Source organism: Pseudoalteromonas sp. SiA1 (genome assembly GCF_018732205.1).
Taxonomy (GTDB): domain Bacteria; phylum Pseudomonadota; class Gammaproteobacteria; order Enterobacterales; family Alteromonadaceae; genus Pseudoalteromonas; species Pseudoalteromonas tetraodonis.
Genome location: NZ_CP076084.1, coordinates 130,001 through 1,052,746, shown reverse-complemented (window position 1 = coordinate 1,052,746; position 922,746 = coordinate 130,001). Strand labels below are relative to the sequence as shown.

Here is a 922,746-nt window from a genome sequence, read left to right as displayed (position 1 = left end):
CCATGGTGTTTACAACCAGTGTTTTACTGGCAAAGTCTATTACAAGCAGTAATAGACTCAACCAAAGCCACACTAAACCACTTTTTTGGGTTAGTTTGCTCACTAAAAACAACTCCTAAGCGAATTGACGCTTTTCACCTTCACCGTCAACGTTACTTACACAACGACCACAAATTTCGGGATGAGCAGGCTCAACACCTACATCTTCACTGTAATGCCAACAACGTTCACACTTTTTAGCATCTGTTGCTGATACGCTAATGTATAAGCCATCAATTTCAGTAGTTTGTGAATCTGCAGGTTGACTGTCTACCTCGGTAACGTTAACCGCAGAGGTTAACAACACAAAACGTAGCTCATCGCCTAACGCCGCAAGTTTTGCTGCAAGCTCTTTGCTGGCAAACAGGTTTACGGTTGCTTGTAATGTTGCGCCAATCACATCTTCTTTACGTGCAGCTTCTAACAGACGGTTCACTTCGTCACGCACATTTAAAATAGCTTGCCAGTCTTCATTACTAAACTTGGTCGTTGTTGGTGCTTGTAATCCCTCATACCATGTTGAAGTAAATACATAGTCACTGCGCTCACCTGGAAGTGCTTCCCAAATTTCTTGCGCTGTAAAGCTCATGATTGGCGCCATCCAGCGAGTCATAGCTTCAGCAATATGATAAAGCGCTGTTTGACAAGAACGACGTGCATGGCTGTCGCTTTTTGCCGTGTACTGACGGTCTTTTATAACGTCTAAGTAGAACGAACCAAGCTCACCGGTACAGAAGTTCATTAGCTTTTGCGTTACTAATAGCATTTGGTAGCTATCGTAAGCCGCTAAAATATCATCTTGTAACTGTGCTGCGCGCCCTACAATCCACTTATCAAGCTCAACCATATCATCAACAGCAACTTGATCCGTTTTTGGATCAAAACCACTTAGGTTAGCAAGTAAGTAACGGCTGGTGTTACGAATACGACGGTAACGATCTGCCGAACGTTTGAATATTTCATCGGATACGGTCATTTCTGCTGTGTAATCAGTTGATGCTACCCATAAACGTAAAATATCAGCGCCCAGTTTATTCATCACATTTTGTGGCGAAATAACATTGCCTAATGACTTAGACATTTTGCGGCCGTTTTCATCAACCGTAAAGCCATGCGTAAGCACTTGCTTGTATGGTGCATGACCATTAATTGCCACTGAAGTCATCATTGATGACATAAACCAACCACGGTGTTGATCAGAACCTTCAAGGTATAAATCTGCAGGACCAACTAAATCTTCACGCGCATCAACAACACAGGCATGAGTCACACCTGAGTCAAACCACACATCTAGCGTGTCTTGTACTTTCATGTACTGTTTAGCGTCTTCTTCACCTAGCAAAGTAGCAGGCTCTAGGTCATACCATGCTTGAATACCTGATTTTTCGACAAGTACTGCAGCTTGTTCAATCAGCTCTTGAGTATTTGGGTGTAATGCACCCGTGTCTTTATCAACAAACAATGCAATAGGTACACCCCACGTACGTTGACGCGAAATACACCAATCAGGGCGGCCTTCAACCATGTTGGCAATACGGCTTTCGCCCCATTCAGGTAACCATTGAGTATTTTTAATTTCAGCCAGTGAATCTTTGCGTAAGTTAGCCTGATCCATGCTAACAAACCATTGTGGTGTGGCACGGAAGATAATAGGCGTTTTATGGCGCCAACAATGTGGGTAGCTATGAGTTAATGCATGATGATGCATTAAGGCATTATTTTCTTTTAATACCTCAATTACACTCGCATTGGCTTTAAACACATGTTGACCGGCAAATAATTCAGTGTCAGGTAAGTACACTCCGTTTGCGCCAACTGGGTTAGCTACTTCAAGATTATACTCAAGGCCTGCCACGAAATCTTCTTGACCATGACCAGGTGCAGTATGTACAACACCCGTACCAGAATCTGTGGTTACGTGTTCAGCTACAATAACCGGTACGTTAAAGTCATAAAATGGGTGTGCAACGTTTAAGTTTTCAAGTGCTGCACCTTTAACATAGCCAAGGATATGGAAGTGGTTAAAGCCAAAACGATCCATCGCATCTTTAACAAGCTCAGAACCTAAAATCAGACGCTGCTGAGCACCTTCATCGTCTACTTGTACTAGCGCGTATTCTAAATCAGCATGCACAGCAACCGCACGGTTAGCTGGCAAAGTCCACGGTGTCGTAGTCCAAATAACAGTCCCTACACTGCCAGTGCCTTGATGACCATCAGCTAAGTTAAACGCATTTACTACTGCGTCTTGATCAGCAAAAGTAAAACGTACATCGATAGCTGGCGATTGTTTATCTTGGTATTCAACTTCTGCTTCTGCTAATGCAGAGCCACAATCTGTACACCAATGCACAGGTTTTGCGCCTTTATGCAGATGGCCATTTTTTATAATGCGACCTAGTACACGAATTGCATTGGCTTCAAAGTCAAAGTTCATGGTTAGGTAAGGCTTATCCCAATCACCAAAAACGCCTAAACGTTTAAAGTCTACTTTTTGGCCTTCCACTTGCTTTTTAGCATAGGCACGACATTTTTCGCGAAATTCTGCAGCAGTTACCTTAACACCGGGTTTACCGACTTTTTTCTCAACCATTAACTCAATTGGTAAACCATGACAGTCCCAACCTGGTACGTATGGCGCATCGAAGTCTGATAAGGTTTTAGACTTAACAATAATATCTTTTAATATTTTATTTACTGAATGGCCTAAATGGATATCGCCGTTTGCATACGGAGGGCCGTCATGCAAAATGAAAGTTTTTTTACCTTTCTTTGCGCTGCGAATTTGACCATACAGGTCGTCTTCATACCATGCTTTAAGCATTTTTGGTTCACGTTGTGCCAAATTGCCACGCATTGGAAACATTGTTTCCGGTAAATTCAAAGTATGTTTGTAGTCGCTCATTAATCCTACTTTCCGTCTCTATCGGCTACCTAATTTAAACCAAAACACTGCTTAGCGGCGGCAACATCGGTTGCTATTTGTGCCGTCAGTTGTGTTAATGTCTCGAATTTTTTCTCGTTGCGGAGTTTTTCAATCAACTCCACATGCATAAATTGTCCATAAATATCTTGTGCAAAATCAAAAAGGTGTACTTCTAATAAGGCACGAGTTCCATTAAATGTGGGTTTGTTTCCAATGTTAGCCACCCCAAAAACGTGTTTTCCTGCGATCATTACTTGAACCGCAAATACGCCATTAACCGGACAAACTTGACGCTTTAGGGCAATATTTGCCGTTCTAAAACCTAGTTCTCGGCCTTTTTTCCAGCCGTGAATAACACGCCCAGATATCGCATAATTATGCCCAAGCATGACTTTGGCACTAACCAAGTCACCCTCAGCAAGCGCTTCTCGTATTAAGGTACTGCTTACTCTAGCATTTAATTGCCTAAAGCTGGCAGTGCTTTTAACACTCATTCCCGCTTGAGTACCCATATTAGCCAATAGGCTAAAATTTCCTTGGCGCTGTCTACCAAATCTAAAATCATCGCCAACCGTTAATGCTTTAACGCCCAGCTTTTTAATTAAAATATCGCTCACAAACTGCTCTGCATGCATATTTGCAAACGCTTGATTAAAGCTAATACAAATAACGCGCTCAATCCCCAAGTTACTCAATAGACGAAGTTTATCACGCAGTCGAGTAAGCCTAGCCGGGGCATTGTTTTTTGCAAAAAACTCTTGTGGCTGAGGCTCAAATAACATTACAGTGCTAGGTAAATTATTTTCTTTGGCATCCGCTAACAGCCCTTTTAATACGGCAGCATGACCCAAATGAACACCATCAAAATTACCAATGGTTAGCACACAACCAAAGTGTTGTGGGCGTATATTGTGTATACCTCTAATTAACTCCATGCCACCTAATGCCTTTTTCAGCGAGCGATAAAATGCGACCTTGGGTCGCAGAGTGTCCGATTATAATCTTTTTTTTAATTTGATTCAGTAATTGCTACACTTTTTATCGTATTTAGTCTAACGCCCATCAAAAACAACATAAAAAAGTAACTAACAACCGCAATAATTAATAACACAACCAACAACATAACTTGTTCACTAAAGTGCCAGCTAGGCCAATCATAGTGTCTACTGGTAAACCACACTAGTGCGCCCATCGTCACACTCGCCAGCAAACATTTCAAAGTGAAGTAGCCACTCATGCTGGAGAACTGGTAAACATTCTCTTTTTTAAGCTGTCGGTACAGTAAGTAGGCATTACAACTAGCCGACATAGAGGTTGCCAGTGCTAAGCCTAAATAGCCAATAAAGGGCGCCAGCATAATATTAAACACCATGTTAAGCACCAAAGTGACAATACCAATGCGCACCGGTGTTTTCGTATCTTGGCGAGAATAAAACCCAGGCGCCAACACTTTAATTAACATAAAGCTGACTAATCCCACCGAGTAGGCAACCACCCCTAAGCTCACTGCCTTAACGTGATCAATGCCAGCCTCTTTAAACGCGCCGTGATCAAACAGCACAGTAATAATCAACGGGCTTATAATCATCAGGCCTACCATTGCAGGGAGCCCTAAAAAAATCACAAATCGCACTCCCCAATCTAGGGTATGTTGAAAGTCGCTACTTTTTTTACTGCTGTGTAATTTTGATAGCGCAGGTAAAATAACCGTCGCAATACCGATACCAAATAAACCAAGTGGGAATTCAATCAGTCTATCTGAGTAATACAGCCAAGCGATAGAGCCTGTCATCAATAATGAAGCTATTACCGTATCGAGTAATAAGTTAATTTGACTAATTGATACACCAAATAACGCTGGGAGCATTAATTTACGCACTTTTTTAACATTTTCGTCTTGCCAACCCCATCGCGGCCGCGCCAACATTTTTGCTTTATATAAAAACGGCAGTTGAAATAATAGCTGTACCACGCCCCCTAAAAATACGCCTATTGCTAATGCATATGCACCAACAGAAAATTGGTCATGCAATAAAATGGCACAACCAATAATAGAAACATTAAGTAATACAGGAGTAAATGCGGCAACTGCAAAACGGTTGTACACATTCATTACTGCGCCACTAAGCGCCACTAAGCTTACAAAAAATAAATAAGGAAAGGTCAGCTTTAATAGTGAACTGGCAAGCTCAAACTTTTCTGCGTCAGGGCCACCTTGCCACCAATCAATAAACCAACCAGTACCAAATAAAGCGGCGATAACGGGGGATGCCACAACACCAAAAAGCGTAACGAGTAGTAAAATTGTGCCGAGTGTACCTGCCGCCTGCGCAACAAATATTCTGACTTTATCATCGCCTTGTTGTTCTTTGATTTCACTTAATACAGGTACAAACGCCTGTGCAAAAGCCCCTTCAGCAAATAAACGGCGTAAAAAATTAGGAATACGGTTTGCAAATAAAAACACATCGGCAGCAGTCCCTGCCCCCAACAAGTTAGCAACAACAGCATCACGCACTAGCCCTAAAATACGCGAGATCATTGTCATTGCACTTACAATCATCCCGGAACGAAACAAACCTTTTGACACTATAAATCCATATTAAAAATCAGCAATTAAGTTAATTATGCCATAGTCTTTTTTATAAATCGCTTTAAAGCACTAGGCTCGAACCCCTTGCTTTGTTACAATAGCGGCATTAACTGCTAAAGCGGCAAATTGATGTTCGTTATAAGGAGCAGTTTTTCTTGGATTGTTAAAATTAAATTGACATTCATGATAAAAACAGGCATATTCCACGGCCTTTAATTTAAGCTTTATTTAAGATTGTTAGGAGCAAACCTTGGCTAACATCAAGTCTGCAAAAAAACGCGCTATCACAAGCGAAAAAAACCGTCAGCACAACGCAAGCCGTCGTTCAATGATGCGTACTTACTTCAAAAAAGTAATCGTAGCTATTGAAGCTGGCGATAAAGAAGCTGCACAGCAAGCTTTTTCTGTTGCTACACCTATCCTAGACCGTTACGCAACTAAGGGTCTAATCCACAAAAACAAAGCTGCTCGTCATAAGAGCCGTTTAGCTGCTAAAATTAAAGCGCTATAATTTGTTTTTGCAAGATTAAAAAAACCGGCTTTTGCCGGTTTTTTTTTGCCCAAAATAAATACGCTTTTTAAACGTTATCGAGCTCTGGATAAAACTTTTTCAGCATCGCCGCAATTTTCTTCGGAGAAAATGGCTTAACCACAAATCCTTTTGCCCCTCTATCTATTGCATCCTTCACATTTTCAACGCCTGAATGCGCCGACACCATCACCACGTTTGTCTCTGGTGATAACTCATTTATCTGCGCAATAAGCTCTTTACCATCGCCGTCAGGTAGCTCTATATCTAAAAATATAATGTTAAAGTTTGCTGCACGGCATTCACTTATGCACTGCGCGGCCGTAGACGCTTCTTTTACATTCTCTATCCCTAAATGCATCAATGTTTGACTTAGAAAGCTACGCACCGTGCTAACATCATCAACTATTAAAATAGATAGCTGCGTATTCATATATAATCCTTATAGGCTAAAAGCCGTGTCTGCGAAATTGGTGATTTGCTTAAAATACAAATATTTACTTTATTATAGAGAGCTAAGCCAAAAAGGCCAGATTTGCTTTATGTCGAAAAACACAAAAAAGAGTCGTCGCAAAAAAAATAAAGCGGCCTATGTTAAACCAATACCTAGTAACAAGCCTGCAAACCTTGGCTCACAATTAAACCCGCGCGCAGTAAGTGTAAAACGTGGCGCCAAACTAACCGCATTTTTTATTTTCACGATATTATTACTTATATTTGTTTTAGCGCCAAAGCCTAGTTTACTCACCTATAAAAAATCAGCCATAGTTAGCAAAAGTATTTATTGGCCAGGGCTATTTGCCAATAAACCAAAGCTACTGGATTCAACGCTGCACCCTAGACTAGATAAGCATCGCAGAACACTATACCTCTGTGTAGATCTTCAGCAACCACAAAGCTGCCAAAAATATCATGTTATTGCTGAAGAGGGATTATTTTCGGTATTAATTACCTACTTTTAGCATTAAAAAAACTAATCTGAAAATTTAAAATTACTTGGTTGAAAGCTGTGCAAAAGATCAACATAATGGCGCTCCTTTTTTCAACAACTGAACTATTGAAACGACCATGCTAAACGAGCTAGATTGGCTTTTAAATACATTACTACTTGCACTAGGTTTAGGTGCATTCTTTATCAACCAACTGACACTGCTTCGCGTTGCTGCGATTAGTGCGTGTGGTTTGTTATTCCTATCATTTAGCTTAGATCTTATGTCGTCGAGTATTATTTCAAATATGAGTTTAGTGTTGATCAACACATTTTACTTGTTCAAAGTTTATACGTTTGGGCAATTTAGCGTATCTCAGCATTAATTACTTCCCCTTAGAATATTTTATAGCCCAGTTTTTCTGGGCTTTTTTATATCTCACTGTTAAAAATCTTGGGTCTGGGTTTGAACTAAGCTAAAATTTATCTCGTAATAGGGTCTGTTGACCTTTCAAGGTTAAATTTTCAGCAGTCTGTTTGGTATTTAGGCAAGGCAGAGCCTATGTGGTGTGGTTATTCCCCATAGATAAGTGATAACGCAGCATCAATGCCAAACAGGCGCTGCCCTTTGGGTTCTACCTAAGGGCGATTTACTCTTTGTTGCTCGGTTTTTACTTAGCCCACTAGGTTACAAACCTCGCGCCGCGATTAAACCGCCCCTAGTTTGAACAAATTTTAATCCGCAAAGGTCAACAGACCCTTGCCTAATTTGAGATAAGCCCATGCCATTGTCAGATTTCGATTTATTCTTATCTTCTATGGAAGATGTTACCCCCATAACGCATGACACTGTGACCTTACCACCTAAAAGCCATAAAGCGGTCATCGCCCAGCAAGAAAAAAATAAAGCAGCACAATCAGATTTAGTCTCTGAACAGTTCAATCCGTTGGATGAACCACTTGAATTACTCGATCCACTTGCCATATTAAGCTTTAAAAAAGAGGGCGTACAAAGCGCGGTTTTTAAAAATGTAAGATTAGCGAAATATCAGCTTGATGCGACGCTTGATTTACATGGGCAACTTTTAAAAAATGCACACGCATCATTATTAGCCTTTGTTCAAGACTGCCATCAGCGAAATATAAGAATGGTACTCGTTCGCCATGGCATAGGTATTAAAAATAAAACCAAGCCAGGGATATTAAAAAGTTACGTAAATCAGTGGTTACAAACAATTCCATGCGTTTTAGCGTTTCATACTGCACTTAGGCAGCATGGAGGAAGTGGTGCGACGTATGTTTTATTGAAGAAAAGTGATGATAAAAAGCATCAAAACAGAGAAATACACAGCAAGCGTAGCTAAATCTTGCTGTGAAAATAAGGGTCAGATCAGCAGCGCTGCCGCATTGGCTTGATTAAACCAGGCTGATATTCCTAATATAATGATAGATACAACCACGATGCTAATTTTTGCGCCCCCTTGATTGGGTTTCATAATTCATCCTATTTTTTTATTATTGTTAGAACTGTTTTTAACAATAATAAAAATTACAAATGTTAACAAGCTGTTTCTATTAAAAATTAAACAAATCTTAATCCTTGAAGGCCAACAACTGCTAATTAATAACCTTGCTGCTTATCAATGCAATTTATTAATGGCTGTTTCGCTTTTAAACGCAAAATGTTTTCTGCTATTTGTTCAATAACACTATCCAGATCTGACAACGCAGCACAGTGCGGTGTTAAAGTAATACCTGGATGCAACCAATAAGGGTGTTCGCTTGGCAGTGGTTCACAGGCAAACACATCAAGCGTTGCTGCGCGTATACGTGTATTGTTAAGTGCATCAAGTAAATCAGCTTCTACTATATGCCCACCTCTGGCCACATTAATCACCACAGCATGTTCAGGCAGTTGCTCAAGTAACTGTTTATTAATAATGCCTTGGGTACTGCTGGTAAGCGGTAATAAACATACTAAATAATCGGTTTGCGCAAGCATCTGTGTTAAGCCGTCATCACCATGATAGAGTGTCGCAATGTTTGATGTTTTAGGGCTTCGGCTCCAAGCATTTACGTTAAAACCGTTATTAACCAGCCTATGTGCACATGCTTGACCTAGTTCGCCAAACCCTAAAATGCTTACTTGATTATGTTTATGCGCTCTTTTAGGTTTCCATATACTTTGCTGTTGCTTTATTGCATATTCTTTTAATCGCAACTTTTGTGCTAATACATGGGTAAGTACGTATTCAGCCATATCGTTGGCTAACTGTTTATCAACAATACGCACGACCTCTACATCCGCAGGTAATAAACTTAAATCAATGCTATCAACGCCAGCGCCAAACGATGACACAGCCTTTAAATTTGGTAACGAGGGCCACAGTGATGCAGGCGCATTCCACGCTAAAACGAACTCTACACTCTCTAAATTTTGGCAATCATCAAGTTCTTCAATTCGAATACTAGGCAATCGTGATTTCATTTTTGCTATTAATTTTGTGTTGTCTCGACCTGTTATAGCCACCAAAACTGACATGATGATTCCTTAAAAAGTAACCCTAAATAATAGTACTGGTATGGTTCAATTCAATAGTATGTAAACGGTTTTAAAAAGTCACACAACTGACCGCGTATTGTCATATCCGCACTCTAAGCTAAACATATTGGCTTTGGCCTAGTATAAAAAAGAGGTGCGTATGATCAGTGTAGATAAAGTAATTGCGACTAACTTACCACAGTTAACTAACTCATTTAAAATAAAAAAACTGGTAAAAAAGAGCCTTAGCTACTTATTACATGAACAAGAGTTTACAAACTTTGCAACAACTTATCCCCATCTTCAAGGAATAGAATTTGTCGAGCAAGTACTTGATGAACTTGATTTTGACACTCGCTATAAAGCTAAGCAAATAGAAAATATTCCCAGTGAAGGGAAAATTGTCATTATTGCTAATCATCCAATTGGATCCTTAGATGCGCTTGCATTAATTAATGTGTTATCGACGGTGCGTGCCGATTTAAAAGTCGTGGCTAACCGAATGCTAATGACCGTTGATGCAATGCATTCATTATTACTACCCGTTGATAATTTGTCGGGGCAAAGTAAAAAACAAGAGCTTAGTAATATCCACCAGCATTTAAAAAATGAAGGAGCATTACTTATTTTCCCTGCGGGTGAAGTTTCTCGACTTCGACCAACAGGGATCAAAGACTGTAAATGGAACAGCGGGTTTTTACGTATCGCTAAAAAAGCCAATAGCCCAATTTTACCCATACATATAAAAGCCAGAAACAGCCCGCTTTTTTACGGTGCCTCTATGCTATATAAACCGCTTGCCAGTTTATTACTAGTCAAAGAAATGTTTAAACAGCGCCAAAAATCGCTCGAATTTGAAATAGGCGCCTCCATTGCTCCTGAATCTTATTTAATACCCGATTTAAAAGACAAGGAAGTGGTCGAGCTTATACGAAAACAGCTGTACCGTTTAACCACTAAAAAAACACTGCCACTAAAAACTCATGCCCCTATTGCCTCACCAGAGTGTAAAAAAGAATTAAAAAAAGCCATCGAAAGCTGTGAACATTTAGGTAAAACCAGTGATGGCATGGTTATTTATTTATACCAATACCAAGGCAGCTCACCGTTATTTCGTGAACTTGGCCGCTTACGGGAAATTGCCTTTCGTGCAGTAGGTGAAGGCAGTGGCAATCGCCGTGATATAGACAAATACGACATGCATTATCAACACTTAGTCTTATGGGATGCACAATCACTCGAACTAGTTGGCGCTTACAGATTAGCCTGCGCGCAGGATGTGATTGAACAGCACTCTCAACGTGGGCTTTATACCGATAGCTTATTTAATTATACCCAAGAGATGACGCCATACTTCAAGCAAGGCATAGAATTAGGCCGTAGTTTTGTACAACCCAAATACTGGGGAAGAAAAAGCCTCGACTATTTATGGTATGGCATTGGTGCCTTTATTAACCGCTACCCTCAGTATCGTTACTTATTTGGTGCCGTGAGTGTGTCAAACGCACTGCCAGAGCAAGCAAAATCCTTACTGGTACATTATTATCAGCACTATTATGGCTCTGAAAAGTCACTCGCAACGCCTAACAATGCTTTTCGTCATACCCGTGAGCAGCAGATTCAATGCACTAATTTGTTTATGGGTAACAACATCAAAGAAGACTTTGTAGAACTTAAACACATACTGGCTAATATGGGCACCCATGTACCCACACTATTTAAACAATACACCGAGCTATGTGAGCCAAATGGGGTAACGTTTTTAAGTTTTAGTATTGATCCGCAATTTAATAATTGTATTGATGGATTGGTATTGGTCGACCTTGAGAAAGTAAAACCGAGTAAAGCAAAACGCTATTTGGGAGCGCAAGACACTGCCTCAATAAACTAAGCTTTGCCGTTAAAATATTAACTTAAGCGCCTAAGCTTGGGCGCTTAAAGTTAAATACTTAAACTTAGGCAATTTCATATTTATCTAATCTCCTGATTATTAGATTGGCTAAATATATGTACTAATAGTTGGGTGTATATTTTCTCTATTTGTAACAAGTCGCTAATGGGTACATGTTCATTAACTTGATGAATGGTCTGGTTTAAAACCCCGCACTCTATCACTTGCGTGTTTTTACTTGCAAAAAATCGCCCATCTGAAGTCCCGCCGCTGGTACTAAGTACTGGATAGCTTCCGGTCACGTTAAATATTGCCTGCTCTAGCTGGGCGAGTAAGCATCGCTCTGCCCTATGGCTTGTATAATAAGGTTCACATGGTCGCTCCCATTGCACCGTTAAATATTCGTTTAAATCATTCAGTGCAGTAAGTACCAGCTGTTTCACATCTGTACTTTTATACCCATGGCTGTAGCGAATATTAAACGTAATATCACATTGAGCAGGCACTAAATTATCAAGCACGTTATCAATATTAATACCGGTAACTTGCAAGCTTGTTTTTGAGCTTGGCTCATCTAAAAGCCAATCAATTTGGATTAATCTATTCACTACTTCAGCGCTGATATGCGCAGCATTGATGGTATTTTCAGGATAGGCCACGTGTCCTGCTTTTCCTTGAATAGTTAAACGCGCTGACAGCGCGCCACGTCGGCCATTTTTTATGGTGTCGCCCACTTGCAAATGACTTGTTGGCTCACCAACAATACAGCCATCAAGCACAACACCTTGTTGTGCTAGGCGTTTCGCAATCAACACTGAGCCATGCTCTGCTTCACCTTCTTCATCAGAGGTGATCAACCAATACAAGGAGCCCTGCTTTTGCTGCGCACTATGTATTAGCGACTGCGTTGCACTGAGCATGGCTGCAATGCCCCCTTTCATATCAGCGGCACCACGCCCATAAATCGCATCATTAATTATTTTTCCGTCAAACGGATCAGCTAACCAGCCACCTTGCGCAGCAGGGACCACATCAATATGACCAGAAAATGCCACCACAGGGCCTGCTCCAAAAGATATTTTAGCAATTAAATTAGTGACATTATGGGCACTAAACTGCTCAATGCTAAAACCTAAATCAGTTAGCTGATGTGCCAGCCACTCAATACCACCTGCGGAATTAGGCGTAATTGACTTAAATCGGATCAGCGTTTGTAAGTGACTGAGCGTTTTTAACTGTGGAATAGTTAAGTACGGCGCGGGTACTTTTTTGTTGATAGCTTTTGTCATAATAAACACACCTCGTTTTAGCAGTGTATTTATTACAACGACTTTTTATGACCGCATTATGAAAATACAGGCTAACGTGTGCCCTCTTCTATTAATGTTTCTCGTGTCACCTGCACAATGTGTTTATCTTCTTTGGTTAATCTGGTTTTTTTCCATGCGCCACGCATAAACCAAGCGAACGCTATCAGTGCGATGGTTATGTTCGTAATTGCAAACGAATACCATATTCCCTGATCGCCAAGCAAAGTGTGATTAGAAAGAATATAAGCGGCAGGAAACTGCACCACGCATTGTGATAATAACGCGATAATCATGGCATTAAGCATATTCCCAGAGGCACGAAAAGCAGCAACAATACAAAGCTGAACACCAATTCCCCCCCAGCTTAAACACATCACTTGAACAAACTGCGCGCCTTTATTTATTACACTGTTATCTTCGGGAATAAAAAATGCCACCAGCGTATCAGCATACAAGTAAGCAATGCCCCCAACAAAAGAAAGGCCTATTAATCCCCACATACTGGCAAGCTTCGTTATTTGCTCAGCCCGTTTAATATTGCCGGCGCCCATATTTTGCCCCACCAAGGTTGATACCGCCATTGATAAACCCATGGCAGGGATCATCACCATTTGCAAAATATTAGAGCCCACGCCATAAGCCGCAATGGTAACGGTTCCAAAGCTTGCCACTAAAAATGACATGATAATCAAGCCAAAAGCACGTGTTGATAATTCAATAGAGCCAGGCGCTCCTAAGAAAAAAGCCCGTTTCATATATTGCCAATCGGGATAAAAACTTTTTAGCTGTAATTGAATCCCATGGCGACCGCGTAAAAATATAATAATGCCCGCCAGCGCCGCTAAACTTTGTGTAACCAAAGTCGCCAGAGCAGCGCCCATAACGCCAAGCCCTTCAAAGCGGCCGTAACCAAAAATAAATAGCGGGTCGAGAATAAAATTAAGTATCACTGTGGTGCTAACTATGATTAAAGGTACTTTAGTTTGCCCAATGCCCCGCATTAGCGATTGGAACATGGCGTAAATAAACACAAAAATAACGCCAATAAAGGACACATGCATAAACTTAAGCGCATCACTGTAGACCGCCTGCTCAACGCCTAGCAGTTTTAAAAAGTATGGGGAAAGTACATAACCAAGTAGCCCTAACACTAAGGCGGTAAATGCAACCATTAACACCGTTTGCGCTGCAACATGGTTCACTTTATCTTGCTGACCTGCGCCCATGTATTGCGCCGATAAAATAGCACCGGCCATTGCAAGCCCAGAGCCTATAGCAATGACTAAAAAAGTGATCGGGGTACTAATAGACACTGCAGCGACTTGGGTTGCTCCTAATCGCCCAACCCAAAATGCATCCGTAAGCTGATAAGCCGACTGCAATATATTAATGAGGATAATAGGAATACCTAATTTTAACAGCGCTTTAGCAATGGAGCCTTGAAGAAATAGTTGACCAGAGGGATTCATGAGGTCGCTTACTTTTATTAAACCGTGAACATAGCCTTAGTTTAACAAAACTAGCTGATTATATTATGAATACTTCGTTTGCGGCTTGTATTTAAGTGATCAGTCAATAATTTTTAAGCACTAATTAAGTAAAAGTTTAATCTAAATCAATAAATAGAGGCTCTTTACTCATCCGCTTTTGAAACTTTGATCTAGAACAGGTTTTTATTTTTAACCTCGAGCAATAATAGCCTCAATCAACAAATAGTCACACAGTAGTTCACGGAGAACAACATGAAAACTAAACTAAGCATTGCAATACTTACTTCTTTACTGGCTCTTTCTCCTGCAGCACACGCTAACTTTAGTGTTAATGTTGGCGCAATTAATGTTAATCCAGATAACGATGGTTCAAAAATTAACGAAGCACCTACTCTAGGCTTAAAAGGCGACTCAGATACTCAGTTAGGTATTACTGTAGATTACGCATTTAACGACCAATGGGTATTAGAGCTTATTGCAGCAACGCCGTTTTCTCATGATGTAGAAGGTACTGGTGGTTTAGCTGGTAATAAAATTGCTGATATTAAACATTTACCACCATCACTGGTCGCACAGTACCACTTTTTAGATAGCAGCTATGCACTTCGTCCGTTTGTAGGTGTGGGAATTAACTATACGACCTTCTTTGACGAACAGCCTTCTGCAGCACTTAAAGCAACGTTAGGAACTAACGATGTAGAAGTAAAACTAGATGATTCATTTGGTTTTGTTGCTCAAGTAGGTGCTAACTACAAGATTGATGAAAAATGGGGCCTACACGCTATGGTATCTATCATGGATATTGATACTGATGCGACTGTTTATGCTAATGGCGCAAAAGCATTAACATCAACCGTGTCACTTGACCCTGTTGTTGCCATGTTTGGTCTTAAATACTCGTTTTAATAACGTTTATGTGTGTGTTAAAAAGGCCGTTAGGCCTTTTTTTTTGCCTGTGTTTAGCGAGGTAAGTTATTTACTTTTTTTTGCTCAAGCATTTCTTTCCAGTGAATTATTTCAGCCGGTAAAATGGGTGCAACCCCGTCAAAGCCTGCAACCTCGAGCATATGCTCAACACTGACCACCCCTTTCTTACTTTTAAACACGCCGCGCACATAAGCAATGGCATGTAAGCCCCGCTCAGAATGAAACTTTTGTTCAATGTAAAAGTATTTATGATCCCAGCCAACCAAACGCGTACTAATGGTAAAACGTTGCATTGGCTTAATATCGCGGATGTAGGTAATAGCTGTCGCATTAACAATAGGAAACCAACGACGTTTCATTATTTGCTTAAGCAAACCAACCCGTTCAGTCATCCAGGTACGCGATAAATCCATCATCGCTAAATAGCGTGAATTGGTTAAATGCAAATTAATATCGCAGTCACTTGGTAATGCTTTGTAGTCTATATCAACCGTATCTAACAACGATTGATAGTCACGATTACGTTTAATTTTAAAAAATAACAGCAGTAGTCTAAAATATAAGTTCACAGTAGAGGTCTTACCAGTTGAGTTTTTATCAGTGTATCATAGCGATTGACACCTTTGGTTGTTTTTAAACCAAGGAATCAATCACTAAATGAGGATATTTGGGTATCTATCTTTAAACTTTAACCGTTTTGCGGTTAATGCCGTAATCACGCAATTTATTAGCCACTGCAGTATGACTTAGTCCCAAGCGTTTAGCTAACTGACGAGAGCTAGGATAGGCAGGATAAAGCTTACGCAGTAAGGTGGCTTCAAAACGCTTAACCGCTTGATCAAGCGAGCCCTCAAAATCAGACTCTAAATAGCCTAAATCATGGGTAAACGTAGGTAACTGTAAATGTTCAACGCGCAGTTCACTGTCTTCTAACAACGATACCGCACGGTAAATCGCGTTTTCTAATTGGCGTACATTGCCAGGCCATGGGTAATCTTGTAAAAACGTTAAACATTCTTCAGATAACTCGGGGACTGTATGACCATTTTGCTGCGCATATTTTTGAATAAAGTGTTCAGCAAGTGGCCCAACATCCGCTTTACGATCTCTAAGCGGCGCAATTTCCAGTGTTAATACATTAATTCGGTAGTATAAATCTTCTCTAAATACGCCCTCTTGAACCATTGCAGGTAAATCTTTTTGCGTGGCAGCAATAATACGCACGTTCACTTTAACTTCGTTTTCGTCGCCAACTTTTCTAAATGTACCGTCTTGTAAAAAACGTAGCAATTTAGTTTGTAGCTGCGTCGACATTTCACCTACTTCATCTAAAAATACTGTTCCACCATCTGCTTGTTCGAGTACACCACGTTTAGGTGCTGCATTTTCTTCATACCCGGCATAACCGAATAGTTCGGACTCAGCAACATCATCTGGTAACGAGGCACACGATAAAGCAATAAATGGTTTTACTGAGCGGTTAGATGCATAGTGACAAGCTCGTGCTAGCAACTCTTTACCCGTCCCCGTTTCACCAGTAATAAGAATGGGAGCTTCAAGTTGCGCCATTTTTCTCGCTTCGCGAACCACACGGCGCATCGCCGTGCTAAAGTTATGAATAGTCGCAAAGCTTTCTTGGCCATAACGCCTAAAAGCACTCACTTGCTGACCTAAACGGCTTTGCGATTTTATATTAATTACCGCGCCCGCTAACACATCGCCTTCGCTGCCTTGAGGAACCGCAATAGGCAGAATATCAGCAATAAAATCTTCACCAGCTACTTCAACACGCGTGGTTTGCCCCAGTACTTCTTTGCCCTCTAACCAACGGGTAAAGTTAAAGCCTTTGAGCAAATTATTAATATTAGCACCGGTGACTTCTTTTTCTGTTAATTGTAAGTCTTTGCAGGCTGCGTCGTTACACAGGCGCACCCACCCTTTAGCATCAATAGATATAACGCCATCAGGAAGTGCTCTTAATAAGGTGTTAAGTTCGTTGTGCTCACGTTCAGACGGTAAAAACGCGGTTGTGCGTACATCATGTACACCATCGATTAAGCGAATAGACGGCATGATTTTTTGAAATTGTTCAAATTCAATCTCAGGAAAGCTCACATACATACGACAATTTACTGAGTCGACTTCAATCCCCTTTAAGTCAACATTGTAGCTAACTAAAATATTAAGAATCTCTTGAGCAATACCAACTCGGTCTGCACAGTGAATATCTAAACGCATACACCCTCAGGTAAGGAAAAACTAGTTGGCGTGAATAATACGCTAACTCTGTTTACGAGCATAGTTTATTGTAAAGAAATTTGGACGAAAAAATGTTTTTTTACTAACTAGAGGGCTTTTTCAAGCACTTAACGCATTCAAGCTTGGCTGTTCACTAAAAGTCGGGGTTATTGCAACTCAATTTAGTCAAGCTGGCCTTGTATAAATTATATGCTGCAATGAGCGAATCATTACTGTCCATACGCCAATATTCGCTCATGTTTAATCTAAGTGGTGATTATTAAATTAAAGTAGTAAAGGTTAACTATTATTAAAAATTTAGTAGCTGTAACTACCCGTAAAACAAAGCTTTTATTTATTTTTCAAGCTGTATTTAAACAGTGTTAAAGATAACGTTGGTATGACAATGTTACCTATGATGTTAAAGATATTTTTTGATAAGTTTAGGTGTTTACTGCAGCAAATAGGGGTTCACACACTGGTATTTAACAATTACATAACCGATGTATGATAGCGCGCTCAACGCTTCCCCTCGCACAAAGGTCTATGTATACTTAGGCGCAATTGTAACTAGGATAAGGGTGTGACGCTTACCTAAACGTATAGCTGCGTTTAGCAAACCATTACCTTAGCTGCATAAAAAACACTGATGATCGAGCATTTATTATACTTTTTATAAGTAAAAATTTAGCTAAATAAAAAACCACAAGGTCATCAAAACAATAATGAATTAGGAAGTAAATATGAGTTCAAATTCTGATAGTGGCTGGTTTGGTCACCCTAAAGGACTTTCAACCCTGTTTTTCACAGAAATGTGGGAACGAATGAGTTACTACGGTATGCGAGCGATGCTCGTATTATTTATGACAGCAAGTTTACAACAAGAAGGCCTAGGATTTACCGTTGCTTCTGCTGCTGCAATTTATGGCTTATACACAGGTTCAGTATACTTTTTAGGTTTACCTGGTGGTTGGTTAGCAGATAGATTGTTTGGTGGCCAAAAAGCAGTATGGTATGGCGGTATTATTATCATGTGTGGCCATATTATCTTAGCCGTGCCACATGAATATTCATTTTTCATTGGTTTGATCTTTGTTGCAACAGGTACTGGTTTACTTAAACCTAATATCAGTGCCATGGTTGGTCAGCTTTATACTGACGAAGATGAGCGCCGTGATGGTGGTTTCGCTATTTACTACATGGGTATTAACTTAGGTTCTTTAATTGGTTACTACGTGTGTGGTTACTTTATGGAAAACGTAGGTTGGCACTGGGCATTTGGTGCCGCGGCTGTTGGTATGGGTATTGGTTTAATTCAATACAAGCGCACACTTAAAAACTTACCAGATCACAGCGCATTACCTGCTAACCCATTAAGCCCTAAAGGTACTTCGCGCGCATGGGGCGGTATTGCTGCATTTATTATCGCGACCGCCGGTGTTACCGCTGCTGCGATGACAGGTGCTATTGTCATTAACCCATCGATTGTTGCAGGGTACACCGCAGTTATATTTACTGTTATCTTTTTCGTTTACTTTGGCCTTATATACTTCAAAGGCAAACTAACCGATGCTGAAAAACAAAGAATGTGGGCGCTATTTTTAGTCTGTGTCGCTTCAGCCTGTTTTTGGTCTGGCTTTGAACAAGCCGGTTCTTCATTAAATCTGTTTGCTCGTGACTATACAGACCGTCTGGTTGGCACATTTGAAATTCCAACGACTTGGTTCCAATCTCTAAATTCATTGTTCATTATTGCGCTATCGCCATTCTTTGCCGCTTTTTGGATTAATTTATCTAAAAAAATGGTCTCGCCTACTTACAGCGTAAAATGTGCGTTGGGCCTCGTTATTATGGCTTCAGGCTTTTTAGTAATGTTTATGGCAGCACACTATGCCGCTGAAGGCTTAAAAGTAGCACCTTATTGGCTTGTTACTACGTATTTCTTACACACAGTGGGTGAGCTTTGTTTAAGCCCAGTTGCATTGAGCGCTGTAAGTAAATTATCGCCTCGCCGCTTTACTGGTCAAATGATGGGGGTATTTGTACTTACATACTCTATCGGTAACGTTATTTCAGGATTACTTGCTGGTAACTTTGATCCTAACAATGTTGAAGAAATCCCGAACCTTTACCTACAAATTGCCTTATTTAGTATCGGTGTAGGTATCATCTTAGTACTGATGAGTTTTAAAGCTAAAATATGGGAAAAACAAGGTTTAGAACAAACCGCACCAACACAATAATTTAGATTTATCACACGCATAATTATGAGCTTTGATAAATGATATCAAATACCTCCTGTAGTTAACTGCAGGGGGTATTTTTATGGCCGCTTGATTAAACCCCACAATTTTTACATTCAGCCGTTTATTATTTATACCTCATCACTGTGCATAAACGAGTTTATAGCAGCAAACCATCAATACTCTTTGATTTTATATATATCGCAGCTAACCAAACTCATTAAAAGTGTAAATAATAAAATACAAAAACCGCACTTTTTTAAGCGCAAAGAAACTAAAAACACATATAAATAAATTAAATTAAACTATTAACAATCAATAATTTAACAAGAAAACCTGCACTTTCATCTCGCTACCTAATTTTTACTTTCACCTGCTCGTATGTAAATAAACAACATACTTTGATAACCGTCTCGTAAAATTTACACACGCGCTATTTACTAAATAACAACACCCTCTTCCCCAAAACACCAATCTGGTTAATCATGCAGGCAATACGATAACTAATAATCGCAGTGCTTAATTGCGGGAGTAATTATAATGAGTGAAGTAAATAACCCTTTAGGTTTGGTTGGTATTGAATTTACCGAGTACGCAACACCCGATGCCGATTACATGGATAAAGTGTTTACCGATTTTGGTTTTTCAAAGTTAAAAAAATTCAAAGGTAAAGACATTGTTTATTACAACCAAAACGATATTCATTTTTTACTAAATAATGAACGCGATGGTTTTTCAGCTGAATTTGCTAAAAATCATGGCCCAGCAATTTGTTCTATGGGTTGGCGCGTAGAGAACGCTCAAGCGGCGTTTGAAGCTGCGGTTGAACGTGGCGCTAAGCCAGCTACTGATGCAGCAAATAAAGACTTACCGTACCCTGCTATTTACGGCATTGGCGACAGCTTAATATACTTTATTGAACAGTTTGGCGATAAAGGCTCTATCTACGCAAACGACTTTGAAGATTTAGCTGAGCAAAACGTCGTTAATGATAAAGGGTTCTTACGTATCGACCACTTAACTAACAACGTTTATAAAGGCACAATGGAAACATGGGCTAACTTTTATAAAGACGTGTTTGGTTTTACCGAAGTGCGCTACTTTGATATTAAAGGCCAAAAAACAGCCTTACTCTCTTATGCATTAAAATCACCTTGTGGCACTTTCTCTATTCCAATCAATGAAGGTAAAGGTAACGACAATAACCAAATTGATGAATACCTAGGCGAATACAATGGCCCAGGTGTACAGCATTTAGCCTTTTTAACTGACGACTTAGTGAGCTCACTTGATAAGTTAGATAAATCAACTATCGCCACTTTAGATATTATCCCTGAGTACTACGATACTATTTTTGACCGTGTACCATGGGTTAAAGAAGACAAAGAAAAGATTCGTGAGCATCAAATCCTGGTTGATAGCCAAAGCGAAGATTGCTACTTATTGCAAATTTTCTCTAAAAACTTATTTGGCCCTATCTTCATTGAGATGATTCAACGTGTTGACGATGGTGGCTTTGGTGAAGGTAACTTCCAAGCGCTGTTCGAATCAATCGAGCGAGATCAAGAACGCCGCGGCGTTTTATAATTAAAATTATGACTCTAAAAAGCAGCGTATTTCGCTGCTTTTTGTCGTTTAATCGTAACTAAGAGAGCTTATCTCTCTTTGCGTGTTTAAATCGCGCTTTTCATCACCATATAACTAGTAGATATTTAAAACTTGCTGGTGCTATGTTCTTATTTAATAAATTGATATGTGCGACCAACTAAACCAAAGGAAATGTAATGAGTTTAATTAACGAAACCCATGATATAAATTTAACTAGCTGGGTTGCATCAGCAAATGATGCACAATGTGACTTCCCTATCCAAAATCTACCTTTTGCCGAAGTACGTCGCAAAAATAGCAACGAAGCTTTCCGTGGCGCGGTTGCCATTGGCGATCAGGTTATTGATTTAGCAAAAGTAAATGAACTCGCTATTTTTAGTGGCGATGCTCAAGTCGCCATTGCTGCAGCAAGTAATCCTACACTAAATGAGTTTATGGGTCTGGGTGAGCAATATTGGTCAGCACTACGTTTAGCATTATCGAAAGCATTACGTGAAGGTTCTGAGCATAAAGAACAACTTACACACGCACTTATTGCGCAAAGCGAGATTGAATTTGCTCTGCCGTGTCGCATTGGCGATTACACCGACTTTTACACCTCGATTTATCATGCTACGGCCGTAGGTAGTTTATTCCGCCCTGATAACCCACTGCTACCGAATTACAAGTGGGTACCGATTGGTTATCACGGTCGTTCGTCATCTATTGGCGTATCTGGTCAGCAGTTCCATCGCCCTAAAGGACAAACTAAAGCGCCAGACGCAGAAGTACCTTCATTTGGTCCGTGTAAGCGTCTTGATTACGAGCTTGAACTGGGTATTTACTTGGGTAAGGGTAATGAGCTAGGTGATGCTATTGCCATTGAAAATGCTGAAAAACATGTGTTTGGCTTTTGTGTTTTCAACGATTGGTCAGCACGTGATTTACAAGCATGGGAATACCAACCGCTTGGTCCATTTTTAGCAAAAAACTTTGCATCAACCGTGTCACCATGGATTGTAACTACCGAAGCACTTGCACCATTTAGAACAAGCTGGACGCGTGATGAAAATGATCCGCAACCATTGGAATATTTAGAATCAACGGCTAACCGTGATCAAGGCGCATTTGATATTCAAATGGATGTTAAAATTCAAACGCAAAAAATGCGTGATGAAGGCTACAATCCAACACAAGTATCTAAATCTAGCTTTAAGCATTCTTACTGGACTGTGGCACAAATGGTGACTCACCATACGGTAAACGGTTGTAACTTTATGCCAGGTGACATGCTGGGCTCTGGAACGCAATCAGGCCCAACTCATGAAGAAGCTGGTTCATTACTTGAGCTTTCTCGTGGTGGTAAAGAAAAAATCACCTTAAGCAACGGCGAACAGCGTAGCTTCTTGGAAGACGGCGACAACGTGATAATGCGTGGCTGGTGTGAAAAAGAAGGTTTTGCACGTATTGGCTTCGGCTGCGTGGAGAGTACGGTACTGCCAGCAAAATAATTGCAAAATCAATAAACTAATAAAAAAGGGTGGCCGAATAAGCCGCCCTTTTTTATTAATTAAGCCATAGTTACAATTTTTTTCTGGCTTTTTTAGTTGAAATTGCTATCTTGAATCCGTTAATAGCCAGTAAATATGTGACATGTCTGTATTCATAAAATCTTTTTTTCATAAAAACTTCCCAGCTCGCCAGCTGCTTATTCGCCAAAATGGCGAAGTAAAGCATGTGGTTTTGGCGCCATGGTTACAAGTTTCTGTACTCGCTATTATTATCACCGCTATTGTGTGGATGAGTGTCTCTAGTATTCGTGTGTATATGCAAACACACCAAATATCTCATATCGAACAAACTCAACTTGATAAGCAAGCGCAGTGGCAACAAAAAGTAAAGCAGCAGCAGCAACGCTATGCATTACAACAAGAACAGTTAGCTGAACTAGAACAAAAACAAGCTTTATTACAAGGTATGATTGAATCATTGCCTGCTTCTATTAGCAAAGACGCCATTAAATTAGAGGGTGAGCTTGACTCCTCCCCTATAAATGAGAGTGAGAGCGAATTCCATGAGCCGCTCGAAGATGACAAGTCACAAAACAAACATGCCCATAATAGCGCCACCAGTTTTGAGCAGCGCTATACTTTACTAAATGAACAATACGATACTAATTTTACCTTATTAGCTGCGCAAATTAATCAACGCCACGACGCTATTTTAGAGATATTGCAAGACACAGGTCTTGAAAATGCACTTGCACAGCACCTCGCCTTAGCGGCACAAACAACGGCGCAAGGTGGCCCGCTGGACATACTTGATGAAAGTAAAATACCCAATACATTTTTAGCAATTGCCGATAAGTTGCTTGTTTTAAATCAGCTAGAAAACTTTTTAACCGCCTTGCCGAACACATTACCCTTACCTGCCGCAAAATATTATATTTCGAGCAACTTTGGGCTTCGAAAAGATCCCATGAATAAAAGACGCGCATTTCATAAAGGCGTTGATTTAGCTGGCTGGCATAAAACAGAAATTTTTGCCCCTGCCGATGCAACGGTACGCCGAGCTGGCCGCAATGGTGGTTATGGTAACTTTATTGAATTAGAACATAAAAATGGCGTTGTAACGCGCTTTGGTCACTTAAACAAAGTTAATGTTAAAAAAGGCCAAGTTGTTGCAAAGCACGATGTCATTGGTTTAATGGGCAGTACCGGAAGAAGTACAAGTACTCATTTACACTATGAAGTATTAATAGACGACAAGCATGTCAATCCACTAAAAATAACAAAGGCGCTTTCTCGTGTTTGGTAAAAATAAACAAGCAAAAACGGACTCATCAATCAAGCGAGTGAGTCATACTCCCTCAATTATTTCTAACGATGTGCGTATTACGGGCTCTTTAGTTAGCCAAGGTGAAGTGCAACTCGATGGACGTATTGACGGTGATATTAAAGCTGAGCATTTAGTTATCGGCTCCTCCGGTGTTGTTGAAGGCGTTGTTGAGGCGAGCAGCGTTGTTGTTAAAGGTAAAATCATAGGCTCTTTAAATGCAAGCGAAGTGAAGATCGAAAATAATGCCCATGTCCTTGGCGATATTTTTCATGACACACTAAGCATAGAAGCCGGTGCGATTATTGAAGGTAGTTTAAAGCAGCGCTTTGAAAAAGAAGTCATTGAGCATGCTAAAGATAAACCAAAACCGGTTAACGATGTAAAAGCCATTGTTGATAATGAAGACAGTGGCCTTTCGTTTGTAAACAAGTCGTCTACTGCAAAAAGTTAAACCTGAACAAAAAATGGTTTAGTCAATAAACTAAACCATTGTTTTTAATGCTTTATATAAAAAATATAATTTAGCAATTACTTCTTCTTTGTGATGTACATGGTTATATCTGCAGTAAACACCAACTCATTTCGGGTATTGTAAAGCTTTACCGGCACCACTAAATCTTCTTTATCAATCCATTGATGAGGTAACTCAATTTCAGCAATCGCGGTAACGTCTGTGTCTACTTTAGCTAAATATTGTACTGTCATACCTTTAGGTATCCAACGGTGTGTTTTATACGGTACCGTCGCATCCACCATTACTCCTGCACACAGCTCAGCCAAATTACATTGAGCAATCGCATGAATTGTTCCAATGTGATTATGTACACGGCGTGTGTTTTTAACCACAGCACTACAGTGCCCTGCTTTTAAATCTAAAATAGTGGGTTTCATAGAGCCAAAATAAGGTGCCTTGAAACACACTGCTTTACTGAAAAGCCAGTTACCGCATGGCCACTTTTTAAATTTATGCCATGTTTTTATTAATGCAGACTCATTACTCATTATTATTTTTCCATTGTCTTTGCTTAAAAAGCAAATTAACACATCGGATCAGTTTAAAGAAGTGTGATACTTAAACAAAAATAATCATAATAAGGTTAAAAGTAGGTAACTTGGCTGATACATCGGCCATAAGCCCTTTCTTTTTCATCAGTCGCCACTTAAAATACCGACAAAAGGAGACCTGATGCATACACAGCCCGCTAAACCCAATTTTACTTTATTACTTATATTAGCGTTACTCGTCATTTTTTGTCCGATGGGCATTGATATTTACCTGCCTGCCTTTCCCACTATCGCAGAGCAATTCTCAGTGAGCGAAAAGCAAGTACAGCAAACGGTGGCTATTTTTATGCTTACTGTTGGTTTGGGGCAATTAATTGCAGGTCCACTCGCTGATCGTTTTGGCAGAAAGCCCGTCGCCTTAACTGGGGTCGCTTTGTATGGTCTGGCGGCATTGGGGGCATATTATGCTCCTAGCTTTTTAGTACTGATGTTTGCTCGTGCTATTCAAGGGTTAGGCGCGTGCGCCACCTTTGTTGTCGCTTTTGCAATAGTAAGAGATAAGTTTGGTAGTGAACGCAGTGGCCAAATAATTACCTATCTAAACGGTATAGTTTGCTTTATTCCAGCATTAGCGCCCATTTTAGGTGCTTGGCTAACCGTACAGTTTGGTTGGCAAATGAACTTTCTATTTTTAACCGGTTTTGCATTACTGGGGTTTATTGTCACTTTGTTCTTGTTTAGGGAAACACGACCAGCAGACAGTTATTACCAGGGGCATATTTTAGATTTAAGGCGCTTTTTCCCCATCATTTCAACTCCATTATTTTTATTTAATAGCTTGTTATGTATGGTCACTATGTCAGCCATATTGGTGTTTGTAACACTGGCTCCCGGTTGGCTCATTACTGAATTAGGTGGCAGCGTAGCCGACTTTACCTTTTGGTTCTCGCTCAATGCGGTGCTTAGTATTCTTGCTAGTTTTATTATGCCTATTTACATTAAACGCCAACCTAAAAGAGCTTTAAAAATAGGCCTTTTAGTGCTAGTGAGTGCCGGCTTACTTATGTTGTTATTAAGCCAATATAAAACGCCATTGGCATTAATGATCCCTATGTTCATTGCAGCATTTGGTTTTGCCTTGACGCTTGGGTCTGCCGCTGGGCGTGCTTTGAGTTTATTTCCTAAACAAGCAGGCACCGCCTCTGCTCTTTTGGGAGCAATGCAAATGAGTGGAGCAAGCTTATTGGTTTTTATTACTCAATACTTAAACTTATCAACCCCAGAGCTTATTGGTACGCACTTTCTATTATTAATTCCATTTTGTTATTTACTGTTTCGTTATGCTAAATATGCTTAGCCACTAACGCATTTTCAATACTTCTCTCATTTTGGCTAATTCAGGTGCTACTTGATTAGCCGCCCCTAATCCAAACAAAGTATATATTTTTTGTTTTAAAATGATTAATTTTTAGTTAAATAATTTATTTTTGTAGATAAAACACATTATTTTTTGCTTTTTATTATTTTAATGTCGTTTTAAGTTAACAGAAGGTTAACCAATTAATTCTAGGATATTATAATATGAAAAAGAATAAACTCGCCTTAGCATTAGTTCTTACTGGTATTTTTGCAGCCGGAACTGCCCATGCTGCAAACGATCGCTTCATCATTCAAGTTGATAATAATAAAAAGGTGTTGTTAAAGCGCTTACTAAAAAACTAGGTGGTGAGATTAAAGTAGATGGTAATGGATTTATTGCCGCAAAATTTACTGGTCAAGATTTAAGTAGCTTAAAAAGCCTACTCAACAACCCACATATTAAACTCATTGAAGAAGATCATAAGCGTGTACCTATGTCATTATTTAACAATGATGTAGGCGATGCAATGCAGCAGCAAATTACGCCTTATGCCGTTTATCAATCACAGGTTGATCAAGTAACTTTTGATGCCAATGCAGGCATGAAAGTCTGTGTTATCGATTCCGGCTTAGATAGCTCAAACCCTGACTTTATTTGGGGCAACATCACCGGTGACAACGACAGTGGCACCGGTAATTGGTTTGATAATGGCGGCCCACATGGTACTCACGTAGCCGGTACAATTGGTGCTGCAGATAATAACCTTGGTGTTGTGGGTATGGCACTGGGTGTGGCAATGCACATTATTAAAGTATTTAACGAATCAGGCTGGGGTTACTCATCTGACTTGGCTCAAGCAGCAGATTTATGTTCTCAAGCAGGTGCGAACATTATTAGTATGAGCTTAGGGGGCGGCGGCTCAAACAGTACAGAATCAAATGCGTTTGCTAACTTTACTAATGCAGGCGGCCTTGTTGTTGCTGCCGCGGGTAATGATGGTAATAACGTACGTTCTTATCCTGCAGGCTACCCGTCAGTTATGATGGTTGGTGCTAATGATGCCAATAATCAAATTGCTGATTTTTCACAATTCCCAAGTTGTTCATCAGGTCGTGGTAAACGTGCAACAAACGATGAAACCATTTGTGTAGAAGTAACAGCCGGTGGTGTTGATACGCTATCAACCTCCCCTGCAGGTATGGCTACAGCAGCGAGTATGTCAGCCGATGGCACAGCATATAATTCATCAGCAATGGAAAATGCAGGTCAAGTCACGGCGAGTGCCTACTTTATGGGGACCGGCGAAACAGTTGATCCAGCAGCGGCTGGTAAAGTATGTATGATTGACCGCGGCGTTGTTTCATTTTATGACAAAGTTGCTAACTGTGAAAACTCAGGCGGTTTAGGTGCGGTTATTATCAACAATGAAGCCGGCATGTTATACGCAACACTAGGTGATACCAACAATACTTCAATTCCTGCTGTAGGCGCTGCATTTGAAGATCGTAGCGCATTAGTTGCTAGTACAAACGTGACAATTAATATTGGCGCAACTGATTATGGCTTTATGACTGGAACGTCAATGGCAACGCCTGCAGTTTCAGGTATTGCTGCGCTAGTATGGTCTAACCATAGCGACTGTACAGGCACAGAAATTCGCGATGCGTTAAAAGCAACTGCGCAAGATCAAGGGGCTGCTGGTCGTGATGATTACTTTGGCTATGGTATTGTAAAAGCGGCAGACGCTGATGCTTACCTTACAGCAAACGGCTGTGCGGGTGGCTATACTGGTGGTGTTGATCCCGAGCCAGGCGTAGATGATATCTCTCTTAGCGCTTCAGGTTACAAATCAAAAGGCACTAAATTTGTTGATTTAAGTTGGAATGGCGCAGCAACAAGCCAAGTTGATATCTACCGCAATAGTAGCAAAGTCATTACCACTGCAAATAATAATGCCTACACCGACAGTATAAATACTAAAGGGGGGTGGTACGTATACATATCAAGTATGTGAAGCGCTGAGCACTACGTTGTGTTCAAATAATATCACCGTTAGTTTTTAATAAATTTAGCACTTCGTTATGTTTAAAAGTATAACGGCTAGTTTTATAACAACTTAGTATCCTCAATTTAGCGGGCAATATGCCCGCTTTTTATTTTTGTATTTGCTTGATAAAATCACTCATCACATCTTTCTAGTACTGTTTAATGATCAACCCTGACTTTTTGCTCTCATTTTTACTCGCCAGCTTTTTAATGGCCGTTGCGCCTGGGCCATCAAACGCGTTTTTAATGGCGCAAACATTTGCTAACGGGCGAAAAGCAGGTATGCAAAGTGCTTTTGGCTTTGCTTTAGGTGGCGTAGTACATACATTTTTTGCGGTTGTTGGTTTAAGTGCTATTTTAAAAGCCTCTGAAACAGCCTATGCCAGCGTACAATATGCAGGTGCAGCCTATTTATGTTACTTAGGTTTTATGATGCTTAAAGGCACGTTTATGCCACCATCTTGTGAGCAAAGCGATAAACCGCATGTTACAACCAATAAAAACAAAAATGTCATGTTTCAAGCCATGATGACAGAAGTGCTTAATCCTAAGGTGGCTTTGTTTTTTATTGCTTTTATCCCACAATTTGTTGACCCTAGCTTGTCATCTGCAACCTTTCAGCTGGCATTTTTTGGGCTACTTTATCCAATCTTTGCTTTTCCGATTGACTGCACGTATATTTATTTCGGCGATAAAATAGCTCAATTTTTTAGAAATCACCCAAATAGCCAGCTCTGGATTGATAGGTTCACAGGCATTGTATTTATTGCCTTGGCGATCAATTTATTACTCTAACTAATAAGAATCAGCATGGATCAAAAAATACAATCTCTACCTGCGCAAAAAAATATAGCCTTAGTAGCACATGACGGCAAAAAAGCCGCGCTTAAGTTATGGTGCGAAAAACATAAGGCCACTCTAAGTAAACACACTTTATATGGCACAGGGACTACTGGGCATTTAATTGAGAAAACAACAGGGCTTGATGTTATTCAATTATTAAGTGGCCCTATGGGCGGCGATCAACAACTCGGGGCGAAAATAGCGGAGCATGAAATACATGTATTAGTCTTTTTTTGGGACCCTTTAGCCTCGCAACCGCATGATCCTGATGTTAAAGCTCTTCTCCGTTTAGCTGCTGTGTGGAATATTCCTGTGGCGTGTAATGAAGTGAGTGCCGATATGCTACTTAGCTCACCATTAATGGATATAGAGCTTGAGCGAACATTGCCAGATTACGAAAAGTACCTCGCAACCCGACAAATATCTCTATAGTAGCTTACTTATAAAGCATGCTGGCCCATTTAGTAAGGCCAGCAGTTACACTACCAAAGTGATCACCGTTCACCATTTTTATGTTGCCTAAATGCTCACTCAACGCCGCTTTAATTAATGGAGACTGTGCACTTCCTCCCGTTAAGTAAATCACATCGGGAGTGGTATTCGCATCAGTAATTGCCTGTTTAGCCAAGGTAACAATCTGACTAATGCTATCGTCAACAGCAAGCGCTAAATCAGCGACTGAAATATCTTTGCTTAATGAGTTATCTAAAAAGGCTAAATCACAATTAAAACTATTTGCGGATGTTAATGCAATTTTAGCCGCTTCAGCTTGTTGAACTAATTGGTGACCTTGCTTATTTTGCTGTAAGTGAATAAGTCGTTTATAAAGTTCAGGAGCGCTGACATCGCGTAACTGCGCACTGAGTTCACGATAATGCTGGGCACTATAAAACTGGCTCTGTAAATTCACATCGTTAATTTTACAAGCTTGCCAAAATGCTTGATTAGGTAGTGGTAAACCTGACTTAAACGTACTGCCAAGCCCGAGTAACGGCATTAAACCATGGTAGCTCAAAGCAATATCTAAATCGTTTCCGCCTACTCGCTTTCCGCTATGCGCTAAAAAGTCTGCATCTCGTTGTTGCTTATTCCTAAAACTTGGCCCCATTTGTACAAATGAGCAGTCACTGGTACCACCGCCAATATCAATCACCAATACTTTTTGGTCTTGCGTTAAATCACTTTCATAATCAATCCCAGCCGCGAGTGGCTCATATAAAAACTCAACATCTTTAAAGCCCGCTCTGTTTGCTGCGCGTGTTAAAATACCCACGGCTTGTTGGTTTGACTGCTCACCACCGACCGCTTGAAAATTCACTGGGCGCCCAATAACAGTTTGGCTCAGCGTATACCCTAACGATAATTCAGCACGTTGTTTTATTTTTAAAATCATTGCTGTGGCAATATCTTCAAAAAAATTGATTTGCCCTTGCTTTAAGCCCGTTGCGCCAAAAAATGATTTAGGGGATTTTACAAAATAACCCTCTTCAGGAAATTGTACATATTCACTAATTGCCTCACGGCCAATAAATAGAGTGTCGTCGCCGGCTTGTAAGTCTAGGTCTGATTTAATTCGCGGGAGTGTATTAAGTAAGGGTTGGCGCGCGGTTTTATAGGCATGCTCATGCTCTGAGCCCTGCAAATGCTGCGCAACAAAATCAACGACTAAGGCGCTATGATGTGTGTATAAAGTTGATGGAAGATAATGTTTGCCTTGCTCTAAAGGGATGAGCTGAACACGCTCTTCGTTTAAAACACCCATAGCACAATTAGAACTACCATAATCAAAACCAACAAACATAGATCACCAAACATTACCAAAAAGGCCGCGCAATTTAGCATAATTGCTAAAAAATATATACTGAATTGGCCTACACTCTTTATTTTTCGGGTCTTTCTCGCAAAAAGCTAGCAAAACGCGGTAAACCATTTTTAGTGTATCCGTGGTATCGATAAGTGATTGTTGAACCAATGGCTGGCGGACGCTTGCGTTCTTCATCACTAAAGCCCGTGCCAATAGAAAAGGTTACGCCTTGCTTGGTTTGCACTCGCAATGCCCCGAGCATACCTGTGTATTTACCTTTACCTGGTAAATATTCAATAACTAGCGCTTCAGCATCCAAATAAGGTTTGAGTTTTAACAATGCACTAGAGCGACCACTCGTATGCTTAGCCTCTGCTAAATGAAGCATAACGCCCTCGCCACCTTGTTTGGTGATCTCATTAAAGTAATCACTTAGTTGCTGATTGTCGCTAAATTGATATTGCTTAACCGCCTTAATATGTGAGCTATTTAACTTAGTAATGAGTGACAGGTAATTTTGATAGCGACGATGAAAAGGCGTGCTTGTATCTGGCATATCAAATACTTGATAAGTCACTGTTTGCCAGAGTAAGTCGTTGGGTATTTTTGTTCTAACAATACCACTGAGAACAGAAAATTGACCCCGCTGGGTCCATAACTCACCGTCTAACCAAACATCAGGCATAGGGGCGGTAAACCACTTAGGAGGATTAATTGGATTACCTTGGCGGGTAACAAATTGTTTCCCCGTCCATATTGCTCTAACGCCGTCAAACTTTTCACTCACCAAATATTGGCGAATATCGTTATGCTTAGTTTCATCATAAACATCAGCGAGTTGCACCTGCGGCAATTGCGCTAATAAACTCGCACTAAAAAGCGTAAAAAAAATAAATAGGTATCTTTGAATAGTAACCATAACTGCATCCTTGCAAATTTAAATATGGCTTAAACTATAGTTGAGATTGAAGCCATTGCCAAAATTCTTCAAGGTTATGCATTTGCTGTGTTGCTTTACTGAAGTCGTGCTGCTCAGTGTGCTTATTAGCAATCGCTACAACGGCTAAGGCTGCATTGTTTGCTGCTGTTACACCAGTGAAGGTATCTTCAACAGCAATCGCATTTTTTGCAGCGACCTTCATATTTTTAAGTGCTAGTAAATAAGGATCACCGGCAGGCTTTGGATTGGTTACATCGTCTTTTGTAACCACCGTATCAAATAAATCATAAAACCCTAATCCTTTTAGTATTGGCTCAGCTTCATGGCGTGCGCTGCCTGTTACTAACGCCATTTTTAAGCCTTGCTCTTTAACCGCGAATAAAATATCTGCAGCATAAGGCATTAAAGGCGGTAAATTGGTTTTAACGTATTTGCTAAACAAACGGTATTTTTCATCCGCTAAATAGCGACTACTCACAGACAAGTTATGGGTTTGTTTTATTTCCTTTGCGGCGTCAATCGTGGGGCGCCCTGAAAAGCGCTGGCAAAAATCATCTTCGTCATAACGTACACCAAAAGGCGCAAGTAATTGGCTCCAGCAGATATAATGCACACTTTCAGAATCAACTAACGTGCCATCCATATCAAATAATACCGCTTCAATAGACATACTTTCTCCTTGTTGTTTAGCTGTTTAGCTGTTTAGCTGTTTAGCTGTTTAGCCTATGCCCTGAATATTAAAAAAGGTGCCTAAGCACCTTTCATTAATGTGTGTTACTCAGTCAAGCCTGCTGGCGGCTCAGCATAAGCGTCTTCACCGGTGTTTACATCAACTAACTCGTAACCACGGGCTTTGCGCATCACTTTAAGTACGGGTTTTTCAAATGCGGTTTTTAAGCGCTCAGCATCATCTTTTAGTTCATCTAACGTGGTACCAAACGGCGCTGCACCCGTTTCTGACCAGTTAGTTACTTTACCATTTAGGTTATATTCCACTTCATGTATTTGATATTGCGCCGCTTCATCTTTGGTTGCTTCACAAAAAATTACACGGTAATTCCAAAATCCAGCCATTACTTTTTCTCTTTAATAAACATATGAGCGCTACTTTAGCAGCTCTACAAAAATAGAAAAAGCCTACACATGGTAGGCTTTTGTCATTAAATACAATTTAACGTTAATTTAATCGATTAGAAAAAGTTAACTTTAAATTCAGCACCAATGTAACGCTCTTCGTTAACCATTGCTGTGTTGTTGTTGAAATCAACACCACCAATTGCTTGTTGCTCGTCAAATAGGTTACGCACGAATGCTGATACTTCATATTCGTAGTCGCCTTGTGCCCATGCATAACCAGCACGTAGGCCTACTTCTGTTAATGGCTTACCTTCAAACTCAACTGATTCATATAAGAAAAAGTCAATTTCACTACGGTAAGACACATCAGCGTAAGTGAAGAATTCACCTTCAGCGAGTTCTTTAGTGTAACGAAGTGTGATGTTAGAGATCCACTCTGGAGCATGCGGTAAGCTGTTTCCATCTAAAATAGCACGGTCTTCAGGACCAAATGCGCCTGGTACTTGGAACGTAGGATCAGTAACAGTACATTGTGCACACACAGCAACGGCTAAATCTTTGTCTTTAAGCTCGGTTTTGTTGTAGCTTAAGTTAAATGTGGCATTTAGCTCATCCGTTAACACCCACTCAGAATCAATTTCGAAACCGTAGCCAGTTGTTTTATCAGCATTTAATAAGCGGTTAAAGTTAGCACCACCACCTACAGCCGTTAGCTGTTGGTCGTCCATGGTGTAATAAAATACCGTTGCGTTAACACGGCCTTGGCCATCTAACACATCAGATTTAATACCTGTTTCAAACGAAGTAACAGTCTCTGAATCAGCAACGGTTACTTCATCACCAAATAAGATACGACCTTGAAGACTCGGTGCACGGAAACTGTTAGCAATACGACCATACCAGTTTACGTCATCGTTGATTTTGTAGTTAGCCGATAAATCCCAGCTTACGTGATCATCGCTTACATTTTTTTCAATGTAAGTAGCAGCACCACCTACAGGGCTAAGCGTACGATTTGCTGAGAACTCTTTCTCATCGTCAGAGTAACGCAGGCCTGCTGTTACTTTTAAATCATCAGTAATGGTGTAGTCAACTGAGCCAAACACAGCCCATGCTTTAGTGTCTTGCTGTTGGCTAACAAAACCATTTAATACGCCATTATTAGCCGTATCATAACTAAAGTTTTCAATTGTCAGTGCTTCATCAAAGTAAAAAACACCCACCTGGTAATTTACATCGCCAGCAAAGTTGCTTGATAAACGTAACTCTTGCGTGTATTGGTCTTGGTCTGGAATACCATCAGCACTTTCTGAAGAAAAAGGAATAAAACCAGGACCCATAGCTACTGGAACATCATTGATAGAGAATCCACCGTAACCACCATCAATGTCAGCACGAGAGTAAATTTCTGCACTTTCCCAACCAGAGATTGACGTTACTGTGTGGTTAGCTAAGTCCCACTCAAGTTTAAGGCTTGCACCTTGTGATTCCACTTGTTGCGTCGCACGCGATGCGGCATCGTGGTAAACCACATCATTTTCAAAACCATCAACTAAGTCATTAGTGCCAGGCTTGATAGTGTTAGCACGAAAGGCAATTGGAGAGCCATCTAAATCACGAACATGGTAATTAAATAATCCAGTGAAATCGTCACCATCATATAAAAATTGAATACGGGCTGCTTGTTCAGTGTAACCACCTAAGGCATCTTTTTGCTCAAAACCTGGTGCACGATTATCAATGTAATCGTCTTTATCTTGCCAAAGTACTGAAACACGTGTTGATAACCGATCTGTTAATGAACCACCAACAGCGCCTTCAAAATCAACTGCGCCACGGCTACCATATGATACAGAGCCATAACCTTCAAATTCTTGACTTGGTTTAACGGTATCAAATTTAACTAGACCAGCAGGCGTATTACGGCCGAACAACGTACCTTGTGGGCCACGAAGCACTTCAACACGGGCTACGTCAAATACAGGGAAACCTTTTAAAATAGCATTTTCTTGTACAATTTCATCAACCACAAGTGACACAGGCTGTGAAGCATTCAAATCGAAATCAGTATTACCTAAACCACGTACATAAAAGCGTGGGAATGAACGGCCAAATGAAGATTCAATAGATAAACTTGGGATTTTCGCATTCATAAAACGAATATCCATACCAGCTGAGCTGTAAGCATCTAAACTGTCGCCTTGCAGGGCTGAAACAGCAACAGGTACTTCTTGAGCGTTTTCTACTCGTTTACGAGCAGTTACTTGAATAACTTCTAGTTGGTTCTTCTTAGCAGTAGTTTCTTGCTCAGCAGCTAGGGCTGAAATTGAAGTACCTGCTACGGCAGAGAACAACGTTGCATTGATAAGGGTTGCTAACGTAGATCTTTTCATTGCTTTCATGTCGGGGTTAACCTTTTTAGTGCACTCTTGTTCAACGGTTGATGTGTTGCGCAATTACATAATTACGGATTCAGTCAATTTTTCGCGACTTGCTCTATGCGGCGCGGACCTTATTACCGAGAGTACAAAAACGGCATAAATAAGGCTGACTGAATGCGCGAGATTATACCATGCTGTAATTAATTTACCGCATACTGAGCGTTAAAAATATAAACTTATTTTTAACACTTAAGCGCACTATCCCGACTTTTAGTGTACTTTTAGCAACTAAACAGCCAAAAAGCGGACGTATGTCCTTACAATGAGCTGTTAAAAAATATAGCTAAATAAAGCGGTACTTTCTAGATACTACTTTTTCACTAAAGAACGCGTCAGTGCAATTTCACCATCAATATGAATATCTCGCTGCGGGAATGCAATCACCACATCGTGTTGTTCAAACACTTCATAAATACTAAAGCGAATATCACTGCGCACTTGTCTTAAGCGAGTTTCAGATTCAGCGCACACCCAAAAAATAGCATTAAAGACCAGCGAGCTGTCGGCAAAGTCATCAAACAATACGGTTGATTGAGGCGTTGCCAATATTGCCTCATGTTCATCTAATACTTGCTGAATTAACTTTTTAACTAGTAATACATCAGAGCCATAAGCTACGCCTACGCTCACAGATGAGCGCGCATTACCGTCAATAAGCGTCCAGTTGGTTACAGTGTTTTCTAATAACTGGCTATTGGGTATTAGCATATGAACACCGTCGTTCCTGCGAATACGAGTAGAGCGAGTATTAATGGTTTCAACCACCCCTTTTGCAGTGCCAACCTCTAAAAAGTCACCAATACGGATTGGCCGCTCCCACATTAATATCCAGCCACTAATAAAGTTATTAATAATATTTTGTGCACCGAACCCTACACCAATGGCAATAGCACCCGATACAAAGGCAAATGCGGTTAGTGGAATGTTGAGCACCTCAAGGGAGGTAAAAAGTAAAATCGCAATACTTAAAATAAAATAAAAACGCGTGAATAAATGTACTGCATCTGGGCTCATTTTTCGTGCAAGTAATGACTTTTTAATTAACTTGCCAATCTGAGTCACCACAACCCACATAGTAAACAAAATTAGCGGCACTTGAATTACTTTTGCCACGGTAATGTGAATGTCGTTGTAGCTAAACAATACGAAGGCGAGAATGTGATTAATTTGTTCTAAGTTCATTGATTTTCCATGTGTAAGGTCGCACACAAACGATTATTTTTATGCGCTAATAATACCCCAAGTTTAGCATGCGGTTAGCTTAAATACGCAGCAACAAATTTAAAGCTAATTGCATAATTGCTGTATTTTTCTACTTTTTTATTTACATACCGAGTTTTTATCACCTAATTTGCGTTTAAATCCCGCTTTAAATCGATAAACTTTGTTGTATATAAGTCAAAATTTGGTAAGTTAACTGGGTTTTCGACTCGAAAAGCCTATTTCGGCTACTATTTTTTATGGAGTTATTATGCGTAAAACACTGATTGCCACTACGATTGCTAGTGCACTTTTATTATCTGCCTGTTCTTCTGAAAGCACCCAAGAAACAAAACAACAAAGCACAGCACAAGTGCAAGATATCAACGCAAGCAATGTATTATTTAAACCAAGCCCATTACAATACATGGCTCCTGAGTTTGATAAGTTTGGTACCACTGAATACGAAGCTGCATTTGATGCAGGTATTGCACAACATAATGCAGAAATTTTGGCAATTGCCAATAATCCAGAACCAGCTACTTTTGAAAATACCTTGGTAGAAATGGAACTTGCTGGTGAGTTATTAAACCGCGCATCAGCTGCATTCTACAACTTATCAGGTCTTATCTCTAACGATGAGTACCAACGCATTGATAAAAAAATGGCGCCTGTGTTCTCGGCTCACTCTGATGACATTTATTTAAATGGTGCATTGTTTAAACGTGTACAAACGGTATACGACAATAAAGATAAGTTAAGCGCTGAAGATCAACGCCTAGTCGATTTTTACTACAAACAGTTTGTAAAAGCCGGTGCAAAATTAAACGATGCTGAAAAAGCAAAAATGCGTGAAATCAACGCAGAGCTTGCAAAACTATCAACTGAGTTTTCTCAAAACGTATTAAAATCGTTTAAAGAAGATGTCATTTTAGTAACAGATAAAAGCAAATTAGCGGGTTTATCTGAAGGTGAAATTGCCGGTCTTGCAGCCGCTGCTAAAAAAGCAGGCAAAGATGGCTACATGATCACCTTAGTTAACACCACGCAACAACCTATTTTAGCAAGCCTTGAAAATCGCGAACTACGTGAGCAAATTTTTAAAGCATCAACCAATCGTGCTGCTAAAACAAATGGCCCTATCATTATTAAAGAAACTAACCTGCGCGCACAAAAAGCAGAACTGTTAGGCTTTAAAGATTGGGCTTCTTATGTAATGACTTCACGCATGGCGCAAACTACTGATAACGTGTACGGCATTTTAGATGACTTAGCGCCAAAAGCCGTTGAAAAAGCGAAAGCAGAAGCACAAGCAATTCAAAAAGTAATTAATGATTCGGGTGAAAACTTTGAACTTAAACCATGGGATTGGTCTTTCTACGCAGAAAAAGTACGCGCTGAGAAATACGACCTAGATCCAGCCTTAGTTAAGCCTTATTTTGAAATGCAGTCGGTTATCCATAACGGCCTGTTCTTCGCTATGGAAAAACTTTACGGTATTACCTTTAAAGAGCGTAAAGACCTGCCGGTTTACCACGACGATGTAATGGCATTTGAAGTATTTAACGCCGATGGCAGCGCCATTGGTTTATTTTACATGGACCCATATGCACGTGAAGGTAAGCGTGGTGGTGCATGGATGAGTGCATACGTAAGCCAAAGCGGCTTAAAAGGCACTAAACCTGTTATTTACAACGCACAAAACATTCCAAAGCCGGCTGAAGGCGAGCCAACGCTCATGACGTTTGACGAAGTATCAACTATGTTCCACGAGTTTGGTCATGCGGCACACGGTTTATTCTCTGACGTTAAATACCCAAGCCTAGCAGGTACTGCAACAGCACGTGACTTTGTTGAATTTCCATCACAAGCACACGAAGATTGGATGATTGAACCAACGGTACTTGCTAACTACGCTAAACATTACAAAACTGGAGAGCCAATTCCTCAAGCACTACTTGATAAAGTACTTGAGTCGCAAAAGTTCAACCAAGGTTTTGGTACCACTGAATATTTAGCAGCAGCACTACTGGATATGGAGTGGCATTCATTTGGTTCTGATAAGAAAATAACTGACGTACAGCAGTTTGAAAGTGACGCATTAAAGGCACATGGTATTGATTACTACCCTGTTCCGCCGCGTTATAAATCAAACTACTTTAGCCATACGTTTGCAGGTGGTTACTCAGCAGGTTACTACGCTTACCTGTGGACTGAAGTATTTGCAGCCGATGCGTTTGCTCACATGGAAAACAACGGTGGCTTAACGCGCGAAAATGGCGATAAGTTCCGTAAAGAGATCCTATCAAAAGGTAATAGCCGTGACTTAATGCAAAGCTACATTGAGTTTAGAGGCCAAAAACCAACCACTGACGCCCTGCTTAAGCGCCGTGGTTTAGTTGATTAATTAATATTTTTAATCAACTGATATAAAAGCCCGCTTGCGGGCTTTTATTGTTTATAGAACAATATATAACAGATAAACTGACACCATTACTTAAGACAAGATGAGTGTTATGGGTTATTTATTTGCAGTTACCCTTCTTTGGGCGTTTTCGTTTAGTTTAATTGGTGTGTATTTAGCAGGCCAAGTTGACGCATGGTTTAGTGTGTTAATTCGTGTTGCTTTAGCAGCGTTAGTATTTTTGCCTTTTTTAAAGAAAATCCCCACCCCCCTTGCATGTAAACTCATGCTGATAGGCGCACTGCAACTGGGGGTTATGTATGGCTTTTATTACCACTCATTTTTGTTTTTAAGTGTGCCTGAGGTGCTGTTATTTACTGTAATGACCCCGCTTTACATTACGCTTTTAAACGATGCGCTAAATAAACAGTTTAATCCGCAGTTTTTTATCGTTGCGTTTATTGCCGTACTAGGTGCTATTACCATTCGTTATGAAAACTTAGACAGTAACTTTTTAGTCGGATTATTACTGGTTCAAGGCGCTAATATTAGTTTTGCCATCGGCCAAGTAACCTACAAACGATTAATGCTTAATAAACAACTCGATGATAAAACCGTATTTGGTTGGTTTTTTATTGGCGCACTAATTGTTGCAAGCGCCTGTTACGCCTTATTTGGTGATCTTAACAAATTACCAAGTACCTCAACTCAATGGGGCATACTGATTTATTTAGGTATTGTGGCCTCTGGTTTAGGCTACTTTATGTGGAATAAAGGCGCGACGCTTGTCAATGTTGGTGCGCTGGCGGTGATGAACAACTTACTTATTCCTGCCGGTATAATTGTTAATGTGCTTATTTGGAATCGAGACGCTGACCTACTTAGATTAAGCATTGGCGGGGGAGTGATGCTGGTTGCCTTAGTGGTAAACCAAATAATGACTAAATCAGCAAATTAATCACTCTGTAGTGAAATTGTCATTAATAATTAGTAAGGTAGCGTCCACTTTTATTTTTAAGGACAAATAATGAAGCGCATACCTTTTCTGACAACTTTTTTATTATTAAGCTCACTTACTGGCTGTGATGACGATGTAAAAATAGTCGAAAAAGAAGTGGTTGTTACCAACACTGAGGTTGAAATTGTTGAAGTACCTACCCCAGTTATTGTAGAAGTAGCACAAGGCACTAATATTCAACTAGGTACTCGCCCAGACTACCTAGTTGACGATATGGCTAGCAGCGCACTAAAAACAAAATTAGAATCGTGCAAGGAAGGTCCTTTTTACCGTACTGATTTTTCAATTGGTCACCGTGGTGCTCCCATGCAATACCCAGAACACACTAAAGAATCTTATATTGCAGCCGCTCGTATGGGAGCAGGTGTTGTCGAATGCGATGTAACCTTTACCAATGATAAAGAGCTAGTATGTCGTCATTCTCAGTGCGACTTGCACACCACCACCAATATTTTAGCCATTCCAACATTGGCTGCTAAATGCAGTGAACCATTTACCCCAGCAAACTCTAACAGTGGCACGCCTGCTTCAGCTAAATGTTGTACCAGTGATATTAGTTTGGCAGAATTTTTAACTCTTGAGGGCAAGATGGATGGCGCAAACACCAGTGCCACCAATGTTAGCGATTACATGAAAGGTACACCCAGTTGGCGCACTGACTTATACGCCACCTCTGGTACACTCATGACCCACAAACAAAGTATTGCACTCTTTAAAGAGCTGGGAGTAAAAATGACCCCAGAGCTTAAATCCCCTCAAGTAAGTATGCCTTTTAACGGTATGACCCAAACGCAATACGCACAAAAAATGCTGGATGAATACACGCAAATGGAAGTACCCGCCTCGCGAGTGTATCCGCAATCATTTAATTTAGCCGACGTAGAATATTGGATTAATACTAATCCTGAATTTGCAGCGCAGAGTGTCTATTTAGATGGGCGCGACAGCAATGTAGGGTTTGATCCAAACAACGCTGCAACATGGCAGCCAAGTATGGCAGAGCTCGTAAACGACGGCGTTAAAATTATTGCGCCACCCATATGGATGCTATTAAGCATAGATAACAACAGTAATATTGTCCCCTCACAGTATGCCATTGACGCTAAAGCCGCGGGGCTTAATATCATTGCATGGAGTCTTGAGCGCTCAGGCCCTCTAAAACAAGGTGGCGGTTATTATTATCAGTCAATTAGTGATGTTATAGATAACGATGGCGATATGTTCACTGTGGTTGATGTGTTAGCGCAAGACGTAGGTGTAATGGGTATCTTTTCCGATTGGCCAGCAACCGTAAGTTACTATGCTAGTTGTAATAACATGCCTGCAAGTATTTAAACTTTAAGACGTGTTTATTTTATCGCGCTCAGTTACCATATATTTTATATATTATTTAATTGAGCGCTTTTATGATCATCCAACACCACCATGCTGACTTGCCTACCCCAACGGGTTTAATGCGCACCACGGTTTATCGCCCACACGCTCACGGGCAATTCCCAGCCATTATTTTTTACTCTGAGATTTTTCAGCAAACCGCACCGATTGCTCGCAGCGCTGCTATTTTAGCAAGCCATGGTTTTGTGGTACTTGTGCCAGAAGTATTTCATGAACTTAACCCTATCGGGACAGTGCTTGCTTATGATGATGCGGGTAAAGATAAAGGCAATAACGATAAATGGGCAAAACCGCTTGAATCTCACGACAGCGATACCCAAGCGTTAATCGACTTTGTACAAACACACGATTATTGTACTGGCTCTGTGGGTGCAATGGGTGTTTGTATTGGTGGGCATTTAGCTTATAGGGCCGCATTAAACCCCGCAATAAAAGCCGCTTTTTGCTTATATGCCACTGATATTCATAGCGATACTCTTCCCGCACATAAAGGGAATAATTCATTTGAACGTATGGCCGATATACAAGGTGAAATCCACTTTATTTGGGGAAAACAAGACCCCCATGTGCCACAACAAGGTCGCGACAAAATTTATCAACAAGCGGTTAGTACGGGTATTAATTACCAATGGCAAGAAGTGAACGCGCAACATGCCTTTATGCGTGATGAAGGCGAGCGGTACGACGCAGCACTTGCTATCACCATGTATCAACAAGCCGTTGCTTTGTTTAACCGAGTGCTTTAAGCGCTATTATTTAAGCATACCTAATGCGGTATGTTGCTTTACAAAATACGCTTTTAAATAATCAATAAACAAACGCAGTTTTTTAGAGCCCGCCGCCCCAGGCGGGAACACCCCATAAAGTTCAATGTCTTTGCTTTTATAATCATCAAGTATAATTTGCAGCAAACCCGCTTGTACTTTTGGCCATGCATCGTAAAGTGGAATACGACCAATACCATGCCCCGCCTCTACAAACGCAGTGCGTGCAGCTGCGTTATTGGTGCTTAAACTACCTTGCATTGTAATATCGACCTTTTTGCCTTCTTTTTGTAAGGTCAGCGTTTTACTGCTTAATTGATAAACCACCCATTGATGCTTTGCCAACTCATCGGGTGTGGTGGGTTTACCAAAATGCGCAAAATAATCGGGCGCACCACAAATACAGGTACTCATAGTGGTGAGCTTAGTGGCTTGTAAGTTCGAATCGCGCAGTGCAACCCCTCTAATTGCAAAATCAAACCCGTGCTTAATAATATCCACAACGTCATCCGTGAGCTGTAAATCTATATCAATTTTAGGGTACTGACGTTTAAAGGTATTTATTGCCGGTACAATTAACTGCATCCCTACATTTACAGGGCAACTTATTTTTAATAGCCCTTGAGGTTCACTTTTTATATTTTCTATTTGCTGATTAGCGGCATTAGCTTGCTCTGTAATAACACGGCAACGCTCATAATAGGCCATTCCGGCTTCGGTTAGCGCCATGGTGCGGGTAGAACGGTTAAGTAGCGTCACTTCGAGCTGTGTTTCTAATTTTTTTAAGTGATAACTCGCTACAGCACGGGTCAGCCCTAATTGTTTTGCCGCTGCAGTTAAGCTGCCCTGCTCTACAATTTGTGCAAATACCACCATGCTTTTTAACTGTTCAAACGAGACTTTCATAGGTGCTCCAATGCGGTTTTAACTTCAACCCTCTTATTGTATCAATTATTGAATCAATTAAGTTAAATTTATCATCGTTGTTTAAAGCTCTCTTAGTGCATATAGTATTTATCAAGCAAGATTAATTAATTTAAATCATCATAAGGAATACCTTACATGGCTAAAAAAATACTAATGGTTCTTACATCACATGCAGAGCTTGGTAACACAGGCGAAAAAACTGGTTTTTGGGTAGAAGAATTTGCAGCCCCTTATTACGCATTTGTTGATGCAGGTATTGAAGTGACATTGGCTTCTCCAAACGGCGGTCAGCCACCGATTGACCCAACTAGTACACTTGCTGATTTTCAAACTGAGGCAACCAAACGTTACGATGCAGACAGTGGTGCACAAACACTGATGGCAAATACCAAAGTTTTAAGCGAAGTAAACTCTTCTGATTATGACGCCGTATTCTACCCTGGTGGTCACGGCCCTTTATGGGATTTAGTCGATAACACCGATTCTGTATCGCTCATTGAAAGCTTTATTAAAGAGCAAAAGCCAGTCGCTGGCGTGTGTCATGCAAGTGCGGTATTTTTAAATGTTAAAGACGCTGATGGCAATGCATTAGTCGCCGGTAAAAAAGTAACGGGCTTTACTAACAGCGAAGAAGCTGCTGTACAACTTACTGACATTGTTCCATTTTTAGTTGAAGACGAACTTATCAAAAAAGGTGGCGATTACCAAAAAACCGACGACTGGGGCGTGCTTGCTCTTGAAGATGGTTTATTGATCACCGGTCAAAACCCAGCAAGCTCAGAACTTGCAGCTAAAAAGCTATTAACTAAACTAGGTTAATAGCAGCCAACAACTCAAATCAGCACAGCATTTTATGCTGTGCTTTTTTAATTGCTTTTCATTACCTTATACAATTCCTATACTGGCAACACTTTCGGTAAATTAGGATCACACTATGGCCACTAAACCAAACACGCTTTCACTTATTACCAGTACCCGCTTTGCTATTTTTAGCATTATTATTATTTGTTTTGTATTGCAGCTTATTAATAGCCTACCTGGCATTAATTTAAACGGTTTAGGTATTTATCCCAGAAGTATTCAAGGGTTGGTTGGTATTCTTTGTGCTCCCTTTTTACACGGTAGCTGGTGGCATTTTGCCAGTAATATGTTGCCATTTGCTGTATTAAGCTGGTTAATTTGCCAGTACAGCGTACAGCGCTTTTATAGTGTATTTATATTCACCGCTTTAGTAGGTGGCTTATTAGTTTGGATGTTTGCCCGCAGTAATATTCATGTGGGTCTAAGCGGTGTCATCTATGGTTTGTGGGGCTTTATTTTATGCTATGGCATTGTAAGACGTTCATTTAAATCGATTTTCATCGCTATTATCGTAGCATTTTTATACAGTGGCTTTATCTGGGGCGTATTACCGCAGCGTTTTCATATCTCGTTTGAGAGCCATTTTTTTGGTGCATTAAGTGGATTGTTTTTAGGTTATAAACTAGCAAAAGCAGATAAATTAAAAAATCAGCAAGCAACAACTAAAACACGCGTTTAATAAAGATAGAGGTTATTTATGAGTGAAAACAACGAATACATCCCGCCTAAAGTATGGACATGGGACAATGAAAGTGGTGGTAAATTTGCTAGTATAAATCGCCCCATTGCAGGCGCTACTCATGACAAAACATTACCGATTGGCGAACATCCATTTCAGCTTTATTCGCTGGCAACACCCAATGGCCAAAAAGTTAGTATTATGTTTGAAGAGCTTTTAGAGCTTGGCTTAACCGATGCCGAATACGATGCGTATTTAATTAATATTGGTGAAGGCGATCAGTTTGGCTCTGACTTTGTTGATATCAACCCGAACTCAAAAATACCCGCGCTGATGGATCATTCAACCACACCGCCAACACGCATATTTGAGTCAGGTGCTATTTTACAATACTTAGGCGAAAAATTTGATGCCTTTATTCCTAACGATCTCAAAGCCAAAACAGAGTGTCGTAACTGGCTATTTTGGCAAATGGGCTCAGCACCTTACTTAGGCGGTGGGTTTGGCCACTTTTACAGTTATGCACCGAGTAAAATGCAATACCCGATTGACCGCTTTACCATGGAAACTAAGCGCCAGCTTGATGTACTAAACCGCCATTTAAGTGACAATGAATACATGGCAGGCAGTGAATATTCAATTGCCGACATTGCTATTTGGCCGTGGTATGGCTCACTGGTTTTAGGTGACCTATACGACGCGGCAGAGTTTTTAGATGTTGCATCTTATACCCATGTGGTTCGTTGGGCTAAACAAGTGGCTGCACGCCCAGGCGTAAAACGAGGTCGTCGCGTTAATCGTACGTGGGGCCCGGAAGAAGAGCAAATGGCAGAGCGCCACACGGCCCAAGACTTTAAATAAAAGTCAAAACAGTTCAATAAGCCAGCTGCTTAGCTGGCTTTTTTATGTCCATTAATAAAAAAACACTGAATCATATTTCAGTTTCATATTTTATAAAAAATTAAATAATTTCCTTTTAAAACAGGAAAACACGCCAAAATGGACTAACTTTAATAAAAATTACTAACATAAAGTTTATTATGCGATCTTTGGTTTGTGTACTCCTCTTAAGTGTACTTTATATTGCAGCATTTCCTTTAAGTGCACGCAGCGAAGATCTGAAAACATTAACGCTCTACCATGACTCAGACTATTCAAACCATTACGAATCGGCCTATGCAATGAAGATGGGGGTGCTGACTGCTTTAGCAGAGATTAATAATAACGTGCAAGATTATCAGCTCACACTGATTGAAAAAGACAACCGAGGTAATGCGAATCGCAGCTTATTGCACATGCAGCAGTTTCTAAAAGACCCCAATGCACTGGTTTTTATTGGTGGATTGCACTCCCCGCCCTATATAAAAAATAGAGAGTTCATCAATAAAAACAAACTATTACTACTACTGCCTTGGGCTGCCGGAGGGTCTATTACCCGATACCCTAGCGATGATAACTGGGTATTTAGGCTCTCGGTAGATGATACAAAAGCCGGTTATAGAATGGCCCAATTTGCAACGCAAACTCTAAATTGCAAAAATCCGCTCTTACTTTTAGAAGACACGCCATGGGGAAAATCAAACAACAACACCATGCTTAAGGCCTTTGGTGATATAAAACCACAAGTAAAATGGTTTAACTGGAACACAAAAATAAATAACGCCAAATTAATGCTACATCAAATAAAAAATACACCTGCAGAGTGTATTTTATTTGTTGGAAATGCCATTGAGGGGGCTGTATTTATAAATGCGATGGCAAGTTTTGCCAAAAATGAACGCCTTCCTATTGTTAGTCATTGGGGAATAACGGGTGGGGGTATTTTTGCCAACGTTGAGCAAGCCATAAAATCAAACTTGAGCTTACATTTTATACAAAGCTGTTTTTCATTTTTAAAAACGCCGCAAACCGCTTTAACTAAAAATGTTATAGCACAAAGCTTATCCCTCAAGCCTACCCCTGTAGCACCCACTGAGTTAATTTCTCCGGCTGGATTTATTCATGCCTACGACTTAACAAAACTATTGTTACAGGGCATATCACAAATAACTTTAACCGATAATACAGGGCACAACAGAGCAAAAATTAAAAATGCGCTTGAGAACTTAACCATGCCAGTTAATGGCTTAATAAAACAATACCAACATCCTTTTGCTGTGTGGTCAGCTAATAATATTGATGCCCACGAAGCACTTGGTTTTGACGATTTATGCATGGCAAATTATCAGCCAGATGGAAAAATACACATTATCGAAAACCCAATAGGCAATATTGAGTAATGCGAGCATTAATAAATAAAAAATTTAAGCTCTCAACAAATAATGCTTTTTATACTTTTTTAGCATTGAGCTTAATATTATCAGTGACTATTTCTTTACTGTTTGTTGGTCATCGTGCAAATACAGCTATCTATGATTTGTAAAGTAAAAGTCTTGAGATTGAATCTAAACTCACCACCAGCTACCTCACACTATTTTTAGAAACAAGAACACAAATTCTTAATGACCTTGCTCGTCAACCTATTTTATCTAACGCCATAATGGGTTCAGACACCTCAAAAGCGCTACTCCAAGATTACCTTTTTCAATATAAAATAATGGGTAGCACCGAAAAAATAACGATTATAAACGTATTAAAAGAGGTGGTTTTTAGTAACGACCCTTCGCTTAACGAGCTGAGTATAATTGAGCAACCATGGATAAATAGCTTACTTGAAGAGCAAACAGAAAAGGCGGTGATATTAAATAAGCCAACCAATACCGACCTATTCACCATTGCGGTGCCTATAAAATATAATAACTTTACTGAGGGCGTGCTTATGGTGCAATTTAATACGCCAATGACCCAGTTACTACCGACCGACTTTGACCGTGAAAGCCATGGACTGACTTTAGCAGGCCCATGGGTTTATTATTCTAATTTAAATCAAGGTGACGAGTATGTCAGTATTAACCAAAACCTCATTGGCAATACAGATATAACATTAAACTACTACATTACTGCCAATTTAATTGCTGCTAAAACTACTCGCTTCATAATCGATATTGCTATATCAATTATTGTAAGTATGGCTTTATCGTCGTTATTCCTGTTTGTATTTGGTCGGCACTTACTACTAAACCCGTTTAAGCTTTTAGAATCCTCAAGAGAAGCGATAAAGCAAAGTGAAGCGCGTTACGAACTGGCGGTTAAGGGCAGTAATGATGGTATTTGGGATTGGGATATTGTTACAAATGAAGTATATTTTTCTCCCCGTATTAGCGTATTGCTTGGCTACGACGAAAACGATAAAAACGCTTTGCCTCACTGTGCTGATGCACTTTATAAGTTACTTCACCCTGATGATATAACCAAGCATAAAAAGCAAATAGCAAATCACTTAATTAGCAACATTCCCTTTAATTACGATTATAGATTAAAGACTAAATCAGGCGCTTATCGTTATTTTACAGTAAAAGGGATGGCACTGCGCAATGAGCATAATAAAGCAATTAGAATGGCAGGCTCTGTAACTGACATTACTGAGCAAAAACGTTCTCAAAAAGCATTAAAACAAGCAAAAGAGCAAAATGATTTATTAGCGCAGGCAATCGAATCGTGTAATGTGGGTATTTCTATAGCCGATGCGAGTGTGCAAGGCTTTCCTTTAGTCTTTTTAAACTCTGAATTTGAAAAAATAACAGGCTATAGTAAAGAGGAAATGCTAGGAATAAATTGCAGCTTACTTCAAGGGCCAAACACCGATAAGAACGCAATAGATATTATTACTAATGCAATAAAAACATTAAAAACTCAACGTATAGAAATACTAAATTATAAAAAAGATGGCACGGAATTTTGGAATAGCCTACAAATCTCGCCTGTTTTTAACGAGCAGCAACAACTCACAGCTTACGTGGGAATTCAGCAAGATATCACTGAGCAAAAAGCAGCGAATCAATTATTAATTGAAGCAAAAGCGGCGGCTGAACAGGCTAACATTGCCAAAAGCGAGTTTTTAGCAGCAATGAGTCATGAAATTCGCACGCCTATGAATGGCGTATTAGGCATGCTTAATTTGATTTTAGATAGCTCATTAAATGAAAAACAACACCATCAGGTAAGCATTGCACTCAATAGTGCAAACTCCTTATTAAATATTATTAACGATATTTTAGACTTTTCAAAAGTGGATGCCGGTAAGCTTGAGCTTGAGGAGTTAGAGTTTAACCTTTGTAACATGCTCGACGATTTTATCGAAACAATAGCAATTCATGCCCACAGTAAAAATATTCCGTTAATGCTAGATATAGAGCACCTTGAATACGCTTTTGTCATTGGTGACGCCGGACGCCTCAAACAAATTTTAACAAACTTAGTAAATAATGCGCTTAAATTTACTCATAAAGGTGAAGTGCAAGTTATTGCTAAACTCACACCGATTAACAATAATCAAATGCGTTTTAACTGCCAAGTAATAGACTCTGGGATTGGTATTTCTGCAGCCCAACAAGCCAAGCTATTTAAATCATTCTCTCAAGTTGACTCTTCAACAACACGAAAATATGGAGGCACGGGCTTGGGCTTAGCGATTGTTAAAAAGTTATGCCACCTAATGGAAGGTGATATACAGGTACAATCTAAAGAAAATAAGGGCAGTAACTTTAGCTTTAATGTTGTTCTAAAACGCAGTAAAAACCCACAAAAAGTATTACCCCCTGTAGATATGTCATCGTTAAATATTTTAATTGTGTGCAGCAATCAAACTCAATCTTCTATCTTACACAAGCAGTTTACTAAATGGGGAGCAACAGCCGTAATCAGCCCATCCGCAAAGCAGGCTGTGCAAATATGTCAGCAATATATCGAAAAACAAAACCTTTGTTTTGATTTAATTATGATTGATATGCAGCTAAGTGACGGCGATGCTTTAACCTTAAGTAAAACCCTTGATAAAGAAGTAGATCTTATGGCTGCGCATGTTGTTTTAATGACCACGGGTGAGCTAAATAAACAGCGCGATTTATATCAAGCGTCTCGGTTTTCAGCCATTGTTACAAAGCCCATAATCACACAAAATCTTTTTAAGATGCTATCGACCTGCTTTAGCGATAAACAGCATAGTAATAGCAGCCTCATTACTGAGGATTTATCTGACACTCAGCCTTTGTCGAGCGATGATATTGTGTGGGACAAAAACATTCGTATTTTACTGGTTGAAGATAACAACATTAATCAAATCGTCGCCTCTACCACGCTTAAAAAAATAGGAATTAATAGCATTGATATTGCAGAAAATGGCCAGCACGCGCTCGAATATTTAAAACAAACAACTTCCCATAACCCGTACTCACTCATTTTAATGGATTGCCAAATGCCAGTGATGGATGGTTACCAAGCCACAACCCATATAAGAGTAAATGAAGCTGGAAGTAAAAATCCCCCAATTACTATTATTGCTATGACAGCAAACGCTATGGTGGGCGATAAAGCTAAGTGCTTACAGGTTGGAATGAACGACTATATTTCTAAGCCCATTGCGCAAGACATATTATTTAAAAAACTTCTAAAGTGGTTGCCATATGAGCTTAAAAACAATGAGTAAAGTAGATATGTTAACCATATCATCTTAATATATATAAATATTTGTACTTATACAGCGGTAAAATAGAGTGAAAAAACTAACAAAAGAGCAAATTTATAAACGCTTAAATAACGAAGAAGATGCTCGCGCGTGTAAGGCCATTGACGATAACGCATGCCAAGAAGTCCCCGGTAATTTTATTACTTTACTGCTAAGCCAACTGTTTAGTAAGTTTGCTGATGCGCTACTCAATCCCAAAATAACGCTGCCGTGGTTAATGCAAAGCTTAAACGTGCCAGCGAGTTTTATTGCTTGGCTAGTACCTATTAGAGAGTCGGGTTCACTGCTGCCACAGTTAGCTATTGCTGGCTTTATCCGCCAATTGCCTATTCGTAAATGGGTGTGGGTTATTGGCGCTATTGTGCAGTCTTTATGTATTTTGGCTATGGTTGGTGTCGCGTTTACACTTGAGGGCAAGCTTGCGGGTTACGCCATTATTGGTTTATTAATTTTATTTAGCTTAGCTAGAGGGTTTAACTCGGTGGCCGCAAAAGATGTGCTTGGAAAAGTTATTCCTAAGCAACAGCGCGGTAATATTAGTGGCTTAGCTGCCAGTATTGCCGGTTTTGCCACCTTAACGTTTGGCTTGCTCATGTGGTTTTTTTCACAACAAAAAGATCAAAACACCGTCATTATAGCCTTAGCACTCGGTGCAATAATGTGGGTGATCGCGGCTTTTTTTTACAGCCAAATAAATGAATATAAAGGGGCAACCGATGGCGGTGAAAATGGCTTGCTGCATGCGTTTTCTAAACTTAAGCTGCTTTATAAAGATAAACAATTTGCCCATTTTGTTGTTACCCGTGCGCTACTTTTATGCTCAGCTCTAAGTGCCCCTTTTTATATAGTTTTAGCCAGTAAACAGTCTTTTGAATTTTCTCTGCTTGCCACTTTTATTGCCGTTTCTGGCTTTGCTAGTTTAGTCTCGGCGCCTATTTGGGGCAGGCTCAGTGATTTATCTAGCCAGCGTGTTTTAGTGCTTAGCGCTATATTAGTCACATTTAATGGCTTAGCCGTATTTGTTATTGCCACTTGGTATAGCGCACTACTGCTAAATTGGTGGGTTATGCCTATATTGTATTTTTTACTCTCAGTTGCACACCAAGGCGTGCGTTTAGGGCGAAAAACTTACCTTGTTGATATGGCTGAGGGCAATAAACGCACCGATTATGTATCGGTAAGTAACACGGTAATTGGGGTGTTATTACTACTTCTGGGTAGTATAGGTTTACTCGAGGCTTTTTTATCAACCGCTGAGCTAATTTTACTTTACAGCACCCTTGGTTTTTTGGGTGCTATAAGTGCATTCTTTTTACCACAAACCGAATAATAGGTTACCAACATTGCTTTATAACTGTGGGCGCTTTAGTGCAAATTTGTCTTTCGTGGTACTAAAATAATCGCCGCCCATTTTACCCACCGCATCTAAACGCGTTGGATCAATATATCCGTTCACTAAAACGGTGTCGTCGAGAAAAATACCCACTACATCTAACAGCATCATTTGCCCACCGCTTGGCTCATCTGAAATAGTAATCACCTCTCGCAACTTACATTCATAGCGCACTTTTGACGCAGCAGCACTTGGCACACTGACTAATTGGCTGGGGGTACGCTGTATATTTGCAGCATCAAACTCACTCACGTCACGTGGATAGTTAGCGCAGCTTTGGTTCATTTGTTCAACAAGCGAATGGCTAACAATATTAACTACGCACTCTTTGGTAGCGAGTAAATTATTTAACGTATCTTTATTTGCATTATCGCGAGGGTTTACCTGCGTTACGCTTAAAACCGGCGGGTTACAACTAGCAACAGTAAAAAACGAATAAGGCGCAATATTAGCAACCCCCTCTTCACTTAACGTGCTTACCCACGCAATCGGTCTTGGGCTTATACCGCCTACTAAGTAGCTATAAACAGAGTGGTTGCTATTATCGGTTAAATCTAAAAACATGGTTTCTCACTTTTAATCTTAAAAAACTAAATCGGAAAATCGCTACGCTGCGTACAAGTTAAATAATTACTTCATAGCATTTTTAAATAATACATTGAATCCATGCGCATAAAAATAAACATAGTCTGGTTTAAACGTGACTTACGCCTAAGCGATCATCAGCCTTTAAAAAATGCGTTTAGTAACGGCCTGCCTACCCTCTTAATTTATAATTTCGAACCTTTACTACTTGACGATGCGCATTACAACGAGCGGCATTGGCGCTTTGTATATCAATCTATTTGCGACTTAAACACTCAGTTGGCTCGCTTTAACAGCCGCGTATATATATTTAATGAAGATATGCAAACCCTACTTGAATCGCTTCACTCGCAGTTTGAAATCACAAACCTCTTTAGCCACCAAGAAATAGGGCTAAACAATACCTTTGAGCGTGACATAGCAATTAAAGCCTGGTGCCAACACCATCACATTAACTGGTTAGAGTCGCCAACCGGGGCTGTGATACGTGGCAAAAGAAATCGCAGTAATTGGAACGAGCGCTGGCAACAAACCATGCAAGCACCTATTGCTATACCTAATTGGAAGCAAATAAAACCACTTACCCTTACTGGTTATCAAACACCTATACTGCCGAGCGCCTACACGCAAGATAATGAACATTTTCAGCACGGGGGCCCTCGACTTGCCCGTGAAGTAATGCAAAGCTTTTTTGCTAAACGCGGTAAGAGTTATCAAAAAGGAATATCCAGCCCAAGCTTAAGCCGTACACATTGCTCTAGGTTATCGCCCTATTTAGCGTGGGGGAATATCAGCCTGAGGCAAGTGTATCAAATGGCGATTGACGCATACCATAGCACTTCTGCTGATAAAAAAGGCTGGAAGCGCCCACTTGCCGCGTTTGTATCGCGCTTGCATTGGCATTGCCATTTTATGCAAAAGTTTGAAAGCGAATGCACCATGGAATTTAAAGCGCTAAATCCGGGTTACCATGCATTTCCGTATCGTGATGACGCCCAGGTTACTAGCGATATTGAACGCTGGGCACAGGGGCAAACTGGTATTCCTATTATTGATGCCTGCATGCGCTGTTTAAAAGCCACCGGTTATATTAATTTTAGAATGCGCGCTATGCTAGTTAGCTTTGTAACGCATCATTTAAACATCAGCTGGCAACAAGCAAGTTTTCCGCTGGCTAATTACTTTTTAGACTTTGAACCGGGAATTCATTACCCACAAATTCAAATGCAAGCCTCTGTCACCGGTATTAATACTATTCGTCATTACAACCCAATAAAGCAATCGGAGGATCAAGACCCAACCGGTGCGTTTATAAAAAAATGGTGCCCTGAACTTGAAAAGCTCCCCATTGAATATTTACATCAACCTTGGGAGCAAACGCCCATGGAAGCGCTATTTAACGACTTTAAACTAGGTGAAGACTACCCTGAGCCGATGCTTGATTTAACCACCGCCTCAAAAGAAGCCCGCGAACGGCTATGGCAATACCGAGAGCGGCCCGATGTAAAACGCGCCATAGGTAAAATTCTTAAAAAACACGTGGCTTCGACTCAAAAAATCACCCGTGTAAAACGCAAAACTCGCAGTAACAGCAATAAAGAGAACACCTAATTATGGCGCACAAAAAACTTAACTTACCGCAAAAAATTTGCCCAGTATGCAATAAGCCGTTTGCGTGGCGTAAAAAGTGGCAACGAGATTGGGATAACGTTATTTATTGCTCAGAGCGGTGCAAACGCAGAAAATAGCCGCTTATAAAAACCAATACACGCATATTCGCTTTAATCTCACTTTATATCTTACATAGCTGTTATAGTGGTTAACGTTTCAACTTGTTATTCAATGCAAGTTAACACTCTACCCTCTGCCTGCTCAACATTCATTACACCTAGCACAGCTAATTAAAAGAACACCCTTTACCAAGCATTATTTTTACAGCCATGGCGTGAGCTTGCCTGTAAAACCCCTCTTTGTTTGTTAGCGATGTAGCATTATTCGTTTATAAACTCAGCATACTTTAATCAAGGATATAGCATGAGTGAATTAACTATTGGCGTAATTGGAACATCACGTAAAACAGATGAAAGACGCTACCCTATTCATCCTGCGCATTTAATGCGTATACCTGAAAAACTCAGAAAAAAAATGATTTTTGAGCAAGGTTATGGCGCGGCATTTAATATGAGCGACGAAGAAATTGCAGCACTGACAGGCGGCATTGCCACCCGCAGTGATATTTTAACCCAATTAGGCACCGTCATTATTGCCAAACCAGTGCTTGCTGATTTACAAGAGCTTAAAGAAGGCGGCACAATTTGGGGCTATGTACATTGCGTACAACAACAAGCAATTACCCAAGCTGCCCTTGATAGAAAGCTCACTCTTATTGCCTTTGAAGACATGTTTGTATGGTCACCACAGGGGAATGTGGGCCGTCATACTTTTTATAAAAACAATGAAATGGCTGGTTATTGTGCGGTGTTACATGCTCTGCAACTAAAAGGCATTGATGGCCATTACGGTAATCAACGTAAAACCATTATTTTTAGTTTTGGCGCTGTTAGCCGAGGTGCTATTTATGCATTAAAAGCTCATGGTTTTAGAGATATTACAATTTGTATACAGCGCCCCGATCATGAAGTGCGTGAAGAAGTACTTGATTGTCATTATGTTAAAGTACGCCCAGGCATTGAAGGCGAAGCTCGTATGATGGTGGTTGAGCACGATGGGTCGCAGCGCCCGCTTACTGAGCTTATTAGCGAAGCTGACATTATTGTTAATGGCACCTACCAAGAAACCGCAAACCCCGTCAATTTTGTGATTGAATCTGAAGCCGATTGCTTAAAACCCAATAGCCTTATAATAGATGTAAGTTGTGATGAAGGAATGGGATTCTTTTTTGCAAAGCCAACAACATTTAAACACCCAATGTTTAGCTATAAAACCACTGATTATTACGCGGTTGATCATACCCCTAGCTACTTATGGGAAAGTGCAACGCGCTCTATTTCTGCCGCGCTCATTGTATACTTGCCAACTGTTTTAGCCGGTCCAGAGCAATGGCAAAAAGACGAAACCATTCGCCGCGCTATCAATATTGAACACGGAATAATTAAAAACAACGCTATTTTAGCGTTTCAAAACCGTGAAAGCGCCCCGCCTTATCACCTGCAAATAGCTGATATAACCTAAATTCGGGATAATAAATAATCCCAAACATAACGTGGATCTTGTTTATTAAATTATTTGGCTTCTATTTTGCAACTATCTATGTAAATAACGCTTTTTAGCTGTTTTACCATGTAGTGTTTACAACGTATTGCAAACACTACACGGTATGACTAATTAACCTAAAAAGCCTACACCCTCAACAAGGAGAACATAATGACGATTAAAAAATCTGCAAGTTCAACATGGTCTGGTGATATTAAAAAAGGGAAAGGTTATATCTCAACGCAAAGTGGCGCATTAGATAACCAGCCGTATGGGTTTAATACCCGCTTTGAAGATAAGCCAGGCTCAAACCCTGAGGAATTAGTGGGTGCAGCACATAGTGCCTGTTTTGGTATGGCTTTATCGCTGGCACTTGGTGAAGCGGGCTTTACCGCTGAGAACATAAACACCGAAGCAGTGGTTAGTTTAGACGAAGTGGATGATGGCTTTGCCGTGACGCACATTGCCCTTGAAGTAAATGCAACCATTGCAGATATTTCAAATGAGCAATTTCAAGCATTGTGCGAACAAACCAAAAAAGGCTGCCCTATCTCAAAATTATTAAATACTGAGATTTCGCTTAACGCCACACTTAAGTAAATACCGAGTGTATTAAGCTAGGCGCAAAGCGCTAAAAGCCCATAAAAAGTAGGGTTATGCGCATGTAAAAAAGCCATAACCTTATTGCTACTTTTTCATTAATCATAGAAATAAAGGCACTGTTTAATCGCGGTGAGTTACAAAAAGGTTAAACAAAAACAGTTAAATAGATTATGTAAAATATCAATACTTTGTTAGGATTAAGGGCAGGCTTAACCACACCTTATTTTGTAGGTTAAAACAAAGGGTACGATGAATGAATGATAAATCACTAAATTGCGAAAAAGTATCTTGTAGCAATTGCGCTGATTCGAATGAACTAGATTTTGACTTTACCATGGCATTTCAGCCTATTGTAAATTGTCAAAATAATACTATTTTTGGATATGAAGCACTTGTCCGTGGTTTAAATAATGAATCTGCCTACTCTATTATTTCTCGCGTTAACGATACTAACCGCTATACGTTTGATCAGTTATGCAGAATTAAAGCGATTGCACTTGCATCAAAGCTGGGTGTAGATTCGATGCTTAGTATTAACTTTTTACCAAACGCTATCTACAAGCCAGAGCGTTGTATTCGTACCACCCTAGAAGCCGCTAAAAAGTATAACTTCCCTACAACAAATATTATGTTTGAATTTACAGAAGTCGAAAAAATAGAAGACAGCGCACATGTAAAACGTGTTGTGAGCTATTACCAAGAATTAGGCTTTAAAACAGCCACCGATGACTTTGGTTCAGGCTATTCTGGATTAAACCTATTAGCCGATTTTCAAACTGATATTATCAAGCTTGATATGGCGCTGATCAGAGATATCGACAAAGATAAAAATCGCCAGGCAATCGTTACCCACTGTTTAAACATGTTTAGCGCGCTAAATGTTACAGCTCTGGCTGAAGGCATTGAAACCGTTGAAGAATATCAGTGGTTAAAATACGCAGGTATTGAGCTAATGCAAGGTTACTTATTTGCAAAACCTGGGTTTGAATGCTTGCCAGAAGTTGATTTTCAATAGCACACCGTTGCTATAAAAAAACCGCCGTTACGGCGGTTTTTTCGTATTAGATATAGGTTATATATCCAAAATTACATATTTCCCAGCTCTATCATCATTGCGGTGTACATACGTAAATTAAGTGCTAATTGCTCAAGGGTAATAAACTCATGCTCTGAGTGCCCGGTGTAGCGTTTACCCGGCATAGATGGGCCAAACGACACGGCATTATCAAATAGCTTGGCATTTGTACCGCCCCCTATTGAAACAAAATCAGCGTTTTTATCACCCGTATAATGCTTAAAAATATCAAGTAGCTTTTGCGCATGGGGTGCGCTATCTAAAAGCATGGGCGTACCAATGGTGGTTTTAATGTTAGCTAACGTAACCTGATTAGCCGTTTGCCAATTAGCAAGCGCAGTATCAATTTGTTGTTTAAGTAACGTCTCATCTTTACCAACCGGACGGCGAGCATTGACCGCTAAAGTAAGCGCGTTACCCTCACGTTCAATAACCGTAGGCGCTACGGTCATTGGCCCCATAAAGTCATGTTCATAAGCAATTTCGCCAAACTGTTTACCGTGAATATCTAAACCAATAAGCTGATTAACAAAATCAATGAGCTGGCCATCACTATTGTTTTCAAGCTCAACGTTTTTAAATATTTCAGCTAAATAAGCAATGGCGTTAACGCCTGATTCCGGTTCAGATGAGTGGGCCGACATGCCTTTAACACTTATGGCAAGCGCGTTATTTTGCTCTGTAAAATTAAATTCAACTTGCTTAAGTGTGTTAGCTTTTGCTTTTAATTGATTAATTAATGTTTCGTTGGCGTTATGTAGTAATAGGCTGGCATCTTCAGGGATTTGACTGGCAAATGCGCCGCCGGTTACATCACTGACATACACACCTGTTTGTGGTGATGTTGCATCAAATGTTGGCGCAATTAAGCTCCAGCCTTTTTCAGCAACCACTACAGGGTAAGAGGCATCAATGGTTACCGCATACTTTGGTTGCTGATAAGTTTTCATAAACTCAGTTAACGGCCCCCAGTCAGACTCCTCCGCTAGGTAAATCATTAATTCAATACGATTATCAAGCGCTATGCCTTTATCTTTTATCGCCTTCATGGCGTACATTGCAGTCGCAATAGCGCCTTTGTCGTCTTCGGTACCTCGACCAACCAACTTACCCGCCTCTGAGGTGTCAATAACAAATGGGTTTTGCTTCCATTTGCTGGCATTAGCAGGTTGTACATCGCCATGAGTTACTATGGTTACCTTTTCAGTTTGTTGCCCCATACCAATAAGTACGGTGTAACCTAAATCTTGATAATCAAAACCAAGCTCAGCCGCTTTCATTTTTAGTAACGCTTTAAAGCCAATAAAGTCGGGATTTTGTGGTGCGCTAACATCACTTTTATTAACCGTTGGAAAAGACACCAAATTTGTGAGTGTATGTACTTGCGCACTTTGGTAGGTATTTACAGCGTAATCAGCCACGCTGTCATTAATTTTATTTAATTGTGCATGAGTATTAAAGGCCAATAAAGCGATACTAGCTAAAGCTAACTTTTTCAAAACAAATCCCATTTAATTAACAACCAAGAACCATAATTATAACGCCCTTGTGTAATAACAAACAACGCTTTGCGACAGAGCGTAAAACCGCCACTATATTTATCTAACAGCTTTACTAAAGATGCCTGTATAATGCGCACCTTAAAATTACGGGGTTAATCATGAATCGCAGAAAAAAGATCATTACAAAGTTTAATAACAAAGATAAGCGCGCAAATGCAAAATTACATAAAAGTAATAAACCTGCTTATGTGTCTAAAGCTGAACGTGAAAAATTAGCATTACTGGCTCAAGAACAGCAAATAGAGTCTATAAACGATGAAACATGTTTATAAATCAATAAAAACAAAAGCCTGGAACAAAAAGTAAAATAAAAGTTAATAAATAGTTGCAAACTGAACACCTAACTGTAATATTGAACATTCAGCAACAATGCTGAAACACACCAATAATCACTTAGGAGGCATAAATGAACAAACTATTTATTATCACTCCTAGTGCTCCTCAAGAATGTTCTGTCGACTATCATTTAAGTGAATGGTTCGACGAATAAAAAAACCTGAATAATTTAAAAGCAATAATGCCTCGCAGTAGGAAGGCTTCTATGTAATTAAAATTCAGGTAACAATAATGAAAAGAAAACTCTCAATTCTTAATGGATCACTAGCCGCGTGCATGTTTTTTTCGTTTGCAAGTAATGCTTGTTTAACAAACGAGGTTGAATCAAACGACACTGAAAGCAATGCAAATTCCCCACTTTGTAGTAATACCACCATTGCAGGCTCGTTGAGTCGAAATGATACTGATTGGTTTAGATTCGAACTAACGCAAACCGGACCTATTGAAGTTATTCTTGATCATCATACTCGTGATGACTTTGACTGGGCATTATATCAAGAAACGGGGTCGGCCCTAGCCGAAGGGGCGACCAGTAATGTGCCAGAAACAGGCAGTTATAACGCGCAATCAACGGGTACTTATTATGTAAAAGTAACGCGTTACTCGGGTACAGGTTGGTACGATCTAACAGTCAATTTTGGTGAAGGTAGTAACACCGGTGGCGGAAGTGGTAACGATGATTGTGGCTATAGTTCTCGCCCTGCAAAACCAGGTTCATTACAAGCATATTTACAAGGTGGCAGTGCTGATTCATGCAGCACATTAACAGCTGATCAAGGTGCTGTATTACTGATGGGTGGTGGCAGCGATGTTGATCAAGCATTTAGTAATCGCGTTGCCAACCATGTTGGCAGCGGTGCCGATGTTGTTGTGCTTAGAACCTCAGGTACTGACGCCTACAACGATTATTTACTGAACTTAATGAATGCCGACTCAGTAGAAACACTGATCATTGATACTCGCAACAAAGCGAATGATGACTATGTTGACTGGGCTATCCGCAGTGCTGAATTTGTATGGATTGCAGGCGGTGACCAATCTGATTATCTTAATCAATGGCAAGGTACAAAAGTACAAACCGCTGTGCAACACGTTTTTGATAAGGGCGGTGTCGTTGGCGGAACGTCTGCAGGCATGGCATTAATGGCAAACAGCGTATACGACCCAGATGGCGTTGCTGGTGCAGTATCAGATGAAGTAGTCACTGACTTTTGCCACGAAACACTTAACTTCAGCAGTCGATTTATTAATGTGCCTGTATTAAACAACAGCTTAACCGATACGCACTTCCAAGAACGTGACAGAATGGGGCGCGCCATCGTGTCTTTAGGCCATCACAGCAATCAGTACTTTTCTATTGCAGCCAGTGAGGCAACCTCACTGTTCATCGATGCCTCTGGTACAGGTGTTGTTGACGGCAGCAATGAAGTTTACATCTTTAAAGAAACGGCTAATACGCAAAGAGTGACATTGCAATGTGGCAGTGCTGTTAACTATCAAAATATTAATAGAGTAAAGCTACTACCTGGTGATAATTACAATGTGGTTAGCCACGCTCATAATGGTATGCAACTAGACGTGAGCATTAATGGTAATAACAACAACTTCTACTCCCCTATCAATCCTTATTAATCCCCCCAGTTAAGAGCCCTTTGGGCTCTTTTTTAACTGTCGCAAAAATAATAACTAAATAAACAAAAACCTGATAATTACCTATTCGTTTTATATTCAAGCCACTTTGAAGCCAAAGGGTTAAAATAATGCGTATAACGGATCGCTACATAGCCAACCACAGCGCTTGCTACTAGCAGCTCAAATACCGCTAAGTAATGTATTTGATTTATAAACTGCATATCCACGTTCATCGTTAGCATCCAATCCGCGAGTTTAAATAACGCTGTAGCACCAATGACCATGGGAAAGGTAAATGCAGCAAACCCTGGGCAAAACCTGCGGCGTAGTAATTTAAAAAATGCCGTATAAATAATGAGTGTCATTAGTATGGCAATACCAAATAACCCCCCAATAATCACTGGTGACGGTTGGGTCACCATAGTGAAATACCCCGCTAACGATAAACTTGCTGGCGCCGCTAAAATAGCCAGTGTAGGCTGTGCAGCATCAGGAATTTGCTCAGCAAATATTATCCGATAAATCATTATCGGCAACATAACTGTGTACATTAACATACCAAAATAAAGTGCCCCTTGTGCTAAAAACATCAGTGCTGGGTTACCCGAGAACGCGACATCGGCAACAATAATCCCCACCGGCGGTACAAACCAACTTGGCACCATGTGCTCAATTTTAAACTCACGAACACGATGAATAATAAAGCTCAGTAAAAATCCCAAATGCAATAAAAATGCGCCTACCCAAAGCACATCCCCTGCTAATGGATTAACGTGCCCTAACGAATTAGATACCACCAACGTTGCCATAGCAAAAGTAGGCACTACACTGCCTACAACAGGGTGCGCTAAGTCGGCTTTTAGTAATTGCGGGTGCAGTAAAAATTTTAAGCCAAGTATTAATAATAATACGCTTGCAATTGCCGCCCCAGTGTATTGCGCTGCGCCATTTACATTGAACATATTTTCCCAAGCCCAACCAAGGCTGGCTATGCCTAATGCTAACCCGCCCATTGGGGTGGGTGCGGTTATTACTTTGGCTTTTATATAATTAAACATGTTTATACTCCACACTCACTGTTTATCTTATAAAGAAGTTTAACCTTGCATTTTGTTTAATTAAATCTAAATATATAGAACACACGTTCAGAAAAACTAAACACCAAGTTCATGAATATTTCTCTTAAACAACTTAAAGTGTTTGTAGGTATTACCCAGCATACAACGCTTAGCGCAGCCTCAGAGCGACTTTACTTGTCTAAAGCGGCACTCAGTATGTCTCTTAGCGAGCTTGAAAAACAATTAGGCCACCCACTGTTTGACCGGGTAAATCATCGCTTAATTTTAAATCAAGAAGGGCAAAAATTACTGCCCCTGGCCGATGAATTACTGCACAGAGCAAATGATATTAATACGCTTTTTTCGTCCCACGCAACAGCCAGTGGCACGTTAAAAATAGGTGCCAGCGATACCATTGGTAATCATGTGTTGCCCTCTATACTTAGTGGATTTCGCCAACAACAGCAGCATTATTCTCAGCAGGTTTTTATTTCAAATTCTGAGCTTATTTGTCAAAAACTGCGCGACTTTGAACTCGACATTGCATTAATAGAAGGCCATGCCCAGCAAAGTGACTTAGTCTCAACCGTGTTTAGTCAAGACACCATGTGCATAATTGCGCCGCCATCTCACCCTTTAGCTAAAAAACCACAGCTTAGTTTTAATGACTTAGCAAACAGTCAATGGGTATTAAGAGAGACCGGCTCTGGCTCACGCTCATTCTTTTTGCAAAACCTTGCTACGCATATCGATAATTGGAGCCAAAGCTTTGAGCTCAATACCACAGAGGCATTGATCAACAGCGTTGCAGAAGGATTAGGGCTGGGATGTTTATCGTCACTCGCGGCACAGTACGCTTTAAAAGATCGCCGCGTTACCCAACTTAACTTAAACCACCCCATGCAAAGGCAGTTTTGGTTAGTGATGCATAAAGACAAATACAAAAATCCGCTGCTAACGCAGTTTATAGATTTTTGTCACAAGCAGAATTAAAAAATTAATAGTAATTAACTGTCAGATTCGATTAACCAAAAATCGAATCTGACAGCTCACACTAACTTACTCTCTCATCTTAAAACGCGTAACTCATAGCCAAATTAATAGAACGACCCTGTCCTGCTAATTGATTGAACCCCTGCGTTGAATCTTGTTTAAACTCAGCAATACTTACGCCGCCCAGTGGTAATTCATAATACTCATCAAGCAGGTTGGTAATATCAACACTCACAGTCAATGCATCCCAACTGGCTTTTGAGCTTAAATTAAGTAAATGATACTGCTCGGTTTGGTTTTCTAGGCGGTTGCTATCTACGCGGGTTTTACTATCGACCCACTGCCACGTGAGTGCGTTTTCAAAGCGGCCTATTTGCTGGTTAATCGCAAATTGGGTTTGCAGTGGCTTAATTTGATAAAGCGGCTGATCGGTATCGTCGCGCTTACCACGGGTATTGGTAATGTTAGCTTTTAACGACCAACGACCATACTGCTTAGACTCGTGCAGAGTAGCAACCGCATCTAGCTTTACTCCATAAAGCGTGGCATCTACGTTATTAAACATAAGTACATTACGAGTATTGGCAGCAAGCGCTGTGCGGTTAAAGCTTCTTACTCTGTTGACGTCAATATAATCATTTACATCGCTCACCCACGCATTAGCACTGATACGCCAGCTGTCGTCTTTAGCCATACGGGTATACGTAGTGCTAAGCGTATGTGCGGTTTCAGGTTTAAGGGCAATGTTACCAATATAGCCATTACCATCGCCGTACCAACCTATCATGGTGGTGGCCATATTTCCCACCCCCCAACTGTAACGTTCGTATAAATTAGGTGCGCGATTTTTACGAGCTAAACCAATTTGTAACTCGTCATTATTGCTTAGTTGATAGTTAATCAGCACGTTTGCATCGACTAGGTTGTCTGTTTGTTTTTTGTTCTGACCATTAAACTCTTTAGCGGCCATTGCATCGCTTGGCATCGCCATGGCCATGGACATCGCACTCATAGCGGCCATACCTGCGTTGTATGCTTGTACATCGTCGGTATTGGTTATTACATTTTCAAATCGAACGCCTGCATTTAACCACCAGCGAGTATTTAGTTGGCTTTCATATTCAGCAAGCAGGGCAATACGCTGACGCCGGCCGTTATTAATATTGTTGTAGTCATTTGGCCCCATCATCATTGAGCCTTCAACCGCAGGCCACCAATCATCAATATTCATATAATGGTACTCTTGGGCGAGTAATAACTGGCTGTTGTTATCAAGCGCTAATCGCCATTTTAACTGAGTGCTTATATCTTCGGCGTCGGTTTTCATTGGCATTTTTCCGGTTTTTTCTGCGCTGAAAAAACCCATTTCATGCTTTACGCTATGCCAATTTAACTGCGCTTCAAGCTCACTGTTTGTAAAAGCACGCTTATACTGGGCAACAGCGCCATAGCTGGTGTTATCTGTCATATCCATATATTGGTTAGCAAAGCCTTGATAGGGTATTTTTTGATGGCTTAGCTTAACCACTAATTGTTGCTTATCATCGCGCATGGCAGCACTTAAACTATGGTTTTGCGCGCGGTACAGGGTATCGAGCACTAAATCACCGTTACCATCTTCATAACTGTTAGCATCGCTAAACGCACCTTGATAATTAAAACTGAATACGTCGCTGGCAATGCGCATGCCCGCGCCTACCTTTTTGCCGTTATCTAGCGTATTGTATTGGGCTGATACGTAGCCAGAGTGCCAGCCAAGTTGCTTGCTTTCACTGTACTGAGGTGAAATAGAATTAACCGCGATCACCCCTGCAATATTATCGCCTCCCGCGCTTACCGGAGAAATACCTGCAACCACTTTGTAGCTACTAATTTGATTGGCTGAAATATACGACAGTGGCGGGTTCATTTGATTGGCACAGGCGGCGGTGATTTGCGCTCCATCGACCAGTACCGCCACTCTATCGCCCATTAAACCATTTAAAACAGGTAAGTTAGCCATGCCACCGGCGGCTGAAAAGTCCACACCTAAATCAGTTAATAACGATTCAGATGAACCTAACGATAGGTGTTTGTTTTGTGCTTGACCGTGTACTTCAATCACTTCAATTGAGGCGTCATCTGCAAAGGCAACAGGCGATAGTACGCCACTTATAACAAGTGCCAAAGGCGATACTAAATAGGAGGTTAGGGGATTTTTTTTATCAGTCATTATTGATTTACCACAAAAATTTTGTGGGTAAATTATACGTGCTGCGGCAAGTTAAAAAGCGCGACATATTGTCGCACTTTGTTAATTTTTAACCCTGTTCGTCATCAAAAATGTCTTCTATTTTAAGTTTAAACAACCTTGCGGCCTTAAAAGCCAGTGGCAAGCTGGGATCGAACTTGCCCTTTTCAATGGCATTAATCGTTTGGCGCGATACATCCAACAGCTCGGCCAACTTTGCTTGAGTGAAATTATGCTCGGCTCTTAACACTTTTAATCTATTTTTCATTCATCACCTGCGCAATAGTGTTTATTAAGCACATACACACTAATTAAATACACCGCCCCCATTAAAAACATTAAGTCGGGTATTTGCGCTTTAAAATCAATTAAACCACTCAATTGTAAATTGGTGTATGCCAGCCCGCCTACTAACACTGCACCTAAGGTAAACCCCATGGCACTGAGATGTATTTTTTGCATTAATTCATCCATGCCTTGCAAATAGCGCTTGTTGGCTAAAATCATCCCTACGCCAGCAGCCAAATTTATAATAATAAAAAAGCCACTAATTAGCGCTGAACGATCCCAGATTAAAGTGGGGCCAAAGCTGCAAATAGCTAAAGTAAAAAGCCATATTAAGGTCCATTTAGCTAGGTAACTGGTATTTTTAATTTGGCGTTGTTTTAAATTTAATTCTGCTTTCATTGCCTTTATCCTGTTTTTAAAAGTAATGTTTACTTTACAAATATCATTCATGCATTACAAAAAGTCAAGTTAACATTACATTTTAAATTTAACACTGCTTATTTTTGATTGCGTTAATACTTTGCTGAACTTACTTAACCATCCTTTGGTTGGCTTAAGTTAAATTTTATTCATCTTAAATTATGGTTTAGTCCATGACGAAAGTGAGCTTTTAATTTAAAATGCACGCCTCTTTACTCCTCATTTCCACATTCAACTAAATAAGCGTGTGTGCTTTATTTTTAAGCGCACTGGCGTTTAGTTTGTTATTAAATTTTATTTATTATCTTCAAGGATTTATATGGCCGTTGATACTACATCGCCGTCGGGTCAGCCCAATAGAACCGCTATTTTAATTGTGCTGGCGTTGGGTACTTTTATTTTGGGGTTATCTGAATTTTCTATGATGCCTATGTTGCCATTAATTAGTGAGGCTTTTGGCAGTACCCCGTCACAAAGTGGTTATGCTATTAGTGCTTATGCTCTTGGGGTGGTGGTTGGCGCACCCATTTTAATGTTGGCAACGGCAAATATGCGAAAACGACGAGCGCTATTATTATTTTTAAGCTTAATGTGTATTTCAAACAGTTTAAGTGCATTAGCGACATCGTTAGAACAACTGGTGCTGTTTAGGTTTTTAAGTGGCCTTCCCCATGGCGCTTATTTTGGTGCCGCGTTATTACTGGCCTCTGATATAGCACCGCAAGGAAAACGCGCTAGCTTTATGTCAAAAGTGTTTATGGGCTTAACCATAGCCACTATCGTTGGTGTGCCGGTGGTGACATTGGTTGGGCAAAATCTTAGTTGGCGTTATTGCCTCGCTGCGGCTGGGGTGTTGGCGTTTATTGCCTTTATTTTTGTGTATAACGTGGTGCCTAATGTTAAAAACACCCATACCTCTAATATACTCAACGAATTAGGGGTGCTAAAAAACAAACTGGTTTGGTCAATATTAGGGATTGTTATTATTGGCTTTGGTGGCGTATTTTGTATTTATACCTATGTGGCCGATACGATCTTAGAGGTCACTCAGAGCGCGCCCTATACAATTTCAATTGCTATGGTGATGTTTGGTATTGGCTCTACGCTCGGTAATTACGTACTAGGTAAAGCTGCCGATAAATCAGCGATAAAAACCACCGGATTTACGCTTGCCTCTACTATTGTTTTTGCATTTGCATATGTCAGTGCCAGCTATAATATTTATCTGCTGTATGCGGTTATATTTTTTATTGGCTGCAGCTTAGGACTATCAACCTTAGTGCAAACGCTATTAATGGATGTATCACCTGACGGCCACGCCATGATTGGGGCATTAGTGCAGTGTGCGTTTAATATTGCAAATGCTATTGGCCCTTGGGTTGGCGGCATTGCTATTGCAAAAGGGGCAGCGCCAAATCAAACAGGCTATGTTGCTGCGGCTTTATTTTTAGGTGGGCTGTTAATGTGGCTGCTTAGTTATATACAAATTAGCGGCAACAAAACTAAACAGGCACAGCCTTGTTAATAAAAACAAAAAGAGCCGCTAAGCGGCTCTTTTTAAATTTTACTCTTTAGCGTATTAAACGCTAATAGATGACATATCAATAACAAAACGGTATCGCACATCAGAGCGTTCCATACGCTCATAAGCGGTGTTAATTTCGTCTATGTTGATCATTTCACACTCTGGCAGTACGTTGTGTTCACCACAAAAATCAAGCATTTGCTGTGTTTCTGCAATGCCGCCAATTAACGAACCGGCTACACGACGACGCCCCATTAAAAGAGGAACTGTGTTTAGCTCATCTACTGGGCCTACTTGGCCAACAATAACCAAGGTACCATCGATATCAAGTAGCGGTGTGTAAATTGATAAGTCATGCTTTACGGGCACGGTATCAATAATGACATCAAACGCTGACTGCGCATTTATCATTTCATCATCATTGTTTGATACTAAATAATGCTGTGCGCCGAGCTTAATTGCATCTTCTTTTTTAGACTCAGTACGACCAATAACAGTAACGGTTGCACCCATTGCTACTGCATTTTTAACCGCCATATGACCTAATCCACCAAGGCCTACCACAGCAACTCGGCTACCTGTTTTTACACCCCATTTATGTAACGGTGAATAAGTAGTAATACCGGCGCAAAGTAACGGCGCCACGCGCGATAATTCTAAGTTTTCAGGCACTGATAATACAAACTCTTCGCGTACTACAACGTGTTTAGAGTAACCACCTTGAGTCATTTCGCCGTTAACTCTATCGGTCCCGCTGTAAGTACCGACCATGCCTTCACGACAAAATTGTTCTTGGTGATTATCACATTGGTCACAGCTTTGACACGAGTCAACCATACACCCTACGGCAACGGTATCGCCTTGTTTGTATTTTTTTACATCACTACCGACTGATATTACTTTACCTACAATTTCGTGCCCAGGAACTAATGGGTAATTACTACCCCCCCAGTCGTTACGCACTGCGTGTAAGTCTGAATGGCACACACCACAATATAAAATTTCTATTGCTACATCGTTATTTCGTAAATCGCGGCGCTCAAAAGAAAACTCTGTAAGCAAAGAACCTTGACTTTTTGCTGCATATCCGACTGTTTTCATAATAACTCCATAGTTTATTAAAAATTATCCACAGTATGCATTGTCAGCTATGAACATAAGCTGATCATGTGCAACTGCAAATAGCCCCATAAAGTGCAGGGCTGTTTTTCTGTTATCAATTATTCCACAACAACAGCATTTAACTCGTCAATCAGTGTTTTAATACGCTGTGCATTTTTACCTAAATCACTTTTACCAATGCGTGATTTACTGCGTATATCGACCACGCGTTTACTGCCTTTATCGTTAATACGAACCACAACATCGTCTTTAAAACCAAACCAGGTCGTGGTGTCTGTTGCTTCAACAATGCCATTATTAACATCACTATTAACCAGTTCCCAGCCTAAGTTTTCCATGGCTTTAGTGATTGCTGCCACCAGCTCTGTTTGGGTTTGGTTGTACTCGAGCGGTTTTAGTTCTGGGTACGCTTCACGTTGCTGCGCTGCCGTTTCTTCACCCGCGTAAGCAACAGGGTTAGGTGCATCAGCACGTAAAGGCACAACCGCAACAAACTTAGGTGGGTTAATTAAATCGGTAGAAATATCATGAATTGGCGGAACACTTTTTGCTGTATTCATCATGTTAATCGGCATTGCAATTGCAACAGCTGCAAAAATAACCGTGACCACTGCACTGGTTAGGCTCACTGTTTTACGCATGAATAGCAATTGAACTAATAATAAGGCTAATGCTGCCCCACCAACATAAACGCCTAATCTAAAACCAGCAAAGGCAGTACCTAGTTCAACAATATTAAATTTATAAAGAGGTCCCGGTAGTACCACCATTAAAAAAGCGATAAGCCCAACTAAGGTCACTAAATGTTTCATTGCCTACTCCGTTATTGTTATATGGTTATTGTTTTTTAAACAGCTTTATACTGTTAACACTCCAATTTAGATTACTATGACCGATAAGTATCTATAAAGTCATAATTTATTGCCCTTTTAAAGTAGATAACTTGACTCCTTGGTAAAAATCAACAAACTACGGGGGTAAAATTATCAGGGTATTATTATTTATGAAAACAGAGATTAGTTACCGGTTTGAGTCATCACAAGTAGCCAACCGCTTTTTACACGAATTAAAAGATTGGCCAGTCAATGACGTAAAAACACGTCTTTTTAATGGCGGCGACAGCGTTAAAGTAAGCTACGAATATGATGAAAGCGGATTTGATTATACCGTTGCCGAACTTGATGATTTAGCCGAGCAACACGGCGGACAAGAAGTATCGAGTTAAGATACTTATACCTACGCTCAATAGCCACAACACACTTTGTAGCCATGCCTACATTGTAAACTTTAAGCTTACAAAGTTATGTAGCAATAGGTATTACACAACGTATTAAAGACCCCATACCCACTTCACTTTCAACCTCTATAGTGCCATTGTGCTCTTTAAGTACATTGTAAACTATAGCCATTCCCATACCAGTGCCTTGGCCTACGGGTTTAGTGGTAAAGAAGGGATCGAACATTTGTTTAAGTGTATCAGCGTCCATTCCACAGCCGTTATCTGCCACCTCTATGTAAATATTGTTTTCATTGGCAAACAGCTTAACTCTTATTTTTCCTTGCTGATCGCGCAAATCGTCGCAGGCGTGTTTGGCATTAATTAATAAGTTTACAAACACTTGTTTCATCGATGATATATTACACCGTGTTAGAGGTAACTTTTCAATGTGTAACTCTATAGCACATGTCCCTAGCTGGTTGTCGAGTAGTTTTAGTGTGCTATTGAGTGATTCTGTAATATCTGCCATTGAAGTTACGTTGTCTTTTAGGCTTGCAAAGTCAACAAGGTTATTAACAATATGAGCGATACGCTCTAAACCCTCTTGGGTATCATCAACTAAGTCATCAATATCGTCCACAATAAAGCTTAAATCGTTCTCTTGATTGAGCTGAACTAAAATAGACTCTAACTGCGATACTGAAATCGATTTATCTACAAATTGTTGAGCCGCCGTCATTAACGAAACCAACACGGGCTTTATAAATTTTATACTTTCTACATTGCTGGTTATGTAAGCAAGCGGGTTATTTATTTCGTGGGCCATCCCAGCAGAGAGTGTCCCTAGCGTGGCCATTTTTTCACTTTGCATTAAGGTTATTTGTTGGTTTTTGACCGTTTCGAGCTTTTCTTCCAGCTCTTGATTAACAATAAACAATGCCCGTGTTTTGTCTTCTAGTAGGGTTTCTAATTGATCTCTGGCTGATTTTTCGCGCAAATACGCTTTTTTATAATTGTAGTCGTCTTCAGCCATGGGGAGTCTCATATTTTATTTCAATTAAACACGAATCAAACCCATCATGCATACACTGGGCATGATTAAGTTTAGCATCAACCCCATAATGAGCCGCAGCACCAAAAATAAGCCCTTCGGCGCACATACAAAGCTGTCGCTTAGAGTTGTAACGCATTAAAATAAACCCGTCTTCAATAATTTGGGCGTCAATTTCAGGTAAATTAGGCTCATGATAAAGCTTAGCTACTTCAACATGAATTACTTTATCAATACCAATAATGAGATCAGCAAAACAATTAAAGTTAGCAACAATGCTTGGATGACGTGCCTTTAAGTGAGAAAATAAATACTCTCCAAAGGCCTTTAATACCTCTGGCATAGACATAGAAAGTGCAGTTGCTACATCTTGTGCTAAACCAACTATTTCTTCATCTGGATAACTTTCTGCAGAAATATAAACACGACCCTCCGGTGCATTTTTTTCAAGTAAGTCGTCCCATGCTGCCATGCCACATTTTTCAATAACCAGTGCCTCAAGCCCTCTAAAGATAACGCCTTTCATGCATGTTCCCTCTATTATCACTTTTAGATTGTTAGCTGCATCTTCAATTAGTTACAAACGCTCGCTACCTTACTGCTCATATGTACACTAGGGTAATAAGTCTTACCCAGTAAAATATCAGCATTAAAGTAATAATAGTTTAGTCGCTTGTAAAACGCCCAAAAATGTTCGTTATTTGTATGGTCAACGTTTAACATTAAGTGACATTAAGGAAGCGTGCTCACATTCTGCTTTTTACTCTATTGGTGGCAACGCTATTGGCAGGGTCGTCTGGCCAAAAGTGCTTGGGGTAGCGCCCTTTCATCTCTTTTTGTACCTCGCGGTAACTACTATTCCAAAAATGTGCTAAGTCTTGGGTTAACTGTAGTGAACGCTTGCCTGGCGATAACAACTCCATTAGCAATGCTAATTTACCGTTAGCTAGCATAGGTGTACTGGTTAAACCATATACCTCTTGCATGCGCACACTAAGCTTGGCGGGGCCATCAAGTTGGTATTCAATTTTTATGTTAGAGCCACTTGGTACTGTTAGTCGCAGTGGGAGTAAAGATTTTAGCTCGCTTTGCTGTTGCCAATTAAAACAGTTTTGTAGTGCCTCAAAATAATTAAACTTTTTAAGTTGCTCAAGGGTTTTAATATCTTCAAGGTATACCCCTAACCAATCACCTGCTGTTTCAATGAGCTGCTGCTGATTAATAACAGGAAACTGTTCTGGCATCAATTTGCTGGCTAGGCACATTCTAATAAGTAACTGCTCACTTTCTTTTTGCTCGTTAAACAGTGAAAAGCCCTGCTTGGCAAACACACTAAGCCATGCCTTGGCACGCTCTGTTTTATCAAGCTTATGTTTACTTGGTTGGCTGCTAAGGGTAATTTCTCCAAGTTTTACTTCATCTTGATGAATAAACCTAGCAGCTTTTTCATCAAACTCGCAGCGGGTCAACTCAGTGAATAAATGCGGTAAATACTCTTTAAGCGCTAATGGATTTAGCGCCGTGGCCGCAAAAATACGCCCGCCTTTGTGTCCGCCCATACTGGCAATAGCTATATATTCGTCATTATGCCAGTAGTCAGGGTTTAGCTCGGCCCCTGCGCCATTAGCAAGTAAGTAGCCATTACCGCGTTTTTTAGCGATGCGATCTGGATAGCCAAGCGACACTAATAAGCTTAAATGATCGGTGTTTAAATCTGTTTTGCTGTCGGTAAATTTTAAGCGTTTTAGCCAATAATTTAATTGTTGCTTAAACACTGGATGCGGACGCTGCTGTTGACTATGCAGTGCTAGATTAAGCTCATTGGCAGTGCTAACTCGGCTTTCTAGTAAGGCCACTAAATAAATAGCTAAGCGATAAATCCCACTTAACTGTGGTTCTAACATTTGCGCTTTTAATAACATATGCGCTAAGCGAATATCGGCACCAAAGCCCAACATTTTACTACCCAGCGTGGTGAGCTTACCGTGGCTATCTATAGCTTCAAGCATAGATAATAAATTAGTAGCTTGGCTGCATTGTTGCTCACTCGGCGGGTCAAGTAAGGTGAGTTCACTAATACTTGCACCCCACTGCTTCGCCTCTAGCATCAGTTGGCTAATATCTGAGGTAAGAATATCAGGGTTATCGTGGCTGTTTCGTCGCTCAAAAGTTTGTTTGGAACCTAACCGATACACAACCCCTGGTTCTATTCGTCCTGCACGCCCTGCGCGTTGTACTGCCGATGAACGCGATATACTTTGCGTAGTGAGCTCAGTTACACCGGTTTTTAAATTAAAGCTGGCTGCACGGCGCTTGCCGCTATCAATCACAATTCGAATGCCTTCAATGGTTAAGCTGGTTTCGGCAACATTGGTGGTCAGTACTACTTTTCGCATCCCTTGAGGCGCAGGTGCTATTGCAGCTTGTTGATTGGCTTTATCTTGCTCACCAAATAAAGTGGCGACTAGGCAGTTACTAGGTAAGTCGCTCAATGCTTGTTGCACGCGCAGTATTTCTCGTTGGCCGGGTAAAAATACCAGCGCACTGCCGGTTTGCTCATTGAGTGCTTGTTTTATAATAGCGGGGATGGCATCAAGCCAGCGGCTTTCATCTTTTATTGGGCAATATATTTCGTCAATCGGGTAACTTCGCCCGCTTGACTGAATAACTGGGCAATTAAAAAATGCGGTATAACGATCGCTATCGAGGGTGGCCGACATCAGCATAATGGTTAAATCTTCACGTAGCGCCGCTTGCGATTCTAAAGCAAAAGCCAGCGCGGTATCTGCTGCGATAGAGCGCTCATGAAACTCATCAAAAATCAGTAAATCAACATCACTGAGCTCAGGGTCATTTTGTAACATGCGTGTCAGCATGCCTTCGGTGACTATTTCAAGGCGCGTGTTCGCACTTACTTTACTCTCACCTCGCACCCGTAAACCGACACTTTGCCCCAGCGTTTCGTTTTGGCAATGCGCTAAATAATTGGCAATATTACGTGCAGCTAAGCGCCGAGGCTCCAACATCACTATGTGTTTATAATGCCCATCGCGCATAAGCTGTAATGGCAACCACGTTGATTTACCTGCACCAGGTGGCGCTTGCAGTAAGGTGATTGGGTTGGCTTTTAATGCATCAATGAGTGAGTTATATATTTCTTGAACCGGCAGCACGCTATTTACCCTAAATTACTTTGTCGCCATTGTAGCAAAAATTAGCAGTTATTTATGTAGGGTACGACTATGTGCTTGGCTGACCATTTCATCTAAAACTTTAGCTTCTTGTTGCTGCGCTTGGCTTTGAAAAGCACGGTGCCTGTTGCTTACTATCCCTTCTATGCCTTTGGTAAAGCTCATTTGCTTAAAACAAGCTTGCTGTTGACGTAATTCATCTTGCTGTGAATCATGAATCCGCGCTTGTTGCTGCGCTGACAAACCAGACAAAATGCGTTTCATCCCTGATAAATTTTGTAAGCTTAGCGCCGAGCTCATTTGCTGGTTTTTAACCATACTGTTTATGTGCTGCTGTAGCTGCGATAGTCGCTGCTGCTCTAAGTTACTTCTTTGTTGTAATTGAGTTTGCTCGGCCAGCATTTTATCTAATTTTTGTTGTTGTAATCCTAAAAATTTATTAAGCATTCAGTTCACCCATCACTGCATTTAACTGATTCACTGACTGTGAAAAATCCACTTGTTCGTTCAATCCTTGGCATAAAAATGATTCGATTTTTGGATACAAATTTACCGCACTGTCGAGTTCCGGATCTTTACCTGCCTGATACGCCCCTAAAGGTATAAGCTCATGTACTTGCATATAGCGGCTATAAAGTTTTTTCAATTTATAACAAAAGCTCAATTGCTCATCGCTCACTATATTTGGCATCACTCGACTAATCGATGAACCAATATTAATGGCCGGATAGTGGCCCTTTTCTGCTAGGGTGCGATCCAATACTATATGGCCATCAAGAATTGCTCGGGCGTTATCGGCTATTGGGTCTTGTTGATCGTCGCCTTCAGCTAATACCGTATAAATGGCGGTCATGCTGCCTTTGCTTTTTTCACTATTACCGGAGCTTTCAACCAACTGGGTTAATTTACTAAATACCGATGGCGGGTACCCTTTAGATGCGGGCAGCTCGCCTACCGATAGGCCAATTTCACGCTGTGCTTGCGCATAGCGGGTTAATGAGTCCATTAATAGCAATACATTTGAGTTTTTATCTCTAAAATAGGCCGCCAGTTTATGACTAAGCTCGGCGGCTTTAATACGCAATAAGGGAGAATCGTCCGCTGGGGATGCAATCACAATAGCCTTTTTTAACCCTTCTTTACCCAAGCTTTGCTCAATAAAATCTTTTACTTCCCAACCACGCTCACCGACTAGGCTTACAATAACTACATCGGCCGAGGTAAAACGGGTCATCATGCCAAGTAATTTACTTTTACCCACACCCGAACCTGCAAATAACCCTAAACGCTGGCCTTTACCCACACTAAATAGGCTATTAATAGCGCGAATACCCACATCTAACGGCTCGGTAACGCCTTTGCGCTCCAGTGGCGTTAAAGAATAATCGTTACCCAATTTACTGGCGCTTTTTGTGCTGTCTTGTTCAAGTGGGCCTAGGTTATCAATGGGTAGCATTTGCGCATCAATTACTCGCCCTAATAGCTTTTCTGAAATAGCCACATGGCTGTTTTTTATAACTGGTCTGACTCGCCCACCAGAATATAAATTTTGTATTTTTTTCAAGGGCATTAAATAGGCTTCATCTAGATTAAAACCCACAACTTCAGCGTCATACCAGTGACCGTCAACACTCTCAACTTGGTACTTTTCGCCCATAGCGAATTGCCCACCCGTCGCGGTAAGTGTTAAACCATTAACTCGTGTTAAACGACCATAGCTTTTAACTAATTCAGGCGGGGTTAGCGCTGTCAGCGCAGATTTTAAGCTAGTGTGTAGGGGGTTAGTCATGTGGCTGCGCTTTGAGTATTTCAGGTATCACTTCATCCAGTAAGCTTTGTAGGCGCTCTGAAAAAGAAAACCGATGTGTTTGTTGCTCTGCCACCAGTTCAACGTCTCCACTAATCAGAGCCTCATCAAAGTAAACCGGCACCGAAAATTCAGCTAAACGCGCATCATTAAAGCAGTGGCGATCAGCCCCTGAGATCATAACTTTTGTTACTACATCGCGATTGCTAAGCAAGGTAATGGCTTTTTCAATCAGCTGCGCGCGTATTTCGGGGCGTACTTTTAGCTCGCAGTCAATAACGTGCTCTGCTAACCTGCTTATCATCAAGGCAAGGTCTTGTTTAAACTCATCATTAAAGTTAAGTAGTTCGTTATTCGCTTTGTCGAATAAAGTGTTAAAACGTTCAATAAGCTGTGTTTTTTGCGCTTCAAGACACTCAGCAACACGCAACTCTATTTGTTGCTCCATTTGCTGCTCTAATTCGCTTTGCTTATTGGCAGCCCCTTGCGCGAGCCCTTCTTCATAGCCCTGCTGTAAACCAACACGCTGAGCAGCATCTAAACGCTCTTGCAGCGTTTGATGTTGCTCATTTTTATTTAAAGTGGGAAACCTAAATGCTTGACTCATAGTTAGCCTGCAGTCTCTTCTTCAAATAAGCGATATTCAATATCACCTTGTTTGCTCATGTCTCTGACAATCGACATAATTTCTTTTCTGGCGGCAATCACTTTGCTCAGTGGTTGTGCACTTAATCCGTCAATTTGCTGTTGGTACACTTGCGCTAAACGTTTAGGTAGTGCACCTAAAACACGCGCTAAAAACTCACTGTTTACACCCTTTAATGACATCGTCCATAACTCATCAGGAATGTCATTAAGCAACAAGGTTAATGTCTCGTCTGTTTGCTTAATTAAGCTGTCAAAATCGTACATTTTTTCTTGTATTTCATCAGCCACGTTAGTGTTATGTTTTTTCATTAGTTCGATAATTTGGCTCTTATTACCGTTGTAACGATTCATAATTTCAACTGCTTTATCGACGCCATTGACCTGCGCGCCAACTTGGCGGCCAACAAATTCAATACACGATTCAAGCGTTAAGCGCACATCATCAATAACGTGTTCACTCACTTCACGAAGACTCGCAATACGATAAAGTAAGTCATCGTGCTTGGATTCTGGAAACAGCACAATAATGGCAGAGGCTTGCTCTGGCGGTAAAAAAGCCAAAAACAGCGCCTGCATTTGCACGTGTTCTTGCTCTAAAAAGCGCACGATAAGTTCAGGCGGGATCCACTCTAAACGACGTAAATCGTCATTCATGGCACCACCATAAATATCATCAAGCATAGTTTTGGCAAGCTTTCTACCGACGGCTTTATCGAGTGCTCGCTCTAAATACACACGCGATGCACCATTGACGCCACTTTCATTGCGGTAGCAATCAAAAAATTCACTCAAGGTGCCTGCAACATCATGTTGAGTAACGTTTGAAATTTTAGCCATACGCTCAGAAATAGCCTGCACTTCACGGCGGCCTAATTTACGAATAACACTGGCGGCGTTTTCCTCGCCCATACTTAGCAATAAAATAGCGGCGCGATCTAACGCCGGTAATTGTGAGCCTTTATCAAGCTTTTCTTGATTCAATTTCAACTCCTTGTTCTACCCAATATTTTATTACCGATGTGACACGCTCGGTTTCTTTATTAGCAAGTAACTGCATGTGCGCTATCTGTTCTTCAAAGTCATTGCCTATTTGCGGTAACGACATATTTTGATGTTCGCTTGCGCCCTCTTTGGCAGTTAAGTTTTCTATTTGCGATTTCGCATTAATGGCTTCATCAAGCGGACTACTTTGTCTTTCTGTTGCAGAGACTGACTTAACCTCATTATCTGTGGTTGCCATGGCGTTGTTTGCGTCGTTACTTTTGCCTTTAATTAAGTGATTAACTAATGGACGCACGCCAAATAAAATCAGCAATAAACTAATTAAAGTGCCAACAATATAACGGGCATACTCTTTAAGCTCTGGCATTTGCCACCACTCAAGGCCTTCACCTGGGGCAAGTATTTTTTGTTCTACAAAGGCAAAGCTAGTTATGTTGAATTGATCGCCGCGTGCGTCGTTAAACCCCGTGGCTTTTTTTACCATTTCACCTAATGAAGCGAGCTTTTCTTCGCTCCAGCCATCAGCAGTACCTGCTACTTGCTCATTAATAAGTACCGATAAGCTCATGTTTTTAATTCGGCCTACTTCAAATTGGGTGTGAGTGACTGAGCGGCCATTTTCAAACTGTCGCTTGCTCTCACTTCGTTGTGAAGTACGCTCGTTGTTTTCATCTTCAGCTTGTTCATTAGGCACTGGTGGCTCATTAGCTAAAGAACCCGGAATGCCCGCCGCCAGCTGATCCATGGTGCTATCAGATTTAATAAACTCTTGTGTTAATACATTTTGTGGGTCAACCATTTCACGGGTTTCTTCTACCACGCTAAAGTCAACATCACTTGAAACCTGAATTCTAAAATTGCCTTCGCCTAAAATTGGCAACAACATAATAGAGGCACGTTGCTCTATGTTGCGCTCAACTTTTTCGATAAAGGCGAGTTTTTTATCGGTTTCTTTGCCTACTGGGGTGGTATCAAATAAGTCGCCGCTGAGTAGTTTACCGCGCTGATCCACCACCGACACAGAACGAGAATCAAGCCCTGGCACACTGCCAATAATCAGTGCAATAATGGCTTCCACTTGTTCCGGTTTAAGCTCATGGCCTGGCGCTAAATCAACCATCACAGACGCTGCGGTTTTTTGCTCAGTACGACCAACAAACAAGCTGCGTTTAGGTACCGCTAAATGTACGCGTGCGTTACGAATACCTTGCATGTTAATAATGGTGCGCGCCAGCTCACCTTCTAAGGCATGCTGGTATTGCATAGATTCGATAAATTGACTGGTGCCCATAGACACTTTATCGCTAATATTTTCAATTCCCTCAGGCATAGAGGCTTTTATTCCTCTGGCCGCAAGCGTAATTCGCGCATCAGCCAGTTTTTCTTGCGGCACTAAAATATTACCGCTGTCGGTATCAATGCGGAACGTGATTTGTTCTTTATCTAAAATTTCTAAAATATTAGCTTTATCATAGCTTTCTTGATTACCGTAAAGCGGTACGTAGTTTTTAGCCGAGGTCCATAAAATAAGGACTATGGTCGCAGCCACTAAGGTGGCTAACAATGCAATAGTTGCAACACTTCTGTCACCTGAGTTGCCGAAGTTTAATTTGTTTGAGAGATTAACCACTCTTTCTTTTAGGTTACTCTCATTTTGCTCAGGTACTTTTGCTAATTCTCCTTTCATATCAGCCTCTACAGTGACATGCGCATGACATCATCAATGCCATTGAGCACTTTATTGCGCATTTCCATCAGCATAGAAAAACTAAGCCCCGCTTTTTGACTAGCGATCATTGCGCCAACCACATCTTCACTTTCACCAGTATCAACGGCTTTAACCATCTCACCGGCGATATTTTGTTGGGCGTTGATAGAGCGAATAACATGCTTAAAATCTTCACTAATATTTACATTTTGATTACTGATAGCAGCCGGCTCTATGCTCTCTGGACCTGCAATTTTTTGCATGTCCATCATTTTGCCCAGCATCATTTGTTGACTTTCAATTGGCGACATTCTTTTTTCCTTCAAATTATGCAATTGCATCAATATCAATACCGCATTCACGCATAGCGGCAATTTTATATCTTAATGCTCGGGTAGTTACGCCAAGCGCCTGTGCAGTTTGGGTGCGATGCCCTTTAAATCGACTCAATAAACTGTATATATAATCAAATTCTGCCTGCTTTTTATTTTCTTTTAACTGGGTGGCACAATAAGCTGCCGCCGCTGGTGAGCATTCTGGTAAATTTAAATCTTCAACCTGAATTTCGACGCCTCTGGCCATCACTAAAGCTCTTTGGATTACGTTTTCAATTTCTCGTACATTGCCCGGCCAGTTGTAACAAAGCATCACATCTTCGGCTTGCTTGCTAATATGAAACTCAGAGTTGCCGTATTTTTTTATAAAGTGATGAGCCAATGGAATGATGTCATCAACACGATCCCGAAGTGCTGGCCAGCTAAGCGGTAATACATCTAGTCGATAAAATAAGTCTTCACGAAAAGCGCCTTGCTCAACTTGTTCTCGCAGTACGCGGTTAGAGGCGGCAATAATGCGAATGTCTAAACTTATTTTTTGATGACTGCCGAGTCTTTCAACTTCGCGCTCTTGCAATACGCGCAGTAACTTAGCTTGTAAATCGAGCGGTAGTTCAGTAATTTCATCGAGTAAAATAGTACCGCCATTGGCTAATTCAAATTTGCCTGGCTGGGTATTTACAGCGCCGGTAAACGCACCTTTATTAAATCCAAATAACATAGCTTCGAGCATATTTTCTGGGATAGCAGCACAGTTAACTGCAATAAATGGCTTATCTTTGCGATCTGAAGCTTTATGAATAAAGTGCGCGAGCTTCTCTTTACCTGTTCCAGACTCGCCGGTGATTAACACGCCTGCTGAGGTATGTGCAGCGCGGTTGGCTAAACGTAATACTTGCTGTGATTTAGTAGAAACAGCGATTAAATCTTCAAACCCATGCTTCATTGAATCAGTGTTTCTGATTGTTTTTTTAAGCTGTTCAGCAAAGAAAGGTTTTAAGAGATAATCAACAGCGCCACCGGTATTAATTGTTTTTGAAGCAATTTCACTTTGCGATGAATCCACTAAAGTAACAATTTGTGAGGTTGGGCATGTTTTGCGCAGTAATTTTACTAATTCAACCAGCTCGAGTTGTTGAGTATCAGCATCAACAAACACGAGTTCCGGTTTACTAATAAGACAGTGACTAACCGCATCGCTGATGGAGTTTGTATGCAAAAACTTAAAATTTTCGGCAAATACAACTTGCTGAATTTCAGGCGTTGGCTGTTGTTCACTGATCCATAAGAGGTATCTTTGACTCATATAATTCCCTTACGATGCAATTAACTTGAGTGTCTGAAAAGACGAACTAAAACACGGCGATTAGACGATGCGCCCTGCTTTGAATTTTTAATAATGGGGTAGCGTTGACCATGCGCTCTCACTTCTAACATGTCTTTGGGTAAACCAAATTCAATGAGTCTGGCAGCAACGTCATCTGCTCTTTCTTTTGAAAGCAGCCGATTAGATAGCGGCGAGCCTGTATTATCGGTGTGGCCATCCACAAGTACTTTACTAACGCGATTGTCTAAAGAAATATAATGCACTAAATCCTTTAGAAATTTTAAGTCTTTTTCAGCTGTTACCGTGCGCTGCCCGCTGGCAAACTGTAACTGATGATCACGTGCTTGCTCCCAAGAAAGCGGAGAAAGGTTATTTAAACACTGTTGATAATCTGCAACTATTTCATCGCTATGGGTATTGGTAAACGTTAGGCGCAACTGCTCATCTTTAAAGCTGACTAGAGTGTCTAACCAACCACCTTGCTTAATTAAACGAAGTAAAGCACTTACATCCGCTGAAAATTGCACTTTATTGTCTTCGATATCTGTTGATGTGAAGTTAAGTGGGGTGAGTACTGTATTTGCTGATTGCCAATCGGCTTTGCGTGATGAAACGTGCAAGCGGGTTATTGGCTTATCTTTTAAAAGCCAAGTAAACACAAGTTGTTGCTGCTGTGCTGGCACGGTTTTAACTTCAAGCAACGCATAATTTTCAAAGCGCTGTTGTAGCGAACAAGCGAAAGAATCGCCCTTAACAGTCCAAGTCGAGTTTTCATAACTTTGGACCAGATTTTGTTCTGCAGCCTGCCCTGATTGCGTCAAAAATAATGCACAAGGAAGTGCAAATTTAATAATGTTAGGAAATCCGTTCATGAGTATTCCGTATAAGTTTAGAGAACAATTAAGTTTTTTAAATGAATAGCGAAATACAACAAATACAAACAAGGTATTAATTAATATCACTAAGTTAATGTAACCCCACGATCGTAGCGATTGCCTTAGACTGGAAGCTTTGCGTCCTATGCTTTCGCATAGTTTGCCATTTAATTTACTTATGCATTGTTTTTTACCAACATAAAAACTAGTAACTATGTATAATAAAAACAATAGACTATAGTTAAATAGAATTAATTGCAAATATTACTTACAAAATTCATGCTAAGTTCATTTTATAGATGAAATCTAACTAATTACCCCAACGATCCGAGTATATCAACACGAATGGTATCTGGAATTTCATTATAAGAAAGAACTACTAAGCTGCCTTTAGTAAAGGTTTTAGCGTAACGTGCCAGCAAGGGTCGTAACTGTGGCACCACAATTAATGTAGGTGTTACCCCTCTTGATTTCATATCTTCTACAATCAGTGGCATAGTGCGTTGAAATTGGCCTAGTAAATTAGGGTCAACCGCAAAACTATCCAGTACAACTTTGCCTGCTTGCATCGCTTGGTCGAGTGAGCTTTGTAAGGTACTTTCTAGTTTTTCATCTAAGCTATAAGCACTGAGTTCATCACGATTACCCATTACCTGTTTTACTAATACTTTTTGCAAAGCACAGCGCACATCTGAAACCAGTAGAATAGGATCTTTAGTTACCTCAACACTGTCTATTAAAGTGCCTGCAATGGTGACAATATCTTTAATGCTAATGTGCTCTTTAAGCAATAAACGAATGACTTTAAGCTGCAAGTTAGTGGGTAAGGCTTTTTCGAAGGTTTCCGCTAAGCTAGGTGAAATCTCTTTTAAACGCTCATTGAGTTTTTGTACATCCTCATAACTGAATAGCTCATCTAAATGCTCTTTGATCACTTTACCAGTGTGTGTGGCAATAATGGTGCCTAAATCTACCACCGAGTAGCCCATATTCAACGCTTGGGTTTTGCTATCATCTTTTATCCATACAGCTTCAAGCCCATAAGCAGGGTCGGTGGTTATTTCACCATCTAAGCTGCCATATACATCCCCGGTATTTAACGCCAGTAACTCTTTGGCATTCACATTGGCACTGGCAACGGGGACACCCGCTAAGTTTACTTTGTATTCTTGTGGATTTAGTTTCAGGTTATCTTTTATTCTGATCTCCGGTAATAAAAACCCAAGTTGTTCAGAGAGATTTTTACGCACACCTCTTAAGGTTTTTACCAGCTCTTCCCCTTTGTCTTTATCTGCTAGATAAACCAAACGAAAGCCAAGCTCAACCGACAGCTTATCAACATGAGAAATATCTCCCCACTCTAAGTTAGCTTGTTGCTCACTTAAAATGGTGTCGGTCATCTGCTCTGCTTCAATTAAAGAGTTATCGGGGAGAGAGCGCTGCAATCGCCAAGCAACATAAAACAATGGCGCAGCAAATGCTAAAAAGGCGACAGTTGGCATCCCAGGCACAATACCAAGCGTGACCATGATTAAAGCGGCGGTAAAAATAACACGCGGAGAGGCAAGTAACTGCTTACCGACCGCTTCACTCACATCACCTTCATCGTTCATTCGCGTAACAATAATTGCAGCAGCAACGGCTAACAGCAACGAGGGGATTTGTGCAACTAAGCCATCACCTATGGTTAATAGGGCAAAACGTTGAAACGCTTCGGCTAAACTTAAACCATGTTGAAAAGCACCTATTGATACACCACCGAGTAGGTTAATCACTAAAATAATTAAACCGGCAATGGCATCACCGCGCACAAACTTTGAGGCACCATCCATAGAGCCATAAAAATCGGCCTCTTGGGCTATGGTGCTACGTCGCTCTTTTGCTTGCTCAGGTCCAATTAATCCGGCATTTAAATCGGCATCAATTGCCATTTGCTTACCGGGCATAGCATCTAAAGTAAAGCGAGCTGCCACCTCAGAAATACGCTCGCCACCTTTGGTAATAACCACAAAGTTAATCACCATTAAAATAACAAACACCACAATACCGACTACATAGTTACCGCCTATAACCACTTCACCAAACGCTTGAATAACGCGACCAGCGACATCTGAGCCTTCATGACCGTGTAGTAGTACTACCCGTGTTGAGGCAATATTTAGGGTTAAACGCATCAAGGTGGCGACTAACAAAATAGTCGGAAATACAGAAAAATCGAGCGGTTTTTTAGTAGACACAGCTACCAACAATACAATCACTGACAATACAATGTTGAAGGTAAATAATGCATCTAATAACCATCCTGGTAATGGCAAAATAACCATCGACAAAACAGCTAACAGCAAAATAGGAATAGCGGTGTAAGGTTGAGTAAAACTGCGCCAGTTCAAATTATAACTCCAACATCTAAGGTTTCTGTAAATTTTTAGGGATTGTTAATTCAGGTAAGGCTGCGGGTGCTTGCCCACGCCCTTGCTTGTATGCTTTTAGTTGCAATACGTAGGTCAGTACATAGGCAACCGCACTGTATAAGCCGTTAGGCACTTCTTGGTCGACCCGGGTCGAAAAATAAATAGCCCTTGCCAATGCAGGGATTTCTATAATTTCTTTGTTATTCATACGGGCCACTTCGCGTATTCTCAGCGCCATTTCATCTACGCCTTTAGCGACAACATAAGGGGCTTTAGCTGCCTCTTCACTGTACTTTATTGCTACAGCATAATGAGTTGGGTTGGTCACTATCACATCGGCAGTGGGAACGCGCTCTTCAATTTTTCGGTTTGATTGCTGATACTGTATTTGCCTAATTTTATTTTTTATCTCAGGGCTACCGTCAGAGGATTTACGCTCTTCTTTTACCTCTTGGTGGGTCATTTTTATTTTATCGGCAATCTGTTTTTGCTGAAAAGGCACATCAATAACTGCAATAAAAAGTAGTAAAGTTACCGTGATCATTAACGATAAAAATAACAACTCAATGCCTTGGCCTATCGCCACTTTTATATCTAAGTTTTGTAACATCATCAGCTGCATCCACAGCTTAGTTAAAAAGGTATATAAGCAAATCGCCAGTAAGGTTATTTTTAGTATTGATTTAAGTAGCTCAACTAACGACTGTTTACCAAACATTTTGCCTAACCCGGTTAGTGGGTTGAGCTTACTCATTTTTAGCGTCACGAGTTTTTTTGAAAACACAAACCCGCCAGGTAAACACCCAGTGATCCACATTGCGCAAAAGCTCAATAATAAAAACGGCGTAAGGGTGGATAGCATATTCATAATGGCGTCGCCCAATGCGATGGGCATCATTTTTTTATTATTTATAATCGTATGATCCAGCACCATAGTGCTGTTCATTAAGTTAACAAATAAGCTGTAAAATAAATTGGCAAACCACAATAGCCCAGCAATACTGACCATTAATAAAATAGCGGTGTTAAGCTCTTTTGAGCGTGCGACTTGGCCGTCTTCTTTGGCTTTTTTTAGCCGTTTCTCTGTGGGTTGTTCTGTTTTTTCTTGCGAGCTATTTTCAGACATACCGCTACCTCATCGCCTGTGCAAAGGTTGTTAGCACATGATACGTTAGCCTTGAAAATGCGCTTCCTGTGTACTCTAGAGTCATAAATACGCAGAAAAAGCCCATCAATAGCGACATAGGGAAACCTAATACAAAAATATTTAATGACGGCGCCGCCCTACTTGCAACACCAAAGGTTAAGTTAACCAATAACATGGCGACTATCCCTGGTAGCGACAGCAATAAAGCAGAGGAAAACATCCATGCAAACAACATAATGATCGATTGAATATCAAACTCATAAATACTGCGACCAATCGGAAAGCTATGAAAGCTCTCTACCATAACTTGTAGAGTTATTAAGTGACCATCTGCGGCAAGAAACAGTAAGGCACACATAATCCAAAATAATTGCCCTAACAGGGCAACTTGGTTACCACTGCCTGGGTCCATAACAAGCGCCATCGACAAACCCATTTGCATGGATAAAATCAGCCCTATCATTGCCATTACTTCAAACAAAATACGCAGTGATAACCCCATCATCACCCCAAAAATAATTTGCTCGAAGGTTAAAATGGCGGCATCTAAAGAAAACAAGTCGATAGCAGGGGCTAGCGGTAACTGCGGAGCAACTAAAAAAGCCAACATCATAGACACTAAAATACGTGAGCGCGGCGTTACTGCCGGATTATCAAATACCGGCATAGACCATAAAAGTGCAGAAAAACGCACAAATGGCCACCAAAGCGTGCCCATCCAGCTGACTAAATCATTAGAAGTTAAAGAGAGTAATGAGCTCAACCAAATACCCCAGGTAACATAAATTTGAGCTTATCAAACCAATCAATCAAAATTTGTAGCATCCAATGGCCTGCAAATACCACCATTAACAAGGTTAATAACATACGCGGTAAAAACGTCAGAGTTTGCTCTTGGATAGAAGTAGCACCTTGAATAATGGCAACCACAATACCCAACAATAATCCGGGTACAATAAGCACTAAAATGAGCTTGATAATGGTATAAACTGCGCTTGAAATAAGCTCTACCGACATTTCTGGGGTCATGGTGACATTCCAAATGTAGCCGCCAGTGTACCCGCTATCATTGACCAGCCATCGGCAAGTACAAATACCATGAGCTTAAACGGTAAACTAATGATCAGCGGCGATAGCATCATCATACCCATAGACATCAATACACTACTGACCACTAAGTCAATAATTAAAAAAGGAATAAACAACATAAAGCCTATTTGAAAAGCGGTAGTAAGCTCACTTAATACAAACGCAGGCATTAACACTTCAAACGGAATTTCTTCGGCGGTGAGTGTCGTTGGCTCATTGGCAATTAGCAGCACTTGGCGCAACTCACTTTCACGTGTTTGTCTGAGCATAAAAGCACGTAAAGGCTTTTCAGCGGTGAGTAAAGCGTCTTCTAATCCTATGGTTTGCTGCTGAAAAGGCGTATACGCGTTTTGATAAATATCTTGCCAAACCGGTCGCATAATCAACATGGTGAGCATCAGTGAGATGCCAATTAAAATTTTATTCGGCGGGCTTTGTTGTAACCCCATTGCTTGGCGTAAAATCGCCAATACAATGATAATCCTCGTAAAAGACGTTAAAACCATTAATAGCGCAGGTAATAAGCTCAATACCGTCATTAACAAAAGTATTTGCAGTTTAACGCTATAGTCTTGTCCGTCGGCCGTATCTTTTAGCGAAAACAGCGTAAGTTCTTCTGCATTTAGCCAGCTTGGTATAAACAACATGATCAACAGTAGGCTAACTTTAAAAATTACGCGTTTATTCATTTTTTTACTGATCCTTTGCGGTATCTGTTTGAGCAAATTTCAAACCATACTGCCCTTCAACCATCACGACTTCTGCTTTAGCAAAAAACACCCCATTCACTTTTACATCAAGCGCTTCGCCGGCTACTTTATCTAGTTTAAGCACGTCGCCTTCTTTGGCTTGGCTAAGCTCGCCTAAGGTAATTTCAGTACTTGCAACTTCAAGAGTCACTAACAAAGGAACGTCTTGAAAAAATGACATATTGCCTTCGTTCGTTTTATTAGCAGATTTATCATCAAATCCATCAAAAGCATCCAGCTCTAAGCCCGCTAAGGCGCTATCAAGGTTTTCATTCATAATTTAATTACTCGTTGTATTGTTTGATAATTGTGTGATTTGAAATGCTAAGCCAGCCTCTTGCTCAACGACTTGGCCTTTAAATATTTGTTTATGCCCTAGATTAAATAGCGCCGCTTCATTAAGCTCAATCGGTAATACACCGCCAGCAACACAGGCTTTTAGTTGTTTTAATGTGACTTTTTTCTTCGCCATTTCAATTTGGCCTTGCACTGCAAACTGTGCCCACATATCGGTATTGAGTGTGTCGCTACTTGCTGGGTCTTGCTCGCTATCGGCTGCGCAAAAAAAGCTAATTGGTAGCCATAAAAACCAACTTATTACTTGGCTTTCTAATATAAACCGCACTTTAAAAGCCAAATATTGTAATGCTTCTGGTAAAGCATGTGATTTTTGTATTTCACCTAATAGCGCAGAGCGTTCTCTAAATAATAAGCCCTGAATACCTTGCACTTGGCGTTGTAATAAACGGCCACAAATACGGCTCTCTGTTGCACTCAATTCATTCGTGGTAGGCGAGTAATCGTGGCTTGAATTATCTGAATTATTGAATTGCCCGCCTAAACATAAATCAGCTGTTTTATGAGCACTTTGAAAATCAAGCGCTAAGAAAGCTTCGCCTTGAGTAGGTGCAAATAAAGGACAGGCAAGAAATATTCTAGGCGATTCTTTAAACCAACTATTAATGGTTGAATGCGAACAAGGCGAAATTTCTACATCAAAGCGGCTGTCGTTAAATAATTGAGCAAGTTCTAACTCCAATGCTTTACGAATATTGACGTTTATTTGCGCTGCTTTTTGCTGCGCGTGTTCGTAGGCTCTTTGCTCTAGCGTTAGTGCAAATGGAGTAATATGCTCAGAATCTTTCGCTTTAATTAACTTTGCTTTAGCGCTTAACGTTTTACTCATATCATTGTATTTCCTGATTCATTTCTATGTTGCCTATGCATTGGTTTTTTTTGCTTTTTTTAATTGGGCTTGTAACTGTAAATGATTAACAATATCGCTGCGTAAGCGCTCATTTTTACTTATCCACTCAACCCCTAAAAACACTAACTTGTCACTTACTTCGCGGCGGTACGTTACCTTGCCAGTCAATCGATTGGCTTTATCAAACACCACAATAAATTTGTCTGGAATAGCCTTTTCAGCAGGGACTAATAAACCCACACCTCCTACGCTAATGTCTTTTGCAACGCCATGACAAAGTGGAATATCAATAAAGCAGCGACGAAGTAACTGTACGCCCACCCCGCCAAGCTGAACTGACTCTGGCTCGTAATTATCTTTGAGGTTTAAATTCCATCTTTTGTAACTTCGTTTAGTTTCTGATTGGTTACTCATAATTCTCTTCAAGGCGTAGCACAGGTTTATTAGCAGTTGCCGCACTGGCAGATTTTTTTACTGGGTTATTAATATTGCTATCATCAAACAACTGATTAAATTTTCCCTCTGCATCTTTAGTTAAAATAAGTAGTTCAACCCGTCTGTTTTCACTGGCTTTTTGGTTTTCTTTGTTCAGTGGTCGATTAGAGGAGAATGCATTTACTTGCAACACTTGGCTTGATGGCATTCCGCCCATGGTCATCACTTTTCTGGCCTGTTGCGCCCTATCGCCAGAAATATCCCAATTACGAGAGCTACCATCAATAAACAGGCTGGCGTCGCTGTGCCCAGAAATAATAATTTTGTTATTGATGTCTTTTACTAAGCCGCCAAGGTATAAAAACAGATCTTCAAAAAACGGAGTCATTTGCGACTTTGAGCGTTCAAACATTTGATGATGTTTATCATCTCTAATAATCACTCTTAGCCCTAAAGGCACTTCTTCAACTAATAAGTTATTTTTTAATAACTCTTCTTTACTAAGTTCATCAATGCTTTCAAGTAATAAACTCAACTCTGATGAGGCTTTAAATTGGCTATCAATGGCTGAATTTAACTTCTCGCCTTGTCCTGCTTTAGGCTCAACGGTTCCATCGGGCACTTGTAACACTTCACTGATTCCTGGCCTTGGAGAGTCCGGCGGCGTAATTCCCGACTCTAAGTGCTTAATTACTGAAGGAGACCCACCTAAATCAACGGGAAATGGGCTGTTTTGAGGGTCAAAAATAGCAGGGCCACCATCAAAAATTGAGTGAGTTCGCATGTAGTGTGCAATTTCTTCACGCTCAGATTCATTGGTGATCGCCATAATCCACATCACCATAAAGAACGCCATCATCGCTAAGGTAAAATCAGCAAAGGCGACTTTCCATGCGCCACCATGCGGTTTTTCGGTTGCTCTTCTACGAGAGCGTTTGATGACGATTTCTTGATTTTTGTTTTCCATCATTAAGCCGCCTTGTTAGTGATCCACTCTTCCATGGTGGTAAAGGTCGGTTTAATTTCTTCATTAATTAATTTTCTACCTGAGTCGGTCGCTACAATTGGCACGTGGCCCTTGGCATGAGCCACTAACATGGCACGCACACACTCAAACATTGCCACTTGTTTTTTTACATACTGCTCCATCGCAGAAGCAAGCGGTGCAATTAAACAATAACAGGCAAAAATACCAATAAAGGTTCCTACTAGCGCGGCTGCTACATGGTAGCCAATTTCACTTAAAGGCCCATCTAAGTGTTGCATGGTGATAATAATGCCGCCTACCGCTGCCAAAATACCAAAACCGGGCATGGCTTCAGCAATATTAGCCAGTGAGTGAGATGGTTTAAGGCGCTGTTCTTCAATGGTGTAAATTTCTTGCTCTAACATGGCATCAAAATCATGCGAGTTGATTTTTCCCATACTAAACAAACGTAAGTTATCGCAAATAAAAGTGACTAACTGAGGGAACTCATACACTTTTGGGTAGGCAAGAAAAATAGAGCTGGTTTCGGGGTTTTCAACATGCTCATCTAGGCCCTTTATGCCTTTCACTCTGGCTAAATCTAATAAAGAGTAAATAACCAGTAGCAGGTCGTGGTAAAGCTCAGAGGTATCGGTCCCTTTACCACTAATAAATTGATACTTTAATTGCGATAGCATTTCTGTCAGTACATATTTTGAATTACCCACAATTAGCGCTCCTAAGCCAGCGCCAAAAATGATTAAAAACTCGTATGGCTGCCACATAGTGGCAATGTTACCGCCGGCAAACGCAAAACCACCTAATACTGTTGCAAGTACCACTATTAACCCTATAACTCTTTGCATTCTTTATTCCTTAGGTATTAGATTTTTTGAAGCGCTTTTGTGAGCGCTTCAAGTGCTTGTTTATGAAGTTGGCAAACACGTGCCTCTGTTAAATCGAGTGTTAATGCTATTTCTTTCATATTCATTTCGTGCATGTAATACAATTGTAAGAGCAGCTTTTCTCGGGTATTGAGCTTGCTCATGGCCGCTTTTAGCGTAGCTGCTGTCTCTTCTTTGTCGTGTGTATGGGCACTGGTAAGCGCTAAATTAGGGTTAGCTTCTAATAGCGCTTCAAGGCTATCAAAGGCCTCTGCTTGCTCACTGTAGTGCAGTTGAATAAGCTCTTTATGGCTTATGCCTAATGCTTCACACATTTCGGTGTCTGTTGCGTCACGACCAAGCTGCTTTTGAAGTGAGCGGCTCATATCACGAAGCTGATGAGACTGCTGCCTTAGTTGACGCGGTCGCCAATCAACACGTCGAAATTCATCTAGCATGGCTCCACGAATACGCTTAAACGCAAATGCAGCAAACTTTTCATCTAAGTCGCGACCATAGCGACGAATAGACGACAGCAAGGCAATAATGCCTATTTGATAAATATCATCGTTATCAACAATAACGCCCACTTGAGTGCGCATATGCGCAGCCGCTCTATTAACTAAAAAAGAGTACTGCGATAATAGTTGCGTCTCTTTTTGCGGTGTGAATATCACTGGCGGCTCGGTGACTAGCTCGCCCCACTCCTCTTGCAGCATCATAGCGATAGCCTATTGAATAAAGACATTCGTAATGAGTACATTATCTAGACGAACCGAAACAGCATTCGCTAAAACCAAATTAAACTGCTCGAGTAAGTCTTTTTGAACCGCATCGATATCCTTAAAAACAGCTTTTGCTTGGCTATGGCTCATGTTGGCAAACTGTTTTACCAGTACATTTCTCACTAGCGGCTCCATGGCCTCTGTTCCTGTGTTGTAAACTGATGGCGAAGTAACAAGTACCAAGTCGAGCACCAAATAACGGGCAATTGAGTCATCTGATACGCTTATAATAAAGCGCTCCATTTCGTGATATTCAACTTTACTAATGTCAGCTTGTTTACTCCCTTGAGATGAGTCACTGTCGTTAAAAAACTGTCCCGCAAAAAATGCAGCCGCAATAAGTGCTAATACGGTTAGGGGTATTATTATTTTTTTCACTTTTATCTCTCTTAATCCAAGGTAGTTATACTAATAAATCTAACCAATCTAATGGCGATTTTGCTGAGTGAGTGCTGGCTGTATCACTATGGGAGGGCGACTCGGTTTGATTATTTGCAATCTCGTTATTTTCAAGCTGCTGTTGCGACTGCTGCTGTTTATCACTTAAATTAACATCCACTGTGGTGGATGAGTTTTGTGATAATGACTGACGCAACTGATCTAAAGTTTGTGCTATAGCATCTCTCACCTGCGCATTACTCGTAGTTAAACTGACTGAGGTTTTATCACCTTCAATATTTATCGATATTTCAATACTGCCTAAATTAGGAGGATCTAATCTAATTTGCGCGCGTTGTAGTTGTTGGCCTATTTGCAGTTTTACCTTGTCGCCAAGTACATGTAATAAGCGCTGCCCCCACTCACTGGGAGCCTCTTTTAATTTTTCTTTATGCCACTCAAAGCTCTCTGGCGCGGGTGCGGACGCTGAAAATGCATTCACTAATGTTGATTTTTGACCCGTACTCTCGCGACTTTCTGTAAAGACCATTTTCGATTGCGCACTTTGTGACAATGCCGCAAGCTCAAGTTTGCTCAGCGACACACTCGGTTGTATGGCTACTTGCTCACTGGTTAGGCTACTTGATTGCGCTTGTGCATAAGTGTTCAACACTACCGAAGGTTGATTTAATCGATTCAAAAGCGCTTGCGAGTATAGTGTTTGTGGTGCTTTGTCTACTTCGAGTGTATTTAATTCTTTATTAACTACTGCATTTGCTGGCGTTACATTTATCGCCGCAGTAGGCGCAGCCGTGGTGGCTATGTTCATTGCAATGTTTTGCACAGGCGTAGTTTTAGCAGACTCTTGAGTTACAAAGCTGTCTTCGCTCTGAGTCTCTAAATGCGTGGTCTGCAGCTGTTCATTAGTCACAAGCTGTGCTGTTGGTGTTTCCTCAGCCATTACTTCGCTATCTACACCAAGGTTACTATTTGGATTTAGTAAGGTTTTGACAGGCGCGCTTATTTTATTGGTATCAAGATTATAATTTGCGGTGCTAAAAAAATACGGATTGATTACTTCATCCGTCTCTACACTGGTATCTTCACTTTGCTCTAACTGAGCTGAACTCGCTTGTGTTTCATCAACGCTTGGTTCTTGTTGCTTTGATTGCTGCTTTGAGAAAAGCGTAAACGGCTCAATCGCAGCCTCTTGTTCCGCTGTATCTGCTGATACTGTGCTTTTTAGTATTGTTGGCTTATCAGCGGCACTGCCAAAATCAGCCTTTGTAGTCATAGAATTCGCTTGAATACTCATAATGACAGTCCTTGTTGTACTTTTTCATATGCCAGTAAGCCTTCTTTATCCTCTTGATGGCGCTGCATTTGCACTTTGATAGCTGCTTGCTTTTGACTAACCAGCTCAATTAAGTCCGCGTAGCGTGCTTTTAGATTGTCTTGTTCAGTTTTCATTGAGCTAAACCAAGGCATACTTTGTAACTGTGCATAAAGCGCAAGTAACTGCTTATCGGCTGCTTTAACTTGATACCAATTACTCTCATGGATAGCATCTTCCATGGTGCTAAGTAATTGTTCCATTTTTTGAGCTGCGTATTTTTGAGAGTGTTCCATTAGCAATACTGAATTCATTATAAGTTCATATTTCTTTTAGCAAAAAGCAAGCCAATTTTAAGTTGTTGTTTTATATTAATAAATAAAATAAAAACCCAAAAAGGCGGAAGCGGAACTTCCACCTCGGAAGGAAGTGATGTGCTATTAATAATAAATAGAAAGATTATTTAAGCAGTAGAGGAAGTAAAAAATAGCCGTGTTAAAAATGAAAAAACCAGCTAAGGGTAGCTGGTTCTAATACGTTTATTGTGTGCCTAACCCTTGCCACCCTTCTTGCAGGTTGTTCATCACCACACGGGTGGAATCAATATAGCTCAAGTCGTTTTTTATACTCGCTTGCAATAACGCTTGCCCACAATGCTGATAAAGGTTTTGCATGTTTTGCGCTACTTCACCGCCTTTTTCAAGGTCTAATGAGGCCTCAAGCCCGCCTAAAATGCGCATTAGCTTTTCAATACTTTCGGCTTTTTTATCATGTCTTTTTTGTTTTATATGGCCGGTTACTCTTTCAAGCTCATCCGAAAAGCCATCAAATAACATTAACACCAGTTTATGAATATCAGCACTGGCCGCTTTTGCATCTACCGATGTGCTTTTATAGGCTGAAAAGCCATCATTTAAATCTAACATCTATGTTTAGCTCCCAAATTGACCCATTGTAGATTCTAATTGCGCAATAGTCTGTTGCATTTGTGTAAACTGCGACAAGTAACGTTGGTACACTTGCTCCATCGAAACTTCATGATCTTTTTGTTGCCTAGTGACTATATTTAAGCTCGCCTGCAATGATTGCTTTTTATCCGTCATCAAACCATAGCTTTTAGTGAAAGGCTCTACGCGGGTTTCCAGCTTAGATAACAACCCGTTTTCACCTGTAAGCATGCTGGTTAACTGCTCAGGGTTAGTCGCCATGGCTTCTTCAAGTTTTTTATTATCTATTTTTAAGTTACCGCTACGATCAAACTCAATACCCACAGAGAACAAGGTTTTACCTTCAAACGTACCTTGAAAATCGTTGCGTAAAGAGCGAGCAAGGCCGGCAGCCATATTATCTCTTTTTAAGTACTGGTTACTGGTAATGCCATTGGTGAGCGAATTAAATTTATCTACAAAACTTTGGATGTTTTCTTTAGAGCTTTCTTGATCTTGGTTAATTGATATATGAATTGGCTGATCGCCCGGCGACTGCGCCTGCGTTAAATCAATCGTCACCCCATCAATAACCGTATCGAGTTTATTACTGCTTGAAGTGATGGTAAGTGCTGAGTTAGCCCCTAGCTTAACAATCGCATCTTGCGCTAAGGTTAAATCTTGTTTGTTTGTTATGGCATTGGTGATATCAATGCCATTGGCATCCGCAGCTGGAGTAAAACTCACACCCACCTGATTAGCAGCACCCGGCTCAGCACTGGTTAAAGTTAAAAAAGTTTCTGTGCCAGAGCGCACAACAGAGGCTTTAACACCGCTATTATCAACATGCGAGTTGATAGCATTAGCAACATCAGTTAATGATGCATCGGCGCCAAGGCTTGCAAAATCAATACTAAACGCACTGCCTGCCAAATCAATGCTTAACTCACCATCAGTGGTTAAAGCTTTAGCCGGGTCAAAACTCAATGCAACTTGGTGTGCTTGCGCTAATTGCTCCACAAATACATCGTACTCGCCGCTGGCTGCTGTGCCAGTTGCACTCACAGCTAATGCCGATGGATTGCTCACTGTGGCTGTGTTGGAAAATAAACTACTGGTGTCTTTTAAGCTAGCTTGTAAGTCATCAAAAAAGCTTGATAAATTACTTTTCAGGCTATCAAACGCCTTAATTTGATTGCTAAAAAGGCTACTTTTAGTACTTAATTGCTGATCTTTAGCGCTACGCTCAATTTGTGTATATTGTGAGGCTAATTGCCCAGGATTGATTCCTATTGCAGAGCTCATTTTAATCTCCAAGCATTTTAGTTATAAGCAAAAAAATCTAGGGTAAATATTTTTACTTATGACTATAAACAATAATAGCTACACCCTTAGGTGTAGCTATGCATACTTAATTGATTAATCACTATTAACGAAGTAGTGAACCAATCATTTGTGTTGTGCTGTTAGCTGTGCTCAGTACCGAGATACCAGAGTTCATTAGCAATTGTTGCTTAGTCATGTTTGATGTTTCAGCAGCAAAATCAGCGTCCATTAACGTACCTACAGCAGCTTGAGTGTTTTGCTTCATGTTAGATACGTTAGTCATTGTATGGTCAAGACGATTCATTGACGCACCAAGCGTTGAACGTGCAGTACCAATTTCGCCAACCAAAGTATCAACAAACGCAATCTGCGCTTGTGCTGTTGCAACGTCTGTAAATGCAGCAGCATTACCAATAGCCGTTGTCACATTCCCTAGCTCTGTAGAAATATCAACATTAAGGGTTTCTGCTGCACTTGAACCTACTTGGAAATTAACCGCACCTGCACCAAACTTACCAGCAGCTGCTAAAAGTTTAGTGCCATCACCAAACGACGTATTAGTCATGATGTTTGTAAGCTCAGTAGCTAGTGCTGTGTATTCTGCACTTTGTGCAGCCCACTCTTTTGCACCGTTTGTATCACTTGAACCTTGGGTAGCAAGTTCTTTCATGCGGTAAGCAATGTTAGTCATTTCATCAAACGCACCTTCAGCAGTTTGCATCATAGACATAGCGTTGTTACCGTTGTATAAACCAGCGTCTTGACCGCGTACTTGTGCGTTTAAGCGTGAAGCGATTTGTAGACCAGCTGCATCATCTTTTGCAGAGTTAATTTTAAAACCAGAACCTAAACGCTCAAGTGCTGTAGACAAATCGTTGTTGCTACGACCAAGTTGGTTTTGGATTGACATTGAAGCCATGTTTGATTGAATTGATAAAGCCATGTTTATTTCCTCTTTGAATTAATAGCTAAAGTAATTAGTGAACCTAAATCACCTTCTAATAACTAAGAGCGACCATATTTTTAATTACATAAACTTTTTTCTAATTATTTTTTATTTTTTTAATCAATGTGTTCAAAAAAGGTAAATTAAGCGTTTTAGACTGGCTAAAAGCAGATAAGTGGAATAGCATAAATAAAAAACGATGCAGCAATACTAGATTGCTGCATTAAAAAATTAAGTGAGAGAGTATTGCACCATATTACGAGTAATGTTTGCTTGCGACATAATCGCAGCCACACTATTTACACTCGGGTTTTGCATATGCTGTTTAACCCCTAAACTTAAAGCAAGTAGTTCATCGGTGTTGCCTAATGAACTAGCAGAGTCAAGCTGCTCTAGTTGGCTTTGTAATTGCTGTTTTTGTGCCTGAATTTTTATTAAATTGGCCTTTAAATGACGCTGCGCACTTTGAATTTGTTCACGATGCTGTGCAATAGAGGCATTTTTATCCGCTATTTTAGCAAGCTCATTAAGTGGGTTATCTAAATCATTAAGCTGCAACGAAATCGGGTTACCCGCCGCAACGCGCACACCTTGACCACTCATCACCCAAGGCTCTAAAAGTGGGGATGCATTTTCTTTTTGCGCACTAAAAAGCAGGCGATTTTCACGATTGAGCTCAACATTAATATGATGTGGTGCAAACGCATTTTGAATGGTGGTTAAATTGGTTTTTTCGTCTTGATAGGCGGGTAGCTTTAAGCTTAATGATTTGCCCGAACGCCCCATTACTAGCTGGATATTTTCTTCATGTGGGCGTGCGCTAAGTAGATCTATATTTGCATTAAGCTGTTTGGTAATAGCGCGATTTGGATCGGTTATTTTTAGCTGGGTATCAAGCCCTGAGCCTTTTTTATTTGCTACGTTTTGTAATGACGCTATTTGCACTTTAATCTTTTGTTGTTGCATAGGTTGTGGCTGAGAGTTAGCAGCTTGGGTATTTAATTGTTGTGCTAACTTTTCAAGCCCCATGTACAAGTTACGTATTGTGCTTTCGCTTTGCTCGGCTTTAGCCAACGCCTGACTAAGTGCTCCGCGCTGCGCCCAATCAGTCAGTACTTTAACTTGCTCCTCTCTGGCAACAATTTTGTTTTTCCACAAATTATTAGCAGAATCTTTTGATGATGTAACGAGTGCATCCGATTTATTGGTATTAACCAAGTCAATTGCTTGCGCCTTTTCGCTACTTTTAACCAGCATAGTTAGTTCCTGACAGTATTAAAATTTTAAATGTATGAAAACAATGAAAGTTTACTTACCGTTGAGTAAACCTGCATTGACGACTCATACGCCGCCATAGATTCATTCATCGAAATAAACGCTTCTGGATAATCAACAGCACTTAAATCATCCTGCAAATTAACCGTAAATGTGGTGATATCTTGATTACTAGTAGTAATAGAATCAAGCGATGCCATAGTAGAGCCTATGGTGGTCACTTGGCTACTAATAGTACCTAAAAAATCTGCCAATTTGTCTATCATCACCCGTGATTGATTGCCAACGCCACCCGCTGGCGGATTATTTACATCAACAAGGTAGTCTTGCATTGCATTTAAAAAGCCCGCACTAGGGTCTAAATCATTACCCACAATATTATTTTTTACACTTGAATCATCAGATACGGCGACCTCTCTGACAATATCGTCCCCGGCATAAACGTAATTCCCCGTGGCATCAATTTGAAACGGTTTTTCATCGGTTTTACTACCCGAAAAATAATACTTTCCATCGCTGTCGGTTGCATTCAGTAAGTCAACAATCGCAGGAAAGGCCACACTCATTTCTTGGCCTAGTGCTTTAATTTCTGACTCACCCATAGAGCCATCCGCCGCGGTGGTAATTAAACTTTGCAATGAATATATTTGATTAACTATGGCCGAAAGCTGCACTTCTTGTTGACCTAATGAAAAGTTAACCGCATCCATATTAGTTTTGTACTGCTCTAGCGATTTAATTTCTGAACCTAGGTTCATAATCATCACAGTGCCAAGCGGATCATCTGAGGGCTTCAGAATACGCTTGTTGGTCGCTAACTGAATTGACTTTTCGTTAAAGTTTTCAGTATTACTTTGAATGTTTTTAATTGAATTTAAATGAAACTGGTGACTACTAACTCTCATAACATTGCCCTTTAAAACATTTGCAGTAAAGATTTAAACATTTGATCTGCGGTGCTAATCACTTTGGCATTGGCACTATACATTTGCTGAAGATGCATTAAGTTTGCCGCCTCTTCATCAAGGTTTACCCCGCTGTAGCTATCGCGCGCTGCAATAGCGTTTTCACTCAAATTAGTGGCCGTGGTAATACTGTTTAGGTTTTGTTTACTGGTAATGGCAAGCTCACCCACTAATAACGTAAATTTATCGCCTTTTCCTGCCATTGAGGCAACAATATTTGCAATATTAGAGTTATCGCCCGGTCCTGAGGTACTACTGTCTTTAAAGCCAAGTTTATCGGGGGTGATCGCAGGGTTTATCTCAATTGTCCCTAATGGATTTAATGGATTGTAAGTAAACAGTGCTTCACCGGGGTCGTTATTTAAATCAAAGCCACTTTGCAGTGCACCGTTCATATCATCAGCAAGGTCAGCAACTAGGTCGTTTAAGGTTGCAAGGGTTGGTTTAATTACATCGTTATCAACACTGATCAAGCCACCAAATTGACCGCCGACGTTTTTATTAAGGGTAAATTCTTGTCCAATAAACTCGCTTGTAACTGTAGTACCATTTACTGAGATTGAGGCGGCTTTACTACCTACCACCAGCGGGGCACCACTTAAGGTACTGATATCAATAAAGCCATTATCTCGCTCAACAATAGATACGCCAATATGCCCAGATAACTGATTTACTAGGCGTTCTCGGTTGTCTTTTAGCTCTGCGGTTGATTGATTATTTGCTGTTGCTAACCCGATGCTACTGTTAATTTCGGCTATTTGCTTAGTTATAGAAGACACGTTAAGCGCTACGTTACTCATTTGTGCATTTAACTTTGTTGCTTGGCCTGCCAGTGCGCCATTAATTTGCGCAATATCTTGCATAAAGCCCTCAGCAGAGGATAAAAATTGCTGCCTGAAAGCATGTGAATCAGGCTTAGTGGCCGCTGCATTGAGTGCATCCGTTAGGCTTGCAAGAGAGTTATTTAAATTGAGTGAGTCGGTACCAATTATTTGCTCAATAAAACCTAGATATGACTGTTTGTTTTCATAATAAGTGGTATCTGAATTAGTGCGCCAAATATCATCATTTAAAAAGGCGTCAACAACCCGGTCAACCGATGCCACCTCAACCCCGCCTAAATATACATTAGAGGTTTTAAATTGAGCTTGCTGACGCGAATATCCTTCTACGGCTGCATTCGCCACATTTTGCCCTGACACAGTCAGCGCAATATTTGCTGCATTGAGGCCGCTTAACGCGTTATTTAACATAGACATGATTAACTACCTAATCGTATTAGCATTCAATGGCTGAACAAACGCCGACCCTGCATAAATATCATAGCTTTTGGTGGGTTCAAAATTTTCAGCATCTTTATGATGATCATTAGCGACCAAGGTTTGGCTATTCTTAAATGTATTTTCTATCGGGGTAATTTTCTCATCAAACTGCTTAATAATCGCTTCGGCTAAACCCAATTGATGAGTTGAGGCCAAGTGCTGCGCAGTTTGGGCGTTATGCATGTCTCTAAATTGGGCTTGCTCGTTACTATTAAAAAAACCATTGTCACCGGCCATAGTTTTGGTGGTGCTGTCCATGCTTTTTAACACCAGTTGTAAAAAAATCGCTTCAAACTGCTCTGCCGCTTGCTTTACGCCTGTTTCACTGTTGCCGGTAATGTTTTCTAGGTGAGTGGGGTCTATCGCTAATGACTGAGATAATTGGGTTGATGACTCTATTTTCATGGCTATTTCCTTTAAATAACTAATAGCTCGGCTTCTAAAGCCCCAGCATTATCAAGTGCAATTAATATCGACATAAGCTCGGCTGGCGTTGCGCCAAGTGCATTTACCGCTTTAACTATTTCATCTAAAGAGGTGCCTTCAGGCCACAGCAGCATATTTCGTTGTTGTTGATCTACCGTGATATCACTTGATTGTGTAGCTGTGGTTTGGCCATTTGAAAACGGACCAGGTTGCGACACTTGCTCTTGTTCGCTAATGGTAATGGTTAAATTGCCATGATTAACGGCCGCCTGATTCACCCGTACAGTATCGTTCATTACTACAGTACCGGTGCGACTATTAAATACGATTTTAGGACGCTCAGAGCCTTGCTCTACACTAATGTCTTGTAGCATCGACATAAACGTGTTGCGGCTATTGGCATCGCTTGGCGCACTGACCACTAAACGCGCCCAATTTTCAGCAGTGGCCACATCGGGTCCAAATACTTTGTTTATTGCGCGCACGACATTGCGAGCAGTTTGATAATTTGGATCTTTTAAATTAAGAATTACATCGCTTTGGCTTTCATACATAGCCGTAACACTGCGCTCAATGATGGCGCCATTGGGAATAAGCCCCGAAGTAGGCACATTGACAGTCACCGAGGAGCCACTTTTACCACTGGCATTAATACCCCCTACCACTAAGTTACCTTGTGCTAGCGCATACACTTTGCCATCAACCCCTTTTAACGGGGTCAACATTAAGCTACCACCATGTAAGCTTTTTGCATCGCCTAATGAGTTCACAGTTACATCAATGGCTTGGCCTGGGCTTCCCATTGGCGGCAACGTAGCATGTACCGCAACGGCGGCAATATTTTTTGATTTTGGTAATCGTTCTTCATCTACAGAGACACCAAATTGCTTTAGCATATTACTTAACGATTGGCCGGCAAATTTCACTTGGGCTTTATCACCCGACCCCGGTAAACCTACCACTAGTCCGTAACCTACCAGTTGGTTTTCTCGCACACCTAGCACATCAACAATATCTAATAATGGACGTGCTTTGGCGGCTACAGTTGCAGGCGCTAATAGGCTAAAAAAGCACACTAGCATTAATAGTAAATATTTCATTAAAACCTCAGTAATCCCTTAAAACGGATTTAAGAATCGGGTAAATAAAGTGGTAAACCAACCTGGGCGATTCGCATCTGCCAAAGTGCCTTTGCCGGTATAACTTATTTGTGCCTCTGCAATACGAAGCGACGAAACACGGTTACTTACATCAATATCGCCTGGGCGAACCAACCCTTCAATTTCAATGTATTCATCACCTTGGTTGAGCTTAATTTGCTTACGCCCTTTAATAACCAGCGACCCATTAGATAAAACATGATTAACCCGTACAGTAATAGCGCCACTGAGGAAGTTTTGCTGGCTGGCACTGCTTTCACCGTCAAACTTAGCACTCGAGCCTATACCCAAATTAAAATCAGCTACATTGAGTGCACCTGCTACTGGCACAGAAACATCCAAGTCGGTACTTTTATCTAAACTCGAATCGGCACTTTTACTCGATTGCGTACGCTCGTTAAGCACCACAGTTAAAATATCGCCAACCCGGTAGGCACGTTTATCTGCATACAAAGAAAACATATAGTTATCTTGAAATAAGCTACCATCTTGCTGATTCAAACCCTGTGCATAGGCATCTTGGCTTATTTCATAGTCTTGAACTGATTTTTGAGTGGTGTTTTGTGGGCATTTCACTTCCCCATACACCACTTCGCATTCCACCATTTGGGTTTTTGATGGAGTGTTGCTGCAACCAGCAACACCTAAAAGCAGCAAAAATAATGTTAACTTATTCATCATAATCATACGTTTTGGTTTATAAAGCGCAGCATTTCATCTGCCGCAGAGACTACTTTAGCGTTCATCTCGTAAGCGCGCTGTACGGCAATCATGCTGACCATTTCATCAACGACGCTCACGTTTGAGCCTTCAATAGTAAATTGTTGCAAGCCCCCAAAAGCATCTTCGCCAGGGATACCCTCAACAGGTTCACCCGATGCCGCTGTTTCGCGGTACAAGTTGCCACCTAAACTTTGTAAGCCTGCAGGGTTTGCAAAGTTAACCGTTAACATTTGACCTAACTCTACCGCTTGCGCATCTTTACCCACTACCGCAGTAACGGTGCCATCGGTGCCAATACTCACTTTAGTGGTGCCCTCAGGCAGCGCAATATTTTGTGCCAATGGTAAGCCGTTGCTGTTTACCAGTAATGACTCAGAGTTAAGCTGAAACTGACCGTTACGGGTAAATAATAACTCGCCGTCAGGGCTTTCAATTTGAAAGAAACCTTGCCCAGCAATGGCCACATCTAACTGATTACTGGTTGTTTCAAAACTGCCTTCAGTAAATTGCTTTTGCGTGCCGTTAATACGTACACCGGTTCCCACCTGAATCCCAGATGGCAGCTGATTAAGCTCATCTACCTGCGCGCCAGGTTGTTTTTGTACTTGGTAAAATAAGTCTTCAAATACCGCTCTGTCTTTTTTAAAACCGGCAGTGCTCACGTTCGCGAGGTTATTAGATATTGTTGTCATTCTTAAATCTTGCGCTGCAAGACCGGTTTTACTCACCCATAATGCTGAATTCATGTTTGGCTTCCTGTTTATCCACGTCCACTGATGAGCTTATTTCCGCTGGTTGCTAGTTCGTCAGCAGACTTCATCATTTTTACATTCATCTCAAATTGGCGACTGATATTCATGGTTTTGATCATTTCAGCCACCGCATTCACGTTAGAGCCTTCTAAAGCACCAGTTCTTACTGTGATTGTTTCGTCGGCCTCAAGAGGCTGTAAATCGTTAGCTCTGAGTAAGCCATCAGCACCTTTGATTAAGTTTGCATCGGTACTGGCTAATTTAATTTGCGCATCTTCTGCAATTACACCACCGCCAATGGGGGTTAGGTTGATCATGCCGTTTGAGCCAATTTCAATATCACCAAACTCAGGAAGTTGAATATCGCCACCGTCACCTTGCACGCGACGGCCATTAACAGTAACAAAGCCATCGGCATCAACCACTAAGTTACCCGCACGGGTATAAGCAGGCTCACCGTTGTCATCCATCACCTCTAAATAACCGCCGTTGCTCAGTGCTATATCAAGATTACGGCCAGTATCCATGATTGGCCCTGACGATAAATCAGTAGTTACTGGTGTTAGTTGCGCGTGGTAACGAGTACGAAAGCCTTCGCCTTGTACCATCATTGATTGCGCTTGCTCTAAGTCGGCTTTAAAACCTACGGTGCTAACATTTGCTAGGTTATTTGCAGCAACACGTAAGGCGGTATTATTAAGTTCAGCACCCGAAACAGCGGTATAAATTAACTTTTCCACGCTCAGCTTCCTTAGGTGTTACTAAATAAAATTTGCATCATTTCATCAGCGCTGCTGATGGTTTTAGCATTGGCTTGGTAATTTTGTTGAAATGACATTAAGCCAACCAGCTGTTCACTAATATCGACGTTTGAGCCCATAAATGAACCCGATAGCAATTTACCCAAAGAGCCACTTTCTGGCTCGCCGTAGAGTGCAGAGCCTGACTCTTCAGTTTGATACCACACGGTATTACTGCCTTGCTCTAAACCATCAACATTCGCAAACGAGGCAAGTACAACCTGACCTTGTAATTTAGATTCACCGTTAGTAAATGTTGCAAATACACGGCCGTCGTCTTCAACTTTCACACCAGAAAACGCTCCTGAGGTATAGCCGTTGGCATCATTTTCGTTAACACTGAAACTTGAACCAAACTGCGTAGTGCCATCGAATTTAAGTGCGATATTTAATGCTGCAGCACCACTGGTTATTTCTGCATTACCAGGTGTTGAAGTAATAGGCACTTCTAAATCAACCGCCGTTAAATCGCCTGAAAACGGCACCATTTTTCCATCGGTATCAAAGTTAAGTGAAATGGTTCCGGCGTTAATTGAACCACCCGCACCATCATCAATAGCTTGAGAACCTGTCGTCGCACCAAGCGCTGAGAGCTGACCTTGAGTAAGGGGTTTACCATCTAAGAAAAACATCGCTTGCCATTCGTTACTACCCGTATGGTTAAAGTACTGGGTCATCACATGGCTATTACCTAATGAGTCAAACACTTCGGTAGATTGAGAAAAGTTATATTGGCTACCATCTTTAGGATCAAATACCGCAGGAGCTGTTGGATAAGCAATCACGTCGCTAGAAGAACTTAAGTTACCGTTAAAATTAATGTTTGTACTAGCTTGCGCTTCTATGTTTGAGGCTTCAATTTTTAAATCGGTTAATACACCCGGTACAATTGTCGGGTCACCACCATCAACTTGAGATACACCAAAGCCTTGCAGTTTGCCGCCGTTGGCATTAACAATATTTAAGTCGTTATCTAACTGAAACTGGCCAGCTTGAGTGTAAGCCGTTCGGCCGTTTTCTGATATGGCAAAAAACCCTTGGCCATCAATAGCGATATCCAGCGCATTACCAGTGCGCACAATTTCACCACCGGTAACAAAATCTTCTTTAACATTGGCAACTTTTACACCGCCGCGTTGGCTACCGTTATAAACCGCGGCAAATTCTGCAGTGTTATTTTTATAACCAGCAGTACCCGAGTTAGCAATATTATTACTGGTTACTTCTAATCCTGTTTGGGTACTTTTAAGACCACTTAATCCTATATTGAACATAGACATATTATTTATTCCTCTTATTTATGCCACTTGATTAATTTCAGTGATACCAAAATTACCCAAACCATCGACTTGCAATAAAATATCTTCTAACGACTTACCTACAGAAACACGCTCAACCTCACCGCTTAACCAAGTATCAAGCTGCTTTGGCACCTCTGCTGTAGTGGCATACGCTCTCACTGCATACGCACCGGCTTCTTGGTTTTCAAATTCAAAACGCAGCGAACCGACTCCTGAATAAGGCAGTTGTTTTTCTTCAACTAACTCACCATCTTGGTTATAAAGTTGTACTGTGACAGAGTCTGCGGCTTCACCTAAATTAACCATGCCTGAGACACTGCCATCTTGCTCAAGGGCAATACTGCTTGCTTGCACATCAACCGTTTGGCCAACCATATTGGTGGCTTCAAGCACCGCTAAGCTGCTCACATAATCCAATCCATCGGCGGTGTTTTGGCGAATGCTTTGTAACGACTCAACATTCGAAAACTCTGCAAGCTGGCTTACATACTGGGTGCCATCCATAGGCTGTAATGGATTTTGATTACTAATTTGCGCAACGAGTAACTCTAAAAACATGGTCGACATTTCATCTGCAGAACTATTACCGGCAATATTCGTGGTGTTTTTTGTGGCGTCTGCAGCGCTTGGAACGGCTGAATTAACTTGCATAATATTATTGCCCTAACTTAAGAATGCTTTGCTGCATGCTATTTACACGCCCCATTACTTCAACAGATGTTTGATAGCTGCGACTTGCAGACATCATGTCTGCCATTTCTTCAAGTGCATTTACGTTGGAGTAAAATACATAACCATCGTTGTTAGCTATTGGGTTGTTTGGCTCGTAGCGCTGCTCTACCGCACGGTTTGACTCAGTGATCCCTAGTACATCAACCGAGGCTGAAATTGATTGGCTGTCTTGAGTTTGTTTGTACAAAGCAGAAAATACCGGTTTAAGTGCCTTGTAAGCGTCGGCTTCTGAACCGGCTGCGGTATCGGCATTCGCTAAGTTAGATGCAATGGTATCGAGGCGAATAACTTGAGCGCGCATGGCGCTGCCGCTAGCGTCATAAATTGAATTAAAAGACATTATGATTTCCCTGAAATAACTTTATGTAAGCCATTTATTTTCATATTTAAAAAGGTCAAACTGGTTTGAAAATCCATACTGTTGCTAGCAAATTTTGCTTGCTCAATATTTAACTCAACAGTATTACCATCACTTGATGGTTGATAAGGAACGCGATATTTAAGTTCATCTGTTTGTACGCCAGCAAAATCAACATCTCTGTTTTGCGAAAAACTGGATGAAACACTTTGCATAATTTGACGGTAATCTACATCTCGAGATTTAAACCCTGGCGTGTCAACATTAGCCAAGTTACTGGCAATGATTTCTGCTCTGTCTAACCTTAATTTCATTGAAAAAGGGTGAACACCTAACGCTTTATCAAATAGTTCCATTGTTGCCTCTAATTTTTGTTTCTTGTATGCTTTCGCGCTTCGCATACACTTTCTACCTTGTGTATAACAACCTTTATGCCAACTTTTAAAAGTATATTTTTTCAATGACTTATATAAAAAAAGAGCAAAAAACAGCCCAATATACGGAAGCTGAACTTCCCCAAGGGAAGCGTTGGTTTTTCCGCTTACTTTTAACTATTGGACTACTGCCAGCTCATGCTATGGCCACCCCCATTAATTTTGATATAGAAATTCGGCAGTTTTTACAAAGTGAAATAAATAGCTATTTGCACTCGATTAATTCGCAGAGTCAGCAGCAAAACATAGAGCTATTTATTCCTAAAGGTAGCGAAAACCTAAACTGTGATGAGTTGCAAATCACTCGCTCACAAAGTCACACGCCACCCGCAGGCAGAGTAAGTATTTCTGTATCTTGCCCATCGCCTGCTTGGCGTTTTAGGGCCAGTGCCAAAGTAAGTGTGTGGATAAACCTAGTGGCAGCAAAACACACTTTAAACCGAGGTAAAGTGCTTAATAAGCAAGACTTAGAATATAAAAGCGTGGATTTAGGTAAGCACCGCCACCAAGGCGAAACCGGTATTGACCAGCTAGTTGGACTTACCGTTAAACGCGAGATTGATAAAGGCACGGTGATCTCCACCCGATACCTAGAAAAGCAGTATTTAATCAATAAAAATGAGCATATTTCACTGCAAATAAATACCGCTACTTTCTCAGCCAATGTTAAAGCCATTGCCCTTGAAGATGGTCAGCTTGGTGAGGTTATTAATGTAAAAAATTTATCATCAAAAAAAGTAGTTCAAGGTAGAGTAATTGCGCAAGGTGTGGCAGAGGCGGCATTTTAAAAAATGTCGAAATAAAAGTTAAGTAATGCTTGTACTTGGTCGCTGATATAAACTAAGCAATATAAATTCGATAAACGAATTAGGTAACAAACAATGAATATAAGCGCAATAACAACCACTGCGGTTGAGCAAAGCCAAAAAACAAATCAGCGTTCATCACTGGATGCAAAACCAGAGCAACAACCTGTAGCGGCCAAACAAGAGCAAGTAAATTCAGTGAGTGCATTAAGTAAATCAATAGACTCAACATTTCAAGATTTAGCTGCAAAGCCAGACGTTGATATGGATAAAGTAGCCCAAATGAAAGCGGCAATTGCCAGTGGTGAATTTAAAATTAATATTGATGAAACCGTTAACGCTATGGTTGAACTTCATAAAAAATGAAAACTGTAAAAGAGTATATTGTAAGTCTTCAACAAGACATTATTAAGCTAGACGCGTTAATTGAATTACTTGAAACGCAATACGAATTACTAAGCCAACGTAATGTGCAGCTAGAAACACATAATAAAAAAATGCTTGGCTTTTTAGAAAGCTTAAATGAATCGCACAACCAGCGCGATGGCTTTTTGGTGAGTTTAGGCTTGCAAGGTGGCAAAGAAGGCTTAGCACAATTAACCGCGTTGCTGCCTGCTGATATAAACTCGCTCACTACAAAATTATTACACCAGCTTGAGCTAAAAACCAAAACCTGCAAAATAATGAATGAACGCTCAGGGCAATTACTCTCAAGCCAACGTCGGTTGTTACAGCGTTTAACTGGCGGTGAAAACAAACAAGCGTACCCAGAAATGCCTTTATAAATACGTTACATAAAGGCATTTCTCGTTTAGTCACTTTGCGCCATATTTTTACTTTACTCCTATTATTACCTTTCAAAACCCTATCTTGAGTCCAAAAATAGTCGTTCCGTTAAAGCTTAGTATTGTTAGCTTTTGTGCAACTTTGCGGCTAATTGTATTTATAATAAGCAAATAGCGGCTAACGCCACCTTTATTAGACTAAAGAATGATTGCTGCTGAACCTGCTGATTTTATGACCTTTTTGCTATTCTGCATGGCAAGATCACACTGTAAAAACAAAAACATAAGCCATTGAATTTAAATAGCTTTTAGATTTAACAAGCCAGTTACAACACATCCCTTTGCTATTTTTGTTAACACTTACAAAGCGTTAAACTGGGCTATGCACGACCTTTTGCCTAATTACAATCTGTAGCAAGCTGTTTTACCCTGCGCACTCAATGTTCATTTGCTTTGTAAAAGCTGTATTTTTATTTTGAGTTAGCAACTAAGTTGCAGGAGAAGTCATGACCACCAAGCCGCTAGATGATAATTCATCTGATGCTATACCAGGAGCGGATACTCAAACCGTGTCCGATAGCTATGAAAATCTTCATAAGCCCAGCTCTGAGTTTGAAAGCCGCGACGCTTACCTAGAGCACGAACTGCAAATTATGCAGCCAAAACGCTGGCGTCCAAATTTACCATTTAGAGATTATCGCTTTGAATTTGAAGACACCATTCCTGCGATGGCCGCTACTATAGGTAAAGTAGTCATGGTTGCAGCCATTGCTGCCACGTTTGCAGGCCCTTTGGGTTTAAGTGATGGCTTTGTACTTGAAAACGTACGCTACGAACTTTTAATTGTTTCGCTATTTATTTTACTATTTTCGGGCTTTATTTTACCGACCGCTAACTTAGCGGGTACTCATGGCCCACTCATTCCATTAATTCCTATTGTGGTTGCCGCAGGTGGACATCCTATGGCCTTTGGTTTACTCATAGGTGCCTTTGGATTGATATTAGCATTTAGTAAAGGCGGCAGCCTCATGGCCAAGCTCACCAGTAAAGGGGTGTGTGGTGGCCTACTCCTCTATTTAGGCTTTGTGGGTACCATTTCACAAGTTAAAAAGCTGTTTGCATGGGCTGAAGAAATTCAAATGACCCATATTGCTTTTATCGTAATCTTAGCCACAATTTTACTTTATGCTTTATTGGAGCATTACAAAAAACGCTGGTTAGCCGTGCCACTGAGCTGTTTAATTGGTGGTTTTACTGCTTTTGCATTGGGCGCACCGTTTGAGTTTCATACCGCACCGGGCCTACCAAACATGAACCCTATGTACTGGTGGGGGGAAAACACTGGTTGGATGCTTGGTTTACCAACCGCTGAAAGCTTTGTAGTTGTACTTCCTTTTGCAGTTTTAGCGGTTGCTATGTGGTCGCCTGACTTTTTAGGCCATCAAGTATTTCAAAAAATTAGTTACCCAGAGCGTACTGAGAAAGTACAAATGAATATTGACGATACCATGCTTAGCGCATCAACAAGACAAACCTTTGGCTCGCTATTAGGCGGTGCTAACTTTGCGTCATCTTGGGGCACTTACATTGTTCCTGCTGCTATTGCAAAACGCCCTATTCCTGCAGGCGCTATTTTAACTGCGTTATTTTGTATTATCGCGGGTGTTTGGGGCTATCCAATGGACTTAGCTATTTGGCAGCCAGTATTATGTGTTGCCTTAATTGTAGGGGTGTTTATTCCACTACTTGAAGCGGGTATGGAAATGACCCGTGAAGGTAAAACCACGCAGTCGGCAGCTATTGTGGTGTTTGCATCAAGCCTAGTAAACCCAGCATTTGGTTGGTCATTAACTATGCTTTTGGATAACTTGGGCCTTATTGGCTGTAAAGAAAGAAGTGCTGATTTATCGCGAATGAGTCGCTGGGTCATCCCACTTATAATGTTTGTGTTATTAACCGGTGTAATGGCACTGGTAGGTATGCTACCTGGCATTCCTGCGCTAATGCCAAGCTTTAGACATTAATTCCTTTATTAAACAGCAAAGCGAGCTTTAATAGCTCGCTTTTTTTGTACTTATAAAAACCAGCACAGTGTACTTGCAATAATCCCCCATGAAGTAACAGCCCCTGAAGTCACAGTCCCTGCAATAATTACAAGCCACCCTGCAGAATTTTTATAAAGCTCGCCACCAGCTAAAAAATTTTACGCATCAAAAAACCATAAGCAGTTGATATATAAATAAAATTAAAAGTTTTATTTTCTGGTATAGCCTTTGCAACTTTATAAGTGAACGTTAAAAATCATTTTATTAGTAACGCTTTTAAAATGAAAAATCATCACTCTTAATAAGGAGCTAATTATGAATAGCGATCGTATCGAAGGAAATTGGAAAGAACTTAAAGGTAAAGCGCAGCAAAAATGGGGCGATCTTACCAACGATGATTTAGATAAAATTGAAGGTAGCCGTACCGAGCTTGTTGGTAAAATTCAGCAAAAATACGGTAAGTCGAAAGAGGAAGCTGAGCGCGAAGTAAATGACTTTGAGAAAGGTCATTAATATAAGCGTGTTAACAGCTTTACTTGCTAATAAAAAACCGCCAATTGGCGGTTTTTTATTATCTCAAGCTTAACTATTTTGCCAGTGCTAACTTCACTGCTGCCTCGGCATGTATTTTGGTGGTATCGTAAAGCGGAACCTGCGTATGTTGTGACTTTACCAACAAGGCGATTTCAGTACAGCCTAAAATAATAGCCTGTGCGCCTTGTGCAAATAAGCGCTCTATAATACGCACATAATCAGTTCGCGAATCGTCATCAATAATCCCTTGGCATAACTGCGAATAAATAACCTCGTGCACTCGCTTTCGCTCATTAGGCTCAGGTATTAATACCTCAATGTTATGCTTATTAGTTAAACGCTCTTTGTAAAAGTTTTGCTCCATTGTAAATTGCGTTCCCAACAACCCTACTCGCGTAATGTTATCGTGCTTTAGTTGCTCAGCGGTGGCATCGGCAATATGCAAAATAGGAATGGTAATATTACTGGCAATCTCATCGGCCACTTTATGCATAGTGTTGGTACAAATAAGTAAAAAGTCGGCACCACCAACCTCTACAGATTTAGCAGCCTTGGTGAGTAACTTAGCTGTTTGTTGCCAATCACCTTGATGCTGTAGAGCTTCAATTTCCGCAAAATCGACGCTCACCATACAAATTTTGGCACTATGTAGTCCACCCAATGAGTTTTTAACGCCTTCGTTTAAAGCTTTGTAATAACTGGCTGTTGACTCCCAACTCATACCTCCGAGCATGCCAATCGTTTTCATAAAATTGCCTTGTTTAAAAGTGGTTAAGAGCAAGCCGATTACTACACAGATATGCGACAAAACAATAAGCAAAGATACCTGTAAAGCCTTGTATAGCGAACCCTCTGACTCATTCTGCCTTACTGTTTTGCTAACTATCAGATGTTGACTTAACAACGAATTTTTCGAATACACAATTTAGTGGGAAATAAATTACCAAATAAATAGCTAGGAAAAGTAAAAACTCCATATAAAAAGGTAGATCTTTTAGGTTTATTATTGAATCAGTTAAATAGCGGCTAACAAACGATGTAATGAATGCAGATAAAAATATAATGACTAAGTTTGAAGTTTTTTTATTCATGTAAATCCTTTTAAAAAAGCTAATTGCTTAACATTACCCATTATCTTAGTTAGTGCCCCCTAAAACGGGAATTTATATATTGATTAATAATTCCACTAAATAAACTCTTTGTAAACAACCTAGTTCTTAAAATAAAAAACGAGCCTACCTTGGCTCGTTTTTGTTTTAACTGATAGCTGACAGCTAAAAACTGACCGCTTCAACTTTTGACCGCTGATCTTTTACTCCGGCTCATAACCCAAATTAGGCGATAACCACCTTTCAGCCTCTGCGAGCGTCATATTGGTTCGCTTGGCGTAGTCTTCCACTTGGTCACGTTGTACTGCCGCTACGGCGTAGTATTTCGCTTGTGGGTGTGAAAAGTACCAACCCGAAACCGCAGCACCTGGCCACATGGCGTACGAGCTGGTGAGCTGCATACCAATACGTTTTTCGGTATCGAGCAACTGCCAAATTTTCTTTTTCTCGGTGTGCTCTGGGCACGCTGGGTAACCCGGTGCTGGGCGAATACCTTGGTAGTTTTCGCGGATTAGCTCATCGTTACCCAGGTTTTCATCCGGTGCATAACCCCAATACTCTTTACGCACTTGTTCGTGCAAGTATTCAGCAAAGGCCTCGGCGAGCCTATCAGCAACCGCTTTTACCATTATTTTATTGTAGTCGTCTTGCTTGGCATCGAACGCATTGGCGAGGTCGTCCTCTTCTAAACCGCCTGTTACCGCAAACGCACCAAAGTAATCGGGTGTGCCTTTTGGCGCAATGTAATCGGCTAGGCAGTAGTTAGCAAAGTCGGTTTTTTCGGTTTGCTGCCGTAAATGACATGAGGTAGTTAATAGCTCTTTTCGCGTTTCGTCGGTGTAAATTTCTATATCATCGCCCACACGGTTTGCTGGGAATAAACCAATAACACCTAATGGTTGCAAAGTGCCTGATTTTTCAAGCTCATCGAGCATATCGTTGGCATCTTTAAACAAGCTTTGTGCTTGTTCGCCCACTACTTCGTCGGTCAATATGCGCGGATATTTACCGGCGATTGACCAGGTCATAAAGTACGGCGTCCAGTCTATGTATTTACGTAAAGTCGCGATTGATACATTTTTAAACTCAGTCACGCCCAACTTTTTAGGCACGGGTGGTGTGTAGTTATCCCAATCGAGCTTGGCTGCATTATCGCGGGCGCGCTGTATGGTAACTGGTTTTGAGCGCGGCTTTTTGCGTGCTTGTTGTTCGCGTACTTTGTCGTACTCGGCAGTGGTTTTAGCTAAAAATTCTGCTTTATGCTCTTTTGATAATAAATTAGACACCACACCCACGGCGCGGCTGGCGTTATTTACATACACTACGCCTTTGTCGTACTGCGGCTCTATTTTCACTGCGGTATGCGCTTTTGAGGTGGTTGCCCCACCAATCATGAGCGGCAGCTCAAAGCCACGACGTTTCATTTCTTTGGCAACATGTACCATTTCATCAAGCGATGGGGTAATTAAGCCCGAAAGGCCTATAATATCGGCTTTTTCGTCAATCGCGGTTTGCAGTATTTTATCTGCTGGCACCATTACGCCAAGGTCGATTACTTCGTAGTTATTACATTGTAGTACTACGCCAACAATGTTTTTACCTATGTCATGCACGTCACCTTTTACGGTAGCCATAACAATTTTACCGTTGGTGGCGCCTTCCTCTTTTTCGGCTTCAATGAATGGGTCAAGGTAGGCCACGGCTCGCTTCATCACACGAGCCGATTTAACCACTTGGGGTAAAAACATTTTACCGGCACCAAATAAATCCCCAACCACGTTCATGCCATCCATGAGTGGCCCTTCAATGACGTGAATAGGTTTATCGGCGCCAGCACGGCACTCTTCGGTGTCTTCATCTATAAAGGTGGTAATGCCTTTTACAAGGGCGTGTTCTAGGCGCTTTTCAACCGGCCATGTGCGCCATTCTAAATCTTCTACCCGCTCGGCTTGTGCCATGCCTGAATATTTAGGCGCAAGTTCAACAAGGCGCTCGCCCGCGCCGGGGTCGGTGTTAAGAATTACATCTTCTACAGCTTTACGAAGTTCTTCGGGGATGTCGTCGTAAACCGCAAGTTGCCCTGCGTTTACTATGCCCATATCCATACCCGCTTTTATAGCATGGTATAAAAACACCGAGTGAATCGCTTCACGTACTGGGTTATTACCTCTAAACGAGAACGATACGTTTGATACCCCACCCGACACTTTACAGTGCGGTAAGTTTTGCTTAATACGGCGAGTGCCTTCAATAAATTCTACGGCGTAGTTATCGTGCTCTTCTATACCGGTGGCAACGGCAAATATGTTGGGGTCGAATATAATATCTTCTGGCGGGAAGCCAATTTCATCAACCAAAATACGGTAACTGCGCTCACAAATTTCAAACTTACGATCGGCAGTATCGGCTTGGCCGTCAGTATCAAATGCCATTACAACAGCGGCGGCACCAAAGCGTTTTATAATTTTAGCTTGGCGAATAAACGGCTCTTCACCCTCTTTGAGTGAAATGGAGTTAACAATGGCCTTGCCTTGAATACACTTTAAGCCTGCCTCTATTACTTCCCATTTAGAGGAGTCGACCATAATAGGTACTTTAGAAATATCAGGCTCTGAGGCAATTAAGTTTAAAAACTTCACCATGGCCGCTTTTGAGTCCAGCATGGCTTCGTCCATGTTGATATCAATAACTTGGGCGCCATTTTCTACTTGTTCGCGAGCTACATTAAGGGCTGTTTCGTAGTCTTCTTCCATGATCAAACGTTTAAACATGGCCGAGCCAGTTACGTTAGTACGCTCGCCGACATTGGTAAATACTGCAATTTGTTGGGTCATTGGCGGCTCCTTAATTTAAGTTACAGGCTTCTAGGCCTGATAAACGCATACGCACTTCAAGCTCAGGTAATTTTCGTGGTGCTGTGCCTTCAAGCCCTTTGGCAAAGGCACGAATGTGCGCAGGCGTAGTGCCGCAGCAACCGCCAACAATATTAATAAAGCCCGATTTACCCCAATCTATGATCTCTTTTGCCATGTCGTCTGCTTCTAAGTCGTATTCTCCAAACTCATTGGGTAAGCCCGCGTTAGGATGAACAGAGACAAAGGTTTCGCACACACGTGATAGCTCTTCAACGTATTGGCGCAGTAAATCTGGCCCAAGGGCGCAATTTAAGCCAATTGAAAGCGGCTTAATATGGCGAATAGAATTATAAAATGCTTCGGTGGTTTGCCCTGAAAGCGTACGGCCTGAGGCATCGGTAATAGTGCCTGAAATCATCACTGGCAATGTGCGCCCTGCTTGTTCAAACGCTTCTTCTACCGCGAACGATGCCGCTTTTGCATTAAGCGTGTCGAATATGGTTTCGATTAAAATTATATCTACACCGCCCTCCATAAGCGCAAGGGTCGACTCAACATACGCAGTCACTAACTTATCAAAGGTGATATTACGATAGCCGGGGTCGTTTACATCCGGCGATAACGAACACGTTTTAGACGTTGGCCCTAAAACACCTGCTACATAGCGCGGTTTTTCTGGGGTTTTAGCGCTAAATTCGTCACATACAGCGCGGGCTAACTTAGCTGACTCTAAATTAACTTCACGGCTTATACTCGCCATGTCGTAATCTTCCATCGAAATGGTGGTCGAGTTAAAGGTGTTAGTTTCGATAATATCGGCTCCGGCGGCTAAAAAGCTGCGGTGTATATCAGTAATAATTTCAGGCTTGGTTAGGCTTAATAAATCGTTGTTGCCTTTAATAAGCACGTGCCAATCTTTAAAACGTTCACCACGGTAGTCTTGCTCTTCAAGCTTATGCGCTTGGATCATAGTTCCCATTGCACCATCTAAAATTAAAATGCGCTGTTTGAGCGCAGCGCTCAGCTCTTGATGCTTATTGTTTTGAGGATTATTCGGCATAGTTGTTAGTCCTTACGTCTTGGCTAACTAAGTTAATATCATAGGGTGTGGTTTGGTAAACGTAATAATTTAACCAGTTTGAAAACAGTAAAAACGCGTGACTTTGCCATGTTTTAGACGGTTGCTTGCTGGTATCGTCATCAGGAAAATAGTTTTCGGGCTTTGGCGCATCGGGACTTTTTTGTAAATCGCGCTCATATTCGGCTTTTAAACTGTCGGCATCGTATTCTGGGTGGCCGGTAATAAACACTTGGCTGCCCGATTTATTTTTAAGTAAATAAGCCCCGACTCGTTCAGAGCCCGCTAATACCACCAGCTCTTCACAAGCGTTTATTTTATCTATATCTATGTGGCCATAACGTGAGTGCGGCACTAAAAAGGTATCGTCAAAGCCGCGGGTAAGTGCACCATGGGCAAAGTAGCATTGATGGGTAAACACCCCGCAGAGTTTGTTGTCTTTTAAATCGCGCTTTAAATTATAACGGTGATATAAAGCCGCGTGGGCAGCCCAGCACGAAAACAAGGTAGAGGTTACATGCTGCTCGGCCCAATCAATAATCACTTTGAGCTCATCCCAATACGCCACTTCTTCATACTCTAAATGCGCGAGCGGCGCACCGGTAATTAATAGTGCATCGTAATTATTATTTTTCACTTCTGAAAAGTAACGATAAAAGGTATCTAAGTGTTGCTCTGAGTTACTACTGCTACGATGCGTGTCAAGGCGCAGTAGCTCTACATTTACTTGCAGCGGAGAATTAGCCAACAAGCGAATAAACTGTACTTCGGTTTCTACTTTATTAGGCATAAGATTAAGAATAGCCAAACGCATAGGGCGTATTTCTTGCGTTTTTGCACGCGTTTTTGGCATTACAAACACGTTTTCATGACGTAAACGTGCAATAGCTGGCAATTCGTCTTCTACTGTAATTGGCATTCTTAAAGCTCCTGCTCATAAAAACCGAGAATTAATACGCTCTCATTATGAACAGAATGTCAAAAATATCAACCTCTAGATGTATAGATGTCTAAATGAAGTTTATTCACGCGGTTTGTACAAATTGAATATGTACTTTAAAACAGCCCCATTCGTTGACTGTTTCACCTGTGAGCCACTACAATACAGCATTGAAATTTTTATTATTATTGAAGGCTTCTTCCATGGTTTTACCTGATAAGTTTATATTCTCGATGAGTCGAGTATCTAAGGTTGTGCCACCAAAACGCACTATCTTAAAAGATATTTCGTTGCATTTTTTCCCTGGTGCAAAAATTGGTGTGCTAGGTCTAAATGGTTCTGGTAAATCATCATTACTACGCATTATGGCAGGTGTTGATGAAGATTTTGAAGGTGAAGCTCGCCCTCAACCAGGCACTAAAATTGGTTACTTGCCGCAAGAGCCTGTTTTGGACGAAAGCAAAACAGTTCGTGAAATTGTTGAAGAAGCTGTGGGTGAAGTAAAACATGCCCTTAACCGCCTTGACGAAGTGTATAACGAATACGCAATGGAAGGCGCTGACTTTGACGCACTGGCAAAAGAGCAAGGTGAATTAGAAGCGATTATTCAAGCGCATGATGGTCATAATATCGATAACGTATTAGAGCGTGCTGCCGATGCTCTGCGTTTACCTGAGTGGGATGCTAAAATTAAGCACCTATCGGGTGGTGAGCGCCGCCGTGTTGCTATTTGTCGTTTATTACTTGAAAAACCAGATATGCTTATTCTCGATGAGCCAACTAACCACTTAGATGCTGAGTCGGTTGCCTGGTTAGAGCGCTTTTTACATGACTACGAAGGCACCGTTGTGGCAGTAACGCATGACCGTTACTTCCTTGATAATGTTGCTGGCTGGATTTTAGAGCTTGACCGTGGTGAAGGTATTCCGTGGGAAGGTAACTACTCTTCTTGGCTTGAGCAAAAAGATGCCCGCTTACAACAAGAGCAAAAATCTGAAAAAGCACGTCAAAAATCAATTGCACAAGAACTTGAGTGGGTGCGTTCAAACCCTAAAGGTCGTCAAGCTAAGTCAAAAGCACGTATGGCACAGTTTAGCGAGCTACAACAGTCTGATTACCAAAAACGTAACGAAACCAACGAATTGTTTATTCCACCTGGCCCACGTTTAGGTGACCAAGTATTAGAAGTAAACAACTTACGTAAAAGCTTTGGCGACCGCGTATTAATAGACGATTTAAGCTTTACCATGCCTAAAGGCGCTATTGTGGGTATTATTGGTGCCAATGGTGCAGGTAAATCAACGCTATTCAAAATGCTAAGCGGTGAAGAGCAGCCAGATAGCGGTAATATCAGCATTGGTGAAACAGTAGAACTGGCAACTGTTGATCAGTTCCGTGGCAACATGGACGAAAGCAAAACGGTATTCCAAGAAATCTCTGATGGCCAAGATGTACTAAAAATTGGTAACTTTGAGTTCCCAAGCCGTGCTTATGTTAGCCGTTTTAACTTTAAAGGTAACGATCAACAAAAGTTTGTTAAAGACCTTTCAGGTGGAGAGCGCAACCGTTTACACCTAGCTAAGCTGTTAAAAGCAGGCGGCAACGTAGTACTACTGGATGAGCCAACCAATGACTTGGACGTTGAAACATTACGTGCCCTTGAGAATGCTATTTTAGAATTCCCTGGTTGTGTCATGTGTATCTCGCATGACCGTTGGTTCCTTGACCGTATTGCTACACACATTTTAGATTACCGTGACGAAGGCCAAATTAACTTCTTTGATGGTAACTACACTGAGTACGAAGAGTGGCTTAAAAAGACCCTTGGCGCAGAAGCTGCACAGCCTAAGCGTATTAAGTACAAAAAAATTGGCTAACAGCCACAGTGAATAAGTTAAAAGCCCTGCATTTTATGCGGGGCTTTTTTATGCGAGCTATTTTTATCTTTGAGCAAATTGGCGTGTTGAGCATTACCAGCTATGCTTATTATAAATAACAACTTTATAAGATTATTATGCAAAACCGTCGGCAATTTTCTCGTATTATGTTCTCTACAGCAGCGCAATTGGAAACGGCTAGCTCCCAGTATGCATGTACCCTATTAGATATTTCTTTACATGGTGCACTGATCACTAAAAGCGATGCCTTTACAGGCAACAAAAATGACGAAGCAATATTACGTTTTACCTTGCCACAAAGCGATATTGAAATAAAAATGCCGGTGGTTATTCGTCATATCGAAGAAAATCATATTGGTCTTAAATGTCATAACATTGATATAGACAGCATTACGCATTTAAAGCGCTTGGTTGAACTAAACCTTGCTGATGAAACATTATTACACCGTGAGCTTGAAACGCTTATTTACCAAACATAAATAGACGCACTGCGTGAAGTTGATTACCATAATCAAAAATAATTAAACGACGCAGATATGAGTTTAAATCCCAATCTACCTTTAGTTTATCATCCTAATTACTCGTTTAGTTTTGATCCCAAACACCGCTTTGTAATGAGTAAATTTGCACAGCTACACCAGCATGTTAAAACCCTTGGGCTTGCTGGCAGCAATATCATAGAGCCACCACATGGTAGTGTTGAAGAGTTAGAAATAGTACATTGTGAAAACTACATTCACGATTTATGGCATAACCGCCTAGATGAAAAAGCCATGCGCCGTATAGGCCTACCTTGGTCACAAGCACTAATGAACCGCACATTTACCGCCCCATTAGGGACACTGCAAACTGCGCGTTTAGCACTTAAAAATGGGCTTGCGTGCCATTTAGCGGGTGGCACTCACCATGCCCATAGTGATTTTGGCTCGGGTTTTTGCATGGTGAACGATTTAGCTTATACCGCACAAACGTTAATTCAAAATCGTGAAGTCACCAACGTACTGATTTTTGATTTAGATGTTCACCAAGGTGATGGCACCGCAGCCATGCTGGCTCATCAACCTTATGCGTTTACCTGTTCAATACACTGTGAGAAAAACTTCCCATTTAGAAAGTCCCCTAGCGATTTAGATATTGGTTTAGCCAATAATATGCAAGACGCTGAATACTTAGGTATTGTTGACGATACGCTACAATTTTTATTAAACGAGCTTAACCCAGATCTGGTTTTGTATGATGCTGGCGTTGATATTTGGCAAGAGGATGGCTTAGGTAAACTGGATATTAGTTGGCAAGGTATAGAAAAGCGCGACCACTTAGTGCTTAAGCGTTGCCTAGCAAATAACACCCCTGTAGCCACTGTGATTGGCGGAGGTTATGACAGAGATCATCAGCGCCTAGCAAAGCGCCATGGCATTGTTATTGAGCAAGCGGCCAGTTTTTAATTATACTTTTAACTGACTCGGCGTAATACCTGTCCAACGCTTAAATGCACGGCGAAAATTAGGAATATCATAAAATGCTAAGCGCATCGCGACTTCTTCATTGCCTTGCTGACACACCCCCAGTAAATAAAGTGCTTTAAGTTTATTTTGTTCATCTTGTAATTGTGAATAGCTAAAACCATGCTGTTTCAGTTTGCGCTTAAAAGTCGCCGAGCTCATAGCAAATTGCTCTGCAGTACTAACGAGATTATTGTTTGTATTGTGGTAAATGGATAGGCAAACTGCCTCAACAAAAGACAAAGATACATTTTTAGGCAATTGACTTTGCGCTATGCACTGCTGCCACCGCAATGGGCTTGACTCTGGGTTTGAGCACTTAAGTAATTGTTTATTAAAGTGCCAACGGGTGTAGGGTTGTTCAAACCGAACCCGTAAGCCTATGTGCTGCTCATACTCTTGAATATGCCGCGGGCGCTTACAGGTAAAATCAAAATAACACTGTGGGTAGTGATCACTCACTTTTTTAAGTAAGCTAATTAACGCGGCACTATATATTTCAAAACAATAATTTTTTAATGACTCGTCCATACCGATACTCGGTTGCAAGTACAGATAAAAATCGTCTTGAAATATATGCTTACGGGTAAAAAATAAAGGCGCAATAACAGTGCGAATTTGTTGTAATTGCTTCAAAGCCATACCTAAACTTGGGCTTAAACGCACACTTTGCACTGCAGGGCTAACATCATTAACCAATTGATGACCCAGTAAAAAACCACTGTCGTTACTCTTCATTAAGGTTTTAAACTGGCTAATTAAAGCCAATAACTGCGATAAACTAAAACGCTGTGATAGGTCATATAAATCTTGCTCAAAAATACCCGTACCACGCAGCAATTTATGCAACGGGATCCCTCGTCCTTGAGCAAGCTCCACCAGCGCAGTGATAATCCCCTCGGCGCTGAGGTATTTATCGTCTAAGCTAATATACTGCTGCACCTACAAGCGCCTTTTGTTGTTGTAATTGTTGATGTAGCTGGCTGGTTTGCTGCACTGGATCTTGCTCTAAATCCATTGCCATGGTGGCGGTTAAAATATGCTGAAACTGTGCACCTTTGCTTTTTGCGACTTTAAACGCACAGTGATTAAGCGCCGCTTTCATTTGCGCTAATAGCTCTTTGGCTTGGCTTTGGCTGGTATTCGGCATAAGTACAATAAAGCAATCACCGGCATAGCGACATAGCACATCGTTTAATCGGCAATTCATTACTAATAAATCACTAATTTCTCGTAGTAACCTATCGCCTTCACTAAAACCAAACTGCGCATTAAACTTTGCAAAATCACGAATATCAATAACACCTAAAGTGGCGGATTGCTGCTCTGTTTGGCGTTGCTGCATCAGTGAATGTAAGTAGTTAACTCGGTATAACCCTGTTACAGGACAGACTTTTTCATGCTCTCGCAGATGCGCTTCTCGACGACGCAATTGACGATTTAAAACAAATTGTTCTTGATGCCAATAATAAAGCCCAACACTGGTAAGCGACATACCAAACGGCGCTGGCAGTGATTCAAACCAAGTGAGCCATAATTGTGGTGGTTGTTTTAACCACTCATCGAGTAAATCGAGCGTGGCGGAGAACATAAACAAACCCAAACCTAGCACCAATAAGGTGGTTACTTTGCCTGGCGGACGTGAAATAAGTAATGCAACTATCCAGCTGAGAGTCATCAACACAATCCCGCCCTCACCGACAATATCGAGCCACGCAATGTCTTGCCATTGCTTAAGTTCGCCAAAATAAGTACATATTGCTACAGCCATAACTAACAATAAAATGATGGTGTTGGTTAATTTTGCATGGTTGGTAAATGGGTTATATCGCATTAGGGTGGCTTCTTTAGTCTATGTTGGTCTGCATGCTAGCTTAGTCATGCTGTGTTCGTCAGGGTCATATTGGCTCATTGATATGACATTGAGATTAAAATTTATAGGTATTTAACCTAGTAATAACCATCTTTAGTGCGCTGGAGCCGTGTTTAAACAGCTCAAATGTCTGTTTAAAAAGCACTAAGTTGGCGTTTTGTCAGGAATTAACGGTAAAACTGTCACATTAGCGTCATTAACTTTTTTTAGTTTGCTCACCAAACCAAGGACAACCGGAGCAAATCAATGAAACAATTTAAGTTAAATGCTGTTGTGGCGGCGTTAGCACTGAGCCAATTTAGTGTTAGCGTGAATGCACAAGAACAAACATCACCAAGAGAACCCGAAGTAAAGGTTTCTGAAGAACTTGTGGTATATGGCGAGATTGGTTATCGCAACCGCTCGCAAGAACTAGCGCCCACGCTTGAATACTCACAAGAATACTTTCAGCGCTTTGAACCACTCACCGCAGGTGATGCATTAAAGCGTGTTCCTAGTGTTACTTTTTTATCTGATGTACTGGAATCAGACGGCGCACGTATGCGCGGTTTAAGCCCTGCTTACACAAAAGTACTTATTAATGGCGAGGAAGTTCCGGGCGCAGGTGCTGACCGTTCATTCTTTGTTGACCGTATTCCTGCAGAATTAATTGAGCGTGTAGAAATTATTCGTTCATCTAGTGCCAACCGCTCTGCCGATGCCATAGCAGGTACGCTTAATATTGTACTACGCGATGGCTATAGCTTAGACGGCGGTTATATTCGCGCAGGTGGCTTACGTTATGATGATGGCGAAATAAAAGAGAGCCTTGCGGGCGTTTACGGCACTGAGTTTGCAGGTGGGCGTTTACTGTTAGGCGCTAATTTACAAGGTCGTTATAACCCAAAACAAAAATCAAGTAGACGTTATGGCGATAGCCCTGAAAATAACCCGAATTACGCAACGGACGATTTTGATAACCGTGAAGATCAATCTGATACCCGTGATGGCGATGATACCTCTTTAAATGCCAGCTTTGAGAAGGTATTTGATAATGGCGGTAAGTTTGACATTAGTGCTATGTGGGTTGATACCGACCGTACTGAAGACGAACGCTCTTTTGAATACGACAACCCAACGGCAACGTCAGGCTCTGTTGTTGAAGGGGGTAATTTACTCTCAGATAACGCAAACGTTTCGTTTATTAATCAAACCAACTACAACATTAATTCTGGCTATGAATTACCTCTGCTCGGCGGTACCAGTAAATTTAAAGTGGGTTACGCCAGCTTTGAAGAGTCTGTTTACGAACAAGAAGTTGAGCTTGACACCTCAGAACTTCCAATGGTATTTGAAGAAGCAGAAGAAACCGTTGATATCGATGATAAAGAATGGTCATTACAATGGCAGCACAGCTTACTAGTAGGTGATTCAAAAGAAATTCAATTTGGTGCTTTTATACAAGGTAAAGAGCGCGATACAGCTATTTTTGTCGCTGAAGATGAGCTTGAAAAAGACTTTACCAATTGGGATCAATTTACTAAGAATCCACTGACTCTTGCCGGTTTTGACAACGCCTTTGAACCAGTGGCTGGTGGCGTTAATACCCTAGAAGAAGACCGTTTTGATTTATTTGCGCTAATCAAGCATGAAGCGGATGTGTTCTCGTGGGAGATGGGGGTGCGCTGGGAGTCAACTGATTCAAGTATTACTGATACCAATGAAGGCGTAACTGCCGAGAATGATTATGACTTTTTCTTACCGTCGGCTCATTTTCGTTACAGCGTCAGTGATAACGGACGAGTCAGCGCCTCTGTTGCTCGCAGCTTACGCCGCCCTGACTTTGACTACATGACACCCGCCTTACTTGAAAAAGAGCTCGCTGATAATGACTTTTTAGGTAACCCAAGCCTTAAACCAGAATCGTCTTGGGGTATCGATTTAGGTTACGAATACCGTTTAGGTAAAAGTGGTGTTGTTGGTGTAAACGTATTTTACCGTGACGTTAGCGACCTTATTGAAATTGCCAGTACCGGTGTTGAAGGCTCACAAGGCGAAGGCACATTTGTACTGCAACCACAAAATACTGGTGATGGCACAGTTCAAGGTATTGAGTTTGATTTATCAACTCCACTAAGCGCCTTGAACATGCCTAACACTGGTATCTTCTTAAACTACTCTTGGCTCGACAGTGAAGTTGAAGACAGCTTTGGTAAGCGTAAATTTAATGACCAATCTGATTATGTTTATAACGTAGGCTTTATCCAAGATTTACCAACACTTGGCGCATCATTTGGTGCAACGTACCGTAACCAAGGTGATGCATACGGACGCTTTGTGGGTGAAGAAGTGACAACCTCTTATGGTGCTGATTTAGAGTTATTCGTAGAAAAACGCTGGGAAAATGTAACGCTTCGCCTAGTTGGTTCAAACCTACTTGATGCCAGTAAAGATGAAGTTTTCAACAAGTTTGACTCTCTTGATGATCAAAATAATCGTAACTTTGATGAGTACGAGCTTGAGTCTGAAGAAGCAGGTCCAGTGATTCAAGTAATGCTACGTTACGCATTCTAATCACACGTACTGTCATTTTAAGCACGTATTGGCAAGCCATCGCGTGCTTTTTTGGAGATAGAACATGTTTAAATTGTCTTTCATAATGGCCGCGCTACTGTGCTCATCAGCGCTTAGTGCTGGTGAGCCCGTTATTTATAAAGATGCGCTATATCAACAACAAAAAATAGCCAAGTTAACTACGTTACCTAATAGCCTTAACTTTATGGTTATTGGTGATTGGGGACACAACGGCCACTTTTATCAAAAAGAGGTGGCTCATCAGCTAGAAATCGCCATGTACCAAACCGATGCCGATTTTGTTGTCTCGACCGGCGACAACTTTTACCCAAATGGTGTGGCAAGTGTGAACGATCCTCTTTGGCAATCAGCCTTTGAGAATATATACCACGGCCCTCACACATTTGAAGATTGGTATGTTGTTTTGGGGAATCACGATTACCTTGGTAATGCTCAAGCACAAATTGACTACACAGCAAAAAGTCAGCGCTGGCAATTACCAGCAAGGTACTACAGTAAAACATTTGCACTTGAAAACAACGAGCAAGTGTTAATGGTTTTTTTAGATACCAACCCGATTCAACCTGAATATAAAACCCGTGAAAAATACCGCTCAACCCAAAGTCAAAACTATCAAACACAATTGGCATGGCTTGAAACCCAACTTGCCGGCAGTAACGCAAAATGGAAAATTGTTGTTGGCCATCACCCGCTCTACTCTAGCGGTAAACGCTTTGGTCGCAACCAAGGTCTTCGCGACATTTTAGAACCTATTTTAGAACGCCATAACGTGCACGTTTATATCGCAGGGCACGAGCACGACTTGCAATACAATCAACCAAAAAATAGCAAGGTGGCTCACTTTGTCTCTGGTGGTGGCAGTGAAGCACGGTTTGTAAAACAACGTGAATTTACCCGCTACGCAGAAGCAACACCGGGTTTTTTAAGTATCTCAATCAATGGTGAAACGCTAACAATGAGCGCGATTAACCACCTTGGTGAAGTACGTTTTAGCACTGAAAAGCACCTAGATAAGTAAAGGATAAAATAATGAACTTTAAACTAAATACAATTTCAGCTGTGCTTGGCAGTGCACTTCTATTGACTACTATAAGCGGCTGTACACGTAATAACGATACGCAAAATAATGCAGCAGTTACAAAACCATATATTGAAAAAACAGACATTGAAACCAAATTATTCGGCCCACAACAAAACATGCAAGGCTCACAAGCTGCATCGCTAGGTAATAATCAATGGCTAATAGCGAGCGAAAGCCAAGGCTTATTACTTGCCGATAACGAGAAAGACAGTGTGCTGCTCGCCGGTAACTTTGAGTCAATTTCACTGAAAAAAATAGCAGCGCAGCAATTTTTATTGGCAACTCTAGATAACAACCAAGATAATGTGGTTATTTTTAAGCTTATAAAAAATGGCCAAACTTGGCAGCTAAATGAACTCACTCGTATTAGTCCACCTCAAGCCCAGCCCGATGCCGTATGTTTATTTAAAAACAGCAATAACAAAACTGTATCAGCATTTGTGCCAGATGTTCGCGGCTTGATCAGCGAAACGGTTATTTATGATTTAGCCACTAACCAAGCTAAAAATATCGCAGTACGTGAGTTCTCTGCAGTCACAGAGGCTTCAGGTTGTGCAGTAAATGACGACACAAAAACCCTGTATGTGGGTGAGGCAGAGCTCGGAGTGTGGGCCATTAACGCGGATGCAGAATCTGATGCCAATAAGCAGCCTGTGGCTTTAGTACAACCCTACGGCGAATTAAACAGTGAAATTGGGGCCCTATCGGTATCACAAGACGGTACATTATGGCTGAGTGCCACTGATGGTAATAAGGTTTATGCTTACCAAGCTCAAACAGATAAGCTAAGCCAATGGTCACTGGCAGGTGAGCACACAATAGAGTCTGTTGCAGCGAGCTTTATCAATGACAGTCAAGCCCAGCTGGTATTAATTGATGATGAAACAGGCGCTTACATTCAAGCAAACGTTGACTACACAGCGCAAACAGCGACTTCACAAAACAATGTCGCGATGACTCACCTTCATGCCAGCGCACAAACTACACCGGTTGCTGCGTTTGGTGATGCAGCAGATGATCCGGCTATTTGGATTAATGAGCAAGACGCTAAAAAAAGCTTAATTTTAGGCACAGATAAACGCCGCGGCTTGATGGTTTATGATCTTGCTGGCAGCAAAGTACAATCGCTTAATGTTGGGCGTTTAAATAATGTTGATGTGCGCCAACATCAAGGTATAAACAACCAGACCCATACGTGGATCACTGCCAGTAACCGTACTCTTAATAGCATTAGCGTATTTACTGTAGATGGCGATAACCAAGTAAACCATGTGACAGAAATAGCCACTAACCTACCTGAGATTTACGGTATGTGTATGTATTCCTCTGAGTCTGGCCATTACGTGTTTGTTAATGATAAATCAGGTTTATTTCAGCAGTATAAACTCACCGGTGAGCAAAGTAATTTAAGTGGTGAACTGGTTAGAGAGTTTACTCTACCAAGCCAACCTGAAGGCTGTAGCGCTGATGATAATCTAGGCCAACTATTTGCAGGTGAAGAAGATGCAGGCATTTGGTATATCGGTGCAGAGCCTACCGCTGGTAACAAAGCAGTAAAGCTACAAAGTGTTAATGAGCAACTGGTGGCAGATGTTGAAGGTATGGAGATTTATCATGCTAATGATGCTCGCTATTTAGTAGTATCAAGCCAAGGCGATAATAGCTATGTGCTTTATAAAATCTCAGATGACAAAGAGCCTAGTCTAAGCTTTGCAGGTAAGTTTAATGTAATTGCAAACCTAGATAAAGGCATTGATGGCGTAGGTGAAACTGACGGTTTAACCGTTACAGCAACGGCTTTGCCAGGTTACCCTGAAGGCATGCTTATAGTACAAGATGGCTACAATCGCATGCCCCTACAACCACAAAACTTTAAAATTATTGACTGGCGCGAAGTGAAAAAAGCAATTAGATAATAGCTAACCCTAAATGTACTGATACACACTAAAGCTTTAGTGTGTATCACGTTTAAGCTTTACTAAAATATAACTAAAGATAATTATGTATAAATGTATACTACACTTTATATCTATAAATTAATTGAGGTTATTATGCGGCTACCCTACTTCGTATATTTATTTATCAGCATTATATTTTGTACCAGCTCGCTTGCTAATGCCGAAGAGCCACCAGAACTTCCGCCATTAAACCCCAAATATGAAGCAGAGCATGCCATGGTGTTGGTTAATAAAGGTTCAAGTGTATACGCGATTAACATTCCAAGCTTTGAGCTTCCTTATGATGTACATGTTATGTACAAGGTAGATGTATCTGATATTCCATTTTTAGATTTAGTACGTGACGCTGAGTTAGTTACCGTAAAATCAAAGCCGTTTAATATTCAACGCTTAATGCGAGGCGAAGAAGTCGCGATTACCGCAGATGTGTATCTTGGAGATTTTAGACAAGGAGGTAGCTTAGTTTACAGTGATAAATTAATAGAGCTTAGCGAGCAGTTATTTACTCGTGAGCTAACTGATTTAAGCCCAGCCTCAAAATGGCAACAGTACGATATGGTTACGCTAAAAAATAACGAGCGTATTTATATTCACCAAATAACTCAGCCACCAAGCTATCATCATATAATGTTTGTTGATTTAAGTGGTGCCTGTTTACAAAAGTTTCGCACCTCAACTGAAGTGCCCTCTGCTGGTGAGCTCAATTATAAATTTATAAATTGTGGCACATTGAAACCGATGTTTTATGATGCTGAAAGCTTAAGTAAATAATTTAGCCTTGTTTTAGGGACGAAAAAAGGCTCCTCGCAATGCTCAGAGCCTTTGGTTAACTTTGGGAATTAACTCGGTTCATTGATCGTTTAAGATCAGTTTAGCGCAACTAATTGTGGCGCAATTGTTTGATAATCTACAGCCATGGCAATACTCAAAGCGGTAATATTAATAATAGAAAACGCAAACACTTGGCGTGCCCAACGGGTGGTGTCTATGTTGTAGCGATACCCTCTAAGTGCCATGAGTAACCACCAAAAACTAGTGATACAAGCAACGGCCATAAAGGCAGCACCGGTATAACCACTAATTGGCAATAGCATCACCACTAAAGCATATACTGCAATATAAAGCACAATATGGCGCTTAGCTTTGTTAACACCTTGCGCCACGGGTAATACTGGAATATTAGCGGCTTGGTAATCCTTAAAGCGAAAAATAGCAATCGCATATGAGTGCGGCATTTGCCACAAACTAAACATCACCAACAGTATTAATGCACCCATATCGAACACACCCGTAACGGCGCAATAGCCAACAACAGGTGGAACTGCGCCCGACAGACTACCTATAAAGGTGCCGTAAACAGAGTTGCGTTTCATGTAGAGGCTGTACACCCCTACATAAATGACATAGCCAAAGGCGGCAAAAAATACCGCCACTTGCGTGGTAAAGGCGATTAATAAGCCAAAGCCAATTAGCCCTAATAACACGCCATGGCTTAAAGCGGCTTTTGCAGACATTTCGCCCGTTACAGTTACACGTGAGCGAGTACGTGCCATAGCAACATCAATGTCTCTATCAATAACATTGTTTATGGCACATCCCGATGCAACAACAAGCGATAAACCAACCAAGGTAACCAACATTAACCATGGGTCTATATCACCGCGGGCGGCAAGTAAAAAACCACCGGCAACGCTGATCAAATTCCCCATAATAATACCTGGCTTAGTAACAGCTAAATAACGACGAAACATCTGAAACCTCTAATACATCATCATTGCGTTTGATTCATAAATGATCCAAACAGACAGTCCAACCACCATGACGATGATCAACGCGCTAAACAAGAAGGTAAAGGTATTCGCTTTGCCTTCATCGGTGGTGAAATTAAGGTGTAAAAAGTATTTTAAATGCACCCAAATTTGCACGATTGCAAAAGTAACGATACTCCAAAGCGTGGTGACTTTTGAAAAATCGCCCTCCATCACCATCCAAAATGGAATGGCCGTTAAAATCACTGACAAGACAAAACCAATAAGATAGGTTTTTACACTGCCGTGTGACTGATCATGATGTTGGCTTTGCATTTGCGCTAAAGCATGCGTTTCGCTATGGCTCATTACATTGCTCCCATTAAATAAACAACAGTAAATACACAAATCCACACAATATCTAAAAAGTGCCAAAATAAGCTTAAGCAACTTAGGCGCGTGACGGTTTGTTTACCTAAACCGCGCTTGATCACTTCTATCATCATTATGCTCATCCAGATAAGGCCTGCAGTTACATGTAAACCATGCAAACCCACTAATGAGAAAAACGATGTTAAAAAAGCACTTTGCTGTGGGCCATTGCCATGAACAATTAAATGATGGAACTCATAAATTTCCATGCCAATAAACACCGCGCCTAAACAAAAAGTGACCGCGAGCCAACCAAGCGTCAGCGCCTTTTTTTGCCCTTGAGCGGCAATCATGGCAAAACCAAAAGTGATACTACTAATAAGTAGCGCCGCAGTTTCTACGGCAACAAAATCAAGCTCAAAAATATCTTTGCCCGATACACCACCTGCGGTGTTCATATAAAGCACTGCGTAGGTTGCAAAAAATGAGGCAAATAAAAGGCAATCGGTCATTAAATAAAGCCAAAAGCCAAAGATTGTATCGCCAGAGGTATCGTGATGCTCATGCGTATGACTTACGCTATGAGGCTCTAAATTTACATGGCCTTGAGTTGCAGATAACGTACTCATGCGCTTACCTCCTTCGTATTACTGGCAATATGCGCGCCTTCTATTTGTAATATTTCATCGTTTTGCACGTAGTAATCTACATCGCTGGTGTAAGCACGGTTAATAAACAGCGCAATCGCGCCAATAAAACCAAGCCCTGCTAGCCACCAAATATGCCAGATCATGGCAAAACAAAACGCCGTTAAACTCGCAGCAATAAGCACACCCGATGCGGTATTTTTTGGCATATGAATTGGGCTATAGCTAGATTTACCTTGATAAGCTAGGCCTTTTTCTTTCATATCAGTCCATGTATCAATATCATCAACATGCGGGATTTCAGCAAAGTTATAATATTGTGGTGGTGATGACGTTGACCATTCAAGGGTATGACCGTTCCAAGGATCGCCGGTGGTATCATCAAGCGCTTCGCGGTTTTTAAAGCTCACATAAAGCTGAATAACTTGGCAAATAATACCGAACATAATAATCACGGCGCCCACTGCAGCAATATAAAGCCAGATATTCCAATCAGGATTATTAGAGTGATTTAAGCGACGAGTCATGCCTAAAAAGCCGAGTACGTACAATGGCATAAAGGCTACGAAGAAACCGATTAACCAACACCAAAATGATGCTTTACCCCAACGCTCATCAAGCTTAAAGCCCATTGCTTTGGGGAACCAAAAAACAAAACCAGCTAAGTAACCAAAGACTGCGCCACCAATAATGGTGTTATGAAAATGAGCGATTAAAAATAAGCTGTTATGCAATACATAATCGGCACCAGGGATTGCTAGTAATACCCCCGTCATACCACCAATACTGAAGGTAACCATAAAACCAAGCGTCCACAGTACGGGCACAGTAATGCGCAAGCGACCACGGTAAATAGTAAACAACCAACTAAATAACTTAACCCCAGTAGGCACAGCTATGACCATGGTCATTACCCCAAAGAAGGCATTTACATTGGCACTTGAACCCATAGTAAAGAAGTGGTGTAACCACACAATAAAGCCAAGAATAGAAATGGCACCGCTGGCATACACCATCGATTTATAACCAAATAAACGTTTACCAGTGAAGGTCGACACTATTTCAGAGAAGATACCAAAAGCTGGTAATACTAAAATGTATACCTCTGGGTGACCCCATGCCCAAAACAGGTTGATATACATCATGGCGTTTCCGCCGGCTTCATTAGTGAAGAAGTGGAAATCTAAATAACGGTCTAGCGTTAGCATGGCAAGCACTGCGGTTAAAATTGGAAATGATGCCGCAATTAAGATATTTGCCCACGTACATGCCCATGTGAAAATTGGCATTTTCATCAGTGTCATACCAGGGGCACGCATTTTAAATACTGTCACTAGGAAGTTAACAGCGGTTAATAGCGTACCGAGCCCCGATATTTGTAAGGCCCAAATATAATAATCGACCCCCACCCCAGGGCTAAAGGTCAACTCCGACAACGGTGGGTAAGCAACCCAGCCTGTTTTAGCAAATTCACCAAATATAAGTGATAAATTTATTAAAATGGCGCCACTGGCAGTAAACCAAAAACTTAAATTATTTAAAAATGGAAAAGCCACATCACGGGCACCAATTTGCAGTGGTACAACAATATTCATTAAACCAATCATAAATGGCATCGCCATAAAGATGATCATAATAACGCCATGAGCGGTGAATATTTGGTCGTAATGCTCTGGCGGCAGATAGCCTGGCGCGCCACTGGTAGCAAGCGCTAACTGCGCACGCATCATAATGGCATCAGAAAAACCACGAAACAGCATGATTAGTGCTAATAAAATGTACATAACGCCTAAGCGTTTATGATCAACCGAGGTGATCCAGTCACGCCAAAGCACACCCCATTTTTTATATTTTGTTATTAGCCCAGCTATAATAAGCCCGACAACAGCAATCACCGCCATGGTAACCATGATAATAGGTTCATGAAACGGAATTGCATCTATAGATAATTTACCTAAAAACGACATGATTATTCCTCGCCCTGGCTGTGTGATGATGGCATTGAATGATTACCCATTGCTTGATGCTCATTACTCATCTGCTGATGTTTACCCATGACATGATGTTTTTTATTCATATCGCCATGCGCCTGCATGTATTTCATCACTATGGTATGAAATAAACCGTCATCAACCTTGCCATAGTAAGCGACTGGGTTGTTCTCACTTGCTTTTGCAAGCTCAACATAATTGGCATGAGTAAGGTTATTAGCGTTAGTTTTTACCTGTTCAACCCACTGGTTGAAGTCAGCTTTGGTTGGCGTTGCGATGGCATTAAATTTCATACCAGTAAAACCCGCGCCACTGTAATTAGCCGAAAAGCCTTTAAACGTGCCTGGCTCATTAGCAATTAAATGCAGCTTAGTTTCCATACCCGCCATTGAGTAGATTTGACTACCTAACTGAGGGATGAAAAACGAGTTCATGGTGCTTTCTGACGTGATTTTGTATTCAACCGGAACATTGGCTGGAAATACCAATTCATTCACCGTGGCAATACCTTGTTCAGGGTAAATAAATAACCATTTCCAATTAAGTGACACCACTTCAACAGTAAGATGTTCACCTTTACCCTCTATCGGTTTATAGGGGTCAAGCTCTTGCGTTGACTGCCAGGTGATCACACCTAAAATAACAACAATAACAATTGGAACCGCCCATACAACAGCCTCAATCTTATTAGAGTGAGCCCATTTTGGTGCGTAAATTTCATGGTTTTGTGTGTCTCTGTATTTCCAAGCAAAATATAAAGTCATCACAATAACGGGGATCACAACTAACAACATAAGCACAGTGGCGATGATGATCAGATTTTTCTCATCAATACCTATCTGCCCTTTTGGGTCGAGTACCCCGCCATTACAGCCTGATAAGATCAGCGCCATACTAGCTAAAGCAATATTAAAAAGGTTACGAATTAACAAGGGACTATCCTAAAACCTAAAGAGTTTTTATTAGCTGCCAAAAATATTTAGCAACGATATTTGATAAAAACCCAAGTTAATTAAGATTGAATTACAATAATGCAGAGCGAATGCAAGCGTAAAGTATTGACCACTGGCTTAATAAAACCACCTAGCAGAACCAACCCAGCTTTTTTAAACACATTAATATAACGCAATAAAAATTAACTTGGGTGAGGTATGGTTGGCTGAGAGTGTGTAAAAACACTAAGCTACAATGAAAGTAATCGTTATTTACAGCAAGAATAAATAATTAGATACCACAGGTGTAACCTATACCCATAAAATTAATGGGTAAACAGACAACCTGTAAAGCTAGGTGGAGCACGACAACCATGCGCAGCTTGCACTGGTTGCTGAACTTTAGCCTCGCTAAAAGCAAAGGCTGCTTTACGGAGGATTATCCCAGCACGACGCGCTGGAAACATGTGGAACAATAGCCAACAAAGGCCAATAAGTAACTGACACGATAAGATGGGATGAGCTAAAAATTCGGCAATTGTCAGTAATAATGGCTCTATAAAAAAGCCATCACTGACCAATGCTTCAAGCCTAAAGGCATCCTCAATAGCGCCACTAAGCAACATAACGACATTAAAAACTAATAATGTTACAGCCACACTCACGCCCTTTTTCGCTTTTTTAAAGCGCTCATGCAACACTGACTTACCTAAGGTAAGCAAAGCGCTGGTATGAAACAAAGAAAGTGAGTTCAAAAACATTAACCTATTAAAATGACTAATAACAAAATTCGGTGTACACCGTGGCAACAAAAAAGGTTGCAGCCGTAAAGCCTTATACAGTGACATGAAATACAGTCTCAACGCATTAGCACTATTTTGCCAAGCTAGTTTTGATCCGCATCAATAGAACTTTCAAAACTTACTGAAAGTTCGGGCATGAGTATAACAAAGAGAATTTTCTGTTCAAGATAAAAACACGATTATTTTATCGGCTGGTGATTTATTTATGCCGATATAAATAAAAAACCTCCCGTAGTGAGCTACGAGAGGTTTTTTGTTTAAACAGGGATACCCTATTTAAAGAATTTGGTTTTCTTTCCATACTTGCTCTTTGGCTAGACGCTTTTTGCGTTTATCACATGGATCATCGCAATCACATGCTTTATCAATACCTACAGAGCCTAGGCCTCCGCAGCTACTCGCCATCGATTTTCTTTGTACTATCATGCCTATCGCCATTGCAGCGACAATTAAAATAAGTAAGCCAAAGGTTAGAAAAAAAAGTGACATTGCTTAGCCCCTATTGTTCAGCAATAAAATGAGCCCAAACATCATATCTGAGCTCATTGCATTATATACCCTCATGATAAGGATATAAACCTAAAGACTATAAATAAGGCTTAAACGCAGGGCTTGAATAGGTGACTAACCCCTGTGCCGATTTCGCAATTAAATACACAGGTAAATCATGCTGCTCAGCATAGCGTTGTGCCTTTTCCATGCCCATTACCGTTAAAGCAGTCGCTAAACCGTCCGCCGTCATTGCACTTGGGTGTAAAACAGTAACAGAGACTAAGTCGTGCTTAATCGGCATGCCTGACATTGGATCAATGAGATGCGTATAAGTTTCGCCATCCATAGTATAAAATATTCTATAATCGCCTGAGGTGGCAATGCCATTATTACCCGGTGTTAATACGCGGTGTACTTTGCGCTCGCCCGGATTTGCATCAGGTTGTTCGATTGCTATTCGCCATGCTTGATTGTCTGGTTTTGTACCAGCAATACGCAGTTCTCCACCAATTTCAACCATGTAATCTGTAATGCCTTTACTTTGTAATAGCTCAGCAACTTTATCAATACCATAGCCTTTTGCGGTAGCCGAAAACGACAGCTCTAAATCAGCAACTGTTTTAGCTAACCCTTGCTCATTAAGGACCAGCTTATCTATACCAATGTTACTGACCATATTTGCCAGTGCTTCATCCGTTGGGCGCTTTGTTGGTTTTTTATCAGGACCAAACCCCCATAAATCAATTAGCGGTCCCATAGTCACATCGAGTGTTTTAGTTGAATCACCAATTCGTATAGATTCTGCAATAACCGCTCTAAAATCATCACTAATTGGCATTACTTGATTAGCACCTAAACGGTTAAAGGTGTTTATTTCTGAATCTTCAATATAGGTCGACATAGACTGGTTAATATCAACTAAAACCGCATCTATTTCTGCTTGTACTGCTTGAGGGTCCACTTGTTCAGCGTAAAACTTGATGTGGTAAGTTGTCCCCATCGTTTTACCTTCAAGGTAAGCTTCTTCGTTGTGTTGTGAATTGCCACAACCGGTAATAAGTAACGTGGATATGATTAAAAATAAGGCTGCCACGCCTTTAACTGTACTTAATCGATTCATAATAGCCTACTTATAAAGGTTAAATAGAGTATCAACTAAAATCAGCGGTAAAGCCAAACTCAATCAGTTGATATAAAAAAGCCTCATAACACTTAGTGCTATGAGGCTGGTATTTTAACTAAATTTATTTAGTTTGGGTATTAGCCACCGAAATCATCTAATAAGATGTTTTCTTCTTCTACGCCTAAATCTTTAAGCATAGAGATAACTGCCGCATTCATCATTGGAGGACCACACATGTAGAACTCACAATCTTCAGGCGCTTCGTGGTCTTTAAGATAGTTCTCAAATAACACGTTGTGGATAAAGCCAGTGTAGCCTTCCCAGTTATCTTCTGGTTGCGGATCTGAAAGCGCTGTATGCCAAACGAAGTTATCGTTTTGCTCAGCTAGGCCGTCAAAATCTTCAACATAAAACATTTCACGCTTAGAACGTGCACCATACCAGAAACTAATTTTACGCTTAGAGTTTAAACGCTTAAGTTGGTCAAAGATATGTGAACGCATTGGTGCCATACCTGCACCACCACCTACGAATACCATTTCAGCGTCTGTGTCTTTAGCGAAGAACTCACCAAATGGACCAGAAATAGTTACTTTATCACCTTCTTTCAGTGACCAAATGTACGATGACATTTTACCACATGGTAGGCTTAGGTTTCTTGGCGGCGGCGTAGCGATACGCACGTTAAGCATAATAATGCCTTCTTCTTCTGGGTAGTTAGCCATTGAGTAAGCACGAATTGTTTCTTCGTCTACTTTTGACTCCAGGTCGAAGAAACCAAAATGGTTCCAATCGCCACGATACTCTTCAGGAATATCGAAATCAGCGTATTTAACATGGTGAGCTGGCGCTTCGATTTGGATGTAACCACCCGCACGGAACGGCACTGACTCGCCATCTGGAATTTGTAGCTTAAGTTCTTTGATGAACGTTGCTTTGTTATCGTTAGAGATAACTTCACAATCCCATTTTTTAACACCGAAAATTGACTCTTCAAGTTCAATTTCCATGTCATTTTTAACATTAACCTGACACGCTAAACGACAACCTTCACGTGCTTCACCTTTAGAGATGTGGTCAAGTTCAGTTGGCAGAATATCACCTCCACCTTCTTTAATGTGAACGCGACACTGACCACAAGAGCCACCGCCACCACATGCAGAAGATACGAAAATACCTGACTCAGATAGTGCACCTAATAGCTTACTACCTGCTGATGTTTTAATGGCTTTGTCTGGATCGCCATTAATACCGATGATGATGTCACCGCTTGCAACTAGCTTAGATTTAGCACCAATGATGATTAAAACTAGTATTACAACGATAGCGATAAAAACACCAACGCCTAAGAAAATATCCATGATTGACCTCGCTATTATTACAGTGAAATACCAGAGAATGACATAAAGCCAAGACCCATCAAGCCAACAGTGATAAAGGTAATACCTAGACCACGTAAACCATCTGGTACGTCTGAATACTTCATTTTCTCACGGATACCTGCAAGTAATGTAATTGCAAGCGCCCAACCCACACCAGCGCCAATACCATAAACAACAGACTCGCCGAAGTTATAGTTACGCTCAACCATGAAGGCTACCGCACCAAAAATTGCACAGTTAACTGTGATTAGTGGTAGGAAAATACCTAATGCGTTGTACAGCGGTGGGAAGAACTTATCTAATGCCATTTCAAGAATTTGCACCAGTGCAGCAATAACACCAATGAAAGTTAAGAAACGTAAAAAGCTAAGATCCGCTTCTGGGTAACCAAGCCACTCAAGTGAACCTGGTGCTAATACCGCATGGTAAACCAAGTTATTAACCGGTACTGAAATACCTAATACAACAATAACCGCTACCCCTAGGCCAATTGATGTAGTTACTTTTTTAGACACTGCTAAGAAAGTACACATACCTAGGAAGAATGCTAACGCTAAGTTTTCAATAAAAACGGCTTTTACAAATAAACTAATATAATGTTCCACTTATCGCCCCTTACGCTTTAGCTTCTACTTGGTCTTTCTTATAAGTACGAAGTACCCAAATGAATAAACCAATGATGAAGAATGCACTCGGTGGTAAGATCAATAGACCCATAGGTTGGTACCAACCACCATTTTGTACTAATGGAATAATATCAACACCGAACAGTGAACCTTTACCGAATAACTCACGAATAAAGCCAACAGTAAGAAGCACTACAGAGTAACCTAAACCATTACCAATACCATCAAGGAAAGACATTAATGGCGGCGACTTCATTGCATAAGCTTCAGCACGACCCATTACGATACAGTTAGTAATGATTAGACCAACGAATACTGATAACTCTTTTGCCGTAGCGTAAGAGAAAGCTTGTAGTACTTGGTCAACCACGATTACCAATGATGCAATAATCGTCATCTGTACGATGATACGTACTGATGATGGGATATGGTTACGAATAGTCGAGATAAAAAGGCTAGAGAATGCAGTTACCAAGGTCAATGCGATTGACATGATTAATGCATTTTTTAAGCTAGACGTTACCGCTAGCGCAGAACAAATACCAAGTACTTGTAATGCGATTGGGTTGTTAGCGAAAACTGGACCGAATAGGACCGCCTTCATTTCTTTAGTATCAGCCATTAGTTCAATGCTCCTTTACGTACTTTCGCAAGGAAAGGGCCAAAGCCATTTTCGCCAGTCCAAAAATCAACTGCATGGTCAACACCGTTAGACGTTAATGTAGCACCTGAAAGACCGTCGATCTTATGCTCATCACCGGCTGCAGTCCCTTTAACGATTTGGATTGGTAACTCTTTACCTTCCCACGTTGCAGTCCACTGTGGGTTTTGAATTTCACCACCTAAACCAGGTGTTTCGTTATGTTTGTAGAAAATAATGTCTTTAATAGTTTCGCCATCGCTTTCAAGCGAGATAAAACCGTACATTAAACCCCATAAACCATAACCCTGAATAGGAAGGATGATTGCATCAGTAGAGCCATCGTCTTTTTTAGAGATGTAAACAGGCGCACGCTTGGTAATACGTTGAATACCGGCGATGTCCTTAATGCCATTCTCTTTTAAAGATTTACTTAAATCAGCATCGTATTTGCTTTTTTCAAAGTCGAAATCTTCTACCGGCTCAGCAAACTCACCACTTTGCATATCAACAAAGCGGGTTTCGATTTTAGCTTCAAACGTTTCTGCAACGTTATCAACTTTGCCAATACCAGCAGCAGCTAAGATATTGCTTTGAATATCTTTTGCTTTATTTGCTTTTTGCAGAGGGCGAAGTTGCACAGACGTTAGCGACACAATAACTGCACACACTAAACATAATGAGACAACAACAGCTAGCGTTTTGCCAATTGATTCGTTATTACTAGACATTACGTGCCAACCTCCGCTTGATATTAGCTTGCACTACAAAGTGATCGAATAAAGGTGCAAACAAGTTAGCAAACAAGATTGCTAGCATGATGCCTTCTGGGTATGCAGGGTTAACAACACGGATCATGATAACCATAAAGCCAATAAGCGCACCGTATGCTAATTTACCTTTATCAGTAAATGCAGCAGATACAGGGTCAGTTGCCATAAAGAACATACCGAATGCAAAACCACCTAATACCATATGCCAGTACCAAGGCATAGCAAACATAGCATTGGTTTCAGAACCAATAGTATTTAGTATTGATGAGGTTACTACCATACCTAGGAATACACCTAGCACGATACGCCAAGACGCGATACGTACATAAATTAGGAACAAACCACCAATAAGCACTGCTAGTGTAGACGTTTCGCCCATAGAACCTTGAATGAATCCGTAAAACGCATTCCACCAAAGCTCAATATCAGTCGCGTAATTTAACGTACCAGCAAACGCTTGACCAAGCATAGTCGCGCCAGAGAATGAATCTACGGCAGTCCATACTGTGTCACCTGAAATTTGTGCAGGGTATGCGAAGAATAAAAACGCACGACCAGCAAGCGCAGGGTTTAAGAAGTTACGACCTGTACCACCAAATATTTCTTTTGCGATAACTACACCAAAAGTAATACCTAGCGCAACTTGCCATAAAGGAATCGTTGCAGGCAGGATTAATGCAAATAATACAGAGGTTACGAAGAAACCTTCATTTACTTCATGCTTACGCACAGAAGCAAACAATACTTCCCAAAAACCACCGACAATAAAGGTTGTTGCATAAATAGGTAGGAAGAAACATGCTCCGTAGAACATTTTTGCGCCCCAACCAGCATCAACGGTTAACTCACCGCCTAATAACTGGAATAAACCTACTTGCCAAATGTTAGCTAGTTCAAAACCATTACCAAGCGCGATTGCCGCTTGATGACCAATATTGAACATACCAAAGAACATGGCAGGGAACGTCGCCATCCACACTAAAATCATCATGCGTTTTAGGTCGATGTTATCACGAACGTGAGTTGAACCTTTGTTTACGTAACCTGGCGTGTAAAAAATAGTCGCAGCGGCTTCATACAGCGCGTACCATTTCTCATGCTTACCACCTGGTTCAAAATGCGGTTCGATATCTTCTAAGAAAGTTTTTAAGCCCATTTTAGCCTTCCTTCTCGATCGTAGTTAAGCAATCGCGTAGGGCTGCGCCGTACTCGTATTTGCCAGGACAAACGAAGGTGCATAACGCTAAATCTTCTTCATCTAATTCAAGCGCACCTAATGAAATTGCACTGTCTAAATCACGAGACAATAAGTCACGTAATAAAAGTGTTGGCAAAATATCAAGTGGCATAACACGCTCATAGCTTCCAAGTGGAACCATGGCACGTTTTGAACCGCCTGTAGACGTTGTCATTTTAAATAAACGACTCGGTGTAAGGTGAGACAAGAATGTACGCGTTACAGAGAATTTATCACTACCTGGTGCAATCCAGCCAAACAATTCTTTTTCGCGACCTTCAAGTAATACAGACACTTGAACATGGTAACGACCTAAGAATGCATGAACACCAGACGACGTAGCACCTGCAAGTACAGAACCAGAAATAACACGGTTATCACCGTCTTCTAATTCACCTGCAACTAAGTCATCAAGTGAAGCACCTAATTGTGTTTTCACTAAACGAGGATTCTTAACACGCGGACCTGCAAGCGAAATCACACGGTCTGTGTAAATTTCACCAGTAAGGAAAAGGTGACCATACGCAATAACGTCTTGGTAACCAATGTGCCAAACTTGCTTACTAGCAGATACTGGGTCAAGGTGATGGATATGAGTGCCAACAAGGCCAGCCGGATGCACGCCACCAAACTCATGTACTTCTACTTGAGCAATAGGTGAACTAGGAACTTGACTACCTGCTTGCTTACAAACAAATACTTTGCCATCGGTTAAACGTGACACAACAGCCAAACCTGCTTCAAACGCTTTCGCATTTTCAGCAATAATTACTGCAGGATCTGCAGCAAGTGGATTGGTATCGATAGCTGTCACAAAAATAGAGCTCGGATTTGCATCCAACGCTGCCACTTTACTAAATGGACGAGCACGAAGTGCTACCCATTGACCCGATTGAACTAGTACTTCTTTAGCTTTTTCACGGTCTAAGCTGTTAAGCTCAGTTTCCGAGAAAGAACCAAAGGTGATTTGCTCACTGCCGTTTACTTCAATAACAACAGATTGCAGAACACGTTTAGCACCGCGATTAATTTCTTTTACTGTACCAGAAGCTGGTGCAGTAAATAATACGCCTGGGTTCTTTTTATCTTCAAAAAGTACCTGGCCTTTTTTGACTTGGTCATCCACACGAACATGCATGGTTGGACGCATACCGATAAACTCTTCACCTAGCACAGCTACACGTTTGACGGCAGAACCATCATGAATAACTTGCTGAGGTGCGCCCTCTAAGGGTAAATCCAGACCTTTTTTTATATTGATCATACGCACTTGCACTACATTAACGGAAAGAAACTGAAAAATCGTACTAACCACGCCGCTATTTGTATTATTGCAAGCTATATAAAATGACTCGCTATAAATACCAAACAAGCAGCGCAGTAAAACTCCTCACATATTGCTTTGATTTTAACATTATTGTGGCTGACTATGCGAGTGTATTTATGAAAATTATACGAGAGAAACGTTTATTTAGTTTTGTAATTAACAATTAATAAAATACAAGCTAGACCAAAGTGGTAAATTAGCCAACAATTAGCAAATATTTTTTCAAATCAAAGCTAAAAAACAAAAAAGCCGCACAAGGCGACTTTTTCAAAAATGCGCTATCAGCGACAAGTTAGTCAATCATATTGGCAATAGGTGCAACAGGATTTACATCTTGTTCATAATCAACCGCGTCAATACCAAAACCAAACAAGCGTAAAAATTCATTATGGTAACCAATATAATCGGTTAACTCATCAATTGAGTTTGTATCTACACTATCCCAAATGGCTTGAACGCGAGATTGAACGTCATCTTCCAGTTCTTTATAGTTTTGGAATAAATGCCCGCCCTCGTCAAAGCGAGGTGAATCACCGTATAAGTTCTCACTAAATAGCGCATGAATTTGCTCAATTGTGCCCTCGTAAGTGCCATCAGCCTTCATCACTTTAAATAAGGCAGAAATATAAAGTGGCATGATTGGAATTGCAGAGCTTGCTTGAGTAACAACCGCATTAAGCGATGAAACGTAGGCTTCACCATTTAAATCTTGGGTAGCAGCTTTAATAGCAGCAGTGGCACGGTCTAAATCTTCTTTGGCTTTTCCAATTGTTGCATGACCGTAAATTGGCCACGTTAGTTCTTTACCAATATAAGTGTAAGCCGTGGTTTTAAAGTTATCTGCTAATACATCCGCTTCTTTAAGTGCGTCAATCCACATTTCCCAATCTTCGCCACCCATTACTTTAATGGTGTTGTCGATATCGTCTTGGTTTGCCGCTTCAACAGTTACTTCATCAATTTCACGCTTTGACGTATTTAAGTTTTTAGTGGTTACCGCATTACCAATTGGCTTAAGCGTTGAAGAAAACACTTCGCCGGTATTTGGATCAGTACGACGTGGTGATGCTAAGCTGTAAATAATACAGTCAACTTTACCTAATTCAGCTTTAATGGTGTCGATTGTTTTTTGTTTAATTTCGTTAGAAAACGCATCACCATTAATATTTTTTGACCATAAACCTTCAGCTTCAGCGGCTGCTTGAAACGCCGCCGTATTATACCAACCCGCAGAGCCTGTTTTACGCTCAGTGCCTTCTTTTTCAAAGAACACACCTAATGTTTTAGCGCCACCACCAAATGCAGCGGTAATGCGAGACGCTAGGCCATAACCTGTAGACGCACCAATAACTAATACGTTTTTAGGTGCATTTTTTAATGCCCCTTGCTGCTTAACATAATTAATTTGTTCTTGTACATGCTCTGCACAGCCTACTGGGTGTGCATTGGTGCAGATAAATCCGCGAATTTTAGGCTTAATGACCATTGATCATCCTATATCTTTTACAATAAAAATTAGCGCTAGTTTAAAGGCTAAAACAAAAAAAACTGATCTGATCAGTTACTCACTGCTCAAACCAATCCACTATTACCTGTTATCCAATTTTTGAGCCGCCCATGCAATTAGGTGACTGCGGCGCTTCGCCGTCGTGCTCTGTAAATTCCTCAGGAGTATAAGTGTGCATCGCAAGCGCATGAATATGATTTGCTAACTCATCTTTTAAAATTTCGTTAATTTCACGATGACGCTGCAATAATCGCTTACCAGCAAATTCCTCACTGACTACAATCACTTTAAAGTGTGATTCAGTGCCTGCACTGTGCATATGGCTTTCGTTGATCACATTTAAATGCTTGCACGCAATCGCATCGGCTAGCTTGTTACGTATTTGTTCTTGCATTGACATAAAAACCATCCTCAAAATTCAGTTATGTGCTTACTATAACAACTGCGGCTATACCATGGCTAATGCTATTTAACTGAAACTATTATTAATATAGCGAAACGTTAAACTTATTCGAGGGTGTTTAAGCGTAGTTTGTTTTGGTAACGCATGTTGGTAATTTTGTTGGCTTTGGCCGCTCATTATTAAACAGCTACCACTTTGTAATTTAATGTTAGTAATGCTGTTACTTACTTTGTGTTTAAGTTTAAATAATCGCTCTGCGCCAAGCGATACACAGGCTATGGTAGGCTCAGGCCCTAGCTGCGCCTCATCATCGCTATGCCAGCCCATACTATCGTGGCCATCTCGATAATAATTAACCAAAATTGAATTAAACGGTTGCTGTAGGTGATTTTCTAATCGTGTTCGCATAGCAAGTAATACGTCTGGCCAAGGCTCTAAATCGAGTTTATGCCCAGAATAGCCGTACTCAAGATTCTCTTCGCTGATAAAACATTGCAGCCTTGGTATTGGCCCCGTTTTGCCAAACACCGTGATATTTGGTTGTTGCCAATTTAAGTTTTGCTGCAAATAATAAAATAAATCGAGGCTTTTTTGCGCACTAAGCACCCTACTTTGATAAGAAAAGCCATTTGGTAACAGTTGGGGGTTGGCGTTTGGCGGTTGCATGTTAGAATTTACCTATCATTTGATTACCGATCATTAAACTATTATGACTACGCAAGCTACGCTCGGCGATAACACCTTTACTCTTGAACGCTTTCCTTTGGATCAAAAAAACCGCAGCTTACAAGCGTGGGATTCAGCAGACGAATACCTCATTGACTATGTTAATGAACACTACCCTGATTGTCGCTCTTTACTGATCTTAAACGACAGCTTTGGTGCACTTAGCTGTTACTTTAGCAAGCAACAATTAACAGTTTGTTCAGTAAACGACTCTTATATTAGCCATCAGGCGGCGGCTTATAACTTAGCGCAAAACAAAATCGCAACAACTGCGTTTAGCCAGCTTGATAGTTTATCGGCTTTGCCCGAACAAGTAGACCTAGTGTTGGTAAAAGTACCACGCACGTTGGCTTTTTTACAGTATCAGCTATCTGAATTAAGCGAAGTACTGGCGCCCGGTACACCGGTTATTGGTGCTGCAAAAACTAAAGACGTGCATAACTCTACGATTAAAGCATTTGAAGATTTTATTGGTGAGACGAAAACAAGCCTCGCAGTAAAAAAATCGCGTTTAATTATTAGCCAAGCCGCTGGCGGTTATAAAGGTGCAGATTTCCCAGTGAGCTGGCCGCTCGAAGGCACTGATTTTACAATAAGTAATCATGCCAATGTGTTTTCACGTGATTCACTTGATATTGGCGCGCGTTTCTTTTTTAATTATTTGCCACAAACAAATAAAGCCAAAAATATTATTGATTTAGGCTGTGGCAATGGCGTAGTTGGTTTAATGACATTAGCGCGCTGTCCTAATGCCCATATTAGCTTTGTTGATGAGTCGTATATGGCGGTTGAATCAGCTCGACTCAACATTGAGCTCAACATGGAAGACAAGTTTGAACAATGTACCTTTATAGAGAATGATTGTTTAACTGACTTTGAACGTGAAAGCGCTGATATTGTATTGTGTAATCCGCCATTTCACCAAGCACAAGCGGTTACCGACCACATAGCATGGCAAATGTTCAAGCAAGCAAAAGACACATTAAAAGAAGGTGGCGAGCTGCGTATTATTGGTAACCGCCATCTAGATTACCACGACAAACTAAACCGTATGTTTGGTAACTGTACTTTATTAGGCTCTAATAAAAAGTTTGTGGTACTCAGCGCAACTAAAAATAGTGGGACGTTATAAATGAAACTCTTAAAAGCATTATTGAGCTGTTGTACATTAGTGGTTTTTTCGGGGTGTGCCAATCAGCCTAATCAGCTTATTCTCAACCCTGTGTATAAAAGTGGTCAAATAAGCTCAATAAACAGCAGCTTAAACACCAGCGTGATTGATTTACGTGGTGACAGTGCAACCTTAAAGCTAATTGAATCGAGCAAAACCAAAACCATTGCCAGTACGGGTATTACTGAATCGGTTAAAAGTGCGCTAGACAGTGCACTGAGTCGCAATGGCGCTAGCATTTCTAATTTAGCGCAATTGCGTTTTGAGTTAGATATTCACACGCTGCAAGCGGTAGTTACAGAAACGCTAATGAGCCATACCAGTGAAGCCAAGATTGAATTTGAAGTGCGGGTGATTCGCCCGACCAGTAATTTTAGTAAACGCTACAGCGGTAATGCTAATTTATCTGGCCCGCTTGGTCACGATAGGGCAAAAGTTGAAGGTCAGCTCAATAAGTTGACTGAGCAGTTAATTACCCGCATTGTATCTGACCCAGAATTAATTGCATTTTTAGAAGGTTAACAATGAAGCAACTTTTTTTAATCTGCGTAAGCTTATTATTTAGCGTTAGTAGCTTAGCGGCTCAAGAGGGTCGTTTTGTGCAAAAAGATAACATTTTTCCTCGGGTAGAAATTGTGACATCGTTGGGCAGCATTGTGGTTGAATTAGACCGCTCAAGAGCTCCTATTACGGTCAATAATTTTTTAACGTACGTGTCGGATAAAAGCTATCAAGGCAGTGTGTTTCATCGTGTAGAACGCGACGTAGAAAATGATCGTGACTTTGTAATTCAAGGCGGTGGTTATGATAAAGATTACGATGGTCTACATGAAAACGACCCTATTTTTAATGAAAGCGGTAACGGCTTAACAAACGATATGTATAGCATTGCGATGGCTTATCAAGACCGTGAACCACACTCAGGAACGCGTCAGTTCTTTTTTAATATGGATGATAACGATCATTTAAACCCTGGCCGTGATTGGGGATTTGCAGTGTTTGGCAGTGTGATGGAAGGCTATGAAACACTCGATAAAATCATGGCTGTAAAAACCGGATTTAATGACAAAATTGGCTACAACTTTGTACCCGAAAAACCGGTCGTCATATTAAATATTAAGGTGCTTGAGCAAGTTCCTTTATAACTTTTTTAATAAGAGCAGCCTTAGCTGCTCTTTGTATAAGCCAATGAGCCCCTATGAATAGCACACTTTCTGTTAGCGAATACTTTTCTTATTTTAAAGATAAACGTTTGATTAATGTTTTTATATTTGGAATGAGCAGTGGCTTTCCGTGGGTATTAATTGGCTCAGTAATGTCGGCATGGCTTAAAGATGAAGGTTTGAGCCGCAGCATGATTGGCCTATTTGGCATTGTGTTTGGTGCCTACAGCATCAACTTTTTATGGTCACCTTTAATCGACCGCACTAAACTGCCCTTTTTATATAATTGGCTTGGTCAGCGCCGTAGTTGGATACTGTTTTGCCAAAGCTTTATTTTGCTTGGCACATTGCTACTTGCAGGACTTGATTTGAAAGCAAACCTAGCGGTTGCCGCCGCACTTTGCTTGTTAATCGCCATAGCCTCTGCCACGCAAGATATTGCAATTGACGCCTTTCGAATAGACACCCTTAGTGAAAATGAATCTCACAAAGCCACCGCGGCTGCTGCAATGGCCACCTCAGGTTGGTGGACTGGCTATGCTTTATTAGGAGCTGTGCCTTTTTACATGGCTGATATGCCAAATATTGACTGGCCACAGGTGTATTATTTTTTATCCGCGATTATGCTGTTATTAATTAGCTGTGTATTTTGGGCTAAAGAGCCACAATCAAATCGCGAAGCCGTACATGCCGAACTAGAACGTGTTTATCTTGAAAAACTCGCCGCAACTAAACAAACACCACTGACAAAAACGCTTGCATGGCTAGGCGTTACCGTGGTTGATCCGTTTAAAACCTTTTTTGCTAAAAATGGCGTTAAAACCGCGTTGGCGCTGCTGGCGTTTATTTTCTTATTTAAGATTGGTGAAGCATTTTTAGCGCGGATGTCAATTGTATTTTATAAAGAAGTTGGCTTCAGTAATACCCAAATAGCAAATTACTCAAAACTCGGCACGGGGTTAATCACCATTGTATTTGCCTTTTTGGGCAGTATTTTTAACCATAAATATGGCATTGTGAAAGGCTTATTTATTAGTGGCGTAGCCATGGCAGCATCTAACTTAATGTTTTCTTGGATTGCCTTAGCTGGTCCACAAGAGCACTTATATGCAATGGCAATTGTAGTTGATGGCTTTACCCAAGCTTGGTCTTTAGTGGCAATGGTTGCTTTTATATCTATGCTGTGTGACAGAGCATTTAGCGCCACCCATTATGCGCTACTAGCATCATTGGGTAATTTAGGGCGTACGTTATTATCGAGTTACAGCGGCGTGGTTATTGATGATTGGCTAATGGGGAATTGGTCATTGTTCTTTGTATTAACTGCACTTATGGTTTTACCCTCATTAGTGTTTTTATTTCTAATTAGGCACAAGCTATATGCACTAGAGCAAAATTATCATAAAAATACCTAATGCATCCCTGCACTAGTATTGGCTGTAGACGCTAATTTAACTTTACGATTACAGCCAAAAAGAAAGCATTAAGCTTTAATTAAGCTTAATGCTTCATACGGGTCGACTTCTAATGCATTACAATAGCGAACAAACTCAATTACATCTAAACGACGTTCCTGATTTTCAATTTTGCCAATAAAAGAATGTGGCGTACCCAAGATTTGCGCTAAGCTGCGCATGGTGTAGCCTTTTTCATGGCGTTTAGTTTTAAGCCACTTTGTTAATTTTGCATTTTCTTCCGAAGATACGGTTTTACCCATCATATACAACTCCTACTCGTTGTTTAAATATACATATAGCTAAGTGCTTAAATCGCCAACACTGTAAACCTACAAACACTCACTAAAGCGCAGTGTAAACGCTTACAATTCAACCAATAAAAACGCTCAAATATGTATTAACACTTTATTATTGTGAAAAATGAAACCTTGCCCGTTTCACTCTTGGATACATTATATACCATTCACCGTTGATCTGAATGATTAATTAGTAATTATGCGATTAAAGTTTAACAACAAATATTTACTAACTCTGAATAAGGTTAAATATTTTATAACTTTTTTGTTTCATTTAAATATAAGCCGTTTATTATTAACTTATTATTTGTTTAAAAAGGCTAAATCATGTTTAGACTACTTTTTTTACTGCCTATTATTTTATGCTTGGGCTGGTACTTTTTTTTACGCCATTATGCAATTCCAATCAAACAGGGTAAAAAAGGCTTTATCTATATTTTAGCTTTCTCTGCATTCGTACTTGGTTTTTTTGTGTTAATAATGCAAATAACAGAATACAGACCAACTGAGTTATGATTTTAAACACATAAAAAAACCGCTAATTAAGCGGTTTTTTTTTCAAATAACGGTATCTTTACACGCTAAAACTAGCGCCACAGCCACACGTTGTTGTGGCATTAGGGTTAGAGACAAAAAAGCGTGCCCCTTCTAACCCTTCGGTGTAGTCTACTTCACCGTCAACTAAATACTGGATACTCATTGGGTCAATGACTAAGGTAACCCCGTTTTTAACAATCTCTAAATCGCCAGGATTCGCTTTTTCATCAAAAGTAAAACCGTATTGAAAACCTGAACAACCACCGCCTGTGACATAAACACGCAGTTTTAGATCTGGGTTTTCTTCTTCGTCGATTAACTGTTTAACTCGCACAGCGGCTGCGTCGCTAAACTTAATGGGTAATTCTTCAGACATTTTATAACCCTCAATACCTTTATACTAATGCACCAGATTATCTAATACCTGAGTGTTTTAATCAAGTATAGTAAGCTCGCGTTTATAAGCTTTAATTAAAACAATGCGCGTTTAATCTGTTCTGTGAATCAATATACTATAAATTTAATTTAAATTAATCGGTTGTTAAAAATCTCAAGGACTTCCCTAGACTATTTTGATAAACTTGACGCCTAAAAATGCTACGGGGAAATAAAGCATGTGGCTTGAGCGACTGAGACGTCGATTAGCAAAACCAAAAACATCCGTACAGTTATGCTTATTGGGCGTAAGTGCCGGATTAATTGCTGCATTTTTCATTATACTGTTTCGCCTAACCATTTTATTTTTTCAAAGCTTATTTTTAGAAACCCCTGACGACTTTACTACTCTCCCTACCCTAGAACGGGTATTAATGCCTTTAGTTGCTGCACTTCTGATAGCCACATTTGCGGCTTTTACCGGCTTTAAACATTACCGCTTGGGTATCCCTTTTGTAATACACAGAATAAAACGTCATTACGGGCAAATGCCACTTTATAATACGGTTAACCAGTTTGTAGGCGGCGCGCTGGCACTGATCAGCGGTTTTTCTGTTGGCCGCGAAGGCCCCTCAGTTCATATGGGAGCAGCGGGGGCAAGCATATTAGCAAATAAACTACACTTACCCCACAACGCTATGCGTACCCTCAGTGGTTGTGGTGTTGCCGCGGGCATTGCTGCATCGTTCAACACCCCCCTGGCTGCGGTTATTTTTGTAATGGAAGTGGTGCTCAGAGAATACAAAGTGCATATTTTTGTGCCGATTATGCTTGCAGCCGTTACCGGCGCATTAGCAACACAGTTTGTATTTGGTGAAGGCTCAGAACTTGCGCTAATAACCATTGCCCCTTTAAGTGGGTGGCACTACCCCTATTTAATTTTATGCGGCATGGGATTAGGCGCGGTGGCTTATGCTTTTAATCAGAATTTAATGTTAATTATTAAAACCTTTAAACCACTTAGTATGTTTCCACGTTTAATGATTGCAGGGTGTATTGCCAGCTTAATTGCCTATGCAGTTCCACAAGCAATGGGCTCGGGTATGAGCGCTATCACTATTGCGGTTGAGTCACCTGAAAATATTCAACTACTCACCACTATTTTAATTGCTAAGTTATTAGCCACCTTATTTGCTATTGGCTTAGGTATTCCTGGTGGGTTGATAGGTCCGGTTATTGGGCTGGGCGTTTTAACCGGTACTTTAATGGCATTTTTTGCTCAATTTATTAGCCCCGGCACCGATATAGCCGGCACTTACGGGGTGCTGGGCATGGCAGGATTATTAGCGGCCACACTACACTCCCCCTTAGCGGCACTGACCACCGTAATGGAGCTGACCTCGTCACCGGAAATTATTGTGCCAGCGATGATCGTCATTACTACCGCCTACGTTACAGCTTTACAGGTATTTGGTAACCGCTCCATATTTTTACAGCAATTAGACTTTCAAGGGCTTCCCTATCATGTCTCTCCCGCCACTGAAGCCTTACAGAAAGTAGGAGTGATGGATGACATGGATGAAGACTTTAAACTGCTCTACTCCGACGATAAAGAGCAAATAAAAAACAGTCTAGATGCCATGGACAGTCAAACACCATTAATTGTATTTGATGAAGAAAATGGTTATCGCCTAGCTGAATATGACTTAAGTTTAATGTCTGATCAGGCGGTCAATATAAAATACATTAGCTTACAAGGTATTAGCAGCCAAGCCACCCTTGCAGATGCATTTGAAATTCTGAATGATAAACGCAGTGGTGCACTTTATGTATATAACTTATTAGATAATCAACAAATTATGGGATTACTAAGGTGGGATCAAATCCACCATATTTTAACCATACGTAACAGTTTACTTTAACAATAATGAGAACAATATGAGCGCATTATTAATCTACAAAACCTTGCACGTATTTTTTATGATTGCTTGGTTTGCCGGTATTTTTTACCTACCTCGACTTTTTGTTTATCACGCTATGAGTGAAGAAAAATCGTGTAACTCAATGCTAAAAGTAATGGAACGTCGGCTACTTTATTTTGTTACACCCTTTGCGGTGCTTACCGCAGTATTTGGCGTATTGACTATTGTTGAATACGGCCGAGAATGGTTTCGTTACAGCATGTGGCTGCATTACAAACTCGTGCTGGTGATTATTTTATATATTTATCATGGCTACTGTTTCAAATTGTTAGCTGATTTTAAACACGATAGAAATACCAAAAGCGATCGGTTTTATCGCATTTTCAACGAGCTACCTGTTTTAGCGCTACTCGTTATTGTCGCTTTGGCGATTATTAAGCCAAGCTTTTAGCAAAGGCTTATAAATTACGCTGCCAAGTCGCATACTAAGTTTGTATAATACGCGCGATTGCGTGCTCCTTTGTGGATTATCGCGCCTTTTTGAATAACTAGGAATAACCCCATGTTCAGTTTCCAAGGTGAAAATATACTCTCTGTTAATCAACTCGACCGAGACTGTATTGAACGCATATTTGCTGTGGCAAAAAAAATGGAGCCATACGCTAAAAAACAAAAGCGGACCAACGTGCTTGAAGGCGCTATTTTAGCAAATCTGTTTTTTGAACCCAGTACACGTACTCGTGTTAGTTTTGGCACTGCGTTTAACTTACTCGGTGGACTAGTTCGTGAAACCACCGGCATGCAAAGCTCTGCGCTTGCTAAGGGCGAATCACTTTATGACACCGCACGAGTTATTTCAGCTTATGCTGATGCTGTTGCTATGCGCCATCCTGACTCAGGCTCGGTAGCTGAATTTGCAACAGGTTGCAGCGTACCAGTAATAAACGGTGGTGACGGACCCAATGAGCACCCTACCCAAGCATTGCTTGATTTATTAACTATTGAGCGTGAACTTAACCGCTTCGATCAAAATATCGATGGTATGCATATTGCGCTAGTCGGCGATTTAAAATATGGCCGTACTGTTCACTCACTCTCTAAGTTACTGTGCCATTACAAAGACATTAAGTTTTCGATGGTTGCCCCTAATGGCTTGCAAATGCCTGACTCAATTTTATCTGCGGTTGAAAATGCCGGTCATAAAATTGAACTGGTAGATAAAATGGAAGGTAACTTAGCAGCCGATATCGTTTATCAAACACGAATCCAAGAAGAGCGTTTTCCATCACAAGAAGAAGCTAATAAGTATCGTGGTGGATTTAGAATTAGCCAGTCTATTTATAATACTCATTGCAAACCTAATTCAGTATTAATGCACCCGCTTCCTCGCGATAGTCGCCTAGAGGCAAACGAACTTGATAACGACTTAAATGCTAACGACAATCTAGCGATATTCCGCCAAGTACAAAATGGCGTACTCATTCGTATGGCACTGTTTGCTTTAACCCTCGGCGTAGAAAACAAAGTCGAGCAGTATGAAGTAAGCGTTCCTTGGTTTAGCCGCAAACGCGACAGCTAAGCTTTAATTTTAAAGTGATAAAACAATAGGATTTTTCATGACAATTAGCCAAGACTTATTTAAACGAGCTCAAGACTCTATTCCTGGTGGAGTAAATTCGCCAGTGCGTGCATTTAATGGTGTAGGTGGTACTCCGCTGTTTATTACTAAAGCACAGGGCGCGTTTACATTTGATGCTGATGGCAACCGTTACATCGATTATGTAGGCTCTTGGGGTCCAATGATTATGGGCCACAATCACCCTGAAATTAAACAAGCAGTGCATGACGCGGTAGAAAATGGTTTAAGCTACGGAGCGCCTACTGAAGCTGAAATTTTAATGGCTGAAAAAGTAAAAGAGCTAGTACCATCAATCGAAAAAGTACGCATGGTGAGCTCTGGTACTGAAGCAACAATGAGTGCAATTCGTTTAGCCCGTGGTTTTACTGGTCGTGACAAAATCTTAAAATTTGAAGGGTGTTACCACGGCCATGCAGACTCATTACTAGTAAAAGCCGGCTCTGGCGCATTAACTATGGGTGTACCTAACTCTCCAGGTATTCCTGAAGATTTAGCTAAGCACACACTCACCGTTTCGTTTAACAATATTGAAGAAGTGAAAGCGATTTTTGCCAAGTACGCCGATGAAATTGCGTGTATTATTGTTGAACCAGTTGCCGGTAACATGAACTGTATTCCACCAGTGCCCGGCTTTTTAGAAGGTCTGCGTGAAGTATGTGATCAATACCAATCCGTGCTTATTTTTGATGAAGTAATGACAGGTTTTCGTGTCGCCCTTGGTGGCGCTCAAGCGTATTACAACATCAAACCAGACTTAACCTGTTTAGGTAAAGTAATTGGTGGTGGCATGCCAGTAGGCGCGTTTGGTGGTAAAACAGAAATCATGGATTACATAGCTCCTGTAGGCCCTGTTTATCAAGCGGGTACACTTTCAGGTAACCCTATTGCGATGGCAGCAGGCTTAAAATCACTTGAACTACTAAGCGCTCCTGGCGTGCATGATAAGTTAGAAGCCATTAGTAAAGCGATTTGTGAAGGCTTTGAAGCCGCAGCTAAAAAAGCAGGTATTGCCTTAACGACTAACTACGCTGGCGGTATGTATGGCTTTTTCTTCACCGATGCAGAAAAAGTAACTACTTACAAACAAGCCACTGAATGTGATTTAGAGCGCTTTAAAAAGTTCTTCCACTTAATGCTTGAAGAAGGGGTTTATTTAGCGCCTTCAGCGTTTGAAGCTGGTTTTGTGTGTGCTGCGCACACAGAGCAAGAAGTTCAAGCAACGATTGAAGCAGCAGAGCGCGCTTTTGCTAAGCTATAACGTTTAGTTTTTAAAAACGCTTACCCATAAAAAAAGCCCTTTCGGGCTTTTTTTGTTTTTTAACGCTATTGAATCGTTATTCTGTTGATTAGAATCGAGCTTCAAATCCTATACGAACATAACGTGGAGTCTGCCAAGAGTAAGCAGCGTCATGGTAAGCATTAACTTCGCCTTCATTTTGCTCGTAATGCTCATTTACAGACGCTTCTGACTGACTATTTAATATGTTGAACACATTGATTGATGCTCTCATATCAATATCTGAAACAGTAAAGTCATATGCAGCAGATAAATCTAAGTTAAATGTCCATGGTGTACGACCATTTGTACCACGGTCATGCTTCTCATAGATTTTTTCTTCTTGCTCACATTCACCATTACCATTGGTATCAGGACACTCATTTGTGTAAATGTAGAAAGTATCACCCCAACCACCATTTAGATTTGGATCTTTTGACGGGTAACCTTGGCCGAATAAACTTTTAGGACGACCACTTTGTAATGTTGCATTCCAACCTACAGTCAAGTTTTCAACTGGCTCCCAACTACCAAAGAATTTAAATGTATGACGACGATCATTAGGTTGATAACCCTGAGAGCCATCCATTACAGCTGGGAAGTCGAAGTCTTGTGTAATACCCGCATCAGCTTGGCCAATATCGGATTTAACAGCACCTTCAAAGTTACCAACACTTCGTGCCCATGTATAACCAAACTGGTAACGAATCGTATCAGCCTGATAATTTAAGTTAAACTCTACGGCGGTATATTCATTATTAGCCTTAGGTAAACCAATAGTGTCGGCAGAGTAAGTCGTTAGTGAACCTTCATCTGGAACACCGTCGTTATCAAAGCTTGAATCACCCCAATCAGTACCATTCCAATAGTAACCATCACTATACCAGCTAGAAGATGAACCAGGATTAATCATCACACAATATGGGTAAGCATAACGACCACAGTAATCATCTAATGCAGTAGCAACTTCACGATAAACACCTTTAATACCAACAGTGTACTCATCATTTAGTGCTTGCTGTACACCTAGAATATATTCATCTTTTGAAAATGGTTCGGCTTCTTGTGCTTGGAAAATATCTTTTTCTGGAATAACCGGAACACCACTCACTTGTTGTGAGTTTGCTAAACCGCCCGTCCCAAGAGTATCAGCCAAAGGAGCTAAACCTGTAGGTGCTCCTGTCGTTGCATCAACACCCGTATATGTATAAGCAGTAGTAATATCACTTACCCCAGATGCTGCACGGAAAATAGTGTTGTTTGCAACAGGTAAGTAATAACGTCCATAAGTACCATATACTTTAGTGTCGCCAGTGCTCGTTGGATCCCACGTGAAACCTAAACGAGGAGCAACATCCGTTTTGAAGCTTGTAAGTAGCTTATCTGTTGTGCCCCAACTGTCAAACTCATCGATACGTAAGCCAACAGTTACCGCAAAATCATCTGTTACTTGCCAATTATCTTCTATGTAATAAGCCGTAAGCTCTGACTTAAAGCTACCGCCACCATCAAAGACTCGATCTTCAACGTATTGCAATACGTTACCAGTATTGTTTGTTAATGCGCCATTATCAGCTTGAAAGCTACCGTTAGCTGCAAGTGTTCTGTAGTCGTAACTGTGGCCACCGATAGGACGGCTCACACGCTCAGATTCACGCTCTTGATAATCGATACCAAAGCTAATCTGATGGTCTTGCCAAACATACTCAATATCAAGGCGGTACTGAGTATTTTCATCATTATTTGCACCAAAGCTACCACCAGCACCACAACCAGTGATTGGATTAGAAGTACCACGAGAATCTGTAATACTTGGGCAAATTAAGTTTTCTGATTGCGTTTCATACTCAGTCTCAATTGTACCAGCCATTGCTGTGACAACTAAATCTTCAGTTAGTACACCTGTGTAACTCAAGCTTTGCGCTTCGCCACCACGCTTAAGTAATGCACCATCTTTGCGGTCGCCTATAACACCGTTGTTGTAATCATAAACAGAACGCTCAATATCACGACGATTTGAATAAGCAAAATAGCTTAAGCGATGGTTTTCATTAATATCCCAATCGAGTTTACCACCCCAGAATAAATTATCTCCGCCAGATGCAGATTCTTCTCGGTACTGATCGTTCGGTGAAAATTCATCTCCACCCCAAGTATAAGACGACTCAGTATCACGAGGGTTTATTAAACCATAGAAAAAAAGTGTGTCTTCAATAAGTGGGCCACCAACGGCAAGTGTAACGTCAGTCTTGTTATCAGAGTCATAGCTTTCATCTCTGAAAATTTGACCTGCTCCATTATTGCCACGAGAAATGCTGCCCTCTTCTTGCAAAGAATCAGGTTGGTACTGAACTACAGCAGAAAATTCCCACTCGTTAGTACCACCTTTTGTAGTTGTATTAATAGTACCACCAGTAGCTCGACCAAACTTGGCTGAATAACCACCTGTTTTAACTTGAAATTGATCATAAAATTCAAACGGAACTTCACCACACCCTAAACCTTGGCGAGTATTAGTAACTTCTAATCCATTAATATAACACGCATTTTCAGCAACAGAAGAACCGCCAAATGATGCTGTATTACCAAACGCGCTATCGCCTTTTACTGCGCCAGGTGCTAATAATGCAACTGATGTCAAATCACGATTAATTGGCATTCTGTCAATTTCAGCATCTGTAATAACTAGGCCCGAATCTGCTGTTGAAAGATCTATTGATGAAATACGAGCACCAACGACTTGAATTACCTCTGGGCCCGAAGAGTCGAAACTGTTAAGATCAAAATTAGCTTTTGAATTAGCACCTAAAGATACTCTAACGCGGTCTTCAGCAACTACAGCATCGCCTTTTAATATTTGTATCTCGTAACTACCTGTAGGCAGGGAAGCAAAACGAAAGGTACCTTCACTAGAGATATTTAGAGTACGCTCTAAACCAGTTGCAGGGTTTTTAACTTTTACAGTGTAAGAACTATTATCATTAATATTATTAACAGTTCCTATTACATCAGATGCAACAGCAGGTAATGCTAGACCTAAGGATGCTGATACGGCAATAGCCGTTATACTTTTCTTAAATATTGATTTCATTATTTATCCCTGTTTGAAATTATAATTATATGCCTTAAAGGCATATTTATAATATTCCCATGAAACAAAAATGCAAACAAAATAAACACTTAATTAACATAAAAACTTAAAAAAATTACATTGAAAGGGCTAGATGGTTCTTTTACTATGAAAATAAAAACCCAGATATCTTACAAGCCTCTTAGCTAAAGTAATGCATAAAAAAAGCCCTTTCGGGCTTTTTTTGTTTTTACTATTTAACGAATACATTCTGGTCTTGGTTTAAACTCACTGGCTCTAAGCGGTAGCTGAATCACTTTGCCACAGCCCGGTGGTGCTTGCTTCCCAGTTTGCTCGTTTACAAATGCCCACCTAATTGAAGGCGGACGGGTATCGGCAATTGCTTGCGGGTTTAGCGGTTTTAAATAACGAATATAGGTTTCAAGCGCGCCAACACTGCCGGTTAAGCCGGTGCTTTTATTATCGTCACGGCCTATCCATGCAACCGTCACTGTATTTTGATCAAATCCAGCAAACCAACTGTCGCGTAATTCATTACTGGTGCCTGTTTTACCTGCTAACTGAATCGACGGAAAATGTAAGTTTAAGCGCTTAGCGGTGCCATCTTTAGTTACTCGCTTCATAGCATATTTGGTCATGTACATGGCATCTTTATCAAAACGTTGCTCGTTAATTACTTTGTGCTTATAAAGTACTTTACCAACAGAGTCGGTTAACGCAGAAATAGACGTCAGCTCTCTGTATTCACCGTCTGCTGCAATCGTGGTATAAAGCTGTGCCACTTCAAAGCTCGACATTTCAATAGCCCCTAATAACAACGATGGGTATTCATTAATATAACCTTTAGCTCCTAACCCTCTGAGCGTGTTAGCCACTTTATCGACGCCTACATCAAGCCCTAAGTTAACTGCCGGTATATTAATACTGTGGCTAAATGCTTTATAAAGAGGCATGGCACCACGGTATTGATGATCAAAGTTTTCTGGCTGCCATACGTTACCCTCCTCGTTGGTGACTTGAACAGGCGAGTCATCAAGTAACGTCGCTAAGTTATAATGAGGAAGCTGCAGTGCACTTAAATACACTGCAGGTTTAACTAATGAGCCAATATTTCGTTTGGTATCGAGCACGCGGTTAAATCCTGAGTAGCGTACATCACGTCCAGCGACTAACGCTGATACACCGGCTTTTTCAACATTAACGGAGATCATCGCCGCTTCTAACTCTTTGGTATTTGGACGTCTTTCTAAATAAGGTAAACTGGCCTGAATCGACTCTTCCATCGCGGTTTGTTTTTGTAAATCGAAGTAGGTAAATACACGCACACCCGCATCCAATACGTCTTGATCGGGTAGCAGCTGTTTGAGCTCGCGATTAACCAACTCTAAGTAACCTGGATAAGACTTTTGCAAGCTGGCTTTCATTGGTGCAATATCAATTGCGCGCTTTAACGAGGCTCTATACTCTTTAGTAGAAATAAGTTTGTTATCGACCATTAAACGCAGCACTAGGTCACGACGCTCCATCGCACGTTCTTTGTAACGTCTAGGATTGTAATAAGATGGGCCTTTAACCATAGCCACCAGCAAGGCAATTTGGTCGTACTCGAGTTCATCAACAGGTTTGGCAAAGTAAAACTCGGCGGCCAGCCCCATTCCATGTACTCCTTGGTTGTATGACTGACCTAAGTACACTTCGTTTAAATAGGCTTCGAGAATCTGATCTTTTGAGTAACGGTAATCAAGAATAAGCGCAATAAAGGCTTCATTAATTTTACGCACTAACGAACGCTCACGGGTAAGGTAAATATTTTTAGCCAGCTGCTGGGTTAATGTGCTCCCCCCTTGCACGGTGCGCCCTGCGCGAATATTGGTATACAAAGCGCGTAAAATTGAAAATACCGATACACCGTGATGATCATAAAAATCGCGGTCTTCAACTACTAATAAGGTATTTTTAAGCATGTCAGGAAATTTATCTAATGGTACAAACTCTCTATCTTGTTTTGAGTCATTACCAATACGGGCTATTTGTACAGGCTCTAATCTGGCAGTGTTTAAGCGACGGCCAAACTTATCTTTAATACTGGCTACCTTCTCTCCAGAGAAACGCAACTCAATAACATGAGCGCTCTCTAAACCATCATAAAATTCAAAGTCACGACGAAAAATCTTAATACTATTGGCTGTTTTAATATACTGCCCAGTCCGGCTTAAGCGATTAACCGCCGTGTAGTTTAAGCGCTTAAGCTCCCATAATACTTCTTGCTCTGATAAAAACTGGCCTGGAAAAAACGTCATTGAGCGAGCATACACTTGTGCCGGAAGTTGCCATTTATTACCTTCAAACTGGCGAGTTATTTTTGCATCAAGGTAAATAAAATAAAGTGCAATAGCGATAAACGTCGCCAGACTCAGTTTCCAAAAAATAGAAAACAACGTTTTAAAAAGTGGCCGTTTTGCGGTGCTTGAAGTTTTTTTAGTCGCACTTTTTCGCGCCGATGATTTAGATGTCTTTGTAGCGCGCTTAGTCGAGGGTTTACTGGTCGATGTTTTCTTTTTTTCAGCCATTTAAGTGTAATATATTCCGAAGGTTAATTTAACGCGAGGAGCTTATCACATTACTCTAGCACCTGAAAAATTAACCTCCCCTGAAATCAAAAAAGCCCTAACAGAGTAGGGCTTTGATTGAACACACAATACTTTAAATTAATTACTTCTAACTGATACAAACTCTGGATAAGCATCAATACCACAATCGTGTTGATCCATACCGTTTAACTCTTCTTCTTCGGTAACACGAATACCCATGGTTTGCTTGAGGATTGCCCATACAATGAATGAAGCAATAAACACAAAACCAATAATACATAGTAGGCCAATCAACTGATTAACAATGCTGGCCTCAGCATTAGTAACAGGCACTAGCACTATACCTAGGATGCCACACACACCGTGAACAGAAATAGCGCCCACGGGATCATCTATCTTCGCTTTGTCCAGTGCGACAATACTAAGTATCACTAATGAGCCACCTAGTAAGCCAAATAAACACGCCATTAGTGGTGATGGTGATAATGGGTCTGCAGTAATAACCACTAAGCCTGCAAGTGCACCATTAAGTACCATGGTTAAATCAGCTTTGCCCCATAACAGTTTACATAAGAACAAGGCTGAAATTGCGCCCATAGCTGCAGCAGCGTTGGTATTAAGTAATATTTGACCTACCGCTGTTGCGTTTTCTTTATCTGAAATTAATAACTGTGATCCGCCGTTAAAGCCAAACCAACCCATCCATAAAATGAATGTGCCTAATGTAGCAAGCGGCAAATTTGAACCTGGAATTGGGTAAATTTCACCATTTCTACCATATTTACCTTTACGTGCACCCAGTAGAATTACACCCGCAAGCGCTGCAGCCGCACCCGTTGCATGGACAATGGCAGAGCCTGCAAAATCAACAAAGCCTAATTCAGATAAGAAGCCGCCACCCCATGTCCAGTAACCTTCAATTGGGTAAATCAAGCCTGTTAGTACCACAGTAAACACTAAGAAAGCCCATAATTTCATACGCTCAGCTACGGCGCCAGATACGATAGACATAGCCGTTGCAACAAACACTACTTGGAAGAAAAAGTCAGACTCTAATGAATGATTAGCATCTGCCGCTTGGCTACCTATTAGCCCACCAAACGAAGGAATAACACCGCCTTCAACATTATCTACGTACATAATGTTGTAGCCTATCAACAAAAACATAGTACACGCGATAGAATAAAGCGCGATATTTTTAGTTAGAATCTCTGTGGTATTTTTAGAGCGCACTAAACCCGCTTCTAACATTGCAAAACCGGCTGCCATCCACATGACTAAGATGCCAGACATTAAAAAGTAAAACGTATCGAGCGAAAACTTCAGCTCTATAATTGTATTTTCCATGTTGCCCCCTTAAATTGCATCATCATCAAGCTCGCCAGTACGAATACGGACGATTTGGTCTAGGTCGTAAACAAAAATTTTGCCGTCACCAATTTTGCCCGTTCCAGCGACTTTGGTAATGGTTTCTACAACGCGTTGGCAATTTTCACTACGAGTAGCAATTTCAAGTTTAATTTTAGGTATAAAGTCAACCTGATATTCAGCACCACGGTATAACTCAGTATGCCCTCTTTGACGTCCAAATCCCTTAACGTCAACCACTGTCATTCCTTCGATGCCTAAATCAGCGAGTGCTTCACGCACATCATCTAGTTTGAATGGCTTTATTATTGCACTGATCATTTTCACAAAGGCCCCCTTAGGACGCTAGCTTGTTATTGTATTTCCTCTATACAATCCAACCTTTGTGCCATTTTTAAATTAATAATAAAAACATAAACTTAAAAAAATAAATAATATATAAAACAAAAAAGCGCACCATTTAGGTGCGCTTTTTTTATGCAAAATACTGCATTGGTGCGAGGTGGTTAAAAGCAAGACGTCATCTCTAGTGACCCGCTGTACAACGTTCTAAGTACTAATTAATTTTTTAAGCATAATGACTTACTCAGTCGCGTCGAGGGATAAATCAGCTCTTATAGCTTCACCCAGCCATAGCGATTCCATAGTTTTTACCACTCGAAAATGAAACTCTTCATGAGTAAAGGGCTTAGTTAAAAAGTCATTTGCACCCGATTTAATAAACTGCGTGGCAACACCATAACTATATACATCGGCCAGACCAATAATGGCTAATTGCTCACGACTTTTAACATTTCGAATTGCTCTAATTAATTCAAACCCATTCATATCAGTTAAATTATGATTAGTAATGACTAACTTAATTGCCCTATTATGGTTAAGTATATGCAATGCTTGAGCGCTATTATCAGCAGTAATAACATCAAATAACTGTTTTTCGAGCATTTGCTTAACCAAGCTACTGCTCAATAAAGAATTATCAACAACTAGCGCTTTTCGCCCTTGGTTACGCAGTAACTGTGCTACAAATTTAATGGCATAAAGGTAAGAGTCACGGTTATCTTTAATAATGTAATCAATAATCCCTAATTCCAGCATTTTTAGGCGCGTGGACTCTTCTAATTGCGTTGTCATTAATAGCGTAGGGATACCTTGCGATAAAATATAGCGAGCAACATTCATATCGTTTTGTCCACTAAGAGGCAAATCAACTAAGGCGAGTGAATAACTTGTTTGGCTCAGGAGTTGTTTGCATTGAGTAAGTGACGAGGCAAAATCAACCAAAACATCAAGGTATTGAGCAGCAATATGTTTGAGTACCTGCTGTACTCTTATATTATCTTCAACAATTAAAACCCGTTGCATAAACTCCCTTTTATTTGCGCTCACTCTTTAAGGTTATAAACCTAAAAAGAAATCACTTTCAATCATCTATATAGAAACAAGTAAAGCGACCAACTACTTAAAAACTTAATTAATAATTAAATTTTTTAATCGCCTTAAACTTACAGTGCGGTATACACATCAAGCATATTTCGCCTGTTTGCTGTGATCAGATTAATCTTAATTACATAAACTCAACGATTATTATCGGCTGCTAGTCTCATTACTTTTGTTTTTTACTCAAATATCGCTATAACTGCAGTACATAAAATAAAAAGGGTCACTTATGAAATTTAGTCGAAGTCTATTTTTACCCATTGCCGCTATTGCGCTCACCCTAAGTAGCGCCTCGTTTGCCGATAATCAACGTCGCATTGATATTGACAGTAAAGTGGTTACCCAGCACAAAGCAAAAATAAATAATGAACGATTTTCTTACACAGTAGCAACTGGCACACAACCGGTATGGGATGACAAGGGAGATGCTATCGCAACCCTTCAATACACTTACTACACGCGCGATAAGGTCGATGATAGAACAAAGCGCCCATTACTTATTTCATTCAATGGTGGCCCAGGCTCAGCATCAGTTTGGATGCATTTAGCATACACCGGCCCACGCGTTTTAAAAATTGACGACGAAGGCTACCCTATTCAACCTTACGGTGTTAAAGATAACCCTTATTCGGTTTTAGACGTAGCCGACATCGTTTACGTAAACCCTGTAAACACGGGTTATTCGCGTGTCGTTGAAGATAAAGATGGTAACCTTCTACCAAAGGATAAACAAAAAGAGTTATTTTTTGGTGTGAATGCCGATATAAAATATCTAGCAGAGTGGCTTAATACTTTTGTATCTCGCAATGAACGCTGGCGCTCTCCTAAATTTTTAATTGGTGAAAGCTATGGTACCACTCGTGTATCAGGCTTAGCGCATGAGCTACAAAATAGTCAATGGATGTACATTAACGGTGTTGTACTCGTTTCACCTACCGATATTGGTATTAAGCGCGATGGTCCTGTAAAAGCCGCTAACCGCCTACCTTATTTTGCAGCCACAGCATGGTACCACAAGGCATTAAGCGCTGATTTACAAGCTAAAGACTTAGACGAGCTATTACCTGAAGTGGAACAGTTTACCGTTAATGAGCTCATTCCCGCGCTTGCAAAAGGCGGATTTATTGCCCCAGATGAAAAACGTCGTATTATTAAAAAAATGGCCAAATATGCAGGTCTATCTGAAACATTTGTTAGTCAAAACAATTTAGATATTCCAACACAGTTTTTTTGGAAAGAGTTATTGCGTGAACGCGGACAAATGGTTGGTCGACTGGATTCGCGCTATTTAGGCATAGATAAACGCGATGCCGGTGAGTCACCAGATTACTGGGCAGAGCTTACATCATGGCTGCACTCTTTCACTCCTGCAATTAACTATTATCTTCGTGAAGAGCTTAATTACAAAACCGATATCAAATATAACTTATTTGGTAACGTTCACCCATGGGACAGAAGCGGAAACAATACCGGTGAAAATTTGCGTTTAGCTATGGCTCAAAACCCTTATTTAAATGTGATGGTTCAGGCGGGTTATTTTGACGGTGCAACCAATTACTTTGATGCCAAGTACACCATGTGGCAATTAGATCCAAGTGGTAAAATGCAAGATAGGTTAAGCTTTAAAGGCTACCGCAGTGGCCATATGATGTACTTACGCCACGCAGATTTAGAAAGCTCTAATAACGATTTACGCGAGTTTATAAAACAGTCTTTACCCAAAGACGGAGAATCCGCTAAATACTAATTAGCTTATATCCACTTAAAAAAGTGACCACTTAGGTCACTTTTTTGCTTATAACCGCGGCAATTCGCCATGTGTGCAATCCCCAGTACGGATGACGGTTGGCTTTGCTGTGTACTGCTTTGTCGTGAGTATTTCAGCTAGATTTATTAGCGTGTTAAAGGTGCTTTTTAGAGCGACTCGGTTATTTAGCCAATTAGGTATACTTCCGCCTGGTAACGCATAAACCTGATAGTCAATATGCAAGTTATTCGCTTGCTGAGTCAGTAACCACGTCGCATCTAATGTGCTTATTCTTATTACCCCTTTAGTTTTAGGTAAAAAATCAGGACGGGCATGAATACTAAGTTGAGTTTGCAACGCGCTGCGTTTCGTATAGCACGAATACGTGACTAAATCTCTATTTGCAACGGGCCAAGGGGAGTCAATAAAGCTGTAAACAAGGTTTTCTGAGGGGCTTAAATATTTCAGTAATTTTACTTTAGCAATATTTTCTATCCAGCGGGGAGCAGCATCGGTATCACTGAATAAGGCGATTAAATCTTCTGCTGTGGTATTTTCACCACCGTTTCAGCTTTCATTTTCAAGGTATCGTCAGTTAAACGCTGAAAATAAACACTTACCCCTTGTTTGCTTTCGTAAAGTTGCCAAGATGGCTGTGAACACACATTGGTAGCAAAACACAAAAGTGAAAAAATCATGCACTTTTGCAGCAAAGTCCGGCTACAAAAGTGCTTAGCCATTAAAGCCAATAAGGTTCTGTATCAAATGAAGCATGTCGACTTTGCTCCATGGCACTGACTAAAAAGTCAGATTTTTGCTCTAACCATAGTTGTATTTTTGCTAGTTGAGCATCTTCTTGCCCGCCACACAGCTGTTTTAAATAATCAAGCGTGCTTAACTCATACATGCCATGAGAAATATCGAGCCAAGGAAGCCTAAATTCTAATCGTTCATCTTTATTAAACAGTGCACCTAAACAGTTACCACTGAGTAAGCTATTTTCTAACTGAGTACGAAAATTTAAATAATCATTGCCCGCTAAACTTTGCTCTTTAGGCAATAAACGGTGTAAATTTTTCCAATCTTTATCAAATAAACGATGAGCAATATCAATAACGGGCTGCTCAGCGTTTTGTAGCTCTGCTTGGCTCCAGTCTTTACGCCACTGCTTATTTATCAGCCATGTTGTTAAGCTCAGCAATAAACGGTTGTAACGCGCACTATGAAAAAGCGCAAAAATATCATCAATACTCGGTTGTAACTCTTTTAAATCATTAATAACTTGAGCTAAGGCGGGCGCACTGTTTATTTTTTTATAAAAAGCATGGCGCTTAGAAGTGTAAGTTTTTAACTGAATGGCATTTTCAACCCATGCTAATTCACTCAATAACCACTTTAGCTCCGTTCTGAGGTGCTCGGTGCTGTCTTTACTGACAATATCATCAAATAACCAAAAGTTATGACGAATTAAACTAATACCGTCGGTCACACGTTTTAATGTTTTTAAACTTGGCTTATCAAAATAGCATTGCTCATGTTTTTGCACAAAGCGAATACCAAAGCCCATGGCTTCAATAAGTGCTTGCTCTTGAGTGGCTTGCTTAGTAAGTTTAACAAAACCGATAGATTTACTCGGTTGTAACGGTGTGTTATCCGCTAGGCGGTAGCCTCTTGCTGCTTTTGAATAAAGCCCCAAGCGCACACTGTTTTGGCTTATTAATTTATCTGCTAAAGCAAATAGCTCGTCTCGGCTACCTTCGACGAGCTCTATTTCGAGCTCGCTAATAATCTCCACTTTACCCGAGGCGGCCACTTCACCTTTATCTAATACCACTTCAATTTTGGCACCATTTTGCGTTTCAATTAACCACGTACGGCGGATAAAATTAGTACTAAATATAGGGTAGAGGTTTTGTGATATAACATCAATTTGCATGCCGTGTGGCCAAATTGATGAATCAAACGCCATTAAATTAGGTCGATTTGTTTCTATGGGAAGGTTATATTCTGGACGTTGATGTAATCCCCCCACCACGTCTCCTGCAAGCTTAATTGTTTGCTCACAGCGCTCGTCTGTACAACGCGTTCTAAAACCAATATCGAGTGCTCTCAGCTCTCTGCTTGGCGTATCATAATAAGCATTTTGCAAACTTTTAGAAGGCTTGTTTGTAACTGTTTTTGCAAATTGAGTAATTAACGAGGGGATCAGTGGAATGACGTCATCTGATACCAAAAACTTCAGTTCTATCTCAGTATCCATTAGGCTTGCGGATTACCCTTAAAATTAATAAGTGCTCAAAATAAACAAAGCAGACCTATATTGCAAATTTTTTAATCATAAACACGCAAGCAAAATACTTTGGTTACAATATCTATCTTGCTATTAAACTATTAAATCCATACTATCTATATACTTATGCGAAATAAAAATCACGTTCACAACGGACACTGCTAGATTAACAAGGTAGATAAATGCTAAAACACTGTTTACTATGGCTGCTTTTAACAGCCGCCCCGTTTATGAGCCAAGCAGAAGAAGCTCAATCAACGCCGCCTACTAATGCTAAAACAGCTTATATAATCGATAACTTGTATACTTTTATGCGTTCAGGCGCCAGTAAAGACTACCGCTTACTCGGTTCTATAGATGCAGGCACGCAACTGACTTTATTATCTGATGAACAAAACGGTTTTATAAAAGTTAAAGATGATAAAGACCGTGAAGGCTGGGTAGAGGCTAAATTCATCAGCGAATCAGCTGGTTTAAAGCAGCAGTATCAAGCGCTTAACAGCGAAATTAGCGCTATGCAAAATAAATTACGCCAAGCGCAAGTAGAATTACCTGAACTACAAGAACAAAACTCACAGCTAACCGAACAAAATGCTCAGCTGTTAGCACAAATAAGTCAATTACAAGACTCGCTTGCTCAAGAACAACAATTAAAGCAAGCAACCAGTGCTAAAGAAAAGCGTCAGCTACTCACTTATGGCGGTGCTATTGCATTTTTAGGTTTGTTCTTAGGAATTATTTTAACCATCGTGTTATCGCGCAGAAAACGCTATGAAGGTTGGGCGTAAGCGCCACCTATATTGCAGGCATAAAAAAAGCATCGAAAGATGCTTTTTTTATGCCTGCAATTTTTAATACCTGCAATAATGTACTCAAAGGTTACATATCTAAACGCAGTCCAGGATCCTGTTTGATTTTTTCTATTACCATGTAAGTGTGGTGTGTACCCACCCCTGGAATATCAACCAAATCACCTAATACTTCTCTGTATTCATCCATATTAGAGACGCGAATTTTTAATAAATAGTCGTAACCACCCGCCACCATATCACATTCAACAACCTGCTTAATTTTAAGAATGTGTTCACGAAACACTTTAAATACCGCTGTATTTGAGGTGACTAACGATACCTGCACATGCGCCACTAGGCTTTGATTGAGCTTTTCCTCGCTTAATTTTGCAAAATATCCCTCTATGTAGCCTTCTTGCTCCAGACGTTTAACTCTATCTAAACAAGGACTAGGACTTAAATTCACTTGTTTTGCGAGGTTAACATTTGAAATTCTACCATTGCGCTGCAAAACGTCTAAAATTGATATATCGATACGATCAAGCAGGCGTAATCTATTCGGATTAGTCATATCAGTATTTTATATGGATAAGTTAATAATATGCCCTGTAAATTATCGTAAAACGGCAAAATTAACCAGCATATTCTGCTGGATTTTAATTAGAATGCACGCTTTACACCAACAACATTTAGCGGTAATTAATAATTACCCTAAGTCTTAACACTCCTGAGGGTTGCTTATGTTATTCAATGGCGATTTAACAACGACTTGTCCGATCAGACAAAAGATCCGTGACTTCTACCGTATAGATGAAAATGCGGTTATTGATCACATTTTACCACTTGCAGAAGTCGGTGTTAAAGCACGAAGCCGTGCATGGGAAAGAGCTCGCCAAATAGTTTTAAACATTCGTAAAGACCAAGACGGTCAAAGCGGTGTTGATGCGCTATTAAATGAATTTTCACTATCGAGTGAAGAGGGTGTGGTATTAATGTGTTTAGCCGAAGCGCTGCTTCGTGTTCCTGATAAAGCAACTCAAGAAACATTAATACGTGATAAATTAGCAAACGGCGATTGGAGCTCTCACTTAGGTAGTAGTGACTCTTTATTCGTTAATGCCTCGTCTTGGGGATTATTAGTAACCGGTAAAATGGTTAACTATAACGATAAGACTAAAGAGCAACAGTTTGGCATACTCAAAAAAACCATTGGTCGTTTAGGCGAGCCAGTTATACGTAAGTCTGTTAACTTTGCTATGAAGATAATGGGCAAACAGTTCGTAATGGGTCGTACCATTAACGAAGCGATTGAGCGTGCTGCTGAAAAAGAGCAAAAAGGCTATGTATATTCTTACGATATGCTAGGCGAAGGTGCTCGCACAATGAAAGACGCCAAGCGTTACTTTGATAGCTACATGAATGCGATTCATGCTATCGGTAAAGCCGCAAATGGCCGTGGTCCAATAAAAAGCCCAGGTATTTCTGTAAAGTTATCGGCTATTCACCCTCGATATGAGTTCACTCATAGAGAGCGTGTAATGGAAGAAATCGTTCCAAAACTAAAAGAGCTAGCCCTTGCCGCTAAAAAATACGATATCGGCTTTACTGTTGATGCTGAAGAAGCTGACCGTTTAGATATTTCTCTTGATGTTATTGAGGCAGTATTTAGCGATGACGATTTAGGCGATTGGCAAGGTTTTGGTTTAGCGGTTCAGGCTTATCAAAAACGCGCTATTTTTGTTATTGAATGGCTAACCGACCTAGCAACTCGTGTGGGTCGAAAAATGATGGTGCGTTTAGTAAAAGGCGCATACTGGGATACAGAAATCAAAACCACACAACAAGATGGTTTAGATTATTTCCCGGTGTTTACCCGTAAAGCAACCACGGATGTATCATATAAAGCGTGTGCGATTAAAATGCTTGAAGCACGTGATGTACTTTACCCTCAATTTGCAACACACAACGCCTACACCGCAGCGACTATTTTAGAAGTAGCCAAAGGTGATAACCAAGGTTTTGAATTCCAACGTCTTCACGGTATGGGTGAATCTTTATTTGACCAAATCGTTGATGAAGAAAAAATTCAGTGCCGCGTATACGCACCGGTCGGCCAACACGAAGACCTGCTTGCTTACCTTGTGCGTCGTTTACTAGAAAACGGCGCTAACTCGTCATTTGTAAATGCCATTGTAGATACCACACAACCGGTTGAAGCATTATTGCCAGATCCTGTTGAAACACTGCAAGGTTTACGTAATAAATACAACACACAGATAAAAATGCCAATTGATTTATACGGTGAAGAACGTGCCAATTCAAAAGGTATGGACTTAACTGATATTAACGTGATCACCCCGTTTAAAGAAAATTTAGACACTTGGTTTGAAGAGCATTTAATTGATGAAAGCCAAGTACCAGAGGGCGCGCTGGCAGTTAAAAACCCTGCAAACCATAAAGAAATTATTGGCCATATAAAATTACAAAATAGCGATGAAATGAAAGTGTTGCTAGCCAACGCTGAAACCGCATTTGAATCATGGTCACAAACACCGGTAAAAGAGCGCGCCAATTTATTACGTCGCGTTGCTGATATTTTAGAGCGCCATCACGATGAGCTTGTTGCTATCTGTATTAAAGAAGCAGGTAAAGTAGCACAAGATGGTATTGATGAAGTACGTGAAGCCGTTGATTTTTGTCGTTACTACGCAGCCCGTGCTGAAGAGCTTGCGCAAGATGAGCGCTTTGAAGCCCGTGGTGTTATTTTATGTATTAGCCCATGGAACTTCCCGCTCGCTATTTTCTTGGGTCAAGTTGCAGCGGCCATAGTTACTGGTAACACGGTTATTGCAAAACCAGCAGAGCAAACCAGCTTAATCGCACTACGTGCCATTGAATTAATGCTATCAGTTGGTTTACCTGAGCACGTTGTACAACCTGTCATTGCTCGCGGTAGCGAAGTAGGTAAAACCATTGTTCCTGATGAGCGTATTCAAGCTGTTATGTTTACTGGTTCAACTGAAACGGGCACGCTTATCTCGCAAACATTAGCGGCACGTAACGATATTCAGGTGCCTTTAATTGCAGAGACTGGCGGCCAAAACTGTATGATTGTTGACTCAACAGCGCTTCCTGAGCAAGTTGTTGATGATGTTATCAGTTCTGGTTTCCAAAGTGCAGGTCAACGCTGTTCAGCATTACGCGTACTCTTTATTCAAGAAGACGTAGCTGATGGCATTATCGATATGCTTAAAGGCGCACTTGCTGAGTTGCATATTGGCGACCCATCATTACTCTCTACAGACGTAGGCCCAGTAATAGATGAAAAAGCGCTTAAAACACTCAACGACCATGTTGAATACCTCAAGGGTAATGCAACACTTCACTATGAGTGTAAAATTCCTGATAACAGCGAAAATGGCGCATTTTTCTTTGCGCCACGTTTATACGAAATTAAAGACTTATCGGTATTGAAACGTGAAGTATTTGGCCCGTGTGTGCATGTTATCCGCTTTAAATCGAGTGAGCTTGATAGTGTTGTCGACCAAATCAACAACACGGGTTACGGCTTAACAATGGGTATCCATTCTCGCATTGAAGAGCGCTGTGAACATTTAGCGAAAATGTCGCGTGCAGGTAACGTATACATCAACCGTAATATGATTGGTGCCATTGTTGGCGTGCAACCGTTTGGTGGCCGTGGACTCTCTGGTACTGGCCCTAAAGCCGGTGGACCAAACTACCTACAACGCCTAATAAAAGAAAAAGCTTCACCAGATAACGTACAAATGACTAACCTAACGCCAGATGAGCTTGATTTACACCACTACAGTGGCGCAAATGAGCAAGTAGAAAAGCTGATGGTTAACTCTATGCGCGATGAAAAAATCTGGCGTGCAACGCCACTGAATGATCGTGTTTCTGCGGTACGTCAGTTATTAGCGAAAGTAGCGACGGTTGAAATTATTGACGACCTCGCGGACGATTTAGCGTTAACACTTGCCGATGCACGTGCTCAGTTAAACCGCTTAGAAAAGCACATGCGTAAATATACAACATTGCCAGGGCCAACAGGTGAGTCGAATACACTTCACCTTGAAGCTCGGGGTTGTGTGGTTTGTTACGCAGATAAAAGCACCTCATTTAACTTTTGGGCACTGTCTATTATTACCGCACTAGCGGCTGGTAATACGGTAATTACTGTTGCATCTGAAATATTTTACGACGAAGCGGTTGCCTTTAGAGATAAGTTTATTGCAACCGGCGTTGCTGAAGGTGTTTTCCAAGTAGCTAAACCAAACCAGTTACAAGCTATATTGGCACACCCTCACCTAGCGGGTGCGGTAGTTGCTGCACGTTCTTCTCGCTTAGGCTACTTCAGCCAACAGCTTGCACAACGTAAAGGCGCAATACTGCCAGTGATCAGCTCAGAGTATTACGACACGCTAATTAAGCGCTTAATTACTGAAAAAACAATCAGTATCGATACAACGGCATCAGGCGGTAACACCTCGTTGATGACGCTTGTTGAAGATGATGAATAGAAAATAGTCATCATTTAATTAAAAAGGCATCAATTTGATGCCTTTTTTTATTTCTAAATGTGAATTTATTTGTTACTTTCTCTAATCATATTTGTTAATTAGAGTTCACTTTGAAAACCATTCCTACTACACAGCTAAAACCTGGTATGTTTGTACAAAAAGTTGTTAAGCAAACTGGCAATATTAGAATAAAAAACCAAGGCTGGGTTAAAACTCAAAGTGGAATTGATAAATTAATAAAATCTGGCATTTTAGAGGTTGAAATCGATCCTGATAAAATGCTCACCTCTGAAGAATCTGAAACACAACCAACGCCTGCTACTAATCACGAAATCAAAAAGCGCGATCCATGGTTAATAACCCACAGCGCTGAGCAAGAAATGAGTAAAGCTAAAAAGCTTTATGATGAAGCAAAAAACTTACAAACCAAAGCATTTGGCGATATAGAATCTGGCCGCACTGTTGATGTTGCTCCTTTTAGGGAGCTGGCTAGCGGGTTTATTGACTCCGTATTTAGAAATCAAGATGCGCTGGCGTGCATTACGCAAATGCGCCAAAAAGATGCCTATTTATTAGAGCACTCGATAAATGTGTCTATTTTAATGAGTATTTTTGCAAAACATCTCAATATTGAAAAACCAATCATTGAAGAACTTGCAACAGGTGCCCTATTGCATGATATGGGAAAAATAAAAATACCTGACGCGATTCTCAACAAACCAGGTCGCTACAGTGACGAAGAATTTAAAGTGATGCAAAACCATGCGCGCTTTAGCAAAGAAATACTAGAAGACGCAGGATTAACGGGGATTGCTGTTGATATCGCAGGTATGCACCATGAGCGCTTAGATGGTAAAGGCTACCCCTTTGGTAAAAAGGGCGATGAAATAAGCCAGTACGTTCGTATGGCCTCTATTGTTGATGTATATGATGCATTAACCGCTGAACGCGTTTATAAAGCGGGTATGGAGCCAATTAAGGCGTTTAAAATATTAAAACAAGGTTGCCCAGATAGCTTTGATGGCGTGCTACTTAATAAGTTTATTCAATGCATTGGTATTCACCCAGTGGGCACGCTGGTAAAACTTTCCAGCCAAAAAGTGGGGCTGGTGACCCAAAGTAATCCTGCAACACCATTAAAACCAGTCGTAAAAACGTTTTTTAATGCCAAACATGGGCGTTACACTGAAGTTCAAGATATTGACTTATCAAGCAAAAGAACACAAGACACGCTTGAATCAGCAGTGAAACCCAAAGAATATAATATAGATTTAGAGGGCTTTTATAAGCACTCTATCTTTAGTTAATTGGCCACTATTGTGGCCAATCTTGCAGGGCTTTTAAGCTAAATTCATAGCCATCAAAATCAAGTACGCTCTGATCCGGTGCTATTTCTAGCACCCTCAATGCACCAATAGACTCCCCTTCATATAGCTCTCTGCCATTGAGTTTTATCCAGCGCTTATCTGCTGTCGACGAATAAATATGTGCCTGATATTTAATGCTTGGCAACATACTTTGTAGGCCATCCGGCAGTAGCTCAACGGGTTGTACCCGTGATGAATGACGAGAGCCTTGAGTTACTTCGTAGTCGGCTGTTGTTTCTGTGTCATTAACGGCTTGCGCAAACGCATTTTTAAGCGTGTCGGGAACCGTATCTAGTTCAGCGGTTGATTCTGGCTGGGCAGGCACATTTTGATTAAGTGGTTTACCTAACACTTTGTATTTACTTAACTCATCGGCACTGAGTGTTCTTTTCGTTGGCTGAGTTGGTACGCTTTTCGGTTGGTTGCTCGGTGATTGAAAACTAGATGAAACGTTATTCTGCGCCGAGAAATTGTGCGCTTGCCCTTGAGACGCTTGATTAACGCTCATAGGTAAATATTGCCCTTGAGGCGTAAGCAACATTTGCTGTACACCCGTTGGGGTTTGTACATAAACCAATTGCCCTGCCAGTGGCACAGAATTGTTAGGCGCAGTTGTAACAAGGGGCGCTTGAGGGTTTGTTACTGCTTGAACAACCGTTTTTTGTACTTCCTCTGGGCTTGTTGGTTTTTCTACCACTGCTGAGTCTTTTTGACTAAGGTCATTTTGGACAACCTTATTTTTTACGGCTACATTTTCTTGTTGCAGCCACTTCCCGACAAAAAAGCCACTGGTCAATATACCCGTTGCCAATAAACTTCCTGCGAGTAAAAAACTAATTCGACGATAGGTCATCAACTGGTGTTGTTGTTTTAATTGTTGCGCTTGCAAGTCATATTGCTCTGCGCTCATGGTATCGTGCTTTGACTGCTTTAACGCATCTAATAAATAAGACATGAATCACCTAACTAAAGAATAAATGACAGGCCAATTCCTGCACAAAAAAGCATTAACGCAGCAGCACTATAAGGCCAAATCGAACCTATTTTACTCACCTTATTATTTGTGGCAATAAAGTCGATAGGTAAAGATTCACTCGCCGCTTGCTTAACAATATCACTGCCAACAATTTCTTGCTGTTTGGAAAATGCCCCTACTAATGCGCGTTCACACACCAGATTCATTAATCGTGGCACACCGCCTGTGAGCTGATGCACCATTTGCATCGCTTCCATTGAAAATATTTTCTTGTCACAACCTGCTATATGCAACCGGTGTTGAATATAAGCAATGGTTTGCCCTCGTGTTAGCGCTAACAAGTGATACCTGGCTGTAATACGCTGTGCCAGTTGCCTTAACTCATTACGCTTTAAAAGTAGCTGTAACTCAGGCTGCCCAACTAATACTATTTGTAATAACTTTTTATGGTCGGTTTCGATATTGGTTAATAAGCGAAGTTGTTCAAGCACATCGGGGGCAAGCAACTGTGCTTCATCAATAATTAAAATAGTATGCCCCCCCGCTTTATTATTAAACTCAAGGTGCTTTTTAATCACATCCGTTAGACTCTTCAGCGTGGCATTTTTGGCGTCGTAAGTTATTTGTAATTCATCGCAAATACTGGCTAACAGTTCAAGTTCTGATAACGCAGGGTTATGGATCATGGCTACTTGGGTATTTTCAGGCAGTCGCTCTAACATACTACGTGTTATGGTGGTTTTACCTGTACCCACTTCACCTGTTAACAGCACAAAGCCACCGTCTTCACCTAGTCCATAGGTAAGGTGCGCTAATGCTTCTTTATGGCGTTCACTTAAAAATAAGTAGTGGGGATTAGGCGAAATTGAGAATGGCTTTTCTTGTAAACCAAAATAGCTTAAATACACCTTTATAGTCCTTGGTCGTTAATTCACGGCCTATAATGGCAAAAAAATAGCCTGGGTGACAACTACAACCAGGCTTTATTATTAAAATAGTGTAAATAAAAAGGCTAACCGTAAATAAAAGAGCATTTTTAGATTCGCTAATATATTAATTAACTACTTTTCATAGCGTACTAGGCGTAAATATACGTTACTTGTTTTAGCATGTAAGCTATTTAAACCACTTGCAAACTGATAAACCCATGCCGAATTTATATTGCTAATACCCGAGGTATTAGACCAATAATTTTGCGACTGCGTTGCTAAAAAAATACCCGCATTAATACTTGGATCGGTACAACGGTGATCTACTATACTAGCTAACTCTTTAATACTCGGCACTTGCCAGTCGTTATAATTTGCCGTGGTGTCATTAAGTGCGCCTTTAAGTGAGGCCTGCCAGTTTAATGGTTGAGTATCACCATCGCAGCTAGTTGTTTCGCTATTATAAACTTGACCATAATTACAGCGCTGCCACATTAGCCCTGTTTTAGTATCTGATACAGTGCCATCAATATTAATCACAAATCGGTCGGTATCATCGCTAGTCGCGACTTCCTGATAACACTGCTGCGCTGCAAGTGACTGACTTAATCCTAAGGCTAATAACATAGAGACTTTAATTAATTTCATAATAATCACCTTAACGATTTCTAACTAAGCGCACATAAGCGGCATTATCTTTTGGATAGGCTAAGTCGTTGCCATCCATCATATCAATAATGTAAGCCTGTGATAAACTAGCACCATCAACAGCCGTTTGCGAAGTCCAATAGCGTAAATGCCCTTCGGTGTTAGTCGATGGTGTATTAGGAAAAAATGCAGTATCTATCAATACGTTTTGCCCTTGTTTACCGTAATCAATTAAACCTAAAAGTTCAGTATAAGTGGGTAAACGCCAGTTACTGCCGCCACAAAAATCAAGCGCATTAACTTCATCAATATAGGTTTGTAATCCGCAATCAGTATCGCTCGGGCATGTGGTATTATCACTACCCGCTACATCGCCACTATTGACAGTCCCTTGCCAAATATAACGGTTTTGTCCATCACGCAACGAAGTATTTGGTAACACACCGGAATAAGGGCTTTTCACTTCCCAAACAAGGCCGGTAGTATTATCACGAATACAGCTAAAGTTTTGCGCATCATCGAGAAGCTCATCGGCAAACTCATTAAGTTTGGTGTAATCAAAAGCCAGATTCCCTTTACCCACTTTACCTAAACGATTGGCAAAACTATCGCGCCCAAGATCAGCATCTTGAGCTGGAAATTCATCATTATTACAATTAATTCGCTGAGTATTGTTATAACACTCTCCTACTCCTGTATCATTTATTAACCCAAGCGCTTTGGGTGTTACATCAATAAATACGGTATCTGTGTCGGTGCGCCCTTTTAAGTCCATAACTTGTACTTCAAAGCTAAGCGTTGCATTTAAATCAATATCAGAGGCAAAAAAGCTGGCAGTACATGACTGTGATTCAATCAGGGTTTCTGTATTACCGGTAAGTTGTTGCCACTTACATTGATAAGATTGAGTTGCCGCTTCGCTTGCAGTGGCATCTAAAATAACCTTATCAAACTCTTCTACTGTTTGATTAGCGCCTGCATCGGCAATAATCACTTGAGCTGTTTTATTAAGGGTCATATCAAATTGTGATGCAGATACTCCGCCCTCATCATCTGTTACGGTGAGCTGCCATTTTAAGTTGGTGTTATTTTCTAATAATGGATGAGGAAAACTAAGCGTTGGATTGGTATAGCTATCAATTGTTAAATCCGGCCCTGACAATAATTGCCACAAATAACTGCTAATTTCGCCATTTTCATCGGGGTCTGTGGAAGTTAAACCACTAAGGGTTACAGTATCCTTATAAACTGAGGGCAAGTTTGCAGGAGCAACTTGAGTAACAACAGCAAGAGGAAGCTGATTATTAGAGGCAATGAAAACACTCAAGTTGTCATTCACTAAACTGCCATCTGAGGTTTGATAGCTAACTCTTAATACCAGTTCACTGTCAGACTTTACATCTGGTGCAGTAATGGTTTGTTCAGCCCCTTCAAGCGGAAACACATCTATAATAGGGCCACTTACACGCTGCCAAGTAAATGTACCATCTGCAGGAGAGCCTTTTGCAGAAATAGTAAACTCTGATTTTTCTACAACTTGAAGATCGTTACCTGCAAATACTGATGTTTTTATATCACTGTTATCAGCACCGCCTCCCCCTCCGCATGCAGCCAAAAGCAAGCATGACATAAGTGGTATTAACGAAATTGCTCTCATACTCAGCACCTTTTTGTCTTAAAATTATCTAATAAAACTATTAAGCAAAAAAAATGCCATTATAAATTATAAATAGCTATCTTGATGAATACGAACAAATAATTTAGTGCCAACTTTACTGTAATCTACTTTATATTCGCGGCCATCTAAGGATTGAATAAACAACAATTGTTTTTCTTCGCTAAATACATCAGCACTAGTAATATAAACAACGTCGAGGTAACGCTCTTTTGCATCTCGGCGGTTTTTTGGCAGTTCTTCTTTAAATGGCTCAAGACCATTACCTGTTACTTTAATTTTAGGGTGAGTCTCACCATTAACAATCACTAAATCTAGTTTTCTGTCTTTATGTATTATGGTGTTTCGACCACTTTTAATGAAAGATCTGTCTTGGCTCATAGTTATTCCTAATCCCGCAGTGAGTGCTTATATTATTATTCACACTGCGACTTTATAAACTGAGAGGGATCGCGCTTCCATTTATTTAAATTTGCGCTAAATTCCCAAATATCACTTTCTATTACACTCGCTGGTAACAGTAAGTCATACCCTGTTAAAAGCTGAAGATGTTTAGCCCTATTAGCAAACATCGCTATGAGCCCATTATAGTCAATTCCTTTTTTTGACCTATATTTATTATCTTCAACTAACCATTCTGATGGGCAATGCCCATTTTTGCAATTTTTTTGAACAACTTGCATAAAGAAATGTCGCTGCTCTATCAACAATTTACCCGCAATTCTTGGAGTTAAAGCAGACAAGAATGAATCTATATCATTTAACTTAATACCAATCGCATTAAGCTCAAGGTAATCAATGCCATTATCAACCTTAGGTATACCACAATGGTGCAAATTCTCTGGGTGTAAATGCCATTGTCCATACTTATGCTGATATATTAATTGCTGCTCAGTTAAAATAATACTATAAAAAGGTTCTTGTGTTTTAAAAAAGCCAATTAAAATTGCAGCAATACATAAACTTACTAAAAAAATTTCGATAATACTTATTTCGCCTGGGCGTAATAAATTAAACAGCATGATAATAATCAAGCCAATGCTGCCGACCACTAATATTTCAATTCCATTTTTAGCGCCTTGCGCTCGGTATTTTAGTATTTGTTTATTTATATTAGCCATACTGAAAAAACGCCATATAAAATATAAACATAATAATAGCCCACAATACTAACTTTCTCAGCGTTAAACAGCGTTTGCATGATGTTTTAAAGCTCATCAATTAACTCCCATTATTACTGTTAAATATGCGCAATGACTAAGTATCAGTTATTTTTACGCTTAACGCACAAATTAATGAGATACATAACCGCCTTTTTTTGTCCTGATTTCGTACAATACTTATAATCTATTTTCAGGTATGAAAACAATGCACTCTAAACAATCAGGTAAAGCCTTATTTCCATTTATTATTTCGTTACTAATAATTTTTAGCGTTTATTTGTATTTTCCCGCATCACAGGGCGAGCAAGCCAATTACTCGGCAATGACAACGCAAGTTTCTGCCCACACGGTCAGATCGCAAGAAAACGCAATTATGATTGAAGCCATTGGCAGTGCTCGCGCTAATCAGGCTATCTACATTAAAAGCGCCCAAAACGATTATGTCACTAGCATTTACTTTGAAGATGGCGACTTGGTCAGCAAAGGACAAAAATTAGTACAACTGCAAAACCAACAAGAACAATTTGCAGTAAAAGAACTTAGCATTAATTTACAAGAAGAAAAACGTCAATTAGCCAGACTGACCGAGCTTTCTCGCTCGCAAGCGACGGCCAAGTCATTGCTTGAAGAACAACTCGCTCGCGTTGATGCCAGCGAAGCACAACTTGAAAGTGCTAAAACCAAACTCAATGAAATGGCCATCACCGCGCCTTTTTCTGGGTTACTGGGGAAACGCGAAATATCGGTGGGTGCTTATATTAATAATAGTACTGTGATCACAACCCTCGATGACATTAGTATTATAAAAGTTGATTTTAAAGTGCCTGAAAAGTATTTAGCTCAATTGAAAAACGGAATGATTGTTCGCACTCAAAACGATGCTTACCCTGATCAAACCTTCAGCGGTAAAGTAACCCATATAAGCTCACGTATCGACTCAATCACTCGCAGTGTAGAAGTAACAGCAAGTTTTGCTAATAAATCAGGTTTACTTCGCCCAGGCATGTTGCTTAATACCGCTTTAGAACTGAGCAGTAACCAAGCGCTGATGGTGCCTGAAAAGGCCATTATTCCTCTGCAAGATAAGCATTACGTTTTTCAAATTGAAGATGGCATAGCAAACCGTAAAGAAGTACATGTTGTAAGTAGAAATAATGGCTGGGTTGCGATAGACAAAGGGTTAAGTAATGGCGAGCAAATTGTTACCGAGGGAATAATTAAAATTCGCTCAGGTAGTAAAGTAAGCGTTAAGGGGTAACACGTGAAAATTACCGATACTAGCGTCAAACGCCCCGTTTTTGCGATTGTTATTAACTTACTGTTACTCACATTTGGCTTAGTTGCTTTTAGCATGTTGCCTTTGCGAGAGTATCCAGATATTGAAACACCGATTGTAAATATTAGTACTGAATATACCGGTGCATCTGCCGAAATTATTGAAACAAAAATAACGCAAGTTATTGAAAATCGTATTTCGGGCATTGAAGGTATTAAAAGTATTAACTCATCGAGTCGTAATGGCCGCTCAAACATTACCATTGAGTTTAATATTAGCCGTGACATAGACGATGCCTCCAACGATGTGCGTGAACGTGTAGCGCGTGCACTTGATAGCCTACCCGAACAAGTGCGTCCTCCTGAAGTATCAAAATCAAATAGTGACGAAAGCCCTATCGCGTGGTTTGTACTTAACAGCGAAACCATGGATTCATTGCAACTTTCTGATTATGCACAGCGTTTTATTGTAGATCGATTAGCCGTTGTTGATGGCGTATCGAATGTGCGCATTGGGGGGGAGCGAAAGTATGCCATGAAAGTATGGCTTAACCGCCAAGCGATGGCCGCCCGTGGTATTACCTCCAGTGATATTGAGCAAACACTGCGTAGTGAAAATGTAGAACTTCCGGCCGGTGAAATTGAATCAGTTGATCGTGATTTTACCGTTCGCACTGCCCGCAGCTATAAAAACCAACGTGATTTTCAAAACCTAGTTATTAAACGAGGTGAAGATGGTTATTTAGTGCGTCTAGGCGAAGTGGCTGACGTAAAACTAGAAGCCGCCGATGATGAAAGTTTATTCCGAGGTAATGGCCGTAATATGATTGGTATGGGTATTGTTAAACAAGCCAAAGCCAATACCCTAACTGTGGTTGATAACGCCCGCAGTGAACTGGAAAAAATAAAACGTAATTTACCTGAAGGCACCACCATAGAAGACAGTTATGATTCTTCGGTATTTATTAAAGAGTCAATTAATGAGGTTTATAAAACTTTAGCAATTTCTATGGGGTTAGTCGTGCTTATTATCTTTATATTTTTAGGTAACATTCGCGCCACTCTTATTCCCGCGGTCACAGTACCAGTCGCCCTAGTCAGTAGTTTCATGTTTTTATTAGCAATGGGTTATTCAATTAACTTATTAACTCTACTAGCACTGGTGTTAGCAATAGGCTTAGTGGTCGATGATGCCATTGTAATGCTAGAGAATATTCACCGCCGTATTGAACTTGGTGAACCGCCTTTATTGGCAGCTTATCGCGGCGCACGTGAGGTGGGCTTTGCAATTATAGCCACCACCTTAGTGCTTATATCCGTGTTTGTACCATTAGTGTTTATGGAAGGACGAATTGGCGCACTATTTACAGAGTTTGCTATGGCAGTAAGTGCTGCCGTGTTTTTCTCTAGTATCACTGCGTTGACACTCTCTCCGGCGCTGTGTTCAAAAGTGTTAAAGGCCTCTGAAAAAGAAAGTAAGTTTAGCCAAGTTATGGACCGTTTTTTTACTAAATTAGAAAATGGATACCGTAACGCTTTAGCGTCAAACATGACCCGTAAATGGGGCTTAATGCTGAGCTTAGTTTTGGCTGGGTTTGTTAGTTATTCATTATTTTTACAAATACCCTCAGAGCTCACGCCAAAAGAAGATCGTGGCACCTTCTTTGTGCTTATGAATGGCCCTGAAGGGGCAAGTTATGAAAATAACGCAGCTAATATGGCAAAAATTGAAGAGCGCTTGATGCCTTATTCTGAATCTGGCGAACTAAGTCGAGTGCTTGTTCGAGTCCCAGGTTGGGGTGGCAGTGGCGGCGTGGCTATTGTTGGCATGGCTGACTGGGATAAGCGCAAACGCTCAACATGGGAAGTCATGGATGAAATAAGCGGCAAAATGCAAGAGGTCACCGACGTTCGTGCATTTGCTATTATGCGCCGTGGTATTGGCGGAGGTGGTTCATCTCGCCCTATTGAATTTGTTTTGCAAGGTAATGATTATGCTCAACTTGCCGATTGGCGAGATAGAATTATTAAACGCGCTGAGAAAAACCCTGGATTAGTGCGTATTGATCATGATTATAAAGAAACCTTCCCTCAGTTTTTAGTCAGTATTGATAAAAATAAAGCCGCTGATTTAGGCGTATCAGTCTCTGATGTGGGTCGTACACTTGAAACCATGCTTGGCCAACGCCGTGTAACCACCTTTATTGACCGCGGTGAAGAATACGATGTAATTTTAAAGGGCACAAAACAAGACTTTGCCAACCCGACTGATATTTCAAATATTTACCTAAAATCACGTAGCGGAGAACTTGTTCCTCTTGATAGCCTTATTAGCTTAAAAGAAGAAGCCACCGCCTCGCGTTTAAATCGCTATAACCGAATGCGTGCAATTACTTTAAGTGCCAACCTCGCTGATGGTTACACGCTAGAACAAGCACTAAACTTTTTAAACAAGGTTGCCACAGAGGAAAACGACATTGATGGTGCCATTGACTATAAAGGTGAGTCGCAATTGTTTTATGAAGGTGCCTCAGCCATGACCTATGTGTTTGTGCTGGCATTAACCGTGACCTTTTTAGTACTGGCAGCTCAGTTTGAAAGTTTTATGCATCCATTTGTTATTATGTTAACTGTGCCACTTGGTTTAATGGGTGCCATGTTTGGGCTGTGGAGTATGGGGTTAACGCTTAATATATACAGCCAAATAGGCATTGTTATGCTCATTGGGTTAAGTGCTAAAAACGGTATACTGATCGTTGAATTTACCAACCAGTTACGTGATAAAGGCGTAGAATTTAGTGAGGCTATTTTACAAGCGGCTACACAGCGTTTGCGCCCTATTATTATGACTTCCCTAACAACGGTTATGAGTGCCGTACCTTTGGTGTTGGCTTCCGGTCCAGGCTCGGAAAGTAGAATGGTAATTGGTGTGGTGGTATTTACTGGCGTAACGGTGGCAACCATACTAACTCTGTTTGTGGTGCCAGCCGCTTATTACGCACTAGCACGAAACACACAATCACCTGAGTTTTTACAACAAAAACTTGATAAGCAAGCCGCTGAAAAACCGCTTAAAGAGATCTAAGTCACTCAGAGCGTCGTAACTAGCTGTTACGGCGCTTTATTCAGTGCACATATCCCTAACAATTGAGGAAGTACTTATGAGTTCGACCACACAAGTAGCAACACTCGGCGGCGGCTGTTTTTGGTGTATTGATGCAGCATTTAGGCGTGTAAAAGGTGTACTCAGTGTTTGCTCTGGTTATACTGGTGGACATACTGATAACCCAACCTACAAAACTATTTGCACTGGCAACAGTGGCCATGCAGAGGTAATTAAGGTTGAATTTGATGCCAGTGTTATCAGCTTTGAAACCTTACTCGCGATGTTTTTTACCCTACACGATGCCACACAACTAAATCGCCAAGGTAACGATATAGGCACTCAGTACCGCAGCGTTGTGTATTATCATAATGAGCAACAACAAGTACAAACACAGGCCGTTATTGCAGAGCTGCAAACTCATGTTAGCGAACCTATAGTAACCGAGGTGAGCCCAGCAACCACTTTTTACCCCGCAGAGCACTACCATCAGGACTATTACAATGAAAATCCTGAGCAGGGCTATTGCAGTATTTTAATTGCACCCAAATTACATAAGTTTGAAACCGAATTTAGCGAGTTTTTATCGGAATAAAGTGCTTTTAATAAATAGCCCAGCAATAAGCTGGGCTATTTGTTCCTTGGCAACTAGGATAAGTGACTAAAACTGATAATTTGCCCCTACAAAGAAAGTTCTTCCTGCGCTGTTATAACCTAATAGCTTACCACTGGCAGCAAAGCCCGTCGCAGCAGTAAAATATTCTTCATCAGTAATATTCTCTATTCGAGCAGCTAACGACAAATTATCTAGCAACTGGTAATTGGCTGCTATATTAAATACCGTATAAGCAGCGAGCTCCGAGTCATAATACGCAATCGAAGGACGCGATGAGCGATATTGCATATCCAAGCTGGCATCAAAATCACCCCATGTTTTAGCGAGTTGATAATTAAACGATTCAGAAGGTCTACGTGGTAAATCGGTATTCGTTTTTTCATCTGTAGCGTCTAAAAAGCTAAAATTAACCGAGTGTTCAAAGCCTAGCGCTGAAAACTCTGCCGACAGCTCAAATCCCTGCATAGATACTTTATCTATGTTAGTGGCAATATATTTACCTGAGTCTGCATCATAATTATTACTAATCAAATTATTGATACGGTTATCGAAAATAGCAATATCATAACGGCCCCATTGGGTTTCTAAAGTTATACCAAGCTCATTATTTAAGGCTTCTTCAGGTTTAATATTATTGTTTGGTAAATAGTACGGGCTGTTAGTCACAAACGCATTAATTAACGAAGGAGCTCTAAATGCAGTACCGTGATTTAAACGTAGTGTTACATAGTTATTTGCTTTGTAACCAAGTCCTGTACTGTAAGTGTTTGCACGGCCATGGAAGTCATAATCATCGGTTCTAACAACCGCATTTGCTAACCATTTGTTATGGCTATAAAACGCGCCTATAAACAACGCCTTATTATCGCGTTTTTCTTCTGATGACGTTGCTGACGAGTTTGATAAATCCTCAGATAAATAATTAAAGCCACCCGATATATCAAGTTCTTCAGTAAGGGTATAAAGCCCTCGATATTCAAACTCAACACGCTCTGTGCTATACACTTGCTGCACATCGGTACCTGTTTGGGTATTTTCTTCTTGCGAAACGCTCACCGAAGTACTTTGGCTATATATATCTGAGGCTTTGTTCCAGCCTAGCTTAGCGGTGTAATTTTCAAAGTCGTAGGCATCGTTACCCCTTGCATTATCATATTGTGCTTCGCCTTCACTATACTGAGATTGCAGGCTCAATTGGCCTAGTTCAGCAAGCTCATAAGCTAAATTAAAGCCAATGTTTTTATTTTTGTAGCCATCATCATCATGATCTTTTGTGTACTCAGCCGCTGGATCTTTGCCAGTAACATCAAAACCATCCGTCTCTTCGTAGCCTAAATTATAATTAAAGCTAAGCGCCTCTTTTACAAGCCCACCAGCAAGCTGATAATTACTGTAGCTATGGCTGCCTAAAGTAGCCGAAAGCGAGTTATTTGAGGCTTTACGGGTGATAATATTAATTACTCCGGCTACCGCGTCTGAGCCATAAATAGCCGCTCTGGCACCTTTTATAATTTCAACACGCTCGATACTGTTAACTGGAATATTCGTCAGCGATACACTACCTGAACTTGCATCGCTCACTCTTACGCCATCAACCAATACTAAGGTATATTTAGCACTGGCCCCGCGAACAAATATATCTGCTTTTTGACCTAACCCACCATTACGAACAATATCTATCCCAGCAATAGTATTTAATATTGCAGGTAAGTCTCGATAATTCGCTTTTTCAATATCAGCGCGCTCGATAACTGCCACACTTGCTAATACATCATTTATAGGTTGTTCAAACTTATTAGCGGTTACTGTTATTGTTTCGATTGATTGTTCTGCAGCAGATACAGAAAAAGAGAGTGCAGCCGAAATGGCCATACCCAGTGCGGTTTTATTTAGCATCATGTCCCCTATCTTTGCCCACCGCAAAGATGTTAGTAAGTAAGATTAAATCAAGGCCGGTCTCCGGACTCAGTTACCATAATTTAATACAGCATAACTTTACCGTTGCGGGGGCAGTGTTGGGATTGACTTCATCAATGAAAACGCACCAACTTCCCGATTATCCTACTAAAAAAATCACACCATTGAAGTGTTTAGTAAGCACCTTGAAAATAGACTGCTATTGTTATCTGTTTACTAAAAAAAGTCAACGGACGTCTAAACATCTACAAATCCAAAGGTTCAAGATTCAGGATACGGGGTTCGGAGTTCGGAGTTCGGAGTTCGGAGTTCGGAGTTCGGAGTTCGGAGTTCGGAGTTCGGAGTTCGGAGTTCGGAGTTCGATAATTATCATAGATCCAAAAATAAAAAGCCAAACAATATAACGTGTTTGGCTAAATACATGTTGCTTTGAGCTAAGCGCCTATAGTGCCGAGCTCGAGGCAATAAATTAATCGCGGAAGTTTTTAAACTGAAATGGTTGACCTAAATCAGCAGTGCGTACAACTTGCATAGCCGCTTGTAAGTCATCACGCTTTTTACCTGTTACGCGAACTTCTTCACCTTGAATGGCCGCTTGTACTTTTACTTTAGAGTCTTTGATGGCTTTTACTACTTTTTTAGCCATGTCTTTTTCGATACCCTGTTTAAGTGCAACGTTACGAAAAACATTTTTGCCCGCACGAGAAATATCTTGTAGCTCTAAGCTTGCAACATCCATCCCACGTTTAGAGATTTTACTCGCTAAAATATCAAATAACTGCATTACCTGAGCATCTGCTTCAGCTTTTAATTTAATTGTTTTATCGTTTAGCTCTATTGATGCATCAACGCCTCTAAAATCAAATCGCGTTTCTAGTTCACGGTTGGCGTTATCAACCGCATTTTTTGCTTCGTTCATTTCTACTTCAGATACAATATCAAATGAAGGCATAGCGTTCTCCTAACTATCTAATCTTAATTTTATGCCGCAATTATAACGTTAAAATGATAAATCTTTACATTTTTCTGCATTTTGTTCAGGTGCGATACTAAATTAGTTTGATATACTGAGGCTTCTTTTTTATACGATTTTAGGAATTTTCGTGACAAGGCGTGTTTACCAAGCAATTTTTTTAATTAGTATTGTTGCGTTTACCTTCTTATTTGCTAAAGAGGTAAAGGGCGCGGCAAACTTATTTCCGCATGTTGATAAAGTAGCGCATTTTGGTATCTTCTTTTTACTTGCCATTATTATGGATAAAGCGTTTAAACTCCCATTATATGCACAAATACTATTACTCGCTGGTTACGGTGCAGCAATAGAAATTATGCAAGATAGCCTTCCTTACAGACAAGCATCACTGGCCGATTTTGTTGCCGATTTTATTGGTGCAGCGAGCTACTTTTTAGCTAAAGCCCTGTTAACACTGCGTAAAAAGAAGCATTATGGCTAACATACTTGTTGTAGGTGATGGCGCTATTGGCTTGTTATTTAGCCATTTTTTAGCCAAGCATCACGCTATATATATACTTACTCGAAAAGGCACAGTTAATACTCGCTTTTACAGCCACAGTAACGCTGCGTCTGAAAAAATTAACGCCACTTTTATCTCACAAGAGCAGTTATCTCAAACTCCTGAATTTGATATTGTTTTATTCACGGTAAAAGCGTTTGCAGTGCAACAAGCCTATGCTCAAGTAAAACCTTATCTAGGCAATAATACCCATATTATACTGAGTCATAATGGCATGGGTAATGTTGAACAATTAAATGAACAGCTAACAAAGCAGCAGTCGTTGTACTTTTTAACCACCAGCATGGCTGGATTTAAGTCAAACCCTAATATTGTGCAACATACCGGAAACGGGCAAAGTGTATTAGGGGGCTGTAATCAACTAGCTATTCAAAATATTCAACAGCTTAGTGCGCAATTACACACTATTCCGCAGTTAATTGTCAGTAACAATATTGAACAACTACGGTTTGAAAAGCTACTGGTTAATATTGCAATAAATCCATTAACCGCTCACCACAATATAAAAAATGGTCAGTTACGTGCACCGCAATACAGTAGTGCAATTATTAATTTATTAGCTGAGGCATGCCACATTGCAACCGCGCTAAAACTCAATATTAAGCTTATAGATGCCCTAGAGCGGGCTTACAAAGTAATGAGTTTAACTGCCGAAAATTACTCTTCGATGCATCAAGATGTAATGCATAATAGACAAACTGAGATCATGGCAATTTGTGGTTATATTAGTGAGCAAGGCAAGCGACATAATATTGCGACCCCGTATAACGACGCTTTACTTGCTGAAATTCTGGCAAAAAAAAGCGCGGAATAAATCCGCGCATTTAGGGTCTGTTGACCTTTCAAGGTTAAATTTGCAGCAGTCTGTTTGGTATTTAGGTAAGGCAGAGCCTATGTGGTGTGGTTATTCCCCATAAATAGGCGATAACGCAGCATCAATGCCAAACAGGCGCTGCCCGAAGGGTTCTGCCTAGGGGCGATTTACTCTTTGTTGCTCGATTTTTACTTAGCCCACTAGGTTACAAACCTCGCGCCGCGATTAAACCGCCCCTAGTTTGAACAAATTATAATCCGCAAAGGTCAACAGACCCAATATCTTAAGCCATCAAGGACGATATACTTTTACGGTGTTAAAGCCTTCTTCGTGAAGAATAAGCGCTTGTAATTGGCTCATTACTCCTTTTTGGCAATATAAGTAATAATCTTTACCTTTAGGTAAATCGCCAAACTTTGTTGCTAAGCGGAAAAACGGTAAGTGGATAACTTCAATACCTTCAATTTCCAGCGGCGCCGCATCTTCTTCTTCAGGCGAGCGAATATCAACAACAACCGCTCCTTCAGGTAACTCTGTAACTGATTCTGCCTCTTTAAGCTCTTGCTTAGCCTCAACATCAATATCGCGCACATCCATAACACGGGCGTTATCAATAACGGTATCTAACACATCAAAGTCAAACTTTTCTTCTTCTGCTTTAATTACTTCAATTTTGGCTTTAACTGTCGGCTTTTTAGAGATCACACCGCAGTATTCAGGCATCGTCTCTGCCATTTCTGCAGTGCCTATTTGGCGCGCTATATTGATGATTTCTTGCTTATCATGTTGGATAAGTGGGCGTAAAATGAGCGTTTCGGTTACGCGGTCAATCACACTTAAGTTAGCTAAGGTTTGACTAGACACCTGACCTATACTTTCACCCGTAACCAATGCTTGAATATTTAGTTTTTCAGCAACGGCACTACCCGCTCGCATCATCATACGTTTAAGGACAACGCCCATTTGGCTGTTCTCAACGTTTTCTAAGATTTCAGCAACCACTGGCTCAAAATCAACAGTAATAAACTTAACTTTGTGAGTAGAGCTGTATTGTTTCCATAGATAGTAACTCGCTTGTTTAACCCCAATTTCATGAGCAGCGCCACCTAAATTAAAGAATAAAAAGTGCGTGCGAGCACCTTTACGGATCATTTGATAACTGGCAACGCCAGAATCAAACCCACCAGACATAAGCGATAATACATCGTCTTGTGTTGGCAGTGGAAAGCCCGCCATTCCTAAATGCGTTTGCGTTACTATGTAGGCTTTTTCGTCTTTAATTTCTAAACGAATCGTTACTTCTGGGCGACTTAGCTTTACTCGAGCCCCTTCAACATGTTGATTAAGCCCGCCACCAACGTAACGCTCTAGCTCAGTTGAAGTAAAATCATGTTGACCTATGCGCTTAGCACGGACACAAAAGGTTTTACCAATAATAGTGTGACCAACTAGCTCAATAGTTTTTTGATAAATGTCATCAATCGTTTTAAAGTCTGTTTCAGTCACTTCAATAAACTGCACGATACCAGGTATACGTTGTAAGCTGTCGATAAAATCAAGGCGAGTTTGAGCATCGTCAAGTTTTGTTACAACTGAAATGTTATCCCAGTTATTACGTACCTGTACTTTTTCGTCAACACGACGCAATACAATTTTAATGTTATTTTCTAACACTTTAGTAAAGCGTTTACGGACTGAACGGCTTTTAATGGCTATTTCAGGGTGAAGTTTGACGATAAATTTAAGCATAGTTTAACTCTTAGACTGCGGGAATTCGCGCACCCAGGTATTGGGCGCGGCGGATTATAGCAAAAAATTTAGCGCCTAGGAACTAACCAACTTAACGGGCTTAAGGATTCTGGGGAGCAGCATTTGCTAAAAGTGCGTACTTGTCTCTTAACTGATTAATTTTATTTGCGCTTTTTTCGGTGCTGTAGGCTTTAAATAAAGTCAGTACTTTTACAATACCAGGGTAAATATCTTGCTCAACCAGCACACCACTAAGCCTTCTTGCTTTCATATAGGGTGTCCAAAAGCTGACCGTTAATTTTAACGTATGAGCAAGTTCGATAGCATCTTGTTCATCAATAGCAATAATTTCGCTGTCGCGTAAGGCCAAAATGATGTTACGCACCTGCTCAAGTAACTCTTGCTGAAAATCAATGTAACCCTGTTTTAAATGACTATCGCGAGCGAGAATATCGCCAAGGTTGTCGTAAAAAAAATGATAGCGCCACATCAATTCAAATAGCGAATCTAAATAAGGACCTAGGTGTTCAAAAGCATCGTCGCCTTGAACGACCGGCTTAAAATGAGTACTTAAATGGTCACGATAAAGTGCAAATATATGGCGAATAATGTCTTCTTTATTTTTAAAGTGGTAGTACAGATTACCCGGACTCATACCTAAACTCGATGCGATATGATTAGTAGATATTGCTCTTTCACCATGTTCGTTAAACAATGAAATACTGGTTTGAATTATTTTATCCTTGGTATTCATATACTCATTACTCAATTTTCGAAAATACGATGCTGCATTAAAATAATCCGCCTAGTATAAACAAATCATTGCATTTGTAACACTGCGCAGCTGCAGTTATATACAATTTACTCACAAGGCTGCTTTGCACACTAAACACTGCTACACTACGGCTAAAAATAATAACACAGTAAATATTATGAAAGTGACCGCAATCTACCCAGGCACATTTGACCCTCTTACCAACGGCCACACTGATTTAATTCAGCGTGCGGCTAAAATGTTCGATACCGTTATTGTGGCTATTGCTCATAACCCAAGTAAAAAACCGTGTTTTACTTTAGAAGAACGCGTTGATTTAGCAAATGAGATTTTAAGCCATTTAGATAATGTAAAAGTCATTGGCTTTTCAGGGCTACTCGCCGATTTAGCCCGTGACCATAATGCTAATGTACTGATCAGAGGCATAAGAGCGGTTTCTGATTTTGATTACGAGTTTCAGCTCGCGAATATGAATCGCCGTTTAAACCCTGATTTAGAAAGCGTATTTTTAACGCCCGCCGAGCGCAATACCTTTATATCATCAACACTAGTAAAAGAAGTAGCACGCCATAACGGGGATGTGAGTGAGTTTGTTGACACCATAGTAATGAAAGCCCTGCAGTCAAGGCTTGGGAAAACTAAGCATTAAACACAACACCTAGCGTATCGTTACATTACGCTAGGTAGCTTCGCTCTTGATGGAAACAGAACGTTCTTAAGCCTCACTAAGCCCAAAAAATCTTTATTGATAAATAGTGCCAATGCCATTATAAGATCAAATAGAATAACGCCAAACCCATATGCAGCCCAAAACCACCAATAATCAATGTTTCCTTTAACTTGAACATCATAATGCATCCCCAAAAATAAACAGGTATTAACACCCAACCCCAGAATTAAGTAATAAAAAGCAATAGGTGTATTTTGCAACGTGATTTTTCGCCACAAAAAAAGTGTAAAAATAGTTGTGAGATCAAATATGAAATAATCTTTATAAGTTGAAGTTTCGAGGCTTAAAAATGCACTTAGAAAATAAGAAATCATCATTATCAATGAAATATGCAGCAAGCTTTTATCTTGTTTATTAATGCTCGAAGAAAGATTATATAGAAAAGCGATTAAAAATAGCCACAAAATAAAATTACCTAAATTCTCGCCAACTTTAACAAGTAGCCATAATAAATCTGTCATTATGGGCTTTTAAACTCAGCGCGTGATCTAAATAAACGACCTTTAAGTTTCATTAGCCCTAAAAAGTCTTTATTGATAAAAATAGTAATAATCATTAGTAAATCAACAACATTAACCCCCATAGAGTACAGGCTCCACAACCACCAAGGATCTGAGTTCCAGTTTATATAAAGATCTATGTAAATAGCATACGTTAAACAAGCATTAATCAATAAGCCACTAACAATATAGTTTTTAGCCACATCGCTTTCAAAGCTTGAAGCTTTTGTTATTATAAAAATAATACAAACTGTAGCGAAATCAAAAAAAATCCAGTTAAGGTAAACGTTTTTGAAAACTAAAAGGAAATCACCAATAAGGTAAGAAAAGAACATGATTGTGGCTAAATAGACCAAAGATTTATTTAGCGTATTTATACTCGATACCAAAGCGTACAACATGGCCATTAAAAAGCCCCACTGTATAAATGCATCGATATAATCTGCTAAAAATAAGTCTACATAATACATTTATTGGATTTTGTTAAGCTCAGTCGTTTTGAATAATGAAATGAGTTTACTTTTAAGGGTGTGTAAGCCAAGGAAATCACGGTCTACTATTAAAGCGACAATCATAATCAGATCAATAATGTTTACACTGAAGGTGTAGATATCCCAAAAAAGCCAAGGTTCTTTATTTTGATATACATTCAAATCTAAGTACATGAGGGAAAAGAAAAGTGAATTTATTGCAAGACCCACAATTAAATACAAAAAAGAGGGTGTCGTTTTTCTTAACATAGCCATAGCTATTAGCAAGCAAAGAATGGTAAAAATATCATAGATAGCCCAATCTAATAAAACCGCAGTTTTAATTGATAGCCAAGTAAAAAAATAGTCTGAAAGAGTATAAGAAACCATCATAATAAATGAACTGAGTAATAAAGTTGTATTTCTTTTTACGTTTAAAGTATAGACAAAGACATTAAAAAAAAATGCCATTAAAAAGCCCCACATTGTAAACGCTGAAAGCGAGAAAAAACCAAAAAACTCAGTTAAAAACATTTAAAACCTTAATTAATTATTTAGGTTTGATAGGTACAATACCGCCGCCACGACGAAGTTCTGCACCAGCAGCACTCATTGCCTCTTGAGATATACTAACTGTATCAGATTGTAGGGTTTTAGGGCTAGCAGTTTGTTCCATTGCAGGCTTTAATTGTTGCGTTTTATTATATGCTTGCATTTGTACTTGGCTATTAGCTGAAATTTGCATGTGATTAATCCTTATGAGTATTAAATTTTTATTATTGGCGCAAATTTAAATCACACCATCTGGAGCAGTTACTAAATAACTTCTGTAACGTATTGCCTTCGTTGATTAATTGACTCAACAACACACTACAGAACTATAAATGCAACCGATATGCCAACTTTAAATTCATAGCATATTAATTTAAAACATCACTTTATTTTACTCAAAAAAAAAACGCATCGGGGTCACCGTGCGTTTTTTATCCTAGGGATTGCTCAAGCCACGTTTTTACAAGGGATCTCCATGCTATTACTTGGCTTTAACATATATTCCATTGCGACTTCATCACAGTTTTCTTTACGTAAACATAACTCACAATCTTTCATGACTTTTTCAGGTAGGCTCTCTTTATTACAGAAACTAAACCGCTGATTTTCGAAAAAGTCAGGTACACGAGTCAGAACGATGACACGATTGAGTGCCAATTTTTTGGCTTTTACTAATAAATGTTCTACCAGCTCTCGCCCTTGCCCTGTTACCCCGCTTTTAGGGTCAATACCTAAAGAGCGTATTTCAGCTAATCCGGTGTCGTAAATGTATAATGAAGCACAACCTGATACCTGCCCATTAATCTCTGTCACGGCAAATTCATTAATTGAGTGCACCATGTCACTTTTAGCGCGCGGTAAGTTTTCGCCGACTGTTGCCCAATGTTGCACGAGTTTAGCGATTACTTCCACGTCATCTAGGTTTGCATCACGAACTGTTATTTGCTGTTTTTTTTTCGCGTCTTTAACCGCTTTACTTACTTGTTCTAATGAGGTTCCGCCAAGTGCTTGACGTGCTTTAATACAAGCATCAATTTCAAGTACCGGATACACGTCATCTTCAAACACTGGGTTTACTGATTTATACTGCTCAAGTGAAAGCTCCTCTAACGTTTTACCTTCACTAATGGCTAATTGCACCAATACCCCAACAATATGATGCCCTTCTCTGAACGGCACACCTTTGGCTACCAAATAATCAGCAAGCTCGGTTGCATTCGCGTGGCCACCTTTTGCCGCTGCTAAAGTTTTGTCTGCTTTAACTGTTACACCCTTAATACACGCTTGCGCCATATGAATACACGCAAGCCACGTTGGCATAGCGTCAAAAATGCCTTCTTTGTCTTCTTGCATGTCTTTATTGTAGGCAAGCGGCAGTGCTTTTAGAGTCATCATCATTGCACTAAACGCACCAAACACCCGTCCTGTTTTGCCACGAATAAGCTCTAGTGCATCAGGGTTCTTTTTCTGCGGCATCAAAGATGAGCCCGATGTAACATTATCAGCCAGTTCGATAAACCCAGCTTCTCCTGAGTTATAAAAAATCAAGTCTTCAGACATGCGCGATAAGTGGATCATAGAGATAGACGCACAGCTTAATAGCTCAACCACAAAATCACGATCAGATACACCATCAAGACTATTTTTGGTCGCGCCTATAAACCCTAACCCTTGCGCAAGTGCATGACGGTCAATAGGATAGGCAGTTCCCGCAAGAGCGCCACTGCCTAATGGGCAATAGTTCATTCGTGCTTGGGCATCTTGCAACCGGCTTTCATCACGCTCTAACATTTCTACATAAGCCATACACCAATGGCTAAATAACACGGGCTGTGCACGCTGTAAGTGGGTGTAGCCTGGCAATATTGTGCCTAACTCACGCTCAGCAAGGGCAACAAATTCAGCTTTTAATTGTGCAATCGCTTTTAAAATGTGATCGGCGGTATCGCGACACCATAATCTAAAGTCGGTAGCAACTTGGTCGTTACGACTGCGTCCAGTGTGTAATTTTTTAGCTAAATCACCCACTTTTTCAATTAGCGCGGCTTCAACATGCGAGTGAATATCCTCAGCACCTGAGGTGGCAACAGCTTGTGGATCTGCTTTTACCTCTTCAAGTAATTCATATAATGCCGATACCAGCTTTTGGTGTTCGTCATTAGATAACACGTTCACTTGTTCAAGTGCGCCAGCCCATGCAACAGAGCCAATAATATCTTGCTCTGCTAATTGATAATCGAAGGGAAGTGAATCGTTAAATTGTTTAAACGCTTCATCTGGACCCGTAGAAAAACGCCCGCCCCATAATGCCATGAAATCTCTCCAAACCCGATAATAGCCCCTTAATTCCAAGGGGCTTAAAAAATTACTTTTTAGCTAATGCTGAAATTCTGCTTGATAGTGAGAATAAACGAATAAAGCCTTCTGCGTGCGATTGGTCATAAACATCGTCTTCACCAAAAGTAGCAAAATCTTCGCTGTATAAACTGTTAGGTGATTTTTTCTGAACCGCTGTTACTTGCCCTTTATAAAGTTTAAGTACCACTTCACCTGTCGCTAACGTAGAAAGCGCTTCTGCACCGGCTAAAATAGAATCTTTAAGCGGCGTAAACCAACGACCGTCGTAGACTAAATGCGAAAATTCACCACCGAGTATCTCTTTCCATTTACGGCTTGACTTATCAAGAACGAGCTCATCAATTGCTTGAAGCGCAGCCATGATCACTGTACCGCCTGGTGTTTCGTAACAACCGCGTGATTTCATGCCCACTAAACGGTTTTCTACAATATCAACACGACCAATACCATGCGGAGCTGCAATGTCGTTTAGTTTAACTAAACAGTCGTAAGGCTTTAATTGTTCGCCGTTTACAGCAACCACTTCACCTTCTACAACTGATAAAGTGACATGCTCAGCTTTATCGGGCGCTTGCTCTGGTGAATTAGTCCATGTCCATACTTGCTCACTTGGCTCACACCAAGGGTCTTCAAGCTCGCCGCCTTCGTGGGAGATATGCCATGCGTTAGCATCACGACTGTAAATTTTAGTTGCTGATGCAGAACACGGAATATCACGCTCGGCTAGGTAATCAAGCAATGATTCACGACTTGATAAATCCCACTCACGCCATGGCGCAATCACTTTTAAATCAGGAGCCAGTGCTGCAAAACATGACTCAAAACGTACTTGGTCGTTACCTTTACCCGTACAGCCATGAGAAAGTGCATCTGCACCCACTTTACGGGCAATTTCAACTTGGGCTTTGGCGATGATTGGACGTGCCATAGAAGTACCTAGCAAGTAGGTTCCTTCGTATATAGAGCCTGTTTTAAGTGTTGGGTAAATGTAATCACTTACCATTTCATCTTTCAAATCAACCACGTAACATTCAGATGCACCCGATGCAATGGCTTTCGCTTCTACGCCTTCAAGTTCTTCTGCACCTTGGCCAACATCGGCCACAAAGGCAATAACTTCACAGCCGTAGTTTTCTTTTAACCATGGCACGATAGCCGATGTATCAAGACCACCTGAATAGGCTAAAACGACTTTTTTAATTGAACTCATAGGTGTTCCTTAACAAAATTTGGATTTAATAATGTAACAAGCAGAGCATTTTGCGCATGCATACGATTTTCTGCTTGTTGAATAATTTTTGATGCGGGGCCATCCATTACCTCAGAGGTAATTTCAAACTCACGGTGTGCCGGTTGGCAATGTAATACCGTGGTAGCCCCGGTTTTTTTAAGTAATGCCTGATTTAATTGATAAGGCATGTATTTTTCTTTCACTTGCTCAAGCGGTGTGGTGTCTCCCATAGAAACCCAGGTATCAGCGTAAACAGCGTTAGCACCTACCGCAGCCTCAACTCTGTCACTTACCATCACAGAAGCCCCATTCATAGCGGCAATTTGCTCCGCTTTTTTAAGAATTTGCGAATCGGGCGAACTGCCTTTTGGCGTTACAGCAACAAAATCAGTACCTAAAGTTGCTGCAAGTAGCATCAGTGAATGCGTTACGTTATTGCCTTCACCTAAATAAGCCAACTTTAGCTGACTAACATCACCGTGCACTTCTTGAAGCGTTAAAAAATCAGCTAAGGCTTGGCATGGGTGATATAAATCACACAAACTATTAACCACCGGAACAGACGAATACTCACCTAAGGTAGTTAACGTACTGTGCTGATTAACCCGGGCAACAATACCATCAGCCCAAGTTGAAATATTCAAGGCGAAATCTTTTATTGATTCACGTGCCCCCATCGCGCCGTTTTGTTGATCTAGATAAACCGCATGACCGCCTAAACGGTTTATACCAATATCAAATGATAAACGCGTACGTAAACTTTGCTTTTCGAACAGAGTAACCACTGACTTACCAGCTAACACTTGGCTATACTTTGCAGGGCTTTCTTTAATATCTTGCGCTAATTTTAATAAATTAAGGGCGCCTTGTTGGTCTAATTCTAGACCCGTTATAAAATCTTTAAACATATTCAACCTATGGTGTCACTTTAGTTCCGACGTGCTCGCCTTGCAGCAAAGCCGTTAAATTTTCTGGCTTTTGCCAGCTGGAAATGTACACACCGCGTCGTAAATGTTGGGCAGCGTGAAGACTGGTCTTAACTTTGACCTCCATCCCGCCCACAATTACTCCCTCTGCAATTAAAGTATCAATGTGTTTTGTGTCAAGTTGATGTAGTGGATGCTTATTCGCATCAAGCACCGCTTCCACATCCGTCATAAAAATAAGTTCGGCGTTTAAATTACTCGCAATCGCTGCTGCTGCTTCGTCAGCATTAACGTTGTACCAAAGCCCTTGCTCATCAAAACCGATGGAGCTGACTATAGGTAAACGCCCGCCACTGAGTAATTCATTAATAATAGAATCATCATTACTATGGCATTGACCTACTTGCCCTAGCGCTTTTAATTTTTGTGATGCTGTTATTCCAGCTTCATATAAACTCAAGCCAACGGGTTTGTGCCCAGCAGTCATTGCTTGCGCCATTAATTGTTTGTTTGCTGTTCCCGCTAATGCTCCTACAATATAAGGCATCTGTTCTTTAGGGCTGATACGCAAACCTTGATGTTTAGCACTGGCAAAACCGGCTTCTGCTAACCAATGATCAACTAATGAGCCACCGCCATGAACAATGACAAATTGTGCATCATGTTGCTCATTAAGAACCTCAAAAAGCGCTTTAGCGGCATTTTCAGTATTGAGTACTGCGCCACCGAGTTTAATCACCCACGTTTTACTGCTCATTTAAACGCTCCTACTAAACCTGTAGTGTGAGGCAAACCCATTGACAAATTAATACATTGCAGAGCCTGACCAGCCGCCCCTTTTAGTAAATTGTCAATCGCTGCCATCACTATTAATTGTGAGTCTTGCTGCTGCCATGCAATATCAACATAGGGTTGTTTTGCTACCCCTTTAATGGAGGGAATTTTGCCACCAAGCAATCGAATTAACGGCTCATCCGCTAATACTTGATACGCTTTAGTTACTTGCTCACTGGTCACACCCGGTTTTAGCTGTACATAAATGGTTTCTAAAATACCGCGCGGGAAATTACCTAAATGAGGAGTAAATAACACGTTATGGCCAAGATACTGCTGTATCTCAGGTCCATGACGATGGTTAAACAAACCATAAGCAGCTAGCGATACTTCGCAAAAATGCGTGCCAATACTTGCTTTACGACCTGCTCCCGTTACTCCCGATACAGCATTAATAATAATCCGCTCATCACTAAGTAACCCAGCTTGCTGAAGAGGCTTTAATGCGTTTAATGCGGCAGTTGGGTAGCAGCCAGCTACAGCAACTAACTGCGCCTTTACAATGGCCTCACTATTCCACTCTGCAAGGCCATATGCAGCTTCATTGAGGAGTTCTGGATGCTGGTGTTTAAAACCATAATAAGTGACGTAATCTTCATTACTTTCAAGACGGTAACCACCAGACAAGTCAAATACCTTTTTGCCCATCGCTAAAAACTGAGGAGCTAAATCAACACTTACTTTATGGTCAGTGCATAAACACACATAGTCTGCTGAATGCGCTATATCACTCAATGCACTCTCATTAAGTGGTTGCAAAGGTAAGTCAAGTAACCCTAAGTGCTCAGGGTATAATTCACTGAGCAATTTATGTTTATCTAAGCTTTGCGCTGATACATAACATGCTGATAATGTTAATGCTGGATGTTTGGCAACTAAGCTAGCCAATTCTGCGCCGCTGTAACCGCTGGCACCTATAATTACTACGTTCATTATTTACTCTTTATCTAAAATTAGTGACTACATTCCATGTTATTTACTTACACTAGGTTGCAACCTAGCTAAACTGATTAAATTAATGAGTGATAACTATCGTCGTATTATTTTCATGGCGTAACTTTAATATATTTATGCTTAAAAAGTGAATTGATATTCATCATAAATACTTTTATATTGTTATGCAATTAAATTGAATACTTATTTTGGATTTTTTTATGTCTCTGCCGTCATTTATCTCGATGTATCAACAATTGATTGCTGCCCCCTCTATTAGCGCTATTGAAGAGCATTTGTGTATGAGCAATAAAAGCGTGATTGAACTACTCGCTCAGTGGTGTGAAAGCTTAGGTTTTACCTGTGAAATAATAGAGTTAGAAGGTGGTAAAGGCCGCTACAACTTATTAGCAAAACGCGGACAAGGCGATGGCGGGTTAATGCTTGCGGGGCACACCGATACGGTGCCGTTTGATGACAGCCGCTGGAATCAAAACCCATTTAAATTAACTGAACTTGATAACAAATTATATGGTTTAGGCAGTATTGATATGAAAGGCTTTTTTGCTTTTGTACTGCAAGCTATTAGTGAGCTTGATGAAAAGCAACAAACTCAACCTATTTTAATATTAGCGACCGCCGATGAAGAAACCACTATGGCTGGCGCACAGCAAATTTGTAAGCACCCAAATTTAAAGCCAAGCCGCTGTATTATTGGTGAACCCACTGATATGACCCCCGTATTTACCCATAAAGGCCATATGACTACAGCAATCAGAGTCGTTGGTCGCTCAGGACATAGCTCTGATCCCGAACGGGGCCTTAATGCCATCGAAGTAATGCATAAAGTGATTACAAAATTACTGATCTTAAAAGAACAACTTAAGAATAAATATTCAATAAATCACTTTGAAATTCCTTATCCAACACTCAACTTAGGCAATATTCATGGGGGTGACAATGCCAACCGAATTTGTGGCTGCTGTGAAATGCACATTGATATGCGCCCTCTCCCCAGTTTAAGCGTGCAAGAGCTTCAAGCAATGGTACTTGATGCAACCTACGATATAAACCAGCAATACCTTAACTCTGTGAGCGTAATTGATTTGCATGAGCCAATTCCAGCATTTACGGGAAGCACAGATAGCGCGTTAGTCAAATTAGCCGAAAATATAGCAGGGCAAAAAGCAGTGGCTGTTAACTACTGTACCGAAGCGCCATTTATACAGCAACTTGGCTGTGAAACCATCGTAATGGGACCAGGCTCTATTAACCAAGCGCATCAGCCCGATGAGTTTTTAGCAATGGAAAAAATCAAACCTTCTCAACAAATTATCAGCAACCTTATAAAGGCGAGTTGCTTTTAATCAGCAACAAAAAAGACGCTTAATCGCGTCTTTTTTGTCATTGCATTTGTAATTGTAGTTACATATATTTTCGTAAATACTTTTTAAACACCGGATCAGTTTGTGCCAGTTCTTTCTGCTCTTCTAATATCTCTTTTAATATAGCACCTGAGGTAAGCGGGTTCGCCAGTACCACTCTAAATACCACGGTTGGTTGGTTATCATATTGAACTGGCGTTAAACGCGTACGCGATACAAATGAGCGACCCGATTCACGTTGGCGTTTTTGCATGCTGGCAGTAAAACGATTAAGCGCGGCAAAAATGTCTAAACGGGTTTGTGCATCAGCTTGGGCTATCGCATGTTTAATTTGTTTTGGTACATAGCGATAGGTCAGTAAGCAAAGTTCTGGCTCTGATATTAACTCAAAATCTTCATCGGCTTTTATTAAATCAGCAAAATAACGCGCTTTTTTAATACTGCGATCGATAAGCATTTCATAGCCTTTACGACCAATAACACGTAAGCAAGCATGCACTAACATCGCCATCCCAGGGCGACTTCCCTCAAGCGTATGGCTGCCTAAATCTTTAGAGCCTTTACGTAAAATATATTCAGCATGATGCTCGATGGCATCAGTTGCAGCAGGGTCTTTAAATAAGACTAAACCGGCCCCCATCGGCACATACATTTGCTTATGCGCATCAATGGTGATTGAATCTGCATGCTCAATACCTTTTAATAAATGCCTATGGGTATTAGACAGTAAAGTTGCTCCGCCCCACGCTGCATCAACATGAAAATGACAATTAATCTCTTGTGCTAAATTAGCCATATCTTCAAGTGGGTCAATATTACCGGTTTCAGTGGTTCCTGCGACTCCAATAATTGCCATCACTTTAATGCCTTGTGCTTCAAGCTCTAACGCTTTTTCTCGCATTGCACTAACATCGACTTTATTATCGGCAGAAGTTTTAATACCAATTAAATTTTCACGACCAATACCTAATAAATCAACCGATTTACCAAGCGAATAATGACCTCGTTCAGAAATTAAAACTGCCAGCCCTTTGTAACCATAGTGAAGCATTCCTGCAACTAAACCTTGTGCAGCAATACCTTTAAAATTGCCATCCGCTTTTAATAAGCGGTTTCGAGCTATCCAAAGTGCAGTAATATTTGCCACGGTGCCGCCAGAGCAAAATGCACCTAACGAGGTTTTTGCACTGTGCATCCATTTAGAATAAAAACCATCACTTTGGCCATAAGCTAAATGATGCATCATCCCTAAAACTTGACGTTCTAATGGGGTAAACGCTTTCGAGGTTTCAATTTTTACTAGGTTTTGATTTAACCCAACCATTAATTTCGATAACGGTAGTAAAAAATGAGGCAGAGCCGATGTCATATGGCCAATAAAGCTTGGCGCTGCGGTATGAACAGAATGAGCAACCAGCTGCTCCATAATATCTTGAGCATAGCAAGACACAAACGTCGGTTCTTCAGGGATTGCCGCCGATTGAAAATCTTTTTCTATTTCATGTAATGGTTTTTCAATTGCCGCGATATTTTCGTTTAAGAAACCTGCTAAATTACTCGAAATTTCAAGCTCTATTTTGCTCAAAGTTGAGTCTGGCGCCTCTGGAACGGTGAATATCCGTTTAAGGCTTTCTTTAGAGGCGACGGCACAACGCTTTTGATCCATCTTCATACCTAGTGTGTGACTAAAACACCTGTTAGTTTGTAAAACACGCTAATATAAGGTGTTTTTTAAGCAACGGCATTTCTAAAAAATTGCGCTAACTTTACTGCAATATGACAAAAATGTCTCGTTTTAAGCCATAAAAGACAATACTAAATAGATAACATTTCATTATTTTCTAAATTTAGTACAAAGGGTAATTAAAATATTGGGCATTTATAATTTTTAAGTATAATAAAATCAACAAAAATAAGGATAATACATGCTCAAAGGAAATCTAAAATTAACACGGTTGGCGCTTGGGACCGTCTTTTTTTTGGTCAGCTTAATCATTTATGGTTACTACACTTACTCTGCCATTCAAAGTGATGTAATGCGCAGCATTGACAATCGCTTAATAAATGCCGCCACCAGCGTAAAGTATATTTTAGGTAGTAATTACCACGACAAAACGTCGCAAGAAATTAGCTTTGCAAGCTATCAAAATAAGGCCGAACAGCTTTCTGCTTTAGCCAATGATTTAAATATAGATTATTTATACTCAATGATATTAATTGATGAAAATATTTATTTTACTGCCTCCAGTTACACCCAAGATGATCAAAATAACGGTAAAGTTACCCAGTATTTAGATCTTTACCCAGAAGCGACGCCAATTAATATGGCGGCATTTTTATCAACGGTCCCTATTTTTGAAGTGTCAACGGCGCATCGTGGTCATTCTAAAACGGTGTATATTCCTCATATAGCAAAAAATGGCAGAACCTATTTAACTGCAGCTGATATTAGCGTCGATAAAATCAATACGGCTTTAATAACACGTTTGAATCAAGCCCTGCTTCATTTTAGTTGCGTACTGTTCATATTGTTATTGGTTTATATTCTTTATTGTTTTGGGGTACGCCGCTCACTAATGAGGGATCATGCTACGGGGTTTGAAAATCATATTGCCTTGGAAAAGCAGCTAAAAAAAAGTAATGAGCATCATCTACAAATCGCGATTATTTTGGTTAACGAAATTGATAGTATCAGTCGCTTTTTTGGCACAAAAACAGCCGATGAAGTGATGAAAAAACTACTTAGTTACTTTAAGCAGCAAAACCGTCTGCAATCACGTATTTATCGTATTGCGACCAACAAGCTGGCCATTTTAACCAGTAAAGAAACACCTTTTGATGAGCTTTACAGCATTATTCAATCCCATAATAAAAATACACCTTTTATTACAGACCCATTTATTTATATTACACTCAACGCTGGAGTCGCAAGAGGGAATAAGTCATTACTGCTTAAGAATGCCCACATTGCGTTGCTGCAATCAAGGCAAGGTGTTCAACCCATAGTAAACTACTCAGAAGCGATTAACGACGCTAAATCTCTGTATTTATACAATGTAGAAATAGCAAAGGAAATTCGTGAAGCGTTTGATGCCCATCGCGTTGTTCCTTATTTTCAACCTGTTATAGATACCAATACCAATGCCATTATTAGGTATGACTGCTCACCAAGAATAGTGACCTCACATGGGGAGATTTTAACCCCTGATACCTTTTCTAATGCAGTAAATAGGCTGCGTATGGATGGGATGTTAACACGTACCTTATTTACTCAATGCATTTCGCGCTTTCGCAAATCAGCAATCAGCTGGGGGTTAACTGTATGCGCTGAAAATATCGCAGATCCCACTATTTATGATCACATAGCGTATGAGCTTCATCGCTACCCCAACCCTGAAAACATTACTATTTCAATATTAGAGTCGCAGGTCATTACACACTACTATGAAATAAAATCATTTATTGCGATGGTGAAAAGTAAAGGGGCAAAAATAGTGATGCATTGTTGGGGTAATGAGTTTATTAATACGCTCAATACGTTAAAGATTGAGGTAGATGGCATTAAACTCGATGGTGCGATCACCAAGCAACTGGTAAATGATGAAAATACGTCGCTATTTATCGCCTATATTGCTGATATAGCCCAGCAGCTTGAACTTGAATTGGTTGTTGAGGCGGTAGAAAATAACACGGTTGCCGAGCTACTCAATAAACTAAATGTGACGCTGATGCAAGGTAGTTACCTTGGTAAACCAACGCCACACGTGACTCACTTTAAGCAACAATTAGCTATTTAAGATTTATAACAAGCCGGTGGCTTTGCTGGCCACTGGCCCAGTACTTACGTTCAAAAGGGGTAATTGCTTCGTCTGACTCAAACAATTCGGTTTCACATGGATGCCCAGCTAATTCAAGCGCTCTGGCAAACTCTTTAACATAAATATCCCAATTACTGCGCACCTCAAGTAAACCGCCTAACTTTACAATAAACGGGAATATAGCCGCCCCATGCCAGCGCCTTTGTATGTGTTTAGACTTAGGCCAAGGGTTAGGGTAAAGCAAATAGTGATGCGTAGGCTGCCAATTAGCAGCCACCGCTAAACGCCAAAAGTCATTTAAGTCAGCTTGCACTAAAATGTATTGACCACTTTCACTTTGTTTATATTCAACATCATGCTTATCAAGTCGATGAGATGACTTATCAATACCTATGACTAACGCTTCAGGATGACGTTTTGCTAAATTAGCGGTGCTCTCTCCGACCCCACAACAGGAGTCTAAAATAAGCGGCCCATTAAAGGCTTGCACTTTAGCATTAACTTCATCAAATGCGGTTTGCGTATGCGTTGCAATTGGCTTTTTAAACTCAGCCTGTAAGTGTTTATTAACTATTTCATCAAGCTTTTCATGAAGTCCCGCTTGATTAGATACAATACTACGTGAATTTGCATCGCTCATTAGTGTCTTAGCCCCACACCTTTTTTAATTAGCGTCAGTGCTAAAGTAAATAGGACGCTGATAAACACCAACAACACACCGATTGCGACCGATAAATCTACATCCGAAACACCTAAAAACCCATATCTAAATGCGTTAACCATATAAATAATTGGGTTTATTTGCGACACCATTTGCCAAAAATCAGGCAGTAAAGTGATTGAATAAAACACCCCGCCTAAATAGGTCAACGGCGTTAAAATAAAGGTCGGAATAATACTTATGTCATCAAAGCTGTTTGCATAAATAGCGTTAATTAATCCACCCAAGGCAAACACCGCCGAGGTGAGAATAACAGTGGCTATAATCACAAAAATATTATGTATTTGTATATCTACAAAAAATAAAGAAACGCACGTTACGATAAAACCAACCATAATGCCACGGGTCATACCTCCGCCCATATAACCCAGTACAATGATGTAATTAGGCACAGGTGCAACTAATAACTCTTCAATACTTTTTTGAAACTTAGTTGAGTAAAAGCTAGAAGCAACATTTGAATAAGAGTTAGTTATAACTGACATCATAATAAGGCCAGGGACAATAAACTCCATATAGCTAAAACCGCCCATGTCACCAATACGCGAGCCAATTAGGTTACCAAAAATAACAAAATATAAACTCATCGTGATCGCTGGCGGTACTAAGGTTTGCACCCAAATACGCAAAAAGCGAATGCACTCTTTAATCCAAATACTTTTTAAGGCTACGCCATATTTAAACATTTATTCGCCCCGCCCTTGCTCTAATAAACCTACAAATAATTCTTCTAATCGATTCGCTTTGTTTCGCATGCTCAGCACGGTATTACCTTGTTCAGTCAATGCTGTAAACACCGCGTTTAATCCTTGAGATTTAGCCACTTCAACTTCAATGGTGTGGTCATCCCCCATAGTAAATTTGTATCCATCTAGCGTTACGGGTTTAGACGGTTGTTTTAAATCCAATACAAAGGTTTCTTTGTCTAATTTAGCAAGCAGGGCTTTAATCGTGGTGTTTTCAACAATTCGCCCGGTATCAATAATGGCGATGTTTTTACAAAGCAGTTCAGCTTCTTCAAGGTAGTGGGTTGTTAAAATAATGGTCACACCTTGTTCGTTAATTTGCCTTAAAAAGTCCCACATTGAACGGCGAAGCTCTATATCAACCCCCGCTGTCGGCTCATCTAAAATAAGTAATTTGGGCTCATGCATTAAGGCACGTGCAATCATTAAACGGCGTTTCATACCACCAGATAAGGTACGCGCTTGCTTATCTTTTTTCTCGATTAATCCAAGCTGCGCTAAGTATTTATCTGCACGTTTATGTGCTTCGCCGCGCGGTACACCGTAGTAACCTGCTTGATTAACGAGTATTTGGCTCAGCGTTTCAAACTGACTAAAGTTAAACTCTTGTGGTACTAGGCCTAAATTCGCTTTAGCCGCCTCAAGGTCGGTATCAATATCGTGACCAAATACTTCAACTTTGCCTTTGGTCTTATTAACCAGTGAAGAAATTACCCCAATAGTGGTTGATTTACCCGCCCCATTCGGGCCAAGTAATGCAAAAAAGTCACCTTCGTGAACTTGTAAATCAACCCCTTTTACTGCCTCTACCCCATTTTTGTAAACCTTGGTAAGGCCTTCAATATTTAAAGCAATATTTTGCTTATTCATTTCTTACCCTCACCATAACCCCAACGCTTTGTGAGATTATGTTCAATATTTAAATGATCTAAAATTCGCGCCACCATAAAGTCAACCAAGTCTTCTATGCTTTGCGGTTGATGATAAAACCCAGGTGCTGCAGGCATAATTGTTACACCTAAACGCGATAATTTAAGCATGTTTTCTAAATGAATTTCGCTAAATGGCGTTTCGCGTGGCACTAAAATAAGCTGGCCTCGCTCCTTTATTACCACATCGGCGGCGCGCTCTAATAAATTATCTGATGCGCCGACTGCAATGGCAGACACAGAGCCTGCGCTACATGGACATACTACCATTTTTTTCGGCGCTGCAGAGCCCGAAGCTACCGGACTAAACCAATTATCTTTACCAAATACCTTTAACTGCCCAGGTTTTGCGTTATATAACAGGCTTAATTGCTCTGTGGCCTTGTCTTCATTTGCTGATAGTTTAACATTTGATTCGGTATCAAAGACTACCCGCGCGGCACTTGAAATAAGCACATACACTTGAAACTGCTGCTCAAGCAACACCTCTAATAACCTTAGTCCGTAAGGCGCGCCTGATGCACCACTAAATGCTAAGGTGATTTTATCTTTAAATTGCACATTATTCTCCGCTGTATTTATTGGCCAAGCCATCAACAAGTTGTTGATGAAGGCCATTAAAACCACCATTACTCATAATTAAAACATGTTGATTTGGCTCAATACTTTCAAGCACTGTTTCGATAATGGCGATTGTAGAATCAAAACACTGCATACCGGCTTTTTCTGCTTGCTCCTTGAGCGACCAGCTTAAGTTTTCTGGTTCAAACAGTAGCACCTCATCCGCATCGCGTAATGAATCTAGCAATGTAAATTGATGAACTCCCATTTTCATGGTGTTAGAACGCGGCTCTAAAATCGCAATAATTTTGTCATTGCCCACTTTGGCGCGCAGCCCCGCAAGCGTTGTTTGTATCGCGGTAGGATGATGGGCAAAATCATCATACACTTTAATGTTATTTATATCCGCTTTAAGCTCCATACGCCTTTTTGGGCTGATAAATTCGCCTAAAGCCGCAATACTGTGCTCAATAGCAATTCCTACATGGCGCGCTGCTGCAATGGCCATCATGGCATTTTTAACGTTATGCTCACCAATTGCCTGCCAGTTAACTACACCTTGCAGCTGCGTGTTTAATAACACATTAAATTGAGAACCATCCGCTTTAAGTAGCTGATAATCCCAATCATTGCCTAATGTTTCGCTCTCGCTCCACAGCCCTTTTGCTATAACATCGCTCAGAGCCTCATCATCTTTTGGCCACAATACTTTGCCGCTTTGCGGTAGTGTACGAATCAAATGGTGAAATTGTTTTTTAATTGCGTTTAAATCTTCAAAAATATCAGCATGATCAAATTCAAGATTATTTAAAATAAGTGTTCGAGGTAAATAATGAACAAATTTACTGCGTTTATCAAAAAAGGCCGTGTCGTACTCATCGGCTTCTATAACAAAAAATGGCGTTTGCCCAACTCGCGCAGAAAGACCAAAATTTTGTACAATTCCGCCAATTAAAAAGCCAGGCTTTAAACCCGCATATTCAAGTATCCACGCCAACATACTGGCGGTGGTTGTTTTACCATGAGTTCCTGCCACAGCCAGCACCCATGAATCTTGTAATAAGTTATGTTTTAGCCACTCAGGTCCTGAAGTATAAGGCAGGCTCTTATCGAGTACATATTCAACACACGGGTTACCACGGCTCATAGCATTACCAATAACAACGATATCTGGAGCTGGCTCTAGTTGAGATACGTCATAGCCCTGTGTTAGTTCAATACCCAGTTCTTGTAGCTGAGTACTCATTGGTGGGTAAACGTTTTGATCTGACCCAGTAACGTGGTGACCCAATGATTTAGCTATAGCGGCAATACCACCCATAAATGTGCCACAAATACCCAAAATATGTATATGCATTTACTATCCTTTCATCCTGCGCGGAGTTTGCTCTAGGGCAAAATTTAATGGCGTTATAATGCCAAAATTTAGCTTAAGTTACCATTAACCCTTGGCGCAAATAAAAAAGCCTCCCAAAGTGGGAGGCTTTCCTGAAGATTAATAGCTTATAGCATTAAAAAGAATATTAAACCGACACCTAATAATAAACGATAAATAACAAATGGTAGCATTCCCATTCGCTCAATCACTTTTAAAAACATAAAAATACAAGCATAAGCTGATAAAAACGACAGCACTACACCTAACAATAATGCCGTCCAATCTACGATATGATCGCCAAGGGCTAGCTCTGCTGTGTAATAAAGGCCCATCATTGAAATAATCGGAATAGCCAGCAAAAACGAAAAACGGGCTGCACTTTGCTTATTCATACCCAGCATTAAACCCGCGGTCATGGTAATACCTGAGCGAGAAGTTCCAGGGATCATCGCAACGGCTTGCGCAAAGCCAATGATGAGTGCGGTTTTCCAGTTAAGCTGATAAATTGTTTTTATTTGCTTACCTTTAGCATCGGCGTACCAAAGCAATAGACCAAATACGATTGTTGTGGTCGCAATCACCCATGCACTGCGTAAGTACAGTTCAACAAAATCTTTTAATAACAAGCCTAAAATAGCTGCTGGCACAGTACCTAAAATGATCCACCAACCTAGTTTGCTATCATCAGTTGTGCCCTGCACGCCAAACGATTTAAACCAAGCACCGAGTATATCGGCCACTTCTTTACGAAAATAAATAACAACAGCAATTAACGTTCCTACATGAACGGCAACATCGAACGCTAACCCTTGATCCTCCCAGCCTAAAATTTGCGACGGTAAAATTAAGTGTGCAGAACTCGATATAGGTAAAAATTCAGTAAATCCCTGAATTAGGGCTAAAACAATTATTTCTATAATACTCATGGGTTAGAAAACTCCACCTTCCATAGTTTTTGTTGAGGGTTGTTATATGCATTCCATATTTGGGCAATCGTTTGTTTTGCTACCGGATGATAAAAATCAGGGGCCACCTCAGCTAAAGGCTGTAAAACAAAGGCGTTTTTAGTAATTTCGTCACGCGGTAATTGTGCTGGGCTCTCGCAAATCACATCATCATAAAAGAGTAAGTCGAGATCCAAAGTACGTGGGCTAAATTTTTTATCATTTGCTTGGCGGCCATTGTCGCGTTCAATTTGTTTTAATAACGCGCACACATCAACCAGCGCCATGTTAGTGGTGGCGGCAAGCACTGAGTTATAAAAGTTATTACCGGCAAAACCCACCGCTTCACTTTCAAACACCGAAGAATGTTGTGTATTTTTAAAATGTTTATTTAACGCCACTAAAGCACGCCTGATATGCTCTGCTTTATTAATATTCGACCCTAAGCTAATAAATATTTGCGCCATTTAAGCAAGAGCCTTGTTACGCGTTATTTCTACACCGACGGTTTGCGCTTGTGCAACTGCAGCGGGCTTACTTACTTTTATTGTCACTTGTGGGGTATTAAATTCGGTTAAAATGATTTGCGCTAATTGCTCCACCAGTGTTTCTAAAAGCTCTACCGGTTTAGCCGTACTGTGTTCGATAACACGCTCACTTACCTTAGCGTAATCCAGTGCCAAGTTAATATCGTCGTTTTGCGCTGCGGGCTTGATGTCGCTTAACATTTCAATATCAAAGTACAGGCTTTGTTTACTTTTCTTTTCAAAATCATACACCCCGATAATCGTTTCGACATGCAATTGTGATATAAATACCTTGTCCATTGATACTCCAAATGACTGTAACAAGTCACTGAGTTAATTACATATTGTATCAATCAAATTAATACTGTATATACTTTAATCAGTGTTTAAATATACTAAAATTACTTCTACAATAGAATAGTTACAAAATTGCGAGTAATTTAAGAAGCCCGTAAATTTTGACGCCAATAATAGCTTAAAAGTAATGATTAAAAAATAAGGAAGCGCGTGTTAGTCATTTTAATGTTTGTATTAGCCTATTTGCTCGGCTCGATTTCATCGGCCATTTTAGTGTCGCGGCTATTCAAACTCCCCGATCCACGCACGCATGGCTCCAATAATCCAGGTGCAACCAATGTTTACCGCTTAGGCGGGTCACTTCCTGCATGCTTAGTTTTAGTCTTCGATATTTTAAAGGGCACAATCCCTGTTTGGGGCGCTTATTTTTTAAAACTCGAGCCATTAGAGCTTGGTTTAATCGCCGTTGCTGCATGCCTAGGGCATATGTACCCGTTATTTTTTAGTTTTAAGGGCGGTAAGGCGGTTGCAACTGCATTTGGCTCGTTACTACCGATAGGGCTTTCTTTAGGAGGGTTATTGATTGGTACTTGGTTGCTGATTGTCGCGATTACTCGTTACTCATCCCTTGCCGCGTTAGTGGCCGTTACGCTAGCCCCTTTATACACATGGTGGATAAAACCGTTATACACCTTACCGGTGACCTTTATTACGCTACTGATCATTATTAGGCATCGCACTAATATTGTGCGTTTATTTAAAGGGGAAGAACCAAAAGTAGGGACTAAACAAGCCCCTACAGATGATAAGAAGTAATAACTAACCTGAATTCTGGTTAACTATATTGCTTCTAAGCTATCGATTGGCCAGCGCGGTTTAGTTTTCATATCAAGCGTAGCAAACTGCCCCGCTTTTAAACGCTGCATACCGGCATACGCTATCATTGCACCATTGTCAGTACAAAACTCAGTACGAGGGTAAAACACTTCGCCCTTCATACCTTGCATCACACGCTCTAATTGCAAACGTAATTGCGTATTAGCACTTACGCCACCGGCTATTACTAAGCGCTTAATACCGGTTTGTTTTAATGCGCGCTTACACTTAATTACTAAAGTATCAATAACGGCCGTTTGAAATGCATGAGCAATATCTGCTTTTGTTTGCTCATCACTGTCGTTTTCACGAATAGCAATTGAAGCGGCGGTTTTTAGACCACTAAAGCTAAAATCTAAGCCAGGTTTGTCTGTCATTGGACGCGGAAAAACAAATCGCTTAGCAACACCTTGTTCAGCCATTTTAGCCAAACGAGGGCCACCTGGATAATCAAGCCCAAGTAACTTGGCTGTTTTATCAAATGCTTCACCAGCAGCATCATCTACCGACTCACCCAATACTTCGTATTGACCAATACCAGCAACTTTTACCATCATGGTATGACCGCCAGAAACCAATAAGGCAATAAATGGGAACTCGGGGACGTTTTCCTCAAGCATTGGCGCTAATAAATGCCCTTCCATATGGTGCACTGCAACCGCTGGGATATCCCAGCCATATGCTAAAGAGCGACCAATTGAGGTACCTACTAACAAAGCCCCTACTAAACCTGGCCCTGCCGTATAAGCAATACCATCTAAATCTTCAGGCCCACAACCCGCTTGCGCAAATGCCGCATCAATAAGCGGCAATGTTTTACGTACGTGATCGCGCGAGGCAAGTTCAGGTACTACACCACCATAGTCTGCATGTACTTTTACTTGGCTATATAATTGATGGGCTAGCAGCCCTTTTTCGTCATCATAAATAGCAATACCAGTTTCATCGCATGATGATTCAATGCCTAAAATTCGCATTGTTAATTCTCCTGCCACCTAACAAGGTGTTTAAAACAAATAACTTACAGTGCTAAACCAATGTTAGTTTGGCCATCAGCAAGGACATGCTTTTTCAATGCTTTCACATTTTCAGCAGTGATACGCCCCATTGCTTCTACAAAATCAATTAGTTCACCTAATACCTCTATTTCGTATTGCATCAGTGGGTGTTCACGCACCGCTTTGTTATCGGCAACATCACCTTCAACCGTCATTTGGTACTCAATAAAGCGAGCTACGGTGGCCTGTGATATTTTACTCACATTAACAAACTCTTGCTCATCTTGTGCTAAAAGGCCATGCATTAAACTCAGTAATGAGGTGGCAGCATCGATTGCAGGATAGGTACCAAACATATCAAAATCGGCAAGTTCAGGAACATTAGGTTCTATTTTTTCAACTTGCTTTTCTAAATCAATTTTACTCTTAGGAAGGAGTATTTTTTCCCAACATACATTTAAAGCATTGCGTAAAATAACCTCATCGCCAAAGCCGGTAGCCTCACTAAATAGTCCATAATTAGGCAACATACGCTCTATTAACGCACTGGCCAATACCGCTTTTTGTAAATAATTTAACTCTCTAATACGCTGAAAATTATTCGCTTTTGTCATTCTTTAAGGTCCCACATGACCAACAAAAATCAAATGTTGATCCATTATGCTCATTACAATTAGGGCACACCCAATCTGGAGCGGATTGTTTTACTTGCTGATAGTTTACCAATATTTCACGTGCATGGCGCTCTTTTATCGCATAAACCTGCACACTTACTTGTGTTTGTTCAAATGGGATCTCGCCCATTGCGCCTTGCAGTATTTCACCTTTTATTTGGCACTCAATTCCCGCATTAAGAATCAGTCCTTTTATTATATTGGCCTCTAAACTATTTTCTGCATTATAAAGCGTCACCCAATCAAATGATGTTACATTTGATTGGCTATTATTAGTATTTTGCAATATCCACCTCATTTACTTTATGTGTACAATAAGCCCGCGTAACCTAAAGCAAATAATATGATTTAAGGACACATTATGACGCTAACTACCCCAGGTTTACTTTTTCCAGCCATCTCATTGTTATTACTTGCCTATACAAACCGATTTTTAGTGCTTGCGCAACTAATACGAGAATTGAATGCCCGTGAAGGTGAGTCTATTCGTCCTGTTGTAGTGGCGCAAATAACTAATCTTAGAAAGCGAATAAAACTAATAAGGACCATGCAAGTATACGGAGTGGCCTCTTTTTTATTATGTACGTTATCTATGTTTGCATTATTTATAGAATTTAATACCACGGGCATTATTTTATTTGGTGTTAGTTTAAGCTGCTTGAGCTTATCTTTGCTTACTTCATTATTTGAAATTCATATTTCTTGTGATGCCATAGAAATTGAATTACAAAACATTGAAAATAAGCCTTTAAGTAACCGAGTTAGTAAAAACTTTATTGAGCCTAATCCCAAAAGTAAAAACAGCAATTAACCAAACGAGACTTTAGTAATGTTGTTATAAAATTGCACAAATTAGGCTAATGATAAAACCCAACAGTTACTTAACATTACCCAAAGGTATAACAACATTTTGCAACTATTCTCTTTAAATACGATTAAAAGAAAGTTAATCTTAATAAGTGGTTAAAAACCTTATTTCAACTGATCTGTAGGGATATAAAGTCAGTATTAAATCTGTAATTCCCCTAGCTTACCTATAAAAAAGGACTATATAGTGAGATTTGAACAATTAGAACAGTTTGTAGCACTTGGCCTACTTCGTCATTTTAGGCAAGCTGCTGAACAAACCCAAATTAGCACATCTGCATTAACCCGTAGCATTCAAACTCTTGAAACGGAGCTTGGCTACGAACTAGTTACCCGCTCTACTCGCTCGGTTAAGTTAACTCAAGCAGGCGAACTTTTCCTCGACTTTGCTAAAAATACGCTCAATGAGCTAGAACAAATAAAGCATCGCGCTTTTCAATCAATTAATGGCACAGAAGAAAAAAAATTAGTGATTGGCTACACCACAACAACCAGCAGCATAGTACCAATCACCTGCGGCGAATTTTTGAGTCAGTACCCGCATATTAAAATTGAAATGCAGCTGCAAAATAAAACTGAGCTTCATAGAAAACTGCTTCAAGGGGAAATTGACATTAGTGTATGCTCGCAAATAGTCAATAGCATTGGTAGCGATATACAATTACCTGATCAACTTATTTTATTTTGTTCAAAACAACACCCTTTAGCAAATAAAAGCGATATTAGTAAAAAAGAGCTCGAAAGCTATCCAATGTTCAGTTGTTTTTCGCAGTCAAAACAAGTGCAATCAATGCTTAATGAAGTAATAGACTCGTTAAATAAAGTTTCAACTATTAAAGTAGGTAGTATTGAGCAGGTAATGGCTGGACTTGAAAAGTCAGATCATTTTGCTATTGCAGGTATTGAACACACCAGCTCTGTGGCAGAAAACCATAACTTAATCCAGCTTAAAACGAATAACGATATTAGCCATGAACAACTTGTGGTGCAAACAAGCCAGCAGATAGAGGCAGGTGAGCATGTTGACCACCTACTCTCGCTAATTAAGAAAGTTTCAAGAGCATAAAAAATGACTCCATGCGTTTTATAACAACTATAAATTAGTGGCATTAAAGTTTTTTTTCACTACACTAACGCTCCCTTATATTATGACTAGCGTTAATGAATAACTTTACAGCTGCTGAAATTTACCTAGAGCACATTGAAACGCATGGCTATGCCATTATTGAAAACGCCATTGATAGTGACTTAATATCCGAGTTGATGGCTGATTGCTATAGAATAAATCCTCACTTTAGCCTTGCCGGTATTGGACGATTAAACAATTTACAAATTGATGATTCCGTTCGTAAAGATAAAACCTACTGGTTTGATGGCAGCTCAAATGCACAGTTTAGCTATCAACAAATAATGGAAGCTGTTCGCACTACCCTTAATCGTAACTTTTTCATGGGCTTGTTTGATTATGAATGTCACTATGCAAAGTATACGCAGGGTGATTTTTACAAAAAACATGTAGATGCGTTCAAAGGTCGTTCAAATCGAGTTTTTACCACCGTATTGTATTTAAACTCTCCTAAGAAAGGCGGGGAGCTGGTTATTTACAAGCCAAAAAGTAAAGATATAGAAGTGGTTATAAAACCCACTGCAGGCACTTTGGTATTATTTGAAAGCGAACGCTTTGTGCATGAAGTACTTCCGGCTTTTGATAACCGCTATTCGATTGCTGGTTGGTTCAGAAAAAATGCGTCAATTAGTGGTATTATCGACCCACCCCGTTAAGAAAAAACGGGGTAAGAAAATAATAAGCCAATAAAAATAGCCAGTCCTACGTAATGATTATTTAAAAATGCTTTAAAACAATTATCTCGCTGGCGTAAATGAATCAAACGCTGTTGATACACCAGTAAAATTGCTGCAACAAATAATCCCAACCAAAAACTAAATCCTATTTGATTCATCAATCCAATTAAAACCATCAGCGCAAAAAAGCTAAAGTTAAGTAGCGCTATAATGTGGCGATCATAACTGGCGAATAAAATAGCGGTTGATTTTACTCCTATTTTTAAATCATCATCTCTATCAACCATGGCATACATAGTGTCATAAGCCACCGTCCAGCAAATATTAGCGACAAATAATAGCCAAGCTTGCACAGGCAATGAGTTTATTGATGCCATAAATGCCATAGGAATTGCCCAACCAAAAGCAGCCCCTAATACAACCTGTGGAAGTTGTGTGTAACGTTTCATAAAGGGATAACAAAACGCGAGCCCAAGCGCCCCAAACGATAACAAGATAGTATTGGTATTTAGCATTATTACTAAAATAAAAGCGATACTAACCAGCAGCAAAAACAAACTAACTGCTTCCCCACTACTCACAGCCCCAGTTGCTAAAGGGCGCTGACAGGTTCGTTTTACTGAGCCATCTATTTTTCTGTCAGCAAAATCATTGATAACGCATCCTGCGCTACGCATAACTATTACCCCAAGGGTAAACACAATGAAGTTTGTTAGGCTTGGTATCCCTTCATTTGCTATCCAAAGCGCCCAATAAGTTGGCCAAAGTAATAATAAGGTGCCTATGGGCTTATCTATTCGCATTAACTGAACGTAATACGGTACATGGTTTACCGATAAAGGGGCTAGTTTCATGAGTATAAATAGGCTCCTGGTAAAAAAACTTCACAAACTAAAAATTTGTAGTCATGCAAAGAGAACACGCTTCGTCGCCCTAATAATATGTGTATGGGTAAATTAAGTTCGCTCACCAGTGATTGCAATGAGTGGTTATCATCAAAGCGAGCAATTTCAATATCAGCGCGCTTTAACGCAGGGTCTTGAAATATGACATCACCCAACGGACGTTCACCCATATTATGCAGCTGATTATTTGTATTGTTGTTTGATATTGGCAACCAGCTTTGAGCATATACAACCGGTTTGTCATCACACAACAATAAAACCTCACGGTTAAGTACGGTGTTCACCTCATTACTTAATAAAGCTTGCTGAGGTTGCGAGAGGTTAACTTTTTGCTCGCTCAGCACCTTTACTGCAAAACGCTGCGACTGGCTTTTTAATTTAGCCGTTAAAGAACGCGGTTCAAATAGCCACTCTTGCTCAGCGCTAGATAAGCCACAGACTTGAGAAGTACTCTGCCAATCAGCAGATAAAGAAAGAGGAAACGTAATCACAATAGCTCTACTTGATAAAAATCAGCAAGATCATAACATTGCTAAGAGATTTGAAAAAGCGCGATTTACTCACTACCAAGCACACCCTGTTATTATAAAAAGCTAATCAACATTTGACTCTCGCTATTGCCTATCCCAAACTTGAGTACAGAGTGCCTTTACATAACTCAACAAATAACAGCATCTTGCTGTATCTTATTTACTAATAAGTATAAACTATTTGTAACCAGTTTACGGAAACGCTTTTGAAATGAAAAAAACAGTATTTACAGGCCTTTTTATTCTTTTAGTCAGCCTAACTAGCTTATCAGCACGTGCTGAGTCTACTGTGGGTTATTTTGGGTTTGAGCCAGACATTATTACTAATTACATTGGTCCATCGAGTAAAAAAATGGGTTACGTTCGCGTCACGGTAGATTTAATGCTAAATAAAACATCCGATATTGCCATTGTAGAACACCACACCCCGCTGTTACGTGATGCGCTAGTAGAGATATTATCAAAAGAGCCTGAAAACAAAATAAAGTCTTTAACAGGGCGTGAGCAAATTCGCCTTAAGAGCGCAGAAAAACTAAAAAGCTTACTTAAGGAAGAAACAGGCCAAGAAATAATCCGAGACCTGTTATTTACTAAATATTTATATCACTAGGCGCTTTTTGTTTTAAAAAGCTGAGCGGTATAGGCAAAAGCCATACCGCTAACAAGCCCACCTAAGTGTGCCCAATTAGCCATTCCAACAAATAATACATCTGCAAAACCAAGTACTAACCATACCAGCATAAAACCAACAATCGCGGTTGTAACCAGTGCAGGCTGTTTAGGGTTAAGCGCGCTGTAAATCCAACAAAAGCCTAACAACCCATATACAACACCGCTAAGCCCACCAAAGTTAGGACCGACCATTAAGTATTGTGCCCAATTACTTATTAAAGCGGTAACTAAAAAAAGTCCGATTAAACTCGACTTACCGCATTGCTTTTCAATGTTATCACCCAGCGATACCCACCAGATTAAGTTAAACACAATATGCATAGCGCTAAAATGCACAATAGCAGGTGTTAACCAGGTAAGTGGTGACGCAGGATTGAACTGCAACGCCATGTAAATAGGCTCAAATGCACCAAATAAAAAGGCAACATAAACAATAATACTGAGAATACTAACACTTTGATTAAGCCAGCTTAAGGCTTTAAAACGGGCAACTAAATTAAGCGACTGCCCTTGATACTTTAACGGTGACTGCGTAGTACCTACTTGCCATGATGCTTGTTGATAACGTTCATGATTAGGGTTTTTAGCAAATTCGTTCCATAAAGGCTGCACTGCATGAAAGTCTTCAGGTGCCACACTAATAACAAGCGTATGGCCATCCTCAGTACGAATTTGCCCTGAAAGCCCTTGGCTTTTTAGGTAATCTATAAAGCCCTGTGCAGCACGGGGGTTAGTTAGGCTGCCTAGCTCTATCATCGTGCTACTTTATCCTTGTAAGCGGCTTCCCATGCAGTAAAACCGCCATCCATACTGTAAACATCTTCAAAGCCTTGCTCTACTAAGTAGCTGGCAGCGCCTTGTGAGCTCATGCCGTGATAACAGACAATAATAATCGGCTGGTCAAACTCCTTTTCCATCATAAATTGGGCAATATTCGCATTAGATAATGCCTCTGAACCCGGAATATGACCCGCTTGATACGAATTAGGATCGCGAATATCAGCAATCACTACATCTTCTTTATCGAGTAGTTCAAGGGTTTGTGCGATTGATATATGTTTAAATGCCATAGTACTCTCTTATAATTACAAAAAAGGCGACAAATGCCGCCTTTAATTCTCTTAACAAGGGGTAATTAATCCCAGTTAAGAATTACTTTACCCGATTGGCCTGAAATCATCATATCAAAGCCAGCTTGGAAGTCATCTATTGAATACTGATGAGTAATAATTGGTTTTAAATCAAGCCCTGATTGAATCAAACTGGCCATTTTGTACCAAGTTTCAAACATCTCACGACCGTAAATACCTTTGATCACTAAGCCTTTAAAAATAACTTGATTCCAATCGACCGCCATATCTGAAGGTGGAATTCCCAACATGGCAATTTTGCCGCCATGATTCATGTTATTTAGCATGGCATTAAATGCACTTGGTACACCTGACATCTCTAGGCCAATATCAAAGCCTTCAGTCATGCCCAGCTCTTTAGCTACATCTTCAAGCTTTTCATTCGCGACGTTTACAGCACGCGTTGCGCCCATTTTACGTGCTAAGTCTAGGCGGTATTCATTTACATCAGTAATAACCACATGGCGTGCACCCACATGCTTAGCCACAGCTGCAGCCATAATACCAATTGGGCCAGCACCGGTGATCAAGACATCTTCACCGACTAAATCGAACGATAAAGCCGTGTGTACTGCATTGCCAAATGGGTCAAAAATAGAGGCAAGTTCATCGCTAATATTATCTGGGATTTTAAACGCATTAAATGCAGGTATCACTAAGTACTCTGCAAATGCGCCTTCGCGGTTTACACCGACCCCTGTTGTATTACGACATAAGTGAACGCGCCCAGCACGACAGTTACGACAATGGCCACAGGTTATATGACCTTCACCTGATACGCGGTCGCCAACTTCGAAACCGCGAACTTCTTGTCCCATGTCAATTACTTCACCCACGTATTCGTGGCCAACCACCATAGGCGTCGGTATGGTGTTTTGTGCCCACTCATCCCACTTATAAATATGCACATCGGTGCCACAAATAGCCGTTTTACGAATCTTAATTAACAGATCGTTATGACCCACTTCAGGCTTTGGTGCATCTGTCATCCAAATGCCTGGCTCTGCTTTTAACTTTGATAATGCTTTCATAATCCACACTCAATTAAAAAATCGCGACTTTAGCCGCGATTTAACAAGAAAATTAAATAACACCAATCTCTTTACCAATACGGGTAAAGGCTGCAATGGCTATATCAAGCTGTTCTTTGCTGTGCGCTGCAGAGATTTGGGTACGAATACGCGCCTGCCCTTTTGGTACAACAGGGAATGAAAAGCCGGTTACATAAATCCCTTCAGCCAATAACTTATCAGCCATAAGTGACGCTACTTTGGCGTCTCCTAGCATCACAGGTATAATCGCATGATCTTTACCTGCACAGGTAAAACCAGCCGCTTCCATTTGCTCACGGAAGTATTTAGCATTTGACCATAGCTTAGCGCGAAGCTCACCGCCATTTTCAAGCATTTCTAACACTTTAATTGACGCCGTTACAATTGAAGGCGCTAATGAATTTGAGAATAAGTAAGGACGAGAACGCTGACGTAACCATTCAACAATTTCTTTTTTACCTGAGGTATAACCACCCGAGGCTCCACCTAGTGCTTTACCTAAGGTACCAGTAATAATATCAACACGATCAAGCACGTTGCAGTACTCAGGTGTACCTTTACCGTTTTCGCCAACAAAACCAACTGCATGTGAGTCATCAACCATAACAAGTGCATCGTATTTATCAGCTAAGTCGCATACGGCTTCTAAGTTACAAATAACGCCATCCATTGAGAATACGCCATCGGTTGCAATTAATTTAGTTTTAGCACCGGCTTCATCGGCTGCAATTAATTGCTTTTCTAAATCAGCCATATCGTTATTTGCATAACGGAAACGTTTTGCTTTACATAAACGTACGCCATCAATAATAGAAGCATGGTTTAATGAATCAGAAATAATCGCATCGTCTGCACCTAATATGGTTTCAAACAACCCCGTATTGGCATCAAAACATGATGAGTACAAAATGGTGTCTTCAGTTTCTAAAAGTTGACTGATTTTTTTCTCGAGCGTTTTATGAATATCTTGTGTACCACAAATGAAACGCACAGAAGCCACACCAAACCCATGGTCATCTAAGCCTTGTTGCGCCGCTTTAATAAGCTCTGGGCTGTTAGCTAAACCTAAGTAGTTGTTAGCACAAAAATTAATAACTTTTTCGCCTGATGCCACTTCAATTTGAGCTTGCTGCTGCGAAGTGATAACACGTTCATTCTTGTACAAACCTTCCGCTTTAACGTCTTCGATTTGCTGTTGTAATTGGCTAAAAAAAGCAGATGCTCTCATCTGTGATCTCCATTTGGTTGAACGGGTTAAACAGCAGACGTGTTGCTGCTATTTATAATGCGGGTATTGTAAAAGTTTAAGCGCCAAATTGCACTGTTTGTCATTCGTCGCAAATTGCCTAACTGGCAGGAAAAGCTGCCAGTTTACAGGCTTGAGGTGTGTACTACGTTAGATCAGCAAACAAAGCCGGAAGGTCGTTGATTGAGTCACAAACATAGTCAGCAAAGTTTACAGCTTTGTCATCAAATTTTTGCCCTGAACGTACCAGTACTTTGGTACGTACATTAGCGCTAATGGCAGCGTGCATGTCACCTAATTTGTCACCCACCATCACACTAAGCGCAGGGTTGATATGATGATCTTCTATTCCTTGAAGTAACATGCCAGGCGCTGGTTTTCTGCAATCGCACTCTTTTAAATAATCTGGTAATGCGTTTTTAGGATGATGAGGACAAAAATAAACGTCCGTAATTTCAATTTGATGAGCGCTAAACTGCGCTTTCATCCACTCGCTAAGCGCTAAAAATTCGCTCTCAGAATAATAACCACGGCCAATGCCTGACTGATTAGTCACTATAATTATTTTATAGCCCGCATCATAAAACGCTTTGCATGTTGAAAACACACCATCTATAAATTCAAACTCTTCGCTTTTAAACACATAACCATGGTCAACATTTACTACGCCATCACGATCTAAAAAAAGCGCCTTATTAGTGTTTTCTTGATTCATAACAGTGACTCTTTTTTAACAACATGATCAAACATTTGTTTTACTGCATCGGTGGTTATTTGACTCATTAAATCATCGCCTTTAACACGAGTACCCCAAGGCAATTGCTTGGCGGTTTTACCTGTTTGCTTTACTAAGTTTTGATGGTAAACCTCAACCACGTAGTCTTGGTATAAATAAGGCCCCGTACGCGCTGGGTTTGAATGCGCATATAAACCAATAACGGGCGTACCCACAGTCACCGCCATATGAGCTGGGCCTGTATCGGGCGCCAGTACTAAGTCTGCACGCTTAAGTACGCACAATAATTCTTTGAGTTTTGTTTTACCCACCAAGTTCAGAATGGGTGAATCAGAGTGTTTAATGATGTTATTTGCTAAATTAATTTCCAGTTCAGTCGGTCCACCAGTTAATACTATTTTAAACCCCTGTGTATGTGCATAATCCGCAAGCGCAGCATAGCGTTCGGCTAACCAGTTACGCTGTGCTTTACTTGCTGCTGGCGAAATAACAAATAGCTTATTTGATAAATAATCGTCACCTAACAGCTCATCAGCTTTAGCTTGATCTTTGTTGGTAAAGGGCATATTCCATACAGGGACATAATCATAAACACCAATCGCTTGGGCAAAGCCTTTAAATCCCTCTAAAACATGCGCCTGAGATTGGGCTTTAATGCGTTTATTAATAAATAAACTATGTAGCTCTTTTGAACGAGCCCAGTCAAAGCCAATTTTAACTTTGGCAGGAATACAGCGAGCAACAAAACCTGCTCTTAAAGCCACTTGCATATTAAGCAGTACGTCAAAACACTGCCCTTTAAAGGTTTGCTTTAACTGTTTCAGTGCCGCTTTACCTTGCTTTTTATCAAATACTACAAGCTCAACGCCTGGTAAGTCAGCTAACAGCATCGCCTCGACTTTCCCTATCACCCATGTAATTTTGGCATTTGGGTGTGCTTTTTGAATAGCTTGTACCGCACTTACTGCATGGCATACATCACCAATAGCAGAAAGACGTAAAATACAAATTGAAGTGTAAGTAGGCGCTGAAGTCACACGTTTCCTTGGAGGTAAAATAATAAAACCTGATCTTAAATTATAATCGCGTCATTGCAAGTACTTATCCTTAGCGTTAAAACACGTTAATATGTGCACATATTAAAGCAAACCCTATGAGCTATGTTTAATCAACACGTCAAAAATAACCATGTCATTTTGAGCCATCCTCAATATAGCAGCCAGATAGAGTTAGATTGGTTTAGCCCCGACTTTTGGCAGCAACAGCAAAAAATTGTTGGCGCTAAAAAGGGACGTGCAACCGCATGGTTTTTTAAACACGCAGATTTAACGGCTGTGTTGCGCCATTATTGGCGTGGCGGCCTGATAGGAAAGCTACTCAGTGATCAGTATTTGTACTGGGGGCTTGAGCATACCCGTGTTTATAAAGAGTTTAGCTTGATGACACAATTAATAGAGCTAGGTTTAAATGTACCAAAACCTATTGCCGCTAAAGTGAGCCGCCATGGTTTTATTTACCGAGGTGATATTATTACTGAAGCGGTTAGCGGCGCTAAAAGCGTATTAGATATACTGATTGAACGCGCATTGAATGATATTGAAATAAAAAAAATAGCCAGCACAATTGCGTTATTTCATAATGAAGGGGTGTATCACGCTGATTTAAATATTAATAATATTTTATTTGATGACAGTGGCAACGTTTTTATTATCGATTTTGACCGCGGCGAAATAAAAACACCCGATAAAAAATGGCAACAAAGCAACATGTCTCGACTACAGCGCTCATTTTTAAAAGAGCAAAGCCGCAATAGCAGCTTTCATTGGCAAGAAAACGATTGGCAAAGTTTAAATAAACACTACCATAATGGGTTAACCTAATAAAAACTAGTTTGCTAACGCTAAGTATTGCTCTGTTACTCTATCGGCACACACCTTTTCTAAAATAGCTGCGTTGGTTACATTTGGGTTATCTGCGAGCACTTGCTTAACTGCGAGCGCTAGGAGCTCACCTTGGCCAATAGGTACTAGGTATTTACTTAGTTCACCCGTAAGTATTTCACTTGGACCATGAGGGCACTCAGTACTGACAGCAGGCGTACCTACTGCTAAAGCCTCGACTAGCACATTACCAAACCCTTCAAAGTCTGAACTTAACAATAAAGCTTTTGCCTGCTTTATCCAGTTATATGGGTTTTGTACAAATCCCGGAACAATAAGCTGATTTTCAATACCATATTCTTTGGCTAACTTTAATGCCTTTTCTTTTTTGTTACATAACAGCACTAATTTGTATTTTTTATCTAACTTGGCAAATGCAGAAAATAAAATATCATGGCGTTTTTGTTTAGCTAAACGTCCCACATGAATAAGATATGGAGAATCGGGTATATTTGTATTCACCTCATTAGCTTTATCATTGATTGTTTTAAAATTGAATGGATTATAAATAGTGGTAATAGCACTTGGGGTTATTAAGCTGCCTTGTTGTATTTCTTCTTCAACCCCTTTGGACACGCAGATCAGTGATTTACCATTAAGATTTTGTTTACTCTTTTTAAGATATAAGTATGAAAGCGGGCCTAGTTTTTTTTGCCTAGCGAGCTCTGCATTAACTGAGTTATGAACAACAAAATGGGTATTTTTTATTTTACTCTGCGCTAATAAGTTATTACTACGATCTAAATTAGAAAGTACTATATCAATAGACCCAAGTTGCCGTAACTTTTGCTCAAACCATGCCTCTAACACTCTGATATTCTTTTTTATCTGCCAAAATCGATCTACTTTTGTTGCTCGACCTGAAAATAAACTTTCAACGTTCAAAGTGGTTGGAATGTCATATTCAATATTTTGCGCCAATGACAAGATAGTCACATTGTGGTCTTTTAATACCATCTCTTGCGCTAATGTAAGCATTACCTTTTCAGCGCCACCACCAACAAGAGAGTCAATTACAATGACAATATTCATAGCTTATTCCCCTGCAACAGTACTTTTACACCATTCGTTATAACATCAAAGCTATGTACATTTTCTAACAACATATATTGGCTGAGTGTATTGTTATAATTTGGCTCAGTAAGTAGCTCTTGCACTTTTTGAGTGATGTCTAAAATATCAAGCTCAGCTTGTTTAACAACGCCAGTGGCTGCACAACGTGCGACTCGATCACTCTGATCTTTTGAAATAGCACAAGCAATGGTTGGGGTTTGCAAAGCAATAGCTTGTAGTAAAGTATCACCCGCGCTCAGTAATGCAATTTTAGCCTGACTGAGTAAGGCTAAAAATTCAGTTCCCTCTTGGCTTGGCAAACAAATTAACTCATTGGTTTTAGGTAGCGACTTAGTGTAATTAGGGCCAAATACCACCACGCCTTTCAAGCCTGTTTGTTTAGCAATAACAAGCCCTGCTTGAAAATATATATCTGCGCAATTTACGCCATTAACTGTATGACCACCAGAGCCCGCGTTAACAATAAAGAATTCTTTTTCTTTCAAGTGATAACGGTTTAGTGCATCGCATTTTTGTTGCGCTGATGCAAATACTGTAAATGGCCCAACATTAGCAGGATAGGCCAAAGGCAACATGCTCAATTTTAGCTTTTCATACCACGAAAGAGGTTCAATACAGTAATCCGGTTGTACCACCCAATGAGTATCAATAAGACCAGTCCTATTAAGCTTTAAACCTTTTGCCCGCTTTTTTGCATGCTGCGAAATAAAAACAACTTTAGCACCCACTTTTTTTGCCGCTTTCATTTGCTCAGCGCGTCCTGCGCAATCAAAAAGCACCGCATCTGGTTTGTATTGATCAATAAACTGACATACGTGCGTATTTTCTTTTGTTGCCGATTGGTTTAAGAGTAAGCTAGAAAACGGGCAGCTTTTAGCATAAGCCGTATGCTTATTTAAGATAAAATGAATATCTAACTGCTTGCCATACTCAGCCTTTAAAGTTTGAGCCAGCTGTAATGAGCGCATATATTCACCAATACCTTCTGGTGATGACACAGGAATAAATAAAAGTCGTTTTTTGCTCATTACAATCTCACTGGCTTATTTGACCTGCAGTATACCAATGGCAACTTTTTAGCGATAGATGGTAAGCATTTTTCTATATGATTTAACATACCAATTTAGATTTAATTACTGCAATAAGATGCTTAGATTGCTAAACTTACCGGTAATTTCAATCACAAGGATCTGAGCTTTGCGAAACAAAATTTTTATACTTTCTTCGCTTTTTTGTGCAATGAGTACCCCTGTTTATGCTGAACCCTGGGTTAAACCTGATGATTTTGGGTTAAGAGCGGATATCCAGCAACTCGCCGATGCAGGTGTTATTTTAGCCCCGGTAACGACTTACCCGTTAATGTGGAAAAGCTTTATTGCTGATATCGATAATGCCGGACTAGAGCAATTATCACCTCGCTTACAAGATGCGTTATTGCGTGTAAAACATCGTTATAAGTCAGAAAACAGTGGTTCACATAGTGTTCAACTTTCTGCATTTGCCAGCTCAGATCCATTAGCGACCACCAGCTTTGGTGCAACGAATACCCAAGAGTCAGAATTAACAGCAGCCTATGCTTACCTAGGACATAACTTTGCAGCCAAAATTGCGCTTAATCACCGCAGTGATGGTAAAAAGTGTTTAATCAACGGTAAAACAACAGACAATATAGTTAACAATGAGCAAGCACTGACTGACTGCAATGATACCTCACTTGATGATAGCTATTTAGCGTATCGTTTGGGTAATTGGATATTTAGAGCCGGTGCGGTTGAACAGTTTTGGGGACCAGGCGTTGATAACAGTCTAATTATGTCTGGTAACGCCAAACCACTTCCTGCAATAAGTATCAGCAGAGAACAAAGCAGTGCATTTGAAACACCTTGGCTGAGTTGGATTGGTCAGTGGAGCTTTACTGCACAAATGGCAAAGCTAGAGTCAACCCGAGTTGTACCAGATGCGTTATTATGGAGCACTCGTGTTAACTTTCGCCCCGTTCAACAATTAGAAATAGCATTAAGCTGGACAGCACAATGGGCAGGGAAAGGACAACCAAGCTCGGCTAGTGACTTTATCGATATGATTGCCGGTGATACAGAATGCGTTGATGGCACCAGTAATTGTGATAGCCAGTTACAGTCAAAAATTGGTAATCAATTAGCCGGTATTGATATTCGCTGGTCTGATACGTTGTTCAATCAACCTTATGCTATTTATGCAAGTACCATTGGTGAAGATGCGAGCTCACAATTTAAACCAGCAGATAGAGCGTATTTATTTGGCTTACAAACAACACATCGCGTTTACGAGCAGAATTTACTAGTCAACTTAGAATATATTGATACAGGTGTCTCTTGCTCTGCGGGGTCAACGACCGAAAACTGCTATTATGAGCACACAGATTATCAATCAGGCTATCGCTATCATGGCCGTCCTATCGGCTCTACTTATGATAATGATACGCAGTCACTAGTACTTACTGTACTTGGGCAACTCTCAAGCGGAACTGATTGGCAAGTAAAACTGCGTGATATTGACTATAACAGCGACAACCGCGACCGTTACCCTAATAATCCAGATTTAGGTAACTCAATCACAAAAACCGCATTTAGTTCTAAGCAGCTTGAAGTACGTTATAGAATGCTTGCCATGGGGGGGCGCTTAACCCTTGGCGGACTTGCCTCTAATAACGATGGAGCAGAAAACGATACGTCTGCATTTGCTAAGTTCGAATACAACTTTTAGTTTCATTAATAACATTAAAAAGAGGATAAACTGCAGTTTATCCCCTTTTTTTGATTAGCGAACTAGCTTTTTATTTTGCTAATCACTTTTGATGTTGAACAGCCATCTAAAAACTCAAGCACTTCGACTTTTCCGCCATGGCGCAGCACATGCTCCGCACCGGCTATTTGTTCTACCGTATAGTCGCCGCCTTTGACAAGAATATCAGGGCTTATTTGCTCGATAAGTTTTGCCGGCGTGTCATTTTCATCAGCACTTCCAAACGGGATAACCCAATCAACGGAGGCAAGTGCACTGAGGACCATGGCGCGCTCATCTAATGGGTTTATTGGGCGTTCTGGGCCTTTCAAACGAGCAATAGATTCATCATTGTTTAAACCAACCACTAATCTGTCCCCACGGGCTTTAGCTTGCGCTAAATACCGCACATGCCCTGCATGCAAAATATCAAAGCAACCATTAGTAAATACAATCGTTTCACCATTTTGCTTAGCAAATTCAATATGCTGCAATACGTCATCAAACGGGGTTTGATAATGCTCGCCAGTTGCTTGTAAGTATTGCCCCAGTTTTCGGCTTAACTCTTCTGGAGAAACCGTAGCCGCGCCCAATTTACTCACCGCAATACCGGCTGCTAAATTAGCAATTTCTACCGCATCTTTAGGCATCATGCCCGCACCTAACATAACGGCAAGGGTTGCAATAACAGTATCCCCAGCGCCAGTTACGTCACTGACCTCAAGCTCTTGAGCTGCAAAATCATATTTTTCAGTGGCATTTATAAGCGACATACCTTGCTCTGAACGGGTAAGTAACATCGCCGTTATACCCGCATCACTAATGAGGTTTCGTGCACTACTTGCAAGTGTCTCTTCTGAGCCCACTTGCCCGCCTGCTAATTTAAATTCATTTAAATTAGGGGTTATATAATCAGCACCGCGATATAACTGTAAGTCCGATGATTTAGGATCAACAAGTACCGTTTTACCTGCTTTTTTGGCCACACTTATCATCTCTTTGATCAGCGATAGCGAGCCTTTGTTGTAATCAGAAAACACTATAAAATCGTAATCATTTAGCACAAGCTCTAATCGATTCAATAAAAGCTGGCTATGTGATTCGTTAAAAGTTTCTTCTAAATCTAAACGTACCACTTGCTGGTGACGGCTAATTACACGCATTTTAGAAATAGTCGGTAAATCACACACGCTGACAAGCTGTGAACTTATTTTTTCACCTTCTAAAATATTTTCTAAAATTTGCCCACTTTCATCCTCGCCAATAAGGCCTAACAACCCCACTTTACCATCTAAACGGGCTATATTTTTAGCCACGTTAGCCGCACCGCCAGCCTTGTCTTCAAATTTACTGACTTTAACAACGGGTACTGGCGCTTCTGGTGAGATACGCCCTGAATCACCATACCAATAACGATCGAGCATCACGTCGCCCACCACTAAAATACGTGCTGCTGATAAGTTCTTTAGTAAAGATAAATCCATTACTGCTGCTCCACAACAACCATATCCATGGCTTCACATAACCAATGGCCAATAAACATGTGTGCTTCTTGAATACGCGCGGTCTCGTCGTTTTTGATAATAATAGGTAACTTTGCAATATCTTTTACTTGCCCGCCGTCACGGCCAGTAAGTGCAACCGTGAATGCCCCTATTTTGTTAGCAGCTTCTAATGCTAAATTAATATTTTTACTGGTACCTGATGTAGTTAAACCAATCACAATATCCTCAGGCTTACATAGCGCCTGTACTTGGCGCTCAAACACAGTATCAAAATGATAATCGTTGCTGTGCGCTGTTAAAATAGACGTGTCTGTGGTCAAAGCAATAGACGCTAATGGGCCTCGCTCTAATTTATAACGCACCACAAACTCTGCAGCTAAATGCTGAGCATCGGCAGCACTGCCGCCATTACCAAACCAAACAACCTTACCACCAGCTTGTAAAGCACTATGACATGCTTCTAGCAACTGCATTACCTCTTGATGATACGCCTCCATTGTTTCAAACAATACTTGATGACGGTTTAAACTTTCTAGGTAGCTGGTTGCCACTGAATCTATAATTGACATGAGATATTCCTCTTGGAACTGAAATGGCAGGAAAAATTAATTTCATTATTCCATAATTTTATAGCCAAATCACCTCTATATAACTAAATTAGATGTTTCACAGAAACTAAAATCAAAGGCTTACTGCATGGAAATCGTTTTTGTTATAAAAGTAACCATAAGCATTTCCTAAAATCATGAAACTGATGCAATAGCGTGATTTGAATGACATTGATTTAGTTTATACCCTAGTAAATGAACTCAAACCAACTTTTATACTTTGTATGTTTAGAAATAAGCCGTTTCACGATAAACTAGCTACAATTACCTTAAACAAAGCTCAGTATGGCACGCACTTTTTATTCACTTGCACTAATCATTATTAGCCCTTTGATCATATTTTATTTATATGTATTACGTGGTAAAAAAAATTCGGGTTATCGCGCGCATTTTAAAGAACGTTTTGGATTTGTACGTCGCTGTTTATTTTCTAATAAAACTAAACCTGTTGTTATTCATTGTGCTTCTGTAGGTGAGGTATTAGCAGCTACGCCATTAATTAAAGCGTTGCAAAATGAGCACCCGCAGCTCAATATTTTGATCACTTGTAATACCCCGACTGGCCGCGCACAAATAACAGCACAATTTAAAGATACCGTCGCTATTAGTTATTTACCTATCGATTTTCCTTTTGCCACTGCTCGATTTTTAAAACGCGTAAAACCGCAGTTACTATGTATTTTAGAAACTGAATTGTGGCCAAATATTATGGCTAATGCGCATAACAAAAAAATCCCGGTATTGGTTGTTAATGCGAGACTTTCTGAAAAGTCGCAGCAGGGTTATCAAAAGGTTGCGCAGTTAACTCACCGTATTATGCAATCTATTACTGCGTTAGCCAGTCATAATAAAACAGATGCAGAGCGTTTTATTACACTTGGGCTTGAGCCTTCAAAAAGCCATGTTACAGGTTCAATCAAGTTTGATATAAGCCCCAATCAAGAGCAACTTACAAAGGTGAGCGTGCTCAAACAGTACTATAATAGCCAAGAACGTTTTATATGGGTGGCAGGTTCTACTCACCCTATAGAGCATGAATTAATACTCGATGCCCACCAGCAGTTGTTAAAAAAGCAGCCTGATGCTTTATTGATTATTGCCCCGCGACACCCCGAGCAATTTGATAAAGTGGCTGAACTACTCACACAAAGTACTTTAAGCTTTAGTCGTCGTAGCCAAAATAATTACCAAAACGAACACGTTTTACTTGCCGATACGCTAGGTGAATTACAGTGTTTATACGGCGCGGCTAGTGTTAGTTATATTGGCGGTAGTTTGATTCGTCGTGGTGGTCATAACCCGCTTGAGTCAGCCGCATTTTCGGTCGGTGTAATAACAGGCCCTCACACGTATAACTTTGATCATGTCTATCCTGAGTTAACAAAGCTCAAAGGGGCATGCGTGGTAGAAAATGCAGATGAACTGGCACAACAACTCATTACCTTTAGCCAAAATAAAAAGGCATGCCAAACGCTCGGCACAAAAGCTGCGCAATGTGTTGCTAAAAACCAAGGCGCCATAAAAAAAACACTCACTATTATTAATCAATACTTAGAGCCAAAACAGTGACTAACATAGCTATTAGCCAAACCCGAGAATGGGTTTCATCCGTTATTGTAAAATATAACTTTTGCCCGTTTGCCCGTAAAGAAGTCGAAAACAACTGTATTCATTACATTGTAAGTAACGCTAAGACTATCGATGATGCTGTAATGGATATGCTTGAGCAATGTATCGAGCTTGACCGCGAGAGCGAACGAGAAACCACGCTAATCATGTTCGATAACGGTTTTAGTGACTTTGAAGACTTTTTAGATTTAGTCGATTTAGCAAATGCGCTATTGGTTGCACAAGGCTTTGAAGGTAAATATCAAATTGCTAACTTTCATCCTGATTATGTATTTGCCGATAGCAATGAAACCGATCCGGCCAACTACACAAATAGAGCACCGTTTCCTACCTTGCACCTAATTCGTGAAGCAAGTATGAGTGAAGCACTTGAAAACTATGACGAACCTGAGTCTATTCCTGAGCATAATATAAACTTAGCACGCCGAAAAGGCATTGATTTTTGGCAACAATTATTAGAAAACTGTAAAAAACCGAGCGTATAAGCTCGGCTTTTAATACCTTTAGTTGACCCATTAACTTTATTTTTTGACCCAGCTACCATTTACTTCAATATAATGGCCGCTTTGCGTTTTTTCGATTGTTTTTGCTGCTGCCAATGCCTCAACTTGTGCAAGTGACAAGTTATTCTTTTTAGCTAATTTTAAGTACTGTGCCTTACGTTTTTCGTTAACGTCATCAACAACCGCTTTTGCTTCTGTATTTTGTACAACTAATCCAAGGTAGCCTGAGCTGTTTTCACCAACTAAGCCTTGGCTTTTAGCTTCATCTAAACTCATAGCCCAAACTGAAAATGACATACAAACGGCACTGATTAGGGTTACTATATTTAATTTATTTTTAATATTCATATTCTAGCTCCTTAAAATAACTCACTGTCATCGCTAAATAAATTATCGAGCTCTTTATCTACTTTGACACGAATTTCATGATCAACCTTAACATTTAAATTAATAGTGATTGGCTCTTTAGCCGACACCTCAACACGATGCATGCACGCACTTAGTGCTGATATTGCTGCTAACGCGAGCAGCACTTTTATCGATAACGACGGTCTCATTGCCCATTTCCTTTTTGTGAAAATTGTTGCTCAACTTTTTGTGTAATTTCATCACTTAAACGCAGTGCCCGTAAAAGCGTAAATATGTTTTCTTCATGGTTGTAATTAAAGTTAACTTGCTGCTGCGCTTGCTGATTATAACCTTGTAAATTAACTCCAAGCTTTAACCAACCATCATTTTTAAGTACAACGCTGCTATTAAGCTTTTGAATATCTAAATCAGTCAATAACCCCAGTACAGGTTGCAACTCTTGCTGTTGCTGCATCACAGAATCAAATGCAGCATTATTGCTAATTTTTAAATTGCCCTCGCCTTGACTAAACAGACTGCCTTGGCTAATGTGCACACCATTTTTATTAACGCTCACCGGCAGTGTACCAGCCAAACGCCCTGTTAAAGTAATACCCGACTTATCATCAAGGGTGATCAGCTTACTTGCATCAATATTATTAAACGTTACAGTGCTAACTTGGGTTTCTTGTCCAAGCGTATAGTTATCTAATAAAAATGTACCGCCAAGCACATTACCTTCAACATTACTAACAAGCACATTATTGTTATTGACGAGCCATTGCCCTTTAAGGCCTTTGATAACTGCGCCCGCTCTAAACTCATTTAAATGAAAGGTAGTGGGTTTTACATTAAGCCTACCTGAATTAAATTCCCCGCTAAATACACTACTAAAATCACTTGCAAGGTAGTCATTATAAAGTCCACTTAATTGGCGAGTATCTATATCAATGGATGCCCTTTGTAAATTGACATCGCCACTAATATTGCCGTTAAAAGTACCTTTTGTCAGCTTAGCAAGTGGATAAAACTGATTAATAAAGGTGTTTAATGGCAACACACTTTGCGCTGGCACAATCACCTCAAACGGATGTGCCTGTGACGATATATGATGATTTACCACCAACTCAATATCATCTATAAACGCATGGTGCGACGCTTTAAGTGCACGGCTTTGTAATCCACTCGAGTCTATTTTTATATTATGCAGTCTTATATCAGCGCTATTAAGAGCCTTAATTTGCGTTTTCGCAGTTAAATGAGCAAATAACTCACCTACACCTAGGTTTGCTTTTGCCGTGAGACTATTATTTATATTGGTAAGTTTAAATTCTTTATATGCCGCATTTTTTAACTGATTAGTTAATGTAATTTCTGCATTTAATTGTTTATCCATTTTCGCGGTTAAACTACCTTGATAGTGCACTGCTTTTACATCAAAAGCTTCAAAGCTAGCAACGGAAAATTTACTCTGTGCGTACCCGATGGGTTTTGAGTCAATAAATTCACTTAATTCAAAGTAACCACTGAAATTAAGCGCATTAGCAGTAACAGGGATAAATGCGGGTAGCCTTTCAAGCTCAACGTTGTAATCACCTTTAACTTTAGTACCATTTAACTGAGCGCTTATATTAATGCTGTTTATATCTGGCGTGTTTATTTGAGCAGACACCTTTGCCTGAATATTATCAAGCAAAGCGTTAATAGTGAGGGCGGTATCTGTTATTAAAATATCAAAGTGTTTATTACCTTCACTCATCAAATTGATTACTGGAATACTCAGCTCCCCTTGTTCTATGCGAAGAGCTTGAGAAAGCTTAACCTGCCAATTTAAAGCAACTTGTTTGCTTACAAAATCTGCGTACTTACTTGGTGGAATTAACTCAGTACAGCGAGGGCTTAAATTAATTTTGTTATTAAGTGAACCGGTATCTAGGATTAACGCTTGGTTATTTAAATTAAAGCGAGTAGCCATCTGGCCAGTGGTTAATAAATTAAATTGGCATTGATCAAACGTATGAGCAAATTGAGCGCTAATCCCCCCGTTCAACTTAAGCTCAATCCCGTCAAAACTAAACACTTGTTGAGTATTAAAGTTAACAGCATCGAGTAAGGTGTTTTTAGTGTTTATTACCTGTTTTAACAAAATGTCATCAACTGCTAGCTGACCACTTATTTTATTGGTGGTTAAAATCGCACTCGCATTTATATCGCCCGTTACATTAAATTGATTTAGCGCAGGTTCTAATACACTAAATTTTAATGGTTTATTGAGCTGATTACTGTTTACTACAAGCTGTTTAATATTAATGAGTGGGCGATTTGAAGGTAGCGCTATCTCAAGCTGTTTAGCCGGTTGATTAGCGTTATCACTTTTAGGTAATGGATTGAGCGTTAATATTGCACTTTGAACACTGACATGCTTTGTACTCGCTGTAATATCAGAAAGTTGTAATTGTTGGTTTTGGTAATTTAAACACACAGTATCGGCATGTATATTTAACTTTGAGGTAATTGAAAAATCGAGGCAGCTTAATGTGACACCTGCTTTTTTAAGTTCAGGGGCAATGGCCCATTGTAGTAAAGGCAAGCGAAATACATACCCGAGTAATAATAGACTCAGTAAAAGAGTGCCAACAATTAAACCAATGCGCTTAAACATATTATCCTTACATGTTTTTTAATCACTATAATCAAAAAAGGCTGCACAAGGCAGCCTTTTTTATTTTACATCCAGATCATGAATCTAGTGTGTATATTAACCTACATTTTTACGCGCATTACGGAACATACGCATCCATGGGCTATCCTCTTTCCACTCATCTGGGTGCCAAGAGTTAGCAACAGTACGAAATACACGCTCTGGGTGTGGCATCATTACAGTTGCACGGCCATCTGTTGATGTAATACCTGTGATACCTTCTGGCGAGCCGTTCGGGTTCGCTGGGTATTGCGTTGTAGGGTTGCCGTAGTTATCAACAAATTTAACCGCTACAGTACCACTTGCAAGCGCTGCTTTTGTTGCTGCGTCGTTTGCAAACTCTGCATGGCCTTCACCATGAGATACCGCAATTGGCATCCGCGAGCCCGCCATACCATTAAAGAATACCGATGGATTCTCTTGTATTTCAACTAAGCTAAAGCGTGCTTCAAAACGCTCTGACTTGTTCGTTACAAAGCGTGGCCAATGCTCAGTACCTGGGATCAACTCTTTTAATGTTGATAGCATCTGACAACCGTTACATACACCTAAGCTAAAGGTATCTTCACGATGGAAGAAGCTTTGGAACTGATCGCGTGCCATATCGTTAAACAATATTGACTTAGCCCAGCCTTCACCGGCGCCTAATACGTCACCGTAAGAGAAGCCACCACACGCCACTAAACCTTTAAACTGTTCAAGCGTTAAACGACCTTCTAAAATATCACTCATGTGAACATCTACCGCAGCAAAACCAGCACGGTTAAACGCAGCAGCCATTTCTAGGTGCGAGTTAACGCCCTGCTCACGTAAAATAGCCATTTGTGGCTTAGCACCTGTCGCAATGTACGGTGCAGCAATATCTTCGTTTAAGTCAAAGTTAAGTTTAACGTTTAAGCCTGGGTCTTTTGCATCAAATTTAGCGTCAAACTCTTGCTTAGCACACTCAGGGTTATCACGACGCGCTTGCATCTGATAGGTTGTTTCGGCCCAAATTGTACGAAGCTCAGTACGAGTATGATTAAGTACTGTTTGCTCACCACGATTAAATACAATGTTATCGTCATTATTAAGCGAGCCAATCACATGGCTAATTGCGGCAACACCATGCTGCTCAAATACAGCTTTTACAGCATCTAAATCACTGTTTGCTACTTGAATTACAGCACCTAACTCTTCGTTATAAAGCGCTTCAATATCAGAGCCTGTCAAAGTCGCTAAATCTACGGTTACACCGGTATGTCCGGTAAACGCCATTTCAGCGATAGTAGTAAACAAGCCACCGTCTGAACGATCGTGATACGCAAGTAGCTTGCTATCAGCCACTAGCGCCTGCATAGCATTGTAAAAGCCTTTTAGTAACTCAGGGCTGTCTACATCTGGAGTAACATCACCAAGCTGCTTATAAACTTGTGCAAGGCTTGATGCGCCCAGTCGGTTTTTACCCGCACCTAAATCAACTAAAATAAGCGAAGTGTCGCCCTTATCAGTGCGCAGCTGTGGAGTCACCGTTTTACGTACATCGTCAACACGGCCAAAGGCTGTAATAATCAGTGATAAAGGCGATGTTACTGATTGCTCAGTTGTATCATCTTCATTTTTCCATGTCGTTTTCATCGACATCGAGTCTTTACCTACAGGTATAGTTAAACCAAGTGCTGGACATAACTCTTCACCAACAGCTTTTACTGCTTCATATAAACCTGCGTCTTCGCCAGGGTGACCCGCAGCCGCCATCCAATTTGCAGATAACTTAATGTTCTCAAGGCTACCAATATTAGCACCAGCAATGTTTGTAAGAGACTCGGCCACAGCCAAACGTGCTGAGGCGCCATAATTAAGTAATGCAGCTGGAGTACGTTCACCTAGTGACATAGCTTCACCGTGGTAGGTATCGTACGTTGCTGCGGTAACTGCACAGTTAGCCACAGGCACTTGCCATGGGCCTACCATTTGATCGCGCGCTACTAAACCAGTTACAGAGCGATCGCCAATAGTAATCAGGAAGGTTTTTTCTGCAATGGTTGGTAAACGTAATAAACGCTGCGCTGCATCCGCAGGATTAATTGCCTCTACATTTAATGCAGTGCCTACTACTTGTTGCGAAGTAACATCACGATGCATTTTAGGTGCTTTACCTAGTAATACATCCAGTGGTAAATCTACAGGGCTGTTATCAAAATGACTATCGGCAACCGTTAAATGACGCTCTTCTGTCGCTTCACCAATAACTGCATATTGTGCGCGCTCACGCTTACAAATTGCTTCAAAGCGTGCAAAATCTTCAACGCCCACAGCAAGCACATAGCGCTCTTGCGATTCATTACACCAAATTTCGTGTGGTGCCATGCCCGGCTCATCATTAGGGATATCACGTAGTTGGAATTTACCACCACGGCCACCATCATCTACAAGCTCAGGGAATGCATTTGATAAACCACCGGCGCCCACATCGTGTATAAACGCAATAGGGTTTGCATCACCTAGCTGCCAACATTTGTCGATCACTTCTTGACAACGACGTTCCATTTCTGGGTTTTCACGTTGAACAGAAGCAAAGTCTAAATCTTCGTTTGATTGACCCGATGCCATGCTAGATGCAGCACCACCGCCTAAACCAATGTTCATTGCAGGGCCGCCAAGCGCAATCAATTTTGCGCCTACTGGAATATCGCCTTTTTGAACATGATCAGCACGAATATTACCTAGACCACCGGCAAGCATAATTGGCTTGTGGTAACCACGTACCTCTTCACCATTGTGACTCGTTACTTTTTCTTCGTAAGTACGGAAATAACCTAAAAGGTTAGGACGGCCAAACTCATTATTAAACGCAGCACCACCTAATGGGCCTTCAGTCATAATGTCTAGGGCATTAACAATACGGCCAGGCTTACCAAAATCACTCTCCCAAGGCTGTTCAAAACCTGGAATACGTAAATTAGATACAGTAAAACCTACCAAACCCGCCTTTGGCTTAGAGCCTCGACCGGTTGCGCCTTCATCACGAATCTCACCACCCGACCCAGTCGCCGCACCAGAGAAAGGAGCTATTGCTGTTGGGTGGTTATGGGTTTCAACTTTCATTAAGATTTCAATGTCTTCTTGATGATACGCATATTCACCTTGCGCATTCGGGAAGAAGCGACCCGCCTTTGAGCCTTTCATTACGGCTGCATTATCTTTATAAGCAGACAATACATTTTCAGGATTGTGCTCAAAGGTATTTTTAATCATTTTAAACAGCGACTTTGGCTGTTCAATACCATCGATAGTCCAATCAGCATTAAATATTTTATGACGACAATGCTCTGAGTTTGCTTGTGCAAACATGAATAATTCGATGTCGTTAGGATTGCGCCCTAACTTGATGAAGTTTTCTACTAAGTAGTCAATTTCATCATCAGCAAGTGCAAACCCTTGCTCTATATTGGCTACGGCTAATGCTTCGCGGCCGCCACCTAAAATATCAACTGATGACATTGGGCGTGGCGCATCGCTGCGAAATAACTGCGCTGCATCTTCTAATTTGCTGTGAGTAGCTTCAGTCATGCGGTCATGAAGAAGCGCTGTAACCTGTGTAAGCTGATCGGTGCTTAAATCACCCTCAACATAATATGCTATTCCTCGCTCTACGCGATGAACTTGCTTAAGCCCACAGTTATGAGCGATATCAGTCGCTTTTGAAGCCCATGGCGAAATAGTACCAGGGCGAGGCGTTACTAATACCAACTGACCCGCTGGCGCATGCTCAGCAATTGTTGGTCCATAGGTTAATAACTTCTCAAGTTTGGTTTGCTCATCATTGTTTAATGGCGATGTTAAATCGGCAAAGTGAGCGTATTCGGCATATACATTGGTGACAGGAAGTTGCAATTGTTGGCAACGCGCTAAAATTTTATTAACTCTGAACTCTGAAAGTGCTGGTGCACCACGAAGGATCAACATAAGTAATTTCACCCGGGGTTAGGGATTGAACGATATTTTAGGCGCGTATTATAGTCCAAATTACTCTCAGATTTAACTCAAAAATGCGCTTTTCATTAAATTAACTTTTTCTTTTTGTTTACACCTATTTTTTACTGGCTGCGATTAAACGGTAAGTGACGTAATCAGTAAGTTTTGTTATAACAGGAGATACGATGCTAAAGAGGCGAATATGTTGAAGATAAAGCTAATAACAATCATTACGTTAGTCATCCTTTTGTGTGCCTGTAACACACAAGAGCAGTCAACACAGCTCGCCCAAATTAAATCAGAAAATAAAATTCGCGTTGGTACACTTGCCAGTGCAAGTAATTATTATCAAGCTGTTCAAGGAGAACAAGGCTTTGAATTTGAACTCTCTCAAGCATTCGCCGACTACCTTGGGGTAGAGCTTGAAATTGTGCCCTTTTTTAATTTATCCGATATGTTTGCGCGCTTAGATAGTGGCGATCTCGATTTAATTGCCTCTGGGCTTACTTTTAACAAGGCGCGCGCCAAACGTTACCGCTATGGCCCAACTTACAGAACGATAAGTCAAAAATTAGTTTTTAAACAAGGGCGTGAACGCCCTCGTGATTTTGATGATTTAACCGGAAACTTCACCGTTATCGCTAAAAGTAGTCATTCATTAACATTAGAAGAAATAAAACAAAACAACCCAGATTTAACTTGGAGTGAAACCGAAGAGTTTGATGAAGAAGAGTTATTACAAGCCGTTATTGATGGGGAAATAGATTACACCTTAGCGGATTCACATACATTAGCGTTGTTTAGGCGCTATCACCCTAACTTGAGTATTGGCTTTTCAGTTACCCGTAATGATTCAATTGCATGGATACTAAGAAAGTCGAATGATGACTCATTGTACGCATTGCTAGTTCCTTTTTTTGGTGAAGCAAAACAAAACAATCAACTTTATGTACTTGAAGAGAAGTACTTTGGCCATGTCCGTCAGTTTAATTACGTTAATACCTTAGCCTACATAGATGCAATAAAAGAGACACTGCCTAAATATCAGCCTTGGTTTATACAATATGCAGGTAGCCTTGATTGGCGCTTACTTGCTGCATTGAGTTACCAAGAGTCGATGTGGAACCCTCGAGCTAAATCGCCAACAGGTGTGCGTGGAATTATGATGCTAACAAGGCGCACAGCAAAACAAGTCGGTGTTACTAACCGCTTAGAGCCAGAACAAAACATACGTGGCGGTGCAAAATACTTAGCTAAATTAATTAAGCGTATACCAGATAGAATCCCGCAGCCTGATCGTACTTGGCTTGCACTTGCCGCTTATAATGTTGGTTGGGGGCACGTTAATGATGCCCGCATAATTACCGAACAACAGGGAGCTAGCCCTGATAAATGGGCTGACGTTAAAAAGCGCTTACCATTACTAGTAAAAAAACGTCACTACCGTAACACACGCTATGGCTATGCTCGCGGTGATGTGGCTGTGACTTATGTTGATAATATTCGTCGCTATTACGATGCGCTTGTTTGGCTAGATGAAAATAATGCAATGGCAACTATACCGCCAACTTCCGAAACTGAAAAAGAAAAAGAAAAAGAAAAAGAAACAAAAGATAAAAGCATTAAACCAGGTGATGCAAATCAACGTATTAGTGATGGCGTAGAAAAAGAAAAATAAAAGCGCTATGAAAATTTCGCGCTATATTAGCTACATGTTAGAAAAGCAAATAGTTGTTTACTTGCAATCAATTATTCAATAATCTGGCTCAATTGTATTAAAATCTGTGTCATCACCAAGCACATAAGGATAAGTAATGCTTAAACGTAGACGTACACATCAGCTTAAACGTTGTATAAAACACTCAACTGCCACTCGTCGTCGAGTGATGTTAAGAAACTTACATAAAAAGATAATTTGGCGCCGTCGTATGTTTGCTATGCAGCAAATGGCTGAGCTAGACGCCTTAATAGCAGCTGCAGACTAATCGTTGTTAAGGTTGCGAGCGGCTAGCTTTGCGGCTTTAATTTGTGCTCGGCGACGCTTAAAAAAACTAGAAATAGTCTCAGCACATTGTGTCTCTAAAACCCCACCCGTTATTTCTACTTGATGGTTTAAACGAGGTTCTTGCAACAAGTTCATAATAGAACCAGCAGAACCCGTTTTAGCATCGGCTGCACCAAATACTAAACGTTTAATTCGGCTGTGCACTAACAGACCTGCACACATAGAGCAAGGCTCTAACGTGACATACAAAGTGCAGTCAATTAAGCGATAGTTGTTAAGCACTTTTCCGGCTTCTCTTACCGCTATCATCTCAGCGTGGGCAGATGGGTCATTATCGGTAATTGAGCGATTATAACCCGCGCTTATAAGCTGATTATTTTTGACAATAATGGCGCCTACCGGGATCTCATCGAGTTGCTCTGCTTGTTTTGCATACACAAGGGCTTGTTCCATCCAATATTGGTCGTCAAATGGCTCTGTCATGATTATTACTTAACTATTTTTTATGCCGTAATTATACCAACTTACCGTAAAAAAATGCGTAATTGATCACTTTATTGCAAAAATAAAACAAATTTAAGTGGTTTACCATGGCCCATAAGGCGGGATTTACGCTATAATCTCTCGCTTTTTTTATTTAGCTCACAACACGGGTAGCAAATGAAATTTCCTGGACGCCGCAGGCATAAACATTATTTTCCAGTGGAAGCCAAAGATCCACTGACCAATCAACTTAACGCCACTGAGCGATTACACCGCAGCTATATTACGGGGATCGATCAAATCGTTGTTGATATAGAAGCTAAGGTTGACCAAGCTTTTCTCGATGAATTTCAATTGCGCCGAGGGATGTCGCAAGTTATAGATAATGACATCACCAATGCTTTATACGATCGCTTAAAACTAAACGACATGGTCGATTACGAATTCGCAGGCGGAACCGTTGGCAACACGATGCACAACTATTCCGTACTTGCTGATGACCGTTCGGTGCTATTAGGTGTAATGAGTGAAAACATAAAAATAGGCAGTTATGCTTATCGCTTTTTATGTAATAACTCAAGTCGCGTAGACTTAGACTACTTACAGCCTGTAGATGGTCCTATAGGCCGCTGTTTCACATTGATTGATGAAACGGGTGAACGCACCTTTGCCATTAGTGCTGGCCTAATGAATTATCTAAAGCCTGAGTCAATTGATAAAGAGCTAATCGAAGGCTCATCGGCATTAGTGATTAGCGCTTATTTAATGCGTACTCAAGGCGATGAAACCATGACCGAAGCGACCATGCAAGCAATCAAGTATGCTAACGATGCAGATGTACCGGTTGTATTAACACTCGGTACTAAGTTTCTTATCGAGCAGGATCCGACATGGTGGGCTAACTTTGTAGAAAAGCATGTTGATATCCTTGCTATGAACGAAGAAGAAGGCCAAGCAATTACTGGATTTGAAGATCCATTACTAGCTGCCGACAAAGCATTAGACTGGGTTGATTTAGTAATTTGTACTGCCGGTGAAAAAGGCTTATTTATGGCCGGTTTTGTTGATGACAGTTTCAAACGCGAAACAGAGTATCCACTTTTGCCTGGTGCTATCCCTGACTTTAATCGTTATGAGTTTTCACGTGCAATGCGTAAAGTTGACTGTGAAAACCCAATAAAGGCATATAGTCATACTGCTCCGTTTATGGGCGGGCCTGACTCGATTAAAAATACCAACGGCGCTGGTGATTGTGCTTTAGCCGCTGTATTGCATGACTTATCAGCGAATGTTTATCATAAGTTGAACGTTGCTAATTCAGCAAAACATCAGCAACAAGCGATTACCTACTCTTCGCTCGCTCAAATTAGTAAATACGCCAACCGTGCAAGTTACGAAGTACTGGTTCAGCATTCTCCACGCTTATCACGTGGCTTACCAGAGCGCGAAGATTGCTTAGAGCAAGTGTATTGGGATCAATAAAATCCCAATGCACTAAGCGTATTTAAAATATCGATATATCAAGCTTTTTAGATAGCAGCTCTAATGCTGCTATTCCTGCGACTGAATTACCAAAAGAGTTTAATCCTGGGGAGTACACTGCCACAGTAAATCTATTCGGTAACACCGCCAATATAGTGCCAGAAACACCTGATTTGCCCGGCATTCCTACTCGATAACCAAAATCACCCGCCGCATCATATAAACCACTGGTAAATAACAACGAATTTAGTTGCTTATTCTGACGACTAGAAAGCACTCGTTTAGAAGAACTGTAATCTATCCCTTTATTAGCTAAAAAATTGTACGCCTTAGCAAGTTCGATACAATTAAGTTCTATGGCACAAAAATTAAAGTATGACCACAGCACATCATCAACTTCATTTTCAAAGTTACCGAATGATTTCATTAAGTGTGCCATTGCCGCATTTCGATGCCTAAACTCATACTCTGAATTAGCCACTTGTTTATCTATTACGATACTTCGATTACCAGATAAATCGCGAAATGTTTCCAGCATAGAGTGCATGGGTGCTGATAAACGACTATATAAAGCATCACAGGTAACTATGGCACCCGCATTAATAAATGGGTTACGGGGTATGCCTTTTTCAAACTCAAGCTGTGTCAGTGAATTAAATGCTGTTCCAGAGGGCTCTTTACCCACTCTACTCCATAGTTCATCGCCATAACGTTGCAGCGCTAATGTAAGAGTCATTACTTTAGAAACAGATTGAATAGTAAAACGCTGTTCACAATCACCCGCGCAAAATATCTCCCCCTCAGTGGTGTAAATGGCAATAGAAAACTGCTCAAGATCAACTTCAGCAAGAGCAGGGATATAATCAGCAACCTTACCTTGGCTCAATAAAGGTTTAACCTCTTGAGTTATCTCATTTAGCACTCGTTGATAATCACTGGTTGGCAATAGACACCTCAATAATATGCAAAGTTAAAATCAAATTTTAACACGTAGGATCTATAACTGCATGAGAATGTTAAGTCTATAAGTTATTAGTAATCTGATAGGAAGCATATACATGATGAGATTGGCTGGCAGTCTCTTTTTTTAAGATATTGCGTAATTCATCTTCAAATTTAAAACAATAAAAAACCAGCATTTTGCTGTAACGTGGTTCTGTTATTTGGAGCCAGTGCGCTAATTTATAGCGACAATACAATAGAACATCCCACTTTTTTGTTTAGTTCCAAGCTGTTTTGTTTGATGTATAGGAATACGAATGCCATGGAGCACAAGATATGCAAGAGCGGCCACTACTAAGTTCCATATACAGTCTTGGCTTGATGTTTTTCTTTATCTCAAACAACAAAAACCCGTTACATTGCTGTAACGGGTTTCTTTAATTGGATCCTGGTAATGTCATGGTGCCCACAGCGGTAGAAAATCACATAGCAAATGCGACACTATCATTGTGTCGGGGCGGCCTTGTGCGGGGCTCGCCTTTGAGCTGTTTAGGAATACGAATGCCGTGGAGCACAGGATGTACGAGAAAGGCCACCACTGAGTTCGGCATGGGCTCTTGGCTATTTATTAAATCCCAGACAGCAAAAAACCCGTCACATCGCTGTAACGGGTTTCTCTTATTTGGATCCTGGTAATGTCATGGTGCCCACAGCAGTAGAAAGTCACATAGCAAATGCGACACTATCATTGTGTCGGGGCGGCCTTTTGCGGGGCTCGCCTTCGAGCTGTTTAGGAATACGAATGCCGTGGAGCACAGGATATACGAGAACGGCCACCACTGAGTTCGGCATGGGCTCTTGGCTATTTATTAAATCCCAGACAGCAAAAAACCCGTTACATCGCTGTAACGGGTTTCTCTTATTTGGATCCTGGTAATGTCCTACTTTCACATAGCAAATGCTACACTATCATTGGCGCTGTTTCGTTTCACTACTGAGTTCGGCATGGGGTCAGGTGGGTCCAAAACGCTATTGTCACCAAGAAAATTCTTTTCAATTTTCTTATTATTTATTTTTAAATTTAAAGTCTTTCGACTAAATTTGGAGCCTGGTAATGTCCTACTTTCACATAGCAAATGCTACACTATCATCGGCGCTGTTTCGTTTCACTACTGAGTTCGGCATGGGGTCAGGTGGGTCCAAAACGCTATTGTCACCAAGCAAATTTGGTGTCAGTTCGTATTACTACGCACTAACTAAAATTTGGAATTTCTGATAATAAAGTCTTCAAGTATCTACTTTAGTTAGATTAACTTCTTGCGCTTTCAACTATCACATAAAACGCGTTTGGCGTTGTATGGTTAAGCCTCACGGGTAATTAGTACAAGTTAGCTTAATGGCTCACACCACTTCCACATCTTGCCTATCAACGTTGTAGTCTTCAACGGCCCTTCAGAGACTTTAAAAGTCTAGTGAGAACTCATCTCGAGGCCTGCTTCGCGCTTAGATGCTTTCAGCGCTTATCAGTTCCGAACGTAGCTACCGGGCAATGCCATTGGCATGACAACCCGAACACCAGCGGTTCGTTCACTCCGGTCCTCTCGTACTAGGAGCAACCCCTCTCAATTCTCAAACGCCCACGGCAGATAGGGACCGAACTGTCTCACGACGTTCTAAACCCAGCTCGCGTACCACTTTAAATGGCGAACAGCCATACCCTTGGGACCGACTTCAGCCCCAGGATGTGATGAGCCGACATCGAGGTGCCAAACACCGCCGTCGATATGAACTCTTGGGCGGTATCAGCCTGTTATCCCCGGAGTACCTTTTATCCGTTGAGCGATGGCCCTTCCATTCAGAACCACCGGATCACTATGACCTACTTTCGTACCTGCTCGACGTGTCTGTCTCGCAGTTAAGCTGGCTTCTACCATTACACTAACCGTACGATGTCCGACCGTACTTAGCCAACCTTCGTGCTCCTCCGTTACTCTTTGGGAGGAGACCGCCCCAGTCAAACTACCCACCAGGCACTGTCCGTAACCCCGATTCAGGGGCCAACGTTAGAACATCAAAACTACAAGGGTGGTATTTCAAGGACGACTCCACAAAAACTAGCGTCTCTGCTTCTAAGTCTCCCACCTATCCTACACATGTAGGTTCAATGTTCAGTGCCAAGCTGTAGTAAAGGTTCACGGGGTCTTTCCGTCTAGCCGCGGGTACACAGCATCTTCACTGCGATTTCAATTTCACTGAGTCTCGGGTGGAGACAGCGTGGCCATGGTTACACCATTCGTGCAGGTCGGAACTTACCCGACAAGGAATTTCGCTACCTTAGGACCGTTATAGTTACGGCCGCCGTTTACCGGGGCTTCGATCAAGAGCTTCTCCGAAGATAACCCCATCAATTAACCTTCCGGCACCGGGCAGGTGTCACACCGTATACGTCATCTTGCGATTTTGCACAGTGCTGTGTTTTTAATAAACAGTCCCAGCCACCTGGTCACTGCGGCTCCAATCAGCTTAGGGAGCAAGTCCCATCACCAATCGGAGCGTACCTTCTCCCGAAGTTACGGTACGATTTTGCCTAGTTCCTTCACCCGAGTTCTCTCAAGCGCCTTAGTATTCTCTACCTGACCACCTGTGTCGGTTTGGGGTACGATTCGGTATAATCTGAAGCTTAGAGGCTTTTCCTGGAAGTATGGCATCAGCAACTTCATCACCTTGGTGACTCGTCTCGTGTCTCAGCCTAACAGCAACCCGGATTTACCTAAGTCGCTAGCCTACACACTTTCACATGGACTACCATCGCCATGCTTGCTTAGCCTGCTCCGTCCCCCCATCGCAATTATACCAAGTACGGAAATATTAATCCGTTTCCCATCGACTACGCCTTTCGGCCTCGCCTTAGGGGTCGACTTACCCTACCCTGATTAACATGGGATAGGAACCCTTGGTCTTCCGGCGTGCGGGTTTTTCACCCGCATTATCGTTACTCATGTCAGCATTCGCACTTCTGATACGTCCAGCATACCTCCCGGTACACCTTCAACCGCTTACAGAACGCTCCCCTACCACTCAGAATAAATTCTGAATCCGCAGCTTCGGTGCATAGTTTAGCCCCGTTACATCTTCCGCGCAGACCGACTCGACCAGTGAGCTATTACGCTTTCTTTAAAGGATGGCTGCTTCTAAGCCAACCTCCTGGCTGTCTGGGCCTTTCCACATCGTTTCCCACTTAACTATGACTTTGGGACCTTAGCTGGCGGTCTGGGTTGTTTCCCTCTTCACGACGGACGTTAGCACCCGCCGTGTGTCTCCCGGATAGTACTTTACGGTATTCGGAGTTTGCAAAGGGTTGGTAAGTCGGGATGACCCCTAGCCTTAACAGTGCTCTACCCCCGTAAGTATTCGTCCGAGGCTCTACCTAAATAGATTTCGGGGAGAACCAGCTATCTCCCGGTTTGATTAGCCTTTCACTCCTAACCACAGGTCATCCCCTAACTTTTCAACGTTAGTGGGTTCGGTCCTCCAGTTGATGTTACTCAACCTTCAACCTGCCCATGGCTAGATCACCGGGTTTCGGGTCTATACCTTGCAACTATTCGCCCAGTTAAGACTCGGTTTCCCTACGGCTACCCTAATCGGTTAACCTCGCTACAAAATATAAGTCGCTGACCCATTATACAAAAGGTACGCAGTCACCCAACAAGTGGGCTCCTACTGCTTGTACGTACACGGTTTCAGGTTCTATTTCACTCCCCTCACAGGGGTTCTTTTCGCCTTTCCCTCACGGTACTGGTTCACTATCGGTCAGTTGGGAGTATTTAGCCTTAGATGATGGTCCACCTATATTCAGTCAAAGTTTCACGTGCTCCGACCTACTCGATTTCACTTAAAATGCGTTTTCATGTACGGGACTATCACCCTGTATCGTGGCACTTTCCAGAGCCTTCCATTAACACATAATAAGCTTAAGGGCTGTTCCGATTTCGCTCGCCGCTACTATCGGAATCTCGGTTGATTTCTTTTCCTACGGGTACTTAGATGTTTCAGTTCTCCGCGTTCGCCTCGTTAACCTATGTATTCAGTTAACGATACCTGCAAGCAGGTGGGTTTCCCCATTCGGAAATCCTAGTCTCAAGTGCTTTTTACTAGCTTGACTAGGCTTATCGCAAGTTAATACGTCCTTCATCGCCTCCAACTGCCAAGGCATCCACCGTGTACGCTTAGTCACTTAACCATACAACCCAAACGGGTCTTTGTTTTGTGACAGTTTAACTTCGCCAGAAGTTAATATTGAATACTAAAGTAGATACCAATCAACAAACGTAAACGTTCATTAAATGGCACTGAATGATACTGCTATCATTCTTTTTTACTTTTGAAAACTCTGTACAAATACAATGTATTTATACGAATTTTATTATCAGCTTTTCCAAATTTTTAAAGAGCATATTAATTAGTTAACCCAAAGGGTGAAACTAACTAACAATCATCTGTGTGGACACTACGAACAAATAAGTTCTAAATCGTATAAGGAGGTGATCCAGCCCCAGGTTCCCCTAGGGCTACCTTGTTACGACTTCACCCCAGTCATGAATCACTCCGTGGTAAACGTCCTCCCGAGGGTTAGACTATCTACTTCTGGAGCAACCCACTCCCATGGTGTGACGGGCGGTGTGTACAAGGCCCGGGAACGTATTCACCGCGTCATTCTGATACGCGATTACTAGCGATTCCGACTTCATGGAGTCGAGTTGCAGACTCCAATCCGGACTACGACGCACTTTAAGTGATTCGCTTACTCTCGCGAGTTCGCAGCACTCTGTATGCGCCATTGTAGCACGTGTGTAGCCCTACACGTAAGGGCCATGATGACTTGACGTCGTCCCCACCTTCCTCCGGTTTATCACCGGCAGTCTCCTTAGAGTTCTCAGCATTACCTGCTAGCAACTAAGGATAGGGGTTGCGCTCGTTGCGGGACTTAACCCAACATCTCACAACACGAGCTGACGACAGCCATGCAGCACCTGTATCAGAGTTCCCGAAGGCACCAAACCATCTCTGGTAAGTTCTCTGTATGTCAAGTGTAGGTAAGGTTCTTCGCGTTGCATCGAATTAAACCACATGCTCCACCGCTTGTGCGGGCCCCCGTCAATTCATTTGAGTTTTAACCTTGCGGCCGTACTCCCCAGGCGGTCTACTTAATGCGTTAGCTTTGAAAAACAGAACCGAGGTTCCGAGCTTCTAGTAGACATCGTTTACGGCGTGGACTACCAGGGTATCTAATCCTGTTTGCTCCCCACGCTTTCGTACATGAGCGTCAGTGTTGACCCAGGTGGCTGCCTTCGCCATCGGTATTCCTTCAGATCTCTACGCATTTCACCGCTACACCTGAAATTCTACCACCCTCTATCACACTCTAGTTTGCCAGTTCGAAATGCAGTTCCCAGGTTGAGCCCGGGGCTTTCACATCTCGCTTAACAAACCGCCTGCGTACGCTTTACGCCCAGTAATTCCGATTAACGCTCGCACCCTCCGTATTACCGCGGCTGCTGGCACGGAGTTAGCCGGTGCTTCTTCTGTCAGTAACGTCACAGCTAGCAGGTATTAACTACTAACCTTTCCTCCTGACTGAAAGTGCTTTACAACCCGAAGGCCTTCTTCACACACGCGGCATGGCTGCATCAGGCTTGCGCCCATTGTGCAATATTCCCCACTGCTGCCTCCCGTAGGAGTCTGGGCCGTGTCTCAGTCCCAGTGTGGCTGATCATCCTCTCAAACCAGCTAGGGATCGTCGCCTTGGTGAGCCATTACCTCACCAACTAGCTAATCCCACTTGGGCCAATCTAAAGGCGAGAGCCGAAGCCCCCTTTGGTCCGTAGACATTATGCGGTATTAGCAGTCGTTTCCAACTGTTGTCCCCCACCTCAAGGCATGTTCCCAAGCATTACTCACCCGTCCGCCGCTCGTCAGCAAAGTAGCAAGCTACTTTCTGTTACCGCTCGACTTGCATGTGTTAGGCCTGCCGCCAGCGTTCAATCTGAGCCATGATCAAACTCTTCAATTAAAAAGTTTTTTGTCTTTCGACAGCTCAATGAATTCTGAATTTATTTAATATCTTTCGATATTGAATTGACTGTGCTGAATAATTACCTAAGTAACTATTCTGTTGGTCACTCAGCTTCTCTTTCGAGAAATCACATTGAGACTCTAAATTTGTTTGCCTCACTACCTAAGTAGCTTGGCTGTTAGAACTCAATCTGTACGAGTGCCCACACAGATGATTGCTTTATATTGTTAAAGAACGTTGCGATTAAAGCGTTAAACTTTATCTCGCTAGGGCTGCGCATCTTACGCTTTCCTATTTTTTTGTCAACACTTAATTTTGTTAAACTTTAAAGTTTTCGAAACTAAGTTTTACTCGACTCACTGATTAGCTCGTGCCTCGCTATGCGTTGGCGTTCCCCGTCTCAGTGGGGTCGCATTATAGGGAGAATCGATTTTAACGCAAGCGTTTTTAAAGGCTTTTTTGCATTTAATTTTTACCCCAAAGATACCCCACCTAGACACACATGTTACCCACAAAACCCTGTGGATAACCCTGCATTTATCCTCTTTTTGAATGTAGAAAACAAAAAAGCATCTTTAGTTAGATGCTTTTATAAAGGTTCTAATTAGCCGTTAATATAAAATACTATAGAGCTTGCGGCGATATTTAGCGGCTAATGCATCGCCGTCAGGTAAAGAGGCGATTATTGCTAAGAAGTTTGGTTTGGCTTCATCATAGTTAAGATCCTTTTTAAGGATAGTAAAGAGTGCTTCTAATGCCTCTTCTTTCCTTCCCGCTTCATTTAAAAGGTTACTTAGCTGCATTTGCAAATCAAGTTCATTTGGATGTTTAGCGACTTTTTCTTGAAGTTCTTTTATCTGCGGTGAATCGGTTGCCTCTAATGCGGCCTCACATTTTGCCTTAATATTATTAAAGTATGCATCTTGCTCTTTTACATCTATTGTTTCTATTAACGCAGCGGCTTCATCGAGTTTGTGGATTTGTATACATATATCTGCCAGTACTAATTTAATCCTCGCATTTCGACTATCAAGTTCATACGCTTGTTTGGCATAAGTAAACGCGGCATTTAAGTCGCTATTAATCAGTGCTTGCTTAGCCTGCTCTAATAATAAGTCTTGTTGAGCTGGTAAATGTTTAGATAATGCATCACGAACTTGGCTTTCTGTTTGAGCACCCGCTAATAAATCAACTGGAGCTGAGTCTTTTAATAACACTAAAGTAGGTAAAGTTTGCAATCCAACTTGTTGGGCAAGTTGAGAGGCAAGTGCCTGCTCTGCATCGCAGTCTAAGTTTGCGACTACTATATAGTTGCTGTATTCAGCAGCTAACTTATCTAAGATAGCTGCTTGGCTAATACACTCTGGGCTTTGTGGAGAAAAAAAGTTAAGTAGTACTAACTTTTGTTGTGATGTTTCACCCAATACTTGCTGAAGGTTTTGTGCGTTAAGACTAACTATATTGCTCATTGAATTATTGCCATGTTCATCTATTTAGGTTTTTATATGGTGATGAAGATAATAATTACAAGTCATCTGTTTAAATCATTTAAATACAATAGAAGGTAGTGAGGAAAATATGAAATTAGCGTATGTAAGTGCATTGTGTTTATTAGTCAGCCCATTATTGAATGCGCAAGCACTTAAGTTGGATCTTGATACCAGCATGCCGGCAATAGAAAAACTTTACTTAGACCTACATCAATCACCTGAATTGTCATATAAGGAAAAGCAAACAGGTCAAAAAATCGCTGAACGACTTCAGAAATTAGGGTTTGACGTAACCGATAATGTAGGTGGCTATGGTGTAGTCGGAATTTACAAAAATGGTCAAGGCCCTACCGTCATGATCAGAACTGATACTGATGGCCTGCCTATAACAGAGCAAACAGGCAAAACTTACGCATCAACTATTACCACAATTAATGATCAAGGTAGTGAAGTTGGCGTTATGCATGGCTGTGGTCATGATATTCATATGAGCTCTTTTATTGGTACTGCTGAGCAATTAATTACGCATAAAAATAAGTGGCAAGGTACTTTAATGATGGTTGCTCAACCCGCTGAAGAAGTAGGCGGTGGTGCAAAAGCAATGCTCAAGGAAGGATTATTTAACAAATACGCTAAACCAGATCATATTATTGCTTTGCATGTAAGCGCTAGCGTTGCTGCGGGTAAAGTGGCAATGAAAAATGAATACACTATGGCCAGTGTTGATTCTGTTGATATTAGTATAAAAGGCAAAGGTGGCCATGGTGCTTACCCGCATACAACTATCGACCCTGTGATCATCGCAGCTCGAACGATACTTGCACTACAAACAATTACTAGTCGTGAGCTTTCTCCACTTGAGCCTTCAGTGATAACGGTGGGTTCCATTCATGGTGGCTCTAAACACAATGTTATTTCTGATGAAGTTAAGTTGCAACTTACGCTACGCAGCTACAATCCAGATATACGTAACGCACAAATAGTGGCAATTAAACGTATTACTGCAGGTATAGCACAAAGTGCAGGCCTCGAGGAATCTCTCTACCCTGTAGTGAAAGTTCATGAAGATGAATCAATTCCATCAACTTACAATAACCCAGTACAAACTAACCTTGTTCGAAACGCTATAAAAAGTGCGATAGGTGATGCAAACGTGCTCGAAACAGAAGCGGTAATGGCCGGTGAAGACTTTGGATTATACGGGCGCACCGACGAAAATATTCCTATCACCTTATTTTGGCTAGGTGGCGTTAACCAACAGCAGTACGCCAAGGCAATAAAAAATAACGAAACACTGCCCTCGTTACATTCAAGTAAATTTGCGCCTGATTATAAAGTAGCACTGCCTACAGGAATAAAGGCAATGAGTAACGCCGCTGTGGCACTATTCAATCAGTGACCTTCAACGCTATATGTAAGCCCTGCGATTAATTTACCGCAGGGCTTTTTTTATAACTCGACTTTTTATACGGCGCTTTTTTTGTACGTTTGGCAAAGCGCTTTTTAGGTGACGTTTTAGGTAACAGTGCAAATGCCTGACTATTGCAGTTCGCCGCTTGACTTACAAAATTAGTTAAATCGGATAATAAAGGTTGTATAAACTGCTGATAACTCATTGCTTGCTGTGCAATATCACCTAAACTCGACTCCCATTTTGCAGTTAAGTCGGGGCTTGATAATCCCTCTGGTAATACACTAATTAATGCCAGACCTGTTTCAGTTGCTTTAATTGCTTTTCCCTCACGTTTTAAAAAGCGACGTTTAAATAACAGCTCAATAATGCCTGCACGCGTTGCTTCTGTACCGAGGCCATCTGTTTCTTTTAATATTTTTTTGATTTGCAGGTCTTTTACATAACGGCTAATTCCCGTCATAGCAGCAAGTAAGGTTGCATCGGTAAAATGAGCCGGAGGAGATGTATGCTTTTGCACCACTTCACCTTTAGTACAAGTAAGTGCCATGCCTTTTTCTAAATAAGGTAATGTAGCTACTTCTTTGAGTTCCGACTTACCCATGAGCAATTTAAAACCTAAGCTTACATCTTGCTTTGCACTTGCTTTAAATAAACCACCAGCTATGGTTACCTCTACTTTGCTTTCGTTGTAAATGTAGTCGGGATAAAACTGAATTAAATAGTGTCGACTTATTAACTGATAAATTTTTGCTTCATCATTGGCTAAACTCACACTTTTTAACTGTTTAGCTGTCGGCACAATGGCGTGATGAGCGGCCACTTTTGCATCATTAAAACATTTACTACGTTGTTTTGCATTTGCCTCATTTACCAGCTCTACTGACTGCCCACCATTTACGGCTATCGCTTTTAAAATAGCAGGTGCATCTTGGTGATGCTCTCTCGGTAAGTAACGGTTATCTGAGCGTGGGTAGGTAATTAATTTATGACGTTCATATAAAACTTGGCAAATATCGAGTACTTTTTGTGCTGGCATCCCAAAAGCTTTAGCAGCATCTATTTGTAAAGCAGATAAGTTATAAGGAAGAGGCGCGGTTTGTTTTTTTTGCTTTTGCTCAAGCGCTGTTACATTTGCGGGCTGATTAGCAATGCGTGAAGTCACATTTTCGGCTAAGGCTTTATTAAGTACTCTGCCCTCTTCATCTTGATATGGTTCGCACGCTTTACTCGGTATCCACTTAGCAGTAAATGATTGCTGCTCAGGTGTAACAAGATGAGCAAGTACTTCATAAAATGGTTTGGATACAAAATTTGCGATTTCATTATCACGATTTACAACTAAACCTAAAATAGGTGTTTGTACTCGCCCAACCGACAACACATTACCAAAGCCCGCTTTTTGCCCAGCTAGCGTATAAGCTCGCGTTAAATTCATACCAAACAACCAATCAGCACGAGACCGTGCTAAAGCAGATACACTCAAAGGGATAAAATCACGGTTAGCCCGCATAGAGTTGAGTGATTTTTTTACCGCAGTTAAGTTTAAATCACTAATCAATAAGCGTTGAATACTTTGCTTTTTAGTTTGACTAATTTTTGCTTGCTCGATTACTTCATCAACCAGTAGCTGACCCTCACGATCAGGATCGCCAGCATGCACGAGTGTTGTAGCCTGCTTAATTAATTTTTTTAAAATGGTAAGCTGCTTACGGGTTTTTGTTTTAGCTTTTAATTGCCAGTGTTCAGGCACAATAGGTAAATGCTCAAATTGCCATTTTTTAAAACGCTCATCATAGTCATCGGGTTCTGCTTGCTCGAGCAAATGACCTATGCACCAAGACACACAATCACCATTCGCCACTTCAATATAACCATCATGCTTTTTATGAGGTTTTGGAAGCGCATCTGCAATAGCACGCCCTAATGAAGGTTTTTCAGCAATATAAAGTTTCATAATCAAGCTCTAACACTGTTCATATAAACAGTAGTTTAGCATATCAGTTTAAAACTGGGGATATTTTTATAGTTTCTAACTTAAAGCTTTATTTCGCTTATTAACAAAAAGATATAAAAGAGGCAGGTAGCAGACAACAACAGTGGCAATATTTATTAAAGGCATAAATGTTTGATACATCACAGTGCTATAAGATAAATCCCAAAGGTGTCGGTCAACTAAGCGAAATAATTGAAGAATGGGTGCACCAATAACAATAAGCTGCCCAAGTACACATTGCCACAAATGCACTTTATCTTTAAGACCCCAATAAGCAATAAGTGCCATCCAAGTAATATCTGTTAATGCCCATACAAGGTAACGGTATATATAAATACCATCATCAAACGCCATTAAACTTGAGTAGGTCACAGTGCCAAATAAGAAAAAAGCGGCAGTAATAACAACGAACCTAAGAGCTAAATAATCTTTGAGGATAAAGAATATAAAAATAGCCGGACTCAAAATAAGAACCCAGCTTTTGCTTAATATACTTACAAAATACAAAAACCATTCAGGCAAACTAAATAACCTTACTTAGCTTTTGTATCTTCATCAGTTCCATCGCCGTTACCAGGCATACTACAATACTTAGTCAACATATTCGCCCCATTACATTTGTTAAGAATGTTGCATTCTATGCTAAAAAAGGTACATAGCCAAGTCATTCTATCTTACATCAATTGGCGCTGACTCTTTTGCCTTGCCTTGTAAAATTGATATTTCTACACGGCGGTTACGTCTGCGATCTTCGCGGGAATCATTAGGTACTAAGGGCCTGGTTTCTGCACGCCCTACCACCATCATTCTGGTTTTATCAAAACCTGGAACTTTTTGTAATTCACTCGCTACCGCAACTGCGCGTTTAGATGATAAATCCCAGTTATTAATGTAAAGCTCGTTGGATACCTGAAAATCATCCGTATGGCCAGACACCGTAATTTCACCGGGTACATCTTTAAGTAATCGGCCAATATCTTGAATGATAGGTTTAAATTGTGGTTGTAAAAATGCACTCCCCGATGGAAACGAGCCATTTTCTCTAATACGAATTATGATTTGCTGCCCTAAAGATTCAAGCTCAATAGCCCCATCAATAATTTGCTTTTCAAGCTGTTGCGCAATTTTTTTAACTAAGTCATTTATTTGCTCTTGATCAGCAGCAGACACTGCCGTAGCTGCAGCAACTTCCTCTGAGGTACTGCTTGATTCACCACCTCGCTTTTCACCACGTTGCTCTTGACGTCCACCTGCGGAGCTTTCATCTCCCGCCTGAAACTCAAGCATTTGTTGGGTCATTTCAACCGTTTGTTGCTGAATGGTTTCTATAGGAGTTGGCTCAGGTTTACCCGGCGTAAACTCCATAGCAATAACAGATGTCCCTTTTGGAATGTCTTTTACTTCTATTTTATTTTGTACACCAAAAGCAAACTTCATTGAGCCTGCAATTTGTTTAAATTTAAGTACATCCATTTCAGAAAATGCGAGTAAAAGTACGAAAAAGCACATTAATAATGACATTAAATCGGCAAACGTTCCCATCCACGCAGGAAGTCCTGGAGGTGGGCATTTGCACTCTTCATCTGACATAATTATTCCTCAGTATTGACTGCGCGTTTTGATTCAGCTAGATAATTTTTCAAGATCCCTTCAATTACTTTAGGATTTTGCCCGTCTTGAATACCTAATACTGCATCTAAAATTAAGCGCTGATTCATGGCCTCTTCGTCTTTACGCAGTTCTAGTTTTACCTGAATAGGAATGGCTACAACGTTTGCTAAAAACGCACCGTATAATGTGGTTAACAACGCAACCGCCATTGCCGGTCCGATAGCTTTGGGGTCATCCATGTTCGAGAGCATAGCCACTAAGCCTATCAACGTACCGATCATCCCCATTGCAGGTGCAATATCACCTAATGATTTAAATAAGGTTGCCCCCATTTCATGGCGAGTGGTGGTTAACGAAATATCTTTTTGTAATGTTGCTCGTACCACATCAGCATCATGCCCATCTACTAGCATATCAACGCCTTTGCGCATAAAAGGATTTGGGATTTCGGCTTCTTCTAAGGCTAAAAATCCGCCTTTTCGAGCAGAGTCAGCTAATTCTACCGCTTTTTCGATTAATGCTTCAGGAGGCTCAATTTTAAACATAAACGCTTTTGCACATACTTTACCAATGCCAAGAAATTGCGACATGGTAAAATTAGATAAAACGATAAAAAGGGAACCACCGAATACAATAACCACAGAAGGGGTATTGTAAAACATAGCGACTTCACCGCTACTACTCATAAACATGGACATGACAATTAAGCCAATTGCGCCAAGGATCCCAATAATGGTTGCTAAATCCACATTCCCTCCAAAGGTTTTATATTTTTTCTTCGCAAGCGTTGTTATTAATTGTTTATCGGCAAGATACTGAAATACTTAAGTGATTTTTATGATAAACGGTAAAATTAAGATTAGTTATATTTTAGATCAACATAGGTAATCAATCTAATTAATCAAAATTAATAATTTTAAAAAATAACGTTGAAACGCAATAAAACCCAATCAACAGCATTTATCTATCAAAAAACAATATCATTCTTTGACCTAGTTTAGCATTCCCCCTAAAATTGGCGTCTAAATTTATTATGTAAGTTGAAAATAAAGATGGCGACTAAAAAACCTGAAAATTTAAGTTTCGAACAAGCACTAGAAGAGTTAACAACAATTGTCAGTGAAATGGAACAAGGTGATTTATCGCTTGAACAGTCTTTAAAGCAATTTGAGCGAGGTATTGCACTTGCGAGCGCATCTTCAGGCAAACTTCAACAAGCTGAGCAAAAGGTGTCGATATTAATGGGTAATGACGAAAAAGCACCGCTTACTCAGTTTGATAACGATATGGAATAATCGTGAGCATAAAAGAACAAATAAAACTCGCTCAAGATGATGTAGCTAATACGCTCAACCTTTATTTTGAACAACCTCTTGAAAGCGACAATACTATAAAAGAAGCCACACATTACAGTGTAATGAATGGTGGTAAAAGACTGCGCCCGTTTTTAGTGTACACCACAGGTAAAATACTCGGTGCTGACAAGCGTGATTTAGATGTACTTGCCGCAGCCATTGAATGTATTCATAGTTATTCATTAGTGCATGACGACTTACCTGCTATGGATGATGATGATTTACGCCGTGGTCGCCCTACATGTCATATTGTATACGGTGAAGCACAAGCGATTTTAGCTGGAGATGCACTGCAAACTTTAGCATTTGAACTTATTGCTAAGCACACATTTAAATGTTCGACTGAAGCACAATTAAAAATGATCGCAGCACTAGCGCATGCATCGGGGTTACAAGGTATGGTTGCCGGACAAGGCCGCGATATTGCAGCAACCGATAAGGTTATTACTGTTGATGAGTTAGAACGCATTCATAAACTTAAAACCGGTGCGCTAATAAATTGTGCGATTACTCTTGGCGCACTGTGCGCCCCTAATACAAGCCAACAAACTTTAGATAACTTATCAACTTTTGGATACGCTATAGGGCTTGCATTTCAAGTTCATGACGATATTTTAGATGTTGAGGGCGATACGCTTACTTTAGGCAAGCCACAAGGGTCAGATATTGCAGCGAATAAAGCGACATACCCCGCTTTATTAGGTATGCTAGGCGCTAAGCAAAAAGCACAAAATTTAATACAACAAGCCCATGAGGCATTAGCTAACATTGACGCAGACACAACAGATTTAGCGGCATTGGCTAACTATTTAATTGAACGTGACCATTAAATACAGCTAAAACGTATTAACTCTTAGTATAAAATTATTACTGAATATTAAGTCGCCTTTTAAACCTCGTTTGTTTTGAGGAGGGTTAATATTAGCGAAGGATATATAAAAAACCATGACACTTGATAGCAGCAAGTATCCATTACTTGATTTGGTGAACGAACCAGCCCACTTGCGAGACTTAGCACAAGATAAGCTTCCTGCATTTAGCCATGAATTGCGTGACTATTTACTCAATTCGGTATCGCAAAGTAGCGGCCATTTAGCGTCTGGTTTAGGAACCGTAGAACTTACCGTTGCACTACATTATGTATACAACACACCCGATGACCGCTTGGTCTGGGATGTGGGTCATCAAGCTTATCCGCATAAAATACTGACTGGCCGTCGTGATCAAATGCATACCATTCGCCAAAAAGACGGATTGCATCCTTTCCCTTTTAGAGATGAAAGTGAATACGACACCTTTAGTGTTGGCCATTCAAGTACCTCAATTTCTGCGGCGTTAGGTATGTCTATTGCTGCACAAAAAGAAGGCAAAGGGCGTAAAACAGTCGCGGTAATAGGCGATGGCGCAATTACTGCTGGTATGGCCTTTGAAGCAATGAACCACCTTGGCGATGTTAAATCAGACATGCTGATCATTTTGAACGATAACGAAATGTCGATATCTGAAAATGTCGGTGCGTTAACCAATCATTTTGCGCGTATTTTATCAGGTAGCTTTTATACCAACATCCGCGAAGGCAGTAAAAAGCTGCTCTCTGGTGTACCGCCGGTAAAAGAGCTTGCCAGCCGTATGGAAGAACACATTAAAGGGATGATGATCCCGGGTACTTTTTTTGAAGAATTAGGTCTAAATTACATTGGCCCAATTGATGGACATGATGTGAATATGTTGGTTGATACGCTGCGCAATATGCGTAACTTAAAAGGCCCACAGCTTTTACATATAAAAACCCAGAAAGGCAAAGGTTACAAGCCTGCCGAAGCCGATCCGATTGGTTATCATGGCGTACCAAAATTTGATCCTGCAACATCAAGCTTACCAAAATCTAAGCCAGGTGCGGCGACTTTCTCAAATGTGTTTGGTGATTGGCTTTGTGACATGGCCGAGCAAGACAGTAAGCTCATGGCAATCACGCCAGCTATGCGTGAAGGTTCAGGCATGGTACGTTTTTCTAAAGAGTATCCAGAACAATACTTTGACGTAGCAATAGCAGAACAACACGCTGTTACTCTTGCTGCAGGTTTTGCTTGTGAGGGCTTAAAGCCCGTTGTGGCTATCTATTCTAGCTTTTTACAACGCGCGTACGATCAACTAATTCACGACGTTGCACTGCAAAACCTACCGGTATTATTTGCTATAGACCGCGCCGGTATTGTTGGAGCCGATGGTGAAACCCATCAAGGCGCCTACGACTTAAGCTTTATGCGCTGTATACCTAATATGGTCATTATGGCCCCAAGTGATACTAACGAATGCCGTCATATGCTTTATACAGGCTATCAAGCTAATTGTCCTGTTGCTGTTCGTTACCCGCGTGGTAGTGCAGGCTCAGCAGACATTCAAAGCACTATGCAACAACTTGAAATGGGTAAAGCGAATGTAATTAAAAAAGGTACTAAAGTGGCTATATTGTCATTTGGTACCTTGCTTGAAAACGCACAACTTGCCACTGATGAGCTCAATGCCACTCTAGTAAACATGCGATTTATTAAGCCACTTGATACGGCATTAATTAATGAGCTGATTAATGATCACGATATTATTGTAACCCTTGAAGATAACGCGATTGCGGGCGGTGCAGGCTCTGCAGTTAATGAATATTTAACGAGCATTAAAGCCGATGTAAAAGTGCTTAACTTAGGTATTCCTGATGAATTCATTAAACATGGCACACAACAGCAAATGCACGATGAAATGGGGTTAGGTGAACACGGTATTTTAACTTCAATTAAATCATTTATGAGCTAACACTTATCGTGTTTAATAAAAAAGGAGCCATTGGCTCCTTTTTTATTGCTCATCTATAACCTCTAGCGCATCCATACCTTAATATCGGCTAGACCATTGCTTTGTAACAAACCAATTTGCTGTTCAACATTGGGGTTTTGCTCAAACTCAAATGCATCTAATTGCTCGTCAAAGGTAATATTAGCGACGCCATCGCCGCCGCGTTTTTTAACTTGATGTAATGCTATGTCAGCTAGATTAATTGATGTTTCCCAGCTAATAACTTGCCCACCTAAGAGAGGTAACGGATAGAACGACCACCCGACTGACGCTGTTATATTGGTTGTTTCACCGTTAGGAAGCTGAAACGAATAATCTGCAATTGCTTGGCATAATTCAGATACATAGCTGTCGATTAAATTACATTTAAAATCGCGCAATAACAGTAAGAACTCATCACCACTCCAACGGGCAACATAATCAGAACCTTGAGTACGCGAGTTAAGTAATGCCGCTACTTGTTGTAAACAGCTATCTCCAGCAATAGGACCATAGGCATCGTTAATGCGGCTAAAGTTATCTAAATTAATAATTAACAACACCAACGATTTACCTTGAGCCTGCAATGACTGCGAGTTACGCTGAAAATGCTCAATATCTTTTGGTAGTTGATCAAACAAAAAACGGCGACTTCTCAGCCCTGTTAGCTCATCAGAGTGACTAACAAGTTTAAGCTGAGAGTTTACTTGGTTTAATTTATCGTTTGCTTGGCGAAGCTCAAGGGTTCGCTCAGTAATAAGCCCCTCAAGAACCTGCTGCTTACGTCGCTCTTGAACTTTAAATACCCAAAACACCAAATAAAAGAGCAACACAAAACCACTGGTGATCAGTAATCTAAAATATATAGTTTCACCAAATCGTTCAGGCACCACAAAAGCGTATTCGGCCGATTGCGCTTTGCCCCAATCTTCACCTTGACGTTTTGTCTCTAATTCAAATAAAAACATACCTGCTGGTAAGTTAGTGTAAATTGCTTCTCGGCGGGTATTTGCATAGCGCCAATCATTATCAAGTCCATTGAGTTTATACCTAAACTCTATACTTGCAGGTGCATAATAATCGATAGCGGTATAGGTAAGCGTTACATCACGCTCGTCAGTTTTAAGTACTGGCTTTTTACCTAACGCAGCCGCAGCAAGTTTTCGTGATGGCGTGGTTAAAGTTTCTATAGTTGGTTTAAGTGAACGCAGCCCAAATAATTCTACGTCTTTAGGAATTTCTACAACGCCTTGCAAGCTGGGATACCAAATTGAATTATCCATATCAACCACCGCATCATGGCCTAAACCATTACAGCATTGACTTGCTTTACCATCGAGCTGTCGATCAAATGAAGAGATCACTTCCTCCACTTTTAGGCTTTCAATGTTGGCTTTGAATTGCTCAACTGGCATGCGATAAACCCCTTTCATGGTGCTTACCCAAATGCGTTTTGTAGTATCATCGTACTCAAGACTAAATATAGAACCATATGGCAGCCCATTGGCGGCATCTAATTGCTGCCACTGCCCTTGTCCACTGCGATAAAACAAACCATCGTTAAGCGAGCCAATTAAAATCCCCACGCCTTTAATGTGTAAAATGCTAGTAACGTACGCACTTTCCAAAGTGGTTTGGTCGCCTATTTTTTCTATCCCGCGTTCAGTAAAGTAATACGCCCCTTTACTGGTACCAATCACCCCAAAATTTGGTTTATCTAAAACATAGGTTACAAACTTACTGCCTAAAAAAGCATTGTACGCAAAAGGGTTTAACCCGTTGTAATTTAAACGATATAAGCCTCGCCCAGTGCCCACCCAAAAGCCGCCTTTAGTCGACGTACTAATAGCAAATACAGGATTATCACTTAGCGCACGGGCAGGGAAACTATATAAGGTATTCGACTCGTAGAAAAACAAACCTCTACCAGTGGCAACATAAAGACGATTGCCGTCAAACTGTAAGTCATGTACTGAGGCATTACCATACTTGGCACTGTTGATGACATTGATAAACGTTTTATCGGCATCGAAATAGCCTACGCCGCTTTTGTTGGCAATCCATAACTTACCATCTGGTGATTTACTAATGGCCATAACCGCTTCGGTCATTTTAGAAATGGCTGAATGGCGCTCTATTCGCCCTTCGTGAGCAAGCCAAAGTCCCTCACTAAAACTCGCTAACCATATATTATTTTCATCATCTCTAAATATATCGGCAAACCAAATACTTTGATCTAATTGACTGGGCTCAACCCATTGCCAATCATCCGACTTCCCTCTGAACAATAAGCGCCCATAAGTCGATACCCACAAGCCACCATTGCCATCACTCATAAACTTATAAACGGCTGAGTTGTTAGCGTTAGGCAGCGGAAATGGGCGTAGCTCATCATCTAAATCTAAAAAGTAAGCGCCTAGCTCAGAAGCAAGATATAAATTGCCATTTAAAAAGGATAAGTCGTGAACAATTGTTTGTGCTAAACGATCAGGCAAGGCCACTTTAGCGGTAAGCTCTAAGCGCAATTTAGAAAAATCAGACGCGCTTTGCGTCAAGCGCAATAAATTACGATCGTTAACCAGCCAAATTCCCTCTGGTGAGAGCGCCATTTTACTGACTGACCCTACTATTTGGGTGATCGCAGTGGCATTTACGATAGGGCTCGGATTGTTTAGCTGGTCGCGCAGCTCTATCTGGCCTCTGTCTATGTAATAAAGCCCATTAGCTGCTATCCAAATACTGCCTTTAGAGTCTTCAAGAATATCTCTAACAGGGCCTTTAATATTAAACTCTTGTGCGGTTAGCTTTTCTGGGTCTATAACAACGAGGCCGTTTTTCGTGCCTATCCATAATAGTCCTTGGCCATCAATCAGTAATTTATTGATGCCATTGCTGGGTAAAAACAGACTATTTTGAGTGTTGTAATTAGTAAAAGTGTTACCATCAAATCGGCTTAATCCGAATTGCGTACCAAGCCACATGTAGCCTTGGTTATCTTGCACCACACTTTTGAGGGATTGTGAGGGAAGTCCGTCTTTAATGTTCCATTGTTTAACTACGTAATCAGTAATTGAAGCCGTACTTGGCATGGCACACATCAAGAGTACACAAACCAATAAAAATCGCATCATAGTGCTGCCACCTAGTTAAACAAATAATAAATTAAAAGGGTAGTAAACCTACTTTTATCAATGCTTGCAAACAAATAAGCGAAAAAATACCTGCAAGTACATCATCGGCCATAATACCAAACCCACCATGAGCACGTTTATCAAGTATACGAATCGGCCCTGGCTTTGCTATATCAAAAAAGCGAAATAGTAAAAAGCCCACTAATAATGTTTGCCAATTCAGTGCTGCACCAATCATCGTTATATAGTAACCAGCGACTTCATCCCAAACAATAGCTGGATGATCATGAACTTGAAGGTCATCAGCTGTTTTTCCACATGCCCAAATACCAAATATACTGATCACCACCGCAAATACAATTTGTAACCATAACGGAAAATGCATGGTAATAAAAATAAATGGTAACGCCGCTAAAGTACCAAATGTACCAGGGGCTTTAGGCGCAAGCCCTGTACCAAAACCCAAACCAAAAAATTGATGTGGGCGTTTTAAATTAAATAATCGGTTTTTATTCAAACCTGCTCCTTGGAAAAGTGCTCAAAGCCTTTGTGCTCAAAAACAAACTTTTCACCTTGGTGTAATAATTCTATATTCCCGTCACCACTTTTGATTTGGCCGATACAGGTTGCTTCTACACCGTATTGGCGCAACTTAATATCGAGCATACTCTTATTACTGTCTGGGACAGTGTAAAGTAGTTCATAGTCATCGCCATAGTTGAGTATAAAAGGAAGCTGTTGCTCAAAATCAAGACTCGCTTGCATCGCATCAGAAGTAGGTACATTTTCAATATTGATTGTTGCACTGACCTGTGACAAATCCAAAATGTGCCCTAAATCAGCAAGTAAACCGTCTGAAATATCAATAGCTGATGACGCTAAGCCACGCAAAGCTTGTCCGGCGGCCACGCGTGGCGTTGGAAAGTTTAAACATTTATTAATATGCTTTAAATGTTCAGGTGCAACTGGCAAACCTTGTTTTTTTGACTCAATAGCCAAACCAGCATCACCTAGCGGTCCGGTTACAAAAATCCAGTCGCCCACTTTTGCGCCACTTCGACGCAGTGCTTTACCTTCAGGAACCGTGCCTTTTGCACAAATAGTAATACTGAGTGGGCCTTGAGTCGTATCGCCACCAATAATTTGTACATTAAAGTACTCAGCAATTTCATGCATGCCGTCAGTCAGTTCTGCAATCCATTGTGGATCGATACTTGGCAACGTGAGTGCAACCGATACCCATGTAGGCTCTGCACCCATGGCAGCTAAATCACTTAAATTTACTGCCAGAGCTCGATGCCCTAATGCGCGAGGAGAGATATCATGAAAAAAATGCACCCCAGCAACTAAGGTATCTGTTGTTACAGCAAGCTGACAGTTTGCTGGTACTGTGACAAGCGCACAGTCATCTCCAATCCCTAAATTAACATCGCGACGAGTGATACCGCGACCTTTAAAGTAGTGATTAATTAATTCAAATTCCTTCATACACAAAAAAGCCGACCTATGCCGGCTCTCCTTTTTAACGGTTATTTATAACAACTCACTGAAATTAATATGCAGCTTAAGTTGTTATGACTTGCGTAACTGTTTTACAGCTTTATCAAGTACACCGTTTACAAATTTATGGCTATCTTCAGCGCCAAACATTTTCGCTAATTCAATGCTTTCATTGATAGCCACTTTGTAAGGAACATCTTCACGAAATTTAAGCTCGTAGCTGCTTAAACGTAAGATTGCACGTTCAACTTCGTCTAATTCATCAAATGGACGAGTTAAATGAGGCGATACAGCTTCGTCTAGTTGCTTATGATTTACGGCAACTCCACGCGCTAAATCTTTAAAATATTCAACATCAATTTTAGTCACATCGTTTTCGATCAACATTTGTTGTTCGATATCGGCAATTGCATTGCCGCTTAATTGCCATGAATACACGGCTTGAAGTGCTAAGATACGTGCTTTACGTCTTGCTGCTGGTTTCACAAAAATTCCTTAAACTTAAATTTTATCTAACACATTAACCATTTCAAGCGCACCTAAAGCAGCTTCGCCGCCTTTGTTACCCATTTTGGTACCTGCGCGCTCAATTGCTTGCTCAATGCTTTCAGTGGTTAATACGCCAAATGCAACCGGGATATCATACTCAAGCGATACTTGTGCAAGCCCTTTATTTGACTCGCCAGCGACGAGATCAAAGTGAGGCGTGCCCCCTCTGATCACTACACCTAAGGCGATAATTGCATCATATTCTTTTTTTGCTGCAACGCGTTTCGCTGCTAAAGGTAATTCAACCGCACCGGGTACGTAAATCACGGTAATATCGTCTTCTGATACTCCACCAGTACGTTTTAGCTCATCAACAGCACCTGCAAGCAAGCTACTACCAATAAAGTCATTAAAACGAGAAATGACAATGGCAAACTTTTTGCCTGGAGCGTATTTATTACCTTCAATAATTTTCATTTGATAACCCTAAAAATAAGTTTAAGCGATTTCGGTTGCGCAAAAAAAATTGATGCGCATTATACCACATAAATAAAATAATAACCTAGCGCGTAATTATTGTGGCTCTACGTAGTCAACCACTTCTAAATGGAACCCTGATAATGCATGGTATTTTTTAGGTAAACTCATCAAACGCATTTTTTGAATACCTAAATCAGCCAGAATTTGCGAACCCACACCGACGGTGCGCGAAGTACCTTGAAATTTACGTGGCGTCACATTTTCACCCGCATCAGCTGCGGCAAACGCTTTTACTGTGGCTTCTAACTCTTCAGTGCTTTCTTGCTTACCTAAAATAACTAAGGCGCCATTATGCTCAGCAATATAAGCCATTGCTTGCGATAAACCCCAACTACGGTCAGCATTGCGATCAGAGAGTAAAATATCGTTAAAGGTACTTTGTAAATGCACACGTACTAAGGTCGGTTCTTGTTGTTTTATTTCACCTTTAAGCAATGCATAGTGTAACTGCCCATCAATGGTGTCTTTGTATGTCACTAAGTCAAACTCACCATGTTCAGTTGGCAATTTACATTTTGCAACTTGCTCAATTGTGGTTTCGTTTAGGTTGCGGTACTCGATTAAATCAGCAATGGTGCCAATTTTAATATCATGTTGCTTAGCAAATACTTCTAAATCAGGACGACGCGCCATGGTGCCATCTTCATTTAGGATTTCTACAATCACTGATGATGGCTCAAGCCCTGCTAAACGCGCTAAGTCACACCCTGCTTCTGTATGCCCTGCACGTGTTAACACGCCGCCTGGTTGCGCCATAATAGGAAAAATATGACCTGGTTGTACAATATCGCTTGGCACAGCGCCTTTCGCGATGGCAGCTTGAACAGTGCGGGCACGATCCGCTGCAGAAATACCTGTGGTAACCCCTTTTGATGCTTCAATCGACATAGTGAAATTAGTTGAGAATGCGGCACCATTATTTTTTACCATTAATGGTAAATCAAGCTGCGAGCAACGCTCTTGAGTCATCGTTAAACAAATTAGTCCACGGCCATGAGTCGCCATAAAGTTAATCGCTTCTGCACTAATGTGTTCAGCAGCAATAATTAAATCGCCTTCATTTTCTCTGTCTTCATCATCCATTAAAATAACCATTTTACCGGCTTTAATGTCATCAATTATTTCTTGTGCGCTGTTTAAATTCATAAGTTGCTCGTATAAGTTGTCAATGTCGTTATTTTATAAAGCCCGCTTTAGCGAGTAAGCTCATCGAAATATCTGAACCCGTAGGCTGCTCAGCCCCTCTAACTAGGCGCTCTAAATAACGTGCTATTTGGTCGACCTCTAAATTAACTTGGGTGCCAACTTTAAAGTCAGCTATGGTCGTTTGCCCGCTGGTATGCGGCACAATAGTCAGTTTAAATTTATTACCTTCAACCGCATTAACCGTCAGGCTAATACCATCAATACAAACCGACCCTTTGTAAGGAATGTATTTCATTAAATTTTCATCGGTGGCTAACCAATATTCTGTTGCTCGCGCATTGGCATTAATCGCTGTGATAGTGGCAATACCATCTACATGGCCAGACACTAAATGACCACCGAGGCGCGAGACAGGTTGCATCGCCTTTTCTAGATTAACGGTTTGCCCTAATGCGTAATGTGCAAATCCCGTTAAGCTAATCGTTTCATTTGATAAGTCAGCACTAAAGCCATCAATATGCTTATCAACAACCGTCAGGCAGACACCATTAGTTGCAATACTGTCACCTAACTTAACATCACTCATATCAAGGTTTTTACTTTGGATACGAATAGCTAAATCACCTTGTTTTTTTTGTAATAACGCAATTTTACCTGTCGCTTCAACTATTCCAGTAAACATAGTGCTACTCTTTATATAAAATGATTAATGAGCTTTTTTTAGTGCTGTGATACGTAAATCATCACCAATTGGCACACACTCATTAAAAGTTAAATTAATGGTATTTTGCATACTCATTAACTCTGGGAAATTCAGTAAACTTTTAGCATCGCAGCCCATTAATTTAGGGGCAATGTAAAAAACAAACTCATCAATTAAATCAAGTTCTGTCATTTTGCCAGCCAGTGTTGCTCCGGCCTCTAGCCACACATTATTAAACTGCAATTGGGCTAGCGTGTTTAACACGGCCAGTAAATCTACTTTATTATTATTTTCAGGTACTTCAATCTGTTTAACAAAATGAGGCCACTGATGCGATTTATCAACCTTGGTGGTAAATATTATCACCTCACTTTGAATTGAAAATAAGGCAAGATCAGGGGTAAGTCTATTTTGTGAGTCAATAACAACGCGAACCGGTTGGCGCAGTGGTAAATCAGTTGGTAAAGAATACGGTAACTCTTCTGGGCGCACATTTAATTTTGCATCATCCATTAATACCGTATCGGCACCGGTTAAAATTGCACAGTTTTGTGCTCGGTATAGTTGCACATCTTGGCGCGCAGCGGGGCCTGTTATCCATTTACTTTGGCCGTTTTTAAGCGCCGTTTTACCATCAATACTGGCGGCCATTTTGCAAGTCACAAAGGGTAACCCCTGCTCCATGCGCTTAAAAAACCCAAGGTTTAATGCGCGAGCTTGCGCTTCAAGTAATCCGTGAGCAACTTCTATACCAGCATCCGCTAAAATTTTCAGACCTTTGCCTGCAACTTGCGGGTTGCTGTCAACCATTGCGGCAATCACTTTTTTAACACCGGCTACTTTTAGCCCTTCAGCACATGGCGGTGTTCGACCATAATGACTGCAAGGCTCAAGTGTTACATAAGCGGTTGCGCCTTTTGCATTTTCGCCAGCCATAGCCAGTGCGTTTACCTCTGCATGACCTTGGCCCGCTAACCGATGAAATCCTTCACCTATTACTTTATTATTCTTTACGAGTACGCAGCCAACATTAGGATTAGGAGTGGTGGTAAAGCGCCCTTTTTTTGCCAGTTCAATAGCGCGGGCCATGTAGCGTTTATCATCCTCTGAAAACGAACTTTGCTTGGTCATTACTATTCCCCTAAGCGGGCTATTTCTTCACCAAATTCGCGTATATCTTCAAACGAGCGATACACAGAGGCAAATCTTACATAAGCCACTTTATCTAACTTTTTAAGCGCTTCCATAATGCACTCACCCACCAAATGGCTAGACACCTCGCGTTCGCCAGTGGCACGTAACTGCGACTTAATAATATTAACCACTTCATCAACTTGCTCAGTGCTTACGGGGCGTTTTTCGAGGGCGCGAGTTAAGCCATTTAGTAACTTATCTTCATTAAACGGTTCGCGGCTGCCATCTTGCTTGATGACCCGTGGCATCACTAATTCAGCCCCTTCAAAGGTGGTAAATCGTTCGTGGCATTCATTACATTCACGACGTCTACGTACTTGGTGTCCCCCACCTACAAGGCGAGAATCAATAACTTTAGTATCTTTGGCGGTGCAAAAAGGGCAATGCATAACTGTGTGTTTCCGTTTTAAAAACAAAAAATGGCCGCTATCATAGCGGCCATTATCATAACAAAAATGTGTGCAGTTGTGATCTAAATTACTATTTTACTCTTGGATTAAGCGTAAACAGGTAATTTTGCACAAATTGCTTTCACTTTTTCTTTTACTTGCGCTTGTACTGACTCATCTTCGATGTTGTCTAGTACATCACAGATCCAGCCCGCTAACTCTTTTGATTCAGCTTCTTTAAAGCCACGACGAGTGATTGCTGGTGAACCAATACGCAGACCAGAGGTAACAAATGGTGAACGTGGATCGTTCGGTACTGAGTTTTTGTTAACCGTGATATTCGCATTACCTAGGGCAGCATCTGCATCTTTACCTGTGATATCTTTGTCGATTAAATCAAGTAAGAATAAGTGGTTGTCAGTTTTACCCGATACTACTTTGTAGCCGCGCTCTTGTAATACCGCAACCATTGCTTGTGCATTTTTAACAACTTGTGCTTGGTATGTTTTAAACTCAGGTTGAAGTGCTTCTTTAAATGCAACCGCTTTAGCAGCAATAACATGACATAAAGGACCACCTTGGCCACCTGGGAAAACAGCGCTGTTTAGCTTTTTGTAAATTTCTTCATCGCCACACGCAGAGATGATTAAACCACCGCGAGGACCCGCTAATGTTTTGTGTGTTGTGGTTGTTACAACGTGAGCAAATGGCACTGGGCTTGGGTAAACACCCGCAGCAATTAAACCTGCAACGTGCGCCATATCAACAAATAAGTAAGCACCTACTTTGTCTGCAATTTCACGGAACTTAGCCCAATCAACAATACCTGAGTATGCAGAAAAACCAGCAATGATCATTTTTGGTTTGTGCTCAAGTGCTAACGCTTCAACTTGTGCGTAATCAATTTCGCCAGTTTCTTCGTTAAGGCCATACTGAATTGCGTTGTATGTTTTACCAGAGAAGTTAACGTGTGAGCCGTGCGTTAAATGACCACCGTGCGCTAGGCTCATGCCTAATACAGTATCAAGTGGGCTTAAAAGAGCTTGGAAAACAGCAGCATTCGCTTGTGAACCGGCATGAGGCTGTACGTTTGCGTAATCTGTACCAAATAATTCATTTGCGCGGTCAATAGCAAGTTGCTCAACCACGTCTACGTGCTCACAGCCACCGTAGTAACGTTTGCCCGGGTAACCTTCAGCGTATTTGTTAGTCAGCTGAGAACCCTGCGCTTCAAGTACGCGTGGGCTACAGTAGTTTTCAGATGCAATTAACTCAATATGCTCTTCCTGACGTGATGTTTCTTTGCTCATCGCGTCAAATAACTCTGGATCAAAGTCCGAAATATTCATGCTACGTTCTAACATTGGGGTCTCCTGGGCAACGTGTATGGGTATTTTTTAGAGGCTTTATTGTACGCTTAAAACGACGTTTTGCCTACGCTCTTAAGTTGAGGATATTTAAACAGGGATTGAAACTATTTCACAGCATTTTGATGATGATATTTTTTTATAAACTAATAACAATTTTAAATGAATTTTATTTACTACATTTATATAGCTTATGCGTTATGTCTAAAGCGATGCATAAACAAACAAAAAAAGCGGCCTAAGCCGCTTTTATTATCTGCCTTTTTTAGGCAAGCTTTTTAAACAACTCTGTACGCAAAATATCATAATCGTTGTGCATATCAGTGGCTAAACACGGTTTTGCTAATGCATCAGCTAACGGCTTTGGCATATCTAATTCAACATTAAGGATATCCTCAACGCTGTCTTTAAATTTGGCCGGATGCGCAGTCGCTAAAAAAATCCCCACAGCATCTGCCGCCTTATTTTCTACAAGACCTTGGTAAGCAATTGCGGTGTGAGGCTCTGCAATATAGCCAAGCTGTTGAATTTTTTTCATCACTGTTTGTGTTTGCTGTTCATCAACACTCACCGAATAAAAGTTATCATAACTAAACCAGTTATTATCTAACATTGATTGCACACGTGGCCAGTTATTAGGTTTACTCACATCCATTGCATTTGAAAGCGATTCAATTGTCGCATTAGGCGTCCAATTTTTATCAAGCATAAAGCGCGGTACTGTGTCGTTTTGGTTTGTAGTCGCGCTTAGTTTACCTACAGGCATACCAATAACCGCGCCAATCATAGCCGCACACACATTACCAAAGTTACCACTCGGTACTGAAATATGCGCTGTAGCACGCTTTTCTTTTGGCAGCTGTGCAATGGCTTCAAAGTAATAACATACCTGCGCGACTAAACGGCTAATGTTAATTGAATTTGCTGAGTTTAAACCTAACTTCGATTTTAGCTCTTCATCTAAAAATGATTTTTTAACCAACTCTTGGCAATCATCAAAACTACCCTCAATCGCATAACAGTGAATGTTGTCACCAAGCGTTGTAAATAACTTTTGCTGCGCTAATGAAATTTTACCTTTAGGGTATAAAATAACGACATCAATATTTGGTTTGTTATAAAAAGCATGCGCTACGGCAGCCCCGGTATCACCCGATGTTGCAGTTAAAATAGTGACTTTTTCACCTTGATTAAATTGCGCCAAGCACTCGGCCATAAAACGGCCACCAAAATCTTTAAATGCCAGTGTTGGGCCGTGAAATAACTCTAAGCAATAGGTATTATCTTCAACTTCCACCAGCTTAACCGGAAAGTTAAACGCATTCTTAACCATCTGGGCAACAGTATCACTTGGCAGCTCGTCACCAATAAGGTGCGATAAAATTTTGCCGCTGCGAGTAACAAAGTCCATATCTAGTAATGCATCAACATCACTTAATGGCGCTAACGACTCTGGAAAAAACACACCTTGATTACGCCCTAGTCCTGTTTTTACAGCTTCAACAAACGACACTTTTTGTGAATATTCTTTTAAATTATGTAATTGCATGACTCTTTATCCTATAAAACATTTAATTGACGCGTGCCGTCGTTATCTAATTTACAAATATGGCAAAAGCCTTGTTCGTTGATGTAATTTTCCTCTAGCCACTGCGCGCATTGCTCTGCCGCTTCAAGCGTTTTACATACACTAAACAAGGTCGGCCCTGCGCCTGAAATACTCACAACTTCAGCACCCAGTGCTGGTAAGCTTGCTTTGGCATCACTAAAGCCGCTTATAAGTGGCGCACGGTATGGCTCTGCTATTTCGTCTTTCATAATGCTTAATGCATCATCAAAACGCCCTGTTAACAGTAAGCTACTAAACGCCGATAAACGCTGAGCAAACTCAACCCCGGCATGCATACTTAGCTCTTTTGGTAAAACAGAGCGCGCTTTTGCGGTATTGAGCGAAAAGCCCGGAAATGCGGCGACGTAATACCAGTTTTCATCAACAGGTAAAGCAATAGATTTATCAGGAATTAAATCACCGGTTAGCTGTAAGCCGCCTAAATAACACGGTGTGATGTTATCGTAATGGCGCCCCCCACTTACAACGGCTTCAAAATCTGCCATAAGCTCAATGAGCTCTACTTGGCTTAAATTAGTTTTGGCAAATTTATCCAGTGCTGCAAATGTCGCCACCACAGAGCAGGCACTTGAGCCTAATCCCGAACCAATCGGCAAATTTTTCCTAAGTTCGAGCTTTACCGCAGGCATATCAGGCGCAACATGCGCTCTAAAGTGCACTAAACACTGATATGCTAAATTTTCTTGCGCATCACTAGGTAACTTATGTGCGTAGTCGCCAGTACAAATAAATTCATCACTCGATGCGGCACTAACAACCGCCACATCACCTAATAAACCGCCATCAATGGGCGCAAGTGCGGCGCCCAGCGCATCAAAGCCAACGGCAAAATTACCAATAGACGCCGGAGCATATACTTCAATCATGACTGACTCCTAGCGAGATAATGTTTTTAATATGTCTGCAAATACACCCGCAGCCGTTACTGCAGAGCCAGCCCCATAACCACGAATTACAAACGGACGCGGTTGGTAGTATTGGCTTAAAATAGCCAGCGCATTTTCACCATCACGAATAACATTCAATGCATGTGATGAATCCACCGCTTCGATTCCGACCTTACAGTGACCATTTTTAATTGTGCCTACATATCGAAGTACTTTACCTTCACTTGCTGCACTTTGAACACGGTCGTTAAAATCAGCATCTAAGCTAGGTAATTTCGCCATAAACTGCTCCACATTGTCACCTTGGGCAAAACCTGGCGGTAAAACCGACTCCACTTCAATATCGCTAAGCTCTAATTTCATACCGGCTTCGCGTGCAATGATCAGTAATTTACGTGCTACGTCAGTTCCCGATAAGTCATCGCGCGGATCGGGCTCTGTAAACCCGCTTTCTTTGGCTTTAATTGTTGCTTCAGAAAGTGATAAACCATCTTCTAGTGCTCCAAACATGTATGAAAGCGAGCCTGATAAAATACCACTAAACTCAAGTAACTCATCACCTGCACCAAACAACGATTGCAAGTTATCGATTACAGGTAAACCTGCACCTACGTTAGTTTCGTATAAAAACTTACGATTATTTTTATGTGTTGCTGCAATTAAATCTTGGTAATACGTATATGAACTCGTGGTGGCTTTTTTATTGGCAGCCACAACATGAAAACCTGCATTTAAAAAATCTACATATTGTGCAGCTAAGGCATCTGATGAAGTACAGTCAACTAGCACTGGATTAACTAAATGATTTTGCTTAACAAATTGCTCGACCAGTTTTAAATCAAACGCTTGCTCTGACTGCGCCAGTTTTTGCTGCCAATCATCAAACGCAATCCCCTCACCATCAAGGTGTAATTGACGAGAGTTGGCAACACCATATAGGTTTAATTTAATATTACGCTTTTCAAGCCATGCTTGTTGACGCTCAAGTTGGTTAATTAGCTCTTGGCCGACTAAGCCACAGCCCAATAAAAACACATCAATTGAAGGAACATGAGTAAAGAAGTTTTCATGGCAAATTTTAACCGCGTCATTACATAATTCACCGTCAATAACGGCTGAAATAGCACTTTCTGTTGAATCTTGCGCTATGGCAACAATGTTTACTTGCGCTTGTGCAAGCGATGCAAAAAACTTAGCCGCTAACCCCTTATGGGCACGCATGTTATCGCCCACTAACGTTACTATTGCTAAATTACGTTGCACATTTACCGGCTCAATGAGCCCCGCTTTTGACTCTAAGTCAAAGGCTACTTGCAACGCACTTAACGCTAGATTTAAATCGCTTTCATGTACACAAAAGCTAATGCTAAATTCACATGATGACTGGGTAATGAGTACAATTGACACGTTATCATGCGCCAATGCATTAAATACTTTAGATGCCATGCCTACTTTACCTTTCATGCCTGGGCCTGAAACTGTCAGCATAGCTAAATTTTGTAGGCTTGAGAGTGCTTTTACTGGTTCATCAGATACCGTATCGTTACTAATTAGTGAGCCTTGCGCATCTGGGTTATGAGTGTTTTTAATTTCGCATGGCACCCCTGCTTTTGCACACGGTAGGATAGTTTTAGGGTGCAATACTTTAGCGCCAAAATAAGAAAGTTCCATCGCTTCTTTATAAGATAGGAAATCAACCTTAGTGGCTTTTTTGATATAACGCGGATCGGCGCTGTATACACCATCAACGTCAGTCCAAATTTGACACACTTGCGCCTCTAAACACGCCGCAGCAATCGCCGCCGAGTAGTCAGACCCATTACGACCAAGCGTTGTAAGCTCCCCTTCATCATTACTTGCGGTAAAGCCCGGCATAATATAAACCGTCGCAGGGGATTCTTTTAACACGGCTTGAAAACGTGCTTTACTGGCCACTAAATCCGCTTCTGCGTCTATGTATCCGCCGGTTGAAACAATACAATCTGTTGCTTGTAAATAATGCGCGTTATGATCGGCTAATAGGCTTTGCATTAGCGATACGCTAACACGCTCACCAAAGCTAATAATGAATGCTCTGACCTTATCAGGGCAGCACTTTATCAGTGCAATACCATCAAGCTTATTTTTAAGTTCGTTAAAGTCAGGCCAGTTTTTAACTGCTCCTTGCTTTTCCTCTACCGCCGCTTTAAGCGTGTTGCATCGGCTAGTCAGTGAATGCCATTGTTCACTAAAGTCATGCCCCTGCTCTGCAGTACTAGCTAAATTAACTAACGAGTCAGTCATGCCACCTGGGGCTGACAGTACCAGTAACATTTCATCTTTTAATTGTGCCTTAGCGAGTGCAGCAACTTGCTCTAAACAGGCAAAATCAGCGAGCGATGAGCCGCCAAATTTTAATACGCGCATTTTTTATGTTTCCTCATTCCATAAAACGAAAAAAGGCCTGTGTTCTAAGTGAACACAGGCCTTTAAATTTGTTGCACCGACCTATGCCACTATCCAGTAAGAATGGTGGTTGTAATAATAATGGTCGTTACAAGACTAAATGTTTTCATAAGCTTAAGACTGCCTTAACACAGGCTATTCTGTCAACCCTAAATTAGCAGATAAAACAGTCTTTTTCATCATGAATTTTATTAATAAATGCCAAACTTATGCAAAACTGTACTCAGTTGCGTTTTATTAATTGGCTTATGAATAAAATCGATTGCGCCTAGTTGCGCGACACGTGCTTGCATTTTTTGTTGGATATCAGCAGAGATCACTAATACATAAGACTCTATTTTAGAAATTTTGATTTGCTCAAGTACTTCAATACCATCAACTTCAGGCATGGTTAAATCAAGACACAGGAGATCGAAATGCCTTTGACGCAATTGCTCCAACGCCTCTTTACCGTTAGTTGCTTGCTGAATATCGGCATCAATACATTCTTTTAAACAGCGCATTACCTGTTTGCGAGCAACGGTGGAATCATCACAGACTAAAATAGAAAAACGCATCATAATGACTCATTAATTAAACTCATACAAAACACCTAAACCCACTGTAAAATTAGTTGGTTGCCCAATCCGCAACAGTCAAAATTATAACCAAATTAGCAACGAGCAGATTATTTATTGTAACTTTTATTAACGTTATCAATAAAATGCTTAATTGCACAATACAAATTAGTAAATTAACTATTTCCAAGTAAAAAACAGCCTATCCAAACCAACGGTTCTCAAATAGAAACCCAATACATATAGAACAGAATGATTGCTTATTTAACAACGCTAAATAGCAATATTATAAAATATATGTTTATTTTTAATCATTTATTAACTAATGTTTATAAGCGTACATTAACAGTTGAATAATTTAAGGAAATATAAGCCTCCCATGCCGCAAAAAAGTCTTTCAACAAAGTTACTCACTCGGGTTTTATCAGTTTATTTTATACTGACCTTTGTGGTGACCTGCGGGCAAATTTTCGCAGAGTACGTCAATACTAAAGATTACATACGCGATGAACTTGGCACATTACAAAAGACCTTTGGTAGAAGTTTAACCAGAGCAATTTGGGAGCTAAATATAAAGCAAACCACCACAACCGCAGAGGGGTTACTCGATATACCTATGGTTGAGGGGGTTATTATTCGTGACGATAATGGCGCTATTATTTCTCAATTAGGCCGCGCACTAAATATTCACAATCTTTACAGTCAGCAACTTGTGCAAGAAGATGTTATGGTAGAGGACACCAAAGCCGGTTTATTTGGCTATACATTTCCACTTATTTTTGAGTTTTCAGGACGAGCAACGCAAGTAGGCGATGTTACTTTATTTTCTAGTCGCGATGTAATTTTTAGTCGCATTATGCTCTCTATCTACTTTTTGATTGGTAATGCCATGATTAAAACAACTTTTTTAATCATCTTATTTTTAATTGCATTTAGAAAGTTACTCACCGAGCCCCTTACTCAATTAACCGAGCAAATTGAATACCTTGAGTTAGAAGAGCTTGATGGTCAACAGGTTAAAATAGTCACCGATGAAAATAACGAGCTTAAAGTAATGGAACGCTCTTTTAACAATCTGATTTCGAAGGTTGTTGAGTATAAAAAAGAGTTAAAACAAACTCAGCATGACCTAATTGAAAGCAATCAAAAACTGGATCAACAAAACTTACAACTTGAACAGGATGTTGCGCGTAAAACATCAAATTTAAGCCAAGCAATGATCGATCTACAGCAACAAAAATATGAACTAGAGCGACAAAAAGCAGTTTTAACAGAGGAAGTCGATTTACGAAAGCAAACCGAACAAGAACTGTTAAGCAAACAAACTCAGCTGCAAAGCTCGCTCGATGAATTAAGCTTTGCGCAAGAGCAACTGGTTGGCTCAGAAAAAATGGCGGTATTAGGCGGCTTAGTGGCGGGGATCACTCATGAAATTAATACCCCTATTGGTATTGGCGTTACTGCCACCTCTTTTTTACAAGAGCGATTAACCGAAATAGAAACTGCGTATAAAAATAAATCATTATCGTCTGCGGCTTTAGAAGGCTTTATTAATGATGCAGCGCAAAGCGCTCAACTGCTCTCTCACAACTTAGAACGTGCCTCAGATTTAATAACCAGCTTTAAACAAATTGCGGTAGATCAGGCCAGTGAAGCTCTAAGAACAATTAACTTTAAAGACTACATCAACGAAGTTATACGCTCTTTGCACCCACAAATTAAAAAAACATCTCACAGCATTCGCCTACATTGCCCAGATGATTTAATTATTAACTTACCTGCGGGAGTCATTAGCCAAATATTTACGAACCTAATTATGAACTCATTAGTGCATGGTTTTGAAAATATAAACAGCGGCCAAATCACCATAGATGTGAATACTGATGAAAACGACCTCATCATTAATTATCAAGATAACGGTTTAGGTTTAAAACCGGCTCAACTAAAGCGTTTATTTGACCCATTTTTTACCACCAAGCGTGATGAGGGTGGCAGCGGCTTAGGTGCTCATATTATTTTTAATCTAGTAAAACAAACGCTCAATGGTAAAATTGAAGTAAGTAGTGAGCCTGGGCAAGGGTTACACTACCGTATTTCGTTCCCTAAAAACATGTCATCTCCCCTGCCACTTTTTAAACTCGATTAAGCTAAATCAGCCGTTTCTAGAAGCGGCTTTTATTGCTATGATTGCACAAATTTTTTAAATGGATCATTCCCCTATGTGGTTTAGTAACCTTATATGCTATCGCTTTAAACAAGACGTTTCATACACACAAGAAGACTTTGATAAGGCATTAGAGCAAGATCTATTTCGTCCTTGTACTGGCCAAGAGTTGGCAACATTTGGTTGGACAAAAGCATTTGGTAAACATGGTGAAACTCTGTCTCATTTCTCACAAAAAAGTATTTTAGTGTGCGCTAAACGTGAAGAAAAAGTATTACCAGCCTCGGTAATAAATGAGCTGGTAGCAGAAAAAGTTGATCAGATTGAAGCCGAAGAAAATCGCCCAGTAAAGAAAAAAGAAAAAGATGAATTAAAAGAAAACATCTTACACACCTTATTGCCACAAGCATTTAAAAAATCGAGCTTGCAGTTTGCTTTTATAGACCAAGAAAATGGGTGGGTGGTAGTTAATAGTGCAAGCTTTAATAAAGCAGAGGAACTACTTGCTCTATTACGTAAATCATTAGGGACATTACCCGTTGTTCCTGCGTTTGCTAATTATGATTTAGACGTATTTTTAACTGACTGGCTTACTAACTTTAGTACTCCAGAGGGCTTTGCAATTGGATCAGACGCTGAACTTGAAGAAGCTGATGACAGTGGTGCTCAGGTAAAACTCAAAGGCCATGACCTATCGTGTGACGAAGTGAAGTCGCACCTTGAAAGTGGTAAGCGCGTTACTAAGCTTGCCCTTGATTGGCAAGAGCGCGTTAAATTTATGCTACAAAACGATGGCTCAATTAAACGTTTAAGCTATTCAGAAACACTTAAAGAAGAAAATGCCGATATTCCTAAAGAAGATATGGCGGTTAAACTAGATGCTGATTTTATTCTTGCATCTGAAGAAATTAAGCAATTGCTAGAAGAGCTTACACAGGGCTTAGGTGATGCTGACGATTTAGCGTAAAAGCTTTATTAAATAGTATTAAAAATAAAAGCACGGTATTAATCGTGCTTTTTATTGTTCAAAAACAAGTTATACCAATTGCATTAAATTAGTGATCTATTATAGCGACAAAGAAATAAGTCGATAACAAGGCAAAAATTATGATACATAGTTGTTCTATATAAATAATTTTTAACGCAGGTAGCGGATTATTTAATACGCTAGAATAATCATGTTTTTAATAAAATTGGTATTAACTAAACATTTCTTTTACGTCTTCAACCATATGCAAATACTCTTCACTCTCTAACATTTCTAATGAAGAAAATATGCCTTTATCAATATACGTTTGCAGCGCTGCTGACTTATCAGATACTTGTAAGGTTCCCTCAAGGATTGCACCAACACGAATGAAGTCGATATAACTCACCTCAGCAGTACGATGATTCACATCTGCCCAGTGCTGCGCGACCTCAACAAACACATCAGGAAATTCCCACGCTTTCATGATTGAACCACCAATTTTACCACTTAAACGTTGAATCGCATGGGCTAAAAAGCTGGGGCTTGCAAACACTTCAGGGTGACGCTCTGCTTCAGTTAAAATGGGTAACACCCCAATATTATAAACTAATGAAGCTAATGTAATGGCATCGCGATTTAGCGATGTATGGGTATTTCTTTTTAAGTAAAACTCCATTAATGAAATAGAGTGCGAGGCCACATGCAGCGTTTTATGCCACGCCTTTCCCATGTAGCCTTTTATTAACTCGTTGTTAGATACAAATAACTGCTCCATCGCCATGGCTGTGGCAATATTTTTTATTTGCCTAAGCCCAATACGTGTAACGGCTTGGTGCAAGTTAGACACCTTTACAGCTCGGCCCATAATTGCACTATTTGCGACTTTGATCATCCGCGCCGACAATGCAGGATCATGTGCTATCACATCTGACATTTGCATCAAATTAACATCGGGGTTATCTGCGGCTTGGCGAACCTTAATCGCTACCTCAGGTAACGTAGGTAACACCAGTGTGTCGTTGTTAATTCTGTCAACTAAAATAGTGAGTAAGGCATTTTCTGTAGACATAAATATCCCTTTGCTTAATGACCTACACTTTACAGCAAGTCTTATATTATTAATTATTTCAAAGCTTAGTAGTATTAAACATATACCTAAAATAGAAAGAATTGTAGATAATTATTGATTATTTACCAGCGACCCCTCATTAGTGCACTCTAACGTCTAATACTTGCTATTTGCTAGTATGTTTTGCTTTAATGCAAGCATGCTAAGGCACACTAATACTCATTCAGTACCTTAACTTACAGTATACAAGTTATAAAATAGACTTTTTAAAGGCAATATAATGATCTTAAATAAAATTAGCCAAGCAATACTGCTCTCTGGCATCGTTTTTCTTAGTGCCTGTTCTGAGCAAGCACCGTCTTCAAACAATACGCCGCAAAGCTCAGCGCCAACGGCTTCTCAAGCGCCTTCTGGGCCAACACTCGTTAATATTGACCGTCAACGCTTAGACATATACACAGACTTTAGCTTACAAAGCGATTTGTCACACTTATCTGAGAACCAAAAAGCCATGGTTGCCAAGCTTATTGATGCTTCAAAAATTATGGACGATTTATTTTGGAAACAAGCATTTGGTGAAGATAAACAAAGCTTTTTAGCACAATTAGATGATGAAAAAGTACGTCAGTTTGCAGATATAAACTACGGCCCATGGGATCGCTTAAATGGCGATGAAGTATTTTTATCTGGCTACAAAGAAAAGCCGCTTGGGGCAGGTTTTTATCCGGCCGACATCACCAAAGAAGAGCTTAATAACGCTGATGTAAAAGATAAAACAGGGCTTTACTCACTTATTAAACGCGATGAACTAGGTAATTTATACAGCACGCCTTATTCAGAAGAATATGCCGTAGAACTTGCCCAAACAGCTAAGTTACTTAGAGACGCTAGCAAATTAGCTGACGACAAAGAATTTGCCAACTACCTAAACTTACGAGCTGACGCAATACAAAGCGATGATTTCCAAGCCTCTGACTTTGCTTGGATGGATATGAAAAATAATCCTATCGATGTTGTTATTGGCCCAATTGAAAACTACGAAGACCAATTATTTGGTTACCGTGCTGCCTATGAATCGTATGTACTAATTAAAGATTTAAAATGGAGCGAACGCCTGGCTAAATTTGCTGCCTTTTTACCTGAGCTGCAAAAAGGCTTACCTGTTGATAGCAAGTACAAGCAAGAAGTACCTGGCTCAGATGCTGACTTAAATGCCTACGATGTTGTTTATTATGCTGGGCACTCAAATGCCGGCAGTAAAACCATTGCAATTAACTTACCAAATGATGAGCAAGTACAGCTAGAAAAAGGCACACGTCGCTTACAGCTTAAAAATGCAATGCGAGCGAAGTTTGATAAAATTTTAGTCCCTATCGCAGAGCAGTTAATTGTGCCAGAGCAACGTAAACACATTACCTTTGATGCATTTTTTGCTAACACTATGTTCCATGAAGTAGCTCACGGTTTAGGTATTAAAAATACTATTACCGGCAAAGGTACCGTTCGCCAATCTCTACAAGAGCATGCTAGCGCCTTGGAAGAAGGTAAAGCAGATATTCTTGGTCTGTACATGGTTGAACAGTTACTTAAAAAAGGGGAAATCACTGAAGGGACGTTAGAAGATTACTACACCACCTTTATGGCGGGTATTTTCCGCTCTGTGCGTTTCGGTGCATCAAGTGCACATGGTAAAGCAAACATGATCCGCTTTAACTTTTTTGCTCAAGAAGGTGCCTTCTCTAAAAATGAAGACGGCTTGTATAGCATCAACATGGATAAAATGGGCGACGCTATGGCTAAATTATCGCGCCTTATTTTAACCCTGCAAGGTGACGGTGATTACGAAAAAGTTGATCAACTGATTGCAACTCATGGCGATATTAAAGCGGAACTAGCTAAAGATTTAGAAAAGTTAAGCAAAGCGAACATCCCTGTAGATGTAACCTTCAAACAAGGTAAAGATGTACTTGGCCTTAATTAATATGCGCTAAATTAGCTCTCATAAAAAAAGCGTTACACTGTAACGCTTTTTTTATTATTTGAATTATTTATCACTCATCACTTTACGAACAACCGGCTCAAGGCTTGCCATTCCCCACTGCTTTCCGGTTTCAATCGCAGACTCTATATCTGCACCTTGTTGATGAGCTGAAATAGCCATTAGCGCACCAACACGATTACTGCTCGCACAATGAACAACCACTGACTCACCTTTAAGTTCTTCTAAAAGGCTAGCTAATCGTTTTGCATTGTCGATGTTTACATCTTGTGCACCTGCAATCTCAATTGCGTGGTAATTCATTCCTAAAGAATTGACTAACGCGCCTTCATCCCAGTCTTGCTCATCTGCTGCACGTAAATTAATAACATGCTTAACATTAGCTTGTGACAGTTGCTTAAACTGCTCATCAGTCGGTTGCGCTGCTGAAAAAACTAAGTTGTTATGTGCTGCAAAGTTTTTAATATTAGCGTTATTTACCACATCTATAGCTACTGGCTGCTCGCCCGCTATCACTGCTGACACTGCAATGGCTGCAATAAATACACTTGTACAGAGTTGTTTGATTAATTTCATACTATCCCCTCAAAGTAACTCATTTTGATTTTTAAAAATGCGCTTTTAATTGCTCTATCTGCTCATGAGTATAAGGCACACTCGGAAACTTGCCCCATACCGGCGCAGGCCACGCAATATCTGTTTTAAAACGCGCGATATGATGAATATGTAGTTGTGGCACCATATTACCCAATGCGGCTACATTTAACTTATCAGGATTAAACACCTCCATTAACAAATGACTGAGTTTCGCTGACTCGTGTAAATAAGTAATTTGTTGCTGCTCGGTTAAATCAATAATCTCTTTTAAACCCGCTATTCTGGGGACCAATACAAACCAAGGATATTGGCTGTCGTTTAATAGCAACACCTTACAAAGTGGCCAATCAGTCAGTTCAATACAATCTCTTTTCAGTTCAGGTGCTAAGGTAAATGATGTTTTGCTCATGTTAAAGTCCTTAGATTATTTTACCGCACACTTTATAGCATTTAGTTGCAGTTGCACACGCTTGTGCTTTACCATCGAGATAATTTTATGTAAGTAAAGGCAATCCTGTGTTAAAAAAACTAAAACACCTCTCACTGGCAATTCCCCTACTCGCGGGCGCATTAAGCGCAGAAGCTGAGCCGCTAACGCTTGAGCGTATATTTGATGATCCGAGCTTAGCAGGCAAATCTCCGGTACAACTTAAGTTTTCGCCTGATGGTAGCCGGGTTACCTACTTACAAGGTAAAACCGATGACTATAACCGCTACGATTTATGGGAATATAATTTAAAAGATAATACCAACCGGTTGTTAGTTGATTCGGCGCAGTTATTTTCAGGCCCAGAAAATCTCTCCGATGAAGAAAAAGCACGCCGCGAACGCCAACGTATTTTTGGAAAAGGTATCCTTGAATATAAATGGTCAAAAGATGGGAAAGCACTGTTATTCCCTCTTAATGGCGATCTTTATTACTATGACTTAGATGCTAAAAATAGTAAAAAGCTGACTAACACAGACGCATTTGAAACCGATGCGCGTTTTTCTCCAAAAGGAAATTTCGTATCCTTTATCCGAGAGCAAAACCTATATGCACTAGAGCTGGCTTCAGGTAAAGAAATTCAGTTAAGTAAAGATGGCGGTGGCGTAATTAAAAACGGCATGGCAGAATTTGTGGCGCAAGAAGAAATGAGCCGTATGACCGGTTATTGGTGGGCAAATGATGAATCTAAAATCGCCTTTACTCGCGTTGATGAAAGCCCTGTTCAAGAAGCGATTCGTAACGAAATTTATGCTGATGAAGTAAAACTATTTAACCAGCGTTATCCATTTACTGGCACCAATAATGTTGACATTCAACTTGGGGTGGTAAAGCTTAATGATCAAGCAGTTGACTGGATTGACTTAGGCGACGATAAAGATATTTATATTGCCCGCGCTAAGTGGCTAAACGACAGCAATACGCTCTCTTATCAATGGCAAAACCGCTCGCAACATAACTTAGAACTACGTTTTTACAACACTAAAACAAAACAGCAAACCGTTGCTTTAACTGAAAAAAGTGATACCTGGATCAACTTGCATTTTGACCTTGAATTTTTAAAAGATAAAAAGCATTTTGTATGGGCCTCAGAGCGAGATGGATTTAAGCACCTTTATTTATATCGTAATAACGGCCAACTTATCCGCCAGATTACCGCAGGTGATTGGGTCGTAGATAGCCTAAAAGGGATAGATGAAAAAAATGGCGTTGTTTACTTTGCTGCACGTAAAGATACCCCGCTAGAGAGCCATTTATACAGTGCGCCTTTATTTAAAAAAGGGGCTATGAAGCGCATTACTGAAAAAGGCCAATACCATAATGTCGTTCTAGCGAAAGATAATAAAACTTTCATTGATAATAGCTCATCGGTTAATAAGCCAAATTCAGCTGCACTGCGCAAAATTAATGGTGAGTTTATTACGTGGCTTGAAGAGAATAAGCTTGATGACTCTCACCCACTTACCCCGTATCTAACTGATTTAGCCCAGCCCGAATACGGAACAATTACCGCTGAAGACGGCCAAATTATGCATTACCGTTTATTTAAACCAGCAAATATGGCTAAGGGTAAAAAGCATCCGGTTATTGTCAACGTTTACGGTGGTCCTCATGCTCAGCGAGTAACCAATAGCTGGCGCAGTAAAAATTTATATTTTCAATACATGGCGCAACAAGGTTATGTAATTTTTCAACTTGATAACCGAGGCTCTTACAATCGCGGTAAAAAGTTTGAAGATGCAATTTATAAGCACTTCGGCGTTGTAGAAGTGGCGGATCAAATCAAAGGCGTTGAGTTTTTACGTACTCTTGATTACGTAGACCCTGCTCGCATTGGTATTTATGGCCACAGCTACGGTGGTTATATGGCGCTGATGACTATGTTTAAAGCAGGCGATTACTTTAGCGCGGGTGTATCTGGTGCTCCGGTTACCGACTGGGCTCTATACGACACCCATTACACCGAGCGCTATTTGGGTCACCCAGATACTAATGCCCAAGGCTATATCGACAGTGCTGTGTTCCCATACGCTGAAGGCTTAAAAGGCCCATTAATGATTTACCATGGCATGGCCGATGACAACGTATTATTTACCCATGCCACTAAATTGTTTAAACAGCTGCAAGATAACAATCAACAGTTTGAAATGATGACTTACCCGGGCTCAAAACATAGCCTTCGCGGTAAACAAGTTCAAACTCATTTACATCAAACTATTACAAACTTCTTTAACCGTAATTTTAATACAAAGTAACTAAAACCGGGTTAATTATTCGACTAAAGGCTGATATAAGTATCAGCCTTTTTTTATGCAGATAAGCTATATTGAAACGTCAACAAACAATAATTAAATTCATTATAAGCACCCGTTAAATAAAAGTTCGGCCTATCCTTTTTATTGTATTTACGCAAACTAGTTAACAAAGAGAGTATTAAAAATACAATATAAAGAAAATAAAACCGTATTAGCCTATATTTTAACTATGCTTATTTAAGAGAAATAATGCTCTAATACGGGAACATGCATATGCCAAACCTCCGTCGTTTTACTATATTTCAACGTTTAGCCATTTTAGTAGGGATTGTAATTTTTGGTTTAATTGTATTGAGTATTTCGGGTTTAAGTAATCAATATAAATCGCTTAAAAATGAGCAATATCTAAAAACTAAAAATGTGGTGGAAACTGCTTATAGCATCATTACACACTACGCAGCGCTTGAACAAAGTCAAACACTCACTCGTGCACAAGCACAATCTCAAGCGATGGCCTCAATACGCTCATTGCGTTACGATGATACTAACTATTTTTGGATCAACAATTATCAGCCAGCCATGGTAATGCACCCAATTAAACCAGCCCTTGAAGGGAAAGATTTAACGAATAATAAAGACCCTGATGGCACCCCTTTGTTTGTTGAAATGGTTGATGTTGTTAAAAAATCCGGCGAAGGCTATGTGCCTTACAAGTGGCCAAAACCCGGCAGCGACAAACCCGTAGATAAAATTGCGTATGTAAAAGGCTTTAATCAATGGCAATGGATCATCGGCTCGGGCGTTTACCTTGATACCATAGACAACACCTTTTCGCAGCAACGTACTATTATCGTTATCAATGTAATGATTATGATCGTCGTTGTCGTACTTTTTAGCTACTTTATTGGTCGCAGTATTTTAACGCCGACTCGTTTAGCAGCAGAAATGATGAAAGATATATCTCAAGGTGAGGGGGATTTAACCCGTACTCTCAACGAAAATGGCAATGATGAAATATCTCAGCTGTCGCGGTCATTTAACTTATTTGTATCCAAAATTAGGGAGTCTTTGGTGCTGGTTGCCAAAAGCGCAAACGATGTAAACGAGCATGCCCATGCTGTAGATGATTCTAGCAAAACCAGCCAGTCGTTTATTGAGCTTCAAAACGACAGTAGCACCCAAGTAGCCGCGGCAATGGAGCAAATGACTCATCAAATTCATGATGTTAGCCGTAATGCCGAAGCTGCTGAGCAAGCCGCAAATGATGCTGCTAGTAATGCATCAACGGGTAAAAATGTAGTGTCGAAAACCATTACCGCCATTGAAACCCTCTCTAGTAATATAGAAACCGTGAGCAAAGTGACCGCCGACCTTGCTCAAGAGAGTAATAATATTGGCTCGGTACTTGATGTTATTAGAAGCATTGCTGAACAAACCAATCTGTTAGCGCTAAACGCAGCTATTGAAGCTGCAAGAGCAGGTGAACATGGAAGAGGCTTTGCAGTTGTAGCCGACGAAGTAAGAACACTTGCCAGCCGGACAGGTAAAAGCACTGATGAGATTCAAGCTATGATAGCTAAGCTGCAAGAAGGGGCTAAAGCTGCAGTTGAAGCGGTAAAATCTAGCCAAGAGATTTCTATTTCTACGGTTGAACAAGCCTCTTCAGCTAATGCATCACTTGATGAAATAGACAGGCTGGTATCGGTGATCACCGATATGAACGGCCAAATTGCTCGCGCCACAGAGCAGCAAACATCAGCCGCAGACGAGGTGAATTTAAGAATTAACGATTTATCACAATCTACAGAGCAATCTTTGGGTAACACCAAAGATTTAACTCGCGCTAGCGACAAACTCAAACAAAGCAGTGTTGAGTTATCAAGCGTGGTATCGCGCTTTAAGCTTAGTTAACCTTAACTCCGGATAATAAATATCTTCCACCAATTAAAAAGCCCTGATTTTCAGGGCTTTTTAGGATTATTTATAGGGAGTTATAAACAATAGCGGGCAAATAAACTGCTTACTGACGCTGCAGTTGGTTTACCATGTTGCCAGTCGCCGCCTTCAACGCCACTACCAGCAATATCCATATGTACATAAGGAAGTGGTAAAGTAGATTCACTGCCATGCTTATCTAATCCACCTACCACAGCTAAAAATGCCATAGGGAATTGATGGCCGCGCGCTGTGACAGCAGAAGCTGCATTATTACTAGAAAGCACATCGTCAGCTAAAGTGCGTGGTTTTATAAAATCATAATCTTCACGGCGTGAACGCGACACTTCAGCACCGTCAGCCCATAAATCACCACAATCGGCTAATTGGCGTGAAATATTAGCACTACGCGCGGGCCCATTCTCAACATATGCGCCATAAGGCCCCATAGCGCGCGCAGCGTGCCCTGTTAAGGTTGCCACTGTAAACAACGTTGGATTTATTTCGTTTTTAGCTAAATCTTTCATTTCACTAAGTAAATCCCCCATAGCTAAACGCCCTTCGGCATCGGTATTACCAATACGTACTCGCACACCTTCACGGCTAGTAATTATTTCATCAGGGACAAAACAATCTGAACCAATAGAGTTGCGTACAACCGCTAAAAAGGCAATCACTTTAACCCCTTTAGGCTGATAATCGGCTACTGCTTTCATAAATCCAGCAACCGAGGCCGCACCGCCTTTATCGCGGCTCATGCCCGCCATAAAACCACCGACTTTTAAATCTGCACCGCCCGTGTCATAGACTAAACCTTTACCAACAAACATCAGTGTTCGGGTTACTTCGCCCTCAGGCACGTATTCAAGTTTAACAACGCGTGGATGATGACGCTCTACCGCATACGATGCGCGAGCAACGGTACTTAGCATGGGGTAATGCTTATCAATGGCAGCTAAATCATCAATCACATCAACGCTCACCGCACTGTTTTCAAATAACTCAGTACAATAATCAGCAAAACGTGGGGGGGCCATGCGTTCAGGCTCGGTGCCACATAAATCACGTGCGGCATATTGCCCCGCAGCTAACGCATTGACTGCTTTGATTGTTTGCTCATTGGCATCAATTAAGCCTATTTGAGTAATAGGTTCAATACCTTGACCATGAAACTCACGCGCTTCTAGGGGTTGCCATAATGCTTGGCATGCGCCTAAGTAAGCCACTTCAAGAGCATGTTGATAACGGCTATCCGTATTTAAAGCGGGTAAATAAATAGCAGGGTTAACACTACCTGATGCTTTTGCCTCATTAATGGCTAATTTGGCTGCATCAAAATAACGACGAACGTCGTCATAATCTCTGTTTAAAGGGCCTGTTGGCACTAACACGACACGTTTACCGGCAATCACTAACAAGGTGACTTGATTGCCTATGCGAGAGTCTACTTGGGCTTGGTCTAAAATTGCATCACGCAGTGGCGTATTTGGTAAATGAGAAAAGTCGTTGCTGATAATAATAAGTGCATCATGCGATGTACAATCTAGGCTTGCACTTACCGGCTTAGCCAGTACTGCTTTTGGATATGCCATAAAAAAGGATCCTGTTAGAAAACGTAGTCCCTATTATTATTTATTTAGCAATTTATAACCAGTGTACTGCGATAACCTACTTACTTACTGGCAACTTGGAGTTACGCGTTTTACACATCTAAAATACTAAGCTGTAAATTATGCTCTGGTTGATTTTTAATACCCACGCCAATTCCTAATAAGCGCACCGGTTGTTGTAATCCACGTTGATAGGCTTTGGCGAGTAACTCTTTAAAAATAGCCGTGTTTAATTGATACGCAGCTTGATCTGCTGAGGTCACTACAAAATTAGCAAATTTAACTTTAACACTTAATTTATTAATTTTATGTTGTAGTTGCTGTTTATTTAATCGAACCACGAGTTCATCTAACAGTTGCGGTAATTGTTCAAGGCATTCATCTAGGCTGTTTTTATTGTATTCATAAGTATGTTCCACACTCAATGACTTGCGTACTCGCTCGGTGGAAACGCGCCCTATATGCTCCCCCATGCACTTTTGATATAACGACACACCAAAATTGCCCACATGCTGTTGCATCCAATTAGCCCCTTTTTCGCGCACATCTTGCCCCGTGTATAACCCTTTTAAATTAAGCTTTTCTAGAGTTACTTTACCCACCCCTGGAATTTTACCTAATGGCAATTGGGCTAAAAACGAGTCAACCTGCTCAGGCAATACTACAAATTGGCCATTGGGCTTATTTTCATCACTAGCAATTTTGGCTATAAATTTAATTGGGGCAATACCTGCAGATGCAGTCAGTCCTGTGGTATTAAAAATATCGGTACGAATTTGCTTAGCAATTAACGTTGCACTACCTTTAAAAGCAGTACTATGGCTCACATCTAAATATGCTTCATCAAGCGAAAGAGGTTCTACAAGGTCAGTATAGCGGTTAAAAATGGCGCGGATCTGTGTTGATACTTGTTTATAAACAGCCATTCTGCCAGGCACAATAACTAAGTCAGGGCAAAGCTGTTTGGCATGATAGTTAGACATAGCAGAGCGCACCCCATACTCTCTAGCAATATAGTTAGCGGTAGAGAGCACTCCACGGCGACTATTTCCGCCAATTGCCAGCGGTACGCTTGCAAGCTTAGGATTGTCGCGCATTTCTACGGCCGCATAAAAGCAGTCCATATCTTATCATAGGTTACATCCAATATAACTCCACCTTGACAAAAGCCATTAAAGTTCTAAGTTAATTATAAAACAAATGAGATTTATATGATTGAAAGTAAATTAGTAGAAAGCATTCCTTATGGTGGAAGAAAGATTTCAACTTATGCTTTAGTTAATAATGACATCCCTTTAGTTCATCCTTCAGCATTTCTATTGCATACCGCAGTCAATAATTTATTTGGCACGGTCACTACCTACATGAAGGCTTTAAAATCTTTTTATAAAGAAATTATAAGTAAAACTAATTTATCTATCGAGAATATCGAAAGATTAACTGATCAAGAAATGAGTGGATATTTAGTCGGAGTATTACAACGACAAAGAAAGCTGAAGCACAGCTCAATTGAAAATCATATTGCCGTATTAAAAGAGTTCTTTAAATATTTATATCAATCGGGCTTTACCACAAAAGAGATGCTCTTTAGTTACGCCTATGAAAATAACGAATACGAACAAAGCTTTCTTTCCGGTGTTAAAACAGATATGCATGAAGCGTATTTTCATAAGAAGAAGTTTCAGGAGTGTTTATTATGCTATGTAGACTCTCAATCATCATTCATGAAAAAAAGAAATGAACTAGTTTTGCAATTAGGTTACTACGCTGGATTTAGAGCTTTTGAAGTTGTTCTAGCGGAAAACTTAAATATCGAAACTTTCAGACAATTATTGCCTAAAGTTGATTTTTTTATCCCGAAAGCAATTCACATAAACATTTATGGTAAAGGAAATTCCATCAGAACAACCCCCTTTGAACCTAGCCTAGTCAAATCAATCTATGAATTTATTTGGGGGGAAGCTAAACATATAAAGTCAGGCAACATGATTTGTCAAGAGAATGGAAAACTTTTAAAGGATAAGACTTTTGCTTCTAAACTTTTTAGAAAATGTGCTGATAAATATTGTGAAAATACTTCGCTAACTTTAGAGGAGGCTCAGTTATGGAAGCACAGAGGATTCCATAAGCTAAGAAAATGTTTTGCTACAAACTCAGTTACTGCCTGCCGTGACAACGGAGATGATCCTTGGATCTATGTTCCACAGTGGCTAGGTCACAAACGAAAATCAACCACATTTGGCTATATCTATTTTGAAGCACTATTAAATAAGCGTGAAGACGTTCTACATGCACTGTCCTTAGAAGAAACTAAGTATGGTAAAGACTTTAAAAGAAAGTCCGAGAAAGCCTAATGGAAAGTACCCACAAAAATACCAAGTCAGAATTAGCTAGTCTAGCACCCGCTGAAGTCGTTCCAATTAATTATTCTGACTCTGAGGCAACTGTTTACGGTAAAGATGGTAGTGGTAACAACGCTATTGTTCAGGTAACCATACCTCCTGCACATATATCTAATCCTCTTCTAAAATTATATATCGGCTACCTTCAGTCACCATTGTTTTTGGGGTTACGCCCAAGTACTAGATACACCAAAGCAATTGAGTTTAGAAATTTTTATAAATATATTGCGGAAAACAAACAATATGAATCATCTGGTTTACCTTACAATATTGTTAATCTGTACTTTATCAAGTTAAAGGGAACGTCAGAAAGAACAAGTTTTTACAACGAAGAAATGATTTTAAGGGTGCCATTAAAACTCTTTAATAAGACGGTAGTGGACGGTTTCGATAAAGATAAATTTGCTCATGTATCCCTAGCAAATTACTTAGTATTTTTTCCGAACTTTCCTCCACCACATTCGCTTCCAAAAAAATCAATGGCTGAACTTTTTGGTCAAAAAAACACACCATACTCAGATACAGAATTGATGCAAAGTTTGCGCCTAGGTTGCTGCTTTCTACTAAATAAGCTTTCTGATATCAGAGAGAAGCTAATGTCGAATAAGCACGTTTTAAAACAAATAAACGCTTTAAAAACGGCTGAGTATGACAATAAACCGTTAATTTTGAACTCTCAATCAAACAACTTTACTGTGGATTACGCACCTCCTAAGCAAATAGATAACTTAAGTTGGGAAATCATTAAAAAAGCTAACCTCCAAATTTATGAGACTATTGTTAACAATGCAGATCCACTTACTCTTGAAATTTTTACATTTAGATCATTTCCTAAAGCGAAATTAAATTCACTTGAAGCAAAACTAACAACCTTGCAGTGGGTGCAAGAATTTAAGAACAATTTGCAAACTACAGCGTCAATTTACACGAAAAGAACTTATGGAAAAAATAGTTACTTATTACGAAGATTGGATAACATCACACCTAAATTTCTAATATGTCCATCAGATTTTGAAATATATTTAATCCAATGCTTGTTAGCATCTGAATCTATTCAGCGAGAAGGGCTAAATATTCATTTGCTGTCAGACTTTTCAATAAATATTGAATCTACGCAAATTCAATATAACAAAGGGAGACGAGATAAATCATCAGCAACCCCCATATATACTAGGCAGAACTTACCTTACCAATGTTACACACGATATATAGAACAACGGAAAGTAGCCAAAGAATATAGCTTCGCAGATAGCAATAAAACGCTTGATTATAGTACTGTTACAACTGCTAAAGGGCATATCGGATTTACAGCTAAAAGTCTACATCTGTTTGAATTACTCCTATCAAATGAGTCAGAGGTAACCCGTCAGTATAAAGATGAGCTTGGCTCAGAAGGAGATGCTTTTTTGTGGCTTATCAAACGTATGTGGCAGCACAATCAAATAGCCTACAACGAAACATTAACAAACAGCCGAAATAAAAAGAAATTGAATGACTTAACTGGTGCATCCAAAAGAGAAAGTAGAGTTATAGGCTTAACACCTGATGCCATAACTATGTCAAGAAAACGCATGGACGACACCGTTACAATTTCAAAAAAGGAAGGACCTGAAACTGCACGTAGCCAAAGCGAACCTGCGGTTCAAGCAGAACTTACCTCTCATTCACTTGCAACAAAACATAATGTTTATGGCAACAGAAGTAACTCAAAAGAAGCTATTGAATCCGAAAGAAATTTTGGTGCACAAGTTGGAGACCTAATGGTTGAAGATGCACTCAAAGTAGGCGAATATCTAAAAGATGTGAAAAAAATAAACCTAAGTGAAATCAAAGACCTTTTGGGTCTCACCTCAGGATATGAAGATATAGAGCAGTTACTAGAAAATGTGGATGCCGAGCTTTGGGGAGGCTTTCAACATAATGGTCAGGTAATTATTGTAATTAGTGAGGTTACAGCTATGTTATTAAAAGGGTATATAAACCACTTACATAATGAAATACCTCGACTGTTCTTAGACAGCCAACTTAAAGGTCAAGATGCTCAAAAAAAGCTAGCTTATCTTTCTACAATCTTTAACAGTTTTCCACCTGACATACAGCGAGAAGGTAAAAAACTGTTGGAAGAATTTGATATCCCTTTTCCTTCGCTAGTATGAGGTAATTAATATGGCTATTTTACAAACTAAACAACCTGTTAAATCAAAGTTGGAACAAAATCGTCTTATCAATTGCATAACTGATAAAACGTTTTCTATCTCAGATAGCAACAGCGGAGAAACCTTTTCGCTTGATGTTTCGTTCAAAGGAGCAAATTCAAGGTGGAGAAACTGGGGCAGAGAATACCTTATACAGTGGGCTAACGGTTATACCGACAGCAAACTTCAAACGTTAAGCGCGAGAAAATCTACGATTGAAATGAAGCGCAACCAAATAGCAAAACTCATAACTTGGGCAACCATTAATAAGCCCGATGCATCATTAGCGTCATGGTCAGAAGAAGACGTTTTCAATCTACTAAAAGATATTGTCTTTAATAATATCCAAACACCAGAACGAAAGCTTTTAGATTCATCTTTACAATTTATAGGAAAAGATACTTTGCTTAAAACAGCATGGCACATCTCTAATTCTGGCAATCTATATCGCAAGGGACTTCTTTCTGACGGATACCTAGGGCCTTCAAATTTTGAAAGCATTTTGTCTGAATTTGAACATGATCTGACATTATTAGAATGTGACTTCAAAGAATGGATAAAAGGCGGCAGTTATGACTCAGTTCCACTTGAGGTAGCTTCACTTCTTTTACTAGAGGCAATGAATACTATTCACTCTGATGAAGCAAAAGCAGTCAGAGCATACTTTAGCGTCCAAAGATCGGCCCTAAAACTTTTTCCTGAATCAGTATTTAAAAAAGGCAACACCATTTTTAATCAAGTTGTGTCTGGTAAGGCGGTCAATAAACAATTCATTCAAGCAGCTAAGAGGATTGAGAACTTCCTTGAAGCGGTACAAGCTCAATTTAAATCCCTAAAAGGAAGTAAAGATTTTGATCCAGTAGATTTCGTAATCAACCTAGGAGGCCACAAACAGCTAAATAACAAAGTTAAAGAAATTTATGACGCTTGTAAGATTATATTCTTCTGTCTTACTGGTATCCGAGTCCACGAAATGAAACAAACAGATTCACAGGACTATTATAAGGATGATGATGGCGTATGGCGGTTTAAAACTAAAGAAGATAAAACTCAACAGGGAACCAAACAATTAAGAGCAATAGGCGGACTTGCAGCCGAAGCTGCGGATATTTTATGTGATGTTAGCTATATAACGAAACATGATCGAAAAGATGGTCAGAGCACCTACCTTTTTGGATATTACACTGCAATGAAAACACATTTTGGAGCTGATGAAAAAAGAGTCGTTCATGATGGAGCAGGAGTCTCTAGAGAAAACTTTAGAGATAGATTAATTATATTTTTCAACAAAGTCGTGGATAAATTTGGAGACACAGTCTTGGATGAATACCGTGGAATATATCCACATGCATTTCGTCATTCGTTCGTTGATTTTGTGCTAAGGCGTTTTGATGGAAACATTCATGAAGCGATCAGAAATCACTTCCGACATTGTATCAATGGTGAATTTACAAATACTTATACTGACTCAAAAGCTCAAGATCAGATTGAATTTGCTGCACAACAGAAGTACATGGCAGAATTAGTATTCGAAATGGTAGGAGAACACTCTCAAGATTTTACAGGGCCGATAGCATTATTTATTCAAAGAGAAGTCTCTAAATTTGAGTTTGTAACTGAAGAGGATATAGGAGCATATATAAACGAACTTAAGACAGATTTACTACACGTAGTTCCTCATGAGTATGGCTACTGCCTAGTATTAAAAAGCCGACAACATCTTGCAAAGTGCTTAGATAAAAAAACAGGGATTGCAAAAGTACTTAACGGATGTTTTGAACTTTGTTCTGGCTGCCCTAATTCACTTCATAACAAAGCTAGTCATAAAGAAAATATTATTAGAAATGTCATCAGCCATGAGAGTTTTCTAGAAAAATTCCCAATAAAAAACACGCCTCAATCTGAAGTTAGTAAAAAAGTAGTCCAAAATGGCAATAAAATTTTAGCAGAGATGGAAAACTAAATGACTAGTAACATGCTTAACAAACTAAAAAAGATACATCAGTCAGAAAATTTGGAGAGTTACCCAAATTGGGTTTTGGATGGGCCACCAGTAACAAAAAAATTGTATGACGCTACTAATAAAATTTATCATGAGCTTTTAATAAAAATCCAATCTAAAGACATAAAAGGATTAGACTTTTATAACGGTCCAATTGTTAAATCACACATTGCTGAAACAGCCAATGTTTCACCCTCAAACATACGAGTAGACAGACAAGAAAAGTTATTTACCTATTTAAATGATAAAAATACCGAACTGTTAAAAATAATTAAAAAAGTAGAGCAGCCTAAAAAGAAGAAAAAACGAAAAAATAAAGCAGATCTAGAAAAAGAAAATCATATATTGAAAGCAAAGCTCAAACAATTGGAACAAGATAAATACTGTAATTTTTTCAAGCAGTTAATTGCAAATCAAACACTAAAAAAACAAAAAGATTTGGCATTACAAAATGAAAAGCTTCTCATTGACCAAGCTAATAATGAAGAAGTAATAAAAAACTTAAGAACTCAAGTTAGCCTTCTTTTTCAACAACTTAATAAAAGATCTGATGCTGATAATTAATGATTTTTTCGTAAAATTATAAAATTCAAATTATTGTCCTATAATGCAAAAGTGTTCTCTTTTACGTTTTTACGTGCAGCTTATTACCGAGGTAAATAATGACAGTTGATACAACCACTATGCTAGATCAAATAAAAAAGGCGCTTAATAGCAAAATTATTACAGATTCTGAGTTTTCTCATGAACTTATTAATGTTTTAGATGATGGTCGGCATCAAGTTAAGATCAACTGTTTTAATGAGTTTTTAAAAGAAGAGTTAAGTGTGATTATTAACGATGATTGCATTGCTTTATTGCCATTTGGCAATGCCCATGTCGCCAAAATAATGGCTAAAAATAATCGTGGAGAAAGTGTAAAGCTGTTTGGTTATTTTCCAGAAGAAAACTTACGAAGTGAAGATGAACTTAACTATATTGATGGTATCTGCAAAACACTCACCGCTGGTGCAACAGAGGAAACTTTTGGAGCTTACGACTAACTAAAAACTATCAAGCAAGACCAGAGTAAGATCATACCATGTATTTTATGAATGGAGATTATTCATCCCTACATACTCCGGTGCTAACAGCGTACGACCTCAGCTAAAAATCGCAGTTGTTTATTTCGATTAATCTAGACATCATATTTCTTTTGGGAAAGGATCATGCTGAAGTAAAAACTCAAGATTAGATCCACCCTTTTGATATGTTTTTAATTCAAATTTTTCTATCATAAGTCATCAAACAAAACGCGAGGGTCGGCTTATGAATACAATAGTTAAAAACTGGCACATTGTTTCTGTATTCGGTGGTGATGCATTGATAGGAAAAGTTTTATGGGGGATCTGTGTTGATGACATGACATACCGATTCGCAACTGACGATTACATTAGCACATCCAAAATAGTTGAAATTTTGCCTCAGAACCAGCTAATCAAAACGGCTAGTGGTAACCTTTATCAAGTTCTTGGTGAGGGTCAAAAAACTCATATGCAATTAAAAGACTTTGAACTTCTTCGCATCGGCTTTTCGCCAGAACAGATACAGGCGTTAAACAGATCATCGTCTCTTTTGGCCCATTAGCTTTGGCACCAAGCGGAATTTCATCAATCAACCACAACTAAGTTGGAGCTAATAATGCCGACAAACAATATTGATTTTCATAATGCTGAATGCTCGGCCTGCCATAAAAAGCATATCGATATTAAAACTGAGATAGTTGCACCGTCACTAGATAGACCAAACGCTATTCGCAAGAAAATTATTTTTCGATGCGAAGATCACATCGATTGCGATGTTGATGAAATTGAAAAGCTTGCGCTAGTCAAAAAGCGTTTTCAAAATCTAGACGAAAACGACCTTGTTGATGTAGAAACATTTTTTAATCAATTAGACTGTGAATAGATATAGTAGCGTCTTCCTGCTTTGCCATAAATCAAAGAAAGCGAAGCGCCAAACCCAAATGCTAGATAAAAGAGAACCAACACACGCTGGTTCCCATTTAAGTTTTTGCTTCCAATTGTAATATGACCAAAGTTGTTCAAATTTTTCAGAACCTAGATAATCGCTCCCAAATCTACAATATAAAACAAACCTATTTAAATTTTATTCACCCTTTTATTTGTCAAATTCGATTTCTTTACTAAAGTTATTTAACTTAATTAAGTTAAATAACTAATTTGGAGTCGTTTATGGGTAGAGTTGCTGAATATTCAGAAGAGCAAATCATAACTGCTGGCAATTACATTGAATCTATCGGTAAACATGTAACTGCATTTTCAATTCGTGAAAAGCTAGGCGGAGGCAGTCCTGAACGAATAAAAGGGGTTTGGGAGCAACACATTCAAAAACTACAAAATGAGTCTGCAACAAATTATGAAGAAGACAAAATAGAACTTCCTGCTGAAATACAAGACAGCTTAGACAAGAATCTAAAAACTTCAGCCAAGCAAATAGAGAGCATAGCCAAAGAGAGCTTTAAAGTGGCTATGGAGGTAGCCGAGAGCCGGGTTAAATCTGTGATTGAAAAACATGAAGGTAAAATTGCTGAATATGAGCTATCGGAAAAAGAAGCCTTTCAAGCACTCAATCAAAGCGACAATGAAATACAATCACTAGAATCTCAAATAGCCACATTAAAACAGCATAATAATCAGCTTGTTGCAAAAAACTCTAATTTGGCAGGCCAGTTAGAGTCACTAAAAGAACGCATAAAGCAGCTCGAATTAAAAGAGACCGATTATACCAAATTAGTCCACGAAAACGGTGAACTCAAAGGCCAGCTAAAAATATTAGCCCCAAATTAATAACTGTTCACCATAAAATGATATTTAAAAAGCCAGAGAAGAGTATGTAAGTGATAACATTGCTTAATCAACAAATTTTACAAAACCTTCAATTAGCAATAATAAGATATTGCTCAATAAATTTATCCATACCTAGTCGATTGCTCTTACTTATAACCTTCACTTTGCAAACTAGCTTTTCATCATGGCAAGTATTTTAAAGGATAGGAAATTACCGTTACTTCCTAACGGTAATTAGTAGTGTGAAATTATTTAATTTTTTATGATTATTTTCGTAAACGCAAATGTAACAACCAGTCTGATAAATCCAAAAAAAATATACACTTAACCCAACCACGTTCATTTTTATCATTACGCAGTGCTCATTGTGTATTATTTACTTTATAAATCAATAGTTTAATATAAGAACATAATTGTAAGGATAATAAGGTTGAAAGATGAAAGAAGACCAATTACATGTTGAATCCTTTGAAGAGCTGAATAGAGAACTCAGATCTTTTCCAGAGCCGGACTACTCACTACAAATGCCCAAAAATGCAAAAGGTTATGCCGTAATTGGCAACTGCAATAGAGCTAGAGAACAGCGTTTAATAAATGAAATAATAAATAAGATCTCACCTTTTAAAAAGGTTTTCATTGTCAACGAGCAGCCACTTCACGCTTCCCCTGAATTTATTGTAGAGCATTTTAGTAGCCCTATTGAACGAGTTATTACTTTAGACGAAATGACTCAGGTAACAGGTGGCATTATTAATTTGGATTGGACAGTACCTTCGAGTCTCAAAATACTGTTGATGCTTATCAATGCTATGTCTGATGAGTGCGTTGTTTTTTTCGCCACGGGAAGTCATGCAGAACAAGTAAAAGAACGAGTAAGTTTAGTAGCTCATCTTTGCGACAAAATAGTCATTTCATTAGACAAGCAAAACCCAAATTCATTTCGTGCAGGTTGGTTTCTCTCTCATGATCAAGTTATGCAACGAGCGAATTTCGCATTGTGGCAAAAAGTAAATTTGGAAGAAGGTTATCAATATAATTTAACTGTATTGTCCTCTGAACAAATGAGGCAATTGAATGTTGTCTGATCTCTGCTACTTTCAGCAACATGTAGTAGCTCATATTTGATCTTACAGCTTAGGAGAATTAGTTTAGACTTCACCTGACAAGCAGCTATGAATTTTCAAGAGACGGTCAAGCTAACTCATTTTTGGACAAAATGAGTTATGGTTGGAGTTCGCTTTGGATCGTAAAACACATTGATTGTATGGATACAGCGGATTTACGATCCTTAAATTATTCTACTGGAAAGAATCCATACCGACCAATTTCCTTGTTCTTAGAAAAGTGGTAGTAAGTCATCTTTCGTTTCAAATCTTCATCTGGCTCTTGGTTCTCAAACACGATTATTTGCTTATCTTTAAACGAATCACAAAGATCAATGTAGAAAGCAAAAATCATATCTTTTTGTAGTTGAACCTCATCATCATTCTCATCATTGTCACCCGCTCGATAAGTGGTCAAAGGAGAATCCAGAATTACAAAATTTGGATGGCGTTCAAACTTAGACAAGTATTCCATTAAGCCTAGTGAAAAAGCTGCATACGAAATTGCTCGGTATCCTTTACCAAAATGGGACCTTGGCTTGCCACTAATTACCAAATCCCTAGTTTTCATATCAAAAGTAACGTTTTCATGTCCGGGAAATGACCAACGCTGTAAGATTGCACTAATGTTCTTACACAAGGCTGTTAACTCGGTACTAAAATCAGGAAGTACATATTTTGCAGTTCTCTCTTCAAGCTGGACACGCAATTCACCTATTTCTTTCAATAAGCTTTCACGAGAATCCACTATGGCTCTTTGTTTCAAAAATTCATTCTTTTTACTATTTAATAGCCGAATAGCTACGTTATAGTCCTTAAATTTCGAAGATATATTCCCTTCGATAATTTCCGATAGCTCTTTAACTGCTGCTTCTTTTTGATCTATCTCTTTTGCAAGCATTTGATACTCATGCTTTAAATCCTCGATTGAATCAGTTAACCCTTTAACTTGAAATTTATTTTTATTAATTTCCGCCTTAGTGCTTTGCACTAATTGCTTTAGCTCTTTTACATCTTTTTCTTGTTCAAACTCTTGTCCGCAAGTAGGGCAATTGGCCATCTCGTATAGCTCAACAAAAGAAGCTGCTTCACTTCCTGCCTCTAACCTTTCCAAGTCAGAGTTATATTTCTCAATTAAAAGGCTAAACCTCCCCTGTAGTAGAAGGTTTTCTTTTTCTGCTTCACGTAATTTACTAAGATCACCCCTGAACTTGTTTCTATTAGAATCAAGTTCACTATTGGCTGCAACCAGAGCGGTTAGTTCGTCTTGAGCCTTAGATAACGATTCCTCTAACTCATTCAGTTCTGAGTCTAACTTTTCTGTTATGGACTTTACTTCTTCATGGTTAGTAAATTTCTTGGCAACATATTCCTCCAAAGCTTTGACACGCGATTCTACAGCTCCTTCTGTATCTTTTTGTTGTTTCAACTCTTTGACTTCTGAATCATCTACACCAGTGAGTAGAGTTTTAAGTAGTGATGTTTCTTGAGTATACTCTCGCTGGCCTTCACCCAGAGGTGAAGATTCGGTAATTATCCGTCCTTCATCGACCAAAAATAATTTACTCAGTACGCGCAATGTCAAAGAAGAGGTTTTTAAACTCTGTACACCTTTTACTAATACTTTGTCGTTTAAGCCCAATTTTCCGAGTATATGTGCCGATAGATTATTTTTTCCTTTGTGGCTTGGGCTTAAAACAATTGTTTCTGACTCTGTACCATCTGGCTCAACTTTAATTAGAGTAACTTTAGGTTTGGCAGTAGATACCTCCCTCCGAAGAATAAAGCTTTCATTTTCGTCAACTTGAATTTCTGCTTCAATGGTATTGTAGCCTTTAGCTTCGTCAATATTTTTAGGAGGCTCTTCACCACCAAAAATATACTGAAAACACTTGATGACATATGACTTACCAGTATCAGATGCACCAGCAACAACATTGAGTCCTTTATCAAAGCAAAGTTCAGCCTTCGGTTTGCCTTTTCCTGTTGCGGATATTCTTTTAATAATCATGCCGAACTCGATACTCCTTTTCTTAACTCCATTATTGGTATCTGGATAATCCAATTGTAATGCTCAGACAACCAACTTAATCGTTCCCAAATTTTGATGAAATAACTTGAATTTAAGCAGCTAACAAAGCTACTTGTATTTTCATTCGCACAAAAAGATTTTCCATTTTCATCATAGTGAACATCAATTAGCCCTTTTTTAATAAAAAACAAAAGCGACTTAGGTAGCAACTCTCTCCGTTGTGCAATTTCTGCCAAATGATTTGGGACAGCAGGATGAAGGTTTGATGGCCCATTAAATTCGCTTGAATACAATAGCGCGTAATCTAATAAGACCAATTCATCTATGTCGAATTTCTTCCCTTCCATACTCGAAAGTATCAGTGCGGCTCTAGTTGCCAATTCAACATCACTATTAAATATCTGAGGGACTTTAAGTTTTACTTGTTCCATTTTAAAGATCCTTTATTCACCAATTGGTGGCAAGCGCCTTTCTTGTCACGATTACTCATGTATAGATTTAATGGATGCGATGAAAATGAAACTTGTGTTACGTGATTCGAGATAGCCAAATATTTATCCCAGCCATTGTTGTGAACCATCAGGACGAGGCTAGAAATTGCTTCATAACAGTCTTCAAGCAAATTTTCGTATGTATCAGGAGGCATTGAGTCTCTGGAAAATTTTTCTAAGCTTTCTGCTGAATAGAAGTTTTTACGCGCACTTTTTAGTTCCATCAAAAACTCAGGAAAGGCTTCTAAATTATCAACAGAACTCACCTGAGATTCTATAGACTCAATTGCCTTTAATAACTCTTCAATATATTTCAATTCATTACTTTGAATATCATTTGGAGGTGTTGCAGGGGCTGGTCGATCAAACTCTAATGCTCCAAATCTTCTTATGTAATAAGGAGTATGATTTTTATGTAATTCGATAAGCCTCAACTGTGGAATTTGATCAAATATTGTAAAATCAACATCATGCTCAACAAATTTAAGAAAATCACCTTCTAGGCTTACACTCTTTGTCGTGGTGATTTTGTCTTTACACTTTTTATCCCAACCAGAAATGAGTTCTGCTTTCAGCTTTTTAGAATCTTTAAGGGCATTAAGGCTAATGCCATTTAAGCCACTTTTAGCAACAAAGTAATATTTTGCAGGCATAGAAAAATGCCCTTGATGTGAGTGGTGACAAAGCTTACCTATTTCTAAAAGAATATCTGTCAAATTCAATGATGAGCTGTAATATTTACACTGAAAATTTTCCCAACTTCCATCTGGAGTGTAAGCAATAACATCACGCCCCATATCACCAGCTCCTCCAACCCGATTGACTCGCAAATACTGTGTTTTCCAATAAGTTGCTAGTTCGCAAGTAAAATCTTCCCAATCGTCTTCGTCCATATGCAGTAATCGCTTTAATGGCGATATAACTTCACCAGTTAAAGCGGATACTGCCGACAATGGAGCATTTGCAATTTTTGGGGAGGGGATCTCGTTTTCTAGTTCCATCTATGTATAAATCATCCAAATTTATTTTTCTGCTTATTATCTTCCTATATTTTACTTAAAAAATATACCGTTATAGCAAGCAGAACGACTAAAGCTCATATTACCGTATTTCGTAGCGAATGGGGTCACGTAGCGAATGTAGCGAATGCAGCGAATGGGGTCAAATCTTGACTTCACATATTAAGAATCTTCAATGTCTGCTCATGGCACAGACTGTGTAAAAACTAATTTTTAATAAATTGTCTTGGGTATGTTCTTAGTTTAAAACCATCTAGGATGGTTGCGATCGATTTTTTCTCAGTATCACAATTTTCTCCGCGCGAGCGAAACTGCTATAGCAACGCTACTCTAATCGCTTTACTTAGACCATTAACTCCCATAATTGTGAGCATTCTTCTGAAGTTGTAAGCCAGAACATGAAGACTTATTTCTGTACTCACGCTTTTTAAACCTCGTGTTAGTAAGTGGGTAGCTCCCATCCAGAGTTTAATTGTGCCAAAGGGGTGCTCAACAGTTTGCTTGCGATGAAGCATCAATTCAGGTTCATTCTTTAGCTTTTGAAGCATTTCTTCTGTCAGAATCTCATGCACCCACCGCCTTATTCGCCTAGGGTCTTTTTTAGAGTTAGTGCACTGACTTCTTATTTTACAATCTCGACAAGCAATGTGATTGAAGTAAACATCAAGGTATTTACCTTGCTCAAATACCTGCATTCGATTTTGAAGTTCATTACCAGCGGGGCATAAGTAAATATCTTTATTTGCATCGTATTTGAAGAGTGAGCGGTTAAATATCCCTTTCTTTTCAGAGGACGATGTATCCGTCTTGGGCATGATTGGCTCTGCACCCAAATCGATAGTGTCTTTTATATCGGGCTGACTGAAGTAACCTTTATCTGCTAATACCCTTATATCTTCCTTGCGCAATGCTTTTTGTGCGAGTTTTGTCATTGACGCAAGCTGGCCTCTATCTGGCACGTTGGTCACCTCATGCGCCACTATAAGGTGGTGCTTGGTATCAACCGCACTTTGCACGTTATAACTCACAACTCTTGTAAAACCTTGAGTTTTCATTAAACGTGAATCAGGATCAGTAGTGGATATTTGCTTGTCAGGATGAGCTTCAACTTGTTCTTTAATCTCGTGTAGTTTTTTTAACTGGCTGCGAAAGTCAGCTAGCCTATCTTTTGTGGCTTTAATTTTTGTGACGTTAGCTTGCTCTTTATCGGCTTCATCAAGTAATTCAAGGTAACGTTCAATGTTCTTTTCGACTCGGTCGATGTGGAATTTAACTTTGCTTGGCGTAAAATTATTGCCTTTGTTGTTGCTAGCTTTAAACTTACTACCATCGATGGCAACAACTGGTTTCTCAAACATATTCAGACGACGGCAGACTTCAACAAACGTTTTGCACACATTTTTTATACCATCTCCGTTGTCTTTTCTAAAATCAGCAATCGTTTTAAAGTCGGGTGCCAACTTACCAAGTAGCCACATCAGTTCAATATTGCGTTGGCATTCGGTTTCTAATCGGCGGGATGATTGAATACGGTTGAGGTAACCATAAAGATACAGTTTTAATAATGTGGCTGGATGATACTTAGGGCGACCTGTGGACTTTAAAGTTAATCCTTTAAACCCCAATTCAGCTAGATTTAGTTCCTCAATGAAAACATCAATCACTCTGACCGTATTATCTTCACTGACGTAATCTTCCAACGATTCTGGAAATAACGTTGATTGGTCACGACTTTCACCGCTTATAAACTTTGACATACTGCCTCAACCCTCAACTGAATCAATAGTCTAATTATATAAATATCAGTATATTAAGTGAACTAAATGTATAGATTAATAGATCATAAGCAGAACATACTTAGACCAAAAGGTGATCAGAGTTTTCACACAGTCTGGGCACAGAGACGTCCTTCGGCTCTAGCTCATTTTTGTCCATTGACGAGTTATAAATATAACTCGTCTTTGCCCCTTTATGAGTTAACTCAAATACCCTATAGGTCGGCTTTGAGCGAGAAGCGGACACTGAGGTTTGCTAAATATCGTCGTTAATTGATTTGTTAAACTACTCTTTGCGCATATATTTATGGAAATGAGCGCTGCGCGCATATTGATTCACTTAACTTTACCTAAAAAATTTAGAAAACTTAGTGATAGTAATACCTTAGGTAATTTGTTAAAACATATATAAAGTATATAAATGAGCGTGGACTCGGCAGGAATATGCGAGATGAGCGCACTATTAAATTGCAAGGAGGTAATGTATGTCATTTTCAGACATGATGAATGATCAATTATTGTTGCGTAAACAAAGTGGTAAAGTCGTAGAAGGTATAAAATCAGCTGTAACCCCTAATGTAATAATAACTGAGCGTTATGATGTACCAATTGAATCGGGTGACCTCTTAGTCCGTAAACTTCCTAGTGGGCTTGAGGAAACTTTTAAAATTATAGATCCCGGCTTTTATCAAGGCATGAGTGGATTATCCTCTGGGTACAAAATTTCTTACAAGAAACTAGGAATTCCTGAAGCTGAAGCCGCAATTAAAAATATAACTTATAATTTTCATGGTCATAATGCTCGCGTAAATAATAACTCAACGGATAACTCTAATAACGTTGTAAATATAAATAATGAATTATCTGAAAGTGTTGAGGCTTTAAAGGCTGAAATAAACCGCCTTGAATTATCGGCCGAAGAGAAATCTGAAGCAATAGAGGTCGTTAGCGCAATAGAAGAACAGTGTAAAAATGAACGTCCAAGTAAGGTTGTTGTAAGCGCACTGATTAAGTCTTTGCCAACAGCAGCATCCATAGCTTCAATTGGCTCCCTTATTGTTTCGTTACTCTAAAGCCAGCAGTAATTACAATTTAACAAACGCATATTGTCGGATTGGTTTTCCGCTGCGCACCAAACCAACCGCAATTGAGGTTTTCGATGAATCATACATTTATAGATAGATATTTTGAGAGCCAGCGTACATTGTTAGGGCTTGAATCAATCGATAAGCATGATGTAAATAGCTTGTTCACGTACTTGAACAACCTGCATTCAACAGCAGATAAGCTCAAAGAGTTATTTGATTGCAATATCAAAGACTTTCCTGAATTTAAGCTATTAAGAATTATTAGAAACTACTTTCATCATGTGGGTGATGTAGACGATGTTCGAATGCTAGTTTCTATAGAGGAAAATGTATATTTTGATCGTGTGCAACATTTAATCATTCCATTTGAAACTTTCGCAAAAAGTGTTAAGTCGTTTATCGATAATGCAATGGTGCCAGAAAGTAATAGGCAGTATGAGAAAAAGTTAAACTTTGTGAAAAAAGAGATGGCTTCAATTTCTGGATGCTATTCGTACAATGAAGACCTTCTAAATAATATGAAGATATTTTGTAACAAGCCTTCACTAAAACTTGATGGTGAGGTCTATGAACTTGGGTGCGATCTATTCAGGTTTATCTTTAACGTTACAAACTTGATTGCTGAAAAATGCCAAAAAATAGATGAATTAGCATGCAAACCTATCATCAAAGAGCTAGGTAATGAATTCTCAGTATCAAACAACATTAATCAAATAGATATGTATTGCACACCAAACAAAGTTCCAATAACTACGACTCAAGGAATGGTTTACGCAAAGAAAGTCGAACTAGTAATATAACAAGGCAATGAAAAAACGCTCACAAAAGCCGTGGGGCGGACTCAATACACTCGCCTTTTATTGCGGCGGCTCAATGTCTGAGATTGGCACTGAGCCGAACTTCGGCAAAGAGCGATAAGCAGACGGTCGGTTAAACTCGTTTTTGGACAGAAATGAGTTAAAGCCGACCAGTGGTTCTATGCCAAAAGCGGACTTGGTACAAAACAAAGGCACCTCTTGCTTCTATCAAAAGGTGCCTTCTTATTTTGTTAAAAGTCGTTTTTATCTTTAACCGATATAACTTGACCGTTTTTTGCAATTTGGAAGTAAAGCTTATCTTCGTTGCTAGCATTAGATGCACTAACTACATAGAAATTGTCTTCAACGCTAGCAATCGAAAGTTGCGACTTATCAATATTTTTCCATGACTCATCTAACTTACCGACTTCAAAACCAGCGCCTTTAAACGTCATTTTTTGAATATGTGTTGCAGCGATGATAACAGCTTTCTGACCGCTGATGACACCATGATCTCCATGTGCCTGTACATTACTAGTTAGCAAGGCACCACAAAGCGCAACGATTGATATTAGTTTGTTCATTTTAGTCTCCATTTGGTATGAAATTCGTAAAGTTAAATTCGTTATTGTTTAAGGCCAATAACTTCGTATTGCCCTTTAACCAGTAGCTGTACTGACACTGGTTTATCTGATTTGTTTTTCCAGTACCAACCATGAGAGCCTGCAAATGGGGTGGTATAACTGCCTTTCATTTCATTAGTTGTAGCAATAGCATAGCTTTCAAAATATCCCGTTGTGTCACCTTCAGGCTCACCATGTAAATCGAAGTACAATGGAGCACCATCGGTTAACCATTCATAAGTCATTTTTTCATGCTGCTTCATATAAAATTTATATTCGATGCCGCGTCCCGCAGGGACTGTCACTTCTATTGTTTGAAACTCATCCGTGCCTTTAGTTGTCTCTAATGACGTTGTTTCCATTTCAGCCGCTTGTGCAAGTGCTGTTAAACCTAACTTGTTGCCAATACCTGTCGGATCGATGTTGTACTCTGCTGGTAAGATAAAGGTAACCAGTGCAATAGCCGCGACAACGACTGCTGAAATACTCGCTTTAACGAGTGTTTTGGTACTAACTGTATGTTGCATAAAATTCTCTTTTATTTCTGTATTTCTATAAGTTAAAAATCGATTAAATAGTAAAGTAACCAGTAAGTTGTAAGCCCATCAACATCACACCAGCACTCATTAGTGCAGTATTCGTGACTGTCGAAAAATGTTGAAATGACGGCAGTTTTCTCCATGCATTTATCATGATCAAAATAAGTGCGAGCGCAGCAAATTGACCAAGTTCAACACCTAAGTTAAAGGCAATCAGGTTGGTAATAAGACCTTCATCAGCTAGGCTAAATTCTTGTAATTTGGTAGCTAAACCAAAGCCATGAAATAGACCAAAAATCAGCACCGCCCATTGGGTATTAGGCTGCCAATTAAAACAACGCTTAAAGCCACCTAGATTATCGAAGCCCTTGTAAATTACGGAAAAACCGATAATGGCATCAATTAAATAAGCGTTGACCTGTATGTCACTTAACACACCAAATAACAGAGTTGTACTATGTCCAATAGTAAACATGGTGACGTACAACAGTACGTCACGGCTACGATATAAAAAGAAGATAACACCCACTAAAAACAATAAGTGGTCATATCCCGTTATCATATGTTTAGCGCCTATGTATAGGAATGGAATAAACTGAACACCTGTATTCTGTTCCAAAAACGCTCTGGTTTTATCATCAACACCGTGAGCAAAGGCTTCAATGCTAACAAGTGCCAGCAACGCAACTGCCAAATAGGTTAACGCTTTAATCATATTATTTGGCATCTTGAGACTCCAATACTTCAACATCAGTCAAAATAGACTCCTTTTCTTTGTGTAAAATTCTGTATAAGGCAGGAATGACAAACAGAGTCAAAATCGTTGACGAAATAATGCCACCAATGACTACTGTTGCGAGAGGTCGCTGAACCTCTGAGCCAATCCCTGTATTTAAAGCCATCGGAATAAAACCTAATGATGCGACCAAGGCGGTTGTTAATACAGGGCGAAGTCGAGTAAGTGCACCGTCAAATATTGCTTTATCAAGTGCCAATCCATTTTTACGTAACTCTCTAATGAACGACACCATAACCAGTCCATTTAGAATTGCTATGCCCGATAAGGCAATAAAACCAACGGCTGCCGAAATTGAGAACGGAATATCACGTAACAATAGAGCAGCTATACCACCTGTTAATGCTAATGGAACACCTGTGAAGATGATCATTGCATCTTTAAATGAGCTAAGCGCTAGTATCAACAATCCGACAATCATAATTAAGGTGACTGGTACAACAATACTCAGTCGCTCAGAAGCGGATTGCAGTTTTTGGTAGGTGCCGCCATATTCCACCCAGTAACCAGCCGGAATTTCAACACTTTCATTAATTGCAGTTTGGATATCCGCAACAAAACTTCCTAAATCTCTTCCGCGAACATTGGCAGTAACCACAACCCTACGCTTACCATTTTCGCGGTTAATTTGGTTAGCACCAGATACAAGCTCAATTTCAACAAGTTCTTGCAGTGGCACTGAATGACCGTCAGCCAACATAATCGGTAAATAAGGAAGTTCATCAATATTATTTCGTTTTGATTCTGCTAGGCGTACTACAATATCAGAGCGCACATCGCCTTGATAAAACTTACCTGCGACAGTACCACCCATCGCAGTTGCCACTTGAGATTGCACTTGGCTAATACTAATACCAAACTGCATCAATTTTTCACGCTTTGGTACTAAGTTAAGCAGTGGTAATCCCGTTGTTTGCTCGACTTGAATGTCTGCAATGTTATCAACTTGCGAAATAGCACCTTCTATCTCATCACCTAATGCGGTTAAAGTTTCAAAATCATCACCAAATACTTTAATGGCAAGCTCGGCTCTAACCCCAGCTAATAGCTCATTAAAACGCATTTGAATGGGCTGTAAGAACTCATAGCGGTTGCCCGGAATCGGCTCAACAAGTGCGGCCAATTCTTCTACGATTTGTGCTTTAGTTTTGTCTGGATTAGGCCATAATTCACGAGGCTTTAAGATAATAAAGTTATCTGCAACACTTGGTGGAACCGCATCGGTTGCCACATCTGCCGTGCCTATCTTAGCAAAGACACGTTCAACTTCTGGCATTTGCTTAATTTTATCTTCTAACGATTCCTGAAGTGCTACAGCCTGAGATAGTGACGTACCGGGAATACGTAAGGCGTGCATGGCAATATCACCTTCATCCAGATTAGGCGCAAATTCACTACCTAACTTAGTCGCTTGATAGCCAGAAAATATAACTAAAAGTGATGCCGCAATTATCACTAACCAACGTGCTTTCAATACCCATTTCAAAGCAGGTTTATAAAGGACCGCAGCGCCACGAATAAGTGGACTGTGCTTTTCTTTTACTGGCTTTTTAAATAGTAAGGCAACCATTGCTGGTACGAAGGTTACCGAAAGCAACATAGCACTCAGTAATGCAATAACTACAGTGATCGCCATTGGATGGAACATCTTTCCTTCTACGCCTTCAAGAGCGAAGATAGGCAGATAAACTACGGTGATAATAAATACACCAAATAATGCGGGACGTATCACTTCTCTTGTTGCTTCGAACACTAACTCTAAGCGTTCTTTTAGCGATAACGGGTTATTTCCAGCCTGACTTAGCCTGCGGAGACAATTTTCTACGATAATAATGGCACCATCGACTAACAAACCAAAATCTAACGCCCCCAAACTCATCAAGTTTGCACTCACCCTTGTATGCACCATACCTGTTACTGTCATCAACATGGCAAATGGGATCACTAATGCGGTTAAAAATGCAGCCCTGAAATTGCCTAGTAGTACAAAGAGCACAACAATAACCAAAATGGCCCCTTCAATTAGGTTGAGCTGTACGGTTTTTAAGGTTTTATCAACTAATTTAGTGCGGTCATAAACAGCGGTTGCGACAATCCCTTCTGGTAAAGTGGCGTTAATTTCTTTGAGCTTTTCTCCCACGGCATGGGCAACGGTGCGGCTGTTTTCGCCAATAAGCATGAACACCGTACTCATCACCACTTCACGACCATTTTGTGTAGCAGCACCAGTTCTTAGCCCTTTACCGTTTTCAATATCGGCTACGTCTTTTATATAAATTGATGAACCATCAAGCGACTTAAGCGGAATATTACCAATGGCAGTCATATCAGTAACCTGACCGGGCAGCCTTAATAACCACTGTGCGCCATTTTGCTCTATAAAGCCTGCGCCTTGATTTTGATTGTTTTGTGCGATGGCATTAACCACATCGGCTTGTGATAGTCCAAAAGCAAGTAGCTTTTCAGGTTTAAAGGCGACTAAAACCTCCCGTTCAAATCCGCCTATAGGGTTCACCTCTACAACACCGGGTACACGCATTAACTGTGGTCTTATGGTCCAGTCATGTACGGTTCGTAAATCCATTGGTGTAATAGGCGTGCCATCAGCATGTGTTGCATCAGGCTCAGCATCAACCGTGAACATAAAGATTTCACCAAGACCTGTAGCTATTGGCCCAAGTTGAGGCTCTAAGCTTTGAGGCAACTCAGCTCGTGCCGCAGACAAACGTTCATTGACTAGCTGACGGGCAAAATAGATATCCGTATCATCGCTAAATATCGCTACCACTTGCGATAAACCGTAGCGAGAAACCGAACGCGTATAGGTTAAGCCCGGTAAACCTGATAACGCAGTTTCTAACGGAAAGGTTACTCTTTGCTCAACTTCCAAAGGTGTAAAACCAGCCGCCTCAGTATTGATCATTACTTGAACATTGGTGATATCTGGTACAGCATCAATGGGTAGTTTGGTAAAGTTCCAGATACCAAGCCCTGAAACAGCAAGTACCATCACCATCACAAGGAATTTGCGCTTTATTGAAAAGCGTAAAATTGATTCCAACATTTATACGCTCCTAATGATCATGTGATGCGCCAGACTTTTCAATGTCGGCTTTTAAGATGTAGCTATTATCAGTCACGTATTCTGTACCTGTTTTTAATCCACCTAGAACTTCAATCCATTCACCTCCGGCTCTTCCAAGCTCAAGCATACGGACTTCGTATTGTTTACCGACTTTGGCATAGACAACGGTGAAATCTCTAAAACTTTGCAAACCAACACGCTTAACAGCAAGCGGCACATCGATTGTTGCTACTTCAATATTTGCTTTAACGAAGTTTCCTTCTGCAAGTTCAGCATCTGCTAATTCAACCCAAACCATTCTTGCTTGATCATCTCTCACGCTTGGCTCAATAAATGACACCTCACCTACAAGGGGGTTCTCATGACCTTCAATGTTTAACGTAACTGGCGTTTCCAGTTTAACCTTGGAATAATCCGAAGGATAAACCGCTAATTTGGCAATATGGCGATTAAAATTGGTAATGGTGAGTAAGGTTTTACCATTGGTTTGCTCACCCGCGTTTGCGAATAACTGGGTAATAACACCATTAATGGGCGCTTTAATAACGTAGGGCTTAAGACTTTCATTACTTTCTACTGTGAATAGCGTTTGCCCTTTTTTAACGATTTCACCGAAATTGACGTGTAATTTGGTGATTTCACCATCAAAACGCGCTGCAATGTTTCGCTTAGCGCCCACAGGTAAACTTAATTTTCCATAAGCAGGAATGGTTTGATGAATTGTCGCAGGGCCTGCAATTTCAGTGTTGATTTCCATTGCATCGGCAACTGCCTGTTCAATTGTGGTGCGACCCTCGAAGTTGTCATATCGCCAATTGTACTTTTTACCCTGATAAGTTGCTTCAATGGCAACGACAAAAGAGTGAGGCTCATAAATCACCATATCACCGCGAAGAAAGTCACCTTGGGCATTGAAGTTAATATCATCAGTGCCATCGCCTAGACGGATTAACTTTACGTTTAAACTAACTTTCGCTGGGTCAATAGGTTGCCCTTCATTTGTTGCCCAAACACGAAATTCTGGCGGCACGCCTGTTTCAAAAATAGAGAGTTCAATTGCAAAATCACCTTCTCGTAACATGCGCCCACGGTGTGGACCTTTCTCTGGTTCAGCTTGCTCAGCCGCAGGTGATGATGCCGCAACAGCATTAGGTGCGACGACGCCTGTTAATGAGATAAGTATCGCCAAACTCAATGACGACAGGATATTTTTATTTTTCATAAGTTTGCTCACGGTTCTACTCGCTATCACTAACGGACACGCCAGTTAGGCGTTGAATTTCAATATGTTGTAAGTGCAAAGATTGATAAGAATCAAGTAACTGATTTTGGGCGCTGAGTAGCTCTCTACGGATATCACTCCACTGGTTGTAGCTAAGTTTGCCGATATCAAATGCCTGACTTGCTTCAGTCAATGCGGTTTCTAGTACAGGAATAATTTCAGCTTGAATCGTTTCAATGACATGGTGGGAATGCGCCATTTCTTGCAATAGCACATAAAGCTGTGCATCAAGTTTCTGCATTAACGCTTGTTGCTGACTTGCCAGAACATCTTGTTTTGCGCGTAAGGCAGCTATTGTTCCTGCATTTCTATTTTCACTTCCCCAAGGAATAGAGACACCCGCCACTAAACCAAAATCATTGGTCGTTTCATATCGTCTTAGTCCAGCAGTGAATTGCCACTGAGGTTTGGCTTCAATACGTGCGAGTTCCATTTGAGACTGGGCGATACGTTGTTCATTAGCAAACTGCTGTATTTGCGGGATTTGCTTAAGCTTGTTTAGTTGGCTTTCTACAGATGGAATTTCCGGCTTAAGCATTAAATTCCCCGTTAACTTAAGCTCTGCCTGAGGCTTACCCCATAAGGATGACAGTTGATAATGGCTGGCTTTTAATTCGTGCTCTAAATCTTCGACAGCGAGATTTCTTCGAATTAGCTCAGCTTGAGCCAAGCGCATTTCAACAGTAGAACTTTTGCCTGCTTTTACTCTTTTGGCAATAGCGTCAACCACTTCCTGTGCCTGAGATACCGCTAATTGATTGAGTTTCAGGCGCTCTTGTTTTATCAAGATTTCAACAAACTGCTTAGCAACAATCGCAGATAAATCGAGGGCTTTTATTTTTTGCTCGACTATTACTGCACTTGCTTGGCTTTTTGCCGCATTAACTCTGCCATCAATTTGATCTTGTTGAAGCAACCAAGAGTAGGTGAGCGTTGATTGCATACTTTTTAATGCACTATGCTCACCAGTCCCTAACGCATCTTCAATCATTAAACCTATTTGAGGACGCTCTCCAATTCCAGCTTGCTCGATATTACCTTGCCACAAGGCTTCTTGAGCTATCAAGGCTTTTAATTCAGGATGACTTTGTAGAGTCATGGTCACAGCCTTGCTTAAATTTATAACCTGATGTGATGACTGTGATTGCTGCTGGATTTGCGCATTAGCCAAAAAGGGAGTTGATGTTACTAAACCAGCCCCCGTTGTTAAAAATAGACCAACAGCCAAAAACCGATTGCCGGTCGGTTTTTTTCTGTTGCTTTTATAAAGATTAAATCTCATTCCATATCCTTAATTAATGGATGAAAAAAGTTTCGATAAAGTGATGAAAACTATCGACAGTGGATGCCGCTAGTACTGGCATAGTTGCCAATAATGCTAGAGTAATGATGAAAGTAGTAAGTGACGGTTTATTAATTGGATTTAATAAACCTTCAACACGAAGACTCGTGTAATCATGTCCGAAGTAGCTAACAGACGCCTGATCGCAATCCGTAGGAAGTGCTTTTTGAAGTCTAGCGACATCAATTAATGTCTGTGCGATATCAAGGTGGTCGTATTCTTTTGTGACCTCATTGTCGGCCATCTTTTCCGTCATTAAGACATATTGCTCGATTAGGGTTTGTTTTATACGTGACGGATAGAAGCTGGCAAGTGCCGTGAAAAGCACTTTAAATAACGGGTCTCTTGCCGTTACATGAGCCAGTTCATGATTAACGATGATATTAAGTTGTTCATCGCTAACTTGGGTTTGTAGTCCGGTTGATACATATATCTTGGGAGATATAAAACCTGTAGTAAAGGCAACAGGCACTTTAACAGGCATCAATAAATATTGATTGCCATTAGTCGTCCTAGCATCTTGTGCATCAGTAAAGCTTAGTAAACTCGATAATGCGATGGACTGTTTGGTTCTAGCAAAGGTAGTCTTAGTTACGCGCCAAGCTAAATAGATTAGTGCTAAAAGTAAGGTTAACGCGTGCCAACTTGAAAAGCTAAAAATATCGATATGGTGCCAATGGGCAAAATCTTCGAACCAGCTTATGTTAAAAACTTTATCAAACCCTAACGAGTAAGGCATAAAGTAACTAATACAAGAAAAGGCTATCCACCAAGGTGCACTCACTAGTGACCACAATATAAACTTTTGACTATTAAAACTGACTTGTTCGAGTCTGAACAACACAAAACGAGATACGACAGCAACAGTTGCAATACCTATCACAAATGCAAGCACTGAAACACTGAGCAAATTTAGAACGATTGCCATATCTCCAACTAACATAATTAAGCCCGCTCCTTTCTAAGCTGGCGTTGTTTCTCGATCATTTTTTCTAATGTATCGAGTTGTTCGTCATTAAGCTGTGCCGAAGCAGAACTGAACGCAGCAATTAAGCTATTTTCACCATCATCAACAAAGTCACTGGTTACATTTGAAATAAGTTGAGCAATTAAGCCTTCACGATCTACTCTGGCTGAATAACAATACGCATGGCCTTGTTTAGTGCGTTTAAGTAATTCTTTTTTAAATAACCTATCAAGCGTACTTTGGATAGTATTTAACGAATTACCACGAGCTAACCCCAGTACTTTATGTACTTGCTTTGCATCCGCTTCTTTCACATTCCAGAAATGTTGAAGCACTAACTTTTCTAGTTCACCTAACTGCATAACACTTTACTCTATTTAATTCGTTGGCTATATTGTCACAACAAAAACCGATAGGCAATCGGTTTTTTCATTTAAGGACATTATATGGGTTGGCTAATAACTAAGTATTTGATCACCGCTACGGTCATTGTCGCGGCATCAGAGCTAGCAAAACGAAATGATAAACTAGGCGCACTAATAGTGGCCTTACCGACAGTCACAATTTTAGCCATGATTTGGTTATATGTTGAAAAGCAGCCGTCAGAGAAAATAGCCAATCACGCTTGGTACACCTTTTGGTATGTACTTCCCACATTGCCCATGTTTTTACTTTTCCCCATGCTGATGCAGCGCTACAGTTTTTGGCTATCGTTACTCATCAGCTCATTAATAACTGTAATTTGCTTTTGGCTGTTTTCTTTATTGCTGAAGCAGTTTGGAATAGATTTGCTTCCTTGAGGTTAACAGCAAGGTCCGTTGTTCGCCCCACAGCTGCCATTAGAGTATTTACGTTAACGCGTAATGGGGCAAAAGCTTCTTAGAGTTATTGTATTAGTCGATAGTGATACTCATTAAAATTAGTAACAAGTTCGACTTTTAATGGCTGTATGAAAATACTTATATCTGTATTAGTCCAAAAAATCGCATGTATAATTAAATTTTTTATACCTATTATACTTATCCACAATAGCTTTTCTTAAGGCTTGATATTTTGTCTGCTTCGAGTTTGGATAAATTTAATTCGTAAGTTTTATAAACTCGTTGAAATCTTAAAATATACTGACATTGATTTTTAGGCGGTAACCACTCGTCAGGTCCCTTATCACCTTTGCTTCTATTTAAACTAGACTCAACACTTAATAAGTTAGCAGGATCATTAGCAAACTTTATACGTTTTTCATTTGTCCATTTATTAGCACCATGTTTCCACGCCCAAGATAAGGGAACAACATGATCGATATCTATTTCTGAGGCTTTAAAAATTGTATTCCCTGTAAAGGGGGATATCCATTTACCTGATTCAACTTTGCACATTCTGTTCGATTTAAACCTAACCTCTACTAATGATTGAGAAATTAAAGCTTCCATTCTAGAGTTTTGACAATCACCATCTTCATCAGCCCAGCCATTACCAAACTTGTTTCTTGAATATTCGGATCTATCTGCTAATTGCTGAGGTATCTTGTCAGGAATCGCTTGTTTACTCCCAGAAGGTTTTCCTTGCCTTTTAGGTAGCCTACCGCCTGATTCAAGGCAGGACTTTATCGAATTAAATGAATGAAAATTTTTAGTACGAGCATAATAAGGAGTATTTTCGTCGTGACAGATACCACTCTTTGATTTTTTGACTATTGATGCATCAATGTCATTTGAAAACAGAAAAGCGAAAAAAATAAACAACAAATAACGCTTCATATTACTCCCTAATCAAATAATGAAAAATATAAGGTTTAGTATTACTCAAACCCCAGTCCAAGCTGCAAGCTACGTTCTTCGGGTTCTTGTAACCCGATATGAATACCAAGCAATCTCACAGGCTTTCCCTTCCCCCTGACTATTGCTTCCGATAACAGTACGTTCAATAAATCTAAGCTAATTTCACTAGCTTTCTGCTCTTTTGTAGTTTGTTGGAAGTCGCTAAATTTAACCTTTACCCCAAGCTTATTCATAAAACGAGTCTCAAGGTACTTTGATGAACGACGCTTTAACTCAGGTAATAACTTATCAACTATTATCGCTTCAAGTTCACTTTGTGAACTAATATCGAACTCAAAAGTTCTCTCAACCCCAACAGACTTCCTTATACGGGTTACTTCGACTTCTCTATCATCTTTCCCATGACTACGATTCCATAATACGTGACCATATTTCCCAAAATTACTCGCTAAGAAGCTTTCATCAGAGCGCCTTATATCACCACAGGTTTCAAATCCAAGAGCCTTAAGCTTTTCAAAAGTTACTTTGCCCACACCGGGAATCTTTTTTAATGGTAGTGTCTCTAGAAACTCCCATACCTGATCTGGTTTTATTGTACATTGGCCGTTTGGCTTGTTTAGGTCAGAAGCTACTTTAGCGACGAATTTAAGCGGTGCAATCCCTGCGGAAGCAGTTAAGCCTGTAGCTTTTAGTATCTCATCCCTAATCTCTTGAGCAATCAAGGTAGCAGAACCTTGGTGAAGTGAGGAGTCGGATAAATCTAAGTAGGCTTCATCAAGTGACAATGGCTCTATTTTATCTGTGTACTTTTCAAAGATGCCATGAATGATTTGGCTGGTCTCTTTGTACACTTCCATTCTTCCGGGAACTACAACCAGACCGGGACACTTTTTAAGAGCTAACCCAGTTGGCATTGCCGAACTAATACCATACTGCCTTGCAATATAATTACAGGTAGAAAGAACCCCTCGACGATCAGATTTACCTCCAACAGCAACTGGCTTATTAGCTAATGATGGATTGTCTCTTATTTCAATTGAGACATAGTATGCATCCATATCAATGTGAGCGATTTTTCTCATTAGTACTATGTAAAAACTGTCAATATTGACAATGTATTATTTGGAGTATCAGTTTCAATCATATCCAAGCCCTTTATTTCCCTTCGATAAACAGGCTGTCATCTAATTTTGTCAAGGTGTTGACAAGTTAGATAAGATATCTATATGAATAAACTTTTTCATCACACAATAACAACTGTTTATTTATACAGCTATTATTGTGGAATCACTTTTAATTAGCAAGCATGTTATTGCTTAAAAAGAGCGTTTACTTTTCTTTGGCTTATTAAAACAATACATCCAAAATAAAATTTCTAAAGAAAAGCCTAATAAAATCAAAACAATTGCCCCAGCCTCATTACCCATAGCGTAACAAGTAAACGACGCTATAAAAACGGTGCATGCCAATAACCAATTAATTATATTCTGCATAGTTATCTCCTTGTGTGTTAATAGTTACTATAGCCATGAATTTAAAGAGGTACAATTTTTACTCAAGGGTTTTTATTTAGCACTGTTGTTTTTTTAAGGTTAAGGTTTGTTCAATCTGAGGCAGTTTACTCACGGCGCGAGGTTTATAGCCTAATTGTTTAAATAAAAAAGGCGCAAAGCTTCCATGTCCTGCTTACGTCCCTTATTTACATCCATGAGGGCAATACAGAGTAGCTCCACCCCTAGTTATAATTCCCTTGAGCTCATCCGACCATATTGCTAATCTAAATGCTTTAAAACTAAGAGCAATAAATACATGGAAACGTTTAAACAACAACACCCTATTCATACCGATATCACTGTGGCATGGGGCGATATGGATGCCCTACAGCACGTTAATAACTGTGTTTACCTGCGTTATTTTGAAATAGCCAGAATCGATTTTTTAAATAAATTAAATTTATTTGAGACTATTAATGCGAAAGCCACTGGCCCTGTGATCAGTGAAAATAATATTCGCTACAAACGCCCTGTAACGTTTCCTGACACATTAAGCGTAGGTATTACCATTAGTGATATAAAATCTGACCGCTTTGTAATGAACTACAGCGTGTTTAGTCATGCACAAAACGCGATAACAACCACCGGCATGTCAAAAGTGGTCATGTTTGACTTTAAAACAGGCCAAAAAGCCACGATCACAGAGCCATTGTTATCGGCTTTAAAAGCAAACTCTCAAACCGAATAATTAGGATTAGCAATGCAATATAGTCAATTAGGCAGTAGTGGTGTTAGCGTTTCAAGAGTGTGTTTAGGTAGCATGACCTGGGGAGTACAAAACACCCAACATGATGCCGACCAACAGATAGCCTATGCGCTTGAGCAGGGTGTGAACTTTATTGATACAGCAGAAATGTATGCTGTTCCTCCCTCTCCCGATACCTACGGTAAAACAGAAGAAATTATAGGCAATTGGATAGCACGTAATTCACAAAAACGAAAAGACATTGTTATTGCAACTAAAATTGCAGGGAATGGACTTTCTTGGGTACGTGATGGCGGCAATATTACCCGCCAAGCTGTTATTGATGCGGTTGATCATTCTCTAAAACGCCTACAAACCGACTATATTGATTTATACCAGCTACACTGGCCAAATCGCCGTACCCCTCACTTTGCTAGGCAATGGCCTGGTATGCTTAAATTTACCGATGTTGATGCAAAACAACACACCGCTGATATGCTTGATATTTTAGAGGGGTTAGATGCGTGTGTTAAAGCAGGAAAAATTAAGCATTGTGGACTTTCTGATGATACGCCTTGGGGAATTAACCAATTTTTAAATTTAGCAAAAGAGCATAACTTGCCAAAAATGGTGTCTATCCAAAACGAGTTTAGCCTAGTACATGCCAAAGATTGGCCTTATTTAATAGAACAATGTGTACATGAAGATATTGCTTATTTACCTTGGTCACCATTGGCCGCAGGGCTATTAACCGGTAAGTACCTAAATGGAGCACGCCCTGAAGGCTCCCGCTGGACATTTATGCAGCGTAACGGTATTTTTCGTGATACGCCACAATCACAACAGGCGACCAAAGAGTATGTTGAACTTGCCCATGCACACGCTATCACCCCAGCTCAATTAGCGCTGGCTTGGTGTAATCAAGTTGATGGAGTGACATCATCTATTATTGGTGCCACTACTATGGCGCAATTAAAGGAAGACATTGATGCGTTTGACCTAACACTGAGCGATGACGTGTTATCAGCGATTGATATCATATTTAGAAATAATCCAATGCCTTACTAATGAAATCAAGCAAAGGGTAAATGTTATTCAATAATGTTGATTCTTTGCTATTCTTTATGTTTATTTTCTAAACATTATCGGTATAATGCGCAGCAAATTTTCAAGGACGATCTATTTGTTATGTTGCCTCTTCGTTTTTTATGCCTGAGCACTTTAGTGATTTTTTCTCTTTATAGTCACACTCTAATAGCAAAACCGGTAGAGGAAATTTTATGGCTACAAAGTAAAACCCCTCCATTTCATTTAGATGCTGATGATTCCCAATCCGGCTTATGTGATAATTTAACTGAGCAACTCATCTCAACCATTAAAGGCGTTAAACATACTCGCTTAGTTTTACCGCAAAAGCGTATTAATAAATATATAAATGAAGGTAAAAACGTCTGTTTCCCATGCGCTATTTATAAGCACAGTGCAAATAAACAGTTTATATATTCAATACCTACGTCTATTTACCCCCCATTTAATATCATTACTACCGCAGCAAAAGCACCTGAATTAACCACAAAACATGGAATCCCTATAAACTTAGTTAGTTTGCTTACTGATGAGAGCTTTACTTACGGTCAAGCTGATGCTCGCAGATTTTCTGTGCAGATTAACAATATTATTGAAAATTCACTAACTCACTCCAATGTTTCTATGAGTTGGAGTAGTGATAATGAAAGCGGTGTTGTAATGGAGCGCTTAAAGCATGGGTCTTTAGATTATTCGCTTGATTACCCATTTATAACTAGTTACTTCAATAAAGGTAATCAATCAAATATCGTAAACCTAGCAATTGCACAAAATAAAAATAAATTAGTCCCCATAGCGGTTGGCTGTGCCACCAATGCCCCTAATGACTTTGCATCACAAGCAATTAAAAAAATCAACCACGCACTAAAAAATAGCATTTTAGTCTCTGAGCAATACAAAAAAAACCAAGAATACTGGTTAAATGAACACTTTGAAGACTTTAATAAAACATATTCTCAGCATGTCCTTAACTTTGACTCACAGACCAATGATGCTCCAATAAACACTGCTGACCAGAATAAAGAGCAACGTTGAACTCTCGTCCAGTACTAACCATCCCTACGCCAGCAGGCGTGCCAGTCATAATAATGTCGCCTTCTTCGAGGCTTATAAACTGACTAACCTCAGCCAATATTTGTGCAGGTTGGTGCAACATAAGTTGGCTATCACCATGTTGAACCGGCTTGCCATCAATATGTAATTCAAATATAAACGATGTCATTTCTGGCGTTAATTCAATAAACTCACTAAATAATGCTGAGCCATCGAATGCTTTAGCACGTTCCCACGGCAAGCCCTTTTCTTTTAAACTGCTTTGCAAAGCTCGCTTAGTCAAATCAAGTCCAATCCCTACGCCCACAAGTTGTTTATTTTTAACCACAAAGCATAATTCAGTTTCATAATGTAGCATATCACCGTTATGGGAAGAGAGTAAGGTATTAGTGATCGCGCTATTAGGCTTATTAAAAATTACCATTTGCTCAGGGTGTTCGTTGTTTAATTCAGCAATATGCGCACTGTAATTGCGCCCCACACAGACTATTTTTGAAGGCTGTATGCTCTGCGAAGCCAGCTTTATTTGATTCATTCTCTCACCTGTTAATTACATAACGCGTTTAATATTTCGGCATACTCTCAAATAATTAACGCAAAAGCGAATGCAGTTTTATTATGTTTTTATGATAACTATTGAGCTGAATATAATCAATCACATAGAATGGAATAAAAGTAAGAAGGGACTAATTTGGCAGGTTTTTGTATACGCGGTTTTAAAGCAATAAGCAGGTACATTTAGTACCTGCTTATTGATGTTTGTTAATAGGTTATTGACTACTTACAAGTAACACTACTTTGCTCTACAGCATTTGCTGTAATAGCCAGCTTAGCAATAGATACATGCCAATCACCTTGCGTGCTTAACTGCCAAGGGGTGAACACTTGTGCTAAGTCAACACCTTGCTCTGCAAAACAACTTAAGTTGATGTTTAATGTTTGCCATTGACCTGATTGCTCAAGGTTATCAGTAATATCAAACTTACCCTGACAACTCTCACCACACCCCATACCAACCCATAACGGACTAGCCGCGGCTTTATCTACTTTAATTTGTATTTGCAGCTGACCATTGTTTTCAACGTATGAACGTAAGTCAGATGGAAACGCAGCCGCTAAATTAACGCCAGCCATTGCTTGGCCATTAAAACGAATAGCGCGTGCATCTTCTTGCACCTCTTTATCAAATGTTTGGATGCTCACCGCACCTAATGACTCGCGACTGCTCGCCACCGTTTTTTGTTGCTCGCCACTTTTTAAAACCAGTGACCACGGTGCTTTAATTGCACGCTCAAACAATACTAAATCATCCAATTTTTCAGTCTGTTGAGTTTGCTCCACCAAGTCATCTTTTAAGACATTACTATCGTTGTAAGTTAAACCAAAACCATAAGGAAGTAATGGGCTGTAAGCTTCGTCGTTACGGTTTTCATTATCGATTGGATTATTAGGCCATGAAAAAGATAGCTTGCCTTTAAAGTCATGATTAATAGAGCCGTCTGCATTTTTAAACAAGACATCGCTAATAGCATCGCCTTCACTACCTGGAAGCCAAATAGCAACGAACGCATCACTGGCGTTAAGCTCAGCATTAACCCACATAGGGCGACCGCTTATAAATAATGAAACAACAGGGATTCCCGCATCTTTAAACTTACGCAGTAACGCTAAGTCGCTTTTATTACCGCGCTGGTATTCGAGGTTATCAACATCACCATTACCCTCTGCGTATGGTTGCTCACCAAACACCACAATGGCAACATCAGGGCGTGCAGTATATTCCCCTTCAACGCTCAGCGCTGCACTGCCACCAGCTTGCTCTACAGTATCTTTAATACCTGCATAAATAGAACTGCCACCAGGAAAATCACTGTTTTTATTACCTGTACCTTGCCACGTAACGCTCCAACCACCCGACTGCATACCTATGTTATCAGCCCCTATGCCTGCGACTAATACGTTGGTTTTAGGTGATAATGGCAGTAACTGCTGCTTATTTTTAAGTAATACTAAAGACTCGCGTACAGCCTGTTTAGCCACTGCACGGTGATCGCTACTACCAATAATTTCAGTTTTTCCAGACAGGGGACGCTTCGCAGGGCTTGGTTTATCAAATAACCCTGCACGCATTTTAACGCGTAAAATACGCGTTACTGCATCATTAATTCTACTGAGTGGGATTTCACCGCTATTAGCTTGGTTAACCAAGTTGCTAAATAATGGTTTCCACTCATCCGGTGCCATGTATACGTCTAAGCCCGCATTAGCCGCTTGAGCACAGTTACTATTAGAACAGCCTTTAACCTGCCCGTGGCCATTCCAGTCACCGACAACAAAGCCATCAAAACCCATCTTATCTTTAAGCACATCGGTCAGTAAATATTTACTGCCGTGAATTTTTTCACCATGCCAGCTATTAAACGAGGCCATTACCGTTTGTGCACCTGCACCCAAACCACCAACATAACCTTGAGCATGAAGCGCAAATAATTCTTCTTCAGAGGCGATATTATTACCTTGATCATCGCCATTCACAGTACCGCCATCACCTAAAAAATGCTTAACCGTACTGACTACCCGCGTATCTGATAAAAAGTCTTCATCAACAGCGCCTTGTAAGCCTTTAACAATTGAGGCTGAATATGCTTTTACTATTTCAGGGTCTTCAGAATACCCCTCGTAAGTACGACCCCAACGATCATCTCGCACTACGGCAACCGTAGGTGCAAATACCCAGTCAATACCGGTAACCATAACTTCACGCGCCGTTGCTGCGGCAATTTTTTCAATAAGTTCAGGGTTGTTCGCCGCCCCTAAACCAATATTATGCGGAAATAAAGTCGCACCAATCACATTGTTGTGTCCATGTACCGCATCAGTGCCCCACATTGTAGGAATCGTGCTGCCATCGAGGGAATCATCAATAGACGCTTGATACATCTTTTCAGCTAAATCAACCCAGTCTTCGGGGGTTGCATGTTTATTGTTATTTGGAAACGAGCCACCGCCGTTTAAATAGGAGCCAAAGCCATATTTACGCATATCTTCAACCGTAATATGACGAATTTCAGGTTGGATCATTTGCGCTATTTTTTGCTCTAGTGTCATGGTCTTTAGCATATCTGCGATTTTTTGCTCCATTTGAGCATCGCTTTTAATACCGGTTTCTATTGTTGGCCAAATTTCTTTTTGATTTGTCGCATCGCTAGCACTGTTAGAGGGTTGCGAACAACCGCTGCTGGCTATTGCTGCTAGCATCAGTGCAGTGACTGAAAAAGTTCGTTTAATAATCATAGCATTCACCTAAAACTCAAAGACGAGTTGACGTTGTTTTTTTTGCACCAAACAGCGCGAAGTAAGTAATATATAAATAGCAGCCAATAGGCAGTATAAGCGCTAGTTGCACACCGATATTGTCAGCCAGCATACCTTGTAGTAATGGAATAATAGCTCCACCTACAATCGCTAAGCATAAAATACCCGACCCCTGTGAGGTGTATTTACCCAAGCCTTGAAGCGCTAAACTAAAAATAGTAGGGAACATAATAGAGTTACACAGACCAACCAATAAAATAGCCCACATAGCGAGTGACCCTTGACCTGTCATTGCAATTAACACTAACACACCGGCCAAAATACCATGACAAGCTAACACCTTGGCTGCATTTAATTTTTGCATAATCGCAGCGCCAGCAAATCGCCCTATCATTGCACCTGCAAAATAATAGCTAATATAATGTGCAGCTTGTTGCTCTGGTAAACCTGCAATATGGTCAAGGGTTAAAAAGCCGACTAAAAAGCTACCAATCGCAACTTCAGCACCTACATAAACAAAAATACCAATAGCGCCCAAAATAAGATGGCGATATTTCCAAACACTGCCTAAGTCAACAAACTCAGTGTCACCTTGATTTTCAGCTTCACTATCAATCGCTTTACCGAGTTTAGGTAACTTCAAAAAAGCAAAAATAATAGCCAGTGTTAGTAAACTTGCACTGAGCATTAAGTAAGGGAACTTAACTTCTTCGGCTGTAGCTTGACTAATTTCAGACAAAATCAACCAACTACCAAATAATGGCGCAACCGTTGTTCCTAAAGAGTTAAAAGCTTGGGTCATGGTTAAACGCGAAGACGCTGTTTTTGCAGGCCCTAATACGCTTACATAAGGGTTAGCAGAGACTTGTAAAATAGTGATCCCTGAAGCAAGCACAAATAAAGCAAGTAAAAATAGTTCGTAAACATGTGCCTCTGCAGCGGGGTAAAATAATGCACACCCTATCGAAGCAACAACCAAACCAACAACAATACCAAATTGGTAACCTATTTTACTAACGAGTTTTCCTGCAGGAATTGACATAACAAAGTAGGCACCAAAAAAACAAAATTGTACCAACATTGCTTGGGTGTAATTAAGGGAGAACATTCCCTTTAAATACGGAATTAAAATATCGTTCAGGCAGGTAAGAAAACCCCACATAAAAAATAAGGTCGTAAGCGATGTTAACGCAAAGGTGTGTGTAGACCCTGGTTTTTGGCTGTTTTCTGCTGCCGGTAGTGGCTGTGTGATATGTGCCATAGTATAATCTCTAATTATTTATAATTATCAGATTGTTACCTCTATTTAATTGCGTTTAGTAAAACTTAAAAAGCAGATAATAGTTGCAACACCAAATGTAAGCGCTTACATTTATAGCATACAGAGAAAATTTATCAATTTATTTACAAATAATATTGTAAGCGCTTACATTGCTGTATTATACAATTTCTATTGCTTAGCTAATTACGGTAAAGCGCATTATTATTGCAAGCTTAAGGACGTATCTCATTGTGTTTAAAACAATTTCTTTGCCAGGCACGTCAGCCCTTTTAAAATCGCCGTTTATTTTTGGTGTTGCCACGGCCTCTTTTCAAATAGAGGGAAGCCACAACACGCGCCTACCATGTATTTGGGATACTTTTTGTAGCAAACCAAACACCATTGCAGATAACAGTAACGGCAATCACGCCTGTGAGCATGTAAAATATTGGCAACAAGACGTTCAAATGATTGCCGATTTAGCCGTTGATGCCTATCGACTTTCTATTTCTTGGCCCCGCGTTTTACACCAAGATGGAAGTTTAAACATTCAGGGCATGGCGTTCTATAAGTCATTACTACAAGCTCTTAAAGCACGCAATATTAAAACTTATGTCACTTTATATCACTGGGATTTGCCACAACATTTAGAAGACAACGGTGGTTGGCTAAATCGCGATACCGCGTATCAATTTGCTCATTACGCTCATATAGTAACTCAGCAACTAGAGGGCTTAGTGGATTCTTATGCGACCTTAAACGAACCGTTTTGTAGTGCCTACCTAGGCTATGAAATAGGGGTACATGCACCAGGCATAAAAAGTCAAAAAGCAGGACGCCAAGCGGCGCACCACTTATTACTCGCCCATGGACTTGCGATGCAAGTGATACGCAAAAACTGCCCTAAGATAGAGGCCGGTATTGTGCTTAATTTTAGCCCTGCCTATCCATTTACTCCTGACGATGAACGCGCTGCTAAATTAGCTGATGACTATCATAACCAATGGTATATTCAAGCAGTGCTGGAAGGCCGCTACCCTGAAGTGATTAAGGAGCTTGCAAATGATGCAAAACCTGATGTTGCAAATGGCGACATGGCAATTATTAGCCAAAAAATCGATTTTTTAGGGGTTAATTACTATACTCGTATCCATTACAAAAATACGCCAGATCATTGGTTTAGCGAAGCTCCTTTAGAAAATATTGCCACCACTGATATGGGCTGGGAAATATACCCACAGGGATTGTGTGAACTCCTACTTGCATTAAATGATCGTTACACGCTACCCAAAGTATATATAACTGAGAACGGTGCAGCGATGGCCGATGTATTAATAGATGGAAAAGTAGATGACATACATCGTATCAATTACTACCATACACACCTTAATGCCGTTCATAATGCCGTTGAGCAAGGCGTTAATGTGCAAGGCTACTTTGCATGGAGTTTAATGGATAATTTTGAATGGGCCTATGGCTATGAAAAACGCTTTGGGCTAGTCTATGTTGATTACCAAACTCAACAACGCACCTTAAAACAAAGCGCAATTGCGTATCGTGATTTTCTTAAACAGCGCCAAAAATAATAATGAGTGGCTTTTATGCTGAGTAAAAAAGAAAAAATAGCTTATGGCCTAGGTGACACGGCAAGTAATATTATTTTTCAAACCGTAATGCTATTTTTAACCTTTTTTTACACCGACATTTTTGGTATTTCGCCTGCTGTTGTTGGTACCCTTTTTTTAGTCGTCAGAGTCATTGATGCAGTTACAGACCCAATAATGGGCGCCCTGACCGATGCCACTCATACAAAATACGGTAGCTACCGACCGTACCTACTTTGGCTTGCCATCCCCTTTGCTGTTATAAGCGTGATTACCTTTACTACCCCCGCGATGGATGACGGCAACAAAATTATTTACGCGTTCGTTACCTACACCTTGCTAATGTTGGTTTATACCGCAATTAACATTCCTTATTCGGCACTTGGCGGCGTACTCAGTAGCAATCCTAACGAACGGGTTTCTATTCAATCATATCGATTTGTGTTTGGCATGCTGGGGGGGTTATTGGTTACGAGCTGCACTTTACCTTTAGTAAAGTGGTTTGGGGAGGGTAATAACGAGTTGGGCTATCAACTCACCATGCTGGTTATGAGTTGCCTTGGTGTAGTGTTATTTCTAATTTGTTTTCGTTACACCAAAGAGCGGGTGATCAATCCACCACATAAATTATCTTTAAAAACACAACTTCACGTTTTATGGCAAAATCAGCCGTTTAAAATATTGTGTATGGCAGCACTGATATTATTGACCAGTATGGTGCTGCGCACGACATTAGCTATTTACTATGTAAAGTATGTTCTTGGAAAAGAAGATTTAATCACCGAATTTGTGACTTTAGGTATGGTCGGTAATATTATAGGCTGTGCGTGTGCGCAACCTTTAAGTAAACGCTTAGATAAAAAAACGGCTTATATTTATCTGCAATATATTTCTGCCATATTGAGCTGTTTTGCTTTTTTTGTCCCTAATGAGCAAGTTTTACTCGCCTTTTTAATGTATTTTTTATGGTGCTTTTTCACTCAAATGGCGACACCTTTATTGTGGGCAAAAATGGCAGATGCTATTGACTACGGAGTTTGGCAAAATGGTCAACGACTCACAGGTATGGTTTATGCAAGCGTGGTATTTTTTATCAAATTGGGGCTCGCATTAGGCGGCGCTATAGCGGGTTGGTTACTTGCGTATTATCAGTATCAAGCCAATGTAGAATTAAGCGAAGCAACTAAAAGCGGTATTTTAACCTCATTTACACTCTACCCTGCTATTGGCAGTATACTTGTGGCTTTAATAATGACTAAATACAACTTAGATAACAAAACCATAAAAAAAATCACCGCCGATTTAACACAAAAAAGTAATTTGTAACAAGGAATAGTATGGCCACCATTTATGAGGTGTCAAAGCTTGCAGGGGTATCACTTGCCACTGTTTCAAGAGTAATGAACAACAATGCAAACGTAAGTGATGCAACCAGAAAAAAAGTGACTTTAGCGATGGAAGAATTAGGCTACCGCCCAAATTCTATTGCGCAATCACTGGCCTCTAATTGCTCTAATAGTGCTGGCTTATTGGTTTCTGAGTTAAAAGGTCCTTTTTATGGCCCTATGATGAGCGGCATAGAAAACACCCTCAGAAAACAAGGTAAACACGTTATTATTACCGCAGGGCACAGTGACGCAGAGCGAGAACAACAAGGCATAGAGTTTTTAATTAGCCGTAATTGCGATGCACTTATTTTGCATGTTGAAGCGGTTAGCGATGAATATTTAATAAAGCTGAGCAAAGGTAAAACACCATTTGTTTTACTCAATCGCCATATTCCTGAGCTCACCGATCGCTGTATTATTCTTGATAATATTAAAGGGGGCTATTTAGCGACTAAATACATTCTTGAGTCTGGTCACAAAAACATTGCTTACATTAGCGGTCCTTTATGGAAAAAAGACGCTCAAGAGCGTTTAAACGGACATAAACAAGCACTTGCTGAACACGACATTGAGTTTGATGAAAACAGTTTGTATGAAGGTGACTTTATAGAGGACAGCGGCTACGAAGGATTTACTGCTCTTTATAAAAAAAATCCCGCCATTACCGCCTTAGTGTGCGCCAATGACGAAATGGCAACGGGTGCAATGGTCAGTGCCAGAGAGCATGGCATTGAACTACCCGCACAACTTTCAATAATAGGCTACGATAACGTGTTCTTTACCCGCCATGTATACCCCCCTTTAAGCACTATTAATTACCCAATAGATGAAATGGGAAAAGTAGCTGCACAGTGGGTACTGAGCCATGTATATCAAAAAAGCGTACAGCCTATTCAAACTTTATTTCAGCCCGAATTAGTCATACGCCAATCAGTCGTTAATATTACCTAGCTAATTATTATATAAATTGGCAAATAGTGGCGTTAAACAAGTTTACTTAATAACGCCAAGTTTATTGGTTTAAGCAAAACTTGCTCTATTTCTAGCTGCCTAATGTGTACGGCATCAGGCTCCATTCCACTAATAATAACTCGTTGAATATCAGGATAGTGTTCTTTAATAAAGCCAGCAAGCTCTAAACCTGAACCATCGGGTAAATGCATATCGAGTAATACTTTGTCGTAATTACTGTTATGCTCAAGCGTCGCCTTACAGTCTTTGACACTTGTTGCTATATCCGTGTCTACATCCAAACTTTCTAATAATAACTGAGTAATTTGTCCAGCATCAGCATCGTCTTCCACTAATAAAAAACGCTTTATATTAGTATTATGTTTTGGCGTTGGCTGTATCGATGAAACACGTTGTGTTTTTTTCCCCAGCACTGACTCTAAGCATTGGTACAGTAAGTTTGAATCCACAGGTTTGGCAATCATATCGTCAAACCCTAGCGCGGTTAGTTCGTTATGAATACCTTTCATGGTGGCCGCGGTTAAAGCAATAATCGCCCCTTTAAATCCTAACTTTCTAAGTTCAATGGCTGCTTCTTTTCCGCCCATCACCGGCATATGAATATCTAAAAATATAATATCGTAAGCGGCGCGCCCCTCTACGAGTTGCTTTTTAACCTTATCAAGCGCTTGTTTGCCATTATCAGCATAATCTACATCTGCACCCGCTGAGCCAATTAAATGGCCAACTAACACGCGTAAATCGCGTAAGTCATCCACCACCAACACTTTGCCACTTACTTCGCATGGCGCTACTTTTTGCTGCATGTTGGGGGTTAAATCAAGTTTTAATAAATTGCGCTCTACCTGTCTGATATCACCAGGGTATAAGGAAATGGTAAACGTTGAGCCCTCACCTACATAAGAATCTAATGAAATAGTACCCTGCATTCGACTAAGTAGCTCAGAACAAATAGCTAATCCCAAGCCCGCACCACCTACTGAGCGCGACTCTACATCGGCAATTTGCTCAAAAGGCTTAAAGATGAGTGCTTGTTTTTCTGGAGCAATACCCAAGCCTGAATCTTTAATGCTAAAAAAGAGCATTTCACGTTCAGCCACCGTCTCTGTCCATGCGTTAACGATAATTTCGCCTTGCTCGGTAAATTTTATCGCATTATTTATCAGGTTAATGAGAATTTGTCGTACCCGAGTAGCGTCTACACGAATAACTAATGGCAAAGGCTCCAGTGATTCAAATTTTAATGATAAGCCTTTATCAAGGGCTGATACACGCATTAACGTAAACACGTCGGCCATTAGGCTATCAAGATTAACATCCCCCAAGCTTAGCTCAAGCTTATCGACTGCAATTTTAGATAAATCTAAAACATCATTCAGTAAGCTCAATAAGTGTTTGCCATTACGATAAATAACGCCCAACTCATTTTCAGCTTGCTTGCTAAAATCACTGAGCATAAGTAGTTCGGTATAGCCTAAAATAGACGACAAGGGAGTTCGCAGTTCGTGGCTTAAATGCGCTAAAAAGCGGTCTTTTGAACGGTTTTCAGCCTCCGCTTTTAAACGCTCCACCCGCTCATCTTCTACATCGCGGCGTGCTAGAGCATAACGAATAGAACGGGCAAACCGGCTACCACTCATTTCACTTTTAACTAAGTAATCAACCGCACCAGCATCAAGCGCAGCCGAATCTAGCGCATCGTTAGATTGCCCCGTTAACATGATAATAGGCCCACAAAAGCCATTCTTAATCGCTTGCTTTAAAACACTTAAGCCATCTGAGGCACCTAAGCGATAGTCAAGCAGGCAAATATCATGCTCATTTTTACTTAGTACATGTATTGCCTGCTCAGGAGAGCTTATCCAGTCTATGTCAAACACATGGGAACTGAGCTGCTCTAAATAGTCACGAGTTAAAATATAATCATCTTCATCGTCTTCAACTAATAGCAGTTTCGTTGCCTTTGCTAACATAGCGTCTCCTGTTTTAATAATATGCTTAATCGTTAAACGTGCTTGGTAGCTCTACAAACTCAACCCAGTATTTACCCAGCGTTTTCATCAACTCAACTAACCCGTCAAACGTAACCGGCTTAGTTATGTAAGACGCAGCGCCTAGGTTATAACCTTTAACCATGTCTTCTTCTTGCTTAGAAGTAGTTAAAATAACCACTGGGATGCCCTTTAGGTTTGGATTTGCCTTAATAGCTTCAAGCGCTTCACGACCATCCATTCTCGGCATGTTTAAATCAAGTAAAATTAAGCCTGGTCTTGGCGAGATGCTTTTATCTACAAACTTGCCTTTGCGCTCTAGGTACTCTAAAAGTTCAACACCGTCTTCAACAAAATGTAATTCATTTAAAACGCGGCTTTCAGCAAGCGCATCTTGGGTTAATAAACGATCATCTTCATCATCGTCTGCCATTAAAATGGTAATGGGTTTTACGTTTGTTAATGGCATATTATGCCTCTCCTTGTAATGTGAATAACTCTGCATCCACAGGTAGTTTAATAATGAAGGTTGCGCCTTCGTTAGGGGTGCTTATTGCTGTAATAGTTCCGCCATGTCGCTCTACAATTCTGCGACACACAGATAATCCAATGCCGGTTCCTTTATATTCTGAACGGCCATGTAAACGCTGAAATGGCACAAATATTTTATCCGCGTACTCATCAGAGAAGCCGATACCATTATCTTTTACGGTAATGACATGCCAACTTACTTTACTATTATGGTCTTCACTAAACTCGCTAATTCGTTCAAAGCTAATATCAATAACAGGGTTTACGTTAGGCGCTCTAAACTTCACTGCATTTGAAATTAAGTTTAAAAACAGCTGATGCATTTGACTCGGATCAGCCTGAATGATTGGCATATCAACCGTTATCACTTGCGCATTAGACTCATTAATGGCTATTTCTAAATCGCTTAAAATATCATTAAGTATGCTATTTAGATTGGTGTCGGTAAAATCTTTACCTCGAGTTGTTACTCGAGAGAACTCTAATAAATCATTAATTAAATTAGACATCCTTTGTGCGGCATTTTTCATGCGGGCAATGTAATCTGCGCCTTTTTCGCCCAACTCGTCTTTAAACATGCTTTCAAGCCGATCACTAAATGCTTGGATTTTTCTTAGCGGCTCTTGCAAGTCATGGCTGGCAACAAAGGCAAACTCTTCTAACTCTCGGTTACTGCGACTTAATTCATCAGAATACAAGGTAAGCTCTTGGGTACGTTCAGTTACTTTACTCGCTAAGGTTTCATTTTGCATTTCCAGCTCGGCGCGATACACGGCCGCATTTTTTAAATTCAGCCTCGCCAATAAAAACATACCCAAAATCAATAATGCGCTGGTAACTGCAGTAATACCAAAAGTGATCTTTGCTTCTTTTTTAATTTGCGCTAATTTCGAAAAGTGACTGACTTTAAACAGTAGTTCGCGCTCTTGAATATCATTAACTCGCTCACGAATTTCTCTATATAAGTCGCGTCCTTCATGTGAATTAAGTATTAGTAAGGCGCGCTGCTCTTTATCATGTAATGCTAATTTAACCGTTTTTTTAAGCTCAGCTATTTTAGCTTCAACCAAGAGTAACAGCTGTGCAATACGCTCAGCCTGCCCGTCAATTTCAGAATGTAAGGCGCTCACATGGTTCGTTTGAGACTTTATTTGTGCGATAGCATCGTAGTAAGGCACTAAATAATCATCCGTTTGAGTTAATAAATACCCACGCTGCCCCGACTCAGCTTGCACTACCGAAAGGTGCAATTGCTCTATCGCCGTGCTTAACATATTAGTGTTATCTAAACTTTGCTGAGTACGCGTTAAGCCTTGTATGGTATTAACCGCTAAAAATGCATTACCTACAATAATGCATAGTATTATGGAGATAAATAACGCCCATACTACATTTGCTTTGCCTTGCTGTTTGCGTTTAATCATTTATCGTCCTGGTTTTTATTATTTTGAGTCTGAAATAAGCTGTAAACTGTCACTACATGCTTGGCAATTAACAATTATTTTATCGAGTGCGGCGAGTGCTTTTTCGACGGGCATATCGTTTTCAAGTACTAGCTTGATAAGCTCAGCATTCATTGAAATACGATTTAACGGTGCCCGCGCATCATGTACTAATTCGTTTAAAGGCTTTATTTGTTTAGTTAATGCCATACTATCCTCATGTTATTTTATTTATATTCGCCAATGCCACCATATGCGTTAAGGCGGTTATAAAGCGTTTTAGTACTTATACCTAACATTTGTGCAGCCAATGTTTTATTACCTTGTACTTTATCGAGTGTTGCATGAATAAGCTCTTTTTCAACTTCTTCAATGGTTTGTCCTGCAGAAACCTGATTTTCCTGAGCTTGATTATTTACTCGTGAAAAAGGTGACTCTAGGTTATCAGGCAGTGCCACATCGCTTGTTTGTGGATCGCTCATAATAAAAGCGCGATGAATTGCATGACGAAGTTCACGTACATTACCTGGCCAGTCGTACGTTTGCAGCTCTTTAAGTTGCTCGTTAGCCCAAGCAAACGCTGTACCATTTTCATCGTTCAACTGCTCTAAAAATGCTTTTGAGAGTAATGGAATATCTTCTTTTCGCTCTCGTAGTGGCGGTATATCAATTGGAAAAACAGCGAGCCTAAAGTAAATATCTTCACGTAAAATATTATTCTGCGCTAAATCGGTAAGGGAGCGATTAGTCGCTGAAATAACACGGCAATTTACTGGTAACTCACGATTACCGCCAACCCGTGTTACTTTTTTAGTTTCAAGTACACGCAGTAAATTAGGCTGCATATCAATCGGCATTTCAGTGACTTCATCAAGAAATAACGTTCCGCCATCGGCTTGTTCAAACACGCCCTCTTTACGGGCAATGGCACCGGTAAATGCGCCTTTTTCGTGACCAAATAATTCACTGCCAATAAGCTCTTTTGAAAGGGCGCCACAGTTGCTAGCAACTAAAGGTCCTTCGCATTGACTGGCATTATGAATAGCTTGCGCTACCACCTCTTTACCTGCTCCGCTTTCACCCATAAGCATAACGTTAGCATTGGTTTTAGCTACGCGCTCTATCATAGTATAGAGCTTTTGCATTGCCTCAGATTCACCAATTAAGGTATCAAAATGATGGGTGATAGCGTTTTTCTTAGCTTTTTTAACAGTTTTTTTAGGACCATTTAAAACCAGTTCTAAATCTTCTCGCTGCAGCGGCTTTAATAAATGCGTTACATTGGGCTCACACATATCGGCTAAAATCCCCTTAACCGATGGGTGCCCTGAAATAAGAGTGACTTTAGGAGATTGACCAATCATTTTTAAATGATCTAATAAATGCAAGCCGCTACCATCGGGTAACATGAAATCCAGTAATACATGATCAAAGGAATTATTCTCAAACCACTGATGCGCTTCTTCTAAACTGGTTGCAGTTTGAATATTATGCCCAAGAAACTCAACAATATGACAAATAACATCACTAAATTCGATGTCGTCATCAACTAAAAGTATATTTAACATGATTAATCCCTATGCTTTTTTATTATTCTACTCACCCCTTTAAACAAATGAAAGGTATTCAGAGCAGGACTAAAACAATGACATTTTATTTTTTAATAGTTCGCCATTATAACTACAGATATATGTATAAACGCTTAAATTAACAATCTTTTCAGTTAATTACTTTTTAACAATGAAGTAATTAATACAACCAACTGATATAATTTACCTTTATTGCTGGAGTCGTTATGCGCCTATTAAAAACCACTATCCACCCCACTATTAATATTACTCATGGTCGTCAGTTTACTCGCCCTACTGCTCGCGCAATTGTATTTAAACAGCAGTACATTTTATTAATGTACACTCAGCGCTATGACGATTTTAGTTTACCCGGTGGTGGCGTAGACTTACACGAAAGCATTGAACAAGGACTTATCAGAGAGCTTAATGAAGAAACTGGCGCGCAAAATATAAAAATCTGCAGTGAGTTTGGCCTCTATGAAGAATATCGTCCTTGGTACAAAGATGACTTTGATATTATTCATATAAAGTCATACTGTTATGTATGCGAAATTAACGAACAACTCGGCCAAGCACAGCTTGAGCACTATGAGCAACAAAATGGTATGCAAGCTAAATGGGTAAATATTTTTGAGGCGATAGCTCACAACGAACGCACATTAGCTAATAGCGATAAACAAGGATTGTCGATTATTCGAGAAACCTTTTTATTAAAAGAAATTGCCAAACAGTTCTTTTAATAAGTTTACATTGCTGCATTTTACGTTCCTACTTGAGGTTCAGCAAGACTTTTTTACTAATATAAAATCGATATAAACCAAATAAGTTACTACTTAAAAATAGGCTTTCCATAATTATTGCCACAGGGGAGCCAGCAAAAATATTATGCGTTATCCAAAAAGAGGTTCCCACCACCATACATAACCTCAAGTGCAAGTCTCTATTTTGAAATGAAGCAATGGTTTGTATTAATGTCGCCACCAGCGCAAAGCCACTAAACCAATCTTGCCATGTTAAATAAACGGCTAAACAACTCACTGCCATAAATCCAAACATGGCCCAAGTATGCTTAAAGTATATGCAGTAAAAATAACGTAACGCGGCAATAAGCATTAAGCAGCCGGCACTGTTATAACCCAAAATAAAAAAGTGGACTGAGGTTAATAACACAGAGGTAAATAAACAACATAAGATAATGCGTCGGGACTTAAACTGAAATGAAGCTAAGTCGAGTAAAGTCGCGACGGCAACCAATGATTGGGCAATTAAAAACATAACACTCCAAGGCACTTAAGGCATAAAAATGAGGAGTGTATAGTGCTTTATATAAACAGCACTTAACTTAAGTTAAGTCGCTTACGAATTCGTGATAACGAAATGGCCGAAATACCTATATACATAGCCACTTGGCTTAAGCTTAACTGCGCCAACCAATGCGGTTTATGTTTAAGCAAGTAACAGTATCGCTGCTCGGGGCTGTTGAGTAATAAAAATGCTTCTTTGGCTTCTTTAAATATTAGTTGCTGCGCAATGAGTTGCTGCTTAATGAGTTGGTACTGTGCTTGCTCAAATAGTGTTAGCGGTACTTTAATTACACTTGCCTCATTAATTACTTTTAATTGGTAAAAAGCGGGGCTTGAGGTCATCCAATTGGCAAACAGCAATGCAAACTCATTTTTAAAATAAAACTCTTTGCATTTTTGCCCGCCATCAATATCATCATGAATAGCACCTAAAACCCCCTCCACAATTAAATAGCCATAACGCTGTACATCGCCTTGGGGCAATAACACGGTATTGCGCGCGACAAGCTGTTGAGGGTAAATATCTGCCAATTGCATTTTAAGCTTATTTATAAGCACTTCGTAACTATCGCCAAGCGATAAAAGTGGGTTGTCAGACATTAAACATTACCATTTTTCCATTAAAATATGCGTAATATCCGCAGCTGATACCCCCACCCGAGGCACATACTTTTGACCACACCATAAAGGCGAAAAATCACTTTTAGCACTTTTTTCAGCTCGGTTTCTTAAAGCTGTTATTGCACTGCTAGCGTGTGGAAACGCAGGAACCCCATTTGGCATAGTACCTAACTCGAGCATGACGCGGTTTTGAATACCCCGCGCGGCTCGACCTGAAAACAAAGTAGTTAGTGCGGTGCTATCTTGAGCCTGCTCTAAAATAGCTTGCTGATGTAAAGCAGATGTTTTTGCCTCTTTACATAATAAATAAGCGCTACCAACTTGAACTCCACTGGCTCCCAGCGCTTTCATATGCTTTACATCATCTGGCGTTGCAATACCTCCTGCAGCAATAATCGGTAATGATAAATGCTCAACACAACGCTTAACTAACTGCTCAGTGGTTTGTTGCAAGCTTAAATCCATTGATAAAAAATGCCCTCGATGCCCTCCAGCTTCTAAACCCTGAGCAATAACAGCATCAGCGCCATTTTCACTGAGCCAAATAGCTTCATCTAAAGTGGTCGCCGTTGAAATTACTTTAGTGCCCCAGCTTTTTATTTGCGCCACAATAGCGTGCTTAGGTAAACCAAAATGAAAACTCACAACCGCCGGTTTATAGGGTGCAATAATATCAACAACGGCTTGGTTTATAGGCTGACGGGATGCCCCTGCGGTTAAACTTTGCGGGTCAATTTCATACTCTGCAAAATAAGGGGTTAGCATATTATGCCATTGCTGCTTTTGTTGGCTGGTGTAATCAGTAACCGTGTGACAAAAAAAGTTTAGATTAAATGGTTTATCTGTTTTTTGAGTAAGTAAGTCGAGCTGTTCAACTAACTGTGCTGGCGATAACATAGCGCAAGGCAACGACCCTAGCCCGCCAGCTTCACAAACGCTTGCAGCCAATTCAACGTTTTGTACGCCCGCCATAGGCGCTTGAATAAGAGGTAAATCGATATTAAACAATGACTGTATCATCTAACTACTCCCTGTAACTTTTTCAACAACTTGCAGTATTTACAGAACCATAGCAAAAACAACGAACAAACAAAATCTAGATTTTTGTATAAAGTAATATAAAAAGCATTATTAACAAAAAGTTATGAATTTTTATAAACTATTGCCCAACTGGCTTTGGTTTTGCACCTACCCTATTACATAATTTGTTAGGAGGTAAAATGAGTAACACAGTAGATACGATCAATCCCGCAACCGAGCAAGTCATCAATAGCTATACGCTGTTTTCTCAAGCTCAAGCAGAACAAGTGATCGAAAAGTCTCATGAAACATACTTAACATGGCGATTAACCTCGTTTACTGAGCGCGCTAAATACCTGAATAAGCTAGCCTCTTTATTTGAAGAGCAAAAAGAAGCGCTTGCTAAACTGATGACCGAAGAAATGGGTAAAGTGTACGAACAAGGCTTTCAAGAAGTGCAGCTTTGTGCAGACATTTGCCGTTATACCGCAGAACATGGCGCCGATATGCTGAGCGACGAAGAACGCGATATGCAAGGCGGTCGTGCAATTATAAGTTATCGCCCCACTGGCGTGTTGCTAGGTATTCAGCCATGGAACTTCCCACTTTATCAAGTTATTAGATACAGTGCCGCAAATATTATGGCGGGTAATACCACGGTATTAAAACACGCGGGCAATGTATTTGGTATGGCAGAAAAAATAGATACCTTATTTAAACAAGCTGGGTTCCCTGAGCATTGCTTTAGTAACTTACTAATTGACGGAAAAACAGCCAGCGCACTTATCTCTCATAAACACATTAGTGGCGTTACCTTCACAGGAAGTGATGGCACAGGTAAAAAAGTAGCTGAGCAGGCCGGTAAGCACGTTAAAAAAACGGTATTGGAGCTTGGCAGTAACGATGCTTATGTTGTACTTGATGATGCCGACCTCGCACTGGCAGTTAAAACCTGTTTGCAGGGCCGCATTATTAACAATGGGCAAACCTGTGTGGCTGCCAAGCGCTTTGTGGTAGTTGACTCATTATACAATGACTTTAAAGAAGCGCTGAGCCAGCAATTTAAAGCAATTAAAATGGGCGACCCTATGGATAAAGATACGGAACTGGGTCCTATGGCACGCGAAGATTTACGCGACAAAATTCATCAGCAAGTGCAAGACTCGGTAAATGCAGGCGCAAAAGTAATTGTAGGCGGCGAAATTCCGCAGCAAACAGGCTATTACTACCCGCCTACCGTGTTAGAAAATTTATCACCAGGGATGCCTGCATATGATGACGAATTATTTGGCCCTGTCGCATCTTTGATTAAAGCCAAAGATAATGACGACGCTATGCGTATTGCCAACGACTCCCGTTATGGACTAGGCGGCGGTATCTTTTCAAAAGATGAGAAAAAAGCCATTGAGCTGGCTAAAAAGCATTTTGATACCGGTATGATCAACATAAATGGTTACGGACTGGCACAACCGAACCTACCATTTGGCGGTGTTAAAGACAGTGGCTATGGCAGAGAACATGGCGGCTTTGGTATTCGCGAGTTTGTGAATGTTAAAAGCATCATGATTAATAGCTAATATCAGGTATCTGGTTAATAAAACTAAACACCGCGCTTGTAATAAGCGCGGTGTTTTTTTGTCTGATGAATCTAAAAACCTGAATTGGGCTGTTTTAAAAACTCGCGTTCTTCTTCTGTAGACTCCCGCCCCAGTATTTTATTACGATGCGGGTAACGATTAAATTTATCGATAATCGCTTTATGTTGATACTCAAAGTCTAAGTTATTTTGAATACCTAACGCCTTAAATAGCCGGACTGCTTCCTTATGAATTAACTGCGATTCGCTGTGCATAAAAGGCATATACAAAAATACTCGCTGCTCATCCGTCAACTTCTTATCAAACCCTTTTGTAATGGCCGATTGTGCTAACGCTAAAGCCATTGAATCACAGGCGAATGATGCTGGCTTGTCACGATAAATATTGCGCGAGAACTGATCAAGCACGATAATTTCAGCTAGGCTGCCTAATGCACTCTCACGCCATTGAAATAACTCATTCGCACTCGCTTGCTGGTGTAATTGGCCAAAACGAGCCTGAATCATCAAATCAAACGCCTCGTTTTTTTGCCACCACTGCTTAGGCTCAAGCTCTGTAAACCAAAAGTCGATAATTTTATTAAACATAATGAATCTCTTTGTTAATTAACACTCAACTAAATAGCTCGCTATATAAAATCCCGCAAATTTAAAAGCACGACCCTAATGTATTAATTTTGCCTTTCGCCTAAAGCCTTTAACCTAACATCTGTACTTCATCTAGCCTTTTTCAAACCTAGGCACTTTACGTTTATCGGCTTTGCTCATAGCAAGCTCTTGTATGTCTTGCTGTTTAAGCTCGCTGGGCTTTGTTTCGAGTGATTGCTGATTAGCATCTTTATAAACAAGTTCGGTAAGCAGAGCAAAGTGATCGGAGCCATATTTAGCAAGACGTTTGATACGCTTTACAGTAAAACCTGTAGAGTGGAATAAGTGATCGAGCGGCCAGCGCATAAAAAAGTAACCAGCATGAAAAGTGTTATAAAAGCCCCGTCCTTTACGTGGGTCTAAAAAGCCACTGATTTGCATAAATAAACGGGTGCTGCGTGACCAAGCTACATCATTTAAATCGCCGGCGACTATCGTCGGGCGGCTTGGATTTTTAAGCGCTTTAGCCACCATTATTAGTTCGCTATCACGCGGACGCGATGAATCTTCTTCGGTTGGGCTCGGTGGGGCAGGATGAATAAAGTGGCCTTGCATTTTTAGCCCTTGATGATTTTCAAACAAAATATGAATAGAGGGAATATTATCTTCTATGAGTTCACAAATTTGTGCATCGAGTATGTTAAATTTACTAAAGACATGCATGCCGTAGCGGTTATCTTTTGGGCACTGTACTTGATAAGGGTAGTTTTTTTTAAGCACGGACAATTTATCTTGCCACCAACTATCGCTTTCTAAGGTGATAAGTAAATCGGGCTGATATTTATCGACTAAGTTAATTAACTGCTCACTATGTCGATTCGACATCAGTACATTAGCGGATAAGATTCTGATGCTATGATCACTACTTTTTGGCGCTGTTAATACTTCTTTTTTAGCAAACCAAGTGTAGGGATAAATCCACTTAGCTTGAAGCGCACAAATAATTAAAGCAACAGCCGCTATTAATGAGTATGCAATAAAGTCGATTTGCCACATACCTATTAGTGCAACGATAATTACAGCGCTTGCTAGGTAGCACACCTGCAAGCGCACAAAGTCGCAACTACGTATCAAGTAATGCTGACTGTATGACAGGGGTAATAAGGTTATTAATAATAAAAAGCCAGTAATTACCGCCAACACTATGAGCATTTATAAGTCCTTATATGGTGCCTAATGGCGCTGTAAAATGGAGAGAATTTCACGGGTGTCGTGCACTAAGTGAATAATAGTGCGATCAACTTCTATTCGCACAGTGCCTCGTTCTCGGTCTATTACTCTAGCACGCTTATAAATATCACGCTCGAGGATATCGCCTTGATGATAACGGGTGTGCCACCCTAGTGGAGTCCACCCTTGGCGAATTAAATGCCTTGCTTGTTTTTTAGAGATTCGTTTTTTGTCATGGTATTGGTTATATTTATGCTTTTTCCAGTGGTGTTTATTAGCATGCTTATTTTCATGTTTGTCTTTGTGTGGCACTGCAAATGCGTTTGTTGCCGTTAGCGTAAAAACCATTAATAAAATACTTATTAGTGTTTTCATGGCTGTTCTCCAGTGTGATCATTACTAAAGAGTATTAACGGCTAAGCCTGAACATTACATGAAATGAGAAAAATTAACGTTGCTTGTACTGTGTTTTACAATGACTGCGCATAATCGCGGGGTCGCGTAACTTTAGGTGTTTAGTTTTACGCCCGGCATGGCGCTTACGCCATACTTTAAATGAGCCGCTAGATATGTGGTCACGCATGAAATTAACTAACTGAGAGTAATTTAGCCCATACAGATTTTCAATGGCTTCAAACGGTGTTCTATCTTCCCATGCCATTTCTATAATGCGTGATTGCTGTTCTTGGTTAAACATATTAATTCCAAATTTGGTTAATACGCAAAAGTTAAATTTAGCGATCATCACTTGCTTGTGATGTTAAAAATATAATCTCTTTTCATTTATTAACTTTAATTAAGTGTATGATTAATCTACACACTGAAACCGGAGCTAAAAGGATGTTTACAAAACTACCTAAGTGGGTCGAATATGGTGCGTTTACCCTCGCTTTTATTGCCGGTATGGTAAACGCAGTAGGTTTATTAGGGTTTGAACAGCAAGCAATTTCTCACGTTTCAGGGTCGGTGACTTCATTAGCTATTGAACTTACTACCAACATCAAGGCGGCGTTATTTTTAGTTGCGATTGTACTGAGTTTTATATTTGGCTCGGCATTAACAGGCTTAATGCTTTCAGGCGGTTCACTTAAGCTAGGCCGCCATTACGATACGCTCTTATTTATTGAGGGTATTTTACTGCTGTTAAGCGCACAGCTACTTCAATATTCTTACCCTTACGCACTTACACTTGCCTCTGCTGCCTGCGGCTTACAAAATGCTTTGGCCACTAACTACAGCGGCGCTGTAGTGCGTACCACTCATTTAACCGGTATATTTACCGACCTAGGGTTAATGTTTGGAAAAGCCCTAAAAGGACAAACATTCGATACTAGAAAGTGCATTGTTTTTGTATTAATTATTGCCGGTTTTTTAACCGGCGGAGTGGTAGGCGTATTGCTATTTAAACATTACTCAGTGCTGACTTTAGTTGTGCCCGGCATTTTTTGTATTGTTTTATCGATTACTTATCGGGTTTATAGGTTGAGTGTGCTTTAACCAATTCACAAAATCCCCTACCCTAAACTTATCAAATTGCCGATGTGCTGGAATTTATGAAATATTACTATTTACCCCCTTTATTGTTATGCAGTCAGTTAAGTTTAATTAATAGTGCGTGTGCTGAAGATACCACGCAATCAATTGAACGTATCACCACCACAGCATCACGTAGTGAAGCGCTTTCCACCCCATTACCTTTGGTGATCAGTGTATTAAGCGAATCACAGCTTGAGCTTATTGCCCCTACCCATGTAGAAGAATCACTGCAACGCGTTGCAGGTGCCAATGTACAACGTGGTAATGGTCAAGAGTATTTACCCGCCCTGCGCTCGCAGGTGCTTTCTGGTACGGGGGCTTGTGGAGGGATTTTAACTGCTGAAGATGGTATTGCACTTCGTGCAGCTGGGTTTTGTAATATTAATGAGCTGTTTGAAGCACATAGTGAGATGGCACAGCGTATTGAAGTATTAAAAGGCCCTGGCTCTGCACTGTATGGCTCAAATGCAGTGCATGGCGTAATTAACGTCATTACACCAGACACGACCCAAGGTGGTGGTTTACTGGGTGTTGATTATGGCTCTTACGGTTATGCTCGCTATAAATTGCGTGCAGGCCATGCTATGGATAATTCAGGGTTCGGTATTAATGCCAGCTTTACCGATGATGGCGGTTACCGAGATGATGAAAGCGTTAAACAACAAAAAATAAATGTGCGACATCGATATGCTAACAACAACTTAAGTTTAATATCGGGGTTGACCTATACCGACTTAGACCAACAAACCGCAGGATATATTAGTGGCTTTCAAAGCTATAAAGATGAAGATATTGCACAGCAAAATTTTGATCCTGACGCCTTTAGAAAAGCCCGATCGCTTAGGGCTTGGAGTAAAGTAAGCTGGCAATTAGGTAAGAACACGCTTGTTGTTACTCCTTATATTCGTGACCAAAGCATGGACTTTTTCAAACACTTTTTACCCGGTACTCCGCTCGAAAAAAACAGTCAAACGGGGTTTGGCCTACAATCGCTTTATCAACATTATGTGAACGACAATACGAACTTAAAGCTTGGCTTTGATGGTGAGTTTACCCAAGCCGATTTTTTACAAACCCAAGATAACCCCACCCAAGGTTCTGCGTTTTTAGTAGCCACAGTGCCGCAAGGTAAACATTACGATTACCAAGTCGATGCCACCTTATATGCTCCATTTGCCGCTATTGATTGGCAACTAAATAATTGGCTTATAACCGCAGGACTGCGTTATGAGCACATGCAATATGACTATCAAAATAATATGCTTGCAGGGCGTACAAAAGAGGATGGCAGCGAATGTGGTTTTGGTGGCTGTCGTTATAGTCGCCCAGAGAGCACTAAAAACAGCTTTAGTAATCTTTCGCCAAAACTCGGGGTGAGCTATCAGCTTAATATTAACAATACACTATACGCTAACTTTTCAAGAGGCTATAGAGCCCCACAAGCAGCTGAGCTTTATCAATTACAACGCGAGCAAAGTACTGCCGACTTAGACACAGAAATAGCTAATAATGCTGAGATGGGTATTAAAGGGGTGTACAACAATACTCGCTATGGCTTATCGATGTATGCGATGAGCAAGCACAATACCATCTACCGCGACAGTGACTTTTTTACTGTTAATGACGGCCAAACTCGGCATCGCGGTATTGAGCTTGAATTAGCGCATAGCTTTAATCAGCACTTATCTGTTAATTTTGCAGGCACCTATGCCAAGCACACGTACTCGAATGAGCAAATTATTGGCAGCATTAATATTAAAGGTAACGATATTGATACCGCACCTCGAAAGGTTGCTAATATCGATTTTAACTGGCAAGCCAACGAGAGTATTAGCCTTGCGCTGCAATGGCACTATGTTAGCCGCTACTTTACCGACCCTGAAAACTTACATGAATATCAAGGGCACGATATTTTAAGCTTGCGCGGACAGTGGCAAATTAGTCCACAGCTATTACTGAGTGCCCGAATTATAAACTTAACTAACACAGCCTACGCTGAGCGCGCCGATTACACCAGCTTTACTGGGGATCGTTACTTCCCAGGTAAACCACGTAATGCCATGTTGTCTGTAAGTTACCAGTGGTAAAACAAAAAATGCGCTATATAAATTATATAGCGCATTCCTTTTATACGTTTATTTCTACTTATCGAACGGCCAGTACAATTAAACCAGGCACCACAAAGAACGATCCTAGTATATAGCCTAATGCTGCTGATTTATTATTTGTACCAATTTCGGCTAGCTTTTCAGCAAGTTTTAGCGGTATTTCACGCAGCACAGGAACGCCGTAAATAAGTGCAACTGCAAATACATTAAACATAACGTGTACCAATGCAATTGTTAGCGCAACCTCAGCCATAGGCCCTGTAATTGATGTGGCCGCTAATAAAGCAGTAATGGTTGTACCAATGTTAGCTCCCAGTGTGAATGGGTAAATTTGACGCGTAGTAAACACACCACTTCCAGCAAGTGGGATCATCAAACTGGTTGTCGTTGATGATGACTGAACCATAATTGTTACTGCCGCACCTGATGTGATACCCGCGATAGGCCCGCGCCCAATGGCTCCATGCAGTATATCTTTTGCAGTGCCAACCAGCGCTTTTTTAAGTAATTTACCTAATGTAGTTACGGCAAATAAAATCAAACAAATACCTGCAATAACCATCGCTGCACCTAGCATTTTTGTATCTAAAAAACTAAATGCATCTTTTATTACGCCCACAGCTGGTTTTACGAGTGGTTTAATAAAGTTGTAGCTCTTTAATGATAAGTCGGCATCACCAATAAATAAGTGCGATAAAGCAGCAGACATTTTTTGCAGCAAACCAAACATTATTTCTAGCGGTAAAAATATAATAACGGCAAATAAATTAAAGAAATCATGAACAGTTGATGCCGCAAATGCACGTTGGAACTCTTCTTTAGAGCGAATATGGCCAATAGACACTAAGGTGTTAGTAATAGTGGTACCAATATTTGCACCCATCACCATTGGAATAGCAATACTTAACGGTAAACCGCCAGCAACTAGCCCCACTATAACTGAGGTAACCGTTGATGATGATTGCACTAAAGCGGTTGCTAAAGCACCTAATAATAATGCGATAAACGGGTTGGTTGCGAATGCAAAAATCTCTTTCGCTCCCTCAGTACCGCCCGACGCTAATTTAAAACCACCACTGACAGTGCCAACGGCTACAAGGACTAAATAAACTAAAAAGGCGATAGCAGCCCAGTTAAGCGTTTTTATTAATAGCGTATTGCGCTTTGATTCACTCATGTTTAAATCTCAGTTTTGTCTTACCGATTATGGCATTTTGATGACGTTTTTGTTTCAGAGCGCATTAGAACACCTAAATATTACAGAAATATTTCAATTCGATTAACGTGCTTTTTTATTCATAACATAAAAAAATAAGGGTGAAAAATTGAGTATAAGGCAAGCCATAACTTTAAAAACAATCAATTAAAATCAAAAAATTAAACTTAGTATTCAATTACATAACAAAGCGCTAAGTGGGATCAATTAAGGACTAAATTTAAAAAGGTCTGAGTAATAGATTAAGTTGGTATTAAAGGGAAGTTTTATAAGCTTTATCTGACTTTACTAGGGGTATTGCCTAGCCTTAAGCTAGGCAAGGTTACTAAAGCAGCAATCTCGAAGATTGAGTAAAAACAAGTTTTATGATTGATACAAATTAGCTTTTTTTATACTAGCAAAATCATTAAAACGCACACCGTGCTGGCGCATCACTTCAAGAATTTTTTTGCTAATCATTTGACGTAAATAAAACGGCTGATTCGGCACAAAATGATGAATAGTATGAGTATGCCCAAAGTTAAAACAAAACAAATTAAACGGCATAAACAAACGGCTAGTAATTACGTGAGTTTGCTCAAGCATATTATTAACACCGCCGTAATAATGCATACTGGAGGTAACAAAATTAAGTGAGCTCGAACGTACAATGTTAGGCACTATCAGCACCACCATTAAAAACTCGAACACATTCATTACATCGAGCAATAATGCCGGTGAGTCAGCCGCAATCGGGGTAAATAAATTAATTAAATGAAACGCTATCACACTGTATAAAATAGCAAAATAAGCAGTAGTAATTGGAAAACCTGCGTTAAACACTTTAAAAAAACTAAATCCTTTAATTTCTTTACTAAAACGTTTTGCGTTAATTAATAAACCAAGCAATCCATCAACAATCACCAATGCACGTAAAAACGGGTTTTTAATACCATTACCTACCAAACGTTCTTCTAAATCTTGCTCAGTGCCCGACGTTTTGTGGTGATGCAAATGCATCTTGCGACGATACCACGGGCTAATCGTATTAGGGCGCATCAACCACACAGTAAACATCATAAAATTGTGTAAAAAAGGCTGGTTGCTAAAGTACTGCTTATGAATAAGATCGTGCTCAAGCTCGTGCGAAATAGAGGTGGCTATAGCGGCTAATATAATACAAAGCCAAGCAGGGATAATGGCAAAGTAATACAAAGTACCAACCCCAATTAACGCACTTAGCGAGAGCAATAAGATAGCCATTCCCAAGGTGTTTTGATGCATTAACAATGGATGTTTTTGACGAAGCAGCGCTTCTTCCGTCTTAATCGCTTTAACAATGGCTTGAATATTCTGTTTTGCGGTCAATTGAGTCATGATGTTTTATTCGCAACAAGAGGTTGAGGTATATAATATCCGAGTAAAAAACTCAGTACAAAGTAATTTAATACTAATTAATTTACGGGGAAAAAAAGTATAAGATCATAATCAAATTAAATATCTCACTTTCTTAGCACGTGCTATTGGGGCATTTTAAAGCACTTATAAAGCCACATTATACTTTTTAAGAAGCATTTTTTGTTTATCTCCTTTGATAGATAAACGGCCACTGTTCCATATATTTATTAGCGTTTTCCTTCTTTCAGCGGGCATTTTATTTGAAAAAATAGGTATTTCAACCAATTTATTTTCTAAGCCTGGACGCACTATTTTTAATCCATTGTTCCAATCAAATCGATTCAACATGTACTGTAAAACCAGCATATTATCTGCATATAGATCGATTCTGCCCGCTTTAATCATCTGAAAAATCCGTTCTACCACATCGCTAGAGCCCGCGATTACTTCCACTAAATCAGAATTATTTGGATCATCAATATAATTTTGATAATCAACACTTACCGAGCTGTAATCCCACCCAGGCCCTGTTGCAACACGCTTTCCTTGTATAGATTGAATCCCATCATAGCGCCAGGATTCATCCTGCCTAACAACAAAAGCAGTTGGATATGCAAATGTTGCCTCTGTGGCGTACTCGAAACCCACTTCGGTGTCTTGCGAAAATAAATATTCTGGCAACATATCGCAAAGACCATCCGCAACCATATCGAGTCCCCTTGCCAAAGGCACTTCGTAATATTCTAATTGATAGCCTTTTGATGTATATATTTGCTCTAGCATATCAATCACAAAGCCGCGGGCAGGAAAACCCTCTGACGGAAATATGGTCATAGGAGGCCATTGGTCGTAGCAAACTTTTAATGTATTGGCATGACTAAAATTACCTATACCCAATGCTAACAATAAGGATATAAGCAGCACTTGAGAGATCTTTTTTTTACCTTTAAACATTCTATTTTTCAACACGATCACGTCCTTTGTCTTTAGCGCAGTAAAGCTTCAAGTCAGCGACTTTGAATAACTCAATAACTGAGCAGTCTTTTAGCTCGGATGAGGCAACGCCTATGCTTACAGTATAGATTACAGTTTCACCATCAACTTCTAAGGTTGAATCAACCACAGCCTTTCTTATTTTACTAGCGAGTTTGAATGCGTTATCAAGCCCTGTGTTTGGAAGAAATAGTGCAAACTCCTCTCCACCCACTCTACCAATAAGGTCAGACTCTCTTATCATGCTCTGAACTGTGTCGGTAAAATGAATAAGCACCTTATCACCAACAAAATGTCCATACGTATCGTTAATGTTTTTAAAGTAGTCTAAGTCAATTAAAATAAAAGATGCGGGTAATTTCTGTCGCTGAGAAAGTTCTAGCAAATGATTTGCTGTATCAAAAAAGCTCCCCCGATTTAAAGTACCCGTTAGAGAGTCTCTTGTTGCAAGCGTTTTAAGTTTTTCATTTAATACTTGTAGATCTTTTGTACGTTTTGTAACGGCCTCTTCCAGCCAATCTCGTTTAGATTTTTCATCCTCGAGTAATCGCTCCCGATCCCTTTCCATACTAAAGAGCATCGTATTCATATGATCTTGGAGCTGGCTGAGCTCGTTGTTTTCAATATGTGAAAGATTGATCCGTTTACGTGTATTTTTACTTGATTGGACCTCATTAACTTGTTGCATCAATTCTTTTAAAGGCCTGGCTAGGTAACGTTCGAAAGCCCAAATAAATAACCCAAACAAAATTGATAATTTTATCATTGCCGTAATAGCAATTAAGAAAAAACCAAATAAAACACGATCTAAAACCACCTCAGACGATGAATAGAGCACCAAAGTGCCAAGAAAAATCCGTTTACCATTAAGCGTCCAATACAACTCAGATTTAGTTTCAAAAATTGAGAGAGGAAGTGAGGCTTGAGTGTAAGAACGTTTAGAAATCATGCTTTTGCCATGTTTGTCAAAAACATCAACTCCCTCAATAACCGGCATTTTAATAAGCCCATCAACGAGTACACCTAACTGTGTTTGGTCATATTGCCACAAACTCGTCGAAACAGGACCCTGAACAGTTTCTTGCAACTGTTTTAATTCATAGGAGATTGAGTTTTGTGTTTTTAAGTATTCAGTTAAAAACTGCATGCTTGTTATGAGGCAGGTTACAAACAAGTAGATAGAGAAAATAATGCGCATCATTTTTTTAGATAAACTGTTTGGACTACGGTAACTTGCAAACATTAACAATGGCACTTCTTAATAAACTTTATAGTTGAGCTTAGGTTAATTACATTCTTAATGGAAGCAAAGAACAGCATAAGGAATAAGTGTTCTCATTTCTGGCGGCTTTAGGCCACTCAAATTTAAGGCATAAAAAAACCCCAACTAATTTAGTCGGGGCTATAACGTATATAGCTGAATAAATAATTCATCTCTGAAGCTGCATCCATCGTTCATTCATGAACTCACTTCGAGTCACTGCGAAACTACGTTTCGGTTCACTCTCACCCAGCGGCCGGACTTTTACTTATAACAGCGGCACCTCACGTGCCGCTCAAGTTCAGCCACTCAAATTTAAGGCATAAAAAAACCCCTGCTAAATCTAGCAGGGGCTATAAAAAGTGGTACCAGCGGCCGGACTTGAACCGGCACGCCTTGCGGCAGGGGATTTTGAATCCCCCATGTATACCAATTTCATCACGCTGGCATCATTTTTCTTTAACCTTCTAAACACGAGAAGATAAAGAAAAACCACTTAAGAGTGAAAGATTATGTACCCTCTTCCATCTCATTGCTTGGCATTATACAAACAATGAGCAAAGCGGCAAGCGTTTTATGTATTAAGTATGATCAACCGCTTAACATTTAGGCAACCATTAACATTTGAGCCAATACCGAGTTAAGCACGTAGCGTAATAGGTAGTATTTAACGGCTTATTTGCTAAACTAGCCACACATTAACAGTGAGAGTATTTTTATGTCGGGTGAGTTTCCACGTGCTGGCTTTTGGCGCCGTTTTGCGTCATTGGTGTACGATACATTAGCTATTATCGCTTTTGCGATGCTAACGGTGGTACTGTATTTATTTGCTATTCAAGGGCTTATTTCCCTTGATGTTATTGCTCTTAATGGCGCTGAAGATGTCTCAGCACGTATTCAGGACTCACTGTTACTTTCAGGGATTCGCAGCTCACTGTTAGTTCTGGTTGGTTTGGTGTTTTTTGGTTATTTTTGGACTAAAAGCGGGCAAACAATCGGTATGCGTGCGTGGCGATTAAAAGTACAAACCAACCAAGGAAGTTTAATTAGCTGGCCACAAGCCATTATCCGCAGTATCAGCGCATTGCTGGGTTTAGGTAATTTAGTGGTATTAGTGGATTTTAAAAATAAAAAAGCACTACAAGATTACTTATCAAAAACCGAAGTGGTTACGCTCACCAAAGAAGAAAATAAACGCGTTTATCGCGAACTATGATATCAATCCGCAATAATACTTAATTAAGCGAATTGGTATAATCTCAAGTTAAAGCATAAAAAAACGCGGCGCTTTTTACAAAGGCCGCGTTTTTTATTTAAGCTTTAAGTCTAGCTACACCCGCTTATTCATTAAATAAGCTGCAAACCCAGTAAATAAAATGCTCGGTAGAACAGCGCCTATAATCGCTGGAATTTGATATACCATTACCACAGGGCCAAATATCTCGTTGGTTAGGTGGAACACAATACCGGTTACCACCCCCATAATAATTCGTGCCCCCATAGTTACAGTTCGCAGCGGACCAAATATAAACGACAAGGCAACCAACAACATTACGGCAATAGACACGGGCTGCATTAATTTACGCCAGAGCGCTAAATCATAGGTGCTGGTGTCTTGCTCATTTTGTTGTAAATAAGCTAAATATGACCATAGTCCTGAAAACGACAGTGATTCTGGTTTTACCGATACCACGCCTAGCTTTTCGGCGGTAAGCTGCGACGGGTAAAACTCTTCAGAAACTTGTTCAGTGGTAATTAACTCTTCGCTGATCATCACTTTATTTACATCGCGCAATAGCCAACCACTATCTCGCCCTACGGCTTCTTTTGCTTTGGTGATTTGTGTTAGTGATAACGATTTATCAAAATGATACATGTTAACGCCGCGCAGCATGCCATTTTGGTCAACATCTTCAATGTTAATGAAGTTATTAGCGTCTTTAGCCCATACTCCTTTTTGCGCATTAAACACATCCCCACCATGAATCGCTTGATTACGCATTTCCTTAGCGTGCAGCTGTGCAGCAGGAGCGCCCCACTCGCCTAAAGCCATTACGCACAATGCCATAAAAATAGCTGTTTTCATTACTGAGCCAATAATTTGTAAACGCGACATCCCCGCCGCTTGCATTACTACCAACTCACTATTTGAGGCAAGCGCTCCTAATCCAGTTAAGCCACCAATAAGTGCAGCCATAGGAAAAAACACCACTAAATCATCTGGAATACTGTAAATAGTGTACAGCATGGCAGTCATTATATCGTAGCTCCCGCGCCCTACAGATTTAAGCTGCTCAATAAACTTTATTAAGGTACTAATACCCACTAGCACCATTAACGCAAACCCTGTGGTTTGCAAAATGCTACGGCCTAAGTACCAATCAAGTGTTTTCATCATAGGTTTTGCTCCCGCTTAGTGACGACAGCTTTAAGCCAAGCACCCAATGGACGACCTCTAATAATTAATAAGCTACCAATAAATAATGCACTTAAATGAATCCACCACAGTCCAATTGATGGCGGAATTTTACCGTCTTCTACCGCAAACTTGGCCGCGTTAAGTAAAATAAAATAACCTAAATACAAGCTGATAGCGGGTACCAATTTTGCAAATTTACCTTGGCGAGGGTTTACTACACTCAAAGGCACGGCCAGTAAAGTTAATAACGGAATGGAAAGTGGGATCGCTAAACGCCACTGCCACTGTGCAATTGCTTCGGGAGTATTAATTGACATAAGTTCACGGGTTGGCACAGCTTCTAATTTACGACGTTGATGCTCTATTTCTTGTTCGCGAATTTGTACGCTGTAACCATCAAACTCAGTTAAGTTAAGCGAAGGCGCTTCGCCATCAGTTTCGTAGCGTTTACCATCAGTAAGTACTAACTGCTGCTCACCATTTTGTGCTTCAATTACAACGCCTTGCTCTGCATAAACTAAACGCGCTAGGTCACTTTTTTCACTATCGGGTAGTTGTGCCACAAAAACTTTGTTGAGCTCTTTGCCGCCATTTTCAATATTATGAATAAACACCACGGCTTTTTCGTTACCGGTTTGTTGAAAACGTCCAGCTCGAAGTGCAGATAAACCAGCATCAGCCTTGGCTTGCTCTTTAAGTTGGTATTCTTGTTCGCTTGCCCACGGTGCAATATACAAAGTAAGTACCGCGGCCAACAACGCTAAGATGACACTTGAAATTAGCGTAATACGCACTACATACCACTCACTCACGCCACATGCTTTAAGTACTGTCATTTCACTGTCGGCGTAAATCCGGCTGTAAGCTAAAATAATTCCTAAAAATAAGCTCAGAGGCAAAATTAACGATGCCAACTGCGGCAATTTAAGCGCAATCATGGCAAACACAAGCTTTGCTGGGATACTACCTTCTGAGGCATCACCAAGAATAACAACAAACTTTTGCGACAAAAATATGGTCATTAAAGTTAAAAATACGGCGACCTGCGATTTTAAAACCTCAGTGGTCAAATAACGGAAAATTAGCAACATTCGCCCCTGTTAAACATGGAATTTCAATTTAGTAATAAAAAACAATGAGTGAACTAGTTAATTCACTCATTTTAAATGAGTATTAAGCACATATTATAAGCCATCAATATTAATTATCCTACCTAACATCACGATATAATGTTGCATTAGTAACCCTTAAGCATATAAAGTTCAAATACACAGTAAGAGTCGAGTAAAATCTACTAATATTAGCGCTAGACCTAAAAATTTAGGTAAAAAGACTAGAAAACACATTTTTAGTCCCAACTTAGCTTCTATAGATGACTCAAAATCAGGAGTGACAATGGAATTCAACGTAAAAAGTGGTAGCCCAGAAAAACAACGCAGTGCATGTATTGTTGTTGGCGTATACGAACCACGCAGGTTATCCCCCATTGGTGAACAACTTGATAAAATCAGCGATGGTTATATCTCAAATTTATTACGCCGTGGCGACTTAGAAGGTAAGCCTGGGCAAGTATTACTATTACACCATGTACCTAATATTTTAAGCGAACGTATTCTACTCGTTGGCTGCGGTAAAGAACGCGAACTAGACGATAAACAATATAAACAAATTATTTCAAAAACTATCAACACCTTAAATGAAACAGGCTCGATGGAAGCAGTGTGCTTTTTAACTGAGCAACACGTTAAAGGCCGTGATACCTATTGGAAAGTGCGTCAAGCGGTAGAAACAACCCAAGACTGTTTATACACCTTCAATCAGCTAAAAAGTAAGAAAGTAGACCCTCGTCGTCCACTGCGAAAAATGGTATTTAACGTTCCTACACGCCGTGAACTGACTATAGGTGAAAGTGCCATTGAGCATGGCCTAGCGATTGCTGCTGGTAGCAAATTGTGCAAAGACGTTGCCAATATGCCGCCTAATATTTGTAATCCAGCGTATCTCGGCGAGCAAGCCAAAGAACTTGAGACTAATTTTGACAACATCACTGTTGAGCTGATTGGCGAAGATAAAATGGCAGAACTAGGTATGAACTCATACCTAGCAGTTGGTCGTGGTAGTGATAACGAATCGGTTATGTCGGTAATTAACTACAAAGGCGCAGGCGATGACCAAGCGCCTATCGTATTAGTTGGTAAAGGCTTAACCTTTGACTCAGGCGGTATTTCATTAAAACCAGGCGAAGGCATGGATGAAATGAAATACGACATGGGGGGCGCAGCTGGTGTTATTGGCGCTATGCGCTCACTTGCACAAATGCAGCTACCTATAAACGTAATTGGCGTTTTAGCCGGTTGTGAAAACATGCCAAGCTCAAACGCCTATCGCCCAGGTGATATTTTAACCACTATGTCTGGGCAAACGGTTGAAGTACTTAATACTGATGCCGAAGGCCGTTTAGTGTTATGTGACGCGCTAACCTATGTTGAACGTTTTGAACCAGAAACCGTGATTGATGTTGCAACCTTAACCGGTGCATGTATTGTTGCTTTAGGTGCCCATGCTACGGGTTTATTAGCAAATCATAATCCACTGGCGCATGATTTATTAAAAGCGTCTGAGCAAAGTGGCGATCGTGCATGGCAACTGCCATTATGGGATGATTATCAAGATCAACTTGAAAGCCCGTTTGCCGACTTTACTAATTTAGGTGGGCGCGCTGCAGGTACTATTACCGCGGCCTGTTTCTTATCTAAATTTACTAAAAAGTATAATTGGGCTCATTTAGATATTGCCGGTACTGCATGGCGCAGCGGCGCTAAAAAAGGCGCAACAGGTCGTCCTGTTCCTATGCTGACTCAGTATTTATTAAACCGAGCTGGTATTAGCGAAGCAACTCATGACTAACAAACCAACACAGAGCTTCAAAGCTCAATGTAGAGTATAAAATAAGGCGCTTTTAAAGCGCCTTATTTATTGGGTATTAATTGAAGCAAACCCCGATATATGGCAAAATCCCCTTCCTAATTTGTGTGTATTTAATAACAGCACAATCAATGTCATGGGAAATCCCGATACAATGAACATGAATGCCCAGTTTTTCATTTTAAAGCAACAAGATGAGTCATTAGCTAAAGCCGATGATCACTTTGCTTTAGCAGCTCAAATAGCTGGGCAACAGTATCGGCTTGGTCAACGCGTATTTATTTTTGTAGATAGCGAAGAAACCGCCAACAGCATTGACGAAACTATTTGGACATTTGATGCCGACAGTTTTGTACCTCACAATTTACAAGGCGAAGGCCCAAAAGGCGGCGCACCTGTAGAAATAGGCACAACACCACCCGTTGGTAATCGTAAAGTATTAATTAACTTGGCCAATCACTTACCGGATTTTATTCGTCGGTTTAACCAAGTTTTTGATTTTGTACCCGTAGAGCCCGTAGCCAAACAAGCCGCTCGTGAGCGCTTTAAAAAACTACGCCAACTCGGTGCCAATATCACCACGCAAGATATTAATCGCTAACGCTCACTGCGTACAAAGCTAACTAACTCATTTAAGTACTTATTTAAGGTTCTGTGTAATGGATAAAACCTACAATCCGCAAGATATTGAACAGTCTCTCTATCAAGACTGGGAACAAAAAGGCTACTTTAAGCCATCGGGCCAAGGCACCCCATATTCAATTATGATCCCGCCGCCAAATGTCACGGGTAGCTTACACATGGGCCACGCTTTCCAAGATACTATCATGGATACCTTAACACGCTTTAAACGTATGCAAGGTAACAATACGTTGTGGCAAGTAGGTACTGACCACGCAGGTATTGCCACACAAATGCTAGTAGAGCGTAAGCTTGCGGCAGAAGAAGGTAAAACACGCCACGATTTAGGCCGTGATGCATTCATCGATAAAATTTGGGAATGGAAAAACGAGTCTGGTGGCACGATTACCAAACAACTTCGTCGCCTTGGTGCTTCTGTTGATTGGGACCGTGAACGCTTTACCATGGACGATGGCCTATCAGAAGCTGTTAAAGAAGTATTTGTACGCCTTCATAAAGAAAACCTAATTTACCGTGGTAAACGCCTAGTAAACTGGGATCCAAAATTACACACTGCGATTTCTGATCTTGAAGTTGAAAACAAAGACAAACAAGGCCACATGTGGAACTTACGTTATCCACTTGCTGATGGCGTAACTACACAAGACGGTAAAGACTACATTGTTGTAGCCACTACGCGCCCAGAAACCATGTTAGGTGACTCAGGTGTGGCAGTAAACCCCGATGACGAGCGCTATCAAGACCTAATCGGTAAAGAGATTTTACTACCGATTGTTAATCGTCGTATTAAAATTGTTGCCGATGAACATGCCGATAAAGACAAAGGTACGGGTTGTGTAAAAATAACCCCTGCGCACGACTTTAACGATAACGAAGTAGGCAAGCGCCACCAGATGCCGATGATTAATATCTTCGATAAAGACGCGGCTATTTTAACTCAAGGTGAAACCTACACCTTTGACGGCAAAGAACTTGAATTTGACGCGCCAATTCCTGAGCGCTTACATGGCCTTGACCGTTTTGACGCACGTAAAGCGATTGTTGCTGAATTTGAAGAGCTCGGTCTACTTGAAAAAATTGAAGACCATGGCTTAACCGTTCCTTACGGAGATCGCTCTGGTGTTGTTATTGAACCACTACTTACTGACCAATGGTATGTACGTGTTGCACCACTTGCTGAACCTGCAAAAGACGCAGTTAAAAACGGCGACATCCAATTTGTACCTAAGCAATACGAAAACATGTACTTTTCGTGGATGAACGACGTACAAGATTGGTGTATTTCACGCCAGCTTTGGTGGGGTCACCGTATTCCAGCTTGGTACGACAGCGAAGGTAACGTATACGTTGGTCGTGATGAAGCAGAAGTACGTCGCGATAACAACATTGCAGATAGCGTAGCACTAAGCCAAGACGAAGACGTTCTTGATACCTGGTTTTCATCTGCACTTTGGACATTCTCAACTCAAGGTTGGCCAGAAAATACTGATGACTTAAAAACTTTCCACCCATCTGACGTGTTGGTAACCGGTTTTGATATCATTTTCTTCTGGGTTGCACGTATGATCATGATGACGCTGCACTTTATAAAAGATGAAAACGGCAAACCACAAGTGCCATTCAAAACCGTGTATGTAACTGGCTTAATACGTGACGATAACGGCGATAAAATGTCTAAGTCAAAAGGTAACGTACTTGACCCACTAGACATGATTGACGGCATTGGCCTTGAAGACTTAGTACAAAAGCGTACTGGTAACATGATGCAGCCTAAACTCGCCGCTAAGATTGAAAAAGATACCCGCAAAGTATTTGCAAATGGTATTGAAGCACACGGTACCGACGCACTGCGCTTTACCTTAGCTGCAATGGCATCAACCGGTCGTGATATCAACTGGGATATGAACCGTCTTGAAGGTTACCGTAACTTCTGTAATAAATTATGGAACGCAAGCCGTTACGTATTAATGAACACAGAAGAGCAAGACTGTGGCTTTAACGACAGTGAAAAACAGTACTCGTTAGCTGATCGTTGGATTTTAGGCCAATATGAAGCAACGGTTAAAACCTACACCGAGCATCTTGATAACTACCGTTTTGATTTAGCGGCGAACACGCTGTACGAATTCACCTGGAACCAGTTCTGTGACTGGTACTTAGAGCTGACTAAGCCGGTATTATTTAAAGGCAATGAAGCACAGCAGCGCGGTACACGTCATACCCTTATTACCGTACTTGAAAGCTTATTACGCTTAATGCACCCAATGATGCCTTACATCACTGAAACGATTTGGCAACGTGTTGCTCCACTTGCTGGCCTTGAAACAGCGGGTACCAGTATTATGGTTCAGGGCTTCCCTGTTTATAATCAAGCCAATGTTGATGCACAAGCAATGGACGATTTAGAGTGGGTTAAGCAATTCATTTTAGCAATTCGTAATATCCGTGGTGAAATGGATATCAGCCCAAGCAAGCCGTTATCAGTGTTACTAGCCAATGCATCGAGCGACGATGTGCGCCGTATTAACGAGAATGAATCATTCCTAGCGTCATTAGCTAAGCTTGAAGCGTTTACCCTGCTTGAAAACAAAGACGATGCTCCAGCGTGTGCGACCTCTTATGTTGGCAATCTTGAGATTATGATCCCAATGGCGGGCTTAATTGACGTTGAAGCCGAGCTTGCACGAATTAACAAGCAACTTGAAAAAGCAGAAAAAGGGCTAGACCAAGTGCAAAATAAACTCGCTAACGAAAAGTTTGTTAACAACGCACCTGAAGCCGTACTGGCTAAAGAAAACGCTAAGCTAGCTGAATTTACAGATGCTAAAACTAAGCTACTTGAGCAAAAAACGAAGATTGAAAGCTTATAATTAAACCGTTACGGATGGCTTATGCTATTCGTAAACAGTTAATTTATAAGTATAAAAAAAGCCGCTTACTTCATTTGAAGTAAGCGGCTTTTTTGTGTCTAGGCTCTAGGCTCTAGGCTCTAGGCTCTAGGCAGCATTAGAACGTGTAGTTGTACTGAGCGCCAACTAGTACAGCGTGACCTTTAGATTCAAAAGACCATTGCTGAGGTAAAGTGTCACTTTCTACTGTTTCAGTGAAAGTTTGTGTTTTACCACGTAATACGCTCACACCTAAATCAACATTCGAGTTTTTATCAATCGCGTAATTACCACCAAAAGAGAACCAAAAGCGGTCTGTATCAGGGATAGAAATTGATAGATGCTTCTGTGATACAGGCGACTCATCAAAGGCAAAACCAGCACGCAATAACAGGTTTTCGCTATATTGGTAATCAGCACCTATCGAGTAGCGCATTGCATCAGAGAAATCTTCTGTTTTTTCAAATGCGCTAAACTTATCACCCGTTGGACTCGTTACTTGCGCCTCTAACGAATCAAAGCTGCTCCAACCGGTCCATAGTACACTGTAGTGTAAGCCTAATTTCTCGTCTAACTGATGAGAGCCTGAGAACTCAGCAATTGCTGGTAATGTAATTTCAACAGAGCCCGGTAATTCAAGCTGTCCGTTTAATCCACCAGGAATAAATGAAGGTAGTTCATTCGAGTATTCACCTTCAAAAGTAATATCTGTTTCTGTACGGTAGTTAAAACCAAAGCGGCTATTTTCATCTAGCTGATACATTAAGCCAACGTTTAAGCCGTAGCCCATATCATCACCTTCAAGGTTAACCGCATCAGCACTTGCAGGAATAGAAGCAATAGCAGGGTTTACAGGAGGCACTACACCAAACTTACGGATAATCTTCGCTTCTGCATAAATTGCATTTAGACCAATACCAAAACTAAACTGCTCTGATACTTTATAAGCAACACTTGCGTTCATGTTTACAGTAACAATTTCAGTTTCACCGGCAATTTGGCCAGCTGCGTAATCATCGTTAAACTCAGTAGCAAGGCCAAAGTTAGAAAACGCGCCAAAACCAACCGATACTTTATCGTTTACAGGCATAGTGAAATAAGCAGCCGGAATAATCGCACTAGGAGCGATACTGTCATCATTTAATACGCTATTATCGAAACCATATCCGTTACCGGTTCCTTCTAAACTCACATCTGGAATTACAGCAATAGCTGCAACACTAAGTTGCTTCTCTTTAAACAACGTCATTAATGCTGGGTTACGTGCAACCACAGACGCATCGTCTGCTACAGACGCTTCACCTGCGTATGCGCGGCCTAAACCAGATACGTTTTGCTCAGCAAGCTGAAAAGCCGCTGCAAAAGTATCAGCTGAAACAAATGCCAGCGATGCCGCAATAAGAGTTTTAGTAAATTTCATTGTTGTGTCCTTAGCCAAACTTACTGTTTGGATAGCTATGTGTGTTGTTATTAGAGTTTCAAACCTGCGTACCCTACCTTAATTTTTTATAAAAAACCTTACTAAAACGTTAAAAAAAGCCAAAAAACACGTTTTTTAACGACAATTTAACAACTATTTAAAACTCATCGGACAAGAAGTGTGGTATTAGAGTATATACTCTAATGAGATTAATTCTTATTTGCATTGACTTAAAATACTTTGCAATTTACACTGCAATTAAAATCACAAAGGGAGAAAACTGTGATCATTTTACTTATTCTTGCTGGGCTTATTTTTTGCGGCATTAGTGTTTATTTCTTTTATAAGGCAAATTATTGCGCGTGTACGCGTGCTGGGAAATGTGACAATCCTGTCAATCAATATTGGCTCGCAGCCATTGCCATGGCGATTATTTCTTTGGTTTTTTGTTGCTTAGCGCTGCATGTAGAATTAGGCACATTACTGTGGTTAACGCTGATAGGAAGTTGTTTTTTGGGTGGCTATATTTCTGTTAAAACAAACGAAAAAAGAAGATGTAACGCTAAAGCAGTAAATGCTCTTTTAAAAGCCGAGGCAAATTAATCTTATAATCAGCAGGTTTAACACTTGCCTGTATTTTTATCTCGTTATTATTTAAGCTTAAATCTATATCTTTTGCGGTAACATGATGGTTATGTTTAGCGTTGTAAAAAAGCTTCACTTTAGGTTTGATAGGGTTTGAATGATTGCCCTCTAGCACCAACGCTAATCGCTCATTGGTTAACTTAACAATAGTTCCTACTGGGTGTACACCTAAACACTTAATAAATAACTGTACTAACTCTGCATCAAACAGCTGTTTGTTAGCTAACAAATAGCGAAGCGCATTAATTGGCTCATCACCCTCTTGATGCGGTCTATCTGCTGTCAATGCATCGTATACGTCTACAATCGCAATGATCCGAGCTGGGCGGCTTAATTTGCTTCCATCTACACCTCTTGGATAGCCTGAACCATCAAGACGCTCATGATGATTTACAATCATATCAAGCATTAAAGGCGTAATACCTTTTCCGCCTTTTAACAATCCTAAGCTTTGTGCGACATGCTTTTTTATTGCCGTCATTTCGTTACCTGTGACTTTTCCTGGTTTGGAAAATATCCCTTGCGGTAACTTAGCCTGACCTAAGTCATGCATTAAAGCCCCCATTGCAAGCTCTTGCACAACAGCGCGTTTATAACCTAAGTATTTAGCAAACACCGCTGTAAAAATGGTGCAGTTGATCATATGACGCCAGTTGTAACTGTGCTTATCTTTGATCCGAGTTAAAATAGTCATAGCGTGTTCATTACGAAATACAGAGCTCACTATTTCATTACTTATTTCATTGAGCGCTTCAATATTAAGTGACAAACCTGATGTTAAATCACCAAAAATACTTTGTAGTTTTCTGTTGTGCGCATCATAACTCACACTGGCTTTTGCAAACTCTTGCTCTAAGCTTATAGCAACCTTTGCCTTAACTGGCTTATCTTGCTTAGCTACAGGAGCTTGTGGTTTTTGTTTTTCTTTGTATTTAGCTGGTACGGCGACATCACTTTTTGTAAAGTCGATGAGAAGCTCAAGCACCCCTTCGGTAATTAAACGCTGAATGATTGATTTATCACGAACCAAACCACTGGTTTTAATTTTTATGCCATCCACACTCTCCTGCTGCTTAGTAACGCTATTTACGTACATGCCTGGAACGAGTTCTGATATAGGTAAGGTGATTAGCATAAAAATGAGGGTTTCTATAATTAATGAATATATACTTTAAATAGCATTATTTAGCTATAAAAGTCTAGCTTTTGAGTTCAGGGTAATAATAAATGATTAACATCAATAATTATACGCGCTAGCAAGAATAAACCATAAGCTCATCAATGAATATACGCCTAAAGGTATAAAATAGATTGCTACATATTTTATTATCAAAAATTAAATAATGTAAGGCAGCGGACTAATTTAAATAATTGTAGGTATTTTGAGGAAGAAACAGGAAATGATACTTTAAACGCAAATGGCGCTCTCGGTAGGGATCGAACCTACAACTTAGCCTCCGGAGGGCCACGTGATATCCATTTCACCACGAGAGCACATTTGTTGCCGCCACATCAACTCGCGATATCAATGCTTTAGCATGCGCAATAATAAAGGCATCTTTGTATAAATGCCAGCATGATTCGTTTACATGTCTATAATTTAAACTAATCACTTCACAAAAGGTAAAAAAAGCGCTATTTGTTTATATTCTATAAAAAAACAGTAACGCTTTAGACACATATTATCTATTATTGTCACTGAACGGAAAGATTAAACACGAGGAAGTAATTATGAAGTTAATGTCAACAGAGCAAGTTGCTGAATTTTTAGGTGTAAAAGCAGAGCGCGTTAAACGCCTTGCTCGAGAAAGCCTATTAATCGCTAAATCAGAAGATGATAACGGCGAAATGCAATTTGACGCTGATGAAGTAGCAAAATACAAAGAGCTTGCGGAACGCTTTGGCGGACTTTAACCCTCCATTAAAGCAATAAGCTCGTCCAGTTGCGCGCGCAATACAACAACCTGATTGTTTATAGCGCGTTGCTCATACCAACCTATACATAACAGTAAGTAAACTAACTGATAGCAATTGAGTTTATGCATAGATAAATAAAATTGTTCTGATAGGGTGTGCGTTTTGTAATTGTTAAGCAGAGCCTGCTTGCCTGAAGCATCTAATTTAAAACTAACCGCTAACGCAGCAAGATCAAAATACACATCATTTGCTTGAGCATACTCAAAATCGATTAAATAAACGCCTTGCGGGTTTACCACGATATTTTCTTTGACTAAGTCGTTATGGCAAAAGCCGCTATCTACGGGCATGTTGGCTATGCTTTTTAATGTCTTGTTTATGAGCTTTTCATACTGTTTAAACACTAATAAATGCTGATAGGCTTGCAATTCCAAAGCTATATTCATTGCCTCATTATTAGTTGTATACGCATGTAGCTTAACAAGTTTAGTCAGTAGCGGCATCGCCAAATAAGACTGAGCGACGTCGCCATCAATATAGTTAAAAGCTGCGCGCTTATTTTGCTTATCAAGCCAGATGGGAGCAGAGCAAACTTGTTGTTTACTGAGCTCATATTGGGCATGTAACCCTACTTGTGGCCAATACGCTTTATAACACTTTAATAAATAAGCTTGGCTGTCAGTACGGATCAAAAAGTTATCGTTGCTTAAACCGTTAACCAAATACTCTGTTGAGGTTATTGTGCTCGGTACTAAAAACGCGCTACAAATATTAACTAACTGAGAATGCTGATTCATAGATTAAAGTTGCGCCATGGGCTTGGCTTGGCTTTGCTCGTATTCTTCGTACCACGTTTTAAATCCCCATGCTGCCATAACGGTATAAAATACAAATAAAACAAGGGTTGGGTAATAGCCTTTTTCGTAGTATAAATACATAGAGGCCGCATCAATGACTATCCAATAGAGCCAATTTTCTAGTACTTTTTTAGCTACCAGATACGTAGTAACCACAGCAAAGCAAGTTGTGAAACTATCAAGATACGCAAAATCTGCATGCGTATAGTTTTGCATTACATAGCCAATTGCTAATGACACTAATGCAGTCAGTACAATTAAAATAATATGTCGGTTTACCGGCCAGGATGTAATTAGTCGCTGCGCTTGATTAGCCTTGCCTTTGCGCCACACGACCCAACCAAACACCGCCATATACATATAATAAAAGTTTAGTAACGACTCCATTAGCAGCGCGCCATTCCAATACATAATGGTATAAATAAGCGTACTAAAAAAAGCCGCAGGCCAGCACCATAAGTTCTCTTTAATGGCCAGTAATAAATACGCCATCGACAAAGCAACCGCAATATATTCCCAATGCGACATAGCAGTAAAACCACTGAGTATTTGCGTTACAAAATCCATCATTATAAAACGACCGTGTTTGTTAAGAGGTTATTCGGGAGATAAATCGCCCGAAATAAATTTACACACAAATATAGCTTTACCAAATTGCTCATATGAATGTTTAATTTCTGTGCTGATCACTTGCATAACTAGGTCATAATCACCAAATATTTGGGTCGACATAGTATTAGTGATCACTTTGAGTTCTTCGTAGGCATTAACTCTGTCGATAAAGCCTTTAATAAAAGGAATGTAATCTTGGTGGAGCGGGTATTTACTGATCTCTACTGATAATTTCATTTCAAACTCACCTTTTTAATTATTTGATTTCAACTAATCATTCAACGCAACTTAAATACAGTGTAAAATTACACTAACACTCAATTTAAATGAGCTCATTATGGCACGCAGAATTACCTACACTTTTAAAAATCAACCGCGCGAAATTAACTTCGCCAAAGATAAATACCACGATATGTATCAGGCTATTGCGGCTGCCGAAGGTATCGATTTAACTAACTACTTAAACATGGTACGCCAAATTGAAATGACCTCTAAAGGGTCATCGGCTGTGCGTAACTTTCGTGATCAAGAATTTGCTCGCATGGGCTTTAGCGATATTTACTTTATAAAAGAGTAACGATACCGATTAAGTGAGCATCACGATCATTCTAGCAATGTAAACTTAATGGGTATTTTTAAAATAAATATTAGCGCTGGTACTCATAACTTACGCGCGGTGTAATATTACACAATAACTCGTAAGATATAGTATCAGCACATTGTGCAATTTCTTCTACCGGCAACTCAGGGCCCCACATTACTACCTCATCGCCGACTTTGATGCCATCAGCATTTTCACCAATATCAACACTGATCATATCCATAGAGATGTTGCCAGCAATACCATAACGTTTGCCAGCAATCACTACTGGGGTACCATGTTTAGCATGACGCGGATAACCATCACCATAGCCCATAGCAACCACTGCAAGCTTAGTTGGCTGAGCACTTTGCCAACTACCACCATAACCAACACCTTGCGCAGCATCAACATCGCGAATTGCAATGACCTTAGTGGTTAAACGCATCACCGGCTTAAGCTGATGATCTTTGCCTGAAGTGTTAAGCATTGGTGATACACCATACATCATCAAGCCTGGACGCACCCACTCGCCATGACCGGCAGGCCAAGCAATAATACCGGCCGAATTTGCTAAACAATGTGCTTGTTGTTTGCCTTGCACTAATGAATCAAACAAAGCAATTTGCTCAGCTGTTTTGGGATCATTAACATCATCGGCACTGGAAAAGTGCGTCATTAAATTGATTGTATCTTTAGCGTTATCAGTCGCTTGCAAGCGCTGATAAAAATCATTCAATTGCGTCGGTGCAACCCCTAAACGATGCATACCCGTATTAATTTTTAACCAGCAACTGATTGGTGCATCGAGCTTTGCATTTTCAAGTGCTCTGAGCTGGTTTTCATCATGGATTATGGTTTGAAAATTATTGGCTAATAAAATCGGCAAGTCATCTTGATGGAAAAAACCTTCCAACAACACAATAGGCTTGGTCAGCCCGCCTGCTCGCAGTGCGAGCGCTTCATCTATTCGTGCCACTGCAAATGCGTCGGCATCATTAAGGTGCTGCGCTATTTTTACTAAACCATGGCCATAAGCATTGGCTTTTAATACCGCCATAACTTTACTGTTAGGCGCAAACTGTCGCACTTGCGCTAAATTATGAGCAAGTGCTTGTAAGTTAATTTCGGCAATAGCTAAGCGCATTAGTAATCATCATCTACAGCAGGCCCCGCGTAATTATCAAAGCGAGAGAATTGACCTTGGAAGGTTAGGCGCACTTTACCAATCGGACCGTTACGCTGTTTACCGATGATAATTTCTGCAACACCTTTATCAGTACTGTCTTCGTTGTATACTTCGTCACGATAAATAAACATGATTAAATCGGCATCTTGCTCAATAGAGCCCGACTCACGCAAATCTGAGTTAATTGGGCGTTTATCAGCACGTTGCTCTAGGGTACGGTTAAGCTGCGATAGTGCAACAACCGGACACTGTAATTCTTTTGCTAATGCTTTAAGTGAACGTGAAATTTCGGCAATTTCTAAGGTACGATTATCTGACAAGCTAGGTACGCGCATTAATTGTAGGTAATCGACCATGATCATACTAATACCACCATGATCGCGGGCAATACGACGTGCACGTGAACGTACATCAGTGGGTGTTAAGCCTGAGGCGTCATCAACATACATTTTGCCTTTTTCCATGAGTAACCCCATGGTTGATGAAAGGCGCGCCCAGTCATCGTCATCTAGCTGACCAGTACGTACTTTGGTTTGGTTAATTCGGCCAAGGGACGCCAGCATCCTCATCATAATTTGTTCAGAGGGCATCTCTAGTGAGTAGATAAGTACAGGCTTGTCTTGGGTCATTGCTGCATGCTCAGCAAGGTTCATCGCAAAGGTAGTTTTACCCATCGATGGACGTGCTGCTACAATAATTAAATCTGAGGGCTGCAGACCAGTCGTCATTTTATCTAAATCAGCGTAACCTGTGCTTACACCGGTAACACCATCTTGTGGTGACTGATAAAGCTCTTCTATTTTATCAACGGTTTTTTCAAGTATGTTGTGAATGCTTTGCGGGCCATCACTACTTTTTGTACGTTGCTCAGCAATTTTAAATACTTTGCTCTCAGCAAAGTCGAGTAAATCGTGACTTGTGCGCCCTTCTGGGTTAAAGCCTGCCTCAGCAATTTCATTGGCGACACCAATCATTTCACGCACAACTGCACGTTCGCGTACAATGCTAGCGTAAGCATCAATATTAGCAGCACTTGGGGTGTTTTTAGCTATTTCGGCTAAATACGCAAAGCCACCAATCCCTGAAAGCTGATTATTTTTTTCTAAACTTTCAGAAATAGTAATTAAATCAATCGGATCGCCAATTTCAGCCAGTGCTGTCATTGCCTCAAAAATAAGCTTATGGGTACGGGTATAAAAGTCCTGTGACACAACAAGTTCAGCTACGCGATCAAATGCTTGATTATCAAGCATTAAACCACCTAAAACAGATTGTTCAGCTTCTATTGAATGGGGAGGAACTTTAAGAGTGTCGACTTGCTTATCTGGTTTGGCCATAACTTCACAGTACTAAAATTGAATGGCTCTATTCTATCGACTTGGCGGGGCTGTGCAAATAGCAAAGCAGGAAATCTTTCCTGCTTTTTGTAACTTAAAATAAAATGGATGATTATTGACGCTTAAGTCCAATCGTCCCACTTATGGTATTCATTTCTACACTGGCATCGGTGCCATTAGTATTAAACTTAATTCCACTTGCTGGGCCATATTTGGCTTTTTGCACTTGGTCGCTCGTTAGCTGGTTGTCAATTTTACCGCCGGCATGGGCTTGCACTTCAAATTGTGCCGATAAATCAGCTGGAAAGTAAAACTCAGCATTGCCACTTACAGATTCAAAACTTACATCAGCATCACTTAAAAGGCGATTAATACGCACTTCAACTTCGCCATTTACAGTGCTTATTTGTAACTCTTTGATTGCATCGAAGGTAAGATTGATATCACCGTTTACGTTTTCTAAGCGAATATCATTGGCAGTCGAGTTTGATTTTATATTCCCATTAACCGCATTAAAACGAACTTCTCCGTTAGATTGCTGATCATCAATTGCGCCATTTACAGTTTCAAATTGCACTTTACCACTGAGGTTTTTTGCGTTGATGTCACCGTTAACACTAGTAAGCTTAATATCGCCGTTAAGATCATTTACTGTAATGGCGCCATTGACTACATCAATTTCAGTGCCTCTTTTTAACTCTTTTGCAGTTACCGAAGCGTTAACCCCAACATACTCCAGCGCACTGCTTTGCGGCATGAAAATAGTTAGCGTTGAGCCATTATTGTTATTATCCCAGTTTGAAAGATCAGGCATTTTTACAATAAACTGAGTTTTATTACCCTGTGTTTTAAGAGTGTAGCCTTGTGCTTTATCATCAAGCTCGCCGCTCACTTTAAATTGATTTTTCTCCCAGCCCATAATATTTACATTGCCGCGCTGATTTTCTATATGAATAACGCCACCGTTTGGTACTTCAATTTGTTGTTCTATTTTTTCACCGGCAAATACAGCCATTGGTAATAAAGCGATTCCAAGTATTATTGCTTTCATTTATTTCTCCTAGATTTGTTGCCAACGCGGTGCATGCACCTTGTTAATTAAGTCGAGCTGTTGTTGATATACTTGCGCTAACATAGACAGTAGCGCCTTATTTTGTGGTTCATTTTCAAGTGTTTGCTTTATAGCCTGCTCAGCATCTTCAAGTTCTTGTAGCTGCACTTGCCAGTTATCTGTTAGTGCCGCTTGGCTTTGGTATTGAACAAGTAAACTTTGTTTTTGCTTAGTAAAAAAATCACTCATCGCCACAGCGGTATTTGTCTCTGGAGATGTAAAAAACACCATAGTGCTAACCAAAGCAGCCACACAACATGCCGCAATAGCAGTTAGCTTCGGCCAAACTACACTCTTAACTGTACTTGCCTGCTTATTAGTCATTATGGCGCGCTCAATCCCATCCCAGAGCTCTTTATCGGGTGTTATATTTTTATTTAATTGTGTTAGCGACTCATTTAAGTAGTCATCAAAATTTGTTTTACTCATTTTCGTACCACTGTTTTAATAATTGCCTTGCACGATGATATTGCGCCTTACTAGAGCCTACAGCCATGCCTAGCAAGGTTGCTATTTCTTCATGCCTATAACCTTCAACGGCATACAGTACAAATACCATTCTTGCGCGCTCAGGCAGCCTAACGATTAATTTATCTAAGCTATTTAAGCCATTGCAGTCATTTGCAGATTGCTCATCCATACCGCTTTGTTCAAAGCTAATAACTTTATTAAGCCAATGTTTTTGCTTACGCACATAGCTAATAGCAATATTACTGGTGACACTGTAAAGCCAGGTAGAAAATTGCGAACGCCCATCAAATTGCGCTATTTTGTGCCATACCTGTACAAATACTTCTTGAGTTGCATCTTGCGCATGCCCCTCATCGGCAATTAGCCTCAGGCATAAGCCATAAACTTTTGCTTTATGCATGTCATAGAGCGCTTTATAGGCTAACTGGTCGCCGTTTTTAACTTGATCAATAAGCATTTGCTGCACTTGATCAGTTATTGGCTGATTAGCGTCCATTAACATCGCAAATTTTTCCTGTTTATAATTATGTAATTGCAATTTAACTTATTAGACGCGAGGAGAAATAGAAAGGTTTAAATGAAATAAAATTTTTTTTGAAAATAAAGGTTTAACTTAGAAAAGTGTTTGATTTAATCCACAACAAACAATTTATTACTTTGGGTTATAAATTTTAGATACAAAAAAACCGTGCAAAGCACGGTTTTTTTTTAACTTAATTTTAAAAATTAAGCTTCAGCAATAACGATTACTTTAATAGTAGCTGTTACGTCTGAGTGTACTGCGATTGCAACGTCAAATTCGCCAGTCTCACGGATAGTACCTAGAGGTAAACGAACTTCTGATTTAGCAACTTCAACACCAACAGCTGAGATAGCGTCAGCGATGTCACGAGTACCGATTGAACCGAATAATTTACCTTCGTCACCAGCTTTAGATACTAATGTAACTTCTGCTAATGCTTCAAGTTTGTCAGCGCGTGCTTGTGCTGCAGTTAACTGTTCAGCGATTTTTGCTTCTAGTTCTGCGCGACGTGCGTCAAACGTTTCAATGTTTGCTTTAGTTGCAGGAACTGCCTTACCTTGTGGGAAAAGGAAGTTACGTGCGAAGCCAGATTTAACAACAACCTGGTCACCTAGGCCACCTAGGTTAGCGATCTTATCTAGTAGAATAACTTGCATGTTTCTACACCTTTTAAAAACGTGTTAATCCGCTGCTTACTTATGTAAGTCAGTGTATGGAAGAAGGGCTAAGTAGCGAGCACGCTTAATAGCAGTTGCTAGCTGGCGCTGGTATTTAGCGCTAGTACCTGTGATACGGCTAGGTACGATTTTGCCACTTTCTGTAACATAGTTTCTAAGAGTAGCTAGATCTTTGTAATCGATTTGTTGTACGCCTTCCGCTTTAAAGCGGCAGAACTTACGACGTCTGAAATAACGTGCCATGAGATTAATTCCTCAAATAATTCTTTCTATATGCTGAGCATGCAAAACCAATTGGCTAAGGCCGTTACGACCTTCGTGGCGATTTAAAAAACCACTCACTTGCAATGCCTGCCCAACGTGCAAATGTTGAGTCTGTTGTTGCATTTGCTTACCACTGGCAACTACCTGAAGCCTCACATAACTATTACGGTTAAGATCTGCTTCAACTTGCATTGATTTATGTTCTACAACAAAAATACAATGCGGTATGCCCGCGGGGCTTTGGCTAAACTTGGGTGTTTTACAAACAACCCCCGATATAACCAGCTGATTCGTATATGGGCTAACCATTATAGTAACTGCTGACTACGTGCCATGCTAGGACTCAAAACAATTAAGCAGCTGGTGCTTCTTTCTTCTCTTCTCTTACAAGAGGAGACGCTTCAGTTACAGCGTTTTTAGTACGCATAACTAAGTTACGAAGCACTGCATCGTTGTAGCGGAAAGTAGTTTCTAGCTCGCTGATTACTTCAGTTGGTGCTTCAACGTTCATAAGAACATAATGAGCTTTATGAAGCTTGTTGATTGGGTAAGCCAGTTGACGACGGCCCCAGTCTTCAAGACGGTGGATAGTACCACCTGCTTCAGTGATAGAACCAGTATAACGTTCGATCATACCAGATACTTGCTCACTCTGATCAGGGTGAACCATGAATACGATTTCGTAATGACGCATGGATATTCCTTACGGTTAATAGAGCCTTCTACCGTTTCGGCCGGTCGGTTTAAGGCAAGGAATTAATAGTTTAAAAGCCGAAATGAGCGCGCATTTTACGCTTAGTAGGATAATTAAGCAAGTAGATTTTTAAGCTTTAATAGATAAGCGTTAAAGGGTTCGGGGTTCGGGGTTCGGGGTTCGGGGTTCGGGAAGAGATTATTGGATGCTCCCTTTATATCAATAAGTAAAATCAAGATAAGTGTTTAATATTTACGAGGTAGACGCCGAGCTTGAAAAGCATAGCTTTAAATTATTTAAGCTCTACATTTGCTTCTAAAATATAAACATTTACTCAAACCTAAAGCCGTGCAATTATTGAGCAACACATTATTTAATAAGGATATTTATGAAGCTTTTACTATCGCTTGTGTTAATACTTACTTTTAGTACACCTATTTTAAGCTATGCAGACACCGCTACAACCGACATAACCGTGGGTAAAAAGGTCATTCTACAATCAAAAATACTTAACGAAGACAGACCTATCAGAATATTCATACCTGACAATGTAAAAGACGATCAGCCGCTCTATGTTATTTATTTACTTGATGGTATTGAGCACTTTCATACGGCGTCTGGCGTTATAAAATCCCTCATTGATTACGAGCAGATACCTAATGCAATGCTTGTTGCTATTGATACAACCAACCGCGTTCGTGATTACTTACCTAAAGTACAAGGTGAGCCTAAAACGGAGTTTCAAACCTTTGTTAAAAATAAATGGCCTGACGCAGGGCAAACCGATAATTTTTTAAAGTTTGTGTCTGATGAGCTCATGCCCTATATAAATAGCAACTACCCAACTAATGGTTACAACACCTTAATTGGTCATTCTAATGCTGGTACATTAGCACTTTATACTTTAGTTAATCAACCGGCACTATTTAACAACTACATCGCTATAAGCCCAAATAGTTGGTGGAGTGATGAAGAGTTAAAAAGTAATATTATTAAATACACTAAAAACCCCAAAGGCGCTCAAGCGTTATTTATTAGTGTTGCAAGTGAAGGCGCACGCTTTTATACCGGCGTATTAAATACTTTAGTAAATTTAGAGCAACAAATGCCCACGCAGCTAAAATGGAAATATAAGCATTATCCCACTTTTACTCATATGGGCACCATACTTCCAGCACTTAGCGATAGCCTAATTCACTTATTTAGCGACCTAATATTTAAAGTGACTGACGAGCACGGAAAATTTGCAGATGTATCATTGATTACCGGTTACTACCAAGCACTTAGTGATAAGTACGGATTTGAGCTTAAAATTCCACAAGATGTGTACGTAGAATTTGCCCACAGCCAACAAGAGTTTGGTAACACTAAAAAAGCTATTTCAACACTAAAACACTTTACTAACGATTACCCTAATGCTGCTTACTCTCACATGCGATTATCGCAAGGCTACACGGCTAATAAACAGTTCAAAGAGGCATTCACTAGTATGAAACACGCACTAGAACTTGCTAAACAGAACTCGCGTGACCCATTGTTAGTTGATGCACTACAAGATATGGTGAATGAAGCAAAAGAGAATTTGTAGCTCATTAATTTAAAGCATTACGAGCTTCGCTTGTCGTGTCAGCAAGCTGTACGCATACACTAAAGAAAGCATTAGCCTATAAAAAAACCGATGCTTAAACTAAACATCGGTTTTTATTTTACTGAAAGCTGACAGCTAGAAACTGACCGCTTGTCTTTATCACTTCCCTATCGCTTCTTTGGCGAATAGGTGTTTGATTGGGCCCAAGTTATCAACTAACGAAAGCCCTACCCCACGAATCAGCTTTTTAACTGGGTTTGCGCCTTCAAATAACTCTTTTAGCCCTTGCATCATGGCAATGTGTTTTTGTGCGTCGAGCTTACGGGTGCGCTCGTAATCACGCAGTGTGCGCGTACTTGCAAATTCTTTGGCGTCTTGACTTAGTAGCTCAATTAAATAAGCGGCGTCTTTTAGGCCCAGATTCATACCCAGCCCTGCCAATGGATGAATGGTATGCGCTGCATCGCCCATTAACACCACCTTGCCATTAACCCATTGTTGGGCGTAACGCATTTTAAGTGGAAACGCGACGCGCTTACTTTGCACTTCACATAAACCGCATTGGCCATCTATGGCAGCCATAACTGCTTTATTAAAAGTGGTGTCGTCCATTGCTAACAATTCATCACAATGATTCGGGCTGGTAGACCACACAATTGAATGAGTATGCTCATCGCTCAATGGTAAAAAAGCTAGCGGCCCCGTTGGTAAAAACACTTGGCGTGCGGTATTTGTATGTGACTCTTTGGTTTTAACTGTCGCTACTAACGCATGGTGATCGTAATCTTTAAAGCTCAGCGCCATATTAAACTGTTTACGAATCGCTGAATTTGCCCCATCAGCCGCCACCAGCAACTTAGCAATAATAGGTTCGCCAGTTTTTAAATTAATAAATACATCAGACTCGCTTTGGTGTATTTGCTGATACTCGGTATTAAACATGAGTGTGGCATTACTTTGTTGCTCAAGCTCTTTTATTAGCGCAAAGCGAATAATATCGTTTTCAACAATGTGGCCTAAATGCTCAAGCTCAAGTTGCTCGTTATTAAAAGCTATTTTTCCAAAGCTGTCGGCATCGCGTACATCCATGTGCGTATAAGCACAAGCACGCTCAGCTATTATGTGTGGCCATACATTTAACTGCTCGAGCAATGTTTGGCTGGCAATGCTCAATGCGCTTACACGTAAACCATAGTCATCGCTCGGTGGAGCTTGAGTTGGCGCTGCATCTAACACAACCACGCTGACATTTGCTTTAGCAAGCCCTAGCGCCAGCGTTAAACCTACGCAGCCACCACCCACTATACAAACCTGTACTTGTTTCATAAACGTGTACCTTGTTTAACTTGTCCCATTAACTGTTTAGCCAATGGGGCTTTGAATGCGGGGAATAAATCCATTGAAAATAGCCCAATACTACGACCAAGCGCTAACACCCGTGATGAGTTTGAAAAAAGTCGAACCAAGGCATCGGTCAATGTCATCACGGTGTTTATATCATCACTGCGCTTAATTGAATATTGACGAGTAAAGGCATAACTACCTAAATCGTGTTCACTGTTTGCTATTAAGTCACTAAGCACTTGTACGTCGCGCAGCCCTAAATTAAAGCCTTGACCTGCAATGGGGTGAATTGCATGTGCCGCGTTACCTATTACCACAGTACGGTGCGCCGTCAACGATTCTATTTGCCCATAAACCAGTGGATAACTGGCGCGCATCCCTACTTTTATAAACTGCCCAGCACGATAACCAAAGGTGACTTGCAGTACGCTTAAAAAGTCTGATTCACTTAATGCCATATACTGCTCAATATGTTCTTGGCGCATACACCATACTAACGAATAGCGGTTATTACTCATGGGTAATAAAGCCATTGGGCCATTTTGGGTAAACCGCTCAAACGCCTGATGATGGTGTCCACCAGCCACTTCTATATTGGCAATAATCGCGCCTTGTTCATAAGGCTGGGTATTGAAACCTAAGCCTAGCAAGTGACGGGTTGGCGATTGTGCACCGTCGGCAATCACTAACAGCTTAGCGCTTAGTTTTTCACTACTTTGTAATGTAAGTTCATTACTTTCGGCATTTTGTTTTATCGCCGTTACGCTATTAGGGCAAAAAAGCGATATATTTGATTGCGTTAAACGTTGATGCAGCGCTCTGCCAAATGGGTTTACCTCCACCACATAGCCTAATGAGGGTTTTGCAAATTCATCACACTGTATGTGGGTTTTACCAAAGTGCCCTTTGTCTGACACACTGACTTTTTTTATGGCCGCCGCATAGGGAGCGTTTATTTCAAACAAATTGAGGCTTTGTAAATACTCCACCGACTGCTGTGCAAGTGCGATGCTTCTGTCGTCAAAACTTGGGTGATAATCTGTGGTTACTTGGTTTGCTTCAACCACGGCAATATGTAGGCTGGGATTTTTTTTACTTATACTCAGTGCGCAACTTGCGCCCACTAAACCACCGCCAATAACTACAACATCAAACTGCTTAGCCACTTTTATCTCCAAGCTTATGCGTTTTTAGCGCTTTGCATTAACGCTTCTATTTCGCTAATTTTTTTAGGCACGGTAATCGTTAAGTTTTCGTGACCAGACTCAGTTACTAATAAGTTATCTTCAATACGAATACCTATACCTTGGTATTTTTTGGGTGCGTTTGAATCTTTACTAATATAAAGCCCAGGTTCAATGGTCAGTACCATACCCGGTTCAAAAGCACGCTCTTGGTTATTAACCTTGTAATCGCCCACATCATGAACATCGAGTCCTAACCAATGGCCAAGACCATGCATGTAGTATTCTTTACAGGCACCTTGCGCCATTAACTCATCAAAATCGCCGGTTAAAATACCTAAATCGAGTAACCCTTGGGTTAGCACTTGCATAGCTAATTTATTAGCCTGCGATAAGTAGCCACCGGGCTTTACTTCGCTAAATGCCACTTCTTGCGCTTTGAGTACAATATTATAAAGCGCAGCTTGCTCGGTGCTAAATTTACCATTAACGGGGAAAGTACGGGTAATGTCGGCTGCGTAACCTTGTAGCTCACAACCTGAATCAATCAGCACTAGGTCGCCATTGTTTAATACATCGCTGTTTTGGGTGTAGTGCAAAATATTAGCGTTATCGCCACTACCGACAATGGTGCCATAAGCTGGATGTGGCGCCCCATTCATCGCATAGTGATGATGAAGCTCTGCCTCTAATTGAAACTCGGTTGCGCCAACGTGGGAAAAGCGCATGGCACGCATGTGTGCTCGGGCACTTATTTCGCAGCCTTCACGCATAATGTTAATTTCGCTTGGCGATTTAAATAGGCGCATTTCATGTAATAACGGGCGAATATCTTTAAGGGTACTCGGTGCTGTATCGCCTTTTTTGGGGGCACTACGCAAAGTATTAAGCATTGAAAATACTTTGCCGTCGAAGGCAGGATACGTCCCTTGTGCATAAAATAAAATCTGTTGGCCGTTCACCAAATTCAATAATTGTTCGTTTAGTTCACTTAATGCATAAGTTTTGTCGAATAAGTATTCACTTTGCGCTTTTTCAAAACCAATGCGCCTGCCGTGCCATACCTCTGCAAGTTTATCTTTATCTAAACAAAACAATATAGAAGGCGTATCACTGTCTTTGCATAACACCAATACCGCATCGGGTTCGTTAAAACCAGTTAAGTAAAAAAAGTCACTGTCTTGTCTAAACGGATAATGAGTATCTCGGCTACGTGTGAGCTCGGTTGCAGCAGGAATTATCGCAATACTGTTGCTATCCATTGCCGTCAATAAACGCTCGCGGCGCGCTTTAAACTCTGACTTTTGTATTTCAACCATTAATAACTAACCCATTACTTTTGTTGTATTACTAAATTAATGCAGTGTTTTTTTGTTGCTTTGTGGGTTTTGCTCTTTGCCAAGTTCAGCAAAACACAGTAACGCCGATACGCGTACGTACTCAATCACTTCATGTAGTGCTTGGCTATCTTCTTCGGTTTCTTCAAAGGTTGTATCAAGGCGCGTAATTTCGCTAAAGTCGCTAATCACTTCTTTTACATCTGCCGACAGCTTGCCATAGTCTTTTTGCTTTAAGCCAAAGCCCAGCATAAACCCAGCTACCCATGATACGAGCCCATTGGCTTGATCGATGAGTGTTTCGTCATCACTCGGTAAAAACAAATCAAATTGAAACTCTTCATTGTTAAAACTTTCAACCACTTGTTGATAAATTTGGCCAAAAAACTGTTTTAAATCGTTGCTAAACGACTCGCCATCATTAAATACATCGCTCAGTAAGCCTAAATATTCTTTATCGTCAATGCTTAGCCCACAAGCAAGTAAGCCGCTAATAACGCCATGCGCTTCAGCAGGTGATACAAATATTTCGTTTTTCTCTAAAAGAAGTTGGGCTTTTTCGTAATCTGGTAAGTTATTCATAATGACGTCTTCGCTTTGCTAATTAAAGCAATGCTACCACTCGATAAAAAGCAACTCCAATGAATTCTATGACTGAGGTCAAAAGCAAGCGATTGAAAAGCTGATTAAGTTCAAAAAGCAATCTTAAAAGTAAATATAAGATTAAATTTGCAGGAAAACTGAGCGAACAGTTTAATTTTTTACGATTGGGGTTTAAGGATTGGAATATGTCTTATATACTAAATTTGTTCCCTGGGGTGCAGGAGCTTGGTTAAGTCCCTGAGCCGATAAATTTTATACCAGGATTTTTGTTCGTTTACTATTGTGCAAGCTCGGCATGTACCGAGAAGCCTACGGTAAACCGCAGATTTCCGCCCTGAAACCTCAAGGTTTCAGGACTGACACCGGGCACCGCATTCTCGGGGAACACCTTCCTTTATAGCTTAGGTTCTAGGTTCTCAAGCATTTCTTTTTAACTAAACATTCCCTATCTTTCGTCTTTAAATATATCGAACTGCGCCTCCACAGCCCGATATTAAACTTGTTTCTAACACCTATCCCTTTGTCTTTTTAATGCCTAACACTACTTAAACCAACCTTGAAAGCGCTCCATCAGCATATAGTTAACGGGAACAAATAATAAGGTTATAAAAGTCGCAAATATAATCCCAAAACCTAGGCTTACTGCCATAGGAATTAAAAACTGCGCCTGAGTCGCCTTTTCAAACAGCAGCGGCATTAAGCCTATAAAGGTGGTTAAACTAGTTAGCATAACCGGGCGAAAACGCGCTACGCCGGCGGTTTTAACAGCTTCCATTAAATCGAGCCCTTCACTGCGTTTTTTATTAATAAAATCAACCAATACTAACGAGTCGTTCACCACGACCCCAATTAACGCGAGCATTCCCAGCAAACTCATAATGGTAAGCTCCATAGTCATGATCCAATGGCCAATTACTGCGCCAATCATGCCAAAAGGAATAATGCTCATCACCACCAGTGGCTGTAAGTACGATTTAAAGGGAATTGCGAGCAACCCATAAATTACAAAAAATACAAATACCATTCCCCACAATAATGAACCAAACGATTCGCGCTGCTCTTTGGCTTCACCTTCTAATGAATGGCTTACACCTGGGTATTGTTGCACAAGTTCATCTAAGTAGGTTTTTAAATCAGCTTGAAGCACGGTCATATTGGTATCGGTTTTTTCTACATCCGCCGACACATTAAGAGTACGGTAACGATCAATACGGGTAATGGTTGATGGGCTTTGACCCGGTACTAAAGTGGCCACGTGTGACAGCGGCACTCGCCCACCATTAGGTGTTTGTATTAATATATCTTTTAAATCAGCAACTGAGCGTCTTTCATCTATAGGTAAGCGCACCATAACGCGCACATCATCACGCCCGCGTTGAATGCGCTGTACTTGTACACCAAAAAACGAGTTACGCACTTGTCTTGATACATCAACTCTATTTAATCCAAGTGCAAGCCCTTGCTCTGTTAGCTCTATTTGTAGCTCTTCTTTACCATCAGACATGCTATCGGCAATATCAAACACGCTTGGATAAGTGGCCAATCGTTGTTTAATTTGCTCAGCCACTGTTTGCAGTGTGGTTATGGAATTACCCGATAATTGAATATCAATTGGGTTTGAGCTTCTACCTATTTCTGCTCTAAATGTGAGACTTTCAGCCCCTGGGATCACCCCTATTAATTGCCGCCACTCTTTTACCAACTCACGCGAACCAATATCAGACTCTCGTTGTTCTGCTGGGGTGATTTCAAAGCGCACACTACCCGAATTAGCCGCACCGCCTCGCCCGCCAGTGCTGGCTAAAATATTAAGGATAATACTTTGCCCTGTTTCTTCATCTTGATACTTACGCTGAAGCTCTCTGGCTTTATCTGACATATCAATAATGTATTTATTCGTGACTTCAAACGGTGTTCCCGCAGGAAAAGTTAAATTAACCCGAACTGTTTCACTGGGAATACGTGGGAAGAAAATAAACTTAGTCCAACCACTGGTGATCATGGTTAAAATAATTAAAAACACGCCCATAAATAAACTGACTGTGGCCAGTTTGTTGCGTAGCGCTAGCCCTAATACGGGTTGGTAATATTTTAAAATGGCATGCTCAAAACCATCAGCAAAACGTTGTTGGAGTTGCTCTAATTTAGAACCTTTGCCTTTTTGCTGGCGCAGTTTGATATATTTTAAATGCGCTGGCAGCACAAATTTAGATTCAATCAATGAAAACAATAATACCGGAATAACCACCACCGGAATTTGCGCAAAAATAGCGCCTCGCGCGCCTTCTATAAAACCTAACGGTAAAAAAGCGGCCACGGTGGTTAACACGCCAAATGTAACTGGCGTGGCTACTTCTTGAGTTCCTTTTATAGCAGCCTCTTCGCCCGATTTGGCGGTTTTTAAATGGGTATACACGTTTTCACCGGTAACAATAGCATCGTCCACCACAATCCCTAGCACCAATATAAAACCAAATAAGCTGATCACATTTATGGTCACGCCAAAGGCGGCCATTGCCATAAACGCGCCCATAAATGAAACCGGAATACCAATAAATACCCAAAACGCGATGGCAGGTCTTAAAAATAAAGTCAGTAACCCCAGTACCAAAATACCGCCCTGTAAAGCATTGCTAGTTAGGGTAGCAATACGGCTTTTTACTACCTCAGAGTCATCATCCCAATAGCTTAAATAAAACCCTTGCGGTAAATTAGCTTGCTCACTGGTAATATAGTTTTTAACTGCATCGGCCACTTCTATCGCACTTTGCGGACCAATGCGGTACACATCGATAAATGCGGCTTGTTTGCCATTAAAGCGGGTGCGCACGGGGGTTTCTTCAAAATCATCGTTAATGGTTGCAATATCACTTAAGCGAATAATAGTGCCATCGGCTTGATTTTTTATCACAATGCTTGCAAATTCATCTTTGCGGTAAGCTTGCCCTTTAGAGCGAATAAGTACATCGCCGCCCTCTGTTTTAAGGTTTCCCGCTGAAATATCAGAACTTGAATTGGCAATGGCACTGGATATTTGCGCCAAGGTTAAATCGTATTGGCGCAGCGTATCTTGGCTTACTTCGATTGCCAGCTCATAATTACGTACGCCACTAAGTTCAACTTGGGTAATCGCCGGAATACGCAGCAATTCATCACGGACTTGCTCTGCATATTCTAGGGTTTCTTTTTCGTTGTAGTCACTTGAAACAGTGACTGCTATTACTTCACGCTTACGCTGGATTAACCCTATTACTGGTTTTTCTGCATCGGCTGGAAAGGTATTAATGGCATCGACACGGCTCTTTATATCCGCTAACAATTCACGCTCGTCATAGCCAGTATCAACCTCAACGCTTACTTGTGATGACCCCTCAGAAGAGCGGCTCGATATTTGTTTAATACCTTCGAGATCTTGTAATGCTTCTTCTATTCGTATGGTGACCCCTTTTTCAGCATCTTCTGGGGTTGAACCACGTAAACTCACACTAATATTTATACGATCAGAAACAAACGAGGGAAACACCTCTAACGGTAACTTAGAAGACAGGCTGAATAGGCCGCCCAACACAATACTAATTAGCAATAAGTTGGCAGCCACATGGTTACGAGTAAACCAAGCGATCATGGCTGCTCTCCTGTTTTTTGTGCTTTAGGAGTCGCATCCATTATCTGCACTGGCGTACCTGAACTCACTTGCCCCAGTGGCGTCAGTACTAATTGACTACCCGCTTCAAGACCTTTACTCACAATGCCTTGCAGCGCATTTTGCCACGCTAAAGCAATATTTTTACGCTGTAGTGTGCCATTTTCAACCACATAAACATAACTGCCTTGATATATCGCACTATTGGGAATAACGAGTACCTGAGAGGCGACTTTGCCATTAATTTTAGCTTTAACGTATTGTCCTATTTTTACTGGGTATTGATTATCACTGGTTGATTTATAAGGGTCATTAATTTTAGCCACCACATACAATTGCTGAGCACTTTCATCTATTGCGCCCTCAGTACGAATAAGTTGGCCTTGCCATTGTTGCTCGCCAATTAAATCTGAAGTGAAATTAACCGCTGAGCCACGCTGATTTTTAGCACCATCTCGATATTGCTCAGGTAAATTAATAAAAGGCAGATCTTTATTCTTTATCGGTAAGCGTATTTCAACACTGTCGGTTGCATAAATTGTCGCTAACTGCATATTGTTAGATACCACCTGACCTAAGTCAACGCTGCGGTTTAATACTCGCCCAGCATAAGGGGCTTTAATTTTAGTACGTTCAAGATTTAGTTGCGCTTTTTCCAATTGTGCTTGTGCTGACAAAACCTGTGCTTGCGCTGCAGCTAGCTGTGGCTTTCTAAGTACTAAAATACTCGGTTCAGACTCATTGCCTAAACGTTGCCAATCAGTAAGCGCTTGTCGGCCTCGTGCTTGCTCTTCTAATAAGTTTTGCTCGGCATTGAGCAAATTAGCTTGTGCTGATTTAACTTCCGCTTTTAAATCGCGATCATCTAGCTGAAGTAACACATCGCCTTTTTCAAAAAAGCCGCCTTCGCGGAACTGCTCATTTATATCAATAATCAGCCCAGAAACCTGAGCCACCAACATACTTTGAGTCCGTGGTTTAACCGTACCAAAGCTATCAATTTCAACGGGGTAGTCAATTAACTGCAATGGTTTTACCGCTACATTAATTTTTGCTTTTGGCGGTGCTGAAAAACGTGATGCTTTAGGCGGGTTTCCCTTAATAAACATCACCAAAAAAATGGTCGCTATAATGATAGCAGCGGGAACAATTATTTTTTGTTTGTTTAGTTTCATAGTGCTTGCTCATCCTGTGCGGATCTTGATTTTGCAAAGTCGCCCCCAAGAGCAACATGTAATTTAATGCGATTTGTGAGTAATTGGTTTTTAATTTCAATCAGTGAACTTTGTGCATCAAACGAGCGTGCTTGTGCATCTAATACGGTGGTGTAGCTCACTAAACCACTTTGATATTGTTCAAACGATAATTGCTCTGCTGCTAAGGCATTTTCTTGTGCCTGCAAGGTGCTTTGGTAGCGTGCCTTTAAAGATTGTTGTTGGGTAATAGCATTTTCAACATCACCAAATGCATCATATAAAGATTGCAGATAGGCTTGCTCTTGCTTTTGCGTTTGTAAACTGGCTATTTCCTCGTTCGCAGCGAGTCGCCCAGCGTCAAAAATAGGCGCTGAAATGCTACCAATAAGTGACCACGCAAGACTTGAAGCAGAAAATAAGTCGCTTACCCTGTTAGTGCTATCGCTTAAACCTGCCGCTAAATTTAAACTCGGAAAACGCTGTTTATGCGCATACGCAAGCGAAGCGTCGCTGGCTAATAACTGATACCAACTAGCACGCAACGCAGGTTTGCGAGTAATAAGCTCCGACGGTAAACCAAGAGGAATGTCGTCATTAATTACAGGTAGGTCGTTATTCGCTGCTATCAATCCTTTTGGATACTCCCCCAATAAACGCTCAAGGCTACGTGCAGCTTGAGTCAAATTTGCTTTTTGGGTTGCTATACGGGAGCGTTCATTGTTTAACTCATTGCGAGCTAAATAAACATCTAACGCTTCATTTAAACCTTGGCGATAACCCGACTCAATAATCTCAAGGTTTTGCTGGGCGTTAGCTTCTCTGCGCTTAAACAAATCAAGTAATTGCTCTGCACTGATTAAGTTAAACCAATTTGTTATAACATCTGCAATAAGCTGTTGTTTAGTTTGCTCATAGCGAGCTTGCTGAGCAAGGTAGTTGAGGTTGTCTCTGCGCTTTGCATCAGAGAGTTTACCCCATAAATCAATTTCATAGCCTAACTCTAACGATACAGAGCTTGAGTTATTATAACTAACCGGACGATTATCTTTGCTCCGTCCTACTCGCGTTGAAATATCTAAACTGGGCCATAAAGCGGCACCGGTGACAATTAATTGCTGTTTTTGTATTTCTACATCAAAACGGTTTTGCAATAGTTGCTGATTGTTTTTTAGCGCTTGAGTAACTAGCTGCTTTACTGTTGGTGAAGCAAGTTTATTAAACCATGTGTCGTTGACAGCAACTACTGATTCAACAGCTGTTTGTTGCCACTGATCTGGGAGTGTATTCGGTGCTTGCTCACGTAGTTGCGGGTTTAAGTTACTCGCACAACCACTTAGCAGCATAATACTTATTGCCAATAAAGATGGCTTATATTGCCACATTATGTTTAAACCTGATTAATGCTATTTATGAATGTTATTCAAGCACTTTAGCAAACGTTGCTCAATTGACTTTACATAACATTACATACTTTGCGATGAAATTATAAGTGCCGTAGATACGCCAAGTATTAACATATTGATCACAAATTAATAAACAACCTAATTTTTAGCCAAAAAAGCTGAATAAAGTTCTCAAAGAGGTACGAAAAGGACAGAGGGACTTACTGTTTATGACGTGCTGGAAAAATAGAGCAGGATAGAAAAAACTTAGAAACAAAAAAGCCCCGCATATGCGAGGCTTTGTATAAATGGTGCCTCGACCCGGAATCGAACCAGGGACACGAGGATTTTCAATCCTCTGCTCTACCAACTGAGCTATCGAGGCACTTAAACAGTGCAAATAGTTAAATTAACTATTTAAATAAATGGTGCCGACTAACCGAGTCGAACGGTTGACCTACTGATTACAAGTCAGTTGCTCTACCAGCTGAGCTAAGTCGGCACACTAAACTGTGTGCTAAGGCACTTTATCAATTTTAAAGATTGATAACTTTTAATAAATGGTGCCTCGACCCGGAATCGAACCAGGGACACGAGGATTTTCAATCCTCTGCTCTACCAACTGAGCTATCGAGGCACTTAAACAGTGCTAGTGAACTGCTTTGAGCAATTTCACTTTTATAAATGGTGCCGACTAACCGAGTCGAACGGTTGACCTACTGATTACAAGTCAGTTGCTCTACCAGCTGAGCTAAGTCGGCACACTAAACTGTGTGCTAAGGCACGTGTAATAACGTTTAATCTTATGATTTTAAACACTATTACTTTAATAATGGTGCCTCGACCCGGAATCGAACCAGGGACACGAGGATTTTCAATCCTCTGCTCTACCAACTGAGCTATCGAGGCACTTAAACAGTGCTAATTAAAAATCTTAACGGATTTTTAATGCAATTCCCAGCTAGCTCTACTGACTGGCTATCTGGGCGTGCGGCGTATTAAACGAGTTTTGCCCCTACAAGTCAACTTTTTTTTTATTCTTTATAATCGTTTGAACGGTTTTCAAACAACTCGAGGCTATTTTCGTTAATACAGTGTATTTATCCAACAAAAGAGTTTAAAAAACGTAGTGAATTATTTTTTTTAGGTGTTACGATTGAATAATAACTTTCGGTACAGGCTTACCGTTTTAATAATAAGACCACAGGAAAACTCATGCAGAGCAAGCCCTCTTCAGCAATAAAAGGCCTACTACCTTTATTCTTAGTTAGTAACCTTATAATAACCGCATTATTTGTAGTCGCCTTTGTGCTTTATTCACAAAGTAATGCTGATAACAATGCATCTGCTCCAACCTCTACTTTATCGTTAACAAAACTTGCTGAGCGTCTTGATCAGCCTTTAGCAGAAGCATTAACAATATACGAGCAAGACAAGGTCACGCAATTACTCGATATGACCACCTTACTCAATGATGATTATAAATATACGCTCCACCGTTTTAATGCCAATAATCAAGCCGAGTTAGTTTATAGCAATAACAGTAAAGCAATTGCGCCTTTAGCTGTTAATAAACATATTAAAGAACAAAATACTCTTCATCATTTAATCTCATCAGAGGGGCAGATAATTGGAGAGCTTATTATTAAGCAAACACAGCCCTCAGTTACACCATCAAATCAACACTCACCACTAAATGCCTATGTTGTAGCCTTTGCTGCACTGGTGGTGCTGTTTTTATTAGCATTCATGTTGAATAAATACATTAACAAGCGATTACATAAAAATACAGATTCACTTACTCAAGAACTAAAAGAAATTACGCAAAATGATAACTATCAAAGCACCCTAAATGAGCAACTAGAGGGTGGTTTAGAAACGGTAGCTCAACAAGTTAATTTATTACTCAAAAAGGTGAGTAAGGTTCAAGCTGACGATCAAGCGGCAAAAAAAGAGTTAAAAAAATTACAAACAAGCCTTGAAACAGAAGTACAAAGCAGAACCTTTGAGTTAGAGAAACAAACGCAAAAAGCGCTAAAAGCCAGTGAAACTAAAACCACCTTTTTAGCCACTATGAGTCATGAAATAAGAACACCAATGAATGGTGTAATCGGTACCATTGATTTACTTCGTCAAACAGAACTTGATGGTGCACAGCAACGTTTAAGTACAATTATTCGTGAATCTGCATTTTCGTTACTCAGTATCTTAGATGATATTTTGGATTTTTCTAAAATTGAAGCAGGAAAGCTCAATATAGACCCGACTCCCTTCTCTGTTGCAGATACGCTAGAAGAAGTCGCAAAGGTGTTATCGTCTGTTGCAAAAAACCGTCACCTAGAACTCGATTTATCAATTGCACCGGATATTCCTAATAACCTTATGGGCGACTCAGTCAGGGTTCGCCAAGTACTTTATAACTTATGTAGCAATGCCATTAAATTTACCAGCACTAACGGCTCTACTCAAGGTAGGGTGAAAATATCGGTTGAAGTTGCACACAACACTGCCGATCATTTTACACTCCGTTTTTGTGTAGTTGATAACGGTAAAGGAATGAGTCAGTCTCAATTAAGGAAAATATTCAGCCCGTTTACTCAAGCTGAAAGCTCAATTACCCGAGAATTTGGCGGTACAGGACTTGGGCTTTCAATTTGTAAAAGCTTAACCGAGCTAATGCTTGGTACTATACATGTTACAAGCCATGAGGGGATTGGTAGTGAGTTTACCGTTGAACTGCCTTTTTCAACGGCAGGTAAAACTGAATTTGCTCATAAAAATACACTCAATAATAAACATGTTGTTGTTGTTAGTGACAATGCTGAACGCGGCAAGGTAATTTATCGTTACTTGTCATTCATGGGTGCCAAAATAACCTATGCCCATGAGCAAAAAGATATAGAAGATCATCAAGACACAAAGGATATTATTTGGGTTGTTGATGGTATTGACGACATGAGTAGCATTAGCACTTTGCTAAGAAGTTTACTTTACTCACTAGAAGATAATAATCAGCAAATGGTGGTATTAAGTAAGCTAGATGAAGCCGTTATTAATCATAAAAATATTTTTTATATTAATGCTTCACCACTGTGCAAATCTAACTTTATGCTTTCAATTTTGGTTGCGGCGGGCTTACATAAACCTAAGCAAATAAAAAAAGCTAAAAGCATGAATCATTACTTAAATTCAGAAGAAGCACTCGCTGCGAATAGGCTTGTTTTATTGGTAGAAGATAACTTACTAAACCAAGAGGTACTTACCGAGCAGTTACACATACTAGGGTATAGTGTGGAAGTAGCGAATAATGGTGAGGAAGGCATAGAGATGTGGCGTAAAAACAGCTATTCGCTCATCCTAACCGATTTACATATGCCGAAAATGTCTGGCTACGATATGGTTGAAAAGATTAGAGAAGAAGCAGCACTGTTAGAAGCAATCGACGCCCAACCTTATATTATTGCTGTAACAGCCAATGCCTTAAAAGGCGAAAGAGAACGCTGTTTAGCTGTGGGAATTAATGACTTTATAACTAAACCGATTGAGTTAAATGCGCTTGAGGACATATTAAATCAATGGAGCGATTTAGATAATAAACAGCCAAAACAAATTAGCTCAGCTGAAAAGCCAGCCATGCCTATTAACATGGAGTCTGCCAACAAATATATAAATGGCGATGATGCTAAAAAAATTCGCTTCTTTAAAATGTATTTAGAGCAAAGCCAAGAACAAATTAAATCAATCAACTTTGCGGTACTACAGAAGAGTCAAAGTGAAATTATAGCTGCCTGCCATCAATTGAAATCTATATCAAAAACAGTGGGGGCTAATATTGTGGCTGATTTAGCGCAGTCATTTGAGGATAAGTGTAAGGCTGATGAAATCAATGCCGATGAGTTAATTGAGATGAGAGATGAGCTCGAAATTGAATATTCAAGAGCAGCACAATTTTTAAAAGAACAAATTAGAAACCACGATCAACAAGATGACTTGATTTAACTAAACTGTTCATAGGTATGCACAACAAAAAAGGGCTTTTATAGCCCTTTTTTAACGATTATTTTTCTACTGGCTTATAGCCTTCAATCTCAACCTCTTTTCCTTCAAATAAAAAGCCAACCATTTGCTCTTCTAAAAAGGTACGATGTTCTGGGTCCATCATATTTAAATGCTTTTCATTGATCAGCATCGTTTGTTTATGCTGCCACTGTCCCCATGCTTCTTTAGATATATTATTAAAAATCTTTTCGCCAATTTCCCCAGGATAAAGTTGAAATCCAAGGCCTTCAGCTTCTTTTTGTAACTTTTGACAAAATACAGTACGTGCCATGATTTATTCTCTCTAACGCTAAATGCTGCTAGTTTAACCTATTGGGCTCATTTGTTTAACCAACTTTTTAGTCGGTGCAGCTAAACCCACCTCTATTGATTGATCAAGTGGATACCATATTAATTGCTTGTCGTTCACCACATCAGGGATTTGCTGAACATTGAGCACATGTGGGTTTATGGTTAGCTCAAAATGTGAGAACACATGGCTAAAAGGCGCTAATATCTCAAGCTCACTTTTTAGCCCTTGCTGTGCTAAAAAAGTATTGAGCTCACTGTGCTCATTAAATTCAAAAAAACCAAATAATCCCCCCCAAATGCCACTACTTGGGCGTTTTTCCATGAGTACTTTGTCGTTATGTTTAATAATTAACTGATGACAACTTTTTTTAGGCACTGCTTTTTTAGGTTTAGAATGTGGGAACTCTTTAACCTTACCCGCATTAAAAGCACCACATTGTGTTTTTAACGGGCATGCTTCACAGTCAAAACGACTTCGTGAACAAAGGCTTGCCCCTAAATCCATCATAGCTTGATTAAACTCAGTCACATTATTTTTAGGGGTGAGTTGTTCACTTAAATGCCACAGCTGATTTTCTACCTTTTTGACGCCATACCAACCTTCAACCATGAAAAATCGTGCAAGCACCCTTTTTACATTGCCATCAAGAATAGGATGATGCTGCCCCAAAGATAAAGATAAAACAGCACCCGCAGTAGAGCGCCCTATTCCGGGTAAATCCATTACCTCTTCAAGCGTGCTGGGAAACTGGCCTTGATATTTGTCTCGCACTATTTTGGCCGTTTTATGTAAGTTGCGCGCGCGTGCGTAGTAACCTAGACCAGTCCAGTGATGCAGAACCTGATCTTCATCAGCATTTGCTAAAGCAATAATATCGGGAAAGCTTTGCATAAACTTTTCGAAATAGGGAATAACAGTCACAACTTGGGTTTGCTGCAGCATCACCTCAGACACCCATACTTTATAAGGTGTTTTAGCTAATTGCCATGGCAATGTTTTGCGCCCATGGAGATGATACCAATCAACTACTTGGTTAGAAAACCAATCAGACTGCTGCTTTTTTAAATCCAACATATTTACTTTTTTACTAATGCTTAATGGCGGCTCAGTCTATTGTAGTTGTTGAAAAGATCAAGCTATAACGCCCTAGAGCTTGTCAACCCCGCGCGGGTCAGGGATAATACGCAACCATTTTTAAACACATTGTTTTGTCAGGCCAATAATATGAGTGAATCAAGTAACAACAACCTTGAGCAAGCTAAGCAAGAAGGTAAGTATATCCGCACTATTCGTAGTTTTGTAAAACGCGAAGGCCGATTAACCAAAGGCCAAGCCGCTGCAATCGAAAAATGCTGGCCAACAATGGGGCTTGAGCATAAAAACGGCCTGCTTGATTTAAACGCAGTATTTGGCAATGACAATGATGTAGTGTTAGAAATTGGCTTTGGTATGGGCAAGTCATTGGTTGAAATGGCAAAAAACGCACCACATCTTAACTTTATCGGTATAGAAGTACATCGCCCAGGCGTTGGCGCGTGTTTAATGGATGCCGACGAAGCAGGCGTTACTAATCTTCGTGTATTTGAACACGACGCCGTTGAAGTCCTTGCAGATTGTATAAGTGATGAAAGCTTATCGACCTTACAATTGTTCTTCCCTGATCCATGGCACAAAAAGCGTCACCATAAGCGCCGTATTGTACAAACTGAGTTTGCAGAAAAACTACGTTCTAAATTAAAAATTGGCGGCGTTTTTCATATGGCAACCGATTGGGAAAACTATGCAGAACATATGCTTGAAGTAATGCAAGCAGCACCTGGTTACAAAAACCAATCAGAGACTAACGACTATGTACCTCGTCCTGATTTACGTCCGCTGACTAAGTTTGAACAACGTGGCCATCGTTTAGGCCATGGCGTATGGGATTTAATGTTCGAACGTACTAAATAACCGTTAATTAAATAATCAAGTAAGGTAAAGCCATTTATGAGCGTATTAACCAATCCGAGCCTATTATTACTTCGCAACAGCGAGGAGCTAAAAGGTAAATCAATATTGGTGGTCAACTTTGTTCAAGATGGCTTTTTAAATGAGCTAAAAACGCTCAACCCACAAAGTAAAATAACGGCTTTTAGCTATAACCATGCAAATGGTGAATTTGCTAAAAACATATCGGGTATAAATGTAGAAGTTAATCACACGATTAACGCCGGTGAATATGATTTAGTAATTCTTTATTACCCCAAGTCTAAGCCCGAGCTATTAATGGCATTAGACAACATACGCGCAGTGATAAGTAAAGAAGCTGAGCTGCTAGTCGTTGGCGAAAACAAAAGCGGTGTAAAATCAATTGAAAAGCAACTCGCCAATAAAACGGCGTTTAGTAATAAAATTGACTCTGCAAAACACTGCGTTTTATATTCATTTTCAGAAATAACCCTGAATTCAACATTTGATATTAGTACTTACCACAAAGAGTTTATGGTAAACGTAAGTGATATTGAGTTTACTGCTGTAAGTATTCCTGGCGTGTTTAACCATGGCGGCCTTGATGCAGGCACTAAAATGCTATTAGAAAATGCACCAAATATAAAACACGGTAACGTTCTTGATTTTGGTTGTGGCGCGGGGCTTATTGCTACGTTTTTAGGGCTAAAAAATCCGGCTCTTACATTTACATGTAGTGATGTAAGCGCACTGGCTGCCTATGCAACAACACAAACGCTTAAACTTAATAACGTTAATGGTGAAGCCGTACTGAGCGATGGTTTAAACAGCATTGCAGGTAAGTTTGATTTAATTATTAGTAACCCACCATTTCATACCGGTATTGCAACTGACTACACAGTGGCCGAATCGTTTTTAAATAATGCCAAACAGCACCTAACTAAAACAGGTAAGCTCACTATTGTTGCTAATAGCTTTTTAAAATATCCACCTATTTTAGAAGCCCAATTTGATAGTTATCAAACGGTGTTTAAGAATAATAAGTTTGCAGTATACAGTAGCTAAAACTTATTATTAATCCCCTATCAAAACATAAATATGCGGTATATTAGCCGCATATTTACTTTATGACGTAGATTAACTGAGAATAAATAGTGTAATTAAGCTAATCTTTTTGCTTCACTTTTTCCTGTTTTTGCTAAACTAGTATTTATTACATTCACAATTGACACGGATGACACTCTCGCAATGCCTAAAACTGTAGAGCAAAATAGCATTCGTAGCATATTGTTTAAAACCATCATGCTTATAACAGCCATCTGTTTGCTATTATCTCTTTCTATTTCTACTTACTTAAGTACACAAGAGCAAAAAAAGCAGCTGATTAGTAAACTTGTGCTGGTGTCAGAGATCATTGCCTTTGATGCAATGCCGTCATTACTAAATAAAAATAGACCTGCAGAAGAAAGGCGGTTAAAGCTTCTTCAACAAGTCTCATCGGTTACAAACTTACATATTTATGCGCTAGATGAGCAAACAAGAAAACCAGTATTTTTTACCAGTTTTAATGCCCGAAAATCGCCACCTGTACCAATCAAAACAGACAGCATTAACGACTTTATAGAACCCCAAGTAGGTGATGAGTTTATTGAGTACATTACTCCAATACTCAATAATGATCAGTTACTGGGTTATGTGTATATTAGGGGCAGCTTGGATAACTTAAATAAGCTTATCACTAAAAAAATTATAATTGATATTGCCATTATCGCTTTAATACTTATCTTCATCTCTTTGATTATTTTAAGGCTACAAAAAAGGATAGCCAGCCCCATAGAAAACTTAAGCTTGTTACTGCAAAACATAGCTAAAAATCATAACTACTACGCCCGGGCGCCTTTAACAAACTTAACTGAAATAACCCGGCTTTCTAATAGCTTAAATGTAATGCTGGCGCGAACACAAAGACAAATAGAGCGCCACGAAGAAGATAAAAAAGAAATTAAGCTACTAAACTCAAACCTTGAAGAAAAAGTAAGCCAACGAACCATCGCGCTCAGAGAAGCAAATAAAGAGTTGCTATCTACACTTGAAAAGATGCACCAATACCAAACTCAAATTGTCGAAAACAAAAAAATGGCTTCATTAGGGCAAATGGTGGCAGGTGTAGCTCATGAGGTAAATACCCCTATAGGGCTTGGGATCACTGGTTCTACTTTACTAAGGGATAAACTCGCGGAGCTACAAATTAACTTTCAAAATAAGTCATTGACTGCCAGTCAATTTGAGCAATTTACTAACGATGGCATTGAAAACTTAGACCTCATCTACAGTAGTTTAAACCGTGTCGCAGAGCTTATTTCTAACTTTAAAAAAGTGGCCGTGATTAAAGATGATGAAATCACTAGCACCGTTCACTTACAGCAGCTCATAAACGATACATTATTGTCTATGGGGCAAGAATTAAGAATAAAAAATCCTAAAGTTCTTATAAATTGTCCAGCAGATTTAACCGTTGAAAGTAAAAAAGGGCCACTGCAGCAAGTTTTCCATCAACTAATTTTAAACTCCCTACTACACGGATTTGTAGCTGGCGGTGACAATGTAGTGCAAATTGATATTGTGGCAACAAACACAAAAACACAAATTACCTACACCGATAACGGCCTAGGTGTAGAGAGCAACATAAGAGCGAAAATTTTTGACCCCTTTGTTACTTCAAAACGCGGTCAAGGAGCCAGTGGTTTAGGCATGCATTTAGTTTACAACTTAGTGACCCAGGCTTTGGCTGGAGAGATTGTGTTAGATACTGAGTATCAATCAGGAGCACGATTTATTATTACGCTATTTTAAAAAGTGAAATAAATCCGTTGTCTGCTCTTGAATTACGACTTTATGACCATACTAAGACAGCACTCATTGAACAGTTGTACCATTAATGCTGTATTTTCACACAATTAATGAACTTAATTGTGTTTAACATATCACATACATTGATGAAAAATTGTAAAGTGATATAATTTCGTTTTGAATTAGTCTGATTATTTTAAGTATCTTTAGGTGGTTGATGGATGTATCAATTATTAAAGGGAAATGGCTTCGACTTTATAATTCAAATTATACATCCAACGTTAAGTATCAATTAAGCCGCGGTTTTTAATAATACGTCAAAGTAGGTTTGGGCGCGCAGCTGTTTTTATCTAATTTGTTTTTACTTGTTAACATTTAGATATAATCCTATAATTCTAGTAGTCGGTTTTGATGAACACACCGATTTTAAAATAAAACACACTCCAAAAAGGTTAATTAAAAATGCAAACGCCAGTCATTCTGATCGTAGAGGATGAAGACGTAACTAGACTAAACCTCGTTAGTTTATTTGAAGCCGAAGGTTACAAAGTTATTGAAGCCATTGATGGCGATGATATGCATGATAAGCTTACAAATAACGATGACGTCAATCTTGTAGTTATGGACATCAACCTGCCAGGTAAAAACGGGCTTATTTTAGCTCGCGAATTACGCCAAAAACGCAAAGTTGGTCTTATTTTCTTAACAGGCCGTGACAACGATGTAGACCGTATTTTAGGTCTTGAAATTGGTGCTGATGACTATATTACTAAGCCTTTCAACCCGCGTGAATTAACTATTCGTGCTCGTAACTTAATTACGCGTACTGCATTAGGTGGTGAAGAGTCTGCTATTGAAACAAATGGCGTGATCACCTTTAACGGTTGGGAACTTGACGAAAACAGTCGTTGCCTTACTTCTCCAAACGGAGACGCGAAACGTCTACCTAAAGGCGAATACAGAGCACTGCGTTTAATGCTTGACTCTCCGGGTCGTATATTTAGCCGTGAGCAACTAATTAAGCACATGACTGGCCGAGAGCTTCGCGCTAACGACCGTACGGTTGACGTAACAATTCGTCGTATCCGCAAACACTTTGAAAGCGACAACTCAACGTCTGAGTTAATCAGCACCATCCATGGTGAAGGTTACCGTTTCATTGGTAAAATCGACAGCTAATTAGTTATTACTCTAATTGCTGTAAAAATAAATGAAGGGCCTGTTGTCCTTCATTTATTTTATCTGTTAACTCCTCAAGCCACACAGCTAACACTTCGTCACTTTGATCCAGCGCCCCATGCTCCATTTGCTTTGCATGCAACTGAACATCATTAAGACCCACCGAACCTGCCGCACCTTTTAATTTGTGCGCAACCGATTTGTACTCTTCTCTATCAGCAGCGTTTAACGAAGCTAATAGCTCTTGTTGGTACTGCGGATTTAGCTTTGCGAACAACTGGCTACTGCGTTTAAATACTTCAACGCCCATCGAATTTACAAAGTCTTCAATGGTTTCAACATCCAACAAGTCAGTATTAATTTGATTTAATAACGCTTGATTGACCACTCGTTGAGGAGCCTCGGTTTGCGCTTGCTTAATGCCAAAGAGTTCAGCGAGCATATTATCTAACTTGCTTGTGTTTATTGGTTTAGCTAGTGCGCCTTGAATAGATATACCCTCAAGCTCCTCTTCAGCACTGCGTACATTGGCCGTTAATGCCACTATTGGTAGCTGATCAAAATGACTTTGAGCGCGAATTTGTCTTGCCACTTCGTCACCATTAATATCAGGCAACTGCATATCAAGTAATACTAAATCTAAGTCATCTTCAGTTTCGACAAACGATAAAGCATCTTCACCCGTTTCAGCCCACAGCACTTCGTGTCCACGTTGCTCTAGTAGGTTAGTAGTAATTTCAGCATTAAGTGGCACATCCTCCACTAATAAAATATATAAGCTACGCCCAACATAACTATGTTCGGTAGGAGCACTACATAAATTCAGCGGAATTTGTACCGTAAAGCAGCTGCCCTCTCCTGGGGTACTATTAACCGTTATTGTGCCTTTCATTGCGCTTACTAACGCTTTGGTGACAGCTAAGCCAATACCTGAACCAATGGCATTGGTGCCTTTAAGATCTGGCGCTTTATAGTACATGTCAAAAATGCGTGTTAGTTGCTCTTGTGGAATACCTTCACCGGTATCGAGTATTTTAATAATAAGCCAAGGGCCATCTTCACGGTTTTCTCTGGCACAATCTAAGATTACGCTCCCTTGTTGAGTAAACTTAACGGCGTTATTAATTAAGTTCCATACCACTTGGCGTAAACGAGTCGGGTCAAGCAATGCATATATGTCAAGCATGCCAGAACGCTTCACTTCAAACGAAAGCTCTTTTTGCTCAGCAATAAGGCCTGCAAAGTTAACTACATCGTTGATAAAGTCCGAAACATTAATTTCGTTGGCGGCAATATCTAACTGCTCACGGTCAATTTTATCTAAATCTATAATATCGTTAAATATGTTACCTAGCGTTTCGGCGCTTGAAAACACGGTATTACACCAACTGCGTTGCTGTTTGTTTAATTCGGTATCCAGTAGCATGCGCGTTAAGCCCACAATACCATTAAGCGGTGTGCGTAACTCATGGCTTAATGTGGCAATAAATTTCCCTTTATCTTTATAAGCTGTTTCTAGTGCCTGCGCAGCTTCTTTACGACTGGTAATATCACGGCCAAACGCAAGTAAACCAATGTAATCCCCTTGTTCATTAATAAAGGGAAGTTTACGCAATTCAAACCACCTAATTTCACCGTTTACTGAGTACTCCACATCTATAGTTAAACCTTGGTGCGTACGCTCAACCTGCTCATCGGTTCTGAGTACTTCTGATAAAAAGTGGCTTGGGAATATTTCTTCTGCGGCTTTACCAATAAGTTCGCCACTGGTTTTGCCCATTACCTCTTCAAACATTTTATTACAACCGGCAAACACCCCGTTGTTATCGCGGTAATAAAATAAATCCGGCGAGGAGTCTACTATTGAGCGCAGTAACATGCCTTGCTGTGCGAGTTCTTGTTGTGTTTTTTTACGCTCTGCAATTTCACGCCTGAGCTCTTCTATTGCTCGATGTTTGGCATGAAAAGCCATTTTACGTTCGTCAATTTCAATATTTAAGCGGTTAATATTGTCTTTGAGGGTTTGATTTAAAAGCTTCTCTTGTTTTGTGGCACTATCTAAATAAGCATAAGAGGCATCAAGTTGCCGAATAGAGTTTAATAATATGCTGATAACTAAAGGAGAAACAACCGAGGTAAAAAATACTACGGCCAGTATATCAACCAAGTTTACTTCGCCTATGGCAACGTAATAAAACATACTTGATAAAACCAGCGATATTGTTAGTAATAATGCATAGCAAATAGCAGCAGTTTTAAACTCACCAAAACGAGTTATTGAACTGGAAAGAACTCGAACCCACGGGTTCAAAGAAGAATCAGTCATATATCAGTTTTTCTCTTAGCTAAATGCTTAGGGTCTGTTGACCTTTCAAGGTTAAAAGCTAATTTTAGCATTTTCTATCAGCTATTTTCATGTTGTGCGACAAAAACAATAAAATTTCATGTTTGGTGTTATTTGCTGCATTTCAGCAAATCTTTATTTAGTGTAAAATGCGGCGTTTTAAATATTGCAAATAACGAGTAACGTATCATGCAAAAAACTATGCCAGATATTGCTAACACGGCTGCCGCATTACAAACAGGTAAATTAGACTGGGTAGGTATGGGCGATATAGAGCTGCCTTTTATTTTTGAATCTCTTGATTTAGCTCCAGTTACCGTTAATGCAAAAGCACGCGCCTTTGTTAATTTACACAAAGAAGATGCTAAAGGCATTCATATGTCGCGACTATTTTTAGCGTTGGATCACCTCTCAACTGAGCAACAGGTCAATCCACAAACCTTAGCACAAGCCTTAGATACCTTTATCACCAGTCATGAAGGCTTAAGTGATAAAGCACACATTGAATTTAAATTTGAATTGCCGCTACGCCGTAAGTCATTACTTAGTGGTAAAGCAGGTTGGAAAAGCTATCCCATTGTACTTACCAGCACTATAAATCAAGGCGTTATTAGTTTTGAGCTCAGCGTTGATGTGACTTATTCATCAACTTGCCCCTGCTCTGCAGCACTGGCTCGCCAATTAATTCAAAACGCATTCAGCGAAAAGTTTTCTCAAGAAACACTCACTCAATCAGAAGTTTTAGAGTGGCTTGGAACAACTCAAGGCATTGTAGCAACCCCGCATTCACAGCGTTCAATTGCTAATGTTAAAGTTAAATTAGCAAATAACATTGAACAGTTTGATGTGGTTAACTTAATAAACTTACTAGAAGATGAGCTAAAAACACCAGTACAAGCTGCGGTAAAACGTGAAGACGAACAAGAGTTTGCTCGCTTAAACGGTCAAAATTTAATGTTTTGTGAAGACGCAGCACGAAAAATTAAAACGACGTTAGAGTCAAAAGAGTTTAGCGATTACTTCCTGCAAATTAACCATTATGAGTCTTTACATGCTCATGATGCAGTTGCGATTGCCGTAAAAGGTATTGAAGGCGGCTATAAAGCATAATAGTGCTCATCCCCATTCGTTAATAAAACAACCATAACAACTATTTGGGCACATAAATTGCTTTAGAAAAGCAGTGTCAATTTGTTGTTATGGAGTTACCGTATGGAATTCGCTTTATTATTAATATTAGTGCTAGTTGTTGGGGCATCTGTCGTTGCGTCAAAATTTAATGATGACGGCGGAAACCCTTATCCTTTTACTCGTAAGCAAAGTGTATTTACCCAAGTAGAAGGGGCATTTCTGAATTTATTAGAGCGCGCTGTTGGCGATCAATATAAAATTGTTAGTCGCGTTAAACTAATCGATGTGATTGACTGTAAACAAGGCCTGTCTGTTAAATCTAAACGTGCGGCAATGGCTAAAGCAAAAAATAAGCAGCTCGACTTTGTTTTAGTAGATAAAGAAAAAATGACCATAGTGGCTGCGGTTGACTTAGTTAATAACGCCAATAAAGATGGCCACAAAGCACAGCGCGACTGGTTTGTTAATGGCGCATTGGAAGCCGCAGGTATTCCACATATTCGTATGAAAGTGAAGGCAGGCTACCGCCCAAGCGAAGTACGCGATGCAATTATGTTTAAATTAGGTAAGCCAGCGGCATCTAAACCTTCACGACCTACGCGCGCTAGAGTTCATAAACCGGCGGTACTATCTCCTTCTCAAGCAAAGGCACAATCAACAGCCCTTGCTGAAATATAATCAATAAGTTTATAAAGTGCGGGCTTTTTAAGCTCGCATTTTTGTTTGTTTTACCCCACGTTATTTTTTGCAGTATAATCACCGTATTCAAACTCAGGAATTTAACACTATGAATGTTGGTATTATTGGCGCAATGGAGCCAGAAGTTAAAATTTTGCGCGAGGCGATGCAAAATCCACAAGTTTTAACCAAGGCTGGTTTTACTTTTTACACAGGCGAGCTTGCAGGCAATACCGTCACTTTAGTGCAATCAGGTATAGGTAAAGTCGCTTCGACAATCGCAACCACATTACTTATCGATAACTTCAATCCAGATTGTGTTATTAACACTGGCTCTGCCGGTGGATTCGACCCATCACTAAACGTTGGCGATGTAGTAATTTCATCTGAAGTACGTCATCACGATGTTGATGTAACAGCGTTTGGTTACGAAATTGGCCAAGTACCACAAATGCCAGCAGGTTTTACTGCTCACCCTAAACTTGTAGAAGCAGCCGAGCAAACAATTGCACAAATTAGTGAAGTAAAAACCCTTGTTGGTTTAATTTGCACTGGCGACTCGTTTATGTGCGACCCTGTTCGTATTGAAAAAGCACGCAGTGACTTCCCTACAATGCTAGCAGTAGAGATGGAAGGTGCATCAATTGCGCAAACGTGTTTTGCACTTAATACACCATTTGTTGTTATTCGCTCAATGTCTGATATTGCAGGCAAAGAGTCGCCGCAATCATTTGAAGAATACTTAGAAACAGCCTCTATAAATTCATCAAAAATGGTCGTAGCTTTACTTGAGAAATTAACGGCGGTTACGCTGTAAATGCTCAATAATATTGTTCAAAATCATTTGGACTTTATTGTATTTATTTGTGCGCTCCTTGCTGAGCGCTTTTTACCTTTAGTAAGTTGGTATCACCCTAACCACATACTCTCTGCTATTTTTAGCGCTATAAGCCAGCGTATTTATAAAAAAACAGACACCAAGCAATATCATTATTTAGCAGCCTCAATGGCAAGTACGCTTATACTTAGTACTGTGCTTATTATTGTAGTTTTACTGCTTCAGCTTGCCTTTTACCCCGAGCTGTTATCAGGTCTTATTTTATATTTATGCCTAGAAAACAGTAGCCTGAATAAAAAAGCGATACGCATAGCTAGGCTAGTCAAAAAAAATCAAAAATCGACAGCACGCGAATTATTAAAGCCACTAGTAGCCCGTGAAGTTAATGCACTTTCAAGCCCCGGGATCATTAAAGCCATTATGGAAAGTGTCATACTTAGAACGGCGCGTCATTACTTTGTAGTAATTTTCATATTTTTAGTATTGGGCCCCGTCGCCGCTCTCGCCTATCGTTTAATCACTTTAATTCAACAGGCGTGGCGAAGTGATATAGCCCCAAACAGCTCTTTTTTGATGCCGCTTAAACTGGTTCTTTTTATTGTTGAGTACATTCCCATACGTTTACTCGCGCTGACAATTGCCTCACTAAAGGCCAGTAAAAAAAGCATGCATTATATTAAGCATTATGGCCGACACTTCTATCAAACCAATACAGGCTGGTTACTTAGTGTATGTTCTGCATCTTTGGGGGTACAACTTGGTGGGCCTGCTATTTATAATACACAGCGTTTTAATAAAATGCGTGTCGGTGTAGAGCGTCTTCCCAACGCCGATGACTTACCACAACTACTCAATACACTTAACCAAACTCGCTTTTTTTGGCTTCTGATTATTATTAGCGTTGAAGTTATTAAGGCTGTTCTCGTTTTTAAGTTCGCATAAAAAAACCAGCCGTAGCTGGTTTTTATAATGTCCGAAGTTTTAAGCTACGGTGATATTTGCAAATTTGCGTTTACCTACTTGGTAAATTGCCGTTGTGCCTTTTGCAATTTCCAATTTGGTATCTGTAATTTTGTCTTCGCCGTTAAGCTTTACAGCACCTTGTTTGATCATCCTCATGGCCTCTGAGGTACTCGCCACTAAGCCCGCTTCTTTAAGTAAGTTAGCGATTAAAATTGACTCTTCATTAATATTAACTGTCAGCTCAGGGATTTCATCTGGCAAGGCTTTTTTCTGAAAACGCTGAATGAAATCATCATGAGCAGCTTGCGCATCAGCTTCACTGTGAAAACGCGCAATTAGCTCTTTAGCTAATTCAATTTTAATATCGCGCGGGTTAGTACCCTGCTCTACACGCTGTTTTTGCGCTGCAATTTGCTCAATAGAAAGGCTACTTAGCAAATCGTAGTAACGCCACATGAGTACGTCGCTAATTGACATGATTTTACCGAACATATCTGAAGGCGTATCAGTAATACCAATATAATTACCGAGTGACTTCGACATTTTCTGAACGCCGTCAGTTCCCTCAAGTAAAGGCATCATTAATACTGTTTGTGGTTTTTGACCTTCATCTTTTTGCAGCTCACGACCCATTAATAGGTTAAAACGCTGATCGGTGCCCCCTAGCTCAACATCTGACTCTAATGCGACTGAATCCCAGCCTTGCACCAGTGGATACAAAAACTCATGAATCGCAATCGATTGACCGCCAGCATAGCGCTTTTTAAAATCATCACGCTCAAGCATACGCGCCACAGTTTGACGCGCGGCTAATTTTATCATCCCCGCAGCGCCTAATTTCTCCATCCATGTAGAGTTAAAAGCGACGGTTGTTTTAGCCGGGTCTAAAATTTTGAACACCTGCTCTTTATAGGTTTCGGCGTTGGCAAGCACGTCATCACGTGTAAGTGGTTTACGGGTCACATTTTTGCCCGTTGGATCACCAATCATACCGGTAAAATCACCAATTAAAAAAATAACCTCATGACCTAAATCTTGAAAGGTTTTCATTTTATTAATGAGTACAGTGTGACCTAGGTGTAAATCTGGAGCCGTAGGATCAAAACCAGCTTTAATTTTTAGCTTTTTCCCCGACTTTAATTTTTCAACCAACTCATCTTCAATTAATATCTCTTCTGCACCGCGTTTTATCTCTGCTAGAGCGGTTTGTAAATCCACTGTGTGTTACTCCAAAAAATTCTGACAACGAAGGGGTGTAATATGCTCACGGTTTATTGCTAGCGCGTTATCACAAAGCAAATAAAACTATTTAGCTAACATAACAAATTTCCACCTAATTAGAACAACTTTTTTAACTAATCGCAGCACCAACTAAAATGCAGGGTGTACGTTCTAAAAGGGGATATAAACGAGCGATTAATAATACGCCAAAAGTGTTTATCACAAACTAAAAACAGTTTACAAATTAATCACTTTTCGTAATTAAACCGTTTTATAAGCTAATTTAACATTATGATGAAAAAGCAAAGTATCCAAGAATATAAAATAGTGTAACAGTTCAACTTTAAACACAAACAGCCTGAATACCCTATGATTTTAGCCTAATTTAACTCGAGTTTAAATCTACAAAATACTAGTATTCACAGATTATTCGTTATATCCTGCAATATAACCTATTTATTATCTTGACAGCAGAAAAAGGCACGTTATGGTTCACGTGGTTAACACGCTCCCCAAAAAACACAAAATGCTTATTCTAGGTTTGGTTTCTGCTATTGTTGCCTTAGCCTTTCTTCCTTCTGAAAAAGCCACTGCATCCAAAGACAATAGTGAAAACACACTAGAAATTGGTAAGCGCTATGAATTACAAATTAAAGTAGGTGAGAACGAAAAACTCACTGACCTTAATTCAGAGCAGGCAGCACAAAAACTTCCAGAATATGATTTTGTCGATCACCAAGTTAAAAATGGTGACAACTTAGCGATTATTTTTAAGCGCGCTGGTTTTTCTGCGCAAACGCTGCATAAACTTGTAAACACCAACGCTGAAACACGTAAGCTAACTAAAATTCACCCAGGTGAAACGTTAAGCTTTGCTACCGCCGAAGACGGTTCATTAGCTCAATTACGCTACGTTATTTCTAAAACGGATACGCTATTCGTCACACTTAATGACGAAGGCCAATACGACACCTCAATTGACAGCAAAGAAATAGAAACACTGAGCAAAACAGCCGGTGGGGAAATTTCAAGTAGCTTTTGGACCTCTGCAATTGCAGCAGGTTTAAGTGAACGCCAAATCATGAACTTTGCCGATATATTTGGTTGGGACGTCGATTTTGCTAACGACATTCGCAAGGGTGATGAATTTGGCTTAATTTATGAGTCTCATTTTGTTGACGGTGAGTTTATTGGCACCGGTAAAATTATTGCCGCTGAATTTATAAACCAAGGTGAGCGTTACACCGCTATTCGTCACACAGACGGTAACTTTTACACCCCTGAAGGCCGTAGTATGAAAAAAGCCTTTTTGCGTGCGCCTGTTAATTTCAAATATATTAGTTCAAGCTTTAACCCTCGCCGCCTACACCCTGTTACAGGACAAGTGAAAGCACATCGCGGCATTGATTACGCTGCACGCACAGGCACGCCAGTTGTATCATCGGGTAATGGTAAAGTAATTAAAGCAGGCTATAGCAAATATAATGGTAATTACGTATTTATTAGCCATGGTACTCAATATGTTACTAAGTACTTACACCTTAACAAGCGCTTAGTCAGAACAGGGCAAAAGGTAAAACAGGGAGAAAAAATAGGTACTGTTGGCTCAACTGGTCGTGTAACCGGTGCGCATTTACATTATGAGTTTTTGGTTAACGGCGTTCACCGTAACCCTAAAACCGTAAAACTACCTAAGTCTGAACCATTACCTCGTTCAGAGCTTGCTAAATTTAAGCCTATTGCTGATAACTTTATCGCGCAACTAGAGCGTAATCGTGAGCTACAACTAGCACTTAGATAACCACTTCACTGATTAAATAAAAAAGCCTTTGTTGGGGTTACCCGCAAAGGCTTTTTTGTGTGTGATATTTAAGTTTCAATCTTAATTTACAAGTACATAAATTAGCTGCACAACCAAAGATATCATGACTAATGGCCAAATATACTTGCTGTATTTGGTAGCACCCTCTAGCCCCATTTTACTTTGGTACTTTTCTAGCAAAGGAATAATGATCACCAAAGCAATCACTAAGCTAATTAAAATGACAAATATATTCATATCAACACCTTTGTATTATACCAATTCGTTTAAATAATATTGAAACGGGTATTAACTTACGGCAAAGCGCAGCCTTTCGCGCTAATATATAACTCATACCAATGCTCTCGACTTAAGTTAATATTAATTGCATCACTCGATGCCTTAATACGATCTACATTAGTTGTGCCTATAATTGGCTGAATCGATGCAGGATGGCGAAGTAGCCATGCCAATACAATAGCTTCTGCACTTGTGCCATATAAAACGGCAAGCTTACTAACTAAAATACTCGTGTTTACATCCGCTTGTGACGCTTTTGATAGGTCACCGCCTGAGTATAAACCTTGGCACAAACTGCCCCAACTCTGAATTTGAATGTCATGCTCACGACAATACTCAACACACCCTGGGGTAAAGTTAATATCTTTACCATCGGCATTACCTACATAAATGCCCTCATCAACCCACTGATGTTTTTGTAAACTGGCCTCTATTTGATTTGCCACAATTGGCATATCTAAAGCGCGCTGCAAAAACCTTATTTGATGTTGAGACATATTAGAAACTGCAAAATGACGCACTTTGCCACTTTCTTTTAAACAGCTAAATATTTGCGCAACTTCCTCCACCTCCATTAATGGATCGGGGCGATGCAACATAAGCACATCTAAGTAGTCGGTATTTAATCGTTTAAGTGAGCCCTCAACAGAACGCTCAATCCAATCAGCAGAAAAATCATAACGCTGCGGGTTTTTCTCATCAGCAAAGCGAATACCACACTTAGACTGAATATACATTTGTTCTCTGAGCTCAGGACGCTCAGCCAACGCTTTACCAAAAACGTGCTCAGCTTTGCCTAAGGTATAAATATCAGCGTGATCAAAAAAGTTAATCCCGCTTTCAAATGCTGCGTCTATGCATGAATGAGCTTGCTTTAAGTGCCCACTGTTGATGGCGTCTTTATTCCAAGCACCTCCTAAACCCATACAACCAAATACAAGCTTACTAACCTTGGGTAAATATTTTGCCAGCGGAGTGTGTAACATTTGACAGCCCTTTTAAAAAATGAAGAGTGATTACTTTAAACAAAAAACCCTATACAAGAAACCGCTTAATCTAAAACATTAAATTTTAGGCAAAAAAAAGCGCAGTAAACTGCGCTAATGGTTGGATTAAATATTACTAGCCAACAAGTGCTAATAAAATACCTGCAGCAACAGCACTTCCCAGTACGCCAGCTACATTAGGCCCCATGGCATGCATCAGTAAAAAGTTATGCGGGTTATTTTCAAGACCGACTTTATTAACTACACGAGCCGCCATAGGAACAGCCGATACACCCGCTGCACCAATTAATGGATTAATTGGGGTTTTTGAAATTTTATTTAAGCCTTTTGCCATAAATACACCTGAGGCCGTACCAATAGCAAACGCCATTGCGCCCAGCACTAAAATACCAATGGTTTCCACTGTTAAGAACTGCTCGGCAGCAAGCTTAGAGCCTACCGCTAGTCCTAGAAATATGGTGGTTATATTAATAATTTCGTTTTGAGCACTGTTACTTAGCCTATCGACCACACCCGACTCACGCATTAAGTTACCCAAACAAAACATACCAACCAGTGGAATGGCGGCTGGTAAAAAGAGCGCAGTTAAAGTGAGTACCATCAGCGGAAAAATAATTTTTTCCTTTTTTGATACTTTACGCAGTTCTGGCATTTGAATTTTACGTTCTTCAGGCGTTGTAAACGCACGCATGATAGGCGGCTGAATAATAGGAACCAACGCCATGTACGAGTACGCAGCCACTGCTATAGCACCTAATAAATCAGGTGCCAGCTTTGACGCTAAAAAGATAGCGGTTGGCCCATCAGCGCCACCAATAATGGCAATTGCTGACGCATCTTGTAAACTAAACTCAAACCCTGGAATAAAGTTAAGTAAAATAGCCCCAAATAAGGTAGCAAAAATACCAAACTGCGCCGCAGCACCTAATAACAACATACGCGGATTTGCAATTAAGGCACTAAAGTCAGTGAGCGCGCCCACTCCCATAAATATTAATAACGGAAAAATTCCGGTATCAATACCTACATAGTAAACATAATAAAGTAAGCCACCAGGGTCAGATAAGCCCGCCACAGGAATATTAGTTAAAATAGCCCCAAAACCAATGGGCAGTAATAGTAGCGGCTCAAAGTTTTTAACTATAGCTAAAAATAATAACAAACAACCAACGGCAATCATGATCAGCCCAGGAAATGTAAAGTTAGCAATGCCTGTGGCATGCCAGAGGTTTAAAATACCATCCATCCTCTAATTACTCCTTAAGCTAATGCAATCATTGCATCGCCGGTTGACACTGAATCACCTTCAGAGACAAGCACGTCTGCAATTGTACCGGTATGCATGGCGCGTACTTCGGTTTCCATTTTCATGGCTTCCATAATAATCACCACATCACCTTCATTTACTACCTGACCTGGCTTTACTTTAATTTTAAAGATATTACCGGCAAGTGGCGCATTAAGAGTTTCACCTGAAGCAACTGATGCCGACTGTGGAATATGCTCAGAGTCTTTTAGCGTCACCTCTTTAAGCTCACCGCCTTGAGCAACCACGACATCGTATACTTTGCCATCTACTTTAACGCTGTATTGCTCAGCCTTAACGCCTTTATTGTTTGCCGCTGATTTTTCAGGTGCTTTATTGGAGCTATCATCAGCGCTAGGAACAGGTTCAAATGCGTCAGGGTTATTGCGGTTTTTAATAAACTTCAAACCAATTTGTGGGAATAAGGCATACGTGAGCACATCATCAATTTGCTCATCAGCAAGCGTTAAGCCTTGCTCTTGCGCAAGTTTACTTAATTCAGCCTCAAGCGTTTCAAGTTCAGGTTTGATCACATCTGCAGGGCGACAGGTAATTGCTTCGCTGCCATCAAGTACACGCTCTTGTAACTCTTTATTCATAGGAGCAGGTGTTGAACCATACTCACCTTTTAATACGCCAGCGGTTTCTTTGGTGATGGTTTTATAGCGCTCGCCAGTAAGCACATTAAGTACTGCCTGAGTACCAACAATTTGCGAGGTCGGTGTAACTAATGGAATAAAGCCCAAATCCTCACGCACCCGTGGAATTTCAAGTAATACTTCGTTTAGTTTATCAGCAGCGCCTTGCTCTTTAAGCTGATTTTCCATGTTAGTTAACATACCACCTGGCACTTGGGCTAATAAAATTCGGCCATCAACACCTTTTAAACTGCCTTCAAACGCAGCGTACTTTTTACGTACGTCTCTAAAGTAAGCGGCAATTTCTTCAAGGTGGTTTAAATCAAGCCCAGTATCACGCTCAGTACCTTCCACGATTGCAGCAATTGTTTCAGTTGCTGAATGACCATAAGTCATACTCATAGACGATACAGCCGTATCGAGCATATCAATACCGGCATCAATCGCTTTTTGATACGTTGCGGTACTTAAACCCGTTGTTGCATGACATTGCATGGCAATAGGAATTGAAACCGTTTCTTTTAAGCCTTTAATCAGTTTTTCTGCATCGTAAGGCTTAAGCAATCCCGCCATATCTTTAATACAAATTGAATGACAACCTAATTCTTCAAGCTGCTTAGCAAGTGTTAGCCACATATCCAATGTGTGTACTGGGCTTACCGTGTAAGAAATCGTACCTTGGGCATGCGCGCCTACTTTAACCGCCGCTTTTATGGCAGTTTCTAAGTTACGTACATCATTCATGGCATCAAAAATACGAAATACGTCTACGCCATTTTTGTGTGCGCGCTCAACAAACTTTTCAACAACATCATCAGCATAATGGCGATACCCCAATAAGTTTTGACCGCGAAGTAACATTTGCTGGGGTGTATTTGGCATCGCCTTTTTAAGCGCGCGAATACGCTCCCACGGATCTTCGCCTAAATAACGAATACATGAGTCAAAGGTAGCTCCCCCCCAAGATTCTATAGACCAATAACCTGCGTCATCAATTTTTTTTGCAATAGGTAACATGTCGTCTAATCGCATGCGGGTAGCTAAAAGCGACTGATGTGCGTCTCGAAGTACGAGTTCTGTTATTTTTAATTTAGCCATTGGTATGCTCCTCTAATTATTATTTGTTTTGTACTGAGCAATGGCAGCACTAATTGCAGCGATGTGCTCATTTGGCACACCTTGAGATTTAAAAGATGGTGTTCTCTGTGATACTTCAAGTTCTGGCTGAGAAAATTTGCTAGCCAGCTTAGACATAACTGTCACTGCACCAATCAATAAAGAAAGAAATACAAACACCCCCACCATACCGGTTAGCATTAAATTGCCTGCAGTTGTGAGCAAAGCCCCTATATCCATAATTCTCCCCTGTTCAAAACTGAATACATAAAAAGTCAGTTTATTTAAATAAATATTCACCAATAGTAACAAAAACTATTCTTTTGTCTACACATTGTAAATTGGTAAAACCAATTAATCTAAAAGTAACATATCACCAATAAGGTTAACACCACCTAAAATAGCTTATTTAACCTATATATATAGATGGTAAAAATGTTCGTTATAAACAAAGAATATATAAAAACCCTAATATTCTGTAAAAACACATAAAAATATACCTAATGAGCTAATCCACTAAAAACTGCCAAAGCAAATGTTAATTGGTCTTACCAAAATAACGACTGTAAAAACTATTTATTATCTCATCAGACACCACTGTGAATAAGTTACAGATAAAACCGTAAAAATTACCAACCTAATATAAAGCCAAACTCAAAAAGATAAGTTAAACCGTTGATTTAAAACAAAATAAAATACTGGCATATTACTCGCTTATATAAAAACAACACTTTAACACTTAGATAAATCAAGGAGATGACAATGTTACGCTGGACAATTACATTTTTGGTGATCGCACTAATCGCAGCCGTTTTAGGATTTGGTGGTATTGCAGGAGCCGCAGCAGGAATTGCTAAGATCATATTTTTTATCTTTTTAGTTTTACTGGTTATTTCACTTGTCTCTGGCGCCTTACGTGGTAAAAGCCCCAGGTAGATAAGAAACAACGAACTTTTTTAAATTTATATACAAGGAATTACATTATGAAATCATCAACACTTAAAGCAGCTGCTATTGGCCTATTCGCAAGTGCATTTATTATGGGTTGTGAAGACAATCATGCAGAAGAAGCCGGTGAACGCATCGACGAAGCCGTGACAGATGTTCAAAATAAAGTAGAAGATGCCTGTGAAGAAGTAAAAGAAGGTGTCAACGCTGAAGAAACAAATTGCTAATTCAGCCCCTTTTTAAAAAGCGACCATTTGGTCGCTTTTTTTTGTGTTTAGTATTAGTCGCCAAGTTGCTACCCATTAATTATAAACTCTGAACTATTAATTCTTTTTAAGCTGCGCATTTGCCACATAGCTTGCTAAAATGATAAAAAATAGCTTTTAAGTATAGATGCATGGTATTTACGACAACCTATAAACTCGATAAACCTTACTTTTATGAATGCTTCGACCAATCGCTGCCTTATAGTAAACGCGCGCAACCTAAATATTTTTTATTAGCACTGCTTGTTGTATTGGGATTATTTGGTATTTATGGTTTAGGAGATCATTACCTAGGTACATTTTTGCTGATGCTAGCCCTACTCGAATGCATCGCCTTTTACTATCGCCGCCCATGGTGGGTTACCAGGCAAATGCTAAGCAGAGCGTCTGGTTCTGAAGTCACTCTCACCTTCGACGAAGACGGAATAAAATCAACCAATCATTACAAAAATTACCAGTTAGCTTGGCACGACATTAACGAAATAATTACCACCGATTGCGGGCTACTGTTAAAAAGTAAAAGCGGTATGCAATACATTTCTAAGGCAATACTCGACGAAGAAACGATTGATTTTATAAACAAAAAAGCCACTCAATGAGTGGCTTTTACAAATGTCATAGTTACATTAACTAGCACATTTTATACTATATTGATTAAGCATTGCCCGGATTAGGGTTAGACTTTTCAGCTTGTATGCGCATGTAAATTTCTTCACGATGAACTGATACGTCTTTAGGTGCGTTAACACCGATACGAACTTGATTTCCTTTAACACCTAGAACAGTAACGGTTACTTCGTCACCAATCATAAGGGTCTCGCCTACTCTACGAGTTAGTATTAGCATTCTCTTGCTCCCATGTTCCAATAAAATTATAAGATTCCGCACAAACATTTTAATTAAAATTAGACTAAAAAGTAAGTAAAAACTCTCAATCTATTCATTTTCTGTTAAAAATGTCTTATGTAATGCACGAACAGCCAGCTCTAGGTATTTTTCATCTATTAAAACTGAAATTTTAATTTCTGAGGTGGCAACAAACATCACATCAATGTTTTCTTGTGCTAGCGAATCAAAAAATAAACTCGCTACCCCGGAATGAGATTTCATCCCCATACCCACCGCTGACACTTTCGCCACATTGGTCAATCCGTCAATTGCCTGTGCGTCAAATTGCTGTTGCTCAGCCGTTAACAAATCAAGTGCGTTTAAGTAATCATTTAAATGCACAGTAAAAGCATAGTCGACTTTTTCAACTTTATGATTAATTTGATTAATCATATCTATTTCGATGCCATTATCAGCAAAAAGTTTCAAAACTTTTGCAAGATGTTTGGTGCCTTGCGGCATTCCATGCACCTTAATTAAGCACTCATCTCGATTAAATGCAATACCCGATACGACATTGCTTGTCACGTCGCTCTCCTCAAAACTAATTAACGTGCCTTCATCGGGTTTAAAGCTAGATAACACCCGCAGAGGAACATTGTGTTTACCAGCAGATTCTACAGAGCGAATATGTAACACTTTAGCGCCTAAACTTGCCAGCTCAAGCATTTCAGCAAAGGTGACATGACTTAAACGTCGTGCGTTAGGTTCCACACGCGGGTCTGTAGTATATACGCCATCAACATCGGTATAGATCTGACACTCATCGGCTTTTATTGCACCAGCAATTTCAACCGCAGAGGTATCGGTGCCACCACGCCCAAGCGTGGTCACGTTGCCCTCAATATCGCGCCCCTGAAAGCCGGCAATAATAGCAATACGGTTATGTTCAAGTTCATGTTTTAAACGCGTTGCCGCAACTTCTTCTACACGGGCTTTACCGAACATGTTATCGGTTAATATATTCACTTGATCGGCTAGTAAGCTTACCGCTGAATGGCCGCGTTTAATAATGGCCATCGCTAATAAAGCAATAGAGACTTGTTCACCGGTACTGAGTAATACATCGAGTTCACGACTACTCGGGCGAGAGTCGATTTGTTTGGCAAGATTAATTAAGCGATTGGTTTCTCCCGACATTGCCGAAAGCACCACGACCACTTGGTGGCCTTGTTGCTTAGTTTTAACAACAAGGTCGGCGACCGCTTCAATACGCTCTATTGAGCCTACCGAAGTGCCGCCAAATTTTTGAACTATAAGTGCCACTTAAGCTTAAGTACGCTCAGTTAACCAAGCTGTTACGCTATCAAGTGCTGCTGTTAAATTTTGTGGCTCAGAACCACCCGCTTGCGCCATATCTGGACGACCGCCGCCTTTACCACCTACTTGGCCTGCCATGTGATTAACTAACTCACCCGCTTTTACTTTGCCAGTTAAGTCTTTAGTTACACCCGCAATTAAGCTTACTTTGTCGCCGCTGGCAACACCTAAGGCAATAACACCTGAGCCAATTTTATTTTTAAGGTCATCAACCATACCGCGAAGCGCTTTTGATTCTGTGCCCTCAACGTTGGCCACTAACAATTTAACCCCGTTAATTTCAACCACTGAATCAAGTAACGATGCACCTGCCGCACTGGCTAGTTTATCGTTAAGCTGGGCAACTTGTTTTTCAAGCCCTTTCGACTTTTCAAGCAAGGCAGTTACTTTTTCAAGCACTGACGCATTGTCACCTTTTACAAGCGCTGCAACATCAGCTAATTGTTGCTCTTGCTCGCTTACATAAGCAATTGCCTCTGCACCTGTTACCGCTTCAATTCGACGAACACCAGCAGCAATACCGCTTTCAGATACAATTTTGAATAAACCAATGTCACCCGCACGCTCTACGTGTGTACCACCACAAAGCTCGATTGAGTAATCACCAATAGTCACAACGCGTACTTCGTCATCGTACTTTTCGCCAAACAGCGCCATTGCACCTTTTGCTTTAGCATCATCAATTGCCATTAGCTCAGTGTTAAGAGCAAAGTTACGACGAATTTCGTCATTCACTACGCGCTCAATTTCGCGCAGTTCTTGTTTGGTCACCGCTTCAAAATGTGAGAAGTCAAAACGCAGACGATCTGGCTGCACAAGTGAGCCTTTTTGCGATACGTGCTCACCTAAAAGCTGACGCAGTGCTTCATGCAAAATATGCGTAGCGGTGTGGTTTTTCTTAATACTGTCACGGCGCGCATCGTCAATAGTCGCATCCACTTTATCGTTAACGCCAATACGCCCTTGAACTGTTCCATGGTGAGCAAAAGCATTACCCAGTTTAGTGGTATTAGTCACCACAAACTCACCGCCGGCTACTGTGATTGTTCCGCTATCACCAATTTGGCCGCCTGATTCAGCGTAAAACGGAGTACGGTCTAAAACAATAATACCTTGTTGACCATCTTCAAGTAATGATACAGCTTCGCCACCGGCAAAAATTTCTACCACTGTGCCGCTGTAATGAGTGCTATCGTAGCCTTTAAAGTCAGTGTGCTTGTCTGATTTTAATTGCTCATTGTAATCAGCCCCAAACTTACCCGCTTGTTGCGCAGTTTTACGTTGTACTGCCATGCATGCTTCAAAACCTTGATGGTCAATCGTCATCTGGCGCTCACGCGCAACATCGGCTGTTAAATCAGCAGGGAAACCATAGGTATCGTAAAGCTTAAATACTAAGTCACCCGGGATCACATCCCCGGTTAAATCACTTAAGCTTTCTTCTAAAATAGCTAAACCACGCTCAAGCGTTTTACCAAACTGCTCTTCTTCAATACGTAGTACTTTTTCAATAATTTCTTGTTGCTTAGCAAGCTCTGGGTACGCTTGACCCATTTGCTCAATAAGTGCAGCAACCAATTTATAGAAAAACGCGCCTTTAGCACCTAACTTATTACCGTGACGTACTGCACGACGAATAATACGACGCAATACATAACCACGGCCTTCATTTGATGGCATAACCCCATCTGAAATTAAAAATGCACACGAACGAATATGATCGGCTACCACGCGAAGTGATTTATCATCCATATCTTGTGCATTGGTAACGCTTGCAGCGGCCGCAATTAAGCCTTGGAATAAGTCGATTTCGTAGTTTGAATGCACACCTTGTAAAATAGCTGAAATACGCTCAAGGCCCATACCTGTATCAACAGATTGCTTAGGAAGTGGCTCCATAGTCCCGTCGCTTTGACGGTTGTATTGCATAAATACTAAGTTCCAAATTTCAATGAAACGGTCACCATCTTCTTCAGGTGTGCCCGGAGGACCGCCCCAAATATGCTCGCCATGATCATAAAATATTTCAGAACATGGACCACAAGGACCCGTATCACCCATAGACCAAAAGTTATCGCTCGTTGCAATACGAATAATACGATCTTCAGGTAAGCCTATATCGTTAGCCCAGTAGCCAAAGGCTTCTTCGTCATCATGGTAAATAGTTACTAACAGCTTTTCTTTTGGTAGTTTTACAACCTCAGTTAAAAACTCCCACGCAAATTTAATTGCATCTTGCTTAAAGTAATCACCAAAGCTGAAATTACCTAGCATTTCAAAAAAGGTATGATGACGTGCTGTGTAACCTACGTTTTCTAAATCGTTATGTTTACCACCAGCACGCACACAACGCTGCGAACTGGTTGCGCGTGTGTAAGGGCGGCTTTCAGCGCCTAAAAATACATCTTTAAATTGCACCATACCGGCATTATTAAATAACAACGTGGCATCGTTACCCGGTATAAGCGAACTAGAAGGAACAACTTGGTGTTGCTTGCTGGCAAAAAAGTCTAAAAACTGTTGCCTAATTTGTGCGGTAGTCATGTGCTGCATGTGAAAGTCTCACCTGTATTTACTGTGCTTGCATTGCAAAATTTATTTGATCATAGCTAAATCCTCGATACATTAAGTAGCGCACGCGCTTAGCTTTTTCTTTGTACTCGAGGTTTGCCGGTGTCGTTGAATATTTTTTGTTGTACGCTTCCTGCGCGAGCTCAAACCAATCTATTTCCAGCTCTTCAATCACTGTTTCAAGCAGTGCTCTATCAATCCCTTTACTCATGGCCTCACTTTGAATTCGCTTTAAGCCATGGCATTTAAATATGTGCTTTCTTACAAACCCTTCACAGTAACGCTGCTCGTTAATAAAATTGTGCTTTTCGCACCAATCAAGCAGGTTTTCTATGAACTCGTCGCTTGCTTCTCTTTGCTGTAACTTTTGGGTTAACTCTCGGCGCGAATACTCTTGCCTTCCTAGTAACCAAAGCACATAGTTTTTTAACTTTTGTTTTAACGTATCATCCATTAAGCGTCAAAGCGCCCGCTTTGCTCGCTACTTAAAGGCTTAATGTTACTGTCATCACTTGGTGGCACAACGGGCATAAAAATAGCCTGATAAGAAACAAAGAAACTAATGTAGCAAATTGGCATTAAAATCAACAGCGGTAGTAGCGATAAGAACATCGACACCACTATTAATAATGCGCAAATAATACCATAAACACTCAGTGGTAAAATATTATAATAAAACACCATAAACGAACTTTTTAAGGCATTTAAAATACGTTGTTCTTTATTAAAGTAAACCAGCGGTACCGCATAGGCAAACGAAGTAAAGTATATCGACAGCGCAATTAAAAACAGTGCCACATTGGCAAACGAAATACTCTCAAGCATTTGGCTAATTGCTGTATTAGGGTCTAAGTCAGGCTGCGTCATAACCGCCATCGCATCGGAAAATAACCCATTGGCGAGCAGCGCAATTAAAATACCGGCACCCATTTGATAAAGCGCTAAGCGAAATAAGCCTAAGCGATTTCCTTTTGCTGAAAAGGGTTTCAAAATGTCGGCTAACATAATTTTTCCGCCTTGCTGCTTGGTAAGCACGGCTTGATAAAAACCAGCGGTTAAAAATGGTGTAGCCAATGCTGCGACTATTTGTAATAACGGCAAAAATAAAGACAACAAGCCAACAATGCCAATAAACAAGTGCATAAAGATAAAGGTTAATGGCTGAGTTTTGAAAATTAGCCAACCCGCTTTAAACCATTTTAATGCCGCATCCGCTTTAAAAATTCGTAATTGTGTAGACATACTTGCTCTTAATTAAAACAAAACACGCCGAGTATAACTCGGCGTTGGTTGGTATTACAGAGGTGGTGGCGATAAATGCCGTTAATATTAGGGTCTGTTGCCCTTTACGGATTAAAATTTGTTCAAACTAGGGGCGATTTAATCGCGGCGCGAGGTTTGTAACCTAGTGGGCTAAGTCAAAACCGAGCAAAGCTTCCGCGTCCTGCTCACGCCCCTTACCTACATCCATGTAGGCAACAAAGAGTAAATCGCCCCTAGGCAGAACCCTTCGGGCAGCGCCTGTTTGGCATTGATGCTGCGTTATCGCCTATTTATGGGGAATAACCACACCACATAGGCTCTGCCTTGCCTAAATACCAAACAGACTGCTGCAAATTTAATCTTGAAAGGTCAACAGACCCTAAGGTTTTTTAATTTTCTTAATATCTAGCATATGAGAGCCATGCTTAATTTTAGTCTCTAAATACGCCTTGTTACCTGAAAGCCCAGCTTTAATGTGTGCATGAGTGCCCACAACAGAGTCCACCTCTATGCCAGCATCTTTTAATGCGTTAAGCTTTTTAGGATTGTTAGTCATTAATTTTACATGCTTTAAATTGAGCGCATTGAGCATTAATACAGCATCCGAAAAATCACGTAAATCATCAGCAAAGCCCAAATGATTGTTGGCCTCGTAAGTGTTCATACCTTGTGACTGCAGTACATACGCATCAATTTTATTATATAAACCAATACCACGCCCTTCTTGGCGTAAATAAAGTAAAATACCGCCTTGTTCGTGCATCATTTCAATACACTCATTTAACTGCTCACCGCAATCACAACGTGACGAGTGAAACACATCACCGGTTAAGCATTCAGAATGCATACGAATAAGCGGAACACCTTGTTCGGTATCGGCGTTTTTAAACACTAACGCAACATGCTCTTGGCCATCTTTTAAGCCACTAAAGGAAATAATTTCTGCAGGAATATCACTATTTTTGCCAACATTAAGCTGGACTCTTGCTCTTACTTGCGCCACGACCAATCCAAATATAAAAAAAACTACGACACGATAAAGTGATAATATCACAAAATAGGTTAAATACACCGTAGTACAAGACTGTTTATGGCAAATATATGGCGACGGTAGCGACTATTTTCAATCTTTAACCGCAAATATATTACTAGCGAGCGTTTACCTTGATTTACCTAAAGTGATGACATATACACAAGGATTTGCTAATTTGTTATCGACAAATAATAGGGATCATTATGAAATTAAACAAACTTGCATTACTGATGGGCTTAGGTTTATCTGTATTGAGCACCACGTCATTTGCCGAACAAACAAATAACGCTCAAGCCGTTTTCAACGACGCGTATCAAAATTACTTAAATGCGATTAAAACCAAAGAAAATGTGCAACAAGCCGCGGAGCAGGCTTACACATTAGGTAAAACTGTTTACGGTGAAAATGCTGATAACACCGCAAACTTAGCGATTAACTATGCAAAATCAATTAATCGATACGGTAAACAGTGGATTGAAAAGCGTTTTTCGCTCTATCAACAAGCCTATACTATTTTAGTTAATAACCATGGTAAGCAATCGCCTGAAACCATTGATGCTTTAGTCGGTATGGCTAGTTTTGCCCCTTCTGCTCAAAAAGCGGATTATTATTTAGAGCAAGTGATAGCAATCGCAAACACACAAAACAACCCTAAGTTTGTGGCTGATATGAAACTAGAAGCGGCAACCATACTAGCTAATAAATTCAGCTATGAAAAATACCGAGAAGCTAAAAACTACCTAGAAGAAGCCGATGAGTATTATCTGGCTAACTTACCTAAAAACTCAGTTGAACAAATAAAAGCTGATTTTTTAATGGCGTCATTTGCGGAAGGTCGAAAAAGATACGATCAAGCAATAGAACGACTTAACCGTGTAGTAAATGTGTTTGATGAAAGCTTAAGTTACGATCATAACGCCGAGCTTACCGCACACTCAAGATTAATTGGCTTGTATGAAAAACAAGGCAAAAGTGATGAAGCCACCAAACACTGCATCGCGATTGCTAAAATGGTGCCGTGGAAAGAAAGCCAAGAGCAAACGCCGCTATACCGCGTTAACCCTAAATACCCTAAAAACAAGGCGCGATTTAGTAAAGATGGCAGTGTAGTTATGGAGTTTGAAGTAGATGAGTCTGGCTTTGTAAAAAATCCGCAAGTACTTAGTTCTGAAGGTGGCGTGGCCTTTGAAAAATCGGCAGTAGAAGCATTAGCGCAATGGCGTTATGCACCTAAGTTTGAACATGGAAAAGCGGTTGCAGCAACTTCCAAAGTACAGCTCGATTTTAAAGTAAACCGTTAATAACATACCAAAGGCGCGTTGAGCGCCTTTTTAGTTTATTCTACTTTAACTTAGCTAAAATGTTATCGCTGGCGGCCTCTATTAAATCAAGTACCTTTTCAAAGCCATCATCACCGCCATAGTAAGGGTCCGGAATTGCGCTTTGTGCTTGCTCGCCATACTCTAAAAACAACGCAAGCTTGTATTGTAAATGCTCGGGGCAACGTGCAGTTAAATCTGCGAGGTTTTGCGTATCGGCTGCTAAAATTAAATCAAACTCGCTAAAATCACTGCTGCGTACCTTGCGTGAAAAAATACCTTTAAAACTATAACCGCGTTTTTCACCAGCCTGCATAGAGCGTTTATCTGGCGGATTACCTTCATGATGACCAATAGTCCCAGCCGAGTCCACTAGCAAATCAATGCCTAACTCTTTAGCGCGAGCTTTTAATACCGCCTCTGCGGTAGGTGAACGACATATATTTCCCAAACACACTATCAGTACTTTTTTCACTTATAGCTCCTAAGCTTTTGCAAAAAATCAGTAATAAACATTATTTTAATGAGGCTAATATTTTTTGCTCGCCCTCAAGCATGCTCTGCATAGCAGTCCCCTGTTTTACACGGCTATGCAATGCTGCAAGATTAGGCCAGCGCGACTCATCAAGTTGCTCACCACCATGCTCCATATTCATTAACTGGCAGCTCACAGCAATGTCGGCAAGGGTTAAGCTCTCGCCAACAAAAAACTCGTTATCCCCTAAATAACCTTCTAAATAATCAAATAAAGGCGGTAGTTTTTCATTTAATGCACTTTGCACTAAGGCTTCATCGGTTGGCTTTTGCATTGTGGGAGCAATAATACGTTGCTGAAACACCGTAAATGTTGCAAAAGGAGCCAGCTCGTAATCTGCGTATTTTTCTAACCAGCGAACGGCTGCACGTTGCTCTATAGTATCACCGAGTAAGGACGCTGAATTAGGGTATTTTTCATCAAGATATTGGCAAATAACGCTAGAATCCGCCAAACTTAACTCGTCGTCTTTTAGCGCCGGAATTCGCCCTAGTGGGTTCAGTTCTAAAAACCAATCAGGTTGATTAAACGGCGAGACTATTTCGAGTTTATAGTCGAGTTGTTTATGCGCTAAACATACACGTACTTTACGTACATAGGGAGAAAGCGGGACACCATAGAGAATTATGCTCATTGTGATTCCTATAAATTAAAACTGCTTTAAAATTGCGTCATCGTAGTCATCGGCATTAAGGGTTAAATTATATTTAGCCGCAACGCTATCTAACTCGGCTTGTTTAATCGCTAAATCATCCATGGTGATGGTGTTATCGTCAAGCCGCCATAACAAGCGTGAGCCTGCATAACTATAGTGAATGGCTAATAGCGCATCAGGATTACCTTCACGTCCCGCCGCTTTAAGCTTTGCCATCTTGCGGGTAATTTTATTAAGCGCTTGTTTAAGCTCCCATACATATACCACCTCGGTCATAAAAGGATGTGTACGGTATTTATTTAACAACCAGCCAATACCAATACTAGTAACAATTACGCCTAATAAGTTCCAATGAAAATGACTACCACTTTCATCGGGAAATAATGCAATAAGCGTTTGTGAAATAGCTAAACTACCAATCGCTAAGCTTGCGGCACAACCGACTATAACGCGGTTTAAATGTTTACGATAACGAGCTTTATCTATTTGAATAAGTTGCATAGTTGCCTAAAATTAAAAAACTAAAAAATACACAGCCACCATTGTAGCTAAACCCACCACAGAGTTTCGACTCTTTTTAATAAAATACCCGTAGTTTTTGATTTAACGCCGGTTTTATACTTCTTGCAACATAAAACCAACCAACGATTTTATTTGCACCCACTTATTAGGCATAGGATAGTAGACAACAAATACGACTCAGTTTAGGACCATCATGATAAAAACACTGATTGCTGCAAGCTTAATTTTTTCTTCTTCTAATGCGTTAGCTAATTTAAACACACCGCTAACCCCAGAAGAATTGCGAATTGAAAAAGCCAGCCAAGCGATGCCTAGCGTGCTAAGCGCTTTTGCCAGCGAAGTTAATCAATTTGAGCTGCAATTCAAGTCACTCTCAAGCTATGCACAAGCCGTAGATGCCGTTAATGACTACTCAAAACGATTATGGTTTAGTGCAAAAAAACGCATCGCTACAACGCAAAACTTAGATGATCGCGCACTTTACTGGGCTCGCTTACAATCAAGCAAAATTATTCGCACCACAAAGCCTGCATTTTTGCTGAGCGCGGCGCAGCAAACAGTGTTATTAACACTTTTAGAGAATGGCAGCCGGGGTCGCACCGATCTTAGCTACTCACAAAACACCTCTAAAAAAATATTATTAACTGGATTTGACCCGTTTTTACTTGATAGAAATATAAACCAAAGCAACCCATCGGGTGTTGCAGCACTGCTTCTTGATGGCCAAGTCATTAACTATAAAGGTATTAGTGCTGAAATAAACACAGTGATGGTGCCTGTGCGTTATGAAGACTTTGATCACGGTATTATAGAATCCTTACTTGCCCCTTATTACGCACTTAATAATGTTGATATGGTGGTTACCGTTAGCATGGGTAGTAAAGACTTTGACCTTGAGCGCTTTCCAGGCAAGCGCCGCAGTGTAACAGCGCCCGACAACGCCAATGTAGTGTATGGAGGCAGTAAAACAGCGCCGCTCATTCCAAGCTTGAACGACCGCCCATTACCAGGTACTGAGTTTGTAGAATTTAGCTTACCCGTTAGCGCTATGTTAAGCGCAAAAGGCCCTTTTCCTATTAATGATAACCATCATGTTATTACCTTAAAAAAAGACTTTGAGCCTAATAGTTTCGATGAATTAAAAGACGCTATTGCAGTGCGAGGCGGTGGCGGTGGTTATTTGTCTAACGAAATTTCGTATCGCAGTATTCGCCTGCGAAATCAGCTAAATTCAGATATTCCGACAGGACATATTCACACCCCACGAATTGCTCAGTTTGAACCCGAAACTGAAGCTAAAATAGTAAAGCAAATTCAAACTATGTTAGAGCGCAGTTTAGTCGCACTCTAACATCGTTTGCTTTTTCAACTTCAACGTTAGAACGACTATTAATAAACGTAGGAGCACTTAAATGCTTCTACGTTTTTTTGCTTTAAACCGCTAAAAAAGCATGCTGAAATTACATTAAAATTGAAAGCGCTCTGTATCAATCTCGGCTATTTTATAATAAAAACTCATTACTTTAATTATTAACTAGATCTTCACAAATTGTGTTCTATGCTCATTTGAGGTACAAACCTTATTACAGGGACATAGTAATGCTCACAATTAACCACTTTTTTAATTCATTAAACTTAACAAAAAAACTTATCTCCGCCTTTTTAGTTGTTGCCCTAGTGCCAATAACAATAATTATTATTGTCGCAATTAATACAGCTTCAAACTCGATGACAGAACAGGTTTATTCGCGTTTAGACGCTGTGAGTAAAGTAAAACAAAGCGCTGTTAAACGCTATTTTAACAACATTGAAAAAAAGCTTAATGCGCTGCAAGCAAATCCAGAAATGGCCAATATTGCGACAAAGTTTATAGATGGATTTAATAATACCTCCCCTTCAACCTCATCAGCGTCGCTAAGTCGCTTTTATGAAGAGTCTTTTACCCCAAAATTTAAACAGCTAAACCCAACAAATACAGTCTCTTCATCTCTATTAAAGCAAATGAATCCAAAAAGTATTGAGCTGCAATCTCGTTATCTAGCTAATAACCCAAACCCAATCGGTGAAAAACAAAAACTAACCACCACAGAGCAATCAGACTCTTACGAGCAAGCGCACCGCCAATATCACCCTTATCTACGCGATATGACTAATATAAATAAGTTCTACGATATTTTCATTATCGACCCAGCAAATGGCAATATTGTTTACTCTGTTTATAAAGAAGTAGACTTTGCAACATCGCTGCAAACAGGCCCCTACGCTAAAAGTAATTTAGCGAACCTATTTAGACAATTAAAAGACAGCAACGACCCACAAAAAATTGCTTTTGCAGATTATAAACAGTACTCCCCTTCATATAATGCCCCTGCAAGCTTTATAGGAAAGCCTATTGTTGTTGATGGTAAAACGGTTGCTATTTTAGCTGCCCAATTATCGATTGAAGATATTAATTCAATTATGAAAGAACGTGACGGGTTGGGCGAAAGCGGAGAGACCTACCTTGTTGGCCCTGAAGGGTTAATGCGCTCTGACTCTTATATTGATCCGAAAAACCACTCTGTAGAAAGCTCGTTTAGAAACCCAAATAAAGGCACTGTGAATACCTTATCTGTAATCAAAGCACTAAAAAATGAAAAAGGGCAGCATGTTATAAATGACTATAACAATGAAATGGTGCTCTCTGCATTTGCACCTGTAAATGTATTTAATGTTCGCTGGGCACTCATAGCAGAAATGGACGAACAAGAAGCTTTTGAGTCAATAACGACTCTTTCCCAACAACTCATTGTGATACTTTTTGTCACTATTTTCATTGTTACCATTGCCGCATATTGGTTTGCGCGAACACTCACAAAGCCAATACATGCACTGGCTGATACGATGAAAAAAGTTGAACAGCAAGGTGACTTTTCATTACGAGCAACAGTCTATTCAAGCGATGAAATAGGCGTTAGCACTCAAGCATTTAACACTCTTCTTGATGCTCTACAGTTATCTATTAGTGAAACAAACCGTGTTATGAACCAAATGGCTGCGGGTAAATTTGATCAACGTATTGAAGCACCATGTCGAGGAGAGTTAGATACGTTAAAACAAGCAACCAACGATTGCGCAAGTTCACTAAACGGGGTAATAAACGAATTAAATAACATTGCGATTGCTATGGCTGATGGTCAATTTGATATTCAAATTAATGCCTCAATGGCAGGCGAATTAGGCACCTTAAAAAGTAATATTAACCAATCGCTTTCCTCAATAAACAACACAATGAATAGTATCGTAGATATTATGGCTAACGTAGAGCAAGGTAACTTTAAAGAGCAAATTACCTATCCAGCTAAAGGAAAACTTGCCCAGCTAAAAGACAGCGTGAATAACTCAGTGAATAGCTTAAGTATTGCCATAGATGGGATTAGTGACGTTATGAGTGCATTACGACAAGGCCAGTTTTCAGCGCAATTAGAGGCCCCCTTAGCTGGTCAGCTTGATATTTTAAAACAAGATATTAATTCCAGTATGGCTAATTTAAATAATGTAATGAATGAAATAGGTGAAGTCATGACCTTTGTTAGTCAAGGTGACTTTAAAAAAATGATAAAAGGTGAAGCCAGCGGCCAACTTGAGCAGCTAAAAAGTAACATCAATACATCAATCACTGCTATTGATACTGCTTTAACTGAGATTTCATCAGTCATGCTAGCAATTAGTCAGGGGCGTTTTGATCATACTATTTCATCGACTATGACAGGCCAACTAAATAGTTTAAAAACAGATATAAACCATTCGGTAACTAACCTCGAACGTGTCATAAACGACCTCAACCAAGTAATGGCTGCAATGGCAAACGGCGATTTTTCTCATCAATTAAAACAGCCATTACAAGGCCAGTTGGAAGATTTAAAAAATAATGTTAATGAGTCTACCTCATTAGTTTCATTGGCTATAAATGAAGTCAGTAGCGTTTTGTCAAACTTAGCTAAAGGTGACCTTACCAAAAATATAGAGGGACAATATCAAGGCGTATTCGATACCCTTAAAAGCGACACCAACGCGACTATCGAGAAATTAACTAATGTCATTCAAGAAATTCAAGTATCGGCTAGTCAAGTTATGCAAAATGCGGGTGAAATAGCTTCAAGTAATACTGAAATAAGCAAACGCACAGAGGAACAAGCAGCCAACCTTGAAGAGGCAAGCTCAAGTACTGAGCAAATGCTAGATGAGCTAACTAAAGTATCTGAACAATCAAAAAGTGCCGTGGCATTGGCAAGCAATGCAGAGCAAATTGCTGAAGAAGGAAATCGCTTATCAATACAAACCGTTAGCGCGATTGATGACGTGAATGAAGCCAGTAAAGACATTAACGAAATACTTACGGTTATTGACAACCTCGCTTTTCAGACAAACTTGCTATCACTTAATGCCGCCGTGGAAGCTGCTAGAGCTGGCGATCATGGAAGAGGCTTTGCCGTAGTCGCTAATGAAGTCGGTGATTTAGCGGGGCGTAGTGCTAAATCGGCAAAGCAAATAAAAAGTATTATTGTAAATAGTAATCAAAAAATAGCGCTTGGGACGGAATTAGCAGACACCTCAGGGAAGAAATTAAAACACATAATGCAAGCTGTTAGCGATGTTAATAAAAATATCATACATATAGCGCATTCAACCTCCGCACAAGAGCAAGCGATTAAAGAAGTTAACCTTGTTGTACAACGTTTAACCGGTTTAACCCAGGCAAACTCGGCTATTACAGAAGAAACAATGGCGGCAGCACGTCAAATGGCAGAACAAGCTACCGAGATGAGAGTGCAACTCAATTACTTTAATCTAAAAAAAGAGCAACAATAGACTAAAGGCGCAGCAAGTTATTTTGCTAACACGATGCTTTTTTAACTTAAGTAATTTGATGAGCCATTATTGAATAATGGCTCATCATAACGTTACGTTACTTTACCTGCTAAATTAAAACGTGGCTGAGTATATAGCTGGGTTTTAACCACCTCAGCCAAAATCATGACCGCATTCCATATATCTTCAAATGAGGTATAAAGAGGTGTAAAACCAAATCGTAATATATTGGGCGCACGAAAATCAGCAATAACCCCTTTTTCAATTAACGCTTGGCATATAGCGAACGCGTCTGTATGTGAAAACGCCAATTGGCTACCTCTTTGACAGGCATTTTCAGTAGAGCATAAACGCAAATCACTTAAGCATGAATGTGTTTGTAGCAATTTAATAAATACCTCGGCAAGTGCAATCGACTTTTCTCTTATTTGAGAAATGTCTACGTTTTGCCATACATCAAGGGCGGCATCTAACGCACTCATAGCAATCACACTCGGTGTGCCACACAAATACTGATTTATATTATCAGCGCCCTGATATTCAGCATTAAAAGCAAATGGTTTAGCATGACCCATCCAGCCTGATAGTGGCTGCTTTACACTAGCCTGATGACGTTTTGCCACATATAAAAATGCAGGCGAGCCCGGGCCGCCGTTTAAGTATTTGTAGCCACAGCCAACGGCAAAATCTGCATTACAGTTATCGAGCTCAACCGGTAAAGCACCCGCGCTGTGGGCTAAATCCCATATCACTAAAATGCCTTTTTCGTGGGCAAGCTTGGTCAGCTTTTGCATATCTAATAGCTGCCCGGTTCTAAAGTTCACCTGCGTTAATAGCAGCACCGCCACTGAATCGCTAAGGCTTTGTTCAATGTGTTGCTCTGCTACTAATTTAAGCTGACATAAGTCAGGGCCTAATAAGTCACTTAACCCTTGTACCATATATAAATCGGTTGGAAAGTTATCTTGCGTGGATAACACCACATTTCGGCCAGGGTTTAACGATAACGCACTACTTAACAGCTTGAACAAGTTAACTGAAATAGAGTCACAACAAATCACTTGGCCTTTTGCAGCACCAATAATCGGCGCTATTTTATCTCCTACCTGATTGGGTAAATCAATCCATTGGTGATCATTCCAACTTCTAATTAAGTAACTACCCCATTGTTGATTTACCACCTCTGCCACGCGCGACTTAACGGCTTTAGGCAAGGCACCTAGTGAATTACCATCGAGATAAATAGTGTCTACGGGTAAATCAAATTCATCGCGTTTATTAGCCAGCGGGTCGGCTTTATCAAGCGCTACAATCTCATTAAAATTCATTTTTATATCTCATTTAAATTTTTTATTAGTGTACTAAATGCCTCAGTTCCTGGGTGGATCCAATCAAAATGCCCCACGCCTTCGAGCATCACCACCGGGCGTTTAAGCTGCGCTAAATTAAAAGCGGGGACAATGGCGTCTTTGTCACCTTGTAAAATAATGCTTTGGGGATGAAGTGGCTGCTCACTCGGGTTAGCTTGCGTGTAAGCCTTAGGTTTATCAGTTGGCATACCTTGCATAAAATCTTTTGTCACTTTTTGACAGCTGTTATTACCACGTGCATATGCTTTTATATCAGTGATAGGGGCTAAGCCAATAACGCCTTTAAGCTGGCTTATTTCACTACCTGCAAGCAGTGCTAAATGTCCACCAGCAGAGTGCCCTACAGCAACCGAGTCAGCTAATTTAAACTCGCCATTATTGTAAGTACTTGCCGCTAAAATACCGGCTTTTATATCATTAAATGTGACAGGCCAGCCACCACCGCTTGTACCACTTCTTCGATACTCTAATGACCACACGTTAAAGCCAGCTTGTGCAAGCCCCGTACTTAACGCATACGTGTGTTTAATATCGTACTCACTAAGCCAACAGCCACCATGGAGTAAAATAACTAACGGCGTTTGCACCAGTGCTTGTTTTGCGCGCCAAAGTAATGCGTACTGTGACTCATTACTGCCGTAGGCTATTTTTTCATCGGCTAAGTTAAATCCCAATGAAGCCACTTTTGCATAAGCTACATTATTTTCAACATCAGGAAATTCAACTGGTTGCTGCGAGGCACTATTTGCTAACAAAGGCCATACACTAAAAAATAAAACCACTAAGCTCTTCAAAATAAACTACTTCCTTTTTACCTAAAAACGGTATAACAAAATAACGCTGGTCAATCGTCTACAAACATTTTGTTGTACGACCTACCAGCGTTATAACGTCATTCATAATAAAATAAATATAGTGTTTATTGTTGTTTGAAAATTACGCCTTCTTTCATCACAAAATCAACATCCATTAAAGCGCTAATATCGCTAAGTGGGCTGGAATCTAAGGCAATAATATCGGCAAACTTACCAGGCTCTATAGTGCCTAAGCTCTGGCTCATATCAATTAAATCAGCAGCATTGACGGTTGCCGACTTTAAAATATCGGAGGTACTCATACCGGCTTCATACATCAATACGGCTTCTTTTGCGTTAATACCGTGCTTTGATACGCCACTGTCCGTGCCAAAGGCAATTTTAACGCCGGCTTTGTAAGCCTTAGTAAAATTGTTGAGCATATCGCCCCCCACTCTCGTTGCTTTAGCCTTAATAGGTGCAGACATAAAATCTGAATTTTTTGCCATATTAACCACAGTATCGCCAGCTAATAACGTTGGTACAAGGTAAGCGCCGGTTTCTTTAAAGAGCTTAATGCCCTCTTCATCGGTGTAACTGCCGTGTTCAATGCTATCAACCCCTGCACGAAGTGCGGCATTAATACCTTGTGCAGCATGGGCATGGCTTGCTACTTTTCGCCCTAACCCATGTGCGGTTTTTACAATGGCTTTGAGCTCATCGTCTTCCATTTGTTGACCCGTCCCCGTGGTGGTATCAGAAAGCACACCACCGGTAGAGGCCACTTTAATTAAATCGGCCCCATACTTAATTGCATAACGTGTTTTTTTACGGCACTCAACTGCGCCATCACACACTGTTGGTGGTGTTTTTATGGTGAGTAAATCAGGACTCATACCATCAACATCTAAATGCCCACCAGTAATAGTTACTCCAGCACCGGCAATAATACGCGGGCCATTAACCCAACCATTCGCCACCCCTTTTCGTAATGCGTACATTTGCTCGCTTTGGCTACCTACATCACGCACGGTGGTAAATCCCGCCATTAGGGTTTTATTAGCAAAATGAACACTGCGCATTGCTACATCTGCATCAGACATTTCAACCAGTTCTTTTTTATTATCTGGCCCAAGCTCACCTTGTAAATGCACATGCATATCCATAAGCCCTGGCATAACAAAGCTGGTCGATAAATCGATTAATTGGGCATCATCACCAAATCGAGAGGCCGGTAAAAAACCAGCGGATACAGACACTATTTTGCCATTTTCTATTACTACAGTTTGTTTTTGCTGTGATTTTTCGCCAGGGACGCTTAATAGCTCTCCCGCATGAATCACTATAGTATTGGCTTGTGCATTGCTGGCGCAAAAATTTGCGGCTAAAAAAATCGAGGTAATAACACTCAATCGAAATATGCTCATGAAAATCTCCAATGATTCGCTTTTCGTTAACAGCAACGAAATAACGTTAAAATATTGTTATACAACCAATACCTTATCAGGAAAGTCACAAAAACAAACCTGAAATACGTTTTTAGTAAAAATTCTGACCACTATTTACACTGCCTTCAAACGGAAAAAATAAAAGAAGATGTCTATACTCAACCATATTGTTGTAATACTTTTCATATGTAGGGAGCTTATGGATATTAAAGACATAAATATTGCACTGCTAGAAAAATGCAACTTTCTTTTAATGGTATTTGATAACCATCATCAGCTCAGTTATCTCTCAGATGGGTGGTCAGAGCTAAATATTACAACCAAAAACATGCCAACCATTGAAAGCCTGTATGCCTGTTGTACAACTCAAAGCAAAACACTATTACAACAACAAATTCTCGCACTAAAATCGCAACATAATGAGTTAGACCAATTTGATATTGAGCTCACATTTGCAACCGATTACTCTATTAAACTAAATTGCTGCTTACATAATGTGGATCAAAACCAACATCAATATATGGTTTTAGTTTTTAGCCAGCATTTTGCCCAAGTGTCCTCTGTTATTAGTAATAACGAATTACAAACCATCATAGAAAACGCAGGCGAAGTTTTAAAAGTAGGTTATTGGCAGCTCGACTGTAATAGCAACCAATTATTTTGGACCGATGAAATTTACACTATCCATGGCGTTTCCCCTAGTCGCTATTCACCACAGTTAGATACTGCAATAAACTTTTATCATGCAGATGATAAGCCCAAAATAGCCAGCGCTGTCGAAAATGCGCTTTTAACGGGGCAAGAATGGAGTTGTATAAAATTACGTGTTGTAGATGACGATCAACAAGAACGCACGGTAATATCAAGCGGTAATGTATCAAGAAATAAAAATGGTGAAATTACTAAGCTATACGGCATTTTTCAGGATATAACAGGAAGTGAAAAAATAGCCCTTGAACGAGACTTTTTAGTTACCGCACTCAAAGAAACTACGGTAGGAATGGTCATTGCCGATAAAAATAAGCATGTTATTTGGGTTAATGGATCATTCGAAAAAATGACAGGGTATAGCCTTTTTGAAGTCGAAGGCAAAAAGCTCGGCTCTATTTTACAAGGTGAAAATACTGATTTAAAAACGATAGCTAAACTTAAAACTCACCTCAAAAAAGGGCTGCCTATAAGCACCCGAATTTTAAACTACACCAAAAGTGGGGAACCCTATTGGAATGAGTTGGCAATATCGCCGATTTATAGAGATGGAAAAATCGCTTATTACTTTGCGGTGCAAAACGATGTAAGCAAAGAAATAAACATAGAACACAAACTCATAGCCCTTAATACCAGTTTAGAGCAACGAATACAGGCACGCACTCAAGAACTATTTACACTTAACAAAGAGTTAGAAAAACAGGCTAATGTAGACCCACTTACAGGATGTTTAAATAGGCGAACCTTATACAGGTTCCTTACCGATGAGCTATTAAAAACACAAGATGAAAATACCTATATTTCATTATTAATGCTCGATATAGATCACTTTAAAGCCATAAATGATAACTACGGCCACGAAGCTGGAGATAAGGGTTTAAAAGAACTCGCTAATATTTTACATGGCCTCACCAGAAAAAATGACGCTGTATTTCGCCTTGGCGGTGAAGAGTTTTTAATTATTATGCCTAACACAAACAAAGCCGAAGCTAAGCAAGCCGCTGAGCGTATTAAAAACGCAGTGAATGAACATAAAGTTTACTATCGCAATAAAAATATTAGCTTTACTGTTAGTATTGGACTGCTTACCCACGATGGCACAATTAGCCTACAAAGCAGCTTAAAATACGTTGATGACTATTTATACGAGGCAAAAAATAGTGGTCGAAATAAAATTGTTGATTGACTCCCTATAAGACGGATTGTTTTAAATCAATTCGTAAAAATTTAAAAGGTCATATAAGCTAAATACTTAAGCACAACAATTTAGCTTAAATTTTCAACAGTAGATAAATTCGTAAATAAAAATACACTTTAAGCAAATTGACATTAAACGCGTATTTTTTCATTTTATACTAGAGTCTGTTGACCTTTGCGGATTAAAATTTGTTCAAGCTAGGGGCGGTTTAATCGCGGCGCGAGGTTTGTAACCTAGTGGGCTAAGTAAAAACCGAGCAACAAAGAGTAAATCGCCCCTAGGCAGAACCCTTCGGGCAGCGCCTGTTTGGTATTGATGCTGCGTTATCGCCTATTTATGGGGAACAACCACACCACATAGGCGCTGCCTTGCCTAAATGCCAAACAGACTGCTGCAAATTTAACCTTGAAAGGTCAACAGACCCTAGCTAATGCGTTATTATTTTTATTCTATTACTCATTGTTAAGCATAACAAAAACAAGGTTACATAATGATAAAAGCGTCAACACCTGAGGATGAACTATCACGGCTAAAAGACTTATATGAGTATGACGTTTTAGACACTGAAGCTGAAAAATCCTTTGACGATTTAACCCAGCTTGCATCTGATATTTGCGAAACGCCAATCTCACTAATAAGTCTTGTTGATCCTGACAGGCAATGGTTTAAGTCAAAGCATGGTATTGATGTAGCCGAAACCGCACGAGATATCTCGTTTTGTTCTCACGCAATTCTAGAAAACCAAGTATTCGAAGTTCAAAATGCACTTACTGACACCCGCTTTCACGATAATCCCTTAGTTACAAACGACCCAAATATTCGCTTTTATGCAGGTGCACCTCTCATCACACCAAGAGGAAACGCTATAGGTACGTTATGTGTTATTAGCGATAAACCAAAAAAGCTTTCAAGCAAACAAATAAATGCACTCACGGTTTTGAGCAAAGAGGTTATTGCGCAATTAGAGCTTCGGCTTAATAATAAAAAGCTGTTTATGGCGTTAGAAAAACAAAAAGAGCACAATAAAGAGCTAGAAAAGTTAAAAGAAGCCGCGGATATCGCCAATAACACAAAGAGTAAATTTTTGGCAAATATAACTCATGAGCTGAGAACCCCATTACATGGAATTTTAAATTTAGCTGAGTTTGCTATCTCAGAGACAACAACAGAGGAAAAAAACAGCACCTTAAAAAGCATATTAAAGTCAGCACATTACTTATCAAATATTGTTAACGATATTTTAGACTTTTCTAAAATTGAGGCTGGCAAATTAGAAATTGAACATATCAACTTCAGTCTTAATGAGGTTATTAGCGATGTAATAAAACCCCTGTTACAGCAGGCATCTGCTAAAGGCATAAAGCTGATTACATCGATAGACCCAAAAATAGCAGACAATTTAAAAGGCGATCCTCTTCGGATTTCGCAAATTTTAAATAACCTGTGCTCAAATGCGATTAAATTTACCAACTTTGGCCAAGTAGAGCTGAAGATAAGTGTTAAAAATAGTACATTGCAAACACAAGTACTCACCTTTGAAGTTATTGATACAGGCCTTGGTATTAATGAGACTGTTCAAGAACATTTATTTAAAGAGTTTCATCAGGCCGACTCATCAACCTCAAGGAAATATGGAGGCACAGGTTTAGGCTTATCAATTTGCGCTCGTTTAAGTGAGTTAATGCAGGGGCACCTTAGCTTTACCAGCAAAATAGATAAGGGCTCCACGTTTACCTATGAGCAAAGCTTTGAGATTGCTTTATTGCCACCAACCTCGAAGCAGTGCACTGATATAACAAACCTTCAAGGTAGTACTGTTTTAATTGCCGAAGATAATAAAATAAATCAGCTTATTATTGTTAAAATGCTCAAAGCACATAATGCTAATTTAATTATCGCAGAGGACGGTAAAGAATGCGTTAAGTACTTCAAGGAGCACTCGGTAGACTTAATTTTCATGGATATACAAATGCCTGAAATGGATGGCATAAAAGCTACGCAAGCTATTAGAGCGCTTCCTACAGGTAAAACAGTTCCGATTATAGCTATGACAGCAAATACCCTAAAACAAGACATTGAGCATTATTTAGATATTGGTATGGATGGCTACTTAACTAAACCGTTTGATAAAGCTAAGCTCAATAGCTTACTCAATGTTTATAATCCTAAAAACCTTAACTTAAAAAACTTAGCAGTAAAAATTAGCGATCCTAATGTTTCTAGTGACAGGAAACTAAAGCAAATATGCAAAGAGTTAAAAGCGCTTATTCCCAATGCTAATCGAGTCAGTCTGTGGTTATTTAATAAAGATTACAGTGCATTAAATTGCTTAGCTTGCCTTGATGAAAATAATGACGTGTTAAGTGGAACTGTTCTATACACAGAAAACTCCCCTGCTTATTTCAACTATATTTTAGCTAACCAAGTACTCGACGCTTCTGATGCCAGAAATAACGAAGTAACCAAGCCATTCTCTCACTCTTACTTTGAGCCTCTCGATATTTATTCTTTACTTGATTACATTTATACACTTAATAGCAAACCGTTAGGTGTCATTTGTTGTGAAAGTGTGGGCTCAAAGGTAACTTGGAGTCAAGCTGATAAAAAGTCGTTAATCAAAGTCGCAGACGTTACTAACTTGTTTTTATCTAAACAAATAAAGCATGAATAAAACAGGCCTATTTAGTGGCTAAAATTACCACTAAATAGGGATGAAACTATTATCAGCCCTTCGTATTAAGCCTGCTCTAACTCACGCTGGGTTTGTTGTTTATCTGCTTGAACCGGCTTTATTTTAAAGAAAAAAGTATACACAACCGGAACAAACCCTAATGTTAAAATTGTTCCCATTGCAAGACCAAACGCAATAGTGCTTGCTTGGCCATAAAACAAAACATCTTTAGATAAAATGAGCGGCATTAAGCCTATTATTGTTGTACAAGTAGACATTAATATAGGTCGTAAACGTCTTAAAGAAGCGCTGATCACCGCCTCATAATTTTGCTGATTATACTGCTCAGCGGTTTGTTGTTCACTGTGCTCAATTTGTTTACGTTCAATATTAATACGGTCAATTAATATAACCGCATTATTAATGATAATTCCGGCAAGCGCATATAGACCTAAAATAACCATAAACCCAAAGTTTGCCTGCATAATTAACAAACCAAAAGCGGCACCAATGATGATCAATGGCACAGTCAAAAACACAATACTAGTTGCACGGTAAGAGCGAAATTGCGCAATAATAATAAACACCATAATGGCAATACACAGCGGTAAGTTAGCTAAAATTGACGCTTGCGATTCCGCAGAGTCTCCAATTACACCGTCATATTCTATTTCATAACCAGGGGGTAATTTTTCTCTTATTTTATCAAGTTTTCCTTCAATTAATGGCACCATACTTTGCGCCGACATAATCTGATTTTTAGCTTGTACTGTTACAGTACGAAATAAATTTTCACGCGCAATACGCGCAAATTGCGTTTCATAGCGAATGTCGGCCACTTGCATTAAAGGAACATTAACGCCTCGAGCCGAAGAATAAACATTTACGCTGTTAATACGGTCTAGATCGTAACGTTCACTGTTTTGTGCCCTTAACACAATGGGGAATATGTCATCACCTTCACGAAACTCAGAGATTGTGCGTCCCGAAAAGTAGGTTTCTAATGCTTGTGCAACATCGTTTGAACTAACCCCAGCACGACGAGCATTTTGCTGGTTAACCTCAACTTTAAGTGTAGTAATGCGGTTTTCCCAATCACTTTTAATATCGAATGCGCCGTCTGTATTACGCAATAAGGTTTTAATTTCCTCGCTAATAGAATAAATATAATTACTGTCTGGGCCTTTAATTTGAATCTCTATCAGTGAAGAATCTGATGGCCCTAAAAACATTTTAGTGGCGCGCCCCATAACTTCAGGAAAGTCTTGAGCAAACATGTCGCGCACGCTATTTATTGTTGGCTCAGCTAGTTTTCGCTCTCCAACATCAATCATAAAGAATGCTTTTGAAGGCTCAGGATCAATCGGTGTGAGTGACAAAACAAACCGTGGCCCGCCAAATCCACCATAAGCAGCATATTTTTTAATATGCGGAAAACGTGCTTTATCATCCAATTTTTTTAAAATGGCTTGTATCGTTGCATCAGTTTTACGCATTGACGTACCAGCTGGCATATCTAAATACACTAAAATTTGTGCGCGGTCGGAGTCTGGAAAAAACTTAGCTGGCACTAAACTCATAGCCCAACCACCAACAAAAAATAGCCCCAATATCACAACAACAAAAGCTATACGAGCGCGCATAATTCGTCTTAATACTTTTTCATAAAGCGGACTAAGGCTATCGAAAAATCCATTAATTTTCCGGCGAATAATATTTTGCCTTTGCCTCGTTTCCTTTTTCACAAAGCGATGACACAAGTAAGTAGTAAAGGTAAGGCTCAACGCCCATGAAATAAGCAATGCAATTAACACCACCAGCGAAATAGAGCGTGTATATTCACCCGCACTACTTTGCGCCAACATCAATGGCAAAAACACAAGAATAGTAGTCAACGATGAGGTTAAAGAGGGTATCGCAAGCGTACCCGAGGTATTACGAATAGCTTCGTCACGCGTTTCGCCCTCTTCGATACGCTTTTTAAAATCTTCAGCCATTATTATGCCATCATCAACCAGTAGCCCAAGCGCTATAATTAACGTGGCAAGCGACATACGCTCCAGCGGAATACCCATAAAGTTCATAATTGAAAGCGTGATTAAAATAGCTGCAGGTACAATCGAACCTACAATCAAGCCGGTGCGTAGACCTAAAAACATAATAACCACAATAGAGACAACAACAATGGTTTGTAACACACTAAAGCTCACACCAAATACAGCATCGGCAACCACATCAGCTTGTCGGGTAATATTTTTTAATTGATAGCCCGCAGGTATAGTTTGATTAATTTGAGCTATCATCGCTTCCATTTTAGGAGTGAACTTCAGCACATCCGCTTGTTCATCCTTAGAGATTGCAAAAATAATGGCCTGACGGCCATTGTAGTAACTTGTTCTTGATGGGGGGTCGATCACTTCACGGCTTATTTTGGCAATATCACGTAATAAGATGGTTTGTGATTGATTGGGAACAGTGATCAGCGTATTGCGTATATCAGCTAGGCTTTGGTAATTCCCAGAAGGCTGGATAATAAAGTTTTCACCATCGGCATCAATAATGCCACTGGGACGTATAATATTTTGATTTTTTAAAGCCGCAATCAATTGTGTGGGTGCAATCCCTAACTGAGCGAGCTTAGCGTTTTTAGTTTCAATAAAAATACGCTCTTGCTGAATGCCTAAAATATCAATTTTTTTTGTGCCTTCGACTTGATGCATCATATCGGCAATATGTTGCGCCACATCTTGGCGATCCCCCATGCTATAAGCGGGATCTGCAATAAGTGCCACCGTTAACACGGCAACATCACCAAAATCATCATTAATCACATAAGGTAAAGTACCACTGGGTAGCTCACCTCGAACCGCGTTAATTTGGTCACGCAGTATATCCCACTGCTGATCAAACGCACTTTGCTCAACACTTTGCTTGAGCTCTGCGTGAATAATAGAGCGACCTGGAATAGATACTGAACGAATTTCGGCAATACTGGGCATTTCACGTATCGCTTCTTCGAGTGTTTTAGTGATCAACAGCTCTACTTTTTTTGCGCTCATGCCAGGGTAAGCGGTTGTTACAACCGCCTCACGAATTTTTATTTTAGGATCTTCTTGTTTGGGTAGTTGATAATAACTAAATGCGCCAAATAGCATAAGGCCAAAGACGATGGCCAGCATCAAGCGATTATGATCAAGAGCAAGCTCTGAAATAGTAGGGATTTTCATCGTTTAAATCTCCGTCACGGGTTATGGATTAAGGCGCTTGATTTCACCCTCGATAAGCGTCACTTTTTGCCCATCGTGTAAAAAAGCCATTCCCGCATTAACAATTCGCTCCCCTTCTTTTAAATCGCCTTTAATTTGCGCTTTCTGCGCAAAAAACGTTACTACGTCCACGGTTATTTTTTGTAAAACATAACCTGCTTGTTGTGATTCAGCTTGCGCTGTAGGTAACAGCTTAAAAACAAAATGCTGATTATTTTCTTGCGCCATAATGGCACTTACAGGTACTACAAAAGCATCTGTGGCTTCCTGCTGTTGTTTAAATTGTACTTCAGCACTCATACCCGTTCTAATGTCTGCAACATCATTTTCAGATATTTTTAAAATAACAGGAAACGCATTCGCGCCTTGAGCAGCTGTGCCAATTTCTTTAATTTTGGCATTCAACGTTTTATCTAATGCTGAAATAGTTACCTTAGCAGGCTTATCAATAGCTAATGAGGAGAGAATCGCTTCAGGGGCAAGGATAGAGACTTCAAAATTTTCTTTACCTTGAATTATAAATGCAGATGTATTTGGGCTTACCTGTTGTGAAGGTTCAATATTACGTTTTGAAATAGTCCCTGCATAGGGCGCAATTAGCGTGGTATCTTGTAACTCTTCTTTTGCCATCGCTAGTCGAACTTTAGCAATATCGACTTTATCTTTGGCACTCTCATATTGCGACTTTACTACATCGTATTGCGCGCGTGACACAGCGCCATCATCAACCAGTGATGCTTTGCGCTCAAAGTCCTGCTTAGCATTTAGCAGCATAGCCTTAGCATTAGAGACCTGCCCTTTGGCCTCTTGCACTGCCAATAAATATTTTGTTTGTTCCAGCCTAGCTAACGGCTCACCTTCTTTAAAAGACTCACCAATTTCAAAAAAAACGTCTTCAACCTTGCCGCTAACCTCAAACATTAAAGTGGCTGTATTAGCAGGTTGGATAACACCTGATAAAATACGACTATCAAACGATTTAGTTTTATTTAACTCTATGACAGAAACAGGTTTTAATTTTTGCTCAGAAACTTGCTCTTCAGAGCACCCTGACAACATAAAAATAATAACGAAACAAACAGCTATATAATTCATAATTTCCCTTGATAAATAGTGTATTCAAACTGGTTGTACTACCAAACTAACTACAATCAATATTCACAGTGAGCCATCTAATTTAAAGTATGGCTAACATTGTTATCACCCTGAAAGCTTGGGTATAATGCAATATTCCGGCTGTATTTTTAGCCTCTAAATTGGATCTCCACATGAAAAAACTATCTGCTGTGCAAGTAAAACAACAAGCTCTCGTTCTCAATGTTGCTGACAAAATAGAAGAGCAAGGCCGTGCTGAAATCCCAGGTATGCTGCAATGCTGGTTTGATGTGGAATATCATTTATTTCCAGGTTCTTTACTAATGTGTTTTCAATTTGAAAACCAACAAGCACTTACAGCCGCAGAGCCGGAGCTACTAAAGTGGCAAAAACGCTTAAGCGGTGCCATGCTCAAAAAAGGCGTAATTTTAAAAGATATGCGCAAACATTTAGTATTTACCCTAAAAGGACCAGACGACTAAACCACTTATTTTGTAAGCGCACTCTACTTTGGTGCGCTTTCCAAATTGAACTCATTAACGTGCTTAATCAGCTCAGGGAAAAACGCTAAAAAGAGCTCATCTAGCTCACTATAATGGCGGATTATATCTTCAGCGGTACCTGCAAAATTATTAGTAAAGCGAATACGTTTAGCAATATTATCAAGCGCCCGCCCTACCCCATCAATGCTTTCGTACTCCTTAAACCAATCGTTTTTCGTCATACTGGTTACTACACGCTGCATTTTCTGTGGCATTACAGGTATACGCCTGTCCAAAAGGTCATAACTGGTGTGCTTAAAATCAATTAGTGATTGGTTATTAAACTGCTGCCAATGCGCAATAAGAAAATGATCAAACACCACATCAACTGCCACACCTGCAAAGCGCCTGCGCTTGGCTGAAAAAAGCTGCTTAGCTTCTTTTACTAGAGGATGTGTGTCAGTAAATTTATCCACTAAATAATGGTTATCTAGCGCACTTTTTACAGTTGTAGGTAGATGCGTTACCTGTCGTTGGCCACCAAAATCTCCCAGCAAATTGCCAAAATGAGAATCAGCCGTAGGCTGTGCTAAATAAAGGTGGGCTAAGTAATTCATTGGTTGCCAATATAGATTAATATACCAAACTCAGATAGTTTTAAATTCAAACACGTAAAAAGATGGAACGCAGTTCCACCTTTATACATTTTAGATACTGATAGCGCATTCTAAAATATTACGCTTTTGAAACCTTGCTTGCACCAGCATTATCAAGAATTTCTTCAACACTATTTTTGTTATCGCTGTTATATTTAACACCGACGAGTATTGAACCTTTCTCAATTGCGTCTTCATAATACTTAATTTCATGTTCTGGAATAAATGCGCCGATTGCTGCGCCTAAAGTCCCACCAACGGCAGCACCTGCGCCACCAGCTGCAAGTGCTGAAACCAAAGGACCTGCAACTAATAAGCCGGCACCACCAGAAGCGACTGCTCCAACAGCGGTAAAACCACCAATAATTGCCGCTAACACGCCACCAGATGCAGCGCCCAACAAACCGCCCTCTGCTGCTTTGGTCCCTTCATCTACAGCAAAGTCTTCCTTTGTATACGAGTCGTTAGCGACAATGCTTATATCCGCCTCACTTACACCTAAAGCTTCTAATCTATAAATTGCTAATGTTGCTTGTGATGCATTATCGAATAACCCAGTAATAACAGTACTCATAATAACTCCTTTATTTGTTTAAGAAAGTACGCTTAGTAATTAGCAACATTCAAACCAAAGTTTTAATCCTTTAAAATCAGCTAGATAAATAAAAAAGTAGAGTGAAACTCTAGGCTTTAAAGTAAAAGTTGCTAGAAGTTGTAAAAAGTTCACACACATAGGTATCACTCAAGCGATTGAAATATGAGTAGAATTACAAAGAGACTAACGTTATTAGCATTGTTCTTCTAAAAATATCAACAACCCACGTTCATAGCGACTCAGATACTTAGTCTTACGGGGTAGTTTGTCTAAGTTATTAAAGTCCTTTAGAGCTTCCTTGCCTCCTTTACACAGCTCAATCAACTTTGGATGAATATATGAATTACGAGCTATTGCTGGGGTATTCCCTAAATTACTTGAAACGCTATCTAACATATCTTTAAGCGAAAGCTGGCCGTTTGATTTATGTAAGACTTCAAATGCCAAAACACTGGCCCGCCATGTTCTAAAATGTTTTGCACTAAACTGCTCGCCCATAACACTTTGAATAAACTCATTCACCTCTTTGGAGGTAACATCACAATACTCGCCTTCATCGATATATTGGAATAAGCTCTGCCCAGGCAAATCTTGCAACTGCTGTATGATAGAGCTAAGCACTTTATCTGTTATGTTCACTTCTCTTTGCTTACCGGATTTTGCTTTATACTTTAAGCGAATATTTTTACCCGTTAGTTTTGCATGCCGGCTACGCAATGTTGTAGCACCAAAACTATTATTATGTTTGGCATTTTTTTTAGAGCCAACGCGCAGGGCTCCAAGATCCATTAAACGTACAACGGCTGCGATCGTGCGCTGGTAATCTAGCTCATTACCTCGCAAATATTCCGATAGTTTTGCTCTTAACAAAGGCAGTTTATTTCCAAATAAAACACATGCTTCAAACTTTTTAAGCTCTTGCTGCTCCCTAAACTCGGGATGATAAAAGTATTGCTTGCGGCCTTTGCTGTCGTAGCCAGTAGCTAAAATATGCCCATTTTCTTCTGGACATAACCATACATCTTTGTATGCGGGGGGAAAAGCGAGATTGTCTAAACGCTTTATTTCATCGTTATCATGTATTTTCTTTCCTGCAGGATCATAATAAACCCATTGGTTTTCATGCCTCTTACGAGTTATGCCCGGCAAGTTATCATCGACATAAATTAGTTTCATTTTATTCCTTTAAATTTTTGTAATCCTCAAATAAAACGGTGCCATCAATAACAAGGGCTAGTTCTCACTAGCCCTTGTTATACGATTTATCGACTCCAATACCTAAGGTTACGAATTTTTGAGACAAACTCACTTGCGGAAATTTTATTTAAATCCAACCAGCCATCATCAAGTTGTCCATTTAAACCAGTAGCCTCGATTAAAGGAGCTGCTTTATCACTAAAGCCGATATACTTCATATGTGCATAAGCATCACTGACAAAATCTTTCGCCTCCGGTATTTCAGCAAGCTTTTTAGCGCCTTCATTAGTGGTAAGCAGAACTATTGCGTCGTAAAGCACCGAAGGTCCGCCGTTAATCACCTGATCGGCCTCAACAATCTCGCCATTACTATTTTTAGCACCACCAACTTGAGCCGCAATAACTTCATGGCTTGCACCTTCCTCTTTAAGGCTTTGTATTAATAAGTTAAAGGTTTCAGCATCAAAACCATCACTTACTAATATACCAAGCTTCCTGCCTTTAAATGTATTTGGCGCATTTTTTAAAATGCTTAGCGCATCAGATACTGGTAAATCTTGACGGGTATCAAGCGCCGCTTCTGCCGCATCTGGCATAGTTTGTAAACCTAAACCCAATGCAACTTTCTCAGCAAGCTTGTTATCAATGTTTAACAGATGAGAAACCACGCGTTCTCTGATACGTAAATGCTCTACTTTAGATAACTCAAAAATTAAAGCGTCTTGAATATGCGTTTGCTCAACGTCGGTTTGACTTAAATAAAATTGTCGTGCTTGGCTATAGTGATCACTAAATGTTTCTGAGCGATAGCGTAATTTACCACCGTCAGTTTCAGATTCTGAGCTTTTGAATCCGTGTACAGGGCACTCTCGCGGGTTGTTTTCACCCCCGCTGAATGAATTAGGTTCGTAGTTAACCCGGCCTTTAGGGTTCTGCATTGCCATGTGGCCATCTTGAAGAAAATGTCTCATCGGGCATTTTGCTGCATTAATAGGAATTTGTGTGAAATTAGGCCCACCTAGGCGTTTGGTTTGTGTATCTAGGTAAGAAAAATTACGGCCTTGCAATAAAGGATCAGGAGTAAAATCAAGTCCTGGTACTATATTCTGTGTGCAAAATGCAACCTGTTCGGTTTCTGCGAAGAAGTTGTCTACGACTCGATTGAGCACCATTTTACCAATAATTTTAACTGGTACTTGCTCTTCGGGTATCAGTTTAGTGGCATCAAAAACATCGAACTCGAACTCTTCAGCAAATTTTTGATCAAATACTTGAATGCCCAACTCCCATTCTGGATAGTCTCCACTATTAATTGATTCCCACATATCACGACGATGAAAATCAGGATCAGCGCCATTTAATTTCAATGCCTCATTCCAAACCACTGACTGCATACCGCCTTTAGGTTTCCAGTGGAACTTAACAAATTTTTCTTCACCTTGTGCATTAATAAACTTAAAAGTATGAACGCCAAATCCTTCCATAAACCTTAATGAGCGCGGGATAGCTCTATCTGACATTGCCCACATAACCATGTGCATGGATTCTGGCGACAAACTTACAAAATCCCAAAAATTATCGTGGGCTGTTTGCGCTTGTGGAAAACCACGATCTGGTTCTGCTTTTGCGCTATGTATAAGGTCGGGAAACTTCATCGCGTCTTGAATGAAAAAAACTGGGATATTATTGCCTACCAGATCCCAATTACCTTCCTGCGTATAAAACTTAACGGCAAAACCTCGCACATCACGTGCTAAATCAGGCGATCCCTGATTACCCGCCACTGTTGAAAAGCGTGCAAAAACAGGTGTTTTTTCACCTTTACGTTGAAAAATATCAGCAGAAGTCAAATCATCTAAAGCATCATACGTTTCAAAGTAACCATGTGCTCCATACCCTCTTGCGTGAACAACTCGCTCAGGAATTCGCTCGTGATCAAAGTGAAACAACTTTTCTCGTAACACATGATCTTCCAATAGTCCTGGTCCGCGTTGACCTGCTTTTAATGAATTTTGATTATCACTAATAGGGCAACCTTGTGCGGTTGTCATTACGGGATGGTCTTTATTAGCTTTTTGATGAAGCTCTCCTGCATGTCCTTTATTATTTGCGTACTTAAATGACTCTGCCATAACTTTTCTTCCTTAAATGATTTTTTGATTGCTATATTTTTAAAGGGTTAAAAAACAATAACCAAGCAAAAAAAAGACCATATCTAAATAGCTTTAAAATCAATAACTAAGAAAGAAATGAAAATGTTTTACCAATACAAACTATAAAAATTACACAACTAATGTAAGCTTTCCTCAGAGCATCATTTTATTCAATTACTAAGCAATCAGCTTGTTCTTATTTTCATTATTACTGTATTTTTACAATGATAGATTTAGTGAGGACTTTGTCTTTATTGAGGGCTCAGAAAGGTTTGAACGTAAATGTTACTCGGCTTTATTCTTATTTAAAATAGCGTTCTGCTTTTGTACATGTCAGTTTAGGTAATAAAAATTTACTCGCTTTATCTGGGCATAGTTTCTTTAAACGGCTTACTGCATAACACCCACACCTTGATAAAGTATATAACTCTTATTTCTCAGTAACACCTAGCGTAGATTTATAACTCAACTGATAAAGCACCTTAAGCAATAACATCTGTCTCTGCGGATGAGTGATAGATTTGACCGAGTAAATTACTATATAAACAATATAAAAGATTTTTAAAAAATGATAAAAACATCTTTATTCCTTTAAAAACGCATCTAATAGTAATTATTTAGTCAATTACCTAACTCAGTTATGCGCTGCATTGATATTAAAATATTGATGCTAATATACTTCAAAACTATCCAATCAATTACAATTGTATTTTAATAATTCAGTAAAGAGTCAGGCCAATTTTGTTATCACTGTTGTTGCATTTTTTCGGTGCTGCATGAGTCATAAAACGCCTTGCTTAGCCTTTAATACAAAATGCTATTTTCTATTGTAACCAGGGCTACTCACGCATTATGACAACAAGCTTTTTAAGTCAATCACAACAGGTCGCACTGCAACAAGCACTTATCAACAGTAAACTGTTAAACAGCGACGTAGTAACGAGTGATAACCCACCATCACAAGAACAACAAGCCTATGGCTGTATCGCTGTAATGCTCTATCGCTTTAATTTACAAAAAATCAAATGGCCCTCTTTTTTAAAAGCAGCTATAAACACTGCAAGTAATGAGTGCCTGTGGTTAACTCGCGAACTTGCCAGGTGCCAGCAAAGCTACAAAGCCCAGCCTAATGACGCTGTAATAATTGAACAATCTGCATTCTTTAGTGGTATTTTTAGCGAAGAACTCGCCTATATTGACACTTTACTTGGAACAGATGCAAAGCCTGAATAGAGTGATGGGGCAAGCATCGTTAAGCCTGCCCCAAGGATAAATTAAAAGCTATATTTTAAGCTCAGCTTATAATTAACTGGCTCACCGGGTTGAGTCCAAATTGCAGAGTAAGAATTTGAGTAATATTCTTTATCAAGCACGTTATTAATGTTCAGTTGTACCATCACATCTTCATTAACGTTGTAAGTTGCGAACAAATTCACCAACGTATACGAAGGTAAGTAATACGTAGGGTCTATGGTTTCACCTAAGCGTTCCCCCTCATACTGAACAGCTATACCAACGCTTGCATTTAAATCGATTAAATCATTTAATTCTCTTTTAATACGCGCATTTGCACTGTGTTTAGGAATATTAAGTAAAGGGCTACCTTTTGGTAATTTTACCCACCAATCTGTATTAACCGTGTCGTTTGCTGTTTTTGCATCGGTGTAGGTATAGGCAAAATCAAATGACGTGCGCTCTGTAATATAACCGTGTAAATCAAACTCAACGCCTTCGCTAGTTACCTCGCCTAACGCCGTCGACACGCCTGCTTGCAAATCTGTGGTCAACATATTACTTTTTTCGGCGCTAAATACAGTAAAGCTGCCATTTAGGTTATCGGTGCTAAATTTAACACCCGCCTCAATAGAGGTTGTCGATTCTGGCTCAAATGCATCACCATTTATATCGTAACCACTGTTTGGCCTAAAACCTTCCGAGTAACTGCTGTAATACTGTATGTCGTCTGAGTAAGCATACACCAAGCCTACTCGTGGGCTAAATGTACTCTGATTGCTTTTAGACTGACTTTGATTAATGTGATTATCTATTTGCTGATCAAACCAATCATAACGACCGCCTACTTGGACTTTCCACTGCTCAGTGATGTCGATTTGATCTTGAATATAAACCCCGTAACTGTGCTGTACTTCAGTGCTGTTAAATAAAAGTGAGCCTTCGGGTGCTGTTTGCCCATACACGGGGTTATACATATTGATTGCATAGCGCGTATCTTCAAGCGTAGGGCGGTATCTGTACCAAAGTTTGTCAAAATCAAACTTGCTGGCATCTGCGCCAATTAATAAGTGATGGGTAAACCCAGCAGCAGTAACGCTACCACTTAGCTCAGTGCGCGCTGAGATGTTTTTAGTTTGAAAATCACGCTCGTTATGTTGCCGACTTAAGGTTTCGCCATCAGTAAAATAAAGCTGCCTGCTAGGGGCGAGTTCAGCATCACTCGATTCGCTTATAAATTTAGAATCGCTATAGCTAAGCCCATTTAAAAGTGACCATTGCCCTATTTGATGCTCAAAGGTCAGTTGATGAGAAATCGCATCAACCTCTGTTGGTTCATCGCTTGGCTCACCTAAAAACATTTCAATAGGTAATGCGTCTATCTTCCCATCTAGAGCAACAATACCACGGTCAAACGTCACATTCTGATCAACATACTCTAGTTCATAATTTAATTTTGTTGTGTCGGATATTAACCAAAGAACTGAAGGTGTGATCACTGTTTTTTTATTTTCGTGGTAGTCTCTAAAACCCTCACCGTCTTCAATTGCACCGTTTATTCTAAAAGCAACTTGATCATTAATTGCATTAGTGTAGTCGCCTTCAGCGCGATAACTTTGCCAGCTCCCTGCAGATACTTTCAAAGAGCCTTGTTCTTCAAACTGTGGCTTTTTAGTAATGATATTAATAGTACCGCCAGGCTCAGAACGGCCATAAAGAGCAGAGCCAGGCCCTTTCATCACTTCTACATAATCAATATTGCTAGTATCGCGGGTACCACTAAAACTTCGACCCGATGAAAAACCATTAATTAAAAAGCCTGAAGGTATATTCTCATCGCCTACTAACCCACGTATTGCAAAGCTTTCCCACAATCCACCAAAATCATTTTGTTCAGAAATACTCGGCGTTAAATCAAATATATCGGTGAGTGTAGTCACTCCTGCGTCATCGAGGTTTTCTGCTGATATAAACTCAATACTTTGTGGTTGCTCGCTTAAAGGCACATCGCCACGAAAAGCTTGTCTAACCCCCGAAACCGCTATTTTCTCAATGTTATCTGATGCTGAAGCTGCGTATACAGAAGGCGCTAAAATGGTACTTATAGCAATTGTTAGGGCTGATATTTGGTATCGATTTATTAAGTTCATTCTATCTCTTAGATATCATACAAGCTTAATCGGTTAAGTTTTCACTAAAAAATTTTTTAACTAGAGCCGATTAAACAAGCACGAAATACAAATGGTAATAATTGTTATTTGCAATAATATACAAGCAGAATAAAAAGAGCTACCCTACAGCAACAAATTTTACAAAGTTATTAGGGGTTGTTTTTATTTTTGAGTTAAACGTATTCAACATCGAAAAATAAATACCTCCTTAAATTTAGAGAAAAAAATGAAAATATTACCCTTCGCCTGCATGGCATTAGTCACTTCAATATCAAGCGCATACAGCGAACAAGCACAGGCTCATGCAATATGGTTTGCAGAGCGCTCATCACAGGTAGCCTTTATATATGGCGAAGGCGCACAAGATTTAGATACCGTAAAACGACAAAATAAAATTAAAAGCATTACTGGCTATAATAAAAACTGGCAACAAAAAAACGTAAAACTTATTGAATCAGGGCCTATGATGCTGCTAAGTGATAAAAGCGTTTATGCGGTTACTTGTCTGCTCGATAATGGGTTGTGGAGTAAAACAAAAGAAGGTGAATGGTTTGCTAAAGGTCGAGATGAAATCCCCAATGCACTATTAAGCGAACATACTAAAAAGTACGCAGTACATTTGCGTGGCCCGCTTGCCCAAGTACCTGCACTTAAAAATCAGCAATTACAAATCCTACCTGTAGGTAACGAATTTTCAGATCAAAAAGGCGCAATAGTCAGCTACCGCATAACTTTCAATAGCAAAGCGGTTCAAGGCGCTAAAGTAATCAATGATTTAGTAAACGACCCAGATCAAGAGCCAATAATTAGTAATGATGACGGCTTGGTCACATTGCCATTGCGTAACCAAGGCTTAAACGTAGTAGCCGCAATCTATGACGAAAAAAGCACAAATTTAAATGTATTTGATAAAACAGAGCATTTAGCCACACTCTCATTTGTTTTACCCCATGCTGCAGAGTAAAAGCAAACCTCGCCGCTCAACATTAAACAGCCATCTAACCAATATGTTTTATGTTGGCTACACAAGAGTAACTTGTTAATTAATAGGCATAAAAAGTGGCAAATTATATTTATATAACTTGCCACTTTCTTTAACGTATCACTGCCCTAATGGTTGGATTTTCTCTTTTAAAACATCCCGTATATAGAGCATCTGCACTGTGACAATAATTGATACTAACAACGGCGTTGAAAGCGCCAAGCCATGAATTCCAAACATAGCGCCCATCAATAATTGCCCACCAAGCATAACTGCTGGCGGCAATGAAACAGCTGTTCTTTGTACAAACGGTGTTATTACATTACTCTCGAGCACTTGTACAACACCGTACACGACTAGTACATACGCAGCTTGGGTTGGGCTATTGAGTAACGCGACTAATACCGCAGGTATCAAAGCGGCAATAGGTCCTATAAATGGCACAAACGATAACAAACCCGCAAGCAATGCCAACGCCATTATCAATTTCATATCAATAAGCCACAAACCTAACGCGGTTAAAAGCCCGACCACAATCATTGATGTTGCACGGCCCATTAACCATAACTTCAATGCATAATATACACTGTGCATTACTTCATTTATGCGGCTGCGTTTATCACTTGGAAATAAAAATAGCACCCCTTTTTTATAAGGTTTAGGGTGCAATGCGAGGTAAAAACCAATAAATAAAATAACAAATATATCAGCAAGTGAACCAAATAAAGTAGAAAAGACCCCGGAAACTTCCCCCATCAGCTTTCTTGGTGAAAGTGGTGCTTGTTCCCATTGCCCTTGCGCCCACTGAAGCAGAGCCTCGCCCCACTCTTTACCCTTCAAGTAACCTTCTAACTGTTTTACCCCACCAGTTATTTGCTCTCTAAGCTGTAACAACTGATCCATAATAGCAGGGCCAACCAAGTAGCCAGCAAGTATTAATAACCCCAATACGGTAGCAGTAACAAGCATTACCAGTCCCCATCTGGGTAAAGGTAGCCAACGCTGTAACAGGCTCGCAAGCCCTATTAAAAAAACACCAAATAAAATCCCGCCAAATATAAGCAATAACACATACGATAATTGCCACAGCAGCATAAATAAGCCTATTGCTAAAGCTGTAATGCCAATGGTTGCTAATAGTCTGCGAATATAGTTGCTATCAGAGCTCATTGCTTCTCCCTTTGCTTGGTATGGCATGCACTTAATAAAGTTAATGCCTATACATTCAATGCAATTAAAATTTTGCAAAGTACAGTTTTATCAGTTTTAGTGCTTTTTTAACAGTCTCCTATATAAAACGGCTCGTTTTGTTATGAAGGAAAGACACCGTTTACAGGCTCAATTGATATGGCTGAATGCGTGAATGTGGCTAAAAATAATACTGACACTAAACGATGACAGAGCCGATAACCAAAGGCTCAAATTCATAGGGCGTTCTTTACCCAAGCCATAGCGCATATTCTCACCAATCGAGGCCATTACTAGGTCCATAGCCATATTTAAATTGGTTGAAAAAGTAACAATACTTGGTTTTTGAATAAAAACATCAAGAAAACACAGCTGCCTGCTTGAATGGAACTTTCTAATGTCACTTGCAAAACGAGCCTTCTTTGAGAACTCTTTTAAATTAAACTTTTAATTAAATTAGCTGCCCAACAAAGTTAACACTATTATGGGCTAAAATAGGGAACACCAAACTCCCTGTGCGCTCTCTTAGCCAAAGCAAAATAAAACCGTAGCCACCTGTTAATAAAATAGCGGGGAAAGAAAAGTGCCACTCTCCACCATTAAACATAACGCCATGAACTAGTCCAAATAACACCACTAAGAGCAACCCTGCAATGTTAATTGACGCACCACCTAAACTGTAGCGTTCAGATATAATTGCCAAAGATATACAAAATAAAAGAATCCCTCTAAACATAGGCTCTTCATCAAAGCCTGGCATTGTTGCTTGATAAAGTAAGGTTTCTAAATCGTAATTAGGTTCACCACTCCAAAAAAGTGATACAACTATCTGTAAAATGATAAACAAGCACATAACTGTAAAAGCGGGTTTTATAGAATTTTCATTTTGCTTAAAAGTAAAACCAGCATCTGCAATACGAAAGTTAGCTTTAAATTTAACTAAAGCTAATAGTACGACTAACCAAAGGATTATTGCCGCTACTTTTCCAGACCAATTCCACGACATATCAGGAAAAAGCATATCCAAGAGAATAACCTTTCCACCTTTAAACAAAGCAAAAAAGTAGCAAACTAAAATACCTAACGAAATCAAAGACCACATTAGATTTAAATCAACTTTTTTAATTGCTTTTAATATCAAAACTAAAAGTAATATAACGCCGACATTTGCAAATAAACTTATAAATAGATCTTCCATGAATACCTCTTTTATAAAAGGCTATTTCTAGCACTTATTTTATTATTGTTTTAAGTAGTACCTAATACTAATCCTAAATTAGGTACTGTTAAACAATTAGTTATAAAAGAGGTAAGCACTCTAGGTACAAACAGGGTGTTTACAGCAATTAATACTTTTATGTGTCTTTAAGATGGGTATATTAAGGCTGGATATGTCGTATTGTATTCAAGGCAAAGACAAACATCCCTGCTTGACCAGAGGTTTTCAATGGCCGCCCTTCGGCTTTTGGTTTTCTACTGAATATTCAGAATATGTTTGGATATTTTAACCTCCTCAATATTATAAGGAGGTATTTAGGTCAAATGGAAAAAGCACTGTTTGACTAAATTAGACCCTGTAACTAAACATGGCGAAGGTACCTTATGCATTCTTTCTCAGAAGACGATGTCCAGCCGCTACCCAGTATCTGAATAAGATAATTTTTCAGAGCTTTATTTAGTGATAGAGCTTGCTTAATAAGAGGATACCTACCTGTTCTAATCAACTCTATATAAGCAATTGCTATGTCATCAACATCTGTAAAATACTTATCATTCAACTGTATAAAAACAGCCATTACCTTATCTAATTCATATGTACACTCAGTAATTAAAGCACTCGCCATTTTATTCTCATTAGTAGAAAAAACATTAGTAAAGCGAGGTATAAAGCTTCTGGCAAACTCCCCATCTGGGCCTGCAAGTTCAATATATACTTGATCAGATATAATAGAACCCAAAACTCCACCAACAACAACACCTACTGCTACACCTATAGGCCCAAACCAGATGCCAGCAGTCGCGCCCCCAGCGGCGCCTCCAGCAAAGCCACCTCCAATGTTAGTTGCTTCACGTCCTGCCGCTTTGAGTTTATTATCTGAACTACTAATATTATAAACTGCGATACATATAGAAAGTACCCATAAGCTTCGCCCTGCTTTGCCTAAGTTGTTTGCTTTGGCGCTAACGTTAGGGTTTGCCTTCCCTGCACTTTGAACTATCTTTTTATAAATAGATGAAGCTTCTGATTCATTTAGCTCGCCAAAACCTTTACCGAACTGGCTTTTTGCATATTTATCTAGTAATACCTCTAAATTCAAACCACTGGCCTTTAACTTAACAACCTTAGCTTTACCAATATCACTAGTTTTACTGCGAGAGACAGCCATGATTTCATTTCGCATTTCATTCGCAGCTACAGCAGCTTGTTTAGGTGTTATGACTCCAGTCTTATAAGCATTAACTAATTCCAAAGACATTTTTTTTGTCTGTTCCATATATAGCGCCCTTACTTTTGAATCATTTATGAAACGACTACCAAAGTTAATTGCTGCTACTTCCATTTGCCTAATACTAGTTTCTACATCTTTGTCAGAAATAAACGAGTCCATGTTTGTAAACCTTAATCTTTTATTGTTAGATAGCTTGGTGATAATTTATTTGAGTAACGAAGGCCATTTGAAGGTATTGCATGAGAAATATGCACTTTTTTTTTGTCGGCAATAATTAAATTATTTATCGAATCCCCCCAAAATTTGAATTCAATCGTTTGATCATTTTTAATTATTAAATCTTTCAAAATCCCTGGAGAATACGGCTTCGAGAGTTCAACACTTTCAATAACCTCACCTTTTGAATCAATCAAAGTAATATATAATGTCTCCTCGTATGGAGAATCATCGGAGGTAAAGAATATATACGTGCAATTTTTTCTTTTAAATATTTTTTCTACCTTCTTTCCATATAATACTTGTTGGTTTTGCAGGCCATCAAAATGTACTTGTAATTTTTCTTTAACTTTATTTTCTGAAAAAAATGTAACTTCTTCCATAATTAAATCCGTTTAATATTAGATATTAACAATATTATATATTTCCCCAATTAATGTACACCTTTGAAATAGAGTTACTAAATCTCACTCAAAACTACTTTGTCAAAATACGGAGTTTATTTATATAGACCAAAAGAGACCTAACAAGCTCATCCATTGACCTTTTTCCTTTTATTTAGTCCTTTGCTCTTTAAAATCTAAGTCTTTATTCAAAGAATACAGATGAAAACATTAATAGTGCGCAAAGCATAAAAATTACAAAATACACTTTAAATAATCTCGAGACGTGAGCTGGTACCTTGTCTCTATCACTTAATAAATTATACCGTTTTGCATACCAATCAAATAAAAATACACTGCCATAATGAAGTAAACCATGAAGCGCCATAAAAATATTTAGGGAATAGTAGCGATTTCCATGCTCTAAAATATCTTCAACCGTTCTGAGCTTTTTTGCTTTTAAATAAAAAGCTAAAGGTAAAAGAATGATAAAAATAACACTTAAGCCAACACCAAAAAATATCAAATCCATTATTTAATCAACAAAGAAGAAAAGTAGTCAATCTAAACAAAGTAGGCCATTAAGCATGCTAATAAAAACATAAGGCTAAATGTTATAAACAAAATATAATAAAGCTTAAACCACATCTGCAAATTTTTGGGTACTTTCTCTCTCTCCTCTATTACCTTATAACGTCTAGCATACCAATCGAATAGAAATATAGAACCGTAGTGCAATGCTCCGCTACCAGCAGTTATGATATTTAATGAGTAAAAACGATTTCCATCATCTAGAACATCCTCTATCAACCGTGTTTTTTTATCTTTTATAGCTATTAAAATTGGTAATATTATAAAAAAGAAAAGACCCGCAGATGTAAGAAACAGAGTTAAAAACCACAACTTAATAGGCTCCATTACTTTTCAACAACCTCATATATTAACTCGCCTGCCCCCCCTCCAGAATAACCTCCAGCTTCGCTTGCCTCAACCCTATCAAAACCAAATGGGGTCAAATCTTGACTTCAGACATCAAACAATCTCGAAGTTTTCCGTATTGTAATTTAACCTTTTTATCTTCAACCATTAATGTATTCAACCTACCGACAGCTTTCGATATTGCCGAATAGTGTTCAACATTAAAAACAGCTGCTAAAGCCTGCAAATTTAATCCCGTTAAATCTTGGCATAATTTAATAGCAAACCAGCGTGGTAAGTTTTTCTCTTTTCGCCCCTTTTTAACCGTTATAATCTCATCAACTTCAACATTAAAGTGTTGAGCTAAGTAAGCAATTACATCATCTGCTGAGTGCTTTTTAGTAACAAGCTTTCTTTCGCTATCTGACTTGGCAATATAGTCTTTTATGTTTTCAATAAAGTCCTCACAACCCAAAACCGACAACAACTTTTTAGCACTATAAAAAGCGCTTATTTCTTTATTATTTTCAAATTCAACAAACTGTTTATAAGCAGCATATTTACGCTTTTTGCCTTGCAGTGAAAATATAAAATCTCGAACGAGCCATTTAGGCGTCGCTACCCTTTTAATGAAAGCTGAATAGCTAGACCATTTATACTTAGCAAGGTCTTCTACCAACGGTGTACTCGTTTCAATTGGGTTACGGTGAATGTACCGACTAACATGCAATAAGTAGTTATCAGCATCCACCAACACAGCTTTGTAGCGTCCTCTAAACAGCGCACCATCTGTATTATGTGTTCTATTAAAGTATTGAGTATAAAGGCCATTAATATGCTTCATGGCTCGGCCTAAATTAGCATCGGGAGTTTTTATTAGCAGGTGGTAATGATTGGTCATTAAACAATATGAATGCACTTCAATATTAAATCGAAGGCTTGCTTGCTCAATGCAATATAAAAAATATTTAAAGTCGTCATCACTCAAAAAGGTATTTTCACGCCCTCTTCCGCGATTCATCACATGATAAAATGCGTTCTCGTACTCTATTCGCAGCGGCCTAGACATAGCGATTCACTCAATAAGCTGTAAACTATAAATCTAGACCTTAGATGTCTGAAGTCAAGACTTGACCCCTTTGATTTTTTCAAGGATGATGGTGCCCAAGCCTACCCAACTCAGCGTTCCACTTGTCGATACTTTTGACTATCTCTTCGGTAATAATTCGCTGTTTCATTTATTTCTCCCAGCGATTATTGAAACCATGTCTTACCTGATAGATGCGTCCAGCAATAGTAATTTCATTAACACCCACTGGAATAAGGCGGTCTAAAGTAGTGATGAAGGTGTTTCCATCCTCAGTTTTTTCTTCATAGAGAATGGTCAAGTTTAAATCTTTCAAAATCCCATATAGCGGACTTGTTAATACAGTTGAAACGGAGTTGTATGGCACCAAAATGCTATCGATTTGGTTTAATGTAATAACACATCGCATTTTACCTAACAGAGTGTCTTTCGAGATCATGTCAGTATCTAAGCATTGAGGTAACATTTTTACTTTAAGTTGAGAATGAGTGATAACACTTCGACATAACTGCTTAAAGCTAGAAAAGGAATGTTCGCTTAGTTTGAGTGTATTCATAATTTCACCTTAAGTTTTTAATCACTTAAAACGAATAGAACACGCAAATGCAAAAATCAAGATAAAAAACAAACTTAACCCATTGTTTTTAAAGCTTTTAATAAGAATTAAAATATATATTTAATTTACTGTTTATTAATTAAATAATTAATAACATCATGTTTTTAAATAATTTAACTATCTATATATTTTTAGATAAATTATTTATTACAGACGATTTAGAACAAACTAAGCAAGAAAGTCACGCATAAACTTTTTTGTGATTTTTTTTCGATTCGTGTTTGAAATTAAGTAACAGAGCAAAGACCTCAAATTCTCTGAGTGAAAATAATCCATATTACCTCCATGCTTTTGCCTATATTTTTAAAAAGTACTGAGCTAGGATTTACGAAAACCAACACTAGAACGAGCTTAATATGGCAACAACAACCGTTTACGATTGGATTATTGTTTCCGTGTATGACCGCTATGATCAACATGATGAAGATACGTTTGTAGGTAAGGTTTTATATGGCTTCGTACTAGATGACCAAACCTACAGGTTTGCACCCAATGATTATGTCACTACATCCCGTATTGAAAAATGTGATCTGAACAGAGGCATTGTTGAAACACATAGTGGCAGCGTCTATGTGCTTCAGGGGGCGGGAACAGATGCAAAAATTGATTTTCGTGATTTTGAGTTGCTGCGAATGGGTTACAGCCCGCTACAAATCTCTAAATTGAATTCGGTACCAAACGATATTTTTCATTGATACTTAGGTAGTTTGTAATTACAAACTACCCAAACGAATACTTAACCTACTACTTAAAGTGATTGAATATTTTAGATGTCAGCTCAATGAAAATTTCCAGTATGCTTTAAGACTTAAACAGAGATTCAAAGTTGAACTCAAGTAAATTTACATACAGCATTTTTTAAATTTTTTGCCGCTATTACATGGGCAGAGTTCGTTTCTACCTATCTTTTTTCTTCTTTTGTTTTTTGCGTTAAAATCTATGTGCTTTTGCGGTTTGGGCAAATACCTTACAATTTCTCCCATCTTGGCAGAGTATTTCCACTCAAAATCTAAAGTAACACCAAATCTAAAAGAGCCGTCATCAGGGTGGAGACATAAGCCATGCCATTTACTAGCTTTAGAGGTATATTTTCTTCTCTCACAATGATCACCCAATGATTTTAGTGCTAGCTCTTTAGGGTGAGCATTTGAATGAATGGTAAACCCACAATCCGGCTTATCAAAAAACAATGTCAAATCATGTGTTTTACCGTCCTTTCTGGATAGTAATGTAATTCTATCAATAGCTTTATTGATATCATGGATGGTGTCGCCACTAAGTGAAAGAAGTAAAAATGCGAAGTCTATTATATTGGTGTTTTCTTTCTGTTCGATCTGTTTAATAACGCGATCTATAGGTGTGCCTTCGTACTCAGTTAAAATGCCCTCAGGAGTATCATTGCCGGGAATGCCTCTTCTACGCACCATCATAGCTAAATCTAAGTCAGCACAAATATCATCTCCTAGCTGCATATAAGATAAGTCATCTTCAATCCAGAGGTTCCTTCTAAGGTGGTAAGACAATACGGTTAGCTCAAAAGAGGCATGTACTTGTTTGTTATATGTTGCCCTACGATTTATATAGCTCAGAAAGTGAAGGGGTCTATTGAGCATTTCAGTTAGTGTATCTAAGAAAAACACATCCATTACATATGGTGGTAGAATTTCTTCGGAGACTTGTGTTTTGAGAAACTGGTTTGATTGAGTAAATAACGCAGGATAATGGTCTGATACCAAACAAGTAATATAAACCTCTTTTAATTTCCCCCTCCTTTCTACCAGTGTTCCATCTTCATGCTTTAGAGTATATTTATCTGGCTCCAGCATGAATTCAGCACAGGAATAACCTTGGTCATAAGCCGCTTGTACAGCCTTTTCAAAATCATTTTCTAGGTTACTTTTATTACCTTGTCTTGCTTGTAAAGTGAGCTTCTTAGACTTTGCTTGCAACACAATAGCTCTGTCTGCATATATAACCAAAACATCAACTTCTCCGGCAATGTTGCCATCAGAACCATAAATATTGATGTTCTTAAAAACATTCTTCTCACCAAAAACCTGAGTTAGTCGCTCATAAGCAAAGTCTTCAGTGAAGTCTCCTCTATTTTTTAATGCTGTAGACTTATACTTCGAGTCTTCTAAAAACCAAAAAAATGGTGTCTCATAAAATGCCTCAACTAAGGAGTAATATTGAAGTAATAAGAACTCCTCTTCATTTAACTTAATAATCGGATAAGCGTTAGTTATATTGAAACTGTCGATAGAGATATAGGTCTCATTTGAACCCGATGCCGTAAAGCTATTCAATACATTCTTAACGGTGTTGAGGTCATGTTTGCAGGCGTTAGCTACTTCTTTATAGGTAAATGTGAAGGCAGGTAAAAAAGTCCATTCTGACGGATCTTTTGCTACCATTTCTTCCATATTACGGTTTAAATGTTGATTTTGAATTTCCTCTAAGCAATAAATAACGTCATAAGCCTGCTGGAGCGTGTAGCCCCACTTCTTTTGAAAGAAATCGCTATCCTTCTCATATTTCTTCAAACAAAGATCTCTGTATTGAAAGTGGAATGCTGACTCGCCGCCATAAAAAATAGCTTCGCGTAACATTTCTCCACTACTAATCATTTCTCCCATTTTTTCCGGTTGAAATTGACCATTTTCAAACAGGTTTTCATGAGATGGCATCATAGAGACATGATACTCGTGCAAAAGCTTTTCAGCCTCTTCTGCGTATTTTTGTAAATCTTGCTGCGTGGGAATTTTGAAGTCTATTCCATGCTTAAATGCTAATCCAATAAGAGCTGATATTTCTGTTCGAACAAGTCGTTCCATTGAAAACTGCTGTAAAACATCTTCACTCTCAACACCTTTATCTAAATTGTATGAAAAGGTATTATCTCTATAGCAAAGATAAGCAATGGCGTGAACAAACCCAGAAGAAGCACACAACTCACTCAAATCTGTAAAAATAGCAGCTTCAGTTCTAACATCGTTATCGATCATAACATCCCTTTATTCATATAATTTTTAATACGTTAGCGTTCTCTCTAGTGATGATATATCCTTAGCACTAAAAACACGAACACCTACTCTAACTTTTCGATGTTGCATTGCTCCTATTGTGATATGAGCACAACGTTATGCTCATATTTAATACCCTCCTAAACAAAAAAAGGTGAGCACGAAGCTCACCTTTTCTATTCTTGTTGTGTCACAAACTTAATTCTAAGTCACAAACTTTATTAAAACGTTCACAAACTTAATTAAAACGTTCACAAACTTAATTAAGCGTCGACAATCAAAAAATTAGTCGCGGTATGTCTCAATCGGAGGACATGCACATACTAAATTACGGTCGCCGTATACGTCATCGATACGTGTAACGGTTGGCCAGAACTTATCTTTAGCAACTGCTGGTACTGGGAATGCAGCGTAAAAACGATCATACGCGCGGTCCCATTCATTACCTAACACATCAGCTTGTGTGTGCGGTGCAAATACCAGTGGGTTGTTTTCGATAGACCATTCACCTGAAATGATTTTATCAATTTCACCTTTAATCGATACCATCGCTTCGATAAAGCGGTCAATCTCGCCCTTAGACTCAGATTCTGTTGGCTCAATCATTAATGTGCCCGCTACTGGGAACGACATCGTTGGTGAGTGAAAACCGTAATCTTGTAAGCGCTTAGCAACGTCCATTTCTGTAATGCCTGAGGCTTCTTTTAATGGGCGTAGGTCAATAATACATTCGTGGGCAACGCGATTGTTGCGGCCACGGTATAAAATTGGGAAGTGCTTGCTAAGCTCATTGCTTAGGTAGTTAGCATTTACAATCGCCATTTCTGTCGCTTGTTTTAAGCCCTCAGAGCCCATCATGGCAATGTAAGCCCATGAAATAGGTAAAATAGCGGCAGAGCCATAAGGCGCTGCCGATACTGCGCCGTTACCAGCATTAGTACCTGGTACGTTAATTACACTGTGGTTTGGCATAAATGGCGCAAGGTGCGATTTAACACCAATTGGACCAACACCTGGGCCACCGCCGCCGTGTGGAATACAGAAGGTTTTATGTAAGTTTAAGTGCGATACGTCTGAGCCAATAAAGCCTGGGCTAGTAACACCTACTTGCGCGTTCATGTTTGCGCCATCCATGTAAACTTGGCCACCGTGCTGGTGAACAATTTCACATAACTCACGAATCGTTTCTTCGTATACACCGTGTGTAGATGGGTACGTTACCATGGCACATGATAGGTTTTCAGACACCTCAGCAGCTTTGGTTTTTAAGTCTTCCATGTCGATGTTGCCGTGTTTATCACAGTTAACAACCACAATTTTCATGCTCGCCATTTGTGCCGACGCTGGATTAGTACCGTGCGCAGAGCTTGGAATTAAACATACATTACGGTGCGCATCCCCTCGTGACTCGTGGTATTTACGAATGGCGATTAAGCCTGCGTATTCACCTTGTGCACCTGAATTTGGTTGCAATGAAACTGCGTCGTAACCGGTAATGTTAACTAGCCAATCGTGTAGCTCGTTAATCATTATTTGGTAACCTTCTGCTTGATCTAGCGGGCAGAATGGATGAAGGTTAGCAAATTCAGGCCAGGTAATTGGGATCATTTCAGCGGTCGCGTTTAGTTTCATGGTACATGAACCTAACGAGATCATAGAGTGATTAAGCGCTAAATCTTTGTTTTCAAGACGCTTAATATAACGAAGCATGTCTGTTTCGCTGTGGTAACTGTTAAAGTTTGGATGCGTTAGAATTTCATCATCACGCACTAGGCTTGCAGGAATAGAGTCACTGCCATTTGCTTCAACATCCGCGGCAATTGCATCTACGCTTAGGCCGTGGCCTTCGCCTAAAATAATATCAAATAACTCGGCAATGTCTGCACGTGTTGTGGTTTCTGATACTGAAATTGAGTACTCGCCCGCATGGTTAGCAGCAAAGTTAACGCCTTTAGCCACAGCACGCGCAATCACGTCGGCTTTGTTTTCATCAACAACAGTTAATGTATCAAACCAAGTAGTGTGCTTAAGTGTCACGCCTTTTGCTTTTAAGCCAGTTGCTAAAATATCAGCAAAACGGTGTATACGCTGCGCGATAGTTTTTAAGCCCTGCGGGCCATGGTATACCGCGTAAAACGCCGCCATGTTGGCAAGTAATACTTGCGCAGTACAAATATTTGAGTTGGCTTTGTCGCGACGAATGTGTTGCTCACGGGTTTGCATTGCCATACGCAGTGCATCGTTACCTAAACGGTCTTTTGATACACCAATAATACGCCCTGGTAATGAACGTTTGTACGCATCACGTGTTGCAAAAAATGCTGCATGAGGACCGCCGTAACCCATAGGTACGCCAAAACGCTGTGCTGAACCCAGTACTACGTCGGCGCCTAATTTACCTGGTGCTTTTAATAGTAATAAGCTCATGATGTCGGCTGCTACACAGGCAATCGCTTTTTTGCTTTGTACGCCAGCTATTAGGTCTGTTATGTCAACAATTTCGCCTGATGTTGACGGGTATTGGAATAACGCACCAAAAATATCGTGGTTCACAGCATCGGCTGCTTTACCTACAATAATTTCAAAACCAAATTGCTCTGCACGGGTGCTCACTACGTCAATGGTTTGCGTGTGTACGTCGTCGGCAATAAAGAACGCATTGGCTTTTTTAGCTTTAGATACACGTTTTGCAAGGCCCATTGCCTCGGCTGCAGCAGTTGATTCGTCAAGAAGTGAAGCACTTGCTAAATCTAGGCCGGTAATGTCTAAGGTCATAGTCTGGAAATTTAATAGTGACTCTAAACGCCCTTGTGCAATCTCTGGCTGATACGGTGTGTACGCTGTGTACCAACCCGGGTTTTCAAGTACGTTACGTAAAATTACGTGCGGTACGTGAGTTGGGTGGTAGCCTTGGCCAATATACGATTTGAAAACTTTATTTTTGCTTGCTACTGATTTTAAATAGCTTAGTGTTTCAACTTCGGTGCGGCTTTCGCCGATATTAAGACCTTGCTCAAGACGAATACCAGCAGGTACAGTTTGACCGATCAGCTCTTCAACGCTCGATACTTCAAGAGCGCTAAGCATGTCGTTTACTTGCGCTGGGCTTGGCCCAATATGGCGGCGAATAAAATCTTGCTTTTGCTCTAATTGTTCAAGAGATTTGGCGTTTGACATGTGTCCAGATTCCTATGATCCTAAATACTAATGGGTAACTAGTATTGATTAAAATATGTGATGATTTGGCAACTTACTGAGTATGGTAATAAGCTGTAAAATCATAAAAGCCCCAATGTTTTAAATAGAGGGGCTTTTAACTAACTAACGATTACTCTTCGTCAATAGTGTGTGCGTAGCCTTCTGCGTCGAGCAAGTTATCAACTTCAGATTCGTCAGATGCTTTAATGCGGAATAACCAACCGTCGCCGTAAGCGTCGTTGTTTACTGTTTCTGGAGAATCTTCTAGCTCTTCGTTAATAGCAACAACTTCACCGCTAATTGGTGCGTAAATGTCTGACGCCGCTTTTACTGACTCTGCTACTGCACAGTCTTCGCCTGCATCGACTACGTCGCCTACTTCTGGTAATTCAACAAATACCATGTCGCCAAGCAGCTCTTGGGCGTGCTCAGAAATACCAACAGTGTAAGTGCCGTCGCCTTCATTACGAACCCACTCGTGTGAAGGTGCGTATTTTAACTCGCTAGGGATATTGCTCATTTTGTTTCATCCTTTGGTTTAGATTGGGAGAATACCAATAAATGAGGGTGACCTATTTACTGGTATAACCAAATTATTTAGATTATTGATTTACCGTTACGTACAAAGCCCGATTTAACTACTTTTACGTTAACTAATTTTTTACGCATTTCTACTTGAGCTGTGTCGCCGGTTGAACGTGGCACACGTGCTAATGCAACACTATAGCCCAATGTTGGTGAGAATGTACCAGATGTAATAACACCTTCGCCACCATCAACAATTACTTTAGAACCACTGCGTAGTACGCCTTTTTCTTCAAGAATAAGACCTACTTGCTTGTGAGTACTTTTTTCTGCACGTTGTTTTACCAAAACATCACGACCAATAAAGTCACGATCTTCTGGTTCCCATGCAATAGTCCATGCCATGTTAGCTGCCAGTGGTGATACGCTTTCGTCCATATCTAGGCCGTAAAGGTTCATACCTGCTTCTAAACGTAGTGTGTCGCGCGCGCCTAAGCCCGCAGGCGCTACACCGGCATCAAGCAGTTGCTGCCATAAATCGGCTGCTTGCTCGTTTGGTACTACAATTTCGTAACCGTCTTCGCCAGTATAACCTGTTGTAGCAATAAATAAATCACCGGCTTGAACACCAAAAAATGGCTTCATACCTTCAACTGCAGCTTGCTGGTCTGCGTTTAAAACCTGGGCAGTTTTAGCGCGTGCATTAGGGCCTTGTACTGCAATCATGGCGAATTCTGGGCGCTCAGTAACCGTTACGGCAAAATCGCTCGATACCTTAGCTAAATGTGCTAGGTCTTTTTCACGGGTCGCTGAGTTAACCACTAAGCGATAAAATGTTTCGCTAAAGTAGTAAATAATTAAGTCGTCAATTACACCACCTTGCTCGTTAAGCATGCCGGTGTAAAGCGCTTTGCCAGGTACGGTTAATTTAGCAACGTCGTTAGCCACAAGCTTGCGTAAAAATGCTTGTGCTTGCTCACCTTGTATATCAACAATGGTCATGTGCGATACGTCGAACATGCCCGCATCGTTACGTACGGCGTTGTGTTCTTCTATTTGTGAACCGTAGTTAATTGGCATTTCCCAGCCATGAAAATCAACCATTTTTGCGCCGGCTTCAAGGTGCTTTGCATGTAATACTGTTTTAGAAGTCATAATATTCCTTCACTTTTAAATTAACCCATGTGTGTGGGCGTGGCCTCAATTGAATGAGGGGGAATAACATGGTAGCCATTAATACGCCTACCAAATTGTAATCTTTAACAAAAATATGTTTAACGAATTAAACAGCTTAGGTGTTAGTAACACTAAAGCCTTGTTGCTGCATATACTGTTGCCACTTATCAAGCGTAGGCGTTTTAGCAACCACTATAAACTGCTGCTCGTTGTTTTTATCTACCGCGGTAACAAACACTTCGCCACTTTGCGCGCCATAACAAAGCTGCGCATCAGCAAGGCGTAAGCCAGGTGTTAATTTAAACGCATCAACTAAGGTATCAAAGGCGTTGCTACCGGTTAAGGTAAAGGTTGCTAAATCGGTGCGTACCACAAAGTCGATATCGTACCTAAGCTGTTGCTCGTTAATGAGTGCTTGTAATTGCAGGCTGGCATTTACTGGGAGTACAAATCGAAAGGCGGTTTCGCTAAAGTAGTAAACGGCGTAGCTAAAATCAGAATTTAAATCGCCATCCAATGTGCCTTTAAAACCAAAGCCACTGGCGGTTAGTTTGGTGAGGTCATGACCTAAAATAGCACTTAAAAATACCGATGCTTCACTGCCGCTAAAATCAATAACAACATGGCTGTTATTAGCTTGTAAGGCATTAATAACCGCGCTGTTAGCGTTGCTATGGCGGGCAAACATTATCGGGTTAAAAGTCATAACAAATACCTATCTATCTTTAATAGCAAAAGTATATTGCGCAAGGCTTACAACAACAAATTGTAATTACTTATCAATTGATAAATAATACTTATATATATAGCCATATAAATAGTAATTTTAAATATGAAAAACATTTCAACCGACAGTTTACGCACATTTGTTATGGTGGTTGAGGTAGGTGGATTTGCCAAAGCAGGCGATTTACTTGGCCTTTCGCAACCGGCGGTAAGCTTACAAGTAAAACGTTTAGAAGACTTATTAGGCTATAAATTATTTAAAAAGCAGGGACAACGCCAAGTACTTAATCAATATGGTGAACTGTTACTGCCTATGGCAAAACAAATGGTGCAACATAACGATGCCATTTTACAGTTATTCACCTCAGAAAGTGTCACTGGTAAAGTGCGCTTAGGGATCCCAAGCGAATTTGCAGCACGTATTTTACCCTCTATTATTGGCGACTTTGTGGCGCTCTACCCTGATGTATCGTTAGAAGTGAAGTCACGTTTGAGTAAACATTTACTTTCGGATGAGCGCCAAGATCAATTTGATTTAGTACTGGCGCTAAATGAGCAGCTTGACTCAGAAAAGTTCCCTATTTTTATTCAAGACCAATTAGTGTGGGTTGGCGATCTTTCAATGGCGCAAAATGAAACCGTTACCTTAGTAACAGCACCTGAAGGCTGTATTTATCGCCGAAGAGCAACCCAAGCGCTTGAAAAAGCAGGTATTAAATACCGTATTGTTTACAGCAACGCCGATTTAACCGGTTTAATTGCGGCATTAAAAGAAGGTTTAGGTATTACTGTATTGGCAAGAAGTACGGTGCCGAACGATTTAACCTATCAATTACACACTAAAAATTTACCTGCGCTCGGTAGCATTGGCATTAGTTTAGTTAAAACTGCCCGCGAACCTGAAAACGCCGTGTTTAAACTCGCTGAGTTTATTAAGCTGCGCTTAGGTTACCCCACTGCTTAAATAACCTGAACTCTGGATAATAAATCTATCTCAAGCAGCGTTCAGGTCAAATTAACCGCCACCAGCCAATACATTATCCCTGTTTTTATAAAACAAAAATAAACACCTAGTTAAAAATGTTATAAAAACAGCCTATTTTTACGACAAATGTAAATGATAGTAAAACTTAATAATATTGATTCTCATTCGTTAACATGTTTAAATTACGCCAATTTCAGTAGTTGAACTATTTTTAGGGTAATCAATGTCACATAAATTTTTAGTTTCTTCGTTAACTGCAGCTGTTGCGCTGTCTTTGAGCACAACAGCAATGGCAAAAGATGCCGACAAAGTTGAGCGTAACTTTGAACAAATTACCGTTATTGGCTCACAAGCCGCTATTAACGATATTCCAGGATCTGCTACGTTTATTTCAGATGCAGAATTGCAAAAATTCGAATTTACCGATATTTCTCGCGTATTAGCATCTGTACCAGGTGTATACGTTCAAGAAGAAGATGGCTACGGCCTGCGCCCTAATATTGGTATGCGCGGGACAGGTACTGGCCGTAACGACAAAATTTCTGTGATGGAAGACGGCGTACTTGTTGCTCCGGCTCCTTACTCTGCGCCATCGGCTTACTACTTCCCTACTATGGGTCGTATGGAGTCAATTGAAGTGCTAAAAGGCGCTGCCTCTGTTAAATACGGCCCGCGTACAACCGGTGGTGTACTAAACTTACTTTCTCGCAGCCTGCCAACTGAGCCAAATAGCTCAACAGGCATGCTAGATGCAGCCCTTGGTAGCGATGGTTACTACAAAGGTCACGCTTACTTCGCAAAAGAAAAAAACAACACTGCAGGCTTAATTGAAGTGTTTTCTTACGGCGCTGATGGCTTTAAAGAATTGCCAGTAGGTGATGACAACACTGGTTTTGAAAAAAACGACGTATTGGTAAAGTTTGGCCATACCTTTGGTGAAAACGATGCGCATAACATTGAGTTCAAAGTAAAGTACTCTGAAGAAACATCAGACGAAACCTACATGGGTTTAACCGATGCCGATTACCAACAAAACCCGTACCGTCGTTATGCGGCATCGCAAAATGATGAAATGAACACTCGCCACAATGCATACCAAGTAAACTATGCATACCGTTTTGGTGAAGGTTATGAAGTTTTAGCAACCGCTTATCTAAACGACTTCCACCGTAACTGGTATAAAGCAAGCAGTGTTGGTTCAAGCACACTTGAGCAATACAGCGAGTTTGAAGCAAACCCAACAGCTGCCGGTATTGAAAACATCGGTGTTAAAGCCAATAACCGTGACTACCAAGCCAAAGGTGTGCAGTCTGAATTACACATCCCAGCGGGCGCTCACTACATTACGGTTGGCGTACGTTACCACGAAGACGAAATGGATCGTTTCCAGTGGGAAGACAAATACACGCTTAATCAAGATTTAAGCATGACTCTTACCTCACAAGGCGCTCCAGGCTCTAACAGCAACCGTTTAGACAGTGCAAAAGCAAGCACGCTATTTATTCAAGACGAATGGACAATGGATGCATTAGTAGTGAGTGCTGGTCTTCGTTATGAAGACATAACTATTACCCGTGAAGAGTGGGCTAAGTCAGATCCAACCCGTAGCCTAGGCTTAACAAAAGATATCTCTAACGATACTGAAATTTTAGTACCGTCTTTAGGTGCTACTTACACACTTAACGACAATGTTACGTTACTTGCTGGTATTCAAAAAGGTTACGCCCCTGCAGCACCGGGTAATGCCGACCAAGACGAAGAAGAAAGCGTCAACATCGAGTTTGGCTCTCGTTTTAATGCGGGCGGTTTTAATGGTGAAGTAATTGCGTTTTACTCTGATTACGACAATATGCATGGTAACTGTACTGCATCAGTAGGTTGTAATGACGATAACATTGGTGACCAATACAACTACGGTGAAGTAGAAGTATCGGGCTTTGAATTTAGCGCAGGTCGTACGTTTAATACTGCATCGGTTGCGTTCCCAGTAAAATTAACTTACACCTACACAGATTCAGAATTTAAAAACACGTTTGATTCAGAAATTTGGGGCTCAGTAGAAAAAGGCGATGCAATGCCTTACGTACCTGAGAACCAGGTTGCTTTATCGTTTGGCGCAGAAGTGAATAACTTTGTGGTAAATAGCCAAATACGTTACGTGTCTGATGCACATGCTGATTTAACTAACTCAGGCTTAAATGCGATTGATAGCCGTGTTGTATGGGATTTAGCTGCTAAGTACTTAATCGACGAAAACCAAAAAGTATACCTAAGCGTAGATAACTTGTTTGATAAAACCTACATTGCTAACCGTGCAAATGGCGGTATTCAACCTGGTAAGCCACGTTCAGTACAAATGGGCTACTCTTACAGTTTTTAATAAAGTGCTAACTTAAAAGTACAAAAAAGCCGAGGTTGATTGAATCAATCTCGGCTTTTTAATGCCTATGTAATTAATAGGCTTAATTTGTTTCTGCGCGCTGGCGTAATACTTCAAATAAACAAATACCGGTTGCAACCGATACATTTAAACTTGAAACCGTGCCCGCCATTGGAATTTTAACGAGTACATCACAGTGCTCACGCGTTAAACGGCGCATACCCTCGCCTTCAGCTCCCATCACAATCGCCATTGGGCCTGTTAAGCTGGCATCAAATACATGTGTGTCGGTTTCACCGGCTGTGCCTACAACCCATACACCTGCGTCTTTTATTTCACGTAATGTACGTGCAAGGTTAGTAACCTGAATAAGCGGTACTGTTTCAGCTGCGCCACAGGCCACTTTACGTGCAGTGCCATTAAGCTTTGCTGACTTGTCTTTAGGAACTATCACCGCATGAACACCGGCAGCATCGGCGCTACGTAAGCAGGCACCTAAATTATGCGGATCGGTAATGCCATCAAGTACCAGTAAAAACGGGGTGTCTTCGCGTTCAATGATCTCATCAAGATCTTTCTCGTTAAACACACGTGCCGCTTTCACGTTGGCGATAATGCCTTGATGTTGTTCATCTTTCGCTTTGTTATCAAGCGCTTTTCGTTGCATAAACTGTACTGAAATACCAAACTGACGCGCTTGCTCAATCACCGGCGATAAGCGCTTATCATCACGTCCTTTAAGGGCGTATATTTCTATAAAACGCTCTGGCTCTTTTGCCAAAATTGCTTCAACAGAGTGAAAGCCAAAAATTAATTCATTACTCACGAATTGTTTGCTCCTGGGCTACTACGTTTACGGGCATTTTTACCTGGTCTTTTAGGCTTTTTGACCGCTTTCTTTTTGGTTTTTTTCTTAGCGGTGGTGTCATCCGCTTTTACTTTTGATTTGCTCGCTGATTTGCCTTTTGCGGCAGGCTTTTTACCCGCCTTTGGCTTTTTGTCATCACTTGCTGACTTTTTACCCGGGATTTTACCGGCTTTAAGTTGCGAGCGAACGCTCGCTGGAGCATTTTTTTTAGGTGCACGACGACGCGCATAACGATCTTGGGCAACATCGCCTTTAAGCGTTAAGTTTATACGACGATCATCTAAGCTTACCGAGGCAACTTGTACAGTGACTTTGTCGCCTAAACGATAAACCGTATGTGTGTGTTCACCCACCAAGCAATGTTTAGCTGCATCATGCTGGAAATATTCATCACCTAAATTGGTAACATGAATTAATCCATCAATTTGTAAGTCATCTAAACGAATAAATAAACCAAAGTTAGTAACCGATGAAATAACCCCGTTAAACTCCATGCCTACATGATCTTGCATGTATTCACATTTTAACCAATCGGCTACTTCACGGGTGGCATCATCTGCGCGGCGCTCAGTAGTTGAACACTGCTCACCAAGTTGATCGACTTCATCATCGCTATAAGCGTATTCACCAGAGGTTTGCTGCCCTTGTGCTTTTAATACTGCTTTAATTGCACGATGCACCACTAAATCTGGGTAACGGCGAATTGGCGAGGTAAAATGTGCGTAAGCCGATAATGCTAAACCAAAGTGACCTATGTTATCTGGCTGATAAACCGCTTGCTTCATTGAGCGCAGCAACATGGTTTGAATAAGTTCAGCCTCTGGGCGGTCACCTAAACGAGCCAACACATGGGTAATTTCTTTTGGGGTTGGTTCATCACTTAGCGTGCTTTCAATCCCCAGCTCAGTTAAAAACTGAGTAAAGTTACCCAGCTTTTCGCTATCGGGTTCATCGTGTACTCGATACAGTGCACTGGCTTCGTGTTTTTCCAGTAATTTAGCCGCCGAAACATTGGCTAAAATCATACATTCTTCAATGAGCTTATGCGCATCGTTACGAATAACTGGCACAATTGATTCTATTTTACGCTGTGCATTAAATACAAAGCGAGTTTCGAGTGTTTCAAACTCAATCGCACCACGCTCTTGGCGCGCTGCTTTTAATGCCATGTACATTTGCTGTAAGTCAGTTAAATGTGGCACTACAGCTGCGTATTCTTTACGTAGCTTTTCATCGTTTTGTAAAATGGCATTTACTTTGGTGTAAGTTAAACGTGCATGTGAGTTCATCACCGCTTCGTAAAACTTATAACCTGAGAGCTTACCCTCTTGCGATACGGTCATTTCTGCAACCATACACAAGCGATCAACCTCAGGGTTAAGCGAGCACAAACCGTTAGATAATACTTTTGGTAGCATTGGAATAACTTGCTCAGGGAAATACACTGAGTTACCGCGCTCTATCGCTTCTTTGTTAAGCGGCGTGTTCATACCTACATAATGTGATACATCGGCAATGGCTACCCATAAGCGCCAGCCACCCGACTTTTTAGGCTCACAGTATACGGCATCATCAAAATCACGAGCGTCTTCGCCATCTATGGTCACAAGCGGTAAGCCGCGTAAATCAACTCGACCTTGTTTATCGGCTTCTTCAACAAATTCACCTAAGTGGGCAACTTGTTGTTCAACCTCTTCAGGCCATATGTGTGGAATATCGTGATTACGCAGCGCAACTTCAATTTCCATACCCGGCGCTAAATGCTCGCCCAGTACGTCGATAACTTTACCTACCGCATTCATATTACGGCTTGGATTTTGGGTTATTTGCACTTGCACCATTTGGTTATGGCGCGCGCCTTTTTCGTTACCCGGTAGAATAATAATGTCTTGGGTAATGCGCGGATCTTCAGCCACAACAACGGCAATACCATGCTCAACAAAATAGCGGCCAACAATAGGCGCTCGCTCATTAGTAAGTACTTTGATGATGCGTGCGTCGCATTTTGAGCCTGAGCCGCGTTTAGTGCCTTTGGCAAGAACGATGTCACCGTGAAGCACCATATTCATTTGATGCTTGGCAATAAACCAATCTTTGCTCTCGCCTTCAACTTCTAAAAAGCCAAAACCGTCTCTGTGACCGACTACTTTGCCTTTGGTTAAACCGGCTTCGTCAATCAGGGCATAACATTTAAATTTATTAAAATACAGCTGCCCATCACGCTCCATGGCGCGAAGTCGGCGCTTAAATGCTATTTGTCGTTCTTCATCGTTGACTGCGAGTTCTTCACATAGTTGTGCGTAGTTAGCAGGTTTGGAACGCTCTTGCAGGTGAGTAAGTATAAACTCACGACTAGGGACTGGGTTTTCGTACTTTTCTTGTTCTCGACTGAGATTTGGATCTTGGTTTGACATTCACTATCTTGTTAGTTGGTTATGTAAGTATTTTAACTCATATACTCGCAATGAGACAGGTAAAAGCCATTAAACTTTTAATAAAGCGTTATTACCTTTTGCATTTTGTGAAAATATAAATAAATAACGCTTAACATGTACTTAATTTAAGAGCTTAAAAGTGAGTAAAATAGAAGTGCTGATGTTTACTCACTTTTATATAAACAGCTTACTTTTGCTGTAGTTTCTTCCACAATAGCGTGCTGATGTGTTCAATAAAAGCCGCATCTTGTGCAGCCATAACATCGAGTATTGGTTTGTTCATTTGGGTTTTGTTTTGAGAGTATATCCAGCGATTTTTATTAAAGCTTTGCGCAAACTCTAACACACCCGTTTGCAAGGCTTGCTCATCAGCAAAGGTGGCCTCTATAACGTTATGTTGTAATAATTTTTGCGCATCAACGCGCTCACCGGTCATGGCTAAGCGGTTAAAAAATTGCGGATTAATCGCTTTATTAATAATCGGAAACATAGACGGTACAAACGGCACTAATACATCGACTTCGGGGAAACAAAAGAAGCCTTTGTCTGATTTCATAAAACGAAAATCACAGGCACACGCCAGTACCGAACCATTACCATAAGTGTGGCCGTTTAGCGCGGCAATAATAGGCATAGGAAAAGTAACAATACGTTTAAACAAGGCACCTATCGAGTTCATAAAATCGGCAATTATTTGTGGTGTGTTGTCAGGGTTTGCCATCCACTGTAAATCAATGCCTAACGACCAACTTTTATCGCTGCTTGAAGTTAACACCACCGCTTTAATATGCTCGTTAGCCTCAATCGTATCTAGGTGTTGATTAAACTCGTTTATAAAGGTTGGATTATGGCGGTTTTCTGCTGTATTCATAGTAAGGATAGCCGTGCTTCCTTGCGTGGTAATTTCTATTAATGCTGTCATTAGACCCTCATTTAGTGCTTTTAGCTGCGCTTTTAGCACTTTTCATTACTTTTATAATTATAAATAGAATAGTAATACGTTGTATGAAATTTATAAAGCGTCTATTTTTGTAACCATTAAAGAAGCGAGAGCTTAAGCCATAGCGTTTAAATATTCGCGCAATTACAACCACCCTTTTTGTCGGGCTATACGTGCTGCATCAATTCGGTTTGTGGCATTGAGTTTAGCAATTGCATCGGATAAATAATTACGCGTTGTGCCTTCACTTATATAAAGCTGTTTTGCTATTTCGCTGGTTTTTAAGCCATCACTTGCAAGTTTTAACGCTTTGCGTTCTTTATCTGTGAGTGGATCGGTATCGTCTAATGCGTTAATTGCCAGCTCTGGGTCAATCACCTTTTGCCCTTGCATTACTTTTTTAAGCGCATTGATTAGCTCTTCGCTTGGCGCTTCTTTTAAAATAAAACCTTTAACACCCGCACTTAAAGAACGCCTAATATAACCGGCTCGCGAAAAGGTGGTCATAATTACCATGTTAATTGCAGGGTGCTTAGCGGCTATTTGTTCACTAAGCTCAATACCATTCATGCTTGGCATCTCTATGTCTGTTAAAACAATATCTGGGTGTAAGTCTTCACTAAGCGCGTTGATTTCATTTAACGCATCTTGGCCATTACTTGCTTGACCAATCACCTCAATATTGAAATCAAGGCTTAATAAGGCTGCAACTGCGTCGCGAACCAGCGCTTGGTCTTCAACTAAATAAACTTTGATCATTTTAAATCCTCAGCACTCAGTGGCAGCACAACAGTTAAAGTAAATGTGTCGCCACAGGTAAATGTTGCATTGCCATTTAATTGCTCAGCCCGCTCTTTAATGCCATTTAAACCATTACCTGCTTTTAATGTAGTGCATGGCGCATTATCAATAACGTTGATAACTAATTGCTGCTTTGTTTGCTCTATATTGATAGAACCGTTTTTTGTACTGCTATGGCGTAATAAATTAGTAACCGACTCTTTAATAATAAGGCTCGCAATGCCCTCTACTTTAACGGGTAAGGTCGCTAAATTAACGTTAAATTTTATGTTAAAACCTTGCGCTATAAGCGTTTGTTTTAGCTGTGCGATTTGGCTCACTAGATCGAGTTGCTTTAAATCGCTTACCGCGTTTCTTACATCGCTAAGCAATTGCCTTGCAAGGTTTGCTACTTGGGCTATTTCGTTATTGGCCTGATCGTATCGTTCACCTTGATTTAGTTTATTCGCAAGCTCAGCTTTTAAAGCTATTGATGACAGTGAGTGACCTAAAATATCGTGTAAATCTCGGGCTATGCGTTCACGCTCAGCAATGGCTGCTAGTTGCTCCAATTGCTTTGCGCTTTCTTGTTCGCGCTTTTTATGTTCGCGCTCTCTTTTTGCCGCTATACCATAGCTAAATAGGGCCGCACATAAAATTAAAGCCACCGCTAAAAAGTACTCAAGCTTGGCTATATCGCCCACATAGGAACTTAGCAAAACAGTTAAAATTATCGCTAATGCGGCATAAACTCTTTGATAATTGCTATATGTATAGCCCGCTACATAAGCTATAAAGCCAAATAAGGTTGGTGTACCAGCGCTATAAAAAGTGGCACTAAAACACACCAGTAACATAGCGATAAATAACTTAGTTACTCCCCCATTTTTGCAATTTATTGCTTTTACATATAACAATATAAACGCAATATAAAAGGCTAAAGACAGAGTGATTTGATGAGCCGTAAAGTTAGCAAAATCAATGATCATCGGGAGTAAATAAAAACCGGTAAAAACTAAATGACCATATTTCCAAAAATCTTTATCGCTTTGCTGAGAAAACCTGTTAACCGAGCTCATACCAATACCTCTGGCCTATTATTTTTATTTATAGCACTCTTTTTATTAATAAATACAAATAACATAAAAATGCATACGAACATAAAACAATCTACATAAGTGATAGTAAAACTTAGTGTTTCTAAAAAATCGCTAATGCTTAAGCTTGTTAAAATTAAAGAATTCATAACACCCTCCAATATAAGTAAGGTAACTATGCCAGTGGGTAAAATAGATAAGAGTGTGAAATGTCATTAACTTGGCTGACATTTGTCATGAAATAGAAAAATTCATCTTCTGAGTGTAAAAGCAATGCTAATATAGCCAAAAAAAGTGACCTGGAAATTTAATGCAGTCCCAACAACAAAGCTTAATTTATTTACATATTGCTGTCCTTTTATTTGGCGGTACCGCCTTATTCGCAAAGCTAATTGGTTTGAATGCATTAGATATTACCGCTTATCGCGCGGCTATCGCTGGGCTGGCAATTTGTGTGCTACTAACTTTGCAAAAAAAACCAATTAAGCTGCATCGCGCTAAAGATTATGTGATTGCCATTTTATTAGGCGTTGCCGTAGGTATTCACTGGGTAACCTATTTTGCAGGCATGCAATTGGCGGGAATTACCGTGGGCATGTTAGCCTTTTTTACCTATCCCGTGATCACGGTATTTTTAGAACCCCTATTTAATAAAAGTAAGCCCAAAACAAAAGATATAATAAGTGCTGTGGTGGTGATTTTTGGCATTTATTTATTGATCCCTAACGTTAATTTAGGCGATGACATCACTTTAGGTGTTGTGACGGGCGTGGTATCAGCATTATTTTTTGCTCTTCGTAATATTACTCATAAACGCTACTTTAGCGAGTATGGTGGACCGCAAACCATGTTTTACCAAACCTTAGTGGCAAGCCTGATGCTGTGTGCTTTTATTGAAGTGCCCATAACAGAAATTAATGATACTGATTTAATATTGCTGCTTATTGCCGGTGTGGTGTTTACTGCGATGCCGCATTCGTTATTTGCAGCGAGTTTAAAACATTTATCAGCAGCAACCGCTGGATTGATTTCTTGCTTACAGCCCCTTTATGGCACAATACTGGCTATAATTATTCTGCACGAACGCCCCTCAGTGATGACCCTGATTGGTGGCGCACTGATTGTTAGTGCTGCGTGCTTTGAAACTTGGTCAATTTCACGGAAAAAGCAGCCATGAAAATATTTGCACATAGAGGCGCAAGCACACACTTCCCCGAAAATACGCAAAGCGCCATTATAGCGGCGTTAAAAGCGAATGTAGATGGCATTGAGGTTGATGTACAAAGCGCGCTTGATGATTACGTTATTATTCACGATACCTACCTCGATAGAACCACTAATGGCAAAGGCAAAGTGTGCGACTTTAGTGCCCAGCAAATTAAACAGTTTGATGCAGGAAATGGCGAACAAGTCCCTACTTTGCAGCAATTAATAGACTGGAATAATAACCAAACCTTACTCAATTTAGAGCTAAAGCATACCTTTGAACTTGAAAAGTTTGCAACCGTGCTTGAAAGTAACATTGCGAACAAAAAAATAACCGCAGACAATATTTTAGTTTCATCATTTAATCATCATCAACTACACTGGCTAAAGAGCCGTTTACCGTGGCTTAAAATTGGCGCACTTACTGCATCAATTCCATTGCAGTATGCAAAGTTTGCACAAGACTTACAGGCCTACAGCATTCATATTGACAAAAACTTTATGAACAAACCGTTTGTAGACGATGCCAAAATGCGCGGTTTACAAGTATTTGCTTACACCGTAGATGAAGTCGAAGATATTAAACTGATGCTTGCCTGTGGTGTTGATGGTATTTTTACTAACGACCCTGAACGAACTAAGCATTATTTAGCGCAATTAAATGAACTATAACTAATTATTTAATTGCCATTTATGCTATAAAAACAATAATTTAGTAGGTCACTATTTAATGAGTAGCTACATGCGTATTTATAATTTTTTAGAACAAACACTGTTTTATACTTTAACCCGAAAAATAGTTGGGAATTTAAGTTTTGTTTTTTTATTTCAAGCCATTACTTTGTTTTGGTTGCACAGTAGCTTAACCGAAAACCAGCAAAGCACTGGCTTATTTTGGGCACTTGCGCTACTTATTATTGCAGGCTTTATTTTTACTATTTTTTATATGCGCTTTTTAATTGTGCGCCCGGTAAAAGCAATGCGCGATACGCTCATTAATATTAATCAACAAGATGCGAATTTAGCAGCCAAATTACCCCATTTCACGTTTGATGAATTTAGAGACTTAAGTGAGCAATACAATCAATTTACTACCCATTTAAATAGTTTATTAAGCACTACCTATACCAGCGCCCAAGAGAGTGTGCAGAGTAACAGCCAAGTAACGCAATCAATGCAACACACTGAACAATTGAGTGAGCAGCAAATTAATTTAAGCCACACCATTATTAATGCCAGTAATCAAATTACCCAAAGCCTGCAGGCTATAGTAAGCAACACTGATAGCGTACATCAGGTCAATAATGAACACCTTAATTTTGTAAAGCTCTCTGCTGGTGAGCTATCAAAACTAGTTGAGCAGGTAAGGCTTATTAATGAAATGCTGGGTAGTTTTTCTAAAACGATTGCGGGCTTGAAAGAGAACAGCGAAAACATTCGCAGTATTTTAAAAATGGTTGAAGAGTTTTCGGATCAAACTAACTTATTAGCACTAAATGCAGCCATAGAAGCGGCACGCGCTGGTGAAGCGGGGCGAGGTTTTGCCGTGGTTGCCGATGAAGTTCGTACCCTATCGGTAAAAGTAAGCGACGCAACACGCCAAATTAGTGATTTTATTACCCAAATGAATGAGCTCGTTAATGAAACGAATAAAGAGTCAGAGCAATTAATAAACCACTCAAATAATGCGCAAACATCAATTAACACCACCTCTGATGGGTTTGGTAAAATGCTCAATGAGTTTGAACATAATCAACAACAATTGCAGCAAATAGCCAATGCCGTACACTTGCTCGAAGATACCCAAAACCAAACGCATGAATCGGTTGAGCAAATTGTGGCGCTAGGCGAACAAGCCAAGCAACAAATAGATACAGCACTGCATGATTCTGAACAATCACAAAAGCTAAGCCAACAAACCCAACAACAGTTAAAACGCTTTGTAGATTAGGCAATAACAATTTCACCCAAGCCGCGATTATGCTAAATTAAGCGGCTTGTCATTTAACTGTGTGAAGTATGTGAGCGACGTAAAACCAAACTATGAACAGCTAGCCCAGCAAATAAAATTATGGGGCCAACAACTTGGCTTTAGTGAAGTGGGCATTACTGACATTGATTTAACTAAGCATGAAGCACAGCTTCAGCGTTGGCTTGATGCAGGGTATCATAGTTCAATGGGTTACATGGCTGCACATGGAATGAAACGCGCCCGCCCTAGCGAACTAGTCCCTGGCACGCAACGAGTTATTTCAGTAAAAATGAATTACCTGCCGCCAGATTCAGGCTTTGCCAAAAACCTTAAAAATAACGAGAAAGCCTATATCAGCCGCTATGCGCTTGGCCGTGACTATCACAAATTAATGCGTAATCGGCTCAAGCAATTAGGTAAAAAAATTGAACAGCAGGTAGGTGACTATGGCTTTAGGCCTTTTGTTGATTCAGCGCCAGTGCTTGAGCGTCAATTAGCTGAAAAAGCAGGGCTTGGCTGGCGAGGTAAACATTCTTTATTAATCAATAAAGAGGCTGGTTCTTGGTTTTTTTTAGGCGAGTTATTTGTAGATTTACCACTGCCTATTGATGATGAAAACACGTTCGAAGGTTGTGGTAAATGTGTTGCCTGTATAACCCTTTGCCCTACCGGCGCTATTGTAGAACCTTATGTGGTAGATGCACGTAAATGCATATCGTATTTAACCATAGAGCATCAAGGGGCTATTCCAGAGCAATACCGAACCTTAATGGGTAACCGCATTTATGGTTGCGATGATTGCCAGTTAGTGTGCCCATGGAATCGCTATGGACAAATTACCGACGAGCAAGACTTCCACCCCCGTACACAATTAAAAAATAAAGACTTACTCGCATTATTTGCCTGGGATGAAACTACCTTTTTAACAAATACCGAGGGCAGCCCTATTCGGCGTATTGGCCATGAGCGTTGGTTACGAAATATAGCGGTTGGCTTAGGCAACGCAGATTTTAGCCCAGCGATTATTCATGCACTTGAAGATAAACGCAAAACGGTCAGTGACATGGTGAATGAGCACATAGAATGGGCACTTACCCAGCAACATGATAAACAAAGACAAAAGCTGCGCAAAACAGCACGGCTAATACGGATTGTTGAAAAAGGCCTACCCAGAGACGCATAAGCCTATTGCCTAAAAAACGCGACATAATGTCGCTGATACAAGCTATCTGCCTAATCGTAGCGACGAGTTTAGCCCGCGCCTCGCAGCCCGTAACCCGCACCTTTAACCTTTCAACAATAAAGCAAGATCTTGCTCTATTTCTGCAAAGGCTTTTTTAACTTGATCTACTGACTCCTGACGTGCAACCGAGTTTTGTATGGTTTCGTCTACTTTTTTATAAATAAAAATTTCTTGGTCTTCATCCAATCCCATAGTTGGGATCCGCTCTTCGAGTTCTTCTTGTAAATGCTTAAATACTTTTTCGTTATTAATACGACTGTCGTTCAACATCCCAATTAAACGATGAAACTTACTATGCACAGTACCAGCAACTTTATTTAACCGCTCCTGCTGCGATACCAGCATCTGCTTGGTGGTAATGGCTCGTAATTGTTGCTCGGTTACACTTACAATAAAGCAAATATGATCACGTATGCGTCCGTGCTTTTGCTCGTCATGCTCTGGCATATTTAAAATCAGTAAACTCACAAGCTCGTAGTTAACCAAAATGCGATGAGAAAACTCATGCAATCGTCCTTTGCTTTTAAGCATTTCAAATAACTCAATTACAATTGGAGAACACACCCCATTGAGCGCAAAGTGCGACTTAGTATCGTTACATCTAAATTCAATATTACTTTGTAGGCCAAATGCCTGTAAGCATTCTACTAATGCTTTGCCAAGCTCTTGTATATCGTTAATAAAACCAATATTTTCAATGTAATTTACTATCTGACCCATTTCGCTGCTATTTGCCATGGCATTAAAGGCGGTAGAGGTCGCTTCTTTTACTTGCTTTTCAAGCTGTTGTTTTTCTATTAAGACTTGATTTAGTTTATTCAGTTTTTGCTTTAATTCGTCGTGCCCAAACGGTTTTACAATATAGTCTTCCGCGCCTACTGAATAACCTTCCATGCGCTCCTCAACCGTACCTCTTGCAGATACAAACATCACGATGATGTCATGGGTAATGGGGTTAGCTTTAAGCTCTTTACATACTTCATAACCATTCATTTTTGGCATACTTACATCAAGTAATATAACTTGAGGCATATACTCTTCAACCATACTTAAGCATTCAGGGCCGCTTGAAGCTAGCTTAAGTTCAAAATCAAGATCCTCTAATATTTCTTCAATTATTTCGAGGTTAAATGGTTCATCGTCGACTGCAAGAATTTTAGTTAAAGCCATAATTTTTCATCCATATAAATTAAAACAATTCGATTGTTAGCCGCTATTTTTCACTAATTGCTCATCAGCTAGGTATTCATCTAAGTTTATTTCTAAAGGAACTTGTATCGAAATTGTTGTTCCACCAAGGCTGTTATTGCATGCTTTAATACTGCCTTGATGCAATGAAACAAACTCACGACACAAGGTAAGACCCAACCCGGTTCCACCTGCACCACTATTCGTTTTACTGCTTTGCTCAAATTTATTGAAAACCATTTCAAGTTCCTCTTCAGGTATTCCAATACCGCTATCTATCACTGCAATGTTTGCATTGTCATCGTCTCTTTGCATGACAACTTCAACAGTACTGTGCTCTTCACTAAATTTGAGTGCATTACTCAATACATTTCTCAAAACCTGATTTATTTGCTCTTCATCGCACTGTGCAACAATCGGCGCGTTATCAGAGCTAAAAACAATATTTATATCTTTTTCAATAGCAATACCGGCAACATCATCAATACTGGTTTTAACAATAGTCGCTAAATCATAAGCCCGTGGGTTGAATGGAAATTTACCAACATCTAATTTAGAAAGGTCGAGTAAATTATTAAGTAACGATAGTAGTCTTTGCCCACTTGATTCAATACGAGTTAAATACTTCAAAAGTTTATCTTTGCTAAAATCACCCTCTTGTAACTTGCTAATACCAAAACGTGAAAAGCTCAATATAGAGTGCATAGGGGTTCTTAGCTCATGCGACATATTTGCCAAAAACTCTGATTTACTTAGATTAGCCGCTTCGGCAATATTTTTCGCATGCTCAAGCTGTGAAGTACGTGCCCTTACTTGCTCTTCTAAAAGATCTTTGGCTTCCAACAGTAGATCTTCTTTTTGTTTTAAATGGCTAACATTTTTAAAAATAACCGCTAACGCTATTTCGCCATGGTGGTCTATTTCATTAAATGATCCAACTAGCGGAATTTTACTTCCGTCTTTATTTACAATGTGTAAGTCACAACTAAACTGACGATTACTGTTTAATGTAGAGATTTTATCTTTTATTGCCTGCACCGAGTCATCATCTAAAAAATGAAATAACGAGTGAGCAATGAGCTTTTTAAACTTTAAATTAAATAATTTTAAGCAGGCATCATTGGCCTCGACTATCTTGCCTTTGCGTTCAAATAATAAAATAGGATCGGGGGTATTTTTAAAAATGACCTGCAGTAGGCTGTCTTTTTCAATCAGCACATCAACTGTTTCTTGTAATCTTTCTACTAGCTCAGCATTGTGACGTTTTAGCAGCTCGGTTTGCCATAATTTATGTACAGCTTGTAGTAACACATTGTCATTTAAAGGCTTGATTAAAACATCTTCAACACCTTGGCGAATGGCTTCTAACATAGATTGTTCAGGGCGTGAGGTTACTAACAAGCAACGACTATGCGGTTGTATTTTTTTTAAACTCGAAAATATCTCTAAACCAGAACCCGGTTGTAAGCTAAAGTCACTGATTAAAATATCAATACTCCTGAGCTTGGCAATATTAATTGCTTCATCATGGTTTGTTGCGGTGTATACCTCAATATGAGCGCCATAAAGGCTACTTTTGAGTGACTCTAATCGCTCATTAACATGGTCAACGAGTAAAATTGTCGGTAGTTTAAAAATGTGATCTGGACCTATCTCTAATAAGGCCTCAATTAAAGACGTTATTTCTTTATTAGAAAAGAAGGGGTAGATAATGGTGGCATTGGGTATCAAGTCATTTAATTTGGAAAATGCGCTAAGCAACTCCCCTGATTCCGCTTTTGGCGCTAATAACAAAAATGATTGATAAGTCGCTTTTTCAACAACTATCGATACAACATCGGTTGGCACGCCTTGAGAAAATACCAGTAAGTCATAAATGTCTATGTCTGTATTTTCATCAAACATAGCAAAGTGGACTAATTCAACTTGGCAGCCAATTAGTTCTAATAACACTTTTAAGCGCATAGCAATCATGCTACTGCTATCAATAATAAGTATTTTTCTCGCCATTTAGACACACTTTAAAGAGTTAATTAAACACCTTTTCAGCATAGTCTAGAATTTTTGGTTTAGCATAATCACCTACGTAAAAGTGAATTTTGCTGCCTTTTGTTATGGTACTAGGTTAAATGCTTACCAAAAATAGTCAGGCTGTACAGCTGATTGTCCATTCTTGCTACGTTAGGCAGCTCTCCCCATACTGCAAAATCAAAATGCTTAAATAATTTAATGCTCGGTTCGTTGTGACTAAAAATAAACCCAAGTAATACTTCTATATTAAGCTGCTTGGCTTGTTGTTGTGCAAATTGCATCAGCTTTTTACCCAACCCTTTTCCTTGGGCTGCTGCCGTAATGTAAATGCTTAACTCAACGGTGCCATCGTAAGCTGGGCGACCATAAAACGATTTATAACTAAGCCACGCTAATACTTGGTTGTTCTCACAGTAAACAAAAATAGGGCGTTGAGCAGTATGGCTATCAAACCAAGGTTGTTTATCAGCGACGGTCACCTCTTCGGTATCGGCGGTGACCATTCGACTAGGGATAGTTTCATTGTAAATAGCAACAATGGCAGTTAAATCATCAGGTTTTGCTAAACGTATAGTCATAGAAAATAAAGTAAAATTGATCAATTTAGCCTATAGTAGCGTATGATAAGTTACATAAATACTCTAAAAACGCGCTTAAGGTAATAGCATGATAAAAAAAATAATACTTGGTTTAACCCTCGCGTTAAGTTGTGTTTCGCTAAATACATATGCCGCAGACTCGCCCGCCCCTTCATTAGATGCAAACACCTGCAATGATTTCACGAATGTTTCACTTAGAAAGTTGCGCTCAACTGAAACCATTAACTTATGCGATTTTAAAAACCAGCCTCTTTTAATTGTTAACACTGCGAGTAACTGCGGTTTTACGCCGCAATTTGAAGGTTTAGAAGCGCTTTATAATAAATACAAAGACGAAGGCTTGGTGGTATTAGGCTTTCCATCAGATGATTTTTTTCAAGAAGAGAACGATGAAAAAGATACCGCAAAAGTGTGTTATGTAAATTATGGTGTTACTTTCCCTATGCTGGCCACCAGCGCAGTACGTGGTAGTGACGCAAACCCTATTTTCAAGCATTTAAACGCCCAAACCAGTTCACCAAACTGGAACTTTTATAAATACGTGGTATCGGCCGATCGCAAAACGATTACGCGCTTTAACAGCCGCGTAGCACCGGATTCAGCAAAACTAGAAAGCACAATCAAAAGTGCATTTTAACTTTGTGTTTTCAGTTTAACCTTACTAAGATGTTGCTATCAAATTTAAAAAACTAAACTTACAGGTAGGAGAACTTATGGCAGTTGCAAGTGCAAGGCACATACTCGTAGACAGTGAAGCACAATGTTTAGACCTTAAAGATAAAATTGAGCAAGGTGAAGACTTTGCAGAACTCGCTAAACTGCACTCTAATTGTCCATCAGGTCAAGATGGTGGTGCATTAGGTGAGTTTGGCCCAGGTATGATGGTGCCTGAATTTGACAAGGTGGTATTTTCAGCGCCGCTAAATCAAGTACAAGGCCCTGTACAAACACAGTTTGGTTACCATTTATTAGAAATAACCAGCCGCTCAGAGTAAGTAAATCGATTTATTAATAAAGCCGCATCAGCGGCTTTTTATTTATGTGGAGTTGGCAAAAGCCCCATTATGCAACTATTTGGCTCTATTCCTTCCCCTTATGTTCGCCGTATTAGAATCTGGGCACAACAAAACAATTGTGCGCTTGAATTTATTAATCTCGATATTTTTTCTAAAGACGATCGGCCGTTGGTGGTCACAAAAAATCCAGCAGCCAAAATTCCTATATTGGTCGATGACACGCTTACCCTAAGTGATTCAAATACCATACTGCGTTATTTACTTGAAAAAACCCAGCAACCCCCACTTACATGGCCTCAAGAGCACTTTTTAATTAGGGCCTGTTGATCTTTCAAGGTTAAATTTACAGCAGTCTGTTTGGTATTTAGGCAAGGCAGAGCCTATGTGGTGTGGTTATTCCCCATAAATAGGCGATAACGTAGCATTAATGCCAAACAGGCGCTGCCCGAAGGGTTCTGCCTAGGGGCGATTAACTCTTTGTTGCCTACATGGATGTAGGTAAGGGGCGTGAGCAGGACGCGGAAGCTTTGCTCGGTTTTTACTTAGCCCACTAGGTTACAAACCTCGCGCCGCGATTAAATCGCCCCTAGTTTGAAGAAATTTTAATCCGTAAAGGTCAACAGGCCCTAGCATCAATGCCTGCAATGATTCATTCGTTGAATTACTGTTATGCCAACGTTCTGGATTTGATACGCAAGCCGATAAGCTGTTTTTTAATCTGCAAAATGAGCGAGTTGCGCAAACATTACACTATTTAAATGATCATTTATGCGATGATGAATTTAAAAGCTGTGAATGCCTCAACATCAGTTTATACTGCTTACTTGATTGGATATGCTTTCGTGAACTCACTGATTTTAGCGCGCAGCCGCAATTAGTTAAGTTTTATGAAGCGTTTAGTCAGCGTCAAGCGGCTAAAAATACCAACCCTCGACTTAAATTTTAAAAGGTGGATACATGAGCGATATCGAAATTGAATCACAACTAGTTAGCTTTGTAGAAAAAGTACGTGTTAGTGAGCAGATCTGGGCACTGGGTGCCGATGATGGTGGCTTTGTTGTATGTGAGTCAAATCAGTTTGACGACACCGATGTACTTTTACTGTGGGAATCACAAGACGCAGCACAAGCACAATGTAAAGAAGAGTGGCAAGACTACAGCCCTGTAGAAATAAACCTTGATGAGTTTTTAGATGATTGGGTTGAAGACCTAAAATCTGATGATGCATTAGTGGGTTTAAATTGGAATGACGATCAGGTGTGTGTAGAAATTGAACCAGTTGGTTTAGCTCGCGCGCTAAGCGAATAAGTTTTAGGCGTTAGTTCGCTGACATTATCCCAACTAACAGCAACGGTTAGTTGGGGTATAAAAATAATAAAAACTGTCAAGGTAATACGTTGAAAACCCATCTTGGTCGTCGTCCATTTTCAGCTATGGAGCTGCATACGCTCTATAACGGATATATTTATAGTGATACACGGCTTGCCCGCGAACAAGCTAAACACTGGCATTTTTGGCTGCCCTTAATTGCTTATTACAGTGGCGCTTACAGTGATGAAATTGGCTGCTTAACCCTTGATGACCTAATACTTAAAAATAATATTCTCTGTTTTAGTTTTCATACCCACGGTAAAATTAAGCCACGTTTAGTGCCTGTTCATCACGCCCTTATTAGCGCTGGGTTTAATGACTATTTAGCTTATGTAAAAGCACAAAATCACTCCCGTTTAATGTTCGATCTTCCTGCTAAAACAGGGCGCTATAGCGAAAAAGTGCGCATATGGTTTTCGGGAGAAGGTGAACGCGCGGGGTATTTGCAAAAATGTGCAATTCCTTCGGTGGATCAACTCGGTATGAAAACCGCCATTAGTAGCTTACGGCTTAACTTTGAACAGCAAATTCGTATTTATGCCCTGCAAGCAGGCAACAAAGACTGCTTTAATTATTTAATGGGCTTTAATGATTACCCTCATGATAACTTTAACGATATAGCCTTGTTAAATAAGGTACTACAACAGATCCGGGTTATCAATTCCCATATTCATTGGCAGCGGTTTTTAGCCCGAGATAGCCACTGACAAACTTTGTTACTCTTTTCCTTAGCTATCTGCGCTTACTCTAGTAAAAAAAGCTGTTAGGATGAAGTGCCGTCTATATGACTGTTTCTAACAACAAAAAATCTAGGGATAACTATGTTTTTAAAAAGCCTCTTAACCGTGAGCGTTGCGCTTGCGATGAATGCTGCTCACGCTAACGAATTCGTCATTGAAAAACTCGCAAAGCCAAGTTCACAAAAAGTCGCTTTAACGCTCGACCCAAGTCAGGATACCTTTACAGGAATGACCGAGATCAGCTTAGAAGTGCTCAAACCAACACACTACATTGAGCTCAATGGTGTTGATTATGCAACTAAAATGGTGCAACTCCTAGGTGAGCAAAACTGTGATTTAAACAGCGAAATGCTTAAAACAGGTAAAGTTAAATTTAGCTGTGAAGAGCAAATTCAGCCAGGTAAATACACCTTAAAAATAGATTTTTCAGCGCCTTATAACCGCCAGAGTGTGGGGTTATATAAAACCCTAGATCAAGGCGTTCCGTACTTGTTCACGCAATTTGAAATGAGTGATGCGCGCCGTGCATTTCCGGTGTTTGACGAACCAAGCTATAAAATTCCGTTTCAGTTAACCATTACCGCCCCCACCTCACAAAAAGTGTATTCAAATACACCTGAGCTAAAAACGACGGTGAATGGCGATATGACCACCCATTACTTTGATAAAACGCCACCAATTCCATCTTACTTAGTGGCTATGGCTGTAGGTCCATTTGAAGAGCTAGAAATTAAAGGCATGCCTATTCCTGGGCGTGTGATCACCCCACAAGGTAAAATTCATTTAGCGCAATATGCAAAAGAGAACATGCCTAAAGTACTGGGCGCACTTGAAGAGTACTTTGGTATTCCTTATGTATATAAAAAGCTAGATTCAGTGGCTGTTCCAGAGTTTCCGTTTGGCGCTATGGAAAACTCAGGCTTAGTGACTTACCGCGAAGATATTCTTCTGGTTGATTTAGAAGCTGCAACGCGTAGTAAAAAACAACGTAATGTCTCTATTATTGCCCATGAATTAGCTCACCAATGGTACGGTAACTTAGTGACTATGAAGTGGTGGAACGACTTATGGTTAAACGAGGCGTTTGCAAGCTGGATGGCGGCAAAAATTACTAAGCAGCTTAATCCTGAGTTTGAATCACACCTAGATTTACCACAAAACAACGTAATGGCGTTAGATGCACGTTTAAGCACTAAGCCAATTCGTAAACCAATTAAAACCGAAGCCGATATTATGGACGGTTTAGGCCTTGCCTACAGCAAAGGCAGCTCAGTACTGGCGATGGTTGAAAACTGGATTGGCGAAGAGGCATTTCAAGCTGGTATTCAGAACTACTTAAAAGAATTCTCCTATAAAAATGCAGAAGCTGCCGATTTATGGGAAGCACTTGGTAAGGCTTCAAATAAAGATGTAGCGAGCGTTTTAAAATCGTTTATTGAACAGTCGTCATTCCCGCTAATTAACGTTAAGCAGCAAGGTAAAAGCATTACGATTTCGCAAAGTCGTTTTGCCAATGCCGGTGTTGAAGCCCCTGCTCAACTGTGGAATGTACCGGTTGCGATTAAATATGGTGCTGGCGATAAAGTACAAACAGCCAATGTATTATTAAATAAACAAAGCCAAACGCTAGCATTAGACTTTGAACCAGAGTGGATTTATCCAGATCAAGGCGCGCTAGGTTATTACCGTTGGGTAATGGATGATGCGCAATTTAATGCGTTAATAGATAATGCAGCTAGGGTATTAAACGACCGTGAACGCTTAGCCCTATTATCGGCAACAGATGCCCTACTTGATGCCGGTGTCATTTCAGCGGCTAAATTAATGCAAACGCTTGAAGTATTTGCCAGCGATAGTCATCCGCGTGTTGCTAATACTGCTTTAGGTTATTTAGCGTCACAGCAGCGTACTTTTAAAGACGATAGCAATAAAGATTTATGGCCTACGTTTATTCAAAATGCGGTGATGCCTGCCGCTAAAAAATATGGCCTAGAAGCAAAAATGGGCGAAGATGGCGCAGTAGCTCAACTTCGTGCCGCGGTGGTATCACGCTTAGGGTTTGATGGTGAAGATAAAAATGTGATCAATAAAGCCAAACAGCAAACACAAGCTTACTTAAACGATCCACAAAAGGTAGACCCTTATTTAGCAGGTACTTATTTACGTCTTGCGGCTTTTCATGGGGATAAGGCGTTGCTAGATCAGTTTATGACAACCTTTAAAACCACCAAAGATCCACAAGTGCGTACCAATATGCTGGCAGCAATGGGTTACTTTGGTAAACCTGAACTACAAAAAGCGGTACTGGCGTATAGCTTAACAGACGAAGTAACGGCTTCTGATATGCGTACTATTTTATCGGGTCAAAGTTACACCGATGAACGCCAAGCACTGTTTATTGATTGGATTTATAACAACTACGATAAAGTAACAGCAAGCTTGCCACCATTTTTTGTGCCAAACTTACCTTACTTTACTACCGCCAGCTGTGACGCTGACAGTTTAGCTACGACGCAAAGTTTCTTTGACGCTAAACTGGAAGCTGTACCCGGTTATGCGCGTACGTTAAGTAAACTTGCAGAGAGCACCAATGACTGTATTGCACTTAAAAACCGTGAACTGAAATCAGTCAATAGCTTTTTAAATAGTAAATAAACTAAAGGTTAAGGGTTAAAGGCTAAAGGTTAAAGGTTAAAGATTTTATCTTGCACCTTTTGCCTTTAGCCCTGCACCACTCTATTAACCGCCAATAATCATCGTTAGCTTTGCTATAAACTCTTTTGCCGCTTGTTCAGAGTTAATTTTAAAAGCGACACCATAATGAATAGGCTGCGTACTTTTATAAATACGGGTAGGAAAACGGGTCATTTCACTGCTATGAAAATAGCCTTGAGTACGCACAACCCCATCAATATCAGTAAAGTCATCGCTAAACACTTCAAATGCAGGTCGGATCACAATTTTACCTTTACCTGCTTCCGCATGGGTATAAAACGCTTCTTTAGAGTTTACTAGCATATACTCAGCTATGTTTTTTATTTTAAAGTTACTTCTACACTCTAGTTTGATCAGCTGCTCGGTTAACTCGTCTGCACTAAATGCCACGTGACTTTCCTTTTTATTTAATAGGGGGTTAGGGTCTGTTGACCTTTCAAAGTTAAATTTGCAGCAGTCTGTTTGGTATTTAGGCAAGGTAAAGCATATGTAATGTGGTTATTCCCCATAAATAGGCGATAACGCAGCATCAATGCCAAACAGGCACTGCCCTTCGGGTTCTGCCTAGGGGCGATTTACTCTTTGTTGCTCAGTTTTGACTTAGCCCACTAGGTTACAAACCTCGCGCCGCGATTAAACCGCCCCTAGTTTGAACAAATTATAATCCGCAAAGGTCAACAGACCCTAGACTAACTCATGCATGAGTGAAAGTCCGAAATTTATTTATTCACTACACACAAAAGCTAATTGCTGATTTTTATAACTCAACCGGCTTATTTCAGTATCGCAATATTGGCTTAAATCAAGCCACTGCGATATAGCAGAGCCGCGTGTTAATTTACGCTGGTAAACACGGTTTTTAATTGCGTAAGCAATGGTATTTTCATCTTTTAAGATGAAGTCTTGTACTTGGTTTGGCAGTCTAAGTATATCGGTAACTTGCTTAGTTTGTGGATCAAAACGCGCTAAGTGATGCTGCCCGTGTTTACTATGGCTAAATAAAAACTCAGCCTGCACTTTATTATAAATAAGCGTGCGACCAATATCGCTTGCTACCACCTCACCTTTTGCCGCAGCAACCGAGGTATATTGCAAAGTGTGTGGTTCGCCTAAAATAAACATCACTAAATCGTTGTTACTTCCCCAAGCGTGATAGCCTACAGGTTCAATCCAATCAAAAATACGACTTGCAGCCAACTCGGGTGCCAACGGATATTGCCATAGCTTTTGTTTACCATCATCTTCAACGACAATCGCCGATAAGTGCTGCCCATCCGGTGTTAAAGTGGGCGAGTATTCACTTTGTGGCGTATTAGTGACCATAGACGTTTGTTTTGATGATAAGCTGTAAAGCGCAATATCTGTTTGACTCTGGTCATTACTGATTATTTCTCGGGTATAGTATAGGCCGGTGTCGGTTAAATGGGGTTGATTGTTATAGCTCGTTTTATCACTAACAATGCTTACACGTATACCATGTGGAGTATTTAAATCGGCGAGCAAAATTTGGCTTTTAGGCATACTTGCCTGAGCAATATCTAGCGTTAAAGCATTTATAGCTATAAGCCCTAACAACGGTTTAATCAGTTTCATGCTTTCTCTCGTTTTAATTTTAAGCACCTCATGATAACGTTATTTACTGATGACGTCACTTGACCTAAGTCAGTCAACTCTTTATAACTAACGGGTCATAAAAAAGAGAACAAACATGTCAGCTAAACACCCTATTATTGCAATCACCGGTTCATCTGGAGCGGGCACAACAACCACCACTAACGCCGTGAAGCATATTTTCCGTAGCCTTGATATCAATGCGGCATTTATCGAAGGTGATAGCTTTCATCGTTATACACGTCCTGAAATGGACAAAAAAATTCGTGAAGCACAGCAAGAAAGTAAACACATTAGCTATTTTGGCCGAGAAGCTAACGACTTTGGCGCCTTAGAAGACTTATTTACTAAATACGGTGAAACCGGCGAAGGAAAACTTCGTCGTTATTTACACACCTTTGATGAAGCCGTGCCTTACAACCAGTTACCTGGGACATTTACCCCATGGCAAGAACTTGAGCAAAATACAGATCTGATGTTTTACGAGGGTCTACATGGCGGTGTAGTTGATGAAGATCATGATGTTGCTAAACATGTTGATTTACTCATTGGCATGGTGCCTATTATTAACCTTGAATGGATCCAAAAGCTCATTCGCGACACCTCAGAACGCGGCCACTCTCGTGAAAAAGTCATGGACTCTATTGTGCGCAGTATGGATGACTACATTAATCATATAACGCCGCAATTTTCTCGTACCCATATTAACTTTCAGCGAGTCCCCACCGTTGATACTTCCAACCCATTTAGCGCTAAAGATATCCCCTCCCTTGATGAAAGCTTTGTTGTGATTCGCTTTAGGGGGATTGATGATGTTGATTTTCCGTATTATTTGCGGATGATTGAAGGCAGTTTTATGTCGCGTATAAACACCTTAGTGGTGCCTGGTGGTAAAATGGGTCTCGCGATGGAACTGGTGCTCACGCCTCTAATAAAAGATATTATTTTGAAAAAACGCGCCTTAGCAAAGTTAGCCCCGCCTGAAATTCCTATTTAGACTCTTTTTTGTGAACCCTAACTCACGTACACTGCTGATTTTAAGTATGACGAGTTTAATATGTCGCAATCAATTAAAATTATTGTTGGGTCTAAAAACCCAGTAAAAATCAATGCCGCTAAACATATTTTTGCGATGTATTTTCCTGAGCGTGTAATCGAATGTAGTGGTGTTCACGCGCCCTCAGAGGTACCCGATCAACCCTTAGGTGAAGAGCAAACCTGCTTAGGGGCACAAAATCGCGTTAATTACTGTAAAAACCACTATCAGGCAGACTACTATGTGGCGATGGAAGGTGGTGCAGCGCAATTTAGTTATGGTGCGGCAACCTTTGCCTATGTAGTTATTGATAATGGCGCACAGCAAGTTACAGGCCGAAGCAGTAACTTACCCCTGCCCACTGTGTTTTATAAAGCATTGCTTCAAGGTGAAGAGCTTGGTGACGTGATGGATAAAGCCTTTAATACCACCAATATTAAACAGCAAGGGGGTGCTATTGGCTTGTTAACTGATCATCATGCAACACGAGAAAGTACCTATACTCAAGCGCTGACACTCGCCATGGCGCCTTTTCTTAATCCCACTCTATATAATCAATAACGGATGTTTTAATGAAGTATAACTACGTATTATTTGATGCCGACGAAACCTTATTTAGCTTTAATGCCTTTGCTGGCCTTAAAAACATGCTAGCAACCTATGACATGGATTTTACCGGGGCAGATTATGCCCATTATCAAAACACCAATAAGTCATTATGGATTGCTTATCAAAACAACGAGATCACCTCAAGTCACTTACAAGTAACTCGTTTTAGCGAACTGGCAAATAAACTAGATGTGCCAGCTCAACAGCTCAATGATGATTTTTTATCAGCAATGGCCGAAATTTGTATGCCTTTACCCGGCGCCGTTGAATTATTAAATGCCCTTAAACCCCATGCCAAGCTGGGCATTATTACCAATGGTTTTTCTCAGTTACAAGCACGTCGCCTAGCGCATACAGGGCTGCAAGATATGTTTGACTGGTTGGTTATTTCTGAGCAAGTCGGCATTGCTAAACCTGCAAAAGAGATATTTGAGCACACCTTTAACTTAATGGGTAATCCACCGAAAGAGCAAATTTTAATGGTCGGTGATACCGCCAGCAGTGATATTCTTGGCGGTCAAAATGTGGGAATTGACACTTGTTGGCTGCAACATCCTGGCGTGAACTTGCCAGAGGGAATTAAACCAACATATCAGGTAACCCAGCTTAAACAGTTGCAAACTATATTAGGACTTTGATAATAAAAGCCTGAGTGTAATTTAGCTGTTTAGCTAATTAACAAACAAAAAAATGACGCTAATAAGCGTCATTTTTTATAACTGTATATAAGTGATTAACTAATTAGGCGTTAGCTAGCTCAAGGCCGGGTGCAGGCATCGTCACAGGCGTTTCAAAGGTTGCCCACTCCCATGCTGACTCTGTTGCCATAATTTTGCGTAGTAACTTATTATTTAAATCATGGCCTGATTTAAATGCGGTTACTTTGCCTAAAAGGTTGTGACCTGTCATAAACATGTCACCTACACAGTCTAGTATCTTATGCTTGACGAACTCGTCTGCGTAACGCAAACCATTCGGATTTAAAACTTTAAATTCATCAAGTACCACTGCGCTATCCATGCTGCCACCTAGTGCTAGGTTGTTCGCATGCATGTATTCAATGTCTTTCATAAAGCCAAAAGTACGCGCACGGCTTATCTCTTCAGTAAAGCTTTGTGCCGTAATATCTAAACCAACACGTTGGCGGCTTTCATTGATTGCAGGGTGATCAAAAGCAATTTCGAAATCGATGTGGAATCCGTCGTAAGGTTCTACTTCGGCCCATTTATCACCTTCTTCAATACGTACTTTTTCTTTAATACGAATAAAGCGTTTTGCAACATTTTGCTCTTCAATGCCGCCTTTTTGTAATAAATAAATGAATGGCAATGCACTACCATCCATTATTGGTACTTCTGAGCTATCAAGTTCAACAATTAGATTGTCGATACCCATTGCCGCAACCGCCGCAATTAAGTGCTCAGTAGTCGATAAGCGAACGCCATCTTTGTTAATTAAACAGGTACACAATTGCGTATCGCCAACGGCTTCAGGTGTTGTTTCAAAATCAACAACCGGATCAAGGTCGACACGACGAAATACAATCCCAGTATTTGCGCTCGCTGGTCGGAGAGTTATTGTGACCTTCTCACCTTTATGAAGTCCAATTCCTATGGCTTTGACTACTTGTGCAATCGTACGCTGTTTAATCATAGGTTCGCTCACTTTAGTATATATTACAGTTAGACGGCGGAGTGTAGCATAAATACGGTATAACTACAATATTCGTTCACATTTCGCACAAAAGTACTGTTTTTTATTAATCTGCTTGTTTACGTAAAAAAGCAGGGATGTCGAAATAATCGCCACCTTCAGATTTATCTGTTTTCTTAGCACTGCTTGACGACGTATTCGCTGAAGAACTTGAAGAGCTCGTCGATGTGCTTTGCTCTTTTGATTCTGTTTGCGTAGTCGTTGCAGGCTCTTCTGTACTTGCGCCTTGGCTTGCAAAGCTAGGAACATACATGCTGCTGCTTGTTTGCGTGCTTGAACTGGCTACATCAGAACCTGATGCTTTTTTAAAGCCATTATCTACAATACCAAACTGTGGACGACGATCGCCGCCTAAGCCAGTTGCAACAACCGTTACACGTAGCTCGTCTGTCATTTCAGGGTCGATTACCGCACCCACAACCACCGTTGCGTTTTCAGACGCTAGCGCCTTAACGTGATTACCTACGATTTCAAATTCTTCAATCGCGATATCCATGCCGGCAGTAATATTAACCAAGATACCTTTAGCACCGGTTAAATCAACGTCTTCTAGTAATGGGCTTGAAATAGCCGCTTCTGCTGCTTCTTGTGCACGATCAGGACCCGAGGCAGATGCAGTCCCCATCATGGCTGTACCCATTGCAGACATAACAGTACGTACGTCGGCGAAATCCACGTTAATTAGACCCGAGCGTGTGATTAGCTCAGCAATACCCTGTACCGCACCAAATAATACGTCATTTGCTTTAGCAAACGCATCCAGTAAAGTTGTCCCTTTACCTAATACTTTTAGTAATTTGTTATTTGGAATAGTAATTAACGAGTCCACGATTTCAGACAATTCGCTAATCCCCTGCTCTGCAGCAGCAGCACGTTTTTTACCTTCAAAATCAAATGGACGCGTTACAACTGCCACGGTTAGAATGCCCAGCTCTTTAGCAATTTTAGCCACGACTGGCGCTGCTCCGGTCCCTGTACCGCCGCCCATACCTGCCGCTATAAATACCATATCGGCGCCTTCAAGGCTGGCACGAATCGTTTCTGCGTCTTCTTCAGCCGACTGACGGCCTACTTCAGGGTTTGCACCCGCACCTAACCCAGAGGTTATTTGCGTACCTAATTGTACCGTTACATCAGCGGCTGAATTACGTAATGCTTGTGCATCCGTATTCGCTGCAATAAAACGAACACCTTCTATTTGTTGTTTTACCATGTGCTCAACTGCGTTACCGCCGCCGCCACCAACACCGATTACTTTTATTACAGCTTCTTCGCTGTGTTGTTCCATTATATCAAACATATTTACTCTCCGACTTGAGTACTAAAACTCGCCTTGAAACCATTTTGTGATGCGGTTCCACCAATTATTATTATCATCCGCTTTCGACTTTTGTGCATTCATCGACTGCATAGTACGCCCATATTGTAACAAACCTACAGCGGTTGCGTACGATGGATCATCAACATAATCAGTTAAACCTACTACACCAATTGGTTTACCTATTCTTACTGGCATCTGAAAAATATCTTCAGCCACTTCCATTGCGCCAGTCATTTTAGCAGTTCCGCCAGTAATGACGAGACCTGCTGCAATTTGGTCTTCTAATCCTGAACGACGAATTTCTTCCATCGCCAGTTCAAATAATTCTCTAAAACGTGGCTCAACCACTTCTGATAACGTGTGCCTAGACATCAGTCTTGCTGGTCGCCCACCTACGCTTGGCACTTCAATCGTGTCTTCGCTGCTCGCCATTTGGCTACTTGCACAGGCATATTGTACTTTGAGTGACTCAGCATGTGATATAGGTGTACGAAATATTTTTGCAATATCACCGGTTACTTGGTTACCTGCCACCGGAATAACCGCCGAATGACGCAGCGCACCATTAATATAAATAGTGATATCCATAGTACCACCACCAATATCAAGCACCGCAACACCTAACTCTTTTTCGTCATCCGTCAGTACGGAATAACACGAAGCAAGCGCTGTGAATATAAGTTGGTCAACTTCAAGCCCGCAACGTTCAACACATTTTTCTATATTTTTAGCCATGTCGTTGGAGCAGGTAATAATGTGCGCGCGTGCTTCCATGCGCACACCGCTCATGCCGAGTGGGTTTTTAATCCCCTCTTGCATGTCAATGCTGTACTCTTGCGGCAAAGCATGCAACATTTTGCGTTCAGCTGAAATTGGCACTGAACGAGCAATGTGTATTACATTTTCAATGTCTTCATCGGTTACTTCGGTGTTATTAATAGCCACAACACCGCTTTCGTTCTGACACTGAATATGCTTGCCAGAAATACCCAAATAAACCGAGCTAATACGACAATCAGCCATCAATTCGGCTTCATCTATAGCGCGGCGAATAGACTCAGACACTAAATTTAAATCGTTAACACCGCCTTTATCCATTCCATGAGATACTTGGCTCCCCACGCCAACAATGCTGAGCTTGTTATCTGTGGTGATTTCACCTACCGTGGCCACTACTTTAGAAGTGCCAACGTCTAATCCAATCACTAGGTTTCTTTCTGCTGACTTAGTCATGCCTTACTCTTTATTATAATTGCTGTTCTTGCAGTGGCTTATAGCTCACTGCAAGGCCGGTATCGTAGCGTAAATCAATTGCATCTATCTGTGCATCAGCACGTTTTTCTATACGTGAATAAACGTCTATAAAACGTTGTACACGTTTGGCTTTATCTTTGCGTCCTAAATTTAAACGCACACCGTTATCTAACCAAAGTTGCCACGAAAACCGCTCAGATAGCGCAAGGCTAGTGAGCGTTAATGCATTGACTTTGAGCATTTCATCAAACTGTTTAAACGCTACCCATGCTTCTTTTTCACTGCCCTCTGGCCCATATAGTTGGGGTAAAGTGGCACTTAATTTATCACTTTTTGCTTCAAACGCGTCACCGCTTTGATTAATCAGCAAGTCACTATTCCAGTGAGCAACCGCTTGATGTTCTACCACGTAAACTTGAATGGTATCAGGCCATTGCTTTCTTACCGATACCGTTGCAACCCAAGGCAGCTCTTGTACTAAATGCTGAACTTGCTTTACGTTTAGCTCAAAAAAACTGCTTAAATCTGCTTTTTTTATTGCCGCTGTTATTGCTTTTTCATCGGTGTACTTAGGGTTCCCCAGCACCGTTAAATGCTTAATTTGTGCATCTTTATTTTCAACTAACCAGTGCGAAACCCCACTGGTTATTTCAATTAACCCTATCACCACGGCTAGAAAAAAACTCACTCCAAAAATCAGCGACCAGTTAAGTTGCTGTTTTAGTTGCTGCGCTTTCTCTAAAAAGGGATGCATATTAAAGGGTTTGCTCCAAAATGCGAACAACTAATTGCTCAAAACTTGCCCCGTTGGCTTTTGCTGCCATTGGCACCAATGATTTTTCTGTCATGCCTGGTACGGTATTCACTTCTAGTAAGTAAAAATGTCCTTGTTCATCTTGCATCGCATCGACTCGTCCCCAGCCACTTGCACCTACTAAATCAAACGCATCAAGCGCCATCGCTTGTAATTTTTGAGTATCCGATGGTGATAAATCAGCAGGGCAATGATATTGCGTACTACTTGACTGATATTTAGCTTGGTAGTCATAAAATCCGTTTGGGGTGCTCATTTCAATCACAGGTTGTACTTCATCACCCAAGACCGTAATGGTAAATTCACGACCCGTGATCCACTGCTCTACCAATACTTGGCTGTCGAACTTAAATGCATTAGTGAGCGCATCTTCAAGTTCTTCTGCAGAGCTTGCTTGCGCCATACCGATACTGGAGCCCTCGTGCGATGGCTTAACCATTACCTTTTTAAATTGCGCCATAATGGCATTGGCATCAAAGCCTTTTTTAGCATCAACCACGGCATAAGGTGCGGTGCTTAAGCCTGCCGATTTAAACAAATGCTTACAACGAATTTTATCCATTGCCAGTGCCGAACCCAGAACATTACTGCCGGTATACGGCAGGTTCATAAATTCTAGAGCACCTTGTACCGTGCCGTCTTCACCACCACGCCCATGTAAAGCAATAAAAACGCGATCAACGTTTAACGACTTTAATTCCCATAACGAACGATTTTGTGGATCAAACGCTATCGCATCAATGCCAACGTCTAAGAGCGCATTTAATACCGCTTGACCAGATTTTAATGACACGTCGCGCTCTGCTGAGTTTCCACCTAGCAGCACCGCTACTTTACCAAACTGGGAATTTACCTGCGTCATACTTCACCTTGCTTTAATTTTTCTATCGACATATTCGTGGCTGCTAAATTTTTAACTAGCTGACCTATGTTACCCGCACCTTGTGTGAGCACTAGGTCGTTATTTTGTAGGCAGTTGGCAAGTACACCCGCAAGCTCTGAGCTTGAGGCTACATGTAATGGCTCTTTGCCACGCTGGCGCAAACTACGGCATAAACTCTTACTATCAGCGCCAACAATCGGCTCTTCGCCAGCACTGTAAACATCGAGTAATAAAAGCTGATCAACCTCAGCCAATACCTTAACAAAATCTTCGTATAAATCGCGAGTACGCGTATAACGGTGCGGCTGATACACCATCACTAAACGCTTATCAGGCCAGCCTTCCCGTGCTGCGGTGATGGTAGCAGCCACTTCTGACGGGTGATGACCATAGTCATCAACAAGCATCACGCTGCCGCGTTCATTTTCAAATTCACCGTAGTGCTGAAAACGACGGCCAATACCTTCAAAAGTATCTAAAGCCGCTAAAATTGCATGATTCGCAATATTTTGATCTTTAGCCACGGCAATCGCTGCGGTTGCATTAAGGGCATTATGTTTACCCGGCATATTCAGCTTGGCGGTTAAACTCTCACCTTGTTTATTAGTCACCGTAAATTGGCATGTGTTCGCTGTTTGGCTAAAGTCACTCATTCGATAATCAGCCTCGTGTGACTCACCATAAGTGATCACCGGACGACCAAAACGGGGGATCAATTCAGCAGCAACGTCTGAATCAATACACACCACCGCTAACCCGTAAAACGGCAGGTTATGAATGAATTCAACATAAGTATCTTTCATTTTTTCTAAACTACCGCCGTAGGTTTCCATGTGATCTTCTTCAATATTAGTGATCACCGACACCATAGGCTGTAAGTGCAAAAATGAGGCATCGCTTTCATCTGCTTCGGCGATTAAAAAGTCACTTTTACCTACCTTAGCATTGCTGCCAGCACTGTTAAGCAAACCACCAATAATAAAGGTTGGATCGAGCCCGGCTTGTGCATAAATGCTCGCAATTAAGCTGGTTGTGGTCGTTTTACCATGGGTGCCCGCAATGGCAATACCGTGGCGAAAGCGCATCAGTTCAGCTAACATTTCTGCACGACGAACCACCGGAATACGCGCAGCTTGCGCGGCTTGAATTTCAGGATTTGTTTTATCTATTGCACTTGAAACCACCACCACATTGGCGTCTTTTACGTTATTTTCATGATGGCCAATAAATACTTCAGCACCGGCTTTAATTAAACGCTCAGTCATTGCGCTGTGAGCTATATCTGAACCGGTAATACGGTAACCTTCAAAAGCAAGTACTTCTGCAATGCCGCCCATGCCTGCACCGCCTATTCCTACAAAGTGAATAGTTTCAATGCGGCGCATCGCTGGGCGTGTATATTTTTCTTTTGCTAATGTCTGTTTCACTTATGTTCTCTTATTTGTTACTTGCTCACAGTGCATCGCTACGCTTGCTGTGGCATCTAAAATAGCCTGCTGTTTTGCTTTGCCAGCCATTTTAGTTATTAATAAAGGTTCGGCTAAATAGGGGCTTAAAAGTTCAACAATACTGCGCTTATTAAATTGCCCCTGTGGCATTAATAACGCCCCCTCTGCCATTACTAAATACTGTGCATTGGCTGTTTGATGATCATCAACCGCGTGTGGAAACGGCACAAATACCGCCATTTTACCCGCTGCGGCAATTTCACTTACCGTAAGCGCACCCGCACGACAAATCACAATATCTGCCCAGCTATAAGCGGTATCCATATCATCAATAAATTCAGCAACGGTCACTTGCTCATTGCCCATTTGTTGCTGCTGGTAACTTTCACTTACACTAGCAAGGTGCCCTTTACCGGTTTGATGCCAAATATTAATGGCACAAGTATCATTCAAGCGCTTAAATGCTTCTGGCAGTGTTTGGTTGAGTACTTGCGCACCTAACGAGCCACCCACAACAAGCATATTGATTGGGCTTGATACTTCCCGCTTAGGTATATCAACCACACTCTGACGCACAGGGTTACCCACCAGCTCAGCCTTTCCACTGGCAAAAGCACTAGGGAAAGCCGCTAACACGCGATTCGCAAATTTCGCTAGCCATTTATTGCTCATGCCTGCTACGGCATTTTGTTCGTGAATCACCAAAGGAATACCTAGGCTTTTTGCCGCAATACCTGTTGGGCCAGTTACATACCCCCCCATTGCTAAAACGACGTCAGGGCGTTGTTGTTTTAATACCTTACGCGCTTGCAATATTGCATTAATAACCATGAATGGCGCTTTAATAAGGCGTTTTAAACCATTCCCTCGCACGCCTTTTACATCAATAAAATCAATTTCTATGTTGTGCTTGGGCACGACACTGGCTTCCATTCTATCTGGGGTGCCTATCCAGCTAACTTGCCAACCTTGCTGTTTGAGATAATCAGCAACGGCAATCCCTGGAAAAATATGTCCACCTGTGCCCCCTGCTACAACGACTATTTTTTTACTCATCGCTTAGCTCCACCTGACGTGGCTTGTTTCGTTGCCATCTTGGTCTCAAAATCTACACGTAATAAAATACCGGTTGCTATGGTCATCATTAATAAACTTGAGCCACCATAAGAAATAAACGGCAAGGTTAATCCTTTGGTTGGCAAAATACCGGCACTGGCGCCCACATTAACCATGGTTTGAAACGCAAACCAAATACCAATTGCTAAGGCTAAGTAGCCTTCATATTCTTTGCCGTTTTTAAGCGCGTTTTGGCCAATGAGTAAAGCTCTAAATACTAAAGTACCGAGTACCATTAAAATGCTCAGCACCCCCATAAAACCTAACTCTTCAGCAATAACAGCAAAAATAAAGTCGGTGTGCGCTTCTGGTAAATATTGTAATTTTTGTACGCTGTTTCCTAGGCCTTGGCCAAACCAATCGCCTTGACTATAAGCCATTAGTGATTGCACTAATTGGTAGCCTTTGCCAAAAGGGTCATCCCAAGGTTCTAAAAAGCCAACCACACGCGCCATACGATATGGCTCTAACACAATAAGCCCAACCACTAGCGCAATACCGGTTAAAATAAGTGCAAAAAACTGCCAAAGCTTGGCACCGGCTAAAAACAACAAACCAACCGTAGTAACAAACATCACCACCACAGTCCCTAAATCGGGCTGCATTAAAATAAGTGCTGCATAAACTGCAAATACCGCTATGGGTTTAGCAAAGCCTTTTATGTTTTCTTGAACTTCATTGCGCTTACGTACTAAGTAGCCTGCGATATAACTAAAGAAGAACAACTTAGCGAGCTCCGAGGCTTGAATATTAAACGGTCCTACGGGTATCCAGCGGGTCGAACCATTGACTTCACGTCCTACAATAAGTACCACTAATAACAGTACTAAACCGATTAGTAATAAATAGGGGTTAGCTTTTTTCCACCACGACATAGGTACTTGAGTACTAATGCAAAATAAACAAAACGATAGCCCTAAAAAAATGCCATGGCGGATAGTAAAATGATAAATATTACCAAACAGTCTATCGGCTGTCGGCATTGAGGCACTGGTTACCATCACAAAGCCCACACCAATCAGCATTAGCATGCAATAAAGCAGTGGCACATCATAAAGCTGCGCTGAAGGTTTAGGGGTGAGAGCCTCTTTAATATCCGCAAAAGCAATCATGACTGCCCCTGCAATACACATTGCACAAAATCATCGCCGCGTTGCATATAATTGTTATACATATCAATGCTGGCACAGGCAGGTGCGAGTAAAACGGTATCGCCCGATTTACTTAATTGCTTTGCAAGCGTCACAGCCTCAGACATATTATTGGTTAAATGACCTTTAGCACTGAGTGCCACTAAATCTTTGGCATCTTTACCAAAACAAATCAGCGCTTTTACATGCTTTTCAATATAAGGCTTTAACACCTCTAAATCCGCACCTTTAGCATCACCACCAGCAATCACGACTAGGTTTTTGTGCTTACCCGCTAAACTATCTATTGCCGCCACTGTTGCGCCTACATTAGTGGCTTTAGAGTCGTTAAAGTATTTAACGCCATTAAACTCACCCACAAACTGACAACGGTGCGCTAAGCCATTAAATTGAGATAATGCGGTTTTGTAATGCGCCTTAGTAATTGTAAATGGGCTGAGTAACGCCATCACTGCCAAGGTATTTAAATAGTTATGCTTACCCACAACGGCTAAAGTATTTACTGGTAAATAAGCTTCGTCCTTTACCATAAAGTACGCTTCGTTATTGTGCTGTGCTAAGTGGTAATTGCCTTGTGTTTCACCAAAGCTCAGTTGTGGTGCTAACGTGCGACTCACAGGGTGTGTTTGCTTATCGTCAGCATTAATCACTATGTGTTCAGCACCATTATAAATACTTAGTTTTGAATCTATATAGGATTGGTAACTATCATAACGATCGAGATGATCTTCTGAAATATTAAGCACGGTTGCACTGGTGGTTTTTAGGCTGCGTGTGGTATCAAGCTGAAAACTCGATAGCTCTAATACAAATACATCAAAGTCACCGTCAAGCAAATCCAGTACCGCTGTGCCAATGTTGCCACCGAGTGCCACCTTATAACCTGCGGTTTTTAATACTTCGTAGGCAAGTGTTACTACGGTTGATTTACCATTAGAGCCGGTTACAGCAACGACTGGTTTGCTATTAATGCGCGCAAATAACTCAACATCACCAATCACTTCAACGCCTGCGTTAATTGCCTTAACAATTGCTGGTGTTTTTAAGCTCAGCCCAGGACTAATAATAATCATATCGCAAGCACTGAGCGCCGCATTTTCTAGGTCACCAAAGTGAGTTTTTAATTGAGGTGCGTGCTGATTGAGCCAATCAACACCTGGCGGATTCTCTCTGCTATCGACCACATAAGGCTGTATTGATTGAGATAATAAAAAACGCACAATGCCCAGACCGGTTACACCGAGTCCGAGCACTGTTATGTGTTTATTTTTTATCTCGTTTAAATACTGCATTTATCGGATCTTTAATGTCGCAAGGCCAGCGAGTACCAGCACAATAGAAATTATCCAAAAGCGCACAATAACGCGTGGCTCCGGCCAACCTTTAAGTTCGTAATGGTGATGAATAGGCGCCATTCTAAAAATGCGTTGCCCACGTAATTTGTAAGAGCCAACTTGTAAAATTACCGATAGCGCTTCCATTACAAACACGCCCCCCATAATAATCAGTAACAGCTCTTGGCGAACAAGTACGGCAATAATCCCCAATGCACCACCCAGTGCTAATGAGCCTACATCGCCCATAAATACTTGCGCCGGATACGTGTTAAACCATAAAAAACCTAACCCAGCCCCTACAATAGCGGTACATACCACAACCAACTCACTCGCCAGTGGTAAATGCGGAATATGCAAATAAGCCGAAAAATTAATATTACCCGTTAAGTAAGCAATAATGGCCAGTGCTGCAGCCACTAAAATAGTAGGTACAATGGCTAAACCGTCTAGACCGTCGGTTAAATTAACCGCGTTGGACGTGCCCACCAACGCAAAGTAGGTGATCACGATATAAAACAGCCCCAGCTGTGGCAGTACATCTTTAAAAAATGGCACAACAAGAGATGTTTCTGTCGCTTGTGTGCTGCTCATGTAAAGCGCAGTGGCTACAACCAGTGCAATTACCGATTGCCAAAAGTATTTCCACTTTGCAATAAGTCCTTTTGGATCTTTGCGGATCACCTTACGGTAATCATCAATAAAGCCCACAATACCTAATGAGCCAATTACAAATAAAGTGGCCCATACGTATTTATTAGACAAGTCTGCCCATAATAATGTGCTGGTAAAAATAGCTCCTAAAATAAGTAAGCCACCCATGGTCGGTGTACCCGATTTAGATAGGTGCGATTGCGGACCATCATCACGTACTGTTTGCCCTATTTGCATGCGTTGCAACGCACGAATTAACTTAGGACCAAAATACAACGACATCATCAATGCGGTTAAAATACCTAAAATGGCACGCAGGGTTAAATACGAAAAAACATTAAAGCCACTATAATATTGAGTTAAATACTCAGCCAGCCAAACTAACATGATGATACTCCATTGATGGCTTGTTGCTGGCCATTAACTAAATCGGTTACTAAAAGCTCCATGCGAGAACTGCGTGATCCTTTCACGACAAGGGTAATTTTTTTATCTACTTTGCTAATGCTGTTTTGAATTTGCTGCAGCATTTGCTCACGATTAGAGAAATGGCGATTTGGCAGCCCAAATACATCACTGGCACATTTACTTAATACTCCGAGTGTAAATAACTCATCAATGCCTTGCGCTAATGCGTATTCACCGACTTCTTGATGATATTTACGGGCATCTTCGCCAAGTTCACCCATATCACCGAGTGCCAAAATACGATGACCTTGAATATCACTAAGTAAATCAATCGCAGCTTTCACCGACTTTACGTTGGCATTGTATGTATCATCGATAATGGTGAGTGAATCACTGGCTTCAATTAGGTTAACCCGTCCTTTAACTTCACCCATTGTCGCTAACGCGCTGGCAATGTCCTCAAGTGACACGTCAAACTCACTTGTTAACGCCGCAGCAATAAGCGCGTTACTAATATTGTGTTTACCTGGCAGTGCTAACTTAACCGGCACACTGTGTTGCTTGGTGCACAAAGTAAAGCTTGCGCGAGCTTGTGCATCTAGGCTGATGTCTTCAGCCCAAATATCGAGCTTTTCACTACTCGAAAAACATTTAATATTGCGCGTTGCTAACTTATCAAGCCAATATTGACTAAAGTCACTATCACAATTGACGATGGCGATGCCATCCTCTTTTAATCCGTCGTAAATTTCACCTTTTGCTTGTGCCACACCTTGCAGGCTACCAAAGCCTTCCAAGTGGGCAGCAGCAACATTACATACCACAGCTACATCCGGTTTGGTCATCGCGGTGGTGTACGCAATTTCACCTATGTGGTTAGCGCCTAATTCAATAACCGCAAAGCGATGTTGTGGCTCTAATCTGAGTAAAGTTAACGGTACGCCAATGTCGTTGTTAAAATTACCTTTAGTGGCTAATACATCCCCTTTACTTGATAAAATAGCGGCACACATTTCTTTAACTGTTGTTTTACCTACACTGCCAGTAATAGCGATAGTTTTAGGTGCAACTTGCGCCATCACTGCTGTACCAATTGTGCCTAATGCAATACGGGTATCGGCAACTACAAATTGAGCAATATCGGTATCAACAGCGTGATCGACAATCACGCCTATAGCGCCTTTTTGTTTTGCTTGTTCAATAAATTTATGGCCATCAAAATTTGGGCCCTTAAGCGCCAAAAACACTTCACCATCACACAAAGTACGGGTATCGGTGTTTATATTTATCACCTTGCGATTATCACCTTGATAATCGGTTGCTAGCACATTAGCTAGCCAATCAAAATCCATTGGGATCATGCTTGAGACCCTCTTACTGCTTTTTTTAATTGTTGTTGTACAAATTGGCGGTCGCAAAAATCGATGCGTTTATCGCCTATAATTTGATAGTCTTCATGCCCTTTACCGGCAATTAAAATAACCTCACCGGCTTTTGCGTTATCTATAGCAAATTGTATCGCGGCACCGCGATCGGCCTCTAAATGAGCGTTTTCTGGATGCTCTAATCCCGCAGCTACATCATTAATAATTACCTTAGGGTCTTCAGAGCGTGGGTTATCACTGGTAATGATCACTTTGTCTGCAAACTGCTCAGCAGCTTGTGCCATTAGTACACGCTTTCCTTTATCTCTGTCGCCGCCACAACCAAACACACAACTCACTCCACCTGGTACATGTTGCTGCAGCGCTTGTAACGCTAAAGCCAACGCATCTGGCGTATGCGCATAATCAACAACGCAAGTAGGCATACTTGGCGCTGTAAATGCTTGCATCCTGCCGGCTACCGGCTGTAAATACTCACATCCTGCTACTAACTGTGTTAATGGATAGCCTAGCGCTAATAGCGTTGCTAACGCAGCCGTTAAATTATAAAGATTAAATTCACCAAACAGCGGTGATTTTATGGCAACATCACCCCAGCTAGTAGTTAATTGCGCCGAAATACCGGTTGCTGAATACTGAACATCTGAAAAATACACAAACTGTGCATTTTTAGGGGCTAAGTTTTTACGGCCATAACAAATAAGACTATTAAAGCTGTATTTTTCAATCCATTGCTCTGCTTGTCCGTCATCCTGATTAAGAATGACATGATCAGCATCAAAATCACGAAACAGCATTAATTTAGCATCACCATAGCTTTGCATATCGCCATGGTAATCTAAGTGATCGCGCGACAAGTTAGTAAACACTGCAGCTTTAAAATGACACTGATCAACACGGTGCTGTACCAAACCATGCGATGACACTTCCATAGCAACCAATTGGTGTTGCTCATTTTTTAAGTCGCTTAAAATACGCTGTAAATCGACTGCTGAAGGCGTAGTATTTTGCAGTGGTGTTAAGTTATCTGGATGGCCGTAGCCTAAGGTGCCAATAATAGCGGCTTGGGTATGACAAAATTGCGCTAAATGAGCAATCATTGCTGTGGTAGTCGATTTACCATTGGTGCCCGTTACGCCAACTAAATCTAAGTGCTTGCTCGGTTGTTGGTAAAATTGACTCGCCAATACAGGCAGTTTCTTATTCAATTCTGAGACTAAATAAAGCGGCTCAAAATCACTTTCAAATTCACACAGTCTGTCGGCAATAATTGCACTGGCACCATTTTCAATTGCTTTACTAATAAAGTGCCCACCATCTAACTGGTGCCCTTTTATCGCCACAAACACATCACCTGGTTTTACATCGCGGCTATCTAAACGCAGCTCGTTTACCATTAAACGTGCTGCATCTATTTCTAAATGTTTTAAAATTGTGTGTAAATCACGCACCATCATCTTTGCCCTTTACGTATGCCACCGAGTCTTTGTCTGGGGCAACGTTTAAAATTCTTAATGAATTAGAGATTATTTCTGCAAACGCTGGACCTGCCGTTGCGCCGCCATAATAAACATCTCCACCGGGCTCGTTGATTAATACCACAACGGCTAATCGCGGGTTACTCGCAGGGGCAATGCCCGCAAAATAACCTACATATTCGTCACCATAGCCCCCTGCGGCGGCTTTTTTAGAGGTGCCTGTTTTACCAGCAGCGCGGTAACCATCCACTTTAACGCGGCGTGCGGTACCGCCTTCTTCAAATACGCTTTCCATCATATGGACAACGGCTTCAACATCTTCTTGTTGAAAGACACGCTCACCTTCAGGTATAGAATCTTGCTTTAGTACAGTAAGCGGACGATTAACCCCGCCTGCCCCTAACATGGCGTAAAAACGTGCCATTTGCGCGGTACTCACGGCAATATTGTAACCAAACGAGAGCGCTGCAATTTCGTGATCTGACCAACGGCGATTAGGGTAAAATAAGCCACTACTTTCGCCTACCATGCCAGTACCACTATCACTGCCAAACCCCACTTTTTGATACAAGCCCACAAAGTACTCTTTGGGTACTGTTTGGCTTATTTTGGTTACTCCCATATTACTGGAGTATTTTAAAATTTCGCGCAGCGTCATTTCGCCATGATTACGGGTATCTTGTACTAAGCTGCCCCCTAAGCGCATCCAGCCTGGGTAGGTATCAACTTTGTCATCCGGTTGGATTGTGCCGTAGTCTAATCCAGCTAAAATGGCTAGAGGCTTAACAGTTGAGCCGGGTTCAAACAAATCGGTAATAGCGCGGTTACGACGTTTATGAGGAGCCGCCCCGCTTAAGTTGTTAGGATTAAATGATGGGCTATTGACCATGGCCAAGACTTCACCGGTTTTAACATCTACTACCATGGCAGAACCTGAGGTCGCTTTATAAGTTAATACCGCTGATTTAACTGCTTTATAGGCAATGGCTTGAATTCGCTGATCAATACTTAGTTGAATGCTTTCAGGCTCTACTCGCTCGCGTTCATCAAGCACTTCAACTTCACGCCCTTGCGCATCTTTGCGAATGGTACGGCGACCTTCTTCACCGGTTAACGCGTTTTCATAAAGCTTTTCTATGCCCTCAATGCCTTTACCATCAATATTGGTAAATCCAATAACATGTGCGCTTACTTCACCAGCAGGGTAATAACGTTTTGATTCATCCAATAAATGAATACCAGGTAGGCGTAAATCACCGATGTAATTAGCCACAGCGGGAGTCACTTGGCGTTTTAAATACACAAAGCGACGAGTAGGATCATCAAGTAATCGCGTGTTAATTTTACTAGGCTCAATGCGCAACACATCAGCCAATTCACGCCAGCGTAAATCATTTTTATAATACAGGGCGGTACGCTTATTTAACTCAGCAACATTTTCACGAAGCGTTTGCTGATCTTCACCGTTTTTGCGTGCTTGCCTAAGTACTTTACTAACCAGTGATTTATGCAGGGCTTTAGGATCCGCATACACGCTTACCACAGGCACACTAACGGCAAGCTCTTTACCGTTACGATCGAAAATCATCCCGCGTTGCACATGCAGTTTTTCAATCCGTACCGTACGTTTATCGCTTTCAGAGCGCGCTTTATCAGGTTCAATTACTTGCAAGTACGCAGCACGCGATACCAAGGTCACAAACACTAAAAAAATCACCGCGCACACTAAAATAAAGCGCCATGCTATTAGGTTATTGACTGGTTTTTTGCCTCGCATTCTCATTGTAATATAATTACCTGCTCATCTTGGCTGGTTGGCCGCTTCATTTCGAGTTGTGACGTTGCCACTTCTTCAATGCGCGCATGTTGTGAATAAAACTCTTCTTCCACTAAAAAATAACGCCATTCTAAATCCAATTCGTCACGCTCTTGGAGCAACGAATCTTGCTCAATTAATTGCGCTCGAGAGAGATGAGTTACTTGCACCACACTCAAGCTTGATGCGAATATCACAACCAACAAGGCCAAGGTGATCTTGTTCGCACCTAGGCCTTTAATTATTTCAAGAAATAAATTGGGTTGGCGATAGCTCGCTTTTTTACTCATCCCAACCTCTGTGCGATCCTTAGCACTGAGCTGCGAGAGCGTGGATTACGCGCCACTTCATCAGCACTTGGTTTAATAGCTTTACCCACTGCTTTTAACGTCAGATTTTTATTTATTTGTGCGTCGGTTAAAGGCAGACCTCTGGGTATCGCTTCTCCCTTACTCTGTTTTTTAATAAATTGTTTAACAATGCGATCTTCTAAAGAATGAAACGAAATAACCACTAAGCGACCACCCGGCTTAAGAACTTTAATCGCCGCTTGTAATGCCGTTTGAATTTCCTCTAATTCGCTATTGATATAAATACGAATAGCCTGGAAAGTCCGCGTTGCAGGGTGTTTAAACTTATCTTTCACCGGTACGGCTTCATCGACTAAATCAGCGAGCTGCTTAGTGGTAGTGATTGGCGTGTGTTCACGCACTTCTAAAATTTTGTGCGCAATGCGCTTACCAAATTTTTCTTCACCTAGCTTTTTGATCACATGAGTAATGTCATCTAATTCAGCCTCAGCTAACCACTGCGCTGCGCTGCGACCTGTACTTGGATCCATTCTCATATCGAGCGGACCATCTTTCATAAAGCTAAAGCCACGCGCTGCGTCATCTAGCTGCGGCGACGACACACCAATATCAAGTAAAATGCCATCAACCTGACCAATAAGATCGTTTTGCTCAGCTACCTCGTATAACTTTGAAAAACGAGAATGAGCAATTGAAAAACGTGGATCATCAGCAAACTTTTCAGCAGACTTTATCGCTTGTGGATCTTGGTCAATGGCTTGCAAACGACCGCTTTCACCTAAGCGCGCTAATATTTGCCCTGAATGCCCGCCACGTCCAAAGGTACCATCCATGTATATGCCGTCTGGCTTAATTGCAAGTGCATCTATGGTTTCGTCCATTAATACGGATACGTGTTCAAATTGCGCTGTCATTAGCTGTTATTTGCCTTTTATTTTGCTGCTAGAGGGTGAAGTTATCTAAATCGTCATTCGGTTCAAAATCACCGAGCCTTTCAAGCTCAGTGTCTTGTCGCATTTGTTCGTGCCAACGCGCCTCATCCCAAATTTCAAATTTATTCATTAAACCCACCAGCATAATTTTTTTGCCAAGTTCTGCATGTGAGCGCAATGAAGGCGCCAACAAAATTCGACCGTTTTTATCAAGCTGATATTCTGTCGCATTACCTAACAACATACGTTGCATCCGTCGTGCTCTGGGATTCATATTGGATATTTTTGCTAAACGGCTTTCTATTTCTAGCCATTCAGCAAGAGGGTATAACCAAAGGCAAGGCTCATTGAGTGCAACGGTGCAAATTACCGTTCCCTGATCTTCAGACAATAGCGTATCTCGGTACTTAGTCGGTACCGCAAAACGTCCTTTATCATCCAAACTCAGTGAACTTGCGCCACGAAACATAAAAAGCCTATTGTAAATTTATTTTAATCAACTTTTTGATTAACCCGATCCAGTTTGATCCACTAAACACCACTTTTTACCACAGTGCTCCAGTTTAGGGCTTGACAAGCCTTTTTGTCAAGTAAGTCACCCAGCTTTAGCACCCCGCGAAGCCTGAAAAAATAAGGCTCCGATTAAAGCGGTTGAATTGTTTAATAAAAAATCTGATCAGCCAGTAAAAAATTTTTTATCGTTCTTTTTATTAGCTTGTTGGCATTATTTGCTTAATGAATAAACAGTGAATAATTACAATTTATTTGAGCCCTGCTGACCTTTGTGAATTAGAGTTTGGTCAAACTAGATGCGGTTTAATCGCGTCGCGAGGTTTGTAACTGAGTGGACAAAGAAAAAATCAATCTCGAATGATCAACACGTCCTAGTTTGTAAAAATTACAAACTGTTGTCGCAATAGTTACAGCTATAAACACACTCAAAATTCGTAAATAAAATACAATTCATATAAAACAACAGGTTAAAGACTGGTTTAATCATTGCATCTAAATAATTACTTTTAAAAAACTATTAAGGATTGATTATGGCTACGGCAACAAAGAGCAAAACTCCTATTGATGCAAAACAAGAGATTGAAGCACCGCTAACAGATAAAGCGACATCAGCAGCGCATGACGCAGTTGATGCATTATCAAGTAAAGCGGCGGTAGCTGAAAATGGTGTTCGTAAAGGCGCAAGCAGCTCAGCTGAAACGCTTAATGAAAAGCAGTTAGCCGCTCGTGAGAAACTAGCAGAGTGTTCGTCTAAAACGCGTCAACTCGCATCAGAAAACCCATTAGCAACGGCGGGTCTGGCGTTTGCTGCTGGTATGTTAGTTACAGCACTGTTTCGTCGTAAGTAATACTAATGCAAAACCAACACTCAACACCAAGTGAATCACAAGGGACAGATTCGCCGTCATCGGCAAAACACGCCGATGACTGGCAAGATCACGTTGCTAAGCTTGCTGACTATGCAGCGCAGCTCAAGGATGATTATCATCAACAAGGAAAGTTGACACATCAGCTGGCAATAGCAGAGTGGAAGCTATCGCTAAGATCCTTAGCACTGATCACCATTCTACTAGGATGTTTTGCCAGTGGCTTGGTGTTACTGTGGGTGGGGTTTTTAGGTATTGTAGGCTTTGCCACCTTTGATCTGTTTAGCTCTATTTGGCTGAGCATTGCAGTGGTGATCAGCCTACAAGCTTTATGCTTGATTTGGCTATGGCGAAACGCCGTTTATCTAAGCAAAAAAATTGGCTTTACTAAAACGCTAAATAGCCTAAGGCAGCTGCTTAAATTATAAGGCACACACTATTATGTTAATCAATTATTTGATCAACTCACCGAACGCTCGCGTGCAACAGCTAGATAAAGAAGTTGTTATGCGATCAGAGCTAAAACGTCAGCATCTTGCAGCTATAAAATACAGATCCAAACGCTTTGCAGCAACAAAAGTGGGGCTCGCCAGTGCGTTTGCAGCTGGCGCTGTAGTTGAGTCTGCTAAAGGTGATGCTAACACGATAAAAAAATACACTTGGTTATTAAAGCTACTTGCTTAAAAGTCATTCGCGCATCGATTTATCACGACAATGAGCCAAAAAAACCATTTTGATAATCGCTTACAGCCTGGCGAATTTCAGCCTCGGTGGTCATTACAAAAGGTCCCATGTGCGCAATTGGCTGGTTAAGTGGATCGCCTGCTAAAATAAGAACCCCCGCCGTTTTCTTTGCCTGCAATGCAATGTCACTCAATGGTTCTAATATAAGCAAATTACCCGCATTAAATACGTCACCGGTCTGAGATATTAATGAGCCTGTATGAATATAAATCATCACTTTTTGCTGTTTTAAAGCCGGTAAATTAAGCCCTTCACCCGCAGGCAAAGCTACATCAGCTATAGCACCATTAGCAGCTAAATTTTGTAAGCTTGCAGCCAATTGGTGTGATTCAAATTGCCATGTACCTGCTAAGGCTTTAAGTGAAACACCTTGTTGATTAGTAAAACTCGGTGCTGGATGCTCTGTGGTATCTTGGTATTGAGGCTCACGCATTTTTTGAGCACTTGGCATATTGAGCCAAATTTGAAAACCATGTAAGCCTTGTTCAGCATCGGCAAGGGGCATTTCACTGTGCATAACACCGCTACCGGTACTCATCCATTGTACGTCACCCGCACGAATCGCCTTTTTGTTACCCATTTGGTCTTGATGTTCAAACCCGCCTTTTAAAATATAGGTAAAGGTTTCGATCCCCCTATGAGGATGAGGAGGAAAGCCACCAATATAATCACTTTCATCGTCAGATTTAAGTTCATCTATCATTAAAAATGGATCTAAATATTTACCATCAAATCCTGGAATACGACGAATATTAACACCATCCCCATCTTGGGTAGCATAAGCAGTTAGTACTTTGGTTATTTTCATTTTTGTTGCCTAAAATAGGTTAAGTAAAAGTATAAAATATTAATTTATTATTATGACTCTACCCGAAAATTAATTAATAAATTTCAGTTATATACAATAAAAGTAAATTTAATATTTGCGATATAACCTTAGTACATTAAAGGTTATTTATAGTAGAATTATTGGTCAGAGTTTTACCCTATATTTATTTGGATACGATTATTTTTACTGCATCATTAAAACATCAGCTTTATCGACTACTTATGCTAATTTGCATGCCTGTAGCTGCTGTCATTTTAGTAACCTTGTGGTTTAGTCGTGACGCGGCTATTAAAGAGCACGAGAAAAAAGTGCGCTCTATCACTGAGCACCTAATTATCAAGCAGCAAAGCATGATTAATGATGTAGAGCATATTACTGAGTTTTTAGCAAAAAAGCAGAAAGACATTAAGTCTTTATCTCCTCGCTGCCCTTCGTATTTTTTAGATGTTAAGGCACTCAATGGCAATATCGCGAATATTGGTTTAGTAAACAAAGACGGCGATTTAATTTGTTCCTCAAATAATGGTGCCCCTAATATCAACGTTAGTGATCGTCCCTACTTTAAAAACGCACTCGCCAGTAAAGAGTTTAGTATTGGCCATTTCCAGCACGATCGCAGCCTTGAAGCCCAGAGCATTAACTTTGCTTCCCCTATTCTTAATGAAAACAATGATATTGAAGGCGTGATAGTAACTGTAATTGCTTTAGACTGGTGGAGCTCGGCACTTAATAGCTTGAATTTACCGACAGAAGTTCGAGTCGCCATCACTGACTCTAATAATCTTATTTTAGCCAACTCCCCTTTTTCAGCCGATAGATTAGGTTATAAATTGGAAGAGTTTGATTTAGAACATAATTTACAAGCAGGTGTCATTTTTAAAGGAAAAGATGGTATCCGTAGAGTTTTTCATCAAACGACTCTCTATCGAGATGGCAATGACAATAAGCTCTCTATTTATATTACTCAACCAATAGATAAAACACTTGAGCGGATAGATATTAACTTTGTAAAAATGGTTTTAGGATTTTTAATGACCATTCTTCTTTTAGCTGTATTAGCTAGACGACTGGTCAATAAAAGCATTTTAAATCCGATTAAAAGTTTAACGCAGGCGGTTAACCGCTTAGCGGCCGGTAATATGCCTCATGACGATGAGCAGCCCAATAGTCCTGAGCTAAATAGACTTTACCATCGTTTTAAATACATGGCCGAGACTCGCTTAACGGCTGAAGCATGCCTTAAACATAAGCATGACGAGCTCAATAGCCTGCTTAATGCATTACCCGATGCTTTTTTACGCGTAGATGCCAATGGCAATATTCTTGATACCGGTGGACGTATTAAATCGTTAAATTATAGCCATTCAACACCCCCTAAAAAATTATCGTGTTTATTCTCTGATGCTAATTTAAAACAAGTGCAAGGGTACTTAATACCCCTGAACGCCCCTGTCACTGTTGAGCTTGAACATAAACAAGATAATCATTTTTATGAAGCTAAAATTAGCCCAATGAAAAAAGCCGATGAGTTTATTATCGTTATTAGTAACATCACGCAACGAAAGCAAAATCAAGAATCGTTGCATTTAGCGTCATTAGTTTACAACAACAGCAGTGAAGGCATGGCAATCACGGATGAAAATGGGGTTATTTATGATGTGAATCCTGCGTTTTGTGAAACAACTTTGTATTCTCGAAAAGAAGTACTCAATCAAACTATTGGTATTTTATCATCGGGTAAACACGATAAGCAGTTTTATAATTACATGTGGCAATCGCTCAATAAAACAGGGCGTTGGCAAGGTGAAATAACCAATCGTCGTAAAAATGGCGAGCTGTATGTTGAATGGTTAACCATCGATACTATTTACGATAAAAATAAAGCCCCGACTAGTCGTATTGCTATTTTTACCGACCTAACCGAGAAAAAACAAGCAGATGAATTAATTTGGCGACAAGCGCACTTTGATCATTTAACCGACTTGCCTAATCGATTAGAACTAAAAGAGCGCTTAAACCTACGATTCGCAAACCTTACCAATGCAGATCAAAAACTGGTCATTATGCTATTAGATATTGATCATTTTAAAGATATTAACGACACATTGGGCCACCATTACGGCGATAGATTACTTAAGTTAGTATCTGAGCGAATTGTGCAAACGGCCAAAGAGGCTGACTTTGTAGCACGAATTGGCGGAGACGAGTTTGTTGTTGTATTTAGTGATTTACATGGCAGCGATAATATAAAGCAAATGGCAAAATCACTTTTGCTTAGCCTTGCCTCCACTATTTTTATTGAAGATGAAAAAGTGTATATCAGTGCCAGTATTGGTATTGCCTGCGCGCCAGATGATGGCCAAAATCCAGAGCAATTACTTAAAGCCGCTGACCAAGCTATGTATAAAGCAAAAAATAGCGGTCGCAATGGCTTTGAGTTTTTCTCACATGATATGCGTGAAGATGCAAACGCAAGAATGCAACTACTCAAAGAGCTTCGCTCAGCTATAGAGCTAGAACAATTTGAATTGTATTACCAACCTATCGTATCGCTTAATGATTTACACGTTCATAAAGCTGAGGGACTTATTCGTTGGCAACACCCAGAAAAAGGCCTGATCAGCCCTGCTGACTTTATTCCTCTTGCTGAAGAAACCAGACAAATAAATGCGCTGGGTCAATTTGTATTTGCTGAGGCACTACAAACACTTAATGATATTAAAAAACACATTCAAGATGAATTTCAAATAAGCATTAACGTTTCACCAGTGCAATTGGCAACCGTCGATAGCGGCATAGACGAATGGTACGATATGCTAGCAACGGCAAATATACCAGCCTCAGCGATTGTGGCCGAAATTACTGAAGGCTTAATGGTTAACCCTGAAGAACTTACCCAAAGTCGTTTGAAAGCCTTGGTTAAGTCAGGGATGCAATTGGCCCTTGATGACTTTGGCACCGGTTATTCATCGCTTGCTTACTTGCAAGAAATGGATACCGACTACCTAAAAATAGATAAACGCTTTGTTGATAATATTCAAAAAGGCAGTCAAGAGCTGGCTTTATGTGAAGCAATTATCATGATGGCTCATCAGCTTGGTTTAAAAGTGATTGCCGAAGGCATAGAAACAAAATTACAAATGGATTTATTACTTGAGGCCGGTTGTGATTATGGCCAGGGCTATTTGTTTTCAAAGCCGCTGCACAAAGCCTCGTTTATGCAGCTGATAACAACAAATCAAGTAATTAGTTTAAAATAAAAGTCATTTAGCCCTAATACTGGTTATTTTGTGTCGAGGTGGTCTGCAACATAAGCACCTCGCTGCCCTCTTTTTTTATCTGGTCCAATGGTGCTGTCTTGAGCAGTTTGCTGCTCTAACGCAGCATTGATTGTGGCTCCCAAAATAATGATATAAGCGCTAATAAATAGCCACATAAGCATAATAACCACTCCACCTAAAGAGCCATATGTTTCGTTGTAACTAGCAAAATGAGATACATAAAATGAAAAGCCAAAAGATGCCACAATCCATAATACGGTGGCGGTGAATGAGCCCACGGTAACCCAGCGCCATTTAGCTGCTTTTCTGTGAGGCGCATAACGGTATAAAATTAATAATGCAAAGTTAAAGGTCAATGCCAGCAACGGCCATGATATAAGCATGATTAAAAAATCAATACTCTCTTTAATTCCGAGTAAATTAAGCGCTAGCGGTAATATACCTATAATTACCAGTGCTATTACAGCCACCACAATTGCACCCACTGAAAATAACAAGCGCACAAGTTGCGCCTTTAAGAATGAGCGTTTTTCGTATTCGTGATAACTAATATTACATGCTGTGATCAACGCTTGGCTGCCCTTAGAGCTACTCCAGATAGTTAACAGTAAAGTACCCAGCGCACTAAGGCTTAAACTAGTTTGTGACTTTTGCGCAAGACTTGAAACTTGAGATAAAATAATTTCTTGAGTGCTTTGTGGTAATAACGCCATAAACTGACTTAAATACACACTAATATCATTCGGTGATGCAAAATAAGCATACACAGACACCAATGCCGCAATGGCGGGAAAAATAGCCAGTAACGCATAAAATGCCACGCCAGCCGCCACTAAAGATAAATTATCACGGCTCATTTGTTTTACTATTCGCCTTGTAATATCCCACCAGCCACGCAGAGGGATATGGTTAGGCTGCTTGGCTCTTTGGCCACGCTTAAAGTCACTCATAGTTAACTCCCTTTTTCTAATTAAGTAGCAAAATGTTTGCCAAACAAATACTGCTTGGTATTAAACTTGCTGCTATTGTTTAACACAGACCCTAATTACTTCGACCTAACACGGATGACCTCTATGCTCAGTGCTTTAATTGCAACACTCGCTAATAACACATCAATTCCTGCAATCGACACCGTTAAGCCAAACTCTATTTCTTGGAGCTTTTTAAAAGATCAAAGCGTGCAATTACTACACACATTCATGCAATTACTGCCCACTTTATTATTAGGGATTGTTATTTTGGTGATTAGTTATTTAATTGCCACACCATTATCACGCTTGTTAATAAAGCCTGTTACTTACATGACCAAGAGTAAATTAGTACACCTAGTTGCTAGGCGAGGTATTAGCACCTTAATTATTTTACTCGGGTTTTATCTATTTTTACGCTTGGCAGGACTCACCGAATTCGCGGTCGCAATTATGAGTGGCACCGGATTAATTGGGCTTATTTTAGGCTTTGCCTTTCGGGATATTGCTGAGAACTTTATTGCCAGTTTACTTTTGAGTGTACAGCGTCCATTTAAAATAGATGATGTAATAGAAGTTGATGGCAGAATTGGTATTGTTAAAAAAGTAACTGCACGGGCAACCACTTTAGTTGACTACGATGGCAATCATATTCAAATACCCAATGCGACTGTGTATAAAAATACCATTAAAAACTTAACCGCTAATCCAAAAATGCGCGGTCATTTTTCAATCGGTATTGGCTACGATAATGACATTCGCGACGCACAAAGTTTGGCAATTAGTATAATATCGCAGCAAACCTCTGTGCTTAGCGATCCACCTCCCCAAGTATTGATTGATAACTTAGGCTCCGCCACTATTAACTTTACCGTTTACTTTTGGGTCAACGGCGAACAATACAGCACGGTAAAAGTAGCCTCACAGCTTATGCGAGAGTTAATCAATAGTTTTACGCAACATAATATAAGCATGCCTGACAATGCCAGAGAGCGTATATTGCTCAATAGCCAAGGTGAAGATATTTATCCCATAGCAAGCGAAGCTAAAACAGAGACAACAGAAGAAATTAACGAGCAATCACATATTCAAAAACATAAAACCACAGAGCATGAACACAGTATTGATGATGTAAGTAGTGATACGGATGATATTCGCGAGCAAGCCGATGAATCACGCGATCCTGAGCAGGGTAAAAATATTATATAGATAGGTTCGAGGTTCGAGGTTCGAGGTTCGAGGTTCGAGGTTCGAGAAATTTAAAAGCCTTGCGGTTAACATTACAAGGTTTTTTATGCCTGAAGGCGATAGTTAGTCTCGCGTCGAGTTTAGGTTTTAAGCCCGCAACCCGAAGCTCGCCGCCCGCAACCTGACAGCTTATTCCAAACACAAAAAAGCCCGCAGCGTTAACTGCGAGCTTTTTTATTGAATGAGTGAGTCAGCCGGTAAGTTAACAGGGAGACTTAATTATAAACATATAAATCAATACGTTAATATTTATCTTTCACATGTATTGTACTACTCTGGCACAGCTTTTGGCACAGCTATTCCGGAGTTTTTATAAAAAAAAGCTATTCCATACAAATTGATTTTCAGCACAAAAATGTACTCAACTCTTTTAATCTCGTAACTAAATCTGTGTAATTACCTATTATTAATCCGTATAGAGGATTTAAGCTAAATAATGATTATTACATGCAAGTTTGTTGTATAAGAGTTACCTAGAGACTGTAAATTTCATAACTACGAAAAGTATCTTTTGGAAAATTTCAAATAGCTAGGGATTAAAAAGAAGCTCTTGTATAAATCTCAACTCCTTTCGTGTTGATCCAATTAATCTTTCCCCAAATTCACCCTTTTCAGCAAATTCCAAAATACGCCTTAACTTTCTTTTCTCACTCTCTGTTTGCAATGAAGATCTCAAAGCTGTTACACCAAGCTGTTTCAGTACATAATAATCAAGCTTCTTTAGTTTCAATTTTAGTTTCTTACAACTGTACCTTCTTACATTAGGTATCGCATTGAAAGCATCAAACGCTGATTCTAAATCAATTTTTTTGTTAAATTTCTTTAATTGGATCTCATATCTTGTAACTGGTTCCTTACTTTTTACCCCCTGCTCACAAAGTTTATCGTAAACGTGAAACCTTTTTCCTGACCTACCATAAACTTTGGTTTCAACAACACCTTCACTACTTAAATATATTGTTGTGTGACGAGAACCACTTAAATTTAAATGACAATTTTTAGCCTTTACTCCTTTTATATCAAGTGCGCAGTCAACCCTAAGTAAACTTGAAGTTCGAATGACCCTCTCATAGTCTTTACCGCAAACAGACTTTAGTAACGAAAAAGTACTTCTAATAAAATTTAAATCAGTTTTTGAAGGGTTAAATGTACATTTTAGATAGGAAATATTACTTTTACTTGGTAGGTATTCAAAACTTGCAAATTCATTTTTATTACTGATACGGCAATTGTAAAAACCAGAATCAACAACTCTTTTTGTTGTATAGAGCTTACTTTTTAAAAGCTCTTTTATAAATTTTTCTCCTAAACTTTCGTTAATATCAATTGAAAAACTAAACTTATCTAAAAAGGATTTGTTACCAACCTCATAGTCTACTTTAAATAACCTTTTCCTCTTCCTTGCAACTTTATTTTCAATAATCAAAGTTACTCTTGGATGTTTAAAATTTTCATGCTTTCTTAACTTCTTATGCTTTGAGTTCGATAAAGCCATTAGATCAATCTCTTCAACTTCCTCTTCGCTTTTTTCTATTAATTCGCATTCATCTATCCAACTTTCCTCACCAGTACTAAAAGTAAAAATATAAATTAACTCATCTTCATCTTTAATACTCTTAGCTATATGCTTAAAATCGAATACATACTTTTCATGTCCGTTAACTACTATGTTATAGAAGTCAGGTGAAATATTATTACTCATAAAAAAGACCTTTTAATTTATTCGGTCTTTCTTTTTACAGATTAAAAAAAGTACTAATCTAGTAACGTTTAAAGGCTTTAAATAATTAGACTACATATCGTTCCGGAACTTATTGAGGCTTAAGAATAAAGCAATCAAAAGCGTTCCGGAACTAATTCGAGACTTAAGAATAAATCAACCGTAAGTGTTCCGGAACTGCATTGTAAAAACTTAAATCTAAATTTCAGTAGCCTTTAGCATAGAGGTAAAAATACAATTGCATTTACGTTCCGGAACGCTTAGGATAACTATGAAGTAACGATGATGAGAAATTTATGGCGACTGGTAGAAAAGACATTTCATTATTAGAGTTTTATATTGCTTGTGATTATTTACTTAAAAAGTTAGATAAGTATGAAAAAATTCACAACTATCTAAGTAGCCTTGCTCGAAAGAAAAGTAGAATAAAAGCTGAAGATAAAAACTGCTTATCTGAAATTGTAAACAAAAACATAGATGAATCAGAATTCAAACTGGCGATAAAAAAAATATCCCCCAAGTTTGTAGATACATGTGAAAAAATAAATAAAAATAAGGGTAATATAGACAATAATGATTGGAAGTTAATTCAGTCAAATTTAAGAAAATTAAAACACCGCAAGAACACTACAACGATCGTAATATCCACCGATATATATAACAATTTAATAAAGCTGGCAGATAGTAATTATTCCAACGAGTTAATTTATAATAACACCTTAATAAAAAAATTAATTAAAAGGTCTCAAAGCTAAAGCAGAATACATTAAAAACCTATGCGCCGTTTACAATCGCCTTTCAATTTCTGCTCTTCAAACAAGAACTCTAACACTTCAATTGATGTCGGCGCTTTATTCAAAAAACGCATTTTCCGTGCTATCACGCTAAAATCACCGGGAGTTATACGATCTAATCCAACCAATTTAGCGGTCTCACTTTTAGCCAAGTTTTTTTTGCCTGTTAAGTTTAATATCATTCGTGATACTTGTTCAGGTGTTAAGTAATCTAGCTCAAGCTTGAAGTCACAACGGCGCAATAAAGCTTTATCTAAACGCTTTTTAAAATTGGTGGCGGCAAAGAAAGGAAATTCAAACATTTCAAGGTTACACAATAGTTGGTTTACGGATTGAACCTCCCAGCTGTTTGTGGCGCCCTCACGGCTTGAAAATAAGCTGTCGGCTTCATCAATAAATATAGCTGCACCTTCTTCTGTAGCCTGTATAAATAAGTTCTTTATATTTTGTTCACTCTCCCCCACCCATTTACTTAAAATGTCTGAAGCCTGAACGCTAATTAGCTCAAAACCTGCTTCTTGGCATACATGATTCACGAATGCTGTTTTACCTGTACCCGCAGGGCCAAATAGTAAGGTTCTTGCACCATGATGGTTATTCAAGGCGTTGGTTATATCATTAAGGTTAGAAAATGAGCCCTTTAAGTTAATATTGGTATGGTCAAACTTCAGCTCTGGTTTGTAATGCATTTGGTTTAAATCAATACCCGATGCAACCATTACCCCTTCAACATACGAATCTATAAACTCTTGAGCTGCTTCGCTCTCATAACCACATAAACTAGCCCCATGGCTGGCTTTACTTATATTTGCCAAACTTAGGTGTTTGTTCGAAACTACCTTTTTAATAAAGCTTTGGCTTACTTTTAGTTCATTAAAGTACCCTAGGGCATGCTCTAAACGCTTTTCCTTTGTTAGCTCGGGCATTTCAAGTACAAAATCAAAACGCCGTACACAACTCTCAGGAATATCTTCAATATGGTTAGTAATCCATATGGCTGAACCATTAGGTTCTTCAATTAAACTATGCAGAAGTTCTTTTGGTTCGCTAGAGCCAAACATGTTTACATCGAATATATCTTCGCATTCATCTATAAGTAACACTCCATCACGGCGATCCCCCATTAACTTACGTGCCATAGATAAGTTATGGATACGGTAGCTAGTTGAAGACTTAGTACCTAATTGCCTTTCAACTTGTGCATCAACTTCAGAGCTAGATTTAACCTTCATTAAAACTAAGTCAGCATTACTACATAAAGACTTAGCTAATTCAGACTTACCCGTACCAACAGCTCCATATATCAATATATTTAAGCCATTATTGCTTGATCTCTTCCAACCATTTAATAAGCTTTTTAGGTGTAACGTATCCCTATGGCCAAAAGAGCTTAAATTGTAACTAGCTGGCTCTTCATTTTTTAAAAATAGCCCTAATGCATCCTTAGTCTTGTATTGGTGGCTAGTAAATAAGTAATGGGCAAGTGATTTAGGCAGTAATGGTAGCTCATAGTCAAAAATACGGTTTTTATATAATCCAATCGATTCAAGTGCTTCTAAACACTCTTCCAACTCAATTTCCCCAAGCCCTAATAACACACTGAATGCATCTGAATATGAATACGCAGATTTAGCAATAAACAGTTCTATAAACTTAAAAATGGTTGGTTTGAGAGTACCAACAACAATAAACTCGATAAGGGCGTTAGCATTGCTTGGTAACCCAATGCTTTTACTAAAGTAACGGCTGTTTTTTGAAAGTAATTTTTGATCAAAGCCTTTGGTTATCTCAACAAATGATTCGTATAAATCATCTAATTCAATAGGTAAATTTGATCTTTTTGAGCCAGATAGCTGCTGTACTTCCCTAGGGCTATATTGCTCAAATGTATCATCATCAAACAACCCTGACTCTATTAACTTGATACCATAATGGCTAGTAAATTGGCTAATTAGCAACTTATTCATAATCACCTCACCCATTCACCGATAAAGTATTAACAGCGCGTTTTAAACTATCTACGCCACGTTTATCGTATAGCTGTGTGGTAATAATGCTTTTATGCCCTGCCAACTTACTCACAGTCGAAATATCCACACCATTAGCCAATAGTGATGAAATATAAGTTCGCCTCATGTCATGGGGTGTAAACTTTTCCCCTAAAACATGACTCGTTCTGGCCGTTACAACGCTATATATAGTTTCAGGCGAAATACCACGAGCTTGAATAGCTCTACCATTTAAAACCACACAAAATAGTGGCCCCTCGTTATTACCACGTACCGTTAGCCATGAGCTTAAATACTCTAATACCCACACTGGTAAATACTGAGTTCTAGTACGGTTTCCTTTTCCCTTATGGATAACAACTAGCTGATCAGCCATTGAAAAGTCACTAAGCTTTAAGGCCGAAACTTCAGATCTTCTTAATCCCGCACCTGCCATTAAAGCCAATAATGCAATATCACGTGTGTTAATAATTGAAGGTGGTGTGTAGGGCTGTTTTAACATGCTTTTTAGCTGTGTGGCAGTAAGTGACTTACCCTTTTGGCTTGGTTCTATATGGGGAAGCTTAAGTACATTAAACTTTTCAAGTTCGTGCTGCTCAATCAAATTCATTAAAAAAGCAGTTTTAGCTATGGCTTTAATAACTTGAAAAGTAAGTTGGATAGTTCTAGCTGACTTATTATTGAGTACTAAGCTTTGTTTAAGTGTAGAAAGCTGCTCAAAACTTAACTTGTGAAGTGGTAATGCGGCTAGCTTATCATTCAATAACAAGGTGTTTTTAACACTTTTTATCAGTGAAATAACTGCTTTTCGCCCTGTTGGCGCTAAGTTATTTAAGTAACATTCTGTAGGTGTGTAACTAGACATAATAGATACCTTTTATATGTAAACATATAATCGGTATACATGACTAACTAATTAAAACCAGAGCCTTTTTTGACTGATAATACATAGTTACCTTCGCATTTTACGACTAAAAAAGTTCCTGACTACAGCATTAGGTAATTAGCGCTTCACATTTAACAAATCACTTTGTATTATCTATTAAATTGTAAGGAATAATAAATGGAATTTATGGACAGTATCTATCATGTAATTTTTAGGGGGAAATTGGTCGAGGGTACTAACAAAAATAAAGCTTCAATAACCTTATCAAAAATTTTGAAAATTCCGCAAAGCCAAGATAATAAATTTTTATCCGGTAAAACATTCGTAATAAAAAAGAATATTACTAATGAACAGGTTCTAATCATATCTAAAAAACTTTTAACGTATGGAATTGTTGTTGAGTTTATTAAATCAAAAGAACAAGTTCGCAAAAGTAATGAAACCACAGCTCATGAAACTGATGTTCAGCCATCAGAATCTGAAAAGAAATCTACAGTTGACATTTGGTATGCAATTAAATCAACCGTATACCCCCACTTTTATTTATCTGTGATACTTTGGTTTTTTCCAGCAATTCTGGCGGGGGTTGGTTTACAATGGCTATTTATTGTTAATATTTTGACTCTCGGCTACTCCATCCCTGTTTGGCTCGCCACCTCTAAAGGCTATATTATCGATATCGATAATAACGAATTTACTTTCCCTGCCAGTGATGTTGAAAATAATTTAATCGAAATTATGACACTAAAAAAATTAAGAAATATGATGCATCGACATAGTATCAAAATCACTGAAATAAGAGCATTAAATAATGAAAAAGGACGTCGGCAAAGTAGAGTAAACTTTGATGCAAAACGTAAAACACCGCCCATGAGAGATCAATGGCTATTGAATGTATCAGGTGAATTTGGCTCTCAACAATTTGAGTTTGATTCAAAACAAAAGCGAGATGAATGCCGTTCTATGATCTTTACTGCATGCTCAAGAAAAGGTAATAGATTAAGAGGGGCTAGTGATTTCAACTTAGATTTATAGTTAGCTTTACAAACAGGTACTGAGACTCTATTAGACCCACTGAGACTGAGTGATTAAAAGTAAAAACGACAATTTTTCAAATATTAAAAAATAAAATAGAACTCTGCTACGATAAAAATGATAGGGACAAAGTATATGGTAAAGTGTGATGTTATCTACAGAGGTATAAGCAATAAAGATAATATTGCTAATCTTGCAGGAATAATAAAACGTTGTTTTCCCAAAGCGTCTAAAGGAGATATCGTAGTTTATTTAAAGCAAAACGATCTAATTCTTTTTAGTGATTTGGACGAAGAAAAAGCAAATAAGATTAAACAAGCAATTATCAAAAATGGGGGGAAAGTTGAGCTTCAATTTAAGAGTAATAATGAAGACCTTTTCAATCTTGAGGAAGTTGAAGAAGTAGATGAAATAGCCGCAGGTGAGGATATTGAAACAGTTGCAGTAGTTGAAGATATTTCTACAATAACCACCGATACTGTTCATGAATCAAAAAATCAGAACCAAACTATAGAAGTAGATAGCTTTCTAATAGCAAAACCATGGAAAAGAGTAGCAGCACTTTGTATTGACCAACTTATAACAATAGCATTTACTTTTATAATTACGTATTTAATCATGACCTTCTTATCCCCCCCTCTTGCAAGCTTAAAGTATCTTGGGTTTGTATTAAGCCTCATTTATTTTACAGTTATGACTGGAAATATTTCAAAAGGAAAAACAGTAGGGGCAAGACTTTTAAAGATAAAAGTAGTAGATGAGAACTCTACGCCTTTAAGTTTACTTAACTCATTCATAAGATCATTTTCATTCTTAGTTGGCCTCGCACTATTCTTTGTATCTGCCATAAGTATTTTCTTTAACCCTAAACGTAGAGGACTCCATGATTTAATGTCGGGGGCTTATGTCGTCGAAGAGGAAGCGAGTAGCTTTCTGAACTCTAATGCATTTACTATAAGAGCACAAAAAGTAGCCTTTGAGCAACTAAAACGAGCCCAGACAATTGGAATGATAAAGTTACAAGAATCAGTAATACAAATAAATTCATCAATACCCTACCTTGAAAATGCAGGATACGTTATTGCAGATCTTGAAATGGAAGTCGGTGTATCACCAAAGGTAATTGTTATTATTAAAATGAACAACGAAACGACGCTATCAATGGAAGAACTTGAAGACAAAGTTAAAGATAAACCTGTAGTTACAATGCTCGTGCGTGCAATTAAAATGAGCGCTGACTTGCAGAAAAAAGTTAACATCAGGAGTATGAAAAGCGTAGGTATGGAAATTAGCCTAGCTGTCACACCATCGGTAAAACTGTTATTTACGAGATAGAACCATGGCTAATTCATATAGACTCATTTTTAAAGGCGATATTGTGCCTGATAAAAACCTAGAAGAAGCTATCAGTGAGTTTGCATTACTCTTTAACATATCAAAAGTAAATGCAGAAAAATATTTTAATGGTAGAAGCTACATATTAAAAAAAAACCTCAGCAAAGAAAAGTCCAAATACATGTATGACAAGGTTTTAGAGGCTGGTGTTATCTGCTATGTAATAAATAATGAGAGTGCTAGTAGTAGCCCTTTAGCAAAAGGAAATGTAACAACAAATCATACTTCAATCCAAAGCCGATCGACATTGAGTCAGCATGTAACATCATTTTCAGGAACTAAAGATTTAGCCGATTTTAATATAAAGCTACTTTTCTCTGATGTTTTTAAGAAAAGGAATGATGAAGAGCTTGAAGAGTATTACTCAGTAGGAACAACTACAACTACACCTGATATCAAAGAAATAACATCTGAGTTTCCAAGGCCTTGGTTATTTATTCGTCTTTTTGGTCTGATGATCTTGACTTATATAGGGTTCATCTACTCTTTTGAATATTGGAATAATATTAAACTTTTACCCGGCTTAATCTTTGTTGGTACTTTTGCAATGCCTTTAAGTGTACTCGTTTTCTTTTTCGAGACAAATGTACCTAGAAATGTATCGTTGATAAAAGTATTTAAACTAGTTCTTCAAGGCGGAATTCTCTCATTAATTTTTTCATTATTAATGTTTGAATTAACTTCTACCTTAAACTGGTTGGGGCCACCTGTTGCTGGCTTAGCTGAAGAGCCAGGAAAATTAATCGCGCTTTTACTAGTAGCTAATGCAATCAGGTACCCATATATTTTAAACGGATTACTATTCGGGGCGGCTGTTGGTTGTGGGTTTGGCTCATTTGAAAGTGCAGGGTATGCTTTTGAAATTCTTTTAAATCAAAACTATACCTCCATGATAGATAATATAAATTTAAGAGGTGTTTTATCACCATTTGGGCATATAATTTGGACAGGCATGATTGGCGCTGCATTATGGAAAGTTAAACAAGGCAGGCCGTTTATGATAAGCATGCTGCTCGAGTATACTTTTATAAGAGCTTTCTTAATAGCAACACTCTCACATATGCTATGGAATAGTGGGGACTGGCTCCTACCTTGGATCATTAAAGCCCCCTTTATTTCAGTAGTTGGCTGGATAGTTATTTTTTCTTACATTAACGAAGGTATATTAGAACTTAGACAATTAAAAAATAATATTCCTGCTGAGCCCCCCTTATAACTATAGGGCTCCTCACTCAACAGAGATGATTCGACAACTGAAGAGGTTCATTTTTTATAGTATCTATAGACCCACTCTTGATACGACAGCAACAAATGTTGAACCAACTAACGTTAATATGTATTAACGTTAGTTCAAGGAAGCTTGACTCTAAAATATAAATCCATAATATAGTGGTTTTTATATTTATGGATGAATAATGTTCGACTTTGTAGTACACCCAAATGTTTGCTCAACAAGCGTTCAAAATAATTTAAGAAGTATTTTAGAGGATATGTGGATTAAGCATCTCCCAATTGGAAGAGGAACGATATTTATTGTCTCCGGCTTTGCAAACTTTAATGGTGGGGCTAGATTCTATAAAACTTTAAAAGAACATACCGAGAATGGAGGCCGAATAGTTGCTATTCTTGGAGGTAGTACAAGCCAAAGACTGAGTACCAAACAAGTAGTGGAGGCTCTTTTAGAGTGTGGTGCAAGAGTTATTCTGATCAATCGAAAACGTTTATTACATGCTAAATGTTATGGATATTTGACTGAAAATGGTGAGCAAGCTGCTGTTATCGGCTCTGGAAACTTTACAGGTCCAGGCCTTTCACAAAACATTGAAGCATCAGTTTACTTAAAACCGCAGCTAATCTCTCAAAGTCAATTCAATTGGGGTTCATTTATTGACGGTTTACTACAACAAAATTGGCAATACCACGAATGTACTTTAGATTTTAGAAATCCATGTTGGTCATTACTTTACGATGAAAAACCTCGAAGTGTTCCGATAGACGAATCTGAAGCAGAAACATTAATTGTACGATTAGTTAATACCGATACAAATCGAATTCTCGCAGATCGTGGAGAAAAAGCAGCATTAGGAAGCCAATATTTCTGGTTAAGCAAAGATTGCTTCGACTTTTTTCCACCACTTACAATTAGAAATACAAGGGGCTGGAAAGGAACTTTATCTACTATGATCCAAATGAATTATATTGATTTAAATATAATTAAAGAAGAACGCGTAACCTTCGAAGCTGAAAACAATCTAGATTTTAGGTTAGGGACAGGTGCTTATAGATGTACAAAAATAGCAGAACCAGGAGACTTAGCTTGTATAACAAGAGTCTCAGATGATTTTTATGAAATCCGAATAATTTCACAAATTCGCTCCCCATCATACCAAAGACTAGACTCATACGCAGTTACTTTTGTTGGGGGCCGAGGTAAAAGATATGGCTATATAGACAATAATGATTTTTATCGAATTATTTCTTGAATAGACAATCTGAACAATAAATATAAGTCATTACAGTAGAGTAAGATTAGTAAACCTTACTCTACTGTTTAAACGTTATAACTTTTGCAATAGTACTAAGCTTTCACTGTCAATTGAATTTGATTGATGAAGGTCGTAACGGTGGTAAACATCTAGACAAACTATTTCACTAACATCCCAGCCTATGTGCTCTGCTAAAGTCGCTAAGTAACTTGGTGTATTTAACTCAAATACAACTCCTCCAAGAGTGGTTTTATTATGCCCTACAACTAGAGCAAACTTTCCACCACTCTTTAGCATTAATAAGACATTTTCAAACATTTTTTTCATATCGACAAAATATCTATATACAAGAAAAGGCATAGCCTGCCTTCTAAACCCATCATTATCGGTCAAAGAACCAAGCATATCTAAGCATAAGTTATGTAGTTTTTCCGGAAGTTTATCTTTATTTTCGACTAAATCTTCTTTCAACTTATTTTGTTCTGATTTCTTTAACTCCCTTGATCCAATCAATGTACTATCTAAAACTTTAATATTTTTTGGAGATGCTAATTCAAGCCAAACCAAACTTAAACGTTGAGTATCAATGTATGGTAACGCAGTTGCATAGGGAGGGCTGGTTATCGCAAAATCAAAATAATCAAAATAATCCTTTAATGCCAAAGTATCTCGAATATCTATATTTTTTGCGGTACCGACCGGTAGGTTAGCCGGCAATACTTGTGATACAGTTTCAAGACTAGAAAAATACTTCTCAGCTTTTTCTTGTACAACTTCAAAAAAACATCTCTCTGGAAGTAACGACTTACGACGTCTTATTCTTAAATCTGCTGGCTCTTGCTGAGAGTATTCCTTTATTAAGTTACTAGCAATACATAATAAACTATCCCTAATTTCTTTCTTTTTTATTTTATTCGCGCATAACCTAAATGACTCAATTTTTTTTAGCTGTTCAATATCAAACCAATTTTTTAGGTAATCTAACCGCTCATTGCTTTCTAAGTAAATCGTATCTGCGAACTTTTTACTATTAGATATCACACAAATCATTTCTTTTTTTGCGAGCGGTAAGCTTAAATTAATTGAGGCTAGTTTGGTATTAGCTAAAAATACTGCTAATGGATTAAAATCAAAACCTACATTTTCAAAACCCTTTATTGAAGACTCGTAAAGAGTTGTACCACTCCCACAAAAAGGTTCTAAAACTTTTGAATTTTTCGTAGGCGAAAATTGATGAAGAATGGAAGATACTATTTGAGGATTAAATTTCCCTTTGTATTCATGTATACCATGCGCTCCATACCTAGTAGGTTGGCGTTTTTGATGACCATTAACTGGACATGACTTCTCAAGCACGCCTTGGTATGTATCTATTATTTCAGAGTTAATTTTAATATTAGCTACATATGTTAATCTTTTTAGTGATGTAACTAAAGCAGGCAACCTAGCTTCATCGGTCAAATCAAACTCATATCCAAGCTCTGTCGACTCAATCTTATCAATGAGAAAACATTTTGTAATTTGCTTTAACTCAAGCAGAGCAAATTTTTTCTCATATTCAAACTGCTTATATACGGGTAAATAAAGTTCTATTTTCATTATTTTTGAATTACTACTATTGTTTCTTCTTTTATATTTGCATGAGACAAATTAAAAGACTTTCTATGACTGTTCATAGCTCTGTTAAACTTACCTACAACTTTAAACTCAAGTTCTTTCGCTGCCCTTTCTATTAAAGCTGCATTATCAACTATCTCACCGTGGATTTTAGACCGTCCAACTACGAAAGCTCCATATCCTTTAGGTAAAAGCACATCATTAATTAGGCTCAAAGTCCCTTTCATCTGATGATAGAAGTGTTCAGGTGTATGGCTATTTTTCTTAAAAAAATGCGCTCTGGCACCAATCTCTTTTGATTTAACATGTAAAGGATCGAATCCTAACCAAAACATACGATACTTATGATATAGCCAATACTCGTATGCATTTGGATAAGGGGGAGAAGTTATCACTAAGCCAACTTTTTCACCAATATCTTCAGGTGTAGTAGTGAGAATATCTTTATTAATGATCTTCGATGAAGGTAATGTTGCCTCAGAGTTTAAAGATGATGCTAAAACCTTACATGTAGAACGAAACATCGAAAAAACAGCTCCAGGTTTTATATTTTTCTCAACAGCGGCATAACGCGTATCACTATCTTGATTTGAAACCTTAACTAGAATACTCGATAGTGCTACCCTTAAAGGATGATATAGATGAGTCTCATCTTTATAAGCGTTAATAGCCTCTCTTAACTGTAGTATATTTAGTTGAACTTCTTTTTTAAACCAATGATTTAGGTTTGGTATGTTTGCTACACTGTCTATATCGACACTTAGATTAATTGCTTTAGAAAGCACATCATCACAGACCAAAAGTAGTGATTCGTCAATTTTAGAAGTTTTAACTTCACTAATAAGACAAGCTATAGGGTTTAGGTCTACACCGATTGATTGGTACCCTTTATCTTGCGCTACCTTCAGAGTGGTCCCAGAACCACAAAAAGGGTCTAAAATAATATTATTTTTAACGCCAAGCGCATCAATCAATTGTGATGGAATATCTGGAATAAACTTTGCCGGGTAAGGGTGAATCCGGTGAATTGGATCTTTTGTATTTTTATCTTTAAAGTCCCAATCTAAATCATTAAGAACGGAATTCATTTCAAACCTCTACCTCAGTTGTACCTTATAAATAAATTAAGCTCCTAATTCTAAAAGAAACCTATACCACAGACCGCGTCACTGGCTACTTATACAGTATAACTTACTTTTAAAAACCAGACCAACAATACCGTATATCGGGCTTAAAAATTCTATTTTTAACAAGCTTTAAATGAATTCACAACTTCTTCTAACCTCTGTAAATTCGCCCCACCATGTGTGTACGTATCAGTTATCCCACCTTTTGAAAGTTCATGACCAACTATTTGCTGAATCAGTGAGAGATCAAACATGTGGTTATTGCGTATATTACTTATGAACGTATGTCTAAAGCTGTGATAGCTGCGAAGTTCGTCTAGCTCATTAACGCTAGGTATTTCAAGATCCATAACTAAACGACCAAACCAACTAGTAATACTTTCAGCTGAAGTTATTTCATAGAGAATACGTTCTTGTGTTTGATCTACATACTCTAGAAAGCCAAGCTCGATTAAACGTTTATGGATAGGAATTTTACGTTTTGCGTTATTAGTTTTAAGGCGTTGTGATTCGTGTTCATCAGTTACTAATATGTAGTTAATACCATCTTCAATACGGATATCTGTTTTTCTTAACTGGTATATCTCTGTTCGTCTTGCGCCTGTGTACATGGCTAATAATAGTGACCACTTTTGCCATGCACTTTTTGTTTGCATAGCGAATGTTTCAAACTTATTTAGCTCTGCACTATTGAAAGCACCACGAATACGCTGCTTAAAGTTTCGTTTTATAGTACATGGTGAATGCTGAATATATTCAACAGTATCTCTTTTAGCATACGCGAATATCCCCTGTAACCACTTGTAATAGCCTTGAACTGTTTTCGGTGTAACTAAGTCTTCTTCTGGCACATCAAAGCTTAGACACTCTTGCAGGCTCATTTTGGTGTATGGTGCGCGATTCTTTTTAGGTAGTTGATAACAACGGTCAATAAAGCGACCTATGTCACTCGCTTTGTAACTTTCAATTGGTTTATCTTCACTCAGTAAACACCATGCTTCGTAGTGACGAGCATAATCTTTTTTAAGCTTATCGCTCAAATCTGCATTTACTTTAAAATCTAAAAACTCGGCATACACTTCTGAAAATAATGGGCCTTGAGTTTGTTGTTTTTCTTCACTTGGCTGACTTTCAGCTATGGTGTGTGAGCTTTTATTAAACATTGAATCTAATAAATGTTTTTGCTCTGAATCTTTAGTTAAGCAAGAGGCCAAGTATTTAGCCTGTAAATTTCTTGAGGTTTCTAGCATACTTTTAAATGCCGAATACTCTAATGATCCATGTTCAAACTCTACATCGTATTTGTTTAGTGTATTAATTGCATCAATATTATCGGCATAAAAGTTGTCGTTTTCATCTGAGTCATCAAATAAGTCTTCATCTGTTTCAACTTCAGAACGATTAAACATACCAGCGAGTAAAAACGTATCTAATTGACGTGCAAGCTGACGAACACTTTTTTCAATTTGTTTGTTAGCTACAATATCGGCATTACTTAAACCACTATTTTTAAGTGCCATGTACTTGCTGACCAAAACATAAATATTGAGCACTTCATAATCATTATTTTTTAATGCTTCAACTAATAATTCACCTGTCTCACCATCTGCAATAGAAAGCATAATGTTTGCTGCGGTTCTTAAATGTGTAGGTGAGTGACTGTTTAACGGCTTTGCTTTAATGCCATTTATAGAGTGTGCCGTTGAAGCATAACGTTGTTCTTCTTTTGCTATTATTTTTTTGCTTAGCTCATGGGTAAGTTTTTGCTTCATATGAATTAAGATACGTTTTGCTTGAGTGATTAAAGTTTCAGTATCTATATTGTGTCGATCACTCGCAAGTATTTTTAGTTTATCTAATTCGGGTTTGATTAATTCTAGAAAGTTTAAAGCATGATGAAGGTGTTTGGTTTTGAGTGAAATGCGTATATCGGAGCCGATAAATTTACGAGGGAAAACATAACGAAAATAGTAACGTTCTTTTCGTAGTATGAGGTGTTCGGGGAGTTTGATATGTCTCATTAAGTTACCTATGTGTAAGTAACGTATTGAGTTTATTTGGCACACTATTTGGCACACTTTTGAAATTTTGTGCCATGAGATTAGTGGTTCAAGCGTAAGCATCTGATTTATTAGATGCTTACGCTTGAGTTTGAGTCAGCCGGTAAGCCGGGTTCTGTCCTTTCCGAAGAAAGTGATAATCATTCGTCTAGGCCATAAATCGCTCTATGGCTCAAGCAACCTACCCGGTTCCAACGTGGGCCACGCCATAAGGAACCCTATTTGGTCTTGCTCCGAGTGGAGTTTACCTTGCAACCGACTATTACTAGCGGCCCGGTGCGCTCTTACCGCACCCTTTCACCCTTACCAATCCGAAGATTGGCGGTCTTCTCTCTGCTGCACTTGTCGTGGGCTCACGCCCCCCAGCCGTTAACTGGCACTCTGCCCTGTGGAGCCCGGACTTTCCTCCCCCTGCGCATTTTCGTTGCAGGCAGCGATTATCTTGGCTAACTCGGCGCGCAGTATACATGAGAGCACCACACTACGCAGTAAACATTTACTGTTTTTCTTCAATAATTGTTTTATACAGCGCGTTTTTCTTCATACCAAAGTAATCGGCCACCACGCCACAGGCTTTTTTCATTGGCATTTCGTTTTCAAGTAGCGCTAACATTTTGCGTGCCTCTGGCGGAATATCGTCAACTACCTTAGGTTTACCCGGCAGCATGAGTACTATTTCACCGCGCTGTTTAGTAGGATCGTCAGTTAAAAACTGCTTTAACTCAGTCACTGTGCCATTAAAAAAGGTTTCAAATGTTTTAGTGAGCTCTTTGGCAAATACCACTTGCTGCTCACTACCTAGCGCTGCTTCTAAATCGTCTAAGCTTGCCATAATACGGTGGGTACTTTCATACATAATGCTGGTGATGCCTGAGTTAACTGCATCAATAAAAAAGTCTTGGCGCGCTTTACTTTTAGCGGGCGTAAAGCCAACAAACTGAAAACGGTCGGTTGGCAGCCCTGAACAACATACCGCCGTAATAGCAGCGCATGCACCAGGTACAGGTGTGACAAGTGCGCCCTGCTCACGGCATAAATTAACAACGGCATAACCAGGGTCGCTTATAAGCGGCGTGCCGGCATCGGATACTAATGCAATATTTAACCCTTGATTAAGTTGATCAATAATTTGCTGCGCTTTTTGCTTTTCATTATGGTCATGTAACGCAAAGGTTTTAGCCTTAATACCAAAGTGGCTGAGTAGCTTGCCAGTATGGCGAGTGTCTTCAGCAGCGATTAAGTCAACCTGCGATAATGTCGCGATTGCACGCTGACTTAAGTCGTCATAATTGCCGATTGGGGTGGCAACAACGTAAAGAGTGCCAATTTTCTGTGAATTCTCCTCATTTAACATTGAGGTCTCCTGCGTCAGTCAGTAATATAAGCAAATCGCGTTAACGTATGGGAAATCATTGTGCGACTTAAACTAGTTAGTCTATTAATTATATTGTCAGGGTTATCGGCGTGTAGCACAACCGAAAAACCAACTAAAACCAGCGATAACTTAAATAGCAGTGCCAATACGCTGAAAAATGAAGCACTGAACGCGCAATCGATTTATCAATTAGCGCAAAACCGTTTTGGTGCAGATAAAATTCAACTGCTTTATAGTGCCCGTGATAGCGCCGTTACTGAAGAAAACTGGCCGCTACTCGAAACAATATGTAGCGAACTTGCACTTACTGCCAGTGTTGATCAAATTCAAAACCGTTTATATATTGCCTTTGCACAAAAAGAGCAGAATAAAAACCAGCAAGCACTTGAAGTATTAAACTCACTTGAGGGACAACTCAAGCAACCCGAACATTTTGCCTGGCACCAATTTTTAACTGCCAGCATTTTTGCTTCTCAAAATTTGCCAAAACGTGCTGCACCCTATTTTTTTGCGGCGTCAGAATCTGCAACTAAAAACACTATTTCAATTCCTCAGCTTAGTGATGCACTTTGGAAAAATTTAAAGCAACTCTCATCTTACGCATTAGAACGATTTAACCGTGGTTCTGTGATCCAACAAGGTTGGGTTAACTTAGCTTTGTATCATCAAGTTTACGCCAACAGCTCGGTTGATTTAGACCAAGCCATTAATAATTGGCGCCGCCGTTACCTTGGGCATCCTGGTAACAATGTACTGCCAAAACAAGAAACGTATGCTAATGAATTAGCGCCAATTAATATTGAGCGTTTGGTTGTTTTACTGCCTCAGTCAGGTGCTAATAAGCGCCTTGGAGATGCCTTAAAAGCCGGTATATTGGCAGCGCTTGATAAAAAAGAGATCAACGAAACACTGTTTATAGATGAAAACACTGAAACAGAAGCGTTGAGCGCACAAATTTCTCAGTTACAGCCTGACTTTGTTATTGGCCCACTATTAAAAGCCAATATAGATAAGCTCGCTAATACCAATACATTACTCGATATACCCACCTTACATTTAAATACCTTTGATGGCGAAAGAACCTCGCTGCAACATTACTTTTTTGCGCTTAATCCTGAACATGAAGTACAGCAAACGCTAGAGCACTTTTTAGCACAGGGTTATCAAAAGCCGATGTTGCTAGCGCCAAATAATACCAATGGCCAGCGCTTAGTTGACTACTTTAATCTGCAGTGGCAACGCTATAGTGAAACAACCACGCAAGTTGGTTTTTATAACGATAACAAAGATATGCCCAATACGATTACTAGCTTGTTAGAAGTTGATAAGTCAAAAGAGCGTATTAAATCTGTTAAAGCACTTTTTAATAAAGAAGTTGAAAGTGAAACACGCTCACGTGGAGATATTGATGCCATTTACATACTCGGCGACGCCATTGAAACCCGATTAATTAAGCCTTACCTTGATGTTAATGTGAGTACCTTTGCCGATAGAATTCCTATTTACGCCAGCTCTAAAAGCCACAGTAAGCAAATAGATACCACTGACAAAGGTGATTTAGACGGACTCTACTTTACTGAACTGCCTTGGATGTTAGACTCACAAATTAAACAACATAATCTGCGTCAGCAATACAATGATTTATGGCCTGAACAAGCCGATATAAGCCAACGTTTATTTGCGATGGCTTATGATTCCGTCACCATGCTTAACGATATTAGACAATTGAGCGTTACACCCGATAAATACTTTTCAGGGTTGAGCGGAAAATTGTCGATTAATAGTGCCGGTGATATTGAACGTTCACTGCAATGGGCTCAGTACAGCAACCGCCGAATAAAACCGGTGGAGTTAAAAACACAACGCCCTGTACCGCTATTTATGCAATCAGCTAACGATGGCATAACCATAATTAACTAAGGGGTCGACATGTCGTGGTTTAAACAGCTGTGGCAAAATAGTCGTGAAAAAGGCCAGTATTATGAGCGCCAAGCGCAAAAGTATTTAGAAGCACAAGGCTTAAAAGCAATTGAGCGTAATTACTACTGCCCCCATGGCGAACTTGATGTCATTATGAAAGACGGTGACACATTAGTATTTGTAGAAGTTAAGTTTCGTAAAAATAATATAAAAGGCGGCGCTAATTATGCTTTAAGCCCGCAAAAGCAAGCAAAATTAAGACGAACTATTTATCATTACCTCGCGGCTAAAAATTTAAAAAATCAGCCATTACGTATTGATTATGTTGCTATAACAGGCGAGCCATCACTACACATAAACTGGCTAAAAAACGTATTTTAATACCGAGCACATACAAATGAGTGAGCAATTATTACAACAGCTAAATTGCATAATGCGTAGTTAAAAATTAACAAGCTGCTTCTAAAAATAATCATCCTTAATAAAGCGGGTGTGAGCTCACACAGAATTAGATATTAATTGTTGGTAATCCATGCAAGACACAATAAAAGAAATTTTTAAAGAAAGTATTCAAGTTCAAATTGCAGCAGGTGAAGTACTTCCTAGCGCATTGGAGTCAGCGGCATTCACCATTGCACAAAGCCTGATCAATGGTAATAAACTGATATGTTGCGGCACAGCAAACTGCCACATGTTGGCACAACACATGGCTGGCGTATTAGTAAACTTTTACGAAACAGAGCGCCCTTGCTTACCTGCAATTGCCCTTTCGCAAGAAAATATTAACCTAGGTCAAGGCCATCAAATAGATGACCACGATACCTTTGCACGCCAAGTACGTGCCTTTGCTCAGCAAGGTGATTTGCTCCTTGCATTAGCAATTAATGGCAATGAAAAACATATAATTTCTGCAGTAGAAGCGGCACTAACCAAAGATATGAAGGTCATAGTAATGGTAGGTGATGATGGCGGCGAACTCGTTGGCTTACTTGGGCACAACGATGTAGAAATACGTACACCGTCTAAACGCCCTAGTCGCATTATTGAATCGCATTTAGTTAACCTTCACTGTTTAAGTGAATTGGTAGATTTAACTCTTTTCCCGCAGGATGAAAATTATGTTTAAACGCTCCCTGATTATTTTAGGCACCGTTGTGTTATTACAAGGTTGTGCTGCTGCTGTAGTGGCCGGCACAGCCAGTGCTGTTACTGCAGCAAACGATAGACGAACCATTGGCTCGCAAATAGACGACAACAACATTGAAATAAAAGCCAGCATTGCTATTAGTGAAGATGAACGTCTTAATAAGTTTGCTCATATCAGCGTTATAAGCGTTAATGGCGTGGTTTTAATGGTAGGGCAAGTTCCTAACCAAGAAATGAAAAACCAAGCGTTTAAAATCATTGAGAACCTATCTGGCATTCGTAAAATTCACAACCAATTACGCATTGGCTCTAATATTGGTATCACCACGCAAACTCACGACTCATGGTTAACCTCAAAAGTAAAAGCGCAGCTTTTAGCGGCTGAAAACATCAGCAGTAATAATATAAAAGTAGTGACTGAAAATGCCGAAGTATACTTAATGGGGCTAGTATCTGACGCTGAAGCAAACCAAGCCGTTAATATTGCCCGTAATATCTCTGGCGTAGAGCGCGTTATTAAAGTGTTTGAGTATTTGTAAAGAATAAGGTTCGAGGTTCTAGGTTCTAGGTTCGAGGTTCTAGGTTCGAGGTTCTAGGTTCGAGGTTCGAGGTTCGAGGTTCGAGGTTCGAGGTTCGAGGTTCGAGGTTCGAGGTTCGAGGTTCGAGGTTCGAGGTTCGAGGTTCGAGGTTCGAGGTTCGAGGTTCGAGGTTCGAGGTTCGAGAAGTTTAAAAACCTTGCGGTTAACATCGCAAGGTTTTTTTATACCTGTAGCAGCGGGTTCACCCCGCGTGTGTATTAGGTTCAAGGTTTTAGGTATGAGGCCCGTCGCTCGTGAACTTAAATCAAACTTGCACGGCGTAAGCCCCACTTAAAAAACATTTTTACCACAGAGTACACAGAGACGCTTCGCGCTACACAGAGAAGACAGGACAAATAAAACATGTCTTTAATCATTTTCTCTGTGTGCTCTGCACCCTCAGTGGTAAATAGAATCTCTTCAAGATCTTTTTGCACAAAGAGAAGTGAATGAGCAGTAAATGAGAAAACAATAACCATGAGCCCGAGTGATTAATTGTTTTTTCACTAGCTCTAAAAGCACAGCGTCTCTTAACCTCTTTGTGAATAAATTTATTACCTAAAACCACATGCGCGGAATAAACCCGCTGCTACACTAATCAATCTCAACCCGTTTCTCGCAGCTCGTCGCCCGTGAACTTTCACCTTTCACCTTTCACCTTTCACCTTTTCCCTTTCACCTTTCGCCTACTTTTAATCAGGCATAAAAAAACCGCTTATTAAGCGGTTTTTATCTAACATTTACGGGTTATTTTATAACGCGTAAATGTGAGCCTTTTTTCTTTTCAGGCTTAGGATCAGGTGTTTCATCAACTATTTCAGGTGATGAATCAACACTTTCAAGCTCTGGAGCAAAATCGTCTTCGTCCTCTAAAAACTCATCTGCAGTAAAGACTGTGCCTTCGCCATTTTCGCGTGCATATATTGCAAGTACAGCCCCTAAAGGCACGTACACTTGCATTGGCTGACCGCCAAAGCGTGCGTTAAAGCTAAGCTGAGAATTATCTAACGAAAACTGCGTAACCGCTGAAGGGCTTATGTTCAATACAATTTGGCCGTCTTGGACAAACTGTGTTGGCACTTGCACTGCAGGAAAATCAGCATTAACCACTAAGTGTGGTGTGCATTCGTTATCAACAATCCAATCAAAAAAAGCGCGTAATAAATAAGGACGATTAGAGGTCATTATAAACGGATCTCACGCTCTGCTTCAGTTAAAGAAGCTTGGAATGATTCACGTTCAAATAAACGGATCATATACTCTTTAAGTTCTTTAGAGCCTGCACCATTTAGCTCAATACCAAACTCAGGTAAACGCCATAATAGTGGAGCTAAGTAACAATCAACTAAGCTAAACTCTTCACTCATAAAGTAAGGCGCTTCACTAAAGATCGGTGCTATTGCAAGTAATGCTTCTGTCAGCTCTTTACGCGCTTGCGCTGCTTCAGACGTGTTGTTAATGATCTTTTCAGCTAGGCTGTACCAATCAGTATCAATACGGTGCATCATTAAACGACTACGACCACGCATGACCGGGTATACAGGCATTAGTGGAGGATGAGGAAAACGTTCATCAAGGTATTCCATGATGATGTTTGCCTGATATAAACCAAGCTCACGGTCAATCAGTGTTGGCACTGTACCGTAAGGGTTAATTTCGTGAAGTGCTTCTGGCAGATTATCCTTTTCAGCCATATGAATATCTACACTTACACCTTTTTCAGCAAGTACAATGCGTACTTGGTGGCTATACATACAGTTAGCACCAGAAAAAAGGGTCATTACAGGGCGCTTATTGGCAGCTACGGCCATGCCTACCTCCATTAAATAACTAAAACAGCAATAGGGGCTTAAGCCCCTATTGCAAAATTACCTTTAAATATGTTCAAACTTAATGAACATCTCTCCAGTATTCTTTCTTCAGCATAAATGCCAAGATAAATAGAATCACTAAGAATCCAAGTACCTTAATACCTAGCGCTTCCGATTCGAGACGTGTAGGTTCACCTACATACTCTAGGAAATTCGTTAAATCACGAACTGCTTGGTCATATTCATCTACACTTAATTCGCCCGTACCATCTGTTTCTGTACCAGTAATATGAGTGGTTGTTTTACCATTTACTGTTACTTCTTCAGTAATTGCAGTAGGAACACCTTGCAACTCTTGAAGAACATGTGGCATACCCACCGATGGGAATAACGTATTATTTACGCCAAACGGACGAGATTCATCTTTGTAAAACGATTTTAAATAGGTATAAATCCAATCACTGCCACGCACACGCGCAACATTTGTTAGATCCGGCGGAGCCGCACCAAACCATTTTGCAGCATCTTCTTTCTTCATTGCATTATTGATATGACTACCTACTTTTGAACCATCAAAAATAAGTTGCTCTTGACCAATCTCTGTTGGAATACCAATATCGCGGAAAGTACGTTCATAACGTTGATACTGCATTTGGTGACAACCAAGACAGTAGTTCATGAACAACTTTGCGCCACGTTGCAAAGAAGGTTGATCAGATATATCGTTACCCGCTTCCATTAGAGGAACTGACGGGCCTGCCGCCATTGCTGGTAATACGTTTACTGATAAAGCGAATAAACCAATAAGTAGCTTTTTCATCATTTCGTTAACCTCTCAGGCAATGGCTTAGTTTTTTCATTCTTACTGTAAACAAATAACAGTACGAAGAACATAAAGTAAGTCACAGTACAGATTTGCGAAACAAGCGTTTTAAAGTCAGTTTGAGGTGTAGCACCAACCCAACCTAAAAGAACGAAAGTAACTACAAAGCCTGCAATGTTCCATTTGTGGAAACCACAACGGTAACGAACTGAACGAACCGAACCACGGTCAATCCAAGGCAATAATGCTAGCACGACAATAGATGCACCCATTGCTGCAACACCCATTAGCTTGTCTGGAATCGCACGTAAGATTGCATAAAACGGCGTAAAGTACCAAACAGGGAAAATATGCTCTGGTGTTTTAAGTGGGTTAGCTGCTTCGAAGTTTGGCGCTTCTAAGAAGAAACCACCCATAGCAGGCATAAAGAACACAACCCAACAGAACAAGATTAAGAAACCAACCACACCCACAATATCTTTTACTGTGTAATAAGGGTGGAACGGAATCGCATCAATGATGTCTTTTTTATCAGTGTAGTATTCATGGAACTTAAATTTAGGCTTATCTTCTTCAGCCACGGTTCCTTTTTTACGTTTGTTATCAATACCGTCTGGGTTGTTTGAACCCACTTCATGTAGTGCAACAATGTGTAAAAATACTAAGATAACAATAACCAATGGCAGTGCAATTACATGTAATGCAAAGAAGCGGTTAAGCGTTGCACCCGAAATAACGTAGTCACCACGAATCCACAGTGTTAAATCATCACCAATAACCGGGATAGCCCCGAATAATGAAATGATTACCTGTGCACCCCAGAACGACATTTGGCCCCATGGTAATAAGTAACCCATGAATGCTTCAGCCATTAGGGCTAGGAAAATAAACATACCGAATAACCACAGCAATTCACGTGGTTTTTGGTAAGAACCGTAGATCATGCCACGGAACATATGCATGTAAACAACGATGAAGAACGCAGATGCACCCGTTGAATGCAAATAACGTAATAACCAACCGTACTCTACATCACGCATGATGTATTCTACTGATGCAAACGCACCTTCAGCAGATGGTACATAGTTCATCGTTAACCAAATACCGGTAAGTATTTGGTTTACCAGTACTAACATAGCTAGAGAGCCGAAGAAGTACCAGAAGTTAAAGTTTTTTGGTGCTGGATACTGTGCAATGTGCATGTTCCAAACACGTGTCATTGGGATACGGTCGTCTATCCACTCAACAATTTTACCAAACATTAGGCCACCCCTTGTTCTTCGCCCACTAAAATAGTGGTCTCATCAAGAAAAGTATATGGTGGAATTTCTAAATTTAATGGTGCAGGTACCGATTGGAATACACGGCCAGCCATATCAAACTTAGAACCGTGACATGGACAGTAAAAACCGTCATCAGTCCCTTCCACTTTCTCACCAAAGCCACCTTGTAAAAAGCTAGGTGAACAACCCAAATGCGTACAAATACCTACAGCGACAAAAATCTCTGGGCGTAATGAACGGAAATCATTGGTTGATGATTCTAATTGTTGTGGCTCTTGCGATTGCGGATCACGAAGTTGACCTTCATGTTCTTTCATCTGCTCAAGCATTTTTGGGGTCCGTGATACAACCCATACAGGTTTACCACGCCACTCGACACGTATTAATTGTCCTGGCTCAAGTTTGCTGATATCTACTTCTACAGGCGCACCCGCAGATTTAGCTCGCTCACTTGGATTCCAAGACGCAATAAAAGGAACAGCAGCCCCAGCCGCACCAACACCACCAACAACAGAGGTAGCTATGGTTAAAAAGCGACGTCGGCCATTGTCTACAGGCGCATTGCTCATCCACTTATCTCCACTATGATTCTCAACACTTGCTATATTGAGAACATCAGTTACAGCAGGTTAATTTTTTGAATTTTAAAAGAGAAACGATCATAATTAAAACCCTTGTTTAAAACAAGGTTATTCACAGCCTCCTGCTCGAATAATCCTGACTTGCTCAAATAGTTGATTAAGTTAGCTCGAGTATGAAACCAAATGACTATAGTATCGCTTCCGTAAAAACAATTTGTAAACAAGTACAATCTCACCAACTAAGTACAGTAAACACTGAATTTGGCGACATTAAACTCATTCACTTTATTTGCCCGCCAATTGTAGCAAAAAAATTCACCAATTAACTGATGGATTTAAACTAATTGCGATAATTATTTAACTTTTTTTGCGTTAGTCGGTCATTTTTAAGCTTTCGTTCAATAAATACGCATACTTGGCCTATTTTGATCAAGCTAATGTCGACATTAGTCTTAAAGGGAAAATTGAAGATGAAAGGCGAAAGGCGAAACATACTCATATATTTTTGAATGAATATTAATTTTGAACCTCTTATTTCCAAGCATCGATTGATTTCATCAATGCTGAAATCATACGGGAAAGCTCACGAGTTTCCTCAATCCATTCAGTGGCCTTTGTCGTATCAACCTCTCCTATTTTTAATGCAATGTAAATTTGAGAGCGTAATTCTCCACAACTCCCCTTAGAATATGATAAAAATCGAGTATAATCTTTAGGTGTTACCCGTTCATAACCCTCTGCTATATTTGAAGAAATTGAAAGCGCAGATCGTGTTATTTGATCTTTTAAACCAAACTCTTTACTCTGCTTAAAATGTAAATAAATCTCGCAAGCTAAATCGGCTGAACGTTGCCATACCCTTAAATCTTCAAACCTCATAACATAACCAGTCAGCTAAAACATGCTTAACTTATAACTGTAAAATAAGAAAGACACAAAGCTTAGATCAAACTTATAGCTTGAACCTTGAGTCTTGAACCTTGAGTCTTGAACCTTGAGTCTTGAACCTTGAGTCTTGAACCTTGAGTCTTGAACCTTGAGTCTTGAACCTTGAGTCTTGAACCTTGAGTCTTGAACCTTGAACCTTGAACCTTGAACCTTGAACCTTGAACCTTGAACCTTGAACCTTGAACCTTGAGCTTTGAACCTTGAGCTTTGAACCTTGAACCTTGCTCCTTGAGTCTTGAACCTTGCTCCTTGAGTCTTGAACCTTGCTCCTTGAGTCTTGAACCTTGCTCCTTGAGTCTTGAACCTTGAACCTTGAACCTTGAACCTTGAACCTTGAGTCTTGAACCTTGAACCTTGAACCTTGAACCTTGAACCTTGAACCTTGAACCTTGAACCAAAATCTTATAGCTACAAAACAAAAAACCCAGCATAAGCTGGGTTTTTGAATTCTTGATAACGTAAAAATTAACGTTTTGAGAACTGTGGACGCTTACGCGCTTTCTTAAGACCCACTTTCTTACGTTCAACTTTACGTGCATCACGAGTAACGAAACCTGCTTTACGAAGTTGTGGACGTAATGACTCGTCAAACTCCATAAGTGCACGAGTGATACCGTGACGGATAGCACCAGCTTGACCAGTAGTACCACCACCAGCAACGGTGATGTGTAAGTCAAACTTTTCAGTCATGTCAACAAGCTCAAGAGCTTGACGAACAACCATGCGTGCTGTTTCGCGACCAAAGTACTCTTCTAAAGAGCGCTTGTTGATTACGATGTTACCAGTGCCTGGGCGTAAGAATACGCGAGCACTTGAACTTTTACGACGACCTGTACCGTAGTATTGATTTGCCATGATAGTGCTCCTTAAATGTCTAGAACCTGAGGCTGTTGTGCAGCATGATTGTGCTCAGTACCCGCGTAAACTTTAAGTTTACGGTACATAGCGCGGCCTAAAGGACCACGTGGCAACATGCCTTTAACAGCTTTTTCGATGATCATTTCAGGCTTTGCAGCTTGAAGTTTATCAAAAGTAGTAGACTTAAGACCACCTGGGAAACCAGAGTGAGCATAGTACACTTTGTCTTTGAATTTATTACCAGTAACAGTAACTTTCTCAGCGTTAATAACGATGATGTAATCACCAGTATCTACGTGCGGTGTGTACTCAGCTTTATGCTTACCGCGTAGGCGATGAGCGATTTCAGTAGCGATGCGACCTAAAGTTTTACCTTCAGCGTCAACTACGTACCAGTCACGTTTTACTGTTTCTGGTTTAGCAACAAACGTTTTCATTTATAAAAATCCAATGTTTTTCAATTAAAACCACAGGTAGTTATGTTTAACTACCGCTCTAAGTTTGCTACAACCCCTTCGAGTTTTAGACTTTTGCGCCGCTCACAAGTGGCTAAACTATATGAGGACATAGAACGCAACGTGGCAGACGCGGGAGTATACCAGCACTTAAATCACATTGCTACCGGCCGGTTGTTTTTTCCTCAAGAAAAGTTATTACTCAGCGGTCAGCGGTCAGAAAAGCTAATTATAACTTTAGAGTCAACAGAAAATACTTCCTTGCTGAAAATAGATATTTGTAGTTAATAAAATATCAACTAGGATAAAAACTGAGCATAAGGATTTTGTATTATGAACTTTGAAAACTTAGATGTATGGAAGCGCTCAGCTCGCCTTAGCGCTGATATTTACAGAAATACACAACTAATTAAAGACTTTAGCTTTAGAGATCAATTAACACGCTCTGGTTTATCTGTTCCTAGTAATATAGCTGAGGGCATGACAAGAGAGAGTGATAAAGAAAAAACACGCTTTTTAGATATCGCTCGCTCTTCGCTTGCTGAGGCAAGAACCCAAATATATATTGGCATCGATATTAACTATATTGATACCGACATAGGTAAGTCTTGGCTAAATGAAACAGTCCAGCTGTCAAAAATGCTAACAAGTTTGATAGCAAAAATAAAAACAAGTGAGTAACCATTCTTACTGACAGCTGAAAACTTACAGCTGACAGCTATTCTCTACTTCTGACACACCTCACAAAAAACGGTGCTGCGTTGCCCTAGACGAATTTCTGTTAGTGCTGTGTCGCAATTTACACAAGGCTGGCCTTTTCGGCCATACACTAATAGCTGTTGCGCAAAGTAGCCTGGCTTACCGTCACTTTGGGCAAAGTCTTTTAACGTCGTGCCGCCTTGGGTAATTGCAGCGGCTAAGGTGTCTTTTATAATTGGGATTAACGCTTGGTAGCGTTTAAGGCTTACTTTACCGGCTTCTTTTCGCGGATCGATACCCGCTTTAAATAACGACTCGTTAGCATAAATATTACCGACCCCCACCACAACGGCGTTATTCATAATAAACTGCTTAACGGGCACTTTTTTATTACGTGATTGCTCATAAACACGTTTAGCAAAAAAGTCATCAGTGAGTGGCTCGGGGCCTAATTTAGCAAGTAGCTTATGCTCTTCATTGGGTGCTTGCCATAAACAACAACCAAAGCGGCGTGGATCGTTTAAACGCAGCGCCTTATTGTTCGCTAAAATAAACTCAACATGGTCGTGTTTTTTAAGTGGCTCATTGGCGTTCACAACCCGCAAGTTCCCTGACATCCCTAAATGCAATATAGCCGCCCCAAGCTCACATTCTAATAGCAAGTATTTTGCGCGGCGTTCAATACTGCTAACCACCAACCCCTCAAGTTGGTATACCTCATCTGGCACAGGCCAGCGCATACTGGCATTATGAATGTTTACCTTAGTAACGACTTGGTTTAGCACATGGGGGGTAATGCCCATGCGGCTAACTTCTACTTCTGGTAATTCAGGCATTTATAAAACTCACTATGAAAAGGTAAAACTAGGAAATAATTGCTTGGCAGTGCTTAAATCAAGCAACATTAGCCGCTGACTGGTTTTCTCGAGAAGATAATACTCACCATTTGCTTTATATAATAAGTACATCCAAGGTAGGGGCTCACCCGCGAGTTCAAACGTCGCTGCCGATAGTGGCTTATTAATATCAAGCGCATCAGGTGTGGCTGTCGTCATTAACGCTGTATTTTGCCATAAATAAACAAGCTCACTAAGTTGCTGCTCTGAACCTTGCCAACTAAGCGGTACCTCCTTGATTAAAGCAGTAGTACGCCAGCTTGTACCAATACGCTCAATTTTTTGGTCGCTAAATTCAAGTGTTAACACAAAGCTTTGCACAGGAAGTAGTGGCTGCAGTTGCGCCTGCGTTTCATCGGATCCAATCTTTTTATGAAGACCATTTAAAAAGAAGATCATAATCAACATAGAAAAAATAATAACATTGTTCCAACCTTTGCGGCTTAATCGCATATGCAGTTCCTAATTTGTATAAGGTTTTCAAGTTTAGCTAAAACTTAATTGCACTGTCTATATGTTAAAAGCTGCATACTTTGCTAGAATATCGGCAAATTTTAAGGAGTTTAGTCAATGTCAATGTATGTAGTGGGCCATAAAATCCCAGATTCAGATTCAATATGTGGTGCAATTGCACTGGCTTATTTAAAAAACCAAATTGATGAGCCGGCAATTCCAACCCGCCTTGGTGAAGTATCACCAGAAACACAGTTTATTTTAGATAAATTTGGCTTCGAAGCACCTGAGCTTAAACTTAGCTACGCTGGCGAAGACGTTTATATTGTAGACCACACAGAAAAAACCCAAGCACCTGATGATATCGACCAAGCTCGCGTTGTTGGCGTGGTAGATCACCATAAGTTAGGTGACCTAACCTCATCAACACCACTTGAGTGCTGGATCCGCCCTGTTGGTTGTTCAAACACCATCATTAAGATGATGTACGATTTTTATAACGTAGAGATTCCAAAAGATATTGCTGGCATTATGCTTTGCGCTATTTTAAGTGACACCGTTATTTTTAAATCGCCAACCTGTACCACTGCCGATATTAAATGTGTTGAAGCCCTTGCTGAAATTGCAGGCATTGAAGACTTTAAAGAACTAGGCATGGACATGTTCCGCGTTAAATCAGCCGTTGAAGGTACGCCTGTACGTGATTTAGTAATGCGTGACTTTAAAGACTTTAACATGAACGGTAACCTTGTTGGCATTGGTCAGTTAGAAGTTATTGACCTTGCAGTATTTGACGAGATTAAAGCTGACCTTGAAACTGACATTGCCAAGCTTAAAGAAGAAGGCGGTCGTCATTCAGTATTTTTACTACTAACCGACATTATGAAAGAAGGCTCACAAATGCTAATTGCATCAGACGATGCCAGCCTAGTTGAGCAAGCCTATGGTGAAAAGCCAGAAGACGGTAAAGTATGGCTAGATGGCGTATTGAGCCGTAAAAAGCAAGTAGTACCACCACTACAAGACGCTTTTAAGAGCTAGGTTCGAGGTTCGAGGTTCGAGGTTCGAGGTTCGAGGTTCGAGGTTCGAGGTTCGAGGTTCGAGGTTCGAGGTTCGAGGTTCGAGAAATTTAAAAACCTTGCGGTTAATATCGCAAGGTTTTTTTATGCTTGTAGGCGGGAGTTTACCCCGCGCAGTGGGTAGGTAAGTTCGCAGCCCACTTTTGAACCACAGAGAACACCGAGGCGCTTCGCGCTACACAGAGTAATACCTTACTGAACGCTGACAGCTACCTGTTTTTATTTTTAATCACTCCCTCTGTGCACTCTGTGACCTCGGTGGTAAATAGTGTTTTAATTTTTTTCACCACAGAGAACACCGAGGCGCTTCGCGCTACACCGAGTAATACTTTACTGAACGCTGACAGCTACCTGTTTTTATTTTTAATCACTTCCTCTGTGCACTCTGTGACCTCGGTGGTAAATAGTGTTTTAATTTTTTGCACAACAGAGAACACTGAGGCGCTTCGCGCTACACCGAGAAGACAGTCAGTTGTAACTTCTTAATCTTGAAGTTATTTAGGAAGTAAAGTAATTAAACTCTGATCCTTTTAATACCGTCAACGAGCTTAACTTCATTAAAATTAACTAGTAGACCTGTTCTTATTCCTGTCAGCTTTAAATACGTCATCAACTGAGCAGAATGAATAGGCCGCAATTTATCAACTGCTTTTAACTCAACAATTAGCTTATCCGGTAACAATATATCAAGTCTATAACCTGTATCGATTGATACATTCTTATATTTTATAGGTAGTTCAGCTTGTGCAATAGCTAGCAGTCCGGATTGATTTAGTTCATACATTAGGCAACTTTCATAACTAGACTCTAATAAACCAGGACCTAAATTTTTATGAACCTCAATGGCGCAACCAATAACTTTATGAGTTAGTAAATCTGTTTCCATTGATATTTTTATCCACTTCCTTGTAATTTATTTTGACAGTATAGTCACTTTCTCGTCTAAAGGATTATTTTGAATCACATTGAAAATCGAAGCACTAAACCGAGAAATCAATTACTGATATCTGACATAATAACTGCTCTTTACCTTTAATCACTTCCTCTTTGTACTCTGTTACCTCTGTGGTAAAAAATCACCAAAAGATGCGGGATGAACCCAGAGCTACAGCTGAACGGCATAAAGCCCCGCCTTCAAAATATTTGAAAAACTCCCATAGGCTCTAGGTTTTTACTAGCAAATCGCACATCGCACATCGCACATCGCACATCGCACATCGCACATCGCACATCGCAAAAAATTACTCTAAACTGGTAAAAAAAACAATAAATAAGGACATAAAATGCACATACTTCACCATGGAGCAGTCAATGGCGTAACAGGCTCATGCCACCAGCTGATAATAAACGACCAAAGCTCTTTTCTAATTGATTGCGGACTATTCCAGGGTGAAGATTCTGTTGATGATCTTAATATTGAATTTAATATAGACACAGTTCGCGCATTAATAGTTACCCATTGCCATATTGATCATGTTGGCCGAATTCCCTATTTGTTAATGGCTGGCTTTAAAGGCCCTATATTTACCTCTGTTGCATCAGCAAGCTTATTGCCTTTAGTCATTGAAGATGCATTAAAAGTGGGCGTTACGCGAGACCAAAAAATAATAGATACCTGCTTAAGGCTGCTTAAACAACAAGTTGTAGCTGTAGACTTTAAAGCCTGGTTTGAGCTTCCTTGCAAAGGTGAACACACAGCGAAAGCCCGACTACAACGAGCAGGGCATATTTTAGGCTCCGCTTTTGTAGAAATAGACATAAGCACGCCTCCTTATAAAGCGAGCAAGATTCATAGAGTGGTTTTTTCTGGTGATTTAGGGGCGCCCTACACGCCTTTACTACCCGCACCTAAAGCGCCCTATAAAGCCGATACCTTAGTGATAGAGTCGACCTATGGTGATAAAAATCACCAAGGCCGCAAGCAGCGTACGCAAACCTTAAAAAACGTGATTGAACGCGCTGTTGCCGACAACGGCATCGTTCTTGTGCCTGCCTTTAGTATTGGCCGCACGCAAGAGCTGTTATACGAACTTGAACAGCTAATTCATGCCTCTACAAAAAATTCACCTTGGCGCACAATACAAGTAATACTCGACTCCCCCATGGCAGCTAACTTTACTCAGCAATACCGAAAATTTAAATATTTATGGGATGAAGAAGCCAAACAAAAAGTAGCCAAAGGTCGTCATCCACTCGACTTTGAAAACCTCACTACAATAAACACCCATAGCGAGCACTTAGCGTTAATAAATTACTTAGCCAGCCGCCAAACACCTGCAATTATTCTAGCTGCAAGCGGTATGTGCACCGGCGGGCGTATAGTTAATTACTTAGAGCGCTTTTTAACCGACAAAACCACCGATGTACTCTTTGTAGGTTACCAAGGGCGCGGTACATTAGGTCGCGACATACAAACCTACGGACCAAAAAATGGCTACGTGTTGATAAATAATACTAGGGTGAATATTAACGCCAAAATACACACTATAAGCGGTTATAGTGCTCATGCAGATCAAGCCGGTCTCATCAAATTTGTAACCGGTATGCGCAAAAAGCCCCACCATATAAAAATAGTTCACGGCGATGATGACGCTAAAAATACACTCGCAGCAAAATACAGAGAAATATTGGGAGATGAGGTGACGGTAGAAATTGGCAAGGGATAGGTTCGAGGTTCGGTGTTAAGCTCTAGGCTCGTAGCTCGCTCCCCGTTGCCCACCGCTCATCGCTCGCAACTCGCTGCCCTTTAAATCCTGTACAAGCAAGTATATTCACGTATCATTTTAAGGCCAGTAAATAAAAGGATACCTCTTGTTTAATCTCCCCCCCACTACAATTGCACTTATTATCGTTTGTAGCGGCTCTATTATTGGACCGCTTGGCATGGCAGGCGTTAATATCGCTATTCCCGACCTTGCTGAAGATTTACACGCAAGCGCAAAAATGATTGCGTGGATGCCCACCTTGTATTTACTCAGTAGCGTTATCTTTATGCTGCCGTGCGGTAAAATAGCAGACAACTATGGTCGCAAACGCGTGTATGCATTTGGTTTAGGCTTAAATGCACTGGCCTCGCTAATGTGTGCGTTAGCAAACTCTATTGAGTGGGTGCTTTTTTGGCGCTTTATACAAGGGGCTGCAGGCGCCATGATTTTTGGTATAGGCGTTGCCATTATCACCTCTGTCACGCCTGATAATAAACGCGGAATGGCACTGGGCATCTCTGCGGCGTGTGTGTACATAGGGCTCAGTGCAGCGCCTGCGGTTGGTGGCTGGCTCACTGAAATATGGGGATGGCGCGCCGTGTTTTACTCGCAAATTCCCCTGATACTTATGCTGCTTATTGCCATTAAACTGTTTTTACATGGCGAATGGAAAAACGATAAAAAATCGCCGTTTGACTGGTGGGGTATGGTTATTTTCTCGCTCTTTGCACTGTGCTTAGTATTAGGGTTAAGTGATTTACCGAATATAGCTGGCTGGCTATTAACCGCACTTTCAATCATTTGTTTAATGCTATTTATTGTTCACCAAAGTCGCAGTCGACGCCCCTTAATTAGAGTACAAATGTTTTTAGAAAGTCGTGTGTTCAGCCTATCGTTGACTACTTCGTTTCTCATGTATGCGAGTAACTTTTCACTGGCCTTTTTGTTAAGTTTGTACCTGCAATATATAAAAGGATTAAGCCCCGCACATGCAGGACAAATAGTATTACTACAAGCGGTTTCAATGGCTATTATGGCGCCCTTAGCAGGTAAGCTTGCCGATAAAATACAACCACGCTTACTAGCCACGCTAGGCTGTGTAATTGTTCTGGTTGGATTTTTCCTGTTATCCCAGCTATCGGTTAGTTCAAGCACCGCTTACATTAGTGGCTCACTGTTATTATTAGGGATTGGGTTTGGCTTATTTTCGACCCCTAACAACAATGCCATTATGGGTGCAGTGGATAAAAGTGAGCTAGGTGTGGCGTCTTCCTCAATGAACTTATCACGCACTATTGGTAATTTATTTGGCATGAGCTTAATCAACTTAATTGTGCATTATTACCTTGGTGACAGCACCTTCTCAGCGCAAAATAGCCACGCACTAATGAGCACCATTTCATTGGCATTTAAAATGTCATTAGGGTTTGTCATGCTGGCAAGTTGTATTTCTGCGCTGCGAGGTCGGGCTTAAAAGGGTGCTAGGTTCGAGCTGCGAGGTTAAAGGTTAAAGGTTAAAGGTTAAAGGTTAAAGGTTCCAGATATTTAAAAACCTTGCGGTTAACATCGCAAGGTTTTTTTATACCTGTAGCAGCGGGTTCATCCCGCGTCGGTATTAGAATTTAGGTTCGAGGCCCGAAGTTCGCAGCCCGTAACTTCCTCTAAAAGCGCTGCGTCTCTTAAACTCTTTGTGCATAAATATTTTAAGATCTTATTCACAAAGAGAAGTGAATGAGGAGTAAATGAGAACATAAAACCATTAGCCCAACTGGTTAATTCGAAGCTCTAGGCTGGAGGCCTGAAGCTCGTCGCTCGTAGCTCGTTACCCGATGCCCGTCGCCCGTTACCCTTTAACCAACTCTTTCATAAATTCAGTAAACTCATCGCCTAAGCTTTTATCGCGCATGCTGTATTCTACAATCGCTTTTAAATAACCGAGTTTATCGCCACAGTCGTGTGAGCGACCACTCATATGAAACGCTTCTACCGTATCAATAGCCAATAATGCATCAATAGCATCTGTTAGCTGTATTTCACCGCCTGCGCCTACATGAGTTTTAGCGAGTAATGGCCAAATATTTTTACTTAAAACATAACGACCAACAACGGCTAAGTTTGAGGGAGCAACATCTGCGGCTGGTTTTTCAACCATTCTTTTAATTGCTGCACTTTCACCAGCAGCAAGCTCTGCACCATTAATATCAGCAATGCCGTACTTACTTACATCTTCAATAGCAACAGGCTCTAACATAATTTGGCTGGCATGGGTTTGCTTAAAGCGTGCGATCATCGCCGCTAAGTTTTCAGTTTTTTGATCTGCCGTATAAGCATCTAAAATTACATCGGGTAAAACCACAACAAAGTCACTATCACCAACTATTGGCTTGGCACATAAAATAGCGTGCCCTAAGCCTTTAGCCTCACCTTGACGTACATGCATAATGGTTACATCAGGCGGACAAATAGAGCGTACTTCTTCAAGTAAAGTACGTTTTACGCGTTTTTCTAACGTGGCTTCTAACTCAAAACTGGTATCAAAATGGTTTTCAATGGCATTTTTAGAGCTATGTGTCACGAGCACAATTTCTTTAATACCCGCCGCCACACATTCATTTACTATGTATTGAATCAGCGGTTTATCAACCAAGGGGAGCATTTCTTTAGGGATTGCCTTAGTCATTGGCAACATACGGGTGCCTAAACCGGCAACAGGAATTACAGCTTTCACAAATAGTCCTTTAATATAAGTGAGTATATTTGCTTACAAAAGTAGCATAGCTAAATATATACAGCCTGAATCAGCTAAAGGTAATAATAAATTATAGGTGCATAATATTACACAAAGTAAAACACCGAGCGACTAACTCCGTATTTTGAAAAAAGCAGATTAGTTTGGTGAAAACTTTTTCTCTGGTAAGTTTAATTTTCGGCGAAAATAATTCATTACAGTGCAATAATTTATTAAAAATATAAGATACACAGTAAAAATAGCAATAAAACCATAAAACATAACAAACTCAGGTACTAATAATATTTCACCAACAATCCCCACCGCGGCGAAAACCGAGGCAATAAAGCAAATTAGAGTTAATGTTTGTAGTGATGAAAAGCCTAAGCGTTGACAAATATGATGTAAATGCTCACGATCTGGCTTAAAAGGAGATTTACCATGTTTCACACGGCGCACCATAATTGCAACCATATCCATTAACGGCACTGCAATTAACCATAAAGCGGTAACAGGGCGAATCATCGGGTTGCCTGCAGTTTGGCTTGCACCTATAAGTAACCAAATAACAGTAAACCCAATCATCATACTACCAGCATCGCCCATAAACACTTTACGTTTGTGACCAACAAAACCTAAGTTTAATAGTATGTAAGGCACCATACATACTACCAGTAACAAACATAAGTAGCTGAGGCTTTGCTCTCCGGCTAATAAAAGTAATATACCAATACTTGCAAAAGTCACTATTGATAAGCCACCTAATAGGCCATCAATACCATCAACCATGTTAAATGCATTAATACAGCCAATAACAGCAAGTACAGTTACCACACCACCAAATAGTCCTAGCTCAATAGCGCCAAAACCAAGTAAATTTCCCAATGTATGTAGTTCTGCATTAGCAAAGTAAATCATCGCTACAGATATTAACGCTTGCACTAACATGCGTATTTTTACGCTTAAATCAAAACGGTCGTCTAATGCGCCTACAGCTGTTAACCCGCAAATACAGAGCATGTATAAGTTTGCATGGTTAATCATGTTAGGATGTGTATAAATATAATTTACTATCGTTATACAAATAGCCACACCACCAACTAATGGTACGTTACCCGTATGCATTTTTCTGCCCGAAGGCTTATCTACAAGGCCTACTCTACGAGCTACTTTACGCATTAAGAATAAGATTGCAAAGGCTATAAAAAAAGTAAAGAGTAGATCTAAAAACATAAATTATCCATGCTGTATTTCAGCGTTAATATTGGTATTAAGTAAAGGCTTAGTTGGCTATAAAGCTATTCATTTTCGCTATTTAGTTATAGTAAACAGGTAAACCTAGCTTTTAAGTCTGCTGAAAATTTTTTCCATGAGCATTGCATTACTACTTCGGCTAAACTCTGTGGCGCAACGAAAGCTAGCAGAGCTCAGGTCATTATATAACTCTTTATCTGAATAAAGCTGTAATAATGCATTTTTAATTTGCGTGTCATTTTCACTGTCAACAACTAGGCCTGAGCCTGTTCTTTTAATTATCTCCGTTGCTTCGCCCTCTGGCACGCTCATTATAGTAGGAATTCCCATTCCCATACACTCAAAAATTTTAGAAGGTATAACAGTTCTAAATAAGTCGTTATTAACCAAAGGCACTAATGAAACATCACATAACGACCAAATCCTTGGCATCATCTCTTTTGATTGGCGGTCGATCAGTACAACATTTGAAAGTTTTTTCTTAGCTACTAGCTCTTCTACTTTCTTCCGTGTGGCTCCCCCTCCGGCAAATATAAACCTGATGTTATCATTTTCTTTTAATTGCTCAGCAACATTAACTATTGTTTCTAATCCATGAGCCATTCCATGAGTACCAACATATCCTGCTACAAATTTACCTTTTAAATTATATTTAAGAGACAGTTCGTTATCTTTTTCTTTTGCAGGCTTATAATTAGTTAAGTCCACACCATTCAAGACTACTTCTATTTTATTGCTATCCACCCCTCGCTCTACAAGTTCCTCTTTAAATGCATTTGTTACAGAGATGATAGAATCTGCACGTTTATATAAAAACAATTCTAGTCGTTCAAGCATTCTAATAGCAAAACTATCCTTCATCGCACCAACGGCTGTAATTGATGCGGGCCAGATATCTCTTAACTCAAAGACAAAAGGTTTAAACCTAACTGCAGATATGGCCCAAGCACTAACTGCTGTAAAAAACTGTGGCGAAGTACCAACAATTATATCTGGCTTTTTAACAAACAAGCCTGCAATAAAACTCATAAACATGAATGATATAAAATCTAAAATTCTTTTTATAAAACCCTCATTAGCTGTTATGTAAGTTTTAACCCTTCGTACTTCTATACCATCTAAATTAGACTTTGAGTACCAATTGTTTTTATAGCCATCAAAAACCTTACCCTCAGGAAAATTAGGGGCACCTGTTATTACAGTAACCTTATGGCCAAGCTTTACCCATTCCCTTGCATGCTCATAGGTTCTTGTTGCGGGGGCATTTCCTTCCGGCGGAAAGTTATCGGTTAAAAATAAAATATGCATAATGAACTACAACTAAGAATTAATAAGCTTAATAATTTGAGAAGCTACTGCTGCTGGAGAATACTGTTGAAGAACTTGAACAGTATTATGACTTTCTACTAGTTGCTTTAGATTAATAAGTTCAGATTTATTTTTAAAAACAACACACCTTTTTGACTCCAATATAAAAGAAGTCACTGCATCATTCATATCTTGCACTAAAGCTAAAATAGGTAATTTGGTTCCAAAATAGTCATATAACTTGCCCGGTATTTGAGAAGAGCCGGCGGCATTACCCAAATACAAAAGAGCATGTGATCTTTTAAAAACCTCATAAACCTCTTGAAGACTCACTTCACCGAAGTAAGTTACAGCCTTATAATCATTTATAATTTTTTCTTGCTCGGGTGAAATTCGCCCAAAAATATCAAGTTCAATTCTTAATGAGTTGGCAGCATTGTATGAATCTATTGCTTTAATTATGGGTATAATGTCTCTTCCTTTTAGTACCCCTGTATATGCAATCCTAAAAATATCATTAGTTACTACAGTATGTTCAACCGTTTTAAAAAAATTTCGAGGTATAAACTTTATTTTTTCAGCAAAATCAGGATTTTGCAATGATACCTTTTGTGCTGTTGGTAATGATACGTAACCGATAAAATTAGCCGATTTAAGTAGTTTTTTTTCATAAATTGAGGCACGAAGTTTCAGAAAGTTATTTTTAATACCTACATCATCTGCCCATGGATCGCCCCATATTTGTAACCATTTAATAGGGTATGTTCTTACTATTTTTGATGCGACAAAGTGGGATGTTTTAGTATCAGAAGAACTAATAATCAAATCATAATTTTTATAGTTTTTTGGGGTAACAGTAGAGATCCATTTTTTATCTATACCGGGAAAATAAATAACATTTTTAACAAATCGCTTTAACTTTGAAAACATATTTTCCTTTTTAACCCCTGCACCTTTATAAATAGAGGGAATAAAAGAAGAAATATAGCCTGCATTTAATTCAATAATGTTTACATCTTCATTAACAGAAGAGACTAGATAAGGATCAAGTACTACGCTCGGATACTCTATTGTTAAAACAGATACTGAACATCCCAACTCTTTTAAGCCATTAACCAAAGCAACGTTTCGTATTGAAGCAGAACAAGACTTTTTTCTAAACAGGCTAGCAACATATAAAACCCTCATAACTATTTCAATACCTCTTCATATAATTTAAGTAACTTGGGCTCGTCAGTTAGTTCCCAGTTGTACGTATTACAAATAAAACCAGCACCTTCTGTAGAAAGAGCTTTATAGTTATCATCGTCAAGCCATGCTTGCGCAATTTTTTTAGCTATTTGTAAGTTAAGGCTGCTTGGTGTAACAAAAAAACCTGCATTTATACTACCTAACAATGATTGCCACTTATCAAAATTAGTCGCTATAAAAGGCGTGCCAAGCATCATATATTCAAAAAGCTTATTTGGAGAAGTCTCACGATAATCAGCTACATCATCTAGAAGAATTAACCCATAGTGACTACCTTTTACTATTTCAAATGCCTCACTCTGAGCTAACGTTCCTTTATAAATCACATTAGAAGTTTTACTAACTAGCTCTAAAAGTTTCTCATTTGTCAGGGAGTTAATAGCGGGGCCTATTAGAGTTAGCTCTGTTGGATGAACTTCATTCATCAACGAACACAAGCGCAACATATGGCTTAAGCCTCTATCCTCACTAATTCCACCTACATAAACCAGACGTAATACGTCTTTCTCAAGTGACTTATTGAGAAGAGAATGCCTCTTAGGTAGTATTGGTGAATTACCTATTAAGCAAGAGCGCTTATAATCTTTTTTCTGTTCTTCTTGTGTCACAATAGTTGCATTAAAAAGATGAGAGCAAGCCTTTTCACCATAAAAGACCATATTTGCAATAGTTGCTCTTATTAAACTCGGTATCCACTTTCGTAGAAGTATTTTTTTTCGAAAATTTTCATGAGTATCATAAATAACTTTCCTACCAAATAACTTTAAAACAATACCAACAGGCAGTGTATCTGGGTTATGAATATGATAAACGTCTGCACTTTCTTTTAAAGCCATGTAAATAATTTTAGGTATATGAAGAAATCTTAAGAACCTATTAGAATAATCTAAAGCAGTTATCTTGACCCCTTTGGTACTTTTAGCATAAATCATATCTGCTCTGCATATGACCGATACCTTGAAACCACGATTAACAAGACTGGTAAACTGTTTTTTGAAAATCCTAATATCAGATGTGTTATGAACTGGAGATACAATACATACTTTATGCATTTTTAGAGAAACCTTTATTATTTTTAAAAGAGATATACATAATAAAGAGCAGAGGTAGCCAGTAAGCAATTCGGCCTAAGATAATTGACTTAAGCTCGAATGAGCTAAGTAGTCCCATATAGAAAAACGCAGTCCATGTCAAAATACATAAATAATAAATACACGCTCGAGTTCTGAAAAAATTGTCAGTTTTGCTGCATACCACACCAAAAAGCGCACTGACGAATAAAGAGCCAGGTAGACCCAACTGATAGTAACCATAAGATATTATATCTACAATGATGCCTGTTCCAGCTGGAGGTGAAAAATAGGCGGTGTGTAATTTAGTAGTATTTATTGAGTTATTCCAAATGTCTTTTTCAATCCCCCCAGGTAAAAGTTCAACAAAAGAAATTAGTATATCTTTAAAGATGTATACCCCTCCACCCTCAAATACAAACTCATTAACTTTTAGTAAGTTTACATATATATGTGACAGCTCCATAACTAATTTAAGTCCAATCCTAGAGTTACTATCAGTAAAGCTGCCTTCTCCACCGCTAAGGACTGTAAATATTTCATTACCAAAAAGCGCTAATGCAAGACCTAATAGAATAAAGGGGCTTAATGTGATAACAGAGAATTTATTTTTTATAGATAAGAAAGTTAAAAAGAAAACACCAAAAAAAACTACTATATTTGCACGACCAGCATTAATTAAGAGAAACAAAACAGAAGCAGCAAAAAATATGATGAATACTAAAAAATCAAACCTTCGGCGAAACCTAAACCAAATGGCCCAAGATAAAATAGCAGCAGGTTGAATTAATGGGTAAATATATCTCAAAAAAGTATAACTTGATGTTGCGCCATCATGTCTTCTAATGAGATTAGCGCTTACAATTGCTTCCACTATTCCACCAAAACTATTAACATATATTAATAAAGCCACTAGACTCATGGTACCAATGCCCCAAGTTAATAACTTTATTTGTTTATCTATATTAAATTCAACTGAAATATTTTTTACGTGTTTTTTATTAAAAATAAAATAAAAACATAAAAAACTGATATAACTAAATAAAATGATTAATGATGTCAAAAACGGACCATCTTTTGAAAAGTCGGTAATTTGAATGTGTGTCGGTAAATAATATAATGATATTGTAAAGTAAGGGAATACCAACTGGTATAGGATAGGTATTAACCCTAAATACATACCAAATAAAGCATTAATTAAAAACAATATATCAAATATTCTTTTTTGTGTTTTATATCTATATATTTCAACTAAAATCGAAATAAGAATAATTAAAACATGAATTAAAATTGAGAGCTGTTGTAGTAATTCCATTTTTATTTATTAAAGAACCTTTTTATAGCCGATAATAATGATATTACCTGCAATTTATTTAGGACTGTTCCGTTACTGAATAGATCCATGACATCTTTTTTAAGCTCATAATCTTCAACCCTATTTATGTTCAAAATGTAGTAATCTTCAATAAATGCATTTAAAGAGAGGTTAGTCTTGTACCAATACTCGAAAGGGTTCATGTGATTCTTAGAACCAACATCGTTAAAGTCTACACCGAATACTTTTCGAGTCGCAATGCCTAGAATTTGTTTTACAGTAAATGCTTTGCCATTAATATCAAATGTCTTAGCCGTCAATCGCTGTCCCGTTTTCTCCCATTTATACTTTGCTGCAAAACTATGCTTCGATAATATCCACTCTTGGTACAGTCTATGTCCGTAGCGATGGCACGCAGGGATTTTCAATGCATTATTCAACATCTCTATCTGATAGAAGGGCGACATGGTCTCAGAATAATTTTGTATTGAAGCTAGTCCCGAGTTTGCCCCAGAAAAACCTCTATTATAAAAATTAAAAACCTCTTGATTTGGATATTCTCGTCCCAAAACATTAAGCGATACCTTGTTAGCAAAAGTTTTTGATAATGCACCATCTCCAGCTTTATAAGACTTACTAAATTTATTGTCGCTATAAAAGGTGCCAACAACAACATCTCCTAATTGCCCAGTATGGACTAAACCAAAGCCCGAAAAGTTAAGTAGCTCATATAAACTTTGTCCATGTGCAAGCCCGTAGTATAAAACTGAGCCACCAGATATTTCAGTTATCTCATCAAGTTTTTTTAAAAACAAGCCATTATCTAAGTGTTTGAAAATCCAATTATGCCGCAGGTCACTACTAATCTTTTTTGCTATTGTTTCATCTAAATAATCACTTTGAGAAAAGGTGAAATTTGTTTGTTCGGTAAAGCCTAACTCATTTGCAACAACGGCTGTCATTCTCGAATCGAGTCCACCACTAAGCCCGACTAAATGTTTATATCCATACTCTACATCTTTATTAAACTGTTGTTTTAATGCTTTTTGAAAGCTATCGTCAATTATCTCTATAGCATCATTTTTTGTTATAGAAATATCAGGGGTATTATCTAAAGTGTAATAGGCAGTTATTTTTTTTATTTGATTATTAAACAAACTTCCTGGAGATAGTTTAAGAATTTCATTTGAAAGAGTTAGCGCATCAAGCATAAACCCGTAAGAAAGCAAACAGTACGCTGATTCAACTGACAAAGTTGGACCTCTTTCTGAGTAACTTAGTAAATCATACAATAGGCTTATTTTAGTACTAATTAACGACTCATCTTTTTTATAATAAATAGGTTTTGAGCCAATATGATCATTAAATACATCTAACTGAGTATTGCTAGGATCGTAAACAAAACCATTAAAACTACCATTAAGCTGTTTAACAAAATCTATACCACACTCAGAATAAAGACGTAAAATTGTACTTTCCCATTTTTCATCATTATAAGAAAGCTCTTCCTTATTCAAAATAACACCATTTAAAAAGATTTTGATATTTAACTCATTTATTACTACTCTGTCTTTTTTAAACTTTTCTTCTTCATTAAAGTAGCATGTATAACCATCAAAAATAAATTCTAAGGTTTTACATTTAACCAGACGTTCAATTTCCTTTTTAGGGAACTTATTTATCTCTGTGATGAGAAAAAAATTCATACTTTGCCTTGTAATTTGTATAAAAGATAAAATAATGATATAGCACTTGAAATACATATAGTACACACAGTTGCCCAGGCAGCACCATTGATGCCATATAATGGTATCAATATATAATTTAAGACAATATTTACCAGTGCAAATATTAGTGAAATACACACATTAAATGAAGCTAAACCTTTTGCATTGAGTAAATTACCTATAGGAACCCTAAACATAACACCAAAGAATATTCCAAGAGATAATATTTGTAATGTTTTAGCTGCTTGGGTGTAAATATCACCAAATAGGAAGCTTAAAATAACATCCCCCCATAAAATAAATGAGATACAAACACTTAGTAACGGAACTATAATAAACTTCCAATATTCAAAAAGATAACTTTTTACCTTATGTAGTGATAAGTTAGAAAGGTAGACAAAATCAGTAATCAAAATTACAGATGGTATAAATAGAGCGTTAACAAAAATTAAACTACACACACCGTAAAGGCCAATGCTAGAAAGTGACTCCCCCATTATAGAAAGCATGATATTATCAGAAGCCAACATTAATTGTGACGCTAATCCTCCAAAAGCTACCGAAAGCCCATACTTTAAGTGAGGCGCATTAGCTGACAACGCACGAACAAAATTAAACGAGTAATCTCTAACCTGTTTTTGTTTCAAGCATATCAAAAGCAACAAAAAAACTAATATAGATATAAGCTGTCCCGTAAAGAAGGACGTAGGCGTTTGATATAAGTAAACAGCGGTACTAGTGATAATTAATGTTAATAAGGAAAATGACGCAGAAGCTAAGGAGTAGCTTTTATTATTATTTGTTATTCTATAAAAGTTAAAAATACAGTTAAGTATATATAAGCCCTGATAAAAACTATAAACTGAAATAAATAAGCTAGAGCTAAAGTATAGGTTCGGTACAAAGGGGAGAATGATAAAAAATATCACTCCAATGACAAGACTTGCTGATATGCCAAAGAAAACTGCATTTAGTAAAAAATCCACTTTATCGGATGCGCTTGAAGCTATAGCACCAAACCTCAATAATGAGTGGTTTAACCCCAGACCAATGAGTGGAATTAAAAACAAAAAAATAGTCTTATAGAGAGTTATAACGCCATAGTCTTCTACTGTTAATAATCTAACGACAATTAAGCTTAATAATAAACCAGTGAACTTAGTCATTAAAGATGAAGATAATACCCACTGTGCTTTTCGCTTAAATAAACCAGCAATAAACTTTTGAGACTTCATTTTCGCTCTCTAGTATATTGGACACACATATCGTTAAATTCAGTAATATCTTCATTAGAAATTTTTTTATTATTAAACTGCTCTGAGAAACTTGTAGGGGGTTCTATCAAGCACCCTTTTTCTTCACACTTTTTAATATAAGTATCAACTGAGCACATAAGTTTTGCAGGATTACCTGCATATACGGCATTGCTTTCCAAATTCCTTGTAACTACAGACCCTGCACCAACAATTACATTATCCCCAATGGTAACACCCGGCATAACTATTGAATTAGCCCCTAAAAAAACATTATCACCCAATTTCGTTTTTTCTACTCTATATTTACCTGAATGTAAAAAAGTGCTCGCATCGTGTGCTAAAACTATAGAGCCTGGAGCAGAAACAAAGTTATCACCAATTGTAACTAGTCCCGGAACAAGTCCATCAATCATTGAATTGTGAAACTTTTTATTCCCAATGTTATAACCTAAAGCTTCGAGCCCTTTTTTTTTATTTAAAAGCAACCGAAGATAATTTTTTAGTTTATTTAAAAAATACATCTAACCACCCATTAATTGTATTATTCCAGCTGCTTAGCTCATAAATAGCTTCAACATTGCTTTTAGTTTCAAGCCTAACATTTATATTTTCTTTAATTTTACTTGGAAGCTGAACAAAAGCATCTATTTCAATTAAATTTACACCTATATTTTTTAATTCCTCATATCCAAGCCAACTACCAGTTATAACAATATTTCCTGCATATATATGCTCCTGCATCGCTCCTGAAAGCATATCGGTTTGTTGTACATTAATGTAAATATCAGTAGCTTTTCTGAGGTTTGCAACCTGATTATCAGTCATAAATTCGTCAAAAAGAACTACATTCAATTTACTCTTTTCTATCGCCTTCTTTATCAACCCTACATACTTTTCATCCCTACCATAAGTTAACGGGATAATAAAAATAATATTTTTAAGGTCTTCACTAGTCAATCCTGCATCAATTTCTTCTATACACTTTATATGTTGATTATTTTTTGAAGCATTATGCCCTAAAGTCACTACAAGTTTGCTATTATCTATACCTAAATTTGTCTTACATAAATTTTGAGAGTCCGCTAATTTTTTTATATTTTCTAACGGCTCTAAACCATATTTAATTAAGGAAATTTTTCCATGTTCTTTTAATAAGTTTAACATTTCACTTTTAACTTTTGCGGTTGCACAAGTAAGTTGTTTTGCATGTTCAAAAATATATGATACTTTCTTCCTGTTGATGTTATTTGATAAAACATCAGTACCCCAGACAGAGGCTACTGTATTATGCTTCCCCCTCAATATTTTTAATTTAAAAAGGTAATAATAAACAGGTCTAATAAACTGAAACGATATGACATCGAAACTTTTTGAATATCTAAAGAAAAACATACATAACTTGAAAGTCGATAACATCGCACTTATTTTACTTGCTCCTTTTCCTCCTCCAAAGTAATGTATCTTATCAAAGAAATTAGCCTCCTCCTTTACGTGGGTAAAAGAAAGCAAATGTACACTTATCCCATTACATAGATTTAGGTATTTCGCTAAATAACGCACAAATTGATGGTTACCATCTCCAACTAATAAAACAACCCTACTCATAAGCCTTTAAAACTTCCATCACCTTTGAGCCCTCTAACAGTTTTTACATATTCTGGCCATTCACCAATATCTAACCATGACTTTTCACTAATAGGAAAAACGCCTACACGCCCGCCTCTATCTTTTACATTTTCAATTAGTTGTGTAATATGAAAAAATTCATTTTCAGGTATTTCATTAAGTAGGTGAGGCTCAAGCAAGTATACACCTGCATTTATTTTAAATGTAAAATCAGGTTTTTCTTGCATGCTTACTAGTAATCCATTTTCACCAGCCTCTAATGTGCCATAAGGAATTGACATTTGCTTCAATGCTGCAACTAAAGTTATTTCGTTTTTATTAGTAACATGATATTCATATAACTCATTAAGATCTTGATCTATTAAAATATCGCAATTAGTAACATAAAAAGTACTACTTAATTTACCTTTTAGTAAACTCAGTGATCCAGCAGTCCCTAAAGGACTAACCTCTGAAAAATATTGAACTTTATCAGACTTCCCTACACTATTTAAATAATACTCAATCATCTCTTTTTTATAGTTAACAGATAAATAAAAATCTTTAGTACCTGCATTTTCGAACCTATTAATAATTTCTTCTAGAATTGTGTCTTCACCAATAGGAATAAGCGGCTTGGGTATGATATTTGAAAGTGGCTTTAATCTAGTACCTTTACCTCCAGCCATTATGACAACAGGTATTTCATTTTTTATTTTCGGTTGAACATCTCCATCAAGAGCAATGTTACTCCAAAAAATAACGTCAGCCAATTCTCCTTCTTTATTCAAAACAGGCATAAATTCAGCTCGGATAGTCGCCATGAGGGCCTTTATACTTTGAGCCGTATCGTCTGTAGAAGCGACTATTTTTTTGTCAATAGTTATATGGCTTAATCTTTCTGTTAATGCATGTCCTTTAATTATCGAACGCTGAATGTCCCCTATAGATATTAAATTTATAAAGTTATTAGATTTACCTTTGATTATTAGTAGCTTTTTTTTAATTGTATCCATTCTGTTTAATGCTTCTAGAATAGTACTATTTGGAGAGACACATAATTCATCTATTTTCATTTTTTATTTACTCACATAAATTGACAACGCTTTAACGAAGTAACCTTTAGGTACAATAGATGATTGCACTAATACAGAACCACTACCAACAAAAGATGAACTACCAACCCTAGCACCTCCATTAACGATTGCTCCGGTTGAGATATGGCAGTTATTATCAATTATAGCGTCATGTTCTATTAGAGATTTAGTATTAATGATACAGTTAGTGCCTATTGCGGCTCCTGCATTAACTAATGCATCATGCATAATTATTGTTCCTTCACCGATTGTTGCACCTTTAGCAACCCATGCTCTTGGAGAAATTACTGTTGCTAACTTCCCATTATACTTTTTAATGAGGGAGAAACATTTTTCCCTAATGGCGCTACTATATATTTGCCCAATACAGACCAAAAAATAATAATCTTTACTAGATAGTTCAGCGATATCCATATCGTTACCTATACATTTATATTCATAAATACTGTCGCCCCTAGCTAATCCTTCATCTAATATACCTATGATTTTAAATTCTTTTGTTGATTCTATAACATCAATACAAGATCGACAGTGACCACCACCACCGACTAAAATTAACTTTTTCATAGGACTAAGGGGCTACTAGGGAGGTTAATTAAACGTGATTCAAGAAGCTCTGAATGACTTAAATCTCCTTTTTTTGTGTACTTGAACATAGGCAAACGATGCATTAGCTGCCATATTGGCCGAGTCATTACACCATCAGCATTCGTTTGCTTTAGTAACTTCTCTCGCTCACTGTGATTTGGACAAATAATTGCATTTAACCAATAATTTGATTTTGCATAACTAGGCTCAGTTACAAATTGAACGTCAGAGACTTTAAAAAAGTCTGAATATAAGCTGGCGAGATGACGTTTATTCTCGAGAAATGCGGCAAGGCTTTCCATTTGCGCGCAACCAAGTGCCGCGTTTAAGTTAGGCATGCGATAGTTAAAACCCGCTTCATCGTGAAAAAATTCATACGGATGAGGTACTTTTGCAGTAGTGGTTATATGTTTTGTATGCTGTCCCGTGGCTAAGGTTTTGCATAAAACCATGCCGCCACCACCGGTGGTAATAATTTTATTACCATTAAAGCTAATAGCGCCAAAATCTCCTAAAGTACCTGTATGTTTACCTTTATAAAAAGACCCAAGGCTTTCAGCTGCATCTTCTACCAACGCAATCTGCCACTCATCGCACACACTAATTAACTCATCAAGTTCCACGGGATGCCCAAATGTATGCATTGGGACTACGGCCTGAATACGCTGTTTTGTTTCTTTGTGTACAGGACCCGTTTCGGTTAGTACCGCATGCTGCTCTAAAAATGTAGATAATGCTTTAGGGCATAAACCTAAGCTAACAGGTGATACATCAATAAAAGCAGGCTCAGCCCCCATATGATGTACTGCATTACAGGTAGCTACAAATGTAAGCGCTTGCGTAATAACTATATCGTTACTTTTAACTCCCGCCATATATAAGGCAGTATGTAATGCAGCCGTGCCATTTACAGTAGCAACCGCTTTTGCGGTTCCGGTGTAAGTTTCAATATGTTTTTCAAAGTCATCTACAAACTTACCAACGCTTGAAACAAATGTACTGTTTATAGTTTCGGATATATACTTTTGTTCGTTACCTGAAAAAGTAGGTGCGTGCAGAGGAATAAACTCGTTAGTTTGGTAAAGTTCTTTTATAAATGAAACAAGCTGTTTAGTCATGATATATCTGCCTAATTACATTTTACCATCAAGGTATTTGCCCGTTTCTTTATGCCCAAAATCGGGAAGCATTTTAAAGAAAAGTGAGACAATTTCATCTTTTGTCCAATTTTTATCTGCTTTCATTTGAGTGATTCTTTCTTCAAATTCAGATAATAATGCTTGCTCAAAGATTGCATCATTTTTAATAATGCCTAAATTTTCAAAGCGTTCCATGTCTAATATTTCACTATCAGTAAAAAACTCTTCAAAGTCTTTTTCACCTGTGGTGTCACTTTCAGTAAACAAACACGGCCATTTACCTTGTGCAGGTAGAGTCTTTACAAACTCTCGAGCTTCGTCTTCCGTTTTACATAAAACAGGCTCAAAGCCACGCTCTTCAAGATATTTAACTGCAATGTCTGCAAAAGTGATTAAATGCAGTGCTTCACTTAATTTTGGAAAGAAAATATCTCTATTATCACCAAAAATACACGACATTAAGCATAGCTCTCCAGATTCTTGGGGGGTAACAAAGTAGCGCTTTATATCACTAGGAGCGACTATTGGTTGTTGCTTTTGAATACGTTGGTTAAAACCATGTAATAATGAGCCATCAGAAAATGCTACGTTTGCGAATCGCGCAGTAGAAATAGAGATTTCTTCGCTTTTACGCATTAAAAACATTTCCATAATGCGTTTTGAGGCCCCCATCATATTAACTGGATTAGCTGCTTTATCAGTAGACACACAGAAATATTTTTTTGCACCACAGTCAATCGATTGTTGAATTGTTTTATCTGTGTTAAATACATTTACGTCAATCATACGCATTAATGTAAATGGGTCTTTTTCACTGCGCACATGCTTCAGTGCAGATAAGTTCAATACATAGTCATATTGCCCATCAGCTTTTATAAATGCATCATACTCAACTGAACCAATATCAAGCGCAAAAGTTTGAAAGTCGCCATCTATATACCCAAAAGAGCTACGCACATCTCGTACTAACTCTACCATGTTATTTTCGCTAATATCGACAACATGAAGCTTCGCAGGATTACGCTTAAATATTTCCTTTGTAACTGCTTGGCCTATTGAGCCTGCTCCACCAAGCACTAAAAATCGCGACTCAGATACTCTTTTCTGAAGTTCGTTCTCTGCTTTATCAATATCGTGATTGAAAAGCGTTTTATTACGACCTATTAAATTTAAAATAGAGCTCATATTATCCCCATATACCCTTAGTATCAATTAGGTAATCACTCTTTATTGCCTGATTCTTAAATTCTTTATGATCAACTAATAGTAAATGAATGTCCGCATTTTCTTTTGCATTCTCTAAGGTAGATAAATTGAATGACGAAATGCTACTCGGCAGTTTATTTATATTAGGTTCAATTGCTATAACAGAGCCCGAATGCAGTGCTGCAATTTTTTTAGTTATATTTAATGCTGGGCTTTCTCGTAAATCATCGATATCTGGTTTAAACGCTAAACCATAACATGCAACGGTTACATCTTTTGCTGTTTTAGTTGGATTAGCTTGTAAAAAATCAGCAATTGCTAACTTAACTTTATCAATTACCCATTGCGGCTTTGCATCATTTACTTTACGAGCAGTATGAATAATTTTTGCCTGCTCAGGGGTTTTACTAACAATAAACCAAGGATCTACTGCAATGCAGTGCCCGCCAACTCCCGGGCCTGGTTGTAAAATATTAATACGCGGATGACGGTTAGCAAGCGATATAAGCTCCCACACGTCTATATCTAGTTTATCGCAAATTATTGATAACTCATTAGCAAAAGCAATTTGTACATCACGGCATGAGTTCTCAGTTAATTTTGCCATTTCTGCAGTACGAGCATTTGTTATTACACACTCACCTTGTACAAATGTCTTGTAAAGCTCAACAGACCGGGCAGAACATTTAGCAGTAATACCACCTATTACACGATCGTTTTCTACTAACTCGCGAACTACATGACCTGGTAATACACGTTCAGGGCAATGCGCTATATTTACATCTATATTTATATCTGTATAACTACTTTCAGGCCCCGGAAATGTTAAGTCTGGCCTCGCAGCAGCTAACCACACAGCCATTTGCTCAGTAGCACCAACAGGGGATGTAGACTCTAGTATTACTAAGTCACCTTTTTTAAGTACTGGCGCAATAGCATCACTGGCTTTTTTGATATAACTTAAATCAGGCTCAGGTATTGCTGAATCGCTTTCTTTATTTAGAGTGCTTTTAAACGGTGTTGGTACGGCTATTAAAAAAGCATCCGCAGGTTCAGGTACAGTTGTTGCTTTTAAATACCCTTCAGTAACTGCAGCATGAACAATCATATCCAAATCAGGTTCTACTATATGTATTTCACCACGGTTAATTGTGTCAACTGCATATTGATTTACATCAACCCCTATTACTTTTTTTTTCCGTGATGCAAACATGGCTGCAGTTGGTAAGCCAATATAGCCCAAACCAACAACTGAAATTGTATTAAATGACATGATAATCCTTGTGTATGTAGGTTCTAGGTTCTAGGTTCTAGGTTCTAGGTTCTAGGTTCTAGGTTCTAGGTTCTAGGTTCTAGGTTCTAGGTTCTAGGTTCTAGGTTCTAGGTTCTAGGTTCTAGGTTCTAGGTTCTAGGTTCTACAAAATTCTGATTTTAAACTTTTATATACAAGCATTATTTATATATTTTATAGCTTGTGAATATATTCTTTATAATATTGTGACGCGATTTAAAATCGCTGCTACCAATTAACTTTTTGCTAAAATATCGCAAATTCGTTGGCACGCCTTACCGTCACCGTAAGGGTTATGAGCGCGGCTCATTGTTTTATATGATTCATCATTAGTCAAAAGCTCATTTAATGCTGAGGTTATTTTAGCTACATCAGTACCTACTAATTTAACTGTACCCGCATCTACTGCTTCAGGGCGCTCAGTGGTGTCTCGCATAACAAGTACAGGTTTACCTAAACTTGGTGCTTCTTCTTGAATACCACCAGAGTCAGTCAAAATAATATGAGAGCGATTCATTAAATATACAAATGGTAAGTATTGTTGAGGCTCAATTAAATAGACATTATTCACATCGTTTAAAATACGTTTTACAGGCTCTTGTACATTTGGGTTTAAATGCACAGGGTAAAGTATTTGCGTATCTGGATGCGCTTTAGCTGTTTGTGCTAATGCCTCACAAATGCGCTCAAACCCACCGCCAAAGCTTTCACGGCGGTGCCCTGTAACTAAGATGAGTTTTTTGCTTTCATCAAGCATTGGGAACTGTCTATCTAAAGTGTTCCTTAATTCCGCATTATCTTCTATTTGTTGCTTTACAAGTAAAAGTGCATCTATAACCGTATTACCAGTTACTGATATATTTTCAGCTGAGTAATTTTCTTTCAATAAGTTAGCTTTAGAGTTTTCGGTTGGTGCAAAGTGGTATTTTGTAAGTGCGCCCGTTAATTTACGGTTGCCTTCTTCTGGCCATGGTGAATATATATTCCCTGTACGCAGGCCGGCTTCAACATGCCCTACTGCTATTTGCTCATAATATGCAGCTAAGCTTGCAGCAAAAGTGGTTGCAGTATCACCGTGTACTAGCACTACATCGGGCTTAAATTCTTTAAGTACAGGAGTAAGCTCTAGTAAAATACGGCTCGTTACATCAGGCAATGTTTGCCCTGCTTTCATTAAATTTAAATCGTAATCAGGCATTATTTTAAAAAGTTCAAGTACTTGATCAAGCATTTCACGATGCTGCGCGGTCACACATACCTTTGCTTCAAAACGATTATCACTATTGAGTGCATGCACTAATGGAGCCATTTTAATAGCTTCTGGGCGAGTGCCAAATACGGTTAAAACTTTCACTTTAAATCCTTACTTTATGAATAACTCGAATTATATGAACTATTAAGCTTTAAACTATTTTTTATTCATAAAATATCTAATAAGTACCAACATTACACTTAACATACCACCTAACAAAACGCCTAATACACATATTAGCGCTCTTTTGGGCTTAAACTTTTGCTCAGGTACTATTGCAGGGTCAATGGTTTTAAATACATACTCATCACGTACATTGGCAAACATAATAGTTTTTGTTTGCTCTTCCACTAGCTTGTATAAAACAACACGTATGTCGGCTATTTTAGTTTGCTCTAGTTGCTGAGTTAAAAAGTTAGTGCTTTTATTAGCCTCTATTACATCGCGCTTTTTCATGGTGGCGTTTATATCTTGTATTAACCAATTAACCCATTGTTGAGCAATATAAGGTGATACATGCTCTATTGCTAATGTTATCATTCCTGTTTCTTTATTAGTATTTGCAGTGACTAGTTGCAAAAACACTTTATGAGCCTCTTGCATTGACGGCTCTGGTTTAAAAGGAGCTTTGACTTCTCGTAGCCATTTATTTTCAGCTTGGTTATAAATATCTTTATTATATATAATTTTATTAGTTTCACGGTTCCACGACTCCACGGCCATTAAGTCGGGCAGTATATTGTGTTTTTTAATAAAGTCGCTGGTGAACTGGCGCGATTTTAGTACCTCAAGTGCCATTTGAGTTTTATCAACCCCGCCACTTGAGCCTAAGTTAACCCCAGCTAAACTTGCTAAGCCACCAAACTGACCTGCTAGAGCTCCCAAACCGCCTTGTTGGTCTTGCTCGGCGGGTGCGAGTAACGCCTCTGATTTATAAATGTTTGGCTGGTTTATGGCGTAAAAAACAGATGCAACAGCAAATAAAGTGGTTATGGCAATAATTATCCACTTGCCTTGCCAAATTGCGGTAAATAGTTCGCGTAGGTCTATTTCGTCATCAGCAATGTTGTTTTGCATTGGCATATTTGCTTGATTTAGGTTGTTTGAGTTGTTTTCCATTTAAATCTCATAAGTTCAGCTATCAGCTATCAGCTATCAGCTATCAGCTATCAGCTATCAGCTATCAGCTATCAGCTATCAGCTATCAGCTATCAGCTATCAGCTATCAGCTATCAGCTATCAGCTATCAGCTATCAGCTATCAGCTATCAGCTATCAGCTATCAAAAATTGAATAACTAGAACATTAGGTCAAGTTATTGTTTTAGGTTTTAGGAACTTTAGCTCGTCCCTCGTAACACCAAACCTGCTACTACATTTGCGCGGCATAAAGCCCCGTTTACAAAACCATTTTGAACCACAGAGTACACCGAGGCGCTGCGCGCTACACAGAGAAGAAAAGCTTATATTGATAAAAGCCTTTAACTTTGATCTCTTCCTCTGTGTTCTCTTTACCCTCTGTGGTGAATAAAATCACTAACAGACGCGACATAAAGTCGCTGCTACATAAGCGCGGGATAAACCCGCGCTACATTATATTAAATACCGCTTATGGCTGCTACTGCTACACCTAGTTGATATAGAATCTGTGTTGCGGTGCTCCAAAGCGTTAACTTATCCATATGGCCTGCATCTAGTGGGACAACAATGGTATCGCCAGGTTCAAGTTGGTTTGAGTTATTAACTGCAAACCAGTTGCCGGTATTTGGTATTTTTACTGAGCCGTTGGCTTTTATAATGTAAATACGGTCATCAGCAGCGCGCTCTTTTAAGCCACCGCTTAGGTCTATGTATTCGTCTACGCTTATACCTGCTTTATATAGATGCGAGGTAGAGTAGTTAACCTCACCTATTACACTGATTGAGTCGCGTTCACTCGGTACATAAAGTACATCGCCATCTTGCAGTACTAAGTTTTGCTGATTGTTAACAATAAGCGGTAAATCTATAACTAAACGGCCTACGGCATCAACGTTAGCAAGGTCCTTCAAAAGCTTATTCATTTCATCGTAAGTAAGCGTGTTGCTACTTACTGAACTTTGAAAGCTTTTTGATGCTATATCTCGACGAAGCTCGGTAGATAAACGCGCTAGCTGTTGTTGCTCTTGCTTTTTAATCGACTGACGAGTAAATACAGCGGCATTGGTTGCAGCAAACTCAGAAAAGCCACCGGCGCGCTTTAATAAGTTACTTAAGGTTTCACCGCGGCGAATAGTATAGGTGCCCGGAAATTTAAGCTCACCTTTAAGCTCTACTTTTAAGTTTTCTTGCCAATTTGGTATAGCAAATATATTTACGCTGTCTTTACTTTGTAATGAAATATTAGATGCCGTTTTACCTTGCATAGCACTTTTTAAATCAAACTTAATATGCTCAATGTTTGATACATCGTTATTGGCAATTCTTGTTACTTCAGCTTGTTGTGTGTAAGCCGATTCTAACAGGCCGCCCGCCGCAGTAATTAGGTCTTTTACTTCACCGCCTTCCATTAACGGGTAAATGCCTGGGTACATTACACTGCCGCTAATTTCCACTATTTGCATCGCCTGCATTACACCGGCCTGCTGCTCTAACTTAGCAATTACCGGTTTAAGTAAATTATGGCGGCTAAACAACGCATAACTTTTAGCATCTTCTTCTTGTTCTTTAAGCTTTTTCTCAAGCATTTCCGCCATGCTTAAATTTGGATTTACCTCTTCAAACTCTGACTTTTTAACCGCCACACCAACGTATTTTTCAAACTCTTTTTGTTGGTATTCATGCCAAAGCTCTGCTTTGCGTTGTTGATCTTGCTGCTCTTTAGTTAACGCTAAATTTGCAAGCGCTATATCTTCTAAAGTTTTTTCTTCAAAACGACTGAATACAATAATTTTATCGTTAGGGTTAAGTTGTAAGTTGTTCTCAGTATTTTTTGTAATGGCTTTTGCTAAATCAAACTGGTGAATTTCAATATCACCATTTACGTTGGTTTCGCGCACTACTAGCGCATAATCTAAATCGGCCTGTGGTAGTAAGTCACCACGTACTGAGCCTAATATGTCTGAAATACGTTTACCCTTGTACCACTGGTAATTACCTGGGCGTACTACAGCACCAATTAAACTAATTGAAGTTTGGTATTGCTCACCAATCGCGCTAAAGCGAATACGATCGCCATCTTTTGGAATGTAGTTAACTTGCTCTTTGCTAAAATCTACCGAAAGCACTTCTTTATGTTGGTTATTAAAACGTTCAACTATCACGCTTTTAGCGTAAGCATTTGGCTTGATGCCGCCCGCCATTTTTAATAATTGTTCTGCCGTTTCGCCTTTTTTAAGCTCAAAAATAGCAGGGCGTTTTACTAAACCATCAACGGTTACTTGCTCGCCAACCGACGGTATAAATACCACGTCACCCGGCTTTAAAATAATATCGTTACTGCTATCACCGCGAATAAGTAAATCGTATAAATCAAAGTTAGTAACAACCTTACCACCGCGCTTTACTTGAATATTACGCAGTGAGGCTATATCAGACACGCCACCACTTACAAATAATGCATGCGACACTGTAGTCAATGACGACACACTATAGCTACCTGGTTTGTATGCTTCACCCAATACTAAAATACGAATACTGCGAAGTTTACCAAGCGAGACAAACGCTTTAACACCTATAATCTCTTGTTCAACTTTTACTTTTATTAACTCTTTAACTTCAGCAAAGGTTAAACCAGCTACCTGAACAGGACTTAAGTCGGGAATGTTAATACGTCCTTCCCTATCAACGATGACTTCGTAGCTTGCGCTTTCTTTACCGTAAAAGTTGATTAATAGCTGATCGCCACGCCCCACTAAATACGTATCGGGTACTGCGGCGTTTTCGTTGGGCATGAATGTGGTGGGTTCGCCGGCAAATAAGTCATAACCGAATGGTTTTACCGTGTTATCTTCTGGCTTAAAGCGTTCTTCATCTGTAAAAGCTTGTTCGTCGGCGGTATTACGCTCACCTACTGTGGGTTTATCTTGTTCGTTATTTTTGCCACTGGCATTGCCTGCACCTTCAAGGCTTGAAATATCTACGCCATATTGCTTTGCAAGTGCCTGCTGTTGAGACTTAGGCAACTTTTGAAACTGCTCTAGTTGAGCGGCTGTTGGCGCAAATGCTAATGTGCTAAAGCTACATATAAGTACAAAAGCACTTAATAAATGTTTAATAACGTTCACGAGTAGGTATTTCCCTAGGTCTACAACCAAAATTGGTGGGTATCATACATTATTTATGGGCAAATAAAAAAGGGACTTTAGCCCCTTTCATAGTTTTATTACAATTAATTTACTACTTGATGTTAAAAGCTGTAAACCAATGTTAATGAGGTCTCAGTGTCGGTTGCTTCTTTGTCATCAGCCACATCTGAGTTATTGGTGATATTGTAGGCTACTTTCATTTGTAATGAGCCATTAATTTTAGTAAGTAGCGCAGTTTCTGAGCGAGTTTTGGTATTGGTATCACCATATTCTACCGATACTAACTGGGTAAAACGCGCGTTGTCTGAAATTTTCCAGCTAAAGTCTAATTTACCTAAAGCAATTACTTCGCCTTCGTATTCACCCGCTAGTGAGTTGCCGTTTTCATCAACCTCTTCGCTTACATCTGGGTATTTAAAGTACTTATAACCTGGACCAATTTCAGCATTTAGTTTCATGTTTGACTCGTTTAGTAAACGTAAACCATAACCCGCTGAAATAACCGACTCACTTCGGTATGCACCAAAGTAGTCAGATACGTGTGACCCATAAATAAATAAGTGGGCGTGCTTTTCATTTAACTTGTAATTACCTTGTGCTGAAATAGAGTACTTTTCGTTAGTACGCTGTTTTTCTTTTATGCCGTTTTCGTTCTCTACTTCATCTTCTTTGTAGATGCCGTCTAACTTATACTCGTTATTCCAGCTTTCTAAGTTATGTAATACTTTAATACCGCCTTTTAAGGTCGTTGTTTCGGTATTACCGCTGGTAATAATAGCGCCTACTTCGCTGGTAACTTCCCAGGTTTTTTGTTCATCTTCTGCTGCAAATGCATTGGTTGTAGCTGAGGCTGCTACTAAAATTGATAAAAGCTTAAGTTTCATTAAAAAATAACCCTGTAAAAAATGTATTAATACCTATTAAAAAAACAGCGCGCATATTAATAAATCGAATTTGAGCGCTGCCTTAATAAATAAGTATTTTAAAAAATTAGTCTTGCTTGTGTAAATGTACATCCATTTGCGGGAATGGAATGGTAATGTCTGCGTCGTCTAACGCTATTTTAATGTTTTCCATTAACGACCAGTATGTTGGCCAGTAATCTTCTGAGTTAACCCACGGGCGCACTATAAAGTTAACGCTTGAATCGGCAAGTTCAGATACCGATACGTTATATGCAGGATCTTTTAAAATACGCGATTCGTTATCAAGCACTGATTTAAGTACTTCTTTTGCTTTTCGTAAGTCGGCGTCGTAGCCAACACCAATCACAAGGTCAACGCGGCGTGTTGATTCGCGCGAGTAGTTAATAATTGCATCTGACATAATTTTTGAATTAGGCATTACAATAACTTTGTTATCGGGTGTACGCATTTCAGTTGAGAATATTTCGATTTTTTTAATCGTACCGGCTTTACCGCCCGCTTCAACGTAGTCACCTGATTTAAATGGGCGAAGTAGAATAATTAATACGCCTGACGCAAAGTTAGATAACGACCCTTGCAGTGCTAAGCCAACGGCTAAACCTGCCGCACCTAAAATAGCAATGAATGACGTGGTTTCGATGCCAATTTGTGACAGCGCCATTAAAATAGTGGCTGCAAATACAATGGCATATACAATACTAGAGACAAACGATGAAACCGCTTTATCTACTTTTTTCTTGTCGAATGCTTTTTCGGTTAACTTTGCACAAAATTTAGCAATTCGTCCACCCAGCAAAAATATAACAAGCGCTATGACTGCTTGAATACCGTAGTGTAAGATTAAGCCTGAATTTTCATTCAGCCAATTGAGTATTGAATCCATATTAACTCCTGATAGTGTTATTAAGCAGTTTAGCGGTGTTGTTTATTGTATTGTAAATCTTTAATACGTGTTTGCAACAGCGTATTTCGAGGTTCGAGGTTCGAGGTTCGAGGTTCGAGGTTCGAGGTTCGAGGAATTTAAAAACCTTACGGTTAATATAGCAAGGTTTTTTATACCCGTAGGCGGGAGTTTACCTCGCGCAGGGTTTAATAAAATGCGCGGGATAACCACCGCTCACGTTCAATACAAACATCATGCTTGGCTTAATCTCTACCTAAAACCTAAAATCTTTGTCTTTAATCTCTTCCTCTGTGACCTCTGTGGTAAATAGTGTTTTAATTTTTTGCACCACAGAGTACACCGAGGCACTTCGCGCTTCACAGAGAAGACAAAACCAATAAAATATCTCTTTAATCATTTCCTCTGTGTGCTCTGCCCCCCCTCTGTGGTGAATAAAATCTCTTTAAGATCTTTTTACACAAAGAGAAGTGAATGAGGAGTAAATGAGAAAACAATAACCATGAGCCCGAGTGATTAATTGTTTTTCACTAGCTCTAAAAGCGCAGCGTCTCTTAACCTCTTTGTGAATAAGTTTATTGCCTTTAACGCGGGATAACCCCCGCCTAAAAAACCATTTTGAACCACAGAGTACACTGAGGCGCTTCGCGCTACACAGAGAAGACAAAACAAATAAAACATGTCTTTAATCATTTCCTCTGTGTGCACTAACCCTCCGTGGTGAATAAAATCTCTTTAAGATCTTTTTGCACAAAGAGAGGTGAATGAGAAAACGATAACCATGAGCCCGAGTGATTAATTGTTTTTTCACTAGCTCTAAAAGCGCAGCGTCTCTTAACCTCTTTGTGAATAAGTTTATTGCCTAAAACCACCTGCGCGTGATAACCCCCGCCTACAAACCATTTTGAACCACAGAGTACACCGAGGCGCTTCGCGCTACACAGAGAAGAAAATCTTGCGCGGTATAAAGCCTCAGGGTTAGGGATTCGAGTTTCGATCTGCCCGTTGCCAATAGCTTAAATATAGAATACTTAAAATAAGTTTAATTTTTTTGATTTTTTGCTTCACAAGCATGGGGATATTATGTATTATGCGCGCCACACCAAACAAGGTGTATGTAGTGGCGGTTGTAGCTCAGTTGGTAGAGCCCCGGATTGTGATTCCGGTTGTCGCGGGTTCGAGCCCCGTCAATCGCCCCACTATTTTCTAAGTTTCCTCAGTAATATCTAAAGCTAATCTCTAAATTATATTTACCCGATACGAAGCCAAGTCAGAAATAAAGAAACTACGCCAACTTGTCTGTAGGCATGAGTTTACCTTACGCATTTATTAGATCTTAAACCTGACGCGACATAACGTCGCTGCTACCATAGATTTAAAAACTACACACGTAGCAGTGGATTTACCCCGCGTCTCGAAGCCCGATGCCCGCATTTGAAGCTTTGAACATATAAACTTAATAAACGCAAAATAAAGTCGCTGCTACTGGTTTATTTAAGGCGTTCTTTCCACTGTGCAATAGGCAGTGGCTTTGAAAATAAATAGCCTTGAAATAAGTTGCAACCGCGCTGCTTTAAATAATTAAATTGCGCAGGTTCCTCAACGCCTTCAGCAACGCTATTTACGCCTAAAGCACTGGCCATGTCGATGATCATATTCACAATAGTTTTACTTGAATTATCGTCAGTATCCATAATGCCATCGACAAAGTATTTATCTATTTTAAGCTCAGAAATTGGCAACTCTTTCAAATAACTCAGGCTTGAATAACCCGTTCCAAAGTCATCAATTGAAAACCTAAAGCCCTTTTTATTAAGTTCAAGCATAGTCTCTTTTACTAGTTCGATGTCTGACACTAAAGTCGTTTCGGTCAGCTCAATCACTAAGTTACGTGGTGACACTTGCCACTTATGAACACTGGCGAGCAATTTTTCCTTAAAATCGGGGGCTACAATTTGTTTAGCGCTAATGTTAACGGCAATACAGGTGTTTTTTCCTGCTCGGCTGACTTCATGCAGCAACTTACATACTTGATCAACCACCCAATCGCCAATTTTAATAATGGCTTCACTTTCTTCTGCTAGGGGTATAAATTCCCCAGGGCTTATTACGCCTAATTCCTCAGAATCCCAACGTAATAATGCTTCGGCTGAATTAAAGGTATTTTCATTAATAAATTGTGGCTGTAGTACCAGTGTTAATTCATCACTTTTATCAACATTTATTAGTAAGTAACGAATTTTATTGGTACGTTCGTAACGTTTTAATGCATCTAAATCTGCAAAGTAATAACCAAAAGGAGACAACTTTTTGGCTTGTTTTAGTGCGTATTCCAACTTATCAAACATAGAGCTATAGGAGTCTCTACTCGCATTAATAATTGTACTGCCCAAAGAGGCGCTTAGTACCACATCAAGATCACTGATCTTATGTGAGAAGTTATCTAGCGCTAATATTTTAGAGTCTATAGTTGGTTGTTGTTGCTCTAGGTAGGATAAGTCATTACTTATATTGGCGCTTATAATTAAAAAAGAATCAACTCCGCTTTTGTATAGCTTGTACTCGCCCTGTACCGCATTTGATAGTTTTTTAGCCGTTAAAATGAGTGCTTCGTTGCCCGCCTCAATACCGTACTTAAAGTTAAATTGCGCTAACTTATCCATATCTAATAATGCAGCATATATATAGCCATTATTAATGCTGGCACTTTGAAGTAAACTTCTGCATTCGCGCTCAAACCACCGCTTATTTTTTAATCCTGTTATGGGATCTGAATAAGCTAAATTATAAATGGTATCTTGCGCTTTGAGTTTTTCACTAATATCTCTAACTACACCAATATATTCAACGCTTTGCTCATTAACTGCTTTGGTAAGTGACAATTCTATTTGAAAAATAGTGCCGTCTTTTTTTCTTGCAGGTAGTTGCCTACCAACACCAATAATTTTAGCCTCACCTGTTTGCTCATAATTTCGCATATACGAGTGATGCTTAGATGCATAAGGCTCAGGCATTAAGTTGTTAATCGACAAGCCAAGCATTTCATTTTGCTTATAGCCAAACATAGTTAATGCGGTTGAGTTACAGTGAACAATAACGCCTTGCTGATTAATAGTGATCACTGCATCATTTAAGTTATTTAAAATAGCTTCAAGGCGATTATTTTTATCATCAACCTTGGCCTTTAACTCATACTCTAAAGTGACATCTTCAAAAGCACCATGCACTTTAATAACCTGATGATCATCATTAAAAACAGGGTGACCACTCGTACGTACCCACTTTTTATTGCCATGAGCATCTACAAACTCAAAGTCTTCACAATAAGGAAGGCCATGTGTTTGCAAACGATTAAAAAAATCACGAATACGCGCTTGCTCTTTTTCACCAGCATAATGCGCAATCGCTTGTGTGGTCGTGAGCGGTTTGCGCTTATCAAGGCCATAAATATTATAAACCTCGGGTGAATAATTTAGCTCGCCGGTTGAAATTGTGTATTCCCACGTGCCTACCTTCGACATAGCTTCAACAGCACTAAATAGTGATTGCTGTGAGCTTGATTTATCTTCTAAAAAACACTTTTGCAGGAACACTGCTGTATAACTCGCAAAGCTAATTAGCCTTGGTAGGTAGCGTTCGATTGTTGGATCACTATTTAAATAAAGACCAACCAGTACGCCGCTTAATTGGCCTTCATCATTGCTTATAGAGACGCCAATGTAAGCTTGCGCATTTATAGTTTTTAGTAGCTTATTTTCAGGATAGTGTTGTTGTAATTCATCCGTTATAAAACACGCACTTTTTGAAGGCAGCTGTTCACAAGGCGAGCCTTCTAGCGAATAAGAAAAGTTATCAACGACCTCTGCGTTATGTAAAACCAACTGCGTAGTTGCTAATTTATCTTCATTTACAGAGGCAATAAATAAGTAATCGGCTTTAATTTCGTGCTGCAGTACTCTCAATTGTGCACTTAAATTTGCACATTGAGAATACGATACATCATAGGCTGCACCTATATCTAACTGCTTGCTATCCTTGCTCACTTTACTAACCTACTTTGAAAGAAAGACCTAATGACGCTAATGCTTTAGAGTGCTTTTCAATCGCATCAGACTCTGCTCCTACACAATGCGCTTGGGCTAAGTTTTCTGAAGACGCACTACTAATATTGGAAATATTGCGGCTAATTTCTTGCGATACCATGCTTTGCTCTTCCGCAGCGGTTGATATTTGCGTTGCTAAATCGGAAATATCTGTAATTGCCGCATAGACTTTTGAGACGATATCTTGGCTATTACGGGTTTCTTTAACACATGTTTCAGCAGCGTGTTTACCCGCTTCCATTGTTTTGGACCAGTTGAGTAGCGTAGATTGCATTTCAGATATTGAGACTTGAATTTGCTCTGTGGCGGTATGCGTTCTGCTTGAGAGTGCACGTACCTCATCAGCAACAACCGAGAAGCCTCTACCATGTTCACCAGCACGCGCAGCCTCAATAGCGGCATTGAGTGCAAGTAAATTTGTTTGATCGGCAATCCCTTGTATCTCTTGCATTATACCACCAATTTTTTCAGCCTCTGTTGCTAACTCACTCGCAGAGCTTGCTGAGTTATCAACTTCAGTTGCAAGTAACGACACCTCTCGCATTGTCCCAGACATCGCTTGCGTTGCGCTTTCGCAGTCTTGGTGAGCTTGTTGCACTCGTTGGTTAGTTACTAAAGTATTTTTTGCTACTTCATCAATTGAATGCACCATTTCCTCAACGGCAGACGACACTTGATGTAATTCAGACGCTTCTTTTTCAACACCGGCCTGCGCAGCTTCAGCACAAGTTTTAAGGGAGTCAGCACCTTTACTCAGGCTTAAAGTACCATCAATAATACGGCCAACAATGGTCGTTACTTTACCCTCAAGTAATTTAATCTGAAAATCACTATAGCTGAGGCTGTCGCTACCAGAATAAATATGCCGAGATACGCTATCTGGACCTGCTTTGGTTTTTTTGATTGTGCTTTGCGAACGAATTAACTCTTCATAAAAAATAACAAAAGGCAGAGGAACAAACAGTAAACATAACCAGAACATATAACTTGTTAACCAAGCAATTAAAGCGGCACACCCAATAAATAGAGGCAATTTAAATGCAGCTAATTTTTCAGTTAAAGGCGTAATTGATTGACCGTTGTTTAAACGTTGGTAAAGCTTTTCTGCGCGGCTTTTATATTCTGGAAGGAGTTGTTGGCGAACTGATTGATAACCTACTTTTTTACCGTTTTCGTAAATAGGGGTAACAAATGCATCAACCCAGTAATAACGCCCATCTTTACATCTATTTTTTACAGCTCCTCGCCATGCGGTATCGCTTTTTAAATTAGACCACATATCACCAAATGCCGCAGGTGGCATGTCTGGGTGGCGAACCATGTTATGGTTTTTCCCTTTTAATTCATTAATGGTATACCCTGAAACTTTACAAAAGCTATCATTTGCATAGGTGATAACCCCTCGTAAATCTGTTGTAGAAACTAACTCTTCGTCAATGCCAAACGAAACTTCCTGGTCTACCGTTGCTTGATTTCTTCTACTCATAGTGGGTGCTTCATTATTTTTTAATGGATGAATTTGCGGAATGTTAATTTATAAGTGTATAAAACACAATTATACATTATTACTATATTCTAACAGTTCAAAAGAGCCTGAAACTTCATATTACACCTCAGCTTAGTAAAAATATACATTTAAAAACATGAGGTTACAAAAACTCACAAAAACAAACGAGAATAGTTATTACTTTATTTTAAGCTTATATACAAAGTTTAAACACCAATCACTGCTTATAGAGTAATTTTAGACCGAAGCGATAAGGTTCGCCAAAAAAGTGGCTAAAAAAAATGCCACCAAATGGTGGCATTTACACACGGGGGTATTTCTACTTATAGAAATTTTTTTACTATTTTGTTACGAAAAATATATATTAAAAAGGTAACATTTAGCCCATTATCTAGCAACATTTAACCGAGTTTTATCTTACAACCATTAACTCATCGGAACAGTCTTAATCATTACAGCTTAATACATACGTATTTTTCTTCTAAGTACTCATCTAAACCCTGATGCCCGCCTTCACGACCAAGACCTGATTGCTTTACACCACCAAACGGCGCAACTGGGTTTGATATAACTCCCTCATTTACACCTACCATGCCAAACTCTAGCCCTTCGCTTATACGATAGATTTGTTTAATGTTTTGGCTATAAAAGTACGCAGCTAACCCATAAGGGACGTCATTAGCGAGCGCAAGTACTTCGCTTTCTTCATCAAATGGGATCACCGTTAATACAGGACCAAACACTTCTTCGTGATAAATATCCATTTGTGTAGTGACATTGGTGACTATTAATGGGTTTTGAAAACTGCCACCTAAATTGCTGTTATCTCCAATTAGCGTAGCGCCTTTATCAAGAGCGTCTTTAATCAGTTGTTGCACTTTCTCTTTTGCTTTGGGGTAAATAAGCGGCCCTATGTCGGCATTTTCATCAAAACCGTTCGCAACTTTGAGCGCAGCGACTTTGGGTGTAATTTTTTCAAGCACGTCATTTAATATATTACGCTGAATAAAAATACGATTTGCTGCAACACAAGCTTGTCCTGAGTTTCTAAATTTGGCCGCCATTAATCCATCAATCGCATCGTCAATATCAGCATTATCAAATATTATAAACGGGGCATTTCCCCCCAATTCCATTGAAGTACGCTTTATTGTAGATGCACATTGAGAGAGTAACTGCTTACCTACACCTGTAGAGCCAGTAAAAGTAAACTTACGTACCACCTCTGAGTCTGTCAGCATTTTGCCAACCTTTTTGGCATCTTGTGACACAAGCACATTAAATGCACCTTTAACAAAGCCAGCCTGATCAGCTAAATAAGCTAAAGCGATAGCACATAATGGTGTGTGCTCAGAAGGCTTGAGTATAAAACTACAGCCCGCGGCATAAGCCGGCGCGACTTTTCGAGTCACCATAGCAACAGGAAAATTCCATGGCGTAATACCTGCTACCACGCCAATAGGTTGCTTGAAGCTAGTTAAACGATGACTGTTATCGGTGGCGGGGATCACATCGCCGTAGCTGCGTTTAGCTTCCTCTGCAAACCATTTAATAAAACCGGCGCCATAATCTATTTCACCAAGAGATTCTTTAAGCGGTTTTCCCTGCTCTTTAGTCATAAGTGTAGCTAGCGTTTTTTTGTGCTTTATTACTAGATCATACCAACGCATCAGGGTTTCGCTTCGCTCGGTCGCATTGGTGGCTTTTAATTTTACAAAAGCGCCTTGTGCTGCTGTTATGGCATTTTTTACGCCTTGCTCGTCAATATCACTTACATCAACAATACTTTGTTCGGTGGCCGGATCATCAACGCTAAAGCGTGAGTTGGTTTGATAAAATTCACCGTTAATAAACGAGTCTGAAAAAATAAGATCACTCAAAATATACCTCCAAAATGGGTTTTGGGTTTTGGGCTTCGGGTTTTGGGCTTCGGGCTTCGATAAATTAAAAAAGCCTTGTGGTTAACGCTACAAGACTTATTCATTTTAATTTACCCGCCGCCCGTAACCCTTTACCTTCAACCTTTGTATTTATTCACTTCCTCTGCGCACTCTGTAATCTCTGTGGTAAATAAAATTACTAACAAACGCGGGATAAAACCGCTTTAAAAAGCATATGCACAAAGAGAAGTGAATGAGAAGAAAATGAGAAAACACTAACCATTAGCCTGAGTAATTAATTGTTTTGTCACTTCCTCAAAAAGCGCAGCGTCTCTTAACCTCTTTGTGCATAATTTTATTACCTTTAACCACATTTGCGCGGCGTAAATCCCCGCCTACAGGCTATTTTAATTTACCCGCGTCTCGCAGCCCGCCGCTCGTAACCCTTTACCTTTCGCCTTTAACCTTTAAAAAGACGCGGGATAAACCCGCTGCTACCAAATACAAACAAAAAAGCCGCTGTATCAAACAGCGGCTTTTAATATGATAGTCATTAATTAAAAACTAGTGTTCTTCATTAACGATATTGAGATTGTACTTAGGTATTTCAACCACTAAGTCTTCATCTCTAATAATTGCCTGGCAACCTAAGCGCGATTCAGGCTCTAAACCCCATGCTTTATCTAGCATGTCATCTTCTAGGTCATCACTTTCATCTAATGAGTCAAAACCTTCACGGATCACTAAATGACACGTTGTACATGCACATGATTTTTCACAGGCATGAGGAATGCTAATGCCATTTTTAAGCGCGATATCAAGTACCGTTTCGCCAGCGGGCGCTTCTATTGCTGCACCGTCAGGACACAACTCCGGATGGGGAAGAAAAACAATTTGTGGCATTCTAATCTCTCTTATATATTGTCTACTGACTGACCCGTTAAGGCTTTTTTAATTGACGCGTCCATTCTGCGCGCGGCAAAATCACTGCTCGCATTATCCATTTTTTCAATGGCCGCTTTAATTTCGCTTGGCTCTTGCGCACTCTCGCGTACTTTCGCAAGTTCGCTTATTTCCACTTTTAGCGTCGCTAATTGCTCAGGCTCAAGTAAATCGCCATCAGCAGCTAATGAGGCTTCCATCGCTTCTATTACACGAAGCGCTTCAACTTGTTGCTCTTTAAGCATACGCGCTTGCATATCGCCTTTAGCGTTACTCATCGACTCTTTAAGCATATTAGCAACTTGGTCGTCAGACAAACCAAACGACGGTTTTACTTGTATTTCTGCTTGAACACCCGTTGATTTTTCCATTGCCGACACGCTTAACAAACCATCAGCGTCTACTTTAAAGGTAACGCGAATATGCGCCGCCCCCGCCGCCATAGGAGGAATGCCTTTTAAGCTAAATTTAGCCAGCGATCGACAATCGTCAACCAGTTCACGTTCACCTTGTAATACATGCAACGACATGGCCGTTTGACCATCTTTAAACGTAGTAAATTCTTGCGCACGCGCAACCGGAATCGTGGTATTGCGTGGAATGATTTTTTCAACCAAGCCACCCATTGTTTCAAGGCCTAACGACAACGGTAACACATCAAGTAATAACATGTCTGAATCTGGCTTGTTACCAATTAATACGTCAGCTTGAAGCGCAGCACCAAGTGCAACAACACGATCAGGGTCAATTGAAGTTAGTGGCTGTTTATTAAAAAACTCGCCAACTTGAGTACGAACCAACGGCATGCGGGTTGAACCGCCAACCATTACAACTTGTAATACTTCTTGGTTTTCAATACCGGCATCTTTTACTGCACGACGACATGAACGAAGCGTTTTTTTAACCAGTGGCATAGCGAGCTCATTAAATTTTTCTCGCGTTACTTCAACCATGTATTTTTCATCGTCAAACTCAAGGCCAACATTCACTTTTTCGTATTGGCTTAGTGCTTCTTTACAGGCTTTGGCTTTATTAATGAATAAGCGTAATACCGAAGGAGATAAGCCTGTCACGCCGGTTTCTTGTTTTAGGTAATCAACTAATAATGAGTCAAAGTCGTCACCGCCTAGGCTAGAATCGCCACCGGTGGCCAGCACTTCAAACACGCCTTTATTAAGACGCAGAATAGAAATATCAAAGGTACCGCCTCCTAAATCATAAACGGCGATAATACCTTCTTGCCCTGAATCTAAACCGTAAGCAACGGCAGCGGCAGTAGGCTCGTTTAGTAAGCGCAGTACATTAATACCGGCAAGCTCAGCCGCATCTTTGGTGCTTTGACGCTGTGCATCATCAAAATAGGCTGGTACAGTAATCACTGCCCCTAAAATATCTTGATTACCAAAGCTTTGCTCAGCGCGTACTTTTAATGCATTTAAAATATGACTTGAGGCTTTAACTGGGCTGATCTTTCCCGCAGCCGTTTCGATAGCCAATGCACCATCATCATCGCAAAACTGATAAGGCAGTTGACCATAGCTTTGTTCTATTTCGGTTTGCGTTTTACCTAAAAAACGCTTCACTGAAATAAGCGTATTAACCGGATCGAGTGTAGCCGCTTGCATTGCATCATTACCCACGGTAATGCCGCCAGCTTGATAACGAACCACTGAGGGTAACATCGCTTCGCCTGACTCATCAGTAATAGTGCGTGCTTCGCCGCTTTGTACGGTTGCCACTAATGAATTTGTAGTGCCTAAATCAATTCCAATGGCTAATTTGTGTTCATGTGGTGCCGCGCTCTGCCCCGGCTCAGCAATTTGCAATAATGCCATAATGCTCTTTAAACTCGTGTTGCTCGCTTTGCAGCAAGTAATTAATCGTCAAATAAACTGTCTTCAATGCGTTCAAGTTCGTCTTGTAACTTATATACAAATTTTAATTTGCGAATGTTGTCAGCAGCGTGTTGATATTGTTGCTCATCGTTGCTTGCAAGTTGCTCAGCTAATTCGTTGCTATACTGGGCTTTTAATTGCTTTATTTGCGACTCAAAATTAGCAATAGCGATATCTGGATCACTTGCAGAGGGAAGTTCTTCAAGCTCTTCGCGCAGTTCCATTTGTTGCATCAAGAACATGGGATCTTGCAGTGTTTGCTGCTCAGCGCGAATATCAACGCCCAGCTCACTCAACATATATTCAGCACGTTTAACCGGATGCTTAAGTGTTTGTAATGCGTCGTTAATTTCAGCGGTACTTTGTACGGCCATTAATTTATCACGACTGCTGGCATTAGCATGACGATCAGGGTGTACAGCACGTTGAAGTTCTAAGTAGTGCTTGTTGATCATTGCTAAGTCAATATTGTAGTCAACCGGTATTGCAAATAACTCAAAATAACGCATAACTTCTCACAAATGACAAAGCCCTACATTAACTGGCAGGGCTTATTTATATCTTAAAACAAGTTTGAGCTTAAACGGTAAAGCTTTCGCCACAGCCACACTCATCAGCTTGGTTAGGGTTATTAAATTTAAACCCTTCATTTAAACCTTCTTTAGTGTAGTCGAGCTCAGTGCCGTCGATATAAACTAAGCTTTTAGCGTCAACAATTAAGGTAACGCCTTTGGCCGCAAATGTTTCATCGTCATCGTTTAGCTCATCAACAAACTCTAGAACATAAGCAAGACCTGAACAGCCCGTCGTTTTAATGCCAACTCGCAGGCCAATGCCTTTACCACGGTTTGCTAAAAATGATTGTACGCGGTTTGCTGCCGCATCTGTCAATGTCACTGCCATGAATATCTCTTAGTTTGTATGTTTGCTTTTGTAATCTGCAATTGCTGCTTGAATTGCATCTTCTGCTAAAATTGAGCAGTGAATTTTCACTGGTGGTAATTCTAGCTCTGCGCTGATATCGGTATTTTTGATAGTCGCAGCTTCGTCTAATGTTTTGCCTTTAACCCACTCTGTTACCAGTGAAGATGAAGCAATTGCGCTACCACAGCCGTACGTTTTGAATTTTGCATCTTCAATAACGCCGTCTGCCGATACTTTAATTTGCAATTTCATTACGTCACCACATGCTGGTGCGCCTACCATACCCGTTGCCACTGACGGATCGTTTTTATCTAGAGCACCTACGTTACGTGGGTTTTCTACGTGGTCGATTACTTTATCACTGTAAGCCATAATTCTATCCTCACTACCTGCTAGGTATGGGCACCACTAATTAGTGGTGCGCCCATTCAACTGAATCTAAATCAACACCTTCTTGGTGCATTTCCCAAAGAGGAGACATTTCACGTAAACGGCCAATCGAGTTTTTCATTAGCTCAACGGTGTAATCAATCTCTTCTTCGGTGGTAAAACGGCCAATACTAAAACGAATCGAGCTGTGCGCTAGCTCGTCGTTGCGACCTAATGCACGTAATACGTAAGAAGGCTCTAAACTTGCAGATGTACAGGCTGAACCTGACGATACCGCAATATCTTTAACAGCCATTAATAACGACTCACCTTCAACAAAATTAAAGCTTATGTTGACAATACCAGGTACTGATTGGTCTTGCGTGCCGTTAAAGTACACTTCGTCCATATCCGTTAAAATGCCGTCGATTAGGCGTTTACGCAACGCACTGATGTGTGCGTGATCTTTTTCAAAATCTTGTTTTGCAATTCTAAATGCTGCACCCATACCCACTAATTGATGAGTTGCTAATGTACCAGAACGCATGCCACGTTCATGGCCGCCACCATGCATTTGTGCTTCTAAACGTGCACGTGGTTTACGACGAACATACAAAGCACCTACGCCTTTAGGGCCGTATACTTTGTGCGCCGAGAATGACATAAAATCTACTTTGGTTTGTTGCACATCGATTAAAACTTTACCCGCGCTTTGTGCCGCATCTACGTGGAACATAATTTTACGTTCGCGACACATTTCACCAATAGTATTGATGTCTTGGATTACACCTAGCTCGTTATTTACATGCATGATACTTACAAGCACGGTGTCGTCACGCATCGTATCTGCTAATTTTTGCAGATCAAGTAGGCCGTTTTCTTCAACGTCCATGTAGGTTACTTCAAACCCTTGACGCTCAAGTTCACGACATGTGTCGATAACGGCTTTGTGTTCAGTTTTAGCGGTAATAACATGCTTACCTTTTTTCTTGTAAAACTGAGCTGCACCTTTAATAGCAAGGTTATTTGATTCTGTTGCACCCGATGTGAATACAATTTCACGTGGGTCTGCATTAATTAAATCAGCAATGTCAGTACGTGCTTGGTCAACGACTTCTTCAGCTTGCCAACCAAAACGGTGTGAACGCGATGCTGGATTACCAAAATTACCGTCCATAGTCAGGCACTGCATCATTTCTTTGGCAACTCGTTCGTCAACAGGCGTAGTTGCTGCGTAATCTAAATAAATCGGTAACTTCATTTCTCTCTCCGCTGCAGGTCAACCTTAAAGTTGACAGCTTACTTGAATATTTTCCAACTGCTTAATTGCATCATTAACGCTGTTTTCTTGGCGAAGAGCGACCGCTTTAACGTCCGACTTTTCAACCAGTTCAGCTAAGGTAATATTATTTAAAAATTCTTCAATTCGTGCGCTTAAGTCTGACCACAATGTATGGGTTAAACAACGCATACCACTTTGACAACCAGTATTGCTTCGCTGACACCGTGTAGCGTCAACAGATTCATCTACCGCATTGATAACATCGCCAACTGAAATTACGTCAGCCTCACGTCCTAGTAAATAGCCCCCACCAGGACCTCGAACAGAACTCACTAGCCCATTTTTACGTAAACGGGCAAATAATTGCTCAAGATAAGACAAAGAAATTTCTTGGCGCTGCGAAATATCTGCAAGCGCTACAGGGCCTATATTTGCATGTAGTGCAACATCCAGCATGGCTGTAACGGCGTATCTGCCTTTTGATGTTAACTTCATAACGCCCCCCGCACAAAAGAGTGCAAATTTTAATTACCAGAGTAGATTAGTCAAGTATTATCCTGATTGGCTAGCCTCGAATGCCAGCCGATAAACTTGTAATACCCGACTGTTTTGGTCAAGTATTGGGTCTATTGTAATTACCTGAGTAATTTAGTCAAGTATTAGTAGAGCAATAAAGGGCGCTATTTATAACTAATTGCTATTTTATAGACTTATTAATTGAGGTAAGAATACCTCGTAATATGTTCATTTCAGCATCTTCAGGGCGAGCACGATTAAACAAGCGACGTAGCTTTGTCATTACCATGCCTGGGTGCTGCTTAATGATGAAGCCTGTTTTAAACAAAGTGTCTTCAAGATGTTCGTAAAACAGTTCTGTTTGTTTAGACGATGGATATAGGGTGTCGTCTTCTTCTTGAACAGCCTTAGGTTGCTGATTTAAAAACGCCATACGCGTTTCATAACATAAGGTTTGCACAGCCATGGCTAAATTAAGTGAGCTGTATTCTGGGTTAGCAGGAATACACACATGGTAATTACACAGTTGTAATTCTTCATTAGTTAAGCCACTGTTTTCACGGCCAAACACAAGCGCTACAGGGCCGTTTACGGCTTCGCCAACAAGCTTTTCACCACATTCTCTCGGCTCTACCATAGGCCACGACAATGTACGCGAGCGGGCGCTAGTACCAATCGTTAATGCACAGTCAGCAATCGCATCTGCAACGCTATCAACAATAACAGCATTACCTAGTACATCAGTCGCACCTGCAGCAAGCGCACTAGCATGGCTATCTATTTCACAGGCTGGATCAACAAGGTATAACTTTGATAATCCCATGGTTTTCATGGCGCGCGCCGCTGAACCAATGTTACCAGAGTGTGATGTGTTAACTAAAACGATGCGAATATCATCTAAGATCATTACAGTGCTACTTATCGAGTACAAAAAAATTGCGCAAATTCTAGCATGAAAACGCGCTGAGATCCTATATTCAATAGTCGAGATCTAAAAGATCAGTTCGGGGTTCGGGGTTCGGGGTTCGGGGTTCGGGGTTCGGGGTTCGGGGTTCGGGGTTCGGGGTTCGGGGTTCGGGGTTCGGGGTTCGGGGTTCGGGGTTCGGGGTTCGGGGTTCGGCAGGATTGTGTTTGGGATTAATTAAAAAGCAATTCGTCATTTATTTATTCATCACCTAACCCTGATCTGCTTTAATCAAACAGGACACTTTAATAATGGAATATAATCCAATTATTGAGGTGTTAAATGACAAAACGAACAAACAGAAGTTACACAGCAGAATTTAAACAAGAAGCTGTGGCATTGGTAACCGAGCAAGGTTACAGCGTACCCAAGGCAGCAGCGTCTTTAGGTATCACAGATAAATTACTTTATAACTGGAAAGCTAAAGTTGAAGCAGAACAATCTGGTGCCAGTTTGAATGCTGATGAGCGGGCTGAGCTGTTAAGGCTTCGCAAGGAAAATAAAGAGCTAAGGATGGAAAAAGAAATTTTAAAAAAGGCCAGCGCCCTCCTGCTAAAAGAAACCAAGTAACGTTTAAAACGATTAAGCAGTTATCCTCGGTGTTTCCCGTGGTTAAGCTCTGCAAAGTGATGAAAGTAAGCCGCAGTGCTTATTATGCTTGGCTTAAGCGGCCAGCAAAAGTAATTACTGTAGAGCAGCTTAATTTATATCGAAAGGCCAAGTATTTCTTCAAGAAAAGCAGAAATAGCTTAGGCTACCGAGAGCTTAGAAAGAAGTTACGCAGTGAGGGCTTTAGCGTCAGTGATTATGGCGTTCAGAAATTAATGGCAACACTTGGTTTAGTCGTTACTCAACGAGTGGCATACAAGGTAACAACCAAGCGTAAACACAGTGATGCCGTTGCTGATAATCTTTTGAATCAGAACTTTAATCCTGTTGCGCCAAATCAGGTGTGGGCTGGTGATGTGACTTATCTAAGAACTGGCGAAGGTTGGATGTATCTGGCTATCGTCATGGACTTATATTCACGTCGTATTGTTGGTTGGCATATTGATAAACGCATGACGACTGACTTTGTTAGCAAGGCGATGATGAAAGCTTATAACTTACGGCAGCCACCAAAAAGCTTGGTGTTTCACAGTGATAGAGGTTCACAGTACACCAGTAAACAATATCGACAATTACTATGGAGTTATGGCGTCAGAGCCAGTATGGGCGATGTCGGTGCGTGTTGGGATAATGCGGTTGTTGAACGATTCTTCGGCAGCTTAAAACATGATTGGCTGTTGAAAGTTCCGCAACCAACTCGTGAGCATATGAGAAATGATGTGGCAGCGTATATGCGCTATTACAACTTAGAGCGACTTCATACTGCTCATGGTGATCTATCGCCAGTAGAGTATGAGCAAAGTTCCTTAAAAAAGGTGTCCTGATTTAGTTGTGCAGAACAAAATCTGCTGCCATTACAGATGCAGAGCTGAGTGAGGCTGAAACGATTGCAGCAATAGCAAGTACGTGTTTTTTCATTTTCATTGTGTATCTCCTAAATTAATTATTTAGAAAGCTCTATAGTGAGCCCTCTTTTTTAAAGCAAGGAGATTATGTAAGGGTTTCCAAATGTTAAAAACGCTATTGTTGTTAAATCTATTTTGTTAAAAATGAAATAATAAAATTAAACTAATTCTTATTTACAGTGATTACATAAGCTTTAATTAGGTGTATTCACTATTATTTAATATGCTCGTTAATTGCAAAAAGTGAAAAAGAGTTTTGTGTTTTCAACTATCAATTATTCACGTTGTTTTAAATATAGTAGGCCACGTCATAGCAAATATGCTTTGCACCTCTAAAATTAAATACAAGGAAATAGCAATATGAAAGCACATAAAAAATTGAAAATAGCCACTGCTCTAAGTGCAGTACTTACACTTTCTGCTGGTGTTAACGCGGCCGATCAAGTACATACTTCAAAGTGGGGGGCCGATGATGAAATTGGCGCAATGAATTACATTACTCCAAGCTCTGTATTAACAGCATCAAAATTAATAAAACAAGGTAAAGTGTACGGTTTAGGCATGGCGGTAAATAAAGATACCCCAGCGTTTCGTCACCGTTACTTTGAAGTTCATACGTCGCAGCCTGAACCTAAAACATTTGGTACAAATAAATTTACTTATGTCGATGACCAAATTATTGGCTGGACTGGTGTAGGCTCTCAAATTAATGGCCTAGCGCACTATGGCCGCGACAACGTTCATTACAACGGCCATAAAGTATCTGATTTTATGACTGTAACAGGCGTTAAAAAACTCGGTCTAGAGAAAGTCCCACCAATGGTTTCTCGTGGTGTATTATTAGACATGCGTCCTTATTTTAACCAAGATATAGTGAGCGAGGGCACCACCTTTAATAAAAAAGAAATTGACGCAGTAGCCAAACAACAAGGCGTAGATATTCAGAAAGGCGATGTTGTTTTATTTTGTACCGGTTGGTCTGACTTAATGGGTAAAGATAACGAACGTTACCTTGCGGGCGGCCCAGGTATTGGCGTTGAAGGTGGTAAGTACCTTGCCGAAAAAGGCGTTATTGCAGTAGGTGCCGATAACTGGTCATCTGAAGCCGTTCCGCATGAAGATCCTAGTCTTTCATTTCCTGTAAACCAAATGATGGCCACTCATTACGGCGTACACGTGCTTGAAAACATTTTGTGTGACGACCTAGCAAAAGATCAAGCCTGGGAATTTATGTTCGTACTTGGCCACCCTCTATACGAAGGCTCTACTCAGGTGCAAATTAACCCTGTCGCTATTTTGTAACACCCATTTAGACATAGTTATTTAACGGCAAACGAGATGCAACCGCACCCTGTTTGCCGTTTTTTTGTGGCTTCCCTCCCCCATTTATACTAGCCAATACCCCATACTCTGAACCCGCATAAAACCTGCCGTTTTAACAGCTTTATTAAACCTACTACTGGGCCCCTTATTTTATTGAAAATAACAAGCCAACATTTTTACTTTTGCATTTTTAACAAAATTGTTTTGAGAAATACGCTGTGTTTCTTCTCCTTAAATTAGATGAAAATTACCCCACATTAATTATTGAGGAACTACAAATGCCTTTAGCATTATTGGCGCTTACACTCAGCGCATTCGCTATAGGAACAACTGAGTTTGTAATTGTTGGCTTAGTACCAACTATTGCAGCAGACTTAGGTGTTTCACTACCATCAGCAGGCTTATTAGTCAGCTTATACGCACTCGGTGTCGCTATTGGAGCGCCAGTGCTAACAGCATTAACCGGTCGTTGGAATCGTAAATCTGTTTTATTAGTTTTAATGGCTTTATTTGTCGCAGGTAACCTACTTGCTTGGCAAGCCCCAAGTTATGAAACCCTAATAGTAGCCCGAATCCTAACAGGATTGGCTCATGGTGTGTTTTTCTCTATTGGTTCAACCATTGCAACGAGCTTAGTTGCTAAAGAAAAAGAAGCCAGCGCAATCGCAATCATGTTTACGGGCTTAACCGTAGCCTTAGTGACCGGTGTGCCTTTAGGTACGTGGATTGGGCAAGAGCTGGGCTGGAGAGCAACATTTTTAATCGTTTCTATATTGGGCTTAATCGCACTTATTGGTAGCGCGATTCTTGTACCATCAAACTTAAAAAAAGCGGTACCGGCAAAAATCTCAGAGCAACTAAAAGTGCTAACACAGCCTAGATTACTTTTAGTTTACGCTATTACAGCTGTTGGCTACGGCGGCACTTTCGTAGCCTTTACCTATTTAGCCCCAATTTTAGAGCAGGTTTCTGGTTTCGAATCCAGTTCAATTGGCTTAATTATGCTTGTTTATGGAGTTTCAGTAGCAATAGGCAATATTTGGGGTGGAAAACTAGCTGACCGCATGGGACCAGTAAAAGCGTTAACAGGTATTTTTAGCGCACTCGCTATCATTCTTTTTGTATTTACATTTACGGCAGGCAATCAAATTGGCGCTGTTTTAACACTACTTATCTGGGGCGCCTTCGCTTTTGGTAACGTACCAGGTCTGCAAGTCTATGTTGTGCAGCTAGCACAAAAACATACGCCTAATGCTGTAGATGTTGCATCAGGTTTAAATATAGCGGCCTTTAATGTCGGTATTGCAATTGGCTCAATCATTGGCGGTGTTGTTGTAGAAGACATGGAGTTAATGGACACCCCTTGGGTGGGCGCATCAATTGTTATATTTGCCATTGTATTAACACGACTATCGGGTTTTCTAGATTCACGCGAACAAGTGAAAGCTATTTAAATTTAATCCCGAATTTTTTCTTCGAAAGAGGCTGATTATGACTATTGATAAATTAAAAAACTTGGGCTTTTCAATTGGTGTTGAACTGCCACTAGACAATGACTGGTCAAGAGATGGCCAACAAAAACGTATTAAAGAAGGCAAGCCTTTTGGTGTACCTGATATGTCACAGCATAAAGAGCGCATTATATTAGCCGATGAGCTTGGCTTTAGTACTGCATGGGTAAGAGACGTGCCACTGTACGACCCTAACTTTGGCGATGCTGCACAAGTATTTGAAGCGTTTACATACTTAGGCTACCTAGCGGGTATTACAAACAATATTTTACTAGGTACTGCGGCTATTGTTCTGCCATTAAGACAGCCTTGGCTTGTGAGAAAATCAGCGAACACAATGGCTGAGCTAAGCAGCAACCGCTTAATTTTAGGTGTAGCAAGTGGTGATAGACCCTCAGAATATCCTTTATTTAATGTTGATTACGCCGCTCGTGGCCAGCTTTTTAGAGAAGCTATTGAGGTGTTAAAGGATGAGTCTGACTCTAAATTACAATCAGGGCAAAAAATATACCCTCAAGTAGCGCAATACCCTATTTACGCCGCAGGCCTTGCACAACAATCGCCGCAATTTATAGGTGAAAACCTCGATGGATGGTTAGCGTATCCAGGTACACCTGACGATCATGTAAAACGTGTAGCTCTATGGCGAAGCGTTGCAGGTGACAAACCTTATGTAAGCTTTATTCATTTAGATTTTGTAGACAACCCAGACGCCCCCATTGAGAGACACCACTTTGGGGTTAGGACCGGAGTCAATGGCTTAATAAAAGAGCTAAACAGCATGAAGGCTGCTGGCGTAGATCATATTGGCCTTCATTTTAGACGCAATGAAATAAATATCGAACAAAGCATGGAAGACATAGCAAAAAATGTCTTACCCGTTTTTCATAAATAAAGGATAACTAATGAACATAAATTTAAACACTATGCCCAAATTAGGTATGGGTACTTTTCGCTTAGAAGACGAAGTGGCTTACAACTCTGTAAAAATGGCGTTAGAAGTTGGGTATAAGCATATAGATACTGCACAAATTTATGGCAACGAAGCGCAAGTAGGCCAAGCTATTAGCGACAGCGGCATACCTAGAGCCGATATTTTTATTACTACAAAAGTATGGAATGCTAACTTAAACAAAGCATCATTCATTGATAGTGTTAAAGAAAGCCTAAGTAAACTGCAAACTGATTATGTAGATTTGTTATTGATACACTGGCCATCTCCAGAGAACGATGAACCGATGGAAGAATATTTAGGTGAGCTAGTTAAAGCTAAAGAGCTAGGCCTTGCTAAAAATATTGGCGTATCAAATTTCACTATTGATTTGCTTAAACAGGCTATGGCTATTTTGCCTAACGGTGAAATTTTTACTAACCAAGTAGAAGTACACCCTTACTTAACAAACGAGTCATTACGCGAATTTTGCAGTGAAAATAACATTCATGTGACAGGTTATATGCCATTTGCTGTTGGTAAAGTTCTCAAAGATAAAACCATCATTGAGATTGCCAATAGTCATAATAAGGCGCCTTCTGAGGTTGTTATTGCGTGGGCACTTGCGAATGGATTAACAACGATTCCTTCATCAACTAAAAGAAGTAATCTGATTACAAATTTAGCTGGCCCTGATTTAACACTTAGTGCTAAAGAAATAACCGCAATTGATCAATTAAATAAAAACGATCGCCAAGCATCACCTGACTTTTCTCCACAGTGGGATAACTAAAATGAACAGCTGCGATTTAGCGTGGCAGTTTGAAGAGGCAGGCTCACCCCTGCTTCTATCTTCAATTGCGCCACCTTTAAACATAAACGAAAATGAAATTGTTGTTTTAAATAAAGCAATGGGTATAAACCCTGTTGATTGGAAATTTATAAAAGCCAATCCACTAGCTTGGCCGCCCGGTTTTACACCCGGTGTGGATGGCGCTGGAATTGTTATTGAAACAGGCGCAAGCGTACCTAAAGAGTTTATAGGCAGCTCGGTTTGTTATCATCAATCGCTGCTTTTACCTGGCAGTTTTGCAACATACACAGTGTTAAAATTTCAACGAGTAATGAGACTCCCGCAAAGCTTTTCTTTATCTAAAGCTGCAAGCTTACCGTGCCCCATGCTCACTGCAATACAGGCATTTAATAAATTGCCAAGCATGCAAAATAAAAAGGTGTTGGTCTCTGGTTTTGGTGCAGTCACCAAAATCCTTATACAGCTGCTTCATAAAAATGGTGTTAAAATCGATTTACTCAGCCCAAGTGCGAATAAAACAGAGGCCTTATCACTTGGTGTAAATAAAGTGCTGAGGGAGCAAAGCCGATGTCAGCAACAATACCACGCCGTATTCGATGCTAAAGGCCAACAAAGTGCTACTAAACTTGCAAGCTACCTTAAAGCTAATGGCCACTTAGTCTGTATTCAGGATAGAATTGAGGAACCGCTGTTTCCTGCATTTACCAACTCAATCTCTTATCATGAAGTTGCTCTTGGCTCTTTGCACAGTTATGGCGATGAGCAAGACTGGGCTGAACTCATAAAAGAGGGTGAGGCATTAATAAGCCAGTTAGATAACCAAACTCTAATCACTGATACACCTAAAGTATTTCCATTTGAAAAACTTAATGAGGCACTTACTTTTAGTGAACAATCAAACGCTAAAACCGTAGTTAGCCAAAGTGCGTTATAACGCTTGTTTATGGAGATCGCTTTTAATCGCGAACTCCATAAATCACATCCAAACTAAGCCTAGTAATTTAAACTTTTTTATTCGCTTTCACATTTTGCGCTTGTTCAAATATTTCTTTATATACTTCATCGCGGCTAATTGGTGGGAATTTAAATTTAGCGAGTATTAAAATCAGCTCTACTTTTAAAGCTGATTTAATATCGTCGCGGTGGTTCCAATCTACAAATTTTACCTTGTCGTCTACAATTACTTTTACCGCTTGGGCAAGCTCAATGAGCTTATCTTCGGGGTAGTCAAAGTCGTACTTAACCGCTAACATTTTTAGGGCGTCGTAAAAGCCTTTTTCTTCAATATCAATACCTAGCTCATCGCCGGCGTTCATTTCGTCGCGTACGCTGTAAATCATATCAACCATGCTTTCTATTAAGTTTAAAGCTGCTTTACAAAAACAACTGAGTATTAAGCCTCTCTTTAAGAAAGTTAATGAAAGAGCTAACACGACTAGACACTACGGAATTCTTGTAATACACAGCGTTAATTGATTGCATAGACTCAATTGTCACATCAGCAAAAAGTTGAACTAATTCTGAGTTTTGTCTTTCTGTTGCTGTCATAAAATCTGACAAACAAGCAATACCAACTCCTTCTAGTGCAAGTTTTTTTACTGTTTCTCCGCTTGAGGCTTTTATACTAGTGTTCACATGAAATAGCTTTTTTTCGGAATCTAATATAGGCCAGTAGTTTAATTTTTCTAGATTGCTGAAACCAATTAGAGAATGGTTTTTTAAATCCTGGATTGAGGTTGGTACACCATGCCGGCTAAGGTAATTTGGGCTTGCTAAAATGCGTATTTGACTTTTGGCTATAAGCGCAGCGTGCAGTGTCGAATCTTGTAACTCACCAATACGAATTGCGACATCAGTGCGCTTTTCTAAAAGATCTATTACTTGATCATTATTGTTGAGCTCTAATTGTATGTGGGGATATTTGTGAACGAACTCTTTAATTAGAGGTGCGATAACATTTAGCATAAATGGTGTTGCTGCATCTACACGTAACCTACCTGAAGGCATCCCTTTTTTTAAAGCCAACATTTCTTCAGCCTCATTGATATCATCGAGGATTTTTCTAACTTTTTCTAGATAGGCTTGTCCTTCAATCGTTAGCTCCATTTTGCGTGTTGTTCTACTTATCAATGTTGTACCTAACTTTTCTTCAAGCCTAGATAAACTCCGGCTTACTGCAGAAACTGTTAAGTCTAACTTATCAGCGGCGTGACTAATGGTTCCACAATCAATTACCGCAACAAAGGTATTTAATTCGTCTAAAGTAGCTTTCATTGTTGATAATAATTCAAATATAATTTTACTTACTGTGCCTTAATGTAAATAAAATTACCAGCTAATATGTATGTCTTATTTATACTAAATAACTATACGAGGTAATGATTATGGCAGTACCATCTTTCGGAGTGGGTACATTTAGGTTAACAGGTGATGTTGTTATTGAATCAGTAAGCAATGCGATAGAGCTTGGCTACAGGGCTATTGACACAGCCCAAATATATCAGAATGAAAGTGATATTGGTAAAGCACTAAAACGTGCAGATATAAATAGGAGTGACTTATATATAACTACTAAAGTGTGGGTAGACAATTACGAAAGAGATAAGCTGATTCAAAGTGTCAAAGAGAGCATTACAAAACTCGGGGTTGAATATCTGGATCTTGTTCTTATTCATTGGCCAGCACCTACAAGCAACGTTGCAATTGAAGAGTACCTCTTAGCCTTAGCTGAAGCTAAACGTTTAGGATTAACAAAAGAAATTGGCGTATCAAATTTTACTATTGAACTTATCGATAAAGCTGTTGATATTTTGGGCGCAGAAAATATTGCTACAAACCAAATAGAACTAAGCCCTTACTTACAGAATAATAAGCTCGTAGATCATATGAAAACTTTAGGTATAAAGGTTACTTCATACATGACACTGGCATATGGCAGTGTATTAAATGACTCTACTATTAATGACTTAGCATCAGAGTTACAAATCACCCCCGCTCAGCTTACATTAGCTTGGGCATTACATAAGGGTTATGCCGTTATTCCATCTTCCACAAAACGAGAGAATTTAGCGAGTAACTTGCAGGCGCTGAAAATTGTTTTGGATGAGAAAACGGTTCAGCTCATTGATAACTTGGAAAGAGATGGCCGACTAGTTAACCCAGAAGGGCTAGCACCAGAGTGGGATATATAAGATGCAAAAAATTAAAACTCTTTCATTATCAATTTTAGTCAGTTTTAATGCTTTGGCTAATGATTGGACTTCCTCAGAATTTGGCCAGAACGATGAAATTGGAGCTGCTAATTTATTAACTTCAAGTTTAGTAAAGCAAGCGGTAGATCTCGTTAGCACTGGTAAAGTTTACTCTTTAGCTGTTCCCGTTAGTAAAGATTTACCCGCTTTTAGACATAGATCTTTCAACCTTTACAATGTACAACCTGAAGGTCAAGCAGGTAAAACATTGGGTGTAAATAAATTTACATTTAATGATGAGCTTGTAAATGGATGGACTGGAATTGGGACTCAGCTAAACGGTATTGGCCATATAGGTATTGATAATGTTTACTATAATGGTAATAAAGCTGAAGATTTTGTCACTGTTGAAGGTGTAACTAAATTAGGTATAGAAAAAGTACCACCTATAGTAACGCGAGGAGTCGTTTTAGATATGACATCTCACTTTAATACCCCGGTGGTTGATGGAGGTACTGTCATTACAGTTAAAGATATTAAAGCGGTACTAGCCAAGCAGAAGATAACTATCAATGAAGGCGATGTTGTTTTATTTAATACCGGATGGTTAAACCTTATTGGCAAAGATAATAAAAAATTTTTAGAGACTGAGCCTGGTATCGATATGGAAGCAGCTGCTTGGCTAGCTAATAAGAAGATTGTAGCGTTTGGTGGTGATACTTGGGCTTCTGAGGTTTACCCTAACCCTAAGGGGCTAGAATTTCCTGTCAATCAGTTCATGTTAGCTAAGAAAGGGATTTATAACCTTGAATTGATAGATACAAGAGAGCTACTAAAAGACGGTATTTTCGAATTTTTATTCGTACTTGGTCATCCTCTATATAAAGGATCGACCCAAGTTAATATAAACCCAATCGCTATAAGGTGAAATATATGTCAAAATTCTTTGCAGAAAAGTTCGTTACTGTCTCATATGACGGTTTAGTTGCTACAAATAAATATAATACTGATGCCTCTCAAGTTGAATATGAGATTATTGAAGGACCAGGTAAGGGCTCAAAGGGAAAATCTTCATGTGAGTGGAACGAGGTATCTGAAGGCGTATATTTAATCTCGTGGCAAGAAGATTCGGGAGCCACAGTGGTTCATTTAGATGACTTTAAAAAGGGTACATCAATGACTTTTTTCTCAACGGCTAATAATGAGTTTTATAGGCTTAAAGGTACACTCGTAGTGAAAGATAATGGCTTATCGAGCTAAGCTCGATAAGGACACATATTCTATTTAGATACTATGATTTTACCGAAGCTAAATAAACAGCCACATCTATTGATGTGGCTGTTTATTAATATTTTTTTATATTTACTTTAACCTAGATGGCTAGCTATAGCTTCCATTCATTAAACTTTTAACCCTAAAATGTATGTCATCAATTGCTAACTATGGCTAGATTAAAAACAATGACAATTATTTTCTTTAAGGAATCTCTATCTTAAATTTGAGATATGTAGTTAAAAGTATACGTGTTAGCGTACCAGTAGCTATAAAAGCTAAATTCTATATTAAACGGTGCCATTACAATGCTAGATCTAAAGCAACTTCATTATTTTATAACTGTGGCAGAATTAGAACATGTCGGCAAAGCCGCAGAAGTGCTGTTCATATCTCAGTCCCCATTAAGCAGACAAATATCTCAATTAGAAGATAGACTTGGCTTAATATTATTCGAAAGAAAAGCAAAGCGAATAATTCTGACAACAGACGGACATACTTTCCTTAAAGAGGCAAAAGCTCTTTTAACACATGCTACTCGTTTAGAGTCACTAGGAAAACGGTTGGGAAAAGGTGAAGAGGGTGGACTATGTATCGGGTACGTTAATAGCGCAATGTTCTCAAATATATTGCCGTCTAAGCTTCGAGAGTTAAGAAAAACGAAACCGAAAATTCATACAGCTTTATACCACTTGAAAAGTGACAAGCAATTCGAAGGGTTGATTCAAAGAAGTCTTGATATTGCAATTGTAGATGAGCTGTTAGAAAAACATACCACTATTAAATTTTCAAAAATTTATGAAGATCCAATGGTACTTGTTGTTGCTGACGACCATCATTTTACCAAAAAAGAAACTATTACCGAGGTAGATCTAAGCGAGGAGCTTTGGCTGACAGTAAAAGGTCCGTACAAAAAAGGCTTTATCAATGAGTGCGCTAAGAAAGGGTTTTCTCCTAATATCTTGATCGAAGTAGATGATCCTGTCAGTGCCCTTGGCTTGGTTGCTGCTGGCAATGGGATTACAATGATTCAGGAGAGCTTGAAACAACAACTACCAAAGAATGTAGTAACTATTAAACTCAATGCACTAAATTTCTCTATTACTCTATGGGTCGCTTGGCATGCTGAAATACTGAGACCGATAGTAAGAGAATTTAGAGAGCAACTAATGAGTTAGCTATACCGTACAACCTTAGCCTTCAACTATTGAAACATTAAAAACCCCAATACAAGATGAATGTACTGGGGTTAGTGATTTCTTAGACGAAATTATTGCTTAACTCCTTTAGACCGTCTGAATATATAGTAGTAAACAGTTCAATCACATCAGAATCTTTTACGCTGTCGTCAGCCATGAATGAACCAAACCACGTTACTTGGCAGCTTTTATCATCTATAGCTTTTACACTTATAGTTGAAAGGTAGCTACTCACTGGAAATGGCGCGTTAATAATTGAATAGCTGTAAAACGTTTTATCTTCGCTAAAGCCTTCTAACCTTTCAATGATTTTATCACCTTTATGGCTTTGCAATGTTCGAACTCTACCACCTTCAGAAAGCTTACTTTCCCGAATGAACGGTAACCAATCTGGCAGGCTATTAAATCCACCAATTAGCTCCCATACATCGTTAGAGGGAGCTATTATTACAGTTTGAGCTTGAGCTTTTAGCATGTCGTTTTCCCTACTTAGTTGGTGTTGGAGCGAGTTCAGAAATAACACCCTCACGCTTTAATTCAAGCCATAGTTCATGAGGCACTTTTTCTTCTAAGGCTGAGATATCTTCAGCAATTCTAGAAGGTTTACTTGCACCAGGAATAACTGAGCTAACCGCATCATTGGCTAATACAAACTGGAGTGCTACAGCTTTAATACTGACCGAAAATTTCTCGCAAACTGCTTTTATTTTAGCTACTTTGTTAACAATATGAGTAGGAGCTTTTTGATATTCGAAATTAGACCCCCCTGCTAAAATGCCGGAGCTATATGGACCTCCGACAATAATATCAACTTTTTGTGCTGCGGCTTTAGGCATCAGACGTTGTAGTGCCAATTCATGATCTAACAGTGTATACCTTCCTGCTAGTAAAAATGCATCAGGTTTATCTTCTTCAAGATTTAAAGCAAGTTCAATTGGTTCAACTTTATTTACACCTAAACCCCAAGATTTAATAACACCTTCTTTTTTTAAATCAGCTAATACTTTAAATGCCCCATTTCTGGCCTCTTCAAATTTAGCTAACCAATTGTCGCCATAAAAGTCTTGTGCAATATCATGTACATAGACAATATCTAAGCTATCTGTGTCTAATCGTTTTAAGCTATCTTCAATAGATCTTAAAGTTGCACTAGCAGTATAATCATTAACAACTCTATTCTTCCTTCCATGCTCAAATAAAGCGCCTTTTTCACCGAACTCTTGAGACTCAACCTCCTCATCGAGGATAATACGACCAACCTTTGAACTTAATGTATATTCATCACGATTATAGTTTTTAAGCACTTGTCCCAATCTTATTTCTGCTAAACCAGCGCCATAAAATGGTGCTGTATCGAAATAACGGATACCCTGATTCCAAGCTTCTGTTATAGTGGCTAATGCCTCTTCCTCCGGTATATTTCTAAACATATTGCCTAAAGGAGCAGTTCCAAAACCTAACTTTTGATTTTCTAACAATTTACTTTTCATACTTAAACCTAATTTATTACTAAGAAGTAAGGCGATCATACAGCTCCCCAATTTGGTGTCTAAGACTTAATTGGCGCTAGTTGAGTCCTTACTTGCATTAATTAAATAGGGTCCATAGGAAAGTAGAGATGATCAGACGACGGACTAATATATTTTGTAGGATCCCTATTTACCGTAGATAGTGTAAATTAAGACTTGCTCTTTTATTCCACCTAACCAGAACTTAGGTTATACAGTTTATTTTACTATTTCGAACTTTCGACCTGTGAGCATATGTTCAGGATCTAATGCATTTGGGTTGTATGATGAGCTTTTGATTACCCCATAAATTTCAATATCTTTAATGTCTTGTTTAAAAGGATTTTTTGATTTTAGTTTTTCCTTATCATTAAAAAAATCAAACTTGTCATAAGCAGTAATAAAATGTTTATTTTCAAGATACTCATTACAACTTAGTGCTAATTTTAAAGCCTCCAACAGTAGATGTTTAAGAGCTCGATTCTCACCTCGACATGCAGCAAACAACGCTATTGTGGTATTTTTACTTTCAAGCTTAGGAGGTACATCAAATGGCATTTTCTTAGCTAACCCCATCAAATATTGGCGAAAGTACTTGCTGTCATTTTTTAGGCTAAAGTATTCAAGTTTTCTTTTTCTAACTAAGCGAGAAGCCCATTGAGGTTCTTCAGCTATTTTTGCAGCCCAAGGCATACCAACCAATACTATTGGCACTTTGGCTTCTTCACTAATAAACTTTAACCCATTTGCAATTTTTTGTCGTTCTTGTACGCTTTTAAACTCTATTAACTCCTGAAACTCATTAATGATGAGTAGCTCTACTTGAGCTTTAATTATGTCAAACTATGGTTGCAGCGACACTTTAACCTTTGACCTAAACCATCGCGGCTTTTACATATACATCAAAGCGGTTCTTTTTAGTTTTGATTTGCATGCTTGGAGTTTTATCATTTAAAAATGGCGCATAATCGGGGCGTTTAACTACAACACGTTTGCTGGCAAGGGGGTAGGCAAACTCGAGTAAATCATCGGCGTCGGTATCGCCACCTACTAATTCTTGGAATACGCGCATTTCTTTTTTAACCAATGCTGATTTTTCACGGTGCGGAAACATTGGATCTAAATACACCACATCTGGCATGCTGTCACATTGAGTAAGTAAGGTGTGGCTTGAGCCAAATATTAAGCTCATATTTTGCTGCATCCATAGGCCAATTTCACTATCGTTATAAGCACGTTGTAAACCGTCATATAACAGTGCGGCAACCACGGGGTGGCGCTCATGCAAAATCACTTTACAGCCTAGCGAAGCTAAAACAAAACCATCACGTCCAAGCCCTGCGGTTGCATCGAGTACCACTGGCGTTGCGCCCTTATTAAGACCAACTGCTTTAGCAATTGATTGCCCTTTACCACCACCAAATTTACGCCTATGTGCAACGGCACCAGTTACAAAGTCTACGTTGATTGCACCTAGTTTAGGCTCATCAGTTTTATATAGGCTTAGCCCTTTATCATCGTAATGCAAACTAAAGCCACTGCTTTGCTCCGCCCATTGAGCAAGCCCAAAGCGTGCTTCTAACTCATTTAAATAAGGTCGACACTCTTTAAACGCACACTGTATAACCACTTCACACTCCGATTATAAATTTCACCGCTATTATACCCAAACAGCAGCAATATACGAAGTTCGCAAGGTGTATAGTTTAAAACAACTCAATATCGTTATTTTCACTCTCAGATTCTGGCTGCGCTTGTTGTTTACTTAGTAGTGTTTGAGTAATTAAGTCATCACGCTGTTGAGTAGTTGTTTTTAGTTGGTGCTTAATAAACGCTAAATCATTCGTGATTGCAACCAGCTGCTGTGATGTATGGCTAAGCTGAGTTATTTGCTCATTGAGCTGCGAAGCTGGTAAGTCATTTTGTGTTTGCATTAACGATTGGAGTTGCTCGAGCTGCTCTGTAAGCTGGCTAATCGCATTCGTTTGCATGGCGTTTTGATTTTTAAGCTGGGCAACAATATCTTTAAAAGCAAGGGTGAGCTCATTGTCGCGCATTAGTCGATATTGGTGCTGCTGTATAGTAACTACTTTTTCGTTAGTTACTTCTAAAATATGCGGAAATAAATCTTTATAGCGACCATACAGTGATGGCGTATCTATTGGCATATTTTTAATTAACAGTGAAATATTAGGGTAATTAATAATAGTACTATGACCAATATCAACAAAGCGCTCTGCATTTTTATGCTGCATGAGTAGCTCTTGCTCTAATGGGCATACGCCCGTCTCTTGGCTATAAAACACTCCCTGGTTATTTTGCCAAAAAACAACCACGACATTGAGATGTAATGGCGTAAAAAAGCCTAAAAAGTATTCACTTAATAGTTCTAAATTATCAGCATGGTAGCTTTGACAAACAAAGCGCATAATGCGTCCCATGTCACCGGTTTCAATCATCGCCATTTCAGCTGTTTTATTGGCCTTTGCTATATCATACTGCAGTGCTGCGCATTGCTTGCGGTACTGGTAAAGAATTTTAATGCGTGCCATCAGCTCCTGTGCGTTAAAAGGCTTTAAAATGTAGTCAGCCCCGCCAACACTAAACCCTTTAATACGTTCGGCCTGCCCCACTTTGGATGATAAAAACATTACCGGAATGTCTGTTGTGGCTTTATTTTGTTTAATACTTTGGCAGACCTCATAACCAGACATACCCGGCATTTCAACATCAAGCAAAATAATATCAGGGTTGTATTTATTTGCTTGTCTTATGCCATCTTCACCATTTTTGGCATGGAGCACTTTACAAAACCCAGCTAAAGACTCTTCAATAATATGGTGCATTAATTTATCGTCATCAATTGCCAGTATTAACTTTGCCATGCGTTAGTCCCTTTTAGTACTTTGTTCAAAGCATAGTACGCTATGTTGAAACTACTAAAATTTATTCAAAATATTCTTTAACAACACTGTGTTTTAGGCAATAAAAAAGCGCCACTGGGGCGCTTTTGTAATTATATTTTAATCCGCAAAGGTCAATAGACCCTAAGCGGCAATGCCACTGTGGCGTAGTAGTGCGTCTACACTTGGCTCACGACCACGGAAGTTTTTAAACAATGTCATCGGCTCTTCGCTGCCGCCTTTTTCAAGAATGTGCTGCATAAACGCTTGGCCTGTTTGTGGATTAAAAATCCCCTCTTCTTCAAATTTAGAATAGGAGTCTGCCGAAAGTACTTCAGCCCATTTGTACGAGTAATAACCTGCACTATAACCGCCCGCAAAAATATGACTAAAGCCATGCTGAAAACGATTAAACGCTGGCGGCTTAATGACTGAGGTACGACTGCGTACATCATCAAGCACAGCTTGAATGTTACATGGTTTGTCTGCCACGTAATCGTGGTGGATTTTAAAATCAAATAACGAGAACTCAAGTTGTCTTAACATTTGCATACCTGAGTTATAATTTTTAGCCGCAAGTAGTTTATCAAGCAACTCTTTAGGTAGTGGCTCACCGGTTTCGAAGTGACCTGAGATAAAGCTAAGCGCTTCTTCCTCGTAACACCAGTTTTCTAAAAACTGACTTGGCAACTCAACGGCATCCCATGCCACACCATTAATACCGGCAACGGGGGCTGCATCTACTTGGGTAAGCATATGATGAATGCCGTGACCAAACTCATGAAACAGTGTGGTTACTTCATTATGGGTAAACAAAGCAGGCTTATCGCCAATCGCTTTATTAAAATTACACACCAGGTAAGCAACTGGTGTTTGAAGTTCACCATTAGCGCGCACTTTACGACCCATACAGTCATCCATCCACGCACCACCACGCTTGTGATCGCGCGCATACAAATCTAAGTAAAAACGACCACGTAAAGTGTTATTGCTATCGTAAATTTCAAAAAAGCGTACATCTTTATGGTAGCTATCAAAATCAGCGACTTCTTTTACAGTAATACCAAATAGGCGATTAACCGTTTCAAATAAGCCACTGAGCACTTTATTTGCTGGGAAGTACGGGCGAAGAACTTCATCTGAAATCGCGTACTTTTCTTGCTTTAGTTTTTCACTGTAATAACCAAAATCCCACGCCTGCAGTTCACTAATACCGTGCTGTTGCTCTGCATATTGTTGCAGCTCTTTAAGTTCTTGCTCTGCTTGTGGTTTAGACTTAGCGGCTAAGTCTTCTAAAAATGAGAATACCTGCGCGGGTGATTCTGCCATTTTTGTAGCCAACGATTTTTCAGCGTAGTTATTAAAGCCAAGTAATTGTGCTAACTCATGACGCAGTGCCATCTCTTCACTCATGATCGCAGAGTTATCAAACTCTCCCGCATTAGGGCCTTGATCGGATGCACGGGTAGAAAACGCGGTGTATGTTTCTTTGCGAAGTTCACGATTATCTGCATAGGTCATAATCGGCAAATATGAAGGGAAATCTAGGGTAAATACCCAGCCGTCTAAGTCTTTACTTTTTGCCGTATCGGCCGCTAATGCAAGCGCTGATTCTGGTAAACCAGCCAATTGGCTTTCATCGGTAATATGCTTATGCCATGCAAGCGTGGCATCCATCACATTATTACCAAATTTTGAGGCAAGCTCTGATAAACGCGCACTAATTTCACCGTAGCGTTTTTGTTGCTCAGGATTTAACGCAATACCTGAAAGCTTAAAGTCACGTAATGCGTTAGTAATGGTTTTTTGCTGGGCAGTAGTGAGTGTTTTAAATTCGTCACTGTTATAAAGTGCGTTGTAAGCCTCATACAAACCTTGGTGCTGACCAACAAAAGTAGAGTATTCAGAAATAAGCGGTAAACATTGCTCGTAGGCTTCGCGAAGTTCATCATTGTTCATTACTGAGTTCAAATGCGATACCGGTGAAAACAATCGCGATAGTTTATCGTCAGCTTCTTCAAGGGGTAATACTAAATCTTCCCATGTGTATGATTGCTTTGCTAATACATCATTAATTGCACTGCGACAGTGCTCAATACCTTTTTTTAGTGCCGGGACAACATGCTCTGGCTTTATTTTTGAAAAAGGCGGTAAACCTTCAAGCCCGATTAGGGGATTAGTATGTGCATTGGTCATAGTGATTCTCGGTTTATGCAAAATATAAAAATTTAAGTTGGGGCAAAATACGTAAATACAAGGGCAAACCTGCTTTACTAGTTAACGAGTGTGTATCTGTAAATGATCACCTAGCAGCTTGATCTGAAATAGCATATCTTTCGTTTGATGAAAGATGTTTGATAGATTTTAGCAGCCCCGAACAAGTGACTTGCTCATCGCATATGCTATCATCGGCACAGAAAAGTTAAATTAATATTTAGAGGATTAAACATGGCTCAGCATTTTGATTACATTGCAATTGGTGGCGGTAGTGGTGGTATTGCATCAGCTAACCGTGCAGCAATGCGTGGCGCAAAAGTAGCATTAATTGAAGCTAAACACATGGGTGGCACCTGCGTAAATGTAGGGTGTGTTCCTAAAAAAGTAATGTGGCATGGCGCTCAAGTTGCTGAAGCAATTAATCTTTATGCTCCTGATTACGGTTTTGATGTTGAAGTTAATGGCTTTGACTGGTCAAAGCTAGTAGAAAGCCGTGAAGCCTATATTGGCCGCATTCACAAAGGCTATGATAATGGTTTAGCTAAAAATGGCGTAACTGTGATCAAAGGCTTTGCAAAATTTGTGGATAGTAAAACCGTTGAAGTAAATGGTGAGCATTACACTGCTGATCACATTTTAGTTGCCGTAGGCGGACGCCCTACTATTCCTAACATTCCAGGTGCTGAACACGGTATTGATTCAAACGGCTTTTTTGAGCTGAACGAACAACCTAAGCGTGTTGCCGTTGTTGGTGCCGGTTACATTGCCGTAGAAATTGCAGGTGTGCTGCACAGCCTAGGGACACAAACCCATTTATTTGTTCGTAAGAGCAAGCCGCTGCGCACCTTTGACCCATACATTATCGACACACTGGTTGATATTATGGCAAAAGAAGGCCCTACTCTGCACACTGAGTGTTCGCCAAAAGAGGTGGTAAAAGAGGCTGATGGCAGCTTAACTATTCATTTTGAAAACGGTTACAGCGAAAATGTTGATCAGGTTATTTGGGCGATTGGTCGTACACCTACAACCGATAAAATTAACCTTGCTGCAGCAGGCGTTGAAGTAAACGAAAGCGGCTATGTAAAAGTAGATGAATACCAAAATACCACGGCTAAGAATGTATACGCTGTGGGTGATATTATCGAAGGCGGCATTGAGCTTACACCAGTTGCTGTAAAAGCGGGTCGTACTCTATCGGAGCGTTTATTTAATAAAGAATTGCCGAACGATTTAAAAATGGACTACAGCCTAGTACCAACCGTGGTATTTAGCCATCCACCTATCGGCACCATTGGCTTAACTGAACAAGAGGCGATTTCTCAGTACGGCGAAGAAAATGTAAAAGTATATAAATCAAGCTTTGCGGCTATGTACACCGCAGTTACTCAGCATCGCCAAGCATGTAACATGATGCTTGTGTGTGCAGGCGATGATGAAAAAGTTGTGGGCTTACACGGTATCGGTTTCACCGTTGATGAAATGATTCAGGGCTTTGCTGTCGCCATGAAAATGGGCGCGACTAAAGCCGATTTTGATGCGGTTGTAGCACTTCACCCGACGGGTTCGGAAGAGTTTGTTACCATGAGATAAGCTCGAGGTTCGAGAAAATAAAAAAACCTTGCGGTTAACATCGCAAGGTTTTTTTATTTAGAAGTTAGGTGTTTTGCTCGAGACCCGTTGCCCGTAGCTCTTTACCTTTCGCTTTGACCTTTAAAAAAGACGCGGAATAAATCCGCTGCTACATGTGCGCGGCGTAAAGCCCCGCCGTTTAAGCCAAGCACTGTGCTTGGCTTAATCTCTGCCTAAAACCTTTGCCTTTAATCTCTTCCTCTGTGGACTCTGTGACCTCTGTGGTAAATGATGTTTTAATTTTTTTCACCACAGAGTGCACCGAGGCGCTGCACGCTACACAGAGAAGAAAATCTTGCGCAGGATAAAGCCTCCGGGTTCGAGGTTCGAGAAATGACCAACTTTACGCGGGGTAAACCCGCTGCTACGTAATCTCAACTCGTAGCCCGTAGCTCGCAGCCCGTTAACTCTAACCTTCGTATTTTAAGCTAAATGCTCTCTTGCTAAATACTCTAACGATTGCATTTCTTGCAGGCGACTCACACAACGTCTAAATTCAAAGTTTAAATTACCTTGTGTGTACAGCTCGGTAATGGGTTTTTCTGCAGAGATAATTAAGGTAACGTTACGCTCATAAAACTCATCTACCAACGCAATAAAACGCCTTGCTGCATCATCATTATTTTGTCCAAGCTGTTTTACGTTTGATAAAATCACCGTGTTATATAATCGGCTTATTTCCATGTAATCCACTTGGCTACGCGCGGTTTCACACAGTTCGCTAAATTCAAACATAACGATGCAATCAGACACCTTGCGGGTTTTGATCATCCGCCCTTCTATTTCAATTGGGGTGTCTACTTTACCGGCCTCAGGGGAGAGCTTATCAAAGTATTCAAATAGGTTTTTATCAGCTTGATCATCAAGCGGGCTGTGAAAAATTTCTGCTTGTTCCAGTGTACGTAACCGGTAATCAACACCGGAATCTACATTAACTATTTCAGTATGCTTATTCACTAAGGCAATAGCCGGTAAAAAACGAGCGCGTTGTAAGCCATTACGGTATAAATCATCAGGTATAATATTAGAGGTTGCAACTAACACAATACCACGTGCAAATAGCGCTTCCATTAAACCACCGAGCAGCATGGCATCGGTAATGTCTTGTACAAAAAACTCATCAAAACAAATTATGTCTGTTTCTGCTTTAAAAATATCGGCAACTGTTTCTAATGGGTTTGCTGTGTTGTTTAACTTTTTAAGCTCGTCGTGTACTCGGTGCATAAAACGGTGAAAATGCACTCGCATTTTTCTATCGCCCGGCAAAGCTTCGTAAAAAGTATCAACTAGGTAAGTTTTACCTCGGCCTACGCCACCCCAAAAGTACAATCCTTTTATAGGTGCGGGTTCAGCTTTATTAAAAAGCTTTGCAAAAAAGCCTTTAGATTGTGGTTTTGCTTGTGTTAAATCGTCGTATAAACGCTGTAAATGACGAACTGCATTTTCTTGTGCTGCGTCATGTACAAAGTCATCGCGTTGAAGGTCTTGCTGGTATGTTTGCCAAGGAGTCATATCTATTTACAGTTAAAACACAGTTTAATTTGTAAAGCATATTAACACGCATCAATACTCAGGGTATATTAGACTTAGTATGAATTATTATTGAACTAAATTTTTTTAGTTATTTTCGCATAGAGGTGAATTTATGGGTACATTTACATGGGTAGGTTTAGTGATAGTGGTTGCTATTGCTGCATTTTTCGTTGGTGCCTTTGTCACTAAAAAACAATTTAAACAAGATGAGTTAGAGCAACAAGCAGAGCAAGCTAAGCATTCGCTTGAGCAGTATCGTCAAGATGTTGCCGACCATTTAGCGAACACTGGTAAGTTAGTAAACAAAATGAAAGAAAACTACGACCAGTTATTAAGCCATGTTGAAGAAACCAATCAACTATTACTTGAAGACAGAAATAAAGCCCCTGCTGAACCGTTTTTCTCTAAAGAAACCACAGAGCAATTACAAGCGTCATTAAAAGAGCGTAGTTCGGATCGCTCAAACGCCGATGCTCAACCAGCTGATTATGTGTCGGGTAAATCAGGATTATTTGCTGGTGATGTGAATACTTCTAAAGCATCTTGATGAACTTTTTTTTGACCCCATAGTCTTTAGATATAACAGCTTTGTTGTTTTATCTTATTGATATACTTTTTTGAGGCTGCTTATTGCAGCCTTTTGCTTTTTAAGTGGAGTAAACCCTGACTATGAAAATGAAATTATCACTTATCAGTGCTGCTATTTTATCTACTAGCTTATTACTAAGTCCAGCCGCTTCGTTTGCTAAATTGCCGGTTGCCGTTAATGGTCAACAATTACCAACACTTGCCCCTATGCTTGAGCAAATTACCCCAGGTGTAGTGAGTATTCAGGTTTCAGGCTCTAAAGAGGTTCGCCGACGCGGTGACCCGCTCGATTTCTTTTTTGGCAACCCGCAGCCACGTAGCCAAAAGCGCCAGTTTAGTGGTTTAGGCTCAGGAGTTATTATTGATGCTGACAAAGGTTATGTCGTTACTAACAACCATGTAGTGCAAGACGCTGAAAAAATGGTGGTCACCCTTGAAGATGGCCGCGAATATGAAGCAACAAAAATTGGTAGCGATAAAGAGTCTGATATTGCGCTACTACAAATAGACGCAGATGAATTAACCGCAGTAAAGCTAGCTAACTCAGATGACTTACGTGTCGGTGATTTTGCCGTCGCAATTGGTAACCCTTTTGGTTTAAGCCACACGGTTACCTCAGGTATTGTTAGCGCATTAGGCCGCAGTGGCTTAAATATTGAGGGTTACGAAGATTTCATTCAAACCGATGCCGCGATAAACCAAGGTAACTCAGGTGGGGCTTTAGTTAATTTAAACGGTGAGCTGATTGGTATTAATACCGCTATTTTAGGTGCATCAGGCGGAAATGTGGGGATTGGCTTTGCTATTCCGTCAAATATGATGAAAAACCTAATTGATCAAATTGTAGAGCATGGTGAAGTACGCCGTGGTTCGTTAGGTATTTCAGGCCGCCCTCTTGATGCAGGCCTTGCTAAAGCACAGCAGCTTGATGTTAAACAAGGGGCTTATGTTATGCAGGTAATGGATGACACCGCAGCCAGCAAAGCCGGTATTAAAGCAGGCGATGTGATTATTAGTATTAATGGTAGTGAAATTAGTGGCTTCCATGAACTACGCAGTAAAATTGCCACCTTAGGTGAGGGTCGTGAAGTACAGTTGGGGATTTACCGTGACGGTAAAGTTAAAAATGTGGAAGTAACCCTAGATGGTGCATCAGGCATTACCGCTGCGGGCGAAGAGTTACACCCAGCATTCCAAGGTGCAACGCTTGAAAACGTGAAGAAGAACAAAATGAAAGGGATTGAGGTGACCTCTGTAGACCCTCGTTCGCCATCAGCACGGGTTGGCCTTGAAGAAGGCGATGTTATTGTGCAAGTAAACCGTCAACGAGTAGAAAGCATTCGCGACATGAACAAAATTATCGAAGATATTCAAGGTAATATTGTGTTAGGTGTGAAACGCGGACGTGAATCTATTTTTGTATTAATTCAGTAATAATACAATAAAAGTAACAGCGGCACTTGCCGCTGTTATTTTTTTTGTGCCATCATAAAGGGATTGCTCACTAACAATAAGAATACCGTGCTAAAACTTCTAAAATTTGTACTTCCTCCTCTATTTGCCGGTTTAGGCATTGCTTTTTTAGTGGTTTTTTTTAGCCCTAACATGCGCACTGCATTGCTACCTAACGTGCCGCTACCCAGTGCAATGACTGCAAGTCATTTGAGCTTTTCTGACGCAGTTAAGCGCGCAGCGCCATCGGTTGTCACCATTTTTTCAGAAAGCATTTCTAAAGAGCCACGCTATAAACGCCAAAATACGGTGCAAGAGCTTGGTTCTGGGGTGATCATGTCACCTGACGGTTATATTTTGACTAATTACCATGTGATCAATAATGCCGATCAAATACTGGTTATTCTTACTGACGGCAGACGTTTTTTTGATGTGCAACTCATTGGCTTTGATACTATTACCGACTTAGCATTATTAAAAATAAATGCCAATCACCTGCCTGTTATACCCGTTAACGATAACTACAGTTCGAGTGTAGGCGATTTAGTATTAGCCATCGGAAACCCACTTAACTTAGGGCAAACCATTACTCAGGGGATTATTAGCGCCACCGGTAAGCAAAAAATTACCGACAGTCCTTACAATAACTTACTGCAAATGGACGCTGCTATTAACGTAGGTAACTCTGGTGGTGCACTGGTAAATTCTAATGGCGATTTAGTAGGGATCACCTCTGCCCAGTTTAAAACCCGTGAAAACTTAAATATACAAGGGATCTTTTTTGCGGTGCCTTACACCTTGGCAAAAGAGGTAATGGGTAAGCTTATACGCCATGGTCGTGTTGTACGCGGCTATTTGGGCTTTGAAGGCACAGCGGTAGACAGTACAGGCAAAGAGGTCAATGATAGCTTAACGCCTGTTGCAGGCATGCGTATTACCAACCTAGACCCTTTAGGTCCTGCATGGCAGGCGGGTATAGAAGAGCAAGATATTGTGATTAAAATTGCTGGGCTTTCAGTGGCTAATCCACAAAATGTATTGAAAAAAATAGGCAGTACCGAACCGGGGAAAGAAATTGAATTTGAGCTTTACCGTAACGGTGAAATACAAAAAATAATGGTAAAAGTAGCAGAGCTTGAAACCAAGCTATAAAGCGCTTATTTATACTTTGGCATTAGACATAAAAAAACGCGATAGATCATCGCGTTTTTTATGGATTAGAATAATAATTGTATTAGTATAACTAATTGCTTTTGCGTTTGATGTTAGCACCTAGCGCACTGAGTTTATCTTCAATACGCTGATAACCTCTATCTACATGATAAATACGATCAACAACCGTTTCACCTTGAGCCACAATCCCCGTTAGAATAAGACTCGCTGATGCACGAAGGTCAGTTGCCATTACTTGCGCACCCGATAAGCTTTTTGTTTCACCACAAAAGGCCGTATTGCCTTCTAAGCGAATATTAGCGCCCATACGTTGTAGCTCAGGCACATGCATAAAACGATTTTCAAAAATAGTTTCGGTAATCGTCGCACTACCATTAGCCACCACATTTAATGCGGTAAACTGCGCTTGCATATCGGTCGGAAAACCAGGATGAGGCATAGTTTTAATATTCACCGCTTTAAGCTCTCGGCCTCGCATGTCTAGGTAAATACTGTCATCGTGCACTTCTAATAATGCATTGGTTGCACGTAGTTTTTCTATTACTGGCTCAAGTGAATGAAAGTCGGTCATTTTACACAGAACTTCGCCGCCAGCCATCGCTGCAGCCACTAAAAAGGTACCCGTTTCAATACGATCCGGTAATATGCGGTGTTCACAACCTGATAAACGCTCAACTCCTTCAATCTCAATACGGCTTGAGCCAGCACCAGTGATTTTAGCACCCATAGCAATTAAGCAATTGGCTAAATCGATAATTTCTGGCTCGCGCGCAGCATTTTCTAATACTGTTTTACCCTCGGCGAGCGTTGCCGCCATGAGTAAGTTTTCAGTAGCACCTACGCTGATCATTTCCATGAAAACTTCAGCGCCTTTTAAGCGACCATCTACTTTGGCATTAATATAACCGTTTTCAACGGTTATTTGAGCGCCCATACGCTCTAAACCTTGAATATGAATATCAACCGGGCGCGCACCAATAGCACAGCCACCAGGTAAGGATACTTGTGCCTCACCAAATCGAGCGACTAAAGGGCCAAGTGCAAGCACTGACGCACGCATTTGCTTTACTAAGTCATAAGGCGCTAACGTGCTATTTACCGTTGCACCATCAATAATGAGTGAATCGCCCTGCCACTGAACATCAGCGCCTAACGTTTTTAATAAGGCTTCGGTCGTAATGATATCGCGAAGATGTGGTACGTTAGTAAAAGTACTTTTGCCATCAGCTAATAAAGCTGCAAATAGAATCGGAAGAGCTGCGTTTTTAGCGCCAGAAATAGTTACTTCACCAGCGAGTGAAGTGCCACCTTGAATTACAAATTGATCCATCTAAGGGGCCTTATTTATTGCGGTAAAATGAATTTTTGCTCACGTTTCCACTCTGTCGGAGTAAAAGCGCGGATAGAAACAGCATGAATGGTACCGTCTGAAATAGTGTTCATTAATGGCCCATATACTAGCTGTTGCTTTTTAACACGACTTAATCCGTCAAAGCATTCACCGACAGCAATTACTTCATAATGACTGCCATTGGCTTTTACATGTACTTCAGCTAACTGAAGTTCGTCGCGTAATAATGTTTCGACTTGACTCGTTTCCATAACTCTCACTCAAATAGGGTTGTAACCTGGCCTAACTGCATAAGGTTTTGCAGTTGTTCAGGTGGGTTTTGCAATTCAAGGCGAATGCCTTGCTGCTTAAATTCTGTAAAAGAGTGAATTAACCAAGCTAAGCCGGCTGTGTCAACCCTTGTCACCTCACTTAGGTCAAAATAAAGGGTTTTATGCTCAGTTTGTCGCTTGGTATTCAGAAGCCGTTCATTGCCAATTGAATTATGAGTCAATTCACCACTAACTCGTAGATGCTGTTCATCGACTTGGCTGATTGCCAATTTAGTCATTTGTGTCACTGCCTCTAAACTGAACCGGTAACTTACTTTTTTGCTCTAACAGGTCGCTAACATGGTCAATACCTTGTTGGCGTAAAATGCCCTGAAGCTCACTTTGTTTTGCATCAAGTAAGCTAATGCCTTCAGCAATCATATCGTAAGCGCGCCATTCGCCACTTCTATCTTCACGTACTTTAAAATCAATTTTAATATCAGGCTTACCGGCTTCTACAATTTTGGTTTTTACCACAACCACATCTTTGCCTTTAAAAGGCTGCTCGGCAGCAAATTCAACTTGTTGATTAGTGTACTGGGTAAAAACGCCAGCATAAGTGGCAACAAGGTACTCTCTAAACGCGCCAATAAAGCGCTGAATATCTTCAATTGCTTTTGCTTTTTCTGCTTTGTCGGTAATGGCGCGTACCTTAGATACTTCGCTACCTAACACTCTCAGTGCAGCATATTTGTAGTCAATGTACGGCATCAGTTCTTCTTCAACGATGACCCGTAAATGCTCTTTGTTAGTGGTTATTAATGGCTGGTCTTTGGTAATACGCTCAAAGGTATTATCAGCAACCTGACGCACCATTTTATTAGGATCAGCCAATTTGACTTCACCGGCGTGTACACTTTGTACCAGCGCGACAGTTACTAATGCGATACTTGCTAAAAATGTTTTCAACATAATAATTACTCACTACCTTGGTTGAATAAAAACTGGCCTATTAATTCTTCTAGTACCAATGCTGACTTGGTATCTGTAATAGAATCGCCGTTAGCTAATGCTTTACTTTGAACGCCAAATAAATCGTCAATGGCTTGATCTTGTTCGCTGTTCGCTACATCTTCGCCTAAGCATCGCTGTTTAGCTGAATCTGATGCGATCACAGGGTTAATACCTAAGTATTGCTCACCTAAAATACCCGAGGTTAAGATAGAGATGGAACTAGTGTCCGAAAAACGACACAAATACTGCGCATCAATACTCATATTTACTACTGGTAAAAACTCTTGTGGGTGTACATAAATTGACTCTACACGACCAATAACAACGCCGCCCACCTTAATGGGTGCACGTGTTTTTAATGATCCTATATTTTCAAACTTGGCGTTCAATGTGTAGGTTTCACCTGAGCCGCTAATACCTGAATTGGCCACTTTAAGCGCCAGCATTGAAAATGCCAAAATGCCCAATGCTACAAAAAAACCAACTAAAATTTCTAATTTCCGTGAATTCATTATTTAATACCCTATTAGCTGGTAAACATTACCGCTGTCAAAATAAAGTCAAAACCTAATACCGCTAGTGATGAGTGCACCACTGTCTCTGTTGTTGCCTTGCTGATCCCCTCTGATGTGGGAACACAGTCATACCCTTTGTAAAGCGCAATCCAGGTAACAACAATCGCAAATACGATACTTTTAATTAAACCGTTTAGTATGTCTTTTTCAAACGACACTTGAGATTGCATAATTGACCAGAAACTTCCCGTATCAACGCCTAGCCAATCAACCCCCACTAAATGAGCACCAATAATAGCTACAGCAGAAAAAATAAGTGCCAACATTGGCATACTAATCAAACCAGCCCAAAACCGCGGCGCTATAATTCGTCTAAGCGGGTCAATGGCCATCATCTCAAGCGATGATAACTGTTCGGTGGCTTTCATTAAGCCAATTTCAGCGGTTAACGCACTGCCTGCCCTACCGGCAAATAATAATGCGGTTACTACTGGCCCAAGTTCACGTAATAAACTGAGTGCCACTAAAGGGCCTAAGCTGTCTTCAGCGCCATAATCAACTAAAACAGTATAGCCTTGCAGGGCTAATACCATGCCGATAAACAATCCTGATACAACAATGATCAATAATGACTGTGAGCCAACCATATATAATTGGCGCACGAGTAAAGGTGTGCCTTTTTTAAAATTGGGTACATGCCATAACGCACTTGCCAGCATTTGGGTTGAACGCCCCAGTGCAGCAAATCGGCCCAGCGTTTTGTGGCCTATTTTTTGTAGTAAATCCAACATTACTGCTGCTCTCCTAACAGTTCATCTGCATAGGTTTGTGCTGGATAATGAAATGGCACTGGACCATCTGATAACCCTTTTAAAAACTGTTGAACAAGTGGTGATTCGTGCTCTCGCATCTGCTCTGGTGTACCACTGCCAATAACGCCTTGATCAGCAATAATAATAACATGGTCGGCAATACTCATTACTTCTGTCACATCGTGCGTGACAATTAAAGAAGATAAGCCAAGTACTTCGTTTAAAGATTTGATCAGCTTAACTAAAACCCCCATTGAAATAGGGTCTTGTCCTGCAAAAGGCTCATCATACATAATAAGTTCAGGATCAAGCGCTATAGAGCGAGCCAAAGCTGCACGACGTGCCATACCGCCAGATAACTCTGAAGGCATTAAATCTTTAGCACCACGTAAGCCAACAGCTTGTAGTTTCATTAATACCACTAAACGGATTAAATCTTCACTGAGTTGCGTGTGCTCTCGAATGGGGAATGCAATGTTATCGAACACCGACATATCAGTAAATAAGGCACCGCTTTGAAATAACATACTCATGCGTTTACGTGCCGCGTAGAGTTCTTTGCGCGACATAGCGACAATGCTGTCGTTTTTAAATAAAATATCACCGGAGTCTGGTTTAAGCTGGCCACCTATTAGGCGTAGCATCGTGGTTTTGCCAATTCCGCTTGGCCCCATAATGGCAGTAATTTTACCCTCAGGTACGTCAAAGCTCATATTTTTATATATGACCCTATCGCCTCTAGAAAAGGTAACATCCTTGACTTCAACTATTGATTGCGACAAGTCGCTCTCCATAACAATACTCTCTCATATTTCTATTTTAAGGGTTTTTTAACCAATATGGAAAAAACAATTCGTAAGATTTTGTAATAGTGTCGCAAAAACAGTTATAAGATTGATTCAAGCAGCCTTAACTTTGGCTTAAAATTTCATATAAAAAGCGCCAAAGAATACTTAAAATAACCGCCTAATGTATTACACCTTATTCTTTTATTTATACTTTTATGGTGGCTTTTGTTACTATTCGCGCTATCTGAATTTACATTAATTGGCTTATCACAATGGTTACCTCGTTTGTCATTTTAATTCTTGGTTTTGCGGCTCTCGTATGGAGTGCAGACAGGTTTGTTTATGGTGCAGCAGCACTGGCTAAAAACTTTGGCGTGCCAACGCTAATTGTAGGTTTAACCGTGGTAGCTATGGGCTCTTCAGCGCCTGAAATGATGGTATCGGCTTCAGCAGCTTTGGCAAATAAAACCGATACTGCCGTGGGTAATGCAGTTGGTTCAAACATCACTAACATCTTATTAGTTTTAGGTATTACCGCCCTTTTAAGACCCTTATCAGTATCTTCAAGTACGTTAAAACGTGAAATTCCACTGGTACTGCTGGTCTCCATTGCAACTTGGTATATTTTTTCAGATAACTATTTTTCATTTTTTGAAGGTGCAGCCTTATTATCTGGCTTTGTTGTTTTTATTGGCGGACTTATTTTTGTCTCACTGCGAGCTAAAAACCAAGACGATCCGTTTGTGAGCGAAGCCTGTGACGAAGTACCTGACAACGTACCAACCAAAAAAGCTGTTTTTTGGCTGGTAGTGGGTATGATTTTACTGCCGGTTAGTTCACACTTTTTAGTTGGCTCAGCCGTTGATATCGCAAAATATTTTGGCTTAAGTGACTTAGTGATTGGTTTGACCATTATTGCTATAGGCACCAGCTTACCTGAACTTGCAGCTTCAATTGCAGGTGTACTTAAAAATGAAGATGACTTAGCGCTGGGTAACATAGTTGGTTCGAATATTTTTAATATTTTAGCGGTATTACCGCTGGCAGGATTAATTAATCCATCGGTTATCGATACTTCGGTTGCTAACCGTGATGTTATTATTATGATTGGCGCAACCTTGGCGCTAATTGCTATGTCATTGAACTTTAGAGGTCAAAGACGTATCAATAGAATAGAAGGTGGCTTGCTCATCGTCGCATTTATGATTTACCAAGGTTATATTTTTAGTCAAGTAGGATAGCCCATGGCAACGCTAAACTTTATTCAACAAGGGTTACGTGTTCTAGAGATTGAACGCCAAGCACTCAGCGATATTACACAATACGTTAATGAAAGCTTTAACCAAGCCTGTCAATTAATGTATGACTGCTCAGGTCGTATTATTGTTATTGGCATGGGTAAATCAGGCCATATTGGTAACAAAATAGCCGCCACTCTTGCCAGTACCGGCAGCCCCGCATTTTTTGTTCACCCGGGTGAAGCAAGCCATGGTGATTTAGGAATGATCACAGCAAATGACGTGGTTATCCTCATTTCAAACTCTGGTGAAACCAGCGAAGTACTTAATATTATTCCAGTATTAAAGCGCATTGGTGCCAAAATGATTGCCATGACAGGCAACCAAGGCTCAACCATGGCAACATTGGCAAATGTGCATGTGTGTATTAAAGTTGAACAAGAAGCCTGCTCATTGGGCTTAGCACCTACTGCAAGTACCACTGCCACACTCGCTATGGGTGATGCCATGGCGGTGGCATTATTAGAAGCTCGCGGCTTTACTGCTGATGATTTTGCACTATCGCACCCTGGTGGTAGCTTAGGCAAGCGATTACTCTTAACTCTTAAAGATGTTATGCACAGTGGTGCTGATACGCCTATCATAAACGAGACGCAAACGATTAAAGATGCCTTGATTGAAATGTCGGCCAAAGGACTCGGCATGACCGCTATTGTTGATAGTGACCAGCAATTATCAGGCCTGTTTACCGATGGCGATTTACGCCGTATTTTAGAGCAACGTATTGACATTCATAGCACTGAAATTAATGTTGTGATGACCAAGTCGTGTACTACAGCCACCCAAGAGATGCTCGCGGCTGAAGCGTTAAATATTATGGAACAAAAACGTATTAATGGCTTAATTGTAATTAATGAGCATAATCAACCGATTGGCGCACTAAATATGCAAGACTTACTTAAAGCGGGAGTGCTATAAATGCAATTTGAAGATCTCTATCAACCGCTAAGTGATGATGCAAAGGCGCGCGCAAAAAAAGTAAAGCTATTAATTTGTGATATTGATGGTGTATTTTCTGATGGCCGTATTTACCTTGGAAACCAAGGTGAAGAACTCAAAGCATTTAACACCAAAGACGGATTTGGTATCAAAGCCCTGATTAACAGCGGTTTTGAAGTCGCCGTGATCACCGGGCGCCATTCTCATATAGTGCAGCAACGTATGAGCAGTTTAACCGTACAACATATATATCAAGGCCAAGAAGACAAACTCATAGCCTATCAAGAATTAAAACAAAAATTAGCGCTTAGCGATGAGCAAATTGCTTATATAGGTGATGATGGCCCAGACATGCCAGTAATGGAGCAAGTCGGTTTTGCGGTAGCCGTAAACGATGCTCATCCACTTATTAAACGTTTATCACATTATGTAACCCAACTGCCCGGCGGTTTTGGTGCGGTAAGAGAGCTGACAGACTTACTTATGCTCGAAAATAACAAGCCACTAACTAGCCAAGGAACGAGTTCATGAATGTAGCGCGCATTATACTGAGCGTTTTATTCATAAGCTGTATGGTTTGGCTCTGGTATCCTTATTTTACTAAGGTTGATATAACTGCAAGCGAAGAAACACAAGTTATTGCTAAGCCTGATTATACCGCTATTGAGCTAAAACAAACGGCTTATAATGAACAAGGTAAAGTGAGCCATAAGGTAACTGCGGTAAAAATGGAGTTGTATCAACAACTCGGTTTTACCTTTTTTGAAAAGCCTATATTCACTTTATACAACGAGCAGCAAACATGGCGTATTAACGCCGATGAAGCCACACTCTACGACGACCGTCAACTGGTGTTAGAGGGTAATGTAACCGCTCAAAATTTAGTAGATAACGCCATGATCGATACGATCACCGCCCAGACCATCAATGTTGATATAAAACTATTAACCATGCAATCACAGCAGCCTGTCGTTATTACAGGACCTAATTTAAAAATCACAGGTAAAGGCCTTGAGGCCGATTTAAAAACCGAGGTGATTAAACTTATTAACCATACGCGAACCCTATATTATGACCAATAACCTATTTAAAATTTTAATTGTTCCCTCACTATTAATTGCTTTTAACAGTAATGGCGCTGAACCTGCTGAAGCCCCCGCTGCAAATCAAATTTCAATTAGTGCAGATAAGCAAGAAGGTCAATTAAAAGAAAACGTAGGCATTTTTGAGAAAAATGTTGAAATTATTCATGGTAATCGCCGTATCACAGCTGACCGTTTAGAAGTGCATAAACGCGATGACCTAGGCGATAACAAACAGTTATTAATTGCCACAGGCAGCCCTGCATATTTTGAAGAAACACAAGCTGATGGCACCATAATGAGCGCCAGTGCTAATGAAGTGCGTTACGATGTGTCGCTGCGTTTTTTAACCTTAATCGGCGATGCAAGCATTGCTCAAGCAGGTCAAAAAATAACAGCTAAAAGTATCACTTACGATATCGAGCAGCAGTTAATTAGCGCAGAAAAAGACGAAAACTCAACAGACCGTGTACACACTATTTTAGTCCCTGTTGAAAATAAAAAAGAAGATGATAAAGGCCAACCATGAGCACATTAAAAGCAGAGCTATTAGCTAAAAGCTACAAAGGTCGTGAAGTTGTAAAAAACGTTGGCCTAGAGGTTGAAGCTGGCAGTATTGTGGGGTTACTTGGCCCTAATGGTGCAGGTAAAACCACCACTTTTTATATGATTGTAGGCCTTGTCCCTAGCGATAAAGGCAAAATATCAATTGATGATAAAGATATTACTTTATTACCGATGCACAGCCGAGCGCGTTTAGGGATTGGTTATTTACCGCAAGAGTCGTCTATTTTTAGAAAGCTGACTGTTTATCAAAACTTAATGGCTATCTTAGAAACACGTAAAGAATTAAATAAACAACAACGCGAAGATACCTTAAATAATTTACTTGATGAATTTAGCATTCAGCATATCCGCGATAGTCAAGGTATGGCTTTATCAGGTGGTGAACGTCGCCGCGTTGAAATTGCTCGCGCGTTAGCAGCAAACCCTAAATTTATCCTTTTAGACGAACCCTTTGCGGGGGTTGATCCTATCTCAGTATTAGATATTAAAAAGATCATAGAGCATCTTAAAAACCGTGGCATTGGCGTACTTATTACAGACCATAACGTGCGCGAAACACTTGATGTTTGTGAAAAAGCCTACATAGTTTCTCATGGGGAGTTAATTGCATCAGGCACTCCTGAATACGTATTAAACGATAAAACAGTACGCGATGTTTATTTGGGCGAGCAGTTCAAGCTCTAATATGTGTGTTATTCCACTAAGCATCTGCTAAGATTAATTATACTTAGGTCTGTTGACCTTTCAAGGTTGAATTTGCAGCAGTCTGTTTGGTATTTAGGCAAGGCAGAGCCTATGTGGTGTGGTATTCCCCATAAATAGGCGATAACGCAGCATCAATGCCAAACAGGCGCTGCCCTTCGGGTTCTGCCTAGGGACGATTTACTCTTTGTTGCTCGGTTTTGACTTAGCCCACTAGGTTACAAACCTCGCGCCGCAATTAAACCGCCCCTAGTTTGAACAAATTTTAATCCGTAAAGGTCAACAGACCGTAATTTAAAAGGATTGTTAGAGATACATGAGGCAATCATTACAGCTGCGCATGGGCCAGCAACTTACAATGACTCCACAGTTGCAACAAGCAATTCGCTTATTGCAACTCAGTACATTGGATCTCCAGCAAGAAATTCAAGAAGCGCTCGATAGCAACCCCTTGCTTGAAGTTGAAGAACACGATTACAGCGAAGACACTGCAGGTAAAAACGAACAAAAAGCCGATAACGATGACTTAACGCTAAGTGCCTCAGCTGACGATAAACCTAGCGAGTATGAGCAAGATAGCGGCGAAGCAATGACCAAAGACACCATTAGCGATGATATGGCTATGGATGTTACTTGGGATGAATATATGAGCGCTGCGCCTGCCTCTTCATCGGGCCCAATGCCAGAAGATGAATCTATTTATCAAGGCTCTTCGACTGAAACGCTGCATGAGTATTTAATGTGGCAACTTCAACTGACGCCGTTTAGTCCTACCGATGAAGCGATAGCTATTGCAATTGTAGAAGCTGTGGACGATTCAGGGATTCTAACCCTTAGCTGTGAAGAAATATTAGAAAGCTTTAACCAAGAAAACGACGGCGAAGATGAAGTTGAACTTGACGAAATAGAAGCGGTACTAAAGCGTATTCAACTATTTGATCCAGTGGGAATAGCCGCGCGTAGTTTACAAGAGTGCTTGTGTATTCAGCTAAATCAATTTGATAAAGACACACCTTTTTTAAACGAAACAAAAATGATCTTAACCGATCATATTGATTTACTTGCTGCACGTGACTATCGCACGTTAATGAAAAAAACAAAGCTTAAAGAAGATGAGCTTAAAGAAATCATGACGTTGATTCATACGCTCAGCCCAAAACCGGCAGACACTATTGTTAGAGAAGAGTCTGAATACGTTATTCCTGATGTGTCGGTTAAGAAAGTTAAAGGTCGTTGGGTAGTTGAATTAAACCCAGATAGCATGCCTAAGATCAGAGTAAATAGCCAATATGCAGCTATGTCGCGTACGGTTAAATCAAGTGGTGATAGCCAGTTTATTCGCTCGCACTTACAAGAGGCTAAATGGTTTATAAAAAGCTTAGAAAGTAGGAATGACACGCTACTTAAAGTAACCAACTGTATTGTGCAGCAGCAACAGGCCTTTTTTGAACACGGTCCTGAGGCTATGAAGCCTATGGTGCTTAACGATGTGGCTGAAATGGTGGAAATGCATGAGTCGACTATATCGCGTGTTACTACGCAAAAATACATGCATACACCACGTGGCATTTTTGAGCTTAAATATTTCTTTTCAAGCCATGTAAGTACTGAAAATGGTGGCGAATGTTCATCAACAGCAATACGTGCATTAATTAAAAAATTAATCGCTGCAGAAAACTCAGCTAAACCATTGAGTGATAGTAAAATTGCAGATATATTGGCAGAGCAAGGAATTAAAGTAGCGAGGAGAACCATTGCAAAATATCGCGAATCTCTAGCTATTCCCCCGTCTAATCAACGTAAAAGTTTGATTTAAGGCGTACAACAAAGAGGAAAATGTTTATGCAACTGAATTTAACTGGTCGCCATGTAGATATTACCGACTCGCTTAGAGACTACGTAAATAGTAAATTTTCGAAGTTACAGAGGCACACTGATCACATAACGAATGTGCACGTTATTCTCGATGTAGAAAAACTAAACCAAAAAGCTGAAGCAACCGTTCATGTTAGTGGCGCTGAGATTTTTGCCTCTACTGAGCATCAAGATATGTATGCCGCTATAGACTCGCTCATTGACAAGCTAGATCGTCAAGTAATTAAACACAAAGAGAAACTTGCTCGACACTAACACTATGAAACTAAGCTCACTTATCTGTCAGGACTGCAGTAAAGCTGCGGTCCTTTTTAATAGTAAAAAAAGAATTTTAGAATTTATCAGTGAATTGGCTCACAATAAGCTGCCCTATTTAACACAACAAGATATTCTTAATGCATTAACTGCAAGAGAAAAGCTTGGAAGTACAGGCATTGGCCGAGGCATTGCTATTCCACATGGTCGCATGAGTGGAGCTCAAGAGCCCCTTGCTTTGATTTTAGTGAGCGAAACAGCTATTAATTTTGATGCGATTGATAACCGGCCGGTTGACATTTTTGTCGCGTTAATTGTTCCCGATGGCGATAATCAGCAGCATTTGAAGACGCTAGCCACGATTGCTGATAAGCTCAATGATAAAGAATTTTGTAAACAGTTACGCGCCGCCAAATCGGATAGCGAACTATATCAGGTTATCGTCAGTCAATCGTAGTAACAAAGAAAGGTGATAAATGGAATTAATAATTATAAGCGGTCGTTCAGGCTCAGGTAAATCTGTGGCGTTACGCGTTGTGGAAGACTTAGGTTATTATTGTGTAGACAATATTCCTCTTAATTTATTACCATCATTAGTGCGCAGTGTTTCCGACAGTTATAATAAAATTGCCGTGAGTGTTGATGTACGTAACCTACCTAAAGAGCAACAGCAGTTTAATGAAATCATTGAATATTTACCTGGTTTTACTAAACCAACGGTATTTTATTTAGACAGTGACGATCAAACATTAATAAAACGTTTTTCAGAAACGCGACGTCTCCACCCTTTATCTATTGATTCTTTGCCGCTTGATTTAGCCATAAAAAAAGAAAAACAACTACTTGATGTATTGATTAACCGTGCTGATTATATGATTGATACCACGGATTTAAGTGTGCATCAGCTTGCTGAGTCTATTCGTGAAAAAATACTCGGAAAAAAAGATAAACAACTGATCATTACCTTTGAGTCATTTGGTTTTAAACACGGCATCCCTAAAGAAGCAGATTACGTATTCGATGCCCGATTTTTACCAAACCCGCATTGGGAGCCTGAACTTAAGCCACTTACAGGGCTGGACCAACCAGTAAAAGACTACCTAGCAAGTCACAGTATAGTGCAAAAATTTACATGGCAAATTCAAACATTTGTGCAAACATGGCTGCCGCATTTAGAACGAAATAACCGCAGCTACTTAACCATTGCAATTGGCTGTACCGGTGGGCAACACCGCTCTGTTTATTTAGCGCAAACCATTGGCGAAAGCTTTGCAATGAGCCATCCTAATGTAAAAATTCGCCACCGAGAACAAGAATAATACCGAGTGAGAACATGCAATGCGCTTAGAAAATACATTTTTAATAAAAAACAAATTAGGATTACACGCTAGAGCGGCGACAGTATTAGCTCAGCTTTCTGTGCAATTTGATGCCACAATCACTTTATTTCAAGATGACAAACAAGCCGCTGGCGATAGCGTACTGGCACTTATGTTACTCGAAAGCAGCCAAGGCAAAGAAGTTAAGGTGGTATGCGAAGGCCCCGACGCTGAGCCTGCACTTAGCGCAATAGGTGAGCTCATCGACCAACGATTTAATGAGCAAGAATAAAAAAGTTCATTATTAACTCATCATCCTAAGCTTAGGTTAATAGTGGTTGAGGTAGTTTGCTCACATAAAGTAAGATAAACTAAAATTGAATAGCATTTATACCCTTCCAGCATGTAATACAATTTAATTAAGGACGCCAATGCCTGAAGCTTTAGAACAAGATATTCCACTACAACAACTAAAACAGGTGACTAAGTCACTAAATAGTGGTCAATTTGTTCAAGTTAGACGCATGCTGGCAAAAACGGCGCCTTGTGATACCGCACTTCTTTTAGAATCATCCCCGCATAAAATTCGCCGTATGCTCTGGCAGCTTGTTGATCCTGATGTACAAGGTGATGTGCTTGAAGAGCTGTCTGAAGATGTACGTTTGGGCATTATTGCGCAAATGGCACCCGAGCACATTGCTGCCGCAACCGAAGACATGGGCCATGATGACTTAGGGGAAGTACTACGTAGCCTACCTGACACCGTTTATAAAGACGTTGTTAGCGCTATGGATATTCAAGATAGAGAACGTGCAACGCAGGCTTTATCGTATCAAGAGCGCTCTGCTGGCGCATTGATGAATATAGATACCGTTACTATTCGCCCCGATGTGACTCTAGATGTGGTACTGCGTTATATTCGCTTACGCGGCGAATTACCTGAGGGTACAGATGACTTATATGTGGTTGATGAAAATAACTGCTTTTTAGGCGCCCTATCGCTGAGTACTTTATTAACTAATCCCCCTGAAAAAATTGTTCATGAGTTAATGGATGAAGACTGTGAGTCTATTCCTATTTCAATGGATGAGAGCGAAGTTGCACAATTGTTTGAGCGTCATAACTGGATATCGGCACCGGTTGTTGATGACAACGCACACTTGCTTGGGCGGATCACCATTGATGATATCGTTGATGTTATTCGTGAAGACGCTGAGCACAGTTTACTGGGTTTAGCGGGTTTAGATGATGAAGAAGATACCTTTGCACCTGTGTTGAAAAGCTCTAAAAAGCGCTCAATTTGGCTGGGTGTAAACTTACTAACTGCATTGCTGGCTGCAATTGTGGCGAGCTTTTTTGAAAACACCTTAGCTATATTACCAATTCTTGCTGTGCTCAATGGCATTGTCCCGTCAATGGGTGGGGTTGCAGGCAGCCAAACCTTAACTTTGGTTATTCGCGGTATCGCGGTGGGTCATATCAACCAAACTAACCAACGTTTTTTATTATTAAAAGAACTCGCTATCGGTGCGATTAACGGTATGGTTTGGTCTATCCTAATTGCCGGTGTTGTTGCGCTTTGGCAATGGGATTTCAAACTCGGTGGTGTTTTAGCGTTTGCTATGTTTATGAATTTAGTTGCAGCAGGTATTGCGGGTGCTAGTATCCCACTATTGCTTAAAAAAATGAAAATAGATCCAGCACTTGCAGGCAGTGTGGTACTAACCACGGTAACTGATATTGTTGGTATATTTGCCTTCTTAGGCACTGCGACTTGGTTATTGATTTAATCTTTTTATAAACGTTTTTAAACAAAAACACCGCATCAATACGCGGTGTTTTTGTTTAAGCCGATAGTTACTTTACATAAGTTAAGGCTACTTAGCGCGCTGGCGATTACCACCTACCTTAGGTTTAGTGTTGGCTTTTTTAAACTGGCTAAAGCCAGTATGACGAGTCAGCGCAGGACGACCGCCCTTGTTACCTTTTCCGCCTTTGGTTTGTCTTTCATCTCGCCCTTCTTCAGGGACTAAACAGTTAGGTCCTTTACCAATAAGCTTAGCTTTGCCCATGTTACGCAGGGCTTCGCGGATCATTGGCCAACCGGCAGGATCGTGATAGCGTAAAATTGCTTTATGCAAACGACGTTGACGCGCTCCCTTAGGCACAGCAACTTGCTCAGTATTGTTTTTAATATTACGAAGCGAGTTCATTTCAGTATGGTAAATGGTGGTAGCGTTGGCCATCGGTGATGGATAAAAATTTTGTACCTGATCAAGCTTAAAATCATTCGATTTCAACCATAAAGCCATGTTTACCATGTCTTCATCTTTAGTCCCCGGGTGAGCAGAAATAAAGTATGGAATTAAATACTGCTTTTTACCCGCTTCTTTTGAGTACTTATCAAATAACGCTTTAAATTCATCATAGGCGCCCATACCTGGTTTCATCATTTTTGATAATGGGCCATCTTCTGTGTGCTCAGGTGCTATTTTTAAATATCCACCAACATGATGGGTTACTAGCTCTTTAACGTAACGAGGATCACGTACTGCAAGGTCATAACGCACGCCCGAAGCAATTAAGATCTTTTTGATCCCTTTAACCTCACGCGCCTTTTTATATAAGTCGATAGTGGGTGTGTGATCGGTATCCATATGCTTACAAATATCAGGATACACACACGACAAGCGACGGCACGTACTCTCTGCTTTTTTGCTGGTACAACGCAGTTTGTACATATTTGCAGTTGGCCCACCTAAATCAGAAATAACCCCCGTAAAGCCCGGCACTTTATCTCTAATTTGTTCAATTTCTTCGATAATCGATTCTTGAGAACGGCTTTGTATTATGCGCCCCTCATGCTCGGTAATAGAACAAAACGAACAGCCGCCAAAACAGCCGCGCATAATATTTACCGACGTTTTAATCATATCGTAAGCAGGGATTTTATCATCGCCATAACTTGGATGTGGTATACGCTGGTAAGGTAAACCAAACACGTCATCCATTTCCTGAGTTTCAAGCGGATAAGCCGGCGGATTCACCCAAATAGAACGATCGCCATGACGCTGAAATAACGCCCTTGCACAACCTGGGTTGGTTTCTTGATGTAAAATACGTGATGCATGGGCATACAAAGGCTTATTAACGCTAACCTGCTCAAATGCCGGCAGTTTAACGTAAGTTTTTTCCCACGGCTTAGGACGAGCAGGCTGGATGGTAATTGGTTTTGCAGCTTCTGCTTGTAAATCGATGCCGGCTTGCTTAAATTCTGATTTAGCACAGCCCACATCATCCGCGCCATAAGGATTAGGAATAGGGTCTATTTTACCAATTTTATCAATGGCTGTTGAGTCACTGCCACGCCAACCAGGTAAAGGCTCTTTACGAATAACTGCCGTGCCTCTAACATCCTGTATGGTATCGATGGTTTCACCGGCAGCGATACGATGCGCTACTTCAACTAACGGGCGTTCGGCATTACCATAAATTAAAATATCGCCTTTAGCGTCAAATAATACGCTACGACGTACTTTTTCTTGCCAGTAATCATAATGAGCAATACGGCGCAGACTGGCTTCAATGCCCCCTAACACTAATGGCACATCTTTGTAGGCTTCACGACAGCGTTGTGAATAAATGATCACTGCGCGATCTGGGCGTTTACCGCCGACATTTCCTGGTGTGTATGCGTCATCATGGCGCATTCGTTTTTCAGCGGTGTAACGATTGATCATCGAGTCCATATTACCGGCTGTAATACCAAAAAATAAGTTAGGCTTACCCAATGCCATAAACGCATCTTTAGAGTTCCAATCTGGTTGAGCAATAATACCCACTCTAAAACCTTGCGCTTCTAGCACTCGGCCAATTACGGCCATCCCAAAACTAGGATGGTCTACATAAGCATCACCGCTAATAATAATAATATCGCAGCTATCCCAGCCAAGCGCGTCCATTTCTTCGCGTGTTGTTGGTAAAAATGGAGCTGTGCCATAACACTCAGCCCAATACTTGGGGTATGAGAATAAGGCGCGTTCAGCTTTTAATGTGCTCATAAAATTGGCCGTTCAATAACAAAAGGCGCGAATTATACCCTATCGACATCCCCGTTGATATAGCACAAAATGAAAGCGCTGATTAAAAATTGTTTACCTTTATGGCATTACTAAAACTAATAAATCATCTAAACTTATTACGGCTAATGTCTGCTTTTGGAATAATACAAGGTAGATAAAATAGATCAAAAGCAACCGCGACTTCGTTAAACTATTAAATAATTAATAATTGATAGACGCTGTAAATTAAAATAGATGAGGAATACCTATTAAACTACTTAAAAAAATAATGCAGTTTTCAATCATTTTACTCCTGGTTTTTGTTGTCGTTGGATTATTGTTACCACAAAATTATCATGTGCAAAAAAGTATAAAGATTAACGCACGCGCTCCCGTAATAAAGTCATTAGTTGAGGACTTTACCCAGTGGTATAAATGGTCGCCGTGGCAACAAATAGACCCTAATATTAAGTTTAATATTGGAGAACCGAGCTCTGGCGCAGGAGCCTACCAATCTTGGGAAGGTAAATGGGGCAAAGGCGAAATGACAATATCGTCATTAAGCGATAATGAAGTTGTATTTAGTGTGTTATTTAATCAAGAGCATATTATCACTAGCAAATTGCTATTTAGCCCGCACACAAAAACCGTCACGTGGCATATAGAAGGACAAGCAACGATGCCGCTTATTTCTGGGTACGTTGCTATATTTGCTGAAAATATATTAGGTAATATAGTGACCCTAGGGCTAAATAACTTAAAAACGGTCGCTCAACTCAGTGATGCACAAGCAATAATGGAAAGCCATGACAGTCAAAACCGCACAAGCCAGGATTAAACTTGCCAATATTATTGAGTCACTGCTAGGTTACTCGGTCACAAAAGTGAGTAATATGCCTGCCATTGATGAAAAAACCTATAATCCTCAAGGTAAAGCCAAATCGCTTTATAGTATTAATAGCGAGCATTCAATTTTAGCGCGTGCTCAAAAAAGACAAGACTTACTACTGATTAAACAGCAACAAAATATTGAGACTATTTTAGCCTTAGCAATGGAGTTTTGTCCTGATGTTGCTTGCGCCAAACAGCCCGATGCTGATTGGGTAGAGCACTTTATAGCCTTATGTGAAGATACCTCAAATCAATCTATGCAAGTGTTGTGGGCAAAAATTTTTACTGGCGAAACCATTAGCCCAGGTACTTTTTCTATTAAAAGTTTACAAACACTCAAGCACATGACCCAGCGCGAAGCCGATTCATTAAGAAAGTGCGTGTCTATTTCTGGGTATAACGAAAAGGATAGCAGCCACCTAATATTCTTGGGGTATTACAAAAAACCCTCGTTATTTGATTTACTAGGTAAAGGTAATAAAGTGTCATTAAGCATAGGTAAAAGCGGCGTGAGCTTTCCAGACGTACTAACTTTAATGGATTTAAACTTGCTGTATCGTAAAGAAATAGAGTCAGCGGCATTAAAAGTAGGACAAGAGTTCACCCTATCCTTTTTATCACAAAAACTAACCTTAAAAGCAAAAAGTAACGATTTGGTGCTTAGCTATTATAAGTTTACTCAAACAGGTGATGAACTATTTAGATTAATGAACTACCCGATTAACAAGGTGTACAAACAGTTAATTGGTTCAGCATTTGAAGGGGAGTTTGAATTAGTGTGGCACACTTCAAAATAACTATAAAAAGCCACACAAGGTGGCTTTTCATTAAACTAATCGGTGCTTAAAAGTGAACTTGTATGCCCGCAAATGGCCCTGATGCATCAATATCAGTATTAATATCATCTACATCATCAAGTTCTAAAACCATAGAGCGGTAGCCCGCTTTAACCGCAACATCAACCGCTAGGTTATCAATAAACTCCCAAGCAATACCCATTTGGTAATCTTGTACTTTGCTGTCATCTATGGCTAAAAAGCTGCCTTCAGCAAAAACACTTAAACCACTAAATGGTAAACCCGCTTCAAAACGTCCATATACTAACGGCACAACACCAGAGAACTCTTCGATTTCAGTAAAGTTAGCGCCACCTTGTTGTGATGTACCTGTTACAACAAGCTCACCATCAAACTGCTTAGCATTAATACCTAAATCAATTGAGATTAAATCGTTATCAAAAATCTCGTAGTAAAAAATATAATCAATATGCGATAAGTCAGTCACTGAATTAACATCAGTGCCTACAACATAATCAGTACCGTTAAAGCTAAATGTGTCTTCAAGCACTGTTGATCCGTTTAATTCAAGCTCAGTGTATTTTAACTTTAAATTTGGCACTAATGGCACTGGGTGCTCAAGCGCAGCGTAATAACTTACAAAAGTTTCATCTTCAAAGTTGAAGTTTTGCAGGGCGTTATTGTTATCAGAAAAGCTACCGTCATTATCTGCTTTCCAACCATCAACCCCTACATATAAGCCCAATACAGTGTCGGCTTGTGCTACAGGGGCTAAACATGCCATTGATAAGGCTGCTGCTATACAATACTTTTTCATTTTTTATCCTTGCGCTAATAATTCGCTGAGTTCAATAAGTGCCGCATTGGCTCTAGAAATATAATTTGCCATAACAAGTGAATGGTTGGCGACATAACCAAATCCATTACCGTTTAAAATCATTGGGCTCCATACCGTTTCTTGGGTTGCTTCAAGCTCGCGTATAATTTGTTGCAAGCTGACACGGGCGTTCTTTTTATCAAGCACATCGGCAAAATCATATTCAACCGCCTGTAAAAAGTGCAGTAAAGCCCAAGTGGCCCCACGTGACTCATAAAATACATCATCAATTTCCCACCATGATGTTTTTATTTGTTGTTGTAAAGGCGTATAGGTGGCCTGTGTATTTGAAGAGTTACCGGCGAGGTCAGTGTTAACCTTATCTTGACCCACGCTTGCACTTAAACGCTGACTTAAGCTGCCTAAACGCTTTTCAGCTTCTTTTAACCAACTGCGTAGGTTATCTGCACGAGAGTAAAATTGGCTATCGCGCTCATGCTGATTGGCTATTTGAGAACGATATACCATTAAATAATCAATCCCTTTTTGGTATTCACCCTCAGCACTTGGCCATGCCCATGCTTCAGAGCTGATATTAAATTGTGGCTGAGCTTTTTTGAGCGCTTCGTGTTCAGTTGATTGCGATTGTGAGCGGCTAAAATCTTTTCGCATAGACAACGCTAAATCACGCACCATTTCCAGCGCACCATACTCCCAGGCCGGCATATTGTCCATTATTACGCTCGGTGGTAGCACATCATTTGATAAGTAACCGCCTGATTTAGTTAAAAGCGTATCAGCTACAGTGATGAGTGTTGAAGTTGTTACATAACCTGTGACTAGTTTTTCACTGCGTTGCTGCGCTTGTTGCTTAGCATTTTGCACAACATCAAAACGTGAAGGCTCTATACTCCAGTACACTGCAATGGCGTAAAACACGACAAATAACAGTACCAGTGCCGTTATTATTTTTCCTTTATGCTGTGACATTTATCCTCCTAATGATGACTATGATCTTTCGATGCTTTTACCGGCTCTGCTTGTGAGGCTAACGAAACGACTTTTGCATTGGTAAATACTCGGTTCCCGTCTTCAAAATATAGCGTGAGTTTACGTTCTTGACCTACTTTTAACGGTTCTTGTGGTTCAAACACCATTAAATGATAGCTGCCTGGCTTAAAATCGAGTTGTTGGTGAGCTTTAATAAGCAATGATTCGACTTTTTGCATTTTCATCATACCGTCAGCGTGAACGTGCTCATGAATTTCAACACGCCCTAGGCCATCAATTGTCGCTTTAGTCAACGTTGCTGGTACATTGCTGTGGTTTTTAATACTAAAGTAAGCCACACTGGCTTTGGTTGCCGGCAAAAACTCTCTTACTTGCGCATGTGTTACTTGTAGCTGCGCAACAACACTATCGTGTTCATGTCCTTCGTGCGCCATTAACGAAGACGAAAAAACACCCACCATTAATGCACTTGCTATCGAAATACATTGTTTAATCATCAGTAAAATCCTTGTTAAAACAAAAAAATATAGTTCAAATTTATCATAATTCCCTTATGTTAGGCAGCTAATTTAAGCTCAAGAGACGACTTTTTTGTTATCTGCGATTAACCAACACAGCCCTGCTACAAACAATAACGGCCAAGCAATCATCAATGATCCGAATAAAAAAGCTAAAATAGTACCAGCCAGTGCCACCATCGCCGCGCCAACTAACCCCATCGTCACTAAAGCAACAATCGCAATAACAACGATAATAGCAACTAATGCACCAATGAGCTCTATACCTGTCCAGCTAATATCTGAGATCCATAGCGGAAACTGCCACACATCAAAGTGAATAATTGAACCGCTATTAATTAAAAACAACGCAACAATAACTAGGCACACGGCGAATGTTTTCATGCTACTCTCCTTACACTGCTTTTTCTTCAAGGCAACAGTGAGCAATTAAATAACCTAGCGCCACTGCAAACGGAAAACTTAAAAATAATAAAACAGTCACTAAGCGAGTAGACCATACCGGAAAGTCTAGTCGGTAAGCTAACCCACTACAGACGCCTGATATTTTTTTGTTAAGCGTATTTTTGTACCAACGACGGTGTGTATTAAAACTATTCATAACAATCTCCTTAAGCTGTTTGTTTATTAGCAGTATTTAAACTTGCTTTTAAACTAGCCAGTTCTGCATCAATTTTTTCGTTTTTAACCAGTGACTCAATTTGCATAGCTGTATTGCTCGCAGTATCTGTGAGCTCATACGCTTCAACTTGCGACTCTACACTTTCAACGCGGCGCTCTATTTGCTCAAATCGTGATAAGGCAAAAGCCACTTTATCGCTTTGTAGTTGCGTATTTATTTTTGCCCTTGCTTCAACTACGTTTTCACGCTTTGTAAGTTGTGCTTGTTTTGCTTTTGCCTGCATCATTTTTTGTTGTAAGCGCTCGCAGTCTTCTGTGATTTTTACAATTGATTGCTGCAATGTTTCAAGCTGCGTTTGCAAGCACCCTATGCTTTGTTCAACTGTGTGTTTTTCGGCTAATGCTGATTTAGCTAAATCGTCACGATTTTTTGCCACAGCATGCTCAGCTTTTAATTGCCAATTTGCGAGCGCTTGCTGTTTGTTACTTATTTGACGTTTAATGCTCTTTTCTTCACATAAAAGTGCAGCTGCCGTACTACGACACTCATTAAGCGCTTCTTGCATTTCAGTAAGCATTAAATTGAGTAACTTTTCTGAGTCTTCTGCTTTATCAAGCATAGCTACGATATTTGCTTGAATGACGTCGTTTACGCGGTTAAATATGCCCATGTTATTCTCCTGATGATTTTTATTTATACATCAACAGGATTCCAAGAGTTATGCCAACAACTTAAAATGATTTTATTTTCATTAAATATCATGTGGTTAAGTTATTTTAAGTAGGTAAATTAATGACTCACCACTGAATGAAATTAAGTCGAATTGGCTAATAAATTAAACTTTTGACCAAAATTTGGGATCAAAAAAAGCCACCTGAGGTGGCTTTTTTCTATAAAGAGGATCTGTTATTCGGGTACGTAACTTAGTGCTTTATCCATAACACTCAAATCAGCTTGCTTGCCATGGCCATTTTCAGATAAATGGCGTCTAAAACCACGCGCACCGGGTTGTCCCTGAAAAATACCCAACATATGGCGAGCAACATGCCAAAAGTTAGCGCCTAAACGCATCTCTTCTTCAATGTAATCATACATAGAGCGCACAACATCATGACGTGACTGAGTATTAGCAGCATCACCATATATTTTTTCATCAACTTCATTTAGCATAAATGGATTACTGTAAGCCTCTCGCCCAACCATCACCCCATCTATGTACTGTAAATGCTCAAGACTTTGCTCAATGGTTTTAACACCGCCATTAATACTTAAATCAAGTTGTGGATAATCTTTTTTAAGCTGGTAAACACGGGGGTAGTTAAGCTCAGGAACTTCGCGATTTTCTTTTGGACTCAACCCCTTTAGCCATGCCTTACGGGCATGAATAATAAAATCATCACAGCCTACTTTATGCGATGCTTCAATAAGCGCACATAAAAATTCATAGGAATCTTGCTCATCAATACCAATGCGCGTTTTTACCGTAACAGGAATACTGACTTCACTTTTCATTGCAGCAACACACTCTGCCACAAGCTCGGGCTCTGCCATTAAACAGGCACCAAAACGCCCATTTTGCACACGATCTGATGGGCAACCTACGTTAAGGTTTATTTCATCATAACCGCGCTCACCTGCAAGCTTGGCACACTGTGCTAGCGCTTGCGGATCTGAGCCCCCCAGCTGCAGCGCTACTGGGCCTTCATGTTGATTAAAGTGCAAATAGTCACCACGGCCAAACAAAATAGCACCTGTGGTGATCATTTCAGTGTAGAGCACGGTGTGCTTTGTCATTTTACGATGAAACGTACGACAATGGCGATCAGTCCAATCGAGCATGGGGGCCACGCTAAAGCGTCGATTTAAAGTACGTTTATCCAAAATGTAGTCCTCAAAAATTTATAATTTAAGCACAGCTTAAAAGGCGCTGCATTTTACACAAAAGCCCCATGCGCAGCAATATTAAGCAAACACCTGCAAGCCAAAGTATTGTGCGATACCATTTAAAATATTCGTTACTGCGACTGAGCTTAAAATTAACCCCATAATTCGGCTAATAATACTTGCCCCACTATCACCTATTATTTTATGTACATGCGTAGCAAGTAATAACAAAATAAGTACCACCACTAAAACGGCCAGCATCATTGATGAGGTAATCATTTGTTCAACCCAAGTATATTCTTCATTACGCGTCATTAATACCGCACCTAACATAGCGCCTGGGCTTGCAATTGAGGGTATAGCCAGCGGAAAAATAGCGGTTTCAGTGCTATCGCGAACACTTTTAATTTCAGCTTCGGGTTTACTTTCACCAAACGTCATGGAGAGTGCAAAAATTAATAAGATCAATCCACCGGCTATTTGAAATGCCGATAGTGGAATCTCAATCACATTGAGTAATTGCTCACCGGCAACCACAAAAAATAACAGTACTAAAGCAGATACACCCACTGCTTTAAAAATTACTTTACGCTTAAACTTGTCGTCATCACCCCGAGTTACGGCGATAAAAACCGGAATTGTGCCGATTGGATCGATAACTGCAAAAAAGAAAATAAATATGGCTAATAGTTCATGCATTAATGAATACCTTTTCACAAAAGCGGTTAATAAAACGCTGCAACTACAATACAGTATGTTAGTATATCACGGCAAAGTAAGGATGAGAGAAGATGAATATAGAATCACTCGTAAGTAAAGCAAAACAAGTATGCGACAACCGTGGTGCGCGATTCACACCTATTCGCGAAAAGGTATTTCGTTTATTAGCAAGCGCTCAAGGTGGTGTGGGTGCATACGATTTGCTAGAGCAATTAAAAGTCACTGAAACAGGCGCAAAACCTGCGACAATTTATCGTGCTTTAGACTTTTTAGCAGAACTCGGTTTTATTCATAAAATTGAAAGCACTAATGCATTCATGTTGTGTCATCACTTTGATCATATTCATCCTGTTCAATTACTAATTTGCGATACATGTGGGTTTGTTAAAGAGCTGCATTCAACAGTAATTTCACATGAGCTCAATAACTTAGCAGCCGAAAGTGGCTTTGTAGTTTCTGGGCAAACCATAGAAGCACACGGTAAATGTGACGCTTGTCGAGCATAGCTGAGCGACTATAGCTATACTTTACGTATACCCTCTATCAGTACCAATTTAAGGATATATAATATGAATGTAGAGTTCATTAATCCCTTTTTATCTTCTTTGATGAATGTATTGAGCACCATGGCTCAAACTCAGTTAAAACCAGGTAAACCTCGCATTAAAACCGATGAAGTAGCCTGTGGTGATGTATCGGGATTAATTGGTATGGTTGGCCCCCAAACTCGCGGTTCATTTTCAATAACCTTCGACGAAAGTTTAGCGCTGACTATAATGGAACGTATGTTAGGTGAGCGACCTGACAGCGTAAATGAAGAAGTCACTGACATGGTCGGCGAAATAACCAATATGGTCACCGGTGGTGCTAAAAACCTATTAGGTGAAAAAGGCTATGACTTTGCCATGGCAACCCCCATTGTTGTGTCTGGTAAAAACCATACTATTACGCATAAAAGTGACGGCAAAAAAATTATTATGCCATTTACCAGTGATGCAGGTAATGCAAACATTGAAGTGAGCTTCGATAAGCTATGAGCTGGTCGCAAACCACGATTACATTAAAGCCTCGCTCGCGGGGCTTTCACTTAATTGATAACGACATACTGACTAAACTCCCACAGCTGAGCCAACTAAAAATAGGTTTATTACACTTATTTATTCAACACACCTCTGCCAGCTTAACCATTAATGAAAATGCTGATCCGACCGTGCGTATGGATATGGAAAGCCACTTCAATCAGTTTGTACCTGAGCGCCAGCCTTATTATCGTCATGACTATGAGGGCGATGATGATATGCCTGCTCATATCAAAACCAGCACTTTAGGTTGCGAGTTAACGATACCTATTAATGATGGTCAATTAGCGCTGGGGACTTGGCAAGGAATATACTTAGGCGAACATCGCGACCATGGCGGGGCTAGGCGTATTATTGCCACTTTGCAAGGCGAAACGTTTTAGAGCTAGGTTTTAGGTTTTACAACACAGATCGTTCGCATCCATTGAGCACTTCAAATCTAATAAAAATTATATAAATTAAATTTATAATGATTTACATGTGGATTATTGTTTGCTATTTGAAAATGAATATCTGGAAAGTAAATAAGATTGGAGCGGTACACGAGGCTCGAACTCGTGACCTCGACCTTGGCAAGGTCGCGCTCTACCAACTGAGCTAGTACCGCATTATATGAAGATTCTAGGTCCTAGGTTCTGTCAAAATTAAACCTTGTTCCTTTCGCCTTTCATCTTGAATCTTTATTTCTACTACAATTTCTTTTGGTGAGAAATTGGAGCGGCACACGAGGCTCGAACTCGTGACCTCGACCTTGGCAAGGTCGCGCTCTACCAACTGAGCTAGTGCCGCATTCAAAATAGTCAGTAATTCGTCCGTTAGTGCGCGACGGGTCGCGTCCTACATTCTGGCAACTGAGCTAGTGCCGCATTCAAAATAGTCAGTAATTTGTCCGTTGGTGCGCGACAGGTCGCGTCCTACATTCTGGCAACTGAGCTAGTGCCGCATTATATCAATTTTAACTTTTCATCTTGAACTACAATTTCTTTGGTGAGAAATTGGAGCGGCACACGAGGCTCGAACTCGTGACCTCGACCTTGGCAAGGTCGCGCTCTACCAACTGAGCTAGTGCCGCATTCAAAATAGTCAGTAATTCGTCCATTGGTGCGCGACAGGGCGCGTTCAACATTCTGGCAACTGAGCTAGTGCCGCATTCAAAAGTCAAAGCTCAAACACACTAACCCCGCGGGGTTATCGTCTTGAGCGGGGCAGGATTCTACAATAATTAGGGTGCTTTGCAAGTATTTTTTATAAATTAAAAAACTTTTCTCGGTAAACCTTTAATTCCATAATCGAATCTTTAATGTCGTCTAACGCTAAATGTGACCCTTTTTTATTCACTTGAGCCAATACATCTGGTTTCCAACGACGAGCAAGTTCTTTAATGGTACTTACATCTAAATTACGGTAATGAAAAAAGTCTTCAAGCTCACGCATATACTTATTCATAAAACGACGGTCTTGGCCAATCGAGTTACCACACATAGGTGAAGCACCCGCTGGCACCCATTGCTTTAAAAACGCGAGGGTTTGATCAACGGCATAAGCTTCATCGAAAGTACTTGCCTTACAACGCGCTGTAAGCCCTGATTTGCCATGCTGAGTTGTACACCACTCATCCATACCATCAAGTAGTTCATCACTTTGATGAATGGCAATGGTTGGGCCTTCGGCTAATATATTCAGATCAGCGTCAGTGACAACAGTTGCAATTTCAAGTATTTTGTCAGTCTCTGGTTCAAGTCCGGTCATTTCCAGATCGAGCCAAATTAAATTTGATTTATTAATAGTCATAATTACCTTAAACGGTGCTTTTCTTTAGATCCAACGCATTTCGATATATCATATTAGCATCAACCGTCGAGCTAAAGCTTTTTTTGGCAAACTCGGCATTTAACTCAGGTTATAGGCCTCAAGTGGCAAAACAGAAAAAATTAAGTAAAGGCCAATCCCGTAGGATCAAGGCCAATCATCAAAAGCGCTTATCGAATGCCGATACAAAACCGGCAAAAGTCGGCGCGCAAGAATGGCAAACAGATAATTTAGGTCAAGTGGAAAATGCGATTGTTATTAGCCGCTTTGGACAACATGCCGATGTAGAAACACAAAACGGTGATGTATTACGTTGTAATATTCGTCGTACCGTATCGAACTTGGTTTGCGGCGATGAAGTATTGTTTCGCCGTGCAAAAGTAAGTGAAGGTGATTTAGCGGGTGTTATTGAAGCAACTCAAGAGCGCCGTTCACAACTCACGCGCCCCGATTTTTATGATGGGGTTAAAGTGATTGCCGCTAACATTGATCAAATTTTAATGGTTTCAGCGGTACTGCCAGAGTTTACCCCGAGCATTATTGACCGCTATTTAATTGCCTGTGAAGACATGGGTATCGAACCCATTTTAGTACTGAATAAAATTGATTTAATTGATGAAGCTGGTTTAAACGAAATACAACAAATCCTCGACATTTACCGTAAGCTTAATTATCAGGTGCTGCTAGTTAGTAATATAACTGGCGAAGGCATTAATGAGTTAAAAGAAGTACTTGCGGGCAAAAATAATATTTTTGTTGGTCAAAGTGGCGTGGGTAAATCTACCTTAGTTAACACTGTACTGCCGGATGCTGAAATTTTGACTAAAGAAGTATCTGAAAACAGCGGGCTTGGCCAGCACACCACCACGGTATCGCGCCTTCATCATTTACCGAGTGGGGGTAATTTAATTGACTCACCGGGAATTCGTGAATTTGGCCTATGGCATTTAGATGTTGAACGCGTCACTTGGTGCTTTAAAGAATTTAGAGAATTTATAGGCGGATGCCGGTTTAGAGATTGTAAACATTTAAACGATCCGGGCTGTATAATTAAACAAGCGGTAGCCGATGGCGATATTTCAAAATTACGCTTTGAAAGCTACCACCGTATTTTAGAAACCATGGCCGATGGCCGTGCAGGCGCTCGTGCGCCCCGCGTATAATAAGGGAATAACCTGTGAGTTTAGATAAATTTAAAATCGCCATGCAGTATGCCATGCCAAAACACTTTATTTCTCGTGTGGTAGGTAAACTTGCTGCAGCAAAAGCCGGTGCGTTAACAACCACATTAATTAAATTATTTATTAAACAATATAAAATAGATATGAGCGAAGCTAAATATTCAGATCCGGCTCATTACAAAAGCTTTAATGAATTTTTTACCCGTCCGTTAAAAGACGGTGTGCGTCCTATGGTTGAAGATGACGATATTATTATTCATCCAGTAGACGGCGCAATTAGCCAACTAGGCGACATTGTTGATGGTCAACTTATTCAAGCTAAAGGCCACGATTACAGCTTACAAGCATTGTTAGGTGGATCACAAGACGACACAACCCCGTTTTTAGGCGGTAAATTTGCAACTATTTACTTAGCCCCAAAAGATTACCACCGTATTCATATGCCAATTGATGGCACGCTAAGCAAAATGATTTATGTACCGGGCGATTTATTTTCAGTAAACCCACTTACCGCTCAAAACGTACCAAATTTATTTGCCCGTAACGAGCGTGTAGTGGCTATTTTTGAAACTGAAATTGGCCCGCTAGCTATGGTTTTAGTAGGCGCAACCATTGTTGCCAGCATAGAAACTATTTGGGCTGGCACAGTGACTCCACCAGCTGGCAGTGATGTGTTTAGCTGGAACTACCCAACTAAAGGCGAAAACGCGATCACCCTTAAGAAAGGGGAAGAAATGGGTCGCTTTAAATTAGGCTCAACGGTTGTGCTCGCATGGGGTGCGAACAAAGCAGAAATATTAGACGATCAACTCCCAGAGGTAGTTACTCGTTTAGGCACTGCCTTTGCAAAAATTGATGATTAATAGGTAGTGTCAGTTCGAGCTAAAAAAAACACCGCGTTTATTTTCAATAACCGCGGTGTTTTTTTCTTGTAGACGGAGAGCTTACTCACGTTAAAAGCCAAGCTTTTCATTACTCATACCCGCCACACTCTTTACACGCTAAATCCTTAGTCATCTTAAAATGCTGTTGCTTTAAGCTTAATGCGTCAAACGTTATAAACACATTCCCCTTAAAATGACCTAACAACATATTGAGGGTTAATTGTGCCTGCATTGACCCAACAATCCCAAGTAAAGGGCTAATTACCCCGGCATTACTACAATTTATAACCGGTGCATCGCTACTTTGAGGGAAAACACAGCCGTAACATGGGCTGTCACTTTGCCTAAAATCAAACCCCATTAATTGCCCTTGAGTTGCCAGCGCAGCCCCTGTAATTAAGCGAGTGTTATTAGCAATGCAATAGCGATTAACCGCATAACGGGTACTAAAGTTATCAGAGCAATCAAGCACTATGTCGGCGTTTTTTAAGAGCAACGCACTGTTGGTATCATCCAGCTTTTGAGTGTGGGTTATTATATTTATTTGATTGTTAAGGCTCACAAGCACTTTTCCAGCCGCGCGAACTTTGTTTTGCCCCAAATGATTTACTTTATAGAGCACTTGGCGCTGCAAGTTAGACAGTTCAACTACATCGTCATCAATTAAAATAAGCGACCCAATGCCAGCTGCCGCTAAATACAGCAGCGCAGGACTACCTAAGCCACCTGCGCCAACTACGGCAACCGTTGAGCGTTTCAGCGTTAACTGCCCTTCAAGCCCCACTTCATCAAGTAATATATGGCGGCTATAACGCAAGGTTTCTTTGTCGCTGAGCTGCTGCGTTTGCATGTTAGCAGGCATTCTCATTTATCACCGATTTTAAGGTATTGATTGCCTCTACATAATCATCAGCCTCGGTAATAGCACGTACCACGGCTACACTGCCCACGCCCGTTTTAGCAACCTCTTGCGCCCTATTTAAATCAATTCCGCCAATAGCCACTGTAGGATAGCTTTGCATTAATGGCACAAACCGAGTTAGCTTTTCAAGCCCTTGTATCTGGCCAGTCATGTCTTTGGTCGTCGTTGGGTAAATAGCACCAAACGCCATGTAGCTTGGGCGATAATTATGCGCGCGTAGCATTTCATAAAACCCATGGGTAGAGAGACCAAGTCGCAGGCCTGCTTCTTTTATAGCAACTAAGTTTGCACTCTCTAAGTCTTCTTGTCCTAAATGCACCCCATAGGCGCCATGTTTGATGGCAAGTTGCCAGTAATCATTTATAAATACCTGCGCATTATACTGCTCACCCAAAGTGACCGCTTTGGCAATCAGTTCATCTAGCTCATTCTGCGTTTTATTTTTAACACGAAGCTGAGCTGTTTTAATTCCTTGCTGTAAGCACTTTTCTAGCCATTCAATGCTATCAACCACACCATAGAGGCCAAGCTTTTTACTTTCACAGGCTGCAAAATCAGCAGCCATATTAAAATCAAGCGGCACATCAAAATCCAACTCATCACCTAACCAGCTACCCGGTTCAATCACCTGAGGGTAATGTGCTAAATCGGTAGGAAACTGCGTTTGTGCGACTGGCCCTATGCCCTCGCCATAGCGAACTGATTGCTTTAAACCTTGGTTTATATAGGCTTTAGCTAAAATAAACGCATCTTTTAACGGATAGTCTTTTGCAAGACACGCAGCAATTACTGACGCCATACTGCACCCTGTACCATGGCTATGAGGAACTTGAATTTTTTCATTACCTAGCCAATAGTCTTCAGCGTTTTGTGTGCAGTAATCAATGCAATACCCGCTTGGGTAATCCCAATGTCCGCCTTTAATCACCACCGCTTTTGCGCCCCACGCCATCAGCTTACTCGCCGCTTCTTTAATCGCTGCAGGGCCAATTAAATACACACCCGTTAATAACTGTGTTTCGTGGGTATTTGGGGTAATTACATCTACCAGCGGTAGTAAACATTCTTTTATCGCGCTTACGGTGTCTTCTTCTGTTAGTAAGTCACCGCTTGAGGCAATAGCAACAGGGTCATACACAATAACCGGCGGCGTTGGCCATTTGGTTTTGTAGTGGCTTATGTGCTCACTAATTAACTGAATTTGCTGCACATTGGCAAGCATGCCAATTTTTATCACTTTGGCTTTCATGTCTTTTTCAAGTGCAAGCAACTGAGATTCAATAATATCGGTAGACACTGCATTAATAGCCTCTACACCTAAGCTATTTTGAGCGGTAAGCGCGGTGATTGCTGTACAAGCATGTACACCAAAACTTTGCATTGCCTTAATATCGGCTTGAATACCCGCGCCGCCGCCAGAATCAGAGCCAGCAATTGTCCACACTACGTTTGTCATATTTTTATTTCCTTACTGCTGATGCCAAAATGGCATACCCATTGTTGGGGTTGAGGGGGTTGCAACGTCTTTTTCGGGCATTGCTTTGGCATTGTATGCAAAGCGCCCTGCCTCTACCGCAGCTTTAAATGCACGGCTCATAGTCACTGGGCAACCCGCCCCTGCAATGGCTGAATTTAATAATACAGCATCATACCCTAATTCAAGTGCTTGGCAGGCATGCGATGGTAAACCTAACCCGGCATCAACAATTAATGTTGTATTAGGCAGGCGTTCTCTAATGGTTTTTAAATTATAACTATTTAACAATCCTTTACCGGTGCCAATAGGCGCGCCCCACGGCATTAGCACCTCACAGCCTAATCCATTCAAGCGCTGACACAGCACTAAATCATCAGTGCAATAAGGCAGTACTTTAAACCCATCATCAATCAATATTTTTGTGGCTTCAAGTAATGCAAAGGGATCGGGCTGTAAATTATAGTCATCGCCTATTAATTCAAGTTTTATCCAATCGGTAGCAAATACTTCTCGGCACATTTTAGCTAGGTTAATAGCCTCTTTGACGCTGTGGCATCCGGCAGTATTAGGCAGTATTTTTAAACCGGTGTTTTTAATTAATTGCCAAAAATCATTCCCTGCCGCCGCGTTTTGTTGTCGTCTAAGTGACACGGTGACTATCTCAGCACCTGAGGCTTTAATCGATTGCGTCATGATATCTGGTGACGGATATAACGCAGATCCAATTAACAAGCGACTATTGATTGGTTCACCATAAATTGTTAAACAGTCTTTGCTTTGCATAGCACTATCCACCTTGGATAGGTGACAATAACTCAATACTGTCACCTTCATTTATAACAACGTGGCTATGGCGACTCTGAGGAATAAACTCTCCATTTACAGCCACGGCATAAGGCGCCATCGCACCCACGTTTTTTACTATTTCCAGCAGCGCATGGCTAGTCACATTTAAAGGCTCACCATTAATTGTAATGTTCATTTAATACTCACTCTATTTGCGATAATGCTTGTGCCACAAGCGCGGGTGCCAACATATAGCCGTGGCGATATAAGCCATTGATACTGATAACCTTGCTCGTTTTTTTTACCTGTGGGCGATTATCGCTAAACGCTGGGCGTAAGCCTGTTTGAATATTTAATAATCGCGCTTCGGCAAAGCCACTATGAACAGTGTAGGCCGCTGATAATAGTTCAAGGGTTGAGCGCACAGTTGCAGGACCTGTATCTTGCGATTCGATCTCCGTTGCCCCTATGACATATTCATGATTAGGTTTAGGTGCAATATAAATAGGGTAACGCGGATGCATTAAACGCACAGGCCGCGTTAAGTTAACCTCAGGGGCGTATAACCTTGCCACTTCCCCGCGCACGCCTCGAAGTGGCTGATCTTGTTTGGCTCCAAGCCCTCTGCAATCAATAATGTAATCAAACTCTCGATTATTCACTTTATTATCAAAGATGCTGGCGCGTTGATTAAACACAAACTTTACTTTGCGCTTATTTAGCAACCTAAAGCTGGCTTTATAAAAGGCTTGGTTATCTATTTGCGCTTCACCGGATAAAAATAGCCCTTGATTAAAACGCCCTGTAAGCTCAGGTTCTAAATCCGCTATTTGCTGCGTATTAACCGCTTTGGCACTAAAATTTAGTAACGGCTTTATTCGCTGTGCAAAACTTTGTAAGTCGCCTTTATCCTGCGGGTGAGCAACCACTAAGGTGCCCTGCTGTTGAAAGAACACCTCACTGTTTAACTCATCTAAAATAGCAGGCCAGCGAGCAATAGAATCTACTCCCAATAGTGCTAAATCATGTTCACACATAACCGACTCAGCTAGTGGTGCCAGCATAGCCGCCGCCACTTTACCCGCACTATTTTGAGTATGCTCGTCATCAGCTTCAAATACAGTAATACGGTGCTGCTTACTTAACTCAAGCGCCGCCAACCGCCCCGCTAAACCAAAGCCCACCACAGCAATGTCATAAAACATAAACACTCCTACATTTAGCTGCGAGCTGCGGGTCTCTGGCTTCGAGCAACAAGATGTTAAGATAAACATTTCGCTACTCGATGCTCGCAACTCGCAACCTATTTTATATTGCTTTATGGTAAATCTCTGAGCCTGTTTGTTTAAACTCTTCAGATTTAGCTTTCATCTCGGCCTCTACATCAACCATTTTGATTTCAATGGCATCACCCACGTTATTAGGATCAATACCGCGCGCTTCTAGATCTTTGGCGTAGTCACGTACTTCTTGGGTTATTTTCATCGAACAAAATTTAGGACCACACATGGAGCAAAAGTGGGCTACTTTTCCTGATTCTTGCGGCAGTGTTTCATCATGGTATTCACGAGCGCGAACAGGGTCTAAACCAATGTTGAATTGGTCGTGCCACCTAAATTCAAAGCGTGCTTTTGATAAAGCATTGTCTCGCTCTTGTGCACCGGGGTGACCTTTGGCTAAATCGGCGGCATGAGCAGCAATTTTATAGGTGATAAGGCCTTCTTTAACGTCTTCTTTATTTGGCAAACCTAAATGTTCTTTCGGTGTTACATAACACAGCATGGCACAGCCATACCAAGCTATTTGCGCAGCCCCAATCCCTGAGGTTATATGGTCATACCCTGGTGCAATATCTGTGGTGAGTGGGCCTAAGGTATAAAAGGGCGCTTCGTCACAATGTTTAAGTTGCTCTTCCATATTGGCTTTGATCATATGCATAGGCACATGCCCAGGGCCTTCTATGAACACTTGTACATCATGCTTCCAAGCTATTTTAGTCAGTTCGCCTAAGGTACGAAGCTCACTAAATTGCGCTTCATCGTTAGCATCAGCAATAGAGCCTGGGCGAAGGCCATCGCCTAATGAAAAACACACATCGTATTGTTTTAAAATTTCACAAATATCTTCAAAATGCGTGTATAAAAAGTTTTCTTTGTGATGAGCTAGGCACCATTTAGCCATAATAGAGCCACCGCGCGATACAATGCCTGTTACGCGTTTTGCTGTCATAGGCACATAGCGCAGCAGTACACCAGCATGAATAGTAAAGTAATCAACACCTTGCTCGGCTTGCTCAATCAGCGTGTCACGAAATATTTCCCACGTTAAGTCTTCAGCTACGCCATTTACTTTTTCAAGGGCCTGATAAATGGGTACAGTACCAATAGGGACTGGCGAATTACGCACTAGCCATTCGCGGGTTTCGTGAATGTAGCGCCCAGTTGATAAATCCATTACGGTGTCGGCACCCCAACGGGTTGACCACACCATTTTTTCAACTTCTTCCTCAATGGATGAACCCACTGATGAATTACCTATATTGGCGTTAACTTTAACTAAAAAGTTGCGACCAACAATCATAGGTTCGGTTTCTGGATGATTAATATTGTTAGGTAAAATAGCGCGACCACGCGCTATTTCAGCACGCACAAATTCAGGAGTAATAAACTCAGGAATACTCGCGCCAAACGATTCCCCTTTATGTTGTGCCGCGAGAAGCTCTTCACGTATTTGCGCACGCCCCATGTTTTCACGTATCGCTACATATTCCATTTCTGGGGTAACTATCCCTTGGCGGGCATAGTGCATTTGCGTTACGTTTTTACCCGCTTTTGCACGGCGAATTTTTGGTAAATGCTCAAAGCGAATATGATCAAGCCCATCGTCAGCCATACGCTGCTGCGCAAACTGTGAGGTAACTGACTCAAGTACTTCAGTATCACCACGGCTTTCAATCCACTGCTCACGGTATTTATCAAGCCCTTTACGTACATCTAATTCAAAATTAGGATCGGTATACGGGCCAGATGTATCGTAAACACGCAGCGGCTCATTTGACTCATACACAGGGTTTTCATCTGTGCCACCTATGAATGTATCGCTTAATGTTATTTCGCGCATACCCACACGCACGCCTTGCTGGGTTCCTTCAACATACACTTTATGAGAGCTTGGAAATGGTTGACCCGTTAGGTTATAAATATAGTCAGATGCAGCAGCACGAGTTTCTCGGCGCGACGATTTGTTTGTAGTGTTTGACATGACTTACCTCATTGCTTAAGGGTTGTCTTGCCAGATATTCCAATGGAATAGAGAAAGATCGTAAAGTAGCTTTATGCCACTTTGCAGCCTAAATTGACGGGTTTGATTTTGTTGTACGCATAAAAAAAGACGCACAAGCGTCCCGTTTAGGCAGCTTGTTCCCTACGCAGGTATTAACCTGATCAGGTTCACGGATCCCGCTTTCGCGATCTCAGCCTAAATAAAACTTAGGCACTCCGACAAGTAGTTAAATTGTTCGTTGATTTGATAATGTTTTAATCAAATCTGCTATGAGTGTACGCCAGTTGAAAATTCCCTGCAAGGGGCTGTTTTTCAAAATGTGTAAAATTTACTTAGGGATAAACACAAATTTTTGCTCGCCTTGCATCACCAATTTTTGGTCTTGCAGGTTAAGCTCGGCACCTTGCTTAAGCGCTTGTAAAAACTGCTGTTCAAACTCATCCAGTTCAGGGCCGCATGATTTGCGTGTCATACCTAATTTACTTACGCTCAAGCTGCTATCTTCAAGCGAACCTTCACCAAAAAACTTATTGCATCCGGCAAAGCCATTTATTTGTAGCGCTTCTATAAAGCTCATTGATGCTTTAAAAGATGCGGGAATAGCCAAACCATCAACCTTTGATAATTGCCATTGTGTATATTTTAGCTGCTCAGTGGTAACTGTCCCTGTTGATGCGCAACCAACACATAAACCGATTACAAGCATCGGTATTGCTGCTAATTTCATGTTACTACTAACTTATTGTCTAATTAATGTAATAGTATCAATATTTGTCAGGTTTATCCGTTAAAAATGCATGTTTTAAATGTAAATTTTTGTTCTAAGCTAGTTTAAAAGCAGTGCTATTTGGAATTAAGCAATTGCTTGGAATAAGTTATCTATCTGTGGTGGTAAAAATGGACGACCTTTCTCGTTAACCGACGTACCTATTACTAAGGCATTGAGCATCACTTTTTCGTCTAATTTGCGAACTACCGTTTGTTTAAACGCAAATTTAAGGCGACTAATGCGTACTGGCTCTACTGCTACATAAAATTTATCCGCGGGCTTTAAAGACTGCTTGTAATCCATTTCACTGCGAAGTACCACTAAGTTAATTTTATCTTTGGCAAGTTGTGCAAAATCAACACCCTGTGCGTATAAAAACTCATGACGAGCGTGCTCCAGATAATTAAAATAAACACTATTATTTACAATACCTTGTAGGTCACACTCGTAGTCACGCACTTTAAAGTCTACTTTAAAGGTCATATTAGTAATCCAAATTATTTAACGTATAATTGCCGCGTTTATAGCACAAGTGTTGAAATAATTGCTACCATACAAGTCCCTAAAATGGAGTTAAGTAACCTAATGAATTTACGTTTGTCTTTAATTACAGCCACGTTATTACCACTATTCGGTGCCCCAATCTACGCCAATGCAGATGACACCGACCTAGAGAAAATCATTGTTACTGGTGACTTTCAAAAAGAAAGCATTCAAACGTTAAGTGCCAGCGCAAGTTTATTTTCTGAAGATGAAGTAAATCTCAGAGGGGCTACTTATTTAGATGAAATGCTAGCAAGCGCTGCAAATGTGAATTTTGCTTCAGGCGCCTCGCGCGGACGTTATATTCAAATTAGAGGGGTGGGACTTCGTTCACAATTCGTCGACCCAATTAACCCATCTGTCGGTTTAGTGATTGACGGTATAAATTATTCTGGCCTTGGTGGCAGCTCATTATTATTTGATATTGACCAAGTAGAAATTTACCGCGGCCCACAAGGTACACGTTTTGGCGCCGATGGCATGGCGGGTATGATTCAAATGCAGTCAGCATCTGCTACCAACGATCCTAGTTTAAAATTACATTTAGGTGCTGGCACTTATAACAGCCATGAAGCAGGCGTTGCTGCTAGCACAGGTTTAACCGATGATACCAGTGCCCGCGTTAGCTACTTTCGCAGAAAGTCTGACGGTTATGTAAACAACCTCTATTTAAATGATGAAACACAAAATCAAGATGAACAAGTTGCCCGCTTTAAATTAAATAGCCAACTCACAGCTCATTTAAATTCAGAGCTAAACCTGCACTATATCGATATCAATAACGGTTACGATGCATTTACCCTTGATAATTCTCGCAACAGTCTTGCTGATCAACCGGGCGAAGATAACCAACAAAGCTATGCTGTTGGCCTTAATAATACTTACACCGGTTTTGACGCCTTTGATGTGAGCTTAAACCTTTCAGCCATTGATACTGAGCTTTTTTATAGTTTTGATGAAGACTGGGTATGTAACGATACAAGTAAGCCGCAATTATGTGCTGCCGGTCTGCACCCAGATGGTTATAGCTCAACAGATATTTATAGCCGCGATCGTGATGATCAAGCGCTCGATCTGCAGTTTAATGGCAAAACAGGTAATTGGGTGGCGGGTATTTACTATCAAAACCGCGATGTTGACCTTGAGCGTCAATATACATGGTTAGCCAATCCATTTGCCTCAACCTATGAAACCAATAACATGGCAGCTTATGGCCAATTAGCCACAGCAATAGGCCCAAAAACTACGCTTATTACCGGTTTACGTGTTGAGCAATATCAAGGTGATTACACAGATAGTAACGGTTTTATTGAAGAAACTGACGATATTATGCTCGGTGGCAAGGTTGCACTTGAATACCAAGTTATTGACCGCACCATGATTTATACCAGTATCACGCGCGGTTACAAAGCCGGTGGGATTAATTCAGAAGCGCTAGCAAAAGCAAAGGATGAAGGGTTAAGTTTAGATGCTGATTTTTTCAAACAGCATACTAGCTTTGATCCAGAGTACTTATGGAGTGGTGAGTTTGGTGTTAAAGGCAGCTCATTGGATGATAAGTTTACCCTGCGTTTAGCTGCATTTTATATGCACCGTGACAATATTCAATTAAAGTCTTGGCAAGTATCAGACCAACAATTTACCGGTTATGTCGCCAATGCCAGCTCTGGCAGTAACTATGGCCTTGAAATTGAAGGCAGCTATCAACTAACACCAAACTTATTTATTACCGGAAGTGCCGGATACTTAGACACTAAAATTAATGACTTTGTTACTAAATCTGGTTTAAATCAAGACGGTCGTGAGCAAGCACAAGCGCCTAAATATCAATATGCATTTAGTGCACGCTACAATGTTACTGATGAGTTATATGCTATGTTAGGTGTTGAAGGTAAAGATGATTATTACTTCTCCGATAGCCATAATGCACAAGCTCCAAACACAAACTTAGTGAATGTAAGCCTTGGTTACGAAGCCGATATGTGGGCTGTACGCGCATGGGCACGTAATGTGTTTGATGAAACCGTTCCAACTCGCGGTTTTGAATTTGGCAACAACCCGTTAGATGGTTACGCAACCCAAACTTACACACAATTAGGCGAGCCTCGCGTAGCCGGTGTTACGTTTACGCTTAATTTGTAATACTGCGACCAGTTGTCAGTTCGAGAATAAAAAACACCGCGTTTAATGCAAACGCGGTGTTTTTTTATCTGATAGCTGACCGCTTTAAGCTATTAGCTGCTTTAAGCTCTTGCCACATCAAACGCAATCACCTCTTTTATTTTTTGCTTATTGGTTGCTAGCATCACTAATCTATCAATTCCCAATGCAACCCCCGCACATTGCTCTAAACCATGCTCTAATGCGGCAATTAAACGCGTATCCATAGGTACTTGTTTTAAGCCACTAGCAGCGCGGTAGGCGTTATCTTGGTTAAACCTTTTTGCTTGCTCTTTGGCATTGGTGAGTTCATTAAAGCCGTTGGCTAACTCCATATTTTTATAATAAAGCTCAAAGCGCCCTGCAACTCGCTGATCGTGCTCACAGATTTGTGCAAGTGCCGCTTGCGATGCGGGAAAGTGATACACAAAACAGGGGATGTCTTGACCAATAGTCGGCTCTACTTTCATACAAAATAATAATTGCAGTAAGGTATCTTTATGAGTCTCGTTTTTAGCAATATCAGCAAAGCCATGTTCGCATGCGAGTTGTTGTAGCTGCGTGATAGAGGCAGTTAATGGATCAAGCCCTAGCGTGCGTTCAAATGCGTGTTGGTAGGTAATCCGCTCTGCAGGCGCAACCTCAAGAATAAGCTGCATCAACTCATCTATTTCATCCATTAAAGCAAATTCGTCAAACCCAGGACGATACCATTCGAGCATTGTAAATTCAGGGTTGTGATGACTGCCCGCTTCTTCATTTCTAAATGCCTTACAAAGCTGGAAAATAGCGCCTGAGCCGGCCGCTAACAAGCGTTTCATCGCAAACTCTGGAGATGTTTGCAAAAACAGGGAAAGCCCACCAGCATGACCTGGGCCCACAAATGTAGTATCAAAGCTGGCTAAATGCACATCGGTTACACTGGCAGCACTTAAACTTGGTGTTTCGACTTCCATTACATTACGAGCATAAAAGAATTCACGAATGCTGCGCATAATCGCTGCTCGTTGCTTGAGTGTATCTATGCTGGCACTCGGCGCCCAAAGATCTGCTGACATATTTTCTCCAAAAAAAAATCCCAGCTTAAGCCGGGATTTAATTAATAAGGCGTGTTACAGCTTACTTAACACGGCTTACGTATTCACCATTGCGAGTGTCTACTTTAATTACTTCGCCAATTTGTACGAATAATGGAACACGTACTACAGCACCTGTGCTAAGCGTTGCTGGTTTACCACCCGTGCCTGCTGTATCACCTTTAAGGCCAGGGTCGGTTTCAGTGATCTCAAGCTCAACAAAGTTTGGTGGAGTTACAGCAATTGGGCTGCCGTTCCATAATGTAATAGTACATACATCGTTTTCAACTAACCATTTGCCAGCATCGCCCAGTGCTTTTTCATCAGCAGCGATTTGTTCAAATGTTTCGTTGTTCATGAAATGCCAAAATTCACCGTCTGTGTATAGATACGCTAAATCGGTATCCATTACATCAGCACCTTCAACCGATTCACCCGATTTAAAGGTTTTTTCAAGTACCTTGCCAGAGATAAGCTTACGGATACGAACACGGTTAAACGCTTGGCCTTTACCCGGTTTTACCATTTCATTTTCTAAGATACTGCAAGGTTCGCCGTCCATCATAATTTTTAGGCCGCCCTTGAACTCGTTGGTGCTATAATTCGCCATCGTTTCCTCTATTTATATTTTTCGAGTAATCTACGTGCCAATGATACAAAGAAATGAAGCAAATTTGCATAAAAACTGGCAAAAAGAATTAGCAAATGTAGTTACCTGCCCAAAAGTGTTGCTAGAAATGGTTGGTTTATCGAGCCAAGTCCATGAAAACGACATAAAAGCTCGTAGCTTGTTCCCTGTTCGTGTGCCATTGCCTTTTATAAAAAAAATTCGTCACGGCGATGCAAATGACCCTTTATTGCTGCAAGTTATGCCCCGCCATCAAGAGTTTTTAACTAAATCGGGGTTTAATAAAGACCCGTTACTTGAGCAAGATAACAATCAACCGGGTCTGTTACATAAATATAAATCGCGTGTTTTAGTCATGTTTAAAACCGGTTGTGCTGTAAATTGCCGCTACTGCTTTAGACGCCATTTTCCTTATCAAGAAAACCAACTGAATAAACGTAGTCTTATTGATGCATTGAGCTATATAAAATCAGATAAAAATATTAACGAAGTGATTTTAAGTGGTGGCGATCCACTAATGGCCAAAGACGATGCTATTAGCTGGTTTTTAGATGAGCTTGAGCAAATACCACAAATTAAACGCATGCGCATACACAGCCGCTTGCCTGTGGTTATTCCTGCACGTATTACTGAACAATTATGTGAAAGATTAGCAAAGTCACCATTAAAAATTATATTCGTTAATCATATTAACCATGCAAACGAAATAGATAATGACTTTAAAAATGCCATGAACATGCTCAAAAAAGCAGATGTGCTACTGTTAAACCAGGCGGTTATTTTAAAAGATGTGAACGATAACGTTGATGCACAAATAAACTTAAGTGAAGCACTATTTGATGCAGACGTAATGCCTTATTACTTACACTTACTGGATAAGGTAGAAGGCGCAAGTCATTTTGATATAGATGAGGCGCAGGCCATAAAAATAATGGCAGAGCTTTTAGAAGCCCTGCCTGGATTTTTGGTGCCTAAACTAGTTCGGGAAATAGGAGGTCAAAAAAGTAAAACCCCTATCGACCTCAAATTAGTTTAAACATAAACGTTTACATTATTCCCAAGTGTTGCAGTGACCGACTTAGCCGGTGTTTGCGCACTTGAAGATTGTGTAGCACCTTCAATAAGTGCCAGTGCAGCGGCACCATCAGCTTGCTGTTGCTTTTTAGATAAAGCAGCAGTTAATACTTCTGCGCCTTGGCCTGCACCAGGCATTGTAGGTAGATTTCCACCTGATATATTCATAACTCACACCTGACTTTTAACTGTAATACACGTATTATAGTCGCTGAATTGGTAAATTACTTTACCAACCCACTTAAGTATTTATCGGCAACATTGCACTAAGCTTTAGGAAAACCATGGATTCTATAATTGAACAACTCAACGCCAACTTAAAAATTGTTTACCGTCAGGCACTTGACGCAGACAAAAAACTCGATGAGTTACAACAGCAAGGTCACGGAAAATTTAAAGCCTTATTTGCCGAGGACGCTGGATTTAGTTTCGAAGCTAAACGTTTTAAGCCTTACGTGTTAGACGTTGCCGCTGATGTAGAAAGCTTATCTAGCGACGGTTTGGATGAAGAAAAACTAAAACAAGCGGTTATTAAACTACAAAATTTACTAACGCTGTTAGCGACCTTTAAATAAAAATTAGCGACTTACTTGCAAAGCATCTACCAAAGTAGATGCTTTGCATTATTAGCTAGATACGCGGTAAAATTTGCTCACCAAACCACTCTGTTAATAAGCGTTTTTCATAGTAAAATGCTTCGTCTCGACCCATTTTAATTTTATCCATAAAGCCCATATCTTTTAAGCTCACGTTGTCTTCTTGTGCGACAACACCACTTTCATTACTGAGCACATAGTTAAATTCAATCCGTGGAAAGTGAATGGGTTTAACCACCCGAATTTCGTTAACACCGCCATAGCGCACGTCACCAGCTAAATCTAAATCGGTTACTTCAATTTTTAAACTATAATTTTTAGGAAGCTGCTCACTGAGCTTTGCAAAGTGCTCATCAATATTTTTGGCAATTTGCTTATGGTATGAGCCTTTAGTTTGGTTTGATGGGCGTACATCGCGATAATCATTAAAGTCATGCCATTTAACTTGTGCCTCACCCGCGCAAACAACACTCGGTAGTGCAATAAATATCAACATTGCTATTTTTTTAACTGAGTTCATACGTTTCTCCAACGAGTATGCTGATCATTATAATCAACTAAATATTTTACAAATTGCTATACCTTACTTTAGCAATTACATATGAACTATAACTTAATCTTTCTACTGCGGTGTTATTAAAATTGCACAAAATGTAATCAAAAGTACAGCTTGCGATGTTACGATTGCAAAACAAACAAAATAATACATGTAAAAGCTCAGTATTTATGGTGAAATTAACTTAATTAAACAGAGGTTTCCAAGGAGCATTCATGGCAATTTTAGTAACCGGTGGCGCAGGCTATATTGGCTCACACACCGTTTTAGAACTTTTACAGCAAGGCAGCGACGTTATCGTGATTGATAACTTAAGTAACTCCTCTGAAGAGTCACTTGAAAGAGTGAAAAAAATAACTGACAAAGCAATTACTTTTTATCAAGGTGATATTTTAGATAAACCCTTTTTAGACTCGGTATTTGCCAAGCATACCATTGAAAGTGTGATTCATTTTGCTGGCCTAAAAGCCGTGGGAGAATCGGTCGTAAAACCCATTGAGTATTATCAAAATAATGTACAAGGTACACTAACACTGGTTGATGCTATGCGTGATGCAGGTGTATTCAAACTGGTATTTAGCTCATCCGCCACTGTATACGGCGACCCAGCAAGCTTACCAATACGCGAAGACTTCCCCGTTGGCGGTACAACCAATCCATATGGTACGTCTAAACTAATGGTTGAAATGATGTTGCAAGATATCGCTAAATCAGATGAGCGCTTCGCGTTTGCTATTTTGCGCTACTTTAATCCTGTCGGTGCACATGAGTCAGGCTTGATTGGTGAAGACCCTAATGGTATTCCTAATAATTTATTGCCTTTCATTTCACAAGTTGCGGTTGGCAAATTAAAGCAACTTGCTGTATTTGGCGACGATTATGATACGGTTGATGGTACTGGCGTTCGTGATTACATTCACGTTGTAGATTTAGCCCTAGGGCATTTAAAAGCACTTGATAAAATAGCCGCAGAAACCGGTGCGCTTGTTTATAACCTTGGTACAGGTAACGGCTATTCAGTATTACAAATGGTCAATGCGTTTATTAAGGCTAGCGACCAAGCAATCCCTTATGCGGTGTCACCTCGTCGCCCAGGTGATATTGCAGCCTGTTATGCTGCGCCAGAAAAAGCCCTTAGTGAACTAGGTTGGCAAGCTGAGCGTGGTATTGATGTCATGATGCAAGATACTTGGCGCTGGCAATCAAATAATCCAAATGGATATAAGTCATAAAGGCTTCTTTAAGTTATCAGCTTAAAATTAAAACACCGCATTTAAATTAAATGCGGTGTTTTAATGTTGTACTTACCAATTTTGCATTTCTACAATCCGTGACTGGGTTCGCGCATATTCAAAACTTAACTTTTTACCTTGGTATAACTCGTTTATGTCGGCCTGGGCATTAATTACCAGTAATTTGTGGCAATCGTAAAACTCATCGACTAAGGCAATAAAACGCCGTGCTTCATCATCAAGAGTATGCTCATCCAATTGCTGCTTTTCTCGCTGATAGCTATCTTCTATACCATGCACAATAACCTTACCGGTTGCCTCTTTTCCCATTATTGGCACATTCGCGATATATACTACCGAAAACTGTTCTGCTAAAAACATATAGTCATTGGCGCTGCGAGGACCTGAGCACAATGCCATAAAATCAATCAGTAAAGCATCGTCAGTTTTTAATAAATAGGAGAGTGCTCGGCCATGCACAGTCATTGTATTATCACGCGTTGCTTGAGGGTATGCGGATAAAAACCCAGCCTCAAATTCCGCGTGGGGCAAGTTAATAAAATAATGACGACTGCTTCTAACGTACCTGAAGCGGTGGTCTTCCTCCCCCGCTACGTTAATTACATGACAATGCGCATTTATTAAATCGATAGTTGGTAAAAATCGCGCGCGTTGCAAACCGTTGTAATAAAGTTGCTCGGGTTTTGCGTTAGAGGTTGCGACTAGTACCACGCCTTGTTCAAACAAAGCGTTAAATAACCGAGCCATGATCATGGCATCACCAATATCACTAACAAAAAACTCATCAAAGCACAGTACCTTTATCTCTTTGGCCCACTGTTTAGCTATTATTTGTAGCGGATTTTTATCCCCTTGTAACTTGGCCAATTGAGCATGAATTTTTTCAATAAAGTGATGAAAATGCAGGCGCTGCTTTTTCTCTGTGGGTAAGTTTTTATAAAATAAATCCATCAGCATAGATTTACCCCGACCAACAGGACCGTATAAATATACCCCTTTGATTAACCGTGCTTTTTGCCACCAGCTTGTTGGCTGATTTAATTGCTCACTCAAAGACTGTAACGCACTCACGGCTTGGTGCTGCGCCGCATCAAAAACAAGCTCTCCTAATGAAACTTTGCGGTGGTACAGGCTTAAAATTTCTGTGCTGGGCTCTGTCATGGCATTTCACTATCCGCTATACTCGCGGCCATTGTAGCCGACTAAAAATGTGAACAACATGAAATTTCCTTGCCGTTTAGATAAATTTATTAGCCATTTAGCAGAGTTACCACGCTCAAAAGCCCGTGCGGCAATAAAAAGCCAAGCGGCTAGCGTTAATGGCGAGGTGATCACGGCATTCGACTTTCAAGTTACTCTACAAGATGACGTGCTGTTTTATGACGAGCCATTAGTTTTTTTAGGTAAACGCTACTTTATGCTCAATAAGCCGGTAGGTTATGTATGCGCTAATTCGGATGAGTTACACAAAACCGTATTTGATTTGCTTGATGAGCCAAATTTGAGCGATTTCCATGTTGCTGGGCGTTTAGACATAGACACGACAGGCCTAGTGCTTATTACTAACGATGGCGAGTGGTCACATAAAATTACCTCGCCGAAAAAGAATAAATTTAAAACCTATTTGGTTGAAACCCAAGAGCCGATTACCGATGATGCACTGCAGCAATTACGCGACGGTGTACAGCTTCACAATGAAAAAGATTTAACTCGCCCTGCTATTGCTGAGCGCTTGGGGAATTATGGTTTACGCTTGTCTATTTCTGAGGGTAAGTATCACCAAGTAAAACGTATGCTAGCAGCGGTAGATAACAAAGTAGTTGAATTACATCGTGAACAAATTGCGGGTATAAAGTTAGGTGAAGATCTGGCTGCAGGTGAATACCGCCCACTAACCGCCGCAGAGATAAAACTGTAAGGCTGTTTAGGTATTAGGAAAACAGCTTCAAACTGACCGCAGCCCTTTCTGAAACCTGACGCCTAAAACCTGCTCTTATGATTTAATCTGCACTAAATCAAAGTCTGTCATCCCGGGTACAATGGCTTGTAGGCGAGACTCTGTAATATCTAGAGAATTTAAGCATTCACAGTATTCAGAGGCTTTAAGTTCTAATTGGTGGGCTTTTTTCTGCAACGACTTATCGATTTCTTTGGTGATGATATCCATGCGTTGCCCCATGTCGTTCATGCGGTCTTCTATATTGCCTTCTCGAGATTTAAACGCATCCCCGAGCGACATTAAAATAGCACCCAAAGAGCCATGTACTGCAGAGTGTATTTTTTGGCTAATTTCTTTAGTAAAAAAATCATCAATTTGGGAAAGCGATTGAGGGGCTATAAAAAAGAAGTCGTCGCCACGCTTAAACTTATCCATAAGTGCACGCTCTACATATTGTAATTGCGTTTTTAGCACTTCGGGTTCTTTATCTGACATGCCCTCAACAACATGCTCAATAGCACTGAGTCCCAGGTTTACACCATCAGTCGCTAAATCGACTAGCTCAGGAACCGTTTGACGAATACCATTGCTAAATTGTTCTAGCACTTTACTTTCGTCGGTACTTAAATCGACCCAGTAGCCTCGAATAAACAGTTGATTATTATTGTTAATTTGCACCCTAGTTTGGCCTTTATCAACAATACGGATCACATCATCGGTAATAATTAAACCATGACGAAGTTCAACATCACATTGCTTTTGTGCGATTGCATTGCAGCTTAAAAGTGCCATTGATAACGCCAATATCGAACGAGATAAAAACGCCATAAACACCTCAAAAAGACTAAAATAGGGGGTGGCTAGATTAACAAAAAACCAACTTTATGCAAGCAAAAGTAACACCCTAAAAACAAGGCACCATGAAACGTAACGTTTATACAGCGCCTTTATCCTCTGGCTTGTACTATTAAATAGGTGAGCCTGGTGGTATGGGTAACGCTTTAAAGTTATCAGGCCACTGGCCTGTTGTTAAAAACTGATTAATTTGCGCCGCTAAATAGTCTTTAAATGCGCTGTCACCTACTTCAGGATGGCTCAGTAAAGAGTGTTGATTAAACTCATCCGCTAGTTTATTTAGGTAAAAATGCAGTTGCGCTTGCACCTCTGGACTTAGTGTTTGGCTAGCGACAAGATCAGCCATAGTTTTTGCCGTTAAGTACTGTACTCGTTGCGTTACTTTTCCTGTCATAGTGGCAGGCGCTGATACATTAAACACCTGCTTATATAATTGTTTAAGCAGCTCATCTAAGCCATAAAAGCGGTTATCTCGCACTTGCTGCTGCGCTAGACGATTTAATCGTTGAGCATTAAGTAATAGCGATAAGCTATGCTGCGCGGCGACTTCAGGTAATGCAAGTGCATCCATGGTTAAGCCGGTACGCCCCACTATACTTTCTCGTGATTTAGACTCGCCATACGCTTTAGGCACGATTAAGGAAAGTATCGACTCTGGAAGCGTTAAGTTGCTTGCTTTTAGGGTCGCTAAAATGGCATTAACCGCTTGTTGTTGAGCCTCTTTAGTTACAACTTGGGCGCCTTTAACGGGTGCATCACTGCGTATCTCATAGTCATAATCAACGCCCGCGATAAGCTTAGCAACCGCTTCAACTTGATAACGGTGGAACAAATAAAGCGGTACTAGCTTTTCTTCCAATTGCGATAGCGCAACCCCAGTTTTTATATTATTAATACCAAACTGCCCAAGCGCCTGCTTTCGCACATCAAGCACTCTAAGTAATTCTTCACTTGGATTACTGCCGTTATCCCAAAGGTGCGCTGTAGGGTGCGCCCCACCTTTGGCACGGGCATCACTGTCAGAAATAAACGCCAAACCTTGCGCTTTATTTTGCTGTAAAATAGCAGCGAGTGCTGCGCTTTCATCTTGTCCGGTAAAGTCGCTGTAGCCATATTTGATCACTTGGGTATCCCATGCCCCCATGCCTTTAGCATAACCATCAGATACATCTAACTGACCATTATCAGCAAAACTTAACAACGGATGCGGATAGTCCATCACCGAAGCACGATTATTTACTGACGCAGCAAAGTTGTGCGCAATACCCAGTGTATGACCAATTTCGTGAGCACTGAGTTGACGAATACGATCAAGTGCCATTGCATGTAAGGTACTTGCTACTTCATTGCCTTTTAAATAAGGCGCTGCCAGTGATTCAGCAATTAAAATATCTTGGCGTACTCGTAGCGATCCTAGTGTGACATGGCCTTTAATAATTTCGCCTGTACGTGGGTCTATAATTGAACTGCCATAAGACCAACCACGAGTTGCGCGATGCACCCATTGAATAACGTTGTAGCGCACATCCATAGGATCAGCATTATCTGGTAGCACTTTAACTTCAAATGCATTTTTATATCCTGCTGCATTAAAGGCGTTATTCCACCATTGCCCGCCTTCTAATAAAGCCGTTTTTACTGGTTCAGGTACGCCAGGGTCTAAGTAATACACAATGGGTTCGACCGGTTCACTTACAGCCAGACTCGGATCTTTTTTTATTAACCGATGGCGTGGAATGTAACGCACATACATAGACTCATCGAGCCCTGCTGCATAATTTTTATGCTCCACACTCCAATAACCCGATTGCGGGCTGAATTTACGTGGCGTGTAATTGTCATCAGGCAATTTGATTAATGAATGGTGCATATGCACGGTTAGCGCGTATGGATCAGCACTCACTTGGCGCACATATTCACCTGGTTTAGACCCTTTAAAGGTGAGAATGGCTTCAAGTTCAGTATTTTTCAAAAATGCTTTTGAGCGATTTATAAATACCGCACTGCGTGACTCATCAAGGCTAAACTGCCCTTGCTTGCGCGCAGCTAAAGTACGGCTTACGCCATGTACATCGCTTAGTAAATAGGGGGTGTAATCAATTAATGCAGCATTGTCATCTTGCGCGACAACTTTAAAACCCGCCAAAATACTGGATGCAAACGCTTCTTTAACGCTTTGCTGCTCTGCTAGATTACTTGTGTTTGCACGGTAGTAAGTATTTACAGCGCGCAACATAACCTTATTGCCAAAGCGCTCAAACTGTACCAAATAAGTACCGCCTAATTGGCCTCTATCTAAACCAATATCGTTAGACCCTACTCCATAAGGTAAGCTGTGTTGTAATAAAAATTGTTGTTCAAGTTTATCAACCTTTAAATACACATTGCCGTTTTGCGTATCGTAAAAGAAAGAAAAATAACCCGGGAAATGGTTCATTTTTTCAGTAAATTCGTCAATAGACTTAATTGCTGCGTGCGCTTGAGTTATCATACAGAGCAACACAGTAAAGAGTATGTAACTTAATCGTGATATTTTTTGCATAATCTTATCTTTGTTATTAGCGTTTTAAATGCGATGTAGGTATCCCATTATAGGGGGTTATTTATACAATACAGTTATTTAAGACGAATTTCAGCGCTCTAAACTAATCTCTCTCACATTATGATTAGTTTTAACACGTTATCAGGAAAAAAGAATGCGTAGACTCCCACCAGTATTACTAGAAGATGGCTGTTCAAGAGAACTTTTGTCGTTAATTCGTACTATTTTAGCGGCATGTAAAGAAATTTCATTTCGCGTCGGTCAAGGTGAATTATCGGGCGTATTAGGCTCAACCCTCGATGAAAACATTCAAGGCGAAACACAAAAGAAACTCGATGTACTGTCTAATCAGTTATTAAAAGATATATTGCTGGAGTCAGGCACAGTTAAAGCGATCGCCTCTGAAGAAGAAGATTATACTGTTGCCGGTAACCCAGATGCCGAGTACATTGTTGCATTTGATCCACTTGATGGCTCGTCAAACACCGATATTAACTCGCTAGTAGGCACTATATTTTCTATTATGAAAGCGCCGGTGGGCTCTGATGCTGCTGATGAAAAGATTTTTATGCAACCTGGGCATCAACAAGTAGCTGCAGGTTACGTACTGTATGGGCCATCGACCATGCTTGCGCTAACAACGGGTAAAGGTACACGCATGTTTACCTTAGATAAAACCCAAGGTAGCTTTTTACTTACCCAAGATTTTGCCGCTATTCCTGCTAAAACCAATGAATTTGCAATTAATGCCTCAAACCAGCGCCACTGGGAACCGGCGATGCAAAACTACATTAATGATTTACTTGCGGGAGATACAGGCCCTCGTGCTCAAAACTTCAATATGCGTTGGATTGCTGCAATGGTTGGCGATGTACACCGTGTACTTAGCCGTGGTGGCTTATTTACTTACCCAACTGATACTAAAGATCCTAATAAGCCTAATAAACTGCGTTTACTTTATGAAGCAAACCCAATGGCAATGCTAGTAGAGCAAGCAGGTGGTATTGCTTCAACAGGCACTGAGCGTATTATGGATATTCAGCCTGATGCCATCCATCAGCGTGTTGCGGTTATTTTAGGCTCTAAAGACGAAGTAGAAACTTGCTTGAGCTATCATAAGTAAACAAGTTGTCAGTTGTCAGTTGTCAGAAAATACTAAGCCGGATTTAACTTAAATGCGGCTTAGTATTATTTATCCGTTACATAAAACCGCAGTAAGCTCGCATCTAAAAGAGTTGAGTTAGCCTAAATCTAGTCCTTTAATAATGCTAATAATTGTTCAAGCTTTGTATGGCTAAACTCGCCCATTTGTTCGCTATTGCTCAGCGCATAAATAACCCCTTCATGCTCAGCGCTATCTATATCTGCTCTTGATTCAATGACGTTGGCCCAAAGCGCGAGATCATCGAGATCTATTTCATTACTTACACAGCGCTTAAGCACATCAATCAATACGGGTGTCGTTAACTTATAAAGTGGCTTAGCATTGTGCGCAGAGCTTGACACTATTACTGAGATTGCTTCGTCTCTTTGCTCCCCAAATGTAATAAATTCAGCCAATGCTTTTTGTATATTCATAATGTTTGTTATTCTTGCTGCTCTACTGTTAATAAGACCTAAAATGACCCAGATAAACTGCAGCCAATGTAATACAACGCTTAACTGTAATGTTAATGATATAACCGCATGTTGGTGTTATCAGTTACCCGCTATTTTACCACTCGATGATACAGCAACCAGCTGCTTATGCCGATCATGTTCTCTTGCTAAAATAAATAGCTATTTAGAGACTATATACACCCAACCAATAAAAGCTCAAATCGCTTTTGCTAAACAATTTAGAAGCCATGATAATTTAATTGAAGGGTTAGATTACACCATGCAAAATAGTTACATGGTGTTTAGTAAGTGGTATTTTTTAAAGCGTGGTACTTGCTGCAAAAATGGTTGTAAAAATTGCCCTTATAGCTAAATTAGCCACACACAGCAATAGGCAGTGAGTTATCAGCGCCCCATTCACTCCACGAGCCATCGTACACACTTAAATTACTATAGCCGCATTCATCGGCAAACAGCGCAAGCGCACAGGCAGTAACACCAGAGCCACAGCTAAATTGTAAGTGGGTTGCATTACCGACTAATTCACTAAACTTTGCCTGTATAAAGTCGAGTGATTTTGCTTCACCATTTTCTAATAGACTAGTTAAAGGTAGCGAATAGCTATTAATAATATGGCCGCTGCGCATTCCGGCTCTTGGCTCACTACTTTTGCCGGTAAAGCGCTCATAAGCGCGTGCATCTAAAATAACTGTATTGGCATCCTCAGTAGCACTTAGCACCTGTTTTTTATTAATAAAGTAATCAGGCCGGTATTGAGCAATAAAATCGCCTTTTAATGATGCTTGTGTATAGTTTGATTCAACCGGAAGCCCGAGTTCAAGCCACTTGGCTAAACCGCCACTGAGGACTTTTACGTTATCAAACCCCATGGCTTTAAACATCCACCAAGCTCTAGCTGCACTGAATAACCCTGCATCTTCATAAATCACCACAAGTGAATCGTGATTCACTCCCGCTTTTTGCATCACTTGAGTAAATTGTTCTGCACTACACAAGGTATTAGGCAATGGGTTTGAGGTATCTGCGAGTTCTTTTTTGATATCAAACCGTTGTGCTTTAGGAAGCATGGCAACGGGTGAGTACTCCCCCGCAGCTGAGGGACGTAACATACCCGCATCAAAAATAACCAGGTTAGCTTGCTCTAAGCGAGCATGTAACCATTGTGCACTGACCATGTTTTTCATCGTCTTTCCAAATTTGAGGAAATGAAATAGCTATATATTATTACAGCCTGTTTATAAACAGAATTTAGACTGGTTACAAATTATAATAATGCTAAAATAGCTGCTTTGAGGTTTCTAAGTAAAATAAAATTATGCCAATCCCTTTTTACATTATCAATATGCAAGGCTGCGAAGACCGTTGGGAAACAACCCTAAAGCGACTTACCAGTCTACACTTAAATGCTGAACGTTTTGAAGCGACCATTGGCAAAAACCTTAGTGAAGAAGAAACCCTCAAGTGGTATTGCCCGAAAAAAAATAAAAAACGTTACAATCGCAATCTATCTGCAGGTGAAATTGGTTGCTATGTAAGTCATATGCGCCTTTGGCAAAAAATGGTTAATGAAAACATGCCTTTTTGTGTTGTATTAGAGGATGACCTTTTCATTGAAGCTTCACTTAAAGATGTTGTTGATGCGGCGCTTAAATTGAAAAACTGGGATTTAATAAAATTATCTGACAACAGAAATTTTCCATTTATTGACAGTGCCCCATTAGAAAATAATCTAACAGTCGGTAATTATAAAAAAGCACCAAATGGCACTCAAGGCTACATCATTTCATTAAGTGGGGCTAAAAAACTACTGCAAAGAAAACCATTTTTTAGACCCGTAGATGTCGATATGCAATTTCACACAGAAGTAGGGCTAAGTATGATTGGCATAAAACCCTACCCGGTTGCCGAAGATCGAAGCTTTATTAGTGAAATAACAAGCGCTAATGCAGGTTCGCACTCAAACCGCAGTACATTTATCAGAAATTTAATTCATAGATCGAGTATTCATATGCAAAGACGATATAAAACTGCGGATCTTGCCAAAATTACAAGTGAGTAATACCAAGCATATTTTTAAATGTATGCATTTGATTATAAAATTAAATCTTAATAATTTCGCCACGCAATGGCGCCATTTTAGCTAAAATTTTATTTTGCACTGTATGTGGGATATTTTGCTCGTTCATTGCATTTATTAATAAATCGACAACGTGATTGAAGTCTTTTTCGTTTATATTCATGCCAGTATGAATAGCAACCATAGAGTCACCTTTATATTCACAAGGGCCCTCCACCAGCGAACATAAATGGCTAATAAACCCTTGTCGAAAATGACTGATATTACTGTGCTCAAAGTAATGAAACACTTGTTGGTCATTACCTATTTGTGTAATAAAACTATCAGTTAGCCTCTCAAGCCCAGCTTGTTCGCCAAGCTGGTGATACAAAGAGGTGTTGGGTTGGGTTGTACACCCTGCAAGTAAGTTTAAACAACAAAAAATAAATACACTCAGTTTCATTACCAATACCCCGTAACCGATAAATACCAGCCAGTTTGATTATCAACACCAGCAATCCGCCCTAAATCTAAATAGGCCGCAGTCACACTCATATGCTTATTTGGTATCCACGCTATAAATAAATCACGCCAATCTTGTTCGCCTAACCCCAAGTTGTTGGCTTTTTGTCGATATTCAACACCAATGGCAAGTTCACGACTTACAAAAACTGCACTACTTGCTTCTAGCAAAATATGGCTGCCCTCATTAGCCCCGCCATACCCTAACAGTCCTAGCTGATTGGCTTTACTGTAGCGGGTGGTCACATTCCAAAACCAGTTGTACCCAGCAAGTGCGCCCAAATGTAATTTACTGGCGGCTAGGTACACATCTGTACCACTGGTATTTTTTGCGCCAACTAACTTTGCTACTGTGCCATCCTCTAGTGATTTATGCTGTACGCCCACACTTAGCTGTGGCCACTGACTATAAACAATATCACCGTATAAACGTACTTTTGCTCCAGTAATTGACTGCTCTATTTCGGTATTGAGCGCAGGCACATCAAACTGCTGCGCCGCATAACTGAGCTCAACTCGATTGAATAGGTTTAGCTGCATGCCGCAGACATCAAGACGGTAGTCAGTAACATCAGCACGACTACAAAAACCATTAACAGCCCATTCGTCTTCACTGGCATACCCTGCTAATTGTGCCCAAGGAACTAATCCGCCCCCTGCACTACCTTCAATTTGAGACACCCCAGGTGTTGCTAATAATTTCCCCGTAGCAGCCATACTTAACGCACTACAAAATGAGAGTGCCAAGGCGAATAATAACTTAATGTACACGCTGATATTCCTCTAACCATTGTTCTAATTGCTGCGCTTTTAAAGGGCGACTTAAATAATAACCTTGCGCATGATCGCATTGCATTTCGTGAAGCATTGATAAAGACTCAGCGGTTTCCACACCCTCAGCCACAACAGAAAACCCCAATTGGTGACCCAATGTGATTGAAGAGCGCACTATGTATTGATCTTTTTGTGATTCGTGCAGAGTTAAAATAAAGCATTTATCTAACTTAAGCTCATCAATAGGTAACATCTTTAAGCGCCCCAATGATGTTTGTCCGACACCGTAATCGTCTAATGAGATTTTAACGCCAATAGTTTTTAAATCTTCTAACGCTTTAATACCTTGGGCTTCATTTTCAATCATATCGCGCTCCGTCAACTCAATAGTGACAGAGCTTGGGTTTACTTGGTATTTATTTAAGGTGGCTACCAACGAAGCGTGAAAACCTGAATGAGCAATATCTTGGGCAGAAACATTTATAGCGGCTTGTAAATGAATATCCTTTTTTGACCAATCGGCTATTTGTGCAATCACAGTCTCGACAACCCAAGCGGTCAGCTCTACTATTAACCCTGACTGCTCGGCTAAATCAATAAAGACCTCAGGCGAGACCCAGCCACCATCTTTTCGTTGCCAACGAATAAGAGACTCTACCTTATCAATTTTCTGACTTTTAATATTCAATTTAGGCTGATAGGTCATAAATAATTGTCCATTATCATCATCAATTGCTTGTTTGAGTTCATCAAGCATAATTAAACGGTCTAAATGCGCCTCATCTTCACCGTCTTGATAATAATGTAAGCTTTGCTGACTCGTTGTAGCTGCATCAACAGCAATGAGTACACGTCGCATTAAATCGTCTGCTTTAGTCCCTTGCTCTGGGTATTGCACAATACCAGCATTAAAACGTAAGCTTATTTTTAAATTTTTAACCTTGTAAGCTAGCTGTAATTGCTTGAGTAAATCAGCCACTGCACATTTTACCTGCTCAACCTCTGCACAAGGGTAAACCGTTAAAAATTCATCGCCACCAATACGGGCATGGAAACCACCTAGCTCATCAGAAAATTGACGAATACGGTTTGCCACTGCAATTAAACATCCATCCCCTACTTGTGGACCAAGCTTATCGTTTATATGCCTTAAGCCTTTTATATCAATAGCAACAAGCGTGTACCGCGCATCATTAGTGAGCCGCTTAGCTAATAAATCTAACATAGCAGAACGGTTATAAAACCCTGTTAAAGTATCGTGATGTGCTTGAAAACTTATTTGCTGCTCACGCTTATTAATATCATTACCCATGTTATTAAAAGCATTCACGAGCGTTTCTATTTCACTGCTTTGCTTTTTACCTTCAAATTTAAAGCGGTAGTCGCCTTTTGCAAACTGTCTGGCAATAACCGCTAACTGTGAAAGTCCTGTCGTTAAATTATTTGCTAACAAACTACTGGTGATCACACCAAATAACATAGTTAAAACAGCGAGTGTGATCAGCGTTAATAATAATTGCTCAATATCGCGATAACTCGAGCTTAAATCTGCGCTAAGCAGTAAGGTTATCGGATGCGATTGTAAAGAGGGTAAAGCTATTTGTTCGTTTTCATAGGCCAAATATTCGGCAAAAAAACGAGCCGTAGTTTTTTTGGTAAAGTACGCTATTGGTTGAAAGTTATCTGGTTGGGATACTAGCGAGCTTGTTGCAAAATCATCTAATTGCGCAACAAAACTAACCTCCATTCCGGTTAAGCTTTTTAGCTCAGTAGCCACTGCAGATGTTATTTTAAATCCGACCAAACTGTAAGCGATAGTCCTGGGAGTTTTAACTGGCAATAAAATCACTTGGTACAGCTGGTTATTTAACACCACAAAGCTCGATTGCTCAGAATTATTTAATAACTCATCCATTAAGGGCTGTAGGTTATCGGCAAAATTTTGTGCATTAACATTAGCTGATACTAACCGCCCTGATAAATCGAGCAACAGCATAAGATCCGCATTGATCCGTTGACTGTGGTTGTATAACACACTGCTAATAGTGGCGGCATCACGAGTTGCAACCGCTTGCTTAAAACCAAAATCAGCGGTTAACACCTTTGCGGCTGTTAATAATAAGCTCTCTTTTGATTTTAAATATTGTTTATAAACGCTTTGCGCAACCGTTATATTTTGTTGCACTTTTTCTGCCTGAAATTTACTGGTAGACCACCAAAAGCTCAGTAAACTAACCAAGGTAGTGAGTAATACCAAGCCAACGCAAAGCGTTGTAATACGACTGCGTAAATTATTGGCCATTGCCTTCCCTAAATTGACTGCCAAAGGTATTACGTGGTGCAGGGGTAGATGTATTTATAGTTATTGATAACGGGCTGGTTGATTCTATATTAAACAGTTTTTTATTATCCAAGGGAGCTGTTTGCAGTGAATGCCAAACACTGGCTTGCACAGGAAAAGTGTCTACTTGCAGCTTTATCTGGCCTTGCTCGTTACTGGTATACACATGACTACTGTTAGCGACATATATATAGCCCACCATGGAGTCATGAATATTGCAGCCTAGAACAACAACACCTTGATTATCAAACTTAATAGGTTCTTCTGGCTGGCCAGAATAGAGCTTTAATTGAAAAGGTTTAGCTTTTGAAAAAGAATAAACATGGTGGCGAATATTATCGCTATTTGGAAAGTCGACGTACTGACCTTGGTGCACAATAAGCAACTCTGGAGAAAACTGTTTATCAACTTGATCCATTACCGCCGTGGGTAAATTGCCCGTAGTTTTTGAAGAAGGTAAATGATTTATTTCTACGACAGCATTAGGCAATACTTGGTCATGCTGATCTTTAATAACCAAATTAATAGTATTGCCAAAGGCCGACACACTAAACAATGCACCCAGTACTAATAAATAACGACGTTTTGCAATAACTTGCATTGCCCGCTCTAACATAATCACACCTAAATATTCACTATAGGTTAAGTTAATTAGAGACGAGCACTAATTGCAAGAATTATAGCTCAGTTAGTTAAAATAAATACTTTTTTACTAGTAAAAATGAGCATTGCTATGCCTGTCTACTTACTTCGCTAATTAACGATTAACCCGTAGTCAGTATCTAAAATTGCAATCACTTCTTGGCGCGGATCATTGGGTATAACGATCTCTTTACCGATAATTTTGCTAGCGATACCCACATAAGTGTCAGACACTTCAAGCATTACTGACTCAGATAAAATATAATCTTTTGCTAGCTGCTCACGCTCAGCCATACGGTCTTTATTTAATAACACATCACTCTCTGGTACGTTATTAATTAACAGCTGACGGAAGCCTTCCTTTGAGTTTTCAACAATTTTGCCATTCTTATAAGATACTTCATCCCAAATACGCGATGAATCTGGTGTCCCTACTTCATCAATATAAATAAGTTGCTGCGCACCATTTAAATCTTCTACGTAACCAAATTCAAATTTAGTATCGACGAAAATTTGCCCGAGCTTAGCTAACTCATTACTAATTAGCTCGAACCCTTCAACCAATAATTTTTCGTATTTGGTGACATCGTCAGCCGATTTAAAATTGAAAACATCTAAGTTGTTTGTAATATTTTCACGAGTGATGTTTACATCATCAACGGCAGGAATATCAGCAACCCCTTCTATAATACCCTTAGTAGAGGGAGTTATAAGTACTTGCTCAAGCTTTTGATTCGCTTTTAAGCCTTCGGGAAGCTGCAAACCACAAAAGTGTCTTTCGCCTTTGGCGTAGTCGCGCCACATACTGCCGGTAATATATTGACGAGCAATCGCTTCAACTTTAACTGTACTGGCTTTACGAACAATCCATACGTAGGGATGAGGAATATCAACAATATGATTACCCGCCAAACCGGCTTCATTAAACATGTTAAACCAATGAGCAGCCACTGAGTTTAATGCAATCCCTTTACCAGGAACGCCATTTAGGCCATTTTCACCTTGCCATATGCAATCAAAAGCAGAAATTCTGTCTGAAATAACCATAATGGCTAATTCAGTATCGGCAGGAACGTTATAGCCTTTTTCATTTATTAAGCGTTTGCTATCTGCATCGGTTAACCAATAAACTGAACGCACTTTACCACTGTGTACTTTACCTTTGGTACGAATGGGTAAGTCATCGTTTACGTCTAAAACTTTATAGCTAGTCATGCTATCTCCGGGGTTTGGCATGCTCAAAGAGCAAAGTATGGAATTGGGGTTAGGCGCTCTATAATAATCTAGCCAACCACAAAGCTCAATCTTAGGCTAAAAACAAATCACCTCAGTATATTTATCTAGCTGGCGCATTGGGGTAAACTTGCATGATTACTTGCCCTAAGGAGCTAGCTTGAACTATTTAACTGCCACTAAGAATAAGAAATATTTAATGTATATTTCTCAAAATTATTCCTACGCTATTTTAAGACCTTTGCAAGCAGAAATATTAGCTCAAGGAGGGGAAGTTAAATGGTTTTTAGAAGGCGATAATGTTAATCCTGACTTTCTAAAAAGTGATGAAAAAACGCTAAGCTCCATCCACGAAATAAATCAATGGGCGCCTGACGCAACCTTTGCACCAGCGAACTCTATCCCTACATTTTTTCCCGGAAAGAAAGTGGCTGTTTTTCACGGCTTTGATGCTGGAAAGCTAAATAAAAAAGGCCAAAACGATCACTTTAAAGTGCGGGGCTGCTTTGATTTATATTGTACACAAGGCCCAAATACAACGGCTCCATTTACGGCGTTACAAAAAAAATTGGGTTATTTTAAGGTAGTAGAAACAGGTTGGCCTCCCCTAGATCAATTTTTTAACGGTAACTCAAAGCCTAGCCACATTGATGAAACAGACTCTCGCCCAACAGTATTGATCTGCTCTACATTCTCAAAACGCTTATCTCTTGCACCTAAACTTTATGAACAAATAAAACACTTTAGTGAAAGCGGTAAATGGCGACTCTTAGTTCAGTTTCATCCTAAAATGGCACAAGAGTGGGTTGATAAATACAAAGCGTTGAGTAATGACAATCTAACCTTTGTTGAAACAGACAATGTTATTCCTTTATTACAATCTGCTGATGTAATGCTGTGCGACACTTCATCCATATTACTGATGTTTTTGGTACAACGAAAACCGGTTGTAACGTTTTGCAATAAAGCACCTGAAAAACACTTACTTGATATTACGGATAAAAATAACGTTGAAGCCGCAATAGACTACGCACTAACTTACCCAAAAGAACTTGTAGATAATATTGAAGCTTTTTGCCAAGAGTTACACCCATACACAGATGGTAAGTCAAGCCAACGAGTACTTTGCGCAACCAATGAACTATTGCATAGTGATGAAAAGCTCAAAGCTAAACCGCTTAATTTTATTAGACAATTTAAAATGCGCAAAAGACTTAACTATTGGAGTTGGTAAGCCGTTATGATCAACCTTGAGAATGTCTCTTTCAAATGGCAAAAAAGCGCAGTCCCCCCGACTCTCGCTATTAAGCAGCTTACGATTAATGCCGGGGAACATGTTTTTTTACATGGTCCAAGCGGCAGTGGTAAATCTACCTTACTGGCGTTACTGGCAGGCATTAATGTTACCACTAGCGGCCAACTTTGTGTTTTAAACCAAAACCTCAGTGCGCTCACCAACGCACAGCGCGATGCATTTAGAGCTGATCATGTTGGCTATATTTTCCAAAACTTTAATTTACTACCTTATTTAACCCCATTAGAAAACGTGTGTTTAGGGTGCCAATTTTCAAAAAAACGTCAGCAACACGTGCTCAGCCAAGCCGATAATTTAGAGAGTGAAGCAGCCAGATTACTCAATGCACTGGGGTTAGAGGCGCACTTTCATAATCAAAATGTTGCCACTTTGAGTATTGGGCAACAACAGCGAGTTGCTGCAGCGCGGGCATTTATAGGCAGCCCTGAACTTATCATTGCCGATGAGCCCACTTCGGCGCTTGATACACAAAATCGTGAAAGCTTTATCAAGCTGCTATTTGAACAAGCAAAAAAAAGTAACAGCACCCTTGTTTTTGTCAGCCACGATGAAACACTAAAGCCACTCTTCAGCCGCACAATCGACTTAGTAAATTTACAAGGTGATGTATGATTTTATTTAAACTCGCCTATAAAAGTTTGCTCAATAGACGTGCCAGCGTATTACTGACATTGCTCACTATTGCGATTAGCGTCATGTTATTACTCAGTATTGAGCGCGTTCGCGTGGATGCCAAAAGTAGTTTTAGTAATACCATTTCGGGTACCGATTTAATTGTTGGCGCACGTACTGGCGATATTCAATTACTACTCTCCTCGGTGTTTAGGATTGGCCATACCAACAATGGGGTGAGTTGGCAAAGCTATCAATACATAACAAAACAGCGCGGGGTTAAGTGGAGCATTCCTATCAGCCTTGGAGATAGCCACAAAGGCCAAGCAGTCTTAGGCACCACACTCGATTATTTTAAGCACTACCGATTTGCCAAAAAACAGCCCTTAGTATTTGAACAAGGACAGGCTTTTTCTAGCATCAATGAAGTTGTTATAGGTAGTGAGGTTGCAAAAAAATTAGCTTATCAAATTGGCGATGAAATCGTTATTTCTCATGGTATGGGCAATACTAGCTTTCATCATCATGATGATAACCCTTTTAAAGTGGTCGGTATCTTAAAGCCTACCGGTACCCCAGTGGATAAAACCTTGCATGTGCCACTGGCGGCAATTGAGCTGATCCATGGTGGCGGCCATCATGATCATGACGATCATCATGATCACTCGAGCCATGCATTAATTGGGCACCCAAAACAAATTACCGCCTTTTTAATGGGCTTCGACTCACCGCTTTATACGCTACAAATTAGGCGCAACATTAACCAATATAAACAAGAGCCTCTATTAGCGATTATGCCCACAGTCACTTTAAAAGAGCTTTGGGAAATGCTGGCAATAATAGAAAAAATACTGCTGTTATTTTCATTTGTGGTGGTCATTATTAGCTTGCTCGGTATGTTAACCACACTACTTGCTAACCTTAATCAACGCCGCAGAGAATTGGCAATATTACGCTCTGTGGGTGCTCGCCCTTGGCAGTTATTTTCGCTGATCAGTATGGAATCACTGCTCACCACCTTTTTAGGCTGTTTGATAGGGTGTATTTTATTTTATGCACTTATGGGCACTACGGCGGGTTACTTGCAAAGCCAAGCAGGGGTTAGCATTAATATCAGTATGCTCTCTGACTATGAACTCACTTTGATTGGCGTTATTATGGCTGCGGGATTCATTATTGGTTTGATCCCCGCAACACGCGCTTACTTTTATTCTCTCAGTGATGGTATGAGTATAAAAATATAAACTTTAGGATGATCATGACGTTGTTTAAAGTAACTACACACTCTTTAATGCTATTAAGCGCAGTGCTAATTAGCTTTGCTAGCGTTGCAAATCCACCCAAGGAAATTTTTTGGGAAGACCTCATACCCGAGGGCCATGTACAAATAGATACTCAAGCACAAGCTAATCACGAAGGCAGTGAACAAAACTGGGTACAACCTGATTTAGACGCGCCAGTTGTTAAAGCACTTGATGGGCAGTCTGTTAGCTTACCTGGTTTTGTTGTACCTCTTGAAGGCGATAGCGAACTTATCACCGAGTTTTTATTAGTCCCTTACTTTGGTGCCTGTATTCATGTGCCCCCGCCGCCGCCAAATCAGCTGGTTCATGTGACCATTAAAGGCGGTGTCCCTATCGATAGCTTATACGATGCGATTGTTGTAACGGGTATTATTAAAACGCAAACTTGGTCTGGCGAAATCGCCCAAGTAGGTTACACAATGCAAGCTGTCGGTGTTGCTCCTTTTGAGCTTTAATTCTTAAAATACAGAGCCCACTCTATAGTGGGTTTTTATTTTGTTCTATCAACCACCCGTTCTTATATCTCGTTCAAGTTCAGACTGCGTTTTCACTGGATGACAAGTCGACTTCACCGTGCTCTTATTGCTTTCATCTTCGTCAGAACTAAAAATTGTGTAGCTATAGTCTGTTTCAACTTCACCACCTAAGCACTCATGCTCTGCAAATACTTCATCTCCATAACCCTCTGGCATTTCTTTTGACGCACACCCACTGAGGATCAGAAATGTTATTAAAATTGACATTACTTTCATATTAATCACCTTAAAAGAACACGTTATAAATTATAGTTCGTACTCAAAATGCCATGATGGAAGCTTGTTGAGTAATGGCAGAAGTGCTTTTTCTTTTCTTAAATCACGACGCTCTCTCTCCAACTGTTCTCGCTCTCGGCGTAACTCTTTACTTTGGCTACTTGACGGTTTATCACTCGTTAATTCATCACTAATAGATTGCAGCCGCCAATTAATATTATTAAGTCGATCATCTATCTCGGCTTTCCTTGCTTCAAATTGATAACGCTCATTACCTTCTTGCCATGCTTTTCTAAACTGTGTGTCATTACAAATCCCGTTATACGCATCGCCTCGTAAACCTAGGGTAAAGCCATTTTCAGGCTCACAAAAGGCTGCGAGCCCCTGTTTGTAACCAGCTTGATAATCATCTAATTTTGCAGTGATGCCAAATTCACTACAAGCAGATATGATTTCTCTGCCATGTTCAAATGTATACCCTTGCTCACCATGACTAAAGCCTAGATTTGTCCAATTGGCCTGTATACATTCATCCTGAGACAAAGAAGAGCATCCTGATAGCAATATGAAAAACAGTAAAAACAAGTAACGACTAGACATTATTTTTCCTAAAATAGCCAAACTCAACTAAGTACCTATTCTAGGGCGAGATAAAGGTAAAGTGAATAATAAAAATGTAACAAGCTATTCTAATAAACCTGAAATTTAGAATAAAAAACCTTGAAAGCATGCACTTTCAAGGTTTTATTTATAGCGTTTTACAGTTATTAAGTTAAGCAGTACCACCTACCGTTAACTGATCAATTTTCAAACTTGGCTGGCCTACGCCTACTGGTACACTTTGACCGTCTTTACCACAAACACCGACGCCTTTATCAAGTGCTAAATCATTACCTACCATAGAGATTTGTTGCATAACCTCAGGGCCATTACCAATTAAGGTAGCACCTTTAATTGGCTGGGTGATTTTACCATTTTCAATTAAATACGCTTCTGAGGCACTAAATACAAACTTACCCGAGGTGATATCCACTTGGCCGCCACCAAAATTGGGAGCAAACACGCCTTTTTTAACCGTGCTGATAATATCAGCTTGGCTATGCTCGCCGCCTAACATGTAAGTGTTGGTCATACGTGGCATAGGTAAATGCGCGTATGATTCCCGACGAGCATTACCTGTTGGGTTTACCCCCATTAAACGCGCGTTCATTTTATCTTGCATATAGCCTTTTAAAATACCGTTTTCGATAAGTACGTTATAGGCTGCAGGCGTGCCTTCATCATCGACATTAAGTGAACCACGGCGATCGGCCATAGTGCCATCATCAACCACAGTACATAGCTCTGAAGCAACTTTTTGACCTACTTTACCGCTAAACGCAGACGCGCCTTTACGGTTAAAGTCTCCCTCTAGGCCATGACCTACGGCCTCGTGCAACAACACGCCTGGCCAGCCATTACCTAATACCACTTCCATAGTACCCGCTGGGGCATCAATAGCTTCTAAGTTTACTTTAGCTTGACGAATGGCTTCTTCTGCAAAACCCATCCAACGCGGCTTACCATCTACCAGCTCTTTAAAGTAACCATAATCTAGGCGCGCACCGCCACCAGCACCGCCACGTTCACGACGACCATTCTTCTCTAGCAATACAGAGCAGTTTAAACGGATCAGTGGGCGAATATCGGTAGCAAAGGTGCCATCGCTGGCTGCAATTAATACTTCTTCGTATACCGCAGACATTGAGCTAATAACTTGCTCAGCATCAGGGGCTAATTCGCGAATATAATTTTCAAGCTCACGTAACAAATTAACTTTATCGGTATCGCTCATACTAGAAATTGGTTGATGCGGTGCAAACTGCTGCTTTGCAGCCACGTCACTAAATACTTTAACCGCTTTATCTTCACCGGCATCGGCAATACTACGAGCAGCGGTGGCTGCTTTGTTTAACGCTTCAAGATTAATTGCGTCTGAATACGAGAAACCGGTTTTTTCACCGCTTACAGCCCGCACACCCACACCACGCTCAACGTTATAAGAGCCTTCTTTTACTAAGCCGTCTTCTAATACCCAAGACTCATGATGGCTCGATTGAAAATAAAGATCGGCATAATCAACTTTGTGCTGGTGAATATAAGCTAATGTTTTTTCGAGTTCTTCTCGATTTAGCTGGCTGTCGTGTAATAAATGCTGTTCAACCGAATTCATAATAATGGCTCTCTAAATCGTTGGTGAGATTGCAACGGCATATCTCGTCTAATTTTGTGTAACTGGTTTAAATCTACGGTGCAACTAATAAAACCAAGCCCTGTTGATTTTTCACTTAATGTTTCACCCCAAGGCGATAACATGAGGCTGTGACCATAAGTTTGCCTACCGTTTTCATGCGTTCCATATTGCGCTGCAGCAATAACATAACATTGCGTTTCTATAGCTCGCGCTGCAAGTAGCGGCTGCCAATGCGCTTTACCTGTTGGAACAGTAAACGCACTGGGTACTAATATAATTTCGGCGCCTTTGCGAACTAAGGCATTAAATAAACCAGCAAAACGCAAATCATAACATACTGTTAAACCAATTTTACCAAAGGGCGAATCAACAACCACAACCTCATCGCCGGCTTGAGTAAAATCGGATTCTCGGTAGCTGCCGGTCTGGTCATCTACCTCAACATCAAATAAATGTATTTTGTTATAGCTTGCAACAATATCGCCTTGATTATTAAATAAATGAGAGGCGGCGTAATACTTATGCTGGTTATATGGCTCTGGTAACGTGCCAGCGTTTAACCAAATGTTGTGTTTACGGCACAATTCACTGAGTTGCTGTTTGTACTGTTCAATGCGCTGTGACACTAAAAGCGTATCACCTGCGTGTTTACTAAACACTAAAAATGCTTCTGGTAAACACACTAGCAGCGGACGAGCTGTCGGTAAGGTTTGTAATGCCTGTTTTAATTTTGCAATATTATCATCAGGGTTTAAGCCTGAGCACATTTGCAATGCGATAATCGCAGGAGATGAGTTTATGTGTTGTTTATTCATTGTGTGGCGCTAACCTCGGCATCTTTAAGTTTTAACTCTGAGGATGCTTGTGGCTGGTTTTGTGCTGCTTGCGGTAAAGTCACCTCTCGACTCTTACGATCTAACTCTTGTACCTGAGGATCGTTCATTTTGCCTGTTACTTTAAAGTTGATCTCTGAGATCACTCGGGCAGAATGAATCACTTTATCAATTGCTAAAGCTGCAAGCCCCGTTACTGGATTAACCATCCAAGCCACAATCACCGGAATGCTCGAGGTTACTTGTGGTGCCACGGCTAAGTCGTAGTCAATTTCGAGAGTATTTAAATTTGCATACCCTTTTATAGAGAGATCGGCAGGTACCCCATCCATTTTAGTATCTTGGGTATAGGCAATGCCTTTATCTATCTGCATGGTGCCTTGCATGCTGTTATAAAAAAAACCTTTAGAAAATACATCTCTAAAATCAAGCTTTAGCTTACGCACTAATGAATCAAGGCTCAGTAATGAGAATACGCGTGCACCTCCATCACTGATTTCAGTTAAATGGCCTTCGCCTAAATCCCAGCTAATTTCACCATCTAAACTGGCAATGTCTAAATCATAAGGTGCCGCTTGCCAATTTAGCTGATAATTTAGATTGGCGTTTGAGTCTTTAATAGTGGTGGTAATATCAAACTCATTAAATAAGGCGCCAATATCATTACTTTTAAGTTCACCGCTCATCGCCGTTAGGCCATTCTGCCATTGCCCTTTAGTCCGTAATATATGGTCGCCCTTATCAACCACTAGCTCAGAAATAAGCAGCTTTTTACCATCGCCTAACAATGAGGCGCTTACCTTATCAAGCTGATAATGACTTACTTTACAATCGGCACATTCAAATTCAATAGCCGGTAATTTTGTAAGCCATGCAAGTTGTTCAGGGGTTGATTTTTCGCTCGGTTGCTCTGATTCTGTATCTAAAAAATTAAGCCTTAAATAATCGTTATTAATTCGAATCGGCTGACTTGATTGCCCGCTAGGTATAAATACTTCGGCTCTTAACTCTTTGGCATTGAGCTTTAATTGCAAATTATTATTTAGGGGCGATAAACGCATATCAAAATCATTAAACTGCATGCCACTCACGTTAAAAGAGTTAATATTCGCAACCACTTCATGTAAAGGCGGCATCACGCCCGTCGAGGCACTGTCAGACTGCGCTTTAGCTACATTAATAATTTGATCAATTAAATCAACCCAAGGTAATAACTCACTTTGCGTTAAATTAATACTCACCGCTAAATTTTGTGAGTTAAGCCCTAAATCTTTTTCACCGATAATAAAATGAGCGTTGGTAAACTGCGATTGAGTATTGTCTAGAATGGCATTGAAATAAAATAACTCATTAATATTTGCAGTGATCAGATTAGAGATATCATCACCTTGAATAACCGCACTCAGAGGCCAAATTTGCTCACTGCTTTTTGTATATACTCCTGGCAAGGAACTATTTAAGCCAATAAGTGGCGATTCAACTTCGGCACGATAGTTAAACCCTTGCTCGGTAAAATTAAGCTCTAAAGCAATATCAACGTCACTTTGCCCGCTTAAGTAACCATCTAAAATACCTTGACCATGGTTTATGAGTGTTTGCGCATCAAGCTGAGCATTTATATTTATATTAGCGCGATAATCCTCTGCGTTTGCGTCACTAGTGTAGTTAATCGTTAATGGCATACCAAGCCATGTAGCCGTAGCATCGGTGAGGTTTATTTGTTGATTATTAAAGCTAAGTTCACCCTTTAAATGCTCAAGCGAAATACCGGGAGCAGAAATATAAAGAGGTGAGTCGAGTAAATTAACCTTACCAGTTACACTCGCTCCGCCCTCAAATTGTGAACCGATTAGCAATTCAATGTTTGCGCTGGCAAGCCCCTGTCCTTGCACAACATTAAAAATATCAGCTAATGGATTTGCTAAAGGCGTGGCGACAAAAAAATCGTGCATTTTTTCAAGCTCAGCTTGCTTATCAATACTAACCACCAATGGCGCATCGCCCATTAAGTCATCAATACTCACATGTACACTACTGCCAACGTCAAGGTTTACCAGTTGGCCTTGCTGGCTATAAATATCCATTCGCTCATTTGCAAAATGCAGCTTTACACTGGCATTTGTGACTGCTTGCCAAGCCGGATCGAATTGATAGGTAGCATTATCTATTTGCGCTAAAACATCAAACTGCCCAGAACCATCGTCAAATGGAAAGCCTGATAGTGGACCAGAAAATAACACCTGGGCATTTGTTACTTCACCTGATTTTATTGCGCCATTTAAATAACTAACTAACTCAGGGCTCATTAACGTTAAAGGAAAATAATGACCGGCAATACTGGCATCGGGGGCAAATGCTTCGGCATATAAATCTAAGCGAGGCGTCTTACCTAAACTTAATTTCATCTGTGCACTTAAGGTCACTTCATTGTTATCAAACCACAGGTTATCACTACTAATATGCCAATCGCCTGAGCGCTTAGCTAAATCTAATTCAATGTTTAGCTGGTTATAGTCAATATTATTACTAAAACTAGCACCTGTAATTAAGTGGCTGTTTTCACCAAAAATAGTGATCCGGCCATATTGCTGATTAACCAATCCATCAACCCTTAAGGATTGAGCGGCGGGTACGGCGTTTTTTTCTTTCCAGCTAATTTCATCGGCTTCAAACCACAACTGCCATTGCTTTGCATCGGCAAACTCTAGATACGCGTTTTTTATTTCACCACTGGGTTGGCGAGCTAAAAAAGGAGTTAAATCAGTAAAATTAGTTAATTCTGCTAAATCATTTAATAGGGCTAAATCGAGTTGCTGCAGCCATATTTTATTTTGCTTGCCTAATAAAGCTTCAAATTCGAGGCTAGGCCACGTTATTTCGTTGGTACTAAACGCTAAGCCGGTACTTTTTAACCGCCAGCTATTTTGCTCAGGGTATAAATGAAATCCCCCTTCACTTAGGCTGACCTTTTGTGTTTGATCATTGAGTTGCCAATTTACCGCACTCGGTAACCACTGTACTTTTACGTCACTTACTAAGCCTTGCTCTAGCCTAAGCCATGCTTGTAAGTTTAAATCACTATGCAGTTGCTGCTTTTGAGTATTTATATACTGGGCCAACCAATTTGACACATCAACCTGATTAGCCTGCACATATAAATCGCCCACCATTTGCTCTAAGGTTTCACCTTTGAGCGCAATACGGGCATCAAAATTACCCACAGAAATTCCCGGTAACGCTAGGCTACCGCTACCAAGATGCTGTTTATCTTGGTTTTGCCATACAATGTTTTCTAATAATAGTTTACGTTCTTTGTTATCTTCTAGTACAAAGCTGATGCTGGAGTTTTCTATTGCAAAGTGACCGGTTTCGCCTAAAAACAGTCCTTCTATTAGTTCTTTTTGCTCAAATGAAACTTCATCTTGATTACCAGCAAATAAATTAGCGACATTAACCTTGGTATGAAAGCCATTGATCACAAAGTAATTTGATTTAAGCTGCAGCGACTTTAAACTTTCCCAAAGGTTTAGCTCTAAACTGGTTTTAGCTATGGTTAAAGAGATAGGGGCTGTTTGGTTGTCTTTAAATGATAATTCTTCGAGTACTAAAGCGGGACCACTGCCTTGCCAACTTGCTGATATAGCACCTATAGATAAACTAATATCAAACTTATCATCAAGGTAGCTTTCTATATCTCCTTTATAATCGTTTGCGTAGGGTAAGGTGTATTTTAAAATAGAAACAATCACGGCCAGTAGTACTAAAATTACAGCACTTATTTGCCATAATTTTCGCACACAATAAAAACAGGCCGCTTTAAATTTCATTACATCATTACCACATCAAACTGCTCTTGGCTGTATAAACTTTCAGTTTGAATATTGACCTGCTTTCCAATAAATAGTTCTAATTCGGCGAGGTTATGATACTCATCATTTAATAGCGCTTCACAAACTGCAGGCGAAGCATACACTACAAACTTATCTGCATCGTAAGCGCGATTAACACGTACTATTTCACGAAGAATTTCATAGCAGACTGTCTCAACTGTTTTTTGTGAGCCTCGCCCTGAACATGCTGGGCATACATCACACAATACATGTTCTAGGCTTTCGCGGGTACGTTTGCGGGTCATTTCAACTAAGCCTAATGCCGACAAACCATTGATATTAGATTTGGCACGATCTTTATCGAGTGCAGATTCTAATGAGTGCATTACACGGCGTTTATGCTCATCGCTTACCATATCAATAAAGTCGATAATAATAATACCGCCCAAATTGCGCAGCCTTAGTTGACGAGCAATAGCAGAGGTTGCTTCTACGTTGGTATTAAAAATAGTTTCTTCAAGGTTACGGTGACCAACAAAAGCGCCTGTATTTACATCAACAGTGGTCATCGCTTCAGTTTGATCTATGATCAAATAACCACCCGATTTTAAAGTAACTTTACGATGCAGTGCTTTTTGAATTTCACTTTCTACATCAAATAAATCAAAAATGGGGCGCTCACCTGGGTAATACTCAAGCACTTGTGATAACAAAGGCACAAACTCTTCAGTAAACAGCTTAAGCTCTTGGTAGGTAAGCTTAGAGTCAACACGGATGCGCTCCATATCTTCACCAACGTAATCACGTAACGTTCTAAAGGCAAGTGTAAGATCTTCATGCAAGATACTGGCTTTGCTTGTTTTTCTGCGTCTAGAGACAATTTTATCCCAGAGCTTTTTTAAAAAAGCTGCATCGTGTCTCAGCTCCGCTTCACTTGCGCCTTCAGCAGCTGTTCTGACAATAAAACTACCGTTTTCATCGCCGTATTCGGCTACAATTTTTTTCAGCCTTGCACGCTCTTCTTCCGTTTCGATACGCTGACTCACCCCAACATGTGTCGCATCAGGCATAAACACTAAATACCGTGAAGGTATCGTGATATCAGTGGTTAAACGTGCCCCTTTGCTACCCAAAGGGTCTTTAACCACTTGCACCATAATGTACTGACCTTGGCGAACCAGTTCACGAATATCTTGGACTTTTTTAATCGGCTCGTCGTCAACGCCCTCAACAATAGAGGCACTATTAACGATATCTGAAGCGTGTAAAAAGGCGGCTTTCTCTAGGCCTATATCAACAAAAGCGGCTTGCATACCTGGTAACACGCGGCTTATTTTACCTAAGTAAATATTACCCACGATACCTAAGTTACCAATACGTTCTAGCTGAATTTCTTGTAATACACCGTTTTCGATTAGGGCAACGCGACTTTCACTTGGCGTGACATTGATCAGTAGTTCTGTACTCATGCTACCCTCTTAAGAATGTATTTAATAATTGTTCTGTCTCATATAAAGGTAAGCCGACAACGGCAAAATAGCTACCCGAAATATGCGTTACAAAGCGCCCACCTACCCCTTGGATACCGTAACCACCGGCTTTATCTTGAGGCTCGCCCGTTTGCCAATAAGCATGTATTTCTTCATCACTGAGCGTTTTAAAGGTGACATCTGTACTGACCACACAACTGAGTACTTTATCTGATGTAGCAAAAGCGATGGCAGTTAACACTTGGTGCGTGTTCCCTGATAAGCGCTTTAAGGTTTGAGTAAAATCGTCTTTATCTCGAGGCTTACATAATGATTGGTTATCCATCACCACCACAGTATCACTACCTAGCACTGGCCGGTCAGTATAACCTTGCTCTACGCCCATTTGCGCCTTTAAACGCGCTAAACGCTCTACATAGTCATGCGGGCGCTCATTAACAAACTGGCTTTCATCGGCATCAACACTAAACTGTGAAAATTCAATACCCAATTGGGTTAGAAGCTCTTTACGACGGGGAGACGCGGAGGCTAAATATACTGCGCAAGTCATTATCTGATCCTAAAATGTCTACGGTATTTTCGAAGTAATAAAAATACCCATATCCAGCTCAACATGCCTGTTAATACAGGCCATAAGTAATGTGGGCTAAAATAAACGCCAAGTAAAAAGTGATTTAACCAAAACTGCATTAAGTGGTAAAGCGTTAAGAACAAGCCTATAAGTAGGCTTTGTTGCCACAATGAAAAATTGCGAATTTTTTGGAAGTTACTTGCAGTAACAAAAATACACACTGAATAAGTTAAGGAATTAACACCCAATGAGGAGCCTGTTGCTAAGTCAATTAATAACCCAACAACCCAAGCAGTCCCTATATTTAGTCGATGCGGTAAAGCCAAAGACCAGTACATAAGCACCAACAGCACCCAATCAGGACGAAATGGTTCAAGTGAAAAAGGTAACGGCATTAGCGCCATTACTAATGCAAAGAAAATACTTAATGCGATTAAGAGCATATGACGGTTAATCATCACCCATCAACTCCTGCTGATTTAGCCATAACACCACTAATAACCGAATTCGATCTAATTGAGCTATCGGCTCAGCAAATACTTGCGCAAAAGGTTGGCCTTCATCACGAGTTATTTCGGTGATCACAGCAACCGGATAACCTTCAGGAAAGGTACCACCTAGGCCAGAGGTCACCAGCACATCACCAATACGAACATCTAAGCTATGCGGCACATGTGATAGCTTTAGCACGTTAATTTTACCGATACCTTCAACCACTGTGCGCACATCGTTTCGTAATATACGCACCGGTGTTGCATGGGTGGTATCTGTAATTAACAGCACCCGCGAGGTTGTTGAACCAACTTTAGTCAACTGCCCGACTAACCCCATATCATCAATCACCGCTTGGCTTTCGCTTAAACCATCGGTGGTTCCCCGATTTATCACCACTTGGTGACTATAAGGATTTGAATGAACAGAAAGTACTTGAGCAATAATTTTACGATTGGTGTGTTTAGAGGAAGAGCCAAGTAATGCACGAAGTTTTTGATTCTCTTTTGCTAAAAACTCATACTGCTGGATTTGCTCACTTTGCAATACTTGCTTCTTTTTGAGTGCTTCGTTTTCGGTTAGTAACTGCTCACGGGTATGCAAACTTTTGGCGCTAAAGCTAAATACTTCGTAAGGTAGGTTAGCAACATAAATAAGTGGACTGACCAACGTATTCAAACTAGTACGAATGTTCTCGCCACCTTGCGTGTACTTGTCTCCAAGGATCAATACGATACTCAAAAGCACTGCGACAAAAAGTCGCAGTTGCAAAGAAACCGTTTTTTCAAACATTGATTTCATTAATCGTAACTAAAAACGTCACCACCGTGCACATCAATCATCTCAAGTGCCTTGCCGCCGCCACGTGCAACACACGTAAGTGGATCATCAGCAACAACCACTGGAATGCCCGTTTCTTCCATTAGCAGGCGATCTAAATCCTTAAGTAATGCGCCGCCGCCAGTTAACACCATACCATGCGCTGAAATATCAGATGCCAGCTCAGGTGGAGACTGCTCAAGCGCCACCATGACAGCGCTTACAATTCCCATTAGTGGCTCTTGTAATGCTTCTAAGATTTCATGCGAGTTAAGCGTAAACGAACGAGGAACGCCTTCTGCAAGGTTACGACCACGCACTTCTATCTCTACTGGTTCGTCTGTTTTAAATGCCGATCCAATTTGGTGTTTAATATTCTCAGCGGTGGCTTCACCGATTAAGCTACCAAAGTTACGACGCACATAATTAATAATGGCTTCATCGAACTTATCACCACCAATGCGTACTGAAGATGAATACACAACACCATTAAGTGAAATAATAGCGACTTCTGTTGTACCGCCACCAATATCAACCACCATAGAACCCGTTGCTTCAGACACCGGTAAACCGGCACCAATTGCAGCTGCCATTGGCTCTTCGATTAAGTAGACTTCGCGAGCACCTGCACCCATCGCTGATTCACGAATTGCACGCTTTTCAACTTGGGTGGCTCCACAAGGAACACAAATAAGCACGCGTGGGCTTGGGCGCATAAAATTATTATTGTGCACTTGTTTGATGAAGTGCTGTAACATTTTTTCAGTAACATAAAAATCAGCAATCACACCGTCTTTCATTGGACGTATAGCTTTAATATTACCAGGCGTACGGCCCAACATTTGCTTAGCTTCTGTACCTACAGATGCAACACTTTTAGGTCCACCAGCACGCTCTTGACGAATAGCAACAACTGAAGGTTCGTTTAATACAATACCTTCTTCTTTTACATAAATTAGTGTGTTGGCTGTACCTAAATCGATCGATAGATCGTTTGAAAAAATACCACGGAGTTTTTTAAACATGAGGCTGGATGACCTTTGAAATTCGTTCTTATTGTAGTTGCGCTTACTTTAACATTCTCAACACAATGAGCAATGTAAAGCGCAGCCGTCTTTGTAATCATTAAAAAGAGGAAGCACCGCTTCCCCATTAAATATTATCGTTCGCTCATTAAGCGAAAGCCAATATAATTAGCTCTAAAATCTGGCGCTAAAATTAAACGCGTTGATGCACGAGCAAGGCTAGGGGCAAAATTCCATGCACCTCCGCGAACAACGGCATCTTTTTTATTCCCTGTGCTACTAGTCCATTCCCATACATTGCCTACAGTATCGTATAAGCCAAATGCATTTGCAGAAAAAGATCCAACGGGAGCCGTGCGTTTATTCGACCACTCGCTACCACACCAACCACAGTTAGCTAGGTTTTTACCAATTTCGTTACCCCATGGGTACTCTGTCTCAGTGCCTGCACGCGCCGCATATTCCCACTCAACCTCAGTAGGTAAACGATACGTTTGCGCTGTTTTATCAGAAAACCATTCAGCGTAAGCAATAGCATCATTTTTTGTCAAACACACAGCAGGAAACTCATTGGTTTGCTCAAATCCTGGAGCACGCCAATTTAAGCTTGCTTCCCAAACAGGTTCGCCGTTGAGGTAATATGCGCAACCTTTGCCTTTTTCAGCTTCGGTTTTATATTGCGTTTCGTTTACAAACGCTTCAAATGCGCCAACAGTCACTTCTTTGCTCTGCATAGCAAAAGATTCACTAATCGTTTTTTCAACCACGGGGCGTTCATTTTCAAGCCCATTGCCGTTTATATCACCCATTTTAAATTTGCCAACGGGGATCATCACTGCTGATGGGTCCACCATAGGTGGGCGTGTATCAACTTCCATTCCTTTTGGGCAATCTGCTTGTATTATTTGCTCTCGCTTTTTAGTCGGTGCAGCAATCGACTCTGACTTTTTTTCCAACTGAGCAAAAAGCGTTCGCGTTTTCTTTAAGTCAATTCGCGCTTTATAAGGGATGTAACCCTCTTTGCGTATTTCTAATTTATGCAAACCACGTGGTAAGTTCGTCACCAAACGAGTAGAACCTACTCGAATATCATTAATAAATACTTCATCGCCGTGTACATTAGAGCGTAAGGTTAACTGAACTAATTGATCTTTCTTGTTCTCAGCGACCACTTTAGGCTTTTTATTAACTGTTTTAGCGACAACGGCAGCGGCTTTATTATCCCCATTATCGCTGAATGTTAACTGACTATCAGAGAAAGTAGTGCTATAAGCTGGCTGATAAGTATTTGCCAGCGGGGTACCATACTCTAAACAAAAACTATTATTCACACTAAGTAAGTGACATAAACGACTGCTGTTTACATCTCCGCGCATAGTAACGCTTAAATTGACGTTGTAATCACCTTGCCCGCTAAATGCGCTCTTAATCACGTGACTACTTAAAATTTGTACTTGTGCCCCAGCCATGTCTCGCTTAGGTTCAACAAGACGTTTTTCTGTAAGATTTTCAAATATTTGATCTAAAAAACGTTTAGTTGCCTTTTTCAGCCCTATTTGCTGACCGCTCTGCTCACATGCCGCCAGTGTTTCAGTGCGCTTACAGTTAATGGTATGGTCAACTTCAAGCGTACCCTCTCGGGTAAATTCATTGCGTAATCGCTCTACACGCGCCGTAGTATATTGCACTTTTAAGCTTTCAATCGTGTTTTGAAGTGCATGTTTATCAGCGCGAATTTGCTCAATATCTTTTAGATGGGATGCAATTGCCGCCAATTGCATAGAAATATCATTTTTATTTTGTTCTTGATCAACAACGGCTTTTTGATAACGCGATTGTGCAGAGGTAATGTCTAGCGACGGATTATCAATTAAACGCCGATACATATCATTCATCGCCTCCAACGCTTGGTTTTTTTCTTTATCAAGCTGTGTGGAACGCGTTCTCAGCAATTCAAGTTGTGTTTGAAGTTGGTTCTCTTCTTTTAAATATTTGTCGAGCATCGTCGTTGAACGAGTGTATTCTGTTTGTTTCGTATTAATCTCTGATTCAATTCTGTTTACAGTAGTTGTATCTTGTGCAAATACTGTGCTTGCAAAAAAGCTAGCAGAAATTAACAGAGATAAAGGAGCAATTCGCATATATTCCAGTCCCAAAAAAGCGGCAATTATTTGGTTATTATTATTTTTTATAATAAAACCTTATGCTATGTACTTGAAGCACAAAACACAAGCTTTGTTCATTTATTATCTCAGTTTACAACTATTATCCCGTTTCATGCCAGTAAATAACCGTTTCATTTGTACTAAATAGCTAATTTATTTAACAACACCGAGATTTATCTGCATTTTACGCTATTAAGATGCCAATTTAGCCGCGTATTCATATTTTTTAGTTTGCTTAAGTAATAAAAACTGAGTCAAAATAACGCTATTACACAGCACATTCATCATGTAACTAATGAAAAAGAGCGATAATGCCAATACCATTCAGTATTAATGAACATAGCTATTTACAAACAATTACCAGTGAATTACTAACAGACAAGAAAATAACTTTAACTATTAAGCGCGATGATTTATTGCATCCACTTATCAGCGGTAATAAATGGCGAAAGCTCAAATACAATTTAGTTCGTATGCAACAACTGGGTAAATCTGAATTACTTACATTTGGTGGTGCTTTTTCAAATCACATTCATGCGTGCGCCGCTGCTGGTAAAGAGTTTAACTTAACAACCCACGCAATTGTGCGCGGCCCACAGCTTGATCTAAATAATCCTACTCTAAAATTTGCACAGCAATGTGGTATGCAGTTACATGCAGTCAATCGTATAGAGTACAAACAACGACATGATGAAGCCTATTTAGCCGCATTACAGGCACGCTTTCCAAACGCATACATTCTACCTGAAGGAGGCACTAACGAGTTTGCTATAGAGGGATGTAAAGAGCTTGCTCAGAGTTTACCTGAGCACGACTACTTAGTCTGTCCAACTGGCAGTGGCGGCACCTTGGCTGGATTGATAGAGGGCAGCTCAAATAAAATCAACCTACTAGGGATTGCTGTTTTAAAGCAAGCCGACTACCTGCGGGACGAAATACGCGCTCTTAGCCCTAAAGCAAAATCACAAAATAACTGGCAACTACTTACGCAATTTCACGGTGGTGGATATGGTCGTTTTACAGCTGAGTTATGGCAGTTTTGCCAACACATGCAGCATCAACATCAATTACCCTTGGAGCCTATTTACAGTGGTAAAATGATGTACGCACTTTGGCAGCTCATCAATAATGATTACTTTGCCCCTAACAGCAAAATTATTGCAATACATACTGGTGGGTTGCAAGGTTTAGAAGGGCTAAAATATCGCAAATTAGTGTAGAGTATATTTAACTTGTTAATTGCTTAGCATTAGTGAAATGCGACTTGAGTATAATTGGGTAGTAATTTAGAAAAATATCCTCCTTGCGCGCCGCTAATGCCTATTACTTTTAAAAGTTGTAGCTCCTGAGGCGTCTCTACATCAAGTGCAAATACTGACAAGCTCAATAATCTACTTATATGCACAATCCCCCTAACGTATTTTTGTTGTGAATTACTGCGCTCTATCCCATGGACAAGTTCAGAAGCTAAGTTAAGCCCTGATATTTGTTTATTAAGCGTAAATTTAAAAATATTTTTACTGCTTCTCACATCATCAATTACAATATTGCAGTTTAGTGTCGCTATTGCTGCAAAAGCGCCTTGCAAACGTAATTGATTATTTAAGAATTCTGATTCATTTATAGAAAATTGCAGTGTATGTTGGTTTTTTAAGTCATTGATATAAGCAGTTAACCAGCTCCAAAACTCGTTATTAAACCAGTTTTTAGGATGTAACTTAATACTGATAACTGACGATGAGTTATCTATAAGCAATAGTTTTTTTACTTGCATAACTACCGCTTGATCGTGCAATAGCGCCTCACCTTCGTTATAAAATTGACTGATACTTTCTTGATTAAGTAATTGTTTATTTCCCCTGTCATTACTTTTAATTGATACGTAATGCTTAATAATAGCGCCGCTATCGAGCTCGTATACTGGTTGAAATAAAATAGCCAATTTTTGCTTTTTAACTCGTTGTGGTATTGAGTGTCTATCGAGCTTTTGGACATGACCATAATTTAACGCTAATTGGTGATAATGCTTAACTCGATTTTGCTGCGAAAGAGTAAGTGCCGACTTTGCCAACTGATACACCATAACCTGATCAGCCTCGGAATAATAAGTACATAAACCTACTTTTACATGCCTCTGTGCAGTTCTTGGCGCCAATACATAAGCGGCACTTACAATGCATTGATGTAAATATTTAGCGCAATTGAGTTTATCAATTGCATCAATCCCTGTGAGAGTAAAAGCGAAATTGCCTGCAGTTAATAACTTAACGGATATTTCAGTCGTATTAATAAAGTCTTTTGCCAATAAGACTTTAAGAGTCGCTTGTAAGTCAGTGTTTGCATCAAAATGGCATTCACACTGAATAAGTGCAAATACATTATATTTAATTGCTTCCTGCACATTAGTTGTCGCTATTGGAGCGAGCTGTAAAGAACTCACTTTGGGTGCATAACGCACTTTCTTATTATTAAAGTGCTGCTGACGTTTAGAGGTTATTGTGCTGTTTTTTATTGTTTTAGGCTTTTTAAAACGTCGAATACAAAGCATAGCGAGCAAAAGAACCGCGTTTATTATTAAAAACAAATAGCTATAGCTATACCAAACTGGCCATGAGTAGAGCAAAATTCCTTTTGAGTTAGCGCTAAAATAATGTTTTTGTTTTTCTATATAAATAGAGTTTTTATTAGGGGCGAGCGTAAAAGGCGTATTTGCAATAAGTTGTTTTTCATTGGCCAATGGCTGTTGCAATTGCTTTGCTAGCTTTAAACCGACTTGCTCGTTTTGATGCTGTAAAACCAAACTTAAACCGCTATTAATAATCACTAGCAAGGCGATACACAGAGCATAAAACAAAGCATTTGAATAATTGGTAAAGTGAAACTTACTGGCTTTCATAACCCACCGGCACATCAAATAAGTTATTAAAGTGTTGTCTACTATTTGCAATTGTACAAGCCAACAATAAAAGTTTAGCGAAGGTTTAAAAGTTAGTACTTAATGTTTATAAACATTATATTTAGCCTTCAATTAGTTAACTAAACAGCTGTCATTATTTATATATTAGTTTGAACAAAGGAGGGCTTGGCTTAAAAAATAAAAACACCAGTATCACAGTGCTTTTTACACATTCATATGTTTACTTTAGGAAGTGTTTATTCAGATTTAAAAACTGTAGAAATGGAATACGGTCATTTTTTTAATAAAAAAGCCGCTTAATAGCGGCTTTCTAGAAAACTTTTAAACATTTTGCTTTTTGTCTTAGGTCAAAACGGGATATCGTCATCAAAGTCGATTGTTGGTTCCATAGGGTTTGATGCGCCACCTTGCGGTGCATTTTGTGGCTTAGGTGCAAACCCGCCTTGCTGTTGTGGTGCACTATTTTGTTGTGGTGCAAAACCACCTTGCTGCTGTGGCTGGTATTGGTTGTTTTGCTGCGGTGCTGGCTGCTGAGCAGGTGCAGATTGCTGCTGTGGAGCATAACTGCCTTGCTGGCTATTTTGGCCTTGGTTATTTTGACCATAACCACCGCTTTGTTGCCCGCCTTGGTTGCCTTGATAGCCACTACTTTGTTGACCACCTTGGTTACCTTGATAGCCACCACTTTGTTGATCGCCACCGCGTGCACCTAGCATTTGCATTTGACCCGTAAAGCCATCGACAACGATTTCTGTGGTGTATTTTTCTTGGCCTTGTTGATCAGTCCATTTACGGGTTTGAAGTTTACCTTCTACGTAAATTTGTGATCCCTTGCGGCAGTATTCACCCACAATTTCAGCTAACTTGCCAAAAAATACCACACGGTGCCACTCAGTTTTATCAACCATTTGGCCAGTGTTTTTATCTTTATAGCTATCTGAAGTTGCTAAGGTAATATTTGCTACACCATTACCATTAGGCATGTAACGAACTTCAGGATCTTGCCCTAAATTACCAACCAAAATTACTTTGTTCACACCGCGTGCCATGGAACCATCTCCTATAAACGTTAGATTAAACCAGCCACTCTTCGGGCTTGGTCTAGGTCAAATTCTTTATCATTAATCTTTAAGTAGCTACGACTTTCATCGCGAACTACGGTTGCTTCTATTACGCCGGGTAAAGCAACTAACTGAGAAGCCAGTGTTTGTGCCTGCTCTTCAGAATCTAATTGGGTCATTAAACTAATAACTTTGCTTTTCGGTGGGACTTGCATTTTCCACGCAATAATAAGCCATATTACCCCAACAAGTGCCGCCGCCGCAAACACAGCTTGCGTACTAGTTGTTTGTGCTACATACCCGCCAAGCATGCCGCCTAAAAAAGCGCCTAAAAACTGGCTCGATGAATACCCCCCCATGGCTGAGCCTTTTTGGCTTGCTGGAGCAATACGCGACACAAGAGCCGGCATAGTGGCTTCTAAAAAGTTAAACGCAACAAAATATAACAGCATACAAACCGCAATACCAACAACGCTGTTTGCCCACATAGACATACTTAACATGCTGACTATTAAAACCATAACAGAACCAATAAAGGCTTGTTTTTCTTTCTCTTTTTTAATCGCCACTATCATTACTGGCACCATTAAAAAAAACGCCAAAAATAAAACCGGAATATAAAGCTGCCAATGGTTTTCGGCCACTAAGCCATCTTTAATTAATTGGCTTGGTAATACTACAAAAATAGTCGTTAATGTTAGATGCAGCAATAATACGCCTGCATTTAAACGTGCCAGCTGTGGGTGTTTAATCAATTTTTTGATGTCACTAAAACTGGCAAGCGTATCGCCTTTAGGGGCTTTATTTATTGCACTGGGAACGAGCATAGTGACTATAAAAATACCACACACAGCCAAAATAGCCGTTAGCCAAAATACGCCTGCAATGCCCCACGAAGCTGCCACTATAGGCCCTAATAACATCGCAAACGCAAAGCTCATACCGATGCTCATGCCAATCACCGCCATAACTTTGGGGCGCTGTTCATCACGGCTTAAATCTGATGCAAACGCTAATAATGCGCTGGCTATAGCTCCCATGCCTTGTAATGCGCGCCCTACCGTCACCATTTGAATAGACTCTGCCAAAGCGGCAATTACCGAACCTAAAGCAAATACCGCCAAACCACCGACTATGACTTTTTTACGACCTATTTTATCGGAAAGTCTCCCCATTGGGATTTGTAATACGGCCTGAGTTAAACCATACGCACCAATTGCAAAACCAATCCAAATAGGTGAAAAGCCTTCAAGCTCTTGACCATAAATAGCTAAAACAGGCATCAGCATAAACAAGCCGAGCATTCTAAATGCAAACACACTCGCTAACGATACGGCGGCGCGTTTTTCTCGTGAATTAAGTGAAGATGCGGTCATTATTTGCGTGATCTTACTGTGTTAAAAAATTAGGCAAGGATTCTATCACAAGCTTGGCAATAATTAATCGTCTATAACTAAGGATTTTTTCGATGATCAAGGATTAATATTGCAGCGTATTATGCGATACTGAGCAAATAATTTTGGCAATAAACGAGATAGCATGGAAAACATTGAAGTCCGAGGCGCCCGCACGCACAATTTAAAAGACATCAGCCTAACCATCCCACGTGATAAACTAATTGTTATTACTGGCTTATCTGGTTCAGGAAAGTCATCACTTGCATTTGATACGCTGTATGCAGAAGGGCAACGCCGGTATGTTGAATCACTCTCTGCTTATGCAAGGCAGTTTTTGTCATTAATGGAAAAGCCCGATGTAGATCATATTGAAGGCCTTTCTCCTGCTATTTCCATAGAACAAAAATCAACCTCGCATAACCCACGTTCAACCGTGGGAACTATTACTGAAATCTATGATTATTTACGCTTGATGTTTGCACGCGTTGGCGAACCTCGCTGTCCGACTCATGATTTACCGCTCGCGGCGCAAACAATCAGCCAAATGGTCGATACCGCACTGGCGCTGCCTGAGGGCACAAAGCTAATGCTCTTGGCCCCTGTTGTTAAAGACCGTAAAGGCGAACATGTAAAGCTATTAGAGCAGCTTGCAAGCCAAGGCTACATTCGCGCACGTATTGATGGCGAAGTGTGCGACCTATCTGATCCACCACCACTAGATCTACATAAAAAGCACACAATTGAAGTCGTGGTTGATCGCTTTAAAGTCAAAGACGGCCAGCAACAACGTCTCGCGGAATCATTCGAAACAGCACTTGAAATGTCAGGCGGCGTTGCCAACATTGCGTTTATGGACGATAGCAATGCTGAAGAAATGCTGTTTTCAGCAAATTTTGCCTGTCCAACCTGTGGCTATGCGATGACAGAGCTTGAACCGCGTCTATTTTCGTTCAACAACCCAGCCGGGGCTTGTCAAAGCTGTGACGGTTTAGGTGTAAGGCAATACTTTGACCCTAATCGCGTGGTTCATAACCCTGAGATAAGTTTAGCTGGCGGTGCAATTAAAGGTTGGGATAAACGCAGCTTTTACTACTATCAAATGTTGCAAGCAGTTGCACAACATTACGACTTTGATTTAGATGTTCCTTATCAAGAGCTTGCAAAAGAACATAAGAAAATTATCTTAGATGGCTCGGGTGATACTAAAATTGCATTTAATTACCGTAATGACCGCGGTGATTTAATTACACGTAATCATGTATTTGAAGGCGTGTTAAATAATATGAACCGCCGCTACCGCGAAACTGAATCAAACTCTGTGCGTGAAGAGCTAGCTAAGTATCAAACTAGTCAAGCGTGTCCTAGTTGTAAAGGTTCGCGCCTTCGCCAAGAAGCACGTAACGTATTTATTGGTCAAACTAACTTACCAACCATCACACATATGAGTATTGGTGAGGCAATGAGCTTTTTTGAAGGTTTGCATTTGACTGGGCAAAAAGGCCAAATCGCCGAAAAAATTCTAAAAGAAATTCGCGATCGTTTATCTTTCTTAATAAATGTTGGCCTAAATTACTTATCACTTGAGCGCAGCGCCGACACGCTCTCTGGCGGTGAAGCACAGCGTATTCGTTTAGCGAGTCAAATTGGCGCTGGATTAGTGGGTGTTATGTATGTACTGGATGAACCTTCAATTGGTTTACACCAACGTGATAACGACCGTTTATTAAAAACCTTAGTGCATTTACGTGATTTAGGTAACACCGTTATTGTTGTAGAGCATGATGAAGACGCGATCCGCGCGGCAGATCATATTATTGATATTGGTCCGGGTGCTGGTGTCCATGGCGGCCATGTTATTGCTCAAGGTACACGCGATGATATTTTAGCGAGCAAAGACTCGGTTACCGGTCAGTTTTTATCGGGGGTGCGTAAAATTGAAGTACCTAAAGAGCGCCATGCTACTAACGATAAATGGTTAGAGCTGTTTGGCGCTACCGGTAATAACTTAAAAAATGTTGATTTAAAAATACCCTTTGGCTTAATGACCTGTATTACCGGTGTATCGGGCTCAGGTAAATCTACACTCATTAACGACACCTTATTTAAACTCGCTCACACTGAGCTTAATGGTGCCACAACCGCAGAAGCGGCCCCTTACAAGTCAATTGCAGGCCTTGAGCACTTTGATAAAGTGATTGATATTGACCAAAGTCCTATTGGCCGCACACCGCGTTCAAATCCTGCAACTTATACCGGTATTTTCACCGGTATTCGTGAACTGTTTGCGGGTACTCAAGAAGCCCGTTCACGTGGTTACAAAGTAGGTCGCTTTAGCTTTAATGTTAAAGGTGGGCGTTGTGAGGCATGCCAAGGTGATGGCGTTATTAAAGTAGAAATGCACTTTTTACCTGACGTATATGTGCCGTGTGATGTATGTAAAGGTAAACGTTATAACCGCGAAACCTTAGAAGTACAATATAAAGGCAAAAACATCAACCAAGTGCTCGATATGACCGTTGAAGATGCCCATGACTACTTTGATAAAATACCGGCCATAGCACGCAAACTTAAAACCCTAATGGATGTTGGACTTTCTTATATCCGCTTAGGCCAAGCCGCTACAACACTTTCTGGTGGTGAAGCACAGCGAATTAAGTTAGCACGTGAGCTTTCTAAGCGTGATACCGGTAAAACGCTATACATATTAGATGAGCCAACAACAGGCCTGCACTTTGCAGATATAGAGCAGTTATTAGTAGTACTGCATCGTCTGCGCGATCATGGCAATACCATTGTAGTGATTGAGCACAATTTAGATGTAATCAAAACAGCCGACTGGATCGTTGATTTAGGCCCTGAAGGTGGTGCTGGCGGCGGTGAAATACTGATTGCAGGTACACCAGAAGAAGTGGCTGAATGCCAGCGCTCTCATACTGGGCACTACTTAAAACCGTTATTAAATAAATAACGGTAATACGCTTTAGATAAGGAAAGTCGGTGTTAAGGTATTTAAAAATTGCAAAATGGCGTGCTAATAAGCAGTTTAAGCAACAGCAAAAAAGCTGGCAGCCACACCAAGTTAAACTGCTTAGCCATATAAAAAGCATATGGTTTAACCTTAACACCGCGCAAAAACTTTATCTGCTTGCGTTTATAACCCTAGCCATTTTTAAGTTAACGTGGCTATGTGCCACTATTACTATTATTGCGCTGATCATAGAATTTTGGCCTAAGTTTAATCAACTATGGAATTCACTCGCCGGTAAAGCACTTATTTTGGTATTTTATGCCAGTATTGCTAACTTTGTTTTAGCAAGTGCTAGTGGCATTGTAAATGAAGTCACTCAGGTATCAGCTAATCACTTTAATTACACTCATAACTTTGCCACTTTATTATATTTACCGCCTTGGACACTAGGAATAACTCTGGCAACACTGCTCGGCTTACAACTTATTTTGCCTTTTTACATCATAGTGTTATTACTAATCAAGCCATTTGGATCTGATCGCATAAAGTTTATTAGCCAAAGCTACTCACCACTTCTAACTGCATTAACCCGCTTTTTTTTAGCGACGGTAGTGTTTGTAAGTCTGATTGCATTTATTGATGAAAAACCGCCTGAAAAAGTATTAAACGATATAGTAAATAGCTTTGAAAATAGCCAATCGCTCGCAAATAAATCCCCCGCTGAGCAAGAGCAAGCCATAGAAAAATTGAGTGAGCAAATAGAGAAAAAACTCCCCTCTTCAGACAATGACGGCGCTCAGACAAAAACATTTGGTATTCGCTTAGAAGGCGAAGATGAGAACACTCAAACGGTTAGGCAGTTTTTAGATACTAAAGGCTACTTTGAACGTAGTAAGCGCTTAATTGCCATGTTTGCCTATAGTTATGAAGCAGACAGTTATTCACGTTGTAAGAAATCAACAGAGAGTAAGTCAATCGAGCTCAATGATTACGAAATTATTGAAATAACGCCTGATCAAAGCATGCCTTACGGTTATCAATTTATAGTTAGAGCCTGTGAGTCTGCCGGTATTTCTGCTACAAAACATTAAAATATAAAAAATGCCGCTAAATTAGCGGCATTTTTGTATCTGCAAATAAACGCGCTTATGGGCGTGGAATAAACCCAACCGCATCATAAACTGCTTTTAATGTAGTTTCTGCACGCGCGCTGGCTTTTTCGGCATAATGAATAGCGCTATTCGCCCCAACTAATTTGTACTATTTGCATATCTTTATACTTAGATCCCGTAAACAATATTTCATTGCTTTCGTTTACCTCAAAACCAATAGGTCGAAAGTCCACGTGTGTATCTTGTATGGTTTGATCTTGTAAATTTAGCCTAGCGATTCTAGAAATAGAATCTGAATAATAGAAATAGTTTTTGCTAATGCCATATGCAACTGACTTTTTAGCATTTTTAGGTAATTCCCAGCTTTGCCTATCTGAAAGGCGAATTAATTGATTATCATTAGTTACGTATCCGTTACCTTTACTATCTGAAATGAGTTTATTCGCTTTTATTCCTTCTATCACGCGTGTATCGCGGGTGAGTAAATTAAATTCTGCCAATATATTTTTTGAACCAAGTCGCTTAATATAAATAATGCTTTCGTTATTTTTTGACCAAATATAGCTTATTATTTTATGCTTATTAAATTCTTCTAACGGATAAAATTTTTGAGCGTTTACGTCATAAAGTGAATAGCTTTTATTTTTTATGAACATTATGCGCTGCTTATTGGGAGAAGCTCTGAGCATTCCTAATGCAAAAATCGAAGGGGCATCATCATAATTAAAAAAGCTAAGTTGCTTTGTAAAACCATTTTGAGAGAGCCATAATTGACTGCTGCCAGAACGCTCAGATACGAAAACATGCGCAGGCCCTTCTTTATTAACTATTTCAATAATGTTGTAGTCGTCTTTATCACTTTTATAGAGTGTTTCATACTTAGGTGTATCGCCAAAAGGGTCTGTTGCTTTAATTAGCGAGTATGATTGGGTTTTATTCTCTGAATAAAAAAGACTATTGGCAGAGTGAACCGCTATATAATAAGGATTTATCTTTGGGGTTACTGTTAGCGTATGTTTAACAATGTTTTTTTCATCAAACATAATGGTTGAAAGCTCAGAACCTTCAAATACAATCACGCCTTTATCGTCAGCAAGCCAATCAAATGCAAAGCTAATCGTGCTTTTTTCTGCTTTAAATAACCGCTTGGTTTCATGGGTCTCAAAGTTATAACTAAATACAGAAAAAGGCTTATCCTTTTGACTAAGTATATATGCTATTTTATTACCAGAATGAGATAAACGCGGCATGATTACGCCATACATTACCCCTGGTGGTGGGATCACTATGAATTCTTTTTTAAGTTCTAAATCAAATTTATATAAACCTGAACCTTCATGCTCATTTTTATATTCGGTGTAATAAATATGTTCACCACTTTCGTCTACTTGCGCATAACCTGTATATCTAAGGTCACACTTTTTAATAGAGGTAGCCTCCCCTATAACAGGAAACTGGCTTAAATCAACAAGTACCATTTCGCACTTTTGCTGCTTTAAATTGGTAGCTTGTAATAGCACTGAGTGCTGGTTTAACTGCCATGATAAAATAGACACCTGAAAGCCTGGATAGGTAATTTCAATCTCTCGCTGATCTGAAAGACGCTTAACAAATGCATGCATTACGTCATTTTCAGGTTCTATATTAGTGTAAGCTAAAAACTGTTTATCAGAAGATACCTCGGGGTGAACCTCGCTGCCAATATTCCACGTGCTTGCTACCTTATTAACCGTGATCTGTTTAATCTTTTCGCTAGAAGGTGCATTAATAAAAAACAACCCTAACCATACTAAAAAGCATATAAAAATAATGACGACTAAAGAATAGATCAAAAACTTTTTACTATTCGTTCTTTGAACCGGTTGAGAAGTAGTTGCAGTCACTACCTCTTCATTTTTGGCAAAAACATCCGGTGAGTCAGGCAAAAAGTTTGCAGGCTCTTCAAAAACGCTTGCTTGCGTTAAGCGCTCTGGTATGACGGTTAGACTGTACCCTTTACGGTAATGCGTTTTCAAAAGCGGCGCTTTTTCAATGGGGTGAGCAAGCAGCTTTCTTAACTCTGAAATAGCACGATTAATCGCATTGTCGTCTACAAAGCTTTGCTGCCACACACTCTCTATTAGCGCTTGACGGGAAACGATTTGTTGAGGCTTATCTATAAAATACAGTAATAGCTTTACTAAAAGTGGGTCTAATTCCCTTTCCATGTTGTTTGAAGTAATCACACATCGATTACTAATAAATTGCCAAGGTCCGATTTGATAATTCATAGTGTTTACGTATTTTTATTTTTCACTAACCCTATCACAGGTACACTTTTTAATATAGTTAGGTGAATTAGAAACCTTATTTCTGCAGATAAGGTTTAAGGCTAACACTTTAATTTAAAACAATAAAAACAATAAAAATTCTTATAAATAAATCACTCACAACTAGATAAGCGACTCTCGGTAAATTCAGCGATATTCTTTAAAACGTCATCAACAAGCAGCTTACTGAACACGACTTTTAAATGTTAATTAAGCTGACTTTTAAACATAAAAAAGGTTTCATTATGAATAACGCAACTAAAAAAGTATTACCCGTAATTATATTAGCAACAGTATTTAGTACAGCCTCTGCAGTCGCTACAGAAAGCAAAAGCAACACGCTATTAGCTAATTCAGGGCAATGTGCAGCCGGTGAAATAGTCATCAATAGCAATCAAATAATTTATGCTACAAACACCGATTCACTCATTAAGCATGAAGTAAACACTGAAACATTATTTACTAGTATAGAGAATCAAATAACGGCCGACTTTGAATCTTCTATAAACAAGATGAACGCAAAAATTGATAGCAACCTTTCGAAAATAACGTCATCACTAACAACTTATATAAGCACTATTTTAACCAATCAATAATAAATAAAATTTCATTAAGGAAGTGTTATGAACGCATTTACTAAAAAAGTATTTTCAGCAACTGTATTATTGAGCAGCTGTTTATTAGCAACGACTGTGCAAGCACAAAGCTCAGTGTGGCAGGTAAGCAAAGGAAATGACTCATTATTTATTGGCGGCACAGTACACATTTTACCGAAATCAGAAATGCCTCTACCAGTGGAGTTTAACCACGCCTATAAACAAGCAGATACTATTGTATTAGAAGCACCAATACCTGATCCTAGCGATGCACAAGCACAAATGAAAATGTTGAGCGCACTATCCTATAAAAATAATGAAACATTGAGCCAAAAGCTAACTCCAGAGGTAAAGCTCGCATTAGAAAACAAGCTGGCTGAATTTGGTGCAAATCTGAATAAATTAGATAACTTTCGCCCAGCAATGGTTAGTATTGTGCTTATGTCGATGGAGTTGCAAAAACAAAATTTAATGGGTGAAGGCGTTGACGCTTACTTTACTAAAAAAGCGACATTAGATAATAAAGAACAACAATACTTAGAGACGATGGCATTTCAGTTAGAGTTATTTAAGACTATGGGTGAACATAACGAAAATGACTTTATCAAAAATAATTTAGCTGGGTTTGACAATTACGGTGTGATGTTTAAAAAATTACTCTCAGCTTGGCGTGAGGGTGATACACAATCGCTCTATACAGTAGCACTTGAACCGATGCAAAAAAATGATCCTGCAACTTATAAACAATTAATGACCGATAGAAACAATAACTGGCTAGTTAAACTAGAAAAAATGTTTAAAAACGATAAAAGTGAATTTGTACTTGTGGGCGCAGGACACCTCGCCGGAGAAGATAGCTTACTGACATTACTTGAGAGTAAAGGCTACCAAGTATCTTTAGTTGATATTAACAATACAACTTCCAAAACAACTGCTGAGGCCGATTGATGGATAAAACAGACAAGCAAGCAATGTCACTTCTATTTATATTTGGCTTTTTAATGTTAATCAGCGTGATATAAAAAATGCCGCTAAATTAGCGGCATTTTTGTATCTGCAAATTAACGCGCTTATGGGCGTGGAATAAACCCAACCGCATCATAAACTGCTTTTAATGTAGTTTCTGCACGCGCGCTGGCTTTTTCAGCCCCTGTTCTCATGATGTCATTAAGAAGTGTTTGATCTTCACGAATTTCTTTAAAACGTGTTTGAATTGGCTCAATCATGCTGACAACAGCTGCTGCGGTGTCTTTTTTCAAATGGCCATACATTTTGTCTTCGTATTCAGGGACTAACTCTTCAATTGAGCGCTTAGTTGCCACACTTAGTAGCGTAAGTAAATTAGATACACCTGGCTTTTCTTTGCGATCAAAGTAAATACGCGCTTGCTCGTCAGAATCGGTAACTGCTTTTTTAAGCTTTTTCTCAATCTTTTTCGGCTCGTCTAACATCATAATAAAGCCATTTGGATTTTCATCTGACTTAGACATTTTCTTCAGTGGATCTTGCAGGCTCATGACTCGCGCACCAAATTCTGGAATATACGGTTCTGGCAGCGTAAAAATATCGCCGTAAACATTATTAAAGCGAGTTGCAATATCACGCGTTAGTTCAAGGTGCTGTTTTTGATCTTCACCTACAGGTACTTTGTCTGCTTGGTACAGTAAAATATCAGCCGCTTGCAAAGCCGGATAAGCAAATAACCCCACATTAATATTATTAGCATGCGTTGCCGACTTATCTTTAAACTGGGTCATGCGATTAAGCTCACCCATTTGCGCATAACAGTTTAATACCCAGCCAAGTTGCGCATGCTCAGGTACCTGAGATTGTACAAATAACGCCGCTTTTTCTGGGTTAATACCGCATGCCGTATATAACGCAACGCCATCGAGTACACGATCACGCAATAATTCAGGGTCTTGGCGTACGGTAATTGCATGCAAGTCTGCAAGCATAAAGTAGCTATCATATTCTTCCTGTAGCTTAACCCACTGGTTAATAGCGCCAACATAGTTGCCTATTGTCATACCACCGGTTGGCTGCATGCCACTTAATACTACTGGTTTACTCATGATTTTCCTTTATTTTTACTTAATTAAAAATGCTTAACGCTGTGTTAGTGTCGGTATTATAGCTAAGAAGTTATCGCATAGGTACTGCGGATTATAATCCGCTAACTGCTCTCCCTGGTGATACCCATAAGTGAGCGCTATCACGTCAATGTTAGCGGCTTGCGCTGCGAGTATGTCACTCTTTGAATCACCAATCATAATCGCTTTATCAGGCGTTATATTTAATGCATCGCAAGCAAACAATAGCGGCTCAGGTGACGGTTTTTTTGCCATGTCGTCACCGCAAACAATCACTTCAAAATGACTGCGAATAGCGAGCTTATCTAAAAGCATTTCAGTAAAGCGGCGTGCTTTATTAGTAATAAGTGCTTTAGGCATACCACTGAGAGCAGCAAGACCAGTTTCAACATGCTGATATAACACACTGTATTCACCGACCTGCTCACTGTAATGTTGATAAAACAGATTGATAGCTCGTTCGCTTAAAGCCTCATCGAGATGTTCACTAATTTGCATATCGCCGCAAAGGGCTCGTTTAACTAACACCTCAATGCCATTACCTACCCAACTTTCAACTAATCGCTGACTGACAATTGGAAACGCTAAATCGCTAAGTGTTAAATTTAAAGCCATATACAAGTCGTACACGCTATCAACTAGGGTGCCGTCTAAGTCAAAAAACGCTGCATCATATTTCATTATTTAACACTTTCTAATTGCTGACGCATCTCATCAATCACTGTTTTATAATCAGGCTGATTAAAAATAGCTGAGCCTGCAACAAACATATCGGCACCCGCTTCAGCCGCCGCGGCTATGTTATCTACTTTAATACCACCATCTACTTCTAAACGAATATCAAGTCCAGATTCAACAATGCGTTGTTTTGCCTCTCGCAGTTTCTCGAGTGTTTGTGGAATAAAACTTTGCCCACCAAACCCAGGATTTACTGACATTAATAAGATCACATCTACTTTATCCATTACGTGATCAAGGTAACTTAAACTCGTTGCAGGGTTGAACACTAAGCCTGCTTGGCAACCTTCATCTTTTATCAATTGCAAAGTACGGTCAATATGCTCGCTCGCCTCTGGATGGAAGGTAATAATTGATGCACCCGCCTCGGCAAATTGTGGGATTAAACTATCTACCGGTTTTACCATTAAATGCACATCAATCGGGGCTTTAATCCCGTAGTCGCGAAGTGCTTTACATACCATTGGGCCAATCGTTAAGTTAGGTACGTAATGGTTATCCATTACATCAAAATGAACGACATCAGCACCTGCGGCTAACACTTTGTCGACATCTTCGCCTAATCGTGCAAAGTCTGCAGATAATATTGAGGGCGCTATTAAGTATTTTTGTTCACAGTTGAGCATCGCTAATCCGTTAATGAATAATTTATGCCGTTAATGTAACTTAATTAGCGAAGTTACCCAAGTAGCACCTTTAAAAATAGCGCCAAATAAGTAATGTTAAAGCCTTATTGTGGCTATTCATGAAAAAGAATAACCTGCTGAGGATGTAGGCTTTATAATTAAAAAAAGAATCAGTTTTTAAGCGGGTGTCACTCAGTATTTAAAACACAATACAAATAAACAATAACAAAAATAAAGTGTATTATTTAAGCAGTTTTTGTTATGCTGCGCGAAGAACTAAATTATTAGGTTTATATTATGCGTGCTTTTAAAATTGGATTATTAATCACGTCGGTAAGTGTTGTTATTGGAGCAACATCGCTTTGCTCAAATACTGAGCAAGATTTAAGCTCTGCCAACATTTGTCTTCATAAAGAGCAAACCAACGCTATTAATAATAGCGCAACCCGTTGCATTCAAATTGAAGAAGATTCGTCTTGGGCCTCTTGGTTAACAGGTGATAGCCGTAGCGCTCAGTTTCATTACTTAGACTTGCTAGAATTGTTAACGGGTACTGATGACAAACACAAGCCCTCTTCAATCAAGCCATTATTTTAATTAAATGCAGCACTTTTTTAGCGCGTTACAAAGCGTACTGGCTGCATTTTTTGGTGTTCAATCTGAAGATAAGCGCAAAACAGACTTTAAGTACCACTCTCCAATTACGCTGATAGCTATTGCCGTAGTACTGTTTGTATTGTTTGTATTGGCTATTTATGCAACCGTGACTTCGGTGCTAAATACATAGCCATTAGCTCATCCACTTTATTTCGTGAACCGCCCTTTGGACTAATCGTACGTTTAACCTGAATTTTATCCAGTGATGCTTGACTGTAAATTTTGCGTGTCCACACGGTATCGTGGTTTGAAATAAGGACTGGCGTGTTATTCTCAAATGCCGCTTGCTCAGCCAAGTTAGCTAAATTAGCCTGATCATCTAAATTAAATCCGCCTTTAGCGTAAGAGGTAAACGATGCGGTTTTACTTAATGGCACATAGGGCGGATCGCAGTATATCACCGCATTTTTAGGGACCAGTTTAAATACATCATCGTAGCCTAAGCAGGTAAATGTTGCTTTTTGTGCTTTGTTGGCAAAAAAGTACATTTCTTTTTCAGGAAAATAAGGCTTTTTATATTTACCAAAAGGCACATTAAAAATGCCCTTTAAGTTATATCGACATAATCCGTTATAACCATGGCGGTTCATATATAAAAATAAAATAGCTCGCTCATACACATCGCTGCTTTGGTTAAACTGCACACGATAATCGTAATACGCATCTGGATGGTTATTTAAATCAACAAATAGTTTTTTTGCATCGCTAATAAACTCATCCGGCGAACGTTTAAGCTCTTTATATAAATTGATTAAATCAGCATTTATATCGTTAAGTACGTAGTGTTTAAAATTACTATTTAAAAACACTGAGCCCGCACCAACAAAAGGTTCAACCAAGGTATCTGCATGTTTACTTGCTTGATTTAGTCGCGCGTTAATATCTTCAACGAGGCTATATTTTCCGCCAGCCCATTTAAGGAAGGCTCTACTCTTTTGCTGCATTGGCTCTTTACTTCAATTCGGTGTTGCGCGATTTTACACTAAAGTCACTGAGTTTACTGATCAACTCGTGCAATTTCTTGTTTTATTTTGCTAATTTTTTTATAGAAAGGTTTATTTTTTCTTACTCCAGCGGGGAGTGCTTGCAGTGCTTGTTTTGCCTCATTTAAGTTAGCAAAACTGCCTGTTGTTACCACCCACCACATTTTACCATTTCGTTTAGTTTGGTATGTATTGGTAATACTTTCTAGCTTATGTTCAGCAATAAACTCATTGCCTACCTGCTGCTGAGTTACGGCTAATAGCTGAATAACAAAATTATCTTCAGGTTGTTCTAGGTACCAGTTACTGGGTATTTTTACTATTTGGCTTTGCTGCTTTACCACCTCAGGTACGCTAATGGCTTCTTCAACCGGCGGCGGTGCTGGCTTTTCTTGTTCAGTTAAAGTCGATGGCTCAGTTAAACTTCCTACAATTGCTGGCACGTCATTGTGGGCACTCTCATCTGTAGTTGGCTCTTTAGTTATAGGCTGTGGCGAAGTAAACAGGGTTGGTGATTTAACCGGTTGTTGTTTATTTTGAATAGCTTGCTCGGTTGTAATAGCGGTTGTGAGGACTTGCTCATCGCTTTGACTATTAGCATTTTTCCACCATTGGGTCATATCAGCTTTGTATACAACGCCAATAATCAATAACATAATTATGAGTAATAGTGTGAGCAACTGTAAGCGCCAAGATACTTTGTCTTTTACGATAATATCAGCAACTTGTTCGCTAGGCTGCCAGGCTAATAAAAGACTTGGGTTACCTTGGGCTTCAACTAAAAAGGTTTTAAATACAGGGTCTTCATCATAAGGTAAAGCCGTGAAGTACCATCCCATTAGCTGCTTACTTTCAACCAAGTTTAATGGCTCTAAATGAATATTAACTGCCTCTTTAAACGGCAATTTAGATTGCGATGCAATCATAATGTAAAGCACATTGGGCGCACTTTTTGATAACAGCTCGAGCTCTGCAATTAGTTCTTCAGATAGGTGCCTGCCGCCATCGATAACCCATAAACACGCGCCGCATTGTTGTTGCTTCGCTAATTGATAATAGTTTTGTGATAAGCTCAGGTTGTGATCAATTAAAGGGGCATTAAAGCTTTGCTCTAATAATTGAGTCATCAATTGCACATCAGTCATTTGAGCGCCAACTTGCACAAACGCTTTATTAAAATCGTTATATTTATCAGTGATGAAGGTTTCAAGCAAATAGCTTTTGCCTAAACCAGAAGTGCCCAACAAAACAATTAGGTTTTGACCATATTCAAATTGCAATGCGATTCTATCCACCAAAGCCGCACGGCTCGGTAAAATTTGTGACTGCATTTATTGCTCGATCAATGCTCTGACTTGATCATCAGACACATCATCAACTAATGCACATTGACCAAATTCGGTGGGTAAAATGAATCGGATAGTCCCTTTTTTATTCTTTTTATCTTTTCGCATATGCAGTAAAAAGTGCTCACTGGTCATATCGCTAGGTATCTCGATTGGTAAGCTATATTGCGCTATTAATGTAGCAATACGCTCTACATCTTCTCGTGTTAAATCTTGGCGAGTATAAGCAAGCTTTGCAGCAAGCACCATACCTGTCGCGACCGCTTCTCCATGTAACCAAACACCGTAACCCATTTGTGCTTCAATAGCATGCGCAAACGTGTGCCCTAAATTTAACAACGCACGAAGGCCCTGCTCTTTTTCATCTTGTGCAACAATAAGCGCTTTAATTTCACAGCATCTGAAGATGATGTGCCGTAAACACGTCTCGTCTAATTGTTGTAATTTAGCGATGTTATGCTCTAGATAAGCAAACAGTTCAGTATCGTAAATCAAGCCATACTTAATAACTTCAGCCATGCCTGCAGCAAACTCGCGTGTTGGTAAGGTATGCAACGAACGTGTGTCAATAAATACAGCTTGGGGTTGATAAAAAGCCCCAATCATATTTTTACCTAGCGGGTGATTAACCGCTGTTTTGCCGCCAACTGAAGAATCAACTTGAGATAATAAAGTGGTTGGTATTTGGATAAAAGGGATGCCACGCTGATAACAAGCAGCAACAAATCCAGTTAAATCACCTACAACGCCACCACCTAATGCAATTAAGCAGGTGTCACGGCCGCAATTATTCTCAAGTAGGAATGCCGAAATTTTTTCAAACCAAGTGAGTGATTTATATTGCTCACCATCTGGAATAATAAAATGCAGTGGGTTTAGCTGTGCTAATGAATCAAGCAACTGTTGAAGGTACAGCGGTGCAATCGTTTCATTAGTAATGATGATAGGCCGACAATCACCAATGTGATGGATTAGACGGCCTGTATCTTGAAGTGCAGATTGACCAATATAAATAGGATAACTTCGCTCGTCTAAATTAACAGTTAATTCAAGCATGCTGGGTTAGTCCTTTTTAATACTGGCTTTTAAAAATCCAATTTCTCGATGATTTGGTTAGCAACAACTTTCGCGCTCTGCTCATCAGTGCGTACAACAAAATCAGCTACTTCTTTATATAATGGTTCACGCTCTTCTGCTAAGCGCTCAAGTACATCACGAGGTGCTTCTTCTGTTTGCAGTAATGGGCGACGCTTGTCGCGTTGCGTACGTGCAACTTGCTTTTCAATCGGTGTCTCTAAGTATACAACAATACCGCGAGCCGAAAGCTTGTTTCGAACTTCTTTACTCATTACTGAGCCACCACCGGTTGCAAGTACAATACCTTGCATTTCGGTTAAGTCACCAATAACAGATTCTTCACGAAGTCTAAAGCCTTCTTCACCTTCAAGATCGAATACCCAGGCAATATCTGCGCCCGTGCGACGTTCGATTTCTTGATCAGAATCAACAAATTCAAGGTGTAATTGGTCAGCGATGTGACGACCAATCGTGCTTTTGCCAGCCCCCATGGGGCCAACTAGAAATATATTACGTTTCTCAGCCATATCTTTTAGTACAAACGAACTCTAAAATTTGAAATAAAACCCCGCCTAACGACCTGGCCCCAAAATTAAGAAAGGGATTATCTCAGTAATCGGTCGGGTATTTCAAGTCAATTAGGATAAAAAGCCATATAACGAGCAATTAAACTAAATAATTACCCACTGGTTAACAAAAAAGCACCTTATTATAGGCAAGTTTATCTTCTAGGGTTAAAATTTATGCAATTAAGGTTACTACATTGTTGCTTCATGAAAGCTTTTGCATGGTAACTTTACAAGAGCCTGAATTACAAACAACATAAACGCAGCCTTAAATACATCCGCAGTACAGTACATGATCAAAATTATATACTGTCTTATTGTACATTTATAGGGAGTGTTCACACCACGATAACTAAATTACATACCCATACTATCTAGGCTGGTATTCAACCTAGATAGCTTAAATATTTAGTCTATTTGGATTTTAGGTGTGACAAAAATCAGCAGTTCGCGCTTTTCATTGAACTCGCTTGTGCTTTTAAATAGTCTTCCTACGTAAGGAAGGTCGCCCAATAAAGGTACTTTTTTGGTCGAATTAATAATTTGCTGTTGGAAAATACCACCCAACACTACCGTTTGTCCATTCTCAACGAGTACTTGAGTCTCAATTTGTTGCGTATCGATGGCAACCGCTGGGCCTGTACCTGTTTGAACCGTATCCCCTCGGGTATCTTGAGTAATAATTAAATTTAAAATAACTTTGTTATCGGGTGTGATATGAGGTGTCACCTCTAGGCTTAGTACCGCCTTTTTAAAACTTACGGTTGTTGCACCACTTGAAGCTGACTCCACATAAGGGATCTCAGTACCTTGCTCAATACGCGCTTTTTGCTGATTAGCAGCAGTAATGCGTGGGCTTGCAATGATTTCACCTTTGTTTTCTTCTTCAAGGGCGGTTAATTCTAAATCAATTAATGTTCCGTTAGCCAATTTAGCAATGTGCATACCTATACTCGCCGATGGATTCGCCACTGGTAAATTAACGTTAAGTCGATCAGAAAGACTAGGAATATTACCATTAGAAATCGTTTCAGCTCCTTCTAATGTGCCAGAAACACCGTCTGAGCCTTGCTGATCACTAAACCCCCAACGAACCCCCAAGTCTTCAGTTACGTTGTCACGTACGGTTACCATACGTGCTTCAATAACCACTTGTTTAACCGGTATATCTAAAGTTTCGACCATACGACGAACACTTTCAATACTTTTTGCAGTGTCTTTCATTAATAACGTATTGGTACGTTGATCAACAGACACGCTCCCTCTGGCTGTAATAATACTATTGGTATCTGTTTTTAATAAGTCGGCAAAATCTTCTGCTTTTGCATAATTTAAGCGGATGTATTCACTGTAAAGTGGCTCTAAATCCTCAACTTGCTGTTTAGCTTTTAACTCTTTTGCTTCACGGGCAGCCAGCTCTTCAGATGGCGCAACCATTAAAATAGAACCGTCCATGCGTTTGTCTAAGCCTTTTATTCTAAGCACGACATCTAACGCCTGATCCCACGGAACCCCATCAAGGCGAAGAGTAATATTGCCTGTCACTGAGTCGCTTGTTACCAAGTTAAAATCATTGTAACCGGCAATAATCTGTAATACAGCACGAACAGAGATATCTTGAAAATTAAGCGTCATAGGACGACCCAAGTACTCTTTACCACCATCTAAGTAGGCATTTTGCGTTTCATCTTTCTCAACCGTTAAGGTAAAAATATTCTCAATTTGCTGATAGGTATAGGCAAAAGCAGTGTTTGGTTCAATCACTAAACGTGTAAGGTTATCTTCTTTAAACGTTTCAATACTGCTCACCACAGTGCCAAAATCGAGTACATCTAATTCATACAATAAATCATCTAAAATATCGGTATGATGAAACTCGGCAATGATTTTTCCACCGCTTTCATGAACCTCTACAGCTGCCTGAGTATCTTGTAGATAAACAAGTACTTTCGCCTCACCTTTTTCTCCACGTCGAAAGTCAATTGCTTGAATACCGTTAATATAATTAGACGTGTAAGCAGGCTTATCTTCGCTGGTTGTTAAAATTTGCTCTGTGAGTGGGTTATCAGAAATTCTAATAGAAACTAAATTATTGTTTACTTCAGTCTCATAAATTTTTAATCGGTCCAAGTTAATGGTCACTTTTAAACCCGCACTGGTCATCATACTCGTGATGTTACTGATACCAGCTTGGTTGATAGCGATATTCGTCAACCCTTCATCTAATTCTACCCCATCGAATAGTAGCTCTATTCTTGCAGGGCTATTAAAAACTTGTACTGCTGGTTGCTGCTGCAACTCTTCATCAAAAACTAGCTGTAATTCGGTTTCACCTTTAAGCAATGGATTATATCGAACGTCATAGAGTAAAGGGGCTGCACTGACGGCTTTTGTCATTAGTAGTAAAAAAACAAACAATAAAGCAGATAAAATACGATGATGCGAACACTCACCTTTGTGCATATAGGGTATACCTTTTTTCTTATTAATTTGCGCCATTGGTTGCCGCCTCTAACATTTCTAATTTGGTCAAACGTTCTTTCCAACAACCTGACCCATCAGGGATTAATTCTACTAATTCAATATAGTCACTATTAACACTGCTTACTTTTCCGTCATAGGTGCCTAAATAGCTTCCTATTGTTACTCGGTGCAAGGTGTCATCAGCAGCTGTAATGAGCGCCCATGTTTTGCCGTTCGATCCTATTGTGCCCCTCATTGCTAAATTATCTAATGGGTACTTCTCCAGTGGCTGACGAACACGCTCTGGATCTGGGTGAAGACAGTTTTTAACTTGTGTTAGCTTGTTTTGAATAATTTCTGGTTCTGGCGCTACAAAAGGGCTACGTAAGTCTTTGGCGTTATACTCAAAGTGCTCAAACTTAACTAGCTCAGGTATTTTTTCAATACGTGCCGTGGTATTTGCCTTAACCTGATCAATAAATTCTTTTTGCTCCGATGTATCCTCGTTACAGCCACTGAGCAAAAACATCGCAGTGGTTAAAAAGAGAAGCTGCTTCATCATCTCACCCCCTCTTCATAACGGTAAGTTTTTGCTACTACACTGAATGTTAGCTGCTTTTCGCCAGATGATAAAATAGAAAAGTCATGTAAACTGACAATTCTTGGTAGTTGAGCCACTTTCCCTACAAATTCGCCAAACTCATGATAAGTACCTACCACTTCAATTTTAATTGGCAACTCGGTATAAAACTCTTTTTCAACTTCTGGCAACCAACCAATTTTTAAAAATGTTAACCCGCTGGTTGTACCCACATAAGAAAGGTCGTCCAATAATCCTGGCGTCTCATTTGAAGTAGGTAGGCGTTTTAATAATTGAGAGAATTTATCTTCCATCTCAACCATTTGCTCACGATAAATATCAAGCTTACTGGCAACTGCATATTTAGTTCGGTAGGTTGTGCGTAACTCAATTTCCTTAGCAACGGCATTGTGGTAGCTGTCTATTTCATCCGACACTAATAAGCTGTAGCTAAAAAACAACACCAAACAAGCTACAAAAGTTCCGCATATTGCTTTTACAATAACGGGCCACTCACCGATGTTATCGAGCTCGATTTCATTCCAATCGATTTCTGTAAACGATTTAAAATCAAGGTTCATTACGTACCTCACCTATTTTGCCAAATGGTTTTACGTAAAACTCCATATTAAAATCGCTGAGTAAACGTGAAGATTGATCGCCGGCAACAATACCTTGCATAGTCGGGCGCTCTAATAAGTAAGAGCTTTGTACCTGTCTGAGCATAGTAGATAAACGATTATTAGACTCACTTTTGCCTAACACATGAATTTGATTACCTTTGCGCTCCAGCTTGGTTAAATAAACCCCTGCAGGCACTATTTTTGCCACTTCATCCATTATTTGGGTGCCTAAATTACGGCTACTTTGTAACTCTTCAATTAAACGCATACGTTGTTGTAAGTTTTCTTTTTTCTTGTCTAGATCGCGTATGTCGCGAATTTTATTGTCGAGCGTTGTAATTTCTGAACTAAGATAATTATTTTTTAACGTTTGCCCTTCTTTTAGAGCACCATAAAACACACTCAGCATATACATACCAGCAAAACAGACGATAACCACAGCCATAAGAAGTGTTATAAATTTCTTTTTAGACTGCTCACGCTGTAGCTCACGCCAAGGTAATAAATTTATATGTGGCATGATGAAAAGCTCCTCAACGCCAGGCCAGTCGCAATTGCAAATTGAGTGCGGTGGCGCTGTATTATATTACGATCAACTCTAGGGGATATTTCCATCTTATCAAATGGTTCAACAACAACTGTGTGTATTCCTAATTCTTCAATCAGCAATCTATCAATGCCTTTAATCATCGCTGAGCCGCCCGTCAATACAATATAGTCCAATTGTTCTTTACCTGTGGTGGTTAAAAACATTTGAACAGCACGACGAACCTGCTGGAGTAACGATGTTTGAAAAGGTGCTAACACTTCAAATGTATAGTTTGGAGGTAAATCACCGGTTGTTTTGCCAATTTCAGCTTCATCAAAGCCTTTGTTGTAGTAAGCAACGATACTATTTGTGTATTGGTCGCCACCAAATACTTGGTCACGGGTATAAATTGTCTCACCAGATTGCACTACACTCACCAAGGTGAGTACAGCACCAATATCAACCACTGCAACCGTTTTGTCATATGCATCTGATGGTAACTGTTGGTAGTAAACATCCATAGCGCGACTTAGCGCATAGCTTTCAACGTCCACTACTTTTGCGGTTAAATTCGCAGCACTTAACGCACCGACTCTGGCTTCAACGCTTTCGGTTCTAGCGGCAGAGAGCAGTACATTTATTTTGCTCGGGTCAGCACTATTTGTAGAGAGCTTTTCAAAATCAAGACTCACTTCATCTAGTGGGTAAGGAATTAAGCTGTCGGCTTCAATTTCAATCTGCGACTCTAATTCAGCGTCGCTTAAGGAAACATCCATGAAAATAACTTTAGTAATCACGGTTTGCCCAGAGACGGCAACAGACGCGAATTTTAGCGACTTTGGTAGCTTTCGTTTTAACTTGATTATCACATTACCAATTGCTTCAATATCTTGAATATTACGCTCGCTCATAGCGCCTTTTGGCATAGGTTCAATTGCAAGTGCTTCTAGTCGAAGCCCAGTTTCTGTTTCACTTAAAAGTACGGCCTTGATAGAGTGCGATCCAATATCAATACCTACCATCATTGGTGATGGTTTTTTTATTAGTTGACTTAGCATGTTTGCAACTTTGCCTTTGTTTTAATAATAAACAAGTTATAATTTATATCTTAAAAAATATTATTCAATTTTTAATCAATATATACTAGCAGTCTCAACCTGTAATTGGGAGTCCGTTTAGGGAAATATCAGTGATTTTATTAAAAAGAACTTTACAATTTTTGATCATTTGTGCATTACTTGCACTAATTACATTGCTCAGCCTTTATTACTACGTTAAATCCGATATTCCCAGCGTGCAAGTTTTAAAAAACGTGCAATTACAAACGCCTATGCAAGTATTTACTAAAGATGGGCTTTTAATCAACCAATTTGGTGAAAAAAGACGGATCCCTGTAACTATAGACCAAATTCCCCAGCCTTTATTGCAGGCTTTTTTGGCAACTGAAGATAACCGCTTTTACGATCATATCGGTATTGATCCAATTGGTATTGTGCGCTCAGCGCTGGTACTTATTTCTACTGGTGAGAAAAAGCAAGGTGCCAGTACTATTACCATGCAATTAGCTCGTAACTTCTTTTTAACACGAGAAAAAGCCTACATTCGTAAAGTAAAAGAAATATTTATTGCCATTCATATCGAAAACCTCCTCTCAAAAGATGAAATATTTGAGCTTTACCTAAATAAAATAGAATTAGGAAATCGTGCCTTTGGTATTGGTGCTGCGGCTCAAGTTTATTATGGTAAAGAACTAAAAGAGTTAACTCTTGCGCAAATGGCAATGATTGCTGGTTTACCAAAAGCTCCTTCGGCACTTAATCCTATTCGTAATCCAGAACGTGCTAAAGCAAGAAGAAATGTGGTGTTAGGAAGAATGCTTGAAGAGAAGTATATTTCAAGAGCGCAGTATAATGAAGCCACTAACCAACCAATTACCGCATATTTTCATGGAGCTGAAATTGACTTATATGCGCCGTACATTTCAGAAATGGTACGAGCAGAAATGGTGTCACGCTACGGTATAGATAAAGCCTATAACTCAGGGTTTAAAGTGTACACTTCTGTTGAATCAGATGTTCAAAAAGCAGCACAAACAGCTCTAGTTAATAACCTGCATGCCTACGATATGCGCCATGGTTTTAGAGGCCCTGAAGCCATATTGTGGGATCCGCAAACAGAGCCGCCATTAACGCAGTCGAAATTATTAAATACTTTAAAAGCTGTTAATGAATTTGGCCCTTTAAAAACGGCTGCGGTGTTAAGCGTGAGCGATAAAAGCGCTGAAGTTATACTTAAAAGCGGCGAGCGCACAACCCTTACTTGGGATAACCTAAAATGGGCACGTAAGTTTATTACACGCTATCGCCAAAGCTTTGCGCCTGAAACAGCAAGCGATATACTAACGCCAGGCATGCAAATATGGCTGCGCAAAAATGACGATAATAGCTATATTTTAAGTCAAATACCTGAAGCGGCGAGCGCCATTGTTTCTTTAGACCCACAAGACGGGCGCATAAAAGCCATTGTTGGTGGATATAGTTTTGAACAAAGCCAATATAACCGAGCTGTACAAGCTAAACGCCAAGTAGGCTCAAATATTAAGCCGTTTATATATTCAGCTGCGCTTGAAAAAGGCTACACACTAGCGTCAATTTTAAATGATGCTCCTATAAATCAATGGGATAAGAGCCAAGGCGTTGCATGGCGACCAAAAAACAGCCCAGCTATTTATAATGGCCCAATTCGCATTCGTCGTGCTTTAGCCCAATCTAAGAATGTAATTTCCGTACGTTTATTAAGGGGCGTTGGACTGCAAAGAACAGCCGATCATTTATTAAAATTTGGTTTTGACGATAAAGATATAAATCGTAGTGAGTCACTGGCATTAGGCAGTGCATCCATTACGCCGCTTGAATTAGCTCGTGGGATGAGTGCTTTTGCTAATGGCGGTCACCTAATTGAGCCGTACTTTATTTCACAAATCCAAGATGCAATGGGTAATACGTTATTTAAAACCAATCCCACCATTATTTGTGATGATGAAACGACAACACCTAGCTCGCTAATGCTAGGTGAGCAAGTAGCACCAAATTGTGCGCCGCAGATCATCTCTAAACAAAATGCATTTTTAATTGCCAGCGCAATGAATAGTGCTATTTGGGGTGGCGGTAGCTGGTCACATAAAACCGGTTGGAGTGGAACAGGCTGGCGTGCACAAGCGCTAAAACGTCGCGATCTTTCTGGTAAAACAGGCACGACTAATGATTCTGTAGATACTTGGTTTAGTGGCTTTAACCGCGATGTGATGACATCAGTTTGGGTTGGCTTTGATAACCCAGGTAATACACTGGGACGCTCAACCTACAATAACAACTTAGGAAGTGGTCAAATATCAGGTGCTGAGTCAGGCGCAAAAACAGCTCAGCCTGCATGGGTTGATTTTATGCGCGCCGCACTGGATGGTAAACCTGCTGCGCCCATCGAACCACCTGAAGGCTTAGTTTCTATTCGTATTGATTTAGAAACCGGATTATTAAGTCATAAAAACGATTACACCAGCCGTTTTGAATACTTTGAAAAAGGCACCGCTCCTACCAAATATGTGTTATCACAACCAAATGATATATTTGAAGAAAACACTAAAACTGAAGAAGAGCTATTTTAAATATAGCGAACAGTAAAAAGGCCGCAAATTAGCGGCCTTTTTGATGATCTAACTAATATTTTGTACCAACCAGTATAAGTCAGAGTGAACGCCAGCAGCAGTCACTTCTTTACCCGCACCGGGGCCTTGTATCACTAATGCGTTTTGGTTATACCACTGGGTATTAATCACAAAAATATTATCGCCAGGGGTCAAATTCGCAACCGCTTCGCTTTTTGGTACATAGGTAATCCCTACCTTAGCGTTTAGCGTGTTGTTTTCAAACTCTAATAACCCAGTGTAGCACAGTGCAGCATTTTGTTGCTGAGCCGCTTGCGCATGCTGCTCAATAAATGCATCTAAACGAGCCTTATTATCAATAAAGTCATTCCAGCTGCCTGCACTTAACTCATCGGGCATCAAAGCGGATAAAGAAATGTCATCAAGTTCCAATTCAATACCTAATTCACGCGCTAAAATAAGCAACTTACGTTGCATATCTCGTCCAGATAAGTCTTCTCGAGGATCCGGCTCTGTGAACCCCAAAGCTTGCGCTTCTAGAACTAAATCTGAAAACGCTTTACTGCCATCATACATACTGCATAACCATGACAGCGTGCCTGAAAACACGCCTTCTATTCGCGTTATTTTATCGCCACTATTTTGTAAATCAGCCAAGGCAAAATTAATCGGTAGTCCGGCCCCTACACTTGCATTATAACGCCAATGTAAGCCACGTTGAGCAAGGCTTTCACGTAGTGTTTGATACCACGAAAGCGACGCGGTTCCCGCGTATTTATTAGCACTAATTAGATGGCAGTTTAATTCAGCTAACTTACTATAAAGCTGACTAAAATGTTCACTGGCGGTAATGTCGATCACTATTTTATGTTCATACTCAAGAGTATCTATGTATGACAATAAATCGGCTTGTCTATAGGAGCTTGCATGGTTTTCCCATTGAAGTTGCCAGCTTTCACAGACTAATCCATTAGCATTCACCAGCATCCGCTCTGAGCGTAAAAGCGCTACTAACTTGACGTTAAAATCAGTTGATAAGCGTGCTAGTTGAGCAGGTAATTGGCGCATAAACTCAGCACCTACATTACCAAGTCCTGCAATAATTAAAGCTATTTCTTGTGCTTTATTAATGAGCTTGTCATGTAACAGGCTCAGCACATCACTTTCAAGTACTTGATCGGTTAATAGTAACGTATATCCCTCACCGTAATGGGTAAACCGAGGCTGGATAGATTGTGTTTGTAATAAGGCTTCACTTTGCTTACCAAGCGGCGCTACCTCTTGATCAGGTGCAATAATCGCCACCCCATTTAAGTTTGACTCACTAATATTGGCGCGGCCAGCAAAATAATTAGCCACCTGATGTGTCGCTGACGCAGGGACTAGTAAGTAGATTTCGCCTTCGTGTTCAAAGTGATGCAAACTATGCTGAATAAGTTGGCTAACATGTGCTACTTCGCCTTCACTCAGATCATCAACAATGAGTAAATCCACATTATTTACTGTGGTTAAAAAGCGTTTTTGTTTACTCATTCCTAGTTTAACTATTTCGGTATGACTGCCTTGAGGATCGTAACTACTGCGAACAACTAATTCTATATCGGTATCTTTTAATGGCGATAATGTTTTAGCGTGTAATACTGGATTACCTAACCTCGCTAATAAATTAGCTTGATCACGGCACACTCGCGCATACTTAACCGCATTAGCAACCTTACGCGGATCAGTACTAAAAACACCTTGAGTGTCAGTCCAAATAGAGACTTTTTTAGCATTGCAATACCGCGCTAATAAAGTGGCACTGTAATCACTGCCATTTCGCCCTAAGGTCACTGTTTCACCATGTAAATCAGCCGCAATAAACCCCGTAACTACATTAATTTTACTCGTCTGTATGGCTTTTAAGCACTGCTGCTGATTATTAGCATGCTGCAGCTGTCCGGCATCTAACGTAAATAACTGCCTAGCGTCATGGGCACAAGCGCTAACGTTAAGCTGTTCTAAGTAAGCGCTTAGTAACCTTGCAGACCACAATTCACCATGTGCTAATAACGCAGCTTCAGCTAATGTTCCTTGCTTAGCCTGCTTGGTAATAATACTGAGCTCAGTTTCAAGTAAATCAAGCGCATGGTGCTTAGCGTTAGCTATTAATAATTGCTCAATCAGAGCTATTTGATGGTTACTCAATAGCAATACAATATCAGCAATAGCTTGAGTGTCTTGCTGTTGATAGCTTTGCCACAGTTTAACTAAGGTATCGGTGGTTTTACCGGCAGCCGATACCACCACACAATCCCCAGCTTGAGCATGAGTTAAAATAATATTTGCGACACTTTTAAAGCGATCCGCTGAGCTTAAACTCGAACCACCAAATTTATGAACCTGATTTACCATATTAATACCGACTCGCATTTATGTTTTGTATTTTGAAGATTGGTATGCACTACCATAACGCCGGATGCGCCGCGTTTAACTTTGCTGAACCAAATGATTCACTAGCACCACTTTTTGCCGATAGGCCGGGATCGGCTTGTCCTGGGCGCACCAAATTAAATACCCTGTCTAAGTCAGCGAGTAAATCATTTACATCTTCAATACCCACCGAAATACGAATAAGCGTGTCGCCTACTCCGGCTTCTGCACGCGCGGTTGCGTCCATGCCGGCGTGGGTCATAGTCGCAGGGTGACAAATTAAACTTTCTACTCCACCTAATGATTCCGCTAAGCTAAATTCATTTAAGCGCGTTAAAAACGCTGCAGCATCGTTTATATCGCCTTTTATATCAAAGCTAACCATAGCACCAAAGCCAAGCTGCTGCGCCTTAGCTAGCGCATGTTGAGGGTGTGATTCAAGACCTGGGTAGTAAACTTGGGCAACAAACTGGGAGCGTTCTAAATACTGTGCAATGGCGAGTGCACTTTCTTGGTGTTGCCTTAAACGCACGTTTAAAGTACGTAAGCCTCTGAGCGTTAAATAGCTATCAAATGGCGCGCCGGTGATGCCAATGTTATTTGCCCACCACGCTAACTCTTCACCTAACTCAGCAGTCGCTGCGATAACCGCGCCACCAACAACGTCTGAATGGCCATTGATATATTTTGTGGTTGAGTGCACCACAATATCAGCGCCAAACTTAATCGGGTTTTGTAATGCTGGCGATAAAAATGTGTTGTCGGCGGCAACCAGTGCACCACACTGTTTAGCTGTATCAGTTACCGCTTTAATATCTGTTAAGCGTAAAATAGGATTGCTAGGTGTTTCAATCCAAATCAGCTTAGGTTTAATAGCAAGGATGCGTGTCAAACTGTCGCTTTTGGTAAAATCGACCACTTCTAGTTTTAATAAGCCGCGCTTTTCTAGCGAAGTAAATAAGCGATAGCTGCCACCATAACAGTCATGAGGGATCACTAACGTATCGTCACTATTAAGTAATTGTGTTGTTAGGTGAACGGCTGCCATGCCTGTTGCGGTAATAATGCCTTTAGCGCCACCTTCAAGCTCCGTGAGCGCCTCAGCCAAAATGTCACGATTAGGGTTACCACTGCGGCCATAATCATATTGACGCTTTGTATCAAAGTCAGCAAATGAGTAAGTTGTTGATAAATAAAGCGGTGGAACAACCGCACCATGCTGTTTGTCGGCTTCTATTCCACTACGAACAGCAATTGTTGCCTTATTTTTTTCACTCATTTTCGCTACCTTTACTAATTTGGATGTTTAGACGTCTAAAAGGTAGCGCATGCAATTTAAGATGTCAAAACATTTAAATGTCTAGATAGCTAAATAACTAGTATTTGACTATCTTTTTTAAACCGATAGAATTTCACGCATATTTACACGCTTTGATGCTGTGTGAGCAATTTATAATCTGAGGCAACGATACATCTTATGGCTAAATGGAATGGTGAATATATTCACCCATACGCAGAACACGGGAAAAAATCCGAACAAGTAAAGAAGATCACCGTTTCGATCCCGCTAAATGTATTAAAAGTATTAACTGATGAACGTACTCGTCGTCAAATAAACAACTTACGTCATGCAACAAATAGCGAGCTTTTATGCGAAGCGTTTTTGCATGCGTTTACCGGGCAACCGCTGCCTAATGATGATGATTTGCGTAAAGATAACGCAGAAAAAGTACCTGAAGAAGTGAAGAAAATAATGCAAGAAATGGGACTAGAAGTGCCTATTTTAAATGAAGACTAGAAGGGTCTTTATACAAAAAAACCTCAGCAAATGCTGAGGTTTTTTTTGCGCTAATTTATACTTAACAATTACGCCATGTAGTTTTCTGGCATATCAATTTGTGCAACGCCAGAGTCTACCGCCGCCTGCGCAACCGCTTTAGCTATACGTGGTAACAAACGTGGATCCATTGGTTTTGGTATAATATATTTAGCACCAAACTCTAATTTGTCGATGCCTGCGGCAGTAAGCACTTCAGTCGGTACGGGCTCTTTAGCAATACTACGAATTGCTTCTACAGCAGCAATTTTCATCTCGTCGTTTATTTCACTGGCACGTACATCTAACGCACCACGGAAAATAAACGGAAAACACAATACGTTATTAACTTGATTCGGATAATCAGAGCGACCTGTAGCCATAATTAAATCGTTACGTGCAGCGTGTGCTAATTGCGGATCGATTTCAGGATCGGGGTTTGAACAAGCAAATACCACGGGTCTATCAGCCATTAATTTTAAATCTTCAGGGGCTAATAAATTAGGGCCCGATACACCCACAAACACATCGGCATCTTCAATTACATCTTGTAAAGTACGTTTATCGGTATTGTTTGCAAATAATTGCTTATATTCATTCAAGTCATCACGACGCGTATGAATAACTCCTTTGCGATCTAACATATAAATATGTTCACGCAACGCGCCACATTTAATTAAAAGCTCCATACAGGCAACAGCTGCAGCGCCGGCACCTAAACATACAATAATTGCATCTTCAATTGCTTTGCCCTGTACTTCCAGCGCGTTTAGCATACCCGCAGCCGTTACAATAGCCGTACCATGCTGATCATCATGAAAAACAGGAATGCTACAACGCTCTATAAGCGCTTTTTCTATTTCAAAACACTCGGGCGCTTTAATATCTTCTAAATTAATTCCACCAAAAGTGTCGGCAATATTAGCCACCGTGTTAATAAAGTCTTCGGTAGTACGGTGCTTAACTTCAATATCTATAGAGTCTAACCCTGCAAAACGCTTAAATAGTAGCGCTTTACCTTCCATAACGGGTTTTGAAGCCAGTGGACCTAAATTACCTAAGCCTAAAATTGCGGTGCCGTTAGTAATAACCGCAACCATATTTCCTTTACCAGTATATTTGTAGGCATTTGCTGGATCAGCGGCAATTTCACGAACAGGTTCTGCGACACCGGGGCTGTATGCGAGCGCGAGGTCTTTAACCGTCTCAGCGGGCTTGGTCAGCTCAATACTGATTTTACCTGGAACGGGATGGGCATGGTAATGTAGTGCTTGTTCACGAAAATCTGACATAACGCGATTATATCCTGCAATTTAAGTTAAAGTGAGAGGTAGTTTTAATCTACGATACCTTTATTATTTTTAAATTCCAAGCAATATCAGGTCTATCCTGTTATATGCTAGAACTGTTAATTTTAAGTGATTTATCAGCAACTTCCCTAGATTATCCTGACATTTTTAAAATATAAATTCGTCATAAAAATGAAAAACACAGGTACTTTTTGCCCTTGTTCTATTTTTATAAAGCGTATTTTTTAGTCTTAAATTAAAATAGTGAAATACCGAATTTTATTTAACTTTAAACACAAATAACCTCACGTTACCTGCATTTGAGTACCATCTTTAAAGTTTAACAAATAAAAATATAGAGAATATTGGCTGTTTTGTCTGCAAATGTTTATGCATACTCAGAATAAGAACAGGAAATAGTTATGCAAAAAAAATAAATACAAAATTGCTAAGAAAGCAGGTAGGAAAGTAAATTTTGGCCACAAAAAAAGCACCCTAAGGTGCTTTTTTTACATAGAAACAAAAAATTATTTTTTGCTGCTAAGTGCACCGAAGCGCTTGTTGAAGCGATCAACACGGCCGCCAGTGTCTAAAATCTTTTGCTTACCAGTGTAAAACGGGTGACACGCAGAACATACGTCTAAGTGAATGTCTTTACACAGAGTAGAACGAGTTTCGAATTTGTTTCCGCATGAACAAGTTGCAGAAATTACTTCGTACTTAGGGTGAATACCTTCTTTCATAGGAACCTCTAGTTAAGGCCGCATCGCTCTCCAAACCCGAAGTCTGGCACCATACGTCGTTAAAACAAATTTATTGGTCGCGAATTTTATCCAACAACCCGCACGCACACAAGCTTTAATTACCCTTTTTGCTAAAAAGTCGGCAAACACCTATTCATTACTGATTTGTCGGTAGGCTTTTAATGCTATTTTTAGTACATTAAACCATTACGTTAATTGGTTGAGTTGTTATGCGTTTTGCTGAAGTTGCAATAAAAGTCCCCTTGCCTCGCACCTTTGATTATAAAGTGGATGAGCAATTAGTACCGCTGACTCAATTACAGCCTGGTATGCGCGTGTTAGTCCCTTTTGGCAATCAACGTAAAGTAGCGGTTATTCTTAGCTTAAAAGCGGAAACAGCAGTCCCCGAAGGCAAAATAAAATCTATTATTGAAGTTATTGACGACTCACCGGTGTTATCTGCGCAGCATTTAGAGCTACTGAAATTTACAGCGCGTTATTATTGCTATCCACTCGGTGAAACTATTCATATTGCATTGCCCAGTGCACTGCGCCAAGGTGAGTGCCCTGATAAAACCAGTATAAACATGGTGACATTAAGCGAAAAGGGGGCACTTTTACCGTCTTTAAAAGCTAAAACACAGCTTAATTTGCTTAAGCAATTATCAGCATCCGGTAAATCATCATTAACCGAACTCAAAGCCCTCGGGTTTAATAAAAAAACCATTGATACCCTTTTAGATAAAGAGCTAATAATTCAAACCATTGAGCACGATAATCAATGGCAACATACCTCGCCAACGGTTGGCAGCAAGCCTCGTTTGAATAAAGAGCAAGCTATTGTCTGCACTGCAATTAATCAAAGTACGGGGTTTAATAGCTTTTTGCTAGAAGGTGTCACTGGCAGCGGAAAAACCGAAGTTTACCTGCAATGCCTAGAAGAAGTATTAAAACGTGGCGAACAGGCGTTAGTGCTCGTTCCTGAAATCGGGCTAACGCCTCAAACGGTCAATCGTTTTAGACGTCGCTTTCCTGACACCCCTATTATGCTATGGCACTCGGCATTAACCGATAACGAACGTCTACAAACATGGCGTTTTTGCGAAAAAGGCAGTTGTGCCATTGTTATAGGCACCCGTTCGAGTATTTTTCTGCCATTTTTAAAGCTTGGGATGATTGTGGTTGATGAGGAGCATGATGCCTCATTTAAACAACAAGACACTTTACGCTACCATGCCCGTGATTTAGCTGCGTATCGTGCCTATCAGCATCAAATTCCACTTATTTTGGGTAGCGCTACGCCAGCACTAGAAACACTGCATAAAGCTATTAATAACAAATACCAGTTGCTTACATTAAGTGAGCGCGCACAAACCGCCACCGATAATCAGTTTAAGCTGCTCGACATGAAAGGTCAGCCTGATCGAGCCGGTATTGCACATGCCAGTCTTGCAATAATGCGCCAGCACCTGAATAGGGGAAAGCAGGTGATGGTATTTTTAAATCGCCGTGGGTTTTCTCCTACCTTGATTTGTCATGAATGTGGTTGGTTGAGTGAATGTAACCGCTGCAGCACCAGTGCGACTTTTCATAAGGCAATAGGCCAAATGATTTGCCACCATTGTGGCGATCAATATCATGTACCACATCAATGCCCTGACTGTGGTAGTACGCAAATCTTTCCTAACGGCAAAGGCACCGAGCAAATAGAAGAGTTTTTAAGTAGTGAATTTGCAGACACCCCGATCAGCCGTATCGACCGTGACTCAACTCGGCGTAAAGGTAGCCTTGAAAAAGCACTGGATGAAATAAACCAAGGCGGCGCACGTATTTTAGTTGGTACGCAAATGCTGGCAAAAGGCCACCATTTTGCTGATGTTAGCCTAGTACTTATTTTAGATGTCGATAGTGGTTTGTATTCGTGTGACTTTAGGGCTACTGAGCATTTAGCACAATTAGTAACTCAAGTTGCAGGACGCGCGGGACGTTCTGGCGAACCCGGTGAAGTATTATTACAAACGCACTTTCCTGAGCACCCGCTATTACAAGACTTAGTTAATAATGGCTATCAAGATTTTGCCCGCTTTGCACTCACTGAGCGAAGTGATGCACAGTTGCCACCTATTACGAGTATGGCAATTGTTCGCGCACAAGGGCATAACATAAAGCAAGTCGTCGACTTTCTAACGGATTTGGTTCCTGTCAATGGGGTATCTGGTATACAATTGCTCGGACCGATCCCCGCGCCTTTAGAAAAAATTGCGGGAATGTATCGTTTTCAATTACATATTCAAGCGCAAGATCGACGCATACTACATCAGTATCTCGCGCAAATGGTTGATTATCTCAGCACTAGCAAACTTGCACAAAAAGTTCGCTGGAGTTTAGACGTAGACCCTACAGACATGATTTAGGTAAGGCCACATATAACACCATGGCACAGCACGATTATATTAATAAAAAACCAAAAAATAGAAAAAACACTAAACAAGAGCCGGCTAAAAAACCCTTCCCGTTTTTGTTAATCATTATTGCCTTGTTACTAATCGGTGGTTTTGCATACGGACTCTGGTTTGTTAAAAACAATGCCGATCCAGAGCTTGTTGAAAAGCAAGCAAATCCAACACCCGAAAAACAAGTAGAAATAGCTAAACCGCGGCCACCTAAATTTATTAAAGAAATTAAAGAGCATGAGATTCAGGTTGAAGTAAAAGAACTTGAACAAAAAGGCCCTTATGTCATGCAATGTGGTTCATTTAGAACCCATCAGCAAGCTGAAACCTTAAAAGCTAAAATAGCGTTTGCAGGATTAATTTCAGAAATCAAAAAAACCACAGGCAGCAATGGTATTTGGTACAAAGTGCGTTTAGGGCCTTATGAAACCAAGCGTCATGCAGAAAGTGACAAGAACAAACTTAAACGAATTAATATTGTCGGCTGCGGAATTTGGGGCTGGACTTGATTTTAAACCATTCACCCATATAACCTCTTCATAATCGTTTTTTACGCGCTGCCTCTTGCAGCGCGATGATGAGGAATAACATGACTACAATCGTAAGTGTACGCCGTGATGACAAAGTTGTTATTGGTGGTGACGGCCAAGTATCTCTTGGTAACACAGTAATGAAGGGCAATGCCCGAAAAGTTCGACGCCTTTATAATGGCAAAGTTATCGCTGGGTTTGCTGGCGGCACTGCTGATGCCTTTACTCTTTTCGAACGTTTTGAAAGCAAACTAGAAATGCACCAAGGTAACCTCACTAAAGCTGCTGTAGAAATGGCTAAAGATTGGCGTAGCGATCGTGCCCTTCGTAAACTTGAAGCTTTACTTGCTGTTGCTGATGAAACAGCTTCGCTAATTATCACCGGCAACGGTGACGTGGTGCAACCAGAAAACGACCTAATCGCAATTGGCAGCGGCGGTAACTTTGCGCAATCAGCTGCAACCGCCTTATTAGAAAATACCGACTTAAGTGCTCGTGAAATTGTAGAGAAAAGTCTAACAATTGCTGGCAACATCTGTGTATTTACGAATAACTTCCAAACTATCGAAGAATTGTAATAGGAACTCGCTATGTCTGATATGACCCCAAGAGAAATTGTTCATGAGCTAGACCAACATATTATTGGCCAAGCTAAAGCGAAAAAAGCGGTTGCTATTGCCCTTCGTAATCGCTGGCGCCGTATGCAGTTAAACGAAGACTTACGCGCAGAAGTAACGCCAAAAAATATCTTAATGATTGGCCCTACGGGTGTAGGTAAAACTGAGATTGCTCGTCGTTTAGCAAAGCTTGCCAACGCACCTTTTATTAAAGTTGAAGCCACTAAATTTACAGAAGTAGGTTATGTCGGTAAAGAAGTTGAAACTATCATCCGTGATTTAGTTGATGTTTCAATTAAAATGACACGAGAGCAACAAACTAAAAAGTTCAAACATCGCGCTGAAGAAGCGGCTGAAGAACGTATATTAGATGTATTACTGCCTCCAGCGAAAGATCAATACGGTGAAGTTCAGCGCGATGAAAATTCATCGACACGCCAATCGTTTCGTAAAAAGTTACGCGAAGGCCAATTAGATGACAAAGAAATTGATATTGATTTAGCCCAAGCTCAACCTAATATTGAAATTATGGCTCCTCCTGGTATGGAAGAAATGACCAACCAGTTACAGGGAATGTTTCAAAACATGGGTGGTGATAAACGCACTAAGCGTAAGCTTAAAATTAAAGAAGCGTTTAAGTTACTTACTGAAGAAGAAGCCGGTAAACTGGTTAATCCTGAAGAATTAAAAGAACAGGCCATTTTTGCAGTAGAGCAAAACGGCATTGTGTTTATTGATGAAATAGACAAAATTTGTAAACGTGGTGAAGCCTCAGGCCCAGATGTAAGTCGTGAAGGTGTACAACGTGATTTACTTCCGCTTATTGAAGGCTCTACCGTTAATACTAAGCACGGCATGGTAAAAACTGACCACATGTTGTTTATTGCCTCAGGCGCATTCCAAATGTCTAAACCATCAGACATGATCCCTGAGTTACAAGGCCGTTTACCTATTCGTGTTGAACTTGAAGCACTCACAGCCGATGACTTTAAACGTATATTAACTGAGCCACACGCGTCACTTACTGAGCAACAACGCGAGCTACTCAAAACAGAGCAAGTCGCTATTGAATTTAGCGACGACGCAATTGAGCGTATTGCTAAGGCAGCATGGCAAGTAAACGAAAAAACCGAAAATATCGGTGCGCGTCGCCTTCATACAGTTATGGAAAGGCTAATGGAAGAGATTTCATATGACGCTTCTGAAAAAGCGGGTTCAAGCCTTGTTATCGATGCCGCCTACGTTGAAAAACACTTAGGTGCGCTAGTTGAAGATGAAGACTTAAGTCGTTTTATTCTTTAATTGAAAACACAAACAGTTATACTAAAAGCCTCCAATATGGAGGCTTTTTTGTAAGCGAGATGACGATGAAACAAGTTACAAAAGTGCACTATCATAGTGTGAGTAAAAATTTAGATGTTTATTTTGATGATAACTCTGAAGTTATATTTAGCGCTGAGTTTTTACGGGTACACTCTCCCTCAGCAGAGGTTCAAGGCCATGGATCTGAGCCTATGAAGTTAGTACTAAATAAACAAGCAGTGGGCATTAAAACCATTACGCCGGTAGGGCATTACGCGTTACGTTTAGAGTTTGACGATGGCCATAACAGCGGGCTGTTCAGCTGGCAATATTTTGCTAAATTACAAGCTGAACAAACAAGCTTATGGGATACGTATTTAGAGCGTGTTAAACAACATGAAAACAACAAAGACAGCGTACCCATAAAGTTTGTCCCCTAGTATTTAGTCTGAACTTATACTCTGTGAATGAGAAAAAAGCGGCAATTAAGCCACTTTTTTCTGTTAGTAGTTAAACCTTATATTTTGAAATCGCTTGATGAAGTACCCTTGCTTGCTCAGAGACCTCTTCACTGGTTTGCGCATTAGTTTGTGAGTGAGCCGCAGCCCCCTCTGCAATATCTCGAATACGGACCACGTTTTTATTTACCTCAGAAGCCACCTGACTTTGCTCATCAATAGCAGTAGCAATATGTGTACTCATTTCCATAATAGTTTGCACATCAATGGTAATTGATCCTAGCAGCTCACCCGCTTTTGTTGCTTGTGTAGCACTTTCGCCACCTTGAGTACGACATTGGTGCATGATACTCACAACTTCTTGAGTACGCTGTTGTAGGGTGTTAATAATGCCCTCTATTTCGCTGGTTGACTCTTGCGTACGCTGTGCAAGTGAGCGCACTTCATCTGCAACAACCGCAAAGCCACGACCTTGTTCACCCGCTCTCGCCGCTTCAATGGCAGCATTTAAAGCAAGTAAATTAGTTTGCTCTGCAATCGCACGTATCACATCAAGTACAGAACCTATGGTTTCACCATCTTTTTCTAGCTGAGACACCACGCTGGAAGCTTTACCAAGTGAATCGGATAAGGCATTAATATGCTTAATAGTTGACTCTACTTCAACCTGACCTTGCTGGGCGCTTACATTGGTCGATTCAGCTTTTTTAGCGGCGGCTTCAGTATTGTGTGAAATATCTTGAATCGTTGCCTGCATTTCTGTAGCAGCGGTTGCTACCATATCCGCTTCATGCAATTGCTCTTGCATACCAGAGCTAGTCGCTGAGGTTGTTTCAGATAGGTTCCCTGTTGCTATATTAAGCGTTGTTAGAGCCGTATTTACTTCGTAGATGAGATCTTTAAAGTCACTAATTAAACTATTAAAGTCTATGGTCATCCTCGTTACTTCATCTTTCCCTTTATGCTCTATAAACAAGCTTAAGTCATTGTTTTGTCTTATCTTATCTATTGCTTGATAAACTTTTTCAATAGGCTGGATAATTGAACGACTGGTCAAGTACACAAGTAGCATAACGATGATACTAGCAATTATAAAAATGACTATTGCTAATAATTGCGCCTGCTGCGCCGTTTCAGTTACTTGCTCTTTAGTCGCATTAGTGATCAAAGTAACCACTTCATCACTTTTCTTAACACTTATTCTCATTTTCCCTAGGGCACCCGAATTTAAATCGACGCCTAATTCCACCTGCGCCTCTACCAATGCAGTAAATTTATTTTGGTAGTTGGTCATTAACGAGACCAATTGATTGCGTAAATTATTAGGTAGCTCTGCAGCATTTACTTGTTGTTTTAACTCGCTTGCTAATTTATTAAATCGATCTAAATACTTGGTATCTAAACGTAGCATAAAATCTTTTTCAGCTCGACGCAGCTGTAGCATAGTAGTGAGTAATTGGTAATTATTTTGCTCACTAAGCAATGTTTCTATTTTATGAACTGCTTCTCTCAGCTCGCCATATAAAGCGTCTTTTGGGTGCAACCCGATTTTACGCTGTAGTTTTACAACATTTTGAAAGTCGTCATAGTACTGTTGGGCTAACGTAGAAAATTGATTGACCTGAGCCGTAGCAATATTTAAATCTGCAGATAAAACAGATAGCTTTTCTAGTTTAAATTGTAGTTTTTTATATTCTTGCGCAAATAGCTCTAAACTAGACTCATCTTTGTAAAACAAAAAGTCTTTTTCGTATTTACGCATCGAAAGCTCATGCACATCTAGCTCTTCAGCGTACTGAATAGTTTCATTTAATTTAAGCATAATACGTGCTTCATAAATGATGATGCACAGCATAACAATCATGGCTAAGCCAACGATTAATGCGTTAAATTGTAAACGACGTTTAATCGTTAGATTCTGTAAAAAGTTCATTGTAAATACCTATATTAAATTTGCCAGTTCAGTATAACGTGATGCTTTCTTGTATTAACATAATTTTGTTACATGAAATAAACAATAATGCCTATCATTAAAAACCAAAAAAGGGCTACCAGTAAAATTTAACCATTAACAAACTCCCTTTATACAAATGGACAATATAATCATCGGCCTGATCACAGTATTGTTTAATTTTAACAGTCTCGCCAATCAGAACTTAAATCTCTCGCACTTATAAACGCTCAGTCCATAGCTTTAAAAATATTTATTTATAAAGATGACAATTTTATTAAAAAATTATGAGTCGTGTTATTGATTTAGTTCTATTTCTGGCTAAATTTACTGCAATTAAGTCGTTGTTATTGAATATAAGGAGGGTATACTAAGTTACTAACTTATGTATCTTTTGAGGATAAAATAATGGATTACAGCACTTCTGATTTATGTGACCATTTCGCTGATGTGGTTGACGTGCTTGAACCTATGTTCATCAACTTTGGTGGTCGACACAGTTTTGGTGGCCGCATTAAAACGGTAAAATGTTTTGAAAATAATGAACTGATCCGTCAATTGCTTTCTCAAGATGGTACAGATCAGATTTTACTTATTGATGGTGGAGGCTCCACTCGTAGAGCCTTAATTGATATTGAACTGGCTGAGCTGGCACTTGAAAACAATTGGCAAGGTATTATTGTATATGGTGCACTGCGCCATGTTGATGAACTTGAAGAACTGGATTTAGGAATTCAAGCCATTGGATCAATTCCGGTTGCAGCTGACAGTGAAGGCGCGGGTGAAAGCGGCATAGGCGTTAACTTTGCGGGTGTATCATTTTTCGATGATGATTTTGTTTATGCCGACAGTACAGGTATTGTACTTTCTGCTGAAGAATTAGAGCTAGAAATAATAGAACTGTAGCGTGACAGCACACCTTAAAGTATATAACGAAAGCACGCTCAAGCGCATTTGTTCTAACCGTGCAGGTGAACAAAAAGCGTGGCAGTCAATGGCATTACTTGACGCAAACGTTAATATACAACAAGCGCTTACTGATGCTGCACAGTTTGGTATGCGCTTTGTTTTACTGGGCGTTTGCGAAGACATTGGACCTAGAGCCAATTTAGGTAAAGGCGGAGCACAACATGCTTGGCCCGCTTTTTTACAACACTTTTTAAACCAACCTCACAATCACGCTATTGCCATGCAAAAAGTGTTACTCCTTGGCGAAGTAAACCTCGATGACTTAATGGAACAAGCACACCCGCTTGATAACCAAAATCCTCTCGATTTAGACCAATTACGTCAGTTGTGCGCTGAGATTGATGTGCGGGTTGAAGCAATTTTAAGCATGATTTTTAAAGCAGGTCTTGAACCCATCATTATTGGTGGCGGACATAACAACTGCTTAGGTATTATTCGCTCGCTTGCAAAATATAAAAACAGCGCAATTAACGCCATTAATTTAGACCCCCATGCCGACTTTAGAGAGTGTGAAGGCAGACACAGTGGCAATGGTTTTCACTACGCCTATCAAGAGCAGCACCTTAACAGTTACCATGTAATTGGCTTACATGAGCTTAAAAATAATCAACAAATTTTTAATGCAATGCAAAGTGCAAAATTTAGTTTCACCAGCTATCAAGCGATTAATGTTAGGCGAGAAATAAGTTTAACGGAGGCAACTAACAATGCACTAAACGCATTTGATAACGCACCGTTGGGAATAGAAGTTGATTTAGATAGCCTAACCAACATGCCTGCAAGCGCATTTAATTATTGCGGTTTTGATGTTAGCGATGGCGAGCATTATGTTTATTTAGCTGCAAGTAATTATCACAGTGCTTATTTACATTTATGCGAAGCAGCACCCTCGCAACATCCTCACTCTCTTGCTGCGGGTAAATTACAATGTGGTCAAGTAATCAGTGCCTTAGTAAATATCTACCTACAAACAAAGCAAAAAATCTAATCTTCCCTAGTCTTCTTGTGCCTGTAACCACTGTTTAAACCAACTCATTAACCCCAAGCTACTTAAAGGGTGTCCGAAGTAGTAGCCTTGTGAGGCATAAGCTTTCAAACTTTTCACAAATTTAAGTTGGTCCAGTGTTTCAACACCTTCAAAAATCACTTTTGTTTGTTGCTGATTATGCATTTCTACCATACCGCTTACTAAGCTGCGTATATTATTTTGATTACTAAAGTCTGCAGTTAATGCAGGCGATACTTTAATATATTCCACCGCTAAACTAGGTAACTTAGAAAGTAATACAGGGTTATCACCTAAACCATCAACACACACTTTTAAACCTAAACTGTTAAGCCTTGCGATCATGGCTCTGCCTTTATCATCTAGGCTGGTAAAAACATGAAGCGGACATTCAATAATTAAATCGCCTGGCCTGAGTTGATGCTCACCAATTACTCCGTAAACAAAATCAACAAACTCTTCATTGAGCATTTCTGGGCCAAATAAATTAACACTCAAAGGTACCGACATCCCTTCCATACGAAGTGCCATGGCTAATTCGCCAGCACGCTCTATAACAAAGGTAGCCAGTGAATAACCAAGCCCTGCAATTCTAATATCATTTATAAATCGGCTTGCCGATAAGGTGCCTTGCGTGGGGTGTTGCCAACGTAATAACAATTCTAAAAATTCAATTTGACCATCGCCGTTGCGAATAACGGGTTGAAAAAACAGCTCAAACTCATCAGCAAAGCTGATATTCGCAAGCTCTGTTAATCGCGCTTGTTGCTCTAAATGCTCAACCGTCATTTGTTGATGATAAGCCACTATTTGTTTGCTTGGCTGACTATCAAGTGCCAAATACGCATAACTAATTAAATCATCAAAGCTCGTACTTTGTTGATCGCAATGAACATAACTGGCTCTTACCTTTACTTCAATAGTGCAATTAGCCACGTTAAAGGGCTTTAATGTAGCGCCAATAATTTGCTTGATAAGCTGTTGATGTAAATGATTATGGCTTTGTAGATCACAAATAAACGCAAAATTTAACCCGCCTAAATGCGCTAATTTAGCATGCGGAGCAAGGAACAACACTTCATCACTGTCTAGTAAGTCTTTTATTCGATTTGCCGACTGCGACAACAATAAGTCACCAAAATCTCGTCCAATATGCTGATTTACCTGCGCAAACCCCTCTAGCCTTAATACAATAAGTGCGGCTCTGAATGAACCTTCATCAATAAGCTCATTATACTTTTGACGTAACTGTTGTTTATCGGGGAAGCTGACTAAGGGTGAGTTTTCAACATACACCTCAGGCTCAGTTTGTGGCTTTAAAGGCGTAGTAGCTTTAGGCTCATTATCAGCTAAAAAACCACTGACTGAGAGCAGTAAAATAGCCATGAGCAACCACGCTAAATGCAGCGTAAAAAAGAGATACCCTATTAACAATAAAGCAAATAATGCGCTTGCACAGGCACTGATAAGAAATGGTTTTTTTTGCTTTTGTAACTTCGCTTGATATAAATTAAAACCAAAACCTAGCGCTAGTAAAATAGCGAGCCAAGGTATTGCGCTACTGACCATAGCTAAGCCAATGAGCCCAGTACATAAAAAGCTGAGTCTCATTACGTTACTTTTAACGGTTAATAGCGTGGCAACCATTGCCATTAAAAGTGCACCACTTAAAAAAATAGCTAAATTGCTGTAGCTCAATAACGTTCCATCCATAGCTGACGTACTCACTGACATTAAATAAAACATAGGTTTAAGAGTTAATTTTATACAAACTAACTAAGTTTACCCAATATCCATAAATTTAACAGTTTATTTACCCCAAACTGATAACTTAATTGTGCAGGGTGGTCAATTTGCCAATGAGCGATATCTGCGCGAGCGCCAACTTTTAACACCCCTCTATCAGTAAAACCTAAAGCACGAGCCGCATGTGCTGTTACGCCAGTTAATGCCTGCTCTGGAGTGAAATTAAATAAGGTGCAGGCCATATTCATCATTAATTGCAACGAACATAATGGTGATGTGCCGGGATTAAAATCACTGGCAATTGCGATGGGAACCTTGTATTTATTTAACAGTTCAATTGGTGGGTATTTCGTTTCTTTTAAAAAATAAAAAGCCCCAGGCAGTAATACCGCCACAGTGCCTGCGTTTGCCATAGCTTTAACGCCTGCTTCATCAAGGTATTCTAAATGATCAGCCGACAGGCCATTGTATTGTGCTACCAGCGCTGCACCGTGTTTATTTGATAATTGCTCGGCATGACACTTGATTGCCAAACCCTGTTTTTTAGCTGCATCAAATACGCGTTGAGTTTGTGCGTAGCTAAAGCCAATGTCTTCACAAAAAACGTCAACGGCATCCACTAGGTCATGTTCAACAAGCGTGCTTAGCATTTCATTACATACCAAATCTATGTAATCATCACTGCGGTTTTTAAACTCCAAAGGTAGCGCATGTGCCCCTAAAAAGGTGTTAACCACTTCAATGGGGTGATGTTGATTTAACAGCCTAGCCACCTCCAATATTTTTTTCTCATTGTCTATATCAAGCCCATACCCTGACTTAATTTCAACCGTCGTCACCCCTTCAGCTAACAATGCATTTAAACGCTCTTTTGCTGCTACAAATAACTGTTCGTGGTCAGCCTCTCGGGTTGCTTTAACTGTACTTGCTATTCCCCCTCCCTGCGCTGCTATTTGCTGATAGCTCACGCCCTGCAAACGCTGCTCAAACTCTTGCGCACGAGAACCGGCAAACACTAAATGTGTATGGCAATCAATTAAGCCTGGGGTTAACCATTGTCCTTTTACACTTAATATCGGGGTGGCTAACACATCAAAATTAGGTAAATCAGCTTGTTTACCTAGCCACACTATTTTGCCATTTTTAATAGCTAGCGCCGCATTTTCTATCGCCCCATAAGGCGCATCAATATTGCTATCCATGGTCGCAATGTTGGCATCTGTGAGCAATAAATCGATATCATTTAACTGTTCTGTAGATTCTGTGGCTTGCATAAGTTTCTCCGCGATAATGTTCAAACGAGTTTAACAACACATCTTGTATATACAAGGTAATTATGCCATCTTATTAAGTATTGTTTATTTTTAATACACCAAAAGCGTTTATGCCAACACCTAAATTTACACAAATAAAACAGTTTATTGTGGACAAAATACGCAGTGGGCTTTGGCTTGAAAACCAACGCGTGCCCTCAGAAAATGAACTGGCAAAGCAGTTTGCGGTAAGCAGAATGACCGCACGTCGAGCGTTAAGTGAGCTAACTGATACAGGCATTTTAACCCGTAGCCAAGGGCTAGGTACTTTTGTCGCAAGCTTTAAGTCGCAGTCATCATTACTCGAAATAAAAAACATTGCACATGAAGTCAAAGAGCGAAACGGAAACTACAGCTGCACAGTACAGGTGTTGGAATCAATCAATGCCGTGGCGCCAATTGCTATTGCTTTAGGTGTTGAGGTAGATAGTGTGGTGTATAGAAGTGTCATTATTCATAACGAAAATGACAGCCCCTTGCAAGTTGAAGAACGCTTTGTAAACCCGTTACTTGCCAAGGATTATTTACAACAAGATTTTACCGCTCTCACCCCACACGAATACCTATCAACAGTTGCCCCATTAACACAAGCAAGGCATACCGTAGAGGCTATTACACCAAGCAGTGAAATGTGTCAATGGCTTAACCTATATAACGAAGAGCCTTGTTTACAAGTAATACGCCGCACTTGGTCGGTTAACGGGATTGTTAGCTTTGCACGACTTATATCGCCGGGCAGTAAGTACCGCTTGGGCGGACAATTAACATTTAAAAATAATAATAAAGCGCATAACGCTTAATACTATTTAACAGGAGTGAACAATGAATCATCGACTGGACACACAGCGCACAATACGCGCGCAACATGGCAATCAAATAACCACCAAAAGCTGGCAAACCGAAGCGGCTAAACGCATGCTAATGAATAATTTAGACCCTGATGTTGCCGAGCACCCTCAAGCTTTGGTGGTGTATGGCGGGATTGGCCGTGCTGCCCGTGATTGGCCAAGTTATGACAAAATAATTGAAACGCTTGAACGCCTAGAAGATGACGAAACTCTATTAGTGCAATCAGGCAAACCGGTGGGTGTATTTAAAACTCATAGCAATGCACCACGTGTGTTAATTGCCAATTCAAACCTAGTACCGCACTGGGCAAACTGGGAGCACTTTAACGAGTTAGATAAAAAAGGCTTGATGATGTATGGCCAAATGACCGCTGGGTCTTGGATTTACATTGGCTCTCAAGGCATAGTGCAAGGCACTTACGAAACGTTTGTGGCTATGGCAAAACAGCATTTTGCTGGTAATGCTAAAGGTAAGTGGGTATTAACGGGTGGCCTTGGAGGTATGGGGGGCGCACAACCATTAGCGGCTACTATGGCAGGCTTTAGTGCCTTGGTGGTGGAATGTGATGAAAGCCGTATCGATTTTCGGATAAAAACAGGATATGTCGATGTAAAAGCCACAGATCTTGAGCATGCACTAAAATTAATAACAGATGCTTGCATAAAAGGAGAAGCGCTTTCTGTGGGGTTACTAGGTAACGCCGCCGATGTGTTTAGTACCTTGGTAAAGAGTGGTATTACTCCCGATATAGTTACCGATCAAACCTCAGCTCATGATCCACTTAACGGTTACCTGCCACAAGATTGGAGTATGGAATACGCAGCTAAAATGCGAATCGATAACCCACAAGCAGTTGTAAAAGCGGCTAAACAGTCAATGGCAGTCCAAGTAAAGGCGATGCTGGCACTACAAAAAGCGGGCGCAGCAACAACCGACTATGGCAATAATATTCGTCAAATGGCCCTAGAAGAAGGCGTGAGTAATGCATTTGATTTCCCTGGGTTTGTGCCTGCGTATATTCGTCCATTATTTTGTGAAGGTATTGGTCCATTTAGGTGGGTAGCGCTATCTGGCGATCCTGAAGATATTTATAAAACCGATGCAAAAGTAAAAGAGCTCATTCCAGATGATAAACACCTGCATAATTGGCTTGATATGGCGCGTGAGCGAATTCAATTTCAAGGCTTGCCTGCACGTATTTGTTGGGTCGGTTTAAAAGATAGAGCGCGCCTTGCTGTTGCCTTTAACGATATGGTTAAAAGCGGTGAGCTTAAAGCGCCGGTAGTTATTGGACGGGATCATCTCGACTCAGGCTCAGTTGCCAGCCCTAACCGTGAAACTGAAAGTATGAAAGATGGCTCCGACGCGGTCTCCGATTGGCCACTATTAAATGCCCTGCTTAATACCGCAGGCGGTGCTACTTGGGTATCACTTCACCATGGCGGTGGTGTAGGCATGGGGTTTAGCCAGCACTCAGGCGTAGTGATTGTTGCCGATGGTACTGATGAAGCAGAGCAGCGTCTTGCTCGAGTATTATGGAACGATCCCGCCACCGGTGTAATGCGCCATGCTGATGCGGGTTATGAAATTGCAAAAAACTGTGCGCAACAGCAGCAGCTAGACCTACCAATGCTTAATGAGGACAAGTCATGATTTCATATACACTCAAACCGGGTCAGCTTGACTTAAACACGCTAAGAAAAATTAACAAATCAGCCATACACTTAACTCTGGCCAATGATGCACAGGCGCAAATAGCTGCCAGTGCTCAAACAGTCCAAAACGTGATAAACGAACATCGCACTGTATATGGTATTAATACTGGCTTTGGGTTATTGGCCAATACTAAAATCGCTGACGATGAACTCGAACTATTACAACGCAGTATTGTGCTTTCACACGCCGCAGGTATTGGTGAGTTAATGGATGACAGCACCGTTAGATTGATGATCACACTAAAAATAAACTCTTTATCGCGCGGTTATTCTGGTATTCGCTTAGCTGTGCTTGAGTTTTTTATGCAGCTGCTTAAAAGTGAAGTTTACCCTTGCGTGCCTAAAAAGGGCTCAGTGGGTGCATCGGGCGATTTAGCACCGCTTGCGCATATGTGTTTGCCTTTATTAGGTGAGGGTAAAATGCGTTATCAAGGTGAGCTGATAAGCGCTACACAAGGGCTAAAAATTGCAGGTCTTGAGCCACTAACATTAGCTGCAAAAGAAGGGTTAGCCTTATTGAATGGCACCCAAGCATCCACTGCATTTGCACTACAAGGCTTATTTAGAGCCGAAGACTTGTACGCACAAAGCTGTGTTATTGGCTCTATCAGTATAGAAGCGGCCATGGGCAGTCGCGCGCCATTTGATGCGCGTATTCATGACATTCGTGGTCAGCAAGGGCAAATAGATACGGCTCACGTATTTAGAGAATTACTCGATAGCCACTCACAAATTAGTGACTCACATATTAATTGTGAAAAAGTACAAGACCCATATTGCCTGCGCTGCCAGCCGCAAGTTCTTGGTGCATGTTTAACCCAAATACGTCAAGCCGCCGAAGTACTACTGTGTGAATCAAACGGAGTAACCGATAACCCTCTCGTATTTGCCGATGTAGGGGATATTATTTCAGGCGGAAACTTTCATGCTGAGCCCGTTGCTATGGCCGCTGATAACCTGGCGATTGCTATTGCTGAAATTGGCGCCTTAGCTGAGCGACGTATTGCTCTATTGATTGACTCTAATTTATCTAAATTACCGCCATTTTTAGTAAAAAACGGTGGGGTAAATTCAGGATTTATGATTGCTCAAGTCACCGCAGCTGCACTGGCCTCTGAAAACAAATCCTTAGCACACCCTGCTTCGGTAGATAGCTTACCGACTTCAGCAAATCAGGAAGACCATGTTTCTATGGCAACGTTTGCAGCACGACGACTAGTTGATATGGCTAATAATACGCAAGGCGTACTGGCCATAGAATGGCTCAGTGCTGCCCAAGGGCTTGAGTTTAGAGCACCACTACGCGCGTGTGATAAAGTAGAAAGTGCCAAAGCACTGCTACGCCAACATGTTAGCTATTACGACAAAGACCGGTATTTTGCTCCCGATATTGAAGCGGCCAACACGCTACTAAGTGAAGGTAAGTTGTGTGACTTCATAAGCCACTCCCCCTTACCTTCTTATTAAATACCATACTGATAACTAAAACCCAGTGCTTCTATCGCTGAGCCAATAACTTTGCGCTCAGCGACCTCATTACTACTAAAGCTCGGCATTTGTGTGCCATACAGCTCACACTTTTGCGCATAATAATCTGCTTTGGTCGGGTGCGCTGGGTTCACCACGTTATAAATGCTCTGTCCTTGCGACCAGTTATTAAGGACCGCATAAATAGCATTGATCACATCTTGTTGATGCACCATATTCACTACTTGCTGACTAGAGGTATTGAGTTCTTTACCCGCCACAAAACGACCAGGCTCTCTATTTGGTCCCAACAATCCGGCTAAGCGAAGCACTTTACCTTGCTGTTCAAGCACTTGCTCTTCAGCGTCATACAGCTTTATTTGTCGCTCGTTAGTGCCTGATATATCGCTGCTTTCACTATAAACGCCAGGTTCTTGATCATATACCCCAGTCGATGAGCACAATAAAAAGCCTTTGCAATTAAGCTCAGTTGCCAGCTTTAACGCCTGCTCAAGCACTTGCGGATAATCACTTTCGCTATCTCGACTGCGAGGCGGGATTGCACAGACCCAATACGCATTTTGTAAATCAACTTGGTGCTGCAACTCACCGTTTTGTAAAACAAACTGACGTTCAAAATCAAATTGATGAGTGTCACTACGATGAGTCCCCTGCACTTGCCAACCTTGTTTTTGTGCATCAATACATAAGGCTTGGCCAAGCCAGCCAGCGCCAAGAACGACTAAATTATCTTTGTTGGTTTGCACTTTATTTACCCTTATTAAAACTCAATCAACGCGTTTTATAGCGATAAAAAATATAATTAACTTTATGCGACTAAAAATAATTTTAGCAAACGCTGGTTGCAGAAGATATTAACACACGCTTTTTTTCGATTAGTAATCTCTTTAATGATACCGCAACCATTCATTACATACCTGCAGATAAAGCGTATGACTTAAGTGACTTACCGAGAGTAATATATAAAACGATTGCTCAATTTAAGCTTTAAAAAACGATGGCTGCTAACAAGGCGTTTAAGGGTGAAATTTAAGCGCTTTGCTCTTGTTTTTAATTTATTCAGCACCATATCTTTAGGGTCTGTTTATCTGCAGTTTGAATCAAGTTTCGTTACATAACGCTATTTTTATGAGCGAGATCTCATTTTTCTGTTTTAAATGAAGATCTTTTTATTGAGGTAGTTTGATGTTTAGCAGAGTCTGGTATAGTAGCGCAGGTAATAAACAGTGCTTTTTAAGCAGCTTAATACAAAATTGCTAATTAATGTGTCCTAAAGGTTAATTTAAAGAATACATTAATTATCAATTGTAAAAAATGGGTTAGCCGATGCACGGCTAGCAAAAAAACACATTGTAACGGTTTTATCATGATATCTAATTTATTTACCAAGATTTTTGGTAGTCGCAATGACCGCACTATTAAAAACCTAAGAAAGACGGTCGCACTGATCAATGCACTTGAAACGCAGCTAGAAGCGCTTTCAGATGAAGATTTAAAAGCTAAAACAGCCGAGTTTAGAGAGCGTTACGATAACGGACAAAGCTTAGGCGATATTCTACCAGAAGCATTTGCAGTGGTGCGTGAAGCATCAAAGCGTGTAAACGGTATGCGTCATTTCGACGTGCAGTTATTAGGTGGTATGGTTTTACACCAAGGTCGTATCGCAGAAATGCGTACCGGTGAAGGTAAAACACTCACAGCGACACTGCCGGCTTATTTAAATGGTTTAACAGGTAAAGGTGTTCATGTCATTACCGTGAATGACTACTTGGCCAAACGTGATGCTGAAACCAATCGCCCATTATTTGAATTTTTAGGGTTAACCGTAGGCTGTAATGTTCCGGGCATGATGCCACAACAGAAAAAACAAGCTTATGCAGCTGACATCACTTACGGTACCAATAACGAATTTGGTTTTGATTACCTGCGTGACAACATGGCATTTAGTATTGATGAGCGCGTACAACGCCCATTATTTTATGCTGTAGTGGATGAAGTGGATTCAATCCTTATTGATGAAGCACGTACGCCACTGATTATTTCTGGTCCCGCTGAAGATAGCTCTGAGCTATACACTGAAATTAATACCATTGTTCCTCTACTTGAATTACAAGAAAAAGAAGACGAGGAAGGAATTGAAGGCGATGGCGATTTCACCATCGATGAAAAATCTAAGCAAGTTCATCTTACTGAGCGTGGGCAAATAAAAGTAGAAGAGTTACTTACCGAGCGCGGCCTAATTGAAGAAGGTGACTCACTGTATTCAGCAGCGAGCATCACGCTACTTAGCCACGTTTATGCAGCTCTTCGTGCGCATAAGCTTTACCAAAAAGATGTTGACTACGTTATTAAAGAAAACGAAGTCATCATTATTGATGAGCACACAGGTCGCTCTATGGAAGGGCGTCGTTGGTCAGAAGGTTTACACCAAGCTGTAGAAGCAAAAGAAGGTGTGAAAATTCAAAACGAGAACCAAACATTAGCCTCTATTACGTTCCAAAATTACTTCCGCTTGTACGAAACGCTAGCAGGTATGACAGGCACAGCCGACACAGAAGCGTTTGAGTTTCAGTCTATCTACGGTTTAGACACTGTGGTTATGCCAACCAATAAACCAATGATCCGCGATGATCGCGCTGATTTAGTTTACTTAACGCAAGAAGAAAAGTACGAAGCGATTTTAGCAGACATTAAAGACTGTCAAGAACGTGGTCAGCCGGTACTTGTAGGTACTATCTCAATTGAAAGCTCTGAGTACTTATCGCAGTTTTTACGCAAAGAAAAAATTAAGCACAACGTACTTAATGCTAAATTCCACGCACAAGAAGCAGACATTGTTTCTGATGCGGGCTTACCAGGCACAGTCACCATTGCCACTAATATGGCCGGTCGCGGTACCGATATCGTACTTGGTGGTAACTGGAACAGCGAAGTTGAAAAACTTGAGAACCCAACTGACGAACAAATTGCTGAAATAAAAGCAGCATGGAAAATTCGCCATGATGCGGTAATTGATGCTGGCGGCTTACACATTATTGGTACTGAGCGTCATGAATCACGTCGTATTGATAACCAATTACGTGGTCGTTCTGGCCGTCAAGGTGATGCCGGTTCAAGCCGTTTCTACCTATCGATGGACGATGCGTTAATGCGTATTTTTGCTGGTGAGCGCATGACTAATATGATGCGTAAACTAGGTATGCAACGTGGTGAAGCGATTGAACATCCATGGGTTAACCGCGCAATCGAAAACGCTCAGCGTAAAGTAGAAGCACGTAACTTTGATGTGCGTAAACAGCTACTTGAGTACGATGATGTAGCAAACGACCAACGTCGTGTTGTTTACTCTCAACGTAATGAATTGCTTGAAGAAGGTGATATTTCAGAAACGATTACTGCTATCCGTGGTGATGTGCTCGCTGGTGTGATTGATCAATACATTGCTCCACAAAGCTTGGCTGAAATGTGGGATATACCAGGACTTGAAGAACGCTTAAAACAAGACTTCTTAATTGAGTTACCAATTACTCAGTGGTTAGCTGATGACAATAAACTGTACGAAGAAAAACTGCGTGAGCGTATTGAAGAAGCGGTTGAACAAGCTTACAAGCAAAAAGAAGAAATGGTTGGCGATTCTGTACTACGTCAGTTTGAAAAAGCCATTATGCTTCAAAGTCTTGACCAGCATTGGAAAGACCATCTTGCTGCAATGGATCACTTACGCCAAGGTATTCACTTACGTGGTTATGCACAAAAGAATCCTAAGCAAGAGTACAAACGTGAGTCGTTTGAATTGTTCTCTGAAATGCTAGAAAACTTAAAAGTCGATGTCGTCGGTATTTTAAGTAAAGTGCAAGTTCGCGCTGAAGAAGATGTTGAAAAAGTAGAAGAGCAACACCGTAAAAGTGAAAATGCCCCTCGCGAATATCAACATGAAGAAGCAGAGCACGTAGGTGGTGAAGCACCACAAAGCGCTCAGGTTATGGCGCGTAGCGAGCCAAAAGTGGGTCGTAACGATCCATGTCCATGTGGTTCAGGTCAAAAATACAAACAATGTTGTGGTAAATTAAAATAACACCACTTTGTTAAGTTAGATAAAAAGCGACGCTTGCGTCGCTTTTTTTTATGCTATTTAAGGGAGAGATAATGACTAAAGTAATCATCAATGTTGCTGTGGGTGTAATTAAAAAAAATAACAATGTGTTTATTTGTAAACGTGCAGATGAACAGCACCAAGGCGGCTTATGGGAATTTCCAGGCGGAAAAATTGAAGCTGGAGAAAGTGTTTTTCAAGCACTGAAGCGCGAATTATTTGAAGAAGTAGGACTGACTATTCATAGCTCAAGCGAACTTGTCACTATAGAGCACGACTATGGCGATAAATGCGTACGACTTAATGTACACGTGGTCAGTAACTTTAATGGTCAAGCTCATGGCGCAGAAGGGCAACCAAGCGAATGGGTAAGTATAGACGAACTTGATAACTATGATTTTCCTGCAGCCAATGTCGAGATTATCAGCGCCATAAAAACGAAATATAGCTAGTTTTATCATCAGGTATAAAAGTAACTAAAAAGCCAGTGGGCATCATGCTCACTGGCTTTTTATTTTGCGATTAGTGGGGCTAACCGCTTAAGCTAATTTCAGCTTAAATTACCAAATTTTTACGCGATCTTCAGGCTTGATATACATTTTATCGCCCTCTTTAACATCAAACGCTTGGTAAAATTCCGGTATGTTCGACAAAATACCAATCACGCGATAATGACTCGGTGAATGTGAATCGGTCATTAAACGATTGCGCAATGCTTCATCACGGTATTTACGACGCCAAATTTGCGACCAGCCCATAAAGAAGCGTTGGTCGCCCGTATAGCCTCCAATAATGGGCGCTTTAGAATCACCCAGCGATAATTGATACGCTTTATAAGCGACGGTTAAGCCGCCTAAATCACCAATGTTTTCACCCAGTGTCAGCTCACCATTAACGCTGGCATCTTCAAACGGTTTATATTGATTATACTGCGCAACTAAGGCAGCACTTCGCTCTTCAAACTGCTTAAGGTCTGACTCGCTCCACCAATTACGTAAATTGCCATCACCGTCGTATTTTGCACCTTGGTCATCAAAGCCATGGCCTAACTCATGGCCAATAACCGCACCAATAGCACCATAGTTAACCGCATCATCTGCTTCTAAATTAAAGAAAGGAGGCTGCAAAATCGCCGCAGGGAATACTATTTCGTTATTCACTGGGTTGTAGTAAGCATTCACTGTTTGTGGCGTCATATGCCACTCAGAGCGATCAACTGGCTTACCTAATTTAGCAATCATATCTGCATAAGCCCACTCACTGTAGCGAATATAGTTACCTACTAGTTCATCAGGATTAATTACTAAATCTGAATAATCTTTCCATTTATCTGGGTAACCAATTTTAGGCGTAAACTTATCCAGCTTTTCTTGCGCCGCAACTTTTGTTTCAGGGCTCATCCACTCAAGGTTTTCAATTGCCACTGAATAGCCTTTAATCACGTTATCAACTAATTCTTCCATGCGCGCTTTCGCTTCTGGCGGGAAGTTTTCTTTAACGTAGACTTTACCTAAAATTTCACCCAGTACACTGTTTGATGCATCAACGGCTTGCTTCCAAAGTGGCGCTTGCTCTTCAACACCGCGCAATGTGGTGCTGTAAAAATTAAATTTCAAATCCACTAAGTCTTTATTTAGCAACTGCGCGTAATTACTAACGAAATGGAATTTTAAGTAGTTTTGCCAAACCGATAAGTCTGTATTTTTGAAAATGTCTGCAAATTTTTCAAAGTAACTTGGTTGGCGCACAATCAACTCTTGGGCATCAACACCAACGGCTTCAAAGTAAGCACTTAAATCAAAATCTCCCATTAACGTGTTAGCTTCAGCTACTGACATTTTATTATATGATTTTGTTGCATCACGACTTTGTACCCGACTCCACTGTGCATCAGCAAGTGTCGTTTCAAGGGCAAGTATCGCTTTGGCTGCATCAGCGGCATTATTAACGCCAGCTTTAGCTAAAATATCGGTAATATAGGTTTGATATGCCGCGCGAATTTTTGTGAATTTTTCATCATCTTTTAAATAATAATCACGGTCAGGTAAACCAAGTCCCGCTTGATAGGCATAAAGCGCATTTTCACTTGAGTTTTTAGCGTCATTATTAACATACCAGCCAAAAGGAAGATCTCCGCCTTTAACTTGTAGCTGTGCCATCAGTGTAACCAACGCGGCTTTATCTTTTACTGTATCAATGCTTTTAATAGCTGGCTCAAGTGGTAACATCCCTAACTCTTCACGAGCATTTTCAGCCATGTAGCTAGTATAAAATGCGCCGATCTTATATTCATCTGAACCTGGCTTTGCGCTGCTATTGGTACTGGCGTTTTCTAGTACTGTTTTCATTGCTTTTTGCGATTCATCATATAACTGTGAGAACGACCCATAGTTTGACTTATCGCCAGGGATTTCAGTTTTTTCTAACCATTTACCGTTTACGTGGTAGTAAAAATCATCCTGTGCACGAACACTTTTATCGATATTTTGTAAATCAACACCTAAGGCACCAGGGGTTGCTACCGGTGCGGTTACTGTTATTGCTTCTGCTTGCATTTCTTGTGGCTTTTCGCCGCAACCAACCAAACCTAACGCCAATGCAATACTGGCGGCAGTCATTGTTATTTTTTTCATAAGAATTCCGTATATTAATTAGAATAAATACGCATTTCATTAAGATTTGATAACTCAAAAAAACAACAATAGGATGCAGTCTATTATCTGCTTAATGAAATACGCATCAGCTACAACCTAATTTAGGAAGTACTAACTAGGCATGATAAACCTGATTTAAATAACAATAAAATCGAATATGTAACAAAGTATTTTAAAGCCAGCAAAACAAACCGAGCAAGGTGTTAAATGGTATTTAATTAAGGTTTATTTTTACCATGTAAAGCTAAGCGTTGAAGCTTTTCTTTTAATGACGGTGGAGCAGAATCGGCGATCGCATTTAAATAATCAGCCGTTTGTTCACTCATTTTAAGGGAATTCGTTGGTTTGCCATCAGCCACTTTAGGTCGAGTGCTTAACCGTTGAGTTGCCTGTGGATTGGCAGTAATTTTTATTTGCCCAAGCTCGGCCATACCCGCGGCTCTAAAATGCGATTGCATGTCCATTTTTAAATAATTAAGCCTAAGGGCAATAGGTGCAGAAACGGCTTCTATCATTAAGGTGCCGTCACGGTAATTACTTACTCGGCACTTTTCACCTAACTTAGGGCCTAAGAAATCGCGCAACAATTGTTGCTGTGTATCCAGTGCTTGGCTTTTTCCCGCATAGGCTGCTAAGCGGTTGTTCAGCCCAGCCATAATATCGGTTAACGGTTTTGGCGCATATCTATCTTTAGCCATATCACACCTTAAAAACATCAAAAGAAGGCTTGCTTAAATTAAACTTAATTTAAGCAAGCAAAGTGGGTTTATACCAATTCACTGAAATAAATATTATTGCGGATGGGTATTAAGCACCTGCTACTTGCATTTGTTCAATCAGTACTGAACCAGTCTGAATCCCGCCGCGACGTTCTATATCGCCACCTATAGCGGAAATACCTTTGAACATATCTTTTAAATTACCAGCAATCGTAATTTCGCTTACTGGGTATTGTATTTCCCCATTTTCAACCCAAAAACCAGCCGCACCGCGAGAGTAGTCACCGGTTACAGTATTCACGCCCTGCCCCATCAATTCTGTAACTAATAAGCCCGTACCCATGGTTTTTAATAATGCAGTTAAATCTTGATGCGTTTGTTCTACTAACCAATTATGAATACCGCCAGCGTGCCCTGTTGGGGTCATATTCATTTTACGTGCCGCATAGCTTGCTAATAAATACGTTTGTAACTCGCCACCGTGAATTATTTCTCTGTCGAGAGTTTTAACCCCTTCGCTATCAAATGGCGATGATGCTAAACCTTTAAGTAAGTGCGGACGCTCTGAAATATTAACGGTTTTGCTAAATACCTGCGTGCCTAAGCTATCCAATAAAAAGCTGGATTTACGATACAGTGCGCCACCACCAATTGCTGATACTAAATGGCCAAACAATGAATTAGCAATATCGGCTCTAAAAATAACCGGCACTTTCATGGTGCCTAGTTTTTGGCTGTTTAGTTTTGCTAGGGTTTCTGCTGCAGCTTCAAGTCCAACACTTGCTGCATCTTTTAACCCTGCTTGATCGCGAGAAATCGTGTAGGCTGAGTCGCGCTGCATATGCTCGCCCTCTTTACCTATCACCATAGTGCTTATGCTGTGACGGGTTCGAGGGAAGCCGGCAATTAAACCATGGCTGTTACCATATACTCGCAACCCTTGATGCGATGAAAAGCTAGCGCCATCTGAATTCACAATTCGCTCATCGGCGTTTAATGCGGCTTGCTCTGCTGCATGACACAAATCAATCCCTTGCTCTGGGCTTACATCCCAAGGATGAAACAAGTCTAAATCTTTAGGGGCAAACTCAAGCAGTTCTTTATCAGCAATGCCATTACATGGATCGTCTGAAGTGAATTTAGCAATATCGATGGCTTTTTCGACCACAGCACGTAATGTTTTAGGATTTAAATCAGCCGTTGATGCCGAGCCTTTGTTATTGCCAACATACACGCTAATACCTAAACCACCGTCTTGATTAAACTCAATGGTTTCTACCTCCCCCATGCGCGTACTTACCGACAGCCCCGAAGTGCTAGACATAGCAGCTTCTGCAGCGGTAGCACCTAGTTTTTTAGCATGTTCAAGTACTTCTGATACAGCGTCTTTTACTTGAGAGATTTGCGAATAAATTGGATCTTGGTGTTGGCTTTTCATAAATTCTGTCCTGAGCCCTGAAGGCCATATTGCACACATTTTTTATATTTAAATGCTAACACACTCACTGCACCACATCAGCTAATATTAATCACTAAAAGAATCGCGTATAATAGATGAAGTTATTTTTATTTAAGAGCACCCCATGGCGAAGAAAAAAGGCAAGCCTGCTGAAATTGAAGAAGAAATTATATATGTATCAAAAAGTGAACTTAAGCGCGAAGCGCAAGAGTTTCATCAGTTAGGATCTGAAATTGCCAAAATGGGTAAAAAGCAGCGCGAACGCCTGCCGCTCAATGATGACTTAAAAGAAGCAATGGTGGTTGCTGATAAAATAAGTAATAAAAGTGATGCCTACCGCCGACATTTAAATTACATCGCAAAAACCCTTCGTACGGTAGAAAATATTGAAGAAATTAAAGCGATCATTGATGTCATGCTTAATAAAAATAACCAAGCTGAGGTTATGATCAAAAAAATTGAGCAACTGCGCAGTGATTTAATTGAACAAGGCGATGACTTAATCAACGAAACAATTGAACAATATCCAGCTCTTGAGCGCCAAAAAATGCGCCAAATGGTGCGTAATGCTGCCAAAGAAGTAAAAGCTGAAAAACCAGCGAGAAGCTACAAAGAGTTATTTCAGTACTTAAAAGACGCCATAATGTAACGCAGCCGCGTTATATATTAAAAAGGTGCTGCGGCACCTTTTTTTGTTGTAGATCAAAACCTCCTCCTCTTTGCTTTTTTACAATACGCAGCAACTTAAAAGATAAGGTGCGCGTGATGATTAAACTTCCTCAATGGGATCAAACTTTAATAAACAAATACAATGTATCGGGCCCGCGTTACACGTCTTACCCGACCGCGCTTTCGTTAGCTGATGGTTATCAGCAACAAGATTTGATTAGCGCTATTGAATCATCGCAAACCCGTTCGTTGTCTTTATATATTCATATTCCTTTTTGTAGTCAGCTTTGTTATTACTGTGGCTGTAATAAAGTCATTACTCGCCACCAATCTAAAGCCGATACCTACCTAGACTTTTTAGCTAAAGAAATTGCAGCACAAGCACCGCTGTTTCAAGATTATCGGGTTGAGCAATTACATTTAGGGGGCGGCACACCAACTTTTTTAACCGCAGCGCAAATGACGCGCTTAGTAAAGCTGCTAGAGCAACACTTTAACTTTAGCGATACCTGCGAGCGCGGTATCGAAATCGACCCTCGCTCACTGGCTGACAATATGCTGGTTGATTTAAGCGAGTTGGGGTTTAATCGTGTGTCATTTGGTATTCAAGATTTTAATGATCAGGTTCAGCTGGCTGTTAATCGCCCTCAGCATGTTGATGAGGTAAAGCAATTAATTACCCAAGCAAAACAGTTGGGCTTTAAATCAATTAATGCTGATATGATTTATGGCCTGCCACTACAAACACCTGAGAGCTTTACGCAAACGATTGAGCAACTTATTGCCTTAAACCCTGACCGCGTTTCAGTATTTAACTACGCTCATTTACCAGAACGTTTTGCCGCCCAACGTAAAATTAAAGACGCCGATTTACCCAGTGCGCATAATAAGCTCACCATGTTTAAAAATACCCTAGAGCAAATGACGCAGGCGGGCTATCAATTTATAGGTATGGATCACTTTGCAAAAGTTGATAATGAGCTAGCCATTGCACAAAATACGAATCAGCTGCATCGTAATTTTCAAGGCTACACCACTCATGGCGAGTGCGACTTATTGGGCTTAGGTGTCTCGTCTATTTCGCAAATAGGCACAGCGATATTACAAAATAAAAAAGAGTTAAAACATTATTATCAAGCAGTTGATGAGCAAGCAGGCAGTGCCATTAATAAAGGCATGCATTTAACCCAAGATGATATTATTCGCGCCGATGCGATTAAGCAGCTTATTTGCCAGTTTGAGCTTGATATGAGCGTATTCGCTAACAGACATAAAATCAGCTTTAATGACTACTTTCAAGATGCTTTAGAGGCACTCGCACCATTAATTGCCGATGAAATGGTAACAATAGAAAACAACCTAATTAGCGTAACACCAAAAGGGAATTTATTTATTCGTATTATTTGTATGTGCTTTGATGCGCATTTACAAAAACAGATAAATGCCACTCGCTTCTCACGCGTTATATAATTTAAAACTAGCACGCATAAAAAAAGCAGACCAAGGTCTGCTTTTTTTATATATGCCGTAAAATCTAAGCGCTAGTTAAAAACCACGTTTTCGCTGCCTTGGGCTGCTTTAAACTCAACAATAATTTTTTTACAGTCAGCTTCTATTTCATCACTCAGTGATTCTTCTGCGCGCCAGCGCGCCGTGTCTTGCTTAAAAATTTCTTTTTTAGCGTACTTTTTGCGCGAATCATGGGTTGGCATTTCTTTTACCACGTCGTACATTTTATAAATACCCGGGTATGCACTCGTTAGGTCGCGCTCAGTATCAAAACTATATTGCGACATAAGCACCCAAATACGTAAGCACCCCTCAGAATAATCACATTGCTTTTCATTCATAGCACGTGCAATTAAATGAATACTATCGGCTAACTTCGCATTACGCTTTAAACGCGACTGTTTTAGCTTTTGCTGTTGCTCTGCCTGTTTTTTGCTAATTAGCTTTTTTTGCACATTTAGCTGATAGAGCAACTGACCCGCATAAAATGCCAAGCCCGCTATAATAGCAGCACCTACAACTAAGGCTAAGATCACTGCTGTACTCATTGCGTGTCCTTATTACTTATCTTCGTCGTCATCTAGCCATTCATTCGCTAGATCGTTTGATAGGTATTGATCAAAGTCTGAATTACTGTCTTCATCGCTGAAGTCATCTTCAAACTCTTCTTCATCTTCAATGCCTAATAATTTACAAAGCACTTGGTGACGCGCTATGCGGCTATTAAAGTATTTTGCATCTTTACCCGTTAGCATTTCACCTTGCTCATGACGCTCAACTAATTTAAGTAAGCGCTCATCATTTTCAAGGGCTTCTAACTCTTGTTCAGGCGTTAATTCTGGTTCAACAGCCTTTTTAAGCTCTGCTACAGGTTTAAGGTTACGTTTCATTTCGATTTTTGGCTCAGCAGCAGGTGCAACCAATGGCACTGCTTTTTTACTACCAACGCGTTTATCTTTAGCAGCCGAACCTGCTTTTTGAGTGTCATTACTCAATGCATCCGGTGCATTACGTGAACCAGGCTTAGCGCCCTTAGTTTTTTTAACACGTTGCTCTTTCAATGCGCGCATTTCTTTAAGCTTATCTTGACTTAAACGAACGGGACCATTTGATGGAATTTTACGTGACTTTTTCTTTCTACTCATATCTTGATCGTCTCACTTAAGAGGTTTTGAGCGAGGCGCAACTCAATGGGCATCGCGGTGCTGGCCTAGCCAGGATAATTCAGTTTGGGCGTTTTGCGCGCCAAAGCACAGTTAAGGTGCTTTTTTTAAACGGGGGGTATTGTAACAGGACAAATAAAAAGGCGGTAGAGAAAACATCTCTACCGCCTACTAATCTGAGCGCCATTATATGGACACTTCTCCCTTCGACTTTTTAGTCTTTATTGTTTTTATTATTATTTTCTATCCGTATTTTTATTATTTATCTTCCGTGTAGCATTCCATTTTGTTTTTATTATTAAACTTCCATGAGTATTTTATTATTTTCGGTCTTCCTAACACTTTTTTGATATTTCCTTTGGTAGCACACTCTATGTGCTATTCAGTCGTGCCGCGCTACTATCCTTATAACGTTTTCCTATTTGTTATTGTTTTTGCGACAGGGGTTAATTTACTCGTTAATAATTTTGTTACAACTAATTTATATCTTTTTTCTTGTACTACATATGACAAAAAACACTAAAAAATATAAATTACAATAAGTTATATTAAAAAATAAAAATAAAATGAGATTTTTCTTACACCAAAGTATGGTCAATGTCTTACAAGAGAAGGAGCTTTATCGGTCACGGCAGGCACAAAAAAAGCAGCTAAAGCTGCCTTTTTCACTAATTAACATTATATTATGTTAACAACATCTAAATAAATACGACTTTAGTGTAGACCACCAAGGTATTTAGAGAGTGTTTCAATGTCTTTATCTGTTAGTTTCTTTGCAATGTCCTGCATAACACCATTTAGGTCGTTATTACGAACACCATCTCTGAACTGTTCAAGTTGTGACTTGATGTATTCTGGATGTTGGAAAGAAATCTTTGGGAATTTAGCAAGTGAAGAGCCATTACCACGTGGACCATGACAAGCCGCACATGATGGGATACCGCGCTCAGCATCACCTGCTTTATATAACATTGCGCCTGTTTCTTGAACATCTTTCGGTGTAGCACCTTCAGACATGTTCAAAGAAGCAAAGTAAGCAGCCAAGTCTTTCATATCTTGATCACTTAATGGCATTGCCATACCGCTCATTACTGGATTCATACGACCTTCTTTACCGCCCGAAGTCATACCTAATTTAAATTCAGTAAGTTGCTTGTATATGTAATCTGCGTGTTGGCCTGCAATTTTTGGGTAGATGTTAACCGGCGCATTACCGTCTGGGCCGTGACAAGCCGCACACGTTGCTGATTTTTCTTTACCTGCGTTTACATCGCCATCAAATGCTGTTGCGTTGCTTGCTGACAACGCACCAAGCAATATAGTTAAAGATAGTGCTATTTTTTTCATGGTGAATTCTCTGTTTCCGACCCTGTATCATCTACAATATGGATGTTGTGATTTTTATATTCTACACGATATTAAATTCTCTGGCACGTTTTCTACACACATTAAACCTATAAATTATAGGGTTTTGAGTAAAATTAAACGCTAAGCCAGTTAAAATGTACTGTCAGCAATGATCTTACATGCTCAAATACACTTTTTAATAGCTACTTTATAGTATAAAATACGCGCCACGGGTGAATTTGGTTTACCCAATGTTATTTTTTTAAGTTTTAGGAGAGCCTGTGCTCAAATCTCGTATCAAGTATAACACTGCGTCTTTTGTTACAAGCGCGCCAGACATCACTAAATTACCTGCTGATACGGGAATTGAAGTCGCGTTTGCCGGTCGCTCTAATGCAGGTAAATCAAGTGCGCTAAATGCCCTAACCGATCAAAAGTTAGCACGAACCAGTAAAACACCCGGCCGTACTCAGCTGATCAACACCTTTGAACTTGCCGATGTAGATAATATGCGCCTAATTGACCTACCTGGCTATGGGTTTGCAAAAGTGCCGATTGAAATGAAAAAGAAATGGCAAAAATCGCTAGGCGAATACCTGCAAAAACGTCAAAGTTTAAAAGGTATTGTGGTATTAATGGATATTCGTCATCCATTAAAAGATTTAGACCGCGACTTAATTAACTGGGCTGTAGGCAGTGAAATTCCGGTATTGGCACTATTAACTAAAGCCGATAAGCTAAAGCAAGGTCCGCGTAAATCACAAGTTCTTAGCGTACGTCGTGAGTTAAGTGAATTAGATGGCGATATTACGGTTCATGCATTTTCATCACTTAAAGGCACCGGCTTACCAGAAGTCGCTAAAAAGCTAGATGAGTGGTATTTAGGCCCAATCGTGGCCGTTCCACCTGCTGATTTAGTAGCGCCAGATAGCGAATAATTACTGTAAGTAAAATTTCTGCTGTGCGGAGGTAATAAAATAGCCGAGCTCATCTGTTTCGGCTATTTCAGCCCACTGATAAAACACATTTCGCGCAACTCGCGCAAAGCAGCCGTAGGGTAACTGCATATAAGGCACAGCCGCGCCTTTGTAGTCATTGATATAAAGTGACTCAGAACGACTTAATAACCATGTACGGTTTAAGTTATCAATACAACAAATAACACTTCCCTCTGATGTCTTTTCACTATGCCAATTTACAATAATAAAAGGCGCATCCTTCACCTCAATCGCGATTTTTTCTACGGGTGTTTTTAAGTAAAACTGCCCATCTTCGTTGCATAATACACTGGAAAAAAGTTTCACCATTGATTGACGGGTAATTTCACTACCTGCGTAAAACCATTTACCTTGCTCATCAATCAATAATGGTAACTGCCCGCAGTGAGCGGGCTGCCATTGTTTAAAAGGTTTGCTTGGCTCGCTGAGTTGCTTGCTAAGCTCGTTAAGTGAAATCACTGTTTTTTAAATGTCAGTGCAAAAGTAACTGGCACGGCAGTAGCAATTGAAGGTAATCCGGCTAATTTTTGTAACTGCATTACCCCTTCGGTGATCTTAAAGTCATCACTGTTGATAATGATAGGAGTGAATGATGCCACACTTAAATCTCCATTGGCCGCACTGCTTACGAGTACATCAACAGCAAGTGGCTTTTTATGACCATGAAAGTCTAGCTCAGCGCTAATACCTTTTAATACGTACTGCCCTGGTTGCTTAATAAGTGACAACTTATCAGATAAGTCAGCGGTTAATACTGCGTTTGCAAACGTGTCAGACTCAAACAATATTTTACTTAAACGTTCGTTACGGATAGGGATAAAGGTTTCGGCTGAGGTTAAATCAACGTTTACGCTAAATTGACCCTGATCGCTCAGCTGCCCTGCTAACTGAGTAAAGTGACTTGCTTCAGCAATGCTATTTTTTTTAATTGATACAAAACTTAATTGGCTTTTATCGTTCAATAGTTGCCAGTTTGCCGATGCAGCACCTGAAACTAGTAAACATGATAAAGATAAACCTGCGATAGCTAACGTTTTAAACATAATGCACTCCTAAAATAAAAAGACTTATACCGGTAAAAATAATACTTTGATCAGCCCAGCTGAAAATCATTAGTTACTGTGTGGTAAATCGAAAATGCTAAGTAGACTGATGGTATCACTTGAAACGCTAAGTGCAATTAGAGAATAAATTTAACGCTTGGATGCAAGACAATAAAAAAACGGCCCATCAAATATATGATAGGCCGATATAGCAAACTGGGGAGAAGCTATTAATACGTTGCATCTTACGATGCATCATCAACAGGATGTCCTACAGGATGAGGACGGGCGGCACTTTACCAAAAGCAAGTGTAAAAATACAAGCATATTATTGATAATCGTAGCGAATTGACGAACCTCTAACGATTTAATACAAACTGCTGTTTAATTTAACTTTTTTTTAACCTGCAAGATGAAGAAAAAGCGCCTAGCGGCGCTTTATGATTCTCTTTTTGGACTCTGTATTTGGCCTATATTAAAACCAGTACAGTAGCGCTAAATTAGTGTGCTTGTTCCCAGTTATCACCTTCGTCAGCTTCAACAATAAGTGGTACATCTAACTGCGCCGCTTGTGACATCAGCTCACAAATCTGTTTGGTATATTGCTCAGTACATTCTGTTTTAATCTCAAATACCAATTCATCGTGTACCTGCATGAGCAGCTTAACTGTATTAGGTGCTTGCTGATTAACCCAAGCATGCACGCTTAACATCGCTTTTTTAATAATATCAGCCGCAGTGCCTTGCATCGGCGCATTAATTGCTGCGCGCTCAGCGCCTTTGCGACGAGCGCCATTGCGCGCATTTATTTCTGGTAAATGTAAGCGACGGCCAAAAATTGTTTCTACATAGCCATTTTCGGCCGCTTTCTCACGCGTTGTTTCCATGTATTCTAAAACACCTGGAAAACGCTCAAAATATTTATCAATATAATGCTGCGCTTCATGGCGTGGTACATCAAGTTGACGTGCTAAGCCAAATGCTGACATGCCATAAATTAAGCCAAAGTTTACCGCTTTAGCTTTACGGCGCATATCTGATGTTACCTCTTCAAGCTCAACCCCAAATACTTCAGCAGCCGTGGCACTGTGAACATCTAAGCCATTAGCAAATGCGCTTAGTAATCCCTTATCTTGCGAGAGATGCGCCATAATACGCAGTTCTATTTGGCTGTAATCGGCAGCCACAATTTTATACCCATCTGCGGCAATAAACGCTTCACGAATACGACGCCCTTCCTCTGAACGAATAGGAATATTTTGTAAATTAGGATCGCTTGAGCTTAATCGACCCGTTGCTGTTACCGCTTGGTGATAAGAAGTATGCACTCGCTGCGTGCGTTCATTGACTATCAAGGGTAACTTATCGGTGTAGGTTGATTTGAGCTTAGATAAACCACGATGCTCAATAATCACTTTAGGCAGCGGGTAATCGTGTGCTAACTCTTGCAGTACTTCTTCTGCTGTAGAAGGCGCGCCTTTGGGTGTTTTTTTGATAACGGGCAATTCGAGCTTTTCAAATAACAGCACCTGTAGTTGCTTTGGTGAGCTTAAGTTAAACGGTTCGCCCGCGATTTCAAACGCTTCTTTTTCAAGCTCAAGTAATCGCTCACCTAAACGTTGGCTATGCGTGGCCAACATGTTGCTGTCGATAGCAACACCAGTGCGCTCAATATCAGAAATAACACTTACTAGTGGCATTTCTATATCTTCAAACACCGATTTTAGTTTTTCATCCGCTTCAAGTTTCGGCCATAACACTTGGTGCAAACGCAAAGTAATATCGGCATCTTCAGCGGCATAAGGCGCTGCTTTTTCAAGTTCTATTTGATTAAATGTAAGCTGCTTTTTACCTTTACCAGCAATATCTTCAAAGCTAATATTTTTGTGGCCTAAGTATTTAAGCGCCAACGAGTCCATATCATGACGGGTGCCTACGCTATTAAATACATAAGACTCCAGCATAGTGTCGAACTTAATACCATTTAATTCGTAGCCTGCATTGGCAAGCACGCTTTTATCGTATTTAAGATTTTGACCTACTTTAGCTTTATTTTCGTCTGCTAATATTGGCCCCAACTTTTGCATCACAAATTCAAGGCTTAACTGATCGGGCGCACCGGGGTAATCGTGTGCTATTGGTAAATAAGCCGCTTCCCCTGCTTTAACCGCAAAGCTCATACCGACCAATTGCGCTTTCATATACTCTAAACTGGTTGTTTCTGTATCAAAAGCAAATAGCTCAGCTTCATTAAGCTGTTCTATTAATGTCTTAAATTGGGCCTCAGTTAAAATAGTTTCATAGTGCGCATCTTCAACTTTTGGCAGCTCATTCTCTTGCGTTGGTACTGCTAAATGTGTGTCGGCATCTTTTGGGTTGTCTAGCAATTCAGCTAGCCAACGACGAAACTCACATTCACCGTATAAGGCAATTAATTCGTCTTTATTCGGTGTTTGTAATTTAAAAGTATCAAGATCAGATTCAACCTCAACATCACATTTAATAGTGGCAAGCTCATAGCTTAACGGTAAATGATCAATCGCTTTTGCCAGTTTCTCGCCTATTTTACCTTTTATATCAGAAGCATTATCAATCACGCCCTGAAGCGATCCGTACTTTTGTAACCATTTAACTGCTGTTTTAGGTCCACAACCCTCAACGCCAGGAATATTATCTACTTTGTCGCCCATTAAAGCTAAATAATCGATAATAAGTTCAGGTCCAACACCAAACTTTTCAACCACAGTTTCGGGATCTGAAATACTGTCGGTCATGGTATTAATCAAGGTTACATGCTCATTGACCAACTGCGCCATATCTTTATCACCAGTCGATACCAGCACATGACGTTGTTGCTCAGAGGCAATCCGTGCAAAAGTACCGATTACGTCATCGGCTTCCACGCCCTCAATACTAATTAACGGAAAACCCATTGCTTTGATAATACTGTGCAGCGGCGCTATTTGAGTACGCAGATCATCAGGCATTGGCGGACGGTTCGCTTTATACTCACTGTACATATCATTTCTGAAGGTTTTACCTTTGGCGTCAAATACCACCACCATATGTGAGGGATCATATTGTTTGATCAAACTTTTAAGCATGTTTACCACGCCATAAATGGCACCGGTGGCCTCACCCTTAGAGTTCGTTAGATGTGGTGGTGAATGATAAGCACGAAACAAATATGAAGAGCCATCAACTAAAATAAGCGGGTTTTCGGGGATCTGAGCCATGGTAAAATTGGATCCTAAATACAAAAAAGTAATATGAGTGTAAGCATGCCATAAGGCAGTAAATAAAACGACTGTGAATTAATGTGAGTAATCGCGCTACATTTTTAGTAAGTTGTGGATAACTATGTAGATAACACCCACAGGCAATTCATCCGAAGCATCTTGAAATGCCTAGATTAATTTGTAATTTATTGTTTTGTTTAAAAAAAGATAATTCGAGGTTCTTTTTTATTATTTTTTTATTAATGTGGAAAAAGCATTTATACCGTCACTGGTTTTATAACCCACCTTAATTATTTACGTCCATTTAAATAACTGGATGAGCATTCTAGCATAATGGATCAAAGATCATAGCGATCCTTTATAATTTTTTTCATGGCTACTAATCACTAAATGGCATATAGCGCATAACAACGTGCTTTGCGCCTAAAAAACGAGCAAATAAATTTTTAAATCGGCTGATTCATCGTGTTAAACTTTATTTAAGAGACTTTAATGGAGCGAAATGATATGAAAAATATAGCTGTAATTTTAGCAGGTTGTGGTGTGTTTGATGGTAGTGAAATTAATGAGGTGGTACTGACTTTATTACACATTGAAAAAAATAATGCTCAGTATCAGTGCTTTGCACCTGATATAGAGCAGTACCACACCATTAATCACATCACTGGTGAAGAAATAGCACAGCCGCGAAATGTATTAGTTGAATCAGCTCGCATCACCCGTGGCAATATAAAGTCACTCGCTGAATTAGACGTTACACAATTTGATGCACTCATTATCCCTGGGGGCTTCGGGGTAGCTAAAAATCTATCTGACTTTGCTATTAATGGCACTAACGCTAAAGTAAACGAGGCAGTACTTAGCGCTTGTAAAGCGTTTGCGGATGCAAAAAAAGCCACGGGTTACATGTGTATTGCACCGGCTCTATTGCCTTTTATTTATCATAAACCTCAGCTTACTATTGGTAATGATAGCGACACAGCCGAGGCTCTTAGCACATTAGGCGCTGAACACGTAGAGTGTAAAGTGGATGATATTGTTATTGATAAAAGCAATAAACTCGTTACGACACCGGCCTATATGTTGGCACAGTCTATTATGGATGCAGATGCAGGAATCGATAAGTTAGTGCGTAACGTATTAGCTATGAGTTAGTCGTAAGGGCTTTGATCGCATTAAAGGCGTGATGATCCCGTTTTATAATTTAACTATGCGCTAAACCATGTAATTTTATTGAGTTAAGACAATCATTAGTCGTATTTCTAAATAAAATCGACTCTGAGCATTTTATAAATGACTTAGTGGAGTTATAATTGGTTTAAATTCCGTCATTTAAAATCGTGATTGATCACGTTCAAATTGAAGTGGGCAAGGCAAAATGAAAAAACTATCAGCTGCAGCATTACTTGTGCTAGCAACCACCGCATACGCACAGCCATATGATAACTCTATGACTGAAGATGCAATTAAAAAACGTTTAGCGCCTATCGGTGCTGTTTACCTTGAAGGTGAAAAAGTAGAGGTTGCTGCACCAACAGGGCCTCGTTCAGGCGAGCAAGTATATCAAGCGGCCTGTTTTGCTTGTCATGGTACAGGTGCTTTAGGCGCTCCTAAATCAGCTGACGATTGGGCTCCTCGTATTGCTAAAGGAAAAGATACCTTATTAGATCATGCAATCAACGGCTTCAATGCAATGCCGCCACGTGGTACATGTATGGATTGTTCTGATGATGAAATAAGCGCAGCAATCGACTTTATGACTGCTAAATAAAATCAGTCAGGCTAAAACTATAAATGAAAGGCTTACTCACAGTAAGCCTTTTTTGTTTCTAATTATCGATTTTTCGCAGCATAATTAAGATAAATATCTACTTGACGCAAAATGTTAAAAGTGGAACTATAATGATTAATAACTATACAAAAAATTATAACTGGTTAAACATCATTGGAAGATAAACTCATTGTACCGAGTAGCGTAGTGCGCCAAAATAAACGACTAAAAGCACTATTGAAAAAGTACAAACATGCCTACCACCTCCACAATGCCCTGATACAGCTATCAGAGCAAGCAAGTACTGTTGCCGAATTAACCTTACTTTACCCAGCTATTCATGACATTTTACAAAAGTATGTCCCGAGTAAAAGCTTTTATGTGGTGCTTGTTGAGCCGCAATCACAACAGTTGGAACTGTCTTATTTTTCTGATGAAAAAGATGGAATTTCTGTACCACTTAATCGGGAGAATAATTTTGAAGAAGGCGCAACGGGTTATGTGTTTAAGCAAGGAAAGACCACTTATTTCACTAAGCAACAAATGCATGATGCTGCACAGCAAGGCTTATTCAAAGCATTAGGTACACCTGCAGAACACTGGGTAGGCGTTCCAGTTTATCAAGAAAAAAATATTATTGGCGTATTAGCAGCGCAAAGTTACGACACTGAGCAAGGTTATAGTTCGCAACAAATAAACCTACTTGAAGCAATGTCACTTTATTTAGCGACAGCTATTGAACGCGTTAAGAAACGAGAGTTGCTCGAATCAGAAGTAAAACTAAGAACCCGTGCATTAACGCAAAGCAATGATGCTTTAAATGTTGAAATACAACAGCGAAAAAGCGCCCTGCAACGCCAGCAAATATTATTTAAAATTTCAGAGCTGACAACTCAAGCTAAAAACCTAGATGATGCTTATTTTCAAATACACGAAATAATAAAAACCATCACTTACGCAAAAAATCTTTATATTGCCTTGTATGATAAAGAAACGGGCTGGATTAGTTTTCCTTACAGTGTTGACGAATTTCAAGGCAGCACCCAACCAAGGCGCTTTGCAAAAGGGTACAGTGAGCTGGTGATCAGCACCGAAGAAACACAAATAATTCACCCGCAAAGAGCACAAGAGTTATTAGATAGTGGCATTGTAGAGCGTGAAAAACCAATTGATGAATCTAGAAGAGCCACCAGCTGGCTTGGCGCTCCGCTAAAAACATCGCAAGGAGTTATAGGTTTAATTGTTTGCCAAGCTTATAATAATGAACACCTTTTCACACAAGATGATGCAGAACTCATAACCTTTGTATCGCATCAAATTGCCACGGTATTACAAACAAAATTAGCCTCACAGGCGCTGAAAAAGAGCCACCAAGAGCTCGCTTCTCGAGTAAACGAAAAAACCAAAGAGCTAAGCCAAGCAAATTTGCATTTACAGATGCAAATTGATGAGCGTAAAAAAATAGAGCAGCAGCTGTATCACGATGCGCACCATGACTCATTAACAAGCTTGCCTAATCGTAATTTATTTTTAACGCAGCTAGAAAAAACGCTACAGTTTTACCAACGTCACCCTGATGAGCACTTTGCGGTACTGTTTATTGATCTTGATAAATTTAAAGATATAAACGACCAGCTTGGGCACCATGCCGGAGACGAATTTTTAATTAGCGTGGGTCAGTTGTTCTCTCAATGTATCCGTGAGCATGATTTATTAGCACGCTTAGGGGGAGATGAATTTGTAATTTTACTCACTCATTTAACCGAGCCAAACCAAGCTGAAGATGTTGCAAATCGAATCATCAACATCATGCGAAAACCTTTTTGTACAAAAGGTATTTGTGTGCAAAGCGGCGCGAGTATTGGTATCACTTATTCAAAACAAAGCTATAAACATACAGATGAAATTATTAGAGATGCTGATGCCGCAATGTATTACGCTAAAAACTCTGGTAAAAATCGCTTCGAATTATTTCACCCGTTACTCACAGAGCCAATGCTGCAACATGAGTCACAAACATTGCACCATCTTGATGTATTACCTATGACGTTTCGTAGCTCAGATATTATTTCTATGGATGAGCATTATCAATATGCCTCATTATTTGAAGCGTTTGGTGAACACCCTGTACTTGGCTTTACTAGTTTTGATATTTTAAAGAAATTTGCAAGTGATAAAGAACAGCATATAAAAGTAGAACTCCAACTGATTTTACAAGCGTATCAACAAGCGAAAGACTCTGAAATAAGCGTTGCTCTTCTGCCTTGCTCAAGTCTGCTTTTAGAAAAGCATGAGTTCTCTTTATTAACTGCTGCACTAAAGCAGCCATTAAACATTGATCCACTTTGTTTGTTGTTTGATGATCAAGAATTACGTTACGCCAGTGCGCTGCAACTAGAAAACTTAAAACAGCTTAAAGCGCTGGGCTACTCTATTGGTCTAAATAATTTCGCAAAGGATAAATGCGAGCTTAATTTAGTGACCGAGATAGAATTTGATTACTTACTATTAAGCTCCACTTTCAGTAAACGAATATTGCAGCAGGAATGCTATGACTTGCAGCTACAAGGTTTGCTGGCTATCACTAAACTTAAACACATTAAAGTGATTGCTAAAGGCCCGTCAATATTAAACTTCAGAGCCCTTTTAGATAAGCATGGCTTGAACTTGTTTGTTGCCAAACAGCACCCACTTAAAAGCGCGATACGTTCAACACTTATAAGCTCAGAATCAAAATAACGCTAAACACATGCTATTGTGGTTTTTTTAGCATTGCCCTTAAATTTGCAACCCGAGCTTGGCCTTTTTCCATGCGTTCAGCTTGAGTATTAGGCGCTTTTTTGTTTTCAAAGGCTAAGTCATCTTGTGGTAGCTCTTGCACAAACCGGCTGAGCTCCGTTTGCGATGTTTCACCAAATTGACGACGAATTTTAGCATACGTTAAGGTTAGCTCTTGCTGCGCGCGGGTAATACCTACATAGGCAAGGCGGCGCTCTTCATCTACATTATCCTCATCAATGCTTACTTGGTGTGGTAATAGCCCCTCTTCCATGCCTACCATAAATACATAAGGGTACTCGAGTCCCTTTGAAGCATGCAGCGTAAGTAATTGTACTGCATCTGCTTCATCTTCTTCCTCGTTACGCTCTAGCATATCGCGCAGGGTCAATTTACTAACCACTTCAGCTAACGTCATTGGCGGATTATCGGCATCGCCAGTCAGCATATCGGTGATCCAACGGTACAGCTCCGAGACATTTTTCATCCGCATTTCGGCGGCTTTGGCACTCGGTGATGATTCATATAAATAGGCTTCATAATTAATATTTCGCACTAAATCTTTGACCGCTTCTAAGGTATCGCTGCGTACTGCGTTATCCGACAGCTCAACCACCCAACGGGCAAACCCAGCTAACGCATTAAAACCACGTCCTTTTAGTCTGTATCCTAAGTCGTTATCAAAACAGGTGGCAAACAAGCTTTGATGTTTTTCATTGGCTAAGGTGCCTAGTTTTTCAAGCGTCACCGTGCCTATTTCACGCCGTGGCGTGTTCACGATTCTTAAAAAGGCATTGTCATCATCTTGGTTCACTAAAAGACGTAAGTAAGCCATGATATCTTTAATTTCAGAACGTGAAAAAAACGACATCCCGCCGCTAATTTTATAAGGTATACGGTTACTCATTAACGACTTTTCAAAACCACGCGCTTGGTGATTACCCCGGTACAAAATCGCGTAATCTTTATAGCTGGTGCGCTTCATAAACTTATGAGAAATAATCTCTGCAACCACACGCTCAGACTCATGCTCTTCATCGCGACAACCAATGACTTTAATTTGCTCACCATAGCCAAGTTCACTAAAGAGCTTTTTTTCAAACTCATGGGGGTTATTTGCAATTAATATATTAGCCGCTTTAAGAATGCGCCCTGCACTACGGTAATTTTGCTCTAGTTTTATTAATCTTAATCCTGGATAGTCTTTACTTAATAACACCAAATTTTGTGGGCGAGCACCACGCCAAGAGTAAATTGACTGATCGTCATCTCCTACCACAGTAAAGCGTGCACGTTCACCAACCAGCAATTTTACTAATTGGTATTGGCTGGTATTAGTATCTTGGTATTCATCCACCAGTAAATACCGAAAACGCTGCTGCCAACGCTCACGTGATGTGGCATTACTGCTTAAAAGCAGCGTGGGGATCATAATTAAATCATCAAAGTCGAGTGCATTATAAGCGCGAAGCTGATTTTGATAACGCGCATATAACTGAGCAAACAAGGCTTTTTGTGGCTCTCTGGCTTCGCGAATAGCTTGCTCTGGTAAAATGAGTTCATTCTTCCAGCTACCAATTTGCATTTTAAGTAGATTAAGTAAGTCTTTGTCTTTTTTAAGCTCATCTTCGGTTAAATCAGCAAGTAATTGATTCGTATCTTGGTCGTCAAACAACGAAAAACCAGGTTTGAACCCGAGTGTTTTTAACTCTTTTTTGATGATTTCAAGCCCGAGTGTATGAAATGTAGAGACCCATAAACCTTTTGACTCTTGCTTTCCTAAGGTTTGCAAAACCCGCTCGCGCATTTCTTTAGCCGCTTTATTGGTAAAGGTAACCGCCGCAATATTACGCGCTTGATACTCACACTTCTGTACTAAGTAAGCAATTTTGTTGGTGATAACTCGTGTTTTACCCGAGCCTGCGCCGGCTAATACTAAGCAAGGACCACTAATGTACTTTACCGCTTCATCTTGTTTAGGATTGAGTTTCATAACGACTAGCTGATTGCAAAAAGACGGGCAATTTTAACGTAATCACTACAATACGCCTAGCCAATAAGGTAATATTAGTTATTATCATTTTAGGCAACAGGCAAGGGACGACTATGATTAACCCAGCAAAACTTGAAGAAATTGCGAAACAGATCACTAATAACATGCCACAAGGTGTAAAAAACCTGGCTGATACACTTGAAGGTAAAACCAAGCAAGTGTTACAAAATAAGCTTGCCGAAATGGACTTTGTAAGCCGTGAAGAGTTTGATATTCAAAGCCAAGTGCTGATCCGCACCCGTGAAAAGCTAACTGAATTAGAAGCAAAAGTAGCGATACTTGAACAGCAATTATCGGCAAAAACAGACGCAGAATAATAAATATAACGCCATAGACGAACCTGCTTTATGGCGCTAATCACTCAGTTATTCAAATAGCTCGTCGAGCACATAGTAACCCGTTGCTTGTTGCTGCTCTATGCTCACCCTTAGCAATTTATTAGCTACTTGCTCACCGGTTATTGGTCTATACCGTTTGAAGATGCCAAAACGCGTTAACAGTGGCAGTACCACCTCACCTAACTTTTCTGCAATTCTAAGCTCTGATCGCTCGCCGACTAACAAAGACGGTTGCAATATACTCAAGCGCGAAAAACCAAGCTGCTTTACCTGCTGCTCAAGTTCCCCTTTGATTTTTAGGTAACGGCTCATGCTATGCGCATTTGCGCCACTTGATGACACCAAACAATAATGAGGAACACCGTTATTGGCCGCCATTTGCGCACAAATAAATTGGTATTCAAAATCAACTTTACGCTGTGCTGCTGCGCTTCCAGCTTGCTTTAACGTGGTGCCTAAGCAGGAAAAAAACACGTCACCTTTGAATAACTCAACGTAATGTGTCAGGTTCTCAAAATCAATAACATGGCTAGTTAATTTAGGATGAGAAAAGTCTAATTGGCGGCGCGATAAGCTCACTACTTTCGTATAGCAAGGAGATGCTAACAGCTGTTGTAATAACTGGCTGCCCACTAAGCCGGTACTGCCGATTATTAACGCCGTTTTAGCCATATTAAGCGTGACTACCCGCTGACTTGCTCAGTACATGGTGTACTGCTTTTTTATAGCTAGTGCATTCTTCTTCAGCGCAGCTAACTACCGACTCTAAATCATGCAAGTGACCGTTTTCTAATCCATATACCCAGCCATGCACAGTGAGCTCTTGACCTCGTAACCAAGCATCTTGAACAATGCTAGTGCGCGATACGTTACGCACTTGCTCAATCACATTAAGCTCAATTAAACGATCAAGACGCTGTTTTTCTGGTAGAGCATTAAGTTGCTCTAAATGCTTTTCTTTTACATCACCAACGTGGCGTAGCCAGTTATCAATAAAACCAAAGCGATCTTCGTTTAATACCGCTTGTACACCTCCACAACCGTAGTGGCCAACAACCATAATATGTTTAACTTTTAATACTTCGACCGCATACTGCATAACCGATAAGCAATTATGATCTGTGTGCACTACCACGTTGGCAACATTACGATGCACAAACAATTCACCCGGTAATAAATCAACAATTTGATTAGCAGGAACTCGTGAGTCAGAACAACCAATCCATAAATATTCTGGATTTTGTTGCATCGATAAAATTTTAAAAAATTCGGGATTAGCTTCGCTCGTTCTAGATGCCCAGCGTTTATTATTTTCTAGTAGGTTATTTAAATTTCTCATTACATCTCTTTTAGGTCGAGGGCGTTAAACTGGCTAAAATTAAAATATTACGGGGTGTTAATTGCTTCTCACAAAATGTACTAACACTGACGTTATAGCCTTGCTGTTGCAAATATAAAGCACGATCGAGCACAAGCCAAACTTCTATTGCTCTTCTAAACACATGTCGAACCAGTTCAACTCGCTCGGTTATCTTTTTTCGCGCCTGCCCAATCAATAAAAATTTATTGTAATCAATATCTTTTGGCAGTTTTAAGGCTTTTTTATCTGCCGCCCACTTACAAAATGATTCAAACGAATCTGAAAATATTGCTTTATTCACTGAGGGCACACTAACATACGCCGACTCACCGGTGAGTGACTTTCTTAAAGCATCAAACCCGAGTCGCCACTCAACTTCTGTTTTTCGTACTTTGCCCACTCGCGATGGAGCCGTGACGGTTTCTTGCAAGGCGAGTTTTAAATCTCGATGAGTTAAATTAAGCGCACTTCGCTTCGCCTGTTCGCTCATTGCTTGATAATTATTCTCGGTAAACAAGTGATAGCAACAAGGTGAAAAACTAATTTGTGTTACTTTGGCCGCACTGGCTTGATGCATAAAAGTTTGATGTAACGCACCGCAGGCATGTAAAGCAACGGCATGGGTTTGTGGGTTAAAAAAATCCTGAGTGTTATCTGTGAGTACATCAGCTTGGCTAAATTGCATAGCAAGCCCCTGTTGCTGCGCACTTTTTTGTCCTTGCTCACATAAGTGAGATTGTAGCTCAATACTGTGCACGCTCGGCGCACCATTAAAAGCTAACATTCGTCCTAAATGGCCTTTGCCTGCACACCACTCTAAAATAGGCTGATCATTGGCAGGTAGCGCACCAACAAAGTCTTGTAGCTGTGTAAACTTTCGTCCTTTAATACCGTTACTAATCCAAAACGGATAATCCGTTCGACTGCTTGTTATGACAGGGAGTGAAGCTAATTGGCTTAATTGCTCAATACCGGGTATGTAAGGTGAAAAAAACTGATAAAGTTGCGCTTGATCAGTATCTAACTCAGCAACGTCCTGATCAGTTAAAGCAGTTAGGGGGTCGTGTAATTCAGGCCACGGTAAACAGTCAAAATCAAACGCAGTACATTGCCAATACGAGCGCGTATTCATCAGTAACGAATCGAGGGCAGTAAATTGCTCAGTTAAGGTCATAACAGCTTAAAATATTAAAAAGGCAATAAATTATACCAGTACACTCGCGCCTAATTAAGCGGTTATTTTTTTAACCTCGCAGAGCAAGGGGATTACTTAACTTTCCCACCTTTTCTATTGGTTAAATTAGCCATTAGCGTGCTTTGAACATTAACCGTAAATAAAGGGGAATAGAAATAATACTAATAATAATGGCCGCAATCAGCATCCAAGAAAGCTGCAACGTTTCTTGTTTTTTATATTTATAAATAAAATCGGCTTTTACTTCGTCAAACTTTGTTTGGTCAATCTCATATAAATCAGCAATTAAACGCCATTTGGCCATCGACATATTACCCACATTGGTGCTTGGCGGCGCAATATAGTCTTTTAGCACTTCGGCCTCATAAGCTAATTGATGAAAACTACGTTCAGGGGCATAAAACTGCTGAGTAATGGCGATGGCTTCATCCATATTCATTACCGCATAACGCCACCCTTTTAAACTCGCTTGGTAAAACTTTTCTACCGTATCGGGGTGGTACTTAATCATGTTATCACTGGTAAATAAAATATCTGCGTATACGTCCATACCATAACGTTGTGGACATATAAGTCGATGAGCAATACCTTGCTGATCCATATAATAAGGTAAGTCGGTAACATAGACTTCGATGGCATCTATTTTATTTTCCATCCATGCTTTTTGTAATTTATCGCCTTTGTATATAGCCAACTTTTCGGTATTTATACCGCTGCGCTTGAGCATAGTTAACAACTCAGAATTGCTCTCTTTACTCACTTCACTTACACGTTTATTGACAAAATCACGGGCATGAAAAATATCAGAACTTTCTTTGACCATCCAGCAATAAGGAGAAAACTGTAATATGGCAGCCATGGCGACAAAGGGTTTACCTGCAATACGCTGCTGTAAAATACCAGAATGCGCAACCCCAAACTGGGCTTCACCACGCTCTACCGCGCCAAAACTATTGGGTCGTTTTTGATCTGCAGGCACAATAGTAACGTCTAAACCGGCCTCATCATAATACCCTTTTTGCTGAGCCATATAATAGCCCGCAAATTGAAATTGATGTGTCCACTTTAATTGTAGTGTGACTGATTCCTGCGCCATTAACTGGCTACAAAAAAGGCAGGCGCTAATTATCATTCCTTTAAGTAACAAAGAGAGTTTCCAAAAAACGTAGTGATTAACGTAACTATATGTAAAGCAGCTGATAAAGCAAGCATCCACAGAAGATGCCTGCTTAAAATAGGATTATGCTAAGGCGAGCTTTTCAAGCTTTTCTGCTTGAGGTTGTGTGGTTAAAAACTGGGTGAAACACGGGTTATGGGTTTCGTCTTGAACACTGTAACCTAGGCGGTTTAAGTGCTCATTAAACATCTCATATTGACTTGGCTCAATAGCAAAACCTGCCAATACATTACCCGTTGAACCGCCATGATTACGGTAGTGAAATAAAGTGATATTCCAATTACTACCCAGTGTATCTAAAAAGCGCGCTAATGCACCTGGGTACTCTGGAAACTCAAACCGCAGTAAGCGTTCATGTAGCTGCTCTGGCGCTTTACCACCAACCATATACCGTACATGAAGTTTTGCTAATTCGTTATCTGACAAGTCGCAAAACGAATAGCCATTATCGGTTAGGCTTTGTTTAAGCTCCTCAAGTTCTGCTAATCCTTGGCGCAGTGCAATACCAACAAAAATTTGCGCCTCGCCAGGCCCCGCATATCGGTAGTTAAATTCGGTAATAGCGCGCCCACCTAAAGATGCACAAAACTGTTTAAAGCTACCGCGTTTTTCATCAATTGTTACCGCTAATAATGCTTCGTTCTTCTCACCCAATGCAGTACGTTCAGCTACATAGCGTAAGCGATCAAAATTTAAATTAGCACCAGACAAAATAGCCGCTAAGTTTAACCCCTTTAAACCCGACTGCTGAGACCATTTTTTAAGCCCTGCAGTTGCAAGTGCGCCTGAAGGTTCGGCAATAGCACGGGTTGATACAAAAATATCTTGCATGGCAGCACATATTTCATCATCTGATACGGTCACCACTTCATCGCAAAACTTTTGCGCCAGTCTAAATGTTTCGCTACCAATTATTTTTACGGCAACACCATCGGCAAAGCTTCCTACTCTTTCTAGCTCTACAGGCTCTCCCGCTTCCATGGCAGCTTTTAAACAAGCGCTTTCATTAGCCTCGACCCCAATCACTTTAATATCTGGGCGCAGCGATTTAATGTATACCGCCATACCCGCCAGCAATCCGCCGCCGCCAACAGGAATAAATACCACGTCTAAGTCGTTCAGCTGTTGCATTAGTTCACGGGCAACTGTGCCTTGACCAACAATGACATCGGGGTCATCAAATGGAGGGACAAATACGCCGTTTCGCTGCTCAGTTAATTCAAGCGCATACGCCTTTGCGGCATCAAATTGATGACCATGTAACACGACTTCCCCACCCAATGCCCTTACCGCATTAACCTTTATTTCAGGTGTGGTCACGGGCATCACAATGGTGGCTTTGTGCCCTAAGTGTGAGGCACTTAGTGCCACACCCTGGGCATGGTTACCTGCGGATGCGGTGATCACAACCGAGCCTTTAGGCAGCTTATTTAATTTATTAAAAGCACCGCGTAATTTAAACGAGTACACGGGTTGCTGGTCTTCACGTTTTAACCAAACATGATTACCTAATCGTGCACTCAATTCGGCCATTTCACTTACCTCAGTCACCTTGGCTAAAGGCTCCATATTGGCTTGGATAATCGCGCGAAAATAATCGAGTTCTTGAGAAACCATACCTAGCTAAGCTCCTCCAGTTTGGCTAAATCGCGAACTGCGCCTTTATCGGCACTGGTTGCTAGTAGCGCATACGCTTTAAGCGCAGATGATACATAACGATCACGATTAAGCGGTTTATACGCTTGTTTACCACGAGCCAGTTGTTTTTGCTTGCGAGCTTCAAGCTCTTCATCGCTTAACGCCAGCGTTATTTCTCGAGTGGCAATATCGATGATAATTTTATCGCCGTTTTCAACATAAGCAATTGCGCCACCGCTGGCAGCTTCCGGTGATACGTGGCCAATCGATAGACCCGACGTGCCACCTGAAAAACGCCCATCAGTAATTAATGCACATTGCTCTGCCAAACCTTTTGATTTTAAATAGCTAGTTGGGTATAGCATTTCTTGCATACCAGGGCCGCCTTTAGGCCCTTCATAGCGAATAACCACCACGTCGCCGGCTTTTACTTCGCCATTTAAAATCCCTTCTACAGAGTCATCTTGTGATTCATAAACAACAGCAGTGCCTTCAAAGTGCAGCATTTCATCGACAACGCCGGCACTTTTAACAATACAGCCATCAACCGCTAAATTACCTGAAAGTACCGCGAGGCCGCCATCTTGACGAAATGCATGTTTAACACTGCGAATACAACCATGTTCACGGTCATTATCCCCTTCGTCCCAACGGCAATCTTGGCTCATGGCTTTAGTAGTACGAATACCAGCGGGACCCGCGCGGTAAAACTTTCGCGCCACTTCGTTATTAGGATCCGTTGCATCCCATTTTTTTACCAGCTCACCCATGGTCATGCCGGCAACATGATTAACCGATAAATCAACCAAGCCGGCTTTACCAAGCTCGCGTACTATGGCCATCATGCCACCAGCGCGGTGTACGTCTTCAATATGGTATTGCGCGGTAGCTGGGGCAACTTTACATAAAAACGGGGTTTTACGTGAAAGTTCATCAATGTGTGACATATCAAAATCAACGCCAGCTTCTTGTGCCGCTGCGAGTAAATGTAATACCGTATTTGATGAGCCGCCCATGGCAATATCAACCACCATAGAGTTCATAAATGCGGTTTTATTAGCGATGGCACGAGGCAGTACGTCTTGGTTATCTTTTTGGTAATACTCGCGGCATAAATCAACGATGCGAGCACCTGCTTCAACATACAATTGTTTACGGTCTTTGTGGGTCGCAAGCGTGGTACCGTTACCCGGCAGCGCAAGGCCTATTGCTTCTAATAAGCAGTTCATTGAGTTGGCAGTAAACATCCCTGAACACGACCCACAGGTAGGGCATGCAGAGCGTTCAACTTGCTCTGAGTCGGCATCACTTACCGATTCATCGGCACCTTTAACCATGGCATCTACTAAATCGAGTTTAATATCGATATTGGCTAATTTAGTTTTACCCGCTTCCATAGGGCCACCCGATACAAAAATAACCGGTATATTTAAACGCAGCGCCGCTAACATCATCCCAGGGGTGATTTTGTCGCAGTTTGAGATACAAATCATCGCATCAGCACAATGGCCATTGACCATGTACTCTACCGAGTCGGCTATTAAATCGCGCGATGGCAGTGAATAAAGCATACCGCCGTGCCCCATGGCAATACCGTCATCTATGGCGATGGTATTAAATTCTTTTGGAACACCGCCCGCTTGGGTGATGGTTTCAGCCATTAGTTCACTGAGCTGATTAAGATGCACATGCCCCGGCACAAATTGTGTAAATGAGTTAACCACAGCAATAATTGGTTTACCAAAGTCGGTGTCGGTCATGCCTGTTGCACGCCATAATGCTCTTGCGCCTGCGCGTTTACGTCCTTCAGTAGTCGTTGCACTTCTTAATTTAGCCATAGTTACCTCAGTATTTGCCGCAATAAATGCGGGCATTCCTCATTCTTAAAATTGATGAGTAACCACGTGAACAGTTACTCGTAAAATCTGTTACATTTTTTGTTATACAGCTTGTTGCTGTAAGCTTTGCAGCGTGACATGTTTCACATCAACCAATTTATTTAGTTGACTGGTAAGCAAATAAATTGGTTTATCGCTATCAACCGTCATGGCCATATTATATTGGCCATCGTCCATATTGAGCTGCAAGTGAGTTAAATCAAAACCACGATGACGCACGACACGTAAAAAGCGCTCGATTGCGACACTTTGGCTTTTTAAGGCAATAGTTAAACTGTGTTTCATTGTGCTTTCTCCGTCATCATTTCATCGTTAGCAGCCCCAGGTGGAACAAGTGGCCATACGTTTTCTTTATCATCAATACAAGCATGAACAATGTAAGGCCCATCGCTATTTAATAAGGCTGTAATTGCATCATCCACTTGATTGGCATGGGTAATCGTTTGCCCCGCAATACCAAAAACAGCCGCTAGCTGTACAAAGTCAGGGTTATCTGACAAGTTGGTTTCGCTATAGCGCCCTTCAAAAAATAACTCCTGCCATTGGCGAACCATGCCCAAACGCTGGTTATCAAGTATCAGTATTTTTACTGGTAAATTATTACGACGAATAGTGGCAAGCTCTTGGATATTCATCATGATTGAGCCATCACCTGATACGGTGATCACAAAGTCATCTTTTCTCGCTATTTGTGCGCCGATTGCCGCAGGTAAACCAAATCCCATGGTGCCTGCACCGCCACTGCTTAAGTGGTTGCATGGATGGTTAAATTTCATATGCTGCGCAACCCACATTTGGTGCTGACCCACATCGCAGCAAACAACACTGGTGCTTGGCATACGCTGGCTTAGTTGATTAAGTAAATAAGGGGCAAATACTTTTTCACCAGGGTAGTCGTAGCGCCATGCATGCTTAACCATCATTTGTTTATTATGATCACACCACGCTTTTGGCGTAACGACGCACTCAAGGGCGGGAAGTGAGGTTTTTAAATCAGCAATTAAAGAAGCCTTTGCGGGTTTACGTTTACCGACCTCGGCTGCATCTATGTCTAAATGAATCACGTTTGCTTTTGCAGCAAACTTAGCTAAGTTGCCTGTTACACGGTCATCAAAGCGAGCACCAATACACACTAATACATCACATTCTTGCACCGCTAAATTAGCGGCTTGACCACCATGCATACCTAGCATGCCTAAATCATATTCGTAATCAGGTAATACACTGCCCAATGCTTTAAGGGTTGAAACCGCAGGCATTTGCGTTTTATTTAAAAATTGCATTAATTCATTTTGCGCATCAGCGGCATGAACGCCCCCACCAACATACGCTACGGGTTGCTTGGCTTCACTGAGTAATTGATTGGCGATAGCAACTTGGTTTAAATTAAGTTGCGGTAAGTATTCATCTGCCGCTAACCAAGGTTTAAAAGGCACCTGCGCCATTTGAATGTCTTTGGGGATATCAACTAAAACGGGGCCTGGACGGCCGCTTTGTGCTAAATGCATCGCTTCTTGTAATATTTCGGCTAAATCTTCTGCTCGCTCAACCATGTAACTGTGTTTAGTACACGAAAGCGACATGCCAAGCACGTCAATTTCCTGAAAAGCATCAGAGCCAATAGCGGCGGTTGGTACTTGCCCTGTAATAGCAAGTAAAGGCACTGAGTCCATCATGGCATCTGCCAATGCGGTAATTAAATTAGTCGCTCCAGGGCCTGATGTTGCCAAGCACACACCTAAACGTCCAGTACTGCGTGCATAGCCCACGGCGGCAAACCCTGCACCTTGCTCATGGCGAGTAAGATAATGTTTTACAGGCGCACCATACAAGGCATCGTAAATGGGCATAATAGCACCACCTGGGTAGCCAAATACTTCATCTACGCCGTGTTTGGCGAGTAAATCTATTGTTAGTTCTGCGCCTGTCATTAGTAAATCCTCATTCCTGTGTGACAACCCATTAAAAATTTAACTCTAAAACTAAAAAGCCCCCCGGACGGTTAAGTGCGGAGGGCTTTTCAATGCTTAGTTTTTTAAAGCACTACGAAGCCCTCGCGGGAATAATCACCACGATAATAATCAGGACTAGGTTAAGTGCATTTTTAAGCATAAAATTCAGTACCATTTAAGATTTAGTCATTGCGAACATCTTGTTTCGCTGTCTTTTTATATTAGTACCGCGCTCAGGGCGGTAAGTCAACACCAAATTCAATTCAAAATAATTATAAAAACACGCTTACTCAGGTTTTAAAATTCAATTAAACCAGGTTAAATAGATTTTTTATCCCTTCATTTCAACTCAGGAAATTCACTATTCTTATAACACTGAATTCTGGTTTGATTAATTTTTAGTAAGCCACCTCATTTTTATCTAACAAAATTAAAATAAATCGATTTCTTAAGAGTTTCTTAAGTCTGGCAGCCTAGCATAACAACGTTCACAAAAAAGAGGCGTGTTATGAACCCAACTTTCAAACTCAGTAAGCAACCGCAAGAAAATACTAAAAAACGCTTTTATTTTAATTGCAGTGCTAATGCATTCATTATTTTTATGGCTTGTTATTACGGCTTAGTTATTAATATTCCATTTATGCATGGTGCGTTTAGCGCTATTACCTCGTTGCACACATTTTCATGGCTATTTTTGTTTTCTGTGCCGTTACTACTGATTTGTTTGCTAATCATATTCTTTTCAGTGGTTTCTATTCGGGGAATACTAAAACCCATTAACTACTTGCTGCTAGTGCTCTCGAGTGCGGCGTTATATGGCTCATTGAACTATGGTGTGGTGTTTGATTATTCCATGATACAAAACACCGTCGAAACTGACTCTAGTGAAGCGTTAAGCTATTTAAACCTGCAACTTGTTGGCTTTTTACTGCTTTTTGCCGCATTACCTGTCTTTATTTTGAGTAGAATAAAAATAAACTGCGCTCGCCCATACAAAGAAGTTATTAGCCGTCTTAAACTGCTTTTAGCAAGCTTTGCACTGATTGCATTAGTGGTCGTTAACTTTTACGCCGATTACGCGGCAACGGGTCGTAATAACCGTATTCTTAAAAAAGAAATTATTCCATTTCAATATCTCTCTAGTGGCTACAAATACGCCCGTGACCAGTTACTTTATAGCGATATTGAATTTAAAAATATTGATACCACGCCAACTTTAGCATCGCCAAGCACAACACGAGTTACTGTCATCGTGGTAGGTGAAACCGCTCGAGCTGAAAATTTTTCCTACCAAGGCTATGAGCGTAATACCAACCAATACACGCAAAAACATAATGTCACTTATTTCGATAACGTATCGTCGTGTGGCACGGCCACAGCAGTGTCAGTACCATGTATGTTTTCACTGCAAACTCATGCCAATTTTTCTCGTTTAGACAGTGATAACCAGCAAAACGTAATTGATTTGATACAACAAGCAGGCGCAGATGTCTTGTGGGTTGATAATAACAGTGGCTGTAAAAACGTCTGCACGCGCGTACCTACCATTAATATTGATACCAAAGCATCTGAACTATGTGATGGTAAATACTGTTTTGATGAAGCGTTACTAGCCCCTTTAAAGCACAAGCTTGCCAATTTGAGTCAGGCTAATACGGTTATAGTGCTGCATATGATGGGTTCACATGGCCCTACTTACTTTAAGCGCTACCCTGAAAAATTTAAACAGTTTAGTCCAACCTGCGACCGCAGCGATATTCAAAACTGTAGCGCTGAAGAACTGGTTAACACCTACGATAATACAATTGCTTATAGTGATTTTATCAACGCTCAAGTTATTGAACAGTTAAAGGCACTGCCAGCTAATATTGATAAGCAATTACTGTATGTGTCAGACCATGGCGAGTCGCTCGGTGAAAATGGCGCTTACTTACATGGCTTTCCCTATGCATTTGCACCAACAGCTCAAACCCATGTGCCTCTTTACATCTGGGCTGATGAGCATAATCAGCGCATTACAGCCAAGTGTCTAAACAACTTAAATAGCACTTTAGCGCAATCACACGATGCTATTTTTCATACCCTTTTAAGCTTAACCGGTGTTGCGAGTAAAACCTACCAAACCTCTGAAGATTTACTCGCGTCATGTCAAACGATTAACCATAGCGAAACTAAAATATGAATAATAAAACCGTTATAAAACGCCAAGGCCTAATGCGCCTAATTTTTACCTTAAGCCATACATTTAACGGCCTAAAATGGATGAGCCGATTTGAGGCTGCTTTTCAGCAAGAGTTGGTTTTATTTAGTTTGCTAGGCGTATTTGCCTGCTTGCAAGAAATTACTTTAAGTAGCAAATTAATCTTGATTGCCAGCTTATTGTTTGTGTTATTTGCTGAGTTGGTCAATACCGCAGTCGAAGTGGTGGTTGATCGCATCGGTAGCGAATATCATGAACTATCAGGCCTAGCTAAAGATATTGCATCCGCCAGTGTCTTTATCGCCATGCTTATTGCTATTTTAGTTTGGTGGTCTGTGCTATGGACTTAATCAGTAGCACTAAAAAAGTACTGGGGCCATTGTGGGTTTTAGCGGTATTTTTTTTCGCACTCCTATGCTTGCTAACTTTTGCGCGATTAGGTTTAAGTTTGTGGCAAAGTGGCCGTGTATTTACCGAAGGCGCCTGGCACTTTGTTTTTGTAGGCGGTTTACGTGTTGATATAGCAACATTATGCTACATCATAACCCCCGCTTTGTTACTAACACTTGCAGCACATGCTCTCAAATTAACTGCTTATATTCGAGGAGTCGTAAAGTGGTATTTAGTAATAATGGCTGCAATGTTAGTGTTTTTTGAGGTTATTACACCCACGTTTATTAACGAATACGACTTACGCCCTAATCGCCTATTTATTGAATACCTTATTTATCCTAAAGAAGTCTCTAAAATGATTTTTTCAGGTTACAAACTCGAAGTCCTCTTCGCTGTTTTAGCGCTCGTTTTCACCATTAAATTTGCTAACAAAATTCTTACTCAGCAATGGCAAAACCGCTCGTCCCTAGGGGCAATAAAACTATCACTATTAGCTGTTATTATATGTAGCCTAACACTGTTAGGCGCTCGAAATTCATTAGGCCATCGTCCATTAAACCCCGCTATGGTGGCATTTTCGACCGACCACTTGCTGAATGACCTCACGCTTAATTCATCATATAGCGTAGCATTTGCGTTAAAACAGCTCTCAAATGAGCAATCAAGTCAGGCATATTATGGCAAGGTCCCTCAAGAGGAGTTACTCGCCACAGTACGCAGTACCATGCAAAATCCTCAAGCAATATTTAATAATCCAAATGCCCCTACCCGCACTTTTCATCAGGCAAGCTACCAAGGTAAAAAGAAAAACCTGGTTATTATTCTGCAAGAAAGCTTGGGCGCTCGTTATGTAGGTACCTTAGGTGGCTTACCCTTAACGCCTAATATAGATGCACTTTATCAACAGGGCTGGGGATTTGATAACTTATACGCTACCGGCACTCGCTCTGTACGCGGTATTGAAGCAGTTATAACCGGTTTTACACCGACTCCCTCACGCGCGGTTGTAAAACTCGATAAATCACAACGTGACTTTTTTACCTTGGCTAGTTTTTTAGCAAAGCAGGACTACCATACTCAGTTTATTTATGGTGGAGAAAGTCACTTTGACAACATGCGTAGCTTCTTTTTGGGTAACGGCTTTAGTGATATTGTTGATAGTGAAAGCTTCGATAACATTAACTTTAATGGTTCATGGGGCGCATCTGACGAAGATTTATTTACTCAAGCAGATAAAGAGCTGAATAAATTACAACAACAGCAAAAGCCATTTTTTAGTCTGATTTTTAGTAGTTCTAATCATAGCCCTTATGAATTTCCGGACGGTAAAATAGCCCTGTTTGAGCAACCAAAGCAAAGCCGTAATAACGCAGCTAAATATGCAGATTATGCCCTAGGCACATTCATTGAAAAGGCGAAAAAATCATCTTACTGGGACGATACTGTGTTTATAGTGATTGCTGATCACGACTCACGCGTGTCTGGTTCCAGCCTTGTACCTATTGATCACTTTAGAATTCCTGCGGTTATTTTTGGAAACGGTATTAAGCCCAAACGCGATCATCAATTAGCCAGTCAGCTGGATATTCCTACCACCTTACTGTCGCTTATTGGCGCCAGCGGTGAACACCCAATGATTGGTCACGATCTCACTCGCCCTGTGGCCAAAAATAAGCAGCGTGCAATGATGCAGTACGATAAAAACTTTGCTTACATGCAAAATGATAACGTTGTTATTTTGCAGCCAGATAAACCGGCAACCACCTATATTTATAAAAATAAGCAATTACACCCCAAACATAACGATAGCGCACTCATCAAGCAAGCTCGTGCGCTGGCTAATTATGGCAACATGGCCTACAGCAATAATTGGTATCAATAACACCGAAAAATGCCTGATTGATTAATCAGGCATTTTTACGTTACCTATAAAGTAAACTAAGTTAGTATTTATAAAACGACTTAAACTTGGATAGGATTTTATGAACGTGTCATTACGTATTAGTCATTTATTTATGGTGTTATTACTTTTAGCCTTTAGCGTCAATGGCTATGCAGCACCGGCTCTATTCAAAATAGAAAAACAAGGCGCTAGCTCGTATTTATTTGGCACCGTGCATGTGGGTGATGCCAGCATGAAAGGGCTACCACAAAAAGTGACTCACGCACTGGATAACAGTAATCAAGTTGTTGTTGAAGTGGATATAAGTAAACTATCACCATTACAAATGCAACAACGTTCTATGCCGTTTATGCTGCTTACTAACGGGCGTACGCTACAGAGCGAGCTTTCAGAAAAAAATTATCAACTCCTCAAAGACTACTTTGCTAAAAAATCGATTGATATTGCCATGTTCAACAGTTTTAAACCTTGGGCTGTCATGTTGACCATGATGCAAATTGAGTTTCAAAACGCGGGCTATTCAGATAAAAACGGCATCGATAAGCAAATACTCGAGTACGCGCAAAAGCACAGTATTAACATTGCGGAGCTTGAAACCATAGAGCAACAACTACAGATGTTTAATGGCTTAGAGTCATTAAGCAATGCCATGATGGCAGAAACTTTTGAGCAACTAAGCGATATTAATACCTACTTTATCACCCTAGTGGATGCATGGAAAAAGGGCGATATGCAAACCCTAACCGGCTATTACCACACCAGTTTTGATGACAGCCAATACGGTCAACAAAGCGAGCAAGTGATGCTGATTGAGCGCAATAATAATTGGGTCACTCAGCTCACGCCTAAACTTGAACAAGGTAAGGTGTTTATTGCGGTAGGTGCTCTGCACTTAGTTGAGCAGCATGGTTTAATTAAACAACTTCGCGACCAAGGGTTTAAGGTTACTCAGTTATAAACAAGCTTATATAAGCGTCTCACTATGAGCAGCTTGTTGCCCATAGTGAGCCGGTTTAAAATCTTCCATTTTTAAGGTGTGTTCAATCCCTTTAATGGTATCTGCTGCATGATGGTTTACATAAATAACGGTACTCGTTTTTGCAGCACACACCTTTTCAATCAGCAGTAAAACGCGTTGACGATTTGCCTCATCAAGCCCTAAACATGGCTCATCTAAAATAAGCAAAGCAGGATGTTTAACCATTGCGCGCACAATCAGTAATAGTCGCTGATCGCCATACGATAGCTGGGTAAAAGCGCTATTTGTTTTGTCACTTAAACCTATTAGTGCCAACCACTCTTTAGCTAAACGCGTTTGTAACTCACTGGCTTGTTGATATAAACCTATACTATCGAAAAACCCTGAAATAATAGTATTAAGCGCCGAAATACTCACTCGATACTGCAAATGTAGCGTATTTGAAATATAACCAATGTGCTGTTTTATATCCCAAATACTCTCCCCTGTGCCACGCTTAAAACCAAACACTTCAATCTCATTGTTATAGCACTGAGGGTTATCACCAGTAATTAAATTTAATAAACAGGTTTTACCTGAGCCATTTTTCCCGGTGAGTTGCCAGTGCTGATATTGGTTAATCGTCCAGTTTAAATTTTCAAAAATTGTTTGTTCGCTGTAACGCACATGAACATTAGTGAGCTTAACGAGTGGCGTGTTTGTCGCTGATTTAAAACAGCGCTCAGGCGCATCGGGAATACTTAATGATGTATGCTCTAAATGAAGTAATTTGAATAAATCCGCTTGTTTTGCTGCACACGGTTTTGCCAAGCTATGTTGTAAACGACCATTATTCACATAAGCAAAGTGATCAACAAACGCTGGAATTTCATCAACACGGTTTAGCACAAACACAAAGCAGGTTTGTGCGCTCAACTGCTGTAATAGGCGGTTTAGCTGCCCAACCGATTCAGAGTCTAAGCCATCAAATGGTTCATCAAGCACAACTAAATCACTGTTAGCAGATAGCGCTTTAATTAATAATAATTTACGCGTTTCGCCAGTAGATAAATCAGTAAAATCACGATTAAGTAAGGCATCAAAATTAAAAGCGGTGATTAACTGTTGGCATAAATCGCTATTTATTTCAGGCTCAGCAAAGAGCATGTCTGTTACTTTTTGTGGCTTTTCACTTTTACGATGCGTGTTAAGTAACTGCTTTTGTAGATCACTTGACACTAATTGTAGCTTGTTAAAGGTACTATGACGTTGCCCGCTTTGTTGTTTTGCTTCACCAATTAACGCTACTGCGAGTGCTGATTTTCCAGCACCATTACCCCCGAGTAAGACCCAATGTTCCCCCTGCTTTACTTGCCAAGTTAAATCGTCGATATAATACCGAACACTGTCATCGGTAGATAAATAACCACTAAATTGCTGTAGTAAAATTGAGCGCACGTTAGATCCCAAAACAGAGCTTAAAAACTCAAACTAACGTAATAAGGAATAATTAAGCAAGTGAGATTTAATCAACCTCAGGTAGAAAAGCATCGTTTAGCGCCGCGATTATGCTTTGCTGATCTATGGGTTTATGAATATGACCTATTGCTCCACAAGCTTTAGCGCGAGCAAGATCACTATCAGAGGTGTTTGCGGTAACCACAATAATCGGCAGTGTTTTATCGTTATCATGCAAGATTTTAGTGGCTTCAAACCCATCCATAACCGGCATATTTAAATCCATAAAGATGACGTCATAAGATTTTTTGGCGACCATTTCACACGCTATTTTGCCATTCTCAGCGCATTCAGCGTGTATGTTCAATGCGGTTAATAGCTTAGTGAGTACCAGCATATTAAGTGGGTTATCTTCAACGACTAAACAATGTAAGTTATCAGGAATTGACGATGACTTGCTTAAAGTAGTATCCACCTCTAATGGTAATGTTAAAAATACAGAGGCCCCTTGCTGACGATTATTTTCAAAACGAATTTCACCCTTTAATGCGTCAACAATATATTGTACACGGGTAAGGCCTGTTCTGAGTCCTTGAAAATGGTTACTTTGCTCAGTGCTGTCTAATTCTAATTGCTCGATAAGGTGATCAAAGCCACAGCCGGTGTCCTCGACGCTCAGCGATAGTTGGTTATTGTTGAGCGTAGCGATGACTTTCACCTCTCCTTGCTCTGTAAACTTTAATGCATTACTAAGTAGCTCATTAACTATTTGTTGTAGGCGTGCATGATCTACAATCACCGCGCAGTCTAAGCTCGCTGCTAACTCTCTGATTAACTTTAACCCTTTCTCAGTACAACCATATTCATACACAACTAACACTTTATTTATGGTGGTTAGTAAGTTGTCAGAGGTCGGGTTTAACGACCAACGATTTAAACTCAGCGCTTGTAAATCTTGTAATTCATCTAACATCACCAACAACCTCGCCGAGCAATACCGAGCTTGGCGTTGTATATCCTGCTGTGAAGTGGGAATTTTTAGCTCATCGATCGAGGTAATTAATCCCTGTAATGGGGTTCTAAATTCATGACTGGCTCGTGCAATAAAGTGCTCTTTGTTATTACTTACCTGCTCTGCAAATTCTTTTTGTTGTTGATACTTTTGTAAGGTCTGCAGAACTCGTTTTTCCATCGGCATAAACACAAATCTAAGTTCTAAAAACAATAATGCCAGAGTAAAAAACCAACAAAGCAGTTCAATACTAGAGATCCAATCAACCTTTTTTACCGCTTGTTGCTCAAATAAGCTCACCGCAGTGTCTAATTTTTTAAGTAATGCTTCAACTTCGCTCACGGAAAACGAAGCCAAATTAATAGGCTCCTTTTGAGAAACCAAATTTTTAGCTTGCGTTATAAAGACCAACACTTCTGCATCTAAGTTGCTTGGGGGGGCATAATATAAATCAAATAAAGGTGTATTTAGATAAACTGCGTCACCTTGCTCATCTTTAGTGAGTAAATATTCATGGGCTTGTTCAAATAACTCAAGGGAGTGTTTTAACGATTGAAGATGTTGTGCGTGATTATCCGTTTGATTAATTAATGCATTGCTATGCCAAGCTATTTTTTGCGAAAGCATACGTTGCTTGCCAGCTATATTGATAATTTTTGCATCGTATTTTTGCACTGAAAAGAAGTATTGCATCAGTAATGCAGATACGCTGACCAACAAGGCAATAGCAACTAAAGCCCAACGGTAACGTTTGCGAATACTCTTAACAATGTTGAACATAAACTAGGTTACTTTTTTTGTTTTAACTGTAGCCTAAGCTTAGCAAACTAATTACTAAATTATTAAATATAAAAAACCCAGCTAGTTAAGCTGGGCTCTTGTAACCGTTTAGCGTGTACCTAACGATTTTCTAGTCGATTATAATCAAACATGCCAAATTCAACACCTCGGTACTGGCGGGCAACCTGATGTAAAATATCGCTGTATTGCCAAAATTGCGGGTGAGTTCGACGAATCGCAAACTTAGACTTTAAAGCGCGATAATCAGCTTCCACTTGCATTAGCGGTAACTGTTCGGCAAAGGCCGAAACCTGTTGGGCGTTATTTAAATACCAAATTGCAGAAGGGTAATCACCAATAAAGCCCGGAACAATTGTCACCGTATCTTCTTCATAAGCGCGCTGTCCGTCTTCGTTTAGTAGACTCGAAATATTATAGTGCGCGTTATGGTGAATAATTGTATAGCCTGTGTGTCCATCCTGCTCTTTCACTAGCACATACGATAGCTGTGGCAATAAGTTAACTGCTTTAGCAGGCATGGTATTAATCGCACTTAATGGTGCGGGTACTTTTTTATAGTCATAACGAGGACTTAAAACGGGCTCTAATGCCTCTTTAATTAAGCCATATAGCTCTGATTGCGGTTCATCTGTTTGATAGTTAATACCGCTGGGTTGACTAAACTCACGATTGTTTTCAAAAAAGGTCGACAAACTAGGTGGTGATTTTCGATACCAACTCTGTTTAATTGTCTCTCGCTGAGTTTCAGGTAACAAAGCTAAAAAGTTGTGCTCACCCTCTAAACGTAAAAAGTCCATGTATAAGCGCGTTATTAATTGATGGCCAATATTGCCATACACATCAAAGCCCGCAACTAACAAGTAATGAATACGCTCAAACAGCGCGTAATCAAGCACCCACATAGTTTTAGGTTGTTGGCCAATAAAGCCTTTAACTACAGTTGCACTATCAAAGTGTCGAAAAATAGTCAGTGCCGCATTTTGATTGTACCCATCCCCTTTCCACAATAAGTCGGTGGTTAAATGCTCGCCGTTTTTGAACAGATTATTAGCAAGCTCTACCTTGGCTTTTAAGTAACGTTTTTCGCGAACCGAGTATTTGACCCAATTAGAAATCGGTAACGCATTACTTTCCTCTGCTGCGGGCAACTCTAATGCATCCTCATGTTGCACCAGCATTTTACCTACCGCCGGAGTCGCTACCTTTTTAGGATCAGCAAACGCCACCCAAAAATGATCATTAATCACATTGAGTGCTATTTGACCACGACAAACAGGGCCTTTAATAAAGCCCATAATAATTAGCTCAGCTTCATCGAGCATAAATTGATATTTTGCATCTATAGGCAGTGCTTCAAACGTTTTAAACGGGTTTGATGCAAGGGTAGGCTCATAGCTTGGTAAACTAGATACAGTGTAATTTGGCGCAATAAATTGCTGGTAAATACGTGCCAACTTTTCATCATTAAGTTTAAGCGGTAAATGCGTTTTTGATAAAATAGTAGAACGGTCGTGAAGCAGTCGATAATAAACACGCTCAACGTTTGGATTATCGTAAGGGCGACGAGAACTTATTAATTTAATGTCTTCACCAGGGGGAGTACTTGAGCGTACCAACTTAAAAAAGTTAGGTGATTGTGCATCACTAAAGTAGATGTGTGCTAAAAACCAATGCTCATAAATATAGCGCGCTGATAATTGGTACTTCAAACCATCTTGATTTAAAAATGCTTCCCAGTTTTTTACTTGCGCAAGCTCAGCAGCTGATGGCGGCTTGATGTGCGCCATTTTCCCGCCTTTTTTAATCCAGTTTTGTAAGTGCTGAAATTCAGCAGCAGTCACTCCAGGCAAGCCATAAGGCATACCCGCATGCGGTTGCTCATCCGCTAATTGGTCAAACTCACCCATCGTCGCACAACTTTGGTTGCGGCTAAGTGAAAAATCAAAACGTTCATCTAATACTTCATCTTCTGGCAAGGGTGAACTTTGCTTTAATACCAGCGTATTAAATAACACACTACCCGCTAAATTGGCTTCTTCAGTTTGTGCTCGCTCGTTTAATACCGGGCTAAATTCTTTATCACGCCATTGCTCAGTCGTGGTTGCATCAAATAATAATCGGCTCGGCGTTGAGGCTAACAACCGAGTACCATCGTAAACCAACTCTTTACTGAGGCCTCTGTCGATACCTTCAGGAGAAGAGAGTTTTAATTGGCAAGGCGCATCATAACAGCCATGACAAACCACGCAGCGGTTATCGAGTACAGGCTTTACTTGCTGTAAAAACTCAGCCCCAGCACCGCTATTATGAGCAACCATACGATCTTGTGTTTGCTCAGGACCGAATAATTCATTGTAATGTGCATTACCTAAGTAAGCACAACCACTTAAGATAATCAGTACAAAAGTACCTATAATATTTTTTTTCATTATTCAGTCTCATCACCTAAATCGAACGTAGGCATCATATCGATTTGTGGTGATACGAATGTTAGGTTTTCAACAGTAGTCACCACAGCGCTTAATAGAGGGCCCTGTGTTATGGTTAATTGAGCGTCATGCTCGCTATGCGCTATGGTAGCAAAGCTTGAATTGATGATATTCAACTCATAGTCTGCAATGCTAATGCCTATACTACTGTCAGCACTGGGGTTCTGGCATAGTTGAGTAAGCAGCTCATCACTTAAGATAACTGAAATTTCCAAGTCAGGCTGCGCTAAGTCACGGGTACTTAGTGTTTCATCTAGAATAAATAAAGGAAGTGTTAAATTGCTATCTTGTTCAAGTTCCATTGGACTCTCTGCGCTACTGACTATTTAATTATTACCTATTATAACAACGTTCCAACTTAAATAACGATAAACAAGCCTTAAAATAGCCTCGTTAATTTTTAAGCAGCGGTATCAATGCTGCTTTAAACTTCGTGAAGACAACAACAGGAACGCCAAACTTCACTCATTAAACCTGAAACCTGCAGCATTACAGTAATTGAGAACTCAACGATCGTTGCTACAAAGCACCAATGCATAAGGTAAGTGTAGAACCTTCATGCTTTACCCTCTAAGTGCGATAAAACTCAACCCAAGTGACAGTGTTAAATTTACACCGAGCTGCTTTATACCAATCCGCAATAATACTCAATCATTTTGCGGGGCTAAACGTGCCGCTACCTGTGTTAAAAAATTCTTATTTAGAACAACTAAATAGCGAATTTTTTGCCTAGCTATCACCCCGTTTTTCCTGCCTCAAAATAGACCGCTTAATTAAGCGAATTGGTGATACGACTCTATAAAAGTGGACACTTATTTAAGGAATAAGTGTTATGAAAATCAAAACTAGGCGTAGTCATTCAATTGAATTTAAAACAAAAGCAGTTGAACAATCGTTAGACTCTCCAGATACTGTTAATGTAATAGCTCATCGGCTGGGCATTAACCCTGTCTTATTATCTAAATGGAGACGAAAAATGACGTCAAAAAGTACATCTAACCCAATTAAAAACCAAGGCCCTGATAAGTCATATAAAGATTTGGAGCGCCAAGTGCGTAAGCTTGAAAAGCAATTGGAAGATGCGCAGTTGGAGAACGATGTGTTAAAAAAGGCGAAGGCCTACTTGGACAGCCGAAAAGAATAAGATTTGAGTATATTCACCAAGCTGCGACAGCTAAGAAAACGATAAAAAAATTATGCACATGGTTGTCAGTATCAAAAGCTGGATATTATAAATGGCTAAAGCACTCATTAAGTCAACGTGCGTCAGAAAACGACTCATTGCTTGAGTTTTTGAAAAAAGTAAGTAGTGATGAGCACTGTATTCCGGGCTACAGAAAGTTGTGGAAAGCCGCTATAGACAATGGGTATGAGTGTAGTAAAGGCCGTGTGCAGCGATTACTGCAGAGTATGGGTTACCGCTCAGCCGCGGGTAAACGCCGATATACCGGTAGCGGAAAAAAGCAGGGGCATATCACTGCAGAAAACTTATTGGGTCGTGAGTTTAGTGTTGATGAACCCAATACGGTATGGGTGTCAGACATAACGCAAGTTCGTTGCAGAGAGGGTTGGCAGTATTTATGTGTAATTTTAGATTTATACTCACGCAAAGTCGTTGGTTGGGCAACAAGTCGAGTTAACAGCGCAGACTTGGTGATTAGAGCGTTAAAAAAAACATGGGATGCACGTAAACCTGATGGAAGTCGCTTATTATTTCACTCAGACCAAGGCAGCCAGTATCGTGCAAAAGAAACAATATCGTGGTTGAACAACCGACAGGTAACAATTAGCATGTCGAGAAAAGGGAATTGCTGGGATAATGCCTGCTCAGAAAGCTTTTTTGCCCAGTATAAAAAAGAATGGATGAACAATTTAAATGAACTGAGTCGTAGTGAAATGACAGTACAAAGTCGCTTTTATATCGAAAACTACTACAACTCAGTAAGAATGCATGGCACGCTAGGAAATGTGAGTCCCATGCAATACGAGTTAATGAATTAAAAACCCGTGTCTACTTTATCGGGGTCGTATCATTGGTATTACCTAAAATCTTAAACCTTGCACCTGAAACCTTTATTTTATTGCAGGCATTAAAAAACCCGAGGCTAAGCTCGGGTTTTTTCGTATTAATTAGCTAGGCTAATTATTACTCGTTGAACGTTGCTACAAAGCACCTACGCCTAAGGTAACTGCGCCACCTTCACATGATGTAAATCGCAGCCATTAAAAAAGGCCACCTAAGTGACCTTTTTCTAACAATTAACTTAAACGTTAATTATTACTCTACGATAGTTGCTACAACACCAGCACCTACAGTACGGCCACCTTCACGGATAGCGAAACGAAGACCTTCGTCCATCGCGATTGGCGCGATTAGCGTTACTGTCATCTTAACGTTATCACCAGGCATTACCATTTCTACGCCTTCTGGTAACTGTACGTCACCTGTTACGTCAGTTGTACGGAAGTAGAACTGTGGACGGTAACCTTTGAAGAATGGAGTATGACGACCACCTTCATCTTTCGAAAGTACGTATACTTCTGAAGTGAATGTAGTGTGTGGCTTGATTGAACCAGGCTTAGCTAGTACTTGACCACGTTCAACGTCTTCACGCTTAGTACCACGTAAAAGTGCACCAATGTTCTCACCAGCACGACCTTCGTCAAGAAGCTTACGGAACATCTCAACACCAGTACAAGTAGACTTAGTCGTCTCTTTGATACCAACAATTTCAACTTCGTCGTTCACGTTGATGATACCAGCTTCAACACGGCCAGTTACAACAGTACCACGACCTTGGATTGAGAAAACGTCTTCGATAGGCATGATGAATGGCTTATCGATGTCACGCTCTGGCTCTGGAATGTAAGTATCTAGTGCTTCTGCAAGCTCTACGATTTTAGCTTCCCATTGCTCTTCGCCTTCAAGTGCTTTAAGTGCAGAACCTTGAATTAGTGGTAAGTCATCACCTGGGAAGTCGTATTCAGAAAGAAGTTCACGAACTTCCATTTCTACTAGCTCAAGTAGCTCTTCATCATCAACCATGTCACATTTGTTCATGAACACAACGATGTAAGGAACACCAACTTGGCGAGAAAGTAGGATGTGCTCACGAGTTTGTGGCATAGGGCCATCAGTCGCAGCTACTACTAAGATAGCGCCATCCATTTGAGCAGCACCAGTGATCATGTTTTTAACATAATCGGCGTGACCAGGACAATCTACGTGTGCGTAGTGACGAGTAGGAGTATCGTACTCAACGTGTGAAGTTGAGATTGTGATACCACGCTCGCGCTCTTCTGGAGCGTTATCGATTGATGCGAAATCTTTAGCAACACCGCCGTATACTTTTGCAAGTACGTTAGTGATTGCTGCAGTTAGTGTAGTTTTACCGTGGTCAACGTGGCCGATTGTACCAACGTTTACGTGCGGTTTTACGCGTTCAAACTTTTCTTTTGCCATCTTAAAAAATTCCTAATAAAGAAATTAAAGCCTGACTCAGTATTGAGCCAGACAAGCTAAAATCATATAACAGCGCGAGCTGAAATTATTGTATCTGCAACCTGTTTAGAGGCTTCAGCGTACTTCAAAAACTCCATAGAGTATGAGGCACGGCCCTGTGTTGCAGATCGTAAAGCAGTCGCATAACCAAACATTTCAGATAACGGAACCTGAGCATTAATTTGCTTAAGTCCACCAAGTGCATCTTCCATGCCTTCGATCATGCCGCGACGACGGTTTAGGTCGCCAACTACATCACCCATGTTTGCTTCAGGAGTGAGTACTTCAACCTTCATTACTGGCTCTAATAAAGCAGGGTTTGCATCTAGCGCACCTTGCTTCATAGCGAGTGAACCTGCTATTTTAAATGCCATTTCATTCGAATCTACATCATGGAATGAACCATCATATAAAGTCGCTTTCACGCCAAGTAATGGGTAGCCTGCCAGTACACCTTGAGCCATTTGCTCTTGGATACCTTTGTCTACCGCAGGGATGTATTCTTTCGGAACTGACCCACCTACGGTTTCGTTAACGAACTCGTAAATTGGGGCTTCATCATCCGAAATATCCATCGGTTCAAGTTTAAGCCAGACGTGACCATATTGACCACGACCACCTGATTGACGTATAAACTTCCCTTCAACTTCAACAGTTGAACGAATAGCTTCTCGGTATGCAACCTGCGGCTTACCAACGTTACATTCAACACTGAATTCACGTTTCATACGGTCGACAATGATATCAAGGTGAAGTTCACCCATGCCAGAGATAATCGTCTGGCCTGATTCTTCGTCAGTTTGTACGCGGAAAGATGGATCTTCTGCCGCTAGTTTACCTAGCGCGATACCCATTTTATCCTGGTCAGCGATTGTGCGAGGCTCAACCGCAACAGAGATAACTGGTTCTGGGAATTCCATACGCTCTAGCGTAATAATAGAATTCGGATCACACAGTGTCTCGCCTGTTGTTACGTCTTTGAGACCAATAGCCGCCGCGATGTCGCCTGCGTAGACTTCTTTGATCTCTTCACGTGAGTTTGAATGCATCTGAACGATACGACCAAGACGCTCACGCTTACTTTTTACTGGGTTATATACCGCGTCACCCTGTTTAACAGTACCAGAGTAAACACGGAAAAAGGTCAAGGTGCCAACAAACGGGTCTGTTGCAATCTTAAAAGCAAGTGCAGCAAACGGCGCTTTATCATCAGCAGGACGCTCTTCCTCGGTACCATCTTCGAGGATACCTTGGATTTGTTTCACTTGTGTGGGTGATGGCATGTATTCAACAACGCAATCAAGCACAGCTTGAACGCCTTTGTTTTTAAATGCACTACCACAGGTCATGGGAACAATTTCGTTCGCTAATGTGCGTTGACGCAAAGCATTTTTAATTTCTGCTTCGCTTAACTCTTCACCTTCTAAGTATTTATCCATTAGTTCTTCAGAGGCTTCAGCAGCGCTTTCAACTAAATGAGAGCGCCATTCTTCAGCTAAATCCTGAAGTTCTGCCGGTATTGCCTCATAAGAGAAAGTCATACCCTGGTCTTCATCATTCCAGTTAATAGCTTTCATTTTAATAAGGTCAATAACACCTTTAAAGTCGTCTTCAGCGCCAATTGGCAACTGGACTGGAACAGGCGTTGCTCCAAGACGAGATTTCACCTGGCCGACAACCGTTAAGAAGTCAGCGCCTGTGCGATCCATTTTATTTACGAAGATCATTCTCGGAACTTCGTATTTGTTCGCTTGACGCCAAACTGTCTCAGTTTGCGGCTGTACACCAGATGAAGCACAAAGAACAACTACCGCACCATCTAGTACACGTAAAGAACGCTCTACTTCGATAGTGAAATCTACGTGTCCTGGGGTATCAATGATATTGATGCGATGGTCGTCAAATTGCGCGTCCATCCCTTTCCAGAAACACGTTGTTGCAGCAGAAGTGATTGTGATACCACGCTCTTGTTCCTGCTCCATCCAATCCATAGTTGCGGCGCCATCATGTACTTCACCGATCTTATGAGAAAGACCTGTGTAGAACAGAACACGTTCTGTTGTGGTGGTTTTGCCTGCATCTACGTGAGCACAAATACCGATATTGCGGTAACGCTCAAGTGGAGTTGTACGTGCCATAAAATCCTCTTAAAGGTTAAGGACAGATTACCAACGGTAATGAGCGAATGCTTTATTCGCTTCAGCCATACGGTGAACGTCTTCACGTTTCTTAACCGCAGTGCCTTTGTTGTCAGCAGCGTCAACGATTTCTTGAGCTAAACGTAAGCCCATAGATTTTTCGCCACGCTTACGTGCAGCGTCTACTAACCAACGCATACCTAATGCGTTGCGACGTACTGGACGTACTTCAACTGGTACTTGATAAGTTGAACCACCAACACGGCGAGATTTAACCTCTACCTGTGGACGGATGTTATCAAGTGCAGTTTCAAAGATTTCTAGGTGCGACTTGCCTGATTTCTCAGCAGCCACGTCTAGCGCACCATAAACGATTTTTTCAGCAGTAGATTTCTTGCCGTCTAACATTACGATGTTAACGAACTTAGCAAGAAGTTCCGATCCGAACTTAGGATCTGGAAGAATTTTACGTTGACCTATTACGCGTCTTCTAGGCATTTTGTATCTCCGGTTTATTCAGGTTTGCTCTTTCGAGTCAATCACCCAAAACAATAATTAATAATATTTAGTGCTTGGCCTTACTAACGGAAAACAATTAGCCTTTAGGGCGTTTTGCACCGTATTTAGAACGAGCTTGACGACGGTCGCTAACGCCTGCACAGTCAAGTGCACCACGTACAGTGTGAAAACGCACACCTGGTAAATCTTTAACACGACCACCACGGATTAGGATTACACTGTGCTCTTGAAGGTTATGACCTTCACCACCGATGTATGAAGTTACTTCGAAACCGTTAGTTAAACGTACACGAGCTACTTTACGTAACGCCGAGTTTGGTTTCTTAGGTGTAGTTGTATATACGCGAGTACATACACCACGCTTTTGCGGACACGCTTTAAGCGCAGCTGAGTTACTTTTAGTAACCTTGCTACGACGTGGCTTACGCACTAGCTGGTTAATAGTTGCCATTTAAATAGCTCCTGAAATTAAAATTACTACTGAAAAAAATAAAAAATCCGCCCTTGTTTCACCAGCATGTTTTAAACGTGCAAGTAAATGGGTGGCGGAATTTTAATGAGCAAAGATTGACCTGTCAACCTAAACCGCTCACAAGGCAGTAGATAACTGCCTTGTGAAACTCTAATCTATTGATTAGATTCGGTTTATTGATTTCCAGATAAATCCGCGTTTAAAGCATCAGTGAGTGCTTGAGTTGCCTCTTCCGCACTTACCGTTTGCTCTTCAACAACGTCTTTTTGCTTACGACGAGCCATACGCTCTTGATGATACGCAAAACCGGTACCGGCTGGGATCAATCGACCCACAATTACGTTTTCTTTCAGACCGCGTAGTTCATCGCTCTTACCATTTACAGCGGCTTCTGTTAGGACACGAGTTGTCTCCTGGAACGAGGCTGCTGAGATGAAAGATTCTGTCGCTAGTGATGCTTTTGTGATACCCATTAACTGGATTTCAAACTTAGCTGGGATCTTACCTTGAGCTTCAAGGTCGCGGTTTGCGATATTAACGCGTGCCACTTCAATTTGCTCACCGGCTAAGAACTCAGTATCACCACCGTCTAGAATGATACATTTACGTAGCATTTGACGAATAATAGTTTCAATGTGCTTATCATTGATCTTAACGCCCTGCAAACGGTAAACCTCTTGCACTTCGTTAACAATGTAATTAGCAACATGAGTCACACCACGTAGGCGTAAGATGTCATGCGGTGATTCTGGACCATCGGCGATAACTTCACCTTTAGACACTTGTTCACCTTCAAACACGTTAAGTTGACGCCACTTAGGAATCATTTCTTCGTAATGATCGCCTTCAGCTGGTGTAATAACTAAACGTTTCTTACCTTTAGTCTCTTTACCGAAGCTAATCGTACCGGTGATTTCAGCTAAGATAGCTGGATCTTTCGGCTTACGTGCTTCAAATAAGTCGGCTACGCGTGGTAGACCACCCGTGATATCACGAGTTTTCGAACCTTCTTGCGGAATACGTGCTAACACGTCACCTGGGTTTGCAGTCGCGCCGTCTGTTACTTCAATCGTAGTGAATGAAGGAAGACGCGTTTCTTGCAAGCCACGCTCATCACTTTCAATGATAAGCTTTGGTTCTTTCGCATTCGCTTTAGCAAGATCTTTAACAACTACACGAGTTAAACCCGTTAGTTCGTCAGTCTGTGCTTCAGTGTTTGAATCATCGATATCGCTGAACGATACTTTTGATTTATGCTCAAGAACGATTGGGTGACTATGCGGGTCCCAAGTAGCAACGATGTCGTTACCTTGAACTTCTGCATTGTCTTGCACTGTTAATACCGCACCGTAAGGTACTTTATAACGCTCTTTCTCACGACCATAGCTATCAATGATAGTGATCTCGGTAGAACGAGAGGTAATAACAATCTTACCGTCTGTATTTAATACATATTTAGCGTTGTGAAGTTTTAATGTACCGTTTGTTTTAACTTGTACATTATTTTCAGCAGACGCTCTTGATGCCGCACCACCGATGTGGAAGGTACGCATCGTAAGCTGTGTACCCGGCTCACCGATTGACTGTGCCGCGATAACACCTACTGATTCACCCGCGTTGATGATATGACCACGTGCAAGGTCACGACCATAACACTTAGCACATACACCAAAGTCGTTATCACAAGTGATAACTGAACGTACGCGAACTTCATCAACTGAGTGCTCTTCTAAAAGGTCACACAGTTTTTCGTCAAGCATGATGTTACGTTCAACAAGTACTGTATTAGTACCTGGTATTACAACATCTTCAGCGACAACACGACCTAGTACACGTTCGCGAAGTGCTTCTACAACGTCACCACCTTCAATTAGCGGTTTCATTGTTAAGCCATCTTCTGTGCCACAATCGTCCTCGTTGATTACCAAATCTTGTGCAACGTCTACTAGACGACGCGTTAGGTAACCCGAGTTCGCTGTTTTCAGTGCTGTATCGGCAAGACCTTTACGCGCACCGTGCGTTGAGATGAAGTACTGAAGTACGTTTAGACCTTCACGGAAGTTAGCCGTGATTGGCGTCTCGATGATTGAACCATCTGGACGTGCCATTAGGCCACGCATACCTGCTAGCTGACGGATCTGAGCGGCACTACCACGAGCACCTGAGTCGGCCATCATAAACACTGAGTTAAATGACGGTTGCTCTACTTCTTCACCTTTTGCATTGATAACCGTGTCTTTTGACAAGTTGGCCATCATTTCACGTGATAAGTTTTCATTTACACGTGACCAGATATCGATAACTTTGTTGTACTTTTCACCAGCCGTTACAAGACCTGATTGGAATTGTTGGTTGATTTCAGTTACTTCAGCTTCAGCTGATTCAATGATTGCTGCTTTAACTGGTGGAATAACTAAGTCATCGATACCAATTGAAACACCTGACTTCATTGCATAGTGGAAACCGGTGTACATGATTTGGTCAGCAAACATAACTGTGTCTTTTAGACCAAGACGACGGTAACACTCATTAATTAAGCCAGAAATCTGCTTTTTACCTAGGGCTTGGTTGATTGACTCATACGGCATGCCTTTTGGTAAAATTAAAGACAGAATCGCACGACCAACAGTAGTATCAATTACGGTTACAGTGTCTTCAACAACACCTTCTTCGTTTTTAACTGATTGGCTAATACGTACTTTCACGATAGCGTGAAGGTCGGCATTACCACTACGGTATGCTTTTTCTGCTTCTTTAGGATCTTTAAATACGGCGCCTTCGCCTTTCGCGTTAATACGATCACGCGTCATGTAATAAAGACCTAATACAACGTCCTGTGAAGGAACGATGATTGGCTCACCATTAGCAGGCGATAAGATGTTGTTTGTAGACATCATTAACGCGCGAGCTTCAAGTTGCGCTTCAATTGTTAGCGGTACGTGTACCGCCATTTGGTCACCATCGAAATCGGCGTTATACGCCGCACATACTAATGGGTGCAAATGAATCGCTTTACCTTCGATAAGCACAGGTTCAAACGCTTGGATACCCAAACGGTGAAGTGTTGGTGCACGGTTAAGTAATACTGGATGTTCACGAATTACTTCGTCTAGTACATCCCATACTTCCGCTACTTCACGCTCAACCATCTTTTTAGCAGCTTTGATTGTCGTAGCCATGCCGCGACGCTCTAATTTGCCATAGATGAATGGTTTGAAAAGCTCTAATGCCATCTTCTTAGGAAGACCACACTGATGAAGCTTAAGTGTAGGACCAACCGTGATTACAGAACGGCCAGAGTAATCTACACGCTTACCAAGTAAGTTCTGACGGAAACGACCTTGCTTACCTTTGATCATATCAGCAAGCGATTTAAGAGGACGTTTGTTAGAACCTGTAATTGCACGACCACGACGACCGTTATCAAGTAGCGCATCAACCGCTTCTTGTAACATACGTTTTTCGTTGCGTACGATAATATCTGGTGCAGCTAAATCTAGTAGACGCTTAAGACGGTTATTACGGTTAATAACACGACGGTAAAGGTCATTTAGATCAGATGTCGCAAAACGACCACCGTCTAGTGGCACTAATGGGCGTAAGTCAGGTGGCAATACTGGAAGTACTGTCATGATCATCCACTCAGGGTTATTACCTGATTGGTGGAACGATTCCATTAACTTAAGACGTTTAGTGATCTTTTTACGCTTAGTTTCAGAGTTAATTGTTGGTAACTCTTCACGCATTTCTGCAATTAATTGAGCAAGATCGAGTTCACGCAGTAAGTCTAATACTGCTTCAGCACCCATCTTCGCTTCAAATTCATCACCGTGCTCTTCAAGTGCATCTAGGTATTCTTCTTCACCTAATAGCTGACCACGCTCAAGCGTTGTCATGCCAGGCTCAGTTACTACGAATGATTCGAAGTAAAGAACACGTTCAATATCACGAAGCGTCATATCAAGCATTAAGCCGATACGTGACGGTAATGATTTTAAAAACCATATATGCGCAACTGGACTTGCCAGTTCTATATGACCCATACGGTCACGACGCACTTTAGTGAGTGTTACTTCAACGCCACACTTTTCACAGATCACACCACGGTGTTTAAGGCGTTTATATTTACCACATAAACACTCATAATCTTTCACTGGGCCGAAAATACGGGCACAGAATAAGCCATCGCGCTCAGGCTTGAAAGTACGGTAGTTAATAGTCTCAGGTTTCTTTACTTCACCGTATGACCATGAGCGAACCATGTCTGGTGAAGCAAGACCAATGCGAATTGCATCGAATTCTTCGGTCTTATTTTGTTGCTTCAGAAACTTAAGTAAGTCTTTCACCTTAGCTCTCCTGTCGGAGTTAATCTTGAGGACGGATGTTCTCGTCCCTACATTCTATTCAGCCATAACAGATGCTGCAGCGCTAACTGCAGCATCTAATTGGCTTAATTTTCTTCCAACTCGATGTTGATACCCAGTGAGCGGATTTCTTTCAACAATACGTTGAACGATTCTGGCATACCTGGTTCCATTTTATGGTTACCATCAACGATGTTTTTATACATCTTAGTACGACCGTTCACGTCATCCGATTTCACTGTTAGCATTTCTTGTAGCGTGTAAGCAGCACCGTAAGCTTCAAGTGCCCATACTTCCATCTCACCAAAACGCTGGCCACCGAACTGTGCTTTACCACCCAGCGGCTGCTGAGTAACAAGGCTGTAAGAACCAGTAGAACGTGCGTGCATCTTATCGTCAACCAAGTGGTTAAGTTTAAGCATGTACATGTAACCTACAGTTACTTGACGTTCAAACTGATCGCCAGTACGGCCATCATAAAGTGTAACCTGACCACTTCTAGGGTAGCCGCCCAGCTCTAGCATGTCTTTGATTTCGCTTTCTTTCGCGCCATCAAATGCAGGAGTAGCAATCGGTAAACCACCTTTCAAGTTTTCAGCTAAACGACGAATTTCGTCATCAGAGAAACTAGCAATATCCACAACCTGACGAGACTCACCGATCTCATAAGCTTGTTTGATGAATTCGCGTAGCTCATGAAGCTCGCGTTGCTCTTTCATCATTTCTTCTAAGCGCTCACCAATACCACGTGCAGCTAGACCCATATGTGTTTCAAGGATCTGACCGATGTTCATACGTGATGGTACACCTAGTGGATTTAGTACGATATCTACCGTACGACCTTTGTCATCGTATGGCATATCTTCTACTGGTACGATAGTCGAGATAACACCTTTGTTACCGTGACGACCCGCCATTTTATCACCCGGTTGGATACGACGTTTAACAGCTAGGTATACTTTAACAATCTTAAGTACGCCTGGTGCTAAGTCATCACCTTGGGTAATTTTACGACGTTTGTTTTCAAACTTCTTATCGTATTCAGCTTTAAGCTCATCGTACTGTGCAGCTAGTTGCTCAAGTTCAGCTTGCTTGTCTTCTTCAGCAAGGCTTTGAGTTAGTAACTTTTCAGCATTCAGTGACGCTAAGTTGTCTTCATCGAAACCAGCTGCCACAAGTAACTTGCGTGCACGGTCTAAAACACCGGCTTCTAGAATACGGAACTCTTCGTTGAAGTCTTTTTTCGCTTCGCGAAGCTGCATGTCTTCAACTTCTAACGCACGTTTATCTTTTTCAACACCATCACGGGTGAAAACTTGTACGTCGATTACAGTACCAGTTACAGAGTTTGGTACACGTAAAGAGCTGTCTTTAACATCAGACGCTTTTTCACCGAAGATAGCACGTAGTAGCTTTTCTTCTGGTGTTAATTGCGTTTCGCCTTTCGGAGTCACTTTACCTACTAGGATATCGCCGCCTTTAACTTCAGCACCAATATATACAACACCTGATTCATCAAGCTTGCCTAGTGCAGATTCACCCACGTTCGGGATATCTGCTGTGATCTCTTCTGAGCCTAATTTAGTATCACGGGCAATACACTGTAGTTCTTGAATATGAATAGTCGTTAGACGATCTTCTTCAACTACGCGCTCTGATAGTAAGATTGAATCCTCGAAGTTGTAACCGTTCCATGGCATGAATGCCACGCGAAGGTTTTGACCAAGGGCTAAGTCACCTAAGTCAGTCGAAGGACCATCTGCTAACACATCGCCACGAGTAACCGGTTCACCAACCATGCATGTTGGTTTTTGGTTAATACATGTATTTTGGTTAGAACGTGTGTACTTGGTTAAGTTGTAGATGTCGATGCCCGCTTCACCAGGAATGCGTTCTTCTTCATGTACATTAACAACGATGCGACTTGCGTCGGCATACATTACTTCACCACCACGTTTTGCAACAATCGTTACACCAGAGTCTTTCGCTAGTGTTAACTCAATACCAGTACCTACTAACGGTTTGTCCGCTTTCAATGTTGGTACTGCTTGACGTTGCATGTTTGAACCCATCAATGCACGGTTAGCATCATCGTGTTCTAGGAACGGGATAAGTGCGGCCGCTACAGAGATCACCTGTTGTGGTGATACATCCATATATTGTTGGTCCATGCGACCCATAAAGGTTGATTCACCTTTGTGACGACATGGAATAAGTTCATCTACAAACTCATTGGTTTCAGTTAAGTTTGAGTTCGCCTGTGCGATAACAAACTGACCTTCTTCAATGGCTGATAGGTAATCAACTTCATCAGTTACTACACCGTCTACCACTTTGCGGTAAGGTGTTTCTAAGAAACCGTAGTCATTGGTACGTGCATACGTAGACAATGAGTTAATTAGACCGATGTTTGGACCCTCAGGAGTCTCGATTGGACATACACGACCGTAGTGAGTTACGTGAACGTCACGTACTTCAAAGCCTGCACGCTCACGAGTTAGACCGCCCGGACCTAATGCAGAAATACGACGCTTGTGCGTTACTTCTGATAGCGGGTTATTTTGGTCCATAAACTGTGATAACTGAGACGAGCCGAAGAACTCTTTAACTGCTGCCGAAATAGGCTTAGCATTAATAAGATCTTGTGGCATGATCGCGTCTAGGTCACCTAAGCTTAAACGCTCACGTACAGCACGTTCTACACGTACTAAACCTACACGGAATTGGTTCTCAGCCATTTCGCCAACACTACGTATACGACGGTTGCCTAAGTGGTCTATATCATCAACATCGCCAACACCGTTACGAATAGCAATCAATACTTTCATAACCGCTACGATGTCTTCTTTGCTTAATGTGCCAGGGCCTGTGTCTGAATCGTAACCAACACGGCTATTGAACTTCATACGACCTACTGTTGATAAGTCATAGCGTTCTTCTGAGAAGAATAAGTTCTCAAATAAGGCCTCAGCCGCGTCTTTCGTCGGTGGCTCGCCTGGGCGCATCATGCGATAAATTTCTACTAGTGCTTCTAAACGGTTGCTTGATGAGTCAATGTTTAATGTATTTGACATGTAAGCGCCGCTGTCCACTTCATTGATATATAATGTATCAATAGTAGTGTGACCTGCTTTAACCAATTCAGCCATCATTTCAAGCGTTAGCTCGTCATTTGCAGTCGCGATGATTTCACCTGTTGACTCATCAACATAGTTCTTCGCTAATACACGGCCAATGATGTACTCATGTGGTACTTCTAATTGATTAATGCCTTTTTTCTCGATGCTCTTGATGTGGCGAGCCGTAACACGACGACCGCTTTCAACAAGGACTTCACCGTCTTCGCTCTTGATATCAAAAGCGGCAGTTTCACCACGTAAACGTGAAGGTACAAGTTCCATAAGAACTTTACCGTCAGCAATTTCAAACGCAGTAGTATCGAAGAAGATATCTAGGATTTCTTCACTCGTGTACTCAAGTGCACGTAAGATGATAGACGCCGGTAATTTACGACGACGGTCAATACGTACATATAAGTTATCTTTTGCATCAAATTCGAAGTCTAACCATGAACCACGGTAAGGAATTACGCGTGCGTTATAAAGCACTTTACCTGACGAGTGAGTTTTACCGCGGTCGTTATCAAAGAATACACCAGGGCTACGGTGTAGCTGAGAAACGATAACACGCTCTGTACCATTGATTACAAAAGTACCGGTATCGGTCATGAGCGGAATTTCGCCCATGTAAACTTCTTGCTCTTTAATGTCTTTAACTGTGCCTGGAGCTTCTTTGTCCATTACTACAAGACGCAGTTTCACGCGAAGTGGAGCAGAATAAGTCACACCGCGAATTTGACATTCTTTTACATCGAATACTGGCTCACCAATACGATAACTTACGTATTGAAGCTCAGAATTTCCCGAGTAGCTTTTAATTGGGAACACAGAACGGAAGGCAGCTTCCAAACCATGATCGCCATCAGCGTCCGGGACTAAGAATTTTTTAAACGATTCTAACTGCGTCGACAGTAAGAAAGGTATATCCAAAACTTGTGGACGTTTACCAAAATCCTTACGGATACGTTTCTTTTCAGAATAAGAGTAAGCCATGGGGTTCCTCAGCTTGCTGATCTTTGACCCGACCTGTTCTTGTAAGAACAGACTTAACTGGCATCTATGCCAAGATGTACAACATTTAACTGTTGTTCCAACTTAATCCCACCTCAACACTAGCAAACTATAAAGCGTTGAAATTAAAGAATAAATCAGATTTTATTTGCGCTATAAGAATAGTCGCTCTATAGCGCAAAAAGGCCGGTGATTAAATAATCACCAGCCCTTGCCTGATTTCTCAGGCAGCGAACCTAGCAAAAGCTAGATTACTTAACCTCAACTTCAGCACCAGCTTCAGTAAGTTCTTTAGCAAGAGCTTCAGCTTCTTCCTTAGAAATACCTTCTTTAACTGGAGTTGGAGCAGCTTCAACAAGTGCTTTAGCTTCTTTTAAGCCAAGACCAGTTGCGCCACGAACAGCTTTGATTGCCGCAACTTTATTAGCGCCAGCGCCAGTAAGGATTACGTCAAATTCTGTTTTCTCTTCAGCAGCTTCAGCAGCAGGACCTGCTACCATAGCAGCTGCAGCAGTTACGCCGAATTTTTCTTCCATTGCTTCAACTAGAGCAACAACGTCCATTACTGACATTTCAGCAATTGCGTCAAGGATTTGGTCTTTAGTTACAGACATTACAAATTTCCTAATAATTAACGGACTCTAAGGTCCAAATAAATTTACACCGAAAGGGATTAAACAACTTAAAATTAAGCAGCTTGCTCTTCTTTCTGTACACGTACTGCTTCAATTGTTTTACACAATTTGCCAGCAGACGCTTCTTTCATAGCGCTCATTAAGCGTGCAACAGCTTCGTCGTATGTAGGTAGAGTTGCAAGCATAGCTGCGTCTACTACATTACCTTCAAAAGCGGCCATCTTAAGTTCGAAATGCTCATTCTTTTTCGCGAAATCTGAGAAGATACGCGCAGCAGCACCTGGGTGCTCTGATGAGAAAGCGATTAAGCTTGGACCAACTAATGAGTCAGAAAGGCACTCAAACTCTGTACCTTCAAAAGCACGTTTTGCTAAAGTGTTACGGACAACTTTCATCCAAACACCATTTGCACGAGCTTCTTTACGAAGGGCAGTGATTGCACCAACTGTTACACCACGAGAATCTGCAACAACTGCAGAAAGAGCACCATTGGCTGCTTCGTTGACTTCAGCAACAATTGCTTTTTTGCCTTGAAGATTTAAAGCCATGGGTGTTACTCCTGGTTTAATGGGTTACCGTTTATCGGCTTCCCTGTTTTACTCTTCCCCATCAATAAAGATGGAGATGCTTTTTACGGCGAGAGCCAGAAGATTAGGAAAAATCTATCTGGGGATTCACACCGTCTACGTAGGTAATATTAAGGCCGAAGCCGCCTACGGTCTTGGACGGAAGCCCAATTTATCGCGTTGCCCAAAGGCGCTTCGAAATTATGGACTTCAACCCGAATTCTTTACTTTGCGATTAACTAAATTAATCAACAAAATGGCGCAAAATTATAGTACAAATTTCACGCCATGTAAACACTCAATTAAGCAACAACTGTGCTTAAAGTGCTTTGGTCAACAGAAACACCTGCGCCCATTGTTGTAGAGATAGTTACTTTCTTCAAGTAAACACCTTTAGCTTGAGAAGGTTTAGCCTTCTTAAGCGCAACAATTAGAGCTTCAAGGTTTTGTTGTAACTGCTCAGCAGTGAAATCAACCTTACCAATCGTAGTATGGATGATACCATTTTTGTCATTGCGGTAACGCACTTGACCTGCTTTCGCATTTTTAACTGCTTCTGCAACGTTAGGTGTTACAGTACCAGTTTTAGGGTTTGGCATTAGACCACGTGGGCCTAAGATTTGACCTAGTTGACCAACAACACGCATAGCGTCTGGTGATGCAACAACAACGTCAAAATTCATCTCGCCTTTCTTAACTAGTTCAGCAAGATCTTCCATGCCTACTAATTCAGCACCGGCTTCTTTTGCAGCTTCTGCATTAGCGCCTTGAGTGAATACAGCAACACGAACGTCACGACCAGTACCGTTAGGTAGTACAGTCGCACCACGAACGTTTTGATCAGATTTACGAGCATCGATACCAAGGTTAACAGCAACGTCAACACTTTCTACGAATTTAGCTGTCGCTAATTCTTTTAAAAGAGCAACTGCTTCGTTAATTTCGTAATCTTTAGTTACTTCCACTTTTTCGCGGATAGTACGCATACGTTTAGTTAATTTAGCCATTATCTTAGTCCTCTACGTTCAAGCCCATCGCACGCGCAGAACCTGCGATAGTGCGAACCGCAGCTTCTAAATCAGAAGCTGTAAGGTCTGGTTTCTTTGTCTCAACGATTTCTTCAAGTTGAGCACGAGTTACTGTGCCTACTTTTTCAGTGTTAGGACGGCCTGAACCAGATTTGATACCTGCAGCTTTCTTAAGTAAGTAAGCAGCCGGTGGCGTTTTCATGTCGAACGTAAATGAACGGTCGCCGTAAACAGAGATCACTACAGGAACTGGAGCGCCTTTTTCGATAGATTCTGTACGTGCGTTGAACGCTTTACAGAATTCCATGATGTTTACACCGTGTTGACCTAGTGCTGGACCTACTGGAGGACTAGGGTTAGCCATACCAGCAGCAACTTGTAGCTTGATTAGAGCTTCAACTTTCTTAGCCATTATAAATACCTCATTAGGTGGGTCTTAGCCTTGTGCGCGCGAGGACGCGTACTCTAGCGGCTTCCCAGTTTAAAAATTGGTTTCTCACTTTTTAGTAAACAGTTAAACAAACGTTTTCCCTGAATACAAAAAGGCCGCTGATTATAAGTTAATCAGCGGCCTTTTTCAAGCTTCGTGCCAAAAATTAAGAAACTTTTAACACAACGCTTTAAATCAATTACTTATCTTGTTCAACTTGACCAAACTCAAGTTCAACTGGCGTAGAACGACCAAAAATAAGTACCGATACTTTTACGCGGCTCTTTTCGTAGTCAACTTCTTCAACCACACCACTAAAGTCAGCAAATGGACCATCAGTAACACGAACCACTTCACCTGGTTCAAATAATGTTGCTGGTTTAGGCGCTTCAGCGTTTTCTTGTAGGCGATTAAGAATGCGATCAGCTTCTTTAGAACTAATTGGTGCAGGACGGTCTGATGTGCCACCAATAAAGCCCATAACACGTTCAGTGCTATTTACTAAGTGCCAGCTTGCATCGTTCATATCCATTTGTACTAGTACGTAACCTGGGAAGAATTTACGCTCAGACTTACGCTTTTGACCAGCACGCATCTCAACTACTTCTTCAGTAGGAACTAATACTTCACCAAAGCTATCTTCTAGGCCTTTGATTTTAATGTGCTCTAATAATGTTTGAGCAACACGCTTCTCATAACCTGAGAAAGCTTGTACTACGTACCAACGTAGTTTCTTTTCGTTATTCTCATCCGACATGGGATCAGATCTCCAATCCAGTTAAAAAGCCTACAGCGCGGAATAAAATGCCATCTAATCCCCAAAGGATAAGTGCCATAATCACTGTTGCAACCATTACGATTAATGTCGTGTGCGTTGTTTCTTGACGCGTTGGCCAAATTACTTTGCGTACTTCAATACGCGCTTCTTTAGCAAAAGCAAGGAATGTACGTCCCTTAAAAGTTTGCGAAGCAATAGCTAAACCCGCCGCTATTGCAACCACAACGCCAATAGCACGTAGTAATACAGACTGATCTGCAAACATATGATTACCAACGACTGCGCCTGCAAGTAGCGCAATTGCTACTAACCACTTTACTGACTCCATCCCACTTGATGGTGTTTCTATATTCGTGCTCATAATATTATTACCTTAACTACAGACACAACAACCCTGCACGTCGACAGGGTTAATCCATTAAAATCTAAACTTAAAAACAAGCTTACTCAAACCGATTTTTAGTTCTAGACTTTATTCACTTTGTAAAAATTGGCAGGGGCGGAGAGATTCGAACTCCCAACCGTCGGTTTTGGAGACCGCTGTTCTACCAATTGGAACTACGCCCCTGCAAAGTGGATGCCTATTATACTTACGCAATCCATTAACACAAGAGTAAAAAGATACCCATAACTTAAAATCTCATTGGCCACACTCAAAATCAAACTTAACATTAATAAAAAAGCAGTTTATGATTGTTTCACTTTTAGGAATATTAATAGCACAAGGAAGCGGGTGCATTTACTTCATACACTTTACAAAATCGTGATTCTAAGCGTTTTATGCTTATTTCACAGTGCACTCGTCGCGCGCGCTATTCACTTAGATACATATTCTAGTGAACAGGGGTTATCGCAAAATTCGATTACTTGCAGTATCACTGACAAGCAAGGGTTTCACTGGTTTTCGACACAAGGCGGTCTTAATCGCTTTGATGGTTATGAGTTTAAACGCTTTAAGTCTCACCCTACTGAGGCTAGCATTTCAGGAAACTGGGTCACCGATTGTCTGGCTGCCGATCAACATGCTATTTGGTTTTCTACCGCCAGTAATGGTTTAAATTTACTTGATACTCAAACCGGCCAATTTAAGGTTTTTAATACGCACACTGAGTTGGCTATTACTGATAACCGCATTTGGTCATTGGCTTCAGATAGCCTAAATAATATTTGGTTAGGCCATGAGCATGGAAAGTTAACGCGTCTAAATATAGTCAAGAATGAAGTAGAGTCGCTTAGCTATAATAGCCCCGAGCAAGCTAATACAGTCATACAAGATATTGTTATAGATACACAACAAAATGTCTGGTTAGCAACCAACGAAGGATTAATTAAGTTTAACCCAAAGCATAAAACCTTTAATCACATTGCAGGAAGTCATAAAAATTTATGGCGGCTGCAATTAAATGCACAAGGGCAGCTATTAGTAGCAAGCAAACAAGGGCTTAGCCTATTTAACCCTAAAACAGAGGCTTTTCTAGAGTTTGCTCAGTTTGCAGGTGTATGGATCACCGATATCTTAGTTGACGACACCGATACCTTGTGGCTAACAAGTTATGGTAAAGGTTTATTTTACAAAACAGAGCAAAGTACATCTAAAAATAATTTTCAGCACATACCGCACAATAAGCAGCAACTAAATGGGCTTGCTAATGATTACTTATTGTCACTTTATCAAGATCGGTTCGGTATCATTTGGATTGGTACAGATGGCTATGGGTTACAACGTTATGATAAAAAGCAAAATCAATTTTCGCATCAACAGCACTTGAGCGATGATGACAATACCATTAGTCATAATTTTGTTCGCGCTCTACTCAAAGATACACAAGGCCAATTATGGGTTGGTACTCGTGACGGTTTAAACAAACAAACCGACACAGGTTTTAAGCACTATAAAGTTAACTCAAAATTACAAAGCGGCCTAACCAATAATAATGTCTTTAGCCTGCATGAAGATAACAAGCAGCGACTTTGGATTGGCACTTATGGCGGCGGATTACTGCAATATAAACCAACTGAAGATAATTTTATTACCTATACAATGCAAAGCCATCAGCTTAGCAGCGATCGTGTTTATGCGATAACGAGCGATCCTAAAGGAAATTTATGGCTAGGTAGCAATCAAGGTTTAACACGCTTTAATCCCGACACCTTAGAGGTTCAACATTACAAGCACGACAACTCGACTAATAGTCTTGCTAACAATACCGTGTTTACTCTGCTTTTTGATCAAAATACAAACGGATTATGGGTCGGGACGCGTGCAGGTTTAGATTATCTAAGCATGGAAGATGAATCATTTACTCATTACCCCGCCAATCAGGTATCGCAAACTGGTTTAAGCCATAATATGGTCACCTCTTTGCACCTACAAAATAACGATACTTTATGGGTGGGTACCTTTGGTGGTTTAAACCGCCTTGATAAAAAAACACAAAAAATCTCTTACATTACCGAACATGATGGATTACTAAACGATAATATTTTTGCCATTAAAGATGATAGTAAAGGCTACTTATGGCTAAGCAGTAACCAAGGACTGACTCGCTATAATCCCACGAATCAAGCTATGCAGCATTTTTTACCTCGTGACGGCGTGCAGCATAATTCGTTTATTTTAGGTGCTGCTTTTCAAGCACCTGATGGCGAGCTATTTTTTGGCGGAATCAATGGCTTTAATCAGTTTTACCCTAGTAAACTGCAACTGAGTACTTCAGCACCAACCCCGGTATTAACTGAGCTATTAATTTACAACCAAGCAAGTGAAACAAAAAACTACTTAACAGATAAAAAACAGCCCGCAAAACTAATAAACCATACTAAAAAACTCTCTTTTCCAACCAGCCAAGGGGTCATTGGCTTTAAATATGCCGCCATTAATAACGCTTCATCGGCTAATCAATACCAGTATGCTTACAAGCTAAATGGTTTAGATAAGCAATTTATCTATACCGATGCAAGCCAACGACAAGTTAACTATTCACAGCTAAGTGCAGGTAACTATCAATTACAATTAAAAGTAAAAGATCAATACGGGCAATGGAGCAAAGTTCACACTATGCTAAAGCTGACAGTGACGCCTCCTTGGTGGCAAACGCAATTAGCCTATGCGGCTTATTTTATAATAGTTTTGATTATTACATGGTTAATTTTAGCGTCACGCTATCGAGCTAAAACCGCAGAGCAACTCATTCAACAAGAAAGAAAGCTCAATCAACTAAAGACCCAATTTTTAGATAACATCAGTCATGAACTTAAAACGCCATTGAGCTTAATTTTAGCGCCAGTAGAAAACTTACAACAGCAACAACTTGGTGCTCAAGCACAACAACAAGTTTCTATAATTAAGCGCAACGGGCACCGCCTTCTTAATTTAATCAATGAGTTATTACAGTTAAGTCAGCGTCCAAGTTCGGCTACAGAGTATGTATCCGCTTATTCTTTAAGCCCTTTTGTAGCGCAAATAGTAGACGACTTTGCTATTTTGTTTGCCCAAAAAAATATTAATTTTTCCTTTAAAGACACGACGCAACAGCCTAGTTACATAAATTTAGAAACTAAACATACTTTATCTATTATTGATAATTTATTGACCAATGCACTTAAATACACCCCATCAGATGGAACCGTTAATCTAACGCTTTCTAACACAAACAATAATGTTGTTATAACGGTATCTGATACTGGTATTGGTATTGAAGAGCACCAGCAAGCGCTTATTTTTGAACGCTTTACTCGTATTGCAACACACAACCAAACAGGCAGTGGTATAGGTCTCGCTCTGGTTAAGCAGCTTGTAGAGCAATACGACGGGCAAATTTCATTAGCCAGTAAAATAAACAAAGGAAGTTGTTTTACAGTCACGTTGCCATTGTGTGAATCAGATAACTTATTAACGGATAAACAACTAGCGTCCTCTCAAACTATGCTGGTAGAAAACAACAAAAAACTACTCATTGTTGAAGATAACGAGGAAATGCGTGAGTTACTGGTTTCATTATTTAGTGATAACTACACCTGCTTCACCGCTAATAATGGAGAAGAAGGGCTAGTGCTGTGCCAAACTCAAATGCCCGATATAGTGCTCAGTGACGTAATGATGCCTACGATGGATGGATATCAACTTCTCAGTGCCATTCGCTCAGATATCTCTATTAATCATATCCCTGTTTTATTACTCTCTGCCAAAGCAGACAATCGCAGTCGAATAAAGGGGCTTGATTTGCTGGCCGATGACTACCTGTGTAAACCCTTTGAAGCATCATTATTAAAAAGTCGGGTTCATGGCTTATTAGGCATTCGTGATGCGTTAAATAAGCACCTAATAAAACAGTTATCAGCCCAAGCACATGCTGTGACCTTAGATGTACAAATAGAGCAGAATAAAGATTACACGTTTACAGAACGCTTAAAAACAATCTTGCGTGAAAATTACCAAAATGAACTGTTTAGCGTGGAAGAGTTTGCCAGTGCAATGTGTTTGAGCCCTCGTGCACTGCAATTAAAAATGAAAGCACTTTTTGACATTACACCCAGCGATTACATTCGCAATACCCGCTTAGAATATGCAGCAAAATTATTAACTGATAGCGACTTAACCATAGGTTTAGTTGCAGATAACACCGGCTTTAGCTCTCAAAGTTACTTTGCCCGTTGTTTCAAAGCCAAATATTCACTTACACCAAAACAATACAGAGAAGCGCAAACATGTAAAAGTAATTAGCTTCGCGTGTGTACTCAAAGCTTTCGCCTGAGTACTATTTTTAAGCTACTGATTTATTTAAATTAACCTTAATTAGCCATTGCTAAAAAAATAACTACAAATGTAATTAAGCACATAAATTAAGGAAAATCCTATGCTCTCATCCATACAAAAAACGCTACTTGCCACAGCATTAATAACCAGCTTAAGCGCATGCCAAAGCACCTCAACAAACGTTACTTCAAATCAAAACTCGCCTGACATTAATGAAGTAAGCAAACAGCAATACAATGGCCCTAAAGCACGTATCGCCGTGGCGCGTTTCACTGATAAGTCGAATAACTCTAGATGGTGGCGAAAAGAAATTGGTGAAGGTATGGCAGATCAACTTACCACCGCACTTGTTGGCACTAATCGCTTTATTGTATTGGAGCGCCAAGCACTAGACGCTGTACTTTCAGAGCAAGATTTAGCTGTATCAGGCAGAGTGAGTGCACAATCGGGTGCTGCGTATGGCGAAATTGAAGGCGCTGAGATTGTCGTCGTTGCAGCGGTTACTGAATTTGATGATGACAGTTCAGGGGCAAGTGTTGGTTCAGGCGGCTTTATTGGTGATGTGTTTAGTTCTGTTTCAGCTGGCTTTTCTGGATCGCACATGGCTATTGATTTACGCTTAATTGATACGCGCACTTCACGTATTCTGGCCGCTACTAGCGTTGAGGGTGGTAGCAAAGATTTTGATTTTACCAGCGCAGCGACTAACTTTGGTGGCGCACTCGTTGGAGGAAGCCTTAGTGGTTGGTCAGACACTCCAAAAGAAAAGGCACTACGAGAAGTAATAATTAAAGCCGTTGAATTTTTAGAAACTAAAATTCCAGATACCTACTATCGTTATAACCAAAACAACACGCTTGCAGCAGGCTATACAGCGCCACCGCCGCCAAAAGTAACTAGTAAAAAAGCAGCACCTGCTGCCGTCGCTGTCGATGTGCCGAATCATAGAATGCCACATTACGAAAAAATGGACTTGGCTATGTCTCGTATGAACTTGGTTTGCTTAGGGTATTTAAAAAACCAACCTAATTATGAAGAGTTTGAAACTGAAGACGTTAAGTACGACCGTCAAACTGTATTAGCACTGCGCGAGTATCAACAAGAGAAGAGCTTGAAAGTAACGGGCCTTGCCGATGAAACAACAAAGAAATCTTTAGATGACTCAAAATGTTTAGCAAAAACTCAACAGTCAGGGCTAGAAAGCTTAGGCAACATGTTTAAGTTTAACTAATCAGCATCTTTGATTTTTAATTAAGCAATAAAAAAGCGGCTACTCTATAGCCGCTTTTAATCTACTCGTAATAACTCACCGCGATAAAAATCACACAGTAACCATATTTGTTCAAATTGATGGGTATTTGGAAAACATACTTTTTTGACTGCCGCTTCAAAGTCGCTCTTATGCCAAATAGTACTAGCGTTACGAATTAACAACCACGTACGCTTTGAATAATAACGCTTAGTCGCTTTTTGTTTTAATAAGCGCTCCAACGCTGATTGCAACCGGTGTTCGCTTGGTTGTTGCGCCATGTCGGCTAAATCACGCTGCATTTGTATCGACAGTGGCCGGCCTAACACGGCCATGGCTTCCGTTTCACTGGCGTATAAATGCGCCACCTCTATATCGAGTTTCTGATTTTCTTGATAACAGCTTACATCGGGTCTATTTGGTTCATTGTGCCAAATATGGCGCATATGAATTCCCATTTGCTGTTCATAACATCGCAAAAACAACTTGGCCGCATCGTGCTCTAATTGTTGTTTTTCGGCATCACTGCTGCGCTTCATTCAACACCTTATAAACGTCATTTAACAGCGATGAAGCGCCAAACCTAAATGTTTCTGGTGCTAAATAATCATGCCCCATAATCTCGGTTGCTAGTTGCAAATAAGCATTTGCATCTACTGCGGTCTTGACTCCACCAGCAGCCTTAAAACCAACTCGCTTTGATGATTTTTTGATGGCTTTAAGCATTATTTCAGTTGCTTCAAGCGTGGCATTTACTGCTACTTTTCCTGTACTGGTTTTTACAAAATCAGCTCCGCCTTGAATGGCAAGCTCGGTTGCTTGAGTAATAAATGCTGCTGTTTTTAGCTCGCCAGTTTCAATGATCACTTTGAGCTTAGCACGGCTGCCACATACCTTTTTACTTTCACTAACGTATTCCAGCACGATATCGGCTTCACCTTTTAAAAGCGCTTTATAAGGAATAACTAGGTCAATTTCATCGGCCCCCCGCTCTATGGCTATCAGGGTTTCATTGAGTACTTCATTGAGTGGCGCATCACCAGAGGGAAAGTTAGTTACGGTGGCCACCTTTACATGGCTCAATAAGCGATTAGCAAGTGCTATTTTAGCGTCATCAACAAATTCACTAAACACACAAAGCGCAGCAGGCGTGCCTAGCTTAGGGTTTATACTGTTTACTAATGCGTTAATACTGGCTTGACTATCATCAGTGTTTAAACTGGTTAAGTCCATTAAGCTAACGGCTAGCGTGGCGTTTTGAGTATTGTTTGTCATTTTATGCCTATGAAATTGTGTGACCTTAAACTATATAAGAGCATCATAGCTTAAACTTGCTATAGCTCATAACCAAACACTATAAGCGCGTTTTTTATACTAAATGTCACTCTACCCCTTACTAAATACGATTTAGACCTAAAAAACATGATTCATATAACTTTTAAGAATATCAACTAAGATTTAATTATTTTTTACTTATCAATAGCCACTATATTCTGCTTCTCAGTTAAACACTTTATTATTTTTTAGGGGCGTTATTCAGTGCAATATTTACCTATCTTTACCAAACTCGACAACAAACCCGTATTGGTTGTTGGCGGTGGAGAGGTTGCCTTGCGAAAATGCCGTGCGTTTTTAAAAGCACGTGCCGATGTAACGCTAGTTGCCCCTTGGTTTTGCGAAGAATTAAAAGAACATGCGCATAATAATGAAGTAACATTAATTGATGCCTATTTTGAAGAGTCGCATCTTGATGGCAAAATTTTGATTATTGCCGCCACCGACAACGATGAAGTAAACAACACCGTATTTGAACTCGCCAATGCGCGTAATGTGTTTGTGAACGTGGTGGATGATCAACCTAAATGTACCTTTATTTTCCCCTCTATTGTTGATCGCAACCCAATTACCATTGCGATTTCAAGTGCAGGTACCGCGCCGGTTTTAGCAAGGCGCTTACGTGAAAAGCTCGAAACACTTATTCCGCAGCATATCGGCCCACTCGCTAACTTGGTCGGTGGCTTTCGCCATAAAGTAAAGCAACGCTTTAAACATTTTGCTGATCGTCGCCAATTTTGGGAAGGCGTGTTTGATTCATCAGTAGTAAGCAAAGTCCAAACCGGTGATACCCATGGCGCTGAGCAACAACTAGAGCAAATGCTAGATGCCAAAGTTGAACCAGAAGGCGAAGTATACGTAGTCGGTGCAGGCCCAGGCGATCCAGAGCTACTCACACTAAAAGCGCTGCAACTAATGCAACAAGCCGATGTGGTGGTATATGATTACTTGGTATCCGATGAGATCATGGAATTAGTGCGTCGCGATGCCGATTTAATCTGTGTGGGTAAGCGCTTAGGCGATCACAGCGTAGCTCAAGAAGATACAAATAAGATGTTGGTTGATTTAGCACAACAAGGTAAAAAAGTGTGCCGAATTAAAGGGGGCGACCCATTTATTTATGGCCGTGGTGGCGAAGAAGTCCAAGTACTGGCAGCCAATAACGTAAATTACCAAATAGTGCCAGGTATAACGGCAGCCGCGGGATGTAGTGCCTACGCAGGTATTCCTTTAACGCATCGCGACCATGCTCAGGCTATTCAGTTTGTTACCGGACACTGCAAAAAAGAAGGACAAGAACTTAATTGGCAGTCGCTTGCACAAAAAAACCAAACACTGGCTATTTATATGGGGGTGATTAAATCGCCGCATATTCAAGCCGAGCTATTAAAACATGGGCGAGCAGCAACAACACCAGTGGCCATAATTGAAAACGGCACACGCAAAAATCAACGTGTTGTCACAGGACAGTTAGACCAATTAGCGCAGCTCATTGAGCAACATCAAATTATTTCACCCGCTTTACTGATTATTGGTGAAGTAGCTTCGCTGCATCAAGAATTACACTGGTTTGGCGAAAAAGCACAGATCAGTAGCTTTGCTCAACCGCTGACAGACGTAGCGTAGTTTAACAGATTTTAATTTAATCATTTTAGTAGGACGACCAACAATGGCTTTAACTCACCTTCAGCAACTTGAAGCTGAAAGTATCAAAATCATGCGCGAAGTCGCCGCTGAGTTTGAGAACCCAGTTATGCTTTACTCAATCGGTAAAGACTCATCGGTACTTTTGCATTTAGCTCGTAAAGCATTTTACCCTGCAAAAATTCCGTTTCCGTTATTACACGTAGACACCAACTGGAAGTTTCGTGAAATGATTGAGTTTCGCGACCGTTTAGCCAAAGAGTATGGCTTTGATTTAATCGTACACAAAAACCCTGAAGGCATCGAAATGGGTGTAGGCCCATTCACCCATGGTTCGGGTAAACATACCGATATCATGAAAACCCAAGGATTAAAGCAAGCGCTCAACAAGTACGGTTTTGATGCAGCATTTGGTGGCGCACGCCGTGATGAGGAAAAATCACGGGCTAAAGAGCGCGTGTATTCATTTCGTGATAAACACCATCGCTGGGATCCTAAAAACCAACGTCCTGAGCTTTGGAATACCTATAACAGCCAAGTGAATCCAGGTGAGAGTATTCGAGTATTCCCACTATCTAACTGGACTGAACTAGATATTTGGCAATACATTTATCAAGAAAATATCGAAATGGTGCCACTGTACCTTGCTAAAGAGCGCCCTGTAGTAGAACGCGACGGTACCTTAATCATGGTAGATGACGATCGCATGCCGCTTAATGAAGGTGAAGTACCACAAATGAAGTCGGTTCGCTTTAGAACCTTAGGCTGTTATCCACTCACTGGCGCGGTTGAATCAACGGCAAGCAGCCTAACAGAAATTATTGAAGAAATGTTGCTATCGTCGTCATCTGAACGTGAAGGTCGGGTGATTGATCATGATTCAGCAGGCTCTATGGAGAAGAAAAAACGTGAGGGGTATTTCTAATGTCTAACCTAAATAACGATACATTTAACGAAGTAAAAGAAATTGGTATAGACGCTTACCTAGCACGTCAACAAGATAAAAGCTTATTACGTATGCTAACGTGTGGCAGCGTGGATGATGGTAAATCAACCCTAATTGGCCGCCTACTGCACGATAGTCACCAAATTTATGAAGATCAGCTAGCTGCACTTCATAAAGATAACGAAAAAGTAGGTAATGCCGGTGAAGAACTTGATTTAGCATTGTTAGTTGATGGCCTACAAGCTGAGCGTGAGCAAGGCATAACAATTGACGTAGCGTACCGTTATTTCTCAACCGCTAAGCGTAAGTTTATTATTGCCGACACCCCTGGGCATGAGCAGTACACCCGTAACATGGTAACGGGTGCATCAACCAGTGATGTTGCCATTATTTTAGTGGATGCACGTTATGGCGTGCAGGTACAAACTAAGCGCCATAGCTTTATTTGTGACTCATTAGGCATCAAACAGTTTGTGGTTGCGGTTAACAAAATGGATATTGTTGATTTTGACGAAACCGTTTATGAAAAAATTAAAGCCGATTATTTAAAATTTGCCGAGCAACTTAACGTATCAAACATTAAGTTTGTGCCTATGTCGGCGCTTAAAGGCGATAATGTAGTAACTCGCTCTGCACACACTCCTTATTACACCGACAAACCATTGCTTGAGCTGTTAGAAGACTCTCCGGCAGCTGAAATCGACACTGGTTTTGAAGCGCGCCTTCCGGTGCAGTATGTGGTACGTCCTAATTTAAACTTCCGTGGTTTTCAAGGCACGCTGACCTCAGGTAAATTACGCGTTGGCGATGAGATAAAAGTACTGCCTTCAGGTAAAACATCCAATATTAAAGAGATTGTTACTTTTGATGGCAACCTCGACACCGCCGAAGCAGGCCAAGCAATCACGGTTACTCTTAATACTGAAATAGATATTAGCCGAGGGGACGTTATTGTGCCTGCGAATTCGCAAGCGCAAGTAACCAACCAATTACAGGCTAAAATTGTATGGATGCACGAATCGCCATTAGTACTAGGTAAAAGCTATAACTTAAAACTAGGCAGCAAAAACACCTCGGCTATGGTCACAAAAATAGACCACACTATTGATGTAAACACCCTAGAGCATGGCAGCGCAGATTCATTACAATTAAACGAAATTGCGATTGTGACACTGGAGCTCACCGAGACTATTTTAGCGGATCAGTACCATCACAATCACGAAACAGGTTCGTTTATTCTTATTGACCGTTTATCAAACTTAACGGTTGCAGCAGGAATGATAGAACAGGTACTACAAAGTGAAGAAAATGCGGGTAAATTTAGCGACTTTGAAGTTGAGTTTAATGCCCTCGTACGCAAACACTTTCCACATTGGCAAGCGCTTGATATTTCAAAGCTATAACGTTTAATAACCGCCTGTTAGGAATATTTAAAGCATGGTAGAACAGCTCATTTTAACAGGCATTATGTTGCTTTTAGTCGGGTGCCTATTTGGCACCCGTATTAACCCTGCGTGGTTATTTGTCAGTGCCATAGGCACCAGCTACCTAGCGGGGTTAATTGACTTAGAAAGCATGCTGGTTAATTATACTAACCCATCATTAATTACCTTAGTGTTATTAATTTTAGTGTCGATAGCGATAGAAAAAACCACGCTTATTCAACGCTTAGCTAAATCGTTATCCAGTGGCAGTTTAGTTAAATCAGTGACCAAGCTTGGGCTTTCTACAGCGTTTTTGTCTTCCTTTACTAACAATACCGCGGTGGTTGCCTCCTTAATTACCGCCATAAAAGATAACCCAAACCACTCCCCTTCAAAGCTGTTGCTACCCTTGTCGTACACCGCAATTTTAGGCGGTACTATTACACTCATCGGTACCTCTACTAACTTAATCGTAAATGGCTTTGCAGTAGATGCGGGGATGGCGCCATTAGGCTTTTTTGATTTTACCTTAGTGGGTTTAGGCGCACTCAGTGTGGGCTTAATCACTATTTTAGTGATGCTAAAATGCCTGCCCGACAACGGCAAAAATAGCCAAGAGGTGGTGCCTTTTTATTTAGAAGGGAAAGTACAAACCGGCTCTAAACTAATAAACCGCACCGTAGAAGAAAACGGTTTACGCGATTTAAAAGACTTGTTTTTGGCTGAAATTATTCGCGATGGCAATCGCATTTGCGCCGTGACCCCCCAACATATTATTCAACAAGACGACATACTGCTGTTTGTAGGCGATATAAAGTCGGTACCTTTGCTCACTCGCTTTGACGGCTTAAAAGTGGTGCACGACAAACACGAAAAAGACATAGAACACCTCGTTGAAGTTGTCGTTAGTCAGTCGTCTAAATTAATTGGCAAAACGGTAAAAGAAGCCCGCTTTAGAGAGCAATTTCATGCGGCCGTTATTGCTATTCGCCGTGGTCATGACCGCTTACAAGGCGGGCTTGGGCAAGTGCGCTTACAAGCGGGTGACTCATTAATCCTCGCCCCTGGTAAAAGCTTTTATGATTTAACTAACTTAAAACGCGAATTTGTGTATATTTCAGGGCTTGATTTACAAACCCACCTCGGTGCAAAGCAATCAAATATTGTGTTGTTAAGCTTTGCGGGTGTGCTGGGATTAAGTATTTTAGGTGCAGTACCGCTGGTTAAAGGCTTGTTAGTGTTACTTATTGGCCTAATGCTGTGTGGTACTATTAAGCTGAGCGAAATAAAGCGTCGCTTTCCTATTGAGTTACTTGCCGTAGTAGGCAGTGCCATAGGTTTAGCTAAGCTGATGATAGGCACCGGCCTTGCTGGGCAAATATCAGACGCCATGTTTGTAGTGCTTGGCGACTTTGGCCCTTATGGCGCGTTTATCGCAATCTTTTTAATGACGGTGTTATTTACCGAATTGATCACTAATAACGCCGCAGCGGCACTGTCGTTTCCGGTTGCCTACTCATTGGCTATTGGCTTTAACGTAGAACCTTTGCCGTTTATTATGGCGGTTGCATTTGGTGCCTCAGCCAGCTTTATTTCACCTTTTGGTTATCAAACTAACTTAATGGTTTATAGCGCGGGTAACTACCGACTAAAAGACTATGTAATGATGGGGCTACCCCTTTCTATTATTTATTCAATTACCGTACTAACTTTGATCCCGCTGGTATTTCCGTTTTAATGCCCGCGCTTATAGCATAAAGAGACACAGCAAATGGATAACAATATTGTTTGGCATAATTACGCCATCACTAAAGTACAGCGCAGCGAACAAAAAAAGCATAAGAGCGCTATTATATGGTTTACTGGTTTTTCTGGCTCAGGTAAAAGCACCGTTGCGAATGCTTTAGAAGCGGCACTCAATCAGCAAGGCGCGCACACGTACCTACTTGATGGCGACAATGTACGCCATGGTTTATGTAAAGATTTAGGCTTTAGCGATGCCGATCGCGTTGAAAATATCCGCCGCGTAGGCGAAACCGCCAAGCTAATGGTTGACGCTGGTTTGTTAGTCCTTACTGCGTTTATATCTCCTTTTAAAGCTGAGCGTGACATGGTTCGTGAATTAGTAGATGAGGGTGAATTTATCGAAGTTTTTATCGACACCCCTCTTGAGGTGTGCGAAAGCCGCGATCCAAAAGGCTTATATAAAAAGGCGCGCGCCGGTGAAATTAAACACTTTACTGGGATTGATTCAACTTACCAGCCGCCGGTTAATCCTGAAATAATTTTAGATACCAGTAAAAACACCCTAGACCAATCGGTAGCTCAGCTGATAACGTATCTAAAACATCAGCATATACTATAGGCCCATGTAATGAATCAGACTGAACTGCTAGAAGAAACCCTTATTCTCGCCCGCAAAGCGGGAAGCGCGATTATGGGTATTTACAATAAAGACTTTAACGTTGAGTACAAAGCCGATGAAAGCCCTGTAACCGACGCCGACTTAGCAGCTCATAAAATCATTAGTGCAGGACTAAAAGAGCTCACCCCCGATATTCCTGTGCTTAGTGAAGAAAGTGCCGATATTGGTTGGGATGTACGCCAAACATGGAAAAGCTACTGGCTGGTTGACCCAATCGATGGCACCAAAGAATTTATAAAAAAGAACGGCGAGTTTACCGTTAATATTGCCCTAATCGAAAATGGCAAACCGGTTTTAGCCGTGGTTGATGCCCCTGCACTGGGTGTATCGTACATAGCCGCTGAAGCCATTGGTGCTTTTAAAGATAAAGGCGATGAGCGCATCGAGCTTAAAGTTACCACCAAGCCTAACAAAGGCCTTATTCGTGTTGTAGGTAGCCGCTCGCACCCTTCCCCTGATTTAGCTGAATTTGTAAAACGCTTTGATGAGGTTGAAATGGTGTCAAAAGGTAGCTCACTGAAACTGTGTTTAGTCGCCGAAGGCAGCGCCGACATATACCCGCGCTTAGGCCCAACTTGTGAATGGGATACCGGAGCAGGCCACGCCATCGCCGAAATAGCCGGAGCAAAAGTCACTCAACTTGATGGAAGCCCGCTTTTGTACAACACCAAAGATGAATACTTGAATCCGTATTTTATTGTGAGTGCGATAGAAGAGTAAGGGTAGTTTTTAGTGGTTAGCTATCAGTTGTCAGCAAGACAAGTGGTAGCTTTAACTCTTTGATGTTACCAGTTGATGTCTAGCAAACGGTGAAAAAACATGCCTAATTTATTACTTGCTAGGTTTTAAGTACATCATACTACCTTTAAATACATCAAATAACTCACAATGAAACTTTTGAAGACTATCAATTAGCTCCTCAATTTCCCTTAGATTACGAGTAAACTCGGGATTTGATTCTTGCGTACCAGGTAATGAATTAATTTGCATTAAGTTTAGCCAGGCTGATGCATCAGAGTCTACTTGAAATAACCAATCGGTCACAATACCGTCAAAATAAAAATCAGCTAGGGCGAGTGCCTCTTGAAGCTCTTCGTATAACTTATCATCGACCACACGATTTATATCAACGCTACGCAAAAACCTTTTAACAACTATATAAATATGCAGTTTATTTGAGTTACTTTCACGCTTCTCTTTATCAACATTAAGCTTCCACTGCTGGTATGCAATAAAGCCTACTGAGATGGCAATTACAGGGCTTAATAAAGCCGAAAAGATATCAATAACTTGCTTAGCTGTACTTAACGCTTCCAATTTAAATTCCTTTTAAGTTAACCCATTTAGATCTTTTTTAAGTTTTGTAAGTCAAAAAAGAAAGTCCTATCCCTATTTATCTACAACCCTAACGATTTTGCTGGGCGATAAAAGCAAGCGAGTGTTGATTGAATAAGTCAGGGCGTTCTACGTTACAAACATGGCCGCATTGGTGAATAGTTTGCAGTACGCTATTTTTATGGCGCTTAACCATTTCTTTAACCGGGCCAAGGAACATGTGATCTTCTTTACCCATAATGTAAAGAATGGGTATATCAATGTCTTTTTCTTTGAAATATTGCATTAAAGGGTTTACGTCCATGGCTAATTTAAACCATTTTATAAACTCTTTTTGACACAAGCGTTTTGCTTCACGAACAAACAAAAGTCGGGACTCTTTATGGCGCTTTTTCGGCATCATAATAAAAGCAAATAAACGATACAGCCACATGTAAGGCAACAAGTGTTTAAAGGTATTGCCTAAATAAACCAAAGTATTACTACGGGTATTAAAACGAGTAACCGCTCCACCTAGCACCATGCTAGAAACATATTGCGGGGCGATTTCTGCAATATTTCGAATAAGAATTGTGCCCAATGAAATACCAACAAAGTGTGCGCTGGTGATATTGTTATGATCTAACACATCAATAATGTCTTTAGAAACATTATTAAATGAGTAATTATTATCTACAAAGTTTTGTAATAGATCATTAGATTTACCGTGACCGCGAAGATCAAGCAACAACACATTATATTCTTTTTTATAAGCTTTAAGCTGACGAAACCAGATTGCCGAACTACCCCCTGCGCCATGGACAAATACTACCCATGTTTTACTGGTTTCGTGCACAAAAATAGTATGGAAAAGAATGTCTTTGCTCATTGCAATTAGCGGCCTATTTACTTCATTTGGCTTATTGAATTGTAGAAAGTATAACCGAGTTTAGAAAAAATCTCTTATGAAGTTCCGATTAATGGCTTGAATATTACAGGATAAAACCCGTTTTGAGTTATTAGCTATCAATTAACTGGCCAAGAAAGTGAGCAAGTACTCTCAATTCTCATAAGTACACTTATCAATCATTCACTGAGTTAATCTATACCAAGTACACATTGACTTGAAAATAACTTTTCAGATTATATGTCCCGCCTTTCACACCAATCATGCTGATTATTCACGCATTTCGCGGCATATTCCTGCACTAATTGCGCAGCTTTTAAACACTGTTTCATATTCGTGACAGTCAGTAACTAATACGCTACAACAAATTTATATCCAAGACATAAAAACACATGAAATGAGTGCCTAAAAACTATATTCTTCGGCGCAATTATTATGATAAATAATGGATACACACACATGACAACATCTCAAGGTGCAACGCTTTCAAATGCACCAGCACAAGACGCACACACGTCTAAATCAAAATGGAATCTGCATGATACGCAGTGGACACTTAGTCTTTTTGGCACCGCAGTAGGTGCAGGTATTTTATTTTTACCGATTAACATTGGTATTGGTGGTTTTTGGCCGCTGATTATTATGGCGTGTTTAGCCTTTCCGATGACCTTTTTAGCCCACCGTGGCTTGGCGCGTTTTGTATTATCGTCAAAAAATAAAGAGGCTGATTTTACCGATGTGGTAGAAGAGCACTTTGGCGTAAATGCGGGTCGACTGATCTCCTTGTTATACTTTTTATCAATTTTTCCTATTTTGCTTATTTACGGTGTGGGTTTAACCAATACGGTAGACAGCTTTATGGTCAATCAGCTAGGGATGGAGTCGCCGTCACGCGTTGCGTTATCGGGTATCTTAGTTGCGCTGATGATTGGCTTAATGATGGGCGGTGAGCGCTTAATGCTGCGCGCCTTTGCTATTTTAGTGTATCCGTTAGTGGGTATATTATTCTTTTTATCGCTGTATTTAATCCCAAGCTGGCAAATGCCGGATACAAGTTTGCCTGAGCTAGGCAGCTTTAGTAAAACACTTTGGTTATCAATTCCTATTATTGTATTTTCGTTTAGCCATGCAGCGGCTATTTCAAGCTTTGTTAATAAACAACGCAGCCACTACGGTGAACTAGCAACGTCTAAGTCAGAAGCGATTCTAAAACGTACTAGCTTATTATTGATCACCTTTGTTTTGTTATTTGTGTTCTCATGTGTGTTATCACTTACAGGTGAACAAATGGCAGAAGCCAAAGCGGCAAACGTTTCTGTTTTGTCTTACTTAGCTAATATTACAGAAAACTCATTCATTGCAACGTTGGGACCTTTGGTTGCCTTTATTGCTATTATGTCGTCGTTTTTAGGTCACTTTTTAGGGGCGCGCGAAAGCTTTACCGGATTAGTAACTAAACACTCAAGCATGAGCCCTAAAGTGGCTGACAAAGTGGGTGCGGTACTGATGTTTTTTGCTATTTGGTTCTGCGCGGTTAAAAACCCAAGCATACTAGATATGATGGATCAGTTATCGGGCCCAATCATTGCGATGATTTTATTCATTATGCCAATGATTGCGGTTTACAAAGTACCTAGCTTACAAAAATACCGTAACCGTTTAAGTACCTTATTTGTACTGGCGGTCGGTTCGTTAGCCGTTTGTGCGTTACTGTACAGCATGCTTAGCTAAACGTTTTGACTCTAAAAAGCCCAGTATTTTGCTGGGCTTTTTTGTGCCTGCGGTTTATCGCAAATGATTTTTTTATCGTATTGCTTGTGAGATGTTAGCTTATATATTCGCCTAAAAATAAGCCAACTATGCAAAACAATAAATGCGTTTTTTTATTAGCCTTTATACTCATACTTCTTAGCCCTGTAATTAAAGCCGCTGAGTCCCCGACTATTTTATCAATGAAAGACAGGGCCGCGTTTATCGATAGCACTACCGAAAAACGCATCAATACGTTATTACCCACATTAATGCAGCAACACAATATAGATATGTGGCTAATGATAAGCCGCGAATATAATGAAGACCCGATATTAAAAACCATGCTGCCAGCAACGTGGTTGTCGGCAAGACGCACCACCATTTTAGTGCTAGCACGCAATGCCTCAGGGGCTGTAGATGCTTTTGCTATTGCGCCTTATAAAATAGGGAATGTGTTTAAAAAGGCATGGGACAAGCAAGCCCAGCCCAATCAGTGGCTTGCTCTTAATGAGCTTATTGAGCAATACCAACCGCGAAATATTGCTCTCAATACATCTACAGACTGGGCACACGCTGATGGCTTAGTGCATGGCGATTACACCACTTTAATGGCCAACTTACCTGCGACATATAAAAATAAAATAATCTCAGCCGAGCCGCTGGCTGTTGCATGGTTAGAGCAACGCATTCCAGAAGAAGTGGACATGTACAAACACATTGTTGCTATTGCTCATTCTATTATTGCTGAGGGCTTTTCAAATAAAGTAATTACGGTGGGCAAAACAACCAGCGACGACTTAGTATGGTGGTTTAGAGAGCGCGTAAGGGAGCTTAAACTGCAAACGTGGTTTCACCCAAGTATTGCAATACAACGCGCCGACAGTAAATCGTTCGACCACGAAGACAGTTTTACCAATGGCTATGCCGACAATGTTATTCAAGCTGGCGATTTACTGCATGTTGATTTTGGTATTACGTATTTACGCCTAAATACCGACACTCAACAACATGCGTATGTTTTAAAACCAGGCGAGACAAAAGCCCCAGATTACCTTGTTGATGCGTTAAAAAAGGGTAATAAGCTACAGGACATTTTTACGGCTGAATTTACAGCTGGTAAAACGGGTAATCAGGTATTAAAAGCCGCCCGCGAAAAAGCCATTGCACAAGGTTTAAAACCCACTATTTATACGCACCCGCTTGGCTATCATGGCCATGCAGCTGGCACGACATTAGGCATGTGGGATTCACAGCAAGGTGTGCCGGGTGATGGCGATTACCCACTGCATTTAAATACCGCTTATTCTATTGAGCTTAACAATGCGGTGTTTATAAAGCCGTGGAATAAAGAAATAAGAATAATGCTAGAAGAAGACGCCCTGTTTGATAAAACCGGTGTGTGGTATCTAAATGGCCGACAAACCGAGTTGTTACTCGTTAAGTAGCATTAAACAACACATACAAAAATGGCGCTCAGTGAGCGCCATTTTTTATTTAATGCGTTGCTATTATTCTGTATCTGGCAGATTACGACCATAGAATATTTCTTGCATTTCACGTGTTAGTTTTGAGCGAATCTCTTCTTCTTCGTCATCTGACAAATCATCAGTAGATAAACCAAATAAATACGTATTTAAATCGGTTTCTTTTAACATCATTTTGGTATGAAACAGGTTTTCTTGATACACGTTCACGTCCATCATTTGGTACGCTTCTTTAGTATCTTCTGTCATGAAGTTTTGAATCGAGTTAATAGCATGGTCAATGTAATGTTTAACGCCGTTAATATCACGGGTAAAGCCACGTACACGGTAGTCAATTGTAACCACATCAGACTCAAGGCTATGGATTAAGAAGTTTAACGCTTTAAGTGGCGAAATAATGCCACAGGTTGATACTTCAATATCAGCACGGAAAGTACAAATACCATCATCAGGGTGTGCTTCAGGGTACGTGTGAACACAAATGTGGCTTTTATCAAGGTGTGCAACCACTGAGTCAGGTAACGGCCCTGGTGCTTCGTCAGCATCATAATTTTGCTGCTCTTCTACCGGCTCTTCTGAAACCAAAATAGTTACGCTGGCACCTTGTGGCTCGTAATCTTGACGTGCAATATTTAAAATATTGGCACCAATAATATCAACCACATCACCTAAAATGTCGGTTAGTCTATCTGCACTATACTGCTCATCGATATATTCTATATATTCTTTACGTTGTTGCTCTGTTTTTGCATAGCAAATATCGTAAATACTAAAGCTTAGGCTTTTAGTTAAATTATTAAAGCCATGAAGTTTAAGTTTATCGAAGGGTTTGTTCATATAAACCAACCTATAAATTAGTGAAATCTGCACCTGCAGAATGAAAAGTTCGCGGATTTTATACGAATTTTACTCACGGAAAAAGCGTTATTTTCCCTGATCTTGAACAACTTCATGGCTGTGGGTAATTTCTACTGTTTTATCAAGCATTAATGCAACTGAACAATACTTTTCTGCCGAAAGCGAAACCGCTCTTTCTAGGTGCTTTTCAGACACATTATTACCGGTTACAACAAAGTGTAAATTAATTTTGGTGAACACGCGCGGGGCTGTTTCTGCTCGTTCAGCGGTTAACTGCACATCTACTGATGAGAACTCTTGCTTAGTTTTTTTTAAAATACTCACCACATCAACCGATGAACAACCACCAACCGACATCAATACCATTTCCATTGGGCTAGGTGCGGCTCCGTCACTGCCCGCATCAAACACGACATTATGATTGCTGTTAGAGCGACCGATGTAAGTATTACCTTCAACCCATTTTACATTTGCTTGCATTGTTTTATCTCAATAATTTATATTCATTACACGCAGACACTCGCGCGCATTTAAAATTAAATAGCGAATAAAGCGTGGTTTTAAAGGGGGAAATATTAACTAATAGCGTTATCAAATAAGTTTTTGACTAGCCCTGCAAACTCATCAATAAAAGCATGCTGTTCGACTGTGACGGTGTGAGAAGTCACACTGCTGAGTACTTCTTGTAAGTCGTAAACAATGCCATCAACTTCGCGTACAATTTGACTACGCTGCTCTGTAGATAGATCGGGGTGTTGTTGACAAATGCGTATGACATTTTCGGCAATTACATCTTCAATTAACTCAATAACCGTTGGTGCACCTGGCTTTATTTCACCTGGTTTTTCAAACAACGCTAAGTTCTGAGTTAGGTACATTATTAAGTCATCGTACCCTTGCCTGTTTAAAACCATTGTCTACTTACCTCAAAAATACTGGTTGCTTAATTTAAGCAGAAAGCACTGATAATTGCTAGCTTTGTGAGATTGCAGTACAAAAAAAGCAGCCGAAGCTGCTTTTTTAGTGATTTATTACTAGTTTAAAAAATCGATTAATCGATTTTTAAACCTGGGCTTAGTGTTGCTGGCATGGTTACTTTTTCAAGTTCCACAGACGCAACAGGGTATGCACAGTAGTCAGCGGCATAATAAGCGCTTGCTCTGTGGTTACCTGAGGCACCAATACCGCCAAACGGCGCTGCACTTGATGCACCGGTAATAGGACGGTTCCAGTTAACAATACCCGCACGGATACGACGTAAGAAATGATCGTAGTCAGCTTGGTTATCACTGAGTAAGCCTGCTGATAAACCAAAGCTCGTGTCGTTTGCTTTATCAATTGCTTGGTCAAAGTCATCAAAACGGAATACTTTTAGAAGCGGACCAAAATGCTCTTCATCTGGGAAGTCATTGATATTTGTACACTCAATAATACCCGGTGTAACAAAACCAGTGTTTGCTGTATGCTCAAGTTCAACCAGCACTTCGCCACCCATGGCCTTTAACTCATCTTGTGCTTTAACCATTCCAGCGGCAGCGGCCGTTGAAATCATAGAGCCCATAAATGGTTGGTCAGCATCGTCATAATTACCAACTTTGATTGCTTTAGTGGCTGTAATTAGGCGTGCTAAAATTTCATCGCCTTTAGCACCTGTTGGTAAAAACAATTTACGCGCACACGTACAGCGTTGGCCGCTTGAGATAAACGCAGATTGCACAATATCGTGCACAACAGCAAGCGTATCTTCTGCATCTTTAACGATTAGCGGATTATTACCACCCATTTCAAGCGCTAAAATCTTACCTGGTTGACCTGCGAACTGCTCATGTAAAATATGACCCGTACGAGAAGACCCAGTAAAGAATAAACCATCAATGCCTTTGTGTGACGCCAGTGCTTTACCTGTTTCAACTTCACCTTGTACAAGGTTAATAACCCCTGCTGGTAAACCGGCTTTTTCCCATAGTTTAAGGGTTAGCTCAGCCACCATAGGTGTTAGTTCAGAGGGTTTAAATACCACGGTATTACCAGCTAAAAGTGCAGGTACAATGTGGCCATTTGGTAAATGCCCAGGGAAGTTATAAGGACCAAATACAGCAACAACACCGTGTGGCTTATGGCGGATCATCGCACGGCCTTGCGGCATCGCGTTTTCAACGTCGCCGGTACGCTCTAAAAATGCTTTTTCAGCAATGGCAATTTTTCCGACCATGGCACCCGCTTCAGTACGCGTTTCCCAAAGTGGCTTACCTGTTTCTTGAGCTATTGCCACAGCCAACTCTTCGCTATGCTCTTTTAACGTTGCAGCAAAGGTTTTTACAATTTCTAAGCGCTGCGCAAAGCTTTTATCAGCCCAGCTATAAAATGCTTCACGTGCAGAGGCTACGGCGCTATCTACTTGCTCAGCGCTTGCAGCTGATGCCTGCCATATAACATCGTTATTTGCAGGGTTAACTGAGTTAAATTCGGTGCCTTGGCCTGGTGACCATTGACCATTAATAAATTGTGCAGGATGAGTCATATACTTTCTCCTAAATTAAACTGGGGTAGCCGTAACAAAATCGCCCGATTTCAAATGTAATGCATCAGCAAGTTCTTGCGTAAGCACTAGGCTGTTTGATCGCGAATCAAATGTCATAGGAACAACGGTTGCTCTAAAGTCTTCAAGCTTGTCATTGGCTAACAACACCATGGTATCGCCTGTCATTTCGCCAATTTCAACACTAAAGTTTTGTGCATTACGAATTGTCGCAATGTTATCTACTTTTGCTTCAACGGTTGGGCCCGCATCAAAAATGTCAACGTAACCATTAAAAGTAAAACCTTCACTTTTTAATAGTTGAATTGCAGGGCGCGTATTGTCATGCACTTGACCTATAACCGCTTGCGCGTCTTTACTCAATAAGTTGACGTAAATTGGGTATTTAGGCATAAGCTCAGCAATAAATACTTTTTGCCCTATTCCCGTCAGATAATCTGCCGTTGGGAAGTCCATAGAGAAAAAGTGCTCTTCAAGCCACTGCCAAAATGGGCTACTACCGTTTTCGTCAGATACACCGCGCATTTCTGCAATAACGGTTTGTGCAAAGCGTTGTTGATGCTGTTTTATAAACATAAAACGTGCTTTTGAAAGCAGCTTACCGTTACAATTTTTACGATAGCCGTTTTTTAAAAACAGTGTGCACAGCTCTGTCGCCCCAGTGTAGTCATTACAAAGGGTGAGAATATCTACCGCTTTATACACATCTAGCGTGCGCGAAGAGTGAATCACTTTACTCAAATGATAATGATAAAATGCGTCATCTAAGCCAACTGCGGCTTCAATACCTGAAGTACCGACTACTTCACCAGTTTCAGTATCTTCAAGAACAAATAAGTAACCCTCATCACCTGGTTGTGATGTCGTTTTTGTAAATGAGTTAACTGAATGCGCTATCTTCTTTTGTAATAACTCTTCATTATTAGGCAAAGAAGTAAAGCCATGTCCCGACTCGTCGGCGATGGTTACTAAAGCTGCATAATCACTTTTTTGGATTGGGCGAAGGATCATCATGAATCCGCTTACTCCCTTATATATAACGGTAAATAGGAACTGCAAGGCAAACTACGTTTGCCCCTAAAGAAGTTGAATTAGCAATTACGCATTTACAACGTGGGCTACTGCTTTTTCAAAGCGTGCCATACCTTCGCGAATATCCGCTTCTGGTATTACTAAAGAAGGTGTGAAACGAACCACATCAGCACCAGCAACCAATGACATTAAGCCATGCTCAGTACCGGCAACTAAAAACTCTTTTGCACGGCCTTTGTATTGCTCGTTTACCACAGCACCAATTAATAAACCTTGGCCACGAATTTCACTAAATACGTTGTACTTGTCGTTAATGGCATTTAATAGCTCAGTAAATAACGCCGACTTTGCTTTAACGCCCGCTAAAACTTCTGGGTTATTTACAGTATCAAATGCAGCTTCTGCAACTGCACACGCTAATGGGTTACCACCGTAAGTAGAACCATGTGTACCCACTTTAAGATGCTGTGCAATATCAGTGGTTGTTAGCATAGCGCCAATTGGGAAACCGCCACCGAGAGCTTTTGCTGAGGTTAAAATATCAGGCACTACGTTTAAACCTTGGTATGCGTATAGCTCACCTGTACGGCCAACACCTGATTGTACTTCATCAAAAATAAGCAGTGCGTTGTGTTTAGTACATAAATCGCGAACGCCCTGTGCAAATTCGTCAGTTGGCGAAATGATACCGCCTTCACCTTGAATTGGCTCCATCATTACCGCACAGGTGTTATCGCTGATCAGTGCTTCAAATGCGGCAAGGTCATTGTAATCACAATGAACAATGTCGCCTGGCTTAGGACCAAAACCATCTGAATAGGCTGCTTGACCGCCTACAGTAACGGTGAAGAATGTACGGCCATGGAAACCTTTATTAAAGGCGATGATTTGCGATTTTTCTGCGCCAAATTTATCAAGCGCAAAACGGCGCGCTAACTTAAGTGCCGCTTCGTTTGCTTCTGCGCCTGAGTTTGCAAAGTAAACTTTTTCAGCAAATGTCGCATCAACCATTTTTTTAGCTAAGCGAAGTGCCGGCTCGTTGGTCATTACATTTGATAAATGCCAAATTTTTTCGCCTTGCTCTTTTAATGCGCCCACTAATGCAGGATGGCAATGGCCAAGACAGTTAACGGCAATACCACCAGCAAAGTCGATAAACTCTCGTCCTTGTTGATCCCATACACGAGAGCCTTCGCCTCGAACAGGAATTACGCTTGAAGGTGCGTAGTTAGGAACCATTACGTGATCAAATAATTCGCGATTGACTGTCATTTTATTTCCTCTTAATTGTGTGCATCACAAAGCAGTAGAATAGGGGTGTGATTATTGTTAATAACCAAATGTGCCGGCAAAAATTAATAACTGTATATTTGCCTGAAACTACGTTGTGGTTCAATTTTCAGGCGCTCATTATTTCAGAAATTTAGGGGGATGTCTCTTCAAAAACTTTCATGTACCCCTTTAAAATAAAGGGCTTAAGATATTATTTCATAGATAGTGAATAACTATTTGAGAGCTAATTATGATGTGCATTTACCTTAGTGAGCGCCTCTACAACGAAAAAAGCATGGCGCTTATAAATCAACTGCACATGAATAAGTAGAATTAAAGTGAATGAATAGTCGCAAAAAAATTAACAGATTTAATCAATTTGAAGTGCCAAATTAGTAAAATTACCTGTTTTTAGGGTATCTAACTCTTTTTTAGTGAACTGATAATAGCTAAACCAGCTTTGTAATTCATCGTCTTCAATCAGCTGGTGCTCTTTTAAATTTAAATATTGAGAATAACAGCGAGCCTTTAAAATCACTTGCGATAATGGCAATAAACTATCGCCCTTTTCAACCCCATTCACTAACTGCTGCATAACACTGTTAAAGGGCAAATATTTGAACGACATGGTTTCTATGACCTTGGCGCTGACAAGCAGTGATTTTTCGTGTAGCAGTGTTGTTAAAAATAACGGATCTGGTTTTAGCTCTAATAGCGCGGTGTGTAGGTTTTTATCACCTTCTTCACGAGCACGCAGTACTTTGCGCTGCCATACCTGATCAAACACTTTTAGGTATAAGCGCACTAAAGCAATTTGCCCTACATTCAGTAACATGCCCAATGTAAACGCATGCATTGGGTTTACCCCGTTAAGCTGGGCAAGCGTTTGCGCTGCAATGGCACACGACATGGTGTTGTCTTTTAACCTGCGTTTTAATAACGTGAATGGTTCTGTGCTATGTGGCATCCAATGACGCACTGCAAAAGTAGGCACTACCAGTTGCAGGTTGTCTAAGCCCAAATAACGTAATGCCAACGCTGGGGTATCTACTTTGACTGAGGTGCCTTTACTGCGTTGCTTACGATAAAAAGGTAAATTAACTAAGGTAACCAGCTCTCGCCCCAACCAACTTAAATCGTTAATTAGCGGCTCTAGACGGCCAACCGAGGCGGCGCGAGTAGCCAGTATATCGAGTATGGCGCACACGTTATCTTCTATGCCAATGGTGTCTTTAATCACAAAATCGATGTCTTCAAGACGTTTAGCAATCACGCTTTCAATAACGGTATGGAGTTTTTGACTGGTTTTAGCCTGTAACTTTTGATGTGAAGAGCTTTTTTGTTGGCGCTTTTGCTGCGCAGCTACTTCTACTTCTAATAAGGTGCGTTTTTTAACGGGTTTGCCGTCATTAAGATCTAAGGTATGAATAAAGCCAATTTGCTGATTGGCAAAACTATGACCCAGTAGCAAATCATGCGCTCGTTGGTTTAGCACATTAACAATACGCTGTTGCTGCAATATGTCGGTCATAAGCTCTATCTTAGGGCAAAAAGTAAATAGCTTGCAGGTATAAGCCTAGAAGCGCGTTAAAAAGTTATCAAGTAAAGCTAAGCCCTGCTCGGTCAAAATCGCTTCAGGGTGAAATTGCACACCTTCAAGTGCGAGCTCGTTATGTAATAATCCCATAATTTCATCACGCTGCCCAGCGATGCTTTGAGTCCATGCTGTTACTTCTAACTCCTTTGGCAATGAGTGCGCTTCAACAATTAATGAATGGTAGCGGCACACCGTAAGTGGATTAGGTAGGCCTTTAAACATGCCTTGGTGCTGATGATAAATAGGCGATGTTTTTCCATGCATAACCTGTTTAGCTCGCACTACTTTACCACCTAGCACTTGAGCAATGGTTTGGTGCCCCAAACAAATACCTAATATAGGATAAACTCCTTTAAACTGCTCTACCACAGATAACGACACTCCCGCTTCAGTCGGGTTTTTAGGTCCTGGAGAAATCACAATATGATCTGGGTTTAACTGTTTGATCTCACTCAGCGTTATTTGGTCGTTACGTTTTACCAACACGTCTTGATCTAAGCGCTGAAAATACTGTACCAAGTTATAGGTGAACGAGTCATAGTTATCGATCATTAAAAGCATGTAATAAAGTACTCAAAGTAATTAGGGCCTGTCGCAGGCATATTCTAACTGAAGCCTTTGCAGGTGTCAGTGTTTTGCAGCCCAGCAAACATAAATAGACACACTAACAACCAATAACGGTTGATTTATTTTAGATCAGCCCAAGCTCTGTTGTATGGGGACACCCCAAGTCACTGATCATTTTTATATAACGTGACGTGTATTATGCAACAGCCATTTAAGGAGTAACCTATGTTAGGCGAAGACCATTCATTAACTAAAGATTTTCCTGATTACACGCAAACTATTGCAAAACTTAATGCAAACGATGAAAACTTTGCAACCAAAGCAAAACAATACAATGAAATCGATAAAGAAATTCGAGTACTTGAGCTACAAGACTCACCCATAGATGACGAAGCCATGCAGCAGTTAAAACACGACAGAATGGTATTAAAAGATTGGCTACATCAACAATTAACGGATGCTAATTAATTGTTGTTATTTGGCGCCTATTAAATTGTAGGCGCCAGAATTGAGTGTTCACCTCCCTCTCCTACCTTTCGCTCATCTATAATTTTAACCATTATGGTGCAAAAGCATTGCTATTCGTTTAGCTTAAAGACAAGCTGTCTTTATCTAAATTAAACAACACTATTTTTTATGTCTAAATACATACTCTCGATTGACCAAGGAACGACAAGCTCTCGAGCTATTTTATACACTAAAGATGCCGAGGTTTTTGACACGGCTCAACAAACCTTCCCTCAACACTTTGTGAAAAATGGTTGGGTTGAACATGACCCTGTAGATATTTGGCAAACCGTATTAAGCAGCGTTAAAAACGTATTATCGCAGCAACAAGTCACTGCCGCCGACATTATTGCCATTGGCATTGCTAACCAACGAGAAACCACCTTAGTGTGGAATAAAAAAACCGGGCAATCTATCTACAATGCGATTGTGTGGCAAGACCGACGTACCAGTGACTATTGCGATAATTTACGTCATGCTGGGCATACACAAATGGTGAATGATAAAACCGGTTTAGTACTCGATCCTTACTTTTCTGCAACCAAAATTCGTTGGATTTTAGATAACGTCAAAGGCGCTAAAGAGCAAGCACACGCAGGTGAACTAGCATTTGGTACGATAGATACCTACTTGCTATGGCAACTCACTAACGGTAAAGCTCACAAAACCGATGCTACCAATGCCTCTCGTACATTACTGTTTAACATTCATCAGCAATGCTGGGATGAAGAGTTACTGGCTTTATTTAATATTCCAGCGTCGATGCTACCTGAGGTAATGGACTCAGCGGCTGACTTTGGGGTGACTGCAAGCGAGCTATTTGGTGGTGAAATTCCAATTTGCGGTATAGCAGGCGATCAACAAGCCGCCTTAATTGGTCAAGCTTGTTTTGAAGAAGGAATGGCAAAAAGTACTTACGGAACGGGCTGCTTTTTAATGCTTAACACTGGTGATAAAGCACTAAAATCAAATAATCGTTTATTAACCACTCTTGCGTATCGGCTCAACGGCAAACCCACCTATGCGATTGAAGGCAGTATTTTTATGGCTGGTGCCACCATGCAGTGGATAGTAGAGGGCTTAAAGTTATTAGAAAACGCAGGTGAAAGTGAAGCCCTCGTCAAAGATGTTCCCTTGGATCATGGGGTATTCTTGGTTCCCTCGTTTACAGGCTTAGGTGCGCCCTATTGGGATGCAAATGCCCGAGGCGCAATTTTGGGCCTAACCCGAGACTCAGGCATTAGCACTATTGTTGCAGCTGCCTTGCAGTCGGTGGGTTATCAAACCAAAGATTTACAAAAAGCTATGGAAGGTGACGGACTCCGACCTAGTATTCTAAGAGTTGATGGCGGCATGGCAAACAATAATTGGGCAATGGCGTTTTTAGCCAATATTTTAGGCGCAAGCGTTGAGCGCCCCACTCTAACCGAAACCACTTCGTTAGGGGTTGCTTACTTAGCCGGTTTGCAAACTGGGGTGTATGAATCAACTGCGCAGCTTGCCAGCATGTGGAAAAGCGATCGTCGCTTTGAACCAACCATGAGCAGTGAAGAGCGCAACGATTTATACGCAAAGTGGCTACATTGCATTGCACAAGTTAGACTTTCTAATAGCAATGACGGCGAGAGTGAGTAAAATCTATGAGCGCACACGACAACGAATATGACTTACTCATTATTGGCGGCGGTATTAACGGCGCTGGCATTGCTGCCGATGCCAGTGGTCGCGGTTTAAAAGTATTATTGTGTGAGCAAAACGATTTAGCCTCAGCCACTTCCTCTAATAGCAGTAAGCTTATTCATGGCGGGCTACGCTATTTAGAGAATTATCAATTTAGATTGGTAAGAGAGGCATTACGTGAACGTGAAGTGCTATTAAAAAAAGCGCCGCATATTATGTGGCCACTGTCTTTTCGACTGCCGCACCAAGCACATTTACGTTCGCCATGGATGATTCGTGTGGGGTTATTTATTTACGACCACCTAGCCAAGCGTAATACTTTACCCGCTTCAAAGGCGATTGAGTTTAACAGCGATAGCGTTCTTAACAGCAGCATTACCCAAGGCTTTGAATACGCAGACGGCTGGGTTGATGACGCACGTTTAGTGATTTTAAACGCCCAAGCGGCTCATAATTTAGGCGCTACCATTGCAACACGCACGCGCTGCATTAAAGCAACGCGTAACGCAGATTATTGGGATGTGATTTTAGAGCAACAAGCCAGCAAGCAGCACCTAAATATAAAGGCAAAAAGTGTTGTAAATGCCGCAGGCCCATGGGTCGCGTCATTATTTGAAGATGTATTTACCCAGCCCACACCGCACACTATTCGCCTTGTGAAAGGCAGTCATATTGTAGTGCCCCGACTCCACGATGAGCCAGTTGCCTATATTTTACAAAATGAAGATAACCGCATTGTATTTGTCATTCCTTATGAGCAAGATTACTCACTGATTGGCACCACTGATGAAGAGTACACCGGCGATATTGCTGATGTAAAAATTAGTGAGCAAGAAATACAGTATCTTATCAGTATCACTAACCATTACTTTAAAAACACAATAAGCGCGGCCGATATTGTGCACAGCTTTAGTGGGGTGCGGCCACTATTAGATGACAAATCAACAGATGCTCAAGCGGTGACCCGTGATTACAAGCTGATATTAAGCAACGACACCGATCATGCCGCTTTATTAAGTGTGTTTGGCGGTAAAATTACTACCTATCGAAAGCTTGCAGAAAATGCCGTCAATAAATTAGTGCCTTTTTACCCAAAGATGAGTGGCTCGTGGACGAAAGATGCCCCTTTACCAGGCGGCGACTTTAGTAACCAAACATACCTTATCGCTCAGTTAGAAAGTAGCTACCCTTGGCTGGCAATCGACACCTTAAAACGTATGGTTCGCAGCTATGGCACGCTTAGTTATCAATTACTGGGGAACAGCCAAGCAATCGGCGATTTAGGTTATCACTTTGGTCATGGTCTGTATGCGCAAGAAGTTGATTACTTAGTAAACCATGAATGGGCAAGAACCAGCGCAGATATACTTTGGCGACGAACAAAGCTTGGGCTGCGCTTTTCAGAAAAACAAGTCATTGCCTTGGGGCAATATTTAACTAAACATCCAGCTTGTCATAGTTAAGCTGCGATTAACTAACTGCTACAAGGTGCTGTGTTAATGCGGCTTTTTCATCAGTCGAAAGTGGTTGCTTTGTTTTACTAACAAAGTCATAACGTACCATCACCGTTTTACCAATGGCGCAGCACTTATCTTGCTGCCATGCTTCTTGGCGGATCACAAATGAACTATTGCCAATTTGCTCTATGCTGGTGTTAATTGTCACCTCATGGGCATAAAATAGTTCGCCAACAAACGACACTTCAACTTTAGCAATGATTAACTTCCAGTTGTGTGGATTTAGATCTGGCGTAAAAAATTTAAAAATAGGTACTCGGGCCGCTTCAAACCATACGGGGAGTACGGTATTGTTGATGTGTCCGAGTGCATCCGTTTCGCTAAAACGCGGCATCACTTTTTCAGTAAACATAATAATCCAATAATAATTAAACAGGTAACTCATGACGGACTTTATCCGCGTGTATGACAACGCGCTCAGTAATGAATTTTGCGATAACTTTATCACTACCTTTTCTCAAAGCCCGCATATTAAACAAGGGATGACATCGGGCGGTGTTGATCTTAATAAAAAAGATAGCCACGACTTATACTTAAACAATCATCCTGAATACGCAGAACAATTAAAACATATTCAACAAACCACTGCACAGTATGTTTTCAACTACATTGAAGAACATATTTTTATGATGATTGGGGCATTTGGTTTAAAGGTATATCACCCAAAAACAGGACAACCGGTTGATTTAACTCACGCCAACTATGACGAGGTAGGTAAACCACAACTCCCCTTATTGGTACAGCAAATTTTTAGACTCGGTAATATTCAAGCGCAAAAATACGAAGTAAATAAAGGCGGTTATCCGTATTGGCACAGTGAGGTGTATCCGCAGCTACAGCATAATGAAGCACTGCATCGGGTGTTGTTATTTATGTTTTATTTAAATGATGTTGAAGAAGGCGGAGAAACCGAGTTTTATTATCAAAATCGTAAAATAGCCCCTAAAAAAGGCAGTATGGTGGTTGCCCCAGGCTACTTTACCCATACACATAGAGGCAATAAGCCAGTATCAAACGATAAGTATATTTTAACCTCATGGGTTTTGTTTAATCGAGCAGAGCAAATTTATGGAACGCCACAAAGCTAAAGCGGTCAGCGGTCAGCGGTCAGCGGTCAGCGGTCAGCGGTCAGCGGTCAGCGGTCAGCGGTCAGCGGTCAGAAATTAACTAACTGCTGACTACTGTCAAGTATTTGCATTAAACTGAAAGCTGACGGCTTATAGCTGACAGCTTCAAATCAGCTCATCAAACAAGTCAAACAAAGTGTCCATCTCTTCAATGGTGTTGTAGTGCATACAACCAATGCGTACTACGCCGCCCTTATCAAGCACACCCAGTTGTTTGCATAAACCTTGGGCGTAAAAATTACCATCCCATACACATACATGGTGTTTACCCAAAAATTCAGACATTTGGCGAGGCTCTAACCCTTCAAAGGTCAGTGCGAACGTAGGGGTACGCTCACTCAAACGCTCTAAATCGTCTATACCAAACAACTTAATTTTTGGGTAGTTAACTAGACGCGTTAAAAAGTATTCACTCAATGCCATTTCATGTTGTTTTGTTTTAGCAAACGCAACACGTAATTTTTCTCGGCGTGAGTGACTGTCATCAAGTTCGCTAATCGCCGCTATGTAATCAACCGCCGCAATAAAGCCTGCAAGTGCCTCAAAACTTTGTGTGCCGGTTTCCCAGCGACCTGGTGCAACATCTTTTGCTGGCTCTACTTTATAAGGTGTAAACCCTTCTAAGTGCTCAGTTTTACCATAAACCATGCCTAAGTGCGGGCCAAAAAACTTATATGCAGAACAAGCTAAAAAGTCGCAATCTAACGCTTGTACATCAATCAGTTCATGTGGCGCATAATGCACCGCATCAACATACACCAACGCACCCACATTATGAGCAAGCTCTATAATACGTTTAATATCGTTAATAGAGCCAGTGGTATTTGATGCATACGTAACCGCAACCAATTTAGTGTTAGCGTTTAATAAGCTTTCAAAATGCGCCATATCTAAACTACAATCGGCTTCGTTAATTAGCGCTGTGTTAACCACTGCGCCTTTATCTTCAGCGGCTTGCTGCCAAGACGATACATTTGAAAAATGATCAGCATTGGTCACTATAATTTCATCACCTGCTTGCCAATTGCGTGAAATTGCTCGGCTAAAGCTAAATGTTAGGCTAGTCATATTAGGGCCAAACACAATATTTTGTGCACTGGGCGCATTTAACAAATCAGCCGCCGCTTGACGCGCATTCGCCATCAGCTCAACCGTTTTGTCACTTGAGAAAAACGCACCGCCCAAGTTTGAATTGTAATGCCCTAAATAAGCGGTCATGGCACTGAGTACCGACTGGGGTACTTGTGAGCCACCTGGCCCATCTAAAAACACCGGTGACTTGCCATCAACAGTTTGCATTAAAGCAGGAAATTGCGCGCGCAATTGCATTAAATTCATTTTATTTCTCTTAAGCAGTTAGTACAAAGCAATCCAGGTAACCTGGTTTGTTAGCATCAATTTTGTTCATTGGCGTGGCGTTATGCCATACCTGACGGTCATTAATTAGTGCAAACATGCCGTCTTTTATTTCCATTTTAAAACACGGTTCAGCTTGTTGGTTTTCATAAACCAATAGCTCACCACCTTCTAAATTTTCATGAGAAACACCACATACACACACATGGTCAAACCCATCTTGATGCACACCTTCTGGAGCTGCTGGCGTATCGCTATCAATGGCAAGCATTCTAAATTGGTGAATTTCAATATCACGCTCTGCGTCAATGCCGGTGATCGCTGCAAATTCGCTAACAATGCTTTTCATACCCTCAGACTCAAGCAAGCTTTGCTCTAAGTTTTCGTAAGTACGCTCAACATTACCTTGAAAGGTATTAATTGAATCGTCTTGCACAAACGCTTTGGTCGCTTGAAGATTAAGCTCACCATTTTGTAATTTAACCACTGAATAACGGCGTTTACGAAACGCACCATCTGCATAAGGATTTGCAGGTAAGTTATCAAAAGAAGGCTTAACCAAATCAATATTGGCTTGGTTAATAAAACGAAGTTGCAGTAAATTCTGGTTGTTTAATGCGGTCATAAAATCCTGCTTATAATAATGATAATATTGTCGAGGATTTTAATGCATATAGAGAGGATTTTTTGCTTTATTAACCATATCAATGACGACATTTAACGAAAGTTAATACAATCATGCAACGAATTAAGCATTAACTATCTAATATTTTATTTGGACAATAAAAAACCCGCCAAAGCGGGTTTTTTAAACACACTCTATAAATTATACAGCTTGCTGAATAATTACGTTGTCTGCCTTTTTAGTGTACTGAGGCATACGGTGAAAGTTCAAGTAACGGTAGGTATCTGCTGCCGTTGCATTGATCTTCGCTGCGTATTCTTGGTACTCAGTAGGTGTAGGTAATTTGCCTAAAATTGCTGCTACTGCTGCCAGCTCTGCTGATGCTAAGAATACGTTTGCCCCTGTACCTAAACGGTTAGGGAAGTTACGTGTAGAAGTAGACACAACCGTTGCTTTGTCCGCAACACGTGCTTGGTTACCCATACACAGTGAACACCCTGGCGTTTCAATACGTGCACCAACACGACCAAAAATACCGTAGTAACCTTCGTCTGTAAGTTGGTCTTTATCCATTTTCGTTGGTGGAGCAACCCAAAGCTGTGTTGGGATACGCCCTTTAAAGCCATCGAGTAATTTACCTGCAGCACGGAAGTGACCAATATTAGTCATACAAGAACCGATAAATACTTCATCGATTTTCTCGCCTGTCACATCAGAAAGTAGGCGTGCATCATCAGGATCATTTGGCGCACACAGTACTGGCTCTTTAATCTCAGCAAGGTCGATTTCAAGTACGTGTTTGTACTCTGCGTCTTTATCAGCTTCCATTAGCTCTGGGTTTGCTAACCAGTCTTGCATTGCAGTAACACGACGTTCAATCGTACGTACATCGCCGTAACCTTCAGAAATCATCCACTTAAGCATAACAATATTAGACTCAAGGTATTCGCTGATAGACTCTTTAGAAAGCTTAACAGTACAGCCAGCAGCTGAACGCTCTGCAGATGCATCGGATAGCTCAAACGCTTGCTCAACCGTTAAGTGCTCAACCCCTTCAATTTCTAGTATGCGACCAGAAAATTCGTTGATTTTACCTTTCTTCTCAACCGTTAATAGGCCTTCTTTGATACCAAAATAAGGGATAGCATGTACAAGATCACGTAAAGTGATACCCGGTTGCATTTCACCTTTAAAACGAACCAAAATTGATTCAGGCATATCTAGTGGCATTACACCCGTTGCAGCTGCGAACGCTACCGCCCCCGAACCTGCTGGGAATGAAATACCTAATGGGAAACGTGTATGTGAATCACCACCCGTACCTACGGTATCTGGTAATAACATACGGTTTAACCATGAGTGAATTACACCATCACCAGGGCGAAGCGATACACCGCCACGATTCATAATAAAATCAGGAAGCGTATGGTGCGTGTTTACATCGATTGGCTTAGGGTAAGCGGATGTATGACAAAAAGACTGCATTGTTAAATCTGCAGAGAAACCTAAACAGGCTAAGTCTTTAAGCTCATCACGCGTCATAGGACCTGTTGTATCTTGCGAGCCAACCGTGGTCATTTTAGGTTCACAGTATTGGCCAGGGCGAATACCGGCAACGTTACATGCTTTACCAACCATTTTTTGCGCAAGCGTAAAGCCTTTGTCTGATACTTCAGTCACTGCTGGTACTTTAAATACGTCAGTTGCGCCTAAACCTAATGATGTACGCGCTTTGTCTGTAAGACCACGACCAATGATCAATGGAATACGACCACCAGCACGAACTTCGTCTAAAATTACCTCTGATTTAAGTTCAAATGTAGAGATCACATCATCAGTACCATGACGTTTCACAACACCTTCATAAGGATAGATGTCGATTTGGTCACCCATGTTGAATTCATCAACATTTAATTCGATTGGTAACGCACCCGAGTCTTCCATTGTGTTGAAGAAGATAGGCGCAATCTTGTTACCTAAACATACACCACCCACGCGCTTGTTTGGTACGAATGGGATATCATCCCCCATAAACCAAAGCACAGAGTTTGTTGCAGACTTACGCGAAGAGCCTGTACCAACAACGTCACCTACGTAAGCAAGTGGTAAGCCTTTAGTTTTTAATTCTTCAAGCTGAGTGATTGGACCTACTTCACCGTCTTTGTCAGGGTTAATACCATCACGCTCATTTTTAAGCATGGCTAATGCATGAAGCGGAATATCAGGACGTGACCATGCATCTGGTGCTGGTGATAAATCATCGGTGTTTGTCTCGCCAGTGACTTTAAATACCGTAACAGAGATTTTTTCAGCAACGGCTGGCTTATTGATAAACCATTCTGCAGCAGCCCAAGACTCTATAATTTGCTTGGCGTATGCATTACCTGCTTTTGCTTTTTCTTCTACATCGTAGAACGCATCAAACATTAATAATGTGTTCGAAAGGCCTTTTACTACAATTGGCGCTAACGCTTCGTCATCAAGTAGTTCAACCATTGGAGCAATATTGTAGCCACCGAGCATAGTACCTAGTAACTCAGCTGCTTTTTCTTTAGAAATCAACGGAGAAACAGCTTCACCTTTAGCAACAGCCGCTAAAAAGCCTGCTTTAATGTAGGCTGCATCATCAACACCTGGTGGTACGCGGTTGATCAGTAGTTCTAGGATGAACTCTTCTTCACCTGCCGGTGGCGTTTTAATTAGCTCAATAAGATCAGCCGTCTGCTGAGCATCTAATGGCGCTGGTACGATACCTAACGCGGCACGTTCTTCTACGTGTTTACGATATTCTTGTAGCACAGTATTGCCCTCTTGGTGACGTTAAAGTATTCGGTGGTGTTTACTAAACACACCATAACCCAATACTTATAGTATTCTAACGCTCGATTATAAAGCTTTTGTGCATAGATTAAAATCCATCCACTTAGGCAGCTAGTTATAGCGATTATTAATAATATGAATAGTGGATTTCATAAAATCAACTTTCATGAATACTTATTAACAGCCATAAAAAAACCCAGCCTAAGCTGGGTTTTTACTCAATAATGAGACTATTAACGTAATACTTTTACACGTTTAATAGATTTTACGTGTGCTTCAACGCGGCGGTTTTCAGCATGCGCTTTTGCCGTATTCGCTTCATTTTTAAGGCGTTCTTCACCTAAACCTGCCGTTGTAATGCGATCTTCTGCAATACCATCAGCAATTAGCTTTTTAGCTACTGCATCAGCACGTTTTTTAGATAACCATTTATTGTAAGACGCTTTACCTACTGCAGACGTATGACCTTCAAGAAGCACTGTTGTATCTGGGTACTCTTTTAAGAAAGTCGCTACTTCATCAATATCATTTAAGTACTGCTGTGAAACTGACGAGTCATTGTTAGGGAATGTTACTAACAAGCTTACTGTTACTTCAGTATCTTCATAAAGTGTACAACCATCGCTACCAACAGCATCTGTCATAGGCGTATTGGCACATTTATCATCTACATCAGGAATGCTGTCTTTATCTGTATCAGCAAGTGCTACCGGCACAGGAACAATTTCTGGCTCTGGCTGTGGTGCAGGCTCAACCGGTGCTACTGGCGCCGATTTTTGACCAAAGAAGTAGTTTATACCTAATTTAGCGCCAACATCTGTGTAGCCTTTGTCTAAACCTTGGTAAACACTGGTTTCAGCATTAACAAAAAAGTTGTCTGTAACAAAGTGTCGGTAACCTACACCTGCGTTTACAAACGTGTTGTCATCAACAACATCAATATCTTTCAGACCAAATAAACCGTAGAAAGGACCGCCACCAAAGTGGTAAAGTGCATCGATACCGTAACGTTCGCCGTCAATATCGTTGCGGTTGTTCAATACTTTGTCGTGAGCATTAAAGTCTAGGTCTGCGTACTCTAAACGCGCACTCCAGTAATCATTAAAGCGGTAGCCTAATTCAGCACCCCAGCCTGTTGACTCATTAACGTCAAGGCCAGCTTGCTCACGCATGTTTTTCCACGAAGCATCGTAATAATCGCCGAATGCACCGATGTAAAAGCCTTCTTGCTCGGCTGCGAAAGTAGATGCGCTAGTTGCAGCTAACGCAATAGCCATTGTAAGTGATTTTAATTTCATTGTTTTCTTCCCATTTTAACAACTAAAAATGTAGCTAAGCATTGCTAGCTCTTCTAACTTACCTATACAGTAACTGAGTCTTTGTTAATCAATACTTAACGCAAATATATTTTTTCAATATCTAGGATAATAAAACTAGCTCATAAAAAATGTCGATGAACACAGGCTAGCTCAAAAAGCAAACAATCGCTTTAAACCCCACACGATCACTGGCTTTTATGGAGTTATGGTATCACCCGTTCATAGTTTGCTCTATGAATGAACGTCGCTGGGGTAAAAAATGACCTTTTATATTCATTTTAAAATGCAAAAAATCATACTTAAGTACCACAAAAAGTACGATAATTCTTATCATCTTCGGGCGGCGTTTGAAACTCTGTGGCCTGCACATGGTTTGTGTAAGGGCTCGCCATCACTTTGCTAAAACGACTGAGTAGCTCACTATCCCCATGCGTAGTGTACTGAGTAATAATATCTTCAATAATATGGTTACGTGGGATCACGCTCGGATTGGCTTGTCGCATCACTTGATAGCTGTGCTCATTAGTTCGTGTTTGCCATTGCTGTGCCCAAGAGGTAAGTGCTGATGGTATTTCAGCTTGCCCATTTAACGACTCAGTGAGTGCATTAAAAGTATTGGTATAATCAAGCTGGTGTTGTTTTAATAACCCTAGTAACTCCCCCACCAACTCATTATCTTTATCATCCGCGACTGTTAACCCTAACTTTTGCGCCCACATCGCGCTAAATTGTTGGTTAAATTGCGTTGAAAAGCCCTCAATTAAAGGCGTCATCATTGCCACCGCTTGCTCGTCATCGTCACTGATCAGCGCTATTAGACTCTCTGCTAAGCGGGCACAGTTCCAACTTGCCATGTTTGGCTGATTACCAAACGCATAACGCCCTTGTTTATCAATAGAGCTAAACACGGTATCAAAATCAAACTGGTTCATCATGGCACATGGGCCGTAATCTATGGTTTCACCACTAATTAAGGTGTTATCGGTGTTCATAACACCATGAATAAACCCCACCCTCATCCAACTTACGACTAATTTGACTTGGTTGGCGATCACTGCAGCTAAAAAATCTAAATAACGCTGAGCGCCAGTGCTGTTAATCTCGGGATAGTGTCTTTGAATGGCTAAGTCGGCTAAGTTTTTTAGGCTAGTAACGTCACCTTGAGTGGCTAAATATTGAAACGAGCCCACCCGAATATGACTGCTGGCGAGTCGGGTTACAATAGCACCTGGTTGAGGTGGGTTGCGATAGACGGTTTCGCCACTGCCAACCACGGCTAAACAACGCGTTGTTGGAATGCCAAGCGCGTGCATAGCTTCGCTCATTACGTACTCACGAATAGCTGGACCTAATGCACAGCGGCCATCGCCTCCGCGCGAAAATGGCGTAGCACCAGCGCCTTTTAATTGCAGATCCCAAAGCTGATTTTTATCATCGCTAATCGCACCGAGCAAATGCGCCCTACCATCCCCTAGTCGCGGTGAAAAGTGACCAAACTGATGACCAGAATATCCCAGTGCCACCGGAGAAATCGCTTGGGGTTCATTACCGCTAAATATATTTGCTCGGGAATCTGCATCCACTTGTATATTAAATTGCTTAGCTAGGGGCTCATTCCATAACAATAACTGTGGCGCTGTCACCTTGGCTGGATGATCGCTAATTGCAAACCCCTCACCAATGTCGGTATACCTTGGCACTAATTTCATAATTAATCCTATTGTTTTTGGCTGATACCTACGCGATTGTCGCCTACACCATAAGCGACAATTAAGCTTAGCTCTTGCATGCTTAAGCCGCTTTGCTGCTGCAGTTCATTAAAGAATGCCTGCGCCGCACTTAGTGACTTTTTAGTTTGTAATCCGCCATCTATAATTTTATGGGCACGCAAATAGCTTTCTACGTCTCTTGAAAGTAAAAAAGTATCTTTTCCTAAGGCGCGCAGCGCATAAGGGCCGGTATTACCACCAAGCCTTGCACCATGCTTTTTTAAATACGCCCACAAGCCAATAATATCTTCACTTGGCCAGTTAGCAATAAACTCACTAAAGCTGCCGTATTGCTCTGCAACTTCGTGGATCATATACGCATTTTCAGTAATAGTTTTTACTTTTTTATAGTTGCGTACAATCCGCTCATCACTGGCTTTTTGCTCAAGCATATCCGGTGGCATCATCAATAGCTTTTCAACACTAAAGTCCCAGAAAACCTCTCTAAATCCGGCCCACTTACTGTTGATCACCGACCAATAAAAACCACTTTGAAAAACTTTCCGAGTAAATTCTTCTAGCCAATCATCATCACTTAATGTGACGAGTTGCTTTGTTGATAAAGGTTTTGCGAGTAACAACTTAAGCATTTTTTCAGAGCCCTTTCGCTCTACCGCTCGCTTATAAATATCACTAAATTTTTCCATCTGCTTAATACCTTACTTCGACAATAGTACTAGTGTACGAGAAAAGCAGCTAATACGTAATAACTGTCAATCAGGATGAATCTATCTATATTTAGTCACTTGACACCTAGACGGCTAAAGTGGTTTAATCGCCACACTTACCCTATTACATTGTATTTGCTGATTGATTTTTCAATAGCAAGTGCAAAGGGCTGGAAGAGGTGCGTTATTCAGGTAGCGTATGTTAGGAGCGCAAACTCCATTGAGCATACGTGAGGGGAATTAACGCCGAGAGGTAACACTTTTTTGTGAAAGGTTGCTTCGGGCGACTAGGTTGAATCCTAGCGACTGTCACCAATAACATATTTGGTGGAGAGCTTCTGGTCTTAGTATAATAAGGCCGTGCGCCCTATTATTTAAGCCCATTCGCTCTTCGAATTATAAACACATTCAAAGAGTCAGGCATCCTAAATACCCGCCAAAAACTCGACGAATGCCCTATAAGTTCGTGAGAGATGATCAACAACTTCAATATTAACAATTTCCATTTATGGACTGCGCTGATCACCCCATTTGATCAAAATGGCCTAGTTGATTACGCAACCTTAGACACCTTGGTGGCCGAACAAGAAGCCGCTAACAATGGCATTTTACTGCTAGGTAGCACCGGCGAAGGGTTAGCCCTTACCCTCAAAGAACAGCAAGCCATCGTAGAGCATGTCTGCCAATTACAGCCGAGCGTCCCCCTTATGGTTGCGGTAGGCGGTAGTAACTTAAAGCAACAGCTTGAATGGGTTAATTACTGCAACCAGCTGCCTATCCATGGTTTTTTACTCGGCTCGCCTTTGTATGCCAAACCCGGTGCAGTGGGGCAAACGCATTGGTTTGAAAGCTTACTCAATGCCAGTTCTCATCCTTGTATGCTTTATAACGTACCAGGACGTAGTGCGGTTAGCATTCCCATTGCAACCATTGAAAACCTCAAACAACATAAAAATTTATGGGCACTGAAAGAAGCCAGTGGCTCTATCTCTCAATTTGAAGCCTATCGACAAGCAGCGCCTGAACTAGCCATTTTTAGTGGTGACGATGCCCTCATGCCTTATTTTGCCCAAGCAGGTGCAAAAGGTTTAGTGTCGGTTGCAGCCAATGCATGGCCAGTGCAAACCCATGAGTTTGTAAAGCGCAGTTTAAGCGGCCAACACCCTAATCTTTTTGTCCAGTGGTCTAGTGCTATCAATAGCTTATTTTCAGTAGCCAACCCTATCCCAGTCAAAGTGTTAATGCATTTACAAGGGCGTATTGGCAGTCCGTATTTACGCCCACCTTTAACACACCTTGAGCTGACACACACAGATGACATTTCATCGGCAAACAACACCATTTTATCTTGGCATTAAATACAGGTTTTTATAATGAACTGGTTAGAACTATTAAATAATTTAGAAACGGGCGCGGTTCGCGCAGCAACACAAGACGAAAACGGCCAATGGCACGCTAACGTAGAAGTAAAGCAAGGCATTTTAGAAGCCTTTAAAAACGGTCAAAACACCGAGTTTGCTGGCGGTTTTGTTGATAAACATAACTTAGCGCCGCAAAGCTTTGAAGCCACAGCAGGCGTTCGCATGGTACCCGGTGGTTCAAGTGTGCGCCGTGGTGCACATGTTGCCAAAGGCACTATTATTATGCCACCTGCGTACGTAAATATTGGTGCATTTATTGACGAGGGCACTATGGTAGATAGCCACGCGCTCGTAGGGTCGTGTGCTCAAGTAGGTAAAAATGTGCATTTAAGCGCAGCGGTACAATTAGGCGGAGTACTTGAGCCCATTGGTGCCAGCCCTGTGGTCATAGAAGACGATGCATTCATTGGTGCAGGCTGTGTGATTGTTGAAGGCGTGGTAGTTAAAAAAGGCGCGGTACTTGCCCCAGGTGTTCGCTTATCTGCAACCATCCCTGTTTATGACTGCGTAAATGAGCGCCAGCTTGATAAAGGCGAAGCAATCCCTGAATACGCGATTGTGATCCCTGGATCTCGCCCTGCGTCAAACGATTGGGCGCGCGAGCAAGGCTTAAGCATGTCGTGTGCGTTAATTGTTAAATACCGTGACGAGCAAAGTGATGCGTCATTATTGCTTGAAGAGGTTTTACGTTAATGACCTTTTTGAGCACGCCCGTTAAAACCGCTATTGATAAGCTAGCAACTGAGCTTGATACGCCCTTTTTTGTTTATGATCTTGATTCACTAAACACACATTTAACGCGTTTAGTGGCACAAACCGAGGTAAAACTCTGGTATGCAGTTAAAGCGAACCCGTTATCTAGCGTGATCCAACGCTTAAATAACGCTGGTTTTAACTTTGATGTCGCCAGTAAAGGCGAGCTTGAGCAAGTCCTTGCTCAAGGAATTAACAGTGAACGCGTGCTCAACACGGGGCCTGCAAAAAGCCCTAAACAAATTAAGCACTTTATTGCGCGTGGCGTGCGTACCTTTGTGGCCGAAAGTCTCAATCAGGTACGTTGGCTCAACGAACAAGCGATTGCTCAGCAGTGCCAGTTGCAGGTTTTATTAAGGGTACAATTACGCTGGCCCGAGGGTGATAAAAACCCGCTAGGGGGCGATAGTCTTACTCCATTTGGCTTAGGGTGCGACGAGTGGCAGGCGCTAAATACCAGTGACTACTGTGCACTTAATTTTGACGGTCTGCATATTTTTCAGTGGGGCAACATGCTTAGCAGCGACAAACTCGCTGAGCTGTGGACACAAATGATTACGCCGTTAAGGCAACTTGCTGAGGATTTAAATATTAACCTCAAGGTGCTGGATTTAGGTGGTGGTTTAGGTATTCCCTATACGCTTGATACGCCCACTCTAAGTTGGGATGCACTCATAGAGGCGCTTGCAAAAATTAAATGCGATGCGGGGGTTACTGAGCTATGGATGGAACTAGGTCGCTACGCTGTAGGCGAATGCGGCCACTACGCCACACCTGTTGTTGAGCGTAAACTAAATTACGGCCAACAACAGGTGATTATGAGCGGCGGCATTAATCATTTATTGCGCCCTGCGGTCACCAGTCAAGATTTCCCTGCGCGTTTATTACGAGATTCAAACGCAGCAAATCAAGCAATGAGCCTATACGGCCCCTTATGTACTGCACTTGATTGCTTAGGAGAGCACCAATTACCCAGTGATTTAAATGAGCAAGACTGGCTAGTATTTAGTCAATGCGGTGCCTACGGTTTTACCGAAAGTATGCCGTACTTTTTATGCCATGAGCTGGCCGGTGAATATGTTATCCACAATGGCGTATTGAGTTGCGTGCGACAAGCAGAAGATGCAAGCCACTACTTGAGATAAAAAAGATGAATAACACCATAGCTATAAGCCAAGAAAACATTGTAGTTGGCGAAGTCGCAAACGGACTACCACTGACTATTCCTGTGTATCGTTTAAAAGGCGATGGCACCGGCCCAAGTGTGTATGTACAAGCAAATATGCATGGCGCAGAAGTGCAAGGCAACGCGGTAATTTACCAATTACTTGAGCAACTAAAAACACTTAATTTAAAAGGTGATATTACCTTAGTTCCTTACGCTAACCCCATTGGCTGTAATCAAAAGTCGGGGGAATTTACCCTTGGCCGATTCGATCCCATTACGGGGACTAATTGGAATCGCATGTATCACTGCAATAATAAACTGGCGACCCAGTTTGCACAGCAGTTCAGCGATGCCGATGATAAGATTCTGAAAACAGCCTTTAAAGCCGCGTTAATTAATGACGTTGAGCAACAACTCAACGGCCCTGATTATCGTTTAACAACGGGGAAACGGATTGCGCTAAACTTACAAAAATTGGCGCATCAAGCAGATATAGTTTTAGATTTACACACCGGCCCTATTTCTAGTCAGCACTTATATTGCCCTGAGTATGCGACCGATAGCGCGCGTTACTTTAATATTCCCCATGTGCTGGTTATTCCTAATGCCTTTGATGGCGCAATGGATGAAGCAAGCTTTTGTCCATGGTGGCAGCTTAGTGAGCAACTTGCTCAGCAAGGGCGTGAATTTAACGTGCAAGTTGAAGCCTTTACGGTAGAGCTTGGCAGCCAAGAAAAAATCGATTTAAGCGCGGCACTAGACGATGCCAATAGTATTTTAAGTTATTTAAATCATAAGCAAGTATTTGTTGATGCCCCCTACAAGCCAAAATTGATGACAAGATATGGCTGCCAACTAAATGATTATATTGCTTATTACGCCCCCATGGGTGGCATGGTCGAATACCTAGCACCTCTTGGCGGGCATGTTAAAGCTGGAGAACCCATTGCTAAAATACTGCGCATGGAGCGCTATTTAAGCGAACAACCGCTGCAAACTCTAAGCTTTGATCTAGATGCAATTGCGATATTGCATTTTGCCTCAGCGAGTGTGAATCAAGGTACCGAGCTGTATAAATTTTTTACTAACGTCTTTGAGCTTTAGCTCACCCCTTCTCATTGCGTGAGAGTTAGCTAGTAAACAACTAGTTACACAGTAAAAGCGACTTAGGTCGCTTTTCTTTTTAAAGTATTAAAATTCAGGAAAAATTCACCGTTTATGTGTTAAAAAGGCGCTATAATTAGCAAAATACTGACTTCCCTCACTTACAAAGGAATTATAATGAGTTGGCGCCATTGGATACTACTTTCTACATTACTCAGCACAACCGTTGTCGCTGAAGAAACAGCGAATAACGAGCAAAACAATGAACTTGAGCTGGTAAAGCAATGTATTTTAAATGAAGTGATCGGTGGAGACGGTAAGCAAACCCTCGATCAATTACGTAAAAAGTGTTCTGCCGTTGAAGAAAGCAAGCAGCTAACGGCTATCGACAAACGCCAAGCCCGTGAGGCGGTTGGTAAAAAAAATCGTAATGTAATTACCCCGCATAAACGTAATTATATTTTACCTGTTTCTTATATGTCGAACCCAAACACTCGCCCGTTTGATGGATTTGCAGAGTTAACCGATAAAAAAGATGGCGACCCACTTGATAACCTAGAAGCTAAATATCAGCTATCAATTAAAGTGCCTTTGTATGATGAGTTTGCTGACTCAGACCAGGCGATATTTTTTGGCTTTACTTTGCAGTCATACTGGCAAGTATATAACGACGATATTTCTTCCCCTTTTCGTGAAACCAACTACGAGCCAGAAGTATTTTGGATTAATTACTTAGATCCTGAAAACGTTTTATGGGGCGATGAAATGGCAATAGCCATTGGTATTTCGCACCAATCTAATGGTCGTAGTCAGCCAAACTCGCGTTCTTGGAATCGCATTTATGCCGATTTCATTTGGGAAAAAGACGGCTTTGTATTTAGCTTTAAACCTTGGTATCGCATTCCTGAAAACAAAAAGCCTGCGCCGTTAGATGCACGAGGTGACGATAACCCAGATATCTATAAATACATGGGTTACTTTGAATTTGGTGGCGCGTATCGCTTTAACGATCATGAATTTAGTTTTATGACTCGCAATAATTTAAATTCAGATAACCGCGGGGCAATTCAGCTTGATTGGTCATTCCCATTATGGGGAAGAGTTCGCGGCTACGCACAATATTTTAATGGCTATGGCGAGAGCTTGATAGACTATAACACCGATATTGAACGCTTTGGTGTGGGTATATTACTGACAGATTTACTGTAAAAAATGCTTATAAAAAAAAGCCAAGCAACTCGCTTGGCTTTTTCGTTTATTCTTATTATTTTTTAACCACAAACTGCCCTTCAAATTGAGCAACCACCTCGTCACCATCAAAAATGGTTACCGGCACTAGGTAACTTGCTTTACCCGCATCTTGTAACTCATTTAAGTTCCCTTTACAGGTTTGAATATTCACACAGCCCTTAGGGTCAGTATTTAGTGGCTTTAAATACTTAATGTTGGCATCGGCTAACACAATATTCCCTTCAAGCCCGGCTTCTTTTAATGCTAAATACGTTGCCCCCCAACCCGTTAATGTAGCTAGGCTATAAATAGAGCCCGCAAACATAGTGTTGTGTAAATTTAAGTTAGCATTTAAATCTGCACGAGTAGTAAATTGCCAATCTGTGTAACTTTCAACTTTTATTCCCATTGCATCACTAATGGGGATTGATTCACGCCATGTGTTTTGCAGTACTTGAGTCCAATTTGGGTGGCGAAACCAACCTGGTTCACTCGGTTTGAGCTTAACCATTTTATAATGCTGTACATCACCATAAGCCAAATGTGCTTTTTCTTTATTTTCATAGCCATGGCGCTGATAAAATTCCAGTGCACGTTCGCGAGCAAACAACACTAATTCATCAGCATCTTGATTCCACGCTATTTTTTCGAGTTCATGTAACAAGCGGCTACCAATATGTTGATTACGGTTACCCTCTGCAACCGCCATATAACGTACTTGAGCTTGTTGCTGATTATTAAAGTGCAAACGAGCCACACCCAATACTTCACCCGCTTTATTTTTAATGAAGCGATGCTCAGCCTCTTGCTCTAAATCGTCTTGCTCAGAGCCCCGAGGTTCGCCCCATGGGGCACGTAAAACCTGCCAGCGTAATTGGTAATAGGCTTGCCAGTCTTCACTACTTTGTGGGGTGCTCACTTGAAACATACATACTCCATAAATTAAAAATGTAAAATATTACGCTGTGCATTTTGTGAAAAACACCATACTCGATCTGGATAAAACTGCAAATAAGACTTTGGTGCTGAGAAAACAGCTGTAAAAAATTAATGACAAAAGCCGTTGCGATTTACCTCTGCTGGTTTATGCTCAATAGCATGAATAAATATATCCATTGCAGTAGTGGCCTGATCAGCCAACATTTTATTGAGCATAGTTCATCGCTAGGTCAGTTACTTTATTGGCATAATCAACATGGTGAGCACATACAAGTAAGAGAGTATCAACAACTTCGCTGGCTACTCATAAATAACACGTTGCAGTCTGTTATTTTAAAAGCAAAACCACATGCATTACTGTTTCCACACCTTGCTTATTTAGCAACGGCTTGGCAACAGCTACCTGCGCCTAAAAAAGTACTCGAACTGGGGTTAGGTGGCGGTGCCATTCGTAATTACTTATTAGAACAGTATCCTCAAGTGCAGGTTACTTCAGTAGAGAAAAGCCCCCATATTATTGACTGTTATCAACAATTTTTTGCCCCCAGTGAACAACAACAGATTCATTGCGAGGATGCGCAAACAATTTTAAAATCAGCAGAGCATATGGACTGGGTCATTTTAGATTTATTTAGTGAATTAGACGCCCCGCGATTTTTATTTGATTCATGCTTTTATCAAACAATTTATGATGCACTTGATCAACAGGGCATCTTATTTATTAACTTTTTATCGCAGCACTCATCACAACTCACTCAGTTACAACATGTACTACTGACTGTATTTGGGAAGGCTATTAGTATTCAAAAAATTACCGGCTTTGTTAATCATATTGTGATTGTAAAAAAAGCACGTTAAGCGGTTAAATTAAAGGTAACCGGCCCATCGTTACATAAACTCACCTGCATATCGGCTGCAAATTCACCGGTCGCGACCTTAATACCGAGTAATTTAGCCTGCTCTACAAAGTAATTATATAGCGCTTGCGCTTGGTCTGGTGTAGCTGCCGATGAAAAGCTAGGCCGCATGCCTTTTTTTGTATTGGCTGCGAGCGTAAATTGCGATACGACTAACAGTTCGCCTTGTATGTCTTTAAGGCTGAGATTCATTTTATCGTTTTCGTCATTAAAAATACGGTAATTGGTGACTTTGTGTAATAGTTTATCAGCGCTGCTTTCATCATCTTCTTTTTCCACCCCCAGCAATAATACAATGCCTTGTTTAATTTCACCGACAAGCTGTTGGTCTATCACCACATTAGCATGTGTTACTCGTTGAATTAATCCCTGCATTTACTCTGTATCCTCTGCTTGTTGATCTTTTTTATTGTAATGCTGCATGTTAATACACACGGTGAATTCAGCGCCTAGTAGCACCACGACCCACGACAAGTAAACCCATACAAATAAAATAGGAATGGTTGCTACCGCACCATAAATCACTTCGTATGATGGAAAATGGCTAATGTACAAAGCAAAGCCTTTTTTGGTTAGCTCAAATAACATGGCAGCAAATAGCGCACCGGGAACGGCTGCTTTAAACGAAACGCGAGTATTAGGCACTAAGGTGTAAAGCATAATAAAACCGGCCATAGAGATCGCATAAGGGAGTAGCTTTAACAAGAAACCACTAAACCCTGGGATCCCCTGATCGGCAAACGATACCAACGACACAATATATGAGGTTACACCGATACTGGCGCCCAGTAACACGGGCCCTAAGCTGAGTACCATCCAATATACGGCAAACGATATCATCATCGGGCGCTTTTTCTTTACTCGCCAAATACGGTTTAGCGTGGCATCTACATTACGAATAAGTAGCAAGGCAATGGCTGCTAAAAAGCCAATACCTACTGCCGTCATTTGATTGGCATTACTGGCAAACGAGCTAATATGCTCTTTAATAACACCAGAAGAGGTGGGCACAAAATTAGTAAACAAAAAGCTCTCAATGGCTAAGCGGGTCGACTCAAATCCTGGAAAAGCAGAAAATATTGCCACACCTACAGCAATAAGTGGGACTAACGAAAGTAAAGTAACGTAAGCTAAATACCCTGCATTAATGGTTATTTGATCGTCAATACAGCGATTAAAATATTGCATCCACCAGCCTGGTTGCAGTTTTAAAAACGCCTTAACTTGCTGTTTATAATGGGAGAGCTTATCATTCATACAATTAACTTTGTTGGTGAGCTTTTGATTATAATAACAATCAAGGCCATAATTTACAGCATTAACACTCGTAAATAGGAATTCAGATGAAAAAACAAACATTTTTAGGGACAACCATACTTGCGTTAATGCTGATGATCTCTGGTTGTCAGTCTGCTTATTATTCGGCAATGGAAAAAGTAGGTGTTCATAAGCGTGATATTTTGATTGACCGCGTTGAAGAAACAAAAGACTCACAACAAGAATTTCAATCAGCACTTGAGCGTTTAACTACACTCATTAATTTTGATGGCGGTGAGTTGCAAGATGCTTACAATCAGCTTAATGACGATTACGAGTCAAGCCTTCAAGCGGCAAACGAAGTATCAAGTAACATTAATAAAGTTGAAGACGTAGCAGAAGCTTTATTTGATGAGTGGAATGATGAGTTAGAGCAATACAAAAGCGCCTCACTTAAGCGTGAAAGCAGCAAAAAGTTAGCAGCAACACAACGTCAATTCGACCAGTTACTTCGCTCAATGCGCAGCGCCGAGAGTAAAATGGAGCCGGTATTATCATCTTTAAAAGACAACGTATTGTACTTAAAGCATAACTTAAATGCGCAAGCGGTAGCGGCTATCAAAGGTGAATTTACTAACTTAAAGCGCGATATTCAGTTATTAATGAATGATATGAACAAATCGATTGAAGACTCAAATAAATTTATTGAGCAAATGAATAAATCCTAAATATTTAACCTATTAAACTGAGCCCGCTAAAAATAGCGGGCTTTTTTATACACACTTTTTGTTACTTTTTTGTCCTTTTTTAGCAAACTGCTTTTGTTACACTTTCAGTAAGATAAAAATAACAACTAAAAATGAATTATGAAAATACATACACTTAGCTTAATCATCGCCTCCAGTGTGCTCGTTGCATGCAGCACTGCGAATAATATTGAGGTTATTGCTGGCCCTAATACCGTTATTCCACTTCATCAACAAGGTGAGCAAGCTGGGCGCTACCACAACCTCTACCCAGGCAAAAAAAGTTATCCTGTTAGCTGTGAAACTGATTGCTACCCAAAAAACAATAACTTAGTTTGTGAAACAGAGGCTGAAAACTGCCAATATCAAGGTCAGCAAAAAAATCCGCAGGTTAATGCGGGCTTTACTATTCGTTGGCTCGGACACGCAGGCTTTGTGATCAAAACCCCGAATGGCCAACAAGTTGTGTTTGATCCCGTAAAAGAGCAATTTGACTCGCCTATTGATTTAGCTTTTCGCCTTACTTCAGGATTTTATCGCAAGCCTGGCGACTGGCTCACAGACAATGAATTGAAAAACGTAGTCGCCGTTATGTATTCTCACATTCACTACGATCATTTCAATAAAGCCGATATTGAAGAAATTGGTAATCAGCCTCGCTACCTAACCCCCCTTGGCATGGCTGATAACTTTCCAACAGGTGGCTTTAACATTAGTGAAATGGCATGGTATGCAAAAACTAAAATTGATGATTTAACCATTCATGCGCTACCTGCGCATCATTTTAGTAGTCGTGTGTTAGTGCCTTTTATTTATGAAGATAACAATAAAGACCTATGGAATGGCTGGTTACTTGAGCAAAGTGGCAGCACTTTATTTTTTGCAGGCGACACTGGTTATTCAAAACACTTTAACGATATACAGCAAAAATATGGCGATATCGATGTGTGCTTAATGCCTATTGCCTCTTATTACCATAAAGAGAACGGCAACTGGTACCGTTATGTACATACCACTCCTGAGGATGCCTTAACCGCAGCACAAGCGCTTAACTGTAAAGTAATGATACCGTGGGGCTATGGTAACTCAAGTTGGAAGATGGGCGATCACAGCAGCCATTCAGCACTACTGCGCTTATTGCATATGCATAAAAAAATGAACTCGAAGATCCCTCTGTATATTTTAAATGAAGGTGAAAGCATCCAGCTTTAATTAGTCATTTACACAAAATGCGTTTACATAATTAGTAATAACCCCCTCACTGAACTATCTTTAATTAACTAAACAGTCAGGGGGTTTTATGTTTCTTGTGCGACTCATTTACGCCAGTAAAATAAGTAGTGGTTTTGGGCCTGAAGATATAGAAAATATTTTACAAAGTGCGCGAACCTACAATGTAAAAACAAATGTCACCGGCATGTTATGTTTTAGTAATGAGTACTTTTTACAATGCCTTGAAGGCTCCAGAACCGCTGTTAATAATACCTATCAACAAATATTAAATGACAAACGCCACCACAATGTAATTATGCTCAACTATACCCAAATTCCCGAAAGAGAGTTTGAAACATGGTCAATGGGCTATGTGCCGCAATCACAGCTAACCGAATTACTTAATCTAAAATACTCGGGTAACATTGACTTTAACCCTTTTAAAATGTCGGGTGAAAGCGCGCATTTATTAATGTTGGCATTAAAAACAAGCATAACTGGGGCAATAAGTTAATATAATAAATACAACTATGAGATTGTTTTTAATTGCTATTTAAGCCAAGCTAAATCATCTTTAATTGATGAGCTTATTAATGAAAAAAACACTACTCGCTTTTAGTTTACTTTTCACCCAACCACTTATGGCTATTGAAGTTAGTCATACATCAACAGCTATTATTATTGATGGTGTCTCTGAAAGTACATGGGATAGCGCCACATGGCATCCTATGCCGCACCTAATGGATGGCGCACTTCCCTCACCAGAGGCCGATTTTAAAGGCCGCTACCGTCTTCTATGGGATGAAAACTACTTGTATTTACAAGCAGATATTAGTGACGATGTGCTGATTGATACTCACCCAGATCCAACTGATAAATACTGGGATGATGATGCCTTAGAAGTGTTTATAGATAGTGACGCATCGGGTGGGAATCATCAGTTTAATCATACCGCGTTTGCTTATCACATTGGTCTTGATAACCAAGCAGCCGATTATGGCCCTGATAAAAAAGCGCATTTATATACCGACCACTTAGTTAGTAACTGGAAGCGTAATACCACTGCGCCCTATAATATCACGTGGGAAGTGGCGATAAAACTCTACCCGAATGATTATCAACAAGGCGCAAAAAATACACCGCTTAAATTAACTGAAAAACACGTTATTGGTTTTATGCTCGCCTACTGCGATAAGGACGGCAGTAAAGTTCGTGAGCACTTTATGGGCTCACACGAAGTAAAGCCAGTGAACGGTGACAGAAACCGTGGATTTATAGATGCAGATGTATTTGGGAAAATCACTTTGCTACCGAAAAGTAAGTAATCACTAACTAAATAATTGATAACGAAGGTTGGGTTGAGCTAAGCGAAACCCAACAAAAATACCCTATTAACAAAAACAGAGACTTTGCAATATAGATTATTTAATTCTCAAGCACGTTTTTCCTTATATAAAGAGCGCTGCGCCCTAATAAAGCTAATTTCAGCCACCCTTTTGCTCATGATTAATAATTTTAAGAAGCAAATCAATTCTGCGATTTGTTTTTTTGGTCTGCTCCCTAATCATTCCCTGCACCACAGCTGAAGCAAGGAAAATAAAACATATTATTTGAAATATTTCAGTTTCAATATCATAGAAGCTATTAGCAATTGATAACAAAATAAAGGGTAAAAAAATTGATATGAGATCTTTCAAGCCCCAATCATTTTTTCCTAACGTTTCAAATTCATCTTTATATTTTTGCAGTTCAGCAATATGTTCTATCTCTAGTTTTGCCATAATTTCATTTTCGGTATTCACACTAGCTCACACGCACATAGTAAATATAGCTTTGATAATAACTTAATACCTCTTTTAGGTTCAATATTAAAAACTGTTTAACAGTATCGAACCAACTGCGATGCTTTAACCTGTGGACTTACGCTCTTCTCTGGCTAACTATTATCCACAAAAAAGCCGCTGTATTTTGCAATACAGCGGCTTTTAAAATCATGATTCTAAATTAATAGATTATGACTTAGGCGCACGACCCGCACGTTTACGCTCATTTTCAGTTAAATGACGTTTACGAATACGAATGTTCTCAGGTGTAACTTCTACTAACTCATCATCAGCAATAAACTCAAGCGCTTGCTCAAGTGAATAGTTAAGAGCTGGTGTTAGTGTTTGTGCTTCATCGGTACCAGATGCACGAACGTTAGTAAGTTGCTTACCTTTAAGCGCATTAACTGTAAGGTCGTTATCACGGCTATGAATACCGATAACCATACCTTCGTATACTTCAACACCGTGACCGATGAATAAACGGCCGCGCTCTTGTAAGTTAAATAATGCGTTAGTTAGCGCTTTACCTGTTGCATTTGCAATCATTACACCGTTCTTACGAACACCTAGCTCGCCACCTTTGTGCGGACCGTAGTGATCGAACGTGTGGTAAAGTAAACCAGAACCTGATGTTAACGTCATGAACTCAGTTTGGAAACCGATTAAACCACGGCTTGGGATCATAAAGTCCAAACGCATACGGCCTTTACCATCTGGGGCCATATCAGTAAGCTCACCTTTACGAAGACCAATTTGTTCCATGATAGAACCCTGATGCTCTTCTTGACAGTCAATTGTTAGTGTTTCATACGGTTCTTCTAACACACCATCAACAGTACGTAAGATAACTTCTGGACGAGATACCGCTAACTCGTAACCTTCACGACGCATGTTCTCGATTAAGATACCTAAGTGTAATTCACCACGACCCGATACACGGAAGCTATCTGGGTTATCAGTGTCTGCAACGCGAAGTGCAACGTTGTGTACTAATTCTTTGTCTAAACGCTCACGGATATTACGTGATGTTACAAACTTACCTTCTTTACCACAGAAAGGTGAGTTATTTACAGAGAACGTCATCGTTACTGTTGGCTCATCAACACTTAGTGGAGGTAATGCTTCAACGTTGTTAGGACAACAAAGCGTATCTGAAATCTTAAGCTCGCCAAGACCCGTTACCGTTACGATGTTACCAGCGTAAGCTTTGTCAGTGTCAATACGCTCAAGACCTAAGTAGCTTTGTACTGAACCAATTTTACCGTTACGTTTAGACCCGTCAGCGCTAATAACCGTAACTTGTTGGTTAGGTACAACTGAACCGCGTTTGATACGACCAATGCCAATTACACCTTTATAAGAGTTGTAATCAAGCTGTGAGATCTGCATTTGGAAGTCACCTTCAGGATCTGCATCCGGTGGTGATACTTCGTCAACGATCATCTTGAACATAGGTTCCATGTTATCAGATGCTTCGTCTAAATCTAATGTAGCCCAACCATTGATTGCTGATGCGTAGATTACTTTAAAGTCTAACTGTTCATCAGTTGCGCCTAGGTTATCGAATAAATCAAAGATTTGATCCATAACCCAATCAGGGCGAGCACCTGGCTTATCAATTTTATTGATAACAACGATTGGCTTTAAGCCTTGCGCGAATGCCTTTTGCGTTACGAAACGCGTTTGTGGCATTGGACCTTCCTGAGCATCAACAAGTAGTAATACTGAGTCAGCCATCGAAAGTACGCGTTCAACTTCACCACCGAAGTCGGCGTGTCCAGGAGTATCTACGATATTGATATGGTAATCATTCCATGAGATAGCGGTGTTTTTTGCTAAAATGGTAATACCACGTTCTTTTTCAATGTCGTTTGAATCCATCACGCGCTCTTCATTACCGCCGCGTGTTTCTAATGTACCTGATTGCTCAAGTAGTTTATCAACCAGTGTTGTTTTACCGTGGTCAACGTGGGCGATAATTGCTATATTTCTTAACTTTTCGATGCTCATATATTCACTCAGAGAAATTGAATCTCATTGATCCTGCAGGGGCTATACGTTCTCACCTGCGCTTTCACGAGATGTCCCAGCATAGGATTTAAAAGGGCGCATATTATCCCCTATAAATGGAATGGATGAAAGTTTATCCAAAATAAAATTTCAAACTTTCTCAATAAAATAATTAACCCATTGTTTTAAAATAATTAATTATGATGATTAATTTTTAGATATTTATATAAAAAGATGGTTTTGGGTTAATTTAAAGCGACTTTACTGCGTATTTTGCATTTTCTTTGTGCTAGTCTAAGGTGATTAATTTACAAGCAATTATTGCTTTGTAAATATTGCACCATTTTGGAAAAATTACGCACTAAGATGGTGCTTAATCTATATCACCTTTATTTTATTTATATTTTTTTACATAAAAAACAAATAATTATAATAGTGGCACAAAATCAGCTTGTAGATATTCAACGTATCTAAGCAGCAATAATAAAACCCAATAGTTGGAGGACACATGTCACAATCGGTTTTAGATTTTATTAAAGAAAATGACGTTAAGTTCATTGATTTACGCTTTACTGACACAAAAGGTAAAGAGCAACATGTTTCTATTCCTCATCATCAAGTTGATGAAGACTTTTTTGAAGATGGAAAGATGTTTGACGGTTCTTCAATTGCTGGCTGGAAAGGCATCAACGAATCAGACATGGTGTTACTACCAGATGCAGATTCAATTAAACTTGACCCTTTCACAGAAGAAACAACCCTAATCGTTCGTTGTGACGTGGTTGAACCTTCTACATTACAAGGTTACGAACGCGACCCTCGCTCAGTTGCTAAGCGCGCTGAAGAGTACATGCGCTCTACGGGTATTGCTGACACTGTTTTATTTGGCCCAGAACCAGAGTTTTTCGTATTTGACGACGTTAAATACAAATCTGACATGTCTGGTTCAATGTACAAAATTGATTCTAAGCAAGCAGCTTGGAACTCAGATAAAGAATATGCAGATGGCAACACAGGCCATCGCCCAGGTGTTAAAGGCGGTTACTTCCCAGTTGCACCTGTTGATGATTTCCAAGATTGGCGTTCTGCAACGTGCCTAGTTTTAGAAGAAATGGGTCAAGTTGTTGAAGCGCATCACCACGAAGTGGCGACTGCCGGTCAAAACGAAATTGCAACGCGCTTTAACACTATGGTGTTAAAAGCCGATGAAATCCAAGAAATGAAATATGTTATCCACAACATGGCTCACCTTTACGGTAAAACGGCAACGTTTATGCCTAAGCCGGTTGTTGGTGATAACGGTTCTGGTATGCACTGTCACCAGTCTTTAGCAAAAGATGGCGTAAACTTATTCGCAGGTGATAAATACGGCGGACTTTCTGAAGATGCACTTTACTACATTGGCGGTATTATCAAACATGCTAAAGCGATCAACGCTTTTGCTAACGCGTCAACTAACTCGTACAAACGTTTAGTACCTGGTTTTGAAGCACCGGTAATGCTTGCATACTCGGCTCGTAACCGTTCTGCGTCAATCCGTATTCCAGTGGTTCCATCTGCAAAAGGTCGTCGTATTGAAGTACGCTTCCCAGATCCAACAGCTAACCCATACCTTGCTTTCTCTGCAATGCTTATGGCTGGCCTTGACGGAATTAAAAACAAGATCCACCCTGGCGATGCTATGGACAAGGACTTATACGACTTACCAGCTGAAGAAGCGGCAGAAATTCCAACAGTTGCTTCTTCATTAGATGAAGCATTAGCTGCGCTTGATTCAGACCGTGAATTCTTAAACCAAGGTGGTGTATTCACCAATGACTTAATCGATGCTTACATCGCACTTAAGTCAAAAGAAGTTGAAAAACTTAACATGACAACTCACCCAGTTGAGTTTGAAATGTACTACAGCTGTTAATTTATTAACCGATAAATAATGTGTGTTTTAAGCCCGCTTTGCGGGCTTTTTTTATGGTAAATTTAACGGTTCTACACTAAAGTGAAGTTAATTTAAACAATGCAGGATAGCTGGATGGTAGGTAAGATTTTGTTGCTATTAATAGCTTTAATGTTAAGCCTTAATAGCCATGCGAGCGATAAAAAAATTTACGCATGGAAAGACAAAAATGGGGTGCTGGTTTTTTCAGATACTCCTCAGCCTGGCGCTAAAGAGGTTAAACTCACGAGCCAACATCTCAGCATGCCCGCTACAAACACCGATATTCTTGATACTGCTCCTACTAAAACAGCAGTAAAGTTTAGTATTAGTATTTCATCGCCTGAACCAAACCAAACTATAAGAGAAAACACCGGCTCTGTGTATGTCTCTACCCGTATTGCCCCTCGATTTGAAGCTGGATTTACCATTGGTTTATTTTTAGATGGCGTTGCCATTGGTGCACCGAGCGATACGACAACACTGGCGTTAAGAGATGTGGAGCGAGGCCAACACACACTGCAAGTTAAACTTTATAATAAACAAAATCAGGTAATTGCAACCAGTCCTGAAAGTGTATTTTTTATGCACCGTAAAGGCCTTAACATAGGTCGATAATTACAATTAAGTACGCGTGTTTAGCGTATATTTTCTAAAAACCTTGCCTACCTTCCCAGGCGCACTAAAATGGTGCAATGATGATTAATAAAACACATTTTAGCCCAGAGCTACTGAATATAATTTGGCAAAACCAAACCACCGCCCTGATGTTACTCAATGAAAGCTTTAAGCTTATTTACGCTAACACCAGTGCCAGTGAATTACTTGGCTTAGGCGAAAAACGTTTGCTAGGACAAGCATTCGACGATTTATTTAACTACCATTCTATCGACTTAAAACGCATTGCACAGTACTCGTTAGTTGATGGTGTAGACTGCCACCAGCACAGGGCTGACGTGGTGTTTATCGATTCTCGCCATGCAAAATTAGCGGTGAGTACTCGGCGAATAAAACATAACGACACCTATTATATTTTATTTGAATGTCGACAAACCGATGACGAAATAAAGCACGACCAAGTCTCAAATCAAATGCATCAATACCAAGCTGCACGTAACTTAATTCGCGGTTTAGCCCATGAAATTAAAAACCCGCTGGGTGGAATTCGCGGGGCGGCGCAATTATTGCAGTATGAGGGTGATCAACAAGAAAGAGATCAATGTGCAGAACTGATAATTGAACAAGCCGATCGGTTGCGTGAATTAGTTGATAAACTCCTTGGGCCTAACCAACTACCGCAAAAATCGTATGGCAATATACATCAAACATTAGAGTCGGTTGTTAAACTTAGTACGTTAGATAACAACCGCAATATTCGGTTAGTTAAAGACTACGACCCGAGTATTCCTGATGTTTATATTGATCAGAGCAAGGTTCAACAAGTGGTGCTAAACATTGTGCGTAATGCACAACAGGCATTGGTAGATGGTGGCGAAATAAAAATAAAAACACGGATTAATTATCAGCATCGTCGTCCGGGAAAAGCCCCTAAAAAGGCATTGCTTATTCAAGTAATGGATAACGGCCCAGGTATTGATGCTAATTTACGCGACACCTTATTTTACCCTATGACCACTAATAAAGAAGGTGGCTCGGGACTTGGATTATCTATAGCGCAAACCTTGATTGATCAACATGATGGCTATATCGAATGCGATAGTTGGCCAGGACATACTGAATTTAATATTTATCTGCCATTTACAGATTAATACTTTGGAGTTTGCATGAAAACAGCTTGGCTTGTAGATGATGATGCCTCAATTCGCTTTGTACTAGAAAAAGCACTGACTCGCGCAGGGTTTGAAGTAGAAAGCTTTGCAGATGCGCAAAACGTTCTTAATGCACTAAAATTTAGTCAACCCAGTGTGTTAATTTCAGATGTAAGAATGCCGGGGATGGACGGGATGGCGTTACTTGAGCTGATAGCTGAGCAAACCCCTGGCCTACCCGTTATTATTATGACCGCACACTCTGATTTAGACTCAGCGGTTAATGCTTTTCAAAAAGGTGCGTTTGAGTACTTAGCTAAACCGTTTGATTTAAATGAAGCCGTTGCGCTAGTGGAAAGCGCCTATCGTGCTAATTCGACCAAAAAAACCAAACGAAAAAGCGCGCCACCCAAAAGCGCTCATATTATTGGCGAAGCCCCTGCTATGCAGGAAGTGTTTCGTGCTATAGGCAAACTCTCAGCATCGAGTATGAGCGTACTCATCAATGGTGAATCAGGTACCGGTAAAGAGTTGGTTGCCAGCGCCTTGCACAATCACAGCCCGCGTAAAGAAAACCAATTTATTGCTCTTAATATGGCCGCTATTCCTAAAGAGTTAGTTGAGTCTGAATTATTTGGCCATGAAAAAGGCGCTTTTACGGGGGCCGATAGCGTGCGTAAAGGGCGCTTTGAACAAGCCAATGGCGGTACCTTATTTTTGGATGAAATAGGTGATATGCCACTTGATGTACAAACCCGCTTGTTACGCGTATTAGCCGATGGCGAGTTTTACCGCGTTGGCGGCCATCAAAGTATAAAGGTGGATGTGCGCATTATTGCTGCCACTCACCAAAATTTAGAAGAGCTGGTAAAACAAGGTAAGTTTAGAGATGACTTATTTCATCGTTTAAACGTGGTTCGCTTACGCTTGCCGGCTCTACGCGAGCGCCCCGAAGACATAGAACGCTTAGCGCTACACTTTTTACATAAAAGTGCAAAAGACCTGCAAGTAGATAGTAAAGTACTTAGCCCTAAAGCGATTAAACAACTGTGTTTATTTAATTGGCCAGGAAATGTTCGCCAGCTTGAAAACACCTGTCGATGGTTAACCGTAATGGCACCTGGGGAGCTGATTGGTGAGCAAGATTTACCCCCTGAAATTATTGATAATGCAGCCGCAACTCAAGAAGGCGATTGGCTAGATTCATTTCAGCAATGGCTTAATCAAGAGTTTAAACAAGGTAAAGAAAATATTTGGCCGGATATTCAAGCCCAGCTGGAAACCCGCTTAATAAAAACAGCACTCGCTAATTGTTCAGGCCATAAGCAAGAAGCCGCGGTAAAAATTGGTTGGGGTCGCAATACGTTGACCCGTAAATTAAAAGAGCGCAATATTAGCTGATATTTTATAAGGCTAGCGCCCTAGGTTATTGATGAAGTTAATTGAAAACATCCCTTTGTTTAAGCAAATGGAAATTATAAATCGCTTAGAATTCTTTAAAGAGTTCACGCTTAATGAACGTCAAATTCTTTTAGAGTCGTTTGGATTATTATACTTAGTAAGTAAAAATCAGTTTTTATTTAAAGAGTTTGATAATGACAAGCGACTTTTTATTGTCCTCAGTGGCTCTTTGATGGTGTTTAAGCATAGTCACCTACTGGAACTGGGTAGTATAGAGCCTGGTGAATTTATTGGTGAAGGCGCGTTTATTAATAACCGAGAGCGCAGCATTAATGCACGCGCCAAAGAAAATGCCATCGTACTGGCTATTACTGCCGATGCCCTTACCCGCCTACCTAATGTTATACGCGAAAAAATTAAAGACCGTATTATTGAAGGAATGAGCCTGCGCATAGCTAAACTAAGCGAACATATAGAAACCCACGGTTAAATCAGTCCATATAAACAATTTGTAGTGAGCAATCAAGCCAACCAGGGGTGTTAACGCTTGCGGTATATGTGTAGGTATCTGACGGCTTGGCGCCAAAGGGGGTATTTACAAGCGGCTGCGAATGACTGTATGTTTGCGAATAGTCTTTAAAATAAACAACAACATAACCATATAAATATTCCCAGTTTAGCCTCACGATTGCGCCACTTGGTAATGTAAACTCAACAGCTTCATTTGCAAATTTGACTGCTAAATCATTGTATTTATCTTCGCTGCAATGAGTTGTTCTCAGCTGTTTAGGCATAACAAAATTTCTATTGGCATCAGCATTTTTTAAATAAAAGCCTATATTGCCATCACCATAAAAATGATTTGAACGACTTGTATAATTAACTTGTGGCGCGTACCCTAGCTCTTGCATTATAGCTGCAAGTTGCTCCGTCTCTTTGGGGTAAATTTTATCGCTTGAGAGTAGTAATGTGGCCTCACCAAAATCTGATGGGATTGCTAGTTCTACATATTCATAGGGAAGAGTTTGTGCATTTAGTGCAGCATCTAGCTGGTTGCGCTGTTCACCTTGCAAGTTTTCAATAAAAACATAAACAGTAGGTCGCTGGCACGCAGCTAATAAAAACACCAATACACATATTAAAATTCCATTTTTCATTATCACCCCCAATAGATTACAAGTGTAGTCTATAAGGGGTGATTTAAAATGGCAATTTAATTTATTTGGTTATTTAACCATGCATCAACACTCTGGCGATTATAAAGTACTTCATTAAATAAACGATGTCGTTCAAATACCAGCTCGCTTTGTTTGGTTTTAAGCCCGCTGACTAACTGACTATGGGTGTCATTAAACTTGGAGATAACTGAAAAACCACGTTCAGTGTCTTCTTGTACCTGCTGAGCCAAATGCTTTCTAACATCATCAGCAGTTAACATATCTGAATTGTCTAAGCCCATTAGCTCTTTTTTCATCGCTAATCTTATGCCCATGTTTTACTCCACTGTTTATATTCAATCTCTTTTTACGACAGATATTGGCAATAAGCGCGCCAATGTGTAATTTTTTTCACGCGAAGTGTAGTCTTGAATTACTTCAGTTTTTTTAAAGACAAATGAAAGAGGTAAAAAGTTTCATAAAAAATGCACAATCATCGCATCTAACAAACGCACTTTGGTGCAAAATAACCAGCTAGCCTTTATACTACAGCTAATGCCACCCCCACAGAGAAACATGATGAACGAAGAATATATAGAAATTGAATTAGAAGAAGAGCCTATAGAGCTTTGTAAATTATTAAAAGTATTAGATCTAGTTGAAGGTGGTGGCCAAGCAAAAAATCTAATTAGCGGTGGCTATGTAGGTGTTAACCATGAAATTTGTACAATTAAACGGAAAAAATTATACAGTGGCGATGTTCTTACATTTGATGGCGAGTTGTTCCAACTGACGCTAAGTGAAGATGCAACTCCTGCAGAGCGTCCTGTTATTGATGAAACAGTTACAGCAGAAAAAGCCGCGCCCGTAGCAACAACAGAGCCGGCTAAAAATAAGCGCAAACGTACTAAAAAACCTAAAGTGGATGAAAAAACGGGTCGTCGTCCTATTTCGTTTGGCTAACATTCGCTTACGTCATATGTGTTATTAAAAGCCAGTTTGCATCACTGGCTTTTTTATTCTTTAATAGAATATCAATAATAAAAAATCGATGCTTACATGTCAGAAAACACTGCAAACCGCTGGATAAAACCCGTACTCATCACCGCCCTGTTATGGAATATATTAGGTGTTTTTGCATTTATCATGCAGCTATTATTAACACCCGAAATGGTAAGTAAACTCCCACAAGAACAACAACTTGCTTATAACAGCCAACCTCTATGGGCTACTTTAGCGTTTGCTATTGCAGTATTTGGCGGCGCATTAGGGTGCGTACTTTTATTATTCAAAAAGTCACTAGCCACATTAACATTAATAATCTCTTTGGCAGCGGTTTTAGCTCAGCAATACTATAATTTTATGATTATTAATAGCATCAGCTTGTTTGGCGTTAGCGCTATTTTTATGCCTATTGCAGTGACCTTAATTGCGATTGCATTGGTGTATTTAAGTTTCCACTTAAAACAACAGGACTACTTTAAATAACACTTTTTTGAGTTTAGTTTTGTGGCCAATTATTACTCAGAGCATCCCTTGAATTTTAACTTTTGGCCTTCATCTCTATTTATATAACAGTCAAAAAAATTACACTGCATGGTATTTTTTTATCATGGTACACAGTTTGCAAACTACTACAGAGGTCACTTTTTCAAGAATATCAATCTAATTTATTGAAGGGACAAATAATGAAAAATAGTTTCGACACCCAACAACAGCTTACTATCAATGGCGAGCAATATCATATTAACTCGCTCATGGGACTTGGCGATAAAGTCAAACGCCTGCCTTTTTCGTTAAAAATATTACTAGAAAATTTATTGCGTAATGAAGATGGTGTGAATATTAAAGAGCAAGATATTCAGGCACTACTAGATTGGGATCCAAAGGCTAAGCCCTCGGCCGAAGTAGCCTTCACCCCTGCCCGCGTAGTAATGCAAGATTTTACCGGTGTCCCTGCTATTGTTGACTTAGCCGCCATGCGTGATGCGATGGAAAAACTTGGTGGCGATCCTGCAAAAATAAATCCGCTTTCTCCGGCTGAACTGGTGATAGATCACTCAGTACAAGTGGATGGTTACGGTAAAGATGGCTCATTCGACTTAAATTCAAAACTAGAATATGAACGTAATAAAGAGCGATACGAATTTTTACGTTGGGGTCAAACTGCATTTGATAATTTAAAAGTGGTGCCACCAGCCACAGGTATTGTCCATCAAGTAAATTTAGAGTATTTAGCCCGCGTAGTATTTAATGATACAAAAAACGGTAAATCGTTAGCTTATCCAGATACACTGGTTGGTACTGATTCTCACACAACCATGATCAACGGCTTAGGCGTACTCGGTTGGGGTGTAGGCGGTATTGAAGCCGAAGCCGCAATGCTTGGCCAACCTATTAGCTTGCTTATTCCACAGGTTGTGGGTGTTAAATTAAATGGTCGCTTACCTGAGGGCACTACAGCAACCGATTTAGTACTTACTGTTACTGAAATGCTGCGTAACCACGGTGTGGTAGGTAAGTTTGTTGAGTTTTATGGTGACGGGCTTGCCGACTTACCACTGGCCGACAGAGCGACTATTGCCAACATGGCACCGGAATATGGCGCAACCTGTGGTATTTTCCCTATTGATGATGAAACGATTAATTACTTACGCTTAACTAATCGCGATGAAAAGCAGCTTAAACTGATTGAAGATTACGCAAAACATCAAGGTTTATGGCGTAATGATGGCGATGAAGCACATTATACTGATAAGCTAGAACTAACTTTAGATGATGTAGTACCAAGTCTTGCTGGCCCGAAACGTCCACAAGACAGAATCACACTGGATAAAGCCGGTGATGTTATTGGTCAACACTTAAAAGACTTCCAAGACGAACGTATGGCACGTCGAGATAAAAGCGATGAAGAGCAAGCGCGTATTGAAAGTGAAGGCCCTACTACCAATCCTGACGAACCCACTGATGAAGCGCAGTTTATGGGCGCAGCAAAAGTTAACTTTAATGGCCAAGAGTTTGAATTAAACGATGGCGCCTGCGTCATTGCTGCAATCACAAGCTGTACTAATACCTCTAATCCAAGCGTAATTTTAGCGGCAGGATTAGTGGCTCAAAAAGCATGTCAATTAGGTATTAATGTAAAACCTTGGGTTAAAACGTCTTTAGCACCAGGTTCGCAGGTGGTTACCGATTACCTTGAAAAAGCAGGGTTAATGGATGATCTTGATGCGCTTGGTTTTAACTTAGTTGGTTATGGCTGTACCACCTGTATCGGTAACTCAGGCCCATTAGCGGATGAAATTTCAGAAGCTATTCAAAAACATAAACTAATTGTAAGCTCTATTTTGTCGGGTAACCGTAACTTTGAAGGGCGTATTCACCAAGACGTTAAAATGAACTTCCTCGCGTCGCCACCACTTGTAGTAGCTTATGCTATAGCAGGTAGAACCGATATTGATGTATACAACGAACCACTTGCGCAAGATAAGCATGGTAACGATATATACCTTAAAAATATTTGGCCAAGCGTTAAAGAAGTGAGTGAGCTTGTAAAAAATACGGTAACTAAAGAAATGTTCGAAAAAAGCTACGCCAATGTTTACGATGGCGACAGTCGCTGGCAAAAAATTCAAATACCTGATGGTAAGCTTTACGATTGGGATGCTGCCTCGACTTATATCAAAAAAGCGCCATTCTTTGATGGTATGAGTGTTGAACCGCCGGGGATCCCAAAAATAGAAGGTGCGCGCTGTCTAGCTAAACTAGGCGATTCAGTGACTACCGATCATATTTCACCAGCAGGTGCGATTAAAGCGGAGGCACCCGCAGGACTTTATCTACAAGAAAATGGGGTAGAAAAAGCACAGTTTAATTCTTATGGTTCTCGCCGTGGTAATCACGAAGTGATGATGCGTGGTACATTTGCTAATGTGCGCCTTAAAAACTTACTCGCCCCCGGTACTGAGGGCGGTGTCACTCGCACTCAACCTGACGATAAGCTAGAGAGTATTTATGATGCGGCAATGGCATATCAAGAGAGTGGAACACCATTAGTGGTTCTAGCAGGTAAAGAATATGGTACCGGCTCCTCACGAGATTGGGCTGCAAAAGGTTCATTACTACTCGGTATTAAAGCTGTGATAGCACAAAGCTATGAGCGTATTCACCGCTCGAACCTGATTGGTATGGGCGTATTACCTTTACAATTTAAAGAGGGTGAAAGCCATGAGTCATTGGGCTTAACGGGGCAAGAACAATTTGATATTCAAGGTTTATACGACAAAACCGACGAAGTCAGTGTCATTGCCACTAACAGTGAAGGTAAACAAGTTAGTTTTAGTGCCGATGTGCGTATTGATACCCCTAAAGAGTGGGATTACTACAAACATGGCGGGATTTTGCAGTATGTATTACGCAATATGCTCGACTAACTAGCCATTAAACAGTAGTAGCTTAAAAGCCCAGCTCAGCAATGAGCTGGGCTTTTTTACATTCGCTATAGAAGTAAATATTGATACACCCTTGCGCTAAATCAATGTTGCTCTATCAAGATACCATACACTAAGAAGACACGCTGCGCAGAGGTCGCCATGTCTTCAATAGTAATGATAAGACTACTTAAAACATCTATTTTGCTTGGGTTATGCTTGATTGTGACAGGCCATATATTAATTGTATCGAGCTACTTTACCAGCCAGTACGGTATTAAAGGCATTATTACTGCAGCAGCGTGCATTGCAATTGGTGTGTTTTTATCACTGCCAACTAAAATTTATTTAACCATATTATTAATGGAAGCAGAAAAGCGCTACTTGAAATCGCAGTAACCACCTAGGGCTAAAAGCCGCTGAAACTTTCGACTTCTTTACTGCGTTGCTCAATTCTCTTTTTGGCTTTTTCAGCATCTTCAAACAACTTATTAATTGACTCACTGTTGTATATTTCAGGCGCTCGCTGAGGAAAAGGTTTTGCAGCAGATTTAGCACTGCCACTTAATATAGCTGTATCTTCGGCTACCACAACATTAATATCTGCAGGGTCAAGGTGCACTTCAATACTCTTGCCATTTTTATTTGGCACATCGGAGAAATGCCACTGCCCTTGCTCATCTTGCCACTTATAAATTTTACTTTGAGAGTCAGATGCTAACGGTGACGATGTGATTTTATCTCCTACTTTTTTAAGCTCAAGTGTGAGCTGTTCGAATGTATTAGATGAAAGCGCTACCACTTTATCTTTAATAGAAAAAGATTCATTTTTAATCAATGAGCTGGTTAGCCAAGGTTGCCCATTTGGCTTTTTAAGATAAAACAAAGAGATAAGAGCAATGACCATTACTGATATTGCTAAGTAGGTAAAGTATTTCATAGCGTTCCTGCTGTAAATTTAATCCTTTATTATCATTAATATAATAAAAAAACAGCAGTCAGGCAATTATTTTCCACAAAATAAAAACGCAGCTTTAGCTGCGTTTTTAAATTTATAGCTTTGAATAATAAGGTAATTAAATTCCATCACCATCAATATGCAAGCCACACTCACGGTTCAGTCCAAAAAAGCGGGTTTCTTCTTCGCTCATTCCTGGCTCTAATTTACGCGTAGTGTGTACATCACCCATAGACACATAACCTTGCTCCCATAATGGGTGGTATGGCAGATCATGTTTAGTGAGGTATTGGTACACATCACGATTATTCCACTCAATAATAGGGTACACTTTTACTGTACCTCGGCTGATTTCTAAAACTTGTTTTTCAGCACGGCTCGACGATTGATCTCGACGCAAGCCACTAAACCAGGTGCTCGCGTTAAGCTCTTTTAAAGCACGCGTCATTGGCTCTACTTTATTGAGCTGGTTGTATTGCTTAATACCTTCTTCACCTAGCTCCCATAGTTTTCCAAATTTAGCCTCTTGCCATGCAGGGCTCAACTGCGCTTTATACACTTTTAAATTAAGTGATAAACGCTCGCTCATCTGATCGATAAACTGATAGGTTTCTGGAAATAGATAACCCGTGTCTGTTAATACAACAGGTATATCGGGGCGCTGTGATGTCATTAAATGCAACATTACCGCTGCTTGAATACCAAAACTCGATGATAAAAACGCGGTGTCAGGCAAGTGCTCTAACGCCCATGCAACGCGCTGCTCAGCACTCATGTTAGCCAGCAAACCGTTCGCATCAGCTAACATAGCCTGTTGGCTTTGCTTAGCTAGCTGTAATATGTTTTTAAATTCACTCATGGTCAATTTTAAACCTCACCAGCGCGGTGCGCTGCTTTTAAATTATGCGTAAAAATCGGTAACAGATACTTTTACTTCTGCAACAATACCCTTGCGAATAACAAAATCACCAAAGCATTCGCCTTCATTGCGCTCACTAACCCATTGCCCAATCAGCTTATCAAATGCCTCTAGGTAAACTTCTTCGCCCACATTTTCAAGATAAAGCTTAGGGATACGCGTACCCTCCGTATTCCCGCCAAGGTAAACATTGTACTTACCTGGGCCTTTACCTACTAATCCAGCTTCAGCTAGCATGGCACGACCACAGCCGTTAGGGCAACCAACCACACGCATAATAATGCTGTCATTTGGTACTCCATGCTTAGCCAATAAGCCTTCTATTTTTTCAATTAAACTCGGTAAGTAACGCTCGGCTTCAGCCATCGCTAAAGGACAAGTGGGCAGTGACACACACGCCATTGAGTTTTTACGTTGCTCAGTGTCTTTGTCATCAATCAAACCGTGTTCACGCGCTATTTTTTCAATGATTGCTTTTTGATCCGCAGGCACACCGGCAATAATTAAGTTTTGATTGGCGGTCATGCGAAAATCACCTTGATGAATTTCTGCAATCTTACGACACCCTGTTTTCAGCGGCTTATTGGGGTAATCTAAAATACGACCACTTTGAATAAAGAGCGTTAAGTGATGTTTACCGTCAATGCCTTCAACCCAACCAATACGATCCCCTCGATGAGTAAACTCATAAGGGCGGCTTGGTGCAAAACTCACGCCTGCACGTTTTTCAACTTCTGCTTTAAATACATCAGACCCAACACGGTCAAGTGTGTATTTAGTTTTTGCGTTTTTACGGTTAGAACGATTACCCCAATCACGCTGAACAGATACCACGTGCTCAGCAATTTTTAAGGTATCTTCAAGGGCAATAAAACCAAAATCATCGGCTTTTCGTGGATACGTTGCAGTATCACCATGGGTCATGGCAAGGCCACCCCCTACTAGCACGTTAAAACCAACTAATTTACCGTTATCAGCAATCGCCACAAAGTTTAAGTCGTTTGCATGAACATCCACTTCATTATTTGGTGGAATTGTTACAGTGGTTTTAAACTTACGCGGTAAATAAGTTGAGCCTAAAATTGGCTCTTCTGTGGTTTCGCTTTTTTCGCCATTGAGCCAAATCTCTGCATACGCTTTGGTTTTAGGTAATAAGTGTTCAGAAATCTTTGCCGCCCACTCATACGCCTCCTGGTGTAACTCAGACTCAACAGGGTTAGTGGTACAAAGTACATTTCGGTTCACGTCACCGGCAGTTGCAATAGAATCAATACCCACGCTATTAAGTAATTGGTGCATACCTTTAATTTCAGGTTTTAATACACCATGAAACTGAAATGTTTGGCGCGTAGTTAAACGAATACTGCCATAGCTGGTTTTCTCCCCAGCAAACTTATCAATTGCTAACCATTGCTCGGGCTTAATAATGCCGCCAGGCATACGCGCACGCAGCATGACATTATGTAGTGGTTCTAGCTTTTGCTTAGCACGCTCAGGACGAATATCGCGGTCATCTTGCTGGTACATGCCATGAAAACGAATTAACTGGAAATTATCGGCAGTAAAACCACCGGTAATTTCATCTTTTAAATCTTGCGCTATAGTGCCGCGTAAAAAGTTACTTTCTCTTTTTAAACGTTCGTTATCAGAAAGCTTTACGGTTTTATCTTGTTCGCTCATTTTAAATCCTAAATTTGTTACAGTGACGGCTGTTAGCTTTTAATAAAATAAACAACGTGCACTTAGTACACGTCTTTCTGATAGCGATTTGCGCTACGCAAATCTTTTAAGTATTGATCGGCTTCTTCATTACTTTTGCCGGTATTTTCTGTGATGATATCAATTAAGGCATTGTGTACATCTTTAGCCATACGGTTTGCATCGCCACACACATAAAAATGAGCACCCGCTTCTAACCAGTCAAATACTTCTTTTGAGTTTTTACGTAACTTGTCTTGCACGTAAACTTTTTCTGCTTGATCACGGCTAAACGCCACATCTACTTTACTCAATAAGCCTGATTTTAAGTAACCTTGAATTTCTACTTGGTATAAAAAGTCTTGGGTAAAGTGTGGGTTACCAAAAAACAGCCAGTTTTTACCCGTAGCCTCTCGCGCATCACGTTCTTGTAAAAAAGCACGGAACGGTGCAATACCTGTACCTGGCCCTACCATGATGATCGGTGTGTCATCATTTACTGGTAAGCGGAAGTTGTCGTTATGTTCACTAAATACTTTTACTTTACAGCCTTCTTGCGCACGGCGTGCTAAATAGCCTGAACAGCCACCTAAATGCTCTGTGCCAAACGCTTCAAACTCAACCAATGCAATAGTTAAATGCACTTCGTCCTCAACCTCGCTTTGGCTAGAAGCAATTGAATATAAGCGCGCTTGCAGTTTACGTAGGCAATCAACCAGTGTTTGCGCCTCTAATTTAGCTGGGTTTTGTGCAACCACATCAAAAATTTGGCGAGGCTCAATATATTCGCGCATTGCGGCTTTATCTTCCACAAGCTTAAGAAGTTCAGGCGTGCCTGTAGCCGTGGCATATTTTTCGACAAAACCAGGGTACGATTGTGTCAGCTCTAGTTTTTCAATTAAGGCATCACGCACGCTAAGTTCTTCATCGCCAAGTTTAACGCGGCTAGTTGGATCAATTTGCGTTTGCGCTAGTAACTCATCTACACGAGCTTCATCATTTAAAAAGTAAATGCCTAATGAGTCACCCGGCGTATAGGTAATGTCAGAGCCTTCAAGTGAAATTTCAACATGGCGTACATCTTTGGTTGAGTCACGACCGGTAATTTTTTGCACTAAGCTTAGCTCTGCCGCAAACGGGTTTTGCTTAGTGTATTGGCTAGCCGCTGTCGTGGGCGTGCCAAATGGCATTGATACAACTTGGCCGCCTGTGGCATCTTGCTGAGCTTTTAAATCTGGTTCAAACGCACTTAACGCGCCCTCAATCCAAGTGGCGGCTTCATCATCGTAATCAACGTCTAGGTCGGCACGTTGATAAATAACCTCTGCACCGAGTTTAGTTAAACGCTCTTCAAAGTCTTTAGCGGTTTGACAGAAAAATTCATAGCTAGAATCACCTAAACCTAATACCGCGACTTTAACGCCATCAAGCTTTGGCGCTTTTTTGGTAATTAAAAATTCGTACAGTGTTTCGGCATCTTCAGGTGGCTCACCTTCACCATAAGTCGATACAACAACGGTTAAAAACTTTTCTTTTTTCAATGCGGTTGGCTTGTAATCTGACATGCTAACCAGCTTTGCAGCTAACCCACGAGATTCAGCTTGCTCTTTAAGCTTAGTCGCCACCGCTTTAGCGTTACCTGTTTGTGAACCATACAAAATAGTAAGTACTGCTGCCTCAGAGGTTGCTGGTGTACCTGCAATTGGCGCACCTAGCGCTGCTGAATTAGCATTAGCAGCTAAATAGCCGCTAACCCACGCTTGCTGAATTGGATTAAGCTCAGCCACTAAACCTTGTAGCTTTTGTACTTGCTCTTGCGAAAGCGGACTTGCTAGCGCATTGAGTTGACCTAACAACATGAATTTTTCCTCATAACCCTGAACGTTAAACACAATGCTTGTTCACATTGTTTAAAATGAGTGCCACCTCATTCAGAAGGTTCTGTTGAGGTTAATTGAGTATGCAGGATAGCCGTCTAAGCATAGATAAAAAAAGAATAGAATCTGCTTTGATATTCCATTTAGTTATTAATCTAGTTAAAAACCAGTGAAATTAACCTAAAGGATTTTTATTGCCTTTTATGAAATTCTAATTTAACAATTTTGTAACCTTTATGATCTAATGTATATTGCTTAAAACTATAAAATAGGAACACCTATGTTACACGGCATATATAAAAACAAATTACTTTTGAGCGCGTTGTTATTGAGCTCTTTGCCTGCGATGGCTAATGTGGTTAATGGCAACTTTGAACAATGGACAGGCAACACCCCACAAGCATGGACGGTGATTGATAGCGGTATTAACGTATCTGCCAACAGCGCAGTCGTGAGTACAGGCTTACAAGCAGCTGTGATTAGCGTAAATACAGGCACACAAAGTAACACTGATTTTTTACAGCAAGTCGCAGTTGAAATGGGCAAAACTTATGAGTTCTCAGTGGATGTGTATCATACCGAAGGTCATCTTAAGGCCCGTTTGTTCATAGATGGTTATCAAGGCTACTCAAACCCTGCTTTAACAAACCAGTGGCAAACCATAACTTACAGCTATACCGCTGATAGTAGTAAAACGATTGATGTCGGTTTACGCTTTTACGATACAAGCGGCTTTGATGGTAGTGAGTTAGTCTATGTTGATAACTTCTTACCTAATAATGATAGCGGCGGCGGTTCTCCAAGCTGCGCAGATAACAGCCTTACTTTTAACCTAACCACAGATAACTACGGCGAAGAAACCAGTTGGCAAATAACACACAACCAAGTCGGTATAGTTGCCAGCGGCAGTGGTTATGCCGCAAATACTCAATACACCGAACAATTATGTTTAACCAATGGCGACTATACATTTACTATTAACGACAGCTACGGCGATGGTATTTGCTGTTCATATGGCAGTGGTAGCTACGCCTTGAATAATGAAGCCACATTGCTTGCCAGTGGATCAAGCTTTCAATCAAGTGAGTCTACCGCATTCTCATTAGGTGAGACTCAGCCAACACCGACGCCAACCGGCTACTATGTGACAACCCAAGGCTTAACTGGATACACGCTAAAAACTGAGCTTTATAACATTATTAATAACCATAACGCTCAAGGGTATTCTGCTATTTGGAGTTTTTACGACGCATCAGCACGCGATAAATACTTTGAAAATGATAATAGTATTTTAGATATGTACAGTGAAAAGCCAAATGGAGTTGATAGCTACACTTATACTGCTGTAAGCGATCAGTGTGGCACCTACAATAGCGAAGCCGATTGTTATAACCGTGAACATTCATTTCCTAAAAGCTGGTTTGGCGGCACCATAGAACCAATGAACTCTGATGTTCATCATATTTACGCCACTGACGGCTATGTAAATTCAAAGCGTAGCAACTTCCCGTTCGGTGAAGTGGCCAGCGCTACGTTTACATCAACAAACGGCAGCAAACTAGGTTCTGCAAGTAGTGCGATTAATTACACTGGTACTGTATTTGAGCCTATTGATGAATTTAAAGGTGACTTTGCTCGTGCTTATTTTTACATGGCTACACGCTACCAAAACGTAATCGGCTCTTGGCAAAATAACACCACGGCTAGTAATGCCGTACTTAACGGCTCTAGTAACCAAGTATTTGAAAATTGGGTCGTGGCTATGTTGTTAAAATGGCATAACAACGACCCCGTTAGCCAAATGGAATTAGACCGCAATCAAGCAGCGTTTGAATTTCAGGGAAATCGTAACCCGTATATCGACCACCCTGAATTTGTAGAAATGATTTGGTAAAAGGGCTTCGGGCTTCGGGCTTCGGGCTTCGGGCTTCGGGCTTCGGGCTTCGGGCTTCGGGCTTCGGGCTTCGGGCTTCGGGCTTCGGGCTTCGGGCTTCGGGCTTCGGGCTTCGGGCTTCGCAGAAAAGCATATGCCTTTGCACTTGCAAAGGCTTTTCTTACGCCTATTTTATAATAATATTTTATTGCACTTAGGTTCGTAACACTCAACCCAAACTACGGCGCTATAATTTACTTCTGCCAGCTAAAGGCTGAAAGCTTACCGCTAAAAACTGCTCTAAACGTAAAAAGCCCCAGCTAATGCCGGGGCTTTTCATAAAACAGACTTAATTAAAAATTAAGCTTGTTTTGGACGTTCAACAACATCTACCAAAGTCCAAGATTTGTTCTTAGAGATTGGAGCGCATTCACGGATAGTGACAGTGTCACCCGCTTTTGCAGTGTTATTTTCGTCATGTACGTGTAACTTAGTCGTACGTTTGATGAATTTCCCATAAATTGGGTGCTTCACGTAACGTGCGATAGCAACAGTGAAAGATTTTTCCATCTTGTCGCTGATTACACGGCCTTGAAGAGTACGAATTTTATCGCTCATTATTGACCTGCCTTCTGGTTAATAATTGTTTTTACACGCGCGATATCGCGACGTACTGTTCTTAGCGTGTGTGTCTGAGCTAACTGACCAGTGCTTGCTTGCATGCGCAGGTTAAACTGCTCACGAAGAAGACCTAGAAGTTCAGCATTTAGCTCTTCTACGCTTTTATCTTTTAGTTCGCTTGCTTTCATCACATTACCGTCCGAGTTACGAAAGTTGTTTTGAATGGCAGTTTACGAGCAGCAAGGTTAAACGCTTCACGAGCAAGCTCTTCTGAAACACCTTCCATTTCGTAAAGTACTTTACCAGGCTGAATTTCAGCAACCCAATATTCAACAGAACCTTTACCTTTACCCATACGAACTTCAAGAGGTTTTTCTGTGATCGGCTTGTCAGGGAAGACACGGATCCAGATTTTACCTTGACGTTTCACGTGACGCGTCATAGCACGACGAGCTGCTTCGATTTGACGAGCAGTCATGCGGCCACGACCAGTAGCTTTCAAACCGAAAGTACCGAAGCTTACTTTGTTACCGTTTTGCGCTAAACCGCGGTTGCGGCCTTTGTGCATTTTACGGAATTTTGTACGTTTTGGCTGTAACATTACTCGCTACCTCTACTTAGCACTTTTTTTGGCTTTCTTTGGCGCGCGTTTAGCTGGCTTCTCTTGCTCTTGTACTAGTGGTAAACCACCAATAACTTCGCCTTTGAAGATCCAAACTTTAACACCAATGATACCGTAAGTGGTTAAGGCTTCAGAAGTTGCGTAGTCGATATCAGCACGAAGAGTATGTAGAGGTACACGACCTTCACGATACCATTCTGAACGTGCGATTTCTGCGCCGCCAAGACGACCGCTAACTTCAACTTTAATCCCTTTAGAACCGATGCGCATTGCATTTTGTACCGAACGCTTCATAGCGCGGCGGAACATAACACGACGCTCTAGCTGAGAGGCAATGCCGTCTGCTACTAGTTGTGCATCTAGTTCTGGTTTACGTACTTCAGAAATATTAATCTGAGCAGGTACACCAGCGATTTTAGTTACCGCTTGACGTAATTTTTCTACGTCTTCGCCTTTTTTACCGATAACAACACCCGGACGAGCCGTGTGAATAGTTACTCGGATAGATTTTGCTGGACGCTCAATAACGATTTTAGACACAGAAGCCGCTTTTAATTCCTTAGTAAGGAATGTACGTACTTTGTGATCGCCAAAAAGCTGTGCAGAGAAATCTTTTGAATTCGCGTACCAGGTAGAAACCCAAGGTTTAGATATACCTAGGCGAATACCAGTAGGATGAACTTTTTGTCCCATTACTTATATCTCCTAGCTATCTGAAACCACAACAGTGATGTGGCTTGTACGCTTAAGGATGCGGTCTGCGCGTCCTTTAGCACGTGGCATAATACGTTTCATTGTTGGACCATCGTCCACAAAAATCGTTGTTACACGTAGCTCATCAATGTCAGCACCTTCGTTATGCTCTGCGTTAGCAATAGCAGACTCAAGTACTTTCTTAACTAATACAGCCGCTTTTTTCGGGCTGTACGCCAGGATTTCTAGTGCGCGATCGACAGGTAACCCGCGGATCTGATCTGCAACTAGACGTGCTTTTTGCGCCGAACCAGAGGCGAATTTATGTTTAGCTAATGCTTGCATTTATCTTCCCCTCTTAACGTTTCTTCGCTTTCTTATCCGCAGCATGGCCACGGTAAGTGCGAGTTGGTGCAAATTCACCTAGTTTGTGACCGATCATTTCGTCAGAAACGAAAACTGGTACATGCTGGCGACCATTATGGACAGCAATGGTCAATCCGATCATGTTAGGTATGATCATTGAACGACGGCTCCAAGTTTTAATTGGCTTCTTTTCACCGCTTTCCAAAGCTTTCTCTACCTTCTTCAGCAAGTGTAGGTCTATAAAAGGACCCTTCTTGAGAGAGCGTGGCATGGCTATTCCTCAATATTACTTAGTACGACGACGTACTATAAATTTATCCGTACGCTTGTTCTTACGCGTCTTAGCACCTTTAGTCGGCTTACCCCATGGAGACACAGGATGACGACCACCAGATGTACGACCTTCACCACCACCGTGTGGGTGATCAACCGGGTTCATGGCAACACCACGAACTGTCGGACGAATACCACGCCAGCGATTTGCACCTGCTTTACCAAGTGAACGAAGCATATGCTCAGCATTGCCTACTTCACCTAGTGTCGCACGACAATCAGATTCAACTTTACGAACTTCGCCTGAACGAAGACGTAATGTTACATATTGACCATCACGTGCAAGGATTTGAACGTATGCACCAGCAGAACGTGCAATTTGAGCACCTTTACCTGGTTTAAGTTCTACGTTGTGAACAGTCGAACCTACAGGCATATTACGCATTGGTAATGCATTACCAGGTTTGATTGGTGCATCAACACCAGACTGGATTGCATCGCCAGCTTTTAAGCCTTTTGGTGCGATAATGTAACGACGCTCACCGTCTGCATATAATACAAGAGCGATGTTTGCGCTACGATTTGGATCATATTCTAAACGCTCAACAGTGGCTGGAATGCCATCTTTAGTACGTTTAAAATCGATTAAACGGTAATGCTGCTTATGACCACCACCGATATGACGAACCGTAATACGACCATTGTTATTACGACCACCTGATTTAGAGTTTTTCTCTAATAGTGGTGCGTAAGGTTTACCCTTATGTAAATCTGGGTTAACCACTTTAACTAGGTGACGACGACCCGCAGAAGTTGGCTTACACTTTTGAAGTGCCATAATTCTAACTCCCCTTATTACTCGGCGCCGCCGACAAAGTCCAGCTCGCTACCTTCTTTAAGAGTAACGTAAGCTTTCTTCCAGTCGCTACGACGACCGAAACGCATGCCAGTACGTTTTGTTTTACCCTTAACGTTAAGTGTGCGAACACCAGTTACTTCTACTTCAAAAAGCTTCTCAACTGCCGCTTTAATTTCAGCTTTAGTTGCATCATTTACTACTTTGAAAACAATTGTGTTGTTTTCTTCAGCAGCAATTGTGCTTTTTTCAGAGATATGTGGAGCAAGGATCACTTTTAAAAGACGTTCTTCACGGATCATGCTAGCGCCTCCTCAAGTTGCTTAACAGCAGCAGCTGTAATTAGTACCTTATCGAAAGCAATTAAGCTTACAGGATCGATACCAGCTACATCACGTGTGTCAACCTTGTACAGGTTACGTGCCGATAAGAAAAGATTTTCATCTACTTCTTCAGTCACGATAAGAACATCTTTAAGCTCAAGTTCTTTAAGCTTAGCAACTAGTTCTTTAGTTTTTGGTGCTTCAAGACCAAAACTTTCAACAACGATTAAACGCTCTTGACGAACTAATTCAGATAAGATGCTTTTGATCGCACCGCGGTACATTTTACGGTTTACTTTTTGGCTGTGGTCTTGTGGTTTAGCTGCGAAGCTAACGCCACCTGAACGCCAAATTGGACTACGGATTGTACCAGCACGTGCACGGCCAGTACCTTTTTGAGCCCATGGTTTTTTACCACCACCGCTTACTTCAGAACGTGTCTTCTGAGCACGAGTACCTTGACGAGCACCTGCTGCGTATGCAACAACTACTTGGTGTACTAATGCTTCGTTAAACTCACGTCCAAAAGTAGCTTCAGAAACTTCAAGAGCGCCAGAAGCGTCTTTAATTGCTAATTCCATCACTAAATCTCCAGGACTTATGCTTTAACAGCTGGTTTAACGATAACGTCACCGCCGATAGCGCCAGGTACTGCACCTTTAACTAAAAGCAGGTTACGCTCAGCGTCAACGCGAACTAGTTCAAGGTTCTGAGTTGTTACTTGCTCATTACCCATTTGACCGGCCATTTTCTTACCTTTAAACACCTTACCAGGTGATTGGTTTTGACCGATTGAACCAGGAGCACGGTGAGATAGAGAGTTACCATGTGTAGCGTCTTGCATGCTGAAATTCCAGCGCTTAACACCACCTTGGAAACCTTTACCTTTAGAAGTACCGGTTACGTCAACTTTGTTGATTTCGTTGAATAATTCAACCGTAAGCTCTGCGCCTACTTCAAAATCGCCTTCACCACCATTTAGGCGGAATTCCCACAGACCGCGACCCGCTTCAACACCAGCTTTAGCGAAGTGACCCGCTGTTGCTTTGTTTACACGGCTTGCTTTTTTAGTGCCTGCGGTTACTTGAAGCGCGTTATAACCGTCTGTTGCGTCAGATTTGATCTGAGCAATGCGGTTAGGAGTCGCTTCAATAACTGTCACAGGGATAGATACACCATCTTCAGTGAAGATACGTGTCATACCCACTTTACGACCGACTAGACCTAATGCCATTTTCCTAAAACCTCTCTAATCTTCCGATTAACCCAGGCTGATTTGAACATCAACACCAGCAGCAAGGTCTAAACGCATAAGTGCGTCTACAGTCTTGTCAGTTGGTTCTACGATGTCGATCAGACGTTTATGGGTGCGGATCTCGTACTGATCACGCGCGTCTTTATTAACGTGCGGTGATGTAAGTACAGTAAAACGTTCAAAGCGTGTAGGTAGTGGAATTGGACCACGTACTTGTGCGCCAGTGCGTTTCGCAGTTTCCACGATTTCCGCCGTTGATTGGTCAATCAAACGGTGGTCAAAAGCTTTTAGGCGAATACGAATGCGTTGATTTGACATTCTTAAACCTCAATATAAAGAGCATTTAAAGAGCATAAAAAAACGACCGAAACAATCTTAATAATTAAGATGCCGGTTGTTAGATTATATCTACGTTGAGTTCCAAATCGGAACTCCTGTTTATTAGCTTGAAATCCAAGCTTAATTTATTCTTTCTTGTTCCCGAGGGAATTTTGAAAGCCTGCGTATTATAATGATGCTGGTGATAAATGCAACAACTATTTAGACATAATTGCCTTGTAATTGTCGTTTAAATAACAGTCAAGTTTATCAATAGTGAACGTAATGGAAGTGATGATGTCACTATAATGTCATAGCTTGTCGATTAATCTGCAGAGGATTTTTTAGATTATATGTTATCCTATGCGCTAATTTTGCTGTTATATACCCATATTGATTTGGGTAACTACTCTCTTATGGTGAGTCAATGCGTATTTTAAATTATGGTTTAAATCTTATCTCTGGTGGTATTAGCCGCTTGTTTGTTAAAAGCAAAGTACTGCCGGAGAAGCCGTTAGAGCAATTTGAGTTAAACCCTACAAACCCGACCTTTTATATAGTGCGTTTAAATTCACGCTTTGATTTAGCGGCACTCGCACGCGTATGTAAACGAAATGGCTTGCCCGACCCTACCGAGCAGCAAGTGTTAGGTGACAAAGCGTTAGATCGTTTTATTGGCATTAAAAACCCACCACCGTTATTTGGTAATAAAGAAAAGCCTACTAACGCATTAGATCAGGGCAAGCAAATCATTGAACATTTATTATATAGTGGCCAAAAAAATGTGCAGGTTGTGCCTGTGACTATTTTATGGGGCAGAGCGCCGGGTAAAGAGAAGCCAGGACTGAGTACTTTACTTTCGCACTCACTTACACCCAGCTGGTTTAGAAAAATATTTGTTGTACTTTTTTCAGGTAGAGACAACTTTATTCGTTTTAGCCAACCACTCGATTTATCACTATTGGTGAACGAAAAAGCCGATGTAAATGAGCTTCCGCATAAACTACTTCGCGTAGCTAGAGTACACTTTAAGCGCCAGAAGCTGGCTGCCACAGGGCCTAAAATCCCATCTCGAGATCAATTATTTAGCTCACTACTGGCATCCCCAACGATAAAAAAAGCGATTCAAACTGAAGCGTCTGAAAAAAATATTAGCCAAGCCCAAGCGCGACAAAACGCATTAAAGCTTCTTGATGAAATTGCTGCTAATTACAGCGACGCCACCATTCGCGTTGCCGATCGCATATTAACCTGGCTTTGGAACAAGCTGTATAATGGGATTGATATAAAGTACACCGAGCAAATCCATGACCTAACCAACAAAGGCCATGAAATAATCTACATGCCGTGTCATCGTAGTCATATGGATTACTTGCTACTGACCTACTCTATTTACCATCAAGGGCTTGTTCCACCGCATATTGCAGCGGGTATTAACTTAAACTTTTTCCCAGCCGGTGGCATATTCCGCCGCAGTGGCGCGTTTTTTATTCGCCGCTCGTTTGCTGGTAACAAACTTTACTCAGCGGTATTTAAAGAATACTTAAGCCAGTTATTTATCAAAGGTTACTCGGTAAAGTTTTATACCGAGGGTGGGCGCAGCAGAACGGGACGTTTACTACCCCCTAAAACAGGCATGCTCGCAATGACAATGCAAGCCATGTTGCGCGGTATAGACAGACCGATATCTATTGTGCCGGTATATATTGGTTACGAGCACGTCATGGAAATCAATACCTATTTAAAAGAGCTGGCTGGGAACGATAAAAAAGGCGAGTCGATATTAGGTATTTTTAAAGCAATTAAAAATTTAAAAAACTATGGTCGTGGGTATTTAAACTTTGGCGACCCTATTTCTATCAATCAGTATTTAAATGATAACCAGCCTGACTGGCGTGAATCAATTCATGCAACCGATGTGCAAAAACCACAATGGTTAGGGCCGCAGGTGGCTAACCTTGCTGATCAGGTTATGGTTAAAATTAACAATGCCGCCGCACTTAACTCTGTTAATCTACTGGCGATGATACTGCTGGTAAACGATAAGCAGGCATTGAGTAAGCCAAAGCTGTTAGCTCAGCTTGAGTTTTACTTACGATTGCAACGTGAAGCAAGCTATAGCAGTAAAATAACCGCACCAGATGAAACACCAGAGCAGCTACTTGAACATGCCTTAAAACTTAACAAGTTTGACGTGATCAGTGATGAGTTTGGCGAAATAATTGCGATAAGCGATAAAGAAAAAACCTTATTCAACTATTACCGTAATAACATTTTGCATATTTTTGCGGTGCCTAGTTTAGTGGCGCTGCATTTATTTAAGCAACATCAAAGCACCGTAACTCAGTGCCATCAGCTGGTGAAATCTTTTTATCCATTGTTTGCTAAAGAGTGGTACTTGCAAGAGTTAGATGAGAGCTACGTTACTCGTATTTTAACTAACTTTAGTGATCAAGGCTTAATTGCGCTTGATGGTGATAACATTAAAGTGACTCAAAATAACGATAGCTTTGCCAAACTCGAAATGCTCGGTCGTGCATTGAGCTTTACTTTGCAACGTTATGCGATTGTGATTGGCTTTATTCAAACCAGCCAAGGGATTGAAAAAGCAGAGCTTGAACGTGAAAGCTATGTGCTGGCGCAGCGCTTGGGTACGTTACATGGCATTAAAACGCCAGAGTTTTTTGATAAAAAGGTACTCAGTAGCTTTATTTCAAACCTACGCGAACAAAAACTGATTAGTGAATCAGACAGTGGCTTACAAGGCAGCCCAGCGTTGTGCGAGACTTACAAGCAACTACAAACGCTATTACCGGCACGTATTTGGCAGTCAATAACAGATATTGTGCACGCTCAATGCAAGTAAAATAAAACCATACCCACTATATTGAAGGTATTCAATATAGTGGGTATTAGGATTAGCGCTGGCGCATTACCCCTTCTTGAATAGTAGAGGCTACCAAGTTTCCTTGGCGGTCAAAAAACTGCCCACGTACCAGCCCTCTTCCTGAGCTCGCGCTTGGGCTATCAATAGTATATAAAATCCAATCATCCATTCTAAACGGACGATGAAACCACATAGCATGGTCAATCGTCGCCACTTGCATATTCGGCTGCATAAACGACACACCATGTGGTTGTAATGCGGTTGGTAAAAATTCAAAGTCGGACGCATACGCTAATAAATAGTTATGAATACGTTGATCGTCAGGCATATCGCCATTGGCTTTAAACCAAATATGTTTTACTGGTTCAATGGCTTCTGGTTTAAAGGGGTTATGAAAATTCACTGGGCGCATTTCAATCGGCATTTCACGAATAAATTTATTACGGATAGCTTCTGGAATATGCTGTGCATTTTCTTGATAAAACTCTAATGAAGAACGTAACTCTTCAGGAGCTGGAACATCTGGCATGGTCGCTTGATGCGATAACCCTTGCTCTTCACCTTGAAACGACGCCGTCATGTAAAAAATTGGTTTACCGTACTGAATCGCACTGACACGTCGAGTGCTAAAACTTTTACCATCACGTATAGCTTCTACATCGTACACAATCGGTTTTGCAGCGTCGCCAGGGCGTAAAAAGTAAGAATGTAATGAGTGAACAATTCGCCCCGCTGGCAGTGTTTCTTTGGCTGCTGAAAGCGCTTGCCCCATAACTTGACCGCCAAACACCGCTCTAAAACCTAAGTCTTGGCTTTGTCCGCGGTATAAACCTTGTTCAATTTCTTCAAGTGATAACAACGACAATAAATCATCTAATACTTGGCTCATTATTTCTTCCTCAATCCCCTAATTTCTAAATGATACTATACAATACTGGAAAAATACCAACACACTGAGTGAGGAAAACTAATATGGCTTTTTGGCTATTTAAAACCGAACCCGACGCCTTTTCAATTGATGACTTAAAGTATGCCCCTGAACAAACCACGTTATGGGAAGGCGTGCGAAACTACCAAGCGCGTAACTTTATCCGCGATGATGTTAAACAAGGTGATTTAGTGATGATTTATCATTCTAGCTGTAAACAGGTTGGTGTTGCGGGAATAGGAATTGTCACTAAAGCCGCTTACCCTGATCCGACTCAGTTTGATTTAAGTAGCGATTATTATGATGCCAAAGCAACCGTTGAGACCCCCCGTTGGTTTGTGGTGGAAGTAACCTATCATTCTCATCTCAGTAGCATAGTGAGCTTGCAAGCAATTAAGGCAAATGAGTCAGTGACAGACATTGCTCTTAAAAAAGGGGGCGTTTATCGGTCATGCCAGTGACCGAAAATGACTGGAATGAAATTTTGAACATGGCTTAGTAGTCGCAAAGGTAACATACATTTTACCATTAAAAAGGCACTCCACCAGCGCAGCATAGCTTGGCTCAATTTCTCTTATGCCCTCAGATTTGCTATGATCTGCAGCTTGTGCGCACTGGAGGAAAAATGAAATTACTATACTGGTTAGATGAATGGTTAACTCTCAGCGATAATGAGAAGCAAGCAAAACTACCTACCTCTAGTGGGGATTTACTCGGTGATGTGTATGTAAAATATCACTTTGTTGATCTCAACAAACCCCTGCTTTTTACTTTTTCACCTGCCGGTACTGATGTACAAGAGCGTGATTTGAACGAAGACTTTGCACCTTGGGGCTATCATTTAGCACAAAAGCAAAACGTTAATATTATTGCGTTTCAGCATTTGGGTAAAAGTAATTGGTTTCGTAACCGCAATTTAATCTTTTTTATTGAGCAACTATCAACCCTACTCTCTCCTTTTGAAACCAAGCTAGGTTATGGACTTAGTCGTGGCGGCTTTGCTGTGGGTGCATTTGCTAAATTACTCAAACTCGACAAAGTGCTGCTTTTCCATCCTGTTAGCACTAAAAACAAACTTATCGCCCCTTGGGATGACCGCTCAAGTACCGACATTGCCCAGCAATATGACTGGCAAGGTGACTACCATGATTTAGATTTAGGGGATGCAGAGGGCTACATTATTTACGACCCAACCAACCGCATTGACCGCCAACATGCTAAACGCTACCAGCAGCTCACTCACTTACGCGTATTTGGGATGGGGCACGGCACCCATACCACCTATTTAAATAAGTTTGGGTTTTATAAACAAGTGGCTGTTGATTTTATTGCTAATCAACAAATCGACATTGCACAATTTAGGTTACAAACAAAAACACTGCGTTTAAAAGAGGATTATTATAAAAAACTTAATAAAGCCAATGCTAATTCGCCGCATCGTCAAGCGTTATTAAGTACCGCTCACACTATTTTAATCGACGAAAAAGCAGCGCACGTGCAAGAGCACCAAGAAAAAATTGATATTCAACCTTTAATAGACGTAGCCATTAAGCATCAAGATGAAAATCCAAATGATGCCATTAAACTATTAGAAGTGGCTCAACAGCTAGCGCCAGACGACCCGCTGGTTGAGCATAAACTGAGACAATTAGAATAAGTAACAAAAGGTACTCATTCTTTACTTTTTCTTGGCGTGCCCTTGCTTGGGCACAATCGAAAAGTAAAGAATCAGCGCTATCCACGAAAAGAAGATAGCGCCTACTAGCCAGCCATTTTTTTCATGGCCTTGGCTACGCTTACTGTTAAGAATTATCATAATAGGGAAAATGTAAGCACATAAAACAATAATTAAAAAAGCAATTTCAGTCATTATTTTTCCAAGCTAGGCCAATCAACTTCACCACTCAACACTCGCTCTTGCGCGATATAATGCAGTATATCACCCGCATTCACTGCGTAATCTAAAGGTGGATTTAAATCCATATTTTTTGCACTTAAATTATGAGCCACCCCTAATAATATTGCATCATGATCGTACTTAAAATAATGAAATAATTTACCAAACTCCATGGTTTTTACATTACTAGGGATTTGTAAACTAAACTGCGTATCACCGTGCAAGGTTGATAATAGTTCCTCTTGTACACGACTTGAGCCTGGGTCTTGCATTGAACGCACTAAAATCTCTGCCGATTTAGTACTGCTACACTCTACGTTGTGGCAATGCTCTAATAACATTTCCACTTTCGTTTCATCAAAAAAGTGTGCACTTATGTGACAATCTTCTTTAACTAAACGGCTAATACGCAGTGCGGTGGTAAATGTTTGGTCGTCATCTTGGCCATCAATAATCACTTTATCGGCGTGGCGAATGGCAACGCGTTCTAATTCATCCAAATCGGTGAAACTGGTTAGGCGAGCAAAATCAACATTCTCATTACTTAAAAACGGATGCTCTATTTGTTCAGTAACCGCTAATAAAATACGGCGATCTGTCCGCTTAGTATCAGCCAAAATGTAGTCGATCATTTTTTTGGTACGAGCATTATGCCAACCAAAAATAATAATATGATTGCTACTGTGAGCAAAGTTTTTATCACCAGTCATAGCGCGCCTAATTAAGTAAGTTACTGTTTGTCCTGTTTTACCTAACAAGACACCAAATAAAGCCAAACCAAAAGGTATTTGTATTAATGCGACAACCCAACGACCTAAGTCAGTTGATGGACTTAAATCCCCATACCCTACCGTTGAGGTGGTTACCGTGTAGTAGTAAAAAAAAGTACCCGGTGAAAGCAGTGCCTGCTCATTTGCCACTAACAATAAGCACCAAGTAAGCAGCATATGTAGGGATGTTGCTATTACAACAGACTGCCAACTTACCTGATCAATATGGCTGCGCAACAGCACAACAATACGTTTAAAAATATGATGCATAATTTTTTGTTAATCGATTGATTATTTAAATCATTTAGTAACACGATACTGTAAATGATAACACCTAAGCAACGTTTTACTGTAATCGAAATATTCAAGGTTCGTTATGAAGAAAAATAAGAGTAAACTATAGTTATAAAGTTATGAGGAAAAACATGGGTCTATTATGTCAGGTGTTTTAGCGTCAGTTGATCAGCGTACTCAGCTTGTAGGCGAAAATCGCTTAGAGTTGCTACTTTTTTATTTGCATAGCCGCCATTTATTTGCACTCAATGTATTTAAAATAAAAGAAGTGGTAAAGCTTCCCCGTTTAAGCAAAATACCGCACTCTCACCCTAAGGTAACCGGTGTTGCCAATATACGCGGTGAATCTATCCCAGTGATTGACCTTCGCCAAGCCATTTCTATGGCTAAAAAAGAATATGGTGAAGATTGTAACCTGGTCATAACTGAATATAACCGTACCACACAAGGTTTTTTAATTGGCAAGGTTGATCAAATCATGAATATGACCTGGTCTGACATTATGCCGCCACCCAGCTCTGTGGGTAAAAATCATTATATTACGGCACTAACTAAAGTGCAGCGTGACGGCATAGAGCACTTAGTAGAAATTATTGATGTAGAAAAAGTACTCGCTGAAATAGTTGAGTACGAGGTCAATATTACTGATGGGGTGTTGGATGAAACCATAGTAAACGAATTTGCAGGACGCAAAATATTGCACGCCGATGATTCGCCAACAGCACGTAAACAAGTTAGCGATACGTTATCGCAGCTTGGTATCGAAATTATTCCTGCCAGTAACGGTCTAGAAGCCCTACAAATGCTCAAAAGCTGGGCTGATGAAGGACGCGATGTTGAAAAAGAGCTGCTAATGGTGATTACCGATGCCGAAATGCCTTCGATGGATGGCTATCGCTTAACCTATGAAATACGTAACGACAACCGCTTAAAAAACTTACATGTGGTGCTTAACACGTCCCTGAGTGGTAGCTTTAACCAAGCCATGGTGGAAAAAGTAGGCTGTAATGCATTTTTATCAAAATTTCAGCCCGACTTACTCGTTCAAGAAGTACAAAATCGCTTAAAGCAAGTGCTTGGTGATTCTTAATTGAGCATAACTAGCAAATACCGACCAAGGTAAGTATTTGCTAGCGACATTCCCTCATCAACAACCTTTAAAAAGTCTGCTTTACTTAGCGTTTATTCAAAGCGGTGTTTGCTAATCCTAAGATTTCATGATTAATTAACAAATAAGTTTTCACTAACTCGTTATTAATTATGCTTAATAAAGTTGCCAGCCCGTTTACTAAGCTCGTCGAGCGCTACTTACCCGACCCATTTATATTTGTTATTTTGCTCACCATTATTACTTTAGTCATTGCGAATTTAGCGACTCCTGCAACCACACTTGAGGTAATAACATCATGGGGTAGCGGGTTTTGGAACTTACTGAGCTTTGCCATGCAAATGCTGTTGGTATTAGTAACAGGCTACATGCTTGCCAGTACCTCGTTAATAAGTATGTTACTAACAAAATTAGCAACGTTTGCTAATACGGCCCCAAAAGCCATTATTTTAGTGACATTTATTTCGCTTTTAGCAAGCTGGCTAAATTGGGGGTTTGGCTTAGTGATTGGGGCTTTATTTGCTAAAGCCATTGCTAAGCAGACTCGAGTGGATTATCGGCTATTGGTAGCAAGTGCTTACTCAGGTTTTGTAGTATGGCACGGCGGATTGGCAGGCTCCGTACCACTCACCATTGCCACCGAAGGGCATTTTTCACAGGCGACTATGGGTATTATTGGCACACAGCAAACCTTATTCGCAGGCTTTAATATTGCGATTCTGATTGGCTTATTTATCATTATGCCGCTGGTTAACCGCTATATGCTACCGAATGAAAAAGACAGTGTTTATATTGACCCATTACTGCTTAAGAACACTTTAGCCGATAAAGTAACAATAACACGCCCTGCGCAACATTTAGAGCAAAGTAAGCTGTTAGGTATGGGTATTGGTTTACTCGGACTTGCCTACTTAGGCTATTACTTTTTTATCGCAGGTGGCGGCTTAAACCTCAATAGCGTAATTGCCCTGTTTTTGTTTATGGCAATCACTCTGCATCAAACACCCCATAATGTACTTAATAGCTTGCAACAAGCGATTCCGAGTGGCGCAGGAATTGTAATTCAGTTCCCTTTTTATGCTGGCATTATGGCGGTGATGGTCGATACAGGGTTAGCACAACAAATATCAAAAGGTTTTATCGCCATTGCAGATGCCGATAGCTTGCCATTTTACAGCTTTATAAGTGCAGGACTCGTTAATATGTTTGTCCCCTCAGGTGGCGGCCAATGGGCAGTACAAGCACCTATTGTTATACCCGCAGCGCAAGAGCTAGGCGCAGATATGGCGCGGGTTGCTATGGCTGTGGCGTGGGGAGATGCGTGGACTAATTTAATTCAACCCTTTTGGGCATTACCGGTATTAGCCATTGCAGGATTAAAAGCTAAAGACATTATGGGTTTTTGCGTGGTATAGCTGATTATTACTGGGGTGTTTATTTCGTTGGTATTAAGCTTTTACTAATATAATCGGGCTGTAACTCATATTACAGCCCGCACTTACTTAGCTCGATAAAATCTTCATTGGCAAGCTTAATATCGCGTTTTCAGAGTCGGCAAAGTGCATCATTACTGCTACATGGCCAGCAACCACCAGTGCATACATAACCGCTGAAAAACCTTGTCCGTATTTATCTAGTGGTATTAAATGGGAGTAATGTCGACCGCGCCATTCAAATACAATTTCCAGTGCGCCCACAAACAAAAAGAACACCAGCAACATCAAGCCAAACGTATAGCTAAGCCATAAACCAAAAAACACACCCAGCAAGCATACACTTAAGCCAATCCACGAACGCATAGAAAAGCTGATACTCTTTAATACATGCCCACCATCTAGCGGTAAAATAGGCAGTAAGTTAAATAAGTTAAGTAGTGCGCTTAATACCGCAACACCTGCAAATATTTCCATTTCTGTGGCGTAATAAAGCACCACGCCTAGCACTGAGGTAAACAAGCCAAAGGCAGGCCCCATAAGTGATATAACCACATCTTGCCAGCGCGTAGTTATTTTATCGTCGCTAACGGCTAACCCGCCTACAAAAGGAATTAAATAAATGCCTTTGGTTTTTATCCCAAAATACTTCATAGCTCGTACGTGGCCATATTCATGTACCACCAAGCAAGCAATCAGCATTAACGCAAATTCAATGGTAAACAGCCAAGCATAACCGGCCACCGAGGCGCTCGCTAGCGCCACTTTAACCACCTTAGCACTTTTAAATAACTTAAAGCCTAGCGCCGCAAGTCCCAAAAAGCCTTTTTTAGATTCGCCTTGCGCCGCCACAGGCAAAGCTAACTGAGTGGCAAACTGATTATCTACAAATAGCGCAATACTCTGTTGGTTAACGTCACTGCTATCAATACCAATTAGCTGCTCATCAAGCATAAACTCAACATAGTTTTCACGTGGATTTTCAAATGCAATCGCTTGCTGATCATGAAATATTTTTACAATTTGTTGCTTATCTAGCATAAGCGTAAACGGTTGTTCGGCTAGATTCAGATCGATTTTTATCATTGTTATATAAGTTCGCTTAATTAGGGGTACTGTTTTGAGGCAGAAAAATCCTGTCGATAGCAAGGCAAAAACTTCGTTATTTAGTTGCTTTAAAGGAGAATTTTTAACGCAGCTCGCGTCTGACTTGCCCCCTCAAAATAATTAAGTATTATTGCGGCTTGGTATTATAACCATTATAAATTATGGCGCTAGTATACCTACCCACCTAAAAAACACGAGCAAGATAGAATAATTTGTCGATTGGATTTTGCTGATATTTAAAATTTAAAACAGCAATAAATACTGACAAAAACAATTCAAGCGACTATTTTTAAAACAGACGGATATAAATTACGACCGTTAAGTTAAGGACAACAATGCACACAAAATTACCAAACATACTCGTTGTCGATGACTCAAAAGCCATTTTGATTGTCATGAAAGCTATTTTTAATGAACTCGAAATGTCGCAATCCACAACCACCTGTTTAAACCCTGTTAAAGCACTTGAAAAAGTAAAAGCTGATATAAACTATTTTGATGCCATATTTACCGATCTTAATATGCCAGAAATGGATGGCATGGAGCTGATCCGTAACTTAGGTGAAATAGGCTATTGCGGTGCAATTGTTATTATTTCTGAAATGGACCCGAAAATAATCAGCCTAGCCGCTGACCTCGCTAAACAGCACAATGTGCATTTAATTGGCAACCTATCTAAGCCTGTGCAACTCAATCAGGTAAATACGTTACTTACCAAAATCGCTCAGTTAAACAGCCACACACTTGTAAAAGAGCGCCCAATCACTAAAGAAAAACTAATTAAAGCATTAAAAAATAATGAAATAACACCTTACTATCAACCTAAAATAAATATAAACACCAATCAAATACAAAGTGTTGAAGTGCTGGCTCGCATTGTATCAAGTAAAGACGAGCGAGTTATTTTACCAAGCCGTTTTATCAGCCTGGCTGAGCAATGCGATTTAATCAATGACATTACGTTTACGCTATTTGAAAAAGCCTGTGGTGACATCAAGCAACTAAAAGAGCAGCTGGGTACAAATTTGAAATTGTCATTTAACTTATCGCCGTGTCAGTTAGATGATTTAAACAGCCCCAATAAGTTATTACAGCTTCTACAAAAACATGATGTTTTACCTAGTGATGTGGTGCTTGAAATAACCGAGCAGCATGCCCTTTCAAGCTACACTCAACTCGAAACCTTAAATAGATTAAGAATATTCGGCTTTGGTATTTCACTCGATGACTTTGGCACTGGTTTTACTAATATTAACCAACTGAAACAGCTGCCATTTACAGAAGTAAAAATAGATCGCTCTTTTATTAGCCACATAGAAACCGATAAGTTTTCTCAAGTGGTAGTCAGTTCACTAATTAATATGACAACCCAAGAGCAGCTTGAATTAGTGGCCGAAGGGGTTGAGCGCCCCGAAGAGCTGGCCTACCTCAAGCATTATCAAACAAATTTAGCTATACAGGGCTTTTTATTTAGTTGCCCAAAAGCAAAAGCTGAATTTATCTCGTGGGCCCAACACTGGATAAAAACAGCTGCTAAAACAAAAAACAGCTAACGAGATTCATTATCGTCGGCGCTGACGATATGCTCACTATCAGCTAAACGCTGGTGCCAACGCTGCTTTGCTACGGCGCGCATATTGGTTGATTGATCTCGCTCATCCACAATTTCTAAGCCCATTAACGCTTCTATCATATCCTCGAGCGTTACAATTCCTTGCACATCACCGTATTCGTCAATCACTAAGCAAATGTGGGTACGTTGGGTGAGCAATGTTTGTAATAGCGACGATACATTTTGGGTGCTCGGTACCGTATAGATAGGTTTAACTAACTTACTAATTTTGTAATCTGTGCCTAACCGATGATATGCCAACATAATATCGTTTTTATGTACAAAGCCTATGATATCGTCAGCGTCTTTGTCATAAATTAGCACTCGAGAGAATGACGACGAACCGTGTTCACTCAAGTATTGATTAACGGTAAGATCTTTATGGATTTTAAAAATGACCGTACGCGGTGTCATTAAATCGGTTAGTTTTGCATGCCTAAAGTGCAGCAAGTTACGAATGATTTCTGATTCATCAGCATGAAGCGCCCCAGACTCACTACCAATGTCGGCCATTGCTTCTATTTCTTGGCGAATATAATAGGCCTCATTATGCTTTTGACCCATCAAATTAGTCAGCTTTTGTGCTGTCCAAACAAAAGGCTTAAGGACTAGTACCAAAATACGTAAACCATAAGTCACACTAGGCGTTAAAGCACGCCAATAATTAGCCCCCAGCGTTTTAGGAATAATTTCAGATAACACCAGTACCAATAAAGTCATAATCGCAGACGCAATCCCCACAGCCGCATCTGAAAACACCACGGCAGCCTGTGCGCCCACGCCCGCAGCACCGGCAGTATGTGCAACAGTATTAAGTGTTAAAATAGCCGCTAATGGCTGATCGATATTACTTTTTAGCTTCTCTAGTTGCTTAGCCAGTACTGGCCGCTCTTTACGAAGCAGCGCAACATAACTAGGTGAAATGCTCAATAGCACCGCTTCCATGACAGAACATAGAAACGAAATCACAATCGCTGTAACCATGTAAACGATTAATAGTGTCACTTTTTTTCCTCTAAATTGGATATATGAGCATCATAACAATACATGCTATATTTGGCCAAATCTCCAATAATAATAGGCATAGTAATGAATTTAAGCGCACCTTGGCATCGTTACGCAAAACGTTTTACTCACTTGGCAGCCCTACTCACATTAAGTAGTTTGAGTTTAACGGCATTAGCTGCCCCACTCGATCAATCAAAAATTCAGTTTATCGGGCCTCTTGCAGAAGACATGCAAGCAAAGCCATTTCAAACACCGCATGGCGACGTGATTATCAATAATCTGCTTGCACAACTTGAATCAAATAAAGAAAGCTTTGTTGTGTTTGGTAAAAAGCATAAGTGGCAACCACTTGATAAAATTAACGCGCTTACTTTAGGCGGTTTACAAGCACTTAAATTTAATATTGAAACTAACCGATTTACTCAAGGCTCCTTAAACATTAAAGGAATAGAGCAAGGCCAGGTTTTTATTAACGGTGAGAAACAAAGTGGTGAAAACCAACGCTATCAGCTTGCTTTAAATAACGGCTCACACACCGTTATTGTCATTGCTCAACAGGTTGCTAATTGGAATGATGTCACCTTAGAGTTTGTGCCAAAAGCAGAAACTGACGCCGTGACCCTAACGACAAATAAGACCAAGCGCTTATCGGCTAAGCAATTGTTTGACGCCCCAACTATTAGCGGCTTGTCTTTGTCACCTGATGCTAAGCATTACTTAAGTACAACAAAGCGTTACAGCGATAAAACAGGCAACGACGCCATTACCACAACCGAGCTTAAAAATACTAATAACCAAACGGTATACCGATTTGAAGAAGCGCAGCCTAGCCAATTCACTTGGAGTCCTGATAATCAATTTTTAGTCTATTTACTCAACGGCGAATTAAAGCAGTTAAACCGTAAAACTTTCGCTATAAAAACCTTAGCCTCAGGCCTTGAGGGGGCAAGCAACTTTAGCTATTACAACGATAATAGTATTCTTTTTAGCTGGTCCAAATCACCTGAAGAAACCAATAGCCTCACTAAACATCATAAAGGCTTGCAAGACCGTTGGTCATACGCCCGTACGGTTAGCCAATTATATTTACTCGATACCCACAGTGGTTTAACCAAAGCCCTGACCGAAGGCGTATTAAGCCATCAACTTGAAGATGCTAATAGCAACCGTGGAAAACTATTAATAAGTCGTCCAGTAATGGCCATGCAAGCCTCAACCCATCCAGAGACTGAGCTGGTTGAACTTACATTAAAATCCAACAGCATAAAATCGTTAGGTAAGTTTAAAACCTTTAATCAAGCGAAATATACCGCAAACAATATTTATGTTGTTGCAGGCCCTGATTTTAAAAATGGCGCAGGCAGAGTACTACCGCAAACCATGCTGGCGAATAATTATGATGGCCAGCTGTATTTACTAACCGATAACGCTAAAAAAGTAACGGCGTTAAGTAAACAGTTTGACCCTGCGATTGGCACATTGGAAGTACTAAGCAATGGCGATGCGTTAATCAAAGTGACAGAAAAAGACACCCAACCACTGTATTTATATGATCTGAGTAAACAACGCTTTAAAAAGTTAGATACAGGGTTTGATATTGTAGAACAGTTTAGTTTTTCAAATACTCGCAATACCCAGCTACTGCTCTCTGGCAGTAATGCTTCAAGCGCCCAACAACTCAAGCGCTTTGACGTAAGCAAAAATAAGGTGGAGTTAATCTGGGATTCAAACCCGATTGCATATGCCAATACCACGATTCCTAAGCTTGAAGAATTTAACTTTACCAATAAGCGTGGCGTAGAAATATCTGGTCGTGTTTATCTGCCAAGTAATATTGATAAAACTAAAAAGCACCCAGCTCTGGTTTATTACTATGGTGGCACCTCACCTGTGACTCGTGGATTTACAGGGCGTTACCCTTTTAATTTATGGGCAGCAAACGGCTATGTGGTTTATGTGGTACAGCCAACTGGTGCAACGGGCTTTGGACAAACCTTTTCAGCGCAACATGTCAATGCGTGGGGCGATTATACCGCCGATGACATTATGCAAGGCACAGAGGCATTTTTAGCTAAATATGATTTTGTAGACAGAAGTAAAGTCGGTAATTTAGGGGCATCTTACGGTGGGTTTATGACAATGCTGCTTGCTACTAAAACCGATATGTTCAGCGCGTCTATTGCTCATGCGGGAATTTCAAACTTAACTTCTTACTGGGGTGAAGGATGGTGGGGATATTTATACTCAGGCGAAGCCTCTAAAAATAGTTTTCCGTGGAATAACTCTGAACTTTATAGCCAACATAGCCCAGTGTTTCATGCCGATAAAGTGACCACGCCATTACTGCTTATTCATGGTGACAGCGATACGAATGTGCCAGTAGGTGAAAGCTTAACTATGTACACCGCGCTAAAACTGCTAAATAAAGATGTTGAAATGATTGAGTACAAAGGAGCCGATCATCAAATATTTGCTCGCGATAAGCGCTTTAATTGGTGGAACACCATGTTGGCTTACTTTGATAAAAAGTTAAAAAATGAACCACAATGGTGGGATTCAATGTACGGCCAGTAGTCATTTAAATGCGCACTTAAAATCATTTATATAAAGTGCGCAATACAAAGGTAATTTCATTATTCTTTTTTGTAATATAAAGTTACCGAAAAAAATTAAACTCTGTGTTATGCATGTAACGAATAATGCTAACATGCAAGGCTACTATTAAAAAAATAACAGACTATGGCAATTAATGTTTTATTGGTTGAAGATGACGAGCTGCTAGTAAAGCGCATCCAAAATCATTTTATAAATACCGAGTTCTCTATTGACGTTGACGCAACGGGTGCCGATGCTTTAAGCATGGTTAAAAGCCGTGTAAATCAGCGCAATGCTATTTCCTTGGCAATTATTGATATTGTGCTGCCAAAGCGCAATGGTTTACAACTTGCCAAAGAGTTAAATACGCTCACCAATATTGGTGTTATTTTGTTATCGAGCCGTGACTCACAAGCTGATCGTATTGCTGGTCTTGCTCAAGGTGCCGATGACTATATTTGCAAGCCTGTCGATTTACTCGAGCTTGAGCTGAGAATGCGCGCTTTATACAAACGTATTGCAAACAATCAGAACGACGATGACAGTGAAGAATTTATTGAATACGCAGATTTTAAACTCCATCCAGATAACCGCACACTCATTACAGCCAGCGGGATTGAATCACGGCTCACCGAAGCAGAGCATAAAGTGCTTATTTGTTTAATCGGCAATGCCGGTAAAGCCACTTCACGTGAAAAAATATCAGAAGAAATTGGCCAGCCTGATTGGAGCCCCAACGATCGCACCGTAGACGTGTTAGTGGGTCGTTTACGTAAAAAGCTTAACGATGAGAAAGATCAAAAACGCATCGTCACCGTGCGTGGTAAAGGCTATATGCTATCTATTTAGTATTGGGTTAACTGCGATAATAAACGCTCAAATGCCCGATAATTAAGCGCTTCTTTAAGCTCATTTAAACTAATTTGTGGCGCGCCTTTTAAATCACTAATGGTACGCGCTACTTTTATCACTCTATGATAAGAGCGCGGCGATAACGCCAGCTTTTCACTTGCTCTAGCTAAAAACTGTAGCTCCGCAGCGGGTAACTCGCAGTATAAGCTCATTTCTTTGTTATTTAGCCGCGCATTCACTTTACCTTGGCGTTTTAATTGTATTGCATAAGCCGCTTCTACTCGCGCTCTCACTTCAGCACTGGTTTCTTCTGCAGTCGTACTTTGTAGCTCCACGCTGCTTAGTCTAGGGAGCTCAATTTGCAAATCAATTCTATCGATAAACGGTCCCGATACCCGCGATAAATAACGCATCACTTGATCAGGGGTCGCCCGTTTATCATGATGGCACCCTGTCGGGCTGGGATTAAGTGCTGCAATAAGCTGAAACTGTGCCGGAAATTCCATTTGTCTTGCCGCGCGCGAAATCGTCACGGTTCCGGTTTCCATGGGTTCTCGTAACGAGTCCAGTACTTTGCGCTCAAATTCAGGCAGCTCATCTAAAAATAATACGCCATTGTGCGCTAACGATATTTCACCGGGTTTAGGGTTAGACGAACCGCCTACCAGCGCAACTGCAGAGCAAGTGTGATGAGGATTTCGAAATGGTCGCTGACGCCAGTTGGTTAAATCGATTGAGTGGCCAATAATGGAATACAAAGCGGCAGTATCAATGGCTTCATCATCTGACATGGTTGGCATTATTGTAGACATTCGTTGCGCAAGCATTGATTTGCCGGTTCCTGGTGGCCCTAAAAATAGTTTATAATACCCTAGTGGACCCCATATATTTTTCACTACATTTATATAGAGTTTTACATAAGAGTTATGAACAAGGCATACAGTTACATCCGCTTCAGTACAAAAGGTCAAATCGAAGGCAGAAGCCTAAAACGTCAATTAGAAAACGCTCAAGAATACGCAAATAGCAACGGATTGGAGCTTCAGAGCTTATCATTTAGAGACCTAGGGGTTAGTGGCTATAAGGGTAAAAACTCCACTGATGGTGAGCTTGGTAAGTTTATAGAAGCTGTTAAAGAAGGTGTCATAGAAGAAGGTAGCTACTTACTCATTGAGAGCTTTGACCGCATGAGTAGACAGCCCGTTGAGACTTCCCTCATGCTCCTGATGAATATCGTAGACCTAGGGATAACAGTCGTTACCCTCATGGATAGACAGGTTTATAAAAAGGGTGAAATGAATATGAACGCCCTAATGCTTTCCTTAGTGTCTATGAGTCGAGCTCATGAGGAGTCTGCCACAAAGAGCAAACGTGTGGGCGATGCATGGCATAAAAAACAAAGCAGAGCTGCTTCAGAGCCCATGGGGTCCCCTCTACCATCATGGTTACACTACAGTGATGATAAAAAAGAGATATTAGTCTCAGAAGTAAAAGCCATTATAGTTAGATACATATTTCTACTTTCTGCTGAGGGCTATGGCAGAGCAGCCATTGTTAGAAGATTAAACAATGAGGGCATCCCCCCTATTAGCTCAAGGGCATCTCAGTGGCATACATCTACTATATCTAAGCTCCTAAACGGCAGAATGGTACTTGGTGAATATCACCCGCACGTCACCAATTCAAAAGGCAAGCGGGAGGCTACAGGCGAGGTTATTAAGGACTATTACCCACAAGTCATAGATGAAGATTTATGGTATAAATCACAAGCAGCCATAAAAAGTAGACGTATTGGTAGTACGGGTTCAATCAAGAAGGGTTTCACTAGGAATATATTCTCAGGTTTTATATTATGCGAATGTGGCTCCTCAATGCAATTCGTTAATAAGGGAAGCTCACCAAAAGGTGGGTATTATCTAGTGTGCAGCCTAGCTAGGTATGGTGGAGGCTGTAAGTATGTGAGTCACCGTTACTACTATACCCAATGGGTTATCCTAATAGCTCTACAAAAGCTGCTAAAAACCTATGCTAAAAAGCCTGAAGACACCTCTAAAACACTGAGTCTTGAAGGTGAGTTGGTCACAATACAAAAGCAAATAGATAAGCTTATTAAAGACATTGATGAGAATGGCTTCAGTACATACATCAGTAAGGCTATCCGTGACAAAGAGAGTCGCATCAACGAGATAAATAGAGAGCTAGCTGACATAAAAGCAGCCAAGGCTGTCAATAATGAGTCTATAGACATTACGGAACTCACAGCGAATATCAATGAGCAATCTGAGCGACTTAAACTCCACCAGCATCTTAAAAGACAACTGAAGTCTATCGTGCTTTACCCTAGTAAGAAGTCTATTGATATCTTAGTGAATGAAGGTGACGATATACATTTAAGCTATAATGAGGATACTGAGGTGTGGGCCTCAGGTGATGGTATAAGCTTTAAAATAAACTCTTAGCTTTACATTTGGTGACTACTGCCAAACAATCAAACAGAATGGGGATTCCTTCCCCCTCGATTTTACTAATCTAAATTATTATTAACGTTCTTATCAGGATTGGAGACTGGAGTTTTAACACCATTGATTTTACGGACATGGTAATTAGCATAGCTGCCAGATTCAATTTTCTTAATAAACTGACTTCTAGTCATGTCTTGGTTAGTGAAGTTATCGTGGAAAGTCGTATTACGACCAGTGGAGCTTTCGCCTGTGGTTGTCACTCTTTTTCTGCCCATATGCCACCTCTGGGTTGTTAGCATTATTGCTCATATATTGTACCAGACAATTAACTGTATGTATAAATAGTACTGTTTTAATATACACGCAATTTTAGCAAGCATTTTTACACAGAGAGGGCTGGAGCTTGTAAAGCTTCTGACTGTTGCGTCGCTCCGTGCTTATTAACAACGCTCAGTTGAAAAGCTGAATACAATGTAATACCTTAATGGTTCATGAAAGAAAAACACATACCTATAAACTGCAAGGAAGCTATATGAAACACCTACATTTACTGAGCAGCATACTGATTTTATCTGGTTGCATGTCAATACCAAATACTGAGTCCATAGCGACAAGTATGTTTAATATACCCTCTTCTGGACATTCAGAGTTTGATGGAACTAAGCATATTCGCATGAGCAACATGGGATGTATCAACATTAGATTTGAGCTTTACCAAGACACGCCCAAAGCAGAGAAAGGTATTGTTCTTTTGAAAGCAGGGACGAATACAATTACAAATATAGGTAATGATTCATCACTACACTTTAGATTAGATGATGGCGTGCATAGCTTCTCAGCCTCAAGCCTTTTAACAGAGCATGAGTCCACACAGTTCAAATATGGAGTCAAAAGTAACTTTTCATATAAAACTTACATTGTCACAGAAGAATTTATAAGGAAAATAGCTAATTCAGATACTTTTATAGCTAAAGTAAATCTTTTAAATAACACCTATATCGAAGGTAAATGCTCTACCTTAACCCTTAAAGAAGCAAGGGAGATGAACCAATACTCAGACATACAGATAACTCAAGAGACTCTCGATATATCTAACAAAATAGTAGCATCAACAGGCTTCCGTAAATTTGTAGAGATGATGGATTCAACCAGCTGGTAAATCAGCCAAACTAAAAATTGCATGAAGTATTTAACAGAAGCATCTAAAGGCTTCACCTATCACCATTATACTGTGGAGTATTATTGTAACTCCATATGCAACACTGAGAGGTAAGCTTTAGCCACTCATTACGAACCACGTCTGCAAGGTATAGTGCATAAAGGGGGGGTGGCAGGGAGGTGCTAGATGGTATCTGCGATTGCGTCGTTCCATGCCTTTAAAAAGAAACGTGTTTTATAAATGTTCATTTTTTCTTTAGCCGCCACCCCCTATTCTCATAATAGATAAGACCGTATGTATCCCGCGTAATCACTCATCAAGGTCTTGAACATTACATTTCCTATTTTTTATCGTATCCATTTAAGTATGCTAAATGAGAACACTATAAAACTGCTTAAAACCGTTCTCATTAGGGTTGATTTTAAATTAACGGCACAGTAATATTTATGGGTCTTAGATTTATAAAGGAACACTTCATAGATGAGTAACCATCAAACTATCGCATATATTCGAGTTTCATCTTCTCAACAGTCCACTGATAGACAGTTAGTTGATGTGGCTTACGATAAGAAGTTCATTGAAAAGGCCTCAGCTAAAAGCACTGAACGCCCACAGCTAAACGCTATGATGAACCATGTTCGTGAAGGTGATGAAGTGGTGGTTCACTCTATGGATAGGCTAGCCCGTAATACCAAAGACTTACTAGAGATTGTTGAAAGCCTGAAAGCTAAAGGAGTCACAATAAGGTTTATAAAAGAAAACTTAACCTTTACCGCTGGTGGTGAAAACTCAATGAACAACCTAATGCTTACAATGCTTGGTGCAGTGGCTCAATTTGAACGTGAACTCATATTAGAGCGTCAACGTGAAGGCATTGAAGCAGCAAAGAAGAAAGGGCTTTATAAAGGTCGTAGCGCTACCATAAACAGAGAAGAAGTCATGAAAGATATAAATAGTGGTCTCTCTGTACGTAAAACATCAGCTAAACATAATATTGCTGTAAGTTCAGTAAGTCGCATAGTGAAAGAATCGAAGCAAGAAAAGTAATATACCTTCCCAAAACACCAGAATCCCCGCACGAGCGACACGGCACTTAGATTCGTTCGCTAATTATATTAGTGCATAAAATATAGAGAGAATTAAGGAGCCCATTCAATGGCAAAACAACGCCCTGTGACCTGTAGAGAGTGCGGTAAGCGTAGAGTAAAAGCATTAACGACTAATCCAATTACAGGCAAGCAGCGTCGCTCTACGATAAGCATATGCCAAGACTGCCATACTAAGACCATTGACTATAAGTTCTTTAGTAGCTCATTTGGTCAATGGTTACGTAGAGCCTTCCAACGTCAGTGTACAAACTCAATACCTGCTGATACCAATGAGCTAAGAGGTCTAATTCACCTGTGGAAGTTCTATCGTAAAGCGTGTGGATTTCAAAGCGATGGTGAAACAGTTACTAAAACTTATGAATACCACTTGTGTCATATAGACCCTCTTAAGGGTGAAGGAAACCTCGTAGGTAAGCTTACGCCCTCTAATCTTATGATTGCACCAGCGTCAATTAATAGAGAACATTCAAACATCCCCTTCCCTTACAACGCTCAACAGTCAGTGCAAAGAGGCGATGAAATAACTGATGACAACTTTAAGCAGATATGTCGAGAAAGGTACAATCTGCCATTACTAGCAGCAGAGTTCTGTTTAATACCTCAGAAAAAAGATAAAGCATTGCCAGTTTTTGAGTCAAAAGGTGTAGATATACCAACTACTTTATCTAAAGAATTAAAACGTCTTGGCTTCCCTGTAGAGCATATTATTGAAGAAAGCTTTTGTGATAAGCACAACACAACGCCTGAGACTCTTGCGATAGACGTTTTCGATACGTTCTTTAAAGTTGGTGGGACCCTTGCTGTAGCTCACTTAAATAAATATAAAGAAACGAGCCCTGAAGGTGAACTATCAAGAACACATATTATGAATATGATTAAATATGACTTCACATTACCTTCAGAGAAAATAAGGTTATCGAGGGAAAAGAAAAAGCAAAGCAACTTATGGGAAGATATTGGCTTTTAAGCCTATCCTATAGTTATCCTATGTAATTCCCTTGAGAGTCTTTATATACAAGGCCTACAGGGGAATTAGCACCATGCAGTAACCTAATGTAGGCCTTATGTTTAATGCGATAAGTTAACTTCATGAGCCCGCATAGTGTGTCATACGTAAGCTCTTTAGGTGAAAACTACTAATAAGAGTAAACGCTATGCTCCTTTCGTTTCATTTGGTTTATCACTCTTTTTTGACCTTCCTCTACTAGAAGGACGCCTATGCTCAAACAAATAAACATACTTTTTATCGTTCTCATAAACCCTCTTAAAATGTACAACACCATGCTCATCAACGTAAAAATAATTCATCCCCTTCATATGATATAACTCCTTATAATTTGTTTATATGAATAGGTATTAGAGTTTTAACCAACAATACCTACACGGAATTATATCATCTGAAAATGCATAATAGGGGCTCGGCCAACTAGATTACAAGTTCCACTTAGCGATATAACTAACTGAAATAACTATAAAAACATATCAACATAAGCGTTAGAGTTACCCTGAAGCTCCTTTATCCTAGCGTTCCTAATGAACTCCCATTCATCAGGAGGATCGCTAAGAGACCACCTAAGGAACATTAAGCGTTCTTCATCAGACAGATTCACACCATGTTTATAACTCATATAAAGCCATATCCTAGCTAAATCACCTCGAATCCGCTCAGAAGGCTCTACGATATCTTTAGTCCACTCAAAATCACATTGACCAAGCTTTCTGGCTTCCCCTTCGATAATCCCATACCTTGAGTCTGACCTTATACGGTTAGTCTGCCCTACAGAGGGAACAAGATTATGCAAATCAAATATAATGGCTTGAGCCTCTTTGGAAGTCCTTTCACACTCGTTACGACTACCATTAACCCAACAATTCATTTGCCTAGCGGGCGTTAAAGAAGCTGGTACAACATGCTCCCAATCTAAGACTGTAATTGCGTTTTTATACTTTGCTTTAGAACCATCATAACCACATGAAGCTGTATTTATGACACCCCCACTATCACCTTTAGGCTCATACGAACAACCACAATACTTTGTAATCGTATATCCAGAATAAACTTCATCCCTTGCGACTTCCTTAGCTCCAGACCAAGACGTAGGAACATACGCGCCATGGGCTAAGCTGGTGGCTAACGTAAAGAATAAAAGACAAAAAGACTTCATTGTTGACCTTTAAGGAGTAAATTAATTATGGGTCCATTAGGACATTTAAATAGTAGGTTATGTCCACCTGCGGCAGCAATTTCTAGTACTCGTTTAGCACCGGGTTGGCCTTTTACATCACTTAAATCGAGTAAAAAGTCTGGCGCTTGGGTACAGTCAGGGTAGGCAATATTTAATGGTAAAGGTTGTTGGTTGAGTAAGTCTCCCCAAACCTCTTGTATAGAGCTTACCGCTTTTCGTTTTACACCGCTGACAAGGCTGGCCAAACTATCGTTTTCAAGAGGAAGAAAGCAACAACGGTTTTGCTCTTTAGCACCGAGCACTGAGGGTAAAATAGCATTCACTGCACGTATTTCACCATTAAGTGCAAGCTCACCATAAAACTCATACTTATGAATATCAGGGCAGACTATTTGCCCCGATGCGACCAAAATGCCTACCGCAATCGCAAGGTCAAACCGCCCGCCGTCTTTTGGTAAATCGGCAGGTGCTAAATTAACGGTGATACGTTGATCGGGAAATCCAAATTGAGAGTTTTCAAGAGCGCTGCGTACTCTATCCTTGGCCTCTTTAACCGATGCTTCGGGTAAGCCGACAATATGAAATGCAGGTAAACCATTCCCTAAATGCACTTCAACCATAACCTCGGGGGCATTAATTCCTACTTGTGCGCGAGAAAATATACGGGCTAACGACATTCCTTATCCTAGTTAACTGCTGTATTAAACCAGTTTAGTCAGGATATTTAAAAACATGTAATATAATCTTCCATTTAATGGCCGAAAAGCGCAGCAATAAGGTCATTAACATACTCAAGATCATCGCCACTTCCACCGTTAAAGATAGGTTTATAGCTAAGGTATACACAATACCACCAGCAATACAGGTAATAGCATAGAGCTCACCTTTGAGCAGCATAGGAATATCGCGGGCAAGCACATCGCGAATCAATCCACCAAAACAGGGGGTGATCACCGCCATAATAATAACCGTCATATCAGGCATACCGGCCAATTGCGCTTTTTGTGCTCCCATTACCGCAAAAAAGGCTAAACCAAATGCATCGGCTGTTTGTAAAACATAATAAGGAATCGATTTTTGTTTATTGATCAGTCGTGTTGTAACAAGCACTGCGGCTAAAATAGCATAGAAGTAGCTTTGATCGTGTAACCAAAACACGGGTTGATCGAGTATCACATCGCGAACAGTACCGCCGCCAATAGCCGTAACGGTTGCAAGCACAACCACACCAAAGCCATCCATTTTCTTTTCATAGGCAACCAAGGTGCCCGATATAGCAAATACCGCTACGCCAATTAAATCAAACCAGTGATAGAGTTCAGTCATAATTTTGATAACAAAAAGTTTTAAAGAGTTTAACGCATAGCATACTAAATATTCAGCAATAACACTTTCAAAAAGTAGAATTAGAAAAGAACAGCAGAAATACGTGTTAAAAATAGCGTGAGGGAATATGAATTTTAGGCATAAAAAAACACGCTTTAGGCATGTCGATTTAATAAAACATGTTATTTCAGTGGTTGCGGGAGCCGGATTTGAACCAACGACCTTTGCTGGCTAATGGAGAGCTGAGTCGACGCGCTTTTAGACGCACTGAATTTCAGACATAAAAAAACACTCTTGTAGAGTGTCGATTTAATAAAACATGTTATTTCAGTGGTTGCGGGAGCCGGATTTGAACCAACGACCTTCGGGTTATGAGCCCGACGAGCTACCAGACTGCTCCATCCCGCGCCTGAAATTGCAGATTTATTTATAGTTGCTTACATTACAACTTGGCTTCCAATCCTCTAAAGGAAATTGGTTGCGGGAGCCGGATTTGAACCGACGACCTTCGGGTTATGAGCCCGACGAGCTACCAGGCTGCTCCATCCCGCGCCTGTATATTTTAAGTCTATCGACTACTTAATTTAATCTCTTAAGTTAGAGTTTACAGTAACCTAAAACCTCTAAAGGAAATTGGTTGCGGGAGCCGGATTTGAACCGACGACCTTCGGGTTATGAGCCCGACGAGCTACCAGGCTGCTCCATCCCGCGCCTGTAATTTCTTTGTAACAGTATCGTGTTATTCACAAGCCTGTTTCGAAGAGAGCGCTATAATATAGGAATAAACCTATAATGCAAGGTTTTACTAATTAAAAACGTTTAAGTGAACAAAAACTCATCAAAAGGCGGTTATTACACTAATCGCTGATGTGGGTTTATCATTTTTTGCCACTCCCAATCGGGATGCCCCATAACAATAAAGTCTGGGTTTTCTGTGCTTTCCCTTTGGTTATAGGTCAGAGGGTTAAACTCAGCATCGGTAATACACCCCCCCGCCTCTTCAACTATTACTTGTGATGCGCCAGTGTCCCATTCACCAGTGGGACCAATTCTTAAAAAGCAGTCAGCTTTACCTTCAGCAACAATACAAGCTTTAAGCGAACATGAGCCTAAAGCCACCGTTGCAAATTGCGCATTTAAATACTGACTCACGGCTTCTATCTTTTGGCGGCGGCTTACAGCCAAAGTTAAACTTTCGGGAGGCGCTACAAATATTTGTTTATCATGCTCGCCTTTACGCTTAAACGCCCCATTATTAGCGGTAGCAAAATAGGTCACGTCTTTTGCTGGCCAATGAATCACTCCCAATACAGGATGATTATTTTCTATCAGCGCAATATTAACGGCAAAGTCGCCGCTTTCTAATATAAATTCACCGGTGCCATCCATCGGATCAAGCAGCCAATAGCGTTGCCAGTGCTGCCTGTCTTCCAATGCTGGGATCGGCGTCTCTTCTGACATAATAGGAATATCGGGAGCTAGCGCTTTTAAGCCAGCAACAAGTACATCGTTTGCGGCTAAATCTGCTTTAGTAACTGGCGTATTGTCTGATTTTTCTTGTTGACCAATATCATCTTTTTTATAAATAGCCATAATTGCATCACCTGCACTTTGGGCAAGTGTTATGCATGGTTCAAGTAATTTATCCATTAGTCGCTCCTGAGGCTAAGTACTTATCTAATAATAGCAGAGCGGCAACACTACGTGCTTCAGTAAAGTCAGGTTGTTCTAATAGCGACTGCCACTGCGCAAGTGGCCATTTAACAAGCACTAATGGCTCTGGCTCATCACCTAATAGGGTTTCAGGGTATAAATCTTTAGCAAAGAGAATATGCATAGTGGCATTGAAATAACTAGGCGCCATAGTGACCGTTTTAAGTGCTTCAAAGTATTCTGCACCAAAGCCAATTTCTTCTTTGAGCTCTCGGTTTGCCGCTTGCTCAGGTGTTTCACCGGGGTCAATTAATCCTTTAGGGAAACCTAACTGATAGTCATTGGTGCCGGCGCAATACTCTCGAACGAGTAGTAGTTCGTTTTCAGCTGTGATGGGTACAATCATAACGGCTCCACGGCCACCGCCGCGAATTCGTTCATACTGACGCTCTTCGTCATTTGAAAATTTTAGTTCTAAAGACTCCACAGTAAATAAGCGACTTTTAGCGACAACATTATTACTGAGAATTTGTGGTGGTGTTGGGTGCTTTTTCTGTGTCATGGGCATCAATTTGCTATCATTGCAGTTATACTAATCATATACCCAAATGAGTATAAGATGCGAGTTTCAGTTTGAATTAAAAGCAATTTAAATGCAGAATTAATCATAAAATATCTTACCCGTAGTTAAGGTTAAATATTTATCTGGCGTTATTGAATTCGCCCTTAATATTTCATCATTGGGTATATGTTTTTATAGTTCAATTAACAGAGCCCATTATATTTCGCTTGCAAGCATTTCATCGCAACGTAGTCATTTAACGCCTCAATTTCCACAAGGATATATCATGCTCAATTGGTCAAAAATCGATACTGTATTACTCGACATGGACGGGACTTTACTTGATTTACATTACGACACTGACTTTTGGCTCAATGTTGTTCCACAACAACATGCTCTGGCTCAAAATATCAGTTTTGAGGAAGCCCGCGCAGATATCTTAAAACGCTATCAGGCTGTGAGTGGCAAAATTCAGTGGTACTGCTCTGACTATTGGGAAGCACAGCTAAACTTACCTATTCTCGAACTAAAGCGCCAGTCTGCTCACTTAATCAAAATTCGTGAAGACGTTCCGCATTTTTTAACGGAACTTCGACGTGCAGGTAAAGAACTCATTTTACTTACCAATGCTCATCCTGAATGCGTCATGCTCAAATTTGAACATACCGCTATTGATAATTATTTAGACGGAGTGGTGTCAACGCATGAATATGGGGTAAGTAAAGAGCAACAAAGTTTGTGGCATAAGGTTCAAGGGGATTTAGGGTTTGATAAACGCCGCACATTATTTGTAGATGACAGCTTACCGGTATTAAATGCCGCTCGAGAATACGGCATTGAGCATTTACTTGCGGTTGCTAACCCGAATAGCCAGCAACCACATAACGATATAACCGATTACTTAAGCGTCACCGATTACCGTAAGCTTATTTAGGGTCTGTTGATCTTTCAAGGTTAAATTTGCAGCAGTCTGTTTGGTATTTAGGCAAGGCAGAGCCTATGTGGTGTGGTTATTCCCCATAAATAGGCGATAACGCAGCATCAATGCCAAACAGGCGCTGCCCGAAGGGTTCTGCCTAGGGGCGATTTACTCTTTGTTGCCTACATGGATGTAGGTAAGGGGCGTGAGCAGGACGCGGAAGCTTTGCTCGGTTTTTACTTAGCCCACTAGGTTACAAACCTCGCGTCGCGATTAAACCGCCCCTAGTTTGAACAAATTGTAATCCGCAAAGGTCAACAGACCCTGGCTTATTCGCCCTGAGGGTAACGCGCTACTAAGCCTTGATATACCTGTTTTGCAAAATCTGCATGCTCAGTATCAAGGCTTTTAACTACTTCAACTAAGTGTTCGTTATCTTCTTTGCCATGCCACACTTTAATGTAGCTACCCTCTTTGTAACCATGATCCTGACGGAAGAAGTTCAGCGTATTTTTACCCACATAGCCACGATATAAATCATCAATATCCATACCGATTTGTGCCATACAACCGGCAAAAGCAGCCGCGTTAAAAGTTTTATTGGCAACCGCACTGGCCGCTAATAATTCAAGCGTTTGTTTAAAATCATCGCCTTGCTGTGGGGCGCTCATTTGAGTTTGTAGCTGCGTAGCGATTTGCTCGTAGCTGGTCTCACCGTCGATACGTAGCGATAAACCAAAATGAAAAATATCAACCAGCTCTAAAATTACTTGTTCAGTATCTGGCGTTTGTTTTTTCCACCATTTCCAACCGTAATGATCCAGCATTTCTGCACATTCAACCCAAATAGCTCTATACCACTCAAAGCCTTGACTAAACCATTGCTCATGTACTTTGGTATTCATGGCATTTTGCATTTCTAGCATAACAACTAGTTTGTTTAAATTCGCAGACATATTGGTTCCACTGTTGGATTTATAATTAGGGTAATAATACAGATAATATAACTTAACGACCAGCCGAAAACTCATGCCATGAGTTGATCAGGTCAACAAAGTCTTCAAAACCACAACCACTGCTTAAATCATTCTCTTCAAGCATGAGTTCATCATCTTGGTAGGCTAATATATCTTCGTTATCTTGATGCAGCGCATGTGCTTCGAATAATGCTTCATCTTTAGAAAGGATCAGATCAATTTCTTGGCCTTTAAGTGTTACCGGCTCAAAGCTTGAACTCACCGAGCTAATAAGTGCCAGCACCATCGCGACTTTGTCTTTGCCTATTTCTTCATTTAACCAACGGCCTATAATCGCGTGCTCGCTGCTAATTTTAATTCTTAACCCACTAATAGGATCGCGAATGAATTGGTATTCCATAACTTTATTCCAGTACTGCTAATACAACAGATTATAACCTAATCAGCTATGAATAATGAAAGCCAGATACAAAAATAGCGCCATAAGGCGCTATTAAAGTATGCTCACTATAGCTAACTATAGCTAACCGCCTGAGCGATAGCGGGCAGCATCAATAATTGCCCATAAATGGAATACGGCTCCAACAATGGCTGGAACAACTAAAAACCATAACGCGTAGCCGCCAAAAACCAAAATGGCAAACACCAGCGCCGCTAAAATACGACCCTGAACCAACTGCCCTAAACCTGGGAAAAAAATATTACATAGAGCGGCGATTACATTTCCGCCAGAACCTTGTTGAGACATACTAACCTCTGTAGTTTAATTAATTTTGTATTTGTACTTATTATTTATACTTACACACTTTATGCCAATTTATTAAGGCTTACAAATCATACAGTTAAATTATTACGAATTTATCAGTTTAGTATTTTTTGCCAAAAATAAGTCAAATTAGCAATTTTAAATAGCTATTTTAGTTACTTGCTCAGTTTATACTGTTAACTATTCAACAACTTAAATACGTATTTTATAAATAGCTGTTTATAAAAACAGTATTTTATTTAGCCTAACAAAAACACCTGTTATACTGCTCTCATTATTGATTAAAAAGGCGTAACGATGGACGTTTCAGAATTACTCGATGGCTTAAATGATAAACAACGCGATGCCGTTGCAGCGCCATTACAAAACATGCTGGTATTAGCAGGAGCAGGTTCAGGTAAAACTCGAGTATTGGTTCATCGTATTGCCTGGTTAATGCAAGTAGAACAAGCCTCTGCCTATAGTATTTTTGCGGTAACCTTTACTAATAAAGCCGCTAAAGAAATGCGCTCACGGGTTGAAGAAACATTAAAAGCACCTGTAGGCGGCATGTGGATTGGTACTTTCCATGGTTTATCGCACCGAATTTTGCGTGCACATCATCGTGAAGCAAACTTACCAGAAGCCTTTCAAATTTTAGACTCTGACGATCAGCTTCGTATGATCAAGCGCTTATTAAAATCGATGAATATTGATGATAAAAAATGGCCGGCAAAGCAGTTTGGTTGGTACATAAGCGCTAAAAAAGATGAAGCTCTGCGCCCTAAAGATATTCAGGCATACGATATTAACGAGCAAATGATGCTGCGTGTTTACGCGGCCTATCAAGAAGCTTGTGATAGAGCGGGCCTAGTTGATTTTGCAGAAATATTACTACGTAGCTATGAGGTTCTTAAAAATAACCCAACCTTGCTGCGTCATTATCAGCAGCGCTTTGCGCACATGCTTGTAGACGAGTTTCAAGATACCAATACTATTCAGTATGCATGGTTAAAATTACTTGCGGGCGATACCAGCAGCATCATGATTGTAGGCGATGATGACCAAAGTATTTATGGTTGGCGCGGCGCAAAAATAGAAAACATTAAACGCTTTTTAACCGATTTCGACGCAGAGACGATTCGCCTTGAGCAAAATTACCGCTCGACTGCCACTATTCTTAAAGCCTCAAACGCGTTAATTCAAAATAACTCCGAGCGAATGGGTAAAAGTTTATGGACCGACGGTAACGACGGTGAACCTATTTCTATTTATGCTGCTTTTAATGAGCTAGATGAAGCGCGCTTTGTGAGTAGCAAATTACGTAGCTGGCTTAATGCGGGTAATGCACTTCAAGATGCGGCTATTTTATATCGTAGTAATGCGCAATCGCGGGTACTTGAAGAAGCAATGCTACAAGAAGGTTTAAAATACCGAATTTATGGCGGTATGCGATTCTTCGAACGGCAAGAAATTAAAGATGCTCTTTCATACTTACGCTTAGTGGGTAACCGCCAAGATGATGCGGCATTTGAGCGAGTTATTAATACGCCCGCCCGCGGCATTGGCGATAAAACATTAAGCCATATACGTGACTGCGCTCGCGCTGAATCTTTGCCGCTTTGGTATGCTGCTAAAGCCATTGTAGAGCAACAGCATTTATCGGGTCGCGCTTCTGGAGCTGTTGCCAAGTTTGTTGAGTTAATTGAACATATTGAAGATAAGATTAGTGACTTAACGCTGCACGAGCAGGCTAAATATGCCATTCAAACCTCAGGGTTAATGGCAATGTATCAGGCTGAAAAAGGTGAAAAAGGCCGTGCTCGGGTTGAAAACTTAGAAGAATTAATTAGCGCCTGCGATCAATATGAACTCCCTGAAGAGGAAGAATTCAGTTCACCACTACAAGGCTTTTTAGCCTACACCTCGCTTGAATCAGGTGAAGGGCAAGCTGATGAACATGAAGATGCGGTACAAATGATGACGCTTCACTCAGCTAAAGGCTTAGAGTTTCCGCTGGTATTTATGGTCGGTGTTGAAGAGGGCATGTTCCCATCACAACAAAGTAATGAAGAAACGGGCCGTTTAGAAGAAGAACGCCGCCTTTGTTATGTAGGTATGACCCGTGCTATGGATAAACTGTATATAAGCCACGCAGAAAGCCGCCGTTTATATGGTCAAGAAAAATACCACAGCCCATCGCGTTTTTTACGTGAAATACCCGAAGACTGCGTAGAAGAAATTCGCATTAAAACCCAGGTTTCTCGCCCGCCAGCAGCTGGTCGCTTTAGTGCATCGGTTAGCCATGCCGCCTTTGAAGAAAGCGGGTTTAATTTAGGTCAACGGGTGCTACATGCAAAATTTGGCATTGGTACGGTGCTTAATTACGAAGGCAGTGGCGCACAATCGCGAGTACAAGTTAACTTTGACGACTTAGGTAGTAAGTGGTTAGTAACAGCTTATGCAAGACTACAAGCCGTTTAACCGCGTTATAGAGCATCTGCAACAGCAGCTAACGAATGCTAAACATCGTCAGTTACTGTTGCTTACAGGCGATAAAAATTGGTGTTATGAGCAATGCACTCAGCTGCTTGCTCAATTACAGCAACCCTCTTTTGTTCTTTCTAAAAACACAAATTTAGTTAATGCACATTGGCCAGAGCATACCCATCAAATTTTAGGGCAAGAGTGCGCCCATGCTGTTTATGATGGCTACAGTGGACTGGTGCCAGATAAACTAGCAGCCTTAGCTGGCGTAGTTCAAGCGGGTGGCTTTTTAATTGTATTACTTCCACCGCTCGAATCACTTGAACATTGGTGCGATCCTGCGCTGCCATTATTTCAATCATTTGGACAAGCGCATCAATACAGCTTTTTTAATCAACGCTTAAAGCACTTACTGAGCAACGCCTCCTTATTACATTTTAATCAACAAGATGGCTGGGTTACTCTTGCCGACATTGATTCATCAGCAGGTACAATAGATTTTACCGAGCAACAACAATGTGTTGAATTAATAAAAAAAACCGCGCACGGACGGGCAAATAGACCATTATTGATTAATGCTGATCGAGGACGGGGAAAATCAGCGGCATTAGGGATTGCCGCAAGCGAGCTCAGCGATAAAAAAATCCTCATCAGCTCTATGCAATTTCGCGCATTGCACAGCAGCTTTAAACATTTAGCAAACGCACTTAATTTGGAGTATCAAGCAGGCAATAAATGCATTGCAAACATGCAATATATTGCACCTGATCAACTACTTAACGAACAGCCTGAGTGTGACTTGCTATTAATTGATGAAGCAGCAGCAATCCCTGTTCCAATGCTCATAAAACTACTCCACCTTTATCCTCGCGTGGTATTTTCAAGCACCATGGTTGGCTATGAAGGCAATGGTCGCGGCTATATTCTAAAGTTTACTCGCTACATTAAAACGCATTTTAAAAATATGCGCAGTATGACTCTTGAGCAGCCTATTCGCTTTGCAAAGCAGGATCCATTAGAGCTGCACATTCGCACGTTATTAGCCTTAGATGCTGAACATCACAGCGTCACCTTACACTCTACCCCTTTGCAATTTAAGCAATTACAGGCACATCAACTTGCTAGTAACGAGTCACTACTTTATCAAGTGATTGGGTTGCTAACGCTGGCACATTATCAAACCAGTGTGAATGATTTACGCCACTTACTAGACGCCACTAAACAACATGTATTTGTTTGCCAACAAGGTGATAATATTCTCGGTGTCTGTTTAATTGCGATTGAAGGTGGGTTTAATGCCGCCATGAGCAATGAAATAGCACAAGGAAAGCGCAGGCCTCAAGGTCACTTAATGGCACAAACGTTAGCACAATTGAGTTTTAATGCTGATGTTTTAAAACAACACTGCGCCCGCGTGGTGCGTATTGCCATTGATCCACAGCATCACAACAAAAAAATAGGCACACAGTTACTTAAATACTGTGAACAGCAATTGCAGAGCGAGTGTCATTGGTTTGGTGCCAGCTTTGGTGGCAATGCGCAATTACTCAGTTTTTGGCAAAGTAATGGCTTTGATTTAGTTAAACTCGGTTTTCAAAAAGATAAGGCAACGGGCGAGCACAGTGCATTAGTTGTTAAAAGCTTAACTAAAAGTGACCAACTAGTAGAGCAATTAGTAGCACAGTTTGAAGCCGATTTCCCTTTGCAACTACTCGATCACTATAGTCAGCTTGATTATCAACTGGTCGCGAAAATTGTCTCTCATTTTAATACTCATACTGGCAGTATCACTGAGCAATTAAGATTAAAGTCTATGTTAACAAGTGACTACCAGCTTTTTAATATAAAACCATTGCTCTGGCGACGTTTTTGGGCATTGCCGTATAGCTTGCCAACCGATGACGATAATTTCCAATATGTTTTTATTAGGCTAGTATTACAAAATTGGACACCGAAAAATATCCAAAGTCAGTTAGGTTTGAATGGCACAAAGTCATTTAATACATTATTTAAAAAGGCTGTAAATAATTGGTATGAGCGCATTTCGCATAATAGCAAACCTTAACATTGTCCTTATAGCATTAGTGCTTGGGCAAACTTTCGCGCATGCCGAGCAAACCAACAACAAAGTAATTAAACTGGGCATGTCTACTGCACTGACTGGCCCTGCTAAAAATATTGGCCAACAGTTACATAAAGGTAGCAGCGTTTATTTTGACAAAGTTAATAACGCTGGCGGCATTAATGGCGCTAAGGTGCTACTTTTAGTTGCTGACGATCACTATGAACCCAAACAAACCGTTAATAATACTCGTGAGTTTATTTACACAAATAAAGTTGATGCCCTGTTTGGTGCCATGGGTACCCCAACCAGCCATGCAATTATACCTTTACTAGAACAATCAAAAATTCCGTTCTTAATGCCTTTTAGCGGGGCGAGCTTTCTACGTGAAAAACCGTCAGTTAAAGCATTTAACTTAAGAGCAAGCTATAACGACGAAGCACAAGAACAAATCAAATACCTCGTTGAAGAGCATAAACATACTAAAATAGGGCTGTTTATACAGGCTGACGAATTTGGCTTATATGTAGAATCAGGACTAAGAGAAGCACTCGCTAAATATAACCTTACACCGGTAATAGTTGCTCGCTACAAACGCAATAGCCAAGATGTGGAGTCAGCACTTAATACCTTAAAATTAAGCGGAGTTACGGCAATCTGTTTAGTCGGCACTTATGAACCACTCTCTGAGTTTATTAATAGCGCCCAAAAGCAAGGGTTTAATCCTGAATATACTAGCGTTTCGTTTGTACCCAGCTTTGACTTATTTGATGAAGTAAACTCACCCTCACATATTATGGTAACGGAGATTGTTCCAAACCCACTAAATTGTAACGATAATTTTTGTACTGAGTTTTTAGCCGATATGCAAGCGAGCAACATTAAAAAACCGAGTCGTCTTCATTTTGAGGGTTATATTAACGCTATGGCATTTAGCAAAGCAGCGAAAAACTGTCAATTCCCCCTTCAGCAATCCTGCCTGATGAATGAGCTTAATTCTTTATTAGTAACCGATACACTTATCCAAAAGTTATTCATAAATACTGAAAACAACAATAAACGTAATGTTTATCGCTCTTATTATGTGAATAAATAAATACCTTGCAAATATTGTTCTATCCTTAGTATACAAACTTAGTATGTGAGGAAGCCATGGACTTAATTAATTTTAAAGTGGGTTATAAAACCATTTCACTTAAGATTCTTGATATCTTATTAACGGAACAATTTCATAATAACCTCACGGTGCTGCCTAACGATAACAAGAGCTTCCTAGGCGTTAAAGATTATATGGGGATCCCAACCCCAGTATTTGACTTAGGAATAATTTTAAATGGCGTGTCTACAGAGCACAGTAACCGAGATGCGTTAAAGCAACTTAAATCTTGGCAAAAACAACTCAATACGTGGTTTAATCAATTAGAACAAGCGTTACTAAGTTCGCAAAATTCGTTAAATACGAGTCAATGTGAGCTTGCTGACTTTGAACAATTTTATATGGAATTTAAAACCGATAACGACGAATTAAAAAGTACGATGTCACGCTTTAATGAGCCGTTTAAATCACTTTTACAAAAAGTAGAAGACACTATTAAAGTACATAAACAAAAAAATAGTAAACAAGTCCTCATACAGCTTGAAATTGTAAAGCGCCATGAGCTGATCCAATTAGAGCGCTTATTTGAATCAGCCAAAGAGCAAATAACCTTAGACTATAAACCGATTATTGTTTTTACAACAAAAGATGGAATGACCCCGCATGTTGGCTTATTAGTTGATAAAGTAGAAGATAATATTGAATATAGACAAGAAGATATAAAACCTCTCGATAAGTTGACTGAAATAGGCTTTGATATTGATCCACAAACAAGAAATATGATGCATGGATTAATTAAGCTAGCCGATAAACACAGCGTACTTATTGATCCAAGCGCTATATTTAAACCCAAAGAACTTCAAGCTTCTAACAACACACAAGAGCAAGAAACCGAAGCCTATGGACTGTTCTAAGCTAATTATTTGTTATATAAACAACACTTAATAACAAAAGTTCGGTTAGTAGGCTTTAGGCGCTTATTCTTTTACTTTTACCTTTCAGCTGCATTTTCACTTTTCTGCAGACGTAAAAAAGCCCGACTATTGCTAGTCGGGCTTTCTTTAATTTGGAGCCTGGTGATGTCGTAGTGCCCACAGCGCTAGAGAGCCACATAGCAAATGGGATAATATTATTGTGTCGGGGCGACCTTGTGCAGGGCTTGCCTTCGCGCTGTTTTGTTTGATGTATAGGAATACGAATGCCGTGGAGTACAGGATGTGCAAGAGCGGCCACTACTGAGTTCGGTGCGAGGTCTTGGCTTTGAGTCTTTATACTTTCCTGCAGACAACAAAAAACCCGTTACATCGCTGTAACGGGTTTCTCTTGTTTGGAGCCTGGTAATGTCCTACTTTCACATAGCAAATGCTACACTATCATCGGCGCTGTTTCGTTTCACTGCTGAGTTCGGCATGGGGTCAGGTGGGTCCAAAACGCTATTGTCACCAAGCAAATTTGGTGTAAGTTCGATTTAATCGACCTTACTAAAATTTGGAATTTCTGATAATAAAGTCTTCAAGTATCTACTTTAGTTATATTAACTTCTTCGCTTGTTTCACTATCACATAAAACGCGTTTGGCGTTGTATGGTTAAGCCTCACGGGTAATTAGTACAAGTTAGCTTAATGGCTCACACCACTTCCACATCTTGCCTATCAACGTTGTAGTCTTCAACGGCCCTTCAGAGACTTTAAAAGTCTAGTGAGAACTCATCTCGAGGCCTGCTTCGCGCTTAGATGCTTTCAGCGCTTATCAGTTCCGAACGTAGCTACCGGGCAATGCCATTGGCATGACAACCCGAACACCAGCGGTTCGTTCACTCCGGTCCTCTCGTACTAGGAGCAACCCCTCTCAATTCTCAAACGCCCACGGCAGATAGGGACCGAACTGTCTCACGACGTTCTAAACCCAGCTCGCGTACCACTTTAAATGGCGAACAGCCATACCCTTGGGACCGACTTCAGCCCCAGGATGTGATGAGCCGACATCGAGGTGCCAAACACCGCCGTCGATATGAACTCTTGGGCGGTATCAGCCTGTTATCCCCGGAGTACCTTTTATCCGTTGAGCGATGGCCCTTCCATTCAGAACCACCGGATCACTATGACCTACTTTCGTACCTGCTCGACGTGTCTGTCTCGCAGTTAAGCTGGCTTCTACCATTACACTAACCGTACGATGTCCGACCGTACTTAGCCAACCTTCGTGCTCCTCCGTTACTCTTTGGGAGGAGACCGCCCCAGTCAAACTACCCACCAGGCACTGTCCGTAACCCCGATTCAGGGGCCAACGTTAGAACATCAAAACTACAAGGGTGGTATTTCAAGGACGACTCCACAAAAACTAGCGTCTCTGCTTCTAAGTCTCCCACCTATCCTACACATGTAGGTTCAATGTTCAGTGCCAAGCTGTAGTAAAGGTTCACGGGGTCTTTCCGTCTAGCCGCGGGTACACAGCATCTTCACTGCGATTTCAATTTCACTGAGTCTCGGGTGGAGACAGCGTGGCCATGGTTACACCATTCGTGCAGGTCGGAACTTACCCGACAAGGAATTTCGCTACCTTAGGACCGTTATAGTTACGGCCGCCGTTTACCGGGGCTTCGATCAAGAGCTTCTCCGAAGATAACCCCATCAATTAACCTTCCGGCACCGGGCAGGTGTCACACCGTATACGTCATCTTGCGATTTTGCACAGTGCTGTGTTTTTAATAAACAGTCCCAGCCACCTGGTCACTGCGGCTCCAATCAGCTTAAAGAGCAAGTCTCATCACCAATCGGAGCGTACCTTCTCCCGAAGTTACGGTACGATTTTGCCTAGTTCCTTCACCCGAGTTCTCTCAAGCGCCTTAGTATTCTCTACCTGACCACCTGTGTCGGTTTGGGGTACGATTCGGTATAATCTGAAGCTTAGAGGCTTTTCCTGGAAGTATGGCATCAGCAACTTCATCACCTTGGTGACTCGTCTCGTGTCTCAGCCTAACAGTAACCCGGATTTACCTAAGTCACTAGCCTACACACTTTCACATGGACTACCATCGCCATGCTTGCTTAGCCTGCTCCGTCCCCCCATCGCAATTATACCAAGTACGGAAATATTAATCCGTTTCCCATCGACTACGCCTTTCGGCCTCGCCTTAGGGGTCGACTTACCCTACCCTGATTAACATGGGATAGGAACCCTTGGTCTTCCGGCGTGCGGGTTTTTCACCCGCATTATCGTTACTCATGTCAGCATTCGCACTTCTGATACGTCCAGCATACCTCCCGGTACACCTTCAACCGCTTACAGAACGCTCCCCTACCACTCAAAATAAATTTTGAATCCGCAGCTTCGGTGCATAGTTTAGCCCCGTTACATCTTCCGCGCAGACCGACTCGACCAGTGAGCTATTACGCTTTCTTTAAAGGATGGCTGCTTCTAAGCCAACCTCCTGGCTGTCTGGGCCTTTCCACATCGTTTCCCACTTAACTATGACTTTGGGACCTTAGCTGGCGGTCTGGGTTGTTTCCCTCTTCACGACGGACGTTAGCACCCGCCGTGTGTCTCCCGGATATTACTTTACGGTATTCGGAGTTTGCAAAGGGTTGGTAAGTCGGGATGACCCCTAGCCTTAACAGTGCTCTACCCCCGTAAGTATTCGTCCGAGGCTCTACCTAAATAGATTTCGGGGAGAACCAGCTATCTCCCGGTTTGATTAGCCTTTCACTCCTAACCACAGGTCATCCCCTAACTTTTCAACGTTAGTGGGTTCGGTCCTCCAGTTGATGTTACTCAACCTTCAACCTGCCCATGGCTAGATCACCGGGTTTCGGGTCTATACCTTGCAACTATTCGCCCAGTTAAGACTCGGTTTCCCTACGGCTACCCTAATCGGTTAACCTCGCTACAAAATATAAGTCGCTGACCCATTATACAAAAGGTACGC

817 protein-coding genes, 15 tRNA genes, 6 rRNA genes, 2 other RNA genes, 7 pseudogenes and 4 riboswitches (2 of these 851 only partly in view) are annotated in these 922,746 nt (G+C 40.3%); of the genes and pseudogenes, 306 read left to right on the top strand and 541 right to left on the bottom strand.

The window, feature by feature from the left end; all coding sequences use genetic code 11:
• The 4 genes from lspA to murJ form a co-directional block, all read right to left on the bottom strand.
• Window positions 1-103: the 5' end (the start) of a signal peptidase II gene (gene lspA / locus KK487_RS04850; protein WP_013464471.1), read on the bottom strand. Its footprint begins 398 nt before the window's first position; the window shows 103 of its 501 coding nt (coding positions 1-103); its start codon is at window positions 101-103; the stop codon falls past the left edge of the window.
• A gap of 12 nt (window positions 104-115) precedes the next feature.
• Window positions 116-2,944 carry an isoleucine--tRNA ligase gene (gene ileS, locus KK487_RS04845; protein WP_013464470.1) on the bottom strand — a complete coding sequence of 943 codons (2,829 nt, stop codon included), beginning with the start codon at window positions 2,942-2,944 and terminating at the stop codon, window positions 116-118.
• 29 nt (window positions 2,945-2,973) lie between these two features.
• On the bottom strand, window positions 2,974-3,900 hold the full coding sequence (ribF, locus tag KK487_RS04840; protein WP_036956845.1) for a bifunctional riboflavin kinase/FAD synthetase: 927 nt from the start codon (window positions 3,898-3,900) through the stop codon (window positions 2,974-2,976).
• A 74-nt stretch (window positions 3,901-3,974) separates the two neighbouring features.
• Window positions 3,975-5,513: a murein biosynthesis integral membrane protein MurJ gene (gene murJ / locus KK487_RS04835; RefSeq protein ID WP_036956891.1), complete on the bottom strand. Its 1,539-nt coding sequence runs from the start codon at window positions 5,511-5,513 to the stop codon at window positions 3,975-3,977.
• 295 nt (window positions 5,514-5,808) lie between these two features.
• Between murJ and rpsT the strand changes: the two genes are divergently transcribed.
• Window positions 5,809-6,069 (top strand): 30S ribosomal protein S20, encoded by a 261-nt coding sequence (gene rpsT / locus KK487_RS04830; RefSeq protein WP_008114420.1) that lies wholly within the window; start codon window positions 5,809-5,811, stop codon window positions 6,067-6,069.
• A gap of 67 nt (window positions 6,070-6,136) precedes the next feature.
• Here the strand turns inward: rpsT and KK487_RS04825 are convergent, their stop codons facing one another.
• Window positions 6,137-6,520, bottom strand: a complete 384-nt coding sequence (locus KK487_RS04825; RefSeq protein ID WP_008114419.1) for a response regulator — start codon at window positions 6,518-6,520, stop codon at window positions 6,137-6,139.
• A gap of 109 nt (window positions 6,521-6,629) precedes the next feature.
• Between KK487_RS04825 and KK487_RS04820 the strand changes: the two genes are divergently transcribed.
• The 3 genes from KK487_RS04820 to smrA all read left to right on the top strand — a co-directional run bounded on the left by KK487_RS04820 (window position 6,630) and on the right by smrA (window position 8,379).
• Window positions 6,630-7,049 (top strand): hypothetical protein, encoded by a 420-nt coding sequence (locus tag KK487_RS04820; protein WP_036956889.1) that lies wholly within the window; start codon window positions 6,630-6,632, stop codon window positions 7,047-7,049.
• A 106-nt stretch (window positions 7,050-7,155) separates the two neighbouring features.
• Window positions 7,156-7,401: a hypothetical protein gene (locus KK487_RS04815; RefSeq protein ID WP_013464466.1), complete on the top strand. Its 246-nt coding sequence runs from the start codon at window positions 7,156-7,158 to the stop codon at window positions 7,399-7,401.
• 396 nt (window positions 7,402-7,797) lie between these two features.
• Window positions 7,798-8,379 (top strand): DNA endonuclease SmrA, encoded by a 582-nt coding sequence (smrA, locus tag KK487_RS04810; protein WP_036956844.1) that lies wholly within the window; start codon window positions 7,798-7,800, stop codon window positions 8,377-8,379.
• A gap of 257 nt (window positions 8,380-8,636) precedes the next feature.
• Here the strand turns inward: smrA and KK487_RS04805 are convergent, their stop codons facing one another.
• Window positions 8,637-9,557 (bottom strand): 2-hydroxyacid dehydrogenase, encoded by a 921-nt coding sequence (locus KK487_RS04805; RefSeq protein WP_036956842.1) that lies wholly within the window; start codon window positions 9,555-9,557, stop codon window positions 8,637-8,639.
• A 160-nt stretch (window positions 9,558-9,717) separates the two neighbouring features.
• Here KK487_RS04805 and olsF point away from each other — a divergent pair, with 160 nt between their 5' ends.
• Complete coding sequence (gene olsF, locus KK487_RS04800; RefSeq protein ID WP_024602838.1) at window positions 9,718-11,448, top strand: bifunctional ornithine lipid synthase OlsF; 1,731 nt, start codon at window positions 9,718-9,720, stop codon at window positions 11,446-11,448.
• 80 nt (window positions 11,449-11,528) lie between these two features.
• Here olsF and dapE read toward each other — a convergent pair whose 3' ends face one another.
• A complete protein-coding gene (dapE, locus tag KK487_RS04795) occupies window positions 11,529-12,737 on the bottom strand; it encodes a succinyl-diaminopimelate desuccinylase (protein WP_036956841.1) in 1,209 nt (402 codons plus the stop codon).
• A 71-nt stretch (window positions 12,738-12,808) separates the two neighbouring features.
• Window positions 12,809-14,227, bottom strand: coding sequence for an MATE family efflux transporter (locus KK487_RS04790; protein WP_036956840.1), 1,419 nt, complete (start codon window positions 14,225-14,227; stop codon window positions 12,809-12,811).
• A gap of 273 nt (window positions 14,228-14,500) precedes the next feature.
• Here KK487_RS04790 and KK487_RS04785 point away from each other — a divergent pair, with 273 nt between their 5' ends.
• Entirely contained in the window at window positions 14,501-15,154 is a 654-nt protein-coding gene (locus KK487_RS04785) for an OmpW/AlkL family protein (RefSeq protein WP_013464458.1), read from the top strand.
• A gap of 53 nt (window positions 15,155-15,207) precedes the next feature.
• Here KK487_RS04785 and KK487_RS04780 read toward each other — a convergent pair whose 3' ends face one another.
• Both KK487_RS04780 and tyrR read right to left on the bottom strand, forming a co-directional pair.
• Window positions 15,208-15,744 carry a thioesterase family protein gene (locus KK487_RS04780; protein WP_016899430.1) on the bottom strand — a complete coding sequence of 179 codons (537 nt, stop codon included), beginning with the start codon at window positions 15,742-15,744 and terminating at the stop codon, window positions 15,208-15,210.
• Between the two features lie 112 nt (window positions 15,745-15,856).
• A complete protein-coding gene (gene tyrR, locus KK487_RS04775; RefSeq protein ID WP_013464456.1) occupies window positions 15,857-17,413 on the bottom strand; it encodes a transcriptional regulator TyrR in 1,557 nt (518 codons plus the stop codon).
• Between the two features lie 743 nt (window positions 17,414-18,156).
• On the opposite strand from tyrR, the gene KK487_RS04770 reads away from it, so the two are divergent.
• The 5 genes from KK487_RS04770 (at window position 18,157) to KK487_RS04750 (ending at window position 24,532) form a co-directional block, all read left to right on the top strand.
• Window positions 18,157-19,656, top strand: a complete 1,500-nt coding sequence (locus tag KK487_RS04770) for a peptide MFS transporter (protein ID WP_036956839.1) — start codon at window positions 18,157-18,159, stop codon at window positions 19,654-19,656.
• A gap of 540 nt (window positions 19,657-20,196) precedes the next feature.
• On the top strand, window positions 20,197-21,243 hold the full coding sequence (gene hppD / locus KK487_RS04765) for a 4-hydroxyphenylpyruvate dioxygenase (protein WP_016899429.1): 1,047 nt from the start codon (window positions 20,197-20,199) through the stop codon (window positions 21,241-21,243).
• 197 nt (window positions 21,244-21,440) lie between these two features.
• Window positions 21,441-22,754 (top strand): fumarylacetoacetase, encoded by a 1,314-nt coding sequence (gene fahA, locus KK487_RS04760; RefSeq protein ID WP_128583238.1) that lies wholly within the window; start codon window positions 21,441-21,443, stop codon window positions 22,752-22,754.
• Between the two features lie 142 nt (window positions 22,755-22,896).
• Window positions 22,897-24,060 (top strand): M23 family metallopeptidase, encoded by a 1,164-nt coding sequence (locus tag KK487_RS04755; protein WP_016899427.1) that lies wholly within the window; start codon window positions 22,897-22,899, stop codon window positions 24,058-24,060.
• Window positions 24,050-24,532 carry a bactofilin family protein gene (locus KK487_RS04750; protein ID WP_013464451.1) on the top strand — a complete coding sequence of 161 codons (483 nt, stop codon included), beginning with the start codon at window positions 24,050-24,052 and terminating at the stop codon, window positions 24,530-24,532. The genes KK487_RS04755 and KK487_RS04750 overlap by 11 nt, the downstream gene beginning before the upstream one ends.
• Before the next feature lie 77 nt (window positions 24,533-24,609).
• Here the strand turns inward: KK487_RS04750 and KK487_RS04745 are convergent, their stop codons facing one another.
• Entirely contained in the window at window positions 24,610-25,083 is a 474-nt protein-coding gene (locus KK487_RS04745; protein WP_016899426.1) for a hotdog fold domain-containing protein, read from the bottom strand.
• Between the two features lie 184 nt (window positions 25,084-25,267).
• Here KK487_RS04745 and KK487_RS04740 point away from each other — a divergent pair, with 184 nt between their 5' ends.
• From KK487_RS04740 to KK487_RS04725, 4 genes and pseudogenes are all read left to right on the top strand, one after another.
• The gene (locus tag KK487_RS04740; RefSeq protein WP_128583239.1) at window positions 25,268-26,443 is read left to right on the top strand and encodes a multidrug effflux MFS transporter; all 1,176 of its coding nucleotides are present in this window, start codon (window positions 25,268-25,270) and stop codon (window positions 26,441-26,443) included.
• Between the two features lie 224 nt (window positions 26,444-26,667).
• Window positions 26,668-28,509: pseudogene (locus KK487_RS04735) on the top strand (S8 family serine peptidase).
• Between the two features lie 145 nt (window positions 28,510-28,654).
• Window positions 28,655-29,287, top strand: coding sequence for a LysE family translocator (locus tag KK487_RS04730; protein ID WP_024602846.1), 633 nt, complete (start codon window positions 28,655-28,657; stop codon window positions 29,285-29,287).
• A gap of 15 nt (window positions 29,288-29,302) precedes the next feature.
• Window positions 29,303-29,767 carry a methylglyoxal synthase gene (locus tag KK487_RS04725; protein WP_013464445.1) on the top strand — a complete coding sequence of 155 codons (465 nt, stop codon included), beginning with the start codon at window positions 29,303-29,305 and terminating at the stop codon, window positions 29,765-29,767.
• A 4-nt stretch (window positions 29,768-29,771) separates the two neighbouring features.
• On the opposite strand, the gene yegD is transcribed toward KK487_RS04725, so the two are convergent.
• The 6 genes from yegD to KK487_RS04695 all read right to left on the bottom strand — a co-directional run bounded on the left by yegD (window position 29,772) and on the right by KK487_RS04695 (window position 36,779).
• The gene (gene yegD / locus KK487_RS04720) at window positions 29,772-31,136 is read right to left on the bottom strand and encodes a molecular chaperone (protein WP_128583240.1); all 1,365 of its coding nucleotides are present in this window, start codon (window positions 31,134-31,136) and stop codon (window positions 29,772-29,774) included.
• A gap of 79 nt (window positions 31,137-31,215) precedes the next feature.
• Window positions 31,216-32,058, bottom strand: a complete 843-nt coding sequence (locus KK487_RS04715; protein WP_058154352.1) for a DNA ligase — start codon at window positions 32,056-32,058, stop codon at window positions 31,216-31,218.
• A 34-nt stretch (window positions 32,059-32,092) separates the two neighbouring features.
• Entirely contained in the window at window positions 32,093-32,749 is a 657-nt protein-coding gene (locus KK487_RS04710) for an HAD family hydrolase (protein WP_058154351.1), read from the bottom strand.
• Between the two features lie 104 nt (window positions 32,750-32,853).
• The gene (locus KK487_RS04705) at window positions 32,854-33,153 is read right to left on the bottom strand and encodes a hypothetical protein (RefSeq protein WP_013464441.1); all 300 of its coding nucleotides are present in this window, start codon (window positions 33,151-33,153) and stop codon (window positions 32,854-32,856) included.
• A gap of 116 nt (window positions 33,154-33,269) precedes the next feature.
• The gene (locus tag KK487_RS04700; RefSeq protein ID WP_024602852.1) at window positions 33,270-35,558 is read right to left on the bottom strand and encodes a TonB-dependent receptor; all 2,289 of its coding nucleotides are present in this window, start codon (window positions 35,556-35,558) and stop codon (window positions 33,270-33,272) included.
• A 348-nt stretch (window positions 35,559-35,906) separates the two neighbouring features.
• On the bottom strand, window positions 35,907-36,779 hold the full coding sequence (locus KK487_RS04695) for a mechanosensitive ion channel family protein (RefSeq protein WP_016899418.1): 873 nt from the start codon (window positions 36,777-36,779) through the stop codon (window positions 35,907-35,909).
• A gap of 289 nt (window positions 36,780-37,068) precedes the next feature.
• Between KK487_RS04695 and KK487_RS04690 the strand changes: the two genes are divergently transcribed.
• The 4 genes from KK487_RS04690 to KK487_RS04675 all read left to right on the top strand — a co-directional run bounded on the left by KK487_RS04690 (window position 37,069) and on the right by KK487_RS04675 (window position 42,360).
• Window positions 37,069-39,204 (top strand): M3 family metallopeptidase, encoded by a 2,136-nt coding sequence (locus KK487_RS04690; RefSeq protein WP_024602853.1) that lies wholly within the window; start codon window positions 37,069-37,071, stop codon window positions 39,202-39,204.
• Between the two features lie 100 nt (window positions 39,205-39,304).
• Window positions 39,305-40,159 (top strand): carboxylate/amino acid/amine transporter, encoded by an 855-nt coding sequence (locus KK487_RS04685; protein WP_042849415.1) that lies wholly within the window; start codon window positions 39,305-39,307, stop codon window positions 40,157-40,159.
• Window positions 40,160-40,228: 69 nt separating this feature from the next.
• Window positions 40,229-41,554: a glycerophosphodiester phosphodiesterase family protein gene (locus KK487_RS04680; RefSeq protein ID WP_024602855.1), complete on the top strand. Its 1,326-nt coding sequence runs from the start codon at window positions 40,229-40,231 to the stop codon at window positions 41,552-41,554.
• A 71-nt stretch (window positions 41,555-41,625) separates the two neighbouring features.
• Window positions 41,626-42,360: a dienelactone hydrolase family protein gene (locus KK487_RS04675; RefSeq protein WP_024602856.1), complete on the top strand. Its 735-nt coding sequence runs from the start codon at window positions 41,626-41,628 to the stop codon at window positions 42,358-42,360.
• Window positions 42,361-42,366: 6 nt separating this feature from the next.
• On the opposite strand, the gene KK487_RS04670 is transcribed toward KK487_RS04675, so the two are convergent.
• On the bottom strand, window positions 42,367-43,284 hold the full coding sequence (locus KK487_RS04670) for a LysR family transcriptional regulator (protein WP_024602857.1): 918 nt from the start codon (window positions 43,282-43,284) through the stop codon (window positions 42,367-42,369).
• A gap of 156 nt (window positions 43,285-43,440) precedes the next feature.
• Between KK487_RS04670 and KK487_RS04665 the strand changes: the two genes are divergently transcribed.
• From KK487_RS04665 to KK487_RS04640, 6 genes are all read left to right on the top strand, one after another.
• Window positions 43,441-44,124, top strand: coding sequence for a type 1 glutamine amidotransferase domain-containing protein (locus KK487_RS04665; RefSeq protein ID WP_024602858.1), 684 nt, complete (start codon window positions 43,441-43,443; stop codon window positions 44,122-44,124).
• A 115-nt stretch (window positions 44,125-44,239) separates the two neighbouring features.
• Window positions 44,240-44,845, top strand: coding sequence for a rhomboid family intramembrane serine protease (locus KK487_RS04660; protein ID WP_024602859.1), 606 nt, complete (start codon window positions 44,240-44,242; stop codon window positions 44,843-44,845).
• An 18-nt stretch (window positions 44,846-44,863) separates the two neighbouring features.
• A complete protein-coding gene (yghU, locus tag KK487_RS04655; protein WP_128583241.1) occupies window positions 44,864-45,706 on the top strand; it encodes a glutathione-dependent disulfide-bond oxidoreductase in 843 nt (280 codons plus the stop codon).
• Between the two features lie 179 nt (window positions 45,707-45,885).
• Window positions 45,886-47,124 carry an ABC transporter substrate-binding protein gene (locus KK487_RS04650; RefSeq protein ID WP_128583242.1) on the top strand — a complete coding sequence of 413 codons (1,239 nt, stop codon included), beginning with the start codon at window positions 45,886-45,888 and terminating at the stop codon, window positions 47,122-47,124.
• Between the two features lie 317 nt (window positions 47,125-47,441).
• Window positions 47,442-50,429, top strand: coding sequence for a PAS domain S-box protein (locus tag KK487_RS04645; RefSeq protein WP_252190552.1), 2,988 nt, complete (start codon window positions 47,442-47,444; stop codon window positions 50,427-50,429).
• Between the two features lie 67 nt (window positions 50,430-50,496).
• Window positions 50,497-51,798 (top strand): MFS transporter, encoded by a 1,302-nt coding sequence (locus KK487_RS04640; protein WP_013464428.1) that lies wholly within the window; start codon window positions 50,497-50,499, stop codon window positions 51,796-51,798.
• An 18-nt stretch (window positions 51,799-51,816) separates the two neighbouring features.
• Here KK487_RS04640 and KK487_RS04635 read toward each other — a convergent pair whose 3' ends face one another.
• Window positions 51,817-52,425 carry a flavin reductase family protein gene (locus KK487_RS04635; RefSeq protein ID WP_013464427.1) on the bottom strand — a complete coding sequence of 203 codons (609 nt, stop codon included), beginning with the start codon at window positions 52,423-52,425 and terminating at the stop codon, window positions 51,817-51,819.
• A gap of 102 nt (window positions 52,426-52,527) precedes the next feature.
• On the opposite strand from KK487_RS04635, the gene KK487_RS04630 reads away from it, so the two are divergent.
• The 5 genes from KK487_RS04630 to KK487_RS04610 all read left to right on the top strand — a co-directional run bounded on the left by KK487_RS04630 (window position 52,528) and on the right by KK487_RS04610 (window position 57,277).
• Window positions 52,528-54,057, top strand: a complete 1,530-nt coding sequence (locus KK487_RS04630) for a cryptochrome/deoxyribodipyrimidine photo-lyase family protein (RefSeq protein ID WP_036956824.1) — start codon at window positions 52,528-52,530, stop codon at window positions 54,055-54,057.
• A 2-nt stretch (window positions 54,058-54,059) separates the two neighbouring features.
• Complete coding sequence (locus KK487_RS04625) at window positions 54,060-54,194, top strand: DUF2256 domain-containing protein (RefSeq protein WP_081875124.1); 135 nt, start codon at window positions 54,060-54,062, stop codon at window positions 54,192-54,194.
• 286 nt (window positions 54,195-54,480) lie between these two features.
• Window positions 54,481-55,638 carry a N(5)-(carboxyethyl)ornithine synthase gene (locus tag KK487_RS04620; protein ID WP_036956823.1) on the top strand — a complete coding sequence of 386 codons (1,158 nt, stop codon included), beginning with the start codon at window positions 54,481-54,483 and terminating at the stop codon, window positions 55,636-55,638.
• 192 nt (window positions 55,639-55,830) lie between these two features.
• Window positions 55,831-56,259 carry an OsmC family protein gene (locus tag KK487_RS04615; RefSeq protein ID WP_013464424.1) on the top strand — a complete coding sequence of 143 codons (429 nt, stop codon included), beginning with the start codon at window positions 55,831-55,833 and terminating at the stop codon, window positions 56,257-56,259.
• 256 nt (window positions 56,260-56,515) lie between these two features.
• Entirely contained in the window at window positions 56,516-57,277 is a 762-nt protein-coding gene (locus KK487_RS04610) for an EAL domain-containing protein (RefSeq protein WP_013464423.1), read from the top strand.
• Window positions 57,278-57,348: 71 nt separating this feature from the next.
• Here the strand turns inward: KK487_RS04610 and KK487_RS04605 are convergent, their stop codons facing one another.
• A complete protein-coding gene (locus KK487_RS04605) occupies window positions 57,349-58,836 on the bottom strand; it encodes a dipeptidase (protein WP_036956887.1) in 1,488 nt (495 codons plus the stop codon).
• A 161-nt stretch (window positions 58,837-58,997) separates the two neighbouring features.
• Between KK487_RS04605 and KK487_RS04600 the strand changes: the two genes are divergently transcribed.
• The gene (locus KK487_RS04600) at window positions 58,998-59,171 is read left to right on the top strand and encodes a DUF2986 domain-containing protein (protein ID WP_013464421.1); all 174 of its coding nucleotides are present in this window, start codon (window positions 58,998-59,000) and stop codon (window positions 59,169-59,171) included.
• A gap of 295 nt (window positions 59,172-59,466) precedes the next feature.
• A complete protein-coding gene (locus tag KK487_RS04595; protein WP_036956822.1) occupies window positions 59,467-60,867 on the top strand; it encodes a Type 1 glutamine amidotransferase-like domain-containing protein in 1,401 nt (466 codons plus the stop codon).
• A gap of 77 nt (window positions 60,868-60,944) precedes the next feature.
• On the opposite strand, the gene KK487_RS04590 is transcribed toward KK487_RS04595, so the two are convergent.
• A complete protein-coding gene (locus KK487_RS04590) occupies window positions 60,945-61,925 on the bottom strand; it encodes a TDT family transporter (protein WP_036956821.1) in 981 nt (326 codons plus the stop codon).
• Between the two features lie 111 nt (window positions 61,926-62,036).
• Here KK487_RS04590 and KK487_RS04585 point away from each other — a divergent pair, with 111 nt between their 5' ends.
• A complete protein-coding gene (locus KK487_RS04585) occupies window positions 62,037-62,918 on the top strand; it encodes a LysR family transcriptional regulator (protein WP_036956820.1) in 882 nt (293 codons plus the stop codon).
• A gap of 79 nt (window positions 62,919-62,997) precedes the next feature.
• Here KK487_RS04585 and KK487_RS04580 read toward each other — a convergent pair whose 3' ends face one another.
• The 3 genes from KK487_RS04580 to KK487_RS04570 form a co-directional block, all read right to left on the bottom strand.
• Window positions 62,998-65,130 carry a TonB-dependent receptor plug domain-containing protein gene (locus tag KK487_RS04580; RefSeq protein WP_215521996.1) on the bottom strand — a complete coding sequence of 711 codons (2,133 nt, stop codon included), beginning with the start codon at window positions 65,128-65,130 and terminating at the stop codon, window positions 62,998-63,000.
• Between the two features lie 88 nt (window positions 65,131-65,218).
• Entirely contained in the window at window positions 65,219-65,416 is a 198-nt protein-coding gene (locus tag KK487_RS04575) for a helix-turn-helix transcriptional regulator (RefSeq protein WP_013464415.1), read from the bottom strand.
• Window positions 65,413-65,835: a hypothetical protein gene (locus tag KK487_RS04570; protein WP_028835426.1), complete on the bottom strand. Its 423-nt coding sequence runs from the start codon at window positions 65,833-65,835 to the stop codon at window positions 65,413-65,415. The genes KK487_RS04575 and KK487_RS04570 overlap by 4 nt, the downstream gene beginning before the upstream one ends.
• Before the next feature lie 340 nt (window positions 65,836-66,175).
• Between KK487_RS04570 and KK487_RS04565 the strand changes: the two genes are divergently transcribed.
• Complete coding sequence (locus KK487_RS04565) at window positions 66,176-67,381, top strand: MFS transporter (RefSeq protein WP_036956818.1); 1,206 nt, start codon at window positions 66,176-66,178, stop codon at window positions 67,379-67,381.
• 54 nt (window positions 67,382-67,435) lie between these two features.
• Here KK487_RS04565 and KK487_RS04560 read toward each other — a convergent pair whose 3' ends face one another.
• Both KK487_RS04560 and KK487_RS04555 read right to left on the bottom strand, forming a co-directional pair.
• On the bottom strand, window positions 67,436-68,482 hold the full coding sequence (locus KK487_RS04560; RefSeq protein ID WP_036956817.1) for an NAD(P)-dependent alcohol dehydrogenase: 1,047 nt from the start codon (window positions 68,480-68,482) through the stop codon (window positions 67,436-67,438).
• A gap of 119 nt (window positions 68,483-68,601) precedes the next feature.
• Window positions 68,602-69,315 (bottom strand): DUF1499 domain-containing protein, encoded by a 714-nt coding sequence (locus KK487_RS04555; protein ID WP_036956816.1) that lies wholly within the window; start codon window positions 69,313-69,315, stop codon window positions 68,602-68,604.
• 191 nt (window positions 69,316-69,506) lie between these two features.
• Here KK487_RS04555 and KK487_RS04550 point away from each other — a divergent pair, with 191 nt between their 5' ends.
• Window positions 69,507-69,728 carry a hypothetical protein gene (locus KK487_RS04550; RefSeq protein ID WP_008108632.1) on the top strand — a complete coding sequence of 74 codons (222 nt, stop codon included), beginning with the start codon at window positions 69,507-69,509 and terminating at the stop codon, window positions 69,726-69,728.
• Window positions 69,729-69,804: 76 nt separating this feature from the next.
• Here KK487_RS04550 and KK487_RS04545 read toward each other — a convergent pair whose 3' ends face one another.
• The 40 genes from KK487_RS04545 to flgB all read right to left on the bottom strand — a co-directional run bounded on the left by KK487_RS04545 (window position 69,805) and on the right by flgB (window position 106,464).
• Window positions 69,805-70,755, bottom strand: a complete 951-nt coding sequence (locus KK487_RS04545; protein WP_036956815.1) for a sensor histidine kinase — start codon at window positions 70,753-70,755, stop codon at window positions 69,805-69,807.
• On the bottom strand, window positions 70,748-71,299 hold the full coding sequence (locus KK487_RS04540; protein WP_013464409.1) for a heme NO-binding domain-containing protein: 552 nt from the start codon (window positions 71,297-71,299) through the stop codon (window positions 70,748-70,750). Before KK487_RS04540 ends, KK487_RS04545 begins: the two co-directional genes overlap by 8 nt.
• A 220-nt stretch (window positions 71,300-71,519) precedes the next feature.
• Window positions 71,520-73,946, bottom strand: a complete 2,427-nt coding sequence (gene hrpB / locus KK487_RS04535; protein WP_215521995.1) for an ATP-dependent helicase HrpB — start codon at window positions 73,944-73,946, stop codon at window positions 71,520-71,522.
• Window positions 73,947-73,994: 48 nt separating this feature from the next.
• Complete coding sequence (locus KK487_RS04530) at window positions 73,995-74,411, bottom strand: flagellar FliJ family protein (RefSeq protein WP_036956812.1); 417 nt, start codon at window positions 74,409-74,411, stop codon at window positions 73,995-73,997.
• Window positions 74,404-75,753, bottom strand: coding sequence for a FliI/YscN family ATPase (locus KK487_RS04525; protein ID WP_036956811.1), 1,350 nt, complete (start codon window positions 75,751-75,753; stop codon window positions 74,404-74,406). The genes KK487_RS04530 and KK487_RS04525 overlap by 8 nt, the downstream gene beginning before the upstream one ends.
• On the bottom strand, window positions 75,746-76,378 hold the full coding sequence (locus KK487_RS04520; RefSeq protein ID WP_036956808.1) for a FliH/SctL family protein: 633 nt from the start codon (window positions 76,376-76,378) through the stop codon (window positions 75,746-75,748). The genes KK487_RS04525 and KK487_RS04520 overlap by 8 nt, the downstream gene beginning before the upstream one ends.
• 2 nt (window positions 76,379-76,380) lie before the next feature.
• Window positions 76,381-77,400: a FliG C-terminal domain-containing protein gene (locus KK487_RS04515; RefSeq protein WP_028835449.1), complete on the bottom strand. Its 1,020-nt coding sequence runs from the start codon at window positions 77,398-77,400 to the stop codon at window positions 76,381-76,383.
• Window positions 77,381-79,108 (bottom strand): flagellar basal-body MS-ring/collar protein FliF, encoded by a 1,728-nt coding sequence (gene fliF / locus KK487_RS04510; RefSeq protein ID WP_036956807.1) that lies wholly within the window; start codon window positions 79,106-79,108, stop codon window positions 77,381-77,383. Before fliF ends, KK487_RS04515 begins: the two co-directional genes overlap by 20 nt.
• A gap of 8 nt (window positions 79,109-79,116) precedes the next feature.
• Entirely contained in the window at window positions 79,117-79,440 is a 324-nt protein-coding gene (gene fliE, locus KK487_RS04505; RefSeq protein ID WP_010391195.1) for a flagellar hook-basal body complex protein FliE, read from the bottom strand.
• 16 nt (window positions 79,441-79,456) lie between these two features.
• Window positions 79,457-80,770 (bottom strand): sigma-54-dependent transcriptional regulator, encoded by a 1,314-nt coding sequence (locus KK487_RS04500; RefSeq protein WP_036956806.1) that lies wholly within the window; start codon window positions 80,768-80,770, stop codon window positions 79,457-79,459.
• 20 nt (window positions 80,771-80,790) lie between these two features.
• The gene (locus KK487_RS04495) at window positions 80,791-81,663 is read right to left on the bottom strand and encodes an OmpA family protein (RefSeq protein WP_013464401.1); all 873 of its coding nucleotides are present in this window, start codon (window positions 81,661-81,663) and stop codon (window positions 80,791-80,793) included.
• Between the two features lie 95 nt (window positions 81,664-81,758).
• A riboswitch (cyclic di-GMP riboswitch) is annotated at window positions 81,759-81,841 on the bottom strand.
• A gap of 139 nt (window positions 81,842-81,980) precedes the next feature.
• On the bottom strand, window positions 81,981-84,056 hold the full coding sequence (gene flhA / locus KK487_RS04490) for a flagellar biosynthesis protein FlhA (protein WP_016899411.1): 2,076 nt from the start codon (window positions 84,054-84,056) through the stop codon (window positions 81,981-81,983).
• Between the two features lie 16 nt (window positions 84,057-84,072).
• Complete coding sequence (flhB, locus tag KK487_RS04485; RefSeq protein ID WP_016899410.1) at window positions 84,073-85,203, bottom strand: flagellar biosynthesis protein FlhB; 1,131 nt, start codon at window positions 85,201-85,203, stop codon at window positions 84,073-84,075.
• Window positions 85,204-85,207: 4 nt separating this feature from the next.
• The gene (gene fliR, locus KK487_RS04480; protein ID WP_016899409.1) at window positions 85,208-85,987 is read right to left on the bottom strand and encodes a flagellar biosynthetic protein FliR; all 780 of its coding nucleotides are present in this window, start codon (window positions 85,985-85,987) and stop codon (window positions 85,208-85,210) included.
• Window positions 85,984-86,253 carry a flagellar biosynthetic protein FliQ gene (locus tag KK487_RS04475; protein ID WP_013464397.1) on the bottom strand — a complete coding sequence of 90 codons (270 nt, stop codon included), beginning with the start codon at window positions 86,251-86,253 and terminating at the stop codon, window positions 85,984-85,986. Before KK487_RS04475 ends, fliR begins: the two co-directional genes overlap by 4 nt.
• Entirely contained in the window at window positions 86,250-87,002 is a 753-nt protein-coding gene (gene fliP / locus KK487_RS04470) for a flagellar type III secretion system pore protein FliP (RefSeq protein WP_013464396.1), read from the bottom strand. The genes KK487_RS04475 and fliP overlap by 4 nt, the downstream gene beginning before the upstream one ends.
• Before the next feature lie 4 nt (window positions 87,003-87,006).
• Window positions 87,007-87,339 (bottom strand): FliM/FliN family flagellar motor switch protein, encoded by a 333-nt coding sequence (locus KK487_RS04465; protein ID WP_010391185.1) that lies wholly within the window; start codon window positions 87,337-87,339, stop codon window positions 87,007-87,009.
• A 3-nt stretch (window positions 87,340-87,342) separates the two neighbouring features.
• The gene (locus KK487_RS04460) at window positions 87,343-88,248 is read right to left on the bottom strand and encodes a FliM/FliN family flagellar motor switch protein (RefSeq protein WP_013464394.1); all 906 of its coding nucleotides are present in this window, start codon (window positions 88,246-88,248) and stop codon (window positions 87,343-87,345) included.
• Between the two features lie 33 nt (window positions 88,249-88,281).
• The gene (locus tag KK487_RS04455) at window positions 88,282-88,683 is read right to left on the bottom strand and encodes a PilZ domain-containing protein (RefSeq protein WP_013464393.1); all 402 of its coding nucleotides are present in this window, start codon (window positions 88,681-88,683) and stop codon (window positions 88,282-88,284) included.
• Window positions 88,676-89,674, bottom strand: coding sequence for a flagellar motor protein MotB (locus KK487_RS04450; RefSeq protein ID WP_016899408.1), 999 nt, complete (start codon window positions 89,672-89,674; stop codon window positions 88,676-88,678). Before KK487_RS04450 ends, KK487_RS04455 begins: the two co-directional genes overlap by 8 nt.
• On the bottom strand, window positions 89,674-90,537 hold the full coding sequence (motA, locus tag KK487_RS04445) for a flagellar motor stator protein MotA (protein WP_010391179.1): 864 nt from the start codon (window positions 90,535-90,537) through the stop codon (window positions 89,674-89,676). Before motA ends, KK487_RS04450 begins: the two co-directional genes overlap by 1 nt.
• A gap of 17 nt (window positions 90,538-90,554) precedes the next feature.
• Window positions 90,555-91,277: a FliA/WhiG family RNA polymerase sigma factor gene (locus KK487_RS04440; RefSeq protein WP_016899407.1), complete on the bottom strand. Its 723-nt coding sequence runs from the start codon at window positions 91,275-91,277 to the stop codon at window positions 90,555-90,557.
• Window positions 91,278-91,286: 9 nt separating this feature from the next.
• Complete coding sequence (locus tag KK487_RS04435; RefSeq protein WP_016899406.1) at window positions 91,287-91,718, bottom strand: flagellar basal body-associated FliL family protein; 432 nt, start codon at window positions 91,716-91,718, stop codon at window positions 91,287-91,289.
• A 25-nt stretch (window positions 91,719-91,743) separates the two neighbouring features.
• The gene (locus tag KK487_RS04430; RefSeq protein ID WP_016899405.1) at window positions 91,744-93,033 is read right to left on the bottom strand and encodes a flagellar hook-length control protein FliK; all 1,290 of its coding nucleotides are present in this window, start codon (window positions 93,031-93,033) and stop codon (window positions 91,744-91,746) included.
• Window positions 93,030-93,365 (bottom strand): hypothetical protein, encoded by a 336-nt coding sequence (locus KK487_RS04425; RefSeq protein ID WP_020476930.1) that lies wholly within the window; start codon window positions 93,363-93,365, stop codon window positions 93,030-93,032. The genes KK487_RS04430 and KK487_RS04425 overlap by 4 nt, the downstream gene beginning before the upstream one ends.
• Before the next feature lie 225 nt (window positions 93,366-93,590).
• Complete coding sequence (gene fliS / locus KK487_RS04420; RefSeq protein WP_016899403.1) at window positions 93,591-93,977, bottom strand: flagellar export chaperone FliS; 387 nt, start codon at window positions 93,975-93,977, stop codon at window positions 93,591-93,593.
• A 6-nt stretch (window positions 93,978-93,983) separates the two neighbouring features.
• A complete protein-coding gene (gene fliD / locus KK487_RS04415; protein ID WP_016899402.1) occupies window positions 93,984-95,282 on the bottom strand; it encodes a flagellar filament capping protein FliD in 1,299 nt (432 codons plus the stop codon).
• A 124-nt stretch (window positions 95,283-95,406) separates the two neighbouring features.
• Window positions 95,407-96,246 (bottom strand): flagellin N-terminal helical domain-containing protein, encoded by an 840-nt coding sequence (locus KK487_RS04410; protein ID WP_016899401.1) that lies wholly within the window; start codon window positions 96,244-96,246, stop codon window positions 95,407-95,409.
• A 234-nt stretch (window positions 96,247-96,480) separates the two neighbouring features.
• The gene (locus tag KK487_RS04405) at window positions 96,481-97,506 is read right to left on the bottom strand and encodes a hypothetical protein (protein ID WP_016899400.1); all 1,026 of its coding nucleotides are present in this window, start codon (window positions 97,504-97,506) and stop codon (window positions 96,481-96,483) included.
• Between the two features lie 26 nt (window positions 97,507-97,532).
• Window positions 97,533-98,429: a flagellar hook-associated protein FlgL gene (gene flgL, locus KK487_RS04400; protein WP_016899399.1), complete on the bottom strand. Its 897-nt coding sequence runs from the start codon at window positions 98,427-98,429 to the stop codon at window positions 97,533-97,535.
• Between the two features lie 11 nt (window positions 98,430-98,440).
• Window positions 98,441-99,748 carry a flagellar hook-associated protein FlgK gene (gene flgK, locus KK487_RS04395; RefSeq protein WP_215521994.1) on the bottom strand — a complete coding sequence of 436 codons (1,308 nt, stop codon included), beginning with the start codon at window positions 99,746-99,748 and terminating at the stop codon, window positions 98,441-98,443.
• A gap of 6 nt (window positions 99,749-99,754) precedes the next feature.
• On the bottom strand, window positions 99,755-100,216 hold the full coding sequence (locus KK487_RS04390) for a rod-binding protein (protein ID WP_016899397.1): 462 nt from the start codon (window positions 100,214-100,216) through the stop codon (window positions 99,755-99,757).
• Between the two features lie 11 nt (window positions 100,217-100,227).
• The gene (locus tag KK487_RS04385) at window positions 100,228-101,337 is read right to left on the bottom strand and encodes a flagellar basal body P-ring protein FlgI (RefSeq protein ID WP_013464384.1); all 1,110 of its coding nucleotides are present in this window, start codon (window positions 101,335-101,337) and stop codon (window positions 100,228-100,230) included.
• Window positions 101,338-101,355: 18 nt separating this feature from the next.
• Window positions 101,356-102,078, bottom strand: coding sequence for a flagellar basal body L-ring protein FlgH (locus KK487_RS04380; protein ID WP_013464383.1), 723 nt, complete (start codon window positions 102,076-102,078; stop codon window positions 101,356-101,358).
• 2 nt (window positions 102,079-102,080) lie between these two features.
• Entirely contained in the window at window positions 102,081-102,866 is a 786-nt protein-coding gene (flgG, locus tag KK487_RS04375) for a flagellar basal-body rod protein FlgG (protein ID WP_010391154.1), read from the bottom strand.
• A gap of 14 nt (window positions 102,867-102,880) precedes the next feature.
• The gene (locus KK487_RS04370; RefSeq protein WP_013464382.1) at window positions 102,881-103,612 is read right to left on the bottom strand and encodes a flagellar basal body rod protein FlgF; all 732 of its coding nucleotides are present in this window, start codon (window positions 103,610-103,612) and stop codon (window positions 102,881-102,883) included.
• A gap of 11 nt (window positions 103,613-103,623) precedes the next feature.
• Window positions 103,624-104,952: a flagellar hook protein FlgE gene (locus KK487_RS04365; protein ID WP_215521993.1), complete on the bottom strand. Its 1,329-nt coding sequence runs from the start codon at window positions 104,950-104,952 to the stop codon at window positions 103,624-103,626.
• Window positions 104,953-104,970: 18 nt separating this feature from the next.
• Window positions 104,971-105,624: a flagellar hook assembly protein FlgD gene (locus tag KK487_RS04360; protein WP_013464380.1), complete on the bottom strand. Its 654-nt coding sequence runs from the start codon at window positions 105,622-105,624 to the stop codon at window positions 104,971-104,973.
• A gap of 4 nt (window positions 105,625-105,628) precedes the next feature.
• A complete protein-coding gene (gene flgC, locus KK487_RS04355; RefSeq protein ID WP_010391144.1) occupies window positions 105,629-106,045 on the bottom strand; it encodes a flagellar basal body rod protein FlgC in 417 nt (138 codons plus the stop codon).
• On the bottom strand, window positions 106,045-106,464 hold the full coding sequence (gene flgB, locus KK487_RS04350) for a flagellar basal body rod protein FlgB (RefSeq protein WP_081745136.1): 420 nt from the start codon (window positions 106,462-106,464) through the stop codon (window positions 106,045-106,047). The genes flgC and flgB overlap by 1 nt, the downstream gene beginning before the upstream one ends.
• Window positions 106,465-106,523: 59 nt before the next feature.
• Here flgB and flgA point away from each other — a divergent pair, with 59 nt between their 5' ends.
• The 5 genes from flgA to KK487_RS04325 all read left to right on the top strand — a co-directional run bounded on the left by flgA (window position 106,524) and on the right by KK487_RS04325 (window position 110,646).
• The gene (gene flgA, locus KK487_RS04345) at window positions 106,524-107,285 is read left to right on the top strand and encodes a flagellar basal body P-ring formation chaperone FlgA (protein ID WP_215521992.1); all 762 of its coding nucleotides are present in this window, start codon (window positions 106,524-106,526) and stop codon (window positions 107,283-107,285) included.
• A 93-nt stretch (window positions 107,286-107,378) separates the two neighbouring features.
• Window positions 107,379-107,669, top strand: coding sequence for a flagellar biosynthesis anti-sigma factor FlgM (gene flgM / locus KK487_RS04340; protein ID WP_016899394.1), 291 nt, complete (start codon window positions 107,379-107,381; stop codon window positions 107,667-107,669).
• Window positions 107,666-108,088 (top strand): flagellar export chaperone FlgN, encoded by a 423-nt coding sequence (gene flgN, locus KK487_RS04335; protein WP_016899393.1) that lies wholly within the window; start codon window positions 107,666-107,668, stop codon window positions 108,086-108,088. The genes flgM and flgN overlap by 4 nt, the downstream gene beginning before the upstream one ends.
• 506 nt (window positions 108,089-108,594) lie before the next feature.
• The gene (locus KK487_RS04330) at window positions 108,595-110,112 is read left to right on the top strand and encodes a DUF3360 family protein (RefSeq protein ID WP_008464416.1); all 1,518 of its coding nucleotides are present in this window, start codon (window positions 108,595-108,597) and stop codon (window positions 110,110-110,112) included.
• Window positions 110,113-110,448: 336 nt separating this feature from the next.
• Complete coding sequence (locus tag KK487_RS04325; RefSeq protein ID WP_010391132.1) at window positions 110,449-110,646, top strand: CsbD family protein; 198 nt, start codon at window positions 110,449-110,451, stop codon at window positions 110,644-110,646.
• 73 nt (window positions 110,647-110,719) lie between these two features.
• On the opposite strand, the gene KK487_RS04320 is transcribed toward KK487_RS04325, so the two are convergent.
• The 4 genes from KK487_RS04320 to KK487_RS04305 all read right to left on the bottom strand — a co-directional run bounded on the left by KK487_RS04320 (window position 110,720) and on the right by KK487_RS04305 (window position 116,628).
• The gene (locus KK487_RS04320) at window positions 110,720-111,415 is read right to left on the bottom strand and encodes an aspartate/glutamate racemase family protein (protein WP_128583249.1); all 696 of its coding nucleotides are present in this window, start codon (window positions 111,413-111,415) and stop codon (window positions 110,720-110,722) included.
• Between the two features lie 564 nt (window positions 111,416-111,979).
• A complete protein-coding gene (gene metH, locus KK487_RS04315) occupies window positions 111,980-114,610 on the bottom strand; it encodes a methionine synthase (RefSeq protein ID WP_128583250.1) in 2,631 nt (876 codons plus the stop codon).
• 10 nt (window positions 114,611-114,620) lie between these two features.
• The gene (locus KK487_RS04310) at window positions 114,621-115,691 is read right to left on the bottom strand and encodes a homocysteine S-methyltransferase family protein (RefSeq protein ID WP_008465493.1); all 1,071 of its coding nucleotides are present in this window, start codon (window positions 115,689-115,691) and stop codon (window positions 114,621-114,623) included.
• A complete protein-coding gene (locus KK487_RS04305; protein ID WP_215521991.1) occupies window positions 115,681-116,628 on the bottom strand; it encodes a homoserine O-succinyltransferase in 948 nt (315 codons plus the stop codon). Before KK487_RS04305 ends, KK487_RS04310 begins: the two co-directional genes overlap by 11 nt.
• Window positions 116,629-116,852: 224 nt before the next feature.
• On the opposite strand from KK487_RS04305, the gene ettA reads away from it, so the two are divergent.
• The 3 genes from ettA (at window position 116,853) to KK487_RS04290 (ending at window position 119,992) form a co-directional block, all read left to right on the top strand.
• Window positions 116,853-118,526 carry an energy-dependent translational throttle protein EttA gene (gene ettA, locus KK487_RS04300; RefSeq protein ID WP_013464366.1) on the top strand — a complete coding sequence of 558 codons (1,674 nt, stop codon included), beginning with the start codon at window positions 116,853-116,855 and terminating at the stop codon, window positions 118,524-118,526.
• Window positions 118,527-118,663: 137 nt separating this feature from the next.
• Window positions 118,664-119,026: a PilZ domain-containing protein gene (locus KK487_RS04295; RefSeq protein WP_013464365.1), complete on the top strand. Its 363-nt coding sequence runs from the start codon at window positions 118,664-118,666 to the stop codon at window positions 119,024-119,026.
• A gap of 57 nt (window positions 119,027-119,083) precedes the next feature.
• Complete coding sequence (locus KK487_RS04290) at window positions 119,084-119,992, top strand: histone deacetylase family protein (RefSeq protein WP_013464363.1); 909 nt, start codon at window positions 119,084-119,086, stop codon at window positions 119,990-119,992.
• Here KK487_RS04290 and KK487_RS04285 read toward each other — a convergent pair whose 3' ends face one another.
• Together KK487_RS04285 and KK487_RS04280 are read right to left on the bottom strand one after the other, a co-directional pair.
• On the bottom strand, window positions 119,993-120,991 hold the full coding sequence (locus KK487_RS04285) for a helix-turn-helix domain-containing protein (RefSeq protein ID WP_013464362.1): 999 nt from the start codon (window positions 120,989-120,991) through the stop codon (window positions 119,993-119,995).
• Window positions 120,975-121,883 carry a GGDEF domain-containing protein gene (locus KK487_RS04280; RefSeq protein ID WP_013464361.1) on the bottom strand — a complete coding sequence of 303 codons (909 nt, stop codon included), beginning with the start codon at window positions 121,881-121,883 and terminating at the stop codon, window positions 120,975-120,977. Before KK487_RS04280 ends, KK487_RS04285 begins: the two co-directional genes overlap by 17 nt.
• Before the next feature lie 285 nt (window positions 121,884-122,168).
• Here KK487_RS04280 and KK487_RS04275 point away from each other — a divergent pair, with 285 nt between their 5' ends.
• The 4 genes from KK487_RS04275 (at window position 122,169) to KK487_RS04260 (ending at window position 128,306) form a co-directional block, all read left to right on the top strand.
• Window positions 122,169-124,475 (top strand): TonB-dependent receptor plug domain-containing protein, encoded by a 2,307-nt coding sequence (locus KK487_RS04275; protein ID WP_013464360.1) that lies wholly within the window; start codon window positions 122,169-122,171, stop codon window positions 124,473-124,475.
• A gap of 64 nt (window positions 124,476-124,539) precedes the next feature.
• A complete protein-coding gene (locus tag KK487_RS04270) occupies window positions 124,540-125,514 on the top strand; it encodes a metallophosphoesterase (RefSeq protein ID WP_013464359.1) in 975 nt (324 codons plus the stop codon).
• A gap of 11 nt (window positions 125,515-125,525) precedes the next feature.
• Window positions 125,526-127,493 (top strand): phytase, encoded by a 1,968-nt coding sequence (locus tag KK487_RS04265; protein ID WP_013464358.1) that lies wholly within the window; start codon window positions 125,526-125,528, stop codon window positions 127,491-127,493.
• Between the two features lie 135 nt (window positions 127,494-127,628).
• On the top strand, window positions 127,629-128,306 hold the full coding sequence (locus KK487_RS04260; RefSeq protein ID WP_013464357.1) for a hypothetical protein: 678 nt from the start codon (window positions 127,629-127,631) through the stop codon (window positions 128,304-128,306).
• A 95-nt stretch (window positions 128,307-128,401) separates the two neighbouring features.
• Here KK487_RS04260 and cyoE read toward each other — a convergent pair whose 3' ends face one another.
• The 17 genes from cyoE to KK487_RS04175 form a co-directional block, all read right to left on the bottom strand.
• Window positions 128,402-129,286 carry a heme o synthase gene (gene cyoE / locus KK487_RS04255; protein ID WP_013464356.1) on the bottom strand — a complete coding sequence of 295 codons (885 nt, stop codon included), beginning with the start codon at window positions 129,284-129,286 and terminating at the stop codon, window positions 128,402-128,404.
• 9 nt (window positions 129,287-129,295) lie between these two features.
• On the bottom strand, window positions 129,296-129,652 hold the full coding sequence (gene cyoD / locus KK487_RS04250) for a cytochrome o ubiquinol oxidase subunit IV (RefSeq protein WP_013464355.1): 357 nt from the start codon (window positions 129,650-129,652) through the stop codon (window positions 129,296-129,298).
• Entirely contained in the window at window positions 129,652-130,284 is a 633-nt protein-coding gene (cyoC, locus tag KK487_RS04245) for a cytochrome o ubiquinol oxidase subunit III (RefSeq protein WP_008111916.1), read from the bottom strand. Before cyoC ends, cyoD begins: the two co-directional genes overlap by 1 nt.
• Window positions 130,281-132,269, bottom strand: a complete 1,989-nt coding sequence (gene cyoB, locus KK487_RS04240; RefSeq protein WP_024601893.1) for a cytochrome o ubiquinol oxidase subunit I — start codon at window positions 132,267-132,269, stop codon at window positions 130,281-130,283. The genes cyoC and cyoB overlap by 4 nt, the downstream gene beginning before the upstream one ends.
• Before the next feature lie 2 nt (window positions 132,270-132,271).
• Window positions 132,272-133,225 carry a ubiquinol oxidase subunit II gene (cyoA, locus tag KK487_RS04235; protein ID WP_013464352.1) on the bottom strand — a complete coding sequence of 318 codons (954 nt, stop codon included), beginning with the start codon at window positions 133,223-133,225 and terminating at the stop codon, window positions 132,272-132,274.
• Between the two features lie 326 nt (window positions 133,226-133,551).
• Entirely contained in the window at window positions 133,552-133,980 is a 429-nt protein-coding gene (locus KK487_RS04230) for a hypothetical protein (RefSeq protein ID WP_013464351.1), read from the bottom strand.
• 324 nt (window positions 133,981-134,304) lie between these two features.
• Complete coding sequence (gene nqrM, locus KK487_RS04225; RefSeq protein ID WP_010391098.1) at window positions 134,305-134,517, bottom strand: (Na+)-NQR maturation NqrM; 213 nt, start codon at window positions 134,515-134,517, stop codon at window positions 134,305-134,307.
• A 97-nt stretch (window positions 134,518-134,614) separates the two neighbouring features.
• Window positions 134,615-135,640: an FAD:protein FMN transferase gene (locus KK487_RS04220; protein WP_215521990.1), complete on the bottom strand. Its 1,026-nt coding sequence runs from the start codon at window positions 135,638-135,640 to the stop codon at window positions 134,615-134,617.
• 140 nt (window positions 135,641-135,780) lie between these two features.
• Complete coding sequence (gene nqrF / locus KK487_RS04215; protein ID WP_013464349.1) at window positions 135,781-137,004, bottom strand: NADH:ubiquinone reductase (Na(+)-transporting) subunit F; 1,224 nt, start codon at window positions 137,002-137,004, stop codon at window positions 135,781-135,783.
• Between the two features lie 17 nt (window positions 137,005-137,021).
• A complete protein-coding gene (gene nqrE / locus KK487_RS04210; protein ID WP_006791490.1) occupies window positions 137,022-137,630 on the bottom strand; it encodes an NADH:ubiquinone reductase (Na(+)-transporting) subunit E in 609 nt (202 codons plus the stop codon).
• A gap of 10 nt (window positions 137,631-137,640) precedes the next feature.
• Window positions 137,641-138,273: an NADH:ubiquinone reductase (Na(+)-transporting) subunit D gene (locus tag KK487_RS04205; RefSeq protein WP_006791491.1), complete on the bottom strand. Its 633-nt coding sequence runs from the start codon at window positions 138,271-138,273 to the stop codon at window positions 137,641-137,643.
• Window positions 138,273-139,022, bottom strand: coding sequence for a Na(+)-translocating NADH-quinone reductase subunit C (locus KK487_RS04200; protein WP_024601889.1), 750 nt, complete (start codon window positions 139,020-139,022; stop codon window positions 138,273-138,275). The genes KK487_RS04205 and KK487_RS04200 overlap by 1 nt, the downstream gene beginning before the upstream one ends.
• Window positions 139,015-140,220 carry an NADH:ubiquinone reductase (Na(+)-transporting) subunit B gene (locus KK487_RS04195; RefSeq protein ID WP_008111893.1) on the bottom strand — a complete coding sequence of 402 codons (1,206 nt, stop codon included), beginning with the start codon at window positions 140,218-140,220 and terminating at the stop codon, window positions 139,015-139,017. The genes KK487_RS04200 and KK487_RS04195 overlap by 8 nt, the downstream gene beginning before the upstream one ends.
• 1 nt (window position 140,221) lies before the next feature.
• On the bottom strand, window positions 140,222-141,565 hold the full coding sequence (locus KK487_RS04190) for a Na(+)-translocating NADH-quinone reductase subunit A (protein ID WP_215521989.1): 1,344 nt from the start codon (window positions 141,563-141,565) through the stop codon (window positions 140,222-140,224).
• A 355-nt stretch (window positions 141,566-141,920) separates the two neighbouring features.
• Window positions 141,921-143,114: an enoyl-ACP reductase FabV gene (gene fabV, locus KK487_RS04185; protein WP_024601887.1), complete on the bottom strand. Its 1,194-nt coding sequence runs from the start codon at window positions 143,112-143,114 to the stop codon at window positions 141,921-141,923.
• A gap of 109 nt (window positions 143,115-143,223) precedes the next feature.
• Entirely contained in the window at window positions 143,224-143,535 is a 312-nt protein-coding gene (locus KK487_RS04180) for a BolA family protein (RefSeq protein WP_013464345.1), read from the bottom strand.
• Window positions 143,536-143,604: 69 nt separating this feature from the next.
• Window positions 143,605-144,204 (bottom strand): alpha-ketoglutarate-dependent dioxygenase AlkB family protein, encoded by a 600-nt coding sequence (locus tag KK487_RS04175; protein ID WP_013464344.1) that lies wholly within the window; start codon window positions 144,202-144,204, stop codon window positions 143,605-143,607.
• A gap of 43 nt (window positions 144,205-144,247) precedes the next feature.
• Between KK487_RS04175 and KK487_RS04170 the strand changes: the two genes are divergently transcribed.
• From KK487_RS04170 to KK487_RS04155, 4 genes are read left to right on the top strand one after another with little or no spacing between them, the layout of a single operon-like run.
• Entirely contained in the window at window positions 144,248-145,396 is a 1,149-nt protein-coding gene (locus KK487_RS04170; RefSeq protein ID WP_013464343.1) for a methyltransferase, read from the top strand.
• Window positions 145,397-145,957, top strand: a complete 561-nt coding sequence (locus KK487_RS04165; RefSeq protein ID WP_013464342.1) for a YajG family lipoprotein — start codon at window positions 145,397-145,399, stop codon at window positions 145,955-145,957. It abuts the gene before it with no gap.
• A gap of 2 nt (window positions 145,958-145,959) precedes the next feature.
• Complete coding sequence (locus KK487_RS04160) at window positions 145,960-146,580, top strand: peptidylprolyl isomerase (RefSeq protein ID WP_013464341.1); 621 nt, start codon at window positions 145,960-145,962, stop codon at window positions 146,578-146,580.
• Window positions 146,581-146,633: 53 nt separating this feature from the next.
• On the top strand, window positions 146,634-148,013 hold the full coding sequence (locus KK487_RS04155) for an AmpG family muropeptide MFS transporter (RefSeq protein WP_013464340.1): 1,380 nt from the start codon (window positions 146,634-146,636) through the stop codon (window positions 148,011-148,013).
• A gap of 68 nt (window positions 148,014-148,081) precedes the next feature.
• On the opposite strand, the gene KK487_RS04150 is transcribed toward KK487_RS04155, so the two are convergent.
• The gene (locus tag KK487_RS04150) at window positions 148,082-148,318 is read right to left on the bottom strand and encodes a helix-turn-helix domain-containing protein (protein WP_013464339.1); all 237 of its coding nucleotides are present in this window, start codon (window positions 148,316-148,318) and stop codon (window positions 148,082-148,084) included.
• A 360-nt stretch (window positions 148,319-148,678) separates the two neighbouring features.
• Here KK487_RS04150 and KK487_RS04145 point away from each other — a divergent pair, with 360 nt between their 5' ends.
• Entirely contained in the window at window positions 148,679-148,867 is a 189-nt protein-coding gene (locus KK487_RS04145; protein WP_013464338.1) for a hypothetical protein, read from the top strand.
• A 58-nt stretch (window positions 148,868-148,925) separates the two neighbouring features.
• Here the strand turns inward: KK487_RS04145 and erpA are convergent, their stop codons facing one another.
• A complete protein-coding gene (gene erpA, locus KK487_RS04140) occupies window positions 148,926-149,264 on the bottom strand; it encodes an iron-sulfur cluster insertion protein ErpA (protein WP_002958911.1) in 339 nt (112 codons plus the stop codon).
• A gap of 238 nt (window positions 149,265-149,502) precedes the next feature.
• Here erpA and KK487_RS04135 point away from each other — a divergent pair, with 238 nt between their 5' ends.
• From KK487_RS04135 to hemL, 4 genes are all read left to right on the top strand, one after another.
• Window positions 149,503-151,185 carry a chloride channel protein gene (locus tag KK487_RS04135; protein ID WP_013464337.1) on the top strand — a complete coding sequence of 561 codons (1,683 nt, stop codon included), beginning with the start codon at window positions 149,503-149,505 and terminating at the stop codon, window positions 151,183-151,185.
• A gap of 16 nt (window positions 151,186-151,201) precedes the next feature.
• Window positions 151,202-151,636, top strand: a complete 435-nt coding sequence (locus KK487_RS04130) for a CopD family protein (protein WP_010391077.1) — start codon at window positions 151,202-151,204, stop codon at window positions 151,634-151,636.
• A gap of 111 nt (window positions 151,637-151,747) precedes the next feature.
• Window positions 151,748-152,764 (top strand): aspartate carbamoyltransferase, encoded by a 1,017-nt coding sequence (locus tag KK487_RS04125; RefSeq protein ID WP_013464336.1) that lies wholly within the window; start codon window positions 151,748-151,750, stop codon window positions 152,762-152,764.
• A gap of 37 nt (window positions 152,765-152,801) precedes the next feature.
• Entirely contained in the window at window positions 152,802-154,082 is a 1,281-nt protein-coding gene (hemL, locus tag KK487_RS04120) for a glutamate-1-semialdehyde 2,1-aminomutase (protein ID WP_024601882.1), read from the top strand.
• An 88-nt stretch (window positions 154,083-154,170) separates the two neighbouring features.
• Here the strand turns inward: hemL and KK487_RS04115 are convergent, their stop codons facing one another.
• The 5 genes from KK487_RS04115 to KK487_RS04095 all read right to left on the bottom strand — a co-directional run bounded on the left by KK487_RS04115 (window position 154,171) and on the right by KK487_RS04095 (window position 162,515).
• Window positions 154,171-157,191 (bottom strand): TonB-dependent receptor, encoded by a 3,021-nt coding sequence (locus tag KK487_RS04115; RefSeq protein WP_128583256.1) that lies wholly within the window; start codon window positions 157,189-157,191, stop codon window positions 154,171-154,173.
• Window positions 157,192-157,427: 236 nt separating this feature from the next.
• On the bottom strand, window positions 157,428-159,761 hold the full coding sequence (gene mrcB, locus KK487_RS04110) for a penicillin-binding protein 1B (protein ID WP_138686408.1): 2,334 nt from the start codon (window positions 159,759-159,761) through the stop codon (window positions 157,428-157,430).
• Window positions 159,762-159,899: 138 nt separating this feature from the next.
• The gene (locus tag KK487_RS04105; RefSeq protein ID WP_138764156.1) at window positions 159,900-161,129 is read right to left on the bottom strand and encodes an ammonium transporter AmtB; all 1,230 of its coding nucleotides are present in this window, start codon (window positions 161,127-161,129) and stop codon (window positions 159,900-159,902) included.
• Window positions 161,130-161,138: 9 nt separating this feature from the next.
• Window positions 161,139-161,477 carry a P-II family nitrogen regulator gene (locus tag KK487_RS04100; RefSeq protein ID WP_010391070.1) on the bottom strand — a complete coding sequence of 113 codons (339 nt, stop codon included), beginning with the start codon at window positions 161,475-161,477 and terminating at the stop codon, window positions 161,139-161,141.
• A gap of 255 nt (window positions 161,478-161,732) precedes the next feature.
• On the bottom strand, window positions 161,733-162,515 hold the full coding sequence (locus KK487_RS04095) for a response regulator (protein ID WP_138764157.1): 783 nt from the start codon (window positions 162,513-162,515) through the stop codon (window positions 161,733-161,735).
• 304 nt (window positions 162,516-162,819) lie between these two features.
• Here KK487_RS04095 and KK487_RS04090 point away from each other — a divergent pair, with 304 nt between their 5' ends.
• Complete coding sequence (locus KK487_RS04090; protein WP_128583258.1) at window positions 162,820-164,337, top strand: S10 family peptidase; 1,518 nt, start codon at window positions 162,820-162,822, stop codon at window positions 164,335-164,337.
• Between the two features lie 48 nt (window positions 164,338-164,385).
• Here the strand turns inward: KK487_RS04090 and KK487_RS04085 are convergent.
• Window positions 164,386-165,077 (bottom strand): annotated as a pseudogene (locus KK487_RS04085) (START domain-containing protein).
• Window positions 165,077-166,597 carry a CYTH and CHAD domain-containing protein gene (locus KK487_RS04080; RefSeq protein WP_138764158.1) on the bottom strand — a complete coding sequence of 507 codons (1,521 nt, stop codon included), beginning with the start codon at window positions 166,595-166,597 and terminating at the stop codon, window positions 165,077-165,079. The pseudogene KK487_RS04085 and the gene KK487_RS04080 overlap by 1 nt, the downstream one beginning before the upstream one ends.
• Window positions 166,598-166,809: 212 nt before the next feature.
• Between KK487_RS04080 and KK487_RS04075 the strand changes: the two genes are divergently transcribed.
• Complete coding sequence (locus tag KK487_RS04075; RefSeq protein ID WP_013464329.1) at window positions 166,810-167,415, top strand: TIGR04211 family SH3 domain-containing protein; 606 nt, start codon at window positions 166,810-166,812, stop codon at window positions 167,413-167,415.
• 91 nt (window positions 167,416-167,506) lie between these two features.
• Here the strand turns inward: KK487_RS04075 and KK487_RS04070 are convergent, their stop codons facing one another.
• Complete coding sequence (locus KK487_RS04070; protein ID WP_016899359.1) at window positions 167,507-167,989, bottom strand: winged helix-turn-helix transcriptional regulator; 483 nt, start codon at window positions 167,987-167,989, stop codon at window positions 167,507-167,509.
• Between the two features lie 169 nt (window positions 167,990-168,158).
• Between KK487_RS04070 and putA the strand changes: the two genes are divergently transcribed.
• On the top strand, window positions 168,159-171,962 hold the full coding sequence (putA, locus tag KK487_RS04065; protein ID WP_013464326.1) for a bifunctional proline dehydrogenase/L-glutamate gamma-semialdehyde dehydrogenase PutA: 3,804 nt from the start codon (window positions 168,159-168,161) through the stop codon (window positions 171,960-171,962).
• A gap of 110 nt (window positions 171,963-172,072) precedes the next feature.
• Window positions 172,073-173,269: a cyclic di-GMP phosphodiesterase gene (locus KK487_RS04060; protein ID WP_024601878.1), complete on the top strand. Its 1,197-nt coding sequence runs from the start codon at window positions 172,073-172,075 to the stop codon at window positions 173,267-173,269.
• Between the two features lie 7 nt (window positions 173,270-173,276).
• Here the strand turns inward: KK487_RS04060 and KK487_RS04055 are convergent, their stop codons facing one another.
• The 6 genes from KK487_RS04055 to KK487_RS04030 form a co-directional block, all read right to left on the bottom strand.
• Window positions 173,277-174,284 carry a general secretion pathway protein GspB gene (locus tag KK487_RS04055; protein ID WP_024601877.1) on the bottom strand — a complete coding sequence of 336 codons (1,008 nt, stop codon included), beginning with the start codon at window positions 174,282-174,284 and terminating at the stop codon, window positions 173,277-173,279.
• An 11-nt stretch (window positions 174,285-174,295) separates the two neighbouring features.
• Window positions 174,296-175,213: an ExeA family protein gene (locus KK487_RS04050; protein WP_024601876.1), complete on the bottom strand. Its 918-nt coding sequence runs from the start codon at window positions 175,211-175,213 to the stop codon at window positions 174,296-174,298.
• A gap of 153 nt (window positions 175,214-175,366) precedes the next feature.
• Window positions 175,367-175,882, bottom strand: a complete 516-nt coding sequence (locus KK487_RS04045) for an Lcl C-terminal domain-containing protein (protein ID WP_008465984.1) — start codon at window positions 175,880-175,882, stop codon at window positions 175,367-175,369.
• Between the two features lie 10 nt (window positions 175,883-175,892).
• Window positions 175,893-177,539: an Lcl C-terminal domain-containing protein gene (locus KK487_RS04040; protein WP_024601875.1), complete on the bottom strand. Its 1,647-nt coding sequence runs from the start codon at window positions 177,537-177,539 to the stop codon at window positions 175,893-175,895.
• Between the two features lie 66 nt (window positions 177,540-177,605).
• Complete coding sequence (locus tag KK487_RS04035; protein ID WP_013464320.1) at window positions 177,606-177,938, bottom strand: hypothetical protein; 333 nt, start codon at window positions 177,936-177,938, stop codon at window positions 177,606-177,608.
• A gap of 35 nt (window positions 177,939-177,973) precedes the next feature.
• Window positions 177,974-178,678: a DUF2982 domain-containing protein gene (locus KK487_RS04030; protein ID WP_024601874.1), complete on the bottom strand. Its 705-nt coding sequence runs from the start codon at window positions 178,676-178,678 to the stop codon at window positions 177,974-177,976.
• Window positions 178,679-178,925: 247 nt separating this feature from the next.
• Here KK487_RS04030 and KK487_RS04025 point away from each other — a divergent pair, with 247 nt between their 5' ends.
• The 3 genes from KK487_RS04025 (at window position 178,926) to msrA (ending at window position 183,693) form a co-directional block, all read left to right on the top strand.
• Window positions 178,926-179,978 carry an efflux RND transporter periplasmic adaptor subunit gene (locus KK487_RS04025; protein ID WP_215521988.1) on the top strand — a complete coding sequence of 351 codons (1,053 nt, stop codon included), beginning with the start codon at window positions 178,926-178,928 and terminating at the stop codon, window positions 179,976-179,978.
• Between the two features lie 3 nt (window positions 179,979-179,981).
• Entirely contained in the window at window positions 179,982-183,080 is a 3,099-nt protein-coding gene (locus KK487_RS04020) for an efflux RND transporter permease subunit (RefSeq protein WP_013464318.1), read from the top strand.
• 76 nt (window positions 183,081-183,156) lie between these two features.
• Complete coding sequence (gene msrA / locus KK487_RS04015) at window positions 183,157-183,693, top strand: peptide-methionine (S)-S-oxide reductase MsrA (protein ID WP_096038248.1); 537 nt, start codon at window positions 183,157-183,159, stop codon at window positions 183,691-183,693.
• A 66-nt stretch (window positions 183,694-183,759) separates the two neighbouring features.
• Here the strand turns inward: msrA and KK487_RS04010 are convergent, their stop codons facing one another.
• Entirely contained in the window at window positions 183,760-185,610 is a 1,851-nt protein-coding gene (locus KK487_RS04010) for a TonB-dependent receptor domain-containing protein (protein WP_096038247.1), read from the bottom strand.
• A 37-nt stretch (window positions 185,611-185,647) separates the two neighbouring features.
• A riboswitch (cobalamin riboswitch) is annotated at window positions 185,648-185,813 on the bottom strand.
• A gap of 287 nt (window positions 185,814-186,100) precedes the next feature.
• Window positions 186,101-186,583, bottom strand: a complete 483-nt coding sequence (locus KK487_RS04005) for a YajQ family cyclic di-GMP-binding protein (protein ID WP_013464315.1) — start codon at window positions 186,581-186,583, stop codon at window positions 186,101-186,103.
• A gap of 151 nt (window positions 186,584-186,734) precedes the next feature.
• Here KK487_RS04005 and KK487_RS04000 point away from each other — a divergent pair, with 151 nt between their 5' ends.
• A complete protein-coding gene (locus KK487_RS04000) occupies window positions 186,735-187,085 on the top strand; it encodes a VanZ family protein (RefSeq protein ID WP_008466003.1) in 351 nt (116 codons plus the stop codon).
• Window positions 187,078-187,980 carry a ketopantoate reductase family protein gene (locus KK487_RS03995; protein WP_096038246.1) on the top strand — a complete coding sequence of 301 codons (903 nt, stop codon included), beginning with the start codon at window positions 187,078-187,080 and terminating at the stop codon, window positions 187,978-187,980. Before KK487_RS04000 ends, KK487_RS03995 begins: the two co-directional genes overlap by 8 nt.
• 291 nt (window positions 187,981-188,271) lie before the next feature.
• Here the strand turns inward: KK487_RS03995 and thiI are convergent, their stop codons facing one another.
• Window positions 188,272-189,729 carry a tRNA uracil 4-sulfurtransferase ThiI gene (gene thiI, locus KK487_RS03990; RefSeq protein ID WP_013464312.1) on the bottom strand — a complete coding sequence of 486 codons (1,458 nt, stop codon included), beginning with the start codon at window positions 189,727-189,729 and terminating at the stop codon, window positions 188,272-188,274.
• 100 nt (window positions 189,730-189,829) lie between these two features.
• Window positions 189,830-190,483, bottom strand: coding sequence for a TetR/AcrR family transcriptional regulator (locus KK487_RS03985; protein ID WP_215521987.1), 654 nt, complete (start codon window positions 190,481-190,483; stop codon window positions 189,830-189,832).
• 178 nt (window positions 190,484-190,661) lie between these two features.
• Here KK487_RS03985 and coaD point away from each other — a divergent pair, with 178 nt between their 5' ends.
• Window positions 190,662-191,153 (top strand): pantetheine-phosphate adenylyltransferase, encoded by a 492-nt coding sequence (gene coaD / locus KK487_RS03980; RefSeq protein ID WP_024601870.1) that lies wholly within the window; start codon window positions 190,662-190,664, stop codon window positions 191,151-191,153.
• A gap of 20 nt (window positions 191,154-191,173) precedes the next feature.
• Here the strand turns inward: coaD and KK487_RS03975 are convergent, their stop codons facing one another.
• From KK487_RS03975 to argC, 9 genes are all read right to left on the bottom strand, one after another.
• Window positions 191,174-191,695 (bottom strand): hypothetical protein, encoded by a 522-nt coding sequence (locus KK487_RS03975; RefSeq protein ID WP_013464310.1) that lies wholly within the window; start codon window positions 191,693-191,695, stop codon window positions 191,174-191,176.
• Entirely contained in the window at window positions 191,695-191,937 is a 243-nt protein-coding gene (locus KK487_RS18520) for a hypothetical protein (RefSeq protein WP_244186370.1), read from the bottom strand. Before KK487_RS18520 ends, KK487_RS03975 begins: the two co-directional genes overlap by 1 nt.
• Before the next feature lie 267 nt (window positions 191,938-192,204).
• Complete coding sequence (locus KK487_RS03965; protein WP_013464308.1) at window positions 192,205-192,738, bottom strand: hypothetical protein; 534 nt, start codon at window positions 192,736-192,738, stop codon at window positions 192,205-192,207.
• 16 nt (window positions 192,739-192,754) lie between these two features.
• Window positions 192,755-192,949, bottom strand: coding sequence for a hypothetical protein (locus KK487_RS03960; RefSeq protein ID WP_013464307.1), 195 nt, complete (start codon window positions 192,947-192,949; stop codon window positions 192,755-192,757).
• A 254-nt stretch (window positions 192,950-193,203) separates the two neighbouring features.
• Window positions 193,204-195,069, bottom strand: a complete 1,866-nt coding sequence (gene argH / locus KK487_RS03955; RefSeq protein WP_013464306.1) for an argininosuccinate lyase — start codon at window positions 195,067-195,069, stop codon at window positions 193,204-193,206.
• Window positions 195,070-195,121: 52 nt separating this feature from the next.
• On the bottom strand, window positions 195,122-196,324 hold the full coding sequence (locus tag KK487_RS03950) for an argininosuccinate synthase (RefSeq protein WP_096038245.1): 1,203 nt from the start codon (window positions 196,322-196,324) through the stop codon (window positions 195,122-195,124).
• Window positions 196,321-197,253 (bottom strand): ornithine carbamoyltransferase, encoded by a 933-nt coding sequence (locus KK487_RS03945; protein ID WP_016900252.1) that lies wholly within the window; start codon window positions 197,251-197,253, stop codon window positions 196,321-196,323. The genes KK487_RS03950 and KK487_RS03945 overlap by 4 nt, the downstream gene beginning before the upstream one ends.
• A gap of 7 nt (window positions 197,254-197,260) precedes the next feature.
• Window positions 197,261-198,028, bottom strand: a complete 768-nt coding sequence (gene argB, locus KK487_RS03940; protein ID WP_138764161.1) for an acetylglutamate kinase — start codon at window positions 198,026-198,028, stop codon at window positions 197,261-197,263.
• Window positions 198,025-199,038: an N-acetyl-gamma-glutamyl-phosphate reductase gene (gene argC, locus KK487_RS03935; RefSeq protein WP_138764162.1), complete on the bottom strand. Its 1,014-nt coding sequence runs from the start codon at window positions 199,036-199,038 to the stop codon at window positions 198,025-198,027. The genes argB and argC overlap by 4 nt, the downstream gene beginning before the upstream one ends.
• 221 nt (window positions 199,039-199,259) lie before the next feature.
• Between argC and argE the strand changes: the two genes are divergently transcribed.
• Entirely contained in the window at window positions 199,260-200,405 is a 1,146-nt protein-coding gene (argE, locus tag KK487_RS03930) for an acetylornithine deacetylase (protein WP_138764163.1), read from the top strand.
• Between the two features lie 58 nt (window positions 200,406-200,463).
• On the opposite strand, the gene panP is transcribed toward argE, so the two are convergent.
• Window positions 200,464-202,089 (bottom strand): pyridoxal-dependent aspartate 1-decarboxylase PanP, encoded by a 1,626-nt coding sequence (gene panP / locus KK487_RS03925; RefSeq protein WP_058154277.1) that lies wholly within the window; start codon window positions 202,087-202,089, stop codon window positions 200,464-200,466.
• A gap of 259 nt (window positions 202,090-202,348) precedes the next feature.
• On the opposite strand from panP, the gene KK487_RS03920 reads away from it, so the two are divergent.
• Window positions 202,349-204,220 carry a GGDEF domain-containing protein gene (locus KK487_RS03920; RefSeq protein ID WP_138764164.1) on the top strand — a complete coding sequence of 624 codons (1,872 nt, stop codon included), beginning with the start codon at window positions 202,349-202,351 and terminating at the stop codon, window positions 204,218-204,220.
• Here the strand turns inward: KK487_RS03920 and trmB (KK487_RS03915) are convergent.
• The 8 genes from trmB (KK487_RS03915) to folB form a co-directional block, all read right to left on the bottom strand.
• The gene (gene trmB / locus KK487_RS03915; protein WP_058154275.1) at window positions 204,213-204,881 is read right to left on the bottom strand and encodes a tRNA (guanine(46)-N(7))-methyltransferase TrmB; all 669 of its coding nucleotides are present in this window, start codon (window positions 204,879-204,881) and stop codon (window positions 204,213-204,215) included. The two genes, KK487_RS03920 and trmB (KK487_RS03915), sit on opposite strands and share 8 nt — an antisense overlap.
• Complete coding sequence (locus tag KK487_RS03910; RefSeq protein WP_138764165.1) at window positions 204,881-205,648, bottom strand: ABC transporter permease; 768 nt, start codon at window positions 205,646-205,648, stop codon at window positions 204,881-204,883. Before KK487_RS03910 ends, trmB (KK487_RS03915) begins: the two co-directional genes overlap by 1 nt.
• Window positions 205,649-206,578, bottom strand: coding sequence for an ABC transporter ATP-binding protein (locus KK487_RS03905; protein WP_013464297.1), 930 nt, complete (start codon window positions 206,576-206,578; stop codon window positions 205,649-205,651).
• Window positions 206,575-207,198: a flavin prenyltransferase UbiX gene (locus KK487_RS03900; RefSeq protein WP_024601858.1), complete on the bottom strand. Its 624-nt coding sequence runs from the start codon at window positions 207,196-207,198 to the stop codon at window positions 206,575-206,577. The genes KK487_RS03905 and KK487_RS03900 overlap by 4 nt, the downstream gene beginning before the upstream one ends.
• A 1-nt stretch (window position 207,199) precedes the next feature.
• Entirely contained in the window at window positions 207,200-208,555 is a 1,356-nt protein-coding gene (gene mpl, locus KK487_RS03895; protein ID WP_138764166.1) for a UDP-N-acetylmuramate:L-alanyl-gamma-D-glutamyl-meso-diaminopimelate ligase, read from the bottom strand.
• A 146-nt stretch (window positions 208,556-208,701) separates the two neighbouring features.
• Window positions 208,702-209,502: an undecaprenyl-diphosphate phosphatase gene (locus KK487_RS03890; protein ID WP_010391016.1), complete on the bottom strand. Its 801-nt coding sequence runs from the start codon at window positions 209,500-209,502 to the stop codon at window positions 208,702-208,704.
• Complete coding sequence (gene folK / locus KK487_RS03885; protein ID WP_036956749.1) at window positions 209,499-209,987, bottom strand: 2-amino-4-hydroxy-6-hydroxymethyldihydropteridine diphosphokinase; 489 nt, start codon at window positions 209,985-209,987, stop codon at window positions 209,499-209,501. Before folK ends, KK487_RS03890 begins: the two co-directional genes overlap by 4 nt.
• Window positions 209,988-210,347, bottom strand: coding sequence for a dihydroneopterin aldolase (folB, locus tag KK487_RS03880; protein ID WP_013464292.1), 360 nt, complete (start codon window positions 210,345-210,347; stop codon window positions 209,988-209,990). It abuts the gene before it with no gap.
• 207 nt (window positions 210,348-210,554) lie between these two features.
• Here folB and plsY point away from each other — a divergent pair, with 207 nt between their 5' ends.
• The gene (gene plsY, locus KK487_RS03875; RefSeq protein WP_008466051.1) at window positions 210,555-211,160 is read left to right on the top strand and encodes a glycerol-3-phosphate 1-O-acyltransferase PlsY; all 606 of its coding nucleotides are present in this window, start codon (window positions 210,555-210,557) and stop codon (window positions 211,158-211,160) included.
• Between the two features lie 23 nt (window positions 211,161-211,183).
• On the opposite strand, the gene tsaD is transcribed toward plsY, so the two are convergent.
• The 3 genes from tsaD to KK487_RS03860 are packed head-to-tail and all read right to left on the bottom strand — an operon-like array spanning window position 211,184 to window position 213,178.
• A complete protein-coding gene (gene tsaD / locus KK487_RS03870; protein ID WP_008466060.1) occupies window positions 211,184-212,197 on the bottom strand; it encodes a tRNA (adenosine(37)-N6)-threonylcarbamoyltransferase complex transferase subunit TsaD in 1,014 nt (337 codons plus the stop codon).
• A gap of 44 nt (window positions 212,198-212,241) precedes the next feature.
• On the bottom strand, window positions 212,242-212,832 hold the full coding sequence (locus KK487_RS03865) for a YjaG family protein (protein WP_008115608.1): 591 nt from the start codon (window positions 212,830-212,832) through the stop codon (window positions 212,242-212,244).
• A complete protein-coding gene (locus KK487_RS03860) occupies window positions 212,816-213,178 on the bottom strand; it encodes a putative signal transducing protein (RefSeq protein WP_008466062.1) in 363 nt (120 codons plus the stop codon). The genes KK487_RS03865 and KK487_RS03860 overlap by 17 nt, the downstream gene beginning before the upstream one ends.
• A 75-nt stretch (window positions 213,179-213,253) precedes the next feature.
• On the opposite strand from KK487_RS03860, the gene KK487_RS03855 reads away from it, so the two are divergent.
• The 3 genes from KK487_RS03855 to KK487_RS03845 all read left to right on the top strand — a co-directional run bounded on the left by KK487_RS03855 (window position 213,254) and on the right by KK487_RS03845 (window position 215,541).
• Window positions 213,254-213,703: a DUF2721 domain-containing protein gene (locus tag KK487_RS03855; protein WP_008466063.1), complete on the top strand. Its 450-nt coding sequence runs from the start codon at window positions 213,254-213,256 to the stop codon at window positions 213,701-213,703.
• A gap of 243 nt (window positions 213,704-213,946) precedes the next feature.
• Entirely contained in the window at window positions 213,947-214,825 is an 879-nt protein-coding gene (locus tag KK487_RS03850; RefSeq protein WP_008468191.1) for a LysR family transcriptional regulator, read from the top strand.
• 95 nt (window positions 214,826-214,920) lie between these two features.
• Window positions 214,921-215,541: a 2OG-Fe(II) oxygenase gene (locus KK487_RS03845; RefSeq protein ID WP_036956747.1), complete on the top strand. Its 621-nt coding sequence runs from the start codon at window positions 214,921-214,923 to the stop codon at window positions 215,539-215,541.
• On the opposite strand, the gene ubiA is transcribed toward KK487_RS03845, so the two are convergent.
• The gene (gene ubiA / locus KK487_RS03840) at window positions 215,538-216,416 is read right to left on the bottom strand and encodes a 4-hydroxybenzoate octaprenyltransferase (RefSeq protein ID WP_036956746.1); all 879 of its coding nucleotides are present in this window, start codon (window positions 216,414-216,416) and stop codon (window positions 215,538-215,540) included. The two genes, KK487_RS03845 and ubiA, sit on opposite strands and share 4 nt — an antisense overlap.
• Window positions 216,413-216,958, bottom strand: a complete 546-nt coding sequence (locus KK487_RS03835; protein WP_033104020.1) for a chorismate--pyruvate lyase family protein — start codon at window positions 216,956-216,958, stop codon at window positions 216,413-216,415. The genes ubiA and KK487_RS03835 overlap by 4 nt, the downstream gene beginning before the upstream one ends.
• A 250-nt stretch (window positions 216,959-217,208) precedes the next feature.
• Between KK487_RS03835 and KK487_RS03830 the strand changes: the two genes are divergently transcribed.
• Window positions 217,209-217,607: a flagellar basal body-associated protein FliL gene (locus tag KK487_RS03830; protein WP_008115596.1), complete on the top strand. Its 399-nt coding sequence runs from the start codon at window positions 217,209-217,211 to the stop codon at window positions 217,605-217,607.
• On the opposite strand, the gene glpG is transcribed toward KK487_RS03830, so the two are convergent.
• The 6 genes from glpG to KK487_RS03800 form a co-directional block, all read right to left on the bottom strand.
• Window positions 217,604-218,425: a rhomboid family intramembrane serine protease GlpG gene (gene glpG, locus KK487_RS03825; RefSeq protein ID WP_036956745.1), complete on the bottom strand. Its 822-nt coding sequence runs from the start codon at window positions 218,423-218,425 to the stop codon at window positions 217,604-217,606. The two genes, KK487_RS03830 and glpG, sit on opposite strands and share 4 nt — an antisense overlap.
• Window positions 218,422-218,739, bottom strand: a complete 318-nt coding sequence (gene glpE / locus KK487_RS03820; RefSeq protein WP_033104018.1) for a thiosulfate sulfurtransferase GlpE — start codon at window positions 218,737-218,739, stop codon at window positions 218,422-218,424. The genes glpG and glpE overlap by 4 nt, the downstream gene beginning before the upstream one ends.
• A gap of 65 nt (window positions 218,740-218,804) precedes the next feature.
• A complete protein-coding gene (gene tdh / locus KK487_RS03815; RefSeq protein WP_010390995.1) occupies window positions 218,805-219,830 on the bottom strand; it encodes an L-threonine 3-dehydrogenase in 1,026 nt (341 codons plus the stop codon).
• Between the two features lie 52 nt (window positions 219,831-219,882).
• Window positions 219,883-221,079, bottom strand: a complete 1,197-nt coding sequence (locus tag KK487_RS03810; protein ID WP_036956744.1) for a glycine C-acetyltransferase — start codon at window positions 221,077-221,079, stop codon at window positions 219,883-219,885.
• Between the two features lie 163 nt (window positions 221,080-221,242).
• Window positions 221,243-221,812 (bottom strand): D-glycero-beta-D-manno-heptose 1,7-bisphosphate 7-phosphatase, encoded by a 570-nt coding sequence (gmhB, locus tag KK487_RS03805; RefSeq protein WP_024601849.1) that lies wholly within the window; start codon window positions 221,810-221,812, stop codon window positions 221,243-221,245.
• Window positions 221,809-222,870: a glycosyltransferase family 9 protein gene (locus KK487_RS03800; protein ID WP_036956743.1), complete on the bottom strand. Its 1,062-nt coding sequence runs from the start codon at window positions 222,868-222,870 to the stop codon at window positions 221,809-221,811. The genes gmhB and KK487_RS03800 overlap by 4 nt, the downstream gene beginning before the upstream one ends.
• A gap of 123 nt (window positions 222,871-222,993) precedes the next feature.
• Between KK487_RS03800 and KK487_RS03795 the strand changes: the two genes are divergently transcribed.
• Window positions 222,994-223,713 carry a 3-deoxy-D-manno-octulosonic acid kinase gene (locus KK487_RS03795; protein WP_033104016.1) on the top strand — a complete coding sequence of 240 codons (720 nt, stop codon included), beginning with the start codon at window positions 222,994-222,996 and terminating at the stop codon, window positions 223,711-223,713.
• A gap of 6 nt (window positions 223,714-223,719) precedes the next feature.
• Here the strand turns inward: KK487_RS03795 and KK487_RS03790 are convergent, their stop codons facing one another.
• Complete coding sequence (locus KK487_RS03790; protein WP_024601846.1) at window positions 223,720-224,805, bottom strand: glycosyltransferase; 1,086 nt, start codon at window positions 224,803-224,805, stop codon at window positions 223,720-223,722.
• Window positions 224,802-225,875 carry a hypothetical protein gene (locus KK487_RS03785; RefSeq protein WP_036956742.1) on the bottom strand — a complete coding sequence of 358 codons (1,074 nt, stop codon included), beginning with the start codon at window positions 225,873-225,875 and terminating at the stop codon, window positions 224,802-224,804. The genes KK487_RS03790 and KK487_RS03785 overlap by 4 nt, the downstream gene beginning before the upstream one ends.
• Window positions 225,876-226,044: 169 nt before the next feature.
• On the opposite strand from KK487_RS03785, the gene KK487_RS03780 reads away from it, so the two are divergent.
• Entirely contained in the window at window positions 226,045-227,592 is a 1,548-nt protein-coding gene (locus KK487_RS03780; protein WP_128583424.1) for a capsule assembly Wzi family protein, read from the top strand.
• A 62-nt stretch (window positions 227,593-227,654) separates the two neighbouring features.
• Here the strand turns inward: KK487_RS03780 and hldE are convergent, their stop codons facing one another.
• Together hldE and KK487_RS03770 are read right to left on the bottom strand one after the other, a co-directional pair.
• Complete coding sequence (gene hldE, locus KK487_RS03775; protein ID WP_013464279.1) at window positions 227,655-229,094, bottom strand: bifunctional D-glycero-beta-D-manno-heptose-7-phosphate kinase/D-glycero-beta-D-manno-heptose 1-phosphate adenylyltransferase HldE; 1,440 nt, start codon at window positions 229,092-229,094, stop codon at window positions 227,655-227,657.
• Entirely contained in the window at window positions 229,094-229,684 is a 591-nt protein-coding gene (locus KK487_RS03770) for a D-sedoheptulose-7-phosphate isomerase (RefSeq protein ID WP_013464278.1), read from the bottom strand. The genes hldE and KK487_RS03770 overlap by 1 nt, the downstream gene beginning before the upstream one ends.
• Before the next feature lie 324 nt (window positions 229,685-230,008).
• On the opposite strand from KK487_RS03770, the gene waaA reads away from it, so the two are divergent.
• Both waaA and KK487_RS03760 read left to right on the top strand, forming a co-directional pair.
• The gene (gene waaA / locus KK487_RS03765; RefSeq protein ID WP_128583460.1) at window positions 230,009-231,292 is read left to right on the top strand and encodes a lipid IV(A) 3-deoxy-D-manno-octulosonic acid transferase; all 1,284 of its coding nucleotides are present in this window, start codon (window positions 230,009-230,011) and stop codon (window positions 231,290-231,292) included.
• A complete protein-coding gene (locus KK487_RS03760; RefSeq protein ID WP_013464276.1) occupies window positions 231,289-231,837 on the top strand; it encodes a DUF1415 domain-containing protein in 549 nt (182 codons plus the stop codon). The genes waaA and KK487_RS03760 overlap by 4 nt, the downstream gene beginning before the upstream one ends.
• A gap of 36 nt (window positions 231,838-231,873) precedes the next feature.
• On the opposite strand, the gene KK487_RS03755 is transcribed toward KK487_RS03760, so the two are convergent.
• The 4 genes from KK487_RS03755 to purL all read right to left on the bottom strand — a co-directional run bounded on the left by KK487_RS03755 (window position 231,874) and on the right by purL (window position 238,852).
• Window positions 231,874-232,203 carry a YdbL family probable chaperone protein gene (locus KK487_RS03755; protein ID WP_008468219.1) on the bottom strand — a complete coding sequence of 110 codons (330 nt, stop codon included), beginning with the start codon at window positions 232,201-232,203 and terminating at the stop codon, window positions 231,874-231,876.
• Between the two features lie 11 nt (window positions 232,204-232,214).
• Window positions 232,215-232,412, bottom strand: coding sequence for a YnbE family lipoprotein (locus KK487_RS03750; protein ID WP_013464275.1), 198 nt, complete (start codon window positions 232,410-232,412; stop codon window positions 232,215-232,217).
• Window positions 232,409-234,865 (bottom strand): intermembrane phospholipid transport YdbH family protein, encoded by a 2,457-nt coding sequence (locus KK487_RS03745; protein WP_013464274.1) that lies wholly within the window; start codon window positions 234,863-234,865, stop codon window positions 232,409-232,411. The genes KK487_RS03750 and KK487_RS03745 overlap by 4 nt, the downstream gene beginning before the upstream one ends.
• 96 nt (window positions 234,866-234,961) lie before the next feature.
• Window positions 234,962-238,852, bottom strand: coding sequence for a phosphoribosylformylglycinamidine synthase (purL, locus tag KK487_RS03740; RefSeq protein WP_128583462.1), 3,891 nt, complete (start codon window positions 238,850-238,852; stop codon window positions 234,962-234,964).
• A gap of 211 nt (window positions 238,853-239,063) precedes the next feature.
• On the opposite strand from purL, the gene mltF reads away from it, so the two are divergent.
• Complete coding sequence (gene mltF, locus KK487_RS03735) at window positions 239,064-240,539, top strand: membrane-bound lytic murein transglycosylase MltF (protein WP_128583461.1); 1,476 nt, start codon at window positions 239,064-239,066, stop codon at window positions 240,537-240,539.
• 136 nt (window positions 240,540-240,675) lie between these two features.
• Window positions 240,676-240,846, top strand: a complete 171-nt coding sequence (locus tag KK487_RS03730; RefSeq protein WP_008468235.1) for a hypothetical protein — start codon at window positions 240,676-240,678, stop codon at window positions 240,844-240,846.
• Here the strand turns inward: KK487_RS03730 and tadA are convergent.
• Window positions 240,843-241,349, bottom strand: a complete 507-nt coding sequence (gene tadA / locus KK487_RS03725) for a tRNA adenosine(34) deaminase TadA (protein WP_010390967.1) — start codon at window positions 241,347-241,349, stop codon at window positions 240,843-240,845. The two genes, KK487_RS03730 and tadA, sit on opposite strands and share 4 nt — an antisense overlap.
• A gap of 177 nt (window positions 241,350-241,526) precedes the next feature.
• Here tadA and KK487_RS03720 point away from each other — a divergent pair, with 177 nt between their 5' ends.
• Window positions 241,527-242,831, top strand: a complete 1,305-nt coding sequence (locus KK487_RS03720; RefSeq protein WP_013464270.1) for an inosine/guanosine kinase — start codon at window positions 241,527-241,529, stop codon at window positions 242,829-242,831.
• Window positions 242,832-242,853: 22 nt separating this feature from the next.
• Here the strand turns inward: KK487_RS03720 and glsB are convergent, their stop codons facing one another.
• The 6 genes from glsB to KK487_RS03690 all read right to left on the bottom strand — a co-directional run bounded on the left by glsB (window position 242,854) and on the right by KK487_RS03690 (window position 251,318).
• Window positions 242,854-243,777, bottom strand: a complete 924-nt coding sequence (gene glsB, locus KK487_RS03715) for a glutaminase B (protein WP_028835530.1) — start codon at window positions 243,775-243,777, stop codon at window positions 242,854-242,856.
• A gap of 924 nt (window positions 243,778-244,701) precedes the next feature.
• Window positions 244,702-244,816, bottom strand: a 5S ribosomal RNA gene (rrf, locus tag KK487_RS03710).
• Window positions 244,817-244,879: 63 nt separating this feature from the next.
• A 5S ribosomal RNA gene (gene rrf / locus KK487_RS03705) occupies window positions 244,880-244,994 on the bottom strand.
• Between the two features lie 136 nt (window positions 244,995-245,130).
• Window positions 245,131-248,016, bottom strand: a 23S ribosomal RNA gene (locus tag KK487_RS03700).
• A gap of 294 nt (window positions 248,017-248,310) precedes the next feature.
• Window positions 248,311-249,846: ribosomal RNA gene (locus KK487_RS03695) — 16S ribosomal RNA — on the bottom strand.
• Together the 16S, 23S and 5S rRNA genes form the textbook arrangement of a ribosomal RNA operon.
• A 614-nt stretch (window positions 249,847-250,460) precedes the next feature.
• Complete coding sequence (locus KK487_RS03690; protein ID WP_128583393.1) at window positions 250,461-251,318, bottom strand: tetratricopeptide repeat protein; 858 nt, start codon at window positions 251,316-251,318, stop codon at window positions 250,461-250,463.
• A gap of 109 nt (window positions 251,319-251,427) precedes the next feature.
• Between KK487_RS03690 and KK487_RS03685 the strand changes: the two genes are divergently transcribed.
• Complete coding sequence (locus tag KK487_RS03685) at window positions 251,428-252,738, top strand: M20 metallopeptidase family protein (RefSeq protein ID WP_024601515.1); 1,311 nt, start codon at window positions 251,428-251,430, stop codon at window positions 252,736-252,738.
• 28 nt (window positions 252,739-252,766) lie between these two features.
• Here KK487_RS03685 and KK487_RS03680 read toward each other — a convergent pair whose 3' ends face one another.
• The 4 genes from KK487_RS03680 to pomA form a co-directional block, all read right to left on the bottom strand.
• Entirely contained in the window at window positions 252,767-254,707 is a 1,941-nt protein-coding gene (locus tag KK487_RS03680) for a DNA topoisomerase III (RefSeq protein ID WP_024601516.1), read from the bottom strand.
• A gap of 75 nt (window positions 254,708-254,782) precedes the next feature.
• On the bottom strand, window positions 254,783-255,268 hold the full coding sequence (locus KK487_RS03675; protein WP_013464238.1) for a hypothetical protein: 486 nt from the start codon (window positions 255,266-255,268) through the stop codon (window positions 254,783-254,785).
• A gap of 147 nt (window positions 255,269-255,415) precedes the next feature.
• Window positions 255,416-256,336: a flagellar motor protein MotB gene (locus tag KK487_RS03670; RefSeq protein ID WP_028834921.1), complete on the bottom strand. Its 921-nt coding sequence runs from the start codon at window positions 256,334-256,336 to the stop codon at window positions 255,416-255,418.
• A gap of 2 nt (window positions 256,337-256,338) precedes the next feature.
• Window positions 256,339-257,106 carry a flagellar motor protein PomA gene (gene pomA, locus KK487_RS03665; protein WP_016900636.1) on the bottom strand — a complete coding sequence of 256 codons (768 nt, stop codon included), beginning with the start codon at window positions 257,104-257,106 and terminating at the stop codon, window positions 256,339-256,341.
• A 303-nt stretch (window positions 257,107-257,409) separates the two neighbouring features.
• Here pomA and xseB point away from each other — a divergent pair, with 303 nt between their 5' ends.
• The 3 genes from xseB (at window position 257,410) to dxs (ending at window position 260,520) form a co-directional block, all read left to right on the top strand.
• Window positions 257,410-257,652, top strand: coding sequence for an exodeoxyribonuclease VII small subunit (xseB, locus tag KK487_RS03660; protein WP_008110204.1), 243 nt, complete (start codon window positions 257,410-257,412; stop codon window positions 257,650-257,652).
• A 2-nt stretch (window positions 257,653-257,654) separates the two neighbouring features.
• On the top strand, window positions 257,655-258,542 hold the full coding sequence (gene ispA, locus KK487_RS03655) for a (2E,6E)-farnesyl diphosphate synthase (protein ID WP_013464235.1): 888 nt from the start codon (window positions 257,655-257,657) through the stop codon (window positions 258,540-258,542).
• Window positions 258,543-258,657: 115 nt separating this feature from the next.
• Window positions 258,658-260,520 carry a 1-deoxy-D-xylulose-5-phosphate synthase gene (dxs, locus tag KK487_RS03650; RefSeq protein WP_128583394.1) on the top strand — a complete coding sequence of 621 codons (1,863 nt, stop codon included), beginning with the start codon at window positions 258,658-258,660 and terminating at the stop codon, window positions 260,518-260,520.
• A 62-nt stretch (window positions 260,521-260,582) separates the two neighbouring features.
• Here the strand turns inward: dxs and KK487_RS03645 are convergent, their stop codons facing one another.
• From KK487_RS03645 to KK487_RS03580, 14 genes are all read right to left on the bottom strand, one after another.
• On the bottom strand, window positions 260,583-263,669 hold the full coding sequence (locus KK487_RS03645; RefSeq protein WP_024600857.1) for a ligand-binding sensor domain-containing diguanylate cyclase: 3,087 nt from the start codon (window positions 263,667-263,669) through the stop codon (window positions 260,583-260,585).
• 31 nt (window positions 263,670-263,700) lie between these two features.
• The gene (locus tag KK487_RS03640) at window positions 263,701-264,186 is read right to left on the bottom strand and encodes a phosphatidylglycerophosphatase A family protein (RefSeq protein WP_008110211.1); all 486 of its coding nucleotides are present in this window, start codon (window positions 264,184-264,186) and stop codon (window positions 263,701-263,703) included.
• Complete coding sequence (gene thiL / locus KK487_RS03635) at window positions 264,183-265,157, bottom strand: thiamine-phosphate kinase (RefSeq protein ID WP_008110214.1); 975 nt, start codon at window positions 265,155-265,157, stop codon at window positions 264,183-264,185. Before thiL ends, KK487_RS03640 begins: the two co-directional genes overlap by 4 nt.
• 84 nt (window positions 265,158-265,241) lie before the next feature.
• Window positions 265,242-265,655 (bottom strand): transcription antitermination factor NusB, encoded by a 414-nt coding sequence (gene nusB / locus KK487_RS03630; RefSeq protein WP_008110215.1) that lies wholly within the window; start codon window positions 265,653-265,655, stop codon window positions 265,242-265,244.
• Between the two features lie 15 nt (window positions 265,656-265,670).
• Window positions 265,671-266,135 carry a 6,7-dimethyl-8-ribityllumazine synthase gene (gene ribH / locus KK487_RS03625; protein WP_008110216.1) on the bottom strand — a complete coding sequence of 155 codons (465 nt, stop codon included), beginning with the start codon at window positions 266,133-266,135 and terminating at the stop codon, window positions 265,671-265,673.
• Window positions 266,136-266,231: 96 nt separating this feature from the next.
• Window positions 266,232-267,344, bottom strand: a complete 1,113-nt coding sequence (ribBA, locus tag KK487_RS03620) for a bifunctional 3,4-dihydroxy-2-butanone-4-phosphate synthase/GTP cyclohydrolase II (RefSeq protein ID WP_013464232.1) — start codon at window positions 267,342-267,344, stop codon at window positions 266,232-266,234.
• Window positions 267,345-267,372: 28 nt separating this feature from the next.
• Complete coding sequence (locus tag KK487_RS03615; RefSeq protein ID WP_128583396.1) at window positions 267,373-268,026, bottom strand: riboflavin synthase; 654 nt, start codon at window positions 268,024-268,026, stop codon at window positions 267,373-267,375.
• A 24-nt stretch (window positions 268,027-268,050) separates the two neighbouring features.
• Window positions 268,051-269,178 (bottom strand): bifunctional diaminohydroxyphosphoribosylaminopyrimidine deaminase/5-amino-6-(5-phosphoribosylamino)uracil reductase RibD, encoded by a 1,128-nt coding sequence (ribD, locus tag KK487_RS03610; RefSeq protein ID WP_024601559.1) that lies wholly within the window; start codon window positions 269,176-269,178, stop codon window positions 268,051-268,053.
• A 2-nt stretch (window positions 269,179-269,180) separates the two neighbouring features.
• The gene (gene nrdR, locus KK487_RS03605) at window positions 269,181-269,630 is read right to left on the bottom strand and encodes a transcriptional regulator NrdR (protein ID WP_010390928.1); all 450 of its coding nucleotides are present in this window, start codon (window positions 269,628-269,630) and stop codon (window positions 269,181-269,183) included.
• A gap of 107 nt (window positions 269,631-269,737) precedes the next feature.
• Window positions 269,738-270,994 carry a serine hydroxymethyltransferase gene (gene glyA, locus KK487_RS03600; protein WP_013464229.1) on the bottom strand — a complete coding sequence of 419 codons (1,257 nt, stop codon included), beginning with the start codon at window positions 270,992-270,994 and terminating at the stop codon, window positions 269,738-269,740.
• 268 nt (window positions 270,995-271,262) lie between these two features.
• Window positions 271,263-272,546, bottom strand: coding sequence for a threonine synthase (gene thrC, locus KK487_RS03595; RefSeq protein WP_013464228.1), 1,284 nt, complete (start codon window positions 272,544-272,546; stop codon window positions 271,263-271,265).
• Between the two features lie 11 nt (window positions 272,547-272,557).
• Window positions 272,558-273,493, bottom strand: coding sequence for a homoserine kinase (gene thrB, locus KK487_RS03590; RefSeq protein ID WP_096038198.1), 936 nt, complete (start codon window positions 273,491-273,493; stop codon window positions 272,558-272,560).
• 9 nt (window positions 273,494-273,502) lie between these two features.
• The gene (thrA, locus tag KK487_RS03585; RefSeq protein ID WP_096038197.1) at window positions 273,503-275,920 is read right to left on the bottom strand and encodes a bifunctional aspartate kinase/homoserine dehydrogenase I; all 2,418 of its coding nucleotides are present in this window, start codon (window positions 275,918-275,920) and stop codon (window positions 273,503-273,505) included.
• 230 nt (window positions 275,921-276,150) lie between these two features.
• Window positions 276,151-276,519, bottom strand: coding sequence for a response regulator (locus KK487_RS03580; protein ID WP_024601555.1), 369 nt, complete (start codon window positions 276,517-276,519; stop codon window positions 276,151-276,153).
• Between the two features lie 376 nt (window positions 276,520-276,895).
• Between KK487_RS03580 and KK487_RS03575 the strand changes: the two genes are divergently transcribed.
• Together KK487_RS03575 and rdgC are read left to right on the top strand one after the other, a co-directional pair.
• Window positions 276,896-278,662, top strand: coding sequence for an ATP-binding protein (locus KK487_RS03575; RefSeq protein ID WP_013464224.1), 1,767 nt, complete (start codon window positions 276,896-276,898; stop codon window positions 278,660-278,662).
• A 73-nt stretch (window positions 278,663-278,735) separates the two neighbouring features.
• Window positions 278,736-279,647: a recombination-associated protein RdgC gene (rdgC, locus tag KK487_RS03570; RefSeq protein ID WP_008111993.1), complete on the top strand. Its 912-nt coding sequence runs from the start codon at window positions 278,736-278,738 to the stop codon at window positions 279,645-279,647.
• 232 nt (window positions 279,648-279,879) lie between these two features.
• On the opposite strand, the gene KK487_RS03565 is transcribed toward rdgC, so the two are convergent.
• Complete coding sequence (locus KK487_RS03565) at window positions 279,880-280,719, bottom strand: HDOD domain-containing protein (RefSeq protein WP_024601554.1); 840 nt, start codon at window positions 280,717-280,719, stop codon at window positions 279,880-279,882.
• A 280-nt stretch (window positions 280,720-280,999) separates the two neighbouring features.
• On the opposite strand from KK487_RS03565, the gene KK487_RS03560 reads away from it, so the two are divergent.
• The gene (locus KK487_RS03560) at window positions 281,000-282,700 is read left to right on the top strand and encodes a DUF8614 domain-containing protein (RefSeq protein WP_090494557.1); all 1,701 of its coding nucleotides are present in this window, start codon (window positions 281,000-281,002) and stop codon (window positions 282,698-282,700) included.
• A gap of 63 nt (window positions 282,701-282,763) precedes the next feature.
• On the opposite strand, the gene KK487_RS03555 is transcribed toward KK487_RS03560, so the two are convergent.
• Both KK487_RS03555 and KK487_RS03550 read right to left on the bottom strand, forming a co-directional pair.
• Window positions 282,764-283,294 (bottom strand): protein tyrosine phosphatase family protein, encoded by a 531-nt coding sequence (locus tag KK487_RS03555; RefSeq protein WP_215521986.1) that lies wholly within the window; start codon window positions 283,292-283,294, stop codon window positions 282,764-282,766.
• A gap of 31 nt (window positions 283,295-283,325) precedes the next feature.
• Window positions 283,326-283,724 carry an HIT domain-containing protein gene (locus KK487_RS03550; RefSeq protein ID WP_096038195.1) on the bottom strand — a complete coding sequence of 133 codons (399 nt, stop codon included), beginning with the start codon at window positions 283,722-283,724 and terminating at the stop codon, window positions 283,326-283,328.
• A 107-nt stretch (window positions 283,725-283,831) separates the two neighbouring features.
• On the opposite strand from KK487_RS03550, the gene KK487_RS03545 reads away from it, so the two are divergent.
• A complete protein-coding gene (locus KK487_RS03545) occupies window positions 283,832-286,057 on the top strand; it encodes a S9 family peptidase (RefSeq protein ID WP_215521985.1) in 2,226 nt (741 codons plus the stop codon).
• A gap of 273 nt (window positions 286,058-286,330) precedes the next feature.
• Window positions 286,331-287,968, top strand: coding sequence for a methyl-accepting chemotaxis protein (locus tag KK487_RS03540; protein WP_058154248.1), 1,638 nt, complete (start codon window positions 286,331-286,333; stop codon window positions 287,966-287,968).
• 80 nt (window positions 287,969-288,048) lie between these two features.
• On the opposite strand, the gene KK487_RS03535 is transcribed toward KK487_RS03540, so the two are convergent.
• Both KK487_RS03535 and dinB (KK487_RS03530) read right to left on the bottom strand, forming a co-directional pair.
• Window positions 288,049-289,584: a M17 family metallopeptidase gene (locus tag KK487_RS03535; protein WP_128583076.1), complete on the bottom strand. Its 1,536-nt coding sequence runs from the start codon at window positions 289,582-289,584 to the stop codon at window positions 288,049-288,051.
• Between the two features lie 110 nt (window positions 289,585-289,694).
• Complete coding sequence (dinB, locus tag KK487_RS03530; RefSeq protein WP_128583077.1) at window positions 289,695-290,726, bottom strand: DNA polymerase IV; 1,032 nt, start codon at window positions 290,724-290,726, stop codon at window positions 289,695-289,697.
• Window positions 290,727-290,813: 87 nt separating this feature from the next.
• Between dinB (KK487_RS03530) and KK487_RS03525 the strand changes: the two genes are divergently transcribed.
• The 9 genes from KK487_RS03525 to KK487_RS03485 all read left to right on the top strand — a co-directional run bounded on the left by KK487_RS03525 (window position 290,814) and on the right by KK487_RS03485 (window position 300,135).
• Window positions 290,814-291,956 carry a tyrosine-type recombinase/integrase gene (locus KK487_RS03525; RefSeq protein WP_128583078.1) on the top strand — a complete coding sequence of 381 codons (1,143 nt, stop codon included), beginning with the start codon at window positions 290,814-290,816 and terminating at the stop codon, window positions 291,954-291,956.
• Window positions 291,956-294,160, top strand: coding sequence for a hypothetical protein (locus KK487_RS03520; RefSeq protein ID WP_128583079.1), 2,205 nt, complete (start codon window positions 291,956-291,958; stop codon window positions 294,158-294,160). The genes KK487_RS03525 and KK487_RS03520 overlap by 1 nt, the downstream gene beginning before the upstream one ends.
• Window positions 294,161-294,170: 10 nt before the next feature.
• The gene (locus KK487_RS03515) at window positions 294,171-296,162 is read left to right on the top strand and encodes a site-specific integrase (protein WP_128583080.1); all 1,992 of its coding nucleotides are present in this window, start codon (window positions 294,171-294,173) and stop codon (window positions 296,160-296,162) included.
• A complete protein-coding gene (locus KK487_RS03510) occupies window positions 296,163-296,765 on the top strand; it encodes a hypothetical protein (protein ID WP_128583081.1) in 603 nt (200 codons plus the stop codon).
• A 98-nt stretch (window positions 296,766-296,863) separates the two neighbouring features.
• Window positions 296,864-297,244, top strand: coding sequence for a hypothetical protein (locus tag KK487_RS03505; RefSeq protein ID WP_128583082.1), 381 nt, complete (start codon window positions 296,864-296,866; stop codon window positions 297,242-297,244).
• Window positions 297,245-297,509: 265 nt separating this feature from the next.
• Window positions 297,510-297,827, top strand: coding sequence for a hypothetical protein (locus tag KK487_RS03500; RefSeq protein WP_128583083.1), 318 nt, complete (start codon window positions 297,510-297,512; stop codon window positions 297,825-297,827).
• Window positions 297,828-297,881: 54 nt separating this feature from the next.
• Window positions 297,882-298,148, top strand: coding sequence for a hypothetical protein (locus KK487_RS03495; protein ID WP_128583084.1), 267 nt, complete (start codon window positions 297,882-297,884; stop codon window positions 298,146-298,148).
• A 287-nt stretch (window positions 298,149-298,435) separates the two neighbouring features.
• Complete coding sequence (locus tag KK487_RS03490; RefSeq protein WP_013464208.1) at window positions 298,436-299,050, top strand: DNA-binding protein; 615 nt, start codon at window positions 298,436-298,438, stop codon at window positions 299,048-299,050.
• 437 nt (window positions 299,051-299,487) lie between these two features.
• Window positions 299,488-300,135, top strand: a complete 648-nt coding sequence (locus KK487_RS03485; protein ID WP_128583085.1) for a hypothetical protein — start codon at window positions 299,488-299,490, stop codon at window positions 300,133-300,135.
• A 208-nt stretch (window positions 300,136-300,343) separates the two neighbouring features.
• Here KK487_RS03485 and KK487_RS03480 read toward each other — a convergent pair whose 3' ends face one another.
• The 4 genes from KK487_RS03480 to KK487_RS03465 all read right to left on the bottom strand — a co-directional run bounded on the left by KK487_RS03480 (window position 300,344) and on the right by KK487_RS03465 (window position 305,452).
• Entirely contained in the window at window positions 300,344-302,164 is a 1,821-nt protein-coding gene (locus KK487_RS03480; RefSeq protein WP_128583086.1) for an AAA family ATPase, read from the bottom strand.
• Window positions 302,161-302,616, bottom strand: coding sequence for an ABC-three component system middle component 2 (locus tag KK487_RS03475; RefSeq protein ID WP_128583087.1), 456 nt, complete (start codon window positions 302,614-302,616; stop codon window positions 302,161-302,163). Before KK487_RS03475 ends, KK487_RS03480 begins: the two co-directional genes overlap by 4 nt.
• Entirely contained in the window at window positions 302,604-303,677 is a 1,074-nt protein-coding gene (locus KK487_RS03470) for an ABC-three component system protein (protein WP_193521951.1), read from the bottom strand. Before KK487_RS03470 ends, KK487_RS03475 begins: the two co-directional genes overlap by 13 nt.
• Before the next feature lie 332 nt (window positions 303,678-304,009).
• Window positions 304,010-305,452, bottom strand: a complete 1,443-nt coding sequence (locus KK487_RS03465) for an IS1182 family transposase (protein WP_013465392.1) — start codon at window positions 305,450-305,452, stop codon at window positions 304,010-304,012.
• Between the two features lie 503 nt (window positions 305,453-305,955).
• On the opposite strand from KK487_RS03465, the gene KK487_RS03460 reads away from it, so the two are divergent.
• Both KK487_RS03460 and KK487_RS03455 read left to right on the top strand, forming a co-directional pair.
• The gene (locus tag KK487_RS03460) at window positions 305,956-306,543 is read left to right on the top strand and encodes a hypothetical protein (RefSeq protein WP_128583190.1); all 588 of its coding nucleotides are present in this window, start codon (window positions 305,956-305,958) and stop codon (window positions 306,541-306,543) included.
• Window positions 306,544-306,629: 86 nt separating this feature from the next.
• Window positions 306,630-307,358 carry a hypothetical protein gene (locus tag KK487_RS03455; RefSeq protein WP_128583189.1) on the top strand — a complete coding sequence of 243 codons (729 nt, stop codon included), beginning with the start codon at window positions 306,630-306,632 and terminating at the stop codon, window positions 307,356-307,358.
• Between the two features lie 248 nt (window positions 307,359-307,606).
• Here the strand turns inward: KK487_RS03455 and KK487_RS03450 are convergent, their stop codons facing one another.
• Genes KK487_RS03450 through KK487_RS03415 form a run of 8 tightly spaced genes read right to left on the bottom strand, consistent with a single transcriptional unit; the run spans window position 307,607 to window position 316,351 of the window.
• Window positions 307,607-307,939 (bottom strand): DUF6488 family protein, encoded by a 333-nt coding sequence (locus tag KK487_RS03450; RefSeq protein ID WP_128583188.1) that lies wholly within the window; start codon window positions 307,937-307,939, stop codon window positions 307,607-307,609.
• A 41-nt stretch (window positions 307,940-307,980) separates the two neighbouring features.
• Window positions 307,981-308,505, bottom strand: coding sequence for a hypothetical protein (locus tag KK487_RS03445; RefSeq protein WP_128583187.1), 525 nt, complete (start codon window positions 308,503-308,505; stop codon window positions 307,981-307,983).
• Between the two features lie 43 nt (window positions 308,506-308,548).
• The gene (locus KK487_RS03440; RefSeq protein ID WP_128583186.1) at window positions 308,549-309,244 is read right to left on the bottom strand and encodes a HupE/UreJ family protein; all 696 of its coding nucleotides are present in this window, start codon (window positions 309,242-309,244) and stop codon (window positions 308,549-308,551) included.
• Window positions 309,234-312,377 carry an efflux RND transporter permease subunit gene (locus KK487_RS03435; RefSeq protein ID WP_028834942.1) on the bottom strand — a complete coding sequence of 1,048 codons (3,144 nt, stop codon included), beginning with the start codon at window positions 312,375-312,377 and terminating at the stop codon, window positions 309,234-309,236. Before KK487_RS03435 ends, KK487_RS03440 begins: the two co-directional genes overlap by 11 nt.
• Before the next feature lie 10 nt (window positions 312,378-312,387).
• The gene (locus tag KK487_RS03430) at window positions 312,388-313,620 is read right to left on the bottom strand and encodes an efflux RND transporter periplasmic adaptor subunit (RefSeq protein ID WP_193521952.1); all 1,233 of its coding nucleotides are present in this window, start codon (window positions 313,618-313,620) and stop codon (window positions 312,388-312,390) included.
• A 16-nt stretch (window positions 313,621-313,636) separates the two neighbouring features.
• A complete protein-coding gene (locus KK487_RS03425; RefSeq protein ID WP_128583183.1) occupies window positions 313,637-314,962 on the bottom strand; it encodes a TolC family protein in 1,326 nt (441 codons plus the stop codon).
• Window positions 314,963-314,975: 13 nt separating this feature from the next.
• Entirely contained in the window at window positions 314,976-315,965 is a 990-nt protein-coding gene (locus KK487_RS03420; protein WP_028834939.1) for a M56 family metallopeptidase, read from the bottom strand.
• A gap of 2 nt (window positions 315,966-315,967) precedes the next feature.
• Window positions 315,968-316,351: a BlaI/MecI/CopY family transcriptional regulator gene (locus KK487_RS03415; RefSeq protein ID WP_028834938.1), complete on the bottom strand. Its 384-nt coding sequence runs from the start codon at window positions 316,349-316,351 to the stop codon at window positions 315,968-315,970.
• A gap of 84 nt (window positions 316,352-316,435) precedes the next feature.
• Here KK487_RS03415 and KK487_RS03410 point away from each other — a divergent pair, with 84 nt between their 5' ends.
• On the top strand, window positions 316,436-316,789 hold the full coding sequence (locus KK487_RS03410) for a DUF3147 family protein (protein ID WP_028834937.1): 354 nt from the start codon (window positions 316,436-316,438) through the stop codon (window positions 316,787-316,789).
• Window positions 316,790-317,008: 219 nt separating this feature from the next.
• Here KK487_RS03410 and KK487_RS03405 read toward each other — a convergent pair whose 3' ends face one another.
• The 3 genes from KK487_RS03405 to KK487_RS03395 form a co-directional block, all read right to left on the bottom strand.
• Entirely contained in the window at window positions 317,009-317,746 is a 738-nt protein-coding gene (locus KK487_RS03405) for an HNH endonuclease family protein (RefSeq protein WP_193521953.1), read from the bottom strand.
• Window positions 317,747-317,787: 41 nt separating this feature from the next.
• Window positions 317,788-318,849: a DNA polymerase IV gene (gene dinB / locus KK487_RS03400; RefSeq protein WP_128583181.1), complete on the bottom strand. Its 1,062-nt coding sequence runs from the start codon at window positions 318,847-318,849 to the stop codon at window positions 317,788-317,790.
• Between the two features lie 234 nt (window positions 318,850-319,083).
• Entirely contained in the window at window positions 319,084-319,260 is a 177-nt protein-coding gene (locus KK487_RS03395) for a hypothetical protein (RefSeq protein WP_013464196.1), read from the bottom strand.
• A 316-nt stretch (window positions 319,261-319,576) separates the two neighbouring features.
• On the opposite strand from KK487_RS03395, the gene KK487_RS03390 reads away from it, so the two are divergent.
• The 3 genes from KK487_RS03390 (at window position 319,577) to KK487_RS03380 (ending at window position 322,126) form a co-directional block, all read left to right on the top strand.
• On the top strand, window positions 319,577-320,008 hold the full coding sequence (locus tag KK487_RS03390) for an acyl-CoA thioesterase (RefSeq protein ID WP_013464195.1): 432 nt from the start codon (window positions 319,577-319,579) through the stop codon (window positions 320,006-320,008).
• A 12-nt stretch (window positions 320,009-320,020) separates the two neighbouring features.
• A complete protein-coding gene (locus KK487_RS03385) occupies window positions 320,021-321,073 on the top strand; it encodes an aldo/keto reductase (RefSeq protein ID WP_128583180.1) in 1,053 nt (350 codons plus the stop codon).
• 120 nt (window positions 321,074-321,193) lie between these two features.
• Window positions 321,194-322,126 (top strand): ABC transporter substrate-binding protein, encoded by a 933-nt coding sequence (locus KK487_RS03380; protein ID WP_128583179.1) that lies wholly within the window; start codon window positions 321,194-321,196, stop codon window positions 322,124-322,126.
• Here the strand turns inward: KK487_RS03380 and KK487_RS03375 are convergent.
• The 3 genes from KK487_RS03375 to KK487_RS03365 form a co-directional block, all read right to left on the bottom strand.
• Window positions 322,059-322,679 (bottom strand): fumarylacetoacetate hydrolase family protein, encoded by a 621-nt coding sequence (locus KK487_RS03375; RefSeq protein ID WP_128583178.1) that lies wholly within the window; start codon window positions 322,677-322,679, stop codon window positions 322,059-322,061. The genes KK487_RS03380 and KK487_RS03375 overlap by 68 nt on opposite strands.
• Before the next feature lie 242 nt (window positions 322,680-322,921).
• Window positions 322,922-325,438 carry a glycoside hydrolase family 3 protein gene (locus KK487_RS03370; RefSeq protein ID WP_138764485.1) on the bottom strand — a complete coding sequence of 839 codons (2,517 nt, stop codon included), beginning with the start codon at window positions 325,436-325,438 and terminating at the stop codon, window positions 322,922-322,924.
• Between the two features lie 16 nt (window positions 325,439-325,454).
• Window positions 325,455-326,720 carry a sugar MFS transporter gene (locus KK487_RS03365; RefSeq protein WP_013464191.1) on the bottom strand — a complete coding sequence of 422 codons (1,266 nt, stop codon included), beginning with the start codon at window positions 326,718-326,720 and terminating at the stop codon, window positions 325,455-325,457.
• A 251-nt stretch (window positions 326,721-326,971) separates the two neighbouring features.
• Between KK487_RS03365 and KK487_RS03360 the strand changes: the two genes are divergently transcribed.
• Genes KK487_RS03360 through KK487_RS03350 form a run of 3 tightly spaced genes read left to right on the top strand, consistent with a single transcriptional unit; the run spans window position 326,972 to window position 330,663 of the window.
• Complete coding sequence (locus KK487_RS03360; RefSeq protein ID WP_058154240.1) at window positions 326,972-328,306, top strand: GH1 family beta-glucosidase; 1,335 nt, start codon at window positions 326,972-326,974, stop codon at window positions 328,304-328,306.
• A gap of 15 nt (window positions 328,307-328,321) precedes the next feature.
• Window positions 328,322-329,650 (top strand): glycoside-pentoside-hexuronide (GPH):cation symporter, encoded by a 1,329-nt coding sequence (locus KK487_RS03355; protein WP_058154239.1) that lies wholly within the window; start codon window positions 328,322-328,324, stop codon window positions 329,648-329,650.
• 11 nt (window positions 329,651-329,661) lie between these two features.
• Complete coding sequence (locus tag KK487_RS03350; protein ID WP_138764484.1) at window positions 329,662-330,663, top strand: LacI family DNA-binding transcriptional regulator; 1,002 nt, start codon at window positions 329,662-329,664, stop codon at window positions 330,661-330,663.
• A 32-nt stretch (window positions 330,664-330,695) separates the two neighbouring features.
• On the opposite strand, the gene KK487_RS03345 is transcribed toward KK487_RS03350, so the two are convergent.
• From KK487_RS03345 to KK487_RS03325, 5 genes are read right to left on the bottom strand one after another with little or no spacing between them, the layout of a single operon-like run.
• Window positions 330,696-332,657 (bottom strand): response regulator, encoded by a 1,962-nt coding sequence (locus KK487_RS03345; protein ID WP_013464187.1) that lies wholly within the window; start codon window positions 332,655-332,657, stop codon window positions 330,696-330,698.
• A gap of 25 nt (window positions 332,658-332,682) precedes the next feature.
• The gene (locus tag KK487_RS03340; protein ID WP_010390893.1) at window positions 332,683-333,144 is read right to left on the bottom strand and encodes a response regulator; all 462 of its coding nucleotides are present in this window, start codon (window positions 333,142-333,144) and stop codon (window positions 332,683-332,685) included.
• A gap of 1 nt (window position 333,145) precedes the next feature.
• Window positions 333,146-334,630 (bottom strand): sensor histidine kinase, encoded by a 1,485-nt coding sequence (locus KK487_RS03335; protein WP_013464186.1) that lies wholly within the window; start codon window positions 334,628-334,630, stop codon window positions 333,146-333,148.
• An 18-nt stretch (window positions 334,631-334,648) separates the two neighbouring features.
• Entirely contained in the window at window positions 334,649-334,858 is a 210-nt protein-coding gene (locus KK487_RS03330) for a hypothetical protein (RefSeq protein WP_024601538.1), read from the bottom strand.
• A 17-nt stretch (window positions 334,859-334,875) separates the two neighbouring features.
• A complete protein-coding gene (locus tag KK487_RS03325) occupies window positions 334,876-336,216 on the bottom strand; it encodes a sigma-54-dependent transcriptional regulator (RefSeq protein WP_016900152.1) in 1,341 nt (446 codons plus the stop codon).
• A 227-nt stretch (window positions 336,217-336,443) separates the two neighbouring features.
• On the opposite strand from KK487_RS03325, the gene KK487_RS03320 reads away from it, so the two are divergent.
• The gene (locus KK487_RS03320) at window positions 336,444-336,959 is read left to right on the top strand and encodes an NUDIX hydrolase (RefSeq protein ID WP_024601537.1); all 516 of its coding nucleotides are present in this window, start codon (window positions 336,444-336,446) and stop codon (window positions 336,957-336,959) included.
• Between the two features lie 28 nt (window positions 336,960-336,987).
• Here KK487_RS03320 and KK487_RS03315 read toward each other — a convergent pair whose 3' ends face one another.
• The 3 genes from KK487_RS03315 to KK487_RS03305 all read right to left on the bottom strand — a co-directional run bounded on the left by KK487_RS03315 (window position 336,988) and on the right by KK487_RS03305 (window position 339,164).
• On the bottom strand, window positions 336,988-337,494 hold the full coding sequence (locus KK487_RS03315) for a YgjV family protein (protein ID WP_024601536.1): 507 nt from the start codon (window positions 337,492-337,494) through the stop codon (window positions 336,988-336,990).
• Between the two features lie 62 nt (window positions 337,495-337,556).
• Window positions 337,557-338,123, bottom strand: coding sequence for a Crp/Fnr family transcriptional regulator (locus KK487_RS03310; RefSeq protein ID WP_024601535.1), 567 nt, complete (start codon window positions 338,121-338,123; stop codon window positions 337,557-337,559).
• Between the two features lie 6 nt (window positions 338,124-338,129).
• On the bottom strand, window positions 338,130-339,164 hold the full coding sequence (locus KK487_RS03305; RefSeq protein ID WP_024601534.1) for an NAD(P)H-dependent flavin oxidoreductase: 1,035 nt from the start codon (window positions 339,162-339,164) through the stop codon (window positions 338,130-338,132).
• Window positions 339,165-339,364: 200 nt separating this feature from the next.
• Here KK487_RS03305 and KK487_RS03300 point away from each other — a divergent pair, with 200 nt between their 5' ends.
• Window positions 339,365-340,741, top strand: coding sequence for an NAD-dependent succinate-semialdehyde dehydrogenase (locus tag KK487_RS03300; RefSeq protein WP_024601533.1), 1,377 nt, complete (start codon window positions 339,365-339,367; stop codon window positions 340,739-340,741).
• Window positions 340,742-340,812: 71 nt separating this feature from the next.
• Here KK487_RS03300 and KK487_RS03295 read toward each other — a convergent pair whose 3' ends face one another.
• The 4 genes from KK487_RS03295 to KK487_RS03280 all read right to left on the bottom strand — a co-directional run bounded on the left by KK487_RS03295 (window position 340,813) and on the right by KK487_RS03280 (window position 343,276).
• Window positions 340,813-341,349 carry a DUF924 family protein gene (locus KK487_RS03295; RefSeq protein ID WP_036956085.1) on the bottom strand — a complete coding sequence of 179 codons (537 nt, stop codon included), beginning with the start codon at window positions 341,347-341,349 and terminating at the stop codon, window positions 340,813-340,815.
• 132 nt (window positions 341,350-341,481) lie between these two features.
• Window positions 341,482-342,561 carry an endonuclease/exonuclease/phosphatase family protein gene (locus KK487_RS03290; protein ID WP_036956083.1) on the bottom strand — a complete coding sequence of 360 codons (1,080 nt, stop codon included), beginning with the start codon at window positions 342,559-342,561 and terminating at the stop codon, window positions 341,482-341,484.
• 21 nt (window positions 342,562-342,582) lie between these two features.
• Window positions 342,583-342,954 carry a hypothetical protein gene (locus KK487_RS03285; protein WP_036956082.1) on the bottom strand — a complete coding sequence of 124 codons (372 nt, stop codon included), beginning with the start codon at window positions 342,952-342,954 and terminating at the stop codon, window positions 342,583-342,585.
• Window positions 342,955-343,027: 73 nt separating this feature from the next.
• Window positions 343,028-343,276: a TIGR03643 family protein gene (locus KK487_RS03280; RefSeq protein ID WP_013464176.1), complete on the bottom strand. Its 249-nt coding sequence runs from the start codon at window positions 343,274-343,276 to the stop codon at window positions 343,028-343,030.
• 143 nt (window positions 343,277-343,419) lie between these two features.
• Here KK487_RS03280 and KK487_RS03275 point away from each other — a divergent pair, with 143 nt between their 5' ends.
• Both KK487_RS03275 and KK487_RS03270 read left to right on the top strand, forming a co-directional pair.
• Window positions 343,420-344,076 (top strand): YoaK family protein, encoded by a 657-nt coding sequence (locus KK487_RS03275; protein WP_036956080.1) that lies wholly within the window; start codon window positions 343,420-343,422, stop codon window positions 344,074-344,076.
• Window positions 344,077-344,132: 56 nt separating this feature from the next.
• Window positions 344,133-346,202 carry a TonB-dependent receptor gene (locus tag KK487_RS03270; RefSeq protein ID WP_036956079.1) on the top strand — a complete coding sequence of 690 codons (2,070 nt, stop codon included), beginning with the start codon at window positions 344,133-344,135 and terminating at the stop codon, window positions 346,200-346,202.
• A 58-nt stretch (window positions 346,203-346,260) separates the two neighbouring features.
• Here KK487_RS03270 and KK487_RS03265 read toward each other — a convergent pair whose 3' ends face one another.
• From KK487_RS03265 to KK487_RS03245, 5 genes are all read right to left on the bottom strand, one after another.
• Complete coding sequence (locus KK487_RS03265) at window positions 346,261-347,400, bottom strand: Na/Pi symporter (RefSeq protein WP_013464173.1); 1,140 nt, start codon at window positions 347,398-347,400, stop codon at window positions 346,261-346,263.
• Between the two features lie 402 nt (window positions 347,401-347,802).
• Window positions 347,803-348,795, bottom strand: coding sequence for a fatty acid desaturase (locus tag KK487_RS03260; RefSeq protein ID WP_036956077.1), 993 nt, complete (start codon window positions 348,793-348,795; stop codon window positions 347,803-347,805).
• A 165-nt stretch (window positions 348,796-348,960) separates the two neighbouring features.
• Window positions 348,961-349,770, bottom strand: coding sequence for a substrate-binding periplasmic protein (locus tag KK487_RS03255; RefSeq protein WP_036949852.1), 810 nt, complete (start codon window positions 349,768-349,770; stop codon window positions 348,961-348,963).
• 1 nt (window position 349,771) lies between these two features.
• The gene (locus KK487_RS03250) at window positions 349,772-351,052 is read right to left on the bottom strand and encodes a sensor domain-containing diguanylate cyclase (RefSeq protein WP_128583177.1); all 1,281 of its coding nucleotides are present in this window, start codon (window positions 351,050-351,052) and stop codon (window positions 349,772-349,774) included.
• Window positions 351,053-351,433: 381 nt separating this feature from the next.
• Window positions 351,434-351,518, bottom strand: a tRNA-Leu gene (locus KK487_RS03245).
• Window positions 351,519-351,788: 270 nt separating this feature from the next.
• Here KK487_RS03245 and KK487_RS03240 point away from each other — a divergent pair.
• Window positions 351,789-352,286, top strand: coding sequence for an RDD family protein (locus KK487_RS03240; protein ID WP_128583176.1), 498 nt, complete (start codon window positions 351,789-351,791; stop codon window positions 352,284-352,286).
• A 114-nt stretch (window positions 352,287-352,400) separates the two neighbouring features.
• On the opposite strand, the gene lptG is transcribed toward KK487_RS03240, so the two are convergent.
• Both lptG and lptF read right to left on the bottom strand, forming a co-directional pair.
• Entirely contained in the window at window positions 352,401-353,468 is a 1,068-nt protein-coding gene (gene lptG, locus KK487_RS03235; RefSeq protein WP_013464168.1) for an LPS export ABC transporter permease LptG, read from the bottom strand.
• Window positions 353,465-354,577 (bottom strand): LPS export ABC transporter permease LptF, encoded by a 1,113-nt coding sequence (gene lptF, locus KK487_RS03230; protein ID WP_128583193.1) that lies wholly within the window; start codon window positions 354,575-354,577, stop codon window positions 353,465-353,467. The genes lptG and lptF overlap by 4 nt, the downstream gene beginning before the upstream one ends.
• 307 nt (window positions 354,578-354,884) lie before the next feature.
• Between lptF and pepA the strand changes: the two genes are divergently transcribed.
• The 3 genes from pepA to KK487_RS03215 all read left to right on the top strand — a co-directional run bounded on the left by pepA (window position 354,885) and on the right by KK487_RS03215 (window position 359,926).
• Window positions 354,885-356,396 (top strand): leucyl aminopeptidase, encoded by a 1,512-nt coding sequence (pepA, locus tag KK487_RS03225; protein WP_128583175.1) that lies wholly within the window; start codon window positions 354,885-354,887, stop codon window positions 356,394-356,396.
• Between the two features lie 172 nt (window positions 356,397-356,568).
• On the top strand, window positions 356,569-357,015 hold the full coding sequence (locus KK487_RS03220) for a DNA polymerase III subunit chi (RefSeq protein ID WP_013464165.1): 447 nt from the start codon (window positions 356,569-356,571) through the stop codon (window positions 357,013-357,015).
• Window positions 357,016-357,073: 58 nt separating this feature from the next.
• Entirely contained in the window at window positions 357,074-359,926 is a 2,853-nt protein-coding gene (locus KK487_RS03215; RefSeq protein WP_128583174.1) for a valine--tRNA ligase, read from the top strand.
• Window positions 359,927-360,062: 136 nt separating this feature from the next.
• Here the strand turns inward: KK487_RS03215 and KK487_RS03210 are convergent, their stop codons facing one another.
• Window positions 360,063-361,364, bottom strand: coding sequence for an outer membrane protein transport protein (locus KK487_RS03210; RefSeq protein WP_128583173.1), 1,302 nt, complete (start codon window positions 361,362-361,364; stop codon window positions 360,063-360,065).
• A 282-nt stretch (window positions 361,365-361,646) separates the two neighbouring features.
• On the opposite strand from KK487_RS03210, the gene KK487_RS03205 reads away from it, so the two are divergent.
• Window positions 361,647-361,967, top strand: coding sequence for a hypothetical protein (locus tag KK487_RS03205; RefSeq protein WP_164907907.1), 321 nt, complete (start codon window positions 361,647-361,649; stop codon window positions 361,965-361,967).
• Here KK487_RS03205 and KK487_RS03200 read toward each other — a convergent pair.
• Entirely contained in the window at window positions 361,927-363,144 is a 1,218-nt protein-coding gene (locus tag KK487_RS03200) for a cyclic di-GMP phosphodiesterase (protein WP_013464161.1), read from the bottom strand. The two genes, KK487_RS03205 and KK487_RS03200, sit on opposite strands and share 41 nt — an antisense overlap.
• A 284-nt stretch (window positions 363,145-363,428) precedes the next feature.
• A tRNA-Arg gene (locus KK487_RS03195) sits at window positions 363,429-363,503 on the bottom strand.
• 237 nt (window positions 363,504-363,740) lie between these two features.
• On the opposite strand from KK487_RS03195, the gene KK487_RS03190 reads away from it, so the two are divergent.
• On the top strand, window positions 363,741-363,923 hold the full coding sequence (locus KK487_RS03190; RefSeq protein ID WP_008110377.1) for a hypothetical protein: 183 nt from the start codon (window positions 363,741-363,743) through the stop codon (window positions 363,921-363,923).
• Here the strand turns inward: KK487_RS03190 and KK487_RS03185 are convergent.
• From KK487_RS03185 to KK487_RS03175, 3 genes are read right to left on the bottom strand one after another with little or no spacing between them, the layout of a single operon-like run.
• Window positions 363,920-364,723: a phosphotransferase family protein gene (locus tag KK487_RS03185; RefSeq protein WP_128583172.1), complete on the bottom strand. Its 804-nt coding sequence runs from the start codon at window positions 364,721-364,723 to the stop codon at window positions 363,920-363,922. The genes KK487_RS03190 and KK487_RS03185 overlap by 4 nt on opposite strands.
• A gap of 3 nt (window positions 364,724-364,726) precedes the next feature.
• Window positions 364,727-365,350: a nicotinamide riboside transporter PnuC gene (gene pnuC / locus KK487_RS03180; RefSeq protein WP_076922065.1), complete on the bottom strand. Its 624-nt coding sequence runs from the start codon at window positions 365,348-365,350 to the stop codon at window positions 364,727-364,729.
• Window positions 365,351-365,380: 30 nt separating this feature from the next.
• Window positions 365,381-365,632 carry a hypothetical protein gene (locus KK487_RS03175; protein ID WP_008110382.1) on the bottom strand — a complete coding sequence of 84 codons (252 nt, stop codon included), beginning with the start codon at window positions 365,630-365,632 and terminating at the stop codon, window positions 365,381-365,383.
• A gap of 100 nt (window positions 365,633-365,732) precedes the next feature.
• Here KK487_RS03175 and KK487_RS03170 point away from each other — a divergent pair, with 100 nt between their 5' ends.
• Complete coding sequence (locus tag KK487_RS03170) at window positions 365,733-365,972, top strand: DUF2960 domain-containing protein (RefSeq protein ID WP_004588463.1); 240 nt, start codon at window positions 365,733-365,735, stop codon at window positions 365,970-365,972.
• A gap of 70 nt (window positions 365,973-366,042) precedes the next feature.
• On the opposite strand, the gene alr is transcribed toward KK487_RS03170, so the two are convergent.
• The 9 genes from alr to rpsF all read right to left on the bottom strand — a co-directional run bounded on the left by alr (window position 366,043) and on the right by rpsF (window position 372,241).
• The gene (alr, locus tag KK487_RS03165; RefSeq protein WP_013464157.1) at window positions 366,043-367,122 is read right to left on the bottom strand and encodes an alanine racemase; all 1,080 of its coding nucleotides are present in this window, start codon (window positions 367,120-367,122) and stop codon (window positions 366,043-366,045) included.
• Window positions 367,122-368,501 (bottom strand): replicative DNA helicase, encoded by a 1,380-nt coding sequence (dnaB, locus tag KK487_RS03160; RefSeq protein ID WP_016900130.1) that lies wholly within the window; start codon window positions 368,499-368,501, stop codon window positions 367,122-367,124. Before dnaB ends, alr begins: the two co-directional genes overlap by 1 nt.
• 112 nt (window positions 368,502-368,613) lie before the next feature.
• Window positions 368,614-369,552, bottom strand: coding sequence for a DUF4097 family beta strand repeat-containing protein (locus tag KK487_RS03155; protein WP_024601519.1), 939 nt, complete (start codon window positions 369,550-369,552; stop codon window positions 368,614-368,616).
• A 9-nt stretch (window positions 369,553-369,561) separates the two neighbouring features.
• Window positions 369,562-370,041 carry a hypothetical protein gene (locus tag KK487_RS03150; protein ID WP_016900128.1) on the bottom strand — a complete coding sequence of 160 codons (480 nt, stop codon included), beginning with the start codon at window positions 370,039-370,041 and terminating at the stop codon, window positions 369,562-369,564.
• Window positions 370,034-370,585, bottom strand: coding sequence for an RNA polymerase sigma factor (locus tag KK487_RS03145; RefSeq protein ID WP_024601518.1), 552 nt, complete (start codon window positions 370,583-370,585; stop codon window positions 370,034-370,036). Before KK487_RS03145 ends, KK487_RS03150 begins: the two co-directional genes overlap by 8 nt.
• Window positions 370,586-370,809: 224 nt before the next feature.
• On the bottom strand, window positions 370,810-371,262 hold the full coding sequence (gene rplI, locus KK487_RS03140) for a 50S ribosomal protein L9 (RefSeq protein WP_008110407.1): 453 nt from the start codon (window positions 371,260-371,262) through the stop codon (window positions 370,810-370,812).
• A gap of 36 nt (window positions 371,263-371,298) precedes the next feature.
• Window positions 371,299-371,526, bottom strand: a complete 228-nt coding sequence (rpsR, locus tag KK487_RS03135) for a 30S ribosomal protein S18 (protein ID WP_002962753.1) — start codon at window positions 371,524-371,526, stop codon at window positions 371,299-371,301.
• Window positions 371,527-371,538: 12 nt separating this feature from the next.
• Entirely contained in the window at window positions 371,539-371,856 is a 318-nt protein-coding gene (gene priB / locus KK487_RS03130) for a primosomal replication protein N (RefSeq protein WP_008466122.1), read from the bottom strand.
• Between the two features lie 43 nt (window positions 371,857-371,899).
• A complete protein-coding gene (gene rpsF / locus KK487_RS03125) occupies window positions 371,900-372,241 on the bottom strand; it encodes a 30S ribosomal protein S6 (RefSeq protein WP_008110420.1) in 342 nt (113 codons plus the stop codon).
• A 388-nt stretch (window positions 372,242-372,629) separates the two neighbouring features.
• On the opposite strand from rpsF, the gene KK487_RS03120 reads away from it, so the two are divergent.
• Window positions 372,630-373,829 carry an alpha/beta hydrolase-fold protein gene (locus KK487_RS03120; protein ID WP_128583171.1) on the top strand — a complete coding sequence of 400 codons (1,200 nt, stop codon included), beginning with the start codon at window positions 372,630-372,632 and terminating at the stop codon, window positions 373,827-373,829.
• Between the two features lie 159 nt (window positions 373,830-373,988).
• Here KK487_RS03120 and KK487_RS03115 read toward each other — a convergent pair whose 3' ends face one another.
• Genes KK487_RS03115 through KK487_RS03100 form a run of 4 tightly spaced genes read right to left on the bottom strand, consistent with a single transcriptional unit; the run spans window position 373,989 to window position 378,276 of the window.
• Window positions 373,989-375,155 (bottom strand): FAD-dependent monooxygenase, encoded by a 1,167-nt coding sequence (locus KK487_RS03115; protein WP_128583170.1) that lies wholly within the window; start codon window positions 375,153-375,155, stop codon window positions 373,989-373,991.
• A complete protein-coding gene (gene ubiH / locus KK487_RS03110; RefSeq protein WP_128583192.1) occupies window positions 375,152-376,339 on the bottom strand; it encodes a 2-octaprenyl-6-methoxyphenyl hydroxylase in 1,188 nt (395 codons plus the stop codon). The genes KK487_RS03115 and ubiH overlap by 4 nt, the downstream gene beginning before the upstream one ends.
• Before the next feature lie 14 nt (window positions 376,340-376,353).
• Window positions 376,354-377,676 (bottom strand): Xaa-Pro aminopeptidase, encoded by a 1,323-nt coding sequence (pepP, locus tag KK487_RS03105; RefSeq protein WP_128583169.1) that lies wholly within the window; start codon window positions 377,674-377,676, stop codon window positions 376,354-376,356.
• Between the two features lie 36 nt (window positions 377,677-377,712).
• Window positions 377,713-378,276, bottom strand: coding sequence for a UPF0149 family protein (locus KK487_RS03100; protein WP_008110427.1), 564 nt, complete (start codon window positions 378,274-378,276; stop codon window positions 377,713-377,715).
• A 225-nt stretch (window positions 378,277-378,501) separates the two neighbouring features.
• Between KK487_RS03100 and ssrS the strand changes: the two genes are divergently transcribed.
• A non-coding RNA gene (gene ssrS, locus KK487_RS03095) (6S RNA) lies at window positions 378,502-378,685 on the top strand.
• Window positions 378,686-378,838: 153 nt separating this feature from the next.
• Here the strand turns inward: ssrS and KK487_RS03090 are convergent.
• The 8 genes from KK487_RS03090 to KK487_RS03055 all read right to left on the bottom strand — a co-directional run bounded on the left by KK487_RS03090 (window position 378,839) and on the right by KK487_RS03055 (window position 385,427).
• A complete protein-coding gene (locus tag KK487_RS03090; RefSeq protein WP_016900630.1) occupies window positions 378,839-381,922 on the bottom strand; it encodes an efflux RND transporter permease subunit in 3,084 nt (1,027 codons plus the stop codon).
• The gene (locus tag KK487_RS03085; RefSeq protein ID WP_013464147.1) at window positions 381,919-383,115 is read right to left on the bottom strand and encodes an efflux RND transporter periplasmic adaptor subunit; all 1,197 of its coding nucleotides are present in this window, start codon (window positions 383,113-383,115) and stop codon (window positions 381,919-381,921) included. The genes KK487_RS03090 and KK487_RS03085 overlap by 4 nt, the downstream gene beginning before the upstream one ends.
• Complete coding sequence (locus KK487_RS03080; protein ID WP_036956073.1) at window positions 383,112-384,518, bottom strand: TolC family protein; 1,407 nt, start codon at window positions 384,516-384,518, stop codon at window positions 383,112-383,114. Before KK487_RS03080 ends, KK487_RS03085 begins: the two co-directional genes overlap by 4 nt.
• Before the next feature lie 309 nt (window positions 384,519-384,827).
• A tRNA-Phe gene (locus tag KK487_RS03075) sits at window positions 384,828-384,903 on the bottom strand.
• A gap of 41 nt (window positions 384,904-384,944) precedes the next feature.
• Window positions 384,945-385,020 (bottom strand) — tRNA-Thr (locus tag KK487_RS03070).
• A 59-nt stretch (window positions 385,021-385,079) separates the two neighbouring features.
• A tRNA-Phe gene (locus KK487_RS03065) sits at window positions 385,080-385,155 on the bottom strand.
• Window positions 385,156-385,203: 48 nt separating this feature from the next.
• Window positions 385,204-385,279: transfer RNA gene (locus tag KK487_RS03060), tRNA-Thr, on the bottom strand.
• A gap of 72 nt (window positions 385,280-385,351) precedes the next feature.
• Window positions 385,352-385,427 (bottom strand) — tRNA-Phe (locus KK487_RS03055).
• A gap of 306 nt (window positions 385,428-385,733) precedes the next feature.
• Here KK487_RS03055 and KK487_RS03050 point away from each other — a divergent pair.
• A complete protein-coding gene (locus KK487_RS03050) occupies window positions 385,734-388,517 on the top strand; it encodes an ATP-binding protein (protein WP_036956071.1) in 2,784 nt (927 codons plus the stop codon).
• 58 nt (window positions 388,518-388,575) lie between these two features.
• On the opposite strand, the gene KK487_RS03045 is transcribed toward KK487_RS03050, so the two are convergent.
• Entirely contained in the window at window positions 388,576-388,848 is a 273-nt protein-coding gene (locus KK487_RS03045) for an oxidative damage protection protein (RefSeq protein ID WP_013464143.1), read from the bottom strand.
• A 33-nt stretch (window positions 388,849-388,881) separates the two neighbouring features.
• Entirely contained in the window at window positions 388,882-389,943 is a 1,062-nt protein-coding gene (gene mutY, locus KK487_RS03040; RefSeq protein WP_036956070.1) for an A/G-specific adenine glycosylase, read from the bottom strand.
• A gap of 150 nt (window positions 389,944-390,093) precedes the next feature.
• Here mutY and trmB (KK487_RS03035) point away from each other — a divergent pair, with 150 nt between their 5' ends.
• The 4 genes from trmB (KK487_RS03035) (at window position 390,094) to arcA (ending at window position 394,845) form a co-directional block, all read left to right on the top strand.
• Window positions 390,094-390,819 carry a tRNA (guanosine(46)-N7)-methyltransferase TrmB gene (gene trmB, locus KK487_RS03035; protein WP_024601262.1) on the top strand — a complete coding sequence of 242 codons (726 nt, stop codon included), beginning with the start codon at window positions 390,094-390,096 and terminating at the stop codon, window positions 390,817-390,819.
• A gap of 36 nt (window positions 390,820-390,855) precedes the next feature.
• On the top strand, window positions 390,856-391,881 hold the full coding sequence (locus tag KK487_RS03030; protein WP_138764109.1) for a methyltransferase: 1,026 nt from the start codon (window positions 390,856-390,858) through the stop codon (window positions 391,879-391,881).
• A gap of 183 nt (window positions 391,882-392,064) precedes the next feature.
• A complete protein-coding gene (locus KK487_RS03025) occupies window positions 392,065-393,669 on the top strand; it encodes an ATP-binding protein (RefSeq protein WP_033102601.1) in 1,605 nt (534 codons plus the stop codon).
• A gap of 459 nt (window positions 393,670-394,128) precedes the next feature.
• Window positions 394,129-394,845, top strand: coding sequence for a two-component system response regulator ArcA (gene arcA / locus KK487_RS03020; RefSeq protein WP_008110444.1), 717 nt, complete (start codon window positions 394,129-394,131; stop codon window positions 394,843-394,845).
• Window positions 394,846-394,852: 7 nt separating this feature from the next.
• Here the strand turns inward: arcA and arcB are convergent, their stop codons facing one another.
• Window positions 394,853-397,171: an aerobic respiration two-component sensor histidine kinase ArcB gene (gene arcB, locus KK487_RS03015; protein WP_215521984.1), complete on the bottom strand. Its 2,319-nt coding sequence runs from the start codon at window positions 397,169-397,171 to the stop codon at window positions 394,853-394,855.
• Between the two features lie 207 nt (window positions 397,172-397,378).
• Between arcB and folE2 the strand changes: the two genes are divergently transcribed.
• The 4 genes from folE2 to KK487_RS02995 all read left to right on the top strand — a co-directional run bounded on the left by folE2 (window position 397,379) and on the right by KK487_RS02995 (window position 400,778).
• Entirely contained in the window at window positions 397,379-398,299 is a 921-nt protein-coding gene (gene folE2 / locus KK487_RS03010; protein WP_016900622.1) for a GTP cyclohydrolase FolE2, read from the top strand.
• A gap of 102 nt (window positions 398,300-398,401) precedes the next feature.
• Window positions 398,402-398,998 (top strand): DUF2726 domain-containing protein, encoded by a 597-nt coding sequence (locus tag KK487_RS03005; RefSeq protein ID WP_013464137.1) that lies wholly within the window; start codon window positions 398,402-398,404, stop codon window positions 398,996-398,998.
• Between the two features lie 109 nt (window positions 398,999-399,107).
• On the top strand, window positions 399,108-399,815 hold the full coding sequence (mtnN, locus tag KK487_RS03000) for a 5'-methylthioadenosine/S-adenosylhomocysteine nucleosidase (RefSeq protein WP_016900621.1): 708 nt from the start codon (window positions 399,108-399,110) through the stop codon (window positions 399,813-399,815).
• Window positions 399,816-400,778 carry a cobalamin biosynthesis protein CobD/CbiB gene (locus KK487_RS02995; RefSeq protein ID WP_016900620.1) on the top strand — a complete coding sequence of 321 codons (963 nt, stop codon included), beginning with the start codon at window positions 399,816-399,818 and terminating at the stop codon, window positions 400,776-400,778.
• A 39-nt stretch (window positions 400,779-400,817) separates the two neighbouring features.
• On the opposite strand, the gene tyrS is transcribed toward KK487_RS02995, so the two are convergent.
• Window positions 400,818-402,017, bottom strand: coding sequence for a tyrosine--tRNA ligase (gene tyrS, locus KK487_RS02990; RefSeq protein ID WP_016900619.1), 1,200 nt, complete (start codon window positions 402,015-402,017; stop codon window positions 400,818-400,820).
• A gap of 490 nt (window positions 402,018-402,507) precedes the next feature.
• Here tyrS and KK487_RS02985 point away from each other — a divergent pair, with 490 nt between their 5' ends.
• Window positions 402,508-403,821 carry a peptidoglycan DD-metalloendopeptidase family protein gene (locus KK487_RS02985; protein ID WP_013464133.1) on the top strand — a complete coding sequence of 438 codons (1,314 nt, stop codon included), beginning with the start codon at window positions 402,508-402,510 and terminating at the stop codon, window positions 403,819-403,821.
• An 81-nt stretch (window positions 403,822-403,902) separates the two neighbouring features.
• Here KK487_RS02985 and KK487_RS02980 read toward each other — a convergent pair whose 3' ends face one another.
• The 5 genes from KK487_RS02980 to KK487_RS02960 form a co-directional block, all read right to left on the bottom strand.
• Complete coding sequence (locus KK487_RS02980; protein WP_013464132.1) at window positions 403,903-404,079, bottom strand: hypothetical protein; 177 nt, start codon at window positions 404,077-404,079, stop codon at window positions 403,903-403,905.
• A 56-nt stretch (window positions 404,080-404,135) separates the two neighbouring features.
• Window positions 404,136-405,107 carry an aldo/keto reductase gene (locus KK487_RS02975; RefSeq protein ID WP_016900618.1) on the bottom strand — a complete coding sequence of 324 codons (972 nt, stop codon included), beginning with the start codon at window positions 405,105-405,107 and terminating at the stop codon, window positions 404,136-404,138.
• Between the two features lie 136 nt (window positions 405,108-405,243).
• Window positions 405,244-406,374, bottom strand: a complete 1,131-nt coding sequence (locus KK487_RS02970) for a sodium ion-translocating decarboxylase subunit beta (RefSeq protein WP_013464130.1) — start codon at window positions 406,372-406,374, stop codon at window positions 405,244-405,246.
• Window positions 406,375-406,388: 14 nt separating this feature from the next.
• On the bottom strand, window positions 406,389-408,170 hold the full coding sequence (gene oadA, locus KK487_RS02965; protein ID WP_016900617.1) for a sodium-extruding oxaloacetate decarboxylase subunit alpha: 1,782 nt from the start codon (window positions 408,168-408,170) through the stop codon (window positions 406,389-406,391).
• A 12-nt stretch (window positions 408,171-408,182) separates the two neighbouring features.
• Window positions 408,183-408,428 carry an OadG family protein gene (locus KK487_RS02960; RefSeq protein WP_013464128.1) on the bottom strand — a complete coding sequence of 82 codons (246 nt, stop codon included), beginning with the start codon at window positions 408,426-408,428 and terminating at the stop codon, window positions 408,183-408,185.
• A gap of 522 nt (window positions 408,429-408,950) precedes the next feature.
• Here KK487_RS02960 and KK487_RS02955 point away from each other — a divergent pair.
• From KK487_RS02955 to KK487_RS02945, 3 genes are all read left to right on the top strand, one after another.
• The gene (locus KK487_RS02955; RefSeq protein WP_002961939.1) at window positions 408,951-409,124 is read left to right on the top strand and encodes a DUF1328 domain-containing protein; all 174 of its coding nucleotides are present in this window, start codon (window positions 408,951-408,953) and stop codon (window positions 409,122-409,124) included.
• 47 nt (window positions 409,125-409,171) lie between these two features.
• Window positions 409,172-409,363, top strand: a complete 192-nt coding sequence (locus KK487_RS02950; protein WP_013464127.1) for a hypothetical protein — start codon at window positions 409,172-409,174, stop codon at window positions 409,361-409,363.
• A 170-nt stretch (window positions 409,364-409,533) separates the two neighbouring features.
• Window positions 409,534-410,001 (top strand): YcxB family protein, encoded by a 468-nt coding sequence (locus tag KK487_RS02945; RefSeq protein WP_008115132.1) that lies wholly within the window; start codon window positions 409,534-409,536, stop codon window positions 409,999-410,001.
• Window positions 410,002-410,056: 55 nt separating this feature from the next.
• On the opposite strand, the gene csrA is transcribed toward KK487_RS02945, so the two are convergent.
• The 6 genes from csrA to KK487_RS02915 all read right to left on the bottom strand — a co-directional run bounded on the left by csrA (window position 410,057) and on the right by KK487_RS02915 (window position 416,447).
• Entirely contained in the window at window positions 410,057-410,248 is a 192-nt protein-coding gene (gene csrA / locus KK487_RS02940; RefSeq protein ID WP_004587515.1) for a carbon storage regulator CsrA, read from the bottom strand.
• 90 nt (window positions 410,249-410,338) lie between these two features.
• The gene (locus KK487_RS02935; protein WP_013464126.1) at window positions 410,339-411,556 is read right to left on the bottom strand and encodes an aspartate kinase; all 1,218 of its coding nucleotides are present in this window, start codon (window positions 411,554-411,556) and stop codon (window positions 410,339-410,341) included.
• Between the two features lie 6 nt (window positions 411,557-411,562).
• The gene (gene alaS / locus KK487_RS02930) at window positions 411,563-414,163 is read right to left on the bottom strand and encodes an alanine--tRNA ligase (RefSeq protein WP_215521983.1); all 2,601 of its coding nucleotides are present in this window, start codon (window positions 414,161-414,163) and stop codon (window positions 411,563-411,565) included.
• Window positions 414,164-414,182: 19 nt separating this feature from the next.
• Window positions 414,183-414,635 carry a regulatory protein RecX gene (locus tag KK487_RS02925; protein WP_138764108.1) on the bottom strand — a complete coding sequence of 151 codons (453 nt, stop codon included), beginning with the start codon at window positions 414,633-414,635 and terminating at the stop codon, window positions 414,183-414,185.
• Complete coding sequence (locus tag KK487_RS02920; RefSeq protein ID WP_215521982.1) at window positions 414,635-415,423, bottom strand: BPSS1780 family membrane protein; 789 nt, start codon at window positions 415,421-415,423, stop codon at window positions 414,635-414,637. Before KK487_RS02920 ends, KK487_RS02925 begins: the two co-directional genes overlap by 1 nt.
• A gap of 400 nt (window positions 415,424-415,823) precedes the next feature.
• Complete coding sequence (locus KK487_RS02915) at window positions 415,824-416,447, bottom strand: GTP cyclohydrolase II (protein WP_013464123.1); 624 nt, start codon at window positions 416,445-416,447, stop codon at window positions 415,824-415,826.
• A gap of 233 nt (window positions 416,448-416,680) precedes the next feature.
• Here KK487_RS02915 and KK487_RS02910 point away from each other — a divergent pair, with 233 nt between their 5' ends.
• A complete protein-coding gene (locus tag KK487_RS02910) occupies window positions 416,681-417,778 on the top strand; it encodes a TonB family protein (protein WP_138764747.1) in 1,098 nt (365 codons plus the stop codon).
• A 40-nt stretch (window positions 417,779-417,818) separates the two neighbouring features.
• Here the strand turns inward: KK487_RS02910 and KK487_RS02905 are convergent, their stop codons facing one another.
• Genes KK487_RS02905 through KK487_RS02895 form a run of 3 tightly spaced genes read right to left on the bottom strand, consistent with a single transcriptional unit; the run spans window position 417,819 to window position 419,487 of the window.
• The gene (locus tag KK487_RS02905; protein WP_138764746.1) at window positions 417,819-418,271 is read right to left on the bottom strand and encodes a low molecular weight protein-tyrosine-phosphatase; all 453 of its coding nucleotides are present in this window, start codon (window positions 418,269-418,271) and stop codon (window positions 417,819-417,821) included.
• A 40-nt stretch (window positions 418,272-418,311) separates the two neighbouring features.
• Window positions 418,312-418,965 carry a glutathione S-transferase family protein gene (locus KK487_RS02900; RefSeq protein WP_013464120.1) on the bottom strand — a complete coding sequence of 218 codons (654 nt, stop codon included), beginning with the start codon at window positions 418,963-418,965 and terminating at the stop codon, window positions 418,312-418,314.
• Window positions 418,966-418,980: 15 nt separating this feature from the next.
• Window positions 418,981-419,487, bottom strand: coding sequence for a DUF3087 domain-containing protein (locus KK487_RS02895; RefSeq protein WP_138627061.1), 507 nt, complete (start codon window positions 419,485-419,487; stop codon window positions 418,981-418,983).
• 214 nt (window positions 419,488-419,701) lie between these two features.
• On the opposite strand from KK487_RS02895, the gene KK487_RS02890 reads away from it, so the two are divergent.
• Entirely contained in the window at window positions 419,702-420,859 is a 1,158-nt protein-coding gene (locus KK487_RS02890) for a PA0049 C-terminal domain-containing protein (protein ID WP_215521981.1), read from the top strand.
• 248 nt (window positions 420,860-421,107) lie between these two features.
• Window positions 421,108-424,359 (top strand): methyl-accepting chemotaxis protein, encoded by a 3,252-nt coding sequence (locus KK487_RS02885; protein ID WP_215521980.1) that lies wholly within the window; start codon window positions 421,108-421,110, stop codon window positions 424,357-424,359.
• Between the two features lie 92 nt (window positions 424,360-424,451).
• Here KK487_RS02885 and kynU read toward each other — a convergent pair whose 3' ends face one another.
• The 3 genes from kynU to KK487_RS02870 form a co-directional block, all read right to left on the bottom strand.
• Window positions 424,452-425,687: a kynureninase gene (kynU, locus tag KK487_RS02880; RefSeq protein WP_128583509.1), complete on the bottom strand. Its 1,236-nt coding sequence runs from the start codon at window positions 425,685-425,687 to the stop codon at window positions 424,452-424,454.
• Window positions 425,688-425,689: 2 nt separating this feature from the next.
• A complete protein-coding gene (locus KK487_RS02875; protein WP_128583508.1) occupies window positions 425,690-426,523 on the bottom strand; it encodes an alpha/beta hydrolase family protein in 834 nt (277 codons plus the stop codon).
• Window positions 426,524-426,648: 125 nt separating this feature from the next.
• Window positions 426,649-427,950 (bottom strand): metal-dependent hydrolase family protein, encoded by a 1,302-nt coding sequence (locus KK487_RS02870; RefSeq protein ID WP_128583507.1) that lies wholly within the window; start codon window positions 427,948-427,950, stop codon window positions 426,649-426,651.
• A gap of 220 nt (window positions 427,951-428,170) precedes the next feature.
• Between KK487_RS02870 and KK487_RS02865 the strand changes: the two genes are divergently transcribed.
• Complete coding sequence (locus KK487_RS02865) at window positions 428,171-429,865, top strand: GGDEF domain-containing protein (protein WP_128583506.1); 1,695 nt, start codon at window positions 428,171-428,173, stop codon at window positions 429,863-429,865.
• A gap of 502 nt (window positions 429,866-430,367) precedes the next feature.
• Window positions 430,368-432,548, top strand: a complete 2,181-nt coding sequence (locus KK487_RS02860) for a GAF domain-containing hybrid sensor histidine kinase/response regulator (RefSeq protein ID WP_215521979.1) — start codon at window positions 430,368-430,370, stop codon at window positions 432,546-432,548.
• 65 nt (window positions 432,549-432,613) lie between these two features.
• On the opposite strand, the gene KK487_RS02855 is transcribed toward KK487_RS02860, so the two are convergent.
• Complete coding sequence (locus KK487_RS02855; protein ID WP_128583504.1) at window positions 432,614-435,775, bottom strand: efflux RND transporter permease subunit; 3,162 nt, start codon at window positions 435,773-435,775, stop codon at window positions 432,614-432,616.
• Window positions 435,776-435,796: 21 nt separating this feature from the next.
• Window positions 435,797-436,909, bottom strand: a complete 1,113-nt coding sequence (locus KK487_RS02850) for an efflux RND transporter periplasmic adaptor subunit (RefSeq protein WP_215521978.1) — start codon at window positions 436,907-436,909, stop codon at window positions 435,797-435,799.
• A 173-nt stretch (window positions 436,910-437,082) separates the two neighbouring features.
• Here KK487_RS02850 and KK487_RS02845 point away from each other — a divergent pair, with 173 nt between their 5' ends.
• Window positions 437,083-437,391 carry a hypothetical protein gene (locus tag KK487_RS02845; protein ID WP_010390782.1) on the top strand — a complete coding sequence of 103 codons (309 nt, stop codon included), beginning with the start codon at window positions 437,083-437,085 and terminating at the stop codon, window positions 437,389-437,391.
• Between the two features lie 23 nt (window positions 437,392-437,414).
• Here KK487_RS02845 and KK487_RS02840 read toward each other — a convergent pair whose 3' ends face one another.
• From KK487_RS02840 to KK487_RS02825, 4 genes are all read right to left on the bottom strand, one after another.
• Complete coding sequence (locus tag KK487_RS02840) at window positions 437,415-438,008, bottom strand: acyl carrier protein phosphodiesterase (protein ID WP_013464110.1); 594 nt, start codon at window positions 438,006-438,008, stop codon at window positions 437,415-437,417.
• 118 nt (window positions 438,009-438,126) lie between these two features.
• Window positions 438,127-438,621 carry a general stress protein gene (locus KK487_RS02835; protein ID WP_013464109.1) on the bottom strand — a complete coding sequence of 165 codons (495 nt, stop codon included), beginning with the start codon at window positions 438,619-438,621 and terminating at the stop codon, window positions 438,127-438,129.
• A gap of 213 nt (window positions 438,622-438,834) precedes the next feature.
• Entirely contained in the window at window positions 438,835-439,818 is a 984-nt protein-coding gene (locus KK487_RS02830; protein WP_128583500.1) for a DNA topoisomerase IB, read from the bottom strand.
• An 86-nt stretch (window positions 439,819-439,904) separates the two neighbouring features.
• Entirely contained in the window at window positions 439,905-441,971 is a 2,067-nt protein-coding gene (locus tag KK487_RS02825; protein ID WP_215521977.1) for a catalase, read from the bottom strand.
• A gap of 873 nt (window positions 441,972-442,844) precedes the next feature.
• Here KK487_RS02825 and KK487_RS02820 point away from each other — a divergent pair.
• A complete protein-coding gene (locus KK487_RS02820) occupies window positions 442,845-443,225 on the top strand; it encodes a hypothetical protein (RefSeq protein ID WP_215521976.1) in 381 nt (126 codons plus the stop codon).
• Between the two features lie 41 nt (window positions 443,226-443,266).
• Here the strand turns inward: KK487_RS02820 and KK487_RS02815 are convergent, their stop codons facing one another.
• Window positions 443,267-445,375: a TonB-dependent siderophore receptor gene (locus KK487_RS02815; protein ID WP_215521975.1), complete on the bottom strand. Its 2,109-nt coding sequence runs from the start codon at window positions 445,373-445,375 to the stop codon at window positions 443,267-443,269.
• Between the two features lie 247 nt (window positions 445,376-445,622).
• On the opposite strand from KK487_RS02815, the gene KK487_RS02810 reads away from it, so the two are divergent.
• Window positions 445,623-446,360 carry a DUF4198 domain-containing protein gene (locus KK487_RS02810; RefSeq protein ID WP_215521974.1) on the top strand — a complete coding sequence of 246 codons (738 nt, stop codon included), beginning with the start codon at window positions 445,623-445,625 and terminating at the stop codon, window positions 446,358-446,360.
• A 138-nt stretch (window positions 446,361-446,498) separates the two neighbouring features.
• Here the strand turns inward: KK487_RS02810 and KK487_RS02805 are convergent, their stop codons facing one another.
• The 8 genes from KK487_RS02805 to KK487_RS02770 form a co-directional block, all read right to left on the bottom strand.
• On the bottom strand, window positions 446,499-447,548 hold the full coding sequence (locus KK487_RS02805) for an AI-2E family transporter (protein WP_096038163.1): 1,050 nt from the start codon (window positions 447,546-447,548) through the stop codon (window positions 446,499-446,501).
• A gap of 168 nt (window positions 447,549-447,716) precedes the next feature.
• Entirely contained in the window at window positions 447,717-447,857 is a 141-nt protein-coding gene (locus tag KK487_RS02800) for a hypothetical protein (protein ID WP_013464101.1), read from the bottom strand.
• 160 nt (window positions 447,858-448,017) lie between these two features.
• Entirely contained in the window at window positions 448,018-448,764 is a 747-nt protein-coding gene (locus tag KK487_RS02795; RefSeq protein ID WP_096038162.1) for a CPBP family glutamic-type intramembrane protease, read from the bottom strand.
• A 382-nt stretch (window positions 448,765-449,146) separates the two neighbouring features.
• Complete coding sequence (locus KK487_RS02790) at window positions 449,147-450,175, bottom strand: hypothetical protein (RefSeq protein WP_013464099.1); 1,029 nt, start codon at window positions 450,173-450,175, stop codon at window positions 449,147-449,149.
• 11 nt (window positions 450,176-450,186) lie between these two features.
• A complete protein-coding gene (locus KK487_RS02785; protein WP_013464098.1) occupies window positions 450,187-450,615 on the bottom strand; it encodes a hypothetical protein in 429 nt (142 codons plus the stop codon).
• Between the two features lie 205 nt (window positions 450,616-450,820).
• The gene (locus KK487_RS02780) at window positions 450,821-451,147 is read right to left on the bottom strand and encodes a hypothetical protein (RefSeq protein ID WP_096038161.1); all 327 of its coding nucleotides are present in this window, start codon (window positions 451,145-451,147) and stop codon (window positions 450,821-450,823) included.
• Between the two features lie 480 nt (window positions 451,148-451,627).
• A complete protein-coding gene (locus KK487_RS02775; RefSeq protein WP_013464095.1) occupies window positions 451,628-452,602 on the bottom strand; it encodes a transposase in 975 nt (324 codons plus the stop codon).
• A 169-nt stretch (window positions 452,603-452,771) separates the two neighbouring features.
• Window positions 452,772-453,176 (bottom strand): hypothetical protein, encoded by a 405-nt coding sequence (locus tag KK487_RS02770; RefSeq protein ID WP_215521973.1) that lies wholly within the window; start codon window positions 453,174-453,176, stop codon window positions 452,772-452,774.
• Between the two features lie 416 nt (window positions 453,177-453,592).
• Here KK487_RS02770 and KK487_RS02765 point away from each other — a divergent pair, with 416 nt between their 5' ends.
• Window positions 453,593-453,931, top strand: coding sequence for a DUF6957 family protein (locus tag KK487_RS02765; protein WP_252190551.1), 339 nt, complete (start codon window positions 453,593-453,595; stop codon window positions 453,929-453,931).
• Between the two features lie 147 nt (window positions 453,932-454,078).
• Here the strand turns inward: KK487_RS02765 and KK487_RS02760 are convergent, their stop codons facing one another.
• From KK487_RS02760 to KK487_RS02740, 5 genes are all read right to left on the bottom strand, one after another.
• The gene (locus tag KK487_RS02760) at window positions 454,079-456,241 is read right to left on the bottom strand and encodes a YecA family protein (RefSeq protein WP_215521972.1); all 2,163 of its coding nucleotides are present in this window, start codon (window positions 456,239-456,241) and stop codon (window positions 454,079-454,081) included.
• Window positions 456,242-456,544: 303 nt separating this feature from the next.
• Window positions 456,545-459,436, bottom strand: coding sequence for an aminomethyl-transferring glycine dehydrogenase (gene gcvP, locus KK487_RS02755; protein WP_215521971.1), 2,892 nt, complete (start codon window positions 459,434-459,436; stop codon window positions 456,545-456,547).
• A 151-nt stretch (window positions 459,437-459,587) separates the two neighbouring features.
• Entirely contained in the window at window positions 459,588-459,977 is a 390-nt protein-coding gene (gene gcvH, locus KK487_RS02750; RefSeq protein WP_013464091.1) for a glycine cleavage system protein GcvH, read from the bottom strand.
• 77 nt (window positions 459,978-460,054) lie between these two features.
• On the bottom strand, window positions 460,055-461,137 hold the full coding sequence (gene gcvT / locus KK487_RS02745; protein WP_013464090.1) for a glycine cleavage system aminomethyltransferase GcvT: 1,083 nt from the start codon (window positions 461,135-461,137) through the stop codon (window positions 460,055-460,057).
• Between the two features lie 136 nt (window positions 461,138-461,273).
• On the bottom strand, window positions 461,274-461,864 hold the full coding sequence (locus KK487_RS02740; protein WP_215521970.1) for a hypothetical protein: 591 nt from the start codon (window positions 461,862-461,864) through the stop codon (window positions 461,274-461,276).
• A gap of 126 nt (window positions 461,865-461,990) precedes the next feature.
• Between KK487_RS02740 and KK487_RS02735 the strand changes: the two genes are divergently transcribed.
• Together KK487_RS02735 and KK487_RS02730 are read left to right on the top strand one after the other, a co-directional pair.
• Window positions 461,991-462,848 (top strand): LysR family transcriptional regulator, encoded by an 858-nt coding sequence (locus KK487_RS02735; RefSeq protein ID WP_024601225.1) that lies wholly within the window; start codon window positions 461,991-461,993, stop codon window positions 462,846-462,848.
• Between the two features lie 244 nt (window positions 462,849-463,092).
• A complete protein-coding gene (locus KK487_RS02730) occupies window positions 463,093-465,249 on the top strand; it encodes a TonB-dependent receptor family protein (RefSeq protein WP_215521969.1) in 2,157 nt (718 codons plus the stop codon).
• An 82-nt stretch (window positions 465,250-465,331) separates the two neighbouring features.
• Here the strand turns inward: KK487_RS02730 and rlmB are convergent, their stop codons facing one another.
• From rlmB to KK487_RS02705, 5 genes are all read right to left on the bottom strand, one after another.
• Window positions 465,332-466,075 carry a 23S rRNA (guanosine(2251)-2'-O)-methyltransferase RlmB gene (gene rlmB, locus KK487_RS02725; RefSeq protein WP_008112440.1) on the bottom strand — a complete coding sequence of 248 codons (744 nt, stop codon included), beginning with the start codon at window positions 466,073-466,075 and terminating at the stop codon, window positions 465,332-465,334.
• Complete coding sequence (gene rnr, locus KK487_RS02720) at window positions 466,072-468,531, bottom strand: ribonuclease R (protein ID WP_215521968.1); 2,460 nt, start codon at window positions 468,529-468,531, stop codon at window positions 466,072-466,074. The genes rlmB and rnr overlap by 4 nt, the downstream gene beginning before the upstream one ends.
• 208 nt (window positions 468,532-468,739) lie before the next feature.
• On the bottom strand, window positions 468,740-469,474 hold the full coding sequence (locus KK487_RS02715; RefSeq protein ID WP_024601222.1) for an enoyl-CoA hydratase/isomerase family protein: 735 nt from the start codon (window positions 469,472-469,474) through the stop codon (window positions 468,740-468,742).
• 162 nt (window positions 469,475-469,636) lie between these two features.
• Entirely contained in the window at window positions 469,637-470,251 is a 615-nt protein-coding gene (locus KK487_RS02710; protein ID WP_013464084.1) for a response regulator transcription factor, read from the bottom strand.
• Window positions 470,248-471,351 (bottom strand): sensor histidine kinase, encoded by a 1,104-nt coding sequence (locus KK487_RS02705; RefSeq protein WP_024601221.1) that lies wholly within the window; start codon window positions 471,349-471,351, stop codon window positions 470,248-470,250. Before KK487_RS02705 ends, KK487_RS02710 begins: the two co-directional genes overlap by 4 nt.
• Window positions 471,352-471,679: 328 nt before the next feature.
• Between KK487_RS02705 and KK487_RS02700 the strand changes: the two genes are divergently transcribed.
• The 4 genes from KK487_RS02700 (at window position 471,680) to queG (ending at window position 475,730) form a co-directional block, all read left to right on the top strand.
• The gene (locus KK487_RS02700; protein WP_024601220.1) at window positions 471,680-472,546 is read left to right on the top strand and encodes a DMT family transporter; all 867 of its coding nucleotides are present in this window, start codon (window positions 471,680-471,682) and stop codon (window positions 472,544-472,546) included.
• Window positions 472,543-473,247 carry a glycerophosphodiester phosphodiesterase gene (locus KK487_RS02695; protein WP_024601219.1) on the top strand — a complete coding sequence of 235 codons (705 nt, stop codon included), beginning with the start codon at window positions 472,543-472,545 and terminating at the stop codon, window positions 473,245-473,247. The genes KK487_RS02700 and KK487_RS02695 overlap by 4 nt, the downstream gene beginning before the upstream one ends.
• Before the next feature lie 58 nt (window positions 473,248-473,305).
• Window positions 473,306-474,526, top strand: a complete 1,221-nt coding sequence (locus KK487_RS02690) for a methyl-accepting chemotaxis protein (protein ID WP_024601218.1) — start codon at window positions 473,306-473,308, stop codon at window positions 474,524-474,526.
• Between the two features lie 70 nt (window positions 474,527-474,596).
• Window positions 474,597-475,730: a tRNA epoxyqueuosine(34) reductase QueG gene (gene queG, locus KK487_RS02685; protein ID WP_215521967.1), complete on the top strand. Its 1,134-nt coding sequence runs from the start codon at window positions 474,597-474,599 to the stop codon at window positions 475,728-475,730.
• Between the two features lie 102 nt (window positions 475,731-475,832).
• Here the strand turns inward: queG and KK487_RS02680 are convergent, their stop codons facing one another.
• From KK487_RS02680 to KK487_RS02670, 3 genes are all read right to left on the bottom strand, one after another.
• Window positions 475,833-476,960: a response regulator gene (locus KK487_RS02680; RefSeq protein ID WP_024601216.1), complete on the bottom strand. Its 1,128-nt coding sequence runs from the start codon at window positions 476,958-476,960 to the stop codon at window positions 475,833-475,835.
• A gap of 36 nt (window positions 476,961-476,996) precedes the next feature.
• Window positions 476,997-478,988, bottom strand: coding sequence for an ATP-binding protein (locus KK487_RS02675; RefSeq protein WP_024601215.1), 1,992 nt, complete (start codon window positions 478,986-478,988; stop codon window positions 476,997-476,999).
• 110 nt (window positions 478,989-479,098) lie between these two features.
• Complete coding sequence (locus tag KK487_RS02670) at window positions 479,099-479,587, bottom strand: GNAT family N-acetyltransferase (protein WP_013464075.1); 489 nt, start codon at window positions 479,585-479,587, stop codon at window positions 479,099-479,101.
• 88 nt (window positions 479,588-479,675) lie between these two features.
• Between KK487_RS02670 and KK487_RS02665 the strand changes: the two genes are divergently transcribed.
• The 7 genes and pseudogenes from KK487_RS02665 (at window position 479,676) to KK487_RS02640 (ending at window position 485,390) form a co-directional block, all read left to right on the top strand.
• On the top strand, window positions 479,676-480,245 hold the full coding sequence (locus KK487_RS02665; protein ID WP_024601214.1) for a glutathione peroxidase: 570 nt from the start codon (window positions 479,676-479,678) through the stop codon (window positions 480,243-480,245).
• Between the two features lie 76 nt (window positions 480,246-480,321).
• Window positions 480,322-480,603 carry a peptidylprolyl isomerase gene (locus KK487_RS02660; RefSeq protein ID WP_013464073.1) on the top strand — a complete coding sequence of 94 codons (282 nt, stop codon included), beginning with the start codon at window positions 480,322-480,324 and terminating at the stop codon, window positions 480,601-480,603.
• Window positions 480,604-480,672: 69 nt separating this feature from the next.
• Window positions 480,673-480,951: a glutathione S-transferase family protein gene (locus tag KK487_RS02655; protein ID WP_013464072.1), complete on the top strand. Its 279-nt coding sequence runs from the start codon at window positions 480,673-480,675 to the stop codon at window positions 480,949-480,951.
• A 301-nt stretch (window positions 480,952-481,252) separates the two neighbouring features.
• A pseudogene (locus tag KK487_RS18515) lies at window positions 481,253-481,570 on the top strand (glutathione S-transferase family protein); the annotation flags it as partial.
• A gap of 11 nt (window positions 481,571-481,581) precedes the next feature.
• Window positions 481,582-481,932 carry a DUF2750 domain-containing protein gene (locus tag KK487_RS02650; RefSeq protein WP_013464070.1) on the top strand — a complete coding sequence of 117 codons (351 nt, stop codon included), beginning with the start codon at window positions 481,582-481,584 and terminating at the stop codon, window positions 481,930-481,932.
• An 89-nt stretch (window positions 481,933-482,021) separates the two neighbouring features.
• Window positions 482,022-482,702, top strand: coding sequence for a site-specific integrase (locus tag KK487_RS02645; RefSeq protein ID WP_013464069.1), 681 nt, complete (start codon window positions 482,022-482,024; stop codon window positions 482,700-482,702).
• Window positions 482,703-482,816: 114 nt separating this feature from the next.
• The gene (locus tag KK487_RS02640) at window positions 482,817-485,390 is read left to right on the top strand and encodes a M1 family metallopeptidase (protein ID WP_036956010.1); all 2,574 of its coding nucleotides are present in this window, start codon (window positions 482,817-482,819) and stop codon (window positions 485,388-485,390) included.
• 84 nt (window positions 485,391-485,474) lie between these two features.
• On the opposite strand, the gene KK487_RS02635 is transcribed toward KK487_RS02640, so the two are convergent.
• Both KK487_RS02635 and KK487_RS02630 read right to left on the bottom strand, forming a co-directional pair.
• Window positions 485,475-485,840, bottom strand: coding sequence for a hypothetical protein (locus KK487_RS02635; RefSeq protein ID WP_013464067.1), 366 nt, complete (start codon window positions 485,838-485,840; stop codon window positions 485,475-485,477).
• A 333-nt stretch (window positions 485,841-486,173) separates the two neighbouring features.
• Window positions 486,174-487,043: a TolB-like translocation protein gene (locus KK487_RS02630; protein WP_036956007.1), complete on the bottom strand. Its 870-nt coding sequence runs from the start codon at window positions 487,041-487,043 to the stop codon at window positions 486,174-486,176.
• 115 nt (window positions 487,044-487,158) lie between these two features.
• Between KK487_RS02630 and KK487_RS02625 the strand changes: the two genes are divergently transcribed.
• From KK487_RS02625 to yjjG, 3 genes are read left to right on the top strand one after another with little or no spacing between them, the layout of a single operon-like run.
• Window positions 487,159-488,058 (top strand): phosphoribulokinase, encoded by a 900-nt coding sequence (locus KK487_RS02625; protein ID WP_008114793.1) that lies wholly within the window; start codon window positions 487,159-487,161, stop codon window positions 488,056-488,058.
• 60 nt (window positions 488,059-488,118) lie between these two features.
• On the top strand, window positions 488,119-488,658 hold the full coding sequence (gene yjjX / locus KK487_RS02620) for an inosine/xanthosine triphosphatase (RefSeq protein ID WP_024601200.1): 540 nt from the start codon (window positions 488,119-488,121) through the stop codon (window positions 488,656-488,658).
• An 11-nt stretch (window positions 488,659-488,669) separates the two neighbouring features.
• Window positions 488,670-489,344, top strand: coding sequence for a pyrimidine 5'-nucleotidase (gene yjjG, locus KK487_RS02615; protein ID WP_138764654.1), 675 nt, complete (start codon window positions 488,670-488,672; stop codon window positions 489,342-489,344).
• Window positions 489,345-489,447: 103 nt separating this feature from the next.
• On the opposite strand, the gene lpxC is transcribed toward yjjG, so the two are convergent.
• From lpxC to mraZ, 16 genes are all read right to left on the bottom strand, one after another.
• Complete coding sequence (lpxC, locus tag KK487_RS02610) at window positions 489,448-490,359, bottom strand: UDP-3-O-acyl-N-acetylglucosamine deacetylase (RefSeq protein ID WP_013464062.1); 912 nt, start codon at window positions 490,357-490,359, stop codon at window positions 489,448-489,450.
• Between the two features lie 106 nt (window positions 490,360-490,465).
• Complete coding sequence (gene ftsZ / locus KK487_RS02605) at window positions 490,466-491,719, bottom strand: cell division protein FtsZ (protein ID WP_024601202.1); 1,254 nt, start codon at window positions 491,717-491,719, stop codon at window positions 490,466-490,468.
• A 21-nt stretch (window positions 491,720-491,740) separates the two neighbouring features.
• Window positions 491,741-492,973: a cell division protein FtsA gene (ftsA, locus tag KK487_RS02600; RefSeq protein ID WP_013464060.1), complete on the bottom strand. Its 1,233-nt coding sequence runs from the start codon at window positions 492,971-492,973 to the stop codon at window positions 491,741-491,743.
• 13 nt (window positions 492,974-492,986) lie between these two features.
• On the bottom strand, window positions 492,987-493,748 hold the full coding sequence (locus KK487_RS02595; protein ID WP_013464059.1) for a cell division protein FtsQ/DivIB: 762 nt from the start codon (window positions 493,746-493,748) through the stop codon (window positions 492,987-492,989).
• Window position 493,749: 1 nt separating this feature from the next.
• Window positions 493,750-494,670: a D-alanine--D-alanine ligase gene (locus KK487_RS02590; protein WP_036956003.1), complete on the bottom strand. Its 921-nt coding sequence runs from the start codon at window positions 494,668-494,670 to the stop codon at window positions 493,750-493,752.
• Window positions 494,667-496,076, bottom strand: a complete 1,410-nt coding sequence (murC, locus tag KK487_RS02585) for a UDP-N-acetylmuramate--L-alanine ligase (RefSeq protein WP_216712925.1) — start codon at window positions 496,074-496,076, stop codon at window positions 494,667-494,669. The genes KK487_RS02590 and murC overlap by 4 nt, the downstream gene beginning before the upstream one ends.
• A gap of 42 nt (window positions 496,077-496,118) precedes the next feature.
• Window positions 496,119-497,195, bottom strand: a complete 1,077-nt coding sequence (gene murG, locus KK487_RS02580) for an undecaprenyldiphospho-muramoylpentapeptide beta-N-acetylglucosaminyltransferase (RefSeq protein WP_128583519.1) — start codon at window positions 497,193-497,195, stop codon at window positions 496,119-496,121.
• Window positions 497,192-498,367 carry a cell division protein FtsW gene (gene ftsW, locus KK487_RS02575; RefSeq protein ID WP_008465286.1) on the bottom strand — a complete coding sequence of 392 codons (1,176 nt, stop codon included), beginning with the start codon at window positions 498,365-498,367 and terminating at the stop codon, window positions 497,192-497,194. The genes murG and ftsW overlap by 4 nt, the downstream gene beginning before the upstream one ends.
• A complete protein-coding gene (gene murD, locus KK487_RS02570) occupies window positions 498,364-499,698 on the bottom strand; it encodes a UDP-N-acetylmuramoyl-L-alanine--D-glutamate ligase (protein WP_128583520.1) in 1,335 nt (444 codons plus the stop codon). The genes ftsW and murD overlap by 4 nt, the downstream gene beginning before the upstream one ends.
• Window positions 499,699-500,781, bottom strand: coding sequence for a phospho-N-acetylmuramoyl-pentapeptide-transferase (gene mraY, locus KK487_RS02565; RefSeq protein WP_008110692.1), 1,083 nt, complete (start codon window positions 500,779-500,781; stop codon window positions 499,699-499,701).
• A complete protein-coding gene (locus tag KK487_RS02560) occupies window positions 500,775-502,163 on the bottom strand; it encodes a UDP-N-acetylmuramoyl-tripeptide--D-alanyl-D-alanine ligase (RefSeq protein ID WP_008110694.1) in 1,389 nt (462 codons plus the stop codon). Before KK487_RS02560 ends, mraY begins: the two co-directional genes overlap by 7 nt.
• Window positions 502,160-503,638: a UDP-N-acetylmuramoyl-L-alanyl-D-glutamate--2,6-diaminopimelate ligase gene (murE, locus tag KK487_RS02555; RefSeq protein WP_036956098.1), complete on the bottom strand. Its 1,479-nt coding sequence runs from the start codon at window positions 503,636-503,638 to the stop codon at window positions 502,160-502,162. The genes KK487_RS02560 and murE overlap by 4 nt, the downstream gene beginning before the upstream one ends.
• On the bottom strand, window positions 503,631-505,448 hold the full coding sequence (locus tag KK487_RS02550; RefSeq protein WP_013464053.1) for a peptidoglycan glycosyltransferase FtsI: 1,818 nt from the start codon (window positions 505,446-505,448) through the stop codon (window positions 503,631-503,633). Before KK487_RS02550 ends, murE begins: the two co-directional genes overlap by 8 nt.
• On the bottom strand, window positions 505,445-505,771 hold the full coding sequence (ftsL, locus tag KK487_RS02545) for a cell division protein FtsL (RefSeq protein ID WP_008110697.1): 327 nt from the start codon (window positions 505,769-505,771) through the stop codon (window positions 505,445-505,447). The genes KK487_RS02550 and ftsL overlap by 4 nt, the downstream gene beginning before the upstream one ends.
• The gene (gene rsmH, locus KK487_RS02540; RefSeq protein WP_008110698.1) at window positions 505,768-506,706 is read right to left on the bottom strand and encodes a 16S rRNA (cytosine(1402)-N(4))-methyltransferase RsmH; all 939 of its coding nucleotides are present in this window, start codon (window positions 506,704-506,706) and stop codon (window positions 505,768-505,770) included. The genes ftsL and rsmH overlap by 4 nt, the downstream gene beginning before the upstream one ends.
• A 28-nt stretch (window positions 506,707-506,734) precedes the next feature.
• Window positions 506,735-507,193: a division/cell wall cluster transcriptional repressor MraZ gene (gene mraZ / locus KK487_RS02535; RefSeq protein WP_008110699.1), complete on the bottom strand. Its 459-nt coding sequence runs from the start codon at window positions 507,191-507,193 to the stop codon at window positions 506,735-506,737.
• Window positions 507,194-507,767: 574 nt separating this feature from the next.
• Here mraZ and KK487_RS02530 point away from each other — a divergent pair.
• From KK487_RS02530 to KK487_RS02520, 3 genes are read left to right on the top strand one after another with little or no spacing between them, the layout of a single operon-like run.
• The gene (locus KK487_RS02530) at window positions 507,768-508,085 is read left to right on the top strand and encodes a hypothetical protein (protein WP_013464052.1); all 318 of its coding nucleotides are present in this window, start codon (window positions 507,768-507,770) and stop codon (window positions 508,083-508,085) included.
• 5 nt (window positions 508,086-508,090) lie between these two features.
• Window positions 508,091-508,531, top strand: a complete 441-nt coding sequence (locus tag KK487_RS02525; RefSeq protein ID WP_215521966.1) for a hypothetical protein — start codon at window positions 508,091-508,093, stop codon at window positions 508,529-508,531.
• Window positions 508,532-508,544: 13 nt separating this feature from the next.
• Entirely contained in the window at window positions 508,545-508,787 is a 243-nt protein-coding gene (locus KK487_RS02520) for a hypothetical protein (protein WP_215521965.1), read from the top strand.
• A gap of 22 nt (window positions 508,788-508,809) precedes the next feature.
• Here the strand turns inward: KK487_RS02520 and KK487_RS02515 are convergent, their stop codons facing one another.
• Complete coding sequence (locus KK487_RS02515) at window positions 508,810-509,655, bottom strand: pirin family protein (protein WP_013464050.1); 846 nt, start codon at window positions 509,653-509,655, stop codon at window positions 508,810-508,812.
• Between the two features lie 254 nt (window positions 509,656-509,909).
• Here KK487_RS02515 and KK487_RS02510 point away from each other — a divergent pair, with 254 nt between their 5' ends.
• On the top strand, window positions 509,910-512,936 hold the full coding sequence (locus tag KK487_RS02510) for a bifunctional diguanylate cyclase/phosphodiesterase (protein WP_252190550.1): 3,027 nt from the start codon (window positions 509,910-509,912) through the stop codon (window positions 512,934-512,936).
• Between the two features lie 23 nt (window positions 512,937-512,959).
• On the opposite strand, the gene KK487_RS02505 is transcribed toward KK487_RS02510, so the two are convergent.
• The gene (locus KK487_RS02505; RefSeq protein WP_008465271.1) at window positions 512,960-513,907 is read right to left on the bottom strand and encodes a YihY/virulence factor BrkB family protein; all 948 of its coding nucleotides are present in this window, start codon (window positions 513,905-513,907) and stop codon (window positions 512,960-512,962) included.
• A gap of 123 nt (window positions 513,908-514,030) precedes the next feature.
• On the opposite strand from KK487_RS02505, the gene KK487_RS02500 reads away from it, so the two are divergent.
• Entirely contained in the window at window positions 514,031-515,134 is a 1,104-nt protein-coding gene (locus KK487_RS02500; protein ID WP_058154144.1) for a mechanosensitive ion channel family protein, read from the top strand.
• A gap of 568 nt (window positions 515,135-515,702) precedes the next feature.
• Here the strand turns inward: KK487_RS02500 and KK487_RS02495 are convergent.
• Window positions 515,703-516,875: a hypothetical protein gene (locus tag KK487_RS02495; protein WP_215521964.1), complete on the bottom strand. Its 1,173-nt coding sequence runs from the start codon at window positions 516,873-516,875 to the stop codon at window positions 515,703-515,705.
• A 314-nt stretch (window positions 516,876-517,189) separates the two neighbouring features.
• Between KK487_RS02495 and KK487_RS02490 the strand changes: the two genes are divergently transcribed.
• Window positions 517,190-517,648, top strand: coding sequence for a hypothetical protein (locus KK487_RS02490; protein WP_215521963.1), 459 nt, complete (start codon window positions 517,190-517,192; stop codon window positions 517,646-517,648).
• Between the two features lie 11 nt (window positions 517,649-517,659).
• Here the strand turns inward: KK487_RS02490 and KK487_RS02485 are convergent, their stop codons facing one another.
• Window positions 517,660-519,654 carry an AAA family ATPase gene (locus KK487_RS02485; protein ID WP_215521962.1) on the bottom strand — a complete coding sequence of 665 codons (1,995 nt, stop codon included), beginning with the start codon at window positions 519,652-519,654 and terminating at the stop codon, window positions 517,660-517,662.
• A gap of 7 nt (window positions 519,655-519,661) precedes the next feature.
• Window positions 519,662-520,561: a tyrosine-type recombinase/integrase gene (locus KK487_RS02480; protein ID WP_215521961.1), complete on the bottom strand. Its 900-nt coding sequence runs from the start codon at window positions 520,559-520,561 to the stop codon at window positions 519,662-519,664.
• Window positions 520,562-520,759: 198 nt separating this feature from the next.
• Between KK487_RS02480 and KK487_RS02475 the strand changes: the two genes are divergently transcribed.
• The 4 genes from KK487_RS02475 to KK487_RS02460 all read left to right on the top strand — a co-directional run bounded on the left by KK487_RS02475 (window position 520,760) and on the right by KK487_RS02460 (window position 525,495).
• A complete protein-coding gene (locus KK487_RS02475; protein ID WP_215521960.1) occupies window positions 520,760-521,617 on the top strand; it encodes a hypothetical protein in 858 nt (285 codons plus the stop codon).
• Between the two features lie 135 nt (window positions 521,618-521,752).
• A complete protein-coding gene (locus tag KK487_RS02470; RefSeq protein WP_215521959.1) occupies window positions 521,753-522,952 on the top strand; it encodes an RDD family protein in 1,200 nt (399 codons plus the stop codon).
• Window positions 522,953-522,956: 4 nt separating this feature from the next.
• Entirely contained in the window at window positions 522,957-524,228 is a 1,272-nt protein-coding gene (locus KK487_RS02465; protein WP_215521958.1) for a PrsW family intramembrane metalloprotease, read from the top strand.
• A 199-nt stretch (window positions 524,229-524,427) separates the two neighbouring features.
• Window positions 524,428-525,495 carry a restriction endonuclease PLD domain-containing protein gene (locus KK487_RS02460; RefSeq protein ID WP_215521957.1) on the top strand — a complete coding sequence of 356 codons (1,068 nt, stop codon included), beginning with the start codon at window positions 524,428-524,430 and terminating at the stop codon, window positions 525,493-525,495.
• Window positions 525,496-525,570: 75 nt separating this feature from the next.
• On the opposite strand, the gene KK487_RS02455 is transcribed toward KK487_RS02460, so the two are convergent.
• From KK487_RS02455 to rsmI, 5 genes are all read right to left on the bottom strand, one after another.
• On the bottom strand, window positions 525,571-527,097 hold the full coding sequence (locus KK487_RS02455; protein ID WP_215521956.1) for a TRM11 family methyltransferase: 1,527 nt from the start codon (window positions 527,095-527,097) through the stop codon (window positions 525,571-525,573).
• Window positions 527,097-528,203, bottom strand: a complete 1,107-nt coding sequence (locus KK487_RS02450; RefSeq protein ID WP_215521955.1) for a DNA methyltransferase — start codon at window positions 528,201-528,203, stop codon at window positions 527,097-527,099. The genes KK487_RS02455 and KK487_RS02450 overlap by 1 nt, the downstream gene beginning before the upstream one ends.
• A gap of 158 nt (window positions 528,204-528,361) precedes the next feature.
• Window positions 528,362-530,263, bottom strand: coding sequence for a DUF3258 domain-containing protein (locus KK487_RS02445; RefSeq protein ID WP_215521954.1), 1,902 nt, complete (start codon window positions 530,261-530,263; stop codon window positions 528,362-528,364).
• A gap of 127 nt (window positions 530,264-530,390) precedes the next feature.
• Window positions 530,391-530,756: RNase P RNA component class A (gene rnpB / locus KK487_RS02440), an RNA gene on the bottom strand.
• A gap of 42 nt (window positions 530,757-530,798) precedes the next feature.
• A complete protein-coding gene (gene rsmI, locus KK487_RS02435) occupies window positions 530,799-531,656 on the bottom strand; it encodes a 16S rRNA (cytidine(1402)-2'-O)-methyltransferase (RefSeq protein WP_215521953.1) in 858 nt (285 codons plus the stop codon).
• A gap of 60 nt (window positions 531,657-531,716) precedes the next feature.
• On the opposite strand from rsmI, the gene KK487_RS02430 reads away from it, so the two are divergent.
• The 4 genes from KK487_RS02430 (at window position 531,717) to dolP (ending at window position 535,282) form a co-directional block, all read left to right on the top strand.
• Window positions 531,717-533,597, top strand: coding sequence for a penicillin-binding protein activator (locus KK487_RS02430; RefSeq protein ID WP_215521952.1), 1,881 nt, complete (start codon window positions 531,717-531,719; stop codon window positions 533,595-533,597).
• A 9-nt stretch (window positions 533,598-533,606) separates the two neighbouring features.
• Complete coding sequence (locus tag KK487_RS02425; RefSeq protein ID WP_215521951.1) at window positions 533,607-533,978, top strand: YraN family protein; 372 nt, start codon at window positions 533,607-533,609, stop codon at window positions 533,976-533,978.
• A gap of 151 nt (window positions 533,979-534,129) precedes the next feature.
• Entirely contained in the window at window positions 534,130-534,723 is a 594-nt protein-coding gene (locus KK487_RS02420) for an SIS domain-containing protein (protein ID WP_013464044.1), read from the top strand.
• A complete protein-coding gene (gene dolP, locus KK487_RS02415) occupies window positions 534,716-535,282 on the top strand; it encodes a division/outer membrane stress-associated lipid-binding lipoprotein (protein ID WP_215521950.1) in 567 nt (188 codons plus the stop codon). The genes KK487_RS02420 and dolP overlap by 8 nt, the downstream gene beginning before the upstream one ends.
• 786 nt (window positions 535,283-536,068) lie before the next feature.
• Here dolP and KK487_RS02410 read toward each other — a convergent pair.
• The 9 genes from KK487_RS02410 to rplM form a co-directional block, all read right to left on the bottom strand.
• Window positions 536,069-536,506, bottom strand: a complete 438-nt coding sequence (locus tag KK487_RS02410) for a ClpXP protease specificity-enhancing factor (protein ID WP_215521949.1) — start codon at window positions 536,504-536,506, stop codon at window positions 536,069-536,071.
• Window positions 536,506-537,132: a stringent starvation protein SspA gene (gene sspA / locus KK487_RS02405; protein ID WP_013464041.1), complete on the bottom strand. Its 627-nt coding sequence runs from the start codon at window positions 537,130-537,132 to the stop codon at window positions 536,506-536,508. Before sspA ends, KK487_RS02410 begins: the two co-directional genes overlap by 1 nt.
• 79 nt (window positions 537,133-537,211) lie before the next feature.
• Entirely contained in the window at window positions 537,212-537,955 is a 744-nt protein-coding gene (locus KK487_RS02400) for a cytochrome c1 (RefSeq protein ID WP_008110862.1), read from the bottom strand.
• Window positions 537,952-539,217 carry a cytochrome b gene (locus tag KK487_RS02395; RefSeq protein WP_214553540.1) on the bottom strand — a complete coding sequence of 422 codons (1,266 nt, stop codon included), beginning with the start codon at window positions 539,215-539,217 and terminating at the stop codon, window positions 537,952-537,954. Before KK487_RS02395 ends, KK487_RS02400 begins: the two co-directional genes overlap by 4 nt.
• Window positions 539,217-539,807, bottom strand: a complete 591-nt coding sequence (gene petA, locus KK487_RS02390; protein WP_010390661.1) for a ubiquinol-cytochrome c reductase iron-sulfur subunit — start codon at window positions 539,805-539,807, stop codon at window positions 539,217-539,219. Before petA ends, KK487_RS02395 begins: the two co-directional genes overlap by 1 nt.
• A 543-nt stretch (window positions 539,808-540,350) precedes the next feature.
• The gene (locus tag KK487_RS02385) at window positions 540,351-540,698 is read right to left on the bottom strand and encodes a four helix bundle protein (protein ID WP_041695837.1); all 348 of its coding nucleotides are present in this window, start codon (window positions 540,696-540,698) and stop codon (window positions 540,351-540,353) included.
• A gap of 62 nt (window positions 540,699-540,760) precedes the next feature.
• Complete coding sequence (locus KK487_RS02380) at window positions 540,761-541,165, bottom strand: hypothetical protein (RefSeq protein ID WP_215521948.1); 405 nt, start codon at window positions 541,163-541,165, stop codon at window positions 540,761-540,763.
• A gap of 67 nt (window positions 541,166-541,232) precedes the next feature.
• Window positions 541,233-541,625 (bottom strand): 30S ribosomal protein S9, encoded by a 393-nt coding sequence (gene rpsI / locus KK487_RS02375; protein ID WP_024600778.1) that lies wholly within the window; start codon window positions 541,623-541,625, stop codon window positions 541,233-541,235.
• A gap of 8 nt (window positions 541,626-541,633) precedes the next feature.
• Complete coding sequence (rplM, locus tag KK487_RS02370) at window positions 541,634-542,062, bottom strand: 50S ribosomal protein L13 (RefSeq protein ID WP_002957960.1); 429 nt, start codon at window positions 542,060-542,062, stop codon at window positions 541,634-541,636.
• A 351-nt stretch (window positions 542,063-542,413) separates the two neighbouring features.
• Between rplM and KK487_RS02365 the strand changes: the two genes are divergently transcribed.
• Window positions 542,414-542,761: a four helix bundle protein gene (locus tag KK487_RS02365; RefSeq protein WP_013464039.1), complete on the top strand. Its 348-nt coding sequence runs from the start codon at window positions 542,414-542,416 to the stop codon at window positions 542,759-542,761.
• Window positions 542,762-542,805: 44 nt separating this feature from the next.
• On the opposite strand, the gene mutM is transcribed toward KK487_RS02365, so the two are convergent.
• Together mutM and KK487_RS02355 are read right to left on the bottom strand one after the other, a co-directional pair.
• Window positions 542,806-543,615: a bifunctional DNA-formamidopyrimidine glycosylase/DNA-(apurinic or apyrimidinic site) lyase gene (mutM, locus tag KK487_RS02360; RefSeq protein WP_041695614.1), complete on the bottom strand. Its 810-nt coding sequence runs from the start codon at window positions 543,613-543,615 to the stop codon at window positions 542,806-542,808.
• Window positions 543,616-543,627: 12 nt separating this feature from the next.
• On the bottom strand, window positions 543,628-544,128 hold the full coding sequence (locus KK487_RS02355) for a hypothetical protein (protein ID WP_013464037.1): 501 nt from the start codon (window positions 544,126-544,128) through the stop codon (window positions 543,628-543,630).
• Between the two features lie 117 nt (window positions 544,129-544,245).
• Here KK487_RS02355 and KK487_RS02350 point away from each other — a divergent pair, with 117 nt between their 5' ends.
• Window positions 544,246-545,169, top strand: coding sequence for a manganese-dependent inorganic pyrophosphatase (locus tag KK487_RS02350; RefSeq protein WP_215521947.1), 924 nt, complete (start codon window positions 544,246-544,248; stop codon window positions 545,167-545,169).
• A 552-nt stretch (window positions 545,170-545,721) separates the two neighbouring features.
• Here the strand turns inward: KK487_RS02350 and KK487_RS02345 are convergent.
• Window positions 545,722-546,093 carry a GxxExxY protein gene (locus KK487_RS02345; RefSeq protein WP_013464035.1) on the bottom strand — a complete coding sequence of 124 codons (372 nt, stop codon included), beginning with the start codon at window positions 546,091-546,093 and terminating at the stop codon, window positions 545,722-545,724.
• 397 nt (window positions 546,094-546,490) lie between these two features.
• Between KK487_RS02345 and KK487_RS02340 the strand changes: the two genes are divergently transcribed.
• Entirely contained in the window at window positions 546,491-547,873 is a 1,383-nt protein-coding gene (locus KK487_RS02340) for an MBL fold metallo-hydrolase RNA specificity domain-containing protein (RefSeq protein WP_215521946.1), read from the top strand.
• A 217-nt stretch (window positions 547,874-548,090) separates the two neighbouring features.
• A complete protein-coding gene (locus KK487_RS02335; protein WP_252190558.1) occupies window positions 548,091-549,386 on the top strand; it encodes an MFS transporter in 1,296 nt (431 codons plus the stop codon).
• A 369-nt stretch (window positions 549,387-549,755) separates the two neighbouring features.
• Here KK487_RS02335 and galU read toward each other — a convergent pair whose 3' ends face one another.
• From galU to KK487_RS02235, 20 genes and pseudogenes are all read right to left on the bottom strand, one after another.
• Window positions 549,756-550,640, bottom strand: coding sequence for a UTP--glucose-1-phosphate uridylyltransferase GalU (gene galU / locus KK487_RS02330; protein WP_215521944.1), 885 nt, complete (start codon window positions 550,638-550,640; stop codon window positions 549,756-549,758).
• A 159-nt stretch (window positions 550,641-550,799) separates the two neighbouring features.
• A complete protein-coding gene (gene wecA, locus KK487_RS02325) occupies window positions 550,800-551,873 on the bottom strand; it encodes a UDP-N-acetylglucosamine--undecaprenyl-phosphate N-acetylglucosaminephosphotransferase (protein ID WP_215521943.1) in 1,074 nt (357 codons plus the stop codon).
• Window positions 551,874-551,978: 105 nt separating this feature from the next.
• Window positions 551,979-553,202: a glycosyltransferase family 4 protein gene (locus KK487_RS02320; RefSeq protein ID WP_215521942.1), complete on the bottom strand. Its 1,224-nt coding sequence runs from the start codon at window positions 553,200-553,202 to the stop codon at window positions 551,979-551,981.
• Window positions 553,203-553,214: 12 nt separating this feature from the next.
• The gene (locus tag KK487_RS02315; protein WP_215521941.1) at window positions 553,215-554,390 is read right to left on the bottom strand and encodes a glycosyltransferase family protein; all 1,176 of its coding nucleotides are present in this window, start codon (window positions 554,388-554,390) and stop codon (window positions 553,215-553,217) included.
• Between the two features lie 2 nt (window positions 554,391-554,392).
• Window positions 554,393-555,505 carry a glycosyltransferase gene (locus tag KK487_RS02310; RefSeq protein ID WP_215521940.1) on the bottom strand — a complete coding sequence of 371 codons (1,113 nt, stop codon included), beginning with the start codon at window positions 555,503-555,505 and terminating at the stop codon, window positions 554,393-554,395.
• Window positions 555,498-556,838, bottom strand: coding sequence for an O-antigen polymerase (locus KK487_RS02305; RefSeq protein ID WP_215521939.1), 1,341 nt, complete (start codon window positions 556,836-556,838; stop codon window positions 555,498-555,500). Before KK487_RS02305 ends, KK487_RS02310 begins: the two co-directional genes overlap by 8 nt.
• Window positions 556,839-556,840: 2 nt before the next feature.
• Complete coding sequence (locus tag KK487_RS02300; RefSeq protein WP_215521938.1) at window positions 556,841-558,544, bottom strand: asparagine synthetase B family protein; 1,704 nt, start codon at window positions 558,542-558,544, stop codon at window positions 556,841-556,843.
• On the bottom strand, window positions 558,541-559,800 hold the full coding sequence (locus KK487_RS02295; protein WP_215521937.1) for an oligosaccharide flippase family protein: 1,260 nt from the start codon (window positions 559,798-559,800) through the stop codon (window positions 558,541-558,543). The genes KK487_RS02300 and KK487_RS02295 overlap by 4 nt, the downstream gene beginning before the upstream one ends.
• Entirely contained in the window at window positions 559,797-560,342 is a 546-nt protein-coding gene (locus KK487_RS02290; protein WP_215521936.1) for an acyltransferase, read from the bottom strand. The genes KK487_RS02295 and KK487_RS02290 overlap by 4 nt, the downstream gene beginning before the upstream one ends.
• Complete coding sequence (locus KK487_RS02285) at window positions 560,326-561,426, bottom strand: glycosyltransferase family protein (RefSeq protein ID WP_215521935.1); 1,101 nt, start codon at window positions 561,424-561,426, stop codon at window positions 560,326-560,328. Before KK487_RS02285 ends, KK487_RS02290 begins: the two co-directional genes overlap by 17 nt.
• The gene (locus KK487_RS02280) at window positions 561,423-562,502 is read right to left on the bottom strand and encodes a nucleotidyltransferase family protein (protein ID WP_215521934.1); all 1,080 of its coding nucleotides are present in this window, start codon (window positions 562,500-562,502) and stop codon (window positions 561,423-561,425) included. Before KK487_RS02280 ends, KK487_RS02285 begins: the two co-directional genes overlap by 4 nt.
• Window positions 562,503-562,505: 3 nt before the next feature.
• On the bottom strand, window positions 562,506-563,090 hold the full coding sequence (locus KK487_RS02275; protein ID WP_215521933.1) for a NeuD/PglB/VioB family sugar acetyltransferase: 585 nt from the start codon (window positions 563,088-563,090) through the stop codon (window positions 562,506-562,508).
• The gene (locus KK487_RS02270; RefSeq protein WP_215521932.1) at window positions 563,087-564,229 is read right to left on the bottom strand and encodes a LegC family aminotransferase; all 1,143 of its coding nucleotides are present in this window, start codon (window positions 564,227-564,229) and stop codon (window positions 563,087-563,089) included. The genes KK487_RS02275 and KK487_RS02270 overlap by 4 nt, the downstream gene beginning before the upstream one ends.
• A gap of 15 nt (window positions 564,230-564,244) precedes the next feature.
• Window positions 564,245-565,435: a UDP-N-acetylglucosamine 4,6-dehydratase gene (locus KK487_RS02265; protein WP_215521931.1), complete on the bottom strand. Its 1,191-nt coding sequence runs from the start codon at window positions 565,433-565,435 to the stop codon at window positions 564,245-564,247.
• Between the two features lies 1 nt (window position 565,436).
• The gene (gene wecC / locus KK487_RS02260; RefSeq protein WP_215521930.1) at window positions 565,437-566,729 is read right to left on the bottom strand and encodes a UDP-N-acetyl-D-mannosamine dehydrogenase; all 1,293 of its coding nucleotides are present in this window, start codon (window positions 566,727-566,729) and stop codon (window positions 565,437-565,439) included.
• 253 nt (window positions 566,730-566,982) lie between these two features.
• Window positions 566,983-568,101, bottom strand: a complete 1,119-nt coding sequence (gene wecB / locus KK487_RS02255; RefSeq protein ID WP_215521929.1) for a non-hydrolyzing UDP-N-acetylglucosamine 2-epimerase — start codon at window positions 568,099-568,101, stop codon at window positions 566,983-566,985.
• A 54-nt stretch (window positions 568,102-568,155) separates the two neighbouring features.
• Window positions 568,156-569,118: a Wzz/FepE/Etk N-terminal domain-containing protein gene (locus KK487_RS02250; RefSeq protein WP_215521928.1), complete on the bottom strand. Its 963-nt coding sequence runs from the start codon at window positions 569,116-569,118 to the stop codon at window positions 568,156-568,158.
• 477 nt (window positions 569,119-569,595) lie between these two features.
• Window positions 569,596-572,016: pseudogene (locus tag KK487_RS02245) on the bottom strand (SLBB domain-containing protein); the annotation flags it as partial.
• 368 nt (window positions 572,017-572,384) lie between these two features.
• On the bottom strand, window positions 572,385-573,167 hold the full coding sequence (locus tag KK487_RS02240) for a DUF481 domain-containing protein (protein WP_215521926.1): 783 nt from the start codon (window positions 573,165-573,167) through the stop codon (window positions 572,385-572,387).
• Between the two features lie 106 nt (window positions 573,168-573,273).
• Entirely contained in the window at window positions 573,274-574,092 is an 819-nt protein-coding gene (locus KK487_RS02235) for a mechanosensitive ion channel family protein (protein ID WP_013464003.1), read from the bottom strand.
• A gap of 1,141 nt (window positions 574,093-575,233) precedes the next feature.
• Here KK487_RS02235 and KK487_RS02230 point away from each other — a divergent pair.
• Window positions 575,234-575,309 (top strand) — tRNA-His (locus tag KK487_RS02230).
• 291 nt (window positions 575,310-575,600) lie between these two features.
• Here the strand turns inward: KK487_RS02230 and KK487_RS02225 are convergent.
• From KK487_RS02225 to trmJ, 11 genes are all read right to left on the bottom strand, one after another.
• Window positions 575,601-578,153 carry a sensor domain-containing protein gene (locus KK487_RS02225; protein ID WP_215521925.1) on the bottom strand — a complete coding sequence of 851 codons (2,553 nt, stop codon included), beginning with the start codon at window positions 578,151-578,153 and terminating at the stop codon, window positions 575,601-575,603.
• A 4-nt stretch (window positions 578,154-578,157) separates the two neighbouring features.
• Entirely contained in the window at window positions 578,158-579,699 is a 1,542-nt protein-coding gene (locus tag KK487_RS02220) for a methyl-accepting chemotaxis protein (protein ID WP_215521924.1), read from the bottom strand.
• A 473-nt stretch (window positions 579,700-580,172) separates the two neighbouring features.
• Window positions 580,173-581,600: an NAD-dependent succinate-semialdehyde dehydrogenase gene (locus KK487_RS02215; protein ID WP_013464000.1), complete on the bottom strand. Its 1,428-nt coding sequence runs from the start codon at window positions 581,598-581,600 to the stop codon at window positions 580,173-580,175.
• 564 nt (window positions 581,601-582,164) lie between these two features.
• Window positions 582,165-582,503 carry an ISC system 2Fe-2S type ferredoxin gene (gene fdx, locus KK487_RS02210; RefSeq protein WP_008113929.1) on the bottom strand — a complete coding sequence of 113 codons (339 nt, stop codon included), beginning with the start codon at window positions 582,501-582,503 and terminating at the stop codon, window positions 582,165-582,167.
• A gap of 11 nt (window positions 582,504-582,514) precedes the next feature.
• Entirely contained in the window at window positions 582,515-584,377 is a 1,863-nt protein-coding gene (gene hscA / locus KK487_RS02205) for a Fe-S protein assembly chaperone HscA (protein ID WP_215521923.1), read from the bottom strand.
• Between the two features lie 41 nt (window positions 584,378-584,418).
• Window positions 584,419-584,946 carry a co-chaperone HscB gene (gene hscB, locus KK487_RS02200; protein WP_008113925.1) on the bottom strand — a complete coding sequence of 176 codons (528 nt, stop codon included), beginning with the start codon at window positions 584,944-584,946 and terminating at the stop codon, window positions 584,419-584,421.
• A 70-nt stretch (window positions 584,947-585,016) separates the two neighbouring features.
• Window positions 585,017-585,340, bottom strand: a complete 324-nt coding sequence (gene iscA / locus KK487_RS02195) for an iron-sulfur cluster assembly protein IscA (protein ID WP_008113924.1) — start codon at window positions 585,338-585,340, stop codon at window positions 585,017-585,019.
• A gap of 9 nt (window positions 585,341-585,349) precedes the next feature.
• Window positions 585,350-585,733, bottom strand: a complete 384-nt coding sequence (gene iscU / locus KK487_RS02190; RefSeq protein ID WP_008467675.1) for a Fe-S cluster assembly scaffold IscU — start codon at window positions 585,731-585,733, stop codon at window positions 585,350-585,352.
• Window positions 585,734-585,773: 40 nt separating this feature from the next.
• Window positions 585,774-586,991 (bottom strand): IscS subfamily cysteine desulfurase, encoded by a 1,218-nt coding sequence (locus KK487_RS02185; protein ID WP_008113922.1) that lies wholly within the window; start codon window positions 586,989-586,991, stop codon window positions 585,774-585,776.
• Window positions 586,992-587,015: 24 nt separating this feature from the next.
• Entirely contained in the window at window positions 587,016-587,507 is a 492-nt protein-coding gene (iscR, locus tag KK487_RS02180; protein ID WP_008113921.1) for a Fe-S cluster assembly transcriptional regulator IscR, read from the bottom strand.
• Window positions 587,508-587,709: 202 nt separating this feature from the next.
• Window positions 587,710-588,435, bottom strand: a complete 726-nt coding sequence (trmJ, locus tag KK487_RS02175) for a tRNA (cytosine(32)/uridine(32)-2'-O)-methyltransferase TrmJ (RefSeq protein ID WP_013463999.1) — start codon at window positions 588,433-588,435, stop codon at window positions 587,710-587,712.
• 339 nt (window positions 588,436-588,774) lie between these two features.
• Between trmJ and KK487_RS02170 the strand changes: the two genes are divergently transcribed.
• From KK487_RS02170 to KK487_RS02145, 6 genes are all read left to right on the top strand, one after another.
• Window positions 588,775-589,925, top strand: a protein-coding gene (locus KK487_RS02170) for an IS3 family transposase (RefSeq protein ID WP_086008873.1) whose coding sequence is annotated in 2 segments (ribosomal slippage) — window positions 588,775-589,045 and window positions 589,045-589,925 — 1,152 coding nt in all. Because the reading frame shifts where the segments join, the coding sequence is not laid out codon by codon here.
• A gap of 441 nt (window positions 589,926-590,366) precedes the next feature.
• Window positions 590,367-591,308 (top strand): cyclase family protein, encoded by a 942-nt coding sequence (locus KK487_RS02165; RefSeq protein ID WP_215521922.1) that lies wholly within the window; start codon window positions 590,367-590,369, stop codon window positions 591,306-591,308.
• Between the two features lie 299 nt (window positions 591,309-591,607).
• Complete coding sequence (locus KK487_RS02160; protein ID WP_058154130.1) at window positions 591,608-592,783, top strand: MFS transporter; 1,176 nt, start codon at window positions 591,608-591,610, stop codon at window positions 592,781-592,783.
• 37 nt (window positions 592,784-592,820) lie between these two features.
• Window positions 592,821-593,735 (top strand): LLM class flavin-dependent oxidoreductase, encoded by a 915-nt coding sequence (locus KK487_RS02155; protein WP_215521921.1) that lies wholly within the window; start codon window positions 592,821-592,823, stop codon window positions 593,733-593,735.
• Window positions 593,736-593,745: 10 nt separating this feature from the next.
• On the top strand, window positions 593,746-594,564 hold the full coding sequence (gene dkgB, locus KK487_RS02150; protein WP_215521920.1) for a 2,5-didehydrogluconate reductase DkgB: 819 nt from the start codon (window positions 593,746-593,748) through the stop codon (window positions 594,562-594,564).
• Between the two features lies 1 nt (window position 594,565).
• Entirely contained in the window at window positions 594,566-595,519 is a 954-nt protein-coding gene (locus KK487_RS02145; RefSeq protein ID WP_215521919.1) for an alcohol dehydrogenase catalytic domain-containing protein, read from the top strand.
• Window positions 595,520-595,586: 67 nt separating this feature from the next.
• On the opposite strand, the gene KK487_RS02140 is transcribed toward KK487_RS02145, so the two are convergent.
• Together KK487_RS02140 and KK487_RS02135 are read right to left on the bottom strand one after the other, a co-directional pair.
• The gene (locus KK487_RS02140) at window positions 595,587-595,934 is read right to left on the bottom strand and encodes a type I restriction enzyme endonuclease domain-containing protein (RefSeq protein ID WP_244186368.1); all 348 of its coding nucleotides are present in this window, start codon (window positions 595,932-595,934) and stop codon (window positions 595,587-595,589) included.
• A gap of 25 nt (window positions 595,935-595,959) precedes the next feature.
• Window positions 595,960-596,859, bottom strand: a complete 900-nt coding sequence (locus KK487_RS02135; protein ID WP_096038119.1) for a LysR family transcriptional regulator — start codon at window positions 596,857-596,859, stop codon at window positions 595,960-595,962.
• A 110-nt stretch (window positions 596,860-596,969) separates the two neighbouring features.
• Here KK487_RS02135 and dkgB (KK487_RS02130) point away from each other — a divergent pair, with 110 nt between their 5' ends.
• The 4 genes from dkgB (KK487_RS02130) (at window position 596,970) to KK487_RS02115 (ending at window position 600,226) form a co-directional block, all read left to right on the top strand.
• The gene (gene dkgB, locus KK487_RS02130) at window positions 596,970-597,776 is read left to right on the top strand and encodes a 2,5-didehydrogluconate reductase DkgB (protein ID WP_029609932.1); all 807 of its coding nucleotides are present in this window, start codon (window positions 596,970-596,972) and stop codon (window positions 597,774-597,776) included.
• 1 nt (window position 597,777) lies between these two features.
• Window positions 597,778-598,704, top strand: a complete 927-nt coding sequence (locus KK487_RS02125; protein WP_016899540.1) for a cyclase family protein — start codon at window positions 597,778-597,780, stop codon at window positions 598,702-598,704.
• A 5-nt stretch (window positions 598,705-598,709) separates the two neighbouring features.
• The gene (locus KK487_RS02120) at window positions 598,710-599,036 is read left to right on the top strand and encodes a MoaF-related domain-containing protein (RefSeq protein WP_016899539.1); all 327 of its coding nucleotides are present in this window, start codon (window positions 598,710-598,712) and stop codon (window positions 599,034-599,036) included.
• 320 nt (window positions 599,037-599,356) lie between these two features.
• The gene (locus KK487_RS02115) at window positions 599,357-600,226 is read left to right on the top strand and encodes a LysR family transcriptional regulator (RefSeq protein WP_016899538.1); all 870 of its coding nucleotides are present in this window, start codon (window positions 599,357-599,359) and stop codon (window positions 600,224-600,226) included.
• Window positions 600,227-600,308: 82 nt separating this feature from the next.
• Here the strand turns inward: KK487_RS02115 and KK487_RS02110 are convergent, their stop codons facing one another.
• The 6 genes from KK487_RS02110 to prlC all read right to left on the bottom strand — a co-directional run bounded on the left by KK487_RS02110 (window position 600,309) and on the right by prlC (window position 606,854).
• Window positions 600,309-600,722 (bottom strand): SRPBCC family protein, encoded by a 414-nt coding sequence (locus KK487_RS02110; protein WP_058154126.1) that lies wholly within the window; start codon window positions 600,720-600,722, stop codon window positions 600,309-600,311.
• 10 nt (window positions 600,723-600,732) lie between these two features.
• Entirely contained in the window at window positions 600,733-601,776 is a 1,044-nt protein-coding gene (locus KK487_RS02105) for an aldo/keto reductase (RefSeq protein ID WP_016900269.1), read from the bottom strand.
• A gap of 198 nt (window positions 601,777-601,974) precedes the next feature.
• A complete protein-coding gene (locus KK487_RS02100) occupies window positions 601,975-602,541 on the bottom strand; it encodes a TniB family NTP-binding protein (RefSeq protein ID WP_237711624.1) in 567 nt (188 codons plus the stop codon).
• Between the two features lie 88 nt (window positions 602,542-602,629).
• A complete protein-coding gene (locus KK487_RS02095) occupies window positions 602,630-603,385 on the bottom strand; it encodes a class I SAM-dependent methyltransferase (protein WP_016900271.1) in 756 nt (251 codons plus the stop codon).
• A gap of 76 nt (window positions 603,386-603,461) precedes the next feature.
• Window positions 603,462-604,640, bottom strand: a complete 1,179-nt coding sequence (locus tag KK487_RS02090; RefSeq protein ID WP_016900272.1) for a response regulator — start codon at window positions 604,638-604,640, stop codon at window positions 603,462-603,464.
• A 162-nt stretch (window positions 604,641-604,802) separates the two neighbouring features.
• Window positions 604,803-606,854, bottom strand: a complete 2,052-nt coding sequence (prlC, locus tag KK487_RS02085; RefSeq protein WP_016900273.1) for an oligopeptidase A — start codon at window positions 606,852-606,854, stop codon at window positions 604,803-604,805.
• A gap of 252 nt (window positions 606,855-607,106) precedes the next feature.
• On the opposite strand from prlC, the gene gorA reads away from it, so the two are divergent.
• Entirely contained in the window at window positions 607,107-608,468 is a 1,362-nt protein-coding gene (gene gorA, locus KK487_RS02080; RefSeq protein ID WP_016900274.1) for a glutathione-disulfide reductase, read from the top strand.
• A 462-nt stretch (window positions 608,469-608,930) separates the two neighbouring features.
• Here the strand turns inward: gorA and zapE (KK487_RS02075) are convergent, their stop codons facing one another.
• A complete protein-coding gene (gene zapE, locus KK487_RS02075; protein WP_128583715.1) occupies window positions 608,931-610,019 on the bottom strand; it encodes a cell division protein ZapE in 1,089 nt (362 codons plus the stop codon).
• A gap of 133 nt (window positions 610,020-610,152) precedes the next feature.
• Between zapE (KK487_RS02075) and KK487_RS02070 the strand changes: the two genes are divergently transcribed.
• The 3 genes from KK487_RS02070 (at window position 610,153) to KK487_RS02060 (ending at window position 613,232) form a co-directional block, all read left to right on the top strand.
• Window positions 610,153-610,587, top strand: a complete 435-nt coding sequence (locus KK487_RS02070) for a Z-ring associated ZapG family protein (protein ID WP_008115546.1) — start codon at window positions 610,153-610,155, stop codon at window positions 610,585-610,587.
• A 122-nt stretch (window positions 610,588-610,709) separates the two neighbouring features.
• Window positions 610,710-612,062: a Do family serine endopeptidase gene (locus KK487_RS02065; RefSeq protein ID WP_058154121.1), complete on the top strand. Its 1,353-nt coding sequence runs from the start codon at window positions 610,710-610,712 to the stop codon at window positions 612,060-612,062.
• Window positions 612,063-612,149: 87 nt separating this feature from the next.
• Window positions 612,150-613,232, top strand: coding sequence for a trypsin-like peptidase domain-containing protein (locus KK487_RS02060; protein ID WP_013463993.1), 1,083 nt, complete (start codon window positions 612,150-612,152; stop codon window positions 613,230-613,232).
• Between the two features lie 91 nt (window positions 613,233-613,323).
• Here the strand turns inward: KK487_RS02060 and murA are convergent, their stop codons facing one another.
• The 7 genes from murA to KK487_RS02025 are packed head-to-tail and all read right to left on the bottom strand — an operon-like array spanning window position 613,324 to window position 617,990.
• Window positions 613,324-614,583, bottom strand: coding sequence for a UDP-N-acetylglucosamine 1-carboxyvinyltransferase (murA, locus tag KK487_RS02055; RefSeq protein ID WP_036955851.1), 1,260 nt, complete (start codon window positions 614,581-614,583; stop codon window positions 613,324-613,326).
• Window positions 614,584-614,597: 14 nt separating this feature from the next.
• A complete protein-coding gene (locus KK487_RS02050) occupies window positions 614,598-614,855 on the bottom strand; it encodes a BolA family protein (RefSeq protein ID WP_007378312.1) in 258 nt (85 codons plus the stop codon).
• Between the two features lie 5 nt (window positions 614,856-614,860).
• Complete coding sequence (locus KK487_RS02045) at window positions 614,861-615,154, bottom strand: STAS domain-containing protein (RefSeq protein WP_008465119.1); 294 nt, start codon at window positions 615,152-615,154, stop codon at window positions 614,861-614,863.
• Window positions 615,147-615,827 (bottom strand): MlaC/ttg2D family ABC transporter substrate-binding protein, encoded by a 681-nt coding sequence (locus KK487_RS02040; RefSeq protein WP_215521918.1) that lies wholly within the window; start codon window positions 615,825-615,827, stop codon window positions 615,147-615,149. The genes KK487_RS02045 and KK487_RS02040 overlap by 8 nt, the downstream gene beginning before the upstream one ends.
• A 5-nt stretch (window positions 615,828-615,832) precedes the next feature.
• Window positions 615,833-616,381, bottom strand: a complete 549-nt coding sequence (gene mlaD, locus KK487_RS02035; protein WP_013463990.1) for an outer membrane lipid asymmetry maintenance protein MlaD — start codon at window positions 616,379-616,381, stop codon at window positions 615,833-615,835.
• 14 nt (window positions 616,382-616,395) lie between these two features.
• Window positions 616,396-617,175: a lipid asymmetry maintenance ABC transporter permease subunit MlaE gene (gene mlaE / locus KK487_RS02030; protein WP_013463989.1), complete on the bottom strand. Its 780-nt coding sequence runs from the start codon at window positions 617,173-617,175 to the stop codon at window positions 616,396-616,398.
• Window positions 617,175-617,990 carry an ATP-binding cassette domain-containing protein gene (locus KK487_RS02025; RefSeq protein ID WP_013463988.1) on the bottom strand — a complete coding sequence of 272 codons (816 nt, stop codon included), beginning with the start codon at window positions 617,988-617,990 and terminating at the stop codon, window positions 617,175-617,177. Before KK487_RS02025 ends, mlaE begins: the two co-directional genes overlap by 1 nt.
• Window positions 617,991-618,256: 266 nt before the next feature.
• Here KK487_RS02025 and KK487_RS02020 point away from each other — a divergent pair, with 266 nt between their 5' ends.
• From KK487_RS02020 to mgtE, 12 genes are all read left to right on the top strand, one after another.
• The gene (locus tag KK487_RS02020) at window positions 618,257-619,225 is read left to right on the top strand and encodes a calcium/sodium antiporter (protein WP_013463987.1); all 969 of its coding nucleotides are present in this window, start codon (window positions 618,257-618,259) and stop codon (window positions 619,223-619,225) included.
• A 3-nt stretch (window positions 619,226-619,228) separates the two neighbouring features.
• Window positions 619,229-620,200, top strand: a complete 972-nt coding sequence (locus KK487_RS02015; protein ID WP_016900276.1) for a KpsF/GutQ family sugar-phosphate isomerase — start codon at window positions 619,229-619,231, stop codon at window positions 620,198-620,200.
• Window positions 620,201-620,752: a 3-deoxy-manno-octulosonate-8-phosphatase KdsC gene (gene kdsC / locus KK487_RS02010; protein WP_013463985.1), complete on the top strand. Its 552-nt coding sequence runs from the start codon at window positions 620,201-620,203 to the stop codon at window positions 620,750-620,752.
• The gene (gene lptC / locus KK487_RS02005) at window positions 620,749-621,303 is read left to right on the top strand and encodes an LPS export ABC transporter periplasmic protein LptC (RefSeq protein WP_024601343.1); all 555 of its coding nucleotides are present in this window, start codon (window positions 620,749-620,751) and stop codon (window positions 621,301-621,303) included. The genes kdsC and lptC overlap by 4 nt, the downstream gene beginning before the upstream one ends.
• Window positions 621,293-621,832 carry a lipopolysaccharide transport periplasmic protein LptA gene (lptA, locus tag KK487_RS02000; protein ID WP_016900279.1) on the top strand — a complete coding sequence of 180 codons (540 nt, stop codon included), beginning with the start codon at window positions 621,293-621,295 and terminating at the stop codon, window positions 621,830-621,832. The genes lptC and lptA overlap by 11 nt, the downstream gene beginning before the upstream one ends.
• Entirely contained in the window at window positions 621,829-622,554 is a 726-nt protein-coding gene (lptB, locus tag KK487_RS01995; protein WP_013463982.1) for an LPS export ABC transporter ATP-binding protein, read from the top strand. The genes lptA and lptB overlap by 4 nt, the downstream gene beginning before the upstream one ends.
• Window positions 622,555-622,888: 334 nt before the next feature.
• Window positions 622,889-624,388: an RNA polymerase factor sigma-54 gene (locus KK487_RS01990; RefSeq protein ID WP_024601344.1), complete on the top strand. Its 1,500-nt coding sequence runs from the start codon at window positions 622,889-622,891 to the stop codon at window positions 624,386-624,388.
• Between the two features lie 26 nt (window positions 624,389-624,414).
• Window positions 624,415-624,702 carry a ribosome hibernation promoting factor gene (gene hpf, locus KK487_RS01985; RefSeq protein WP_010390562.1) on the top strand — a complete coding sequence of 96 codons (288 nt, stop codon included), beginning with the start codon at window positions 624,415-624,417 and terminating at the stop codon, window positions 624,700-624,702.
• A 4-nt stretch (window positions 624,703-624,706) separates the two neighbouring features.
• Complete coding sequence (gene ptsN / locus KK487_RS01980; protein WP_013463980.1) at window positions 624,707-625,159, top strand: PTS IIA-like nitrogen regulatory protein PtsN; 453 nt, start codon at window positions 624,707-624,709, stop codon at window positions 625,157-625,159.
• A 19-nt stretch (window positions 625,160-625,178) separates the two neighbouring features.
• Entirely contained in the window at window positions 625,179-626,021 is an 843-nt protein-coding gene (gene rapZ, locus KK487_RS01975) for an RNase adapter RapZ (protein WP_010390558.1), read from the top strand.
• A 19-nt stretch (window positions 626,022-626,040) separates the two neighbouring features.
• Window positions 626,041-626,313 (top strand): HPr family phosphocarrier protein, encoded by a 273-nt coding sequence (locus KK487_RS01970; protein WP_013463979.1) that lies wholly within the window; start codon window positions 626,041-626,043, stop codon window positions 626,311-626,313.
• 139 nt (window positions 626,314-626,452) lie between these two features.
• Window positions 626,453-627,811 (top strand): magnesium transporter, encoded by a 1,359-nt coding sequence (gene mgtE, locus KK487_RS01965; RefSeq protein WP_013463978.1) that lies wholly within the window; start codon window positions 626,453-626,455, stop codon window positions 627,809-627,811.
• 87 nt (window positions 627,812-627,898) lie between these two features.
• Here the strand turns inward: mgtE and KK487_RS01960 are convergent, their stop codons facing one another.
• Window positions 627,899-630,082, bottom strand: coding sequence for a YgiQ family radical SAM protein (locus KK487_RS01960; RefSeq protein WP_215521917.1), 2,184 nt, complete (start codon window positions 630,080-630,082; stop codon window positions 627,899-627,901).
• Between the two features lie 289 nt (window positions 630,083-630,371).
• Between KK487_RS01960 and KK487_RS01955 the strand changes: the two genes are divergently transcribed.
• Together KK487_RS01955 and KK487_RS01950 are read left to right on the top strand one after the other, a co-directional pair.
• Window positions 630,372-630,920 carry an SRPBCC family protein gene (locus KK487_RS01955; RefSeq protein WP_028834533.1) on the top strand — a complete coding sequence of 183 codons (549 nt, stop codon included), beginning with the start codon at window positions 630,372-630,374 and terminating at the stop codon, window positions 630,918-630,920.
• Window positions 630,889-631,770 (top strand): TIGR03899 family protein, encoded by an 882-nt coding sequence (locus KK487_RS01950; protein ID WP_215521916.1) that lies wholly within the window; start codon window positions 630,889-630,891, stop codon window positions 631,768-631,770. The genes KK487_RS01955 and KK487_RS01950 overlap by 32 nt, the downstream gene beginning before the upstream one ends.
• Before the next feature lie 46 nt (window positions 631,771-631,816).
• Here the strand turns inward: KK487_RS01950 and KK487_RS01945 are convergent, their stop codons facing one another.
• The 8 genes from KK487_RS01945 to KK487_RS01910 form a co-directional block, all read right to left on the bottom strand.
• Window positions 631,817-632,587, bottom strand: a complete 771-nt coding sequence (locus KK487_RS01945) for a TIGR04219 family outer membrane beta-barrel protein (RefSeq protein ID WP_215521915.1) — start codon at window positions 632,585-632,587, stop codon at window positions 631,817-631,819.
• Window positions 632,588-632,590: 3 nt separating this feature from the next.
• Entirely contained in the window at window positions 632,591-633,577 is a 987-nt protein-coding gene (locus KK487_RS01940) for a DUF2333 family protein (RefSeq protein WP_013463973.1), read from the bottom strand.
• A gap of 8 nt (window positions 633,578-633,585) precedes the next feature.
• Window positions 633,586-634,095: a copper chaperone PCu(A)C gene (locus KK487_RS01935; RefSeq protein ID WP_024601351.1), complete on the bottom strand. Its 510-nt coding sequence runs from the start codon at window positions 634,093-634,095 to the stop codon at window positions 633,586-633,588.
• Between the two features lie 78 nt (window positions 634,096-634,173).
• Complete coding sequence (locus KK487_RS01930) at window positions 634,174-634,500, bottom strand: hypothetical protein (protein ID WP_016900286.1); 327 nt, start codon at window positions 634,498-634,500, stop codon at window positions 634,174-634,176.
• A 10-nt stretch (window positions 634,501-634,510) separates the two neighbouring features.
• Window positions 634,511-634,717 carry a PspC domain-containing protein gene (locus KK487_RS01925; RefSeq protein ID WP_013463970.1) on the bottom strand — a complete coding sequence of 69 codons (207 nt, stop codon included), beginning with the start codon at window positions 634,715-634,717 and terminating at the stop codon, window positions 634,511-634,513.
• Between the two features lie 10 nt (window positions 634,718-634,727).
• The gene (locus KK487_RS01920) at window positions 634,728-635,408 is read right to left on the bottom strand and encodes a PspA/IM30 family protein (protein WP_033104267.1); all 681 of its coding nucleotides are present in this window, start codon (window positions 635,406-635,408) and stop codon (window positions 634,728-634,730) included.
• Between the two features lie 236 nt (window positions 635,409-635,644).
• Window positions 635,645-636,577, bottom strand: coding sequence for a tRNA dihydrouridine(20/20a) synthase DusA (gene dusA, locus KK487_RS01915; protein WP_036955956.1), 933 nt, complete (start codon window positions 636,575-636,577; stop codon window positions 635,645-635,647).
• A gap of 123 nt (window positions 636,578-636,700) precedes the next feature.
• On the bottom strand, window positions 636,701-637,321 hold the full coding sequence (locus KK487_RS01910) for a MarC family protein (protein ID WP_008115498.1): 621 nt from the start codon (window positions 637,319-637,321) through the stop codon (window positions 636,701-636,703).
• Between the two features lie 92 nt (window positions 637,322-637,413).
• Between KK487_RS01910 and KK487_RS01905 the strand changes: the two genes are divergently transcribed.
• The 3 genes from KK487_RS01905 to KK487_RS01895 all read left to right on the top strand — a co-directional run bounded on the left by KK487_RS01905 (window position 637,414) and on the right by KK487_RS01895 (window position 638,804).
• Window positions 637,414-637,848, top strand: coding sequence for a transcriptional repressor (locus tag KK487_RS01905; RefSeq protein WP_013463967.1), 435 nt, complete (start codon window positions 637,414-637,416; stop codon window positions 637,846-637,848).
• A 63-nt stretch (window positions 637,849-637,911) separates the two neighbouring features.
• Window positions 637,912-638,379, top strand: coding sequence for a chemotaxis protein CheX (locus KK487_RS01900; RefSeq protein WP_013463966.1), 468 nt, complete (start codon window positions 637,912-637,914; stop codon window positions 638,377-638,379).
• Window positions 638,376-638,804 carry a secondary thiamine-phosphate synthase enzyme YjbQ gene (locus tag KK487_RS01895; RefSeq protein ID WP_024601659.1) on the top strand — a complete coding sequence of 143 codons (429 nt, stop codon included), beginning with the start codon at window positions 638,376-638,378 and terminating at the stop codon, window positions 638,802-638,804. The genes KK487_RS01900 and KK487_RS01895 overlap by 4 nt, the downstream gene beginning before the upstream one ends.
• Before the next feature lie 148 nt (window positions 638,805-638,952).
• On the opposite strand, the gene KK487_RS01890 is transcribed toward KK487_RS01895, so the two are convergent.
• The 4 genes from KK487_RS01890 to orn form a co-directional block, all read right to left on the bottom strand.
• A tRNA-Gly gene (locus tag KK487_RS01890) sits at window positions 638,953-639,028 on the bottom strand.
• Window positions 639,029-639,134: 106 nt separating this feature from the next.
• A tRNA-Gly gene (locus tag KK487_RS01885) sits at window positions 639,135-639,210 on the bottom strand.
• A gap of 207 nt (window positions 639,211-639,417) precedes the next feature.
• Window positions 639,418-639,493 (bottom strand) — tRNA-Gly (locus KK487_RS01880).
• 173 nt (window positions 639,494-639,666) lie between these two features.
• The gene (gene orn / locus KK487_RS01875) at window positions 639,667-640,212 is read right to left on the bottom strand and encodes an oligoribonuclease (protein WP_028834530.1); all 546 of its coding nucleotides are present in this window, start codon (window positions 640,210-640,212) and stop codon (window positions 639,667-639,669) included.
• Window positions 640,213-640,334: 122 nt separating this feature from the next.
• Between orn and rsgA the strand changes: the two genes are divergently transcribed.
• A complete protein-coding gene (rsgA, locus tag KK487_RS01870; protein ID WP_013463964.1) occupies window positions 640,335-641,393 on the top strand; it encodes a small ribosomal subunit biogenesis GTPase RsgA in 1,059 nt (352 codons plus the stop codon).
• Window positions 641,394-641,407: 14 nt separating this feature from the next.
• On the top strand, window positions 641,408-642,274 hold the full coding sequence (asd, locus tag KK487_RS01865; RefSeq protein ID WP_016900290.1) for an archaetidylserine decarboxylase: 867 nt from the start codon (window positions 641,408-641,410) through the stop codon (window positions 642,272-642,274).
• Between the two features lie 109 nt (window positions 642,275-642,383).
• Here asd and KK487_RS01860 read toward each other — a convergent pair whose 3' ends face one another.
• From KK487_RS01860 to KK487_RS01825, 8 genes are all read right to left on the bottom strand, one after another.
• Window positions 642,384-643,163, bottom strand: coding sequence for a HesA/MoeB/ThiF family protein (locus tag KK487_RS01860; RefSeq protein ID WP_215521914.1), 780 nt, complete (start codon window positions 643,161-643,163; stop codon window positions 642,384-642,386).
• Window positions 643,147-644,673 (bottom strand): thiamine phosphate synthase, encoded by a 1,527-nt coding sequence (gene thiE, locus KK487_RS01855; protein ID WP_215521913.1) that lies wholly within the window; start codon window positions 644,671-644,673, stop codon window positions 643,147-643,149. The genes KK487_RS01860 and thiE overlap by 17 nt, the downstream gene beginning before the upstream one ends.
• A 12-nt stretch (window positions 644,674-644,685) precedes the next feature.
• Window positions 644,686-645,477, bottom strand: coding sequence for a thiazole synthase (locus KK487_RS01850; protein WP_013463960.1), 792 nt, complete (start codon window positions 645,475-645,477; stop codon window positions 644,686-644,688).
• Window positions 645,478-645,481: 4 nt separating this feature from the next.
• Complete coding sequence (gene thiS, locus KK487_RS01845) at window positions 645,482-645,676, bottom strand: sulfur carrier protein ThiS (RefSeq protein ID WP_013463959.1); 195 nt, start codon at window positions 645,674-645,676, stop codon at window positions 645,482-645,484.
• Between the two features lie 7 nt (window positions 645,677-645,683).
• Entirely contained in the window at window positions 645,684-646,685 is a 1,002-nt protein-coding gene (locus KK487_RS01840) for an FAD-dependent oxidoreductase (RefSeq protein ID WP_013463958.1), read from the bottom strand.
• A gap of 103 nt (window positions 646,686-646,788) precedes the next feature.
• On the bottom strand, window positions 646,789-648,741 hold the full coding sequence (gene thiC, locus KK487_RS01835; protein WP_013463957.1) for a phosphomethylpyrimidine synthase ThiC: 1,953 nt from the start codon (window positions 648,739-648,741) through the stop codon (window positions 646,789-646,791).
• Window positions 648,742-648,883: 142 nt separating this feature from the next.
• A riboswitch (TPP riboswitch) is annotated at window positions 648,884-648,990 on the bottom strand.
• Between the two features lie 100 nt (window positions 648,991-649,090).
• The gene (locus KK487_RS01830) at window positions 649,091-649,489 is read right to left on the bottom strand and encodes an META domain-containing protein (protein ID WP_013463956.1); all 399 of its coding nucleotides are present in this window, start codon (window positions 649,487-649,489) and stop codon (window positions 649,091-649,093) included.
• Between the two features lie 126 nt (window positions 649,490-649,615).
• Window positions 649,616-650,014, bottom strand: coding sequence for an acyl-CoA thioesterase (locus KK487_RS01825; RefSeq protein WP_215521912.1), 399 nt, complete (start codon window positions 650,012-650,014; stop codon window positions 649,616-649,618).
• Between the two features lie 102 nt (window positions 650,015-650,116).
• Here KK487_RS01825 and KK487_RS01820 point away from each other — a divergent pair, with 102 nt between their 5' ends.
• Complete coding sequence (locus KK487_RS01820) at window positions 650,117-652,216, top strand: TonB-dependent receptor (protein ID WP_215521911.1); 2,100 nt, start codon at window positions 650,117-650,119, stop codon at window positions 652,214-652,216.
• Between the two features lie 101 nt (window positions 652,217-652,317).
• On the opposite strand, the gene epmA is transcribed toward KK487_RS01820, so the two are convergent.
• The gene (epmA, locus tag KK487_RS01815) at window positions 652,318-653,292 is read right to left on the bottom strand and encodes an elongation factor P--(R)-beta-lysine ligase (RefSeq protein ID WP_215521910.1); all 975 of its coding nucleotides are present in this window, start codon (window positions 653,290-653,292) and stop codon (window positions 652,318-652,320) included.
• Window positions 653,293-653,353: 61 nt separating this feature from the next.
• Window positions 653,354-653,920: an elongation factor P gene (gene efp, locus KK487_RS01810; RefSeq protein WP_010390517.1), complete on the bottom strand. Its 567-nt coding sequence runs from the start codon at window positions 653,918-653,920 to the stop codon at window positions 653,354-653,356.
• 40 nt (window positions 653,921-653,960) lie between these two features.
• Here efp and epmB point away from each other — a divergent pair, with 40 nt between their 5' ends.
• Window positions 653,961-654,974, top strand: coding sequence for an EF-P beta-lysylation protein EpmB (epmB, locus tag KK487_RS01805; protein WP_215521909.1), 1,014 nt, complete (start codon window positions 653,961-653,963; stop codon window positions 654,972-654,974).
• On the opposite strand, the gene KK487_RS01800 is transcribed toward epmB, so the two are convergent.
• On the bottom strand, window positions 654,971-655,180 hold the full coding sequence (locus KK487_RS01800; protein ID WP_024601670.1) for a hypothetical protein: 210 nt from the start codon (window positions 655,178-655,180) through the stop codon (window positions 654,971-654,973). The two genes, epmB and KK487_RS01800, sit on opposite strands and share 4 nt — an antisense overlap.
• Before the next feature lie 116 nt (window positions 655,181-655,296).
• Here KK487_RS01800 and KK487_RS01795 point away from each other — a divergent pair, with 116 nt between their 5' ends.
• Complete coding sequence (locus tag KK487_RS01795; RefSeq protein ID WP_010390514.1) at window positions 655,297-655,587, top strand: hypothetical protein; 291 nt, start codon at window positions 655,297-655,299, stop codon at window positions 655,585-655,587.
• Between the two features lie 55 nt (window positions 655,588-655,642).
• Here KK487_RS01795 and KK487_RS01790 read toward each other — a convergent pair whose 3' ends face one another.
• The gene (locus tag KK487_RS01790; protein ID WP_028834522.1) at window positions 655,643-656,128 is read right to left on the bottom strand and encodes a DUF3016 domain-containing protein; all 486 of its coding nucleotides are present in this window, start codon (window positions 656,126-656,128) and stop codon (window positions 655,643-655,645) included.
• Window positions 656,129-656,379: 251 nt separating this feature from the next.
• Here KK487_RS01790 and galE point away from each other — a divergent pair, with 251 nt between their 5' ends.
• Entirely contained in the window at window positions 656,380-657,396 is a 1,017-nt protein-coding gene (galE, locus tag KK487_RS01785; RefSeq protein ID WP_013463948.1) for a UDP-glucose 4-epimerase GalE, read from the top strand.
• 72 nt (window positions 657,397-657,468) lie between these two features.
• Here the strand turns inward: galE and zapE (KK487_RS01780) are convergent, their stop codons facing one another.
• Window positions 657,469-658,578 carry a cell division protein ZapE gene (zapE, locus tag KK487_RS01780; RefSeq protein WP_024601673.1) on the bottom strand — a complete coding sequence of 370 codons (1,110 nt, stop codon included), beginning with the start codon at window positions 658,576-658,578 and terminating at the stop codon, window positions 657,469-657,471.
• A 58-nt stretch (window positions 658,579-658,636) separates the two neighbouring features.
• Between zapE (KK487_RS01780) and rsuA the strand changes: the two genes are divergently transcribed.
• A complete protein-coding gene (rsuA, locus tag KK487_RS01775; protein ID WP_024601674.1) occupies window positions 658,637-659,335 on the top strand; it encodes a 16S rRNA pseudouridine(516) synthase RsuA in 699 nt (232 codons plus the stop codon).
• A 75-nt stretch (window positions 659,336-659,410) separates the two neighbouring features.
• Here rsuA and KK487_RS01770 read toward each other — a convergent pair whose 3' ends face one another.
• Entirely contained in the window at window positions 659,411-660,184 is a 774-nt protein-coding gene (locus KK487_RS01770) for a YggN family protein (protein ID WP_008115461.1), read from the bottom strand.
• 139 nt (window positions 660,185-660,323) lie between these two features.
• Window positions 660,324-662,753, bottom strand: a complete 2,430-nt coding sequence (locus KK487_RS01765; RefSeq protein ID WP_024601675.1) for a zinc-dependent metalloprotease — start codon at window positions 662,751-662,753, stop codon at window positions 660,324-660,326.
• Between the two features lie 154 nt (window positions 662,754-662,907).
• Between KK487_RS01765 and KK487_RS01760 the strand changes: the two genes are divergently transcribed.
• Complete coding sequence (locus KK487_RS01760; protein WP_008115459.1) at window positions 662,908-663,876, top strand: class 1 fructose-bisphosphatase; 969 nt, start codon at window positions 662,908-662,910, stop codon at window positions 663,874-663,876.
• Between the two features lie 128 nt (window positions 663,877-664,004).
• On the opposite strand, the gene KK487_RS01755 is transcribed toward KK487_RS01760, so the two are convergent.
• Window positions 664,005-664,331: a hypothetical protein gene (locus KK487_RS01755; protein WP_036955823.1), complete on the bottom strand. Its 327-nt coding sequence runs from the start codon at window positions 664,329-664,331 to the stop codon at window positions 664,005-664,007.
• Window positions 664,332-664,374: 43 nt separating this feature from the next.
• Here KK487_RS01755 and KK487_RS01750 point away from each other — a divergent pair, with 43 nt between their 5' ends.
• Window positions 664,375-664,725: a DUF5522 domain-containing protein gene (locus KK487_RS01750; RefSeq protein WP_036955954.1), complete on the top strand. Its 351-nt coding sequence runs from the start codon at window positions 664,375-664,377 to the stop codon at window positions 664,723-664,725.
• 1 nt (window position 664,726) lies between these two features.
• On the opposite strand, the gene KK487_RS01745 is transcribed toward KK487_RS01750, so the two are convergent.
• Entirely contained in the window at window positions 664,727-665,557 is an 831-nt protein-coding gene (locus tag KK487_RS01745) for a sulfurtransferase (RefSeq protein WP_036955815.1), read from the bottom strand.
• A 131-nt stretch (window positions 665,558-665,688) separates the two neighbouring features.
• Here KK487_RS01745 and KK487_RS01740 point away from each other — a divergent pair, with 131 nt between their 5' ends.
• Complete coding sequence (locus tag KK487_RS01740; RefSeq protein WP_036955812.1) at window positions 665,689-666,432, top strand: glycosyltransferase family 25 protein; 744 nt, start codon at window positions 665,689-665,691, stop codon at window positions 666,430-666,432.
• Between the two features lie 40 nt (window positions 666,433-666,472).
• Here the strand turns inward: KK487_RS01740 and KK487_RS01735 are convergent, their stop codons facing one another.
• The 5 genes from KK487_RS01735 to KK487_RS01715 all read right to left on the bottom strand — a co-directional run bounded on the left by KK487_RS01735 (window position 666,473) and on the right by KK487_RS01715 (window position 671,923).
• The gene (locus KK487_RS01735) at window positions 666,473-666,892 is read right to left on the bottom strand and encodes a group I truncated hemoglobin (protein WP_036955810.1); all 420 of its coding nucleotides are present in this window, start codon (window positions 666,890-666,892) and stop codon (window positions 666,473-666,475) included.
• Window positions 666,892-667,722 (bottom strand): DUF3034 family protein, encoded by an 831-nt coding sequence (locus KK487_RS01730; protein WP_036955801.1) that lies wholly within the window; start codon window positions 667,720-667,722, stop codon window positions 666,892-666,894. The genes KK487_RS01735 and KK487_RS01730 overlap by 1 nt, the downstream gene beginning before the upstream one ends.
• Entirely contained in the window at window positions 667,712-670,027 is a 2,316-nt protein-coding gene (locus tag KK487_RS01725; protein ID WP_036955798.1) for a bifunctional diguanylate cyclase/phosphodiesterase, read from the bottom strand. Before KK487_RS01725 ends, KK487_RS01730 begins: the two co-directional genes overlap by 11 nt.
• Window positions 670,017-670,682, bottom strand: a complete 666-nt coding sequence (locus KK487_RS01720) for a methylamine utilization protein (protein WP_033104284.1) — start codon at window positions 670,680-670,682, stop codon at window positions 670,017-670,019. Before KK487_RS01720 ends, KK487_RS01725 begins: the two co-directional genes overlap by 11 nt.
• Before the next feature lie 137 nt (window positions 670,683-670,819).
• The gene (locus KK487_RS01715) at window positions 670,820-671,923 is read right to left on the bottom strand and encodes a phosphoribosylaminoimidazolesuccinocarboxamide synthase (RefSeq protein ID WP_138764594.1); all 1,104 of its coding nucleotides are present in this window, start codon (window positions 671,921-671,923) and stop codon (window positions 670,820-670,822) included.
• Between the two features lie 217 nt (window positions 671,924-672,140).
• Between KK487_RS01715 and KK487_RS01710 the strand changes: the two genes are divergently transcribed.
• The 4 genes from KK487_RS01710 to KK487_RS01695 are packed head-to-tail and all read left to right on the top strand — an operon-like array spanning window position 672,141 to window position 675,627.
• On the top strand, window positions 672,141-673,175 hold the full coding sequence (locus KK487_RS01710) for a CDP-glycerol--glycerophosphate glycerophosphotransferase (protein WP_036949900.1): 1,035 nt from the start codon (window positions 672,141-672,143) through the stop codon (window positions 673,173-673,175).
• A gap of 6 nt (window positions 673,176-673,181) precedes the next feature.
• Window positions 673,182-673,868: an ABC transporter ATP-binding protein gene (locus KK487_RS01705; RefSeq protein ID WP_138764593.1), complete on the top strand. Its 687-nt coding sequence runs from the start codon at window positions 673,182-673,184 to the stop codon at window positions 673,866-673,868.
• Window positions 673,865-675,112 carry an ABC transporter permease gene (locus KK487_RS01700; RefSeq protein ID WP_036955792.1) on the top strand — a complete coding sequence of 416 codons (1,248 nt, stop codon included), beginning with the start codon at window positions 673,865-673,867 and terminating at the stop codon, window positions 675,110-675,112. The genes KK487_RS01705 and KK487_RS01700 overlap by 4 nt, the downstream gene beginning before the upstream one ends.
• Window positions 675,113-675,126: 14 nt before the next feature.
• Window positions 675,127-675,627 (top strand): DUF3299 domain-containing protein, encoded by a 501-nt coding sequence (locus KK487_RS01695; protein ID WP_138764592.1) that lies wholly within the window; start codon window positions 675,127-675,129, stop codon window positions 675,625-675,627.
• A 48-nt stretch (window positions 675,628-675,675) separates the two neighbouring features.
• Here the strand turns inward: KK487_RS01695 and KK487_RS01690 are convergent, their stop codons facing one another.
• The 11 genes from KK487_RS01690 to KK487_RS01640 form a co-directional block, all read right to left on the bottom strand.
• Window positions 675,676-675,924, bottom strand: coding sequence for a hypothetical protein (locus KK487_RS01690; RefSeq protein WP_231485782.1), 249 nt, complete (start codon window positions 675,922-675,924; stop codon window positions 675,676-675,678).
• Window positions 675,925-675,954: 30 nt separating this feature from the next.
• A complete protein-coding gene (locus KK487_RS01685; RefSeq protein WP_081844594.1) occupies window positions 675,955-676,524 on the bottom strand; it encodes a DUF2799 domain-containing protein in 570 nt (189 codons plus the stop codon).
• A 172-nt stretch (window positions 676,525-676,696) separates the two neighbouring features.
• Window positions 676,697-678,136 carry a metalloprotease TldD gene (gene tldD, locus KK487_RS01680; RefSeq protein WP_036955786.1) on the bottom strand — a complete coding sequence of 480 codons (1,440 nt, stop codon included), beginning with the start codon at window positions 678,134-678,136 and terminating at the stop codon, window positions 676,697-676,699.
• Window positions 678,133-678,972, bottom strand: a complete 840-nt coding sequence (locus tag KK487_RS01675; protein WP_036955783.1) for a carbon-nitrogen hydrolase family protein — start codon at window positions 678,970-678,972, stop codon at window positions 678,133-678,135. Before KK487_RS01675 ends, tldD begins: the two co-directional genes overlap by 4 nt.
• Complete coding sequence (locus KK487_RS01670; RefSeq protein WP_215521908.1) at window positions 678,969-682,817, bottom strand: YhdP family protein; 3,849 nt, start codon at window positions 682,815-682,817, stop codon at window positions 678,969-678,971. The genes KK487_RS01675 and KK487_RS01670 overlap by 4 nt, the downstream gene beginning before the upstream one ends.
• Window positions 682,817-684,289: a ribonuclease G gene (gene rng, locus KK487_RS01665; RefSeq protein WP_013463925.1), complete on the bottom strand. Its 1,473-nt coding sequence runs from the start codon at window positions 684,287-684,289 to the stop codon at window positions 682,817-682,819. Before rng ends, KK487_RS01670 begins: the two co-directional genes overlap by 1 nt.
• 1 nt (window position 684,290) lies before the next feature.
• Entirely contained in the window at window positions 684,291-684,860 is a 570-nt protein-coding gene (locus KK487_RS01660) for a Maf family protein (RefSeq protein WP_013463924.1), read from the bottom strand.
• Window positions 684,860-685,339, bottom strand: a complete 480-nt coding sequence (gene mreD / locus KK487_RS01655; protein WP_016900308.1) for a rod shape-determining protein MreD — start codon at window positions 685,337-685,339, stop codon at window positions 684,860-684,862. Before mreD ends, KK487_RS01660 begins: the two co-directional genes overlap by 1 nt.
• Window positions 685,332-686,174, bottom strand: a complete 843-nt coding sequence (gene mreC / locus KK487_RS01650) for a rod shape-determining protein MreC (RefSeq protein WP_016900309.1) — start codon at window positions 686,172-686,174, stop codon at window positions 685,332-685,334. Before mreC ends, mreD begins: the two co-directional genes overlap by 8 nt.
• Window positions 686,174-687,217, bottom strand: coding sequence for a rod shape-determining protein (locus KK487_RS01645; RefSeq protein WP_013463921.1), 1,044 nt, complete (start codon window positions 687,215-687,217; stop codon window positions 686,174-686,176). The genes mreC and KK487_RS01645 overlap by 1 nt, the downstream gene beginning before the upstream one ends.
• Window positions 687,218-687,351: 134 nt before the next feature.
• Window positions 687,352-689,358 (bottom strand): formylglycine-generating enzyme family protein, encoded by a 2,007-nt coding sequence (locus KK487_RS01640; RefSeq protein ID WP_013463920.1) that lies wholly within the window; start codon window positions 689,356-689,358, stop codon window positions 687,352-687,354.
• A gap of 335 nt (window positions 689,359-689,693) precedes the next feature.
• On the opposite strand from KK487_RS01640, the gene KK487_RS01635 reads away from it, so the two are divergent.
• On the top strand, window positions 689,694-690,602 hold the full coding sequence (locus KK487_RS01635) for a 1-aminocyclopropane-1-carboxylate deaminase/D-cysteine desulfhydrase (RefSeq protein ID WP_013463919.1): 909 nt from the start codon (window positions 689,694-689,696) through the stop codon (window positions 690,600-690,602).
• A gap of 29 nt (window positions 690,603-690,631) precedes the next feature.
• On the opposite strand, the gene KK487_RS01630 is transcribed toward KK487_RS01635, so the two are convergent.
• From KK487_RS01630 to KK487_RS01620, 3 genes are all read right to left on the bottom strand, one after another.
• Window positions 690,632-692,329 (bottom strand): EAL domain-containing protein, encoded by a 1,698-nt coding sequence (locus tag KK487_RS01630; protein WP_252190549.1) that lies wholly within the window; start codon window positions 692,327-692,329, stop codon window positions 690,632-690,634.
• Between the two features lie 317 nt (window positions 692,330-692,646).
• A complete protein-coding gene (gene ssb, locus KK487_RS01625; RefSeq protein WP_024602151.1) occupies window positions 692,647-693,348 on the bottom strand; it encodes a single-stranded DNA-binding protein in 702 nt (233 codons plus the stop codon).
• Window positions 693,349-693,368: 20 nt separating this feature from the next.
• Entirely contained in the window at window positions 693,369-694,736 is a 1,368-nt protein-coding gene (locus KK487_RS01620) for an MFS transporter (RefSeq protein ID WP_024602150.1), read from the bottom strand.
• Window positions 694,737-694,899: 163 nt separating this feature from the next.
• On the opposite strand from KK487_RS01620, the gene uvrA reads away from it, so the two are divergent.
• Entirely contained in the window at window positions 694,900-697,725 is a 2,826-nt protein-coding gene (gene uvrA, locus KK487_RS01615; RefSeq protein WP_024602149.1) for an excinuclease ABC subunit UvrA, read from the top strand.
• Window positions 697,726-697,754: 29 nt separating this feature from the next.
• Entirely contained in the window at window positions 697,755-698,816 is a 1,062-nt protein-coding gene (locus tag KK487_RS01610) for a hypothetical protein (RefSeq protein WP_033104295.1), read from the top strand.
• A 146-nt stretch (window positions 698,817-698,962) separates the two neighbouring features.
• On the opposite strand, the gene KK487_RS01605 is transcribed toward KK487_RS01610, so the two are convergent.
• Entirely contained in the window at window positions 698,963-701,107 is a 2,145-nt protein-coding gene (locus KK487_RS01605) for a winged helix-turn-helix domain-containing protein (protein ID WP_138764590.1), read from the bottom strand.
• Window positions 701,108-701,391: 284 nt separating this feature from the next.
• On the opposite strand from KK487_RS01605, the gene KK487_RS01600 reads away from it, so the two are divergent.
• Both KK487_RS01600 and KK487_RS01595 read left to right on the top strand, forming a co-directional pair.
• Window positions 701,392-701,742, top strand: a complete 351-nt coding sequence (locus KK487_RS01600; protein WP_013463912.1) for a hypothetical protein — start codon at window positions 701,392-701,394, stop codon at window positions 701,740-701,742.
• A gap of 27 nt (window positions 701,743-701,769) precedes the next feature.
• Entirely contained in the window at window positions 701,770-702,690 is a 921-nt protein-coding gene (locus KK487_RS01595) for a TraB/GumN family protein (protein WP_138764589.1), read from the top strand.
• A 122-nt stretch (window positions 702,691-702,812) separates the two neighbouring features.
• Here the strand turns inward: KK487_RS01595 and trpS are convergent, their stop codons facing one another.
• Genes trpS through rpe form a run of 3 tightly spaced genes read right to left on the bottom strand, consistent with a single transcriptional unit; the run spans window position 702,813 to window position 705,199 of the window.
• On the bottom strand, window positions 702,813-703,817 hold the full coding sequence (trpS, locus tag KK487_RS01590; protein WP_138764588.1) for a tryptophan--tRNA ligase: 1,005 nt from the start codon (window positions 703,815-703,817) through the stop codon (window positions 702,813-702,815).
• Window positions 703,818-703,850: 33 nt separating this feature from the next.
• Window positions 703,851-704,516 carry a phosphoglycolate phosphatase gene (locus KK487_RS01585; RefSeq protein WP_008115059.1) on the bottom strand — a complete coding sequence of 222 codons (666 nt, stop codon included), beginning with the start codon at window positions 704,514-704,516 and terminating at the stop codon, window positions 703,851-703,853.
• Window positions 704,516-705,199, bottom strand: coding sequence for a ribulose-phosphate 3-epimerase (rpe, locus tag KK487_RS01580; protein WP_138764587.1), 684 nt, complete (start codon window positions 705,197-705,199; stop codon window positions 704,516-704,518). The genes KK487_RS01585 and rpe overlap by 1 nt, the downstream gene beginning before the upstream one ends.
• A gap of 297 nt (window positions 705,200-705,496) precedes the next feature.
• On the opposite strand from rpe, the gene KK487_RS01575 reads away from it, so the two are divergent.
• Complete coding sequence (locus KK487_RS01575) at window positions 705,497-705,796, top strand: hypothetical protein (RefSeq protein ID WP_033104299.1); 300 nt, start codon at window positions 705,497-705,499, stop codon at window positions 705,794-705,796.
• Between the two features lie 4 nt (window positions 705,797-705,800).
• On the top strand, window positions 705,801-705,986 hold the full coding sequence (locus KK487_RS01570; protein WP_008115053.1) for a DUF2970 domain-containing protein: 186 nt from the start codon (window positions 705,801-705,803) through the stop codon (window positions 705,984-705,986).
• Here KK487_RS01570 and KK487_RS01565 read toward each other — a convergent pair.
• The 9 genes from KK487_RS01565 to KK487_RS01525 all read right to left on the bottom strand — a co-directional run bounded on the left by KK487_RS01565 (window position 705,949) and on the right by KK487_RS01525 (window position 715,081).
• Entirely contained in the window at window positions 705,949-706,800 is an 852-nt protein-coding gene (locus KK487_RS01565) for a Dam family site-specific DNA-(adenine-N6)-methyltransferase (protein ID WP_008115051.1), read from the bottom strand. The genes KK487_RS01570 and KK487_RS01565 overlap by 38 nt on opposite strands.
• Before the next feature lie 53 nt (window positions 706,801-706,853).
• Window positions 706,854-708,170, bottom strand: coding sequence for an SPOR domain-containing protein (locus KK487_RS01560; protein ID WP_138764586.1), 1,317 nt, complete (start codon window positions 708,168-708,170; stop codon window positions 706,854-706,856).
• The gene (gene aroB / locus KK487_RS01555; protein WP_138764585.1) at window positions 708,171-709,241 is read right to left on the bottom strand and encodes a 3-dehydroquinate synthase; all 1,071 of its coding nucleotides are present in this window, start codon (window positions 709,239-709,241) and stop codon (window positions 708,171-708,173) included. It lies immediately after the preceding gene.
• A 29-nt stretch (window positions 709,242-709,270) separates the two neighbouring features.
• A complete protein-coding gene (gene aroK, locus KK487_RS01550; protein ID WP_008466255.1) occupies window positions 709,271-709,789 on the bottom strand; it encodes a shikimate kinase AroK in 519 nt (172 codons plus the stop codon).
• 447 nt (window positions 709,790-710,236) lie between these two features.
• Entirely contained in the window at window positions 710,237-712,327 is a 2,091-nt protein-coding gene (locus KK487_RS01545) for a type IV pilus secretin PilQ (protein ID WP_013463907.1), read from the bottom strand.
• The gene (locus tag KK487_RS01540; RefSeq protein ID WP_008115036.1) at window positions 712,314-712,850 is read right to left on the bottom strand and encodes a pilus assembly protein PilP; all 537 of its coding nucleotides are present in this window, start codon (window positions 712,848-712,850) and stop codon (window positions 712,314-712,316) included. Before KK487_RS01540 ends, KK487_RS01545 begins: the two co-directional genes overlap by 14 nt.
• Complete coding sequence (locus tag KK487_RS01535; RefSeq protein ID WP_008115035.1) at window positions 712,850-713,452, bottom strand: type IV pilus inner membrane component PilO; 603 nt, start codon at window positions 713,450-713,452, stop codon at window positions 712,850-712,852. Before KK487_RS01535 ends, KK487_RS01540 begins: the two co-directional genes overlap by 1 nt.
• Window positions 713,442-714,014 carry a PilN domain-containing protein gene (locus KK487_RS01530; protein WP_008115031.1) on the bottom strand — a complete coding sequence of 191 codons (573 nt, stop codon included), beginning with the start codon at window positions 714,012-714,014 and terminating at the stop codon, window positions 713,442-713,444. The genes KK487_RS01535 and KK487_RS01530 overlap by 11 nt, the downstream gene beginning before the upstream one ends.
• Window positions 714,002-715,081 (bottom strand): pilus assembly protein PilM, encoded by a 1,080-nt coding sequence (locus KK487_RS01525; protein WP_013463905.1) that lies wholly within the window; start codon window positions 715,079-715,081, stop codon window positions 714,002-714,004. The genes KK487_RS01530 and KK487_RS01525 overlap by 13 nt, the downstream gene beginning before the upstream one ends.
• A gap of 131 nt (window positions 715,082-715,212) precedes the next feature.
• Between KK487_RS01525 and KK487_RS01520 the strand changes: the two genes are divergently transcribed.
• Window positions 715,213-717,687: a penicillin-binding protein 1A gene (locus KK487_RS01520; protein ID WP_008115027.1), complete on the top strand. Its 2,475-nt coding sequence runs from the start codon at window positions 715,213-715,215 to the stop codon at window positions 717,685-717,687.
• A gap of 48 nt (window positions 717,688-717,735) precedes the next feature.
• Here KK487_RS01520 and metL read toward each other — a convergent pair whose 3' ends face one another.
• A complete protein-coding gene (gene metL, locus KK487_RS01515) occupies window positions 717,736-720,081 on the bottom strand; it encodes a bifunctional aspartate kinase/homoserine dehydrogenase II (protein ID WP_215521907.1) in 2,346 nt (781 codons plus the stop codon).
• A gap of 49 nt (window positions 720,082-720,130) precedes the next feature.
• Window positions 720,131-721,378 (bottom strand): cystathionine gamma-synthase, encoded by a 1,248-nt coding sequence (metB, locus tag KK487_RS01510; RefSeq protein ID WP_033104302.1) that lies wholly within the window; start codon window positions 721,376-721,378, stop codon window positions 720,131-720,133.
• 198 nt (window positions 721,379-721,576) lie between these two features.
• Here metB and metJ point away from each other — a divergent pair, with 198 nt between their 5' ends.
• A complete protein-coding gene (gene metJ, locus KK487_RS01505) occupies window positions 721,577-721,897 on the top strand; it encodes a met regulon transcriptional regulator MetJ (RefSeq protein WP_008115021.1) in 321 nt (106 codons plus the stop codon).
• 68 nt (window positions 721,898-721,965) lie between these two features.
• On the opposite strand, the gene KK487_RS01500 is transcribed toward metJ, so the two are convergent.
• Together KK487_RS01500 and rpmE are read right to left on the bottom strand one after the other, a co-directional pair.
• Complete coding sequence (locus tag KK487_RS01500) at window positions 721,966-723,207, bottom strand: malic enzyme-like NAD(P)-binding protein (protein ID WP_013463901.1); 1,242 nt, start codon at window positions 723,205-723,207, stop codon at window positions 721,966-721,968.
• A gap of 524 nt (window positions 723,208-723,731) precedes the next feature.
• A complete protein-coding gene (gene rpmE, locus KK487_RS01495; RefSeq protein WP_008115018.1) occupies window positions 723,732-723,947 on the bottom strand; it encodes a 50S ribosomal protein L31 in 216 nt (71 codons plus the stop codon).
• A gap of 230 nt (window positions 723,948-724,177) precedes the next feature.
• Between rpmE and priA the strand changes: the two genes are divergently transcribed.
• The 5 genes from priA to KK487_RS01470 all read left to right on the top strand — a co-directional run bounded on the left by priA (window position 724,178) and on the right by KK487_RS01470 (window position 729,289).
• Window positions 724,178-726,361: a primosomal protein N' gene (priA, locus tag KK487_RS01490; protein ID WP_215521906.1), complete on the top strand. Its 2,184-nt coding sequence runs from the start codon at window positions 724,178-724,180 to the stop codon at window positions 726,359-726,361.
• A 20-nt stretch (window positions 726,362-726,381) separates the two neighbouring features.
• Window positions 726,382-726,909 (top strand): SPOR domain-containing protein, encoded by a 528-nt coding sequence (locus KK487_RS01485; RefSeq protein WP_008115014.1) that lies wholly within the window; start codon window positions 726,382-726,384, stop codon window positions 726,907-726,909.
• Between the two features lie 80 nt (window positions 726,910-726,989).
• A complete protein-coding gene (hslV, locus tag KK487_RS01480; RefSeq protein WP_008115012.1) occupies window positions 726,990-727,508 on the top strand; it encodes an ATP-dependent protease subunit HslV in 519 nt (172 codons plus the stop codon).
• 12 nt (window positions 727,509-727,520) lie between these two features.
• The gene (hslU, locus tag KK487_RS01475) at window positions 727,521-728,849 is read left to right on the top strand and encodes an ATP-dependent protease ATPase subunit HslU (protein WP_013463899.1); all 1,329 of its coding nucleotides are present in this window, start codon (window positions 727,521-727,523) and stop codon (window positions 728,847-728,849) included.
• Between the two features lie 65 nt (window positions 728,850-728,914).
• Window positions 728,915-729,289, top strand: a complete 375-nt coding sequence (locus KK487_RS01470; RefSeq protein ID WP_008115008.1) for a gamma-butyrobetaine hydroxylase family protein — start codon at window positions 728,915-728,917, stop codon at window positions 729,287-729,289.
• 70 nt (window positions 729,290-729,359) lie between these two features.
• Here KK487_RS01470 and KK487_RS01465 read toward each other — a convergent pair whose 3' ends face one another.
• On the bottom strand, window positions 729,360-731,240 hold the full coding sequence (locus tag KK487_RS01465) for a methyl-accepting chemotaxis protein (RefSeq protein ID WP_036955757.1): 1,881 nt from the start codon (window positions 731,238-731,240) through the stop codon (window positions 729,360-729,362).
• A gap of 426 nt (window positions 731,241-731,666) precedes the next feature.
• Here KK487_RS01465 and rraA point away from each other — a divergent pair, with 426 nt between their 5' ends.
• Window positions 731,667-732,164, top strand: a complete 498-nt coding sequence (gene rraA, locus KK487_RS01460) for a ribonuclease E activity regulator RraA (protein ID WP_008115004.1) — start codon at window positions 731,667-731,669, stop codon at window positions 732,162-732,164.
• A gap of 1 nt (window position 732,165) precedes the next feature.
• Window positions 732,166-733,215, top strand: a complete 1,050-nt coding sequence (locus KK487_RS01455; RefSeq protein WP_024602141.1) for a formimidoylglutamase — start codon at window positions 732,166-732,168, stop codon at window positions 733,213-733,215.
• A gap of 6 nt (window positions 733,216-733,221) precedes the next feature.
• Here KK487_RS01455 and KK487_RS01450 read toward each other — a convergent pair whose 3' ends face one another.
• Window positions 733,222-734,946 carry a GGDEF domain-containing phosphodiesterase gene (locus tag KK487_RS01450; protein WP_024602140.1) on the bottom strand — a complete coding sequence of 575 codons (1,725 nt, stop codon included), beginning with the start codon at window positions 734,944-734,946 and terminating at the stop codon, window positions 733,222-733,224.
• A 59-nt stretch (window positions 734,947-735,005) separates the two neighbouring features.
• Window positions 735,006-736,253, bottom strand: coding sequence for an imidazolonepropionase (hutI, locus tag KK487_RS01445; protein ID WP_215521905.1), 1,248 nt, complete (start codon window positions 736,251-736,253; stop codon window positions 735,006-735,008).
• 110 nt (window positions 736,254-736,363) lie between these two features.
• On the opposite strand from hutI, the gene hutC reads away from it, so the two are divergent.
• The 3 genes from hutC to hutH are packed head-to-tail and all read left to right on the top strand — an operon-like array spanning window position 736,364 to window position 740,323.
• Window positions 736,364-737,092 (top strand): histidine utilization transcriptional repressor HutC, encoded by a 729-nt coding sequence (gene hutC / locus KK487_RS01440; RefSeq protein ID WP_096038897.1) that lies wholly within the window; start codon window positions 736,364-736,366, stop codon window positions 737,090-737,092.
• 22 nt (window positions 737,093-737,114) lie between these two features.
• Entirely contained in the window at window positions 737,115-738,794 is a 1,680-nt protein-coding gene (hutU, locus tag KK487_RS01435) for a urocanate hydratase (protein WP_036955754.1), read from the top strand.
• The gene (gene hutH, locus KK487_RS01430; RefSeq protein ID WP_013463891.1) at window positions 738,791-740,323 is read left to right on the top strand and encodes a histidine ammonia-lyase; all 1,533 of its coding nucleotides are present in this window, start codon (window positions 738,791-738,793) and stop codon (window positions 740,321-740,323) included. The genes hutU and hutH overlap by 4 nt, the downstream gene beginning before the upstream one ends.
• Here the strand turns inward: hutH and KK487_RS01425 are convergent.
• Window positions 740,320-741,090, bottom strand: a complete 771-nt coding sequence (locus KK487_RS01425; RefSeq protein ID WP_016899310.1) for a Rossmann-fold NAD(P)-binding domain-containing protein — start codon at window positions 741,088-741,090, stop codon at window positions 740,320-740,322. The genes hutH and KK487_RS01425 overlap by 4 nt on opposite strands.
• Before the next feature lie 620 nt (window positions 741,091-741,710).
• On the opposite strand from KK487_RS01425, the gene secA reads away from it, so the two are divergent.
• Window positions 741,711-744,419 carry a preprotein translocase subunit SecA gene (gene secA, locus KK487_RS01420; RefSeq protein ID WP_013463887.1) on the top strand — a complete coding sequence of 903 codons (2,709 nt, stop codon included), beginning with the start codon at window positions 741,711-741,713 and terminating at the stop codon, window positions 744,417-744,419.
• A 71-nt stretch (window positions 744,420-744,490) separates the two neighbouring features.
• Complete coding sequence (gene mutT / locus KK487_RS01415) at window positions 744,491-744,889, top strand: 8-oxo-dGTP diphosphatase MutT (protein WP_013463886.1); 399 nt, start codon at window positions 744,491-744,493, stop codon at window positions 744,887-744,889.
• A gap of 108 nt (window positions 744,890-744,997) precedes the next feature.
• Here mutT and KK487_RS01410 read toward each other — a convergent pair whose 3' ends face one another.
• The 3 genes from KK487_RS01410 to pmbA form a co-directional block, all read right to left on the bottom strand.
• Window positions 744,998-747,070 carry a M13 family metallopeptidase gene (locus tag KK487_RS01410; RefSeq protein ID WP_215521904.1) on the bottom strand — a complete coding sequence of 691 codons (2,073 nt, stop codon included), beginning with the start codon at window positions 747,068-747,070 and terminating at the stop codon, window positions 744,998-745,000.
• Window positions 747,071-747,309: 239 nt separating this feature from the next.
• Complete coding sequence (locus tag KK487_RS01405; RefSeq protein ID WP_036955747.1) at window positions 747,310-747,789, bottom strand: DciA family protein; 480 nt, start codon at window positions 747,787-747,789, stop codon at window positions 747,310-747,312.
• Between the two features lie 109 nt (window positions 747,790-747,898).
• Entirely contained in the window at window positions 747,899-749,248 is a 1,350-nt protein-coding gene (gene pmbA, locus KK487_RS01400) for a metalloprotease PmbA (RefSeq protein WP_013463883.1), read from the bottom strand.
• A gap of 145 nt (window positions 749,249-749,393) precedes the next feature.
• Here pmbA and yjgA point away from each other — a divergent pair, with 145 nt between their 5' ends.
• Together yjgA and hemN are read left to right on the top strand one after the other, a co-directional pair.
• A complete protein-coding gene (gene yjgA / locus KK487_RS01395) occupies window positions 749,394-749,918 on the top strand; it encodes a ribosome biogenesis factor YjgA (RefSeq protein WP_013463882.1) in 525 nt (174 codons plus the stop codon).
• A gap of 116 nt (window positions 749,919-750,034) precedes the next feature.
• On the top strand, window positions 750,035-751,408 hold the full coding sequence (hemN, locus tag KK487_RS01390) for an oxygen-independent coproporphyrinogen III oxidase (RefSeq protein ID WP_028834476.1): 1,374 nt from the start codon (window positions 750,035-750,037) through the stop codon (window positions 751,406-751,408).
• 71 nt (window positions 751,409-751,479) lie between these two features.
• Here the strand turns inward: hemN and KK487_RS01385 are convergent, their stop codons facing one another.
• The 3 genes from KK487_RS01385 to KK487_RS01375 all read right to left on the bottom strand — a co-directional run bounded on the left by KK487_RS01385 (window position 751,480) and on the right by KK487_RS01375 (window position 753,957).
• Window positions 751,480-751,995, bottom strand: a complete 516-nt coding sequence (locus tag KK487_RS01385; protein ID WP_138764321.1) for a DUF2489 domain-containing protein — start codon at window positions 751,993-751,995, stop codon at window positions 751,480-751,482.
• 12 nt (window positions 751,996-752,007) lie between these two features.
• Window positions 752,008-752,592: a Der GTPase-activating protein YihI gene (gene yihI / locus KK487_RS01380; protein WP_013463879.1), complete on the bottom strand. Its 585-nt coding sequence runs from the start codon at window positions 752,590-752,592 to the stop codon at window positions 752,008-752,010.
• A 732-nt stretch (window positions 752,593-753,324) separates the two neighbouring features.
• On the bottom strand, window positions 753,325-753,957 hold the full coding sequence (locus tag KK487_RS01375; RefSeq protein WP_013463877.1) for a c-type cytochrome: 633 nt from the start codon (window positions 753,955-753,957) through the stop codon (window positions 753,325-753,327).
• Between the two features lie 281 nt (window positions 753,958-754,238).
• Between KK487_RS01375 and yihA the strand changes: the two genes are divergently transcribed.
• Entirely contained in the window at window positions 754,239-754,895 is a 657-nt protein-coding gene (gene yihA / locus KK487_RS01370) for a ribosome biogenesis GTP-binding protein YihA/YsxC (protein WP_013463876.1), read from the top strand.
• On the opposite strand, the gene KK487_RS01365 is transcribed toward yihA, so the two are convergent.
• From KK487_RS01365 to polA, 3 genes are all read right to left on the bottom strand, one after another.
• Window positions 754,896-755,414 carry a DUF1285 domain-containing protein gene (locus KK487_RS01365; RefSeq protein WP_138764322.1) on the bottom strand — a complete coding sequence of 173 codons (519 nt, stop codon included), beginning with the start codon at window positions 755,412-755,414 and terminating at the stop codon, window positions 754,896-754,898. It abuts the gene before it with no gap.
• Complete coding sequence (locus KK487_RS01360) at window positions 755,411-755,998, bottom strand: YceI family protein (protein WP_013463874.1); 588 nt, start codon at window positions 755,996-755,998, stop codon at window positions 755,411-755,413. Before KK487_RS01360 ends, KK487_RS01365 begins: the two co-directional genes overlap by 4 nt.
• A gap of 500 nt (window positions 755,999-756,498) precedes the next feature.
• Entirely contained in the window at window positions 756,499-759,234 is a 2,736-nt protein-coding gene (polA, locus tag KK487_RS01355; protein WP_138764323.1) for a DNA polymerase I, read from the bottom strand.
• A 510-nt stretch (window positions 759,235-759,744) separates the two neighbouring features.
• Between polA and elbB the strand changes: the two genes are divergently transcribed.
• The 3 genes from elbB (at window position 759,745) to KK487_RS01340 (ending at window position 763,747) form a co-directional block, all read left to right on the top strand.
• A complete protein-coding gene (elbB, locus tag KK487_RS01350) occupies window positions 759,745-760,392 on the top strand; it encodes an isoprenoid biosynthesis glyoxalase ElbB (RefSeq protein WP_171040101.1) in 648 nt (215 codons plus the stop codon).
• A 223-nt stretch (window positions 760,393-760,615) separates the two neighbouring features.
• Window positions 760,616-761,008 carry a c-type cytochrome gene (locus KK487_RS01345; protein WP_024602126.1) on the top strand — a complete coding sequence of 131 codons (393 nt, stop codon included), beginning with the start codon at window positions 760,616-760,618 and terminating at the stop codon, window positions 761,006-761,008.
• A 174-nt stretch (window positions 761,009-761,182) separates the two neighbouring features.
• Window positions 761,183-763,747 carry a bifunctional diguanylate cyclase/phosphodiesterase gene (locus tag KK487_RS01340; RefSeq protein ID WP_013463870.1) on the top strand — a complete coding sequence of 855 codons (2,565 nt, stop codon included), beginning with the start codon at window positions 761,183-761,185 and terminating at the stop codon, window positions 763,745-763,747.
• A gap of 13 nt (window positions 763,748-763,760) precedes the next feature.
• Here the strand turns inward: KK487_RS01340 and rep are convergent, their stop codons facing one another.
• Window positions 763,761-765,779, bottom strand: a complete 2,019-nt coding sequence (rep, locus tag KK487_RS01335) for a DNA helicase Rep (RefSeq protein WP_076923014.1) — start codon at window positions 765,777-765,779, stop codon at window positions 763,761-763,763.
• Window positions 765,780-765,892: 113 nt separating this feature from the next.
• Between rep and ubiK the strand changes: the two genes are divergently transcribed.
• Window positions 765,893-766,156 (top strand): ubiquinone biosynthesis accessory factor UbiK, encoded by a 264-nt coding sequence (gene ubiK / locus KK487_RS01330; RefSeq protein WP_008112735.1) that lies wholly within the window; start codon window positions 765,893-765,895, stop codon window positions 766,154-766,156.
• A 48-nt stretch (window positions 766,157-766,204) separates the two neighbouring features.
• Here the strand turns inward: ubiK and KK487_RS01325 are convergent, their stop codons facing one another.
• The 8 genes from KK487_RS01325 to ilvG all read right to left on the bottom strand — a co-directional run bounded on the left by KK487_RS01325 (window position 766,205) and on the right by ilvG (window position 775,376).
• Window positions 766,205-766,849, bottom strand: a complete 645-nt coding sequence (locus KK487_RS01325) for an NAD(P)H-binding protein (RefSeq protein ID WP_028834472.1) — start codon at window positions 766,847-766,849, stop codon at window positions 766,205-766,207.
• 1 nt (window position 766,850) lies between these two features.
• Window positions 766,851-767,516, bottom strand: a complete 666-nt coding sequence (can, locus tag KK487_RS01320; protein ID WP_215521903.1) for a carbonate dehydratase — start codon at window positions 767,514-767,516, stop codon at window positions 766,851-766,853.
• A 10-nt stretch (window positions 767,517-767,526) separates the two neighbouring features.
• Window positions 767,527-768,711: a methyltransferase gene (locus KK487_RS01315; RefSeq protein WP_024602123.1), complete on the bottom strand. Its 1,185-nt coding sequence runs from the start codon at window positions 768,709-768,711 to the stop codon at window positions 767,527-767,529.
• A 133-nt stretch (window positions 768,712-768,844) separates the two neighbouring features.
• A complete protein-coding gene (locus KK487_RS01310) occupies window positions 768,845-769,828 on the bottom strand; it encodes an ABC transporter substrate-binding protein (protein ID WP_033104328.1) in 984 nt (327 codons plus the stop codon).
• A gap of 144 nt (window positions 769,829-769,972) precedes the next feature.
• A complete protein-coding gene (gene ilvA / locus KK487_RS01305) occupies window positions 769,973-771,526 on the bottom strand; it encodes a threonine ammonia-lyase, biosynthetic (RefSeq protein ID WP_013463863.1) in 1,554 nt (517 codons plus the stop codon).
• Between the two features lie 2 nt (window positions 771,527-771,528).
• On the bottom strand, window positions 771,529-773,385 hold the full coding sequence (gene ilvD, locus KK487_RS01300) for a dihydroxy-acid dehydratase (RefSeq protein ID WP_215522121.1): 1,857 nt from the start codon (window positions 773,383-773,385) through the stop codon (window positions 771,529-771,531).
• A 102-nt stretch (window positions 773,386-773,487) separates the two neighbouring features.
• On the bottom strand, window positions 773,488-773,730 hold the full coding sequence (gene ilvM, locus KK487_RS01295; protein WP_028834467.1) for an acetolactate synthase 2 small subunit: 243 nt from the start codon (window positions 773,728-773,730) through the stop codon (window positions 773,488-773,490).
• Window positions 773,727-775,376 carry an acetolactate synthase 2 catalytic subunit gene (gene ilvG / locus KK487_RS01290; RefSeq protein ID WP_024602119.1) on the bottom strand — a complete coding sequence of 550 codons (1,650 nt, stop codon included), beginning with the start codon at window positions 775,374-775,376 and terminating at the stop codon, window positions 773,727-773,729. Before ilvG ends, ilvM begins: the two co-directional genes overlap by 4 nt.
• A gap of 529 nt (window positions 775,377-775,905) precedes the next feature.
• Here ilvG and KK487_RS01285 point away from each other — a divergent pair.
• The 4 genes from KK487_RS01285 to KK487_RS01270 all read left to right on the top strand — a co-directional run bounded on the left by KK487_RS01285 (window position 775,906) and on the right by KK487_RS01270 (window position 780,851).
• Window positions 775,906-777,579, top strand: a complete 1,674-nt coding sequence (locus tag KK487_RS01285) for a phosphoethanolamine transferase (RefSeq protein ID WP_028834465.1) — start codon at window positions 775,906-775,908, stop codon at window positions 777,577-777,579.
• On the top strand, window positions 777,576-777,947 hold the full coding sequence (locus tag KK487_RS01280; protein WP_008112748.1) for a diacylglycerol kinase: 372 nt from the start codon (window positions 777,576-777,578) through the stop codon (window positions 777,945-777,947). Before KK487_RS01285 ends, KK487_RS01280 begins: the two co-directional genes overlap by 4 nt.
• Entirely contained in the window at window positions 777,938-779,872 is a 1,935-nt protein-coding gene (locus KK487_RS01275; RefSeq protein ID WP_013463858.1) for an LTA synthase family protein, read from the top strand. Before KK487_RS01280 ends, KK487_RS01275 begins: the two co-directional genes overlap by 10 nt.
• A gap of 100 nt (window positions 779,873-779,972) precedes the next feature.
• Window positions 779,973-780,851 carry a TraB/GumN family protein gene (locus KK487_RS01270; protein ID WP_024602117.1) on the top strand — a complete coding sequence of 293 codons (879 nt, stop codon included), beginning with the start codon at window positions 779,973-779,975 and terminating at the stop codon, window positions 780,849-780,851.
• A 6-nt stretch (window positions 780,852-780,857) separates the two neighbouring features.
• Here KK487_RS01270 and modF read toward each other — a convergent pair whose 3' ends face one another.
• From modF to KK487_RS01250, 4 genes are all read right to left on the bottom strand, one after another.
• A complete protein-coding gene (gene modF, locus KK487_RS01265; protein WP_215521902.1) occupies window positions 780,858-782,309 on the bottom strand; it encodes a molybdate ABC transporter ATP-binding protein ModF in 1,452 nt (483 codons plus the stop codon).
• 67 nt (window positions 782,310-782,376) lie between these two features.
• Window positions 782,377-784,101 (bottom strand): response regulator, encoded by a 1,725-nt coding sequence (locus tag KK487_RS01260; RefSeq protein ID WP_215521901.1) that lies wholly within the window; start codon window positions 784,099-784,101, stop codon window positions 782,377-782,379.
• A 119-nt stretch (window positions 784,102-784,220) separates the two neighbouring features.
• Window positions 784,221-786,551 carry a fatty acid cis/trans isomerase gene (locus tag KK487_RS01255; protein ID WP_215521900.1) on the bottom strand — a complete coding sequence of 777 codons (2,331 nt, stop codon included), beginning with the start codon at window positions 786,549-786,551 and terminating at the stop codon, window positions 784,221-784,223.
• Window positions 786,551-786,913, bottom strand: coding sequence for a hypothetical protein (locus KK487_RS01250; protein ID WP_013463853.1), 363 nt, complete (start codon window positions 786,911-786,913; stop codon window positions 786,551-786,553). Before KK487_RS01250 ends, KK487_RS01255 begins: the two co-directional genes overlap by 1 nt.
• A gap of 530 nt (window positions 786,914-787,443) precedes the next feature.
• Between KK487_RS01250 and KK487_RS01245 the strand changes: the two genes are divergently transcribed.
• Window positions 787,444-788,612, top strand: a protein-coding gene (locus tag KK487_RS01245) for an IS3 family transposase (RefSeq protein ID WP_215521899.1) whose coding sequence is annotated in 2 segments (ribosomal slippage) — window positions 787,444-787,714 and window positions 787,714-788,612 — 1,170 coding nt in all. Because the reading frame shifts where the segments join, the coding sequence is not laid out codon by codon here.
• A 277-nt stretch (window positions 788,613-788,889) separates the two neighbouring features.
• Here KK487_RS01245 and tuf read toward each other — a convergent pair.
• The 13 genes from tuf to KK487_RS01180 form a co-directional block, all read right to left on the bottom strand.
• Window positions 788,890-790,074 (bottom strand): elongation factor Tu, encoded by a 1,185-nt coding sequence (gene tuf, locus KK487_RS01240; protein WP_013463851.1) that lies wholly within the window; start codon window positions 790,072-790,074, stop codon window positions 788,890-788,892.
• Window positions 790,075-790,136: 62 nt separating this feature from the next.
• Window positions 790,137-792,251, bottom strand: coding sequence for an elongation factor G (gene fusA / locus KK487_RS01235; RefSeq protein ID WP_013463850.1), 2,115 nt, complete (start codon window positions 792,249-792,251; stop codon window positions 790,137-790,139).
• Between the two features lie 27 nt (window positions 792,252-792,278).
• Entirely contained in the window at window positions 792,279-792,749 is a 471-nt protein-coding gene (rpsG, locus tag KK487_RS01230) for a 30S ribosomal protein S7 (RefSeq protein WP_010392135.1), read from the bottom strand.
• A 97-nt stretch (window positions 792,750-792,846) separates the two neighbouring features.
• Entirely contained in the window at window positions 792,847-793,221 is a 375-nt protein-coding gene (rpsL, locus tag KK487_RS01225; protein ID WP_002958885.1) for a 30S ribosomal protein S12, read from the bottom strand.
• A 194-nt stretch (window positions 793,222-793,415) separates the two neighbouring features.
• Window positions 793,416-797,588 (bottom strand): DNA-directed RNA polymerase subunit beta', encoded by a 4,173-nt coding sequence (gene rpoC / locus KK487_RS01220; RefSeq protein ID WP_013463849.1) that lies wholly within the window; start codon window positions 797,586-797,588, stop codon window positions 793,416-793,418.
• Window positions 797,589-797,692: 104 nt separating this feature from the next.
• The gene (gene rpoB, locus KK487_RS01215) at window positions 797,693-801,718 is read right to left on the bottom strand and encodes a DNA-directed RNA polymerase subunit beta (RefSeq protein ID WP_024602214.1); all 4,026 of its coding nucleotides are present in this window, start codon (window positions 801,716-801,718) and stop codon (window positions 797,693-797,695) included.
• Window positions 801,719-801,987: 269 nt separating this feature from the next.
• Entirely contained in the window at window positions 801,988-802,350 is a 363-nt protein-coding gene (gene rplL / locus KK487_RS01210) for a 50S ribosomal protein L7/L12 (RefSeq protein ID WP_013463847.1), read from the bottom strand.
• Window positions 802,351-802,424: 74 nt separating this feature from the next.
• Window positions 802,425-802,919, bottom strand: coding sequence for a 50S ribosomal protein L10 (rplJ, locus tag KK487_RS01205; RefSeq protein ID WP_013463846.1), 495 nt, complete (start codon window positions 802,917-802,919; stop codon window positions 802,425-802,427).
• A gap of 320 nt (window positions 802,920-803,239) precedes the next feature.
• Window positions 803,240-803,944: a 50S ribosomal protein L1 gene (gene rplA / locus KK487_RS01200; protein WP_013463845.1), complete on the bottom strand. Its 705-nt coding sequence runs from the start codon at window positions 803,942-803,944 to the stop codon at window positions 803,240-803,242.
• Between the two features lie 4 nt (window positions 803,945-803,948).
• Window positions 803,949-804,377, bottom strand: coding sequence for a 50S ribosomal protein L11 (rplK, locus tag KK487_RS01195; protein WP_008108462.1), 429 nt, complete (start codon window positions 804,375-804,377; stop codon window positions 803,949-803,951).
• 217 nt (window positions 804,378-804,594) lie between these two features.
• A complete protein-coding gene (nusG, locus tag KK487_RS01190; RefSeq protein ID WP_013463844.1) occupies window positions 804,595-805,152 on the bottom strand; it encodes a transcription termination/antitermination protein NusG in 558 nt (185 codons plus the stop codon).
• 4 nt (window positions 805,153-805,156) lie between these two features.
• The gene (secE, locus tag KK487_RS01185; protein ID WP_013463843.1) at window positions 805,157-805,534 is read right to left on the bottom strand and encodes a preprotein translocase subunit SecE; all 378 of its coding nucleotides are present in this window, start codon (window positions 805,532-805,534) and stop codon (window positions 805,157-805,159) included.
• A 130-nt stretch (window positions 805,535-805,664) separates the two neighbouring features.
• Window positions 805,665-805,741, bottom strand: a tRNA-Trp gene (locus KK487_RS01180).
• 165 nt (window positions 805,742-805,906) lie between these two features.
• Between KK487_RS01180 and KK487_RS01175 the strand changes: the two genes are divergently transcribed.
• Together KK487_RS01175 and KK487_RS01170 are read left to right on the top strand one after the other, a co-directional pair.
• Window positions 805,907-809,896, top strand: a complete 3,990-nt coding sequence (locus tag KK487_RS01175; RefSeq protein ID WP_024602215.1) for a hybrid sensor histidine kinase/response regulator transcription factor — start codon at window positions 805,907-805,909, stop codon at window positions 809,894-809,896.
• A 133-nt stretch (window positions 809,897-810,029) separates the two neighbouring features.
• Window positions 810,030-811,160, top strand: coding sequence for a CsgG/HfaB family protein (locus KK487_RS01170; protein ID WP_013463841.1), 1,131 nt, complete (start codon window positions 810,030-810,032; stop codon window positions 811,158-811,160).
• Window positions 811,161-811,216: 56 nt separating this feature from the next.
• Here KK487_RS01170 and KK487_RS01165 read toward each other — a convergent pair whose 3' ends face one another.
• Together KK487_RS01165 and deoC are read right to left on the bottom strand one after the other, a co-directional pair.
• Window positions 811,217-811,717 carry a hypothetical protein gene (locus tag KK487_RS01165; protein WP_024602216.1) on the bottom strand — a complete coding sequence of 167 codons (501 nt, stop codon included), beginning with the start codon at window positions 811,715-811,717 and terminating at the stop codon, window positions 811,217-811,219.
• Window positions 811,701-812,453, bottom strand: coding sequence for a deoxyribose-phosphate aldolase (gene deoC, locus KK487_RS01160; RefSeq protein WP_024602217.1), 753 nt, complete (start codon window positions 812,451-812,453; stop codon window positions 811,701-811,703). Before deoC ends, KK487_RS01165 begins: the two co-directional genes overlap by 17 nt.
• Window positions 812,454-812,717: 264 nt before the next feature.
• Here deoC and cysG point away from each other — a divergent pair, with 264 nt between their 5' ends.
• The 6 genes from cysG to cysQ (KK487_RS01130) are packed head-to-tail and all read left to right on the top strand — an operon-like array spanning window position 812,718 to window position 819,672.
• Window positions 812,718-814,139: a siroheme synthase CysG gene (gene cysG, locus KK487_RS01155; RefSeq protein ID WP_016900055.1), complete on the top strand. Its 1,422-nt coding sequence runs from the start codon at window positions 812,718-812,720 to the stop codon at window positions 814,137-814,139.
• A 43-nt stretch (window positions 814,140-814,182) separates the two neighbouring features.
• The gene (gene cysD, locus KK487_RS01150) at window positions 814,183-815,082 is read left to right on the top strand and encodes a sulfate adenylyltransferase subunit CysD (RefSeq protein ID WP_013463837.1); all 900 of its coding nucleotides are present in this window, start codon (window positions 814,183-814,185) and stop codon (window positions 815,080-815,082) included.
• Window positions 815,082-816,506: a sulfate adenylyltransferase subunit CysN gene (cysN, locus tag KK487_RS01145; protein ID WP_028835949.1), complete on the top strand. Its 1,425-nt coding sequence runs from the start codon at window positions 815,082-815,084 to the stop codon at window positions 816,504-816,506. The genes cysD and cysN overlap by 1 nt, the downstream gene beginning before the upstream one ends.
• 34 nt (window positions 816,507-816,540) lie before the next feature.
• Window positions 816,541-818,265, top strand: coding sequence for an SLC13 family permease (locus KK487_RS01140; RefSeq protein ID WP_024602219.1), 1,725 nt, complete (start codon window positions 816,541-816,543; stop codon window positions 818,263-818,265).
• Window positions 818,266-818,298: 33 nt separating this feature from the next.
• Window positions 818,299-818,892 carry an adenylyl-sulfate kinase gene (gene cysC / locus KK487_RS01135; RefSeq protein WP_024602220.1) on the top strand — a complete coding sequence of 198 codons (594 nt, stop codon included), beginning with the start codon at window positions 818,299-818,301 and terminating at the stop codon, window positions 818,890-818,892.
• Between the two features lie 9 nt (window positions 818,893-818,901).
• Window positions 818,902-819,672, top strand: a complete 771-nt coding sequence (gene cysQ, locus KK487_RS01130) for a 3'(2'),5'-bisphosphate nucleotidase CysQ (protein WP_036955734.1) — start codon at window positions 818,902-818,904, stop codon at window positions 819,670-819,672.
• Window positions 819,673-819,783: 111 nt separating this feature from the next.
• Here the strand turns inward: cysQ (KK487_RS01130) and KK487_RS01125 are convergent, their stop codons facing one another.
• Window positions 819,784-820,269, bottom strand: a complete 486-nt coding sequence (locus KK487_RS01125; RefSeq protein WP_036955732.1) for a hypothetical protein — start codon at window positions 820,267-820,269, stop codon at window positions 819,784-819,786.
• Between the two features lie 88 nt (window positions 820,270-820,357).
• Entirely contained in the window at window positions 820,358-821,155 is a 798-nt protein-coding gene (locus KK487_RS01120; RefSeq protein WP_036955729.1) for an alpha/beta fold hydrolase, read from the bottom strand.
• Window positions 821,156-821,632: 477 nt separating this feature from the next.
• On the opposite strand from KK487_RS01120, the gene KK487_RS01115 reads away from it, so the two are divergent.
• Both KK487_RS01115 and KK487_RS01110 read left to right on the top strand, forming a co-directional pair.
• A complete protein-coding gene (locus tag KK487_RS01115; protein ID WP_028835945.1) occupies window positions 821,633-822,904 on the top strand; it encodes an aromatic amino acid transport family protein in 1,272 nt (423 codons plus the stop codon).
• A gap of 128 nt (window positions 822,905-823,032) precedes the next feature.
• Window positions 823,033-824,370 (top strand): M24 family metallopeptidase, encoded by a 1,338-nt coding sequence (locus KK487_RS01110; RefSeq protein WP_138764698.1) that lies wholly within the window; start codon window positions 823,033-823,035, stop codon window positions 824,368-824,370.
• Window positions 824,371-824,433: 63 nt separating this feature from the next.
• Here KK487_RS01110 and speD read toward each other — a convergent pair whose 3' ends face one another.
• The 8 genes from speD to KK487_RS01070 form a co-directional block, all read right to left on the bottom strand.
• Window positions 824,434-825,246 carry an adenosylmethionine decarboxylase gene (gene speD, locus KK487_RS01105; protein WP_013463831.1) on the bottom strand — a complete coding sequence of 271 codons (813 nt, stop codon included), beginning with the start codon at window positions 825,244-825,246 and terminating at the stop codon, window positions 824,434-824,436.
• An 87-nt stretch (window positions 825,247-825,333) separates the two neighbouring features.
• The gene (locus KK487_RS01100; RefSeq protein ID WP_013463830.1) at window positions 825,334-825,747 is read right to left on the bottom strand and encodes an OsmC family protein; all 414 of its coding nucleotides are present in this window, start codon (window positions 825,745-825,747) and stop codon (window positions 825,334-825,336) included.
• A gap of 95 nt (window positions 825,748-825,842) precedes the next feature.
• The gene (locus KK487_RS01095) at window positions 825,843-826,181 is read right to left on the bottom strand and encodes a DUF3802 family protein (protein ID WP_013463829.1); all 339 of its coding nucleotides are present in this window, start codon (window positions 826,179-826,181) and stop codon (window positions 825,843-825,845) included.
• Between the two features lie 137 nt (window positions 826,182-826,318).
• Window positions 826,319-827,788 carry a succinylglutamate-semialdehyde dehydrogenase gene (gene astD / locus KK487_RS01090; RefSeq protein WP_024602227.1) on the bottom strand — a complete coding sequence of 490 codons (1,470 nt, stop codon included), beginning with the start codon at window positions 827,786-827,788 and terminating at the stop codon, window positions 826,319-826,321.
• A gap of 15 nt (window positions 827,789-827,803) precedes the next feature.
• Window positions 827,804-828,820 carry an arginine N-succinyltransferase gene (gene astA, locus KK487_RS01085; RefSeq protein ID WP_013463827.1) on the bottom strand — a complete coding sequence of 339 codons (1,017 nt, stop codon included), beginning with the start codon at window positions 828,818-828,820 and terminating at the stop codon, window positions 827,804-827,806.
• An 84-nt stretch (window positions 828,821-828,904) separates the two neighbouring features.
• A complete protein-coding gene (locus KK487_RS01080; RefSeq protein WP_024602228.1) occupies window positions 828,905-830,110 on the bottom strand; it encodes an aspartate aminotransferase family protein in 1,206 nt (401 codons plus the stop codon).
• Between the two features lie 370 nt (window positions 830,111-830,480).
• Entirely contained in the window at window positions 830,481-831,641 is a 1,161-nt protein-coding gene (locus tag KK487_RS01075) for an HDOD domain-containing protein (RefSeq protein WP_016900057.1), read from the bottom strand.
• Window positions 831,642-831,686: 45 nt separating this feature from the next.
• Window positions 831,687-832,268 carry an anthranilate synthase component II gene (locus KK487_RS01070; RefSeq protein ID WP_013463824.1) on the bottom strand — a complete coding sequence of 194 codons (582 nt, stop codon included), beginning with the start codon at window positions 832,266-832,268 and terminating at the stop codon, window positions 831,687-831,689.
• A 231-nt stretch (window positions 832,269-832,499) separates the two neighbouring features.
• On the opposite strand from KK487_RS01070, the gene KK487_RS01065 reads away from it, so the two are divergent.
• The 3 genes from KK487_RS01065 to glpD all read left to right on the top strand — a co-directional run bounded on the left by KK487_RS01065 (window position 832,500) and on the right by glpD (window position 835,924).
• Window positions 832,500-832,742, top strand: coding sequence for an HP1242/YdcH family protein (locus tag KK487_RS01065; RefSeq protein ID WP_013463823.1), 243 nt, complete (start codon window positions 832,500-832,502; stop codon window positions 832,740-832,742).
• Between the two features lie 168 nt (window positions 832,743-832,910).
• Entirely contained in the window at window positions 832,911-834,416 is a 1,506-nt protein-coding gene (gene glpK, locus KK487_RS01060) for a glycerol kinase GlpK (RefSeq protein ID WP_024602229.1), read from the top strand.
• Window positions 834,417-834,421: 5 nt separating this feature from the next.
• On the top strand, window positions 834,422-835,924 hold the full coding sequence (gene glpD / locus KK487_RS01055; RefSeq protein WP_024602230.1) for a glycerol-3-phosphate dehydrogenase: 1,503 nt from the start codon (window positions 834,422-834,424) through the stop codon (window positions 835,922-835,924).
• 7 nt (window positions 835,925-835,931) lie between these two features.
• Here the strand turns inward: glpD and KK487_RS01050 are convergent, their stop codons facing one another.
• A complete protein-coding gene (locus KK487_RS01050; protein ID WP_024602231.1) occupies window positions 835,932-836,330 on the bottom strand; it encodes an acyl-CoA thioesterase in 399 nt (132 codons plus the stop codon).
• A gap of 31 nt (window positions 836,331-836,361) precedes the next feature.
• Between KK487_RS01050 and KK487_RS01045 the strand changes: the two genes are divergently transcribed.
• On the top strand, window positions 836,362-837,066 hold the full coding sequence (locus tag KK487_RS01045) for a 2OG-Fe(II) oxygenase (RefSeq protein ID WP_024602232.1): 705 nt from the start codon (window positions 836,362-836,364) through the stop codon (window positions 837,064-837,066).
• A 144-nt stretch (window positions 837,067-837,210) separates the two neighbouring features.
• Here the strand turns inward: KK487_RS01045 and KK487_RS01040 are convergent, their stop codons facing one another.
• From KK487_RS01040 to KK487_RS01015, 6 genes are all read right to left on the bottom strand, one after another.
• Window positions 837,211-838,443: a cysteine desulfurase-like protein gene (locus tag KK487_RS01040; protein ID WP_128583489.1), complete on the bottom strand. Its 1,233-nt coding sequence runs from the start codon at window positions 838,441-838,443 to the stop codon at window positions 837,211-837,213.
• Window positions 838,444-838,453: 10 nt separating this feature from the next.
• Entirely contained in the window at window positions 838,454-839,086 is a 633-nt protein-coding gene (locus KK487_RS01035; protein WP_013463817.1) for a 2OG-Fe dioxygenase family protein, read from the bottom strand.
• 201 nt (window positions 839,087-839,287) lie between these two features.
• The gene (gene acnB, locus KK487_RS01030; RefSeq protein WP_069440233.1) at window positions 839,288-841,885 is read right to left on the bottom strand and encodes a bifunctional aconitate hydratase 2/2-methylisocitrate dehydratase; all 2,598 of its coding nucleotides are present in this window, start codon (window positions 841,883-841,885) and stop codon (window positions 839,288-839,290) included.
• Window positions 841,886-842,139: 254 nt separating this feature from the next.
• On the bottom strand, window positions 842,140-843,204 hold the full coding sequence (locus tag KK487_RS01025; RefSeq protein ID WP_013463815.1) for an OmpA family protein: 1,065 nt from the start codon (window positions 843,202-843,204) through the stop codon (window positions 842,140-842,142).
• Window positions 843,205-843,524: 320 nt separating this feature from the next.
• Window positions 843,525-844,934: a protein adenylyltransferase SelO gene (locus tag KK487_RS01020; protein WP_128583487.1), complete on the bottom strand. Its 1,410-nt coding sequence runs from the start codon at window positions 844,932-844,934 to the stop codon at window positions 843,525-843,527.
• An 8-nt stretch (window positions 844,935-844,942) separates the two neighbouring features.
• Entirely contained in the window at window positions 844,943-845,641 is a 699-nt protein-coding gene (locus KK487_RS01015; protein ID WP_128583486.1) for a DNA-3-methyladenine glycosylase I, read from the bottom strand.
• Window positions 845,642-845,828: 187 nt separating this feature from the next.
• Window positions 845,829-846,008, top strand: a riboswitch (Lysine riboswitch).
• 127 nt (window positions 846,009-846,135) lie between these two features.
• On the opposite strand from KK487_RS01015, the gene dapA reads away from it, so the two are divergent.
• From dapA to KK487_RS00990, 5 genes are all read left to right on the top strand, one after another.
• A complete protein-coding gene (gene dapA, locus KK487_RS01010) occupies window positions 846,136-847,020 on the top strand; it encodes a 4-hydroxy-tetrahydrodipicolinate synthase (RefSeq protein ID WP_013463811.1) in 885 nt (294 codons plus the stop codon).
• A gap of 15 nt (window positions 847,021-847,035) precedes the next feature.
• Window positions 847,036-847,776: a 2,3,4,5-tetrahydropyridine-2,6-dicarboxylate N-succinyltransferase gene (locus tag KK487_RS01005; RefSeq protein ID WP_013463810.1), complete on the top strand. Its 741-nt coding sequence runs from the start codon at window positions 847,036-847,038 to the stop codon at window positions 847,774-847,776.
• Window positions 847,776-848,981, top strand: coding sequence for a PLP-dependent decarboxylase (locus KK487_RS01000; RefSeq protein ID WP_024601193.1), 1,206 nt, complete (start codon window positions 847,776-847,778; stop codon window positions 848,979-848,981). Before KK487_RS01005 ends, KK487_RS01000 begins: the two co-directional genes overlap by 1 nt.
• 5 nt (window positions 848,982-848,986) lie before the next feature.
• The gene (locus tag KK487_RS00995) at window positions 848,987-850,108 is read left to right on the top strand and encodes a succinylglutamate desuccinylase/aspartoacylase family protein (protein ID WP_024601192.1); all 1,122 of its coding nucleotides are present in this window, start codon (window positions 848,987-848,989) and stop codon (window positions 850,106-850,108) included.
• Between the two features lie 177 nt (window positions 850,109-850,285).
• Window positions 850,286-851,317, top strand: a complete 1,032-nt coding sequence (locus tag KK487_RS00990; RefSeq protein WP_033102728.1) for a phospholipase A — start codon at window positions 850,286-850,288, stop codon at window positions 851,315-851,317.
• 55 nt (window positions 851,318-851,372) lie between these two features.
• Here the strand turns inward: KK487_RS00990 and KK487_RS00985 are convergent, their stop codons facing one another.
• A complete protein-coding gene (locus tag KK487_RS00985) occupies window positions 851,373-852,266 on the bottom strand; it encodes a bifunctional GNAT family N-acetyltransferase/hotdog fold thioesterase (RefSeq protein ID WP_028835930.1) in 894 nt (297 codons plus the stop codon).
• 122 nt (window positions 852,267-852,388) lie between these two features.
• Here KK487_RS00985 and KK487_RS00980 point away from each other — a divergent pair, with 122 nt between their 5' ends.
• The gene (locus KK487_RS00980; RefSeq protein ID WP_128583485.1) at window positions 852,389-853,135 is read left to right on the top strand and encodes a spermidine synthase; all 747 of its coding nucleotides are present in this window, start codon (window positions 852,389-852,391) and stop codon (window positions 853,133-853,135) included.
• Here KK487_RS00980 and dtd read toward each other — a convergent pair.
• Window positions 853,132-853,569, bottom strand: coding sequence for a D-aminoacyl-tRNA deacylase (dtd, locus tag KK487_RS00975; protein WP_033102725.1), 438 nt, complete (start codon window positions 853,567-853,569; stop codon window positions 853,132-853,134). The two genes, KK487_RS00980 and dtd, sit on opposite strands and share 4 nt — an antisense overlap.
• The gene (locus tag KK487_RS00970) at window positions 853,570-854,451 is read right to left on the bottom strand and encodes a virulence factor BrkB family protein (protein ID WP_013463803.1); all 882 of its coding nucleotides are present in this window, start codon (window positions 854,449-854,451) and stop codon (window positions 853,570-853,572) included.
• Window positions 854,452-854,537: 86 nt separating this feature from the next.
• On the opposite strand from KK487_RS00970, the gene KK487_RS00965 reads away from it, so the two are divergent.
• From KK487_RS00965 to KK487_RS00950, 4 genes are all read left to right on the top strand, one after another.
• On the top strand, window positions 854,538-855,179 hold the full coding sequence (locus KK487_RS00965; RefSeq protein ID WP_215521898.1) for a DUF2959 domain-containing protein: 642 nt from the start codon (window positions 854,538-854,540) through the stop codon (window positions 855,177-855,179).
• A 138-nt stretch (window positions 855,180-855,317) separates the two neighbouring features.
• Window positions 855,318-856,409: an MBL fold metallo-hydrolase gene (locus tag KK487_RS00960; protein WP_128583483.1), complete on the top strand. Its 1,092-nt coding sequence runs from the start codon at window positions 855,318-855,320 to the stop codon at window positions 856,407-856,409.
• Window positions 856,410-856,497: 88 nt separating this feature from the next.
• On the top strand, window positions 856,498-856,923 hold the full coding sequence (locus KK487_RS00955; RefSeq protein WP_016900061.1) for a BLUF domain-containing protein: 426 nt from the start codon (window positions 856,498-856,500) through the stop codon (window positions 856,921-856,923).
• 79 nt (window positions 856,924-857,002) lie between these two features.
• The gene (locus KK487_RS00950; protein ID WP_215521897.1) at window positions 857,003-857,734 is read left to right on the top strand and encodes a CBM9 family sugar-binding protein; all 732 of its coding nucleotides are present in this window, start codon (window positions 857,003-857,005) and stop codon (window positions 857,732-857,734) included.
• 159 nt (window positions 857,735-857,893) lie between these two features.
• Here the strand turns inward: KK487_RS00950 and KK487_RS00945 are convergent, their stop codons facing one another.
• Window positions 857,894-858,211, bottom strand: coding sequence for a hypothetical protein (locus KK487_RS00945; protein WP_016900062.1), 318 nt, complete (start codon window positions 858,209-858,211; stop codon window positions 857,894-857,896).
• 210 nt (window positions 858,212-858,421) lie between these two features.
• Window positions 858,422-860,245, bottom strand: a complete 1,824-nt coding sequence (gene typA, locus KK487_RS00940) for a translational GTPase TypA (RefSeq protein ID WP_013463797.1) — start codon at window positions 860,243-860,245, stop codon at window positions 858,422-858,424.
• A 508-nt stretch (window positions 860,246-860,753) separates the two neighbouring features.
• On the opposite strand from typA, the gene glnA reads away from it, so the two are divergent.
• The 5 genes from glnA (at window position 860,754) to KK487_RS00915 (ending at window position 865,838) form a co-directional block, all read left to right on the top strand.
• Window positions 860,754-862,160: a glutamate--ammonia ligase gene (gene glnA, locus KK487_RS00935; RefSeq protein WP_013463795.1), complete on the top strand. Its 1,407-nt coding sequence runs from the start codon at window positions 860,754-860,756 to the stop codon at window positions 862,158-862,160.
• A gap of 114 nt (window positions 862,161-862,274) precedes the next feature.
• The gene (locus KK487_RS00930) at window positions 862,275-862,796 is read left to right on the top strand and encodes a DUF4124 domain-containing protein (protein ID WP_215521896.1); all 522 of its coding nucleotides are present in this window, start codon (window positions 862,275-862,277) and stop codon (window positions 862,794-862,796) included.
• Between the two features lie 80 nt (window positions 862,797-862,876).
• Entirely contained in the window at window positions 862,877-863,947 is a 1,071-nt protein-coding gene (gene glnL / locus KK487_RS00925; RefSeq protein WP_076922866.1) for a nitrogen regulation protein NR(II), read from the top strand.
• A 15-nt stretch (window positions 863,948-863,962) separates the two neighbouring features.
• The gene (gene ntrC / locus KK487_RS00920; RefSeq protein WP_010391999.1) at window positions 863,963-865,348 is read left to right on the top strand and encodes a nitrogen regulation protein NR(I); all 1,386 of its coding nucleotides are present in this window, start codon (window positions 863,963-863,965) and stop codon (window positions 865,346-865,348) included.
• 31 nt (window positions 865,349-865,379) lie between these two features.
• Window positions 865,380-865,838, top strand: coding sequence for a Crp/Fnr family transcriptional regulator (locus tag KK487_RS00915; RefSeq protein WP_013463792.1), 459 nt, complete (start codon window positions 865,380-865,382; stop codon window positions 865,836-865,838).
• Window position 865,839: 1 nt separating this feature from the next.
• On the opposite strand, the gene KK487_RS00910 is transcribed toward KK487_RS00915, so the two are convergent.
• Both KK487_RS00910 and KK487_RS00905 read right to left on the bottom strand, forming a co-directional pair.
• Entirely contained in the window at window positions 865,840-866,505 is a 666-nt protein-coding gene (locus tag KK487_RS00910; protein WP_013463791.1) for a hypothetical protein, read from the bottom strand.
• A gap of 56 nt (window positions 866,506-866,561) precedes the next feature.
• Entirely contained in the window at window positions 866,562-866,840 is a 279-nt protein-coding gene (locus KK487_RS00905; RefSeq protein WP_013463790.1) for a hypothetical protein, read from the bottom strand.
• Between the two features lie 244 nt (window positions 866,841-867,084).
• Here KK487_RS00905 and KK487_RS00900 point away from each other — a divergent pair, with 244 nt between their 5' ends.
• The 4 genes from KK487_RS00900 to KK487_RS00885 all read left to right on the top strand — a co-directional run bounded on the left by KK487_RS00900 (window position 867,085) and on the right by KK487_RS00885 (window position 871,334).
• Complete coding sequence (locus KK487_RS00900; protein WP_013463789.1) at window positions 867,085-867,468, top strand: RNA-binding S4 domain-containing protein; 384 nt, start codon at window positions 867,085-867,087, stop codon at window positions 867,466-867,468.
• Between the two features lie 96 nt (window positions 867,469-867,564).
• Window positions 867,565-867,993, top strand: a complete 429-nt coding sequence (locus tag KK487_RS00895; protein ID WP_013463788.1) for a hypothetical protein — start codon at window positions 867,565-867,567, stop codon at window positions 867,991-867,993.
• 200 nt (window positions 867,994-868,193) lie between these two features.
• On the top strand, window positions 868,194-870,938 hold the full coding sequence (acnA, locus tag KK487_RS00890) for an aconitate hydratase AcnA (protein ID WP_215521895.1): 2,745 nt from the start codon (window positions 868,194-868,196) through the stop codon (window positions 870,936-870,938).
• A 159-nt stretch (window positions 870,939-871,097) separates the two neighbouring features.
• Complete coding sequence (locus KK487_RS00885) at window positions 871,098-871,334, top strand: hypothetical protein (RefSeq protein ID WP_013463786.1); 237 nt, start codon at window positions 871,098-871,100, stop codon at window positions 871,332-871,334.
• Window positions 871,335-871,344: 10 nt separating this feature from the next.
• On the opposite strand, the gene KK487_RS00880 is transcribed toward KK487_RS00885, so the two are convergent.
• From KK487_RS00880 to KK487_RS00865, 4 genes are all read right to left on the bottom strand, one after another.
• Window positions 871,345-871,875, bottom strand: coding sequence for a DUF4124 domain-containing protein (locus KK487_RS00880; protein ID WP_013463785.1), 531 nt, complete (start codon window positions 871,873-871,875; stop codon window positions 871,345-871,347).
• A gap of 136 nt (window positions 871,876-872,011) precedes the next feature.
• Window positions 872,012-872,752 (bottom strand): phosphoadenylyl-sulfate reductase, encoded by a 741-nt coding sequence (locus KK487_RS00875; RefSeq protein WP_215521894.1) that lies wholly within the window; start codon window positions 872,750-872,752, stop codon window positions 872,012-872,014.
• Window positions 872,753-872,794: 42 nt separating this feature from the next.
• Window positions 872,795-874,492 carry an assimilatory sulfite reductase (NADPH) hemoprotein subunit gene (gene cysI / locus KK487_RS00870; RefSeq protein WP_028835920.1) on the bottom strand — a complete coding sequence of 566 codons (1,698 nt, stop codon included), beginning with the start codon at window positions 874,490-874,492 and terminating at the stop codon, window positions 872,795-872,797.
• Window positions 874,493-874,554: 62 nt separating this feature from the next.
• Window positions 874,555-876,369, bottom strand: a complete 1,815-nt coding sequence (locus KK487_RS00865; protein ID WP_215521893.1) for an assimilatory sulfite reductase (NADPH) flavoprotein subunit — start codon at window positions 876,367-876,369, stop codon at window positions 874,555-874,557.
• 298 nt (window positions 876,370-876,667) lie between these two features.
• Here KK487_RS00865 and KK487_RS00860 point away from each other — a divergent pair, with 298 nt between their 5' ends.
• A complete protein-coding gene (locus tag KK487_RS00860) occupies window positions 876,668-878,281 on the top strand; it encodes an endonuclease (RefSeq protein WP_128583472.1) in 1,614 nt (537 codons plus the stop codon).
• A gap of 339 nt (window positions 878,282-878,620) precedes the next feature.
• On the opposite strand, the gene rpsQ is transcribed toward KK487_RS00860, so the two are convergent.
• The 11 genes from rpsQ to rpsJ are packed head-to-tail and all read right to left on the bottom strand — an operon-like array spanning window position 878,621 to window position 883,587.
• On the bottom strand, window positions 878,621-878,878 hold the full coding sequence (rpsQ, locus tag KK487_RS00855) for a 30S ribosomal protein S17 (RefSeq protein ID WP_008108356.1): 258 nt from the start codon (window positions 878,876-878,878) through the stop codon (window positions 878,621-878,623).
• Window positions 878,878-879,069: a 50S ribosomal protein L29 gene (rpmC, locus tag KK487_RS00850; RefSeq protein ID WP_004588692.1), complete on the bottom strand. Its 192-nt coding sequence runs from the start codon at window positions 879,067-879,069 to the stop codon at window positions 878,878-878,880. The genes rpsQ and rpmC overlap by 1 nt, the downstream gene beginning before the upstream one ends.
• Window positions 879,069-879,482: a 50S ribosomal protein L16 gene (rplP, locus tag KK487_RS00845; protein ID WP_008108352.1), complete on the bottom strand. Its 414-nt coding sequence runs from the start codon at window positions 879,480-879,482 to the stop codon at window positions 879,069-879,071. Before rplP ends, rpmC begins: the two co-directional genes overlap by 1 nt.
• A gap of 12 nt (window positions 879,483-879,494) precedes the next feature.
• The gene (rpsC, locus tag KK487_RS00840; RefSeq protein WP_008108350.1) at window positions 879,495-880,196 is read right to left on the bottom strand and encodes a 30S ribosomal protein S3; all 702 of its coding nucleotides are present in this window, start codon (window positions 880,194-880,196) and stop codon (window positions 879,495-879,497) included.
• A 12-nt stretch (window positions 880,197-880,208) separates the two neighbouring features.
• A complete protein-coding gene (gene rplV, locus KK487_RS00835) occupies window positions 880,209-880,541 on the bottom strand; it encodes a 50S ribosomal protein L22 (protein WP_004588690.1) in 333 nt (110 codons plus the stop codon).
• Window positions 880,542-880,554: 13 nt separating this feature from the next.
• Entirely contained in the window at window positions 880,555-880,833 is a 279-nt protein-coding gene (gene rpsS, locus KK487_RS00830; RefSeq protein WP_004588689.1) for a 30S ribosomal protein S19, read from the bottom strand.
• Between the two features lie 15 nt (window positions 880,834-880,848).
• Entirely contained in the window at window positions 880,849-881,673 is an 825-nt protein-coding gene (rplB, locus tag KK487_RS00825) for a 50S ribosomal protein L2 (RefSeq protein WP_007376192.1), read from the bottom strand.
• A gap of 17 nt (window positions 881,674-881,690) precedes the next feature.
• Entirely contained in the window at window positions 881,691-881,993 is a 303-nt protein-coding gene (rplW, locus tag KK487_RS00820; RefSeq protein WP_006791359.1) for a 50S ribosomal protein L23, read from the bottom strand.
• A complete protein-coding gene (gene rplD / locus KK487_RS00815; RefSeq protein WP_008108340.1) occupies window positions 881,990-882,595 on the bottom strand; it encodes a 50S ribosomal protein L4 in 606 nt (201 codons plus the stop codon). The genes rplW and rplD overlap by 4 nt, the downstream gene beginning before the upstream one ends.
• A 17-nt stretch (window positions 882,596-882,612) precedes the next feature.
• A complete protein-coding gene (gene rplC, locus KK487_RS00810) occupies window positions 882,613-883,248 on the bottom strand; it encodes a 50S ribosomal protein L3 (RefSeq protein WP_008108338.1) in 636 nt (211 codons plus the stop codon).
• 27 nt (window positions 883,249-883,275) lie between these two features.
• A complete protein-coding gene (gene rpsJ / locus KK487_RS00805) occupies window positions 883,276-883,587 on the bottom strand; it encodes a 30S ribosomal protein S10 (protein ID WP_002957900.1) in 312 nt (103 codons plus the stop codon).
• 427 nt (window positions 883,588-884,014) lie between these two features.
• Between rpsJ and plsB the strand changes: the two genes are divergently transcribed.
• On the top strand, window positions 884,015-886,453 hold the full coding sequence (gene plsB / locus KK487_RS00800; RefSeq protein ID WP_215521892.1) for a glycerol-3-phosphate 1-O-acyltransferase PlsB: 2,439 nt from the start codon (window positions 884,015-884,017) through the stop codon (window positions 886,451-886,453).
• A 52-nt stretch (window positions 886,454-886,505) separates the two neighbouring features.
• Here plsB and tesB read toward each other — a convergent pair whose 3' ends face one another.
• Window positions 886,506-887,363, bottom strand: coding sequence for an acyl-CoA thioesterase II (tesB, locus tag KK487_RS00795; RefSeq protein WP_069440208.1), 858 nt, complete (start codon window positions 887,361-887,363; stop codon window positions 886,506-886,508).
• Between the two features lie 83 nt (window positions 887,364-887,446).
• Here tesB and KK487_RS00790 point away from each other — a divergent pair.
• A pseudogene (locus KK487_RS00790) lies at window positions 887,447-887,901 on the top strand (EVE domain-containing protein).
• A 126-nt stretch (window positions 887,902-888,027) separates the two neighbouring features.
• Complete coding sequence (locus tag KK487_RS00785; RefSeq protein ID WP_215521891.1) at window positions 888,028-889,059, top strand: cytosolic protein; 1,032 nt, start codon at window positions 888,028-888,030, stop codon at window positions 889,057-889,059.
• Between the two features lie 21 nt (window positions 889,060-889,080).
• On the opposite strand, the gene KK487_RS00780 is transcribed toward KK487_RS00785, so the two are convergent.
• Complete coding sequence (locus KK487_RS00780) at window positions 889,081-889,272, bottom strand: hypothetical protein (protein ID WP_013463775.1); 192 nt, start codon at window positions 889,270-889,272, stop codon at window positions 889,081-889,083.
• Window positions 889,272-890,339 carry a potassium channel family protein gene (locus tag KK487_RS00775; protein WP_215521890.1) on the bottom strand — a complete coding sequence of 356 codons (1,068 nt, stop codon included), beginning with the start codon at window positions 890,337-890,339 and terminating at the stop codon, window positions 889,272-889,274. The genes KK487_RS00780 and KK487_RS00775 overlap by 1 nt, the downstream gene beginning before the upstream one ends.
• A 166-nt stretch (window positions 890,340-890,505) precedes the next feature.
• Between KK487_RS00775 and KK487_RS00770 the strand changes: the two genes are divergently transcribed.
• Both KK487_RS00770 and KK487_RS00765 read left to right on the top strand, forming a co-directional pair.
• The gene (locus KK487_RS00770; protein WP_215521889.1) at window positions 890,506-891,453 is read left to right on the top strand and encodes a chemotaxis protein CheV; all 948 of its coding nucleotides are present in this window, start codon (window positions 890,506-890,508) and stop codon (window positions 891,451-891,453) included.
• A 170-nt stretch (window positions 891,454-891,623) separates the two neighbouring features.
• Complete coding sequence (locus KK487_RS00765; RefSeq protein ID WP_215521888.1) at window positions 891,624-892,886, top strand: short-chain fatty acid transporter; 1,263 nt, start codon at window positions 891,624-891,626, stop codon at window positions 892,884-892,886.
• A gap of 87 nt (window positions 892,887-892,973) precedes the next feature.
• Here KK487_RS00765 and KK487_RS00760 read toward each other — a convergent pair whose 3' ends face one another.
• Complete coding sequence (locus tag KK487_RS00760; RefSeq protein WP_215521887.1) at window positions 892,974-893,990, bottom strand: metalloprotease; 1,017 nt, start codon at window positions 893,988-893,990, stop codon at window positions 892,974-892,976.
• Between the two features lie 356 nt (window positions 893,991-894,346).
• On the opposite strand from KK487_RS00760, the gene KK487_RS00755 reads away from it, so the two are divergent.
• A complete protein-coding gene (locus tag KK487_RS00755; protein ID WP_028835912.1) occupies window positions 894,347-895,564 on the top strand; it encodes an EAL domain-containing response regulator in 1,218 nt (405 codons plus the stop codon).
• Here the strand turns inward: KK487_RS00755 and KK487_RS00750 are convergent.
• On the bottom strand, window positions 895,561-896,628 hold the full coding sequence (locus tag KK487_RS00750; RefSeq protein WP_215521886.1) for a hemolysin family protein: 1,068 nt from the start codon (window positions 896,626-896,628) through the stop codon (window positions 895,561-895,563). The genes KK487_RS00755 and KK487_RS00750 overlap by 4 nt on opposite strands.
• 84 nt (window positions 896,629-896,712) lie before the next feature.
• Between KK487_RS00750 and KK487_RS00745 the strand changes: the two genes are divergently transcribed.
• Together KK487_RS00745 and KK487_RS00740 are read left to right on the top strand one after the other, a co-directional pair.
• Complete coding sequence (locus KK487_RS00745; protein WP_028835910.1) at window positions 896,713-899,205, top strand: alpha/beta hydrolase family protein; 2,493 nt, start codon at window positions 896,713-896,715, stop codon at window positions 899,203-899,205.
• A 165-nt stretch (window positions 899,206-899,370) separates the two neighbouring features.
• A complete protein-coding gene (locus KK487_RS00740) occupies window positions 899,371-900,075 on the top strand; it encodes a response regulator transcription factor (RefSeq protein WP_215521885.1) in 705 nt (234 codons plus the stop codon).
• Here KK487_RS00740 and KK487_RS00735 read toward each other — a convergent pair.
• Window positions 900,072-900,950, bottom strand: a pseudogene (locus KK487_RS00735) (YifB family Mg chelatase-like AAA ATPase); the annotation flags it as partial. The gene KK487_RS00740 and the pseudogene KK487_RS00735 overlap by 4 nt on opposite strands.
• A 54-nt stretch (window positions 900,951-901,004) precedes the next feature.
• On the opposite strand from KK487_RS00735, the gene KK487_RS00730 reads away from it, so the two are divergent.
• The 4 genes from KK487_RS00730 (at window position 901,005) to KK487_RS00715 (ending at window position 905,775) form a co-directional block, all read left to right on the top strand.
• Complete coding sequence (locus KK487_RS00730) at window positions 901,005-902,537, top strand: recombinase family protein (protein WP_215521884.1); 1,533 nt, start codon at window positions 901,005-901,007, stop codon at window positions 902,535-902,537.
• Between the two features lie 535 nt (window positions 902,538-903,072).
• Entirely contained in the window at window positions 903,073-903,699 is a 627-nt protein-coding gene (locus tag KK487_RS00725) for a hypothetical protein (protein WP_215521883.1), read from the top strand.
• A gap of 480 nt (window positions 903,700-904,179) precedes the next feature.
• On the top strand, window positions 904,180-904,746 hold the full coding sequence (locus KK487_RS00720; protein ID WP_197181573.1) for a recombinase family protein: 567 nt from the start codon (window positions 904,180-904,182) through the stop codon (window positions 904,744-904,746).
• A gap of 108 nt (window positions 904,747-904,854) precedes the next feature.
• Window positions 904,855-905,775, top strand: coding sequence for a hypothetical protein (locus KK487_RS00715; protein ID WP_215521882.1), 921 nt, complete (start codon window positions 904,855-904,857; stop codon window positions 905,773-905,775).
• Between the two features lie 502 nt (window positions 905,776-906,277).
• Here the strand turns inward: KK487_RS00715 and KK487_RS00710 are convergent.
• From KK487_RS00710 to nudE, 8 genes and pseudogenes are all read right to left on the bottom strand, one after another.
• Entirely contained in the window at window positions 906,278-906,973 is a 696-nt protein-coding gene (locus KK487_RS00710) for an endonuclease (protein WP_215521881.1), read from the bottom strand.
• Between the two features lie 32 nt (window positions 906,974-907,005).
• Window positions 907,006-907,671: pseudogene (locus KK487_RS00705) on the bottom strand (magnesium chelatase domain-containing protein); the annotation flags it as partial.
• A 34-nt stretch (window positions 907,672-907,705) separates the two neighbouring features.
• Entirely contained in the window at window positions 907,706-908,320 is a 615-nt protein-coding gene (locus KK487_RS00700) for a trimeric intracellular cation channel family protein (RefSeq protein WP_024601286.1), read from the bottom strand.
• A 331-nt stretch (window positions 908,321-908,651) separates the two neighbouring features.
• Window positions 908,652-908,728 (bottom strand) — tRNA-Met (locus KK487_RS00695).
• A gap of 67 nt (window positions 908,729-908,795) precedes the next feature.
• A tRNA-Met gene (locus KK487_RS00690) sits at window positions 908,796-908,872 on the bottom strand.
• An 82-nt stretch (window positions 908,873-908,954) separates the two neighbouring features.
• A tRNA-Met gene (locus tag KK487_RS00685) sits at window positions 908,955-909,031 on the bottom strand.
• Between the two features lie 141 nt (window positions 909,032-909,172).
• Window positions 909,173-909,970, bottom strand: a complete 798-nt coding sequence (cysQ, locus tag KK487_RS00680; protein WP_013463760.1) for a 3'(2'),5'-bisphosphate nucleotidase CysQ — start codon at window positions 909,968-909,970, stop codon at window positions 909,173-909,175.
• Complete coding sequence (nudE, locus tag KK487_RS00675) at window positions 909,963-910,535, bottom strand: ADP compounds hydrolase NudE (RefSeq protein ID WP_024601288.1); 573 nt, start codon at window positions 910,533-910,535, stop codon at window positions 909,963-909,965. The genes cysQ (KK487_RS00680) and nudE overlap by 8 nt, the downstream gene beginning before the upstream one ends.
• Before the next feature lie 286 nt (window positions 910,536-910,821).
• On the opposite strand from nudE, the gene yrfG reads away from it, so the two are divergent.
• Window positions 910,822-911,469 carry a GMP/IMP nucleotidase gene (yrfG, locus tag KK487_RS00670; RefSeq protein ID WP_036955619.1) on the top strand — a complete coding sequence of 216 codons (648 nt, stop codon included), beginning with the start codon at window positions 910,822-910,824 and terminating at the stop codon, window positions 911,467-911,469.
• 314 nt (window positions 911,470-911,783) lie between these two features.
• Here yrfG and KK487_RS00665 read toward each other — a convergent pair whose 3' ends face one another.
• The 3 genes from KK487_RS00665 to KK487_RS00655 form a co-directional block, all read right to left on the bottom strand.
• Entirely contained in the window at window positions 911,784-912,410 is a 627-nt protein-coding gene (locus KK487_RS00665; RefSeq protein WP_013463757.1) for a dUTP diphosphatase, read from the bottom strand.
• Window positions 912,411-912,462: 52 nt separating this feature from the next.
• On the bottom strand, window positions 912,463-912,831 hold the full coding sequence (locus KK487_RS00660) for a YacL family protein (protein WP_033102747.1): 369 nt from the start codon (window positions 912,829-912,831) through the stop codon (window positions 912,463-912,465).
• A 123-nt stretch (window positions 912,832-912,954) separates the two neighbouring features.
• A complete protein-coding gene (locus KK487_RS00655) occupies window positions 912,955-913,179 on the bottom strand; it encodes a hypothetical protein (RefSeq protein WP_036955616.1) in 225 nt (74 codons plus the stop codon).
• Between the two features lie 315 nt (window positions 913,180-913,494).
• Between KK487_RS00655 and uvrD the strand changes: the two genes are divergently transcribed.
• Genes uvrD through KK487_RS00635 form a run of 4 tightly spaced genes read left to right on the top strand, consistent with a single transcriptional unit; the run spans window position 913,495 to window position 919,735 of the window.
• A complete protein-coding gene (gene uvrD, locus KK487_RS00650; RefSeq protein ID WP_008108265.1) occupies window positions 913,495-915,660 on the top strand; it encodes a DNA helicase II in 2,166 nt (721 codons plus the stop codon).
• Window positions 915,638-917,728: a GNAT family N-acetyltransferase gene (locus tag KK487_RS00645; protein ID WP_036955614.1), complete on the top strand. Its 2,091-nt coding sequence runs from the start codon at window positions 915,638-915,640 to the stop codon at window positions 917,726-917,728. The genes uvrD and KK487_RS00645 overlap by 23 nt, the downstream gene beginning before the upstream one ends.
• Entirely contained in the window at window positions 917,697-918,821 is a 1,125-nt protein-coding gene (locus KK487_RS00640) for an ABC transporter substrate-binding protein (protein ID WP_016899588.1), read from the top strand. The genes KK487_RS00645 and KK487_RS00640 overlap by 32 nt, the downstream gene beginning before the upstream one ends.
• Window positions 918,822-918,877: 56 nt before the next feature.
• On the top strand, window positions 918,878-919,735 hold the full coding sequence (locus KK487_RS00635) for a chemotaxis protein (RefSeq protein ID WP_033102752.1): 858 nt from the start codon (window positions 918,878-918,880) through the stop codon (window positions 919,733-919,735).
• A 418-nt stretch (window positions 919,736-920,153) separates the two neighbouring features.
• Here KK487_RS00635 and rrf (KK487_RS00630) read toward each other — a convergent pair.
• A 5S ribosomal RNA gene (gene rrf / locus KK487_RS00630) occupies window positions 920,154-920,268 on the bottom strand.
• A gap of 136 nt (window positions 920,269-920,404) precedes the next feature.
• Window positions 920,405-922,746: ribosomal RNA gene (locus tag KK487_RS00625) — 23S ribosomal RNA — on the bottom strand; it runs 544 nt beyond the window's last position.

Coding starts and splice junctions, on each gene's coding strand:
- ileS (WP_013464470.1), bottom strand. CDS start 2,944: ATGAGCGACTACAAACATACTTTGAATTTACCGGAAACAATGTTTCCA.
- ribF (WP_036956845.1), bottom strand. CDS start 3,900: ATGGAGTTAATTAGAGGTATACACAATATACGCCCACAACACTTTGGT.
- murJ (WP_036956891.1), bottom strand. CDS start 5,513: ATGACAATGATCTCGCGTATTTTAGGGCTAGTGCGTGATGCTGTTGTT.
- KK487_RS04825 (WP_008114419.1), bottom strand. CDS start 6,520: ATGAATACGCAGCTATCTATTTTAATAGTTGATGATGTTAGCACGGTG.
- KK487_RS04820 (WP_036956889.1), top strand. CDS start 6,630: ATGTCGAAAAACACAAAAAAGAGTCGTCGCAAAAAAAATAAAGCGGCC.
- KK487_RS04815 (WP_013464466.1), top strand. CDS start 7,156: ATGCTAAACGAGCTAGATTGGCTTTTAAATACATTACTACTTGCACTA.
- smrA (WP_036956844.1), top strand. CDS start 7,798: ATGCCATTGTCAGATTTCGATTTATTCTTATCTTCTATGGAAGATGTT.
- KK487_RS04805 (WP_036956842.1), bottom strand. CDS start 9,557: ATGTCAGTTTTGGTGGCTATAACAGGTCGAGACAACACAAAATTAATA.
- olsF (WP_024602838.1), top strand. CDS start 9,718: ATGATCAGTGTAGATAAAGTAATTGCGACTAACTTACCACAGTTAACT.
- dapE (WP_036956841.1), bottom strand. CDS start 12,737: ATGACAAAAGCTATCAACAAAAAAGTACCCGCGCCGTACTTAACTATT.
- KK487_RS04790 (WP_036956840.1), bottom strand. CDS start 14,227: ATGAATCCCTCTGGTCAACTATTTCTTCAAGGCTCCATTGCTAAAGCG.
- KK487_RS04785 (WP_013464458.1), top strand. CDS start 14,501: ATGAAAACTAAACTAAGCATTGCAATACTTACTTCTTTACTGGCTCTT.
- tyrR (WP_013464456.1), bottom strand. CDS start 17,413: ATGCGTTTAGATATTCACTGTGCAGACCGAGTTGGTATTGCTCAAGAG.
- KK487_RS04770 (WP_036956839.1), top strand. CDS start 18,157: ATGAGTTCAAATTCTGATAGTGGCTGGTTTGGTCACCCTAAAGGACTT.
- hppD (WP_016899429.1), top strand. CDS start 20,197: ATGAGTGAAGTAAATAACCCTTTAGGTTTGGTTGGTATTGAATTTACC.
- fahA (WP_128583238.1), top strand. CDS start 21,441: ATGAGTTTAATTAACGAAACCCATGATATAAATTTAACTAGCTGGGTT.
- KK487_RS04755 (WP_016899427.1), top strand. CDS start 22,897: ATGTCTGTATTCATAAAATCTTTTTTTCATAAAAACTTCCCAGCTCGC.
- KK487_RS04745 (WP_016899426.1), bottom strand. CDS start 25,083: ATGAGTAATGAGTCTGCATTAATAAAAACATGGCATAAATTTAAAAAG.
- KK487_RS04740 (WP_128583239.1), top strand. CDS start 25,268: ATGCATACACAGCCCGCTAAACCCAATTTTACTTTATTACTTATATTA.
- KK487_RS04730 (WP_024602846.1), top strand. CDS start 28,655: ATGATCAACCCTGACTTTTTGCTCTCATTTTTACTCGCCAGCTTTTTA.
- KK487_RS04725 (WP_013464445.1), top strand. CDS start 29,303: ATGGATCAAAAAATACAATCTCTACCTGCGCAAAAAAATATAGCCTTA.
- yegD (WP_128583240.1), bottom strand. CDS start 31,136: ATGTTTGTTGGTTTTGATTATGGTAGTTCTAATTGTGCTATGGGTGTT.
- KK487_RS04715 (WP_058154352.1), bottom strand. CDS start 32,058: ATGGTTACTATTCAAAGATACCTATTTATTTTTTTTACGCTTTTTAGT.
- KK487_RS04710 (WP_058154351.1), bottom strand. CDS start 32,749: ATGTCTATTGAAGCGGTATTATTTGATATGGATGGCACGTTAGTTGAT.
- KK487_RS04705 (WP_013464441.1), bottom strand. CDS start 33,153: ATGGCTGGATTTTGGAATTACCGTGTAATTTTTTGTGAAGCAACCAAA.
- KK487_RS04700 (WP_024602852.1), bottom strand. CDS start 35,558: ATGAAAGCAATGAAAAGATCTACGTTAGCAACCCTTATCAATGCAACG.
- KK487_RS04695 (WP_016899418.1), bottom strand. CDS start 36,779: ATGAACTTAGAACAAATTAATCACATTCTCGCCTTCGTATTGTTTAGC.
- KK487_RS04690 (WP_024602853.1), top strand. CDS start 37,069: ATGCGTAAAACACTGATTGCCACTACGATTGCTAGTGCACTTTTATTA.
- KK487_RS04685 (WP_042849415.1), top strand. CDS start 39,305: ATGAGTGTTATGGGTTATTTATTTGCAGTTACCCTTCTTTGGGCGTTT.
- KK487_RS04680 (WP_024602855.1), top strand. CDS start 40,229: ATGAAGCGCATACCTTTTCTGACAACTTTTTTATTATTAAGCTCACTT.
- KK487_RS04675 (WP_024602856.1), top strand. CDS start 41,626: ATGATCATCCAACACCACCATGCTGACTTGCCTACCCCAACGGGTTTA.
- KK487_RS04670 (WP_024602857.1), bottom strand. CDS start 43,284: ATGAAAGTCTCGTTTGAACAGTTAAAAAGCATGGTGGTATTTGCACAA.
- KK487_RS04665 (WP_024602858.1), top strand. CDS start 43,441: ATGGCTAAAAAAATACTAATGGTTCTTACATCACATGCAGAGCTTGGT.
- KK487_RS04660 (WP_024602859.1), top strand. CDS start 44,240: ATGGCCACTAAACCAAACACGCTTTCACTTATTACCAGTACCCGCTTT.
- yghU (WP_128583241.1), top strand. CDS start 44,864: ATGAGTGAAAACAACGAATACATCCCGCCTAAAGTATGGACATGGGAC.
- KK487_RS04650 (WP_128583242.1), top strand. CDS start 45,886: ATGCGATCTTTGGTTTGTGTACTCCTCTTAAGTGTACTTTATATTGCA.
- KK487_RS04645 (WP_252190552.1), top strand. CDS start 47,442: ATGGGTAGCACCGAAAAAATAACGATTATAAACGTATTAAAAGAGGTG.
- KK487_RS04635 (WP_013464427.1), bottom strand. CDS start 52,425: ATGTTTTTAGATTTAACCGATAATAGCAACCACTCTGTTTATAGCTAC.
- KK487_RS04630 (WP_036956824.1), top strand. CDS start 52,528: ATGCGCATAAAAATAAACATAGTCTGGTTTAAACGTGACTTACGCCTA.
- KK487_RS04625 (WP_081875124.1), top strand. CDS start 54,060: ATGGCGCACAAAAAACTTAACTTACCGCAAAAAATTTGCCCAGTATGC.
- KK487_RS04620 (WP_036956823.1), top strand. CDS start 54,481: ATGAGTGAATTAACTATTGGCGTAATTGGAACATCACGTAAAACAGAT.
- KK487_RS04615 (WP_013464424.1), top strand. CDS start 55,831: ATGACGATTAAAAAATCTGCAAGTTCAACATGGTCTGGTGATATTAAA.
- KK487_RS04610 (WP_013464423.1), top strand. CDS start 56,516: ATGAATGATAAATCACTAAATTGCGAAAAAGTATCTTGTAGCAATTGC.
- KK487_RS04600 (WP_013464421.1), top strand. CDS start 58,998: ATGAATCGCAGAAAAAAGATCATTACAAAGTTTAATAACAAAGATAAG.
- KK487_RS04595 (WP_036956822.1), top strand. CDS start 59,467: ATGAAAAGAAAACTCTCAATTCTTAATGGATCACTAGCCGCGTGCATG.
- KK487_RS04590 (WP_036956821.1), bottom strand. CDS start 61,925: ATGTTTAATTATATAAAAGCCAAAGTAATAACCGCACCCACCCCAATG.
- KK487_RS04585 (WP_036956820.1), top strand. CDS start 62,037: ATGAATATTTCTCTTAAACAACTTAAAGTGTTTGTAGGTATTACCCAG.
- KK487_RS04580 (WP_215521996.1), bottom strand. CDS start 65,130: ATGACTGATAAAAAAAATCCCCTAACCTCCTATTTAGTATCGCCTTTG.
- KK487_RS04575 (WP_013464415.1), bottom strand. CDS start 65,416: ATGAAAAATAGATTAAAAGTGTTAAGAGCCGAGCATAATTTCACTCAA.
- KK487_RS04570 (WP_028835426.1), bottom strand. CDS start 65,835: ATGAAAGCAGAATTAAATTTAAAACAACGCCAAATTAAAAATACCAGT.
- KK487_RS04565 (WP_036956818.1), top strand. CDS start 66,176: ATGGCCGTTGATACTACATCGCCGTCGGGTCAGCCCAATAGAACCGCT.
- KK487_RS04560 (WP_036956817.1), bottom strand. CDS start 68,482: ATGAAAACAGTCGGATATGCAGCAAAAAGTCAAGGTTCTTTGCTTACA.
- KK487_RS04555 (WP_036956816.1), bottom strand. CDS start 69,315: ATGAAACATTTAGTGACCTTAGTTGGGCTTATCGCTTTTTTAATGGTG.
- KK487_RS04550 (WP_008108632.1), top strand. CDS start 69,507: ATGAAAACAGAGATTAGTTACCGGTTTGAGTCATCACAAGTAGCCAAC.
- KK487_RS04545 (WP_036956815.1), bottom strand. CDS start 70,755: ATGGCTGAAGACGACTACAATTATAAAAAAGCGTATTTGCGCGAAAAA.
- KK487_RS04540 (WP_013464409.1), bottom strand. CDS start 71,299: ATGAAAGGCGTTATCTTTAGAGGGCTTGAGGCACTGGTTATTGAAAAA.
- KK487_RS04530 (WP_036956812.1), bottom strand. CDS start 74,411: ATGCTTAATAAATTTTTAGGATTACAACAACAAAAATTAGATAAAATG.
- KK487_RS04525 (WP_036956811.1), bottom strand. CDS start 75,753: ATGACTAACCCCCTACACACTAGCTTAAAATCTGCGCTGACAGCGCTA.
- KK487_RS04520 (WP_036956808.1), bottom strand. CDS start 76,378: ATGAGTCAAGCATTTAGGTTTCCCACTTTAAATAAAAATGAGCAACAT.
- fliF (WP_036956807.1), bottom strand. CDS start 79,108: ATGAAAGGAGAATTAGCAAAAGTACCTGAGCAAAATGAGAGTAACCTA.
- fliE (WP_010391195.1), bottom strand. CDS start 79,440: ATGTCGCCAATTGAAAGTCAACAAATGATGCTGGGCAAAATGATGGAC.
- KK487_RS04500 (WP_036956806.1), bottom strand. CDS start 80,770: ATGAGTCAAAGATACCTCTTATGGATCAGTGAACAACAGCCAACGCCT.
- KK487_RS04495 (WP_013464401.1), bottom strand. CDS start 81,663: ATGAACGGATTTCCTAACATTATTAAATTTGCACTTCCTTGTGCATTA.
- flhB (WP_016899410.1), bottom strand. CDS start 85,203: ATGTCTGAAAATAGCTCGCAAGAAAAAACAGAACAACCCACAGAGAAA.
- KK487_RS04475 (WP_013464397.1), bottom strand. CDS start 86,253: ATGACCCCAGAAATGTCGGTAGAGCTTATTTCAAGCGCAGTTTATACC.
- fliP (WP_013464396.1), bottom strand. CDS start 87,002: ATGAATAAACGCGTAATTTTTAAAGTTAGCCTACTGTTGATCATGTTG.
- KK487_RS04465 (WP_010391185.1), bottom strand. CDS start 87,339: ATGAATGAAAACCTTGATAGCGCCTTAGCGGGCTTAGAGCTGGATGCT.
- KK487_RS04460 (WP_013464394.1), bottom strand. CDS start 88,248: ATGAGTAAAACGTTAAGCGCTAAAGCAAAGTTAATTAAAGCGAAAGAT.
- KK487_RS04455 (WP_013464393.1), bottom strand. CDS start 88,683: ATGAGTAACCAATCAGAAACTAAACGAAGTTACAAAAGATGGAATTTA.
- KK487_RS04450 (WP_016899408.1), bottom strand. CDS start 89,674: ATGATGGAAAACAAAAATCAAGAAATCGTCATCAAACGCTCTCGTAGA.
- motA (WP_010391179.1), bottom strand. CDS start 90,537: ATGCAAAGAGTTATAGGGTTAATAGTGGTACTTGCAACAGTATTAGGT.
- KK487_RS04440 (WP_016899407.1), bottom strand. CDS start 91,277: ATGATGCTGCAAGAGGAGTGGGGCGAGCTAGTCACCGAGCCGCCAGTG.
- KK487_RS04430 (WP_016899405.1), bottom strand. CDS start 93,033: ATGAGTATTCAAGCGAATTCTATGACTACAAAGGCTGATTTTGGCAGT.
- KK487_RS04425 (WP_020476930.1), bottom strand. CDS start 93,365: ATGAATTCAGTATTGCTAATGGAACACTCTCAAAAATACGCAGCTCAA.
- fliS (WP_016899403.1), bottom strand. CDS start 93,977: ATGTTAGATTTAAATGATGGCTTTTCAGCCTATAAAAGCACATCGGTA.
- fliD (WP_016899402.1), bottom strand. CDS start 95,282: ATGAGCTCTGCAATAGGAATCAATCCTGGGCAATTAGCCTCACAATAT.
- KK487_RS04410 (WP_016899401.1), bottom strand. CDS start 96,246: ATGGCTTTATCAATTCAATCAAACATGGCTTCAATGTCAATCCAAAAC.
- KK487_RS04405 (WP_016899400.1), bottom strand. CDS start 97,506: ATGCTGGTTAAAAGTAGCGAAAAGGCGCAAGCAATTGACTTGGTTAAT.
- flgL (WP_016899399.1), bottom strand. CDS start 98,429: ATGAGAGTTAGTAGTCACCAGTTTCATTTAAATTCAATTAAAAACATT.
- flgK (WP_215521994.1), bottom strand. CDS start 99,748: ATGTCTATGTTAAATAACGCGTTAAGCGGCCTCAATGCAGCAAATATT.
- KK487_RS04390 (WP_016899397.1), bottom strand. CDS start 100,216: ATGAAAATAGAGTCATCAACCCAATTATCTCAGTCATTAGCGATAGAC.
- KK487_RS04385 (WP_013464384.1), bottom strand. CDS start 101,337: ATGAAATATTTACTATTAATGCTAGTGTGCTTTTTTAGCCTATTAGCG.
- KK487_RS04380 (WP_013464383.1), bottom strand. CDS start 102,078: ATGATGAATAAGTTAACATTATTTTTGCTGCTTTTAGGTGTTGCTGGT.
- flgG (WP_010391154.1), bottom strand. CDS start 102,866: ATGAATTCAGCATTATGGGTGAGTAAAACCGGTCTTGCAGCGCAAGAT.
- KK487_RS04365 (WP_215521993.1), bottom strand. CDS start 104,952: ATGTCTATGTTCAATATAGGATTAAGTGGTCTTAAAAGTACCCAAACA.
- KK487_RS04360 (WP_013464380.1), bottom strand. CDS start 105,624: ATGCAAGTTAATTCAGCCGTTCCAAGCGCTGCAGACGCCACAAAAAAC.
- flgC (WP_010391144.1), bottom strand. CDS start 106,045: ATGTCTTTTAATTCAATTTATGACGCTAGCGGCAGCGCCATGCGCGCT.
- flgB (WP_081745136.1), bottom strand. CDS start 106,464: ATGCGAAGCGCGAAAGCATACAAGAAACAAAAATTAGAGGCAACAATG.
- flgA (WP_215521992.1), top strand. CDS start 106,524: ATGACTTATATAAAAAAAGAGCAAAAAACAGCCCAATATACGGAAGCT.
- flgM (WP_016899394.1), top strand. CDS start 107,379: ATGAATATAAGCGCAATAACAACCACTGCGGTTGAGCAAAGCCAAAAA.
- flgN (WP_016899393.1), top strand. CDS start 107,666: ATGAAAACTGTAAAAGAGTATATTGTAAGTCTTCAACAAGACATTATT.
- KK487_RS04330 (WP_008464416.1), top strand. CDS start 108,595: ATGACCACCAAGCCGCTAGATGATAATTCATCTGATGCTATACCAGGA.
- KK487_RS04325 (WP_010391132.1), top strand. CDS start 110,449: ATGAATAGCGATCGTATCGAAGGAAATTGGAAAGAACTTAAAGGTAAA.
- KK487_RS04320 (WP_128583249.1), bottom strand. CDS start 111,415: ATGAAAACGATTGGCATGCTCGGAGGTATGAGTTGGGAGTCAACAGCC.
- metH (WP_128583250.1), bottom strand. CDS start 114,610: ATGACCCAACAAATTGCAGTATTTACCAATGTCGGCGAGCGTACTAAC.
- KK487_RS04310 (WP_008465493.1), bottom strand. CDS start 115,691: ATGCCGAATAATCCTCAAAACAATAAGCATCAAGAGCTGAGCGCTGCG.
- KK487_RS04305 (WP_215521991.1), bottom strand. CDS start 116,628: ATGCCAATTACAGTAGAAGACGAATTGCCAGCTATTGCACGTTTACGT.
- ettA (WP_013464366.1), top strand. CDS start 116,853: ATGGTTTTACCTGATAAGTTTATATTCTCGATGAGTCGAGTATCTAAG.
- KK487_RS04295 (WP_013464365.1), top strand. CDS start 118,664: ATGCAAAACCGTCGGCAATTTTCTCGTATTATGTTCTCTACAGCAGCG.
- KK487_RS04290 (WP_013464363.1), top strand. CDS start 119,084: ATGAGTTTAAATCCCAATCTACCTTTAGTTTATCATCCTAATTACTCG.
- KK487_RS04280 (WP_013464361.1), bottom strand. CDS start 121,883: ATGCGATATAACCCATTTACCAACCATGCAAAATTAACCAACACCATC.
- KK487_RS04275 (WP_013464360.1), top strand. CDS start 122,169: ATGAAACAATTTAAGTTAAATGCTGTTGTGGCGGCGTTAGCACTGAGC.
- KK487_RS04270 (WP_013464359.1), top strand. CDS start 124,540: ATGTTTAAATTGTCTTTCATAATGGCCGCGCTACTGTGCTCATCAGCG.
- KK487_RS04265 (WP_013464358.1), top strand. CDS start 125,526: ATGAACTTTAAACTAAATACAATTTCAGCTGTGCTTGGCAGTGCACTT.
- KK487_RS04260 (WP_013464357.1), top strand. CDS start 127,629: ATGCGGCTACCCTACTTCGTATATTTATTTATCAGCATTATATTTTGT.
- cyoE (WP_013464356.1), bottom strand. CDS start 129,286: ATGTTTCGTCGTTATTTAGCTGTTACTAAGCCAGGTATTATTATGGGG.
- cyoD (WP_013464355.1), bottom strand. CDS start 129,652: ATGAGCCATAGCGAAACGCATGCTTTAGCGCAAATGCAAAGCCAACAT.
- cyoC (WP_008111916.1), bottom strand. CDS start 130,284: ATGAGTACGTTATCTGCAACTCAAGGCCATGTAAATTTAGAGCCTCAT.
- cyoB (WP_024601893.1), bottom strand. CDS start 132,269: ATGTCGTTTTTAGGTAAATTATCTATAGATGCAATTCCGTTTCATGAA.
- nqrM (WP_010391098.1), bottom strand. CDS start 134,517: ATGTCACTTTTTTTTCTAACCTTTGGCTTACTTATTTTAATTGTCGCT.
- KK487_RS04220 (WP_215521990.1), bottom strand. CDS start 135,640: ATGAATCGATTAAGTACAGTTAAAGGCGTGGCAGCCTTATTTTTAATC.
- nqrF (WP_013464349.1), bottom strand. CDS start 137,004: ATGGATATTTTCTTAGGCGTTGGTGTTTTTATCGCTATCGTTGTAATA.
- KK487_RS04205 (WP_006791491.1), bottom strand. CDS start 138,273: ATGGCTGATACTAAAGAAATGAAGGCGGTCCTATTCGGTCCAGTTTTC.
- KK487_RS04200 (WP_024601889.1), bottom strand. CDS start 139,022: ATGTCTAGTAATAACGAATCAATTGGCAAAACGCTAGCTGTTGTTGTC.
- KK487_RS04195 (WP_008111893.1), bottom strand. CDS start 140,220: ATGGGCTTAAAAACTTTCTTAGAAGATATCGAACCGCATTTTGAACCA.
- KK487_RS04190 (WP_215521989.1), bottom strand. CDS start 141,565: ATGATCAATATAAAAAAAGGTCTGGATTTACCCTTAGAGGGCGCACCT.
- fabV (WP_024601887.1), bottom strand. CDS start 143,114: ATGGTCATTAAGCCTAAAATTCGCGGATTTATCTGCACCAATGCACAC.
- KK487_RS04180 (WP_013464345.1), bottom strand. CDS start 143,535: ATGTCAATGCAAGAACAAATACGTAACAAGCTAGCCGATGCGATTGCG.
- KK487_RS04175 (WP_013464344.1), bottom strand. CDS start 144,204: ATGCAACCGCCAAACGCCAACCCCCAACTGTTACCAAATGGCTTTTCT.
- KK487_RS04170 (WP_013464343.1), top strand. CDS start 144,248: ATGACTACGCAAGCTACGCTCGGCGATAACACCTTTACTCTTGAACGC.
- KK487_RS04165 (WP_013464342.1), top strand. CDS start 145,397: ATGAAACTCTTAAAAGCATTATTGAGCTGTTGTACATTAGTGGTTTTT.
- KK487_RS04160 (WP_013464341.1), top strand. CDS start 145,960: ATGAAGCAACTTTTTTTAATCTGCGTAAGCTTATTATTTAGCGTTAGT.
- KK487_RS04155 (WP_013464340.1), top strand. CDS start 146,634: ATGAATAGCACACTTTCTGTTAGCGAATACTTTTCTTATTTTAAAGAT.
- KK487_RS04150 (WP_013464339.1), bottom strand. CDS start 148,318: ATGATGGGTAAAACCGTATCTTCGGAAGAAAATGCAAAATTAACAAAG.
- KK487_RS04145 (WP_013464338.1), top strand. CDS start 148,679: ATGTTTAGACTACTTTTTTTACTGCCTATTATTTTATGCTTGGGCTGG.
- erpA (WP_002958911.1), bottom strand. CDS start 149,264: ATGTCTGAAGAATTACCCATTAAGTTTAGCGACGCAGCCGCTGTGCGA.
- KK487_RS04135 (WP_013464337.1), top strand. CDS start 149,503: ATGTGGCTTGAGCGACTGAGACGTCGATTAGCAAAACCAAAAACATCC.
- KK487_RS04130 (WP_010391077.1), top strand. CDS start 151,202: ATGAGCGCATTATTAATCTACAAAACCTTGCACGTATTTTTTATGATT.
- KK487_RS04125 (WP_013464336.1), top strand. CDS start 151,748: ATGTTCAGTTTCCAAGGTGAAAATATACTCTCTGTTAATCAACTCGAC.
- hemL (WP_024601882.1), top strand. CDS start 152,802: ATGACAATTAGCCAAGACTTATTTAAACGAGCTCAAGACTCTATTCCT.
- KK487_RS04115 (WP_128583256.1), bottom strand. CDS start 157,191: ATGAAATCAATATTTAAGAAAAGTATAACGGCTATTGCCGTATCAGCA.
- mrcB (WP_138686408.1), bottom strand. CDS start 159,761: ATGGCTGAAAAAAAGAAAACATCGACCAGTAAACCCTCGACTAAGCGC.
- KK487_RS04105 (WP_138764156.1), bottom strand. CDS start 161,129: ATGGAAAATACAATTATAGAGCTGAAGTTTTCGCTCGATACGTTTTAC.
- KK487_RS04095 (WP_138764157.1), bottom strand. CDS start 162,515: ATGCAACGGGTTTTAATTGTTGAAGATAATATAAGAGTACAGCAGGTA.
- KK487_RS04090 (WP_128583258.1), top strand. CDS start 162,820: ATGAAATTTAGTCGAAGTCTATTTTTACCCATTGCCGCTATTGCGCTC.
- KK487_RS04080 (WP_138764158.1), bottom strand. CDS start 166,597: ATGGATACTGAGATAGAACTGAAGTTTTTGGTATCAGATGACGTCATT.
- KK487_RS04075 (WP_013464329.1), top strand. CDS start 166,810: ATGCTAAAACACTGTTTACTATGGCTGCTTTTAACAGCCGCCCCGTTT.
- KK487_RS04070 (WP_016899359.1), bottom strand. CDS start 167,989: ATGACTAATCCGAATAGATTACGCCTGCTTGATCGTATCGATATATCA.
- putA (WP_013464326.1), top strand. CDS start 168,159: ATGTTATTCAATGGCGATTTAACAACGACTTGTCCGATCAGACAAAAG.
- KK487_RS04055 (WP_024601877.1), bottom strand. CDS start 174,284: ATGTCTTATTTATTAGATGCGTTAAAGCAGTCAAAGCACGATACCATG.
- KK487_RS04045 (WP_008465984.1), bottom strand. CDS start 175,882: ATGAAATTAATTAAAGTCTCTATGTTATTAGCCTTAGGATTAAGTCAG.
- KK487_RS04040 (WP_024601875.1), bottom strand. CDS start 177,539: ATGAGAGCAATTTCGTTAATACCACTTATGTCATGCTTGCTTTTGGCT.
- KK487_RS04035 (WP_013464320.1), bottom strand. CDS start 177,938: ATGAGCCAAGACAGATCTTTCATTAAAAGTGGTCGAAACACCATAATA.
- KK487_RS04030 (WP_024601874.1), bottom strand. CDS start 178,678: ATGGCTAATATAAATAAACAAATACTAAAATACCGAGCGCAAGGCGCT.
- KK487_RS04025 (WP_215521988.1), top strand. CDS start 178,926: ATGCACTCTAAACAATCAGGTAAAGCCTTATTTCCATTTATTATTTCG.
- msrA (WP_096038248.1), top strand. CDS start 183,157: ATGAGTTCGACCACACAAGTAGCAACACTCGGCGGCGGCTGTTTTTGG.
- KK487_RS04010 (WP_096038247.1), bottom strand. CDS start 185,610: ATGCTAAATAAAACCGCACTGGGTATGGCCATTTCGGCTGCACTCTCT.
- KK487_RS04005 (WP_013464315.1), bottom strand. CDS start 186,583: ATGCCTTCATTTGATATTGTATCTGAAGTAGAAATGAACGAAGCAAAA.
- KK487_RS03995 (WP_096038246.1), top strand. CDS start 187,078: ATGGCTAACATACTTGTTGTAGGTGATGGCGCTATTGGCTTGTTATTT.
- thiI (WP_013464312.1), bottom strand. CDS start 189,729: ATGCTTAAATTTATCGTCAAACTTCACCCTGAAATAGCCATTAAAAGC.
- KK487_RS03985 (WP_215521987.1), bottom strand. CDS start 190,483: ATGAATACCAAGGATAAAATAATTCAAACCAGTATTTCATTGTTTAAC.
- coaD (WP_024601870.1), top strand. CDS start 190,662: ATGAAAGTGACCGCAATCTACCCAGGCACATTTGACCCTCTTACCAAC.
- KK487_RS03975 (WP_013464310.1), bottom strand. CDS start 191,695: ATGACAGATTTATTATGGCTACTTGTTAAAGTTGGCGAGAATTTAGGT.
- KK487_RS03965 (WP_013464308.1), bottom strand. CDS start 192,738: ATGTTTTTAACTGAGTTTTTTGGTTTTTTCTCGCTTTCAGCGTTTACA.
- KK487_RS03960 (WP_013464307.1), bottom strand. CDS start 192,949: ATGCAAATTTCAGCTAATAGCCAAGTACAAATGCAAGCATATAATAAA.
- argH (WP_013464306.1), bottom strand. CDS start 195,069: ATGGCATTATGGGGCGGGCGTTTTTCTACGGGTCCAGATGAAGCGTTT.
- KK487_RS03950 (WP_096038245.1), bottom strand. CDS start 196,324: ATGAGTTCAATTAAAAAAGTCGTTTTAGCCTATTCAGGTGGTCTTGAT.
- KK487_RS03945 (WP_016900252.1), bottom strand. CDS start 197,253: ATGTTTAAAGATTTTATAACGGGTCTAGAATTAGACCAACAAGGCGCC.
- argB (WP_138764161.1), bottom strand. CDS start 198,028: ATGAGCAGTAAAACGTGGGTGATTAAACTCGGTGGCGCAGTACTCAAT.
- argC (WP_138764162.1), bottom strand. CDS start 199,038: ATGAACGTAGTAATTATAGGTGCCAGCGGTTACAGCGGCGCAGAATTG.
- argE (WP_138764163.1), top strand. CDS start 199,260: ATGTCTCTGCCGTCATTTATCTCGATGTATCAACAATTGATTGCTGCC.
- panP (WP_058154277.1), bottom strand. CDS start 202,089: ATGGATCAAAAGCGTTGTGCCGTCGCCTCTAAAGAAAGCCTTAAACGG.
- KK487_RS03920 (WP_138764164.1), top strand. CDS start 202,349: ATGCTCAAAGGAAATCTAAAATTAACACGGTTGGCGCTTGGGACCGTC.
- trmB (WP_058154275.1), bottom strand. CDS start 204,881: ATGAGCGATGCAAATTCACGTAGTATTGTATCTAATCAAGCGGGACTT.
- KK487_RS03910 (WP_138764165.1), bottom strand. CDS start 205,648: ATGTTTAAATATGGCGTAGCCTTAAAAAGTATTTGGATTAAAGAGTGC.
- KK487_RS03905 (WP_013464297.1), bottom strand. CDS start 206,578: ATGAATAAGCAAAATATTGCTTTAAATATTGAAGGCCTTACCAAGGTT.
- mpl (WP_138764166.1), bottom strand. CDS start 208,555: ATGCATATACATATTTTGGGTATTTGTGGCACATTTATGGGTGGTATT.
- KK487_RS03890 (WP_010391016.1), bottom strand. CDS start 209,502: ATGAGTATTATAGAAATAATTGTTTTAGCCCTAATTCAGGGATTTACT.
- folK (WP_036956749.1), bottom strand. CDS start 209,987: ATGGCGCAAATATTTATTAGCTTAGGGTCGAATATTAATAAAGCAGAG.
- folB (WP_013464292.1), bottom strand. CDS start 210,347: ATGGACAAGGTATTTATATCACAATTGCATGTCGAAACGATTATCGGG.
- tsaD (WP_008466060.1), bottom strand. CDS start 212,197: ATGCGAATTTTAGGCATTGAATCATCATGCGATGAAACTGGTATTGCT.
- KK487_RS03865 (WP_008115608.1), bottom strand. CDS start 212,832: ATGACAAAAGCGAATAATTTTCAGCGTATTAGAGAGTTAAATTATTTA.
- KK487_RS03855 (WP_008466063.1), top strand. CDS start 213,254: ATGACGCTAACTACCCCAGGTTTACTTTTTCCAGCCATCTCATTGTTA.
- KK487_RS03845 (WP_036956747.1), top strand. CDS start 214,921: ATGAATAACTTTACAGCTGCTGAAATTTACCTAGAGCACATTGAAACG.
- ubiA (WP_036956746.1), bottom strand. CDS start 216,416: ATGAAACTAGCCCCTTTATCGGTAAACCATGTACCGTATTACGTTCAG.
- KK487_RS03830 (WP_008115596.1), top strand. CDS start 217,209: ATGAAAAAAACAGTATTTACAGGCCTTTTTATTCTTTTAGTCAGCCTA.
- glpG (WP_036956745.1), bottom strand. CDS start 218,425: ATGATAGAGCTAGGCAGCCTAACTAACCCCCGTGCTGCACAGGGCTTT.
- glpE (WP_033104018.1), bottom strand. CDS start 218,739: ATGGCATTTAAACATATATCAATCGCACAAACCCTTGAACTACTCGAT.
- tdh (WP_010390995.1), bottom strand. CDS start 219,830: ATGAAAGCATTATCAAAGTTAAAAGCAGAGCCAGGCATTTGGATGACA.
- KK487_RS03810 (WP_036956744.1), bottom strand. CDS start 221,079: ATGAGAGCATCTGCTTTTTTTAGCCAATTACAACAGCAAATCGAAGAC.
- gmhB (WP_024601849.1), bottom strand. CDS start 221,812: ATGAATCAAGAAAACACTAATAAGGCGCTTTTTTTAGATCGTGATGGC.
- KK487_RS03795 (WP_033104016.1), top strand. CDS start 222,994: ATGTTTAATCAACACGTCAAAAATAACCATGTCATTTTGAGCCATCCT.
- KK487_RS03790 (WP_024601846.1), bottom strand. CDS start 224,805: ATGAATATTGTCATTGTAATTGACTCTCTTGTTGGTGGTGGCGCTGAA.
- KK487_RS03785 (WP_036956742.1), bottom strand. CDS start 225,875: ATGAGCAAAAAACGACTTTTATTTATTCCTGTGTCATCACCAGAAGGT.
- hldE (WP_013464279.1), bottom strand. CDS start 229,094: ATGGATTTATCTTTACTAAAGAACTTATCAGCAGCACGTATTTTAGTG.
- KK487_RS03770 (WP_013464278.1), bottom strand. CDS start 229,684: ATGTCAATTATAGATTCAGTGGCAACCAGCTACCTAGAAAGTTTAAAC.
- waaA (WP_128583460.1), top strand. CDS start 230,009: ATGGCACGCACTTTTTATTCACTTGCACTAATCATTATTAGCCCTTTG.
- KK487_RS03755 (WP_008468219.1), bottom strand. CDS start 232,203: ATGAATATTAAAAATAAATTAAATATAGTAACCCTAATCAGTGCCGTT.
- KK487_RS03750 (WP_013464275.1), bottom strand. CDS start 232,412: ATGAGACCGTCGTTATCGATAAAAGTGCTGCTCGCGTTAGCAGCAATA.
- KK487_RS03745 (WP_013464274.1), bottom strand. CDS start 234,865: ATGTTTAAGCGCATTGGTTTAATTGTTGGCACTCTTTTACTGAGTCTA.
- purL (WP_128583462.1), bottom strand. CDS start 238,852: ATGTTGATCCTTCGTGGTGCACCAGCACTTTCAGAGTTCAGAGTTAAT.
- mltF (WP_128583461.1), top strand. CDS start 239,064: ATGTTGAAGATAAAGCTAATAACAATCATTACGTTAGTCATCCTTTTG.
- KK487_RS03730 (WP_008468235.1), top strand. CDS start 240,676: ATGCTTAAACGTAGACGTACACATCAGCTTAAACGTTGTATAAAACAC.
- tadA (WP_010390967.1), bottom strand. CDS start 241,349: ATGACAGAGCCATTTGACGACCAATATTGGATGGAACAAGCCCTTGTG.
- KK487_RS03720 (WP_013464270.1), top strand. CDS start 241,527: ATGAAATTTCCTGGACGCCGCAGGCATAAACATTATTTTCCAGTGGAA.
- KK487_RS03690 (WP_128583393.1), bottom strand. CDS start 251,318: ATGAGCAATATAGTTAGTCTTAACGCACAAAACCTTCAGCAAGTATTG.
- KK487_RS03685 (WP_024601515.1), top strand. CDS start 251,428: ATGAAATTAGCGTATGTAAGTGCATTGTGTTTATTAGTCAGCCCATTA.
- KK487_RS03680 (WP_024601516.1), bottom strand. CDS start 254,707: ATGAAACTTTATATTGCTGAAAAACCTTCATTAGGGCGTGCTATTGCA.
- KK487_RS03670 (WP_028834921.1), bottom strand. CDS start 256,336: ATGTCAGATGAAGAGTGCAAATGCCCACCTCCAGGACTTCCTGCGTGG.
- xseB (WP_008110204.1), top strand. CDS start 257,410: ATGGCGACTAAAAAACCTGAAAATTTAAGTTTCGAACAAGCACTAGAA.
- dxs (WP_128583394.1), top strand. CDS start 258,658: ATGACACTTGATAGCAGCAAGTATCCATTACTTGATTTGGTGAACGAA.
- KK487_RS03645 (WP_024600857.1), bottom strand. CDS start 263,669: ATGATGCGATTTTTATTGGTTTGTGTACTCTTGATGTGTGCCATGCCA.
- thiL (WP_008110214.1), bottom strand. CDS start 265,157: ATGAAGGAATTTGAATTAATTAATCACTACTTTAAAGGTCGCGGTATC.
- ribH (WP_008110216.1), bottom strand. CDS start 266,135: ATGAAAATTATTGAAGGTAATAAATACGCTCCAGGCAAAAAGTTTGCC.
- ribBA (WP_013464232.1), bottom strand. CDS start 267,344: ATGAATTTAAACAGCGCACAAGAAATAATTGATGACATTAAAGCCGGT.
- KK487_RS03615 (WP_128583396.1), bottom strand. CDS start 268,026: ATGTTTACTGGAATAGTTGAAGCGACAGGTAAAATTGCGTTATTACAA.
- ribD (WP_024601559.1), bottom strand. CDS start 269,178: ATGACCAAGCAAAGTTCGTTTTCAGAGGATGATAAACGCTACATGGCC.
- nrdR (WP_010390928.1), bottom strand. CDS start 269,630: ATGCATTGCCCTTTTTGCACCGCCAAAGATACTAAAGTTATTGATTCT.
- glyA (WP_013464229.1), bottom strand. CDS start 270,994: ATGTTAGAACGTAGCATGAATATTTCGGACTTTGATCCAGAGTTATTT.
- thrC (WP_013464228.1), bottom strand. CDS start 272,546: ATGCAATTACATAATTTAAAAGAATATTCACAAAAAGTGTCGTTTGTT.
- thrB (WP_096038198.1), bottom strand. CDS start 273,493: ATGATTGAAGTATATGCTCCGGCGTCTATTGGTAATTTTGCCGTTGGC.
- thrA (WP_096038197.1), bottom strand. CDS start 275,920: ATGCGCGTATTAAAATTTGGCGGCTCATCGCTCGCTGATTTTGCCTGT.
- KK487_RS03580 (WP_024601555.1), bottom strand. CDS start 276,519: ATGATGCGTTTTTCTATTTTAGTCTGTGATGATTCCACCGTTGCTCGC.
- KK487_RS03575 (WP_013464224.1), top strand. CDS start 276,896: ATGCCGCAAAAAAGTCTTTCAACAAAGTTACTCACTCGGGTTTTATCA.
- rdgC (WP_008111993.1), top strand. CDS start 278,736: ATGTGGTTTAGTAACCTTATATGCTATCGCTTTAAACAAGACGTTTCA.
- KK487_RS03565 (WP_024601554.1), bottom strand. CDS start 280,719: ATGTCTACAGAAAATGCCTTACTCACTATTTTAGTTGACAGAATTAAC.
- KK487_RS03560 (WP_090494557.1), top strand. CDS start 281,000: ATGATCTTAAATAAAATTAGCCAAGCAATACTGCTCTCTGGCATCGTT.
- KK487_RS03555 (WP_215521986.1), bottom strand. CDS start 283,294: ATGAAATTAATCAAACAACTCTGTACAAGTGTATTTATTGCAGCCATT.
- KK487_RS03550 (WP_096038195.1), bottom strand. CDS start 283,724: ATGAGCAAAACATCATTTACCTTAGCACCTGAACTGAAAAGAGATTGT.
- KK487_RS03540 (WP_058154248.1), top strand. CDS start 286,331: ATGCCAAACCTCCGTCGTTTTACTATATTTCAACGTTTAGCCATTTTA.
- KK487_RS03535 (WP_128583076.1), bottom strand. CDS start 289,584: ATGGCATATCCAAAAGCAGTACTGGCTAAGCCGGTAAGTGCAAGCCTA.
- dinB (WP_128583077.1), bottom strand. CDS start 290,726: ATGGACTGCTTTTATGCGGCCGTAGAAATGCGCGACAATCCTAAGCTT.
- KK487_RS03525 (WP_128583078.1), top strand. CDS start 290,814: ATGATTGAAAGTAAATTAGTAGAAAGCATTCCTTATGGTGGAAGAAAG.
- KK487_RS03520 (WP_128583079.1), top strand. CDS start 291,956: ATGGAAAGTACCCACAAAAATACCAAGTCAGAATTAGCTAGTCTAGCA.
- KK487_RS03515 (WP_128583080.1), top strand. CDS start 294,171: ATGGCTATTTTACAAACTAAACAACCTGTTAAATCAAAGTTGGAACAA.
- KK487_RS03510 (WP_128583081.1), top strand. CDS start 296,163: ATGACTAGTAACATGCTTAACAAACTAAAAAAGATACATCAGTCAGAA.
- KK487_RS03505 (WP_128583082.1), top strand. CDS start 296,864: ATGACAGTTGATACAACCACTATGCTAGATCAAATAAAAAAGGCGCTT.
- KK487_RS03500 (WP_128583083.1), top strand. CDS start 297,510: ATGAATACAATAGTTAAAAACTGGCACATTGTTTCTGTATTCGGTGGT.
- KK487_RS03495 (WP_128583084.1), top strand. CDS start 297,882: ATGCCGACAAACAATATTGATTTTCATAATGCTGAATGCTCGGCCTGC.
- KK487_RS03490 (WP_013464208.1), top strand. CDS start 298,436: ATGGGTAGAGTTGCTGAATATTCAGAAGAGCAAATCATAACTGCTGGC.
- KK487_RS03485 (WP_128583085.1), top strand. CDS start 299,488: ATGAAAGAAGACCAATTACATGTTGAATCCTTTGAAGAGCTGAATAGA.
- KK487_RS03480 (WP_128583086.1), bottom strand. CDS start 302,164: ATGATTATTAAAAGAATATCCGCAACAGGAAAAGGCAAACCGAAGGCT.
- KK487_RS03475 (WP_128583087.1), bottom strand. CDS start 302,616: ATGGAACAAGTAAAACTTAAAGTCCCTCAGATATTTAATAGTGATGTT.
- KK487_RS03470 (WP_193521951.1), bottom strand. CDS start 303,677: ATGGAACTAGAAAACGAGATCCCCTCCCCAAAAATTGCAAATGCTCCA.
- KK487_RS03465 (WP_013465392.1), bottom strand. CDS start 305,452: ATGTCAAAGTTTATAAGCGGTGAAAGTCGTGACCAATCAACGTTATTT.
- KK487_RS03460 (WP_128583190.1), top strand. CDS start 305,956: ATGTCATTTTCAGACATGATGAATGATCAATTATTGTTGCGTAAACAA.
- KK487_RS03455 (WP_128583189.1), top strand. CDS start 306,630: ATGAATCATACATTTATAGATAGATATTTTGAGAGCCAGCGTACATTG.
- KK487_RS03450 (WP_128583188.1), bottom strand. CDS start 307,939: ATGAACAAACTAATATCAATCGTTGCGCTTTGTGGTGCCTTGCTAACT.
- KK487_RS03445 (WP_128583187.1), bottom strand. CDS start 308,505: ATGCAACATACAGTTAGTACCAAAACACTCGTTAAAGCGAGTATTTCA.
- KK487_RS03440 (WP_128583186.1), bottom strand. CDS start 309,244: ATGCCAAATAATATGATTAAAGCGTTAACCTATTTGGCAGTTGCGTTG.
- KK487_RS03435 (WP_028834942.1), bottom strand. CDS start 312,377: ATGTTGGAATCAATTTTACGCTTTTCAATAAAGCGCAAATTCCTTGTG.
- KK487_RS03430 (WP_193521952.1), bottom strand. CDS start 313,620: ATGAAAAATAAAAATATCCTGTCGTCATTGAGTTTGGCGATACTTATC.
- KK487_RS03425 (WP_128583183.1), bottom strand. CDS start 314,962: ATGAGATTTAATCTTTATAAAAGCAACAGAAAAAAACCGACCGGCAAT.
- KK487_RS03420 (WP_028834939.1), bottom strand. CDS start 315,965: ATGTTAGTTGGAGATATGGCAATCGTTCTAAATTTGCTCAGTGTTTCA.
- KK487_RS03415 (WP_028834938.1), bottom strand. CDS start 316,351: ATGCAGTTAGGTGAACTAGAAAAGTTAGTGCTTCAACATTTCTGGAAT.
- KK487_RS03410 (WP_028834937.1), top strand. CDS start 316,436: ATGGGTTGGCTAATAACTAAGTATTTGATCACCGCTACGGTCATTGTC.
- KK487_RS03405 (WP_193521953.1), bottom strand. CDS start 317,746: ATGAAGCGTTATTTGTTGTTTATTTTTTTCGCTTTTCTGTTTTCAAAT.
- dinB (WP_128583181.1), bottom strand. CDS start 318,849: ATGAGAAAAATCGCTCACATTGATATGGATGCATACTATGTCTCAATT.
- KK487_RS03395 (WP_013464196.1), bottom strand. CDS start 319,260: ATGCAGAATATAATTAATTGGTTATTGGCATGCACCGTTTTTATAGCG.
- KK487_RS03390 (WP_013464195.1), top strand. CDS start 319,577: ATGGAAACGTTTAAACAACAACACCCTATTCATACCGATATCACTGTG.
- KK487_RS03385 (WP_128583180.1), top strand. CDS start 320,021: ATGCAATATAGTCAATTAGGCAGTAGTGGTGTTAGCGTTTCAAGAGTG.
- KK487_RS03380 (WP_128583179.1), top strand. CDS start 321,194: ATGTTGCCTCTTCGTTTTTTATGCCTGAGCACTTTAGTGATTTTTTCT.
- KK487_RS03375 (WP_128583178.1), bottom strand. CDS start 322,679: ATGAATCAAATAAAGCTGGCTTCGCAGAGCATACAGCCTTCAAAAATA.
- KK487_RS03370 (WP_138764485.1), bottom strand. CDS start 325,438: ATGATTATTAAACGAACTTTTTCAGTCACTGCACTGATGCTAGCAGCA.
- KK487_RS03365 (WP_013464191.1), bottom strand. CDS start 326,720: ATGGCACATATCACACAGCCACTACCGGCAGCAGAAAACAGCCAAAAA.
- KK487_RS03355 (WP_058154239.1), top strand. CDS start 328,322: ATGCTGAGTAAAAAAGAAAAAATAGCTTATGGCCTAGGTGACACGGCA.
- KK487_RS03350 (WP_138764484.1), top strand. CDS start 329,662: ATGGCCACCATTTATGAGGTGTCAAAGCTTGCAGGGGTATCACTTGCC.
- KK487_RS03345 (WP_013464187.1), bottom strand. CDS start 332,657: ATGTTAGCAAAGGCAACGAAACTGCTATTAGTTGAAGACGATGAAGAT.
- KK487_RS03340 (WP_010390893.1), bottom strand. CDS start 333,144: ATGCCATTAACAAACGTAAAACCCATTACCATTTTAATGGCAGACGAT.
- KK487_RS03335 (WP_013464186.1), bottom strand. CDS start 334,630: ATGATTAAACGCAAACAGCAAGGCAAAGCAAATGTAGTATGGGCGTTA.
- KK487_RS03330 (WP_024601538.1), bottom strand. CDS start 334,858: ATGGCATTAACTAAACAAATAAAGCCTTTAAACGAATTAGTACATGAT.
- KK487_RS03325 (WP_016900152.1), bottom strand. CDS start 336,216: ATGTTAAATATACTTTTAGTTGATGACGACATCGAATTTAGTGATGTT.
- KK487_RS03320 (WP_024601537.1), top strand. CDS start 336,444: ATGCGCCTATTAAAAACCACTATCCACCCCACTATTAATATTACTCAT.
- KK487_RS03315 (WP_024601536.1), bottom strand. CDS start 337,494: ATGTTTTTAATTGCCCAATCATTGGTTGCCGTCGCGACTTTACTCGAC.
- KK487_RS03310 (WP_024601535.1), bottom strand. CDS start 338,123: ATGTCTGACAACCCACTTTTATCGCTTGGCGATAGTTACGAAGTGCTT.
- KK487_RS03305 (WP_024601534.1), bottom strand. CDS start 339,164: ATGATACAGTCATTGTTTAATATCGATTTACCTCTTATTCAAGCGCCT.
- KK487_RS03300 (WP_024601533.1), top strand. CDS start 339,365: ATGAGTAACACAGTAGATACGATCAATCCCGCAACCGAGCAAGTCATC.
- KK487_RS03295 (WP_036956085.1), bottom strand. CDS start 341,349: ATGTTTAATAAAATTATCGACTTTTGGTTTACAGAGCTTGAGCCTAAG.
- KK487_RS03290 (WP_036956083.1), bottom strand. CDS start 342,561: ATGCTCATAGTGTTGGCGGTAATTACTGGCTTTTTATTATTAATAACC.
- KK487_RS03285 (WP_036956082.1), bottom strand. CDS start 342,954: ATGAAAACACTAATAAGTATTTTATTAATGGTTTTTACGCTAACGGCA.
- KK487_RS03280 (WP_013464176.1), bottom strand. CDS start 343,276: ATGTTTAACCAAGAACAGCAATCACGCATTATAGAAATGGCATGGGAA.
- KK487_RS03275 (WP_036956080.1), top strand. CDS start 343,420: ATGTTTACAAAACTACCTAAGTGGGTCGAATATGGTGCGTTTACCCTC.
- KK487_RS03270 (WP_036956079.1), top strand. CDS start 344,133: ATGAAATATTACTATTTACCCCCTTTATTGTTATGCAGTCAGTTAAGT.
- KK487_RS03265 (WP_013464173.1), bottom strand. CDS start 347,400: ATGAGTGAATCAAAGCGCAATACGCTATTAATAAAAACGCTTAACTGG.
- KK487_RS03260 (WP_036956077.1), bottom strand. CDS start 348,795: ATGACTCAATTGACCGCAAAACAGAATATTCAAGCCATTGTTAAAGCG.
- KK487_RS03255 (WP_036949852.1), bottom strand. CDS start 349,770: ATGTTTAAAGGTAAAAAAAAGATCTCTCAAGTGCTGCTTATATCCTTA.
- KK487_RS03250 (WP_128583177.1), bottom strand. CDS start 351,052: ATGTTTGCAAGTTACCGTAGTCCAAACAGTTTATCTAAAAAAATGATG.
- KK487_RS03240 (WP_128583176.1), top strand. CDS start 351,789: ATGTCGGGTGAGTTTCCACGTGCTGGCTTTTGGCGCCGTTTTGCGTCA.
- lptG (WP_013464168.1), bottom strand. CDS start 353,468: ATGATGAAAACACTTGATTGGTACTTAGGCCGTAGCATTTTGCAAACC.
- pepA (WP_128583175.1), top strand. CDS start 354,885: ATGGAATTCAACGTAAAAAGTGGTAGCCCAGAAAAACAACGCAGTGCA.
- KK487_RS03220 (WP_013464165.1), top strand. CDS start 356,569: ATGAACATGAATGCCCAGTTTTTCATTTTAAAGCAACAAGATGAGTCA.
- KK487_RS03215 (WP_128583174.1), top strand. CDS start 357,074: ATGGATAAAACCTACAATCCGCAAGATATTGAACAGTCTCTCTATCAA.
- KK487_RS03210 (WP_128583173.1), bottom strand. CDS start 361,364: ATGAAATTTACTAAAACTCTTATTGCGGCATCGCTGGCATTTGTTTCA.
- KK487_RS03200 (WP_013464161.1), bottom strand. CDS start 363,144: ATGCTAATCACCTTACCTATATCAGAACTCGTTCCAGGCATGTACGTA.
- KK487_RS03190 (WP_008110377.1), top strand. CDS start 363,741: ATGAAGTTAATGTCAACAGAGCAAGTTGCTGAATTTTTAGGTGTAAAA.
- KK487_RS03185 (WP_128583172.1), bottom strand. CDS start 364,723: ATGAATCAGCATTCTCAGTTAGTTAATATTTGTAGCGCGTTTTTAGTA.
- pnuC (WP_076922065.1), bottom strand. CDS start 365,350: ATGGATTTTGTAACGCAAATACTCAGTGGTTTTACTGCTATGTCGCAT.
- KK487_RS03175 (WP_008110382.1), bottom strand. CDS start 365,632: ATGAAATTATCAGTAGAGATCAGTAAATACCCGCTCCACCAAGATTAC.
- KK487_RS03170 (WP_004588463.1), top strand. CDS start 365,733: ATGGCACGCAGAATTACCTACACTTTTAAAAATCAACCGCGCGAAATT.
- alr (WP_013464157.1), bottom strand. CDS start 367,122: ATGCGCTTAGCTATTGCCGAAATTAACTTACAAGCACTTGCTCATAAT.
- dnaB (WP_016900130.1), bottom strand. CDS start 368,501: ATGGCCAAACCAGATAAGCAAGTCGACACTCTTAAAGTTCCTCCCCAT.
- KK487_RS03155 (WP_024601519.1), bottom strand. CDS start 369,552: ATGAAAGCAATAATACTTGGAATCGCTTTATTACCAATGGCTGTATTT.
- KK487_RS03150 (WP_016900128.1), bottom strand. CDS start 370,041: ATGAGTAAAACAAATTTTGATGACTACTTAAATGAGTCGCTAACACAA.
- KK487_RS03145 (WP_024601518.1), bottom strand. CDS start 370,585: ATGTTAATGGACGCTAATCAGCCAATAACTGATCAAGTGCAGCAAATG.
- rplI (WP_008110407.1), bottom strand. CDS start 371,262: ATGCAAGTTATTCTACTAGATAAGATCGCTAACCTAGGTGGCCTAGGT.
- rpsR (WP_002962753.1), bottom strand. CDS start 371,526: ATGGCACGTTATTTCAGACGTCGTAAGTTCTGCCGCTTTAAAGCGGAA.
- priB (WP_008466122.1), bottom strand. CDS start 371,856: ATGGTTAGCCCATATACGAATCAGCTGGTTATATCGGGGGTTGTTTGT.
- rpsF (WP_008110420.1), bottom strand. CDS start 372,241: ATGCGTCATTACGAAATCGTATTCATGGTTCACCCTGATCAGAGTGAG.
- KK487_RS03120 (WP_128583171.1), top strand. CDS start 372,630: ATGAAGCTTTTACTATCGCTTGTGTTAATACTTACTTTTAGTACACCT.
- KK487_RS03115 (WP_128583170.1), bottom strand. CDS start 375,155: ATGAAACAAGTACAGGTTTGTATAGTGGGTGGTGGCTGCGTAGGTTTA.
- pepP (WP_128583169.1), bottom strand. CDS start 377,676: ATGGTTGAAATACAAAAGTCAGAGTTTAAAGCGCGCCGCGAGCGTTTA.
- KK487_RS03100 (WP_008110427.1), bottom strand. CDS start 378,276: ATGAATAACTTACCAGATTACGAAAAAGCCCAACTTCTTTTAGAGAAA.
- KK487_RS03090 (WP_016900630.1), bottom strand. CDS start 381,922: ATGATCGCTTGGTTTACTCGTAACCATGTGGCTGCCAACTTATTGCTA.
- KK487_RS03085 (WP_013464147.1), bottom strand. CDS start 383,115: ATGAAACTAAACAAACAAAAAATAATTGTTCCCGCTGCTATCATTATA.
- KK487_RS03080 (WP_036956073.1), bottom strand. CDS start 384,518: ATGTGGCAATATAAGCCATCTTTATTGGCAATAAGTATTATGCTGCTA.
- KK487_RS03050 (WP_036956071.1), top strand. CDS start 385,734: ATGCAGAGCAAGCCCTCTTCAGCAATAAAAGGCCTACTACCTTTATTC.
- KK487_RS03045 (WP_013464143.1), bottom strand. CDS start 388,848: ATGGCACGTACTGTATTTTGTCAAAAGTTACAAAAAGAAGCTGAAGGC.
- mutY (WP_036956070.1), bottom strand. CDS start 389,943: ATGTTGGATTTAAAAAAGCAGCAGTCTGATTGGTTTTCTAACCAAGTA.
- trmB (WP_024601262.1), top strand. CDS start 390,094: ATGAGTGAATCAAGTAACAACAACCTTGAGCAAGCTAAGCAAGAAGGT.
- KK487_RS03030 (WP_138764109.1), top strand. CDS start 390,856: ATGAGCGTATTAACCAATCCGAGCCTATTATTACTTCGCAACAGCGAG.
- KK487_RS03025 (WP_033102601.1), top strand. CDS start 392,065: ATGCCTAAAACTGTAGAGCAAAATAGCATTCGTAGCATATTGTTTAAA.
- arcA (WP_008110444.1), top strand. CDS start 394,129: ATGCAAACGCCAGTCATTCTGATCGTAGAGGATGAAGACGTAACTAGA.
- arcB (WP_215521984.1), bottom strand. CDS start 397,171: ATGACTGATTCTTCTTTGAACCCGTGGGTTCGAGTTCTTTCCAGTTCA.
- folE2 (WP_016900622.1), top strand. CDS start 397,379: ATGCAAAAAACTATGCCAGATATTGCTAACACGGCTGCCGCATTACAA.
- KK487_RS03005 (WP_013464137.1), top strand. CDS start 398,402: ATGGAATTCGCTTTATTATTAATATTAGTGCTAGTTGTTGGGGCATCT.
- mtnN (WP_016900621.1), top strand. CDS start 399,108: ATGAATGTTGGTATTATTGGCGCAATGGAGCCAGAAGTTAAAATTTTG.
- KK487_RS02995 (WP_016900620.1), top strand. CDS start 399,816: ATGCTCAATAATATTGTTCAAAATCATTTGGACTTTATTGTATTTATT.
- KK487_RS02985 (WP_013464133.1), top strand. CDS start 402,508: ATGGTTCACGTGGTTAACACGCTCCCCAAAAAACACAAAATGCTTATT.
- KK487_RS02980 (WP_013464132.1), bottom strand. CDS start 404,079: ATGAATATATTTGTCATTTTAATTAGCTTAGTGATTGCTTTGGTGATC.
- KK487_RS02975 (WP_016900618.1), bottom strand. CDS start 405,107: ATGTTACACACTCCGCTGGCAAAATATTTACCCAAGGTTAGTAAGCTT.
- KK487_RS02970 (WP_013464130.1), bottom strand. CDS start 406,374: ATGGATGGTATTTTAAACCTCTGGCATGCCACAGGCATTGCTAACTTT.
- oadA (WP_016900617.1), bottom strand. CDS start 408,170: ATGGCTAAATTAAAAATAACAGAACTCGTACTTCGAGACGCACATCAG.
- KK487_RS02960 (WP_013464128.1), bottom strand. CDS start 408,428: ATGGATATAGGGGCTTTGCTCACAACTGCAGGCAATTTAATGCTAACC.
- KK487_RS02955 (WP_002961939.1), top strand. CDS start 408,951: ATGTTACGCTGGACAATTACATTTTTGGTGATCGCACTAATCGCAGCC.
- KK487_RS02950 (WP_013464127.1), top strand. CDS start 409,172: ATGAAATCATCAACACTTAAAGCAGCTGCTATTGGCCTATTCGCAAGT.
- KK487_RS02945 (WP_008115132.1), top strand. CDS start 409,534: ATGGTATTTACGACAACCTATAAACTCGATAAACCTTACTTTTATGAA.
- csrA (WP_004587515.1), bottom strand. CDS start 410,248: ATGCTAATACTAACTCGTAGAGTAGGCGAGACCCTTATGATTGGTGAC.
- alaS (WP_215521983.1), bottom strand. CDS start 414,163: ATGCAGCACATGACTACCGCACAAATTAGGCAACAGTTTTTAGACTTT.
- KK487_RS02925 (WP_138764108.1), bottom strand. CDS start 414,635: ATGGATGATACGTTAAAACAAAAGTTAAAAAACTATGTGCTTTGGTTA.
- KK487_RS02920 (WP_215521982.1), bottom strand. CDS start 415,423: ATGTCTACACAATTACGAATTTTTAAAGCGGATGCGGCATTAAAATGG.
- KK487_RS02910 (WP_138764747.1), top strand. CDS start 416,681: ATGAAATTAAACAAACTTGCATTACTGATGGGCTTAGGTTTATCTGTA.
- KK487_RS02900 (WP_013464120.1), bottom strand. CDS start 418,965: ATGAGCATAATTCTCTATGGTGTCCCGCTTTCTCCCTATGTACGTAAA.
- KK487_RS02895 (WP_138627061.1), bottom strand. CDS start 419,487: ATGCAACTTATTCAAATAGATAAAGCTCGTTATCGTAAACATTTAAAC.
- KK487_RS02890 (WP_215521981.1), top strand. CDS start 419,702: ATGATAAAAACACTGATTGCTGCAAGCTTAATTTTTTCTTCTTCTAAT.
- KK487_RS02885 (WP_215521980.1), top strand. CDS start 421,108: ATGCTCACAATTAACCACTTTTTTAATTCATTAAACTTAACAAAAAAA.
- kynU (WP_128583509.1), bottom strand. CDS start 425,687: ATGAATTTTAATGAGATTGTAGCGCTTGATAAAGCCGACCCGCTGGCT.
- KK487_RS02870 (WP_128583507.1), bottom strand. CDS start 427,950: ATGAGCATATTTCGATTGAGTGTTATTACCTCGATTTTTTTAGCCGCA.
- KK487_RS02865 (WP_128583506.1), top strand. CDS start 428,171: ATGGATATTAAAGACATAAATATTGCACTGCTAGAAAAATGCAACTTT.
- KK487_RS02860 (WP_215521979.1), top strand. CDS start 430,368: ATGATAAAAGCGTCAACACCTGAGGATGAACTATCACGGCTAAAAGAC.
- KK487_RS02855 (WP_128583504.1), bottom strand. CDS start 435,775: ATGAAAATCCCTACTATTTCAGAGCTTGCTCTTGATCATAATCGCTTG.
- KK487_RS02850 (WP_215521978.1), bottom strand. CDS start 436,909: ATGAATTATATAGCTGTTTGTTTCGTTATTATTTTTATGTTGTCAGGG.
- KK487_RS02845 (WP_010390782.1), top strand. CDS start 437,083: ATGAAAAAACTATCTGCTGTGCAAGTAAAACAACAAGCTCTCGTTCTC.
- KK487_RS02840 (WP_013464110.1), bottom strand. CDS start 438,008: ATGAATTACTTAGCCCACCTTTATTTAGCACAGCCTACGGCTGATTCT.
- KK487_RS02835 (WP_013464109.1), bottom strand. CDS start 438,621: ATGAGTACTGTTATTACTGGGTTATTCGATAATGCATCACAAGCAACA.
- KK487_RS02830 (WP_128583500.1), bottom strand. CDS start 439,818: ATGAAACTAATTTATGTCGATGATAACTTGCCGGGCATAACTCGTAAG.
- KK487_RS02825 (WP_215521977.1), bottom strand. CDS start 441,971: ATGGCAGAGTCATTTAAGTACGCAAATAATAAAGGACATGCAGGAGAG.
- KK487_RS02820 (WP_215521976.1), top strand. CDS start 442,845: ATGACAACAAGCTTTTTAAGTCAATCACAACAGGTCGCACTGCAACAA.
- KK487_RS02815 (WP_215521975.1), bottom strand. CDS start 445,375: ATGAACTTAATAAATCGATACCAAATATCAGCCCTAACAATTGCTATA.
- KK487_RS02810 (WP_215521974.1), top strand. CDS start 445,623: ATGAAAATATTACCCTTCGCCTGCATGGCATTAGTCACTTCAATATCA.
- KK487_RS02805 (WP_096038163.1), bottom strand. CDS start 447,548: ATGAGCTCTGATAGCAACTATATTCGCAGACTATTAGCAACCATTGGC.
- KK487_RS02800 (WP_013464101.1), bottom strand. CDS start 447,857: ATGGCCTCGATTGGTGAGAATATGCGCTATGGCTTGGGTAAAGAACGC.
- KK487_RS02795 (WP_096038162.1), bottom strand. CDS start 448,764: ATGGAAGATCTATTTATAAGTTTATTTGCAAATGTCGGCGTTATATTA.
- KK487_RS02790 (WP_013464099.1), bottom strand. CDS start 450,175: ATGGACTCGTTTATTTCTGACAAAGATGTAGAAACTAGTATTAGGCAA.
- KK487_RS02785 (WP_013464098.1), bottom strand. CDS start 450,615: ATGGAAGAAGTTACATTTTTTTCAGAAAATAAAGTTAAAGAAAAATTA.
- KK487_RS02780 (WP_096038161.1), bottom strand. CDS start 451,147: ATGGATTTGATATTTTTTGGTGTTGGCTTAAGTGTTATTTTTATCATT.
- KK487_RS02775 (WP_013464095.1), bottom strand. CDS start 452,602: ATGTCTAGGCCGCTGCGAATAGAGTACGAGAACGCATTTTATCATGTG.
- KK487_RS02770 (WP_215521973.1), bottom strand. CDS start 453,176: ATGAATACACTCAAACTAAGCGAACATTCCTTTTCTAGCTTTAAGCAG.
- KK487_RS02765 (WP_252190551.1), top strand. CDS start 453,593: ATGGCAACAACAACCGTTTACGATTGGATTATTGTTTCCGTGTATGAC.
- KK487_RS02760 (WP_215521972.1), bottom strand. CDS start 456,241: ATGATCGATAACGATGTTAGAACTGAAGCTGCTATTTTTACAGATTTG.
- gcvP (WP_215521971.1), bottom strand. CDS start 459,436: ATGTCAAACGCCAAATCTCTTGAACAATTAGAGCAAAAGCAAGATTTT.
- gcvH (WP_013464091.1), bottom strand. CDS start 459,977: ATGAGCAATATCCCTAGCGAGTTAAAATACGCACCTTCACACGAGTGG.
- gcvT (WP_013464090.1), bottom strand. CDS start 461,137: ATGACTTCTAAAACAGTATTACATGCAAAGCACCTTGAAGCCGGCGCA.
- KK487_RS02740 (WP_215521970.1), bottom strand. CDS start 461,864: ATGACTTTTAACCCGATAATGTTTGCCCGCCATAGCAACGCTAACAGC.
- KK487_RS02735 (WP_024601225.1), top strand. CDS start 461,991: ATGAAAAACATTTCAACCGACAGTTTACGCACATTTGTTATGGTGGTT.
- KK487_RS02730 (WP_215521969.1), top strand. CDS start 463,093: ATGTCACATAAATTTTTAGTTTCTTCGTTAACTGCAGCTGTTGCGCTG.
- rnr (WP_215521968.1), bottom strand. CDS start 468,531: ATGTCAAACCAAGATCCAAATCTCAGTCGAGAACAAGAAAAGTACGAA.
- KK487_RS02715 (WP_024601222.1), bottom strand. CDS start 469,474: ATGACAGCATTAATAGAAATTACCACGCAAGGAAGCACGGCTATCCTT.
- KK487_RS02710 (WP_013464084.1), bottom strand. CDS start 470,251: ATGATCAAAGTTTATTTAGTTGAAGACCAAGCGCTGGTTCGCGACGCA.
- KK487_RS02705 (WP_024601221.1), bottom strand. CDS start 471,351: ATGAGCTCGGTTAACAGGTTTTCTCAGCAAAGCGATAAAGATTTTTGG.
- KK487_RS02700 (WP_024601220.1), top strand. CDS start 471,680: ATGCAGTCCCAACAACAAAGCTTAATTTATTTACATATTGCTGTCCTT.
- KK487_RS02695 (WP_024601219.1), top strand. CDS start 472,543: ATGAAAATATTTGCACATAGAGGCGCAAGCACACACTTCCCCGAAAAT.
- KK487_RS02690 (WP_024601218.1), top strand. CDS start 473,306: ATGAGTAGCTACATGCGTATTTATAATTTTTTAGAACAAACACTGTTT.
- KK487_RS02680 (WP_024601216.1), bottom strand. CDS start 476,960: ATGGCTTTAACTAAAATTCTTGCAGTCGACGATGAACCATTTAACCTC.
- KK487_RS02675 (WP_024601215.1), bottom strand. CDS start 478,988: ATGGCGAGAAAAATACTTATTATTGATAGCAGTAGCATGATTGCTATG.
- KK487_RS02670 (WP_013464075.1), bottom strand. CDS start 479,587: ATGACTATACGTTTAGCAAAACCTGATGATTTAACTGCCATTGTTGCT.
- KK487_RS02665 (WP_024601214.1), top strand. CDS start 479,676: ATGATAAAAAAAATAATACTTGGTTTAACCCTCGCGTTAAGTTGTGTT.
- KK487_RS02660 (WP_013464073.1), top strand. CDS start 480,322: ATGGCAGTTGCAAGTGCAAGGCACATACTCGTAGACAGTGAAGCACAA.
- KK487_RS02655 (WP_013464072.1), top strand. CDS start 480,673: ATGCAACTATTTGGCTCTATTCCTTCCCCTTATGTTCGCCGTATTAGA.
- KK487_RS02650 (WP_013464070.1), top strand. CDS start 481,582: ATGAGCGATATCGAAATTGAATCACAACTAGTTAGCTTTGTAGAAAAA.
- KK487_RS02640 (WP_036956010.1), top strand. CDS start 482,817: ATGTTTTTAAAAAGCCTCTTAACCGTGAGCGTTGCGCTTGCGATGAAT.
- KK487_RS02630 (WP_036956007.1), bottom strand. CDS start 487,043: ATGAAACTGATTAAACCGTTGTTAGGGCTTATAGCTATAAATGCTTTA.
- KK487_RS02625 (WP_008114793.1), top strand. CDS start 487,159: ATGTCAGCTAAACACCCTATTATTGCAATCACCGGTTCATCTGGAGCG.
- yjjX (WP_024601200.1), top strand. CDS start 488,119: ATGTCGCAATCAATTAAAATTATTGTTGGGTCTAAAAACCCAGTAAAA.
- yjjG (WP_138764654.1), top strand. CDS start 488,670: ATGAAGTATAACTACGTATTATTTGATGCCGACGAAACCTTATTTAGC.
- lpxC (WP_013464062.1), bottom strand. CDS start 490,359: ATGATTAAACAGCGTACGATTGCACAAGTAGTCAAAGCCATAGGAATT.
- ftsZ (WP_024601202.1), bottom strand. CDS start 491,719: ATGTTTGATATAATGGAACAACACAGCGAAGAAGCTGTAATAAAAGTA.
- ftsA (WP_013464060.1), bottom strand. CDS start 492,973: ATGACTAAGTCAGCAGAAAGAAACCTAGTGATTGGATTAGACGTTGGC.
- KK487_RS02595 (WP_013464059.1), bottom strand. CDS start 493,748: ATGCATCCCTTTTTAGAGAAAGCGCAGCAACTAAAACAGCAACTTAAC.
- KK487_RS02590 (WP_036956003.1), bottom strand. CDS start 494,670: ATGACGCAGGTAAATTCCCAGTTTGGTAAAGTAGCGGTGCTGCTAGGT.
- murC (WP_216712925.1), bottom strand. CDS start 496,076: ATGCGCCGCATTGAAACTATTCACTTTGTAGGAATAGGCGGTGCAGGC.
- murG (WP_128583519.1), bottom strand. CDS start 497,195: ATGAGTAAAAAAATAGTCGTTGTAGCAGGGGGCACAGGTGGACATATT.
- ftsW (WP_008465286.1), bottom strand. CDS start 498,367: ATGATTGCTTTTGCGGATATTAAAGAGGCTCTCACCCCTAAACCTTCA.
- murD (WP_128583520.1), bottom strand. CDS start 499,698: ATGCAGTATTTAAACGAGATAAAAAATAAACACATAACAGTGCTCGGA.
- mraY (WP_008110692.1), bottom strand. CDS start 500,781: ATGTTAGTTTGGCTGGCTGAGTATTTAACTCAATATTATAGTGGCTTT.
- KK487_RS02560 (WP_008110694.1), bottom strand. CDS start 502,163: ATGATCCCAATGGATTTTGATTGGCTAGCTAATGTGCTAGCAACCGAT.
- KK487_RS02550 (WP_013464053.1), bottom strand. CDS start 505,448: ATGAGAATGCGAGGCAAAAAACCAGTCAATAACCTAATAGCATGGCGC.
- ftsL (WP_008110697.1), bottom strand. CDS start 505,771: ATGAGTAAAAAAGCGAGCTATCGCCAACCCAATTTATTTCTTGAAATA.
- rsmH (WP_008110698.1), bottom strand. CDS start 506,706: ATGACAGCGCAATTTGAACACGTATCCGTATTAATGGACGAAACCATA.
- mraZ (WP_008110699.1), bottom strand. CDS start 507,193: ATGTTTCGTGGCGCAAGTTCACTGAGTTTGGATGATAAAGGACGTTTT.
- KK487_RS02530 (WP_013464052.1), top strand. CDS start 507,768: ATGGCTACGGCAACAAAGAGCAAAACTCCTATTGATGCAAAACAAGAG.
- KK487_RS02525 (WP_215521966.1), top strand. CDS start 508,091: ATGCAAAACCAACACTCAACACCAAGTGAATCACAAGGGACAGATTCG.
- KK487_RS02520 (WP_215521965.1), top strand. CDS start 508,545: ATGTTAATCAATTATTTGATCAACTCACCGAACGCTCGCGTGCAACAG.
- KK487_RS02515 (WP_013464050.1), bottom strand. CDS start 509,655: ATGAAAATAACCAAAGTACTAACTGCTTATGCTACCCAAGATGGGGAT.
- KK487_RS02510 (WP_252190550.1), top strand. CDS start 509,910: ATGCCTGTAGCTGCTGTCATTTTAGTAACCTTGTGGTTTAGTCGTGAC.
- KK487_RS02505 (WP_008465271.1), bottom strand. CDS start 513,907: ATGAGTGACTTTAAGCGTGGCCAAAGAGCCAAGCAGCCTAACCATATC.
- KK487_RS02500 (WP_058154144.1), top strand. CDS start 514,031: ATGCTCAGTGCTTTAATTGCAACACTCGCTAATAACACATCAATTCCT.
- KK487_RS02495 (WP_215521964.1), bottom strand. CDS start 516,875: ATGAGTAATAATATTTCACCTGACTTCTATAACATAGTAGTTAACGGA.
- KK487_RS02490 (WP_215521963.1), top strand. CDS start 517,190: ATGGCGACTGGTAGAAAAGACATTTCATTATTAGAGTTTTATATTGCT.
- KK487_RS02485 (WP_215521962.1), bottom strand. CDS start 519,654: ATGAATAAGTTGCTAATTAGCCAATTTACTAGCCATTATGGTATCAAG.
- KK487_RS02480 (WP_215521961.1), bottom strand. CDS start 520,561: ATGTCTAGTTACACACCTACAGAATGTTACTTAAATAACTTAGCGCCA.
- KK487_RS02475 (WP_215521960.1), top strand. CDS start 520,760: ATGGAATTTATGGACAGTATCTATCATGTAATTTTTAGGGGGAAATTG.
- KK487_RS02470 (WP_215521959.1), top strand. CDS start 521,753: ATGGTAAAGTGTGATGTTATCTACAGAGGTATAAGCAATAAAGATAAT.
- KK487_RS02465 (WP_215521958.1), top strand. CDS start 522,957: ATGGCTAATTCATATAGACTCATTTTTAAAGGCGATATTGTGCCTGAT.
- KK487_RS02460 (WP_215521957.1), top strand. CDS start 524,428: ATGTTCGACTTTGTAGTACACCCAAATGTTTGCTCAACAAGCGTTCAA.
- KK487_RS02455 (WP_215521956.1), bottom strand. CDS start 527,097: ATGAAAATAGAACTTTATTTACCCGTATATAAGCAGTTTGAATATGAG.
- KK487_RS02450 (WP_215521955.1), bottom strand. CDS start 528,203: ATGAATTCCGTTCTTAATGATTTAGATTGGGACTTTAAAGATAAAAAT.
- KK487_RS02445 (WP_215521954.1), bottom strand. CDS start 530,263: ATGAGACATATCAAACTCCCCGAACACCTCATACTACGAAAAGAACGT.
- rsmI (WP_215521953.1), bottom strand. CDS start 531,656: ATGTTAAATGAGGAGAATTCACAGAAAATTGGCACTCTTTACGTTGTT.
- KK487_RS02425 (WP_215521951.1), top strand. CDS start 533,607: ATGTCGTGGTTTAAACAGCTGTGGCAAAATAGTCGTGAAAAAGGCCAG.
- KK487_RS02420 (WP_013464044.1), top strand. CDS start 534,130: ATGCAAGACACAATAAAAGAAATTTTTAAAGAAAGTATTCAAGTTCAA.
- dolP (WP_215521950.1), top strand. CDS start 534,716: ATGTTTAAACGCTCCCTGATTATTTTAGGCACCGTTGTGTTATTACAA.
- KK487_RS02410 (WP_215521949.1), bottom strand. CDS start 536,506: ATGACCTCTAATCGTCCTTATTTATTACGCGCTTTTTTTGATTGGATT.
- sspA (WP_013464041.1), bottom strand. CDS start 537,132: ATGGCCGTAGCTGCCAATAAGCGCCCTGTAATGACCCTTTTTTCTGGT.
- KK487_RS02400 (WP_008110862.1), bottom strand. CDS start 537,955: ATGATGAAAAAGCTACTTATTGGTTTATTCGCTTTATCAGTAAACGTA.
- KK487_RS02395 (WP_214553540.1), bottom strand. CDS start 539,217: ATGTTTGGTAAAATTGTTGAGTGGATAGACGACCGTATCCCAATGACA.
- petA (WP_010390661.1), bottom strand. CDS start 539,807: ATGAGCAATGCGCCTGTAGACAATGGCCGACGTCGCTTTTTAACCATA.
- KK487_RS02385 (WP_041695837.1), bottom strand. CDS start 540,698: ATGAGGTTTGAAGATTTAAGGGTATGGCAACGTTCAGCCGATTTAGCT.
- rplM (WP_002957960.1), bottom strand. CDS start 542,062: ATGAAAACGTTTGTTGCTAAACCAGAAACAGTAAAACGTGACTGGTAC.
- KK487_RS02365 (WP_013464039.1), top strand. CDS start 542,414: ATGAACTTTGAAAACTTAGATGTATGGAAGCGCTCAGCTCGCCTTAGC.
- mutM (WP_041695614.1), bottom strand. CDS start 543,615: ATGCCTGAATTACCAGAAGTAGAAGTTAGCCGCATGGGCATTACCCCC.
- KK487_RS02355 (WP_013464037.1), bottom strand. CDS start 544,128: ATGCGATTAAGCCGCAAAGGTTGGAACAATGTTATTATTTTTTCTATG.
- KK487_RS02350 (WP_215521947.1), top strand. CDS start 544,246: ATGTCAATGTATGTAGTGGGCCATAAAATCCCAGATTCAGATTCAATA.
- KK487_RS02345 (WP_013464035.1), bottom strand. CDS start 546,093: ATGGAAACAGATTTACTAACTCATAAAGTTATTGGTTGCGCCATTGAG.
- KK487_RS02340 (WP_215521946.1), top strand. CDS start 546,491: ATGCACATACTTCACCATGGAGCAGTCAATGGCGTAACAGGCTCATGC.
- KK487_RS02335 (WP_252190558.1), top strand. CDS start 548,091: ATGGCAGGCGTTAATATCGCTATTCCCGACCTTGCTGAAGATTTACAC.
- wecA (WP_215521943.1), bottom strand. CDS start 551,873: ATGTTTTTAGATCTACTCTTTACTTTTTTTATAGCCTTTGCAATCTTA.
- KK487_RS02320 (WP_215521942.1), bottom strand. CDS start 553,202: ATGCATATTTTATTTTTAACCGATAACTTTCCGCCGGAAGGAAATGCC.
- KK487_RS02315 (WP_215521941.1), bottom strand. CDS start 554,390: ATGAGGGTTTTATATGTTGCTAGCCTGTTTAGAAAAAAGTCTTGTTCT.
- KK487_RS02310 (WP_215521940.1), bottom strand. CDS start 555,505: ATGCATAAAGTATGTATTGTATCTCCAGTTCATAACACATCTGATATT.
- KK487_RS02305 (WP_215521939.1), bottom strand. CDS start 556,838: ATGGAATTACTACAACAGCTCTCAATTTTAATTCATGTTTTAATTATT.
- KK487_RS02300 (WP_215521938.1), bottom strand. CDS start 558,544: ATGAATTTTTTTCTCATCACAGAGATAAATAAGTTCCCTAAAAAGGAA.
- KK487_RS02295 (WP_215521937.1), bottom strand. CDS start 559,800: ATGAAGTCTCAAAAGTTTATTGCTGGTTTATTTAAGCGAAAAGCACAG.
- KK487_RS02290 (WP_215521936.1), bottom strand. CDS start 560,342: ATGTATTTTTTAAATAAACTAAAAAATTATCTTCGGTTGCTTTTAAAT.
- KK487_RS02285 (WP_215521935.1), bottom strand. CDS start 561,426: ATGAGTAGGGTTGTTTTATTAGTTGGAGATGGTAACCATCAATTTGTG.
- KK487_RS02280 (WP_215521934.1), bottom strand. CDS start 562,502: ATGAAAATAGATGAATTATGTGTCTCTCCAAATAGTACTATTCTAGAA.
- KK487_RS02275 (WP_215521933.1), bottom strand. CDS start 563,090: ATGAAAAAGTTAATTTTAGTCGGTGGTGGTGGTCACTGTCGATCTTGT.
- KK487_RS02270 (WP_215521932.1), bottom strand. CDS start 564,229: ATGACTAAACAGCTTGTTTCATTTATAAAAGAACTTTACCAAACTAAC.
- KK487_RS02265 (WP_215521931.1), bottom strand. CDS start 565,435: ATGAGCTCTATTTTAAATTTAATAGGTCGTAATAAAACGCTTTTCAAT.
- wecC (WP_215521930.1), bottom strand. CDS start 566,729: ATGTCATTTAATACAATTTCAGTTGTTGGTTTGGGCTATATTGGCTTA.
- KK487_RS02250 (WP_215521928.1), bottom strand. CDS start 569,118: ATGGAAAACAACTCAAACAACCTAAATCAAGCAAATATGCCAATGCAA.
- KK487_RS02240 (WP_215521926.1), bottom strand. CDS start 573,167: ATGAAACTTAAGCTTTTATCAATTTTAGTAGCAGCCTCAGCTACAACC.
- KK487_RS02235 (WP_013464003.1), bottom strand. CDS start 574,092: ATGGATTCAATACTCAATTGGCTGAATGAAAATTCAGGCTTAATCTTA.
- KK487_RS02220 (WP_215521924.1), bottom strand. CDS start 579,699: ATGAGTAGAAGAAATCAAGCAACGGTAGACCAGGAAGTTTCGTTTGGC.
- fdx (WP_008113929.1), bottom strand. CDS start 582,503: ATGCCACAAATTGTTTTTCTTCCCCATCCGGAGTTGTGTCCTGACGGT.
- hscA (WP_215521923.1), bottom strand. CDS start 584,377: ATGGCATTATTGCAAATTGCTGAGCCGGGGCAGAGCGCGGCACCACAT.
- hscB (WP_008113925.1), bottom strand. CDS start 584,946: ATGCGTTATTTTGAGTTATTTGCAATACCGGTTGACTACAATATTGAC.
- iscA (WP_008113924.1), bottom strand. CDS start 585,340: ATGGCAGTGACATTGACAGATGCGGCAGCAAACCGCGTACAATCATTT.
- iscU (WP_008467675.1), bottom strand. CDS start 585,733: ATGGCTTACAGTGATAAAGTAATCGACCACGTAGAAAACCCACGTAAC.
- KK487_RS02185 (WP_008113922.1), bottom strand. CDS start 586,991: ATGAAGTTACCGATTTATTTAGATTACGCAGCAACTACGCCTGTTGAC.
- iscR (WP_008113921.1), bottom strand. CDS start 587,507: ATGAAGTTAACATCAAAAGGCAGATACGCCGTTACAGCCATGCTGGAT.
- trmJ (WP_013463999.1), bottom strand. CDS start 588,435: ATGATCTTAGATGATATTCGCATCGTTTTAGTTAACACATCACACTCT.
- KK487_RS02165 (WP_215521922.1), top strand. CDS start 590,367: ATGAAAGCACATAAAAAATTGAAAATAGCCACTGCTCTAAGTGCAGTA.
- KK487_RS02160 (WP_058154130.1), top strand. CDS start 591,608: ATGCCTTTAGCATTATTGGCGCTTACACTCAGCGCATTCGCTATAGGA.
- KK487_RS02155 (WP_215521921.1), top strand. CDS start 592,821: ATGACTATTGATAAATTAAAAAACTTGGGCTTTTCAATTGGTGTTGAA.
- dkgB (WP_215521920.1), top strand. CDS start 593,746: ATGAACATAAATTTAAACACTATGCCCAAATTAGGTATGGGTACTTTT.
- KK487_RS02145 (WP_215521919.1), top strand. CDS start 594,566: ATGAACAGCTGCGATTTAGCGTGGCAGTTTGAAGAGGCAGGCTCACCC.
- KK487_RS02140 (WP_244186368.1), bottom strand. CDS start 595,934: ATGGTTGATATGATTTACAGCGTACGCGACGAAATGAACGCCGGCGAT.
- KK487_RS02135 (WP_096038119.1), bottom strand. CDS start 596,859: ATGAAAGCTACTTTAGACGAATTAAATACCTTTGTTGCGGTAATTGAT.
- dkgB (WP_029609932.1), top strand. CDS start 596,970: ATGGCAGTACCATCTTTCGGAGTGGGTACATTTAGGTTAACAGGTGAT.
- KK487_RS02125 (WP_016899540.1), top strand. CDS start 597,778: ATGCAAAAAATTAAAACTCTTTCATTATCAATTTTAGTCAGTTTTAAT.
- KK487_RS02120 (WP_016899539.1), top strand. CDS start 598,710: ATGTCAAAATTCTTTGCAGAAAAGTTCGTTACTGTCTCATATGACGGT.
- KK487_RS02115 (WP_016899538.1), top strand. CDS start 599,357: ATGCTAGATCTAAAGCAACTTCATTATTTTATAACTGTGGCAGAATTA.
- KK487_RS02110 (WP_058154126.1), bottom strand. CDS start 600,722: ATGCTAAAAGCTCAAGCTCAAACTGTAATAATAGCTCCCTCTAACGAT.
- KK487_RS02105 (WP_016900269.1), bottom strand. CDS start 601,776: ATGATCGCCTTACTTCTTAGTAATAAATTAGGTTTAAGTATGAAAAGT.
- KK487_RS02090 (WP_016900272.1), bottom strand. CDS start 604,640: ATGGCAAAGTTAATACTGGCAATTGATGACGATAAATTAATGCACCAT.
- prlC (WP_016900273.1), bottom strand. CDS start 606,854: ATGACCAATGCACATACTAATCCCCTAATCGGGCTTGAAGGTTTACCG.
- gorA (WP_016900274.1), top strand. CDS start 607,107: ATGGCTCAGCATTTTGATTACATTGCAATTGGTGGCGGTAGTGGTGGT.
- zapE (WP_128583715.1), bottom strand. CDS start 610,019: ATGACTCCTTGGCAAACATACCAGCAAGACCTTCAACGCGATGACTTT.
- KK487_RS02070 (WP_008115546.1), top strand. CDS start 610,153: ATGGGTACATTTACATGGGTAGGTTTAGTGATAGTGGTTGCTATTGCT.
- KK487_RS02065 (WP_058154121.1), top strand. CDS start 610,710: ATGAAAATGAAATTATCACTTATCAGTGCTGCTATTTTATCTACTAGC.
- murA (WP_036955851.1), bottom strand. CDS start 614,583: ATGGATCAATTTGTAATTCAAGGTGGCACTTCACTCGCTGGTGAAGTA.
- KK487_RS02050 (WP_007378312.1), bottom strand. CDS start 614,855: ATGGAAACGAGTCAAGTCGAAACATTATTACGCGACGAACTTCAGTTA.
- KK487_RS02045 (WP_008465119.1), bottom strand. CDS start 615,154: ATGACTAAATTGGCAATCAGCCAAGTCGATGAACAGCATCTACGAGTT.
- KK487_RS02040 (WP_215521918.1), bottom strand. CDS start 615,827: ATGTTGAAAACATTTTTAGCAAGTATCGCATTAGTAACTGTCGCGCTG.
- mlaD (WP_013463990.1), bottom strand. CDS start 616,381: ATGAATTCACGGAAATTAGAAATTTTAGTTGGTTTTTTTGTAGCATTG.
- mlaE (WP_013463989.1), bottom strand. CDS start 617,175: ATGTTGGATTTACTACAAAAAATAGGCCACAAAACGCTGGGCCGATTT.
- KK487_RS02025 (WP_013463988.1), bottom strand. CDS start 617,990: ATGGAGAGCGACTTGTCGCAATCAATAGTTGAAGTCAAGGATGTTACC.
- KK487_RS02020 (WP_013463987.1), top strand. CDS start 618,257: ATGGTTACCTCGTTTGTCATTTTAATTCTTGGTTTTGCGGCTCTCGTA.
- KK487_RS02015 (WP_016900276.1), top strand. CDS start 619,229: ATGGCAACGCTAAACTTTATTCAACAAGGGTTACGTGTTCTAGAGATT.
- kdsC (WP_013463985.1), top strand. CDS start 620,201: ATGCAATTTGAAGATCTCTATCAACCGCTAAGTGATGATGCAAAGGCG.
- lptC (WP_024601343.1), top strand. CDS start 620,749: ATGAATGTAGCGCGCATTATACTGAGCGTTTTATTCATAAGCTGTATG.
- lptA (WP_016900279.1), top strand. CDS start 621,293: ATGACCAATAACCTATTTAAAATTTTAATTGTTCCCTCACTATTAATT.
- lptB (WP_013463982.1), top strand. CDS start 621,829: ATGAGCACATTAAAAGCAGAGCTATTAGCTAAAAGCTACAAAGGTCGT.
- KK487_RS01990 (WP_024601344.1), top strand. CDS start 622,889: ATGAGGCAATCATTACAGCTGCGCATGGGCCAGCAACTTACAATGACT.
- hpf (WP_010390562.1), top strand. CDS start 624,415: ATGCAACTGAATTTAACTGGTCGCCATGTAGATATTACCGACTCGCTT.
- ptsN (WP_013463980.1), top strand. CDS start 624,707: ATGAAACTAAGCTCACTTATCTGTCAGGACTGCAGTAAAGCTGCGGTC.
- rapZ (WP_010390558.1), top strand. CDS start 625,179: ATGGAATTAATAATTATAAGCGGTCGTTCAGGCTCAGGTAAATCTGTG.
- KK487_RS01970 (WP_013463979.1), top strand. CDS start 626,041: ATGCGCTTAGAAAATACATTTTTAATAAAAAACAAATTAGGATTACAC.
- mgtE (WP_013463978.1), top strand. CDS start 626,453: ATGCCTGAAGCTTTAGAACAAGATATTCCACTACAACAACTAAAACAG.
- KK487_RS01960 (WP_215521917.1), bottom strand. CDS start 630,082: ATGAGCACATTAAAAGCTGAACGCGCCTTATTCTCATACCCCAAGTAT.
- KK487_RS01955 (WP_028834533.1), top strand. CDS start 630,372: ATGCAGTTTTCAATCATTTTACTCCTGGTTTTTGTTGTCGTTGGATTA.
- KK487_RS01950 (WP_215521916.1), top strand. CDS start 630,889: ATGACAGTCAAAACCGCACAAGCCAGGATTAAACTTGCCAATATTATT.
- KK487_RS01945 (WP_215521915.1), bottom strand. CDS start 632,587: ATGAAAAAGTATTGTATAGCAGCAGCCTTATCAATGGCATGTTTAGCC.
- KK487_RS01940 (WP_013463973.1), bottom strand. CDS start 633,577: ATGTCACAGCATAAAGGAAAAATAATAACGGCACTGGTACTGTTATTT.
- KK487_RS01935 (WP_024601351.1), bottom strand. CDS start 634,095: ATGATTAAACAATGTATTTCGATAGCAAGTGCATTAATGGTGGGTGTT.
- KK487_RS01930 (WP_016900286.1), bottom strand. CDS start 634,500: ATGAAAACATTCGCCGTGTGCCTAGTTATTGTTGCGTTGTTTTTAATT.
- KK487_RS01925 (WP_013463970.1), bottom strand. CDS start 634,717: ATGAATAGTTTTAATACACACCGTCGTTGGTACAAAAATACGCTTAAC.
- KK487_RS01920 (WP_033104267.1), bottom strand. CDS start 635,408: ATGGGCATATTTAACCGCGTAAACGACGTCATTCAAGCAAATATCGTA.
- dusA (WP_036955956.1), bottom strand. CDS start 636,577: ATGCTCGATTGGACTGATCGCCATTGTCGTACGTTTCATCGTAAAATG.
- KK487_RS01910 (WP_008115498.1), bottom strand. CDS start 637,321: ATGCATGAACTATTAGCCATATTTATTTTCTTTTTTGCAGTTATCGAT.
- KK487_RS01905 (WP_013463967.1), top strand. CDS start 637,414: ATGAATATAGAATCACTCGTAAGTAAAGCAAAACAAGTATGCGACAAC.
- KK487_RS01900 (WP_013463966.1), top strand. CDS start 637,912: ATGAATGTAGAGTTCATTAATCCCTTTTTATCTTCTTTGATGAATGTA.
- KK487_RS01895 (WP_024601659.1), top strand. CDS start 638,376: ATGAGCTGGTCGCAAACCACGATTACATTAAAGCCTCGCTCGCGGGGC.
- orn (WP_028834530.1), bottom strand. CDS start 640,212: ATGACTATTAATAAATCAAATTTAATTTGGCTCGATCTGGAAATGACC.
- KK487_RS01860 (WP_215521914.1), bottom strand. CDS start 643,163: ATGAGAATGCCTGCTAACATGCAAACGCAGCAGCTCAGCGACAAAGAA.
- thiE (WP_215521913.1), bottom strand. CDS start 644,673: ATGACAAACGTAGTGTGGACAATTGCTGGCTCTGATTCTGGCGGCGGC.
- KK487_RS01850 (WP_013463960.1), bottom strand. CDS start 645,477: ATGCAAAGCAAAGACTGTTTAACAATTTATGGTGAACCAATCAATAGT.
- thiS (WP_013463959.1), bottom strand. CDS start 645,676: ATGAACATTACAATTAATGGTGAGCCTTTAAATGTGACTAGCCATGCG.
- KK487_RS01840 (WP_013463958.1), bottom strand. CDS start 646,685: ATGTTTTATGACATTGCTGTGGTGGGCTTTGGTTTAGCGGGGCGGTTG.
- thiC (WP_013463957.1), bottom strand. CDS start 648,741: ATGTCAAACACTACAAACAAATCGTCGCGCCGAGAAACTCGTGCTGCT.
- KK487_RS01830 (WP_013463956.1), bottom strand. CDS start 649,489: ATGAAATTAGCAGCAATACCGATGCTTGTAATCGGTTTATGTGTTGGT.
- KK487_RS01825 (WP_215521912.1), bottom strand. CDS start 650,014: ATGACCTTTAAAGTAGACTTTAAAGTGCGTGACTACGAGTGTGACCTA.
- KK487_RS01820 (WP_215521911.1), top strand. CDS start 650,117: ATGAATTTACGTTTGTCTTTAATTACAGCCACGTTATTACCACTATTC.
- epmA (WP_215521910.1), bottom strand. CDS start 653,292: ATGTCAGCAGATCTTTGGGCGCCGAGTGCCAGCATAGATACACTCAAG.
- efp (WP_010390517.1), bottom strand. CDS start 653,920: ATGGCGAATTATAGCACCAACGAGTTCAAGGGCGGCCTAAAAATTATG.
- epmB (WP_215521909.1), top strand. CDS start 653,961: ATGATACAAAGAAATGAAGCAAATTTGCATAAAAACTGGCAAAAAGAA.
- KK487_RS01800 (WP_024601670.1), bottom strand. CDS start 655,180: ATGAATATATCAGGTGGAAATCTACCTACAATGCCTGGTGCAGGCCAA.
- KK487_RS01795 (WP_010390514.1), top strand. CDS start 655,297: ATGGATTCTATAATTGAACAACTCAACGCCAACTTAAAAATTGTTTAC.
- KK487_RS01790 (WP_028834522.1), bottom strand. CDS start 656,128: ATGAACTCAGTTAAAAAAATAGCAATGTTGATATTTATTGCACTACCG.
- galE (WP_013463948.1), top strand. CDS start 656,380: ATGGCAATTTTAGTAACCGGTGGCGCAGGCTATATTGGCTCACACACC.
- zapE (WP_024601673.1), bottom strand. CDS start 658,578: ATGACAGAGCCCAGCACAGAAATTTTAAGCCTGTACCACCGCAAAGTT.
- rsuA (WP_024601674.1), top strand. CDS start 658,637: ATGAAATTTCCTTGCCGTTTAGATAAATTTATTAGCCATTTAGCAGAG.
- KK487_RS01770 (WP_008115461.1), bottom strand. CDS start 660,184: ATGGCGTTTTTATCTCGTTCGATATTGGCGTTATCAATGGCACTTTTA.
- KK487_RS01765 (WP_024601675.1), bottom strand. CDS start 662,753: ATGCAAAAAATATCACGATTAAGTTACATACTCTTTACTGTGTTGCTC.
- KK487_RS01760 (WP_008115459.1), top strand. CDS start 662,908: ATGCGTAGACTCCCACCAGTATTACTAGAAGATGGCTGTTCAAGAGAA.
- KK487_RS01755 (WP_036955823.1), bottom strand. CDS start 664,331: ATGAATATACAAAAAGCATTGGCTGAATTTATTACATTTGGGGAGCAA.
- KK487_RS01750 (WP_036955954.1), top strand. CDS start 664,375: ATGACCCAGATAAACTGCAGCCAATGTAATACAACGCTTAACTGTAAT.
- KK487_RS01745 (WP_036955815.1), bottom strand. CDS start 665,557: ATGAAAAACATGGTCAGTGCACAATGGTTACATGCTCGCTTAGAGCAA.
- KK487_RS01740 (WP_036955812.1), top strand. CDS start 665,689: ATGCCAATCCCTTTTTACATTATCAATATGCAAGGCTGCGAAGACCGT.
- KK487_RS01735 (WP_036955810.1), bottom strand. CDS start 666,892: ATGAAACTGAGTGTATTTATTTTTTGTTGTTTAAACTTACTTGCAGGG.
- KK487_RS01725 (WP_036955798.1), bottom strand. CDS start 670,027: ATGGCCAATAATTTACGCAGTCGTATTACAACGCTTTGCGTTGGCTTG.
- KK487_RS01720 (WP_033104284.1), bottom strand. CDS start 670,682: ATGTTAGAGCGGGCAATGCAAGTTATTGCAAAACGTCGTTATTTATTA.
- KK487_RS01715 (WP_138764594.1), bottom strand. CDS start 671,923: ATGACTAGCTATAAAGTTTTAGACGTAAACGATGACTTACCCATTCGT.
- KK487_RS01710 (WP_036949900.1), top strand. CDS start 672,141: ATGTATATTTCTCAAAATTATTCCTACGCTATTTTAAGACCTTTGCAA.
- KK487_RS01705 (WP_138764593.1), top strand. CDS start 673,182: ATGATCAACCTTGAGAATGTCTCTTTCAAATGGCAAAAAAGCGCAGTC.
- KK487_RS01700 (WP_036955792.1), top strand. CDS start 673,865: ATGATTTTATTTAAACTCGCCTATAAAAGTTTGCTCAATAGACGTGCC.
- KK487_RS01695 (WP_138764592.1), top strand. CDS start 675,127: ATGACGTTGTTTAAAGTAACTACACACTCTTTAATGCTATTAAGCGCA.
- KK487_RS01690 (WP_231485782.1), bottom strand. CDS start 675,924: ATGAAAGTAATGTCAATTTTAATAACATTTCTGATCCTCAGTGGGTGT.
- KK487_RS01685 (WP_081844594.1), bottom strand. CDS start 676,524: ATGTCTAGTCGTTACTTGTTTTTACTGTTTTTCATATTGCTATCAGGA.
- tldD (WP_036955786.1), bottom strand. CDS start 678,136: ATGAATTCGGTTGAACAGCATTTATTACACGACAGCCAGCTAAATCGA.
- KK487_RS01675 (WP_036955783.1), bottom strand. CDS start 678,972: ATGAATAAACAACACATAAACTCATCTCCTGCGATTATCGCATTGCAA.
- KK487_RS01670 (WP_215521908.1), bottom strand. CDS start 682,817: ATGAAATTTAAAGCGGCCTGTTTTTATTGTGTGCGAAAATTATGGCAA.
- rng (WP_013463925.1), bottom strand. CDS start 684,289: ATGAGTACAGAACTACTGATCAATGTCACGCCAAGTGAAAGTCGCGTT.
- KK487_RS01660 (WP_013463924.1), bottom strand. CDS start 684,860: ATGACTTGCGCAGTATATTTAGCCTCCGCGTCTCCCCGTCGTAAAGAG.
- mreD (WP_016900308.1), bottom strand. CDS start 685,339: ATGATTAACCGTCATATGCTCTTAATCGCATTAAGTATTTTCTTTGCA.
- mreC (WP_016900309.1), bottom strand. CDS start 686,174: ATGAAATCAATGTTTGAAAAAACGGTTTCTTTGCAACTGCGACTTTTT.
- KK487_RS01645 (WP_013463921.1), bottom strand. CDS start 687,217: ATGTTTAAAAAACTCCGTGGTATTTTTTCAAACGATCTATCGATCGAT.
- KK487_RS01640 (WP_013463920.1), bottom strand. CDS start 689,358: ATGCGAATTGCTCCTTTATCTCTGTTAATTTCTGCTAGCTTTTTTGCA.
- KK487_RS01635 (WP_013463919.1), top strand. CDS start 689,694: ATGCCAATACCATTCAGTATTAATGAACATAGCTATTTACAAACAATT.
- ssb (WP_024602151.1), bottom strand. CDS start 693,348: ATGGCACGCGGTGTGAACAAAGTAATTTTGGTTGGTAATTTAGGGCAA.
- KK487_RS01620 (WP_024602150.1), bottom strand. CDS start 694,736: ATGACCGCATCTTCACTTAATTCACGAGAAAAACGCGCCGCCGTATCG.
- uvrA (WP_024602149.1), top strand. CDS start 694,900: ATGGAAAACATTGAAGTCCGAGGCGCCCGCACGCACAATTTAAAAGAC.
- KK487_RS01605 (WP_138764590.1), bottom strand. CDS start 701,107: ATGAATTATCAAATCGGACCTTGGCAATTTATTAGTAATCGATGTGTG.
- KK487_RS01600 (WP_013463912.1), top strand. CDS start 701,392: ATGAATAACGCAACTAAAAAAGTATTACCCGTAATTATATTAGCAACA.
- KK487_RS01595 (WP_138764589.1), top strand. CDS start 701,770: ATGAACGCATTTACTAAAAAAGTATTTTCAGCAACTGTATTATTGAGC.
- trpS (WP_138764588.1), bottom strand. CDS start 703,817: ATGAGTAAACCAGTAGTATTAAGTGGCATGCAGCCAACCGGTGGTATG.
- KK487_RS01585 (WP_008115059.1), bottom strand. CDS start 704,516: ATGAAATATGATGCAGCGTTTTTTGACTTAGACGGCACCCTAGTTGAT.
- rpe (WP_138764587.1), bottom strand. CDS start 705,199: ATGCTCAACTGTGAACAAAAATACTTAATAGCGCCCTCAATATTATCT.
- KK487_RS01575 (WP_033104299.1), top strand. CDS start 705,497: ATGCGTGCTTTTAAAATTGGATTATTAATCACGTCGGTAAGTGTTGTT.
- KK487_RS01570 (WP_008115053.1), top strand. CDS start 705,801: ATGCAGCACTTTTTTAGCGCGTTACAAAGCGTACTGGCTGCATTTTTT.
- KK487_RS01565 (WP_008115051.1), bottom strand. CDS start 706,800: ATGCAGCAAAAGAGTAGAGCCTTCCTTAAATGGGCTGGCGGAAAATAT.
- KK487_RS01560 (WP_138764586.1), bottom strand. CDS start 708,170: ATGCAGTCACAAATTTTACCGAGCCGTGCGGCTTTGGTGGATAGAATC.
- aroB (WP_138764585.1), bottom strand. CDS start 709,241: ATGCTTGAATTAACTGTTAATTTAGACGAGCGAAGTTATCCTATTTAT.
- aroK (WP_008466255.1), bottom strand. CDS start 709,789: ATGGCTGAGAAACGTAATATATTTCTAGTTGGCCCCATGGGGGCTGGC.
- KK487_RS01545 (WP_013463907.1), bottom strand. CDS start 712,327: ATGGCGCAAATTAATAAGAAAAAAGGTATACCCTATATGCACAAAGGT.
- KK487_RS01540 (WP_008115036.1), bottom strand. CDS start 712,850: ATGAAGCAGCTTCTCTTTTTAACCACTGCGATGTTTTTGCTCAGTGGC.
- KK487_RS01535 (WP_008115035.1), bottom strand. CDS start 713,452: ATGAACCTTGATTTTAAATCGTTTACAGAAATCGATTGGAATGAAATC.
- KK487_RS01530 (WP_008115031.1), bottom strand. CDS start 714,014: ATGCCACATATAAATTTATTACCTTGGCGTGAGCTACAGCGTGAGCAG.
- KK487_RS01525 (WP_013463905.1), bottom strand. CDS start 715,081: ATGCTAAGTCAACTAATAAAAAAACCATCACCAATGATGGTAGGTATT.
- metL (WP_215521907.1), bottom strand. CDS start 720,081: ATGGTAAATCAGGTTCATAAATTTGGTGGTTCGAGTTTAAGCTCAGCG.
- metB (WP_033104302.1), bottom strand. CDS start 721,378: ATGAGTGAAAAAAATAAGGCAACAATTGCTGTTCGTAGTGGAATAGAA.
- metJ (WP_008115021.1), top strand. CDS start 721,577: ATGGCTAAATGGAATGGTGAATATATTCACCCATACGCAGAACACGGG.
- KK487_RS01500 (WP_013463901.1), bottom strand. CDS start 723,207: ATGTCAGATTTTCGTGAACAAGCACTACATTACCATGCCCATCCCGTT.
- rpmE (WP_008115018.1), bottom strand. CDS start 723,947: ATGAAAGAAGGTATTCACCCTAAGTACGAAGTAATTTCTGCAACTTGT.
- priA (WP_215521906.1), top strand. CDS start 724,178: ATGCGTTTTGCTGAAGTTGCAATAAAAGTCCCCTTGCCTCGCACCTTT.
- KK487_RS01485 (WP_008115014.1), top strand. CDS start 726,382: ATGGCACAGCACGATTATATTAATAAAAAACCAAAAAATAGAAAAAAC.
- hslV (WP_008115012.1), top strand. CDS start 726,990: ATGACTACAATCGTAAGTGTACGCCGTGATGACAAAGTTGTTATTGGT.
- hslU (WP_013463899.1), top strand. CDS start 727,521: ATGTCTGATATGACCCCAAGAGAAATTGTTCATGAGCTAGACCAACAT.
- KK487_RS01470 (WP_008115008.1), top strand. CDS start 728,915: ATGAAACAAGTTACAAAAGTGCACTATCATAGTGTGAGTAAAAATTTA.
- KK487_RS01465 (WP_036955757.1), bottom strand. CDS start 731,240: ATGAACTTTTTACAGAATCTAACGATTAAACGTCGTTTACAATTTAAC.
- rraA (WP_008115004.1), top strand. CDS start 731,667: ATGGATTACAGCACTTCTGATTTATGTGACCATTTCGCTGATGTGGTT.
- KK487_RS01450 (WP_024602140.1), bottom strand. CDS start 734,946: ATGGATGGAACGTTATTGAGCTACAGCAATTTAGCTATTTTTTTAAGT.
- hutI (WP_215521905.1), bottom strand. CDS start 736,253: ATGCAAGCCACAGAATCTACAGAACAGTTAAATGATATCGATTTATTG.
- hutC (WP_096038897.1), top strand. CDS start 736,364: ATGCCAACACCTAAATTTACACAAATAAAACAGTTTATTGTGGACAAA.
- hutU (WP_036955754.1), top strand. CDS start 737,115: ATGAATCATCGACTGGACACACAGCGCACAATACGCGCGCAACATGGC.
- hutH (WP_013463891.1), top strand. CDS start 738,791: ATGATTTCATATACACTCAAACCGGGTCAGCTTGACTTAAACACGCTA.
- secA (WP_013463887.1), top strand. CDS start 741,711: ATGATATCTAATTTATTTACCAAGATTTTTGGTAGTCGCAATGACCGC.
- mutT (WP_013463886.1), top strand. CDS start 744,491: ATGACTAAAGTAATCATCAATGTTGCTGTGGGTGTAATTAAAAAAAAT.
- KK487_RS01410 (WP_215521904.1), bottom strand. CDS start 747,070: ATGAAAAAAATAACAATGACTGCCGCCAGTATTGCATTGGCGTTAGGT.
- KK487_RS01405 (WP_036955747.1), bottom strand. CDS start 747,789: ATGGCTAAAGATAGATATGCGCCAAAACCGTTAACCGATATTATGGCT.
- pmbA (WP_013463883.1), bottom strand. CDS start 749,248: ATGAAAAGCCAACACCAAGATCCAATTTATTCGCAAATCTCTCAAGTA.
- yjgA (WP_013463882.1), top strand. CDS start 749,394: ATGGCGAAGAAAAAAGGCAAGCCTGCTGAAATTGAAGAAGAAATTATA.
- hemN (WP_028834476.1), top strand. CDS start 750,035: ATGATTAAACTTCCTCAATGGGATCAAACTTTAATAAACAAATACAAT.
- KK487_RS01385 (WP_138764321.1), bottom strand. CDS start 751,995: ATGAGTACAGCAGTGATCTTAGCCTTAGTTGTAGGTGCTGCTATTATA.
- yihI (WP_013463879.1), bottom strand. CDS start 752,592: ATGAGTAGAAAGAAAAAGTCACGTAAAATTCCATCAAATGGTCCCGTT.
- KK487_RS01375 (WP_013463877.1), bottom strand. CDS start 753,957: ATGAAAAAAATAGCACTATCTTTAACTATATTGCTTGGTGCGTTGTCA.
- KK487_RS01360 (WP_013463874.1), bottom strand. CDS start 755,998: ATGTTTAAAACGTTAGCTATCGCAGGTTTATCTTTATCATGTTTACTA.
- polA (WP_138764323.1), bottom strand. CDS start 759,234: ATGGCTCAGATCCCCGAAAACCCGCTTATTTTAGTTGATGGCTCTTCA.
- elbB (WP_171040101.1), top strand. CDS start 759,745: ATGAAAAATATAGCTGTAATTTTAGCAGGTTGTGGTGTGTTTGATGGT.
- KK487_RS01345 (WP_024602126.1), top strand. CDS start 760,616: ATGAAAAAACTATCAGCTGCAGCATTACTTGTGCTAGCAACCACCGCA.
- rep (WP_076923014.1), bottom strand. CDS start 765,779: ATGAAACTCAATCCTAAACAAGATGAAGCGGTAAAGTACATTAGTGGT.
- ubiK (WP_008112735.1), top strand. CDS start 765,893: ATGATTAACCCAGCAAAACTTGAAGAAATTGCGAAACAGATCACTAAT.
- KK487_RS01325 (WP_028834472.1), bottom strand. CDS start 766,849: ATGGCTAAAACGGCGTTAATAATCGGCAGTACCGGCTTAGTGGGCAGC.
- can (WP_215521903.1), bottom strand. CDS start 767,516: ATGAGAAATTTAAATAACCTACTAGAAAATAATAAACGCTGGGCATCT.
- KK487_RS01315 (WP_024602123.1), bottom strand. CDS start 768,711: ATGACCTTAACTGAGCAATTTACTGCCCTCGATTCGTTACTGATGAAT.
- KK487_RS01310 (WP_033104328.1), bottom strand. CDS start 769,828: ATGGCGCAGGAATCAGTCACACTACAATTAAAGTGGACACATCAATTT.
- ilvA (WP_013463863.1), bottom strand. CDS start 771,526: ATGGTTTCTCAAGAACTCGATTATTTTCGCGCGATTATCCAAGCCAAT.
- ilvD (WP_215522121.1), bottom strand. CDS start 773,385: ATGGCTAAATTAAGAAGTGCAACGACTACTGAAGGACGTAAACGCGCA.
- ilvM (WP_028834467.1), bottom strand. CDS start 773,730: ATGAAACACAGTTTAACTATTGCCTTAAAAAGCCAAAGTGTCGCAATC.
- ilvG (WP_024602119.1), bottom strand. CDS start 775,376: ATGACAGGCGCAGAACTAACAATAGATTTACTCGCCAAACACGGCGTA.
- KK487_RS01285 (WP_028834465.1), top strand. CDS start 775,906: ATGAACCCAACTTTCAAACTCAGTAAGCAACCGCAAGAAAATACTAAA.
- KK487_RS01280 (WP_008112748.1), top strand. CDS start 777,576: ATGAATAATAAAACCGTTATAAAACGCCAAGGCCTAATGCGCCTAATT.
- KK487_RS01275 (WP_013463858.1), top strand. CDS start 777,938: ATGGACTTAATCAGTAGCACTAAAAAAGTACTGGGGCCATTGTGGGTT.
- KK487_RS01270 (WP_024602117.1), top strand. CDS start 779,973: ATGAACGTGTCATTACGTATTAGTCATTTATTTATGGTGTTATTACTT.
- KK487_RS01260 (WP_215521901.1), bottom strand. CDS start 784,101: ATGTTCAACATTGTTAAGAGTATTCGCAAACGTTACCGTTGGGCTTTA.
- KK487_RS01255 (WP_215521900.1), bottom strand. CDS start 786,551: ATGAAAAAAAATATTATAGGTACTTTTGTACTGATTATCTTAAGTGGT.
- KK487_RS01250 (WP_013463853.1), bottom strand. CDS start 786,913: ATGGAACTTGAACAAGATAGCAATTTAACACTTCCTTTATTTATTCTA.
- tuf (WP_013463851.1), bottom strand. CDS start 790,074: ATGGCAAAAGAAAAGTTTGAACGCGTAAAACCGCACGTAAACGTTGGT.
- fusA (WP_013463850.1), bottom strand. CDS start 792,251: ATGGCACGTACAACTCCACTTGAGCGTTACCGCAATATCGGTATTTGT.
- rpsG (WP_010392135.1), bottom strand. CDS start 792,749: ATGCCTAGAAGACGCGTAATAGGTCAACGTAAAATTCTTCCAGATCCT.
- rpsL (WP_002958885.1), bottom strand. CDS start 793,221: ATGGCAACTATTAACCAGCTAGTGCGTAAGCCACGTCGTAGCAAGGTT.
- rpoB (WP_024602214.1), bottom strand. CDS start 801,718: ATGGCTTACTCTTATTCTGAAAAGAAACGTATCCGTAAGGATTTTGGT.
- rplL (WP_013463847.1), bottom strand. CDS start 802,350: ATGTCTGTAACTAAAGACCAAATCCTTGACGCAATTGCTGAAATGTCA.
- rplJ (WP_013463846.1), bottom strand. CDS start 802,919: ATGGCTTTAAATCTTCAAGGCAAAAAAGCAATTGTTGCTGAAGTCAAC.
- rplA (WP_013463845.1), bottom strand. CDS start 803,944: ATGGCTAAATTAACTAAACGTATGCGTACTATCCGCGAAAAAGTGGAA.
- rplK (WP_008108462.1), bottom strand. CDS start 804,377: ATGGCTAAGAAAGTTGAAGCTCTAATCAAGCTACAAGTTGCTGCTGGT.
- nusG (WP_013463844.1), bottom strand. CDS start 805,152: ATGTCGGATGAGAATAACGAAAAGAAACTACGTTGGTACGTAGTACAA.
- secE (WP_013463843.1), bottom strand. CDS start 805,534: ATGAGCACGAATATAGAAACACCATCAAGTGGGATGGAGTCAGTAAAG.
- KK487_RS01170 (WP_013463841.1), top strand. CDS start 810,030: ATGCTCTCATCCATACAAAAAACGCTACTTGCCACAGCATTAATAACC.
- KK487_RS01165 (WP_024602216.1), bottom strand. CDS start 811,717: ATGAAGCGCAGCAGTGATGCCGAAAAACAACAATTAGAGCACGATGCG.
- deoC (WP_024602217.1), bottom strand. CDS start 812,453: ATGACAAACAATACTCAAAACGCCACGCTAGCCGTTAGCTTAATGGAC.
- cysD (WP_013463837.1), top strand. CDS start 814,183: ATGGCTTTAACTCACCTTCAGCAACTTGAAGCTGAAAGTATCAAAATC.
- cysN (WP_028835949.1), top strand. CDS start 815,082: ATGTCTAACCTAAATAACGATACATTTAACGAAGTAAAAGAAATTGGT.
- KK487_RS01140 (WP_024602219.1), top strand. CDS start 816,541: ATGGTAGAACAGCTCATTTTAACAGGCATTATGTTGCTTTTAGTCGGG.
- cysC (WP_024602220.1), top strand. CDS start 818,299: ATGGATAACAATATTGTTTGGCATAATTACGCCATCACTAAAGTACAG.
- cysQ (WP_036955734.1), top strand. CDS start 818,902: ATGAATCAGACTGAACTGCTAGAAGAAACCCTTATTCTCGCCCGCAAA.
- KK487_RS01120 (WP_036955729.1), bottom strand. CDS start 821,155: ATGAGCAAAGACATTCTTTTCCATACTATTTTTGTGCACGAAACCAGT.
- KK487_RS01115 (WP_028835945.1), top strand. CDS start 821,633: ATGACAACATCTCAAGGTGCAACGCTTTCAAATGCACCAGCACAAGAC.
- KK487_RS01110 (WP_138764698.1), top strand. CDS start 823,033: ATGCAAAACAATAAATGCGTTTTTTTATTAGCCTTTATACTCATACTT.
- speD (WP_013463831.1), bottom strand. CDS start 825,246: ATGAACAAACCCTTCGATAAACTTAAACTTCATGGCTTTAATAATTTA.
- KK487_RS01100 (WP_013463830.1), bottom strand. CDS start 825,747: ATGCAAGCAAATGTAAAATGGGTTGAAGGTAATACTTACATCGGTCGC.
- KK487_RS01095 (WP_013463829.1), bottom strand. CDS start 826,181: ATGGTTTTAAACAGGCAAGGGTACGATGACTTAATAATGTACCTAACT.
- astD (WP_024602227.1), bottom strand. CDS start 827,788: ATGACTCATCCTGCACAATTTATTAATGGTCAATGGTCACCAGGCCAA.
- astA (WP_013463827.1), bottom strand. CDS start 828,820: ATGATGATCCTTCGCCCAATCCAAAAAAGTGATTATGCAGCTTTAGTA.
- KK487_RS01080 (WP_024602228.1), bottom strand. CDS start 830,110: ATGACAGTCAATCGCGAATTATTTGATCACGTAATGGTTCCTAACTAC.
- KK487_RS01075 (WP_016900057.1), bottom strand. CDS start 831,641: ATGACCGACATATTGCAGCAACAGCGTATTGTTAATGTGCTAAACCAA.
- KK487_RS01070 (WP_013463824.1), bottom strand. CDS start 832,268: ATGCTTTTAATGATCGATAACTATGACTCGTTCACCTATAACTTGGTA.
- KK487_RS01065 (WP_013463823.1), top strand. CDS start 832,500: ATGTTAGGCGAAGACCATTCATTAACTAAAGATTTTCCTGATTACACG.
- glpK (WP_024602229.1), top strand. CDS start 832,911: ATGTCTAAATACATACTCTCGATTGACCAAGGAACGACAAGCTCTCGA.
- glpD (WP_024602230.1), top strand. CDS start 834,422: ATGAGCGCACACGACAACGAATATGACTTACTCATTATTGGCGGCGGT.
- KK487_RS01050 (WP_024602231.1), bottom strand. CDS start 836,330: ATGTTTACTGAAAAAGTGATGCCGCGTTTTAGCGAAACGGATGCACTC.
- KK487_RS01045 (WP_024602232.1), top strand. CDS start 836,362: ATGACGGACTTTATCCGCGTGTATGACAACGCGCTCAGTAATGAATTT.
- KK487_RS01040 (WP_128583489.1), bottom strand. CDS start 838,443: ATGAATTTAATGCAATTGCGCGCGCAATTTCCTGCTTTAATGCAAACT.
- KK487_RS01035 (WP_013463817.1), bottom strand. CDS start 839,086: ATGACCGCATTAAACAACCAGAATTTACTGCAACTTCGTTTTATTAAC.
- KK487_RS01025 (WP_013463815.1), bottom strand. CDS start 843,204: ATGAAATTAAAATCACTTACAATGGCTATTGCGTTAGCTGCAACTAGC.
- KK487_RS01020 (WP_128583487.1), bottom strand. CDS start 844,934: ATGAAATTAGTGCCAAGGTATACCGACATTGGTGAGGGGTTTGCAATT.
- KK487_RS01015 (WP_128583486.1), bottom strand. CDS start 845,641: ATGGAAAAATTTAGTGATATTTATAAGCGAGCGGTAGAGCGAAAGGGC.
- dapA (WP_013463811.1), top strand. CDS start 846,136: ATGATCAACAACTTCAATATTAACAATTTCCATTTATGGACTGCGCTG.
- KK487_RS01005 (WP_013463810.1), top strand. CDS start 847,036: ATGAACTGGTTAGAACTATTAAATAATTTAGAAACGGGCGCGGTTCGC.
- KK487_RS01000 (WP_024601193.1), top strand. CDS start 847,776: ATGACCTTTTTGAGCACGCCCGTTAAAACCGCTATTGATAAGCTAGCA.
- KK487_RS00995 (WP_024601192.1), top strand. CDS start 848,987: ATGAATAACACCATAGCTATAAGCCAAGAAAACATTGTAGTTGGCGAA.
- KK487_RS00990 (WP_033102728.1), top strand. CDS start 850,286: ATGAGTTGGCGCCATTGGATACTACTTTCTACATTACTCAGCACAACC.
- KK487_RS00985 (WP_028835930.1), bottom strand. CDS start 852,266: ATGTTTCAAGTGAGCACCCCACAAAGTAGTGAAGACTGGCAAGCCTAT.
- KK487_RS00980 (WP_128583485.1), top strand. CDS start 852,389: ATGACAAAAGCCGTTGCGATTTACCTCTGCTGGTTTATGCTCAATAGC.
- dtd (WP_033102725.1), bottom strand. CDS start 853,569: ATGCAGGGATTAATTCAACGAGTAACACATGCTAATGTGGTGATAGAC.
- KK487_RS00970 (WP_013463803.1), bottom strand. CDS start 854,451: ATGAATGATAAGCTCTCCCATTATAAACAGCAAGTTAAGGCGTTTTTA.
- KK487_RS00965 (WP_215521898.1), top strand. CDS start 854,538: ATGAAAAAACAAACATTTTTAGGGACAACCATACTTGCGTTAATGCTG.
- KK487_RS00960 (WP_128583483.1), top strand. CDS start 855,318: ATGAAAATACATACACTTAGCTTAATCATCGCCTCCAGTGTGCTCGTT.
- KK487_RS00955 (WP_016900061.1), top strand. CDS start 856,498: ATGTTTCTTGTGCGACTCATTTACGCCAGTAAAATAAGTAGTGGTTTT.
- KK487_RS00950 (WP_215521897.1), top strand. CDS start 857,003: ATGAAAAAAACACTACTCGCTTTTAGTTTACTTTTCACCCAACCACTT.
- typA (WP_013463797.1), bottom strand. CDS start 860,245: ATGAGCATCGAAAAGTTAAGAAATATAGCAATTATCGCCCACGTTGAC.
- glnA (WP_013463795.1), top strand. CDS start 860,754: ATGTCACAATCGGTTTTAGATTTTATTAAAGAAAATGACGTTAAGTTC.
- KK487_RS00930 (WP_215521896.1), top strand. CDS start 862,275: ATGGTAGGTAAGATTTTGTTGCTATTAATAGCTTTAATGTTAAGCCTT.
- glnL (WP_076922866.1), top strand. CDS start 862,877: ATGATTAATAAAACACATTTTAGCCCAGAGCTACTGAATATAATTTGG.
- ntrC (WP_010391999.1), top strand. CDS start 863,963: ATGAAAACAGCTTGGCTTGTAGATGATGATGCCTCAATTCGCTTTGTA.
- KK487_RS00915 (WP_013463792.1), top strand. CDS start 865,380: ATGAAGTTAATTGAAAACATCCCTTTGTTTAAGCAAATGGAAATTATA.
- KK487_RS00910 (WP_013463791.1), bottom strand. CDS start 866,505: ATGAAAAATGGAATTTTAATATGTGTATTGGTGTTTTTATTAGCTGCG.
- KK487_RS00905 (WP_013463790.1), bottom strand. CDS start 866,840: ATGGGCATAAGATTAGCGATGAAAAAAGAGCTAATGGGCTTAGACAAT.
- KK487_RS00900 (WP_013463789.1), top strand. CDS start 867,085: ATGAACGAAGAATATATAGAAATTGAATTAGAAGAAGAGCCTATAGAG.
- KK487_RS00895 (WP_013463788.1), top strand. CDS start 867,565: ATGTCAGAAAACACTGCAAACCGCTGGATAAAACCCGTACTCATCACC.
- acnA (WP_215521895.1), top strand. CDS start 868,194: ATGAAAAATAGTTTCGACACCCAACAACAGCTTACTATCAATGGCGAG.
- KK487_RS00885 (WP_013463786.1), top strand. CDS start 871,098: ATGTCTTCAATAGTAATGATAAGACTACTTAAAACATCTATTTTGCTT.
- KK487_RS00880 (WP_013463785.1), bottom strand. CDS start 871,875: ATGAAATACTTTACCTACTTAGCAATATCAGTAATGGTCATTGCTCTT.
- KK487_RS00875 (WP_215521894.1), bottom strand. CDS start 872,752: ATGAGTGAATTTAAAAACATATTACAGCTAGCTAAGCAAAGCCAACAG.
- cysI (WP_028835920.1), bottom strand. CDS start 874,492: ATGAGCGAACAAGATAAAACCGTAAAGCTTTCTGATAACGAACGTTTA.
- KK487_RS00865 (WP_215521893.1), bottom strand. CDS start 876,369: ATGTTGTTAGGTCAACTCAATGCGCTAGCAAGTCCGCTTTCGCAAGAG.
- KK487_RS00860 (WP_128583472.1), top strand. CDS start 876,668: ATGTTACACGGCATATATAAAAACAAATTACTTTTGAGCGCGTTGTTA.
- rpsQ (WP_008108356.1), bottom strand. CDS start 878,878: ATGAGCGATAAAATTCGTACTCTTCAAGGCCGTGTAATCAGCGACAAG.
- rpmC (WP_004588692.1), bottom strand. CDS start 879,069: ATGAAAGCAAGCGAACTAAAAGATAAAAGCGTAGAAGAGCTAAATGCT.
- rplP (WP_008108352.1), bottom strand. CDS start 879,482: ATGTTACAGCCAAAACGTACAAAATTCCGTAAAATGCACAAAGGCCGC.
- rpsC (WP_008108350.1), bottom strand. CDS start 880,196: ATGGGACAAAAAGTTCATCCTACTGGTATTCGCCTAGGTATATCTAAA.
- rplV (WP_004588690.1), bottom strand. CDS start 880,541: ATGCAAGCATTAGCTAAACATAAATTCGCCTCTGGTTCGGCGCAAAAA.
- rpsS (WP_004588689.1), bottom strand. CDS start 880,833: ATGCCACGCTCTCTCAAGAAGGGTCCTTTTATAGACCTACACTTGCTG.
- rplB (WP_007376192.1), bottom strand. CDS start 881,673: ATGGCACTTCAAAAGTGTAAGCCAACTTCTGCGGGTCGTCGTCACCTA.
- rplW (WP_006791359.1), bottom strand. CDS start 881,993: ATGATCCGTGAAGAACGTCTTTTAAAAGTGATCCTTGCTCCACATATC.
- rplD (WP_008108340.1), bottom strand. CDS start 882,595: ATGGAATTAGCAATTAAAGACGCTTCTGGCGCTCTTGAAGTTTCTGAA.
- rplC (WP_008108338.1), bottom strand. CDS start 883,248: ATGGCATTAGGTCTAGTCGGTCGTAAAGTGGGTATGACACGTATCTTC.
- rpsJ (WP_002957900.1), bottom strand. CDS start 883,587: ATGTCAAATCAACGCATTCGTATTCGCCTAAAAGCTTTTGACCACCGT.
- plsB (WP_215521892.1), top strand. CDS start 884,015: ATGCGTATTTTAAATTATGGTTTAAATCTTATCTCTGGTGGTATTAGC.
- tesB (WP_069440208.1), bottom strand. CDS start 887,363: ATGAGCCAAGTATTAGATGATTTATTGTCGTTGTTATCACTTGAAGAA.
- KK487_RS00785 (WP_215521891.1), top strand. CDS start 888,028: ATGAAATTACTATACTGGTTAGATGAATGGTTAACTCTCAGCGATAAT.
- KK487_RS00780 (WP_013463775.1), bottom strand. CDS start 889,272: ATGACTGAAATTGCTTTTTTAATTATTGTTTTATGTGCTTACATTTTC.
- KK487_RS00775 (WP_215521890.1), bottom strand. CDS start 890,339: ATGCATCATATTTTTAAACGTATTGTTGTGCTGTTGCGCAGCCATATT.
- KK487_RS00770 (WP_215521889.1), top strand. CDS start 890,506: ATGTCAGGTGTTTTAGCGTCAGTTGATCAGCGTACTCAGCTTGTAGGC.
- KK487_RS00765 (WP_215521888.1), top strand. CDS start 891,624: ATGCTTAATAAAGTTGCCAGCCCGTTTACTAAGCTCGTCGAGCGCTAC.
- KK487_RS00760 (WP_215521887.1), bottom strand. CDS start 893,990: ATGATAAAAATCGATCTGAATCTAGCCGAACAACCGTTTACGCTTATG.
- KK487_RS00755 (WP_028835912.1), top strand. CDS start 894,347: ATGCACACAAAATTACCAAACATACTCGTTGTCGATGACTCAAAAGCC.
- KK487_RS00745 (WP_028835910.1), top strand. CDS start 896,713: ATGAATTTAAGCGCACCTTGGCATCGTTACGCAAAACGTTTTACTCAC.
- KK487_RS00740 (WP_215521885.1), top strand. CDS start 899,371: ATGGCAATTAATGTTTTATTGGTTGAAGATGACGAGCTGCTAGTAAAG.
- KK487_RS00730 (WP_215521884.1), top strand. CDS start 901,005: ATGAACAAGGCATACAGTTACATCCGCTTCAGTACAAAAGGTCAAATC.
- KK487_RS00725 (WP_215521883.1), top strand. CDS start 903,073: ATGAAACACCTACATTTACTGAGCAGCATACTGATTTTATCTGGTTGC.
- KK487_RS00720 (WP_197181573.1), top strand. CDS start 904,180: ATGAGTAACCATCAAACTATCGCATATATTCGAGTTTCATCTTCTCAA.
- KK487_RS00715 (WP_215521882.1), top strand. CDS start 904,855: ATGGCAAAACAACGCCCTGTGACCTGTAGAGAGTGCGGTAAGCGTAGA.
- KK487_RS00710 (WP_215521881.1), bottom strand. CDS start 906,973: ATGAAGTCTTTTTGTCTTTTATTCTTTACGTTAGCCACCAGCTTAGCC.
- KK487_RS00700 (WP_024601286.1), bottom strand. CDS start 908,320: ATGACTGAACTCTATCACTGGTTTGATTTAATTGGCGTAGCGGTATTT.
- cysQ (WP_013463760.1), bottom strand. CDS start 909,970: ATGGATAAATTACTTGAACCATGCATAACACTTGCCCAAAGTGCAGGT.
- nudE (WP_024601288.1), bottom strand. CDS start 910,535: ATGACACAGAAAAAGCACCCAACACCACCACAAATTCTCAGTAATAAT.
- yrfG (WP_036955619.1), top strand. CDS start 910,822: ATGCTCAATTGGTCAAAAATCGATACTGTATTACTCGACATGGACGGG.
- KK487_RS00665 (WP_013463757.1), bottom strand. CDS start 912,410: ATGTCTGCGAATTTAAACAAACTAGTTGTTATGCTAGAAATGCAAAAT.
- KK487_RS00660 (WP_033102747.1), bottom strand. CDS start 912,831: ATGGAATACCAATTCATTCGCGATCCTATTAGTGGGTTAAGAATTAAA.
- KK487_RS00655 (WP_036955616.1), bottom strand. CDS start 913,179: ATGTCTCAACAAGGTTCTGGCGGAAATGTAATCGCCGCTCTATGTAAT.
- uvrD (WP_008108265.1), top strand. CDS start 913,495: ATGGACGTTTCAGAATTACTCGATGGCTTAAATGATAAACAACGCGAT.
- KK487_RS00645 (WP_036955614.1), top strand. CDS start 915,638: ATGCAAGACTACAAGCCGTTTAACCGCGTTATAGAGCATCTGCAACAG.
- KK487_RS00640 (WP_016899588.1), top strand. CDS start 917,697: ATGAGCGCATTTCGCATAATAGCAAACCTTAACATTGTCCTTATAGCA.
- KK487_RS00635 (WP_033102752.1), top strand. CDS start 918,878: ATGGACTTAATTAATTTTAAAGTGGGTTATAAAACCATTTCACTTAAG.